Here is a 922,746-nt window from a genome sequence, read left to right as displayed (position 1 = left end):
CGCGCCCTCGGCCAGTTCGAGGTCGTGATGGGGTCACTAGCGTGATAGTGGATGCGGCCCCGCCGAGCCGCCAATGCTTCATCTATGCAGGTGCTCGGACCAACGCTCGCTCGTCTCGTAACCTGCGACCGGTGGGTATCCTCCTGGCTGGGGTCGGCGAAAGACGATAGTCCGAGGCAGTAACGGCCAGAGCAAAGTCGAAACCGGAGTCCTGTGGCATCCCCGCTGCGGATGCCAGCGCCTAGGGTGCGTGCGGCATCTCGGGAACCGTGACGGCGGTGAAGTTCTGCGGCATCAGCCACCTCGAAAGTAGCAGGTTCCGCGCGCCGCCTGCCGGCGTTTGGGACGCCCTCAAGGGTCAGCCCGATCCTGGTGCGAGTGGCCGCAGTCGTCTCCCCGATCTCGTAGAGGCAGTCGATGGTCGATCCCGCCAGTCGATGGAAATGAACGACAGCATCACGATGCTCGGCTCGATTCCACCAAGGACTTCTCCTTAACCCAGCCGCCTGACACCCATGAGTAAGTCAAGGCTTCTGGAGGCCTTCGTCATCACGTCCATCTACGTCGTGTCGCCACGCGACGTCGACCAACGTCCCTGGACAGTACATCTAGGCGTTGCAGGCACAGGGTGGAGTGGGATGGGTTCACGGCAAGCGAGAACGCTGATCCGTGGAGCCGCGGGGTGAGCTGCCGAGTGCGCCCCTCGAAGAGGCGGTCGGGCAGCCTGCCGATCTTCAAGTCGGCGTGCAACCGCCGGCAAGACTGCGAGCAGCGCGTGGCCATCGGGCTCCGGCAGCCCGCGGGAAGCCATTCCCGCCCACTCACCGTGAAACGCCTTCGATGCCACTCACCGTGAAACGCCTTCGAGGCCACTCGCTGCATCGGTGCTACGCGGATCCGCACCGCGGCGAGGTGGTGATGCCGCCGACCGGTGGTATGGGATTGAGAATCGACCAGCTCTTGATGGCGCTGACTAGCCTGTATACCCGAAACGAGTCTGTTCTCGCTATCCCTGAGGAGGCCCAACGCATCAGCGCGCCCTTGTGGCTCCTGCTGGTGCGGCGCGCATCGGGTCGGGCTATTGTGCTCCTGGTAACCGCGAGAAGCATTACCTCCTTCGAAAGGAACGTGGGACGTGGCTAAGCAAATCGTTCATAAGCTGGTCGATGACCTGGAGGGCGGGGACGCTGACGAGGCCGTCAAGTTTGGACTCGATGGCGTGCAGTACGAGATCGATCTGACGGCAGCCAATGCCCAGAAGTTGCGTGACATATTCGCCCCGTATATCGCCCACGGCGCCAAGGTCGGTCGCGGTGGGGTGGTGGTCGGCGGCCAGGCCGCACGCGGCCGGAGCGGTGCTACCGCCGGTCGCGAACAGAACATGGCCATTCGGGCCTGGGCCAAGAAGGCTGGCCGGGACATCTCCGACCGCGGCCGCATCCCTCAGGAGATCGTCGACGAGTATCACGCGAAGGCGGGCCGCTGAGCCCACGCATGACAGCCCACGACGCCTTGCCCATCGGGTCGGTCAGCAGCTCTACCCGCACACTATGTCGGCTATGTGCAGAAGCTGCTGACGTGCCAGCTGGAGCATCTCGCGCCGACGCACCCCGATGCCAGCCACGTCAATGTCCATGACGCGACGAACTCATGACGGGCGTCATGGCGGCAGCGCCGCACGCCGTAATGATGCTCACCATGGGCGCTCCCCTGGTTGCAGCCCCCGCGCCTGCGCAGTTCGATTAGGGCCCGGGCAAAAGCGCCAGGTGCCCGCCTTGATGCGCCTGGTGTGGAGCCGTGAGTCCGTGACGCATGCGGTGCCGTGCGCCGGTCCGGGTCGGTACATTCCTAACGGGCGGGCCACTGCCTTCGCCACCTGTTGGGCGGCCTGTTTGCGGATGGCGGCTGCCCCGGCCAGGGGGTAGGCCGCATCGGTGAACAGATGCGTAGCGAGCTGCTCATACTGATCGTCGATGTGGGCATACCGCTGCCGGTCAGCTCGTCGGGGCGGCCGCAGGCGAGGCTCGTGGCCGTATGGTGACGCGCTCATCGATGTCGTCGGGCGATGTCGTAGCGCGAAGCTGTGTCGTCCGCCGGCGCGGTCGGTCGCCGTCGACGTCTGAGCCGTCGCCGTGGCCCCTGGGATCGCTGTCTGCGGAGCCGCCTCGGCCACCTGTTCGATCGTCGGGCTAGCAGCTGCCAAACCTTGCGCCCGTCGGAGGTGCGACTGAGGACCTCGGGTTCGGATGCGCAGGTGGTCGGTATCGGCGGCCGGGGAGGCAAGCCAGACGTCCCGCGTGGGCGGTGCGCCATGGCTTTTCTGTTGACCCGCCAACGCCGAAGCCGGGCAGAGAGGACCCGTCGCTTGCCCGCCCTTCGGGTAACCAGCGGGCGGGCTGCTGCCTCTGGCGATGATCGATACGGCGGGCCGCACTCGCGCGCCCACGACGGTGCCGATGCCGCCTTGATCCGCTCTCCCATCGCCAGCGCGGTTCACCCGAACGAGGCACCCGGATGCCATCCGGACGTGGCCATTCGGCGGGCCGGGGGGCGAAAGCGAGATCCCCCGTGGCGGTGAACACCATGGTCTCGACCGGCCCCGGCGGCATGGGCAAGTCACTATCTGGTCACCGGCCTCGTGGGCTCGTCAACCAGATCGGGAAGGGGCGGCAGTGAGCTGGCGATCCCGTCAGGGCCCGGTGGCTACGCCGATGGTGCGGCAGGTCCGCGCGACGTTCCTCGAGTTGTTCTTCGACCTCGTGTTCGTCTTCGCCTTGACCCGGATTGTGTCGAGGGTGTTCGAGCACCTGGTGATTGATCCCTACGGCAGCGCCTGGCCGGCGGCTATCGCCCAGGCCGCAAGGACACTACTGCTTCTGCTGGCTCTGCTCGGCCTGTGGTAGGGGACGTCGTGGACCACCAGCCGTTACCATCCTGACTCCCTTGCTGTGCAGGCAGTTGTCACGGTCGCGCTGGGAGCGGGACTGGTGATGGGTGTAACCATCCCTCGCGCCTACGACGGATACGGCCTCGCCTTCGCGCTGGCCTACCTGATCGGGCAGCTCGCTCGCCCGCTGATCCTTCTGCTCGCGCTGCCCGACAAGAACCGCCGGGCCTTGAAGACACGCATGCTGCTCACCTACGGCATCATCGGGCTCTTCTGGATCTGCGGCGCGGTCGCCGGCGGTGCGGCGCTGGGGCCGCTTTGGGCGTTGGCCCTCGCCCTCGAGTACGCCGCTTCACGCACCGGCTGGCCGCTACCAAGGCTGGGCCGCTCCGATGCGGAGCACTGGGACATAGGAGCCGAGCACCTCGCCGAGCGTTACCAGCAATTCTTCCTCATCGCCCTGGGCGAAACGATACTCGTCATCGGCTTCACCTACAGCACCGGGCCCTTCACCCGCAATCACACCCTGGCGTTCGTCACCGCCGCGATCACCTCAGCTCTGCTGTGGCGCCTGTACTACTACCGTGCCGGCCGAATCCTCGCCGACGCGATCACGCACGCACGTCGGCCCGCAGCGATCGGCCGGGCAGCAGCCGACACACATTTCATCATGATCATTGGAGTGGTGACCACCGCGCTGGGCTACGAGATCACCATCGAGCACCCCTTCACCCACGCTCCACCAAGCTGGATCGCGCCCATACTTCTCGGTCCCGCCATCTTCATCGCCGGACGTGCCCGCTTCGAACATCACGTGTTCGCCCGTGTATCGCCCGCCCGCTACCTCACTCTCACCGCGCTGCTGTTGTGCTACCCCGCCGCCACACGCACGCCGCCCATCACCGCCGCGGTGACCGCGACAGCGATCCTGCTCGCCGCCGCCGTCGCTGACGCCCGGCGCGCCCGTCGTCACCCAGATGAGCCCCCGACGCCGTCACGCTGACCAGCCACATCGACACTCGCCTCGCGGCCTCCGACCCGCAGCTACCGTAGTCACCAGGCGACGTGACGCTGGCCCACATCACCGCGGCCACCTCCTCGCGCAGTAGGCGAAAGCCCTCGATATCGCGTCCGAGGCTTCCACCAAGGCCGGCGGAAAGCTCTGGGCAATCTACAAGGGCGGACAGGACGGGCGGAGGAACACTCTGGCCGGTTGCGGTGAGTGATTCAGGGATGACGTGAATGAGATCTTCATGTTTGACTGACATTCATGCGATCAGGGCAGGCGAGGCTGGCGATCGACTACGGCAGCGCCGACACCACCGCCGTACTGGCATGGCCGGACGGCACCTGGACGCCGCTGCTCTTCGACGGCGAACCCGCCCTGCCCAGCGCCGTCCTCCTCAGCGAGGACGGCACCACCGTGACCGGCCACCACGCCTGGCGGGCCGCACCGGCCACACCGCACCGGTTCATCCCGCACCCCCGCCAACCCTCCGAGCAGCGCCTCACCGTCGCCGACACCGACGTCGACCCGCTCGACCTGGTCGCCGCGACCCTGCGCCACGTCGCCGGGCAAGCCCACCAGCTCGCATGGCTAGACATCAACCGGCCCTCGGCAGAGACTAGGATCACAAACTGGGGAGTGTGGATCCTCTCGTGGGTGCCGACGATGACGTTACGCAGGTGGCCGCAGTCGATGGCCGTCTGCCCGCGTCCCGCAATCGGTAGAGCGCACGCTGGCCGGGAGAGTGCCAGAGGCGGCTCGATCTGCAAAGACCCTCGGTGAGGGCCGCGCGCAGTTTGCCCTCCATATGCCCCTGCGGGCAAGGTGCCGGCTTGCTCGGCCGTTTACTCGAAGGCGGCGTGCACGGCCATGCTGCCCCGCCGCTCGTTGCCATCGCCACACCCGCGTGCAGCGAGGCACCGAGCGGCCATCCTGTCATCAGCGACGAGGGGGTCTGATTCCCTTGGCCGGCGGCGTTTGGATCGCTGTCCGAGTCGCCTGCGACGTGCGTCAGCGCAGAACGTGGCCTGACTCCCGCTCCTGCTGCCGCCCTCACTGATGCTCCCCATGGGGCAAGGGTTGAGGCGGCCAAGTCGGCGCGTAGGGCGATGCAGAGTCGTGAACCGCCCCGGATCTTGTAGAGACCACGCGAACGGTGTAGTGATTGAGGCCGCCTCTCAGGAGAGCACGCGGGCGCAAAACGACCATTGGCCATACCGCTTTGCCATAAGGAGTCGATCACTGTCTGTGCTCAGGGGGCACTGGCGTTACCGTGGCTGAGCCTCGTCCACAAGGCAGTGGCGGTCCGGGTTGATGAGAGCCGGCTCGGACCGCCACTAGAGCCTGTTTCATAAGAACTGGTCAGCCTGCGCGGAGTCCGGACGACGACCGGCGACGTTGCGGTTTCGTCCGAGTACGACACCGGTATCTAAACGAAACCGCGCCTTGCCGGACCGCCGTCCGGACTCCGCCTCGGCTCGACCGCCCTCATGAAACAGGCCCTAGCCGAAGCGGCCCACCTCTCCCCGAGGAGAACAGGGGTCACTCGACGTTGGTTGGGACGTCGCCGAGGCTGCGGTGCCCGCCACTGCAGTGGCGTTGCACCGCGTCCGCGAGTGTGGTCACCACCGATTGGAATTAGGCGCCGGGCAAGGCGACCCCGAAGGCCTGGACGAGCAGCAGCCACAGGACCACTGTGGCGCGCAGCAAGTCGGCGAAGCCGGTGGACCCGGTCAAGGCGGCGAGGCCAGCCAGGACCATGGTGATGTAGAGGACGGGACGGGGACGATGCATCAGGGGTTCTCCTCAGACTCGCAGCCCTCGGATCCTCCGGCCGGCTTGGCCGGGGTCGGCTGCACGGCGGATGGATCTAGGGGGGTTCCCCGGTACGGTCTCGGCATGGTGCAGGTGACGGCGTTGTCGCAGCGTGAGCGGCTGATCCTCGCCGAGCTGTCCGGCGTAGCCGGCCGCTACAGCACCGGCGTCGACCGGGACCGCTCCCAGGACGAGGCGATCGCCGCGATCCGCGCAGTCACCACCGACGCGCGGCTGCTCGGCATCCAGGCCGGGGTGGCGCTGGCCGACCCATGCCAGATGAGCGGAAAAACGGTGCGACTGTTGAAAGCGGCCGGCGCAGACATGGCAGTCGCAGCCGGACACGCGATGGACGTACGGGAGCGGATGCGACGGCAGGGCGCCCGCTACCCCCACGAGGATCTGTCACCCCGTTGGGCCAGCGGAATCAGATTCGGCGGGATCGGGTTCGGCGGGTCCGGCTCGTGACCGGCGCAGCGCAGCTGATAGGCGTACCGGCCGGCGACCTGGCGCCAGAAGCTCAGCACGCAGACCTTCCCGGCGGCCAACCGCTCGCCCTCCCCGGCGCAGCGACCTAGAGCAGCCAACGCCGCCCACTCGGCAGCCCGGCACCGCAACGCAAAGACCCGCAGACCAACACCCACACCCACACCAGAGCGCCGGCACCCACCAGCCCGGCGACCACAACAACGACCAGCCGACCGCTGGTCAACTCGACCCTCCATTACGGACATGCGCCTCCAGGCGGCCTCCCGCCGCCGGTTCGGACGAGTTCTCTGGGTCGGCCATGACCACCCGGCTCGCGCAGCCAAACTCGCCACGCTGCTGGCCCAGGCTCTCGTGGCCAGGTAGAACGACGCGGTGCGGCGACTCCGTCGGATCTAGCCGAGGCGCCTAGGGCGGCCCGAAGCTCGGACCGAGAAGACCCCTCTTTACGCCTGCCGATCATCAGCAAGCGAGCACAGCAGCGCTGCAGTGCGTGCCACGATCGACTGTGAGGTGATTGCTCCCAGCCGTTCACGAAACGCAAGTCAGTCGGCTACGTAGGCCACTGATCTAACAAGGTCCATCAGTTAAGCAGGCATGACGCAGCTGCGAGGAGCGGAACCGTTGCGGTAGAACATGTTTCGCCCGAGCCCGATAAGACCTCCTTCGTCGTTTAACATATCCCCCTCGATGGCGTTGGAGACGTCACGTAAGCAGGGTGGAGCCGCATCAGCGCTGCGGATACGCGGCGCCGCGCCCAGCACCTCGCCGCCGCCGTCGGCCCGGCGACCTATCGCCCCAAGTCCTTCCATGCTGCGCGCGCAGGCGATGGCTGTGGCTGCGCTGATCGAGCACACGGATGGGATAAGGCGGCATGAACCGTAAGGACGCAGTCCCGCCTCCGCCACTCGCGGCAGCCGCCTATGTGATCTTGAGTCGAAGGAGTTGGGAGGGCGTCGGTGCAGTGCCCTGACCGCGACGCTGGATCTGCCCCGCTCGGTCTGCGGACCTGGCAGTCCGGCATGTCACCGCTGTCGAGGCCGAAGCCACCGAGAGCAATACGGCGACGACTATGCCCTGCCTACGTCTTCCTTCGCCCCATCGACGCCCTCGAACTCCTTTGAGCCAGCCGATGACCTGCCGAGCTGTCCCCGCTGGCCGCCCTTCAGCCTAGCGCCGCCTCAGCCCCGCACGAATCGCGGCCAAGACCCCACCAGCGATCAGCACGAGGGCGGCAACTACACAGAACACCGTGTCGATAAGCCACATCTCTTCCACCATCTGACTGCATGTCGGCCTAGCGCCGCCTTCGACTAGCCCGGACCGCGCCGAACACCACACCGCCCACCAACGCGAGGACAGCAACCACGCAGAACACGGTGGCGACATGCCACGGCTTCACAGCACCCATGGCGCGGACCGTACCCAAGGCTTTTGGCAGCTGCTACCCACGGGATCGCGAATAGCACCCTGCGCTACCGTCCGACCACGGCAGGGACTGGTGCGCACGGGCAGCACACACCAGCCCCTGGGCCCCCGTGGGGCCGCCACCCGCATCCCCACGCCCAGCAACGCCAAACCCACCCGCACCCCTTCGAGGAGACCGCGACCTCCCCGCGCCACCTGCCTGCCCATCACCTGTCCGCCCCTCGCCGCGGCGGCGTAACCCTCCACTCATCCTCACCCGCCTCACCGGCGAAGAAGGGCCAAGATCACCCCTGAGGACTACGAGACGCTCGCCCTGCTCCGCTCCGGCGTCGGGTCGGCGCCACCCCCTCGTCCGAGACGCCACGCAGCGCAATCGCCGCCGACCGTCGGCAGCCCGCCTGAACCGCTGGGCTGGCGGCTCGCCTGCGTCCAGCAGCGCACCGCAGGTCCCGCCGGACTCCCGCTCGGTGCCGCGGCCTTCGTCGCCCGCGCCTCGACCCGCTCAACACGGGGTCAGAGTGAGCCGGGCTTCGATTACGGCATGCCGGATGCGGTAGGCGTCGCGCACCCCTGGCCCGCCGCGTCATCCTGAAGGGAACCGGTAGCCGTCCTGGGGCACGATGAGGCCATGAGTCAGCCGAAGATGTACCGAGCAGCCGACAAGGCTCGTCACCAGCCCCAGAATTGCCCGCAGTGCGGTAAACAGGAGGTGACACGGAGCTGGTCCAGAGATTGCCGATCAATCGGCACCTTCTATCTGCCGAACGACGGCTGCATCAACCCGGACTGTTCCCGAGGAACTCGCAATGGCAACCGGTGACAGCACGGCCTGGGGTGCGGGTGCGACACATCCCAGGCCGAGCCCGGACACCAACAGCCGGAGCCGCAGCCGCTCCCCAGAAATCGGGCGACAAGCGACCTTATGCTTGCGTTAGGCCAGGCGGCAGCCCAGGAAACGGCAGCGTTCCAGAAGGGCTGGGCGCTCATGATCCTCGACCTGCATACCGGTGGTGAGGCGGGCTCATCTGGCGGCACTCCTAGGCCGCGACGTCACATCCACCACAGCTGCTGGCGCAGACGCAGAGCCCTGACGGTCGTGTCCCCCTCGACGAAGCCGCGATCACCGAGCGGGACAACCGGATGCGGACAGGATAGGGGTCGACCGATCGAACTGACGTCGCGACGCCGCGCGAGAGAAGGGGGACGAACGGCTCGTAAGGCGGGCTCAGCTCCGCGGGTGATTCACCGCCCATGCGTAGTGGTGAAGCGACTGCCGCCACCCAGCGACTACACTTTTGTCATTTGCCGGAGGCGGCACCGGGCGACTTGGTGCAACGGGATCCGCTGAAGTGCAGCCGCTGCCATCGAGGCTTGGGGGCGACGCTCCGTACACGGGTGGTCCCGCCAGCTTAAGCTCGAGCCCGGCTAAGCTCTTCCGTCGCTTATCGCTTGGATGGTTAGGGTGCGCCCACGGCCCAGGTCGAGTCCCCACGGCTCCGCGGGCCGTCCTGCGTCCAGGGGCGCGCCAGGGATGCGGGAGCAGGGGCGGGGCGGCGAGGCGCAGCCGGATTGGCTTGGGGCGGATCCCTGCCCATCGCCCACCTCTCACGGTGAAGATGTCGCTGACACGCCGTCACTGACACCCTCGGGGATCGACCCTAGCGCACCCGTGAACATGCAGCCCAGGCAACACAACACGAGCAGCACCAATGGTCCCACCAGCCAGGCCACAATCACCCAAACGCCCACCATCGCACCCTTATTCGTCTGCTGATGCACCACAGCGGACGGCGGCGGAGGTGGGCAACGCGGCCCTACCGGCGGCGGAGGCGGGCAATACGGCCTCACCGGCGGTGGAGGGGGCAGGTACGGCTGCGGCGAATGCGGCTGCGGCTGCTGCTCGGGGTCCTGTGGATTCACGCTGGTCATAGTCCCGGCCATGCACCGCCGGCGGGGTATAGCAGCTAACCCTTCGATTTACTGATAACCGTCATTGCTTGATCGACTTCCTCGCAGGGCGCAGAAGCTCCCGACCCTGGTCGACCAAGAGCCGGGCCGTCGGCCATGCAGTCGGCGACCAAAGGGAGTAGAAGGGTGCCGGCATCCCGGGGACAGGAGCAGGGGCGCCGGACGGCGCACGGGGCCGAGTGTCAGGCCCGCCCGCGCACGTTGATGCTGGGGCGCACATCGCCAATCTTCAGACGCAGCGCGCCCACCAGTTAGCTGCCGACGAGCGCCGGGCGGCTAGTGCCTGGAGGAGTCAGTCGATGAGCCCGGCCTTCCTGATCGGGCTGGGGTCTGCTGCACCGATAGGTGACATCTGAGATGGCTTGCCCAGCGGGCGGGCTGGAAGGATGTCGCTGTGCCCAAGCCCTATCCCCGAGAGTTTCGTGATGACGTCGTGCGTGTCGCTCGTGACCGCGAGCCAGGCGTGACCGTCGAGCAGGTCGCGAAGGACTTCGGGGTGCATCCGATGACGTTGTTCAAGTGGCTGCGCCAGGCCGACATCGACTCGGGTACTACGCCCGGGACGGCCAGCACCGAGTCGGCCGAGCTGCGCGAGGCGCGTAAGCGGATCAGGTTGTTGGAGCAGGAGAACGAGGTCCTGCGCCGGGCCGCTGCCTACCTGTCACAGGCGCATCTGCCGGGAAAAGGCTCTACCCGCTCGTGAGCGAGCTGGCCGCCGACGGGATCCCCGTGGCGGTGACGTGCCGGGTATTGAAAATCGCTCGTCAGCCCTACTACCGGTGGCTGGCCCGACCCGTCACCAGCGCCGAGGAGGCGGCGGCGTATCGCGCCAACGCGTTGTTCGACGCCCACCGTGATGATCCGGAGTTCGGCTACCGGTTCCTCGTCGACGAGGCCCGCGACGCCGGGCAGCCGATGGCCGATCGGACCGCGTGGCGGATCTGCTCCGGCAACGGCTGGTGGAGCGCGTTCGGCAAGCGCAAACGTCGCGGCAAGGGCGGCAAGGTCGGCCCGCCGGTGCACGACGACCTGGTCCAGCGGGACTTCACCGCCGACGGCCCGAACCGGCTGTGGCTGGCCGACATCACCGAACACCACACCGCCGAAGGCAAGCTCTACCTGTGCGCGATCAAGGACGTCTGGTCCCACCGGATCGTCGGCTACTCCATCGACTCGCGGATGAAGTCCCGCCTGGCCGTCACCGCTCTGGACAACGCCGCCGCCAGACGCGCCGGCCTGGACGGCTGCATCCTGCACACCGACCGCGGATCCCAATTCCGATCCAGGAAGTTCGTCCGAGCCCTCCACCGCCACTTGATGGCCGGATCGATGGGCCGCGTCGGCGCCGCCGGCGACAACGCCGCCATGGAATCCTTCTTCGGACTCCTGCAGAACAACGTCCTGAACCGGCGATCATGGGCCACCCGCCAGCAACTACGGATCGCGATCGTGACCTGGATCGAACGGACCTACCACCGCCGCCGACGCCAGCGGTCGCTGTCCCGTTGACCCCCGTGGAATTCGAGACCATCATGCACCCACCGGCCAGTCAGGCCGCGTGACTACACCTGTCACCTGCCGGTGCAGCAGACCCCTGTGCGCGCCCAGGGCGGTGGCTTCAAGGAATATTGGCGTCGGAGGATGTAGCGCGTGAGTCGTCGTTATGAGTTAACTGACGTCGAGTGGGAAGCCTTTGTCCAGATACCTGACGTTGGCGGTGTGGTGGTCGGCCTCGCGCCGATGACCGTCGGGTGCTCAACTGGATCGTGTGGAAGATCCGGGCCGGGGCGGCGTGACGGGGCATACCCGCCCGCTACGGTCCGGGCAGTCGATCTACACACGTTTCCGCAGGTGGTGATTAGATGACACGTTCGAGCAGATGCTCACAGGCGTCCATGCCGACGCGGTCGCCGCCGGGGATGTCGACTGGCTGGTCTCGGTCGACTCGGCCCTCGTGCGAGCCCACCAGTACGCCGTCAGCGCTAAAGGGGGACTCCGCGAAACGGAAGAAGCACAAGATCACGGCGCGCAGTTCAGTGCAGCTGTCGTCACGCTGATGGACGTGCGATCATCCGGGGAGAGGTGTTGGCAACCCGGGGGGAGCGCAGGTTGAGCGGCGAGTGGATGAGCGTCGTCGAGGCGTGTGCGGCCCTGGAGGTGTCCGTCCGCACCGTGCAACGATCGCTGAAGAATCCGCAGCAGCGCGCAACCGAGTGGGGCGGCGAAGGGCAGGGCTGGCGGTACAAGCCGCTGTCAACTCGGGGCATCTATCAGCTACGTCGGTCGTGGGTTAAGCGGAAGGCCGGCCAGCCTGAGATGTAGCGGCATGCTTTGGCACGGTTCAGGCATCTGACGCGGAGCGCCCCCACCTGCTCGGGCGTGGGCGCTCCTTATACGGCTAGGGCATCTATCGGGTCTCGACACCCTGGGCGGCCTGTTGGCACCGCTGGACGCGCCGTAGGCACTCCGTCAGCTCGTCGAGCTGGTGCTGGCGGCGTTCCGCTTCGTTGGCTAGCCGCACGGCAGGGGCCGGGTTCTGCTCTGGCCAGCGGTTCGCGCGGACGCCGCCGAGGAGCATCAGTATGGCGCCGACGATTCATCGGCAACGGGGACGGCCTGCACGATCATGGTGCGCCGAGCGCGGCCAAACCCTGGTCACCCTTCCCGTTGGCGGGGCAGCCGGCCGAGGGCTCGTGCGCGTTCGGCGCGATAGGCAGCGAGTGCCCGAACAGCGTAGGCGCCGGTTTCGCACTGCCCCGCACCGCAGGCCTCGCAGCCGCGGTGCGCTGCGGCGAGGGCCGCCGCGACCGTGACGTCCCCGCTGCCTCCCGGCGCGTCGTACATAGAGGTCACACACGGCTCCTGACATCGCGGGAGAGCTGATACCGGGCGGGTGCGCGTTCCTGGAGGGCCGACCCCCGCCCGGCCGGGTCGCCTCATGCCCAACGCCAGCCAGGTAGAAGGTAACCCGCCATCCAAGCTAGGTCACTCTGTGACCATTGGTCAAACAGTGGTTGAGGCTTATGGGCATGCGTGATGAAATCTGGATCGCCAGCCAGGGAGATCATCATGCCCATACCCATGTCCTCGCGTCAGATCGCCGACGACCTGACCGCCCGTATCCGCGGCCACGAGTACCAGGCCGGCGAAAAACTGCCCACCTTGAAGGAACTCGCCGACCTGTACTCGGTGAGCGTGTCCACCATCCAACGGGCCCTTGAACTGACCCGCGACCGCGGCCTGACGATCGGCCGCCCCGGCGCCGGCGTCTACGTTGCCGAACAGCCACAAGACGCGAGCCCTTCCCTCAGCTGACGAATCAGGTTCAAGAATCTGAACCGGCGGCACTTGTCACTCACCCTAGGAAGCTGGCTCTCACTCCACCCGGCCGCTGCCTGCTCTAAAAGCCGAGATTCTGTCAGCTTCGCTACCGCTGTCTGCAAGTGTGGATTGACGACGGCGGGCGGGAAGCAGGTCAAGGTCTGACTGCGCTGAACTCGTGAGGTGAGGTGACCCCTATCGGCCGGACCAAGGTGTCCGGTTTCAGGGGGTCGCTTCATCTTGACGCCGTCGCGATACGCCGCTACCCGCAATTCCACCGCGCAATGAGCAGTCGCGATGCTTACAAGCAAGCTGCACCTGGGCGGCGAGCAGAGGCACAAGCCCTTGGCGATGGTGCCAGCCGGGCGGCGAGGTACCAGTCCGCAGCTCATCCCGGCCTCGCTTCGATCCGTATACCGCGTGTGACCACCGCCCGCCGGCAGTGGATGTTGGCTCTGACAAGGCGTACGCATCGATGGTGATCCGGGCCGCCTGTGTCGAAGGGACCTCGCCGCAATCACTGCGAGCAAGGGCGACCAGGGCGGCCGCCGGCAGGCTACGGGTTCAAGAACGGGCTGCCTTCTACCCACACGCCTACCAGCAGGGTCACGTCGTGGAGGGCGAATCATCTGTCGGCAGCGCATTCGAAGCGTAGTAACGCGGTTCGACATCCTCATGCGCTACAAAGCCGCCATCCCCTAGCGGTCATCAACGCGCGGCTGCGACCGACTTGGACACAGGCCGCAAGCCATGACTGGTGTCATGTGTGTCCGTGGATCACGCACCATCACGTCATGACTAAGCACACTGGGATAGCGCTTCCGCAGCGATAAAACTCGACACCAACGCCGGTGCCGTCACCGGTCGGGGGATGTGGGAAGGGAGCGGGACGTGGACGATCGTTACGACAGTTACTGCGCGGCCGACCCGTTGTTCTACGACTCCCTGGGCAGCTCGGTGGATACGTCGTCGTTCTCCGCTGCCGAGCGTCCGGTGCCCGTCGGCTGGCGATGCGAGCCGCTCGGTGATTGGCTGATCTACGCTCCGGAGAGCGGCTCTCTCCCGCAACAAGGCTGGAAGGTCCATGTTTCGGCCAGCCTGCCGAACGCCGAGCGGGTGCTCACGGCCGTGTGGGATTACTGCGTGCCGCGAGGTCTGTCGTTTAAATTCATCCGCAGCCCGCGCGCGCTGCTATTGCGCAACTCCAAGTACGCCAACCGCAGTGCCAGCGGCAAGTTCGTCACCATCTATCCCCAAGACAATACTGAGCTGGAGTTAACCTGCAAGGAACTCGACGAGCTGCTCGCGGGCGAGCCAGGGCCCTATATCCTCAGCGACCTGCGGTACGGCGCCGGACCCGTCTACGTACGCTACGGCGGCTTCGCCGCCCGGTACTGCCTCTCCTCGGACGGTCAGGTGGTTCCGGCCGTGGAGGACGGCTCTGGGACGCTGGTGCCCGATCGCCGTGACCCGGTCTTCCACGTGCCGGCGTGGGTGACCCTGCCCGACTTCCTCGCTCCGCACCTCGCCGCCCGCAGCGCGACCAGCACGGACGAGGTCCCCTACCGGATCGAGCGCGTGATTCACTTCTCTAACGGCGGCGGACTCTACATCGGCCGCGATGTACGCACCAATACGCCGGTCGTCCTTAAGGAGGCCCGGCCGCACGCGGGCCTGGACGCCGACGGCGTCGACGCGGTCGCCCGACTGCTCCGGGAGGCGAGCGTTCTCCGTCAGCTCGCGGACCTGCCGCAGGTTCCCAAGGTGCACGATGAGTTCGCTCTCGGCGAACACCGGTTCCTCGCCCTGGAGTACATCGAAGGGCTGCCGCTCAACAAGGCGCTCGTCGAGCGGTACCCGCTGATCGACGCGGACGCGACGGACGAGGATCGTGCTGACTATGTTCGCTGGGCCCGACACATCCACGCCCAGGTCGAGTCGGTAATCGGAGCGATCCACGACCGTGGTCTGGTGTACGGCGACCTGCACCTGTTCAATGTCATGATCCGGCCGGATGACCGGATCACGCTGGTGGACTTCGAGGTCGCAGCTCCCGCAGAGGGGCACCACCGCCCAGGGCTGCGCAACCAGGGCTTCGCCGCTCCACGTGACCGGATCGGACCGGCGGTCGACCGCTACGCTCTAGCCTGCCTACGCTTGGCGCTGTTCCTGCCGCTGACTCAACTGGTGCGCCTCGCGCCAGCGAAAGCCACCCACTTGGCCGACGTGATCGCCAGCGCCTTTCCGGTCCCACGGTCTTTCCTTGACCCGGCTATCGCGGAGATACTCCCTACCCCCCCACCTGGAACCAACTGCACGGCTTCCGCTGCTGGTGGGCGGACCGGGAACACTGACCCGGGGCGGCATCTGGCCGCCAACGACTGGCCTGGGCTGCGGGACCGGCTCGCCAGCGCAATCCTGGCCAGTGCGACACCCGAGCGAGACGACCGGCTCTTCCCCGGCGATATCGAGCAGTTTCACAGTGGAGGGCTGAACTTGGGCCACGGTGCCGCCGGTGTGCTGTACGCCCTCGCCATCAGCGGGGCCGGGCAGTGGCCGGAGCACGAGGACTGGTTGGTTCGGCGGGCGACCGCCCGCGTGGCCGGCACCCGGTGTGGCTTCTACGACGGGCTTCATGGCGTCGCGTACGCGCTAGAGCGGCTCGGCCGCCGCCAGGATGCCCTCGACGTGCTCGACATCTGCCTCGCCGAACCTTGGGAGCAACTCGACCATAGCCTGGAGAACGGACTGTCCGGAATCGCGCTGAATCTCGCCGAGTTGGCCGCACGCACCGGCGAAACCGCTCTGCACGACGCCGCCTTCCGGGTCGCTGAACGGATGATCGAGCAGGTGGCTGACGACCCCGGCGGCGACATTAGCGGCGGCCGTCACCCGTACGCCGGGTTGCTGCGCGGACGTACCGGGCCGGCGCTGCTGCTAGTCCGGCTCTACGAACTTACCGGCGACCTGAGCCTGCTGGATCACGCCGCCGCGGCGCTGCACCAGGATCTGCGCCGATGTCTCGTGCGCCCGGATGGCGCGCTGGAGGTCAATGAGGGCTGGCGGACCATGCCGTACCTGGGCCGGGGAAGCGTCGGCATCGGACTTGTCTTGCACCAGTACCTGGAACACCGCGTCGACGAACGGTTCGCCGAGGCGAGTGCGGGCGTCGCCCGGGCTGCCCGGTCGCCCTTTTACGCCCAGTCGGGCCTCTTCACCGGCAGGGCAGGCATCATCGCGTACCTGGCCGCCACCGCCCACGACGCCGACCTGCGACAGGAGCTAGACAGCCAGGTGCGGCGGCTGGCGTGGCACGCGCTGCCGTACCGGAATGGCATCGCCTTCCCCGGCGAGCAGTTGCTCCGGCTCTCGATGGACCTGGGAACGGGCACCGCAGGCGTGCTCCTTGCCGTGGCCGCTGCTCGGTACGGCCAGCCGCTGCCCCTGCCCTTCCTCACGCCCCTGTCGGGCGCCCAAAACTCCCCCGCACCCGCGGGGGCGACCGGAATGACTGGCAACAAGTGAAGGAGGTGACACGACATGGCGCTTCTCGACCTTCAGGGCCTGGAGATGGCTCCGGCCGACCGCACGGGCGGTGGTAGCCGGGCGAGCCTGCTGCTCTGCGGCGACAGCTCGCTGTCCATCACGACCTGCAACTGATCAGGTCACCAAGCGGAGCCCCGGGCGGGTAGACGTACTCGCCCGGGGTTCCACGCGCAGCAGGAGGAGCGGATGAACGACCGGACCGCTGGTGACCGACTGCTACGTCGGGCCGCGCTGGAGGGTGGTAGCTGGACAGCCACCCTCGCGGTGGTCGCAGTGCTCGGCGCGATCGCCGAACTGCTGTTGCCTGCGACGCTGGGGCTCGCCGTGGACGCCGCCCTGGGCGGCGGCGCGGGTTGGTGGCCGGTCGTCGCCTGCGGCCTGATCGCCACGATGATCGTCACAGATATTGTGGGCGGCCTGGCGGTCGGGTACAGCGCCGCGCGGGCCACCGCCCGGCTGCGCGGAACGCTGCTGCGACACGTGCTCGCGCTGGACGTGCGGACCGCCCGCAGGTACCCGGTCGGTGACCTGGTCGGGCGGCTGGTGAGCCAGGCGGCCGACGCCGGGCAAGCCGGCAACGCGCTGGTCTTCGGCTTGGTCGCGCTGCTACCGCCGCTGGGCAGCGTCGTCGCGCTCACTCTCTTGGAGCCGCTGCTCGGGGTCACTCTGCTCGGAGGGCTCGCCCTGATGGCCGTGCTGATGCGGGCCTTCGTCACCGATGCCTCCGCAGCCACCGCCGACTACCAACGGGCCCTCGGCACGATCGCCGGCCGGCTACTGGAGTCTCTTTCCGGGGCCCGGACAATCGCCGCCGCGGCGACCGTAGGACGCGAGGAGGAGCGGGTTCTGGCGCCACTGCCGGAACTGACCGACCATGGCTGGCGGAGCTGGCGGCTGCTGGCTCGAGCCAGCGCGCGTACCGCCGCCGTGGCACCGTTGCTGAACCTCGCCGTGATCGCTGTCGGCGGGTACGCGCTGACCAGAGGGTGGCTCACCACGGGACAGCTGGTCGCCGCTCTCCGGTATGCGGCCCTAGGTGCGGGTTTGGGCGCGGTGGTGGCCGCTCTCAATCGCGTGGTCCGATCCCGGGTGGGAGCGCGACGGCTCGCCGAATTGCTCGCCCGGCCGGTGCTGGCGGACGGTCACCGTGGCCTCCCACCCGGGCGTGGCGCTCTTCGACTGCAACGGGTCACCGTGCGTGGTGAAGACGGTCGGCCCGTCCTGCACGGCGTCGATTTGGCCGTGCCGGCTGGAGCCACGGTGGCGGTGGTCGGGATGTCCGGTGCCGGCAAGTCCACCCTGGCGGCCGTGGCCGGCCGGTTGTACGACCCGGATGAGGGCGAGGTGCTGTTGGACGATGTGCCATTGCCACAGCTACGGCAGGTGGAGCTGCGACGAGCGGTCGGACACGCCTTCGACCGGCCGGTCCTGGTGGGCCCGACGGTCCACGACGCAGTTGGCCTCGCCTTACCCGCCGACGCTGCGGCGCCGCCTGACGACGGATCGACGGCCACCGCGCCGGTGCTGCGAGCGACCCGGGACGCGACGGTCGAGGAGTGTGTCACTCGACTGCCGGAGGGCTTCCGCACCTGCCTCATCGATGCCCCGCTCTCCGGCGGGGAGGCGCAGCGGCTCGGGCTGGCCCGCGCTCTCACGGCGCGGCGGCTGCTCATCCTCGACGACGCTACCTCCAGCCTGGACACTGCCACGGAGCACCGGGTAACCCAAGCGGTCAGTGGGCGGGCCGGCGAGCGTACCCGATTGGTGGTGACCCACCGGATCGCGACGGCGGCCGCCGCAGACGCAGTGGCCTGGCTCGACGGTGGCCAGTTGCGCGCGTTTGCCCCGCACCTCCGACTCTGGGCAGATCCCGACTATAGGGCGATCTTCGGACCCTCCCTCCCTGGATCACCATGACCAAGGCGGACGTACGCCGGGTCACCTGGGCGGCGTTGCGGGCTAGTCGGCGTGACCTCTGCCGACTAGCCGCGTGGTCTGTGCCAGAGGTGCTGCCGGCCCTACTGTCTGGATACGTGGTGGCCCGCGCCGTGGACGAGGGTTTTCTTGCGGGCCGGTTTGGCACCGGTCTGGCCTGGCTGGGCGCACTCGCGCTAGCCGCGCTGCTTGGGGCGGCGGCGACTGGGCGGGTTTACCGTAGCCTAGGCGCCGTGGTGGAGCCTTTCCGTGACGATCTCGCCCGTCGAGTCGTCCGCGGGGCACTGTGCGAGGCTACTGCCACGGGTGGCGCACCCGACAGCGCCGCCGTAAGCCGGCTGACCCACCAAGTGGAGATCGTCCGGGACACCTACGGTGGCCTGCTGATGGTGGTCCGGGATTTCCTGTTCGCCTGCGGGGCGGTCCTGCTCGGTCTACTCGCACTGGCGCCTGTGGTGGCGGCCCTGGTCGCGGTCCCTCTTGTCGCCGGGCTGGCCGTTTTCGGCGCGGCGCTGCCAAGGATGATCTCTCACCAGCGCACCTATGTGCGGGCTGGCGAGGCACTCGGCCGTTCGGTGGCCGTTGTGTTGGCGGGGCACCGCGATGTCGTCGCCTGCGGTGCGCAGGAGCGGATGGCAGCAGCGGTGGGCCGGGAGGTGGCTGCGCAGGCCGCCGCAGAACGGACCCTGGCCAGGATGACTGCGCTGCGCAGCCTCAGCCTCGGGCTGGCCGGCTGGCTGCCGCTGGCGGTGCTGTTGCTCGCCGCTCCCTGGCTGGTGCAGCGGGGACTTACTGCAGGCGCCGTGCTCGGCGCGATGGTCTACGTCGGGACCGGGCTGCAACCCGCCCTGCACTCCCTCGTGCAGGGGTTGGCCGGCGGTGGGCTGCGCTATGCGGTGACGCTGGAGCGGATCCTGTCGACCAGCCCACGTCCGGGTCACCTGAGCGATATGGCGGGCCTGCACCGGCAACGTGGCCCCTTTGGCGGTGCCGGCTCCGCTTCAGCAGTCCAGCTGCGCGCAGTGACCTTTCGCCATGGACCGCGGGCGCTGCCGGTTCTGGCTGATTTCTCGCTTACCGTGCCGGCTGGCGGGCACCTGGCGGTAGTCGGACCAAGCGGGGTCGGCAAGTCCACGCTCGCCGCGATCATGGCCGGGATGCTGCGGCCACAGGCCGGCACAGTCGAACTGGGCGGCATTCCACTGGCGAGTCTTGCGCCCGCCGCGGTCGCTGGCCTGCGGGTGCTGGTGCCGCAGGAGGCGTACGTCTTCAGCGGCTCGCTCGCCGACAACCTGCGCTATCTACGGCCCGAGGCGAAGGGTGCCGCGCTGGAGGAGGCACTGGGCGCACTCGGAGCAAGTGCTCTCGCGGCCCGCCTCGGCGGCCCGTCCGCTCTCGTAGAGCCCAATGCACTGTCCGCAGGGGAACGCCAGTTGATCGCCGCGGCCCGGGCTTGGCTCGCGCCTGCTGCACTGGTGATCCTGGATGAGGCGACGTCGCATCTCGACCCCTCCGCAGAAGCGGTCGTCGAGGACGCCTTCATGCGCCGCGCTGGCACGCTGGTCGTCGTCGCGCACCGAATCAGCTCGGCCATCCGGGCCAGCCAAGTGCTGCTTCTCGATGCCGAGGGCCCGGTGCTCGGCTCGCATCCGGAACTGCTGGCCCGATCGGCGACCTACCGGCAGCTCGTCGGGTACTGGGACGAGGCACCAGCGCCAGTCCGGGAAGCGCGTGGCGACGGCGACGAGGCCAGCAGGTTAGATCCAGCCCGCGTCCCGAGCGACCTGTACCGCCTCGACTCGGGTACGCGCACCACACTTGCGGGTGATTCGGGTCAGGTGGTTACGGACCGTGCCGGGGCGGAGCCCGAGTGACGCTGCCACCTCGGCGACGGGCGACCCTGCCGCTGTCAGCATCAGGACATCGGTCTCTCGAACCGTTAGCGGACCGTCCACGGGCGGCAGGTCGACCTCTAGCGCGGCGACGACCAGATCCGCGTCGACCACTGGTTCGCCGCGGGAAAGCCGCCGGACCCCGTCGACCACGGCCTGTGGCGGTACGTTGTTGCCGAGAATACCGATGGTCCGGCCGGTGGAAAGCAGGTCGCCGAGGCCGTGCGCCCGCCGAGGATCGGTGAGGACCAACAGCGGACAGGGGTTGGTAGCTATGGCCACGGCGTCGTCTACGAGATCGAGGTCAACCACTGCAACATCGGGCAGTTGCGTCCAGAGCGCCCGCCCTACCGGCTCTCCCCCGTCTAGCTCCGCAACCACCATGATGTCGTCCTCGGCGTCGAGGACGAGCGACATCGCACCACGGACCAGGGTGCCGTCGAGGGCGAGCAGTGTGCGAATCACGTCGTACCACTCCCATCCGAACAACCCCTCAGGTAACCGACCGTCATCATTCCAGCACGGGTAAGGTTATCCTGCTCGGTACGGATCCGTGCCCGGCTACAGCCAGCCGTGCTGTTGGGCCTTCCGGACCGCCTGCAGCCGGTTTTCGGCACCGGTCTTACGCAGCACTGCCGAGAGATAATTACGCACCGTACCGTGCGCCAAAAAGAGACGCTGTGCGATCTCCTTGAGTGGTAGGCCCTCGGCTGCGACCCGGAGCACCTCCAGTTCCCGGCAGGTGAGGGGACAGGTCGCAGGCTTCAGTACCGCCACGGCAGCGGTCGGATCGATGGCCCGCTGCCCCCCGGCCAAGGAGCGGACCATCCGGATCAGCTCGTCCAACGGCCCGTCCTTACCCACGAAGCCCCGCGCCCCGGCCTTCGCCGCTGCCTTGAGTACTCGAGGGCTCCACCGGCTGCTCATCGCCAGGACGGCGGCACCGGGGACCACGGCGGTGACATCCGCTATCACCGCAGTCGGATCGGGCGCCTCGACGGCCAGGCTGAGCAGTACAACGTCCGGTGGGCACCGGCGCACCAGGGTCGGCAGGTCGGCGACGTCGGCGACGTCGGCGACGACCGTCATGTCGCCTTGGCTGGACAGCACAGCGCATAACGCTGCACGCAGCAGTCCCAGCTCCTCGATGACGGCTACGTGAATCGACGGATGCTGGAGCGGCCAGCCGACAGCTGGCCCCCAGACGAGTCTGGTCGATTGCAAGGCAGTGTCGCCCGGCTTCGTACTGTCGCAGTTCGCGTCGCTCTGCGCGGGTGCGGACGAAGCCACCGAGTCCGCGTCGTGGGACCCGGTCACCACGCCGCAAAGGCGGCGAGCTGGCGGGGGAATGACACGACCTGCACATCCTTCCCTTCGCACCGACGCCGAATCATATCGCCGTGACCAATTGACGGCGCTCAGTAATGTCATCGTTTTGGCCATCAGCCCGACGAATGGGCAGCCATCCCCGCAGCCGGGCGGGGCTGCCTTCGTGATCGTTTCCAGCCAGGAACTTCGCAGTTGCTTGCCCGTGAGAACGACGTGCCCCTGTCGCACGGATGATTCGGGGTTTCGTCGCCAGGTGAGTACGACGGCGGACCGCTGGTGCCACAGCTGCTCCCTGCGAAGCTGGTTTTCTTCGTCATCTGGCTGTCGGTAGGCAGACGCCCTCGACTACAGCCAAGGCGGCGACGAGGCGTGGAGGCGGAGGGTGCGCGGCGAGCACGGCGCCTTCGCCTTAGCTTCGACGTCGGGCGTAGCGACACCAGGCTCGCGGGTTGGCAGCGTACGGCACACGGTTGCACGATGCGCCGTCGCCGAGCCTGAGGCGGTGCCAGCAGATGGCGGCACTGGCGAGGCAGGAATGCTCCATGAATGTGGACGCTGATCTCCTTGGGGGCCTGAAGGGGCGCAGAACTAGAGCAGCAGGACGATGGCCAGCTCGACTACAAAACGTCGGGCAGCCAGTCCGCGCAGGGGTCAGTGCCGCGCTGGACGATGATGGAGTGGCCCTCTTCGCGCCTTACTGGCGACGATAGGAGTAGTAGCGTAGCTGCGGCCGGCGTGGACCCGTTCGGCTCGTTGCCAAGATGGCGCGGACACCATAAACCGGGGGACCTGTCGACATGGGCAGGATTTCACTGCCGCCGGTCAGGCTGACCGCAAGGGAGGTGCGGGGGCATCGGCAAGGCGTTGCGTTCCGACCTATTGCAGCATCAATGCCCACCGGTGTGGACTGGGTGGCAACTTCGGTCATGGGTCGCCGGGAGGTACGAGGCGTACGGGCATGATTCGGTGATCCCTGTCACTGCGGCAGGGACCGCTGCGAAGCCGGATGCGTTGAAAGGCTCGCACCTCATCGAGATGATCCTCACCAGATGCACTGGTGGGAGGGCAAAGCACCCACGGCCAAGACCTGACCTGAGGGACCAATGACTACAGAACCACCTGTCGACGTAACCGCAGAAATCACCGAGTTCACCAGCCTCATGCGAGCCCGCCTGCTCGGCGCGTTCGACGATGAGCACCCCGTCGGACAGTCACCTAACGAGATCCTCTGGAACCAGGTGCACGGCTGCGGCCGACTGGAGGCTGACACCGTCGAAGAGCTGCGGCGGAAGGTCCGGGACATGGTGGTCGTCAAACGCAACGTCGCCTGCCTCATCGCATTAGCGCTTGCGGCGGATCTGGCAAATCTCAGCGGCCGGTCCGCGATCGAGCACATCAACGAAGTCGAGCAGTGGCTGCTAGAGCAGCCTCCACCCGCATGAGCCCGCAGCGGCGGCGCTGGAGACCAGGACAGGAAGCCTCGGGATACCCAGGAGCACCTACCGTACGGCATGGCTCAATAGCCAGAAGCACCTCGGCACTTTGGCGAGACGGTGAAGTGCCACAAGAACTACCCGCGCTACAAGACGTCACTCGACTAGGTCTTGTCCCCCGCTGTTGGTCGATACCGCCGGCCTGGGTGCTCGTCGCGCTTGGGGGACAACGTTGTCTTTCCGAACGCGGAGGTGCGCGATCGACGGTGTGCGCGGGTCGCTGAAGGCCGTGACTCCAGGCACGAGGAGGGTGGGTGCGCTGGTGGCGGCGACGATCCTGCTGCGCCGAGCAGGCTGGGACGGGGCCACGGAGAGCAGGTGAGCGGCGGCGATGCCGCCAACGTCCGCCGTCGGCACCCGGACCGATCCCACGAGCACCGATGCGACGGTGGACTGGCGGCATCTAGGGGCGCCCGAATATCGGGGTTGGCCGTGGTAAATCTGTCGACGACATCGAGCCGCACTTGTACCACCCGAGGCATCGCCGTCCAGGACGGTTAAGAGTTGCCGCCCGGATGAACAGGTCCTCTCGGACAGCCGGGCGTTGTCCTGTCCGCATGCGGAGGTGCGCCCCCCGGGTTCCCGCAGGCCCGGGGGGCGCGGCTTACCGCCAGCCAACGGGGAGCCGCCGGCGGCAAGCGTTCGTGCCGCAACTGCGTGATCGACGGTACTGGACTTGGAGCCTTCTGGATCATTCGATCGTGGTATATGTCACCATGATCCGGCAGTGTCGGTGCCAGCCTGCGATAGCGGACATGCTGGCCATATCGCAGGGTGCAGAGCATGCCGGATCTCCGCGAGGCTGACCATGGGCCGCTATCGCGGAGACGGAGCGGTTCTCGGCCTCGACGACAGGCACCCCCTCGCGTGTCCTTATGAAGTCCGCCCGCCCGGCATTGCGTCGGCCGCGGGCCGGCCGACGAAGTCTGTCAAGCGTTCCTCACAGCGCAGCCGACACGGGAGGTAAGTGCTACACATACGTCATGTGCCACCACGGGCGTCCGACGTGTCCCGCAGCTCCCGCACACTGCCTACCTCACCCTGGCAGCGCCTCCCGCGAGAATTGTCCAGCCGCTAGCGGACGTGGCGCAGCACGGTGGAGGCCAGCGACTCTCAACCGGCGGCCGTTAGTCGGTGGCTTCGGCGTCATCGGGTAGAGAGATGCATTTGGCGTAGCCGGTGGCCAGGTCACGCAACTACTTGAGTCGGTCTAAGCAGCGTTCCACGGGGATAGGTCACCGTGTCGAAGGCTACTGGTCGCCCGCCGCTGCTGCCCCTTGGCAGCGCAGCGGCCGCCCTGGTTGGACGGGCGGGAACTGCATGCTCGGATACCGCGTTGCCGCAGCGCTCGGCGGGTCGAGTTGTGGGCGTCTCTCTTGTGCGCGATCAGCATGTCGGGGCGTTTGCGGAGCCGGCTGGGCCTGGGCTCGTTGACCCCGGATCGCATCGAGCAGCGCGTGGAGTTGAGGTTGTCGACAGCTGGCCAGGTCAGCAGGATCGACAGCGGCCAGCAGCGGCCGTGGATGGCGAGATGGATCTTCGTGCTCTACGGGCCCGGAGGTATGGTTGCGCCCCCCGCCCGGCGGCACCGCATGCAGCTTGAGCAAATCCAGAGCACTTCGGACGTTCTGGGCCTTGACGCAGTGCTGGGGTAGGCGGATCGTCGAGGGAGTGCCTCCTGCAAACTAGGGCACCTCCCTTTCCTCACTAGCATGAGCAGCTTGGTGGCGGCAATATTCACGGCGCCCACTGGATGGCCGGCCCGCTGTCACCCGCAACCGGGTCACCGACCGTTCTCGCTGACCCCGTCTAGGGCGTGTCCTGTCGATCATGGGAGCCAGATGACGGCAGCGATCAGGACGAGGCCGGCTCGGTAGAGGGATGCGCGTTTGGCGTATCGCGTTGTCAGGTCACGCCACTGCTTGAGCCGGTTGAAGCAGCGTTCCACGACGTTGCGCTTCTTGTAGATCGCCTTGTCGAAGGCCGGTGGTCGCCCGCCGTGGCTGCCCTTGGCGGCCCGGCGAGCGACCTGGTCGCTGCGTTCCGGGATGACGTGCCGGATCCCGCGTTGTCGCAGGGCTCGCCGGGTCGAGTCATGTGCATAGCCCTTGTCCGCGATCAGCACCTCCGGTCGCTTGCGGGGCCGACCCGGCCCGGGCTCGTTGACGCGGATCGCGTCCAGCAGCGCCAGCAGCTGCGGGTTGTCGCCGGCTTGGCCGGGGGTGAGCAGGATCGACAGCGGCCGTCCGCGTCCGTCGACCGCGAGGTGGATCTTCGTGCTCAACCCGCCGCGGGACCGGCCGATGGCCTCGCCATCTTGCGCACCAGGCGTCGCCGCACTTGTCGGGGAGCCCCCTTTTTGCGGGCGCCAGCGGCATGCTGGTGCGCCCGCACGATCGACGAGTCGATGCTGATCGTCCACTGCACCGGCGTGCCGTCGTCATGCACCTGCGCCGCCGCGAGGATCCGATCCCATGTCCCATCAGCGGTCCAGCGGCGCAGCCGTTCGTGGCACGTCTTCCACGGCCCGAAGCGTTCCGGCAGGTCACGCCACGGCGCACCCGTGCGTAGCTTCCACAGGATCCCGTTGATGACCTGACGGTGATCCCGCCACCGCCCCCGAGCCCCGCCAGGTTCCGGTAGCAGCGGCGCGATCACCGCCCACGCCTCATCGGTCAGTTCACCACGACGCACCACCGGCACATCGTCAACGATCAACCATTACATGATCGGCAGGACACGCCCTAGGTGATTCCAGCCATGCGGCGGCACGTGCTACTCGGTAAGGCCCCTCCCGCCGAGGGCGGTTCATACCGAGGATCGGGTCAACTCGAATGCGACCATCGCAAGGACCACAACAAGCGACAGCAGACCAAGGATGAGGGCGCGTCGAAGGCTGACTGCGCCCCGCTCCGCAGCATCGGATGAATGTCGATTGAGTCTGGTCATCCCAACCTCCGGTACGTCGGTGATTGCGCAAGCACGGCACTTCCGCTCGCCGCGTCGCCTTCATGGCGTGTAGCTATCGGCAATAAAATAAGGATCAACGACTATCCGAACGCCCCCGGCCAGCCGAGTAACAGCAGCCGGTCCTAAACCAGGATCACGCGCCATTGCCCTGGCTACCGCTGGCGCAAGTCCAGGCTCGGCACCACGTCTGATAGGCCCAGCGGAGCTGGCAGTGGCAGGAGGATCAGCCACCATGGTTAGCGGTAGCTGGCCGCGAGCGCTACTCACTCCGTCACCGGTGCCACGACTACATCCTTCTGCGCGAAAGCGCCCCCACCAGCTGGTGGGGGCGCTTTCGCCTCTCCGACGACCGATCAGAGAGGGCTCACGGCCCCGCCCACGTCTGTGACCGAGGCCGCTCTTGGCCTGGGGGCCTAGATTAATATAGCTCTCGCGGGCGACGGCTTGGAACTAGCTATTTCCATCCTCTATGGACGGTCGAACGTGCATTGTGACCCCGTCGAGGAACCAAGACATCCCCGGCCTGCAAGCAGGGCATGCATGACCTCCGGTGATCACCTGTGGGCGCGCACAGACCGTCCGCTCTTCTGCACCGTGCTGGGCTGGACCAAGCCGCACCGGGCTCGGGGGCGGTCGACCCCGGTTTGCCCGACCTGATCCTGACCTACGGGCTCAAACCACCTGCGGGAGCACGCGCCAGAAGATCTGCCTGTGCGTCCTGAGCGAGACCGCCCATCGCAAGGCCAAGGGATCCCGAAGGCATTCGGCCGTCCGCGTTCGGTCCGGCCGACTACCGATTGCGGTGAGGCGCGGTATCAAGCAGCTCTAGCTGCACCGGTCCATGGCTGCCCGCTAGTTGTACTGCCCAAGGAGGTGGTGATGTCGTGTGCGCTCCCGTCCGCGTGGACGGCCAGTACGTAGTCGATTTTCCGGTCGGTCAGGCCGGCCGCCCGGGTGGGCGTTGGCGCCGTAAGCGGCGTCGGCCACGACCACCGGCGGCGTCATGGCCCAGCCGGCCAGCTCATCGAGCATGTCCAACGCCAGCCGCCACTTCTCACGGTGTCCGATCCCGTGCGGGATGCGGGTAACGGTGCGGCGGTCGGTGTCCGCCGCCCACCGCTTGGGCAGAAGCAGGCGCCACCGCAGCGGGCAGGAGGCGATGGCACTGGCGGCATGGACGCTGACCGGAATCTGGCAATTGGCGCGCTTACCTGTGGCCCCGCAGTCCTGCGGGGCCACAGCGACCGACATTCCTCCCTCCTTGGGCACAGACGCGTCGTCGATCACCCAGGCCGTCGGGCTGATCAGCGACAGCATTCGCTCCGAGATCCGCCGCTGCACCGGCACCGGGTTTCAGGTGGACTGTTTCACGAACTGCAGGTTCTACTCGCTGCCGTCCGGCAGCCTCGAGGCCATGGCCTGGACCGACGTGCGGGGGCCGTCCAGCATCAATCCCCACAGATAGCAGTCGCCCTTGGCCCGCTGGTCCTTACGCGGCGCCGATGCGAACACGTCAGCCACGTACAACGTCAACTTCGCCCGGACACGGTTCACTTCATGTGCGTCCATCCATCCACCATGTCCAGGAACAGACCGCACCCGAAGACCTAACGGAGCCTTTCTAGAAAAACTCGTCGAGCAGCTGGTAAAAGGCCATCTTGTTCTCGTCGACGTGGTGCGCGCCGTAGCGTTCGAGGAACCGCTGGGCGTACTCGGGGCCAAACCAGGGATCCTCGTCGATCTCCAGCTCGCGGGCGGCGAGGGCCAGGTCGGCGTGGCGATCGGCGCGGCCGAGGCGGCCCACATCGATCATTCCGGTGACTCGGCATGTCTCGGGATCGAGCAGCACGTTGTTGGGGCACAGGTCCCCGTGGCAGACGACCAGATCCTCTTTCTCGGGCCGCGTTCGGTCGAGCTCGGCGAGAAGCTGGTCACCGGACCAGTTGGCGTGCTCCTCTTGGAGGTCGTCCAGGTCCACGAGGCCCTCGCGTAGGTTGTGGCGGGCTTCGGCAACCGTCACCGCCAGGCTGCGATCGAAGGGGCAGCCACCGACGGGCAGTTCGTGCAGGGTGCGGGCGAGGTCGGCCATCGCCTCGACGACGGCGAAGCGCTGGTGCTCCGGCCACTCCTCGGCGGCCGATACGCCGGTGACGGCCTCGGTGACGAGGAAAACCGAGGTGTCGTCGCCGCCGCACTCGACAATGCACGGAACCGGGATGCCGTGGCGGGTGAGCCAGGTGAGCCGGTCGGCCTCGCCCGCCAGGTCGAACGCGGAATTTTCCGGTTGGCGCGGAGCGAATTTCACATAGAGCTCGGGCTGCTGTCCGGCGAGGCGGTAAACGGAGGCGCCCGAATCTCCTTCGTTCACGGAGGTCCATTCGTAGTGCTGGTATTTCCGGCGCAACATGGCGTACATGGTCGGAATCATGGCAGAGGTCACGCGGCTTTCTCCGGGAATGTTGATACTGCTTGAACAATTTCGGACACGAGCGGTTCGGCTCACTGAGGATCGCCTGCGGGGGTGGGCGTGGGCGTCCGTCGAAGTCCCGTGCGCACGGGGAGAGATAAGCCTCGGTGAGCTGCAGCAGGAAGGCCGTCTCCGCTGCGAGGTCGCCCGTGTCCTGGTTGGTGCTGAGAACCACGGCGGCGGGGCCCGGCTGGGCGCCGGCCAGCTTGGCGGTGCGGGCCCGGCGGAGCACACAGGCGGTCACGTGGGCGTCCGTGTGCTCGGCGGGCACACCTTGGCGCGCCACATGGGCGCGCGCGCTACGGAAAACGGCCGGATCCGCGTAGTGGCTGAGGATGAGGATGGCGTCGCGGATCTCGATGACCGTCCGATAGGCCATCAGTTGACGCGGGACAAGAGGTTGGAGGAGCACTAGCACCCGGGAGCGGGTGGCCGACAGGGCGACGTGTGGTACGGCGTCGACCAGTTCCTGCCATAGCGGCCAGATCCGCCAGATGGTGCTGGCGTGTCGGACGGCGTGGCGCACTTCTACGACTGTGGGTACCAGGAGCGCGGCGGCGCGCAGAACGGCGTGCAGGCTCATCAGGGCGCGTAGCGCGGTGCCGGGGTTGGAGCCGATGGCGAGGAGCACAAGATGGGCGAGCCAAAACAGTCCAGCGAACGCGGTGCCCCATCCGAAGAGAGCCAGACCGAGGTTGACGGACGGGTGAGGGCCTCGCCGCCCGTAAGTCCAGCAGACCCAGACGCAGACCACGCAGGCCGTGATGTGAACAGCTGTGAGGAGCAACCAGTAGGCGGCGCAGGGGATGCTTGCGCGTGCGAAGAATGGCCCGTGGCTGTTTGGGGGGACAGCTCCGAGCCCTGCGAGTGCCAGGAGCATGGCCATCACGGTGGCCATGGCGGCGAGGAGTGCGCCGCTGCGGAGCCGTGCCCGGGTGGCGCGGACAGTGAAGAGCAGGACGGCGCCGGCGGACATCACGCCGATCTGGTTCCTGACGATGGCGACGGCCCGGGGTGAACCGGTCACGGCGGCGATCCACTCGCGGACCGGTTCGATGTTCAGGATCATGGCGAGAGCGGCGGAGGCGACCGCGAGCCACAGGGCCCGATGGTGGGGTTGGCGGATCGCTGGGAGGGCCCGCAGCAGGAGGGCCGCACACAGTAGGCCGATGCTGGAGAGGTCCAGTGCGAGGGCCCAGTCTCTCGGTAAGTCAGAGCTCATGGTCAGTGCTCACTCCGAGGGCCGCGTGCAGGTTGCCGTAGATGTTGGACGGCCGGCTCCGCTCGGCGCTGGCCTCTCCGAGGCGGATGAGCGTGGCCAGCATCTCGGCCTCCTGTTCCTGGCTGGTGGAGTAGTTGGTGCGGGCCAGCATGCGGCTGACCAGCCGAGGACTGAGGTCGCCGAAGAGGGCCTTCAGCGCGCCGGCATCGGTCAGGGCGTGGTGGCCGAAGAGCATGTGGCCGATCTCGTGGAGAACGATGTGTTCCTGGTGGGACCGTGCAGTGCGTTGCTCGTAGAAGATGTGGTCGTCGGTGTCGGTGGCAATCCACAGGCCGCATGCCCCGGCCGCGACGGCTTGAAGGGGAAGCGGGTGAAGGCGGAGCGGACGCCTGCGGTATGCCACGAGATACGCACACAACGTCTCCAAGGAGTAGGGGTGAGGCAGGTCGAGTCGGCGCAGCAGCGGCCGACAGCGTCGACGCAGCCTGGCGATCCTGTACGACATGCGGCAGTTACCGTTCGGCCTTCCTTTGGGCGGCATTGGAACACCGCGGACCGTCCACTGAGAGCTCGCCCGCGCGGCCGTGTGAGGCCGTGACGGCACGGCTGGAGGGCCGCGGGCCGTCTGGGCCGGATGGCGTTATGTCGGCGCAGCGGCCTGACGGCATCGGCGTCTCGCCCGCACGCACAGGGGGCGTAGCGGAAGGTCTGGGCAGGGCGAGCCACCAGACGGTCGCCGCATGTCGCGATGGCGAGGCGCGAGCGAAATAGTCGGTGGAGCGCTCCAGCATGCGGACAAGCGGTCGACGTCGACCGTGTCTAGGTCCGTGTGTGGGCCGTTGGTGCGCTACCACTCAGTCAGGAAGGAGGGGGAAGCGGTTATTCCCCGTCTCGGACCGCTCACGCAACTCTTGGCGGCGGGTGGCGTGGAGGGCATTACCCCACGCCTTCGTCGGTCGGTGTGAGAATAAATGACAGCCTCCCCATGTTGGGCGTCCTGGACGACGCCTATGGGCGTATTCCGGTCGCCCTGGATTTCGCTTACGTTGTATCCCCGGGTGTTTCGATCTGGCCGCCGTCCGGAGCGGCCTGGTGGTCCTGGTCGTCGAGAGACGCGAGGTGCTGCACCTTGCGTGCTGCGTTGACCATGATGAGAAGGGCGTCCAGGCTCTCTGCGGACAGTCCCTCGGCCCGCAGGGCGAGGTTGCGCACCCGGGCGTCGCGCAGCGCGGTGGCCAGCTTGAGCTGCGAGTTGACGCGTTCGGCCGTCTCCTCGTTGAGGAAGTACTCAGGCGGCACCCCGAAGAACTCGGCCAGTACGTCCAACTGCTCCAGTGTGACGTTGCGCTTCTTGCCCGTGGCCAGCTCCCACAGGTAGGTGCCCGAAATGGCGCCGCCCGTGGTCTCGCGGATCTCCTTGGCCAGCCGGCCGTAGCCCGGCCGTTTGCGCTCGTCCGGGTACAGGGCGGCGATCAACTCATTGAGGCGCTGGTCGAACTTCCGCAGCAGCGGACGCTCCGACGGCTTGGGGGTCGCCCCGCTGACCGGCATGCGCATCTCTCCTTCCTGCTCCGGCTAGTCCCCGGACGCGCCCGCTCAAGCGGACGCCATGCACCCGATCATCAAAACAGCCATCAGCCTATGTTGACAAGTTCGTGTCAACTCGGCGTACCATCATGCGCAGCTTCATCCACTTAGTGAACAGCCCGCCCGGCGGACCGCCGGGCCCTCCTGACCACGGAGGTTCGGCACGATGAAGGCTCTGGTATTCGAGGCCCCCGAGCGGGCTCTTCTCACCGACCGGGAGATACCCGATCCGGCTCCAGGCGAGGCCCTGATCCGCGTCGCCTACAACTCCGTCTGCGGCAGCGACCTCTCCTTCTACAAGGGTGTCTGGCACGGCTTCACCTACCCCGTCGTCCCGGGGCACGAGTGGAGTGGCACCGTCGTCGATGTGAACGGTCCGCAGGGTGCCGAACTGATCGGCACCAACGTGGTGGGCGACCTCACGTGCTCCTGTGGCACTTGTGCGCATTGCGAGGCCGGGAAGCCCACACTCTGCGAGGACCTCCAGGAGTTGGGGTTCACCCGGGACGGCGCCTGCGCGGAGTACATGACCATCCCGGTCGCCAACCTCAAGCGCCTGCCGGACAGCCTTCCGCTGCGTTCCGCCTGTCAAGCCGAGCCGCTGGCGGTTGCCCTCAATGCGGTGGACCGGCTGAATGTCACGGCCGGGGAGAAGGTGGCAGTCGTGGGTGCCGGCGGCATCGGACTACTGCTGGTCGAGGCCGTGCGGCTGCGCGGCGGCATCGTCACGGCGGTCGCCGAGCCGGTGCCGGAGCGCCGGGCCGCGGCGCTGGCCATGGGCGTTTCGGCAGTTGTGTCCGGTGAGCCGGGCGCCTTGATCGACCTGACCCGGAAGAATCCAGAGGCGGTGCCCGACATCGTCATGGAGGCGTCCGGCTACCCGGCCGCTGTACAAGAGGCCCTGGAGGCCGTCCGCCCAGGCGGACGGGTCGGTCTGGTCGGCTACCGCATCGAGGAAGCCGCTGTGATGGCCCCCCACCACATCGTGCTCAAGGTGCTCACCGTCCAGGCGTCCATGGGCCCCGGCACTCGGTTCGACGAGGCCATCGACGTCCTCGCGTCCGGCGCGGTCGATGTCGTCGCCCTGCTGAGTCACGAGTTCGCGCTCGACGACTACGCCAAGGCGCTCGACGTCGCGCTACGCCGCGCCGACGGCAACACCCGCTCCTACTTCAATCTTCAGGCCTGAACGCCAGCCCGCCGGAGCTGGGCGGGCGCCTCCGGCGCAATGACAGGGGAAACGCCCCGCACGGGCCATTCCTGGCGCACCGTCCGGCGGCTCCTCCCCTCCCGTTCACCAAGCGCAGATTCACGGCGTCACTTCAGGAAGGAAGGCCTATGGCTTCCCGGTTGGCAGTCAAAGGTGGCGAAGCGTTGCGCGAGCGCCCCTGGCCGGTCTGGCCGCAGCCCGCTCCCGGTGTCCCCGGCGCGGTGGCGGAGGTGTTCGGCTCCGGCCGATGGTCGATCAGCGGCCCCTACCGCGGTGCCGATTCCCGCGAGCAGCGCTTCGCCCGGGCATTCGCCGCCTACAACGGCGTACCCCACTGCGTTCCCGCAGCCAGCGGCACCGCGAGCCTGATACTCGCGCTGGAAGCGTGCGGTGTCGGTGCTGGGGACGAGGTCATCGTGCCCGGCCTGTCCTGGGTCGCGTCCGGTTCCACGATTCTGGGCGTCAACGCCGTACCCATCTTTTGCGACGTCGATCCCGACACGCTGTGCCTCGACCCCGAAGCGGTCGAGGCACACATCACCGAACGCACCCGGGCCATCGTCGTGGTCCACCTCTACTCCGCCGTCGCCGACATGGACGCGCTGAAACGGATAGCCCAGCGTTACGGATTGCCCCTCATCGAGGACTGCGCCCAGGCCCACGGCGCGACATACCGAGGCGTCAAAGTGGGTGCGCTGGCCACCGCCGGCACGTTCAGCATGCAGCACGCAAAGGTCCTCACCAGCGGCGAGGGCGGTGCGGTGATCACCCATGACAGGGAGTTCGCCCGCCGTGTCGAGCATCTGCGGGCCGATGGGCGCTGCCTTTCCGCCACCCCTCCCGCGCCCGGGGCGATGGAACTCGTCGAGACCGGCGAACTGATGGGCAACAACCGATGTCTCTCAGAATTCCAGGCTGCCATCCTCGTCGAGCAGCTCACCGTACTCGACGAACAGAACGAGCGGCGTCGCGTGAACGCTGCACTGCTCGACAGTCAACTCGGCGAACTGGGCCTGCGTCCACAGGCCTCGTCCAAGGGCACGACCTTGCGTACATACTACACGTACGCGGTCCGCCTCCCCGAAGGCGTGCTGGAGGACGTCCCCATCGCCGACGTGACCGGCGCGCTCACCGCCGAGCTGCGCTTGTCCGTCGTGCCGAGCTACACCCCGATCCCGGCCAACAAGCTGTACGCGCCGCACACGCGCAGGCGCTACACGCTCGGCCAGGCCCACGAGAAACGAATCGATCCAAAGCGATTCACACTGCCTGTGTGCGAGGAGGCCGCCCGGCGGACCGTGACCCTGCCCCATTCCGCCCTGCTCGGCGACGCCGACGACATGGCTGACATCGCCGCGGCCTTCGCGAAGGTTCTGCGGCACAGCGCCGAACTGGCGCAATGACCACGGCGCCAGGCCGCGCCCCAGCCACGACAACCGCCGGAGGATCGGGAAAGCGTATGCAGTTCAACGTTATAGCGATGGAAAATGCATCGTTCCCCTACCGACTCGGAACCGACTGCGCCGAGGACATCGTCGCAAGGCTGGCTGCACTCGCCGCCAGCAGTTACATCGTGGTGGCGGACACGACGGTGGCCGCGCTCTACGGCCTCGACCTGACCGCCCGCATCGACAAGGAGGCCGGACCGGCCCACCTGCTCACCCACCAGGTGGGCGAACCGCACAAAGGGCTGGCCACCGTCGATGCACTCGCCGAACAGGCGCTGGAGCACGGCGCCGATCGCCGCACCGTCGTCGTCGCGCTTGGTGGTGGCGTGACCGGCAACATCGCTGGCCTCATGGCATCGTTGCTCTTCCGCGGCGTCCACCTCGTTCATGTGCCCACCACCGTGGTCGCCATGCTCGACTCGGTCCTGTCGCTGAAGCAGGCGGTCAACACCACCTTCGGCAAGAACCTGGTGGGTACCTTCTACCAGCCCGTCGAGGTACTCGCGGACACGGCGATGCTGCGCACACTGCCGGCCCGGGAAATCCGTTCCGGGACGGGTGAGGTGATCAAAAACGCTCTCGCCATCCGGCCCACCATGCTCGACGAGCTCGGGCGCTTGCTGCGCGCCGACGCACGCTACGACGACGAGACCCTGTGCTGGTTCATCGCCGAGAGCTTGGTGGCCAAGGCCGACGTCACCTGGGATGACAAGCACGAGCGCCGCTCCGGGCTTGTACTGGAGTATGGCCACACCGCGGGGCACGCCATAGAACATGCTTCGCGCGGCGCGGTTGCGCACGGCGCGGGCGTTGCCGTCGGCATGACAATCGCCGCCGAGGTCTCCCGCCGCCTGGGCCACGCCGACGCCGAGCTCGTCGCTCTGCACCGCGAACTGGTCGCCGCATGTGGCGTAGAGCCTGTGGTGCCTGCCCACGTCGACACCGCGCTCGTGAAGAACTGGCTCGCGTACGACAACAAGCGCGGCTACCTCGACAGTCCGTCCGGGCACACCCCGATGGTGCTGTTGTCGGCGCCCGGCGAAGTGCTGCGCACAGGCTCGCTGCCGCTCGTTTCCGTCCCGCTGGCGCTGCTGGAGGAAGTCGTCGACAGAACGGCTGCGCGGGGCGCAGGTACCGCCCCACTGCCGTAGCCGGCTACCGCATCGCTCACCGCTCTTGCCGACGGCCGTCCAAACCGTGGAGTTCTCCGTGCGTGTGCTGCGACTCACCCCCTTCTTCCACCATGACTGCGTCACTGACTGGCCTGTGGAATTCGACGCCGTCGGCGGTATGCAGGTGCAGATCCTCCGTCTGTCGCGGGAGCTGGCCGACCGCGGTGTGGAACAGCACGTTATGACCGTGGGTTTCCCCGGGCTGCCGCGCCTACGTGTTGACCGGCCCGGGCTCACCGTCCGGGTGACCCGGGCTCCCCTCCCTCGGCTGCGCTCGGAGCTGACCGGCCTCGTCGGGCTGAACCAGGCGTGGCTGGCCGCGGTGTTGGCCGCGTGCCTGCCGCTGCGCCGCAGATGGCGACCGGACCTGGTACACGTCCACGCCGACGGGCAACTGTCGGCGCTGCTCGTCGGGCCCCTCGTGTCGCGCATCGTGGGCGCACCCTACTGCATCACGCTGCACTGTTCGCGCCTGGCCGTGTATGAGCCCATGTCCCGCTTCGACCGGATGCAGCACCGCCTGGTGCACGCCGCCGAGCGGTACGCCCTACGGCACGCCCGCCGGGTGTCGACGCTCACCGCGCGCACGGCCGACGAGGTGGCGCGGCTGCTGCCTCTCGACCGTGCTCAGGTGGACGTGCTGCCCGACTCGGTCGGGGACGTACGGCCTGTGCCGGTCGAGGAGGCCGAGGAGTACGTGCGCTCGCTCGGCGTACCGGCGAGCGTGCCCGTGGTGGGCTGGGTTGGCCGGGTCGCGCATGAGAAGGGGTGGCGGGACTTCGTGGCCATGGCGGGGCAGTGGGACGCGGTGTCGGGGGCGCCGGGAGCGGTGTTCCTCGTAGTGGGTGACGGGCCCCAGGGAAAGCGGATGCGCGACGCCGTTGCGGCTGCCGGGCTGGCGGACCGGTTCGTGTTCACCGGCTTCCTCCCGCACGACGCCGTGCCGTCTGTGATGACTGCTCTTGATGCGCTGGTCATGCCGTCGGCCCACGAGGAACTCGGCGGCAGCGCCCTGGAGGCCATGGTGTGCGGGACGCCGGTAGCGGGCTATGCCGTCGGCGGGCTGCGCGACACAGTCGGCGGGGTTACCCCATCGCTGCTGGTGCCGCGAGGCGACGTGGCGGCACTGGCCCGTGCGGCCGGTGCCGCGCTCGCCGACGCGCCCCGGCACCGAAAGGCGGTCGACGCGGCGCTTCCGGGGCTGCTGACTGTGTATGGCGCCCACACCGTCGACCGGGCGCTGGAGCATTACCGGAGGGCGCTCGGCGACGGCTCTAAGGGTGATGCCGGGTGGACGCCATGACGTCGTTGCGGCGTTGCGCCCCCTACCTTCGCGCGCACCCCTGGCTGATGGCCGGGGCGTGCGGTGCGGCGTTCGGGTCGATGCTCGCGGGCTTGGCCATGCCGCTGGTGCTCCAGCGGCTGGTGGACGGTCCCGTGGAGGAGGGCGACTTCGCCGCACTGCCGTGGTTCATCGGAGGGATCGCGCTACTCGGAGTGTTCGAGGCAGTCCTCCTGGGGGCACGCCGACTGCTCGTGGTCAGGCCCGCGACCCGCCTCGAGACGGCGATGCGGGCGGATGTGTCGGCGCACATCCAGCGGCTCCCGCTGTCGTTTCATGCCCGCTGGCAGTCGGGACAGTTGTTGTCGAGAACCGTGTCGGACGTGACGGAGATCGGGCGGTTCGTGGCCTTTTCCGCGATCTACCTGATCGTGAACGTCGCGGCCCTGGCCGTCGGCTTGATTGTGCTGGCCTGGCTTGCACCGGTCCTGGCACTGAGTGTGTTCGTGGCATACGTGCCGATGGTCGTGGCCACCACGGTGTTCGAGCAGAGGTTCCGGTTGGTGGCGCGCTCCGCGCAGGAAGTGAGCGGTGACCTGTCCACCATGGTGGAGGAGTCGGTACTCGGCGTGCGGGTGCTGAAGGTGTTCGGGCGCGGTCCGCAGACGGTGCGCCGATTCACCGAGCAGGTGCACCGGTTGCGCGGCTTGGAACTGCGCAAACTGTCGTACACGGCGGGGCTATGGTGGATCATCACAGCGCTGCCCGACCTGGCCATCGTGGCCATGATCGGCTATGGCGGCCACAGCGTCGCCACCGGCACACTGACGCTGGGCACGCTGATGGCGGCGGTGACGGTGGCCACGTACCTCCGCTGGCCCGCCGACACGCTGGGCTGGCTGACCGCAGATGCCTCCACGGCTGCCGCTGCGGCCGATCGATACTGGCAGGTCCGGGACGAGCCGGTAACGGTGACCGATCCCGAGCAGCCGCGGCTCCTGCCGTCGCCACTGCGTGGCGAGATCCGCTTAGAGGACGTGCACTACGCACACCCTGGCGGGCGCGTCGCGGCGCTGCGGGGGGTGGCCTTGACGATCAGGGCCGGCACCACTGTGGCTGTGGTCGGGGCGACGGGTTCCGGCAAGAGCACCATGCTGTCGCTGCTGTCCCGGTTGGGCGACCCGACGTCGGGCCGTATCACCCTGGACGGTGTCGACCTGCGGGAGTTGGCGCTGGCGGATCTGCGGTCGGTGGTGTGCAGCGCCTTCGACGACCCGGTGTTGTTCTCCGGGACGGTGCGGGACAACGTCACGCTGGGCGTGCGGGGCGTCGACCGCGACCGGGGCGTCGGCGGGGCGCGCGAGAAGGCCGGTGAGGGAGCGGACGGCGACGCGGCCGTCTGGGAGGCGCTGCGGACGGTGCGGGCCGACGGGTTTGTCTGTGCGCTGCCGGAGCGGCTGTCGACAGTGATCGGCGAGGAAGGTCTCGGCCTCTCCGGCGGTCAGCGGCAGCGCCTCGCTCTGGCCAGGGCGATCCTGCCCCGACCTTCGGTACTCGTGCTGGACGACGCACTGTCGGCGCTGGACGTGCGGACCGAGCGCGAGGTGGAGGCCGCCCTGCGTGGACGTCTCAGCCGGGTCACCACGGTGGTGGCCGCGCACCGTCCGGGCACCCTGCGGCTCGCCGACCAGGTGGTCTTCCTCTCAGGCGGGCGCGTGGCCGCGACGGGCAAGCACGATGAGCTGATGACCCGTGAGCCGGAGTACCGGTTGCTGGTTCAGCCGTCCCTGCCTGCCCGGGCCAGGGCGCGGGGAGCGGACTGTACGGCCGGATCCGCGGGCGAGATCGCAGGAAAGATGCACACGTTATGAGCGGCCGCGATGACGGGCGGTCACGGGCCCGAAGGAACGCCCTGCTACGCATCCTGTTGTGGCCCAAGCGGCGGAGGCTTGCCGCTGCCACAGCACTCGCCCTGGTGGAGAACCTGTGTGGGCTGGTCTCGCCCTTGCTGATCGCCGCCGCCATCGACCGCGGCGTGCCCTCGGCGACCGATGGGCGGTGGATCCCTCTACTCGGCTTCACGTCCGCCGCGCTGGCGGCCGGGCTGACTACGGCCACCGTCAAGTACTGCTTCCTGCGCTACTCGGGCAGCATCGCCCAGGACCTGCTGTTCGAATTGCGGCACCGGGCCTTCGCCCACGTCATGGGCCAGCCGTTGGCGTTCCACGAGTCGTACCCGTCGGGCCGGGTGGTCGCCCGGCTCTCCAGCGACGTGGAGTCGGTCGAAGAGATGCTGGAGATGGGCCTGGACGGGCTGTTCTCGGCACTCTTCTCCATGGTCGGCATCCTCACGGTGATGCTCTGGCTGGACCAGCCGATGGCCGCGGTCGTGGTCGCGCTGTTCGTCCCGCTGTACGCGCTGACGAGGTGGTTCCGCCACCGGTCCCGGCAGGCTTACCGCCGCACCAGGACGGCCGTCGAGGGCCTGGTCCAGCACACCATGGAGGCGTACAACGGCATCCGGGCGGTACAGGCGTTCCGCCGTGAGGAAACCAACGCGCAGCGGCTGCGCGAGATAGACACGTCCTACGCCGCGGCGCGCGCGGAGGCCGGCCGGGTCAGCGCAGCCTTCAGTGGCGGAGTGAAGCTCATCGGCAACCTGTCGCTGCTCGGGCTGCTGACGCTGGGCGTGTACCGCATCGACCAGGGCCGACTGGAACTCGGCACACTCACGGCGTTCCTGCTCTACGTGCATCGGCTGTACGACCCGATCGACGAACTCGCGAGCTTCGCCAACGCGTTCTCGGCAGCGTCGGCGGGTTTGGAGAAGATCGGGACGCTGTTCGTGCGTCACCCGGCGGTCGCCGAGCCGGAACACCCCGTGGCGCTTCCGCCCGCGGGCAGTGGAAGGGCGGAGATGGGTGCCGTGCGGTTCGAAGGCGTGCACTTCCGCTACGGCGAGCAGGGTCCGCCAGTACTGTCCGGTATCGACCTGGCACTCGAACCGGGCCAAACGGTGGCGCTCGTGGGTACCACCGGCGCCGGCAAGTCCACCATCGCCAAACTGCTGGCGAGGCTGTACGACCCCACGGCAGGCCGGGTCACGCTGGACGGTGTCGACCTACGCGACCTGTCCGACGCCGAACTGCGCGGCGCCATCTCGATGATCACCCAGGAGTCGTTCTTCTTCTCCGGTTCGGTGGCACAGAACATCGCCCTTGGCCGCGCGGATGCCTCGCGCGCCGAGATCCTGTCTGCGGCTGCGGCAGTGGGCGCACATGGGTTCATCAGCGCCCTGCCTGACGGCTACGACACGGACGTGCACAAACGTGGCACGGGTCTCTCAGCCGGTCAGCGGCAGCTCATAGCGGTGGCGCGGGTGATGCTGATCTCGCCGCGCGTGGTGATCCTCGACGAGGCGACATCCAGCATGGACACGCCCTCGGAGAGGGCAGTGCACGACGCGCTGACCCAGGTCCTCGCAGGCCGCACGGCCGTGATCATCGCGCATCGGCTCTCCACGGTCGCCATCGCCGACCGCGTCCTGGTCATCGAGGACGGGGCGGTGATGGAAGACGGTCCTCCGGAGGATCTGAAGGGAGCGGGTGGGCGGTTCGCCGGCATGCATCAGGGGTGGCTGGCCGCGACGTCCGCGTAATGCGCACCCTTCACCGTCTCCCTTCCACGCAACTCCCCTTCGACGAAAGGCACACGATGGAGCGCCTCAGGGGCACCCTGCCCACGGACACCAGGCACGCGTGGCACCCCGATCCGCTCGGGCCTGCGCACCGCGATGGGTGGGATTCCCAGGACGACGGCCGCGTCTGGGACGTCGTCGTCATCGGCAGCGGCGCCAGCGGGTCGGTGGCCGCCGACCGGCTCGTCCGGCAAGGGCTGGACGTTCTGATGATCGAGGAGGGCTTCCGGCTCTCCCCGGACCTCGGCAACCCCGAACTCGACGACATGTGCCGCACAGCGCTGGTCCGGGACGGCGACGGCGGCTGGTCCGACGAGGGCTGGCCGTGGACGACGTCCAACCTGGGCGGCGGAACGGTCTTCTACGGTGGCGCTTCCTGGCGCTATCGACCGTTCGACTTCGACCCGAGCGAACTGATCGACGCCGGTGACCTGGATGTGCGCTGGCCATACGGGCTCGCTGAAATCGCCCCATACTACGACGTACTGGAACGTCGGCTCGGCGTGTGCGGGGGCGAGGGGAAGCAGAGCAGCCGTGGTGCGGCGCATCCGCCGACGGCGGCCGCGGAGGTGCTGTACGAAGCGGGCACGGAGCTGGGCTACGAGCCGTTCCCCACACCGCTGGCTATCAATCGCCACGCATACGACCGGCGATCGGCCTGCGCCCGGACTTCGCTTTGCGTGAGCCACCAGTGCTCAACCGGTGCAAAGGGCGACGCCGTGGCTGTCTTCCTGGCACCGATGGCTGGACATCCCAACTTCACGCTGCGGACCGGGGTAAGGGCACTGCGGCTTGACCAGGACAGCCGCGATGCGGTCACTGCCGTCACCTGCCTGGACCGGCTATCCCGTACCGCGCACCGGATCCGCGCCTGGTCGTTCGTCGTCGCCTGCAATGCGATTCAGACAGCCGCTCTACTGCTGCGGTCCCGCGGCGTACACGCCCCGGATGGCGTAGGCAACCACTCGGGTCTGGTGGGACGTGGTCTGACAATGAAGCTCAGCGAGTACGTCGCAGGCTACGTCGAGGCTCCGGCGGGGACGACGCTCGCGGACTGGCGCACGCACTCAGGGCCGTTCTCCACGATCGCCTTCCTGGACCACTACCTGGACACCGACTGCCCCACCGGGGTGGGAGGCCTGATCTACGAGTCGAAAAACGACATGCCCGAGCGCTTCCGGGACGACGTACTGGAATTGCGGATCGAGACGATCCTTGCCGACCACCCGAACCTGGACAACCGGGTGCGGCTTTCCCGCCACGTCGATGAGGATGGCGTACCCGCCGTCGTCATCGACTACACGCCGGACCCGCGTGACCTGCGCCGCCTCTCCTACATGACGGACCGTTGCGAGCAACTGCTGCGACAGGCGGGCGCGACCGGCATCCAGCACGAGGAGAGCGACTTCGCGCACGGCAGCTGCCATCTGCACGGCACGTGCAGGGCCGGGAGCGACCCCGCCACGTCCGTGGTGGACGGCTGGGGCCGGGTCCACTCCGCGCCCAATGTGTATGTGGTCGACGGCAGCTTCATGCCGTACCCCGGTGGTCTGAACCCCACCCTGACCATTCAGGCCCACGCATTGCGCAGCGCCAGGGCGGTGGCGGGCGATCTTACGACCCGGCACGCCGTACATGCCTGAGCCACCCGCCGCACAAACCCTTCTCACCCGAGCACCCTTCACACTCAGCGAGGAGTCAGGACCATGGCATCCGACATCATCTGGCCGCCGCCCGTACGGCAGATCCGCGCCTACCGCAACATCGTCGTCGACGGCGCCTGTAACATCCGGTGCTCCTACTGCGAGGTCAAGAAGACCCGGGTCGACCAGCCGGCCACAATCCGCTCCTTGGACCGGATTTTCGCCGAGTACGAGCCCGACACTGTGCTGTTCCGGGTGGAGTCCGACGGTGAGATCACCCTCTATCCCAAGATCGTCGATCATCTGCAGAAGCGCGCCGCCGAGGGCTACCGCGTCGAAGTGCTGAGCAACGGCACCAAGCTACCGAGGGCCTTGGAGGGCCGACCGGACCTGCTGTGGGTCTTCTCGGTCGACGGGCACACCGAGGCGATGAATGCCAAGCGCGGCCTGAAGCAGGAGCAGGTCGACCGTATCCTCAACGCCGCCGTCGAATTGAACGCGGAGCTCCAGACTGTCTATTGGGGCCAGTCGGTAAAGGAGGTCAACGCCTACATTGACCTGCTCAAGTCCCGCGACTATCAGGGCCTGCTGCACTTCATGCCGCTGCTGGCCTTCAAGGGGCAGCCGCTGACGGTAAACCTACGCTACGAGGACCTACACCCGGCCGACTTCCTCGCACCGCCAGAGTACTTCCGCCGATGGAACCACATCTACGAGACCGGCAAGCGGGACGCGGTCTGCGACCAGATCACCAACGGCTACAACTACCAGGTGTCCGGGGACGAGATCCGGATGGTCAAGTGCGACTGCTACTCGGTGCCCAAGCACACGGTGCACGGGTTCGGGCCGATCCGTGAGTTCGACAACTGGCCGTGTGGTACGTGCATCGCCAACCAGGAGTTCAACAACTCACGCGAGCGGATGCGCGTACCACAGGGGCGCATCCCGCTGCCGCTCGTATGACCGCTGCCCAGCGGTTCGTGCTGGTCCGGCACGCGGAGGCCGACGTCAACGTACTGCGGGACGAGGACGTCCTGCCGGGCATCGACCCACACGCCGGGCTGACACCGCTCGGTGAGCGGCAAGCCCGGGCACTCGCCCGCCACCTGCCCGGGGACCCGGCGGTGCGGACAACAGACCCCGGCGTGCGGATATTCAGCAGCCCGCAGCGGAGAGCGGCGCGCACGGCGCAGGTTCTGGGCGCGGCGCTGGGCATACCCGTGACGGCGGACGCCCGACTGGCCGAGCTGCGGGCGCCGGAGATCTTCCCGCGGCCGATCACGCTCCGGGAGTGGGACGCGGTGCTGGAGGAACGGCTGTGCTTGCCGACGACCGAGGTATTCGGCGTGGAGAGCTGGACAGCGCAGCGTCGGCGTGTGCGGGAGTTCCTGGACGAGCGCTGCCCGGCGGGCCACGGCGGCGGACCGTGGGTGCTCGTGTCGCACTCCGAGACGATGCAGGCCCTCCTCTTCGAACTGATGGGACTCGACGACGACCTGCTCCACCACACTCGCTTCAAGATCAGCAATACCGGTGTGTTCATCGTGGACAGAATGGAGGACGGATGCGCTTTCTTGGTGGTGGCGAACAGCAAAACGCACCTTGCCAGGACCGCCTGACCCGCATGCTCGTCCTGAAGTGCCTCAGTGACGAGACCGGCGACGACGCCGGTGACATCGTCACCCAGGGGTTCGTGGACGTCGACGACCGCGAGTTCGTCAACATCGTCAACCGGCTGGAGGGCTATTTCGACTGCACGCTCTCCCTCCGGTCGGAGCCCGGCCGGCGGTTCGTGGTGCGGGACCTCGTGGCGCGGGTGACGGCGGCGATCACACGGTGCTCACCGGAGGCGGACCATGTCTGAGGTTCCGAGCCGACGAGCGGCGAGAGCCCTGTTCGAGATCTACGACGAGGGCTTCGACTCCCTGTCGTGGGGTGGGGTGGAGACAGCCCTGTGGCACCTTGGGCGTGCGCTGCGCGAGGCCGACGTCGACGCGGAGTTCTACCGCGAGTCGGGGGAAGCCGACCTGGACGCGCTCTCGGCGCGCGTAGAGCGGGACCGAGTCGACGCGGTGTTCCCCCTGGTGGAGAGCGCACTGTTCGGGGGCGACGCATGGCGGCGGCTGCCGGGGCTGCACTCCCGGACGGTACGGATCTGGCACGACGTCAGTCGGCTGTCGGTGGACCTGTCCACGCCGCGGCCGTGTCCGGTGCACGCCTCCGAACCGGCCGCGTCGGGCGCGACCACGGAGGACTCGTGCCCTGCGCGGGGCACGCACCCGGACGGTCCGATGCGCGAGGTGTTCCTTCGGGATCTGCCTTGGACCTGGTGCTTCCGGCGCCGGTCGGTCATCCCTTGGGCTGCCGACCACGTTCCGGCGAGGGAGCTGCACGACCCATCCGGGCCGGTGGTGCTCCAGCTCGGCAAGATCGACACGCCCGACGCAGAGCGTTGCCTGCGTCGACTGATCGGCGCCGGTGTGCCGCTGCGGGTCATCTTCGCCACCTGGTCGCGGCGGGGCCGCGAGGCCAGGGAACTGGTGCACGCGCAGCGAGAGGCGGGCCAGAAGATCGAGATGTTCGACACGTATGACATCCGCACAGACTGGGAGAAGGTCTTCGGCGGCGCCGCACTGTTCCTGCTGCCGTCGGTGTTCCACGAAACGTTCAACTTCGCGGCGGCCGAGGCCGTCCAACTCGGCGTGCCGGTGGCCACGCTGGGCGAGGGGGGCAACCTGCCCCAGTTCGCGTCGCTGCGCGCCCCCACCCTGGACACGCTGCTGGACCGGGTGCTGGCGGACAACCGGACGCTGGCGCCCCAGCCGCGGCTGACAACGGGCTGGCGGGACGTGGCTGCCCGGTACGCCGAGGTCATCCAGGAGGGACGGTCTGATGGGTGAGCCCGTATGGGAGGCGACCGAAGAGCCGGGCCGGGGCCTGGCAGCGCGGCTGCGGGAAGGGCGCACACTACTGGTCTCGCCGCACCCGGACGACGTGGCGTACTCGTGTGGCGGGCTGCTGGCCACGGTGGGCCGGCCGGCGCATGCCACGCTGATGACGGTGTTCACCCGGTCCGCGTGGGCGCTACCGAAGCGGCTGCGGCGTGCAGGGACGCGCATCATCAGCGCCCAGCGTCGAGAAGAGGAGCTGCGTTACTGCAGGCTGCGCGGCCTGGCGGACTATCAGCCGCTGGGGTTCGACGACGCGAGCCTGCGCGGCTACGACGATGAGGCGGAGATCTCGTCGCCGGCCGACACGGACAACCTGCGCGGGGCGGTGGAGGATGCTGTGGCGACCGCGGTCCGTGCGTCGGGTGCCGACACGGTATTGGCCCCGGCAGCCGTGGGCAACCACATCGACCACCTGCTGGTGCACGGTGCGGTGCGCGGTGCGGTCCGGGAGGGCACTCTGGTGCTGTTCTACGAGGACCTGCCCTACGCAGGTCAGCACGAGCTGGCGGACGTCGAGCGCACACTGCGGAACGACCGCGGGCTGTTGCCCTACACCGACATCGACATCTCCCAGGTGGTGGAGCAGAAGGTCCGCGGCATGCACGTGTACAGCAGCCAGACCGACGACGAGTGTGTGCGAGAGACGTTGCGGCACGCCCGTCGCACTGCAGCGGCTTCCCGGACCCATGTGGAGCCGGCTGGTCCTGTCGTCACGGCCGCCACGCCCCAGGCCGAGCGGGTGTGGACCGTGGCCAGTACGGCGGAGGGGCGGTGAACGGGCACGGCGGGTCACGTGTCCCGGGCCTTCGGCGTTTCGGTGGAGCCGAGCTCGGGCCTGGCAGTCCCCTGAGCCGGGGCTCAGCCCAGCCCGACTACGTAGTTTGCCTGCGCGGCGAGTTCGGCCTCGATGCGGTCGGCTGCGGCACCGCTGACGACGGGACAGCGCCGCAGCCACGTCTTGATGTTCCAGTACAGGGCCTCGCCGCACAGCCGCAGCCCCGCGTCGAACGCGCGGGTGTCGCCCATGACGGTGCCCACTGCCTCGCGCAGGAGGTCCCGAGCGGGGCCATCAAGCCGGTTCTCGACCGTGAAGGAGGCGATCTCGCTCTCCAGGCAGCCGCCGCCGCCCCAGATCCAGTCGAGTCCGAACCGCCGCAACGCGGGTGCAGCTCCGGCATCTTCGGTGCCGGTGAGCTGCCAGTGCCAAAATCCGTGCCCATAGGGAAGCGGAGTGCGGAACAGGACGCCGTCGGTCCCTCCGAGCAGTGCCCGGTTTGGCACGTGGCGGGTAAGCCAGGTGTCATCCACGGCCAGAGAGCGGCGCATCCGGTCGCGCAGCTGCCGCAGCGCGTGGCCGAGTCTTTCCCGCGGGTCGTAGACGGCGTCTGTACCAGGGCGGCCCATCTCGCCGAGGCTGCGCAGCGCATGCCAGGACCGGGCGACCGCGCCGAGCACGTGCCGCCGCTGGCGCTCCGTCAGACTGAGCAGGTTCTCCCGCAGCGGCTGCAGGCCGGTTTCATGAGGAGTGACCAGATAGCCGTCCACGAAGGTGAGGCCGGGCGGCAGCAGTTCAGACATGGCGCGCAGGGCGCGGTAGCAATGCAGGCCGTGCGGCCCGGTTCCGATGAACCGGAAGTGGTACGCCGCTGCCTGGTCCTGCCCGCGGATGTCACCATCGACGACCAGGCTGAATGGGCGCGTGCGGGGGTCGATGCGGCGGGCGCCGCCATCCTTGGCAGAGGCCGGAACAGTGCCGTACGTGGAAAGGAAGGGGCCCCGGAACGGTATGGAGCGGTGGACGCCGCCGGAGGCGAGGGGCACCCCTGCCGAACGGGCCCGGTCGGCCAGCCGGACGATGTCGCCCGCGTCGGCGTGCTGCCAGAGGCGGTCCGTGCCGTTGCGCACCACCGGGCGTTCGGCCAGCACCTTCACGACGGGTCCGTTCGGATCGTACAGCCGCCCCGGCGCCGCGAGGGTGATGTCCCGTACCGAGGGGAAACGTTCGGCAAGACAGTCGCGTACGGCTTTGGCGGTGACCCCGGTGTCCGGCTGATCGTCCACCAGGACGACGACCGTCCCGGACGGCAGCTCCGGCGGGAGCGCGGCCAACTCGGCCTCGGGGAGGATAATGCCGCCCTCGGCGCGCACAGGACGGACACTGTGCCACGGCCCCGCCGCACGACCGGCGTCCTCGGCAGCGGCCTGCCAAAAGGGCGCCAGGTACGAGCCTCCGGTGCGGACAGCCACGACGAGGACGGGCTCGTGCCCGGGTCGGGTCGTGAGCCAGTCGGCGGCCTGGGCCAGGGAGAGTTCGGGGTCGGCGAGGTCGTAGCCGTAGCATTCCGGGGTCTTCCAGTCGGCGGCGTGCCGCAGCAGGGCCGCGGTGCGCTCGCCCCGGCGTGCGGCGGCGGAGCGCCACACCACCTCGACGACGGCCGTGGCCCGGCCCAGCGCGCGCTTCACCACCGCGATCCGCTCGTCTGCCGCACGAGCCGGTGCGGCCGGGTCGGTAGCCATGTCGCGAGCGAGCACCGTGCACAGCTCGCGCAGCTCCTTTATCAAAGGGGCCAGACCGGCGGCGTCGACCGCTGGCGCGGCCGCGGTAGTGTCGGAGAGCAGCTGCTCGGCGAAGCACACGCAGGCGTGCAGGGCTGCCGTGCTCCCGTCCCGCCGGACCGTGTCCACGAAATCACGATGCAGAGCGGGCAGTGCCACGCCGGCTGTCATCACGTCCATTCCTCCCGAGTGCAGGTCACTGTTCGGGCGCTTTCACGCCTGGACTACCCCACACTCTGCGCCCGGTCGCCCTTATTTGCAACCATGTATTTGCGGTGAGGTGAAAGATGACGGAAAGCCCTTCCCTACTGGCCGAATTCCCCACATGTCCGCGCGACGCGAATGGTCGTCCGCGCAATTTCGTTTCAGCCTCCGGAGCCTATGTGGCTGATGAATCCGGTTTCCGGTGGATCGATTTCGACAACGCCCGCGGATCGACGCTTCTGGGGCACGGCGACCCCAGCATTGCCGACGCAGTGGCACGGGCGGCGACCGGTGTGGACGGTTCGGCCACCGGCTGGAGCCCTCTAGTCGATGTGGTGCTGGAGCAGCTACACGCACTGTGCGGCGGTGAGGTGGTAGGGCTGTTTCGGTCCGGTACGGCGGCGGTGCGGGCGGCGGTGCTGGCCGTGAGGGAGGCTACCGGCCGGCCGCTACTGCTGAGCTGCGGTTACCACGGCTATGACCCGATGTGGTACCCGTCCGGGACGCTGCTGGAGCCCAACGCGGACGGCGTGGTGGACTTCTTCTTCGACCTGGGGCTCCTCGAGGAACTTTTGGGCACCCCGGAGCGGGTCGCCGCGGTGGTCGTATCGCCCGACCACATGCACTTGTCGCCCGCCTGGTGCCGAGAAGTGCGGCGATTGTGCTCCCGGGCCGGGGTGATTGTGATCGCGGACGAGGTCAAGGTGGGCCTGCGCTACGCGCCCGGTCTGTCCACAGCGGAAATACTCGCCCCGGACGTCTGGGTGGTGGCCAAGGGCATGGCCAACGGCCACGCGTTGTCGGCGGCCGGTGGACCGCGCGCGCTGCTCAGTCCGCTGAAGGAAGTTTCGTTCACCTCCTTCTTCGAGCCGACGATCCTGGCCGCGGCGGCCGTCGCCCTCCGCCGGGTAGCCACCGGCGAGCCGCAGCAGGCCGTGCGTGAAGCCGGCGAGCGGTTCCTGCGCCATGCGCGCAAGGCGCTCACGGACGCGTCGCTGCCCGTCGAGATCGCCGGTGACGGCACCTTCTTCCAGTTCGTCCCCGCCTCCGAGGAGTTGGAGGACGACTTCTATCGGGCCGCCAACGCAGAAGGCCTGCTGTTCTACGAAAGAGACAACCAGGCCGTCTCCGCCGCCTTCGATGACGCCGTGGTGACGGACGCCGAGCAGCGGTTCACGCGGGTGTGCGACCGGCTCACACAGCACGCCGGATCAGGGCCGGTCAGTGACGCGGCCCGCTACCGAGCCGCGTGGAACGTGATGGACGGCCTGCGTGAGACCGAGCGTGACCGGGAAGCGACCGAGAGATGGCTGGCGCGGCTGCTGGACGACTGACGTCGCGGCCCGATTCCACCGCAGGACCGAAAAGGAAGCGAGGCATCCCCAATGTGGTCTGAGATTTCCGAGAAGAAACCTGATGACACCCTTGAGGAAAGATACGGTGCCAAATGCGCCCGGCTGATGATGCTGCACCGTGACCCTGAATTCAGCGCGGTAGCCCTTCCTGTGTATCCATGTGACCTTGCCGACGCGCACGAGTACGTGGCGCGGGCGGGCTCGGAGGGCAAGTCCGTGAAAGAACACGTCGCGGGTTATTCCGCCTTCCTGAAGGGTCGGCGCCCCGGCCTCGCCGAACAGCTGCGCGAGGTGTGCGGCGACGCCCCCTGGATCGTCCGCAGCTCGGGTGTGGAGGACCAGGAGGACAACGTCAACGCAGGTGGCTACGAGAGCCTGGTGTGCCGCCGGGCCGAGGACCTGTACGCCGCAGTCGCAGCGGTCGTCTTCAGTGGGTACAGCGAGCACTCCATTGCGCAGCAGCGGCTGGCGGACCAGTCATACCGTCCGTCGCCCATCACCGCATTCGTCCAGCCCCTCGTCGAGACGACCGGTCGGGCGGCGAACCCGCCTGTCGCCGTGTCGGAGACACCGCTGCTCGCGGAGGACGACATCACCGGCCTGGTCGGCCTGCTCACGCACCTTCACCATCGATTCGGCATGCCAAGGGTGGACTCGGAGTGGGTGCTGGAGACAGACGCCGGCACGGTGTCCATCACAGCCCTTACGGAACTCGCCACGGACGGGCGGCTCGTAGGCCAGCTGACTCTGGGATTCGGCTTCGCCTCGGCGCAGCGCCTGGGCGCCGGCGATAACAGCCTGGCCTGGCTGACCGGCCGGATCGGTGCGACGCTGTGGCATGGAGCCTTGCTGCGACAAGTGGCTACGATGCGGACCAGGCTGGTCCAAGTACGGTCGGCCGCCGCGTTCGACCCAGAGCCATTGCTGGACGTTCTTACAGACGCCTGCCGGGACAGATGGCGAGACGCTTGTGTGGCCGCGCCTGTTGACATCCTCGTGTCGCCGCGCCGCGTGGTCGCCTCCTCGTTCCTCACGTCGGTGCGGTTGGAGGACGCCTGGAGCCGCTATCTGCGCCTCGACCCCGAGCAGCGAGCACGGCTTGGCCACGTGCTGGTGGAGCGCGGCAGCCCCGCCGAGCACGCGGCGGTGATGTTCCGTCAGGAGGGCGTGGCCGTGTTGCGGGGCCGCCCGGAGGACATCCCGGAAACAGCGTCGTACGTCCTGGCCGATCCATGGACGCAGGAGTGCTACTTCGGCGTCGGCCGGCCGCCTGCGGTGGAGACCTGCAGGCGGCGCATGTCAGCCATGCCGCAAGGCTGCCAGCTGCTGTTCGTGCCCGCCCATGGCGCGGAGGCAGTCGCCGCAGCAGGCCGCGACGGGCATCCACTGGGACCCGCACTGATGCCCGGTGTCACGCACCTATACGAGTTGCCCCACCTGCCCCCGCCAGTGCGAGACACGATTCTGCTGAACAGCTTCCTCCCGGCGCCGGACACGTTCGTCAGGAGAGGCGCAGAGGTGTCGTCACCCGCATTCGTGGCGCGCGCGGCAGAGGCTCTGCTCGCCGGAGGCCTGTCGATGGCGCGGGCGGCGGACCTGTTGCCGGAGGCAGCGCTGGAGTATGTGCGCGGGCTGGCCGCGACACGGGCATCGGATGCCCAAGGCGTTGCTGCGGTGCTGCCGCGCTGCGCCTCGGCGGCGCCCGAGAGGCTCGCGGCGGCTGTTGCGGGGACCCCCGACGTACGGCTGGCGGTGGCCCTGGCTCACCTGGAGACGTCGTCCACGGTGTCGGACGCGGCGCTGGAGAGCGTGGTTTCCACGGCGCTCGTCCTCGCAGGCGGCGTCCAGGGCGCGGCGGGTACGGAGGCTGCACTGGGCCTGTTGGCGGCAGCAGAGGCTCTGGCAGCGGCCATGCGCGCTCTGGACGTGTACACCACTCAGGAGCGCGACGTTGTCATCGCGCGCGTGGTGGCCGCGCTGCCGGTGGAGGACGCGGCCCGCACCGAGGCGCTGTGCCGGTTCGCAACGCGCTCATCGGCGCCGCCCGCGGAGATCTACCGGCTGCTCGACCTGGCTGCGCAAGATGAGGAGTTCGCCGCGCTGTACCTGGCGGTGGAACGTGGCCGGGTCGACTTGTCGGGCGCCGATGCGGGGGACGCAGTCCGTCGCGGCCGGGCTCTGAACGACACGTATCGGGCATACGAGAGCGCCGCTGCTTGGCGTGGCGGCGGCGACGCAGTGCTGCTGGACCTCACCCGCAACGATCTCATCGAGGCGTACGACAGCACTCTCAAGCGGCTGCTGCTGGAGCTGGTGGACCGCCCGGAGCCCGGACCGTACCGTGCCTACCTCGATGTGCTGGCTCAGTGGCTTGACCTGGTGAGGGAGTTCGGGCTGTCGCCGCGGGAGGAGCGTGCGGTCGCGGGCTTCGGCGTATGGATCGCGGGCTGGCGTGAGGCGGCCCTTCCCAGCGACTTCGCGCTGAAGGAGGACCAGACGTGGGAACGGCTGCTGGATATGGCTGCCGAGGGCGTGATGGTCGACAGCGAGAAGGGGCCGGGCAATCCGCACCAATTGCACAACGCCCTGCACCAGTGGTTGCTGGACAGGACCGCCCGCTACCCCGCAGAGCGGGCCCCAGCCGGAGTCCGGGAGTTGCAGCGCCTTTCGGACCGGTTCGGGCCGGGAGGCAATAAATTGTTGCGGTTCACGCGTGACGCGATCGAACTGGACGTCCCACTCGGCATTCACAAGGCGAGCCTGATGTTCCGCCCCGACCGGGTGGAGGGCGAGTGGACGGAGCCGCCGGATGTCACCCAAGCGGAGATTGGGCGGCTGACTGGTCTTGCTGTACTGCTGGATCGCTGCGGTACGTGGTTCCCCGAGCTGGTGTTCCGCTGGGAGCGGGTGCTGCTGGCGGGGACGTGGACGCTCCGCGTCGAGGCCCGTCCGTCGGCCGGGGCCGAGCAGTTCACGTTCGCTCAGATGTCGCTGGCGCTCGGTATCTTCCGGACGCTATTCGACGGCTCGTACGACTTCTCCTACGTGCCGACGCAGGATGTCGCGGACCTGGAGGGGGCGTTCCGCGAGCCGGAGTGGGCGGAGGCGTTCCGGGCGCTTGTCGCTTACCGACTCGTCTACGACGACACGGAGCTGTTCGAGACGCTGGAGACGCTGCCGCTGGGCACCGCGATCGGCACGTTGTGCACCGATGCGCGGATCCGCGCAGAGGTAATGGCCGCCTCCGTCGAAGGGCCGGAGGGCGCGCTGGGGCGGCTGGACGGAGCCTGGCGGCGGCTGGTCGGCACGGCGGACCCCGACGAGTGGATCGCGGGATACAACGCCGTCCAGCAGTTGGCGCTGCTGGTGGCCGCCCGGTTCCCGGAGGCGGCGGTGGCGGCGGTGGCCGCTGCGGCCCCTTCGGGCTGGGTGGACGTGCTGGCCGCAGCGGTGCTGCCCCGTGCAGACGTACGGGAGGAGATGGTGCAGGCATTCGAGAGCAGGTCCGGCGGCGACGGGCTGCTACTGCGCCGGGCGCCCTGGCTGGTGGTGTCGGAGGCGAACGCGGTGGACGTAGCCCGCAGGGTTGCGATGGAGCCCCGGTCGTATCGCCGCTGCAAGCAGTTCCTGGTGCATCGGTACGCAGATGTGCTGGAGAACGCCGGGCTGCTCGCTGGTCTCGTGGCCGAACTGGAGGTCGTGCCGTACGGGCACGACCCGCGGCAGGAAGTGCCGCTGTCGGCGGCTGTAGTGGCGGTCGGCGGGCGGCTGCGGTGCGACATCCGCACCAAACCGGGAGTCCGCGCTTCAGCGGTCTGAACCGTGCGATCGGCGCTGCGGACGAGGTCATCGCGGTGTTCGGTGAGGCATCGCAGGGCGGCGATGGCCTCATCCACCACGGCGGTGTTGAGTCGAGCAGCGGTGTACTCGGCGATCCCGGACGATGGAGCGTCGGCCAGCCTGGTCAGGATTGCGGTCATGCACCAGATCGTCAACCGGCTGCATGCGCTGCTGGCACAGCTCATTCCGCCGACCTGTCCCGCGGACTGACCGCCGACAGCACGGGCCGCTGCGCTGCGCAGTATCAGTCCACGGGCCGTGCTGGCCCGCACTATGCGCCAGGTCGCCGTGGAACTGCTCGGAAAGCTGCGCCGCCTCGACCGGCGCATCGCCGAGGCAACAGCAACACTGTCCGCGGCGGTCGCGTCCTCCAGCGCCACACTGACCGATCTGCACGGCATCGGCGACGTCACCGCCGCGAAGATCCTGGCCCGCTCCGGCACCGTCAACAGGTTCCGGTCGGAGTCCGCGGTCGCCTCGTACAGCGGCGTAGCACCGATAGAAGTGTCATCCGGTGACGTCCAACGCCATGGACCCTCACGCGCCGGCGACCGTCAGCTGAACTACACCCTGCGCGCTGTGGCCATGGCCCAGATCAAACGAGCGACCCCGGGCCGGGACTACGACCAGCGCAAACGGACCGCAGGCAAACCCACAGGGAAGCCACGCGCCGCCTGTCAGACGTCGTCTACCGCACCATGATCAAAGACGCGGGACCTCTCTCCTGCCAACGCCTTGACACAGAGAGGTGCCGTCAGATCCACAGGCCCGCATCCGGGAATCGCATCTCGCGAAGGCCAGTAAGATCGGTTTCATGCCTCGGCTACGCATGGCGTGGGCTGACATTCGAGGGGACGGCGGAGGAGTCCCGACCTTGACTAGGAGGTCTCGGCGGCAGTGGCGTTTTCTCCGCAGGTAGGGCTCGCTCCGTGTTGTTGTGGCCGCCAGCCGCGGGCGTCGATGACGCACACAGCCCACCAACTGAGCCAGAATCTATAGGCAGATGGCATAGAGCTATCGGGTAGTGAATCCGAGCAGATGGCTGCACCATGAGTTGCCTCACTCTGGGGAGAGAGGACCGGAGCGTTTGGCGGTGGCGGAGAGACGCGTTCCGGGCGTGGCGGGGCGACCGGTCGAATGCGAGCGGGCGCCCCGCTATTCTTCGCCCTCAGCTTCCGGGCGGAGGTGCTCACCGCCGAGAGTGACGTCACCGCCATCTCGGGCGATCGCACCAACGGCGGAACCGCGCCTCACCAGCGCTTCCCTCGGCTCAATATCATACTCAGATGAGTGTCGAACACACCAACGTGTAGGACGCTATGCCCGCCCGGGATAGCCCTCCCAACGCGAGCTCCTCCTCACAAACGACAGCAGCAAAGGCGCCAGTCGCCGCTTGCGCATGATGGGAGGTGGCGAGTACCAGAGTCATCGTCAGGATGTGTGGACCGCCAAAGTTCACACATTGGTTCCGATGGTGCAGCCGAGATGGGTACGCCATCGGCGCTCGAAGGTCCCGCCTGCAGCACACGGCGCGGCAGCCGTCGGTCCATTACTGGCCTGATCGGAGATCGTGGTCACGGACGGGTCGCCGAACAGCGGAGCGATGGCCCTGCCGCCCCTTGTGCCGCGCTCGGCCCGTTAGTAAGCGGTGGCAAAGCATGGGGCGGACGCGCATCCTCCGGCGCTGAGCGGGCGCACAGCGGGCATCGAGCCATGCGCGTAGGCTTCGTCGCCACGATGGGCCCCGTGCGCTCGCCGGGATAGCGCCTCCCCATCGAGCGCCGACAAGTCGCTCACACCGCCCAACCACGCGGGTCAGCACGAGCGCAGCGCGTCTGCCGTGCGGAGCTCAGAGCGGCCATCATTGACATCGCCGCCCCGACGTCGCCCGTCACAAGCATCGAGGCGTCCCGCTGGAGGATGAAGAATCCGCGATGCCCCAGCCGCGATCGGCCACCCGCCGCCTGGGACAAGGCCATGAACACACGCTCATCCCGAATGTCGTCCCACGAACAGAACGTTGACGTTCTGCGCTCACGGTTGTCGCCCGAGACGGGATTAAACGGGCGTTGGATCCCAAGCCATGATCACGGAGCTTCCCAGGCGTCCATCTTGCCCAGCTTGGGCGCCAGCGCCGGCATCGCAGCCGGACTAGAGCGGCGTACCGCCAAGCAGGCAGCGCGATAGCTCAGTCCTATCACCACTTCGTAGTAGTCGAGGGCGACGTGACGGGACCAACCTGATTTGAGCCATCTACGCATGACGATGCGATTGGCCCTGCGGCAGGAGAAGGGAGATCCCGCAACGCGCGACGCCAGCCAGTCTCGACAGGCGCAGAACACCAAGCAGATCGAAGGTGAAGCATGAGCTATCACTCCTTGAGCCACAGAGCTGCGGCGGTAGCTGCTGCAGCGGTCCTTGCGGCGGCCTCTGCCGCAGTGGCCACAGGGGCCGCACAAGCAAGCCCCGTCATGCCCGCGGAATCAGCCCTGAGCAATGTGCTCTCCAGCGGCACTGATCGTTCGTCGCACGCTGTCAGCGCGGCAAGCCAGCTAGCTAGGGACTACCGAGTCTCGGAGGCAGAGGCGACTCGCAGGATCAGCCGCCAGGAATCTCAGTTGCGATTGGCAGGTGACCTGCGCGAGAAATTCAGCAAGCGCTTCGGTGGTGCATGGATCGACCAGAAAAATCAAGGCAAGCTGATCGTGGCCCTCACGGGGAGCTCTTCCGGAGAACGCACCGTCACCGCAAACAAAGTTGCCGCAGCCGCGACCGCAAGCGGTCTTGCCGACACGACTACAGTTACGGTCCCGCGTGCCGAATCTGAACTGGAAGACATACAGGAGGAAATCGCCCGCAGAATCAGCGCAGCCAACAAGGGCGCTCGAAACGGCCTTCAGTCCTTCGTGGATATCAAGGCTAACAGCGTGCAGATCGATCTCCCAGAGGGAAAGAAGCTGACGCCTGCCCAGCAGGCCGTCGTTCAATGGGCGACGAAGCGCTACACGAAAGCCGTACGGCTTGGGACATACAAGCACCCTTCCGTCCCGCTGTACTGTGGTGACCAGTATGCCTGCGACCCCCCACTGAGGTCTGGTGTGGCTGTCTACATGGGCGGCGGGCGATGCACCTCGGCCTTCATGACATATTCAGGAAGCTCCTACTACATGCTCACCGCCGGGCATTGCGCGGAGATGGGCTACTCGTTCTACGTCCCGACGTACAGCTACGGCAACCAGTACGTCGGGTCGGCGGCCGGGTATGACTTCGGCTACTACGGCGACTCGGCCGTTGTCCGGATCGAAGATTCGGGGTGGTGGCAGCCGCGGGGCTGGGTCTTCCCGCAGACGTCAATCAGGTCCTACGGCACCGACTATGTCGGGCAGTATGTTTGCAAGGAAGGATCAACGACCGGTTACACCTGCGGGGAGGTCACTCAGACAAACGCGACGGTCTACTACCCGGGGCGGACACTGACCGGCATGACGTGGAGCACCGCCTGCGTGGCAGCGGGAGATAGCGGAAGTGGCGTCTACTACGGGTCTCTGGCGTACGGCATCCTGAGTGGTGGACCCAATTCAGGCTGCGGCATGATCCATGAACCCGTCAAGCGGGCCTTGCGGCGGTGGGGTGTCAACATTCTGCCTGGCTGATTCCAGGCCGGCTGACATCTCTGAAAGGCCAGCCCGACAGGGATGGCTAGGCGACACCTAGCTTGCCTAGCCATCCCTGGCCAGTGCTTAGCACCCCTGCTCCCCCAGCCCTACACCTACGGGCCCCCTCCTGCCGTCGGGCGGAGGCTAAGCGTACGCTCAATTTGCGGCACCCCCGTTGCCTTTTGATTGTTCCCGGCCGGGGACCTTGGTCGGTCGGTCCGGTATGACTTCCTTCCCTGTCGTTGCGATGATCCGGGGGTGTTGGCGCCGGTCGGGGTGGCGTCGGTGGACCTTTGAGAGGGGGCACGGCCGCCCGTGGGGTTGATCTCTTCGTACCATGGCTGCCGGCAGTGCGATGCTCAGACCAGCGGCCGAGACCACGGACGATGCGTGGAGGCGCGTCTGGTACGCGACGGATATTGGCCTCTACCTCGGCTTGGGCGTCGGCACAGAGGGCCACCACACGGTCGAGCTGGCTCCGGAAGGTAGACGGCTACACGACGCGGCGTTGCCGAATACTGAGGCGCGACTGCGGCAGTTGTTCGACAAGCTGGCCTGCCAGGGACGGGTGCTGGTGGTGGTCGACCAGCCGACCTCGATCGGCGCCCCGCCGGTCGCGGTGGCGCGGGCGGCGGGGGCATCAGGCGGCCTACCTGCCCGGCCTGGCGATGCGGCGCATCACGGACCTGCACCCCAGCACAGCAAAGACCGACGCCCGTGACGCCTACATAATCGCCGATACCGCCGCATGGGCGAACGCCTGGTCGAGCAGATCATGAGCGCCCTCGACGAGCAGACCCGCCACCGCCCCCGGCACCACCACGCCGGAGACGATCCTGCCCCGCCCTCGCCGAACGCCTCCACGACGTCCTGCGCCACCCCCGGCCACCTCGCCGCCTGCGCCAGGCTGGCCCCGTCACCCGACGCTCCGGCAGCAGCATCCGCGGCGAACACCCACCCACCTGACGCCGCTGCGAGGTCCTATACGCCATGCTCCGCGACAAAATCCCTACCGGCCACGGCCCACCGACCCCGTCCCCGCTAGACCAAACCTATAGAGACACCGCCCCCGGATCACGGCAGCCAGCGCGCTAATTGGTCGGAGCTGGAGCGGAAAGGGTTTGAGGGCGCGAACCGAATGGCACTTTCACCATCAAGGTGAACACCTTGGACCTGCACCCTATCTATTCAACATGATTGTGGCCGAGGAGCCCGCATTCAAGACGCATGCGCTGAAGCTCATGTTCCATTGCTCGACGCGAGGACGATTTTAGTTGCGTCTGACGGTGAACAGAGATCGTATGATCAAGCAAGCGCTGGGCGGAATCGCATCGCCCGCTTCTGTACAGAACCAAGGCAAGCGTCGCCTGCGCTCGAAGCGTCGCAAATGATTTCGCGCCTTCGCTTTCTGCATGATGACATACGAGATCGCTGTACGAGCTTGCTGCCCGCTCGAAGTCATTGGTGGCAAGGTAGAGCGAGGCTACGACGCTCAGAGCCTCACGCGCCTCCTTTGACGCTCGTCCTAGTGCGTCGCGGAGGAAGGACTGAGACCACACCGCCCAAGGCAATGCCGATGAGGACTGGCCGCAACGCGACCTCAGCTTGGCGTAGAGTAACGCCGATGCTGCAATCTCCACACTCGGCGGTGGCGATCCGCCGAGCGGATCAAGCCCCGCTAGAAGATGCTGGAGTTCTTTAATGGCCGCGCGGGAACGACCGCTTTCAGCGAGTTGGCGAGCATGGGCGGCAACTGCGGCAGGAGGGACAGAACCCGCACGGCCCGGGCGGCCTTGCCGCCATGTGATGAGAAGGTCGTTGACCGTTCCGCCCACACTTACTCGCTGGACAGCCCGCGAGACGAGTGCGCTGTCTCTGCTCCACGTGCTTCGAAGCGAGGAATAGCTCACGCGAGTCACGACCGCCGATGTCACGGTGACGGCGAGGCTCGATGCAGGAATGGGCCTCCTCCTGCACGACGATCCGCATCGATAGACCACATCCTGATGCGGCAATTCCACCGGTATCATTAGGCGTTCACAGAATCGACAAAAGGCGACGTCGGGCGGGAGGAGCGGAGGCAAAGGGAATCGCGCCCTATCAACCCACTCCTTAACCGTTACCAGGGAAATACCGTGCCGCCGGGCCAGGGTAGCCGCCATTTCGTTCTGACTAAAGCGATTCACCTGTTCCAAAACTTCAGTCACCACGTCAGCAACGAAACCGACCGTCCACGTCGAGTTGCCAACGGGAGTCAAGGCATCTCCTTGCAGCCTGAGCGGATTCCGCTACTCATCTCGAATTTAAACGATTAGGACTTTTCTTTGGGCATCGATGGCATCCGGCATGATATCGGGAATCAATGGAGATCCCTTCAATCAGTGGAGCGTGCAACAGTACTACCGGCAAGTAGCCGCAATGTCAAGCACGCCCTACAGGATGAGGCAACGCTTCCCAGCTCGGAGGACTTTCCATTGCTTTAGACTATGCCTACAATGAATGCCCCACGACGGGAAGGGCAAGCCTGGGCGCGGTCACCATAAGGCTCCACGCACGGCGTCTTTCTTGCCATCGTGCTTAGCGAGCGACGAAGGCATACGTAACTAGGTCCAGCCGGGCAACCTTCCAAACAGATCATCGGCCTCGCACTCAACTATTGTGTGGAGAACTGATTCCCGCGCGCCATGTCGTGCCGCATACGCGTGCGCCGCCGTCACATGACAAGCAGTGCCGTGCGGCATCGATCTCACTCCTGTGACTCGAGGGGCGCCCGGATCACGTTCAGGCGAGGGGTGCACGAAGCAAGAGGTGTTCCGCCAGATGTTCCGCCTGGATGCCTCGGCCGCTGGATGAGGCTTGCTCGGGTGGGGATGACTCCGCCGATCATGGCATGCAAGAGCTGGCCGGCGGCATGGTGTCAGCGGGAGCTAGCCCTCCGCGCGGTCGGTCTTGTAGGTATGCTCGACAGGCCTCAATACCTTGCGCGGCGAGCGAAACCCACCGGGCCGAGCCGGGTCGCCTGCCGGGGTTAGGTAAGCTCCAGAGTCGGCGTGTACTAGAAGGGCATCACGCACGCCCTGAGGGCCGGATGGAACTACCGCCTAGATGGCGATGTTCCCAGGTGCTTGACTGACAGGCCCGGAGCGGAGCAGGCATGGAAGAGGATCAGTGGACCGGCAGTAGAGGTGACGCTGCGCCTGGCCTGCAGATCACAGCACTTCAGAACCGGCAGAGTCTTCGCGAGGGCGTAGCGCATGCCCTTCGCGCAGCCATCGTTGCTGGAAGCCTACGGCCCGACTCGACCTACTCGGTCCCAATGCTGGCCGAGCGCTTCGGCGTATCGCCTACGCCAGTTCGGGAAGCGATCCTCGACCTGGCAAAGGAGGGCTTGGTCACGATCGTCAAGAACAAGGGTTTTCGCGTCAAGGATCTGACCGAAAAAGAGCTAGACGACATCACTCAGATCCGGGAGCTCCTGGAAATTCCCATCGTAGCCGATCAGGCTGGCAGACTTACGGCAGATCAATTGAAGGATCTGCGAGCGCTGGCGGACGACATCGTTTCCGCTGCCAAGCGTGGCGACCTGGTGAGCTACATCGAGTCGGACAACGCCTTCCATCTCACGCTGTTAGGCGCGGCCGAGAATGTTCGGCTTGTTGAAACGGTTAGCGACCTGCGCAATCGCACACGGCTCTACGGCCTTGACGCGTTGGTGAAGAGCGGAGGGCTAGTTGCCTCCGCGAGCGAGCACCTAGAACTGGTGGAACTGATAGCTGCAGGCAATCGAGAGGCAGTGGTCCACCTCATGCGGCACCACTTGCACCATGTCCGGGGCATCTGGGCGGCGCGGCGCGAGGGCTGACCCGCAGCTTCTACGGCCAGATGAGACGCAATCGCTACTTCACACGGGATGCGAAGACCCAGACCCCGCGTTGCCGCTAGCGATGTGACACTGACGCAGGCAGCAGCCAGATGCGCGGCCGGCCAAGGATGCCAGGGCCGCTAACCCGCCGGCCGCCAAAGCACGGGGCGCCCCGCTCGAACACCGGCGTCGAAGTCTGCTCGGCCTTATCGGACTCATGATCATCAAGAGGTAGCGATGGATGAGCCCAGGCGGCTGCCTTGGTGACGACGCCGTCGTTGCTGGAAAACCTCCCAGGCTAGGCCCGTGCGGCGGACCAAGCTCGCGCGGCAGCTCGGCGACCTCACCGCGGCTGGGGTGCGCAGCATCTCGCTCGATCGCGGCATACGCGCCCGTCCATCCAGGTCGCCTGCGACACATGAACCGGCTACGCCTCTTGACGGGATCCTCAACAGCGCTAATGTAGTATGTAACATATTACTGATGGAGGCCGCATGGAAAAGATGCCGTGGCGCGGAGTGCTCGTGGCGACCGCTCTACCGTTCGCCCCCGACCAAAGCATCGACCTCGGCGCTTACGCCGCGCACGTCGGATGGCTCGCCGACAACGGTTGCCATGGCGTTGTCCCTAACGGCTCCCTCGGCGAGTACCAAGTGCTTAACGTCGAGGAACGAGCGGCTGTGGTACGCACAGCCGTGCAGTCCGTCCCCCGCGGATGCGCGGTAGTGCCAGGCGTGTCCGCCTACGGCGCCGACGAAGCCCGCCGATGGACGGAGCAGGCCGCGGAGGAGGGCTGCGCGGCCGTAATGCTGCTGCCGCCTACTGCGTACCGCGCCGACGAAACAGCCGTACTGGCCCATTACCGCGAGGTGGCGAAGGTTGGCCTGCCGATCGTCGCCTACAACAATCCTCTGGACACCAAGGTGGATTTGTCCCCTACTCTCCTGCAGCGTCTGCACGAGGAGGGTCTGATCGTCGCGGTCAAGGAGTTCAGCGGCGACGTCCGCCGCGCTTACCAGATCGCGGAGGCAGCGCCTGGTCTCGACATCCTGGCCGGCGCGGATGATGTCGCACTTGAGTTTCTTATTGCAGGGGCAGTGGGATGGATCGGCGGCTACCAAAACGCCATTCCGGCAAGCTGCGTCCGGCTCTACGAGGCCGCGGTTGCGGGTGACCTCAGGACCGCTGTACTGCTTTACAAGGCGCTTCACCCACTGTTGCGGTGGGACTCGCGCACCGAGTTCGTTCAGGCGATCAAGCTCTCAATGGACGTCGCCGGTCGCACTGGTGGCCTCGCACGTCAGCCACGGCAGCCACTGGCACCGACGGACGCTGCGACGATCCGCGCTACGACCGAACGGCTACTCGCAGCAGGACACCGCTGATGCGCAGCACCCGCGTCATCCATGTCGTTGACTCCCACACTGAGGGAATGCCCACCAGGGTGGTGACCGGAGGGGCGCCACTCCTCCCCGGAAACACCATGGCGCAGCGTCGCGAATACCTGATGAACCACCGCGACGACCTCCGAACATTCTTGATGTACGAGCCACGTGGACACTCCGCTATGTCCGGGGCGATCTTGCAGCCACCCACCCGCCCCGATGCCGACTTCGGGGTGGTCTATGTTGAGGTATCCGGGTGCCTGCCGATGTGTGGGCACGGCACAATCGGTGTGGCGACCGTGCTGGTGGAGACCGGCATGGTGCCGTCGACAGAGCCTTCCACGACTATCCGCCTCGACACTCCAGCAGGGCTAGTGGTTGCATCCGTCACGGTGGCACAGGGGCGCGCCACGGACGTTACGATCCAGAACGTCCCTTCATTCCTGATGGAACAGGACGCCGTGGTAGACATTCCCGGATACGGACGGGTGCGCTACGACCTCGCGTTCGGTGGAAACTTTTACGCGATTGTCGACCTGCCGGAGTTGGGACTGCGACTGGACCACACCGACAAGAACCGGTTACTGGACGTCGGCCTCGCAATCATGAAGGGCGTGAACGATACCGCCCGCCCCGTCCATCCTGAGCAGCCTCACATTTCCGGATGCCATCACGTCTACCTAGCTGCGGAGGGAGCAACCGCTCGGCTTTCCCGGCATGCCATGGCTATCCATCCTGGCTGGTTCGACCGATCCCCATGTGGCACCGGCACGTCAGCAAGGATGGCTCAGTTGCATGCCCGTGGACTGCTTCCCCTCGGCCAAGATTTCATTAACGAGTCAATTATCGGTACTCGATTCACCGGTCGGCTGGTAGAGACCACCACGGTCGGTGGTCGGCCCGCGGTGGTACCGACCGTAACAGGACGAGCATGGCTCACTGGCACCGCCCAGTTCTTCCTCGACCCAGACGACCCTTTCCCTGCGGGATTTATGCTATGACCCTCATTCAGAGCCGTTCCCCACAGAACCCAGACGACATCGTCGAAGAACGAGTCCCGGTTACCCCTGAACACGTGCAGGTTCTAGCTGGCAGGGTGCGAGCCGCGCAACTCACGTGGCGTCGCCAAGATCCCTCCAGTCGTGCCGCTGCCCTGCGTGGTGCGGCCGACCGATTGAGAACCCGGGCGGACGAAGCGACCGCCCTCATCGTCCGTGAGGTGGGTAAGCCGGCAATGGAGGCGCGCGCCGAGGTCAGCCGGGCCGCTGCCATCCTGGACTACTACGCCCAGTCATGCTTCGCGCCGACCGGCGAACTGCTGGCACCGACGCTGCCAGCAAATCAGCCCGGCCTCCTGTTCACCGAACGCCGACCGCGAGGTGTGGCTGGTCTCGTAACTCCGTGGAACTTCCCGCTGGCCATTCCGGTATGGAAGGCCGCACCAGCCCTCGCAGCCGGAAACGGCGTGCTGCTCAAACCATCGCCGAGCGCCCTAGCCTGCGGCAATCTGGTACAGCAGCTGTTCGACGGGCTGCTTCCCGCCAACCTGCTACATGTCGTTCCGGGTGGGGCGGACACCGGCCAGGCGGTGATCCAAGCGGCCGATGTCGCCTCTTTCACCGGCTCCGAGTCGGTCGGTAGGAAGGTCGTGGCCGCCGCTACTCAAGGCGGACTGCCGGTTCAGGCCGAGATGGGCGGGCAGAACGCCGCTGTCGTGCTGCCCGACGCCGACCCTGCCACCACCGCCATCATGCTTGCTGGTGCCGCGATGGGGTACGCGGGGCAGAAGTGCACCGCCACCCGGCGAATTATCGTGGTGGGGGACGCCGCTGTATTTACCGAAGCTCTGGTGGCGGCAGTGGCGGCGCTGCGCGTCGGCGACCCGACGAATGTCGACGTCGTCGTCGGTCCTGTCATCACCGAAGCCGCACGTCACCGAGTGCTCGACGCCGTCACCGCGGCACGCGCTGCAGGCGGCCGGGTTCTCACCAATGACATCGCCACCAGGGACGGCTTCTATGTAGCGCCAACGCTGCTCGACTCAGTCGACCCTGGCCACTCGGTCGCGTGCGAGGAGACATTCGGGCCAGTAGCCACGATCTTTGCAGTGCCAAATGTCCGCGCGGCCGCATCCTTGGCCAACAGTGTTCGATTCGGGTTGGTCACATCCGTGCACGGCCGCGACATCGGCCGGCTGTTCGAACTGACCAAGGCCATCGACACAGGCCTAATCCGGGTCAACGCACCTACCACAGGGGTGGACTTCCACGCGCCGTTCGGCGGCGAAAAGGCGTCCAGCCACGGCCCACGAGAACAGGGTACGGCGGCCTTGGACTTCTACACCTCGTTGCATACCGTCACCTTCGCCACTCCCCCGCTCACCTCTGCTGAGGAGGCCTCATGACTCGGGTCGATCTGAACACTGGTAGCCACGACCTACCAGTCAGCCCCGCGTTGGAGGAGTTCATGCTCTCGGGCTGGGCAGACAGCGAGCAATACCATACGGCTGCCGACGAGGGCGCCATCTGGGCCGTCGCCCGGCGGAGACAGCTACACGACCACTTCCCCGGAGAACGGCTCATTGTTCCGGCAGGAAGCTTCAAAAGACGCTCCAACGATCAACACTACCGATTCCGACCGCACTCGGCCTACGTATGGCTGACGGGTGATCAGTCGTCCGACGGGGTCCTGGTCATCGAGCCGGACGGCGAGGCAAGCCTCTTCCTCCGACCTCGCTCCGACCGGAGCACGCCCGAGTTCTTTCGTGACCGCGTGTACGGGGAGCTATGGGCCGGACGCCGGCCCTCCTTGGGAGAGAGCGAACGTCGGCTGGCCATCGCCACACACCATCTGGCCGAACTGCCGCCTGCCTTGGCCGGGAACGGCGTTGCCACCCGCGTTCTACGTGACGTCGACGTACACGTGGACCGGCTAACAGCAAATGCGGCCGCACCCGGCGACGCGGAGTTCGCTGCGGTACTGGATGAGCTGCGACTGGTGAAGGACGCGTGGGAGATCCGCCAGCTGGAAGAGGCGGTAGCTATCACCACCCGCGGCTTTGAAGACGTGGTAAGGGCGCTGCCGATGGCAAAGCGCACCTCTGAGCGCTACCTAGAGGGGGTGTTCTGGCAGCGCGCACGCCTGGAGGGCAACGACGTCGGATACCACTCCATCGTGGCCGCGGGCGCACACGCAGCAACCCTGCACTGGATCGACAACGACGGTCCGGTTCGTGACGGGGACCTGCTGCTGCTGGATGCAGGCGCCGAGACACGGTCCCTCTACACGGCGGACATCACACGCGTCCTACCGGTCTCCGGCCGGTTCAGTCCACTTCAGCGCGATCTTTACGAGCTGTGCCTCAAAGCAAACGATGCCGCTATGGATTGCCTCAAACCAGGCATGGAGTGGCGTGAGTTCCATCGGGCGGCGATGACTGTGCTGGCGCACGGCCTCGCGGACCTAGGCGTGCTGCCCGTGCCGGCAGAACGTGCCCTTACTGAGAAGTCCGGCCTCTACCGGCGATGGACGCTATGTGGATCAGGGCACATGCTCGGCCTGGACGTCCACGACTGCGCCGCTGCTCGCGCTGGCAGCTATCTGCAAGGACAACTAAAGGCAGGTCAGGTGTTGACTGTTGAACCTGGCCTGTACTTCCAACCCGACGACGAGTTGATCCCGGCTGAGCTACGCGGGATTGGGATGCGAATCGAAGAAGACGTTGTCATCACCGAGGACGGCTACCGAATCCTCTCCTCCGAGCTACCTCGGCAGCCCGACGATATCGAAACCTGGATGCATCGGGTGTCATCGTGACCGAGGCCGGCGCGGACATCGTGGTCGTCGGTGCCGGGATGACCGGTGCTGCCTGCGCCTACTATGCGGCTCGGGCCGGTCTGACAGTGACCGTGGTGGACCGCGCTGGCGTCGCATCGGGCACCACCGGCGCAGGAGAGGGAAACATCCTCCTTTCTGACAAAGCGCCTGGCCCGGAACTCTCCCTAGCGCTTCATTCGGCCGAGCTGTGGGATGAACTAGGCGAGGCCTTAGGCAAAGCACAGATCGAACTGGAAAACAAGGGCGGACTGGTGGTGGCGGCGTCCGCGACAGAGCTCAACGCCCTGAAAGCGTTCGCCGAGCGCCAGCGCGCTGCCGGGGTCGATGCGCGTTATGTCGCATCCCACGAACTGCCCAGCTACGAACCACACCTGGCCTCGCATCTCGCCGGCGCGATGCATTACCCGCAAGATATGCAGGTCCAGCCGATGCTCGCCGCAGCTCACCTGCTCCGTACAGCCGGGGTGACGGTGCTGACCGGCACCCGGGTAGTAGATTTCGTCCGCGACGCGGCCGGGGCAATTCGAGGTGTGCGGACTGATCGTGCGCTGCTCTCCACGAGAGCGGTAGTGAATGCTGCTGGCGTGTGGGCTGGCGAAGTCGCGGCGGCGGCCGGGGCTGAGCTGCCGGTCTTGCCTCGTCGTGGCTTCGTCCTCGTCACCCAGCCGCTGCCGGCGCTCGTACGGCACAAGGTCTACGCCGCCGATTACGTCGCAAATGTCGAGCGCAGCACCGCCGACCTGCAGATCTCGCCCGTAGTCGAAGGGACCCGGGCGGGCACGATCTTGATCGGCTCCAGCCGGGAGCATGTCGGCTTCGATCCGACCATGTCGTTGCGGGCGATCAGAAAGCTTGCCGCAGGAGCAATCGGCCTGTTCCCCATCCTCGGCGGCGTATCCGCGATCCGTGCCTATCGAGGTTTTCGGCCTTACAGTCCGGACCATCTACCCACCATCGGCGCGGATCCGACCGTTCCAGGGCTTTACCATGCAGCTGGCCACGAGGGGGCAGGTATCGGACTCGCCCCCGCGACCGGGTACGCCATCGCCGCCCTTCTGACCGGGAGTTGCCCGCACGTCGATCTCAGGCCGTTCGCACCGGAGCGTCACTATGTTCACCTTTGACGGCCGCCCGATTCCTGCGGAGGAGCAGCAGAGCGTCGCTGCGGCCCTGCTCGCCGCCGGCATCCGTTCTTGGCGAAGCACCCGTATAGGAAGCCGACCTCGGGGCGTTTTCTGCGGCATCGGCGTGTGCTTCGACTGTCTTGTCAGAGTCAACGGTGTGCCGTCGCAGCGAGCCTGTCTGGTCGTAGCTCAGCAGGGTGACGTGATCGAACCTCAGGACGAGCTGCGGGAGGGCCCATGAGCACGTATGACTTAGTGGTAGTTGGTGCGGGGCCGGCCGGTATGGCCGCGGCGGTTACGGCAACCGATGCCGGCTGCCGGGTCGCCATACTGGACGCTGGGTTACGACCAGGCGGACAGTACTGGCGGCATCGGACGGAGGCGGACGCTCGGAGCTACCAGGATGGATCGCTGTTTGCCGGGCTGCGCGTACAGCTTGAAGGCGTCGACCACTACTCAGATGCGGCAGTATGGTTCGTCGAGTCTCAACCAGATGACAACGGTCCGCTGTTCTTCCTCCATACCCGCTCAACGGTCGTGCTCGGCCGCAGACTCGTCATCGCCACCGGCGCCTACGACCGGGTTGTGCCCTTCCCTGGGTGGGATCTGCCGGGGGTAGTCACGGCTGGCGGAGCTCAAGCCTTGCTGAAGGGCCAGGGGGTGGTGTTCGCGCGACGCGTCGTCGTGGCAGGCACCGGACCATTCCTATTGCCGGTCGCCACCGGTCTAGCCGACGCGGGCGCCACCGTGGCCGGCGTATACGAAGCAAACGATCCTCTCCAATACGGGCGGCACGTCCGTGCAGTTCTCGGCGCAGCCAGCAAGTTAACCGAGGCCAGCCGGTACGGCTGGCGAATGCTACGGCGCCGGGTGCCGTACCACCGCCGGAGGGCAGTGGTGGCCGCGCACGGCAGCGAGCAGCTCACTGGCGTGACCGTCGCAGCAATCAGCCAGGGAACCGTCGTGCCCGGGAGCGAACTCCGCATCGACTGCGACGGCCTCGCTGTCGGCTTCGGATTCACACCTCAGCTTGAGATGGCCGTGGCCCTCGGATGCGTGACACACCTAGGCCACGACGGCAACCTCGTGGTGAAGGTCTCGCCGGATCAAGCAACGTCGGTGGTGGGCGTATACGCCGCGGGCGAGGTGACCGGAGTCGGCGGGGCTAAGCTGGCGCTGGTGGAAGGGCACCTGGCCGGTGACGCGGTTGCCCGTTCTCTCGGTCGTGTAGCCCCGCTTCCTACAGGCCGACGCAATAGATTGATGCGGAACCGGCACCGTTTACGGCGTTTCGCCGCGGCGCTTCACGCAGTCCATCCCATGCCCCCGTACTGGCCCGATCTTTGCGATGACGACACGCTCGTCTGCCGCTGCGAGGAGGTGTCAGTCGGCACTGTCCGGCAGGCGATGCGTGAAATGTCTGCTGCCGATGCCCGAGGCACGAAGCTGTTGACGCGAGCTGGAATGGGGTGGTGTCAAGGACGGATCTGTGGCTATGCCACAGCCTGCCTGACCGCCCGGGAGGCGTCCCGGCCGCCGGGCTTGCCAGATCTAGCCGGCCACGCTTCTCGCCCGCTGATGCAGCCGATCACACTCGCCGACCTCGCGGGCAACCAACGCGACGGTTTGGACTGACTTCGCGGCGGTGCGTCAGCAGCCAGTGGTTGCCACCCAAAACCGTTTGACGAGCTGGACCCGGGACGCTTGGCGGATGCTCCGGCTCTGCGCGATCCGTCTCAGCACTCGATCACGTTGACGGCGAGCCCGCCCCGCGCGGTCTCCTTGTACTTGACCTTCATGTCCGCGCCGGTCTCCCGCATGGTCTTGATGACCTTGTCCAGCGACACGTGGTGCACCCCGTCGCCGCGCAACGCCAGCCGGGCCGCGGTGATCGCCTTGATGCTCGCCACCGCGTTGCGCTCGATGCACGGGATCTGCACCAGGCCGCCCACCGGGTCGCAGGTCAGCCCCAGGTTGTGCTCCATGCCGATCTCGGCGGCGTTCTCCACCTGCTCCGGCGTGCCGCCGAGCGCCTCGGCCAGACCGGCCGCCGCCATCGAGCACGCCGAACCGACCTCGCCCTGACAGCCGACCTCGGCCCCGGAGATCGACGCGTTCTCCTTGAACAGCACGCCGATCGCGCCCGCCGCGAGCAGGAACCGGACCACGCCCTCCTCGGAGGCGCCGGGCACGAACCGGGTGTAGTAGTGCAGCACGGCCGGGATGATCCCGGCGGCGCCGTTCGTCGGCGCGGTGACCACCCGCCCGCCGGCCGCGTTCTCCTCGTTGACCGCCAGCGCGAACAGCGTCACCCAGTCCATCGCGCGCAGCGGATCCTGGCTGCCGGTCTCCGCCTCCAGGCTGCGCCGCATCTCGGCCGCGCGCCGCCGGACCTTCAACCCACCCGGGAGTACGCCGTCACGGGTGCAGCCGTTCTCCACGCACTCGCGCATCACCCGCCAAATCTCCAGCAGCCCCGCCCGTACGTCCGCCTCGCTGCGCCAGGACAGCTCGTTGGCGAGCATCACCTCGCTGATCGACAGCCCGGTGCCGGTGGTGACGGTGAGCAGTTCCGCGCCGGTGAGGAAGGGGTGCTTCACCCGGGTGGTGTCCGCCTTGATCCGGTCCGCCCCGGCCGCCGCCTCGTCCACCACGAACCCGCCGCCGACCGAGTAGTACGTGCGCGACCGCACCTCGTTCCCGGCCGCGTCGTACGCCGCGAACGTCATCCCGTTCGGGTGGTACGGCAGCGAGCGCCGGCGATGCAGCACCAGATCCGCGTCCGGGTCGAAGTCGATCCCCTGGCTGCCGAACAGGTCGAGCCGCCGCTGCGTGCGGATCCGCTCCACACGCGGCCCGACCGAGTCGGTGTCGACGGTCTCCGGAGCCTCGCCCTCCAGCCCCAGCAGCACCGCCCGGTCACTGCCGTGCCCGTGACCGGTCGCGCCGAGCGAGCCGAACAGCTCCGCCCGTACCCGCGCCACGTCCGCGAGCTGCCCGTCGGCCTTCAGGCCCGCCACGAACGTACGGGCGGCCCGCATCGGCCCGACGGTGTGCGAGCTGGACGGCCCGATACCGACGCTGAAAAGATCGAAAACACTGATCATCACGATCGTGCTCCTGTCGTCGCCGCTATCGTTTACACATCCTGGGCCGCTTCGCTTATGGCTCTCGACTCTGCACCGTGGCCGGCATCGAACTACTTCCTTCTTCAGTTGGCCGCGCCGGGCTTGAAGGAGCGAGCCAAGAGGAGAAGATTCGCAGGCTTTTCGGCCAGCCTGCGCGTGAAGTAAGCGTACCAATCACGTCCGTAGGGCAGGTAGACCCGCACCCGGTACCCCTCTTCCGCTAGCCGCCTCTGTTCATTGGTGCGAATGCCATACAGCATCTGGAATTCGAAATCCGTGATGCCCCGGCCCGCGCTCCGGGCATGATGAACGGCCCTTTCGATGAGGCGAGGGTCGTGGGTCGCCACCATGGGATAGCCCTCACCTTCCATCAGGACCTGCAGACAACGATCAAATGCCTTGTCGATTTGTGGACGATTCACGTAAGCCACCGAGGACGGCTCCGCATAGGCTCCCTTGACCAGGCGGACCCGACTTCCCGCGACCGCCAGGCGCCGGCAGTCCGCCAGTGTGCGATGCAGACATGCCTGCAGTGCCACCCCCACCCAGGGAAACTCGGCGCGCAAGTCGTTCAGCACGGACAGCGTCAGGTCAACGGTCGTGTGATCTTCCATGTCGATGGTCACTGTGGCATCCACGGCAGCAGCGGCGGCGCAGATATCCCGAGTCAACTGATAGGCATGCGTGCGTCCGTTATTTGGCAATGCGCTACCAAGCGCTGACAGCTTCACCGATACCTCAGCCATGCCGGGCATCCGCAGTCCGGGAAGCAGACTGAGGTATGCATCGCGTACTGCAGTGGCCTGCTCGGCTGTCGCCGCGCCTTCGCCGAGATGGTCGATCGTCACCTGCATTCCGGAGTTGATGATTCGCCGTGCCACCACGATCACCTCGTCGTCAACCTCGCCGGCGACAAAGCGGCGTGCCACCCCCCTTCCCAGAGAGGATCCGGCGATGATTCCTCGAAGGCGATCACTGGCAGCGGCCATAAGCAACAGCTTATTAGGCAACCCACTTTCCTTCCTGATCCCCTGCTACCGAATGGTGACAGCGAACGACGAGGCGACGACACCACCATGGGCGGCCGCGTAGGCGTGTGGTCAGAACGCTCGCCCGGAATAGAGCGGGTGACGATCCACGAGGCGAGCGACTCGCGTGCGCAGTGCTGCACCTGCCTCCGCACTGACCAAAGTGGCAGCGATGATGTCAGCTACTTCCGTAAAATCGGCGTCAGAAAACCCGCGAGCGGCCAGTCCTGACGTGCCGATCCGCAGCCCGGAGGTGACCATAGGTGGACGTGGGTCAAAGGGCACGGCGTTGCGGTTGACAGTGATGCCAACGTTCTGCAGCAGCCGCTCAGCCTGCACCCCGTCGAGGTTCGCCTGGCTTAGGTCGACCAGCACCAGATGCACGTCGGTGCCTCCGGTGACCACACGGATGCCGGCCTTCAACATGTCGGCAGCGTTGAGCCGATCAGCAACGATTTTCGCTCCCGTTAGGGCACGCCGCTGCTGGTCTTGAAACTGCGGGTCGCTGGCGATCCGGAATGCAACCGCTTTCGCCGCCACGACGTGCGCCAGCGGACCACCTTGCTGGCCTGGGAAAACAGCAGAGTCTAGCCGCCGCGCCATGTCGGGGTCCGCGCTAAGGATCGCGCCACCTCGGGGGCCGCCGAGGGTCTTGTGCGTGGTCAGAGTGACGACGTGTGCATGAGGCACCGGGTTGGGATGCAGCCTAGCCGCCACCAGGCCAGCGAAATGTGCCATGTCTACGAGAAGTAGAGCTCCCACCTCGTCGGCAATTCGCCGGAACCGAGCGAAGTCGAGCGTTCTAGGGTAAGCCGACCAGCCAGCGATGAGCATCTTCGGTCGGTGCTCCCGTGCCAACTCTTCGACCTCATCCATGTCGACCAAGCAATCGGTTACGTTCACGTGATAGCTCACGGCCCGGTACAGCCGGCCCGAGTAGTTGATGCGCATGCCATGTGTCAAATGGCCCCCGTGGGCAAGGTCCAGCCCGAGAATGGTATCGCCCGGTTTGAGCAGCGCAGCCATGACCGCGGCGTTTGCCTGAGATCCGGAGTGTGGTTGCACGTTGGCATATGTGGCAGCAAACAAACGCTTGACTCGCTCAGTTGCCAGGCGTTCAATGTCGTCGATGTACTCGCATCCACTGTAGTAACGCCGCCCGGGGTACCCCTCCGCGTACTTGTTGGTGAGGACCGATCCCTGCGCCTGGAGGACCGCTCGGGGCGCTAAGTTCTCCGATGCGATCATGCCCAGGCTCTCTTGCTGACGCCGCAGTTCGCCGGCCACCGCTTCAGCGATCGCCGGATCGAGGTCGGCTAGGTCGTCGTCGAAGGATGCCATTTTCTACCTACCGAGACTCGTTGCAGAAGGCGAGGTATTCATCCGAGGACATCAGTGGTGGCGCCTCCGCTAGCCGAACGCGCACGAGCCAGCCTTTGCCGTACGGGTCGGCACCGATAAGACTCGGATCTGCGAGAACCTCCTCGTTGACGGCAACGACCTCACCGCTGACGGGCAGATACAACTCGGCCACCGATTTCGTGGACTCTACTTCTCCGCATGCGTCGCCAGCAGTCAGGTGGTTTCCCGGCTCAGGCAACTCCACATAGATCACATCTCCGAGCGCGGTGGCTGCAAACGCGGTGATTCCCACCTCTGCCGGATCGACGGACTCGTTGACCCATTCGTGGTTGATGCTGTACCTGAGATGCTTCGGCACGTTCATATCGCTGTGTCCTCGTGAGTTCTGGCCGCGGGTCACCGCGGACGGCGGTAGAAGGGAAGGGGGGTAATCTGGACCGGCTCGGCGGTTCCCCGGATGATCACGGCAAGGCGTGCTTTCTCATCAGTGCTGGATTGGATGCTGGCCATCGCGACCGGTCGTTTCAGCACCGGCGAAGGGATACCGCTGGTGACGATGCCAACAGGCTCGCCCAGGCCGACGTCGGTCAGCGTTACGACCTGATGGCCTGCGCGTGGAACTCTTTGTCCAGCGGTGACGAGACCCACGAGTCGGCGCGCTGCCCCTGCCTTGCGCACCTCCATCAGCGCGGCCCGCCCGACGAAGTCGCCAGCTTTGTCGAAGGAAACCACCCGTCCCAGTCCGGCGTCAAAGGGGGTTGCTTCTCGATCGATTTCGGAGCCGTACAGCGGCATTCCGGCCTCGATGCGGAGCGAGTCGCGGCAGGCCAGCCCTGTCGGCGACAGGCCGTGGCGTCGTCCGGCTGCAAGTGCCAGTGTCCAGATGCCAGAAGCGTCCTTAGCATCGACGAGCAGCTCGAAGCCGTCCTCCCCGGTATATCCGGTGCGAGCGACCAACGTTGGGCGACCATGGATGGTCGACGTTGTTGCGGTGTAGTAGCGGAGATCGTTGACCGCGGTATCGGTCAGGCCTTCTACGACAGCGGCGGCACGTGGACCCTGCACGGCGATGATGGCCCGCTCATTGGTCCGGTCGGTGACTGCGGCCGCGTAGTGTGCGCAGCGGTCCTTCAGTGCCTGATACGCGGTTCGCGTGTTGACGGCGTTGACGACTAGCAGATACCGGTCGGATGCGAGGCGATAGGCGACGAGGTCGTCCAACACGCCGCCCGTCGCCTCGCAGAGCATGGTGTAACGGGCGCCGCCGACTTGCATCGCTGAGAGGTGGCCGACCAGGGCATAGTCTAGGGCCGAGGCGGCTTCGGGACCCGCAACCTCAAGCTGGCCCATATGACTGAGGTCGAAGAGGCCGGCCTGTTCACGTACAATCCGATGCTCCGCGATTTCGCTTCCGTAGCGGAGCGGCATCCACCAGCCGCTGAACTCGGTAAATCGCGCGCCGAGCGCTACATGCAGGGCGTGCAGCGGTGAGCGAAGCAGGTTCGCGGGACCGTCGTGCATGGAGGCTCTCCTCGTCCCGACGCACGGGCGTCGAACGGTTGGGGGCCTCCCGCTCTGTCATTGACCTGAGAGCTTCACCGCTGGGGCAGCGGCTTGCACCGTGGGTGAGACGAATGGTCGTCTGCTTTCCAGAGTTCACCTTGCCCGCGCGGTAATGGGGCCTGAGAGTTTCTTGGGAGTTTGCTCCTTCGGCGCTCCGCATGACGGAGGCTCTCCCGCGCAGGTTCGAATGGTGCCTATGTAGTTATGAACCTATCGCAGGTTAGGCGATGGCGTGCACCACGTCAACATCATCCAGCCCAGTGCTCGGTCGGCGGCCGAGTCCTCACGCCTACTGCACCATGTGGTGAGCATGGGGGTTATCCTGCCACCACTGAGCGAAGGCGGGGTTGTCGTGCACGTGATCTAGGTAGGCTCGACCGACGGCACGGAACAGCACGGAGCTCTGCTCGTTCGTCAGAGCATCACGCCGCCAGACCACCACCAGTCTTGCCAGCAGCTGCGGCTCGCCCTGCAGGGGCAGCACCCGAGTCCCCGCAGCCGGAGCCCAGGACGGGTCGACCAGCCGAACTCCGTCTCCGGCTGCCACCAACGGGTGCGCGGCACCGCTCGGCGCCTCGTACCGGATCTTCGGCTCAAAGCCCGCCGCCCGACAGGCTCGCCGCAATGAGGCGAGAGAGCCGTCGTCCGGTCCTGGCGGGCACACCCAGGATTCGTCTCGAAGGTCAGCCAATTTCACCTGCTCTCGGCGGGCCTGCGGGTGAGATGCGGACATGGCGACGAAGATCGGGTAGCGGGGCACCAGCGGCCGAGCAGTGAGTGTCGGGCCGATCGGCACCTCAAAACCCTCGAGGATGCCTAGCAACGCGGCATCTAGCTGGCCGCGGTTAAGCGCCTCTACCAACAGCCGCGAGGACGGCTCGATCTGCAGCGCAATCTCCGGATCCGGGAACACCTCCGCAATGCGGCGCACGAGACTCCCCGCGCATGCGATGTGAACGGTTCCGATCCGCAGCAGACCAGGGATGGGGTGCCGGTCGCCGAAATCCTCAACAAGCGCATCCACCTCTGCCAGCACGACGTGGGCACGCCGGAGCACCTGCTTGCCAAGCTCGGTCGGGTGCATGCCGCTGCGGCTACGGACGAACAGCGGGCCTCCGAGCATCTTTTCAATCCGATGCACCTGCGCCGTCAGCGCTGGCTGCGACATGCCCAGGAGGGCGGCGGCACCCGTCACGCTTCCGGCCTCTGCAATGGCACTGATCGCCCGCAGGTGGCGCACATCGATGCCCATGACCGAGATTATGCACGCGGCGGCGGGCAGGTTCGGCGGCAGGTCAAGCGGGCGCGCCGCCCGGTCTCCCGATCGGGCGGCGCGCCTGCATTCGTCACGGTTGGTTCAGTAGCGGGTACTTATCGTTGCGCCCGCGCAGGAGGTCTTCCCATACAGGCTGATGTAGTGGTAGCCGGCGGCCGGACTGGCGATGGCCAGAGACTCGTCATTGCCGGCACCGGTCGAGGAGCGGGTAGCGTTGCTGATGGTGGCCCAACTGGACGGGCTGTAGTAGAGATCGCAGTTGCCCGTGCCGCCGACCACGCCAACAGTGAGGGTGCTGACACCCGCAGGCAGGTAGATGTAGAGGTAGTCGTAGTTGCCGGCCGTTGCGGAGCGCCCGCTGCGCTGACAGTTACGGTCGAGGGTGCGTGTATCCGCACCGGTGCACTCCGGCAGAGTGCTTCCTCCACCCGCCGAGACCGAGATCGTCTGAGAGGATTTCGCAGTCGCTCCTTGGTTGTCGGTGACCGTCAGGGAGACCGTGTAGGTGCCAGCCGCCGCGTAGGTTTTGCTCGGGTTGGTGGCCGACGAAGTGCTTCCGTCACCGAAGCTCCACTGCCGGGAGGCAATGCTGCCGTCGGCATCTGTAGACCGGTCGGTGAAGCTGGCGGTCAGTCCGCTGGTCACGACGCTGAAGGCGGCGGTCGGCGGCTGGTTGGTGGGAGGCGGAGTCGTGCCTCCACCGCAGTCACCGACCGCGCAACGAGTCAGCCAGGCGTCGAAGTCGGCGTTGTAGCGCGTGCCGATGGTGCTGGTCAGGTACGTGCGTGCGGCGTTGAAGGCGCCCGACCGGTAGTAGCCGAGGACGGTCGTCATGTCCTGCCGGTGCGATTGCATCATGTACCGCACGGCGAGATAACCCCAGTTGTAGATGCGCGTCTGGTCGTTATTGTAGGTGGTGTCGAACAGGGTACGAAGCGTGTACGTGTGATTACCTGCCTGGGTCTGCGCGCTGGTGTAGGTGACGTTCCGGTAGGAGTAAGAGACGTACTCGGCGAAGCCTTCGATCCACCAGATAGTAGGCGTAGCGATGTTGGCGCTGAAGTCGCCGTACATGTTGAACCGACCATCGAGGTAATGGGTGTACTCGTGGTTGAGGTTCCAGATTTGGAAGGTTGGCCGAACCCACTCGGCTTCGTAGGCGATAAATCTGGCCTGGTTGTTGGGGTCCGAGGGGTTGCCCTCCAGGTACATGCCGCCGTTATTGGTGTCGATGCCGTAGATGGCGCCCGCGTAGGTCTGGTAGTCAGTGCTCGAGTCGAAAACAACCACCTCAATGTCGTCGTTGACATCACCCGCGACGGGCCCGCTATCGGCAACCATGTTGTGGAAGTAGGCGTCTTGGCCCTTCAGGCTGGCGCAGGATTCGCTCAGCTGAGCTGACGTCATGTCCTGTGCGACGATTTTGATCGATGAGCTGCAGGTGTAGTTGATCTTCAGGACGGCGTTCGTCAACTGGGCGGAGAGGTTGCAGGTGGCGTAGTAGGAGCAGTTGGCGGCGTCGTAAGCCTGCGTCATCTCCGCGACGCCCACCCAAAGCGGCGCCGTCCTACCGGTCATGCTGCTTCCCTGAAGCAGCGCCAACGCCATCGGACGCACCGTCGGCTTGAGCGACGCGTGCTGCAAGAATCGTCCGAGTTCTCGGCCAGCGTTCGAGGTCAGGTAACTCTTGTCCGTCCCAAGAAGATTCGCGTGCCTGTTGGCGAAGTTGTACAAATTGTCGAGCACTGTGCGATCCGCCTGGACAGCGGACACGAATGCGGGCACCTGGTGACCGCGGAAGAGCACCGTGTACACGTTGTTGACCGCGTTGGTCATGTACCACGAGGAGGTGTACGACGAGTTGAAACTCGTCAGAAGCCGGTTCACCACGTAGAGATAGCGCGCATTCTCCTGGGCGCTGTCGATGAGGATGACCGCCTCCGCCAAGGTTTCACCGTTGGCGTCGGTGACCTCCCACGCCCGGGAATTCGCAAAGAAGGCGTCAAGGGCCGATCGGATCGCAGTCTGCAGGGCGGGGCCATATGTTCCCACGTTCGTGTCGTACCACTGAACGTAGTAGCCGGCGCGCAGGTAGAGGACGAGTTGGGTCATGCTGGTGGAGTTGTTTCCAGGGTAGCTAGCGGCACCATCGCGCACCGCGTAGGCGACGCTCACCATCTGCGCCTCACGGAAGGCGTAGTAGGCATCGCTGCCGGAAAGGCTGAACAGGCCGTTGATACAGTCGACGGAGGAGGCTTTGATCTGGCTTACGAGCGCCGATCCGGTTCGACTCGTGAAATCTGCCGTGCTGCACGCGGCAGCCGCGCGGGCACTGCGGTCCGACGGGCGCGCGCGGCGCTTTTGAGTAGCTGGCCGGTCGTAGTCGACGCGGCTGGCGTCCTTCGCGGCTGGCTGCGGAGGACGCTTGTGCGCGGGAAGCGACCGCTCGCTGACATGATCAGCGTCGCCCTTCCCGTGGCCGCTGCCGTCGCCCGCCGCCGGAGGCACCGCGTCGGCCGTCTTGATCTGCGGTTTTACAGATACCGGCCAGGTCGAGTTCGCGGCCGCCGGCGCGGCCATGACGCCACAGGAAAGCGCCAGCGCGGTGAGCGCGCCGCACAGCTGGCCTAATCTTCGCCGCAGCAGGTGTCCAGACATGCTCTCTCCTCATGGGCGAGGTGTGCTCCAGCGAAGGCGATTACGTGCTTCGATGGACGCTTGGGGGGTGGACGCTAGCTACCCGGCTCGGACGGCCACAACAAGGCCACAGGGATCGATGAGAGCGAGCGGCTCCTGCCTTGCCAAAACCTAAAGTCGAGGACGCAGAGGTTGCACGAGCGATCAGTCGGTGTGATGGACACATGACATGAGAACGGGTGGTCTGTGCGTGCGATCGTCCAGGTGTTCACGAAGTAGACACCGGATGGCAACCATGGCGAACATCTTGCTCATCGACGAAGATCATCGCTATCGACGTCTGCTCAGCGACCAGTTGACCAGTCTCGGCCACGCGGTCACAGAAGTCGCCCTGCACGAAAGCGGCCGAACGCTATCTGATCTGACCTGCCATACCCACCAGCGACCGGATGCCGTGATCGTGGATCCGATCATGCCCGCAGTGGACGGCTTACTCCTAATGCGCCTGTTGTGCGTCGCGTCACGGCGGCCGGTGGTGGCGCATACGCTCAACCGCACCGACGACGACGTTGTGAGCCTGCTACGCGCGGGCGCAGACGGTTTCCTGCCCAAGCCATGCCCGCCAGCGGTAGTTGACGCGTGCATTAGCGCCCTGCTGCGTCGCGTGCCACCTGCGCCGCCTCCGGCACCGTCGGAGGTTGGCACGCTCCGCATCGACGTCGCAGGCCGCAGTGTCACAGTAGAGGGACAACCGGTGACGCTGACACGCACTGAGTTCGACCTTCTTTCCTGCCTGGCGGAGCATCCTGGCCGGGTAGTGTCGCGGTCGCTCCTGAGGACAAGAGCGGGAGGAGATGCGGTCTCGGCCGCCTCACTTGACGCTTTGCTGTGCCGCCTCCGGCGCAAGCTCGCTGAGCGCGCTGCCGGTACCAAGTTCCTGCATACCGCCCGAGGCCGCGGAGTCTCATTGCATCCCGTTCCAAGACAGCAGCATGTTGAGAAAGCGTCTGCGAGCGGGCCGACGTGCCGATAGGCATGCATCGCTGCCGAACCCAGGATGGCTGGACGGCGAGGTCCGAAAGCAAGTCGTGGTCGGCCGGGCGCCAAGTCTTCGCGATCTCGGCGCCTCGATGGCGGGAGGAGACTTCTTGCCAGCTCTCATTGACGCAGAGTCATCCCTGTGGAGGTTTGCGGCGGACTGTGTGACGTGAGGCGCCGAGCCACGTCTGTAAGACAGTTCCGTCACGCCCGGCCGGATCCTGCTGTTGATGCTCGCCGAGGGCGCCTGCGTCTCTTTCGCAGAGAAGCCGCCAGTTTGTTCTTCCAGCGGGTCTCCGACCACAAGTGACAGGCAGGCCTGGTCATCACGAGCAAGAAGCCTCCGGCCCTCTAAGGGCGCATGTGAGGTGCAACTTCGCCGCAGTCATGATCGGCAGCCGATGCGACCAGCCCTCAGCTAGTACGACTGCCGGCGTTTGGGATCATGACTAAAGTCCGAAGTTGAGCCGGGGTGTGTAGTGGGCTCGTCGGACTCGGGCCTGATCGGGTGAGTGAGGCAGGCGTTGATCAGGCGGCGGGCCTCGTTGGCCTGAGCTTGATCAGTCCGGCATCGGCGGGGTCGTGGTCGGCGGCGTCGCGGTATTCACCGGGAACCGCGGCGCAGATCGGTCACCTCGGGTTACGGCGTGCAATCGGCCGAGGCGTAGGTAGCTACGGCGCCGACATTGGAGCTCTCCACGCACACTCGCGCCGGACGAACCCATGTCCCGAAGGGCCTCAGCGGCGGCAAGCGTGATCGCGGTGCCGTTACCGTGGCCTCGGTGACTGCGGTGCACGCCCATCGGTTCCAGCAGTCCTGGCCGCCCCGGGCCGACTGATCAAACAGCCGCGACTGCCACAGCGTCGTCGTTTTGATCGAATGCCACGGGGCAGCGCGTGTCAGCGTAGAACGGGCCACCGGCTATCGCTCGCCAACGCCCGACCATGCGGCGACGGTCGGCATCACTGAAGGGTGAGCCGCGGAACGCGGACCAGTGGAGGCCGACCCACACCTCGGCGCGGTCGGTCTCGATCGTCTCGATGCGCACCCCGCGCTCCTGTACCGGGTCCGAGACCGCGGTGGAACGTTGTCCACGGCTCATTCCGCTCCAGCAGCAATTGGGTGAGACGCTCCGCACCTCGGGCTTCGACGGTCCCACCGTCAGGAGCCAGGACACACCTTGGGGTGTCGAGATCAGCGGTGAACCGGTGGGCCAGTGCCTCGTCATCATGCCAGTCGGGAGCGGCCGCCATGCGCACCAGGTCGGCGCCGTCCAGTGGCCCGATCGCGAGAGCCTCCCCGTTACGCGACCACGCCCGGATTGCAGCGGCCGTAGCCGCCGCACCATGTAACGAGTGCCACCCAAGATCGCGGGAACGCAGATGCAGTGGTCCTCCGTCGTACTGCCACCGCTTGAGCGCATGCACCGCTGGTGACAGCTCATCAACGCTGGGGGTCTGCAAGTTGATGCTCATGAGTGCGCTCAAACCCAACGAGCGGCCTGGCGCCATCGACTTTCGAAGGAGCCAGCATTAATCACGGCTCGTCGATGTCTGCAGCCAGGTCGTCATCAGGCCGTCGGACGCCATCTGCAACGACGATGAACAACGACTGGCGACGAGGTTGCGGCGCGCGCGTAAGTGGGATCGTCGGGCTCGGGCTTGATGCCGGCCCCGCCACTGCGACCAGTGTAAACGGTGAGCGAGGTCGCTGATCGGGCGGATGATGCAGGTATTGATCAGGCGGCAGCCCTCATCGACTAGCTTGATCGGTCCGGTGTCGGCAGGGTCATGGCGGCCCGCGTCGGGGGCGCAGATCGCCAGGGCGGCCAGGGCGAGGCTGGCGAAGCGGTGCCAGGAGCCCCAGCGGGGGACCTGGCGCTGGTTCAGGCGGACCTGGCTCTTGGCGGCCTGGAAGGCTTCTTCGACGGTACAGCGCATCCCGGCGGCGCGGACGAGGTGGGCGAGCGTGGTCGGCCCGGGGATCCAGCAGCGGTAGAAGGTCAGCTCACCGGCGCTGGTTTTGCGGCCGGATCAGCAAGACTGTGTCAGCCGCCGTCGTCGGTGCACACGTCGTCGAGCCAGGCCCACTCGTAGAAGCGCGGGCCCTTGGATCCGGCACCGGCCGATCGGCGTTGCCATGCCGAGGCGGGCAGGTCAGCCGCGATGCAGTCGGCGCGGACGCGGGTCTTACCGCCGCCGAGCGGCACCAGGTGACCGCAGGACACCGCCAAGACATAGCCGATCTCGTGTCCGCACAGGCAGCACGGAAGACACCGCTGTTGTCGTAAGCCTCGTCCGCGGCCGCCCCCCGGCGGCACTTCGCGTTCAGCGCGGCGGTGATCATCTAGGCGGTCAGCTCCGGCTTGGCGGCGAACCCGACCTCGCCAGAGCACCCCAGCAGCTGCGCAGAGATCCCATTCGGCGGTCCACGACGCCGGCAGATACACCAGCCGGTCGATCAAGCGGTGCACATTGGCGCCGGCGTAGCCAGGAGCACCCCGACCTGGTGTTCTCCATCCGCCCCGCCGTGCCGGTGTACTGCCGCTGCACTCGACCGCGTGACGCCTTTCTTCAGGTCACCGATGTCGTCGACGACCAGGATCGCGTCCGGATCACCGAACCGGGAGGTGATCATCTGCCTCAGGTCTTCACGGCCGGCGTCGGCATCCCACACCGCCCGGTACAACAGTTGCTGCATCGCATCCGGCCGGCATGCCCGGCCCGCTCGCCCAACTGCCAACACGTCTTGACCTCGCAATCGGGAGCGCAGCCCGTCACGATTGCCCCGCGCTCGAGGCGCTCGACCCGCCCGAACTGGCCGCGCAGCACCTCAGCCAGCACCCGCTCCCACCGGCCAAGGGCTACGTTGTGGTACTCGGCCGCCGCCAGATCTGATGTGGGGTCCACAACGCACAAACGATCCTGCGGTCTCCACCCCCGTCCACCCCGTCAGAGCAGCGACATCTCAAACGGCGGCTGCCGTACTAGCAGCCGGTGTCGACCAGCAGACCCGGGCGGGTGGCCGCCTGCGGCCCAAGGCCAACTTCTGGTGGCCTGGTCAGGTCCCACAGGGGGAAGGAAACCGCCCGCAAGGACAGGCCATGAAGTGCCGAAACTCTCCCGGCTAGGGCTGGACGAGACCCCCTACATCGCTATTACTGCGCCCTCAGGGCACAATGAGATAGCCCGCCTGGCTTCGCTGAAGTGTAGGAAGCACCAGTAAACCCTGTACACCCGGTTACCCGGGGCTCGCGCCACCGATAACCGCGCTATTCACCGTCGCCAGGCGCCTCGGGAGTCGCAGGTGGACACCTCGACCACCGGGGCTGGAAAACACGACTCTCCATTGCGAAGATGGAGTAGGTGTCGAGGACAGCCTGGAAGAACTCGTCGGCTTGCTCGACGCTGATACGACGCCGGTGCCACCACAAGGTGAGGTGCATACGTAGCGGCTCACCAGCAAGCGGGACGATCGTAATTCCCGGGCCGCCGCGAGAGGTAGGCTCCACAAGCCGAACAGCCCGCCCCGACGCTATAAGCGGCCCTCCCCCGCCGCTAGGGACGTCGAACTGGATCTTCGGGGTGAATCCCGCCTTGCGGGCCGCCTCCCAGAAAGCGGACAGGGAGCCGTCCTCTCCACCCGGTGGCCTAATCCACGACTCCTCGGCCAGCTCTATTAGTGGCACCTCCTGAAGTGCGGCCAGTCTGTGAGAGCTGGAGATGGCGACGTATACGGGGATCGCCGGCGCAAGCACCCTCTCGCCTAGCTCTCGCGGGAGCGGTATCTGCTGAGATTCCGCGATAGCCAGCACCGCGACGTCCAGGTCGCCGTGCACGAGACGCTGAGCCAAAGTCGAACTGGAAGGCTCAACACACATGGAGAAGGAGATGTGCGGGAAGCTGTCCTCAAGGCGCTGAAACAGTGACGATACGCACTCCATGTGAACGGACCCGAAACGGATCACACCAGCTGGCCCCACGATCTCTCCTCCCAACGCATCCATCTCAGCGACCAGCAGACGAGACCGTCGCACGAACTGCTCTCCGAAGGTAGTCGGGCGAGCACCGCTGCGGCTACGCAGGAATATTTGATGACCGGCCAGTCGCTCGACTCGCTGGAGCAGAGTCGTTACAGAGGGCTGCGAAATCCCGAGCTTGGACGCCGCCTTGGAGATGCTGCCGGTGTCCGCGATTGCGCAAATAGCCCTAAGGTGCCGAATCTCCAGATCCATATAACCAGCCTATCCGCCCACGTCCGGACAAGGAAGTCACCCCACCCCTTCCCCCAGCAAACCCGGAGTGTCCGCACCAACTGTAAGGAATACGTATAAATCTCGGAACCAGAGCGATCGAGCTCGATAGTCGTGCTCTATGGGCCTTCGCTATAACAAACGGTCGATTCGAGCGAGAACACCGCTGTGCAGCTAAGCGAGGTCTTCCAGCAGGTGCCCCGCGAGCGCTTGATGATCCCGGCACCGCGCAAGAGGGTCGTTCGTCATCCGACTCCTCCCCAGCCCTAAGGCAGATCACTCGCGACCTCTGGGCAACGAGTCACCGCGGTCCATGTCCATCGTTGTTAACTGGCTCACGCAGACATCTCATTGCACGGAGGTGTCCGTTTTGCCCTCTACCGCAGCCTCATTCGGCCGGCCAACTGGAGAACAAGAACTAGAAGACCGGTGCGGGCCACTCGGTGGCAGGTGACCGACGTGCGGCATGTCACGGCGATCGGACGGAGTCAGCTGGCTTTCACCGCCAGCACGGGGCAGGATACCCGAAGCAAGATCTCCTGGGCGGTCGATCCCAGGATTAGTTTGCCGATAGGGCTTCGATGCCGTATACCGATGACCACCAGTGACACATCAGCCGCCTCCGCGAGGTCGGCGATCTCCTCGGCTGCATCCCGTCCCTGCATGAGCTGCCGTATCGCGTAGCGAACCTCAGCCGCATCTAGCTCGCGGGTCACCAGATCTAGATCAGGCTGCTGGGCAAAGCACGGGTCTACGTATGCGTCCCCTCGAGAGGTATTAACTACGAGCACCGGCTCGTTGCGAAACCGTGCTTGAATGATAGCGGCGCGCAAGGCAGCCTGGCCCATGGGTGAGGGAACATATCCAACTAGGACCGTCATTCGGTCGCCAACCTTCCGTTCCACCGGCGGAGAACAAGCCGTCGGATGAGGGGCCAGAGAAGCACCACCAGGACAGTGGCGTAGATCAAGTAAGACACCCAGCCGCCTAACAGCCCATGCAATTCACCACCGGAGAGCTGCAATGCGCGTCGACCTTGGAGCTCAGCACGCGGGGCCAGAATCACGCCGACGATCAGCGGCAGGATCGGGAGCCCGAATCGGCGAAGGCCGAAGCCGAGCAGTCCGAGAAGGAGCAGTAGAAACAAGTCGAAGGGCTGCGCGTTGACGGCGTAGGCTCCCATTGAGGCGAAGAAGAGGATACCTGCGTACAGGTAGGGCCGAGGCACGCGCAGCAGCCGGGCCCAGGCTGGAGCGAGCGGCAGGTTCAAAACCAGCAGCAACAAGTTGCCGATGAAGAGGCTGGCGATCAGGGTCCAGACGAGCCCGGACTCCCGTTCGAAGAGCAGCGGACCAGGTTGGATGCCGTACTGTTCGAACGCCGCCAGCATCACTGCGGCCGTGGCGTTGGTGGGCAGGCCGATGGCCAGCATGGGAACTAGTGTGCCGGCGGCCGATGCATTATTAGCGGCTTCGGGGCCGGCGACACCCTCGATGGCGCCTCGGCCGAATTCCTCCTTGTGCTTGGACAACCGCTTCTCAGTGGCGTACGACAGGAACGTGGGAATCTCAGCTCCTCCGGCAGGCAGCGCTCCGAAGGGAAATCCATAAGCGGTGCCGCGCAGCCAGGGCTTCCATGACCGTCGCCAGTCTTCGCGGCCCATCCACGGCCGTCCCACGGGAATGACCTCGGCGGCTCTGCGGCGGAGGTGTGCCGCGATCCAGAGCGCTTCCCCCACGGCGAAAATGCCGACAGCAACGACAACCACATCTATCCCGTCAGCAAGCTGTGGAATGCCGAGAGTGAGTCGCTGCTGTCCGGTCACCTTGTCGATGCCAACCAAGCCGATCAGCAGACCGAGCAGCAACGAGGCGAAGCCCCGCACTCGCGAGGCGCCCAGCACCGCAGTTACTGCGACGAACGCGAGCAACATCAGGGCGAAGTAGTCCGGCGCCCCTAGGCTGATCGCAAAGCGGACCACCGGTGGGGTCACCACTACCAGCAGCAGGGTGGCGATGGTCCCAGCGACGAACGACCCAATCGCAGCTGTAGCCAACGCCTGCGCCGCTCGACCGGCCTTGGCCATCTTGTTGCCCTCGATCGCGGTCACCACGGACGAGGATTCACCCGGAGTGTTGAGCAGGATCGAGGTGGTCGACCCGCCGTACATGCCACCGTAGAAAATGCCGGCGAACATGATGAAGGCCTGAGTGGGCTCCATGCCGTAAGTGACCGGCAGTAGAAGCGCCACGGTCATCGCCGGGCCGATGCCCGGCAGCACGCCGACCGCGGTGCCGATGGTGACGCCGAGCAGCGCGATGAGCAGGTTCATCGGCGTCACAACATGAGCGAATCCATCAAGCAGTGAGTTGAGATTCTGCATTTACAGGATCCCTCTCAGAACGCCGGCCGGCAGGTTCACGCCAAGCCCGATAGCAAATGTGTAGAATGTAAGGAGCGAAAGCCCAAGGGCGAGCAGCAGGTTCCGGATGTGGTGGCGGTTTCCGAGCGCGAAGGCTGCGCCCCAGAAAAGGAGAGTCCCGCTGATCACCCAGCCGAGCGGTTCGATCAGCACCGCGTTAGTCAGGAACGCTCCGACGAGAAGCAGCACGGTCCGCCAGTCGATTGGCGTGTCAAGGTCGACGTCCTCGCCGGCCTCAGGCTCGCCAGCGCCGCCTCGGGCCACGTCGATGGCGTAGAATGCGGCGACAGCCAGCAGAAGCAGCCCGAGAAGGATCGGCACCGGTTTGGGGCCCAGAGAGTCGGCACTGCTCACCGCCTGCCCGATCCGTGCTGCGTCGAAAATGACACCGCCCCCGACCAGGGCGAGAAAGGCGCAGACGAGGTATTGCGCTCGGTCCGGCTTCGATACGGGCGTTACGGCACCTGCTACCGAGCCGGTCGCTCTCGTAGTATCAGGCGCAGGAGATGCAGGTGGTACTGTGCCATCTTCACTGGATCCCTCGGACGCTGGCTGAATCGGGGTGTCGGGCAGGACCGGTGACCGAGACGGCGAAGCGCCGTCTCGGTCCGGCCGGGAGGACGGGCGGGTCATGCCAGGCCGAGTTGCTTGAGTAGATCGGCCACCGACTTGTCCTGTTCGGTAAGGAAGGCGGCGAACTGATCACCAGTTAGGAAGGCGTCGGTCCATCCACGCTTAGTCAGTTCAGTCTTCCATTCGGTGGAGTCGTGCATTTTTGTCAGAACGTCGATCCATACCTTCTTGTCGGCGTCGCTGATCCCAGGAGGCGCTACAACGCCCCGCCAGTTGGTGAAGACAAGGCCGATGCCAGCGGACTTCAACGTCGGTACATCCTTGAGCGCGTCAACCGGTTCTTCGCTGGTTACGGCGAGAACGCGGAGCTGCCCGGCCTCAACCTGGTCGAGGAATTCCCCGAATCCGCTCGCACCGAAGGCCACCTTGCCGCCGAGGAGAGCCGGTAGCAGCTCGCCGCCACCGTCGTAGGAGATGTAGTTGACTTGACGGGGGTCGATGCCGACTGTTTTCGCGAGCTGCATAGGCAGCAGATGATCCGGACCACCGGGGGAGGAACCTCCGCCGACCGCGATGCTCTTCGGCTTGGCCTTCCAGGCCGCGACCAGGTCGTTTATCGTTCGGTACGGCGAGTTCTTCGGTACGACGATGGCACCGGCTTCCTCGATCATCTTGGCCAGCGGCGTCGTTTTTGTCAGCGTGGCGGACGACTTCGAGGTGTAGGAAGCTCCGACCACGCCGAGGCCCATCTGCATGGCGAGCTTGCCGTTACCCTTCTCGTTCACGATTCTCTGTAGTCCCACCGTGCCGCCCGCGCCGGGGAGGTTGAAGACCTGCACTCCGGTGGCGATCTTTGCGTCGTCCATCACCTTCGCGGCAGTTCGGGCCGTGGTGTCATACCCGCCCCCCGGGCTGTTCGGCACCATGATCCGCAGACCGGTGACCGGCTTCCCGTCGCCGCCGGCCCCCGCCTCCTCCTTCCCTGCGGTGGCGCCACAGCCCCCGAGGGCAAGGGCCGTAGCTGCCGCGACACCTACCACTAGTGCGTTCCATCTGGTTGTCATCATGTTTCTCTTCCGTTTCGAATCAGACCGGCGGCAAGATGATGACCCCTAGGCAGGCAACCCGTCTGCCTTCTGTCACCAGCGGAAGTTGAGGTCTTTGTGGTCGCGGTCATGTCTCGGCGTCGCACGCTCGCCGGGCAGCTCCTCGCCCTTCAACTAGCGATCATCGTCGTGGTCCTCACGGCGGTGGCGGCTGTGTCGCTGGCCCAGTCAGCGGCCACGTTCAATCGAGTCGAAGGCCGCCGAGTTGCCGCCCTTGGGGAGCAGCTCGCCGGCAACCCCCTGCTTCGCGATCGTCTCGCCCGACCAGCGCCGGGCGAGACGATCGCCTCTCTGATACAAAACCTGCCGGTTCAGGCCAACGTGACAACCGTCAGCGTCGCCGACGACAGCGGCCGGATCGTCACCTCTACCAACCCGACGCTTGTGGGCAGTCCCATGGCGCTCGGTGATCCGCGGGTCGCACGCGGTCGAAGCTGGTTCGGCGAGCTCACCGTAGGCGGGACGCGGGAACTCGTGGCACAGGTGCCGGTCCTGGGCGACAGGAAGGAGGAGAACCTCGGGCGACACCTCGGAGTGGTAATGGTCGGGGAGGCGCCACCGTCTTGGTCCCAACGGCTGGTCGGCGCTTCTTCGTACCTCTTCACCTACCTCGGTATTGCCAGCGCTCTGGGGGTGCTGGGATCTTGGCTACTGGCGCGGCGCATCAAGCGGCAAACCCTTGGCCTTGAGCCACGTGAGATCGCGGGGCTGGCCGAACATCGTGAGGCGCTGCTGCATGGCATCGCTGAAGGGGTTATCGCTCTGGATCCGCAGCACCGGATCACCCTGGTCAACGCCGTGGGTCGGCGTTTGCTCGACCTGCCCGACCACTGCATTGGCAGCACCTTGTCAGACCTACGGATCGGGGGCCGGTTGCGGGACGTCCTGGCCGGTGCTGACAGCGGGCTGGGGACGCGGGACCAGGTCGTGGTGCGGGGTGGCCGGGTGCTCGTGATGAACCGGATGACGGTAGCCAAGGACGGACGCCGCCTAGGCTCGGTCACCACTCTGCGGGACCGAACTGAGCTAACCAAGCTGGAACAGGAAATCGGCTCCTTCCGCAGCACGACCGAGTCGCTTCGCGCGCAGACTCACGAGTTCGCTAATCAGCTCCACACAATTTCTGGGCTGATCCAAATTGGCGAGCACGAGGAAGTCGTCCGGTACGTCGATGCCCTCAGCAGGCACCGCGCCTCGCTGGATCTCACAGTGACAAGCCGGATTCACGACACTGCGGTGGCAGCGCTACTCATGGCGAAGTCAGCAGTGGCCTCAGAGCGCCGAGTAGAATTGCGAATCTCCGAACGGAGCAGGCTAGACCGGCTCGAGATGGCAGTCTCTGCGGATGTCGGGACGGTGTTGGGAAACCTCATCGACAACGCCATCGAGGCCGTCGCGGGAGGCCGCGATTCTGCCGCTACAGATTCAGAGGTAGTGTTACGTGCCGATGACGAGCTCGAGGTCATTCCCGAATGGGTGGAAGTCGAGCTACGCCAAGACTCCTCTTCGATTGAGATAATCGTACGTGACTCCGGACCGGGAGTTGCACCCAAACTGGCTCAGGAAGTATTCGCCCATGGTTTTACGACAAAGGCGGCGGAGGGCGGAGAGCGCGGGATCGGGCTGGCGCTCACTCGGATGGTTTGTCACCGTCGCGGCGGTGAGGTCGCGGTGACGAATACGGAAGAGGGGGCCATGTTCACCGCTAGAATATCGGCAGCGATGATCGGGGCGAGCCGATGATAGATGTCCTGATCGTAGACGACGACTTTATGGTGGCACGGATCCATCGCGGGTTCGTTGAACGGATCGAAGGTTTCAGAGTTGTGGCGTCAGCGAGCACCGGCGAGCAAGCGGTCGCCGCCGTCGCCGAATTTCGTCCCCACTTGGTACTGCTTGATCTCTATCTGCCCGACATGTTCGGCCTCGACGTGGTTGCTCGACTGCATAGCACGGGGCACGACTGCGACGTTATCGTAATCACCGCCGCCCGGGAAGCTGAGGCCGTGCGCCGAGCGGTCCGGTACGGCGCGGTAAACTACCTGCTGAAACCATTTAGCTTCGAGGAGCTACGCGGCAGGCTCGAACAGTATGCCATTCGACGCAATTCACTGTTGACCAACGATGTGTGCGACCAAACGGACATCGATCGGGCACTTTCGTGTTCTGCTCCAACCACCACCGGCTCGACCTTGCCCCGTGGGCTTAGCTCAGAGACGAGCAGGCTGGTTGAAGAGATTCTGCGAAATCAACCAGCCACCTTGTCTGCTGCCGAGTGCGCGAGCCAGGCCGGAATCTCTCGTGTCAGCGCCCGCCGTTATCTTGAGCACTTCGCAGCTATCGGACGGGCTGCCGTAACTCTTAAATACGGAAACACTGGCCGCCCTGAACGTCGCTACCGCTGGATGGGACGCTAATACTGGTCGTTGACTTCGCCGTGGGAGTCGCGTCAGCTTTGCTTACCCCCAAGCCGTATTAATTCGGTCCACTAGGCCAGTCAAAGTCATACTCTTGGAGATGTCCCGTCCGTCGGCGGACCCCGAGTGCTCACCGTCGATTTCACCACGATTGGGTCGCCGCTCACATGCACCGGCATGCTGACGCCGGCGTCAACCCTGGCTTCGAGTCTCGGCGTGAATCCCCTTCCATCCTCGTCACCGGAGACCTCCTGCCCCAGGCCAACACAACCCGCTCTTGCCAGACTTTGCCGTTTTAGCACGTCACAATCTTCGATACAGTATCCCCGTTAGCCCTCGGCCTCAGGCGCAGGCCTGGGGCCGGCTGCCGGGTCCACTCGCTGTCTGCGAATCCACCGCTCATGCCATGCCACACGGCCCCTGAGCCGAGCGCCTGTCGGCGACCCTGACGCGACACTCCCCTCTTCGTCAGGAACACACCTACGACTACTACCCACGGCCTGACCGGCGCAGCAGAGGCAGGGTGCGTGGTAGGCTGCGGGTGGCCAGTGCAGCCCGCCGCTCGCATCCCATCGGGACAGGTGAATGCACAGGATATTCGGTCCACTTAGGCTTCCCTCGAGCGTGGGACATGCTGACAACGCGAGCCTCGGCGATCGGTGCCACGCGGAAGGCTGACCGTGACATATAGCAACGACTCAGCTAAGAAACTCGCGAAGTTGCTGCGCAATAATCTGTCTAGGGCGGGCGTAGAAATTCCCCACAGCTTGGCATTGGAAATGATCTCGCAGCTGGCTGGTTTCAGAGACTGGAACGCCTTGACAGCAGTACTACACAGTGGGCAAGAACGCACCTCGCCACCGGCCATGGACTCGGCTGTTCCGGTTCTACGAGTGATATCTGCAGAGGTTGCGCTTCGGTTCTATACCGAGTACCTAGGTTTCACCGTGGACTGGGAGCACCGCTTCGAGCCCGAGCTGCCAATCTATGTGCAAATATCGAGGTCCAAGGCGGTGCTGCATCTGTCTGAGCACCACGGAGACGGAAGTCTACATGGAGTGGCGTGGTTTCCGGTCGCCGATGTCTACGCCTTGCGGGACGAGCTGCGCGGCCACTCCGAAATCCCACTGAGGCCGGACGTGGACGAGGAATCCCCCGGGGGCCCTACCCTCGAAGTCATCGACCCCTACGGTAACGTCTTACGCTTTACTCAGCTGATCGATAGCTAGTGCCTCGAACGTTCACGTTATTGAGCCTTTTCCAACCTGATCTTGCAGGTCAGCCCGGGTTGGCAGGGGGTGTCGAGCGATGAGGGCGAGGCTCCAGGTAGGACAGCAAATCGACCAAAACCCGATGCCCCGACCGGGAGCCTCGCCATGCTGTCCTACCCTGCCGCGATTCCGTTGTCCAGCCGGACCTTGAACCACCTCGCCGATCGCATCCGCAGCTACCGCCAGCAGCGCAGATCCCGATGGCGGCGACTGAACCCCGGCCATCAGGCTCTGCTGGTCCTGGCCCACCTGCGCAATGGCGACACCTACACCCGCCTCGCCGCCGGCTTCGACATCGGGATCTCCACCGCCTGGCGCTACGTCCAGGAAGCAATCGCCCTGCTCAGCTCGGCCGCGGACGACCTGGACACCGCGATGCGGCGCATCCGGTTGCTGGCGTACGCGATCTTGGACGGCACGCTGATCCCGATCGACCGGGTCGCTGACCAGAGGCCGTACTACTGCGGCAAGCACAAGCGTCACGGGGTGAACGTCCAGCTCATCGCGGATGTGGTCGGGCGGCTCGTCTGGGCCTCGGCCGCGCTGCCCGGCTCGACCCACGACCTGACCGCCGCCCGCACCCACGGCATCATCGACGCCTTGACCAGCGCCGACGTGATGACCTTCGCCGACAAGGGTTATCAAGGGGCTCGTGGCAGCGTGCGTACCCCGTTCAAACGGCGCCGATTCCGGCCGAAGCTGTCACGCCGGCAGAAGGCCGTCAACCGGGCCCACGCAAAGATCCGCGCCTGCGGCGAGCGCGCGATCGCCACCCTCAAATCCTGGAAGGTCCTGGCCAAACTGCACTGCTGCCCGCGCCGCGCGACCGCGATCGTGCAGGCCATCCTCGTCCTACACCACGTCGAAGCCAACCGCTACGCAGGATGAAAACGCTCATTGAATGGGACGCTGTCCGGCCTGTCGGCCGGGCGGCGTTCTAGGCGGTCAGGCTGTCGCGGTGGCAGATCCTGTATGTGTGCGGCGGCTGAGTGATCAGGAAGGTCAGCAGCTGATCAGGATCACCCGCCAGGGCACCCGTTTCACCACCCGACGGCGTCGGGCATGGTCGTGCTCGCAGCTGCCGGCGGCAACACCGTGCCAGCGACCACCCGTCTCGTGCAGGCCGAGGAGGACACGATCCGGCAGGTTGTCCGCTGGTTCAACAAGACGGGGATGTCCAGCCTGACCCCTCAGCGGGCCATCCTCGCCAGATCAGTCCTGACGAGAAACAGTGTCATTGTCGAGCCGCTCAACACTCCCCCAGCGACACTGGGACGGCCATCCACCAGCTGCAGCATCCGCAAGCGCGCCGAGCACCCGCGCTCATTCGACCCGCCGGGTCGGGATCAGGCGGGAACGGCTGCGGCAAGTCTTGCACCGTCACCGGACGCCTTCCAGCGGACAAGACGTGGAAGGAGACCGACGATCCGCAGTGCGACGCTACTCCGTCGGTGACGACCAACTCTGGGGCGTCGTGCGGCGCCGCAAGAACGCCACGAACACCCTCGCCGCGCTCAAGTCGATCCGCGCTGCCCGCCCGGACGGAGCACCGATCTACGTCTCTGGACAACCTGTCGCACAAGGACCTCAAGATCCGCAGATGGGCGGCCCGGAACAAGGTGGAGCTCTGCTTCGCCCCGACTTACGCCTCCTGGGCCAGCCCGATCGAGGCTCCGCTCGGGCGGCTGCGCATCTTCGTCATCGCCGGCTCGGACCAGCCCAACCACACCGTGCTGACCCAAAACCTGTGGGGCTACCTGCACTGGCGCAACGCCAACGTTCGCCACCCCGACGTCTTGGCCGCTCGACGTTGAGAACGCGCTCGCATCCGCAGCGAACGCCAACGACGCTGGGACCAACCGCCACCCGCGCAGCCTGACCCCAACGCCGTGAACGTTCGTGGTCAGAGCACTAGTGCTCTACACCGCGATCGCCTGGGAGTACCCGGCCCAAAAGCTGGGTTTCGGCTCGGGGATGACCTGCTGACGCCAACTGCGGGACTGGAATGACGCTGGCGTGTGGCAACGCCTGCACGAAGTGCCACTCGGCACACTCCGCGCCGCGGGCCGGTTGGACATGTCCCGCGCGGTGATCGACGGCTCCCACGTCCGGACGTTTAAGGGTGGCCCAACACCGGTCCGAGCTTCGTCGACCGCCGCAAGCCAGGTTCGAAACACCACGTCATCACCGACGCAGGCGGCATCCCCCTCACCACGGCGCTGACCGGCGACAACCGCCACGACGTCACCCAACTGCTGCCCCCGGTCGACGAAATCCTCGCATCAAGGGCACCCGCAGCTGTCCCTGACAGCGCCCCGATCACGCCCAGACGCGGCACCGGCCACGGCTCCGACTCGGCACCCGACGGTGGGTCGTCGAGCAGACCATCGCCCTACTGCACAGGTTCCGCCGCCCGCGCATCCGCTGAGAGATCCGCGACGACATCCACGAAGCGTTCCTCACTCTCACCTGCGCCAGCATCTGCTGGCGCCGACTCCGACGCTCAATCAGTTAGGAGCTCTAAAGACGATCATCGGAGCCTGCTGCAGCTGGCTTCCCGCTGCAGCCGTTCGGTTCCAGCGAGGCTGCCCTGGGGCGCGGGCGCGAGGGAAGACAGCTTCTGGCGTTCAACCGGACAGGCGATGCCTTGGCCTGCGGAATCGAGTACTGCCCCGACGCGAGCGCTCACCTAAAGCCGTCGCTGTCGACTCATTCCCAGGGCATGCAGCCGCAACAGAACGATCACTGCCGGACCTCCAGGTGCCCACGGTTCGAAGTCGAGCAGTGCGGTTCCGGCGAGGCGGGTGCAACGCCACCATCGGTACGGCCAACTGCGGCAACGCAGGTTCAACCTCGCGCCGGCACGATCACTACCATCCGCCCTCCCTCGGACGCCCGCAGGCTATCGCAAGGTTCGATGACTGATGCGCCACGCGCGGCAGTAGCCTGCTTGCCCGATCAGTTAAATCAACCAGTGAGGACCAGGATGGCTAAGCAGACACAATCCAGGCAGTGGCCTTACGCACCCGACAATTCCGGCTTCACCCCGAATCCGCACCACGACCTCAACCCACTCGTGCCGGGTCTCTACGCCTTGGCCGCGATCTTGCTGGCCATTGCTGCAGCCATGTACCTGACCGACAACAAACGCGATCACCCGCCGCCGAGTGTCCCGTCGACCGATCTGACGAGTGCCCCTACCTCCCTGGCAGCCTCGCCGGGCGTCGACGGCGCTCACGGATCGGGTCATCGCGTGATTGTTGACAAGAAAGCCAACCCCGCGCCGACTCCAGCTTTACGGCCGATGGCCGGAGGACAAGACGGCAAAGCCACTGCTCAGGGCGGTAACGACACAAGCCATTGCGCCCTCTTGTCAGCGGTATCATTTAAGGCCAGCGCGATGACGCCACACCAATCGTTTGCGTGATCGAACTGGCTAGACGGGATTTGGGCGAATCGCTAAACGCTGCTGGCGCACCGGCGAGCACACCGAGCGTTGGTAAGAACCTGACAAGCTCGTGCGCACTCCACTCGCGCCGCGCGTCGAGCGACAGTATCCAGCAGGCATCTGGCTGCACACGACCGCCAAGGCGCGGAGTCGCGCCAAGAACTGTACAACCGTCGAGTGACGGTAGGTGATGATGTCACCTGCATGCGAAAGCTATAGCTGGATGACATGCCGCTTGTGGCGGCGGAGCCGCGAGACAACGTTGCTCTGGCAACTAAGCCTCTGATCAGTCCCGCGTAGCAGTCGCTCCCCTGGCATCGACTGATGCCATCGAGGCGACATCAAGGAGTTACGAGCCGCCTCTGGAGGCCGCAGGCCCTGTCTTTCTCACGGGGCTATGTTGACGCGGGCCGGCAAAGCGCCAGGTTGACGTGGTAGCCAGACACACTGATGGACTATGTAGAGGTTGCCGCCCTTAGCCGCCCGCAACCGGCGCTGCGCCGCTAAGGTTTTGTTCGCCCACGTCGTCGGCGAACGCTGTGGAGTCAGCTGGGCCAGGGTGGCGGTGCCGCAGCGCCGGCGCCAACGCTGAGTCGGCCAGCGCCCCAGCAGTGGTCAGAAAGCCGATCCCCGGCTCTTGCTTATCCGATTCCGTCGGACATAATGGTGCTCGAGGAGGGGAGTATTCCCCAACAGCGGAGTCGTCAGCACGGAAGGGCGCCGACACCACAGGCGTTCCGACCCGGCTCCGCCGGTCGCCATCCCTAGTTGCGGAAGGCGGCGGAAGAGACCTCCGACAGTCACCCGAGTGAGCGTCTGCGCATCTGCCTTCAGGCTACCCGTGCACTGACGCTGCGTGTCTGCCGGAGGATGGATTTGAACGTGTCCGCATTGGTGTGGGCGGTAACGCTGATCGCGATGATCGCGGTCCTGCTCGCCGACCTGTTCATCATCGGCCGGCGGCCGCACGAGCCGAGCGTCCGCGAGTCCAGCCTGTGGGTGGGCTTCTACGTCGGCCTGGCGCTGCTCTTCGGCGTGGTCCTCTGGCTCACCGCGGGTGGCCGCGTGGCGGGGGAGTTCTACACCGGCTGGCTCACCGAGTACAGCCTCTCGGTGGACAACCTCTTCGTCTTCGTGATCATCATGGCCCGGTTCGGGGTGCCCCGGCAGTACCAGCAGAAGGTGCTGCTCGTCGGCATCATCCTGGCGCTGATCATGCGGGGTGGCTTCATCGCGGCCGGCGCGGCGCTGATCTCCCAGTTCTCCTGGGTGTTCTACATCTTCGGCGCGTTCCTCATCTACACCGCTGTGAACCTGGCCCGGCAGGGCGAGCCGGACGAGGACGAGTTCAGCGAGAACCTGCTGATCCGGTGGAGCCGCAAGGCGCTGCCGCTGTCCCGCGACTACGACGGGGCGCGGATGACCACCCACGAACACGGGCGGCGCCTGTTCACCCCGATGCTGATCGTGATGATCGCGATCGGCACCACCGACCTGATCTTCGCGCTGGACTCGATCCCGGCGATCTTCGGCATCACCCAGGAGCCGTACCTGGTCTTCACCGCCAACGTGTTCGCGCTGATGGGGCTGCGGCAGCTCTACTTCCTGCTCGGCGGCCTGCTGGACCGGCTCATCTACCTCAGCTACGGCCTCGCCGTGGTGCTCGGCTTCATCGGCGTCAAGCTGGTGCTGGAGGCGCTGGCCGAGAACAACCTGCCGTTCATCAACGGCGGAGAGCACGTGGCGTGGGCCCCGCACATCCCGATCTGGCTCTCGCTCACTGTCATCCTCGGCACCCTGGCCGTGGCCACGGCCGCCAGCCTGGCGAAGTCGTCGCGGGACCGGCGCCGGGAACTGGCCCAGGCCCGCCGCTGACCCACCCGTACCGCCGGGGCGCTCCCATCCCGGGGGGCGCCCCGCGGCGTGTCCGGGGTCAGACGCGGTGGGCACCGACGAGGGTGGCCGTCCGGTCGGCAGAAATCCGGGCACTCTCCCCTGCACGGTAGCCGACACGTGACCGCTGCGAAGCTCCTGACCCGCGTCGGCTCTGTGTGGCTTCGGGAGGCCGACCACAATGCTCCTGGTGGACGGTCTACCGTTCCGCGATGAGTTCCAGTCGCTGCAGTGCCCTACGACCGACCCACCCATCCCTGACAGGGAACGCCTTGGAGTTCACGACGGCGTCTCGCAGGGGTATAGCCCAGCGATGTTCGAGAAGAAGTGCGACCACGCCCGTTCCTGCTCGCATCGAGTCACGTAGCTGGGGAATGTCGTCTCCCTCGAAAAGGTAGCCTTTCCCACCGGAGGTGCTCTCTCCCATCACTGCCGATGCGCTAGATTCACGTAATAGCCTGTCCAGCAGTTCTCCGGAGTGAGCGGCTGGCAGAAGGTCCGCGCCGGACTGCCGTTCGATGGTACGGTTCCGTCGCATCAGGACGGTAAGCACGTCGAGCACCCGTATCTGATCATTGGCCCGCAGTTCCTTTAATTTCTTTCCAATTCCAAGGGGAACCTCGTCGCCCTCGAAACCAATCAGCAAAACCTGCACGGGCCCAATCATAACTACCCCCTAATTCTCCTGGACGAGCTCTCGCTGCCCCAGCACACGACCAAACAGTCGCTTCGGCCGCAAAGTATCACGGCCTCATCCGGCGGTAATCCGAACTTACTATCATCACGTACCTGGGCGCGGGCAGCAGCAAAAAGTTAGCCTTTCGTCGGACCACGGAAGATGCTAGATGCTCGCCGGGTGGCTCCGAACAACCTGCTGTCGGCCACCGAGACAGCTAGCGCTACGCGCACCATGATCAGCTGCCGCGCGACGGATCACCCACTCAGCCGGTAGGGGCCGCCAGTGGTTGGCGGGCGTACCCGAGGCCTACGGTCTACGGTAGTCATTCGTCTCGCGCAGGAGGCCCGCAACGCCGTCCCTCCAACAGAACGTCGCCGGTGGCGGCCTGTTACGAGCGCGACGCCGTGTCGCGCGGCGAGGGCTTACGGACAGGACCAATCCCCTGTCGTAGCGGCGAGCAGCACGCGTTCGGCGCCAAATCACCGATGGCGCACGGCTTCAGCCAGGGCGCGCTACCGCGTCTATCACTCGTGCTGGCGCCGGCGGCCGTGGCGCCTCGACCGGATCCACGACATGCCGCCCGGTCGTGATCACAATCGCTGGCGGCGGCAGGACGCCCATCAAGTCCGCCAGCAAGCGCGACGACGCCGCAGTGCGGCAACGCCCCCCTCGATCCCCCCAGGGTCAAGCGGGCGGGAGATGGGCAGCGGCATTCACCACCGCGTCGAGCCACCGCAGCTCCTGAGTCGCTGACGTCGGACAACGAGTGGCTACACGCGCTTCTAGTCACTGCCGGGGCCAGTACATCCGTTCCTTGACTCAGCAGTCAGGATATCGAGCACTCCGGTGACCTGGAGTACCCGGCGCGTCATGCCATAGGCATTTGTCGCCCGGAAAGTGACCCCTCTGTAGTTTGCGGCGCGGCACGCATCCAGGAGCGCACGGATGCCGCTGGAGTCGCAGAAAAACAACCCGGCGAGATCAATGATCAACAGGTGAGGACGGTACTCGGTGAGGCCATCATCGACGGCAGCCTCCAGCATTTCGACGGTGGCCATGTCAAGCTCCCCCACGAGTGTGAGCCGCACGATGTTGCCCTCGACCCGTCGCGCGATCTTCAACACGCCTCCTAGGATCCCTCCCGGCCGATAGACCGAGCCTAAAGAATAGGCCAGCGCCAACCGCCATCTTCCTACCAGCATGAGCAGCGCCATGGGCAGCACTGATCGCGCGGAGTGATCATCTCAGCTACAGAGGGCAGCTCATACCACCTGGGGATAGCGCCTTTCCGCGGCCCGTTTGTCCCGGCTAACCTCAACGAGGCCCCAGCCAGGGGCCGCTGCAGCGGCCTGGTCGTCGCACCGGCACAGGCCGCTATCCCCCCAACGGGCTTAGGCCCAATCATCGATAGTCTCTATCGGTAGATGCAGGAACGCCCCCTCCTGACCGAGGGGGCGTTCCTGTTGAATATGGCCCTCCCGACGGCGTCCACGGCTACGGTTGGCTCTTACAGCGGCAGCGCTTAGCGCCCAGAAGCGTTCTACTCGAGCACCACCCTCAACCGCACTCACGGGGGCCCGTTGACCACTCCTGATCCGCCGGACGAACGCGACGCGCCGTCTTCGCACGAGCAGCACGCAGTAGTTCCGAAGCCGCCTGACGCCCTCGCCGTCGGGCGTCCACGAAGCCGTCGAAGGTGGAAGTGGAATGTGATGGCGACTGCCGTAGTCCTGACGGGCGCAGGCGGAACGGCCTTCACGTTGATGTCTCATGACCGGGACATGGCAGTGGAACGCTGCCAAGCGGCGATTGAAGACAAGCTGCGCTCACCCTCAACAGCCAGGTATGGCGACGCCACTGTCAAAAGCACAGGCGGCGAATTCGGCACCCGCTACAACATCGCCGGCAAGCTGGATGCCCAGAATGGTTTCGGTATCGTGACACGGGGAGAATACCGGTGCGACCTGACCAAGGAACGGAATGGGAGCTGGGTAGTCACGGAAGCAGCGGTGGACCTCGACTAGACCCTGCAGCGGTTATCCCACCGCCCGCAGGGGATCCATGAGGTACATAGGCGATGCAAAAATTTCACCGGGGCGGAAGCCCACAGTCATAGGCCACTAATTGATACCGCCGGCTTCCAGGTACGAGAATGCGGTGAGATCTGAACCAACTCTGCTACTCCCGCCCAAATCCCTACGCGGCCTTGGTTACGACGGCACCGAGAGCGGCTCGAGGACCGAGCGCAGCGCATGGGTGAGAGATCACGCCCCCGGCCGGATCAGGTAGCTGAAGGCGGAACGCGCGGCTGAGGCCCACGTGGACACGGCAGCCGACGACGGGCTGAGGGAGATCTGGCGCAGCGAAATGAGGAGGTCCACCCAAAGCGCATTGCGAGCGGCGGCGCAAGGCCTATTCATCCACGTTTCTAACACCTCCATTCGCGCGATGAGATAATTATTCCAGACCGAGCCCCGTCCAGTTGACGAAAGCTCAGCGGCAGTCACCGCTGCACTTGTGCGGACGTGCCGGCTACATGGACTTGTCGAACAGCCAGCTACACATTTTGATAGCTACCCTACGTATCTGTATATCGGATCGCCATAGGAGCATGCGGTCAGGCAGAGGAAACGTTATCCTGATACGGCCCCCAGGCCCGTAGGGTGGCCTGGGTCAGCTCAGACCCAGGCCACCCATCCGGAAGAACTTCATCCGACGGCGTCGGGAGTGGGCGACGTTCTTATCGGCGCGCCCACCATCACGGTTAACGGCCGGTCAATGAATACGCCGAAACAACTCTTTGCATCGACGAGAACCGGCGAAATGCCCTACCGCCGGCGCCAGAGCTACCACCAAATCCGCATTATTACTCAGATAGTGCTTGCCAGCGCACCGAAGCTGCCGGCTACGGAAGGCAGAAATCGAGTGTTTCTTAGCGTGGCTCTGCAGCACAGATCCGACGCGCTTTCCCAACGTTGTTCGCATGTTCTGGGCGCACGGCTCTAGCAGCCCCGCGCAGATTGCTCGGCATCTACGATCACATAGATGGCAGACACGCGGACCAAAACCGAGCCTATAGTCGAATGGTATGGAGCTCCTGTTGGTGAAGCCGCGATGGGGGTGCAAGATGGGTAGGCCTCGTCCGTCAATGGAGGAGGGCCCCGGGGGCGGGGTAGCTGTCGCCGGTGAGATGCGCCCCCGAGGTCGGCGGATGCCCGGCCTACAGGCCGGGCATCCGCCGCTCTTCGCACAGTGGCCTCGTCGCATCAACCTAACTGAGGACCGATGCGGCGAGGCCCGTGATTTACAAGAGGGAGACTTCAGACAAAGTCTGCCGTCTTTCACCTGAGCCCACGGTCCGCGTGACTGCCAGCCACTCGGCATCATCTTGCCGAAGCCGTAGACCTTGGCACAAGCTGGAGATGGAGACGTTTTTACATCGCAGGCTTCTGCGCTTCTGCCTCTCCCACCCCTTAGCCGTATCGCCCCGACACGCCGATAGACCACGGGGCTAACACCGACATATTCGTCCGATCGTGGTCGTGTGAAGAGCAGTGTCAGGGCTGACACTAACTCCGCTGCCCTAGTGCCTTTTGATTGTTCCCGGCCGGGGACCTCGGTCGGTCGGTCCGGTATGACTTCCTTCCCTGTCGTTGCGATGATCCGGGGGTGTTGTCGCCGGTCGGGGTGGCGTCGGTGGACCTTTGAGAGGGGGCACGGCCGCCCGTGGGGTTGATCTCTTCGTACCATGGCTGCCGGCAGTGCGATGCTCAGACCAGCGGCCGAGACCACGGACGATGCGTGGAGGCGAGTCTGGTACGCGACGGATATTGGCCTCTACCTCGGCTTGGGCGTCGGCACAGAGGGCCACCACACGGTCGAGCTGGCTCCGGAAGGTAGACGGCTACACGACGCGGCGTTGCCGAATACTGAGGCGCGACTGCGGCAGTTGTTCGACAAGCTGGCCTGCCAGGGACGGGTGCTGGTGGTGGTCGACCAGCCGACCTCGATCGGCGCCCCGCCGGTCGCGGTGGCGCGGGCGGCGGGGGCATCAGGCGGCTTACCTGCCCGGCCTGGCGATGCGGCGCATCACGGACCTGCACCCCAGCATCATCGCCGACACCGCCGCACCCTGCCCCACACGCTGCGCCGGGCCGACCCTGCCCGAACTGGAGTCCTCGTCGGGTTCGACGACGACCTCGCCGACGAAGCGACCCGCGTGTCCAACCGCATCCGTGGCCTGCTCACCCAGATCCATCCCGCCCCGGAACGAGTCCTCGGCCCGGAAGTGCACCAGAAAGCCGTGCTGGAGCTGCAGTCCCGCTGCGGCGGACCGGCCGGCCTCTGAAGGCCGGCCACCGCAGACTGCTGTCCGCCGCCGTCCACGCACGGCGCATGGGTGGACGGCTCGCCGCCCAGATCATGACCGCCCCGACGAGCAGACCGCCACCGCCGAACGCCTCCACGACGTCCTGCGACAACGCGACCAGGTCGCCGGCGAGGTCGAGCAGATCCTTGATGCCCACACCCTCTCGCCCGGCCCTGACCTCGATGCCCGGCTCGGCGCCGTGACCGCCGCCCGGTTCCTGCTCGAATCCGCGACGGCACCGCATTCCCCACCCGGCCACCCCGCCGCCTACGCCAGACTGGCCCCGTCACCCGCACTCCGGCAGCAGCATCCGCGGCGAACACCCACGCACCCGACGCTGCTGCGAGGCCCTACACGCCATGCTCCGCGACAAAATCCCCTGCCAACAACGCCCCCAAGCCCCATCCCCGCCAGACCAAACCCATAGGGACACCCCGACCGGGTGAGCGCGGAAGGTTAGGCCTCCTAGATGCAGTGACCGACGGCCCGGACATGCCAGACAGATTGGCCGTCCTGCAGCGGATACGGCTCGGGTGAGGGGTACGCCTTAGGCACACGCCGCCGTCGTCTGGCGTCTGTGGGGCGCAACCTTGGAGCTCAGCCCCAGACGCACAACAGCCCGGGAGCAGGGATCGCTCGCCGGGCTGATGGCACACCCCACCTGTTGGTGGATAGCCAAATGATGAGGCCGTCTCCGGGCCTCGGTCAAGTCGACTCGTACCCCAACGTCGCTTGGCTTCGGCGTTAATCGTGGCGTGGTGTAGCGACGGCCAGCGCGGTCGATCACCGGTGGTTTGCGAAGACATCCGAGGACTCTTCGGCGGCGCGCGCCACACCCTAGGCCTCGCCCATAACGGGCCGTCCTGGGCGGCGTGTCTGTGGCCAATCCGTGCGGGCCGAGCCACGCGGAGGCTGGGCATCTGGTAACGGGGCTGTTGTCCGACGCGGAATGGAAAACCCGCCAGGCGCTGCGGAGCGGGCAGGTCTCGGTAATCCGCGGCGATGCAGCGGGTGCTGCGCACGGCGGTGTGGGACGCTACGCCGTCCGCGATGACCTGTGTGAGCGAATAATCGAGCAGTTCGGATCCAGACTCGATGCGGGCCCGTGACGAGGACCGGGGTTTGAAGAACGTGTGCTCGCGACCACAAGAGGAGCGCCAGCCAGCCAGCGCCGTTCTCCACCCGCGCGATGGCCGTCTCTCGCCCACCAGCGCAGACGCTATCGTGTTGGTCCGGCTCGACGGGGATGAGTCGCGCTTTCGCCAGTAGTTCCAGGCCCATGTAGCGGCGTCCTTCGGTCCATTCGTCGGTTTGTTCGGCCAGGACGGCGCCGACGAGGCGGATGATGGCGCGGCCGGTTGGGAAAATCACGAGGTCCTCGCGTGGCGCTCCCCGAGCACGCCCGGCATTGGTTCGATCGGGTGACGACGCCAAGCCCGAGTCCGGTCGTGCTACTAGCGCAGACAAGGCAAGGTGAGGATGGAGTAGCAGGCGCTGTACTTGATGCCGGGTCAAGCCATGGAGCTTGGCTCCGGCACCTCCTCGGGCTTTACCGAGCGCACCCGCTGTGCAGTAGCGCTGCAAACGTGATCAGTTTGCCCTGGCCAAGAACTTCCGTCACCGACGCCGCCACATGGCTTCGCCTTTCTTGGGTGAGGAGGTGACCGGCGTCCGCGAAGGCCCGAAGTTCGAGTCTCAGACTGCGCTTCACCGCCGGGCCGAGTACACGGAACGGAAGAGAAACGTCGTGACGTCCACGATTACGCGTGCTGGAACCGCGATGTGACCCGTTGACGCGCGGTCCGGGGTCCCGATTGAGCGGACATGCCGTGCTACTGACGTCATGGCACCGACAAGGACGCCACCCGGCTCGTGGCCAGGGGAGAGCATGAGGCGACGCAGACTTGCGCTGGCGAAAGGACCGGTGTCGCCGTCCACCTTGGTGCTGCAAAAGCAGGGCGGAGGTTAGCCGAGCAGTCCGCCCGGGGCGCTTGCTCCTGAGGCCCGGTCTTCGCGGCAGGTCGGGAAACCGATCCGATGCCTCTCAGCTAGCCAGCAGCGAACGGCAACGACATCCCCGCATTGAAGTTCGTTCCCGGGAAAAGAAGCACCGATGGACCGCCGGAGCCGACAACAAACACATGCTTTAACGCTTAGCACAGGTAGCATAGATCCGTTATGCCTGATGAGCCAAACGTCTAGCTGCCCAGCGCACCGCCGCCGGATAGTCCTTGCGCCGGAATCGCTTAGATAGATTGATCTTATAACCGCTTACACCTTTACGTGCAGAAAAGAAAGCAACTGACCAGGGCCCGTCGTTGCGCCGATCCACCGCCAACGTTCGCCCACCAAACGCGCCTCGCCAGAACTGACCAGGGGAACAGTTTCGGCAGCGTTCATCGTTCCTTCGTGACAGCAGCGATGCGCTCACCTAGTTCCACCAGGGAGATCGAAGCAACGATGACTAGACCGTCTACCGACAGTGGGAGCAGGTACTGGGACCCATTCGTTTCTCCAAAGCGCGAGGCCACGGCGGCCATATGCCAATATGACACCCAGGCGGCGATCGCCGCGATAAGCGCCGTAGCCGCCCAGCGGGCAAGCCCCAGGCTGCGCCGATGCACAGGTACCCGGGAGATAAGCTCCAGCGTCAGCAGGAGGGCAAGTGGGGACCAGGCAGAAATAAGCTGTGAGATGAGATCGTCGCGAGCGTGCAGGACGTTACCGGCCACGCTGGCCGCGACGCCGAACGCGAGAACACTTCGGACACTCCAACGAATCTTCTTGAGTGACGCTAGGTCAACGTCGGCAAGAGCACGAGGTTCAGCAGCCTCTTGCAGAGGCCTTGCAGTAACGGGCGCGTGCGCGGCTTCCGAGGTCACCTCCGCAACCTGCTGGGCCGAGGTTCCTCCTGGCGAATCCTGATAGTTGGGCTTTGGTGGCCCATCCTCATCGACCGCCGACGCCCGCCTCCACTCCTCGGTCAACTGGTTGAGCAACTCGTCAGCCTTAGGTGCCCCGATACGAAACGTCCGCATTAACCGATGTCGGCTCGGGAGACCACCCAACTCCTGGGTGATCTCGCGAGCAGCTGGCAGCAACTCCCGTACATTGCGAGGATTGCGTGCGACGTTCACGGTCGAGGCGGTCATGTGGTAACTCCTAAACGATGAACCAAGACACTACTTCGGCAGAGAGGGTGGATACCTCGCGGGATCGACGGCCTCAAGCCATCGCCGAGTCTGGTCCGAACCTACGAGGCGCACAAGCGTTCTACCGAAAGCGGGCGCCTGACGCGACTCACTTTGGCCATATGCACGCGACTAGTCGCGGTGCGGTCACCGCAAGTCACTCGGAGCGCGTGCACTCAGCCGACGACAGACACCCTGACCTCTCATCGCTACGTACTTCGCCCACCTCGGCAGGTGATATCTCCATGGTCGCATGTCCCCGCTCGACCGCGCCCTCCCAGCACATCACTGCGGGAACCGAGAGGCTTCTCTCTGGTCAGTGATGAAAAACGGCGCCCATCGAGTAAGGCTATCGGAAGGTCCTATCGGAGGATCTCAGCTGGTCATGCGAGGGTGCTGCCATGTTCACCTCCCGGCTGCGAGTCACAGGGCGCGCCAGGCATCAACCCGGGCCCGTGAGGTTCTCCATCCAGACCTTGCCGCCTCCAGGCCGTCGAAGGCGTGTGCCTGCCGAGCCGCCAATCCGGTCAAGACGACGGATCGACGAGCAGCCAACCAAGCAGGCCCATGCCGCAGTGTCAGCTGAGGTTTGCGCCGCACCGACAGCGACGGCACTGCATCGATGAGGCTTGAACTGCGCCATCTACGCGTCCTTTGCGCCATCGCCGACTTGGGCAGCCTAGGTAAGGCCGCATCAGCTCTCAGGCTCTCTCAGCCGGCTTTGAGCGCACAGTTGCGCCGCATTGAGCGCTTCATGGGCGGCGAGCTGTTCCTGCGTACAAATTCGGGCGTCCGACCAACCTCGTTTGGCATCGAGATCGTGGAGGGGGCGCGCCAAATCCTCACCAGCGTCGACTCCCTGGGCCGCCGCACCGGCCGGCATTCTTGCAGCAAGGCGCTTCGCCTCGGGTCCACAACTACACCGGTTCTAGCCGGGCTGATCGCCAGGATTTCGAGGCAGCAGCCGGGCGTTAGCGTGACCATACGATCCGAGTACGGAATCGCGGCTCTTCTTGCGATGCTGGAATCAGACAAGTTGGATGTCGCCCTTGTACTGGACTATCCGGGCTTCGAACTGCGCGACTCTGAGATGTTGGATACTCGGCCGTTCGCCGTCGAGCCAGCTTTCGTGGCCTTGCCAGCTGGGCACCGGCTCGCCCACCGAACGGAGGTGCCGTTGCGGGAACTGGCGGGCGAAGCATGGTTCGTTAGTCCCGACGACGGCGCCGGTTGGCCCGGCGTCTTCTATCGCTCGTGCGAACAGGCGGGTTTCCGGCCCGCAGTTACACACGAGTTTCTCGGGGAGAAGAACCTTCAGGACATGATTGCAGCCGGGGTCGGCGTAACGATTTGTCAGCCAACGATGAGGCCCATGTATGGGATGGTCGTCCGCCCTTTGGAAGGGTCGCCAATCCGGGTCCGACAGTTAGTTGTATGGCGGCGCGAAGGTCCGGCGGCCCCGCTGGCCGCACAGTTGCACCGTTATGCACGCGAGGCCTATCAGGACCTGGTAGCGCAGACCCCGCACTACCAAGCGTGGACCGTCCGACAACGAATCTCTCCTGGCTTCACACTATGATCCCGCACCAGTGGATGGGTAGTGGCACGCTACGAGCCTACCGCCGGCCGGCTCGAGGCGGGGGCGATCAGTGAAGCACCGGCCTTGCGCTTTGAAACAGCGCGGGCTGAATGCACATCCGGGGGGCGGCGCGGCGGGGCTTGGCGGATCTCCTTGCAGCACGACCCGCTGTCGCGCCCTCTCGGTCGCTGGGTGCGGAAAAGGCGCTGCCGAAAGCAGGGCGCTGGTATAGGGATGCGCAGGGGCTTGGTACACCGATTCCCTTGCACCGATCTCGATGATCCGGCCGAGATACATCACCGCGATGCGCGTGCAGAGCTGACGGACGACGGCAAGGTCATGGGCAATGAAGACGTAGGATAAGCCGAATTCCCGCTGAAGCTCGCTCATCATATTGATAATCTGAGCTTGAACGGAGACATCCAAGGCAGAAACTGGCTCATCGGCAATTAGGAGACGCGGGCGTGTGACCAAAGCCCGAGCAATGCCGATGCGCTGCGCTTGCCCCCCTGAGAACTGGTGTGGGTAGCGGTCAACCTGCTCGGGCGCCAACCCAACACGCTCGATAATCTGGGCCACCGCACTGCGCTCATCGAGTTCGGGCCGCAAGATCCTTAACGGCGTTCTAATGATCTCGCCGACTGTGCGCCGCGGGTTGAGGGAAGAATAAGGGTCCTGGAAGATCATTTGAACGTCGCGCCGCAGCGGGCGCATGGCTCTCCTGCCGATCTTACTAATGTCGCGCCCCTCAAATTTTATGCTGCCTGAAGTGGCGCTCAACAGCCGTGCGAGCAATCTCGCCGTCGTCGACTTTCCGCATCCCGACTCACCGACAAGGCCTAGCGCCTCCCCGGCATAGACACTGAGGTCGAGATCAGCCACAGCATGTAGGTCGGCTCCCCTGCGCCCCTGGAAGACCTTCGACAGGCTGGCAACCTCCATTAGCGCGTCGCTCATCCCGTCACCTCGAGCAAGTGACATCCGGCCCTGTGCCCGTCTCCGACATTAGCCAGCCTCGGGGACCGTGTGTCACAGGGTAAGCCGGTCGTTCGCTCACCGCATCGGGGGTGGAATCGACAACCAGGTGGCGGACTCATCAGCGAGGGCGGGCTGCCCGCGACTGGCCTTAGCGCCTCGGCAAGGGGGCGGTCGAGGTGGGGGATGGAGTTGAGCAGAGCGCGGGTGTACGGATGCTTCGGGGTCTCGAATACAGTCGGCGCCGGCCCCTCTTCCACAGCGCGGCCAGCGTACATAATCATAACTTTATCGGCCATTCGGGCTACTACGCCCAAGTCGTGAGTGATCATTAGGACAGCCAAACCGAATTCTTGCTGAATTCCGACGATGAGGTCGAGGATCTGTGCCTGCACAGTGACATCCAGCGCCGTTGTCGGCTCATCTGCGATCAGCACCTCCGGCTCGCACGACAGAGCCATTGCGATCATGACTCGCTGCCGCATACCGCCGGAGAACTGATGCGGATAATCTGCCTGCCGCCGATGCGGATCGGGAATTCCTACGTGGTCGAGTAACTCCGCAGCCCGTTCTCGTGCGGCGCGTCGTCCGGCGCCGAAGTGTAGCCGATAGGCTTCTGCTATCTGCTCTCCGACCGTATATGCCGGATGCAACGATGAGAGCGGATCTTGAAATATCATCGCCACCTTTCGCCCGCGCAACTGCCTTATGGTCCTTTGAGATGCGCCGATGATCTCGGTACCGTCTAGGAGGACCGAACCGGCGACAGTCGCGTCGCGGTGCAAGCCCATTATCGCTAGACTCGCAACTGACTTCCCAGAGCCGGATTCACCGACAATTCCAAGCGTTTGGCCGCGGTCGAGCGAGAAAGACAGGCCGTCAACCGCGCAGACGACGCCGTGAATAGTCTGAAACGTCACTCGCAAATCGGTTACTTCCAGCACGCTCATGATTGCCGCACCTTCGGATCCGCGACGGCATAGAGAACGTCGACAACCACATTGAACCCGGTGATAAGAAACGCAGAAAGCAAGGCTACTCCCATGACCACCGGCTGATCCGCTGTATTGATTGCGTTGATCGTAAGCTGTCCTACGCCGGGCAAGCCGAAGACGCTTTCCGTAATGACCGCGCCTCCCAGAAGCGTCGCCAGGTCCATCCCGAAGATGGTGATCACGGGAGTCAGCGCCGAGCGCATGGCGTGTTTAACGACGACAGTTCGTTCAGGGAGGCCCTTGGCGCGGGCAGTTCGGATGTATGGCTCCGCAAGGGTTTCGAGCATTGATGAGCGCGATAGCCGTGCGTACATCGCGGCGTACAGTAGGGCGAGCACGGCCCATGGCAGTAGTAGATTCTGCGCCCACGCAATCGGGCTTTCCGTCAACTCCACGTAGCTTGGAAATGGTAGCCATCCAGCCAACTGTATTACTAGGTATAGGGCAACTAGGCCGGTAAAGTAAACTGGCAATGACGCCGCTGTCAGCGTGCCAGCCATGAGTGACCGGTCTAGAACGGTGCCTTTCCGCAGCGCGGAGATCACACCTGCAGTCAAGCCGAACAGGAGCCACAGTACTGCCGCCCCAGCGGCTATCGATGCAGTTGTGGGCAGCCGGTCCAGAAGGAGTTCCCAAACAGGGCGGTTCATCTGATATGAAAACCCAAGGCAGGGAAATTCGCATTTCACCGCGAGTTCACCCGTCCCTAATGTTCGTCCGCCTACGATCCCGCCGAGGTAATCCACAAACTGCTGCCAGAGAGGTTTGTCCAGGCCCATCTGATGATGCAGTTGCTCGATGCGTTCCGTGGTACAGCTCTTGCCGCAGGCTTGTAGGGCCGGATCACTGGGCAAGATATAGAAGATGCCAAAGGTGACAACGCAGATGGCCAGCAGCACGAAGAGCAGGCCAGCCAGGCGGCGAAGCGTATAGGAAAGCACTACACTCCTGATTTCGGATCCGTGGCGTCGCGGAGCGCATCACCGAAGAGGGTGAACCCAAGAACGGTTAGGAACAGGCATATCCCAGGGACGAGGAAGAACATAGGGTCTACCTGATACCAAGACATCGCTTTCTGCATCATTTGGCCCCAGGATGGCGTCGGCGGCTGCACCCCGATGCCTAAGAACGATAGAGCTGCCTCAGTGCCGATGTTGGCAGGAATTGAGAGCGTAGCGTATACAAGGATTGGCGATGTGAGGTTGGGGAGAATTTCACGCAACAAGATTGTTCCCCGCAATTGGCCGCCCGCCCACGCGGCTTCGACAAACTCTCGATGCCGCAACGACAGTGTTTGACCTCGGACGATACGGCCGATGTAGGGCCAGCCGAAGAAGCCGATCACGAGGATCAGTGACATCGTTCTGCCCTGGTCCGGAAGCACCGCTACGAGCGCGATCATGAAGATGAGCTGGGGGAAGGAGAGCACGAGGTCCATCAGCCGGCTGATGGCCGTGTCGATCCAGCCGCCGAAGAAGCCGGCAACCATTCCGAGCACGGTCCCGACTATCACGGAGACGGCCGTCGCGAGGACAGCGATCAAAAGGGATATCCGTGCCCCGTAGACGATGCGAGCTAACACATCTCGACCGTTAACCGGTTCGACGCCCAACCAATGATCCTCACTTACTCCGCCTAGCCGACCTTTGGGAAGGCCGCCTAGCGTCTTGTCAATTTGGCCCTCGTGGAAGTCATTGGGACCACTGCCGATAACGGCGGCGATTAGTGGGGCGAAGACGGCTAGGGCGATGAATAGAGCTATAATCACGATCCCTACCCTGGCGGCGGACTGAGCCCATACACGGACTACGAGTCTTCGCCACGGTCCGACGGGGGAGCCCGCCTCGGTCCGTCCCGGAAGTGGGTCTGTCATGCCACCGAGACCGCCGCGTAGTCGATCTCACCTTGCCAGATTGGATGGCCGAAGACGCCAGTGACCTTGGACCCGTGCAACAGGGGCATCTTGTCCCATACCAGGGGAACAGCAGGCATCAGCTGGATGATTTGCGTGTCGAGTTCACCCCACGCTTTTTGCGCGCTATTCGCGTCGGTCAGGGCCAAGATTTCATCGACACGCTTGTTTACCGACGGATCGTTCAGTTGGCTGATTACCCTATTTCCCTTCGGCTGAATGTTGCGGCCGTCGAACTTTTGCGGGATGAATGAAGCGCCGTTCGGCCAGTCCGCGCACCAGCCATCGAAGACCAATTCGTCTGCTGTGGCGGGGGTGCCGGTCGTGGAGTAGAACACCGATGCATCGACAGAATTGATCTTGACTCGAACGCCGATGCGAGCCAGGGAAGATTGGACGGCCTCGGCTTCGGCCCTGCCCGTGTCTGTCGAAGTGGTAGTTAATGTGATTTCGAACCCTTCGGGCTTCCCTGCATCAGCCAGGAGCCGGCGAGCCTTTGTCACATCACCTTCTGGTGGCGCCTGGAAGGCTTCATTCTTCTGACCGGCCGTGAGAGATGGCGGCATGAAGGAAGTTGCGAAGTCGCCGACTCCTTCTCCACCGTGCGCTGTCCTATACGCCTCACGGCTGATCCCATAGGCCACAGCCTGACGTGCCATCAAGTTGTCAAAGGGGGGTTTCGCAGTATTGAACGTGAGCATGCGGGTGCAGATGCTCGGCTCTGCAACGTAGCGATCCTTTACCTTCGGATCGCTGAGGACGCGAGGCATGCTGGCAGCGCTGATTCCGGCCCACGCCACGGCCCGCTGGTCCCGCCCCTGATCCGCTATGAGCCGTTGCTCGATGGTCGCACTCGAAAGCCCCTGCTTCACCTCAATTCGGTCAGGAAGGGCTTTTCGGATCGAGTCTGTGCTCGGGTCCCAATGGGAGTTCCGGACCAGGACGAGTTCCTTACCTCGGTCATACCTTTCGATCTTATATGGCCCAGTAGAGAAAATGGCCGAGTTATACTTCACCCCAGTGTCTTTCTCCTTGCGCACGGGAGCCGAAGTGGGCAACGCCAAGATGTAGTCTAGGTCAGCCGTGGGTTTCCTCAATTCAAAGACGATGGTTCGATCGTCGGGGGTGAGAATCGATGGCAGCCCTCTCGGATCCTTATATGGTCCGGCGTATTTTTCGCCTCCAACGAGCAGGTCGCGGAGATATCCTGGGCCCTCTTGGAGTTCCGCCGCGAAAATCCGCTCAATACCGTACTTTACGTCTTTGCTAGTGACTACGCTTCCGTCCTCAAATTTGACCCCGGATCGGAGCTTATATGTCCAGGTCCTGTTTCCGCCTGACGGCACCCCCAGCTCTTCGGCTAGGTCGGGCCTAACCTTTGTGCCCTCGGACCCAGGCGCGGCCGCATAGGCCGTTAGTGTGCGATATAGCGTTCGCCCGCCGAACAGAACATCCCGCATAGTCCAGTTCTGGGCCGGGTCGAGATTAGCGAAGTCCGCAGAGGCTAGAACGATGAGCGTCCCTCCTCGGCCACCGGTTCGCCCGTTTTCCTGGTCGGTGGGGCTGGCTCCGCATCCCCCTAAGATCATGGCCAATGCCGCGCCCGCAGCAGTTATAGATCTTTTCATGCACTATTCTCCGTTCACTTGCAGGAGATTCGAGTTTGTCGTTGATGGCACAGCTGCGCCGGCGGAGTGGCTGACGCATGAACCGCTGACCTCATCTTCACCTCTCCCGATATCGGATTGGTTGCGAAGCCTGGATGCTATGACTGCACATAACATCCACCGCTCCTACTTGTGCGCGACCGAGGAGTCCGTCATAATCGCTAGCCCGCGAATTACGTGGATTCCGTACAACGCGATCTGACAGGTTCCCGGGATTTAGAGAGGGTCGCGCTTGCTGTCCGTGCCAAGGGTGTTCGACGGTGGCGGATGCTCTACCAGGAACTGCCGGATGGCCGAGTGCTGGCGGTGGGGCAGCACATCACCGACGTGGATCGCCCATGAAGCAGCTGATCTGGATTGACCTGCTGGTGGGTGGGGCGGTCCTGCTCAGCCTGGCCTCGGTGGGTGCCGGGATGGTGCGTAGCAGTCTCAAGCCGCTGGTCGAGATCGAGCGGACCGCAGCGGCCATCGCCGGCGGGGACCTGACCGAGTGGTGCCCGACCCGGAGGAGGGACGGCCGGCGCCGACCTCAGAGGGGGCCGGCTATCCCGAGCGCTGAACGCGATGCTCGCCCAGATCGAGGCGAGGCGGCCTTCACCGCTGGGGCTGCGTCCAAGGCGCGAGTACGCTCCCCGAAGGAGTGGACGCGGCAGTTCATCGCGGACGCCTCGCACGAGCTGCGGACGCCGCTGACCACGTTCCGAGGCTTAGCCGAGCTGTACCGGCAGGGCGCCGGCCGAGAGCCGCAGCAGACCGCCGGCCTGCTGCGCCGTACGGAGGACGAGGCGTCCCCGATGGGATTGCTGGTGGAGGATCTGCTGCTGGCCCGCATGGACCGGGAAAGCCGGATCGCGCTGGTGCCGGTGGAGTTGCGGCCCTCGCTCCGACGCGGTCCATGCGGTCCAGGCGGCGGGGGCGATCGACGCCGAGCGCCGCATCGAGCTTCACATCGAGCCTGGCAGCGGGCCGCTGGTCGTACTCGGCGACGACGCCGCCTGCGACAGGTGGTCGGAAACCTGATGACCAACGCGCTCGCCCACACCCCACCGGACGCCGCGGTAGAGCTACGGCTGCGGGCCGAGCCAGAAAACCAGGCCGTGATTGACGCGGCTGAGAGACACCCGGGCCGTGAGGTCACCTTCCGGGTGAAGTTGGCGCTGCCGCGGAAGTCACCCCAGTCCAGCGAGTGACCTTCCGCTACGTGCCTTCTCGGCCGCCCACCCACCGATCATCAACTATCAGCCGACGACCGGGGAAAACTGATTGGGACTTGTGGATCGGTTGGGAAGCGGCGTACCTCCCCGATGAGCGTTCGAGGATCTCAAGTGAAGGCCGACGTTGGCGCGTCTTTCGGGAAGGCAGGCCGATGCTGACCGTAGTCGCCGAGGACGGGACGACGCGCAAGGGCGTCTCGCTGCTGGATGACATCGTGCAAGAGGGCGCCCGGCGAATCTCGCCGCCGCACTGGAGGCGAAGGTCGACGCGCAACTGGCCGAACTGGCGGTCGAACCTGACGAGCAGGGCTGGCGGCTGGCGGCTGGCGGCTGGCGGCTGGCGGCTGGCGGCTGGCGGCTGGCGGTGCGTAACGGCCGCGCCCAGCCGAGGGAAGTGATGACCTCGGCTGGGCGCGGTGCAGGTGCGGTCGCCGCGGGGTCTAGGACAGACGGGTCGACCCGGACCTGGCAGCGGAAGGGGGTCCGGTCGGTGGTCCTGCCGCCGTGGTGCCAGCAAGAGCCCCGAAGGTAGCGGAAGCTACCTCTGCTCTACCTGGATGATCTGGCGCCCGATGATTTCGTCCCGGCCCTGGACTTGTCCACCGTCGACTACATGTGTGGGTGGGCCGGCGGTATCGCCACCGACGTGCGCCTAGAGGAGGACAAGCTGCTCGTGGTCGTCGAGGTCCGCGCCGACGGCTGGAAGGAGATGGTCGCGCTGGCTGACGGCTACCGAGAGTCAACCTGCTCGTGGGCTGACCTGCTGCGCGACTGCGCTCGTCGAGGTGCGCAGGTCCCGGTTCTCGCGGTCAGTGACAGCGCGCCTGGCTCCTGTGCTGCGCGCTGCAAGAGGTCTTCCCGACACCCGCGGGCAGCGCGACTGGGTGCGCAAGACGGCTAACGTCGTCCTAGCCGCGCTACCCTAGTCCGCTCATCCGGGCGCCAAGGGCCGCCCTGGCTGGGGTCTACAACGCCGAGGGCAATCGGCACACCCACGCCGCGGCGAATTCGTTCGCTGACGCCTACTGCCTCAAGTTGCCCAAGGCTGTCGCTAAGCTCATCGAACACCTCGACGAGTTGCGGGTTCTATTCTCTCCCCACCGAGCAGTGGATCCACCTGTGCGCCTCGGACCCGCTCGAACCGACCTTCGTCACGGTGCGCCACCGCAACCGGGTCACTCAAGGGCATCGGCAGCCGAGCCGCCGGCCTGGCCGTGGCGTTCAGGCTCATCGAGTCCGTGCAGGATCGGCGGCGGGCGGTGAACGCACCACACCTGCTCGCCCTGGCCCCCGCCGGCGCCTACCGTCATCAACGGCGAACTCGTCGAGCGTCCGGACAGCGACGTCGCATAGCCCACCCGGGACAAGCCACAGGGAGCGTCAAGCATGACCATCATCGACAAGATCGCGTGGATGCGCCTCGACAACGGCGCGATCCTCAGCTCTGGTGCCCGCCGGCCCGCGGCCGACCCAGCAGCACTTCGCGCCGTCGCTTCGACGGGCGAGCGCCGTTCCTGTCCCGCAAGCCGGCCGCCCCCGACTTAAGCGCGACTCTTGAGGCAGTCGCCGCCACGAATCCTCGATATGGAGCAGCACAAATTCCCCAATGGACCGAGCAATCATCAAGTCGCTAGCGGCTTCGCAACCGATGTCCGCCTGACGGCGACCCCAGTACGATCGATAGATCACCCGCGGCCGCCCCTTCAGCACTCCCTAAGGGACGTCTCGTAACTGGGTGAAGGCGTTGCCTGGTACCGGGCCGGTGGTCAGCCGACGAGGATGATGTTGTGGAGGTTGGCGATGCCGGAAGTGGCGTCGGCCAATGTGTGGGTGGCGGGGCGGTAGTCGCGCGGGGTCTTGAAGCCCTTCATCCTGGCCAGAGCGTGTTCGACCCCTGCTCGGACGGGTGCGGTGTTCGACGTTGAGGGCTTCCTTCCAATCCGGCAGGTCGCTGCCGTCGGAGGGCTTGCGGTACGGCATGATCACCTCGGGGTTGCCGCGGTAGCCGCCGTCGACCATCACCGGCCGCCCGTGCAGCTTCTGGTCGATGCCGGAGGTGCGGTAGACGATGGTGTCGTTGCGGTTGCCGGGCTGCGGTTCGCCGACGGCGATGATCAGACGGGTGGAGGCGTCGATGGCGACCTGCAGGTTCGTCGAGTTCCGGTAGTTCTTGCTCCGGGCGGCCAGCCGGTGATCGCGGGTGGGGATCAGAGTCCCGTCGACGATCGCGATCTGCGCGACTGGCCGTTTGCGTACCGGCGCCAGGGCCAGCAGCGGCGCGAGGGTGTCGATGACCCGGTGGGCTGCGGAGTGCGACACCCCGAACAGCGGGCCGATCTGGCGCATCGTCAGGTTCGTGCGCCAGTAGGTGGCCACCAGCAGCACCCGGTCGGCGAGGTCGAGGGCCCACTGCCGGCCGTCGGCGATGCCGTCCCCGCCCCGCTCGGCGACCAGGCGGACCAGCTTACGGAACTGGGCGGGCTGCAACCCGGTGAACGGAAAGATCCACTCCGGCCGGGCTGCCGTGATCACCTGCACCCAGGCATCCTGCCTAATCGTCCTCAACAGACAGACGCCAGGGTTACGAGACGTCCCTTAGGGAGATGCGCTTCGACAAGGGAATCCTCTTCCTTCGAACGAAGCAACCCGCCAGCGGGGCGTTTGATACTGCGACCTCCGGAATTCAGCAATGGCGGAGTGTCGTGACGGACGGCTTGCTCCTGATGGCCTCAGTCAGCGTCAAACTGAGAGTGCGCAGGCCGCGAGCAGAGCACTCCCGGCAAACATCAAAATCTGGGTGCGCTGACTAGCTACCGGCCACCATGCCACGCCTTCAGGAACTGCGATGACCGCTAGACCCCTCCAGCCGCAGGTGAGTCGAGCCGATTGCGCGTCTCGATAGGTGATTCGCCACCCGGCGGACGTCAGCTCTATAAGCGCATCGTAAAGGTCAATCGGAAAGAACTGACCGGCGACGGCTTCACCCTGGTTGCGATCGTCACGGGTGTCGGCAGATTGTGGGGCGTTGCGCCTCGAAGCCAATCGGCCGCGAGGGTTAATCCTGAGCCAGGATGAGCGCGATGAGCCGGGACGGCGGAACACAGCACCCCTCACCTCTCTAACGTTGACTACTGTGGCGCACTCACACATGGTCGGTCTGGTTCTTGCTGGGCCGCCTCGCCGCGCGCATACTGGCCATGCAACGACTTATCTTCGCGACGAAGCGGCGTTGGAGCATCTCTCGAATCTTCTCGTCTGAGCGGTCGAACTACTGCGCCGATCGGCGGGAAGAGTCTCTAGAGTGGATAACCCGGTCGCCTTCAGGCCAGGGGACCTCCACCCTTCGCTCCGCGCAGGAGACAAGATGTCAGGGCGTCGAGAGATTATGTGAGCCTAGTTCACTTAGTCAATAGGTCCGGCGGCAAGTCGGCACATCCTCCCCCTCGCACGTCGGGCGATGGAAAACCGGAGGCTTTGAGGGGCCGAGGCGACAGGTTGGGATGCGCTCAGAGCCCACCCCTGGACCCCAGCCGGGCGCAAGAGGCTCCAAGTGCGATGCGGGCCTCCTGCTGCGCCTTGACGGCGTGTGGCATTTCCAGCTGGGCCACCCGCCCTGGTGGCGCTTCGATTCCTCCCACCCTCTCGGAACCCCGGTGAAGACGGCGTAGCCATGCCGCCCGACACGAGCACCGCGGCCAGCGGCCACTCCTCGCGCTCGGCAAGTGCGGCTGCTCCCGGGTGTCTGCCACGCCAGCGAGCCGAACGAACCGCCGCGCACGCCACGCCGACCCGTGGGCCTCGGGCGGGGGACGGCGCCTCCCGGTCCCTATCCGCAGCCATCTCGCAACCCGAGCGCTACCGGTCGGCGCTCGTTCCACCGCTACCGCACGACTCCAGGTAGGCGCCTAGCGGCCAAGCGATGATCCCGTCGAGAGGAGTGCAACGCGATCAGCGCCGGGCGGCGGCCATGACTTAGGCACGCCTTAAGTGGGAGGGGACGCCACTGACGCTTTGTGCAAATGGCGCAACATGGGCCAGTCCCGACGATGGCGGCTGACCTGGGCTTAGCCACTGCCTGAGATGTAGGACTGGTTGCGCGGGTGCGCTCCCACAACTGGACACATGTTGCGTGTCCGGCAATCTAGCGTAATGTCCGCTCTCTCAAAGTTAGGAGTCCTCGCCTCTGACGTACACCCCCCTTCCAGGCGCGCCATAGACGATTCCCTTGGCATGGAGCACCAAGATGGCTCGTTGCACGGTGGCAATCGAGACGCTGTAGAGCGCTGACAACTGACTGTAGGAGGGGATCTTCGTCTCTGGCGGGTACTCACCGGTGGCGACGCGGGCGGCGATGTCGTCTGCGATCTGGCGGTAGGTCATTCGTTGGGGCATGTCACTCCTGGGTTGGCGCCCCGATGAGATCACGCGCACTAGGTTCACTCAACTCTCCCGTTGACCGCGTGAACTAGGTGCACATACTGTAGCTGTGAGTGGTCGTCAGGTGTACCTGGGTTGGCGCCAAGGGCACAGGCTGCTCAGCCGGGAGTCGAGTCGGCGGCTCGACTCCCGGTCCATGGCTGACACTTGGGGGAATCGTTGGCGCGCGTTTCTAGCGGCTCGTCATCCCTGCGCTTCGCGCCTTCATGCCGGGCCCCGCATCCGGGTATTGGCCATGTGCTGGTTCGGGTGGAGGTTCAACTTCGGCGTTCGAGAGCAATCAGCCACGGTCACCCATCCCCTCAGGCAGGTTCCGCGATGTCAAGCGGCATGGCGCGTTGCGCGCGAACAGGCCGGACTAGCTTGCCTTCCGCAGTCAGACAGGCACGGGCGCTGTCCGTTCGTCAGTCAGTGTCCAGCTGGCGAACCAGGGATGCATGGCCCTGCCCAGTCGGACGGGAGCGCTCGTGAGCGCGTATCATGTTGCCTTGACCGTGGAAGCGGAGCAAACGGAAAGATCAGCACCTTTCCCTTGCTTTGTCGTACAATTTCGCGCGGAGCTGACGGCATGGTCCAATCGCAGCCACGCAATGAACGTCGTGGTACATCCAGCTGTGACGCAGAACCGGTGTTTGGTGGAGCTAGACGCGGAAACCGCAACCGTTGCCACCGCCCTGTATCTCGCAGAGCGGGCGGTCATTAGCACTGCCGAAGCGAATCTGGGCTGGACCTTAGTGATTGTGCGCGCTGTCGTCCATCCACTGCTTCAACGCGCATAAGCAACGCCGACACGGGAAAATTGTCCGGTCTCGGGACCTGCGTGACACATCGCTAGCACGACCTGGGTAACACTCCGCTGAGTGTTGGTGGAGATGGGCGTGATGGAACAGCGGTACCGAACCGTCCAGGACGTGCTTGCCGGATCCACGGTCACGGACGTCGCCGAACTATTCGGAGTCCCTCGCCAAGCGCGGTGCATCGCTGGCTGGCCTGGTATCAGGACGAGGGCCTGGAAGTGCTTGCCGACCCGGTCTAGCCGTCCGCGTTCCTTGCCTAGCCAGGCTGTTCCTGAGGTGGAGGCACTGATCTGTGAGCTGCGCCGGAACCATCCCTGTTGGAGTGCCCATCGCCTCGTCTATGAGCTCGGGCGCCGCGACTGTCCCAGATTGATCTCTTCGCGGCTTAAGGTGCATCGAGTGTTGATCCGGCACGGCGTGGTAGATCCGATGCCTCGCCGGCGTCGGCGGGAGGACTACCGGCGATGGGACCGTGGCCGGTCGATGGAACTGTGGCAGCTGGACATCGTTGGCGGTATCCGGCTGGCTGACGGTGGTGAGGCGAAGGGCGTCACCGGCGTTGACGATCACGCCGGGTTCTGCGTCATCGCCGCCGTGGTTCGGCGGGCCACCGGCCGGGCCGCCTGTCTCGCCTTCGTTGAGGCCCTGTAACGATTCAGGGTGCCCGAGGAGGTACTCACGGAGAACGGCAAGCAGTTCACTGCCCGGTTTGGCCGCGGCGGTGGTGAGGTGATGTTCGACCGGATCTGCCGGGAGAACGGCATCACCCACCGGCTGACCAAGCCCCGTTCACCCACCACCACTGGCAAGGCCGAACGGTTCCACCAAGCCCTGCAACGCGAGCTCCTCGACGACGTCGACGCTTGGGCCGCCCCCCGAGGAAGTCCAAGAAGCGATCGACGTGTTCCGCACGAATACAACACCGAACGGCCGCACCAGTCCCTCGGGATGCGTTCCCGTCCAACCGGTTCACCGCCTCTGCTGCAGACGAGCCGCTGCCGATGCAGCTTCCACCGGCGCTGACCAGCACGAACCCCGCCCCCGGGAAGCCGCTGCCTGCGCCACCGCCGGCCCGTGGGTCGGCCTCCGTCGCAGCCGCGCCAGTGCCAAGCGGCGACGATGTCGGCCTGGCCGTGGAGGTCACCCGGATCATTCCCGCCTCGGGCAACCTCACCGTCTGCGGGCAACAGTTCTGGCTCAGCCCCACCCGGGCCGGTCTGCCGGTCACACTCTGGGCGGACACGACCGTCATCCACCTGCTCATCGACGGCGTCCGACTCAAGACCGTCCCGTCCCGGCTCACCCCCGACCACCTGCGTCAGCTCCTCGACGACGACGGCCAACCCGCCGGGCTGCCACCGATCACCACCGGCAGCGTCCAAGCTGGCGCCGCGATTGAGGTGGAACGACTTGTCAACGCGACAGGCCTGATCGGCCTCGTCGGACGGCAACACCCCGTCGGCTACCGCTTCGCCGGCCGGCGCATCACGGTCCGCCTCGATCGCGGCCTCATGCAGATCACCGCAGACGGCGCCCTGCTGCGCAGCCTGCCCAACCCGCGGACATCCGCCGAAGCCACCCGCATCCACGACGCCCGCCCCGCCGGACCCCCACCGCCCCGGCACCATCACCGGTCCGGGTCGAACGCCGTGTCAGCTGCCGAGGATCTCTGGTCATCGCCGGCCAATGCATCCATGTCGGCATCGCCCGCGCCGGCCGCACCCTCACCGTCGAAGCCGCCCGACACCACCTTCCGCGTCCACGGCGGCAACCAGCTCCTCACCGAAGTCTCCCGAACCACACCAAGCCCATCGCACGATGCAAGGCCCGTAGACCGGAGCCGCCCCGGCTACGGCGCGCCGCCTCGACGTCCTACCTGTCAGAAAGCCCCTCCTCCGATCGGCTCTCGTAACGCACCCTTATCCCATGGCACCGGGCAAGCCGTGGGCCGGCGACGACGCGGGCCACAACAACCACTGCCACCAGCGTCTAGATCAAACAGCGCGACCGCGACACCGTCGACCCGGCCTACCCAGAGGCCCTGGTGCGACGAGCAATCCGGCGGATGCCGATTATGGATCCCCGTCAACGGCGAAGTCGGCCACGGCTACGGTGCCTGCACGAACCCCGCCTCGAACTTCGACGGACGGGTCCGCTTCGAACACGACGGATGCACCGCCTTCGCCAACCGCGACGACGGCTCCTTCGGATAACCCAACGCAAGTAAGTTGAAGATCGTCTAGCCGGACGTGTCGCCCCACGTCCCGGCTGACCTGTCACGCAACTCCTGAGACCCGACACCGGCACGGAAAGTGTCGGCCTGACACCCGGTGCTATCTCTTCAGCTTGGCCTCGATCCAGTTGATCGCAAAATTGAAGACAGGCTCCGCTTCAAACAGGTAGCTATCCGCGGCGCCGACCCTGCCCTGACGACCGATTCCTGCCGAGAGCATGTCCCGTGCAATGGCCTCGAACGGCTCCACCCCTCGGCGCACCACCGTCGAGTAGTCGAACGCTCCTTCCTCAGAGTCGATATCGCGGAATTGTCGCCAGACCCGCTGGCCGTTAACGAGGATCGGTTGTTCGTAGGTCACGAACCGTTTGCTGCGGACGTCGGCCAACGCCTCAGCGTGATGCAACAGCGTCATGGTGTCCAATGGAGCGCCAAGTAACAAGACTCGGCCGCTATGGGCGATCAGCCGTGCTAGCGGCGTGTCGGATCCGTGAGGATGGTCCCACGGATGCTCTGCCATCAGTTCGGCTGCGGCCGGACCCAGGGCTGCGAAACTGGCGTCGGGGTGCCGACTTCGGATCGCACCAGGCCAGCGGCGCAGCGCTTCTGGGAGACGACCATTATTGTAGTCCGCCTCACTGAGGTCCGGGTCGTACGCGGGATGCTCTGCTCGCAGGGCGTCCTGCCAGTCCCGTGGCCAATCGAGGAAGTCATATGGAGGCGCGTTGTTCCAGCCACAGGGCACCATAAGGGTTCCACGGACTCCCACAACGTCGAGGAGTGCGCCGATGATTGTCTGCGGTCCGCCAGCCACGTACCCGATGGCAGACATGCGGGTGTGGAAAATCACCACGTCTCCGTCTTTGAGACCGAGATCAGCAAGGTCATGCTTGATCCGGCTTCGGGTAACGGGACCGCCGGAGTGATTGAGTAAGCTCATCTCTTCCATAGCTAGCAGCCTCTCCTGAGCCGGGGCGTCAGGCAACCGGGTAATCTTTCTGCCTCGGAGGGTGTGGGACTTGGCGCAGGACTGAGCGAGGCTCTCGGTCGAGGGGGCGGGAAAGAAAGACGCCGACGTGTCGCAACGCCCTCAGGAGATCCTGCCACGCGTCACCGGTGGTTTGTATTAGGACAGGCACGGGAGACGACCGCGGAACGGCTTCTACATCGAAATGCTTCACCAGAGCTCAACGCTCGGTCGGACCGGATCGACGCCGCAGCTAGGCTTGAAACCAACTGATTACCGGGCACACGCGCCTTCTTCGCAGGGTCCGACCGGCGCCCGACTCGGCGCAAACCGCGCCAAGCCCTTAATCGTCTTCTTGCTCATCCTCATCCTGACCTTCGCGATGACGCGGTCGCCACTCGGTGCGCTCGCCGTCGCCATCCACGCTGCCCCGGGTTTTGGTGGCCGGCTTGACCGGCGTCTTCACCGGCGGTGCGGTGGTCGGCGCCGAGCCGGCGATGCCGGAGACCTGCACGCCGCAGGTGCTGTCGCCGAGCGTGAACTCGACCGGCAGCGTGTTGCTCCCGGTGTAGCGACCGGCGAGCGTCAGCTTCGTCGACGCGCCGGGCGCCAGCGCCGGGTCCGTCGCCGGCGCGGCGATCGAGACGGTACGCCCCGCCTGACGCGCCGTGGGCTGGGACGTGGTGACGGTCTGCTTGCCGGGGAACGTGAAGTTCATGGTCCAGCCGCGCAGTTCCCGGTCGCTGGTGTTGGTGAGCGTCAGCTCGGCGGAGAACTCCTTGCCGGTGTCGCGGCGCAGCGAGTAGTCGACAGCGCAGGGGACCGCCTCGGGCAGGCTCATCCGCGCCTCGGTCGGCTCCACCCCGCCGCTGGCCGGGCTGCGCGACGTGAGACCCCACAGCGTGGCGGTCACCGCGACCAGTCCGACGGCGGCCACGCCGGCCTCCACCTTGCGCCGCCGCGCCACCGCCCGCCGCGTTCGGGTACGGACCGCCGAGAACGGCAGCGCGTCGGTCTCCGCCGACCACGGCAGGATCGTGGTTCCGGCGTTCTCGGCGAGCCCCGGGTCCATCCGGCCGAACGCCGGCGACACCGGCACGATCGCCGCGATACCGGCCGCCTCGGCGAGCGTACGGGCCACCTCGGCGGTGGCCGGGCGGTCCTCGGGGCGCTTCGCCAGGCACCGCTGCACCAGCGCGGCGACCGGCTCGGGCAGGCCCGGCACCGCGGGCATCGGGTCCGGGTCGCGGTACATGTGCGCGCGCAGCATCTGGGTGGTGGTGCTGGCCTGCCACGGCAGGCGGCCGGTCAGCATCCGGTAGAGCAGCAGCCCGACCGCGTACACGTCGGTGGCCGGCGAGACGTGGCCGTTGTCCAGCCGCTCCGGCGCCAGGTACGCGGGCGTGCCGAGCAGCGCGCCGTCCGGCCCCTTGTCGCTCTCCCCCACCAGCGCCGAGATGCCGAAGTCGACGACCTTCACCCCGGTCGGGGTCAGCATGACGTTGCCCGGGGTCACGTCCCGGTGCACCACGCCACGGGCGTGCGCGGCGGCCAGCGCCGAGGCGACCTCCGCGCCGATGGTCATGGCCTCCCGCCAGGGAAGCTGCCCGTCGCGGCCGAGCCGCCCGCTGAGCGGACCGCCGTCGACCAGCTCCATGACCACGTACGGCACGGTCAAGCCGACCTGCACGGACTCGCCGTAGTCGTACACGTTGGTGATGTTGGGGTGGCACAGCCGCGCGGCGGCCTGCGCCTCCACCCGGATCCGGTGCCGGAACGCCTTGTCGCTGGCCAGCCGCGACGCCAGCACCTTGACCGCCACCTGCCGGCCCAGCACCTCGTCGTAGCCGCGCCAGACGACCGACATGCCGCCCGCACCCAGCTGCTCGACCAACCGGTATCGCTCGCCGAGCAACTCCATGTTGTTCAGTCGCCTCATGGCCGGATTCATTGCCCCTGAAGCTGCGAAAGACACCTAGCGGCTTGTATAGCAAGTCGCGATAGCTTCAGCACCTAAGCTGGCCGTTCCGCCGCCGAGCTTTACCCTGCACAGCGTTCATATGCGCGAGTTTCAGATGAAATATCCCTTTTGCTATTTTCGAACAGGCCACGTCCTGGGCGCGAGCCCGCGATGCGAGCTAGGCCGAACGGAGGCACCTCATAGCGACTGAGCGGCTGGCCGGATGACCCTTAACGCCGGAAGCTTCCAGATTCGGACGACAAAGCGCGAGCACAGATGATAGTCGTGGTATCAGTAGCCGATCGCGTCCAAGAACCTCCTCGCCTTGAAGATCTAACGAGCATCTTTTGGGTACACCGCGTCGGCGGCCTGCCGCCGCCCACAAGAGTCGTGTCAGCGTTACACCTGCGGGAACTTCACGTGCAGCAGGGTTCGGGCAGCACGTGTCCGCTTCGCCGATAGGGCCTACGAAGTCCAGGCCGGATCTGACAAGGAGGCCCGATGACGGACGCCACCGGGGATTTCTTCCAGGAACTGGCACACCGGCACCATGACCGCCGACTCCAGGCGATCGACCACGGCAGCGTGCGTTTCGATATCAGCGACAGAGGGCGCGCTCGGCATTGGCTGGTCCGCATCGCAAGAGGACGGATATGGGTGGCCCAGGTAGATTCACCAAGAGGCGGAGACGCAGTTGTCGAAGCAGATAGCAGCGTATTCGACCGGATCGCACGAGGTGAAGCATATTTTCTAACGACAGTTCTGCGCGGCGAAGCAACAGTCATCGGAAGCCCTCATCTCTTCGCCACGGTCCGCAAGCTCTTTCCACCCCCACCCTATCGCCATGCCGACGAGATGGAACGCTCAGGAGGCAGCCATGAATGAGGAACAAGTGGGCATCCTGGACGGTAGAGTTTTTATGGTCTGTGACCGCTCGGGTGACATCCTTGAATCAGCCGACGGTTCTCTCGGGCTGTTTGCTCACGACACACGTCTGCTATCTAAGTGGGTGCTGACCGTGGATGGCGAACGCTTAAGCACCCTCGCCATCGACGATGTCCACTACTTCGAGAATCGGTTCTATCTTGTCCCTGGGCGGCAAGACGTCTACGTCAACAGCACGCTTTCGGTGCGGCGCGTACACACTTTGAGCTCCGGCCTCCACGAGGATCTTGAGATCATCAATCACGACGGAGAGCCGGTCGACATAGTCGTAAGAATCGAAGTTGACGCCGACTTCGCTGACCTTTTTGAAGCCAAGGACGGCCTTGTTTCAAAAAGAGGCAGGCACTATCGCCGGATCGAGGACAGCCAGCTGATTCTCGGCTACGAGCGAGATCGTTTCAGGAGGGAGACCGTCATTTCTTCCTCGACACCTGCGGAAATAGGCAATGCAGGATTGACTCTCCGAGTGCACCTGGAGCCCTACGGCGACTGGAAGACAAGGCTCAGCGCGACGCCTTCGCTTCCTGTACCACAAGGACTAGAGCGGCTTGCGCTCCCGAGAGGCACGGATTCCGCCGAAGAAAAGGCGCGACAGCTAACAGAGTGGCTCGACATGGCCCCCCGGCTAGAGTCGAGCTGGGAGCCGCTGCGCGCCACATACCGACGCAGCCTGATCGACTTGGCAGCCCTGCGTTTCAGTCCATTCCTCGCAGAAGACCGCAGCATGCCGGCTGCTGGGCTGCCTTGGTTCATGGCTCTGTTTGGCCGCGACAGCATTTTCGCTAGCTTGCAGGCGCTGCCATTTGTGTCGGAACTGGCGGCCACCACTCTGCGGGTGCTCGCGTTTCGGCAAGGCAGCCGGGTAGACGACTTCCGGGAGGAAGAGCCCGGTCGCATTCTTCATGAAATGCGATATGGCGAGAAGAGCGTATTCGAAGAGAGCCCACATACGCCATACTTCGGCAGCGCCGACGCGACGCCTCTATTTCTCGTGCTACTCGACGAGTACGAGAGATGGACTGGCGACGAGGACCTGGTCCGCTCACTAGAACAGGAAGCGCGGGAAGCAGTAGATTGGATAAACAAGTACGCCGACCGCAGCGGAATCGGGTATGTCTCATTTCAGAGACGCAACACCCTAAACGGTCTAGAGAATCAATGCTGGAAGGACTCCTGGGATGGAGTATCCTTCCGCGACGGACGGCTTCCCGGCTTTCCTCGGGCCACCTGCGAACTCCAGGGCTACGCCTACGATGCCAAGATTCGAACAGCTAGGCTAGCCCGGAACATCTGGGGCGACGCCGCGTTCGCCGCACGCCTGGAGCAAGAAGCTGCCGAGTTGAAAGAACGCTTCAACCGTGACTTCTGGGTCAACGAAGGCGAATATATGGCCCTCGCCCTGGATCGCGACGGCCGTCAAGTCGATGCTCTATCGTCGAATATCGGACACCTGCTTTGGAGTGGCATCGTTGACGAATCTAAAGCGGAATGCCTTGTGCGCCACCTTATGTCTCCACGGCTTTTTAGCGGCTGGGGAGTACGCACGCTCGCGGAGGGTGAGGCGCGCTACAATCCCATCGGCTATCACGTAGGGACAATCTGGCCTTTCGACAACTCCATTATCGCCTGGGGCCTTCGACGATACGGTTACCCTGAAGCCGCAGCGAGGATTGCCGCCGGCATCCTCGACGCAGCAGTATTTTACGATGGCCGACTCCCCGAGGCTTTCGCGGGATATGCCCGATCTGAAACCATGTTTCCGGTCAACTACCCTACAGCCTGCAGCCCTCAAGCTTGGTCTGCCGGAGCTCCCCTCTTGCTGCTGAGGACTATGCTAGGACTTGAGCCACGAGGGGAGGATTTGATCATCCGGCCGGCCCTCCCTTCCAACCTGGGCCACGTGGCTTTGCTTGACATCCCCGGACGTTGGGGCCACCTCGACGCCTACGGACGAAGCCCCGATGCCACCAAGAGCCACGACCAGCAGACGTCACCGCAGCAACTTTCCTCACCTTGACTGGAGGCATCGATGCGCGACACGGAATTCGGACGAGCCGCCGTTCTTTCCATTCACTGGCAGTATGAGGTGGTGGACCCCGACGGTATTTTCGGGCCCTTCTATGCCGAGCAGGTGGCACGGCATCACGTTCTGCCCAATGCGCGCCTCGTAAACGAAGCTGTCCGTGTCGCCGGAGGGCTAGTCATTTATACGCGTGTCGCGTACCGGCACGATTACCTGGATCTCATTCCAAATACCCCTGCTTTTCAGATGATCAGAGATCAGGAAGCCTTCCTGGAAGGTGCTCCGAATAGTCGGATTGTTGACGAGATCGCTCCACAAGTCAGCGACCTTGTCATCACCCACACGCGACTTACAGGCTTCTTTGGTACCGACCTGGACACGATCTTGCGTGGGGCACATATTGATACCGTGCTGCTTACGGGAGTCGCAACGAACCTGTCCGTCTTGGGAACTGCGTTCGAAGCGATTAACTACGGCTATCGTACCATCACTATTTCTGACGGCTGCGCGGCAGAATCCGATCAAACACATCTCGTGTCGCTGGAGACCTTGGGCCGGCTGGGACGACTTGCTACCACGCGCGAGATCGTCGATCGCCTTCGACCTAGCAACGCGGACGCCTAGCCCGGCATCTATCACCTTAGCCTGGAGCCGGCGCCGCTTCGCGCGTCGAGGTGGCATGTTGCTGCGAAACTCGCCCATCAACTCGGGCGCGTCCTCCCCGCACGGCGCTGATGCGCTGGGAACTGACGATGTCGAGGCGTGCGGCTCAATGGCTACCAGACGCGGCGAGCTGATGCGAAGGTGCTTCGTCAGTCGGGTTGGCGGCGCCACGGCCGCAGGGCGACGGTGTCGCACCGCTCACAGGCCGCCGTCGATGCGGCGAACCGCCATCAAGGCGGTCCGGTGGCGGATCCTTTTGCACCGCATCAGCTGGTCGGCCTACGGTCGGCGCACCGGCCCGTCGAACGCGACAAAGCCGCGGTTCTCGACGTGGCAGCAGCGGGTGTGGCCGGCCGGAAAACAAGTGGCCGCAGCGCGACGCGGCGCCGCCCACCTCCCAGCGATCACCCGCTACCAAGATAAGCGTGCTCAGTACCGGCCTTACCTTTAACGACTCAGCTGACCGTTCAAGATTTGCAGCAGCGGCTCCGGCATCGCCCTGCTCCCCCGGCCAGGGCCCACCGGACATTGCCGAGGTCCTTCGTCTGCCAGCAGTCGCACTCAGATTCAGCGAGAAGGAACCACGAACAGGCGTCCCGCAGGGGAACGCGGCACCTTCACAGGCGAGCCCTGGCGAAGCCCGTCCGTGAGGCGCTCGCCCGTGAGGCACGAGCTGCGCCGCGAGAACGGATCGATGTTCGCCCTAAGGGACGTCTCGTAACCCTGGCGTCTGTCGGTTGAGGACGATTAGGCAGGATGCCTGGGTGCAGGTGATCACGGCAGCCCGGCCGGAGTGGATCTTTCCGTTCACCGGGTTGCAGCCCGCCCAGTTCCGTAAGCTGGTCCGCCTGGTCGCCGAGCGGGGCGGGGACGGCATCGCCGACGGCCGGCAGTGGGCCCTCGACCTCGCCGACCGGGTGCTGCTGGTGGCCACCTACTGGCGCACGAACCTGACGATGCGCCAGATCGGCCCGCTGTTCGGGGTGTCGCACTCCGCAGCCCACCGGGTCATCGACACCCTCGCGCCGCTGCTGGCCCTGGCGCCGGTACGCAAACGGCCAGTCGCGCAGATCGCGATCGTCGACGGGACTCTGATCCCCACCCGCGATCACCGGCTGGCCGCCCGGAGCAAGAACTACCGGAACTCGACGAACCTGCAGGTCGCCATCGACGCCTCCACCCGTCTGATCATCGCCGTCGGCGAACCGCAGCCCGGCAACCGCAACGACACCATCGTCTACCGCACCTCCGGCATCGACCAGAAGCTGCACGGGCGGCCGGTGATGGTCGACGGCGGCTACCGCGGCAACCCCGAGGTGATCATGCCGTACCGCAAGCCCTCCGACGGCAGCGACCTGCCGGATTGGAAGGAAGCCCTCAACGTCGAACACCGCACCCGTCCGAGCAGGGGTCGAACACGCTCTGGCCAGGATGAAGGGCTTCAAGACCCCGCGCGACTACCGCCCCGCCACCCACACATTGGCCGACGCCACTTCCGGCATCGCCAACCTCCACAACATCATCCTCGTCGGCTGACCACCGGCCCGGTACCGGGCAACGCTTGCATCCAGTTACGAGACGTCCCTTAGCCGCGGATACCACTACCTCGTCGGGTCTCGGTCAGGTACACATCGCCGCCCGCCATGCCTGATACTTTTCCACCACCGTGGCGACACGTTGCTCAATCTTGGTCGCCTGGCTTCTGCTCACCCTCAGGCTCCGGGCCATCTGTGAAGCCGCCAGAGCCAGCTCTGCATTATAATCAGTGATCGCGGTCGCGAGCTCGTTTGCTTGCTGGTCATTATGCCCCTTTACGGCATTTAGATATTTCTCGCCGTTTCGCGCAGCAATTTTGATCGAACGGTCGTCGAACTTGCCGATGGATGGTGAAGCGGCAGGCAGCTCTGACCCAGCCCAAGCATTATGGGCCATGCCGATGGTCTGACATTCGATCTCGATAGCCGCCGGTCGCGCAATAGGAGACGGGGGCGTTGGACCGGCGACCGCATCGCTTTTGGGGATGTTTTCCCCAGGCGCGATGAAGTGAAGGACTGTCGCAACAAGCATGAGAACGGCGGCAAGGGTGCAGAGGAATGGAAGTGATGCGCTGCGGATAGGAGTCGGTCCAGGATCCGGGACAAGCTCAAGGGGTTGATCCCGATCGAGTTTCCCGAGATCGGCCATGGGCCACTCCTAATTCTGCTGTACTGCTATTCGATCAAGCACTGTACCGGATCGCTTCTCGTTTGCGCCATTGAACATCGCCATAGGCTGCTACGGACCCGCCACTGGCCGGCCAGAAGCCGGATATTGTCAGTACCCGTGAGCCATTTCGACGAGGACAGCGCCCACCTTTGACGCGCATTTTCGTGAGCACCGGGACAGGGCGTCGGGAGACAAACGCCAGCTACGGACTCGCGGAGACGCCCGCCTCGGCAGGTTCCTCGCCAATGGAAACCACACGCAAGCCTGCTGTCGGCGGCCCGAGCCAGCGTGCTGACTCGGGCCGCTTCGGCCTGTGTCTGGGCCGATATGATGGTATCGCGTTAACCGGGTCGCCAGGCGAATGTTATGAAGAAGTACTATGGAAGCTTTCCGCCGCACCCTCGGCGCCACAACGATCGACGCTGCTTGCCCCTCGGCTCGCACCTCGACTTCCTTTGCAAACCTTGGTTGCGCCGAAGGCGAGCAGTGACGGCCCCATACGCCGAGTGAGTACCACCGAGGCCATGAGCGCGGATGCAATCGCAGGATGGCCCAGCTTAGCGTGGGGCCGAAACCAGGTTCACAGCTGGCGGGCGCGACCAGGACCGCCATTGATGGGTGGAGTGCTGACTTAACCATCCGCCATTACGCAAACTCCGGCAGCGATACCGGCAGCACGAGCGCAACCTGACAAGCCCCCTGCCATGGCTCAGTCCCTTCCTGCTCAAACCGCCCGGCTCGCCTGGATTATGCCCAGGAGCGCCTGGTGAAGTTGGCAGCGTTCCCGCTCACCCAGCCAGCCGAACAAGTGTTCGATTATCTCGCCAGCCGCTGCATTCGCGGCCGCGAGCCGCTGCCGCCCTGTTTCGGTGATAGTTACGTGAAACGAGCGCCGGTCATGAGGGTTTCGCGTTCGCTGCGCCAGCTGATCGTGTTCGAGCCGGTCGATGATGCGGACAAGCGTCGACTTGTCCACGCCCGCGAGATCGGTGAGTTGACGTTGCGTTAGCCCGCCGTGCACCAAGAACTGCAGGATGCCGAAGTGGCGTACGTCCATCTCGACGGACTGCAAGGCGGATGCGAGGTGGCAGCGGGCCGCACGATGGGCCATCTGAAGCAGCAGTCCTGTAGCAACGTGTCCGGCTGGCAACGGAACAGTAGGCCATGACGGCCGGGCGCTGTCGAGCATCTCGCTAGCCTAGCCGATAAGGTAGTTTCATCTGAGATAGTCTGACTTCGTAGCGGCGGCCCACTCAGCTGGAAGGGACTCCTATGCTTGAGATGCTCGCCCCCACCGTCGACGTGCCAGCGCCTGTACTTTGGGCCGCAGTATGCATCGCCTTGCTCGTCATCGAACATGTCTTCTCGCTGGCCACGCCGCCATATGGGCTGCATGTGCCCTTCTTCTTCCACCTTGTCTCCTCAGGCTTGTACTCATGGCTCGGTGTACAGGTATGGAACGGAGCCGGCTGGGCATCGATCGTCTTGACGGTTCTGCTGGGAGTGCAAGGAGTGGGGCGGGTTTTCGTGTGGCGCGCGGAGGACCGTGCGTATGCGGCGCTCGTCAAGACGATTCTGGCCGCCGGCCAGGCAGTCACCGCGGTGACCCTAGCCTTGCTGTGGATTCCAGAGTCGGCGCGTCAGTATTTGCTTGGGTAGATACGAGCACGCCACTGCAGAATGACCGATTAGGCCATCCATCGCACGCCGCGATCACCGACGGCCGTGCTGGTATGCGCATCGGCTCGGCGATCATTTGGAGGGTCGTCGGACGTCCGTCCTCTCCGGCGGCACCCTGCGATGGCCCAAGCGAAGCCTTTCGGCTTCACGGCGGGCTCGATGCCCGTGTGCAACCGCCGACGCGGTCAGGATCAACCAGGCCCTAGCTGGGACGTGTACCAGAAGTGCGGCTACGGCCGGGGTATGGACCAAAGTGGCCTTCTCGTTTGACGGCCGACGGCGAAGGGGCACCGTCGGCCGTCCCGTGCTGCGACAGGCCCGTCGCTGACATCAGCGCTTGGGTACGAGTGAGAGGACTGCCTATCGCCGATCCTTGTGGAGGGTCAGCAGACCCTGAGTTTGCACGACCGATACCGACAGCATCTTGTAACCGACGTCGTCGAAGAGGACGGTAACGCGGTCTTTCTCGTAACCCAGAACCATACCGAACCCCCATTTTGGGTGCCGAACGGTGCTATGCAGTGGGTACGGCCCATCCTCCGGAAGGACCTCGGAGGTGCCTGCTTGACAGTTGTCGCAGTGTCCGCAGGGGTGATTCGCTTGCTCTCCGAAGTAGCCCAGCAGCGCCTGCATCCGGCATCCCTGGCCCTCGGCAAAGCGGCGCATCATGTCGGTGCGGGAGCGCTGGCCGGCCTGGCGACGGCTGTGCTCCGCCAGCGCCTCCCGCGCCACCTGCTCCGGCAGCTGAGCACGGGGGGCAACGTGGAGCTGAGCTTTCGAGCCTGTCGCTACGGCGCCCACCTGCTCGAGCAGGCCGACGTAGCTCGCCACCTTGCGCTGGCTCAGGCCGACGGCCTTGGCGAGAGCCGTACGAGTGAGCGGGCCACGATGCAAGGCGACGGCAACTGCTCGCAGCTCTGCCAAATCAGGCGAGCCAGCATTGAAGAAGCGGTGCAGCGCCACATCTTCAGGCCGGTAGAGCAGCAACGCTCGGGCTGCCTCTCCATCGCGGCCGGCCCGTCCAATCTCCTGTAGGTAGCTGTCCGGCGAGTCGGGCAAGGCCATGTGGGCCACCCAGCGGATGTTCTGCTTATCAATGCCCATGCCGAACGCCGAGGTGGCCACCATGATTGGCACACGGTCAGCAAGGAAATCCTCGTGACGACGGTGGCGCACTCCAGCAGCCATCCCGCCGTGATATGCCTGAGCGGAATGACCCGCGCTGGATAGCCTTCGCGTGAGTTCCTCTGCGGCGCGGCGAGTTGGGGTGTAGATGATCCCGGGGGGATCCGCCTCTTTGAGCAGGGTAAGCAACCTCCGCCATCGGTATTCCTCACTGGGGCATTGGACAGCGGCGACGAAAAGGTTTGGACGGTCGAGTCCGGACAGCACGAGCCGCGGTCTACGCATACCGAGCAGCGTGGTGATGTTTTCGCGCACCGGGGGTGAGGCCGTTGCGGTCAGAGCCACCACAGGCGGGCTCCCGAGCCCGCGTATGAGATGTCCGAGAGCCAAGTAGTCCGGCCGAAAGTCGTGCCCCCAGGACGAGATGCAATGCGCCTCGTCAACCGCGACCAAGGCGGGTCTCAAGGCTCGAACCTGAGCAAGCCGGTCCGGTGAGGCGAGCTGTTCCGGCGTAATGAACAGGAACTTCGCCCTCCCCGCGCGCAGCTCCTCCAATGCCGCCACCTGCCTACTTGCGCTCTCCGCTGAGCTGATGCGAACTGCGCGCAACGCGGGGTCGCCCCTGTTGTTGAGATTGCTGATCTGATCTTGCTGCAGAGCCAGCAGCGGCGAAATCACCACCGTAGGACCCCGCAGGAGCGCGGCGGGCACCTGATAGATAGCGGACTTCCCGCCGCCGGTAGGGAGAACGACCAGCACGTCACCACCGGCCAGTAGCGTGCGCATTGCCTGCATCTGAGCGGGACGCAGCTCCTCCCAGCCGAAGTGCCTACGGGCGGCGCGCCGTAGCCGGAAGGAGCGAAAGAGAAGAATCATTGCCGGGCATACTAGCCAACCACCCATACGGGTCCTAATCGCCCCGCATGAGCAGTGGGAGATGGCCCTCAGCGAGCCGGGGCATTGACTTGGCCGCCCTGGCTGAGGCCGGCTCCGCGGCCTCCCTCTCGACCCGGCGGAAGCCGTGGGCTTACGCCTCGCCTGCTGCGGGCGCCACTCGCCCGCAATTTGCCGTCAGGCAGAGTCCTCGCCTGTCCTCAGCAGGCGCCATCTTAAGGCGATACGAATACGCGATAACGCGAGGCTATCACCGAGATCGGTTCGCGAAAATCAACCGCCTGAGCTGCTGCTATAGCGCTAGCGAAGACGACCTACCGCTGAGTGGTCGCTCGGCGCCTGCCCGTGCTGATCCGAGCAGACTTTCGCGGGAGCCATGCGGACCGCTAGCATCTGCTTGAATTTGGCTAGCCATATGAAAGGCTTCCACTCCAAAGCAGAGGCTCAGGCACAGCGAAAGATGGCACCACCCGGCTACGCCAGCGCGTCAACTGCGTTGGATTCCCATTCACAGTTAACGACTCGAGGCGAGGTAGCTCCGACGGTGACGCCACCCAATCAGAAGCTCACGCTGCGAGATCAGCTATTCCTGCTGGGGCACAACGACGACTCAGGGCGCTGCAGACTGCGGACACCCGCCCTAGCCGTTGGGCTGGCCGGAGCATCGGCAATTCAGCTCTTTCTAGCGGGAAGACTGACAGTTGTTCAGCCGTCGACCGCGGAGGACGCGTCCCTGCTTCTCTACACCCGCGCCGGGGCTTCGATTGCCGACCCGATCTCCTGCCAGGCATTTGCCTCCATAGCAGGGGCCCAAACGCCGCCGCAGCTGAGCTCCTGGCTATGCGATTTTTCCCTCGGCCTCTATGCAAGAGTGCGGGGTCATTTAGTATCAATCGGGGTCCTGCGAGAATCTGTGAAGTCGCACTGTGGCGGTGTCTTTCAAACTCGCCGATGGCTGGCTACACACCCTAGGTGGACCGTTGTGACAAGAGCCAGGTTGTGCTACCTAGCACAGGGAAGGGAAGTTCCCGATAATTACACGGCCGCACTCGCGGGCTTGGTTGCGGCGCTCGGCCTTGTTACCCACCTCTACCTCGATGACGACGCAGCGTCTCTACCCAAACGATTGACGTCGGTTGCCGACGGGCATCATCCTGAGGTTCGCGCTATCACGTCTGCGGTGCAGCGAAACGCCTTCAACCTGGGTCAGTCGGCGCGACGGTTGGCAACATCCGTGAAAGCCCGCAATCAACCCCGACTGCCTACCCCTTCCAGATAGGCCTATTCCAGCCAGCGCGGGAGGCACTCTGCGTGTGGGGTGGGGGATTGCGCCTGCTCGGGGTCGAGGTAGAGGGCGTAGGCGGGCCAGTGCAGCCGCTCTCGTACGGCGATCGGCTGCCGCATGGTGGCGTTTGATGTCGGTGTTGAGGTTGTCCCAGGCGAGCACCATCGCTCGTGTAGTCACTGGTTTTTCGGAGTCGAGCAGGCCGATGTCGCCCCGTTCGCCGACGGTGCTTCCTTCGGTCTTCGAGCTCGGTGGGTGATCGTGCGCTACGTCAGCCGGGGATGCTAGGCAGGTTAGCGATCGAGACTCGTCTGGACTCCTTGCCCGATACCGGGCCATGTCGGACTAGCTGCTGGCCTTTCTTGGCGCAGCGTCCCAACGGCCTCGTCTCAAAGCGATGCACGTGTTCGCAGCCCCGCTACCGTCTTCCCGGCCAGGCATCTGGCCGCCATGCCGCGATCGTGCGTTCGACGGGCCGATGTGCGGGCACCCGCACCGCCCAACCGCCGCAGTCGCGCCTCGTCCATCCGACGACGGGCACGCCTTGTCTTTTAAGACCAAGACATTTTCATCACCTGCTGCCACCGCTTACGCAACCCGTACACCACGATCCGCGACACCCGCAGTCTGGCTGGACGTCCGGCACCGAGACCCGCGCAGTAACAGCCCCGCTCTGCAGCCTCAAATCCTTCCCCATGCTGCAGTAGTCAAATGTCGAAGCAACCCAACATCTGCACCTTCGCATCTGAGGCGGCGTGAGCCACAACTGCCGTGGCCGGTATGCCAAGGAGTGCGCCGTGTGTGCGATTCCAAGGGCATGATTCCCTGCGGAGGCAGCAACAATACCCAGCCGTCGCTGTTCCTAGCTGAGATCTGACAACGCCGCAAGTGCTCCCCGGATTTTGAAGCATCCGGTCGGCTGCCAGCCCTCCAGGTTGAGGAAGGAACAGTAGGCCGCAGTAGTCATAATCAACGGAGTTGGCTGCAACCAGTGGCGAACCCTGCACGAGCACGCTTGAGGTCGCCCAGATCAGGGACGCGCACTGCACGCGGCTCTTTTCCCATCAGGTGGCAATCCCTCCACTCCCGCTCCTCGATGAATAATCCAGAGAGGCCTCTTCGAATGCTCCAGTCCCCCGCTCAGCGGGGTATTAGCCACCACAATCATTGCAGGTCGGGTTCCTTAAGCGCGGTAGCGGAACCGCACCTGCCGGTTATAGCTTAGGGCTATCCATGATAGCGATGTTTTCCTATCTTTCGGCGGGGATACTTACCTGGCCGAGTGGCGTGGGGGGCTACGTGCCACTCGGCGGCTGGCCGGCGGCGCATGCTCCGTCGGCCAGCCGCAGATCATCGAGGCTGCCGTGGGGTTTGAGTCCCTGGCACTGCCTTTCATGACGGCACCGCTCATTGATGACGAGACGACAGCACCCCGACAGCCGATCCGGCGCTTGTCGTCCAGAGCAGCTCGACGCATCGTGATGTCGCCCGGCAGGCCCGCGGCTGCTCTTCACCGCTATAGAGCCTGTTTGTGAACCTCGGGGCGACGGGTGCTATGGGTCGGCGTGCTGGCTGACCGCGTGGCGGCTGTCGATGGGGTACGGGCTCTTGATAGGCAAACGGTTCCTACACCAACTGCCCTCAAGAGCCCGTGATGTCATTGAGCTCTTTTCATCGTGATCAAGGGCGGTTGAGCAGGTAGACGGGGGCGGCGTGTCGATTGTCCGGATAGGACGAAGCTCCCGGTAGGACAGCAGTCGACCAAGACGCACTGCCCAGCACGGGAGCTTCGTTGCTGACCTATCCTGCCAGTATCCCGCTGTCCACGCGCAGCCTGACCCGCCTGACCGAGCTGATCCGCGACCGCCGATGTGCGCTCGGCGGCCGCTGGCGGAGGCTGACTGCGCAGCAGCAGGCGCTGATGGCCTTGGCCCATCTGCGCAACGGTGATACCCTCACCCGCCTCGCGGCCGGCTTCGAGGTGTCGGTGGCCACCGTGTGGCGGTACCTACGCGAGGCCGTCGACCTGCTCGCCGCCTGCGCCGACGACGTCACCGCCGCCATGCGTCGGGCTGCCCGGTTGGCGTACGCGATCCTCGACGGCACGCTGATTTCCATCGACCGGGTCGCTGACCAGCGGCCCTACTACTCCACAAGCGCCACGGGGTGAACGTGCAGGTCCTGGCTGACCCGGCCGGGCGGTTGGTCTGGGCGTCGCCGGCGCTGCCCGGCGCGGTCCACGACCTCACCGCCGCCCGCACCCACGGACTTATCGACGCGCTGACCAGCGCAAACGTGCTGACCTTCGCAGACAAGGGCTATCAGGGCGCCGGCGGAAGCGTGCGCACGCCGTTCAAGCGCCACCGATACCGACCGAAGCTGTCCCGCCGCCAGCGGGCCGTCAACCGTGGTCATGCCCGGCTCCGCGCCCGCGGCGAACGAGCCATCGCCGCGCTGAAGACCTGGAAGATCCTGACCAAGCTGCGTTGCTGTCCCCGCCGCGCTACGGCGATCGTGCAGGCCATCCTCGTCCTGCACCGCGTCGAGACCAGCCGCTACTCAGGATGAAAACGGCTCATTGAACCCTTCTCCGACTGTCGCGTCCACGCGGACCTCGGGCGCGTCTTGTCTGCGGTTGCCTGACCCGGCCGCGGCGCTACCCGTCAGATCTCACCGATGCGCAGTGGGCGGTCCTTGAGCCGTTGTTGCCGGCGCCGTCGTGGCAACGCTCCACGGGCCGACGGCCGGAGCAGCACAGCCGTCGCCAGATCATCAACGCGTTGTTCTACTTGGTCGACAACGGCATCAAGTGGCGCGCCATGCCAGCGGACTTCCCGCCCTGGCGCACCGTCTACGGCTACTTCATCCGCTGGTCGGACAACCTCACCACCGTCGGGCTCACCCACCGACTACGCGCTTCGCTACGCGCCGCGCTGGGCCGTCGCGCTCAGCCCAGCGCCGGTTGTATCCGACGCCCAGTCAGTCCACGAGTCAGCCGAAGGCGTCGTACCGCGCGCCACCAGCGGCTACGACAGCCACAAGCGCGTCAACGGTCGTAAACGCCACATACTCGTCGACACCATTGGCCTACTCATCGACGTCGTGGCCACCACCGCCGGCACCGCTGACCAACGTATCGCTCCCGCTCTACTACACACGCCCCCGACCGTGGCATCCGCTACGTCTGGGCCGACCAGGGCTACTACTAGACAAGCTCATCGCCGCCGCACAACACGTCTGTGACATCACCCCGCAGATCGTGCTGCGCCCCACAAGCGGCACCGGCCGAAGCAAAGGATTCCACGTCCTACCCCGCCGCTGAGTCGTCGAACGCACCTTCGCCTGGATCAGCCGACGCCGCCGCTGCGCCCGCGACTACGAACGCCGACTCGACCACCACGAACCCATGGTCCACTGGGCCGCCATCATCCAGATGACCCGCCACCGAGCCCGACTCCCATAACACGACACCCACACAAGGTTCACAAACAGGCTCTATACGCTTGAACGTCTCGCCCTGTCCGAAGCACCACCCCACACAGCCGGCACGGGTAGACTATCCCGCGCGCTTTCCTTGCTTGCCGGAGAAAGACCATGCAGCCCGGGACCCGCAAGTCAGCCCTCGAAGCAGAGTGCCGATCCCACTGGTCCACACACGACCTGGAGCAGATGTCTTGGATGCATACCGCGTCCATGGTCGCGGGGGCCAAGGCCAGCCACGGAATCGGGGTGCTGACCAACGCCAATGTGGTCCTCGAAGGCCTATGGCATACAGAGTGCAGGATGACGCGCCCCTATCCGAGTACGAACCATGCCTGCTCAACCGTCCATGCCAGCTCGACAACCACTCCACCGGCTGTCGGAGTGATCATCGCTGCGGTCAGCCAATCTCGCTGCACGTGTAGGCGGTCGGTTGCGCTCCTCGCGGTGAGGTGGAAGCCCGCGTCGAGTGCTGCACCGAGTGCCTCGTCCACAGTGATTGGCCACGCGCCTACGTTGATCCTGTCTTTGGTGAATGGGCCTCGCGGCGGAGGCAAGGCGGGCGACATGACGACCCTCCTGACGACGATGGGCTGAGCGACGCATGATGCCGGTTCGCAAATCGTGTCGCGCCAGCGCAGCGGAGACGGGCAGCCCCTACGTTCCGGCGAACTGCACGGCCAATGATGCCTCCGGCCATTCTAGCCTTCGCCGGTTCGTCAGCCTGGCGCTGCTGGGAAGCGGCTACAGAGATCAATCGTAGGAAGGGGGTGTGACCATCAGCAGCTGGAGACACCGTGCGATCTGACGCAGTCGGCGACGTCTCGGCGCCGGGCTAACCGGCTACGGTCCGTCCGCGGGCGCGCCCCTACGCCTGCCGCGTAGCCGCCACCTGGAGTTGGCTTCAACTGATCGAGGCGCGCCTGGCGTCCACGGCCTGTCCAAACCCTTCCTTGCCTGCACAACGGCTGTTTGTCGGCCAGACACGCCACTGCCGCATGCACGATCCGACAGTTCGACGCTCGGGTGGGCGGCGATCTGTTCACTGCGGACGCCGCTATGCAGGTAGGCCTCGGCTCGTCACACCCTCAGCCGCCCTTATGAGCTAGCCCTCTAGACAGCAGTGATCGCGACACATGTGCTGGCGCACGCGAAGTAAGAGGGCATGGCATACCGCATGCTCCGAAAGTAGCAGCGTGAGGGGGAGCACCGACTTCCCAGCTGTCCGGCCGTCCCCGCTGACTCAGGGAGCACCCGCTGGGTGCGATCAGCACGACAGGAGGTGACGGAGACCCGCGCCGGAGTACAGATGTGAGCGTCATCCATCATGATCGACCAAACATGCGAGCGGACGGTGTCCGCTGCGCAAGGAGTCTCCGGCGGAGGCACCGCCGCCCTCACACGAGCGCCCCGCAAAGGGAGCAGGCCACCAGGAAGAGCAGCGGGGCGATCAGCACATGCGACCGACCACCCCGCCAAACCCGGGCGCGTTTCTCCACCACCACAGACCACGCCCGGAGCCCCTCACCAGAGCGAGGCATCCTACTTTCCCAGGTCCCAGCCCTGTTTCGCCAATCCTTCCGACATGCCATCCGGCCATAGCCTGAGGTCGCAGGAGTCAACCGTCAAGCCGCATCGGCGCGGCTAGCATGGCGCTTGCTCCGGAGGAACGGTCGAAGCTATTGAGATACGGTCCGTCCGGGTCATAGCCAGATCCTATGGCGTGGCCAGATGGGAGGTTACAGTGGCGCGTCCTACCGTCCGAGAATGAACTTCCTTTTCCGCTTCCGGCGCCCCGGCCCGCTCCGCATCAGAGTCGGCAGTAAGGGCCGGGTGAACGCAGACGACTACGACGGCTCTTTTCCGGCCCCCGACGGGATTGCTGGTGGCCGCCACGTTCACAAGGGCATCTTCTTTCCGATCACGCTGGAGCAGTTCATCAGGCAGGCTCATGCAGAGGGGTTCACTGTCAAGGTGTGCCGCGGCAGGTCTGCGACAGTCGAGCGGCGATGGATGGCCGGACACATCACGGTCGTGCCGGGTCGCGGGGTGGTGATGCGGCGGACTCTGTCGACCTGGCAGATCCTTTCGTTGGCCGGTGTGGTGCTGCTGCCGATTGTCTGCTGCCTTCCGGGCTACCTGTTCATCGTGAGCCACTGACCCCTGACACACCGAAGCGGTCCAAGCCGTGCAAGGCTGCCCTCACCTACGATCGACGCCCATAGACGGATTCGCGACGCCTACCCGCCGAACTGGCTGCTCGCGGATCGTACGAACACCGAGGAGCGCGACCGGATGAGCGTCGCTTGGTCCAGGATCGGTCACCAGGTGCGTACGGTGCGCCACCAGGCACGATGGCTGTTTGCCTTACCCTGCCGTCGGCTGATTACGGTGGTGACCGCGCTCGGGGTGGCGGTGGTCCTCGATGGCTTCGGTGCCGCAGCTGGCACGTGGACGGCTTCGCGTACTGCGGCCGGCCTACCGCACGACGCGGCACTCGCGGATCTGTCGCAGCAGGCCTCTGGCGGGTCCCCCTCCCTCAGATCAGACGGCAGACTTCGCCCTGGACCGAGCCGAGAATCTACGTGACAACCGCCACGGATGCCGGCTGGGACGCCGAGAAGGGCCGGATGCGATTCACCTGCCCCGCGCACCGTCTCACTGTGGCGGCGCTGACCGGCACGACCCTGCTCGTCTTCACGACCCCGGCCGCCGCCCTATACCTCAACCTCCTCCGTCTGCTTCGCCCACACACCGAGACCACCGGGCCGATACCTACCGTGCACACCGCCCTTCTGCACGGGCCGTACTGGGCCAACGCGCCAGCCTGGCTCATCCCGACCCTGACTTTCGGGGGCGCGCTGCTTGCCGTCGTCACAGTGAGCCTCACCATCTGGCGACGGCCCTCCGCTCTGCCTCAGCTAGGAGTTCCTTAACTTCCTCCCTCCCATCGACCAGTTGCGCGAGGCGAACGTGATGATCCCCGGGTGTTCCTCCCACTCCTCGCGAGAACCGTGATCCACCTCGGAACGGACCATAGCGTTCTGCGAGTTCCGCCGTATGCGACGCTGCCCTGGCCCCGCTCCGAGGCTTTCATCGAATCTGGCCCCGGAGGTCCCACCGGTCCTCCCTGACTCGGTCGGCCAGATCGAGCTTTGTCCGGGTTGGGCGGCCTACCTCGGTGTACTTGCGCTTGACCCGCTCCAGGTACTCTCGTGCGGTCCCGTACGCGACGCCCGCCCGCCGCGCCGCGGCGGCCAGCGTGGCCCCCGACGCATACGCGGTAAGCACGGCCCGCTCCTGCGGCGACAACTTCGGCCGGTCGGTCCGGGCGTCCCGGCTGAGCACGAACGCGAGTTCCGGGCTGATCGCCGATCCACCGGCCGCCACCTCGCGGACCGCGTCGACCAGCACGTCGAGGGCGTGGTTCTTGGTCAGGTAGCCGGCGGCGCCGGCGCCGATTGTGGCAAGCACGTTGTCAGCATCGGGGACGGTCGAGACCACCAGCACCCGCGCGCCGCCCGCCCGAACGCGGGCCACGTTGTCGGCCGGGACTGTGTGATCGCGCAGGTTGAGGTCGAGCAGCACGACGTCCGGCGGGGTGCCTTCGTCGAGGGCGTCGAGGTACTCCTCGACTGTGGCAGCGGTGGACACCAGGAGGATGTCCTCCATTGGCGCGAGCCAGGTGCGCAGTCCGTCAAGCAACATGCGGTCGTCGTCGATCGCGGCCACGGTGATCAATCCAGCCTCCTTAGCTGCCGGTCGGCGTCGACGCGCCGGCCGGCCAGGTCATTTCCACGGTGGTGCCCAGTCCGGCGCCGCTGTCGACCCGCACCTCGCCGCCGACCTCACCGATCCGCTCACGCACTGATCGGGACAGTCCCAGCCTCGGGCGGACCCGGTCCGGGTCGAAGCCCCTTCCCCGGTCGGCAACCGTGACCCGCAACGATGCCGGGTCGCGCTCATCGTCATCGGCCGTGAGCCCCACCACCGTCACCCAGGCGGTGGAAGTTCCGCTGTGCCGGATCACGTTGTTGAGCGCCTCCCGGACTGCGCCAGCGATCGCGCGCACCACGTCCGGCGGAACGTCCTCGGGAACATCCGTGATGTGACGATGCACCGTCAGCCCGGTCGGTGCCAGTTCTCGGGCGAGCCCAGCGAGCTCCCCGACCAACCGCAGCCCGATGGTCGACCCGGCGGACGTGATGAGACCGCGCAGGTGCTCCGCGTCGGCAGCGAGCCGCTGCCGCACCGCCGGGTCTCCGGCGTCAACCGCTCCCCGGACTAGACCATCTATTATGGGTAGGACCGTGTCGTGCAACGTGCGGTGCTGTTGGGCTAACTCGGCGACGTGTGCGGTGTGCGCCGCAAGCCGCCGCCGGGCCTCGGCAAGCGCCGCCTCCGCGTCCGCCGCCCGTATCTCGGCGGCATCCGCCCGTACGGCCGCGGACCGCGCTCGCTGCTCCGCGTGGCGCAACGCCCGGACCACTAGGCCCGCAGCCACCGGCATGCCGACGAGGATCAGCAGGTTCGCTGCGGCGCCGGACAGCGCCACCAGGCCGAGCGAGACAGTGCCGTGCACCCCAAGCAGGTACGCAATCGCCAGCGCGGTGCACCAGGCGGCGGCGCGTCGGGCCGAAAGCGCAAAGGCGACGGTCAATCCGGCGCCGATCGCGGCCGGCAGCGCCGGATGGCTGAACCCGGTACCCGCCCCGGGACGGGTAAGCAGGCCACCGGCCAGGAGTGCCATCACCGCCACCGCCGCGTCCAGTACCGCGACCGTAGGGGGCACCGCCCGCTGACGCCACACCGCGGCAAGCACCCCGACTACAGCCAGCGTCTGTACCGCATACACGGTTGACGCGCCGAGCATTGAGTGCAACCCTGCCGTACCGCCGGTCAGGACCGCGACAGGCCAAGCGGCGACCTGGCAGAGCCGCACCGCGACGAGCAGCCCGACCAGGCCGACGGCAAGCGGCGGCTGCTCGGCCGCTGGCGGCGGCGCTCCGGACATGGATCGGACGGCGGATGCGGCGGCGGTGGCCGTGACGGTCATGGCACCAGCATGCCGAACCCGGTTCGGAACATGTCGGCAGGAGTGCTGACAACAGTTCGTCGGTCATGCGTTGACCTACGCGTGAGCGGCATGATTGGGGCGGCTTCACCGACTCTCGTAATACCGGAAGGGACACCGATGGAACAGGTTCAGACCAGACGGACGCCGCAGCAGCGGCTGGTGCCCGCGCTGGCCGGAATCGCGCTGCTGATCCCGGTGGCGGGCTGCGGAAACTCGACCGTGCCGGTGCGCGAACCGTCGAGCCCCGGCGTGACGGTCGCTACTAGCCCCGCGAACCCGCCAGCCGGGTCTGCGGCGGATCCGAGCCACGGCGAACGGGTGGAGGTAGATGGCCGGACCGTGCTCGGCGTTGCACCGGGGCTGGGCTTTCCCCCCGGCAGCAAGGTCGATACCGCTTTCGGCGCCCCGGGTGCCGCGACGGTCATCCTAACCGCGCCGCCGCCGGAGCAGGCGCTCTCTCACTACCGGAAGGCGGGCCCGACGTCGGGTTACCCCGTGCGCACCGACACGGGCGAGACGCTGCACCTCGTCGGGCGTGGATGGGTCGTGACGGTCATCGCCACCTCCCGAGACACCACCATCACGTTCGCCCACGACCAGCCAGCCGAGACCTCGGCCGCGCCACCACCAGAGGAGGGCACGGCGCTGACGGGCCGGGACCTGGGCGTGACGAATCTGCCGTTTAACTTCCGCTTCCCACCAGGCAGCCGGCTACGCGACCTGTCCGACAGCAAAGCCGGTGCACGTTTCACCCTGGTCGCGCCGGCGCCTGAGCGGGTGCTCGCTTTCTACCGGGCCTACTTGCCCACGGGGTTCTTCGAGGTCACGGCAGACCGGACCGTCGGCGGCATCACCACGATCACCTTCGACAAGGACGACGGCGAGTGGACCGGCACCATCGAGGCGACCAGTGAACGAGTCACCGTCACCACCGTCCGTCATCGATGAACGTTCTTCCGGCGCTCGGATGTGCAGGTTGTCAGCCTCCCCAGCGTGACGACAAACAGGGGCAATCACCAACCTGGTGGACGCAGCCTGTTAGCTGGCGCTCGATACGCCGGTGGACGGACAGCTTGGTGCTGAACCCGATCGCCAATCTCGCCGTCATCACATCGGGATGGCGGCGGCAAATGATCGGATCACGTCGGCCACGGTGGCCGCCAGGTCGGCCTCCGAAGACACACCCGCAATTGTCTCGGGGGCCGACCTGTCACCGGCCCCATACTGGCCGCCTGAACCACCGTTGAGGCAAAAGCCTTCACTGGCCAGCACCGGGTGGCCCAGCGAGATTCCAGGCCAGGTCAACTCCAGATCGAGCGCGTCCGCCCTCGCCAGGCAGGCGTAGCACCTAATGGCCGGCTAGCGAAGCAGGAACCCGAACCCGGCGGTCCGCTTGCCACGGGAGCCCGGTCCGCCAGTTGAGGCGGCGCCAGCCGACACCGTTAAATCGCACGCGCTGACTGCAGCACTTGATCACCTCTGTGCCTTCCACCGATCGACCAGAGCCGGCAGCTCCCGCCGCGGGCAGTCGTAGAAGTTTCGCATTTCGCCGAGGTGGCGGCCAGCCGGACTATCCTCCCCAGATCGCCGCGCCCCCGGCTCAGCCGCCTTTCGCATCACCTTGACCAGGTCGTTCTGCTCCGACATCAGGGACGCCAGGCGCCTTCGCGAAAGCGGAAGTGTTCTCGGCGACTGCCGGGGGCGGGCACCTTTTCGATCAATCCGACGGAGGTTAGCGATTCAATGCGGCGAGGCGCTGCCAAGATCCTTGGGGCTAATACGATGCTGGCGGATCCGCCAGCATCCGCTGTCCTGCTCGGCATGGCCCCGATGGACCGTGGGGCGCGCCGGGATGATGGGCGATGCCGGCAGGCAGAGGAAGGGAACCGTACACGCAGTCACACCGCAGCACCGATGGTCACCGCTGCGTCGTTTGGCGCGGTATCGCCGCTCTTTGGATAGCGGGAAGTAACCGGGCAGCTATGCCTCCAGGCGCAGGGAAGCTTCGGGCGCTCACTGACCTCCCGCCGAACCGATCGGGCTGGACGACCATCAGTCTTGCCAAGTCGGCGCGAATCTAAGATCACACTCGCCTATGCCGCCATCGAATTATCCGGTTATGCGAAGGTCCAGTACCGTCGACGAAGCGCGCTGCGGGCGGCTCCCCGAAGGGCCGCCCGCGATCAGGCGCGCAGCGCGAAGCCGGCTGGACAGACTTGGTCGCCGACGTACCGAGGTGTGACGAGACGGCGCCCGGGTCCGTCTCCAGCTCTGCATCGGATGAGCCAGACCGGTAACCGGTGAGGGCAACTGGTGCGCGGGTGACCTGCCGGAGACCCTGAGCAGGCCGCCGTGAAGATCGACCGATGGGCCGCCACCGCCGTGCCGAACGGCCACTGATCCGCTGCTGATGCCCTTGAAGCGTGGGACTTGACCAGCCGGTTCGTGCAGCAGACCTAGCAGACGAGCAATAAGGAGACGCTGTGACAACTGCACCTCCCAACCTCCTTGCGGTCCGCAAGCTGTTGCTGGCCCACCTCGACGTCGACAAGACCCGGGCTCGCGCCGACGACCTGGAATCGGCAGAGGTCGGCATCGTAGGCGACCCCGCCCACCGAGGCGGCTACCACTGCGGCTCAGATCGGGTCATCACTAACGACTACTCCGTCGTGGAGTCGTCTCGGGACCGCACAGGGCTGACCCGCTACGCGTCTGCGCTCGACGTTGGACAGTTCAAGGTCCGCTCTGGCGGCGCGACCCACAACCTGCGCACCTTCTCTACCTGGATTGTCACGCAATGCGCCGCGAACACGGCCGACACCCGCGATATCCGGGAGGTCATCTACTCCCCCGACGGACGCACAGTCCGCCGCTGGGACCGGCTAGGCAAGCGCAGCAGCGGCGACAACAGCCACGTGTTCCACACCCACTTCAGCTTCTTTCGCGACGCGATCAAGGCCGGCCGCGACCAGACTCGACTATTCCGCCGCTACCTCACCGAGATCAGGCTCATCGAAGGGAGCATTCAGATGTTCTGCAAACACGGCGACCGAGGCGAGAACGTCCGCGCTCTTCAGTACGCCCTCCACAACATCGGCTTCCCGCCGGGCACGATCGACGGCGCCTACGGCGATGCTACCGCCGCGGCTCTGAAGCAGGCCGAGGCATCCATCGGCGTGACCTCAGACGGCATGACCTACGACGCCGATTCCTACACCCGCGTCCAAGCCCTCTTCGTCAAACGGTTCTCCGGACAAAACGCACAGCAGGACGCCAATCCCGCCCTTATCACCACCCCGCCAACCCAACCTCGCCGATAGCCATCCGCACCCTGGAGGACGTCCAGAGAGCGCGGCCGGGCCAGGTCACTAGCTTGCGCGGCGCGCGCTTGCTGTAATTACTCATCGGACCGCGTGACCCGCGTCAACTTCGAAAGCGGGTGTGAACTGCGCCCTATCCGCGACCGCGCGCGACACCCGGGTTCCGCTGGCGGTCGCGGGCGAACGGAAACGCCCTCGCCAACAGGCGGGGGCGTTTCCCTTCCAGGGCTGGTGACGGCGAGTGGCGGTAGTGTTAGCCCGGGCCGAGAACATTGTCGGTGGCCGGGCCCATGCCGTCCGCCGTCGTCCTCATGCGCCGGTACGAACGGCGCGCGGCCGATTGCCGCCGCGCCCGAGCGTGGTCGGCCGCCAGTCTGGGGTATCGCCCAGATCGGGCACGGTATCCGTGCCGGGCGTCGCAAGGGGGTCTCGTCAAGTCGGAGCGTCAATCGCTCGAGCCGATGTGGCTGGCGCGCTTGTCAGCCCATGTGCGGGTATCGATAGTCTTTTGCAGGCACAAACGTCTCCTTGATCGAGCGCACGCTGGTCCAGCGCAGAAGATTCTGAGGGGACCCCGCCTTATCGTTTGTTCCGCTAGCTCGCCCGCCTCCGAACGGCTGCTGGCCGACCACGGCTCCGGTGGGCTTGTCGTTGATGTAGAAATTCCCAGCAGCGAACTCGAGTGCCTGTGTGGTCCGCGCGATGGCAGTTCGATCCTGCGCGATGATCGCGCCGGTAAGCGCATACCGACTTGCAGAATTGATGTGGTCGAGTAGGCCGTCATACGTGTCGTCCTCGTACACGTGTACCGCCAGGATCGGTCCGAAATACTCTGTGGTGAAGATGTCGTCGGTCGGGTCGGCGCATTCGATGACGGTGGGCCGGACGAACCAGCCATGGCTGTCATCGCAGGAGCCACCCGCGATGATCTCAGTCGATTCGGTGACTCGTGCCCGCTCGATCGCCTTCTGCTGCCGGGCGAAGGCGGGCCCATCGATGACTGCGCCCATGAAGTTGGATAGGTCGGTGACGTCGCCCATTGTGAGCGAGTCCACCTCGGAGGCAAAGTCGGTTCGCATCCGCGTCCACAGCGAGCGCGGGACGTACGCCCGCGAGGCGGCCGAGCACTTCTGCCCCTGGTACTCGAAAGCTCCGCGGATTAGCGCGGTCCGGAGCACGTCCGGGTCCGCAGAGGGGTGGGCCACGACGAAGTCTTTGCCGCCGGTCTCACCGACAAGGCGCGGATAGCTGCGATAGGTGTCGATCCGCTCCCCCACTCGCCGCCACAGCCGCTGAAAAGTACCGGTGGAGCCGGTGAAGTGGATGCCGGCGAGATCCGGGTCGGTGAGCGCCACATCGGTGACGGCAAGACCGTTCCCGGTCACCATGTTGATGACGCCGGGCGGCAGACCTGCCGCCTCCAGCAGGCGCATCGTCCACCATGCGCTGAGCTGCTGCGTGGGAGACGGCTTCCACACCACAGCGTTGCCCATTAACGCGGGCGCAGTCGGCAGGTTGGCGGCGATCGCGGTGAAGTTGAACGGAGTGATGGCATAGACAAAGCCCTCGAGGGAGCGGTATCCGGCGCGGTTCCATACGCCGGGCGCTGAGGCGGGCTGCTCAGCGAGGACCTGTCGGGCGAAGTGCACGTTGAAGCGCCAGAAGTCGATCAGTTCACATGCTGAGTCGATCTCCGCTTGAAACGCCGTCTTCGACTGTCCCAGCATCGTGGCGGCATTCAGGGTTTCCCGCCACGGCCCGGCGAGCATATCCGCGGCCTTGAGGAATACCGCGGCGCGGTCCTCGAACGATAGGCGGCGCCACTGTGGAGCCGCTGCCTTCGCGGCGGCTACGGCCGCCCTCGCGTCATCGTGACTGGCGTTGCCGAGAGTGCCAAGAATATGGCGTCGATGGTGCGGCTGCACTACGTCGAACCGATCACCGGAGCCCATCCGGCGACGTCCGCCGATGGTCATGTCGAGTTCCCAGCGGTCGCCGGCAAATTGGGTCAGCCTCTCGGCGAGGCGGGCCCACTCGGGACTGTGCGGAGCGTAGGACAGATTATGTTCGTTTACCGGTGCCGGGGTGCTGGCGATGGCGTCCATGGGGCGCTCTCCTGGTGGTCAGTTGCGGCTGGTGAGGGCGCGGAGGAAGAACAGTAGGTTCGCCGGACGCTCGGCGAGACGCCGCATCAGATATCCGTACCACTCTTCGCCGTAGGGCACGTACACACGAACCTGGTGGCCCTGGTCGGCGAGCCGCTGCTGCTCCCTCGGTCTGACGCCGAAGAGCATCTGGATCTCGTATCCCCTAGTCCCGCTGGCCCTGCTTGCACCGAGTTGGATACCGGCGGTGATGAGGTCGGGGTCGTGCGTCGCAAGCATCGGGTGCCCGGGTCCGGCCATGAGGATTTCCGCGCAGCGCAGGTACGCCTGGGTCACCTCGGCTCGGGATTGGTAGGCGACGCTTGCCGGCTCCCGGTAGGCACCTTTGCACAGCCGAACCCGTGAACCCGGGGTTGCGAGGTCACGGCAGTCCCCCTCGGTGCGGCGTAGGTACGCTTGGACAACGGCTCCGGTCTGCGGGAAGTCGCGCCTAAGCTGCGCGATGATCCCGAGCGTGGAGTCGGTGGTGGTGTGGTCTTCCATGTCGACGGTGACCGTTGTCCCGGCCATTTGCGCGGCGTCGCAGATCCGTGCCGCGTTGTCTAGGGCTACGGCCTCGCCGTCGACGGGCAACGCCTGTCCCAGTGCGGAAAGTTTGATAGAAACCTCCGTCTGGTCGGTGAGCCCGGCTGCGGCGAGGGAATCGAGGAGTCGCACATACTGGCCGGCAACGCGGACGGCGTGGGTCCGGTCGGTGGTGTCCTCGCCCAGGTAGTCGAGGGTGGCCATGCAGCCAGCAGCTCGGATTCTTCTGGATATGCGCACCGCCGCCGGGATGTCCTCTCCGGCGACAAAGCGCTCGACCAGCGACCTGGCCATCGGTGTGGCTTCGATCGCGCGTCGTGCCCGACGGTTGGCCGCGGTCTTCAGGATGGCCTGGCGGAGCAACAGGCGTGCCCTTCCGTGAGGAGTGTCAGTTGACTGAGCCGGGCGGGACAGCCGCCGGGCGGTCTGTGGGGGCGTAGAGGTCGGTCGAGACGATCGGGCCGTAGAGGTCTGGGCGCCGGTCCTGAAGAAGATTCAGGCCGAAGAAGCCCTCGGTGCGGCTGCTGAGCGTCGCGGCGTCGAGGTCGGCGGTGTGCGTGACGACGCCCTCTTCGTCGGTCAGCATCGCCACGACCTTGCCGAACGGGTCAACGATCTGGCTGTGGCCCCAGTAGTCGAGGCCTGCGCTATACGCGCCCTTCTCGCAGTGGTTGGACACGACAAGCCACATCTGGTTGAAGAACGCGTTCGCCTGCGCGCAGAGGTCCATCGCAAATCCGTGATAATCGTCGGCCGGATCGTGTCCCTTCATCGGCCAAGCAGTGGACATGAGCGCCAGTGTCGCGCCCTGGAGCGCGAAGACCCGCAGCAGTTCCGGGAAGGCCAAGTCGTAGCAGATCAGGCTAGCGGCGCGGCCGAACGGCAGGTCGAACACCGGGGTGGATTGGCCGGCGTTGAAGTAGGGAAACTCGAACGTGTTGTGGGTCTTGCGGTAGACGCCGACGACGCCGTCGGGGCCGATGAGCGCGGTGGAGTTGAGGATCACGTTGCCGTGTGCGGCACGCTCAGCGAGACCGAGCTGGATGAACATGCCGTGCTCGGCGGCCTTGACTCGAAGGGCTTCGGTGGCGGGTCCGGGCACTGGTTCCGACTCGCGGAAGTAGTATTGCTTTTGCGCGGCGACGCCCTTATCGCCGAGGCCGAACGCGAAGTCTGCGTAGCCCTGCAACCCGATTTCTGGCAGCACCAGCACGTCGACGCCCTTCGCGGCCGCCTCGTCGATCATCTCCAGGAACTTCGCCAGGTTGCGCGCCTTATCGTGCTCGATTTGCACGTTCGCCGCGGCCAGGGTCACGGGGGCCATGTGTTCCTCCTCTGTTGTGGTGGACTGATGATCTGTTGTCACGTGAGCTCGTACTTGACAAGGTCGCCGGCCTTGATGACCACGGGTACGGCGGTGGGCGCGGCGAACACGGCGATGTTCTCCCAGGGGTGGCCGTCGACGATGATCAGGTCGGCGAGCTTGCCGGTCTCGATGGTGCCGAGTCGGTCAGCCAGGCCGAAGAGCTCCGCATTGACGCGGGTCGTCGCAATCAGGACTTCCGCCGCCGGCATAATCTCCGCCTTCAGCGACAACTCCCGGTGCTTGTGCTCGAACATCGGGCCGAGCAGGTCCGATCCGCTGGCGATGCGAACTCCGCTGCGGTAGGCGTACTCCAGGGAACGGAGACCTTGCTCGTGTGCCATCCGGATCTTTTCCAGCGGCTCGGGTGCGACGCCGTGCTCGGCGCCTTGGCGATGCAGCAGCTCGTAGGTGGATAACGTGGGCACGAGGTAGGTTCCCTCTGCGGCCAGCAGCTCGGCGGTCTTCTCATCCATGAGGTTGCCGTGCTCAATCGATCGGACGCCGGCCTTCACACAGTTGCGGATCGCCGCGGAGGAATAGGCGTGCGCGAGGACGTACTTGCCGGCCGCAGTGGCGGTCTCCACCGCCATTCGTAGTTCCTCCGGGCTGTACTGGATCGTGTCGAGTTCGTCAGCTGGCGACATCGCGCCACCGCTGGCCATGACCTTGATCTGGTCGGCGCCAGTGCGGATGTTCTCTCGAACAGCCTTGCGGATCTCCTCGGGCCCGTCCGCTACGACGGCGCTCATGCCCACCTGCGAGCAGCATTCGACGGCTTTGCCGCGTTCAGTAGGGCGCCGCCAGTCGGCGTGGCCGCCGGTCATCGACAGCGCCGCGTTCGACACCAGCAGGCGGGGACCGAGGATGTCGCCTTGGTTAACGGCCTGACGGAAGCCCGCGTCGCAACCACCCGCGTCACGCACGGTGGTGTACCCCTGCAGAAGGGTGCGGGTCAGGACGCGGCCCATCTTCAGTGCCGCATGGCTGGTCTGGTAGTTGCGGTGCTGCTCGAGGATGTTCACGTCGATAGCGCCGATGTGCACGTGCGCGTCCATCAAGCCAGGCATTAGCGTCCGGCCTCCGCAGTCGATCACCTGGTCAGCTTTTCGCGGTACCTTCCCGCCGACGCCTACCTCCACGATGACTTCGCCGTCGACCACGACGGTTGCGCCCTCGACCGGTTCGGCGCCGGTGGCGTCGAACACCGTGGCATTGGTCAGTGCGATGGTGCTCAAGGAAAACCTCCGTCTTTCAGTGATGAACGCCAAACGCGTCGGCGACGAGCTGGTCGACATGCGCTTTGCTGTCGGTGTCGACGATCCGGTCGACGGCACCGACGCGCAGCAGCACGAGTTCGTCGGCAACGCCCGCAGCGCGGGTGACGCTCTGCTCCACAAGGAGCACTCCCATGCCGCGCGAACACAGCTCGGCGATATAGCCGTAAATCTCTTCGATCACGACCGGCGCCAGGCCGAGGCCGGGCTCATCGAGCAGCAGGTACTTCGGATCACGCAGCAGTGCCCGGCCGAGGGCGACCATCTGCTGCTGACCACCTGAGAGCAGGGACACCCTCTGGTATAGACGGTCACGTAACATCGGAAAAAGATCCAGCACATCGTCGATCCGGGACCGCTGTACGCGGCTCGCGCCGACGGTTAGGTTCTCCAGCACGGTCAGCTGGGACAGCAGGCCACGTCCCTCGTGCACGATCGCGATCCGGTGATCGGCAACTCGCCGGTGCGTAGGCGTGTCGGATATGTCGACACCGTCGACCTGTACTGCTCCCTCAGTACGGACCGCTCCTAGGATCGCCCGCAGCGTGGTGGTCTTGCCCGCACCGTTGGTTCCCACCAGCGCCACGGTCTCGCCCGGTGCGACGGTTAGGTCGACCCCGAACAGCGCCTGGGTACGCCCGTACCAGGCCTTCATGGAATCAAGCGTCAACACCGGCAGCCCTCCCGAAGTACGCGAGTTGCACCCGTCGGTCACTGAACACTTCTTCCGCAGCGCCGCCGCATAGGAAGGCGCCCGAGGCGAGGGCGATGACATAGGAGCAGAGGTTCCTGACCAGGTCCACGTCGTGCTCGACGACCACCATGGTCGACGGGTGGTTGTCATGGACCCGGGTGAGCACTGCGGCCAGCTCTTGTCGTCCTTCCTGGTCGAGGCCGGCGGCCGGCTCGTCCAGCAGGATCACCGACGGCGAGGAAACGAGGACTCTGGCGACCTCGACCAAGCGGCGGCTGGCGAACGGCAGCTCGTCTACCCGGCGGTGTGCGTGCCGACGGAGACCCAGCAGGTCCAGCACCTCGGCCGCCGCGGTGACGGCCCGGCGGTGGGCGCGCCACTGCGCGGGCAGCGCGAAAAACTGGGTAAGCGCACTGGGTTGTGCGAGCCGCTCGGTGCCGATCAGCACGTTGTCCCACACGGACTCGCGTTCCAGCAGTCGCACGGTCTGGAACCCGCGGACGACACCGGCGAGCGCCCGGCGGCGAACCCCGAACGCAGTGATGTCGCGGTCGCCGACGTGCACGCGTCCTTCGGCGATGGGGGTGTACCCGCTGATGGCGTTGAGCAGGGTGGTCTTGCCCGCCCCGTTCGGGCCGATCAGGCCGCTGATCGCGCCGGCCGGCAGGGTCACCGTGATGTCGCGTAGCGCGTGGAAGGCGCCGTAGCGGACCGTCAGGCCTTCGGTTCGGACGGCCGGTGGGGTGAGGGTGTTGGCGGACGCGCTCATCTGACTCCCTCCTGTGGGTCGCGGACGCCTTTGAAACGCCGCCAGGCGCCGCGCCCCAACCCGACGATCCCGTCGGGCACAGCAAGTGCCACGATCGCCAGCAGGGCGCCACCGACGATCGGGTAGAGGTTGGGCTGGCCGGCAAGCGTGAACAGCTCGGGCACCAACACGATGTATGCCGCGCCGAGCCATGCTCCGATGACCGTCCCTGCTCCCCCGATCACCACGGCGACGAAGAGGTACACCGATGCGAACAGGTCGAAGTCGGGCGGCGAAATAAACCCGGTGATCGCGGCGTACAGCCAGCCTGCGACGCCGGCGTACACCGCGCTGATCAGGAATGCGGTGATCTTGGTGCGGGCCACTGCCACGCCGACCGACTCCGCGGCCAGCTCGGTGTCGCGGACGGCGAGCATCCGGCGACCCAGCTGCGTGCGGCCGAGGTGCGCGGCTAGAGCGGTCGCGACCACTGCCGGAACCAGAGCGATCAGGTAGGCGTGCAACGGCTGGCTGGAGTCCAGCCGCCCGATGACCAGCGGGTCGACTGACACGCCCTGGGTGCCACCGGTGAGGTCGGCGGTGTTGCGGATCCACCAGGCGAGTAGTTCGCCGAACGCGAGCGTCACAAGCGCCAGCCGCAGGCCGGACAGTCGCAGCGTGGGCACAGCGACTACCAGCGCGGTAATCAGCGACACCGCGGCCACGGCGGAGAGCTGGACTATCGGGCCATGGCCGAACGACCCGACCAGGTAGGTGGTATAGGCGCCCACGCCCATGAAAGAGGCGTGCGCCAGCGACATCTGTCCGGTACGCCCGTACAGGACGTCTAGACCCATCGTGGCGATCGCGAACGCCAGGACCTGCGCCGCCATGAAGACCCAGTAGTCGTCGAACAGCAGTGGCGGCACTGCGGCGATCGCAATGAAGGCGACCACGCGGGTCATCAGGCGACGCGATTGCCACCCTTCGCGCCCGTGAGGGCTTTTTGCCTCGCCCCGGGGCCGTTTCAAGATGGCGCTTGTCATGCCCGCACCTCATTCCGCTCGTTGACGAACCGCTTCGGTACCAGCGCCAGGACAAGGATGATCAGCAGGAAGACAGCTGGTGTGCCCGCGCTCGCACCGAGCCAGAAGACGGTGAGCGACTCGTACACGCCGATCGTCACGGCGACCGCCAGCGGTAGCCAAAACCGGTCGAGGCCGCCGATCATCCCGGCGATGAACGCCTTGATCAGGAACGGCGTCATATAGAACGCGTCGACCGACAGCCGGCTGGCGACCAGTACTGCGACAATCGCTCCCAGCGCGCCCGCCACCGCCCAGGTGGCGGTCCGTAGAGCCCGGACGTTCACACCGGCGGATTGCGCGATGTCGGCGTCCTCTGCGCTGGCGCGCAGCGAGGTACCGAGGCTGGTCCGGTTGAGCAATAGGTTTGCCACCGCGATGATTGCGATGGTTAGGCCCACCACGATGCCGTCGTTGACACTGAATACGACGCCTGCGATCTGGGTGCGGGTGTCCGCGCCGAGCGACACGAAGGTGTGCGCGTTGGCGTCGATCAGCTGTTGCATGACGGCCGTGATGAGAAGGAAGACGCCGAGCGTGACAACGAGGTCCAGTCCTGGTCGCCCTGGCGGGATCCGGCGGATGGCGATGTAGTCGATGGCGCTGTTGACAGCTACCGCGAGAACGACGCCCACCGACAGCGCCACCGGCACCGGCAGCCCTTGCTCCGCGTAGAGGAACCACGCGCTGAAGGAGGCGATCATGCCGACCTGCCCGTAGGCAAAGTTGATGCTCTTGCTGACCTGGAAGACGATCAGCACGCCCAGCAGGAACAACGCGTAGAGGCTGCCGGTCGTGATTCCGCCGACGAGGATCTGACCGAGGTCACCCATCTGGACTCCTGGTCTCGTACGGGCTGAGGGCGGGGCGGGGCGGCCCCGCCCTCAACCGATCAGTTCTGCAAGGACTGCGTCTCTTCGAGGACGACCAGCTCGTTGCCCTTGATCTGGCCGATCCCGACCGCGTCGACGCCCGCGCGGTCGCCCTCGCCCCAGCTAACCGGCGGCAGGATGCCGGTCTCGAACTTGTCGAACGACTCCAGCGCCTTGATCACACAGCCACGGGACAGGCTCTCGGCACGCTTCAGCGCCTCGGCGGTGAGCTGCGCTTGCACCCAGCCCAACTCGTTGAACTTGCTCGGCGCCTTGCCGGCCTGCATGGTGAAGTCGGCGACGAACTTTTTCACCTGGGCGTTGTCGCTCGTCAGAGATGCGGTCTCCAGCGCCACCAGCATGTTCTGTGACAGCGCCCCGAACTCCTTGATGTAGGAGTCGTCGCTCATGCCGGCCCAGGCTGCCGTCTTCGGGGAGTACCCGATGCGGGACATGGCCTGGAGCAGACCGCCGGTGTCGGCGTTCGTGAGGATGAGGAACACGTACTCGGCGTTGGACTGCTTGAGCTGGGTGGCGATGGGGGTGAAATCGGTGGTGCCCGGCGTCTCGGGTACGTAGAGCAGTTCGACACCCTTGCCCTTGAGCGCCTTGTCCATGCCAGCCTTGGCGTTGTCCCCGACGTTGCCGGAGACACCAACCAGGGCCATCTTCTTCGGCGTGCCCTGCTGCAGTACGTAGTTGGTCAGGATTTCGAATTCCTGGATGTAGTCCACCGTCGCCATGAAGATGTGCGGGTTCTTATCGCCGCCCAACTCGTCACTCGGGGCGTACGGCGCAATGGCCGGAACCTTCTTACGTTCGAGATACGGAACGGCGCCGAGGAAGTTCGGCGTGCCCTCGCCCCCGGAGACGACGAGGATCTCCTCTTTTTCGACCAGCTGGCGCATCTGCTTTTGGGCGGTCGAGGGGTCGTATGCGTCGTCCAGGATGATCGGTTTGATCTTCCGGCCCTGGACCCCGCCCTCGGCGTTGAGCTTGGCGTAATATGCCTCCTGCCCCTCCTTGGTGCCGATGCCTCCGGCAGCACCGGAACCGGAGAGCGGCATGGTGGCACCCACCCGGATCTCCTTGTCCGTGACACCTGGACCGACTCCCTTCGGGTCGCATTCGCTCGCCGACGAGCTCGACCCACCGGTCGCATTGCCGCAGCCGGCGAACAGCATGCTGGCGCTCGCCAGCGTGGCGGCCACCATCGCCCTTTTCAACCGCATGTCTACTCCCTTGTGCTCAGCTTGCTCATGGGCACACGTCAGCTGTTCCCGGCTGATCGGTGATCTCTAAGGAAAGGACCCGCCAGGAGATGGACAGAGCCACGTCTACAGCGGACTGGGTGCTGTGAATGGCGACGCCAGCGGAGTCGGAGGACAGCAGCTGGTACTCCCCGGCGCCTGCGGCGAACTGCAGGGTGCCCCCTGGCACAGCGATCTGCGCCCAGGGCCGGACTTCGTGGTCTACGGCTGGAGTCCAGTGAAGGCCAACGGAGTAGCCCGCCAGGAGGGGCAGAATCCCCACATGCACGTCCCAGAAGGATCTTCCCGCGAAGCCCACCGCAGCCCAGTACCAGCTCGCCCCTGCGGCTCGTAGCGCAACAGCCGCGAAGGATGGGTCGCCAATGAGATTCGGGCCCCACACCGCCCGCGCGCCAGCGCTGTCCGCGAGGATCGCCCGCACGCCGTCGTAGACGGCGCGCAGGCCACCTCCTGCTTCGCTATCGGACACGAGTCTCCCACCCCCTGCCGACCGACCAGTCGGTCCGTGTGGCAGGGGACGCTACCGGACCGACCAGTCGGTCCGGTAGAGTGAGATCGAAACGTAACCCGCCTTTTTCGGCCGGGCTAAGGCACGAAAGGGACGACGCATGCGAACGAGGAACGAAGACACGCGGGCGCGCATCCTCACCGCCAGCGCCGACCTATTCGCCCGCCAGGGCTACCACGGCACCGGCTTGTCCGAGTTACTCGATGCGGTCGGTTTGCAAAAAGGGGGCTTCTACCACCACATTGCCAGCAAGGAGCAACTGCTGCTGGAGATCATGCTCGATCCGATCGACCGCGTTCTCGCCAGCAGCGGGCACGTCCTCGGTGCGGCCACCGACGCCACCCGCAAGCTGCAACAGCTCGGCACCGACCTTGGCCAGGCGATGGCAGCCGACCTGGCCGCCTGGACCGTCTTCCTGCGTGAGTACAGCGCGCTCGGCGAAGACGGCAAGACTCAGGTCCTTCAACGCCGGCAGCAATACCTCAACCGCTGGCGGCGCGTTCTGGAGGAGGGGATGGCCAACGGTGAATTCCGCAAGCTCAACCTCGCCTTCGTCGAGTCGATCTTGGGCCTGTTCATCTACACGTTTGTCTGGGCCCGAGCCTCCGCGCCGCCCGAGGAACTCACCGCCTCGATTATGGAGGTGCTGATGCGCGGCGTATGCGAGTCCGCACCCCTGGAGCACATGTAAATCGAAACCCGCAAGGCCGTGCCAGCCTCCCTAGTCGCCACCGCCGCCCCGACCGATGGCTGCTCGAGGCCGAGCCAAGGCGACCAGCGAGAAGGGCGCAGGCGACGCGGGGCACTGGTGGTTAGGACACTGATGACACGAAGTCTTGACAAGCTGGACACTCCCGAACTACGGGGTGGGAGCATTCCAGGACGTGATCGAGGAAGTTCACGATCCGTTCGAGATGCACACGTTGCCGGTTGATCGCATCGCGCTGCTGAGCCACAAGGTGCTTACGCTCGCGCCGTTGGCCGTTCAGCAGTCGCGCGATCGCGCTGAGCGGCATGCCGGCGTGCTGGCACTTGAGCGCAATGGAGAGCGCATCCAGCAGACCCTGGTCGTACCGTCGGGCTCCGCTGGCGGTGCGGTACGGAGTGATCACCCCGATGGCCTCCCAGTGTCTGAGCAGGTGTGCGGAGACGCCGAGACGTTCCGCCGCCTCGCCGATTCTCAGTAGCTTGATGCACATGTGCCTATAGTCGTTGACTTCGTGTCGGCACGAACTTCTACTGTCCACCGAGTGCGAATTCACGAGCTCAACTGCGGCACCCTGAACGTTCCGGGCGGGCATGCCATCTTCGGGGTACCCCACTTCGTCTGCAGATGCCTCCTGATCGAGCTAGACGGCCAGCTCATCGCCGTCGACACCGGCATTGGATGCGCGGACATCGACTTCCCTCAACGTCGCCTAGGCGAAGACTGGATCGCGCAGGTCGAGCCAGCTCTCGATCGCGACGAGACGCTCAAGGCCCGGGTCATCTCGCTGGGCCGGGATCCACGGGATGTCTCGGACGTGATCTTGACTCATCATCACCGCGATCACGTTGGCGGCCTGGCTGACTTTCCGTTGGCCCGTGTTCATGCCACGACCGAATGTCGTTTGGCTGTGGAGAAGGGCGACGGACGTGTCATGTCTGTGTCTGCGCAGTGGGCGCACGATGTAACGTGGGCCTCCCCACCCGCTCCGGCGCCTCATTGGCGGGGGCAGTTCTCCTGGACATTGGAGGGCCTCCCGGCATCGATCCGTCTGGTCGCGCTGGCGGGCCACTCTCCGGGACACGCCGGCGTACTAGTCGACGAGGCAACCCAGGGGCAGAGTCTCCTGCACGTCGGCGATGCGGTCTATCACCACGCGCAGCTCACCTGCACCGCGCCGCCTGCAGTGGAGGCATTCGCCGCCTCGATACAACACGACCAAGCCGCCAGACTTCACACGCAGCGACTGCTGGCCAAGCTTGCAGTAGATGAGTCGGTACGCCTGGTCAGCTCGCATGACCCCAACCCTGTCAGCCAGCCCAGCCGCTCATGAACCTCCCGGAACCGGCGGAGGCCAGCGCTGACGGCAACGGCCGCGGCCCAAAGGCGGGGCAGCAGAGGCGGGTGTCGGGAAGGTCCGTGGGCCTACCCGGCACCCGATAGGCCGACTACTCAGCAGGCCGACCCGCTGGATCCCCGACCCGGGCCGAGATACCGAGCATATGCGCCGGCGGTGAAGAAGGCTGCAGATCCTCCCCTAGCGCGGTGTCCTCGACGATTCGCGCGGCCTGCCCCGGCGCGCTCGCGGCCGTCGGAGTCGCGGTCGACCTTCCGGCGGGCCAGTTCCTCAGCGAGGATGGACCGGACCAGTTCGTCAGTCACGGTGCCGTCGTTGGCCAGGGGCGTGGCGTGGTCAAGCCACTGCCAGATCTGGCAGCGGGCGATCTCCGCGGTGGCGCCGTCCTCCACGAGATTCCCCAGCGCCACCGCGCCGGCGCCCAAGCCAGGCGTCGACGTAGCCCCGCGCGACGGCGATGTTGGACCGCAGTCCAGCGGTGGCGACGATGACGTCGTCGCGGAGCCGGTCGAGCTCGTCCGGCGGTCGCCCAGCAGTACGTGGAACTCCTCCCGGCAGGTGGCGACCAGGCCCGGATGGGCGACCCCCGAACCGTCGAATCCGTCGCCGGCCTTTCGCCGCTTGTCCGCCCGCACCTCGGTCGACGGCTGTCTCATTGACCTTGGGATTCCAGCTGGGGATGAACACACGGCCATCCCGCCGATCGCATGCGCGCCACGCCGGTGAGGGGTGCTGACCAGCATTCGGTGCATGCGCGCATGAACGGTGCGGTCATGGTGACCTCGGAGCGATCTAGCAGGACGAAGTCCGGCCATCGCTCGAATTTCTTCTGACGGCGGCCGGCGACGCCGGTAGAACTCGACCTGCTCGGCTACCACTTCGCCATGGGAGGGGGGACGGGATGCCACCGGCTCAGCGCCCTACAGCGCCCGCGCGCGAGGGATACAGTTCTTCTTCATCCGGGTCGACCGCGTCGACAACATGTGCAAGCGCCAGTTCGCCACCGGCTTTACCTTCTCCCACACCGGCGGAACCTGCCCACTGTAGAACGTCTGCAAGGCGTTCAGCTCGCTCGGCCCAGTCATCGCCCAGGTCGCCGCGATGCCCGACAGCCGCGCCACTTGTGGATCGCCCGCACATCACCCGCCACCACGGCGGCTATAACCAGCCCGGCAAGGTCTACGCGGTCGGCCCGGGTGGCGAGGCCCGGCCCGCCAACCGTTTGGTCTACTCCGCCGGGATGGATCTGCACGCGGCGGAAGGCGCCACGCCAAATCGGCCTGGGCTGTGTGACTTGCTAACGGAAGACCTGCCCGCAACGGGCCGCCGCAGCGATCAGCCGCAGGCTCGACGTGGACGAGAATCGCAGCACCTTCATCCCGTACCCCTCAAGGGCTGGACCGGGCTCCGCCGGGCGGAACGGCGCGGCGTTCCGCCCGGCGGCTTAACGTCCGCGCAGCTCAGCCGCAGCGGCGGCCAGTTGCTGGAGGGACGCCTCGACCTCCGGATAGCCGCGCATCTTAAGGCCGACCCGGCCCTCCCGAGCGGCTGTCGGCGGCGCACGCCGGATGGTGTGCGCGGTGCGGGCAGGTCTTCGGACTGGCGGGTACGACCGGATTCGCCCGGTCTCCTCCTGGCCGTCGCTTCCCAGACCTCACGGTCCAGTGCTTCGTTGACGGCGGTCGCTCCCACTCACTGCTGCCGCGGCAGTCCCGGACTCGCACCGGGTTCCCTCTCACGTCGCCACGCCCTTGACAGGCACGGCGAACCAGCGCCGCTGTCCATCCTCTGGGGTGCTGAGCCGACGTGCCGGTGTGTCCGTCCTGCGGGCGGCGAGCCGTCGCCGCAGCGAGGCGTACCGTGCGGCGAGAGGGTGACGCAGGGGCCCGAGCGGTGGCTTGAGCGACGAGTTTGCGGCAGGCACCAGTCCGCCTCGCGCGGATCGAGGCGATCCACGCCGAGCAGAACTACATCGGCTACGCGTGTGAGCGTCTCACCGCTGCCCTAGATGATGACGGCCAGTGCCCAGACGTTGAAAGACCTTCATCGAGCGTGACACTGCCGCTGACACCGAACTTGGCACGCGATGGCCGCGGTCGAAGACGTTCGAGAACTTGAGGCAGCCCCGGGCCTTGCCAGCGATTGGGCGGGTTTGAATGGCCTTCTCGCTGATACCACGAAGAAGGCGATATCGCCGCTTCCTCGATGGCCGCGGACGCTGGGGCCGCTGGCGTTGCCTCGTCGGGTCCAAGTCGTCGGTGACGACTTGGAGGATGCGCCGCGAGGGTGGACGGGCGCGGCCACCGGGTCGCCAGACCCGTCGTCAGTCAGGCGGGGGCGGCGATGTGGTGGCCACGAGGAGGGTGAGTTCTCGCATCAATTCGTCTGGGGACTGGCCCGTCTGCGCGCGGACCAACCCCAGGGCGAGATCGGCGAGCAGGTAGAAGCCGAGGGTCCGGGCCTGTTCGGTCTCGAACGAAGCCAGGAGGGTCTCCGCGCCGGCGAAGTCACCGCGACGGCGGGCGGCGATGACACCACCGGCGCGTTGAACGAGGTCGGCCGCTACCGAGACGGGACCTGTCACGTCGATGAGGGCTTCGTCGTTTGCGCGCGGGCGGCGTCGAAACGGGCGGTGACGTCGGTCCAGTCGACCAGGTTCCACAGCCGGTCGACATAGTCCGGGCGCACGTTGCGGTACTGCAGGTAGTATGCGTGCTCCCAGGCGTCGAAGACCAGCAGTGGCGTAGAACCCTGACCGACGTTGCCGTGGTGATCGTAGACCTGCTCCACAATCAGCCGCCGCCCCAGCGGCTCCCAGGCCAGCACACCCCACCCGGAGCCCTGCACGCTCTTCGTGGCCGCCGACAGCTGCCCGGCGAAGCCGTCGAACGAACCGAAGTGCTCCTCGATCGCCGCGGCCAGCTCGCTCTCAGGGCGGTCGCCCCCGTTCGGGGACAGGTTGTTCCAGAAAATCGAGTGCAGCACGTGTCCGGACAGGTTGAACGCGAACGTCTTCTCCAACCCCACCAACGCCCCGAAGTCGCCCTTGTCGCGGGCCTCGGCGAGCTGCTCAAGGACATCGTTGGCGCCCTTGACGTAAGCGGCGTGGTGCTTGCTGTGATGCAGCTCCAAGATCTCGCCGGACATCGCCGGTTCGAGAGCGCCATAGTCGTACGGCATGTCGGGCAGCGAGTAGACGCTCACCAGCAACTCCTCACAGGATCGACGTCGGCGGCTTGTGGGGCAGTCACCCGGGCGAAAGGTGCGGATCATCGCATGCCCGGGCGCCCGCCTCCTGATGCCAGTATTCGGTAGTTACCAGAACTTTGCAACAAGGTCGTCGTGCGGCCAGGTTCCCGGGAAGGACGCGCTCCACCGTGCGTCGAGGTGGCCGAGCCGCGGCTAGCCACGTACTGCCCGGCTGGCTCCCGGTCACTGCTGTCGCCCGCCAGCCGGCATCGGCGCGCACGTGGCAGCTCGGCATCGCCCGGCGCATGGCCTTCGTCGCCGCTGATTGCTCGGGCCTGCGCCGATGTATACGGCTGCCCGCTCGTAACGACCCGCTCCCAGCAGCCCAGGCCACAAGATCTGGCGTCCGCTGCCAGGTCGGTCGACGGCGTCTCAAGAGGTGAGGCCGCCAGTTGGCTGGCGCTGACCTGCGCGCTGGCTACAGGCGGTGGGAACCGGCCGGGCCCCTCCCCGCTACCGCACCGCCCAACGCGGCGGCACCAGCTCGCTTTTGGCTGCGTACTCCACCGCCACCGGCCGCTCTGTCGCCGGAACCGGGTAGGTAATCCACCCGCGGACACACCGGCCCGGTGTCAACACTCTGGCCCTCCACGGATACTCCGGCTTCAGGAACGACTCATAACCAGTCTTCGACGGTTCGATCTGACCGGTGTCGGCGTACACCAGCACCCACGATGCATTGCTGACGCTGACCTGCCCCCCGGCGTAGTCGTCGTTGACGCACACCTTGATGTCGGCAGCCGCCCACTCGAATCCCAGCCGCCCGCCAGGGCGCGGCGCGGACCGCGCGACAGGCTGCTTGTATGCGTAAACAGTGGCGGTGACAACCTCGTCGGGGGACACATGGCTCTTCCCAAGCGGGAGCAGCCCTTCGGGACTGCTACTGGCACTGGATGTCGAGGCCGGCGTCACTGAGGGGCTGACTCCTGAGCTGGTCGGCGGCGCCTCCGGCTGGCCGCGAGATGCGATGAAGAAAGAGACGGCAGCGGCCACAAAGGCAGCAATGATCACGGCTAGGCCGAGGGTGGGCGACCGCCAGAAGGGGGCAGGCTTGCCCTCTGCCGCTGGTTGGCGCTGATCCGGTGTGGTCATGAATGCCCCCGCGCGGCGAGTTGCAGATAGTGGTCGGGCAGACACGCTACTGCCGGGTCCGCTGCCGTGCGCCCTCCTCGCGGCATTCGATATAGCGATAGGACGAGGGTCAGATCCTTGCCTGGGCCCGCCGGCCGCCCCCGGATCGCCCTCTCCACCGACCGCTGGCGCAACGCCGCTGGCAGCTGCACCTACCAGCTGCGACTCATGGGTGTGGACCAGTTCCCGCCCGTCCCCCGGCCGACGATCCGGCAAGCCGAGCAGACCACGCCGAGCGAGCGCGTGAGGTTTCAGCGGATCAACATGTGTCGTTGTGTGCCATGCTTCCCTCATGGAGCGCTATGTCCACCCTGACGACACCGACGACCCGACACCTCCGACGCCTGCCCGACGGGAGCCACTGCACCAACGGCTGGCGCGCTGGCTGTCGTCACTCATGGCTGATCGCGGACCCGCAAGACAATCACCGAACCTCATCCGCCATTCGGACGGAACCAGCGGCGCCGTTGTCTGTGGCAGTGGTGACGGCGGTGGTGATGGCGGTGGTGACGCCGGCGGGGGCGGGCAGTAGAAAGATCATTCAGGAGAGGCGCAACGCTCGTGGCGCGTCGAACGGCCCGGTTGGCAGGGTGTCGGACGCCCGGGTGACATCCCGGGCAGCACCGACCAACGCGAGGCGGCCGTGACGCTCGCACCGGCCAGTACGTCAGCTGCTGCTGACCCACCTCCGGTCCCGTGCTGGCAACTTGGAGCCGGTGTAGTAGGTCGACATCGCGGGAGCCCCGCCTACCGGGGCGGCTACCACTGCAGCTGCGACCGGGTCATCATGAACGACTACTCCGTGGTTCGAATCGTCCCGGGACCGGGCTGGCCTGAGCGGCTACGCCTCCGCCCTCGACGTCGGGCAGTTCGAGGTACGCTCTGGTCACGGACGCTGCCCGCGCTGCGGGCGGGCCGGCCGCGCGCGTTCGCCCGGCTGGCGGCAGGTGAAGTGGTCCTGTTCGCGGCGACCGTCGGGCTGGCCGTGGCGTAGTCGCGCAGCCCCACGCCGGTCGCCACGGGTCCGATCGACGCCGATCCGGGGACCGAGATGCTCGGCTTCCCGATGCCCGCCGCGCCCAGCGCTGGGAACCTGCTGAGCCAGCCGCTGCCGGACATGTTTGTGTTGGCTGTCGTTGCCTTCAGCGGTGCCGGATACCTGGCCGGTTTGCGCCGGGTGCGCAGGAGCGGCAGACCTGGCTGCTCGTCCGCGCCGCTAGTTGGCTCGCTGGCCTGGTCGTGCTCGCCGGGACCACCGGTCTTGGGGGTGGCCTGCTACGCGCACGTGCTGTTCAGCATGCACATGGCGCTGGCCACGCTGGTACCGACTCTCCTCGTCCGTGGGGCTCCGATCACGCTCGCCCTGCGCGCGCTACGCCGCCCTATCGACCCGCAGGTGCAGGGTGCGCGGGATTGGCTGCTGCCCGCCCTGCACAGCCGACCGGCGAAGCTGTTCACTTACCCGATCGTGGCGCTAAGCATCTACTCCGGCAACGTGTTCAGCCTCTACTTCGGCGACCTGCTCGGTGCGCTGACGTGCTCGCACCTGGGCCATCTGGCCATGCTCGGCGACGCGTCGTCTCCGGTCATCTGCTGTTCTGGGTGCTCATCGGCGTCGGCCCCGGCCCCCGGGTTCCGCATCCCATCATGGTGATCATCCATCTGGTCGCGATGATGGCGCACGGCGTCTTCGGCCTTGTGCTCATGCAGACCACAAACGTCATCGCCACCCGACTGGCATCTCGCCGTCCCTCCTGCATGGGCGCCTCCTTGTTGGATGGCCAGAAACGAGGGGCAGGCATCGCCCGGGCGTTCGGCGAGATCCCCGCCACCGCCGTCATGATCATCCTTGTTCGGCAGTGGATCCGCGCCGGCCAGCGCGAGGCGGCTCGGCGCGACCGTGCGCCGACCGCGCCGCGCCGAGGCCGATGGTGAGGAGGACGACCTCACCCGCTACGACGTCTTCCTCACCGCTGCCAGCCCGCACCGGGGCGTAAACCGTCCGGGCACCGCTAGACAGCGACCTCGAAGAGGTATGGGGGCAGCCGGGAACTTCCTGACGGTCCTGACCGACTACTCGACCGGGAGACGGCAACCGGGCAGCCCAGGGCTCGACGGGCACGAGCCACCCCGAACCAGAAACCTCCATTTCCGATCGGAGTAGTCGATGTCCGTCACCGACCTGTCCGGCGATCCCGCGCCGGATGCCCCCGCCGCTACGCAGACCGCTCGTCCCAGCCGCGAGCCCACGCCCTTCGCCGCGCTGCTGACCCGGCTGCACTTCTACGCCGGCATCCTGGTCGCCCCGTTTCTGCTGGTCGCCGCCCTGACCGGCCTGGCCTACACGATCACCCCGCAGCTGGATCAGGTCCTCTACGGCGACCAGTTGGCCGTGGCCGCCGTCGGCGGCCAGCCGAAGACCCTCGCCCACCAGGTCACCGCCGCCCGCGCCGCGCACCCCGACGGCACCATCGCCTCCGTGGCGCCCGGCGCCGGCGACCGGACCACCCGGGTGGTGTTCTCGATGCAGGAACTCGGCGAGAAGCAGCACACCGTCTACGTCGACCCGTACACCGGCGAGGTCACCGGGCAGCTCACCACCTGGTTCGGCTCCACCCCGGCCACCACCTGGCTCAACGACCTGCACCGCAACCTGCACCTCGGTGAGGTCGGCCGGCACTACTCCGAAATCGCCGCGAGTTGGCTGTGGCTGCTCGTTCTCGGCGGCGTGATCCTGTGGTGGCGCCGCCGCAACGCCACCCGCGCCCGGACGGCACACCTGCTCGTGCCGGACCTGAGCGCCCGCAAGGGAGTCCGCCGCACGCGGGGCTGGCACGCCACCACCGGCGTCTGGCTCGCGGTCGGCCTGCTGTTCCTCTCCGTCACCGGCCTGACCTGGTCCCGGTACGCCGGCGCGAATTTCGGCGCCGGCCTGGACCTCCTGCGCGCCGGCACTCCGCAACTCTCCACCACCCTCGACGGCGTGCCCCCGCCCGCGAGCGACGGCGGGCACCAGCACGGTGACGCGGCACCCGGCACGGCGGACAATCCGGCGTCCTACGACACCGTGCTGACCTCCGCGCGCAGCGCCGGACTCACGGGGCCGACGGAGATCAGCCCCGCCGCGGAGTCCGGCCTGGCATGGACCGTCGCCCAGGTCGACAACACCTGGCCGGTCGCGAGGGACCGGATCGCCGTCGACCCCACCACCGGCGCGGTCACCGCCCGCAGCGACTTCGCCGACTGGCCACTGCTCGCACAGCTCAGCAGCCTCGGCATTCAAGCCCACATGGGAATCCTGTTCGGGCCGATCAACCAGATCCTGCTCGCCGCACTCGCTCTCGGCCTGCTCTGCGTCGTCGTCTGGGGCTACCGCATGTGGTGGCAACGCCGCCCCACCCGCGCCGACCGCCGCGCACCGCTCGGCGCACCGCCCGCCCGAGGTGGGGTCCGAGGGCTTCCGTGGTGGGCGCTGCTGCTCGGCGTACCGGTCACCGTGGCACTCGGCTGGGCACTGCCCTGGTTCGGCGTCACCCTGCTCGGCTTCCTCCTCGTCGACATCGCCCTCGGCTTGCTCGCCCGCCGGCGCCGCCGGCCCGTACACGTCTCACCCGCCCCGGCCGGTAGCTGACCCGGCAACTGTCCGGCGCCGTCATGACGGAGTGGCAGGAAGCTGCTCACCTACAGTCCACCGCTACGCCGACTCTAAGGCGTGTTTCATAGCCGGTCAGAGCCATTCGGTGATGATGGTGATGGTCAGGACGGCGTGGAACCGGACGGCCAACTTGTCATAGCGGGTAGCGACGCCGCGGTGGCGTTTGAGCCTGTTGATGCCGTTCTCGACAGCGTGGCGTAGCCGGTAGAGCTGCGGGTCGAACGCCGGTGGGCGCCCGCCGTGGGAGCCTTTGGCTTCGCGGTGGGCGTCCTGGTCTTTCTTGCTCGGGATGCACGCCCGGATCCCGCGAGAGCGCAGGTATCTGCGGGTGGCGCGGCTGGTGTAGGCCTTGTCGGCCAGCACCAGCATCGGTCTGGTCCTGGCCCGGCCGACACCGAGGCGGTTCACGCGGATGCGGCGCAGGACCGGGATGAACTGCGGGCTGTCCCCGCGATGCCCGGCGGTGACGATCAGGGACAAGACTTTCTGGCCCTGCTCACAGGCCAGATGCGTCTTGGTCGTCAGCCCGCCACGGGAGCGACCCAGCCCGTGATCGGCCGGCTCGTCATGAACCCCGCCGGGTGGTTCCTTCTGCAGATGACCGTCGGTGCGGGCACCTGCGGCGTGCTGGTGAGCGCGACTGGTCATCGAGTCCACGCTGACCGTCCAGTCGATGCGTCCCCGGGCGTCGCCCTGCGCCTGCAACGCTGACAAGATTCGGTCCCACGTGCCATCGCGCTGCCACCGACGGAACAGTCCGTAGACCGTCGGCCAGGGCGCGTACTCCACTGGCACGTCTCGCCACGGCGCACCGATCCGGATCCGCCACCGAATCCCGTCGATGAGCTGCCGTTTCTCCCACTTCGGCGGCCGACCGGTAGACGACGCAGCAGGCAGCAACGGGGCCAGGACAGCCCACTGCGCGTCAGTCAGGTCATGCCGCCTCGTCACCGCTAAGGTGGCCACGAGGTCTCCGGTGCATGGTGCTTCTTGGTCGTTGTACCAAGTACCGGAGACCTCTTCAGTTATCGATCACCGCCACGCCGTGACTTCAACCGGCCAACCCCGAGTTACGAAACACGCCTTAGCGCCCCCACCCACAGGTGAATGTCCGGCATCAACCAGGGCGAGGCCCGCACAACGCCAACAGCTACGGGGCCTCGGTGCGCGCTAGCGGCCCGCCTGAACGACAGGCAACCCGCGAAGCGCAACCTATAGCGACATCAAATAACCGCCGAGTAACAACCGGCAGTAGGGTCCTTTCCCGACCATCCCGATGCAATCATCCTGGACCGGGGGCAAAATCGTGACCACGCCCGACCAGCCGACCGGCCCTTACCTAAAATCCCCTCACGCCGGTTCGAACTCCCACCGGCCGCGGGCATCGGACCAGCCCGCGGGGCTGACTGACCGGCCCCCTGGCGCACCGGCCCGGACGTCGCGCTGCTGGCAACGGATTCTCGTCACGGCCGTCGTCGGCCTGATCGGCGCCGGCGCGGTGGCCTGCGCGCTGGTGCACCGCGACAAGAATGAGGCCATCCGGCACTGCCAGGCCGCGATCAGCAAGAAGCTGCGGGCCCCATCCACCGCCGAGTTCACTGACACCATCGTCAGTCGCGGGGACAGCGGCTTCGGCACTCACTACTACGACGTCGCTGGCACGGTCGACGCGCAGAACGGCTTCGGGGCGATGGTTCGGGGCGAGTACACGTGCGAGCTGACCCAGAGGCCCGATGGGCAGTGGCTGGTCACCTCCACGAGGGTCCTATAGCCGCAGACAGCAGGAGTACAGGATGACCAGCCCGCAGAAACGCCAGGACAGCTCACCTCCCAGCCGCCCGGCCACCCAATATGCGCTCATCCTGGGCCTGCTCGGGCTCGCCGCTGCCCTTACGATCCTCGCCGTGATCTTCTACGTGAGTCAACGTCCCGCAGGCCAGCCGGGGGCGATCCCACCCCTAGCCAGGTCGTCTTAATGTCCGACGAGACGGCCGGCCATGGTTACGATCGACTGCGCGGACATCGACCGAGGGCACAAAGGCACAAGCCTGGCACACCATGAGAGCTTTCATGCTACCAAAAAGCACCGTTTGACTAGGGCGCCGGCTGCGCCCGGACAGTTGCCGGTCTCTGGTTGATCGTACGAGTGCCCACCGACGCACCACATGCAGGCCGACCCGACCGGCCTCCACCAGCGCCCTGAGCGGGTCACCGGCCGCTATCTCTGTCGGCGCTGCACAATACCCAGATTGAGGAGACCGTGCCCGAGACAAGCCTTGCCCCCGAGACCAGTCCCGCGCCCGCACCCACAAACTGGAAACGCAACGTCGCGCTTTTCCTGTCCGGCCAAACGGTGTCGCTGCTCGGTTCAATGGTCGTCCAATACGTGGTTATGTGGTATGTCACGCTTGAGACCAGGTCCGGCTTAGCGATCGCGCTCTACGCCGTATGCGCGTTCGGCCCCCAGGGTTTAGTGTCGATCTTCGGCGGAGTGCTGGCCGACCGGATGAACCGCAAGACGCTGACGATCATTGCCGATGCGGGTATCGCAGCAGTGACCTTGGTCTTGGCCCTGTTGATGGCGAACGGCATCACGGCCCTATGGGTGATCTTGCTCGCCGTCACCGTCCGCTCATTGGGAGCCGGGGTGCAGACACCGACGGTGCAAGCGATGATTCCGCAAATCGTGCCGCCACAACAGCTGATGCGGGTCAACGGCATGTTCCAGACCATCAGCTCCGCGATGGCCCTGCTGGCCCCGGCGATGGCTGCCGGCATCTACGCCGGTTTCGGTGTCGTGCCGGCCTTCTTCCTGGACGTGAGCACAGTCGTGATCGGCATCGGGCTGTTGGCCCTGGTTAGGGTGCCCACCCTCGATCGAGCGGCCGAGCCTACGACCACCTATCGACACGACCTGGTCGAGGGCATACGGTACATCTGGACCCACTCGATCGTCCGCTGGCTCCTGTTGGTCTTCGCGATCATCTTCATGCTCACCGTCGCACCGTCGTTCGTCACGCCACTGATGCTGACCCGAACCTTCGGTGGCGCGAAGTGGATGTTGGCCATACTGGAGATCGCATTCAGCGTAGGAATGCTGCTCGGCGGGGCATTGATCTCCACCTGGCTGGTCAAGCGCAGCCGGATCGGACTGGTCCTGACCTCCACCTTCGGCTTCGCGATTTTCACCGTGGCGCTGGGCCTCAGCGCCAACCTGTGGGTCTTCTACGGCTTCATGTTCATGTTCGGGCTCCTGGTTCCCCTATTCTCCACCCCGTTCATGACCTTGATCCAAGAGACGGTGGAGCCAGAAATGCACGGCCGGGTGTTCAGCTACGTCGGCATCGTCATGGCTCTGGCCACTCCGGCAGGCATGGTGGTGTTCGGCCCCCTGGCAGACGTGATCAGTGTTCAGACCCTGCTAGTCGTGGCTGGCCTAGTCACCATCGTTGTGGCCATCGTGGCGATCATGGTGCCATCCGGGCGGGCGGCGATAGCCGCCGCCCGAGCAACGTCGAGGCCGGTAGCCCAGGGATCAGCTCTTGAGAAGCCGCCGACCGCCCAGATCCAGTAGGCGCTGTCCGCTGCCTAACGTCCCCCTAAGGTCGGCGGAGTGGATTGGTTGATTCGCCGCTCGCCGCTCTTGGAGCCGAGTCGCACCGAGAAGATCTTTCCCCGAGTTTCGTCGCAAGGTCGTGACCTTCTCACGCCCAATGGCGATCGGCGAGGGCCCGCCCGGGACTTGAAGATCAGCGACCAGAGGATCTACGACTGGGTGCGGCGCGCAGGGCGGTTTGTTCCGCCAGCTTCCAGGCTCAGAGTCGAGAGCGGCAGCCTATCTCATTCCGGTGGAGGTGGTCTTCGCACGACCGTCTCCCAACCAGCAGGAAGAAGATCAGGGCGCCTCGGACCTCTGGCGCGTAGGATCGCTGCCGCCGCGGCGCGGCGGATTCAGGGGGCGCCACTGCTGGGGCGAACGAATTCCCGCGGCGCGGCGCCGCGGTCCACCACCATGGGGACCCCAGGAAGGCAGGATCGACGGAAGGTCGTTCAGCAGTGCCGACGAGCCGCGCGGCACTGCAGCGCTAGCCCTGTCGTCGGGGTGGTGACGCCCGTACTGATCGGGGAGATTACCCCAGCCGCGGTCGGGCCGAGGCGGCTGCGACGGCAGTGGCATCGCGACGGAGGCATCAGGGGGCCCGACGGTACAAAGGTGCGCCCAGTCCTCGCCGAGGTCGAACACGTACGCGAAGACCGTGCCCACGATCAGCTCGTCCAGCCGGCTACAGCGGCCGTCCCGGGTACCGGGAAACGCTGGTCCGTCCCGCCAGGGTGACCAACTCATCTCTACCCCGTCAGCCAGGACAAACATGCGCAGGTGCGCCAGGTCCCAGCGCCCGAGGGCGATGTCGATCGCCTCGGCCAATTGGGCAAAGGTGTGCTTACGGTGGGTCGTGAAAATGCGGCCAGGGCGCGGCCAGTAATCCCGGCCACGACCGGTGACCAGTTCCACACGGATGGAGAAAACGCTGTCTAGGGTAGCGGCGCGACGCGACGCCTGGCTGCACGGGCTGCCGCGATCCATGGCGTCCGGGATAGTGGCCGGGCGGTCACGCCTCACGAGAGTGACCGCCCGGCGTGCCCTGCGGCGAGCTCACCGAATCACGGTTGAAGGTGACCGGACAGTATCCCGCCGCCGGGCTGGGCTGTTGACCCTCTGAACCGGGCAGAGACCGCATGAGTCGGTAGCCGCTCCCGAGCGCGCCGGCGAAGCCGATGGCCACGGCGTACGACCATGCACCGCCGAATTGGTTGGTCAGGAATCCAACGAACGTTGACATCCCAACCCCGGCGACAGCGGCCACCACCCGTAAGTCTGCCACTACAGACGCAAAGACCCCAGCCGCGCCAGCCATGACAAGCATCCGACCCGGCGGCTCGGTCGGCGGGAACACCGCCGCTGCCAGCAAGGCCGCGGCAACCATGACAGCCAAGCCCGCCGCGAAACTGAGACCGGTCGAGGTCGGCTGACCACTAGCTGGGGGTGAGGGGTTCGGTTCGCTAACCACCAGGCGCCTCCTGCGACGATGAGGGCCCGCATCTCGGTCCCTCACCTCATGCCACCTCGGCAGCCGGATGCCGTCGACGATTTTCACGTATCCGCTACGGCCGCGCTCTGATTCTTGACGCGTGCGTAACGACAACCGCCCTGTCGTATCGATCGATGCGTGCGCGCGGCCGTTACTCAGACAGCCTTCGGATCGTTTCGCCCGGTATGGACCCGGAAGACGCGCTGATCGTGGCTGCGGGAGACCGACTGGTCATGATTGCAACTGAAATCATTTTTGGCGTCATGACGGGTCAGCGAACTGACATGTGGTCGATGCTCTACGGCCATTTCCATGCAACGGAATTCCAGCACACCGCCCATGCGAGTGAATCCATAGATGAACGAGATATCTGTCAGAAAGTCTCCGCATTGATGGAGCATCACAACACGCTCGCCCTCGGCGCGACGACCCTGGTAATGGCACTGGCGCAGCTTTATGCAGGTTCCGCTTCCATTACAGAAGTGGAAGCTCTTCAGCGGGCACAGGAACTCATGCACGCCGGCTTTGAAGTCTAGGCATTGCAAGGAAGAGCACAGTAACGAGCTGGGTCGATTGCGCACCGTTGGACAGCCGGGTCCGCTCATGAATTGTCCAGGCTCACAACCAGGCGCCTGCCAGTGCAATTGTCGACATGCAGGTCTTCGAATAGCGGCCATTACTGCCGACCTCTGATGAGCGACGGCCGTGAGCTGGGTCAGAGGACCGCCGACAATCGCGAGTTCGGCTGTGACAATCGACTGAGCGGATGTCGACCAGCCGGTGGCGGCGCCGTAGGCACTCTGATTGTGGCACCAGCCTGTCTGGTGCCACGCATGATCCTGATTCCAACCGTGGACGCGGCGGAGTTGACGTAGTTAACAGGCGCGGTTGCGCCGGTACGGGCTGTACTAGGTGGCAGACCATGGCCTTCAAGTCCGCGACCGATGACCGGCAGCGGGCCGGCTCTCCTCGCGGTGGCGCGAGGAGAGCCGGCCCGGCTGGCTTTAGTAACGCGTGCTGATTGCCACTCCGGTGCAGGCGGTCTTTCCATGGAGGCTGATGTAGTTGTATCCGGCGGCCGGGTTGGTGATGGTCAGGGATTCGGTATTGGTGGTACCGGTTGAGGATCTGGTCGCGTTGGTCGCAGTGGCCCAGGTAGTGGGGTTGTAGTAGAGATCGCAGTTGCCGGATCCGCCTTCGGCAGTAATCAAAAGCGAGGCGGTTCCGCTGGGAATGTAGATGTAGAGGTAATCGTAGTTGCCCGTTGCGGCAGAGCGGCCGCTACGTTGGCAGTTGCGATCGAGAGTGCGGGTGTCGGTTGAGGTGCATTCCGGTAGGGTGGCGCCGCCGCCGGTTCCAACCGTGACCGTTTGACTCGCGGTGTCTACACCTCCCTGGTTGTCGGTCACGGCAAGTGACACCGTGTAGGTGCCCGCCGTGCTGTAGGTCTTGGTCGGGTTGGTGGCGGTAGAGGTGGTTCCGTCGCCGAAGTTCCACCGTCGGGAGGCGATTGATCCGTCGCTGTCGCTGGAGCGGTCGGTAAAGGTTGCGGTCAGCGCGTTGGTTACGACGGTGAACGAGGCGGTCGGGGGCCGGTTGGTTGGTGGGGTAGTCGTGCTACCGCAGTCACCGGCGGCGCAGCGAGTAAGCCAGGCGTCGAAGTCGGTGTTGTAGCGGCTGCCCACGGTGCTCGTGAGGTACGTGCGGGCGCTGTTCCAGGCACCTGATCGGTAGTAGTTGAGGACGTTCATGACGTCGGAGCGGTGAGACTGCAGCATGTAGCGAACGGCGAGGTAGCCCCAGTTGTAGACTCGGGTCTGGTCGTTGCTGTATGTGGTGTCGAATAGGGTGCGCAGCGCGTAGGTGTGGTAGCCGGCCTGCGTTTCCGCATCGGTGTAGACGACGTTGCGGTACGAGTAGGAGATGTACTCGGCGAATCCCTCAATCCACCAGATGGTGGGAGTGGTGGTGTTGGCGGCGAAGTCGCCATACATGTCGAAACGACCGTCGAGGTAGTGCGTGTACTCGTGGTTGAGGTTCCAGATCTGGAAGTCAGGCCGGAGCCATTCGGCTTCGTAGGCGATGAACCGTGCCTGGTTATTCGGGTCGGACGGGTTGCCCTCCAGGTACATGCCACCGTTGTTGGTGTCGATCCCGTAGAGAGCTCCGGCGTAGGTGCGGTAGTCGGTGCTGGAGTCGAAGACGACGACTTCGATGTCGGAGTTGACGTCACCGGCGACGGGCCCGTTGTCGGCGACCACACTGTGGAAGTAGGCGTCCTGGCTTTTGAGGCTGCTACACGATTGGCTCAGTTGAGCGGCCGTCATGTCCTGCGCCAGAATGCGGATCGAGGAGCTGCAGGTGTAGTTGATGGTCAGTACCGATGAGGCGACCTGCGAGGACAGTCTGCAGGTTGAGTAAGACGAGCACTTCGCGGCGTCATACGACTGGGTCATCTCCGCGACACCCACCCACAGCGGCGCCGTTGCTCCTGTCACCTTGCTGCGTGACAGCAGCGCAGAGACCATCGGTCGCGCGGTGTCCCGCAGCGCCGGGTCTTGGAGGAAACGCGCCAATTCCCTACCGGCATTGGAGGTCAGGTAGCTCATGTCCGTACCCAGCAGGCCCAGGTGAGCGTTGGCGAACTGGTACAGCGTCTTGAGCACAGTGCGGTCGGCCTGGACCGCAGCCACGAACGCCGGCACCTGGTGCCCTCGATAGAGGATGGTGTAGACGTTGTTAACCGCATTCAGCATGTACCAATGCGCGTCGAACGATGAGTTGTAGGCGTTCAACAGTCGATTGACCACGTGGATGTAGCGCGCGTTTTCCTGAGCACTGTCGATGAGAGTTACCGCCTCGGCCAGCGTCTCCCCGTTGGCGTCGGTCACGTCCCAGGCCCGAGGACTGGTGAAGAACGCGTCGAGCGCCGACTGGATGGCCGTGCGCATGTCAGGACCGTAGGGCCGCACGCTTGCGTTGTGCCACTGTGCGTAGTACCCCGCCCGCAGGTACTGCACCAGCTGCGTCATTCCCTGAGAGGGGTTACCCGGATAAGCGGTCGCGTCGTCGCGGACAGCGCGCGCGACCGTGATCATCTGCGCCTCACGGAAAGCCTTGTGGGCCTCATCGCCGGAGAGGTCGAACAGCCCATTGATGCAGTTTACCGAGGACGCCTTGATGTGATGGACGAGGGCAGCGCCGGCACGACTCGTGAAGTCCGCAGTCCTGCACGCTTGAGCCGCCCTTGACGTGCGCTCTGATGGGCGCGCCCGGTGCGTAACCACGGTGGGATTGTCGTAGTCGACGCGAGCCGCGTCCTTTGCCGCTGGCTCCGGAGGGCGTCTGCTGACTGGCAGCCGGGCCTGACCGACATGCTCGTTGATCTCGCCCTCTCGCCCACCGGCGTCCGCCGCTGCGGGAGGCGCCGAGCTGGCCGATGCCACTGGAGAGCCAGATGACGGCGGCGCCTTGGCCCCCGCCGTGGCAGGCGTGGCCCCAACGCCCAGCGTCAGCGCGAATGCCGCGCCACACACTGCCATCCTTCGACTGACCGATCTTCTTGACATGCGACCTCCTTAGGGCGGAAACCGAAGCCGTGACGCTCCGGCGATCACGAACTTCGATGCGTGCCTGGCGCAGGACGCTAGCCAGACCACACGCAGCGCCACAACCGGAACACAGGCCTGGGAAAGGCTTCCGGGATCCAAACTTTCGGTTCGATAAGCCATCAGTAACGACGACGCTCAATCCCAAAGATCCACACACAGCGGTGGCTGCCCGGCCCAATCGATACGCGCAGCATCTGGGTGGTGGTGCTGGCCTGCCACGGCAGGCGGCCGGTCAGCATCCGGTAGAGCAGCAGCCCGACCGCGTACACGTCGGTGGCCGGCGAGACGTGGCCGTTGTCCAGCCGCTCCGGCGCCAGGTACGCGGGCGTGCCGAGCAGCGCGCCGTCGGGCCCCTTGTCGCTCTCCCCCACGAGCGCCGAGATGCCGAAGTCGACGACCTTCACCCCGGTCGGGGTCAGCATGACGTTGCCCGGCGTCACGTCCCGGTCCACCACGCCACGGGCGTGCGCGGCGGCCAGCGCCGAGGCGACCTCCGCGCCGATCGTCATGGCCTCCCGCCAGGGAAGCTGCCCGTCGCGGCCGAGCCGCCCGCTCAGCGGACCGCCGTCGACCAGCTCCATGACCACGTACGGCACGGTCAAGCCGACCTGCACCGACTCGCCGTAGACCTATACGGCGTCGTGCTGGTGCAGGCGAACCCTTTTCCAGCTCCGGTTGCAGGCGGCGCCACCTGCCGTTTCAGCACGAACTGCATCGCCACAGCCGTCAGTCGCAAACGGTGATAGGAAACGCCCCCCATCGAAGCAGTGGGGGGCGTTTCCACATCACCCGACATACGACCATCGGATGGAGGGGGCAGCGGCCTTGACCGATGCCTGACCTAAGCCGCTAGGCCCGTGCGATCCTCAGTCAGGATATCCAGGTAGATGGCATCCGTGCGGCAGCTATGGACAGGTACTATGAGTGATCTTTTTCGACCACCGGCAGCGTTCGGATCGATCATCAGTGTCGATCGGCGGTCGTGACGGCGCTAGGTCGTGTCTTCAAAGGTTCACAGCCATTGGAGTAGCGCGGCGATGGTGACGGTCGCCTGGTACGACGTGGCTGTCTTGTCGTAGCGGGTGGCGACGCTGCGGCAGTGCTTGAGCCGGTTGAAGCAGCGCTCGACGACGTTGCGCCGCTTGTAGAGCTGTTTGTCGAAGGCCGGTGGTCGGCCGCCTCGGCTGCCGCGCCTGCGGCGGTTGGCCTGCTGGTCGACGCGTTCGGGAATGGCCGGCCACGCACCCCACCGCTGTCGCGGCGGCCAACCTGTCCGCAACCTGGCGATGGACCTCGGCAACACCGGCTGTTGGGGTCAGTATCTCTCACAGAGAGGGACAGCAGGCCCTCGACCAGATTCAACATGAGGCCTAAGCGCCCTTAATTGGATAATGTTGGACATATCCTCGGCGCAGAGGATCGTTCTGCCTGAAATGATGAGAGTGGGCAGCCACGCAGATCGTTTCGAACGAAATCTGGGCCGAGGTCGCACCGCTGCTGCCACCCGTCCGCCCAGGCTGCACGGTTCCCGGGCGGTAAGCCCTGCAAGACCGCAACGTATCAGCCCGCGGTCCCCAGCGTCCGACCGCGTCCGCGGCCCCCGCTGCGTCCCGGCCAGCCCCCGGACCCGCCGAGCAAGTCCTGACGGATCGGGCCTACGCATCTATGGCCAACCGCGCCTACCTGAGCCGATGAGGAATCAAGGCTGCATCCCGAGCAAGAGCGATCAAGTCCCCCACCGCCGAATGAAGTGCTCCCGCGGCGGCCGGCCACCCGCCTGGCCGCCGCACCGATACTGGCCGAGCTGGCTTCGACGCCCGCTCGGCCATCGGCGGTACACGGCGGCGTGCCCGCAGCGGTCGTCCCTTCGTCAGCGGGAAGGCACGAGTCCGGCCGGACGTCGGAGCAGCTCTGACGCCTCACCGCGCCGACCGGCACGGCGACGGCGACCCCACCGGCAGCAGCAGACGGCGCAGCACGTCGCGCGGATTCATCGCCGAGCGTCTCGGTCTGCTACCTCAGTATCTCGACGACAGCCGCAGCGAGCACCAGCAGCACCGCGACCAGACCGTGCGCCGAGCTGTGGGGAGCAGACCCAGCAGCAGACGCTGCCAGTGAGGATGCGGCTGGGGTCGCCGAGACGGAGTGCGCAAAGCCAATCGTCGTCGGGCTGAGCCGACGCCGCGCAGCGGTGCGGCGCCTGCCACGTCGGCTCATCGTCGGCGCGCCGGGCCGCAGGGGTGCGGGACCTCGGGATATGCCCGAAGAAGTACAGCCACGCGGGTGACGTCGTTCCGTATCGGCGGCACAGCCGTCGGCATCGCGTTCATGGCTTGTCGGGTCCCGGCGCTGCTCGTTCCTACCGGGTAGCGATGTTGCGGGATACGCCTCCGTTGGGGCCTGGTGTGCGGAAATCTTCATGCAGAGAGCAACAGCGAGGAGGCGGCGTGCTGCTCGCGGAGCGCAGACTGGTGGGCCTGCTGCTGCTGACCGCGGTGTCTCCGACGGTCGAGGCCGTCGTCTTGGTCTCGCTGGGTTTCGTCGCGGCGCGGGGCCTCGCGCCGCAGGCGGCGGCGGTGTGGCCGTACGACACCTACCACGACCTGCGGTGGCTGTATGTCTACCACGACTCGTGGCCGTCATTCGTGTTCTGGCTCAGTTTGCTGGTGGTGGCCCGAGGGCTCTTTCACACGCTGCTGGTGATGTTGGCATGGCCGGCTGAGGTGCCTCGGCCATCGGCGCGGTGGCTGTTGAAACGGAATGTCGGGCTCGCCGCGTTGGTGGCGGTCTTCGTCGCCCCGTGGGCCTTGATCTCGGTGGCCGCGTCGGTGGTGCCGCTGTCCTGGGTGCTGCTGGCCTCCCTGATGCCGTTGTTCCTGCTGGCGCCATTCCTGCAACGGGCAGCTGTGGTAGGCCCGTGGTGGCGAGGCCTGCCATCGGTCTCGCTGGTGGGATGGTCGATGCTGAACTTCGTAGTGCTGACCGTGGCCGGCGCGTTGTGCTGGAGTCTGCCGGGCTGGTGGTCGGTGCCGGTGGCCGCCGCGGCCGGGGTGGTCAACGGGCTGCTGTGGAACCGGACGGTCCGTACCGCGCTGATCAATCCATCGACACGGTGGGTGAGGTTGCCGGCGACTCCCGTCGCGGCGGTTCTTGCCCTCGCGGTGCCGTTGCTCATCCCCCCGATGGTGGACGCCGTGCCGGACAAGAGCCTGCGGGCCGAGGCGGTGGCCCTTGACCATCCGCTGCCGCCCGACGTGCCGCAGGCAGTCATCGTCCTCGCAGGTTACGGGTCGTCGTACGAAGGCGAGCAACCACTCGACAATCGTGTCGAGAGGTTCTCCTACCGAGGGTTGAGCCGGGACGGCGCACCCCTGCCCTACCAGCCGCACGACACCACGATCTCGGTGACGGACAGCGTGGGCCTCCTCGACGAACAGGTGCGACGACTACACCAGCGCACCGGCCGGCCGATCGCCCTCATCGGGGAAAGCGAAGGGGCCATCGTCGCCCGAACCTACCTTCAGCAGCGAGCGCACCCCGCCGTCGACACACTGGCTATGTTCAGTCCCCTGATCAACGCGGGCCGCGCCTACTACCCACCTCCGCGCGAGAACCACGGCTGGGGCGTGGCGACTGGATCGCAGCTACGGATCGTGTTCGGCGTGATTCGCCTGTTCGGTGGCCTGCATGCCGGTCCCGACGAACCGTTCATCCGCTCCCTGGTCGACGACGCGCCGTTCTACCGCAACCAACTCATGTGTCCGGTGCCCGGGGTCCGGATGGTGGCTTTCATTCCCACCACCACGGCCGCAGAGGCACCGCCCGGCGAGTACAGCCGGATCCCCGTCTTCCAGATGCCCGGCGTGCACGGAGGTCTTCTCAACCGCAACCTGGTCGAAAACCGGCTCCTGGCCTTCCTCTCCGGCGAACCGATCCAGCAGGAACGCGAAGAGTACCCCTTCCTGCAACGTCTCGGCGCCGCCTGGCAGGCCCCGCCCCTGCCCATCGCTGCCAATCCGGCATGGTCCGCATTCCGACAGCCCGATCCCGCCTTCACGGGAAAAGTGTGCCAGCCAACCGACTGATCCGCCCTCGTATGTCGACAGCCCACCGCGGAGCCGGCGGAACCCCAGTCACTCGCCCGGACAGACGGTGCTGGTGCTGGGTCGAGCGCGAACCTTACGTGTGCATGCGGGTACCGTCGCCCGGATGCTCTCAAGCGACAGCGCGAGGTCGATTGATGATCAGCAAGCGGGCGGCAGTCAGTGCCAGTCCAAGCACCAGCACCGCACGGACCGGGTGATAGGTGAGGAAGAACAGGTGGAGCCCGACGAAGATCACCACCGCGGCCAGAGCCAGGAAGGTCGACCAGCGGCGGCGGAGCGGTCCGAGGGCTCCGGCCAGCGCCGTGAAGACCCCGACGGCCAGATGCAGCCAAGCCCAGCCGGTGAGGTCGTGCTCATGCACAGCACCGTCCGCGAGGGAGACGTAGCGGGCGCCACTCAGGTCGGCCGCACCAGCTACCGCGTCGAAGATCCCGGCCAGGCCCAGCAAGACAGCCGCCAGCCGCCGGCCTGTGTCACCTGCGTTCCCGTCGGCCACCACCCCTCCCCTCGGAACTCGCCCCTGGCGGAGCGTCGATGTGGCGTGTAGACCCGCATTCGGGCCCATTGCTGCGCCTGCCCCGCCCTCCAATCTTTGCCGAGCCGAACCCATCTCAGGCACCGAAGTGAGAGCGTCACCGCTGCGGGTGCCCTCCGGCGGGCCTAGGACGGTCAGTGCATGACCACATCACCGACCGGGTTTGCGCGCCGGACACTCCGTATGGCAGTGGCTTCGGACAGCCGGCTCGTCAGCGAGCTTCCGATCAGGAATCCGGAGTTCCGTACCTGCCGCAACGGAGAACTACGTGTGCGAGCGCGGGCATTACCCAAACGGATGAGCCACCCGGCGGTCGGGCCGAGCATGCGTCGTGACGAGGCGCTCGCCACGCCGGGTACGTCCGGCAAGACGCTGTTCCTCTGCATCACCGATCCCTGGCGTCCTGTCCGGCAACCTACGCCTGCTGCTTCGCTGACCGCCCAGACCATCGGACGCCTGGTAAATCCCTTCACGTCGACTCCTCAAACGAACGGCTCAACCGTCTGGCCGCGCGCGGCTACAATCGTGTTCAGCCGCGCCCGGACTGCTGCGAGCCGCAGAGACGCGGATTCGAAGACAGGTGCGAGTGACACGAAGAAGCCGCCCATCCGCCGACCGGGATGGGCGGCTTCGTCCATGGTCCGGCTACTTCTGGTTCAAGTTGACGATCACGCCCTGGTCGGCGCACGCCGTCTGCAGGCCTGCCATGTGGGTGCCCATCGCGCTCACGAACGCCAGCGCACCCATCTCCTGACCTTCTGGCAGGTTGGACACCTGCCATGTGATGTCGATAAGCGCGGTGCCATGCTCGCGTAGCTTGTCATGCCGGGAGTCCTCGAACAGTTTCCGCGCATTCCGGTACTCGGTTTCGGTAAGCTTGTCGTCATCGTCGCTACTTTTTTCGCTGCCGTCGGCTTTCTTGCCGTCGCGGAGGGCTTTGCAGGCGGCGACTCCGGAGTCTTCTTTGATGAAGCCCTCGTAGACGCCGATGGCGACGGCGGCGAGTAGCAGCATCACGAGGGAGGCGCCGATGGCGATGAGTAGTGGCTTGCGCCGGCTTGGTTCGGAGCGGCTATGTCTGGCCTGTTTGGCCGGGGCGACCGGAGCTGTCAGCTCTGTCGGGTCGACGCCGTTGACGTGTGTTTGCTCGGGTGCTGTGGATTGGTGTTGCGGGGTTGTGGTGTAGCCGGAGTTGCCCTGCTGGTAGGGCTGCTGCGGCTGGTGGGCCGCGTACGGGTCGCTCATGCGGTGCTCTCTCCCCACGTGGTGTTGGCGTGTCGATGCTGGTCGTGTCCGGTGGGGCGAGCTAGGGACTGTCGGGCAGGCGACAGGGAATATGACCGGCTGGCGGTATTGGCTGATTCAATGCCTTTTTCCTATGGGCGCTGTCGGGGGCGTAGTTGTCCAGCCGTTCCCGACAGCGAAAGCCATCTGGTCAGGCAGCTCTGCCGTTGTCGCGGCGTAGCGCACCCGCTTTCGGCGCCTCTCGCGCTTGAACAGCGGGGGGCAGTCGACTTCGGGGGCGTCGAGATGTCGGGCTTCCCGGCCGACGACGTCGATGCTCGGCATGGCGTACTCGGTGGCCTCGTGCTTTTCGCGTGTAATCAACTGCTCCTTCCATCGTTTGGCTGGCCTTCTGTGACCCCGCGTGGGCTAGGCTTGCTCACTTGAGCCGCCAGAACCGGAAACTGCGCGGTATGCGGCCAACCCGCAGCGCCGGACGCTGTCGCGCTCCGTCTAGCCAAAGCAGCGCGCATGCCCTGGCGATTCGGCTTCAGCTCATGGTGAAGCAGCCCTTCCGGCACGTTATTGGAAGCGGCCATAGTCTTGACGTGCGATCGGCCGGTGTCATGAGTGTGACCTAGTCCAATCGACGGGAGTCGCGACACTGCCGTCACTCCGCGTTCATCATCTGTTAGAACAGGCCGCAAAATTTGCGATGAGAAGTACCCGCCGGAGCACACTGCGTTACATAGAAGTGTCGCCGAGCCGCGTGGCACCCAAAGCCCACTACCCGGCCGAACCGCGAGTTTTGAGACATACCCAGTCGTCCCATAGAACCATGCAATGCCCCCCAAAAAAGGGGTCACCGAAAGGCCATAGATTCAGACGCCCACCGTGACAAAGAGCCACCTTTTTTCCGGCCCCGCCAGCTGCCGGCAAAGGGACGGCAGCCGAGCAGCCTGTCTCTACGGAAGGACACCGACGCTATGAAGAACTCCACTCGCACCACCAACAAGCCCTTCCGGGACCGATACCTGGAAGAAGAGGAAGCAGTCGGCGCGGTCCTGAAGAGGAGGCACCGCAACACCGCCCACGCGGCGCTCGGGGCCATCGCCGCACTCCTCGGCGGCATCACGTTCCTGGTGTGGGGGCGTATTTACTCCGACGCCCGACACGACCCCAGCGGGGTGCTCACAAAAGGCTTCGCGACGTTCGCGGCGCTTGGAATCGCTCTCGTGATCGTTGCGGGGGGCCTTGCGTTCACGTGGCTGCTCGCCCGGGAAGGACGGGTACGAACCGCCGAGGGAGACTTCCTCCGGGAGTACTGGCAGCGTCAGCAGATGGCCGCGATCCGCGACGCGATCCGTGTGTTCCTGCAGGAGGGTGACGAGTCGACGGCACGGGCGATAGCGCAGACTCGCGGTCTACTGGACACCGGAACGGACCCGGCGAGCGGGTCGGCGCGGGGGCCGTTAGGGCGCAGCTAGATCACAGTGTCGATGTTGCGGTTCCTCATCGCTGTGGACCTGCTGATTCACAGTTAGGTGATCCTCCACGGGTCAGGACGGACCCTCGCTAAATGTCAGCCACAGCGAAGAAGGCTGGTACCGATCCCTCAGGCTGAACGATCACGGCGTTCTCGCCATCCTCAGGCTCCCAGGTGCCATCGACGTACTCGTCGCCGCCAGTCAAGAACAGGTAGGCCATGCGGAGCTCCGCCATCGACATCGAGGCGGAACTGGCCGATGCACGTCATTAGCTCGCCGAGCAATCGCGACACCGGCCACTGCGGAGCTTGCAGCCACACCGGTTGTCCGCTCATCTTGGTGACCGGCATGCCGGTCACCTCGCTGCTTCACTCGAATCGAACCGTACGACGCATGCTCGGAACTCCGCGTACAGCGGCGGTAGGTGTGCGCGAGCTTGTGGGACCTCTACGACAGACAGGAACCGGTGCAAGCCCGCGGACGTTGCTAGCGCGCGATCGGCGGCATGAGAGCGCCTGCGTGGCATCTCACGTCGTCGGGTGAGTACGGGTGCGGCAGACCGCTGAGAAATTCGCTCGAAATCCGCCGTGATGGGCTTCCTGGTGAAGCGATGCGGTCGGTGACCACCACCGCCAACCGGTCGTAATGGGGTTTACAGGGGAGGCGCTGATGACGGAGTGGCCGGAGAGCCTGGCGCCGGGCCGCCGCCCGGGGTTCTCACTCCCGCGATGGTGCGCACCGTCCTCGGTGTTGCCCCGCGTCATGCCACGCCCCGTCACGGGGCAACCCCGGCTGCTGCTATCCGCGCCGGGCGTATATAGAGCCCGCCGGTGCAGCGCCGATGGGCAGTTGGAAGGTCGGCCCAGCTGAGACAACCACTGGTTGCCTCAGCTCGGTCGACCGGTTTCACGCTTCTCCTCGGCGCAGCAGATAGGTGTCCATTACCCAGCCGCAGGCGCGCTTGGCGATGGCGCGTCGTGCCCAGATGTCATCGACGACCCGGTCGAGGTGGCCTGCGCCAAGCTGCTCGTGCGCCGAACCGAGATTCGCCCCCCACCAAATCCGCCACCCGGCCGGGTCGGGTAGACGGCGACAGGTCAGCGCCCCGTCGAGCATGACGACCAGGTTGTCGCCGCTGGCCGCGTCCTCGAGCAGGCGTCGGCCAGTCGTGATCGTAATCGGCCCGCCGATCGTGTTGAGGACCACGCCGTGCCGCGCCGCCAGCAGCTGGACGCTGCTGAGTCCCGGCACGATCTCCACCTCGACATCTACGACTCCCCGTTCGACGATCCGGTGGGCCAGCCTGATCGACGAGTCGTACAGCGCGGGGTCGCCCCACACCAGGACGGCGGTGTCACCGGGGTTGTCCAGCAGCGTCTGCTCCCAGCAGACGGCCCGGGCCTCGTGCCAGGTCCGGACGGCGCCGGTGTAGTCGGCCGGGTCGGTGCGGTCGCGTTCCGGATCGGGCACGGTAACGAGTCGCCACTTCTTCCTGACATGCCGCGCGCAGATCGCCTCTCGCATGGCGATCAGGTCCGCCGTGCCGGGATGCTGCTCACTCTTGTCGGCGACGAGGAAGTAGTCGACCTCGTTGAGCACGCGGACGGCCTGGGCGGTCACCAGGTCGGGATCTCCCGGTCCGAGCCCCACCAGGGCGAGGCGACGGGTCACGCGTTGTCCTCCAGGTCGCCCTCGATCTCGAGATATACACGTGCCATCTCGGCCATCACCGCGGCGTCCGGCTCGGCCCACAGGCCGCGGTTGGCCGCCTCGGTCAGCCGCTCCACGATGCCGCGCAGCGCCCACGGATTTGCCCGGCGCATGAACTGCTGGTTCGTCTCGTCTAGGACGTACTCCTTCGCCAGCGACTCGTACATCCAGTCGTGTACGACGCCGGCCGTGGCGTCGAAGCCGAAGAGATAGTCGACGGTCGCCGCGAGTTCGAAGGCGCCCTTGTAGCCGTGGCGCTGCATCGCGGCGATCCACCGCGGGTTGACCACCCGGGAACGGAACACGCGGTTCGTCTCCTCCTGCAGGCTGCGGGTGCGTACGGCGTCGGGAGTCGTCGAGTCGCCGACGTACGCTCGCGGTTCGGTCCCGGTCAGCGCGCGGACGGTCGCAATCATGCCTCCGTGATATTGGAAGTAGTCGTCGGAGTCGGCGATGTCGTGCTCGCGAGAGTCGATGTTCTTGGCCGCTACCGCGATGCGCCGGTAGCTGCTGCGCAGCTCGTCGCTGGCGGCGACCCCGTTCAGCCCTCGGCCGTAGGCGAAGCCGCCCCACGCGGTGTAGACCTCGGCGAGGTCGGCGTCGTCGCGCCAGGTGCCGGACTCCACCACCTGCAGGATCCCCGCGCCGTACGAGCCGGGCTTCGAGCCGAAGATCCGCGTCGTGGCGCGGCGCAGGTCGCCGTGCTCGGCCAGGTCCTGGCGGGTGTGGGCGCGGACGAAGTTGAGCTCGTCGGGTTCGTCGAGCTGTGCCACGAGCTGCACCGCGTCGTCGAGGAGCTCGATGACATGTGGGAAGGCGTCCCGGAAGAAGCCCGAGATGCGGACGGTCACGTCGATGCGAGGGCGACCCAGTTCGTTCAGGTCGATGACCTCTAGGCCGTTGACCCGTCGAGAGGCAGGATCCCACGTGGGCCGAACACCGAGCAGCGCGAGAACCTCGGCGATGTCGTCGCCGGAGGTACGCATGGCGGAGGTCCCCCAGACCGACAGGCCGACCGAGCGTGGGTGCTCACCGGTGTCCGCCAGGTGCCGGGCGACGAGCGACTCCGCCATCGCCTGGCCGGTCTCCCAGGCCAGCCGGGAGGGCACCGCTCGCGGGTCGACGGTGTAGAAGTTTCGCCCGGTGGGCAGGACGTTCACCAGGCCGCGCAACGGGGACCCGGACGGGCCAGCCGGGACGAACCCGCCGTCCAGGGCGTGCAGCACGTTGCTCAGCTCGTCGGTTGTTGCCTCCAGTCGGGGCACTACCTGCTCGGCGGCGAACCGCAGGATGTTTCGCACCACCGGGTCCTGATGCACGGACTCGACGGTCGCGACGTCCCAGCCCGCCTTCTCCAGTGCGCTTACGAGGGCTCGCGCCTGGGTCTCGACCGCGTCGACCTCGGCGAGTGGGGCGTCCTCGGTCAGGCCGAGCGCAGCGCGCAGCCCGGGAAGCGCCTTTTCCTGCCCGCCCCAGACCTGGGTCGCCCGCAGCACGGCCAGCACGAGATTGATGCGGGCCTCGCCGAGCGGCGCCTGTCCCAGGACGTGCAGCCCGTCGCGGATCTGCACGTCCTTGATCTCGCAGAGCCAGCCGTCGACGTGCAGCAGGAAGTCATCGAACTCCTCGTCGTCGGGGCGCTCCTCCAGACCCAGGTCACGATGCATCTGGGCGGACTGCATGAGGGTCCAGATCTGCTGGCGGATCGCGGGGAGCTTGGCCGGGTCCATCGCGGCGACGTTGGCGTGCTCGTCGAGCAGTTGCTCCAGCTTGGCGACGTCGCCGTATCCTTCGGCGCGTGCCATCGGCGGAATCAGGTGGTCGACGATCGTGGCGTGGGCGCGGCGCTTGGCCTGCGCTCCCTCGCCGGGGTCGTTGACCAGGAACGGGTAGATGAGCGGCATACTGCCGATGGCCGCGTCGGTGGCGCAGGCGGCCGACAGCGCCGCGTTCTTGCCCGGCAGCCACTCCATCGAGCCGTGCTTGCCGAGGTGAACGACCGCATCGGCGCCGAAGCCCTTCTCGAGCCAGCGGTAGGCGGCCAGGTAATGGTGTGAGGGCGGCATGTCCGGGTCGTGGTAGATCGCGATCGGATTCTCCCCGAAGCCACGCGGCGGCTGGATGAGGATTACCACGTTGCCCGCGCGCAGGGTCGCCAGCACAATGTCGCCGGCGTTGTCGACGAACAGCGAACCGGGCGCCGCACCCCAGGTCTCGGTCATCGCGTCGCGTAGCGCGGCGGGCAGGTCCGCGGTCCAGCGCAGGTACTCCTCGCGGCTGATGCGGACGTGGGACTCGTTCAGTTGGGCCTGGGTGAGCCACTCCTCGTCTTGGCCGCCCGCAGCGATGAGTGTGTGGATCAGCGCGATGCCCGATGTGGTGTCGGGGTCCTCGCCCTCGACCGCCGGCAGCGGATCCAAGCCCGGGATCTCGCCGGGCGCGCCGAGGTCGTAGCCGGCCGCACGCATGCGACGCAGCAGCCGGATCGCGGATACGGGCGTATCTAGGCCGACCGCGTTGCCGATCCGGCTGTGCTTGGTCGGATAGGCCGACAGCACGAGCGCGACCTTGCGCTGGGCGGGCGCCACGTGCCGCAGCCGCGCGTGGTTCACCGCGATGTTGGCGACCCGGGCGCACCGCTCAGCGTCGGTCTCGTAGCGGGGCAGGCCGTCGTCATCGACCTCCTTGAACGAGAACGGGACGGTGATCAGCCGGCCGTCGAACTCGGGAATGGCGATCTGGGTGGCCGAGTCCAGCGGGGTGACGCCGTCGTCGGAGGCCTCCCACCAGGCCTTCGTCGAGGTCAGCGCGAGTGCCTGCAGTACGGGGACGTCCAGTGTCCGGAGCCGTTCGACGTCCCACGACTCGTCGTCCCCGCCGGCGCCGACCGCGGCAGGTTTGGAGCCTCCGGCCGCGAGCACGGTGACGATGATCGCGTCGAGGGTGGCGAGTTCGTCGAACAGGTCGTCGGGGGCCGCGCGCAGCGACGATACGAAGATGGGGACGCCGGTGGCCTTACCGGTGGCGTCGACCGCGTCGGCCAGGTCGCGGGCGAAGCTGTGGTTGCCGCTCACCTCATGGGCCCGGTAGTACACGATGCCGACGCGCGGCCGGTCGCCGGCCGCCTTACGGGATACCCCCCACTCGGGCAGCACTGCCGGGGGATCGAAGCCCTCGCCGGTCAGCAGCACGGTGTCGGATAGGAAGGCGTGCAGCTGCCGCAGGTTCTCCGGGCCGCCTTCGGCGAGGTAACGGTGAGCTTCGGCGCACACCCCGATCGGAGCTGTCGACAGTTCCATCAGGGCGGCGTTGGGCGTACGTTCACCGCCGAGCACCACGCAGGGACGGCCGGACGCGTGGACTAGCGCGGTGAGGTCGCGAACGTCCTCGGGTGATCCGAGCACACGCAGCACGACGAGATCCGCGTCGGCGACGAGCGCGTCGCGGCGCTCGTCGCTGGCCCGGGCGGGGTTCAGCCAGGAGTAGCCCGCGCCGCTGGCACGTGCCGAGAGCAGGTCGGTGTCCGAGGTCGACATCAGAGCGATACGGGTCATGCTTCTCCTTCCATGGGCGTAGGCATGCGCAGGTCGTGGACGGGCAGGCCAGCACCTAGGTGCTGGCGAACCAGCCGCTCGGCGCTGTCGGGGCCCACCGGGCCGTACCAGGTGCCGTCGGGATGCACCACGACCACCGGCCCGTGGTTGCACGGGAACAGGCAACCGGTCTGCGCCATGAGGACGTCGGCATCGGTGAGGCCCGCCGCCACGAGACAGCGGAGGATCTCTGAGTACGTCTTGTCCGCCCCATGGGCGCTGCACCGCGGGCCACGACAGACCAACAAGTGATGTCGGTACCGCGGCCGCCTCTCCCAGGCCGGTGACGAGAGCGGCGCCTCCCCGCCAGTGATGGTGCGCCCGCCGAGTTCGATCAGCGGCGGGTCAACCTGCTGTCGACGCCAGTGGCCAGCGACCCGCCCGATCCAGGATCGCGCATACGCACGCTCATCTGTGCTCACCGCCTCCAGCTGGATGGCGCGGACGCCGTCAGCGTGCAGTCGATTGAGCAGGTGGGTCAGCGTCGGTTCACCGCCTTGCAGAAAGGCCAGCTGAGCACCGGCGGCTTGCGCCCGCCGGTGCAACTGGTCGGTGCGGGCGGCGTCCTGCAGCAGCGTCGCAACATGGACGAGCACGCTCACGGCTGCCGCTGCCCCGTCGCACGGTCGGTGAGGTTGTACCGCTCGACGGCGGCTGAAGGTGCGCGCACGTGTTCCCCTTACGAGGTCGGGGGCTGTTTCGCGAAGCCCGGTCAGACCAGACGGCGGGTGCCGTGAGGGCCAGCAGGTCTTCGGACTCGGGATCGTCCGGACGGAGCGCCTTCCCAGACCGGTTGGTCCAGTGGCATCGTGTTCCGCCCGTCACCCACACCGCTGCGCGTCAGTCCCGGATTCGCACCGGGTTCCCTGGCTCATCGCTGAGTTCGACTGGCGAGAGGACCGTAGCAGCCCAGCCGTCGGGCAGGGAACCGCCGGATCCTGGCACCATGGCACCATGACCCCACGCACCCGACGTGACCGGTGCCCCGGCCTGCTGCGTCCGTGGATTGCCGAGGACGGCGCACTGATCCGCGTACGGTTGCCGGGGGGTACCCTTCCCACCGGCGCGCTCGTCGCTCTATCAAACGTGGCCGAGCAGCACGGCGACGGTACGATACGTCTGACCAGCCGCGCCAACCTCCAGCTGCGGGGCTTTGACCACGACGGCGAGTTTCTGCCCGACCCGGTCGTTGACGCGGTGATGGCCACGGGTCTGCTCCCAATGCCGTCCCACGAGCGGGTGCGCAACATCATGGTCTCGCCGCTGACCGGACGGGCCGGTGGACGGGCCGACCTGCGGCCGGTCGTGCGCCGACTGGATGAACTGGTGTGCGCCGAGGCCGGTCTCGCCGGGCTGCCCGGCCGATTCCTGTTCGTCCTCGACGACGGGCGCGGCGACGTCGCTGGACGCGACCTCGACCTCGGCCTGGTCGCCGTCGACGCCGACCGTGCCCAGATCCGCGCCAGCCGCTCGGCCTGGGGCGATGTGGTGACCCTCGACCGGGCCGCGCCGGCCCTGACGAGGCTCGCCGCTCGTTTCGTCGAGGCCGCCGGAACGCAGCGGGGGTCCCCGTGGCACGTTGACGAGCTGCCAGGAGGCGGCGAAACCCTGCTGGGCAACCGCATCGAGGCCCTCCCCGGCACCCGGGTGGCCACCGGCCCGCCGGCCCTTGGCAGGATCACTCAGGACGACGGGCGCCACGCGCTGCACCTCGCCGTGCCCGGCAGCGGCCTGGACCGGCGCCTGGTGGACGAGATTGCCGCCTGGGGCGCCCCGCACGTCGTCGTCACACCGTGGCGCACCCTGATCGTGCCCGACCTGGAGAAAGCATGACCCTCGCCCCACCGACACGCCGCTACGATTACGTGACCGACGGCGCGCAGATCTACGTCGACTCGTTCGCGACCATCCGCGCCGAGGCCGACCTGTCGGGCATCCCGGTCAACGCGGAGAAGGTCGCGGTCCGGATGATCCACGCGTGCGGGCAGGCCGACCTGGCTCGCGACCTGGTCATCCACCCGGCGCTGGTCGCCACGGCCCGCTCGGCGCTGCGGTCGGGCGCTCCGATCCTCACCGATGCCCACATGGTCGCCGCGGGCGTGACCCGGGCCCGACTGCCGCGCGACAACGAGGTCCGCTGCCTGCTGCGCGACCCGCGCGTCCCCGGCCTCGCCCAGGGCTGGTCGACCACGCGCTCGGCCGCCGCCGTCTCGCTGTGGGCCGAACACCTCCAAGGCGCCGTCGTCGCGTTCGGCAACGCGCCAACCGCGCTGTTCCACCTGCTGGAGATGCTGCGCGACGGCGCACCGCGGCCGGCGGCGGTCATCGGCACCCCGGTCGGCTTCATCGGGGCCGCTGAGGCCAAGCAGGCGCTGATCGACCTTGCCGGCGACGACCCGAACCTCGACGTGCCATACCTCGTCGTCACCGGCCGCCGCGGCGGCTCGGCGATGGCCGCCTCGGCCCTCAACGCCCTCGCACAGGAGCAGGAATGAGTGGCGTCCTCTACGGCGTCGGCGTCGGCCCCGGCGATCCCGAACTGATCACGCTCAAGGCCGCCCGGATCATCGGCGCGGCGGACGTGGTGGCCTACCACCAAGGCGTCGGCAAGAGCTCCAACGCCCGGCGGATCGCGGCTGGCCTGCTGCCCGACGGCGTGGTCGAGGAGGCCCTCGTCTACCCGGTCACGACGCAGGCGACCGATCACCCGGGCGGGTATGCCGGCGCGATGGCCGACTTCTACCTCGAGTGCGCCGAGCGCCTGCGTCACCACCTGATCGCAGACCGCGACGTCGTCGTGCTGTCCGAGGGGGACCCGATGCTCTACGGGTCGTTCATGTACCTGCACGACCGTCTAGCCGAGGAATTCCAGACTCACGTCATCGCCGGTGTCCCGGCGTTCGCGGCCGCCACCGCCACCACCGCGCTCCCCCTGGTGCGCCAGACCGACGTGCTCACGGTGCTGCCGGGCACACTGCCCGAGCCCGAGCTGGCACGGCGCCTGGCCGACACCGACGGCGCGGTGATCATGAAGCTCGGCCGCACCTTCGCCAAGGTCCGCTCAGCGCTGCAGCAGGCTGGCCGCATCAAGGGTTCCTGGTACGTCGAACGCGCCTCGATGGACGCCGAACGGGTGCTCCCCGTCGCCGACGTCGACCCTGCGACAGTCCCGTACTTCTCGATCGTCCTGGTCCCGGGCGACACGCGTCCCGGCGTCGCCCGTTACGACCGGCCCGAACGCGAGCCGTTCCGGGCGGCGCCCGGCGCGGAGGTCGTCGTGGTAGGACTGGGACCCGGACCGGAGGAGTGGCTTTCCCCCGAGGCCTCATACGTGTTGGCCGAGGTCGACCACGTCGTCGGTTACGGACCGTACGTCCAGCGTGTGCCGCAACGGCCCGGGCTGGTACGGCACGCGTCCGGCAACAGCGTCGAGGTGGACCGCGCCCGGGCGGCGCTCGATCTCGCGTTGGCCGGTGAGCGGGTCGCTGTTGTCTCCGGAGGCGACGCCGGCATCTTCGGCATGGCGTCGGCCGTATTCGAAGCTGCCGAGGACCCTCGTTACGCCGACGTCACGGTCCGCGTGGTGCCGGGCATCTCGGCGGTCCAGGCCGTCGCGGCGCGTGCGGGCGCGCCCATCGGCGCCGATTTCGCGGTGCTGAGCCTCTCCGACCGGCTCAAGCCGTGGGAGGTGGTGGAGAAGCGACTGCGTGCCGTCGCCGAGGCCGACCTGGTGCTCGCGCTGTTCAACCCGCGCTCGCGCTCACGCACCGAGCAGTTGGCACGGGCCAAGGCGGTGCTGCTGGAACAGAAGCCGTCGGCCACGGTCGTGGTTGTCGGGCGCGACGTCGGACGACCCGGCGAGAGCCTCTGCGTGACGAGTCTCGGCGAGATGGAGCCGGAGACGATCGACATGAGGTGCCTGGTGCTCATCGGTGCCTCGGCCACCCGCGTCACCGAAAACGGCCAGGTCTGGAGTCCTCGATTCGTGCGGTGATCAGGCGTGGGTGCGCCGCTCGCGGCCGGCCGCGTACAGAAACGACTCGCCGCCGCGAACATCTGGCGCCAGCGCCGGCCCGACGAGGATGACGGCGGCCTGGCGCAGCCCTGCGGCCTCCACCTGCTCACCGATGTCAGCCAGCGTCGCGCGCAGCACGAGTTCACCGGGCTGGGTTGCCCGGGACACCACTACGGCGGGGCAGGTCGCGCCGTAGTGCTCGGCCAGCTCAGCGGCCAGCTCCCGGGTCCGGGTGACCGCCAGGTGCAGTGCCAGCGTCGCGCCGGTCGTCGCGAAGGCAGCGAGCCTCTCCCCTTCGGGCATCGCCGTCGAGCGGGCCTGGGCGCGGGTGAGCACAACAGACTGAGCCAGCTCGGGAACAGTCAGCTCGGCACCCACGATGGCGGCGGCCGCGGCGTAGGCGGGGACGCCCGGAGTGATGTCCCACGGCACCTGGGCCGCGTCGAGCCGACGAGCCTGCTCGTGGACGGCCGAGTACAGCGACGGGTCCCCGGAGCACAGTCGGACCACATCGAGGCCTTCGGCGTGCGCCCGGATCAGCTGCGCGGTGATCTCGTCGAGGTCGAGGTGCTGGGTGTCCACCAGGCGGGCACGCGGGCGGCAATGGCCGAGCACTCCCGCGTCCAGGTAGGTGCCCGCGTACAAGCAGACGTCGGCAGCGTTCAGTAGCCGAACGGCCCGTAGCGTGAGCAGGTCGGCGGCGCCGGGTCCGGCCCCGACGAAGTGGACGGTCATGACGCTCCCTTGGTGACGGACCACTGGCTGACCGCACGCCCCGGCGACCAGCCGGTGAAACGACCGAGCGGTTCGGCTCGCTCGACGTGCAGCCGTACCAGCTCGCCGCCGTGGCGGCGGTAACGCTCCAGCAGGACAGCCTCGGTCTCGGCCGTGACGCCGTGCACGACGAGCCGTCCGCCGGTATGCAACGCCGCCCAGCAGCCGTCCAGCACCCCCGGCGTCGTCGCGCCTCCACCGACGAACACCGCGTCGGGACGTCGCAGGTGGCGCAATGCGTCAGGTGCCCTTGCCTGGACGACTTCGAGCGAGGGCACCCCGTGGCGCTGCGCGTTGGCACGAACCAGGGCGGCCCGATCGGCACGTGGCTCGATCGCGACCGCATGGGCTGTCGGCCACGCGCGCATCCACTCCACCCCGATCGATCCGCTGCCGGCGCCGACATCCCAGAGCAGCTGCCCGGGGGCGGACGACAGCCGCGCCAGTGCGCTGGCGCGCAGGTCGCGCTTGGTGATCTGCCCGGTGTGCTCGAACGCCTCGTCCGGCAGCACCGCTCCGGCCGCCCACCCCGGCCCGGTCCCCCGGACCTGCACGGCCACGACGTTCAGCCTCGGCACATCGGTGACATTCCAGCTGCGCGCTACCGCCTCCACCCGTGACTCCGTCGGCGACCCCAGGTCACCGAGCACGACCAGCCGCGAGTCACCCCAGCGGTGTTCCGCGAGCAACCCCGCGACGGCCGCGGGCGTCGACTCGTCACTGGACAGCACCAGCAGCCGGCGGCCCGCGGCGAGGGCTGGCACAAGCAGCCGGGTATCTCGGCCCACGAGGCTGATCACCGTCGTGGTCTCGGCTGGCCAGCCCATCCGCGCCCGCGCAAGAGCGACTGATGACACCGCCGGCACGACCGTCACCCGTTCGGCGCCGAGGATATCCAGCAACGTCGTGCCGATGCCAGACAGAAGCGGATCTCCCGAGGCGAGAGCGACGACCGGCGCACGGCGGCCTTCCAACGTGCTGGCGAGGCTCTCGCGGAGCGGGACGGGCCAGATGACCCGGTCCTGCCCCTTGACCGCAGGCACCGACTCGAGGTGCCGGCGGCCGCCCAGCAGGGTCGCCGCGCTGCGTACCAGTGCTCGGGCCGGTTCGGCCAGACTCACCCAACCATCGGCTCCGAGCCCGACGACGGTGACGTGCGCGCTCATAAAGGTGAACCTTAGCCCCGCGTATTCGGGACCGAGACCCCTGCCCGGACCGTCAGGACAGCGTCTAGGGTGGCTGGCGAAGGTTCGAGGTGCCCCACGCCGACGGCTACGGGGAGAATCTGGGAAGCCGGTGAAAGTCCGGCACAGGGCCCGCTGCGGTGACCCCGGCACAGACCGGGGAAGTCCGAAGACCGGCCTCGATCCGACCCGCGACGCGACCGCGACGCGGACCGCCATGGCAGATCGAGCGGGAGCCCTACATGCCAGCGCAGTACCCTTTCTGTGCCGTCGTCGGCTCTGACGACATGACCCTCGCCCTCACCCTGGTCGCCATCGACCCGCTCATCGGCGGTGTCCTGGTCCGTGGGGAGAAGGGCACCGCCAAGACCACCACCGTCCGGGCACTGACCCAAGTGCTGCCCCCCGTCCGGGTCTTCGAGGGCGACCGTTTCTCCGTCGACCCGGACGACCCCGCCGCGATGTCTCCCGACGGACCGTTCGAGCCGCGTGCGCGAGTCGTCGAGCGGCGGGTTCGGCTCGTGGAGCTCCCGATCGGTGCCAGCGACGACCGGGTGACCGGCTCCCTTCACCTCGACGCCGCGCTGCGCGACAGTGTCGTCGCCTTCGAGCCGGGTCTGCTGGCTCGTGCCCACCGCGGTCTGCTTTACGTCGACGAGGTGAACCTGCTGCACGACCACCTGGTCGACCTGTTGCTCGACGCTGCAGCCACCGGACGGGTAAGCGTCGAGCGCGACGGCATCTCCGTCGAACACGCCTCCCGGTTCGTGCTGATCGGCACGATGAACCCCGAGGAGGGCGAGCTACGCCCGCAACTGCTGGACCGCTTCGGCCTGACCGTCGAGGTGGCCGCTCCGCGCGACCCGGCGTCGCGCGTGGAGGCCGTTCGCCGCCGACTTGCCTTCGACGCCGACCCCGAGACGTTCACCGCGGCCTGGGCGCCCGCGCAGGCGCAGCTGCGCGCCCGTCTGGCCGAGGCGCAACGCTCGGTGGCAGCGGTGGCGCTCGACACGGAAACGCTGACGGCGATCGCCGAGATCTGCGCCGCGTTCGACGTAGAGGGGCTCCGCGCCGACCTGGTGACCGCCCGGACGGCCGCCGCACACGCCGCCTGGCAGGGACGTGACCAGGTGACCCGCGCGGACATCCGCGTGGCAGCCCGGCTTGCCCTGCCGCACCGGCGTCGGCGCAACCCGTTCGACGAGCCGGGCTTGGACGAGGAGCGCCTCGACCAGCTACTCGGCCGCGACGATCCCGGCCCCGAGGATGACGGCCCGGGTGACGGCCCCGGCGGGACGCCGCACGACGATCGGGCCGAGCAGGCACCCGCGGGCGGCGCATCGGAGTCCCTTCCGCGCTCCGGCGCCGAGCCCGGCCGGCAGGCACCGCCGGCGAATGCGGCGAGCGAGACGGTCACCCCGGCTGGTCAGCCGGTTCGCGCCCGGCTGCTCGTCGTGCACGGCACCGGGAAGGGCCAGTCCGGACGCCGCTCGCAAGCGCGTACCCCTCAGGGCCGCGTCGCCGGGGTGAAACGCGACCGGTCCACCACCGGTCGGCTTCACCTGCCCGCCACCATCTCCGCCGCCGCACCGCACCAGGTTTCCCGTGGCGGCCGCACCACCGGACGCGGCCTCGTGCTGTCCGCCATCGACCTGCGTCGGGCCGAGACCGTCGGTCGGGAATCCAACCTCGTCCTGCTCTGCGTCGACGCGTCCGGGTCGATGGCGGCGCGCCGTCGGATGGAGCAGGTCAAGGCAGCGGTCCTCGCGCTGCTGCTGGACGCCTACCGTCGTCGTGACAAGGTGGCCCTGGTGACGTTCCGCCAGCAAACCGCGGACGTCACGTTGCCGCCGACCGGCTCGGTCGACGTCGCCGCACGCCGTCTGGCGCAGCTGCCCGCCGGCGGACGAACCCCGCTCGCCGAAGGCCTCGAGCAGTCGGCGGGGGTGCTGCGCCGGGAGGCGCTGCGCGACCCGTCGCGCCGTGCCTTGCTCGTGGTCGTCACCGACGGGCGGGCCACTGCCGGGCCTGATGCGCTCGGCCGTGCCCATCGCCACGCCCGGCACCTCGCCGTGTCCGGCGCGCAGAGCGTTGTCGTCGACTGCGAGACAGGCCGCTTCCGGCTCGGGTTGGCGGCTGAGCTCGCCGCCCACCTACGGGCCGAGTACGTGCCACTCGGCGAGGTGACGGCCGACGGTCTCACCGGTGTGGTGCGCGCCGCGACCGCCCGTGAGGCGGTGGCCTGATGCCGCAGGGAAAGCCGCTCGTCGTGCCGGAAGACGGGCTCAGCACGCGGCAGCGTCGCAACCGCCCGCTGCTGATGGTCCACACCGGTAACGGCAAGGGAAAGTCGACCGCCGCTTTCGGCCTGGCGATGCGGGCCTGGAACCAGGGCTGGAATATCGGCGTCTTCCAGTTTGTCAAGTCCGCCAAGTGGCGCATCGGCGAGCAGACCGTGCTCGAACGCCTCGCCCGGCTACACGAGGAAACCGGCGAAGGCGGTCCGGTCGAGTGGCACAAGATGGGCTCGGGCTGGTCATGGAGCCGCAAGAGTGGCACCGACGACGACCACTCCGCCGCGGCAGCGGAGGGATGGGCCGAAGTCAAGCGACGCATCCAGGCCGAGCGGCACCGCCTGTACGTGCTCGACGAGTTCACCTACCCGATGCAGTGGGGCTGGGTGGACGTCGACGATGTCGTCGAGACGCTGGCGAACCGCCCGGGCACCCAGCACGTAATCGTCACAGGCCGCCGCGCGGACCCACGCCTGCTGGAGGTCGCCGATCTGGTCACCGAGATGCAGCATGTGAAGCACCCGATGGACGTGGGCCAGAAGGGCCAGCGGGGCATCGAATGGTGACCCTGCCACGGGTCCTCGTGGCGGCGCCGGCCTCCGGGCACGGCAAGACGACGGTCGCGACCGGGCTGATGGCCGCGCTCGCTGCCCGCGGGCACGTCGTCTCCGGCCACAAGGTGGGGCCGGACTACATCGACCCCGGTTACCACGCCCTCGCCACCGGCCGCCCCGGCCGCAATCTCGACCCCCACCTGGTCGGCCCTTCGCTCATCGTGCCCCTGCTGCTGCACGGTGCCCGCAACGCCGGCATTGCGGTCATCGAAGGCGTGATGGGCTTGTTCGACGGTCAGATAGGCGGCGACGGGTTCGCCTCGACCGCGCACGTCGCGACGCTGACCCGAACACCGGTCGTCCTCGTCGTGGACGTCTCGCACGCCGCACGCAGCGTCGGCGCGGTCGTGCACGGCATGGCTACCTTCGAGCCCGGCGTCACGATCGCCGGCGTCGTACTCAACAAGGCCGGCTCCCCCCGCCATGCCGCCGAGGTCGCCGGGGCCGTGGAGTCCATTGGCGTCCCCATCCTGGGCATCCTCCGGCGTGACCAGGGAATCACCGCCCCCTCGCGGCACCTCGGGCTCGTTCCGGCCACCGAACGCGACACGGCGGCCGATTCGCTCGGCCGGCTCGCTGAACAGGTCGCCGCGCACGTGGACCTGGACGCCGTCTTGGAGATCTCGCGAACCGCACCGGACCTCAAGGCGGCACCCTGGGAACCCAGCCAGCAGGTGTGCCGCTCTTCCTTGGCGGCTCCGGTGGTGGCGGTCGCGGCGGGCCGCGCATTCACCTTCCGCTACACCGAGACGACCGAACTGCTCGAAGCGGCGGGATGCAGCGTCATCCCCTTCGATCCCGCGACAGACCGACATCTGCCCAGCGGCGCTCGAGGGCTATACCTGGGCGGTGGCTTCCCGGAGGTGCACGCCGCGGCGCTGAGCGCGAACACGAGCCTGCGTGCCGAGCTGCGCCAGGCTGTGCTGGACGGCGTCCCGACCGTCGCCGAATGCGCCGGCCTGCTGTACCTGTGCCACACCGTCGACGGCCACCCCATGGTCGGGGCCCTCGACGCGGACGCCGCGATGACGCCGCGCCTCACCCTGGCCTACCGGCGGCCCACCCTGGTGGACGACCAGCTCCTCGGGCCGGCCGGCGCCGCCGCGACCGCGCACGAGTTCCACCGCACGACGGTCACCCCGGTGCACGGCGACCGGCCGGCCTGGAGGGTCGACGCCGAGCCCGTCGGTTATGCCGGCCCCACCCTGAGCGCGTCCTACTTGCACGTGCACTGGGCCGGTCACCCTCACCTCGCCCAATCCTTCGCCGACGCCGTCGCGTCGCAAGCCCGCCCCGCCCCTCGCGCCTTGGTGCCGCCCGGGCCGGCATCGGTGGTGTGCCCGCCGCCGGCCGACACGGAGGCCGAGATCGGCAACGATCTGCTCGACCTCGCGGACGACAGGAGCCGGCGGCCTCGCCCGGACTGGCTTGACCAGTCACTTTGCGACGGTATCGCCGCCTGCACCAGCTACCCCGACACCACGGCGGCGCAGCAGACAGTGGCACGGCGCCACGACCGCCGCCCCGATGACGTCCTCGTCACCGCCGGGGCCACCGAGGCGTTCTTCCTGCTCGCCCGCGCCCGACCGTGGCAACGCCCGGTCGTCGTACATCCGCAGCTCACCATGCCGGACGTTGCCTTGCGCACCGCTGCCCACGTCCTCTGCCGGCCCGAGAACGGCTTCGCCCTGGAACCGGATTCCATCCCCACGAACGCGGACCTCGTGGTCATCAGCAACCCCACCGACCCGACGGGTCGGCTGCACCCGGCTGCGACGATCCGTGCGCTGTGCCGACCTGGGCGGGTGGTGGTAGTCGACGAATCCTTGATGGATTTCGTGCCCGGCCAGCCAGACAGTCTGGCCGAGCACCGAGTCACGGGTCTGCTGGTCATCCGTACTCTCACCAAGCTATGGTCCATGCCCGGCATCCGCGCCGGCTACGTCATCGGCGACCCGGCCTTACTCGCCGACCTGCGCGCGCAGCAGCCGCCGTGGTCGGTCAGCACCCCGGCCCTGCACGCCATCGCGGCGACCGCCAGTCCCGAGGCAACACGCGAGGCCAGACGGCAAGCACATCGAGTCGAGCAGCACCGGCGGGTCCTCGTCGATGGGCTCAACGCACTCGGCATCGAGGTCGCCGCCTCCAATGCCCCGTTCGTACTCGCGCGGCTGGGGTCCGCCGCCCGTATCCGGCTGCACGGCGACGGCATCGCCGTGCGTCGCGTCGACGGCGTTCCCGGTCTGGACGACACCTGGGTCCGCATCACCGTGCCCGAGCCCGCGGCCACCCGCCACCTGATCACCGCACTGGGAGTCCACACCGCATGGAGATGAACGTCACCGGACGCTGCGTCCTCCTCCTGGACGGCGCCGACCACGCCGTCCCGATCGTCGCGGGACTGCTGCGCGACGGTGCCGACGTGACCGTCCATGCCGCCACAGTCTGCGCCGCCCTAGAGGACCTCGCCCAACGCGGCCGCCTCAGGTTGACCGCCGAGCCCGTCGACGAGACAACCTTCGACCTGGTCATCCGCTCCGTTACGCGACCGCAACGCCAGCCTGCCACCGCACCCACGGACACCGGCCGCGTGACGCTTGTCGGCGCCGGACCGGGCGACGCCGGCCTGGTGACGGTCGCCGGACGAGCCGCGATCGAAACCGCCGACGTCGTCGTCGCCGACCGGCTCGCCCCCTGGGAGTCGCTGGCCTGGGCGCCTCCGGGCGTGCAGGTCATCGACGTGTCGAAGATCCCGTTCGGACGCTCGACCAGCCAGGAGGAGATCAACCGGCTCCTCGTCGAGCACGCGAAGTCCGGCAAGCACGTCGTGCGGCTCAAGGGCGGTGACTCGTACGTGTTCGGCCGCGGTTTTGAAGAGGTCCAGGCCTGCACCGCCGCTGACGTCCCGGTCACAGTGCTGCCCGGAGTCACCTCCAGCGTCGCGGCACCCGAGCTGGCCGGTATCCCGGTCACCCACCGCGGCCTCGCCCAGGGATTCACCGTGATATCCGGCCACGTTCCGCCCGGCCACTCGGCTTCCACGCTGGACTACGCCGCACTGGCACAATCCGGTACCACCCTGGTCGTGCTGATGGGTGTGCGGACCCTGCCAGCCATCGCCGAGGCCCTGCTGGACGGCGGGCTGGTCCCCGACACCCCGTGCGCCCTCGTGACCGACGCCAGTCTGGCCAGCCAACGGGTTGTCCGTAGCACGCTGGCCCGCGTCGCCACCGATGCCGCAGCAACCGGCGTCGGTGCCCCGGCCGTCGCCGTCATCGGTGCGGTAGCCGCCCTCGTACCGTGACCACCTGAGTACACAAGCACCGGCGCTACGCCTTCAGGTGAGCTCGCCGCTCTGTTAGCCTCGTGTCACCTTGCTGGTGGAAGCCGGTGTGAATCCGGCGCAGTCGCGCTACTGTGACGCCGCTCGCGGCGAAGCCAGACCCTCCAGCCAAGGCGAACATCCGTCGATGGGACGCTGAATCCCCAAGGAGTGTCACATGCCTCAGGCCACCACGGCAGTACCGGCCCTTCCCCGCATCCCGGTCTCCGCTCTCGCTCCGTGGGCGGGCTTCTTCTCCCTACTCGCCCTCGTGGTGCTGTTCTTCGTCGGTGCCGAGCAGGGTGCTTTCTCGGTCATTGAGGGCACGATGGTTCACGAGTTTGTCCACGACGCTCGCCACGTCATGGGCTATCCCTGCCACTGACCTCCGCGCGTCATTCGGCCCGGATTCCTGTCCGGACCCGGCACCGAATTCTCCTCTCTTCAAAGACATCGCTGACAGATTGTGTTGCCCGCGGTGCTGTCTTCACGATCGGGACCCGAGATGACCCCCCGTACCTTTCTGCTCCGAGGTTTGGTCGCCGGTGCCCTCGCCGGCTTCGCGGCCTTCCTCATCGCCTCCGCCATCGCCGAACCCGAGATCAACGCTGCCATCGCTATTGAAGAGGCCGCCTCAGTCGCAGCCGAGCACAGTCACGACGCCACGGCGGCGGGCGACCACAGCCATGGCGAGGCCGCCGACGTCTCCCGCGCCACTCAGTCCACGTGGGGCCTGGCCACCGGCACGATCCTGCTCGGCACGGCCCTGGGTGGCGCCAGTGCGCTCGCCGCGGCATTCGCGCTCGGCCGGCTGGGCTCCCTTTCGCCACGCTCCTCGACTGCCCTGGTCACAGCCACCGGGTTCGTCACGACGGCCCTCGTGCCCTTCCTCAAATACCCGTCCACCCCACCGGCGGTCGGTAGCGGCGACACCATCGGGGAGCGCACCGCCCTGTACTTCGGGTTCTGGACGATCAGCCTCACCGCCGCGATCGCGGCGGTCATGTTGGCGCGCCGTCTGCTGGCCCGGCTCGGCGCGTTCGCCAGCGTCGTGGTCGCTTGCGGCGGGTACCTCGTCGTCGTGGTCACCGCCGCCCTGATCCTGCCGACGGTCAACGAGGTCGGCAACTTCCCGGCCGACACGCTCTGGTATTTCCGCCGCGAGTCGATCCTCACCATCGCCACCCTATGGGCGGTGCTCGGCGTGGTCCTGACCGGCCTGGTCGGGCGCGACGCGGACCGGGCCGCCGAGGCTCAGCGTCGCCGCGAACTCGCCGCCTCCCTGTAGGACGTCGACCGGCCGGATCGCAGGGGCCGCGGTACCGCTGTGCCATCGCTGCGGCCCGCTTAGCGTGCCGGCTGCGCTCGAACCCAGGCGTAAGCCGTTTCCACCTCGGCAACGACACTGACGCTCGTCGGCGTGCCGGCCCGCCGCACGACAACGACAGGAAGCCCTCGCTCGGCCGCAACGTCCAGTTTGGCTACCGTATGATCCCCGCCTGAGTCCTTCGTCACCAGGACATCCACGTCGGCCATCACTCCACGCTCATGCTCGAGCGGGTAGGGCCCGCGGCTCTGCAGGACCGTCCAACGGACAGGCAGCAGGATCTCGGGTGGGTCGACCACGCGCACCAGGCACCGGTGTTCACGCAGCGGGTCGGCGAAGCGGTGCAGCGACTGGCGGCCAATGGTCAGGAACGGCCGCTCGCCCAGTTGCGCGGCCACCCCCGCGGCCTCATCGTGGTCGTCGACCCAGTGCCACGTCCCGGCGTCGGGTCGCGTCGACCACCCGGGGCGCTCTAGGCGCAGCAACGGCACCCCCGCGCGGCGGCACGCCTCCGCAGCGTTTGCGCTGATCCGCTCGGCGAACGGATGGGTGGCATCGACCACCACATCCACCGCCTCGGCGTCGAGATAGCCGACGAGTCCGTCCACCCCCCCGAACCCGCCTACCCGCACCTCACCGACGGGACGCCGCGGACGAGCCACCCGGCCGGCGAGCGACGTCACCACCTCGTCGCCGGCGAACACCAATCTATCGGCCAGCGAACGCGCCTCCCGCGTCCCACCCAGCACCAGCACCCTCACCCGTCCGCTCCGATCGTCGACACCGCCCGCACATCATCTCTCGGCGGCTGCCAACAGCGCCTCGACGTCCAGATGCTTCCCGACCAGAATCACCGAGCAGGTCGAAACCGATGTGACGACAGCAACTGCGGACGCAGTGACCGGGTCGGCACAACGGTGGTTAAGGTGTGTGCGCCGTGGTGTTCGGGAAGCCGGTGCGATGCCGGCGCGGCCCTCGCCACTGTGATCGGGAATGCCGTCGGCCCTCGTCGTTCGCGAGGTCACTGGGCTCATCGCCTGGGAAGGCCGGCCGCCGGCAGGTACACCCGTCAGCCAGGAGACCGGCCACGGCAACAGAACGACCTGTCCACGAGGTGTTGGAAGGCGGTCCCGCTGTGCGGTTCCCCATGTCCTGGCGCGTCGCCGCGCCGCTGTCTCTGCTCCCGATCCTGATCGCCGGCTGTTCCGCCGCCGAGACGAGCTCGCCGACGTCGGCTCCAAGCCCCGCTGTGGTGGCGGTCACCAACTGCGGGACCCCGGTCACGGTCACCCATCCGCCGGCCCGCGTGGTGACGATGAACCAGCCGGCCACCGAGATCATGTTGGCGCTGGGCCTGCAAGACCGGATGATCGGCACCGCCTACCTCGACGACGAGATCCTGCCGGACTATGCGGCCGCCTACGCGAAGATCCCCGTTCTGGCGAAGGAGTACCCGGGCAAGGAGAAGCTCCTCGAGGCGGAGCCGGACTTCGTCTACGCCGCATTCAACAGCGCGTTCAGTGACGAGGGCGTCGGTGACCGCGCGGAATGGCAGAAGCTCGGTGTCGGCACCTACATCTCCCCCGCCGGCTGCCCGAAGGAGACCCGGCCGCCGAAGCTTGCGATCTCGGATGTCTTCACCGAGATCCGGGAGATCGCCGCGATCTTCGGGGTGACCGATCAGGCCGAGGCGTTGATCGCCGATCAGCAGGCCCGCATCGACAAGGCAGCCGGTAACGCCAACGGCAACGGCACCCGGAGCATGTGGTGGGACGGCGGCAGCGACGCGCCGAGCGTCGGCGCCTGCTGCGGCGGACCGAACATGGTCATGGCCGCGACCGGCGTGACGAATGTGTTCGCCGACGTGGGCGGCAGCTGGGCCGACACCAGCTGGGAAACAGTCGTCGAACGCGACCCCGATGTCATCGTATTAGTCGACGCGTCCTGGGATACCGCAGAAAAGAAAAAGGCGTTCTTGGCCGGGCACAGCACGCTCAAGGACCTGCCTGCGGTCAAACGCCAGCGGTACGTGGTGATCCCGTTCTCCTGCACCGTCGCCGGGGTCCGCAGCGTCCTCGGCATCGAAGCCCTGGCACAGGGCATCGGTGCCCTCCCGGCCAAGGCCGGAAACTGATCACCACAACGGACCGGGCGGCGGCGCGCACCACCCGGGTGCGCACCGCCGGCACGGCCGCCATCACGCTGACGCTCACGGCCGGTTTGCTGGCCTCGGTGATTTCGGCGATCACCATCGGCGCGGCGGACCTGTCCATCGGCACGGTATGGGCGATCATCGGCGAGCACCTCGGCCTCGCCAAGGCTGATGTATCGGTACTGCGCGGCCACATCGTCTGGAACCTGCGGCTGCCCCGAGTGCTCGCCGCCGCGACTGTCGGCGCGGGGCTAGCGGCGGTCGGTGCCGTCATGCAGACCGTCACGCGCAACCCCCTGGCCGACCCTTACCTACTGGGGGTTTCCTCCGGGGCGGCGCTCGGCGCGGTGCTGGTGATCGTCGCGGGAATCGGCAGCGGCATGGTCGCGGTCAGCGGTGGCGCATTCGCCGGCGCCCTGGCCACGTTCGCGGTCGTGGTGCTGCTGACCGCGCGGCGAGGTGCGCTCGCTCCGACCCGGGTGGTGCTGGCCGGGATCGCCATCGCCCAGCTGTGCGCCGCCTGCACCTCTTTTGTGATCATTTGGGTGGGTGACCCACGCGCCACCCAAAGCATCACCTTCTGGCTGTCGGGCTCGCTCGCCGGCTCCGGCTGGGCGAAGGTCTGCTGCGCTCTTCCGGTGCTGGCAATCGTGTTGCTGCTGGTCCTGTCGCACGCCCGGACGCTCAACGCGTTCGCCTTCGGCGAGGAGGCGGCGGCCGCGCTGGGCGTCGACGTAGGCCGCAGCCGATGGCTACTGCTGATCGGGACCGCGCTGCTGACCGCCGTATTGGTGTCCATCAGCGGGGCAATCGGTTTCGTCGGGCTGATCCTGCCGCACGCCGCACGGTTTCTGACCGGCCCAGATCATCGCCGCCTGTTGCCGGTCGTCGTCCCGGCCGGCGCGATCTTCCTGATTTGGGTGGACACCGCCGCGCGCACCGTGTTCGAACCGCGCGAGCTGCCCGTCGGTGTGCTCACCGCCGTGCTCGGCGTGCCAGCCTTCCTGTTGCTGCTGCATCGCCGGGAGGTGCGCGGCTGATGCTCGAGATCACCGGCGTGTCCTGGACGGTCCCGGCCGCCCGCATCCTCGACCACGTCACCTGCACCGTGCCGGCCGGTAGCCTAGTCGGGCTGCTCGGCCCGAACGGCTCCGGCAAGACCACCCTGCTACGGGCCGTCGCCGGCCTCGTTCGCCCCGATACCGGAGGTGTCTCGATCACCGGGGATCCGATCGCCGGGATGCGGCGGTTCACGCTCGCCCGGCGGGTCGCGCTGCTGGCTCAGCACGCCGAGACCGATCTGGACCTGACCGTGCGTGACGTGGTGCTACTCGGTCGCATCCCGCACTGTCGGTCCCGCTGGTCCGACACCGACGCCGACCATGCGGCCGTGGACCAGGCCTTGGACCGGGTGGACATGGCCGGGTTCGCCAGCCGGAAATGGCTCACCCTCTCCGGCGGGGAACGCCAGCGCGCCCAACTCGCCCGGGCCCTCGCGCAGGAACCGGAACTGCTGCTACTCGACGAGCCGATCAACCATCTGGACATCGGGCATCAACTTCAACTGCTTTCGCTGGTACGCCGCGCGAAAGTCACCACTCTCGCAGCGTTGCACGACCTGAACCTGGCCGTCATGTTCTGCAGCACGGTGGTGGTGCTGCACCACGGCCGTGTCGCCGCCTCCGGCCCACCCGGCCGGGTTCTCACCGCCGGCCTGCTCGCCGACGTGTACGGCGTCGATGCCGACGTACGGGAACACGATGGGCGCACCGTCATCTCCTTCCGCCCGCCGTCATGACCGCCACCTGCTGCTCGTGGTACTGCCGATAGCCCATCATCACGGTGGTCGGGGCCCCATCTGCCGGCTCGCCGCCACGATCGGGGACGCCGTCCTCATCGGAGGCAACGTCTAGGCCAAACACTGCGACCGCACCGTCACAGGATGTTCCGGTCGGCTGCGGACCACGGCCCGGTCGGCAGACGGTCGGTGCCGGCGGCACCGGCTGAGGGACAAACGGGTCAAGGCTCCGGTGGTTAATTGCTTGTTCAAGCGGACGGCGCGGCGCTGGTATCGCTCCATCACCCCGGAATCTGCTCGCGGAAGGTGTGGCAGCAGTCGGGCGCGGGGGCACACCAGACGCCGCACACCACCTGCCGCCCGCCCATCGGAACACCCGCGACCTTCCGCCATTGATAGCCGTGAACCGTCCCGACCAGGCCCCGCGCCCCGGGCGGACCGCGGCGTCTGGGCCCGCACCACGATCCGCTCACCCCCGTCGGCCACGTCCTCGATGACCAGCGGGGGCAACCCCGAGAACACCGCCTGTAAAAGCCTGTTGCTGCCCTCCAGATAGGAGGAGGGCCGCCACACTCTTACGGTTCCTGCCTCTGCCAGCGATGTCGGACATCGGCAGCGCTCGCGGGCGGCACCTGCGCGTGCACCAGCGTCGGCCGGACCTCTGTCAGCCGTACAGACGCGGCGCGGAGGAGCGCTGCGAATGAGCAGGCGAGGTGCAGGCCCGGGATGAGCATCGTCTGCCGAGTGCTCGCTCGCTGCCAAGGAGTCCGAAATGACGAGAACGAGGCCTGCCGGAAGCGCGCTGAGGTGCCAGTCCGGTCAGCGGTTGTTGTAGGCCTCTGCCACGGAGGTCGGGATGCGGCCACGTTCGGAGACCTGGTAGCCATTTTCGGCGGCCCATTCGCGGATCGCGCGAGTGTGAGCACGACTGCTGCTGAAGATCGCGGGACGCTTTGCGCGCCGTGCCGACCCCGCGTCGATGGCGCCGCGCCCCATCCGCCGGCCCGCGACGATGTACATGTCGAGAGCCTTACGCAGTGCACCGGCGTTCTGGTCGGACAGGTCGATGGTGTAAGCGACGCCGTCCAGGCTGAACTCGACGGTCCGGTCCGCCGCCGTGCCGTCGAGGTCGTCGGTCAAAACGGTGATCATTTTCCGCGCCATGGTGGTCACTCCTGGCGAACTCGTGGGTTTACTTGAGCCGGGGAAATCTTACGCCTATCGCCTTCGTCAGCGGCACCCGGGCCATCTCGCTATTCACCAAGTCGACGATCGACGGCCAATCGTCGGCGACGATGCTCAAGTGAACGCAACTCTCCGGCCGCTGGAGGCGACCAGCGGCCCGCGCCGAACATCAAGTTTCTACAAGATTCGGGGCGGTTCACCAGGCCACCGACGTCTACCCCCACGGAGCGTACCGGTACCGGGTGAGGCCACAGCGGCACCTACATCAACTACCCGGACGTCGACATCGCCGAGCCCGCGTGGAACCGGTCAGGAGTTCCGTGGCATGCGTTCTACTACCGCGGCAACTATCCACGGCTGCAGCCGGCTAAGCGGAGTTACGACCCGCTCGGCGTGTTCCACCATGGGCTATCCGTTCGGGTCTGGGAGTAGACGATGAAGATTCTGATCACCGGTGCGACCGGCAACGTGGGCCGGCACCTCATCGCGCATCTCCTCGCCCTACGCGTCGCGGTACGCACGCTGACCCGCTAGAAACCAGCCGTCGCCACCACCTCGACGCCCAGGTCGGCGATGCCGTCCAGCAACCGGGCGACAGGTACGCTGTCCGCGCCCCATATCTGCCGGCGTGAAATTGCCATCGTGACGCATACGGGGGCACCTCCGGATCGAGTTCGGCCAGCCACGCTGGAACGCCGAGGGCCCCTTGTACTGCACGTACCGCATGCCGGTGCGGGGCGATGCGGTGCCCAGGCTCAACGAGGACATCACCGGATCCATGGTCCAGTGCCCGACCATCACCTCCGCGCTGAACGTGCGGCTGTGCCTGCGCAGCACGCCGCCGAGCCACTCGCGCAGCGGATCGTCGCACGCGGACGCGGGGGCGCCCTGCGGCCGCGCGCAGGAACGTGCCGCGGGCGTGGCCAAGGATGTCCAGTCCGAGCAGCACCCGCGCATGGGCGGCGCCGCACGCCGCCGCTCGCCACCGGGCCGCCCGAAGACGGCCCCCAGCGTGTCATTGAGTGCAGGGCAACCCGGCGGTGAGGACGTCGACGGGCGGGACCTGGCTCCTGTCGATGGCGCGGATGTCGCCGAGGTTGGCCACCCCGGGCCGGTGGTGGGCGCAGACGGTGGTGGCGTGCCGATCGGTTTCGGCGTACCAGGTGAGCTGGCCGCCGACACCAGCTCGACGGCCATGTCGAGGCCGCCGTATCCGGTGCACAGTGATCCGATCCGGGAGCGGGTCGGTGGTCCATCACGCATCTCCGCCACGTCGAACTGCGAGGGCTCACCGCGCGCGGCCAGCTACAGGGAGGCAGGGGCCCTTTTCATCCTCCGTCTTCCACAACTCAGTAGCCTTCATGCGAGGTGTGAACCACCAGTTGCGCGACGCGGGGCCGGGTGGTCAACGCACTGTGTCGGAGTAGACCGCTACGTCGTAGAGCAGCTTTACACTACGACGACCGGTGGCCGGGGCCTCTGGCATCAGGAGGCGTGGGGTCTAGGCAGCAGGACCCGGGACAGGGTTGAGCGGAGGTCGGGGCCGACTCGTGGCCACTGGTTCTGCTGTCGCTGGCGAATCGGGTTGGTGGGAGGTGGCGAGTGCTGTGGGGGTTCGGTGATGTCGAGCAGCCGTGGTGGTGCTCGGGTTCTTTACCCTCGCTGGCGCAGAGGGTGGGCGGCGCGAGTATCTGCTCCCCGGCCGCCGGTGGCGAGCAGGATCAGCTGGTCCCGTCGGTGCGGGCGTCGGATGCGCAGGCATGGCCGGCTCGTTTCGTACCCGAGCGTGGCTAGGTCGGCGTGAACGACGTCGAGTCCGCGTGCGCGGAGGCGGCGACGTTTTCCACGAACACGAGGGGCGGTCGAAGTTCGTGAACAGCGTGGGTGGCGCTTGTCCACAGATTGCTATAGACACCGCTGATGGCGGCGCGTTTGCCGGCCTTGGAGATGTCTTGTCGCTCCAATGCCAAGCTTGGGCTTGTGGCCCCGGCGGCCTCGGAGGGAGGTGCTGCCGGTAGCGTTCTTTGCGCAGCTGGTGACGGAGGCGGTGCGGTGGCGCGGACGTGGTTGTCGATCCGGGTTGAGTTGGTGTCCGGCCGTGGCGAGGACTTCTGGCCTCGCCCAGGGCGGATCTTCGCCGCGGCGCGGACGCATACGTTTGAGCAGTTCGGCGCGGCGATCGATGACGCTTTCGGCCGATGGGACCTGGCACACCTGCGCCTGTTTACCCTTACCGACGAGACACCGGTCTGCTCGTTCCAGGTTTGGGAAGAGGCCCCGGACGGTGCTGTCGACAGCGACAAGACCAAGCTGAGCCGGCTCACCCCAGGTGAACAGCTCGCTTACGTCTTCGACATGGGTGACGACTGGGCGCACCTGTGCACGGTCGATGAACAGCGGATCGATCCGCTGGAACAGCTCGGCTTCGTCCCGACGGAGCCGACGCCGTACTGGGGCTGGGGGGACCTGCCCGATCAGTACGGTCGACGGTGGGACGGCGACGATGACGAATCGCCGATGCCCAAGCTTCCCGAGAACCCGCTGCGTGATCTTCCTCCGATCCTGCCCTGGTGGGGACCGCGGCGCCGCGGCTAAACCCGGCGGACGTGCCTCAACCGGGGGATAGGGACCAAGCTTCAACCACGTCACGCCGGCAGGTCGACACGGCGAAGACGACATGGCAAGACCTCGTCAGCCCTCAGGGCGACGCACGGAAACGAGTCAGCCCACCCACCGTGACGTCTCTACCACGGGCGGCGGACCGACCCGCCCAGCGTCCCACGGGACGGCAGCACGGGAATGAGGCAGCCGGCTACCCCGCCTTGGGTTCCCCGTGAGAACACTTGGGTTCGCGGGAATTTCCGGAGCTCTTGATGAACACGAGGACGTCCTCGTGCGCGATCAGGTGCATGGGGGTGCCGGCGGCCCGTGCCTTACGGACGGCCTGGAGTTGGAAGAACGACGGGCGGGCCACGAGCCCGCCATCGCGGACGGCGGCGAGCAGCGCCACGCATCGGTCGACGGGGGTGAGGCCAGCGCGGATGGCGGCGCCGATGACGGCCGACGGGAGGTCGACCAGTTCGCCCTGCTTGCGCCAAGGCCGAGCGGTCACAACGACGACCCCACCGGGGCGTAGGAGGGTGTGGCAGCCGGCGAGGATCTGCGCGAATCCGTCGGCGAGGCCGGTGAGGTCGCGATAGGCGAGGTTCCCGCGGTCGGTGCCGTCGTTGTAGGCGTTGTCGAACTTCGCCACGCCGCCGGCGCCGGGCCGCACCAGGCCGTGCACGGTCGGCCCATACGGCGGTGAGGTCACGACGAGGGCGACCTGCCCGGTCAGGGCCGCGGGTACGAGCGACAGGATGCTGGTGGCGTCGCCGCGGATGACGCCGGCACGGCCGGTCGCGCCCTGGGTGTGGGCGTGTTTGATGTTGGCGTCGGCGATGTCGGACCAGCGTGACTCGTACTCCACGCCGATCGCGTCGCGGCCGGCGTGGATGGCCTCGACCAGGGTGGTGCCGATCCCACACATCGGGTCGAGCACCAGGTCCCCCGGTCGGGTGTAGGCGGCGACGGCGTGCGCGGCGATCGCGGGGAGCATCCGCGCCGGGTGCTGCACGGACTCGCGGACGTACCGACCTCGGCGCTGGACCGGGCCGGTGGCCTGAGCGGTCGCCCACACCGACAGGCCCTCCGGGCCGGCAGCAGCCTGATGGCCTTCGACCGGGTCGATGATGGAGGAAGCAGTCGGTGTGCTCTGCTCGTCGGGGTCGCCGACGGCTTCTGCGCGGTGCTTAGCCACGGCGACCACCGCCCTCGCGCCCGCCCCGTCGACGCGGGGCGCGGTGCTGGGCCTGGCTGAAGACCATCAGGTCCGCGTGGACTCGCAGGTGCGCCATCTGCCACCGCTGGTTGGTGGTGGTGAGGGTGAGCAGTTCCTCGTCGGTGACGTGGTAGACGAAGGCGTCGCCGTCGGTGTCGGCGGTGACGGCGACGAGGTGCTGCAGGTAGCCCAGTCCGACGCCGGCGGCGGCCTGGACCACGCCAGAGAAGTCTTGCGGGCCGGCGGTGGTGCCGGCCGGGACGGTGACGAGGAGGATCAGGCAGCCGCCCGGTTGCAGCAGTGCGGCGCAGGCGGTCAGCAGCCACGCCAGCCGGGCCCGGTTGGCGGCGGCGTGCTCGTGCAGGGGCCAGCAGGCGACCACGAGACTGGTCGCCTGCCGCAGGGAGTTGTCGGGTGGCGGGTCGGCCGCCGTGTCGGTCGGTGGGTGCAGTTGCGGGTCGGTGAGATCGTCACCGAACCAGGCGCCCATCTCGGGTAGGTCGTCCTGTTCCCCCAGTTCCGCGTCGCCGGTAGTGCCGACGGACGGGGCTACGGTGGCCGGGCCGATGATCAGGCTGGACGTGTCGGTGAACCACGCGGGGTGGTGACGGCGTGCCCCGGCCGCGCAGGCCTGGGTGAGGGCGTGATCGGTGGTGAGGTCGACGACCGCTTCGCCGGGGCGGCTGTAGGCGGCGATGAGGCGGCCGGCCAGTCGGGTGCCGATGCTGCGTCCGGCTTCGCCCGGGGTGTGGGCGGTGCGCCAGACGGTGAGCGGTACCGGCGGGTCGCCGGCGACCAGGTCGGTCGGTGTCGGGTCGACTTCGGCCCGAGGGCCGGTGTCGGCGGTGGGGTCGGGATGCGGGTTGTGGTGCTGCGGCGTGTGCTCGCTCATGTGGTGTCGGCTCCGCGCCGCGCCGTGGTGCGCTGACACCCTCAAACCGGTGTTTGTCAGCTGTGGCGAACACCTGCCGCTCTCACGGTGATCTCGCAGATGTCTGACAGCCGGTTCCCGTCCGCCTAGCTGCCCTCGCCGCGGGGATAATCACGCGGGTGCCGGCTCCATGGGGTCGGATCAGTATCGGGAGGCTGCCAGAGCCGTCGATCGTCCCAGTTCTGTCCGCCGCCCAGTGTCACGGCCACCTCGGCCACACCAGCGGCGTACGCCAATGACACGGGGTGCTGGCCGGCATTGTCAGACCGCTGTCCGACTTCCCCAGACGGCAGCGGCGCCGCCGGGGGGCACCGGCTCCGGATCTGTCATTGGATGGCGGCTCGTCAGACCGTCATGGCCCGGCGGAAGGACGCTGTCAGCCGGCACGCCGGCGCACGCCACGCCCCGTGGGCGCCGACAGGCGGCGGGGCGTCCAGCCGATCGCGGTCTGTCACTGTTCGCTGTCAGGCGCTGTGAGACGGGCTGGGATGTGTCGTCGGGCCAGCGCCGCGGTGGCGCGTCCTCTCATCCGGCCGCGGCTGCGGAGCGTGTCCGTCCGTCTCTGGTCGTGTCAGCGTGCAGGTCAGCGTGGCGTATCAGAATGGTGCACGTCGACGCCCATCGTCAGTGAGCGGTGGTGTCGCGAGAGGCGACTGATGGCGTCGACCCGGTTTCCATGTCGGCCAGCCTGCGTTGTCAGGGGTCCGTGAGGCCGGGGTGGCGCAATGGCGGTCAGGCGTGCCGACTGCGCGGCTTCGGCCCGTCCCCGACATTCGTCTCTGACATGGGAGTTCCTGACATGACCTCCTCCGCCACCGGCTGGCCCGACTCGCCTCTGGACGCCGTGGACACCGCCTTCGCCGACCTGACCTGCGATCCCGACCCGTTGTCCCTGGACCTCGATTCGCTTGTCGGGCAGCTCGGTGATGACAGCGGTCTGCCCGGCGGTGTCATCGCGCTGCCGGCGTTGCGGCAGTGGCTGCTGGAGCATCCCCGCGCCTACAGGGTGCGGGATGTGGTGTGGCGGGAGCTGATTCTCCGCGCCCGCCTCGACGGGCCGGCCTGGGTCATCGCCGCGGTCGCCCTGGCGATGCCGGCGCTGCGCCGCTATGCCGGCCGGCTGCATACCGGCTGGGCCGGCGACGCCCACGACCTGGATGCCGAGATCCTCACCGGTTTCCTGACCGCGCTGCGCGACCGGGTTGACCTGGCCCGCCCGGCGCCGTACGCGTCGTTGTGCATGGCCGCGTGGCGAGCCGGGCATGAACTGCGGCAGCGTGCTGGCGCCGAGGCCGTGCCGGTGGACGACGTCGACCACGTCACCGGCCCGCGTACTCCGAAGCGGCCCTACGGGCATCCGGACCTCCTGGTACGTCGCGCCGTCGAGTTGGGCATCGTCGATGAGTGCGATGAGCAGCCCTACATCGACCTGCGGCTGGGCCGGCGGGCCATCGAACCCATCGCCGCGCGGCTCGGTGTAGAGGTCGACACGCTGCGGCGGCGCGTCGAGCGCATCGACGTGCGCATCGCCGAAGCGCTCGCCGCCGGGTTCCTTACCGAGGTGCTCTCATCGCGGGTGCAGGAGGGCCTCGCCGCGGCGGCCGAGCGACGGCAGCGCATTCGGGCCGCCCGCGGTGCTGGTCCGCGACCGGCGGCGCGGGTGAGGCTGGCAGCCGCCTGAGGTGCCGTCCCCGCTGAGCGCCTCGACGCGAGCCCGGCCGTCTGGTCGGGTCCGCGACCGTGTGCGGCGAGCCTGCCGTGCCGCAGCGGCCGCCGGTTCCCACCCCCGGGTACGGCGGCGAACCGCCGTGAACCGCTGCGGGGCGGGCTGTCGGGACTCTCACAGCGGCGTCCAGGGGATGTCGAGGAGGCTGCTGTGCGGTCCCGGCACCGACGCCGACAGGCGGTTCCGTCACCGGCGGCATGCTCGTCCGGAAAGGCGTTCCGGCCAGGGTCGCCAGAGATTTGTGAGGTCGTGTCGGAGCGCTGTGGGACAGGCAGGTGTTCGCCAGGGCTCACAAACGCCGGTTTGAGGGTGCGGAACTCCTCCGGCGCCACCACGGCGTCATGCGGAGGTTTGGTTTCGCCCGCCGTCGGGCCGGGACATAGGGCTGACACGGGACCGGGTGCCTCGGGTGCCGCGCCACGTTGATGCGCTGACACCTCATCGATGACCGCTGACCCGAACGGGAGGACGAGCTCCTCCCGAGGTTCACCGCGCTCCCCTGTCCGGCATGTGTCTCCCGCGCCCGGCGGCGGCTCCCCGACCGCCGTTTCGACGATTCGCGCCGGCCGTGAGCCGGTGCGGGAGGTGCAGCCACCCATGTTCCCCACGTTGTGGGCACGTTCTCGTGCTCTGACCATCGCGCTGTCCACGCTTCGCCGCGTCGCCCGGGTCGCCGCGCCCGCCGCGGCTGCCCTCGGGGTGCTGGCCGTGCCCGCCGTCGCCTACGGCGACGCCGGTGAGCCGGTCATCCTGGCCGTTAACGACCTGCCCACCGTCATCGCCAACCTGCAGGCCTGGGTGATGGGCATCCTGGCCGCCGTCGCCACCCTGTTCCTGGTCCTGGCTGGGGTGTACTGGGCCACCGCCGGCGGCGACCCTGTCCAGGTCGACAAGGCCAAGGGCGCGTTGAAGAACGCTCTGATCGGCTACGGCCTGGCCGTGCTCGCGCCCGTCCTGCTGAGGGTCGTTCAGGGAATCGTCGGAGGCTGACGATGGCCTGGGCGCTCAACCAGATCCTGGACTGGTTTGCCGGTCTGCTGCTGGACTGCCTGAACGGGCTCATCACCGCGATCACCCGCGCGCTGCTGATCACCCCGGACGTCACCAGCCTGCCGCAGGTGCAGGCGCTGACCGGACGGTCGGTCTGGGTCGTCGACACCGTCTTCGTCCTGGCGTTCGTCACCGCTGGTGTTCTCACCATGGTCGCCGGCGGTGACGAACGCGCCCGCTACACCGTCAAGGATCTCCTGCCGCGGTGCGTGGTCGGGTTCGTCACCGCCCACTTCTCGCAGCTGATCGCCGGCACGCTGATCGAGGTCGCGAACGCGTTCACCACCGCCCTGACCGCGCAGGACTTCAACGGTGACGGGGCCCTCGACGCCGTCAAGACCCACCTGATGGCCGCGCGGGACCAGAGCGCCGGTCTGCTGTTCGTCGTCTGCCTGGCGATCATCGTTGTCCTGCTCGCCGCCACGGCTTGCAGTGTGATCGTCCGCTTCGCGGTCGCGCTGGTGCTCACCGCGGTCGCGCCGATCGCCCTCGCGTGCCACGCCCTGCCGCAAACCGAGGGTGTGGCCCGCCTGTGGTGGCGGTCGTACGTCGCCATGCTGGCGATCCCGGTGGTGCAGGCGTTCGTGCTGTTCGCCGGCCAGTGGATGCTGCTGGACACCAGCGCCATGCTGCCGCTGCTGGGCCTGCCGGTCGAACCGGGCGGGACGCTCAACCTGTTCGTCGTGATGGTCCTGCTGTGGACCACGGTCAAGGTGCCTGCTCTGATGCGCCGCTACGCCACCAGCGGTGCAGGCGGGCGTGGCGGCAATCCGCTCGGCGCGGTCGTGCGGGTCGTCGTGGTGCAGCAGCTCACCCGCGGGCTGCGTATCCCCGGCGTTGGGGCGGTGCGGCGATGAGCCGCGACCGCCGTGGCGAGCAGCCCGTGGCCGCTCGGATGCCCGCCGACGTGGACGCACCGGACAGGGTGCTCTACGGGCTGACATTCCGGCAACTCGCGATCGTGGCGGTGGCCGCTGTCGTCTTCTACGGCGGCGGGAAGGCCCTGCACACCGTCGTGCCCGCGCCGGTGCTGCTCGGCGCGGGCGTCGTGCTCGGCGGCCTGGTGTTCGGCCTCGCTGTCGGCCGCCGCGACGGACTGCCCATGGACGTGTGGCTGGCCTGCGCGGTACGGCACTGGCGGGCGCCGCGCGCGTTGTCCACCACCGACACCACCGCGACAACACCCGACTGGGTACAGGCCCCGACGTCGACGGTGCCACTGCCGGCCCCGCTGAAGCTGCCTGCCGACGCCATCGACGACCGCGGGGAGATCAGCCTCGGCGCGGTGAAGGCGGCGATGGTCGCGGCGACCAGCGTCAACCTGGCGCTGCGTACCGCCGACGAGCAGGCCGCCCTGGTCGACACGTTCGGCCGCTGGCTCAACAGCCTGTCCACGCCGACGCAGATCGTGGTGTCGGCGCAGCCGGTCGACCTGCACTCCGCCGCCCACACCCTCGCCCGGGCGGCGGACGCCATGCCGCACCCGGCTCTCGCAGACGCGGCGGCCGACCACGCCCGGTTCCTCGACGACCTGGCGCAGCGGCGGGATCCGTTGCGCCGGCAGGTCCTCATCGTCACCCGCACTACCCGCGGCGAACGGGGCGAGCACGCTGCCCGGCGCCGCGCCGACCAGACGGTCCGGGCGCTGTCCGGGCTGGGCGTGACCACCCGCGCGTTGGACGGCCACGCCGCGACCGCTGCCCTGGCCGCTGCGGCCGACCCGTACCGGCCGCCCCGCCCCGGCGGCCTCGCCGCCCCCCACACCACCATCACCGGACCTCCGGTCAGGAGGCCACGCACCAGGAGGACATCGTGATCTTCGTCAGGCGCCGACGCGCCCCGCACGACGACAACCCCAGCGCCAGCCCGCCGTCTGCAGGACTGGCGGCGGCGGTGGCACCTGCTTCGGTGGAGGTGACACCCCGGTTCCTGCGAGTCGGGGACGGCTACGCCGCCACGCTGGTGGTGACCGGGTATCCGGCCGAGGTCGGGCCGGCGTGGCTGGAGCCGCTGCTGTCCTGGCCGGGCCGCCTCGACCTCGCGTTGCACATCGACCCGATCCCCGCGCCGGTGGCGGCGTCCCGGCTGCGCAACCAGCGCGCCCGGTTCGAGTCGTCCCGGCGGGCCGATGCCGAGAAAGGGAAGTTGGCCGACCCGTACGTGGAGGCCGCCGCCGACGACGCCGCCGACCTCGCCGAACGCCTCGCCCGCGGGGCGGCGAAGCTGTTCCGCGTCGGCCTGTACCTGACCGTGCACGCCCGCACCGAAGCCGAACTCCTCGACGCGTGCGCCCAGGTGAAGGCCGCCGCCGCGTCCACCCTGATCGAGGTGCAGCCCGCGACGTGGCGGCACCTGCCCGGCTGGACCACCACCCTTCCGCTTGCGACCGACAGCCTGCAGATGCGCCGCACCATGGACACCCAAGCCCTGGCCGCCGCGTTCCCGCTCGCGTCGGCGGACCTGCCCGCGCCGCTGCCCGGCGACCCGGCCACCACCGGCGGGGTGTTGTACGGGGTCAACCCGGACTCCCAGGGCATCGTCTGGTGGGACCGCTGGAGCTGCGAGAACCACAACGGCGTGATCCTGGCCCGCTCCGGCGCCGGCAAGTCCTACTTCGTCAAACTCGACATCCTCCGCCAGCTCTACCAGGGGGTGCAGGTCGCCGTCGTCGACCCCGAGGACGAATACCTCCGCCTCGCCGGCGCGGTCGGCGGCACCATCGTGCGGCTCGGCGCACCCGGCGTGAAGATCAACCCCCTGGATCTGCCGGCCGGCGACGGCCGCCCGGACGTGCTCACCCGCCGCGGCCTGTTCCTCCACACCCTCATCGCGGTGCTGTTGGGGCAGGTGCCGCCGCCCGCCGAGCGCGCCGCCCTGGACCGGGCGATCCTGCAGGTGTATCGGCAGGCGGGCATCACCGCCGATCCGGCCACCCACCACCGGCCCGCTCCCCTGCTGAAGGATCTGGCCGCGACACTGCGGGCCGACGACAACCCGGCCGCCCACGAGTTAGCCGCCCGGCTGGCGCCGTGGGTGGCCGGGTCGTTTTCCGACCTGTTCGACTCACCGACCACGACCCGCCCGGACGGGCACCTCGTGGTCTGGAGCCTGCGGCACCTGCCGGACGAACTGCGCACCGTCGGCACCCTGCTCGCGCTGGACGAGATCTGGCGGCAGGTCGACCTCCCACCCCAATATCGGCGGCGGCCCCGCGAAGGATCCCGCCCGCAAGGCCGGCGGCTGGTGGTGGTGGATGAGGCGTGGCTGCTGATGCGCGACGGGGAAGGCGCCCGGTTCCTGTTCAAGATGAGCAAGGCCGGCCGCAAGCGCAACGCCGGCCTGTCGGTTATCACCCAGGACGTCGCCGACGTGCTCGGCACCGACCTCGGCCACGCCGTCGTGTCGAACGCGGCCACGCAGGTGCTGCTCAAGCAGGCCCCGCAGGCCATCGACCAGGTCGCCGACGCGTTCGGCCTGACCGCGGGCGAGCGGCGGATGCTGCTGTCGGCCCGGGTCGGGCACGGCCTGCTGATATCCGGCACGAACCGGACCGCGTTCGAGTCGATCTCCTCGCAAGCCGAACACCTTCTCGCGACCACCACACCGTCCGACCTCGCCGACCTCGACCCCGACGACACGGAGGAGGACCTGTGACACCGTCCCTTGTCGCATCGCCAGCGCCGGCGCCCAGTCCTTCCGGGCCGGGCGCCGGAGTCATTGCCCCGCCGAGCGCGCCCACGCGCTGGGTTCTGCACGCCGCCGATTGGGCGGTGGACCGGCCGTGGCTGCTCGGTGTCGCCGCCGCCCTGCTCGTCGTCTACGTCGCCGGGCGCACCCTGCTCGACGGGTGGCGGCACCGCCGCCACGCCGACCGGGCCCGCCTCGTCACGGTCGCCCCACCACCGGAGGTCGACCCGCACAGCGCCGCCGCGCTGTGGGCGAACCTGCACGGCACGCTCACCCCGTCGCGCCGACGGCGGCTGCTGTACGGCAGCCCGCACGTGGTGTGGCAGTACACCTGGACCGGCCGCCGGCTACTCATCTCGATCTGGGTGCCCGGGAGCGTGCCGGCCCGGGCGGTGGAGGCTGCGGTGCGGGCCGCGTGGCCCGGCGCCGCCTGCACCACCGACGACCAGGCACCGCCGCCGATCCCACTGGACGTGCCGGCCGCCGTCGGCGGGCAGCTACTGCCGGCGGCCGCCGAGTGGCTGCCGTTGCGAACGGATCACGCCAACGACCCGCTGCGGGCGCTGATGTCCGCGGGGTCGCAGCTCAAGCCGGACGAGTACGCCTGCGTGCAGGTCCTCGCCCGTCCCGCCACCCTGCGCCGGGCCGCGCGGGCACGCCGCGCGGCGGGCCGGCTGCGTGACGGTAAGACCGCCGTGCCGGTCGTGAATCCCGCCGCGCCGCTGCTGTGGCTCATCGAGGCCTTCCAGGCGGGATCCTCCGCGCGCAGCCGGGCCGGGTCGGCGGGTGCGGCGACCCGGAGGGACCCGGGAGTGGAGCGGGATGTGCGGGCGATCCTCGACAAGACCGCTCACCCGCTGTGGACGATCGGTATCCGCTACGCCGTCGCGAAGAACAACCGCCGCGGTGGCTCCCGGCCGCAGGCCAGGTTGCAGGGCATCGCGGACGCGGTCGCCTCGTCGTTCGCCGTGTACGCCGGCCGCAACCGGCTCACGCACCGGGCGCGCATGGGGCGGCCGGTGGCCGTGCTGGCCGCTCGGCGGCTCGGGGCAGGGTTCCTGGCCTGCACCCCCGAGCTGGCCGTCCTGGCCGCCCTGCCGCGGGATCTGGCCGTGCCGGGGCTGGATCGGGCGCGGGCGAAGTCCATGCCCGCCCCGGTGGCGGTCCCGACCGGCGGTCGCGGCGCGAAGGTTCTCGGTGACGCCGAGGTCGGCGGCCACGCGGTGGCCCTGTCCGTCGCCGATGCGAGGTATCACCTGCATGTGGTCGGCTCGACGGGCTCCGGGAAGACCACGCTGCTGGTCAACATGGCCGTCGACGACATCAAAACCGGCCGGGGCACCGTGGTCATCGACCCGCACGGAGACATGGTCCTCGACATCCTCGACCGGCTCCCCGCCAGCGTCGCCGGCCGGGTGGTGCTGTTCGACCCCGACCAGCCCAACCCGCCCACCCTCAACCCGCTGTCCGGGACCGACCCCGACCTGGTCGTCGACAACCTCGTGTCGATCTTCGGGAACATCTTCGCCAAGGCGTGGGGGCCGCGGATGGACGACGTCATGCGGGTGGCCTGCCTGACCCTGCTGCGGCACGCCAACGTCACCCTCCAGCACATCCCACCGCTGCTCAACTCCGCCCAGTTCAGAAGCGCGATGACCGTCGGCCTGGACGACCCGGCCGGCCTGTCCGGGTTCTGGCAGTGGTACGACCAGCTCAACCCGGCCCTACGCTCCCAGGTCATCGGCCCCGTCCTCGCGCGGCTGCGGGCGTTCCTGCTGCGCGACTTCGTCAAGCGCACCATGCGCTACCCCCGCTCCAGCTTCGACATGGGAAAGGTCCTCGACGGTGGGGCTCTGCTGGTGCGCATCCCGAAGGGCCAGCTGGGTGAGGACACCAGCAAGCTCCTCGGCTCCCTCGTGCTGGCGCAGGTGTGGCAGGCCGCGACCGCCCGCGCCAGTGTGCCCGCGGACAGACGCCGGGACGCCACGTTGATCATCGACGAGTGTCAGAACTTTCTGACCCTCGCCAACAGTCTGGACTCGATGTTGGCGGAGGCGCGGAAGTACCGGCTGTCGATGGTCTTGGCGCACCAGGACCTGGCCCAGTTCCCGCGCGACCTCCTGGCCGCGGCGTCCGCGAACGCCCGTAACAAGCTGTACTTCTCCGTTGCCCCGGAGGACGCCCGCGTCCTCGCCCGGCACACTTTGCCCGAGCTCGACGAGCACGACCTGACCCACCTGGACGCCTACACCGCCGTCGCCCGCCTCGTCGTCGGCGGGCGGCAGGCGCCGGCGTTCACCTTCAAGACCCGGCCGCCGAAGCCGGTCGTGGGCGAGGCGACGGCGATCCGTCAGGCCGCCGCGCAGGCGGTGCCGGCGCAGGACACCAGCGCGATCGACGAGCTCGTCGACCGGTTCTCGGCCCGGCCCGACGACACCCGCCGGTCCCGGAGCAAGGCCGGCCCTGCAGTCGACGCGTGAACACCGGCCTGGAGTGAGATCGACAGATCGGTCGACGTCGGTCGCCGAGCCAGGTCAGCCCTTTCCGTAGGGGCTTCACCAGTCCTTCACCACCGATCACCAGGCGGCGCTGACAGGTCGGGCCGTGCCCGTCTGTCAGTGCCGCTCGTCGGCGGTCACCCGCCGTGGTGAGCGTCCCGCCGAACCCCGACACCCTCCCTCAGAGGGACTCCCTCTCCCGCTTGGAGCGTCCACGATGCCCGCCGACACCTCCCCTTCCCGCTCGTCTGCGACCTCATCGTCGCCTGCCCGCGCGTTGTCTCGCCGGGCTCGTCTCGACCGGCTGCGTCGCCTCACCGCCCGTGACCATCACCTGCTGCGCTGGCTCGCCGAGCACTATGTGCTGTCCACCGACCAGATCGCGGCGGCCCTGTTCCCCTCACGTCGCTCCGCCCGGCTTCGCCTGGCACGGCTGCAGCAGATGGAGGCGGTCAGCCGGTTCGTCGACGTCACCACCGGCAGCGGCCAGTACCTTTACACCCTCGGCCCGCTCGGCGTTGTGGTCTATCCGAGCGCGTTCAACGACCCCAACCGGGCCCACGTTCGTGCCCCCCGTTCCAGCGTCGAGCGCACCGAACGCATCATCGGCAGCCGTAAGCTGCGCCACCTCCTGGGCACCAATCAGCTATTCATCGACCTGGCCGCCTTCTCCCGCGGCGACGACAACGCGACGTTGGCCCGCTGGTGGTCCGAGCAGCACGCCGCCGCGGTGTTCGCCCGCTCGGGTATCCAGCCTGACGGGCACGGCGTGTGGGTGGCCGGCGGTCGGGAGGTTGGGTTTTTCCTCGAACACGACAACGGCACCGAACCTCTCCGCACGGTGCTGCGCAAGCTGCGCGGCTACGAGCAGCTCGCCGGCTACGGGCCGCGGTATCCGGTGCTGCTGCGCGTCCCCGGCCGCCGCCGCGAGCAGCACCTCCTCGAGGCCCTCGCCGGGGTGCCGACCGCCATGCCCGTCGCCACCGGGATCCACAGCGAACACCCCGCCGGATCCGCCTGGACCCTCACCACCGATCCCGGCCTGCGCCGCTGGCTGCACGAACTGCCGTCCGACCATGGCCCGGACAACCCGGCCACCAACCCGCACCGCTTCCCCGACACCGACCCCGGCGGCGTCGACCCGGATCGGTGAGACCTGCCCTCGCCCCGAGGGGGTGCTTCCTGTCCGCGGGTCGAGGCGGTTGTGAGACCGGCCAGATCTCACAGTCTCCGGCTGCCAGTTGGGGCAGAACCGACGATGCGTCTGACAGTGCAGGTCAAACCCGCCGCTGACGATCATGACAGCGGCCGGCACTGACAGACGCGGCCGCTACCTTCATCGGCACCACCTTCACCCACATATCGCTCCACCCGGTCCGGTCCCACCTCGGGAACCACCGCCGCGCCCCCACGGTGCGTTCCGCCCACCCGCCCCTTTGCGGCCGGTCGGCGCCCGCGCCGCGCGGCAACCCCCAGGTCCCACCGCACCGCCGGCACCACCTCGCTGCACCTGTCCCCTGTTCGTCTCGTGAGCGGCCCCATGTGCCCGGTGGGCCGGCCGCTTCCGCGCGCCCAACCGCGCGCCCCAACCGGAGGAGGAACGCCTTTATGGCCGCAACCAACGGTGCCGCGACTCCGCTGAGCCGCTACGGCACCCGCGTGCCGACGGTGACGCCCCGCCTGGGCCGCAAGCCCGCCCCTGGGGCGACCGTCGCCAGCACCACGGTGCCCGCCAGGCCGGTGGTCACGCCGACCGCGACGATCCACACCATGATCGTCTGCCTGCCCGACGGGCTGCCGTCGCAGGCCCTGACCGCCACCCAGCTCGACCGGCACTTCGGCGTGTCGGGCACCCTGCAGCCACGGTTCTGGGCCATCCCGGACATGTGGCTGTGGCAGCGGCGCGACCTGGTCGCACCTCGCAAGGGACGTCCGGTGTCCTGCGCCGGCGGACCGGTCAAGCTGCTCGACCTCGCCGCCATGCGCCACGCCGCCGGCGTCGGCGCCGGCATCCGCCATCAACTGTGGCAGCAGGTCGTGCACGGTACCCGGCCGGCCACCCCGTGGCCGACCCTGCTGGCCCGTCACCTGGCGGATCCCGCCCGTTACCCGCGCGAGCGGGCCGAGGCGGACTTCCACCAGCAACCCCGCGTCAACGCGATGCGGATGCACAACGCGGCCAGCTACGGCGCCGCCCGCCTCAGCCCAGGTGAGCTGGAGATGTTCCAGGCAGGCCCGGTGGCCTACCAGCACTACAGCGCCACGACCGCCGTGTGCGGCGACGCCCTGCTCACGGCGGACGGGCACCAGCTGGCACCGGCGAGCGACGCCCTGACCCACCGGGTGACCTACCTCGAGCAGGCGATGCGGTACCTCGACACTATCGAGCCCGACCAGCGGCTGCTCGCCGTGGCTCTGTAGCACCGCCGGGCCGGTCGGGCGCCACCACTCATCTCCTCTTTCCCTAGGGATTGGGGGGCGGCCCTGACCGGCTCCATCCCATTCCACCCGGGCCGAGGGCCGGCGCGCGGCAGCAGACGCACGCTCTGCAGCCGCCTCTCTCAGCTTGCCCAGGCCCTGCGACGCACACCGGGCCGCCACCAGTGCGGCCACTACCGCCACCCACGTTCACCGCCGGCCAAAACACGCCTGGGACTACATCCGATCCGCATCTGCGCGTCACGCGCCGTACCGCGGGTCCCAGAGCAGCGGCGGACCCGGTTGCGGGTCCGTGGGGCACCGCCCGGCGCCCCAGGCCGGGGCAACCCGCCAGCCCGGCCGGCGAAGCGGCCGACCTTTCCCTCTTCCACCATCAGGAGGTTTCCCCGCCATGTCCGGGCGACTGTGGTTCCGCGTCGACGACGTCCTGCCGCTCGCCGAACACGCCGCCTCCACCGGCGCGCACCGTAGGACCCGGCAGCAGTACCGGGCCGGCGTCCGGGACCAGGCCGCGCTCATCTGGTCCCACGACATCGACGGTGACTGGTTGTCCTCCAACGGCGTCCCCCGCTGGTACGACGCCGACGGCGCCGGCCACCGCGTCCGCGCCGAAACCTGGACCCACACCGCCACCGGCGTCACCGGCAACCCGGTCCCCGCCGACGACGGACACGGATTCCTGCCCCTGCACACCGAACACCTTGACGGCCGGCGGGACCTGCTCGACCTGCTCCGCTGCGCCCGCCGCCACGGGATGCACTGGCTCGGGCTGCACCCGGACCCGGCGAGCGAGACCGCAGGCGGCCGCTACCGCATGTCCCGCAGCCGCGGGGACATCAGCCCGCCGCTTGCCACCTGGGCCCCGGCGACGGTGACCTGCGACGTGGTCGGCGGCGGCGCCTACCGCGCCATGGTCGCCACCGGCTACACCACCCTCTCCCGCGCCGGGGTGCTGTGCCGCTTCCCTCGGTTCGCGGTGCAGCGCATGGCCGCCCACCTCGACGCCCTCCACCCCGGTGACATGTCCGGCGAGCATCCCCGGCTGCGGTTCGACGGCGACGAGGTCACCGTCGAGTGGGAGGACGACGACGGCCTGGGCAGCCGCTGGGTCGAGCACGACCGCATCGTCCCGGATGCCAACCGCTGCTACGCCATCGGCGCCTACCAGTGGCCCTGGATCCGTGTCGCGTCCGAGGCGACGACCCGCGCCACGGACCCGGAGGGCCGGTCGCGGTGATCGTTGACGAGGTGTTCCATCAGCGCGGCCACGGCATCTACGAGCTGACTCGGGTGCACCACATCGACGGGTACGTCCTGCGGGTTCGGGTCTGCCGCGATAGCTACGCCACGCAGAGCACGGCGGTCGCCGAAGTCCTCACCCCGCTGTTCACCTGGACGATCATCGCGAGCAGCCCCGGTAGTGGCTGGCACCGGACGACCCCAGCCACGCCCCCGGACGCGACACCGCTGATCACGGTCGCCGACGAGGTACTGCAGCGGGCCCGGCGGATCCTTCCCGTGTCGCCTCCGTTCACAACGCCCGGCCGCTAACCGGCCGAGACCACACCTTCCCGGCGCTGCCCTGCCGGCGCGGTCGCACCTCGCGGGCCAGCGGACGCCGTCCGGCGCCGCGCCGTCCGAGCCTCCATCCGCCCGCCGCATCAAGGCGGCCGACCTGGGTCCGCAGTCCACCGTCGCTGACCCGCCTTCTCACTGGCACCACCTGGCCGATGCCCGGCCACCCCGCGCACTCGCGCACACCCGGGCACGGTCGTGCCCGGGTTTCCCGCCCTCCAGAAGGGAACCCCTCTCATGACATCCGCCACCAGGCCGTCCTCCGGCCGGCAGCCCACCATCGCCGTCATCGGTGGCAGCATCACCGGCCCGGTCACCGCGCTGCTGTTGCTGCGCGTCGGATTCGACGACGTCACCGTCTTCGAGGCGGCGCCGGCGTCCGCGCCTCTGGGCGGCGGCCTCATCGGCCTGGAACACCCGGCCCTCGACGTGCTCGACCGCCTCGACATCGGCCAGAGCGAGTTCGTGGCCCACGACTCCGAGGCCATCGTCGAGATGACCGTCCGCGACCGCCGGCCGGCCGAGACGATCCGGCGTACCTACCCGGGGCGGAACACCACCTGGACGCTGCTGCACCAGGCGCTGATCCGCCGCCTGCCCGCCGGTGTCCTGCATACCGGTATGAAGGTCACGGCCCTGGCCGAGCAGGACGGTCGGCCGGTGCTGCGGTTCCGCGACGGCCACACCGCGGCCGCCGACCTGGTCGTGTTCGCCGACGGCCGGTCCTCCACCGGCCGCCGGCTGCTGGATCCCGAGCGGGCCCTGCGCTACGCCGGCTACGTCGCCCATCGCGGCATCGCCGGCATCACCCCGCAGCCCGGGCTGCGGGACTTCCTGCGGTTGCAGCCCTGCCCGGGCGTGCAGTTCAACCTCGCCCCGGTACCCGGCGGCTGCGACTGGACCTTCTACCTCAACTGCACCCGCGCCGAGTACGCGCAGCGGTTCGGCGCCGACCCCACCCGCCGGGTCTTCGCCCTGCCCCGGCACGTCAGCCCCGCCGCCCGCGCCCACGTCGACACCCACGCCGACCTGCTCCTCCCGGCCGACCACGCCGCCGTCGTGCACGCCACCACCACCCGGATGGCGGTACCGGTCCTCGACATCACCCCACCGCAGCGCATGGTCTGGCCCGTCGGCGCCGGTCACGCCGTTCTGCTCGGCGACGCCCTCGCCCCCGTGCGCCCGCACACCGCGCGCGGCGCCAACAACGGCATCGAGCAGGCCGCCGGCCTCGCCGCCGCCCTCACCCAGCACCGCAAGTACCGAGCTGACCTCACCGCCGCCCTGCACGGCTGGCAACGCCGACACCTGCCCGCCGCCGTCGCCGCCGTGCGCCGCGGGCCCGTCATCGGCCACCAGCTCGGCCTCGGCGCCCACCCGCCCGCCTAGTAACCCACCCCGAGAGGAAAGGAGGTGGCCCCATTGGCCACCAAGACCACCACGATCCTCGTCGACGACCTTGACGGCTCCACCGACGACGTCGCCACCCACCAGTTCGCCTTCAACGGCATCACCTACGAGATCGACCTATCCGCCGGCAACTTCGACCGGATGGCCGCAGCGTTCGGCCCGTTCCTCATGGCCGGGCGGCGCCTGCCGAAACAGCCCCGGGCAGCGCGGCGGCAGCGCAGCACCGCGACCGGCCGCGTCCCGAGCCAGGAGATCCGCACCTGGTGGTGGACGGTCAACTGGCAGGAGCTGAACCTGCCCCGGCCACGAACCGGGGGCGTCATCCCCGCCGCGGTGCGCGACGCCTATCACGCCGCCCACTGACCCCGGCCGCCGTGCCGCCGGGCGTGCGATCACCGGGCGGCGTACCTGCGGCGGAGTCCCACATCTCGGGCAGACGACTTGATCGATAGCCGATCCGGAGCGTGCATCAGTGCGCGCGCCTCACTCACCGACCCCTGCCGACGGCAGGAGAAAGGGGGCCACGCGCCCATGACCAGCACCCCCACGAGTACGACCACCGCTCCGCTCGTGCCAGCGCCACTGGCACCCAGCGTCACGAAGGTCCTCGCGGCGCTGCACCGGCTCGGCGAAGCGGCCGCCGCCACCATCGCCACCGAAGCCGGCCTCGGCTACTCGACCACCACCCCGAAACTGCGCACCCTGCACGCTGCGGGACTGGCTGAGCCCACGCGAAGCGACACCGGACCTACCCTGTGGCGGATCACCGACACCGGCCGCGCGCACATCGGACAGGGGCGGCACGGCCAGCCCGCCCCGGGGCCCGCCACCCGCGACACCGATACCTCCGGCATCTCTGCGGAGCGCGGGCCGCGCGGCGGCGACCGGCAGGAGGCCGGGGAGGCTGCCGGGCAGGACGACGACCAGCCGCCGGTCGCCGAGGTTCCCGCTGTCGGGCAGCCGGAGGTCGGCCGGGAGTCGGCATCGCCGGCTCCGGGTGACGTCGAGGCGGCGCCCGGTGAGGACTGCGGGGCCGAGAACACCGAGGCTGATCACGGTGAGGCAAGCGTCCGCCGGCCTGCTGAACCCGACGTGCCGGTCGTTGGCGGCACCGGCCCGGCCGCCGGAGCGACGCCCGCAGCGGACGGTGTGGACGCCGAACCGGCCACACCGGAGGTTCCCGGAGCTGGCACGGCCGTCGACAGCACCAGCGGTGGCCTCGCTGCGGACGTACCCGCCGCACCGCCGGCCACAGAGGCGCCGGGCGATGAGGTCCAGGCCCGTCTCCGGCGGGCGTCGGGAATCCTCCGCGGCGCGATCCTCGGCATCCTCGAGGCCAACCCCGGCCGGCAGTACAAGGTCAGTGAGCTGTGCAGGCTGGTCGACCGGGCCAACGAGGGGACCGGCGCGAAGAAGGCCAGCGCGGGCGCGGTCCACAACGCCGCCGTGAGGCTCGTCGGAACCGGGCGGGTGGTCCTGGTCGCCGAGAAACCCGCCACGTTCGCCCTCGCCGACCCCACCGCCTGAACGACCCCGCCCTGCCGGTAGCCCGGAGGCGGGCGTCGAACTTCCCGGAACCACGCCCGCCCCCGGTGCTCCTTAGTACAGAAGGAGCTTCCGAAGTGTCTCCCATCCTGACCTCGATCGTCACCGCCGCAGGTGGAGTCCTCGCCGGTCTCGCCCTCGCCGCAGCGCTGCTGTGGCGCCAACATCAGGCGCTGACCCGCGCCCGCTACGCCGCCGACCACGACGACACCACCGGCCTGCCCAACCGGCGGGCCCTGCTCGCCGCCCTCACCCGCGCCACACGCGCCGATGCCCCGTTCGGGCTCGTCCTGCTCGACCTCGACGGCTTCAAAGCCGTCAACGACACCTTCGGCCACGAGGCCGGCAACGACGTCCTCACCGAGGTCGGCCGACGGCTGACCGCCCTGCGAGGACCGGTGCGCCTCGCCGCACGGTTGTCCGGCGACGAGTTCGCCCTACTGGTCGACGGCGGCTCCGACGACGTCGCCGCCGTCGCCCGCGCCGCGTGGCGGGCGGTGGGCCGCCACCCCATCGATCTCGGCGACCACGCGCTGGTCGTGCGCGCCAGCGTCGGGCACATCAGCGCCGTCCTCGGTGTCGGCCCGCGTACCCTGCTGCACCAGGCCGACATCGCCATGTACCAAGCCAAACAAACCGGAAGCGGGGTCCGCGGAGCCACCGCCGCCGCCGGCCATACCGGACCGCTGCTCGGCCCCCGCCTACGGGACCTGCGCCGCCGCTGACCGCTCACGGACGAACCAAGAGAGCGTCGCGCACGTCGCCGTGCGCGAGGTTCCCACCGTGCCCGCTGCATCCCGTCCGCCCTGCCGTTGCCTTCCCGGTCCTCGGCGACGGTCGCTGAGGGTCTTGTAAGGGAGTACGTCCTGGTCGGCCCTCACCCACACACCATCGGTGTCCAGCGACCCTGACTCGACAGCGGCACGCCCCAGCACGCGGGCGGCCCAGAGCGTCACCCTGCTGCTGACTGTCAGCGTCGTCGTCGAACCTGTTGACGGCGGTCGGCAGGAGGAGGGCAGCCTGTCGACCTGGCTCGCCTCCGCGGCGGACGCTACCACCGGAAGCGAGTCGGCCATTATCCACGAGGCACCTATGGCCCCGGCCACTTCCATCGCGGTCGCCAGGGCGGATAAGTGGAGCTCCCGGTGGGGTTGCCGACATCTGGGTGCAGTGCAGGTCGTCGCGCACCGTTAGTCACATGACCTTCGACATCCGTGTGTTGGCCTCGCGGTCTCAGGCGTCCTCCCGCGTCGGTGCCTGCCGTGGTTGCCGGGTGCCGCCGTTCGTCCGGGTCTGGGCTGCATCATGATGCGGACGGGCGGGCTACCCACCTCGGGACCCAGACATCACCGGGGCGGTGGCGGTGGCAATGTGGCACTGAGCGGATGTAGCTCCGCAGCATAGCCAGGCCCGGGTGTGGGTTGTCGCGGTGCCAGATGAGGAAGTGCGGATACACGGGGGTCGGGTGGAGGATAGGGATGCGGCGTAGGTCGTAGTTCGTCGGCCACAGCATGCGGGTGAGCTCGCCGACCAGGGAGGCCAGCGTCGGCGATTCGGCCAGCACGTCCAGCAGGTGATCAGTGCCGAAGTTGGGTCCGACCCGCTCGATCGTGAGTCCGAATTGCGCGCCCAGGTCGTCGTAGTAGGCGGCCCATTCGGTGCCGGGGGCGATGCCGGGGATCCAGATTCGTTGGCCAGTCAGGTCGGCCATGGTGATGTGGCTGGCGGCGGCGAGCGGGTGCCCCGGCCCGGTCAGCAGTTGGTGTGGATCGTCCAGCACCCGGGCCGCCCGGATACCCGTTGGCAGTTCCCGTACCGGCACGGTGACGGCCCGGAACGTGGCATCGATCGTCCCAGCTTCGACGGCGGCGATCGCGGCGGCCACGTCCGACTCGACCAGGGTCAGCACGTCGAGCTCGGTCTGCGGGTGCGCCTGGTGGAAGTCGCGTAGCAGCCCAGCCGGGCCGATCCTTCGGTTCAGTACGTCCACTCGCAACGCGCGGCGGTCCGGTCGGACGGAGCTCACCGCGCGCTCGGCCAGCTGAATCATTGCGCGCGCATGTGGGAGGAATGCCTGCCCATCGATGGTGAGTGCAGTGCCCCGGGCTGTACGCGTGAACAAGCGCACTCCGAGAATGTGTTCCAGCGTCGCGACGCGTTTGGACACGGCCTGTTGGCTGATGCCGAGCCGGGCCGCCGCCTCGCCGAAATAGCGGTCGTCGGTGACCGCCAGGAAGGCCTGCACCGATCCCAGGTGGAGATCTTCAACAACCTCTGGTTGTGGATCGTCCGCGTGTCGGTTGTTGGACACCTCAGCTCCTGAACTGTTCGAATGCCTGCTCTGGCGAAGGCTACAACCGGAGGGTGTGGTGGACTCCTTCGTGCATCTTCACGTGCACACCGACTACAGCATGCTGGACGGCGCCGCCAAAGTCGCCCCGCTGACTGCCGAAGTGGCGCGTCTGGGGATGCCTGCGGTGGCGATGAGCGACCACGGCAACGTGCACGGGGCGTACGAGTTCTTCCACGCCGCCCGCAAGGCCGGCGTCAAGCCGATCATTGGCATCGAGGCGTACCTGGCACCCGGCAGCCGTCATGACCGCCGGCCCGTGTTCTTCAGTGACAACGTGGCGCTGCGGAGGTCTGACGACGAGACCGGCGCGGGCGGTGACGTCTCCGGCCGCGGCCTTTACACACATCTGACCATGTGGGCAGCCGACGCCCGCGGCCTTGGCAACCTGTTCCGGTTGCAGTCACGCGCCTGGCTAGAAGGCCATGTCCAGAAGTACCCGCGGATGGACGACGAGTTGCTCGCCGAGCATGGGTCCGGGCTGATCGCCACCACAGGGTGCCCGTCTGGTGAGGTGCAGACACGGCTCCGGCTCGGCCAGTACGACCAGGCGGTTGAGGCGGCCGCGCGCTACCGAGACCTCTTCGGCACGGACAACTACTTCCTTGAGCTGATGGATCATGGGCTACCGATCGAGCGCCGGGTCCGCGACGACCTGCTCCGCCTTGGCCGTCATCTGGGTCTGTCGCCGCTGGCCACTAACGATTCGCATTATGTCACCGAGGACCAGGCGGCCGCCCATGATGCGTTGCTGTGCGTCGGCACCGGCAGGCGGCTGGCTGACACCGACAGGTTCCGGTTCGGCGGCAGCGGCTACTACTTGAAATCCGCCGCGCAGATGCGCGCCCTCTGGGACAACGAGGTGCCCGGGGCATGCGACAACACGCTGCTGGTGGCCGAGCGGATCGGAGCCTACGACGAGGTCTTCACCCACCGCGACCTAACGCCCCGGTTCCCCGTGCCCGAAGGCGAGACCGAGTCCAGCTGGCTACGCGCCGAAACTCTACGCGGGGCCCGGCAACGATACGGCGAGACGCTCTCGCCCGAAGTACTCGCCCGGATCGACCACGAGCTGTCAGTGATCGACACCATGGGCTTTCCTGGCTACTTCCTGGTGGTAGCCGACATCTGCGCATACGCCCGGAAGCAGGGCATCGGGCTGGGCCCTGGTCGGGGCTCGGCGACCGGCTCGATCGTCGCCTACTGCACGGGGATCACCCAGCTCGACCCGATCGAGCACAAGCTGATCTTCGAGCGGTTCCTCAACCCCGAACGGATCTCTATGCCGGACGTCGACCTGGACTTCGACGACCGTCGGCGCAACGAGATGATTGAGTACGTCACCCGGCGCTACGGCGACGACCGGGTCTGCCAAATCGTTACGTTCGGCACGATCAAGGCGAAGGCGGCGGTGAAGGACGCCTGTCGGGTGCTGGGCCTGCCGTATGCGCTGGGCGACCGCATCTCCAAGGCGTTCCCGCCAGCGGACGGCGGCAAGGAGATCCCGCTCGCGGCGATCCACGACGATGGCCATCCACGCCACGGCGAGGCCACCGAACTGCGGCGCATGTACGAGCAGGAGCCGGACGTACGCCTGGTGCTGGACAAGCGGCAGGCCTGGAAGGGCTTACCCGCGGGACCGGCATCCACGCGGCGGGGGTGATCCTCTCGGCGGAGCCGCTGCTGGACGTCATCCCGCTGGTGCGGCCCAAAGCCGCAGGTCCGGTGATCACAGCGTTCCCGTTTACGCAGGCCGAGGAGATGGGCCTGCTCAAAATGGACTTCCTGGGGCTTCGGAACCTCACCGTCATCGGCGACACCATCGCCAACGTGTGCGCCAACAAGGGCATCGACATCGACATTCTTGAGGTGCCGCTGGACGACGCGAAGACGTACGAGCTGCTGGCCCGCGGCGATACGCTCGGCGTCTTCCAGCTCGACAGCGGCGGTATGCGTGCCCTCCTGCGACTGATGCAGCCCACCACGTTCACCGACATCGCTGCTGTCAACGCGCTCTACCGGCCCGGCCCGATGGAAATGAACGCGCACACCAACTACGCGCTGCGCAAGACCGGCAAGCAACCGGTCGAGCCGATCCACCCTGAGCTCGCCGACGCACTGGAGCCGATCCTCGGCGACACGTATCACCTGGTCGTCTTTCAAGAGCAGGTGATGGCGATCGCGCAGCAGCTAGCCGGCTACTCGCTGGGCGCTGCCGACAACCTGCGCCGGGCGATGGGCAAGAAGAAGAAAGAAGTGCTGGACGCCGAGTGGGATCGGTTCGCCGCAGGCATGTGCGAGCGTGGCTTCTCGCCGGCGGCGACCCGAGCGATCTGGGACGTGCTGGTCCCGTTCAGCGGGTACGGATTTAACAAGTCACACACCGCGGGGTATGGCCTGGTGTCGTACTGGACTGCGTATCTCAAGGCCAACCACCCCAGCGAGTACCTCGCGGCACTGCTCACCTCGGTCGGCGACGACAAGGACAAGCTCGCTATCTACCTTGCCGACTGCCGCCGTCTGGGCATCGCGGTGACGCCACCGGACGTCAACGAGAGCCGCCTCGACTTCGCCGCGGTCGGCAACGGCATCCGCTTCGGTATGGGCGCGGTCCGCAATGTCGGTGCCAGCGTGGTGGAGGCGATCGTCGACGCCCGCAAGTCGCGCGGCAGGTTCACCGACTTCGCGGACTTCCTCGCCAAGGTACCGCCCGTGGTATGCCAGAAACGGGTGATTGAATCGCTCGCTAAGGCCGGCGCTTTCGATGGACTCGGCCATCACCGCAAGGGCCTGGTCACCGTTCACGAGCAGGCTGTCGATGCGGTCATCGGTGTCAAGCGCAATCAGGCCCTCGGCCAGGAGTCCCTCTTCGGCGACCTGGGCGGCGCCAGCGTCGCAGTGACCATTCCAGAGGGAGAGTGGGACCGGTCCACGCTGCTTGCGTACGAGCGAGAGATGCTCGGTCTCTTCGTCTCCGGTCACCCCCTCGACGGGACCGAGCACGTGCTCCGGCAGCACCGCGACATGGGCCTGGCCGACCTGTTGGCCTCTGGACGTACCGATGGCGCGATCCGGGTCAACGGCATCATCGCGAGCCTGCACCGCAAGATCACCAAGCAGGGACACGCGTGGGCGGTGCTCACGCTGGAGGACCACGACGCGGCCGTGGAATGCCTGGCTTTTCCCAAGACCTACGAACGGTACGAAGCGACACTTGCCCAAGACCGAGTGGTGGCCGTGCGGGGAAGGATCACCGTCCGCGAAGAGACGATGAGCATCCACGTGGAAGAGGTGACGCCGCTCGACATGACGGGCGAGGACGCGCCGATCGTGCTGGCGCTGCGGGACACCCAGGTAACGCCGCAGCTCGTCGGCGAGCTGAAGCAGATCCTGACCCGCCACCACGGCAGTGCGCCGGTGCACGTACGGCTGGCGTGCACCAGTGGGCGTACGATCTTGCTAGATCTGAAGGCCTGCCGGGTAGCGCCAGGTCCGGCGCTCTACGGCGATCTCAAGGCGTTGCTGAGCACCGCAGCGATCGGTTCCTAAGCGCGGGTGCAGCAGGCTGGAGTCGGTGTCGCGGACCAGCCACTGCAGCGTCCCGGAGGATCGCGTCCCGACCACTGGGCATCCGGCTGATCAGATCTTGTGCTGGAACCCGATCTCGGACCCGAGCCGTAGGCGCGTTGCTGCGGAATCGACACCAATCGCGTCTGCGTCCCCGTGGCCGCTACTGGCAGCGCCCGCAACCTGCTCACACCGTCGCACTAGCCGGGTACGCCTCGACCCCGAGCAGACCCGGAGCCCCTACGCCACGCTGCCGTTCAGAGCGGGCAACGTGCGTTCGCAGTCGACGTCGCCCACCAACTGGGTTCCGACGGTGTTTGCTGGAACCTGCGATGCCCCGGGCAGCACCGCCCGGCCCCTGCTGGGCGGTGCGCACGGCCCGCCGCGCCGAACTCCACTCCCGCCGCGCCGCCACCCTCACCTCGCTGCCTTCGCCGCACCCGGCCGAGAACGCACGCGGATGCGCCCCGTTCCCGCCACGCCGCCTCGCTTCGCCGGTTGGTTCACGCCGGCCCGCCCGCCGGAACCGGTGATGCGGCCCGCGTCCGTACCCGACGCGGCGCGACCGAACTCCAGGCTCCACCGGCGTCGACCCGTAACGGCGTTGACCACCCGAGCACGCTCCTGGAGGCAGCAGGTGAGCTTCCTCCCCGAACGACACCCGCGCGCCGGCTAGCCCGCACCGCTGTCGACCTGTGCGCCCTGCATGGTCGACTGCCACCGCAGCCCGATCGCGGCGCAGTACCTGCAGGCGTTCTTCCGCAGTCGCCTCGCCGATCACCCCGCCTCCGGCACCGACGGGATGGTGAAGGTCCTGAACGCGGCCTTCGCTATCACCGCCTAATCCGTGGCGATTCGGCAAGCCATACGTCATTGCCCCCGCGATGGCCGCCGCCGCCGTGAGCCCTCCAAGGTGCTCCTTGCCGACATCGCCCCCCCGGCTACGGCGGGGTGCTATTCCTGCCCGAACCGATCGAGCACCGCGGCCTCAGCGGTGAGATGTCCTCGATCGGGCGATCATTTGGGCCCGCACCACCAGTACCCACAGCAGCCGGTTCTTCCGGGCCAGCGCCGGCTGGGCCGACCAACGCGACCTGCATGACCCGCCGACGGTGCGCCATCGTGCGCAACTCGCTGACCGGCCCGATCTCGTCCGCCATTTCGGTCCCCCGTGCTGACCGAATTCACCGAGACTCCATCGGCCACCCGTCGACCCTTGCCCTGACCTGCCCGTCCAGGTCCAACCTCTCGCCACCATCACCGCCTCCCCCTTTGGACCGCACCGCACGCCGCCGCGTCGTACGGGCCAGCATCCGTCACGACCTGCGTGGTGATGCTGCGTCGCGCCAGCCCTCTCTCCGAACCGCCTGACGGCGAGCCCCAAGTGGCACTACCCGGCGCGGTTCGTCGCCCGAAGCCACTGACAGCGCCTCATTGACCGCGACGGCAACCCGTACCGCATCTGAATCATCGCTTACCGCAAAGGCCCGGACGACGCTCCCTTGCTGCACGGCGAAAAGTTGGCAGCCCTCGCCTGCCGACCACCCGCACCCGTCCGAGGGCCTTGCGACGCCGCTCCAGAGGCCCGCGCGGCTTCACCTTCCCAACGATCCGCCGCACCGGCCTCGAAGGAGTCCAATCATGACCGCCCGCGTGCTGTCCGGGATCGCCATCGCGTTCGCCGCTGTCCTGCTGCTGTGCTCCGGACTGGCCGCCACCCTGGTCTCCGGCGGCGGCGGCGCGTGCGGATCGATCACTAGCATTCCCGCTACCGCCTCGTCGGCCGCGCGCGGCCCCGCCTCGGGTGGCATCGATGCGATCGGTGACTGGAGCGCCGAGCAGACCGGCAACGCCGCCACCGTCACGACCGTCGGCATCCGCCTCGGCGTCCCGCCCCGCGGCTGGGTCATCGCCGTCGCCACCGCGATGCAGGAATCCTTCCTGATCAACACCCCGGGCGGGGACCGCGACTCGGTCGGCCTTTTCCAACAACGCCCCTCCCAAGGCTGGGGCACCACCGAACAGTTGCACGATCCCCAGTACTCGGCGACGAAGTTCTACCAGAGTCTGCAGGCCGTCGACGGTTGGCAGGCGATGCCGCTCACCGAGGCCGCCCAGGCCGTGCAGATCAGCGCTTTCCCCGACGCCTACGCGAAATGGGAAGGACCGGCAACCCAGCTGGTCACCGCGATCGCCGACACCGCCGGCCTGTCCACCGACGGCCTTGCCGGGTGCCGGGCCACCGGCCTGTGGACGCAGCCGGTCCTCGCCTCTATCGGGTCGGGGTTCCGTACCGGTGACCGGCCGGGCCACGACGGTGTCGATCTCAGCGCCCCGCGAGGCACCCTCATCCGCGCCGCCTCCGCCGGGAGGGTCCGCACCGTCCGCTGTAACGCCGTTTACGCCGACACCGGCGCTGAATGGGGCTGCGACCGCGACGGCGACCCCGTTCTCACGCGGGGTTGCGGCTGGTATGTCGACATCGACCATGCCGGTGGGCTGCTCACCCGCTACTGCCACATGCACCAGCCGCCGATGGTGACGGTTGGGCAGCCGGTCGCCGCCGGGCAGCCGATCGGTGTTGTCGGTTCCACCGGCCACAGCTCTGGCCCGCACCTGCACTACGAGGTGCACCGCCACGGCGATGCCAGTTCGAACGGTGCGATCGACCCGGTGTCCTTCATGACCGTTCAGAACGCCCCGCTCGGGCCCTATGAGCGGTGATGCATCTGCGCACCAGCGGCTCTGTCAATTCAGTAGGCGCTGGGCTCAATACATCTGGCCCGTGAGGACCGACGTTGTTCAGAGGGGTCCCCTGTTCACCACTCTGACGATGATCGCTGAGGTCGTGGCGGACCTGACCTGGATGCGGACCTGCGAGGGCATGTGGGTCGTCACGGCGAAGGGCCGGCTCCGTGGCAAGGCGCCCAAGCTCACCGTCAAGCAGGAAGCCCAGTTGGTCGGCCCTGCACAAAGCCGGGGAGCACACCAGAGCCGAGCTGCCTGAGCTGTTCGGTGTGGCGCGCTCGACGTCCTATGGCGAACTCGAGCTGCTACGGCGGTACCTGGCCCGGCCTAAACCCAGACAGGACCCGGCCGCCGCGGCCGAGCGTCAGTGCCCGTCGCGGCCCTTGCGGTATGAAGTGACGAGCCATCCGAGCAAGCCGAGCAGGAGCAAAATCAGGACAAGGATGGTGATGTGCCAGGGCTTCATGACATCTCCCGGACTGGTGAGTCGTTTGTAGGTCTGCGGCATGACCCTACGGGGTGTGTCTTGTGGCGACCGGGCTGTTGGTCGCTTCCCTGCGAGGAGTCATGTCAGCCGGTTCGGATGCCGGCGAGGGCGGTGGCCACAAGTTGCTGCAGTTCGGTGAGACGCACCAGTCGGGCCACCGCGACGTATGTTGCGGTGCCTACGACGCCCGCGACGCTGAGCATGAGGAGCGCCGCGTTGACACCGGAACCGACCTGGGGCGTCAGGGCGGACGTGGTGGCGGCGGCGCAGCTTCCGGCGACCCCGGCGGCGACCGCCACGCGGACGTGGGTGCGGAGCAGTCGGTTGCCGTCTATGCGTCCGAGTCGGCGGCGCAGGATGGCTGCGGCGGCGATGAGGCCTGTGGTGTAGGCGGCCGCGTAGGCCAGCGGAATCCCGACGACGATGTCCGCGCGGGGTAGTAGCCAGGTCGCGGCAAGGCAGCCCGCCACGCCGACGACGGTCACCGCGGCGGTGATCAGCGCGGGGGTCTTGGTGTCCTGCAGGGCGTAGAAGCCGCGTTGGAGGATCATGTAGCCGGTGAACGGCACCAAGGCCACGCCGAAGGTGGCCACCACCGCGCCCAGTAACGTGATCGCCGACGGTGAGCTGCGGCCGTAGGCGAACAGCACAGTGGCGATCTGCGGGCCGAGGACCAGCATGGCTGCTGCTATGGGGGCGAGCGCCACGACGGCCAACCGGATGGCCCGGGACAGATCTTCGGTGATCTGCCGATGATCGAGGTGGGCGGCGTAGCGGCTGAGTCGGGGCAGCATGGCGGTCATCACCGACAAGGCGATCACCGCGAACGGCATTTGAAACACCGCGAACGCGTTCTGATACGCGCTGATCCCGCCCGGGCCGCTGACCGACGCGGCCCGCGTAGCAGCCGCGAGCAGCACCTGCGCGGCGACGACCGACACGAGTACCCAGCCGCCGAGCCGGCCGATACGGCGGATCCCGATGCCGCGGGGGTCGAGTCGGGGCCGCAGCGCGAAACCACTGCGGGCGAGCGCCCACACCACCAACGCCATCTGGGCAAACACGCCCGCGGTGGTGCCGACCGCAAGCAGCAGCAGGTGTGCAGGTGTTATCGACTCGATGCTGTTAGCGCCGCCGATTAGCAGGTAGACCACGGCGACCGCGATCACGATCAGGCTGTTGACCAGCGGCGCCCACATCGGGGCGGCGAAACGGCCTCGGATGTTGAGCACGGCACCGGCGGTGGCGCTGACTCCGTAGAACAGGATCTGCGGCAGGAAGAACAGGCTGAACACGACCGCTAGCTCACGCTGCTCGCCGGTGAAGCCGGGCGTGTACACCTCGACCAGCCACGGCACCGAGACCATCGCCACCACCGTGACCGCCCCGAGGCCGTAGACCATCAACGACAGCAGCCGCTGGGCGTAAACCACCCCATCATCAGGCTCGCTCAGCGCCGCCCGGGCCAGCAGAGGCACCACCACGCTGGCCATCGCGCCCCCGACTACGAGCTCGTAGACGGCGTTGGGCAGCGTGTTCGCCACGTTGTAGCTGTCCAGTAGCCGGCTACCCAGGCCCAGGGCGGAGGCCAGCACCACTAGCCGTACGAAGCCGGCGATACGTGACCCCAACGTTGCCACTGCCATGCCGCGGCCTGCACGCCCTACCGACGATCCTTCTGCCATGTCAACCTTCATAGCGCATCGGCGCCTCCCGGCTCAGGTACCCGGCCCCTTCTGCGGCAGCTCCGGTCCCGCCTGCACGATCAGGGCGGCTGCACAGAGGCGCTGGCTCTCCGGCTAAGCCATGATGATTGCTCGGACTGGCGGCTCGTACCCGCCAACGCCCCACGCGCAGGCATACCGGCAAGTCTCGAACAGCGCCTGTAGCCAGCAAACACTAGGGGTTAGGGGCGGTCGTGCAGGAACCATGCGTCACCCCGGGTGAGGGCCATGGCGAGCTGCCACTGTTCGCACTGCAAGCTGCCGCCGACGGCTAACTGCCGCCCGGCGAGCTCCCAAGCCGGCGGCCCGGGCTGCGGCCGGCGTTGCGCGGTGAACTGCAGCATGCTTCCCCAGGCGGCGATCAGGGCAGCGCCCCACCGCTGTTCCCACTGCCGGATCGCCGCTGCCAACGCCGGGATGCCGTTGTCACGGTCGGCTTCGAAGTATGGCACCCAGGCGGGGGCCAGCCACTGCGACGTCGTGGGCAGCAGCACCAGCTGCACTCGCGGCGGGGTGTGCCACCGGGCGGTACCGACGAGGTGCTCGGAACCGCTGAAGGCTCGGGAGGCGAGCTGCCCATCGGCGATGAGGGTGTCATAGGTCCACCGCTGCAGAGCTGCCGACGTGGTCGGCGGGGTCAGCTCTTCGATGGCCTTGGTGACCATGTTGTCACCCAAAAATGCCTGGACATAGCGTTTTACGTCTTCCTTGTCTTGGACGTCATCCCTGCCGTATCGCCGATAGAACGACCACGGATCCAGCGTCCGAGCCACCTGGTCCAGATCGGCGAGCTCATCGCCATCCGGTTCGCGGGCGACGCCGTCCGGCAGCGTAAACACCGGCCAGCGGCCTGTAATAGGCATGGCCGCATGAGCCGCCTGCCAGGCGTCGAGTAGCCGGCCAGGATCGACGTCGTCCACCACGAAGGTGTGACCGGGCCCTTCCTCCACGGGATGGCCCTGCAGTGCGGTCCCGCGCAGCGCGGTCGCGATGCCATCAATTTTATTGATTCGTGCAGCCATCCACGCACGGTAATACCGACCACCGACATGGCCGCCTGATCCGCCGACTCCTGCCCACCGGTGCAGTCCGGTCGGAGAAATACCGCCGGATATGAGTATCGCCGTCTCCCGCACGAGGGCCGTGAGTAATACCGGCCGATCCATGCCACCCAAGTTCAACGGTCGTCCCACCGGGACGACCGCCGCCTGCCCCAATCCACACATCTCTGAGGAGGAATAGCCCGTGAGCACACCCACGCTCATCGGTGTCGCCGCGTTCCGCGGCAGCTACACCGCCCGTTTGATCCAGTTCGGTGAGAGTCCGGAGGTTCTGGTGCCGCTGCTGCGCCGGATCTGGACCGACACGTTCGGTCGGGACACCGGCGCTATGGCCGCCGCGCTGCTGGCCCACGACTGGTGGTCCCTCGCCGTCCACCCCAAGCCCCGGCGCTGGGACCGGCAGCCGCCCGTGCCCGGCCTGGGCTACCCGGTCGTCGCTCAGGACGCCACCGTCCGGCGGGGTGCGCTGCGCGAGGACGTCGGCGGGGCCCTGGAGTGGCTGTATCTGCTGCACCTCGACCAGCGGCGGCTGGTGGTGTACGAGGCGACGGTCCACGGCCGTTGGCTGCGGCACAGCGGGCACCACCTCGACCCGGTCGAGGACCTGTTCGTCACCGCGCCCGCCGACGACGGGGGCGGTCCGGAGATGACGGTGTGCACCGTCTGCGGCGCGGTCGACGAGATCGACCACGTCGAGGTGCCGTCCATGGCCGGCTACGGCTACGACACCGTCACCAGTTGCGCCCACTGCGGCTCCTCGGTCGCCAGCGACCCGATGTTCGGCGATCGCGTCACCCGCAAGCCCTGGCCACCGCAGACCCCCACGCCGGACGACGCGGCGGGGGAAACCCGTTGAGCACCGACCGCACGCCGTCAGCGGCCACCGGGGACGGCGGCCCTTGCACCGGCGCTGACGACCGATCCGAGACCGCCATGACCAGCTACAAGGTCGGACAGCGTGTCAGCTTGGTTCACACCGACGACCCGTACACCCTGCTGCGGCCCGGGGACACCGGGACTGTCCGCCGCCACGACCAGCGGCAGAACATCGTGGAGGTCACCTGGGACAGCGGCTCGACGCTGGCGATGTGCCTCGACGCCGGCGATCGCATCGCACCGGCCACCACCACCCCGCCGCCGACCGGTGATCCGGTTGCCGAGGCCACCGGATGGGCCGCCGCGCTGCAACGGATGCGCGCCGCCGGCGCCGAGGCCGGACGCACCGCCGCCGAGTGGTGGGCGCAGGACACCATCGGCGCCCGGGCCGGCGGGAACACCCGCCTGGCCGCGCGCCGGATCCTGGCCGGCACCCACGACGGCGATCCTGCCGTCCTCGACGCCCTGCCCCACTTCTCCTCGGTCGGAGAGCCGGTCGACGTCGCCGGGTGGGAGCTGTTCGCCGCCGCCACCGGCGACACCGCGGGCTGGTTCGGGCTGCGCATCCCGCAGCGCGACGAGGCGATGGCCGTCTACCGCGACGCCTACGACACCGCCGCCACCGACCGCGTCGCGGAACTGTGTCACCTCGCGGCCAGCCCCACCGGCACGGATGTGTCCCACCTGCACCCCGACCGGGTCCGGATCGGCGGCGTCGGTGTGTTCGCAGGCGACTGGGCGCGCACCACCGGCCCCGACGGCGACGACCGGGTCGAGGTCGGGTTCGTCGGCACCCTGATCGACTACTGGAACGGGTGGGCGGTGTTCTCCTGCACCCGCGACGTGGCCGAGGCGATCGTCGCCGACCAGCAGCGCCACCGCGACCGGTACCGCGACAGCCTGCGCGAGCAGGGCGTACCGGCCGACGACCTGGACCGGCAGGTCGACGAAGCGCTGGCCGGTCTGTCCTTCGACGGCGACGTCCTCGTCGCCGACCAGCGTGCCCTGTCCGACGACCCGGACGCCATCGACCGCATCACCGCAGACGGGGACGGCCGGTACGTGGTGATGGGCCGCAGCCGGTGCTGGGAGGCCGTCGATCCGTACGCCTGCGACCGGATCGTCGGCGACCTGCCCGACACCGACAACGCATAGGCCGGCATACCCACCGATGCCCTACCTCGACGAGTGGGCCGACAGGAAGGAACGGGGCGGCCAAGGTCAAGGCGTTCGCCGACGGGTTCAGCTGGCCGTTCCACGACGACCTCGACGGCGGCGACGGGCTGGCTCTGGCCCGGATGGCCGAGGGACAGCAGTGCGACCCGCAGGGCTGCGAACGGGGCTGCGCCGACTGACCACGACCCCGCCGGCAGCATCGCTCGACGCTGCGTCGCCCACGTAGTCAGCCGGCACTTCCGAAATCCCGCACCCGCGCACCCATTCGACTTGATCAATTGGGCTGGCGGGGGTTCCATCGTCGGCGCCGACACCGCCCGCGCGGCCTCGACACCGACCAGCACGCATCAGCGGCGACCTGACGTGTCGCCGTCACCCTTCAGCACCACCGGGGTGTGGTCGCCGACCTGCCAGGCCCGATTCGGGCCGGCAGGGGTTGGCCCCGCCCGTCTCCGCTGTGCGGTACCCACCGCCCGCGCACCCGGAGACGGGTGCGCGGGCCCGAACCCGAATCGAGGCAATCCCATGACCACACCACACCCACCTGCCGGTTCACCGCAGAACGACCCGGCCCCGACCAGCGGCGCCGCCACTCCCACCACCGGCGAGGGCTCCGGCCGGTCCGGCTACCTCTACCGCACAGTCGCCCTGCACCTGGCCGACCACCCCGACCAGATCCTCAAGGTCGGCGAGATCACCCGGGCGATCGGCGCACCGTCGTCCGGGGCGGTGTTCGAGGCGCTGAAGAAGATGGCCGCCGCCGGGCACGCCACCCACCACCGCGACCCGCACCACCGGTTCCAGATCACCCAGGACGGCATCGACGCCGCCGGCGCCCTCCCGCCCGCCGCGCCCCGCACCCGCTCCAGCGGCAGCTCTGGTGGCCGGCAGTCCCGGCCCGCTCCGGTGCCGCGGCCGAACGGGACGCTCTATCACCCGCGGCGGCTCGGCAAAGGCTGGGACGTCGAGGAACTGCGGCGGCTGCGCGCCCAGCAGGTGCCCGTGCTGCTGTACGGGCCGCCCGGTACCGGGAAGACCGCGATGGTTGAGGCGGCGTTTCCCGATCTGCTGACCGTCGCCGGTACTGGCGACACCGTCGTCGACGACTTCCTGGGCTCCTACAACCCGGTCCCCGGCGGCGGCTACGAGTTCGTCCACGGCCCTTTGGTCATTGCGATGCGCCAGGGGCGGGTGCTGCTGGTCGACGACGCCACCCTCATCCCGCCCCGCGTCCTGGCCGTGCTGTACCCGGCCATGGACGGCCGCGGCACCGTCACCATCCCCGCGCACGGCAACGAAACCGTGGAAGCCGTCGACGGGTTCTACATCGTCGCCGGCCACAACCCAGGCGTGCACGGCGCCGTGCTCACCGAGGCCCTGGCCTCCCGGTTCACCGTCCACCTGCACGTCACCACCGACTGGGACCTCGCCCGCCAGCTCGGCGTCCCCAAGCAGGTCGTGGCCGCCGCGATCGACCTCAACGCCGACCTCGCCGCCGGCAAGACCGTGTGGGCGCCGCAGCTGCGCGAACTGCTCGGCTTCGTCACAGTCCGCGACCAGCTGGGTATGAGCGCCGCCCTGGCGAACCTGGCCGGCATCGCCCCGCAGGACGCCCGCGACGACGTCACCGCCGCCCTGTCCCGGCACACCGGCACGCCCATCACCGCGCTCGCCCTCGGCAAGCGCTGACCGCCCCCTTTTTGGAAGGAGCCCCTTTCGTGTCCCACCCGCACACCCACCTGCGCCCCGGCACACCGCCGCCGCCGGCCGGCGCCGCCGACTGGCGGGCCTGGTCGCAGGCGTGGACCCAGCACGTTCCGCTGCTGACCGGCCGTACCGACCTCACCGTCCTCGTCGCGCCCGGCGCCGCCGGGGACGCACCCGAATGCTTTTACCCCGCCCTCAACCGGATCGAGGTCGACGCCACCTACATCGCCGACAGCCCCGACGTCACCGACCCGGCCAAGGCCCGGCACAAGCGGCTCGTGCCCACCGGCTACGGGCTGCTTGTGCACGGCGCCGCGCACGCCGCGCACAGCCGCTGGACCACCCCGCCCGGCACCCCGCCGATCCTCGCCACCGTGGCTGACCTGCTGGAGGAATCCCGGGCCGAAGGACGCCAACGCGCCCGCCGCCGCGGCGACCGCCGGTGGCTGCGCCACGTCGTGACAACCCTCCTGCACCCCGACGACGCGGCCGTCGACGACGCGTGGCACGCCGGGCAACTCGCCGCGCTGCTCCTGGCCCGCGTCGACGCCCGCATCGTCACCAGCAAAGACGTCCGCCCCATCCGCGCCGCGGTCACCGGCGTCCTCGGACGCAAGCGCCTGCGGCAACTGCGCGACATCTGGCGGGAGGCCCACACCTGCGACGACACCGACGCCGACACCATGATCTGCCTGGCCCGCCGGTGGTGTCAGGTCCTCGACATCGACCCCGACCAGCAGTACGACACCCCCGTACCGGACGCCGGCCTGTTCCCCGGCCGCCTCGCCGCGGCCCTCGTCGACTACCTCGCCGTCGCCGCCGGCGTCACCCCGGCCGAGTACGCGACGGCGCTGCTCGCCCACCGGCACAGCCCACCCACCGAGTGGGACCGCACCGACCCGACCGAGCAGGAACACCGCGCCGCCCGCGACCTCGCCAACCGGCTGCGGCAGACCCGCACCCGCCACCCCGAACCCGGACGGCGCCCCTCGCCGATCCCACCCGGCCGGCTGCGGACCCGCCACGCCATCACCGCCGACGCGCAAACCGCCGCCGGGCAGATGCCGACGGCCGCACCGTGGCAGCAGCGCACCCAGCTGCCTCCGGAGAAGCCCCGCCTGCATCTGGCTGTCCTGGTCGACCTGTCCGGGTCGATGGCCCGCTACACGCAGGCGATGTCGTCGGCCGCGTGGATCTTCGCCAACGCGGCACGCCGCGCGCAGGCGACAACCACCACCATCGGGTTCGGTGACCGCACCACCGTCCTGGTGCCTCCACGCACCTACCCCCGGCAGGTGCTGCACATGCGCACCGAGCTGGCGACCGCCACCTTCCCGGAAGCGGTCAAGGTCGCCGACCAGCTCCTCGACCTGCGCCACGGCCGCGCCCTGCGGATGCTCGCCGTCGTCTCCGACGGCTACCTCGACGACATCCCCACCGGCCAGCAACTCGTCACCACCCTGCACCGCGCCGGCTGCGCCGTGCTGTGGCTCCACCCCGCCGACCCGGACCAGATCTGGGGGCACACCTTCACCCACGCCACCACCCTGACCGTCACCGACCCGACCGAGGCCATCGCGGCGATCGCCGACGCCGCCGTCACCGCCCTCACCCAGGCCTGAACCCCGGCCGGCAGCCGACCAGTCCCACCCCGCCGCGGCGCTGCCTGGCCGCTGCCGGGCAGCGCCGCGCACCGCGACCCCGCGACATACCGGGCCTGGAACGCGGGGCCGCCACAGCCGGCCCCACTCGCATCTCGCGCAGGGCCGATGCCGAACGGCGCTGCCGCCCCCGCGACTTGACCATCCCGCGCCATCGAAGCGTGCATGCATCGCGCCCCGACCCATCCAGATCCCGGCTACGACGCTGCCCGACAAGGAGTTCCTCATGCGCTACGGCACCGACGACGAACACCCCTTCGACACCGACAACCGCGCCTGGCGGCGCCTACGCGACGTCACCAGCGAACACTTCGACGCCATCACCTGGAACCGGGACCCGGACGGACGGCCGGTCCTGCTCACCCTGCGCGACATGCGCACCGGCGACACCGTCACCCTCGCCGTCCTCGACTCCCTGGAGATCCGCGACCCGCACGCGCTGATCGCCGTCCACACCAGCGGCGACCTCGACGCCCACGGCCCCACCAGCGACGCCGACGCAGCCCACTCCCACGCCGCCACGCTCGCGCTCGACAGCACCACCCTCGCCGTGACCAGGCCCGTACCGCTGCACGACCCCGCCGTCACGGATCTCCCCGCCACCGGCTGGGTCGACCTACCGCCCGACCTCGCCCACATTCTGCGGCCGGCCCTCGACGACGCCCGCACCGCCGTTCTCGTGCTGCTCGACCGCACCGACGGCAGGCTCGCCGCCGTCGGCCCGTTCCCCACCCACGCCGCCGCCGACACGTGGCAACCCGCCGACCGGCCCGGCCGCACCGCCGACCGGCTCACCGTGCCCCTGCACCCGATCCTCAGCGAGCAGGCCCAGCCGTGACCACCACCCGACCACCGACCCAGCCCGCCTCATCCCCCGTCGTGGCCATCGACGTCGACGGCGTCCTCAACCCCGCCGACCCCGCCCACGCCGAAACACTCGGCTACCGGCCGCACCGCTACAACGGGCCCGCCCCCGACGGCCGGCACGTCACCGGCACCGTCTGGCTGAACCCCGACCACGGGCCCTGGCTGCGAGAACTCGCCGAACACGCCCAACCGGTCTGGTGCACCAGCTGGAACCACCTCGCCGCCGCATGGATCGCGCCACGGCTCGGCCTGCCGACCACCTGGCCGCACGTCCCCGTCCACGCCGGCGGGGTCCGCTTCGGCCACCAGAACAAACTCAACCCCCTGTACGCCTGGGCCGCGCGGCGCCCACTCGCCGTCCTCGACGACGAGTTCGGCGGCAAGGACCCCACCACCGCCGACCAGCGCACCGCCGACGGCGCACCCACCCTGCTCCATCCGGTCGACCCGTACGACGGGCTTCGCCGCGCCGACATCGCCACGGTGCTGACCTGGCTGCGCCGGCTCTGACCACACCGGCACTGCCAAATTCCGTGCGTCCGCATTCAGCGGGCCCGCATCCCACGCCTACGCATGCAGGTTCCGTGCCGCAACGACAAGGAGCTGACGATGAACAACATGTTCGACGCCGCCGACGAACCGGACGTCGACCGGCCACCCCGACTCAGCGTCGGCGACCCGGAACTGCGCAAGACCCGCCGGCTCGCCCGCGAGTGCAACACCTGCATCTTCAAGCCCGGCAACCCGATGCACCTCACCCCCGGCCGGCTCCAGCAGATGGTGTCCGAAGCCCGCGGCGACGCGGGATACATCATCTGCCACTCGACGCTGCCCTACGCCGGCAGCCCGATCCCGCCCGCGCTCTGCCGCGGCTTCGCCGACCGCTACCGCACCTGGCAACTCCAGGTCATGGAACACCTCTGGGGCTTCGTCGACGTCGAGCCACCCCACCCAGACCCCACCGCCAAATGCCCAGGAGGCACCGACCATGCGTGACATCGACGACGTCCTGCGGCGCCAAGAACGGATCATCGACACCATCGGCTGGGCCGTCACCTACGTCCTGCCCACCGACGACGGCACCGTCCCCACCGCCCCGTTCGCCTACACCGTCGGGCTCACCGCCCACGGCTACCCCGAACTGATCACCGCCGGGCTGCCACCCGAGGTCGCCCACAGTCTGCTCAACGACCTGGCTCGCCGGGTCAACGACCAGGCCGAACGGTTCACCCACGGACAACGCCTCAGCGACGTCATCGCCGGCTACGACGCGATCATCATCGACGGACAGCCGACGGACGAACTGTTACCCGGGTTGGCGATCAGCCGCTACGGCCGCGACCAGGTCCGCCTCCAGCAGATGGTGTGGCCGGACCAGCAGGGCCGATTCCCCTGGGACGACGGGTACCGCTTCGACCCGCGGACACAGCCGCTGATCGGCCGGCTGTAGCCGGACACCCGACCGCCGCTGCAAGCCGAATCCAGCAAATGAGCTCCAACGTGCGGGGGTGGACCGCGAGCGCGCGGGAATCATGTGCCTGGTTGAGTGTCCGGTCGCCCCCGTCACGGCGCGTCAAGACCGTGCTTTCCTCACAATCCTGGTTCCACCGGCGTATCGATGGTGTTGGTGCCACGATGGAAGACGTGCCAACTGCGAAAACAGCTATGCCTGCCGCCTCGCCGCTGGCAGGCGAGCCGATGAAGCCCGCCGATGCCCAGCGGCTCGCGGGAGTGCTGAAGGCGTTCGCCGACCCGGCCCGGCTACGGCTGCTGAGCCTGATCCAGTCGGCCGCGCAGGGGGAAGCGTCCGTCAGTGACCTCACCGCGCCGCTGGGTCTGTCCCAGCCGACCGTGAGCCATCACCTTCGGATCCTCACCGAGGCCGGCCTGCTCGAACGGGAGCAGCGCGGCGTCTGGGCGTACTACCGGCTCGTGCCGTCCGCGATCGCGGCGATCGCCGACCTGCTGACTCCGCCCCGAAAGCGAGCGACCAGGAAGGCCCGCTGAGCGGGCACCTGGGCGTGCTGACGGTGTTGATCGCCGAGGTGTAGCCGCTCCCGGCTGGTGCGCCCGTTCCTCGGCGTCGGTCTGCCTGGCCGCGCCCCGGCCGCCGCGCTGCTCGCCGTGTACGCCGGCATCGTCTGCGCCCGCCTGGTCTGACGCGCCTAACGCCGGCGTCGGCGTGTTGTGCGGGATCGACAGCTTCGGACCGCCGTACGGGTGCACGCCACTTGCATCCAGTCGCTGCCGGAAGACCTCCGGCGAAGGCTCACCCGCGCATCATCCGTTGGTGGCGTCATCGATCCTTCACGTGGTCGCAGCCGCTGGCATTGGGTTTACGGCGCCCGAGGATGGTCGGCATGCGGGCCGTGATGGTGGGCGTTGGACCGCTGCAGCTTTGTCGGCGGCCAGTACCGGCGCACGGTGCGCTCGGATCTGCCGATCCGCTCGGCGATCTGGGCCGGGTGCATTGACGGATCACGCTGGTACCAGTACGCCACGGCCGCCGGAGTAGCCGCGGCGATCTGAGCGGCGCTCTCGTGGTCGGAGGGGATCATTGCTGCGGTTTTCGCATCGTCGGCCCGCGCCCCGCCTACAGCACGGGGCTCCTCGGAATCGCCGGGGGCGTCATCGCGGTCAGGCTCCTGTGGACGGCCCGGTGAGCCGGCGCCTTGTGTGCTCGCGGCCTGTCCTCGCGACGAAGCCCGGGTAGACACGGCGGTAGGGGACGCGGAGGGGGCAGTTGGCTCGACCTCGATGATCGCCTTGGTGAGGCGGGGTGTTCGTCGCCTGGTCGTCCGGTCGACGCCGGGCCTTGAGGTGTGGTGTCCTGGCCGGTCTTGAGGGGCCGTTGATTGCTGCGTGGGCGTGGGCAGGCTGGTGCCGGCGCGGATCCTTCCGGTGATCTCGACGAGGCTGATGCTGGCGACGACGACGAGGCCGTCCACGGAGATCGGCAGCAGGTAGGAGGCGCCGGCGTCGATCTCGCCGTAGCGGGCGGCGACACCGACCATGTGCCAGTAGCTGACCCAGCCGGCGATGCCGGCGATCGCGGCGGTGGCCAGCAGCCGCAGGGCGGCCAGGGACCTGCGGTGGCTGGGCACCCTGGAGATCAGTTCCACGGTGAGCAGCAGCGCCAGCGGCGGCCAGGCGGCGATCAGCTGGCTGATGAGGTTCGGGTGGGCGTGCAGCACGTTCGCCGCGATCGACGCGGCGACGCCGAGGGTGAGCACGGCACGCACCGCCCAGCGCAGCGGCCGTAGACCGGCCAGCTGGTCACGGCTGGCCGCGTTCGGATGGTCCAGGTGCGAGGACGGCGAGGTGGAGGTGTCGGTCATGCAGTCGCTCCGTCCTCGTCGTGGGTGTGGCGCTGCGCCTGCGGTCGGGGCCGGGGGCGCTGCTGGGCGGCGATGAGCTCGTTGGCCAGGGTGAGGGTGTCTTCGTGGGGTTCGGCGTCGATCTCTGCGAGAGCCCGTGTCAGTGCTCGGCGTAGGGATCGGATCGCGTCTGTCTGGCCGAGGGCGGCGCGGGCGCGCATGGCGTGCTGGTAGAGCTCCTCGGTGTAGGGGCTGTGGCGGATCGCCTCGTCGAGCACTGTCAGCTGGTGGGCGGGATGGTCGGCGAGGGCGTCGGCGAGCGCGAGGTAGGTGTCGAGGGCTTGCTGCCGGACGGCCTCGCGGTAGGGCTCGATCCATTCGTAGTCGACGCCGTCGGCGAGGTGCCCGCGGTAGGTGTTGACGGCGCGCTGTAACGCGGCGATCCTCGCCTGCGGGTCGGTGGCGCGTTCGGCGTCGCGGATCGCCGCGCGCATCCGCCACAGATCGACGTCGACAACGGCGGGGTTGAGCGTGTAGCGGTTCTGAGGATGGGTGAGGTAGTCGCCTGGGCCTCCCGCGTGCCGCAGCACGGCGCGGAGGTTCGACACGTAGGTGTACAGCCGGCCCGGTGCCTTACTGGTCGGGGCGTCGGGCAACAGGTCATCCAGAATGGCGTCCACGGTCGCTTCCCCGTCGTGGACCGCCAGGTACACGAGCACCTCGAGGGCCTTTGCGCGCAGCGGCGGATGGGACGCGGCGTCGGTGATGCTGGGCGGGCCGAGCACCGATACCTGCACGCGACGGGGCTGCTGCTCGCGATTCACGGCGGGCGGCACGGTTTCCGGCCCGGCGGAGAGTGCGGTGTCGTGACCACCGGCGCTGGCAACGGCGATCGGACGGGGCCGGGTGTCGACGATGCCGGTCAACTCGTCCGATGCGCGGGGATGTGCGGTGGCCGGGTTGCGGCCGGTGGCCTCGACAGGGGTGGGTGACGTGCTGGCAGTCGTCAGGGTGGGCGTCGCGGCCGGTCCCGGTGTCTCGGCCGGGGCGCTGCGGTCGGGTTCGGTCGAGTTCGCGGTGGCCAGTCGCCGGTCGTCTGACTGCGGCGCGGCGTCGATGGGGGCCGGTGGTTGGCCGGTTTGTGACTCGGCGAGGACGCCGAGCAGGGCGAGGGTGTCGGCCGAGGTGAGCACGGCCAGACGCTCCACTGGGACGGGATGATCGCTCTGGTCGGCAGGGCCGTCGGTGAGGGCTGTGGTGCCGTCAGCGGCGACGGCGACGGTGTCTCCGTCGGGCCATGCGCCGAGCAGCACCCCGTGGATGTCCAGGCGTGTGCCTTGGGTGAGTAGCGCGGCGATGCGGGTGTCCTGCCGGGCTGCGGTGGCGTGGGTCAGCAGCAGCACAGGCGGCAGCGGCTCCCCCGCGGGATCGATTGTCCGTAGGTCGGCCACCGTGTCAGCGTCGCGGGTGTCGACGAGGCGGCTGCGGTGCAGGATCTGCGCTTCGAGGAGGTCGAGGGCCTCCTCGGCGGTGGTGGTGACCGTCAGGCGTGGGCTGTGGGGCAGGGTCGTGGTGTCCGTGTCGAGGAGGGTCGTCGCGGTTGTCGCTGGCATCACCACCTGGGTGCGTTCGTGTGGGGCGTCGAGGCCGCCGGCGGCGAGCGCGGCGGTCAGGAAGCCGCGGGCAGCGGCGTCAGCGCCGGGGCCGGTGAGCCCGAGGCCTGCGGACGGCCAAGTCTCGGCCAGCGGGTGCGCCAAGGACGGCACCGCCGGACGCGGCACAGGTGTCGAGTCACCGTCGGTGTGGTCTTCACCGTCGCGGGCGGCCGAGTCTGGTCCGGTGTTTCCGCCTTCGAGGCCTGGGGACGAGTGGAGGTCGTGCCGTTGGTGGCCAGTGGCGGGGGGTGTGGCGGTGCGTGGTGCGGCGGCGCGCAGACGGCGGCGGATCTGCATGACCACGGTCGGCATCGGGGTCGTGTCGGGACCCTCGACGTGGGTAGCGGTCGAGGGCGGGCGCGGGGTGTAGCGGCGACGCCGGTGCGCCCACACCAGCGCGGCGGTTGCGGCGATCGCCGCAGCCAGGCCGATGTCCACCCAGCTGCCGCCCGGCACGTCGATGCCTGGAGAGCCGTGACGTGTAGGCAGCGGATTCCGTGTCGGCGGCTGCGAGGCGCTGCCGGGCCGTGGAGTCACACGGGCGGTGCCCGGCGCGCTCGCGGTGACCTCGGGGCCTGCCGGGGGTGGTTCGATCGTGGGTGCTGTCGGGCCTGCCGTGGTGGTGGTCGTGGGTTTCGGTGCTCCGGCCGAGGAGTCAGGTTTCGTGGGCGGCGCCGGGGCGTCCGGGCGTCCGGGTTCGGTGCGGGGCTGCTGATCGTGGCCGCGCGGCGGAGTCTGGTCGCTCCTGTGTGTGGCGTCGGCCGGTAGGCGGAGAACCCAGCCCGGGTAGATGAGGTCGGGGTTGCGCAGGGTGCCGCCGACGTGGGGGAAGCGGGCGCCCCGGTTGAGGGTGAAGATTTCCGGCCATCGGTCGGCGTCGCCGAGGGTACGGGCAGCGATCCCGCACAGGCTGTCGCCGCGGCGCACGGTGTAGGTGGGCGGCGGCACAGCCGGCTGATGGCTCGCAGCGGGATGGTGGGAGGCGGGCGAGGCCGTCGCCTGTCCAGCCGCGGCTGGTTCATCGGACGTGGTGGTCGCGGGAGTGGCGTGTGCGCCCGCGCCGGTAGCAGCGGTGACGGCGGTCGCGCCGAGCAGCGCCGCGGCGAGGCCCCGGACCGGACCGGGAAGGCGTAGGGCGGGTGCGCGGCGCAGCTGGCGGGCCAGCGACGCGTACGCATGGGCAAGGACGACAGTGGCCAGCAGCAGCCAGAGCGTCACTGCCGCGGATGCGGCGAGGACGGCGACAACGCCGCTGCTCATCGGATCGGCTATCCACTGCCGCATGGTGGCCGGCGCCGGCAGGCGCGGTGTCCAACCGTTCTGCATCGCCATGACGACCGTGATGGCGGAGGTGGACAGGACGCTGGTGGTGACTGCGGCGGTGCGGGCTCCTGGGGATGTCACCTTCGCTCCTCCTGCTCGCCGTCGACACTCAACAGGGCTGCTGGTGGGGGCGATGTCGTGACGCTATGACCCGAGCACGGCGCGGAGGGCAGGCCCGCAGCTCACGGCACCTCACTGCACCTGACACGGCCTCACAACAGCAAGTCAGCGAGCGTTGACGGATCCTGGGCCCATCGATCATGGGGCGCTCGTCGGTTTACGAGAGCTTTGGTAACAACGGGCGCCGAGTCGTGCGAGGGTTAGCCTCAACGCGAGTGCTGGGCACAAGCGGCATCGGGTCCAGGATGCAGCATCTGACTAACGTCGCAACGGAACACGCCCCCGGCTTCCTGCGCAACGTGAATACGCCGACCCGCCACCCGAAGGCATGTGCACACTCCTTCGCCGCCGCCTTCGGCAGGCTGGATCGTGTGCTTCTTCGCTTGGCGCGGGAGCAGGGCTTTGGCGGCCAAGGGGCCGACGAGCTTGTAGTTGATGCCGTGGGTTGTGCCGCGCAGGTGGCCAAGGTGGGTTTACCAGTCGATGCGCTCACCGAGTTCCTCGGCGCCGAAGGTGTCGCCGCGACACGCCTCAGCGCCGTGCACGCCGCTGGGCCAAGATGAGGCGGTATGCCGGATAGGCAAGCTTAGTTGATTATTGACGGTCGGGCACCGACCGCAGTCAGACCCTCCGATAGAATCGCATCCCTCGATATCGAAGGAGGATCAATGCGAGTTGGCCTGCGGGCGGGTGTGGCCGCATCCCTGGGCGCTGCCCTGACATTGACCATCGCCCCCACGGCGGGTTACGCGAACGTGCCGTCAGGGAATTCCACCCAGAACGTTTACACGAGCCACCGCCAGTCGCAGCAGTACTGGAGTTCCTCTACCAAGAAAATGTATGTGAACGCGATCCTCAGCGCGAACCTCCCATCCGGCTACTGCCTAGACTCCTGGTTCGACTGGACCACGCCCGAGGGTTCGAGTCATTACGACTCCAGAGGTGCGCGGACATGCGTAAGCAACTACTCGATGTACGGGGACGTTGTGACGGAAAGCAACTCGGTCGCAGGAATGCAGAAGGCCGGCGGCGCATACGGCCCCAACAACAACACCACCTCAACGTCATACCTTGTTAACGCAGCGGGATCAACGATATCGATCGCGAGTATCAACGTGGTGATGAATCAGTACAACTGCTCGATCCGATACTGGAAGCGGACATCGAGCGGCGTAGAATATTGGACTGGCGGCCCGCCCACGAATCCGAATTGCTAAGGTGATGACCTTGCGGAGAATGACAACCCGGAGTCGATCAACTCTGGCATCCCCCATGATCGGCCTTCTGCTGATCACCTCCGTCGCGAGCTGCGCGCGGCCGGCCGAACAGGTCGCCGCCGACCCTGCCGTCACATCCGAACGGCTGGACCTCCTGTCCCAACGAATCGGCGGGACACCCAGACAACGCACGGCCGGCGAAGTTCTGCAATACCACGCGTACCAAGACGGCATTCGCGACTGCATGAAAGACGCAGGCTTCACCTACGAACCCCCGCCCTTCCTGGACCCATATCGCGGACGCACAGTCATTCACATGGGAATCGGCACAGGACAGTGGTTGGCCCCCATCAACGAAGATCGTCTGGGAATCACCGACACCGCCGAATTGAAAGGCCCGAACAAGGGCGATACAGGGCCGAGCGCCAGCTATCGCAACCTAGATCCGGAAGACCAGGAGAAGTTTCAACAAAGCCTCACCACCTGCATCCCACGCAACACCCCTGAGGTCAACTTTCCGTCGAGCTACCACTCCTTAGCCGAGAAGTACAACCAGATGCTGACGGACGCGTCCAAGGCAGCCGTGGTAAAAGCTGCTGGCAAACAGTACCCAACCTGCATGGCCCAGGGTGGCTTCAAGGTCAACAGCCACGACGAGCTAGTCAAGCTGGTCCTGACACGCATGGGAGACGCTCAGCCGCCGACGCCTGGCCAAGCGCCGAGTTCGAACTGGTCTGCCGTTGTACAGACGGAACGGGCAGCCGCACGTCTGGATGCCGACTGCCGACAGCCAGCATACGAGGCAGCGCTCAACGCCGTAGCCCCATCGGTTGCGGAATTCGAACGATCTCATGAAGCCGAGCTTGCGCTCGTCAGTCGGCAGTGGCACGACATCGAAGCCCAAGCAGCCGCGTACCCCGAGTTCAAGTAGAACATCGTTCATGGTGGCCGGGGACTGGCGTTGCTCTCGGTCGGCGGTGCGGGCGCTCAGCGGCGTCGAGGACTGTGGACCGGGTTTGGAAACTCCGCGTCGATACCAGTTCTGGCGCACGCCTTACGCTGCCGCGCCGCCCAACGCCTCGGCCAACGTTACGCGGCTACCAGCTGCCGAGAACAAACTGACCGAGGCCCTCTGCCCAGATGGGGAGAGGGTCTCGGCCAGTTGGGATTCGCGCTAGACGCGCTGGGTGATGGTCGTGCCCGGGTGACGGGCGGCAGTGGCCGCGGTGACGAACCGGCCGGTGCTGGCGCTGCGGTTGACGGTCTGGCTGTTGCTGGTGCCACGACCGGCACGCTCGGTTGTGGTGGCCCGCGGCGAGCGGGCCGCGGTGCGGCTGCTGACGAACCGGCCGGTGCCGGCGCTGCGGGACACGCTGCGGGAGCCGCCTCGAGCCATGTGGATCATCTCCTTCGGTTCGGCGGTCTAGGTTGGACCGCTCTTGCCGTAGGCGTATGTGCTGGTGGGCTGTTTACCCGCCACTCTTTCTACCGGTTTTTCGGCTGAGGCTGGTGCTGGTGGTCCGGGCCGTGGTGCCGGCTGCCCGGGCGACGATGGCGCGGGCGGTCGCGGTGGAGGTGCGGGCGCGCATTGCGCGGGCGTCGGCGGTGCCGAGCGAGGATCGCTCGATCTTGGCTTGGATGGTCGACTTCGGTGACCTGGCGGTTGCTGAGGATGATTGCGGGTTGTTCGGGGCGGGCTGTGGCATGGGCGGTCATGCCCCCCTTCGGGTCTGAGCGGGTTGGCGGTCGGGCAGGCGGGTCAGTCGGGTGCGGTAGTAGGACAGCGCCTTCTGGACGGCATTCTCGGTGAGGTTCAGCAGGTCGGCGACCTCGACCTGGGTGTAGCCGGCCCAGATGAGCGCCATCATGGTGCGGGTGCGCGGCGGAGCGTCGGCGAGCAGGACGTCGACCTCTTGGCGCAGCGCGACGAGCTGGGCCGGGTCAACGGGCCCTCCGCCGGTGGCGGGCTGATCGAAGACGGCGAGTTCATCGACGAGCAGCTCCTGGTGGTGCACCTCGGTACGTAGCCATGCGCGGTAGATGTTCGGGAAGCGGAATAGGCATTGGCCGATGAAGAACGTCTTCAGTGAAGCGCCGCGGGCGGGGTTCCAGCGGTCGGGGATCAGCACCGTGTTGCGGAAGGACCTCAGCGCGGTAGCCACGGTCTCGTTGGCGAGTTCCTCGGCGACGTCGGGACGGTTGAGCGCTCCGGGCGGCGGCTCGGGCAGCCCGGCGCCGCGTTCGCGGCACTTGCCGAAGATGGCGCCCTTGCGGATCCAGGCCACCGTGACGGCGTAGCCGTAGCGGGCCAGCTCGGTGGCGAACAGGTCGTAGTCGCTGCCGGAGAAGTCGGACCGGCGCAGCCAGTCGACCAGGTCGGCGTCCTCGGAGAGGCGTTCGCGCCGGCGCAGCGCGCGGACAGTCTCGTCCAAGTCGTGATCTTCGCGGGTGTCGGCGAAGTCGGCGAGCCAGGATGCGGGGACAGCGACGTCGCGGCGGGGCGGTTCCCGTTGTAGTTCCGATCCCGCCACTTCGTCCGTCGGCTCCTCGGCTTCCGGATGCATGAGGCTCTTTCTCGGTTCGGTGTGTCCGCTGAAGGAACCCACCGGACGTCCTCTCCTATGTGCGGCCACCCCAATTACCCGCCACTCCTTTTTCAAGATTTTTTGGGCGGGTGTTTGTGCAGTTCAGCGGCGGTTCAATAGCGGAGCGACCTTGTCGATCAGGCTGCTGATGACCAGCTGGGCAGCCGGGGAGATGTCGTAAGCGCTCAGCGCGCTGAGCACGACGTCGCGATCGAGCAGGCCCGCGCCGGCCATGTCGGCAAGCACCCGGTGGGCGCCGTCGCGGCCGTACCCGCGGGCGTAGCCGTTGTTGCCGTAGCGCACCAACTCGTCCAGGTGCTCGTGCAGCTGCGGGTCCAGTGTGGTGGGCTCGCCGGTGTCGAGGTCGAGCGCGCCGACGACGCCGGCCCAGCCGGCTAGCCGCCAGGGGCTGGGGTGCTCGACGACGACCAAGGCGTTGCCACGAGCCAGCCGGGTGGCCACCTCGATCGCCCCGGGAGTGGGTACGTGGGCGATCACCGCGCCCGGACGCACGTTGACGCGTGGGGAGCGCGGCGAGGCGTGCCGGCCGTTGAGGTACGGCTCGAACAGCGCCTCGCCGTGGTACTCGCCCTTGCGGTCGGTGACCAGCACTGCGGGCAGGCCGGGCCGCGCGGCCTGATCCTCGGCCCAGCGCATCGCCGCTACCGCAGCGGCGGCGAACTCCCGGCCCAGCTGGTACGGCACCCACGCTGCGGTGAAGTCAGAAACCACGACTGCCAGGGTAGGCGCCCGGTATGACAACATTCCCGATCGAGGCACGCGATCAAGGAACGCGCTCGAGCGCGGTTCGCCGCGAAGCAACGGCATCGAAGCACCCCTGTTCGGTACCCGATCTGGGTGCCCACTCTTCCGCCGCAACCGGTAGACCTCCTTGGGGTCTAGCGAGCAGTGCTTATGGGTTGCTCGAGGATGCCGGCGAGGCGCAGGCGTAGCCGGTGGGTGTGGAGAAGGTCGGCGGCTGCGGCGGAGTCGCCGAGGGCGTTCAGTTGGTCGGCGGTGAGCTGGTGGAGCTGGTGGTTGTAGGGGTCAATGCGGATCGCCGCTTGCAGCAGCCGCAGGCGCTCGTGCGGGTCGGTTTGTGCTTCCGCGGCGTTGGTGTGGGCGCCGAGCACTAGGCGGCGTGTGGCCTCACGGGGTGGGTCGATCCACGGCCAGATGTGGCCAGCGGCGAGGTCTCCTGTGTAGGCGTCGATCACGGCCTTCCAGCTGCCAGGTGCGTCTGTGGTGGCGCTGTGGTGGGCGGCGGCTTGCAGTCGCCACAGGTCCACGTCGATGCGTGGGTCGAGGTGGTAGCGGTCCTCGGTGTGGACAACCACCTGGTCGGCGGTGGTGGCGCGGATGGTCGAGCGGAGGTCGCTGAGGGTGGTGTAGAGGCGGCCGGTGACGGTGTGGGCGGGTAGGCCGGGCCAGAGGGCGTGTACGAGTTGGGTGGTGGTGGCGCCGTCGGGGTGCACGGCGAGGAAGACGAGGATTTGCCGGGCGGCGCTGCGGCGGATGGTGACCTCGTTGCTGTCGATGTGCAGCGCCGGACGGCCGAGCACCCGCAGCCGGACAGCGGTCGCTGTGGTCTCGGTGGGCTGCCGCGGTGTGGGCGGTGTGACTCGGGTGGCTTGGCGGGGGATCTTTGCCTGTGCCCGGTTGATCGGCCGGGCCGATACGGATGCGGCGGTGTCGGGTGCTGCGGCGGTGGGTTGGGCCAGGACGGCGAGCAGGTCCGCCGCGGCGGTGCCGTCGAGGACACACATCCGTGGCCGTGGTTGCCCGGTCTGGTGGTCCACGGTGTGGCCGTGGCGGTCGACGCGCCAGGTGGGTAGTGGTGCTCCGGCGTCGAGGGTGACGACACGGGCGCCCGGGAGGTTCGGCGGTGCCGCCCTCGCGGGTTCAGCGGTCAATACGAGGCTGGGTATGCCGCGGTCGGCTGTGGACGACGTGCTGGACGCAGGTAGCAGGGCGGCGGCCTGTTCGAGGGTGTCGATGACGTGCAGTCCCGGGATGGTGGCGGCGGTCTCGGCGACGCTGGGCAGGAGCCTGGTAAGGGCGTGGCTGGTAACGATCACCGGGGTCGTGTCGGTGGGGTCGCGTAGCGCGGTGAGGAGCCTGGTGATGAGTAGACCTCGGGCGGCGTGGTCGGCCCCGTCGCCGGCGAGACGTATGCCGGCCGGGGGCAGCGGCGCCGGCATTGCGCCGGTTGTGGTGGCTGCTGGTGGCGGTGGTGGTTGGTCGGCGATGGCTGCTTGGACGGCGGTGACGGTGGCGGGTAGGGGTGTCAGCTGGGTGGCGTCGGTGTCGGGTTGGCCGGGTTGGTGGGCGCGACGGCGGCGTAGCCACACCAGGGCCGCTGCGGCGGCGATGTGGTGGGCGGTGTCCTCGGGTAGCCAGCCGCCGGGCACGACCACCCCGCTCCGCTCGGTCTGGGGCGTATCGGAAGGGCGCTGCAGTTCATCGGCGGTGACTGGTGTCGGCGGGTTCGGCGGATGGGTGGAGGGGGTGTGGGTGGTGGTGAGGGCGGCCGCGCCGGCGATGCTGGTGGCGGCGGCCTGCCATGGGGTAGGTAGCGGCAGGTGGCGCACCCATCGGACATTGGCGCGTAGTCGGCGGGCGGCCGTCACGGTGACGGTGTAGGCCATGCCCAGCCACAGCAGCCAGGCTACGGCGATGAGCCCTGTGGTGAGGGTTGCCGGGGTCAGCGGGTCGGTGAGCCAGTCGCGTAGTCGCGTGCTGGTCGGCCAGCCGGGCAGGTGTGCTCGGGTGAGGGTGGTCAGCAGCCACGGCGGTATCGCCAGGACGGCCAGGACGACGGTAGCGGCTGCGAGTCGCCGGGCCCCGTTCACCGCAGCTCCTCCCCCACGCGCGTTGGGTGGTATCCGGTTGGTGGGGTCATTGCGGCGGCCGGTGGGGGTGGTGGGGGCGTAGGAGGTGGGTCCACATCTGGCGTAGCCACCAGGTGGTCACGGCGATGGCGTAGATGGCGCCGAGGATGCCGGAGGCGGGCCAGGAGACCAGGGCGGCGGTGATGACGGCGAGGGGTGCGCTGAGGATCAGGCGCAGGATCGGCTGGGACACGACGGCCATGACGGTGCCGATGCCCAGGAGCAGGCCTCCGGCTCGGCCGGCGAGGTCGATCCAGAGGAGCAGGTGGGGCCACCGGTCGGCGGTCAGGCTGTATTGGATGAGCAGCATTCCGGTAGCGGCGGTGATCACGGATCCGGTGGGGAAGGCGAGCAGTTTCGACCATCCGCCTGCGGGGGTGCGCCATTGCCGGGTGGCGATGAGGGCCATGACGGCGGCGGCGGTGATGGTCGGGGTGATGGGTAGCAGTGTCCAGCGCAGGAAGCTGTTGACGGGGTAGCCGACGTAGAGGCTTCCGACGACGGCGTACATGCCGCTGACGGCGACGCCGAGGGAGGCTGCGGCGAGGATGCCGGTGCCGGTGTGTGTGCCGGGGCTGGTCGGGGTGGTGGTGCGGTTGGCGATGGTGGAGGCGAGGACGGTGCCGGCGCTGAGGCAGGCGATGACGGCGAAGACGGCGGCCATCGTCAGCTCGCCCCAGTTGAGGATCGCTTCGCGGTACATGAGGGAGCCGCGCCACTCAGGCGTGAGCAGGAACTGGGAGACCAGGGCGAGGGACGCGAAGCCGGGGAGGGCGATCGCGGCGGCGCGCCGCACCGGCGGTACCGGCTCCTCGGTCGTGGTGGGGTCGGTGGTGTTGGTGGCGCCTGTGTCGGCGGCGCCTCGGGCTGCGGCCAGGGTGGGCTGGTCGACGAGGGTGGGGGTGATGCCGGCGTCGGTGAGGGTCTGTGCCAGCAGGGGTAGGCGGGCGGTGCCGCCGACGCAGTAGACGCCGGTGAGGTCGCGGGGTGTGAGTTCCGCGGCGGTGATCGCTTCGGTGGTGAGGTGGGCGATGCGGTGCAGGACGGGCTGGGCGGCTTGGTCGAGCAGGCCGGTGTGGAGTACCACGGCCGGCCCGTCGGGTAGTGGCACGGTGACGGCCGGATGGTCGGTCAGGGCGTGTTTGCCGGCGCGGAGGCTGGCTGCCATGGCCCATCGTTGCCCGCCGGTGGCGGGTGGGTTGGTGGTGAGTGTGGTGGTGAGGGCGTCGTCGATGGCGGTGCCGCCGGCGGTCGGGTCGGCGAGGGTGGCGAGGACTTCGAAGCCTGCGGGGCCGCGGCGCAGGACGCTGACTTCGGCGGTGGCGCCGACGTCGCAGACGGCGATGTAGGCGCCGACGGGCAGCTGCAGGCCGGTGGCGAGCAGGTGCCCGGCGACGGCGGTCGGCGCGTCGATCAACTGTGGTGGTGGGAGGCCGGCGCGGTGCGCGGCGTGGCGCATCCAGGTGCGTCGTCGCGGGCCCCAGCCTGCCGGGACGACGAGCCGCACGTCGTCGATGCCGGTGCCGGCAATCTGGTGGGCTTGCTCGGCGACGTGGCGCAGGGTCGCGGCGACCAGATCGAGTGGGTCGACGTCGGTGTCGGCGACGGTGAGGCGCTGCTCGGAGGGTTGGCGGGGGTGCGGGATGAACCGGTGCGGTGTGGCCGGTGCGGCCCGCCAGGCGTGGTGGCCGGTCACGGTGGTGCCGTCCTCGCTGAGGAGGACGGCGCTGGGCAGGGCGGGTTCGCCGTCGAAGAGCAGCGGCGTCCAGGTGCCGTCCGGCCATGCCAGTACGGCGGTGGTGTCGGCGCTGCCGTAGTCGATCGCCAGCCGCGCCTGCCCCGATCGCATGGATGTCAGTCAAACATGAAGATCTCATTCACGTCATCCCTGAATCACTCACCGCAACCAAGCTTGGCACCCGGCCCGGCAACAACAGTGAACGCCGGGACTGACGATCGCCCGTGCCACCTGCTGGTGGCGTCTGGCCACTTGACCTGCAGCGGCATCGTCAACGGCATGCCGCGCCATCGATCATTCGTCAGGAGGACACCATGCATGACTCCACCAATCCGATCTCAGCGCACGGACAAGCCGTGGCGAACCGATGGACGCAGGCGGCGTTGTCCTGCGAGCCCGCGGACCAGGCGCGCGCGGAGGCAGCCGTCCGCCTCGCCTACCGCAGCGCCGGGCATCCCGAGCCGTCTCGGTTCCTGTGGTGCCCCTCTCCCCCGACCGCCCTGCAGCAGGTGCGGCAACTGCTCGAGGACGGGCACACGTCGCTGGTCGCCTCGGTTCGCCGCGACGCCCTCAACAACGCGCTGGCAGCAGCACGAGCCCCGATCTGGGAGCAGACCAGCGACCACGACCGGTTCACCGCCTTCGGCGATTTCCACGACTTCATGGAATGGCACGGCTACTACGGCGAGCAGCGCTACGACGGCTTCGAGGCCCGCTACAACCTGATGGAGCACCGGTACCTCTGCAACCCGGTCACCAAGGGCGAGCGGTCCGCGCTCACACCGGTGCTGCAGGCGGTACGGCAGGTGTATAACCAGGTGCTGGGCCCGATCTGGACGGCGATCGACCGCACCCTCACCGGCAGCTACATCATGCAATTCGCCTGGTATTGGAGCGACGAGCAGACGATCGTGAAGCGCAACGACGAGGGACGCGCCGTGATCCGTTACTGCCTGAATCCTCGTGACTGGTTCTTCGATCCGGCCTGGAACCTCTACCCCGACTGGCTTGTGCTCGCCGCGATCGACACCTACCAGCAGGTGCTCGGCACGGCACCCACCCCAGGGTGGGAGGGATGCCGTGACGTGGCGCTGGCGGCCGGGCCGTGGTGGCCCCTATCGGGGGTGGCCGTGATGATGCAGCGCCCCACCGTTCTGCGAGTCACCGGCGACGGCCTGCTGCACGGCGTCGACGAGCCGGCCGTTGTCTGGCCCGACGGCAGCACCCTGCGGGCCCGTGACGGTGCCGTCGCCCCACCCGGGTGACCGCCCCGCCGGCGGCACCTACGCCCCTTCCGATTGCGTCTCGGCGCTGGAGGGCGGGTCCGTGTGGCGACCCGCCCTCCAGCGCGTCGGCGCCGCCGTCCGCGGGCGCGCGGGCGGGGCCGATGACGGATGGTTCAGACGTTGCCGTGCGTCGGTGCTTGTGCGGTCAGGCCTGAGGCGGTGCGAGGAGTTAGGAGCTGCAGGTGTTCAGCATGCTCTGCAGCGCGGACTTCTCCGACGACTGCAGGCTCAACCCCCAGTTGTACTTCACAGTGATCCACATCTTGCTGTAGGTGCACCGGTACGACGACAGCGGCGGCTGCCACGTCGACGGGTCCTGGTCACCCTTGGCCTGGTTCACGTTGTCGGTCACGGCGATCAGCTGCGGGCGGGTCAGGTCGTTGGCGAAGCTCTGCCGCCGACTGGTGGTCCAGCCGCTGGCGCCCGAGCGCCATGCCTCGGCCAGGGGCACGACGTGGTCGATGTCGACGTCGGAGGCGGCGGTCCAGGTCGCGCCGTCGTACGGGCTGTACCAGCGGCCCGAGGTCGCCGCGCAGCTGCTGTCGGTGACCACGGACGTGCCGTCGCGCTTGAGGACCGTCTCGCGGGTGTTGCAGGCCCCGCTGATGGCGATCCAGTGCGGGAACAGATCCCGCGAGTACCCACTCGTCGACCCCTCACTCTTCACCGTCAGAGCGTTGAGCTGCGACTGGGCGCTCGCCTTGGACGGAATACCGGGAGGTGTCGCCGAAGCCACCGCGGCGTCGACGGCTGCCAGGCCTGCGCTGGCGACCATCACCGCCGCTGCGCCGGTCAGGACACGCCGTGCCAACGCAGATGGGGTGAGTCGTAGGGTAAGTCGCATGAGGGCCTCCTCGGGCATCCGTCGTGGACAGCGACCATCTCGCCCCATCATGTCCATCGACGGTCACCACTGTGAAGAGTGGGGAAGGCTCGCGCGAACACTGACCTCAGCAGTTCCCTTCCCGCGCCACCGGCCCCGGGCGAACTCGCCTGTCCGCCGCCCCGCCGCCGATCCGCCTGTCGAGATGGCGACGCACCGGCGATCAGCAACAATAGGACGTCCTTTAGGGCGTCCTAACTTAATGATGTTGGGCGTAACCGGCCGGACGTGAGGGTCGTTTCGTCTGAACGTGAGCAGGGGTGAGCAGCCGCCGTGGATGGTCTCGGACGAGTTGTGGGCCGAGATCGCACCGCTGCTGCCACCCCGCCCACCACGCCGCCGCCGGTATCCAGGGCGTAAGCCCCTGGATGACCGGAAGGTGTTGTGCGGGATCTTGTTCGTGCTCTACACCGCGATCCCGTGGGAGTACCTGCCGCAGGAGTTGGGGTTCGGCTCCGGGATGACCTGCTGGCGCAGGCTGCGGGACTGGAACCAGGCGGGGGTGTGGCAACGGCTGCACGAGGTGCTGCTGGCCCGGCTGCGCAGCGCGGGCCAGTTGGACATGTCCAGGGCGGTGATCGACGGCTCTCACATCCGGGCGCTCAAGGGCGGCCCAAAACCGGTCCGAGCCCGGTCGACCGCCGCAAGCCTGGCTCGAAACACCACGTCATCACCGACGCCGGCGGCATCCCCCTCGCGGTCACACTGACCGGCGGCAACAGACACGACTCCACCCAGACCACCGCCCTGCTCGACGCCATCCCCCCGATCGGCGGACGCCCCGGCCCACCACGACGGCGCCCCGACCGGCTCTACGCCGATCGGGGCTACGACTACGACAGCCACCGCCAACACGTCCGGGCCCGCGGCGTCACCCCCGTCATCGCCCGACGCGGCACACCCCACGGCTCCGGCCTCGGCACCCGACGCTGGGTCGTCGAACGCACCATCGCCTGGCTGCACTGGTTCCGACGCCTACGCATCCGCTGGGAAATCCGCGACGACATCCACGAAGCCTTCCTCAGCCTCGCCTGCGCCCTCATCTGCTGGCGCCAACTCCAACACACCCAAAGTTAGGAGTTCTTAGGAAGCCCTTCACAAGAAAGGGGTGCACTCTCTAGCACGGCCCGATAGACATCCCGCAGCCCCGGAGCCGTCGCCTCAGCACCGAGACGGCTCACTAGGGCCCGGGCGTGACCGAACCGGAGCCGCGCGGCCTGGAGGAATGCCGCATCGGTGGTCGTAGTGACCTTCTGCGGCAGGTAGCCGAGCAGGAAGACCGCGCGGGCAAAGGCAAACACCTGGTAGTCCCGCCACAGTTCGGCGTCGGTGAATCGGACCGCACTCCCACAGGCGGCGAGCTCCGAGAGGTATACGCGGCACAGCCGTAAACGCGCCTTGTCCCCAGCCTCAGTCAACGGCAGCACGGCGTGATCCTCAATGAGCTGCACGATCTCGTGCAGCAGAGGCTGGCGTGGGTGTTCCTCGAAGTCGAGCGCCACGGCGCTCTCCCTGGAGACCAGCCAGTTCTCCGCGTGGGCGTCCCGGCCGGGCATCGTGCCGGGCCGAATCACCAGCTGACGCGCCCAAGCATCGATCACCGCCGGGGCGTCCGCAAGGCCAGCGCGCTCGGCGAACCTGATCATCATCTCAACCATCCGCGCGAACGCGGCGCCGTCGTCCTCGACCACGCCGCCGAGCCAGTCGTGGATGCGCGCTAGGAACCGAGCCGCCCGCTCGGTGTCGGTGAAACCGGTCCGCGCCTGGCGGCGGTCCTGGATCACCTCGGCAAGGCTGCGCCCGTACGCCCGACGGGTGACGTAGGCGTAGTCGACCGGCCCGCTGGTAAGCGGCAACGGAACCACACCCAGCACAGCCGGCACCTGCATCCACTCCGGCGCCCCGGTGGCCCGGAGGTATAGCTGCAACGATCGGGTCCGGTCCGCCTCGGCTAGCGCGTCCGTCTCATCGGCTGGCTTGATGACCAGCGAGACGGAGAGCAGTTGATGCGGATCGTTCAGGATGAACGTCTGTGATCGGCCGCCCAGCGTTTGGGTCTGGAACTTACGGTTGCCCGCTGCGCGTTCCGCCACCAGTAGCCGCAGCCGGTCGAGTCCGTGTTCGGCGACTAAGTCCGCCACGGTCGTTGCGGCCAGCCACTCGTCGGAAGCGACTGCGGCCAACTCCTCGGGCCCCGCGTCCTCGGCCAGGTTGAGCAGCTGAAGCAGAGGCCAAGGCCAGCTGGCGTCACTCTCGGCTGCCGCCCACGAGCAACGGACGGCATCGGTGAAGTCGATCAACCGGCTTTCCAGCTTCCACAGCTCGCGATGGCAGGCGGCGCTGACGCTCCAGTTCTCCCGGTCCGTCCCCTGGACCGCCTTCGCCTCACGGGCCCGTCGCTTCCACTCGATGGCAGCACGGAACGATGCCGGCCTCCCGCCCGCCCGGCCCGCCCGGTAGTAGGCGTCGCCGAGCAGTCCGAACACCGCCGCCGACTCGTTGCCGTTCGAGACTGACCGGTCGAGCCAGGAGATGGCGGAGGCAAGGTCTTCCGACGCCCGGTTGACCACGTGCAGCCGGAGATACGCCTCGCCAAGATAGCTAGTCAGCTCACGGAGCGGGAGGGCGTACGGGCGTCTCGTGGCCTCCTCGGCACCGTTGACTACGACCGGAGAGGCGGCGCTCGGTAGATCCTCCATCGAGGCCACCCGTGGCAGTTCCGGCCGGTTCCACAGCGTCAGCAGCCGGTCTACCGCTTCTTCGAACAACTCGGCCGCCAGCGCCTCGTCGTGTCGGACGGCCTTGCCGTACTGCAGGGCAGCCAGTCCCAGGCCCCACAGTAGGCGCGGTTCGGGCTGCCCTTCCGCCGAGGGCAGGGCCTCCCGGAACGCAGCGTGGGCTGCCACCAGCAGTTTCCTGCGTCGCACGAGCGCGAGCTCGTCTTCATCGGTGGCGGCCGTCATGCTAGCCAGCTGGCCGCTCAGCCGTCCCACCCACTCGGCAGCCCATCGACGGCCGTCGTCCTCGGTCTGCACGCTGCCGCGCAGGCGGTCTACGACCTGCTCAATTAGCCAGCGGGCACGATTCGTGTCCGTGGCGCCATGCGCCAGCCGCATGACCGCCGAGGCGAGGGGCCCGAGTGGGAGCCAAGCGTCCTCCGGCAGGGAGAGAAGCTCGGCAACGTGATCTTCGAGCAAGGGTAGCCCTGTGCTCCGGGGCTCGCGCAGCAGGAGGAGCAACGAGGCGGTGTGGTAGCGCTGCGCCAGGCCGACGCGGTGCTGGTCGTCGACCTCATCGGGATAGCAGAGGCAGTAGGTGTAGCCCTCCTCGGCCAGCTGGAGTGACTCCTCAGTGTGGCCCGCACGCTGCATCTGGGTCGACCGCTGAAGCAGCGCTGCGGGGAATGCCCGACCCCGAAGCCGCGCACCCGCCACCGAGCAGTAGCGCAGGTCTTCGATCGCCGCGTCCAGAAGCTCGCCGGAGTCACGGCCTTCTGCCCGCTCGATCCACGCAAGCCGTTGGCGGGCAATGCCGCGCTTGGCGCGGACGAGCCCGTCCGGCACGTCGCTGTCCGGGGTCCGGGCCAGAGCCAGGGTGTACGAGTCGACGGCCTCGAGATACCGCGCCGACGCCTCCCGCATCCACGGCTGGGCTGCATCGGTCATCGATGACGCCGTCGTCTCGTATGCGGCCGCTGGATCGGACCAGGCCGCATCACGACCGGAGTACTGGCCGAAGGACACCTGCATGTCACCGAGGCTGGACAACCACGCCCGACCGTCGATGCCGTGCAACACCGCCTCGTCGATCACTAGTTGCGCGTCCGCGCGGACATCGTGTCCCAGGTCGAGCAGCCGCTTGAACGCCTCCAGCCGGTAGCTGAAGTGCTGTGGCGATCGGTCGCCGCGCTCGGCGGCGAAAGCGAAGTCCCGGACGGCGCCGAAGAGGAGGGCCAACGGATCCGGGTCCCGCCGGGCCAAGACGAGCCCGGCGACGGCACGCTGGCCACGCCAGATCCGACCCCGGGCCCCTTGCAGCCGCCCGTCGTTCTCCTCCAGCACCTCCCAGGCGCCGAAGGCCTCGTTCAGGCTGGCCCGGACCAATTCGTTGGCGCCCTGACGGCCGAGCAGCGCCCGGTGCTGGTCGTAGCACGCACCGGCCAGCCGGACGTTGATCTCAAGCCAGGTTCCCGCCCAGCTCAGCGACGGTGGCAGGCAGGCGGCGGTGGCCGAAGCGTCTGCGCGCGCCGCGTGGTGAACCGCGAGCACGATCGCCAGGTCTCGCTCACCGGGCTGAATCCCTGCGTCCAGCAGCGCCTTCCACACTACGCCGGCCACAGCCGGGGCAGTGGTCTCGTCGAACAGCCCTGCGAAGGTCGAACCGCCCAGCCGTCGTGTGATGTCGTCGATGAGAGGAAGGCTGAGCTGGACACCCATCGCGTCCAGCCGCGCACTGATCTCGCTGAGCCGGTCACCCACGGTCGGGCGTCCTTACTGCAGGGCCGGCAGGTCGGCCCGCTTACGACGGTCGCCTATGAGGAAGGCCGTCTGCGGAGCCACCAGATACTGCTCGTGGCGCCCAGCGTCGATGTCGGTACCGCTAACGGCAATGATCTGGTTGTCGCTCGGGTCGTGGCCGATCGCAACGAGCCTATCGATGAGCTCGGCGGCCTGCGGCGTGTCTTGGACGATGTCGTAGACCTCGAACTGCCGCGCGGTCATCGAGGTTCGCTCGGCGGGTGGCTCGAACACCGTCCGAACCAGCGCGAAATTGAGGTCTGCGACCATCGACTCCAGCTCGGCGTGGTTCGCCTCGTGTAGCTCCTCGACCAGTTCCCGCCGCAGGCAGTCGACGCCGGATTCACGCCCCTTGCCCGAGCTGAACCAGCGCATGAACCCGATCGCCCGCTGGCCGGGGACGAAGCCCCGTAGATCATTTTTCATCTCCTGCTGGCGACCAGTCGCTCGCTGCTCGACGAAGCTCAGCCGGTCGAGATCCTGCCGTGCCGCAGAGGTGAACTTGAAGACGCCGCCTGGCGGGCCATACACGCTGGGACGGTAGGGATGATGGAAGAGTACGTAGCAGTCATCCACCTTAACCCGGATCAGGGCAGACATCGAGACCCGGACCCGGTCCGACTGCAGCAGCGTAACTCTCAGCAACGGCAGGTAGCCGCGGTGTCCATAGAGGAAGGAGGCGGCGGCGATCACTATCGCCGTGATCAGCCCCGCGACGATGTTCGCGATCATCAGACGTGTCCATTCCGGGACCAATGGCAACTGTGCGAAGAGACAGGCAGGCTTCGCCACCTGTTCCCACCACAGTGGTGGGAACAGCAGAAATTAACAGTCCTGCCCACTAGATCGCCATGCGGCGACTACTGTCTCCCGGCGGCACTCCCCTGCTGACCACCCTCGTCAAGGCCGGGCCCAACCGCCCTGCGGTACTACCAATGCTGGGCCTGGCCGGAGGGGCATCGGCGTTGAGCTCGGGGCTGTTTCATTCTGCGGGACAACCTGCCGTTCCGGCGGATCGTTGTCGCGATCCCGCACCCAGCGCCGGCGGATGTCGTGAGGGAACCGCCGACGGGGCCGGGCTGCTACCAACGTCCGTGGACAGAACAGCTAGGGCCCGTCACCTGAATCTTCTTTGCCGGAAGCAGGTGGCGGGCCCCCCGAGGCACGGAGACCGCACCCAGGCTGTCGCGGGAGGAGTGCACCCGCTACCTGCATCTGTCGGACAGCTGTTCGCGGACAGCGCGGAACATCCGCCGGAGGTCAGGTAAACCCGGGAAGGTTTAGTCCGTACTGTCGGACCGGAGCCGGGGAGAAGAACTCCTGGCGACGGTGATTGATATCACAGAAGCGGCTTGACGCCGACACGCTCTGCGAAAATGAGGCGCACAACTTCATGGCTGGGGCCTTTGTCTGAATCTTGCCGGAAGCGGACGAAGGCCCTCCGAGGAACGGAGACCCAGGTGACTTCTGCGTCCGTCGACGCGGCGGGCCCTGCCGGTAGCGAGCGTGTCTCGCACGGCTGGGGCGCGTTCAACGTGTTGCTGTCCCTTGCAGTGCTGATCCTCATCTACGACCAGATGTCCTTACCTTTCGGGTTCGAGTGGCTTGAGGACGCAAAGCCGTGGCTACGGCAGGCCCTCGTTCCAATCGGGGCAATGCTTCTGGCGAGCCTCGGGCGGCGCGGCATTAAGCACGCACGCGCCCTCGGTCGCCGCTTCCGGGACAGCTTCTTCGCCCGCATCAAGGTAGAGCTCGACATCAAGGCGAAGACCAAGAGCGGCGACTGTTGACCCGTGCAGACCAAGGCCAGGCCACCGGCGGTGGAGATGCTTCGCGGGCTCGCCCTTAACGGCGAGCTCGCGAAGACTGCTGCCCGAGCCGATCCGCAGCTGCGGTCCGTCCTGACCGGTGCGGCCTTCGAGATCGCCACGCAGGTCGTGTTCGACCGGGTGACGAAACCACTCGAACGCGCCCGCGGCCACTTCCTCTGCGCTACCTCGATGAGCCACCTCACCGAGCCTTGCCACGATCAATTCATGGACGACGTGGCCGCGGTTGTCAACGACATCCTCACGCAGGCCGACAGGCCTGTTCGCGATCTGGAGGCGTGGGTCGCCGTTCGGGCGAAGTCGGTCGTCGTCGACGGTTACCGTCGCCGTCGGGGCGAGCGAGGCGCCCTCCAACGGCCCCGCATGTCGAGTTGGCTGGCCAGCAGGCTGGGCGACGACCGGTGGCTCCGCGAACTCGCCATCGAGATCCTCAACTGGGTCGGCGTGCCGAACACAGCCGGCGTTGACCTCTGGCCGCTAGACGCCTGGGCCGAGCGTCGCGCCCTATCCATCGGCGATCCGGCAGCCAACGAGCCGGCCGCCGTCGCCCGCGACATCGAGAAGGTGCTCGCGGTGATGCGCACCCGGCCACAATTCTTCGAGAGGTACGTGGAACGGCCGCTGGGTCGCAAGCAGATGCCAGTCGTGAGTCTCCATGATGCCGCCGACGCGTCCCTCCTCCTTCGTGATGACCGCAAAGAGGCCGACGACGTCGCCTTGACAGAGCTCGCGGCGACGGCCATCGCCGCGATCGGCCGCCGGATCCTCGCGGGCGAGGATCCGGCGACGGTGACGGCAGAGATCCTGCGCACGGTTTTCGGAACGACCTCGACTGACAGTATGGAACGTCCGCCGCTGGCCGATCCGAATTATGACGAACTAGTCGATCAGCTACTGCTGGACGAGAAAGCTGTGAACAGGATCGCGCGGACGGTCATAGAGATCGTCCAGGACACCGGCGGGACACCGATGCAGGGTGAACATCATGGTCTTCGAATTCCCGCGGCCACTGGCCGAAACCTCGCCGTTTCCCACCGACAACCGCCGCAGAGATAAGCCTCCTGATGCCACAACCCGGGCCCATCACGCTAATCCACCAGTGACGACCCGCAAGAACCTCGCCACGCGATCTCCGAATGAATCGAAGCCCGGAACAACCCACACCGCTGGCACTCCGCGCTTGGCAACCTCTCTCCGGATCGACTACGAACAGTCCACACCCTGGGCGAAGAGATGATCCCGTCGGCTTTCGCGCTTGACTACTGCACAACGATGACAAGAGTCGACAACCTACGCATTACGAGATCAAGATGGGCGACCGTCGACCTCGAAACCTGGCCGTCTACCAGCGGAAACACCTCTCGGCATCTCTCACCACTCCCCACCATCCGGCGACTTTTGCGGCCTTGATGCGGACTGCAGGCGCTGTCGGGGCCCTTTCGGCTGCTAGCGTGTTGAGCGCGGACTACCCTGACCGCGGTGACGACGATCGAGCAGCTTGAACGGAGCGCGTGGGCCGGATCCCGCTCCCGACGCTACGTCTCTCGTGAGACGTAGCACTGGGCTGTGAACCGCCCCGGATCTTGTAAAAACCCTTCGGCAAACCGGGGGACCCTGAGTCCCCATGGGACCACAGCCGGTGGGCCAGACCGGCGGCGAGTTGGCTCTTGCCAACCCCGCCGGGTCCGGCTGCCACCGGACGCCACGGCCCCATCCTTTGCTGCCGCGACGTCGAGTGCCTGGTCAGCGGGGCATTCCTGCCGACAATGCGCCACCGGCCAGCCGCGCACCCCGGAATGCTCGACAGGGGCAGCTGCCGGAGCCTGTGCGACGATGCTTCGATGAACCACAGCAGCGTCGGCTTGGTCATCTGGGACGTTGACGGGACGCTCATACCCGCTGATTTGCGCTGGCTGACGCGCGCGATCGCTCGTGCGTACGGCATCGCGGAGTCGGAGGTTGTCTTCCCTGACAAGAAGGTGCATGGGTATACGGACGAGTCGATCGCCGTGGACACGGCGATCGCTTCGGGCGTGGACCCGTCAGCTGCGGAGGGTGGCGTGCCCGCCTTCCGTGAGGCCATTGCTGCAGTGATACAGGAAGGCCAACAGGAGTTGGCGGAGGTCCAGCCGCCCTATCCAGGTGCCGTGGCGAGCATCGCGGAGTTACACGACCATGGTTTCATCCAGACCGTGCTGACCGGGAATCTGCGTTCGGCCGCCGACGTGAAGCTGCATGTTGCGGGCTTGGATGAGTTTCTTGATCTTCGCATCGGCGGGTTCGGATCGGACGCTCGCGATCGCTTTCAGCTTCCGGCGGTCGTAACGCAGCGCTATTCCGCGATCTACGGTGCTCCGCTCGATCCTGCTCAAGTGATCGTCATCGGGGATGCGCCTAACGACATCGCTTGCGCACGTCACGCCGGCTTTCGTGTCGCTGTCGTCTCTCACCGGCTTGGGCGTCAAGAGTTGGTGTCCTACGAACCTGACGTGATACTAGAGAGTCTTGACCCGATGACGGTGGTGGCCGCCGTCAGTTCGCTGTTGGGTGCGGGCGGGTCGTCAGCTGCCCCTTAGGCGGCCATCTGCTCCTCGAGTTCGAGGACAACCGGCTCGTCACGCCATCGTGCCAACCGCTGCCGGGCTCGTTGGGCTCGAGCGATGCCTCGATGGTTTCCGCCCGCTTTTAGCTGGTCGTAGGTGTGGCCAAGCAGGGCGCAAGATTGTTCAAGTTCGCCGACCTCGGCGTAGGCGCCGGCGAGGTCTACGGCTGCTGCCAAGGCGACGTTGACGTTGGCGTGGTCGTGTTCCAGCATCTGTACTGCACTTTCGAGCACGGTCACGGCCTGGTGGGGCTGGCCAAGGAGGAGATGGCATGTGCCCGCATAGACGTGGAGGCGGGCGCCGCTCCAGTCGCTGTAGAGACCGACACAGTCAACGGGAGACAGATCGTTGACCGCTTCTTCTGCCCGCTTCAGAGCCGCCGTGGCCTCGCGTGGAAGTCGCAGGGCGGCGAAGGCTTGGGCCTGTTCGGCAGCTAATCGAGCTCGTGCGGCGGGACTGAGGGCGGTGGACGCGCGGGCGGCCTCGTCGAGTAGTCGCAGGCCAATCATGATGTCACCGTCTGCTTCGATCAGTGTGGCGGCTTCCGAGTGAAGGTTGCTCTCGAAGATGCGTGCGGTCGCGCTGACCCTGTGGTTGCCCAGCCTGTCGCCGAGCTGGCGAGCGTAGGCACAGTGAGCAAGCGCGAGGGTTCGGTTGCCCTGTGCGCTCCACAATCGGCTGGCGACGATCGAGGCTTCGGCGAGCATCGCTCCGATATCAGTACGAATGGGTGCGCGGCCGGCCTTGCGGTATAGCGTGGACAGGCAATCACGGTGGGCCTCGATCAGACCGAGTAGCGCGTCGGGTGACACGGCCTGGCGCTGCTGGGCCAGCATGCTGGTGAGCGTGGAGAAGCTGTTCCACTCGCCCATCAGGTAGTCGCTTCCGGACGTGCGCGCGAGCATTTCCCCGGCTTTGGAGGAGTACGACGGCGCCCCAGCCGCCTGGAATTCCTGAATGGCAGCCACGCCGTTCCGCACGTGCTGGTTGCTGGCGAGTCGGATGCGATCGTATTCCCGGGACAGCCTGCCGTCGGTTCCCAGCAGTTCGTCGCTCCGGGTCCAGAAGTCACGCCCTACGCGCTGCCGGCCGGTCTCCACGTTGGCGATCGTGCTCCGTCCATACCTCACCAGTGGCGCAAACGTCTCTTGCGTGTAACCAGCGGCCTTGCGGCTGCGGGCAAGCATCTGACCAAGGGCGCTCCAGACATTGGCCACGTCTTGCGGTGGCACGCTCGGCATCAGCAGCTCCCGATTAGTACGGACGCTCGCGCAGGCGCGAGACGCGGTGGCCTGGGAGCACTGTAGTGCAGGATTACGATGCGTAGGCCAACCAGCGGCTTCTTCCAACATTCTCCGACAAAGTTCCGACATCGCACTCGCAGGTGACCCGAGCTCGCGTGACCTGCGATTCCACGCCCGTGACCTAGAGCTGGCCGAGGCTGATTATGAGCTTGAAGCCGATCGACAACGAGATGGTGTGCCCCAGCACGACTGCGTGATCCTCAACCCCGACCTCCAAAGAAGGGGCGTCTTGTCAAGGGATTGTCAGACGTTGACGATGAGCCTTGCCGACCTCGAGCATGTTCGCCTTTAGTCACTCTCGTCGCCGATGGCGCATTCCGCGTTTCGGTCCTGAACGCATTACCACCAAACCCATCACGGACGGCGTTCCCGGCGGCACAGGTACCGATGATTGATTGACGAAATCTGAGGGGGATCCCGGATGCCGGATCATGATGAGCTGAAGCGTTACGGCTACACGCAGGAGTTGGCGCGTCGCCTCCGATTCCGGGACCTGGTCGCGTATGGCTTGGTGTATATGGTGCCGATCGCGCCGATGGCGATTTTCGGCAGCGTGTACGCCGGCTCCGGCGGGATGGTGGCCCTGGCGTACGCGGTCGGTGTGGTGGCCCTCGTTTTCACCGCGTTCTCGTACGCGCAGATGGTGAAGGCGTTCCCGATGTCGGGCAGCGTCTACAACTACGCCGGCCGTGGCATCAGCGCGCCGGTCGGTTTTCTGGCCGGTTGGGTGATCCTGCTCGACTACGTTCTCGTGCCGGGCTTGCTGTATCTGGTGGCGTCGGTGGCGATGCATGCGACGGTGCCGGCGGTGCCGGTGTGGTTGTGGCTGCTGGGGTTCGTCGCGGTGAACACGGTCGTCAACTCGGTCGGCATACGGATGACCGCGATGGTGACTCGGGTGATGCTCGTCGGCGAGTTGATCGTCCTGGCGGTCTTTCTGGCCGTCGCCGGCTGGGCTCTCGCCTCGGGCAGGGGCCGGTTCAGCTGGGATGCGTTCTACAACTCCGACACGTTCACCTGGTCGGTGGTGGCGGGGGCGGTGTCGATTGCCGTGCTCAGCTTTCTGGGTTTCGACGGCATCAGCATGCTGGCCGAGGAGACCAGGGGCGGCTCTCGGCAGATCGGCCGGGCGATGGCCGCCGTCCTGATCCTGGCGGGGGTGTTGTTCATCGCCCAGACGTGGCTGGCCGCGATGCTCGTCCCCGACCCCGGCGTGCTCCTGGCGCAGGGCGATCCGAACGGCACCGCCTTCTACGACGCCGCCGCGGTGGCCGGCGGCGGTTGGCTGGCGACGCTGTGCGCGGTGGCGACGGCGATCGCGTGGGGGTTACCGAACTCGATGGTCGCGCAGGTCGCGACGTCCCGGCTGTTGTACGCGATGGCCCGCGACCGGCAGCTCCCGAGCTTCTTGGCGAAGGTTTCGGTACGCCGGAACGTGCCGATCAACGCGACTCTGCTCACCGGCGTCGTGTCCCTCACGCTGGGTCTGTACATGGCCACCCGCGCTGACGGGATCACGCTGCTGTCGTCGCTGATCAACTTCGGGGCGATGGTCGCGTTCCTGGTCCTGCACGTCTCCGTCGTCGTGCACCACCTCATCCGGCGGCGCAGCGGCAACTGGTGGGCGCACCTGGTCATGCCGGGAATCGGGTTCGCGATCCTGGCCTATGTGGTGGTGAACGCGAACATCGCCGCGCAGCGTCTCGGCCTTGCCTGGCTCGCTCTCGGCATGGTCGTGCTCGCCGGCCTCTACCTGTGCGGCCGCCGCCCGTCGCTGTCCGGCCTGGCGCCAGTGCAGCGGTCCGCTCGTGACCTGGAGCGGGTGTGACCACGATGTCTTCCGGAAGTCACTTCACGTATCGGCCGGCGCGTGACGAGTTGGCCTACACCTTCGGCGGGCGGATCCCGGTAGCGCATGTGCGCTCCGGTGACGTGTTCACCGTGCACACCGAGGACTGCTTCGGCGGACGGGTGCGAGGGCTGGCGGATCTGCCGTCGCAGGTGTGTGCGATGCCGTATCTGAATCCGGTGTCGGGGCCGTTCTTCGTCGAGGACGCCGAACCCGGCGACACCCTCGCCGTCCACATCGCCTCGATCGTCCCGGCCCACGACTGGGGAGTATCCGCGACGTTCCCGTACTTCGGGGCGCTGACCTCCACCCCGCACACCGCTACCCTCCAACCACCCCTCGACGAACGCGTCTGGGTCTACGACATCGACCCCACCGCCGGAACCGTGCGGTACCGCGCGACCACCAGCGACCACAGCGTTGAGCTGCCGCTGGATCCAATGATCGGCACGATCGGCGTCGCCCCCGCCGCGATGGAAACCCGCGCCACGATCGTCCCGGACTACTACGGCGGGAACCTCGACACCCCGCAACTGCGCCCCGGCACCACCCTCTACCTCGGCGTCAACGTCCACGGCGCGCTCCTCGCCCTCGGTGACGGACACGCCCGCCAAGGCGACGGTGAAGCGTGCGGGGTCGCGGTGGAGATCGCCACCGTCACCACCCTCGCCGTCGAGGTCATCAAGGGCGGCCTTCCCACCGCATGGCCGCGGCTGGAAACCGACGCCGCGATCATGTCCGTCGGCTGCGCCCGACCACTCGAGGACGCCTACCGCATCGCCCACCAGGACCTCACCACCTGGACCGCCGACCTGTGCGGGCTGGACACCCTCGACGCCTACCAGCTCATCTCCCAAGCCGGCCGGGCGCCGATCGGCAACGTCTGCGACCCCAACTACACGATCCTGGCCGCCATCGACAAGGCCCACCTCCCCCAGCCGCAGCCCGCCTACGCAGACGCCCACGCCCGGCTCCGCAGCCTCATCCAGGGGCGGCCATGACCGCTTCGGTGCCCGGTCTGCCGCTGCGCGATGAGCTGTACCTGCTCGCCCACAACGACGACACCGGCCAACCCCACATCCACCGCCAAGCCCTGGCCCTCGGTCTCGCCGGCGCCGTCCTCATCGACCTCGTCCTCACCGGCCGCACCACCCTCGACGGCAGCGGCCATCCGGTCGGGGAGCAGCGGGTTCGGCTGCACACCGACCGGCCCGTCGGCGACCTCATCACCGACGCCGCCCTCACCAGCCTGCGCCACACCCGGCCCGCCCCACCGCTGCGCCACTGGCTACGCGGCTTCGCCGACGACCTCTACGAACGCACCCGCGCCGGCCTGCACGCCGCAGGAATCCTCCGCCACACCAGCCACCGCCGACTCGGCGGACTAATCCGCGCCGACACCTACCTACCCACCCACAACCGGTGGCCCGTCATCGCCCGCGCCCGCCTGCGCTACCTCGCCGACGGCCGCGAACAACCCGACAACCACACCGCCGCCCTCGCCGGACTCGTCGTCGCCCTCAACCTCACCGGCCACCTCTATCTCCACGACGACACCACCACCGTCGCCAACCAGCTGCGCGCCATCGCCGACCAACACCACCGGCCCGTCCGCGACATCACTACCGCCGTCGACGCCGCCGTCGGCGACCTCGCCACCGCCACCTACCGCTAACCACGAGGAAGGAACCCCCGACACCGTGATGCTCCGCTCGACGGTCCCCACCCGCCTGGCGGTGAACCTGGTCGGCAGCGTCCTGCTCGCCGACTGCTCCCCCAGCTCCCCCGGCCATCCGACGCCCGCGTCGACCACGTCAGCGGCCACCGCCAGCCGATCCGCCACCACGCACCCCAGCGCCACCGGGCCAGGAATGACCCCGTGGCAGCGGCTCACCGCCCTCGCCGACCCCATCGACACCACACCCGGCGAGGCGCCGAAGAAAACGAACGAGCACCTGCCCGGCGGCCTGCACCCATACCTGCCCGAAGCACTCCTGAGAAACGCGGACGTGCTGGCCGGCGCGGTAGCGCCCCGAGAACTGGCCACCGACCTCGCCTATCCCCGGCTGCTCATCAGCGGTGTCGTCGCGCTCGTGAGCAGCCAATACCTCAACCAGGCCCCATGGGCGACGAGCCTGCGCGTCCTCGCCGACATCCCCGGCATCACCTACCGCGGCCAGAGCACCGGCCTGACGTTCGCCGTCACCGCCGACGGATCCACCTCGCAGCTCCTGGACGACCCGCAAAGCGGCGAGGTCCTCGCCGCGCACGAACGGCTGACCGGCCGCCGGGCCGGCCTGTTCTCGTACGTCCCCATCCCCGAACGCGGCCACACCACCCACGCCGGCGCCCCGTCGGACCCTGACCGGCCGGCCACCAACCTCCAACATCGCAGGCGCGGTCAGCAGCAGGGGTCACCCGAGCTGCGACGCGTAGCCACTGCAGCACCAGGCAACCGAATCATCGCCACCGCCAACCGACTGCGGCGAAGGAAAGAGGTACTTCCTCATGGATCTACGAACGTGGGCCGGCTCTGGCCGTCGAACGGGCCCGAGCGAGCAACCCTGCCAGGAGTGGCAGGTGCGAGCACCCAGGAGCTGTCGGTGATGTCGTCGCAGTTGCAGACGCCGGGCGCCGGCCCGACGCCAGATCGGCCGCGCTACCGCACGGAGACAACGCCTCCTCACACCCCGCTGCGGCCGACGTGGGCATGCCGGGCATGCGGTCAAGCGTGGCCGTGCCCGCAGGCCCGGCTGCTGTTGAAAGTGGAGTACGAATCGGCTCTCTCTGCGCTCTCGATCTACCTCAGCGGGTTGATGTTCGAGGCGATGCGTGACCTGTTCCACCTCAACCCCCACGACGGACCGAGCCCGCAGGAGATGTTCGACCGCTTCGTGGCCTGGGGCCCATTCCGCAGATCAATCCTGAAGCAGCAGTGAGCAAACACCGCAGCCTGCCGCTGGTGAGAGGACCTCCGCGACGGCCTGGCCGCGACGTCCCCTCTACATCACCGCACGACAAACGCTCGCATCACCGCCCCGACGGCGACGTGATACGCGCTCATCCCCGTTCGCGATCAAGGAGGAACCTTGAGCATCACCGCAGACAAACTCGTCACGACCGTCGCACAGGACCCGCGCACGCTCGTGTCGGCTGAGGTGTTCGACAAGCTGACCCGCTACTTCGCCGCCCGGCAGGAGGTGAGCCACACCTACGCCGAGCGTGCGGTCGGGCAATTCCTGGTCTTCCTGAAGGCCCACGCCGACCAGGCCGGCAAGCCCGACTTCGGGATGCTCCTGCCGACCGGCGAGTCCTACCGGGTCGTGCCCACCCGACCGGTCGACGCCGTCTGGCACGCCCTACTGCAGATCAGCGAGCCCTACACCGCCGCCTGCCACCAGATCGCCGGCCACTACGTGCACCACCGGCCGATCCTGACCGAAGCCATGCGAGACGGCACCGCGATCACCTACACCCTTGCGGCGTTGCACGACACCGGCTACCAGATCGACATGGAATTCTGGGGCGGTGAGGCCGAGTCCTGCTGTCCGCCGAACCCGCCGCAGCCCGGCCGGTAGCAGGAGAACCTGATGCGCAGCGACTGGACGGCCCTGCCCCGCAGCGTGATCACCAGGATCACCGAACAGGTCGGTGGAGCGTTCGAGGCATCCCCGGCAGCCGACGGCAACCACGCCGAGATCGCCTCGACCGTCACCGGCCCGTCCGGACCGGTCTTCGTCAAAGCGGCCTGCGGCGAATGGGGCGTCCGGTCGCTGCGCTACGAGCTGGCCGTCACCCAGACCGTCGACCGGTACCCGCCGGCGCTGCGGTGGCACTTCGAGGCCGATGGCTGGCTGGTGGTGGGGACCGAGCATCTCGCCGGTCTCCACCCCGACCTGTCCCCCGGCAGCCCGGATCTCGACCTGCTCACCGCCGCCCTGAAAGACCTTCAGCAGACGCCGGCACCGGGCGATCGGTGGTTCACCCCGGCCGACCGGCTCGGGTTCGCGCACCCGGCGATGGACGGCGGGACACTCGTGCACTCCGACCTTAACCCGACCAACCTGATCGTCACCTCGCACGGCCTGCGCATCGTCGACTGGGCCTGGGCCACCAAGGCATCTGCCTGGGTCGAACTGGCATTACTCGTCCAATGGCTGATCGGCAGCGGCCACACCGCCGACCAAGCCGAAGACTGGCTCGGGCAATTCCCGGCCTGGACCGCCACAAGCGCTGACGTGCTCAACCATTTCGCCTCGGCCAACGCCGCGAAGTGGGCGACCAAGGCCCGACACAACACCGAGCGCTGGGTACACGACCTCGCCCAATGGACCGGCGACTGGGCGATCCACCGGGCCCACGGGCGCATAGCTCAAGGCCGTGAGCCGCAGCCGAGGGCCCGGCAGTCTTGACAACCCGCAGGCTGGACAAGGTCACCCCAAGCCCCAGGATCTCGGCCCGACCAGGTCAGGAATGAACTCGCGCGCTGAGCGCCCGAACCGCAGGGAGCCAACGATGGCCGATCCGCTCGACACCGAGCTCACGGAGACGGCTCGCGCTCGACTGGTCGACAAGCTGCTCGCCGACGGTGCGATCACCTCACCGGCCGTGGAAGCGGCCTTCAGACGGGTCCCCCGCCACCTGTTCACGCCCTCGGGAGTCAGTGTCGAGGCCGCGTACGCAGACGACGTGGTGGTCACCCGCCGCGGCCCGGACGGCAAGGCGACCAGTTCGATCTCCGCGCCGTGGCTACAAGCCGCCATGCTGCACGCCGCCCACCTTCAACCCGGCCCACGCGTGCTAGAGGTCGGATCCGGCGGCTACAACGCCGCGCTCATCGCCGAGGTCGTCGGCCCACACGGCACGGTCACCAGCATCGACATCGACCCCGCCGTCATCGCCCACGCCCGCACCGCCCTCGACACCGCCGGCTACCCGCACGTTGCGGCGGTGCACGCCGACGCCGACAAAGGATGGGCAGCGGCCGCCCCGTACGACGCCATCATCGTCACCGTCGAAACCAGCGACATCCCACCCGCCTGGACCGACCAGCTCGCCCCCGACGGCGTCCTCGTCGCACCGCTCCGGATGCGAGGCCACACCCGCTGCCTCACCCCGTCACACCACACCACCTACGCGGCGACGACGTCACCGTATTCATCGACGACCCTGTCACCGAGGCCCTGGATCTCCGCGCGCTACCCGCCGCCCTCGACGGACCGCGGCACGACGCCTGGTCACCAGTCACCACCCCACCGGCGACCCCGTTCGACACCCTGCAACTATGGCTGGCCAGCCAACCCCACCCTCACGGCCTGCTCGCCGTCGACCGGCAGCGCGCCGCCGACCTGGCACCGCAGAACTGGGTGGCCTGCCCGGCCCTGCTCACCGCCGACAGCATCGCCTACCTCGCCACCCGCCAACTCGACAACACCACCTGGCAGTTCGGCGCCCACGGCTACGGACCCCACGCCACCACACTCACCGGCCACATGCTCGACCTCATCGCCGCCTGGGACCGCCACCACCGACACCAACCCGGCCCGCACATCGCCGTCTACCCCACCGGCACCGCACCCAGCCCCACCAACCACCTGCAGCTCCTGATCCCCCGCCCACACACCACCATCGCGATCACCTGGACCAGCAACGGCCAGCCCGCATAACCAGCAACAGCCCCTCCACGCCCGCGCGAAGAACCGTCACGAACAGAAGCGGCAGAACGGCACCCGCACCCAAGTTCTATCCCGTCTCACGCCGCAGCCCACCCTTGTGTAATCGGTCAAAGGGATCTGCGGACCGCGGCGACTCCGCACGCCAGCACGAACGCGAGCACGATCAACGCGATCCGCAGCCAGGGCACATCCCGTACCGGCCGGACACCGATCGATGCCGCCAGCCCCAACTGAGCCAGCAACAGCACACACACGGCGACGCTCAGCCCCCGAGACGTGTTCCCGAACTCGAACCAGAACACCCAGGCTCCGGCGATGGCAGGGACAACCATCAGCAGGCTCAGACCGATCAGCGGGACGGCCAGCCTCCACCGCAAACGGGCATCCACCGCCACTACCTCCGTCTACCGCCGTCGCCGCCAGCACACACAGCCACCCTGCGGTCAGCAGGAGCTCCACGCGCGGCGGATCCTCGGCCTCCGCGGCAGACTGCCGCAGGGAGCCGAGCACCCTCCCCCATGGGCTCTCGCGTTTCCCGTACGGTGTCCCTGCGCCGTAACGGGCAAATCACTGTATGCGTTGGCCATCTCGCGGGGCTGGGACTGATGTTCGGAGACAGAGCCAACCTTCGGCTATCCATGGCAAACCTCGACTTCCTCGGCGACGACGACACGCTGCGCACGAACGCCGCACACGCTGTCGACGAGTTCGCTACCCGGTCCGCGCCGAGGCTTCACCCCGGCCAGGACCGCACAGCGTCCGTGAGCGTGCTCCTCACGATGTAACCGATCAGCCGCGACTGGCGACGCCAGGCCGGCCTGACCAGCATCGGAGATGCCGTCTACGAGGCGTACACCCGCGCGCTAGGGAGCCTCCTCGAAGCCATCGCAGTCGAGGAGTTGCAGCGAGACCAGCCCGCCCCGGCACGACCAGCACAGCCGCCGGCCACCAGCACGGAGCCCGAACTCGACAAGGACCTCTGGCTGCTGCGCACGTGGGGCGCCTTGCACCACCTTGACGCCGAACTCGCGACCGGTAACTGGGACCGACGAACGGGCGGCGGCGCCGGGTAAGCATTCGCCAAGGGCTGCACGACACCCTGGTCCCCCTCGCCCCCAGCAAAAGGACGCGCTAGGTGTCCGGGGAAGCCGGCAAGCTACTGCGAGTTGAGAGCGTAAGGGCAGAACGGTGGTCGTGTAACCCGGGCGCGGCGGCCACCACCTCACGCAGATGCTGTCGGGCGTCGTTGGGTCCCCCAAGCCGCCTCCAGCGCCGGGCGCCATGCACGAGAAGCCACTCTGCAAGGTGGTGCGCGAGGTCGCAGAGTGCGGGAGCAGTTCACCTACACTTCGTGGGTGGCCGACAACGAACAGGTATTGCTCGATCAAATCCTGGTCCAGCGGCAGGCCGAGCGGCCCGTCCCGATCCGCGAAGACGAGGCCTTCGAGCTCTTCGCCGCCGAACAGGCGCTTACGGAGCGGCAACTGTCCTCGGAGGAGGTGGCCGATGGTGTCATTGGAGGCAGCAACGACGGAGCCATCGACGCGATCTACGTGTTCGTCGATGGTGTGCTCCTCTCCGAGGACAGCGATGTGCTGCAGGACGGATTTTCTGCGGTAAAGGTGCAGCGCGGCGTCAAACTCGAGCTCTGGTTGGTGCAGGCCAAGCGGGAGACGTCGTTCACCGAGACGGCCATCGACAAGGCGGCGAGCGCGCTGGCGCGACTGCTGAGCCTCTCGGAAGACGAGGACGACCTTCTGAAGCTCTACTCGCTGGGCACCGTCTCGCGGACGGGATTCTTCCGAAAGGCTCTACGCGTGCTGGCCACGCGGCACCCCCAGGTCGAGATCCACTTCGTGTATGCGACCCGCGGCCGCGCCACCGGCCCGAATTCGATCAACACCAAGGTCGCGATCAAGGCGCGGGACCTAGAAGCTCAGCTCGCTGGCGTGATCTCGGGCGCCAATGGCCACGTCGAGTTCCTCGGGGCTGCCGAGCTGTGGCGACGCGCGAACGCTGTCCCCTCATATACGACCGAGCTGACCTATCAGGAGAACGCGACCAGCGGCAACAGCCACGTCGCCCTGGTCAAGCTGCGCGACTACATGACCTTCCTGACCGACGAGGACAACCGGCTCCGACGGCACATCTTCGACTGGAACGTCCGCGACTACCAGGGGGACGTCGAGGTGAACCGGGAGATCCGGGGATCCTTGGAAGACCCCGAGGGCCCCGAGTTCTGGTGGCTCAACAACGGCGTCACCATCGTCTGCTCCAAGGCCACCGCGGTCAGCAAGACCTATTCCCTCGACGACGTGCAGGTGGTCAACGGCCTGCAATCCTCGCACACCATCTTCAACTTCCTGCGAACGGCCCCGACGGACCATCCAGCGTTCGACCGCTCGGTGCTCGTCCGCATCCTGGTGACGGGAGACGACCTAGCCACCCGGGATCTCGTCATCCGCGCGACCAACCGGCAGACGTCGGTGCCCGCCGCGTCGTTGCGCGCCACCGACGATATTCAACGCGACATCGAGGCGTACTTCCTCGGGCACGACTGGTACTACGACCGGCGGAAGAACTTCTACCGCAACAGCGGGCGCAGCGCGGAACGGATCGTGAGCATCTCGCTGCTCGCGCAGGCTGTCATGGCGATGGGGCTCAGCCGCCCCGACAACTCCCGAGCCCGGCCTTCCAGTCTTCTCAAGCGCGACGAAGAGTACCGGCGAATCTTCTCCAAAGAGATTCCCGTGGAGATCTATCTCTGGGTCGCCCGGGCTCAGAAAGAGATCGACGCGTTCCTGGCATCGGAGGCCGCCGGAGTCAGCCTGCCGGAGCGGAACAACTACCGCTTCCACCTGGCCATGGTGGCAACGGCAAAGCTCGTGGGGCAGCCGGTGCGGTCGCCGAAGCAGCTCAGCCGCCTCGCGACGGCCGACACCCCATTGGCAGACGCGGATCTGCCTGCGGCCTTGGCGCTCGTGCGCGAGGAGTTCGCCGCCCACGAGCGCCGTACCGGGAACTCGCCCGACAAGATCGCCAAGGGTCCCGATTTCGTCGACGGCCTGCTCGGCCGCCTTTCCTAGCCGAGCTGGAGGCGCAGCACCAGCAGGTCGAGGTGCTCCCGAACACTACGCCTCGCGCTTACGCGACGCTGACCTTGCTGCCGCGGGTGGCTTTGGTGGGCGCCATGACGTGAGCGCCTCGCCGGCGAGGTGCAGGCGGCTGGTGGTCTCGGCGAGGAAACCGGCGTAGATGTTCGCAGGCGGCGTCGCGCGTCCTGATTACGGCCTCGCCGTCGGACCGCACGCCGACCCGGACGACGCGGAGGGCGAGTCGCTTGGCGTCGCCCAGAAGCCTTCGGCGTTGACCGCCCGCTCCAACCCCGACGTGGACTGACGGATCGGGGCGGCCCTTGATTGACAGTCCATCTCATACCAGCGCCGCCGGGTCTTGACCAAGTCATCGTCCTCGCGGAGGGTTGTCGGGCTGGCTTGCACTACGAGGGCGTCCGCGGCGCGGCTCGGCGATTAGCGCAGCGTGCTGGCGAGTGTCCGCGGCGATGTCGGCCTGATCTGTCTGCCGGTACCGCGCCACGCGGGCGGCAAGTAGCGGCCCGTCGAGGCCTTGTTCACAGATGAACATCGCTAACAGCTCAGATGCGCTGGTCACACCGATCCCTGGAACCTCTTCCGCTAAGGCCACCAGAAGGCGCAACCGCTCGTCGACGGCGACGGGCCACTCCATGCTGGTCTTGCGTCTGCCCCTCTTCACCGCTGTTCCCTCACGTCGGGCATCTCACCGGTCGGTGCTGGAAGGTATTATATAAATCGCGGTAGCATGCTGCCTACGTTGATCGTTAGGCGAAGGGCAGTCGATGTCGAAAAGTGCCGCCTCCTCGCAGGCTCGGCTCGCGGGGAGGCGCGGAAACTGGGCAGTCGCCGAGGTCTTCGCGGGTGTGGGTTCGGTGGCTCAGGGATTCGCACGCGCGGGCAGCTTCGATGTGGCCTACCTCAACGACATCGATGAGTACGCGCGGCGGACGTACAGGTTCAATTACGGCAACAATGTACGCTATGACTTGTGCGATGTACGTGACATCAGCGGAGACTTGATTCGGGACGCGGCGGACGGTCGACGTATCGCCGGCCTCTTGGGCTGTCCCCCGTGTCAAGGTTGGTCGGCAGCGGGCCCCCGAGCGACTGGCGATCCTCGTAACCTCTTGCTCGGTGAGTTCTTCCGGCTGGTTTCGGACATCAGGCCGCTGTTCTTCGTCATGGAGAACGTGCCGAGCGTGGCCGACCGCGTGGAGTTGGCCGCGGCGCTGGAGGCACTCGCGCCGGATTACCGCACCTGGCATGGCGTGCTCAACGCGGCGTCGTACGGTTTGCCGCAGTCGCGCCAGCGCACGATCGTTATCGGCTATCACATCGATACCGGGGTGCAGCCCTCTCCGCCGCCGCCGACTCACGGCGGGGACCGCCGCCTGTGGGACTACCGGGCGGAGCGGTTCGTCAAGCCGGAGGCAGCGTCCTTGGACGCCCTGCTCGGGTCGGCACCGCGCATCGGCGCGCGCGACCATAAGCAGTACAGCATGCGCGCTCACTACCCGACTGACCTTGCCGGTTTGAAGAACTTCGTCACTGTGGGCGAGGCGATCGGCGACCTCGAGCCCGAGTTCCGTGGCCGCTGCTCCCCCTATGCCAAGGCGCTGGCCAAGGGCGTCGCCGCACCGACGAATCACCACCCGTGGAGACATGGATCGGACTTCGTCGCGCGGATGGCTTTGGTACGTGAGGGACGCCGACCGCCTGCAGAGGCAACCAATAACCGCAGGTACTACTCCCAAGCATACGCTCGACTGCACCGTCGGGGCCTGGCTCGGACCATCACCACCAATTTTCACAACCCCGGCTGCGGCCGTTTTCTGCACTACCGTCTGCACCGTAGTCTCACCGTGCGAGAGGCGGCCCGGCTGCAGGGGTTCGGTGACGACGTCGTATTCATCGACCATCCTAGCTGGCAGGAGCGGGTGGTGGGCAACGCCTTCCCTCCCCTATGGGCGGAGGTCATCGCCAGGCACGTCAGCAACCAACTCGACGCGGTGCTCGCGGACTGACCGCATGGCCACCGCTCCGATGTTTCAATGCGGGCTCTCCCCGCTGCCCGCCTCAATCTCCCTAGCGCTCTCGTCGCGCATCCGGGCCTGGCGCTCAAGGTAACGTCGCGCGTTTAGCGGGCGAAGGCTGACGGCGTCATCGCTGGCTCGTCGGGCCAGGCCGAGGCGGTGAAGTTCGGCGACGATATGGGACTTCAGTTCCGATTCCAGCCGCCTGCCGAGCGCCTTGCACAGCTCATGAGCCCGGTAGACGACGGACGGCACCATCTTGACGAGGCGCTTACCGGTCAGGAAGTTGTGGTCTCGATCGATGCTCAGTTTGGTGTGCTTCAACGCCGCGACGAGCAACTCGATATTGCGATGTACCTGCTCTGAGGCCATTGCTACGGATGTTGCTGGCTGGTGCGCTCGGAAGCGAAGCGACTCCAGGAACTCGTAGCGAGGCGCGAGCGGCAGCGGTTCGCCCCCGCTATGTCCGATGTAGAACAGGACGTAGTCGGCCTCCTCGCACATTCGGACCCACGGGTCGTCCTCGATGACGTCGACGGTCTTCCAGTAGCTGTCCATCCCCGGCTTGGCCATGTGATCTCGCTGGCGCTCGCGCATCTTATTGACCCAGAAGTCGGGGGCCTCGTGCTCATAGAGGCGCGCCACGTCAGTGAGCGCGTGAAACGGCCGCGCGACCGCGAACGTGCAGTAGTAGCCGTCGCCCCGGTTGTCTGGGATCAAGGTCGCGAGCAGCGTGGTCACGGCCTCGTTATCACTGAGCAATGCCCCACGAGACACGTCCCATCCGGGGTCGACCGGCGGCGTGCCCGAGGCAGGGTGGCCGTTCTTGATGAACCAGTTGAGGATCGTGCCGAACAGCCGCAGCTGGCTGCCCTTCACCGCGCCAGCGAAGACCGGGGGCTGACGACGGGAACGGATGTGCGTCAGGATGCGGTGTGAGATTTGCACCCCTGCACGCACCATGTTCCCGTAGGCGTCGTTGCGTTGGTAGTGGTTCACCTCACGCTCTTGGAGGGTCACGGTGCCGTCGCGCAGGTGCACCCTGGGAGCGGGTAGCAACCGACCGCTGCCGCCCACGGCAGGGGCATCTCCGACGAAGACACGCTCGTCGGCCCGCCACTGGACCACGTCCGTGGCGCACTTCGCCATGTGCTCGTACTCGCCCTCGGTTAGGTCCCGGAACATGAAGGGCGCGAGCACCATCCCGGCGTTAGTGGGGCTATCGATCGCACTGCGGGTAATCGGTACGCTGTACACCCGGCTCGGGTGCCGCTGCAGGTTAAGGCCCTCCATGTGGAGGTAGGCGATGGAGTTGTTGAAGGTGACGACCTCACTGCCGCCGTCATCGACGTACGCCCTGGCGGTGTCGATGCTCATCACGCTGGAGTAGGTACTGCCGTCGCTGCCGGCCACAACAACATTGGACCAGTCGTCCGGCGCAGAGGGATTCAACGCGTCCACGTAGTAAATCACCGACTCACCGAACACCCGCACCGCGAGCTCGGCGTCGAGGTGTGCGACGTTGACGGTGGCGGTCACCGCCCCCGCGCCGCTGGTGGACACCGCACTGGCAGGTGGTACGTAAACGGCATCCCAGCTGAGCCCGAACCAGCGATAGCAGAGGGTCTCCAGCTCGGCCCGGGCGGCCTTGAGTCGGCGACGGTGCGGCTCATCATCCCCGCCGTGCGCCTGCCATGCAACCACGTCGGCGTTGTACAGCTCGATCTTGGCAAGGATAACGTCACGCACAAGATCACGGGGTGGGACCTTTTGCAAGGCCACGGCGGCCTTGCGCAGGACGCCCTTGCGGTCGCCGTGTACGTACTCTCGCGCGTCTATGAGTCGAGCGATCGCCTCGGTCGGCTTTAGATCTTCCAGAAGCTGATCGATCTCGTCTAGGCTGATTGCCGTGTCGGCGTGCAGCGCGGGCGCCAGCGCGTACCGCTGGGCATCCCCGGCCACGGTCGGTACCTCAATCAGCCGCCCGTCAAGCACGAGCCGGGCCACAAGCTTGTGATAAGCCTGAACCGTCACGGTGTCACGTACCACGCCTACGGACGTGGCCAGCTCGACGCCTGTAACCGTCAAGTGCTCGTGCAACTCACGTACGGTCGAGCCTACTGCGGCGTCGACCTGCCGCAGCCGCTTGAAGATCGCCTGTTCGCGCTCATGGACATCGAGCTTGCGCTCCTCAGCAACCATCGTTGACGCCTCCGTCATCCATACCGTCGGCGCGGACGATATCGGAGAGCCGCCTCTTGCCGAGCCAGCCGCGCTCGCGCAGGTCGCTGAATACGTCGGGGGTGGCCCCTCCGTGGGTCGTCACCCTGCCGCGCACGTCGAGCACGGTGGCGTGGCGAACGGTCTCCGCTACGCCGGTGAGCACACAGGTGCCCTGGGGCAGCTTCGGCAGCGACCGGATCATTTCGGCCGGCGCGTCGGCGAAGATGCCACGCAGCGAGTCGAGCTGGTCCGGCTCGATCGTGTGCACAAACCGGGTCAGCAGTCGCTTGAGTACCGAACGGTCCACGTCGGCCGGACTCTGGGTCGTCAAGACCAGCCCCAGACGATAGTGCCGACCGATGCGCGCGATCTCACGCAGCACCTGGGTAGAGACCAGCCGATCGTCGCCCGGCGCCACCAGATGGAACTCGTCGATCGACAGCACGGTGAACGGAATTCTGCGGGACCGGGCCAGGTTCTGAAGGTCGCGGGCCACGGCCGCCGTGATGACTCGCAGGTCGGCCAGGAGCTGCCCGCGGCAGTCGATGTTGACGAAGGCGCCTGGCTGCAGGGTCCCGACCCAGTCAAACCGAGGGCCGATGTACTCCTTCCGCTCCAGCGCCTGCACTCGCACCTTCGCCGGATTCAGCGTGCCAGGCTGCTCCATCTTCAGCACTGGCGCCTGGTCGGCGATCGCAGCCACGAGGTCGGCGACGCTGAACTCCGTTCGACGTCCCTGCGCGATCTCGCGCTGAAGCACGTCGAAGGTGTACCCGACCAGGATCTCGATGTTCGTGCCGCGGTTTACCCCAGCCAGCGCCTCCAGCACGTCCTCCCGGGTCAACGAACCCAGCGGGAGCGTAAAGCCCTTGCCGGGCTCGACGTTGACACCACCAAGTTCGATCGCGGCCTGGATCATTTCGCCGTTGACGTCGATGTTCACCTGGGGAACACCCAGGCGGTGCAACTCCTCGCCGAGCACCCCACGCGTGTAGCTCTTGCCGCTGCCGATGCCGCCCACGATGAGCACGTGCCGCTGAACCGCACCCGGCCTCACCGTCACCGGGATCGAACCGTCGCTATGCAGGGCGCCCATGTGCAGCCCATCGTCCGGATCACTCGGGAAGCCCATCGCCGTCGTAACCATGTCCTTACGGGGCCGGCGCACGGCGCCCCCTGCCCGGGGAAGAGTCCGGATCTCGGTCGGTTCACCGATGGCCCGGTCGATGACTGGCAACTCCTCTACCGGTTCGCACCGCACCAGCCGGTAGATGACCGTCGACTCGCCCTCGCCAGCGTAGGTGCTCTCGAACGGCAGCACGTCACGCACAGTCGCGCTCTGCGGGTCCTCGTGTGGGTTGATCTCGTGGACGTCGAGTACGCGGCCGAGCACCCACGAGGCAAGATCACCGTCGCGGTCGCGGGCCTCGATCGCAACGAACTCGCCCGGACTTACTGCGACGTGAGCACTGAGCCGGAAGCGAACCTCCTCGAACGTCGGGGATCTCTCGTCGCTGATCACAGTGCCGAGCAGCTCGTCCGGTACGACACCAGCAGGCAGAACTTCACCGTGTACAACTGCCTCTCGCTGCGTCGGCACGTCCTCCGCCACGCCGCGACCCTCGTACGGCATGGCGTCCTCGTGCTCGCCATCCAAACTAGCGTCGGATGCCCTCATCCGCCCTCCAACCATTAACCATTGTCAGATTACCGGTTAACAGTGAAGCACTCGACGGGATTCGTTGCAACCACCGCGCACAGATGTAGGGATGTCGTCACCACCGTTCCGGCTGAAACCGGTCCGCTTCCTGATGCCCCAGGGAGGCGTCGAGCTGCGGGAGGATGCATGATTAGCGGCCTGCGCCGGTAAGTTCGTCGCGCCGGTAGTAGGTCGGTGAGTTCCGGCAGAGCTGACAGGCCAGAGTGATCGGTTTGCCTTCATTTGGGGGCAGATGCTTGCCGCAGCAGGCAGGGGTTTCCTCTACGTCGGCTGCACTACCCTGGTCCATCGTTGCTTCGAATCGACGCTCGCAGGCTCTTTCGGCCGTCCGATCACGACGGTCGGCAAGACTCCCGGCCTCGGCGAACTCGACGTTCCCGCCCCGTTCGGCAACCAGCTGGTCGTGCGCGTCCGCGGGAACCCAAGTTACGCGGTCGCGGTGCCGATATGGCAGCCACGACCCATGCAGGATTCCCTCAAGAAGGTGGTCCAGGTGAGGGCGCGGGCCGCAGGGAAACAGGGCCGTCGTGGCGGCCTTCTTACGGCTGTAGCTGTGGGGGTTAAAGGTCGGATAGAGGTGCAACCGGCCACACGGCACGGACTTGCGGGTAACCGGGCAGCGGCTCGTGCCCGTCCAGAGGTCCGCCCACCCGCACTTCTGCTCCTCGAACGTGATGGCACCTGCACCGATCTCAAGCCGATTCTGACTCAAGTACAGGCGGTGGTCGTCAAGGGCGGGCACCGACAGGTGCGGGACCGTATGCAGGAACCCGATGTCCTCGGCGTTGCGGTCGGTGGTCCACACCACCCGGTCACCGGCCTTGCGGAGCGCCCGCTGCCGGGCCTGGATCTTCCGCTCGCGTTCCACGGAGTGCTGGACTTCGCCAGCCACGGTGAGCACCGGACCAACAGCCAGGACATCGGGCCGGCGCCGAGCTCGCGGCCGCCACACCTCGACCTCCACCCTGCCCCCGGCGGACTGCCAGGTGCGGGCTTTGCGCTCCTTGAGCGCCTTGTGCGTGTCGGTCTCGGGCTGGTGCTCAGGGTGCGGCGAGCGGCCATCCTCGTGGCGGAACATCGGCCCGTACCGACCTTCCACGAAGGTCATCCAGACCGGTGCCGGGGGGAGACCCTTCCTGGCCCGGTGGCGCATACAAAGCAGGCAGAGCAACTTTTCGCCAGCGACGCCTTGGGGACGATCATTGGCCAACCGCTCGCGCAGATCAGGCTCGCCAGGGTGCCCCCACAGGGGCAGCCTGGGCTGCAACTCGACCGTGGCGGGCACGTAGAAGACCCCGTCGTTAAAGTCGAGTGGGTCGAGCTGTTCCCAGAGAGGTTGGGTCACTGATCCCCCTGGCGGTCGGCTCTGGTCAGCGATCGGATCGGCCGAGTTCCATGCGTCGTTTATCGAGGGTATCGAGCAGGTGCGACCATCTCGGCGGTGCGAGCTGGACTAGCGTCAGACCCTGCCGACGCGGCTCGACGCCTGCCACGCGACGTGGTCGACGCGATCTCGATCCACAACATCGACCTCGATCTGGACACGCTGGTCTCGAACCGTGCTGACCGGATGAGGGCGACACCCATGTCGGGACGGCGGAGGTTCGAGCCCTTGTCACGCCCGACGGGTTCATGTCCAAGCACGACACCTTCGGCGACCACGACGTAAAGGCCTGGACGTTCGACTGGAACGACCAGATGTCCTACGTCGGTTTCGTCCGCGAGGTGGTCTTGGAGTTCGAGGTGACCGTGCGCCCCGGCATGGCGGTCGACAATATCGAGTTCGTGTGGAGGGACCGTCTTGAGCACGTACGTCCGCGTGGTGCGCCGGGGAGGCTCCGCCCTCCGCCTGGCCCGTGCTCTTCTCGCATGGAAATCGGGTGACCGGCGGCTGGAGCGCCTCGCTGACCGGCTCGTAGAGCATCACCCTGACCGCCTTACCGAGCTCCGGCACGGGCAGAGCGACGGTGGAACAAGCTTCACCCGCAGCCGGAGGGACCGATCGCCGTCGGGCGTGCGCCACCCGCCCACGGGGGCCTGAGCGTCGCCCGCCTTGAGCAGGGCTAGCTAGCCGTTGGGGGAGATGGTGGGTGACCGGTTGGATAGTGGCCCCCGTGGTCGACCGGGCACGCCGCCGTGACGTCGTTGACGGGTTCGACGAGCATGTTGCTGAGCTGTGGAGGAGTGCCGCGTTTCCCGAGGCCAGGATCCCGAGTCGGTTGGCGCTGCTCCCAATCTGCTCCCAATTAAAGGGGCTACAACGCGAAAGCCCGTTACCGGTGACTCCAGCAACGGGCTTTCTACCTGCACATATTCATGGTGGGCGATACTGGGATCGAACCAGTGACCTCTTCGGTGTGAAGAGAGTGCTCTTCGCAGCAGGTTGGCCCGCCTGGGCGCACAGCAAGCCGCGCCATCATGCGCTTGCCACCGACCTCGACGGCCGCCACCAACCAACCTGACGACCGCAGAGACGTCACACCCCCGCTGCCCAACGAGCGGCCGGTGCCTCAAGGCACCGGCCGCTTCTTCATGCCCGCCGGAGCAACCGGCACCGACCAACCCGAAGGACATCTCCCATGACAACCCACCCATCTGCCACGGCCCGATTCACCAGCGCTACGAGCTACAGCGCCACGATCCCGCCCATCCTTGCGGCCGATGCCGGCCTCGACCTCCAGTCCGCCCCCTCTCACCGCGAGCTGACGGAGGCCAAGGAGCGGACGGCGCACGCCCACCGCAGCGTGTGCCGGCCGGGGCGACCGCCGGACGGAGGCGCATGACGCTGCCGCCCGACCACCAGTCTGAACATCACCAAGAGCCGGATTCGGCCGCGCCGGCCGACGAGGGACTTGACCAGCCGTGCGAAGACGATCGTTCATGGACGGTCGAGACCGTCGACAGCAGCGCACCGCCCAGCGTCGCCAGCGTGGTAGTACCCGAGCAGCCACCCGAGTTGAACCCCGGCGCCGCTGCCGCCCTGCTGGAGCTACTCAGACACGTGAACGACCGCCGCACCGACAACTCGAACCAGGAGAGCCGATGAACGCCCCTCCACCGAAACCCTTCGCCTTTTACGGCCGCGTGTCGACCGAGGACAACCAAGACCCCGAATCGTCCCGAAGCTGGCAACTCACCCGAGCAACCACACTCATCCAGCCTCACGGTGGACGCATCGTCACGGAGTACTTCGACGTCGGCCAGAGCCGCTCCCTCCCCTGGCAGCGGCGAGTCCAGGCGAGCCTTCTTCTCGCGGCGCTGCGCGATCCTCGGCGGGGGTTCTCCGCCGTCGTGGTCGGTGAACCTCACCGCGCCTTCTACGGCAACCAGTTCGGTCTCACGGTGCCGCTGTTCGCGCATTACGGCGTCGAACTGTGGGTGCCCGAGATCGGCGGCCCGATCGACCCCGACAATGAGGCCCATGAGCTGGTCATGTCCGTCTTCGGCGGCATGAGCAAAGGCGAACGCAACCGCATCAAGCTGCGTGTCCGCACTGCCATGGCCGCCCAGACCCTGCTCGAGGGCCGTTACCTCGGCGGTCGCCCGCCCTATGGCTACACACTGCGCGACCTCGGACCCCACCCCAACCCCGCCAAGGCCGCCGACGGCAAACACCTCAAGGGCCTCATCCCCGACGAGCAGACCGCCCCGATCGTCCGGCGGATCTTCGCCGAGTTCCTCTCCGGTATCGGCCTGTTCGCCATCGCCGAGGGACTCACCGCCAATCACGTCCCCTGCCCGTCAGCGCACGACCGCGCCCGCAACCGCCACCGCAGCGGAATCGCCTGGTCCAAGAGCGCGGTCCGTGTCATCCTCACCAACCCCCGCTACACCGGCCGGCAGGTCTGGAACAAGCAACGCACCGACGAGGTGCTGCTTGACGTCGACGACGTGGCCATGGGCCACACCGGCGTCATGCGCTGGAACCCCCGCGACAAGTGGGTGGTCTCCAAGGAGCTCACCCACGAACCACTCATCGACGACGCGACCTTCGAAGAGGCCCAAGCGATCCTGCACCGGCGGGGCCGGGGAACCGGTGGACAACACGTCCGGCAGCGCACCCGCAACCCGTACGTCTTCCGGGGCCTCATCTACTGCACGGCCTGCGACCGGCGCATGCAGGGCCAGTACAACCACGGCGACGCCTACTACCGCTGCCGCTTCCCGCAGGAGTACGCCCTCGCCAACCAGGTTCCCCATCCCCGCAACGTGTACCTGCGCGAGGACGCGCTCACCGACCCGCTCGACTCCTGGCTGGCCTCCGCCTTCGCGCCCCACCGCATCGCGCAGACGATCACCGCGATGGCCGACGCCCAACCCCTGGACCATCCGCCTACAACGGGCACCGCAGCCCAAGCGATCATCACCGAGTGCGACGCCAAGCTTGAGCGCTACCGCGCCGCCCTCGACGCCGGCGCCGACCCAGCAGTGGTCACCGGCTGGATCGCCCAAACCCAGGCCGAACGCACCCGCGCGGAAGCCGAACTACGCGCCATCGCGGGAGCCACCCCGCGGCGGATGAGCCGAGCAGAGATCACGGCCCTGGTGACCGCGCTCGGCGACATCACCACCGTGCTCCGCGACGCCGACCCCGCCGACAAAGCCGAGGTCTACCGGCAACTCGGACTCCGGCTGAACTACCAGCCGGAAACGCAAACGGTGCGCGCTGAAGTAGATCTCAACGCGCACCGTGGGGTAATGGTTCGTGTCCGAGGGGGGACTTGAACCCCCACGCCCTATACGGGCACTAGCACCTCAAGCTAGCGCGTCTGCCATTCCGCCACCCGGACCTGCACGTACCAGCCTACCCGGTCGACCAATGTGAGCTACTCACCGCATCGGTCGGCCTGGCGGGCCGCACGGGGCATTACTGTACACGGCCCAGAACGATCATGCACATCAGCTCCAACACGGCACGTTTGCGCAGGTCAGCGGCCACATAGATCGGGTGGGTAGCGCGCAACAGGCGATTCCGGGCAGCATTGCTCCCGTGTCCCACCCCTCCCCGTTGATCGCCACTCAACACCAGGCCCTCGCGCTGCGCGCCGCAGGTGACCTGACAAGCGCCCGCCGCCTGCTCGCCGACGCGATCATCGCGGCCCGCCCGGCGTACGGCGAGGACCACCAGGACGTCCTGGCCACCGGCCACCTGCTGGCCCGGCTGCACCGCGAGGCCGACGACCCGGCCGCCGCCCGGCGCGTACTCGAGGAGGCCTACGCGGCCGGCGAGCGCCGCCGCGGCGAGGCCGACCCGCTGATGCTCGCGCTCAGCTTCGACCTCGCCGGGGTGTCCGAGGAACTCGGCAACCGGCACGAGGCCCGCCGCAACTACAGCCGCGTGGCGACCGCCGGGGCCGCCGTGCTCGGTCCGGACCACCCCGCGGTACGCGCAGCCCGCCAGTACCTCGGCGGCTCCGCCGCCGCTCCCGCAAGCTATGGCCCCTCCCCCGGCGGCTCCGCCGCCGCTGCCGGAACGCACCCCGCTCCGCCCCCGCCCGGCTACCCGACTCCGGGACGCCCCGGGCACCCTTATCCGGCGGTGCCCGGACATGCCGATCCGGCACCGCCGGGGGGCCCTGGCCCGGTCCGGCCCGGCCAACCCGGTCCCGCCTCCTCCGGCTACCCCGGGCACGGAGGGTCCGAGCCGACCGTCTCGCTGCGGCCTGTCCCACCGCCGCACCCGCACGCTCCGGCACCGCCCCGGCCCGTCGCCCCGGGTGCGCCCGTCGCGCATTCGCCGGCGCCCGGTTCACAGTGGGCTCCCCGCCCGGGCCCGGCACCGCAGACGCCCCGCGCCGGGCAGCCACCTCAGGCCGCGCCGATCGTCCCTCCGCCCTCGGTGCCGCCTGCCCCGCCCCAGCACCCTGCCGGCACCGGGCCGAGCGGACCCGCAAATGAGTGGGCGCCGCCCTCGCCGGCTGCGTCAGAGGCGACGACCCGGTTCGCGCCCATCACGGAAGAGGCCACCTCCCGGTTCCCGGTAGTGCCCGTCGAACCCACCGCACCAGCGACACCGCCGGCTGCCGGGGTCGCCCCGCATGCTCCCGGCGTCCGCCCGGCGCCCCCGGCCCACGGTGTCACCCCGGTTCCGTCGGCTCAGGGCGTGACCGCGGTTCCACCGGCTTCGGGCGCCACCTCGCTTCCGCCGGGAACCTACGGTCGACCGGCCGTCGCTCCCGGCGTGACGCCGGTGCCGCCCCGCGCCCCGGTTGCCGCACCCCCGCACCCGGCGACCTCCGGCACGTCCGTGCCCCCGCCGCCCCCCGGAGCCCCGGCGGCAACGCCGGGAACACCGGGAACGCCGGGAACGCCGGGAACGCCGACGACGGCAACCACGGCGGGCGCGCCGGCGCCCGCGAGGCCGACGGTGCCTCCGATGCCGGGCCCGGCGTCCTCGGCCGCCGCAGGGCATGGCGCGCCCGTCTCCGCGCCGCCCGTCTCCGCGCCGCCCGCCCCCGCACGTCCGGTCCCGCCACCACCGAGCGTGGCCGGCGCGCCTCCAGTCCCGTCACCACCGGCGCCGAGCGTGGCCGGCATGCCTCCGGTCCTGCCTCGGCCGGTGCCGGGCACCGCTGGGAGACCGCTACCGTCCCCGCAGGCACCCGGCACTGCCGGCGCCCCACCGCAGACGTCCGGCACTGTCGGCGTCTCGCCGCAGAGGCCTGGCAAGGCGACTACGCCGCTGCCGCCCTCACGGATGCCGGGGGCAGCCGGCGCGTCCCCGCTACCGCCTCCGCCGGTCATCCCGCCGCCGCCCGCGATGCCGGTCGTCGAGACGCCACCCTCCACCGGAGGCACTCCGGCTTCCCGGACCCCAGCGGCGCGAGTCCTGCCACCGCCTCCTCCGACCGTCCTCCCGCCGGCGTCACGCGTCCCGTCGCCGGAGCGCGGTGTCCTGCCACCACCGCCGGCCGCTCCGGTCGCCCCGCCGGTCCCCGCGCCGGGGTCGACCCCGTCCGCCCCGCCGCCGGTCACCACCGCGGGCTCGACGGCGCCTCCGGTCCCGGTTGTCCAGCCGGTCCCGGAATCCGCGGCGGCCACTGCCACCTCAGCGGCGCCCACCTCGGCCCCCGTGGCGCCCCGACCGGCGCCGGCCCAACGGGCGACCCCGACGACCGAGGCCGCCCCAGCTCCCCCGCGTCCCGACACGAACCGGGCGGCCGACGCCGAAACGGGCGGTCCCGGCGCCGGTGCCACGCCGCCCGTCCCCGGTGGACCGGGCTGGGACAAGCCGACGATCCAGGTGCAGCAGATCGGCCCGCTGCTGGAAGAGGAGGCGGAGCGCAACGCCGCAAAGGCAGCCCGCGACGCTTCGACGAGGCCCGCAGCGACCACCTCCGCCGCCGACCCCCCGGTCAGCGCACCACCGGCCAGCAAATCCCCTGCTGACACGCCGTCGGCCGGCTCGTCCGGGATGATCGCTTCCGCAGCGAGCGCACCGCCGGTGAGCACGTCCCCGGTCAGCGGACCGCCGGTGAGCCCGCCCGGTGCGAGTGAAGGCGGCTCGGATGGTGCACCGGTCACCGACGCCGGTGCGCCTCCGCCGGGCGGAGCACCGCTGCCCACCGAACCCCACATCAGCGCGCCGCCCGCCGGCGCCGCGCCCACCAGCGCCGCGCCCGTCAGCGCGCCACCGGTCAGCGGCCCGCCCGCCGCCCCGGCCAGCGCCGCACCGGCCGTGGGCTACCCGCCACCGGCCGGCGGACCCGCACCCGCCTATCCGCCGCCGATCAGCGCACCACCCGCGCCCGGCCACCCGACGCCGACCGGTGGGCCCACCGTGCCACCCGTCAGCGGCCCTCCTGGGCCGCCGATCAGCGGACCACCCGCCCCCGGCTACCCGTCACTGACCGGCACACCACCCGCGCCACCCGTGAGCGGGCCTCCGGGCCCGCCGATCAGCGGACCACCCGGCCCCGGCTACCCACCGCCGATCAGCGCGCCGCCCGGCCCCGGCTACCCACCACCGGTCAGCGCGCCGCCCGCCGGACACCCACCGGTGAGCGCTCCCCCCGGCACCTATCCGCCGCCCGTGAGCGGACCACCTGCGGCACCGGTCAGCGCCGCGCCGGTGAGCGGTTCCTCCGTACCGCCGTGGGGCATGGTCGCGCCGCCGTGGAGCAGTGTCGCCCCGTCCCAGCCGGTCGACCGGCCCACCGACCCGGAGCCGGAGGAGGACGACCCGGCGCCCGCCGACACGGCCGGCGAACCGGAGCGGGACGCGCCGGAGCCGAACCGGCCGATGACGATCTACGAGGATCTGCTGGACTTCCCCGAGTCCACGCGACCGGAGCCGCCGGCCCAGCCGGAGCAGAGCGCGTGGCCGGCGACCCCGCCGATGTTCCACCAGCAGCCGGTCGAGCAGCAGGGCGCGTACCCGATGGAGCCGGAGCGGTCGGGCCGCAATCGGACGGTGCTGGCCCTGGTGGTCGGCGGTGCGGTGCTCGCGGTGGTGGCGGTGGTCGGTGTCGGCGCGGTGTTGCTGAACCGGGAGGCGGCGCCGCCTCCGGCACCCGCGCCCGCGTCCGGCTCCGCGTCGCCGAAGGTGGCCGGGCCGCCGCCGGGTGACCTGAAGCTGCGCGACGACACCACGACCGTGACGGTGACCTGGACCGATCCGACGAACGGTGGGGTGCCGTTCGTGGTGGCGGGTGGCCGGGCCGGGCAGAAGCTCGGGGTGATGGCCACTGTGGACGCCGGGCAGACCCGGTACACGGTGAACGGACTGAGCGCGAAGCTGGACTACTGCTTCACGGTGCTGGCTGTCTATTCGACCGACTCGTACGCCACCTCGGGCCAGGTCTGCACGGACCGGGAGGGCGGCGGCACGCCGAACTGAGACGACACGCTCGGTGTCCACAGGAGGACGGTGCGGGTTTCACCGGCTCCGCACGGCACCTATGATGGCTCCCGGCTCTGGGGAGGGTCCGCCGTGCTCGGCGGTTCTCCCGCACCGACACGGGGAGGCAGCCGGCAGTGACCACCATCGAGGACGTCACGGGCACCGGGCCGGAGCCGGCCCGCCCACGGTCGCGGATGCGCGGCGGGCTGGTGACCATCGGCACGGTGGCCGCGCTGCTGGCCGCGATGGGCCTGACGGTGCTCGGGCTGGGTGCGGCCGACAACGCGGTGGCGAGCTTCGACGCGTCCTCCTGGTTGTGGAGCACCACCCGCAGCGAGCTGGCCCGGGTCAACGGCGTCACCGCGCGGGTCGACACCCGGATGGAGGTGCCGGGTGGGCGCCGGCACCAGATGCAGGTGGCCCAGACCGACCGGCTGCTGATCCTGCGCGACCTCAACACCGGCCGGGTCAGCTCGCTGGACCTGGCGACGTTGCAGATCACGGCCACCACGCCGACCGCGCCGGGGCTCGGCGTGAGTGTGGCGCTGCACGAGGACGCGGCGTTCGTGGTGGACGCGGTGCAGGGCATCGTCCGGCAGCTCGACCCGCGGGCGCTGACGCCGGTGGGCGAGCCGGTCCGCTATCCGCCGGGCATCACCGGTGGCACGTTCGACGGCGCGGGCAAGCTGTGGATCGCGGTGCCCAGCGAGGGCACCGTCTCGGCTGTGACCGCCGCCGAGCTGCCGGAGACGCCCGGTGACGCGCCGCCCGCCGGGCTCAGCCCGAAGCGGGTCGAGACGTACGACGTGGCCGAGCCGGCGCACGAGCTGGTGGTGTCCACCCTGGACGAGGGTGTCGCGGTGCTGGACCGCACCTCGGCGTCGCTGGTGACTGTGGTCGGCGGGCAGACGCAGCGGGCGGAGTTGAGCATGACCGCGCCGGGGAACCTGCCGACGCGTACCAGCGGGCCGCAGGTGCCGGTCACGGTCTCCGGTGACCGGTCGGTGCACGTGGTGCGGGACAGCCGCGAGGTGAAGCGGTTCACGGTGCCCGGCACCGGCGCCCGGCTGAGCCCGGCGGTGTCGTGGGCGGGCCGGTTCTACTGCGCCGACGAGAACACCGGCACGGTGTACGCCTTCGACACCGAGGGTCAGCTCGTGCAGACCGTGAAGGGCTCCGGCCGCCCCGGCCCGGTCGAGCTGGAGGTGCGCGAGAACCACCTGTTCATCAACCCGCCGGACTCCTCCACCGCGCAGGTGGTCGACGACCGCAACCAGGTCCGTGAGGTCGACAAGTACGCCAACGACGTGCTCGGCGGCGACCCGCCGCCGGTCGCTCCGCCGCCGCCCCCGCCGAAGAAGCCCAAGGTGTCCAAGCCGGGTGCGCCGAAGTCGGTGACGGCCGCCGCTGGTGACGCGTCGGCGCGGGTGAGCTGGCAGGCCGCCGCGTCCAACGGCGCCGAGATCACCCGGTACGTGGTGGAGGGCGCCGGTCAGACCCACCAGGTCGGCGCGAACCAGCGTGCGCTGGAGATCACGGGTCTGACCAACGGTGAGACGTACACGTTCTCGGTGCACGCGGTGAACGCCAAGGGTGAGGGTCCGGCGCGGCGCAGCAACCCGGTGGTGCCGACCGCCGAGGTGCCGGACCCGCCGGCGTCGGTGACCGCCGAGGCACGGCCGGACGGCACGGTGCGGGTGAGCTGGCCCGAGGCCGACGGCCAGGGCAACAAGATCGCGAAGTACGCGGTGACGGCGACCTCGGCCGGCGCGAGCGCCCCGGCCGGCGAGTCGGCGAAGACGGAGCTGGTGGTGCCGGCCGGGCAACTGGAGTACGGCACCCAGTACGCGTTCACCGTGACCGCGGTGAGCGAGAAGGGCGCGGGGTCGAAGGCGTCGCCGGTGAGCAACACGGTGGTGCCGTTCACCACGCCGAAGGCGCCGACGGAGCTGCGGGCGTCCACTGTCGCCGACCAGCCGGGCACGATCGCGGTGCAGTGGTCCCCGGCGGTGGACAACGGCCGCCCGGTGACGAAGTACGTCGTGGAGGCCGCCGGGAAGTCCGTCGAGGTGACCGACGTGCAGGCCACTGTCGGCGGCCTGGGCAACGGCCAGAACGTGACGGTGAAGGTCAAGGCGGTGAACGAAGCCGGGGCGGGACCGGAGGCGAGCACCACCGCGCGGACGGTGGCCGAGCCCCGGATCACGGTGACCGGCTCGTCGGCGGACGCCACGTCGGTGACCGTGACGTTCACTGTGGACGCGGGCGGCGGGCGCGCCACCTGCACGGCGGCGACCGGCGGGAAGACGGCGAGCGGCAGCTGTTCCAGCCTGCGGGTGACCGGGCTGACGCCGGGCACCGCGTACACGGTGACGCTGACCGCGAGCAACGCCGCCGGTAAGGGCACCGCTTCGCGCGCGCAGACCACCGACCCGGTGTACGGCGTCGCCACCTGCAAGAACGGTCCGGACGGCGACCAGCGGACGTACTGCGACAAGGACGTGCCGGGCCGCAACGGCAACGAGATCTTCGAGGTGCCGAGGCAGGACAACGACCGGCAGGCCGGCTGGGTGCCGGACGGCCACCGGCTGCGCACGTACTGCAAGGTGAAGGGCGAGGACGTGGACGCCTGGATCTACAACAACAACAAGCGGAGCACCTGGTGGATCCAGGTGGAGTACAAAGGCAAGACGTACATCCCGTGGGCCTGGCTCAACCTGGAGGGCGGCGACGACCTCAACGTCCTGCCGGCCTGCTGACCGCACCGTCCGAGAGGCACACCCGTGAACACGCACGAACCGCTGAGCCAGCCGGAGGTGCAGGGCTTCGCCGCCCTGGCCGCCCGGCTGGCCGACAACGTCAACGCGGTCGTGCTCGGTAAGCCGCAGGTGGTGCGGCTCGCGCTGACCGCGCTGTTCGCGCAGGGGCACGTGTTGCTGGAGGACGTACCGGGCGTCGGCAAGACCACGTTGGCGCGGGCCGTCGCGGCGACGGTGAAGGGGCAGTGGCGGCGGATCCAGTTCACGCCGGACCTGCTCCCCTCCGACGTGTCGGGGGTGACCATCTTCAACCAGGCCAGCCGGGGCTTCGAGTTCCACCCAGGGCCGGTGTTCGCCAACATCGTCATCGCCGACGAGATCAACCGGGCGTCCCCGAAGACGCAGTCGGCGCTGCTGGAGGTGATGGAGGAGCGGACCGTCACCGTGGACGGCGTACGGCACCCGGTGCCGCAGCCGTTCCTGGTGGTGGCCACGCAGAACCCGGTGGAGATGGACGGCACCTACCGGCTGCCCGAGGCCCAGCTCGACCGGTTCCTGGTGAAGCTGTCGGTCGGCTATCCGGACGAGGCGGTCGAGGTGGAGGTGCTGCGCGGCGCCACGGTCCGCTCCCCCGACTCGCTGACCGCCGTCACCGACACCGCGACTGTCGGCGAGATGGTGAAGATGGCCCGGCGGGTGCACATCGCCGAGCCGCTCTACGCGTACGCGGTGCGGCTGGCCGCGGCGACGCGTACCCATCCGCAGGTGCGGGTCGGGGTGAGCCCGCGCGGGGTGATCGCGCTGACCCGGGCGGCGTGCGCGTACGCGCTGATCGACGGCCGCGGCTGGATCATGCCGGAGGACCTGAAGGCGCTCGTCGAGCCGGTGTTCGCGCACCGGCTGCTGCTCACCCCCGACGCGCAGGTGCGTGGTGTGACGCCCGCCGGGGTGCTGCGCCAGGCGGTCGCGTCGGTGCCGGTGCCGCTGCCGTCGGGCCAGGCCACAGCGGTGCACGGCTGAGCGTGGGGATCACCGCCCGTGGCATCGGGCTGCTCGTCGCCGCCCTGGTGCTGCTCGGCGTGGGGTTCCGGTACGCGTACCCGGAACTGACGGTGCTCGGCGCGGCGGCCGGCGTGGCGGTCGGCTACGCCGTGGTGAACGCGGCCTGGCGGCCCCGGCTGAGCGTCGAGCGGCGGGCCGACCCGGACCGGGTGGCCCGGGGTGAGCCGGCGGCGATGGAGCTGACGGTGCGCAACACCGGCCGGTTGCGGGCGGCGAACCTGGTGGCCGAGGACCGCTGCGCCGGCGCGCTCGTGCCGGTGCCGCTGCTGCGGTTGCGCCCGGGCCGGGACACGGTGGCGCGGTACGAGGTGCCGACACATCGGCGTGGGGTGGTGCCGGTGGGGCCGCTGCGGGTGGTGCGCCGGGATCCGCTGGGCCTGGTGGCGCTGGCGCGCGGCTACGGCGGCACGGTGCCGGTGTGGGTGCACCCGCGCATCCACCCGCTCTCCGCGGTGCCCACCGGCGCCGGGCGCAGCCTGGACGGGCGTACCGACAGCGTGCCGCACGGGTCGATCACGTTCGACTCGCTGCGGGAGTACGTGGTGGGCGACGAGCTGCGCCGCGTGCACTGGCGCACCAGCGCCCGGGTGGGCGAGCTGATGGTGCGGGAGAACGTGGACACCAGCCTGCCGCGACTGGTTGTGGTGCTGGACAACCGCGCATCCGCGCACCCGGACCGGGCCGGTGGTGTCGCGGAGTCGTTCGAGTCGGCGTGCGAGGCGGCGGCGTCGGTGGTGGCCGCCGCGGTGCGGGAGGACCTGCCGGTGCACCTGCTGCTCGTCGTACCGGCCGAGGTGGAGCCCGCGGGCGCGGCCGGGCCGCTGGACCGGCTCGCAGCTGTGGAGCTGGCGGACGCCGGGCCGGACGTGCTGCCCGCCGCGACGGGCAGGCTGCGCCGCGACCGGCTCGGCGACACGCTCGTCTTCCTGACCGGGCCGGGTGGCCGCGACGACCTGGGGCACGTGGGCGCGCTGCGCGGCGCGTACCCGTCGGTGGTGGTCGGGATGTTCGGCGCGGACGGGCCGACACCGGCGGGCGCGGCGGGCCTCACGGTGCTGGACGCGGCCGACGGCGCGGCGTTCGCCGCCGAGTGGGACGGGGTCCGCCGGTGGTGACGCCGCCGCAGGTCGAACCGCCAGCGGACGGGCGCGTGGCCCGGGCGCTGCGGGCCGTGCCGGTCCCGGCCGCGCTGATCGTGCTGGTTGCGCTCTCCGGCGTGGTGCTGGGCCGGGTGTACGCGGACCCGCTGCTGACCCGGCTCATGGCCGGCGCGGCGGTCGGCTCGGTGCTGGTCAGCGTGGCCGCCCGGCGGCTGCCGTCCTGGCTGGTCGCGCCGCTGTCGGTGGCCGCGCTGGCCGGGTGGACACTGCTGTCGCTGCGGCTGGCCGCCGCGCACGCGGCGCTGCCCGGCGGGCTCGGCGAGGTGACCGCCGACGCGGCCCGCAACGCGATCCCCCGGCTGCTCACCGCGATGATCCCGGTCGAACCGGCCCCGGACACGGTGCTGGTCCCGGTGGTCGCGGCGTGGCTGGCCGGGCTGACCGCCGCCGAGGTGGCGCTGCGGGCCGGGCGGGTGCTGCTGGGCTACCTGCCGCCGGCGCTGCTCTACGCGGGCGCGCTCTACGTGGTGGGGCCGAACGCGGATCCGGCGATCGGCCCGACGGTGCTGTTCGCGGCCGTCGCGGCGGCCGGCCTGGCGACGCCCGGGCGCCGCGACGGCCCGGCGCCCGATCCGGTCGCCGGCCTCAGTCCTGCGGTACGCGCGGCGGTACGGCTGCGTCTGGTGGCGGCGAGCGCGGCCGGGCTCGCAGTGGTGGTGGCGCTGGCGGCGCTGCTCGCCCCGGTGGTGGCCGCCCGGGTCGACGAGCGGCCGGTCGACCCGCGCCGCTACGTGGAGCCGCCCCGGGTGGAGTCGCTGGACGAGAATCCGCTGATCCGGATCTCCGGGTGGGCGCTCAACCCGGACCAGCGGCTGCTCGACGTGCGTACGAGCGGGGGCGCGGCCGGGGACGGGTCGCCGCGGATCCGGCTGGCGGTGCTCAGCGACTACGACGGGGTGACCTGGCGGGTCGGCGCCACGTACCGCAACGCGGGGCGGATCCTGCCCGCCGCCGAGCCGGCCCCGAACGCGGCCACCGACGAGGTGCGCCAGGAGATCACGGTCGGCGACCTGAGCGGGCGGCTGCTGCCGGCGGTGCCCACGCCGCGCGAGGTGACCGGCGCGCGGGTGGCGTACGACCCGGCGACCGGGACGCTGATCCGGCCGGAAGGGCTCGCGCCGGGCCTGCGGTACGAGGTGTCGTCGGTGCGGGAGCGCCCGGACGCGAACCTGCTGCCCACGGCGAACGTGCCCGCCGGTGACGAGGTGGCCCGGGTGCTGCGGGTGGCCGACGGCGCGCCGGAGCCGGTGCGACGGCTCGCCACCCAGCTCGCCGAGTCGAACGGCGCCCCGTACGCGCGCGCCGACGCGATCGCCGCGTTCCTGGCCGAGCACTACCGGGTGACAGCCGACGCGCCCAGCGGGCACGCGTACCCGAACCTGGCGTTCTTCCTGTTCGGACCGCGTAACGGCGGCGGGCAGCGGGGCACGTCGGAGCAGTTCGCCGCCGCGTTCGCGGTGCTCGGCCGCCTCGCCGGCCTGCCGACCCGGGTGGTGGTCGGGTTCGAGCCCAAGGGCGACGGTCCGGTGCGGGCCGCCGACGCGTACGCCTGGCCGGAGGTGCTGTTCGACGGCGTCGGCTGGGTGCCGTTCGACCCGATGCCGCGTCCGGACTCCGAGCCCCGCCCGGTGGAGGAGGACTTCCGGCCGCAGCCGGAGGATCCGCCGCCGTCGGAGGTGCCGGCGCCCACCGAGGAGCCGAGCGCCACTCCCTCGGCCGCCGCGCCCGCGCCCGGCCGGAGCGAGGGTGGGCTCGGCACGCCGGTGCTGGTCGGCGGCGGTGCCGGTGGCCTGCTGCTGGTGGTCGGGGCGGTGCTGGCGGTACTCGTGGCGATGCGCCGCCGGCTGACCCGCTCCCGGTTGGACGCCGGTGACCCGGGCGAGCGGGTCGCCGGTGCGTGGCGGGAGCTGACCGACGCGCTGCGGCTGGCCGGGCACCCGGTCGGGCCGGACCTGGCGGCGGCCGAGGTCGCCGAGCGGGCCCGCCGGACGCTCGCCGAGGCGCGCGCGGCGCGGCCCGGAGAGGGCGCGGCGAGCGGCGACCCGGATGGCGCGGTGGTGGACGAGCTGGCCGGTCTGCTCAACCAGGCGGGCTTCGCGCCGGGCAGCGTCACGCCGGAACAGGCGGAGCGGGCCGCACGGCTGAGCGCCGGCTTCGCCGACGCGCTGCGTTCGGCCCGGTCGCGGTGGCGACAGGTGCTGTGGGCGGTCCATCCGGGGCCGCTCCGGTGGCGACGCTGATCAACAGCCGTAACCGGATCGCCGGGCCGGTACCTCTACGAGCCGTCCTGAGTGGGGCACCGGCGGCCGGCTTACGGAAGTAGGGTGAGCGGTGATCTGGATCAGGAACCGGCGTTTTCGTCTGCTCTGGACCAGTACGCTCTTGTCCAACCTGGGCAATTGGCTGATGATCGTCGCGGTACCGGTTCACGTCTACACGATGACCGGGTCGACGCTCAGCAGCGGTTTCGCCTTCGTCGCGCAGACCCTGCCCGCGATCGTCTTCGCGCCCCTGGCCGGGGTGCTGGCCGACCAGTGGGACCGGCGCGCGGTGATGGTCGGCGCGGACCTGTTGCGCATGGCCGTCGTGCTCGCGCTGGTCGTGGTCGACGATCCGGGCATGCTGTGGCTGCTCTACACGGTGATGTTCTTCGAGAGCGCGATCGGGCACGTCTTCCAGCCCGCGGCCCGGGCGGTGGTGCCCGCCATCGTCGGCCGGGGCGGTGACCTGGAGGCGGCGAACTCCTGGAACACGGTGGCGAGCGGCATCGTCCGCCTCGCCGGCGCGCCCCTGGGCGGCGCGCTCTACGCCCTGGTGGGTTTCGACGCTCTGGTGCTGATCGACTCCGCGACGTACCTGGTCTCGGCCGTACTGATCTTCGGAATGGGCCGGCTGCGGGTGGCCGACGACGGACACCGGCCGGGCACGTCGTCCTGGCTGGCCGCTTTCCGGGGGCAGATCCGGGAGGGTCTTGCCTTCCTCTTCGGGCATCCCGTTCTCCGCACGACGCTCGGCGTCTCCAGCATCTTCCTGATGGCGAACGCCGCTCTGAACGTGCTTCTCGTGCCGTACGTCATCAGCGTCCTCGGCGGCGACGCCGGCGATGTCGGCGTGCTCATGGCCGCACTGGGCGGCGGCTTCCTGGCCAGCGCGTACGTCGGCAACGTGCTGTCCCGAAGCGGTCTCCTCCGGCTGTCGTTCACCGGCTGCCTGGCGGCGATCACCCTCTGCTTCGCGGGGCTCTTCCTCATCCACCACTTCGCCGCCGCGCTGGTCTTCATCGCCCTGGCCGGCCTGCCCGGAGGCGCGTTGCTGATGCTGGTCCAGGTTCAGGTCCAGCGCCACACCCCGGACCGCCAGCTCGGCCGGGTCGGATCCGCCTTCTCCGCCGCCGAGATGGCCGCGACCGTCGTGGGTGCCTCGGCGGGCAGCATCGCCGGGCAGCAGTTGCCCCTCATCACCACGGTCTGGCTCGTGATCGGCGTACTGGCGGCCGGCACAGCAGTCGCCGCCCTCCTGCTGCCCACCCGGTCCGGACCGCCGGCGGCGGAGCCGGTGGCGACGGCTGAATCGCCGTCGATCCGTCACGACTGAGGGGAGCCGGCGCGCAGCTTCCGGACGAGCTTGCGCAGCCCGGCCTGCCAGCCGTCCGGGTCCTCGGCGCGACGGCGGGCGTAGTCGGCGACCTCGGGGTGCGGCAGGATCAGGAACCGCTCCTCGGCCAGCCCGGCGACGACCGCGTCGGCGACCTGGTCCGGGGTGAGGATCGTCCCGGACGCGGCGATCACCCGGGCGCCCAGGTGCCCCTCGGCGAGGCCGTCGGCGAGCATCGGGGTGTCCACGCCCTGCGGGCACAGCGCGCTGACCCGGATGCCGGCGTCCCGGTAGGTGATCGCCAGCCACTCGGCGAGACCCACGGCGGCGTGCTTGGTGGCGGTGTACGGGGCGTCGCCGACGGCGGTCAGCAGTCCGGCCGCCGAGCAGGTGAGCAGCAGGTGTCCCTGGCCCCGGCCGAGCATCCCGGGCAGCACGGCGCGGGCGCTGTGCAGGTGCCCGAGCACGTTCACCTTCCAGGCCCGGTCCCAGTCGGCGTCGGGCGCGTCGATGCCACCGCCGGTGGCCACGCCGGCGTTGGCGCAGAACAGGTCGATCCGGCCGTGACGGCGCTCGGTCTCGTCGACGAGCGCGTGCACCGCCGCCTCGTCGGTGACGTCCAGCCCGACGCCGCTCGCGACCGGGCCGATCGCTTCGGCCGCCGCGCGGGCCGCGTCGGCGGCCAGGTCGGCCAGGACGATCGCGGCGGCGCCCTCGGCGGCGAACCGGCGGCCCAGCGCCGCGCCGATCCCACCGGCCCCTCCGGTGATCACCACCACCCGGTCGGTCAGGTTCATCTCAGGCCACCTTTCCGGGGCCGAGCCGGGGCAGCAGGTCCATCCAGGCCGCCGCGCCGCCCTCGGTGATCTCCGGCGTGGGCAGCACCGCGATGACCGGCACGTCGACGCCGTTGTCGGCGTACCGGCGGACGGATGCCACGCACTGCTCGGGCGAGCCGTGCAGCACCAGCGCGTCGACCACCTCGTCCGGTACGGCGGCGGAGGCGCCCCGCCGGTCCCCGGCGGCCCAGGCCTCCCACATCGGGCCGAGCGAGTCCTCGCGGCCCAGCCACCTGTGGAAGGCGGCGTACGCGGGCACGGTCAGGTAGCCGGTGATCATGCGGCGGCCCAGTGCGCGGGCGTAGGCGGCGTCCTCGGTGGGGCAGACGAAGATGCGGGCGGCGACGTCGAAGCCGGGCCGGCGCTCCCCCACCTCGGCGAGCGCGGTCGGCACGTCGTCGGCGGCCAGCCAGTTGAGGATCACCCCGTCGGCCTCGGCGGCGGCCAGGCGCAGCATGCCGGGGCGCAGCGCGGCCAGCACGACCGGCGGCGGCACGCTGGGCGGGCGCTCCAGCGTGAACCGCCGGACGGCGAACGTGTCGAACGCCCCGTCGACGGTCTCGCCGCGCAACGCGGCCCGCAGGAACCGCAGCACGTCCCGGGTGCGCTTGAACGGCTCGTCGAACGCGATCGCGTTCCAGTCGCGTACCAGCACCGGCGAGGAGGAGCCGACGCCGAGCGCGAAGCGGCCCGGCGCGGCCTCGGCCAGCGCGGCGGCGCTCATCGCGAGCAGTCCGGGCCCTCTGGTGAACACCGGCGTGATCGCGGTGCCGAGGCGCAGCCGTGGCGACCACGCGGCGGCCAGGGCCAGCGGGGTGAACGCGTCGGCGCCGGCCACCTCCGACGACCAGACGTCGGTGAACCCGGCGTCGTCCAGGGCCGCGTAGACAGCGGCGTGGTCGGCGAGCGGAATTCCGCCCAACGGCACGGTCATTCCCCATCGGTTCGTCACCCGTCGATGGTGCCCGTCCGGCAGCGCCCGGAGCAAGATCCAGGCAGATATGGGTGATCCGCTCCGAGTTGCCGGGAAAGAGTGTTACGACTGCCGCATGAGTCGGACCGGGGACGGGGCCCGGCGGTGAGGACCGCCGAGCCGGCCGCGCTGCGCAGCTCCGGCGGCGGACCCGACCGGGCCACGTTCCTGGAACTCTTCTTCGACCTCGTGTACGTGTTCGCGCTGACCCGGATCTCGGCGCGCGCCTTCGAGGACCTGGTGCTGGAGGGCGGGCAGACCGGCTGGACGGCGGTGACCGGCGGCGGCAAGACACTGCTGTTGCTGCTCGCGCTCTGGGCCGTCTGGCAGGGCACGGCGTGGACCACCAGCCGCTACGACCCGCACCACCTGTGGTTGCAGGTCATCGTGATCACCGCGTTGATCTCGGCGATGGTGATGGGGGTGGCGATCCCGCGCGCGTTCAGCCACAGCGGCCTGATGTTCGCCGCCGCATACGTGGTGGCCCAGGTGAGCCGGCCGGCGATCCTCGTGCTGGTGCTGCACAGGCAGCAGTACCGCCGGCTCAAGCTGCGCATGCTGATCACGTTCTGCGCCACGGGTGTGCTCTGGCTGGCCGGCGCGCTGCTGCCGGGCAGCGCCCGGGTGGTGCTCTGGACCACGGCACTGCTGCTGGAGTACCTCGCCGCCCGGTTCGGCTGGCCGATGCCCGGTCTGGGCCGCTCGACCGTCTCCCGGTGGGACATCCACGGCGAGCACCTGGCCGAGCGCTACCAGCAGATCTTCCTGGTCGCGCTTGGTGAGACGATCCTGCTCGCCGGCCTGGCCTTCACCCGCTCCCCCACCAGCCCGGGCATGGTCGCCGCGTTCGCCGTCGCGCTCGCGACCTCGGTGCTGCTGTGGCGGATCTACGTGCAGCGGGCCGGGCAGATCCTGGGCGAGGCGGTGACCCGGGCCGCCCATCCGGCCACCGTCGGCCGGTCCGCCGCCGACACCCACCTGGTCATGGTGATCGGGGTGGTCGCCACCGCGATCGGCTACGAGCTGGTCATCGAGCATCCGGCCGGGCACAACGAACTGCCCTGGCTGGCCATGATCCTCGGCGGGCCGGCCGTGTTCCTGGCCGGCCGGGCCCGCTTCGAGTACGAGGTGTTCGGCCGTGTCTCCCCGTCCCGGCTGGTGGGGATCGCCGCGCTGCTGCTGCCCGCACCGCTGCTGGTGCGCCTCGCGCCGCTCGTCGCGGCGATCCTCGCCGCGCTGGTCCTCACGGCGGTGGCGGTGGCCGACGCTCGCCGCGCCTGGGGCCGCCCGCCGGAGGAGGCGGCGACGCCGTTCTGAGCGGCGACGCCGGTGCGGCACACCGCTACCGGGCTACGATCCGCGCGTGACCTTCTCGCTCGTCGCCCGCTCCGCCGACGGGCACCTGTACGGCGTGGCGGTGGCCAGCCGCTTCCTCGCCGCCGGGGCGCTCGTGCCGGCCGCCGAGGCACTGGTGGGCGCGGTCGCCACCCAGGCGCACGCCAACCTCGCCTACCGGGCGCAGGCGCTCGCGCTGCTGCGTACCGGCGTCAGCGCCACCGACGCGGTGGCCGGGCTGGTCGCCGCCGACCCCGGCCGCGACGACCGGCAGCTCGCCGTGGTGGGGGCGACCGGCGACGGGGCCACCTGGACCGGACCGCGCTGCCACCCCTGGGCGGGCGGGCAGGCCGGCGACGGCTGGGCCGCGCAGGGCAACATCCTGACCGGCCCGCAGGTGATCGACGCGCTGCGCGACGCCTGGCTGGCCCGCGACGACCTGCCGTTCCCGCAGCGCATGCTGGCGGCGCTCACCGCCGGTGACGCGGCCGGCGGTGACCGGCGCGGCCGGCAGAGCGCCGCGATACTCGTGGTGCAGCGCCACGCCGGCTACGCCGGCACCGGCGACGAACTGGTGGACCTGCGCGTGGACGACCACGACGACCCGGTCGCCGAGCTGCGCCGCCTGCTCGGCATCCACCACATGCTGTTCGGCCGCCCCGACCCGGCCACGCTGCGGGATCTCACCGGTCCGCTCGCGGCAGAGGTGGCGGAGCTGCTCGCCGCCACCGGTCACCCGGTCGGCCCGGCCGGCCTGGACGACGCGCTGGCGGCCTGGACCGGCCTGGAGAACCTGGAGGAACGCTTCGTGCCCGGCCGGATCGACCCGATCGTGCTGGATCACCTGCGGCGGTGTGCCGGGCGCTGAGCGGAGATCAGCCGCCGAACGCGAGCCGGCCGATGCCGGCACGGGCCAGCTCGGCCTGCTCGTCGCCGGTCAGCGGCAGCCGCCCGGTGGCCTTGCGCAGCACGGTGAGCGTGTCCCAGCGCAGGCCCGGCGGCACCGGCGCGCCGCCGGTGAGCACGCCGGCCGCCACGGCCGCCGCGGGCGGGGTCAGCCACGGCGGCCGGTCCAGCGCGTCGGCCAGGTCCAGGCCGTGCACCGCGACCTCCACCACGCGGGTACGCAGGAACTCCGGCAGCGCCATCGCGTCACCGTGCCGGGTGCGCACCACCCGGCCGGGCGGCGCGGCGGCGACCGCCTCGTCGGTGGCGCGCCAGGCCCGGCCGAACTCCCCCGCCACCTCGGCCGCGCCCGGGTGCTCCCGGGCGGCCCGGCGTGCCGAGTCGACGCGGTCCCGGTCGACCGGCGGGCTGAACTTGGCCGCGCCGAAGTAGGCGGCGGCGTCGACCTCGGCCCGGGGCGGCGCGGGTTCGGCGAGCATCAGGGCCAGGCGCCCGGCTCCGGTGCTCACGTGCGCGATCAGGTCGCGTACCAGCCAGGGCGGGCACGGGGTGGGCCGGTCCAGCGCCGCGTCGTCCAGGTCGCGCAGCACCCGTTCCAGGCGTTCGCACTCGGCCCGGAACGCCGCCCGTACGGTCTGCACCTGCGGTCAGCCCTTCCAGCGGGGCACCAGCCGGTGCACCACGACCAGCACCAGCGCGGCCACCACGGCGATCGTGCCGGCGATGCCGGCCGCGCTGCCCGCGTACCCGATGAACAGCGGACGGCGGCCGAGCGCCTGGACGGGGACTGTGGAACGGTCGACGAGCCAGGACAGCGCCACCGCGGAGGCCAGCAGGGCCACCACGCCGGCGCCGCCGAGCACGGCGCCGGCAACCCGGTGCGCGTCGCCCGGCTCCACCACCGCCTGCTCGCGCTGGAAGAACAGCAGCACCAGCCCGGCGACCGCGGCCCACGCGCCGACCACCAGGTACGCGGCGACCGCGTCGCTGGGCCGGTGCCAGCCGGCGGAGAGCGTGGCGACGCCCGCGGCGGCGGCGTACCCGGCGCCGAGGAACGCCCCGGCGACCCGCAGCTTGCGCGGCAGCACCAGGATCAGCGCGACCGCGACCGAGGCGGCCACCGTGGTGTGCCCGCTGGGCAGGCTGTTGCCGGCGGCGGCCCGTTCCGGGTCGATGCCGAAGTCGGGCCGGGCCAGGTAGTGCTTGAGCAGCTGCGTGGTCACGTTGGCGCCGGCGATCAGCAGCGTCGCGGTGACGGCGAGCGCCTTGCGTCCCCGGATCAGCGCGATGAAGCCGATCACGGCGGTCGCGGCCAGCAGCGACACCACCGACATGGCGTTGAGGAGTGTGTCCACCGGATCGTCGATGCGGTCCTGGCCGATCCGGTTGCCGGTGAGCGCCACCGTGTCCAGCCACTGGCCCAGTTCGGTGTGTACGGCGAAGCGCCACACCAGCCCGAACGCGGCTGTCTGGATCAGGGCCAGTACGACCAACCAGACCGCCGTCCAACCCCTCGCCGTCTCCCGCACCCGGACAACTTAACGGTAGGTCCGCTCCGGCGCGCGGCGGAGCGCCATCGGCGGCGGCGTACGGTGAGGCGGGCGATTTCGAGGAGGTGGCGCGTGACCGGCACGCCGCAGCGGCAACCGGCGGACGGGCCGCGGCCGGAGTCGCTGGCCGACCTGCTCGGCGGCCGGCGCGGGGCGGTGGACGCGACGCTTCCCCCGCTGGCGTTCGGGCTCGGCTGGGTGCTCGGCGGCCTGGGCGGCGGCGTGCTCGCGGCGGTGCTGACCGGCACGGCGGTGGCCGGCTGGCGGTGGCGGCGCGGCGACCGTCCCCGCTCGGTGCTGGTCGGGCTGCTCGCGGTCTGCGTGGCCGCGCTCGTCGCGTTGCGCACCGGCCGGGCCGCCGACTTCTTCCTGCTCCAGATCGCCGCCAACACCGCGAGCGCGCTGGCCTGGGCGGTGAGCATCGTGGTGCGGTGGCCGCTGCTGGGTGTGGTGGTCGGCACGGCGCTGGGCCAGCGCACCCGGTGGCGGCGCGACCCGGCGCTGCTGCGGGCGTACGGCCGGGCCAGCTGGGTGTGGGCGGCCACCTACGTGCTGCGGGTCGCGGTGTTCGTCCCACTGTGGCTGTACGGGCAGGTGGTCGCGCTCACAGTGGCGCGGGCGGCGCTGACCTGGCCGCTGATCGCGGCGGCGCTGACGGGGAGCTGGGTGGTGATCCGGCGCTCGCTGCCGGCCGGACATCCGGGGCTGCGGCACCCGGTGGACCCGGCGGACGCGGACGGTGTGGCGGCGCGCACAGAATAATGGAGAGGCCGCCACGGGGGGAGCGGCCTCTCCGTCAAATACGTTACTCCGTCCAGGGCCCGGATGTGATCCCGTGGACCGCTGAATTTTCCGTGCCTTTTCGCGCCATGGGTCGTCGCCGGGCGGAGTGGTGGGCCGGCCGGTCCGCTGCGTCGGCCGGACGGCCGGCCCACCCGGCCTGACCGCGGGCGTCAGGCCGTTCGCCGACCCGGCCGCTCCGTTCCCCCATCGGCCGGGTCGGCCTCCTCCGTGGGCGGGCTCTCACCCGCCCACGAAGGAGGGGTCACCTCACCCTTGCGGGAAGTAGGTGCCGTAGTCGGCGTACGCCATGGCGATGTCCGCCTGCGCCCAGAACCGGTGGTAGTTGAAGACCGGCTCGGGACCGCCGTCCAGGTACGCCTGCACCTTCGGCCAGTCCGGGTCGTTCTTGTAGAACGAGCGGATGTCCAGGAAGCTCTTGCCCGGGGCGATCGCGTCGCCGTTGGGCATCTTCCCGGTCCAGCCGTTGGGGACGTAGAGACCCTGGCCGTCGGCGGCGTTGTAGACGTCGTCGAAGCGCTTGTAGTCGCCGCGCTTCTCCGGCGTCGAGACGCCCTTGCTGTCGGCGGACGCCGAGAGCGCGTCCAGCAGACCCTTGGCGGTGTCCTTCGCCGCGGTGTTGCCGGACTTGGCCGCGTACGCGATGAGCGTGCGGGCGTAGGCGCCGGCGACGCCGACGTCCTGGCCCTTGACCGTCACCTCGACGTGCAGGTTGGTGTTCGGCTGCGGGCTGCTCGGGTTCCAGTTGGCCGGCTGGCCCGTCCACTTCATGTCCGACGGGATCGACCAGTTGGTGCCGACAGTGGTGTTGGCGATCGCCCACGGCACCCACTTGTCCAGCAGCGCCTTGGCCTTCGCGTTGCCGGTCTCCAGGTACAGCTCGGCGATGCGCTGCATCGACCAGGCCTGCATGCCGAACCACTGGTTCGACGGCGGGTCGTTGTAGACCGGGTCGACGTCGTAGAACATGCCGTAGAAGGTGGCGGTGCCGGCCGGCGGCTGGGCGTAGCTGCCGTCCCAGCTGTTGGTGGCGCCACCGGCGATGCCGCCCTCGGCGGACTGGAGCCAGGTGTAGAACTCCAGCTGCCGGTCGAGGCTCTTCTGCCAGTCGGAGACCGCGGTCGGCGACTTCGGCTTCAGCTCCGCGACGTTGGTCATGGCCCAGGCCGCGAACGGGTTCTGGTAGCCGAAGTGGCTGTGGCTGGAGCCGATCCGCCACGACCAGTTCTGCGAGGTGTCGTACGCGCCACCCCAGGCGTAGTACCAGGAGAGCAGGTAGTGCGCCGAGTCACGGCCGCTGGCGGCCGGGCAGGTGGACGCCCCGACGCAGTTGCCGATCTTCTTGAAGTACTTGTCGAACAGCGCGTAGCGCAGGTAGTCGCCCATCTTGGCGGCCTTGGCCACGGTGGCCGCCACGTCGGCCTGCTTGCCCTGCGCCTTGGCCCAGGTCAGCGCCCAGTAGGCGGCCTGGACGGCACGCGCGTCGGCGTCCGGGGCGTTGGTGTACTTCCACTGCTTGGCCGGGGCGCTGGACTCCTTGACGAACAGGTCCAGGTAGCCGTTCGGGCCGCCGTGCTTGAACGTGTCGCAGGACGGCTGCGGCACGGTCTCCCACACCGACTCCTGGGTGCCCCGCTGGAAGGTGTTGATGTACGCGGGCCGGGTGGTGCCGTCGCCGCAGCGGCCGTAGCCGTAGGTGTTGTCCACGTCGAGCAGCCAGTGCATGCCGTAGATGTCACCGGTGCCGTAGGTGGACTGCAGCTCCGAGCGCAGCGGGTCCTGGCCGACCGGGACGCTGGCCTCCAGCGCCGACGGGTACTGGCTGGGCAGGTTGTGCTCGGCGGCGTACTGCGGGGTGCCGGGCGAGCCGGCGGTGGCCTGGTCGGCGTGCGACGGGATGATGTACTTCTCCATCACCGTCCAGGCGTTGTTGAACGGGGCCCAGTTCTGGGTGACCCGGCCGTACTGCGCCTCCAGCCAGAGCCAGAAGCTGAACGCCTCCGAGGTGGTCTCGTGGCCGTGGTCGGGTGCCTCGACGATCAGCGTCTCGATCGAGTGGTACGGCACGCCCTCGGGGCTGAAGTAGCCCGAGTTCTTGATCTTGCCGTACTGGTCGAGGAACTTCTTGATGTAGGCGTTGTCGCCGCCGGGGGTGTCGTTGTCCGCCTCGGTGGCGACGACGGAGATCGGGGCGTAGCCGGTGGCCGACGCGGTGATCGTGGCGGTGCCGCCGACCGTGTCGGAGTCCTCCGCGGCCGACACCGTGGCGGTGACGCCGGTGCTCCAGTTGCTCGAGGTGAGCGTCAGCGTGGACGGCGAGACGGTGATGTCGCTGTCACCGGTGACGGCGAGGGTCACCGGCACGTTGGCCGTCGGCGCCGCGCTGAGCGTGTACCGGACCGTGGCGCTGCCGCCCTCGGCGACGGTGACCGCGGACGGGCTGGCGACCAGCCTCGGCCCGCTCGCCGCCGTCACGGTGAACGACTTCTCCGAGACGGCCGTGCCGCCCGCGTTGTCGTACGCCTTGGCCTGCACGGTGTAGCTGCCGGCCGGCAGGTCGAGCAGGTCGTAGCCGTACGGCGCGGTGGTGTCGGTGTTGACCAGCAGGCCGTTGCGGTAGAACTCGACCTTGCTGATGGTGCCGTCGGTGTCGCTCGCGGTCGCGGTCAGCGGCACGTCCGCCGGCGCCTCGAACGGGCCGGACGGCACGCTCAGGGAGACCGTCGGCGGCTGGTTGGTCTGCGCGCCGTTGCAGGCGACCCCGTTGAGCGTGAACGCGGTGGGCTTCGGGTTGCTGCCGCTGAAGCTGCCGTTGAAGCCGATGCTGGTGGACGCGCCGGTGGGCAGGCTGCCGTTCCACGACTCGTTCGTGGCGGTCACCTCGCTGCCGGACTGGCTCCACCGGGCCGACCAGCCCTGAACCACGCGCTGGCTGCTGTTCGGGAAGGCGAACTTCAGCGACCAGTTGTTCAGCGCGTCGCCCAGGTTCTTGATGGTGACGTTGGCGGTGAACCCGTTGTTCCAGTCGGTCGTCGCATAGGTCACGTCGCAGGCGGGTGCGGCCTGGGCGGCGCCCGCGGGCAGGGCCACCCCGCCTATGACGAGGGCGGCGGCGGCGACCATCGCCGTGCGGCGACGTCTGGCCAGAAGTCTCATGTGGGCGGTGTCTCCTCGGACTGGGCCGGGACCTGGGGCCCCGGCGGGGCGCCTCCACGCGCCGACGGGGCGTACGCGGGGGGACGGAGGCGTCCGGAAAGGTGGTCGTCCCGGCCGTGCCGGGGATCGGGGCGCCGCACCGGTTCGTCACCGGGTGCCCTCGGCGGCCCGCGCTCGCGTTCACTGGCTCCGCGTGGCGTGACGAGAGTGTGACATGGAAGCGCTCCCACCACAACGGCCAGCGTAGATACGCGCTTCCATGTTTCGATCTCGTTTAGGGGCTTTTCCAAACCCGTGACGGGCGTTACAGTCGCAGCATCGCCGATGGGAGCGCTTCCATCGACGGAGATACAAGTACTGGATCGCCGGGTACACCCGTGCCCGGCGCGTCGGCCAGAGGCCGACGGCGGACCAGCCCGGACGCCGCCGCCGGCCGTCACCCGCCAGACGGAGGGAGGTGGAACCAGAGCCACTCGCGTGGCCCGGCTCCCGCGCGACGCGCACGACGGACGCCAATTCCACTTCGTGCGTGTGTGCACCATCGGTGGGGACGGGGGTTGCCCTCCCCCGTCCCCACACTAAACCCCCGTTGTCGACGGCAAAAGAGGCCGACGGGACAGGCGTGACACGCCACCCGGACGGCCTTTCTCGCTATCCGCCCCACCCCTCGCCGCTCACGCCGCCGCGAGCGACTTCCCGAGCGACGCCCCCGCCCACCCACTTTCCGGCCGCCCGCCGGCCGCGCCGCACGTCGCCGCGACCGCCGGATCGGGCCGGCCGCTCCCTGGCTATGATGGGAGCGCTCCCGGCCCAGGGCGGCCCGTCACTCCGAGGAGAAACCTCATGTCGTTACTCACCCGACGGCGCCTGCTCCGCCGCGCCGCCCTGTCCGCGACCGCGGCCGGCGCGGCCCGGACCGGGCTCGCCGGCGCCACCGCGGCCGGGATCGCCGCGTCGACCGTCACGCTCGGCGGCTGCGACAGCCCGCCCGAGCGCACCACCGACCCGGAGCCGGACCGCGGGCTGCGTTTCCCGGACGGCTTCGCCTGGGGGGCGGCGACCTCGGCGTACCAGATCGAGGGGGCCGCGAAGGAGGACGGGCGGGGTGAGTCCGTCTGGGACACCTTCAGCCACACGCCGGGCCGGACCCGCAACGGCGACACCGGCGACGTCGCGGCCGACCACTACCACCGGTACGCGCAGGATCTGGACCTGATGCGCGACCTGGGGCTGCGCAGCTACCGGTTCTCCATCTCCTGGCCGCGCATCCAGGCCGACGGCTCCGGCCGCCCCAACCAGCGCGGCCTCGACTTCTACCGCCGCCTGGTGGACGGGCTGCACGAGCGCGGCATCGCGCCGATGGCCACGCTGTTCCACTGGGATCTCCCCCAGGCCCTCCAGGACGCCGGCGGCTGGGAGAACCGGGACACCGCGGAGCGCTTCGCCGAGTACGCCGACATGGTGTTCCGCGCCCTCGGCGACCAGGTGCCGGTCTGGCTGACCATCAACGAGCCGAAGACCGTGGTGCAGAACGGCTACATCTGGGGCCACCACGCGCCGGGCATCCGCGATGAGGACGCGGCGTACCTGGTCGCCCACCACCTCCAGCTCGGCCACGGCCTCGCCGTGCAGGCGCTGCGCGCCTCCGGTGGCACCGGCCGGATCGGCCCGGCGCTCAACCTGCACCCCTGCTACCCCGCCGACGACTCCGCCGAGTCGGCCGCCGCGACCCGCCTCTACGACGGCTACGAGAACCGCCTCTACCTCGACTCGATCTTCAAGGGCGCGTATCCGCAGGACGTGCTGGACGACCTCGGCCCGGCCAGCCGGATGGCCCGCGGCGTCCGCGACGGCGACCTGAAGATCATCTCCAGCCCGGTCGACCTGCTCGCCGTGCAGTACTACACGCCGATCTACGTCACCGCCGACGGCGGCACGGTCCGCAAGTGGCCCACCTCCGAGGCGGAGTGGCAGCAGATCTACCCGGAGGGCATGTACGACATCCTGACCCGGGTCACCCGCGACTACGGCCGGGTGCCGATCACCATCACCGAGAACGGCCTGCCCTGCCCGGACGTGCCCGGCGCGGACGGCAACGTCGACGACGCCGGGCGGGTCACCTTCCTGCGCGACCACTTCGCCGCCGCCCACCGGGCCATCGGCGACGGGGTGCCGCTGGAGAGCTACCACGTCTGGTCGCTGCTGGACAACTTCGAGTGGGCCGAGGGGTACGAGCAGCGCTGGGGTCTGGTGTACGTCGACTACGCCAGCCAGCGGCGGGTGCTCAAGCGCAGCGCCCACTGGTACCGCGACGTGATCCGCCGCAACGGCCTGTAGGTGACGGTGCCCGGCCGGCGCGATGCCGGCCGGGCACCGGGCCGCCTCAGCGCGGCAGCGCCTGCTGGAGTTCGGCGCGCAACGCCGGGGTGAGCATCTCGCCCGCCTGCTTGGCCAGCCGCGCCATCTCGTAGCCGACCACGCCGATGTCGGCATCCGCCCCGGCCAGCGTGGCCAGGATCGAGCCGTCCCGGATCTGCATCACCAGGAAGTAGCCGCGCCCCATCTCGACCACCGTCTGCTTGACGACGTCACCGTCGAACATCTGGGCCGCACCGGCGGTGATGCTCATCAGGCCGGAGGTCACCGCGGCGAGCTTGTCCGCGTTGTCGCGCGGCAGGTGCGCCGAGATCGCCACCAGGAGCCCGTCGGAGGACACCACCACCGCGTGCGCCACCCCGGGAACGCGCTCCGCGAACGCGTTCACCAGCCAGCTCAGGTCGCGTGCCTCCTGGCTCAACGTCGTCACTGTCGTCGTCCTCCTTCATCGCGCGGCAGGTACATCTCGGTGGTCTCCTCGGCCTCGGCCCGCCGTACCCCGCTGTAGAGGCGCGACAGCATGCCGCCGACCGCCTCCGGGTCCGGCTCGTGCCGCACCACCGGGCGGTCGGCCGGGGCGGCCGAGGCGAGCTGGGCCATCGGCACGCGTACCGGCAGGCCCCGCTCGTTCGTCCCTCCGGTCACCGGCGTCGCCGCCGGCGCCGGCGTCACACCCAGCGCCGACGCGGCCGGACCCTGCCGGCTGAACCACCCGCCGCCCGCCGCGCCGGCGTCCGGCGTGAGCACGTCCTCGGCCCGTCCCGGGCGGGGACGCGGCGCGGTCACCGGCGCGGCGGGCGGCGCCGGCGCAGCCGCCCCGGCGTCCGTCCCGTCGCCCAGCGGCCGCCCGGTCAGCGGGGACACCGGCAGCGCCGCGGGCTGGCCCGGTGCCGGACGCCATCCGGCCACCGGCAGTTCGGCGGTCGCCGCGGCGAGCGCAGCGGACGCGGTGACCGGGCCGGTGAGCATCGCCTGCGCCGTCCCGCGCACGAGCCGATTCGGCTCCGGCCGGCCCGCCTCCGGCGCGGGCGCCTCGGCCAGCAGCGCGACCGGGATCCGCACCCGGGCCACCAGGCCCTCCCGGCCCGAGCTCAGCCGCACCCGTACGCCGTGCCGGGCGCTGAGGTGGCTCACCACGAACAGGCCCATCCGTTCCGAGGCCGACACGTCGGCGGCCGGCGGCTCGGCGAGCACCGCGTTCGCCTCGGCCAGCGCCGGCGGGCTCATGCCCAGCCCCTCGTCGACGATCTGCACGAGCGCGCCCCGGCCGTCCGGCTCGACGACCACCCGCACCGCGGTGTCCGGACGGGAGAAGGCGGTGGCGTTCTCCAGCAGCTCCGCGAACAGGTGCACCAGGTCGCCCACCGCGTGCCCGACGACGTGCAGGTCGGTCCGGTTCTCGTGGCGCACCCGCTGGTACTGCTCGATCTCCGCGCTCGCGGCCAGCAGCACCGCGCCCAGGCCCACCGGGCGGTTCCACCGCCGGGTCGACTCGCTGCCGGCCAGCACCAGCAGGCTCTCGTCGTTGCGGCGCATGCGGGCGGCGAGGTGGTCGAGCTTGAACAGGTTCTCCAGCTGGTCCGGGTCGCTCTCCTCGCGTTCGAGCTCGTCGAGCAGCTCCAGCTGCCGCTCGACGAGCACCTGGCTGCGCCGGGCCAGGTTGACGAACATGGCGTTGACGTTGCGTCGCATCATCGCCTGCTCGACCGCCACGTCGACGGCGCTGCGGTGCACCGCCACGAACGCCTCCGCCAGCTCGCCGATCTCGTCCTGCGAGTCGATCACCGAGGGCGGCACGTCGATCGCGCCGACCGGGCGGTCGACTGTGCGCAGCCGTTGCAGCGTCAGCGGCAGATCCACCTGGGCGATCCGCAGCGCCTGGCCGCGCAGCTGCCGCATGGAGCGGGCCACCGACCCGCCGACCAGCAGCGAGATCAGCACCGCGGCCAGGAGCACCGTGGCGATCGCGCCGCCCACCAGCAGCGTGTCGCGCAGCTGGCGGGCGCTGGCGTCGTCGGCCTGGCGTACCGCGTCGGCGACGATCTCGCTCTCCATCTGGCGGAACAGCTCCTGCCGCTGCTCGCTGGCCGCCCACCACTGGGTCGCGTCGAGCAGGGCCGGCTTCGTCTCGCCGCCGCCGGGCAGCGTCCGTTCCTCCATCCGGGTGGCGGCGACGAAGGCCGGATCGACCGAGGTGCGGTCGTAGCGACGGATCTGGTCGGCGGTCGCCGCGACCCGGAACGCGCCGAGGGCGGTGAGTTGCTGGGCTCGCAGGTCGCTGAGCGTCACCTGGTCGTCGGGCTCGTACCGGCCGGACCGGGCGGCGGCGTAGAGCTCCGCGCGGATGCGCGAGGACAGCTCCTTCACCCGGGACAACTGCGCGTACCGCAGCACCGCCTCGGTCAGCTCCTGCCGGCCGCCGCCGGGCGACGGCTCGGCCAGCAGGTTCAGCAGCGCCGCGATCGACCGGTGGTAGTTGCTCAGCACGGTGTCGCTGGAGAGCACCGCGGGCGCCACCGCCGCCCGGATGTTCACCACCTGGTCGTACGCCTCGACCGCCTCGGAGTAGGAGACCCGCCAGGCCGCGTCGGCGTCGGCCAGCGGAGCGGCGGCGGCACGCAGGTCGGTCATCGCGCGGTCGGTGGCCTCCTGGAGCGGCTTCAGCGCGGCCACCGCGGCGTCCCGGTCGGTGCCGGCGCGGCGCAGCGCGGCCAGCTCGCCCGCCGTGCGGTCCCGCTCGTGCTGCAGCCGGTCGACGGCGGTGGAGATCTGCCGCCCGATGCCGACCTGCTCGGCGAAGGCGCTCAGCGTGGTGGTCTGCCCGACCAGCCCGCGGGTCTGGATGCCGGCCAGGACGAGGAACGCCAGTGAGGGGATCACCAGCACCGTGGCGAGCTTGGTGCCCATCCGCCAGTCCCGCAGCCGGAACCCGGAGCGCCGCCGGTGCGGCTGAGGGGCCGCGCCGCGCACCGGGTCGGGACCTGCGCCCACGGTTGCCTCCTCCTCCCGCCCCACCACGTCGGGGAGCGGAGTCCATCCAATCAGGCCGTCGGTCGGTGTCAACGGCCGCCCGGACGGCATGACCAGGACGGTCAGCGCCGCGGGTGGACGGTCACGCGTGCGAGGCGGCCTCGCCCGTCCGGCCGATCCCGGCGATCTCGTCGGCCTCCGCGATCCGGCCGAGCGCGACTAGCGCGGCGCCGGTCGCACCGATCTCCGGGTTGCGTTGCCAGCACACCCGGCGGGGCGCGAGCACGTCGAGGAACGCCCCGCGCCACCACGGCGAGGCGGTCAGCGCCCCACCGCCGAGGACCACCTCCATCGGCTCGCCGATACCGGCCTCCAGCAGCGTCAGGTCGTCGGCGACGAGCCGGCACAGTCCGCTCATCAGCCCGGCCAGGATGTCCACGGCGGTGGTGCCGAAGCTGAGCCCGCGCAGCTCCCCCGAGCCCGCCGGGGCGACACCCGGCGGCCGGTCGCCGCCGAAGCGGGGATTCGCGCGCACCGAGCCGGCGGCGCGGTCGAGCGCCGCCTCCAGCTCCGAGCCCTCCGGCAGCCGCAGCTCACGCGCCGCCCAGGCGAACAGGTTGCCGCCGCTGGAGTACGCCGCGCCGGTCACCACGTGGTCGTGGTCGACCCGGTACCGCCACAGCTGCCCGGGCAGCGGCGGCGGCTCCGCGCCGGCCGGCACGGCCTGGATCATGCGGACCGCGGCGGAGGTGCCGACTGTCACCGCCGCGCGGGTCGGGTCGACGCATCCCGAGCCGACGTTGGCGGCCGCGCCGTCGCCCACCGGTGGCGCCCACCGCGCGCCGGCCAGCTGCGGCCAGCGCCGCGCGTACGCCGCGTTCAGCCGGCCGTGCCAGCCCCGGGGGGCCAGTGGCGGCAACCGATCCGGGCGTACGCCGGCCAGCTCGCACGCCTCCGGATCCCAGTCCATGCGGCGCAGGTCGAGCAGCCCGGTGCCGGAGGCCAGCGAGATCGACATCGGGGCGTCGTCGAGCAGCGTGCCGAGCGCGTACTCGGCGAGCCCGGTGAAGCGTGTGCACCGGTCGACGCGCTCGCGCAGCCAGGGCAGCCGCACCGGCCAGTAGCAGCGGTGCCACCAGGTGCCGGTCCGCCGGTGGAAGTCCGCCGGGTCGGCCGGGCCGGTCGCGCCGGCCGGCGGCTCCGGCCGGGTGTCCAGCCAGGTCAGCACCGGCCCCGACGGTGTGCCGTCGGGCGTCAGCGGCAGCACCGAGTGCCACTGCGCGGAGGTGGCCACGAGGTCCACGTCCCGCAGGTGCCCACCGGCGGCCAGCTCGTCCAGGCACTCCACCAGGCACGCCAGGTAGGCCGGGCCGTCGAGCGTCCCGGTGCCGTCGTCCCCGGTGACCAGGTGCACCCGGCGGCGGGCCAGCGCGCCCGGGCGCGGCACGGCGTCCGCGTCGAGCACGAGGCCGCGCACCGAGGAGGTGCCCAGATCCAGAGCGAGAATGTCCATCGCCGGTCAACCTACCCGGCGGGACCGGCGGCCACTCCAAGATCCGTACCCGGTGACGCGCGATCGGGTTCCACGGCGCCTGTCGATCGCGTACAGTGACCGTCATGCCCGCGCACCTGTCCTGCTGGTGGCCCGCCGACCCGGCGGCCCACCCCCGCGCGTAGCTTCCCCACGCGGCCGCCCGACGAGGCGGCCGCCGGTCTCCCCCGGCATCCCGGGTCGCCTTCACCGGCGGCCACCGGCCCACCGAGGAGACCCGATGACCCGCCTGTCCGACCCGCTCGCCGCCGTCGCGGCCGGCCGCGACCCCGGCCCGTTCGCGCTCGTCCGCCGCGAGGGCGCCGACCACGTCGACCTGTTCACCGGCCCGGTACGCACCGCCGGCGCGCTCGCCGACCTGCCGCTGCCCGAGGACGGCGCCGGCCCGCACACGCTGGCCCTGGTGCCGTTCCGGCAGGTCACCGAACGCGGTTTCGAGTGTGTCGACGACGGGCTGCCGCTGGAGTTCCTGGCGGTCGAGGCGCACCGGCGGATACCCCTGGCCGAGCTGCTCGACGACCTGCCCGACGCCGAGGTGCGCACCCGCGACGCCGGCTTCGACATCGCCGACGACGAGTACGCGGCGATCGTGGAACGGGTGCTGGCCGACGAGATCGGCCGGGGCGAGGGAGCCAACTTCGTCATCCACCGCACCATGCGCGCCACGGTGCAGGGCGACCCGCTGGCCGCGGCCCTGGCCGCGCTGCGCCGGCTGCTGCTGCGCGAGCGGGGCGCGTACTGGACGTTCCTGGTGCACACCGGCACCCGGATCCTGGTCGGCGCCAGCCCCGAGCGGCACGTCAGCGTCGCCGACGGGCTGGTCGAGATGAACCCGATCAGCGGCACGTTCCGGCACCGGGGCGAGACCGTCGACCGCTCCGCGCTGCTGCGCTTCCTGCACGACCCGAAGGAGGTGGAGGAGCTGTACATGGTGCTGGACGAGGAGCTGAAGATGATGGCCGTGGTCGCCGAGCACGGCGGCCAGGTGGTCGGGCCGTACCTGAAGGAGATGGCGCACCTGGCGCACACCGAGTACCTGCTGGCCGGGCGCTGCTCCCGGGACGTACGCGACGTGCTGCGGGAGACCATGTTCGCGCCCACCGTCACCGGCAGCCCGATGGAGAACGCCTGCCGGGTGATCGCCCGGCACGAGCGCACCGGCCGGCGCTACTACGCCGGGGTGCTCGCCCTGCTGGGCCGCGACGAGCAGGGCCGGCAGACGCTGGACGCGCCGATCCTGATCCGTACCGCCGAGATCTCGCCCGAGGGCGCGCTGCGGGTGCCGGTCGGCGCGACGCTGGTCCGGCACTCGACCACCGCCGGGGAGGTGGCCGAGACGCACGCGAAGGCCGCCGGTGTGCTGGCCGCGCTGGGTCTCGGCCCGGACGCGCCGCGCTCCGCGACCGAGCCGGCCGTCCGGTACGCCGACGACCCCGAGGTACGCGCCGCGCTGGCCGCCCGCAACGCCCCGCTGGCCCGGTTCTGGCTGGAGCAGCGGGAGCCGGGCGCGATCGCGCTGCGCGGGCTGGCCGGGCGGCGGGCGCTGATCGTCGACGGCGAGGACACGTTCACCGGCATGCTCGCCCACCAGCTCGGCGCGCTGGGCCTGGCGGTGACCCGGCGGGACTGGCCGGACCCGGGCCCGCTGGACGGATACGACCTGGTGGTGGTCGGCCCCGGCCCGGGTGACCCGCGGGACGCGGCCGCGCCGAAGATGGTGGCACTGCGGGCGCTGCTGACCGAGTTGCTCGCGTCCGGCCGGCCGACGCTCGCCGTGTGCCTGGGCCACCAGTTGCTCGCCGGGCTGCTGGGCCTGCCGCTGCACCGCCGCGACGCGCCGTACCAGGGGCTGCCGCGGGACGTCCCGGTGTTCGGGACGACCCGCCGGGTCGGGTTCTACGCCAGCTTCACCGCGCTCGCCGACGCGGACCGGGTGGCCGGCCCGTACGGCCCGGTCGAGGTGTCCCGCGACCCGGCCGACGGCGCGGTGCACGCGCTGCGCGGCGCGGGCTTCGCCGGGGTGCAGTTCCACCCGGAGTCGGTGCTGAGCCAGGACGGCACGAGGGTCCTGGCGGACCTGCTCGGGCATCTGCTCGACCGGCCGGCGCTGAGCGCGCATGGAGCGGCCGATCGCGGGTAGGGCACTGGCGACCGGTGGTCCGGACGGGTTCGAGAGCCCCCGTCCGGCCACCGGTCGCCAGTCGGGTCAGCCGGCCATGCCCCGCTTCAGCGCGGCGCCCATCAGCACGGCGCGCTTGGCGGTGAGCGCGGTGGCGGCCAGGGCCACGTGGTCCGGGGCGACCTCGCCGTTGTTGCTGGTGTGCGAGGCGCCGTACGGGTTGCCGGCGACGAACTGGCTCGGGTCGGTGTAACCGGGGGTCACCACGATGCCGCCCCAGTGGTAGAAGACCGTGTACAGCGACAGCAGTGTGGCCTCCTGGCCGCCGTGCGACGTGGCGGTCGAGGTGAACCCGCTGTAGACCTTGTCGGCGAGCGCGCCGGCGGCCCAGAGCGGGCCGGTGGTGTCGATGAACTGCTTGAGCTGGGCGGCGATCATGCCGTACCGGGTCGGCGACCCCATGATGATCACGTCGGCCCAGGACAGGTCGTCCGGCTGCGCCTCCATCACGTCCTGGGTCTCCAGCCGGTGCGCCTGCCAGCCGGAGTTGGAGCGGATCGCCTCGTCGGGCGCCAGCTCACGTACCTTGCGCAGACGCACCTCGGCGCCGGCCTCCCCCGCCGCCTCGACCGCCGCCTGCGCCATCTGGTAGGTGATGCCGGTCGCGCTGTAATAGATCACCGCGACCTTGACCTGGCCATCCATCAGACGTTCCCTCCTCGTCTCGGGTCAGCTCCGGCGACTACCCGTTACTTGTTCCGTCAAACTCAGGGCGTGGCATGCTCTCCGGGTGGAGATCCGCACCGCCACGCCGGCCGACTGGCCGCTGATCTGGCCGTTCCTGCGCGACATCGTGGCGGCCGGCGAGACGTACACCTGGCCCCGCGACGTCACGGAGGAGCAGGCCCGCAAGCTCTGGATGCCGCCGGCGCCGGCACGGACGGTGATTGCGATGGCGCCGGACGGCGCGGTGCTCGGCTCGGCCAAGCTGGCGCCCAACCAGGGCGGCCCCGGCGACCACGTGGCGAACGCGTCGTTCATGGTCGCCCCGGCCGCCGCCGGGCGCGGCGTCGGCCGGGCGCTCGCCGCGCACGTGCTCGACGCGGCCCGGGCCGACGGCTACCGGGCCATGCAGTTCAACGCCGTGGTGGCCACCAACACCCGGGCCGTCGAGCTGTGGCGGTCGCTGGGCTTCGAGGTGATCGGCCGGGTGCCGGAGGGCTTCCGGCACCCCACCCGGGGGTACGTCGACCTGCTGGTCATGCACCGGCGCCTGGACTGAGCGTGGCTCAAGATTTGCGCAAGTTCCGTCCGCAACCGCTCTGCCCACCCAGCTCACACGGGATGCTGGTCGAACCGGCGCCGGCCGCAGCGGCCGCCCCCGCGCCGGGATCCTGAACGGGGGATCGCGCTGGTGTCGGCAGCGCCGCCGGCGCAGCGCGATCAGGGGCCGGGTTGTCGTACCCCGGGCCTACGCTGACGCCCGTGACCGTACGCCTCAACCGCGCCGAGGCGCTCGCGCTGCGAATGACCGGCCTGCTGCTGCGCCCGCACCCCACCGCCCGCCCCGAGCGCGTCGCCGACGTCGTCGAGTGGTTCGGCGCCATGCAGGCGCAGGACGCGGCGAGCGGGCTGTGGTCGCTCGGCCTGCGCCTGCCCGGCTCCACCCAGGCCGACGTCCGCGCGGCGCTGGAGCGGCGCGAGGCGCTGCGCACCTGGCCCATGCGCGGCACCGTGCATCTGGTCCCGGCGCGTGACGCGCGGTGGATGCTGGAGCTGACCGGGGTGCGGACGCTGGCCGGCATCGCCGGGCGGTGGCGGCAACTCGGGCTGACCGTCGCCGACGGCGAACGGGCCGGTGACGTGCTGCGCGCGGCGCTGACCGGCGGCGGCCGGCTGGCCCGCGCCGAGTGCGTGGCGGCGCTGCGCGCGGCCGGGCTGGCCACCGACGGTCAGCGCGGCTACCACCTGCTCTGGTACGCCAGCCAGCGCGGCGTCACCTGCATCGCGCCGCACGTGGGCACCGAGCAGACGTTCGCGCTGCTCGACGAGTGGGCGCCCGACCCGCACCGCCCGGAGCGCGACGAGGCACTGGCGTTGCTGGCGCACCGCTACGTGCGCGGCCACGGCCCGGTGACCCGGCACGAGCTGGCCCGGTGGACCGGCCTGACGGTCACCGACGCGACCCGGGCGATCACCCTGGCCGGTGACCTGCTCGCCCCGGTCGAGGTCGACGGCGAGCCCGCGGTGGTCGACGCCGCGCTGCTCGACGCGCCCCGCGCGCCGGTCGACGACCTGCACACGCTGCCCGGCTTCGACGAATACCTGCTCGGCTTCAAGGACCGGTCGCTGATGCTCGACCCGGTGCACGCCGCGGCGGTGGTCCCCGGCAACAACGGCGTGTTCCGGTCGACCGTGGTGCGCGGCGGGCGCGTGGTCGGCACCTGGACGCGGACGCTGGGCGCGAAGGCGGTGACGGTGAAGCTGCAGCAGCTCGTGCCGTTCGACGCCGCGTTGCGTGAGCGGGTGGACGCCGCGCTGACGGGTTACGCCCGCTTCCTCGGGCTCGAGTTGCGCCACTCCTGGTGACACCGTGGGCACCCGGGACGCGAGCAGGCCGAAGGGCCGGCGGCGCGCACTGCCACCGGCCCTTCGCCCGCATCCAGGGGTCAGTCGGCGAGCGCTCCGGCCGACCGGCCCTCGTGCAGCGTCAGGTTGCGGCCGCTGCCCGGGTCGAACAGGTGGATCTTCTCCAGGTTGAACCACACCCGGCGCGACTCACCCTCGCGTACCGGCGACTCCGCCGACAGCCGGGTGACCAGGTTCGACCCGGCGCCGGCGAAGTCCGCGGCGCCCGCGTCGGCGGCCAGCTCCTCCAGTTCCGCGGCGGTGGCCCGCTCCCCCTCGACGGTGAAGTAGACGTACTTGTCCGAGCCCATCGACTCGACGATGTCGACAGGCGCCTCGAACTCCATGCCCCGGCGGCGGGTCTCGTCGTCGATCAGCGCCGCGTCCTCGAAGTGCTCCGGGCGGATGCCCAGGATCAGCTCCCGGGGCGCGTCGCCGCCCTCCAGCTCGCGGCGGACCCGGTCGCCGACCGGCACGTCGCCGAGCGCGGTCCGCAGCCGGCCGTCCTCCACGACCGCGTGCACGAAGTTCATCGAGGGCGAGCCGATGAACCCGGCGACGAAGAGGTTGCGCGGGTGGTCGTACAGCTCCTGCGGCGGCCCGACCTGCTGCACCGCGCCGCCCCGCATGATGACCACCCGGTCGCCGAGCGTCATCGCCTCGGTCTGGTCGTGGGTCACGTAGACGGTGGTGGTGCCGAGCTGCTTCTGGAGGCGGGACACCACGGTGCGCATCTGCACGCGCAGCTTGGCGTCCAGGTTCGACAGCGGCTCGTCCATCAGGAACGCCTTGGGCTGGCGGACGATCGCCCGTCCCATCGCCACCCGCTGCCGCTGGCCGCCGGACAGGTTGGCCGGCTTGCGGTCCAGCAGCGCGGTCAGCTCCAGCACCTTCGCCGCCTCGTCGACCTTCTGGTTGATGGTCTCCTTGTCCATCTTCGCCAGCCGCAGCGGGAACGCCATGTTCTCCCGCACGGTCATGTTCGGGTAGAGCGCGTACGACTGGAAGACCATCGCGATGTCGCGGTCCCGGGGTGCCTTGTCGTTGACCCGCTCGCCGCCGATACGCAGCTCACCGGAGCTGATGTCCTCCAGCCCGGCGATCATGTTGAGCGTGGTGGACTTCCCGCAGCCGGACGGGCCGACCAGGATCACGAACTCGCCGTCGGCGATCTCCAGGTCGACGTCCTGCACCGCGGTGGTCCCGTCCGGGAACCGCTTGCTCACCTTGTCCAGCACGATGTCGGCCATTGCTACCACCTATCCCTTGACTGCGCCGGAGGTCAGACCGGAGACGATGCGGCGCTGGAAGAAGAGCACGAACAGGATGATCGGCACGGTGATCACCACGGCGGCGGCGCAGATCGCCCCGGTCGGGTCCTCGAACTGCGACTCGCCGGTGAAGAACTGCAGCGCCACCGGGACCGTGCGGGACCGCTCGGTCGAGGTGAGCGTGATCGCGAACAGGAAGTCGTTCCAGCAGAAGATGAAGACCAGGATGGCCGTGGTGAACACGCCGGGCGCGGCCAGCGGCGCGATCACCCGCCGGAACGCCTGTGCCTGGGTGGCGCCGTCCATCTTGGCCGCCTTCTCCAGGTCCCACGGGATCTGCTTGAAGAACGCCGACAGCGTGTAGATCGCCAGCGGCAGCGCGAACGTGATGTACGGCAGGATCAGTCCGGGCCAGGTGTCGAACAGCCCGAGCTGCCGCTCGATCTCGAACAGCGGCGACACCAGCGACACCTGCGGGAACATCGCGATCAGCAGCGAGACGCCGACCAGCAGCTTCTTGCCCGGGAAGTCGAGCCGGGAGATCGCGTACGCGGCCATCGCCCCGAGCACCACCGCGATGGTGGTGGCGATCAGCGCGATGCCGATCGAGTTGACCAGGGCCCGGACGAACTGGTCGGTGTCGAAGATCGTCCGGTAGTTGTCCAGCGTCCACTCCCGCGGCCAGAACTTGCCGTCGGTGAGCGTGGCCGGGGTCTTGAACGACAGCGAGGCGATCCAGAGGACGGGGACCAGCGCGAAGACGACGACCACGACGTCCAGCAGGCCCCAGCGCACCTTCGCCCGCGTGGTGGTTTCCACTGCCATGTCAGCGCCTCTCCCCATCGTCGCTGCCCGGGGCAGCGGTGCCGAACAGCTTCACGAACACGAAGGCGATGATCGCCACGGTGATGAAGATCAGCACCGACATCGTGGAGCCGATGCCGAGGTTCAGGCCCCGGATCAGGTTGTTGTAGGCGAGCATCGACACCGACGACGTCTCGTTGCCGCCGTTGGTGAGCACGAAGATGTTGTCGAAGACCCGGAACGCGTCGAGCGTGCGGAACAGCAGCGCGACCAGGATGGCCGGCTTCATCACCGGCAGCATCACCTTGGTGAACCGCTGCCACGCCGTCGCGCCGTCGGTGGAGGCCGCCTTGAGCAGGTCCTCCGGCACCAGCGCCAGCCCGGCCATCAGCAGCAGCGCCATGAACGGGGTGGTCTTCCAGATCTCCGCGAGCATGATGATCGCCAGCGAGCTGGCCCGCTCGGTCAGCGGGGCGCTGCCGTCGAACAGGTTCGCCAGGTAGCCGGTGCCCGGCGTCCAGGCGTACCGCCAGGAGAACGCCGCGACCACCGTGACGATGCCGTACGGGATCAGCGCCGCGGTGCGCACGATGCCCCGGCCGACGAGCGTCCGGTGCATGATCATCGCCAGGCCCATGCCGAGCACCAGCTCGATCGCGACCGTGACCACGGTGATCAGCGCGGTGACCCCGAACGCGGTCCACCAGAAGTCGTTCGTCAGCACGGTGACGTAGTTCTCCAGGCCGACGAACTGCCGCTCGTCGGGGAAGCGCAGGTCGAAGCGTTGCAGCGACAGCCAGACCGAGTACAGGATCGGGTACGCGGTGACCAGCACCATGACCAGCGCGGCCGGCGCGCACAGCAGCCAGCCGAGGCGCCGCTCGGCGCGCTTGTTCTCGCTCAGCGGGGCACGGGAGCCGCGCCGGGACCGCTGTTCCGGCACGGCGGCGTGCCGGCCGCCCGGCTGCTCGGCCTCGGCCTCGGCGGCGGCCTGCGCGCCGGCCGGCGTGGCGTTCACGCTCATGGCAGAACTCCCTTGGACTCCAGCGCGTCGGAGATCGCCTTGCGCAGTTCGTCAGCGGTCTGCTCGGGCCGGATCGCCGACGGCGGCGACAGGATCGCCGACATCACCGTGGAGATGCTCTGGTACGCCGGGGTCAGCGGGCGGACCGCCGGCTCCTTCAGCTCCTCCAGGATGGTCTCCTTCATCGGGTACGCCTCGGTCATCTCCGGGTCGTCGTAGACGGCCTCGATGGTGGGCGGCACGCCGTCGTTGACGGCGGAGAACTTCTGGTTCTCGGCGTTGCGCAGGCAGCGGGCCGCCTCGAACGACTCCTCCGGGTGCTTCGAGTAGGTGCTGACCGCCAGGTTGACCCCGCCGATGGTGACCTTGCTGGGGGTGCCCGGGTCGATGCCCGGCACCCGGGCCCACTTCACGTTCTTCGCCAGTTCGGGGTTGGCCTCCTGGAGCGCCGGATACACGAACGGCCAGTTCACCTGGAACGCGCCCTTGCCGGACTGGAACTCCAGCCGCACCGGATCCTCCAGCGCGTTGCTGAACGACGGCGAGGTCACGCCCGACGTGGCGAACTTCTTGAGCTGGTCGAGCGCGCGCACCGCGCCGGCGTCCATCTCCGCCTTCTTGCCGTCGTCACTGAGGATCTTGCCGCCGGCGCTCTCCGCGAGCGTGTTGTAGAGGACCACGAGGCCCTCGTACTGGGCGCCCATGGTGAGCACCTGGTACGGCTTGCCCTGCTCCTTGAGCTGCTGGGCGGCGGAGATCATCTCGTCCCAGGTCTTCGGCGCCTGCGACACCAGGTCGGACCGGTACCACAGCAGCTGCACATTGGTGTTCTTGGGCGCGGCGTAGAGCTTGTCCTCGTACCGGGCGGTGTCCAGCGGGCCGGCCAGCGTGCCCTGCTCGACCTCGGCCTTGTCCTGGCCGGTCCACTCCCGGATCCACTTCGCGCTGGCGAACTCCTGCGTCCACGTGACGTCCAGGCCGAGCACGTCCATCCCGCTGTCCTGCGCGGCGAGGCGGCGCACCATCTGCACCCGCTGCTCGTCGGCCTCGCGCGGCAGCACCCGGTAGTCGATCCGGTACCGTCCCTGCGCCTGCGTGTTGCAGGTGTCGACCACCTTCTGCAGGTTCTGCTCGGGCGGGTAGTACAGGTTGATCGTGGGGACGCCGCCGTCGCCGCCGGATCCGCAGGCGGCCAGCGGGGCCACCAGCGCGAGCGCGGCGGCCGCCGCCGCCGCGCGTCCGGCCGGCCGCCGTGCGGCCGTGTCGGGGACTCTCGTCATCACCCTCCCCCTCTCTTCGGCGAAGAACCGGGGAGTGAGCCGCGCCCCGGTGCACGGCGAGACGACCGGGGCATCGGCCCGATCGCCCGACGCCCCGGGCGTGTCGTGCGGCTGAACGTGCCCGACCTGCGACGGAGCGAAACATCACGGACATGTGACGGCCACGGCACGAACCGGGCCGGGCGATCGCACGTCGTCCCACGTAGTGAAACGGCGAGGCTACCCAGCGTCAGCGGTCTGCACTAGCGTGGGGCTGGCTCCGTAGCCGGCGCGTCGCCGTCGACGCCGATGCGCCTCCGGCCGTCCCCCATCGCCCGCCCGATCGGTTGGTTCTGACGGGAAGTGCCGTGCGCCCGTTCCCCGGTTGGGCAGGATTCCCCCGAGGAGGTGCCGTCGTGCAGGACACCCGCGCTCTCGCCCTGACGTTCGAGGTGAGCGGCCTGCCCCCGGTCAAGACCGAGGCCCTGTCCATCTTCGCCGCCGGGCACCGGCAGGCGACGAGGGTCCGCACCCTGCTCCAGGCCGCCTGCACGGCGGCCCAGCGCACCGGGTGGACCCCGCTGACCGGGCCGGTCGAGGTGGACCTGACCCTGCGCTGTCCGCCCGGGCACCGCACCTCCGACGCCAGCACGCTGCTGGGCGGCGTGTGCGCGGTGCTCCAGGACAAGAAGCGGGTCTCCACCATCGGTCTCGCCCACCTCGGAGTGCTTGTCGACGTCGCGCTCTGGTCCGACGACCGGCAGATCCGCCGGCTGTCGTACGCCGAGGAGCCGGCGGAGGAGTTCTCGTATCTGGTCCGGGTGTCGGCCGTACCGACGATGGTTTGACCGACGTCCGCGGTGGGGTACCGCGGACGCCGAGGAAGGGAGTGCCGATGTCGGAGCCACATGTCACGCTCGATCCGAGCGGGCTCGACCCTGTGCAGCAGAAGCTGCGCGGCCCGCTGGAGGATCAGCTGACCTCGGCCCTGCAGGCGGCCGCCGACCGGGTCCGCGCCGGCTACGCGGGCGAGCCGGTGGAGGACGTCTGCCGTCGGTTGCTCGACGAGACCCGTTCCGGCCTGCACCCGGACATCGCGGCCGGCTTCCAGCCGGACATGGACGAGTTCTGCCGGGTGGCGGTGGCGATCGTGCGGGGCGAGCTGACCTGAGCCGGCGACGGCACACGATCTGAGTACGCGTACCGATGGCGGGTCCGCCCGCGGCGACGAGAATTCTCCCGTGCGAACTCGAATCATGATCGTTCTTGCCGTGCTCGGGCTGGCCGGGCTGATGGCGACCACCGGTTGTTCCCTGCGGCAGAGCATCTGCGGCAGCGACGAGTACCCGGTGATCGCGGTCGGCCCGCAGGGCGGCAGTTCCTGCGTGCCGGACGGTGAGGAACCGACGCCGCCGTACGTGCGCTACCCGGAGGGCAAGGAGCCGAAGCACGTCGACGACGAGTGGGACGTCTACTGGCGTACCCACGGCATCGACGAGAACAACACCATCATCGACCGCTGAGGCGGGGCCGCGTCAGCTCCGCCGCACGTCGACCGAGACGACGTGGGTGCCGTCGGGGCGGTCGCCCTCCCCCAGCCGCACCGGCAGGCGGCCGCCTTCGGGCGGCCGCAGGCCGAGCCCGAAGCTGAGGTGTCCCTCGAAGTCGCCGGCCACGGCCCATCCACGCAGCGTCGGGAAGCGGATCGTCGCCGGCGGCAGGTCGGCCGTCGGGCCGCCGCGGGCGTCGTGCGCCTGGGCCGGATCGAACCGCACCGACAGGTACGCAGTGCCGGGCAGCGTGACCGGCGCGCCCCGCCCCTCGGTCACGACCTGCGGCACGTAGGCGACCTCGTAGGACGGGGTGGGTCCACGGAAGGCGAACGTGATCCGGCTGAACCCCTCCGCCGGGTGGTCGCCGACGTCGACCGCCACCAGGACGGGCAGCGGTTCCCCGGGCGGCGGGGTGACCGGCACCCGTACCCGGTGGGCCACCCGGACCGGCCCGCCGGGCACCGCCCAGCCCCAGGTGACGCGCCAGGATCCGACGGTCGACGCGGCCTCGGTCGGCACGGGCGGGGTGGGCGTGGCCTCCGGCGCCTGGGTCGCGGCCGGCGCGGACGCCGCCGCGGCCGTCGGGGTGGGCGCCGTGGACGCGCCGTCGTGGCCGGTCGCCGTGCAGGCCGCCGCGAGCAGCACGACCAGGCCGGCGAGCAGCGGTACGCGCTGAGGAGTCATGACTCAGTGTCGCTCCGTGACCGGCCCGCGCACCAGAGGCGTCCCGTCCCCGATTCCGGCCCGGTCTCGGCCGTCAGGCGGCGCGCGGGTCGAACCGCTGCTCGGTCGTCTCGCGGACGGACACCTGGCCCACCGCGGCCAGTTCGGCCGCGTAGTCGCTCACCAGCGTCGGCAGCCGGTAGCCGCCGTGCCCGTCCCGCTGCGCCAGGTGCGCGTCCACCAGGTCGTCCAGGGCGCGGTGCACCCGCTGCGGGGAGACGCCGAGCTGGTCCGCGGCCGTGTGCACCGGTGTGCCCGGCCGCGCGGCGAGCAGTTCGAGCATCCGGCCGGCCAGTTCGTCGTCGGAGCGGACCACCGCCACGCCGGTGGCCAGGCTCGCCCGTACCGACAGGTCCTCGTAGGCCAGCAGGTCCAGCCGGCCCCGCCCGTCACCCAGTTCCGCGACGAGAGTGGACACCGGCGCCCCGGACCGCCGGCCCAGCCGGGCGCCGGCGATGCGCAGGGCGAGCACCGAACCGCCGCAGATCCGCACCAGATCGGCGGTGGCCGCCGGCTCGGCGGCCAGCCGGTCCGGCCCGGCGAACGTGGCCAGCAGGTCGCGGGCCTGCGCGACCCCGACCGGGCGCAGCGCCACCCGGCGTACGCCGTCCAGGCTGCCGAGGTGCCGCTGAGCGACGGTGATCAGCGCCGGGCCGGGGCCGGCGGGCAGCAGCGGACGCACCTGCGATGCCCGGGTGACCCCGTCCACGACGAGCAGCAGCCGGCGGCCGGCCGCCAGGGAGCGGAACCAGCCGGCGCGCTCGTCGGTCTTCTCGGGGACGTCGGCGGCCGGCACGCCGAACGCGCGCAGCACCCGGGCCAGCACCTCCCCCGCCGTCACCGAGGTCCGGTAACCGAGGTCCACGAAGACCTGCCCGTCGGGGAACAGGGCGGAGACGGCGTGCCCGGCGCGTACCGCGAGGGCGGTCTTGCCGCTGCCCGGGGCGCCGGTGACGACCACCGCGGCCGGGGTCGCCGCGGTCACCGCCGCCACCACGTCGGCGGTCTCCCCGGTACGCGCGACGTAGGTGAGCGGGTCCGCGGGCAGCTCCCGCGGTACGGTCCAGCCGACGGCGGGGCGAAGGTCCGCGACCGGTGCCGAGGCGGTCGCGACGGCGCCTCCCGGCTCGGCGTACGACAGCTCCGGCGCGCGGTCCAGCATCGCCCGGTGCAGCCGGGCAAGTTCCGCGCCGGGTTCGAGGCCGAGCTGCTCGTCGAGGACGGCCCGGGCGTCCCGGTAGACGGTGAGCGCGGCCGGCACGTCCCCGCACCGGTAGAGGGCGAGCATCAGGTGCCCCCAGGCCCGTTCCCGCAGCGGGTGCGCGGCCAGGTGCGCGCGCAGGTCGGACAGGAGGTGGGCGTGCTCACCGGCGGCCAGCCGCGCCTCGGTCAGTTCCTCGAAGACCTGTAGCCGCTGCTCGTCGAGGGCGGCCCACCGGTTGTCCAGCGCGGTGCTCCGGGGCAGGCCGTCACCCGACGGGCCCCGCCACCAGGCCAGGGCGGACGTGAGCGTGTCGATCGCGCCGGCCGGATCGGCCGACGCGAGCAGTGACCGCCCCTGCGCCGCCAGCCGCTGGAACTCGGTCACGTCCAGCTCGTGCGGCGCCAGCCGCAGCTCGTACGCCTGCGGACGGGCGAGCAGCCGGTCGCCGACCGTGCGCCGCAGGCCGGCGGCATGGGTACGGAGGTTGGCGGTGGCGGAAGTCGGCGGGTGGTCGGACCAGACCATCCGGGCCAGCCGGGGCAGGGAGACGGAGTGATTCGCCTCGATCGCCAGCCCGGCCAGGACGGCCCGTCGTTTCGCCGCGCCGGGCGTGACGGTCTCGCCGTCGACGCACAGCTCCACCGTGCCCAGAAGCCGAATCTGAAGTTCCATCGCGCCGCTCCCCGTAGACCCTAGACGCGCCGCCCACGCTAAGCGCCCACTTCGCGGCCAACAAGGGTCGAACCGGACAATAAAGCGTGATGAATGTCAATACGGTTTGCGGTGTGTCGAGGTAACAGAAATACCACTGGGGACGCTTCGGGTTGATCACACCGGGTGACGGGAGGCAGAGGCCGGCCCTTCCGGTCCACGGAGGTCCCGGCGTCGTCGCGGTACCCGGCATCCGCAGCGTACATACCGCCCGCCTGGTGCGCCTCGGGTCACCGGTACGAGTGTGCGTACAGCAGTTCCATACGCTCTCGGCCCTCACGTCGAGCCCTGTCCCGAATGGCGTCTGCGCCCTCTTCCGCGAGCAGGTCGGCGATGTCCTGCAGCATCCGGCCGCCGTACTGCTGGGGTTGGTAATGGCCGGACCAGTTGTCACAGGACGTGATCTTGCCGTTATTGGCGGTGAACCGACCCGCCATGAGCACCGGGTTGGGTCGCCCGGCGGCGTCGAATTCCGCCAGGCTCATGTGACCGGGCGAAACGTCCTGGTCCCACAGGTCGGCGAAGTCATCGTCGTGCACGGCCCGTACCCCGTACGGACGCCACCGCACCTGAGTCCGTTCTTACGGCGTTGAATGCAGCCTACTCGCGGACCCCCACAGATAATACGCAGGAATCCCTCGCTGCAGACCTGAACGGTAGAGCCCGATACCGCGCACAGGCAGCTTGTCTCCCACGAACGGCGCCTGCGCGTCAGCCGCCCGCCACAGCAGTTCGTCGAGGGTGAAAGCGGTGAGATCCTCAGCCTCGATGCGGACGGCCCTTTTCTGCCCGCCCCGGCTCGAAAAAGGGTACAGGTACAGCTCGGAGGCACTCACGGAAGTGTCGCCATCCTTGTTCAGGCAATCAGCGAAGCCTGCGGTTTCCGCAAGTAGTCGCACGGTTCCGGGCGCTTGCTTCGGCCAGTCCACATCGGCGCAACACCCCGCCGAAAGGGGTAGGTCAGGCCGGTGAATCCCGGACTCCCCAGCCGTGAGCGGCTCCGTTCGGACATAGGTCGCCCTTTTCGAGAGAGCTGAGAGCGTGGCGGCGTAATAGTCGACGCGCCCTCTCCTGAGATCCTTCAGGTCCGTCATACCCCATGCTTCCAGATGAGGCCACCAGGCGTCGTACATGACGACCTCGTCATCGTGCATCAAGATCCGCATCGGCCGGTCATCGTGGGCCCATCTGAATACTGCGCCGAGGTCGAACTGGGAGGGCTCCATGAGCTGAGCATAATGCAGTAGCCGCGCCCGGGACAGATCTCACGCTCTGCGGTAGGACAGACAATCGATAGAACGAAAAGTTGTCGGCCCGGCACGAACTCGCCCGCCCCTGCAGCAGGAAGTCCGCGCCAGCGGTACCGGCGCAGACTTCCTGATTGTCATCTGCTCAACGAGGTCCTACAAGCTGCACAACCGGTTGCCACGGCCTAGGCAACCCGAATATCCTCCTTGCCACGTGCATGCACTGGGGTCCTGCAGCCGCAACGCGTCCTGTCTCTTCCCCGACAAATCGTGGAAATCCCGGAGGAGGGGCGGGATCGAGAATCCGAGCGCACGCTCGGCAGCCTCCAACTCGGCAGCCGAGAAGCCATCGCCGGCCTCGACCCCACCCAGCGTCCGCTGCGGACCCGGCACCCCGGGACACCTGAGAAGCGAAGCGACCGCAGAGCCCGCGATTCGGGCGCCGTGATGCTCTCAGCGCGGCATCGCCTCACGAACGAGCCTCTTCTGAAAAGCGATCGTCTCCACGCACCTGGCATTAGCCCGCTCAGCCTCCTCAGTCCACTCCGGCACTTCTTCTCGATCGAGAAGACCTTCGTAACAAAAGGAAAGAACACCGTACAGGACTTCGCCGGTGAGGCCGTCGGGCGCATCGGCACAGGCCAGCAGAGCCGACATCAGGTGCGAGGTACCGGGCTCCTCCGCCAGATCCAGCACATCCTCGTACTCGTCGAGCACATCGTCGGAGAGCTCGATCCTGTCCAGGCCGGCAGCCACCGCTTCGCGCCCGGCCACCATACCTCGATCCAGGTAGTCGCGAACTTCCTCTACCTCGATCCGACCCATTGCATTGCGGGTCCACTCCATAGCCGCCATTGCAAGAGCGAGCCTTTGCGGAGGCTGAATATTCTGCAATTCACCTCGCAGCGGCTGCATCTCCCGATCCCAGAGTAGCACCTGGTCCTCCAGTTTCTATAGCCACGTTACGCAAATCCGAACCAACACGGCGGGCAATTTCGACCCGACTGGAGGCGGCAGCGGCTGATGACATGACCGCTCCATTTACCAGGCTGCACGGCCACTGCGGGCATGGCACCGATCATACCTAAGCCGACAACGACCTGCTCACCTGCACACCGGCACCCGCGAACCTTCCTTGCGCAGCACCCGACTGGTCGTCGGCACCCGGCAGCGAAAAAACGTGAGACCCGCGTGCCGGCCGTCGCCTCCCTGAATGTGGGAGGCGACGGCCGGCACGGATCTAGCCAGAGTTGTCAACCAGTGATGTGGAGCTAACCTACGCCGGCCCCCCATCTACCAACGACCCGGATATTCGGGTACTTACCACTCCCGATTCTGCCGCCACAATCCTGGCCCGGCTTGCCGGTTGGCCGCACCGGGCCACAGGGAATTCTTGAGGTAGCAATACGTCCGTTGGACCCAACCCTGCCCTTGTCGACGGCATTCAGCAGAATCTGCTCGGCATCCGTCTGGTTAGGGCCCCGCAGATCCGATCCGGCCACTCGCCGGTATCCGAGCTGCTCTGCCAGAGCCCGAGCATCCGGATTGGTGTTGTTTCGATTAACAGTGTAGACAAGTTCTCCATTCAGGTGGCCCGTACTCACCGTCGTCCCGTTGTACGCACGGTCCCCGTACCTGGTACGCCAGGTCTCAGCAATCGCGTCGGCGTCATCCTGGAGCTGTGCATCCGTCTTGGTCGGACAGGCATCGTTGTGGGCGAGTACGGGGGTTTCGCCGACCAGGACGTAGTAGGTGTGCTGTCCATCGACGGTGAAGTTGTGTACTCGCTGGATCTGGGTCTTGTGCCGGATGGCAGAGATCTGGACCCAGGTGCCCGACGACGTCTGGAGCCAGGCGCCGGCCTTGAGCTGGCCGGCGGTGACCCAGACCCCGGAATCCGGCAGGTAGAACCGGTGACCATCAGTGGCCACGATGGTGCCGGTCTTGTCGCCGGACTTGCCGTCGGTGTCCACGACGATGGTCACGAGCTTCTTGACCCCGCCACCCGGGATCAAATGGGTGACCGGACGGACCTGCCGGTCGCCCGACTCGACGTCGGGGGCGAGGACCCGGTCCCCGACCTTCACGTCCTCGATCGCCTTGGTCGAGCCGTCGGCCAGCAGCACCCTGGTGCCCGGCACGAAGCTGTTGCACTTCGTCGGTTTGGCCGGGGTCTCGGTCTTCGGCTTCGGGGTGTTGGTCGGCAACGCCTTCGAGGCGTCGGTGGTCGCCTCGACGCCCTTCTTGACGTCGTTGGCGGTGTCGATGCCGTCGGCGATCTTCTTGCCGGTCTTTGCGAGCTTCGCCGCCGTCACCGCGTTGCCCGCCAGCGGAATCGCCGAGGCCATCGACAACGCCGCGTCGACGTAGTTGCCCTCGGCCGCGTACCAGATGCCGTTGGCGACGTCGGCGACCTCGCCGACCACCGGCACCATGCCGACCACGTCCAGGGTGGCGTGGCCGATGTCCGACCACGACATCCCGAACAGGTGCCCGTCCAGCTCGATGAAGCTGATCGGGTTCCCGCCGGCGAACGCGTACCGGTTGCCGGTGAACGGATCCATGGCCAGACCCATGTCCGCCATCGCGCCGCCGTAGGTGTCCCGCGTCAGGAACCGGTTCAGACCCGGGTCGTAGTTGCGGAAACCCATGTCGTACGTGCCCGAACCCGCGTCCCAGCGGGAGGCGTTGAACCGGAAAGCGTTGTACGGCTCCTCGCCCTCCGGCTGCGCACCCGGCTTGTCCACGCCGGTGAACTGCGACGAGTCGTCCTTGCCGTAGGCGGTGTACCCGTACGTCGCCCGGGTCTTGCCGTCCTCCTTCGTGATACCGATGACGTCGCCGCGCGGCCGGTAGATGAACTGCGAGTACTCCCGCCCGCCGTCGTCCTTGTGCTTGATCTGGGTCAGCTGCTGACCCCACGGCGCGTACTGGTACGACTTCGTCGCCTTGCCCGCGACCTCCTCGCGCAGCACCTGGTTGTCCATCCCCAGGTACGTGAACAGGGTGGTCTTGCCGGCCGTCGTCTGCGACACCGTCCGGTCGAACGGGTCGTACACGTAGGTGGTCGACTTGGCGTTGGCGCCGACGCCCGCTGTGGTCTTCGCGGTCCGGTCGAAGCCGTCGTAGTAGTACTTCTGCGCCCGCTGGCCGCCGACCGACACCGTGTCGAGGCGCCCCAGCGGGTCGTAGTTGTACGTCGAGGTCACACCCGCCGTGGTGGTCGAGTGCAGCCGGTTGCGGTCGTACTTGCTGGTGCTGGTCGTCCCCCCGACGGTCTGCGACACCGTGTTGCCGTTGGCGTCGTAGGTGTAGGTCTCCGTCGAGGTGCTGTCACCGGTCTTGTCCAGCTTGGCGATCCGGTCCTGCGGGTCGTAGCTGAAGACGTAAGTGTTGTCGATGTAGTCCGACGAGTTGTCGGCGTTCATCAGCTTCAGCACGTCCCGCGACGGGTGCCCGTTCGCCTGGTACTGGAGGTTGTGCTCGGCGACAGTGGCGCCGCCGGACGTCTTCTCCAGCTGACGCTTGGTGGCGCCGTCGAGGTAGTACTCGAAGTCCACCGTGTTGCCGTTGGGCTTGGTCTGCTTGAGCACCTGCCCGCGGTTGGTGTAGGTGAACGACGAGACCTGCTGGTTGCCGGCCGTCGGCGAGTCGGCGTTGGTGACCTTGGCGACCATGTCCCGCGGGTCGTACTCGATCTTCGACCAGGTGAGGTCGTGGGTCGAGGTGAGCGGGTTGCCGTTGTCGTCGTAGGTCAGCGCCGTGGTGTTCTTCGCGCTCGTGTCGTCGAGCCCGGCGAACTCCTTCACCGTGGAGATCTGGTTGAGCTGGTCGTACGCGATGTCGTACCGGCCGATCTTCGCGCCCGGGCTGAGGTCCTTGACCTCGACCATCATCCCGTTCGGGTTGTACCGGTAGGTGAACTCCTTGCGCTCGTTGTCGACGTCGGCGGAGTTGTCCCGCACCAGCTTCACCGCGTCGGCCAGCACCTTGCCGGTCGCCTGGTCGGTGACGGTGATCTTCTGGACGCCCTCCTCCTTGAAGGAGTAGCTGCCCAGGCTGATCCAGGCGCCGGTGTTCTGCGTCTGGTTCACCGTCTTGGTGACGCTGCCGCCGTCGTGCGTGACGGTGAACTTCGCGTCCGTCGCGGCGCCGGTGACCTGCGGGTGCCGGACGAACACCTCGTACGTGCCGTCACGCGGGATGGTCAGCTGCCAGTTGAACTGCGCCGACCCGCTGCCGGCCGGGGCGGTGGAGACGTCGTAGCCCCACTGCCCGGTGGCGGCCCCGTTGGTCCAGGTGCCCTGCGAGGCGGTGTTGTTGGTGTCGGTGTTGTCGACCAGGACCACGTCCCTGCCGACCGGCAGGCCGTCCTCCGACCGTCCCTTCTCGTTGCCGGACTGGTGGTACTGCCAGGTCATCGTCCGCGTGGTCGACCCGCCGGCCGAGCTCAGCGTGTTCTTGGTCTGCTGGCCCAGGTCGTTGTAGTCGTAGGAGTTGACGATGTCCCACGGGTCCTTGGACGTCCTGGTCCACCCGTTGTCGTAGTAGCTGTACTCGGTGTCGTTGCGGACCGTCTGCCCGTCCGACGGTGGCGCGCTGACCTTCGTCAGATTGCCGATCTCGTCGTAGCTGTAGAAGGTCTTGTCGGGCTTGTCGTAGCGGCTGTCGTCCTTGTCGTAGGACGACCACTCCTCCTTCTTGCGGTTGAGCGCGTCGTAGACGGTCACCACGGAGAAGTCGTCGGCGTCGTCGGTGGTGTCCACCCCGCGCGGGGTGATCAGCTTCGTCTGGTTGCCGACCTGGTCGTACTCGTACTTGGTGGTGCGGTACGTGACGGTGCCGGAGCCGTCCTTGCTGTGCGGCACCTTCGACTCCACCAGCGCGCCGCGGGCGTCGTACATCGCCAGCGACTCGTTGCCGTCGGCGTCGGTGGTGCCGAGCGTCAGGCCGTCCTTGTCGTAGCGGGCGGTCGTGAACTTGCCCGCCGCGTCAGTGGTCTTCACGACCCGGTGGTTCAGGTCGTACTCGTACTTCGTGGTGAAGTCGTCCGCCTCGCTGGCGGTCTTCTTCGCGTCGTACAGCACCGTGACGTTGCCGACGTTGTCGTACTCCGACTTCACCTTCTGGCCGAAGCCGTTGGTGACCTCGGTCGGCTGGTAGATCGCGTCGTACTTCGTGGTCGTCGTGTAGTCGCCGGCCGTCGAGGTCAGGTTGCCCTGCGGCTCGGTGACGGTCAGGACGTTGCCGACCTTGTCGTACGTCGTGGTCGTCCTGCGCTCCGGCTCCGCCGTGTTGGCCGGCTCGTCCTTCGGGGCGAGCGACTCGACGACCTGGTCCGCCTTGTCGTAGACGGACGTCGACACCGCGCCGTTCGCGGCGTACGCCGTGGTGATGTTGTCGTTCAGGTCGTACACCGGGGCCTTGGTGGTGATGAAGCGGTTGTTCGCCGCGTCCATCGGCTCCACCTTGGTGGTGGGCCGGCCGAACGTGTCGTACGCCTGCGTGACCTTCGCGTTCTTGCCGTTCTTGACCTCGGTGACGTTGCCCCGGTCGTCGTAGGTGAAGTACGACTTGCCGGTGCCCGCGTCCGTGATGGTCGTCGGGTAGCCGCTCGGGTGGAACGGGCCGTACCCGGTGGTGTTGCCGTTGGCGTCCCGGGCGCTGAGCAGCTGGCCCCACTCGTCGTAGGTGTTGACGCTCGTGTAGTCGCCGTCGGCCGGCGTGGTGTTGCCGACCGGGTCGGTGACGGTCGCGACGTCGCCCTCACCGGTGTACGTGAAGGTCCACTTGCGGCCCTCGGAGCTGGTCTTGCTGAGCACCTCGGCCACGTAGCCGTTGAGCTGACGCTGGTAGGTCAGCACCGTGCCCGGCCAGCCGTTCTTGACCGCCTCCGCGTCCCGGATCTGGGTCGGGTAGCCGGTCTTGGGGTCGAACGCCCAGGTGGAGACGGCGGTGTTCGCCTCCTCCAGCCGGATGACGTTGTGGTCGTCGTCCCAGCCGGTCTTGGTGACCTCGTTCTTGGCGTTCGTGGTCTGGTACGCCCGGCCGTAGCCGTCCAGCAGGTACTGGGTGGCGTGGTTCTCCGCGTCGGTGACCGTGGCGTTGATGTTGTTGCCCTGCGGGCCGTCGGGGTCCACGTAGCCGAACTGCGTCAGGTGGGTGAGCCGGTCGGTGTAGGACTTCGTGGTCCAGTGGAACTTCGGGTCGTCCCCGGTCTGCGGGTAGTTGTAGACCAGACTGGTCGGGTTGCCCCGCGGGTCGGTGACCTTGACCAGCTTGACGTTCTTGTTGCCCTGGGTCATGTCGTAGGCGAACTTGAACGTCTTCGGCGTGACGTTCGTCGACCCGGCGCCGTCGATCAGCTCACCGAGCAGGCCCTTGTCGGTGTAGGTGAAGGTGAGCTTGCGTCCCGAGACGTCGGTGATCTGCGAGATGTGGTCGATGATCTTCGGGTTGGTCAGGTTCGTCGCGCCGGAGACCCGCGTCCAGGTGGTGTCGTTGATGTAGTCGTACGTCTGGCCCTTGGCGTAGTAGTCGATGGTCAGCGTGATCCGGCCGGTCGGGTCGGTCATGTACCGCAGGAACTTCGTCGGCTTGTTGTTGGACTTGCGCTCCTCGTAGGTGAAGAGCATCTCGTTGCCGTTGTTGTCGACGACGCTCGACAGGAAGCCCTCGCAGTCGTAGAAGAACTGCGTCCGGTCCGGCCGGGTGAGCACCCACGCCTTCGGCTCGTCGGTGTTGGGCTTGCAGTCCACGCTGCCGTACTTCTGCAGGTAGAGGTGCACACCCTTCGGGCTCTTCCACTCGTTCGCGGTCGCGTCCCAGGTGAACCGGTGGCTGGTGCCGTCACCGTCGGTCAGGGTGACCTTGGTGGGGTTCGGGTTGGGGTGGAAGTCCAGCGGGGCGCCGAGGCGCATCATCGACGACGCCTGCAGCGACCAGCCGTACCCGGCCACCGTGTCGGTGGTGTCCAGCGAGTTGTAGGACATCCGCACGAACGTCGACAGGCCCCGGGACGGGTTGTTGAACGCGTTGTACGACCAGACCGTGTTGCCGGAGTACAGGTTGTTCATCAGGGTGCCGCCGGCGCCGGTGTTCTTCCCCGCGTACGAGTAGAACTTCTCCAGGCCGAGCTGGTCGGAGGTCGGCTCCTCCACCGAGATGTTCTGCGGCAGCGCCGGGATCGACGCGGTCTCCGACAGTTTCTTGCCGGTGAGCTTGTTGCGCAGGTCCCACTGCAACACGTAGTCGGTGCGCTCGTTGCCCTCGGTGGACGACGGTGGGGTCTTCACCTGCGCGGACACGTCGACTGTGCCGCCGGCCGGAACGCTCTTCGGCAGCGCGGTCCGCAGCTCGTAGGCGGCGTCCGCGCCGTCGGTGACCCCGTCGGCCCGCTTCCAGTCGTAGGCGAGTTCCCAGTCGGTCGGGTTCCACGCCGTGAGCGTCGGGTTCGACAGCGTCACCGGCACCGTGTACGTCGAGTCGGCGGTGGCCAGCGCCGGGGTCGAGGCCGCGTAGTACGTCGACTCCGCGGTCTGCTCCAGGTAGGTGACCTCCAGCGTGGGCCGCAGCAGCGGCTCCTGCGCCTCGGACGACAGCAGCACCGCCCGCGCGGTCTGGTTCGCCTCGTCGCGCTGGCGCAGCAGCAGGCCGAAGTTCTTCGTCGGGTCCTTGACCCAGCCGTCGGCCGCGGGGGTCACGTCCCAGGAGGCCCACTTGGGGTCGTTCGTGAACTGGTTGTAGCTCGCCTTCCAGGTGGTGTCGTAGTCACCGCCGGCGGTGGTCCACGCGTTGGTGCCGTCGTAGGTGTTCCACGTCGCCCCGGTCTCGGTGAAGTTCCTGGTCAGCTTGTGGACGTCGACGTACTCGTCGGTGTCGGTGCCCGGGTAGAGCCCACTGTTGTACAGCCGCAGGTCGGCATCGACGACCTTGGCGTTGGCCGGGATGCCGGTCAGCGCCGGGAACTTCACCAGGCCGCGGGTGTCCCCGTAGTAGGACGAGTTGTTGCCCGGGCTGACGTACGGGTCACCGTCGTAGACGTCCACGTTCTCCGTCGGGCGGGCCTGGGAGAGCGTGGTGTCGGTGGTGCCGGTGCGGTAGATCCGGGTGATCTGGCCCGCCTTCGGCAGGATCGCCGACTGGGTGGGTCCGGCCACGACCTGCCCGTCGCGGGTCTTCACCGCGACCATGTAGTAGTAGAACTTCCGCGCCAGCGGGTCGGTGTTGTCCGCCGCCGTCGGGATCGCCGTGGTGTCCTGATACGTGCGGGTGCTGGTGGACACCGGGGCGATCAGGGTCGCCGCCGACGGGGTGAAGTTCTGGTAGATGCTGCGGTGCACCTGGTACTCCACCGCGTCGTCAGCCGTCGACGACGACGGGTCGACGTACGCCGGCCAGTCCAGCACCGCGCCGGTGGAGGTGAGCGTCGTCGGCGGGCTGACCGCCACACCCGGCCGGCCGTACGTGATGACCAGCTTCGGCAGGTTGTAGTCCCGGCGGGCGTTGTTGTACGCGTACTCGGAGGCCTCGTAGATCGGGCCGCCGCGGCCCTTCGCCGCCTCGTCGACCGCCTTCACCATGAAGCCGTGGTTGGCGGACGTGCCGTTCACCCAGTCCTGCACCACGTTGCGGACCGGGAAGGAGCTCCACACGTTGGAGACCGAAGCCTTCTTGGTGGCCGCCCCCCACTTGGTGAATCGCACCGCGTCGGCGATCACCGACTTGCCCGACACGTCGCCGAGCACGACCTTGCCGGTGGTGCCGGCCGCGAACGGGTGCACGCCGAGCGTCTTCCACTCGCCGCGCGCGCTGCCGGTCTGGTCGACGGTGTACGTCTTCGACCCGCCGTTGTAGTGCACTGTGTACGGCGCGTTCGTCGGCCGGTCCGACTCCGACACGTAGTGGACCTCGACCTGGTAGTTGCCGGCCTCGGTGATGGTCGGCACCCAGGTGTGGGTGTTGCCGGTGGTGGCGTCGCTGTTGAAGCGGTAGTCGCCGTTGACGGCCAGCGGCGTCAGCTCGGCGTTGCCTGAGTACGACCAGGTGCCGGACACGGACGTGCCGGCGTCGCCGTCGTCCTGGGTGACCATGTTGCCGGCCGGCTGGGCGGCCATGTTGGCGTTCATGTTCGCCCAGGTAGCGGTGCTCTCGCTCCACGGCTGGGTGACCTTGCGGGCCTCCATGGCGACGTCGAAGCCCCAGGCGTGGTGGGTCTGCGAGTAGTACATCTGCAGCTGCGCGTCGTCGATGGGGGTGTTCCGCGGGATCGAGCCGACGTCGAACTTGACCAGCGTGCGGTACGCGTTCGCCGCGTCCGTGCCGACCTTCAACTGGTAGGTGTCGTTGTAGTTGGTGGTCGTGGCGCCGGAGTAGATGTGCACGTCCTGCGCGTCGGTGGGCACCGGCTGCAACTTGATCGTCGGGTCGATCACCACCGGGTAGACCCGGGCCCGGTCGGCCAGCCAGCCCGCGTCGGCGGTGATGGTGACGGCCGACGTGTCACCCGACCGGGTCACCTTCTGGGTGACCTCGTCCGACCACACCTTGCCGTGCGGGGAGGACCTGTCGTCCTTGCTGTCGTACATGAAGGGCGCCGGCATGACGAACACCGGGGCGCCGCCGTCGCGGCCGACGAACGCGATCGACCCGTCCTCGCGCTGCTGCGCGGTCAGGCCCGCCGTCTCCAGCGTGAAGGTGTAGGAGACCGGCCCGGTCGGCGCCTGCCGCAGGACGATCTTCTCCTTCAGCGCGGTGCTGGTCACGTCGTAGACCACGTCCGCGCCGCCGGCCAGCCCCGGGTACGTCACGGTGGAGCCGGACACCTTCGGGCTGACGCTCCGGGCGGCGCCCGGCAGGCCCAGCTCGATGGTGCGGCCGTCGCGCTCGAAGCGCACCAGGTCGTCCGAGCTGTCACCGAAGAGGCTGGTGAAGGCGTTGGTCCGGTTGCCCTGGACGTATCCGGGCTCGTCCACCGGCCGGACACTGGTGTCGATCGGCCGCCAGGTGCCCCTGCCGTCCTTGTAGTGCAACGGCACGGCGGAGATCTCCGCCTGCAACCGTCCGTCGGAGAGCTGGTAGACCCGGGCGTTCTCGGTCCGCTTGCCGGCCACCTCCCGGACCCGCTTCTGCGCCGGCCACTTCCGGCCGGCGGCGGGCTTCTCGTTGCGGTACAGCCCGGCGCTGACCACCTCGGGCTTCGCCCGGTCGCCACCACCGGCGACCAGGCCACGGGCGGCGTTGCCGAGGCGGTCCAGCAGTCCGCTGTCGTCGTTCTTCCCGCTCGGCGCGGCCTGCTCTGTCGTGGCGGGGTCGCGGTCCGGCAGGACCGCCGCCCCGCCCAGCGTGGCCACCATGGCCAGCGCCAGGCCCCCGATCAGGGCGCCTCGTGATGGTCTTCTCACCCGTTACCCTCCGGTCAACTCCGGTGACAGGACGGGTGAAGGCTAGGAACACCGCATACACGCCGGACTATTTGTCAGCTACTTCCCAGCCGGCGTCGGGAGTGCGGACGGCCGGCCCGCGAGCAGGCAGAACCGGCCCGCCGGCGACGGGCGGGCGCATCGATCGCGAAGGGTGCGGTGACGGGAAAGCGTGGCCCGCGGCGGCAGGGCCGGACGGGTCAGGACCGGGTCCGCAACTCCCCGGTCCTGACCCCGGCCGTCCGGTTGGGTAGCGGTCTGCGCCGCAGGAGCGCGGCAGGCGTGGCACGACGCCTTCCGCCGGGCTCCGCACGGCGAGCCGGTCTGCCCGCACTCAGCTCCACGGTGCTCTTACCACCGGACTCCGGTGCGCCCCCGTCTCACCCCGACGAGGCGTGGGCGCCGGCTCAGGTTAGGCGCGTCCGCGCAGGCCGGACAAGCGATGACCGGCGGCTGCGCTTGTGATTGATGTCTATGCGGAATTGCGGCATGTCGGCGTAACGGGGTCAGCCGGTTTCGCGCTGTTCGACTTCGAGACGCGGACTGCGCCCGGCCGGCCGCGGCGGGACGGTCCGGGCCGCGACGGCCCCGGCGACGAGCGCCAGCGCGGCCACGTGCAGCGCCCGTACGCCCGCCGGCGCGGGCACGCCCGCCGCCGGCAGCGCGGGCATCAGCAGCGCACCGAGCCCGGTGACCGCCAGCGCCACGCGCCAGAACACGTTCGGGTTCGCCTCCGGCGCCGGTCCGCGTACGCCGTCGGCCCGCATGCCGCGGCGGGCCTCGTGCACGGCCAGGACGACCACCAGCAGCCCGCCGGCGAGACCGGCCACCACGTCCACGAAGCGGTACCAGTACACGCCGGTCACGGCGTGGAAGTCGGCGATCCCCAGCAGCCGGGGCAGCCGGTCGCTGTCGCTGACCCGGTCCCACCCCACGTGGCTGAACGCGCCGATGAGCGCCGAGCAGACGGTCACCTGCCAGGGGTGGCGCACCCGGGCCAGCGTCACGTACCAGGGCCAGCCGCACAACCGCTGCCCGGGCAGGTGCACCGCGATGCCGGCGACCATGCGGCGCACCACCCAGGCGTACACGAGGGCGACCGGCAGGCACCACCAGAGCAGGCCGCCGAGCGTGTGCGTCCGCAGGTCCCGGGCCAGCGACGTGCCGGTGAACAGGTACGAGACGTCCGGCGCCACCGCGCCGGTGCACAGCGCCACCCCGTCGAACCAGCCCGGGCGCCACCGTTTCAGCGGCAGCACCGGCGCCAGGTGCGACGGGAAGGTCAGCGGCACGTCCCGGACGTTACCGGCCCGCCTAGAAGTGCTGGACCAGGTCGGGGAACGCGGCCAGCCGGATCACCCGCTGGTCGGACGGGTCCAGCTCGTCGTGCTCCAGGACCCAGGTGTTCTCGTTCGGGATGAAGACCGCGTTCATCCCGGCGGCCCGCGCGGGCAGGATGTCCGAGCGCGGCGAGTTGCCGATCATCCAGGCGGCGGCCGGGTCGAAGGCGTGTTCGCGGGCCAGCCAGCGGTACGTGTCCGCGTCCTTCTCCGGCACGATGTGCGCGGCGCGGAAGTGGTGCAGCAGCCCGCACGCGTCCAGCTTGCGCTGCTGCTCCTCGCGCTCGCCCTTGGTCAGCAGCAGCAGTTCGTGCCGCCCGGCCAGGTCGTCGAGCGTCTCGGCCACGCCCGGCATCAGCTCGACCTGGTGGCCGACCAGCGCGGCGGCGAGCTGCTCGATGTCGGCGCGCTCCCGCGCGGTGGCCGGACGCTCGCGCAGCTTCTCCAGGCACTCGCCGAGGCTGCGCAGGAAGACCTTGCTGCCGTAGCCGTGCGCGACGGCGTTCGCGCGCTCGATGTCGTCGAGCACCGCGCGGATCCGGGCCCGGTCCAGCGTGGGGTGGTCGAGCCAGGTGAGGAAGTCGTCGATGACGCGCTCGAACAGGACGTTGTTCTCCCAGAGCGTGTCGTCGGCGTCGAAGACCAGCACGGCGGCGTCCCGGCGCGACGGCATCGCGTCCCCCTCCCCCTCGCGGACCTCGCACACCGTACTGCCCGGTCGCCGGACGGGCCACGCGGATTATCCGGTCGGCGGCCCGTTACCGGCGGCTACCCGACTGCGGAATCCCTGGTCCGACGGCATGCTTCGGCCATGACGATCTCACCCGATCATCCACCTGGACGACGGCGCCGGCGGCGCGCCGCCGTCGCGGTGGCCGCGACGCTCGCCGTCGCGGGCGCGGCGCTGCCGGGATCCCCGGCACTGGCCGTCAACGCCTCACACACCACAGTGGTCGGCACCAACCCGGTCGACTGGACGCCGCACGCGCTGGACGGCACCGTCCACCGCATCCTCCAGATCGGCGACCGCGTGTACGTCGCAGGCACGTTCACCAAGGTGCGCAACGCCGGCCAGTCGGCCCAGCTGGCGATGCCCCGCCTGGTGGCCCTCGACGCGACCACCGGCCGGATCGACACCACGTTCCGGCCGCAGGTCAACGGCGCGGTCAAGGCGCTGGCCGCCGCGCCGGACGGCCGTTCGCTCTACATCGGCGGCGCGTTCACCACCGTCAACGGCACGGCGGCGTCCCGGCTGGCCCGGATCGACGCGGCCACCGGCGCCCGGGTCGCCGGTTTCACCACGCCGGCGCTGAACAACCAGGTCAACGACATGCGCCTGGTCGGCAACCGGCTGATCGTCGGCGGCGCGTTCCAGACCGTCGGCGGGGTGACCCGGCGTGCCCTGGCGGCGGTGAGCGCCACCACCGGCGCGGCCGACGCGTCGGTCAACCTGAACCTGGCCGGCCCGCGCAAGACCACGTCCGGTGCCACCGCGCCGGTGAAGGTCGAGGCGCTGGACGTCTCCGCCGACGGCACCCGGCTGGTGTTCGCGGGCAACTTCAGCACGGTGGCGGGCGTGGCCCGGCACCAGCTCGCGGTGGCGAACCTGTCCGGCGCGGGCGCCACGCTCTCCGGCTGGGCCACCGACCGCTACCAGCCGCAGTGCGCGCGGTCGATGCCGTCGTACCTGCGCGGGGTGGACATCTCCCCGGACGGCACCTGGTTCGCGGTGGTCACCACCGGCGCGGCCTTCCCGGGCACGCTCTGCGACACCGCGGCGCGGTTCGAGTTCGGTACGGCCACCGGCGGCAAGCAGCCGACCTGGGCCAACTACACCGGCGGCGACACGCTGCTGTCGGTGGCGGTGACCGGCGCCGCGGTCTACGTCGGGGGTCACCAGCGCTGGCTGGACAACCCGCAGGGCCGCAACTCGGCCGGTCCGGGCGCGGTGTCCCGGCCGGGCATCGGGGCGATCCACCCGACCACGGGCAAGGCGCTGCCCTGGAACCCGACCAAGGACCGGGGCGTCGGCACCCAGGAGCTGTACGCGACCGACCGGGGCCTGTGGGTCGGCAGCGACACCGTGACGGTGGCCGGCGAGTACCACGCCCGGCTGGCGTTCCTGCCGCTGCCGTGAGCGCGTGGGGCGCGGCGGGGCTTCCCCGTCGCGCCCCACGCGTCAGCAGCGCAGCGTGAGGATCGGGCGCGTCAGCGGCGCAAGGTGAGGATCAGGTCGGCGACCAGCGCGGTCCAGCCGGTCTGGTGCCAGGCCCCCAGGCCGGCGCCGTTGTCGCCGTGGAAGTACTCCGGGAAACAGATCAGGTCGCGCCAGTCCGGGTGGGTCTGGAACAGCTGCGCGGCCCCGTAGATCGGCCGCCGCCCCCAGTCGTCGCGGGTGAACAGGGAGATCAGCCGCGCGGACAGGTCGTCGGCGATCTCGTCGAGCGTGCGCTTCACCCCGGACCGGGTCGGGTACTCGACCTGGAGGTCGTCGCCGAAGAACGCGGCGTAGTCGCGCAGCGCGCTGATCAGCAGGAAGTTCGTCGGCATCCAGATCGGGCCGCGCCAGTTGGAGTTGCCGCCGAACAGGCCGCTGGTCGACTCGGCCGGTTCGTAGCCGACGCTGAACTCCTGCCCGCCGAGCGTCACCGTGAACGGCTTGTCCAGGTGGGCCCGGGACAGCGTGCGCAGCCCGTACTCGGAGAGGAACTCGTCGGTGTCGAGCATCCGGGCCAGCAGCCGCACCACCTGGTCCGGCGCGACCATCGACAGCAGCCGCTGCTGGCGGCCGTCCGGCCCGAGCCGGCGGGCGCCGATCACCTCGGCGTACTCGGGGCGGTTGGTGAGGAACCAGCGCAGCCGCGCGCCCAGCTCGGGCAGGCGGCGCATGGTCCGGGCGGTCAGCCGGGTGACCGCTGCCAGCGGCAGCAGGCCGACCACCGAGCGGACCTTCAGCGGCACCTTCGTGCCGTCGGCCAGCCGCAGCACGTCGTAGAAGAACGCGTCCTCGGCGTCCCAGAGCCCCTGGTGGTACGCCGCCGCGGCGATGTACGCGAAGTGCTCGAAGAACTTGGTGGCGGTGTCCACGTACGCGCGGTCGTGCTCGGCCAGCACGATCGCCATGTCGAGCAGGTTGAGCGCGTACATGGCCATCCAGCCGGTGCCGTCGGACTGCTCCAGCGTCCCGGCGACCGGCAGCGCGGCCGAGCGGTCGAACGGGCCGACGTTGTCCAGCCCGAGGAAGCCGCCCTCGAAGACGTTGTTGCCGCCGGTGTCCTTGCGGTTGACCCACCAGGTGAAGTTGAGCAGCAGCTTGTGCATGACCCGGGCGAGGAACTCGTGGTCGCGGGAGCCGTCGATCTCGAAGACCTTCAGCGCCGCCCAGGCGTGCACCGGCGGGTTCACGTCCCCGAACGCCCACTCGTACGCCGGGATCTGCCCGTTGGGGTGCAGGTACCACTCGCGCAGCAGCAGGAGGATCTGCTCCTTGGCGAAGCCCGGGTCGACCCGGGCGATGGTGACGCAGTGGAAGGCCAGGTCCCATGCGGCGTACCAGGGGTACTCCCACGGGTCCGGCATGGAGATCACGTCGAAGCTGTTCATGTGCCACCAGGCGCTGTTGCGCCCGTGCCGGCGGCCGGCCGGCGGCGGCGCCGAGCCGGGGTCGCCGGCCAGCCAGCGCTCCACGTCGAAGTGGTAGAACTGCTTTCCCCACATCAGCCCGGCGATGGCCTGGCGCGCCACCAGGGCCTCGTCCGGCGTGGCGGCGGCCGGGATGACGCTGTCGAAGAACCGGTTCGCCTCGGCCCGGCGCGCCCACAGCACGGTGTCGAACCCGTCGCCCAGGTCGGCCGGGGCCGGTGGCGCGGCGGCCGGCGGCGGCGCGGTACGGGTCAGCCGCAGCCGGATCTGCCGCTGCTCACCGGCCGGCACGTCCAGCACGTAGTGCAGCGCGCCCTTGGTGCCGGTGCGGTCCGGGTTGACGGTGGCGGCGTCGGCCACGACGTGGTCGTTGATGCCGTCCTTGGGGTACGCGGACCGCCCCGGCAGCCCCCACAGCCGCTCGGCGTTGGTCTCGTTGTCGCACAGCAGCGGCACCGGGTCGCCGTCGCCGGACAGCAGGAGCTGGCCGAGCACCCAGTGCTCACCGACGAGCCGGGCGCCGGCCCCCTCCCCGGCCGCCTCGCCGACCAGCTTCGGCATCCGGTCGGTGCCGGGCAGCCCCCACGCCCAGGTGTTGCGGAACCACAGCGTGGGCAGCACGTGCAGCGTCGCGTCCTCGTCGCCCCGGTTCGCCACGGTGATCACCACGCACATGTCGGTCGGTGACGCCTTGGCGTAGTCGACGGTGACCGCCCAGTACCTGTCGTCGTCGAAGATGCCGGTGTCGACCAGCTCGTACTCGGTGTCGTCCCGGCCGCGCAGCGCGTTCACCGCGACCAGCTCGTCGTACGGGAACGCGGCCTGCGGGTAGTGGTAGCGCCAGCGCATGAAGGAGTGCGTCGGGGTGCTGTCGAGGTACCACCAGTACTCCTTGACGTCCTCCCCGTGGTTGCCGCCGTCGCCGCCGAGGCCGAACATCCGCTCCTTGAGGATCGGGTCGCGCCCGTTCCACAGCGCGAGCGCGAAGCAGAACGTCTGCCGGTCGTCGCAGACGCCCGCCATGCCGTCCTCGTTCCACCGGTACGCTCGGGACCGCGCGTGGTCGTGGGGGAAGTAGTCCCACGCCGTGCCGTGTTCGCTGTAGTCCTCCCGTACCGTCCCCCACGCCCGCTCGGACAGATAGGGGCCCCATGCGCGCCAGTCCTGCTCCCCGGCGTCGGCCTGGGCGAGCCGGTGCCGCTCGGGGTCGGGGGACGCGGAGGTCGACCGGTCGGTGATCACTGGCACATCTTCGACGCCGCCGGGGTACTTCTCCACAGCGGCCATTGTCGTCGTGGCATGTCACACCTCGCTGCCGGTGGAGGAAAGTTGATCGACATCCGTTTCGGGCCGCGGGTCTGCGGCGAGCTGTCCGCCGCCGCCGCGCGGGAATGGCTGGTCACGGACGGGCGCGGCGGGTACGCCATGGGCACCGTCGCCGGGCTGCGCACCCGCCGGTACCACGGGCTGCTCGTGGTGGCCGCTGACACGCCGGCGTCCCGCAAGGTGGGACTGGTGAGCCTCGACCCGGCGGTGACGCTGCCGTCGGGGCGGCAGGTCCGCCTGGGCGCGCACGAGTGGTCCTCCGGCGTGGTCGACCCGCGCGGCTTCGAGCTGCTGGAGCACTTCGACCTGGCCGACGGGGTGCCGCGCTGGCGGTGGCGCATCGGCGACGTGGTGATCGAACGCGAGATCGCCATGACGTACGGCCGCTCCTGCGTGGCGGTGGTGCACCGGCTGATCTCCGGCGGCCCGGTGCGGCTGGACCTGGCCGCGGCGTGCACCTGGCGCGACGCGCACGGCGAGCGGCGCGCCGACGGTCCGGCGCCCCGGCTGGAACCGGCGGCCGGCGGCGCGGTGGTCGACGGCGCGTACCGCCTGGCCGGGCCGGACTGGACCCCGGAGGGGCAGTGGTGGCTCGGGGTCCGCCACCGCACGGAGGCCGAGCGCGGCCTGCACCCGGACGAGGACCTCTGGTACGCGGGCCGGTTCACCGGCGCGCTCGACGAGCCGGGCGCGACCGTGTCGGTGCTGGCCTGGGCGGACGACCTGGCCGAGGAGCCGCCGCCGGCGACCGCCGTGGTCGAGGCGGCCCGGCGGCGCAGCCGGGCCGTGGTGGCGGCGGCGAAACCCGGCGACGCGGTCGAGGCGACGCTCGCGCTGGCCGCCGACGCGTTCGTGGTACGCACCGCCACCGGCCCGGACGTGGTCGCCGGCTACCCCTGGTTCGGGGCCTGGTCGCGGGACACGATGATCTCCTACGAGGGCCTGTTCCTGTGCACGAACCGGGCCGACGAGGGCCGGGACCTGCTGCGGGCGTACGCGGCCACGCTGAACGGGGGCATGCTGGCGAACACGGCCGACACCGGCCGGGTCGAGTACAACACCGTCGACGCCACGCTGTGGTTCCTGCACGCGGTCCACCGGCACGTCACAGTCACCGGCGACACCGACCTGGGCGACGAGCTGCTGCCCGCGCTGCACGGCGTGGTCGAGGCGCACGTGGCGGGCACCCGGTACGGCATCGGCGTCGACCCGGCCGACGGGCTGCTGGCCCAGGGCGGCCCGCCGGACGTGGCGCTCACCTGGATGGACGCCCGGGTGTACGGGGTGCCGGTGACCCCGCGTACCGGCAAGCCGGTCGAGGTCAACGCGCTGTGGATCAACGGGCTGGCCGGGCTCGCGGAGCTGACCGAGCTGGCCGGACGCGACGCCACCGCGCTGCACGACCTGCACCGCCGGGCCGGCACCGCGTTCCGGGAGCGGTTCCCCGCCCCGGCCGGCTGGCTCCACGACGTGGTCGACGCGCCGGCGCCCGCGTACCCGCTGGGCGGGGCCGCGCACCACGACGACGACCTGCTGCGCCCCAACCAGCTGCTCGCCTGGTCCCTGCCGCACGCGCCGCTGGAGCCGGACGAGGCCACGCTGCGCCGGATCACCGAGGCGCTGTTCACCCCGCTCGGCCCGCGCAGCCTCGCCCCGGACTCCCCCGGCTTCACCGGGCGGCACCGGGGCGGGCCCGCCGAGCGGGACTCCGCGTACCACCAGGGCACCGTCTGGCCGTGGCTGACCGGGCCGCTGCTCGACGCGTACCGCCGGGCCGGGCTGCCGACCGACGACCTGCTGGTGGGGCTCGTGGGCCACCTCGCCGAGGACGGCCTGGGATCGGTGAGCGAGACCGCCGACGGCGCGGCTCCGCACGCGGCCACCGGATGCCCGTTCCAGGCGTGGTCGGTGGCCGAGCTGCTGCGCGCGCGGCGGTTGCGCCGGTAACGCGTTACAGACCGGCAACCGGCGCGTCGCCGCCGGTTATCGACCCCTGGGCAGGATGGGCGGCGACCCCACCGGACACCGCGGCGACGCCGCCGCCGGGGTGGGGACGCCACAACTCAAAGGGGGCCGCGTGTCAGCTGACGCCGAAGTGATCGACATCCAGCCCGCCCGGCGCCTGCGGGTGCTGCTGCTCTCCTGGGAGTACCCGCCGGTGCTCGTCGGTGGCCTCGGCCGCCACGTCCACGCGCTGTCCGTGGCGCTGGCCGCCGCCGGGCACGAGGTCACAGTCGTCACCCGCCACGCCGAGGGCGCTCCCCTGGAGGAGTACGCCGACGGCGTGCGCGTCGTCCGCGCCGCCGAGGACCCGGTCCGGTTCCCGCTGGCCACCGGATCGCTGCTGGCCTGGACCATGGCGTTCAACCACACCCTGACCCGGGCCGCGCTGCGCGCCGCCTCCACCGGCTCCTACGACGTCATCCACGCCCACGACTGGCTCGTCGCGCACACCGCCGTCACGCTGGCCGAGCATCTCGACGTGCCGCTGGTGACCACCATCCACGCCACCGAGGCGGGCCGGCACCAGGGCTGGCTGCCCGAGGAGATGAACCGCACCATCCACGGCGTCGAACACTGGCTCGCCGGCGAGTCCGGCCGGGTGATCGTCTGCTCCGGGTACATGCGCGACCAGGTGGCCCGGCTGTTCGGCGTGCCGGCCGGGCGCATCGACGTGGTCGCCAACGGCGTCGACGACCGGGCCTGGCGGGCGCGGCCGCACGCGGTCGCCTCCGCCCGGGCGCGCTTCGCCGCGGGCGGGCCGCTCGTCGGGTACGCCGGCCGGCTGGTCTACGAGAAGGGCGTGCAGCACCTGGTGCACGCCGTGCCGCACCTGGCGAAGCGGCACCCCCGCCTGCGGGTGGTGATCGCCGGGGACGGGCCGTACAAGGACGAGCTGGTCGACCAGGCGCGACGGCTGCACCTGGGGGACACGGTCCGGTTCGCCGGTTTCATGGACGCCACCCAGCTGCCCGCGGTGCTCGCCGCCACCGACGCCACTGTGATCCCCAGCCTCTACGAGCCGTTCGGCATGATCGCGCTGGAGGCGGCGGCCGCCGGAGCACCGCTCGCGGTGGCGCGCACCGGCGGGCTGGCCGAGATCGTCGAGCCCGGCGTGACCGGGGTGACGTTCCCGCACGGCGACCCGGACGCGCTGGCCGGCGCCGTCGACCGGCTGCTCGGCGACGAGGTCTTCGCCCGGCGGGTGGCGCGCAAGGCCCGGACCATGGTCAGCCGGCGGTACACCTGGTCCGCGATCGCCGCCCGGACCGCCGGAAGCTACGCCGCCGCCCGCCGCGACCACGACGCGTTCCAGGCCCGCCGGGCCACCGCCATGCTGGCCGGCGACCGGTCCCCGATCGCCGTCCCGGAGGGCAACCTGCTCGCCGGCGCGGCAGGTTAGGGGCATGACGCACTGACAGGCGATAGGTACCGTCCGATCCGTTGGCTATTGTGGACCACTGACCAGCGGTGAGGAGTGCGGTGCGGGAGGTATTGATCGCGGGGCGGTACCGCCTGCTCGAACTGGTCGGCCGCGGCGGGATGGGCCAGGTCTGGCGGGCGCGCGACGAGGAGCTGCAACGCGAGGTCGCGGTGAAGCAGGTCGTGCCGCCGAACTGGCTCGCCGAGAACGAGCGGGACGAACTGCGCGCCCGTACGCTGCGCGAGGCGCGCACGTCCGCGCGCCTCAACCACCCCAACGTGGTGCGGGTCTACGACGTGGTCCGGGTCCAGGGCGAGCCCTGGCTGATCATGGAGTACGTCCCGTCCCGCTCGCTCCAGGAGATCATCGAGAGCGACGGGCCGCTGCCGCCCGGACGGGCCGCCGAGATCGGCCTGTCGGTGCTCGCCGCGCTGCGCGCCGCGCACGACGCCGGGGTGCTGCACCGCGACGTGAAGCCCGCGAACGTGCTGCTGGCCCGGGACGGGCGGGTGCTGCTCACCGACTTCGGGCTGGCCGTGTTCGAGGGCGGCGACGGCGCGATGACCCGGCCCGGCCTGGTCCTCGGCTCCCCCCAGTACGTGGCACCGGAGCGGGCCGCCGAGGGCGTGTCGAGCGTCGAGGCGGACATGTGGTCGCTCGGCGCCACGCTGCACGCCGCGGTGGAGGGCCGCTCGCCGTACGCCCGCAGCACCGCGATGGCCACGCTCGCCGCGCTCGCCACCCGGCCGCCCGACCCGGCCCCGCACGCCGGCCCGCTGATGCCGGTGCTGGCCGGGCTGCTGCGGCGCGATCCGCGTACCCGCCTCGGGCACCGCGAGACGGCGCGCCTGCTCGGCGTCGCCGCGGTGTCGGAGGCCGACGCGGAGGCCGCCGGCTCCGCGGTACGCGCCCCCGCCGGATCGTCCGACCGGCCGGCCGCCGGACGAGATGCCGACGGTCCGGCGGGTGACGAGCCGGGGTCACCGGGGAACCCGGCGGCTCCGGGCGGCATCTACCCGGACCTGATGCCGCCGGCCGCCGCCGCCCGCGCGTGGAGCCGGGCGGCGAAGCGCAGCGAATGGGCCCCGCCCGCCGAGGGCGACCGCGCGCCACCGTCCGGGGACACGGCCGGCGCCGCTGACCCCGCCGGCCGCGCTGTCCCGGCGGCCCGCGCGGGCGCGGGGAGCCCGTCGTCCCCGGCCGGCCGTTCGGGGGCGGCCGGGCGCGTGGACGCAGGCGGTCCCTCGTCCCCGGGCGGCCCGCCGGATGCGAACCGTCGCGCCGAGGCCGACGGCGGCTCGGGTGCGGTCGCAGGCTCGGGTGCGGTCGGCGGTCCCACTGGGGGCGACGGCCGGGCCGCGGCCGGTGGTTCGGCCGGGATCGGCGGCTCGGGTGTGGTCGGCCGGTCGGCGGCGGTGGGCCGGGCGGCGCCACCGGATCGCGCCCGGGCCGGTGACCCGGAACGGAGCCGGGCCGGCGACCCGGAACGGGGACGCCCCGGTGACCCGGAGCAGGCCGCCCCGGACGCGACCCCGGAGCCGCCCCGGAGGGGGCCGGCCCGCCCGGGTCCGATCAGCCTCGGCCCGACGGTCCTCACCAGCTTCGTCGACCCCGGCAGCCCGGCCGGCCCGGAGTCGGCGCCCCGCGCCGACGCCCTCAGCCCGGTGCACATCGTCGGCCCCGGCGCCGCGCCGGTCGCCAAGCCTCCCCCGGTCGCCCACAGCGGGCCGGTCGACAGCGGCGCGGTGCATCCCGCCCCACCCCGGCCCGCCGGGGTCCCCCGCCCCGCCGATCCCCCGCTGACCTCGGGTGACGGGAACCCGCTGCACCGCTGGGGACTCGTGCTGGGAGCCGTGCTGCTGGCCGTGGCGACCGGTGTGGGCACCGCGCTGGCGATCACCGGCGGCCGGGACGAGACGCCGCAGGCTGGCAGTTCGACCGAGGCCGTCGCCCGCCCCTGGGACCGCCCGCCCGGGCCGGGCGCGCCACCTCCGCCGTTCCCCTGCGTCCGGCCCGACGTGGCCGGCACGCCGGTCCGCAAGGGCCCGCCCCCGGACGACCCGCGGGTGACCGTACCGGCCGGTTGGGTCTGGCCCGCCGACACCGGCGGCTTCCGCATCGCCCTGCCCGCCGGCTGGCTGCAACTGCGTTCCGGCGACACCACCTGCTTCCAGGACCCGGCGACGCGTCGCATCCTGGGCGTCGAGCCGTACCCGGGTGGTGATCCGGTGGGCCGGCTGAAGTCGTCCGAGCGGGATCTGACCTCGGCCGGCCGGTTGCCGGACTACCTGCGCGTCCGGCTGGAGTCCGACGGCCCGGGCGCGGCGTGGGAGTGCCTCTGGACCGCGCCCTACGGGGAGCGGATGCACGCGATGCGCGTCCTGCCCGGCGAACGGGCCGGCTGGACGCTCGGCTGGACCACGTCCGACGCCGACTGGCCCGCCGCCTCGAAGCAGTTCGCCGTCATCCGCGCGAGCCTCGGCACCGTCAAGCCCACCCGTACGGCAGGCTGAGGCGGCGCCCGCGGCACCCCTTCCCCAGTGGACCGTCCGGCTGATGCCCCGCTGTCGCACGGGCTGACTACAGTGGCGTAGTTTTTGTGGATCAAGATCTTCGGGAAGGGCGAGCCGAGATGATGGGACCGTCCCACGCGCTCTCGGGCGCGGCGGTGTGGCTGACCGGCTCCTGGGCGATGGCCCAGTTCGCGGACTACCACCAGACACCGCTGGCCCTGGCGGTGGGCACCGCGGTCTGCGCCGGTGGGGCCCTCTTCCCCGACCTCGACCTGTCCGGGAAGGTCACCCGTAACCAGGGCGGCGCGACCGTGGCCCGCACGTTCGGTGTGGTCAGCCTCTTCGTCGCCGAGGTGATGGAGAAGATCTCGCTCGGCGTCTACTACGCCACCAAGCTCAGCAAGGATCCGCGCCGCAACAACGGGCACCGCACGCTGACCCACACCATTCCGTTCACTGTGCTCGTCGGCTGGGGCACCACCGCGCTGTGCGCCCACTACGGCAAGTGGGCGGTGGTCGGCATCCTCTTCTTCATGATCGGCCTGGCGCTGCGCGGGCTCTTCGACAAGTGGGCCGAGCGCGCCGGCTGGGTGGTGGTGACGCTGGTGTCCGCCGCCGCGGCCTGGTTCACGTTCGCCAACCTGCCCGGCGACCGGGGCTATCCGATGATCGGGCTCGCGGTCGGCGTGGGCTGTTTCGTGCACATCCTCGGCGACATGATCACCCGGGCCGGCGTGCCGATCCTCTGGCCCATCCCGATCAGACGCCGCATGTGGACGATGGTCGGCCTGCCCAACAAGATCGCCCTGCGTACCGGCAGCAAGGCCGAGACGGTGGTGCTGCGCACCGCGATGACGATCCTGTCCGTGCTGGCCGCGGTGGGGCTGGTCGCCCCCTCGGTGCTGCAGCGCTTCGACATCCAGGTGTAGGTCAGCCCGCCTCGGCGCGCACCGCACGAGCCGTGGCCGCCCGGTGCCGGATCATCCGGGCCGTCCATCCCACACGGCCGGCGGTGAGCACGTACGCCGCCGTCGGCGGGAGGACCAGCAGCGCGGCGATCCCGGCCACCAGCGGCACCCGGGCGCCGGGCACGTCCGTGGCGACCGCCGCCGCGGCGGCGTACCCGGCGGCCAGCACGACCGCGACGAGCCCGGCGAATGCGAGCGCCGGACCGGTCCGCCGCCGGCCCGCGGCCTCACCGAGCGCGACCGCCGGCGCGAACAGCAGCGGCAGCGCGGCCACGCCGAGCAACGCCGCGATCAGCACCAGCAGCGGTCCGGCCAGCGGGCCGCCCGGGTCGGCGCCGGTGACGAGCGCGTACGCCAGCAGCCCGAGGTAGCCGACGACCGCCTCCGCGACGACGACGAGCCACGCCGCCGCGGCTCCCGCGAGATGACGAGCGACAGTGGTGCCCACGTTGTCCCCTCCCCCGTACGGACGGCGCCACGACCGTCCGATGAGAACGGTAGTGCCCGGGGTGGCGGTGGGCTGAGGCCCCACCTGATATCACTCTGGGTAGGGAAGCAGTAGTCGTCGATCGCCCGCGCGGGCGATCGACGACACGCTAATGCGCATTAGCGCCGAGGTCCGCCTACTGTCGCGCGCTCGGTCCATCCTTGTCAAGATCCCCCGCCCGAACAGCCGTCGGGCGGCGGCGGTCGCGCTGCTAATCCGCATTAGATCAGGGAGTTCATCGAACGGAAATCTCCCGCCCACCCCTTGACAGGACGCCGGGAGAGCAGCGAGGCTCCATCCCGACCCGATCGCTAATACGCATTAGCGGCAGTGGAAGGACCGACGTGACTCCTCCCCCCAGGCGTGTCACCCAGCGTGACATCGCGCGAATGGCCGGCGTCAGCCAGGCGACCGTGTCGCTGGTGCTCAACAACCGCACCGACGCCGACGTCCGGATCGCGCCGGAGACACGGGACCGGGTGTTGCAGGTCATCGCCGAGACGGGGTACGCCGCCGACCCGGCCGCGCGCCGCCTCGCCTCCGGGTTCAACCGGATCATCGGCGTCTTCACCTACGAGCCGGCCTTCCCCAGCGGCAGCCGGGACTTCTTCCACCCGTTCCTGCTCGGCATCGAGGAGTACGCCGAACGGGTCGGCTGCGACCTGCTGCTGTTCACCAGCGCGCCGGTGGTGGACGGCCGGCGGCGCATCTTCCACCAGGACAACCGGCTGCGCCTGGCCGACGGATGCATCCTGCTCGGCCGGGAGATCGACGGCGCGGAGCTGCTCCGGCTCAACCGCGACGGGTTCCCCTACGTCGCCGTCGGGCGCCGCGACGACGCCGGCGGACCGGTGCCCTACGTCGGCGCCGACTACGCCAGCGCGGTCCACCGGCTGGCGGATCGGGCGCTGGACCTGGGGCACCGGCGCCTGACGTACGTGGGCATGGGCACCGCGGCCGAGTCCTCGCACGACCGGCGCAGTGGTTTCCACGCCGGCGCGGCCGGCGCGGAGAGCGCCCGCCAGATCACCGCGACGGCGGAGACCGCCGACGCAACAGTGGACGACCTGCGGGCCGACGGCAGCACCGTCGCCTTCGTGGAGGACTTCGCCACCGCCGTGGCGCTGGAGGCGGCCGCCCGCCGCAAGGGGCTGACGGTGCCCGGTGGCCTGTCCGTCGTGACCCTCGGCGACCCGACCGTCCCGGTGCCCACCGACATCACGTTCACCGGGTTCCGCATCCCGCGTGAGGAGATGGGCCGCCAGGCCGTCGAGGTGCTCACCGGCGTCATCGACGGCAGCGCCGGCGGCCTCCAGCAACGGCTCCTGCCCTGCGAACTCGTCGAGGGCGACACCCTCGGCGTCCCTGGAACGGCGGCCGACCGGCGCTGACACGCCCGGCCGCGCAACTGGAAGGAAGCAAGTGGTACTAATGCGTGCGGACGTCCTCGTCGTCGGGGGCGGACTGGGCGGTGTCGCCGCGGCGCTGGCCGCGGCCCGTGCCGGGCGGTCCGTCATCCTGACCGAGGAGTTCGACTGGCTCGGCGGGCAGCTCACCAGCCAGGCGGTCCCGCCGGACGAGCACTCCTGGATCGAGCAGTTCGGCGCCACCGCGAGCTACCGGGAGTTGCGCGACGGCATCCGCGACTACTACCGCCGCCACTACCCGCTGACCGAGCGGTCCCGGGCGTGGACCGACCTGAACCCGGGCGCCGGCTGGGTGAGCCGGCTCTGTCACGAGCCCCGGGTGGCGGTCGCCGTCCTGGAGCAGATGCTCGCGCCGTACCGGGGGTCCGGGCGGCTGACGGTGCTCCAGCCGTACCGGCCGGTCGCGGCCGAGACCGACGGCGACCGGGTCACCGGCGTCACGCTCGCCCACCGGGACCGCGACGAGCGGATCGAGGTGGAGGCGCCGTACGTCCTGGACGCCACCGAGACCGGTGAGCTGCTGCCGCTGACCGGCACCGAGTACGTGACCGGGTTCGAGTCGCAGTCGCAGACCGGTGAGCCGAGCGCGCCCGCCGAGGCGCAGCCGCTGAACATGCAGGCGGTGTCCGTCTGCTTCGCGCTGGACCACGTCGACGGCGACCACACCATCGACCGTCCCGCCGGCTACGACTTCTGGCGCGACTACAAGCCCGACTTCTGGGGCGACCGGCTGCTGTCCTGGCGGTCGCCGCACCCGCGCACGCTGGAGATCGTCGAGCGCAGCTTCACCCCGAACCCGGACGACGACCCGCTGGGCGTCAACGCCGACCAGCGGCTCAACCCGGGCGACGGCAACCTGTGGACGTTCCGGCGCATCGCGGCGCGGCGCAACTTCGTCGACGGCGCGTACGGCAGCGACATCACACTCGTCAACTGGCCGATGATCGACTACTTCGAGGGACCGGTCATCGACGTGCCGAACGCGTCCTGGCACCTGTCCCAGGCGCGCGAGCTGTCGTACTCCGTCCTGTACTGGCTGCAGACCGAGGCGCCCCGCCCCGACGGCGGCACCGGCTTCCCCGGGCTGCGGCTGCGCGGCGACGTGACCGGCAGCGCCGACGGGCTGGCGCAGGCCCCCTACATCCGGGAGTCGCGCCGCATCCGCGCCGAGTACACGGTGGCCGAGCAGGACCTCTCCCTCGCGGTACGCGGCGAGCACGGCGCGGTGAGCTACCCCGACTCCGTCGGCGTCGGCATGTACCGCATCGACCTGCACCCGTCGACCGGCGGCGACAACTACATCGACGTCGGCTCCTGCCCGTTCGAGATCCCGCTCGGCGCGCTCATCCCGCAGCGGATGGAGAACCTGCTGCCGGCCGGCAAGAACATCGGCACCACGCACATCACCAACGGCAGCTACCGGCTGCACCCGGTCGAGTGGAACGTCGGTGAGGTCGCCGGCCTGCTCGCCGACTTCTGCCTTGCGCGGGGCGAGTCCCCGCGCGCGGTCCGCGGCACCCCCCGCCTGCTGGCCGAATTCACGGACCGCATCTCGGCCGCCGGCGTGGAATGCCGCTGGCCGCAGGTCGCGGGTTACTGAACCCCCGGTGAGGAGACGAAAGTGAGATACGGAAGATTGTCCGGTCTGGTCGCGGCGACCATGGCCGGTGTGCTCGCGCTTACTGCCTGTGGCGGTGGCGACGGGGCCGAGGACGACGGTCCGGTCAGCCTGCGAATGGCCGTCTGGTCCGCCAACGAGGCGCACATGAAGCTGTTCAACGAGATCGCCGACGAGTACCGGAAGAACAACCCGGACGTCGCGGAGATCAAGTTCGACCCGCTGCCGTTCGAGAACTACACCACGACGCTGACCACGCAGATCGCCGGTGGCAACGCGCCGGACCTGGCGTGGATCTTCGAGAACTCGGCTCCGGACTTCGTCGCCTCCGGCGCGCTGCGCCCGCTCGACGACACCCTGAAGAAGGCCGAGGGCTACCAGTACGACGACCTGTCCCCCGCCACGCTGAAGCTCTGGCAGGACGACGGGAAGCTCTTCGCGTACCCGTTCTCGACCTCGCCGTTCGGCGTGTTCGTCAACAACGACATGCTCAAGAAGGCCGGGCAGAAGACGCCGGCCGAGCTGATCGCGGCCGGTCAGTGGAACTGGGACACCGCGCTGGCCGCGGCCGGCGCCACAGCGGCGAAGTCCGGCAAGGCCGGGCTCGTGTTCCGCGACTTCGACTACAAGGGCTGGGACAACCTGGCCACGTTCTGGACCGGCTGGGGCGCCCAGGCGTGGAGCGAGGACGGCCGGAGCTGCGGCTTCAACAGCCCGGAGATGGTTGAGGCGATGACCACGCTGCACAAGGCGATCTTCACCGGCAAGGCGCTGCCCGGACCGGGCACGACTGCCGACTTCTTCGCCGGTGACGCGGCCATGACCGTCACCCAGATCTCCCGCGCCTCGCTGCTGAAGGACGACGGCTTCGAGTGGGACCTGGTCCCGCTGCCGGCCGGCCCGAAGGGTCCGTACGCGGTGTCCGGCCAGGCCGGCATCGGCGTGCTGAAGAAGAGCCCGCACGCCGAGCAGGCCGCCGACTTCCTGGCCTTCTTCACCAACCCCGCGAACTCGGCGAAGCTGGCCCAGTTCTTCCCGCCGCCGCGGCAGTCCCAGCTCACCGCCGAGACGCTGGCCAAGACGAACCCGAAGCTCAAGCCGGAGCAGCTGCAGAAGGTCGTCATCGACGGCATCACCAACGGCGTGGTCAAGCCCAGCCACGCCGGGCAGGCCGAGCTGAGCCAGCAGGTGCGTGCCGCGCTCGACCCGCTGTGGCAGGCGGACGCGGACGTCAAGGGCGTACTCGACGGCGTCTGCACCAAGATCCAGCCGCTGCTGGCGAAGTAGGGCCGAGGATCATGACCCAGACGGACACCAGGGTGGGCCCGGCTGCTGCCGGGCCCACCCCGGGCCGGGCCCGGCCGTTCTGGACCACCCGCCGCCGGGACCAGCTCACCGGATACCTGTTCATCGCCCCGCAGTTGCTCGGCAGCGTGGTCTTCGTGATCCTGCCGCTGGTCCTCGTGTTCTGGTACAGCCTGCACGAGTGGAACGTGCTGGCCGGCAGCTTCGACTACATCGGCACCGACAACTACGCCGCGCTGGCCGACGACCCCAACCTGGGCCCGGTGCTGCGGTCGACCGGCCTGTTCTCGGTCGGTCTGGTCGTGTTCAACCTCGGCCTGGCGCTGCTGCTGGCCGTCCTGCTCAACCAGAAGCTGCGCGGCACGATCGTGTTCCGCACGCTGTTCTTCTCCCCCGTGGTGGTCTCGCTGGTCGCGTGGACCATCGTCTGGGGCTTCCTGCTGCAGGACAACGGCGGCGTCAACGGCCTGCTCGACACCATCGGCGTCGACGGGCCCAACTGGCTGCGCGGCGAGGGCACGGCGATGCTGTCCGTGATCGTCGTGCAGGTGTTCAAGAACGTCGGCCTGAACATGGTGCTGTTCCTGGCCGCGCTCCAGGGCGTGCCGGCCGAGCTGTACGAGGCCGCCGAGGTCGACGGCGCGAGCCGGATGCGCCAGTTCTGGCGGATCACCGTGCCGCTGATCAGCCCGACGATCATGCTGACGTCGATCATCACGGTGGTCGGCTCGTTGCAGGTGTTCGCGCAGATCGCGGTGCTCACCCAGGGTGGGCCCGGCACCTCGACCACGGTGCTCGTCTACTACCTCTACCAGCAGGCCTTCCAGTTCCATCACTTCGGCTACGGCGCGACGCTGTCGATCCTGCTGTTCGTCATCGTGCTCGCGCTGACGGTGCTGCAGTGGCAGATGCGCAAGAGGTGGGTCTTCCATGAATCGTGAGCTGTCCCGGCGGACCAAGCTGGTGCTCTACGGCGTACTGATGGTCCTGGCCGTTCCGTTCGTGTTCCCCACGTGGTGGATGGTCACCTCGTCGCTGAAGCCGGTGGCGGACATCTTCTCCTTCCCGCCGCAACTGCTGCCGACCGATCCGCGGGTGGACGCGTACCGGCGGGTGTTCGAGCTGCAGCCGTTCGGGCAGCAGTACCTGAACAGCCTCTACATCGCGCTGCTGGTCACCGTGGGCACGCTGGCGGTGGCGTCGCTGGCCGGGTACGCGTTCGCGCGGATCCGGTTCCGGGGGCAGAACGTGCTGTTCCTGGTCGTCCTCGCGGGCCTGCTCATCCCGAGCGAGGTGACGATCGTGCCGCTGTTCCAGATGTTCTTCAAGCTCGACCTGATCGACACGCACTGGCCGCTGATCCTGGTGCCGATCTTCGGGGCGCCGAGCGTGCTGGCGACGTTCATCATGCGGCAGTTCTTCATCAGCCTCCCCGGTGAGCTGGAGGAGGCGGCCCGGGTCGACGGGCTGGGACGCTTCGCCACGTTCTGGAAGATCGCGCTGCCGCTGTCCCGGCCCGCGCTCGGCGCGGTGGCCATCTTCACGTTCCTGCACAGCTGGAACCTGTACCTGGAACCGATCGTGTTCCTGTCCTCGCCGGACAAGTTCACCCTGCCGCAGGCGCTCACCCAGTTCGTCGACGCGTACGGCGGCCCGATGTGGGACGTCCAGCTCGCCGCGGCGTCGATGACCGCCCTGCCGGTGCTGGCGGTGTTCGTCATCGCGCAGAAGCAGTTCGTCGAGGGCCTCGCGCACACCGGCCTGAAGGGATGACCGCGCCGGTCGTCGGGATCGACATCGGCGGCACCAAGACCGCCGCCGCCCTCGTCGGTCCCGGTGCGCGGGTGCTCGACCGCCGGGAGGCGCCGACCCCCGCCCGCAGCGGGCCGGCCGCGGTGCTGGACACCGCCGCCGGCCTGGCCGCGAACCTGCTCGCCGCCGCCGGCCACGGGCCGGTCGGGGTGGGCACCGCGGGCACCGTCGACCCGGCGACCGGCGTCATCAGGTACGCGACCGGCAGCCTGCCCGGATGGGCCGGCACCCCGGTGGCCGACGAGCTGGCCGCACGGCTTGGCCGGCCGGTGCGCGTCACCAACGACGTGAGCGCGGCGGCGCTCGGCGAGTGCTGGGCCGGCGCCGGACGGGGCCGGGGGCACGTGCTGCTGGCCGCCGTCGGCACCGGGCTGGGCGGCGCGATCGTCCGCGACGGGCGGGTCGAGGGCGGCGCCCGGGGCGCGGCCGGCCAGCTCGGGCACCTGCCGGTCCCGGACGCGCACCGGCTGCGCTGCGGCTGCGGCCGGTACGGGCACCTGGAGGCGATCGCCTCCGGCACCGGCCTGTCCGCCGCGTACGCGCTGGCCGGCGGTGACCCGGTCGCCGGGCGGGAGGTGGCGCGGCGCGCGGCGGCCGGTGACGCGACCGCCCGGCAGGTCGTCGAGCGGGCCGGCGCCGCGCTCGGCGCGGCACTGGCCGGGCTGGTCGCGCTGCTCGACCCCGAGGCCGTCCTGGTCGCCGGTGGCGCCGCCGGCACCCTGCTGCCCTCCGCGACTGCCGCCTACCGGGCGGAGCTACCAGGCGGCTGGGCGCACGTGCCACTGCTTCCCGCGGCGCTGCGCGCCGACGCGGTGGTGGTCGGCGCCGCCCGGCTCGCCACCGCACCGAACCACCACGACGGAGGAACCAGCACGTGAGTGTCCTGGACGAACTGGCCGGCGGGCTGGTCGTGTCCTGCCAGCCCCTGCCCGACGACCCGGACGACCCGATGCGCGACCCGTACGTCCAGGCCCGCGTGGCCGCCGCCGTGGTCCGCGGCGGCGCGGTGGCGGTCCGGGTCAACGGCCCCGACGACGTGCGGGCGGTACGCGCCGCCGTCGACGTGCCGGTGATCGGGCTGTACAAGCACGGCACGCAGGGCGTTTTCATCACCCCGACCGCCGGGCACGCCCTCGAAGCGGCGCGGGCCGGGTCGCACGTCGTCGCGGTGGACGCCACCGACCGTCCCCGGCCCGACGGCCGGACCTTCGCCGACACCGTCCGCGCGGTGCACGAGCAGACCGAAGCGCTGGTCCTGGCCGACGTCTCCACAGTGGCCGAGGGCGTCGCCGCCGTCGAGGCCGGCGCGGACGCGGTCGCCACCACGCTGTCCGGCTACACGCCGGCCGGCCCAACGATCGACGGGCCCGACCTCGGGCTCGTGGCGCGACTCGCCGCGCTGCTGCCCGTGCCGGTGATCGCCGAGGGGCGCTACCGCACCACGGAGCAGATCAGCCGGGCCTTCGAGGCGGGGGCCCACGCGGTGGTGACGGGCAACGCCGTCACCTCACCGCTGTGGATCACCCGCCGGCTGGTTCCGGCCACCCCCCGGGCGGCGAGCGCACCGGAGAAGAGGGAGCATCGATGAAGAGAAGAACGCTTCTTGCGGCCACCGGCGCGGCCGGCCTGGCCACCGTGGCCCTCGGCGGCCCCGCCGTCGCCCGGCCCGCCGGCCGGGGACCGAGCGTGGCGCTGGTGCCGCTGGACGACCGGCCGGTCAACACGTACTGCGCCGAGATGACCGCCGCGAGCGCCGGCGCCGAGGTGCTGCTGCCGCCGCGGGACCTGCTGGGCCGTTTCTTCACCCCCGGCGACGGCGCCGGCATCGCCCGCTGGCTCGACGGCACCGACGGCGTCGACGGGTACGTGATCTCGGTGAGCATGCTGGCGTACGGGGGCCTCATCGCCTCGCGTACCGCCGCACCGGCGCTGGCCGACGCGTTGCGCAACCTGGAGGCGATCCGGCGGCTGCGCACACGCGGGTCGGACACGGTGATCGAGGTACACGACACGATCCAGCGGCTCGCCATCACCAGCACCGGCACCGACCTGGACAACTACCGTGACCTGCTGGTCCAGTGGGCCAAGCTGTACGACCAGGTGGTCAACCTGGGCCAGGAGGCGCTGCGGGCCCAGCTCGACGCCGTACGGGCGCGCATCCCGGACGCGGTGGTCGAGGACTACCTGGCCGCGCGGGCACGCAACCACCAGGTCAACCGGCTGATGGTGGAGTGGGTGGCGGACGGGACGATCAGCCACCTGGTGCTCTCCGAGGACGACACCGCGCCGGTCGGCCTGGCCCGTGCCGAGCGGGTCGAGCTGGAGGCGCTGGTGGCGCGGCTCGGCGTCGGCGACCGGGTGGAGATCTTCCCCGGCGCCGACGAGGTGAACGCGCTGCTCGTCGCGCGCGTCGTCGCCGCCGGCGCCGCGCCCACCTACCGGGTGGAGTACGCCGGGGTGTCCGGCGAGGGCTGGACCGCCGCGCTGGAGGGCATCCCGTTCGCGGAGAACATCCGCCGGCACGTCACCTCGGTGGGCGGCCGGGTGGTGACCGGCGACGCGGACATCGTCCTCGCGGTGAACACCCCGTCGGCCACGACCGGGCAGCGGGGCGCCGACCTGGACGCGTTCGTCGGCCGCATCGGCGAGCTGCTGGCCGCCGGCACCCCGGTGGTCGTGGTGGACCCGCTGATCGTCAACAAGGGCGACCACGACCTGGTGTCCCGGATGGAGACCCGGCTGGACCTGCCCGCGCTGCTGTCGTACTCGGGGTGGAACACCGGCGGCAACGCGCTCGGGCTGGCGCTCGCGCACGGCACCGCGCGGTGGGCGTACCTGCGCTCCTCCGGCAGCGGCTTCGGCGTGCCGGAGCTGCGCGGGCCGGCCCAGGCGCACGCCGAGTACCTGCTCTACCGGTTCGTCAAGGACGACCCGTGGAAGAACGTGGTGCAGGCCGACGCGTACGCGCACGCCCGGGCGCAGGGCTGGGATCCGCTGGCGCTGACCGCCGAGCAGAAGCGCTACTTCGACGGCTGGGTACGCGACCGGCTGGTGCCGCTGACCGAGCGGTACTTCGCCGACCACTTCGCCGGGCACGAGCTGGTGCTCGGCCGACGCGGACGCAAGACGTTCACCGCGACGCTGGACCGGGTCACGGCGGTACGGGTCGAGCTGCCGTGGGACCGGCTGTTCGAGGTCACGCTGGAGCCGAGCCTGCGGCTGCGCTGACCGGTGCGGGTGCGGTCCCCCGGGGCCGCACCCGCCTCAGCGGGGTGTCAGCAGGCAGAACTCGGTGCCGTCCGGGTCGGCCAGCACCACGTCGCCGGCGGTGTGTCTTCCCGTACCGGCCCGGGTCGCGCCGAGCGCCAGCAGCCGGTCGATCTCCGCGTCCCGATCACCGTCCGCGACCAGATCCAGGTGTACGCGGTCCCCGTCGCCGCGGTCCATCAGCGGCGGACCGCTCCAGGTGACCTTCGCGCCTCCGCGCGGCGACTGGATCGCTGTCTCCTCGTCCTGGTCCCAGACCAGCGGCCAGCCCAGCGCCTCGCTCCAGAAGAGGCCGGCGGCCCGCGTACCGTCGCAGTTGACCGCACCGACCGGGCCGCAGCCGGCGAGGAAGGTGTTGCCCGCCCCGATGACGCAGAACTCGTTGCCCTCCGGGTCGGCGAGCACCACCTGGTCGTCGTCCGGGCCCTGGCCGATGTCGATGTGCCGCCCGCCCAGCGCCAGCGCGCGGTCGACCGTCTCCTGCTGGGCCTGCGGCGACGCGCTGGTCACGTCGAAGTGCACGCGGTTCTGCACGGTCTTCGGCGCGTCGCTGGGCAGGAAGCGGATGCGGAAGTCGCTGTGGGCGTCCGGGCCCAGCGCCACGCCCTCGCGCGGGTCGTCGATGATCTCCCGGCCCAGCACCCCGGACCAGAACCGCGCGAGTCGTCGTGGGTCGCCCGCGTCGAGGCTGACCGCGTAGAGGTGTACCGCCATCTGCCCGTCTCCGATCCGCCGTCGTCGTCGGCGGCAGGTCAGGAGCGTAGGCCGGGCGGTCCGGGCGCGCAGCCGGATTTCGGGCCGTCAGGCGCCGACGCGCTGTTCGGGGATGGACAGGCCGTAGAGCGCCATCAGCTCCGGGCTGTCGATCCGGCTGCCGTCGGCCACCGAGTCGCAGGCGATGTCGACGATCTGGTCCTTGTGCGCCAGCAGGTACGGCCGCGCCCCCACGTCGGCGCTGGCGAGCGTGGCGATGCCGGACCAGTGCCGGCGGCCGAACAGCATCGGGTAGCCGCGCAGCCCGTCGTAGGTGGCGCAGACCAGCACGTCCGGGTACGGCAGCGCGGTGACCCGGCGGACCGCCGCCGCGGTGAGCCCGGGCATGTCCACCGGCACCACGACCACCGCCTCGATCTCGTCGTCGGTGAGCGCGGCGAGCCCGGCCCGGATCGAGGAGCCCACGCCGGTGCCCCAGGCGCGGTTGACCACGACGGTGGCGCCGCTCAGGTCGGTGGTCTGCCGCACCTGCTCGGCCGCCGCGCCCAGGACGACCACGACCTGTGCGCAGCCCGCCTCAGCCATCGTGTCGATCATCTGGCTGACCAGCGGCTTCTCGCCCTGGTGCAGCAGCGCTTCGGGTCCGCCGATGCGGCGGCCGCCACCGGCGGCGATGATCATTGCAGCGATCCGGTTCAGCGGTGCCCCCTCGATCTGGGGACGGACCGGGCACAGCCGCCCGGTCCGTCCCGTCGTACGCACACCGGACCCAACGAGCGCGGCCGGGGGCAAGTAGCGGGGCAAAACGGAAAATTGCGTGACTATGCCGCGTCCGCGTAGCAGTCGACAGTGGACAGGTCGAGCGGAAACCGGACCGGGGTGTCGCCGAACAGCAGCCGGGTGGCCCGCGCGCCGGCGGCGGTGACCGCCTCGGCGACCACCGCCGCCTGCCCGGCCGGGCAGTGCACCACCACCTCGTCGTGCTGGAAGAAGACCAGCTCCGCCTCCGTACCGGCCAGCTCGGTGCGCAACGTGGCCAGCAGCGTGGAGGCCCACTCGGCGGCGGTGGCCTGGATGACGAAGTTGCGGGTGAAGCGCCCCCGCGAACGGGCCGCCCGGGCCGACGGGCTGTGCGGATCGGCCCCGCCCTCCGGCAACGGCTCCTCCCCCTCGGCGAACCCCGCCGACCCGGGCGGGCAGGTGCGCCCCAGCCAGGACCGGACCAGCCCGCCCGCCTCACCGGTGCGCGCCGCCGCCTCGACGTAGCCGAACGCGGTCGGATAGTTCTTCCGCAGCACCGCCAGGGCCGGCACCGCCGCCCCGCCGGTCTGCCCGTACATCGCCCCGAGCAGGGCCACCTTGGCCTTCGCCCGGTCACCGGCGAACGCGTCCCGGGCCAGCGCGGCGTAGAGGTCACCGGCGCCGCCCGCCGCGGCGAGCCGCTCGTCGCCGGAGACCGCCGCGAGCACGCGCGGTTCGAGCTGACCCGCGTCGGCCACCACGAACGTCCAGCCCGGGTCCGCCACCACCGCCTGCCGGATCACCTTCGGGATCTGCAACGCCCCGCCGCCCCGGGTCGCCCACCGGCCGGAGACCACGCCGCCGGGCACGTACTCCGGGTGGAACCGGCCGCCGGAGACCCAGGCGTCGCGCCAGGCCCAGCCGTGCGCCGTCCAGATCCGGTACAGCTCCTTGTATTCCAGGACCAGCGGCGCCGCCGGGTGCTCCACCCCGCGCAGCACCCAGGCGCGCGTGTTCGGCAGGTCCACGCCCGCTCGGGCGAACGCCCGCAACAGCTCCGCGGGCGAGTCGGCGTGCACCTGGCGTACGCCGAACGCGTCAGCGATCCGCGCCTGCAACTCGGCCAGCCGGCGCGGCGGCCCGCCGACCGGGGACGCCTCGCCGAGCAGGTCGGCCAGGATCGCGTCGTGCACGTCGGCGCGCCAGGGCAGGCCGGCCGCGCCCATCTCGGCGGCCACCAGCGCGCCCGCCGACTCGGCGGCCACCAGGAGACGGAACCGGCCGGGATGGGTGGTCGCGGCGATCCGGGCGAGCTGGTCGGCGTACACCCGGGTCAACGCCGTGATGCCCGGACCGGGCGGGCCGGACGGCGGCTCGAACAGCGCGGCCTGGGCGTGGCCGGGCGGCTCGGGCGGGCGGGGCGCCGGGTCCGGCGGGACCGGCGCGCCGCTGACCCGGGCCCAGGCGGCGGGCAGCGCGCGGGGCTCGCCCCACCGGCCCGCGTGCCCGAGCAGCAGCGCCTCGGTCAGCTCGACGTCGTGGCAGCGGTCGAGCCGCACCCCGGCGCGCAGCAGCGCCGGGTAGACGCCCGCCCAGGCGGCCCAGAGCCAGCGGGGACGCCCGGCGGCCTCCCGGGCGGCCACGGCGGCGGCCAGGTCGGCCACCTCCTCGGCCGGACCGGCCGGGGTGCCGTCGGCGTGCAGCGGTTGCAGCATGCCGCCGCCCCGCTCGTCCGCCACCACCGCCACCAGCACGGACGCGATTCTGCCCGGTGCCACCGACAGTGCGGGGCCCCGGCTCGTCGAGCCGGGGCCCCGCGCGTTACTTGCCGACGCCTGCGGTGAGGCCGGACTGCACCTGGCGCTGGAAGACGATGTACACGATCAGCACCGGAAGCATCGCCATGGTGACGCCGGCGAACAGTCCGGACCAGTCCGACTTGTAGCCCTGGTTGACCGACAGCTCGATCAGCCCCTGGGCGATCACCTGGTTCTTCGGCTCGCCGGAGACCGACTGCATGAGCAGCGTCGGCAGATACCACTGGTTCCACTGGCCGAGCACGTTGAAGATGCCGATGCTGATCAGGCCCGGCTTGGCCATCGGCAGCATCACGCTGAAGAACGTACGGGTGTGCGAGGCCCCGTCGACCTGGGCCGCCTCGGCGATCGAGTCGGGCAGCGTCCGGAAGAACGAGTGCATGAAGAAGATCGTGAACGACAGCGACCAGGCCACGTAGACCAGGATCAGCATGAGGTGCTTGTTCGGGCCGAGCAGCGGGAGGCTGACCCCGGTGTTGTAGACGCCCTTGAACAGCGGCACCGCGGCCAGGTAGATCGGCAGCGTCAGCCCGGACAGGAACATCCAGTAGATCAGCCGGTTGCCGCGGAACTCGTAGCGCGCCAGCGCGTACGCGGCCATCGAGCCCAGCAGCATCGTCAGCGTCACGCTGAACACCAGCACGAGCAGCGTGTTGAGGAAGAAGCTGTCGATCCCGGCGGTCCAGGCGCGGGCGAAGTTGTCCCACTGCAGCGCGTCGGGGATCAGCGACAGCGGTTCGCGGATCACCTCCGAGTCGGTCTTGAGCGCCGACATCACCACCCACAGCAGCGGGTAGACCACCATGATCGCCCAGACCGCGAGGAACAGGTGGGAGAAGCCGTTGAAGATCCGGCCGCCGAAGCCGTTGCCGACGTTCCGCCGGTCCGCCGGCGGCCGGTCCGGCGGTGCCGTGTCGGACCGGGCCGGGCCGGAGGTGTGGGTCACAGTGCTCATCGTCCAGACCTCCTCAGTACTCGATCCGCTCACGGCGGGTGATCCTCAGCTGGAGCGCGGCCAGCAGGATGGTGAAGATGGCCAGCGCGACGGCGATCGCGCAGGCGTAACCGAACTGGCCCTTCTGGAACGCGTTGAACTGGATCACCGAGGCGAAGATCTCGCTGGCGTGGTTCGGCCCGCCCTGGCTCGGCGTCATGACGAAGACCAGCGCGTACATGTCCAGCGCGATGAAGCCCAGATAGACCCAGGCGACCGAGATGCTGTCCCGCAGCAGCGGCAGGGTCACCTTGAAGAACGTGTGGAACCGGCCCGCGCCGTCGAGGATCGCGGCCTCGTAGATGTCCTTCGGGATCGACTGCATCGCGGCGGAGAACAGCACCATGTAGAAGCCGGCGCCGCTCCACACCGCGATGAACAGCAGCCACCAGAGCACCGCCGGCACGCCGAGGAACGGCTCCGGGTCGGCGGTGAAGGCGATCGGGTTGTCCGCGTCGACCAGCCCGATCTTGATGAGCAGGCCGTTGATCAGGCCCTGCCCGTCGGTGCGGTAGATCTGCTGCCACATGACGGCGATGACCACCAGCGACAGCACCTGCGGGAAGAAGAAGATGACCTTGTAGATCCCGGAGCCGAACACCCCGCGGATGCCGGCCCTGTCCTCGCGTCCGCCCACGTTGAGCAGGAACGCGAGGAACAGGGCCAGCGCGATCGTGAACAGCGGCACGGTGACCAGGAAGAACACGTTGTGCCAGAACGCCTTCCGGATCAGCTCGTCGGAGAACAGCCGGACGTAGTTGTCCAGCCCGACGAAGCGCTGAGAATCGGAGTACCCACCCCAGTCGGTGAGCGAGTACCCCGCCGCCTGGGCGAACGGCCACACCACGTAGAACAGGTACAGCGCGACGGGCAGGGCCAGGAAACCCGTGACGAAACGCGCGACTCCGTGCCGCATTGGACTCACTTCCTCGCGGTGATCAGGCGGTGCGGGTCTGCTTCTTGATCGACGAGTCCTTGGCGACCTTGTCGGCGGCCGCCTGCATCTTGTCGACGAACTGCTGCGCGGTCAGGCGGCCGGCCATCAGCTCCTCGGAGAGGTTCTGGCTCTCCTTGTCCAGGTCGGCGTAGAAGTCCGGGAACTTCACCGAGATCAGGTCCGAGCTGCCGTTCTTCATCAGCGAGTTCGCCGACGCCAGCGCGGTGTCCTGGACGTTGTCGCCGGAGCCCTTGGTGGAGGCCAGCGACTTGGTCAGCTCGGCGAACTTCGCCGAGCCGGCCTTGGAGAGGATGGCCCGCAGGAACTCCTTCGCGGCCTCCTTGTTCGGCGCCTTGCTCGGCACCACGAAGCCCTCGCCGGAGGAGGCGAAGACGTCCTTGGCGGCCTTGTCGCCGCTCTTGCTCCAGTAGTCGGAGATGGTCATCTCGAAGCCCGGCGGGATGGTCGCGGCCATCTCGTTCTTCAGCCAGGTGCCGACCTGGATGAAGGCCGCCTTGCCGTCCAGGAACGCCTGCTGCGACTGGGTGTGGTCGAGCTTGCCCGGCAGCAGCAGCCTGTCCTTGACCAGCTTCTCCCACGGCTCCAGCGCCGCGACGATGCCGTCGGCCTTCCAGGCGCCGTCCTTCAGGTTGTCGATGTCGACGACGGCCTGCTTGCCGACCGCCTTCCAGATGCTGGCGAACAGCGCCCAGCGCGGGTAGTAGCCGTGCACCGCGTCGTGCACGTACGGCGCCATGCCCTTGGCCTTGATCTTCGGCGCGAGCGCGAAGAACTCGTCCCAGGTGGTCGGCGCCGTCCACCCCTCCTTCTTGAACAGGGCGGCGTTGTACCAGTTGCCCCAGACCGTGTACGCGACGTTGACCACGTAGAACTTGCCGTTCTGCGTGCCGTCGGCGACGGTGCCCGGCAGCAGGCTGTCGGCCACAGTCCCCTCGCTGTCCCAGGCCGGCGCGGTGAGCAGGTCGTCCAGCGGCTCGATCGCGCCCTCGTTGATCAGCGTGCTGCGGTCCATCATGTCGGCGCCCGAGTTCATCACCAGGTCGCTCGGCTGGGTCGCCATCTTGGGCTGCTCTTCGGTCTTGATCTTCTGGGTCGAAGACATGTTGACCGTGACGTTCGCGTGCTTGGCGTTGAAGATGACCTTGTCTTCCTTGGCCCACTGGTCGCCCAGGCCACCGTTGAAGACGACCACCTTGACCGCACTGCCGTCCTTGACGCCGAACGGGTTGTCCTTGCTCTTGGCCGCGCCGCCGCCGTCGGACTTGCTCGGCTCGCTGCCGGCGCACGCGCTCAGCAGACCCGCCGCCGGTACGGCCAGCAGACCGGCCGCCGCGGCGCGCCGCAGCAGGGTCCGACGGCTGACGTCGCCGAACTTCTCGGGGGAAACCGACATCTTGTCTCTCCTTGTGGGTCGGGTCAGGCGGTCCGCCGGAGACGCCCGGCGTACCGCGACTCGAGGGCGAGGTTGTGCTCGTCCCCACCGGGGACGTTGGCGGAGAGGTAGACAGGGGGTACCTCTCCGGCCTGGTGGAACCGTCGTACGACCTCGGCGGTCAGCAGCTGCGCCAGCAGCGCCGCGGTGACCGACGAGACCGCACAGACCGCGCCGCCGCCCTCGAGCGGCAGCAGTGCGTCGCCGTACGGCGCGCCGTTGTCCAGCACGACGTCGGCGAGGTCGGCGAGCCGGTGCCCGGAGGGGTGCCGAGGAGCTACCCGGGCGGTGTGCTCGACCGAGGTGACAGCGATCAACGGATGGCCGCCGCGCTTGACCAGCGTCGCCAGCTCGACCACCGAGCCGTTGATGCCGGACTGCGAGGCGACCACGAACACGTCCCCCGGCTGCGGCGCCGCCAGGGCGTAGAGCTGGTGCGCCACGGCCGGGTCGCGTTCCAGCTTCGGGTCGGCGAGCACGTCGCGGGGCGCGTCGCCGTGCAGCACGAGGTCGTGCAGGGACAGCCGGTTGGCGGGGACCAGGCCGCCGGCGCGGGCGACCAGCTCGGCGGCGAAGGCCTCCGAGTGGCCGGCGCCGAACGCCTGGAGGACGCCGCCCGCACGCAGCCCGGAGGCGATCAGGTCGGCTGCCCGGTCCACCGCCACGGCCTGGCTGTCCACCAGCCGGTCGAGCACCGGGCGGACCGCGTCGGCGTACCGCTGGGCACTGATCATGAGAGGGCCCCCTTCGCGGCCTTGTGCCCGTCGACGGCCTGGGCGGTACGCCGGAAGGCCGCGTGGGCGCGGTCGTGGGTGCGCTGCGCCACCGCGATGTAGAGCAGGTCGAGCACGACGAGCTGGGGGTGCCGGGCGGAGAGCGCGTCCGGCCGGAACGTGGTGGCCTGGCTGGCGGTGACCAGCACGATGTCGGCCAGCTCGGCCAGCGGCGAGCGGGGGAAGCCGGTGAGCGCGACGGTGGTGGCGCCGCGGCTGCCGGCCTCGGCGAGCAGCTCGATCGTCTCCCGGGTCTGCCCGGTGTGCGAGATGCCGAGCGCGACGTCCCCGGCGCCCAGCAGCGCGGCGCTGGCGAGCCCTTCGTGCACGTCGCTCCAGGCCCACGCGGCGACGCCGATGCGGTGCAGGCTGAACTGCATCTCCTCGCCGACGAGCGCGCTGCCGCTGGCGCCGAAGATGTTCACCCGGCTGGCCCCGGCGATGGCGACCGCCGCGCGTTCCACCTCGGCCAGGTCGAGCAGCGCGGCGGTGTCGTGCATGGCCCGCGTGTCGGCGGCCATGATCTGGTCGAGCACCCGGGACAGCGGGTCGCCGGGCTGGATCTCCCGTCCGATGTCGACGGTCCAGCCCGCCGAGCGTGCCCGGCCGGTCTCGGCGGCGATGCCGAGCCGCAGGTCGGCGTAGCCCTCGAAGCCCATCGCCCGGCAGAACCGGGTGATGGTCGCCGGTGACGTGCCGCTGCGCTCGGCCAGCTCGACGATTGTCGCCCGGGCCGCCGCCTCCGGGTCGCTGAGCACGTGCTCGGCGACCCGGCGCAGCGCACCGGTCAGCTCCCCCGTACCGGCCCGGACCCTGGCCAGCACCCCGTCGGCGCCCAGCCGGTCGGCCGGACCGGCATCGACCACCGCGGTCGCCGCGGAAGTCTCCACCTCGTGCTCGGCCATCGGCGGAAGCCTTTCGGAAAAGAGTGTTAACTGTTAGTGGTAAAAGTTCTTACTGAAGGGCCCTCCGTGTCAAGGGCGTGGGCGAAGTTTTCAAACTGTTACCTGGCGCACCGCCGCGATCTTGCGCCCGGCGACGCGGCCGACCAGCATGAGGACCATGTCGGACACCGTCGTGGTCGGCCTCGACGTCGGGGGCACATCCACCCGCGCGACAGCGCTGAGCCTCGACGGCACCCGCCTGGGCGCCGGCCGCGCCGGCGGCGGCAACCCCACCAGCCACGGGGCCGAGCGGGCCGCCGCCGAGCTGCTCGCCGCCCTGCGCGCGGCGCTCGCCGACATCGACCCGATCCGGGTACGCGCCGGCGTCATCGGCCTCGCGGGCGCCGGCCGCCTCCTGGCCGACCCGCACGGCCGCGACGCGTTCGACCACGCGTGGGCCGAGGCGGGGCTGCGGTGCCCGTACGCCGTGCACGGCGACGCGCTGGTCGCCTACGCCTCCGGCACCGCCGCCCCGGACGGCACCGTGCTCGTCGCCGGCACCGGCGCCATCGCCGCCCAGGTACGCGACCTGCGGCTGGACCGCACCGCCGACGGCCACGGCTGGCTGCTCGGCGACGCCGGCTCGGGGTTCTGGCTCGGCCACGAGGCGGTCCGCCGGCTGCTGACCGACCTGGACCGCGCCGACGCCCCCGGCGACCTGGCCCGGCAGGTGCTGGCCGAGCTGACCGGCACGACCGAGGTGGACGACCAGCCGCGCGTCACCGCCGGCGCCGTGGTGCAGGCGGTGACCCGGCGGCCACCCGTGGAACTGGCCCGGCTCGCGCCGCTCGTGGTCTCGTCGGCCCGCGACGGGGAACCGACGGCAGTCGCGCTGGTCGCCGAGGCCGCGGCTCTGCTGGCGGAGAGCGTCTCCCGCATCCGCCCCTCCGGCGCGACCGATCCGGTGGTGCTCGGGGGCGGGCTGCTCACCGGCGACACCCCGCTGGCCGGTGCGGTCCGCGCCGAACTGGCCGGACGGTGGCCGGGCGCACCGCTGCACAGCGCCGGGGACGGGGCGGCCGCCGCGGCCTGGCTCGCCGCCCGCGACCTGCCCGAGGTGACCGACCCGGCGGCACTGCACACCCGGCTGGTCCCCTCACCCACCTGACCCGCCCGCCGCGTCGCCCTGCGCCGTGCTCGGCCGTTCGGGTGGAACGCCACGGGTGTCACAACGCCGGTTTGACACCCGTGACGTTCCACCGCCGTTTCCGGCAGACGTTCGCGTGCGCGGGGTTTCCGGGCTGATCAGTATCGGTCTTGCGGGTCCGGCTGATTCGGGTGCCAGCCCTGCGGAGCGGGCTGGCCCGGATGGCCCTGCGGCGCGGGGCCGTACTGCGCGGGCTGACCCGGGTGGCCCTGGGGCGCGCTGCCCTGAGCCGGCTGATTCGGGTGCCAGCCCTGCTGAGCGGGCTGAGCCGGGTACCCCTGCGGCGCGGCGCCGTACGGTGCGGGCTGGAACTGGGCAGGCTGGCCCTGGACGGGCGGGTACGCCGGACCGGGCTGACCGTGCCCCGCACCCGGGTACATGCCCTGCTGCTGTCCGCCCGGGTACTGCTGCGCGCCCGCGAACTGCGGCGCGGCGGCCTGCTCGCGGGCCTCCTTGCGTGCCTTCACGGCGCGCACGATCAGCAGGATCGGCAGCACGAAGACGTAGAAGAAGATCCGGTAGCTGTCGCCGTCGAAGAGGAACAGCAGGTAGAAGCCGTACCCGAAGAAGGCCAGGCCGATGACCACGTTGAGGATCCGGGAGCCCTTGCCCTGTTCCTTGACGGCTATGCCCACCGCGATCATCGCGATGCCGCCGAGCAGCAGCAACAGCGTGTAGAGGAGGAAGAACATGAGATTCCTGTCGATAGATGAGCGTGCCGGCTCACCCTAGGTCAGCTCGTTCCTCCCCACTGCCCCGTTGCCTGTGGCAACGACCTCACTTGAGCTGCCCGGCGGTCAGTCCGGACTGGACCTGGCGCTGGAACGCCACGTACACCACGAGCACCGGCAGCACCGCGATGGTCAGGCCGGCGAACAACTGGGCGTAGTCACCGGCGTAGCCCTGGCTCACCGCGAGCGAACTCAGCCCCTGGGCGAGCATCCGGTCCTGCCCGTCGCCGGGCAGCAGCACCTGCGGCAGCAGGAACTGGTTCCAGTGGCTCAGGAAGTTGAAGATGCCGACACTGATCAGTCCCGGTCTCGCCATCGGCAGCATCACCCGGAAGAACAGCCGGAAGTGCCCGCAGCCGTCGATCAGCGCGGCCTCCGCCACCGACGTGGGCAGCGTCCGGAAGAACGCGCTCAGGAAGAACACGGTGAACGGCAGCGAGTAGGCCGTGTAGACCAGGATCAGGCCCGGCCAGGTGCCGAGCAGGCCGACGCTGCGGACCACGAAGAACAGCGGCACCAGCGCCAGGAAGACCGGGAACATCATGCCGCCGACGAACAGGTAGTAGACCACCTGCCGACCGCGGAACTCGTAGCGCGCGAAGACGTACGCGGCGGTGGCGCCGAACAGCATGGTCAGGCTCAGCGAGCCGGCCACCACGACCAGGCTGTTGAAGAAGAACCGGCCGATGTGGGCACCGGTCCAGGCGCGTGACCAGTTGTCGAACCGCAGCGCCTCGGGCAGTCCCCACGGCTCGGCGATGATCTCGCCGTTGGTCTTGAGGGAGCTGAGCACCATCCAGGCCAGCGGCAGGACCGTCATGGCCGCCCAGAGCAGCAGGAAGCCGTGCGAGAAGACGTTCGCCACGCCCAGCTCGCGGCGCGGCGGCCGGTCGGCGGGGGCGGTCGCGCGGGTCGTCTCGGCGGCCGGGGCGCCGGTGTCCACGGTGGTCACGAGTACTCGATCCGATCACGCCGGGCGGTGCGCAGCGCCAGCACCGCCACCGAGAGGGTCAGGAAGAACATCGCCACACCGATCGCCGAGGCGTACCCGAACTTGTTCTCGCTGCCGAACGACGTGTCGTACATCCGCAGTCCGATCACGTCGGAGGAGAAGTTCGGCCCGCCGTTGGTCATGAGCTGGACCAGGATGAAGCCGTCCAGCGCCGCGATGGCGAGGTAGATCCACGCGACCTGGATGGTGTCCCAGAGCAGCGGAATGGTGATCTTCCGCAGCATCGTGGTGCGGGACGCGCCGTCGAGCAGCACCGCCTCGTAGATGTCGCGCGGGATCGCTTGCATTGCGGCGCCGAAGAGCACCACGTAGAAGCCGACGTTGCTCCACACCATCACCGCCAGCACGCACCAGAACGCGAAGCGCGGGTCGCCGAGCCAGGCCGGGGTGGCCAGCCCGACGGCGCGCAGGGCGCCGTTGAGCAGGCCACTGGTCGGGCTGTAGATCTCCTTCCAGAGCAGCGCGATGATCACCACCGAGAGCACCTGCGGGAAGAAGTAGACGAGCCGGTAGACCGAGGTGCCGCGCACCCCGGTCACACCGGCCCGGCCCTTGCGACCGCCCATGGTGAGCATGCTGGCGAAGAACAGCCCCAGCCCGATCGTCACCACCGGCAACACCACGAGCAGGATCGCGTTGTTCTTCAACGCGTTCCACACGTACCCGTCGTGCAGCAGCGTGCGGAAGTTCGCCATCCCGACCGGGTCGGCCTGCGCGGAGTAGCCCATCCAGTCGGTGGTGGAGATCTGAAAGGCCTGGAGGTACGGCGAGAGCACGAAGATGCCGTACAGCGCCAGTGGGGGTAGCAGGAACGTGAGGATCAGGGGGAGGCGGCCCTGTCGCATCACGCCGACCGCTTGTACTTCTTGACCGAGCTGTCCTGGGCGATCGAGTCGGCGCCCTTCTGGCACTGGTCGAGGAACTCGGCCGGGGAGGTCCGGCCGCTGAAGAACTCGCCGCAGGCCGCGTCGACCAGGTTGCGCTCCAGCTTGCGGTAGTAGTTGTTGTAGACCCAGTTGAAGCCGTTGGACCCGGACGCGTCGAGCGCCTTGACCACGGTGCTGAGCCCGTACGGCAGCTCGATGCCCTCGGTGGCGCCGGCGACCACGGGCAGGCTGGCGACCTTCCGGGTGAAGTCCTGGGCGCCCTTGCGGGACAGCATGGTCCGGAAGTACTCCAGGCCACCGGCGACGTTGCGCGCCTTCGCCGGCACCATGAACGGCTCGCCCGCGGTGCCGCGGATCGCCTCGTACGGCAGCTTGTCGCCGCTGCCCAGGCTCGGCGTCGGCGCGACTGTCATGTTGAAGCCGGGCGGGGTGACGTCCTTCTGCTCGCTCTCCAGCCAGGAGCCGCAGGAGATGAACGCGGCCTTGCCCTGGCACCACGCGGTCTGCGACTGCTTGTGGTCCAGGCCCGGGGAGCCGTCGAGGATGAACTTGTCCTTGACGATCTGGTGCCAGGCGTCGGCGGCGGTCTTCATGGCGTCCGACTTCCAGGCGTTGGGCTCCAGGTTGTCGATCGCCAGCGCCACCGACGGGCCGCCGAGCTTGATCGCGGTGGAGATCAGCGGCCAGCTCATGTAGCGGGGGTGCACACCGGCGTACGTCCAGGGGGCGATGCCCGCGGCCTTGATCCGGCGGCAGAGCGCGATGTGGTCGTCCCAGGTCTTGGCGTCCTCCCAGCCGCGGTCGGCGAACAGCTTGGTGGAGTGCCAGATGCCGTACACCGTGTAGGTGTAGTTGAGCACCAGGAACCGGCCGTCGTAGGAGCCGACCTCGACGGTGCCGGGCAGCAGCGTGTCCTTGACCGTCTTGCCGGGCGTGTCGAGGCTCGGCGCGGCGAGCAGCTCACCCAGGTCGGCGAGCGCGTTCTGGGAGACCAGGCCGTTGAAGTCGATCTGGCCGGCGCCGGAGTTGTTCACCACGTCCGGCGGGCTGCCGTCGACGAAGCGGGGCTGGAGCGTCTTGCTGATCTCCGCGGTGGCCGAGTGCTTGATCTCCGCCTTCGGGTACCGCTCCTTGTACATGGCCTCGTGGGCCTTGGCGTAGTCCTCCCCGAAGCCGCCGTTGAAGATCACCACCTCCAGCGGGGCGTCCTCGGCGACGCCGAGCGGGTTCTGCTCGCTCTTGGTGCCCTTGTACGCGCCCTTGTCGCCCTCGTCGCCGCCACCGGAGGTGGCGCAGCCGGCGAGCAGCCCCGCGACGGGGGTGGCCAGCAGACCGGCGGCGGCACTGCGCCGTAGGATCTCACGCCTGTTCATCGCATCTCCTCGGTCCGGGTACACGCGGTGAGCACCCTGTCGCTTGTCTTCACAAGACGCACTTGTAATGAAGAATTTCTACGACAGTGCGACGGGGACCACAAGACCTCTCGACCGATCCGTTATCCGTACCGGTCGGAGCCGGCTGGCCTAGCCTGACCTCATGCGCCGCCTGCGGCAGCTCGCGCAACGCACGCCGCCGGGGCGGGAGCGCTACGTCGACCTGCTCCGGGCCCTGGCCATCACCATGGTCGTGCTCGGCCACTGGGGCGTCACCGCCGTCGGGTACGACGACGGCCGCCCCGCCGGCCACTCCGCGCTGGCGGATCTGCGCTGGGCCTGGCCGCTGACCTGGGTGGCCCAGGTGATGCCGGTGTTCTTCCTGGTCGGCGGCTACGCCAACGCCGCCTCGCTGGCCGCCCGCCGGCGCCGGGGCGGGTCGGCGGCCGGATGGCTGGTGGACCGCAGCGCCCGGCTGGTCCGGCCCACCACCGTGTTGCTGCTGGTCCTGGCCGCGGGCGCGGGGATCGCCACGCTGCGCGGCGCCGACCCGGCGCAGGTGCGCACGGTGGTCTGGTTCGCCACCATCCCGCTGTGGTTCCTGGTCGCCTACGTCGCCGTGGTGGCGCTGACCCCGCCGATGTACGCGCTGCACCGCCGGTTCGGGCTCGCCGTGCCGGTGGCGCTCGTGGTCCTGGTGGCGCTCGGCGACCTCGGCCGGCTCCTCGGCCCGGCCGCACTCGCCGACGGCAACTACCTGTTCGGCTGGCTGGCCGTACACCAGCTCGGTTTCGCCTGGTACGACGCCGCCCACGCGGGAACCCGGGGCCTGTTCCGCCGCGGGCTGCCGCTGTCCGGCCGGGCCGGCGCGCTCCTGCTCGGCGGCGGGTTGGTCGCGCTGGTGCTGCTCACGGCGGTCGGGCCGTACCCGGTGGCGATGCTCCACATACCGGGCGAGCGGCTGGACAACGCGGCGCCGCCGAGCCTGGCGCTGATGGCCGCGGCCGCCACCCAGCTCGGACTGATCCTGCTGCTGCGGCACCCGGCCGGGCGCCGGCTGCGCCGGTCCGGCCCCTGGCAGGCGGTGATCGCGGTCAACGCGGTGGTGCTCACGCTCTTCCTCTGGCACCTGACCGCCGCGGTGCTGCTCGTCGGCCTGCTGGACGCGCTCGGCGTGCTGCCCACTCCCCCGGCCGGCTCGGCGGCCTGGTGGGCGTGGCGCGTACCGTGGCTGCTCGCGCTGGCCGCGGTGCTGGCCGTGCTGGTCGCCGTCTTCGGGCCGGTCGAGGCCCGCACCCGCCGCCCGCCCGCGACCGGGCCGGCCGGGACGGGCCGACGGCGGCTACGCGCCGGTCTGGCCGTGGCCGGGTACGCGGGCGTGCTCGTCGGCCTGCTGCTGAACAGCCTGGCGCCCAAGACCGCGCCGGAGCCGCTGGGCCTGCCCGCCCCGGCGCTGGTGGCGTACCTGGCCGGGGCGGGTCTGCTGCGGCTGCTCAGGTCCGGACGGGTGGGACGGCGCCGGCCGGGTTGACGGTCACGCCTCGATCGAGGCGCGGATCGCGTCGACCATGATCGCCAGACCCTCCCGGGCCTCGTCCTCGGTGAGCGTCAGCGGCGGGCCCATCCGGATCACGTTGCCGTACAGGCCGCCCTTGCCGACCAGCAGGCCGCCGGCCCGGCACGCCTCGAACACGCGGGTGGTCAGCGCCGCGTCCGGCTCGACGGTTCCCGGGTGGACGAACTCGACGGCGAGCATCAAGCCCTTGCCGCGCACCTCGGCGACCTGCTCCAGCCCGGCGGTGGCGGCGCGCAGGCCGTCGCCGAGGATCGCGCCGACCCGGGCGGCGTTGGCCTGGAGGTCGTGGTCGAGCAGGTAGTCGAGCACCGCGTTGCCGGCGGCGGTGGAGACCGGGTTGCCGCCGAACGTGGAGAAGCTGATCGCCGGAACCGACTCCAGCACCTCGGCCCGGCCGATCACCCCGGCGAGCGCGAAGCCGTTGCCGATGCCCTTGGCGAACGTGAGCAGATCCGGTGTCACGCCGTGCGCCTGGTAGCCCCAGAAGTGCTCGCCGGTACGGCCCCACCCGGTCTGCACCTCGTCGCTGATCAGCAGGATGCCGTGCTCGTCGAGCACCTTCTTCCAGGCGGCGAAGAGCCCGTCCGGGCCGTGCACGAAGCCGCCCACGCCCTGGACCGGCTCGGCGATCAGGCAGGCCACGTCGCCCGCGGTCTGGGTGGCGAGCACCTCGCGCAGATCCTCGACCGCCGCGTCGACCCGGTCGGCCGCGTCGAGCCGGGCCAGCAGCCCGCGCAGCCGTTCACCGGAGTGCAGCCAGGCCACCTGCAACGGGTTCAGCGCGCTGGCCGACCAGCCGCGGTTGCCGGTGACGCCCATCGTCGCGTACGACCGGCCGTGGTAGCTGTTGCGCACCGCGAGGATCTGGTGCGAGCGCCGGTGATTCGTGGCGACCAGCAGCGCGGCCTCGTTCGCCTCGGTGCCGGAGTTGGTGAAGAAGACGCGGGCGTCGGGGATGCCGGAGAGCCGGGCGATCTTCTCGGCCAGCTCGACCTGCTGACGGATCAGGTAGAGCGTCGAGGTGTGCACGAGGCCGGTACGCAGCTGCCGTTCGACCGCCTCGCGGATCTCCGGGATGTCGTGACCGACCATCGTGGTCAGCACCCCGCCGAAGAAGTCCAGATAGGTCCGGCCGGCCGCGTCGGTGACCCGGCGGCCGGAGCCGGTCACCAGTTCCAGCGGTTCGGCGTAGTAGAGCGGCATCCAGGACGGGAGCACGGCCCGGTGCCGGGCCAGCAGGTCGTCGGAGGTCATCGGCGCACCCTTCAGCGGAGGTGGATCCCCGCACGTTCCCACCACGACCGGGGCCGGGACAACCGGCACTGTGCGAGTCGGCCCGGCGGTAGCATCCGCCGGGTGCGGACGGATCGGGTGACGCTGCCGGGCGGCGCGGCGGGGACGACGCGGGAGCGGCTCCTCGCCGGGGTCGGGTCCTGGGTGGAGTCGGCGCCGGTGCGGCGTCTCGTGGCGCACTTCGGCGGTGACTGGCCGGGCGGCGACCTGACGGCGGTGCTGGCCGGGCTGGACGCGTTCTCCGCCCGCCGCTGGGACTTCCGGCAGGGACGGGAACGCCCGGACGCCCGCGAGCCGGCGTTCGATCCGGCCACCGCCGGGCTGGTGCTGAGCGCCGCCGCCGAGCTGGGCCTGGTCCGCGCCGTCGCGCCGGCCCGATCCGGGTACGCGCACCTGCTGGTGCTCGGCGGGCTGGCGCACGCCTGCCTGCGGCGCACCGCGTACGCGGCGGTGCTGGCCCGGAGCGCGGCCGAGGTGACCGGCGAGGTGGCGGTGCTGGGCAGCTTCCGGCCGCTCTCCGCGGCCGAGTCCGGGGTGCTCGACGCGGCCGGACTGTCCGGCTGCGCCACCGAGGTGGACGTCCTCGACGCCGGTGTGCGGCTGGCGTTCGGGGTGGACGAGCCGGACGACGAGCGCGGCGAGCCGGCCGGTCATCCGCACCGGTCCTGGTCCTCGCGCACCTACCGGCCGGCCGGGCTGCCACCGGTACGGGTGCTCGCCGCGCCGTCGAGCGAACCGGACCGCCGTCGCGCGCACACCGCCGACACGCAGCGGTTCTGGGCCGAGCACGTGCGGCTGCGCGCGGACGACCCGGTGCTGATGGTGACCGCCCCGATCTACGTGCCGTTCCAGCACTGCGACGCGCTGCGGACACTCGCCGTGCCGTACGGGTGCGGCATCGAGACGGTCGGGGTGGACCCGGTCGCGCGCGCCGCGGTCGACGTACCGGAGCCGACGCTGACGCCGGGCCGCTACCTCCAGGAGATCCGGTCGGCGCTGCGGTCGATGCGCGCGCTGCACATGACGCTGACGGCCGGCTGAACCGGCGCGCGGGCCGGTGCCCGGCGAATCGCCGCGCACCGGCCCGGGAGCCGGGTGTCAGTTGACGTAGACCGCCGGGCTGCCGGTCTTGCTGGTGTCCCTCACCGGCGAGTACGTCGCGGTGAAGTACGCGGTGCCGAAGCAGAGCGACGGGCCGGAGAACTTGGTGAGCGGCTGGTTGGTGAAGCTGATCGAGTTGGTGGCGTTGGACGCCGTTCCGGTGAGCGAGTTCGTGCTCGTCCGGTAGACGCAGGTGATCGCGCCGAGCAGCGAGTTGAGCACGACGGTGCTCTGGATCGGCGCCGCCGCGGTCCCGGAGATCTTGACCACGCCGGCGCTGGTCACCGAGGTGGTGTAGGGCAGGTTGTTGACGGTCACGCTCTGCACGCCGGTGGTGCCGAAGACGTTCGTCGTGCAGCTGGAGAACGACTGCGCGGTCAGGCTCTCGGTCGCGGTGCCGGGAGCGGTCGGGTTGGTCAGCACCTTGGCGCTGAAGCTGGACGCGGCGCACTTGATGCCGGTGGTGCCGCTGGTCGAGTTGTAGAACGTGGCGTTGGTGCCGCTGCGCAGGCTGGCCTGGATGACGTCGCCCACCGACACGGCGGTGCCGGCGACGGTCGGGTAGGTCAGCACGGCGCTGGCGAGCGAGGTGGTGGGTGCGGCGGTGGCGGGGGCGGCGCCGACCAGACCGGTCAGCAGCGTCAGGGCGGCGAGGCCCGCGCCGATACGTCCGTACCTGGGCATGGTTGTTCCTTCCGGCGGTGGGACAGGAAACGGTGCCGGCGGCGTCCGGAGCGGACGGAGCCGGTGGGTGCGGCGGCCGGGATGGGGCCGCCGGTGGTGGTGCGCCGGTGCGGCCTCAGCGGGCCGGGCGGCGTGGCGCAGTGCGGCGTCGCCGCGTCACCTGGCTCTCTCCGGTCTTGGGGGGACGGGTCCGCGCGGCGATAATGGCAGCCATCCGGCCCTCCTTCGACGCGTTTCGGGTGACCGATCAGGAGAGATCACCAGCGGTGACGAGGCGTGAACTGAGCGTGTCGAAAGTTATAAACCCCGGAGGGTCGTGAAGTCAACGCATCAAGAAAGGTCGATGAGTGACAATCCCGAGCCCGCCGTCGCCGGCACCCGTGCCCCTGCCGGGCGCCCGCCACGGCCGCGACCCGGACCGCGCCATCAAGCGCGGCCCGCGGCGCGTGCCGGCCGAGGAGGTGGCGGCGACCCAGCGCGACCGCCTCTTCGACGGGCTGGTCCGGGAGGTCGCCACCCGGGGGTACGACAACGCCCGGGTCAGCGACATCTGCCACGCCGCCGGGGTCACCCGCCCCGCGTTCTACGCGCTGTTCAGCGGCAAGCAGGACGCGTTCCTGGCCGCGTACCGGCACGGCATCGCCGTGGTGTCGCAGCTGATGGAGCACGCGTACCGCGACGCCGGCCCGGCGTGGCCGGAGGCCGCCCGGGCGGCGCTGCGCACGCTGCTCGACGTGCTGGCGAGCGTGCCCGCCTTCGCCCGGATGGCACTGGTCGAGGTGGACGCGGCGGGCCCGGACGCCCGCCGGGAGCGCGACGCGCTGCTGCGCAGCTTCCGCCGGTTCTTCGCCGGCGCCGGGCCGGATCCGGCCGACGTGGACCGGGACGCACTGTTGTCCACTGTGGTCGGGGGCATCCACGCCACCATCCGTGAGCGGGTGGCGCAGGGGCGGGCCGAGGAGCTGCCGCTGCTGTTGCCGGCACTCACGTACGCGGCCACCGCGCCGTTCCTCGGCCCGCGGGAGGCGGGCCGCGTCGCCCGGGCGGACCGGGCGGACGACGGCCCGGCCACCACCGCGCCCTGCGCGCCCGGCCAGCCCTGAGCGATGGAAAACCGCAGCGGTTTTTCACTTTGGCCGCTTTTGGCAAATGCCGCTCAACGATCTGCTACAGGCAGTTGACCGCCCCTTTACTCAGCGGTAACTTCGGCCTGCGCCCCTCGGCGCATACATCCTGCGAAGCCAATTCACATCGTCGCAGGTGAATTGATCTCGAAAGGGGCCCGGCATGCCGGAGCAGATCGAGCAGATCGAGACCGATCAACCGAGAAGCGGCGTGCGCTGGCGCCGGTTCGCCGTCACGTTCGGCGCCGTGGCGGCCGGCGCGGCCGGCATGGTGGTGCTGACCGCGCAGGGTGTGCTCGGCGCGCAGTTCGCCATCTCGGGCATGCCGTTCACGGTCACCGCCGACAAGCTGGAGGGCACCGGGTTCGAGCAGTTCGCCACGCTCGACCAGATGATCCCGGACAGCCCCAACCAGGGCGACACCGGCGGGCAGGTGCTCGTGATCGTCTCGGCCATCGACAAGGCCGAGCTGACCAATCTCTGCCAGAGCATCAACCTGGGCGGGACCAACCTGCGGATCACCGCCGGCAATTCCGGCAAGCCGGTGACCGCCCGCACGCTCGTGGTCGACGGCGACGAGATCGCCGGTAACGCGTCCTTCAAGAACATCGACGTCGGGCAGGACGCCAGCACCGTCGACAAGGTCCCCGGGGTCAAGGGCAACCCGGGCGTGTTCGCCCAGCAGGCCGACACCGTGACCATCACCAACCTGCGGCAGAACAACTACGCCACCACCGCCGCCGTCTTCACGCTGCCCAACCTGCGCATGGGCTTCAGCTCCGAAGGGTGCTGACGTGACCGCAGGACAGCACGCGGCGCCCGCCGCCGGCGTTCGCACACGCTGGCGACGCTGGCGCCGGGCGCGGCCGTTCACCGCCGGGCTGCTCATCGCGCTCGGCGGCGCGGAGATGCTCGTGACGCTGCGCGCACCGCTCGGGGTGCTGCTGCACGTCGGGCCGCAAGGGCTGGCCGCGTACCTGGTCCCGGCCATCCTGGTCATCTGTGGCGTGCTGCTGATCACCACGCCGCAGCAACGCGTCTTCTACGCGGTGCTCTCCCTCGTGCTCGGGCTGGTCTCCTGGCTCACCTCGAACCTGGGCGGGTTCCTGATCGGCATGCTGCTGGCGCTCGTCGGCGGCGCGCTCGCGTTCGCCTGGACGCCGGTCAAGACGCGGGCGGCCCGCACCGCACCGGAGGCGGGGCCTGCCGAGACCGGGCCCACGGAGGTCGCGCCCGCGCAACGGGAGCCGGTCGACCGGTCCGCGCCCACGGAGTCCCTCGACGCGATCCTGTCCGCCGAGCCGTCGCCGCACCGGGACGCCCGGGCGGAACGCGGCTGACCGAGCGGGCAGCGCCGCGCGGGCGGCCGGCGCCGCTCAGCGGGCGGTGTCGGCCACCGCCTGCGCGAACACCTCGGAGCGGTGCTCGAAGTTGCGGAACCGGCCGTAGCTCGGCGCCGCCGGGGACAGCAGCACCACACCCCCGGCCGGGGTCAGCTTGCGGGACAGCCCGACGGCGGCGACCAGGTCGTCGGCCAGCTCGGTACGCACCGACGGCAGCCCGGACAGCGCGTCCACGATGCGGGGGCCGCTGTCCGGCACACCGATCACGGTGATCTCCCGGTCGGCCAGGTGCGCGCGCAGCGGGCTGTAGTCCAGCCCTCGGTCGGCGCCGCCGACGATCACGGTCAGCGGCCGTCCCTCGTACGCGTCGATCGCGTGCATGGCCGCGTACGGGCTGGTGGCGAGCGTGTCGTCGACGAACGTGAGCCCGGACGGGTCGGCGATCTCGGTGAGCCGGTGCGCCAGGCCCTGGAACTCGGCGACCGCCACGGCGAGGCTGTCCCTGCGCGCCACCACGTCGACGCCGAGCGCGTCCAGCACGGCCAGCGCGACGCAGAGGTTGCCCTCGTTGTGCCGCCCGACCAGCGGCAGCACCGCGCGCGGGAACAGCGGCGTGTCCCGCAGGTGGAACCACTGTGCGCCGTCCGGTCCGGTGGCCACGTGCGTGGTGTCCGGCGAGCCGGCGCGTACCGCCGCCCGGTCACCCAGCTCGGCCGCCAGGCGAGGGTCGGCGCCGTTGACCACGACGGCGTGCGGACCGTGCGCGATCAGGTTCAGCTTGTCCCGGTAGTACTCGCGCTCGCCGCCGTGCGCGTCCAGGTGCTCGGGGAACAGCGCGGTCACCACCGCCACCCGCGGCGAGTCGGTCAGGTCGGAGCACTGGTAGCTGGACAGCTCCAGCACGTACAGCTCCGCCTCGGGCAGGTCCAGCAGCGGCACCCCGATGTTGCCGCCGAACACGTTCGGCCGGTCCATCGCGGTGAGCAGGTGGCTGATCAGGCTGGACGTGGTGCTCTTGCCCTTGCTGCCGGTCACCCCGACGGTCCGGTCCGCGTGGTCGGCCATCCACAGCGCGCTGCCCTGCGTGACGGGCACGGACCGGCGGCGCAGCTCCACCATCCACGGATGGGTGTTCGGCACGCCCGGCGAGCGGACCACCACGTCGGCGGCGGCCAGGCGCTCGAAGCCCTCCTCGCCGGTGACGAGCGGCGCCGCGGCGGCCAGCGGACCGTCCCAGGGCAGCGTGAGGAAGTTGGCGCTGTCGTCGACGACGACCAGGCCGGCCGGCCCGTGCGCGGCGATCGCGGTCACCGCGGCCCGGCCCTCGCGGCCGGCGCCCCAGACGGCGACATGACGTCCGCGCAGATCAGACAGGCGCACGGGCTCTCCTCGGACTCGGTCGACGCACGGCGGGCAGGGTCCGGCCCAGCCGGACACGGACGGACGAACCAGGGCCTAGTATGGCGTGTGCCCAACGAGCAGCTGCGGCGGATGGACGCCTTCACCTTCCCGTCCTACTCGATCGACTTCGCCACCGGCGAGGTCCTGTTCGACTACGCCCTGACCGGTCCCGACGGCGAGCAGCGGTTCACCGAGGTGATCACGCTTCCGCTGCCGGCCGAGCCCGTCTCCGACGCCACGGCGGCCACCCTGGCCCGGGTGCTGGAGCTGCTGCACGTGGTCGCCGGCGTCAGCTACTACAAGGCCGCCGCGCCGCCGCGGCTGGTGCTGCCGGCGCCGCTGGGCGCCGCCGCCGTCGAGCTGGTCACCGCCGTCTACACCAAGGGCCTCGCCGAGTACGCGTACCGCAACGAGCTGCCGCACGTGCTGGAGCTGCGTCCCGAGGTGCCGTCCGGCACGGTGGACCCGGCCGTGCCGGTGGACAACTCCGACCGCCGCCCGCTGTCGGCGGTGGGCGGCGGCAAGGACTCCATCGTCACGCTGGAGGCGCTGCGCCGCGCCGGCCTCGACCCGGTGCCGTTCTCGGTCAACCCGAACCACGTGATCGTGTCGGTGAACGAGGCGTCGGACCTGGTGCCGCTGGCCGCCCGGCGGCGGCTGGACCCGGTGCTGTTCGAGCTGAACGCCGCCGGCGCGCGCAACGGGCACATCCCGGTCACCGCGATCAACTCGCTGATCGCCGTGGCGACCGCCGTCCTGCACGGGCTCGGCCCGGTGGTGATGTCGAACGAGCGTTCCGCGTCCGACCCGAACCTGATCTGGAACGGCCACGAGATCAACCACCAGTGGTCCAAGGGCGTCGAGGCGGAAGGGCTGCTGCGGGCGGCGCTGGCCGAGCACGCCGGGCTCACCGAGCCGTACTTCTCCTTGCTGCGGTCCCTGTCCGAGCTGCACATCGCCCGGCTGTTCGCCGAGATCGACCGGTACGACGCGGTGGTGACCAGCTGCAACGCGGCGTTCAAGCTGCGGGACGCGAGCGAGCGCTGGTGCCGCGACTGCCCGAAGTGCCGGTTCGTGTTCCTGGCCATGGCGCCGTTCATGCCCCGGGAGCGGCTGACCGGCATCTTCGGCGGTGACCTGCTGGCCGACGAGACGCAGATCCCCGGCTACCGGGAGCTGCTCGGCATCGACGGGCACAAGCCGTTCGAGTGCGTGGGTGAGGTGGAGGAGTCGGTGGTCGCGCTGAGCCTGCTCGCCCAGCAGGACCAGTGGCGCGACGCCCCGGTGGTCCGCGCTCTGGTGGCGGCACTGCCCGACACCGCCTGGCAGGCGGCGGCGACCTCCGACGTGTTCACCCCCGGCGGCGACAACTTCGTCCCCGCCCCCTACGCCAAAACCCTGACCGCCCTGACCTGACCCTCCCCGCCCGCCGCACCCCACCCCGCCCCGCCCCGCCCCGTCGATCATGAAGTTGACGGGGCGGATTCGGGCGAAACACCGGCTCAACCTCATGATCGACGGGGCGGGACCGGCGTGACGGGGCCGGGTCAGGGGGTGCGGACGGCGTCCAGGGCCAGCAGGGCCACGTGCAGGGACAGGCACCTGTCGACCGAGTCGAGGTCGGCGTCGAGGATGCGGCCGATACGGGCCAGCCGCTCGTAGAACGCCGGCCGGGACAGGTGCGCGGCGGCCGCACCGGCCGACTTGTTCCGCCCCTGCTCCAGGTACGCCCGCAGCGTGCCCAGCAACTGCTCCCGTGGATGCTGGGCGTCGTAGGCGAGCAGTGGCCCGAGTTCACGCTCGACGAACGTCTGCAACCGGGGCTCGTCGCGTAACAGGTGCAGCAGCCCGGCCAGCCCGACGTGCGGCAGGCGGTAGCAGGGCAGATCGCGGGGATCCCGCCGGGCCGCCTCGGCGACCTGCCGCGCCTCGATCAGTGACCGGCGTGCCTCGCGCAGGCTGCCCACGCCGGAGCCGGCCGCCACCACGATCGCGGCTCGGGGCGGCGCGTCGACCGGCCGCGCACTCGCCGACGCCACGGCCCGTCCGGCGGGACGGTCCGGAGCCTCCAGCGGGCGGGCCGGGCGGGCGGCTGGGGCGGCCGGCGCGGCGGGGGCGGCGTCGAGGCGTACCCGGCGCAACGCGGCGGCGAACGCGGACAGTGCCTTCTCCTCGGCGGCCGGGTCGGGGAGCGCCAGCAGCGCGCCCACGGCCTGGTCGTCGAGCGGGCTGGTCAGCGCGGTGAGCTTGGCGTCCCGGACGGCCTGACTGACCGCCTCGGCGAGGTCGCGCAGCCGGGCCGGGCCGGCTTCCGGGCCTTCGGCGTCGGTGTCGCGGCGCCCGCCGCGCCGGGCGGGGGCGGGCTCGTCGTCGGGGGTGCCCGCGTCGCCGGCCGGCTCGTCGGCGCGGTGCCGGACCACGACGCCGACCAGGTGCCGGCGGTCCAGGACGACGCCGAGCGCCTTGGCGCGCAGCGCCACCTCGTCCACCGGGCGGGAGTGGTCGATCAGGGCGGTCAGCAGCGTGCGGTGGATCTGCCGTTCCAGGCCCTCGGCGTCGCGGCGGATCAGCCGGCCCAGGGCCAGCGTGGAGGCGGCCCGTTCGATCAGGATGGTGAGCCGGGTCGGCGGGGTGGACTCGGTCGCCGGCCAGCGCAGCAGCAGCCGTCCCCAGTCCTGTCCGCGCGCGCCGACGGTGGTGACGAGCCAGCCGCTGTCCGGGTCGTACGCGGTGCGCCCGGGCGGGCGGATCTGCCGCGAGTGCCGTTCCCAGCCGTCCAGCAGCAGTTCGGCGTTCTCCCCCGCCGGGTCGTACGCGAGCACCTGCCGGGACAGGTTCTCCAGCACCATCGGGCAGCCCGCCAGCTCGGCGGCCTGCCGCAGCACCTCGGCCGGTTCGGCGCCCTCGACCGACAGTTCGGTGAACCGCTGGTGGATCTCCTCGGTGGCACGCAGCTCGGTGAGCTGGGCGTCCACGATCAGCGCGTGCACCGCCTCGGTGATCCGGACGAACGGGGTGCCCCGGCGCAGCTCGATCAGGGGCAGGCCGCGTCGTTCGGCGGCGGCGGCCATCACCCGGGGCACTCCGCTGACGTAGCGGCGGCCCAGCTCGACGGCCAGCCCGGAGACGCCGACGTCGGCCAGGGCGCCGATGAACTCGCGGAGCCCGGCGTCGTCGCCCGGCAGGCCGATCCCGGTGGTCAGGACCAGTTCCCCGCCGCCGAGCAGGGTGGCGATGTCCGGCACCTCGGCGATGTGCACCCAGCGCACCGGCCGGTCCAGCCCGGCGGTCCCGGCGACCAGGCGCGGCGCGCCGTTGCGCACGGGCACCAGGTCCAGCACCTCACGCACGGTAGGGAACACGGGCGACACGCTACCCTGCGTCACCACCGTTGCCGAAAGCCACACCGCCCGCCGGCCCGCCGAGAAGGCGGGGACCGGCGGGCGGGCAGACGGGACGAGCCGTGGCGATCAGTCGACGCCGAACTCCATCGCGGCCCGGTCGAGCGCCTCGTCCTCGGCGGTGGGCACGCCCCGGGACGCGATGGCCTCCGCGCCGCCCTGCGGCATGGCGCCGATCAGCCCGGTCGACGCCGCCTGGGCGGCGCCGACGATCCGCTGCGGGGTGCCGCCGCCGACCATCCCGACGGAGGCGTACTGCTCCAGCTTGGCGCGGGAGTCGGCGATGTCGAGGTTGCGCATGGTGAGCTGGCCGATCCGGTCGGCCGGGCCGAACGCCGAGTCCTGGGTGCGCTCCATCGACAGCTTGTCCGGGTGGTAGCTGAACGCCGGACCGGTGGTGTCCAGGATCGAGTAGTCCTCGCCCCGGCGCAGCCGCAGCGTCACCTCGCCGGTGACCGCCGTGCCGACCCAGCGCTGCAGCGACTCGCGCAGCATCAGCGCCTGCGGGTCCAGCCAGCGGCCCTCGTACATGAGGCGGCCGAGGCGGCGGCCCTCGTTGTGGTAGTTGGCGAGCGTGTCCTCGTTGTGGATGGCGTTGACGAGCCGCTCGTAGGCGGCGTGCAGCAGCGCCATGCCGGGAGCCTCGTAGATGCCCCGGCTCTTGGCCTCGATGATCCGGTTCTCGATCTGGTCGGACATGCCCAGGCCGTGCCGGCCGCCGATGGCGTTGGCCTCCAGCACCAGGTCGACGGCGCTGCCGAACTCCTTGCCGTTGATCGTCACCGGGCGGCCCTGGTCGAAGCCGATGGTGACGTCCTCGGTGGGGATCTCCACGGACGGGTCCCAGAACTTGACCCCCATGATCGGCTCGACCGTCTCGATGCCGGTGTCCAGGTGTTCGAGCGTCTTGGCCTCGTGGGTGGCGCCCCAGATGTTGGCGTCGGTGGAGTACGCCTTCTCGGTGCTGTCCCGGTAGGGCAGGCCGCGCTCCAGCAGCCACTCCGACATCTCGGTGCGGCCGCCCAGCTCGGTGACGAAGTCGGTGTCCAGCCACGGCTTGTAGATCCGCAGCTGCGGGTTGGCCAGCAGGCCGTACCGGTAGAACCGCTCGATGTCGTTGCCCTTGAACGTCGAGCCGTCGCCCCAGATCTGCACGTCGTCGGCGATCATCGCCCGGACCAGCAGCGTGCCGGTCACGGCCCGGCCCAGCGGCGTGGTGTTGAAGTAGGCCCGCCCGCCGGAGCGGATGTGGAAGGCGCCGCAGGTCAGCGCCGCCAGCCCTTCCTCGACCAGCGCGGCGCGGCAGTCGACGAGCCGGGCGACCTCGGCGCCGTAGGTGTGGGCGCGGCCGGGCACCGAGGCGATGTCGGGCTCGTCGTACTGGCCGATGTCAGCGGTGTAGGCGCAGGGGACGGCGCCCTTGTCGCGCATCCACGCGACGGCTACCGAGGTGTCGAGGCCGCCGGAGAAGGCGATGCCGACACGTTCGCCGATGGGCAGGGAGGTGAGAACCTTGGACACAAGGAAGATTATGCACGGTGTCGCATGGTCATGCAAGCCGGTCGGCGGGGCCGGTCCTCAGAGCGCGTCCTCCCGCCCCAGCTCCCAGAACGCCACCGCCGCGGCGGCGGCCACGTTCAGCGAGTCCACGCCGCGCCGCATCGGGATCACCACCCGCACGTCGCTGGCGGCCTGCGCCGACGCGGTCAGGCCCGGCCCCTCGGCCCCGAGCAGCAACGCCGCCCGCTCCCGCTGCGCCGGGGTCAGCCGCTGCATCGGTACGGCATCCGGCGCTGGTGTCATCGCGAGCACCGTGAAACCGGCGGCGCGGACCTGGTCCAGCCCGTCGGGCCAGCGGTCGAGCTTGGCGTACGGCACCGCGAACACCTCGCCCATGCTGACCCGTACGCTGCGCCGGTAGAGCGGGTCGGCGCAGGTCGGGGACAGCAGCACCGCGTCGACGCCGAGCGCGGCGGCGCCCCGGAAGATCGCACCCAGGTTCGTGTGGTTGTTGACGTCCTCCAGGATCACCACCCGCCGGGCGGCGGCCAGCACCTCGTCGGCCGGGCGCAGCGGCTTGCGGTGGAACGACGCGAGCACGCCGCGGTGCACGTGGAAGCCGGTGGCGCGCTGGAGCACGTCCGGCGTGGCGGCGTACACCGGCGCGTCACCGGTGTCCAGGTCGGCGAGCTGGTCGACCCGCTTGGCGTCGACCAGGTACGACCGGGCCGGGTAGCCGGCCCGCAGCGCCCGCCGCAGCACCAGCTCCCCCTCGGCGATGAACAGCCCGTGCGGGGGTTCCCAGCGGGTACGCAGCTCCACGTCGGTGAGCGCGCGGTAGTCGGCGATCCGGTCGTCGTCGGGGTCGGTGATCTCGTGGACGGGCACCAGGCGATTCTGCCCGGCCCGCCCGGCCGCTCCGGCGCGGGCCGGGTTTCCGTCGTCCCGGGCGGGGAACGGAGCCGGAAGGCCGACGGTGACGGAGGGACCAGGATGGGCGCGGATCACGACGGCAACCTCCCCCGCGACGCCACAGTCGCCGACTACCTGGTGGCCCGGCTCGCCGAGTGGGGCGTGCACCGCTACTACGGCTACCCCGGCGACGGGATCAACGGCATGACCTCGGCGCTGCAACGCGCCGAGGGACGGGCCCGGTTCATCCAGGTCCGGCACGAGGAGACGGCCGGGTTCGCAGCAGGCGCGCACGTCAAGTACGGCGGCGGACCGCTCGGCTGCGTGGTGGTGACCAGCGGTCCGGGCGCGATCCACGCCCTCAACGGCCTCTACGACGCCAAGCTCGACCACCAGCCGGTGGTGGCGCTGCTCGGGCACACCGCGCTGCCCGCCGAGGGCGGCGGCTACTACCAGGAGGTGGACCTGCTCTCGCTCTACAAGGACGTGGCGTCGGCCTTCCTGGCCCAGCTCGACGACCCGTCGCAGGCCCGGCACCTGGTGGACCGCGCCTGCCGCACGGCACTGGCCCGGCGTACCGTGACCGCCCTGGTCCTGCCCTCCGACGTGCAGGACCTGCCGGCGGTGCCGCACCCGCCGCACGCCCACGGCTACTACCACACCAGCGCCGTGCCGAGCAGCACGCCGACCGTGCCGCCGGAGGCCGACGTGCGCCGCGCCGCCGAGGTGCTGCGCGGCGGTGAGCGGGTGGCGATGCTGGTCGGGCAGGGCGCGCTGGGCGCCGAGGACGAGGTACGCCGGATCGCCGACCGGCTCGGCGCCGGTGTCGCCACCGCGCTGCTCGGCTTCACCGCCGTCGACCACCGGCAGCCCTGGGTGACGGGCGCGATCGGCCTGCTCGGCAGCCGCCCGAGCTGGCAGCTCATGCGCGAGTGCGACCGGCTGCTGATCGTCGGCAGCCAGATGCCGTACTCGGAGTTCTACCCGCCGGAGGGCCAGGCCCGGGCGGTGCAGATCGACATCGACGGCACCCGGATGGGGTTGCGCTACCCGACCGAGGTGAACCTGACCGGCGACGCCGGGCCGACGCTGCGCGCCCTGCTCAAGGAGCTGGGCCCGGGGCCGGGCCCGACCGCGTGGCGGGCCACCCTCGCCGACGCCACCGGCAAGTGGCGGGCCTCGCAACGCGAGGTCGCCGCGCAGCCCGCCGACCCGGTCAACCCGCAGTCGCTGTTCACTACGCTCGACGACGCGCTACCGGACGACGCCATGCTCGCCGTGGACTGCGGCACCGCCACCGCCTGGTACGCCCGGCACGTGCGGGTCCGCCCCGGCATGCTGGCCAGCCTCTCCGGCACGCTGCTCTCCATGGGCGGCGGGATGCCGTACGCGCTGGCGGCGAAGTTCGCCCACCCGGACCGGCCGGTGATCGCGCTGCTCGGCGACGGGGCGATGCAGATGAACGGCGTCAACGAGCTGATCACGGTGGCGAAGTACTGGCGGGAGTGGGCCGACCCCCGGTTCGTGGTGCTGGTGCTCAACAACCGGGACCTCGCGTTCGTCAGCTGGGAACAGCGGTCCGGTGAGGGCACGCCGATGTTCCCGGACAGCCAGGACCTGCCGGACGTGGCGTACCACAGGTGGGCGGAGGTGCTGGGCCTCGGCGGCGAGCTGGTCGACTCCCCCGCCCGGGTGGACGGCCTGTGGCAGCGGGTGCTCGACGCGGACCGGCCGGTGGTGGTCAACGCGGTGGTGGACCCGGCCGAGCTGATGCTGCCGCCGCACTTCACCGCCGAGCAGGCCCGCAAGACCGCCGCAGCGGTGCTGCGCGGGGACAGCGACCGGGCCGGCATCGTGCGGCGCGGCGTGCCGGCCGCGCTCGCCACGTACCGGCCCCGCCGCCGGGGCCGCTGAGGCGTCAGGCCCGCGCGTAGCGCAACAGCACCGACCGCCCGTCGAACGTGCGCGTCTCGACCAGCCGCAGGTTCTGGCGGGCCAGGCCGGGCAGCACCTGCCGCCCGCCGCCGAGCACCACCGGATGCACGATCACCTCGTAGGTGTCGACGAGCCCGAGCGCGGCCAGCGCCGTCGCCGCGCCGGTGCCGCCGGTGACCAGCAGGTCGCCGGGGAACCGCTCGCGGACCTCGGCGAACTCCTTCGCCAGGTCGCCGCCGCCGACCACCACGGCGCCGTGGGAGGCCTCGGCGAGCGTCCGCGAGACCACGATCTTCGGGGTACGCCGCCAGATCGGCGCGAACGCCAGGTCGTGCGGGTGGTCGGAGATCGACTCGACCTGCGGCCAGTAGGAGGACATCATCTCCCACACCCGCCGCCCGTAGACGAAGGCGGCGGCCCGCTCGGCCAACCCGATCGAGTACGCGGACAACTCCTCCCCCATCTCCGGCCAGTCGAACTCGCCGTTCGGCCCCTCGATGAAACCGTCGACCGACGTGTGCACCCCGTAGACGACACTGCCCATGATGTGTTCCTCCGCGTCGCACGGCGCCCCCGGAACGGGCGCGCTCGCCGGTGGGTCGGAGCCGGCCGGGCGGATCCGACAACCCGGCGTCGTCGATTTCCGGCTAGCCTCCCGGCGTGGCCCGCCCCGTGATGATCGCGCTGATCGGTGTCGACGGTTCCGGCAAGACGACCCAGGCCAGGGCGCTCGCGGCGCGGCTGCGCGAGCGAGGCGTCCGGGCGCGGTACTTCGAGAACGCCGGTGGCCGGCCGCTGTGGAACCGGCTGGCCCGGGCGTTCGGCCGCGCCGACGGGGTGGCGCTGTTCGGCCGTACCCTCTATCCGGCGCTGGAGGCGACGGTGCGCGCGGCGGCGATGGCCCGGACCGTGGCGGTGGCCCGCCTGACCGGACGGGTGGCGGTGCTGGACCGGTGGACCTGGTGCCAGGACGTGATCATGGCGGCCCGGGGCGACCGGGGACGGCGCGTGGTGCGCGCCGCGTACGCGGTCTTCCCGCGGCCGGCGGTGGTGTGCTTCCTCGCCACCTCCCCCGAGGTGGCGCGGCTGCGGGTGGCCGCGCGGGGCATCGACACCGAGGAACCGGCGCACCTGCGGGCGTTGGACGCCGCCTACCGGGCGCTGCCCGACTTCGGCACGTTCACTGTGCTCGACGGCGACCGCGCCCCGGCGGAGGTGGCCGCCGCCCTGGACGCCGCGCTCGACGCCGCGCTGACGACCCGGGCGACCACCCCGCCTCCACCGGACGCGTGAGGCGGGCCCGGCTCAGCCCCGCTCGCGCAGCCAGCGGAGCACGTCGGAGGGCAGCTCGCGGTCCTCGCGCTGCTCGCGTCGGTCCGGCTCGGTCCGGCGGGGCGGCTGCGGGCGCTGCGGGTCGCCGACCAGCGCCCGGCTCGGCGCGGTGAAGCCGGCCACCGGCTTGCCGGTGAGGGCGGTCCTAATGGTCCGGGCCACCGCGTCGATTACCTTCGCCTGCACTGCGGAGCCGACCAGGTCGGTGACGTCGTCCGGGTTGGCGGCAATGCCGGCCACCGCGACCTGCGGGGTGTACCCGACGAACGTCTCGGTGGCGTTGCGCTCCGAGCTGCCGGTCTTGCCGGCCACCGGGCGGCCGACGATCGAGTCGACGGCGGTGGCGGTGCCGCCGTTGCACTGCCCGAACGCGGACTGCTGGCCGACCGGGCACCGGGCCGCGTCGGTGGCGGCGCGGGCCACGTCCGGTTCGAGCACCCGCTTGCAGGACGGCTGCGCCACGTCGACGGCGTCGCCGTCGGGCGCGGTGACCGAGACCACCGGCAGCGGCGTGCAGTACGTGCCCTCGGCGGCCACCGTGGCGTACGCGTTCGCCAGGTCCAGCGGGGTCGTGGCGGCCACACCGAGCGTGAACGCGCCCCAGTTCGCGGCGTTGTCGCGGGCGAACGCGGCGTCGGAGTCGGCCCGGAAGGTGATGCCGAGACGCTGGGCCATCTCCACCACCTTGTCCTCGCCGACCTGCTCGGCCAGCCAGACGAAGTACGTGTTGACGGACCGGCCGAAGCCGTCCCACATCATCCGGTAGCCGTCCATCCACTGCGGGTTGGCGTTCGCCGGGCACCACGTGCCGTCGCAGTTGCCCTCGTCGTCCGAGGCGTACCGGGTGGGCAGCCGGCTCGGGGCGTCGAAGCCGGTGGCCAGCGGCTTGCCGGCCTCCAGCGCGGCCAGCATGGTGAACATCTTGAACGTCGAGCCGGCCTGGTAGCCGTCGACGCTGGCGCCGCCGGAGATCAGCGGGTTGACCGTGTTCGGGTGGTTGGCCTGCCCGTCCGGGTTGGCGTCGAGGCTGTAGTGCCGGTTCACCGCCATCGCGAGGACCCGGCCGGTGCCGGGCTCGACGGCCGCGATCGGCAGCGCCCGCTTGTTGCCGTACCCGTAGACCTTGGTGGCCTGCTCCTGCGCGGTCTCCTGGATCTTCGGGTCCAGCGTGGTGACGACGCGGTAGCCGCCCCGGCGCAGCGCCTGCTCGCGCTCCTCGGGGGTGCTGCCGAAGGCCGGCTGGGTGACCCACCAGCGGCGCAGGTAGTCGCAGAAGAAGCCCCAGTCGTCGTGGCCCTGGGCGGTGGCGGTGCAGCCGTTGGGCTGGGCGGTCGGGCGCAGCTTCAGCGGCTCGGCCTTCGCGGCGGCGGCCTGCTGCGCGGTGATCGCGCCGGTCTCGGCCATGGCGTCGAGCACGTACCCCCGGCGGGTCAGCGCCTGGTCCTTGTCGCCGTCGATCGGGCTGTACGCGTCGGGCGACTGGACCAGGCCGGCGAGCAGCGACGCCTCGCCCAGCGTCAGGTCGGCCGGCGCCTTGCCGAAGTAGCGCTGGCTCGCGGCGGCGACGCCGTACGCTCCGGAGCCGAAGTACGCGATGTTGAGGTAGCGGTTGAGGATCTCGTCCTTGGACAGCGACTGCTCCAGCGCGTTGGCGTACCGGATCTCCTGGAGCTTGCGCCCGACTGTCTGCTCGGTGGCGGCCTGCCGCTCCTCCGGGGTGCGGTTCGGGTCGGTCTTGAGCACGTTGCGGACGTACTGCATGGTCAGCGTGGAGCCGCCCTGCTCGGTGCCGCCGCCCTTGACGTTCGCCACCAGCGCCCGGGCGATGCCGCGCAGGTCCGCGCCGCCGTGCGAGTAGAACCGCCGGTCCTCGGCCGCGATGATCGCCTGCCGCATCACCGGGGCGATCTCGTCCAGCGACACGTCGGTGCGGTTCACGTCGTAGAACGTGGTGATCAGCGTCTTGCCGTCGTTGGCGTAGAGGTAGGAACGCTGCGGCTGCACCGGGGTGCGCAGCGCGTCGGGCAGGTCCGCGTACGCGCCGAGCGCCGCCCGGGCGGCGAACCCGCCGAGCAGTCCGCCGGGAAGCGCGGCGACCGCGAGGACGAGCCCGGCGAGCAGGCCGGCCAGCAGCACGGTGAACAGCCGCGACAGCGGCGACCTGGGAGACGGCATGGACGCAAGGATTGCCACGAAAGCCGCCTACCGGCCACCTCGCCAGGCAACTGTCAGTTACTTCACGGCGACCGCCCAGCCGAGAAACGGTCAGCCCGCCCCGAGTGGTCCCTTCGGTGACGCGGGCGGCACCGGCGCGGCGGCGACGCTGGCCGCCGCGGCGTCCCGGGCGATCGTCTCGGGCACCAGGCGGCCGCTGCGGTAGCCGATGCCGATGCCGGCGACCAGCACGAAGATCGCACCGAACGTCTGGAGCGAGCCGATCAGCGCGCCGCCCAGCCCGAGCAGCGGGGCGGCGATCATCAGCATGGTCCCGTCGCCGTAGGAGAACATCCCGGACCGGGCGACCGACCAGCCGGTCAGGAACCAGCCCGCGCTGTAGAGGGTGGCGCCGAACAGCACGATGCCGCGCGCGGTCACGCCGAACACCGGTGTCTGCTCGGCCAGCCCGGCGAACGGCAGCATCAGCACCATCCCGCCGATGCTCGCGAGCAGCCCGGCCAGCGCGACGCGGCGGCAGCGGGTGGCGGCGAGCAGCCCGGTGAGCGCGAGCAGGGCGAGCAGGCCGAGCCACACCGCTGCGACCCAGCCGACCAGGTAGAGCGCCCGGCCGTCGGCCGGGTACGGGTCGTTGCCCACCCCGCCGTCGCTGGCCATCGCCACCAGGCCGTAGAGGACCGCGTACGCCGGCAGCAGCCAGACCGCCGCGCGGGCGAACCGGCGGATCGACCAGGCCCAGGTCGCGTCGGTGGCCGGCGCCCCGGGGCCGGGTTCGGAGACGAACGGCAGGACCCCGAAGCCCCCTCCGGTACGCCGGGAGCCGATCGGTCCGGCGGGGTCGTGCGCGCCGGGGACCGGGGTACGGGAGAACAGCCGGTTCGCCGGGTCCTTCATGCCTCACCTCGTTCGCGCCGTGGCCCGGGACGCGCAACGGCGCTCCGGCCCTGCTCACCACCCGTCCTCAAGACCGATGGTGGCAGCCGCCGGAGCGCCGTATGAGGGATTCTCGGATTTGCCGGTCAGCCCCGCTCGCGCTGGTCCGCCGGGTCGTTCACCAGGCTCGCCGGCGACACCGGCTCCGGCGCGGGCAGACCCTTCGGGTTGTTGCCGCCGGTGGCCTGCGCCTCGGCCACGCGTACCTCGTCGTGGATCTCCTGGGCGGCGATGGCCGCGGCCTCGGCGGCCTCGGCGGCCTCCCGCTCGACCTCGCCGGCGCTCTTGGCGGCCTCCGGCGACGGCTGGTCGCCGACCATGTTGGCCAGACCGCCCAGCGCGCCACCCATGCCCTCCAGGGCCTTGGTCAGCTCGGTCGGGACGATCCAGACCTTGTTCGCAGTGCCGTTGGCGATCTGCGGCAGCGCCTGGAGGTACTGGTAGGCCAGCACCTTCTGGCTCGGGTTGGCGGTGTGGATCGCGTCGAAGACGGTACGGATCGCCTTGGCCTGACCCTCCGCCTGGAGGATCCGGGCCTGCCGGTCACCGTCGGCGCGCAGCACCGCGGCCTGCTTCTCACCCTCGGCGGTGAGGATCTGCGACTGCTTGTGCCCCTCGGCGTTGAGGATCGCGGCGCGGCGGTCCCGCTCGGCGCGCATCTGCTTCTCCATCGAGTCGCGGATGCTCGGCGGCGGCTCGATCGCCTTGATCTCGACCCGGGTCACCTTGATGCCCCAGCGGCCGGTGGTCTCGTCCAGCACGCCGGACAGGTGCCGGTTGATCTCCTCGCGGCTGGTCAGCGCGCGCTCCAGGTCCAGCGAGCCGATCACGTTACGCAGCGTGGTGACGGTGAGCTGCTCGATGGCCTGGAGGAAGTTGGAGATCTCGTAGGTGGCGCGAACCGAGTCGACCACCTTGAAGTAGAGAACCGTGTCGATCGAGACGACCAGGTTGTCGGAGGTGATCACCGGCTGGGGCGGGAAGCTGACCACCTGCTCGCGCATGTCGACCTTGGTACGCACCGCGTCGACGAACGGCACCAGCAGGTTGAGGCCCGGGTTCAGCGTGCGCTTGTACCGGCCGAGCCGCTCCACCACGTCCTGACGCTGCTGCGGCACGATCCGTACCGCCTTGAACAGCGTCACCACACCGATCAACGCCACCGCGATCATCAGGATCGCAAGAAACTCCATACCGTTCACCTTTTCGCTTCGGGCAGCTCGCCCGGGGTGGAAATGTCGTCCTGCCATACCAGGGCGGTAGCGCCCCGGACCTTGATCACCTGCACCCGCTCACCCTCGGCGTACGTGCGCGTCGCGTCGTACGAGCGGGCCGTCCACAGCTCACCATCGATCTTGACCATGCCCCGGTCGGCGTCGACCGGCTCCAGGACCACAGCGGTGGCCCCCTCCAGCGCCTCGACCCCGAACGGCTGCTCCCCGGTCTCCAGCGCCGGCCGGGCGTGCCGCCGGACCACCGGACGGACCACCGCCACCGACAGCGCCGACACCACCGCGAAGATCACCGCCTGGAGCGCCACCGGCGCACCGAGCGCCGCGGCGCCGGCAGCGGCGAACGCCCCGACCCCGAACATGATCAGGAAGAGCGTCGTCGTGAAGATCTCGGCGACCGCTAATACCACACCCAGAACGATCCAGAAGACGGCGTCCACGAGAACAATCCTGACACGTCAACGCACGTGTCATCGAACTGTCATGATCGCTAGGCTCGGCACGGCGTACCGCACCCCCGGCCGACGAGGAGGACGACATGTCCCTGCTGCCCGAGACCGCGCGTCAGGTGGACCTGCTGGTCACCCGGGCCCAGGCCGAAGGACGAGGCCCCTCGCTCGCGCTCGGCGTGGTCCGCGACGGCTGGCTGGCGCACCTGGCGGTCGCCGGTGAGACGCCCCGCCCGGACGGCGACCTGCAGTACCGGGTCGGCTCGATCACCAAGACCATGACCGCGGTGCTGGTGATGCAGCAGCGCGACGCCGGCCGGCTCGCGCTGGACGACCCGCTCGACGCGCACCTGCCCGGCACCCCGGTCGGCTCGGTCACCGTGCGCCGGCTGCTCGGCCACGTCAGCGGCCTGCAACGCGAGCCGGACGGCGAGTGGTGGGAGCGCGCCGGGGGCACGGACCTGGACACGCTGCTGGCCGGACTGACGCCGGACAAGATCGCCCACCCGCCGCACTTCGTCTACCACTACTCGAACCTGGCGTACGGGCTGCTCGGCGGCGTGCTGGAACGGATCACCGGCACGCCGTGGGCGCAGTTGCTGACCGAGCGGCTGCTGGCGCCGCTCGGCATGCGCCGCACCACGTACCACCCCACCGAGCCGTACGCCACCGGCTACGTCGTCCACCCCTGGCACGAGACGCTGCGGGAGGAGCCGCGTACCGACACCGGCGCGATGGCCCCGGCCGGGCAGCTCTGGTCGACGGTCGAGGACCTGGGCCGCTGGGCGGCGTTCCTGGCCGACCCGGACCCGGCACTGCTCTCCCCCGCGACACTCACCGAGATGTGCGCCCCCATGGTGATCAACGACCTGGACTCGTGGAGCGGCGGGCACGGCCTCGGCGTGGAGCTCTACCGGGTCGGCGACCGGGTGTACGTCGGGCACGGCGGCTCCATGCCCGGGTACGTCGCCGGCCTGGCCGTGCACCGGCCCACCCGCACCGCGGTGGTCAACTTCGCCAACTCGTACGGGCTGCGCGGCCACCACATCGGCGCGCTCGGCCGGGAGGCACTCACGCTGGTGCTGGACGCCGAACCGGCCGCGCCCGCCCCGTGGCGCCCGGCCGACCCGCCCGCCGCCGACGTGGCCGCGCTGACCGGCCGCTGGTGGTGGATGGGCGGCGAGTACGAGTTCCGCGTCGACGCCGCCGGGGACCTGGTCGGCGGTCAGGTGGGCAGGCCGCTGCTCCGGTTCACCCCCGAGGGACCGGACCGGTGGCGGGGCCGCTCCGGCTCCCAGGACGGCGAGATCCTCACCGTCATCCGAGACACTTCCGGCACCCCCGTAGCCCTGGACATAGCCACCTTCGTCCTGACCCGCACCCCCGACGAACTCCCCTGACGCCCTCCCCGGCGCCCCCGCCCCCGCCCCCGCCCCCGCCCCCGCCGATCTTGCACTTGTGGCCCCCATTTCGCCCCAATACGCCCGATCCGCCGGGACCACAACTCCATGATCGACGCACCCCCGCACCGCTCGGCCCGGTGATCAAGGAGTTTGTGTCGGCGTTGATCTCCAGCACGCCCGCGAACTCCTTGATCAACCAGGCGAGGGGCGCGGGGACGGGAGACGGAAGGGAGACCCAGGCGGGTACGGGACCGGGGGCGGGCGGAGTCGGCGCACGGCGGGGCCGAGGGCGACCGTGACCGGCGCAGGGATCAAGCCTGACCGCCCGGAGCCGGGCACGGTCGCCCCCGGACCCCAACCGCAACCGCAGCCCTGACAGCAACCACGACCGGGCGGCGACCACTCACCCGGGCTCGGTGACGAAGTCGATCAGGCGCTCCATCGCGTTGATCAGCGGCGTCTCCACGTCGGCGAAGCTGTCCACCCGGGACAGGATGTGCCGCCACATGTCCGCCGGCTCGGCCACCCCGAGCTCCGCGCAGACGCCCTCCTTCCAGGGCTGCCCCGGAGGCACCACGGGCCACGCCGGGATGCCGAGCGCCGCCGGGCGCACCGCCTGCCACACGTCGACGTACGGGTGTCCGGTGACCAGCACGTACGGCGAGTTGACCCGGGCCACGATGCGGCTCTCCTTCGAGCCGGGCACGAGGTGGTCGACGAGCACGCCGAGGCGGCGGGACGGGCCGGGCGCGAACGCGCGCACCTCGTCGGCGAGCGCGTCGATGCCGTCGAGCGGTTCCACCACCACGCCCTCGATGCGCAGGTCGTCGCCCCAGATCCGCTCGACCAGCGCGGCGTCGTGCACCCCCTCGACCCAGATCCGGCTGGCCTTGGCGACCTGCGCCCGTACGCCGTCCACAGCGATCGAGCCGGACGCGGTACGCCGTCGTGCGGCGGGCACCGGGGCGCGGGCGGGCCGCCGCAGCGTGACCGGCTTGCCGTCGAGCAGGAACGCGGCGGGCAGCAGCGGGAAGTTGCGCCGCCGCCCGTGCCGGTCCTCCAGCACCACAGCGCCGGAGTCGAAGCCGACCACGGCGCCGCAGAATCCGGAGTCGGCGTCCTCGACCACCAGGTCGGGTTCGGCGTCGACCTCGGGGGTCACCTTCCGTCGTCGCCAGTCGCCGGCCAGCACGTCCCCGTCGTATCGCCCCGCCATGCCGCAGACGCTAGCCAGCGTCCCGGCGTGTCGCTCGGCGACGCGCCGACCGGGCCACCATCCGTCGGCACGAAACGGTGCGAAGGGGGTAGTTGGGGCCAGGTCGCGCCGCCGGAGCGGCAGCCGAGACAGCAGCGGCGCGGAGCACGTACCCTTTCCGCATGTCCTCCCCCGCAACGGGCGCGGCCACACTGGCTCCGCGCCGGTCGAGCCGGTTCGTCGCCTGGGTGCGTGCCTGGCGAGCCGGCCTGGTGCCGTTCGACGAGGTGGCCGACGCCGTCGCCGGCGACGAGGAGCACCTCGTCGCCGACGCCCCCGGCACCTGGACCGACGTGTCGCTGCGGGAGGCGCTGCCCAGCCTCGCCAAGCACTCACCCGACGACATCCGTCTGGTGCTGCCCGCTCCCGGCGACCCGCGGGGCCTGCCCGGTCCGGGCGCGTTCGCCGGGGCGGCGCTGGTGGCGGGCGAAGCGGTGGTGGCGAGCGGGATGGGGCTGGTGCCCGAGGTCCGTACGCACACCTCCGGCTCGGGGATGACCTGGGAGACGGTGCTCTGGCGGGTCCACCCGCTGCCGGCGGACGCGCCGAAGGCGTCGCTCGCCACGCCGGGTGCGGCGGAGGCGGAGGCCGAACTGGCCGCCGTGCTGGCCGAGACCACCGCGACGCTGACCCGGCTGGACGTGGCGCAGTGGCGGCCCGAACTCGCCGGGGCGCTCGCCGCGCTGCGCCGCCCGGACGGCGCGACCGACCTTCCGCCCGGTTTCGACCCGCGGGCCCGCCGCCTGTTCGCCCGCGCGGCGGTGCTGGACCGGGTGCTCGCGCTGGCCGGCGAGAGCGCGCCGGGCGGCGCCGTCAACACCTACGAGGCGCAGCAGCGGGACGCGGCGCTGCGGCCGCTGACCACCGCGTGCCGGCAGGCCCTGGTGGCCGCCTGCAACGCGCCGCTGCGTCTCTAGCGCGTAGCGGCGGAGCCCTACGAGACCCCCGCTCAGACCTCGTCGATCAGGTCGGCCACCGAGTCGACGATCCGCGACGGCCGGTACGGGTACCGCTCCGCCTCGGTCCGGTTGCTGATGCCGGTGAGCACCAGGATCGTCTCCAGCCCGGCCTCCAGGCCGCACAGGATGTCGGTGTCCATCCGGTCGCCGATCATCGCGGTCGACTCGGAGTGCGCGTCGATGGTGTTCAGCGCCGAGCGCATCATCATCGGGTTGGGCTTGCCGACGAAGTACGGGTCGACGCCGGTCGCCTTCGAGATCATCGCCGCCACCGAGCCGGCCGCCGGCAGCGCGCCCTCCATCGACGGGCCGGTGGCGTCCGGGTTGGTGCAGATGAATCGCGCGCCGTCGTTGATCAGCCGGATCGCCTTGGTTATCGCCTCGAAGCTGTAGGTGCGCGTCTCCCCCAGCACCACGTAGTCCGGGGCGAAGTCGCTGAGCACGTACCCCACCGCGTGCAGCGCCGTGGTCAGGCCGGCCTCACCGATCACGTACGCGGTGCCGCCCGGCCGCTGGTCGGCCAGGAACTGGGCGGTGGCCAGCGCGGACGACCAGATCGCCTCCTCCGGCACGTCCAGCCCCATCCGGGCCAGCCGGGCCTGGAGGTCGCGCGGCGTGTAGATGGAGTTGTTCGTCAGTACCAGGAACGGCTTGCCGGAGGCACGCAGCTTCTTGACGAACTCCGGGGCGCCGGGCACCGGCTGCCCCTCGTGCACCAGCACGCCGTCCATGTCGGTGAGCCAGCTCTGCACCGGCTTGCGGTCAAGCATCGTGTCGTCCCCAGGGTGTCGTCGGGTCGGGCTCAGGGCCGGCGGGCCGGGGGCACGCAGCACAACGCCGGGCAGGTGTCCCAGGCGGGCAGCTCGCCGAGGCGGCGGCGCAGCCGCTCGCCGTCCGGGGCGGTGCGCTCCAGAACCAGCTCGCGGACCATCGCCACGAACCGCGGATCGGTGCCCGGCGTGCCGGCGCGGACGAAGTCCAGGCCGAGCTGCTTGGCCGTCTCCAGCGCCTCGGTGTCCAGGTCCCACACCACCTCCAGGTGGTCGGAGACGAAGCCGATCGGGCTGACCACCACGCTCGTCACGCCCTGCTCGGGCAGCGTGGCCAGGTGGTCGTTGACGTCCGGCTCCAGCCACGGCACCTGCGGCGGCCCGGACCGGCTCTGCCAGACCAGGTCGTACGCCAGATCGGGCGCGGCCGCGGCGTGCACCAGCCGGGCGACCTCCTCGAGCTGGGCGGTGTAGCGGCCGCCGTGCGGGCCGGCGGTGGCCGCCGCGGACATCGGGACCGAGTGCGCGGTGAAGACCAGCCGGGTGCTGTCCCGCTTCGCCGGGTCGAGCTGGGCCAGCGCGGCCCGGACCGCGTCGACGTGCGGCTCGATGAAGCCGGGGTGGTCCCAGAACTGGCGGAGCTTCTCGATCAGCGGGGCGTCCGGGCCGACCGCGGCGCGGGCCGAGGCGATGTCCTCCTGGTACTGCCGGCAGGAGGAGTAGCCGCCGTACGCGCTGGTGACGAACGCCAGCGCCCGGGTGATCCCGTCGTCGCGCATCCGCGCGACGGTGTCGGCGAGCATCGGATCCCAGTTGCGGTTGCCCCAGTAGACCGGCAGGTCGACGCCGTTGGCGGCGAAGTCCTCGCGGATCGCCGCGAGCAGGTCACGGCACTGCTGGTTGATCGGCGACACCCCGCCGAAGTGCATGTAGTGCTCGGCGACCTCGGCCAGCCGGTCCGGCGGCACTCCCCGCCCCCGGGTCACGTTCTGCAGGAACGGGAGAACGTCCTCGGGCCGCTCCGGGCCGCCGAAGGAGACCAGCACCAACGCGTCGTACGCCATGGGGACCATTGTCCCTCGCGGCCCGGGGCGGCGCGGCGGCCACCCCGGGTCCGGGTGTCAGGCGCCGATGGCGTGGTAGCCGCCGTCGACGTGGACGATCTCGCCGGTGGTGGCCGGGAACCAGTCCGACAGCAGCGCAAGGCAGGCCCGGGCGGCCGGCTCCTGGTCGGTCAGGCTCCAGCCCAGCGGCGCCCGCTCGGTCCAGGCGTCCTCGAACTGGTCGAAGCCGGGGATGGACTTGGCGGCGATGGTGCGCAGCGGGCCGGCCGCGACGAGGTTGCTGCGGATGCCCTGTTTGCCCAGGTGCAGCGCCAGGTAGCGGGAGGCGGACTCCAGCCCGGCCTTGGCCACGCCCATCCAGTCGTAGACCGGCCACGCCTTGGTGGCGTCGAACGTGAGACCCACCACCGCGCCGCCGGCGGACATCAGCGGCAGCGCGGCCATGGCGAGGGACTTGTACGAGTAGGTGGAGACCTGGAGCGCGGTCGCCACGTCCGCCCAGGGGGCGTCGAGGAATCCGCCGCCGAGGCAGCTCTGCGGGGCGAACCCGATCGAGTGCACGACGCCGTCCAGGCCGTCGACGTGCTCGCGTACCTTGTCGGCCAGCCCGGCCAGGTGTTCCTCGTTGCTGACGTCCAGCTCGATCACGGGCGCCGGCTCGGGCAGGCGCTTGGCGATCCGCTCCACCAGGGAGAGCCGGCCGTAGCCGGTGAGCACGACCTGGGCGCCGTTCTCCTGGGCGAGCTTCGCCACCGAGAAGGCGATCGACGCGTCGGTGATGACGCCGGTGACCAGCAGCCGCTTACCGGCGAGAAGTCCGGACATTGCGTGTCTCCTCCGTGCTCTGCTCAGTGACCCATGCCGAGGCCGCCGTCGACCGGGATGACGGCGCCGGTGACGTATCCCGCCGCGTCCGAGGCGAGCCAGGTGACGACGCCCGCGACCTCGTCCGGGGTGGCCATCCGGCCGGCCGGGATCGACTTGCGGATCTCCGCCTTGCGCTCCTCGGGCAGGCCCGCGGTCATGTCGGTGTCGATGAAGCCGGGTGCCACCACGTTCGCGGTGATGTTGCGGGTGCCCAGCTCGCGGGTGATCGAGCGGGCCACGCCGACCAGGCCGGCCTTGCTGGCCGCGTAGTTGACCTGACCCGCGCCGCCGGAGAGACCGACCACTGAGGAAATGAAGATCATCCGCCCCCAGCGGCCGCGGAGCATCTTCGTCGAGGCCCGCTTGGCGACCCGGAACGAGCCGGTCAGGTTGGTGTCGAGGACGCGGGCGAACTGCTCCTCGGACATCCGCATGATCAGCGTGTCGTCGGTGATGCCGGCGTTGGCGACCAGCACCTCCACCGGGCCGAGTTCGGCCTCGATCGCGGTGAACGCGGCGTCGACCGACTCGGCGTCGGTCACGTCACACCGCACACCGAACAGGCCCTCGGGGGCTTCGCCGCTCCGGTACGTCACCGCCACCCGGTCGCCCTGCTTGGCGAACGCCTGCGCGATGGCCAGGCCGATCCCCCGGTTCCCGCCGGTCACCAGCACGGTTCGGGCCACGGATCCCCCTCTGCTCCAGTGATCTCTCGGTCGGTCGGAGCCTAGGGGTTACCGACAGGTAAGCGCTAACCCGCGCAGGTCACAGGGCCGCTCCCGCCGGGGTCCGCGAGACCGGTCGGCCGCGTGCGCGACACCCGCACCCCCGGTGTACGATCACCGGGTCTGCGGGCCGCTCTGCGCCCGCGTTCCGGGCCCCGCCGACCGACAGGAGGTGATCGCTGTGCGAGATAGCGATCCTCCCAGTCGTGGCCGGGCCCACCGTCAGCCCCGCTGAGCCACGGCTCCGTCGACGCGGCTGACCCGCTTCCCGCCCTCCGCACCGCATCCGCTCTCCGGCGACACCTGCCGGGGGTGGCCCTGCCGCGCGGCGGAGCACCCGGTCACGACTTCGTGCGCGTACGCCCCGACCCCCATCGGCCCGCACCGGGCCGACCGTCGCCACGGAGCACACTCATGAGCCGTTACGTCGCCCCGCTGGGCTTCACCCTCGCCGCCGTCTGGGTGGCCGTCCTGTTCGTGCTGGCCGGCGGCGGTCACTGACCACCGCCGGCCGGTTCCGGCTCAGACCAGCCGGGACGTCCAGAGCAGACTCAGCCCGCCCGCGCACAGGGCCAGCAGCAGCGCGATCCCCGCGTACCACTGGGTGATCTCGCGCGGCTCGGTCCGGTAGCCGATCGAGCTGCCCATGTCCTGGTAGACCTGCTTCAGCTCGCTGGCCGACGCGGCCTCGTAGAAGAAGCCCTGCGTGGTCTCCGCGAGCTGGGACAGCGCGGTGCGGTCCACCGGCACCCGCTGGAGCTGTCCGCCGATGTCGACCTGACCGGAGTCGGTGCCGAACGCGATGGTGGACACCGGCACGTTCGCGGCCTGCGCCGCGGCGGCGGCCTCCTCGACCGAGCGGCCCGACGTGCGGTAGCCGTCGGACAGCAGCACGATCCGGGCCGGCGGGATGCCGGCGGCGCCGTCGGCCGGCACCGAGCGGATCGCCTCCAGGCAGGTGAACACCGCCTCGCCGGTGGCGGTCGCCTCGGCCAGCACCAGCCCGTCGATGGCGGTGGTGACGGCGGCCCGGTCCTTGGTCGGCGGCACCAGCACGTTCGCCGACTTGGCGAACGAGACGAGTCCCAGGTTGTAGCTCTCCGGCAGTTCGCCGACGAACTGCTTGGCCGCCTCCTGCGCCGCCTCCAGGCGGTTCGGCGACACGTCGTCGGCCTGCATGGACAACGACACGTCGATGGCGAGCATCACGGTGGCCCGTTCCAGCGGCTCGCGGGTGTCGATCGCCGGCCGGGCCAGCCCGGTCGCCAGCACCAGCAGGCAGAGCAGGAACGCGGTGGCCGCCACGTGCCGCCGCCAGCCCAGTCCCTTGGGCGCGACGGTGCGCAGCAGGTCGACGTTGGTGAACCGCAGCGCGTACTGCCGGCGGTGCAGTTGCCGCCAGACGTACGCGGCGGCGAGGGCGAGCACCGGCAGCACGGCGAGCAGCCACCACGGTTGCAGAAAACGGATCATCGAGTCGTCCCTCGGGTGCGGGCGTGCCGCTGCGCGGCGACGAAACGCACCATGTCCAGCAGCCAGTCTCGGTCGGTACGCAGGCGCAGGTGGGCCGCGCCCGCGGCGCGCAGCTCGGCGGCGATCGCCAGGCGCTGGGCGGCCGCCGCCTCGGCGTACCGGCGGCGCAGGCCCGGGTCGGCGGTCTGCACCTCGTGCAGCTCCCCGCTCTCCGGGTCGACCACCGGCAGCACCCCCACGTCGGGCAGTTCCAGTTCCCGCGGATCGACCACCTCGACGGCCAGCACGTCGTGGCGGACCCGCAGCTTACGCAGCGGCCGGCCCCACTGCGGCGGCGGCGCGAGGAAGTCGGAGATCACCACCGCCACGCCGCGCCGCCGGGGCGGCCGGTTGAGCATGTCGACAAGCGCGCCGAGGTCGCTGCGGCCGGGCCGGATCTCGGCACCGGCGACCGCCCGCAGCAGCCCCTGCGCCTCCTTGCGGCCTCCGCGGGCGGGCAGCCGCAGCACCGTCCCGGGACCGCCGGTGCCGACCACCGCGCCGATCCGGTTGCCGCCCCGCACGGTGAGGTGGGCCAGCGCGGCGACAGCGGCCACCGCCACGTCCCGCTTGAGCCACCGTCCGGTGCCGAAGTCCAGGCTGGCCGACATGTCGACGGCCAGCCAGGTCTCCAGTTCGCGGTCGGCCACCGTACGCCGCACGTGCGGCATCGTGGTGCGGGCGGTGACCGGCCAGTCCATCCGGCGCACGTCGTCGCCGGGCCGGTACTCCCGGGACTCCCCCGCCTCACTGCCCGGACCGGGCAGCAGCCCGGCGTAGTCGCCCTGGAGCAGCCCGTCCAGCTTGCGGGTGACCATGAGCTGGAGCCGGGCCAGCGCGGCCCCCGAGCGGTCGCCGGTGGCGCTCAGCCTGGTGGGCGAGGTCACGGCCGCTGCCCGGGCCACCCGTTGTGCGGCACGGCCGGCGGCGGTGGTGCGGCCTGCTGGCGGGGCGCGACGGCGGGCAGCGGGATGGTCGACATCACCCGGTGCACGATGTGGTCGGCCGGTACGTCGTCGGCGAGCGCGTCGTAGCTGAGCACCAGCCGGTGGCGCAGGATGTCCGGCGCGATGTCCTGCACGTCCTGCGGCAGCGCGTAGTCCCGGCCGCGCAGCAGCGCCAGCGCGCGGGTGGCCCGGACCAGACCGAGCGAGGCGCGCGGGCTGGCGCCGTACTGGATGAGCTGGGCGACGTCGGGCATGCCGTGCTCGGCCGGCGCCCGCGTGGCGAGCACCAGCCGGACCGCGTAGTCGACGAGCGCGTTGTGCACGAACACCTGGTCGGCCTTGTGCTGGAGGGCGACCAGGTCCGGGGTGTCGAACACGCGGGCCGGCTCGGGCGGGGCCACGCCCATCCGGTAGACGATCTCGCGCTCCTCGGCGTCGGTCGGGTAGCCCACGACGATCTTCATGAGGAACCGGTCCCGTTGCGCCTCCGGCAGCGGGTAGACGCCCTCCTGCTCGATCGGGTTCTGGGTGGCCATGACCAGGAACGGGTCGGGCACCCGGTGGCTCTCGCCGCCGATGGAGACCTGCCGCTCGCTCATCACCTCCAGCAGCGCCGACTGCACCTTGGCCGGCGCGCGGTTGATCTCGTCGGCGAGCAGGAAGTTGACGAAGACCGGGCCCAGCTCGACGTCGAACTTCTCGCTGGACTGCCGGTAGATCCGGGTGCCCATGATGTCGGCGGGCACCAGGTCGGGGGTGAACTGGACCCGGGCGAACGAACCGCCGACGACCCGGGCCAGGGTCTCCACGGCGAGCGTCTTGGCCACACCCGGGACGCCCTCCAGCAGGCAGTGGCCCCGGGCCAGCAGCGCGACGAACATCCGCTCGACCATCCGGTCCTGGCCGACGATCACCCGCTTGGTCTCGAACAGCGCCCGCTCCAGCAGCGTGGCGTCCTGTGCCGGGGTGGTGCCCGCCGGGGGCGGCGCGTCCGGCGCCACCTCGGTCGGGTTCGGCACGTCGGGTGTGGTCGGCTGGGCCACCGGTCCTCCACAGCAGGGTCGTCGTCGCGGCATGGTGCGTATCAAGACTGTCATGCCTCGCTGAGAGCCGAGGGTGGGAGAGGCACGATTTTCGCCGCGCCGTCCGGCCACGCCGTCCCGCCGCGCGGGAAACGCTGAACACGGGTGGACAACAAGGGGTCCGCCGTGTGTACGATTCACCCCGTCGCCGGGCGGCTCCCCCCGTGGCCGCCCGGCGCTAAAACTCCCGGCGTGCGGCCTCTAGACTCGCCCCGGTGACGACTCCCACCACCCCGGACGAGACGCTGATCTGCTCGGCGCGGGGGTGTCGCGCACCCGCCGCCTTTCAGCTCCGCTGGCACAATCCCCGCCTGCACGCGCCGGACCGGCGCAAGACCTGGCTGGCCTGCCCGGAGCACCGGGGCTCCCTCGGTGACTTCCTCGAGGCACGCGGCTTCCTCCGCGAGGTGGTCCCGCTTCCCTGATCGCCTACGCTCGAAGCGTGAGCGAGCAGATGATCCGAGTCCGTACCGGCGGCGAGCACGGCAGGTCCTCCCGGTGAGCGGTGACGGCCCCGCCGGCGTTCCGCCCGCCTCGCGCAGCGCGTTGGAGCCCTGGCCGGACACGGTCCGCTGGCAGCCGATCTCGCGCGACCTGATCTGGGTGGAGCTGATCCGGCTCGGCATCGGGCTGGCCGTGGCGCTCGTGGTGCTCGGCGTGGCCTGGGCGCTGTCCGGGCACTGGCTGCTAGGTGCCGCCGTCGGCGTCGCGCTGCTCATCGGCGTCTGGCGGTCGGTCACCATCGTGCGCGCGGTCCGCGCCTGGGGGTACGCCGAGCGCGACGACGATCTGCTCGTGCGGCACGGCCTGCTGGTGCGGCGGCTGTCCATCGTCCCGTACTCGCGGATGCAGTTCGTCGATGTGAGCGCGGGTCCGCTGGAGCGCGCGTTCGACCTCGCCACAGTGCAATTGCATACGGCGGCCGCCGCGAGCGACGCCCGCGTGCCCGGTCTGCGTCCGGCCGAGGCGTCCCGGCTGCGCGACCGGCTCACCGCGCTGGGCGAGGACCGGGCGGAGGGCCTGTGAGCGAACGGAGCGACTCCGGCGCCCCGCCGCCCCACGACGACCGGCCCGATCCGACCCCCGGCCCGCCCGCGCCGGGTCACGGACCACCGCCCGTCCCCGGACCGCCGTCCGTATCCGGACCGCCGCCCGTATCCGGACCGCCGCCCGGACACGGACCACCGCCCGGACACGGACCACCGCCCGGGTACGCACCCCCTCCCGGGTACGCACCCCCTCCCGGGTACGCACCGCCACCCGGCCATGGGCCGCCCGGCTCGGCCGCGCCCGGATACGGGCCACCGCCCGGTACCGACGCGGCGCCCGGGCCGTGGCCGGCGCCGCTGCCGCCGTACCCGGGACCGTGGGGTCCGGCCGCCGGGCCGCCCACGGGCGGCGAGGAGCCACGGCAGCGGCTGCACCCGCTCAGCCCGGCGCTGCACGGCGCGAAGTCCCTGGTCGTGGTGATCGCCGGGCTCTCCTGGTCGACGCTGTCCCGCGTCGGGTTCGGCTGGTTCGCGGTGCTGGTCACCGTCTTCGTGCTCGGCGCCACGGTGCTGTCGGTGGTGAGCTGGTGGAACACCGGCTACCACCTGGTGGGCCGCGAGCTGCGGGTGTACGAGGGCCTGCTGTGGCGGCGCACCCGGGCCATCCCGCTGGAGCGGTTGCAGGCGGTGGAGGTGGTCCGGCCCCTGCTGGCCCAGCTCACCGGCCTGGCCGAGCTGCGGCTGGAGGTGGTCGGCGGGGGCAAGACCGAGGCGCCGCTGGCGTACCTCAGCGTCGCCGAGGCCACCGCGTTGCGGCAGCGGCTGCTCGCGGTGGCCGGTCGATCCGCCCCGGCGCCGGCTCCGGTGGCCGAGCCCGGCGCGCCGGTCGCGCCGCCCGTGCCGGAAGGGCGCCGGCTGCACGCCGTCCGCAACCAGGACCTGCTGATCAGCCAGTTGCTCACGCCGCAGGCGTTCCTGCTGCCGCTGGGCCTGGTGTTCGTCGGCGCCCAGTTCCTCTCCGAGGGCTCGTGGTCGTTCATCGCGGTGGCCAGCACGCTCACCGCGATGGCCGGCGTGGTGCTGCAACCGATCCGCCGGGTGCTCGACGACTGGAGCTTCCGGCTCGACCGGGACGACGGCACGCTGCGCGTGCACAACGGGCTGCTGGAGACGCGGGTGCAGACAGTGCCGCTGCACCGGGTGCAGACGGTACGGGCGACCTGGCCGCTGCTGTGGCGGATGAAGGGGTGGCTGCGGCTGCGGCTGGAGGTGGCCGGCTACTCGGCCGGTGAACCGGACGACCGCAACCGCCCGGACCGGCTGCTGCCGGTCGGCGACGCGGGCACCGGCGCGATGGTCGTGGCGGAGGTGCTGCCCGGCGTGCGGCTGGACGCGCTGCCCGCCACGCCGCCCCCGTCGCGGGCCCGGTGGCTGCGCCCGCTGAGCCGCAAGGTGGTCGGCGCCGGTCTCGACGAGCAGGTCTTCGTGGCCCGCGCCGGGCTGCTGACCCGGCAGTTGACGCTGGTGCCGTACGCGCGGATCCAGAGCGTGCGCGTCACCCGCGGTCCGGTGCAGCGGCTGCTGCGGCTGGCCACCGTGCACGCGGACACCGCCGGTGGGGCCGGGGCGGCAGCCGTCGACCGGGATCTGGCCGACGCGTGGGAGCTGGCCGCGGAGCTGACCGAGCGGTCGCGGGCCGCCCGCCGTACCGACAGCGGGCGCTGACAGGGCCCGCGGCGGCGCACCGGCGGGTGCGGGCCTACCGGCGCTCGGCGGGCACCGCGTCCCGGTCGCCGGCCACCCGGTCCGGGGTGTCGGCGGCGGTGTCGTCGTCGGCGGTCGGCGCCCCGGCCGCGACGGCTGGCTCGCCGGCCCGCCGGGCCCGCCGGGCCGCCCACCAGCGCTCGGCCAGGCCGACCACCAGGAACGTCATGCCCACGTACGCCCAGCCGACGAGCACGTCGATCAGGTAGTGCTCGCCGCTGTACATCAGCGTGAACGTCATCGCCAGCGGGTACGCGAGCATCAGCGGCCACCAGCGCTTGCGCACCGACCGCATGAAGAACAGCACCACGAACAGCGCGAACGCGGTGTGCAGCGACGGCATCGCGGCCACCGGGTTGGAGGCGATCTGCCCGGCGTTGAGCAGGTTGCCCGCGCCGTGCATGCCGATCTCCTTCCAGCCCCGGGTGGAGATCCGCGCGACCTCGGTCAGCAGGCCGTTCTGCGCCGCCCACCACGGCGGCGCGGCCGGGTAGGCGAAGTAGGTGACCAGGCCGGCCGCGCACAGGAAGCCCCAGCGGGACATGTACGCGATCCAGCGCTGCCGGTTCCGCATCCACAGCACCGCGGCGGCGGCGAACGTCGCCACGAAGTGCGAGAAGTAGATCCAGCTCACCAGCACGTCCCACCAGCGCACCTCGGACGCGTCGTACAGGCGCTCCTGGAGCCAGATCGTCGGCACCTCGCCGCCGGTGAGCCACCCGGTGAGGAAGCGGTCGGCGACGATCAGCTCCATCGCGTGCGGGGTGGCGCCGTTGTCGGCGAATCCCCGGGACAGGTTGTACGCCGCGAGCAGCAGCACCACCGGGATCCAGTCCCGGGCGAACCGCAGGTGGGTGCGCCACGGGCGGGCCGAGTTCCACGCGACAGTGCCGGCCCAGATCCACAGGAACGCGTACGCCGGGTCGGTGGGCAGGCCGATGGCGAGCCAGGCGACGACGAACGCGACGCCCCAGATGGTCATCGCGATCACACGGCGGCGCCCACCGTCGGGCGACTCGGTGGTCGCGTCGGGGGCGGGGGTCGGAGATTGTGTCAGCTCGGCCATCGCGGACAAGGTTAACGGCGGGCGGCCGGTGGGCCTGCGGGCGGGCGGCGACGACCGGACCGGCGGCGGCTCGGACGCCGGACGGCCACGGGTCGGCTGCACTAGGCTCGGCCGCATGCAGGAGCAGCCGGAGTCGCCCTTCTCGCCGGGCCTGACCGCCCGGGTCGAGCTGACAGTGACCGACGCCGACACCGCGCAGGCGGTCGGCTCGGGGGACGTGCCGGTGCTCGGCACACCCCGGGTGCTGGCGCTGGCCGAGGCGGCGACGGTGGCCGCCACCGCGACCCGGATGCCCTCCGGGTCGACCACGGTCGGCGTACGGGTGGAGCTGGAGCACCGCGCGGCCACCCCGGTGGGGCGTACCGTGGCGGCCCACGCCGAGCTGGTGAAGGTCGACGGCAAGCGGCTCGTCTTCGACGTGACGGTCACCGACGGGCCCACCGTGGCGGCGCAGGGGCGCGTCGAGCGGGTGCTCGTCGACCGGCAGCGTTTCGTCGAGCGGGCCCTCGGCCCGTCATGACCGCCGGGTTCTCCGAGGTCGCCGCCGGGGTGCACGTTCTGCGCGAGCCGACGCTCGCGGTGAACGTCGTGCTGGTGGTCGGTGACGGCGCGGCGCTGCTGGTGGACACGCTCTCCACCGCCGGGCAGGCCCGGGAGCTGGCGGAGGCGGCCCGGGCGGTGACGCCGTACCCGTGGACGATCGTGAACACGCACCACCACTTCGACCACTGCTTCGGCAACGCCACGCTGGCCGGGCCGGAGACCGCGATCTACGCACAGGCCCAGGCCGCGGCGGCGCTGCGGGACCGGTCCGACGCGGTGCGCCGCGCCGCGTACGAGGAGATGCACGCCGGGCATCCGGCGCTGGCCGAGGAGCTGGCGCACACCGAGCTGCGGGCGCCGACGCACGAGGTGCACGAGGAGACCGTGCTCGACGTGGGCGGCCGGCGGGTGGTGGTGCGCCATCCCGGGCACGGGCACACCGACGCCGACCTGGTGGTGCACGTGCCGGACGCGGACGTGCTGGTCGCGGGCGACCTGGTGGAGCAGAGCGGGCCACCGGCGTTCGAGGAGTCGTACCCCCTGAAGTGGCCGGACGCGCTGGCCGACCTGCTGCGGATGACCACGCCCGGGACGGTGGTGGTGCCCGGGCACGGCGAGCCGGTCGGCGTGGACTTCGTCCGCGAGCAGCACGCGCAGCTCGCGCGGCAGGCGTGGCTGATCCGGGCCGGGCACACCGGCAGCGCCCCGCCGGAGCGGGTGGCGGCCGAGTCGCCGTTCGGCGCCCGGCCGGGTCTGATCGCCGCCCGCCGCGGCTACGCGGAGCTGGACGGCACGGCCTGACCGGCGGCCGGTCTCATCCGGCGTCGGCCAGGATCTCGCGGAGGCGGTTGCGGCACTCGGCGACGAACGCCGGGAACGTGTCCCAGTAGTAGGAGACGCCGCTGGCCGCCACCCCGAGCGCCCAGGCGCGGGCCCGCGCCCAGGTCACGTCGTCCACGCCGAGCGCCTCCCGGTAGGCGTGCCGGGCCGGCGGCGGAAGGTCCCAGATCGGCGCGTGCTCGGCGTCGGGGTGCCCGACGGTCAGGCCGCCGAAGTCGATGACCGCCCGCAACCGGCCGTCGTGCACGAGCAGGTTGGTGGGCTTGAGGTCGCCGTGCAGCCAGACGTGCGGGCCGGCCGGTTCGGGCAGGTCGAGGGCGCCGCGCCAGAGCCGGACCAGGGTGTCGACGTCCGTCTCGTCGCCGATGCGGCTGCGGCAGTCGTCGAGCGCCGCCGAGATCCACGTGTCGCAGGGACGCAGCGCGCCGCCGCGGTATCCGCTCAGGTCGCCCGCGCGGGTCGCGCCGAGCAGGTCGGCCGCGTGCAGGTGCCGGACGAACACGGCCAGGTCGGCGCCGAGCGCGGCCCAGTCGCCGACGGTGCCGGGCCGGACCTCGTCGCCCGGTATCCACCGCTGCACCGACCAGGGCAGCGGGAAGGCGTCGGCCGGGACGCCGGCGTACACCGGTTCCGGCACCCGGTACGGCAGCAGCGGCGCGAGCCGGGGCAGCCACCGCTGTTCCTTGCGCAGGGCACCGGCCTTCTCCGCGGTCCGGGGCAGCCGGACGAGCAGGTCGGCGCCGAGCCGGTACATCGTGTTGTCGGTCCCGGCGCCGGCCGGCGTCAGCGGCAGCGCGGCCCACTCGGGGCGCTGGTCGGCCAGCAGTGCCCGGACGACCTGTTCGTCCACGGGTATCTCGTCCTGGTGCAGCGCCATCCGGCGATCATGCGGGGCGGGCCGGTGCGATGGCCACCGGGTTTCCGGAGGCCCGCCCGGGCGGTTCCGGCCGGGCATGGCCCCGCAGGGCGCCGAGCAGCGCGTCGAGGTGCGGGGCGGCGGCCAGGATCGCCGCCCGCGCCGCCGGATCCAGCTCGGCCAGGGCCTCGTCGAGCAGCGCGGCCCGGTTGGTCTCGTAGTCGGCCATCCGCGCCCGGGCGGCCTCGGTCACGTGCAGCCGCAGCACGCGGCGGTCGACGGGGTCGCGGTCACGGGCCAGCAGCCCGGCGTCGGTGAGGTCGCGGACCAGTGTGCTCACCGTGTTGGGCGCGGTGCAGAGGCGACGGGCCACCTCCTTGCCGCTGATCCCCGGCGTCTCCCGGACCAGCAGCAGCAGCTCCACCTGCGCCTCGGGCAGCGGGTCTCGTCCCACGCGCGCCCCGGTCCGCCGGCGCAGGAGCCGGTGCAGCTCCCCCACGACCGCGCCGACGCGCGCGACCTGCTCGTTCGTCGCCACGGGGTCACCCGCCTCACATCGCAATAGTTCTGACTACAGATGTAAGGTACCTCGGACGCACCGATCCAGGGGGTACCCACTCGTGAGCAACGCCGCGCCGGCCGCCGCGCGCCCGACCGCCGACCGCACCACGGCCACCACCGGCGGCGTGACGCTGCTGGTGCTGCTCGGCACGCTCACCGCGATCGGCCCGCTGTCGCTGGACATGTACCTGCCGGCGTTCCCGGCCATGACCCGCGACCTCGGCGCCGACCAGGCCGGCATCCAGCTCTCGCTGACCACCTGCCTGATCGGTCTCGCCCTGGGCCAGCTCGTCACCGGTCCGCTCAGCGACCGCTGGGGGCGCCGCCGTCCGGTGCTGGTCGGCGTGGTCGCGTACACGGTGCTGGCGCTGGCCTGCGCCGCGGCGCCGAACGCCCCGCTCCTGGCCGCCGCGCGGTTCGCCCAGGGCGTCGCCGGTGGCATGGGCGTGGTGGTCGCCCGCGCGGTGGTCCGCGACCTCTACTCCGGCCGGGACGCCGCGAAGTACTTCTCCCGGCTCACCCTGGTCTTCGGCGTGGCGCCGGTGGCGGCGCCCGGCGTGGGGAGTCTGGTGCTGCGGTTCGGCTCGTGGCGGGCCGTCTTCGTGACGCTCGCCGTCATCGGGGCGGTGCTCGCCGTCGCGGTCGCGCTGCGCCTGCCGGAGACGCTGCCGGCCGAGCGCCGCAGCACCGGCGGCCTGGGAGGCACCGTCCGGACCATGCGGTCGCTGCTCGCCGACCGGGTCTACCTCGGGTACGCGCTGACGCAGGGCTTCGCGTTCGCCGGGCTGTTCGCGTACATCTCCGGGTCGTCGTTCGTGTTCCAGGACGTCTTCGGCGTCTCCGCGGCCGTGTTCAGCGTGATCTTCGGCGTCAACGCGCTCGCCCTGGTGGCGGTCGGGCAGGCCAACGCCCGGCTGCTCGACCGGTTCACGCCGCGCCGGCTGTTGGTCACCACGCTCGTGGTCGGCGTGGTCACGGCGGTCGGCGTGCTGAGCGGCGCGCTGGCCGGCAGCCTGGCCGTGACGGCGGTGGCGCTGTTCGCCTTCGTCGGCTCGCTCGGCATGGTGATGCCGAACAGCACCGCGCTGGCGCTGGACGCGCACGCCCGGCACGCGGGCACCGCTGCGGCGCTGATGGGCGGCATCCAGTCGGTGGTCGGCGCGCTGGCCGCGCCGCTGGTCGGGCTCGGCGGCGAGGGCAGCGCGCTGCCGATGGCGGTGGTCCTGGCCGGCGCCGCGTTCCTGTCCCTGACCGCCGTCCTGACGATGGCCCGCTCCCGCCCCTGAGCGCGGGCGGGTCACGGGAAGCGGGCGGCCACCCGGGTACGGGTGGGCATGGCGGTGGCGCCGCCCGGGGACTCGCAGACCACCGCCGCCACCCGCAGCGCGAACGCGACCCGCTCCCGCCAGCCGATCGGGTCGACCGGCTCACCGGCGGCGAGCAGCTCGGCCACCAGCGCACCCATCACCGAGTCACCGGCGCCGGTGGCGTCCACCGCCGTCACCCTCGGCGCGGGTACGCGTACCACGTCGTCGGCGGCGGCGACCAGGGCGCCGTCCGCGCCGAGCGTGACCACGACGGCGCTCGCGCCCAGTTCCCGCAGGTACGCGGCCACGCCCGCGACCGGCTCGTGCGGGTAGAGCACCCGCGCGTCGGCGGCGCTGAGCTTGACCAGGTGCGCGGCGGCGGCGAACTCGGCGACCACCGCGCGCAGACGGTCGAGCGCGTCCGGCGCGGTGAGCAGGCTGGGCCGGACGTTCGGGTCGAACACGCGCAGCCCGCCGGCGATCGACCAGGCGCGGCGGGCGGCGGCCAGCACCGGCGGGTCGAGCAGCACGATCGAGCCGCAGTAGAGCACGTCCGCGCCCTCGATCAGCGCCACGTCCAGGTCGTCCGGGCCGAGCAGCGCGTACGAGCGGGGCTCGCCGTAGAAGCGGAAGTCGGGCTCGGGGCCGGCGAACGTGGCCACCGCGAGCGCGGTCGGCGCCGGCGCCGTCACCGTCCCGCTCACGTCCACGCCGGCGTCGGTGAGGAAGGCGCGGATCCGCCCGGCCAGCGCGTCGTCGCCGAGTGACCCGACGAACCGCGCGTCCCCGCCGAGCCGGGCGATCGCCACCGCCACGTTGAGCGGGCCGCCGCCGATCGCCTGCCGGTAGACGGGCTCCCCGTCGTGTGCGGCTTCCAGCAGATCCACGAGCGCCTCGCCGAGCACCACCGCGTAACCCATCCTGGCTCCCCTCGTCGTCCTCCCCCCGATCCTGGCGCATGCCGGGGTCGCGGCGCGTCCGGACCCGGGCATCGAGCGGCACCTATTGCGGGCCGCGTCCCGACGTGGTGGGATGGCGGTGCCGGGTGACGACGCGGGGGGCTGCCGCGTCGCCGGCTGCCGGGTCGAGCCGACGCGAGGGCATCCACGGTCCGTGGCAACGGACCGCAGGCGGTGCGCGCCCGCCGACGGCCCCGGCCGCACACCGACCGGGCGCGGGCACCGCGATCGTCGCATCCGCTCGTCCCAGCGGAGCGGGCCGAACCGGGCCACGCTCCGCGAGTCAGGAGATCCCCGTGCACCGATCCCGTACGGCCGCGTTGCTCACCGCGGCCGCCACCCTGGCCCTGGGCGCGTTCGCCCTGGCCACCAACTCCGGACCGGCGGCCGCACACGGCGCGGCCATGACGCCGGGCGCCCGCACCTACCTGTGCTGGAAGGACGGCCTCACCGGAACCGGTGAGATCCGGCCGAACAACCCCGCCTGCTCGTCGGCGGTGGCCACGAGCGGGGCGAACTCGCTGTACAACTGGTTCAGCGTGCTGCGCTCCGACGCCGGCGGGCGGACCGTCGGGTTCATCCCCGACGGCAAGCTGTGCAGCGGCGGCAACCCCGGCTTCAGCGGGTACGACGCGGCGCGCACCGACTGGCCGGTCACCCACCTGACGGCGGGCCGGTCGATCGAGTTCCGGTACAGCAACTGGGCCCACCACCCGGGCACGTTCTACTTCTACGTGACCAAGGACAGCTGGAGCCCGAACCGGCCGCTGGCCTGGAGCGACCTGGAGGAGCAGCCGTTCCTCCAGGTGACCAACCCGCCGCAGCGCGGCGCTGTGGGCACCAACGACGGCCACTACTACTTCAGCGGCAACCTGCCGTCGAACAAGAGCGGCCGGCACATCATCTACTCGCGCTGGGTGCGCTCGGACAGCCAGGAGAACTTCTTCGGCTGCTCGGACGTGACGTTCGACGGCGGCAACGGCGAGGTGACCGGGATCGGCTCGGGCGGCAGCAACCCCCCGACGACCGCGCCGCCGACCACCGCGCCCCCGACGACCGCGCCGCCGACCTCACCTCCGCCGGTGACGAGCAGCCCGACCATGCCGTCCGGCTCCTGCATGGCGGTGTACAAGGTGGTCACCGCCTGGGGCGGCGGCTTCCAGGGCGAAGTGACGATCATGAACCACAGCACCCGGACGTACTCCGGGTGGACCGCGAACTGGACCTGGCCCAGCGGCCAGACCATCAACCAGGTGTGGAACGGCACGTTGAGCGGCAGCGGGGCGTCGGTGAGCGTCTCCAACGCCGCCTACAACGGCAGCGTCCCGCCGGAGGGCACCACCACGTTCGGCTTCACCGCGAACTTCTCCGGCACCAACACCCTGCCGACAGTCACCTGCACCGGTCGGTGACCAGGCACTGAGAAGGGCCCCCGGGAAATCCCGGGGGCCCTTCCTCGTCACACTCGGGTCAGCGGACCATGCTGCCGACGACCGGCTTGGTGAGCAGCGCGGACTGGTTGCGCTGGATGCCCGGGTCGAGCGTCTTGGCCACGAAGATGGCGTGCCAGATGCAGAAGATCAGCACGGTCCACACCTTGCGGGAGTGGTCGGCCTCCTCCCGCTTGTGCTCGTCCAGCAGGCGCAGCGCGTACGACAGGTCGATCAGGTCACCCGCGCCCGAGGTGGACAGCACGTGCCGCGCCCACTCGTACATCTCGCCGCGCAGCCAGACCCGGGTCGGGGTCGGGAAGCCCAGCTTCTTGCGGTTGACGATGGCCGGCGGCACGACGCCCTGCAGCGCCTGGCGCATCGCGTACTTGGTGGCCTCGGAGCGAGGCGGCAGCTTCAGGTCGACCGGGATGCCGGCGGCGACGTTGAACACCTCCCGGTCCAGGAACGGCACCCGCACCTCCAGCGAGTGCGCCATCGAGATCCGGTCGGCCTTGACCAGGATGTCGCCGCGCAGCCAGGTGTAGAGGTCGACGTACTGCATCTTGGTGACGTCGTCCAGCTCGGTGCACTCGGCGTAGATCGGCGCGGTCACGTCGGTGTAACGCACCGAGGGGTCGTAGCGGCGCAGCAGGTGCTGCTTCTCCTCCTCGGTGAACATCCGGGCGTTGCCGTAGTAGCGCTCCTCGATCGGGGTGGTGCCGCGCTCCAGGAAGCTCTTGCCCTTGACGCCCTGCGGGATCGCCTTGGACACCGCGCGCAGGCCCTTCTGCACGCCGTCGGGCAGGCTGTTGACCGCGTTGAGCGACAACGGCTCCCGGTAGATCGTGTAACCGCCGAAGAACTCGTCCGCGCCCTCACCGGACAGCACCACAGTGACGTGCTCGGCGGCCTTCTTCGCCACGAAGTACAGCGGCACCAGCGCCGGGTCGGCGACCGGGTCGTCCAGGTGCCAGACGATCTTCGGCAGCGCCTCGATCATGTCCTGCGGCCCGATCTTGGTCGGGATCGTGGTCACGTCGAGGTGCCGGGCCGAGTCCTGGGCCACGTCGATCTCGGAGTAGCCCGGCACGTCGTAGCCGACGGTGAAGGTGAGGATGTTCGGGTTGAACTCGCGGGCCAGCGCCACCACTGCGGTGGAGTCGATGCCGCTGGACAGGAACGAGCCGACCGGCACGTCCGAGCGCATGTGCATCCGGACGCTCTCGCGCAGCGTCTCCCGGATGTCGTGGTAGAGCCGCTGCTCGTCGGAGACCGGGGCCGGCCGGAACACCGGGCGGTACCAGCGGCGCACCTCGATCCGGCCACCCGGGGTCCAGGTCAGGTACTCCCCCGAGCCGATCCGGCTGATCCCCTTGTGCAGCGTGCCCGGCTCCGGCACGTACTGCAGCGTCAGGTAGTGGCTCAGGTTGGCGGTGTCGATGCCCGCGTCGCCCTGGTACGCCGAGTGCGCGAACGGCAGCAGCGCCTTCTTCTCCGAGGCGAGGTAGAGGCCGTCCTGGGTCTCCAGGTAGTGCAGCGGCTTGATGCCGAAGTAGTCCCGCGCGCCGAAGGCCCGCCGCTCCTGCCGGTCCCAGATCACGAACGCGAACATGCCGCGCAGCTTGGTGAGCACCTGCTCACCCCAGTAGTGGTAGCCGGCGACGATCACCTCGCCGTCGCCGTTGGTGGCGAACTGGGCGCCGTAGTCGCGGATCAGCTCGTCGCGCAGCTCGATGTAGTTGTAGATCTCGCCGTTGAAGGTGAGCAGGTAACGCCCGCCCGCGTAGGGCAGGGGCTCGTGGCTCAGCGCCACGTCGATGATCGCCAGGCGCTTGTGCGCGAACACGCCGTCCGCGTACCGCCCGGAGGCGTCGCCGACCACCTCGACCCCTGTCTCGTCCGGGCCGCGGTGGTGCAGGCACTCCAGTGCGCCGGCGATGTTGTCGCGGTGGGCGGCGGCGTCGCCGCGCGCGCTGAAGAAGGCCAGGAGTCCGCACATGGTCGCCATCTTTCCACGCGCCGGAAGCCGTCGTCGCGGCACCGCAGGCACCTCCCGCTGTCGTGCGCGCGGTACCGTCGGGACCAGCGACGAGGCTCAGGGAGGGGCGGATCATGGCCGAGGAGCGGACCCGGCAGGGCAAGGCGGCGGACGGCACGGAGTCGCACGACCCGGATTTCCCGGAGGCGTTCCTGTCGTTCATGCGGCAGGGCTGGCGGGACACCGAACTGCCGGTCACCCCGCGCCCGGAGGTGCCCAACCACGCCAAGCGGCGGGCCGCGCTGGCCGAGGCCTTCCCGGGCGAGACGCTGGTCATCCCCACCGGCAACGAGAAGGTACGCGCCAACGACACCGACCACCGGTTCCGGCCGGGCAGCGACTTCGCGTACCTGACCGGCGACCTGGAGCCGGACAGCGTCCTCGTGCTGCGGCCGGGCGGCGAGTCCACGCTGTTCATGCGGCCCCGCTCGTCCCGGGCGACCGACGAGTTCTTCCGCAGCCGCCACGGCGAGCTGTGGGTGGGCCGCCGGCCGACGCTGCGGGAGAAGTCCACCGAGCTGGGCCTGCCGACGGCCGACCTGAGCGAGCTGGACGCGGCGCTGGCCGAGCTGGCGCCGGGGCGTACCCGGGTGCTCCGCGGTTTCGACGCCCGGGTGGACGCGGCCGTGCGTCCCTACGACGGCGCGCGCGCCGAGGGGCAGCCCGGCCGCGACCGGGAGCTGGCGATCGCGATCTCCGAGCTGAAGCTGGTCAAGGACGAGTGGGAGATCGCGCAGCTCCAGGAGGCGTGCGACGCCACGGTGCGCGGCTTCGAGGACGTGGCACGGGCGCTGCCGGCCGACCGCGGGGTCTCCGAGCGGCTGCTGGAGGGCGTCTTCGCGCTGCGCGCCCGGCACGACGGCAACGACGTGGGCTACGGCTCGATCGTCGGGGCGGGCGAGCACGCCACGATCCTGCACTGGGTGCACAACCACGGCGCGACCCGTCCGGGTGAGCTGCTGCTGATGGACATGGGCGTGGAGAACCGCAACCTCTACACCGCCGACGTGACCCGGGTGCTTCCCATCGACGGCCGGTTCACGCCGTTGCAGCGTCAGGTCTACGACGCGGTGTACGCCTCGCAGCAGGCCGGCATCGAGATGTGCCGGCCCGGCGTGGCGTTCCGGGACGTGCACCTGGCCTCGATGCGGGTGCTGGCCGAGGCGCTGAAGGATCTCGGGCTGCTGCCGGTGAGTGTGGACGAGGCGATGGACCCGGCCTCCACGGTCTACCGGCGGTGGACGCTGCACGGCACCAGCCACATGCTCGGCATCGACGTGCACGACTGCGCCAACGCGCGCAAGGAGACCTACCGCGAGGGGCCGCTCGGCGAGGGGTACGTGCTCACCGTCGAGCCGGGGCTCTACTTCCAGCCGGAGGACGAGCTGGTTCCGGAGGAGCTGCGGGGCATCGGCGTGCGGATCGAGGACGACATCCTGGTCACCGCGGACGGTCCGGTGAACCTGTCGGCCGGGCTGCCGCGTGCCTCCGCCGAGGTGGAGACCTGGCTGGCCGAGCAGCGTGAGGCGGGCCCGCGCCTGCCCGGCTGATCCTCACGGGCCGCGATCTCCGGCGGGCCCCACCACCGCGCCTTCTCCGGCAGGTGGTGGGGCCCGCCGTCGTCTGGGCCGTTGCGGTCCCCCTGACGTGGTTGGTCACCGACCGCCGTTCGTGGGAGGAATGCGGGCTTTTTTCGGATACGCCTTCCTCGCGAGGAACCTTCTCATACGGTGCTGATCAGAGGCTACAACCGGTTTGTAGCTGGTCGCCCGGCCTGGGGCGGTGCGACCCGTTTGGGAAGAACCGAAAGGGCTCTCATGTCGAACGACGTAACGACACCCGACGGCGGCGCTCCGATGGCGCCCCCGCCGCGGACGAGCAAACGGCGGGCGCTCTGGGTCGCCACCGGCGTGGCCGGGCTGACCGGCGTCGTCGGGCTGGCGGCGCTCGGCGGTCTCGCCGCCCGCGACGACAAGTCCGGCACCGAACCGGTGGCGGAGAACCACGCCGCCGCGCCGCAGAACGCCGGTGACGAATCCCGCGCCGAGGGCGGGAAGGGCGGCGAGAAGGGCGAGGACGGGTACGGCAAGGACGGCAAGGACCGTGGCGAGTGGGGCGCGGACAAGGGCGAGTGGGGCAAGGACGGCAAGGACGACCACGGCAAGACCCGCGAGGTCGCCTGCGACGACGACGCCCTGGTCGACGCCCTCGAACTGGCCAACCGCGACCACGGCGGCACCATCAAGCTCGCCGAGAACTGCACCTACGAACTCGGCGTCAAGGACCGCAAGTTCGGCTCCGCCCTGCCCGAGATCAAGCAGGACGTCACCATCAAGGGCAACGGCTCCACCATCAAGCGCGACGCCGAAGACACCTTCCGCATCTTCCGCGTCGTCGACGGCGGCGACCTCACCCTCAAGGACCTCACGGTCTCCGGCGGAAACGCCAACGAGTTCAAGTACCCCGGACCGTCGGTGCCGAAGGCGGCCGGACCGGACGGCAAGGACGACGACAAGCGGTTCGAGGGTGACGGCGGCGCGCTCCTGGTCGAGCGCGGCGGCAGCGCGCACCTGCACAGCGTGAAGCTGGTCGACAACAACGCCGAGGGCGACGGCGGCGCCATCGCCAACTACGGCCGCACCTGGCTCAAGGAGAGCAAGGTCGTCGACAACCACGCCCAGGGCGACGGCGGCGGCGTCTACAACGAGGGCATCCTCAAGGTCGAGGAGACCCACGTCGACGACAACACCGCCGGCGGCAACGGCGGCGGCATCGCCAACGGCGGCGGTGCGCACCACGACGGGCCGGTCGACCTGGCCTCGGCCGCGAAGGCCGACAAGGGCGAGCACGGCAAGCACCGCGCGGGCACCGTCGAGATCACCGGGGCGTACGAGGGCAAGGACGCCTCACTGAGCACGCTGAGCCACAACCGGGCGGGTCGCAACGGTGGTGGCCTGTTCAGCAGCGGCGGCTGGGTCACGGTTTCGTTCACCGCCATCGGCGGCAACGTCGCCTGCGAGAACGGTGGTGGCGTCTACGCCGAGAACACCGACCTGCTGCTGGAGAAGGTCCACGTGGCGGGCAACCACGCCGACGGCGACGGTGGCGGCGTGGTGACGACCGGCGGGCGGGACTGGGCCGGCAACGGCGCGGAGAAGGACGGTCTCGCGGGGAGCGCCACGATCGCCGACAGCGCCGTCGTGGACAACACGGCCGGCCGGTTCGGCGGCGGCATCTACAACGGCGAGTGGCTCATCAAGATCGAGGACGGCTTCCTCGCCCGCGACCACGACAAGGACGACAACGCCACCCTCACCATCCGCGACACCGACATCAAGGGCAACACCGCCCTCAACGGCGGAGGCATCTTCAACAACAAGGCGAAGATCACCCTCACCAAGACCCACGTCACCAAGAACACCGCCACCGACTCCAGCAAGCTCCACCGGGTCGCCGGCGGCGTCCTCAACAACGAAGGACGCGTCAAGCTCGACGACAAGTCCCTCATCAGCAACAACGACCCCACCAACTGCGCCAACACCGTCGAGGACTGCTTCAACTGACGGAACCACCACATAACCGGGGAGCCCTCCCCGCGCCACGGCGCGAGGAGGGCTCCCACCCCGGAGCAGCCCTACTGCCCGCGGTGTCCCCCGCCGGGGCATCCGGACCGCACTGCGCCCGCCCATCCCACCCGCACCCTTATGCGGGTTTTTTTCGTGTATGACCACGAGGCGAAGAAGGTTCTCATACGGTCATCTTCAGCAGCTACAACCGATTTGTAGCGAAGGCCGCCTCGCCAGGGCGAAGCGACCTTGTCAGGTACAAGGAGAGGGCAGAGAGCTCCGATGTCCAACTACCTTCGCAATAACGATGACGCCACCAGCAAGACCATCTCCCCGCTCCGGCGTCGCCGGATGTGGCTCGCCACCGGCGTTGTGGGCCTGACCGGAGCGGTCAGCCTCGCCGGCGTGGCCTACGCGACCACCGGTGCCACCGGCCCGCACCGGCTCGCCGACGTCAAGTGGTCGACCACGCAGCAGCTCAGCGACGGCGACCACGGCGACAAGGGTGAGTACGGCAAGGACGGTTACGACAAGGACGGGCACGAGAAGGACGGGTACGGCAAGGACGGCAAGGACCGTGGCCAGGAAGGCCGCGACCGTGGCGAGTGGGGCCCGGACAAGGGCGAGTGGGGCAAGGACGGCAAGGACGACCACGGCAAGACCCGCGAGGTCGCCTGCGACGACGACGCCCTGGTCGACGCCCTCGAACTGGCCAACCGCGACCACGGCGGCACCATCAAGCTCGCCGAGAACTGCACCTACGAACTCGGCGTCAAGGACCGCAAGTTCGGCTCCGCCCTGCCCGAGATCAAGCAGGACGTCACCATCAAGGGCAACGGCTCCACCATCAAGCGCGACGCCGAAGACACCTTCCGCATCTTCCGCGTCGTCGACGGCGGCGACCTCACCCTCAAGGACCTCACGGTCAAGGGCGGAAACGCCAACGAGTTCAAGTACCCGGGTGGCGGGGCTCCCGGCGGCGGCCAGCCGCCGGCCGCCGCCCCGGCGGTGGCGGCCCCGGCCGCGGCCCCGGCTGTCGCGGCTCCGGCCGCGGCGACCACTGCCGTCACTGCCGCGCCGGTCGCCGACGGCGGCATGAACGGCGGCAAGGACGACGACAAGCGCGTCGAGGGTGACGGCGGCGCACTGCTCGTCGAGCGCGGCGGCAGCGCCTACCTGGACAACGTCAAGCTGGTCGACAACAACGCCGAGGGCGACGGCGGCGCCATCGCCAACTACGGCCGCACCTGGCTCAAGGAGAGCAAGGTCGTCGACAACCACGCCCAGGGCGACGGCGGCGGCGTCTACAACGAGGGCATCCTCAAGGTCGAGGAGACCCACGTCGACGACAACACCGCCGGCGGCAACGGCGGCGGTGTGGCCAACGGCAGCGGCCTGTCCGGTGGGCACGGCCCGGCGGCCTCCGCCGCGCCGAAGGGCTACGACAAGAAGGAGAAGCACCACGAGGCCGGCACGGTCGAGATCTACGGTTCCGACCACGGCAAGGACGGTGTGAAGTCGAGCCTGTCGGACAACCGCGCCGGCAAGAACGGTGGCGGCCTGTTCAGCAGCGGCGGCACCGTCACGGTGTCCTTCACCGCGATCACGGGCAACACCGCCTGCGAGAACGGTGGCGGCGTCTACGCCGAGAACACCGACCTCGACCTGGACAAGGTGCACGTCGCCAAGAACCACGCCGACGGCGACGGCGGCGGTGTCGTGGTCACCGGCGGCAAGCACTGGGGCTACCCGGAGAACAAGGAGCACGCCAGCGCCACGATCGCCGACAGCAAGATCGTCGACAACACCGCCAACCGGTTCGGCGGCGGCATCTACAACGGCGAGTGGCTCATCAAGATCGAGGACGGCTTCCTCGCCCGCGACCACGACAAGGACGACAACGCCACCCTCACCATCCGCGACACCGACATCAAGGGCAACACCGCCCTCAACGGCGGCGGCATCTTCAACAACAAGGCGAAGATCACCCTCACCAAGACCCACGTCACCAAGAACACCGCCACCGACTCCAGCAAGCTCCACCGGGTCGCCGGCGGCGTCCTCAACAACGAAGGACGCGTCAAGCTCGACGACAAGTCCCTCATCAGCAACAACGACCCCACCAACTGCGCCAACACCGTCGAGGACTGCTTCAACTGACCTGACGGTCCGCCGGTACGCGACCGGCCCCCTGCCACGTGACGTGGCAGGGGGCCGGTCGGCCTTGCCGGTCAGCTCTGGACGAACACCGCCACGCTGCGCGCGGGCACGGTGAACGTACCGGCGGCCCGGTCGAACGACGTGGTACGCAGCGCCGGGTCGGCCGAGTTCCGCAGCACCGGATGCAGCGCCACGTTCGCCCCGCGCAGCCCGGTGACGGTCTGCTCCGCCCTCTCCGGCGTGGCGTTGAAGACGACTGTCACCGACTTCCACTTCCCGTCCAGCCCTCGCGCGTCGAGGGTCATGGTGAGCACGCCCGGGGTCTCCTTCGTCCCGGACAGCGGGAACGCCACCCGCTTCTGCACCTGCTCGGCGGTGTCGAGCCCGAACACCGGCGAGGACCGGCGGACGCGCAGCAGCTCCGCGTACCGGGCGTCGGCCAGCTCGATCGCCGCGCAGTCCGGCACCAGCGACGGATCGGCCAGCAGCGGCTTCGCGTACGACCACTTGTCCTTGTTGTCCGCCTCCGGCGGCAGGCCGGCGCCGAACCCGTTGCCCTGGGCGCAGTCCCACCGGATCTGGTTGAACCAGTCACCGGAGTTGTACGAGTTGCGGTCCAGCGACTTCGAACGCAGCCGCTCGGAGCCGGTGGTCACGAACCCGGCGCCCTGCCCGAGCGCTGTGGTCGCCAGCGCGAGCACCTGCATCCGGGCCCGGTCCTGTGCCGAGGTCCCCTGCGGCAGCTTGTACGCCAGCGCGTCGTACAGGATCTCGTTGTCGTGCGCGTCGACGTAGGTGACCGCCTCGCCCGGCGCGGCCGTGTATCCGGCCGGGGCGCCGTTGTAGTCGACCTGGGCGCCGGTGACCCGCTTGCCGGTGGAGTCGGTGAACCGGTAGCCGCGCAGGTTCCCGGTCAGCCCCACCTTGATCAGGTCGTGCTGGTGCAGCAGCCGGGCCCGCTGCTCGGCCGCCGAGCCGTTCACCTCGTCACCGTTGGGATCGGTGTAGAGGCCGGAGGCGAAGCCCTGCACCCGCGGGTTGGCGTCGAACGGGCCGCCGCCGCGCACCGCGTCGCGGAGCCGGTCGTTGAACGTGCCGACGCCGGTGCCGGCCATGTTGGCCTGGGTGGCCTGCGTGAACCGGGCGTCGTCGGCGACCTCGCCGAAGTTCCAGCCCTCGCCGTACAACAGGATCTTGCGACCGTCCACGCCGTCGCGGGCGAGCGTGAGCTTGTCCAGCGCGGCCCGTACGGCCAGGATGTTCGCCTTCGGGTGGTGGCCCATCAGGTCGAACCGGAACCCGTCCACCTTGTACGCCTTGGCCCAGGTGACCAGCGAGTCCACCACGAGCTTGCCCATCATGGCGTGCTCCGGGGCGGTGTTGGCGCAGCAGGTGGAGTTCGCGACGGTCCCGTCGTCCAGCAGCCGGTGGTAGTAGCCGGGCACCACCTGGTCGAGCACCGACTTCGGGTCGGCGCCGGCGGCCGAGGTGTGGTTGTAGACCACGTCCATGACCACCCGCAGGCCGGCCTGGTTCACCCCGGCGACCATCCGGCGGAACTCGGTGGTGCGCTTCGCGCCGTTCGGGTCTACGGCGTACCCGCCCTCGGGCACCGTGTAGTGCAGCGGGTCGTACCCCCAGTTGTAGCCGTCGGTGCCGGCGACAGCCGCGACGCATTTCTGCTGCTCGTCGGAGTCCGGCGGCAGCGCGGCCAGGTCGCAGGCCGGCCGGGCCTGGTCGGCCCGCTTCTCCGGGATGGTGGCGAAGTCGAAGGCCGGCAGCAGGTGCAGGTGGTTGACCCCGGCGTCGCCGAGCGCCCGCAGGTGCTTCATGCCTGCCGTGTTCGGATCGGTGAACGCCAGGTAGGTGCCCCGGCGCTCAGCCGGGACCGTGGTGTCGGCGATGGAGAAGTCCCGCACCGACAGCTCGGAGATCTGGACCTTCGACGCCGGCGGGGCGGCCGGCTTGCGCAGGTTCGCCCAGCCGGCCGGTGCGAGCGCCGGGTCGGTCAGGTCGACGATCTGGCTGTGCGTGGAGTTCGGGGCGAGCGCCACCGAGTAGGGGTCGGTCACCGATGCGGTGACCATCTTCTGCGTGGCCGGCTGCCACGCCTGCACCCGATAGCGGTAGTAGCGGCCGTTCCACGCCTTCGTGCCGCGTACCGACCAGACGCCGGTGCGGTCGTCGCGGCGCATCGCCACGCTGGTCGGCTGGGACGTGGGCGAGTCGTACAGTTCCAGCGAGACGGTCCGCGCGGTCGGCGCCCACACCGCCAGGGTGGGCACCCGACCGGCGAACGTCGGGCCGAGCTTCGCGCCGGTCGCCGCCGCGTAGACGTCGTCGAGCACGCCGGGGATCTGCACGCCGGTGGCGGCGAGCAGCGCACCGTCGGCGTCCCGCTCGGTCACCACGATCTGGCCGCGCAGCGCCGCCGGCACCCGGGCCAGGTCGGCGCGGTCGAGCGTGAAGGCTTGCGAGGCCCAGAGATGGGGGTACGCCTGCCGTTGCGCCTCGGTCAGCCCGTTGCGCTGCGCCCGCAGCCCGATGGTGGTGTACGTGCCGGTCAGCTCGCCGTCGGCGAGGCCGATCCCGCCGGCCGGGGCGACGGCGAGCGCGTACCGCCTGCCGTCGGTCGGCCCGGTCGCCCAGGCGACTGTGGACCTGTCGATCCAGTGCGCCTTCTGCTTGGTCAGGTCGAGGTCCTTGGCGGCGCCGGACGTGGTGGTGGGCAACAACCGTCCCTTGACGCCGGCGAGCAGCCACACCTCGCGTCCGGCGGAGGCGAAGTCGAGCCGCTGGTCCTCGGGCTGGTCCTTCTCGTCACCGGAATGAATGATGTAGCTCAGCCCGGTCGCCCCGGCGGCGAGGGGCACCCGGAACACCGCCCCGTACGCGTCGATCTTCTCGGGCTTGAGCGGGGCGGCCCAGTCGGTCGGGGTGGCCGCGCCGTCCCACAGGTGCAGGCCCCAGCCGTCGTAGTTCCCGTCGGCCTTGCGCCAGTGGATCAGCGCCGTGTCCTGGGCGACGGGCGGGTCGGGCTCGCCGGTGGCGGCCTGCCGCGTCGGGTAGACCGCCGGGTCGCCCTGCTTGACCCAGACCTCGCCGGTCGCAGTCACGTCGATGGTGCGGTCGTTCGCGACGTCCTTGTTGCCGTCGCCGTCGATCACGAGGAATCCGACCGACTTCGCGCCGGGCTTGAGCTTGACCCAGGCGAACCGGCCGTACGAGTCCTCACCGGCGAACGGCTGCCCGGCGGGCCACTGCGTCACGTACGCCGGGTCGATGTCGCCCCAGGCGTACAGCCGCCAGTCGTCGTACCCGCCGGCCGGGCGCTGGTAGTGCACGATCGCCCAGTCGCGTGACGCGCCCTGTGCGGGGGTGCCGACGGTGCCGGTGGCGCGGGCGGTGGCGGTGCGGCCCTTGCCGTCGCGGACCACCGCCTTGTACTCCACGCGGGTGCCGCCGGGCAGGCCGGTCAGGTCGTGGTGCACGGTGTACGGCGCGCGCTGCGCGCTGCCCAGCAGCGTCCACTTGCCGCCCGCGACCCGGGCGGCGAACGTGACGGTGGCGAGCGGGTCGCCGGTCACCTGGGCGGTGACGGCAGTCTTGCCGGGGACCGGGGTGTCGCCCGGCTCGGTGATCGTGATCGTCGGTGCCCCGGCCTGCGGGATCGCCCGGTCGGCCTTCAGCACCAGCGCCGACATCGCCGGCACGGTGACGCTCAGCTTGCCGTCCGCGCCGGCAGTCGCGCCCGCGGCGCCGCCGTACACGCCGGTGAAGCGGGCGCCGGCCGACCAGGTGTCCACCGTGACAGTCTGCGGCGTCGCGGCGTTGTTCACCGCCGCCACGTACTCGATCCGGTCGGCGGGCAGGACGCGGGAGAACGCGAACACGCCCGGCCCGTCGGCCGCGTGCCGGGTCACCTGCACGCCGTCGCGCAGCGCCGGGTGCGCCGACCGCAGCTCGCCCAGCTCGGCGATGGTCCGGTAGAGCGGGTGGCGGGTGTCGTACTGGTCGGCGGCGTGGGTGCGGGTGGTGCCGATCAGGTCGTCGTCGAGGTAGTCGGCGGTCCGTGAGGCGAACATGTCCTGCCGGGCGTCCTTGTCGCCGCCCGGGCCGGTGAAGCCCTGCTCGTCGCCGGAGTAGACGACCGGCTGGCCCCGGGTGAGGAACATGAGCTGGTGCGCGAGCCGGCTGCGGTTCAGCTGGGTGGCGTCGTCACCGCCGGCGGCGGCGGCGAACGAGCCGATCCGGCCCATGTCGTGGTTGCCCAGGAACGTGGTGAGCCGGTTGGCGTTCGTGTCCCGCGCGGAGTACAGGTCGTCCTTGGCGTAGACGTCGGCGAGCGCCTTGGCCGAGCCGTCGGCGGCGGCGTACCCGCGTGCCGCCTCCTGGAACGAGAAGTCGAGCGTGGCGGGCAGCCCGCCCTGCCGCACGTAGGTGGACTGGATCTCCTGCTCGGCGCTGTAGACCTCGCCGAACATGAAGAAGTCCTTCTTGCCGGCCTTGGCCGCGGCGGCGTCGATGCCGCGGGCGAACTGCGGCCAGAAGTCGAGGTTGGTGTGCTTGACCGTGTCGAGGCGGAACCCGTCCACGCCGGCCTTGCCGATCCACTGGGCGTAGATGTCGGTCATGCCGCGGACCACCTCGGGACGTTCGGTCCACAGGTCGTCGAGGCCGAAGAAGTCGCCGTACTCGCTGTTCTCCCCGGCGAACGTGGAGTCACCGCGGTTGTGGTACATGGTCGGGTCGTTCAGCCACGCCGGCACCTTGACCTTCGCGTCGGCCGGGGTGGCGAACACCGGGGTGTACGGGAACGACTTCTCGTTCACCGCCGGGAACTTCCGGGTGCCGTCGGCGTAGTTGCGGTCCTCGAAAGGGCGTCCCTGCGCGTCGCGGTAGGGGGCGGTCTTCTTGTCCACGTAGCCGTACTTGTCCTCGGCGTACCGGATGACGTCGGCGGTGTGGTTGACGATGATGTCGAGGTAGACCTTGATGCCCCGCCGGTGGGCCAGGTCGACCAGCTTCTTCAGCTCGGCGTTGGTGCCGAAGTGCGGATCGACCTGGGTGAAGTCGGTGATCCAGTAGCCGTGGTAGCCGGCCGAGACGTCCGCGCCGGTGCCCTGCACCGGCCGGTTCTTGAAGATCGGCGCGAGCCAGATGGCCGTGGTGCCGAGGCCCTGGATGTAGTCCATCCGGTCGATCAGGCCCTTGAGGTCGCCCCCGTGGTAGAAGCCCTTGTCGGTCGGGTCGAGGCCGGTGGTGAGCCGGCCGCCGGTCAGGCCGCCGGTGTCGTTGCGCTTGTCGCCGTTGGCGAACCGGTCCGGCAGGACGAAGTAGAACTGCTCCGCCTTCTTGGTGCCGGCGGCGGCCTTGAGCAGCGCGTCGGGGGACGGCTCGCGGTTCCACTGCGGAGCGTTGCCGGCGGCCAGGACGTCGGGGGTGGCGGCCTGGCCGGTGGCGTCGGCGCCGAGCTGGTGGAGGGCCACCGGCACGCCGACGAGAGTGAGTACGAGGGAGGTGACCAGGGCGAGCAGCGCCTTGGGGGATATCGGCGGCGGTTTCATCGACGGCCTTTCTCTGGTCGCTGATTCGCCCGCACGCTAGCCCTTGCCGAAACATTCTGCAATACCTTGCAAACACTGCCGCAACAAAGCAGTCACCTTGCAAGAGGAGGCATCCGACGCCGGCCCCTACCAGGCCGCGCGACCTACCGTTCGGCGCAGGGCGTGCCGTCGACGGTGCAGCTCACCGGCCGGGTGCCGGCCCGCTCGATGTGGAACCGCACCGGCAGCGACTGCCCGGGGGCCAGGTCGAACCCGCTGCGGTAGGTGAACACGCCGTCGTCGAAGCGGAACACGCCCTGCTCGGCGCCCTCGACCCAGGCGGTGACCAGCCGGCCACCCGGGAACACCGCGCGCACCGTCCAGCCCCGCGCCGTACGCGCGGTGTTGACCAGCAGCACCTCACCGATGAATCCGCCGTCGAAGGCGCTCGGCACGCTGTACCGGCCGGTCACCGCCGACGGCGGCGTCGGAGAAGGCGTCGGAGGCAGCACCGGCCGGGCCACACCCCGGGGGCTGGGAGTCGGCGCGGCCGGAGTCGGCCGGGCGGGCAACAAGGTGGACCGGGGCGACAGGCCCGGCACCACCGCGGCGGTGGCGGAGACCGGCGACGGGCCGGTGGGAGTGACCGCCGTGGGCGTCGGCGCGACGTGCGGCAGCGACATCACCGGATCCGCCGGACCGGCCGCCGGGAACGTCCGCCGGCCCCGCACCGAACCGAGCGCCACCACCAGCAGGACCACCATCACGACCACGCCCGCGGCGACGAGGATCCAGGGAGACGAGGTCATGGCGGCCCCGGGCTGCGGGCCGGGACGACGCGTGCGGGACATGGTCCTCCTGTCGGGGTCCGGGCCAGAGTAGCCAGCCGGGCCGGGTCGCGGCGAGCATCGCGCCCGAGCTCTGCCGTCCGGTGCCTCGCACCTGATACCTTGCACGCCGATCAATGACCACAATGGCTCGTCGAGCCGGTAGGACGGTTGGCCAGTGACTGAGTGGCAGGACAGTATCCGGCGGGCGTCCGCGACGGACGCCGCCGTCGTGACGGCGATTTTCGCCGAGGCTTTCATGCGGGATCCGGTGAGCGGCTGGGTCTTCCCCGACGACGACCATCGTGCGCGTGTCCACCGCGCCTTCTTCGCACCGTTCGTCGCGTTCGCGCTGCGCACCGGTGAGGTGCACATCGCCGGCGACGGCCTGGGCGCCACGCTCTGGCTGCCCACCGGCGAGGGTCACGACGCCGAGGAAGGCGACGAGTTCGAAGGGATGGAGGCCGCTATCGGCGCGGAGGCCATGAAGCGGTTCGCCGTGCTGGACGAGATGATGAGCGCGCGGCACCCGGGCGAGCCGCACCTGTACCTGCCCTTCATCGGGGTGCACCCGGACCATCACGGCAAGGGCGTCGGCTCGGCGCTGCTGCGTAACAAGCTGGCCGAGCTGGATCAGGCCGGCACCGCGGCGTACCTGGAGGCCAGTTCGCCGCGCAACGCCGCGCTCTACGAGCGGCTCGGATTCCGGCGCCGTCCGGTCACGCTGGACCTGCCGGAGGGCCCCAGCCTCTACCCGATGTGGCGCGACCCGGCCTGACCGGTGCCGTCCCGCCCCGGCTCGGCCCGGGGCGGGACGTCATCGCCGTACCGTCGTGGTGGTGACGTCGAGCGCGCCCACGACGGCGGCGAGCAGCCCTTCGAGCTGAGCCGGCAGGAACCGGCGGCAGTCACGCATCCGCGCTGCCACCTGCGGATCGAAGATGTGCGCGGCCAGCCCGACCGCCTCGGCGAGGGTCGCCAGCAGCAGCGTCCCCGGGTCCAGCTCGGCCGGGGACGAGTGCATCAGCATCGCGGTCAGCCGCACCCGCGGTGAGGCCGCCTGGTTCGGGTCGATGGCCGGCCAGCGCACCGTCCGGCCGATCAGCTTGCCCTGCTCACGGCGGAGCACGCCGGCGGTGACCAGCCGGGTGCCCACCCGCTCGTTGATGTTGAGCTGGGTCCGCAGGTAGCGGATCCACAGCCGGGCCGGATGCGCCCCCTCACGGCGCAGGATCTCGGTGATCAGCAGATCGGTGAGCGGCTCCTGCCACAGCCGCGGATCGACAGCGGCGATCCCCCCTCCGTCGAGGGCGATCCGGCCCTCGAACATCAGCTCGGCGAGCGCGGCGCCGGCCAGCCCGCACTCCAGCCGGTCGACAGCGACGTGCGGCTTGCCGGTGAACTCGTCGTGTCCGATAAGGAACAGCGCATCCGCAAGCCGGTAAGTGGCCTGCGCCCCGGGGTAGGTCATGGTCCATCCTCGAACGGTGGCCGTGATCGTCGACACGGGACGGTACGGCATGACCACGCACAGCTCAATTCCGGCCGATCACGCGCACCCCAATCGATATCGAAGCGGGGTTGTCACGATACGTGATCACCAATACCCTGCTTCAGGTTGTTCCGAAGTAGACACCTCAATCCCCTCACCTCCCTCCCCTGGAGAAGCCTTGTCCTCCGATCCGTTCTTCTCCGACGGTGGGCTGCGCCGCGGTCGTCTCGGCACCGCTCACCTCGTCTTCTTCACCGTCGCCGCATCCGCCCCGCTGACCGTTCTCGGCGGTGGTGTCACCACCATGTACGCGGTCAGCGGCAACATCGGCGCCGCGCTCGGATACGTGCTCCTCGCCGCCGTGCTCGCCGTCTTCGCCACCGGCTACGCCGCGATGAGCCGGTACGTCGCCAACGCGGGCGCGTTCTACGCGTACATCGCCAACGGCCTCGGCCGGGCCGGCGGGGTGGCCGGCTCGGCTGTCGCGCTCGCGGCGTACAACGCGATCCAGATCGGTCTGTACGGCCTGCTCGGCGCGATCCTGGGCGACTTCATGTCCGCCAAGACCGGCATCGAGCTCGACTGGTGGGTCTGGGCGCTGCTGGCCTGGGTCTTCATCGGCGCGCTCGGCGTCCTGCGCATCGACCTCAACGCCACGGTGCTCGCGGTGCTGCTCATCCTCGAGTGCGTGGCCGTGCTGATCTTCGACCTGGTCGCCTTCGCCAACCCCGACGGCGGCACCGTCACCACCGCCGGCATCAGCCCCGGCCATCTGTTCGGCGCCGGCTTCGGCGCGGTGCTCGCGTTCACCATCGCCTCCTTCACCGGCTTCGAGAGCGGCGCCATCTACAGCGAGGAGGTCAAGGACCCGCGGCGCACCGTGGCCCGGGCCACCTACATCGCGGTGGCGTTCACCGGCCTGTTCTACGCCTTCTCGGCCTGGGCGCTGACCGTGCTCACCGGTCCGGAGAACGCCCCGGCGGCCAGCGCCGAGGCGGGACCGGGCATCATCTTCGGCGCGCTCGACCAGTACACCGGCGCGGTCGTCGCCGACATCGCCAACGTCCTGTTCATCACCAGCGTGCTGGCCGCCCTGCTGTCGTTCCACAACGGCGTGGCGCGCTACCTGTTCGCGCTGGGCCGGGAGCGGGTGCTGCCGGGCTTCCTCGGCGCCACCTCCAGCCGCAGCGGCGCACCGGTCGCGGGCTCGCTGGTGCAGAGCATCCTCGCCGTCGTGGTGTTCCTGGCGTTCGCGATGACCGGCCGTGACCCGGTCATCGACCTGTTCACCTGGCTGTCCGGCGCGGCGGCGGTCGGCGTCGTGCTGCTGATGACGCTCACCTCCGCCTCCGTGGTCGGCTTCTTCCGGGGCCGTCCCGGCCCGGAGAGCGCGTGGCAGCGGGCGATCGCCCCGGCGCTCGGCACGGTCCTGCTCACCGCCGTGCTGCTGGTGCTGCTGTTCAACTTCGACGCGCTGCTCGCCCCCGACACGGCGAGCTACCTGAAGTGGCTGCTGCCGGCGATCCCGGTGGCGGCGGGCGTGGTCGGCCTGATCTGGGGCGCGATCCTGCGCACCAGCCGGCCGGAGACGTACCGCCGGATCGGCCAGGTCACCGAGGAGGGCCTGCACGAGCCCGGCCTGCACCCGGCCCCCGAGGCCGACCGCTGGGCCGGCGCCCACCACCGCTGACGCCCGTCGGTGCGGCGGCCGGCCACGCGGGCCGGCCGCCGCACCACCACGATCAGGCGGTACGGATGACGGTGCAGATAACCGGGCCGTCCTCGGTGGTGCGCAGCAGGTAGCGGTAGCGCTCGCCGGGGACCGCGCCGCCCTGGCTGTCCAGGAACTCCCAGCGCACCGCCACCTCGGTGAGCAGCGCGGAGATCTGCTGCACGTCCTCGATCTGCGCGTTCGCGGCGACGAGTTCCCGCTCCTGGTAGTCCGGCGCGGCGCCGACGAAACTGAGTGCCACCGCAGCGGGCGAGGTGAACGAGAAGCTGTAGGTGTCGGCGACCACCAGCCCGGGCAGGGCGTAGCAGCCGGCGATGGCCGGCACGTCGGCAGTGGTCAGCGCCACGCCGTACCGGTCGAAGAAGTCGGTGAGCGTGTCGAGGTCGGTGGAAGCCGTCACGACGCTCCTCATTACCGGCCCGCCCCGGCGGCAAACCTTCCTCAGCGCGGCGGGATCCGTACCTCGATCTCGGCGCCGAGGTGCGCGCCGCCGCGCAGCGCCAGGTCGTCGCCGCTCCAGAACCGGCCCGGGTCGTACCAGTTGGGCCGTCGCCCGGCGGGCAGCAGGCCCATCGCCTCGTAGGTCACCGCGACCACCTCGGCGCAGTACGCGGTCTCCAGCGCGGCGGCGTTCTCCCTGCCGGCGTCGCCGATCCTGCTCGTGTCGCCGGTCTCGCCCCGGTCGCCGGTATCGCCCCGGTCGCCGGTATCGCCCCGGTGGCCGGTATCGCCTCGGTGGCCGGTATCGCCTCGGTGGCCGGTCTCGCCGGCCCTGCCCCGGCTGCCGGCCTCGCCCCTGTCGATGATCCTGTTCAGGATGCCGATCTGGTTCCGGTCGCCGGTCCTGCCCCGGAGGGCGCCGAGGCTCAGGCGGCGCGGGTGCGGCAGCCGGCCCCGCGCCCACCGCCAGGCGAGCTGCGCGGTGGACGGGAACGGCGTGCCGTCCAGGCGAGCCACGGTACGCAGCACCGCCTCCTCCATCGCCGTGTCGGCCGGTGGTTCGAGCTGGCGCAGCCAGCCCCGCTGGCCGTACCGGTTGGCCCAGACGCAGACCGCGTCCCGCAGGTCGTGCAGCTGCACGCCGCGCTGGTGGGTGCCGGTCCACATGTCCGGCAGCGAACGCCCCAGCTCGGCGTGCCACATCAGCGGCGGCATGTCGTCGAGCACCACCGCCATACCGACGTGGTTCACCGGGCTGTTCGTGGTGAGCTGGATGGCCCGGTCGGGCACGCTGCGTCCGCGGAACACCCACAGGTCGCCGGTGCGGGTCAGCTCCACTGCCTCGTCCAGGCTGATGCTCATGGAGGACTACCCTATGCGGATGCGGCAACGGATGCGGTGGTGGAAGGTACTCGGACTCGCGGGTCTCGCCGGCGTCGCGGCGACCGGAGTGGTGGTGGCGCGGGCCGAACGGCGGCGCCGGGCGTACACCCCGGAGGAGATCCGGGAGCGGCTGCGCGAGCGGCACGCCAAGGCCTCCTCGTCCTGACCGGACAGTCGGGGGCGGCGGATTCTCCTACCATCGCAATGATGGGAACCGTTTTCTGGGAGAGCCCATTCGTCCTCGATCCTCCGCCCGCCGCCGTCGAGCGGCACGGCGACGTCGACCTGCACGTGCCCACCGGCGACGGCCGGCATCCCGCGGTCGTCGTCGTGCACGGCGTACCGGGACCGTCCGAGGCGCCCGACGCGCGGGACTGGCCGCTCTACCGGGGCTACGGCGCGCTGCTCGCCGAGGCGGGCGTGCTGGCCGCGACCCCCCGGCTCACCGTGGCCAGCCCGGACGACCTGTACACGGTCGCCGCCCGGGTCGCCGCCACCGCCGAACTGCTTCGCGCCGACCCGCGCGTCGACCCCGACCGGCTCGGCCTCTGGTTCTTCTCCGGCGCCGGCCTGCTGCTCGGCGACTGGCTCCGCGACCCGCCGGTCTGGCTGCGCGGCGTGGCCGCGACCTATCCGCTGCTGGCCCCGCTGCCCGGATGGCCCCCGGTGGACCCGCGCTTCCGCCCGATAGACGCCCTCGACCTGCCCTCGGACCGGACCGACGCCGCGCAGGCGGAGGGCGCGGCGGGGCCGACGCTCGTGCTGACCCGGGCGGGGCGGGAACGGCCCGAGGTCGCCCCCACCATCGAGGCGTTCACGGTGGTCGCGCGGCGGCGCGGCATCCCGCTGTGCGTGGTGGACGTGCCGAACGGACAGCACGGATTCGACGCGCTGGACCACACCGAGGAGTCTCGGGCCGCAGTCCGCACCGCCCGCGACACCTTGATCACCCTGCTCACCACCCCCTGATCCCGGCCGCACCGCCCACTTTCCAGGACCACTGTCCCGCAAGGCGGAACGCGCCCACCGCGTTGATCATGAAGTTGGCGGCGACAAATCAGACACCAGCCACCGCCAACTTCATGATCGACGGGGCAGGGCAGCGCGCCCGGCGTCGCGCGCATCCCGTGCACCCCACTCACCCGGTCCGGCGGTCCACCGCGCCCCGCCCCTGCCCCGCCGCCGGTCGCCGCCCATCGCCCATCCGGCCGAGCTGTCCCGCCTGTCCCACCTGTCCCTCCTGTCCCGGCCCGCTCCGGTCCGCTCCGGTCCGCCCCGGTCCGCCCCACCCCGCCGACCCGGCCCCTCCCGTCCGCCCTGCTCCACCCCACCCGCCTCGATCCGCGTCGGTGATCAAGGAGTTTGTGTCCCTGCGGGAGCCCTCCCAGGACACAAACTCCTTGATCACCGCGCGGGGTGCGCCGGGACGAAAGGCGAGCCAGCACGAAGGCGAGCCGGCCTGAAGGCGAGCCGGCGTCAGGGCGGAACGGGGCGAGGAGAGCGCGGTGCGGCCCTGGCCGGTGATGTCCTGGAAGCGCTGGACTGGGTCGTCCGCCTTCTGGCCGTGGGGCGAAGGGGGTCAGCGGTCGGCGGCGGGGACCGGGGCGGGCTGGTCGGAGGGCTCGGACACGTGCAGGCGCTTGGCCCGGCGGCGCAGCCACGCGGTGCTGACCACGCCGGCCAGCACGGCCAGCACCAGCCCGGCCCAGGAGATGTCCTTGAGCCAGTGCTCGGCAGCCTGCCCGAGATAGAACAGCAGGTAGGTGGTGCCGAACGCCCACACCAGCCCGCCTGCGGCGTTGGCGACCAGGAACCGGCGGTACGGCACGCGCAGCGCCCCGGCTAGCGGCCCGGCGAGGATGCGCAGCAGCGCGACGAACCGTCCGAAGAACACCGCCCAGACGCCGTGCCGGGCGAAGCTCAGCTCGGCGCGGGCCAGGTGTGCCGGGCCGAGGTGTTTCGGGAAGCGCCGGCCGAGTCGTTCCAGCAGGGGGCGGCCACCTCGGCGGCCCACCGCGTACCCGATGGAGTCGCCGATGATGGCGCCGGTGGCCGCGGCGGTCGCCACCCACTCGGGCCCGACGGCGCCGGTGGCGGCGAGCAGCGCGGCGCTGACCAGCACGATCTCGCCGGGCAGCGGGATGCCCATGCTCTCCACCCCGATCACGCCGCCCACGAGCAGGCAGATCAGGGCCGGCGGGAGCGCGGCGAGCCAGTGCTGTACGTCGACCACCCGCCGACCCTACCCGCGCCGGGTCAGCCCGCGGGGGCCAGGAACTCCAGCCGGTTGCCGTGCGGGTCGTACGTGTGGAACCGCCGCATGCCGGGAATCTCGTCGTCGCCCCAGGTCACGGCGTGTCCGGCGGCGTCGAGGCGGGCGGCCAGCTCGTCCAGGTCGGGGCGCAGCAGCGCGGGGTGCGCCTTGCGGGCGGGCCGGAAGTCGTCCTCGACGCCCAGGTGCAGCTCGGTGTCGTACCCGGTGAACCAGCAGCCGCCGCGGGCGGCGAGGGCCGGGGGTTTGGGCTTCTCGGTGAGGCCGAGCAGCCCGGTGTAGAAGGAGCGGGACGCGTCCTCGGAGCCGCGGGGGCAGGCGAGCAGGACGTGATGGATCATGGTGGCACCTCCTCGTCCCGCAGCGTGGCACGAGGTTGCACGAATAGCAAGACGGACGTACGGTTTTGTAGAGACCGACGCAGGTAAGTGTTGCCTAAGCACGGCAGCGCCCCGGTCGGTGCGACAAACTGCTCAGGACTACTCACGGTCGCTGGTGTGAAGGAGTACGACGTGGCGAGCCTCGACACCTTCGGTGCGAAGACCCAGCTACGCGTCGGAGACGCGAGCTACGAGATTTTCAGGATCGACAAGGTGGAGGGCCACGAGCGGCTGCCCTACAGCTTGAAGATCCTGCTGGAGAACCTGCTGCGGACCGAGGACGGCGCGAACATCACCGCCGACCACATCCAGCAGCTCGGCGCGTGGGACGCCACCGCCGACCCGAGCGTGGAGATCCAGTTCACCCCGGCCCGGGTGCTGATGCAGGACTTCACCGGCGTGCCCTGCGTGGTCGACCTGGCCACCATGCGCGAGGCGGTCCGTGACCTGGGCGGCGACGCCACCAAGGTCAACCCCCTCGCTCCGGCCGAGCTGGTCATCGACCACTCGGTCATCGCCGACCTGTTCGGCCGCGAGGACGCCTTCGAGCGCAACGTCGAGCTGGAGTACGAGCGCAACAAGGAGCGCTACCAGTTCCTGCGCTGGGGCCAGACCGCGTTCAACGAGTTCAAGGTCGTCCCGCCGGGCACCGGCATCGTGCACCAGGTCAACATCGAGTACCTGGCTCGTACGATCATGGAGCGCAACGGCCAGGCGTACCCGGACACGGTCGTCGGCACCGACTCGCACACCACCATGGTCAACGGCCTGGGCGTGCTGGGCTGGGGCGTCGGCGGCATCGAGGCCGAGGCCGCGATGCTCGGCCAGCCGGTCAGCATGCTGATCCCCCGCGTGGTCGGCTTCAAGCTCTCCGGTGAGATGCCGGCCGGCACCACCGCCACCGACCTGGTGCTGACCATCACCGAGATGCTGCGCAAGCACGGCGTGGTCGGCAAGTTCGTCGAGTTCTACGGCCCCGGCGTGAGCGCCGTGCCGCTGGCCAACCGCGCCACCATCGGCAACATGTCGCCGGAGTACGGCTCGACCGTGGCGATCTTCCCGATCGACGCCGAGACCGTCCGCTACCTGGAGCTGACCGGCCGCGACGCGTCCCAGGTGGCGCTGGTCGAGGCGTACGCCAAGGAGCAGGGCCTCTGGCACGACCCGGAGCGCGAGCCGGAGTACTCCGAGCGCCTGGAGCTGGACCTCGGCACCATCGAGCCGTCGCTGGCCGGCCCGAAGCGCCCGCAGGACCGGGTGCCGCTGGGCAGCGCCAAGACGCTGTTCCGCGCCGCGCTCAGCGACTACGTGGCCGCCGACGAGACCGGCGGCGACCCGGGCCGCAAGCCGGGCGTGCCGCAGCAGGAGAAGCCGTTCGGCGCCGACGGCCCGGCCGACGAGGCGTCGGCCGAGTCGTTCCCGGCCAGCGACTCCCCCGCCAACGGCGTCAACGACCCGGCGGACGCGCCGCGCGACCTGGAGACCGCCGCTGTGGGCGCGGGCGGCCGGGCGAGCAATCCGGTACGCGTGACCAGCGCCGACGGCGTCGAGTACGAGCTGGACCACGGCGCCGTGGTGATCGCCGCGATCACCTCCTGCACCAACACCTCGAACCCGCAGGTGATGATCGGCGCCGCGCTGCTGGCCCGCAACGCGGTGGAGAAGGGCCTGGCCCGCAAGCCGTGGGTGAAGACCACCCTGGCGCCGGGCTCGAAGGTCGTCATGGACTACTACGACCGCGCCGGCCTCACGCCGTACCTGGAGAAGCTCGGCTTCAACCTGGTCGGCTACGGCTGCACCACCTGCATCGGCAACTCCGGCCCGCTGCCGGAGGAGGTCTCCGCCGCCGTCAACGACGGTGACCTGGCGGTCGTGTCGGTGCTGTCCGGCAACCGCAACTTCGAGGGCCGGATCAACCCGGACGTCAAGATGAACTACCTGGCGTCCCCGCCGCTGGTGGTCGCGTACGCGCTCGCCGGCACCATGGACATCGACCTGGCCAACGAGCCGATCGGCGAGGACGCCCAGGGCAACCCGGTGTTCCTGCGGGAGATCTGGCCGAACAGCGCCGAGATCCAGGACGTCATCGCCTCCGCGATCGGCGCGACCGGCTTCAGCGCCGCGTACGCCGACGTGTTCGCCGGTGACGAGCGCTGGCAGTCGCTGCCGACCCCGACCGGTGACACGTTCTCCTGGGACGGCGAGTCGACCTACGTGCGCAAGCCCCCGTACTTCGAGGGCATGCAGCAGGAGCCGACCCCGGTGCAGGACATCGCGGACGCGCGGGTGCTGGCGAAGCTGGGCGACTCGGTGACCACCGACCACATCTCCCCGGCCGGTTCGATCAAGGCGGACTCCCCCGCCGGCAAGTACCTGGCCGAGCACGGCGTGGCCCGGCACGAGTTCAACTCGTACGGCTCCCGCCGGGGCAACCACGAGGTGATGATCCGGGGCACGTTCGCCAACATCCGGCTGCGCAACCAGCTCGTCCCGGGCGTGGAGGGCGGCTTCACTGTGAACCACCTGACCGGCGAGCAGACCTCGATCTACGACGCCTCGATGGCCTACCAGGAGGCGGGCGTCCCGCTGGTCATCCTGGCCGGCAAGGAGTACGGCTCCGGCTCGTCGCGTGACTGGGCGGCCAAGGGCACCATGCTGCTGGGCGTGAAGGCGGTCATCGCCGAGTCGTACGAGCGGATCCACCGCTCGAACCTGATCGGCATGGGCGTGCTGCCGCTGCAGTTCCCGGGCGGCGAGACCGCCGAGTCGCTGGGCCTGACCGGCACCGAGACGTTCTCGATCAGCGGCGTCACCGCGCTCAACGACGGCGACACCCCGCGTACGGTGAAGGTCACCACCGACACCGGCGTGGAGTTCGACGCCGTGGTCCGCATCGACACCCCGGGTGAGGCGGACTACTACCGGCACGGCGGCATCCTGCAGTACGTGCTGCGCCGCATGATCGCGAGCTGATTCGCGTACGGCTGACACAGGGCCGCTTCCCGCTCCGGCGGGGAGCGGCCCTCGCCGTACCCCGGCCGCATCAACCCGGTTCCTGACGTCGACCCGCCGCTGAGCCCGGTCAGGCCAGGCGCGCGGCGTACACGTGCACCGGATCCCCCGATCCGGACGTGGTCGCACGCTCGAAGCTCAGCCCGATCCGCTCCGCGACCCGCTGTGAGGGCGTGTTGTCGGGGTGGATGATCGCGATGAGGCGGTCGACGGCCAGCCGGTCGCGCGCGTGGTCGCGACACGCGGCCGCCGCCTCCGTGGCGAATCCGCGACCCTGCATCCCGGTCCGCAGGTGGTAACCGACCTCGACCTCCGTCACCCCGTCCACCGACTGCGGAGTGAGACCGCAGTCGCCGACGAACTCGCCTGTCGCCCGTGACCTGAGCACCCACAGTCCGAAGCCGTGCCCGCGATAGAGGCCCTCGTTCCAGCGGATCCAGTCCAGCGCCTCCGACCGGGTCTTCGGTCGCGGGTAGTAACGCATCACGAGCGGGTCGCCGAGCATGGCGGCCATGTCGTCGAGGTCGTCGACGGTCATCTCGGCGAAGGTCAGTCGCTCGGTGGCAGGCGGCGGATCAGCAGTCATCGTGGTTCCGGTCGCTTCGTCACGGCTTCGAGGCTACCGAGATCGATCGCCGCTCACGGACCGGCGGCAACGAACGGCCCGCCGAAGCCGGCACCCCACTCATTGCTAAATTGCAATTCGATGATGTCCCCGCCCTCCCCGATCGCACATCCGACACTGCAAACAATCGACGTCCATGATTCGTTGACATGCTCCGAATCCCGTCGATACGTTGCCGACATCGCGATGAACAACGGGGGCGCTCCAGTTTCGATCCGGGAATCGAACACTGGGAAGGATTTCATGAAGACGACGATCAGACTTCTGGCCCTGCCGGCCCTGATCCTGCCGGCGATCCTCGCCGGCACTCCGGCGCTGGCCGGCACCGGCACCACCGCGGGCACGGCCGCTCCGGCCGCTGTCACGTCGATCGAGCGCAAGGCGGGGTCGTCCGCGCAGGCCAGGGCCTACTGGACGGCCGAGCGCATGGCAGCGGCCACTCCGGCCGACGAGGTGGAGAAGTCCGCCGGCCCGGTCACCCAGAGTCCTGTGGCGGAGCGGGTGCGGCGCTTCGCGGAGGCGGTGGCGCCGAAGGACGGCAGCGGGTTCGGCGCCCAGCTGAACGAGTCGATCACGGTGGGGAAGATCTTCTACACCAGTTCGACCGACGGTCTCGGCCACTACTGCTCCGCGAGCGTGGTGAACAGCCCGGCGCGCAACATGGTCTTCACGGCCGCGCACTGTGTGCACGACGGGCCGGGCCGGGACTGGCACACCGCGAACTGGATGTTCGTGCCGTCGTACCGCAACGGCGCGCAGCCGTACGGCACCTGGGACTGGTCCACGCTCGCGGTGCCGAGCGGCTGGATCAGCACCCGCGAGCGGCAGTACGACGTGGCGGTCGCGCTCGTCTACGGCAGCCGGTCGATCGTGGACGCGGTCGGCGCGAACGGGCTGCTCACCGGCGGTGGCCGGGCGTACCACTACGACATCTTCGGCTACCCGAGCAACAAGGACAGCGGTGAGGTCCAGTGGGTCTGCTCGGGCACGTCGCGGGACGCGGGCAGCAACCGGATCGAGATGAACTGCGGCTTCGGAGGCGGTTCGAGCGGCGGTCCGTGGTACTACAGCTACGACAACACCACCAGGCGCGGTGACGTGCACGGGGTGATGAGCTACTCGAGCGGCTCGAACACGAACGGCTCGCCGTACTTCTCCGCCGCGGTGGTGGGGACGCTCTACAACACGTACGCGAACGACACCTGGTGAACGACGACGGTCCGCCTGGTGTGCCGCCCGGCGCACCAGGCGGACCGGTGCCGGTCGGACCGGCACCCGGCCCCGGAGGAGGCGACATGTCCCATCGTGCGCTGCTCGGCGCGGCCGCCGTCGCGGCGCTCGCCGTGGCCGCGGCCGTCGTGGTCGTCGCGGCTCGCGACGGGGGCGCGCGGCGACCGGCGCCGCCCGGCCCGGTGGTCGCGACGCACAATCCGAGCCCCGGCGCCACCGATCCGTCCGAATACTGGACGAGGGAACGAATGCGGGACGCGATCGGCGACTGATTCACCGAATTGCGTCCGCCGGATCTGCGGCCGCCGGAATCGAATGCGCAATTCCCATTCCCAGCGGGTCATGAGTGCCGGCGAGTCCTCACGGAACAGTGTCGGAGTAGACCTCGACGTCGTAGAGCAGTTGCACGTTGCGGCGGCCGTTGGTGACGCCGACGAAGACCGGGTCACCAGCCGGGGTGCGACCCTGGCGCCACACCTGTTCCCGGGCCGCTTCCCGCGACTCGTGATGGACGCCGCCCTCGCGATGCGTCTGGAGGACGCGGCGGGCGGTGGTGGGGTCGCTGTCGAGGTGGATCCGTAGCAGGGGCACGGCGCGCCCTCCTGCCTACTGTCGACGCCGGACTTTCGCCTGTTCGATCAGCTTACCGTTGTTAAGCTACCTGTCCAGTGAACTAGAGTGGCTCCATGACAGCGACAGAGCCCGGTGCGCCGACGACACCGGTGTGGCTGCGGGCAGTGCCGCCGCGGGCGCGGCGCAAGCCGCCGCTGACCCTCGAACGCATCGTGGAACTCGCGGTGACGGTGCTGGACGAGCAGGGCGTCGAGGGCCTGACGATGCGCTGCCTCGCCCAGCGGCTCGACGTGACCGCCACCGCGCTCTACTGGCACGTGAAGACGAAGGACGACGTCCTGGACCTGGCCGTCGACCACATCTTCGGCGACGTGCCGGTGCCGGACGACGGCGACGACTGGATGGACGACGTCCGTGTCCTCGTCCGGGCGTGGCGCGGCGCGATGCTGCGCCATCCCTGGGCACCCCGGCTGGTCGGACGCCCGATGCTCGGGCCCAACGTCCTGGCCCGTACCGAGTTCCTCCAGTCGGCGCTCGTGCGCGGCGGCTGCGGCGGTCTTCACCTCGCGGTCGCCACGAGAATGCTGGCCAACTACGTCATCGGCGCCTCGCTCACGGAGGCCACGTGGCACCAGACCGCGGACCCGGGCGCGAGAGCCGCAGCCCGCGACCACATCGCCGCGAGCGCCGGCGCCTATCCGACCCTCAGCGCCTCCGGCCATCTCGACGACACCCGATGGGACGACGACCTGCTGTTCGAGAAGGGCCTCGACGCCGTCATCCGCGCGGCGGCACGGGCAGGAACGCCGGACTGACCACGCTCGCCTCTCAGCCGGCGGCGCTCTCCAGCACGGCCTTGAGCCGGGCCAGGTCCGCCTGAACGAGCGCGGTGTCCCGGTCGAAGTCCACGTCGCTCATGCCGGGCATCCGCCGCAGGCTGAACACCACCTCGGTGGCGTCCCCGTCGGCGATGGCGCGCAGCGGCACGTAGACCGTCTCGCCCGATGGCGTCAGCACCTCGTGGTCGAGCACGCCGTACTCGTTGGCCGGGGCGAACGTCAGCCGCGCCCGCCCTTCGGGCGTGTCCACGTACCAGTGGCCGTCGACGAGCACGACCGAGCCGCCGAGGCCCGGGGCCCAGCGGGGCAGGTTCGCCGGGTCGGCGGCGAAGGCGTAGACCTCCGCAACCGGACGGTCGATGTGGACGCTGAGGTGCCGGGACTCCGAGGCCATGCGCCGATGATGGCACGCTGTCGGACGCCCGCGTTACGCTGCCGCCGATTCCGACCGACCCCCGGGAGACGACCACATGGGCATGGTGTTCACCGCACGCCGGCTGTCCGGCGAGGACCTGGCGACGGTGCTGGCCGACCCGGACGCGGTCGGCACGCTGTTCGACGGCGGTCCGGACGAACTCGACCTCGACAAGGCGTGGCACGGGCTGCACTACCTGCTGAACGGCACCACGTACGAGGTCCGGGGCGACGCCGGCCCGGCGATCATCGGGGGCGACCCGATCGGGCCGGACCTCGGCATGGGCCCGGCCCGGCTGCTCATGCCCGACGCCGTGCGCGCCGTGGCCGCCGGGCTCGACGCGGTCGACGACGCGACGCTGCGGGCCCGCTTCGATCCGGCGGCCATGTCGGAGGCCGAGATCTATCCGCACATCTGGGACGACGGCGAAGACGAGTTCGACAACTACCTGCTGCCGAACTTCACCGCCCTGCGCGACTTCTACCGCGACGCGGCGGCGAGCGGAGACGCCGTGCTGCTCGCCGTCACCTGACCCGCCGGAAACGAGCCGCTGGAGACGAGCCGCCGGCAACGGGTGCGCGCCGACAGCCCGGGCGCCGGTAGCGTGCCGGCGTGGGACTCGACGCGTTCGTGTACTGCCGGTGCTGGCAGGACGGCCTCGCCACCCCGTGCCCGGTCGGGCCGGTCGGCTACGACGAGGACGGCTGTCTCGCGTTGTTGCGGCCGTGGGAGGGCAACAAGGCCGCGCACCGCACGTTCGACGCCTGGCAGGCGGAGGCGTGCCCGCACAAGGCAATGGAGCAGGCGAACGAGCACGTATCCAACTGGGCCGGTGTGCGGCTGTTCCAGCAGGCGCTACGCGCCGCCGGCGAGCACCGTTTCCCGACGCTCGCCGCCGCGCTGCCGGACGCCAACGGCGGCTCACTCACTGCCGACCAGGCAGCGGTCGCGCTCGCCGAGCTGGACGCGTTCGCCCGCACCGCCCGGATCACCGACGAGGTGGAGCTGGTCGACGAGGCGACCGGCGCGGTCGTGATGCAGTACGTCGAGGCATACCGCGGGTTGTTCATGTTCGGCCCGGGCTTTCAGGCCGGGGTCGATCCGGACGGCTTCTTCGTCCTCGACCGCGCCGACCCGCCGGTCACGCTGTTCCGGGCCGTCCGGTTCGGCCAGCGGCCGCTGCCCGGCGACCGGGTGGAGTTCACCGCCGGGGGGACGCGGACGGTGGTGGCGATGCGGCCGGTGGGCGAGCACGGCGAGCCGCCGCCCGAACGGCTCGCGGTACGGACCCGGAGCCGGTCGGGCGGCGACTTCGCCTACATCGTGGAACCGCTGCGCCGGCTGTGCGCGGCGTCGGTGGCGACCGGCAACCCGGTCATGTGGTACTGACGAGCGCCGCTCACCACGGGATCGTGCCCGCGTCCTCGAAGTAGCCGCCGGTCGGCCCGTCGTCCGGCAGCGTCGCCAGCCGGATTCCGATCGCCGCGCCCTGCTGTGGGGTCCGCACGCCCCGGAAGCTGTTGAGGTCGGTCGCGGTGAAACCCGGGCAGGCGGCGTTGATCAGGATGCCCGTGCCGGCGAGCGCCCGCGCGTACTGGATGGTCACCGCGTTGAGCATGCTCTTCGACGGCGAGTACGCCACCGACAGCGGGCCGGTCTGATGTTCGCCCTCCGAGGCGCTCTGCCGGGTCAGCGAGCCGACGCCACTGGACATGTTGACGATCCGCGGCGAGGCCGAGCGGCGCAGCAACGGCAGCATCGCCTCGGTCACCCGGACCACCCCGATCACGTTCACCTCGACCGCGGTCCGGATGGTCGCGAGGTCGACGTCACCCGGGTGCTGCGGCATGCCACCTGTCACGCCCGCGTTGTTGACCAGCACGTCCAGCCCGCCGGCCTCCGTCTCCAGCAGCCGGGCGGCGGCGGCCACGCTCGCGTCGTCGGTCACGTCCAGCGGTACGCCGAACGCGTCCACGCCGCCCGCGCGCAGCTTCGCGACCGCCTCCGCGAGCCGTTGCTCGTCCCGGGCGCCGACGCCCACCCGCCAGCCCAGCGCGCCCAGGCCCGCCGCGATCTCGTACCCGATGCCCTTGTTCGCGCCCGTCACCAGCGCGATCGTCCGTTCGCTCATGCTCTCGATCCTGTCCGCGCGGCGGGCGGGCCTCCAACACCACCTCGGTAGCGGCCGATACCCGGCGGGTATCGATCCGGCGGTACGGTGGCGGGATGGAGACGCGGGAGCTTCGCTACTTCGTCGCGGTCGCCGAGGAACTGCATTTCGGCCGCGCCGCGCGCCGCCTGGGCATCGCCCAGCCGCCGCTGTCGCGCGCGATCCGGCAACTCGAACGGCGCCTCGGCGTGACGCTGCTGGAACGGGACAGCCGCAGCGTCGCGCTCACCGCCGCCGGTGCGGTGCTGCTCCGGGAGGGCCGGGCCGCCCTGGACGCCGTGGACGCCGCCGACCGCCGTACCCGCCGCGCCGGTCAGGCCGTGAACGGCGGCCCCGGGCTGGTGCTGGCGACCAAGGCGGGCGCGTCGAGCGAGCTGCTGCCGAAACTGCTCGACGCGTACGCGGCCGAGCCGGACGCGGTCCCCGTCGAGGTGCTGCTGTGCGGCATCGGCGAACAGGAACGGCTGCTGCGCGACGGGCGGGCCGACGTGGCGCTGCTGCACCTGCCGTTCGACTCGACCACCGGGCTGGACACCGAGGAACTCGTCACCGAGCAGCAGGTGGCGGTCCTGCCGGCCGCCCATCCGCTGGCCCGGCGGCCGCACCTCCTCATGGCCGAGGTGGAGACGCTGCCCGGCCTGCCGATGCCGCGCTGGCCCCGGGCCGACGGGTCGTATCCGGACGGTCCGGGCCCCGAGGTCCGGGACCACGCCCAGTTGTTCCAGCTCATCGCGCTCGGCCGTACCGCTGTCGTGCTGCCGGAGTCAGTCCGGACGCTGCTGCTCGCCGACCTGACCGCCGTGCCGGTGCCGGACGCTCCGGCGGTGACCACTGTGATCGCGTGGCCGCCGCACAGCCGGTCCCGGTCCCTCGCCGCCCTGATCCGGACCGCCACCCGCCTGTAGCGACCGCCCTTACGACAGGTCCTTGCGCATCTGCTGGGTGACCACCCGGTAGCCGGACGTCTCGTACAGCTTGCGTGCCGTCTCGTTGGCGCCGAAGACGTTGAGCTCCAGCGCCTGCGCGCCCCGCTCCCGGGCCGCCCGCTCCCCGGCCGCGAGCAGCGCCCGCCCGAGGCCCCGGCCCCGGTGCCCGGCGGCGACCTCGATGTCGTAGAGGAACGCGCAGCCGGCGAGCCCGCGCGGGTGGGTGAGGCCGATCCACAGGCGTCCCACCGGCGAGCCGTCGGCCAGCACGCCGAGCAGGAACAGCATGCCGGGCGTCGCCATGCCCTGCGGCAGGAAGGCCGCGCTTTCCTGCCGGGCCCGGTCGAGCGCCTCCTCCGGAGTCCAGTTGCCGGCGGCCACGTGCTCCCGCGCGTAGCCGGCGGCGAGTTCGTCCTGCCAGCTGTCGAACTCGTCCGGGGTCATCGCCCGGACGCTCACCTCGGTCATCGCCACTCCCCCGTCGATGTGTGACCGTTCAGTCCTCGGCGGCGCGGCGGCGCGCCTCCCGCAGCTTCATGGCGTGCTCCAGCAGCGTGATCAGCACCTCCTTGGCCGACTCCCGCTTGCGCGCGTCGCACAGCACCACCGGTACGCCCGGGTCCAGGTCGAGCGCGGCCTGCACCTCGTCGAGACGGAACGTCTTGGCGCCCTCGAAGCAGTTCACCGCCACCACGAAGGGCGTACCGCGTCCCTCGAAGTAGTCGATCGACGGGAAGCAGTCGGCCAGCCGGCGGGTGTCGGCGAGCACCACCGCACCGAGCGCGCCGAGTGCCAGCTCGTCCCAGACGAACCAGAACCGGTCCTGCCCGGGCGTGCCGAACAGGTAGAGCACCAGGTCGTCGCTGATGGTGATGCGGCCGAAGTCCATCGCCACGGTGGTGGTCGACTTCTCCTCGATGCCGGACAGGTCGTCGATGCCGATCCCGGTCTCGGTCAGCACCTCCTCGGTCCGCAGGGGCCGGATCTCGCTGACCGCGCCGACCATCGTGGTCTTGCCGACGCCGAACCCGCCCGCGATCAGGATCTTGATCGCGGTGGGCAGCGGCGCGGCGCCCGCCGGCCGCTCAGAGCGCCCGTAGTCCATTGATTACCGCCTCGAAAACGTGCTCGTCGGGAAGGCCGGCGGTGGTCGCGCGCGGCTCGCGTACCTGTACCAGGCTGCGGGCGGCCAGGTCTCCGAGGAGGACCCGGACCGTGCCCACCGGCAGGTCGAGATGGGCGGCGATCTCGGCCACGGAGAGGATCCGCTGGCAGAGGCCGACGATCGCCACGTGCTCCGGGCCCAGCCCGGACTCCGACCCGACATCCGTGCGGGTCGAGGTGACCAGCGAGATCAGGTCGAACGTGCCGGTCACCGGGCGGGCCCGGCCTCCGGTCACCGCGTACGGGCGCACCACCGGGCCGGCGTGGTCGTCCACCCACTCCTGCTCCGCGGAGTCCCCCCGGCCGGTCATCGTGCCGCGTTCTCGCCGAGGGGCTGTTCCCGGGTCGGTGACGCGACGAACCGGCCGACCCGGGTGACGAGCATGGCCATCTCGTACGCGATCAGGCCGACGTCCGCGTCCTCCGAGGCCAGCACCGCCAGGCAGGCGTTGCGCCCGGCCGCGGTGACGAACAGGAAGGAGGACTGCATCTCGATGATGGTCTGCTGTACGTGCCCGCCACCGAACCGCTTGCCCGCGCCGCGGGCCAGGCTCTGGATGCCGGCCGCCATGGCCGCCAGGTGCTCGCCGTCGTCCCGGCTCAATCCGCGGGACGAGGCCATCAACAGTCCGTCGGTGGAGAGCGCCACGGCGTGCTCCGCCTGCTTGACCCGGCCGACCAGGTCATCCAGCAGCCACGTCAGATCCGCGCTCGAAGCCGTCTTCTGCGCCACTCGTCGTCCTCATCTTCCCGGCTTGTGTGCCGTCAACTTCCGGTTTCCGTCGCGTCGACGTCCCGGTCAGGTAACCTGCTCGTCCGCGTCGGCCGGCCCGCCGCCGGCCCCCTGGGCTCCACCGAGCAAGCGCGCGGCATCGGTACGGCCGCGTCGGGTACCGCTCTGGTAGGAGCTCATCATCCGGCGCACCTGCTCCGGTGCACGCGCCGTGTCGTCGTCGGCGGCGTCGTCCTCCGCCTCGGTCTGGTCGTGCCGCAGCTCCGGCGCGAGGCTGGCCTGGCGTACCCGGACCGGCAGTCCCGCGTCGGTGACAGGCGCGGTCTCCGGCTCCGTCGCCGGCGACGCGTCAGGCTCGTCGGTCGTGGCGGCGGGCCGCCGCTCCACCACCGCCAGCTCCGTGGTGGGCCCCGCCACCCCGGGCTGCCGCTTGCGGGTACGCGCGGGCAGCCCGGAGGGGGTCAGCCGGGGTGCCCGCGCCACCGGCTCCGGCGCCTGCGGGGCGGGCTCGGCCGGCTGGTCCGGTTCGGTGTCACCGTCCGGGCCGGACGGGGTCGCCGGCCCGTCGCCGTCGCGCGTGCTCCGCGCCGGATCCGGTGCGGGCGCCGCCGGCAGGGCCGTCCCGGGGGCGGGCAGGGCGTCGGCCGCGTCGGCGCCGTCGGCGGTGATCAGTTCACGCGGGATCAGCACCACCGCCGTCGTCCCGCCGTACGCGGACTCCTTGAGCTGTACCTTGACGCCGTGCCGCTCGGTGAGCCGGCTGACCACGAACAGGCCGAGCCGGGCGGCGTCGGCCAGGTTCAGCTCGGACCGGTCGACGATGCGCGCGTTGGCGGCGGCCAGCTCGTCGGCGCTCATGCCGAGGCCGCGGTCCTCGATCTCGACGGCGAAGCCGTTGGCCACGAGCTGGCCGCGGACCTCCACTGTGGTCTGCGGCGGCGAGAAGGAGAGTCCGTTCTCGATCAGCTCGGCCAGCAGGTGGATGACGTCACCGACGGCGCGGCCGGTGAGCGCCACCTCGCCCAGCGGGCGCACGGTGACCCGCGTGTAGTCCTCGACCTCGGCGACGGCGCCGCGGACCACGTCGACCATGGGGACGTTGCGCCGCCAGGCCCGGCCCGGAGTCGAGCCGGAGAGCACGATCAGGTTCTCCGCGTTGCGCCGCATCCGGGTGGCCAGGTGGTCGACCCGGAACAGGTCCTCCAGTTCCTCGGCGTCGTGTTCCCGCCGTTCCATCGCGTCCAGCAGCGTGAGCTGCCGGTGCACGAGCGCCTGGGTACGCCGGGCCAGGCTGAGGAACACGTCGCGTACGCTGCGGCGCAGCTCGGCCTGCTCGACGGCGGTGCGGACGGCGGTCTCCTGGACGACGTTGAACGCCTTGCCCACCTGGCCGATCTCGTCGTCGCCGAACTGCAACGGCGGCGCCTCGCGGGCGACGTCCACCTCCTCGCCGCGGCCCAGTCGTTCCACCACGCTCGGCAGGCGTTCGTGCGCCAGCTTGAAGGCGGCCTCGCGCAGCCGTTCGAGCTGGCGGACGAGCGCCCGTGCCGTGGTGATCGAGACGACCACGGACGCGATGACGGCGATCAGGCCGAGACCGGCGGCGAGCACCAGCCGCACGATGACGCCGATCGCGACCGGCATGGCCCGGGACACGATGTCCTCACCGCCGGCGAGGATCACCTCCCGCAGGTCGGCCATCGCCTTCTCGGCGGCGGCCTGCCACGCCGCGGCGCTCACCGGCGGGCGCACCTCGGCGCCCTTGGCCGCGAGCACCTGGTCCTGGAGCGTGCGGAGCTGCTGGAACGCGTCGCCCTCGACCATCCGTTCGAAGCGGGCGCGGTCGCTCGGGGCGAGTTCCCGGGAGGTGCGGTCGGCGAGGAACCACTGCGCGCCGACCAGGCGGGCGAACGCGGTCTGCTCGCCGACGGTGATCCGGTTGGCCGCGATCGCGCCGGTGATCAGCGCGTCCTGTTGGGACAGCAGCTCCCGGGACCGGTTGAGGTCGATGAGCGCGGCGGTGTCCTCGGCGATCTCGTCGTCGTCGAGGCCGCCGAGGGCGTCGAACACCGCGAAGATCCCGTCGACCGCCTCGTCGTACGCGATGAGCGTGGTGGTCCGGTCGATGGTCTTGCGGCTGACGTCGGCGCGTACCTGGCCGAGCTGGTCCAGCTCGGTCTTCAGCTCGTCGAGCCGGCTCATCAGTTCTTCGCTGGCCGGGATCTCGGTGCGCCAGTCCCGCACCGAGCGCCACAGCGCGCCGGCGGTCTCGTCGGTACGGGCGCGCTGGGCCTCCAGCTCCTGCAACCGGCCCGGGTCGGACTCGCCGAGGTAGCGCAGCGACAGCCGGCGCTCGGCCTGCAGCTCCTGCAGCAGCGGGTCGCTCGGCTCGAAGACGCGCGCGTTGAGCGTCTGCACGCCGAGCAGGTTGAATCCGTCCCGTACGGTCACCCACGCGGCGAACGCCCAGAGCGCGGTCAGCGACGCCAGCAGCGCGATGATCTTCGTACGGAGATTCGTACTGCGGGAACCCATCACACCGTCCTGGCCCGGTCTTCGGTCGGTTCGGAATCCGATCGACTCCGGCGCACGCTAGCAGCCGTCGTGAACCTCATTCAAGCGATCCTGATCATGGAAGGTGCGGCCCTGGTCCGGGTCGCCCCGGCGCCGCCGGAGGCCGCCAGCACCGCGGCGCGCACGATCCGCGTCGGGCGGTAGAGGTCCTTGTCGTGCCATAGTGCCGGTTCGCCGTCGCATCCGTCCAGCTCGGACAGTCGGCGGCGGCCCCGCGCCAGCGCCGACGTGATCCGGGGGTCGCCGGACCGGCCCGCGTCGGCCAGCGCGAGCACCGCGTACGCGGTCTCCTCGGCGGTGCCGTCCCACCGTCCCCAGGAACCGTCCGGACGCTGCGTCTCCAGCAGCCAGGCCACTCCCCGCTCGACCGCGGCGCGCGCCGCGCCGTCCGGCGCGTGGTCGGCCAGCGCCAGCAGCACCGCGTAGGTGGCGTAGTACGGCGAGGCGTGCCAGCGGTCCTCCCACCGGCCGTCCGGCTCCTGCCGCTCCAGCAGCCACTCGGTGACCCGGCGCCGGGCGCCGGTGACGCCGGGTGCGCTCGGTTGCTCGCCGAGCGCGTCGAGCACGTGCGCGTTCGTGGTCAGCGAGGCGCCGTCCTCCCCCGGCCAGGTGCAGAAGTGCGCTCCGGTGTCGAACCCGGCCAGCGGCGCGACGCCCGGCGCCCGGCCCAGCCGGGCCAGCGCGTAGAGCGTGACCGCCGTGGTGTCGGCGTCGGCGGGCAGGCCGGGCGCGGTGGCCGCGCCGGACGGTCCGACCGCGGCGCGCAGCTCGGTCAGCACCGGCTCGGGCGCGCCGACCGGCACGCCGGCCCGGACCAGGATGCCGAGCACCCAGGCCCGCTCGAACACGGTGATCGGGCTCGCGCAGGGCACCGGGCCGGGCCGGGCGACACCGTTCAGGTAGTCCAGCGCGGGCCCGGGCTCCGGCCCGCCCAGCCAGGCGGCGGTGGCGGCGGGTGAGGCGCCGACCGCGCCGCTGGCCGAGGGACGCACCCCGGACGCGCGGTACGCCAGCTCGCCCGCCACCTCCAGCGCGTGCGCCAGCTTCTCCGGCACCGGCCGTCCGGTGGCGAGCAGTCCGCGTACCCGGGTCAGCCGGGCCGGGTCGAGACCGGCCGGCAGCGGCAGGCGGGGCCGGCCGGCCCACTCGGCCAGCCCGGGTGGCGGACCGGACGGCCCGTCGAGGTGCCGGCCCACAGCGGTCAGCAGCGCCGGCACGATCAGGTCGGTGGCCGGCAGGTCCGGCGGGGCGCCGGCACGCAGCGCGCCGGTCAGGTACGCCAGCCCCCGGTGCGCGGCGGCTGCGGGCGCGGCGGCCGGCCCGTCGCGGTGCAGCACGGCCAGCAGCGCCTCGACCGCGCTCAGCGTCGGCACCAGCGCGTACCCGCCGGGGCCACCCCAGCCGCCGTCCGGACGCTGCCGGGCCAGCAGCCAGGCCATGCGCCGGTCGTGGCCGTCGAGCCACGGCGCGAGCGCGACCAGCCGCCCGGTCTCGTAGACCGACGGCGACGTCTGCCCCTCCGGTTCGCCGCCGAGCGCGGTGATCAGGTCGTGCGTGGTCCCGGACCGGGTGGCGGGCACCGGTCCGGCGGTGAGGGTCACCGCACGCCCCAGAAGTCGGTGTTCCGGTAGAAGCCGGTGGTGAAGCCGAGCTGCCGGGACAGGAAGTCGGCCTCCCGCGGCACCTCGCCGGCCAGCTTCGCCAGCAGGACGCGGCAGTGGTCGACCTGCTCGGCGAAGCGCCGCTCGACCTCGGCCGGGTCGTCCACCAGCAGCAGCGCGTTGAGATCGCCGGACTCGGCGTCGCGGCGGTGGGTGCCGAGGTCGTTGACCAGGCGCAGGGCCCGCTGGACCTCGTCGCCGACCTCGATCAGCCGCGCCAGCGTGGCGGCGTCGGACACCGATCCGGTGTGGATCCAGTGCGCCACGTTCACCACTGTGGCGGCGAGGTTGTCGGCGTTGGCGAGGTAGTCGGCGAGCGTGGGGCGGCCGGTACGCCGCCAGTCCCACTCGCGGGCCATCGCGTCGAGCGTGCGTGCCATCGTGTCGCGCCAGTGGCCGCGCAGCGCCGGGTAGGCGGGCGCGGCGGCGACGTCGTCGCGCAGCTCGGCGAGGAACCGGCCCAGCGGGTCGGCGGACTCGCCGCCGTCGAGCACGTCCAGGCAGACGCCGGTGATCCGGTCGACCTCGGCCCGGCTGGTGGCCTGGTGGTCGACCAGCCAGTCGACGGCGAAGCCCCAGAGCACCGCGCGGTTGGTCACGGCGAGTTCGGCGGCGCTGTGCCAGGGCGCGCTGAACGCCATCGCCTGCGCGATGCTGCTGAACAGCGTCGCGTCGAACGGGTCGCCGGGGAACAGCTCGGGGTGCGCGGCGGCGGCCCTGCGCAGGCCGCGCTGGCCCTGCGCGGCCAGCGCGCAGACCCGGCCCTGCTCCGCGGCGACGGCGAGCGGATCGGGTGCCGGCCCGTCGGTCATGCCCGCTCCGTCCGCCCGGCGGCGACGAGCGTCAGCTCGACCCGCTCGCGCGGCCGCAGCGCCGCGGCCAGCCGCAGTCCGGGTACGCCGGGGCGGTGCAGCCGGAACCGGTAGCGGCTGAGCATGGTGGCGAGGATGAGCTGGGCCTCCAGGTAGAACAGGTACATGCCGAGGCACTGGTGCGGCCCGCCGCCGAACGGGAAGTGGGCGTACCGGTGCCGGGCGCGGACGCGCTCGGGGCGGAACCGTTCCGGGTCGAACTCGTCCGGGCGGTCCCAGAACTGCCGCATCCGCTGGGTGATCAGCGGGCTGACCGCCATCGTGGCGCCGGGTTCGATCGGCACGCCGTCGATGACGTCCCCGGCGACCGCGCGGCGCGGGATGATCCACCCGATCGGGTAGAGCCGCAGCAGCTCGTCCAGCACCATCCGGGTGTAGGTGAGCCGGCTCAGGTGCTCGCGGCGTACCGGCTCGCCGCCGACCACCTCGTCGATCTCGGCGTAGAGCCGCTCGGCCACCTCGGGGTGCTGGTCCAGGTGTGGCCAGGCCCAGGTCAGCACGTTGATGGTGGTCTCCGTGGTGGCGGCGAACATCGCCACCGTGTCGTTGCGGACCTGCCGCTCGTCGAGTTGCCGCCCGTCCTCGGTGCGGGCCTGCCAGAGCGTCGAGATGACGTCGTCGCCCTGGTCGGCGGACTCCCGCGTCTCGCGGACGATCGGCACCAGCACGTCGTCGACGATGCGTACGGCGCGGGCGAACGTGCGGTCCCCCGGCATCGGCAGGGACAGCGGCGCGAACGGCACGACGATCCGGGGGATGACGGCGGTGGCGATCCGGTCCTGCGCCTCGATCACGCGCATCGCGTCCGGCACCGAGATCCGGTCGGCGAACAGCACCTTCATGATCGCCCGGCTGACGATGCGCGCCTGCTCTACGCCGATGTCGACCGGCTGCCCGGCGCGGGCCGGCTCGTCCAGTTCCCCGACCGCGTCGCGGATCGCGTCGGCCATGCCGTCGACCAGCGCCTCGACCCGCTTGGCGGTGAACATCGGCTGGAGCATCCGGCGGCTGGCCGACCAGATCTGCCCCTCGCCGAGGATCCCCTCGCCGAACAGGCGCTTGACCGGGCGCCAGAACAGCCCGTCACCGGCCCGCTCGTAGTTGTCCGCGCGGTCGCGCAGGACGTGCTGCACGTGCCTGGGGTGGGTGACCAGGTACGGCCGGAACGAGCCGAGGTTGAGCCGGACCAGTTCGCCGTCGGTACGGTTACCGATGTCGATGAGAGCCTGGGCTGGGTCGCGGAGCACCGCCGGCAGGATCTGCCGCAGCGGCACGATTCGGGGTCGGCCGGTGGGCCTCGGTGTGTCCGTTGGTTCGGGCACCTGAACGCTCCCTCGGTTGACTCAGGGTCGCGACTCCGTATCGACCCGTGACGTTGCCCGCGAGCATGCCATCCTGAGCCGCAGATCAAAAGGCAGGTCGGAGGATATTTCACGTAACAACAATCTCTTTGTCGAGAATGGAGCCCGTGGGATATGCGTCACTCGCGTACACAGTGGCCGTTGCGGAGAGCGAGCAACGCTCACCTCTGCGCGGACGGCGGCAGAACGCGGGCGCGGACCCGTCCGCTGTGCCAAGCTTCGGGCATGGACGACAAGACCATCCTCAGCCGGATCTCGGAACTCGTCGACGAGGAGCACCGGCTGCGCGCCGACGCGCAGCAGCACGAGGCCGGCACCGACGACGAGGCGCGGGAGCGGCTGCGCGCGCTGGAGGAGTCCCTGGACCAGTGCTGGGATCTGCTGCGCCGCCGCCGGGCCGCCCGCCAGGCGCACGGCGACCCGGACGCCCAGGGCGAGCGCCCGGTGCCGGAGGTCGAGCGCTACCTGCAGTGACCCGGGCGGCGTCCCGGGCGGTCTCCCGCCCGGGACGCCGGCCGGTCAGCGGATGCCCGCCTCCCGCAGCAGCGCCTCGGTCAGCGCCGCCGGATCGGTCACCGTCGCCGGCATCCCGCGGGCGGTGAACCAGGCGGCCACCACCCGCACGTCGCGGGCCAGGAAGTCGGCCCCCTGCGGGTTGGCCACCACGTCGACCACCTGCGGCAGGTCGATCATCACCAGCCGGCCCGCGTGCACCAGCAGGTTGTACGGGGACAGGTCGCCGTGTGCGTACCCGGCCCGGGCCAGCACCGTGAGCGCCTCCACGAGCTGCTCCCACAGGTCGCGCAGCTCGTCGTCGTCGGGCCGGACCTGGGCCAGCCGCGGCGCGGCCTCCCCCGCCTCGGCGTCGCCGACGAACTCCAGCATCAGCTCGGTGCCGAGCAGCTGCACCGGATAGGGCACCGCGATCCGCCCGGAGGCGGCCCCGATCTCCCAGAGCTGGGACAACGCGGCGAACTCGGCCGCCGCCCACTGCCCGGCGATCATCTGCCGGCCGAACGCGGTACGGCCGGTCATCGCCCGCATCTCCCGCGACCGCCGCACCCGGCGGCCCTCCAGGTAACCGGCGTCGCGGTGGAAGAGCCGGTGCTGGGCGTCGCGGTAGCGCTTGACCGCCAGCAGGCAACTGCGGTCGGTGTCCGGCACGGCCCGGCGGACCAGGTGGACGTCCGCCTCCTTGCCGGTCTTGAGCACCCCGAGCTCGGTGTCCCGGGCGGCCAGCTCGGTGACCAGCCAGTCCGGGTGCGGCTCGGGGCCGTGGACGGCCTGGTCCCAGGAGGACCAGGCGTCCTCCGCCTCGGGCTCGGCGTCCGGGTCGGTGAGGGTCGGCGGGGTGTGCCGCCCCCGCTTCAGGAAGTCGGGTTCGTCGTCGTCGAAGCGGCTCTTGCCGCGGCCGCGGCGCTGCGGCGCCGGGAAGTCGTGATCGCGCACGGGTGGATCTGTCCTTCGATCGAGGCTGGTGGAGGCAGGTGGAACGACCCTGCGAAGACGGCCATGACCGACCTCCTCTCCTCGACCGGGCACACCCCGGCTGCGCACTCGCGCGGCACCATGGTCGTACCCCGCCCGGGGCAGGTCAACGGATTTTCCGCGCCGCCACCCGGGCCGCGGTGTCGCCGCGCCTCGTCGCCGCGCCGTCGTCGCGCGCGGTCAGCCGGCCAGGACGGCCGCGACGGCCGCGATCAGCCCGTCCTCGATCCGGGTGGGCGCGAACCTCGGGTCGGACCAGCGGCGTCCCCGGTGCAGCCAGACGCTGGGCAGGCCCACCGCCGTCGCGCCGCCGATGTCCGCCTCCGGGCTGTCGCCGACCACCCACGCGCCGCGCAGCGGCATCCGGGCCCGCTGGGCGGCGAGCGCGAAGATCCTCGGGTTGGGCTTGCTGACGCCCGCCTCCTCGGAGATCACCCAGTCGGCGACGTACCGGTCCAGGCCGGTCTTGCGGATCTTGGCGTCCTGTTGACGGGACGCGCCGTTGGTGACCACCACCGGCACCCAGCCGGCGTCGGCCGCGATCCGCAGCGCGCAGGCCACCAGCGGGTCGAGCCGCATGTGGGCCACCACCCCGTCGTGCAGCTCGTCGACCAGGTCGATCGAGGGGATGCGCAGCGCGTACCGGTCGCGGATCGCATCCGCCACGTCCCACCTGTTGGTCAGCCCGTCCGCGTCCACGGACACCAACCAGTCGAGGTCGGCCGGCGGCGCGCCGATGCCGTCCAGGAAGCGTTCTCCCCAGGCGCGGAACGGCCCGTCGCGGTCCAGCAGGGTGTTGTCCAGATCGAGCAGGAGCAACGGCACCTGGGCACCCTACGGGAACGGCCGGAGCACCGACAGGGCCGAGGGCCCCGCCACGGCGATCAGGCGACGAGGACGGCGCGATCCGCCCCGGCGTCGAGCGGACGGTCCAACAGCATCGTGTGCGCCGCGCGGGTGGCGGCCAGCGCGTCCGGGTCCAGCGTGGCCACCAGCACGTCCTCGCCGGTGTCGGCGCCCCGGGCCAGCGGCCGGCCCTCCGGGTCGTACACCGCCGCGCCGCCGTTGAAGCGCCAGGGATCGGTGCCGCCGACCGAGTTGGCGAACACCACGTACATCGTGTTGTCCAGCGCCCGCGCGGCGTAGTAGAGGTCGCGGCGGTGCGCCGAGCCGGCCAGGTAGCCGCTCGGGCAGAGGTAGCCGTGCGCGCCGTCGCCGGCAGCGGCGCGCGCGTGCTCCGGGAAGCAGCCGTCGTAGCAGACACCCAGGCCCAGCCGCCACGCGTCGACCACGAGCGTGGCGCCCCGGCGTCCGGCGTCGAACAGCTCCCGCTCGCCGCTCCAGAGCTGCTGCTTGTCGTACGCGGCGGTGACCGTGCCGGCCGGGTCCACGACGAGCGAGGAGATGGTGCGCCGCCGGTCGGGGTGGCGGACGGCGGCGCCGATCACCACAGCGGCACCCGCGTCGGCGGCGGCGGAGCGCAGCGGGTCCAGCCGGACGTCGGCGACCCGGCCGTCGGCGTCGGCGGCCACGTCCGTGGCGTCCGGGTCGGCCCCGAGCGTCGGCGGGTGGTACGCCGGCAGGAACAGCTCGGGCAGCACCACGACGCGGGCGCCCTCGGCCCGGGCGACGAGGCGGGCGGCGGCACCGGCGTTGCCGGCGACGTCGCCGGGGACGGGCTGGGCCTGGACGGCGGCGACGGTGAGCGGGTGCGCGGGAGGGGCGGTCACGCGCCGATCCTAACCACCCGGCGACGGACAGATGATCATCCGGAATCGCATCTCAAGCCGTACGTACGGTTTGCATCGGCCGGTTCCACCTGCGACGATCCACCCGTGCCCAGAGTAAGTCAGGACCAGCTCGACGCGCGCCGCCAGGAGATCCTCGCGGCGGCGCGGGCGTGTTTCGCCCGGCACGGCTACGAGGGGGCCACCGTACGGCGGCTGGAGGAGGCCACCGGCCTGTCCCGTGGCGCGATCTTCCACCACTTCCGGGACAAGGACTCCCTGTTCCTCGCTGTGGCCGAGGACGACGCCGCCGCCATGGTGGAGACGGTGGCCCGCAACGGTCTCGTGCAGGTGATGCGCGACCTGCTGGCCCGGGCCGTCTCGCCGGACACCACCGGCTGGCTCGGCAGCCAGCTTGAGGTCTCCCGCCGGCTGCGCACCGACCCCGCCTTCGCCAAGCGCTGGGCGGAGCGTTCCGAGGCCATCGCCGGGGCCACCCGCGAACGCCTGCTGCGCCAGCGGGAAGCCGGGGTGCTCCGCGACGACGTGCCGATCGACGTGCTGGCCCAGTTCCTGGAGCTGGCCTACGACGGGCTGGTGCTGCACCTGGCCATGGGCCGGCCGGCCGGTGACCTGGCCCGCGTGCTCGACCTGGTCGAGGAGGCCGTCCGCCGGCACTGAACCGGCACCGGTCTCGGTCCGGTAACTACGCCGCTCCAGGAGATCGACTCTGGCGCGCCTGCTCCACAATGAGCCGCGACCCCTCCTCGCGACAGGAGCAGACGATGACCCCCTCCGACACCTGGGGCATCCCCGGCCCCGTATTCCTGCGCTGGTACCTCCTGCTCGCCGTCGTCCTGGTCGTCGGCGCGATCGTGTACCGGCGGCGCATGCTGGCGGGCACGCCGGTGACCGCGTACGGCGACCTCGGTCCGCAGCAGGTCGCGTACCTCAACGGCGGCGACCAGCTCGCCGTCTGGGCGGCGCTCGGCGGGTTGCGCCACGCGGGCGCGGTCGGGGTACGGCCGGACCGGCGGCTCACCACCGGCGGCCCGCTGCCGGTCGGGGCCACCCCGCTGGACCAGGCGGTGCACCACGCGGCCAGCCGCGGTCTGCGCACCCGGGACCTGGCCGCCGACGAGTGGGTCCGGCGGGCGCTCGACGAGCTGCGCGACGGCCTGGTACGCCGGGGCCTGGCCCTGGACCAGGAGCGGCGCCGGACGCTGCGGCGCGGCGCGCTGCTGGTCGGAGCCCTGCTGGTCATCGGCATCGTGCGCGCGGTCTCCGGGCTGCTCAACGACCGGCCCACCGGCTGGCTGCTGCTCAGCCTGTTCCCGCTCGGCCTCGCGTTCGTGCTGCTCAACCGCGTGCCCTGGCGTACCCGGGCGGCCACCGCCGCGCTGAACGACATGCGCCGCCGGCACACCTGGCTGCGGCCGGCGGCCGGGCCCGCGTACACGACGTACGGCCCGGCGGAGGTGGCGCTGGGCGTGGCGCTGTTCGGCACCGCCACGCTCTGGACCATGGATCCCGGCTTCGCGGAGCAGGCCGAGATCCAGCGGCAGGCGATGGGCAACGCGGGCGGCGCCAGCTCCGGCACCTCCTGCGGCGGCGGGGCTACCGCCGGCGGCGGCAGTTCGTGCGGGGGCGGCAGCTCGTGCGGCGGAGGCGGTGGCTGCGGCGGAGGCGGGTGCGGCGGATGAGCGGCCCGTCCGGCGTCGGCATCGGCTGGCGCCCCGAGATCGCCGGGTTCGTCACCGGGCTGCCGGGGCTGCGCTTCGTCGAGGTGGTCGCGGAGGCGCTCGCCCCGGCCGGGCCGCTCCCGGACGGGCTCGCCGAGCTGCGCGAACGCGGCGTCGACGTCGTACCCCACGGGGTGCGGCTGTCGCTCGGCGGCGCGGAGCCGGTCGACCCGGCCCGGGTCGCGCACCTGGCCGGGGTGGCCGCGGCCCTGGACGCGCCGCTGGTGAGCGAGCACATCGCGTTCGTGCGGGCCGGCGGCCTGGAGGCCGGTCACCTGCTGCCGCTGCCGCGCAGCCGGGAGGCGGTCGCCGCGGTGGTGGCGAACGTGCGGCGGACGCAGGCGGAGCTGCCGGTGCCGCTGGCCCTGGAACCGATCGCGGCGCTGTTCGACTGGCCCGACGACGAGCTGGACGAGGCGGACTTCCTCACCGAGATCCTCGACGCCACCGACGCGCTGCTGCTGCTCGACGTGGCGAACGTGCACGCCAACGCCCGCAACCGCGGCGGTGACCCGGCCTCGCTGCTGGACCGGCTGCCGCTGGAGCGCATCGCCTACGTGCACGTGGCGGGCGGCGCCGAACACGGCGGCTTCTACCACGACACGCACACCGACCCGGTGCCCGCCGCCGTCCTCGACCTGGTCCGCGAGCTGTGCGCCCGGCGCCGCCCGCCTGCGCTGCTGCTGGAGCGCGACGGGCACTACCCGCCCGCCGCCGAGCTGCGCGCCGAACTGGACGCGCTGGCCGCCGCGTCCGGCCACCCGGTGGTCACGTGAGCGGCGACCTGGCGGCCCGGCAGGCCGAGCTGGTCGCCGCGCTCGTCGCCGGTGGACCGCTACCGCCCGGCTTCGCCCCGGCCCCGGTCGAGGCGGCCCGCCGGGCGCTGCTGCGCAAACGCGCCGGCGACGTGGCCCGGCACTGGCCGCTGCTCGCCGCCGGCCTCGGCGCGGACTGGCCGGCGACGTTCACCGCGTGGGCCGACAGCCGTCCCACGAACGGTTCGCTGCGCGACGGCTGGGACCTGGCCCGCGACCTGCGCGACCGGGACGCGCTGCCGCCGCTGGGCGCGGAGGAGCTGACCGCGCGCGAGGCCGCGAGCCGCTACGACGGCCGCCGCCCGCCCCGGCCACGCCGGCTGCCGGCCCTCGCCCGGACCGGCGGCGCCGTCGCGGTTCAGGTCGCCGGCCGGGTACGCCTGCTGCGGCCCGCCCCGCGCTGACAGGCACCCGCCGGTACGGCAGGATCGGTGCATGGATCTCGGACTCGCCGACCGGGTGTACGTGCTCACCGGCGCCTCCGGCGGCCTCGGCTTCGCCACCGCCGGACAACTCGTCGCCGACGGCGCCCGGGTGGTCATCTCCGCGCGTACCCCGGAACGGGTGGCCGCCGCCGTCGAGGCGCTCGGTGACCCGCGGCGGGCGATCGGGCTGACCGCCGACCTCACCGACCCCGCCACGCCGCAACGGCTCGTCGCCGCCGCCCGCGAACACTTCGGACGCCTCGACGGCGCGCTGATCTCGGTCGGCGGCCCGCCGCCCGGCACCGCCGCCACCGTCACCGACGAGCAGTGGCGCGAGTCGTTCGAGACGGTCTTCCTGGGCAGCGTCCGGCTCGCCCGCACGATGGCCGGGGCGCTCACCGAGGGCGGCGCGATCGGGCTGGTGCTGTCCACCTCGGTACGCGGACCGCTGCCCGGCCTCGGCATCTCCAACGGCCTGCGGCCGGGCCTCGCCGGCGTCGCCAAGGACATGGCCGACGAGTTCGGCCCGCGCGGCGTACGCGTCGTCAGCCTGCTGCCGGGACGGATCATGACCGACCGCAACCGGGAGCTGCTTGCCGGTTCCGGCGATCCGGAGCGGGCCCGCGCGCAGGCCGAGGCGGCGATCCCGCTCGGGCGCATCGGCGACCCGGCGGAGTTCGGCAGGGTGGCCGCGTTCCTGCTCTCCCCCGCCGCCGGGTACGTCACCGGGATCACCGTCCCGGTCGACGGCGGCGCGCTGCGCGGACTGTGACGGTGGGCCGGTGAGCGATCGACGACGGCCGGGCGGTGGACGGCCCGAGGCCGCGCCCGGACCCGGCACGCCCGCCCGCCGCCACCCCCGGCCCAGCCGCGAGCAGCTCGCCGCGGCGGCCGACCGGCTGCTGCCCGACGTGATCGCGCCCGGCCTGGACGTGCTGTTCGTCGGCATCAACCCGGGCCTGTGGTCGGCGGCCACCGGCTGGCACTTCGCCCGCCCGGGCAACCGGTTCTGGCCCGCGCTGCACCGGGGCGGCTTCACGCCACGGCTGCTGCACCCCAGCGAACAGGACACGCTTCCGGCGCTGGGCCTCGGCATCACCAACATGGTGGCCCGGGCCAGCGCCCGCGCCGACGAACTCACCGCCGCCGAACTGGTCGACGGCGCGGCCACGCTCACCGCGAAGGTCGAGCGTTTCCGGCCGCGCTGGGTGGCGGTGGTCGGGGTGACCGCGTACCGGATCGGGTTCGCCCGGCCGAAGGCCGGTTTCGGGCCGCAGCCGGAGACGCTCGCGGCGGCCCGGCTCTGGGTGCTGCCCAACCCGAGCGGCCTGAACGCCCACTTCACCCCGGAGACGCTCGGCGCCGCGTTCGCCGAGCTGCGCGCCGAGGTCGTCGCGGGTTAGGGCTTCGGTCGTCGCCGCGTTCGTGCCGTCAGTCGTCACCGGGCCCCACCGTGACAAAAACTGTCGCGGGCCGGTCGTCCGGCGCCGCCCGGCTGTCGACGGCCCGGCGCCGCGATGTGGTCTCGCCGGGCCGCTAGTTGGCGGCCGCCGGGGGCATGGCCTCGTGGGCGACGTAGGTGCCCATCGGCACCGTGGTCACCACCGGCTCGGGCTGCTCCGCCTCGGCGTGGGGCGTCGGCGAGTCGGTGACCGCGAACTGGGTGCGGTACAGCTCGGCGTACAGGCCACCGACCGCCACCAGCTCGTCGTGCCGGCCGCGCTCCACGATCCGGCCCTCGTCGAGCACGAGGATCTGGTCGGCGTCGCGCACCGTGGAGAGCCGGTGCGCGATGACCAGCGCGGTACGCCCGGTCAGCGCCACCGACAGCGCCCGCTGCACCGCCGCCTCGCTCTCCGAGTCCAGGTGGGCGGTGGCCTCGTCGAGGATCACGATCGACGGGGCCTTGAGCAGCAGCCGGGCGATGGCGATGCGCTGCTTCTCGCCGCCGGAGAAGCGGTAACCCCGCTCGCCGACCGTCGTGTCGAGCCCGTCCGGCAGCGCCCGGACCAGGTCGGCGACCTGCGCGCCGGCCAGCGCCGCCCAGATCTCGTCGTCGGTGGCGTCCGGCTTGGCGTAGCGCAGGTTCTCCCGGATCGTCTCGTGGAACAGGTGCGAGTCCTGGGTGACCACGCCGATCTCGTCGCGGAGCGAGGCGAGCGTCGCGTCCCGTACGTCGACGCCGCCGACCAGCACCTGGCCGTCGCTGACGTCGTAGATCCGGGAGATGAGCATGGACAGCGTCGACTTTCCCGCGCCGGAGGGACCGACCAGGGCCACCATCTGCCCCGGCTCGACGGCGAACGAGACGCCCCTGAGCACCGGCTCGTTGACCGTGCGGTCGAGGGTCGAGACCTCCTCCAGGGAGGCGAGCGACACCTCGGCGGCGCTCGGGTAGCGGAAGCGCACGTCGCGGAACTCGACCCGGCCGTTGCCGCGCGGCACCGGCACCGCGCCGGGCTTCTCGGCGATGGACGGGCGCAGGTCGAGCACCTCGAAGACCCGGTCGAAGGAGACGAGCGCGCTCATCACGTCGACCCGGACGTTGGACAGCGCGGTCAGCGGGCCGTAGAGACGGGTCAGCAGCAGCGCCAGCTTGACCACGGTGCCGGCGCTGACCGCCCCGGTGACCGCGAGCCAGCCGCCGACGCCGTACGTCAGCGCCTGGGCCAGCGACGCGACGAGCAGCATCGCGACGAAGAACGTCCGCGAGTACATCGCGGACTGGATGCCGATGTCGCGCACCCGCTCGGCCCGGCGGGCGAACCGGTCGGCCTCCACCTCCGGCGCGCCGAACAGCTTGACCAGGAGCGCGCCCGCCACGCCGAACCGCTCGGTCATCGTCGCGTTCATCTTGGCGTCGAGGTTGTACGACTCGCGGGTGATCTCGGCCAGCCGCCGGCCGACCCGGCGGGCCGGGATGATGAAGATCGGCAGCAGCACCAGCGCCAGCACGGTGATCTGCCACGACAGCACGAGCATCGCCCCGGCGGTGAGCACGAGCTGGATGACGTTGCTGACCACGCCGGAAAGCGTCGAGGTGAACGCCCGCTGGGCGCCGAGCACGTCGTTGTTGAGCCGGCTGACCAGGGCGCCGGTCTGGGTGCGGGTGAAGAACTGCAACGGCATCCGCTGGACGTGGTCGTACACCCGGGTGCGCAGGTCGAGGATGATGCCCTCGCCGATGCGGGCCGAATACCACCGCTGTACCAGGGAGAACAACGCGTCGGCCACGGCCAGCGCGGCGATGATCAGGGCGAGCCGGACCACTGTCGAGCGGGCGTCCGCGCCGCCCACGGCGATCGCGTCGATGACGTCGCCGGCGAGCAGCGGCGTGGCCACGCCGATCACCGCGGCGACGATCACGGTGATCAGGAAGACGACGATGTCGCGCCGGTAGGGCCGGGCGAACGCGACGATCCGCCGGGCGGTGCCGCGCTTGAGCTCGTGGGCGGAGACCTCGTCGCGGTTACGCAGCGACCGGAGCATGCTCCAGCCGCCCATGCCGCCGCCGGCCATCGGGTGGGACACTCGTCACCTCCGGGTCGTCGGGGCAGCATGAACCGTCGGAGTCCATTCTCCCGACGCCTGTGACAACCTCGCGAGTAACCCAGATCTTCCCGGACGGTCCTTACGAAATCGCCGTCCCGGCTATTCGCCCCGCCCGGCCAGGTCCCGGATCCGCCGGGTCTGCGCCTCCCGCTCGGCGCGCTGCTGCTCGGCGTGCGAGCGACCGGTCGCGCCCGCGAGCAGCGCCTTGATCTCGACGATCGCGTCCCGGTTGTTGGCGAGCAGCCCGGCGGACAGATCACGCACGGCGCCGTCCAGCTCGTCGTTCGGCACCACGAGCGTGGCCAGGCCGATCCGGTCCGCCTCGGCGGCGTCCATCCGCCGGCCGGTGGCGCAGATCTCCAGCGCCCGGGAGTAGCCGACCAGCTCGACCAGGCGGCGCGTGCCGGCCAGGTCGGGAACGAGGCCGAGGGTCACCTCGGCCATCGAGAACTTCGCGTCGGTGGCGAGGACCCGCATGTCGCAGGCCAGCGCGAGCTGGAAGCCGGCGCCGATGGCGTGGCCCTGCACGGCGGCGATCGACACCACGTCGGGCCGGTGCAGCCAGGTGAAACCGCCCTGGAACGCGGCGATCCGGTCGGCGCACTCCGCCTCCGGCATCGCGGCCAGCTCGGCGAAGGAGCCCGGCCCGGTCGCACCGGCGACCGCCAGGTCCAGGCCCGCGGAGAAGGCTCGCCCCTCTCCGCGTACGACGACGACGCGCACGTCGCCGGGCAGGTCGCGAGAGAAGTCGCTCATCGCGCGCCACATCGCCGGGGTCTGCGCGTTGAGCACGTCGGGCCGGCACAACGTCACCGTCGCGACCGGCCCGTCGCAGTCGAAGCGCACTCCGGTCGTCTCGGCGGTCACCGGACGCCCCGGAACGCGCTGATGGACGACGCTGGGGGGCGGGTCACGCCTTCTTCCGGCGCCGGGCGCCGCCGCGCTGCCGCAGCTGCACCCCGGACTCGGTGAGCACACGGTGGATGAACCCGTAGGAACGGCCCGTCGAGGCCGCCAGAGCACGGATGCTCTCACCCCCGGTGTACCGCTTTACCAGGTCTTTGGCGAGCGTCTGACGCTCGGCCCCGACGATCCGGCGACCCTTCTCAGTGCTGGTGGCTGTGCCGGTGGCTGCCATGCTGATTCCTCACGTCCCAGACTGTGCGGTTCGGATACGGTCCCACCTATTAGACCGCCTCGGACGATCATGCGCCAGATATCAACTATTCGCCAACCGACACGCTACGCAATGTCAGCTTCCCGATAGAGTGATCCTTCCGGCCCGCTGATCCGTACCGCCCCCGCCGGACAGGCCTGTCGGCGCCACCGCGGCGAGGTGCCGGCGTCCTCCCGCATGATCGACACCACCTCCCCGAGGTGGCCGGCACGCCGCGCTCCGGATACCGCCACCACGGCGACCTGGTGTGGATCATCCGACGGCCGGTGCGGCGGGCCGTATCGTGCCCGGGGTGATTGACACGATCACGGCCGCTGCGGGCGCCGCCGGCGTCTTCGCCGCCACCAACCTCGACGACGTCGTCGTGCTCACCGTGCTCTTCGTGGCCGCCCGGCGGACCGGGCGTCCCCGCCCGTGGCAGATCGTCGCCGGGCAGTACGCGGGCATCGGCGCGCTCGTCGCGGTCGCCGTGGTGGCCGCCGCCGGGCTGCTCGTGGTGCCGGACCCGTGGCCCGGCCTGCTCGGACTGCTGCCGATCGCGCTCGGCGTCCGCGCGCTGCTGACCCGGCGCGACGACGACGAACCCCCGGCGGTGGTCGGCAGCCTGCTCGGCGTCGCCGGGGTGACGGTGGCGAACGGCGCGGACAACATCGCCGTCTACGTGCCGGTGTTCCGCGCCCTCGACCCGGTGACCGGCCTGATCTGGCTGCTGGTGTTCGCCGTGCTGGTGGCCGTGTGGTGCGCGGTCGCCGCCGCGCTCGGCGGGCACCCGCGGGTGGTGGCGCTGGTCGGCCGCGCCGGCCACTGGCTGGTCCCGGCGATCTTCATCGCCATCGGCGCGACCATCCTGCTCACCTCCGGCGTCCTCCCCCACCTGGCCGCCCTCCCCACCTGACCGCCCACCCCGCCCCACCCCGACCCACCCCGACCCACCCCGCCCTCACCTCGTCGATCATGAAGTTGACGGCGATCTGGATCTCCAAAACTGCCGTCAACTTCATGATCGACCGGGAAAGAGGGGGGCGCGAGGGGGGCGGGGGCGGGGTCAGGCCAGCTCTACCAGCTCCAGGAGATCGTCGGACCAGGCGTCCTCGTCGCCGTCGGGGAGCAGGATCGCGCGGTCCGGCTTGAGCGCGGTGACCGCGCCCGGGTCGTGCGTGACCAGCACGATCGCGCCCGGGTAGCGGGCGATCGCGTCGAGCACCTGCTCGCGGCTGACCGGGTCCAGGTTGTTCGTCGGCTCGTCCAGCAGCAGCACGTTGGCGCCGGAGCAGACCAGCGTGGCCAGTGCCAACCGGGTCTTCTCGCCGCCGGACAGCACGCCGGCCGGCTTGTCCACGTCCTCGCCGGAGAACAGGAACGCGCCGAGGATCTTGCGCAGATCGGTGTCGGTCTGGTCGGACGCGGCACTGCGCATGTGCTCCAGGATCGTCCGGTCCACGTCGAGCGTCTCGTGCTCCTGGGCGTAGTAGCCCAGCCGCAGCCCGTGCCCGGGGCGCACCTCGCCGGTGTCCGGCTCCAGCAGCCCGCCGAGCATCCGCAGCAGCGTGGTCTTGCCGGCGCCGTTGAGGCCGAGGATGGCCACCCGGGAGCCGCGGTCCACCGCCACGTCGACGTCGGTGAAGATCTCCAGCGACCCGTACGACTTCGACAGGCCGGTCGCGGTCAGCGGCGTCTTGCCGCACGGCGCGGGGCTCGGGAACCGTACCTTCGCGACCTTGTCCGCGACGCGGACCTCGTCCAGGCCGGAGAGCAGGCGCTCGGCGCGCCGGGCCATGTTCTGCGCGGCGACGGTCTTGGTGGCCTTGGCCCGCATCTTGTCCGCCTGCGCCATGAGCGCGCCGGCCTTCTTCTCGGCGTTGGCCCGCTCCCGGCGGCGGCGCCGCTCGTCGGTCTCCCGCGCCTCCAGGTACGCCTTCCAGCCCAGGTTGTACGTGTCGACCACGGACCGGGTGGCGTCCAGGAACCAGACCTTGTTGACCACGGCCTCCAGCAGCGAGGCGTCGTGGGAGATCACGATCAGGCCGCCCTTGTGGTTGGCGAGGAAGCCGCGCAGCCAGGTGATCGAGTCGGCGTCGAGGTGGTTGGTGGGCTCGTCGAGCAGCAGGATGCCGCCGCCGTTCTCGCCGGCGTCGCGGAACAGGATCCGGGCCAGCTCGATTCGGCGGCGCTGACCACCGGAGAGCGTGCCGATGGTCTGCGCCAGGGCCCGGTCGGGCAGGCCCAGGTTGGCGCAGATACGGGCCGCCTCGGCCTCGGCCGCGTAGCCGCCGAGCGAGGCGAACTGGTCCTCCAGCGCGCCGTAGCGGCGGACCAGCCGCTCGTCGTCGGCGCCCTCGGCGAGCTTGTCCTCCAGCTCCTTCATCTGCGCCATGAGCACGTCCAGGCCGCGGGCGGAGAGCACCCGGTCCCGGCCGGTGACGTCCAGGTCACCGGTACGCGGGTCCTGCGGCAGGTAGCCGATGGCGCTGCGCCGGTCGATCTGGCCGCCGTACGGCTGGCCCTCCCCGGCGAGCACCTTGAGTGTGGTGGTCTTGCCGGCGCCGTTACGGCCGACCAGGCCGATCCGGTCCCCCGGCTGCACCCGCAGGGTGGTGTCGGACAGCAGGATCCGGGAACCGGCGCGCAGTTCCAGGCCGGTGGCAGTGATCATCTCGGAGTACTCGCTCTCGGGTCCGGAAAGGCTGATTCAGGGCACGCGAAAGCGCCGGCGGGTGGTGATTTCCCGTCGGCGCGGGGCCGTTCAGCCTTCGCAGCGCAGCACGGGAGCAAGTGTACCGGGCTCCGCTGACCCCTTCCGCCGGATTACCGTGCAAGATCATCGGGTACGGAAACCGCCGTCCGGACCCGGTCCGGTACCGCAACCACCACAAACGGACACATCGGTGATCGGGGTCAACATGGAGCTGAACGAGAACGCGCGGGTCGACACCAGCCAGGTGGACGACCGGCGAGGGTCCGGCGGAGGCGGCGGGATGGGCATTCCGATCCCGATCGGCGGCGGCCGCGGCGGGATCGTGGGCATCATCATCGCCGTGCTCGTCGCCCTGGTGGGCGGCGGGTTCGGCCTCAACGCCGCCACCAACGGCGGCGGCTCCGAGCAGGGTGACAACACCTCGCTGGAGCAGAAGTGCTCGGCGCAGGACGCGCTGGAGCAGCTCGACTGCCGCAACACCCTCTACGTCAACTCGATCCAGGCGTACTGGCGTACCGCCATGCCGGAGGCGTTCGGCGAGCAGTACAAGCCGTCGAAGACGGTGTTCTTCAGCCAGAACGTCAGCACCGCCTGCGGCGCCGCCGACTCCGGGGTGGGCCCGTTCTACTGCCCGGCCGACGACCAGGTCTACATCGACCTCACGTTCTACCGGCTGCTCGCCGACCAGCTCGGCGCCAAGGGCGAGTTCGCCCAGCCGTACGTGCTGGCCCACGAGTACGGCCACCACGTGCAGGACCTGCTCGGCACCGAGGCGCAGATGCGCCGCCAGCAGCAGCGCGACCCGCAGAGCGCGAACGCGCTGTCGGTGAAGCTGGAGCTGCAGGCCGACTGCTACGCCGGCGCGTGGGCGAAGAACGCCACCGGCACCGCCGACGAGCGCGGGCAGAAGATCTTCAAGAGCATCACCGAGGAGGACATCTCGCAGGCCATCGACGCCGCCGAGAAGATCGGCGACGACGCGATCCAGGAGCGCTCCGGCCGGCCGGTGAACCCGGACGAGTTCACCCACGGCACCTCGGAGCAGCGCAAGCAGTGGTTCACCAAGGGCTTCACCACCGGTGACCCGAAGTCCTGCGACACCTTCGGCTCGGGGGCCTGAGCCGCTCCGTGCACCGGCCCGCACCGCTGACGAAGACGGCGGTGCGGGCCGATGTCGTTTCCGGAGCAGGTCAGGCCGGCAGGGTCACCTGACCCGGGGTGGACCGGTTGACGGTCGTCCCGTCACCGAGCTGGCCCCCGCTGTTGTCACCCCAGCACCACAGGCCGGCGTCGGTACGGATCGCGCAGCCGTGATCGGTGACCGCGAGTCCGCCGGTCCAGCTGGTGGCCGTACCGACCTGGGCGGGCGCGGACCGGTGGGTGGTGCTGCCGTCGCCCACCTGCCCGGCCGAGTTCTTGCCCCAGCACCACAGGCTGCCGTCGGTGCGGGACGCGCAGGTCGTGTCGCTGCTGGCGGCGATCCGGTTCCACGTGGTGGCGGTGCCGATCTGCACCGGCGCGGTCCGGTACGTGCCGCTCACGCCGAGCTGCCCGTACCCGTTCTCACCCCAGCACCACAGCGCGCCGGAGCGGACCCCGCAGGTGTGCGCGTACCCGGCCGCCACGCCGGTCCACCCGGTCGCGGTGCCGACCTGCGCGGGCGCCGTCTGGGGCGCGAGGTTGCCGAGCCCGAGCTGGCCGTCCGAGCTGGACCCCCAGCACCAGAGCGTGCCGCCGGCCCGGATACCGCAGGTGTGCCCGTAGCCGGTCGAGACGCTCACCCAGTCGGTGGCCGTGCCGACCTGCAACGGAGTGTTCGCGACGTACGGCGAGGCGCCGACGCCCAGCTGGGTGGTCCGGTTGAAGCCCCAGCACCAGAGCGTGCCGTCGGTGCGTACCGCGCAGGTGTGCTGAGGGCCGGCGTCGACCCGGGCCCAGGTGGTCGCGGTGCCGACCTGCACCGGGGCGCTGCGGCTGGTGGTGGTCCCGTCGCCGAGCTGGCCCCGGAAGTTCGAGCCCCAGCACCACAGCGTCCCGTCCGTGCGTACCGCGCAGGTGTGCCCGGAGCCGGCGTCGACGCCGGTCCAGGTGGCGGTGCCGACCCGCGCCGGGGCGCTGCGGTTCGTGGTGGTCCCGTCGCCGAGCTGGCCGCCGTAGTTCGAGCCCCAGCACCACAGTCCCCCGTCGGTGCTGATCGCGCACGTGTGCGCGCCGCCCGCGGTGACGCTGGTGACCGTGGGCGCGGCGAGCGCGGCGCGCTCGACCGGGCCGGCGGCCGCATTCGCAGTACCGGCCGTCAGTGTCGCGGTGAGCACGAGGCTTCCGGCGCTCATCGCCGCCGCGGCGACGAGGAGCCTCGTCGCACGGCGCCACCGGGCCCGCAGCCGGCCGTCCTGATATCCGCTCATGAAGTTGTTCTCTCCCAACGATGTCGGATGGCGGAGGCGAAGCGGGCCCTGCGGGTCGCCCGGAGACCCGCCGCTTCGTGACACCGACCTTATGCATCGAGTCGATTCGATGCATCATCGACGAGCGGGATTGAGCCGTCTTGAGGTGATCTTTCCTGTTCAGCGGACCAGGATGTGGACCGCCCGGGCGGCGGCGACGGCGGCCACCAGCACCGCGTGCCGGGGCTCCGGCACGTCGAGCAGGCGCGGCGCGCGCAGCGCCGCGAGCGGGGCCAGCCGCCGGTCGGCCAGCACCGTGTCCACCGCGCGCCGGTCGCCGCCGCACACCAGCGCCGCCAGCGTGCCCGCCTCCGGCAACAGCAGGCGTACGGCCAGCTCGGCCGCGTCGCCCAGCGCGGCCTTCGCCTGGTTGTCGCGCCGCCGGGCGAACCGCTGCTGGGACCAGCCGCCCGCCGCGGTGCGCCCCTGCACATACCGGGTGTCCACCTTGGAGACCACCAGATCGGTGCCGTCGGCGACACCGACCGCCACCGCGCCCTTGCGGGCCAGGAGCAGACCGAGCCGGCGGGCCGCCGTGGCGGAAGCGACGAATCCGGGTACGTCAGCCGACGCGCTCGCGCCGGGCGGGGTGTGCAGCTCGGCGGTGGCGTCGTCCGGGGCGGTGAGCAGCAGCCCGTACTCCTGGACCGTCGTGGTCGGCGGGCCGTGCCGGTCGGTGAAGCCCTCGACCCAGCGGCCGACGCGGCCGGGGTCGACCTCGACCCACCGGCCGCCCCCGGCGGCGGGTCGGCTGCTCATGGCCCGACGGTACGCCATCGACGGAACCCGAGACGCAACGCGGGAGGACACCGGTGCCGGTGCCCTCCCGCGCGTGTGCCGCGTGATCAGTGGACGGTCAGGTTGCCGCCCTTCAGCTTGACCTCGGCGGTCGCGCCGCCCGTCCAGTCGGACGAGAAGAGCAGCGAGCCGCCCCGCCACAGGGTCACCCCGACGGTGTCGTTCCTGCCGGGTGCGCCCCGGTCGGTCACCGTCACGGCCAGGGTCAGACCGGAGGCCACCAGCTTGCCCCTGCTGTCGTACAGGGCGGCCTGGTAGCGCACCTGGGCGACCTTGCCCACCGAGGTGACGCCGAGCGCGTCGACGGTGCCGGCCTCGATCGTGTACGACTTCCCGCCGGAGCGGAACTCGACCTCGGCCTTGCCCGTGGCGGGCTTGTTCGCCTTGCCCGGCTTCGCGTTCAGCTCCACCTCGACCGTGGAGTTCACGTCGGCCGGGTAGGTCCCCGCCGAACGGGTGGCGGTGAACTCGCCGCCGCCGGTGAGGAAGCCGCCGTCGGAGACGGCGACTGTCACCTGGGCGGTGGTGCTGCCCGTGTAGGTGCCGCCCACTGTCGCGGTGACCGTGTGCGTGCCCTTCGGCAGGGTGGCCGCGCACGCCGCGGACGCGGTGGTGGTGGCCGTGCCGAGCAGGTCGAGCACGCCGGTGCACAGCGTCACGCCGCCCTTGGTGAAGGTGACTGTGGCGGTACGGATGTCACCGGCCGTGGTGTCCGTCGCCCCCGGCAGCACCGAGCTGTCCCGGACCACGGCCCGCAGCAGCGCCTGGCCGGACGCGCCACTGGCCCCGGTGTTCACGAGCGCGTCGCCGGCCCAGCTGACGGCCGTGTCCTCGGCGGCGACGGTGACGGTGAACGAGGTGCTGCCGGTCAGCCCGGAGCCGTCGGAGACGGTCACGGTGACCGGGTAGTCGCCCGGGACCGCCGTGGTGGTGCCGGCGACCGTCCAGGTACGCGTACCCGGGCGGGCGTCTGCCGCCGAGGTGCTCGTGACGGCCAGGGAGAGGCCGGCGGGCAGCCCGGTGGCCGCAGCGCTCAGGTCCGCGCCGACGGTGTCGCCGTCGGTCGCGGTGACCGTGACGGCCGGCGAGAGCGCGTCGCTGTACTGGACGTGTACGCCGCCGTCCGGGGCGGTGCTGGTGACGACCGGGGCGGACCGGATGGTGAAGTCGGCGTCGTTGACGTCGAAGAAGACGTTGCCGACCGCCTCGATCTTGATCCGGGCCTTCCCGGTGGCCACGTTCGGCAGCGTCACCGTCGCCGAGCCGGTGTTGGCGGTCTGCTCCGCCAGCACGTACGGGAAGGTCTGCCCGCCGTCGGCGGACAGCGAGATCTTCACCTGGGTGGCGTTCACCGGCGCCACGTCGGTGCCGGCCACGTCCCACGTCACGGTCTGGGTCGAGCCGCCGTCCAGGACGGCCGCGGTGTCCTGCGAGGTCACCAGGAACGGACCCGCGTCCGGCGCCAGGACCACGGCGACGTCGGCGCTGCCGATGCCGCCGCCACCCAGTCGCCCGTCCCGGGCGGTGAGCTTGAAGTGCAGGGTCCGGTCACCGGCCATGCCGACCCAGTCGCGGGTGGGCAGGAACTCCGAGTAGCAGTCGACCAGTTCGGCGGGCACGTTCGAGGCGCCACCGGTGGCCGGCGGCGCAGGCGGGGCCGGGCAGGTGCCGTTGGCGGCGTTGGTGTTGCCGGCCAGGATCTGCGCCATGTCCGGGAAGACCCGGGTCGAGTCGGTGGTGACCGAGTTCAGACCCGGCGAGTGGTACTTCAGCGTGTCGGTCGGCGACACGATCGCCGCCTCGCCGAACACCCGGAACAGCGGACCGTTGACCTTCGTGTTGTTCGTCAGCGCGGTGCCGGTCGTGGCGCCCCTGTCGTTCTGCTCCCACAGGTACGTGACCGTGTCGCCGTCGGCGTCGGTGGCGCTGCCGGTCAGCGCGAACGGCGTACGCACCGGAATGGTGACGGTCTCCGGGACGGTGACCACCGGGGCGTGGTTGGTGGTCTCCTCGACCAGCCAGCCGCCGTTGTCGATGGCGCCGCCCTTGGCCGTCTCGCCGACGAAACCGGAGGCGCCGGAGACGTTCGTCAGCTCCAGCGACGCCACGTTCGTGGTCGCCAGCGTGCCGCCGAAGGTCACCTGGAAGCCGTTGTCGTTGAGCGTGCCGCTGCCACCGAACGCGGCCACGGTGACCGTCGCACCGGCCGGCCAGCCGGCGATGCCCTCGATGGCGGCCTTGATGCCGGCGGTGGTGTAGTTGACGCCCCGCACGATCGGCGCCGAGTCGCTGCCCGCGTAGCTGACGGTGAACGAGTCGCCGTCGGCGTCGAACCCGTACAGCGAGACGTTCTGCACCTCGTTGATCGCCGGACGGTTCGAGGTGACGTAGTTGGTGATCTCGGTGTAGCTGCGGTGCGACCAGTACGGGTCGCTGTGCGGCTGGAGGTTGTCCTGCTGGCAGATGCCCGCGTACGCCATGATCGACGAACCGCTGCCCGGCTCGTACGAGTTGGCCGCGCTGCGGTTGCCGCCCGAGCAGTTGTACTGCGTGCCGTTGAACGTGTGGTTGCCGGCGAACTGGTGACCCATCTCGTGCGAGACGTAGTCGACCGCGTAGAAGTCGCCGACCGGCGTCGGCAGGCCGGTGCAGCCCTGCGCCTTGCCGTTGCCGCCGATCACGCCGAGGCTCGCCACGCCGCCACCGTTGACGCCCAGGCCGACGTGGCCCACGTCGTAGTTGCTCGCACCGACGAGCTGGCCGAGCACGATCCGGTTACGGCTGAGCGTGCCGCTGCCGCAGGACGTGAGCTGCGCCGGCGTGAAGCAGGCCGCCGCACCGCACGGGCCGTTCGGCTCGGTGGCCAGGGCCGGCGTGTTCAGGTTCGTCTTGTCGGTGTCGTTGATCAGCACGAGCCGGATCGCGGTCTCGTCCTCGTAGATCTGAGTCACCCGGTTCATCAGCGTCACCTTCGCGGCGGTGACGTTCTCCGCGCCGAAGTAGGTGGCGTACGACGGGTCGGTCACCAGCGCCACCCGGTAGGTGCGCAGCTTCACCAGCGGCCCGGCCGGAACCTCCGCCTCGGCGATCTCCTCGGCCAGCGCGTGCGCCTCCTGCGTGACGTCCTCACGCTCGACGAACTCCCCCTCGGGGTGCTCGAGGTCGCGGGCGAAGTAGCTCGCGTAGAGGCTCTGGTCGCGCTGGTAGTACGGGTCGATGTACCAGTTGCCCTCGGCCGAACGGACCGAGGCGTGGAACCCGAGCGGGGTGAGGTCCGCGCGGATGGTCGCCGTCGGGTCGTCCAGGCCCTTGCCGGCGTACGTGGTGATCTCCGGGTGCTTCGCGGCCAGGCCGGCCTCCATGACCGGCGAGTCGACCAGCTCGAAGCGCTGGAACGTGCCGTCCGGAGCGGGCAGCGACACCACCTGCTTCGCCACCCGGGCCACCGCCACGCGGTCCTCGGCCGGTGCCTTGTCCAGCAGGCCCTTCATGGTGCCGCGGTCCAGCTTGTACGCGGCCAGCCGCTTGGCCTTGACGGCGGCGTTGCGGCCCGCCTTGGTGGCCGCCGGTTTGCCGTCCACCTTCTGCCACGGTCCGTGGACGGCGGGTGCCGCGGAGACGGGCGCGGGCGCCGCGAGAACGGGAAGCGTCGCCGCGGCCAGCGCGGCGACGAGGAGGGCAGCGGTCCGTCCGCGCCGGGCGGGTTGCCGGTCGCGCGGCGGGCGCCCGAGGATGATCCTCAAGTCTTCTCCCTGTTCGGTCGGGTGTGGACCGGCACACGACCGGCGGGGATGACCGGACGTACGTGAACGGTCCACGGATTGTTCCGTGACCCTAGGACCACTCGTGAGCCCGAACATCACCCGCAAAGACGATGTGGTTCTACCTGGACGGTGATCCGGGCCGTCCCGGCCTACGGGATCCGCGCTTCGCTCAGCGGCGACGGCCGACCTGACGGCCGAGCACACCTGTGGTCGGACGCGGGACCGGAACGGTGCCTTCCGTCAGCCGCAACCGCCGGTTCGGCCGATCCCCGGGTAACGGATCATGAACCGGTCCGCAATCGGCCCGACACATTGGCCGGGTCCACGTCGGTCACACGCCGAGCACCGTGGCGACTGCGAGAGCGGCGATGATGACGCTGGACAGCAGCGCGGTGACCCGCCGCCCCCGGGCGCCGGTGAGGGCCCGGCCGATCAGCGAGCCGCCCCCGGCGATCAGCACCTGCCAGCTCGCCGAGGCGAGGAACACGCCGAGGGTGAAGGCGGCAGCGGCCGGCGGGCCGGAGTCGAGCACGTCACCACGGCCGAGGACGAGCGCCACGAAGTAGACCACAGTGGCCGGGTTGAGCAGGGTCAGCGCGAGAACCGCGCCGAACGCCCGCACCGGCGTGTCCAGGCCACCCCGTGCGCCCGGCTCCTGCGTCGTGCCCGGCGGGTGCGTGGTGGCCGACGGGCTCGGCGGGTGCGTTGTGGCCGGTGGGCTCGACGGGTGCGTTGTGGCCGGTGGGCGCAGCGCGCGCCAGGCGGTGAGGCAGGCGAGAGCCAGCAGCACCCCCGCGGCGACCAGCCGCAGCGGACCCGCGAACGGCGCGAGCCCGCTCGCCACCGCGGCCCCGCCGAGCGCCGCCACGGCGGCGTAGAGCCCGTCGGCGGTAGCCACGCCGAGCGCCGCGGCCGCACCGACCCGGAACGAGGTACGCGCGCTGAGTCCGAGAATGAGGATCGCGATCGCGCCGACCGGAATGGCGACGCCGTAGCCGGCGACCAGGCCAGCCAGGAACGCCCCGGTCACGACGACGGATGATGGGTCGAGGCGGCCGAGGGCAGGGTGCGCTGTCGACGCGCGGCGGTGGCCGCACGGACAGGAGCCTGCTTCGGGTACGCCTCGATCACCCGCTCATCCTGCGCCCCACTCCCTCACCCCGCGACCGCTTTTCCCGCGCGCCCGCACGCGCACCCCGCGGCTGGGCTGGGCTGGGCTGGGCTGGGCTGGAGATCTTGGTACGAATCTGCCTTCTAGGGGGCGATCTCATACCAAGATCTCGCCGCCCACGGCCCTGCCGCCGGTGGCAGTGCCGTCAGCCCACCTTGATCGACACCACTACGCCGAGGTGGCGGCATCAGACCCACTCCGACCACACCACGTCGGCGTAACGGTGTCGATCAAGCCCGCGAACACCACAGGCGCGGCACCCTCTTGTCAGGGGTGCCGCGCCCGTGGCGGTGACCGGGAGAACGGTCAGACGTTGAAGCCGAGCGAGCGGAGCTGGTCGCGCCCCTCGTCGGTGATCTTGTCGGGGCCCCACGGCGGCAGCCAGACCCAGTTGATCCGGATGTCGTTGACCAGGCCGCCGCCGGGACCGGTGGTCAGCGCCTGCCGGGCCTGGTCCTCGATCACGTCGGTCAGCGGGCAGGCCGCCGAGGTCAGCGTCATGTCCAGGGTGGCGACGTTCTCGTCGTCGACGTGGACGCCGTACACCAGGCCCAGGTCGACCACGTTGATGCCCAGCTCGGGGTCGACGACGTCCTTCATCGCCTCCTCGATGTCGCCGATCGCGGCCTTGCCGCCGGCCGGGGCCGCCGCACCCGCGGCCGCACCGTCGGCAACAGTCCCGTTGACGGCGGTGCCGTCCGTCGCCACCGCGCCGGCCTCGGGGGTCATGTTCTCGTCGCTCATGCCTTCACCTCCGGGCTCACGCCCACCCCGGCGCGTGCCGCGGCGTCCTTGAACGCCATCCACGACAACAGCGCGCACTTGACCCGGGCCGGGTAGCGCGCGACACCCGCGAACGCCACCCCGTCTCCGAGCACGTCCTCGTCCGGCGTGACCTGGCCCCGCCCGGACATCAACTGCACGAACGCCTCGTGCACCACCGCGGCGTCGCTCGCGGCCTTGCCGCGCAGCAGCTCGTGCAGGATGCTCGCCGACGCCTGGCTGATCGAGCAGCCCATCCCGTCGTACGAGATGTCGGTGAACACGCTGCCGTCGGTCGCCACCCGTACGGTGATCTCGTCGCCGCAGGTCGGGTTGACGTGGTGCGCCTCGCCGACCCGGGCGGCCGGGTCCGCCGCTTCCCGCAGGCCGCGGCCGTGCGGGTGCTTGTAGTGGTCCAGGATGATCTCCTGGTAGAGGGATTCAAGTTGCATCAGTCGAACACCTTCCGCACCCGCTCCAGACCCGCCACCAGGGCGTCGATCTCCGCGGTGGTGGTGTAGAGGTAGAACGACGCCCGCGTCATGGCCGGCACCCCGAACCGGGTGCACACCGGCTTGGCGCAGTGGTGCCCCACCCGCACCTGCACGCCGAGCGAGTCGAGCACCTGCCCGACGTCGTGCGGGTGCACGTCACCGAGCGCGAACGAGATCGTCCCGCCCCGGCCCACCGGCACCGTCGGGCCGAAGATCCGCAGGTCCGGCACGGTGGCGAGGGCGTCGAGCGCGTACGCCGTCAGCTCCTTCTCGTGCCACTGAACAGCCGGCATGCCGATCGCGGTGAGGTAGTCCACGGCCGCGCCGAGCGCCACCGCCTCGGCGATCGGCGGGGTGCCCGCCTCGAACCGGGCCGGCGGCGCGGCGAACGTCGAGCCCGCCATCGTCACCGTCTCGATCATCGAGCCGCCGCCCATCACCGGGGGCATCGCGGCGAGCAGCTCGCCCCGGCCCCACAGCACGCCGATCCCGGTCGGGCCGCACATCTTGTGCCCGGTGAAGACGATGAAGTCGACGTCGTAGTCGACCACGTCCATCGGCAGGTGCGGCACCGACTGCGAGCAGTCGAGCAGCAGCAGCGCGCCGACCTCACGGACCCGCGCGGTGATCCGCGAGGTGGCGTTGACGGTGCCGAGGATGTTCGACATGTGCACCAGCGAGACGATCTTCGTCCGCTCGGTGACCAGGTCTTCCAGGCCGGACTCGTCGAGCCGGCCCTGGTCGGTGACCGGGAACCAGCGCAGCGTCGCGCCGGTGCGCTCCGCGAGAAGCTGCCACGGGACGATGTTCGAGTGGTGCTCCATCTCGGAGATCACGATCTCGTCGCCGGGGCCGAGCCGGAACCGGGGGTCGCCGTCCGCGCGCAGCGAGGCGTTCGAGAACGCGTACGCCACGATGTTGATCGCCTCGGTGGAGTTCTTGGTGAACACCACCTCGTCCACGCTCGGCGCGTTGATGAACGCGGCGATCTTCGCCCGCGCGCCCTCGTACGCCTCGGTGGCCTCGGTGCCAAGCGTGTGCACCGAGCGCGACACGTTGGCGTTGTGCAGCGCGTAGTGCTCGGCGAGCACGTCGAGCACCTGCCGCGGCTTGTGCGAGGTGTTCGCGCTGTCCAGGTAGACGAGCGGGTGACCGTTGACCTCCCGGTCGAGGATCGGGAAGTCGGCCCGCACCTTCGCCACGTCGAAGCGCGGCACGTCGTCGTACTGCGGCATGCCCGCCGGGATGGCCATCGAGGTCATGTCGAGTCTCAGGCCCGCGCCGCGCCGGCTCCGGCGACGTACCGCTCGTAGCCCTCTTCCTCGAGCTTGTCGGCCAGCTCGCGGCCGCCCTGCTCGACGATCCGGCCGGCCACGAAGACGTGCACGTAGTCGGGCTTGATGTAGCGCAGGATGCGGGTGTAGTGGGTGATCAGCAGCAGGCCGGTGTCACCGGTGTCGCGCACCCGGTTCACGCCCTCGCTGACCACGCGCAGCGCGTCGACGTCCAGGCCGGAGTCGGTCTCGTCGAGGATGGCCATCTTCGGCTTGAGCAGCTCCAGCTGCACGATCTCGTGCCGCTTCTTCTCACCGCCGGAGAAGCCCTCGTTGACGTTGCGCTGGGCGAACGCCGGGTCCATCTGGAGCTTCTCCATGGCGCCGCGCAGCTCGCCGGCCCAGGTGCGCAGCTTCGGCGCCTCGCCGTCGATGGCGGTCTTGGCGGTACGCAGGAAGTTGGCCACCGACACGCCGGGGACCTCGACCGGGTACTGCATGGCCAGGAAGAGGCCGGCGCGGGCGCGCTCGTCGACGGACATGGACAGCACGTCCTCGCCGTCGAGGGTCACCTCGCCGCCGGTGATCTCGTACTTCGGGTGACCGGCGATCGAGTACGCCAGCGTGGACTTGCCGGAGCCGTTCGGGCCCATGATGGCGTGCGTCTCGCCGGAGCGCACGGTCAGGTCGACCCCGTGCAGGATCGGCTTGAGCTCACCCTCGGGCAGCTTGACCGACACCTTCAGGTCGCGGATCTCCAGGGTGCTCATCAGCGGGTCACTCCATTGCTCGGCAGCGGACGGCCGTCGCCGTCCACGGAAAGGTAGATGTCACCGTCGCGGACTTCGACGGCATAGACGGGTACGGGTTCGGTAGCGGGCAGCCCGGTGGGCTCACCGGTACGCAGGTCGAAACGGGATCCGTGCAGCCAGCATTCCAGCGTGCAGCCCTCGACCTCGCCCTCGGACAGCGCCACGGCGGCGTGCGAGCACTCGTCGTGCACGGCGTAGAACACGTCGTCCTCGCCGTGCACGATCGCGACCTGCACGCCGTCCACGTCGGCGCTGATCGCGGTGCCCTTCGGCACGTCCTCGGTGGAGCAGATCTTGAGCATCAGGCGCCGGCCTTCGCCAGCCGGGCCTCGATGGCGTCACCGAGGCGCTCGCGCAGGTCCTCGACCGGGATCTTGTTGATCAGCTCGGCGAAGAAGCCGCGCACCACCAGGCGCCGCGCCTCGGCCTCCGGGATGCCCCGGGCCATCAGGTAGAACAGCTGCTCGTCGTCGAACCGGCCGGTCGCGCTGGCGTGCCCGGCGCCGGCGATCTCGCCGGTCTCGATCTCCAGGTTGGGTACGGAGTCGGCCCGCGCGCCGTCGGTGAGCAGCAGGTTCCGGTTGATCTCGTACGTGTCGGTGCCGGTGGCCTCGGCGCGGATCAGCACGTCGCCGACCCAGACCGTGTGCGCGTCGTCGCCCTGCAGCGCACCCCGGTAGCCGACGTTGCTGCGGCAGTCCGGCACGGTGTGGTCGACCAGCTGCCGGTGCTCCAGGTGCTGGCCGGAGTCGGCGAAGTAGACGCCGTACAGCTCGGCCTCGCCGCCGCGCTGGGTGTACTCCACCGACGTGTACTGCCGGACCAGGTCGCCGCCGAGGCTGACCTGCACGTGCAGGATCCGGGCGTCGCGGCCCAGCCGCACCTTGAGGTGCTGCGCCTGCACCGCGTCGTCGGCCCAGTCGGCGACGGTGACCAGGGTCAGCTTCGCCCCGTCGCCCACGGTCACCTCGACGTTGTCGGCAAGCGTGGCCGAGCCGACGTGCTCGATCACCACGGTGGCCTCGGCGAACCGGTCCACCTCGACGAACGTGTGGCCGAAGGCGAGCGCCTCGGCGTTCTCGCCGACCACCCGCAGGCGCACCGGCTGCTGCACCACCGCGTCGCGGTCGACGCGCACCAGCAGCGCGCCGTCGGCCCCGCCGTACGCGAGCGCGCTGACCCGGTCGAACGGGGTGAGCACGCTGCCCATCCGGGGGTCGTCCCGGCCGATCCGGTCGACGGTGACGCCCTCGGGCAGGTCACCGTGCTCGTGCCGGACCGCGCCGGTCGTGCCCTGCGCCGACCCGGTCAGGCCGCGCAGGCGCTTGAGCGGGGTGAAGCGCCACTCCTCCTCCAGGCCGGTCAGGGCCGGGAAGTCGGCGACGTCGTACGAGCGGAGCGCCTGCGACTTGGTCGTGGGCGGCGCGGAAGCCTGGGTAGTCATCTCTTCCTTGGTCTGTTCTGCGACGAGGTGTCAGTGAGTCGGAGGGCGGGCGGCCGGCGTCAGCCGACCGCGCCCTCCATCTGCAGCTCGATCAGGCGGTTGAGCTCCAGCGCGTACTCCATCGGAAGCTCCTTGGCGATCGGCTCGATGAAGCCGCGCACGATCATCGCCATCGCCTCGTCCTCGCTCAGGCCCCGGCTCATCAGGTAGAAGAGCTGGTCCTCGCTGACCTTGGAGACGGTCGCCTCGTGCCCCATCGACACGTCGTCCTCGCGGATGTCGACGTACGGGTAGGTGTCGGAGCGGGAGATCGTGTCGACCAGGAGCGCGTCGCACTTGACCGTGCTCTTGCTGCTGGTCGAGCCCTCCAGCACCTGCACCAGACCGCGGTACGAGGTGCGGCCGCCGCCCCGGGCGATCGACTTCGACACGATGGTCGAGGAGGTGTGCGGCGCGGCGTGCACCATCTTGGCGCCGGCGTCCTGGTGCTGGCCCTCGCCGGCCATGGCCACCGAGAGCACCTCGCCCTTGGCGTGCTCGCCGGTCATGTAGACCGCCGGGTACTTCATGGTGACCTTGGAGCCGATGTTGCCGTCGACCCACTCCATGGTCGCGCCCTCGTGGCACACGGCGCGCTTGGTGACCAGGTTGTAGACGTTGTTCGACCAGTTCTGGATGGTCGTGTACCGGCACCGGGCGTTCTTCTTGACGATGATCTCCACGACGGCGCTGTGCAGCGAGTCGGAGGAGTAGATGGGCGCGGTGCAACCCTCGACGTAGTGCACGTACGCGCCCTCGTCGACGATGATCAGCGTCCGCTCGAACTGGCCCATGTTCTCCGTGTTGATCCGGAAGTAGGCCTGCAGCGGGATGTCCACGTGCACGCCCTTCGGCACGTAGATGAACGAGCCACCGGACCAGACGGAGGTGTTCAGCGCGGCGAACTTGTTGTCGCCGACCGGGATCACCGTGCCGAAGTACTCCTTGAACAGGTCCTCGTGCTCCTTGAGCGCGGTGTCCGTGTCCAGGAAGACGACACCCTGCTCCTCCAGGTCCTCACGGATCTGGTGGTAGACCACCTCGGACTCGTACTGCGCCGCGACACCGGCGACCAGGCGCTGCTTCTCCGCCTCCGGGATGCCGAGCTTGTCGTAGGTGTTCTTGATGTCCTCGGGCAGGTCCTCCCAGGAGGTGGCCTGCTTCTCGGTGGACCGCACGAAGTACTTGATGTTGTCGAAGTCGATCCCGGTGAGGTCGGCGCCCCAGTTCGGCATCGGCTTGCGGCCGAACAGCCGCAGGCCCTTGAGCCGCAGGTCGAGCATCCAGGCCGGCTCGTTCTTCTTGGCCGAGATGTCCCGCACCACCGCCTCGCTGAGGCCGCGCTGGGCGGACGCCCCGGCGACGTCGGGGTCGGCCCAGCCGTACTCGTAACGGCCGAGGGCCGCGAGCTGCTCCTCCTGGGTCAGGGGCTGGACGATCTGCTCGGTCATCTATCTGTCCTCACAGTGGTGACGGTGGAACCGGACTGGGCGGGAATGTGCGTGGTGCACACGCCGTCGCCGTGCGCGATGGTGGCCAGGCGCTGTACGTGAGTGCCGACCAGACGGGAGATCACTTCGGTCTCGGCCTCGCACAGCTGAGGGAACTCGGCGGCCACGTGCGCCACCGGGCAGTGGTGCTGGCAGAGCTGGCCGCCGGAGGCGATCGTGGACGCGTTGGCAGCGTAACCCTCGGCGGTCAGCGCGCCGGCGAGTGCCTCCGCCCGCGCGAGCGGGGCGTCTCCGGCGTCCTCCATGGCCGCCCGGCAGCGGGTCTCCAGCGCGGAGACCTGCTCGGCCGCGAACGCCGCGACCGCCTCGGTGCCGCCGGTGCGGGCGATCCACCGCAGCGCGGCGGTGGCCATGTTGTCGTAGTGGTGGGTGCCACAGCGACCGCGGCCCGCCTCGGTGAGCGCGAAGACCTTGGCCGGGCGGCCGCGCCCGCGACTGCCGCGGACGGTCTGGTCGCGGGCGACCACGTCACCGTCGGCGAGCATCGCGTCGAGGTGGCGGCGGATCGCGGCCGGGCTCAGGCCGAGCGCCGTGCCGAGCTGCGCGGCGGTGGTGGGACCACGCTCCAGCAGCAGCTGGGTGACCCGGTCCCGGGTCGACAGGTCAGCCGGGGCGGTCTCCCGCTCGCCGGGCCGTACGCCGCGACGTGCGCGCGAACCACCGGCGACCGGACCGGTCACCGGCGTTCGGGAGAGCGCCGCCGCGTTTTTCACAACAGCAACGTTACGTAATTCGCGGAGGGCCCGCAAACCCGGGGTCCGGTGATTCCGACCACCGGGGTGCCGGAGTCACCCGATCGGGATCAACTACGGTGCGTAGGATTCGCTCCGTGAAGCGATCCGTCCGGTTTCCGGTCTCCGCCACGCTGCTGCGCCGCCTCGCGCTCGCCTCGATCATCGCGAACGTCGCGATCGTGGTCACCGGCGGGGCCGTCCGGCTCACCGCCTCCGGCCTCGGCTGCCCCACCTGGCCCCGGTGCACCGAGGACTCCTACACCACCACACCCGAGATGGGCGTGTACGGGGTGATCGAGTTCGGCAACCGGCTGCTCACCTTCGCGGTCGGGATCATCGCGCTCGCCGTGGTGCTGGCCGTGCTGGCGCACCGTCCGCGCCGCCGCGGGACGCTGCCGCTGGCCGTGGGCGTGCTGTTCGGCATCCCGGCCCAGGCGATCATCGGTGGCATCACCGTGCTCACCAACCTCAACCCGTGGGTGGTCGGGCTGCACTTCCTCGCCTCGATGGCGGTGATCGCGGTCGCGTACGCGCTCTGGCGGCGCATCAAGGACCCGGACGGGCCGGTGTCCCCGACCGTGCCGGCGCCGCTGCGTACGCTCGCCTGGATCACCATGGCGGTGAGCGCGTCGGTGCTGGTGGTCGGCACGTGGGTGACCGGCAGCGGACCGCACGCCGGCGACCACGGCGCGGCCCGCAACGGCCTGGACCCGGCGGCGATCTCCCAGGTGCACGCCGACGGCGTCTTCCTGCTGATCGGCCTGTCGGTGGCGCTGTACTTCGCGTTCCGGGCGGTCGGCGCGGCGCGGGCGGCGCGGGCCGCCGCGGTGCTGATCGCGGTCGAGCTGGGCCAGGGCGTGATCGGCTTCGTCCAGTACTTCACCCACCTGCCCGCCGTGCTGGTCGGCGCGCACATGCTCGGCTCCTGCCTGGTGCTGCTGGCCACGCTCGGCGTGCTCTGGGCGACCCGGGAGCGGCTGCCGGCCACCCCGGCGGCACCGGCCGTGCCCGCCGCGCAACGGGTGGGCGCCGCCGCCTGAGTGCGGGCGTTACCGCGCGGCGGGAGCGGGAAAGCGGTCCGGGTCACCGACCGTCCGCCCGAGGGGAGCTCCCCGTGTCGCGCAAGAGCCTCTCCACCACCACCCCGCAACGGCTGACCCCGGTCGCCGGCGCGCCGCTGTGGTGCGACGCCCGCGAGTACGGCCTCACGGGCGACGGGGTCACCAACGACCAGCCCGCCCTGGCGGCGCTGGTGGACCGCCTCGGCGCCGGGTACGACGCCGACGGCCGGGCGCGGGTGATCTACTGCCCGCCCGGCCTGTACTCGATCCGCGACGCCGGCACCGTGTGGCGCAGCGGCGTCTCACTGCTCGGCGCCGGGCCGGCGGCGACCCGCTTCCTGCTCAGCAACGAGGGCAACCGCAGCGCGCCGGTCCCGCTCGCCTTCTGGACCACCGTGCAGCACGGCGCGGACCGGGACCGGCACATCACCGACTGCACGTTCGCCGACTTCGAGATCGACGGCTCCGGCGTCGCCCAGACCGCCTACGACTACCTGGCCAAGGGGCTGGGCCTGCAGTACGTGGTGCGCGGCGTGTTCCGCAACCTCTACATCCACCACACCGGCGCGACCGGCCTGGGCTGCGACTTCCTCCAGGACAGCCTGATCGACGGGGTGGTCGCGGTGGGGTGCGGCCGGCTGGACAACGGCGACCAGATGGGCGGCGCGGGGATCGGCGTCGGCATCGGCGGCTGGGGCGACGTGGAGCGCCTCACCATCGCCAACTGCACCACCATCGGCAACGGCACCAACGGCATCTTCCTGGAGCTGCAGAAGGACTACTGGACCCCGCCCCGTGGCATCCGGATCATCGGCTGCCACAGCCAGGCCAACCGGTTCGGCATCTCCGACTGGGGCGCGGACGGGCTGATCGTCTCCGGCTGCACCATGACCAACAACCTGGAGGCCGGCTTCGACGTGTCGGGCAACGGCACCGCCGGGGTGGCCGGGCGCGGCGGCCTGGTCACCGGCTGCGTGATCGACTACAACGTCGGCGACGGCATCAGCATGGGCAACACCCCCGGCCCGTACGCGGTCCAGGCCAACCGGATCAGCCGCAACGGCGGCTTCGGCTACCACGAGCACGACCTGGGCCACGGCTACCGGGGCGCGGCGGCCGACGTGGTGATCCAGGACAACGACATCCGGGAGAACGCGCTGGACGGCATCCGGATCGACCGGCCGATGCTCGACACGTCGATCGTCGGGAACCGAATCCGGGACAACGGCCGCCGCTCCGCCCCGGCCGGCACCGGCTCCGGCGAGGCGGTGCGGTACGGCCCCCGCGAGGTCACCGACGGCAACGCCGACTGGCCGGCCGGCGGGCACCGGGGCAAGGTGGTGCGGGTCGGCTCCCGGGACGCCGTGGTGTCCGACAACAGCGCCGACCGGCTCTCCCTGGCCGAGGTGCGCCCGGACGGCTCCACCGGCTGGACCGCCGCCACGCCGGGGCCCGGCACGGCGTACGAGCTGCCCGACTCGCCGCCCGCGTGCGGCGGCATCACGATCGCCGCGCCGTTCGACTCGGCCACCGTGCGCGGCAACCGGATCTGGCACCGGGACGCCGACACCCAGGCGTACGGCATCTGGGTCACCGAGGCGGGCAGTTGCGTCTCCTGCGCGTTCGAGGACAACGACCTGGCCGGCACCGAGGCCGCGCTGCGGCTGGACACGCCGCCGATCGGTGGCCGCTGGGCGCGCAACCACAGCGACCGCGACTGAGCGCCGCGCCGGGTGCGGGCCGGTCCCCCGGCCGGTGGCCTCAGCGGCGGGCCAGGTGGGTGAGCACCGCGTCGGCGAGCCGGTCCGGGGCGCCGTCGGCGTACCCGACGAACAGGCTCGGCTCGGTCAGCTCCAGCTCGACCAGTACGGGCGCGCCGTCCGGGCCGGGGATCAGGTCGACGCGGGCGTAGAGCAGGCGGTCCGGGCCGCCGGGCACCACCGCCAGCACCTTCTCGGCCACCGCGCGCTGCTCCGCCGTGGCGGCGCGGGCGTCGATCCGCTCCTCCTTGTAGAGCGCGGCCTCGCCCAGGTCCGGCCCGGTCAGCATCGGACCCTTGCGGATCGCGTGGCTGAACGCCAGGCCGCCGGGGCCGGCCAGGAACAGCAGCGCGGTCTCCCCGGCGGTGTCCACCGCGCCGAGGTACGGCTGGACCATGGTGACCCGCCCGGCGGCGGAGAGCCGCCGTACGTGGGCCACCGCGAGCTCACGGTGCTCCCTGTCGGTCAGGTCGTAGCGACCGGTGTCCTGGCTGCCGGCGCTGACGGCCGGCTTGATCACGTGCTCGCCGCGGGCCGGGGGCGTCCACGCCTGCCCGGGCTCGACCCACTCCGTCGGGACGGTGGGCACTCCGGCGGCGGCCAACTCGGACAGGTAGCGCTTGTCGGTGTTCCAGGCGACCACGTCGGCCGGGTTGACCAGGGCCGGCACCGTACGTGCCCAGGCCACGAACTCGTCCCGCCGCCGGGCGTAGTCCCACGGGGAGCGGAGCACGACCAGGTCGTACCCGGGCCAGTCCACCGAGGGGTCGTCCCAGACCGCGATCTCGGTGGTGACGCCGCGTTCGGCGAGCGGGCCGAGCGCGAGCCGGTCGTCCGGGTCGAGGCCGGGCAGTTCGGCGCAGGTGACGAAAGCGACCCGGGGTCTCCCCCGGGTCGACTGGTGGTGGTTGGTCATTCGGTATATGTCAACGGGCCATCGTGCGCCGGGCCATCGACCGCCACAGGTCGTTGCTCGGACGCATCTGGTCCATCAGTTCACGCTCCCAGGCGTTCTCGACGTCGACCCCGGCCTTCGCGCAGGCCTGCCGCGCGACGTCCGTGCCGTCGGCGAACTGGTCTGCCCATACCCCGTCGGAACCCACGAGGACGATCCGTGCGCCGCGCTTGCCGACGTACTCGATGACCGCCTTCGCGCCGCCGTGCCCGGCGGCGAACGACTTGATGCCCGCGACCAGGCCGTTGGGGGCCTGCTCGGCGGTCTTGTCAGCCGTCAGCGTCGTATCGGAACCATCTGCCATGACGCGAAGCCTAAGCAGAGTTCCACCCGGATGTGCGAGAACCATGAACTGAATGTGATGCCAATTACCCATCGGTTTAAGAAGAACCACAGGTAATTCGCCCGTACATGTCGCTTATATCTGGGTGAAACGGGCGGGCGGGATCGTCACAATCTGTCCGGGTTGGACCCGTCCGGGAAAGCCCGAAAAAAATTTCTGATGAACCGCCGGACGGGCGGGTCAGAGCAGCGCGTCGAGCGCGACGGCCGCGAACAGGATCGTGAGGTACGTCGTGGACCAGTGGAACAGCCGCATCGGCTTGACCGCCTCGCCGCGCGTCGCGCGCCGGCACAGCTTGTGCGCCTCGACGAGGAAGATCCCGCCGACCACGAGCGCCGTGACCCCGTAGATCGGGCTCATCCCGAGCGGCCAGACCGCCAGCGAGGAGAGCACCGTCAGCCAGGAGAAGCCGATGATCTCGGCGTTGACCCGCCGGACCGAGGCCACCACCGGCAGCATCGGCACCCCGGCGCGGGCGTAGTCGGCCTTGTACTTGATGGCCAGCGCGTAGAAGTGCGGCATCTGCCAGAAGAACACCACAGCGAACAGGCCCCACGCGGCCGGCGCCAGCGAACCGGTGACAGCGGCCCAGCCGATCAGCACCGGCGCGGCCCCGCAGATGCCGCCCCAGAACGTGTTGGCGGCCGTGGTCCGCTTCAGCCACAGCGTGTAGACCAGGTCGTAGTAGGCGATCGCGGCCAGCGTCAGCACCGTCGCCAGCCAGTTCGTCGCCGCCGCCATCAGCGCCACCGAGACGGCCGCCAGCACCAGGCCGAAGACCAGGGCGCTGCGCGGCGACACGGTGTGCGCGGGCAGCGGACGGCGCTTGGTGCGCCGCATGAGCTGGTCGATGTCGCGGTCGATGTAGCAGTTGATGACGCTCGCCGCGCCGGCCGCGAGCGACCCGCCGACCAGCACCACGGCGACCAGCCACAGCGACGGCATCCCGCCGTGGGCGAGCATCATCGCCGGCACGGTGGTGACCAGCAGCAGCTCGACGATCCGCGGCTTGGTCAGCGTCACGTACGCCGCCACCACGGCGCGTACGTCCCGCCGGCCGCTCGCCGGCACCTCCGCCACCGCGCCCACCGGCGACTGCCCGGCAGGGTTGCTGACGGGGCGCTCGGTGATCATGCTCACGGATTGCCACCTTCCGGCATCGGCGGGGGAGGTCGTTCGGCCCGGACCGCTGCGGGTCCACACACCGCCCCACACACTACGCGGCGTCGTTTTCGCTGCCCCGTGGACCCGGCAACGGTGCGAGCCGTCACACCTGGGGTTGAACGACCGGACGTCCGCGATCCGTACAGAACAGCATGCTGAGATCCCCGGGCGGACGTTTAGCACCGCTCGATAGGGTCATCAGTGAGGGTTCCGCCCATCTGCCGAGGAGCACAACCATCGTGGCTGCCAACCGACCCGAGCTTCCCGCTCTCAACTGGTCCGACCTCGACCGCAGGGCCGTCGACACGGTCCGCGTGCTGGCCATGGACGCCGTGGAGAAATCCGGCAACGGCCATCCGGGGACGGCGATGAGCCTCGCCCCGGCGGCGTACCTGCTCTTCAACCGGGTCATGCGGCACAACCCGGCCGACCCGAACTGGGCCGGGCGCGACCGGTTCGTGCTCTCCGCCGGCCACTCCAGCCTTACGCTCTACATCCAGCTCTTCCTCTCCGGCTACCCGCTGGCGCTGGACGACCTGAAGGCGCTGCGCCAGTGGGGCTCGCTCACCCCGGGCCACCCGGAGCACGGCCACACCCCGGGCGTGGAGACCACCACCGGCCCGCTCGGCCAGGGCCTCGGCAACGCGGTCGGGATGGCCATGGCCGCCCGCCGCGAGCGCGGCCTGTTCGACCCGGAGCCGGACCGCGCCGACTCCCCGTTCCGGCACGACATCTGGTGCATCGCCTCCGACGGTGACATCGAGGAGGGCATCACCCACGAGGCCAGCGCGCTCGCCGGTCACCAGCAGCTCGGCAACCTCTGCGTGATCTACGACGACAACGAGATCTCGATCGAGGACGACACCCGCATCGCCAAGAGCGAGGACGTGGCGGCCCGCTACGAGGCGTACGGCTGGCACGTGCAGACCGTCGACTGGCGCAGCGGCGACGCCGACCAGGGCGACTACCACGAGGACGTGGAGGCGCTGTACCAGGCGCTGCTGGCGGCCAAGGCGGAGACCGGCCGGCCGTCGTTCATCGCGCTGCGCACGATCATCGGCTGGCCCGCGCCGAACAAGCAGAACACCGGCAAGATCCACGGCTCGGCGCTCGGCGCGGACGAGGTCAAGGCCACCAAGGAGATCCTCGGCTTCGACCCGCAGCGCACCTTCGAGGTCGACGAGGAGGTGCTCAAGCACGCCCGCCAGGTGCTGGAGCGCGGCGCGCAGGAGCAGGCCGAGTGGACCACCGGATTCGACGCGTGGGCGCAGGCCAACCCGGAGCGCAAGGCGCTGTGGGACCGGATGGCCACCCGTACGCTGCCGACCGGCTGGACCGACGCGCTGCCGACCTTCCCGGCGGACGCCAAGGGTGTCGCCACCCGGGCCGCCTCCGGCAAGATCCTGGAGGCCCTGGCGCCGGTGCTGCCCGAGCTGTGGGGCGGCTCGGCCGACCTGGCCGAGAGCAACAACACCACGATGAAGGGCGAGCCGTCGTTCGTCCCGGCCGCGCACGCCACCAAGGACTTCCCCGGTGACGAGTACGGCCGCACGTTGCACTTCGGCATCCGTGAGCACGCCATGGGCTCGATCCTCAACGGCATCGCCCTGCACGGCGGCACCCGCCCCTACGGCGGCACGTTCCTGGTGTTCAGCGACTACATGCGCCCGGCGGTGCGGCTGGCCGCGCTGATGAAGCTGCCGGTGACGTACGTCTGGACGCACGACTCGATCGGCCTCGGCGAGGACGGCCCGACGCATCAGCCGATCGAGCACCTGACCGCGCTGCGGGCCATCCCCGGCCTGGACGTGGTGCGTCCGGCCGACGCCAACGAGACGGTCTGGGCGTGGCGGCAGGCGCTGGAGCACACCGACCGGCCGACCGCGCTGGCGCTCAGCCGCCAGGCGCTGCCGACGTTCGACCGCACCGACCTGGGCGGCGCCGAGGGCGTCGCCAAGGGCGGGTACGTGCTGGCCGAGGCGTCGAACGGCAAGCCGCAGGTGATCATCGTCGGCACCGGCTCGGAGGTGCAGCTCTGCCTCACCGCGCGGGAGCGGCTGGAGGCCGACGGCACCCCCACCCGGGTCGTGTCCATGCCCTGCCAGGAGTGGTTCTTCGCCCAGGACGAGGCGTACCGGGAGTCGGTGCTGCCTCGCGGGGTAAAGGCACGGGTGAGCGTGGAGGCGGGTATCGCGATGTCCTGGCGGGCGATCGTCGGCGACAGCGGCGAGTGCGTGAGCATCGAGCACTACGGCGCCAGCGCACCGCACACCGTGCTCTTCGAGCAGTTCGGGTTCACCCCCGACCGGATCGTGGCCGCCGCGCACGCGGCGCTGACCCGGGTGGGCGACATCACCGGTTTCACGACCGGCAACTGAGGGGAGCGTGGACGGCATGACGGACAGGCTGAAGGAGCTCCAGGGCGCCGGTGTGGCGATCTGGCTCGACGATCTTTCCCGGGTACGGCTGAGCTCCGGCGGGCTGGACAAGCTGCGCCGGGAGAGCCACGTCGCCGGGGTGACCACCAACCCGACGATCTTCGCGAAGGCGCTGAGCGACGCCGACGAGTACGACTGGCAGCTTCGTGACCTCGCCGTACGCGGCGTGGACGTCGAGGAGGCGGTCCGCATGCTCACCACGTACGACGTGCGGTGGGCCTGCGACGTGATGCGCCCCTCGTACGACGTCAGCGACGGCGTGGACGGCCGGGTGTCGATCGAGGTGGACCCGCGCTCGGCGCACGACGCGGCGAAGACCGTCGCCGAGGCCAAGGCGCTGTGGTGGCTGGTCGACCGGCCGAACCTGTTCATCAAGATCCCGGCCACCGAGGAGGGCCTGCCCGCGATCACCGCGACGCTGGCCGAGGGGATCAGCGTCAACGTCACGCTGATCTTCGGCCTGGACCGCTACTCGCAGGTGATGGACGCGTTCCTGGCCGGCCTGGAGCAGGCGCAGGCCAACGGGCACGACCTGTCGAAGATCGGCTCGGTCGCCTCGTTCTTCGTCTCCCGGGTCGACACCGAGGTGGACAAGCGGCTGGAGAAGATCGGTTCGGACCAGGCCAAGGCGCTGCGCGGCAAGGCGGCGGTCGCCAACGCCCGGCTGGCGTACGAGCGCTACGGCGAGGTCTTCTCCTCGGCGCGCTGGCAGAAGCTGGCCGACGCGGGCGCCCACCCGCAGCGCCCGCTGTGGGCCTCCACGTCGACGAAGAACCCGGACTACCGGGACGTCATCTACGTCGAGGAGCTGATCGCGCCCGGCACCGTCAACACCATGCCGGAGCCGGTCGTCCACGCCTACGCCGAGCACGGCGAGACGAAGCCGGACACCGTCACCGTCGCGTACGACGACGCGCGTCAGGTCTTCGCCGACCTCCAGTCGGTGGGCGTGGACCTGTCCGACGTGATCGCCACGCTGGAGCGCGAGGGCGTGGAGAAGTTCGAGGCGAGCTGGGTGGAGCTGCTGGAGGGGGTCAAGAAGTCCCTCGCCGAGGCGGCCAAGGGCTCGGGCAGCCCGCACCGGGCCGCCGGGGAGAACGCGCAGGCGGCGCAGCAGGCCGGCGGCAACGCGTGACCGACGGCGTCCGACGCGTCCCGGGGCCGGGCCCCGGGACGCGTCGCGCCGTACCGTGGAACGGGTGAGGTGGTCTGCCTTGAACGAGCCGAGGTGGCGCGGTGAGTGACCTGCTGGCCGGGCGGGCGGACATGGCCGCCGGTCTGGCCGTGCGCGGGGCCGACGCCCTCGGTGCGGCCACCCGCGCCACGCTCGTCTCCCACGACGTCCCGGCCCGGCTCGCCGCCGCGGACCCGGCCCTCTGGGGGCCGGCCGCCGAGCCGGCGGCCCTCGCCCGGCTGGGCTGGCTGCACGCCCACCGGCACAGCCGGGACCTGCTCCCCCAGCTCGCCGAACTTGCCGCCGAGCTGGACGACCTGGACCACGTGGTGCTGGCCGGCGCCGGCGGCGACACGCTCGCCGCCGAGGTGCTGGCCGAGTGCCTGGGCCGGCCGGTGACGGTGCTCGACACCGCCGATCCGGGGCCGGCGCGGGCCGCGCTCGCCGACCGCCCGGCGCGTACCCTCCTCGTGCTCGCCGCCCGGCACGGCCTCGACCGGACCACCGACGCCCACCTGCGGGTCTACCGGCAGGCGTGGGCGGACGAAGGCCCGGATGCCGCCCGGCACGTCGTGGTGGTCACCGAGCCCGGCTCGGAACTCGCGGCGCGCGCCGACGAGTTGGGCGCGGTGGTGCTCCCGGCCGAGCCCGGCACGTCCGGGCCGTGGGCCGCGCTCACCGCGTTCGGCCTGGTCCCGGCCGCGCTGGCGGGCGCGCCGGTGGCCGAGGTGCTGGACGAGGCCGAGGCGCTCACCGGCGCGCTCGACCGGGATCGGGACAACCCGGCCCTGGCGCTCGGCGCGGCCCTGGGCGCGGCGCCCGGCGCCGGCCGGGACACGATCGCGCTGGTACCCGACGGCACCGGCCTCGACGGCCTGGGCCGCTGGGCGGGCGCGCTGCTCGCCGACGCCACCGGTGGACGTCTGCTGCCGGTGGTGGCGGAGTCCCCCGACTCCCCCGGCGCCACCGGTCCGGGCGTGCTCACGGTCGGTCTCGGCGGCGCCCTCGGCGCCGGTGTCGGACCGGGCGTGGCCGCCGACGTCGCGGTCAACGGTCCGCTCGGCGCACACCTGCTCACCTGGGCCTACGCCGCCGCGACCGCCGCGGTGACGCTGCGGACCGACCCGTTCGCCGCGCCGCCGGACCCGGCGGACGACGACGCGGCGCCGGAGAGCGGGCCGCCGTCGTCGGTCGAGGGCGCGATCGAGGTGTACGCCCCGAGCGGCGCACCGGCCGACCTGACCGGCGCGCTGCGCTGGCTGCTCGACGGGCTGGGCGAACGGGAGCACCTCGTGGTGACCGCGTACCTCGACCGGCACGCCGACGCGGCGATCGCCGGGCTGCGCCCGCTGCTGGCGCGGGCCGCCGGACGCCCGGTCACCTTCGGCTGGGGACCGCGCCGGCCGCACCACACCGACCCGCGCGGCCGGCACCTCCAGATCACCGGTGCGGTCACCGATGATCTGGAGGTGCCCGGCCGTCCGTACACCTTCGCGCAGCTCCAGGCGGCCCAGGCCGCCGGCGACCGGCGGGCCCTGGCCGGCCGGGAGCGACCGGTGCTGCGACTGCACCTGACCGAGCGGGCGGCGGGTGCCGCCCAGCTCCTGGACACGGCCGGACGGACACGCACGTGACGATCAATGACCTGGAATCAGCGGACCGAGACGCAGGAGGAGGTGGCCCGGTGAACCCGCTGCGCGATCCGCAGGACCGGCGGCTGCCCCGGATCCCCGAGCCGTGTGCCCTGGTGATCTTCGGGGTGACGGGTGACCTGGCCCGCAAGAAGCTGCTGCCGGCGGTCTACGACCTGGCCAACCGGGGGCTCCTGCCGCCCGGCTTCGTGGTGCTGGGCTTCGCCCGACGGGACTGGGGCGACGGCGACTTCGAGTCGGTGGCGCACGACGCGGCCAAGAAGCACGCGCGTACCCCGTGGCGGGAGGAGGTGTGGGCCCGGCTCGCCGGCAACATCAAGTTCGTCGGCGGCTCGTTCGACGACGACGCCGCGTTCGACCACCTCGCCGCCACGCTCGACGAGCTGCGCGACACGCACGGCATCCCCGGCAACGCCGCCTTCTACTTCTCCATCCCCCCGGCGGCCTTCCCCGTGGTGCTCAAGCAGCTCGCCCGCACCGGCATGGCGGACAACGCCAAGTCCGGCGGCTGGCGGCGCGTGGTGGTGGAGAAGCCGTTCGGCAACGACCTGCCCTCGGCCAAGGCGCTCAACGACCTCGTCGACGACGTCTTCACCCGCCAGGACGTGTTCCGGATCGACCACTACCTGGGCAAGGAGACCGTCCAGAACATCCTGGCGCTGCGCTTCGCGAACAACCTGTTCGAGCCGCTGTGGAACTCCAAGTACGTCGACTCGGTGCAGATCACCATGGCCGAGGACGTCGGCATCGGCACCCGCGCGGCGTTCTACGACTCCGTCGGCACCGCCCGCGACGTGCTCCAGAACCACCTGCTCCAGTTGCTCGCCCTGGTCGCCATGGAGGAACCGACGAGCTTCGACGCCGACGAGATCCGCGCCGAGAAGCTCAAGGTGCTCAAGGCGATCACCGTGCCGCACGACGTCTCCGAGGACACCGTGCGCGGCCAGTACCTGCCCGGCTGGGTGGGCGGCGAGCGGGCCAAGGGCTACCTGGAGGAGGAGGGCGTCCCGGAGGGCTCCACCACCGAGACGTACGTGGCGGTGAAGCTGGGCATCCAGAACCGCCGCTGGGCCGGTGTGCCGTTCTACATCCGGGCCGGCAAGCGGCTGCCCCGGCGGGTCACCGAGGTCGCCATCATGTTCAAGAAGGCGCCGCACCTGCCGTTCAACGCCGCCGACATGGAGTCCCTCGGCCCCAACCAGCTCGTCATCCGGGTACAGCCGGACGAGGGCGTGGTGCTGAAGTTCGGCTCCAAGGTGCCGGGCACCACGATGGAGGTCCGCGACATCGCGATGGACTTCCAGTACGGCGAGGCGTTCACCGAGTCCAGCCCCGAGGCGTACGAGCGGCTGGTGCTGGACGTGCTGATCGGCGACCGGACGCTGTTCCCGGACGCCGCCGAGGTGGAGCAGAGCTGGCAGGTCGTCGACCCGCTGGAGCACGCCTGGGAGGGCACGACCCCGGAGCCGTACCGGGCCGGTGAGTGGGGGCCCCGGGCCGCCGACGAGATGCTGGCCCGCGAGGGCCGGGCTTGGCGAAGAGCGTGAGCGAGCACTGCGAGCGAACCAGGAGGCTCCATTGATCGGGCTGTGGGACACCACCGGCAACGAGGTGGTCAAGGCGCTGGCCGCGGAACGGCGCAGCGCCGGCGGAGTGGCCAGTGGCATGGCGCTCACGCTGATCGTGGTGGTGGACGAGAAGCGGGTACGCGAGGCGGAGGCGGCGGCCACCATCGCCGCGGCGGCGCACCCGTGCCGGCTGCTCGTGGTGGTCCGCTCCGACGTGGAGCGCGACCGCAACCGGCTGGACGCGGAGATCGTCGTGGGTGGCCGGCTCGGGCCGTGCGAGGCGGTGGTGACCCGGATGTACGGGCGCCTCGCGCTGCACGCCGAGTCGGTGGTGATGCCGCTGCTGGTGCCGGACGTGCCGGTGGTGACGTGGTGGCACGGTGAGCCCCCGGCGGAGATCTCCACCGATTTCCTCGGCGTGGTCGCGGACCGGCGGATCACCGACTCGGCGCAGGCCGCCGACCCGATCGCCGCGCTGCGGCAGCGGGCCCACGACTACGCCCCGGGCGACACCGACCTGGCGTGGACCCGGATCACCCCGTGGCGCACGCTCGTGGCGGGCGCGTTCGACACCACCCAGGCCCGGGTCACCGAGGCCAGCGTGGTGGCTCCCCCGTCGGACCCGACGGCGGCGCTGATGCGCGGCTGGCTGAAGGCCCGGCTCGGCATCGACCCGGTCCTGACCGCCACCGACGAGTTCCCCCGGATGCGCCAGGTGCAGTTGCGCTGCGCCAACGGCGACGAGCTGACGCTCACCCGGGACGACAGCATCGCGGTGTTCCGGCGTACCGGGCAGGAGGACCGCACGCTGCCGCTGGTCCGCCGGCCGCTCGGTGACGAGCTGGCCGAGGAGCTGCGCCGCCTCGACGCCGACCAGGTGTACGCGGAGGCGCTCGGCGCTGCGGCCGGGATCACCGGGCTCGACCAGCGCCCGGCCCAGCGGGTGCACGTGTGGAAGGATCCGGCGACCGCCCAGCGGGCCGAGGCCGGCGTGACCGCGCACGCGGGCGCGACCGCGAACGAGTGACCGCCCGGACCGGGCGGTCGGAGGCACAGGTGACCGCCGGTGGGCGGTCGGAACACGAGGGCACGACGGATGACTGAGGCGAGTGTCGCCGTACACGCCGACCCCGACCTGCTGGCGCAGGCGGTGGCGGCCCGGCTGGTGGTGAAGCTGCTCGACGCGCAGGCCGAGCGCGGCCAGGCGTCGGTGGTGCTGACCGGCGGGCGGATCGCCGCGGCGGTGTACCGGGCGGTCGGGCAGCTGCCCGCCCGGGACGCGGTCGACTGGTCCCGGGTCGACGTGTGGTGGGGCGACGAGCGGTTCCTGCCCGCCGGCGACCCGGACCGCAACGAGACGCAGGCGCGGGCGGCGCTGCTGGACACGGTGCCGCTCGACCCGGCCCGGGTGCACCCGATGCCGGCGTCGGACGGCCCCGCTGGTGACGACCCGGAGGCGGCTGCCGCCGGATACGCGCGGGAGCTGGCCGCCGCCGCGCGGCCCGGGAACGCGATGGTGCCGCACTTCGACGTGCTGATGCTCGGCGTCGGCGAGGACGGGCACGTGGCGTCGGTGTTCCCGGAGCACCCGGTGCACCACGACAACCGGCCGGTCAGCGCGGTGCGGGGCAGCCCGAAGCCGCCGCCGGTGCGGACCACGCTGACCCTGCCGACGATCAACACGGCCGAGGAGGTCTGGCTGATCGCCGCCGGGGCGGACAAGGCCCGGGCGGTGGGCATGGCGCTGGCCGGGGCCGGGCCGGTGCAGCTGCCGGCCGCCGGGGTGCGGGGCGTCTCGCGTACCCTCTGGCTGCTGGACCGGGCCGCCGCGGCGAACGTGCCGCCGCGGCTGCGCAGCCTCCGCTGATCCCGGTCGTGGTCGGGCCCCTGCCGGGGCCCGTCCACGATCTGGCGATCGACGACACCAGCTCGCCGAAGTGGCGGCATCCGGGGCACCCCGACACGACCATCACCCCGATCTGGCGATCGGCGACGCCAACTCGCCGGATCAGGCGCGTCCGCGACGCCGGCGCAGCGCGTCGAGGGCCTCGGCGAGCAGCGCCTCACCCTCCTCCGGCGTGCGCCGCTCCTGCACGTACGCCAGGTGGGTCTTGTACGGCTCGGCGCGCTGGCGGCCCGGCGGGTCGCCCGGGTCGGGGCCGGCCGGCTCGCCGCAGCGGGGGCACTCCCAGGAGGCGGGCGTCTCCGCCTCGGCCGCGATCAGGAACTCGACCCGGTGCCCGTGGCGGCACCAGTAGACGACCGGTCGGCGCGGCGCGGGCTCGACCCGCTGGTCGAACCGCTCGGGGGCGGACCCGACCCGGGTGCCGCGGATGACGTTGTTGCTGGGCACGGTTGCTCGCTCCCTGTCGTCGGAGGGGACCGCCGCCGGAGGGGGTGGGCGACGGGCGACGCGCGGAGAAACAAAACTGCGCGCGGTCCGTGACGGACCGCGCGCAGATTGTACGCTTCTCAGCGCCGACTCAGGTGCCGCTGGCCATCTGCAGCCGCAGCCAGAGCCCGAGCCCGACGATGCACGCGAACCAGACGATTCCCACCAGAACGGTGTAGCGGTCGAGGTTCTTCTCGGCCACCGACGAACCGGCCAGGCTGGAGCTGACGCCGCCGCCGAACATGCTCGACAACCCGCCGCCCTTACCGCGGTGCAGGAGGATCAGCAGGGTGAGCAGGACGCTCGTGATGACCAGCAACACGATCATCGTGTAGGCGAACCAGATCGGCATGGCGGGGGTCAGTCCTCTCGTTGCGATCACTGCCCGGACCTGTCGGGCACTGCGGCACCGACCGGTGGACGGGCAGCGTCAAGGATAGCGAGCGATCAGCGGGCGATGTGCTCCGGGAACCGGCAGATCTGCGCGAACTCCTCCGCGTCCAGGCTGGCGCCCCCGACCAGAGCCCCGTCCACGTCCGGCTGCGCCATGATCGCGGCGACGTTCGACGCCTTGACCGACCCGCCGTACAGGATCCTGACCTGCTCGGCGGTGCCCTCGTCGTAGGTCTCGGCGATGCGCTTGCGCACCGCGCCGCAGACCTCCTGGGCGTCGTCCGGGGTCGCCGTCTTGCCGGTGCCGATCGCCCAGACCGGCTCGTACGCCACGACGACCTTGGTGACCTGCTCGGCGGTGAGCCCCTTCAGCGCGCCGTCGAGCTGGTCGCAGCAGTGCCGCACCTGGCCCGACTGCTCCCGGACCTCCAGGCCCTCGCCGATGCAGAGGATCGGGGTGAGCCCGTTCGCCAGCGCCGCCGACACCTTCGCGTTGACCAGCGCGTCGTCCTCGTGGTGGTACTGCCGCCGCTCGGAGTGGCCGACCACCACGTAACCGCAGCCCAGCTTGGCGAGCATCGGACCGGCGATGTCACCGGTGTACGCGCCCGACGGGTGCGGCGACAGGTCCTGCGCGCCGTAGCCGATCAGCAGCTTGTCGCCGTCCACCGCCGTCTGCACGGTACGCAGGTCGGTGAAGGGCGGCAGCACCACACACTCGACGTCGGTGAGCTGCTTCTCGTTCAGGCTCGCGGCCAGCTTCTGCACCAGCAGGTTGGCCTCGAGGTGGTTCAGGTTCATCTTCCAGTTGCCGGCCATCAGCGGCCGGCGGGTCGTGCTCGCCATTCAGTTCTCCAGGGCCGCGATGCCGGGGAGGGTCTTGCCCTCCAGGTATTCCAGGGAGGCGCCACCACCGGTGGAGATGTGCCCGAACGAGGACTCGTCCAGGCCCAGCGCGCGCACCGCCGCGGCCGAGTCGCCGCCGCCGACCACGCTGAACGCGTCGGCCTTGGTGATCGCCTCGGCCACGCCCCGGGTGCCGTTGGCGAACGCCGCCATCTCGAACACGCCCATCGGGCCGTTCCAGAAGACGGTCTTCGCCTGCGACAGCGCGGCGGCGAAACCGGCCACCGTCTCCGGGCCGATGTCCAGGCCCAGCCGGTGGCTCGGGATGCCGTCGGCCGGCACTGTGTCGTGCGCGGCGTCCGGCGCGAACGCGTCGGCGGCCACCACGTCGACCGGGAGCATGATCTTGCCCGGCGCGCGCTCCATCAGGTTGCGGCAGGTCTCGACCATGTCCTTCTCCAGCAGCGACGTGCCCACCTCGTGGCCCTGGGCCTTGAGGAAGGTGAAGCACATCCCGCCGCCGATGAGCAGCCGGTCGACGGTCGGCAGCAGCGCCTCGATCACGGCGAGCTTGTCGGAGACCTTCGAGCCGCCCAGCACCACCACGTACGGCCGCTCCGGCTCGCCGGTGAGACGGCTGAGCACCTCGACCTCGCGCAGCACCAGCCGGCCCGCGAAGTGCGGCAGCCGGGCCGGTACGTCGTGCACGCTGGCGTGCTTGCGGTGCACCGCGCCGAACGCGTCGTCGACGTAGGCGTCGCCGAGCGCGGCGAGCTGGTCGGCGAACGCGCCCCGCTCCGCGTCGTCCTTGCTGGTCTCGCCGGCGTTGAAGCGCAGGTTCTCCAGCAGCGCGACCTGGCCGTCGGCCAGGTCGGCCACCGTGGACTGCGCCGAGTCGCCGACGGTGTCCTCGGCGAAGTGCACCGGGGCACTGAGCAGCTCACCGAGCCGCCCGGCGACCGGGCGGAGGCTGAACTGCGGGTCCGGCGCGCCCTTCGGGCGGCCCAGGTGCGAGCAGACGACCACCTTCGCGCCGGCCTGCACCAGCGCGCTCAGCGTCGGCAGGACGGCCCGGATCCGGCCGTCGTCAGTGATCTCCCCGGTCTGCTTGTCGAGCGGGACGTTCAGGTCGGCGCGCACCAGCACGCGCCGACCCGACACCCCCTCGGCGAGCAGGTCGTCGAGGTTGCGGATCGTCACAGAGCCAGCCCTCCGTTCGTGACTGCGGGGCTCGCAAGCTCGCTCCTCGCACTCACAGGGACTGACCCACCAGCTTGACCAGGTCGACGAGGCGGTTCGAGTAGCCCCACTCGTTGTCGTACCAGCCGACGACCTTGACCTGGTTGCCGATCACCTTGGTCAGCGGCGCGTCGAAGATGCACGACGCCGGGTCGGTCACGATGTCGGCGGAGACGATCGGGTCCTCGTTGTAGGTGAGGATGCCCCGCAGCGGGCCCTCGGCGGCGGCCTTGAGCGCGGCGTTGACCTCGTCCACGGTGGTCTCCCGGCCGACCTCGACGGTCAGGTCGGTGGCCGAGCCGGTCGGGATCGGCACGCGCAGCGCGTAGCCGTCCAGCTTGCCCTTCAGCTCCGGCAGGACCAGGCCGATGGCCTTCGCGGCACCGGTCGAGGTCGGCACGATGTTGAGCGCGGCGGCCCGGGCCCGGCGCAGGTCCTTGTGCGGCGCGTCCTGCAGGTTCTGGTCCTGCGTGTACGCGTGGATGGTGGTCATCAGACCCTGCTTGATGCCGAACGTGTCCTGCAGGACCTTCGCCATCGGCGCGAGGCAGTTGGTGGTGCAGGAGGCGTTCGAGATGATGTTGTGCTTGGCCGGGTCGTACTGGTCCTGGTTGACGCCCATGACCACTGTGACGTCCTCGTTCTTCGCCGGAGCGGAGATGATGACCTTCTTGGCCCCGCCGTCGAGGTGCGCCTTCGCCTTGGTGGCGTCGGTGAAGAAGCCGGTGGACTCGATGACCACGTCGGCGCCGACCTCGCCCCACGGCAGCTTCGCCGGGTCCTTCTCGGCGTACGCCTTGATGGTCTTGCCGCCCACGGTGATCTCGTCGGCGGTGGCCTTCACCTCGTGCGGGAGGCGGCCCAGGATGCTGTCGTACTTGACAAGGTGGGCGAGCGTCGCGTTGTCGGTCAGGTCGTTGACCGCCACGACCTCGACGTCAGCGCCGGACGCCAGCACTGCCCGGAAGAAGTTGCGGCCGATCCGGCCGAAGCCGTTGATGCCAACCCGGATGGTCACAGGTCCCATCTCCTCGCGTTCTGGTCCGCCGGCGTCAGACCGCGGCCGGCGGAGGTGTGTGCGCCGACCGTTGGAGCCGGCCGTCGACATGTCATCTCGGCCACCCCGCCGCGGTCACGGAGACCTGACCGCCCGAGGCGGTGAGCACGGCGAGGAGCGCCTGTTCCGGCCCCCTTGCCGTACGCAGCGACCATATCCGAGCGCGCGGCGTCGCGCTGCGGCGGGTGGTGATCCCGCTCGCGGTGCGCTGCCGCCCGAGTCCTATCAGACCACGAGCATGTCCGGCGTGACTGCCGCTTCCGTATCCGGGATGCCCAGGTCACGGGCACGCTTGTCGGCCAGCGCGAGCAGCCGGCGGATCCGGCCGGCGATGGCGTCCTTGGTCAGCGGCGGCTCGGCGAGCGCGCCCAGCTCCTCCAGGGAGGCCTGCCGGTGCTCCAGGCGCAGCCGCCCGGCCGAGGTCAGGTGGTTCGGGGCGTCGTCGGCGAGGATCTCCAGCGCGCGGGTCACCCGGGCGGCGGCGGCCACCGCGGCGCGGGCGGAGCGGCGCAGGTTCGCGTCGTCGAAGTTCGCCAGCCGGTTCGCGGTCGCGCGCACCTCCCGGCGTACCCTCCGCTCCTCCCAGGCCAGCACGCTGGAGTGCGCCCCTATGCGGGTGAGCAGCGCGGCGATCGCGTCACCGTCCTTGACCACCACCCGGTCCACGCCGCGCACCTCGCGGTTCTTGGCGGTGATGCCGATGCGGCGGGCGGCGCCGACCAGCGCCAGCGCCGACTCCGGACCCGGGCAGGTGATCTCCAGCGCGCTGGAGCGGCCCGGCTCGGTGAGCGAGCCGTGCGCCATGAACGCGCCCCGCCAGGCCGACACGGCACAGCAGACGTTCGCGGCCACCACGTGCGGCGGCAGGCCGCGCACCGGGCGGCCCCGCACGTCGAGCAGGCCGGTCTGCCGGGCGAGCGCCTCGCCGTCCTTGACCACCCGCACGATGAAGTGGCTGCCCTTGCGCAGCCCGCCGGAGGCGAGAACGTGGATCTCGCTCGGGTAGCCGTACACCTCGGCGATCTCCCGCCGCAGCCGCCGCGCCACCGCGCCGGTGTCCAGCTCCGCCTCGACCACGACGCGGCCCGACACGATGTGCAGGCCGCCGGCGAAACGCAGCAGAGCGGCCATCTCCGCCCGCCGACAGCAGGGCTTGGGCACGTCGACCCGACTCAGCTCGTCCTTGACCGCAGCCGTCATCGCCATAGTGCGCCCCCTCACGGACCGGTTCCGGCGTGTCGCCGGTGATTACGTACGTGTCTAACGATCGGCGCGCAGGACAGGCACCAGCGCGGCGCCCAGGGCGGCTGGATCATGACGGGGCGTGCCGTCCAGGACGGCGACGGGAGCGAGGACCAGCCGGGCACCCAGCGATTCTGCCGCACGTTCGACCGCCGCGGGATCACCCACCGCCGTGGAGTCGGCGAGCACCCGGTCCACCTTCAACTCGGGCAGATAGCGCCGCAGTGTGTCCAGATGGTCGGGCAGGGAGAGCCCCGAGGTCTCCTTCTCGGCCACCAGGTTGAGCGTCACCAGCCGCCGCGCCGGGCTGGACACGATCGCGTCGGCCAGGCCCGGCACCAGCAGGTGCGGCAGCACGCTCGTGTACCAGCTGCCCGGCCCGAAGATCAGCCAGTCCGCGGCGCGTACCGCGGTCACCGCCTCGGCGCACGCGGCCGGCGCGGACGGGTTGAGCCGCAGCGACTCGACGGTGCCCGGGGTGACCGCGACCTGGTGCTGGCCGCGCACCGTGGACACCTCGTCCGGATGCTCCGGGTCGGCGCCGCGGACCCGGGCCTCGATGCCCACCGGCTGGCGGGACATCGGCAGCACCCGCCCCACCGCGCCGAGCATCGCCCCGGCGTGGTCGAGCGCGGCCACCGGGTCGCCGAGCAGCTCGGTCAGCCCGTGCAGCAGCAGGTTGCCGACCGCGTGGCCGGCCAGCGAGTCGCCGACCGCGACCGGCACCGGCGCGGCGATCGTCGGCGCCGGCGGCACCGCGGCGGCGAAGCGGTGCTGGAACAACGCCGCGCTGCGCCGGGTGGCCGGATGGTCGCCGGCCAGCGCGACGAGCGCCTGCCGCAGGTCGCCCGGCGGCAGGCCGCCGCGCTCGGCGCGCAACCGGCCGCTGGAGCCGCCGTCGTCACCGACGGTGACCACCGCGGTGATGTCCAGGTCCAGTTCGGGTACGCAGTGACGCAGCGCCCGCAGCGACGCCGAGAGCCCGTGCCCGCCGCCGAAGGCGACCACCCTGGTCGGGGTCACTCCCGCCCCAGGTCCCGGTGCTGGGCGTTGGCGGCGATGCCGGAGTGGCGCAGCCGGGAGGCCAGCTCCTCGGCGATGGCCACGCTGCGGTGCTTGCCGCCGGTGCAGCCGACCGCCACGGTCAGGTAGCGCTTGCCCTCCCGCTCGAACCCGGCGGTGGTGGCGTTGACCAGGTCGGCGTAGCCGGCCACGAACGCGTCGGCACCCTCCTGGCCCAGCACGTACGCGCTGACCGCCTCCTCGCGGCCGGTGTGCTCGCGCAGCTCCGGCACCCAGTACGGGTTCGGCAGGAAGCGGGCGTCCATCACGAAGTCGGCGTCCGGCGGCAGGCCGTACTTGAAGCCGAACGAGATCACGGTGATCCGCAGCCGGCGGGCGTCCTCGCCGCCGAACAGCTCCTCGACCCGGCGGCGCAGCTGGTTCACGTTCAGGTGGCTGGTGTCGATGATCACGTCGGCCTGCTCGCGGGCCTCCTCCAGCAGCGCCCGCTCGACCGCGATGCCGTCGGCCAGCCGCCCGTCGCCCTGAAGCGGGTGCGAGCGGCGCACGCTCTCGAACCGCCGGATCAGCACCTCGTCGTCGGCGTCGACGAAGACCACCCGGGGCTGGAAGCCGCGCTCACGCAGCTCCCGGATCGCCCCGGCCAGGTCGGTGGAGAACGCGCGCGAGCGCACGTCCAGCACCATCGCCGTACGCCGGGCCGCGCCGCCGGCCTTGAACGCCAGCTCGGCCATGTCCAGCAGCAGCGCCTGCGGCAGGTTGTCGACCACGTAGTAGCCGACGTTCTCCAGCGCCCGCGCCACGGTGCTGCGCCCGCCGCCGGACAGGCCGGTCACCACCACCAGGGAGGTCTCCGACTCGGCCGGCGCCGGTCGCACCGGCGTCGTCTCCGCCTCGGTCGGCCCCAGGTCACCCGCTGTACGCGCCTCGCTCACCCGCTACCCCCAGCCGTGGCGCCGCGGCCGGTCGGCCGCGCATGGTCAATCAGCGACTCTAACGGCTGCGACCCCGCCCGGGATTCCACGGGGTGACGACCGGAACATGTCGGCGGCCCCGGACGGCTCGCCGGGACAGGCGGTGTCGGGGGACGCTCGTAGACTGCGCGGATGGTCTCCCCCACCGACGAGCGGACCGACGCCCCCCGGACCGCCGACGCGCTCGAGGTGCTGCGCCGGGTCTTCGGGTACGACGCCTTCCGCGGCTTCCAGCAGGAGGTCGTCGAGCACGTGGTGGCCGGCGGCGACGCGCTGGTGCTCATGCCCACCGGTGGCGGCAAGTCGCTGTGCTACCAGATCCCGGCGCTGGTCCGCGACGGCGTGGCGGTGGTGGTCTCGCCGCTGATCGCGCTCATGCAGGACCAGGTCGACGCGCTCACCGCGGTCGGCGTCCGGGCCGGGTTCCTCAACTCGACCCAGGACCCCGCGCAGCGGCGCCGGGTCGAGGCGGCCTACCTCGCCGGTGAGCTGGACCTGCTCTACCTCGCCCCGGAAGGGCTCGCCGTGCGCTCCACGCTCGGCCTGCTGGAACGCGGCCGGATCGCGCTGTTCGCGATCGACGAGGCGCACTGCGTCTCGCAGTGGGGGCACGACTTCCGCCCCGACTACCTCAACCTGTCGATGCTGCACGAGCGCTGGCCGGACGTACCGCGGATCGCGCTGACCGCCACCGCGACCCGGGCGACGCGCACCGAGATCGCCACCCGGCTGCGGCTCACCGAGGCCCGGCACTTCGTGGCCAGCTTCGACCGGCCCAACATCCAGTACCGCATCGTGCCCAAACGGGAACCGCGCAAGCAGTTGCTCAGCCTGCTGCGCGACGAGCACCCCGGCGACGCCGGCATCGTCTACTGCCTGTCCCGGGCCTCGGTGGAGAAGACCGCCGAGTTCCTGGTCGCCAATGGCATCCCCGCCCTGCCGTACCACGCCGGGCTGGACGCCTCGACCCGCGCCGCCAACCAGCAGCGCTTCCTGCGCGAGGACGGCCTGGTCATGGTCGCCACCATCGCGTTCGGCATGGGCATCGACAAGCCCGACGTACGCTTCGTCGCCCACCTCGACCTGCCGAAGTCGGTGGAGGGCTACTACCAGGAGACCGGCCGCGCCGGGCGCGACGGGCTGCCGTCGACGGCCTGGCTGGCGTACGGGCTCCAGGACGTGGTGCAGCAACGCAAGATGATCGAGACGTCGGAGGGCGACCTGGCGCACCGGCGCAACCTCGCCGCCCACCTGGACGCGATGCTGGCGCTCTGCGAGACGGTCCGCTGCCGCCGCGCCCAGCTGCTCGAATACTTCGGCGAGACCGAGGTGGCCGACTGCGGCAACTGCGACACCTGCCTCGACCCGCCGGAGTCCTGGGACGGCACCGTCGCCGCGCAGAAGCTGCTGTCCACCGTCTACCGGCTCGACCGCGAACGCAACCAGCGGTTCGGCGCCGGGCACAGCATCGACATCCTGCTCGGCAAGCACACCGACAAGATCGACCAGCACGGCCACGACGCGCTGAGCACCTTCGGCATCGGCACCGAACTGCGCGAGGCCGAGTGGCGTGGCGTGGTGCGCCAACTGCTCGCCGAGGGTCTGCTGGCCGTCGAGGGCGACTACGGCACGCTGGCGCTGACCGAGGCCAGCGCGGACGTGCTCGGCCGCCGCCGTACGGTCACCCTGCGCAAGGAGCCGGAGCGCCCGGCCGGCCGGTCCGCCAAGCCGCGGGGCGCGGCCACCGTCGTCGCCGACCTCTCCCCCGCCGCCGCGCCCGTCTTCGAACGGCTCCGCACGTGGCGCGCGGCCACCGCCAAGGAACAGGGCGTCCCGGCGTACGTCATCTTCCACGACGCGACGCTGCGGCAGATCGCCGCCGAGCCGCCCGCCTCACTGGCCGAGCTGTCCCGGGTAAACGGGGTCGGCGAGAACAAGCTCGCCAAGTACGGCGAGGCGATCCTGGCCGTCCTCGCCGAGTCCTGACACACGCACGAAAGGGCCCGACCCCCGTGGTGGGGTCGGGCCCTTTCGCGTGTTGCTTCACGCCGTCTTGCTCCGGTCCGCCATGTGTTGCTCTGGCCGCTGGCCTTGTTCTTGCTGTGCAGCCGTATGCGCGGCGGGGTGGTGTTCTCAGCTGGTGCTGTAGCCGCGGGTGGCGATCCAGTCGGCGAGGTTGTCGATGCTCATGCGGTAGGTGGCGGTGTTGGGGTTGGCGCTGTCGGCGATGGTGACGGTGTGGCCGTCGTCGCGGTAGCCGATGACGCTGATGTAGTGGCCGCCTTCGAAGGAGTGGGTGGTGCCGTCGGTGTCGGTGGCGGTGCCGGCGATGTTGGCGACCACGGCCCGGCCGGCGTCGACGGTCTTGACCACGTCGGTGCGCAGGGTGTCGGTCTGCTTGTCGTCGGCCTTGGGGGTGCTGATCTCGACGGACTTGTAGGCGTTGCTGGCGCCGGTCTCCTTGTTCAGCACGGGGGTGATGTCGTTGATGCTGTTGGTGCCGGCCTCGGTGGTGCCCATCTCCTTGGCCATGGCGTGCACGTCGATGTTCTTGCCCTGCACGGACAGGGCGTTGCGGGCGGCGGCGGGGCCGCAGAAGTAGAAGTTGGGCTGGGCCTCGTAGCGCACGTCCAGTTCCCGCTCACCGTGGCCCTTGCGGTCGGCCACCACGCTCGTGGTGGTGGGGGCGGCGTGGGCGGCGATCGCGGGTCCGGCGATGCCACCGGCGGTGGCGGCGATACCGGCAGTGGTCAGAACGGTCTTACGCAGCAGAGTGGTAGCCATGATGGTTGCCTCCCTGAAGTGGGGGATGACCGCGGCGGGGGTGCCACGGAGGGGAAAAGTCTTGGAGGGGTGCCCGCCAATAGGGGCTGGCGCGCGGGCGGCTGGGGGGCCTGCTCCGCGGCTCGGGGGTGTAACGACGGGCGGCCCGGGGCCATTCCCGGGGACGGCGGGGTGCCCGTCGCTCGGGGATGTAACGACGACCGGGCCCGGCCGATTCCCCGACCTGCCCGGGCGCCGGGCGGGCCGGTGTCCGGCGCTCGACCCTGGTGCCTGGGCGGTCAGCCATGTACAACGCCCCGCGCCCGCCACCGATTCCACCCTCACGATGGCACCGACCACACCCACACCCCGCAACCGAACCGGACACACCCCACCAAACCACCGCCTCGGGTGCGATGGCCCCGGCCGGGTGCGGGATGGGGTCCGCGAATGCCGGCATCGAACGCCAGCCGTCCCGTCCACGGATCCACCCGGCCGCACGCGCGATCTTGCAGTTTGGTGCATGGCAAACCTCGCAAAGCTGGCACCTCAGGGGCGGTAAGTGCAAGATCGCGTGGGCGGGGACGTGGGCGTTGGGCAAAGCCCGGCGGGGTGAGCGAGATCTTGGTACCGAATGGCCCCTATGGGGGCACTTCCGTACCAAGATCGGCCACGGCTTTCAGGATGTGGGACAGAGTTCGCACCAGGCGGGAAGCTCGCCCCTGGGTGGCACGTGATGGGTGTCAACGGGTGCGGAGACACCCATGGGGCGTGACGGGTGACGTGCCGGGCAAGCCGGACAGCGAGCAACGCCGGACGGCGGACGGAGCAGCGGAGGTCAGGGACGGGCGGCGGCGTCGGTGATGCTGGAGCCGTCCAGCGCGGCCAGGATCGCCTCGGCCGTACGCCTGCCCACCCCGGGCACCTCGGTGATCTCCTCCACCGTGGCGGACGACAGCCGCTTCAGCGAGCCGAAGTGCCGCAGCAGCGCCTTGCGGCGTACCTCGCCGAGGCCGGGGACGTTGTCCAGCGCGGATTCGGTCATCCGCTTGGAGCGCCGCTGGCGGTGGAACGTGATGGCGAAGCGGTGCGCCTCGTCGCGTACGCGTTGCAGCAGGTAGAGCGCCTCGGAGGTGCGCGGCAGGATCACCGGGAACTCGTCGTCGGGCAGCCAGACCTCCTCCAGCCGCTTGGCCAGCCCGCAGAGCGCCACGTCGTCGATGCCCAGCTCGGCGAGCGCCTTCGCGGCGGCGGCGACCTGGGGCGGGCCGCCGTCGACCACGACGAGCTGCGGCGGGTACGCGAACTTGCGCGGCCGCCCGGTGGTCGGGTCGATGCCGGGCCGGTCGGGGTCGGAGGCGGTCTCCTCGCCCAGCTCACCGGTTTCGGCGCGGGCGTCGAGGTAGCGGGCGAAGCGCCGCCGCAGCACCTCGGACATGGCCGACAGGTCGTCGGTGGCGCCGCGCACGATGAACCGGCGGTACTCGCTCTTGCGCGGCAGCCCGTCCTCGAACACGACCATGCTGGCTACCACGTCGGTGCCCTGGATCTGGGACACGTCGAAGCACTCGATGCGCAGCGGCGACGTGTTCATGCCGAGCGCGTCGGCGATCTCGTCGAGCGCCTGGCTGCGGGTGGTCAGGTCACCGGCCCGCTTGAGCTTGTGCCGGGCCAGCGCGTCCTTGGCGTTGCGTTCGACGGTCTCCAGCAGCGACCGCTTGTCGCCGCGCTGGGGCACCCGCAGCGACACCCGGCTGCCCCGGCGGGCGGTGAGCCACTCGGCGAGCGCGTCGGCGTCGCCTGGCAGCTCGGGCACGAGCAGTTCGCGGGGCACGTCGGCCTCGCCCTGCTCACCGCCGTACACCTGGGTGCAGAAGTGGTGCACGAGGTCGCCGGTGGTCAGGTCCTCGGTCTTCTCCACCACCCAGCCGCGCTGGCCGCGCACCCGGCCGCCGCGGACGTGGAAGACCTGCACGGCGGCTTCGAGCGGGTCGTCGGCGAAGGCGACCACGTCGGCGTCGGTGCCGTCGCCGAGCACCACCGTCTGCTTCTCCATCGCCCGGCGCAGCGCCGCGACGTCGTCACGCAGCCGGGCGGCCCGCTCGAACTCCAGCTGCTCACTGGCGTCGAGCATCTCCTTCTCCAGCCGCCGGACCATGGTGTCGGTGCGGCCGGCCATGAAGTCGCAGAAGCCGTCGACGATCTCCCGGTGCCGTTCGGCGGTGACGCTGCCGACGCACGGCGCGGAGCACTTGCCGATGTAGCCGAGCAGGCAGGGCCGGCCGACCTGCCCGGCCCGCTTGAACACCCCGGACGAGCAGGTCCGCGCCGGGAAGACCCGCAGCAGCAGGTCGAGCGTCTCGCGGATCGCCCAGGCGTGCGAGTACGGCCCGAAGTAGCGCACGCCTTTGCGCTTCACCCCGCGCATCACCTGCAACCGGGGGTATTCCTCGTCGAGCGTGACCGCGAGATAGGGGTACGACTTGTCGTCGCGGTAGCGGACGTTGAACCGGGGGTCGTACTGCTTGATCCAGGTGTATTCCTGCTGGAGCGCCTCGACCTCGGTGGCGACGGTGATCCAGTCGACCGACTCGGCGGTGAACACCATCTGCCGGGTGCGCTGGTGCAGGCCGACCGGGTCGGCGAAGTAGGAGTTGAGCCGGCTGCGCAGGTTGCGCGCCTTGCCGACGTAGATCACCCGGCCGGTGCCGTCGCGGAAGCGGTAGACCCCTGGCGACTCCGGGATGGTGCCGGGCGCGGGACGGTAGGTCGAGGGGTCAGCCACGGTGTCAAGCCTAGTCCGCACCCCTGACACCCGACCGGAGCCGCGCCCCCGCCGACCACCGGCCGACGGGGGCGCGGAACAGGTCAGGCCAGCTTGATCTGGTCGCCGTCGACCTTGATCTCCTTCGCCGCGAGCGGCTTGGTGGCCGGGCCGCCCTTCACCGAGCCGTCGACGATCGAGAACCGGCTGTTGTGGCAGGTGCAGTTGATCGTGCCGCCGTCGACGTTCGACACCGGGCAGCGCTGGTGCGTGCAGATCGGGTCGAACGCCTTGAACTGGCCGGCCTCGGGCTGGGTGATCACCACGCCCTGGCTGGCGAAGACGGCACCGCCGCCGACCGGGATGTCCGAGGTGCGCGCCAGCGCGCTGCCGCCGTCCCGGTCGCCGCCGCCGGCGTCGCCGGTCGCGGTGGCGCCGGGCGGGCCGCCGCTGGTCGGGGCGAGCCCGGGGGACGCGTCGTCGTCGCTGCCGCAGCCCGCGAGCACCACGGCCGCGCCGAGCGCTCCGGCTCCGGCGAGCAGGGTACGGCGACTCTGGGTGACCGGTCGGGTCAGCGCCTGATCATCACTCATGTCCGGCCTTTCTCTCGGCTTACTGCGGAAACACGCACCAGCGTGGGGCACGGTTCATACTGGCGCGTCACAGGCCGGGCATTCGCTGCCCGGCCTGCGAAAACGCGTACCGGATGGGTCAGCGCGCCCCGGCGGGGACCTTGCGGGCGCGCGACTTGGCGCTGCCGTTGGCCTTGGCCGCCCGGGTGGTGGCCGCCTTGGCGCCCTTGGCCTCGCCGTCGAGCTTGAGGATCGGCCGCAGGAACTGCCCGGTGTGGCTCGCCGGCACCTCGGCGACCTCCTCCGGCGTGCCGGTGGCGATGACGGTGCCGCCCCGGTGACCGCCCTCCGGCCCCATGTCGATGAGCCAGTCGGCCGTCTTGATCACGTCGAGGTTGTGCTCGATGGTGATGACCGTGTTGCCCTTGTCGACCAGGCCCTCCAGCACCATCAGCAGCTTGCGGATGTCCTCGAAGTGCAGGCCGGTGGTGGGCTCGTCGAGCACGTAGACGGTACGGCCGGTGGAGCGCTTCTGGAGTTCGGAGGCGAGCTTGACGCGCTGCGCCTCGCCGCCGGACAGCGTCGGCGCGGGCTGGCCGAGCCGGACGTAGCCGAGGCCGACGTCGACGAGCGTCCGGAGGTGCCGGTGGATGGCCGGGATGGCGGAGAAGAACTCGGCCGCCTCCTCGATCGGCATGTCCAGCACCTCGGCGACCGTCTTGCCCTTGTAGTGCACCTCGAGCGTCTCGCGGTTGTAGCGCGCGCCCTTGCACACCTCGCAGGGGACGTAGACGTCCGGCAGGAAGTTCATCTCGATCTTGATGGTGCCGTCGCCGGAGCACGCCTCGCAGCGCCCGCCCTTGACGTTGAACGAGAACCGGCCCGGGCCGTACCCGCGGACCTTGGCCTCGGTGGTCTCGGCGAAGAGCTTGCGGATGTGGTCCCAGACGCCGGTGTAGGTGGCGGGGTTGGAGCGCGGCGTCCGCCCGATCGGCGACTGGTCCACGCCGACTACCTTGTCCACGTTCTCCAGGCCGGTGATCCGGGTGTGCCGGCCGGGCACCAGCCGGGCGCCGTTGATCTGGTTGGCCAGCACGGTGTAGAGGATGTCGTTCACCAGCGTCGACTTGCCCGAGCCGCTGACGCCGGTGACCGCGATGAGCTGGCCGAGCGGGAAGCTCACGGTGAGGTTGCGCAGGTTGTGCTCGCGCGCGCCGTGCACCACCAGCTCGCGGCCCGGGGTCTGCGGCCGGCGGGTGGCCGGGGTCGGGATGGACTTGCGCCCGGACAGGTACGCCCCGGTGACCGACTCGGTGTTGTCGAGCAGCGCCGGCACCGACCCGCTGTGCACGATCTCGCCGCCGTGCTCGCCCGCGCCGGGGCCGATGTCGACGATCCAGTCCGCCACCCGGATGGTGTCCTCGTCGTGCTCGACCACGATCAGCGTGTTGCCCAGCCCGCGCAGCCGCAGCAGCGTCTCGATGAGCCGGTGGTTGTCCCGCTGGTGCAGGCCGATCGACGGCTCGTCGAGCACGTAGAGCACGCCGACCAGACCGGAGCCGATCTGGGTGGCCAGCCGGATGCGCTGGGCCTCACCGCCGGAGAGCGTGCCGGCCGGGCGGTCCAGCGAGAGGTAGTCCAGGCCGACGTCGAGCAGGAACTTCAGCCGGGCGTTGATCTCCTTGAGGACCCGCTCGGCGATCATCTTCTGCCGGTCGGTCAGCTCGATGCCGGCCAGCAGGTCGGCCGCCTCGCCGACGGAGAGGTTGCAAACCTCGGCGATGCTCTTGCCGGCCAGCGTGACCGCGAGCACCTCCGGCTTGAGCCGGGTGCCGCCGCAGGCCGCGCAGGGCACGTCCCGCATGTAGCCCTCGTACTTCTCCCGGGACCACTCCGACTCGGTGTCGGTGTGCCGGCGCTCGATCCACTGCACCACGCCCTCGAAGCCGGTGTAGTAGGAGCGCTCGCGGCCGTACTTGTTGCGGTAGCGCACGTGCACCTGGTCGTCGGAGCCGTGCAGGATCGTCTTCTGTGCCCGCGACGGCAGCGCCCGCCACGGCGTGTCGATGTCGAAGTGCTCGGCCTCGCCGAGCGCCTCCAGCAGCCGCAGGAAGTATTCGAGGTTGTGCCCGGTGGCCCAGGGCTGGATCGCGCCGTCGCGCAGCGTGCGCTCCGGGTCGGGGATGACCAGTTCGGGGTCCACCTCCTTCTTGGTGCCGAGGCCGGTGCACTCCGGGCAGGCGCCGTAGGGGGCGTTGAAGGAGAAGACGCGGGGTTCCAGGTCCTCGATGGCGAGCGGGTGGTCGTTCGGGCAGGCCAGGTGCTCGGAGTAGCGCCGCTCCCGGGCCGGGTCGTCCTCCGGCAGGTCGACGAAGTCGAGCAGCACCAGGCCGCCGGAGAGGCCGAGCGCGGCCTCGACCGAGTCGGTCAGCCGCTGCTTGGCGCTGGGCTTGACGCTGAGCCGGTCGATCACCACCTCGATGGTGTGCTTCTCCTGCTTCTTGAGCTTCGGCGGCTCGGTCAGCGGGTGCACCACGCCGTCGACCCGGGCCCGGGCGTAGCCCTTGGACTGGAGCTCGGCGAACAGGTCGACGTACTCGCCCTTGCGGCCGCGCACCACCGGCGCCAGCACCATGAACCGGGTGCCCTCGGCCATGGCCAGGACCCGGTCGACGATCTGCTGCGGGCTCTGCTTGGAGATCCGCTCGCCGCAGATCGGGCAGTGCGGCTCGCCGATGCGGGCGAACAGCAGGCGGAGGTAGTCGTAGACCTCGGTGATCGTGCCGACGGTGGAGCGCGGGTTGCGCGAGGTGGACTTCTGGTCGATGGAGACGGCGGGACTGAGGCCCTCGATGAAGTCGACGTCGGGCTTGTCCATCTGGCCGAGGAACTGCCGGGCGTACGACGACAGCGACTCGACGTAGCGGCGCTGCCCCTCGGCGAAGATGGTGTCGAACGCCAGGCTCGACTTGCCCGAACCGGAGAGCCCGGTGAAGACGATCAGGGCGTCCCGGGGCAGGTCGAGACTGACGTCACGCAGGTTGTGCTCGCGCGCGCCACGGATGATCAGTCGGTCGGCCACGGTGCGTGTGCTCCCGGAAGAAGAATATGAGGCGGATCTGTGCACCAGACGCCGGGTCTGGGTGGTTTTCACAGGTTGTCGGGGCGCAGAAAAGACGCCTCGGCAACTCTAGCCCCGACGTATGACAACTTCCGTCGCGCGAACATTCCCCCAGCTCAGGCCGGTCGGGCGCGAACCACGCAGGTCGGCCCGACCGGCCCGGGCCGGTTCAGAATGCCCCGGGAGCGGGCGGGGTCGCCGGACGCCCGGTGCGTCGCCGCCCGCCCCGCCAGCCACCCCGCCGTTCGGCCGCCAGCCGGGCCGCGCGCCGGCCGCTCTCGTGCTCGATCTCCCGCTGCAGCCGGCGCCAGCTCTCCCAGCGGCGCACCGGCAGTTCCCCGTCCTCCAGCGCCTCCCGCACCGCGCAGCCCGGCTCGGCGTCGTGGGCGCAGTCGTCGTACCGGCAGCCGGCGGCCAGCTCGGTGATGTCGGCGAACGCCCGGTCCAGGCCGGACGCGCCGTCGAGCAGGCCGACCGCCCGTACGCCGGGGGTGTCCAGCACCGCTCCCCCACCCGGCAGCGGCACCAGCGACCGCCAGGTGGTGGTGTGCCGGCCCTTGCCGTCGACGCGGCGGATCGCCTGGGTGCGCATCACGTCGGCGCCGGCCAGCGCGTTGACCAGGCTCGACTTGCCGGCGCCGGAGGGGCCGAGCAGGCCGAGCGTGCGTCCCGGGGCGACGTGCCGGCGCAGCGGCGCCAGGCCGGTGCCCCGCTCGGCGCTGACCGGCAGGACCGGCACCCCGGGCGCGAGGTCGGCCAGCTGCCGGGCCACCGCCGCCGGGTCGGCGGCCAGGTCGGCCTTGGTGAGCACGACGAGCGGCTCCGCCCCGGATTCGTGCACCAGGGAGAGCAGCCGTTCGATCCGCGCGGCGTCCGGTTCCGGGTGCACCGGCTCGACCACCGCGGCGGCGTCGAGGTTGGCGGCCAGCACCTGCCCGCTGGCGTCCTTGCCCGCGGTACGCCGCACCAGGGCGGTACGCCGCGGCAGCACCGCCTCCACCGTGACCGGGCCGTCGGGCCAGGTGGACAGCAGTACCCAGTCACCCGCGCAGGGCAGCGCGGTCAGGTCGCGGGCGGCGGCGGACAGCACGCCGCCGCCGAGGCTGGCCCGCACCGGCCCCTGCGGGCACAGCACGGTGCAGACGCCCCGGTCCACCCGGGCGACCCGCCCGTGACGGTGGCCGGCACGCCGGTCGAGATGGGCCGCCCAGCCGGCGTCCCAGCCGAGGGCGGTCAGATCGAGAGTCATGGTGTCCTCATCGGTGTCGAGGGGAGGTGCGGCGGAACACACGCGTTGCGACCGGCATGCGCACCACCTCCCCTCCGACTCCCGGTGCCGCGTTCGCGACGACGTGGACCCCGGCGCGTCCCGCGCCGGTGGCGATGTCGTCGGCCCCGACGGTAGGTGGCACGACGACGCGCCGAAAGCGATTTCCCCCCGGGCACGGCCCGGTCCGGCCCGCTAGGGTCGGACGCGTGAGAACGAGATGACGAGCGACCCCCTGCTGCTGACCGGCGCGCTGGCCGAGGCGAACGACCGGCTGCTGCGTACCGTGTCCGGCCTGACCGCCGCGGACATCGCAGCACCCTCGCTGCTGCCGGGCTGGACCCGCGCGCACGTGCTCACCCACCTGGCCCGCAACGCCGACGGGTTCGTCAACCTGCTCACCTCGGCGCGCACCGGCGAGGAGATCCCGATGTACGCCTCGGCGCAGGCCCGTGCCGACGACATCGACGCCGGCGCCGGCCGCGGCCCGGCCGACCTGCTGGACGACGTACGCCGCAGCGGCCAGCGCTTCGACGCGGCGGTCGCCGCGATGCCCGTGGAGGCCTGGGGCGCCACGGTGCAGACCCGGCGCGGCCCGTGGCCCGCGGCGATGCTGGTCTGGGGCCGGCTGCGCGAGGTCGAGGTGCACCACGTCGACCTGGCGGCCGGTTACCGGCCCGCGGACTGGCCGGAGGCGTTCGCCCAGCGGCTGCTGCACGAGGTGGTGACCGGGCTGGCCGGCAACCCGGCCGCACCCGCCATGGTGCTGCGCTTCGACGGCGCGGCGTCCGAACTCGTCGTGGGTGACCCCGAGGGGGCGCCCACGGTCACCGGCCCCGCGCCGGAACTCGCCGCCTGGCTGACCGGCCGGGGCGCGGGCGAGCTGCTCACCGTCGAACCCGACGGCCCTCTGCCGAACCCACCGGAATGGATCTGAACATCGTCATGACCTACACCGGAGACGTCACGCCCGGCGGTCCGCCGGCCGTGCGCGAGCTCGACCGGCTCACCGTCACCAAGCTGTCGGTGGGCCCGATGGACAACAACGCCTATCTGCTGCGCTGCAACGCCACCGGCGAGCAGGTGCTGATCGACGCCGCGAACGAGGCGCCGCGCCTGCTGGAGCTGGTCGGCGACGGCGGTCTGGCCGCCGTGGTGACCACACACCAGCACATGGACCACTGGGTCGCGCTGGAGGAGGTGGTGGCCAAGACCGGGGCGCGCGCGCTGGTGCACGCCGACGACGCCGAGGGTCTGCCCATCGAGGCCGAGCGGCTCGGCGACGGCGACACGGTGCCGGTCGGCGACTGCGCGCTGGAGGTCATCCACCTGCGCGGGCACACGCCGGGCTCGATCGCGCTGCTCTACCGCGACCCGGCCGGCACCCCGCATCTTTTCACTGGAGATTCACTTTTTCCGGGCGGAATCGGTAACACGGACCAGGACCCGGAGCGTTTCGGCCGGCTCATCGACGACGTCGAGGCCAAGCTCTTCGACCGGCTGCCGGACGACACCTGGTTCTACCCCGGCCACGGCAAGGACAGCACCATCGGCGCCGAGCGGCCCGCGTTGCCGCAGTGGCGCGCCCGCGGCTGGTGAGCACGCCCGGTCCGGCCTCCCCCGTGACGGCCGGGCCGGGCGCGGTCAGCCGGTGACCGCCCGCAGCCGGCGCCGGGTGGCGAGCAGCACCGGACCGGCCAGCAGCAGCCCGACCGCCATGGTCAGCACCGTCGGGTTGAGCGCGCCGGGCAGCAGGCCGGTCAGCGTCCGCGCGGCGAGCCCCAGCGCCACGTAGAGCCCGGCCCACGCGGTGGCCCCCAGCGCCGCGCAGGCCAGGAACCGCCGGTACGACATCCGCAGCCCGCCGGCGGCCAGCGGCAGCAGCGCGTTGAACACCGGCAGGAACGGCGCCACCAGCACGATCCGTCCGCCGCCGCGGTGCAGCAGCGTCTCGGCGGCGGCCCAGCGGGACTCGCCGATCCAGCCGCCCACCCGGCTGTCCCGCAGCCGCCCGCCCCAGCGCCGGCCGGCGAAGAAGCTCAGCGACCAGCCGGCCAGGCAGCCCGCGACCACCGCCGCGACGGTGAGCGCACCACCGGCCGGACGACCCGCGCCGACCGCGGCCAGGACCGCGGCGTCGCCGGGCACCAGCACCCCGATCAGGGGTACGGCGTCGGCGAGCATGACCACGCCGAGCAGCCCCATCAGCAGGATGGTGGGCAGCTCACCGGCGGCGGCCACGATCTCGTTCATGAGCTGCACGCTATGCCCCGGCGGCACGCCGGCACATCGGGCATGATCCCCCAGTGGTCCCCGACACCCGCCCGGGCGGACCCTTAGGGTCAGCGGGGTCGCAGCACCTGCACCCGGCGTACCGGGGAGTCGACCGAGGGTTCGGTGGTCGGCACCGGATAGCTGGCCACCAGCTCCAACCCGTCCGGCGGCAGGTGGCCCCGGTCCGGGTCGCCGACCAGCACCTGCACGCCGTGCGCGGCGCACCGTCGCAGGTAGGGCAGGACCCGGGCGGCCAGGCCCGCGTCGTAGAGCGCGTCCCCGGCCACCAGCAGGTCGGCGGCGGCCACCCCGTCGAGCAGGTCGGCGCCGTCGGCGGCGACCCGGACCCGGTTGGCCCGGGCGTTGACGGTGACCGCCGCCACCGCGTACGGGTCGATGTCGTTGGCGACCACCTGGTCGGCCCCGGCGAGCGCGGCGGCGATGGCGACCAGCCCCGATCCGGCGCCCAGGTCGAGCACCCTCCGCCCGGTGACCAGCTCGGGGTGGTCCAGCAGGTGCCGGGCCAGCGCCTGGCCACCGGCCCAGACCGACGCCCAGTACGGCGGCGGTAGCGACCGCCCGGCGGCGGCCTCCATCCGGGCCCACCACAGGATGGCGTCCTCGGCCAGGTGCAGGCGCACCTCCGGCACGAACGGCGTACCGACCAGGCGCAGGCGGTCCGGACCCCCGCCGGGTGCCGCGATCTCCTGCTCCAGGTCGGCCAGAGCCGTCTGCCTGTTCATCGGGGCAAGCATGCCGTGCCCGGCCCGGCGGCGGGCTCTTTTTCCGGTCGCGCACGTATTCACGGGCGCGCCGCGCGCTTCCGGCAGCGAATTCCGGTCCGGACGGTTACTGTCGGGGTGGTACAGGGCGATCACCGGCCGCGGAGCCGGTGCTCGCTCGCATTGAACAGGGAGAGACGCATGGCAACCGGCACGGTCAAGTGGTTCAACTCGGAAAAGGGCTTCGGCTTCATCGAGCAGGACGGCGGAGGCCCGGACGTGTTCGTCCACTACTCGGCCATCCAGAGCAGTGGCTACCGCGAGCTGAACGAGGGCCAGAAGGTCGAGTTCGAGGTGACCCAGGGGCAGAAGGGCCCGCAGGCGGACAACGTTCGTCCGATGTAACGCGTGCCGGTGGCGGCGGTCGGGCTCCGACCGCCGCCGCAGTGCATCATCAGGACGGCGCGGTCGGCAGGTCGCGCCGTCTCCGTAGTGGCCCGGCCAGCAGGATCAGCGGGGTCAGCGCCAGCCAGGCGGTCATCACCCGGATCGCGCCGCCCGGCCCCCACGCCGCGCCCAGCGCTCCGGCGAGCAGGGCGGCCAGCGGAATCGTCCCGTAGTTGAGCAGATGCATGCTCACCGTGACGCGGCCGAGCAGCCGGTGCGGCGTGTACGTCTGCCGGAAGCTGCCCTTGACCACGTTGCCGACTGCGACGCCGAGGCTCACCAGCACCCCGCCGAGCACCAGCCAGCCGGTGCGCGCGCCCGGGCCGGCGAGCGGGATCAGCAGCGCGGGCGGGCCGGTCAGGGCGCCGGCGACGAGAAGCGTGCGGGCGCTGCCGAGCCGGCGGGACAGGCGCGCGGCCAGCGCGGCGCCGATCACGCCACCGAGGCTGGCGAGTCCGATCAGGAGGCCGACCAGCCCGGCGGGCAGCTCGGCCGAGCGGACCAGGAACACCACGAGCACCGCCTGGTAGCCGGTGAGCCCGATGTTGCTCGCCGCCCCGAAGACCGTCAGCACCCGCAGGTACGGGTCGCGCACGACGAACCGCAGCCCGGCGGCGACCTCTCGGCGCAGCGACGCCGTACCGGCGGGACGGTGCGGCCGGGCCTCGACGGCGCGGATGCGGCGCAGGCACAGCGCGGAGAACAGGAAGCTCAGCGTGTCCAGCGCCACCGCTGCCACCGCGCCGACGATCTGAGCGACCAGACCGGCCAGACCGGGCCCGACGAGGTAGCTCGCCGTCTGGGTGGCGTGCAGCCGGGCGTTGGCCTCGGGCACCTGCTCGGGACGCAGCAGCGTGGGCAGGTAGACCTGGTCGGCGGTCTCGAAGAACACCCGGGCCAGCCCGGCGCCGAGCGCCACGACCAGCAGGTGGCCGACGGTGAGCAGTCCGAGCAGGGCCGCCACCGGCACGCTCGCGAACAGCGCGGCGCCGGCCAGGTCGGCGGCGATCATCACGGGCCGGCGGCGGACGCGGTCGACCCACGCTCCGACCGGCAGGCCGGCGAGCAGCCACGGCAGCCACGCGGCTGCGGTGAGCATCGCCACCTGGAACGTGGTCGCGTCGAGCACCGCGACCGCCACCAGCGGCAGCGCCACGACTGTCATGTTGCTGCCCACGGCGCTGACCGTGTGGGCGGTCCAGAGCAGCCGGAAGTCGCGGTGCCGGAACAGACCGCCGCGCGGCGGGGCGGGGCGCTCGGACGGGCGCGCGGGGGCGGTCACCACGGGCACCCCGGTACGGCGTTCGCGGCCGGCGCCGGAACGCTGTGGGCGGTCACGGACGGCCCGGGACGCCGTGGGCGAACACGAAGACCGGTTCGCGGCGCTGCCCGTCGTCGGGCACCGGCCGGTCGGCCCATCGGGTGAGCAGGGCGATCACCTCGCGGCCGAGCGCCTCCAACTCGTCCGGGGTCAGGTGCAGCCAGTGGTCGGTGCTGAACGGTGCGTCGTTCCACGCGGCGTGCGTCTCGTCGGACGCGGTGTGCCAGGCCCGCACCAGCTCGGTGTGCCGCGCCAGGTTGAGCGAGCCGGCGGCCTCGACGACCACCCGGGTGGACGGGTCGTCGCCGAAGTCGGACTCGGACCAGCGCACGCCCCGGCTGCGGGGCTTCCACCAGCGTTCCCGGCGGTCGCGGGCCAGCTCGGGCGCCTCGACCAGCAGGTCGGCGGCGGCGAGCACCTTGAGGTGGTGGCTCACGTTCGCCGGCGCCTGGTCGGTGTGCTCGGCGAGCATGCCGACGGTGCACGGGCCGTACACCTTGAGCACGTCCATGAGCCGGCGACGCAGTGGGTGGGCGAGCGCGGCGAGCACCCGCGAGTCGGTGACCTGGCGGACGGTGTGCTGTTCCATGCGGGGAGTCTGGCATCTGCAAGAGCTGTTGCGCAACACCTCTTGCCGAATTGGCCGGACCGCGGCGCCGCGACGCGAGGGTCGCGGCGCCGGACGGTCAGGCGGTCAGCCGGCGGGACAGTTCGTCGGCCACGTCCCGGGCGATCTGCGGCGGGATGGCCTCGGCGATCTTCTCCGGCGGCAGCCCGGCCAGCACCCCGGAGACGATCTGTTCCTCGTCGGTGAAGTCCTTGCCGGACAACTCGTTCACCTGCGCCACCAGCGCCGGCCACGCGCGCAGCATCGCCAGCATCTGCTGCAACGGCGAGTTCGCCATCGGCGGGTTGACCAGGCCGGTGGTGTTCACCGGCGAGATGAGCCAGTTGCGCAGGTTCTGCAGGTCGGCCAGGACGTCGCCGACCGTACGGCCCTTCGAGCCGGTGTTGCCGATGAGCTTGTCGGTCTGTTCCATGTCGTCCTCCGGTTTCACGACGGCGATCATCCCGATCGCGGTGAGGTAGCGGCGGAACAGCGGGGTCTGGTCCCGCCCCGCCTTTGTGGAGTCGCGGAAGAAGCTGAAGTGGGTGTGGAACAGGTGACTGCTGTCACCGCTGGTCCGCCGGCCCAGCCGGTCCCAGCGGCGCACCGTCCGCCCGTCCGGGGAGTAGATGATCTCCCGGATGTCCCGGGTGTCGGCCGCGTTCGCCGCGCACTGCGCCACCATCCAGGCGGAGAAGGTCCGCAGGTTGTGCGTCCCGCCGCCGGAGCGGACGGAGAACGTGCCGACGTCCAGCGCCGACGCGTACAGCGTGAGCCCGGACCGGTCCCGGCTGGACTCCACCACCGAGTAGTCGTTCGTGACGACCCGGTCGGAGCCGCAGTGGTAGCCGCCGCGATGGTTGACGTCGCCGACGATGCCGACCTCCGCCGGCTCCAGGTCGTCGGCGCGTACGGCCTTCTTGTCGACGTTGAGGTAGGTGAGTAACAGGTTCCGGACGGCCAGCAGGTTCGCCGGGGCCGACGTCATGGCAGCTCCCCTTCCGATCGATGACCGGCGAGGGCACAGCAATCACACCGCGTGATGACATGCGATCCGCGGACGCGCCCCGCCGGATAACTGCACGGCACCGGGCACTTGCTCCGAGCTTAACCACGGTTAGGCGAAAGTGCCCAGCTCAGAGGCGGTTTTTTGAACTATCAGCCCGCTGTGGACGGTGCCGGCACGAGCGGCAGCACCAACGCCGAGGGATGCTCACGATCGTGGAGGATCTCCCGCCAGCCAGCACGGAGGGTCACAGCGGTGCCGAGTGGCTCGCCGGTGCCGGGGTTGCGCGCGTAGCGGGGGTGGGCGCCGCCGGAGACCTGCACCCGCAGCCGGTGCCCGGACGCGAAGCGGTACGCCGTCGGCCAGAGCGTCACCGGCACGGTGACCACTCCGGACGGATCGCGCGGGAACCGCCCGGGCTCGACGCGGACCAGGCCGTCGCAGACGTTCCAGGAGCGTCCGCGCCGGTCCACGTCGCACAGACGCACGAACACGTCCAGGTACGACAGTTCGCTGCGCAGGTGGATCTCGGCGCGTACCGGCCCGGCCACCTCGACCGGGTCACGCAACGGCTCGCTGGTGTAGGTGAGCACGTCGGGGCGGGCCTCGACCGGCCGGTTGTCCACCGCGCCGGCCCGCTGGGCGACAAGCAGCGGGCCACCGAGCGACGGGGTGGGGTCGGCCGGGTCGTACCAGATCCGGTCCGGCGCGCCGCGCTCCTGCGGCTCCGGTGCCAGCCCGCCGGCGGAGCGCAGGTGCCACCGGGCGGGCGTGGCCGGCGGCGGCCAGTCCGGCAGGTCACGCCAGCCGCCGCCGGCGCCGCCGACGTGCACCCGCACCGGCGCGCGTTCCGGCCCGGGCCGCCCGGCCAGGTGGGTGTCGAGCCAGTCCAGGCCCTCCCGCAGCGAGGCCAGGAGCAGCCCCGGGCTGCCGTGCGTCCACGGCCCGACGACCAGGCGGGTCCGCGCCCCGGCGGCCCGCAGGCGGGCGTAGTCGTCGAGCTGGGCCGGCAGGAAGATGTCCTGCCAGCCGCTGACCATGGCGACCGGCGCGCGGACCTCGGTGATCCGGTCGCCGAAGACCCGGGTACGCCAGTAGTCGGCGTCGGGGGTGTGGTGGCGCAGCCACTCCTGGAAGAACGGCACCGTCACGCCGGTGGCGACCCGGTCGGCCTCGGCCAGCGGCAGGTGCGCCAGGGCGCGGGCGAGCCGGGGCTGGCCGCGCTTGAGTTCCCACTGCCGGGCCAGCCAGGGCACCGTCTGCGCCTGGAGCAGCTCGGCCCAGGTGAGCACCGTGTCCAGCGCGAACGACTCCCCCGCGTACGTCGAGTCGCGGGTGGCCGACGCGGTCACCACGGCGACCATCGCGCGCAGCTCGTCGCCCGCCTCGGCGGCGAGCGCCCACTGTACGAAGCCCTGGTAGCTGGCGCCGAACATGCCGAACGCGCCGGTCCACCACCGCTGGCGGCGCAGCCAGTCCAGCGTGTCCAGGCCGTCCTCGCGCTCGTGCACGAGCGGGGCGAACTCGCCGCCGGAGCCGAACGTGCCGCGGCACGACTGGATCACCACGTGGAAGCCCCGCTCGGCGATCAGGCGGCCCAGCAGCCGGACCGGCCCGCCCCGCCCGTACGGGGTGCGGATCAGCACGCACGGCGCGGCGGGCAGGCCGGGCGCGTAGTGGTCGGTGCGCAGCGTCACGCCGTCGCGTACCCGGACCGGGATGTCCCGGGTGACGGCGACCCGCGCGGTGCGGGCGGCGGGCAGTCGCAGCGCCGCGGTGGCGGCCCGGGTGACCAGCCGCATGATCAGTCGGCCGGGCCGGAGGCGGCCCCGCGACGGGGGGCCGCGCGGATCTCGTCCCGGTGGGTCCGCATGGAGTGCACCATCTCGGCCATGAACCGGTGCACCACCGCCAGCTCGTCGTCGCTGAAGCGCTCCATCACCTCGTCGGTACGGCGACCCAGCGGCCCGAAGAAGCTCTGCGCGAGCGTGGCGCCGCGGTCGGCGTAGTGCAGGAGGATCTTGCGCCGGTCGGCGGTGTCCCGGTCGCGCCTGATGTGGCCGCCGCGTTCGAGCCGGTCGACGAGCGCGGTCACCGAGCCGGAGGAGAGGTTGAGCGCCTCACCGAGCCGGCCGGGGGTGATCGGGTCGCCCACCAGCTCGGCCTCCATGACCGCGATCAGGGCGTACAGGTCGGTGGCGTTGAGCCCGTGCAGGCCGGCGAACGCGTGCCCGATGTGCTGCGCGTCGACCGAGTAACGACGCAGGTCGTTGGTGATGTCGGCCACCATGCGACCGCGTGGGTCGTCGCGTCGCCGGTACATCCTGTGCGCCGCCACCGCTTGCCGCCACCCCCTGTCGAACAGTTCCGGTTGCAGCATAGAACCACCCCGGATAATCTCGCTCATCAAGATACTCGTTAAGAGAGAATCCCCCGCGACCAATATGTGAGGGCATCAGATGTCTCTGTTCACCCGCGTCGTCCGGGGCCGGCTGGCCGCCTGGCTCACGCTGGCCGCCGCGCTCGTCGTCGGCGTGGTCGCCTTCGGGCTGCCGAAGCCGGACAATCCTGCGCCCGTCTCCGACACCGGCCTGTCCGTGGAGTGGCAGTCGACACAGGTCGAGCGGCTCCAGGAGCAGTTGCCCTCCAAGGACGCCCAGACCGCCCTGGTGGTGGTCAGCCGCGCCGACGGGGGCCCGCTCAGCGGCGCGGACCGCAGCACGCTCGACGGCATCTCCGGCGACCTCGGCTCGCTCGCCGCGGGCGGGCGGGTCTCCCCCGCCCAGGTCTCCCCGGACGGCACCGTGGCGCTGGTCGCGGTGCCGCTGTCCACCGAGGGCGGGCCGTCGGCGGTGGTCGACGAGGTGGAGAAGCTCCGCGAGGCGGTCGGTGACCTGCCCGGCGAGCTGACCGTCGAGGTCACCGGCGGGCCCGCGTTCACCGCCGACCTGGGCAAGGTGTTCCAGGGCGCCGACACCACGCTGCTGCTGGTCACCGCCGCCGTGGTGGCGGTGCTGCTGCTCGTCACCTACCGCAGCCCGTTCCTGTGGCTGGTGCCGCTGCTGGTGGTGGGCGCGACCGAGCAGATCACGCTGCGCGTGGTGGAGTCGCTCGTACCGGCCTTCGGCATCTACCTGCCCAGCGGGCAGGTGACGGGCATCGCCAGCGTGCTGGTGTTCGGCGCCGCCACCAACTACGCGTTGCTGCTCATCGCCCGCTACCGCGAGGAGCTGCGCCGCGAGGAGGACCGGTTCGCCGCCATGCGCTCCGCGCTGCGCCGCACCGCCGAGCCGATCCTGGCCAGCGGCAGCACGGTCGTCCTCGGCGTGCTCACGCTGCTGCTGTCCGAGCAGGAGACCAACCGGGCGCTCGCCCTGGCCTGCGCCACCGGCGTTATCTTCGCCATGCTCTCCGCGCTGTTCGTGCTCCCCGCCGCCCTGCTGCTGTTCGGCCGGGGCCTGTTCTGGCCGTTCGTCCCCCGCGTCGGCAGCGCCGCCCGCGAGGGCCGGATCTGGGGCCGCCTCGGCGAGCTGGTCGTCCGCCGGCCGCTGCCGGTCGCCGCGCTCGCCGTCCTGCTGCTCGCCGGCCTCGCCCTCGGCGGCCTGGGCATCCGCACCGGGCTGTCCGAGACCGAGCAGTTCAGCGAGAAGCCGGAGGCGGTCGCCGGAGCGGAGACGCTCGCCCGGGCGTTCCCGGCCGGCAGCACCCAGCCGGTCGCGGTGCTCACCACCCCGCAGGCCGCCCAGGCCGTCCTCGCCGCGGCCGGCGGCGTCGACGGGGTCGCCTCGGCCCGGCCCGGCGCCGCCGGGGACCGGGTCGCCCAGATCGACGTGGTGCTCACCGCCGAGCCGGGCAGCGCCGCGTCCGACCGGGCCGTGGTGGCGCTGCGCGACGCCGTGTCCGCCGTACCGGACTCGGCACCGCCCGCCGTGGAGGGCGCGGACGCCCCCGACGGCGCCCTGGTCGGTGGTTCGGTCGCCGCGACGTACGACTCGAACGAGGCCAACACCAAGGATCTCAAGCTGATCCTGCCGCTCATCCTGCTGCTGGTCGGCGCGGTGCTGGTGCTGCTGCTGCGCGGGCTCCTCGCGCCGCTGCTGCTGGTGCTGACCGTGATCGCCTCGTTCTTCGCCAGCCTCGGCGCGGCCTGGCTGCTCTTCGACCACGTGCTGGACTTCCCGGCGCTGGACAGCGGGGTGCTGCTGCTCGCGTTCGTGTTCCTGGTGGCGCTCGGCGTCGACTACAACATCTTCCTGGTCACCCGGGCCCGGGAGGACGCCCGGCGCAGCGGCACCCGCGACGGCATGCTGTCGGCGCTGCGGGTCACCGGCGGCGTCATCACCAGCGCCGGCATCCTGCTCGCGGCGGTGTTCGCGGTGCTCGGCGTGCTGCCGCTGATCACGCTCACCCAGATCGGCATCATCGTCTGCATCGGCGTGCTGCTGGACACGCTGCTGGTCCGGACCGTCCTGGTGCCGGCGCTGGCGTTCCTGCTCGGCGACCGGTTCTGGTGGCCCGGACGGATCACCCGGGACGCCGACGCGTCCACCGGGGCGCCGGCCGAGCCGGTTCCCGCGCGGGACTGAACCGGCGGGCGGGGGCCGGCGTACGCGCCGGCCCCGCCCGATCGTCCGGTCGCTCAGAAGCTCAGGCACTCGCACTCGGTCATCAGCGCCCGCACGTTGCGCACGTACTGCGGGTTGGGGATGGCCAGCGGCTGGTCCTCCCGCGCCACCGCGCCGTGCCCGTAGTTGTAGGCGGCGATCACGGCGTTGAGCAGGCAGGAGTTCAGCTCGCTGGTGCACAGCGACGCGTCGAGCCGGTAGTCGGACTCGAAGTACATGTCGCCGATGTACTTGGTCAGCCAGGCCAGGTAGGTGCCGCCCAGGTAGGCGTTGTCCCGGTAGGCGTCGATGTCGTACGACTGGCCGAACCGCTGGTTCATCCACTCCGCGGTGGCCGGCATGACCTGCATCAGCCCGACCCCGCCGTCACAGGCGATGATGTTGGACTGCCACCCGCTCTCCTGCCAGGCGGTGGCCTTCAGCAGCGCCGACGGGATGCGGATGTCCGGCGCCGAGGTCGGCCAGTAGGTGCGCGCCGCAGCGTCGGCGAGCGCCGCCTTGACCTGGCTCTGGCCGGCCTTGGTGCCCCGGTAGCTCGGCTTGCAGCCGTCGTCCACCGGCTTCGGCGGCGCCGGTGGCACCTGGGTCTCGGTCGGCGGCTTCGGCCGGGCCAGCGGCGCCGTGGTCGTACGGGTCGGCTTCGCCCGCGGCTTCGGTTTCGCCGACGCGCTCGGGCTGGGCCGACCGCCCATCGCCGCGACCGCCGCCGGCTCCTCGCTCGGCGCGTCGGCCGGCGCCTCCTGGGGTTGCTCCGCCGGCGCCGCCGTGGGCAGTTCCACGGCGACCTCCCGGACCGGCTGTTCCTGCTCGCCGCACGCCGTCAGCGTGGCCGCCGCGAACAGCGCCACCACCGTCACGGCCCACCGGCCGAGTCCTCGCCGCATCGGACCTCCCCGTAGTCCCCCGTCGGCGCACCCTAGCAAGGATCGACAGGTCCGGGGGGTACCCGCGACGCGGGCCGACGCCGCCGGGGCCGGGGCGGCGACTCCGCCGGGACCGCGCCGGCCGGCCGATCACCGGGCTCGGCGTCGGCGGGCCGCTCGTCGCGGTCCGCCAGCCGGTTCCGGGTCGCCCACGCCACCACGAACACGGTCGTCCAGGCGAGGCCGAGCAGGACCGCCGTGACGGTGCCGCTGGCCGTACTGAAGCCGAGGTAGAGCCGCGCGCCGGTGACAGTGACCACCCCCGCCGACGCGGCCGTCCACACCGCCGCGCCCACCGGCCAGCGGGCACCCCGCGACAGCAGCCAGGCGAGCGTGCCGAAACTCGCGGTCACCACCGCGTTCTGCGTCGGGAACAGGTCACCGGGACGGTCCGGGCCGCCCGGACCGGTCAGGTCCGCGACGACGACGAGCAACACCAGCGGTACGGCGGCGCCGACAGTGCCCAGCACGCCGAGCGGGTCGGCCCGCCACGCCCGGCCCCGCCGCGCCACCACCGCGGCCGCCACCGCCACCGCGGCGATCAGCACCCAGCCGCGCAGCACCGACACCGCGAGCAGCGCCGTGTCGACCACCCCGGGGGTACGCCGGGCGGCGAACCAGTCGGCGACCAGCCCGTCGAGGACACCCAGCCCGCTGTGCGCGACGACCGCCTCCAGCAGGACCGCCACGGCCAGCCCGGCGACGAACAGCAGCGCCAGCCCCAGCGCCAGGTTGATCAGCAGGGTCCAGGCCGGGCCGACCCGCATGGCGACCAGGAAGAACAGCACCCCGTACCGGGCCCGCAGCCAGCGCAGCGGCGGCAACGCGGCGGCCCGCGCCGCCAGCGCGCGTACCGGGTCCGGGTTGCGCCCCAGCCAGCGGCCGGCGAGCACCACGGCGAGCAGGCACAGCAGCAGGGCCAGCACCGCTCCGGTGGCCCGGCCGAGCAGCTTCGACACCCGCTCGTACGACTCACCGGCCAGGTAGCCGGCCAGCACCGAGGCGCCGACCCAGCTCGCCACCCCGGCCAGGTTCCACGGCGCGAACCGCCGGTACGGCATCCCCGCCGACCCGGCCAGCCGGGGCGCCAGCGTGCGGGCGAACGCGATCCAGCGGGCGGCGAGCACGCCCCGGCCGCCGAGGCGCTCCAGCAGCGAGTCGGCCCGCCGCCACCGGTGCGCGCCGATCCGGGCACCCACGCCCGAGGCGCGCAGCCGGGGGCCGTACCGGCGGCCCGCCCGCCACGCGAGTGTGTCTCCGATCACGGCGGCGGCGGTCATGGCCACCAGCACGGGCGCGAGGCGCAGCGTCCCCGCGTACGCTAGGAAGCCGACCAGAAGCAGGGTCGCCTCGCCGGGCATCAGCAGCCCGACGATCACCGCGGTCTCCGCCGCGACGATCGCCGCGGCGGCCAGGTAGATCAGCAGGGGCGGCAGCTCCTGCAGCCAGCTCAGCAGGTCAGGCATCGGACACCCCGCACGGGTGTCAGCATGCCAGTCGCTGGAACGGTCGGCACAGCACTTTCGACGCAGATCCGGGCGATCTCGGGGTGACCCCGAGGCGTGCCCCGGCAACCGCAGACAGGAGTATGGAGGGTATGCAGCTACGCACCGACCTCCGCAACGTCGCCATCATCGCCCACGTCGACCACGGCAAGACGACCCTGGTCGACGCCATGTTGCGGCAGGCCGGCGCCTACGGCGCCCGTGGTGAGACCACCGAGCGGGTCATGGACTCGATGGACCTCGAGCGCGAGAAGGGCATCACCATCCTCGCCAAGAACACCGGCGTGCGGTACATGCCGGCGGACGGCTCGGAACCGGTCACCATCAACATCATCGACACCCCCGGTCACGCCGACTTCGGCGGCGAGGTCGAGCGCGGCCTGACCATGGTCGACGGTGTGGTGCTGCTGGTCGACGCCAGCGAGGGCCCCCTGCCGCAGACCCGGTTCGTGCTCCGCAAGGCGCTGCGCGCCCGGCTGCCGATCATCCTGGTGATCAACAAGGTGGACCGTCCGGACGCCCGGATCAAGGAGGTCGTGGACGACACCTACGAGCTGTTCCTCGACCTGGACGCCGACGAGGAGCAGATCGACTTCCCGATCGTCTACGCCTGCGCCCGCGACGGCATCGCCTCGCTGACCCAGCCCGCCGACGGCGCCGTCCCGGACGACAGCAGCAACCTGGAGCCGCTGTTCCGCACGCTGCTGGACACCATCCCCGCGCCCGCGTACGACGAGGGCGCGCCGCTCCAGGCCCACGTCACCAACCTCGACGCCTCGCCGTTCCTGGGCCGGCTCGCGCTGTGCCGGGTCCGCCAGGGCACGATCAGCAAGGGCCAGACCGTGGCCTGGTGCCGCACCGACGGCAGCACCCAGCGGGTACGCATCTCCGAGCTGCTGATGACCGAGGGCCTGGAGCGCAAGCCGGCCGAGTCCGCCGGGCCGGGCGACATCATCGCCGTCGCCGGCATCCCGGAGATCATGATCGGTGAGACGCTGGCCGACGCCGAGAACCCGGTGCCGCTGCCGCTGATCACCGTGGACGAGCCGGCCATCTCGATGACCATCGGCACCAACAACTCGCCGCTGGTCGGCCGGGTCAAGGGCGCCAAGGTCACCGCCCGGATGGTCAAGGACCGGCTCGACAAGGAGCTGATCGGCAACGTGTCGCTGCGGGTGCTGCCCACCGAGCGGCCGGACGCCTGGGAGGTGCAGGGCCGCGGCGAGCTGGCCCTGGCGATCCTGGTCGAGCAGATGCGCCGCGAGTCCTTCGAGCTGACCGTCGGCAAGCCGCAGGTCGTCACCAAGGAGATCGACGGCAAGACCTGCGAGCCGGTCGAGCGGCTGACCATCGACTCCCCGGAGGAGTACCTGGGCGCCATCACCCAGCTCCTGGCCACCCGCAAGGGCCGGATGGAGCAGCTGGTCAACCACGGCACCGGCTGGATCCGGATGGAGTGGCTGGTCCCGGCGCGCGGCCTGATCGGCTTCCGGACCGAGTTCCTCACCGAGACCCGCGGCACCGGCATCCTGCACCACGTCTTCGAGTCGTACGAGCCGTGGTTCGGCGAGCTGCGCACCCGCAACAACGGGTCGCTGGTCGCCGACCGGTCCGGCGCGGTCACCGCGTTCGCGATGACCAACCTCCAGGAGCGCGGCCAGCTCTTCGTCGAGCCGGGCACCGAGGTGTACGAGGGCATGATCGTCGGCGAGAACTCCCGCTCCGACGACATGGACGTCAACATCACCAAGGAGAAGAAGCTCACCAACATGCGCTCGTCCACCGCGGACGAGACCGAGAAGCTGATCCCGCCGCGCAAGCTGTCCCTGGAGCAGGCGCTGGAGTTCTGCCGCGAGGACGAGTGCGTCGAGGTCACCCCGGCCGCGGTGCGCATCCGCAAGGTGGTGCTGGACCAGACCCAGCGCGGCCGGATGGCCGCCCGCCGCAAGCACGCCGGCTGACGCACCGTCCGCTCACGAGCCCACAACCGGGAGCCCGGCCCGCCCCTTCGGCGGACCGGGCTCCCCCCTTCCCACCGGTCGCCGGTCGCCGGTCGCCGGTCGCCGGTCGCCGGTCGATCATGAAGTTGGCGGCAGTTCCGGAGATCAAGTCCGCCGCCAACTTCATGATCGACGGGGCGGGCGGGAGATCTTGGTACGAAATGGCCCTCATGGGGGCGCTTTCCTTCCAAGATCTCCGCGCGTCTCGTTGTGTGGACGCGGGATCCCGGTACCCGGGATCAGGCGGCGAGGGCGGCCGGTGCGGGCAGGGCGGGGGTGAGGTGAAGGGCGAGAGTGGATCGCCGGGCTGGAGCGAGGGCGGGGCGGCAGCGGAACCTGCCCGCCGACGGACGAGCGCGGCGACGGGCGCGAGACGACGCTACGGGCGCGAGGCTGGCGACAGATGCGAGACGGCGAGACGCGCCACGAGCCCACACCGCGCAACCGGACGCGGGACAGCGCCACGAGCCCTCACCGCGCAACCGGACGCGAGACGCACCACGGGGCCATTACCGCGCCTCGGACGCGAGGTGAAGTCACGGCAACGCTGGTGTCAGTGGAGTTTGGTGGCCGCCAGGGCCAGGACGTCGGGGACGGGGCCGGAACCGGACTCCACCACCCGGGTCAGCCGCAGTCCGGCGGCCGCCACGGCGTCCAGCAGTCCGGCCAGGGGCAGGTGCCAGGCGCCGACCCGGGCCCGGACCCCGACCGAGTTCCACGAGCGGACCGTGTGCTCACGCGAGGCGTACCCGCCGTCGATCACGATCCGCTCCGGTTCGGACCGGTCGGCGAACGCGCCGACGAAACACGGGTGCACGCCGACGTGCACCAGCCGGCCGCCGGGTGCCAGCACCCGCGCCGCCTCGGCGACCGCCGCCGGGTAGTCCGGCATGTCGGTGTGCGCGAGCACGCAGACCACAGCCGGCACGGCGCCGCTGGCCAGCGGCAGCGCGGTCGCGTCGGCCCGGGCCACCGGCAGCCGGGCGCGGGCGTGGCGCAGCTGTCCGCCGGACAGGTCCACCCCCACCGGTGTCCACCCGAGACGGCGCACCTCGGCCGCGTGCGCCCCGGTGCCGCAGCACAGGTCCACGCACCGGCCCGGCCCGTCGCCCAGCAGGTCGGCCAGCACCGACCGGACCCGGTCCATGTAGACCGACGAGGTCTCGCTGGCGTACTCCTCGTACCAGTCGGCGATGTCGTCGTACAACGGGGTCGTCATCTCCGCACGCTAGCCCCGTACCGGGCCCGCCGCTGCCCCGCAGATCGGCTACGGTGCGGTCATGATCTGGGAGGAGCTCGACGCGCACCTGGACAAGGTGCCCGGCACCGTCTCCGCGTACGTGGGCCGGCCCGGCGCGCGACCCACGTGGATGCGGCGGGCCGACGCCACCCACTACGCGGCGAGCACCATGAAGCTCGCAGTGCTGGTGGCGCTGTTCCGCGCCGCCGAGGCCGGCCGGCTCGACCTGGACGCGCCGGTGCCGGTGCGCAACTCGTTCGACTCCGCGCTGTCCGGCGCGCCCCGGTTCGCCAACGACCGCGACTACGACAACGACGAGGCGGTCTGGGACCGCGTCGGCGGCGAGGCGTCGCTGCGCTGGCTCGCCGAGCGGATGATCGTCCGGTCCAGCAACCTGGCCACGAACATCTGCATCGGCCAGGTGGGGCTGCCCGCCGTGGCGCAGGCGTGGGCGCTCGCCGGGGCGCGGCACAGCGTCACCGGCCGCGGCATCGAGGACTTCGCCGCCCGCGACTCCGGCATCGACAACCTGGTCACCGCCGCCGACCTGGCCGCCCTGCTCGGTGAGCTGGCGCTCGGCGCGACCCGGCCCGGCCCGCTCGCCTCACCGGCCGGCTGCGCCGCCATGCTCGACGTGCTCGTCGCGCAGGAACACCGCGAGGACCTGGCCGCCGGGCTGCCCGACGGCACCCGGATCGCGCACAAGAACGGCTGGGTACGCGGCGTGCGCCACGGCGCGGGCGTGGTGTTCCCGGACGACGCGCCGCCGTACACGATCGTCGTCTGCACCACCACCGACCTGGCCGACGGCGGCGCGGACGGTGAGGTCGAGGACGACGCCTGCCGCCTGATCGCGCACGTCTCGGAGCGGGTCTGGGCCGCCCGGCACGACCTGGCCGGCTGACCCGGCTACTCCAGCAGCCGCTCGCGCAACGCGGCGCGGTCGGCGTCGGTCACCCCCAGACCGTCCCGCAGGTACGCCTCGAACGAGCCGTGCGCGCGGCGCACCTCGTCGTAGGCGGCGTCCAGGTATTCCGGGCGCACCTCCAGCAGCGGCCGGGCCACCGCCGGGTCCAGGTCCGGCCGGCGCTGGATCATCGCCGACAGCAGCACCTCGCGCAGGCTCTCGGTCAGCTCGTTGTGCACCAGGTAGTCGGCGCGGATCGCCTCCTCCTCCACCCCCAGCGCGGTCAGCAGCACCACCGACAGCCAGCCGGTCCGGTCCTTGCCGGCCGAGCAGTGGAACAGCAGCGGCAGGTTCGCGCCGTCGGCGGCCAGCCGCACCGCTTCGCCGAACCCGGCCCGCGCCGACTCACCGGTGACGAACCAGCGGTAGATCGCCGTCATCGCCCCCGGCATGCCCTCGCGGGCCAGCGCCGCGTACGCGTCCAGGTCGTGGCCCTGCAACACCGCCGAGACGTACGTGAACACCGGGTGCGCCGCGTCGTAGACCGGCAGGTGCACAGTGCGGGGCTCCCCCACCAGCCGGTCCGGCGGGGCCACCGCCTGCTCGTGGACGTCGCGCAGGTCCACCACGCACGCCGGGCCGAGCTTGCCCAGCACCGGCAGGTCCTCGTCGGTCAGCCGGCCCAGCGCGGGCGTGCGGATGAGCCGTCCCGCCCGTACCCGCCGCCCGTCGGTCGTCGGCAGTCCACCCAGGTCACGCGCGTTCGGCGCGCCCACCAGCTCCCATTCCCGCCCGGCCATCGGCCCTCCCCTGCTCGGTGCCAGTTGGCTATAGGGTGCCCCACATGACGATCGCCGCGGTACGCACCCACCGGCTCTCGGCCCCCTTACACACCCCGTTCGTCACCGCGCTGCGCCGCACCACCACCGTGGACACGCTGGTCGTGGAGGTGATCGACGGCGACGGGCGCTCGGGTTTCGGGGAGGCGCCGCAGGTCTGGCAGGTCACCGGCGCGTCGGTCGCGGGCGCCGAGGCGTGCGTCCGCCAGATGCTCGCGCCGCTGCTGATCGGCCGCGACGCCGACGACCTCCAGGCGGCCTGCGCGCTGGTGCGCCGCGCCGTGGTGGGCAACGAGTCGGCGAAGGCGGCGCTCGACGTGGCGCTGCACGACCTGGCCGCGCGGCGGCTCGGCGTACCCCTGGTGCGTCTGCTCGGCGGCACGGCGCTGCGCGTGCCGACCGACGTCACGCTGGCCGCCGGTGACGCGGTGGACCTGGCCGCGACGGCGGCGCGGCGCGGCGCCGAGGGGTTCACGGTGCTCAAGCTCAAGGTCGGCACGGACGCCCGCGGCGACCTGGACCGGGTCCGTGCGGTGCGGGCCGCGGTCGGGCCGGACGTGCGGATCCGGCTGGACGCCAACCAGGGCTGGACGCCCCGGGAGGCGGTCCGGGTGATCCGGGCGATCGAGGACGCGGGGCTCGACGTGGAGCTGGTCGAGCAGCCGGTGCACCGCCGCGACCTGGACGGGCTGGCCTGGGTCAGCGACCGGGTGGACCTGCCGATCCTGGCCGACGAGTCCGTCTTCGACGTGCGCGACCTGGTCGAGGTGATCCGGCGGCGGGCCGCCGACATGGTCAACGTGAAGCTGGCCAAGTGCGGCGGCCTGCAACCGGCCCGCACGCTGCTCGACCTGGCCGCCGCGCAGGGCATGGGCACCATCGTCGGTTCGATGATGGAGGGGCCGGTCGGGGTCGGCGCCGCGGCCAGCCTGGTCGCCGCCTACGGCACCACGGCCGTGTCGGACCTCGACGCCGCCTGGTGGCTGGCCTGGTCGCCGGTCGCCGGGGGCATCCGGTACGAGGGCGCGAGCGTGCTCCTGCCCGACGCGCCAGGGCTGGGCGTCACCGGACTACGTGAAGCTAAGATTCAGACACATGCTTGAGCATCGTCAGAATTTTTCATATGGTCGCCCCGACGACCACCGCAGAGAGGGGTACGCGTGGCGCCTCAGCCCGGCCGCCGGGCCGTCGTACGGGTACCGGTGGCGACCCTCTGGACCGCGCCCGAGGCGGTACGCCCGATCGACTGTCCCGCCCTCGCCGGCTCCCCCGACGTCGCCGCCTGGATCGCCGGCATGGACCGCGACCAGCTCGTCGGTGACTGCGTCCTGACCCAGCTGCTGCTCGGCGAGCCGGTGCGCGTCACCGAGACCCGGCCGGACGGCTGGGTACGGGTGGTGGCGCTGGGCCAGCCCGCGGCGAAGCTCGGCGCGGACGGCTACCCGGGCTGGCTGCGGGCCGCCCACCTGGCCGATCCCGCCGACGCCGGCCCGTCCTCCACTCATCCGGCCGACGCCGGCCCCGCGCTGTCCGGCACCGCTCCGGCCGGGCCGGCCGCTACCGGCACATCCGGTCCTGGCCCGTCCGGTCCCGGTCCGTCCGGCTCCGGTCCGTCCGGCTCCGGTCTGTCCGGTCCTGTCCCCGCCGGTACCGGTTCGGCCGGTTCCGGTTCCGGTCCGGCCGGCACCGGTTCGGCCGCCCACCGCCCGCTGACCGTCGACGTCGCCCACACCGCGTTGCGCGCCGGGCCGGACGGCGACGCGGCGCTCACCGGCGTGGTCCTCGGCACCCGGCTCACCCCGGCCGGGCCGGCGGTGGACGGCAGGCGCCCGGTCCGCGTACCCGGGCGGGCCGACCCGCTCTGGGCCACGGAGGACGACCTGGTGCCGCTGCCCGCCGAGCGTCCGGAGGCCGAGAAGGTGCTCGCGGTCGCCGAGCGGCTGCGCGACCTGGTCTACGTCTGGGGCGGCATGTCCACCGACGGCATCGACTGCTCCGGTCTGGTGCACCTGGCCTGGCGGCGGTACGGGATCACGCTCCCCCGCGACGCCGACGACCAGGCGGCGGCGACCTCGCGGGTGCCGCTGGACGCCGAGCGCCCCGGCGACCTCTACTTCTTCGCCCGGCCCGGCCGGCGCATCCACCACGTCGGGATCGTGTCGGCCGAGCCGCGCGGCGGCCGGCGCCGGATGCTGCACGCCTGCTATCTGACCCGCCGGGTGGTCGAGGAGGAGCTGCCCGCCGACCGGACCGCCACCCTCGTCGGCGCCCACCGCGTCTGACCCCGGACACGCCGCGGGGCGCCCCCCGGGATGGGAGCGCCCCGGCGGTACGGGTGGGTCAGCGGCGGGCCTGGGCCAGTTCCCGGCGCCGGTCCCGCGACGACTTCGCCAGGCTGGCGGCCGTGGCCACGGCCAGGGTGCCGAGGATGACAGTGAGCGAGAGCCAGATCGGGATGTGCGGGGCCCACGCCACGTGCTCTCCGCCGTTGATGAACGGCAGGTTGTTCTCGGCCAGCGCCTCCAGCACCAGCTTGACGCCGATGAAGCCGAGCACCACGGCGAGGCCGTAGCTGAGGTAGATGAGCCGGTCCAGCAGGCCGCCGAGCAGGAAGTAGAGCTGCCGCAGCCCCATCAGCGCGAACACGTTGGCGGTGAAGACCAGGTACGGCTCCTGGGTGATGCCGAAGATCGCCGGGATCGAGTCCAGCGCGAAGATCAGGTCGGTGGTGCCGATCGCGATCATCACGATCAGCATCGGGGTGAACAGGCGCCGCCCGTGTTCGTGGGTGGTCATCCGCGCCCCGTCGTAGTCGCGGGACAGCGGCAGCGCCTTGCGGCTCCACCGGATCAGCAGGTTCTCGCTGAACTCGTCCTCGTCCGGCTCGCCCTGCCGGGCCAGGTTCACAGCGGTGTAGATGAGGAACGCGCCGAAGATGTAGAACACCCAGGAGAACTGGGAGATCAGCGCCGCGCCGGCCGCGATGAAGCCACCCCGCATGATCAGCGCCAGGATGATGCCGACGAGCAGCACCTTCTGCTGGTACTGCCGGGGCACCCCGAACCGGGCCATGATGATCACGAAGACGAAGAGGTTGTCCACCGAGAGGCTGTACTCGGTGAGCCAGCCGGTGTAGAACTCCCCCGCCACGCGGCCACCCGCGGTGAGCCAGAGGACCACGCCGAAGAGCAGCGCCAGGCCGACGTAGAAGCCCACCCACAGGCTGGACTCGCGGACGCTCGGCTCGTGCGGCCGCCGGCCGATGATGAACAGGTCGGCGAGCAGGACCGCGATCATCGCGATCAGCGTTACCGCCCACACCAATGCGGACACGTTCAAATCCATCCTCCGGCAGACACGCTGCGTCGGGCACACCGTACGCCCGGGTGCGGTGCCGGGGTGCGTCGACGCTGACAGGGGTGACTGTCGGAGGTCTCTTCCGCCGGAGCCCGCGTGCCGGGTTCCGACCGACGGAGCCGGGTCGGGCCACCGGGGGTGCCGGCGCTCTTCCGTGCTGACGACTCCGTCGCGGGGGAATACTCCCCTCCTCGGCCGCCATTGTTCACCATCGCACCCGGGTGGCGCATCTCCGGGCCACCCGTCGATGTCTCGACGTGCCGCGGCTCACGTCCCGCGGCGCGTCCTAGGAGGCTAGCCATGTGGCTGTGCGGGTGCCGGGATGTCACCCGGGACGCACCGGCGGCGGGCCGGCATGGCAGGCTGCCAGCATGGTTCTTGAGGTCGCGCTGATCGATGTCACGCCCGGACACGAGGACGAGTTCGCCGCCGCCTACGCGCAGGCGCGGCCGATCCTCGCCGGCGCCGAGGGCTGCCGCTCCGTGCGGATGACGCGGGGCGTGGAGTCGCCCACCCGGTTCGTGCTGCTCGTCGAGTGGGACTCGGTCGAGGCGCACGACGTGAACTTCCGCCAGACCGAGCGGTTCGCGCAGTGGCGCGGCCTGATCGGCCCGCACTTCGCCGGCCCGCCGCTGGTCGAGCACTTCGTCGACGTTCCGGCCTGAACTGTCGTACCGCTGTCGTAGCCTGCGCGCTGCGCGGCCACCGGTCCCGACGGTCATCGGGGGCGCCGGGCCCGGTGGTCGCGCCGCACCGACGGCGGGCCGTGCGCCTCACTCCAGCTCGTGCGGATCGCGCGGCCTGGGCACGGGCGCCGCACCGAGCCGCCGGGCCACCAGCTCGGCGGAGGCGTCCGCCGGCAGCGCCGCCGCCAGCAGCCGCTCGATGACGCGCTCGTAGTGGGTCACGTCCGCCTCGGCGACCAGCCGCAGGTCGGTCGTGAGCGTCTCCACCAGCACGGTGCGCGGGTCCTCCGGGTCCGGGTAGGAGTAGTACGAGAACGGCGCCAGCGGGTGCGGCCCGTCGCCGCTCGACGCCGCGGACCGCAGCACCCGGACGGTGACGCGGGGCCGTTCGGCGAGCGCGAGCAGATGCCGCATCTGGTCGCGCCACACGTCGGCGGGCAGGCCGTCCGGGTCGCAGACGCGCTCGTCCACCAGCGCGGTGTAGTGCGGCGGGTCCGGCCGGATCAGCAGTTCCTGGCGCGCCACCCGGGCGCGCACGTCGGCCTCCACGTCCACCTCCCCGGCCAGCGCCGCGCCGGCCGACACGCGCAGCCGGGCGTACGCCGGGGTCTGGAGCAGCCCGGGCACGAGCACGCACTGGTACTCCACGATGCGCTCCGCGCCCGCCTCCAGCTCGGCGTACGCCCGCTGGCGCTCCCCCATCTCGCCGAGCGCCTTCGACCAGCCCCGGCCGGTGGCGGCGTCACGGGCGATGACGATCAGCTCGTCGCGCTGCGGCGACGGCACCTCGTAGACGTCGAGCAGGTCGAGCACGTCGGCCAGGTCGGGCCGGCTCTGCCCCAGCTCGATGCGGGACAGCTTCGAGGTGGACGCCCAGCCCAGCCGGGCGCAGACCTGTTCGAGCGTGAGCGACTCGCGACGACGCAGTCGGCGCAGCTCCACACCGAGCCGCGCCCTCCGGACCACAGGACTTGCTGACAACGGCATGCACGCCTCCCGGGAGGGAGCGTACGCATCACCGTCACGCTCGGCAATACCTCGCCCACACAGCGCAACCGTGCGGGCGACGCGGTCAGGGGCGGTAGGTGCCGAACGACCAGACCAGACCGGCCAGGTCGCGGGCGGCGTAGTCGCGGGAGCCGTAGTCGGTGTCGAACGGCGCCCGGACGATCTCCGCCCCGGCCGACCGGGCGCGCTCGTGGTGCGCGTCGACATCGTCGATCGCCACGTAGACGCGGTAGTCGTCGTCGGCGGGCCGGGACCGCGGCGCCGGCCCCGGGCCGAGCATCACCAGATCGTCGCCGTACGCCACCTCGGCGTGGCCGATCGTGCCGTCGGGCAGTTCGTGGGCCTCGCGCACGGTGAAGCCGAACGCGGCACAGAGGAAGTCGACGGCGGCTCGCACGTCGGGATACCGCAGGACCGGATAGACGCTTCGCATGGCCGTCAGTCTGCCGCCAGCGCGGTCAGGCCGGATTGGACGAATGCGATCCGGGCGCGGTCAGCGCGGCCGGGGTGGCGCCGGCGAACTCGCGGAACTCGCGGATCAGGTGCGACTGGTCGTAGTAGCCCCACCGGGCGGCCCGCTCCGCCCACCCGGCGTCGTCCGGCACGGCGGCGTCCACGGTGAGCAGCGTCCGGCCCAGGCTCGCGTACGCCCGCTCGAAGCGCAGCAGGCGGGCGACGGTCTTCGGCGGCAGGCCGAACTCCCGCCGGAACCGGACCGACAGGTGACGGCGGGACCAGCCCACCTCCCCGGCGAGCGCGGCCACGCCGACCGCTCCCCCGCTGCCGTCCAGGCGCCGCCAGGCCGCCAGCAGGTGCGGGTCCACCGGCGCGGTCGACGCCAGCCGCGCGACCAGGGCCGCGTCGAGCCGGGCGAAGCGCTCCGGCCAGCCCGGCTCGCCGGCCAACTCGTCGCGCAGCCGGGCCAGCCAGCCCGCAACCGCGTCGACCGGCACCGCCCGGTTGGTCAGCTCGGCCAGCGGCAGCCCGAGCAGGCGGCGGGCCGCCGGGGCGGTCAGCAGCACCTGCACGCCGGTGCCGGTCCCGGCCGTCCGGGTGGCGCACCAGCCGTCGAACGGACCGGCCAGGAAGGCGTTTCCGGCGCACGCGCCGCGGCCGGGAGCACGCGGGTCGGTCACGTCCAGCGGGTCGCCCCAGCCGAGGATCAGCACGACGAACGCGCCCGCCGCCTCCCGGCGCACGAGCGGGACGGGCGCGTCCTCGCGGTAGCCGAGGTAGCGGTCCACCCACTGGCGCAGCGGCGGGTCGGGGCGCCCGATGACGGCCTCGGTCAGCATCGCGCCGCTCCGGCCGTCGCGCCGGTCACCGGACCCCTGTGGCGTCCATCCCGCGCAGTTCCTTCTTGAGGTCGGCGACCTCGTCGCGGATCCGCGCGGCCAGCTCGAACTGCAGCTCGCGCGCGGCGGCGAGCATCTGGTCGTTGAGCTCCTGGATGAGGTTGGCCAGGTCGGCCCGGGCCATCCCCTCGCGCGACGGGGTCGCGGCGGCGCCCCGGCGGCTGCGCGTCTCCTTGACCGGCGCCTTGCCCCGGGACAACTGCCGCACGGCCCCGCCGACGTTGCTGTTCTCGGTGTCCTCCGCCTCGCGGTAGATGTCGTCGAGGATGTCGTGGATCTTCTTGCGCAGCGGCTCCGGGCTGATGCCGTTCGCCTCGTTGTGGGCGATCTGCTTGGCCCGGCGCCGGTTGGTCTCGTCGATCGCGCTCGCCATCGACGGGGTGATCTTGTCGGCGTACATGTGGACCTGGCCGGAGACGTTACGGGCCGCGCGGCCGATGGTCTGGATCAGCGACCGGCCGCTGCGCAGGAAGCCCTCCTTGTCGGCGTCGAGGATCGCCACGAGCGAGACCTCGGGCAGGTCGAGGCCCTCCCGGAGCAGGTTGATGCCGACCAGCACGTCGTAGTCGCCCTTGCGCAGCTCGCGCAGCAGCTCGACGCGGCGCAGCGTGTCGACCTCGGAGTGCAGGTAACGCACCCGGATGCCGTTCTCCAGCAGGTAGTCGGAGAGGTCCTCGGCCATCTTCTTGGTGAGCGTGGTGACGAGCACCCGCTCGTCGCGCTCGGTACGCAGCTTGATCTCGTGCATGAGGTCGTCGATCTGCCCCTTGGTCGGCTTGACCACCACCTCGGGGTCGATCAGGCCGGTGGGCCGGATCACCTGCTCGACGAACTCGCCCTGCGCCTGCTCCAGCTCCCACGGGCCGGGGGTCGCGGAGAGGAAGACCATCTGGCCCACCCGCTCCAGGAACTCGTCGAAGCGCAGCGGCCGGTTGTCAGCCGCGCTGGGGAGCCGGAAACCGTGGTCGATGAGCATCCGCTTACGGGAGGCGTCACCCTCGTACATGCCGCCGATCTGCGGGATCGTCACGTGCGACTCGTCGACCACGGTGAGGAAGTCGTCGGGGAAGTAGTCGAGCAGACAGTGCGGCGGGCTGCCCGGCAGCCGGCCGTCGATGTGCATGGAGTAGTTCTCGATGCCGGAGCAGAAGCCCACCTGGCGCATCATCTCGATGTCGTAGGTGGTGCGCATGCGCAGCCGCTGGGCCTCCAGCAGCTTGCCCTGCCGTTCCAGCTCGGCCAGCCGCTCACCCAGCTCGGCCTCGATGTCGCGGATCGCCCGCTCCATCCGCTCGGGACCGGCGGCGTAGTGCGTGGCCGGGAAGATCATCAGACTGTCGACCTCGCGGACCACGTCACCGGTCAGCGGGTTGAGGTAGTAGAGCTTCTCGATCTCGTCACCGAACAGCTCGATCCGGACCGCCAGTTCCTCGTACGCCGGGATGATCTCCAGCGTGTCGCCGCGGACCCGGAACGTGCCGCGCTGGAAGGCCATGTCGTTGCGCGTGTATTGAATGTCGACCAGCCGGCGCAGCAACTGGTCGCGGTCCAGTTCCTGCCCGACCTTGACCCGCACGGCCCGGTCGAGGTACTCCTCCGGCGTGCCCAGGCCGTAGATCGCCGACACGGTGGCGACCACGATGACGTCCCGCCGGGTGAGCAGCGACATCGTGGCCGAGTGCCGCAGCCGCTCGACCTCCTCGTTGATCGAGGAGTCCTTCTCGATGTAGGTGTCGGTCTGCGGGATGTACGCCTCGGGCTGGTAGTAGTCGTAGTAGGAGACGAAGTATTCGACCGCGTTCTGCGGCAGCAGCTCGCCGAACTCCTTCGCGAGCTGGGCGGCGAGGGTCTTGTTGGGGGCGAGCACCAGGGTCGGCCGCTGGAGCCGCTCGACCAGCCACGCCGTGGTGGCGCTCTTGCCCGTGCCGGTCGCGCCGAGCAGCACCGTGTTGCGGTCGCCGCGCCGCACGCGACGCTCAAGCTCGCCGATGGCAGCCGGCTGGTCACCGGCCGGCTGGAACTCACTGACGACCTGGAAGCGGCCGTCGAGCCGGGGAATGTCGAGCGCCATGACACCAACGGTACGCCCGCGGTCCGACACTTCCGGCCACGACCACGGACCGTCCCTGATCGGCTTCGATATTCCCATTGTGTGGCTCATCTCACCGGTCTACCCTCGTACCGTAGGCCGCTCGCGGCGGCCGACCGGGCAGGTGATCGCCCCTCGCGGGCCGGTCGCCCCCGGCGCCAGGGCCGCAGCACCCGGGACGACCGGCGTGCGCGCCGACGGTGGTCGCGCGCAGCGCTGACCGGCCGCCGCGAGCGCCCCTGCTCGTCACCGAAACCCCGCTCTCGCGTTCTCCACTCGTGGGGACCTCTCCCGAGCGCCGGCCGCGACGCGAGCCCGACACCGGCACGCCCCCGCCCGCCGACGAGCCGGGCCGCCAGCGCGGCGCGAGCCGCCCGCACCGGCTCTCCGCCCGTGGCGACGGCGACCAGGCCGTCCCCCGGGAACCGGGCCGGGGTCACCGTCGCGGCCGCACCAGCACACCGACCCGGCCCGCCACGGTGGCCGGCCGGCGCCGCCGCGCCGACCCGCTCGCCGGCCGTCGTCCCACGCTCACCAACCGGCCGGGCGGCGACCCGGAACTGGACGGCGCCGACGACCCGCCGGACGGGCCGGACCGGCGCCGGATCGCGCTCGCCGCGCTCGTGGCAGCCGCCGCGATCTCCGCCGCGACGCTCGTCGCCGGCCTGCTGACCTGGGCACCCCACCGGGCCGACGAGACCGGTACGGCACGCCCGCTCACCGCCGCCGAAGCCGACCGGGTGGCCGCGCTGCGGGTCACCAACCTGCGCGACGTACGCGCCGGCGTCCGGGTCACAGTCGGGGCCGACGCCGCCCGTACCGAACTGGTCGGCTGGGTCGACTGGGCCCGCCCCCTGGTCTACCTGGACGTCGGCGGCCCGGGCGCGGGCGCCGACCGGGGCCTGGTCCAGGCCACCGCGTCCGCGCTGCTGGTGCGGCCCGACCCCGGCGCGCTCCCCACCCCGGCCCGGCCCCCGCTGGTGCCGCCGGCGGACCGGTGGCGGATGCGGGAGGCGGCCGGCGGGCACGGCCTGGGCGCGGTACGCGACCTGCTGATCGGGCTCGGCGCCGACCGGGTCGACCGGCCCGCCACCGACGGCCGGTGGCTGCGCGACGACCGGGTCGGCGGCGTCCCGGTGGACGTGCTCCAGGCGCCCCTCGCACCGGCTGGTGACCCGCCGCCGACGCTGTGGGTGGACGCGGACGCCCGCCTGCACCGGCTCACCGGCCGGCTGGCCGACGGCACACCCGTCACCGTCGACCTGACCCGCGCCGACCGGCCCACCCTGCATCCGGTGGACGCCCTCGGCGGCTGGCCCGGGCAGCCCCGGGCGCTCACCGACGACGAGGCCGTCCGGCTGGCCGCGCTGCCCGCCCGGCTACGGGCACTGGGCGGCGCGGCGGTGACGGTGGCCGCTCCGCTCGCCCCGTCGGCCGACCTGCTGGCCGCCGGCACGGTGGACTGGACGAGCCCGTCGGCGTACCTCGCGGTGATCGAGGAGGGCAGCGGCCGGCGTACCCTCCGCTGGGCCCGGCCGGGACGGGTGGCGCAGGTGCAGCGGTCTCCGGACGGGCCCGCCACACCCCCGACGCCGGTGCCGGCCGCGCTGCTCGCGGCCCCCGCGCGCCCGCCCGGCGACGACCTGGACCGGCTGCTCGACGCGGCGCTGCGGGCGGCCCGGCGCCCGCCGGCCGGCGACATCGTCCGGGTCCGGGAGGACCGCTTGGGCGACCGGACGGTCGACGTGTTCGAGCTGCCGGGCGGCCGCCGCCTGTGGCTGGACCGCGGTGGTCTGCCGCGCCGGATGGAACTACGGACCGGGCCGGGCGTGTGGATCCGGCTCGACCTCACGCCGGGGCGCGCGGCGGGCAGCGGCGGGTCGTCGGCCTAGCGTCGCGCTGAACGGCCGGCGTTCGCGGGACCGGCCTGTCAGGGCCGCCAGCCGGTCTGCGCGGCCCATTCCTCGGCGCGCAGGTGCTCCTCGTCGAACCAGGGATCGGTCACAGTGCCCCACGCGGCGTGCTCCGGCGCGGCCGCCGCCAGATCCCGCTTCACCTGCAGGTAGTCGGCCCGCCGCGCCGGGTCGGCGCGCAGGTGGTCGCGCACCAGCAGCGCGTGGCGCCAGCCGGGCGAGCCGGCCTCCCGCAGGTGCAGGCGCACCGGACGCCCCGGGTCCGCGCCGCCGTGCAGCCGCTTGGGCCAGCGCACCGGCTCCGGCTGCCGCGGGGCGTCCCACCAGTCGCCCGGCAGGCGCGGGAAACCCGCCTCGGCCAGCCGCTGCGCGAGCGGCCCGTCCGCCTCGTCGAGCGAGGACACCGTCACCTGGATGTCGATCACGTCCGGGGCGGCCAGCCCCGGCACCGCCGTGGAGCCGACGTGGTCGACCCGGATGTCACCGCCTGCCGCGTGGCGGATCCGGGCGGCCAGCCGGGCGTACTGCTCGGGCCAGGTCGGATCCGGTCCGGCGAGCGCCGCCGGGTCCGGTGGGACGGCGCGGCGCTCGCGGACGTTGCGCTCGTAGGGCAGCAGGCGGTCGCGCCAGAGGGCGTCCACCGCGGCGTGCAGCTCGGTGAGCGTGCCGTCGTTCGGGAGCAGCACGTCCGCGACCGCACGGCGGGTCTCGTCGTCGGCCTGCGCGGCGATGCGCCGCTGCGCCTCCGCCGGGGCCATGCCCCGGTCGCGGGTCAGCCGGGCCATCCGGGTCGGCACGGCCGTCTGCACCACGACCACCAGGTGGTACGTCGGCGCGAGTCCCACCTCGACCAGCAGCGGTACGTCGTTCACGACGATCGCGTCGGCGGGAGCGGCGGCGACCAGTTCGGCGCTGCGCGCGCGTACCCGCGGATGGGTGATCCCTTCGAGCGTGCGGCGGGCGGCCTCGTCGCCGAAGACCAGCGCGCCGAGGGCGGCCCGGTCCAGCGCCCCGTCGGCGTCCAGGACCTTGTCGGAGAAGGCGGCGACCACCTCGGCCAGCCCGTCGGTGCCGGGCGCGACGATCTCCCGGGCGATGCGGTCCGAGTCGACGATCACCGCGCCCAGCGCGGCGAGGCGGCTCGCCACCGCGCTCTTGCCCGATCCGATTCCGCCGGTCAGCCCCACCTTCAGCACCCGGACAGTCAACCGGATCGCTCGTCGGCATGCCAAACCGCCCCGGCGTACACGCGGGCCCCGCCCCCGGCGCTCCGCTGGTGCGGAACGCGGGGACGGGGCCCGTCGGTCAGAGGCAGCCGCCGGTTCGTCCGGTGGGACGAACCCGCGTCAGCGTCCGGTCACTTGCCGCCGGCGAGCTTCTCCCGCAGCGCGGCGAGCGCCTCGTCGGTCGCGAGCGTGCCGGCCGGCTCCTCGGCCTGACGGCTCGGGGCCGAGGTCGAGGTGGTGGTGCCGCTGGTGACGGGCGGAGCCGGGTTGGCAGCGGCCTCGGCGTCGGCGGCGCGGGAGGTCTGCACCTGCTTGGTGTGGGCCTCCCAGCGCTGACGCGCCTCGGCGTACTGCTGCTCCCAGGTCTCGCGCTGCTTGTCGTAGCCCTCGAGCCACTCGCCCGTCTCCGGGTCGAAGCCCTCCGGGTAGATGTAGTTGCCCTGCTCGTCGTACGTCGCGGCCATGCCGTAGAGGGTCGGGTCGAAGTGCTCCTCGCCCTCGACGAAGCCCTCGTTGGCCTGCTTGAGCGACAGCGAGATCCGGCGGCGCTCCAGGTCGATGTCGATGACCTTGACCATGACCTCGGAGCCGACCTGCACGACCTGCTCCGGGATCTCCACGTGGCGCTCGGCCAGCTCGGAGATGTGGACCAGGCCCTCGATGCCGTCGTCCACCCGGACGAACGCGCCGAACGGCACCAGCTTGGTGACCTTACCCGGCACGATCTGCTGGATCGCGTGGGTGCGGGCGAACTGACGCCACGGGTCCTCCTGCGTCGCCTTCAGCGACAGCGAGACCCGCTCGCGGTCCAGGTCGACGTCCAGGACCTCGACCTCGACCTCCTGGCCCACCTCGACGACCTCGGACGGGTGGTCGATGTGCTTCCAGGACAGCTCGGAGACGTGCACGAGGCCGTCCACGCCGCCCAGGTCGACGAACGCCCCGAAGTTGACGATCGAGGAGACGACGCCCTTGCGGACCTGCCCCTTCTGGAGCTTGTTGAGGAACTCGGTGCGCACCTCGGACTGCGTCTGCTCCAGCCAGGCACGGCGGGACAGGACCACGTTGTTGCGGTTCTTGTCCAGCTCGATGATCTTGGCTTCGAGCTCGCGGCCGACGTACGGCTGCAGGTCACGCACACGCCGCATCTCGACGAGCGACGCGGGCAGGAAGCCACGCAGGCCGATGTCGAGGATGAGACCACCCTTGACGACCTCGATGACCGAGCCGCGGACGACGCCGTCCTCGTCCTTGATCTTCTCGATCGTGCCCCAGGCCCGCTCGTACTGCGCCCGCTTCTTGGAGAGGATCAGCCGACCCTCCTTGTCCTCCTTCTGGAGGACGAGGGCCTCGATGTGGTCGCCCACCGAAACGACCTCGGCCGGGTCCACGTCGTGCTTGATCGACAGCTCCCGAGAGGGGATGACACCCTCGGTCTTGTAGCCGATGTCGAGCAGGACCTCGTCCCGATCGACCTTGACGACGGTGCCTTCGACAATGTCGCCGTCGTTGAAGTACTTGATGGTCTCGTCGATCGCGGCGAGGAAAGCTTCCTCAGAGCCGAGGTCGTCGTGGGTGACCTTGTTGGCGCTCGAGGTGGCCTCGATGCTGCTCGTCATGTGGGCGGTTGCTCCGGTCGGATGGGTTGTCACAGCGGGCATGGGTGTCGCAGTGACTCTTCCGCGCCAGCGGATCCGTCGCCGGGCACACCGAACGATCGACGCGAGAAGATCATTAGTGGCTCCGGTGACCGCGCACCTGCTCCCTGCCGAGGCACACGATCCGCGAGCGCATCGTCTAGCCTACCCGCTGCATTACCACAGCGTGCAAGCCCTCCCGGGTCCGTGCGAACTCATCCGCTGCGAAAGCGGAGATTTTGCTCGGTAAGGTGCCACAGCTGTCTCGTCCGTCACACCCGCCCCAACCGCCACCCCACCCGACCGGCCCGGCACCGCCGGACCTAGCGTGGACGGGTGGACGACGACAGGGTGACCCGCCGACGGGTCGACGCCGGCGAGATCCGCCGCGCCAACCGCGGATGGTGGGACACCGACGCCGACGCGTACCAGGCCGAGCACGGCGCGTTCCTCGGCGACGCCGACTTCGTCTGGTGCCCGGAAGGGCTGCGCGAGGCCGACGCCCGGCTGCTCGGCGACGTGGCCGGCCGGCGGATCCTCGAACTCGGCGCCGGGGCGGCCGCCGCCGCCCGCTGGCTCGCCGCCCAGGGCGCCCGGCCGGTCGCGCTGGACCTGTCCGCCGGCATGCTGCGGCACGCCGCCGAGGCCGCCGACCGCACCGGGGTACGCGTGCCGCTGGTGCAGGCCGACGCGCTCGCCCTGCCGTTCGCCGACGCCGCGTTCGACGCGGTCTGCACCGCGTTCGGCGCGATCCCGTTCGTGGACGACTCGGCGGCGGCGATGCGCGAGGTGGCGAGGGTGCTGCGCCCCGGCGGCCGGTGGGTCTTCTCGGTCACCCACCCGATGCGCTGGATCTTCCTGGACGACCCGGGCGAGGGCGGGCTGACCGCGGTGCACTCGTACTTCGACCGCTCCCCCTACGTCGAGCAGGACGAGCACGGCGTGGCCACGTACGTCGAGCAGCACCGCACCCTGGGCGACCGGATCCGGGAGCTGGTCGGCGCCGGTTTCCGCCTGCTGGACCTGGTGGAACCGGAGTGGCCGGCCGGGCACGAGGGGATCTGGGGCCAGTGGAGCCCGCTGCGCGGCCGGCTGTTCCCCGGCACCGCCATCTTCGTCGCCGAGAAGCCGACGGACTGAGCGCGTCGCACGTCCGGTGCGGCAGGGGCTCCGGCACCCGGCGGTACGCTCGCCGCATGAGCGCCGAGCCCGTCCCGACATCACCTGGCCCCTGGTGTCCGGACCCGATGCGGCAGCAGCGTGCGGACTACACGCTGGAGGATCTGCTCACCCTGCCGGACGACGCCCCCCGCGTCGAACTCGTCGACGGAGTCTTCCAGGTGACGCCCTCCCCCACCCTGGGCCACCAGACAATCTCCAGCCTGCTGTGGCTCTGGCTTCGATCGCACGCACCGGCTCACCTACGGGCGTCCCAAGCCATCGGGGTCGGACTCAGCCCGAACACCAGCCGGCAACCGGACGTCCTGCTCCACCACGCCGGGCTGCCGAGCGACCGGTCCCTCCTGCGACCGGCGGACGTCGTCCTGGCCGTCGAGATCGTCTCCCCCGGCACCCGGCGGGTCGACCGGTTCGCCAAGCCGGGCGAGTACGCCGCCGCAGGGATTCCCTTCTACTGGCGGATCGAGCAGGATCCGGTGCACCTCTACGCGTACCGCCTCGGTGACCGGATCGGCCCGGGCGGCGAGCGGCAGTACGAACTGGTGGACGACGGCAGCGAGGTGATCGAGCTGCCCGAGCCCTTCGCGATCAAGCTGCCGATCGCGGAGATCCGGCCCTGACGACGCCGTTACTCGGTATCCGCCGCGGGTAACCGGGCGGCATGGCCGAGAAGGAGTTCCGCGCCGGGGACCACGTCTCCTGGGCCAGCCACAGCGGCCGGGCGTACGGCGTCGTCAAGGAGAAGCTGACCGAGCGCACCCACGTCCGCGGGCACACCGTGAACGCCTCGCCGGAGCAGCCGCAGTACCGGATCACCAACGACGACTCGGGCCGCGACGTCGCCCACCGTCCGGAGGTGCTTCGCCATGAGTCGCGCTGAGGACCCGCAGCAGACGTACCGGGAGTTCACCGACGCGGTGAACATGAAGCCGGGCGAGCTGTCCCGCTGGCTGGAGAGCGAGGAGTCCAAACACGTCGGCTGGCACAAAAAGGGCACCCAGGGCGGCGAGTCGGTCGGCCACGACTCCGGCCGGCGCATCGTCGACCTGCTGCGCCGCAAGCGCGCCGACCTCACCGCCGCCGACTACAAGCACATGCGCAAGGTGATCGGATACGTGCACCGGCACCTGGCGCAACGTCCCGCGGGTGACGTCCGGGACACCAGGTGGCGCTGGTCGCTGATGAACTGGGGCCACGACCCGCTCAAGGGCTGAGCCGGCCGGTCCGTTCGCCGGGCGTTGGTACCGTGCCCGCGATGACGACAGACGTCTCAATCGCCGGCCGTCATCCCCGCGCCGGGCGGGTGGTCCTCGTGGCCGGCCTCGGCCTGATCGCCGTCGCGGCAGTCTTCCTGGTGGTGACCGGCAACACCGGCGTCAGGTACAGCGCCGACCACGACGGCACCGTGCCGATGTGGAGCCGCTGGATCCCGGCGCTGGCCGCGATCGCGCTGATCCGCCTGATCCCGCCCGCGCCCGACCCGAGGTGGCCGGACCCGGTAGCGCCGTACCGTGAGGCGGTGCCGCTGCTGCTGGCCGGGATCGCGTTCGCCGCCGTCATGCCACTGCTGGGGGGCGAACCCGCGTACACCGTGTGGAAGCTCGCGCTGCTGCTCGGCGTACCCCTTGTGGTGTTCCTGGCCGCGCGCCGCCTGCCGCCACGGTGGCGGGCGGGGCCGGCCCCGGCGGACGCCGCCCACCGGTGGGGTCCGGCGCTGCCGGTGGCGGTGTGGCTGGTGCTCAGCTACGCGACGCCGCTGTCCGTGCCGGCGAGCGACTGGGGGCGGACCGTCACGCCGGTCGAGCTGGTCGTCACGCTGCTTGTGGCCTTCGCGGTGAACGCGCTGCTGGAGGAGGCCTTCTACCGGCGGTGGCTGCAGACCCGGTGGGAGTCGCTGCTGGGCCGCTGGCCGGCGATCGTGCTCGCGTCGCTGGTGTGGGCGGCCTGGCACGTGGCCATCCAGGGCAGCGGCCGGCCCGCCGTCGACCTGGCGTCGGTGGTCGTCAACCACGGCGCGCTCGGGCTGTTCCTCGGCTACCTGTGGTCCCGGTACCGCCGGATGTGGCCGCTGCTCGTGGTCCACGGCGCGGTCAACGCGATGCCGGTCCTGCTCGGTCTCTGACCGGCCCGCTTGACCCTGCCGCAGGCGGCAGGGTCGGACGATGCCGGCATGGAACGCCGCACGCCACGCGTCGCCGTGGTCACCGGTGCGGGGACCGGCATCGGCCGGGCCACCGCACGCTCCCTCGCCACCTCCGGGTACGCAGTGGTCGCAGTCGGCCGGCGCGCCGCGCCGCTGGCGGAGACCGCCGCCGGCCGGCCGGGTATCGCCCCGCTGACGGCCGACGTCACCGCTCCCGACGGGCCGGACCGGGTCGTCCGCGCCGCGCTCGACCGGTACGGCCGCCTCGACGTCCTGGTCAACAACGCGGGCGTGGCCGGCGGCGGGCCGCTGGCGGAGCTGGACGAGGACGCCGCCCGGCGGCAACTGGAGACGAACCTCCTCGCGCCGATCCGGCTGGCGCACGCCGCCGTCGAGGCGCTCGCCGCGACCCGTGGCGTGATCGTCAACGTCACCACGTCGGTCGGCCTGCGCGCCTGGCCGGGCAGTTCGGTGTACGCGGCGGGCAAGGCCGCGCTGGACTCGCTGACCCGCAGCTGGGCGGTGGAACTCGCGCCGCTCGGCGTCCGGGTGGTGGCGGTGGCGCCCGGCGCGGTCGACACTCCCATCGGCGAGCACAGTGGCCTCTCCCCCGAGCGGCGCGCGGCGGTACGGGACTGGCAGCTCGCACACACCCCGGCGGGCCGGATCGGCCGCCCGGAGGACGTAGCCTGGGCGATCCGGCGGCTGTGCGAGCCGGAGGCGGACTTCGTCACCGGTGTGGTGCTGCCGGTGGACGGGGGCGCGGTGGTCGCGTGAGAGGACGGTGGCGGCGGTGCGGATCGGCGCGGTGGCGAAGGCGACGGGCTGCACGCCGCGTGCCCTGCGGCACTACGAGGAACACGGGCTCATCGCCTCGGCCCGGGCCGCGAACGGTTATCGCGAGTACGACGCCGCGGTCGTCACCCGGGTCCGCAACATCCGTCACCTGCTCGACGCCGGGCTGACGCTGGACGACGTGCGGGTCTTCCTGCCCTGCCTGGACGGGGACGTGGCGTCGGCGCCGCCGTCCCCGGCGGGGCTGCGGGTCGGCCGGGAGCGGCTGGCCGTGCTGGACGCCCGGATCGCGGCCCAGGTGGCCGTCCGGGACCGCCTGGCCGCCGCCCTCCAGGCCGCCGCCGCTGCGCCCTCGCCCCTGCTCCCGCCTCCTCCGCCGCCTCCTCTTGTGCGGTGATCAAGGAGTTTGTGTCCCCGAACGGGCTCGGGCGTGACACAAACTCCTTGATCATTGCCGGGGCGGGTGGGTGGGCGGTGGCCGACGCGGGTGGGGCGGCGGTGGGGTCAGTGGTCGGCGCTGTTCCAGTCGCGGCCCTCGCCCACCGACACCTCCAGCGGCACCGACAGCGGGTACGCCTCGCCCATCTCCTTGCGCACCAGCGCCTCCAGCGCCTCCCGCTCGCCCGGCGCGACCTCGAAGACCAGCTCGTCGTGCACCTGCAACAGCATCCGGGAGCGCAGCCCGGCGTCGCGCAGCGCGTTGTCGACGTGCAGCATCGCGACCTTGATGATGTCGGCCGCCGAACCCTGGATCGGGGCGTTGAGCGCCATCCGCTCGGCCATCTCGCGGCGCTGCCGGTTGTCGCTGACCAGGTCGGGCAGGTAGCGGCGGCGACCCAGGATGGTGGAGGTGTAGCCGTCCTGGCGAGCCCGGGCCACCACCTCCTGGAGGTAGTCGCGGACCCCGCCGAACCCGGCGAAGTAGTTCTCCATCAGCCCGCGCGCCTCCTCGGCGCTGATGCCGAGCTGCTGGGACAGGCCGAACGCGCTGAGCCCGTACGCCAGGCCGTAGTTCATCGCCTTGATCTTGCGGCGCTGGTCGGCGGTCACGTCGCCGACCTCGACCGTGAAGACCGAGGACGCGGTGGCGGCGTGGAAGTCGTGCCCGGAGTTGAACGCCTCGATCAGCGCGTCGTCCGAGGACAGGTGCGCCATGATCCGCATCTCGATCTGGCTGTAGTCGGCGGTGAGCAGGCACTCGTAGCCCTCGCCGACGACGAACGCGCGCCGGATCCGCCGCCCCTCCTCGGTGCGGATCGGGATGTTCTGCAGGTTCGGCTCGGTGGAGGACAGCCGCCCGGTCGCCGCCACCGTCTGGTTGAACGTGGTGTGGATCCGGCCGTCGTCGGAGACCGACTTGAGCAGACCGTCGACAGTCGACTTGAGCTTCGCCACGTCGCGGTGGCGCAGCAGGTGGTGCAGCAGCGGGTGCTCGGTCTGCGCGTAGAGCCACTGGAGCGCGTCGGCGTCGGTGGTGTAGCCGGTCTTGATCCGCTTGGTCTTGGGCAGGCCCAGCTCGGTGAAAAGGATCTCCTGGAGCTGCTTCGGCGAACCGAGGTTGAACTCCCGGCCGACCACCTCGTACGCGCTCTGGGCGGCGGCCTTCACCTCGGCGGCGAAGTGCGCCTCCAGCTCGGAGAGGTAGTCGGTGTCGGCGGCGATGCCGGTGCGCTCCATGGTCGCGAGCACCCGCATCAGCGGCAGCTCCACGCCGGCCATCAGCCGGGCCGACTGCTCGCCGTCGCGGGACAGCTCGGCGTCGATCGCGTCGGCCAGGTCGAGCGTGGCGCGGGCCTGGAGCATGAGGTTCTGCTCGGCCACGCCCTCGTCGCCGAGCCCGTCGAGGGTGAGCTGACCGGTCTCCGGCGCGTCGACGCGCAGCTCCCGGTGCAGGTAACGCAGCGCCAGGTCGGTCAGGTCGTAGGAGCGCTGGTCGGGGCGGGCCAGGTAGGCGGCGATCTGCGTGTCGCGGGCGATGCCCTGAAGCTCCCAGCCGTGCGCGGCGAACGCCAGCACCGCCGGCTTGCTGTCGTGCAGCACCTTCGGGCGCTCCGCGTCGGCGAGCCACCCGGCCAGCGCGGTCTCGTCGTCGGCGCCCAGGGCGCTCGGGTCGAACCAGGCGCCCGCGCCGGCGGCGGTGGCCAGCGCCATCGCGGTCACCGTGGCGGTGTGCCGGCGGTTGGGGCCGGTGTCGAGCGTGACCGCCAGGCCCACCGGGGCGCCCGCCGGGGCGTGCGTGTCGAGCCAGCCCGCGAGCGCGCCCGGCTCGGTGAGCACCTCGCCGGCCAGGTCGAAGCCCGCCTCGGCCTCCGGCTCGACGGCTTCCAGGTATTGGTAGAGCCGGTCGCGCAGGATGCGGAACTGGAGCGTGTCGAAGACCTGGTGCACGGCTTCGCGGTCCCAGCCCTGCCAGCGGGCGTCCTCGGGGCGGACCGGCAGCTCCAGGTCGGAGACCAGGCAGTTGATCTCGTAGTTGCGGATCACGTCGGCCAGCCGCTCACGCAGGCTGTCGCCGGCCTTGCCCTTGATCTCGTCGGCGCGGGCCACCACGCCCTCGACGCCGCCGTACAGGTTGATCCACTTGGCCGCGGTCTTCGGGCCGACACCCGGTACGCCCGGCAGGTTGTCGCTGGTCTCGCCGACCAGCGCGGCCAGGTCGCGGTAGCGGTCCGGGGTGACGCCGTACTTCGCCTCGACCGCGGCCGGGTCCATCCGGGCCAGGTCGGAGACGCCCTTGCGCGGGTAGAGCACTGTCACCTGCTCGCCGACGAGCTGGAACGCGTCCCGGTCACCGGTGGTGATCAGCACGTCCATGCCCTGGTCGCGGGCCTGGCAGGCGAGCGTGGCGATGACGTCGTCGGCCTCGTAGCCCTCCTTCTCGACCACCGGCACGCGCAGCGCGGCGAGGACCTCCTTGACCAGGCTGACCTGGCCCTTGAAGTCGGTGGGGGTCTCGCTGCGGCCGGCCTTGTACTCGGAGTACCTCTCGGTGCGGAAGGAGCGGCGGGAGACGTCGAACGCCACGACGATGTGCGTCGGCTGCTCGTCGCGCAGCACGTTGATCAGCATCGAGGTGAAGCCGTAGACGGCGTTGGTCGGCTGCCCCGTGGTGGTGGAGAAGTTCTCCACAGGCAGGGCGAAGAAAGCCCGGTATGCCAGGGAATGTCCGTCGACGAGGAGCAGGCGCGGCGTCGTAGCTGTCACGGCTGCGACTCTAGTCCGTACGCCCGACAACTCCGGCCTCCGGTGCGGCGCGCGCCGCACCGGAGGCCGAGGTCAGAGAACCTTGGCCAGGAACGCCTTGGTCCGCTCGTGCTTCGGCGCCGAGATCACCTCGCGCGGGTCACCCTGCTCGACCACCACGCCGCCGTCCATGAACACGAGGTGGTCGCCCACCTCACGGGCGAAGCCGATCTCGTGGGTCACCACGATCATCGTCATGCCGTCGCGGGCCAGGTCCTTCATCGTGTCCAGCACCTCGCCCACCAGCTCCGGGTCGAGCGCGCTGGTCGGCTCGTCGAACAGCATCAGCTTCGGCCGCATGGCCAGCGCCCGGGCGATCGCCACCCGCTGCTGCTGGCCGCCGGAGAGCTGACCGGGGTACGCGCCGAGCTTGTCGCCCAGCCCCACCCGGTCCAGCAGCTGCGCGGCGTGCTCCCGGGCCTGCGCCTTCTTCGCCTGGCGCAGCAGCACCGGCGCCTCCATGACGTTCTGCAGCACCGTCATGTGCGGGAACAGGTTGAACCGCTGGAACACCATGCCGATGGCACGGCGCTGGGCGGCCACGTCCCGGTCCCGCATCTCGTACAGCTTGCCGCCGCGCTCCCGGTAGCCGATCAGGTCGCCGTCGACCCAGATCCGGCCGGCGTCGATCTTCTCCAGGTGGTTGATGCAGCGCAGGAACGTCGACTTGCCGGAGCCCGAGGGCCCCAGCAGGCAGCACACCTCGCCGGAGCGGACCTCCAGGTCGATGCCCTTGAGCACCTCCAGCGGCCCGAACGACTTGTGCACCTGCTCGGCCCGCACCATCAGGCCGGACCCGGCCGTGGGCGCGGTGGCCTGCGCGGGCACGATCAGCTCGGTCACTTCACCACCCCCGCGCCGCCACCGGCCTCGGCCGTCATCCCTCGCAGCCTCAGCCGGGCCCGCCCGGTGACGCCGTATCCCTTGCCGAAGTGGCGCTCCAGGTAGTACTGGCCGACGAGCAGGATGCTGGTCAGGAACAGGTACCACAGGCACGCCGCGACGTACATCGGGAAGATCTGGAACGTCCGTTTGCCGACGGCGTCGAGCTGGAAGAACAGCTCCACGCTCACCGGCACGTAGAGCAACAGGGACGTGTCCTTGAGCATGGCGATGGTCTCGTTGCCGGTCGGCGGGATGATCACCCGCATCGCCTGCGGCAGCACCACCCGGCGCAGTAGCTGGGCACGGCTCAGGCCGAGTGCCTGAGCGGCCTCGGTCTGACCGGGATCGACCGACTGGATGCCGGCCCGGACGATCTCCGCCATGTACGCGGCCTCGGAGAGCGCGAGGCCGAGCAGACCGGCCATGAAGCCGGTGAGGATGTCACGGGAGGAGAACCCGAACAGCCGCAGTTGCAGGTTGTCGATGCCGAACAGCTGGCCGATCTGGGTGTCGAACGGCACCCCGAACTCGACCCGGCTCCACAGGATGCCGATGTTGCCGAAGACGGCCAGCAGGACCAGCCGGGGCACGGCCCGGAAGAACCAGGTGTAGAGCCAGGCCACGCCGCGCAGGATCGGGTTGTCCGACAGCCGCATCACCGCGATCACCACGCCGAGCGTGACGCCGATGAGCATCGCGCTGACAGTCATCAGCACGGTGCCGCGCAGCAGGCCCTCGATGATCGGCGGCCGGAACATCTTGTCGACCATGAAGGACCAGTTGAAGGCCTCGTTGGTCACCAGCAGGTGGACGAACATCGCGGCCAGGACGGAGAGCACCGCCACGGCGACCCATCGTCCGGGGTGCCGCACGGGCACGGCCTTGATCGGTTCCGGCCGTGCCCGCGCGGTTGTCGCTTCCTCGGTGGTCATGTCGTCACGGGTTGATCGCGGGGTCCGTGATCGCGCCGTCTCCCACCTTCCACTTGTCGAGCACCTGCTTGTACGAGCCGTCGGCGATCACGGCCTTGGTGGCGTCCCGCACCGCCTCGGCCAGCTGCGTCTGCTCCTTGGCCAGCACGTAGCCGTACGGCGCCGCCTCGTACTGCTTGTCCAGCAGCTCCAGGGCGTCGTTGGACTGCGTCACCGCGTACACGCCGACCGGGTAGTCGGCCAGCATCGCGTCGTCCTTGCCGGACACGACGGCGGCGGTGGCGGCGTCCTGGCCCGGGAACTGGTCGACGGTGATCGCCGGCTTGCCGGCGTCGGTGCACGCCTTGGAGCGCTTCTGGATGTCCTCGACCTGGACCGTGTCCTTCTGCACCGCGATCTTCTTGCCGCAGGCGTTGTCCAGCGCGATCCCGGCCGGGTTGCCCTTCTTGGTCACCCACTGGGTGCCGACCTGGAAGTAGCTGACCATGTTGGCCTGGCCCTTGCGCTCGTCGTTGATGGTGAACGACGAGACGCCTGCCTCGTACTTGCCCGAGTTGACGCCGTTGATGATGTCGCCGAACGGCGCCGAGACGAACTCCGCCTTGAGGCCCAGCTTGGCCGCCACCGCGGTGAACAGCTCGACGTCGAAGCCGATCACGGTCTTGCCGTCGTTGTCCAGGAACTCCGCCGGGGCGTAGGTGGAGTCGGTGCCCACCACGATCTTGCCGTCCGACTTGATCGCGTCCGGGACCTTCGCGGCCAGCGCGGCGTCGACCGACGACGCGACGCTGGGACCGCCGCCGGGCTGGTCGGTGCTCTCCTCCTCGCCGCACGCGGCGAGGGAGAGCAGCAGGACGGCCGCACCGGCGACGCCGAGCGCCGCCCGCCGTCCGGGGTTGGGGTGGAACATGGCTGTACTCCTTATTGCGAGGGGTCGGCCGGTCAGGCCACGCCGAGGTAGGCCTCTTTGACCGAGGGGTCGTGCAGCAGGTCCGCGCCGGTGCCGCTCTTGACGATCCGGCCGGTCTCCAGCACGTACGCCCGGTGGGCGCGCGCCAGCGCCTGCTGGGCGTTCTGCTCCACCAGCAGGATCGTGGTGCCCTGCTGGTTGATCTCCGTGATGATCGTGAAGATCTGCTGGATCAGCATCGGCGCGAGACCCATCGACGGCTCGTCGAGCAGCAGCAGCTTCGGCCGGCTCATCAGCGCCCGGCCGACCGCGAGCATCTGCTGCTCGCCGCCGGAGAGCGTGCCGCCGGCCTGCTTGCGCCGCTCGGCCAGCCGCGGGAACAGGTCCAGCACCCGGGCCAGGTCCTGCGCGATGCCGGCCTTGTCGCGCCGGGTGTACGCGCCCATGTCGAGGTTCTCCAGCACCGTCATGCCGGGGAAGATGCCCCGGCCCTCGGGTGCCTGGCACAGTCCGCGCCGGACCCGCAGGTCGGCGCGGAGCTTGGTGATGTCCTCGCCGGCGAACTTGATCCGGCCGGAGGCGACCGGCCGGATGCCGGAGATCGCCCGCATGGTGGTGGACTTGCCGGCGCCGTTCGCGCCGATCAGCGCGACGATCTCCCCCTCGTCCACGGTCAGGCTGATGCCGTGCAGCGCCTGGATCCGCCCGTAGAGCAGGCTCACGTCCTCGATCTCAAGCAGCATCGTCCGGCACCCCCAGGTACGCCGCGACCACCTTCGGGTTGTCCCGCACCTCGGCGGGCAGCCCTTCGGCGATCTTCTTTCCGAACTCCAGGACCACGATCCGGTCGGTCACGCCCATCACCAGGCGCATGTCGTGCTCGATCAGCAGCACCGTCACGCCCTGGTCCCGGATCTGCCGGATGAGCTGGAGCAGCTCCTCCTTCTCCGCCGGGTTGAAGCCGGCGGCCGGCTCGTCCAGGCAGAGCAGTTTCGGATCGGTGGCCAGCGCGCGGGCGATCTCCAACCGCCGCTGCTCGCCGTAGGACAGGTTGCGGGCGAACTCGTGCATCCGGTTGCGGATGCCGACGAACTCCAGCAGGCGCTCGGCCTTCTCCCGGCCCTCGCGCTCCTCCTTCCAGTGCCGCGGCAGGCGCAGCAGGGCGGAGATCACGCTGGTCTTGTGGTGCGCGTCCGCGCCGACCTGGACGTTCTCCAGCGCGGTCATCTCCGGGAAGAGACGGATGTTCTGGAACGTACGGGCCATGCCCATGCGGGTGATCTGGTGGCGCTTCTTGCCACTGATCTTCTGGCCCAGGAACCGGATCTGCCCCTCGGTGGGCTGGTAGATGCCGGTCATCGCGTTGAAGCAGGTGGTCTTGCCGGCGCCGTTCGGGCCGATCAGACCGAGGATCTCACCCTTGTAGAGGGTGAAGTCCACGTCGTTGAGGGCCACCACGCCGCCGAAGCGCAGCGTGACGTGGTCGACCTCCAGCAACGGCTCCCGCTTGTCGACCGCCTCGACGGCGGGGGCCGCCGCCTGGACCGGAACCTTCGGGTTCTGCTCGGTGTCACTCACCGACGATCACCTCCTTGCGGCGGTCCTTGAACTCCGCCGCTCGTCGCCGGTTCGGGATCAGGCCCTGCGGCCGGAAGATCATCATCACCACGAGCACCAGACCGAAGAACAGGAACCGGTACTCGTACAGCTCCACGCCGAACAGCTCGATGCCACGGAACCGCTCGATCATGTACGCCACCAGGCCACCGCCGACGATCGCGCCGACGATGTTGCCCGAGCCGCCGAAGATGACAGCGGCCAGGATGATGATCGAGTTGAGCAGCTCGAAGTTCTGCGAGTTGACGAAGTTCTGCTTACCGGCGAACAGCGCGCCGGCCAGGCCGGCGATGGCCGCGCCGGAGGCGAACGCCCACAGCTTGAACTTGAACGTCGGCACGCCCATGAGCTGGGCGGCGTCCTCGTCCTCGCGGATCGAGATCCAGGCCCGGCCGACCCGGCTGTGGGTCAGGTTCCGCACCCCGATCACCACCAGGATGATCAGCGTGAGCACCAGCCAGTAGTACGGGCGGGCGTCGAGCACGCCGAACCACGGCCGGCCGTCGGCGTACTGGCCGGGCGGGTGCGGGATCTGGTTGAAGCCGCGCTGTCCCTTGAGGAACTCGGAGCTGACCGCCGCGATCCGGATCATCTCGGCGAAGCCGAGCGTCACCAGCGCCAGGTAGTCGCCGCGCAGACGCAGCGTCGGCGTACCGAGCATGACGCCGGAGACCATGGTCAGGGCGATCGCGATCGGCACCACCAGCAGCCACGGCCACAGCGTCTTGATGTCGCTGCTCGGCGAGGTCAGCACCGCGACCGTGTACGCGCCGACGGCGAAGAAGCCGAAGTAGCCGAGGTCGAGCAGACCGGCGAAGCCCACCACGATGTTGAGCCCGACCGCCAGCAGCACGTAGATCGAGACCGTGAACATCACCTGGGTGAAGTTCGCGCCGGGCGTCGGGATCGGCCCGAGGTACTGGTAGAACTCCTTGTTCGGCAGCGCGTAGAAGAACGCGATGACCGCGACCAGCAGCACCCAGCGCACCCAGCGCGGCGCGTGGTGCCAGCGCTCCGAGATCGCGTGCCGGCCCTGCCGCAGCTTGTCCGCCGCCGTCTCCCGCCGCTCCGGCGGGTCGATGGTGGTCGTCATGCGCGTGCCCTCCCCAGTGATTCGCCGAGCAGACCGGTCGGCCGGAACATCAGCAGCACGACCAGCACCGCGAACGCGGCGAAGTCCTTCCACTGACTGCCGAACAGGCCCGCGGCGTAGTTCTCCACGACGCCGAGCAGCAACCCGCCGACGAGCGCGCCGCGCAGGTTGCCGATACCGCCGAGCACCGCCGCGGTGAACGCCTTGAGGCCCAGCAGGAAGCCGACGCTGTAGGTGAGCGTCTGGATCCGCACGTCGTACAGCAGGCCCGCGACGCCGGCCATGGTGCCACCGGCGATGAAGACCATCAGGATGATGCGGTCCTTGTTGACGCCCATCAGGGCCGCCGTGTTGGCGTCCTGGGCCACCGCCCGGATGCCGCGGCCGGTACGGCTGCGGTTGATGAACTGGTCCAGCGCGAACATCATCACCAGCGCGGAACCGATCGTGAGCAGCTGCACCGCGTCGATCGGCACCCCGGCGATGTGGAACAGCGGCTCGGAGCTGACCAGGATGGGCGCGCCCTCCGGCCGGCGCCGGGTGTAGACGCCGAACGCCTCGGAGATGGCGATCGAGGCGCCGATGGCGGTGATGAGGAACGCCAGCGGCGGCGCGTTGCGCTTGCGCAGCGGCCGGTACGCGACCCGTTCGATCACCGTGGCGGTGCCCGCCGAGGCGATGGCCGCCACGATCATCGCCACCAGCAGGTAGAACAGGATCGAGCCGATGCCGCTGACCTGGGAGTTCTGGTCGAGTCCGAAGCCGTTCCAGGTCCAGATCGCGGCGAACGCGCCGGCGATGAAGACCTCGGAGTGGGCGAAGTTGATGAGCCTTAGCACGCCGTACACGAGCGTGTAGCCGAGCGCGACCAGGGCGTAGATGGCGCCCTGCGTCAAGCCGGTCGTGGTGAGTTCCCCGAAGTTGGAGAACAATCCGTCGAAGTCCAAGGGAGGGACGCTCCGTCGCTCAAGAGAAAAAGAGGGTGCGGCCGGGAGCCAGCTCCCGGCCGCACCCGCGATCACTACTCAATCGCCAGTCCAGCGATCGAACGATCAGGACTTGGGGATCTCCTGGTCCGGGACGACCTTGCCGCCCTGCACCTTGAACGCCCAGACCTTGACCTGCGCCGGGTCGAGCTCGCCGCCCTCGACGAACTTGTAGCTGGCGGCAACGCCCTCGCCGCTGTAGCCCTTCACGAACTCCAGCAGGTCGGCACGGGTGCTCTTGCCGGCCTTGATGCCCGCCAGCAGGATGTTCGCCGCGTCGTAGGCGGTGTCGCTGTAGGTGCCCGGCTCGGTGCCGTTGAGCGCCTTGAAGTCGGCGGCGAAGGTGCCGCGGGCCTCGGTGGACGGAGCGCAGGGGCAGGTGAGGATGGTGCCCTCGGCAGCGGCGGCACCGGCGGAGGTGATGTACGCACCGTCGTTCACGCCGTCACCGGCGACCAGCGGGGCGGTGACGCCGGCAGCGGTGAGCTGCTTACGGATCAGGCCGGCCTCCTGGTAGTAGCCGCCGTAGAAGACCGCCTTGACGTTGGCGGCCTTGACCTTGGTGACCACACCGGAGAACTCGACCTGCTTGCCCTCGCCCTGGACCTTGTCGCTGCCCACGACCGAGGCGCCGAGGACCTTCTTGACCTCGTCGGCCAGGCCGGCGCCGTACGCGGACTGGTCGTCGATGACGTAGACCCGGTCGGCCTTCATCACGTTCTTGATGTAGTTACCGGCGGCGGGGCCCTGGCTCAGGTCGTTGCCGACCGCGCGGAAGAAGGTCTTCCAGCCCTGCTCGGCGAGGCTGGGACGGGTCGCGGAGGGGGTGATGGTGACCAGACCGGCCTCGTTGAACAGCGGGCCGGCGGCCTCGGACTCGCCCGAGTAGGCCGGACCCACGACACCCAGGATCTTGGTGTCGTCGATCGCCTTCTGGGCCAGACCCGGCGCCTGGTCCGGGCTGCCCTGCGAGTCGAGCTCGGCGAGCTCGACCTTGCAGTCCGCGTTCTCCTTGTTGTACTTGTCGACGGCCAGCTTGACGCCGTTCTTCTCGTTGATGCCCAGCGCGGCCGAGCTTCCGGTCAGCGCGCCGAAGAAAGCGATCTTGCTCCCGCAGGCGCTGCCCCCGGAACCCTCATCGTCGCTGCCGCTGGAACAAGCGGTGCCACCGGCGACGAGCGCCAGCATGGCGACCCCGCCGATCACGCGTGCGAGCTTCTGCCTCAAGGCCCGAACCCTCCTCCGTCCATGATCCGAACCACCCGCCGCTGATTGGCCCTTGCGGGGTGGACGAACCAAGACCGTCGTCGCCGGTCTGGGGCGGGACGTTATCCCACCGCGAGCGGTGGCGTAAGACCTGGAAAGCGGGGTTGACCGAACCGTTACACGCCGTGGCGGATTCAAGCCCATCGGCGTAAGAACCGAAGGCGCGCAAAGGCTTTCGCCGACCATTCCTCGGTAACGGGCCAGGCGTCCACCACCCGCTACTGATCGATGCCCGGCACCACCCCCCACCAGGCCTGAGACCTCATTCCGCCGTCGGTGACCGCGAGCAGCACGTCACCGTGGACGGCAACCACCATCGCGGTGTCACCCCCGTCCGGCATGGGCACCGGCGTGATCACCGGACGCCACGAGACACCGCTGTCGCGAGACGTCCAGAGCCGCCGTTGCGCCCCGTCCCCGGTCACCGCGACCAGCCGCCGACCCGACGCCGCGAGCGAGTCCACCGACAGCACCCCGGGTCCGGCCGCGCCGAACCCGCCGACCCGCTGCCACACGTCCGCCGGCCCGGAGGGCTGCCGGCCGCAGCCGTCGCACGCGCGCCACACCGCGAAACCGTCGCCCACCGGACCGACAGCCACCGGCCCGCCGTCGAGCTGCGCCACCCGCTCCGCCGCCCCGTACGCGCCCGCCGGCACCGGCAGCACCGCCCGCCGCCACGCCCGGCCGTCGGCGGACGACCAGGCCAGCGGCGTCCGGGCCGTACCTCCGGGCGGCAGCAGCGACCCGACGGCCACCCACCCGGACCCCACCGCGGCGACGTCGTACGCCGCCGTCCGGCCCCGGCCGTCGCCGGCCAGCCCCGGGACCGCCTCACGCAGGACGAACCCCTCGGCGTCCGGCGACGTCCACACCGCCGCACCCTCGGCCCGCGCTCCCGCGATCAGCCAGCCGCCCGGCCCGGCCGCCAGCCGCGACGCGCTCACCGCGCGCGGACCGCCGAACAGCTCGAACGGCGCCGGCACCTCGCGCAACGGCCCGCCCGGCCGCCAGACCCAGGTCCCGGTACGCGGATTGCCGTGCACGCCACCGGCCTTCGCGCCCAGCGCCGCCATGCCGTCGTCGCGGCAGGCGACCGCGTAGAGCACATGCTGACGGCCGTAGAACGTCCGTGCCCGCACCGGAAGCGGGGACCAGGTTGCGCCGTCCGAACTGGACCAGGCCACCGGCCGGGTCTCCCCCACCGGATCGACGAGCCCGCCCACCGCGTACCACCGGCCGGCGCAGCGCGCGACGTCGCGCAGCACCGGACGCCCTGCGGCACCGACCGGAGCGAACAGCTCGGCGACCCGCCAGTCCGGACGCACCGGCTCCGGCGCCGGCTCGGCGGGCGGGCTCGGTGCGTCACGGCAGGCCGCGAGCAGCAGCACGGCGGCTGCCACAGCGGCGAGCACCGGCCGGACGCGCGCGGGAGACATGGATCCGATCCTATCGATCGGATGCCTCCCCGGGAGGTCAGGACGCGGGCTGCTCCACCTCGCCGCCGGCGGTCTCGGCGAGGATCCGCTCGGCGACCTCCTTCATGGTCATCCGGTGGTCCATCGCGGTGCGCTGGATCCACTTGAACGCCTGCGGCTCGGTCATCCCGTACGTGGTCATCAGCGCGCCCTTGGCGCGCTCGACGGTCTTGCGGATCTCCAGCCGGTCGGTGAGGCCGGCGACCTCCGACTCCAGCGCGGCGATCTCGGAGTAGCGGGACAGCGCGATCTCCACCGCCGGCACCAGGTCGCTCTTCTGGAACGGCTTGACCAGGTACGCCATCGCGCCCGCCGCCCGCGCCCGCTCCACCAGGTCACGCTGGCTGAACGCGGTCAGGATGATCACCGGGGCGATGCGCGCGCCGGCGATCCGCTCGGCGGCGGCCAGCCCGTCCATGATCGGCATCTTGATGTCGAGGATGACCAGATCCGGCTTGAGTTCCTCGGCGAGCTTGACGGCGGTCTCGCCGTCACCGGCCTCGCCGACCACCTCGTAGCCCTCTTCGACGAGCATCTCGGCCAGGTCCAGCCGGATGAGCGCCTCGTCCTCGGCGATCAGAACGCGCTTGCGCTCGGCGTCCGCCTGCATCTCGCCCACGAGCCACTCCCACCGGTTCGAGCCCGACACCCGCCCTGCCGGGTGTCGCCGCCCCTAGCCTAGTAGGTAACCTGTTGGAGCCGAACTACAGAAGCCCCTGTAGCCCAACCGGCAGAGGCGCGATTCTCAAAAGATCGACAGTGTGGGTTCGAATCCCACCGGGGGCACAAAGTGTCATACAGGCGTTCGAAGATGGCCTGGTGCATCCACCCGAGATACGCGCCCGCGCACGAAGCCTGTACCTCGCCGGAGCGACGGTCGCCGAGGCTGCCCGCGCCGTCGGGTTGGCCTATCCGACCGTCCGGCACTGGTGCAAGGAACGCCCCGAGCCGAGGCAGCGGAGCACGGCGGAGCGGTGTTTCCGCTGCCGGGCAGGTGTCGACAATCCGCCATATCCGGCGCAGTACGCTTACCTTCTCGGCCTCTATCTCGGCGACGGTCACCTGGTCGTCGGCCGGGTGCCGGTGCTGCGCGTCTTCTGCGCCGACGCCTGGCCGAACCTGATCGCCGCCTGCGAGGACGCAATGCGGGCGGTCCTGGCCACGTCGGTGCAGCGGGTGCAGAAGCGCGGGTGCGTCGCCGTGCAGAGTTACGGGATGCACTGGCCGTGCCTGTTCCCCCAGCACGGGCCGGGCAAGAAGCACGAGCGCCCGATCGTCCTGGCCGACTGGCAGCGGCCCATCGTCGAGGCACACCCCGGCGACTTCCTGCGCGGCCTGTTCCATTCCGACGGCTGCCGGGTCAGCAACCGGGTGACCGTGCGCGGCAAGAAGTACGTCTATCCGCGCTACATGTTCGTCAACGAGTCGGCCGACATCATCGGCCTCTGCCAGCAGGCCCTCGACCGGCTCGGCATCGCCTGGCGGATGAACCGCCGCAATTCCCTGTCGGTGGCTCGCCGGGATGCAGTGGCGGCCCTCGACCGGCACGTCGGGCCGAAGTCGTGACCGGGCGACGCCGCGGACGCGGGCGACCGGTCGCCGTCAGATCCGCGCCAGCGCCCGGGCGAGATCCGCCCGCAGGTCCTCCGGGTCCTCCAGGCCGACCGAGACGCGCAGCAGCCCGCCGCAGGGCTTGGCGTCGCCCTCGACCGGCCGGTGGGTGAGCGACGCCGGGTGCTGGATCAGCGTGTCGACGCCGCCGAGCGACACGGCGTGGGTGATCAGCTCGCAGGCGCCGGCGACCTCGGCCGCGGCGGGCGTGCCGCCGCGCACCTCGAAGGCGAGCAGGCTGCCGGTGCCGGACATCTGGCGGCCGACCAGCCCGGCCGGGTCGTGCAGCGACGGGTGGTGGACGCGCTCGACGGCGGGGTGCCCGGCGAGCCAGGCGGCGAGCTTCTCCGCGCCGGCCTGCTGGGCGCGGACGCGCAGCGGGAGGGTCTGGATGCCGCGGTGCAGCAGGTACGCGCCGAGCGGGTGCAGGACGGCGCCGGTGACGGCGCGGACCTGGCGCAGCCGGGCGGCCCACTCGGGTCCACAGGCGACGACGCCGGCGAGGACGTCGCCGTGGCCGCCGATGCTCTTGGTGGCGCTGTGCAGCACGAGCGCGGCGCCGTGGCGGGCGGGCTGCTGGAGCACCGGGGTGGCGACTGTGTTGTCGACGAGCAGCGGGACGTCACCGGCGGCGTCGGCGAGCGCGGCGATGTCGACCAGGTCGAGGCTGGGGTTGGCCGGCGTCTCCACCACGACCAGGGCGGTGTCGGGGCGGATCGCGGCGGCCACGTCGGCGGGGGTGGCCCAGGTGACCTCGGTGCCGAGCAGGCCGGTGGCGAGGACGTGGTCGGTGCCGCCGTAGAGGGGGCGGACGGCGACGACGTGGCGCTTGCCGTCGCGGGTGGCGGCGAGCAGGGTGGCGGTGAGCGCGGCCATGCCGCTGGCGAACGCGACGGCCTCGGCGGTGCCTTCGAGCTGGGCGAGCGCGGTCTCGAACCGGGCCACTGTGGGGTTCCAGAGGCGCTGGTAGACGGCGCTGCCGCCGGCCGGGAGGGTGCCGCCGGTGGCCAGCGTCTCGTAGTCGTCACCGCCGCCGGCGACCGAGGGCAGCGGGTTGGTGGTGGACAGGTCGATGGGCGGGACGTGGACGCCGAGCCCGGCGAGGTCGGCGCGCCCGGCGTGTACGGCTGCGGTGTCCACGGAAGTCATGCCGGAAGCGTCGAACATGACGACAGTGGGAGGCAATAGCAGCGAACAAGATTCTGGCAATTACGCTTTAGTACGGCGGTGATTCGGTGAAGGATGGTCGCATGCCTGCCGCACCGAATGATGTACGGCCGTTCGCCGGCCTGGACGACACCGATCGCGCGATCCTCACCGAGCTGGCGGCCGACGGCCGGCTGCCGAACAACGCGCTGGCCGAGCGCGTGGGGGTGGCACCGTCGACGTGCCTGACGCGTACGCGGGCGCTGCGCGAGTGCGGGGCGATCCGCGGGTTCCACGCCGAGGTGGACCCGGCGGCGGTGGGTCTGCCGTTGCAGGCGCTGGTCTCGGTGCGGTTGACCGCGCACGAGCGGGCCGCTGTGGACGCGTTCCGGGCCCGGTCGGTGCGGCTGCCCGGGGTGGTGTCGGTGTTCCACGTGGCGGGCGCGGAGGACTACGTGCTGCACGTGCGGGCCGCGTCGGGCGACGCGCTGCGGGACTTCGTGCTCGATCATCTGGCTGTCGATCCGGCGGTGCAGCACACGCAGACCAGCCTGATCTTCGAGCAGGCCCGGGGTATGGGGTAGCGCACCCGGCGGAACAATTCCGGCACGTCGCGGGTTGCACCTCCCTGTGATCGACGTACCCATGTCTGTTCTTGATCTTGCCCCGGTGGCGGCGACCGGCAGTGCCGGTGAGGCGCTGCGGTACACCACAGAGCTGGCCCGCCGCACCGAGGAGCTGGGCTACCGCCGGTTCTGGGTGGCCGAGCACCACAACATGCCCGCCATCGCGAGTTCCGCTCCGGCGGTGCTGCTCGCGCACCTGGCGGCGAACACCAGCACGATCCGGCTCGGCTCGGGCGGCGTGATGCTGCCCAACCACGCGCCGTTGGTGGTGGCCGAGCAGTTCGGCACGCTGGAGGCGCTGCACCCGGGCCGGATCGATCTGGGCATCGGCCGGGCGCCGGGCACCGACCAGGTGACCGCGCTGGCGCTGCGCCGCACCATGGAGGGCCTGTCGGCCGAGCACTTCCCGCGTGAGCTGGCCGACCTGATGAACTACTTCTCCGGCGCCGAGCCGGGCCCGATCACCGCGACGCCGGGCCGCGGCCAGTCGCCGCAGGTGTGGCTGCTCGGGTCCAGCGGGTTCAGCGCGCAGCTGGCGGGCCTGCTCGGGCTGCCGTTCTCGTTCGCGCACCACTTCAGTTCGCAGAACACGATTCCGGCGTTGCAGCTCTACCGGCAGAACTTCCGGCCGTCGCAGTGGCTGGACCGGCCGTACGCGATGGTGGCGGTGAACGCGGTCTGCGCGGATACCGACGAGCGGGCCGAGTGGCTGGCCGGGCCGGCCGGGCTGTCGTTCCTGAAGCTGCGGTCGGGGCGGCCGGAGCCGCTGGTCACGCCGGAGGAGGCGGCGGCGTACCCGTACTCGGAGTTCGAGCGGGAGTTCGTCGCCCAGCGCCGCGACGGCCAGGCGACCGGCTCGCCGGAGACGGTGGCCCGGCAGCTCGGGGAACTGCTGGAGCGCACCGGCGCGGACGAGCTGATGCTCACCACGATGGTCTACGACGTGTCGGACCGGGTCCGCTCGTTCGAGCTGATCGCCGAGAAGGTGGCGGGCGGGCTGCGCCGGGAGGGCTGAAACACGCTCTTCATAGCCACGTCACCGCACCGTCGCGTGGGACGCCTAACTTTGTCCTCGGTGGTGGTACGGCATTCCCGGTCGGGACGGGTCGGGAATGCTGCGGTGTGGTGCACCGGGTCGCCGGCGGAGCGGATTCCGCGGCCGACGACCCGGTGCCTGCCGTTTCAGCGCAGGTAGATGTTCGGCGCCGGCGGCGTGCTCATGCCGTCGCCCAGATGAAAGCCCGGGTGCGGCGGCTGGTTGTAGGCCGTGTTCTGCCAGGCCACTGCCACCCGGTACTGCGGGTCGTGCATCAGCGTCGGCAGGCGCAGGCCGGTGGTCACAGGCGTGCTGTAGATGCGCAGCGCGGTGCTGTCGGAGGTGCGCCAGACGACCTCCTCGCGCCAGTCGCCGAGCAGGTCGGCCGAGAGCGCCGGGGTGGACTTGGTGCCGTTGTTGGAGGCGACGCCGCTGCCGGTGAGCAGCCGGGTCTCGCCGCCGGTGCCGTACTTGTCGATCTTCGTGGCGTCGAGCAGTTCCCGGACCGGGTCGCCGTCCCACCAGATCAGGAAGTTCGCCGACGACGGTTTGCGCCCGACGTTCTGCCCCCGGGTGTTGAGCAGCCCGTCGACCGCCGACGACCAGGACTCCGCGCCCGGGCTGCCGGCCCAGACGTCGCCGGAGACGCCACGGCCGTTGTCGCCGCTGGGCGCGGTCTGCCAGATGATCTGCCCGGTACGCGCGTCGGCCATCCAGGAGCTGGGCTTGCTGCCGTCCTCGTCGACCTTGAACACCTCCAGGCCGGAGCGGGCGGGGTCGAGGTCACCGACGTGCAGGGCGTCGCCGTGGCCGTTGCCGGTGGAGTACAGCAGCCGGCCGTTGTCGTCGATCGTGGCGGCCCCGTACACGATCTCCTGGCGGCCGTCGTTGTCGACGTCCGCCACGGAGAGCTGGTGGTTGCCCTGGCCGGCGGCGGCGCCGTTGCCGGAGGCGTTCGAGTCGAACGTCCAGCGCTTGCGCAGCGTGCCGTCGCGGAAGTCCCAGGCCGCGACGACGGCGCGGGTGTAGTAGCCGCGCGCCATGATCAACGAGGGTCGCTGCCCGTCCAGGTACGCGGTGCCGGCGAGGAACCGGTCGACCCGGTTGCCGTACGAGTCACCCCAGGACGAGACGGTGCCGCGCGGCGGGTCGTAGTCGACTGTGGACACGGCTGCGCCGGTGCGGCCGTCGAACATGGTCAGGTACTCCGGGCCGGCGAGCACGTAGCCGCTGGAGTTGCGGTGGTCGGCCGAGCCGTTGCCGATCACCTGGCCGGTGCCGGAGCGGGTGCCGTCGGCGGTCTTCACGGCCACCTCGGCGTCCCCGTCGCCGTCGTAGTCGTACACCTGGAATTGGGTGTAGTGGGCGCCGGCGCGGATGTTGCGGCCGAGGTCGACGCGCCACAGCCGGGTGCCGGTGAGCGTGTACGCGTCGACGTAGACGTTGCCGGTGTAGCCGGACTGCGAGTTGTCCTTGGCGTTCGACGGATCCCACTTGAGCACGAACTCGTAGCGGCCGTCGCCGTCGAGGTCACCGACGCTCGCGTCGTTCGCCGAGTAGCTGTACCCCTCCCCCGACGGGGTGGTGCCGCCGGGCGGCGGCTGGATCGGCACGTCCAGGTAACCGTTGGCGAACTGGAGCGCCGGGGCGGACGCCGCCTGCTCGGCGCCGTTCACCACGGCCCGCACGGTGTACGCCGAGCCGGCCGCCGCGCCGCTGTCCAGGTACGTGGTGGCGCCGGTGATGGGACTGCCGTTGACCTTGGTGCCGCCCCGGTAGAGGTTGAACGAAACCCCCGTGGTCTCGGTGCCGAGCAGTCGCCAGGAGACGAGGTTCCCGCTGCCGGAGCGGACGCTGACCAGGCCCCGGTCGAGGTCCTCCATCTGCTTCGCGCCGGCCGGCGGGGTGGTCGGCGGGGGTGTGGTCGGTGGCGGGGTGGTGGGCGGAGGTGTGGTGGGCGGCGGCGTGCTCGGTGGTGGCGTCGACGGCGGCGCGCCGGTGGACGGCGCGCCGGTGCAGGCGGTGCCGTTGAGCGTGAACGCGGCCGGGACCGGGTTCGACGCGTTGTTCCACGAGCCGTTGAAGCCGAAGTTCGCGGTGCCGCCGGTGCCGATGGCCGCGTTGTAGCCGGCGTCGCGGGCGCTGACCTGCGCGCCGGACTGGCTGACCGTCGCGTTCCACGCCTGGACGACCTGCTGGCCGGCGGCGAAGCTCCAGCCGAGGGTCCAGCCGTTGACCGGGTCGCCGAGGTTGGTCACTGTCACGTCGGCGCCGAAGCCGCCGCTCCACTGGTTGGTGATCCGGTAGTCGACCCGGCAGGCGACGGCCGCCGCGGCGGCCGTCATCGTGGTGAGCGCGCCGGCCGACAGCGTGACCGCCGAGGCCGCGGCGAGCAGCGCGATCCGGCGGCGTGGGGTGGTGGGGTGCACGGGGAATGCCTTTCGCGGAGGTCAGGCACGCGACGGGACCGGTCTGCCCGGACCGGCGGTTACGTGCCCTGACGCGACGGGCGACGTCAACACATCGACGTCGGTGATTCGGCTCCGCGCTCCGTCAGCCTAGGTCACCGCCGGACACCCCCACAAGCGCCGGGCCCACCGCGCACCTCGCACGCACCCTCCACCCCGTCCCGGCACAGTGGCGGCCCGGCGCCACGGCGGCGCTGGCGGGTCGGCGGCACATCGACGGCGGGCACGGCGGCACGGCCGCACGGCGGGCACGGACGGATCGGCGGGCCGACGGATCGACGGCACAGTCGCGGGCGGCGGCGCGGCAGAGTCGCGGCGGGCGGCGAGAAGGGACAGCCGACAACCGGTATGCCTCTCGGTCATATTTATGACCGAGAGGCATACCGGTTGGAGGGCTTGTGTCGTCCAAGGGGCGACACGCCGAGGAACACCCCTGGCGGGTGCGGGGGCGCGCCCCTGGGGAGCGCTGAGGGCTCAGCCTTCGACGGCGGCGGCGAGCTTCCGCGACTCCGCCGCCTCGGCGGACTCACCCGACGGCGCGGGCTCCGCCGGCTCGGCGGACTCACCCGGCTTGGCGAACTCCCCCGACTTTGCCGACTCCGCCGCGGCGGCCTCTCCCGCCGAAGCAGGGCCGTCGGCGAGGGCCGCGTCGACGGTGGCGCGGGCCCGGCGGGCACGGCGCAGCGCCCGCACCGCCAGCCCGACGGCGACCAGCCAGGCGGCGCCGAGCAGCGCGTACACCACCACCGGCACCGAGCCGCCTACGCCGCCGGCGCTGAGCAGCGTACGGGCGTTGGTCAGCACGATCACGCCGCCGATCACGGCACCGAGCAGCTGGGCGGGGACGATGCGGACCAGCCAGGCCGCGATGGGCGCGGCGATCAGGCCGCCGACCAGGAGCGCGGCCACAGTGGGCAGCAGGAAGCCCTCGGAGCCGAGGCCGATCAGGAAGCCGATGCTGGCCGCGCCGGCCACCACGAACTCGGAGGTGTCCACCGAGCCGATGACCTTGCGGGGTTCCATCCGGCCGGAGACCAGCAGCGCCGGGGTGGCGACCGGTCCCCAGCCACCGCCGCCGGTGGCGTCGACGAAGCCGGCGACCAGGCCGAGCGGGGCGAGGAAGCGGCTGCGCAGCCGGCCGGCGGCGCGGTTGGCGCGCAGCGGCCGGGAGAACCGCACCAGCAGGTACGCGCCGAGCGTGAACAGGATGGCGGCCATCCACGGCGCCGCCGCCTCGGTGGAGATGGAGCTGAGGAACGTCGCCCCGGCGAACGCGCCGATCGCGCCGGGCAGCGCGATCCGGCCGACCACCTTCCAGTCGACGTTGCCGAAACGCCAGTGCGAGACGCCCGCGGCGAGCGTGGTGCCGATCTCGGCCAGGTGCACCGAGGCGGACGCGGCGGCCGGCGCCACGCCGGCGAACAGGAGAAGCGTCGAGGAGGTCAGCCCGTACGCCATGCCGAGCGCGCCGTCGACGAGTTGCGCGGCGAGCCCGACGAGGGCGAGGACCAGCAGCTTGCGCACGAGCGCCCCCTGACTTTTCGGTATCTCCTATCAACTTGGTCGACAATGCGGCACGGAGGCGCCCCGGGTCAAGTCCCCCATCCGGTTGGTAGGAGACGCCGGACGGTGTGCCGGGGTGTGCGGAAGCTGTCGTCAGCTCCAGGCGCGCGGGTCGGCGGCCAGCTCGTTGACCCGGCCGGGCAGCGCGCCGGCGGCCACGTCGGCGATGGTGACCAGCTCGAGGATCTCCCGCTCGCTGGCCCGCAGCGCGATCCAGACGTCCTGCAACGCGCGGGCCGCACCCTGGTAGCCGAGCTGTTCCGGCCGCTGCCCGCGCACGTGCGCGAGCGGACCGTCGATGACGCGGATCACCTCGGCCAGGGAGATCTCCCCGGCGGGCCGGGCCAGCCAGTAGCCGCCCTCGGGGCCACGCTGGGCGTGCACGATGCCGCCCCGGCGCAGTTGCAGCAGGATGCTCTCCAGGAACTTCGGCGGGATGTCCTGTGCGCGGGCGATCTGCTCGGCGGTCACCGGCCGGCTCCGCCCGGTGGTCCCCCCGTCCGCGACAGAGGCCAGCTCGGCGGCCGCGCGGAGGGCATAGTCGACCCGGGCGGAGAGACGCATACGGCCAGGTTAGTCCGCTGCCGAGCGGATCGGCCCCCCGACCCGCGCCCGGACGATCACCGGCCGGGCGTTCAGCCGCCGACGCGCCGCAGCAGCCCCTCCTGCACGGCGCTGGCGATGTGCCGGCCGTCGGTGGTGAACATCCGGCCCGTGGCCAGGCCGCGGGCACCGGACGCGGACGGGCTCCAGCAGTCGTACAGGAACCACTCGTCGGCGCGGAACGACCTGTGGAACCACAGCGCGTGGTCGAGGCTCGCGCCGACCACGCCGCCCGGCCCCCACACCTCGCCGTGCACCGACAGCACCGAGTCCAGCAGCGTCAGGTCGGAGGCGTACGTGAGGGCGCACGCGTGCAGCAGCGGATCGTCCGGCAGCTTGCCGTCCAGGCGCATCCACACCCGCTGGTGCGGTTCGGCCGGGCGGTCACCGGGCCGGACCCAGCCCGGCTCGCCGACGTAGCGCACGTCGATCGGGCGCGGGATCATCCCCCAGATGCCGAGCCGCTCCGGGTAGCGGGAGAGCCGGTCGGTCATGGTCGGCACGTCGTCCGGGCCGGGTACGTCCGGCGGGAGCGGGGCGTGGTGGTCCAGCCCCTCCTCCTGGCGCTGGAACGACGCCGACATGAAGAAGATCGGCTTGTCGTGCTGCAACGCGACCGAGCGGCGCACCGAGAAGGACCGGCCGTCGCGGACGTTCTCCACCTGGTACTCGATCGGCTCGGCCGGGTCGCCGGGGCGCACGAAGTAGCCGTGCAGGGAGTGCACGGCCCGCTCCGCGTCGACGGTGCGGCCGGCCGCGACCAGGGCCTGACCGGCGACCTGCCCGCCGTAGACCCGCTGCGGGCCCACCTGCGGGCTCATCCCCCGGAAGGTCATCTCCCCGGTACGGGCGAGGTCGAGCACCTCCAGCAGCTGGTCGACCGCCGCCTGTCCGGTGGCCACAGCGCCACCGCTCATTGGAGGGCTCGCGCCGAGGCGGCGTCGACCAGCGAGCCGAGCTGGTGCACGCGCAGCGTGTTCGTGGAGCCCGGGGTGCCGGGCGGGCTGCCCGCCACGATCACCACGTAGTCGCCCGGGTTGGCCCGGTTGAGGCCGAGCAGCGCCTGGTCGACCTGGCGGAACATGTCGTCGGTGTGCTGGACGAACGGCATCAGGAACGTCTCCACGCCCCAGGAGAGCGCGAGCTGGTTGCGCACCTCCGGCACCGGCGTGAACGCCAGCAGCGGCAGGTCGCAGTGCAGCCGGGCCAGCCGCTTGACGGTGTCACCGGTCTGCGAGAACGCGACCATGGCCTTGGCGCCGATGGCGCGGGCGATCGACGAGGCGGCGACGGTGAGCGCGCCGCCGTGCGTACGCGGGTCGTGCTGCAGCCGGGGGACGGCGATCGAGCCGGCCTCGGTGGTGGTGACGATCTTCGCCATGGTGCTGACGGTGAGCACCGGGTACTTGCCGACGCTGGTCTCGCCGGAGAGCATCACCGCGTCCGCGCCGTCGAGCACCGCGTTCGCCACGTCGGAGGCCTCGGCGCGGGTCGGGCGCGAGTTCTCGATCATCGAGTCGAGCATCTGGGTGGCCACGATGACCGGCTTGGCGTTCTCCCGGCACAGCTGCACGGCACGCTTCTGCACCAGCGGCACCTGGTCCAGCGGCAGCTCGACGCCGAGGTCGCCGCGGGCGACCATGACGCCGTCGAAGGAGAGCACGATCGCCTCCAGGTGGTCGACCGCCTCCGGCTTCTCGACCTTGGCCAGGACGGGGCGGCGCACACCCTCCTCGTCCATGATCGAGTGGACGAGCTTGATGTCCTCCGGCGAGCGGACGAAGGAGAGCGCGACCAGGTCGACGCCGAGGCCGAGGGCGAAGCGCAGGTCCTCGGCGTCCTTGTCGGACAGGGCCGGGACGCTCACCGCGACGTTCGGCAGCGAGACGCCCTTGTTGTTGGAGACCGGGCCGCCCTCGGTGACCAGGCACCGGATGTCGTTGCCGGTGACGTCGCTGACCTCGACGGCGACCCGGCCGTCGTCGATCAGCAGGCGGTCGCCCGGCTTCACCTCCTGCGGCAGCTTGCGGTAGGTGCAGGAGACCCGCTCCTTGGTGCCCACCACCTCGTCGCCGGTGATCACGACGGAGTCGCCGGTGCGCCACTCGTGCGGGCCGTCGGCGAACCTGCCCAGGCGGATCTTGGGGCCCTGGAGGTCGGCGAGCACCGCGACCGGCTTGCCGGACGCCTCGGCCGCCTCGCGGACCAGCCGGTAGACCGACTCGTGATCCTCGTGACTGCCGTGGCTGAAGTTGAGCCTCGCCACGTTCATGCCTGCCTCGACGAGTCCCCTAATACGCTCCGGGGACGAGGTGGCGGGGCCGAGAGTGCAGACGATCTTCGCGCGGCGTGTCACGCCCATCAGGCTAGTCTCTCCTCCGGATCGGCCTCCCGGCCGACCCCTTGCGGACTGCGGAACATTTGTCCAACGACGCGCGTCAACCGCGTGGGCGGGCGGTAGGCGTACCGCACCGGAACGTCGTGTGGCGGGCATCGGCGACCGCGCGGTGAGAAATCGTACCGCTCCCCGTCACGGCCCGGCCCGGGGCACTGTGCGACCGCCGGGCCCGGCCGTCCGGCCGTCGGCGAGCGCTGGGTACGCGGCAGCGAGCGGTGTCGTCGCAGGGGCGCGCGAGGAGCCTCAGCTCTCCGTCTTGACCAGCGGGAACTCCAGCGAGCCGGCCGGGCAGAGGAAGGTGAGCACCTCGACCCGGTAGAGCCCGGCCTGCACCGCCGGGTCGGCCTCCATGACGCTGCGGACGTCGTCCACCGAGCCGGTGCGGGCCAGGCCGAAACCGATCGGCGGGTCGGGTTCCCGGGCCGGGCCGTCCACGGACCCGTCCACGAGCACGATGCCGCGCCGTTGCAGCGCCCGCATGTGCTGGAGGTGCTCGGCCTGCAGCCGCTGCACGGTCTCGTCCGGCAGGGCCCGCCCGGAGGGCCCCGGGTAGAGCACGATGCACTCGTACGTGTCCAGCGCGAAGTCGAGCCGTGGCGTCGCGGCCATGCGCACCTCCTGACCACCGTCCCGCCCAGCCTGCCACGGCGGCCCGGTGCGCCGGGGCCGCTCGCCGCAACTGCCAGTGCTTCGCCGCCGCGATCCGGGGAATGTCCAGGGGTCGGGGCGCAGTACCGCCCCGCCAAGCACGAACGAGCACAGGAGGACCGCGAATGGCCACCAGCACCCAGCCCGCCAAGGCGTCGGGCAGCTACCGGATCGGTGGCGACCTGCCGGTCGACCGCCTCGGCTACGGGGCGATGCAGCTCACCGGCCCCGGCGTGTGGGGTGACCCGAAGGATCCGGCCGAGGCGGTTCGGGTGCTGCGCCGCGCGTACGAGCTGGGCGTCACGTTCATCGACACCGCCGACTCGTACGGGCCGTTCGTCAGTGAGCTGCTGATCCGTGAGGCGCTGCACCCGTACGCCGACGACCTGGTCATCGCGACGAAGGCCGGGCTGACCCGCTCCGGTCCGGACGACTGGCGGCCGGTGGGCCGCCCGGAGTACCTGCGCCAGCAGTGCGAGCTGAGCCTGCGCCACCTGGGCCTGGACTGCATCCCGCTCTACCAGCTGCACCGGATCGACGCGAAGGTGCCGCTGGCCGACCAGCTCGGCGAGCTGGCGCTGCTGCGGCAGGAGGGAAAGATCCGGCACATCGGGCTGTCCCAGGTCAGCGTCGAGCAGATCGAGGCGGCCCGGGCGATCACGCCGATCGTGTCCGTGCAGAACCTCTACAACCTGGCCGACCGCAGCGCGGAGGACGTGCTGGCGCACTGCGAGCGCCACGACCTGGCGTTCATCCCGTGGTTCCCGATCGCCACCGGCAACCTGGCCCGGGCCGGCGGCCCGCTCGACGCGATCTCGACCGCGCACGGCGCCAGCCCCGCGCAGCTCGCGCTGGCCTGGCTGCTGCGCCGGTCGCCGGTGATGCTGCCGATCCCGGGTACGTCGTCGGTGGCGCACCTGGAGGAGAACGTGGCGGCGGCCGAGGTGGAGCTGACCGACGACGAGTTCGAGGCGCTGGCCAAGGCCGCCTGACCCGGACGCCGCCCGGCCCTTTCGCGGAATGTGATCGAGCAACTACTGTCAGAGGGATTCTCGCGAGTGGGGGTCCGCTGTGGAGGAGTTCGACTACGTCATCGTGGGGGCCGGCGCGGCGGGGTGCGTGCTGGCGAACCGCCTCACCGAGGATCCGGGGACACGGGTGCTGCTGCTGGAGGCGGGCGGCTGGGACCGCAGCCCGTACGTGCGGGTGCCGAAGGCGTTCTCCCGGCTGATGGACGACCGGCGCACCGCCTGGCACTACCCCGCCACCATCGGGCCGGGCCGCCAGGAGATCTGGCAGCGCGGGCGGATGATCGGCGGCTCGACGTCGGTCAACGGCATGATCTGGAGCCGCGGCGCGGCCCGGGACTGGGACGCCCTCGCACCGCTGGGCTGGGGCTGGTCCGCCATGTCGCAGGTGTTCCCGCGGCTGGAGGACCACCCGCTCGGGCCCGCGCCGCACCGGGGCACGGGCGGCCCGGTGCGGCTGTCCGTCGCCACCGGCACCGACCCGCTCGCCGAGGAGATGGTGGCCACCGGCGCCGAGCTGGGCTGGCGCCGCGCCGACGACCTGGACGCCCACGACGACGAACGGATCGGCTACCCCACCGCCACCATCCACGCCGGACGCCGGGTCAGCGCCGCCGACGCGTTCCTGCACCCGGTGCGGCGCCGGCCCAACCTGACAGTCGAGGTCGGCGCCGTCGTCCTGCGGGTGCTCGTCGAGGGCGGCCGCGCCGTCGGCGTACGGGCGGCCCACGGCGGCCGGGACATCGAGTACCGGGCGGCGGGCGAGGTGATCCTCGCCGCGGGCGCGCTCGCCACACCGCATCTGTTGCAGGTCTCCGGCATCGGACCGGCGGACACGCTGCGCGCCGCCGGGGTGCCGGTGCTGCTGGACCGGCCCCGGGTCGGCGCGGGGCTGCGCGAGCACCGGTCGATCGTGCTCCAGTACCGCCTCGCCGAACCCGGCGGCCACAACATGACCATCGGCAGCCCGCTCGGGCAGGCCCGGGCGACGCTGCGCTGGCTGCTCACCCGGGGCGGCCCGCTCGCCCTGCCGGTGCTGGACGTGGCGGCCCACCTCAAGTCCCGCCCGGAGCTGGAACGCCCGGACGCGCACCTGCTGATGGCGCCGTTCTCGGCCGCCCCGCCGCGCCCCGGCAAGGCGCTGGAACTGGAACGGGAGCCGGGCGTGATGTGCCTGGGCACCGTCACGCGTCCGGACAGCGAGGGCAGCCTGACGATCACCGACGCGGACCCGCGTACGCCGCCGGCCATCGTGGCGAACTACCTCACCACCGGGCACGACCGGCGGGTGGCGGTGGACCTGTTCCGCCGGATGCGGGAGTTCTTCGGCACCGGCCCGATCGCGAAGCGCATCCGCTCCGAGACGGTGCCCGGGACGGCGACCACTACCGACGCGGAGATCGTCGAGGCGGCCGTGGCGCGCGGCTACTGCGGCTACCACGCGATCGGCACCTGCGCGATGGGCGCCGGCGACGAGCACGTGGTCGACCCCGAACTGCGGGTACGCGGCGTGGACGGGCTGCGGGTGGTCGACGCGTCGGTGCTGCCGGTGATGGTGGCCGGCTGGACCAGCGCCCCGGTGACCGCGCTGGCCTGGCGGGCCGCCGACGTCATCACGGGACGGGACGCGGGCTGAGCGACGGCCCGGCCGGACGTGCCCGGGCCTGCGCGACGGCGGGCCCGGGCACGTGTGTCAGACCGCGAAGCAGTTCGGCTGGACCGGGGCACCGGCGAGCACCTGCCGCACCGCCGTGTACGTGGTGCCGTCCAGCACCAGCCCCAGGTGACCGACGACCCGCAGCGGGCACCACGCCTGCACCAGGATGTTCGTCGCGCCGTCGGCGAGCACGGCGTTGTCGACCGGCCGGACCAGCTCGTCCTGCCAGGTGCGCACAGTGGCCCAGCGCACCGGGCCGGGCGTGTCGTCCCCGGCGTTGAGGTCGGCCAGGAAGCTCGACCCGATGGTCATCTGCTGGCAGGCGATCACCCCGGCACAACTGCCCAGCCCGAGGACGGCGACCAGGTTCGCGACGTACGTGCCGTACTGCGGGCTGCCCAGGCTGACGTACTGGTCGACGGTGGCCGCGCCGCCGAGGTACTTGACGTACCAGCGGCTGACCAGGCCGCCCTCGGAGTGGCCGACCAGGTCGACGCGGGCCGCGCCGGTGGTGGCGCGCACCCGGTCCACGTAGGACGACAACGCCCGGGCGGACTCGCGGATGTCGCCGAGGCCGAGGTTCGGCAACTGGAAGATCGAGACCCGGTAGCCGTCGGCGCGCAGCCGGGCGGCGATCGGCTCGTACGCGATGGAGATTCCACTCAGGCCGCCGACCACGATCACCGGGTCGGCGGCCGCGGCGGCGGCCCGTTCCGCGGCGGTGGCGACGGTGGCCGTGGTCGGCGGGGCCGCGGGTTCCGCGGCGGCGGCCTGGGCGGCGGCCGGGACGAGCAGGACGGTGGCGGCGGTGGTGGCGGCCAGGATCGTTCGGAGCAGCATGGGCTGCACCTCCGGGGGGAGGTACCCGGGCGGAGCCGGGGGGACGGGTGGGATCCGATCGATCGTGGACACGATGATGCGTGTCCGATTTCACACACGTCAATGAAAAGTTACGCCCCGGTAACCCTTGTCGCGCCCTCAGCGCAAACCGGCATGCCGGACCGGGCTCAGTTGCCCAGCGCCTGGACCTTGGCGATGGTCTCCTGCACGTGCTGCCGGGCCGGCTCCCCGCCCTGCGCGGCCTGCGCCAGCGCCTGCCGGTAGGAGTCGATGACCCCGATCAGCGGGCCCGCCGTGGCCCCCTCCAGCGCGCCCGCCACCAGCGCCCGCGCCTCGGCCGCGTCCTGCGCCGCAGCGGCGGTGCGCGCCTTGGCCTCGTCCAGCTTCTGTGCCGCTGCCGCCAGCCTGGCGATGATCTCCGCCGCGCTCACACGCCCTCCCCCAGCTCACCGACCCCGCGAGCCTACCGCCCCGTCCCGCCCCACCGCCTTCGCGATCTTGCACTTTCCGCCCGCCCACAAGCCACATATGCCGCACCCTCGGGGCCGTGACTCCATGATCGACGGAGCGGGGGGTGAGGCAGGGGTCAGCGGAGGAGGCGGAACAGGAGGAGGTAGAGGCAGAAGAAGGACGGGGAGACCAGCGCGCAGATCACGAAGCCGAGCGGCACGTACCGCCCGGCCGGCGGCGCCTCGCCCTCCACCACCGGGCGGCCCCAGCGGGCGAGCACGACCTGACCGGCCACGAAGGACATCAACGGCACGCCCGCGCAGGACAGCGCCGCCACCAGGTCCAGCCCGGTCACCGGCAGCGACGAACCCACTATCGCGATCAGCATCAGCAGCGAACCGGCCAGCGCGCAGCCCGCGTACACCACCACCGCCCGCGCCGGCGCGGACCAGGTGGGCAGCAACACCGGCGTGCGGGCCAGCGCGTCGGCCTGCTGCCCGTACCCGTCGGCCTCCTCGGCCAGCCGGCCCGCCGCCGCCAGCTCCGCCGCCGGGTCGCCGGCCCGCGGCGCCGGAACACCCCCCGAGGGGTACGCCCCGACGTCCGGCCGCCCCGGCGCGTCGGCTGCGCCGCCGGGCACCCCGTCCCCCGGCCCGGGCGCGGAACCGGGCGCTCCCCCACCGGCCACCATCGCCGGTGCCGGCGCCTCGGCCGGGACCGACGTCATCGGCACGCCGATCGCCTGCCCGAGCCGGTCGAGGTGCTGGCCCTGGGCGGTGAGCCGCTGCCCGAGCGTGTCGACGGCGGACTGGAGGCCGCGGCGGCGCTCCGCCTCGGCGGCGATCTCCCGCTCCCCACCCCGCTGCCGGGTGGACAGCTCCCGCAGCAGCGCCGCGTACTCGTCGAACCCACTCATGTGCTGTCCCCCCCGGCCGCGAACGGCACGATCAGCGCGGTGCGGTGCTCGTGCCGGTCGACGAGCAGGGCACGGCCCTCACGCGGGACGTACGCGAGGTCGTGCACGCCGAGGTGCAGGCCCAGGTCGGCGGCGGGCACGTTGAGCGCGACCAGGCCGGTCACGTCGTCGCGGTGCCCGCTGCCGCCGAGGTCGTCGGCGAGCCGGCGCAGCCCGCGCCACCAGCCGAGCACGTGCACCCCGCGCGCGGGGCCCTGGCGCAGCACGGCGCGCAGGTCGTCGTACCCGGAGCGGAACGTCGCCGGGTCGGAGGCGGCCAGCGTCGTGGCGGCGGCGTCCACCCCGAACACCACCAGGTAGGTGCGCCCGGAATCCGGGGCGTCGCCGGTCGCGGCCTCGGCGAGCTGGGCGCGCAGCGCGGCGGCGTCCAGGCGCCGGACCGGGTGCCCGGCGGCGGCGAGCGTCATGGCCAGGTCGTCGGCGGCGTCGGTGGTGCCGGGCGCCAGCGGCGCGAACAGGAACCGGGCGGCGCCGGGTGCGTGCTGGCGGGCCAGCGACAGGGTGGCCGACCGGAGCACGTCCGCGCCGGCCGCCGAGGTGCCGACCACTGCCAGGTGCCGGCCGGGGCTGGCGTCGAGCGCGAAGCCGGCCGGGCTGCCGGGGACGTCGACCACGCGGCCGACGAGCGCGTACGGCGGGCCGGCGCCCGGCGTCAGCGCCGTCCAGGCGGGGTCGTCGGTGAGCCGGGGCGTCTCGTGTCCCCGGAAGACGGCCGGCGGGCGCGCGCCGGCCGGGCGGGCCGCGTGCAGCTCGTGGCGCAGCGCGGCGAGGTCGGCCGAGGCGGCGTGCGCGTCAGGGAACCGCACCTCCACGTCCGCGCCGGGCGCGCCCGCGCCGGTGTTCACCACTGCCGTGCCGACTGTGAGCCCGCGTGCGGCGTCGTTGCGCGGGTCCAGCACGGCATCGCCGCCGGGCAGCGCGATCCGCAGCGGGAACTGCCCGAAGATCGCCTCGGCCCGGCCGTAGAGCGCCTCGATCCCGGTGGTGCTCTGGCTCGCCAGCACCAGGTGCAGGCCGTACGAGCGGCCCTTGCGGGCCAGTTCCTCGATCAGGTCGACCGCCTGCCGGGCCAGCGCGTCGTTGCCGGCGAACAGCACGTGGAACTCGTCGACGACTGTGACGATCCGGGGTGGCCGGGCGTTCGGCGGCAGATCCGCGAGGCGGCTGACCCCGTGCCGTTTGAGCAGGTCGGCGCGGCGGCCCAGTTCGGCGCGCAGCTCGCGCAGCACCGCCACGCCGTACTCGCGGTCGGACTCGATGCCCACCGCGTCGGCGTGCGGCAGCCAGGACGGGTCACGGTCGGTGGGCACGAACTCGGTGAAGCTGACGCCCTCCTTGAAGTCGAGCAGCATCAACCGCAGCTCGGCCGGGGAGTAACGGGCGGCCAGCCCGTAGAGCACGTCGAGCAGCAGGACGGTCTTGCCGGCGCCGGTCCGCCCACCGATCAGCCAGTGCGGGGTGGCGTCGTCGAACGCCACGCTCAGCGGCCGTCGGCCGGCCCGGCCGAGCACGGTACGCAGCCCGGAGGCGGCGGACCCGGCCCAGCGCTGCGCGGGCAGCAGGTCGGCGAACGTGACGCCGTCCTGGCCGGCGGCCTCGGCGTACCGGCGGGCCAGCGCGGTCACAGTGGCGTGCGACGGGTCGCCGTCGAGCACCACGGGCGCGGCCAGCCCGCTGCCGTCGGTGCTGAACGGGCGCCCGGGCGGGTCGCCGACGAGCGTGTACCGCTCGGTGACGCGCAGCTGGGTGGTGGCGCCCAACGGAGGCGCGGCGGTCGGCCCGGCCGGTGGGTGGCCGGCCAGCAGCACGCAGACCGCAGCGGCCGGGCCGGCGTGGGTGAGCGCCGCCAGGCGGGCCAGTTCCCGGGGCGGCGGCGCGGACGCGGCGACCACCACCAGCAGCTCGCGGTCCTCCGGCGCGGACCGCTGGGCGGTACGCGCGTGCCGCTCGGCCAGGTCGAGCAGGGCCGTCGTCTCCGCCTCGGTGGTCGCCGTCGCGGCGAGCACCCCGGCGTCGTGCAGCGGGCGCAGCGGCAGGAACGCCGCGCCGAAGGCGGCCTGGTCGATGCCGGCCACCCGGATCGCGCCGGCCGGCGCGGCGGTCAGCAGCCGTACCACCACCGCCCGCAGCAGCTCGCCGACGCGCGGGTCGCGCGCGTCCGCGTCGACCGCCAGGTGCGCGCCCGCGCCCACCGGCACGAGCACCGGGAACGCGCCGTCGACTGTGGTAGCGGCGCCGAGGCGTACCGGAACGGGGTGGGTCGCGACGCGGGCCGTGCCGGGCACCGCGGCGGCCAGCTCACCGCCGAGGCGGGCCAGCCGCGCGACCAGCTCGGGGCTGCCCACCGGCGCCGGGCCGGCGGCGCCCAGCAGCCGCCGGGCCGCCTCCCAGTGCCGCACCGCCCGTCGATGCCGATCGACCGCCTGCCGGTACGCCGCCGCGAGTCTGCCCACCGTCCGCCCTCCGACGTTTGCGATCGAGGGGAACCCTAACGGACGCGCGCCGCACCGGCACGGGGCGCTCCGCACCGGGGATTCGTCCACTGTTCACCCGGCGTCGGACGGGCGCGCCGCCCGCCGTTCCCCCGGCCCGGCTTGCCTTCGGTCAGCAAATCGTGCGCACAGGAAGGCGACGACGTGACCTCACCTCTTTCCCGGCGGTCCCTGCTGCGCGGCGGCGCGGCCGGCGGACTCGGCATCGTGGTGGCCGGCAGCCTGGAGGCCATCGCCGGACCCGCCGCGGCCCGGCCCGCGTGCCGCCCGGCAGCCGGCTACGGCGACCTGGTGCCGGACCCGGCGGGCCTGCTGGCGCTGCCGCCCGGCTTCTCGTACACGGTCGTCGCGCAGGCCGGCGCGACGCTGCTGGAGTCCGGGCAGCCCACCCCGAGCGACGCGGACGGCACCGGCTGCTTCCGCGGCCCGCACGGCTCCGTGCTGGTGAACAACCACGAGATCGGCGGCGACGAGCCGTACCCGGTGCCGGCGCTGCCCGGCCTGACCTACGACCCGGGCGCCCGCGGCGGCACCACCACCATCGAGGTGGACCGGCACGGGCGGCGGCTGCGCGAGTACGTCAGCGTGGCCGGCACGCACAACAACTGCGCCGGCGGCATCACCCCGTGGGGCACGTGGCTGACCTGCGAGGAGACCGAGCAGCGGGCCGGTGGGCGGTATCTGAAGGACCACGGGTACGTCTTCGAGGTCGACCCGCACGACCGGTCCGCGAACACCGACCCGGTGCCGCTGGCGTTCCTCGGGCGGTACTCCCACGAGGCGGTGGCGGTCGACCCGTACACCCACTCGATCTACCTGACCGAGGACGCGAGCGGGCCCAACGGCCTGTACTTCCGGTGGACGCCGCCGCCCGGCTTCCGGGGCGGCAAGGGCGCCCTGCGGGCGCTGGCCCAGCGCCCCGACGGCGGGACCGCCGGCAGCCTCGCGGCGATGCGCTGCCTGCGCGGCGACACGCACGTGGCCGACCTGTCCGAGGCCACCACCCCGGGCACCCGCTACCGGGTGGAGTGGGTCGAGGTGCCCGACCGCGACGCCCGCACCGTGTCGGTACGCAAGCAGTTCACCGACGCCGAGGTGACCCGCAGCCGCAAGCTGGAGGGCGCCTGGTGGGGTGACGGCGGCGCGTACTTCGTGGCCAGCTACGCCCGCCACGACGACGGCAGCGCCAACGAGCACGACGGACAGGTGTGGTTCTACGACCCGCGCCGGCAGACCGTGACGCTGAAGACCATCTTCGGGGTGAACACCGACCCGGAGGCCGACCACGGCAACTACGACGGACCGGACAACATCACCGTCTCGCCGTACGGCGGGGTGATCCTGGCCGAGGACGGCGAGGGCGTGTCGCACCTGGTCGGCGTCACCGAGCAGGGCAAGGCGTACCCGCTGGCCCGCAACGAACTCAACGACAGCGAGTTCACGGGGCCGACGTTCAGCGCGGACGGGAGGACGCTGTTCGCCAACATCCAGTCGCCGGGGTACGTGTTCGCGATCACCGGTCCGTGGGGGCGGCCGAGCAACGCGCATCGCTGAGAAGACGCCGGCCGGCGGTTCCCCCAGGGGCGGGAACCGCCGACCGATCCGCCTCACCTCAGCGATCTTGCACTTGCGGCCCCGAAGGATGGGTGCATAAGCCGCAGTTCGCCGGCCGAAAGTGCAAGATCGGCGCGCTGGACCGCGCCGCCGGTTGTCCGCGCGACGCTCTCGGCGATCGCGGAGCGTGGCGGGGTCAGCCGCGCCTCGTCATCCCTTCCCACGCAGATCTTGGAAGCTGAGGGCCCCCGGGAGGGCCTTCAGCTTCCAAGATCTCGCAGCGTCCGCGACTACAGCGACTCGGGACGCTCAGCGACGAACACCCCGAGGCCGTGCACGCCCTCTACCCATCCCTGCGTCTGAAGCACGAGGATGGCGATCTACCTGTGGGGGCAGCTCTATGACGCAGCCCACGAGCTATATCGCCTCAACCCGTACGAGGCTCCGAGCCCGCAAGCGCTGTTCGCTCGATTCGTCGGCTGGGCACGGCCGCACCCGCGACTTCCTCCCGCACAGAGCAGCCCTTGATGCGTCACGTCGACAGACGGCCGGGCGACGAGACGTATCAGCTCACGCCGGCCGGCGGGCGCAGGCCGTCCAGCGCGATGGCCAGGACGCGGTCGCGCTGGGCCGGGTCCGGGAACTGGTACGCGGCGAGGCCGCTGATCAGCCGGATCACGTCGTCGAAGCCGGCGTCCGGCCGGGCTTCCCCGGCGGCCTGGGCGCGGCGCAGCAGCGGCTCGCCGGTCGCGTAGATCTCGATGCGGCAGCTGCGGAACACCTCGGAGTCGTGCACCAGTTCCTCGGCCAGCGCCCGTTTGGTGGCCACGTAGGCGACGAACCGGTGCAGCCAGCCGACCAGGGCGTCCCAGGGCGGCTCGTCGGCCAGGTCGTCGGCGGAGGCGCTGAGCGCGCGCACCTCCTCGACGTAGACCGCCTCGAACAGGTCCCGCCGCTGCGGGAAGTTGCGGTAGAGCGTGCCGATGCCCACGCCCGCCCGGCGGGCGACCTCCTCCAGCGACGCGCCCGCGCCGTGCTCGCCGAAGACCTCGCGGGCGGCGGCGATCAGCGCGTCGTAGTTGCGGCGGGCGTCGGCCCGTTTCGGGCGGCGCGCGAAGACCTCACCGGACACGTCGGCGTCGGCCATGACGCGGGTCACCCCTTCCGCCTTGCAACCGGAGGCACCCCTCCGCTAGGTTAATGGAGGCAAGCCTCCGGTTACTGACCGGAGCCACCCCTCCGGATAGCGTACTCCGGACGTCCGGCCGCCACCGCCGCAGGACCGCGCGAGCGGCCACCACTCTCGTACCGAGAACGGGGAGTCGTCCCACATGATCCACTCATCCCGGCGCGGCTCGCGCCGGATCACCTTCCTCGTGCTGGCCGCCGGCACCGGATTCTTCGCGATGCTCCAGTCGCTGATCACGCCGGTGCTGCCCACCATCCAGCACGACCTGCACACCTCGCCCAACACGGTGACCTGGGTGCTCACCGCGTACCTGCTCTCCGCGTCCGTCTTCACGCCGATCGTCGGCCGCATCGGCGACATGGTCGGCAAGGAGAAGACGCTCGTCTTCTCGCTCGCCGCGCTGGCGCTGGGCTGCCTGCTGGCGGCCTTGGCCCCCAGCATCGGCGTGCTGATCGCCGCCCGTGTGGTGCAGGGCATCGGCGGCGCCGTCTTCCCGCTGTCGTTCGGCATCATCCGCGACGAGTTCCCGGCCGCCCGGGTCAGCTCGGCGGTGGCCTCGATCTCCGCGGTCGTGGCCGTCGGCGGCGGGCTGGGTGTGGTGCTGGCCGGGCCGATCGTGGCCACCCTGGGCTACCGGTGGCTGTTCTGGATCCCGCTGGTGGTGGTCGGGCTGACCGCGCTCGCCGCGCACCGGTTCGTGCCGCGTTCGCCGGTACGCACCCCGGGCCGGATCAACTGGCTCAGCGCCGTACTCCTGTCCGGCTGGCTGGTGGCGCTGCTGCTGCCGGTCAGCAAGGGCGCCGCGTGGGGCTGGGGCTCCGGCCGCGTGGTCGGGCTGCTGGCGCTGGCAGCGGTGCTCGCGGTCGCCTGGCTGGCGACCGAGGCCCGTGCCGCCAACCCGCTGATCGACCTGCGGATGATGCGCCTGCCGGCGGTCTGGACCACGAACCTCGTCGGGTTGCTCTACGGCGCCTCGATGTTCGCCGTCTACGCGTTCCTGCCGCAGTTCGCGCAGATCCCGACCAGCGCCGGCTACGGCTTCGGCGCCAGCATCACCCAGGCCGGACTGCTGATGCTGCCGATGCTCGTCGGCATGTTCGTGGCCGGTCTGCTGGCCGGGCGGCTGGAGTCCCGGTTCAGCGCCAAGGCGCAGCTGAGCACCGGCGCGGTGTTCAACGTGGCGGCCGCCGCCATGCTGACCGTCGCGCACGACACCCGCTGGCAGGTCGGAGTCGCCGGCGGCCTGGTGGGCCTCGGCATCGGGCTGGCGTTCGCCTCGACGGCCAACCTGATCGTGGCGAACGTGCCGGCCGGGCAGACCGGCGCGGCGACCGGCATGAACGCCAACATCCGTACCATCGGCGGCGCGATCGGCGCGGCGCTCGCCAGTGCCGTGATCACCGCGAACCCGCAGCCGAGCGGGCTGCCCCGGGAGGCCGGCTTCACGGCGGGATTCCTGCTGCTCACCGGCATCTCGGTGGCCGCGGCGCTGGCCGCGCTCGCCGTACCCTCCGGCCGCCGCCGGTGGCCCCGGCGGCGCATCGGCCCGGCGGTGCCGGACCTGACGCCGGCCGCGGAGCTGGCCCCGGCCCGCTGACCTCAAGGGGTACGAGCAGACCGTGGATCTTGGTACGCGGGCGTCCCGCGCGGGGCGTGCACGTACCAAGATCCAACCTTGTGATCACGCATGACGCTGAGTCCTAGCGCGGGGCGACGCGGCAGCCGGGGTCGGGGCCGGTGTCGGCCACGCCGCAGTGGAACACCTCGACCGGGGCGGCGTCCACGTCGGGCACCTTCGCCACGGTGAGCAGCGCCAGCCGCTTCGCGACCGGTTCGCCGGAGTCCGGGGCGTACCGGATGAGGCCGCTGACCCCCGGGTAGCCGCCGGCGGCGTTCTGCCGCAGCACCTCGGCGTGCACCCCGACCGGGTTGACCGAGCGGGGCTCCCAGCGGCGGCCGGTGTCGGCGTGGCGCAGGCGGGCGGCGAGGCTCTCCAGCGCGCGTACCGTCATCATGGTGGCGTCGTAGGCCAGGCTGACCCGCTCGCCGACCGGCGGGCCGGTCCCGGCGCTGCATCGGGGCGGGTCGAGCAGGCCGTCCGCGCCGATCCAGGTGAGGAAGCTGCCCCGGGCGTCGTCGCGCCCGGCCTGCGCGGTCCGCAGCGCCGCGCAGGTGGCCAGGGCGGCCTTGGACACGTACGTGACCGGCAGGTTGCCCGGCGCGCTGGCGCGCAGCCCCGGGTTGGCCATGTAGCGGTTCACCGAGTCGTCGGCGACGAGGTGCCGGGGCGGGTTCGCGCCGCACTCCTTGAGCGCGCGCATGAACCCGTCGAACTCCGACCAGCGGCCGGCGAAGAAGAGCATCCCCGGGTAGCCGCACTCCTGGGTGAGCCGCCGCCCGCTGCGCCACTCGTCGAGCCGGGTGAGCCGGTCGCCGAAGCGTTCCCGCAGGCCGTCGACGAGGGTGGCGACGTACAGGTCGTCGGCGAGCGAGCTGCCCTCGCCGGTGGTCCAGTAGACGTGCGCCTCTCCCACCCGCAGCACCTGCCGGGCGTACGCCTCGACCATCCGGGCCTGGTCCCGGTTCGGCGCGGACATGGCCAGGTAGAGGCTGGAGTTGGCGTCCATCCGGTCGGCGGACAGCGTCGGGGCGAGCACCGGCAGGCCGACCCGGTTGAGTTCGCGCAGCGCCGCCGCCGTACTGGTGCGGCTGTCCACCAGCCCGACCACGCCGAGCACTGTGGGGTCGTCGCGGGCCAGCCCTTCCAGCATCCGTACCGCGTCGTCGGCGTGCCGCATCTGCCGCCCGGCGTTCGCCACCACGATGTGCAGCAGCGCCGCGTCGTCCGCCGCCGCCGACTCCTGGAGCAGGGCGTACTGGGCGGTGGCCATGCCCTCCAGCTCCTCCCGCTCGGAGACGTAGGACTCCTCGTCCGCGCGGGTCCGGTTGCCGGTGAGGCTGCCCAGGTAGACCAGCGTCAGGTAGGGACGGCGGTGCTCGCTGCGCCGCCACACCTCCTCGGCGGCCCGGTTCTGGGCGAAGATGCGCCGCTGCACGGCGCGCAGCCGGTCCTGCCCGGGTTCGCTGTTGAAGACCTGCCCGGCGGTGTCGCTGTAGCCGACGCACTCCCCGGCCACGAGCCGGACGGTGACCCGGTCGGCGGGCCAGGGGCGGCAGTCCGGCGCCCACCGCCCGTGCGCCCACACACCCAGCCCGGCGACGAGCGCCACGGCCACCGCTGCGGGCAGGAACCGCCGTGCCCACCAGGGCGGGTCGGGCGCGACAAGGGCGGGCGGGACGCCTCCCACCGGGGCGTCGACGTCCCTGTCGTCCGCCTCCAGCAGCATCAGCCAGGCGCCGGGGCGGCGCAGCCGGCGGTTCTCCGGCAGCGCCTCGGCCCACTCCTCGTACGCCTCCTCGGCCTGGTCCAGCGGCCGGGCCGCGGCCGGTTCCGGCGGCGGGTCGGCGGCGACCGCGACGACGAGCAGCGGGTCGTTGCGGCCGGTCTCGTTGCGCACCTCGTCGACGAGCCGGACCAGCGTGTGCCCGACGTTGTCCGGCCGCGCGCCGTCGAGCACCAGCACCGGATAGGCGGTGCGGCGCCAGTCCCCGGGCCGCCAGAACCGCCGCCGGTACGCCAGGCGCAGGTCCTCCAGGAACGCGTGCAGCAGTAGCTTCTCCACCTGGGCCGGGTGTTCGCCGTCGCGCCAGCCGGCGGTGAGCCGCTCGGCGAAGCCGAGGAACGTCACCGACTGCCGGGGCGCCAGGTACTGCTGGCGCATGAACCAGCGGTACTGCCGTCCGACGAGCGGCACCCGGCCGGAGACGGCGATCCGGAACACGACGCCGGGCACGGCCCGCCACAGCAGCCAGAGCAGCAGGTGCAGCGCGGCGCCGAGGCCGGAGTCGCCGCCGACCTGGGGATCGTCACCGGTCCGCCGTCCCCGCCAGTCCCGCAGCCGGCGGACCAGCGCGGCCCGGCCGCCGTCGGCGGCGTCCAGGTCCACGGCGAGCGTCTGGTGCATCAGCCAGTCGGCCAGCGGGTAGTGCCGGAACCGCAGCCGGGGCGCGCCGAACGCCTCCACGGAGAGTTGCCGGTGCAGTTCGCGCAGCACGGCCGCGACGTCGTCGCCGGCCGGCCGGCCGGTCAGGTCCAGCACGGCGTGCGGTACCCGCCGCCCGGCCCGGCGCGCCGCGAAACGCCGTAGCAGGGCCGCGATCGCGCCGTCCCCGGTGGGCCGGACCAGCCAGAGCAGCGGGAGCCGGCGGTCACCGCGGCGTGGACGCCGCAGCAGCCGGGCCAGCAGGGTGAGCAGTTCCGGGCCACCCGCCGGGAGTTGCTCGCGGACCGGCCGCGGCCGGGTCGCCGGTTCACGCATGGTCACCTCCGGGCCACATGCGGTGTCGCACCATTGTCGACGTTCGATGCAACCCGGCGCGGCGGGGCCCCGCTCGACGGACGGGTGTCGAGCGGGGCCCCTCCTCGCGTACGGATCAGCCGATCGCGGCGGTCAGCGCGGCCAGGTAGCCGTAGCGGTAGCCGCTGGCGTTCGGGTGGTACGCCTCGATGACGCCGCTGACGTCGCGGATCCACGGGTCGGCGGCGCACACGCCGTGCCCGGCGAAGAACGGCCGCGCGTCGACGAAGGTGCCCCCGGCGGCGGTGGCCCGGCCGGCGATGACGCCGTTGAGCGTGTCGGCGGCCTGGTTGAGGATGGTGCGCTTGTAGCTGCTCATGGCGAGCAGTCCGCAGGAGCCGGTCTCGAACAGCCGCGGGTAGCCGAGCACCACCAGCCGGGCGTTCGGGGCCCGGTTGCGGATCGCGGTGTACGTGGCGTCGAGCCGGCCCGGCAGCGTCGCGGTGGCGAACGCCTTGGACTCGTTGACCGCGCTCTCGCAGCTCGACGTGCTGCCGAAGCGGCAACTGGTCATCACGTCGGCGAAACCGGCGTCGTTGCCGCCGATGGTGATGGTGACCAGCGTGGTGCTGCTGCTGAGCTGGCCGACCTGGTTGTTCAGCACGTCGGCGGTGACCGCGCCGCCGCAGGCCGGGAACTTGAAGCTGGTGACCGAATGGGCCGCGGCCCAGAGCGGGGCGTACGACTTCTGGCTGCGCAGGCAGGTGGACAGGTCGTACGGCGCGGCGCCGACCCCGGAGGAGTAGGAGTCGCCGAGGGCGACGTAGTTGACTGTGGCCGCCCGGGCGGCGCCGGGCAGGAGCACGGCGCCGAGGACGGCCGCCAGGACGGCGGCGAACGCGGTACGGACGCGACGGGACATGACAGAGCCTCCACGGGGCAGGGGTGGTGGAGCCCGTTGACCGCGCGCGTGGCCGAGGGATCGGTGCTGTTACTGGTCGGTAATGCTATCGAAACATTCGCAAGAATTGAATAGCCGAGATCGGCCGGACGGGACAGATATGTTCACATGTGTCGATTAGCTTGACGGTGACGACACCCGACGGAGGGAGTCCCACCGTGCGACGCGCACTCACGGCGGCCATCGCCGCCCTGACCCTCACCGCGGCCGGCACCACAGTGACCGGCGCGCCCGCCCAGGCCGTCCCCGGCGGATGGGGCCGGCCGCAACCCGCCGCGGCCACCCCGACGCCGGGCAGTCCAGGGCTGGGCGACAGCTACTTCCCCGACTACGGCAACGGCGGCTACGACGTCGGCCACTACGACATCCGGCTGCGCTACGAGCCGGCCACCGACCGGCTCAGCGGCACCACTACGATCCTCGCCACCGCCACCAAGGACCTGTCCCGGTTCAACCTGGACTTCGCACTCGACGTCGAGTCGGTGCGGGTCAACGGGTGGGTCGCCGGCTTCACCCGGGCCGGCGACCACGAGCTGGTGATCACCCCGGCCCGGCCGCCGACCAAGGGGCAGCAGCTCACCGTCGTGGTGAAGTACGCCGGCGTGCCGTCGCAGACCACCGTCTACGGCTACACCGCGTGGGCGCGTACCGCGGACGGGGCGCTCGCCGTCAACGAGCCCGAGTCGGCCTGGTGGTGGTACCCGAGCAACGACCACCCGAAGGACAAGGCCACCTGGGACGTCTCGGTGTCCGTGCCCACCGGTGTCGAGGTGATCAGCAACGGCGTGCAGCCGCGCGACCCGCTGCCCGAGGCCGGCAACCGCACCCGGTGGAGCTGGCGCAGCGTCAAGCCCGGCGCCACCTACCAGGCGTTCCTGGCCATCGGTCAGTACGACATCGTCACCGACACCGCGCCGAACGGGCAGCCGGTGGTGAACGCGTACAGCACCACGCTGGGCGAGCGCCTGCCGGCCGCGCGGGCCAGCATCGAACGCACCGCCGAGATCGTCGACTGGGAGAGCGGCCTGTTCGGCCCGTACCCGTTCGAGGCGCAGGGCGGCGTGGCCGGGCCGGTCGACGGCATCGGCTTCGCGCTGGAGACGCAGACCCGCCCGGTGTACGGCCCCGGCTTCTGGCGGCGCGGCGCCAACACGTACGTGGTGGTGCACGAGAACGCCCACCAGTGGTTCGGCGACTCGGTGTCGGTGGCCGACTGGCGGCACATCTGGCTCAACGAGGGCTTCGCCTCGTACGCCGAGTGGCTCTGGTCGGAGGAGCAGGGCGAGGGCACCGCGCAGGAGCTGTTCGACTTCACCTACGACAGCTATCCGGCCGGCTCCGAGTTCTGGCAGGTGCGCCCCGGCGATCCGGGCCCGAGCGGGATCTTCGACGACGCCGTCTACGACCGGGGCGCGATGGCGCTGCACCAGATCCGGCTCGCCGTCGGCGACGCGGCGTTCTTCCGCATCCTGCGCACCTGGACGGCCAAGCGGCAGTACGGCACGGGCACCGTCGGGCAGTTCCAGGCGCTCGCCGAGCGAATCTCCGGGCGGGATCTCGACGCGGTGTTCACCACCTGGCTGTTCACCCCCGGCCGGCCCGACGTGGCCACCGCCGCGCGGACGACCGCCGCACCGGCGCAGCCCGCCTCGTGGGCGAAGATCCGGGCGGCGCACGACCTGCTCGGCCGCTGACCGGCGCCGGCCGGGCCACTCCCCCAACCACGGGGGCGGCCCGGCCGGTGCGGGGTCAGCGCGCGGCGAGCGGCTGGCGGGCCGGGTCGACCGGGGCGGGCAGCTCGCCCACCCCGCCCAGGTACGCGTGGATCGCCGCCGCGGCGGCGCGTCCCTCGGCGATCGCCCAGACGATCAGCGAGGCGCCCCGGTGCATGTCGCCGGCGACGAAGACGCCATCGGCGGCCTGCCAGTCCGGGCGTGAGTCGACCGCGCCGCGGGCGTTGCGGGTCACCCCGAACTGGGCCAGCAGGGGCTGTTCCTCGGTGCCCTCGAAGCCGATGGCGAGCAGCACCAGGTCGGCCGGGATCTCCCGCTCGGAGCCGGGCAGCGGGGTGACGATGCGGCGGCCGTCCACCTTCTCCACAGTCACCTCGGCGATCCGGACCGCGCGGACCTGGCCGGTGCCGTCGTCCACGAACTCCTGCACGGCGACGGCGAACACGCGCTCGCCGCCCTCCTCGTGCGCCGGGTAGTTGCGCAGCAGCCACGGCCAGGTCGGCCACGGGTCGCGGGCCGCGTCGCGCTCGGTGGGCGGCTGCGGGTAGAGGTCGAGCTGGTGTACGCCGGCCGCGCCCTGCCGGTGCGCCACACCGAGGCAGTCCGCCGCGGTGTCGCCACCACCGATGATCACCACGTGCTTGCCGGCGGCGTCGATCGGCGTACCGTCGGGCAGCGTCGCCAGCGCGGGCCGCCCGTTTCCGGCGGCGGCCACCACCCGGTTCGCGGCCACCAGGTGCGCCATCGCCTGGTGCACGCCGCGCAGCGCCCGGCCGGGCGTCTCCGGGGTGTCCCGGCCCTGCAACGCGCCGCAGGCCAGCAGCACCGCGTCGTGCTCGGCGCGCAGCCGCTCGGCGGTCACGTCGACGCCGACCTCGACGCCGGTCCGGAAGCGCACGCCCTCGGCGGTGAGCTGGGCCAGCCGCTTGTCGATGTGCTGCTTCTCCAGCTTGAAGTCGGGGATGCCGTAGCGGAGCAGGCCGCCGATCGCGTCGTCGCGCTCGTACACGGTGACCATGTGACCGGCGCGCGCGAGCTGCTGCGCGGCGGCCAGCCCGGCCGGGCCGGAGCCGACCACCGCGACCGACCGGCCGGTCGGGGCGGAGGCGGGCCGGGGCCGCAGGCCGTCGCGGGCCACCGCCGCGTCGGCGATCTCCACCTCGACCTGCTTGATGGTGACCGGCTGCTGGCCGCCGAGGCCGAGCACGCAGGCCGCCTCGCACGGCGCCGGACAGAGCCGCCCGGTGAACTCGGGGAAGTTGTTCGTGGCGTGCAGCGACTCCACAGCGGCGTCCCAGTTGCCGGTGCGGACCAGGTCGTTCCAGTCCGGGATGCGGTTGCCCAGCGGGCAGCCGTCGTGGCAGAACGGGATGCCGCAGTCCATGCACCGGGTGGCCTGCTCGCGGATCAGCTCCTCGCCGGCCGGCGGGTACACCTCGCGCCAGTCGGAGATGCGCACCGGCACCGGACGGCGGGCCGGCAGCCGCCGGTCGTAGCGCAGGAAACCGTTCGGGTCAGGCACGAGCCACCTCCTGGGCGACCGCCCGGGGCGCGGGCGGTACCGGCGCGGCCGACGGCACGCTGAGCGCGCTCATCACCGCGTCGTCGACGTCTCGGCCGGCGGCTTCGGCGGCCCGCATGATCTCCATGACCCGGCGGTAGTCCCGGGGCACCACCGCGGTGAACTCCTCCACCGCCTGCGGCCACCGCTTGAGCAGATCCTCGGCGACCGCCGAGTCCGTCTCGGCGAAGTGCCGCTGGACCAGCTCGTGCAGCCGGTCGCGCTCCTCGTCGCGCAGCGGCGACAGGTCGACCAGCTCGGCGTTGACCAGCCGCCGGTCGAGCCGGTGCACGAACGCGGTGCCACCGGACATGCCGGCGGCGAAGTTGCGCCCGGTCGGCCCGAGCACCACGACGGTGCCGCCGGTCATGTACTCGCAACCGTGGTCGCCGAGGCCCTCGACCACCGCCACCGCGCCGGAGTTGCGGACCGCGAACCGCTCCCCCACCCGGCCGCGCAGGAACACCTCGCCGCCGGTGGCGCCGTACAGGATGGTGTTGCCGGCGATGATCTGGTCCTCGGCGCGACCGCCCGGCGCGACGTCCACGCCGACGAACGGCGCGTCGGCGTCCGGCCGGACCACGATCCGGCCGCCGGACAGTCCCTTGCCGACGTAGTCGTTGGCGTCGCCGTACAGGCGCAGCGTGACCCCGCGCGGCAGGAACGCGCCGAACGACTGACCGGCGGTGCCGCGCAGCCGGAACTCGATCGTGTCGTCGGGCAGGCCGGCGCCGCCGAAGCGGCGGGTCACCTCGCCGCCGAGCATCGCGCCGACGCTGCGGTGCTCGTTGCGGACCTCGACCTCTACCCGGACCGGGGTACGGTCGCGCAACGCCGGCTCGGCCAGCTCGATGAGCCGGTTGTCCAGCGCCGCGTCGAGGCCGTGGTCCTGGGCGCGTACGCCCCGGCGGGCCGCGCCCGCGGGCAGCTCGGGCAGGTGCAGCACGCGGCTCAGGTCGAGCCCGTGGCCCTTCCAGTGGTCGATCGCGCCGGCCACGTCGAGCAGCTCGGTGTGGCCGATCGCCTCGTCGATGCTGCGGAAGCCCAGCTCGGCCAGGTAGCCGCGGACCTCCTCGGCGAGGAAGAGGAAGAAGTTCTCCACGAACTCCGGCTTGCCGGTGAAGCGCTCGCGCAGCACCGGGTTCTGGGTGGCGATGCCGACCGGACAGGTGTCCAGGTGGCACACCCGCATCATCACGCAGCCCTCGACGATCAGCGGCGCGGTGGCGAAGCCGAACTCCTCGGCGCCGAGCAGCGCCGCGATCAGCACGTCCCGGCCGGTCTTGAGCTGGCCGTCGACCTGCACGGTGACCCGGTCGCGCAGCTTGTTGAGCAGCAGCGTCTGCTGCGCCTCGGCCAGGCCCAGCTCCCACGGGGTGCCGGCGTGCTTGAGCGAGTTGAGCGGGGACGCGCCGGTGCCGCCGTCGTGCCCGGAGATCAGGATGACGTCGGCCTTGAGCTTGGCCACGCCCGCCGCGACGGTGCCCACGCCCACCTCGCTGACCAGCTTGACGTGCACCCGGGCGGCCGGGTTGACGCACTTGAGGTCGTGGACGAGCTGGGCCAGGTCCTCGATGGAGTAGATGTCGTGGTGCGGCGGCGGGGAGATCAGGCCGACGCCGGGGGTGGCGTGCCGGGTCCGGGCGATCCACGGCCAGACCTTGTTGCCTGGTAGCTGCCCGCCCTCGCCGGGCTTCGCGCCCTGCGCCATCTTGATCTGGAGGTCGTCGGCGTTGACGAGGTATTCGCTGGTCACACCGAACCGGCCGCTGGCGATCTGCTTGACCGCGGAGCGCCGGGCCGGGTCGTGCAGCCGCTCGACGTCCTCGCCGCCCTCGCCGGTGTTGGACTTGCCGCCGAGCCGGTTCATCGCGATGGCCAGCGTCTCGTGCGCCTCCGCCGAGATCGACCCGTACGACATGGCGCCGGTGGCGAAGCGCTTGACGATCTCACCAGCCGGCTCGACCTCGTCCAGCGGCACCGCCGGGCGTACGCCGGTGCGCAGCGTGAACAGCCCGCGCAGCGAGCCCGCCTGGGCGGCCAGCTCGTCGACCTTCGCGGTGTACTGCCGGAACACGTCGTACTGGCGGCTGCGGGTGGCGTGCTGGAGCAGGAAGACGGTCTCCGGGTTGAACAGGTGCAGCTCACCCTCGCGGCGCCACTGGTACTCGCCGCCGACCTCCAGCCGGTCGCTGGCCTGCGCGCCCGGTGCCGGCCAGGCCAGCGAGTGCCGGGCCGCCACCTCGGCGTGGATCTCGTTCAGGCCGATGCCGCCGATGGTGCTCGGGGTGCCGCGGAAGTACCTGTGGACCAGGCGGGTGTCCAGGCCGACCGCCTCGAACACCTGCGCGCCGCAGTACGAGGACACGGTCGAGATGCCCATCTTGGACATGATCTTCAGGACGCCCTTGCCGAGCGCCTTGACGTAGTTGCGGACGGCCTTCACCCGGTCGACGCCGGTCAGCACGCCGGTGGAGATCATGTCCTCCACCGACTCGAAGGCCAGGTACGGGTTGACCGCCGCCGCGCCGTACCCGATCAGCACCGCCGCGTGGTGCACCTCGCGGCAGTCGCCGGACTCGACGACCAGCGCCACCTGGGTACGGGTCTGCTCGCGGACCAGGTGCTGGTGCACCGCGGCGGTGAGCAGCAGCGACGGGATCGGGGCCAGGTCGGCGTTGGAGTCCCGGTCGGAGAGCACCAGGATGCGCACGCCGTCCTCGATCGCCTCGGAGACGTGCCGGCAGATCTCGGTCAGCCGGGCCTTGATGCCGGCGCCGCCGTCGCGGATCCGGTACAGGCCGGAGACCCGGACCGCCTTGAAACCGGGCAGGTCGCCGTCCTCGTCGATGGACAGGATCTTGGCCAGCTCGTCGTTGTCGATCACCGGGTACGGCAGCACGATCTGCCGGCAGCTCGCCGGGCCGGGGTCGAGCAGGTTGCCCTCCGGCCCGATCGTGGACGCCAGGCTGGTCACCAGCTCCTCCCGGATGGCGTCCAGCGGCGGGTTGGTGACCTGCGCGAAGAGCTGATGGAAGTAGTCGTAGAGCAGCCGCGGCCGGGTGGACAGCGGCGCGATCGGGGTGTCGGTGCCCATCGAGCCGATCGGCTCCGCGCCGCTGCGGGCCATCGGGCCGAGCAGGATCTTCAGCTCCTCCTCGGTGTAGCCGAACGTCTGCTGGCGGCGGCGTACCGAGTCGTGGGTGTAGACGGTGTGCTCGCGCGGCGGCAGGTCGTCCAGCTCGATCAGGCCGGCGTGCAGCCACTCCTGGTACGGCTGCTCGGCGGCCAGCTCGGTCTTGATCTCGTCGTCGGAGACGATCCGGCCGTTGACGGTGTCGACGAGGAACATCTTGCCCGGCTGGAGCCGGCCCTTGGCGACGACGGTGGCCGGGTCCAGGTCGAGCACGCCCGCCTCGCTGCCCAGCACCACCGTGCCGTCGGCGGTGTGCCACCAGCGGCCCGGGCGCAGGCCGTTGCGGTCCAGCACCGCGCCGACGATCTCGCCGTCGGTGAACGCGACCGACGCCGGGCCGTCCCACGGCTCCATCAGGCTGGCGTGGAAGCGGTAGAACGCGCGCTTGTCGGCGCGCATGTCCGGGTCGTTCTCCCACGCCTCGGGGATCATCATGAGCACCGCGTGCGGCAGGCTCCGCCCGGCCAGGTGCAGCAGTTCGAGCACCTCGTCGAAGTTGGCCGAGTCGGACGCCGCGGGGGTGCACACCGGGAAGACGCGGCGGATGTTGCCGGGGATGCTCGGGCTGCGCAGCAGCGCCTCCCGGGCCTGCATCCAGTTCCGGTTGCCGCGGATCGTGTTGATCTCGCCGTTGTGCGCGATGAACCGGTACGGGTGCGCCAGCGGCCAGGACGGGAACGTGTTCGTGGAGAAGCGCGAGTGCACCAGCGCGACGGCGCTCACCACCCGCTCGTCGGTCAGCTCCGGGTAGAACGCGGGGAGCTGGTCCGGGGTGAGCATGCCCTTCCACACCATCGTGCGGCCGGACAGCGACGGGAAGTACGCCGGCACGCCCCGCTCGGCGGTCTCCCGCTCGACCTGCTTGCGCAGGCAGAACGACACCCGGTCCAGGTCGAGCCCGGTCAGCGGGGAGCCGGCCGGGCCGTCCGGCGAGCCGGTCAGCCGGTGCGCGGCCACGAACAGCTGCCGGACCCGGGGCATCGCCGCGAGCGCGGTCTCACCCAGGCCGGACGGGTCGGTCGGCACCTCCCGCCAGCCGAGCACGTCGGCGCCCTCGACCAACGCGTACTTGTCGACCACCTGGCGGGCACGGGCCTCGGCCGCGTCGTCGTCGGGCAGGAACACCAGGCCGGTGGCGTACTGGCCGGCCGGGGGCAGCGGGAAGTCGACGGTGGCGCGCAGGAACGCGTCCGGCACCTGGATCATGATGCCGGCGCCGTCCCCGGTGTTGTGCTCCGCGCCCCGGGCGCCCCGGTGGTCCAGCCGGCACAGCGCCCCGAGGCCGTTCGCGACGACCTGGTGCGAGCGCCGCCCGTGCAGGTCGGCCACGAAGGCCACACCGCAGGCGTCGTGCTCGTACGCGGGGTCGTAGAGCCCGGTCGCGGGTGGGGCCGACTGCGGGCTGTGAGGGTACGGAAAGGCCACCGGGCCTCCTGTCGTCACTCAGGATGGATCATGATGGGGACGACGTCGGCCCTCTGCGGTTTATTGAGTCTACGTTAGGGCTTCCGGCGCAAGGCCAGTTCAGATTGATCACACTTCCAGATGCTGGGACGTGTAGTCTCGCGCGGTGGATCTCACATGCGCTGACGTACTCGACCGGTTGGAGCGGTTCTACGACGCGGTGCCCCGCGACGGGGCCCGGACCGAGGAGTACGGCGCCCTGGTGCTGTTCGTCCGGGACGGCGCCGGATGGCCGTTCTACGCCCGGCCCCGGCTCGGCGCCGACGAGGCGCCCACGCTCGCCGACGTCACAGCCGTCCGCGCCCGGCAGCGGGAACTGGGCCTGCCCGAGGCGTTCGAGTGGGTGCACGAGCACCAGCCGGACCTGCTCGCGGTGGCCCGCTCGGCCGGGCTCAGCGTGCTGGAGGCGCCGCTGATGCTGCTGGAACCCCAGCGGCTGCCCGATCCGGGGACGTTCAGCGACGTACCGGTGCGGGTGCTGGACCCCGCCGAACCCGGCTTCGCGGCGGACATCGCGCTGCGGCGGGCCGTCGCGGCGGTCGGCTTCGCCAACGGCGGCACCGCGCGCGGCGACGCCGGACCGGCCGAGCGGGACGCCGCCCTCGCCCAGCTGGACGTGGCCGCGCTGGAGGAGGAGGCGACCCGGGTCGCCGAGGGGCGGCGCATCTCGGTGCTCGCCGGGACGCCCGGCGAGGGCGCGCTCGCCAGCGGGATGGCGATGCGGGTCGACGACGTGGCGGAGATCGCCGGCGTGGCCACGCTGCCGTCCGCCCGGCAGCGCGGGCTGGGCGCGGCGGTGACCGCCACGCTCGCGCGGGAGCTGCGCGCCGCCGGCACCGACCTGATCTTCCTGAGCGCCGGCAGCGAGGACATCGCCCGTGTCTACCTGCGGGTCGGGTTCCGCCGGGTGGGCACCGCCTGCATCGCCGAGCCCGCCGCCGTCATCTGACCACCGACCCGGCTGTCGGGCCGGGCCGGGCCGGTCGCCCGGGGACCGCGCCGGCTGAGGGCCGGGCCGCCGGGAAGCCGTGCCGCCCGAGGGACGGCCGCACGCGGACGGGCCCGCGCGCGGACGGTCAGGACGGCGGCTGCCAGGCGGCGGCGGCCGCGGCGGCGGTGTTGCGCAGCCGCGGGCTGATCGTGCCCAGGGCGGCGTCCCGGGCGCGCAGCGCCAGCCGGCCCCGGGCCTGCAGGACCGCCGACATCCGCCGGGTCTGCCGGACCATCGTGGCCGCGCGGGGGCGGCGCAACCTGTCGTACGCGGTCACCGCGTCCGGCAGTCGCGACTCCCGCAGCAGCCCGGCCAGCGTCGCCGCGTCCTCGAACGCCAGGCAGGCGCCCTGCCCGAGGTGCGGCGGCATGGCGTGCGCGGCGTCGCCGAGCAGCACCACGCCGCCCGGGCCGGCCGGGAAGCCGTACGCCTTGGGCAGCGGGCGCAGCTCGCGGATCTCCTGCTGGACCACGTCCTCCGGGTCGGTCGCCTCCAGCAGCGTGCCGATCGGGGCGGGCCAGCCCGCGAACCAGCGCTTGAGCAGCGCGAGCTGGATCTCCGGCGGCTCCGGCCGGGGCGCGCCCGCGGCGGTGGCGACCCAGTAGACGCCGCCCCGGCGGGACGCACCCGCGGTGCCCCGCTCGCCGAGCGAGGCGGCCAGGAAGCGGTACCCGGCGCCGAGCGTCTCGCCGTGCACCGGCTGGTCGTCCGGCAGTTGCGGGGCCCGGTACCAGGGGATGACCGCACGCCAGGCCGCGCACCCGGAGCTGACCACCGCGGTCTCCGGTGCGAGGTGCCGGCGGATCTCGCTGTCCGTGCCGTCGGCGGCCACCACCAGGTCCGCCTCGTAGGTGTGCCGGCCGTCGCCCACCGCCGGGCGCTCGCCCGACGCCGCGCGCACCGTCCGCACGGTGACGCCGGTACGCAGCTCGACCCGGTCGCCCAGGCCGGCGATCAGCGCGTCGTGCAGGTCCTCCCGGTGCACCACCACCGGCATCCGCTCGGCCGGCGTGGACCGGGCCTGCACCAGCCAGTGCCCGTCCGGCCGGCGCACGCCCCCGTCGGGCAGCGGGGTGGCGATCGCGTCCAGCCCGTCGCCCAGCCCGAGGGCGCGCAACGCGCGTACCCCGTTGGGCCAGAGCACCACGGCGGTCGCCTCCGGGCGGACCCGGTCGGCGCGTTCCAGCAGCGTGACCTGCCAGCCCGAACGGGCCAGCACACCGGCCGCCGCCATTCCGCCGAGGCCGGCGCCGACCACCACCGCGCTGCGCATGACTCCCCCGCTCAGCTGTCCCGGTCCGCCGGGCGCCCGCCGCCGTCGGCCCGGCCGGCGTTCGTGCGCTCGGCGTCCGTCCGCTCCGGATCCGTGTCGTCGCCGTCCGCCCGGTCGGCGTTCGCGCTGTCGTCGCCGTCCGTGCCGCCCGTCGCGGCGTCGTCGGCGGCGGACTCGGCCCGTGCCGGTTCGTCGTCCGGCTCCGGGGGCAGCACACCGGTCTCCCGGTACGCGTCGAACTGTTCCTCGCTCACCACCCGGTAGCCCTCGGGCGCGACCGGCCGGGCGGCGGCCTCCCGGGCGGACAGGTCGACCTGCGACACGTCGCCGGCCGGGCCGGCCACGGGAGCGGGCTCGCCCACCGGCACCAGGTATTCGCGGGGACCGCGGACCCGGATGAAGTAGGCCAGCGCGCCGAGGAAGACCAGCGCGGCGGTCCAGACGTTGAGGCGTACGCCGAGGATCAGGTTCGCCTCGTCGGTGCGCATCAGCTCGATCCAGAACCGGCCCGCCGTGTAGCCCATCACGTAGAGCGCGAACGCCCGGCCGCGACCGAGCCGCAGCTTGCGGTCGAGGAACAGCACCAGCGCGGCGACGCCGATGTTCCAGAGCGCCTCGTAGAGGAACGTCGGGTGGTAGAGCCCCGGCTGGAGCACCGGGTTGCCGGCGTCGTCGCGCAGCGCGTGACCCGGGTTGTCCGGGTCCATCACGTGCACTTCGAGGCCCCAGGGCAGCGTGGTCCGCCCGCCGTACAGCTCGTTGTTGAACCAGTTGCCCAGGCGGCCGACGGCCTGCGCCAGGGGCAGCCCCGGAGCCAGCGCGTCGGCGACGACGGCGAACGGGATGCCGAGCTGCCGGGCGGCGAGCCACGCGCCGACCGCGCCACCGGCCACCGCGCCCCAGATGCCGAGACCGCCCTCCCAGATGTAGAGCGCCTTGATCGGCTCACCACCGGCGCCGAAGTATTTCTCCGGCGAGGTGATCACGTGGTAGATCCGCGCGCCGATGATGCCCGCGGGCACGGCCCAGACGGCGATGTCGAGCACCGCGCCCGGCGCCACGCCGCGGCGGCGCAGCCGGTACTCGGTGACCACGCAGGCCACCACGATGCCGAGGATGATGCAGAGCGCGTACGCCCGGATCGGAACCGGACCGAGCTGCCAGACGGCGGTGCTGGGGCTGGGCATGGCCGCCAGTGGGGTCATCGGGGCGAGGGTCACGGGTGCACACGGTACCGGTGCGGACCGTGTGTGCGGCACCCCGGGCCGCCCTGCCGCGCGGGTCGGATGACTTCTGGTTTGCACGGTCGTACGCTCTTTGTCCATGAGCCCGCTCACCTGGGCGGTCGCCGCTGTCGTCACCGACGGGTCCGGCCGGCTGCTGCTCTGCCGCCGGACCGAGGGGGCCCGCCGCTGGGGGTTGCCGGGCGGGCGGCTGCGTCACGACGAGAGCCCGGCGGACGCCGCCGTCCGGGCGGTCCGCGCGGAAACCGGCTGGGCGGTGGAGCTGACCGACCTGGTCGGTCTCTACCGGGTCACCGGTCCACCGGCGCCCGCCCCACCGGCCGGGCGGTGCGGCGCGCGCCCCGACGTGCTGGTGCACGTGTTCCGCGCCGGGCCGGCCGACGTCGAACCGGCGGGCGAGCCGGTGGCCGGGTGCCTGCCGCGGTGGTGGCCGCCGCAGGAGCTACCCGACGTGCTGACCCCCACCACGCGCGCGGCGATCGCGGACGCGCTCGCCGGCCGCGCCGGCGTGCTGCGGCACACGACCGCCGCCGACGCGCTCATGCCACCCGGCGACGGGAAGCCCGTTGACGCGAAGCCCACCCCGCCCGGCCAGCGCGCGTCCGAGCAGGCCGACAGCAAACGCTGACCGCCCTGCCGCTCGCGTGATCGACACCAGCTCGGCGAGGTGGCGGTATCCCGGCAGCCCCGACCACGCCACCTCGGCGAAGTGGAGTCGATCAAGCGGGCGCCGGAGCGGACCCGGGCGTCAGCGGGCCGGGTTGCGGACGCCTTCGGCCAGTTCGGAGCTGAGCTTGCGCAGCGCGGTCAGGCCGGCGGCCTGGTCCGGGGCGTCCAGCACGCAGCGGACCAGCGCGCTGCCCACGATCACCGCGTCGGCGTACCCGGCCACTGTGGCGGCCTGCGCGCCGGTGCCGACGCCCAGCCCGACGCCGACCGGGATGTCGGTGACCTCGCGCAACCGGGACACCAGGACCGGGGCCGCCTCGGAGGTCTGCGCGCGAGCGCCGGTGACGCCCATGATCGCGGTGGCGTAGACGAACCCGCGGCAGTGCTCGACGGTCATCCGCAGCCGCGCGTCGGTCGAGGACGGGGACACCAGGAACGTACGGTCCAGGCCGTGCGCGTCGGAGGCGGCCAGCCACTCGGCGGCCTCGTCCGGGATCAGGTCCGGCGTGATCAGGCCGGTGCCACCGGCGGCGGCCATGTCGCGGGCGAACGTGTCCACGCCGTACTGCTCGATGGGGTTCCAGTAGGTCATGGTGACCACGCTGGCCCCGGTCGCGGCGACCGCCTCGACGACGCGCAGCGCGTCCGCGACGCGGACACCGCCGGCGAGCGCGATGTCGCTCGCCTTCTGGATGACCGGGCCGTCCATCACCGGGTCGGAGTACGGGATCTCCACCTCGATGACGTCCACGCCCGCCTCGACCATGGCCTTCATGGCGGCGATGCTGCCCTCGACGGTCGGGAAGCCCGCCGGCATGCAGCCGACCAGCACCGCCCGCCCGTCCGCCCGCGCCTTGTCGAAGGCGACCCCGATGCGGCTCACGCTGTCACTCCTTGTCGAGGATGCCGAAGTACGCGCCGGCGGTGTGCACGTCCTTGTCGCCCCGGCCGGACAGGTTGACCACGATCACCGGCTCCCGGCCCAGTTCCTCGGCGAGCCGGGGGGCGATCGCGCGGGCACCGGCGAGCGCGTGCGCGCTCTCGATCGCCGGGATGATCCCCTCGGTGCGGCAGAGCAGCTCGAACGCGGCCATCGCCTCGTCGTCGGTGACGGGGAGGTAGGTGGCCCGGCCGCTGTCGTGCAGCCAGGCGTGCTCCGGCCCGACGCCCGGGTAGTCCAGGCCGGCCGAGATCGAGTGCGACTCGATGGTCTGCCCGTCGGCGTCCTGCAGGACGTACGTGCGGGTGCCGTGCAGCACGCCGGACGAGCCGCCGGTGATGCTGGCGGCGTGCCGGCCGGTGTCGACGCCCTCGCCGCCGGCCTCGAAGCCGTAGAGCCGGACCCCGGTGTCCGGCACGAACGCGTGGAAGATGCCGAGCGCGTTGGAGCCGCCGCCGACGCAGGCCGCGACCGCGTCCGGCAGCGCGCCGGTCAGGTCCAGGCACTGCCGGCGGGCCTCCTCGCCGATGCCGCGCACGAAGTCCCGGACCATCTCCGGGAACGGGTGCGGGCCGGCGGCGGTGCCGATCAGGTAGTGGGTGTCCTCGACGTTGGCGACCCAGTCCCGCATCGCCTCGTTCATCGCGTCCTTGAGCGTGCGCGAGCCGGTGGTCACCGGGACGACTGTGGCACCGAGCATCCGCATCCGCGCCACGTTCAGCGCCTGCCGCTCGGTGTCCACCTGCCCCATGTAGACGACGCATTCCAGGTCGAACAGCGCGGCGGCGGTGGCCGTGGCGACGCCGTGCTGGCCGGCGCCGGTCTCCGCGATGACCCGCCGCTTGCCCATCCGCTTGGTGAGCAGCGCCTGGCCCAGCACGTTGCGGACCTTGTGGGCGCCGGTGTGGTTGAGGTCCTCGCGCTTGAGCAGGACCCGCGCGCCGATCTGCGCGGAGAACCGCCGGGCCTCGTAGAGCAGCGAGGGCGTGCCGGCGTAGTCGCGCAGCAACGCGTCGAACTCGGCGAGGAAGTCCTCGTCGCCCATCGCCTTGCGGTACGCCGCGTCCAGCTCGTCCAGCGCGGCGACCAGCGCCTCGGGGACGAACCGGCCGCCGAACCGGCCGAAGTGACCGGCGGCGTCGGGAACCTGGCCGGCTGCGGGTGCGGCGCTCATCGCGGGCGTCCTCTCGGATCGGGTGCCCGGCGGCTCAGCGCACCGGGCGGGGCGTGGCCGGGTGGTTACCGGCGTTGACCAGCTCGGCGACCGCTTCGCGCGGACTCTTCTGGGTGACCAGGCCCTCGCCCACCAGCACGGCGTCGGCGCCGGCGGAGGCGTACCGGATCAGGTCGTGCGGACCGCGCACCCCGGACTCGGCGATCTTGACGACGCTGCTCGGCAGGCCGGGAGCGATCCGCTCGAACACCGAGCGGTCGACCTCCAGGGTACGCAGGTCGCGGGCGTTCACGCCGATCACCTGCGCACCGGCCTCCAGGGCGCGGTCCGCCTCCTCCTCGGTGTGCACCTCGACCAGCGCGGTCATGCCGAGCGACTCGATCCGCTCCAGCAGCCCGACCAGCGCGTTCTGCTCCAGCGCGGCGACGATCAGCAGCACCAGGTCGGCGCCGTGCGCGCGGGCCTCGTGCACCTGGTAGCTGGAGACCACGAAGTCCTTGCGCAGCACCGGCACGTTCACCGCGGCCCGCACCGCCGCCAGGTCGTCGAGCGACCCGCCGAACCAGCGGCCCTCGGTCAGCACGCTGATCGCCCGCGCGCCACCGGCGGCGTAGTCCCCGGCCAGGTCGGCCGGGTCGGCGATCTCGGCCAGCCGCCCCTTGGACGGCGACGAACGCTTCACCTCGGCGATCACGGCCACGCCGGGGCGGCGCAGCGCCGCGTACGCGTCCAGCGGTGGCGGCGCGGCGGCGGCCAGTTCCCGGATCCGCTCCAGCGGAACCTGCTCCTGGCGCCGGGCCACGTCCTCGCGCACGCCGGCCAGGATCTCGTCGAGCACCCCTGCGGACGGCGCCGCTCCGGCGTCGTCCCCCTCCGCGTGCGCATGCTCAGCAGTCACCAACGGACTCCCCTCTCCGGGCGTCATGGGCCGATGCTAGGGGGCGCCACCTGGCGACGAGTGCCGGGGGGTATGGCGCACCTCACGACATGGGCTGTGGCATGATGGCCGACTTCCGGTGAACGCCATGTCACGCAGCGCCACCGCTGGCATCGACCGTCACCCATCCCCTATCTCACCACGATCGTTCCGGGCCCGCAGGACGGGTTCCGGCGGTGGGCTGTGACCAAGCTCAAGGACCTCCGGCCCTGCCCAGGTCGACCCCGGTGCGACAGCGTTGACCTGTGCTTCACGGCGGCGAAACGTCCACCCGGAAGCATCGTCGTCGGGCACACTCGACGCCGGCGGCTGCCGACCGTCGCCAACGATCTCGTATGGGGTGACCATGAGCGCCAACGGGCCGACCCAGACCATCGGCTTGACCACCATCTCCCGTACCGTCGCCTCGCTCGCCGTCGGCGTGGTGCACACGCTCGAACGCGCGGTGGCCGGTGAGGGCCGGATGCGTACCGCCCGGGGCAACGCCTGGGAGGCGGTCTGCGCCGACCGGGCCCGCGCCGCCCAGCGCCGCGAGTTGGAGCGGCTGGTGGCCGAGCTGGCCGCCGCGCGGGCCGCGGCCCGGCAGCGGCGCGACGCCCGCGAGGCGCAGCCGGTCAGCTGACCGTCGGGTCCTCGCCCCGGTCCAGCGCGTCCCACGCGTCCCGGGTGCCGCGTTCGACCGCCGGCCGGCCGGGCTCGTCCGCCGGGGCGGACCGCCGCTCGTACCGGGCGCCCATCGCCGGCCAGCCGTCGCCGCGCAGCGCGGTGAACGCGCCGCCGGCCGCCAGGGCCAGGCCGCCGGCCAGCACCAGCGCCGGCCACTGCCGGCTCACGCCGGTCTCGGTCAGGCCGATCCCGCCGCCGACCGCCACCGCCAGGCCGACGCCGGCCAGCAGCACACCCAGCAGCCGGCGCAGCCGGCCCCGGGTGGCGAGCACCGCGCCGCCGCCGGCGAGTCCCACGTACGTCAGCGCCAGCACCCAGGGCAGCAGCTCCGTACCGGTGCGCCCGGCCCGGCCGGACGGCAGCGACCCCCGGGCGGTCACCTCGACCGCCCAGGTCCGGGTCACCGCCCAGCAGGCCAGGCCGGCGCCGGCCAGGCAGAGCAGCACCGCGTACGCGAGTTCGCGCCGGCCGCGGGAGGTCGGCGCGGTGGTGCCGGGCGCGCTCACCGGGCGGCCCGCAGCGTCTCGGCGGCCGCGATGGCGGCGAGGACGGCGGCGGCCTTGCTGCGCGTCTCCTGGTCCTCGGCGGCGGGGTCGGAATCGGCCACGATCCCGGCGCCGGCCTGCACGTAGGCGCGGCCGTCGCGGATCAGCGCGGTACGGATGGCGATGGCCATGTCCAGGTCGCCGCCGAAGGCGAAGTAGCCGACGGTGCCGCCGTAGACGCCGCGCCGCACCGGCTCCAGTTCCTCGATGATCTCCATGGCGCGCACCTTGGGCGCGCCGCTGAGCGTCCCGGCCGGGAACGTCGCGGCCAGCGCGTCGAACGCCGTGCGGTCGTCGCGCAGCTCGCCGACGACTGTGGAGACGATGTGCATGACGTGGCTGTAGCGCTCGATGGTGGCGAACTCGGGCACCTCGACGGTGCCCGGGCGGCACACCCGGCCCAGGTCGTTGCGGCCCAGGTCGACGAGCATCACGTGCTCGGCGCGTTCCTTGGGGTCGGCGAGCAGTTCGGCGGCGAGCTTGGCGTCGCCGTCCGGGGAGCCGCCGCGCGGCCGGGTGCCGGCGATCGGGTGCAGCAGCGCCCGGCGCCGCCCGTCCGGGCCGGCGCTGACCTTGAGGTGCGCCTCCGGTGACGAGCCGACGATGTCGAAGCCGTCGAAGCGCAGCAGGTACATGTACGGGCTGGGGTTCGTGGTGCGCAGCACCCGGTAGACGTCGAGCGGGTCGGCGTCGGTGGGGCGCTCGAAGCGCTGGCTGAGCACGATCTGGAAGCACTCGCCGGCCCGGATCGCCTCCTTGGCCGCCTCCACCGCCTGCGGGTAGCCGCCCTCGGGGGTGCGGCTGACGACCTCGCCGACGCCGGGCCGGCCCACAGTCGAGACCATGGGCGGGATCGGCCGGGACAACGCGCTGGTCATCGCGTCGAGGCGGCCGACGGCGTGGTGGTACGCGGCCTCGACCCGCCCGGCCCGGTCGGGGTCGTCCAGCGGCGGCAGCACCGCGTTGGCGACCAGGATCGCGGAGCCCTCGTAGTGGTCGAGGACCACCAGGTCGGTCGCGAGCATCATGCCCAGCTCGGGCACGTCCAGCTCGTCCTCGGTCAGCTCGGGCAGGCGCTCGAAGCGGCGGACCAGGTCGTACCCGAGGTAGCCGACCAGGCCGCCGGTCAGCGGCGGCATGTCACCGGCCGGGTCCCAGCCCGGCCCGGCGAGCGCGGCGACCGTCTCGCGCAGCACGGTGACCGGGTCGCCACCGGTGGGCACGCCCGCCGGTGGCGTGCCGGTCCAGCTCGCCGCGCCGTCGCGCTCGGTGAGCGTGGCGCTGCTGCGGACGCCGATGAACGAGTAGCGCGACCAGGCCGTGCCGGCCGAGCCGACGCCCTGTTCGGCGGACTCCAGCAGGAACGTGCCGGGACCGCCGGCCAGCTTGCGGTAGACCCCGACCGGCGTCTCCGCGTCGGCGAGCAGCCGCCGGGTCACCGGCACGACCCGCCAGCGGGCGGCCAGGTCGGCGAAGGTGGACCGGTCCGGGCTGACCGTGCCGTCGGTCACGGGGTCGCCTCCGGGGAGCTGACCGGCAGTTCGGTGAAGAAGCAGGTGCGCTGCCCGGTGTGGCAGGCCGCGCCGACCTGCTCGACGCTGACCAGCAGCGCGTCGCCGTCGCAGTCGAGCGCCACCGAGCGCACGTACTGGTGGTTGCCCGAGGTGGCGCCCTTGACCCAGTACTCGCCGCGGCTGCGCGACCAGTAGGTGGCCCGGCCGGTGGTGAGCGTGCGGTGCAGCGCCTCGTCGTCCATCCAGGCGACCATCAGCACCTCGCCCGAGTCGTGGGCGCGGACCACGGCGGCGACCAGGCCGTCCGGGGTGCGGCGGAGCTTCGCCGCGATGGCCGGGTCGAGCCGGGACGGGCGGGCCGGTCCGGGAACGGGGGCGCCGGTCAGCGGCGCGTCAGGGGCGGGCACGGTTGACCATTCTCCCGCACGCGGTCCGGGCACCGCCGACGTGTCCCGGGAGGCGGTCGTCACCGTGCCCAGCGCCCGGCCCAGCCGGGCGAGGTAGCGGTCCACCCGGCCGTCGACCAGCGCCTCGGCCAGGTCCGCGCCGTGGGTGGCGGCGATCTCGCCGGCGTACGGGCGGATCAGCGGGAGGATGCCGGTGACCAGCCGTCCGGCGGCGGCGCCGACCTTGGCCGGGTCACCGGCGCGCAGGCCGAGGCAGAGCAGCATGTCGTGGCGGTAGCCGGGCGGGGCGACCGGCAGGTCCAGCGCGGCGGTCAGGGCGGCCCGGCGGGACACCACGCGCACGGTCGGGTTGGCCGGCCGCAGCACCGAGGGGCAGAGCCGGGCCAGGTCGGCCGCGGCGAGCCGGACCCCGACCGGGTCGTCGGCCACGCGGGCCGCGGCGACCTTGCCCAGCGTCGCGATCAGCTCCTCCAGTCGCGGCTCGTCGGCGGGCTGGCAGAGCACCGGCAGGTCGATCAGGCGGCGCCATTCCGGTACGGCCCACAGCAGCCGGGCGGGCGCGGTGACCGGGAGCCCGAACGCCCAGTCGGCGGGCTGGCCGAGGCGGCGTACCCAGGAGCGGACGTCGCGGGCGGCCACCGACACGTGCACGAGGCGACCGGCGAACTCGGTCAGGTACGCCCGCCGGGCCGCGTACGGCGTGCCGCGGCGGGACGTGGCCTGCCGGGCGCCCGCGCCGGCGGGCCGTCCGTCGTCGGCGGCCACGAGCACGTCCACGTCCACGTCGCTGTGCTCGGTGGCGGCCCGCCGGGCATGGCTGCCGCGCAGCATGATCCCGACGACCGGCCGGTCGGCGGCCTGCCGCAGGCGGGCGGCCCAGTCGTCGAGGAACGCGGTGTCGGGCAACTGCGCTGGACCCACGGCGCCATGGTGCCGAAATCCGATCTTCACCGCAATGACCGTTGCCGGACCCCGTGTCCGCCACTGGGGCGTTCAGCCGGATTCCTCCTCCGCCCGGCGGTACGCGTCGATCTTGTGTTCGAGGACCTTCAGGTCCTCCTCCAGCTCGGCCATCCGGGCCAGGACGCGGGCCCGGTGCGCCTCGAACAGCGCCCGTCGCGCGCCGAGCGTGCCGTCCCCGTGCCGGGCCAGTTCGGCGTAGCGGCGCATGTCTCGCACCGGCATCCCGGTGCGCCGCAGCCGGGTGAGCAGGAACAGCCAGTTGACGTCGGACTCGGTGTAGCGCCGGCGGCCGGACGAGTCCCGCCCGACGCGGCCCACCAGGCCCTCCTGCTCGTACCAGCGCAGCGTGTAGGTGGTCAGGCCGACCCGTTCCGCCGCCTCACCCACGGTGAGGCTCATCTCCCGCGTGCTGATGTCCACGCCCTCCAGGCTTCCAGTTCGAGCGCACTCGAAGTCAAGTCCCCCGTTGCCCTCGGGGAGGAATTCACCTACCGTTGAGTTCAACGGGTGATGAATTGACGGAGGCGAGCATGGACGACGCGGTGTCGGTCCGCGAGCTGGTGGTCGACCGGGGCGGTCGGCGGGTGCTGCACGGCATCACCTGCGGGGTGCCCCGGGGCACCGTGACCGGGCTGCTCGGGCCCAGCGGCAGCGGCAAGACCACACTGATGCGCGCGGTGGTCGGCGTGCAGACGGTCGGCTCCGGCGCGGTGGACGTGCTCGGCCGCCCCGCCGGCTCGGCCGACCTGCGCCGCCGGGTGGGTTACCTGACCCAGGCGCCGAGCGTGTACGCCGACCTGACGGTGCGGGAGAACGCCCGCTACTTCGCGGTGCTCCAGGGCCGGGGCCGCGCCGAGGCCGACCGCGCGGTGGCCGACGTCGGCCTGGGGAACGCGGCCGACCAGCTCGTCGGCACGCTCTCCGGCGGCCAGCGCAGCCGCGCCTCACTCGCCTGCGCGCTGGTCGGCGAACCGGAGCTGGTGGTCCTCGACGAGCCGACTGTCGGCCAGGACCCGGTGCTGCGGGCCGACCTGTGGGCCCGGTTCCACGCCATGGCCGCGAACGGCACCACGCTGCTGGTCTCCAGCCACGTGATGGACGAGGCGGCCCGCTGCGACCGGCTGCTGCTCATCCGCGAGGGCCGGCTGGTCGCCGACGACACCCCGGCCGCGGTCCGCGCCGCAACCGGGACCGACGACCTGGAGGAGGCGTTCCTGCGCCTGATCCGCGACGCCGAGGGAGAGGCGCGATGAACGGACGGATCCTGGCCGCCACCACCGGGCGCATCCTGCGCCAGCTCCGGCACGACCGGCGGACCGTGGCGCTGCTCGTGGTGGTGCCGTCGGTGCTGCTCACGCTCGTCTACTTCATGTACGTCGACCAGCCCGCCCCGCCCGGCGCGCCGAGCACGTTCGACCGGGTGGCCCTGATCATGCTGGGCTTCTTCCCGTTCATCATCATGTTCCTCGTGACCAGCATCGCCATGCTCCGCGAGCGCACCACCGGCACACTGGAGCGCCTGCTCACCACGCCGCTGGGCAAGCTCGACCTGCTGTTCGGGTACGGCATCGCGTTCGGCCTGGCCGGGGTGCTCCAGTCCACTGTCGCCTCGGTCGTCGCGTACCGGGTGTTCGGGCTGGAGACCGCGGGCAGCGCGTGGCTGGTCGTGCTGATCGCCGGGGTGAACGCGGTGCTCGCGGTGGCGCTCGGGCTGTTCTGCTCGGCGTTCGCCCGCACCGAGTTCCAGGCGGTCCAGTTCATGCCGGTGGTGGTGGCCCCGCAACTGCTGCTGTGCGGCCTGTTCGTGCCGCGCGACCAGATGGCCGGCTGGCTCCAGGCGGTCAGCGACGCGCTGCCGCTGTCGTACGCGGTCGAGGCGCTCCAGGAAGTCGGCGCGCACGCCGAGCCGACCGGGACGATGTGGCGGGACGTGGCGATCGTGGCCGGGGCGGCGGTGGCGGCGCTGGTGCTGGCCGCCGCGACGCTGCGCCGGCGCAGCGGGTGAACGCGCGGCGCACCGGGCGGCGGCCCGGCAGCCCGGACACCCGTGAGGCCATCCTCGCCGCGGCGCGGGAGGCGTTCGCCGAGCGCGGCTTCGACGCCGCGTCGATCCGGGCCATCGCCGCGGCGGCCGGCGTGGACCCGGCGCTCGTGCACCACTACTTCGGCGGCAAGGAGGAGCTGTTCCGGGCCGCCACGGCGTTCCCGGCCGACCCGGGGCGGCTGCTGCCGGCGGTGCTCGCCGGCGGCCCGGACGCGGCCGGCGAGCGGATGGTCCGGGTGTTCCTGGAGGTCTGGGACTCCCCCACCGGAACGGCGGCGGTGGCGCTGCTGCGCTCGGCCGTCAGCAACGACTGGACCGCGCGCCTCCTGCGCGAGTTCCTGGTCACGCAGGTGCTGCGCCGGGTGCTCGACCACCTCGGCGTCGACCCGGCGCAGCGCGCGCTGCGCGGCGGGCTGGTCGCCACCCAGCTCGCCGGGCTGGCCATGATGCGGTACGTGCTCCGTCTCGACGCGGTCGCCACCGCCGAGCCGGCGACACTGGTGGCCGCCATCGGCCCGACGGTCCAGCGGTATCTGACCGGCGACATCACCTGAGCCTCCCGGCCGCCGGCTCCGGCAGCCGGGACGGCGCCGCTCAGGCCGCGGCCCGGGGGCAGAGCATCGGGTGCAGCAGGCGGGACAGCTCCGCCACGTCGGCGACGGGCCGGGGGAAGGCGAGCCGGGCCCGCCGGGTCGCGCCGGGCCGCCCGTGCGCGACCAGCAGCCCGTACCTGTCGATCCGGACCACCCGGGGAACCTGGTCGCCGGGCAGGGCGAGCCGCCGCCGCAGGTAGTCGCCGACCTGCTCGGCGTGGTGGTCGGCCAGGTCGGCCAGCAGGTCGGCCTCGACCGGGTGCAGCGGGTCCGGCTCGGCCTCCGCGAACGCCTCCGGGTCGACCCGGCGCACGCGCCCGGCGCGCTCCCAGCGGGCCTCGGCCACCTCGAAGCGGTGCAGGTGGAACCGGCGGCCCACGTCGAGCAGGTCGCCGGCCGGGTCGGTGGCGGCGAAGTCGACCGCCGCGTCGCGCGCCTGGTCCCCGTCGAGCCGGGCGGCCCAGCCGGACACCCAGGCCCGGCCGAGCGAGGGCGCCCCGGCCGCGGGCGGCAGGTCGAGCACGTCGAGCACGGTGGCCACGTCGGTGTCGCCCGCCGGCGGCACGAGCGCCGCGGCGAGATCACTGACCACGGGTACGAGCAGCAGCAGCCGCCCGTCGGGGTCGACGGCGTGCCGGACCTGGTGCGGGCCGGGATGCCGGGCCAGGTGGACGAGGGCGGGCAACCGGCCCGCGACCAGGGTTCGCACGATCTCCGCCGGGCTGGGCCGCATGATCCCGACCTCCTCAAGATAGGTTAGGCTTACCTAAGAAGCAGGCTAGACGATCGGAGACGTCGACGTGAACCACCCCCGGCCCAAGGCCCGGCTCTCCCGCGCCCTCGGTATCCCGCTGACCCGCAAGTGCGTGCGGTACTTCGAGCGGCGCCCCTACCCCCCGGGCGTGCACGGCCGGGCCCGCCGCACCACCTCCGACTACCAGGTGCGGCTGCTGGAGAAGCAGCGGCTGCGCCACCAGTACAACGTCAGCGAGGCCCAGCTGCGCCGGCTGTTCGACGAGGCCGCCCGGGGCGCCGGCAAGACCGGCGAGACGCTCGTCGCGCTGCTGGAGCGGCGCCTCGACGCGGTGGTGCTGCGGGCCGGGCTGGCGCGCAGCATCTACCAGGCCCGTCAGCTCGTCGCGCACGGCCACATCACAGTCGACGGGCGCAAGGTCGACCGGCCGTCGTACCGGCTGCGGCCCGGCCAGGCGGTCGGCGTACGCGAGCGCAGCCGCGCGCTGCCGCCGTTCCAGCTCGCCGCCGCCGGCGCGCACGCCGAAGCCCAGCCCCGGCCGTACCTGTCGGCGCAGCCGGCCGAGCTGCGCGCCACGCTGGTGCGCGAACCGGCCCGGCACGAGGTGCCGGTGGTGTGCGACGAGCAGCTCGTGGTGGAGTTCTACTCCCGCTGACCGGTTACCGGGTCTGCTCCAGCCCTGGCGGACCCGCCAAGATCAGCGGGTCTGCTCCAGCCCTGGCGGACCCGCCAAGATCAGCGGGTCTGTTCCAGCCAGGAGGCGTACAGCAGGGCGTAGACCGAGTCGGTGTCGCGGACCAGCTCCTCGTGCGGGCCGCGCTGCACGATCCGGCCCCGGTCCACCACGATCACCTCGTCCGCCGCCTGCGCGGTGGACAGCCGGTGCGCGATGGCGAGCGTGGTCCGGCCCCGGGTCACCGCGTCGAGCGTCCGTTGCAGGCGGACCTCGGTGGCCGGGTCGACAGCACTCGTCGCCTCGTCGAGCACCAGCAGGTCCGGGTCCGCGACGTACGCCCGGGCCAGCGCCACGAGCTGCCGCTCGCCGACGCTCAGCGCCTCCCCGCGCTCGCCGACCGGCGTGTCCAGCCCGGACGGCAGCCCGTCCAGCCAGTCGGACAGGCCCAGCTCGCCGAAGGCGGCGGTGAGCCGCTCGTCGGTCAGGTCGGGGCGGGCGAAGCGGACGTTCTCCCCGACCGTGGCGTCGAACAGGAAGCCGTCCTGCGGCACCATCACCACCCGGGAGCGCAGCGAGTCGAAGCGCACCTGCCGCAGGTCGACCCCGGAGAGCAGCACCGCGCCCTCGGTCGGATCCATCAGTCGGGTGAGCAGCTTGGCGAACGTGGTCTTGCCGCTTCCGGTCTCGCCCACCACCGCCACCCGGCTCTTGGCCGGAATGTCCAGCGTCACGTCGTGCAGCACCGGCGGCCCGCCGGGGTAGGCGAACGTCACGCCGGCGAACCGGGCGTCCAGCGGCCCCGGCGGCAGCTCCCGCCCCTGCTCGCCCGGGTCGGCCACGTCCGGGGAGACGTCCAGCACGTCCAGCACCCGGCGCCAGCCGGCGATCGCGTTCTGCGCCTCGTTGAGCACCTCGGTGGCGATCTGCACCGGCTGGATGAACAGCGTGACCAGGAACAGGAACGCGGTGAGCTGACCGATCGACAGCGTGCCGTCGACGCCCAGGCTGACCCCGACCACCACCACGCCGGCCAGCGCCAGCCCGGCGGCCAGCTCCCCCACCGAGCTGCCCATGATGCTGATCCGGATCGCCCGCTGCTGGGCCACCCGCTGCCCGTCGATGGCCGTGTCGAGCCGCCGCGCGGTGCGCCCGGCGATGCCGTACGCCCGGATCACCGGCGCGCCCACCACGCTCTCGCCGATCGCGCCGAGCAGCGTGCCGGTGCGCTGCCGCACCAGCCCGTACGCCCCGGCGAGGCGGCGCTGCAACTGCCGGATCACCAGCACCGCCGGCGCGAACGCGACGAGCACCACGAGCGTCAACTGCCAGGAGTACGCGAGCATCACGGCGGTGGTGACCAGCAGCTGGCCCAGGTTGACGATGAGGATCACGCCGCCCCACTGGAGGAACTGGGTGATCTGGTCGACGTCGCTGGTGACCCGGGAGACGAGCGAGCCGCGCCGCTCGGACTGCTGGTGCAGCATGGACAGGTCGTGCACGTGCCGGAACGCCCGGGTGCGCACCCCGGCCAGCGCGGTCTCGCTGACCGTGAACAGCCGGCGCATCATCAGGTAGCCGCAGATGGTGGTGACCACCAGCACCCCGGCGGTGATCGCCACGGTGAGCGAGATGACGTTCAGGTCGAGCCCGCCGACGATGCCGTGGTCGATGCCGCGCTGCACCGCCACCGGCACGGCGACCCGGCCGACCATGTAGACCAGCGCCAGCGCCAGCGTGCCGGCGAGGCCGGTGCGCAGCTCCGGGGAGAGCGCCAGCCCGCGCCGCAGCGTCCGCCAGGTCGACTCGGCGGTCTCGGTGTTCCGGTCCGCCTCCGCCGTGGTCGCGCTCACCGGGCCCGCCGTTCGTTCGCGACTGCGGGGCTCCGCTCCGCTGCACTCCTCGCGCTCACCGGTCCACCTCCAGGCCCGAAGTCAACGGCGTGACCTCGTCGTACGTCCGATTCTGCTCGCGTTCCTGCTCGGCCTGCTCGTACGCGGTGACCAGGTCGGCGTAGCCGGGCACGGTGGCCAGCAGCTCGGTGTGGGTGCCGCGGGCGACCACCCGGCCCTGCTCCACGTAGATCACCTCGTCGGCGAGCGCGATGGTGGCCCGGCGGTACGCCACCACCAGGATCGACGCCGGGGCGCCGCCGTCGGTCGGCGCGCGCAGCCCGGCCAGGATGGCCGCCTCGACGCGCGGGTCGACGGCGCTCGTGGCGTCGTCGAGCACCAGCAGCCGGGGGCGGCCGGCGAGCGCCCGGGCGAGCGTGAGCCGCTGGCGCTGCCCACCGGACAGCGACGTGCCCCGCTCGCCGACCATGGTGTCCAGCCCGTCCGGCAGCGCGGCCACGAAGCCGTCCGCCTCGGCCAGCCGCAGCGCCGCCCACACCTCGTCGTCGCCGATGCCGGCGCGGTCGAGCGCGATGTTGGCCCGGACCGTGTCGTCGAAGACGAACGGCACCTGCGCCACGAGCGCCACCGTGCCGGCGAGCGAGGCGGCGGTCAGCTCCCGCACGTCCACGCCGTCCAGCGTGACCCGTCCGGCGCCCGGGTCGACCAGCCGCACGGCCAGCGACGCGATCGTCGACTTGCCCGCACCGGTGGGGCCGACCAGGGCGACGGTCTTCCCGGCCGGCACGGTGAACGTCACCTCGCCGAGCACCTGGGCGCCGGGCAGGTGCGCCTCGGCCGGCTCGTACGCGAAGTGCACGTCGTCGAAGGCGAGCGTGGCCGGCTCGCGGGTGGCCGGGTCGAGCGTCCTCGTGCCGTACGGCATCTCGCCGGTGGCGTCCAGCACCCGGCGGACCCGGTCCCAGCCGGCGACGCTGCGCGGCAGTTCGGCCAGCACCCAGCCGATCGCGCGGACCGGGAAGGCCAGCACGGTGAACAGGAACGCGACGCTGACCAGTTCGGTCACGCTGATCGCGCCCTGCCGCAGCCGGATCGCGCCGACGACCAGCACGGCGAGCGTGCCGAGGCTGGGCAGCGTCTCCAGCATCGGGTCGAACACGCCGCGCAGCCGGCCGACCGAGATCAGCGCGTCGCGCAGCTCACCGGCGCGGGAGGCGAAGCGGGCCGTCTCCTGCGCCTCGCGGCCCATCGTCTTGACCACCAGCGCGCCGTCGAAGCTCTCGTGCGCGATGCCGCTGACCTCGGCCCGCAGCCGCTGTGCCCGGGCCTGCCGGGGCGCCATCCGGCGGGAGTAGACCACGTTGAGCGCGAACAGCGCGGGGAACACGGCGAGGCCGACCAGGGCCAGCGCCCAGTCGGTGAAGAACAGCGAGGCCACCGCGCCGACGAGCATCACCAGCGTGCCGACCGCGAACGGCAGCGGCGCGATCGGGTACCAGGCCGCCTCCACGTCGGAGTTGGCGTTGGACAGCAGCGTGCCGGTGGAGTTGCGGTGGTGCCAGGCCAGCGGTAGTTCCAGATAGCGGCGGGTGACCCGGCGACGGTAGGCGGCCTGGAGCCGGTACTGCATGTAACCGGCGCCGAGCCGGCGGCCGAAGATGCCGACGACGCGCAGCACGCTGATGCCGAACAGCGCCGTCGCGGCCAGCGCCAGGGCCCCTTCCCCCACCTCGCCGCGCTCCACGGCCGGCACGACCACGTCGCCGACCACCGCCCCGACCACGTACGCGCTGGCGATCACCAGGAGGCCGAACAGCACGCTGCCGCTGACCGCGACCGCGAAGATCCGCGGCTGTTCCCGGATGGCCCGGCCGAGCACCCGTAGCCCTCTGCCGAGCACGTCCCGACTTGTCCCGCTCGCCACGCTCTCCCCCGCCGTAAGCCGCAGTTTTCTCCCCCATCCTTACCGCTCGCCGCCGGTCCCGCCGACCCGGCCGGGATATGTCCGCCGTCACGTTCCCGCCGGACCTGGGTGGAGGGCGGCCGGAACCGGCCCGGCGGCGCGGTTCCGCCGGGCGTGGCGCGCCGATCGGCCGGAACGGGCCTACGATCGGGCCATGCCGCGGTACGCCCGAGCGGAGCGCGAGGCGCTCGCCGACCTGATGCTGGAACTGGGACCGGACGCACCGACTGTCAACGAGGGGTGGACCACCCGTGACCTGGCGGCGCACCTGCTGGTGCGGGAGCGCCGGCCGGACGCGGCGGGCGGGATCCTGCTGCCGCCGTTGCGCGGCTACGGCGAGTCGGTCCGCCGGCGCATCGCCGCCGGGCCGTACGCCGACCTGATCGCCCGGGTCCGCCGTCCCCCGGTGTGGAGCCCGGTCAGCAACCCGCTCACCGACGAGCTGGCCAACGGGATGGAGTTCTTCATCCACCACGAGGACGTGCGGCGCGCCCGGCCGGGCTGGCACCCGCGCGATCTGCCCGCCGGGCAGCAGGCGGTGCTGTGGAAGCGGGCGTCCCTGCTGGCCCGGATGGCGCTGCGGCGGTTCCCGGCCGAGGTGCTGGTGCAGGCCCCGGGGCACGGCGAGCTGCGGGCCGGCGCCGGCGGCGAACGGCTGCGGGTGGTGGGCGCGCCGGGCGAGCTGGTGCTGTTCCTCACCGGACGGCAGCGGGTGGCCCGGGTCCAGGTGGACGGTCCGGCCGAGCGCGCCGAACGTCTGCGTACCGCCGAACTGGGCTTGTGACCGAGGGTGTGCAGCCGATCGCCGGCTGACAGTGGACAGTGGACACCCGAACGTCGATAACGGTTACGTCCTCCCGTACGCTCCTGCGCACCGTCCCGACCCCGCGGGGCGGCGGACAGGGGGACGACGATGCGTGACTTCGCCCTCTCGGCACTGCACGAACCGCCCTTTCCCTCCCGGCGTCACCCCGCCGTCGACCAGGCGGCCGCGGAGAGCGCCGCCTGGGTACGTGACTTCGGCCTGGTGGAGGACCAGGCCGGCCGCCGGAGGCTGGCCGGGGCGCACGCGGCGGAGCTGGCCGCTCGCGCCTGCCCCGAGGCGTCGCCGCACGGGCTGCGCCTGCTCACCGACCTGATCAACTGGCTGTTCGTGGTGGACGACGCCTGCGACGACGACGGGCTCGGAGCGACGCCCACGCTGCTGGCGCCGACGCTCGCCGCGCTGCTGGCGGTGCTCGACCGGCACGGCGACCCGGACGCGCCGGCGCCCGCCGACGGACCGATCGCCCTGGCGCTGCACGACCTGTGCCGGCGGGCCCGCGACCGGGGCCGGCCGGCCCACCTGCTGCGCCTGGTCAGCCAGTTGCGGGAGTACCTGTTGGCGCTGCTCTGGGAGGCCGCCAACCGGGAGCGCCGGCGGGTGCCGGGGGTGGCCGAGTACACGCAGATGCGCCGCCACACCGGCGGGGTGCGTCCCAGCTTCACGGTGACCGACCTGGCCCGCCCGTCCGCGCCCCGCGCCGACCAGCGGGTCGCGCCGGCGCTCACCGTCCTGGACACCCTCGCCACCGACCTGGTCTGCTGGTGCAACGACCTGTTCTCCTACGGCAAGGAGCGCGGCACCGCCCCGGAGGCGCACAACCTGGTCACCACGATCGCGGGTGAGACCGGGCAGGACGAGTCGGCGGCGCTGTACGCGGCGGCGGACCGGTTCAACAAGGCCCTCGCCACGTACGCGGAGCGGGACGCGGCGCTGAGCGTCGTGGCCGACGAGGGGATGCGGGTCTTCCTGGACACCCGCCGGGACTGGATCAGGGCCACCTACGACTGGTCCCGCGCGGCCAGCCGGTACGCCTGAGCGGTTCCAGCAGGCGGGACCGGTGGCGACTCGACCGATCGGGGCTAGCCGCTGGCCGGGTGCAGGCAATACCCTTCGGTAACCGCAGACCGGCGTGACCCCCGTCACGTCCCTCCACCCCTGAAGGCGGCTACAGCGATGGCTCTCGATGTACCGTACCGTTCCGTACCGGACATGTTCCTCAAGCGCGTGGCGGATTCCCCCGACCGGCACGCCTTCGCCCACCCCGCACCCGACGACTCGGGCCCGGTCTGGCTGACGTGGGAGCAGGTCGGGCAGCGCGCCAAGGCGATCGCCGCCGGGTTGCACGGGCTCGGTGTCGGCCTGGAGAACCCGGTCGCGATCCTGGCCAACACGCGCCTGGACTGGGTGCTCGCCGACTTCGGCATCATGTGCGCCGGTGGGGCGACCACCACCGTCTACCCCACCACCGAACCCGACGACGCGGTCTACATCATCGCCGACTCCGGCTCGAAGGTGCTGTTCGCGGAGAACCCGGCCCAGGCGGCGAAGATCGCCGGGGCGGACCTGCCCGCGCTGACCCACGTCGTGCTCTTCGACGGCACGCCCGACCCGGCGGCGGCCGTCCCGCAGCTCACCCTGGCCGAGCTGGAGGAGCGCGGCGCCGCCGCGCTGAGCGCCGAACCGGACCTGATCGACATGCTCGTCGCCGGCATCGGCCCGGACCACCTGGCCACGCTGATCTACACCTCGGGCACCACCGGCCGCCCGAAGGGCGTGGAGCTGCTGCACGGCGGCTGGTGCTGGGAGGGCGTGGCGCAGGCCGAGCTGGGCCTGCTGCGCGTTGACGACCTGCAGTACCTGTGGCTGCCGCTGTCGCACTCGTTCGGCAAGACGCTGCTCTGCGGCGCCACGCACGTCGGCCTGCCCACGTACGTCGACGGCCGGGTGGACAAGCTCGTCGACCTGCTGGGCGTGGTGCAGCCGACGCTCATGTGCGGCGCGCCCCGGGTCTTCGAGAAGGTCTACAACAAGGCGGTCACCACCGCGCAGGGCGCGGGCGGCGCCAAGGCCAAGATCTTCGCCTGGGGCGTCGCGGTCGGCAAGGAGAAGGTCGCGCTGGAGCAGGCCGGCAAGCCGGTCCCGGCCGGCCTGCGGATGAAGTACGCGGTGGCCGAGAAGCTCGTGTTCAGCAAGCTCCAGGCCCGGCTCGGCGGCCGGATGCGGGTGCTGGTCTCCGGCGCGGCACCGCTGAGCAAGGAGATCGCCACCTTCTTCGCCGCCGCCAACCTGCCCATCTCGGAGGGCTACGGCCTGACCGAGACCAGCGCGGGCGCGTTCGTGAACCCGCCGGACGGGCTGAAGATCGGCAGCGTGGGCCGGGCCATGGGCGACCTGGAGTGCCGGATCGACACCGACGGCGAGGTCCTGCTGCGGGGCAAGCCGGTCATGCGCGGCTACCACAACCTGCCCGAGGAGACCGCCGCCGCGTTCACCGAGGACGGCTTCTTCCGCACCGGCGACATCGGCACGCTCGACGCCGACGGCTACCTGCGCATCACCGACCGGAAGAAGGATCTGGTCAAGACGTCCGGCGGCAAGTACGTCGCGCCGTCGCACATCGAGGGCATGTTCAAGGCGGTGTGCCCGTACACCTCGCAGGCGGTGGTGATCGGGCAGGCGCGCAACTACTGCACCATGCTCGTCACGCTGGACCCGGACGCGATCAAGGGCTGGGCCGCCGGCACCGCGCTGGAGGGCAGCGACTACACCACGATCGTCACCTCGCCGCAGGCGCGGGAGATGGTCGAGGGGTACGTGGCCGAGCTGAACGCCAAGCTCAACCGCTGGGAGACGATCAAGAAGGTGTCGATCCTCCCCCGTGACCTCACCATCGAGGACGGCGAGGTCACGCCGTCGCTGAAGATCAAGCGCCGCAGCGTGGAGACGAACTTCGCCTCCGAGATCGACAAGATGTACGAGGGCACGCTCGCCGAGCTGTAGCCGCACCGCCGTACTGTCGCGCCGGCCGTGCCCCACCGTCCCGGGGCACGGCCGCGCGCCGTTCACAGGTGCTGCTGCCGCCAGTGGCTCTGCTCGGCCTCGGCGGCGATCTGCTCCTCCAGCGCGAGCTCGCGTACCCGGCGCCGGTGGCCGTCCTCGGAGCGGGTCTCCCAGGCGACGCCCGCGCCGGTGATCACCCCGAGCACACCGAGCGCGATCAGCTCCGGGATGCGGAACACGAACGGGCCGACCACGGCCAGCGCCACCACAGTGAGCAGCAGCGGCCGGTGCACCTCACGCAGCGCGAGCCACCAGCACCCGGCGAGGCTGAGCAGGTGCAACGCCACCCCGCCGAACAGGATCGCGCCCCAGAAGTCGCCCAGCGGCAGTCCCCAGGAAGGCGTGTTCGGGTCGGCGGCCTCGGCCAGCAGGTCCTTGAGGCCGAGCGCGTAGAGGATGATTCCGGCCACCATCGGCAGGTGCATGAACGTGTACACGTCGCGCGTCATCCGGACCCGGGTGGCCTCGTCCCGGGCGTGGTGCAGCGCCTGCTCCATCGCGAAGGCGAGCGTGTCGAAGTACGCCCACCACAGCGCCGCGACGACCACGATGCCGAGCAACGCCGACACCGCCACCGGCCCGGTCAGCGGCAGCCCGTGCTTCGGGCCGAAGCCGAGCGCGATGATCGACTCGCCGAGTGCGACCAGCACGATCAGCGCGTGCCGTTCCGCCCAGTGCCCGGCGGAGACCACCACCCACCACTGGCGGGCGAGCGTCACCCCGCCGACGTACTCGACGAGCAGCGCCAGCGTCCAGAGCGCCAGTTGCAGCGGGATCGAGAACCGTTCCTGCGGCAGCCGCGTCGGCACGGTTCCGGCGATGACCAGCAGCACCGTGGCGACGGTCGGGAACACGGCGCGCAGGAGCAGCCGGCGGCGCCGGACCGGGTCGGCGCGGTCCACCCAGCCGAAGACCGTGAGCTGGGCCATCCGGATCACGAAGTAGCAGCCGGCGAAGACCAGCGGGCCGGGCAGCCCGCCGGGGAGGTCCTCGAACGCGCTGGGCTCGCTGAGCACCAGCATGAACGTCGCCGCCACGGTGACGAAGCCGACCAGCGGCAGCACGCCCTGGTCGGCACGGAAGAAGTTGCCCATCCGGGCGAAGCCGGTCCACGACCACCAGAGCAGCGCCAGCACCAGCAGGAAGCGGTACAGGTTGGCCGGCGTGAGCTCCGAGGCGGTGAGCGTGGTGACGTTCAGGAACGCGAAGACGAAGACCAGGTCGTAGAAGAGCTCGAGCCGGGTGGTGCGGGAACCCGGGGCTGCGGACCGCACGGTCCACGACCGCCGGACACCGCTCCCGTTCCCCACCCGGGCAGTCTGCGGGCACCACCCTTCCCGCAGCCGCCGTTCGGCGCATTCACCACCGGAACGGGCACCGCCCGCTCAGGCGATGACGCTCGGCTCGCGCCACTGCGGCCGGCTGGTGCGGTCCAGGTCGTAGCGGACCGCCGCGAGGCGCCCGACCGCCTCCACCAGCTCGTCGGCGGGCAGCGTGAAGGGCAGCCGCAGGAAGCGCTCCAGCGTCCCGTCCAGGCCGAACCGTGGTCCGGGCGCCAGCCGTACGCCGACCTCCTCGGCCGCGCGGGCCAGCGCGCTGGAGATCGGGCCGTCCAGCTCGGCCCAGAGCGTGACGCCGCCGCTCGGTACGCGTACCCGCCAGTCGGGCAGCCGGTCGGCGAGCGCGGCGACCAGGGCGTCCCGCTGGGCGACGAGCTGCGCCCGGCGGGCGGCCACGATGGCCGGCGCCTCGGTGAGCAGGTGCACGGCGACGAGCTGGTCGAGCACCGGGCTGGCCATGTCCACCCCGACCCGGGCCGCTGCGAGCCGCTGCACCTGGGGCGCGGAGGCGCGTACCCAGCCGATCCGCAGCCCGCCCCAGTAGGGCTTGCTCATGCCGCCGATGCTGATCACCCGGGAGTGCCGGTCGAAGACGGCCACCGGCGGCGGCAGCGTGGTGTCGTCCAGCGGCAGGTCGACGAAGGACTCGTCGACCACCAGGTCGGTGCCGGCCGCGTGGGCCGTCCCGACGAGCCGCTCGCGCAGGTCGGCGGCCATCAGGTGGCCGGTCGGGTTCTGGAACTCGGGGATCACGTACGCGAGCTTCGGCCGGGTCTGCCGGAGGCTGCCGAGCAGCAGTTCGGCGTCCCAGCCCTCGTCGGACAGGCCGTGCGTGGCGATCCGGGCCCGCCGGGCGGACAGCGCGGCCAGCGCGTTGGGGTAGGTGGGCGACTCGACGAGCACCGCGCCGCCGGGCGACAGGGCCAGCCGCAGCACCAGGTCCAGCGCGTGCTGGGTGCCGCTGGTGACCATGATCTGTTCCGGGCTGGTGGGCAGACCGCGCTCGGTGTAGGCGCGGGCCACCGCCTCGCGCAGCTCGATGATGCCGGTCGGGTGGTAGCCGGCACCGCCGAGGTAGCGGGGCAGGTCCTCGGCCGCGGCCCGGGCGGCCGGGACGAGCTGCGGGGGCGCGGACAGCGCGGCCACGCCCAGGTCGATCATGTCGCGGTCGTCCAGCGGCGTCCACAGCCCGGTGCTGGCCACCCGGTGCCCGCCGGGCAGCATGGTCCAGCTCCCCGCGCCCCGGCGGCTGGCCAGGTGGCCGCTCTCCCGCAGTTCCCGGTACGCGGCGGTGACTGTGGTCCGGCTGATCCGCAGCGCCTCGGCCAGTTCCCGCTCGGCCGGCAGGCGTACCCCGAGTGGCAGCCGCCCGTCGGCGAGCAACCCGCGGACGGCGCCGGCGAGCGCGGCGTAGTCGGGGCTGCGCCGGCGGCCCGGCAGGGCGTGCCACTGGCCGAGGAGTCGCGCCAATTGGACGCCGCGCACCTGGCTGGTCATGGCCACACCTCCGAAATTGGCACCCTTGATGACCGCGATTGGCCCCTAGGGTGGCATGCATGGCACCGCTTGGCAATCTCCGGCACCGGCCCGCGCGACGACTCACCCAGCTCTATGCCGGGCTGGTCCTGTACGGCGTGAGCATGGCGCTGATGATCCGGTCGGAGCTGGGCCTGGACCCGTGGGACGTGTTCCACCAGGGGCTCGCCCGGCAGACCGGCCTGTCCTTCGGCACCGTCACCATCGCCGTCGGCGCCCTCGTGCTGCTGCTCTGGATCCCGCTGCGGCAGCGGCCCGGCCTCGGCACGGTCAGCAACGTCGTGGTGATCGGACTGGTCGTCGACGCCACCCTGGCCGTGCTGCCGCCCGGGGAGGGCATGCCGGCGCGCGTCGCGCTGCTCGTCGCCGGGATCGTCGCCAACGGCGCCGCCACCGGCCTCTACCTCGGCGCCGGGCTCGGCCCCGGCCCGCGCGACGGCCTGATGACCGGCTTCGTCGCCCGCCACCCCCGGTTCTCGGTCCGGCTGGTCCGCACCGTCATCGAGATCACCGTGCTGGCGCTCGGCTGGCTGCTCGGCGGCACCGTCGGCCTCGGCACGGTGGCCTACGCGCTGACCATCGGCCCGCTGGCCCAGTTCTTCATCCCGGTCTTCGCGCTGCCCGCACGACCGGCGGCCGGCGCCTACGCTACGTGACCACGGCCGGGCCGACCGCCACGGCCCGGCCCGAGCCGCAACGCGCTGAGCTGCGACGACGCAGAACCGGGAAACCAGGTGTTTCCTCCGCCGTCGCCGCCGGGCATCATTCCTGCATGGGGGAGAACGGATGGCGTTGGAGCGACGCCTGGATCTTCGTCGCGTTGGTCATCGCCAGTGGCGCCGGCCGGCACCGGCGGGCCGCCGCGACACGCCGCCCCGAAGGCGTACGGCTGGCCGACGTCCTCTCCACCGCCGACCACCTCAACCAGGCCATCCCGGAGCGGCACGAGGTGGAGGGCGCGGTCCGGCGGCTCGTCGGCGCGGGCCTGGTCAGCGTCGCCGACGGCTGGTTCCGGGTTACCCCGGACGGTGAGCGGCTCTGGCGCACCCGGCCCAGCGCCGGGCTCGGCACCACTGTCGACACGGTGCAGGGCGTGCTGACCCGGCGGCACCCGCCCGCCGAGTCCGAGTGGCAGCTCGCCGAGGACGACCACGCCGCCGCCGTGCAGGAGTACGTGGTCCGGTCGATCCCGATGCCGCGCCGCTCCCCCGAGGGGCACTCCGGCCGGCAGTGACCGCCGCCTCAGCGCACCGGGTGCCCGGCGCCGCGCAGCGCGTCCTTGACCTCGCCGACGGTGAGTTCGCCGAAGTGGAAGACGCTCGCCGCGAGCACCGCGTCCGCCCCGGCGCCGATCGCCGGCGGGAAGTGGGCCACAGCGCCCGCGCCGCCGCTGGCGATCACCGGCACGTCGACCACCTCGCGGACCGCCTGGATCAGCGGCAGGTCGAACCCGGCCTTGGTGCCGTCGGCGTCCATCGAGTTGAGCAGGATCTCGCCCGCGCCCAGCTCGGCGCCGCGCGCCGCCCACTCGACCGCGTCCAGCCCGGTGCCCCGCCGGCCGCCGTGCGTGGTCACCTCGAAGCCGCTCGGCGTCGTGCCGTCCGGTGCGCGGCGCACGTCGAGCGAGAGCACCAGGACCTGGCGGCCGAACCGGTCGGCGATCTCGGCGATCAGCTCCGGCCGGGCGATGGCGGCGGTGTTCACGCCCACCTTGTCCGCACCGGCGCGCAGCAGCGTGTCGACGTCGGCGACCCGGCGGACGCCGCCGCCCACGGTGAGCGGGATGAAGACCGACTCGGCGGTGCGCCGCACCACGTCGAGCATGGTGCCCCGGTCGCTGGACGAGGCGGTGACGTCGAGGAAGGTCAGCTCGTCCGCGCCGGCCCGGTCGTACGCCGCCGCCAGCTCCACCGGGTCGCCGGCGTCGCGCAGGTCGAGGAAGTTGACCCCCTTGACCACGCGCCCGGCGTCCACGTCCAGACACGGGATGACCCGTACCGCCACCGTCATGCCCCGAGCCTAACGAACGCGCGGGCGGTGGTGACCCGCCGGTGAGGCCGGTCACCACCGCCCGCGGTGGAGTGCGTTCCCGCCGGTCAGAGACGGACCAGCATCTTGCCGAGGTTCTCGCCGCGCAGCAGGCCGAGGAACGCCTCGGAGGCCTGCTCGATGCCGTCCACGATCGTCTCGTCGTACGACAGCCGGCCCTCGCGCAGCCAGCCCGCCACCTCCTGCACGAACTGCTCCCGCAGGTGACCGTGGTCACCGACGAGGAAGCCGCGCAGCGTCAGCCGCTTGCCGATCACCAGCGCCAGGTTGCGCGGCGCGGCCGGCGGCTCGGTGGCGTTGTACTGCGCGATCATGCCGCAGATCGCGGCCCGGCCGTGCAGGTTCATCGCCCCGATCGCGGCCTCCAGGTGGTCGCCGCCGACGTTGTCGAAGTACACGTCGACGCCGTCCGGGGCGGCGGCCCGCAGCTGCTTGTACACCGGGCCGTCGTGGTAGTCGAAGGCCGCGTCGAAGCCGAGCGCGGTGAGGCGTTCCACCTTCGCCGCGGAACCGGCACTTCCGATCACCCGCCCGGCGCCGCGCAGCTTCGCGATCTGGCCGACCATGCTGCCCACCGCGCCGGCCGCGCCGGAGACGAACACCGTCTCCCCCGGCCTCATCGCGGCCACGTCCAGCAGCCCGGCGTACGCGGTCAGCCCGGTCATGCCGAGCACGCCCAGGTACGCGGTGACCGGCGCCAGGCCGGGATCGACCTTGCGCACGCCCTTGGCGTCCACCAGCGCGTACTCGCGCCAGCCGAGCCCGTGCAGCACCGTGTCGCCGGGCTTGACGCCGCCGGCCTCGCCGGCCACCACCTCACCGATCGCGCCGCCGTCCAGCGGTGCGTCGAGCGCGAACGGCGGCACGTACGACTTGACGTCGTTCATCCGTCCGCGCATGTACGGGTCGACGGACATGAACCGGTTGCGGACCACTACCTGTCCCGGGCCCGGCGTCGGCACCTCGGTGGTGACCAGCCGGAAGTTCTCCGGGGTCGGCCAGCCCTCCGGCCGGGACGCCAGGTGGATCTCCCGGTTGACGCTCGCCTCGCTCACCGTGCTCACAGGGCCTCGCGGACCGTGCGGGTCACCTCGACGTTGCCCCGGGTCGCGTTGGAGTAGGGGCAGACCTGGTGGGCCGCGTCCACGAGCTGCTCGGCGGCGGCGCGCTCGACGGCGGGCAGGTCCACCACGAGCGTCACGGCCAGGCCGTAGCCGCCGCTGCCGTTCGGGCCGATGCCGACCTCGGCCTCGACGACCGAGCCGGAGACGTCCGCCTTGGCCTGCCGGGCCACCACGCGCAGCGCGGAGTGGAAGCAGGCCGCGTAGCCGGCCGCGAAGAGCTGCTCCGGGTTGGCCGCGCCGCCGGCGCCACCCATCTCCTTCGGCACGGCGAGATCCAGCTCGACCGTGCCGTCGGAGGTCCGGACGTGACCGTCGCGGCCGTCGCCGGTGGCGCGGGCGGAGGCGGTGTAGAGCACCTGCATGTCACTGCTCCTTCTGTCGGTGGATCGTCTCGGTGACCCGGGTGAGGATGCCGTGGAGGAAGACCAGTTCGGTCTCGGTGAGCCCGGTTGCGGTGGCCACCCGGCGCGGCACGTCACCCATCCGCTCCCGCAGCGCCCGGCCCCGGTCGGTGAGGCCCACCTCGACCCGGCGCTCGTCGGCGGCCGAGCGGGTACGCACCACCAGACCGGCCGCCTCCAGCCGCTTGAGCAGCGGGGAGAGCGTGCCGGAGTCGAGCCGGAGCTGACCGCCGAGCTCGGAGACCGTGGGGGCGTCGTCGTCGTGCTCCCAGAGCACCAGCAGCACCAGGTACTGCGGGTAGGTCAGTCCGTGCTCGTCGAGGATGGGCCGGTAGACGTCGGTCAGGGCGCGCGACGCCGCGTAGAGCGCGAAGCACACCTGCCGGCGCAGCACCAGATCATCGGTCACACCCTGAACCGTAGCGTGCAATCAAGTTGTGCACAACTTATCGGGCCGCGAGACGGCCGGCGCCGACCGCGCCGGGGACCGGTCAGCGGTCCGGCAGGTACGCCTCCAGCTCGACCTCGACCAGGAGATCCGGATCGATCAGCCCGGCCACGACCACCATCGTGGCGACCGGACGCACCGGGCCGAACACCGCGTTGTGCGCCCGGCCCACCTCGTCGGCGTAGATCCGGTCCGTCACGTACATCCGCGTCCGCACCACGTCACCCGGCCCGGCGCCGACCTCGGCCAGCGCGTCCAGGCCGATCCGGATCGCCTGCGCGGTCTGCGCCGCCGCGTCACCGGCGTGCGCCACCCGGCCGTCCACAGTGGAGGTGCAGCCGGCGGTGATCGCCAGCGAGCCGGCCCGGACCACCCGGGAGTAGCCGTACAGCGCCTCCCACGGGCCGCCCGAGCCGAGCCGGGTCACCACCCCGGCGTCCACGGGCGTCCGGACCGGCTCGGCCGTCACGCGCCGGCCCGCAGCGTCGCCAGCGCCTCGGCGACTGTGAACGCGCCCGCGTAGAGCGCCTTGCCGGCGATCACACCCTCCACACCCACCGGCTCCAGCGTGGCCAGCGCCCGCAGGTCGTCCAGCGTGGACACGCCGCCGGAGGCGATCACCGGGGCGTCGGTGCGGGCGCACACCTCGCGCAGCAGGTCCAGGTTGGGCCCGCGCATGGTGCCGTCCTTGGTGATGTCGGTGACCACGTACCGCGCCGCCCCGGCGGCGTCGAGCCGGGCCAGCACCTCGTAGAGGTCACCGCCGTCGCGGGTCCAGCCGCGCGCCGACAGGGTACGGCCGCGCACGTCCAGCCCGATCGCCACCCGGTCGCCGTACTCGCCGCAGATCCGGTCGCACCACTGCGGGTCCTCCAGCGCGGCGGTGCCGATGTTGACCCGGGCCGCCCCGGTGCCGAGCGCCGCCCGCAGCGACTCGTCGTCGCGGATGCCGCCGGACAGCTCCACCTTCACGTCCAGCTTGCCGACCACCTCGGCGAGCAGCGCGGCGTTGGAGCCCCGCCCGAACGCGGCGTCCAGATCGACCAGGTGGATCCACTCCGCGCCGTCGGACTGCCAGGCCAGAGCCGCGTCCAGCGGGTCGCCGTACGCGGTCTCGCTACCGGCGGCGCCCTGCACGAGCCGGACGGCCTGGCCGTCGGCGACGTCCACGGCGGGCAACAGGGTGAGGCTCAACGCTTCTCTCCTCGGATCCTCAACGACGGTCCAGCGCGATCACCACGACCGCGGGCAGGACCAGCAACAACAACACGACCAGCACCAGCCGCAGCGCGAGGTCGTCCACCAGATTCCAGATGGCGACCACCGCCACCACGGTGAGCACCAGGATCGTCGCCCGCTCGCGGCGGGTGTGCCGGCGCAGCCGGCCGGTACGCCCGCGCCGCAGCGACGGCGTCAGCCGGCGTACCAGGGAACGACGCCGCTCCCGGCGCGCCACCCGGTGGGCGCGGACAGCGCGCGCCCGCTCCTGCTCGGCCTCGCGCGCCGCGCGGCGGCGGGCCCGCTCCTTGCTCACGCGAACACTCGCGGACGCCCCGCCCGCGTGCCCCGGACCGGTCCGGTCACAGCGTGCCGAGCCAGTTGCGCAGCAGCGCGGCACCGGCGTCGGCCGACTTCTCCGGGTGGAACTGCGCGGCCGACAGCGGCCCCCGCTCCACCGCCGCGACGAAGTCCGCGCCGTGGTGCGAGGTGGTCACCGCGGCACCCGCCTCGGCCAGCGCCGCCGGGTCGGTCACGCCGTAGGAGTGGACGAAGTAGAACCGGGTGTCGTCCGGCAGCCCGGCGAACAGCGTCGAGCCGGCCGGTGGCCGCACGGTGTTCCAGCCCATGTGCGGCAGCCGCCGCGCGGGCAGCCGGGTCACGCCGCCCGGCAGCAGCCCGAGCCCCTTGGTGACCACGCCGTGCTCCTCGCCGTGCCCGAACAGGATCTGCATGCCGACGCAGATGCCCAGCACCGGCCGCCCGGCGGCGACCCGGTCGGCGATGACCGGCCCGGCGCCCAGCGCCTCGATCCCGGCCATGCACGCCGCGAACGCGCCCACGCCCGGCACCACCAGACCGTCGGCCGACGCGGCGGCGTCCAGGTCGTCGGTGACAGCCACCTCGGCACCGGCCCGCGCCACCGCGCGCTCGGCCGAGCGCAGGTTGCCCGAGCCGTAGTCGAGCACCACCACCCGTGCCATCAGCTCTCCCCCGGCAGCAGCCAGAGCACCCCGGCGACGGTGGCCAGCACGGCCAGCAGGCCGGTGATCACCACGGCGGCGCGGGGCGCGCCCTGCTTGAGCAGCGACCACGTCCCGCCGACCAGCAGGCCGGCCAGGATCAACAGAAGTGTGGGCAGCACCTTCATTAGAGCCAGCTTCCATTCACGACTGCGGGACTCCGCTTCGCTGCGTTCCTCGCGCTCATCAGAGCACGCCCTTCATTCGCGACTGCGGGACTCCGCTTCGCTGCGTTCCTCGCGCTCATCAGAGAGCGCCCTTCGTGGACGGCACCACGCCCGCGTTACGCGGATCGATCGCGGTGGCCTCGCGCAGCGCGCGGGAGACGGCCTTGAACTGCGCCTCGACCACGTGGTGGGCGTCCGGGTGGCCGCCGGGACGGGCCGCGCGCAGCACGTCCACGTGCAGCGTGATCCGGGCCGACTGACCGAACGACTCCCAGATGTGCCGGGTCATGCTCGTCGGGTAGACCGGCCCGATGTACGGGGCCAGCGCCGGCTCGTCGTGCACCACGTACGGGCGGCCGGACAGGTCGACGGCGGCCCGGACCAGCACCTCGTCCATCGGGACGGTGGCCGAGCCGTACCGCCGGATGCCGGCCTTGTCGCCCAGCGCCCGGTCGAACGCGGCGCCCAGCGCGAGCGCGGTGTCCTCCATCGTGTGGTGCGCGTCGATCTCCAGGTCGCCGACGGTGTGCACGGTCAGGTCGAAGCCGCCGTGCCGGGCGATCTGGTTGAGCATGTGGTCGTAGAAGCCGACGCCGGTCTCGATGTCGGCCTTGCCGGTGCCGTCGAGGTCGATCTCGACGAGCACCTTCGTCTCGTTGGTGACCCGCTCGATCCGGGCGATCCGGCTCATGAAACTGTCTCCATCGCGGTGAGGAAGGCGTCGGTCTCGGTCGGGGTGCCCGCGGTGACGCGCAGCCAGCCGGGCAGGCCGACGTCGCGCACCAGCACGCCGGCATCGAGCAGGGTACGCCAGGCCACCGCCTGGTCCCCCTCGACGGCGAACAGCACGAAGTTGGCGTCGCTGTCGGCCACCCGGTGACCCCGGGCGCGCAGCTCGGCGACGATCCGGTCCCGCTGCTCCTTGATCGCGGCCACGGTGCCGAGCAGGGCGTCCCGGTGCGCCAGCGCCGCACGGGCCGCGGCCTGGGTGAGCGCGGACAGGTGGTACGGCAGCCGGACCAGCTGCACCGCGTCCACCACCGCCGGGTCGGCGGCCAGGTAGCCGAGCCGCCCGCCGGCGAACCCGAACGCCTTGCTCATGGTGCGGGTCACCACCAGTCGCGGGTGGCCGGGGAGCACGGCGAGCGCGCTCACCGTGCCGGGCCGGGCGAACTCGGCGTACGCCTCGTCCACGACCACCATCCCGGGCGCCGCGTCCAGCACGGCGGCGACCACGGCCGGGTCGAGCGCGGTGCCGGTCGGATTGTTCGGCGAGCAGAGGAAGACCACGTCCGGCCGGTGCTCGCGGACCTGGGCCACCGCCTCGCCGGCGGTGAGCCCGAAGTCCTCGCCGCGCCGGGCGGGCACCCACCGGGTGCCGGTGCCGAGCGCCAGCAGCGGGTGCATCGAGTACGCCGGGGTGAAGCCGAGCGCCGTGCGCCCGGGACCGCCGAACGCCTGGAGCAGCTGCTGCTGGATCTCGTTGGAGCCGTTCGCCGCCCACACGTGGTCGGCGGTGAGACCGTGACCGAGGTAGGCGGCCAGGTCGGCGCGCAGCGCCACCGCGTCCCGGTCCGGGTAGCGGTTGAGGTCGCGCAGCTCGGCGGCGACCGCCTTGCCGATCGCCTCCACCACCGGCTCCGGCACCGGGTAGGAGTTCTCGTTGGTGTTCAGCCGCACCGGCACGTCGAGCTGCGGCGCACCGTACGGCGTGCGCCCGCGCAGGTCGTCGCGGATCGGCAGATCGTCGAGCGTGGTCACGACGCGCCGCCCTCGGGGAAGCGGACGCTGACCGCCTGGCCGTGCGCGGGCAGGTCCTCCACCGTCGCCAGCGTGACCACGTGCGGGGCCACCTCGCGCAGCGCGTCCTGCGTGTATTCGACCAGGTGGACGCCGCGCAGGAAGGACTGCACGGACAGCCCGGAGGAGTGCCGGGCGCAGCCGCCGGTGGGCAGCACGTGGTTGGAGCCCGCGCAGTAGTCGCCGAGCGACACCGGCGACCAGGCGCCCACGAACACCGCACCGGCGTTGCGCACCCGCAGCGCCCACTCGCGGGCGTTCTCGGTCTGGATCTCCAGGTGCTCGGCCGCGTACGCGTCGACGACCCGCAGCCCCGCCTCCAGGTCGTCGACCAGGACCACGCCGCTCTGCTCGCCGCGCAGCGCGGTGCCGATCCGCTCGGCGTGCTTGGCCGCCGGCGCCTGCCGGGCCAGCTCGGCGTCGACCGCGTCGGCCAGCGCGGTGGACGGGGTGACCAGCACGCTCGCGGCGAGGGGGTCGTGCTCGGCCTGGCTGATCAGGTCGGCGGCCACGTGCGCCGGGTCGGCGGTGTCGTCGGCCAGGATCGCGATCTCGGTCGGACCGGCCTCGGCGTCGATGCCGACCACGCCGCGCAGCAGCCGCTTCGCGGCGGTGACCCAGATGTTGCCCGGACCGGTGATCATGTCGACCGGCTCGCAGCGCTCGTCGCCGGCCGGGTCGACGGCCGCGCCGTACGCGAGCATGGCGACCGCCTGGGCGCCGCCGACGGCGTACACCTCGTCCACGCCGAGCAGCGCGCAGGCGGCGAGGACCCGCCGGTCGGGCAGCCCGTCGTTGTCCTTCTGCGGCGGGCTCACCACCACCAGCGAGCGCACCCCGGCCGCCTGGGCCGGGACCACGTTCATCACCACCGTCGACGGGTACATGGCCAGGCCGCCGGGGACGTAGAGACCGACCCGGTCGACCGGCACCCACCGCTCGGTCACCGTGCCGCCCGGCACCACGGTCGTGGTGTGGTCGGTGCGGCGCTGGTCGGCGTGGACCTTGCGGGCCCGGGTGATCGACTCCAGCAGCGCGGCGCGGACCTGCGGGTCCAGCTCGTCCTCGGCGGCGCGGATCGTCTCGACCGGCACCCGCAGCCGCTCCGGGGCGACGCCGTCGAACCGTTCGCTCGCCTCCCGGATCGCCGGGTACCCATGGTCCCGGACCGCCTCCACGAGCGGGCGGATCCGCTCGACCGCCACGGAGACGTCGAGCTGGGCACGGGGCAGCAGGCGGCGCGGGTCACGGGCCCCGCCGCGCAGGTCGATCCGATTCAGCACGACTGCGAGTCTAGGCCGCCGCCGGTGTCACCGGCCGGGCCCGCCCGCACGCCGGGACGGTGAGCCGGGACACGCGCGGGCGGGCGGGTTGGCGATACGCTCGATCACGTGAGCGCACGGCTGCCGGTGTTCCCGCTCGGGACCGTCCTCTTCCCCGGGCTGGTCCTTCCGCTGCACATCTTCGAGGAGCGCTACAAGGCGCTGGTGCGCCACCTCGTGGGGCTGCCCGAGGGCGCGCCGCGCGAGTTCGGCGTGGTGGCGATCCAGGCCGGCTGGGAGGTCGCGCCGGCCGGGCCGCCGGGGCGTTCCGGGCCGGCCGGCGGCGAGGTGACGCTGCACGAGGTCGGCTGCACCGCCGAGCTGCGGCAGGTCACCGAGCTGGCCGACGGCGGCTTCGACATCGTCACCGTCGGGCGGCGGCGGTTCCGGGTCGCCGAGGTCGACGACTCCGCCGAGCCGTACCTCACCGCCGAGGTGGAGTGGCTGCCGGAGCCGGACGGCCCGGACGAGGTCTCCGACCTGCTGGCGGCCCGGGTGATCTCGGTGTTCCGGCAGTACCTGGGCCTGATCCGGCCGGACCAGCAGGAGATCACCGAGCAGTTGCCGGAGGACCCGACGGTCCTGTCGCACCTGGTCGCCGCGACCGCCGCGCTGACCGTCGCCGACCGGCAGCGGCTGCTCGCCGTCGACGACACCGCCGGCCGGCTGCGCGCCGAGCTGCGCCTGCTCAACCGGGAGACGGCGTTGCTGCGGCAGGTGCGCGCGGTGCCGGTGCCGCTCAGCGAGCTGGCTGGTCCCCCGGCGCCGAATTGAACCCGGGCGGAGGCGACGGCCAGGCCGCGTCGGGCTCCGGCTCCGGCCGCAGCGACGGCCACCGCGACCAGCCCGCCAGCAGCGTGTACGTGACTGCCGCGCCGAACGCGGCGAGCAGCAGGTTCCCGTGCGGCAACGGCAGCGGGCCGTACCAGTCGACGCCGCCGGCGCGCAGGTCGACCGGCTTGGTGAACGCGGTGCCCGGCGGCGCGGTCTCCACCAGCCGCTGGAACGTCGACAGCCCGATCCGACGGCCGACCTGCCAGGCCACCACCGCCGCGCCGAGACCGCCGAGCGTCACCGCGACCAGGCCGGCCGGGCCGCGCCGGCGGCGCAGCAGCACCCACAGGGCGATCGCGGCGAGCACACCGAAGCCGAGCGTCAGGAGGCTGAACCAGCCGTCCGCGGCGATCGGCTGCTCCGGCTGCGTGGTCGCGTAGACCGCGCCGGCCGGGGTCTGCCGTACCGGCGTCTCGGGCGCCGCCCACGCCCACAGCAGCCCGAGCGGCACGCCGAGCGCGGTGAGCAGCGCGACCACGCCGAGGGTGGTGAGCAGCGGGCGGCCGGACCGGGTGGCGCCGGGCAGCTCCGCCACCACGCCGGGATGCCCGGCGAGCGGGTCGGCGCCGGGCGCGGTGACCGGCGTGCCGGCGGGCACCGGCAGGCCACCGGGCCAGCCGGGCGGCTGCTCGCGCGCGGGCCACGCGCCGCCGGGACGCGGGGCATCGCCGGGCCGTGGGGCGTCGCCGGTACGCGCGTCGGTGCCGTCGGTGCGCTCGCGCGCCCGCTCGGGCTCAGGGGTGTCCGGACTCACCCGTTGATCCTCTCAGGCCCGGGCACGGCGCGGGGCGGTGGTCGGCGCCTCAGCGCGCGAACGGTTCCAGCATCACCGCTGCCGCCTTGAGCCAGGCGTTGCGGGTCTCGGCCTGGAGCTGGTGGTACTCGATCGAGGAGCCGGTCTCCAGCGCCGGGTCGTACGGCACCACGGCGACCGCGCGGGTCCGGGTGGCGAAGTGCCGTTCCAGGTCGTCCTGCAACGAGGTACGCCCCGGCGTGGGGCAGGAGATCAGCGTGACCGCGTTGTCGGCCAGCTCGCCCATGCCCACCTCGTGCAGCAGGTCGAGCATCCAGTCCGCGCTGAACGCCGCGTCCTCGCGCGGCACCGTGGTCACCACGAGCTGGTCGGCGGCCTGCATGACGGTGCGCCAGTTCGGGCTCTCCACGTTGTTGCCGGTGTCCACGCAGACCACCTCGTGGGTGCGGCGCAGCAGCTCCAGCACCCGCTTGACGGTGAACTGGTCGAGCCGCTGGGCGAAGCGCGGGCTCTCCTCGCCGGCCAGCACGTCGTACGAGCCGTCGGAGGCGTGCCGCAGGTAGTCGTCGAGGTGCGACAGCAGCGTGTTGCCCTCGAGGATCTCGATCTGCGCCAGGTCGTGGACCAGGTGGCGGATGGTGCGGGCGTGCCGGGCGCTGCCGGCCCGCAGACCGAGCGTGCCGCGCAGCTCGTTGTCGTCCCAGGCGAGCACGCCGCGCCCGCGTACGCTGCCCACCGTCGCGGCGGCGAGCACCGTCGCGGTGGTCTTGTGCACTCCCCCCTTGGGGTTTGCGAACGCGAGCACCCGGGGGGTGCCCAGCTCGCGGCGCAGCACGCCGGTCGCCCGTTCGAGTTCCGGGTCCGGCTCCGGGGCGCGCCACTGCACCTGGGCCGCGTCGACCCGGCCGGAGCGGCCCTCCAGCGGGCGGCGGGGCGCGGGCACCACCGGCTCCGGTGCGGGCGGCGTGTCCGGCCGGTAGCGGCCCCGGTCGAGCAGCGCGTAGCGGGACTCCGGCGGGGGCGGCGCGGGCCGGTAGCCGCCGTCGAGAAGGGAGTACCGGGACTCGGCCGGCGCCTCGGCCCGGCCGCGCGGCTCTGGACGGGCCGGCTCGGGCCGCCAGGACGGTTCCGGGCGTGGCTCGGCGGTGAAGGGCTGCTCGGGCGCGAACGACGGGTCGGGCGCGAACGACGGGTCGGCGCGCCAGGACGGGTCGGGCGGGTAGGGCTGCCCGGCGCGCCAGGACGGCTCGGGGTCGCTGCGGTACGCCGGTTCGGCCCGGTAGGCCGGCTCGCCGTCGTGCCGGGGATCGGCGCGGAAGGCCGGGTCGACCCGGAACGTGGCCTCGGCCCGGTAACCGGGCTCGGCGCCGTACGACCCGTCGGGGGCGCGGCCGACGGCGGTGGCGCGGCCGGTCCACCCGGTGCCCGCGCCACGGCGGGGCAGCGGGTCGGGCGGCGGCGCCGGTTGCTCCTCGACGTGCCGGTCGGCGTCGGCGTGCTCCGCGCCGCGACCGCCGAGCCGGGCCCGGTCGAGCAGCGCCCGCCACCGCGGTGCCGGCTCGCCCTGCCGACCCCAGCCGGTCTCGCTGCCGTCCAAGGATTCGCCCTCCCCCAGCCCATCGATCTCCGCCTGACAGGCTACGAACGAAACCCTATTCGGACCACTCCCCGCGCCGCACATCGCCCGGTGGCCCGCCGCACCATGGGATCGGCCCGGTCGCCGCGTGCCCCGGTGTCTCAGGAGGTGGGAGCGGGATTGGGTGTCCCGGAGCCGGCGACGGACGCGGGGGCGGTGGGTGAAGGTTCGCTCACCGTCCGTGCGGCTTCCGACGAATCGCCCATTCCGCCTGCCCCGGCCGGCCCGGTGTCGGCCGGCGGCCGGACCACGTCACGCTGCTCGGGCAGCGGCGGGGTGAACACGGTCCGGTCCAGACGGGTCACCTCCGGCGCCGGGTCCACCACCCGCACGCCCGGACGACCGGCGAGCGCGCGCAGGGCGTCCGGCGCGGCACTGACCACCGCGGCGTAGACGCAGGCGCAGCCCGCCCGGTACGCCTGCGCCTCACGGGCGGCGACCTCGGCGCCGCTGTCGTACACCCGGCGCAGCTCCGGATCGGCTGTGGTCGCGGCGGCGCGGGACCGGTAGTCCGCGGCCTCCCGGTCCTTGCGGGTCGCGACGCCGGCCATCCCGGCCACCACGTCCTGCGGCAGGCGCAGTGCCGCGATCCGGACGATCTCGGTCTGCCGGCCGGGCAGCGGCACCCGCGCCACCACAGCCGAGACCCGCGTGCCGTCCAGCGCGGCGGCCGCCCGCGCCGGGGTCAGGTAGTCGGCGAACGACACGAGCGCGTAGCCGTCGGGCGCGTCGAGGCGGGCCAGTTCGTCCCCGGCGGCGCGCAGGTACGCCGCGATGCTCGCGCCGTCGGTCACGCCGACCCGGGTCACCTCGCCGACCGTGCGGTCGCTCACCGGGCGGTCCCGCCGCTGCGCCACGGCCACCACCAGCACGACGAGCGCGCAGGCCAGCGCGACCCAGGTCAGCGCGGCGGACCGGGACCGGCGCGGTGGCGCGGGATCGTCGCTCACGTCAGTCGCGCAGGATCTCCAGCGCCCGGGCCAGGTCGTCCGGGTACTCGCTGACGAACGTCACCTCGTCGCCGGTGCCCGGGTGCGCGAAGCTCAGCGAGCGGGCGTGCAACCACTGCCGGGCCAGCCCCAGCCGGGCCGACAGCGTCGGGTCCGCGCCGTAGGTCAGGTCGCCCACGCAGGGGTGCCGCATGCTGGAGAAGTGCACCCGGATCTGGTGCGTCCGCCCGGTCTCCAGCCGCACGTCGAGCAGGCTGGCGGCGGGAAACGCCTCGATCGTGTCGTAGTGCGTGATGCTCGGCTTGCCGCCGGAGACCACCGCCCAGCGGTAGTCGTGGTGCGGGTGCCTGTCGATCGGCGCGTCGATGGTGCCGCTCAGCGGGTCCGGGTGGCCCTGCACCACGGCGTGGTAGCGCTTCTCCACCTCGCGGAACTTGAACGCCCGCTTCAACGCGGTGTACGCGCGCTCACTCTTGGCCACCGCCATGATCCCGGTGGTGCCCACGTCGAGCCGGTGCACCACGCCCTGCCGTTCGGCGGCGCCGCTCGTGGAGATCCGGTGGCCGATGCCGGCCAGCCCGCCGATCACGGTGGGGCCGGTCCAGCCCGGGCTCGGGTGCGCCGCCACCCCGACCGGCTTGTCGACCACCACGATGTCGTCGTCGGCGTACACCACGGTCAGGCCGGGCACCGCCTGCGGCACCACGGTCGGCGGCGCCGGCGGCGCGGGCAGCGTGACCTCCAGCCACGAGCCCGCCTTGACCTTGTGCGAGTTGGGCCGGGCCACCCCGTCGACGAGCGCGTCGCCGGCGTCGATCAGGCCGGCGGCGGCGGTACGGGAGAGCCCGAACAGCCGGGCCACGGCCTGGTCCAGGCGCATCCCGTCGAGGCCGTCGGGCACGGGCAGGGAGCGGGTGTCGCCGGCGGCGGCGAACGCGGAGGTCACGCGCTCTCCCGCTGCTCGGCCGGGGCGGCGGCGTCGCGCTTCTCGTCGCGCAGCCGGGAGCCGTCGCGCTGGCGGCCGGTCAGCTCCAGGAAGACCGCGAGCACCACGCCGCACACCAGCGAGCTGTCGGCCAGGTTGAACACCGGCCAGACCTGGCCGTACGGGTCGAAGAGGCTGATCATGTCGACCACGTGGCCGACGAAGTGGCCGGGCGCGCGGAAGATCCGGTCGATCAGGTTGCCCAGCGCACCGCCCAGCACCAGGCCCAGCGACACCGCCCAGGGCAGCGAGCGCAGCCGCAACGCCATCCAGGTGATCCATCCGATCACCACGAACGTGATGATCGGGAAGACCCAGGTGTGGTCGGAGCCGATGCTCCAGGCCGCGCCGCTGTTGCGGGTGAGGCTGAAATAGACCGCGCCGCCGAGCAGCGACACCGGTTCCCGGCCGGTCAGCTCGGCGAGCGCGAGCTGCTTCGTGCCGAGATCCGCCAGCAGCGAGAACAGGGACACGCCGAGCAGCAGGCCGACGGCCTTACGGCGGGGCGCGCCGGCGCCCGACTCGGTGGTGCCGGCCCCGGCGGGCGGTGCTGCGGTCATCTGCTCCCCATCGACGCTCGCGACGGTGTGGTCACCGTCTGCCGTACGGCCGCCGGGGAGCGGTGATCAGCGCCGCTCCTCCAGCTGCTTGCACGTCACGCAGAGGGTGGCCGACGGGAACGCGGCGAGCCGCTCCACCGGGATCGGGTTGCCGCACCGCTCGCACCAGCCGTAGCCACCCTCGTCGAGGCGCTCAAGCGCGCGCTCGACCTGCGTGATCCGTTCCTTGATGCTGTTGGCGAGAGAGATCTCCTGCTCCCGCTCGAACGTCTTGGTGCCGGTGTCGGCCTGGTCGTCCCCGGCCGAGTCGGTCAGCCGATCGCGCTGCAGCTCGGTGATCTCGCTCAGCGTCTGATCGTACTCGGCGTTCAGCTCGTCCCGCCGTGCCGCCAGGGCGGCCCGGATCTTCTCGGTCTCCGCCGCGCTGCGGGTGGCCTTCGCCACCGGCTTGCGACCGGCCGTCCTGGTGTCGGCTGGCTTCGCCATCGTCAGCTCCCTCAGCCGCACGGAGCGGCGGTCAGCGGTGCGTGGGCGGGGACGCCGTCGTCGGCGCCGTCCGCGTACGGAAGGGTGCACGGCGAGCGGGTCCGCCGTGCACTCCGGAGGTTGGCAAGAATACGGAACGTACAGGCGTCCGACAACGTGCCGCACCGTCGTCCCACGTATCCGCCCCGGACTGCCATCAATCGGGGCAAAACGAACGGTAGCAGATCAGCGCGCCGGCTCCTCGCCGTACTCCCCGAACCACCTCGCCAGCCGGCCCCGGCGGCTCACCGCCCGCAGCCGCCGCTCGGTCTCGTCCCGTACGCCCGCGGTGGCGACGATGAGCAGGCTGTCCCCGACCTTGAGCCGGGTGTCGGCGCCCGGCACGAAACCGACGCCGTCACGCAGCACGAGCGTCACAGCGGCGCCGACCGGCAGCCGCAGCTCGTCCACGTGCACCCCGGCCAGCCGCGACCCGGCCGGCACCTCCAGCTGGAGCAGGTCCGCGCGCATCCGTTCCAGCGGGGCGGTCTCCAGCAGGATCTCGCTCGCCTCGGCCGGCGCGGTCACGCCCAGCCGGCGCGCCGCCGGCGCCAGCGTCCCGGCCTGGAGCAACGTGAAGATCACCACCAGGACGAAGACGGCGTCGAACAGGCGGTCCGCCCCCGGCACGTGCAGCGACAGCGGGATGGTCGCCAGCACGACCGGCACCGCGCCGCGCAGCCCGGCCCAGGACAGGAAGAGCTGCTCGCGCAGGTTCACCCGGAAGGGCAGCGCGGACACCGCCACCGACAGCGGCCGGGCGAGCAGCAGCAGCGCCAGCCCGGTGATCACGGCCGGCAGCACCGCCGCGTCCAGCCGGCTCGGCGAGACCAGCAGGCCGAGCAGCACGAACAGGCCGATCTGGGCCAGCCAGGCCAGCCCGTCGGCGAAGCCGAGGATGGCCTGTCGGTGCGGCAGCCGCGAGTTGCCGAGCAGGACACCCGCGACGTACACGGCGAGGAAGCCCGAGGCGTGCAGCACCGAGCCGGCCGCGTACGCCAGCACGGTGAAGCCGACCACCGCGATCGGGTACAGGCCGGCCGACGGCAGCGCGGCCCGGCGCAGCGCGTACCGGCCGGCCAGCCCGGCGCCGACCCCGACCGCCGCGCCGGTGCTCAGCTCGTAGCCGAGCAGCAGCACCTCGTACCACCAGGGGTGGTGGGCCTCGACCCCGGCGCGGGACAGCAGCAGCACCAGCAGCACGACCGGGGCGTCGTTCACCCCGGACTCGGCCTCCAGCGCGGCCACCAGCCGGGGCGGCAGGCGCAACCGGCGCAGCGTGGCGAACACGGCCGCGGCGTCGGTCGAGGAGAGCACCGCGCCGTAGAGCAGCGACAGCCGCCAGTCCAGGCCGAGCAGCAGGTGCACCACCACGCCGACGACCACGATGCTGACCACGACGCCGACCGTGGACAGCGCCGCAGCCAGGCCCAGCACCGGCCGCAACGTGCTCCACCGCGCGGTCAGGCCGCCCTCCGCGATGATCACGATGAGCGCGCAGAAGCCGAGCACCCGGGTCAGCTCGACGTCGTCGAACCGGATGCCCAGGCCGGCCTCGCCGAGCAGCACGCCGAGCGCCAGGTAGACCAGCAGACTGGGTACGCCGAGCCGGGTGGAGAACCGCACCGCGCCCACCGCGACCAGCAGCACGGCGGCGCCCACGAGCAGCGCGACGTCGAGCCCCGGGGTCATCGCCGGCCGGCCCGACCGGACCTCACGCCGTGCTGCCGTCGCGCAGCCGGCGCAGCACCTCGGGCAGCCCGTCGTGCGGGCGCTCGACCAGGAACAGCTTGTCGCGGCTGGCCGCGCCGGACCGCAGGGACACGGTCGCCGGCCGGACGCCGAGCGCGTCGGCGAGTGCGCGCCGGGCCGCCTCGGTGGCGCGGCCGTCCACAGCGGGCGCGTGCACCGCGACGACGAGCGCCGGACCGTACGGCCCGTCGAACCGCCCGCCCACCCGGGCGCGGGCCGCTCCGGGCTTCACCCGCACCGCGACGGTGAGTGTGTCGTCCGCGATCGTCATGGTCAGCGCGGCCGGGCCTCGGCGAGCAGGGTGGTGGCGGCGGCGCAGTGCGCGCACGGGGTGAAGCCCAGCGCGACCGCCTCGGCGACCGGCAGCGGTTCGTCCTCCCGGCCCACCAGGTGCGGGCAGTCGGGCAGGTGGAAGCGGGGGTGGCCGTCGACCACCAGGACCTCGCCGGGCAGCCGGACCAGCCGGGAGACCTCACCGGTGGAGAGGAACTCGGCCGGCGGGTCGCCGTCGAACGCCTCGCCCGGTGCGGGCGAGGTGGGCCGCGCGGTCTCCGGCGTCCGCGGGCCGGGCGGCGAGTAGGGCGCCGAGTCCGCGACCACCGGATCCGGCGCCGTGTACGGCCCGGCGGCGGGTTCGGCGTCGAACGCCGTCGTGTACGGGCCCGCGGCGGCCTCGGTGTCGAGCGGCCCGGTGGCCGGCTCGTACGGCCCGGCGTCGAACGGCTCGGCCGGCGGCGAGTACGCGGCCGGCGGCGGGGCGTCGTCCGGCTCGGTCACCGGCGACCCGGGCGGTTGCCGCCACCCGGATCCACCGGCGCCGACCGTGGACGTGTGGTGCGGGACCGGGCTCACCGGTTCGTCCGGGGACGGGACGGTGTGCGCGGTCCGCGGTCGCGGCCCGGCCTCCCGGCCGGCCGTGGCCCGTGCCGCGGCTGCCTGGCGGGCGAACGCGACGAAGGCGACGGCGGACAGCAGGCTGGCCGCGATCGAGACGATGAGCAGGAGGCTGGATCCGCCGGCGAGGCCGGCGATCAGCAGCACGACCGCGACGAGGATGAGCAGGATGCTGGCGGCTACCACGGCTCACCCCCGGCCGCGTCGTGTCGGTCTGGGCGGTCGGTGGCCGTCACGGGGACGGCCACCGACGCGGGATCAGCGGCCGGACTCGAGCGAGCCCGCGCGGCCACCGCCGTAGGAGCCGGCGAGGCCGGCCGCGGCGAGACCGTTGCTGCCGGTGGCGCGGTTGCCCTCGGAGCGGTTCATCTCCACCTCGAGACCCTGGCCGCGACCGTCGAGGTCACGCAGCTGGCTCTCCAGGTACGCCTTGAGGCGGGTGCGGTACTCGCGCTCGAACTGCTTGAGCTCCTCGATGTGCTTCTGCAGCGCGGTGCGCTTGGCGTCCAGGCCGCCCATGGCCTCCTGGTGCCGCTGGCGGGCGTCCCGCTCCAGGGCGTCGGCCTTGGCGCGCGCCTCCCGGGTGACCTCCTCGGCCTTGGAACGGGCCTCGGAGAGCAGCTGGTCGGCCTCGCGACGGGCGTCGGAGACGTGGTCGTCGGCGGTGCGCTGGGCCATCATGAGCACCCGCAGCGCCTGCTGCTCGCCGTCACCGGTCACGCCGGCCGGGCCGCCCTGCGTGCGGACCTGCTCCAGCTCGGCCTGCATCGCGCGGGCCGCCTGCTCGGCGGCCGCCTTGTCGCGCTGCACCCGGTCGAGCTGGGCCTTGACGTCGTTGAGCTCCGCCGCGAGGCGGGCGTCGCCGCCGGGGCCGGCGGGAGCGCCACCCCGACCGCCGCGCTCCACCTGGGCGCGCAGCTCGTTGTTCTCCTCGATCAGACGGGCCAGCTCACGCTCGACCTCGTCCAGGAAGGCGTCGACCTCCTCCTCGTCATACCCCCGCTTGCCGATCGGCGGCTTTTTGAAGGCGACGTTGTGGACGTCGGCCGGGGTCAGCGGCATCGAAACTCCTCGGGTCAGTTGCGGCCGCGAAAGCGCTCTGGTCAGGCAAACGCGAAGATCAGGCGCCTAAACACGAACTCCATCAGCACGAACAGGATAACCAGGAGCACAAGGGAGGCCAGGTCGATGCTCACGGTACCAATTCGCAGTGGTGGGATCACACGCCTCAACGCTCGCAGGGGCGGATCAGTGACGCTCCACACGACTTCCAGTCCCGCCGACGCTCCCCGTCCCGGTTGCCAGCGGCGACCATAGGCCAGCACCGCCCCAAGAACAAATCGCGCCAAAAGGACAATTAGGAAGATGTACAGCAGCAGGTAGAGCACCTGGAACAGGATCGACAACACGGCAGGCGACGTCCCTCGGTCGTGCGGCTCAGCTCAGGCTGAAGAAGCCGCCCTCAGCGATCTTGGCCTTGTCCTCCGCGGTGACCTGGACGTTGGCCGGTGAGAGCAGGAACACCCGGTTGGTCACGCGCTCGATCGTACCGCGCAGACCGAACGCGAGCCCGGCGGCGAAGTCGACGAGCCGGCGGGCGTCCGCCTCGTCCATCTCGGTGAGATTGATGATCACCGGTACGCCGTCGCGGAAGTGCTCGCCGATGGTCCGCGCCTCGCGGTACGTGGTCGGGTGCAGCGTGGTGATCTGGTAGCGCTGCTCGTCCTCCGGCGCCACGCGCTCCCGCTCCCGCGGCTGGGTCTGCGGCGCGAGCGCGAGGTTGTCGCGGGTGTGGTAGGTCAGGGCGCCCGAGGCGTCACCGGCGGAGGACCGGGTGATCGACCGCACGCTGGACCGCTCGGCCCGCTCCGGGCGCTCGGACTCGGCCCGGTCGGCGTCGACCGCGCGGCTGGAGGCGCGCTCGGACAGCCGGCCCCGGTCGCCGAGCCGGCTCCGCGTCGTCGGCGGCTCCTCGGCCTCGTCGTCGTCCTCGTCGGCGAACTCCTCGGCGTACCGGCTCGACCGGTAGCGCGACGAGTCCCGGTAGCCACCCTTGTCGTAGCCACCGTCCTCGTACGCCCGCTCGTCGTCCTCCTCGACGAGACCGAGCCAGACCCCCGCCTTGCGCAGTGCACCCATCCCCGCGCCCTTCCGTCCGCCGTGCGGCACGCGCCCCCGTGCCGTGTCGCTTGATCACGAGTGGACGATCATGCCCACCGGACCGGATCGGCAATCCCCTGACGCGCGGTTCGCGGTCCGCCCGTCACGGCCCCCGGCTACGGGAACGCCGTCCTGAACAACACTGATGTAATTTGCTTCCGTCGTGGTGAGGCTACCGCAGCGCAGGGCGCATTCCGAGCAACGCGCTGCCGACACGGACATGTGTCGCGCCGTGACCGATCGCGCTCTCCAGGTCTCCGCTCATGCCCGCCGACAGCACCGTCGCACCCGGATGGTCGGCCCGCAGCGCCGCCGCCACCTCGGCCAGCCGGGCGAACGCCCGGTCCGGCTCCCAGCCCAGCGGCGCCACCGCCATCAGGCCCGCCAGCCGCAGACCGTCGGCGCCGGCCACCGCCGCGGCCACCGGGTCGAGCCCCCGCTGCGGATCGGCCGCGCCGGGCAGCGCCCCGCCCCGGGCCGCGTCGCCGTCGATGCTCACCTGCACCAGCACGTCCAGCGGCCGGTCCCGGACCGCGCCGGCGGCGGCGTCCAGCGCGGCGGCCAGCCGGACGCTGTCCACCGACTGGACCACGTCGGCGTACCGGACCACCGAGCGGGCCTTGTTGCGCTGCAACTGGCCGATGAAGTGCCAGCGCGGCGCCGCCCCGGCGGCGGCCACCGCCTCCGCCTTCGGCGCCGCCTCCTGGTCGCGGTTCTCCCCGACGTCGGTCACGCCGAGCCCGGCCAGCGCGACCACGTCCGCCGCCGGATACGTCTTGGTCACCGCGACCAGTGTGACCTCGTCGCGCTGCCGCCCGGCCGCGGCGCAGGCGTCGGCGATGCGGGCCCGCACCCGGGCCAGGCCGGCCGCGAGTTCGGCGCGCCGCTCGGGCCGCACCGCCGTCTGTGACTCCGTCATCGGCGCGGCTCAGGACCCGTTCTTGAGGAAGTCGGGCACGTCGACGTCGTCGAAGAGCACCCGGCGCGACGGCTGCTGCGGCGCCGGCATGGTGGCCGGCGGGCTCACCGGCGCGTTCGGCTGGGCCGGGGGGTTCTGGTTGCTCTTGCGCGGCGGCTCCACCGCCTTGTACGCCGGCGCGCCCCCGTCGAAGCCCGCCGCGATCACGGTGACCCGCACCTCGTCGCCGAGCGCGTCGTCGATGACCGCGCCGAAGATGATGTTCGCGTCCGGGTGGGCCGCGTCGGTGACCAGCTGAGCCGCATCGTTGATCTCGAACAGGCCGAGGTCCGATCCGCCGGCGATGGACAGCAGCACGCCGCGCGCGCCGTCCATGCTCTGCTCCAGCAGCGGGCTGGAGATGGCCGCCTCGGCCGCCTCGACGGCGCGGTTCTCGCCCCGGGCGCTGCCGATGCCCATGAGGGCGCTGCCGGCGCCGCTCATCACGCTCTTCACGTCGGCGAAGTCCAGGTTGATCAGACCCGGCGTGGTGATCAGGTCGGTGATGCCCTGGACACCGGAGAGGAGCACCTGGTCCGCGGTGCGGAACGCGTCCATCATGGAGATGTTGCGGTCGCCGAGCGCGAGCAGCCGGTCGTTCGGGATCACGATGAGCGTGTCGCACTGGTTGCGCAGCTCCTCGATGCCCGCCTCGGCCTGGACCTGCCGGCGCTTGCCCTCGAACGAGAACGGCCGGGTGACCACGCCGATGGTGAGCGCGCCGAGCTTGCGGGCGATGTTCGCCACGACCGGCGCGCCGCCGGTGCCGGTGCCGCCACCCTCGCCGCAGGTCACGAACACCATGTCGGCGCCCTTGAGGACCTCTTCGATCTCGTCGCGGTGGTCCTCGGCGGCGTTCTTGCCGACGTCCGGGTTGGCGCCCGCGCCCAGCCCCCGGGTCAGCTCCCGGCCCACGTCGAGCTTGACGTCGGCGTCGCTCATCAGCAGCGCCTGCGCGTCGGTGTTGATCGCGATGAACTCGACGCCCTTGAGCCCAACCTCGATCATCCGGTTGACGGCGTTGACGCCGCCGCCCCCGATGCCGACGACCTTGATGACCGCCAGGTAGTTGTGCGGAGGTGTCATCTCCGGTCCTTTCCCTTCGAGATTGGCATGGGCCGACCCCACACGGCTTGGCCGGATCAGCGGCCTCCGACGGCTGAACCCTCACCCTCTACTAGAGGCTTAGAGTTATGTCAACCACTGATCTCTTCGGGGCAACGTATGCGCCGCCGCGCCAGGAGCCAAGGACCTGTTCCGGCGTGTCGCCGACCGAGCGACAGGGGACACATCACCCGCTCGCTGAGCCACGGGTCACTCGAACGTGACCACGTCCGGCGCGCTGACGTCGATCCGGTCCGCCTTGCGGCTCAGCAACGCGGTGGCCACTGTCGACTTGTCGGTGCCGCGGGAGGCGTCGCCCCAGAAGACCTCACGCTCCCCGCGCAGCACCAGCGTGATCCGGGCCAGCCCGGCCACGTCCACCGCGACCAGCTCCGCGCGCAGCTTCTCCCCCAGCGCGGCGAGCACCGCCAGCCCGGCCCGCGTACCCGGGTCGTCGGGGCCCGGCCGGGCCACCCTGACCAGCGGCAACCCGTCCGGCACCCGGCCCAGGCGCTGGAACACCACGCCCGAGCCGTCGACGACCACGAAGCCCTCGCCCTGCGGCACCGCTGCCACCGGCGTGCGCTCCTGCACCCGGATCACGAGCGTGTCCGGCCACTGGCGCTCCACCGTGGCGCGGGCCACCGGCGGCAGCGTGCCGACCTTGCGCGCGGTCGCGTCCAGGTCCACCCGGGCCAGCGGCGCGTTGTCCGGCACCGCGGCGGCGTCGCGGATCTGCACCGGGGTGACCAGCCGCGCGCCGACCACCCGTACCTCGCGCACGCCGAACAGGCCGGTGCCCAGCACCGTCCACGCGACCAGGCCCGCGACGGCGAGCACCGCGGCGGCGACCGCCCAGGGCAGCGCCGCCCGCATCCGCCGCTGCCGGACCCGGGCCATGAACCGGCGGGTCGACGGCGGCACGGCGTCCGCGTTCGCCCGCACGAGCTGCCAGCGCCGGGCCGGGCTGCGCCGCCCGCCGCCGCCGTCCGGTCCGGGGGTACGGCCGCGGGCCGGACCGGGACTCATCCGGCCGGGGTCGCCGCGCCGTCCGGGTCGACGCCGGCGCCGAGCCCCGTGCCCCCGGCGGAGCGGGCGAGCAGGGCGTCGAGCAACTGGTCACCCATCAGCGAGATCGGCGGGGCGCCCATGGTCACCACCACGTCGCCGGTCCGCGCCCGCCGGGCCACCTCGGCCGGCACGTCGTCCCACGACTCGACGAACACCTTCCGCTCGGCCGGCAGCGACACCTCCTGGATCAGCGCGGCCGAGCCCTCGCCGGGGCGGCGCGTCTCGCCGGGGCCGAACACCTCCAGCAGCACCACCTCGTCGGCGATGCCGAGCGCGGCGGCGATCTCCGCCTGGTTGTCGCGGGTGCGGTAGAGCCGGTACGGCTGGAACACCACGATCAGCCGGCCGTCGCCGGCCACCTCGCGCAGCGTCTGCAACGCCAGCGTCATCGAGGTCGGGTGGTAGGCGTACTCGTCGTAGACCAGCACGCCGTCCGCGGCACCCTTGCGCTCGAAACGGCGCCGCACGCCCGGGAACGCGCCGAGCGCGGCCTCCGCCGCGGCCACCGGCAGTTCCAGCAGGTACGCGGCGAGCACCGCGGCGGCGCTGTTGAGCGCCATGTGCCGGCCCGGTACGGGCAGCCGGATCTCACCCAGCGCCCGGCCCTCGACCTCGGCCTGGTAGCGCACCCCGTGCGCGGACGACACGACCTCGCTCATCCGCAGGTCCGCGTCGGCGGATTCGCCGTACGTCCAGACCCGGCGGCCCTCGGCGCGCAGCGTCTCGGCCAGCCAGCGCCCGCCCGCGTCGTCGGCGCAGGTGATCACGAAGCCGGCCGGGTCGGTGAGCCGGGCGAACTCGGCGAACGCCGCCTCCAGGGTGGCCAGGTCGCCGTAGGTGTTGAGATGGTCCGCCTCGACGTTCGTGATGATCGACACGAACGGCCGGTAGATGAGGAACGAGCGGTCGCTCTCGTCCGCCTCGACCACGAAGTGCTCGCCGGTGCCGTGGTGCGCCCCGGAACCCACCTCGGAGATCTCGCCGCCGATCACGAACGACGGGTCGGTGCCGGCCTGCTGGAGCACCATGGTGACCATCGAGGTGGTGGACGTCTTGCCGTGGGTGCCGGCCACCGCCACCGTGCGGCGGCCGGTCATCGCGGCGGCCAGCGCCTCGGAGCGGTGCAGCACCCGCAGACCCCGGCGGCGCGCCTCGACCATCTCCAGGTGGTCCTGCGGGATGGCCGAGGAGTAGACGACCGTGTCCACCCCGTCGAGGTTCGACGCCTCGTGGCTGGAGTGGATGGTGCCGCCGAGCGCCCGCAGGCCGGCCAGCGACGGCCACTCCCGCAGCTCGCTGCCGGAGACCGGCAGGCCCCGGGTCAGGAAGAGCCGGGCCAGGCCGGCCATCCCGACGCCGCCCACCCCGATCAGGTGGATCCGGCCCAGGTCCTCCGCCGTCATGGTGCCGGCGGGCGTGAACTGCGCGGTGTTCATCAGACGTACCTTCCCGTCGCGGTTGCCCTCATCAGCGGGAAACCGCCTCGTAGACGAAGTTCAGCAACGCCACGTCGCCGTCGCGGCGGCCGTAGCCGGCTGCGGCGTGGCTCATCGCGTACAGGCGCTGCGGGTCCCGGATCAGCGGGATCACCGTCCGCTCCACCCAGGCCGGGGTCATCTCGGCGTCGTCGACGAGCAGGCCGCCGCCCGCCTCCACCACCGGCAGCGCGTTGCGCTTCTGCTCCTGGTTGCTGTGCGGGTAGGGCACGTAGACGGTGGGCAGGCCGATCGCGGCCACCTCGGCGCAGGTCATCGCGCCGCCGCGGGCCAGCATCAGGTCGGCCGCGGCGTAACCCAGCTCCATCTCGGACAGGTACGGCAGCGTGACGTACGGCACCGGCAGGTCGGTGGGCACGGAGATCGGCTCGTTGCGGGCGCCGATGACGTGCAGCACCTGCACACCGTTGCGGGCCAGCTCCTTCGCCGCGCCGGATACGGCCAGGTTGATCGAGCGGGCGCCCTGCGAGCCGCCGGCGACGAACAGCACCGGCAGGTCGGGGCGGAGTCCGAAGTGGGCGCGGGCGGCGTCGCGCAGCGCGGCCCGGTCCAGCCCGGCGATGCCCCGGCGCAGCGGCACGCCCACCACGCGGGCGTCGCGCAGCGCCTCGGCCTGGGCCGGCTGGTGCGGGAAGCCGACAGCGACGTTCTTGGTGAACTTCATCCCGAGCCGGTTCGCCACACCCGGCGGCACGTTCACCTCGTGGATGACGATGGGCAGCTCCCGCCGCCACGCGGCCAGGTAACCGGGCACCGAGACGTACCCGCCGAAGCCGACCACGGCGTCGGCCTGGACCTCGTCGATCACCTTGCCCGCCGCGCGCGCCGCCTTCCACATCCGGTCCGGGGTACGCACCAGGCTCATGTTGACCGACCGGGGAAGCTGGTAGGCCGGGATCTGCCGCAGGTCGTAGCCGGCCGGCGGGATCAGCTCGTTCTCCAGCCCCTTCGGTGTGCCCAGACAGGTGATCCGGACGCTCGGGTCGTGTCGGCGCAGGCAGTCGGCGAAGGCGAGCAGCGGGTAGATGTGCCCGCCCGTACCCCCTCCGCAGAGCACCACCGAACGCAGCGGACCCATCAGCGTCTCCTCTCGCTCGCCGCGCCGGAGCGCGCCCGGTCGGGCCGGGCGCCGCGGGGCGCGGCCTGATCGTCCTGCCGCCGCTGCCGGAACCGGGGCACGGACCCTCGGTCGGCCGGGGGCGACGCCGGCTTACGGCGCCGGCCGGGAAGCGGCGGCAACGGGGCCCACACTAGTCGGACCCATCGGGCGGGCGGACGGGCATGCAGCGCTCGCGCCGCGTCCGGCTCCGCGCGGGCGAACGACGCGAGCATGCCGATCGCGGCGAGCGTCACCACCAGGGCGCTGCCGCCGTCGGAGATGAACGGCAGCGGTACGCCGGTCAGCGGCAGCAGGCCGGTCACGCCACCGATGTTGATGACGGCCTGACCGACCAGCCAGGCGGTCACGCCGGCGGCGGCGAGCCGGCGGAACGGGTCCTCGACCCGGCGGGCGATCCGCATCCCGGTGTACGCGAGCACGGCGAACAGCGTCAGGACCACCGTGCAGCCGACCACGCCCAGTTCCTCGGCGACGATGGCGAAGATGAAGTCGTTGTGCGCCTCGGGCAGGTAGTTCCACTTCAGCGAGCTCTGGCCCAGGCCGACGCCGAACCAGCCGCCGTTGCCGATCGCGTAGCGGGCCTGCACGAGCTGGTAGCAGTAGTCCAGCTTCTGCTCGAAGCAGGTCTTCGGGTCCGGCGGGTCGAGCCACATGGTGAGGCGGCCGAGCCGGTAGTTGTCCGCGTCCCGGGAGCCGGAGCCGGCGCCGAGCGAGGCGGCGGCCACCAGCAGGCCGATGCCGGCCAGGCCGATCGCGGAGAGCGCGGCGAAGACCCGGCCCCGCACGCCGGCCGCCCAGAGCAGCCCGACCACGAGCGCCAGCAGGCAGAGCATGCTGCCCAGGTCGTTGAAGCCGACCAGCACGAACAGCAGGCCCACCACCGGGAACAGCGGGGTGGCCAGTTCCTTCCACCAGCCCAGCGCGGCGCCCTTGCGGGCCAGCACGTGCGCCGCCCACAGCACCAGCGCGAACTTCGCCACCTCGACCGGTTGCAGCGAGATCGGGCCGAGGGAGAGCGAGAGGAGTTCGGCCCGCAGCGGCCCGATCGCCGTCACCCCGAACAGCGAGTTCAGCGCGACGAACAGGTTGAGCGTGAGCAGCAGCGCCACCGCCACGCCGAGCGCCGGGCGGCTCACCGCCCGGAACGTGCGCGCGGGCAGCCGCTGGCAGGCCCAGAACGCGCCGATGCCGATCACCGCGAACACCGCCTGCTTGGTCAGCGACGCGGACGCGTCGCCCCCCTCGGCGAAGTCCTTCACGCTCGTGGCGGAGAAGACCATGGTGAGGCCGATCAGCAGCAGCAGGCCGGCGCTGGACAGCAGCAGGTAGTACGAGGCCAGCGGCCGGGCCAGCAGGCCGCGCAGCGCGGCCAGGCCACCGGCCGGATCCCAGCGCGCCGCGGGCGGGTCGGCCGGAGGCGTGGCAGCCGGGGCACGGCGGGCCGGCGGGTCGCTGGTCACCTGGATGTCTCGTCCCTCCCCCACAGGCCCATCATGGCCGTTCGACCCGCCCGCCCGTGGCGCAACCGCCCGGTCGGCGTGTCGGAACGTGAGACGGCGGGGCCCCGGTGACAATCGGGAGCCCCGCCGTGACGCGGTGGTGCGGTCAGCTCACCGCGGCGAGGAACTCGCTGTAGAACAGGCCCAGCGCGATGGCCACGCCGATACCGGCGATGATCCAGAACCGGACCACGATGTTGACCTCGCTCCAGCCGGCCAGCTCGAAGTGGTGCTGCAACGGCGACATCCGGAACACGCGCTTGCCGGTGGTGCGGAAGGAGATGACCTGGATGACCACGGACATCGTGATGATCACGAACAGGCCGCCCAGGATCGGCAGCAGCAGGATGGTCCGGGTGGACATGGCCATGCCGGCGATCAGGCCGCCCAACCCGAGCGCGCCGGTGTCACCCATGAAGATCCGCGCCGGGGACGTGTTCCACCACAGGAAGCCCACGCAGGCCCCGGCCGCCGCGCCGGCGATCAGCGCGATCTCCAGCGGGTCGCGCACCGTGTAGCAGTACGACTCGGTGTAGTTCGGGTCGGCGCACCAGTGCCGGTACTGCCAGAACGCGATCAGCGCGTACGCCGCGAGCACCATCACCGAGGCGCCGGTGGCCAGGCCGTCCAGGCCGTCGGTGAGGTTGACGCCGTTGGTGGCCGCCATGACCACCATGATGATGACGATCACCGCGCCGATCTTGCCGATCTCCAGCGCCGGGATGTCCCGGATGAAGCTCAGCGTGGTGCTGCCCACCGTCTCGGTGTTCGTCGCGTTGCCGCCGGCGTCGGTCATGCTCGACGGGAAGTAGACGGCCACCGCGCCGAACACGGCACCGACCAGGATCTGCCCGGCCAGCTTGCCCCGCTTGTTGAGGCCGCCGCTGTGCCGCTTGCGCACCTTCAGGAAGTCGTCGATGAAGCCGACCGCGCCGGAGAACACCATCAGCCCCAGCAGCACCAGCGCCGTGATGGTCGGCTCGACCTGGGCGATCTGCGCGTCCGGCAGCGTGGTCAGGGCAAGGTGCCCGGCGACGTACGCGATGACCGTGGCCAGGATGAAGACCACGCCGCCCATCGTCGGCGTGCCCTTCTTGCCCTCGTTGCTGGCGAGCCCGAGATTCGATCGGATCGGCTGGCCGGCCTTCAGCCGGGCGAACACCTTGATCGCGATCGGGGTGCAGAACAGCGAGATCAGGAACGCGACCCCGATGGCGACGATGACCGCCCTCATGCGGCGCCGCCCTCCGTCGCACCCGCACGGGCGTCCGCGCGCAACGCGTCGGCCACCTCCCAGGTCCGGTACCGGGAGCCCTTCACCAGCACCACGTCCCCTGGACGCAGCTCGCTCCGCAGCACCTCGACGGCCGCCGCCTGATCGGTGAGCAGCACCGACTCTCCTCCCCAATTACCTACCGCTGTCGCGCCCTCGTGGATCGGCGCCGCCGGCTCGCCCACCACGAGCAGCCGGTCCACTCCCAGCTCGGCCGCGAGCCGGCCGACCTGCTGATGCCCCTGGAGTTCGAAGTCACCCAGCTCGGCCATGTAGCCGAGCACCGCGACGGTACGCCCGTCGCCGCGCATGCTGGCCAGCGCCCGCAGCGCCACGCCGGTGGACGCCGGGTTGGCGTTGTACGAGTCGTCGATCACGGTCACCCCGTCGGGACGCTCGAAGACGTCCATCCGGCGGGTCGAGACCAGGCCCAGCTCGTTCAGCGCCGCCGCCAGGTCGGGCAGCGGCAGGCCCAGCTCCCGGCCGACAGCCGCGGCGGCGAGCGAGTTGGAGACCTGGTGCCGGCCGGTCAGCCCGAGCCGCACCGGCGCGCTGCCCTCCGGCGTGACCAGGGTGTACGAGGGCCGTCCCCGGCCGTCGAGCGTCACGTCCACGGCGCGCACGTCGGCGCGCTCCGACTCGCCGTAGCGCACCACCCGGGCACCGGTACGCGACGCCATCGCGTCCACCCGCGGGTCGTCTGCGTTGAGCACCGCCAGCCCGTCGTCGGGCAGCGCCTCGACCAGTTCGCCCTTGGCGAGCGCGATGGTCTCCACCGAGCCGAACTCGCCCAGGTGCGCCACGCCCACGTTGAGCACCACGGAGATCCGCGGCGGCACCACGTCGCACAGGTAGCGGACGTGCCCGACCCCGCGGGCGCCCTTCTCCATCACCAGGTAGCGGGTCTCCGGCGTGGCCTGCAACGCGGTGTACGGGTGCCCCAGCTCGTTGTTGAACGAGCCGGGCGGCGCCACCGTCGGGCCGAGCCGCACCGCGAGCTGGGCGATCAGGTCCTTGGTGGTGGTCTTGCCGGACGAGCCGGTCAGCCCGATCACGGTCAGCCCGGGCAGCCGGTCCACCACCGCGCGGGCCAGCCGGCCCATCGCGTCGAGCGCGTCGCCGACGAGCACCATCGGCACGCCCGGCACCTCCCGGGTGCCGAGCACCGCCACCGCGCCGGCCGAGATCGCACCGGCCGCGTAGTCGTGGCCGTCGACCCGCTCGCCCGGGAAGGCGACGAACAGCCCACCCGGGCTCACCTTGCGGGAGTCGAACTCGACGGTGCCGGTGACCCGGGCGTCCGGGTCGGCGCCGACGAGCCGGCCGTCGACGGCGGCGGCCACCTCGGCCAGCGTCAGCGGGATCACCGCTGACCCACCAGGTCGCCGAAGCGGGCGCGCAGCGCCGCCGCCAGCTCCACCCGGTCGTCGAACGGCAGCACCTCGTCGCCGATCTCCTGACCGCGTTCCTGGCCCTTGCCCAGCACCGCCACCACGTCACCCGGTTCGGCCACCCGGACCGCCTCCTCGATCGCCGCCCGCCGCCCGGGCACCTCGATGACGCGGGCCGGGGTCGCGGCGGCGTACGCGCCGGCCAGCACCTCGGCCCGGATCGCGGCCGGGTCCTCGGTCCGCGGGTTGTCGTCGGTCACCAGCACCACGTCGGCGCCGCGCGCGGCCACGCCGCCCATCACCGGCCGCTTGCCCCGGTCCCGGTCGCCGCCGGCGCCCAGCACGCAGATCAGCCGGCCTTCGGTCAGGTCGCGCAGCGCGATGAGCACCGCCTCGATCGCGTTGGCCTTGTGCGCGTAGTCGACCACCCCGCGTACCGGCGCGTCGCCGCTGACCAGTTCCAGCCGGCCGGGCACGCCGCCGCAGGCGGCCACGCCGCGCGCCGCGGTCTCCGCGTCCACTCCGACGGCGACCAGCAGCGCCACCGCCAGCAGCGCGTTCGCGACGTTGTGCCGGCCGGGCAGCGCCACGCCGGTGGGCAGCGCCAGACCGTCCGGCCCGTGCAGCGTGAAGCGCTGCGCGTAGCCCTCGCCGTCGATCCCGTCGGCCCACCAGGTCGCGTCCGGGTCGCCGGCCGCCGAGTAGGTCACGGTGCCCGGCTTGTGCAGCGGACGCAGCGCCGGGTCGTCGTGGTTGAGCACCTCGACCCGGCAGCGGCCGTCGAACAGCTTGGCCTTGGCCGCGAAGTAGTCCGCCTCGTCGGCGTGGAAGTCCAGGTGGTCGGAGCCGAAGTTGGTGTAGCCGCCGACGTCGAACCGGACGCCGCCGACCCGGCCCATGGCGAGGGCGTGGCTGGACACCTCCATGACCACGGTGTCCACCCCGTGCTCGCGGGCCACCGCGAGCATGGCGTGCAGGTCGGTGGCCTCCGGGGTGGTCCGGACGCTGTCGATCACCAGGTCGCCGAGGCGGGTCTCCACGGTGCCGATCAGCCCGGTGACGTGCCCGGCGGCGCGCAGCCCCGACTCGACCAGGTAGCTGGTGGAGGTCTTGCCGGCGGTGCCGGTCACCCCGATCACGGTCAGGCCGGCGGTCGGGTCGCCGTACACGGTCGCGGCCACCTCGCCGAGCGCGTCGCGCGGGTCGTCGACGACGAGCACGGGCAGGCCGGTCCCGGCGGCGAGCGCCGCGCCGGCCGGGTCGGTCAGCAGGGCCACCGCGCCCGCCTCGGCGGCGGCCGCGGCGAACTCCGCGCCGTGGCGCCGGGCGCCGGGCAGGGCGGCGTACAGGTCGCCGGGGCGTACCTCCTGGGAGGCGTGGGTCACGCCGGTGACGGCCAGTTCGGCGGCCTCCTCCGGCGGGGTCGCCGCCACGCGGGCGGCGAGGTCGCCGAGCCGTACGGGGCGCACGGTTGTGGGACGTGGATTGCCGGGCACGGCGTCAGACCCTACCCGGTCGTCCGGTTCCGACCGCACAGCCGCCCCGGTGGTTCGTCGCCACTCACCGATGATGTCCCGCCGTCCCCGCTCAGCGCGGAAAGACCTCGAACTTCGGGGACTTGTTGGTGAGCGACGGCGGCACCCGGTAGTGGCGGAGAGTGAAGCCCATCATCTCCCGGAACGCGGGCGCGGCGACCGCGCCGCCCCCGCCGCCGGGGCTCCACACGAACACGGCGACGACGTACCGGGGGTTCTCCGCCGGGGCCATGCCGATGAACGATCCGACCTCGCCGGGCTGCTGTTTGCCGCCGTCGTAGCGCAGGCCGGTGCCGGTCTTGCCGGCCACCCGGTAGCCGGGCACGGCCGCGGCCAGCCCGGTCGCCCGGCCGTCCGGGCCGTCGACCGTGGTGACCGCCTCCATCATCTGGCGCAGCGCCGCCGCGTTGGCCGGGCTGAGCACCGAGCGGGTGGTGGGCGCCGCGGCGGGGCTGCGCTCGCCGTCCGCGCCGATGGTCTCCTTGACCAGGTGCGGCTGCACGTACGTGCCGTTGTTGGCGATGGTGGCGTACGCGGCGGCCATCTGCAGCGGCGTGGCGTCCACGCTGTGCCCGATCGGCACCGACCCGTACGCCGAGCCGCTCCACTGGTCGGGCGGGAGCAGCCGCCCGGCCGCCTCGCCCGGCATGCCCTCGCCGGTCACCTGGCCCAGCCCGAACCGCTTCTGGTAGTCGAAGAGCCGTTCCTTGCCGAGCTTCTCGCCGATCTCGATGGTGCCGACGTTCGAGGAGAAGGCGAGCATGCCGGGGATGCTCATGGTGCGGCCGTCGACCGGGTGGGTGTCGCGGAAGGTGACCCCGCCCCTGTCGATCGTGTTGGGGACCGGGAACGCGGTGTCCGGGGTGATCACGCCCTCCTGGAGCGCGGCGCCGAAGGTGATCGCCTTGTGGATCGAGCCCGGGTCGACGACGAACGTGGTGGCCGCGTCGTCGCGGTCCGACGGCGAGGTGACCTTCGTGGGGTTGGCCGCGTCGTACGTCGGCTGGCTGGCCTGGGCCAGCACCTCGCCGCTGGGGATCTCGATGATCACCGCGGCGCCGACGCTGCCCTTCACCTTGGCGGTCTGCTTCGCCAGGATCCGCTGCGTCATGAACTGGAGGTCCCGGTCGACGGTGAGCTTCAGCGAGCTGCCCGGCTGCGGCTGGGTGGTGCGGCTGTAGCCGCCCGGGATGGGCGCGGCCAGGTCACCGAGGCCCACCTCGTAGGTCCGTTTGCCGGCCTGCCCGCGCAGCACGTCGTCGTACTTGGCCTCCAGCCCTTCCAGGCCGTTCATGTCCTGGCTGACGAAGCCGATCAGGTTGGCGGCCAGGTCACCGCCGGGCACCTCGCGCCGCTCGTCGCGGTGCACGTTGATGCCGGCCAGGTCGAGCTCCATGATCCGCTTGGCGGTCGCGATCTCCACACCGCGGGCCAGGTAGACGAACTGCAACGGGGTGTCGGTGCCGGGCAGGGTGCGCTTGCGCATCTTCTCGGCCAGGTCGGACACGGGCACGCCGAGCAGCGGGGAGAGCAGACGCGCGGTGGCGAACCGGTCCTTGACCCGGGTCGGGTCGGCGAACACGTACCGGGCCTCGACGCTGTGCGCCAGCGGCTCGCCGCTGCGGTCGAGGATCGCCCCGCGCGGGGCGGGCAGCTCGACCACGGCGAGCCGGTTGGGCAGGCCCCCGTCGGCGTACGCCGGGGTGTCCACGGTCTGGAGGTAGACCAGCCGCACGCCGATGCTGGCGAACAACGCCAGCGCCAGCACGGTGCCGAGCCGCAGCCGCCGGCGCGGGTCGCCGAGTCGCGGCGGCCGGCGCGGCTTGCGTACGGGGCGGCGGGGCTGGGCGCCGGGGCGGCGCGGCTGGGACCGGCGGCGCGGCGGCGGCGCGTCCTCGTCGTCGTCGAACGGTTCCCGCACCGGCCGGGACGAGACGGTCCGCACCACGCCGGCCCGGCCGCCCGCGGCGGTGGACCGGCGGCCGGACCGGGCGCCGTCGGTCGCGGGCTCGCGCGTACCGGCCCGCCCGGCCCGGCCGCCGTCGAGCACCTGCAACGCGGGCCGGAACGGGTCGCCGGACCGGTTGCTGCGGGGGGTACGCCGTTGCTCGGCGCCGCCGCCCTCGCGCACGGTCCGCCCGCGGGGGGTGTACGCGCGGGCGTCGGAGATCCCGCCGAGGCCCGCCTCGCGCGGCTCCGACCCCCGCGACGATCCGCGCCGGGAGCCCGTGGCGTCCCGGCGCGGATCATCCGATCTCGGCGGCATGGCTCAGCCTCCGTTGCCCTGCTGGCTGGTGACCGACGGGGCGCCCTGCGCGGGGTGCGGCACCCCGATGGTCTGCCCGTCCGGCAGCCGGATGTAGGCCGGGTCCTCGGACTCGACCAGGCCGAGCCGCCGGGCGTTGGCGGTCAGGTTGCCGGGCGCCTCCTGCTTGGCGATCTCCTTGCGCAGCTCCTGCTCGTCCACGTCCAGCTTGGCCTGCTGCTGCTGAAGCTTCTCCAGCTTGAACGCGTTCTCGTTGATCTTGGTGTTGACCGCCAGGATGCCCAGCACCCCACCGACCACCAGCACCAGGATCAGCGCGACGAACGGAGCCCGGGGCACCCGGATCGGCGCCGGCGGGGCGACCCGCAGGCGCGGCGTGGGCGCACCGGTGACCCGGGTGCGCTCGGCCGGCCGCAGGGCGGCGCTGCCCTGCGTCGGGAACTCGCGCGTCCCCCGGGCGCGAGTCGCCTCCCGGCGGTCGGTCGCCGTCGTGTCCCGCGCGGTGCGCTGCGCCGCGGTCCGGCCCCCCGACCGCGGTGCGCGCTGCCCGACGGCTCCCCGGCCGTCGCGCTTCTCGACGTTCATGTCCCCTCCCCCTCCTCGTCCGTCCCGTTCGCGTCCCCCGGGGCCGACGCGGGGTCCTTACCGGACCCCGGTGACCCCGTCCCCGGTTGGTGCATCGCCTTCACCCGGCGGCGGTACCGTTCGCGGTCGGTACGCCCCTGCCGGGCCGCCTCCGGGTCGAGCCGTTCCGCGGCCCGCAGCCGCACCGAGGCGGCACGCGGGTTCGCGGCCACCTCCGCCTCCCCGGGCAGCTCGGCGCCCCGGCTCAACAGCCGGAACGTCGGGCCGGACCCGGGCAGCTCGACCGGGAGGTCGACCGGGCCCTTACTGCGGACCCGGTCGGCGAGCGCCTGCTTGGTGAGCCGGTCCTCCAGCGAGTGGTAGGACAGGACCACCATGCGGCCGCCCACTGTGAGCTTGTCCAGAGCAGCCGGCAGCGCCGTCTCCAGCGCTGCCAGTTCTCTGTTTACCTCGATCCGTAAAGCCTGAAACGTTCTCTTTGCCGGGTGTCCACCGGTTCGTCGGGCCGGTGCCGGAATGGCGTCCCGCACCAGCTCGGCCAGCCGGGCCGACGACGTGATCCGGGCGCGCTCCCGTTCCCGGATGATCGCCGAGGCGATCTTCCCGGCGAACTTCTCCTCGCCGTACACCCGCAGCAGGCGGGCCAGGTCCGGGTGGGAGTAGGTGTTGACCACCTCCTCGGCGGTCACCCCCCGGGTCTGGTCCATCCGCATGTCCAGCGGCGCGTCCTGCGCGTACGCGAACCCGCGGTCGGGCGCGTCCAGTTGCAGGGACGAGACGCCGAGGTCGAACAGCACCCCGTCGATCGCCGGGTAACCGAGCCGGTCGAGCACCTCGGGCAGCTCGTCGTAGACGGCGTGCTCCAGGTGGATCCGGTCGGCGAACCGGGCCAGGCGGACCCGCGCGTGGGCGAGCGCCTCGGTGTCCCGGTCCAGGCCGATCAGCACCGTGTCCGGATGCGCCGAGAGCACCGCCTCGGCGTGCCCGGCCAGACCGAGCGTGGCGTCGACGTGCACGGTGCGACCGGGCCGGCCCAGTGCGGGGGCCAGCAGCTCGAGACACCGCTCGAGCAGCACCGGCACGTGCGTGCCGCGTAGCTCCCCCATCTCGACCCCCACCCCGTTCGCCAACCGTTCCGTCATGTGTCCGTCGTCGCCACGACGCCTCGCCATACCGCCAGATCCCCATCCGCTCCCGCCCGCCGGAGGCCGCGGCCCTCCGTGTCGGATCGTGCGCCTGGCACCGGGGAAGGGGTGCCAGGAACTCGAAAGCGGCTGGAGATCTCGCAGTACGTCGGGCGCCGTCACGCCCTACAGACCGCCGGGCAGCACCCCCTCCTCGATGTCGGCGAAGTCGTCTTCGCTCTCCGCGAGGTAGGCCTCCCAGGCCGCCTTGTCCCAGATCTCCACCCGGGTGCTCGCTCCGATCACGACCAGATCCCGGTCCAGTGCCGCGTACGACCGCAGGTGGCCGGGAATGGTGACCCGCCCCTGCTTGTCCGGCACCTCGTCGTGCGCGCTGGCGAAGAAGACCCGGCTGTAGGCCCGGGCCGCCTTGCTCGTCATCGGCTGCGCGCGCAACTGGTCCGCGATCCGCTGGAACTCGGGCATCGGGAAGACGTAGAGGCAGCGCTCCTGCCCTTTGGTGATCACGACACCCCCCGCCAGTTCGTCCCGGAACTTCGCCGGCAGGATCAACCGGCCTTTGTCGTCCAGGCGCGGAGTGTGGGTGCCGAGGAACATCGGCCCAACCCCCTCGCCCTGAGCGGCGTTCGCGGCGCCGCTGACCCCCCGGGCCGGTGTGGCCCTCCCGGCCTCACCATCGCGCCCCACTCTACTCCACTTCCCTCCACCTGCAACCAGAATCGCCCGCGCGGCGTGGCGTTTCCGCGCGCAAAACCGCACGTCAACGCGGGTGGGGCGGAGTGGAGGGGGTGGGGCGCGCCCCACACCGTCCGCTACCCGACATCGACCGCCGCCGTCCGGCCCCGCGCGCTCCGGCCGTCCGCCGGGTCCTCCCCGGCCGAACGGTTCGCCGTCGGCGGCGATCTGGCGGAGGTGGTGGTCCGGTAACCTCGCTCGGGTGACGGACGCGAAGATGCCCTTGCGGGCAAAGGTGGCCAGCTCCGTGTCGCGCACCGCCGCGGCGCTGTCGCGGGCCGCGGGTCGTGGCGACGGCTCGGTGATCGGCGGCTGGATCGGCCTCAAGATCGACCCGGACCTGCTCGCCCATCTCTCGGCCGGGCGCGCCATCGCCCTGGTGTCCGGCACCAACGGCAAGACCACCACCACCCGGCTCACCACCGCCGCGGTCGGCGTGCTGGGCCGGGTCGCCACCAACTCCTTCGGCGCGAACATGCCCACCGGCCACACCTCGGCGCTCGCCAAGGCCGGCAGCACGCCGTACGCGGTGCTGGAGGTGGACGAGCACTACCTCGCCCAGGTGCTGGAGGCGACCGAGCCGCACGTGGTGGCGCTGCTCAACCTCTCCCGCGACCAGCTCGACCGCGCCAAGGAGGTCGCCATGATGGCGCAGCTCTGGCGCGCCGCCCTGGTCCGGCACCCGCGGATCCGGGTGGTCGCCAACGCCGACGACCCGATGGTGGTGTGGGCCGCCTGCCCGCCGGCCGACCCGGCGCAGGGTCACGTGCCGCCGCACGTCACCTGGTTCAGCGCCGGGCAGCGCTGGCACGACGACTCCTGGGTCTGCCCCGAGTGCGGCTCCACCATCCAGCGCTCCGGCGAGCAGTGGTGGTGCACCGGCTGCCCGCTGCGCCGCCCCGAGCCGAACTGGACGGTCGAGGACGACGGCGTGCTCGACCCCACCGGCGCCTGGCACAAGATCCGGCTCCAGCTCCCCGGCAAGGTCAACCTCGGCAACGCGGCCACCGCCCTGGCCGTCGCCGCCGAGTTCGGCGTACGCCCGGTGGACGCGGTGTCCCGGCTCGGCACCGTCACCTCGGTGGCCGGCCGCTACGCCCAGGTGGACCGCGACGGGCGCAACATCCGGCTGCTGCTGGCCAAGAACCCGGCGAGCTGGCTGGAGGCGTTCGACATGGCCGACGTCGCGCCGACACTGCTGTCCATCAACGCCCGCGACCCCGACGGGCTGGACACCTCCTGGCTGTTCGACGTGGACTTCTCCCCGCTGACCGGCCGGCAGGTGCTGATCACCGGCGACCGGGCGTACGACCTGGCGGTGCGGCTGGAGGTCAACGGCGTGCCGTTCCAGCACGTACGCAGCTTCGACGAGGCCGTCCGCGCCGTGCCGCCGGGCCGGCTGGAGGTCATCGCCAACTACACCGCCTTCCAGGACATCCGAGCGGAGCTGGACCGTGTCAACTGAGAGCCTGCGCATCGTCTGGATCTATCCCGACCTGCTGTCCACGTACGGCGACCGGGGCAACGCGCTGATCCTGGCCCGCCGGGCCCAGCTGCGCGGCATGCCGGTCGAGGTGCTGGAGGTCCGCTCCGACCAGCGGCTGCCCGCCACCGCCGACATCTACCTGATCGGCGGCGGCGAGGACGGCCCGCAGGCGCTCGGCGCCCAGCGCCTGATCGCCGACGGCGGCCTGCACCGGGCGGTGGCCCAGGGTTCGGTGGTGTTCGGCGTCTGCGCCGGCTACCAGCTTCTCGGCACCTCCTTCTTCGCCAAGGGCACCCGCTGCGCCGGCCTGGAGCTGCTCGACCTCTCCTCCGACCGCGGCCCCACCCGGGCGGTGGGCGAGCTGGCCGGTGAGGTCGACCCGCGGCTGGGCATCCCGCACCTGTCCGGGTTCGAGAACCACGGCGGCCGCACCCACCTCGGCCCGGGCGTGTCCCCGCTGGCCCGGGTCACCACCGGCGTCGGCAACGACGGGGCCACCGAGGGCGCGTGGCGGGGCAAGCTGCTCGGCACCTACTCGCACGGGCCGGCGCTGGCCCGCAACCCGGACCTGGCCGACCTGCTGCTGCGCTGGGCGACCGGCATCCACCAGCTCCCCCCGCTCGACGACACCTGGGCCGACCGCCTCCGCTCCGAGCGCCGCGCCGCGGTGGCCGCCGCACCGAGGCCGTGACCGACGCCGCCCGGCCGGGGCGGCGACCGGTGGCCCGCCGGCTCGCCGGGTTGCTGCGGCAGCCCTCGGCGCGCCGGTTCGGGCTGCTCCTGCTGCTGCTCGCCGGGTTCGGCGTGACGCTGCTGCTGGTGCCCCGGCCGGACCCGGCCGACCTGCCCCGGCTCGCCGACTCGCTCGGCGGCTACGGTCCGCCCGCGGCGGTGGTCGGCGGCGCGCTGCTGCTGGTGGCGCTGGTGCCGCGGACGTTCGTCACGCTGGCCGCGGGCGCGATCTTCGGCCCGGTGCAGGGCGCCGCGTACGCGCTCGGCGCGGCACTGCTCGCGGCGGCCATCGGCTTCACGGTGGGCCGGATGCTCGGCCGCGACTTCGTCGCCGAGCGGGTACGCGGACGGCTGGCCCGCCTCGACGGCTGGTTCGCCCGGCAGAGCGTCTTCGGCGTGGTGACCGTACGGCTGCTGCCGATCGCCGGGTTCGGGCTGGTCAGCTACGGCTACGGCACCACCGCCGCCCGGGTGCTGCCGTTCCTGGCCGGCAGCGTGATCGCCTCCGCCCCGACCGCCATCGGCTACGCGGCGCTCGGCGCGGCCGTGACCACGCCCGGTTCGATCAACTGGTACGCGGCCGCGCCGGCCAGCCTCGGCCTGATCGCCAGCGTGCTGATCATCCACCGCTGGTGGCGGGCGGAACGGCGGCGCCGGTCCGAGCCGGCATGACCGGCGGTGGGCGCGTCCCCGATGTGGACACGCCCACCGGCCGGGTCAGGCGACGACCGAGACCATCCGGCCCTTCACCACGATGACCTTGCGCGGCTCCTTGCCGCCCAGCGTGCCCGCGACCGCCTCCAGCGCCGCCGCGCGGACGGTCTCCTCGGACGCGTCGGCCGGCACCTCGACCCGGCCCCGGACCTTGCCGTTGACCTGCACCGGGTACGTGACCGACTCGGCCACCAGCAGGGCCGGGTCGGCGACCGGGAAGTCGGCGTACGCCAGCGAGTCCTCGTGGCCCAGCTTGCGCCACAGCTCCTCGGCCACGTGCGGGGCGAACGGGGCCACCATCAGCACCAGCGGCTCGGCCACCTCGCGCGGCGTACGCGCCAGCCGGGTCAGGCCGTTGGTCAGCTCGATCAGCTTGGCGATGGCGGTGTTGAAGCGGATCCCGTCCATGTCGGCGCGGACCCCGTCGATCGTCTTGTGCAGCAGCCGCCGGGTCGCCTCGTCGGCCGGTTCGTCGGTGATCCGCAGCTCGCCGGTCTGCTCGTCGACGACGCTGCGCCAGACCCGCTGCAGGAACCGGTACGAGCCGACCACGGCCCGGGTGTCCCACGGGCGGGACACCTCCAGCGGGCCCATCGACATCTCGTACACCCGGAACGTGTCCGCGCCGTACGCCGCGCACATGTCGTCCGGGGTGACGACGTTCTTCAGCGACTTGCCCATCTTGCCGTACTCGCGCCGGACCTCGGTCTCGCCGTGGAACCAGCGGCCGTCGACCTCGACGACCTCCTCGGCGGGCACGTACGCGCCGCGGGCGTCGACGAACGCGTACGCCTGGATCATGCCCTGGTTGAACAGGCGGCGGAACGGCTCGAACGACGAGACGTGGCCCAGGTCGTACAGCACCTTGTGCCAGAAGCGGGCGTACAGCAGGTGCAGCACGGCGTGCTCGGCGCCGCCGACGTACAGGTCGGTGCCACCGCAGTCCCCCGGACGCTGCGGCCCCATCCAGTACGCCTCGTTCTCCGGGTCGGCGAAGCGCTGCGAGTCGGTCGGGTCCAGGTAGCGCAGCTCGTACCAGCAGGAGCCGGCCCACTGCGGCATCACGTTCGTCTCACGGGTGTAGCGCTTGGGCCCGTCGCCCAGGTCCAGCTCCACCTCCACCCAGTCGCGCCGCCGCGACAGCGGGGTCTCCGGATCGCTGTCGGCGTCCTCCGGGTCGAACGTCTTCGGCGAGAAGTCCTCCACCTCGGGCAGCTCGACCGGCAGCATCGACTCGGGCAGCGCGATCGGCGCCCCGGTCTCGTCGTACACGATCGGGAACGGCTCGCCCCAGTAGCGCTGCCGCGAGAACAGCCAGTCGCGCAGCCGCCAGGTGACCGCGCCGGCGCCGTGCCCGTTGGCCTCCAGCCACTCGATGATGCGCGCCTTCGCGTCGGCCACGCCCAGGCCGTCCAGGTCGATGCCGCGTTCCGGGGCGGCGCTGTTGATCGCCGGACCGTCCCCGGTGTACGCCTTGCCGTCGAAGCCCTCCGGCGGCTGCACGGTCCGTACGATCGGCAGCTCGAACACCTCGGCGAAGGCCCAGTCCCGCTCGTCCTGCGCCGGCACCGCCATGATCGCGCCGGTGCCGTACCCGGCCAGCACGTAGTCGGCGATGAAGATCGGGATCTGCCCGCCGGTCACCGGGTTGGTGGCGTAGGCGCCGACGAAGACGCCGGTCTTCTCCTTGCTGTCCGCCTGCCGCTCCACGTCCGTCTTGGCCGCGGCGGCCTTCCGGTACGCCTCGACGGCCTCGCGCGGGCCGGCGTGCCCGCCGGTCCAGGCGTCCTTCGTCCCCTCCGGCCAGGCGGCCGGCGTCAGCACGTCGACCAGCTCGTGCTCGGGCGCCAGCACCATGTAGGTGGCGCCGAAGACGGTGTCCGGCCGGGTGGTGAACACCCGCACCGGGGCCGCCTCGGTCGGGAAGTCGATGTGCGCGCCGGTCGACCGGCCGATCCAGTTGCGCTGCTGCAGCTTGATCGGCTCCGGCCAGTCCAGCGTGTCCAGATCCTCCAGCAGCCGGTCCCCGTACGCGGTGATCCGCATCATCCACTGCTTCAGGTTGCGCTTGAAGACCGGGAAGTTGCCTCGCTCGGAGCGGCCGTCGGCGGTGACCTCCTCGTTGGCCACCACGGTGCCCAGGCCCGGGCACCAGTTCACCGGCGCCTCCGAGACGTACGCCAGCCGGTGGTCGTCGACGACGCGCCGCCGCTCCCCCACTGACAGCTCGGCCCACGGGCGCCCGTCGGGGGTGGCACGGGTGCCGCCCTCGAACTCGGCGATCAGCTCGGCGATCGGCCGGGCCTTGCGCGCGTCCGCGTCGTACCAGGAGTTGAAGATCTGCAGGAAGATCCACTGCGTCCAGCGGTAGAAGTCGGTGTCGATGGTCGCCACCGAACGCCGCTCGTCGTGGCCCAGCCCCAGCCGGCGCAGCTGCGCCTTGAACCGCTCGATGTTGGCCTCGGTGGTGGTCCGGGGGTGGGTGCCGGTCTGCACCGCGTACTGCTCGGCGGGCAGGCCGAACGCGTCGAAGCCCATCGCGTGCAGCACGTTGCGCCCGGCCATCCGCTGGTAGCGGGCGTAGCAGTCGGTACCGATGTAGCCCAGCGGGTGGCCGACGTGCAGGCCGGCGCCGGACGGGTACGGGAACATGTCCAGCACGTACAGCTTCTCGGCGCCCGCCCGCGGGTGGCCGGGGTCGGCCAGCGGACCGGCCGGGTTCGGCGCCTGGAAGGTGCCCTCCCGCGCCCAGGTGTCCTGCCAGCGGTGCTCGATCTCGTCGGCCAGGGCGGCGGTGTACCGGAACGGGGGGATGTCGGTCGCCGGTGCGGCTGCCTCACTCATGGCGTCTCCTCGGCGCGGATCGATTCGAAAAAATTGTGGGCGGTCTGCTGCGGGCACAAAAAAGCCCCTCGCGCAGGAGGGGCGGCCGTGCTGTCGCGCGTTCAGCGCATCAACACGGCTCGGTAAGAAGCAGGAAGAACCCGGCCATGCAGGCAGTGTACCTCGCACCCCTCGGCGGCGGCGCGCCCGTTCCACGCGCGGCGGCCGGTCCCCCGGTCCGGCGAATATTCCGGGCGTAACCGACCGACCACCTGCGGGAGTCGGCAGTAACGACAAACATGGTTAGCCTGAGAGACCAATGAGATTTCTGCGGCAGACGAGGCTCGGCGTCGCGAACCCAACGGCGGGTCCAGGTGCTCTATAAAGAGCTGCCGTCCAGGCGACGAGGAGGAGGCCCGTGACACAACAGACCTGGGACGAGGTGGGCGGTCTGCTGCCGCACGACGAGTTCCGCGCCGCCAGCGAGGCCATCGTGGCCAACATCGAGCAGGTCATCGAGGGCAAGACCGCCACCGTCCGGCTCGCCCTGGCGGTGCTGCTGGCCGAGGGGCACCTGCTCATCGAGGACGTGCCCGGCGTCGGCAAGACCAAGCTCGCCAAGGCGATGGCCCGGTCCATCGACTGCTCGGTCCGGCGGATCCAGTTCACCCCCGACCTGCTTCCCAGCGACGTCACCGGCGTCAGCGTCTACAACCAGGAGACGCACGACTTCGAGTTCCGCCCCGGCGCGGTCTTCGCCAACCTGGTGGTCGGCGACGAGATCAACCGGGCCTCGCCGAAGACCCAGTCGGCGCTGCTGGAGTGCATGGAGGAGCGGCAGGTCACCGTCGACGGGGTCACCTACCAGTTGCAGACGCCGTTCATGGTGATCGCGACGCAGAACCCGATCGAGATGGAGGGCACCTACCCGCTGCCCGAGGCGCAGCGCGACCGGTTCACCGCCCGCATCGCGATGGGCTACCCGGACCCGCGCGCCGAGCTGGCCATGCTCGACGGGCACGGCGCCACCGACCCGCTGCCGGGCCTGCGGCCGGTCTCCGACGCGGCCACCGTCCGCCGGCTGATCGGCCACGTCCGGCAGGTGCACGTCGCCGACGCCGTCAAGCAGTACGCGATCGACCTGGTCACCGCCACCCGGGAGGCGCCCGACCTGCGGCTCGGCGCGTCCCCGCGGGCCACGCTCCAGCTGCTGCGCACCGCCCGCGCGGTGGCCGCCCTGGAGGGCCGCGACTACGTCCTGCCGGACGACCTCCAGGTCCTCGCGGTGCCGGTGCTGGCGCACCGGATCATCCCCACCGCGGACGCGCAGCTGGCCCGGCGCACCACCGACGCGATCGTCTCCGAGCTGGTGCACCGCCTGCCGCTCCCGCACGACCGGCAGCGCTCGCCGTACGACACCCGGCCCGGCGGCGGCAACAACGGCCGCGGGCCGTACGAGCCGCGGAGGCCGTGACGTGCGTGACGGCCTGCGTGGGCTGACCACCCGCGGCCGCTCCTTCCTGGCGGCCGCGGTGGCCGCGGCGATCTCCGCCGGCATCCTGGGCGAGAAGGACCTGCTCCGGGTGGCGGTCCTGCTCGCCGTGCTGCCGCTGCTGGCCGCCGCGTACGTCGGGCGCAGCCGGTACAAGCTGGCCTGCAACCGGTCGCTGGAGCCGCACCGGGTGCCGGTCGGCGCCAGCTCCCGGGTGGTGCTGCGGCTGCAGAACCTGTCCCGGCTGCCCACCGGCACGCTGCTGCTGGAGGACCGCCTGCCGTACGCGCTGGGCAGCCGGCCCCGGGTGGTGCTGGAGCGGCTCGGCGCGCACCAGGCCAGCTCCGTGGCGTACACGGTCCGCGCGGACGTGCGCGGCCGCTACGAGGTGGGGCCGCTGGTGATCCGGCTGACCGACCCGTTCGGGCTGTGCGAGCTGACCCGGTCGTTCCCCAGCACCGACCACCTCACGGTGATCCCGCAGGTCACCCCGCTGCCCGCGGTGCGGCTGCCGGGTGAGTACGCCGGCAGCGGCGACAGCCGGGCCCGCTCGGTGGCGGTGCACGGCGAGGACGACGCCGCCACCCGGGAGTACCGGATGGGCGACGACCTGCGCCGGGTGCACTGGAAGTCCACCGCCCGCACCGGTGAGCTGATGGTGCGCCGCGAGGAGCAGCCGTGGGAGAGCCGGGCGACGGTGGTGCTCGACACCCGCGCCGCCGGGCACCGGGGCGAGGGCCCCACGGCCAGCTTCGAGTGGGCGGTCTCGGCCGCCGCCAGCATCGCCGTGCACCTGCGCGAGGCCGGCTACAAGCTGCGGCTGGTCACCGGCAACGGCGCCGACGTCGGGGCCACCGAGGCCGGCGGCGAGGGACTGCTGCTCGACCACCTCGCCGACGTGCACCTGGACCGGCGCGGCGAGATCACCACACTGGTGCAGCAGGTCCGGCAGCGCGCCGACGGCGGTCTGATCATCGCGCTGCTCGGCACGCTCGGCACCGCCGAGGCGGAGCTGCTGGCCGGGCTGCGCGGCAACGGCGCCACCTGTGTGGCGTTCCTGCTCGACAGCAACACCTGGCTCAACCTCCCGGCGAACGCCCGGACCGAGGCGGAGCGGGCGCACGGCGCCGCCGCGCTCGCGCTGCTGCAGAGCGGCTGGCGGGTCATCGGGGTGGAGCACGGCACCCGACTGCCGATGCTGTGGCCGCAGGCCGGGCGGGGCTCGCAGGGCTTCGCGCTGCGGGCGGCCATGGCCGAGACGGTGGCCGGCGGACGACGATGACCGGAAGGATGGTCCTGTGACCCCGCACCGCAACATCGGTTTCGTCGCCGCGGCGGCGACGCTGCTGGCGGCGGCCCCGCTGTCGGCGATCTTCGAACGCTGGACCTGGCTGATCCAGGCCGCCGTCGTGGTCGCCGTGGTGGCCGGCTCGGCCGCGTTGAGCCGGCTGGGCCGGATGCCGCTGTGGGGGCAGGTGCTGGCCATGCTGGCCGGGCTGACCCTGGGCCTGACGTGGGTCTTCCCCGGTGGCACCGAACTGCTCGCGTTCGTGCCGACCCCGGCCACGTTCGGGCACTTCGGCGACCTGCTCCAGACGTCGTTGCAGGACATGCGCTCGTACGGCGTGAAGGTGCCGGACGTCGACTCGCTGCTGTTCCTCGCGGTCCTCGGCATCGGCGCGGTCGCCGTGGTCGTGGACGTGCTCGCGGTCGGGCTGCGCCGGCCCGCGCTGGCCGGCCTGCCGATGCTCGCCATCTACTCGGTGCCGGTCGCGGTGTACGTGGACAGCGTCCCGGCCACCCCGTTCGTGGTGGGCGCCGCCGGTTACCTCTGGCTGCTGGTCACCGACAACGTCGACCGGGTACGCCGGTTCGGCCGCCGGTTCACCGGCGAGGGACGCGACGTGGACGTCTGGGAGGCGTCCCCGCTGGCCGCGGCCGGCCGGCGGCTCGCCGTGGTCGGCGTGATCGCGGCGGTGGCGCTGCCCCTGGCCGTGCCCGGGATGACCGGCGGGCTGCTGAACAACGTCGGCGCCGGGCCCGGCGAGGGCAACGGACGGCCGGGCCAGGGCGGCAGCTCGGGCCGGGTCGACCTGTTCGCGGCGCTCAGCGGCCAGCTCAACCAGAGCGAAGTGATCGATCTGGTCAAGGTCAGCACCAACGAGGCGACCCCGTTCTACCTGCGCCTGGGCGTGGTCGACGACCTGCGGCCCAGCGGCTTCCAGGCACGTGTGCCCACCGGGAGGTCGGTCGCCCGTGCGCTGGCCGACCCGGGCGACGACGCCCCGCGCGGCGTCGACCGGCAGCGCTACCGCGCCACCGTCGAGGTGACGAAGAACCTGAACATGCCGTTGCTGCCGGTCTACGCCGAGCCGACCAAGACCGACGACCTCAACGGCAACTGGCTGTACGACCCGAACCAGCAGGTCGTCTTCTCCAACCGGGACAACGCCCGCGGCAAGAGCTACTCGTTCGACTACGTCCGGTCCACCTTCAGCCCGGCGGCGCTGCGCGCGGCCCCGTCCCTGCCCTCGGACAGCCCGGTGATGCGGCAGCAAACCGAGCGGCCGTCCGTCCCGGCAGTCGAGGAGCTGGTCGCGGAGCTGGTCAAGGGCAAGTCGAACAACTACGACAAGGTCCGGGCGATCTACGACTACTTCTCGGTGGAGAACGGCTTCACCTACTCGCTGTCCACCCGCAACGGCAGCAGCGGGGAGGACATCACCGACTTCCTCGCCACCAAGGTCGGCTACTGCCAGCAGTACGCCGCGGCCATGGCCTGGCTGGTCCGGGCCGCCGGCATCCCGGCCCGGGTCGCGGTCGGGTTCAGCAACGGCAGCAAGGCCGACGGCGACGCGTACGTGCTGACCAACCGCAACCTGCACGCCTGGACCGAGGTCAACTTCGGTCCCGCGATCGGCTGGGTGCCGTTCGACGCCACCCCGGCGGCGGCCGTGCCGGGCTCGGTCCGCTCGGCGTGGGCGCCGGACATCGACGCCCCCGAGGAGACCACCCCCTCGACCGGCAGCACCAGCGCTCCCGACGCGGCCGGCCCGTCGGCCGGGCCGAACGAGGCGGACCGGCTCGACAAGGACACCGACCAGGGCCTGGCGCTGAACCAGGGCGGCCCCGCCGAGGAGAGCCCGGTCTGGCCGTGGTGGCTGGCCGGTGTGCTGGTGCTGCTGGCGCTGCTCGCCGTACCGGCCCTGCGCCGCTCCGCCCTGCGCCGCCGCCGGCGCGTCCGCGCGGTCGCGCCCGCGGCCACCGCGCTGCCGGTGCCGGGCCAGCGCGGCGAGACACGGCCGGTCGTGGTCGGCGTGGACGCCGAGGCGGCCCGCGCCGACGCGCACGCCGCCTGGGACGAACTGCTCGACACGCTCGTCGACTTCCACGTCCGCGTCGACCCCACGGAGACCCCACGGGCCACCGCCGAGCGGCTGGCCCGGGAGGCGCTCGCCGAGAGGGGGGACGCCGCGACCGGGGTACGCTTGCTCGGCCGCGCCGAGGAACGCGCCCGGTACGCCCGTGACCCGCTGACCGACGCCGGGTTGCCGGCGGCGCTGCGCACGGTCCGGGGCGCGCTGGCGGCGGGCGCGGATCGCCGTACCCGGCTGCTGGCCGCGCTGCTGCCCCCGTCGGTGCTGCAACGCTGGCGTACCGGTCTGGCCGAGCGGTCGGCCCGGGTGGTCACCACGAGCGGTCAGGTCCGGCAGCAGATGACGCGCTGGAGCCCTCGCCGCCTCCTGGCCGGCCGCCCCGCCCGCTGACCCCCTCCCCGCCCGCCCGCCCTCCTGCCCTCCTGCCCTTCCGCCCCCGCCCCTCCCGCCCCGCCCCTCCCGCCCTCTCATCGTTGATCAAGGAGTTTGTGTCCAGTTCCAGCCCCGCTGACGACACAAACTCCTTGATCACCGCTTCTGGGCCGCTGCCCCGCCCGGACGCACGCGAGATCTTGGTACGAAAGGGCCCCCATAGGGGCGCTTTCGTACCAAGATCTACGGCGGCGCCCGGGATACGGGCGGCGAATCCCGCCTGCCGGGCGGCGCGTGATTGAGGGGACGGACGGGCCGGGCAGCCCGCCGCCGCAGCGGTGGGTGAGCGCGTTGTTCGCCCAGCGTCCGGGTTATCCGCGATCTTGCAGTCTGCGCCCGGGTGAACGGGACATTCGGGGCACAGCTTGGACCGAAAGTGCAAGATCGCGCGGGAGACATCGGGGCGCGACGCGGGCCGGGAGTGCAAGATCGCGTGGGAGCGGACCGATTGAGCTACGGCAGGTGGCCGGGCAACTCGGGCAGGTGTGTCACGTTGAGGCGGGGAAGCTCTACGGTGACAGCCCGGGTGGGGTGCGAACCGGGCGCGCATCAACGTGCTGACGGAGGCGCGGCGGTGTCCACGGGAGGCGTACCGGGGGGTTGTGCCGCCGCGGCGGGACGGTGAACTCGATTTCGGGCACGACTGAGCGAGCGCCCTCGCCGCGTGTGCCGCGGCGACCGGCAGCAGGTCGCCCCGGCGGCGCTTGCCGACCTGCTACGGAGGCGCCGCCGGTTTCCCGCCCCGGTTCAGGGGCGGGACGCGGTCAGCGGTGGCCCTCCGGGCGCTGCCGCCAGCGGTCCTCCATCCGGTCGAGGAAGGAGCCCCGACGGCCACCACCACCGCCACCGCCACTGCGGCCACGGGGACGACGCCGGCTCGTTGTGCCGCCGACCACGTGCAGGTCGGGCGACTGGGATCGGCGGTGCGACTGCACCGCGTAGCCCAACGAGGCCAGCATGACGACGAAACCCGCCACGGCCACCGCAGGAATCTTGATCACGGCACCGTAGATCAACAGGGCCAGACCAGCGACGACCACGCCGGCAGCGACGAGCACGCGACGCCGCGCGTGGAAACGCGGGTCGCTGGCGCGCACGGCCGAGGCGAACTTGGGGTCCTCGGCAAGCGACCGCTCGATCTGCTCGAACAGCCGCTGCTCGTGCTCCGAGAGCGGCACGGCACTCCTCCCCGGTCACGTTGGTCGGCCCGGTCGGGCCGACAGACCGTGGCAGCCAACCGGCTGCTTACCCGCAAGTCTACGAGGGCCCCCGCGCGTCGGAAAGCGGGACGACCTACGGCCGGGCCGGTTTTTCGACTTGTCGTGTATCACGACGGCCGAGAAGACTGGCCGGACCTATGACGGACCGCCCGAATCGGGCAGCCGCGGCGTCGGCCGCCGCCTCCGCCTCGCGCCAGCCGCGCTCGGGCGCACCCAGGGTGAGCTGCTGCGGGGTCTCCCCGGCGGGGGCGAGACCTTCCATCCGGACACCGACCAGCCGAACCGGCTCGCCCGGGGCCAGCGCGCCCCACAGCGCCCAGGCCGTGTCGAACATCTCCCGCGCGGTGTCGGTGGGCACGGCGAGCGTGCGGGAGCGGCTGACCGTCCGGAAGTCGGCGAAGCGGACCTTGAGCGACACGGTGCGGCCCACCTGTCCGGCCGCCCGCAACCGAGCGCCGGCCTTGTCGGCGAGGGCGAGCAGGGACCGCCGGATCTCGTCCGGGTCGCTCACGTCGGTGTCGAACGTGACCTCCGCGCCGATCGACTTCTCCACCTGCTCGGGTGTGACCGCGCGCGGGTCACGCCCCCACGCCAGCTCGTGCAGGTGGGTGGCGGACGCCTCGCCCACCGCCCGGCGCAGCAGGCCCGCCGGTGCCTCGGCGAGGTCGCGCACGGTACGCAGGCCGAGGCGGCGCAGCGCGTCCGCGGAACGCTCCCCCACGCCCCACAGCGCGGACACCGGCAGCGGGTGCAGGAAGTCCAGCACCCGGGCGGCCGGGACCACGAGCAGGCCGTCGGGTTTGGCCCGGGTGGAGCCGAGCTTGGCCACGAACTTGCTCGGCCCCACGCCGACCGAGCAGGTCAGTCGCTGTTCCTCGGCGACCCGGCGGCGGATCAGGGCGGCGATGTCGGCGGGCCGGCCGAACAGCCGGCGGGCGCCCGCCACGTCGAGGAACGCCTCGTCCAGTGAGAGCGGCTCGACCAGGGGCGTGACGTCCCGGAAGATCCGCATGACCGCCCGCGACGCCTCGGTGTAGGCGGTGAAGTCGGGCGGGAGGTAGACCGCCCCGGGGCAGAGCGCGCGGGCGCGGGCGGTGGGCATGGCGCTGCGGACGCCGTACCGCCGGGCCTCGTAGCTGGCGGAGCTGACCACGCCGCGCGGCCCGACGCCGCCCACCACCACCGGCCGCCCGCGCAGCTCGGGCCGGCGGCGCACCTCCACCGAGGCGTAGAACGCGTCCATGTCGACGTGCAGGACGGTGCAGCCGGTGTCGTCGGCGTCCGGCCCGAAGCGCGGGTCACCGCCTCGGGGCAACGACTGGCTACGGCCCATGTCAGCAGGCTAGCCCGCCGGTCCGACAACCCCACGGCGACCGCCCGCCGGCCCCGGACGAGGCGGGCCGACCCGGGGGACAGCGCAGAGGCATGGACGAACCGGGGTCAGCCGCGGACCACCAGCAGCGGGATCGTCATCTCGGCGGCGGTGTCCGCGCCGTGGTACGCCACCAGCCGCGACGCCATCGGCGGTTCGGAGCGGGTGGCGACCACCGCGTACGTGTCGCGGCAGACCACCACCACGTCGCCGATCCGGGTCAGGTGTGCCTCGGGCACCGGCCCGAACCAGCCGGTCGCCACCGCCTCGGCCCGGGTCAGCACGTGCGCGGCCGGGCCCAGCACCTCGGTCCAGGCGGCCGTCAGGTCGGCCTCGGCACCCGGCTCGACGTGCAGGTAGCGGACGCGGGGCTCGCCGGCGACCACTCGTACCCCGGCCCGCAGGCGGGGGTCGGTGTCCAGGTCGATCCGGTGCGCGGCGGGCACGTCGAGCTGGCCGTGGTCGGCGGTGACCAGCAGCGCGGCGTCCGGCGGCAGCCCATCGACGAGCCGGGCCAGCAGCGTGTCCACGTCGGCGGCGGCGGCCCGCCAGGGCGCGGAGTCCACGCCGCTGAGGTGCCCGTGCCGGTCCAGGTCGGGGTGGTAGCCGGAGACGAGGGCGGGCCCGTCCCCGGCGGCGAGCGCCGCCAGCATCCGGGCGGCGAGCGCGTCGACGCCGGCCGCGCCCCGGTAGTTGCCGCCCCGGTTGGCGGCGAGCGTCAGGCCGCTGCCGGCGAACTCGGGACGGCTGACCACTGTCACGGCGACCCCGGCGGCACGGGCCCGCTGGTACCAGGTGGGCACCGGCTGCCAGCTCGCCGGGTCCGGGTCGCCGGCCCAGTCGACGTGGTTGAGCACCCGGTCGGTGCCGGGCACCCGGACCGTGAAGCCGAGTACGCCGTGCGCGCCGGACCCGGTGCCGGTGCCGAGGCTGACCAGGCTGGTCGGCGTGGTGGACGGGAAGCCGGTGGTGAGCGGCCGGCCGACGGTGGCGGCCAGGCCGGCGAGCGTCGGGGCGTACGGGGCGGCGGTGGGGATCTGGTACCAGCCGAGGCCGTCGACGAGCAGCACCGCGATCCGGCGTACCCCGGTCAGGCGCGGGGCCAGGCCGAGCCGGTCGGCCGCGCCCGGCACGCCGAGCAGCGCCAGCGCGCTGGGCAGCACGTCGGTCAGGGCGGCGCCGTCGTAGCGGGGCGCCACCCGGTCCAGCGGGCCGGGAGCCGGATCGGGGGCCGGGCCGGTCATGCCGGGCGGCGGGCGAACAGGTGCAGCTGGGCGGCGAGATCGCGGTACGGGGACCGGGCCGCCAGGGCGCGCTCCAGTTCCACCAGGGCGGCCTGCTGCCCGTCGGCGACCGCGGCCGGGAGCAGGTCGGCGAGCACCCGTACCCCGTGGATCTCCTCCACGACGAGGCCGGCGGCGGTGAGCAGCGCGCTCGCGTCGGTGGTGTCGTAGCGGCGGCGCAGCGTGTCCCGGCCGCCGGTGGTGCCGCGCGGGTCGGCGGCGAGCGCGGCGGCGGCGTCCAGTTGCCCGTTCATCGCCCGGCCGAACACGGCGGCGGCCCGGCCGGCGACGAGCACGCTCGCCGCGCCACCCGGGCGCAACGCGGTGACCAGCGCGGACATCACCGGTTCCGGGTCGTCGACCACTTCGAGGACGGAGTGGCAGAGCACCAGGTCCACGGTGGCCGGTTCGACGAGTCCGGTGAGCGCGTCGGCGTCGCCCTGCGTCGCGCGTACCCGATCGGCGACCCCGGCCTCGGCGGCCCGGCGGGTCAGCGCGGCGAGCGCGTCGGGGCTGGCGTCGACCACGGTGACCCGGTGACCGGCCTCGGCGAGCGGGACGGCGAAGCCGCCGGTCCCGCCGCCGACGTCGAGCACGGAGAGTCGTTCGCCGGCCCGCCGGTCCAGCTCGGCCCGGAGCACCGACCAGATGACGGCGGTGCGGGGGGTGAGGGTTCGGATCTGCTCCACGCGCCGAGCCTAGTCACCCCCCGGCCCGGGTTCAGGACTCGCCGCCGCCGGCGGGGTCGTCCTCGGCGCGAGAGCGCTGGTCGTTGGCCACCGGGCCGTCGGTCACCTGGTATTCCCGCGGCTCGGCCTCGTGGGTGGGCGCCCAGTCGGCGCCGAGGCGGGTCCGTCGGGCGTTGGCTACGCCACCGGCGTACGTGCGGTGAAAGGTCATCGGTTCATCCCCCATACCCCGGGTGGGCCGCTCTGCCCACCCGCGTCGGGAGTCTCCCGCCTCCGGCCCGGAGAAACCGTAATGTGGATCACTCCATCAACGGAAATCCCTGGATGCCGGTGTGACGGGGGGCTCGATCGCGTCCAGCCGGTCCGCGGTGAGGTTCGTGACGCCCTCATGCCGCTGCAGCCGGCCCCGCACCACCAGTGCTCCGCTGGTGCGGGCGATTCGACGGTATCTCTGCCACAACCCCGGGGAGCAAGTGACATTCAGCATCCCGGTCTCGTCCTCCAGGTTGAGGAACGTGACGCCGCCGGCGGTCGCCGGACGCTGCCGGTGGGTGACGATCCCGCCGACCCGGATCCGCTGCCCGGGCGGCACCTGGCCGAGCCGGGCAATCGGCACCGCGCCCAGTTCGTCGAGCCGGTCCCGGATGAACCGGGCCGGGTGGCTCTCCGGGGACAGGCCGGTGGCCCAGACGTCGGCGACCAGGCGGTCCACCGCGGCCATGCCGGGCAGGGTGGGCGGGTCCGCGCCGGTCACCGTGCCGGGCAGCCGGCCGGGCCGGTCCTGGGCCGCCGCGCCGGCGGCCCAGAGGGCCTGCCGCCGGGTCAGCCCGAAACAGGCGAAGGCGTCAGCGGTGGCCAGCGCCTCCAGCTGCGCGGCGGTGAGACCGACGCGGCGGGCCAGGTCCGGCATGTCCCGGTACGGCCCGTGCGCGGTCCGCTCCGCCTCGATCCGCTCGGCCACGTCCTCGCCGAGGGTACGGACGCTGCCCAGCCCGAGCCGTACCGCCGGGCCGCCCAGCCCCCAGGCGTGCGGCGGCTCGCCCGGCACGCTGCCCCACCGGGTCTGCGGCGTGGACTCCAGCACCGCCTTGGCGCCGCTGGCGTTGATGTCCGGCCGGCGCACCTCCACGCCGTGCCGGCGGGCGTCGTCGGCGAGCGTCTGCGGCGAGTAGAAGCCCATCGGCTGGGCGTTGAGCAGCGCGGCCAGGAACGGGCCCGGGTGGTAGCGCTTGAGCCACGAGCTGGCGTACACCAGGTAGGCGAAGCTCATCGCGTGGCTCTCCGGGAAGCCGTAGCTGGCGAACGCGGTGAGCTTGCGGTACACGTCGTCGGCCAGCTCGCCGGTGATGCCCCGCTCGGCCATCCCGGCGTAGAGCCGGTCGGCGATCTGCGCCATCCGCTCCACCGAGCGTTTCGCCCCCATGGCGCGGCGCAGCTGGTCGGCGCCGGCCGCGTCGAACCCGGCCAGGTCGATGGCGAGCTGCATGAGCTGCTCCTGGAACAGCGGTACGCCGAGCGTCTTCTCCAGCGCGTTGCGCATCAGCGGGTGCGCGTACGTGACCGGCTCCTGGCCGTTCTTGCGCCGGATGTACGGGTGCACCGAGCCGCCCTGGATCGGGCCGGGCCGGATCAGCGCCACCTCCACCACCAGGTCGTAGAACTCGCGCGGCTTGAGCCGGGGCAGCGTGGCCATCTGGGCGCGGCTCTCCACCTGGAACACGCCCACCGAGTCGGCCCGGCAGAGCATGTCGTAGACCTCGGGGTCGTCCAGGTCCATGTCGCCCAGGTCGAGGCTGGACCCGATCAGGTCGTAGCCGTAGTGCAGCGCCGACAGCATGCCGAGGCCGAGCAGGTCGAACTTGACCAGGCCGACGGCGGCGCAGTCGTCCTTGTCCCACTGGAGCACGCTGCGGCCGGGCATCCGGCCCCACTCCACCGGGCACACCTCGATCACCGGCCGGTCGCAGATCACCATGCCGCCGGAGTGGATGCCCAGGTGCCGGGGGAACGTCTGCAGCTCGTTGGCGTACGCGACCACCTGCTCCGGGATGTCCGCCACGTCGACCGCGGCGACCGAACCCCACCTGTCGATCTGCTTGCTCCAGGCGTCCTGCTGGCCGGGCGAGAAGCCGAACGCCTTCGCGACGTCGCGCACCGCCGACCGGGGCCGGTACGAGATGACGTTGGCGACCTGGGCGGTGTGCTCCCGGCCGTAGCGGGCGTAGACGTGCTGGATGACCTCCTCCCGGCGGTCGGACTCGATGTCCACGTCGATGTCGGGCGGGCCGTCGCGCTCCGGGGCGAGGAACCGTTCGAACAGCAGCCGGTGCCGGACCGCGTCCACGTTTGTGATGCGCAGCGCGTAGCAGACCGCCGAGTTGGCCGCCGAGCCCCGGCCCTGGCAGTAGATGTCCTGCGCGCGGCAGAACGCGACGATGTCGTAGACCACCAGGAAGTAGCCGGGGAACCCGAGGTCTTCGATCATCCGCAGCTCGTGTTCCAGCTGCGCGTACGCCTCCGGGTGCGCCTCGGGCGGGCCGTAGCGCTCGCGGGCGCCGTCCATGGTCAGCCGGCGCAGCCAGCTCATCTCGGTGTGCCCGGGCGGCACCGGGTACGCCGGCAGCTTCGGCGCCACGAGCTGGAGGTCGAAGGCGAGTTCCGCACCGTATTCCGCGGCCCGCGCCACCGCGCCCGGGTACGCGGCGAACCGCGCCGCCATCTCCGCGCCGCTGCGCAGGTGGGCGGTGGCCGCGGCGGGCAGCCAGCCGTCGATCTCGTCGAGGCTGCGCCGGGCCCGTACCGCGGCGACGGTGGTGGCCAGCCGCCGCCGTCCCGGGGTGGCGTAGTGCACGTTGTTGGTGGCGACGGTGGGCAGCCCGGCCGCGGCGGCCAGGTCGGCGAGCGCGTCGTTGCGGTCGGCGTCGACCGGGTGGCCGTGGTCGGTCAGCTCCACCGCCACCGTCTCCGCGCCGAACAGCGCGGTGAGCCGGTCCAGTTCCCGGGCCGCCGCGTCGACGCCCTCGGTGAGCAGCGCGGCGGGCACGTGCCCCTTGCGGCAGCCGGTGAGCACCAGCACGTGGTCGCGCAGCTCGTCGGCGATCTCCTCCAGCTCGCCGTAGACCGGGCGGCCCTTCTCCCCGCCGCGCAGCTGGGCGCGGGAGATGGTGGCGGCCAGGCGCGCGTACCCCTCGTGGCCGTGCGCGAGCACCAGCAGGTGCCGGCCGAGCGGGTCGGGTTCGCCGTTCTGCGGGCCGGGCAGCCCGAGGGACAGTTCCGCGCCGAAGATCGTCGGCAGCCGCAGCGCGCGGGCCGCCTCGGCGAAGCGCACCACGCCGTAGAAGCCGTCGTGGTCGGTGACGGCGAGCGCGGTCAGCCCGAGCCGGGCCGCCTCCTCGGCCAGTTCCTCCGGGTGGCTGGCCCCGTCGAGGAAGCTGAAGTTGGAGTGCGCGTGCAGCTCCGCGTACGGCACCACGCCGTCCGGGCGGTCCAGCTCCGGCGGCCGGTATTCCTGGCGTTTGCGGCTCCACGCCGGTGAGTCGCCCCCGTCGGCGTCGACCGCGAGCGGGTCGACCACGTGCAGGTGCCGCTCGCCCTTGGCCCGCCCGGAGAGCACCTGCTCCAGCTTGGACCACGGCATCTTCGGGTTGTGGAAGCTCACCGGCGCCCGCCTCGCCCTGCACCCGAAAGCCCGAGATCTTGGTACGAAACGGCCCCCAGAGGGGCGCTTTCCTTCCAAGATCTTCCCCGGCGCTCAGTCATAGATCGCCTCCACCAGCCACTGCCCGCCCTCGACCGCGAGCAGCAGGGCGGCACCGTCGGCCAGGCTCACCTGGAACCGGGCCCGGCGGCGCGCCTCGGCCGGCGCCCACCAGCGCTCGTCCACCGGCCACGGACCGGCCCACCCGGTGATCTCGGCCGGGCGGCCGGCGCCGACGGTGAGCCGGGCCGGCGCCGCGCTGACCGCCAGCCGGGCGCTCACCACGACCGGCTCCCCGGCGGCGTCGCGCACGTCGGCCGGCAACGGGGTGGGCAGCACCACGGCCGGTGACGGTGGCGGAATCCGTCCCGGCCACGGCGGCTCGGCCACCGCCCGGCCCCGGCCGGCCCGTCGCCCCGCACGGCCCTCAGGGGGTACGACGACAGGGGCGGACGCGGCACCCGGAGCGGCCCCGGCGGCCGGGCGCGACGGCGTCACGCCGCTCGCCGGAGCTGCAGCCGAACCGGCCGGGACCGGGCGCGACGCCGCGACCCCGCTCACCGAACCGGCCGGGACCGGTGGCACGGCGGCGGGAGGGGCGGGGGGCAGGGGTTGCGGGCCGGGGCGCGCGGGCACCCGCTCGTCGCCCCACGGCACCAGGCGCACCTGGTCGGCCGGGGACCGCCCGCCGCCGAGTACCGCGGTGACCACCGCCTCGGGGCCGAGGATGCCCTGTACCCGGCTCAGCGCGCGGTGCGCCCGCTCCCGCTCCTCACCGGTCTCCCCCCACAGCCCGGGTTGCAGGCCCGCCTGGGCGAGCACCCCGTCGGGCACCAGTCGCAGCCGGACGATCCCGGCGGTGGGGCGGGCCGGACGCGTCCCGCCCCGGCCGTTGCTGCCGGAGAGCCAGCCGTCGAGCTGCCAGCGGACCCGGTCGGCGATGGCCGCCGCGGTGAGCAGGCCGTCGTGCCGCCAGACCCGGTGCAGCTCCTGGCCGTGCGCGGTGACCGCCTCGATGCCGAGGCGGGTGCAGGCCAGCCCGTACCCGGCCAGCCGCTCGTGCAGCCGTTCGGCGAGCGTGCGGGCGGCGAACGCGGCGGCGTCGACCCGGTCGATCGGCTCGTCGTAGTCGGCGGTGACGGTGAGGTCGGCGGGTGGCTGCCGGACCGCGAGCGGGCGGTCGTCCCGGCCGCCGGCGAGCCGGTGCGCCAGCGCCCCGTCGAAGCCGAACCGGGCCAGCACGTCCCCGGCCGGCAGCGCCGCGAAGTCGCCGAGGGTGCGAACGCCGAGCCGGCGCAGCAGGTCGGCCAGGGCGGGCCGGCCGAGCGCCTCGACCGGCCGGGCGGCCAGGAACTCGCGGGTGCCGCCGGGGGCCACGATCCGCCCCTCCCGGGCGGCCAGCCCGGCCGCGAACACCCCGTCGGCGATGCCGACCTGGCTCTCCACCGCGCAGCTCTGCGCGACGTGCTCCACGATCCGCTCGGCCGCCGCCTCCTCGCCGCCGAGGTAGCGGCTCGGCCCCCGGGCCGCCGTGGCACAGGCGCCGGGCCGGATCACCTCGACGCCGGCGACCACCTCCTCCACGGCGGCCACCACCGGTTCGAACGCGCGCACGTCCCGGCCGGGGTCGTGGTCGACCACCGTGAGGTGCGGGCAGCGCCCCTGCGCCTCGCGGCGGCGCAGCCCGCGCCGGATCCCCTCGGCGCGGGCCCGTTCGGAGCAGGCGATCACCCGGTTGGCGTGCAGCACCACGACCGGGTCGGTGGCGGGCACCCCGTCGACGATCTCGGCGGCGAGGACCGGCCAGTCCGGACACCAGAGCAGCAGCGTCCGCTGCGGTACGCCGCTCACGCCGGACCGGCCGCGGCGAGCGTACGGGCGGGTGGGGCGACCACGCGCAGCCGGCGCGACGGCGTGGCGGACGGGGCGCCGAGCCCGGCCGAGCGGGGGATCACCCGGGTCAGTTCGTCGCCGGGCAGCCACACCTTGATCTCCTTGGGACGGGCGGCGGCGCCCCGGCCCCGGGCCGAGACGGTCACCTCGCGGCGGCGCAGCCGGCCGCGACCGGGGCCGAGCCCCTGCCAGACGCCCCGGACCACCTGGAGCGTGACGTCCGCGCCGTCCCACCGGCCGTACGGGACGAGCACGCTTCCGCGCTGCCGGGCACGGGCGGCCAGCCGGGTGGCGACCGAGGCGGAGACGGTGGCCGGCACGGCGGTGACCACCACGTCGACCCCGTCGATGAGCGCGGCGACCACAGTGGGCCACTCCGGCCCGGGGTCGGGCACCAGGGCCAGCCGGTCCAGGGCGATGCCCGCCTCGGCCGCCGCGCCGGCCCCGAAGGTGGGTACGCCGACCACGGCGCACCACGAGCCGGCCCGGGACGCCTCGGCGAGCAGCGCGAGGATCAGCGAGGTGGCGCCGCTGCGCCGGGGCTGCCCGGCGCCGACCGCGACGGTGCTGCCGCGCCGCAGGCCGCGGTTGGGCAGCAGCCCGGTCAGCTCGGCCCGGACGGGAAGCACCCGGTGGCCGCCGGCCGGGTCGGGTGCGCTCGCCGGCCGGACCAGATCGGCCAGGGCGGCGGAACCGACCACCATGCGGCCCGCCATCGGACCAACCCCCCGTCGTGTTTCGCCACGGGCCTCACCCGTGGATGGTGCTGTGGATCGTGTCGTGCGCGGCACGCGTGTGCCGTGGGTGCGGCGCCCGGCCACCCGGGGTCCCGCCGGTGGTGGCCGGGCGCCACGAATCAGGCGGCGGCTGCTCCGGGCCGGGGCGGGGCGTCGGAGGCGCCGAGCCGCAGCGGGCGGGGCAGGCCGTCGAGCGCCGGCTGGTGTGCCAGGCCGAGCGCGGTCTCCACCACCGTCACGAACTCCTCGGCGGCGCGCAGCAGGTCGTCGGCCTCCCGGGCGGTGACCACGCGGGGGATGCCGGCCTCGGCGGCGGCCCGCTTGCTCGCGCCGGCGGCGAAGTAGGCAGCCCACTCGTCCAGCTCGGGGGCGACGGTGGCGAGCAGCACCCAGACGCTGGTGATCCGGTGCCGGCGGGTGGGTGCGGGGCGGGCCCGGGCGGCGAGCACGGCGGCGGCGGCGCGCAGCGCCGCGAGGTGGGCGGCGGCGTACCGCAGGCCGTCGGGGCGGGTGCGTGCGGCCTCGGCCAGCCCGTCGCGGGCCACCGCGAGCAACTGGGCGGGGGTGCGGTGCGGCAGCACGTGCGCGGGCACCGTGGGTGCCTGGGCCGGACTGGTCGGCATGGGTCTCTCCTCCGCGTGTGGCCGGGCGGGCGGTCGCGCGACGGGGAACGTCGCCCGGTCGCCCGGAACGGTCGGTGCGGAGGAAGACGCACCCTTTTCAGGTGGCGGCCGGCCGGATGTGGACGCTTCCCCACACCCACACCCGGCCGGCGTGCCGGCGGGTCCGTCGCCCGCCGCCCGGGGGTCGTGGGCGGCGGGCGACGACCTGCCTGACGGGCCCGGACTCGCGACTGTCCGAGACCCGGTGCGGCCCGCGGTGCCGCACCTCCCGGAAGCCGGTGCCGCGAAACACCGCTTCCGGAGCGTTCGACGGGTGCGCGACCGGCTCGGATCAGGCCGGGCCAGCCGGGGAGCTGAGCCGCTGCCGTTCGGACTGAGCCGAACTTCGGGCCGATCGAACTTCGAGCCGGAATCGAACACTCGTTCTAACTACCCTGACAGTACACCTCCCCACCGACGAAAACGCAACGTGTGACGCGCCGGGGACGCACGGGAGGGCGACGGCCCCCGGCGGGGGCGTACCGGGGTGGGGGAAGAATGGGTGCATGCAGCCACACCCGAACGTGCAGGCGGTGCAGCGCGCGCTCGACGACGCGGGCGCGCGGAACGGATCGGGCGAGGCCAGCCTCGTCCGGCTACTGCCCGAGGCGGTGCACACCGCAGCCGCGGCGGCCGAGGCGCTCGGCGTCGCCGTCGGCGCCATCGCCAACTCGCTGATCTTCGACGCGGACGACGCGCCGCTGCTGGTGCTCACCTCCGGCGCGCACCGGGTGGACACCGCCGGGCTGGCCGCCACGCTGGGCGTGACCCACCTGCGCCGGGCCACCCCGGAGTTCGTCAAGCGGCACACCGGGCAGGTGATCGGCGGCGTCGCCCCGGTCGGCCACCCCGCGCCGCTGCGGACCGTCGTCGACACCGCACTGGCCGGGTACGACGAGGTGTGGGCGGCCGGCGGCGTGCCCCGGGCGGTGTTCCCCACCACGTACGCGGAACTGCTGCGGATCACCGCCGGCACCCCGGCCGAGGTGGCGTGAACCCCGGACTCGTCACGCTGCACGTGTGGCGTGTGCCCCGCCGGGCCGTACCCGGTGTGCCGACCCGGATGGCCACCCACCCGGCACGGCTGCGCCGGCTGCCGGGCGTGCGCTTCGCCAAGCTGCTCGGCACCGGGACCGGCACCGGCTTCGGCCCCGGCGACGCCGACCTGACCCGGTGGGCCGCGCTCGTGGTCTGGGACTCCCCCGCCGACGCGGACGGCTTCGACGCCTCCCCGGTCGCCCGCTCCTGGGCCCGGATCGCCCACGCCGCGGTACGGGTGGACCTGCGCCCGCTGACCAGCCGCGGCCGGTGGTCCGGCCGGGAGCCGTTCGGCGCGCCGTCGGGCGGGCGGGTCACCGGGCCGGTGCTGGCGCTGACCCGGGCCCGGCTGCGGGCCCGCCGGGCGGCCACGTTCTGGCGCGCGATCCCGCCGGTCGCCGCCGAGCTGCACACCGCGCCCGGCCTGCTCGCCCGGTTCGGCGTCGGCGAGGCGCCGCTGGGCTGGCAGGGCACGGTGAGCGTGTGGCGCGACCCGGCGGACCTGGTCGCGTTCGCGTACCGTTCCCCGGAGCACCGCGCCGCGATCACCCGCACCCCCACCGAGGGCTGGTACGCGGAGGAACTGTTCGCGCGGTTCGCGGTGGGCGACGTGGTCGGCGACCGTACGGTGCTCGGCTGGGCCGCCGCCGACGGCGACCCGGAAACATCGAGAGGGTACGCATGAGGCTGGTGCGGTGGACACCGGACGACCTGGTCCGGCGGCTGGACGACGTGGTGGCCGTCTACGGCGAGGCGATGGGCTACCGGCCCGACCTGCTGGAGGCCCGCCGCGGCTACATCGCCACCCACGTCCGCCGGCCCGGCTTCCGCGCCGTCGCCAGCCTGACCAGCGAGGGGCACCTGGCCGGTTTCGGGTACGGCTACCGGGGCGCCACCGGGCAGTGGTGGCACGACCAGGTGCACCGGGCGCTGAACGCGCAGGACCGGCAGCGCTGGCTGGCCCACCCGTTCGAGGTGGTCGAGTTGCACGTCCGCCCGCCCGCGCAGGGGCACGGCCTGGGCGCCCGCCAGTTGCGCGCGCTGCTCGCCGTGGCCGAGGGCGACACCACGCTGCTGTCCACGCCGGAGGCCGACGAGGAGAAGTCCCGGGCCTGGCGGCTGTACCGCCGGTTCGGCTTCGTCGACGTCCTGCGCCACTTCCACTTCCCCGGCGACGAGCGGCCGTTCGGCGTGCTCGGCCGGGACCTGCCGCTGCCCCCACCGGACGCCCCGTGAGCGCGGTGATCCGCGCCCGGCTGCCCTGGGCGCTGCTGGCCGTGCTGGTGCTCGCCCAGATCTGCTACCCGCTCACCGGCGGCGCGACCCGGGCCGGGCTCACGGTGGCCACGGTGGTGCTCGGCTGGCTGCTCTCGGTCGGCCACGCGCTGCTCACCCGGGGCGTCCGTGCCGCCGTCGCACTGGTCGCGGTCGTCACCGGCGGCGGGTTCGCGGTCGAGGCGATCGGCGTGGCCACCGGGTTCCCGTTCGGCAGCTACGACTACTCCGGCGAGCTGGGCCCGAAGCTGGCCGGGGTGCCGCTGATCATCCCGCTCGCCTGGACCTGGATGGCCTGGCCGGCCTGGCTCACCGCGGTCCGGCTGGTCCGCTCCCGCCTCGCGCGGATCGCGCTCTCCGCGGTGGGGCTGGCCGCCTGGGACCTGTTCCTCGACCCGCAGATGGTGGCCGAGGGCTACTGGACCTGGCTCGACGCCACCCCGGCGCTGCCCGGGCTGCCCGGCATCCCGATCAGCAACTACCTGGGGTGGCTGGGCTTCGCGGTGCTGCTCGCCGTCGCGCTGCGCCCGCTCGCCGGGCCGTCGGCGGACCGGGTCGACGGCCGGGACGCCCCGATGTTCGCGCTCTACCTCTGGACGTACGCCTCCAGCGTGCTGGCGCACGCGGTGTTCCTGCGGCTGCCGGCCTCGGCGCTGTGGGGCGCGGCCGGGATGGCGGTGGCGGCGGTGCCGCTGGCGGTGACGCTGTGGCGGGCCCGCCGGGACCCGGCCGCCGAGCCGCAGCCGGCGCCGCGCGTCGACGCCCCGGCATGATCGCCGCCCTCGCGCTGGCCGTGGCGGTCGGCGCGCTCACCGGGCACACGCTCGTCAACGCGTACGCCTGGCTGCGCCGCCCCACCGCCGGCCCGGCCGAGGTGACCGAGCCGGTGGCGGTGCTGCTGCCGTTGCGCGACGAGGCCGAGCGGGTCACCCCGTGCCTGCGCGCGCTGCTGGCCCAGCGCGGCGTGCCGGACCTGCGCATCGTGGTGCTCGACGACGGCTCGACCGACGGCACCGCCGACGTGGTCCGCGCGGTGGCCGGTGACGATCCCCGGGTCACCCTGCTCACCGGCGTCGCCCCGCCGCCCGGCTGGCTGGGCAAGCCGCACGCCTGCTGGCAGCTCGCCACCCGCACCGGCCCGGAACCGGCCGTGCTGGCCTTCGTCGACGCCGACGTGGTGCTCACCCCGTACGCGGTGGCGGCGGCCGTGACCGAGTTGCGCGCGGCGGACGCGGCGCTGCTGTCGCCGTACCCCCGGATCGTGGTGCGGACGGCGGCCGACCGGCTGGTGCAGCCGTTGTTGCAGTGGTTGTGGCTGACGTTCCTGCCGCTGCGCGCGATGGAACGCTCGCGGCGGCCCTCGCTCGCAGCGGCGGGCGGGCAGTTCCTGGTCGTGGACCGGGCCGGCTACCTGCGGGCCGGCGGGCACGCGGCGGTGGCCGACAAGGTGCTGGAGGACATCGAGCTGGCCCGGGCGGTGAAGCGGGCCGGCGGGCGGATCGCGCTCGCCGACGGGTCCCGGCTGGCGTCCTGCCGGATGTACGACACCTGGCCGCAGCTGCGCGACGGCTACACGAAGTCGCTGTGGGCCACGTTCGGGCACCCGGCCGCGGCGGCCGCCGTGCTGGCGCTGCTGGTCGCGCTCTACGTCGCGCCGCCGCTGCTGGCCGCCGGGGCGCTGCTCGCCGGCGCGCCGGCGGTGGCCGCCGTGGCGTTCCTGGCCTACCTGGCCGGCGTCGCCGGGCGGGTGGTCAGCGCCCGCGCCACCGGCGGGCGGGCGTGGCCCGACGCGCTGGGCCACCCCGTGTCGGTCGTGGTCCTCGGTTGGCTGACCGTCCGGTCGTACCATCTGCGGAAGCGACACCGGCTCACCTGGCGGGGTCGCCCGGTCACCTAGGAGGGGCACGCCATGGCGCGCATCGTGGTCATCGGCGCCGGGGTGGGCGGGCTCGCCGCCGCCGCCCGGCTCGCGGTCACCGGGCACGAGGTCACCGTCCTCGAACGGGCCGGCACGGTCGGGGGCAAGCTCGGACGGTACGCCCACCACACCCCGGAGGGGGTGTGGCACTTCGACACCGGGCCGAGCCTGTTCACGCTGCCGCAGGTCTTCCACGACCTGTTCGAGGCGACCGGGGCGAAGCTCGACGAATACCTCGACCTGGTCCCGCTGGACCCGATCGTGCGGCACGTCTTCCCCGGCGGCGGGCAGGCGCTCGACTCCTGCGCCGACCCGGACGAGTTCGCCGCCCGGATCGGCGCCGCGTTCGGCGACCGGTCCGCCGCCGACTGGCGAGGGCTGTGGCGGCGCGCCGACCGGGTGTGGGCGGCCTCGCACCGGGACATCCTGCGCCGTACCGTCGACTCGCCCCGCGACCTGGCCGCGCTGGCCTGGCGGCTGGGCGACCTGGCCGCCATCGGCCCCGGCCGCAGTCTGCGCGGGCTGGGCCGCCGCCACCTGTCCGACCCGCGGCTGCGGATGCTGCTGGACCGGTACGCCACGTACACCGGCGCCGACCCGCGCCGCGCCCCGGCCGCGCTCGTCGCCGTCCCCTACGCGGAGCTGGCGTACGGCGGCTGGTACCTGCGCGGCGGGCTGGGCACACTCGCCGACGCGCTGCTGTCGCGCTGCCTGGACCTGGGCGTGGTGGTGCGCACCGGTGCCACCGTCACCCGGATCGACGCGGCGGGCGGGCGGGTGCACGGCGTGCGCGTGGCCGGGTCGGCCGCACCGGTGCCCGCCGACGTGGTGGTGGCGAACGTGGACGCGCTCACCGTCTACCGGGACCTGCTGCCCGACCCGCGCCGGCTGGCCGCGCTCACCGACCGCAGCCTGGCCGGGTTCGTGCTGCTGCTGGGCGTACGCGGCGACTCCGGGCTGGCCCACCACAACGTCTTCTTCCCCCGCGACTACGACGCCGAGTTCGACGCCGTGTTCGGTGACCCGGGTCGCGGGGTGCGGGCCCGCCCGGCGCCGGACCCGACGGTGTTCGTCACCGCCGCCGACGACCCGGCGGTCCGGCCGGACGGCCACGAGGCGTGGTTCGTGCTGGTCAACGCGCCCCGGCACGGCACCGCCGCGAGCGCCGTGGACTGGCGGCGGCCCGGGCTGGCCGAGGCGTACGCGGACCGGATCCTCGACGTGCTGGCCGAGCGCGGGGCCGACGTGCGGGACCGGCTGGTGTTCCGGGAGATCCGCACCCCGGCCGACCTGGACGCGGCCACCGGCGCGCCGGGCGGGGCGATCTACGGCACCGCGGGCGGGCTGCTGCGCCCGGCCAACCGGGGCCCGGCGGCCGGGCTCTGGCTGGTCGGCGGCTCCAGCCACCCGGGCGGCGGCCTGCCCATGGTGACGCTGTCCGCGGAGATCGTCGCGGAGGCGGTCGGCCCGGCCTGGTGAGGTGCCGCTGACCGCCGCCCGGGCGCGGCGGTCAGCCGGCGTCGACCAGGGCGCGGCGGACGGCGGAGAGCAACTGGCCGAGGCCGAACCCGGCGAGCAGCACCCAGACCGTGGTGGCCATGGTGATGGTGCCGGCGGTCAGGTCGGCGTCGATCAGGCCGGTGAGCCCGGCGACCAGCAGCCCGACCAGCGCCACGCAGACCCGGGTGGGCCGTTCCCCGACCGTCACCGCGCCGATCTCCCGCATCCCGGCCGACACCGCGCGCGCCCGCACGTACTCGTGCAGCCAGGACAGGCCACCGGCCGCCGCCACCAGCGCGCCCGGCGCGCCGAGCAGCCAGAACGCGACCAGCCAGGCCACCTCGCCGAGCCGGTCGGCGACCGAGTCGTACACGTACCCCAGCCGGGTGGTGCGGCCGGTGGCCACCGCCACCGCGCCGTCGACGCTGTCGGCCACGGCCGCCAGCAGCACGAACAACGCGCCCAGGAACGGCCCGTTGCCGGGCCGCTCCACGAACAGGGGTACGCAGAAGCAGAGCAGCACCCCGAACACGGTCACCGGGGTCGGGCCGACGCGCAGCCGGCCCAGCACGTAGCCCACGTGGTAGGCGAAGCGCAGCCAGGCGCGCACCACCGGCGCGGCGGTACGCGGATCGAAGCCGCCGTGCAAGCGCGCCCACGCGGTCGCGTACTGGTCCCAGTTCAGCTGTGTGCCCACCACGGATCAACCGTAGAAGCACGGCGCGGGTGTCGTGTGGCGGGTGGTCACACCCGTGCGGCGGCGCGCAGCCGCTGCCACACCTCCCGGGTCGCCGTGGACCGGTTGAGCGTGATGAAGTGAATCCCCGGCACGCCCTCGTCGAGCAGCTTCTCGCACATCTCGCTCGCCTGCTCGACGCCGAGGCGGCGGACCGCCTCCGGGTCGTCGGCCACCCGCTCGAACCGCTCCGCCAGCGCCGGCGGGAACGGCGCGCCGGACAGCTGCACCGACCGTTCGATGGTGCCGATCTGGGTCACCGGCATCACCCCGGCCAGGATCGGCGTGTCGCAGCCCGCGGCGGCCACCCGGTCGCGCAGCCGCAGGTACTCGTCGGCGTCGAAGAACATCTGGGTGATCGCGAACTCGGCGCCGGCCCGGCACTTGCGGACGAAGTGCGCGGTGTCGCTGTCCACGTCCGGCGAGCGCGGGTGCTTGTACGGGAAGGCGGCCACGCCGACGCTGAAGTCGCCGCTGTCGCGGACCAGCCGGACCAGGTCCTCGGCGTACCGGACGCCCTCGGGGTGGGCGATCCACTCGCCGCCCGGGTCGCCCGGCGGGTCGCCCCGCACGGCCAGCACGTTGCGCACCCCGACCGAGGCCAGCCGGCCGATCACGTGCCGCAGCTCGGCGACCGAGTGGTTCACCGCGGTCAGGTGCGCCATCGGCAGCAGCGTCGTCTCGGTGGCGATCCGCTCGGTCACCGCCACCGTGGTGTCGCGCGTCGAGCCGCCCGCGCCGTAGGTGATCGACACGAACGAGGGACGCAGCGACTCCAGCTCGCGGATGGCCTGCCAGAGCAGCTTCTCCCCGGCCTGGGTCTTCGGCGGGAAGAACTCGAAGGAGAACGTGGGACGGCCGTCACGGATCAGCTCCCCGATGGCCGGCTGGGGATTGGGAAGGACCGAGGGAAGACCGAGCGCCACGGACCGACTGTAACCGGGACGGCACGCCGCACCGGGAATCTTCCCAGCCCGCGAACACCTGCCCCGGCGCGACGTCGTACCCCGGGGGTAGAACTACGGCAGCGCGGTGGGGCGGCCGACGGCCGTTCCGGGGGCCCGCGCGGGGGTCGCCACGACGGCGACGCGCCGGCGCCACCACCTGGCCGGGCGTCCGCGTCGCCATCCGCGCCGTCGCCCCGGAGGTTCCGATGATCCCGTCCCCGCCGCCCGGCCCGCGCCTGCTCGGGCCGCTGCTGGCCGAGTTGCGGGCCGCCCGTGGCTGGAGCCAGCAGCGGATGGCCGCCGAGCTGTGCGCCGCCTCCGGGGTGCCCACGCTGACCCGCAACGAGGTGTCCCGCTGGGAACGCCAGCTGCGGCTTCCCGGCGACTTCTGGTCTGCCTGGCTGGCAACGGTCCTGGGGGTGCCGGGCGAGCTGCTGGCCGATGCCGCCGCCCGCAGCCGCCGCCTGGGCGTGGCGCCCGCCGCGGTCGACCCGGCCGGATCCCGCGCCCGGCTGGCCCTGCTCACGCTCGCGTACCGCTGGGCGGCCGACCCGGGCGGCCGCACGCCGGCCGGCCCGTTCGCCGCCGCACCGCCGCCGCGGCCCGGCCGTCCCGGGCGGGACGGCGAGCACCGGACCGCTCGCCGCGGCCCACGCAGGCCCGTCGCGGACGAACCCTGGCCGCTCGGCGCCGACGTCCCGAGCGGCCCGGACGACGAGCCCGCCGGAGGCGGTTCCGGTCGTGGTCACCCGGCGGACGGGGTGACGCTCGCCACGCTGCGGCGCTGGGACGACCTGCTCGGCGGCGGCGACCTCGCCGGGCACGGCGCCCGCCGGCTGCGGCGGGCGGTCCGCGGCTACCGGCGCGCCGGGCCCGCCGGCCGGCGGGCGATGCTGCCCGCGCTCGCCGAGTCGGCGCAGCTCGCCGGCTGGCTGGCCGCCGACGCGGGCGACCCCGGTGGGGGCCTGGTCGCGTACCGGCTGGCGCTGCGGGCGGCGGTGGCCGCCGGGCAGCCGCCGCTGGCCGGGTACGTGCTCGCGTCGGCCAGTCACCTGCTGGCCGACGCCGGCGACGCGGCCGGCGCGCTGGTCCTGGCCCGGATCGGGTACGCCGCCGGCCGCGCCGGCGCCTCACCCGGCCTGCGGGCGCTGCTGCTGCACCGGGTGGCGCTCGCCGCCGCGCTCGCCGGGCGTCCCCGCGCCGCCGGGCAGGCGCTGGCCGGGGCGGATCGGGCCGGCACGCCGGAGCCCGGCCGGGAGCCGCCCTGGCTCTACTGGCTCGACGCGGCCGAGCTGGCGGCGATGACCGGGCGCACGCTCGTCGCGCTGGGCCGTCCGGCCGCCGCCGTGCCGCTGCTGACGCCCGCGGTGGGCGCGCGGGGCCGCCCGCGCCGGTCCGCCGTGTACGGCGGCTGGCTGGCCTGCGCTCACCTGGGCCTGGGCGCGGTGCCCGAGGCGTGCGCGGTGGCCGGCGATGCGCTGCTCGACGCGGTCCGGTCCGGTTCCCACCGGGCCGTCGGCCAGCTCACCGCGTTCCGCCGCGGTCTGGCGCACGCGCCGCCCGGTCCGGCCACCCGGGGGTACGCGCGAGCGCTCACCACGGCCCGCCCGTACCTGCCGTCCGGCGTGCCGCGCCACCTGCGCGACCGTCCGTCCCGGTGACGCACGAGGCACGCCGGGACGCCGGGCACGACGAGAGCGGGTGCGAACCGCTAGCGTCGTGGCGTGACCCACGCTGCTCCCGTATCCCCCGTCGATCGCGCCGGCCTGCGCCAGCGGATCGACAAGGCGCTGACCGAGTTCCTCGCCGGCCAGCGCGGCTGGCTGACCGCCGTCGACGACGGCCTGCTGCCCGTCGCCGAGGCGATCGAGGCGTTCGTGCTGGGCGGCGGCAAGCGGCTGCGCCCGGCGTTCGGCTACTGGGGTTACCGGGGCGCCGGCGGGGTCGACTCCGACCAGGTCGTCGCCACCCTGGCCGCGCTGGAGTTCGTGCAGGCCAGCGCGCTGATCCACGACGACCTGATGGACCGGTCGGACACCCGGCGCGGCGAGCCGGCGATGCACAGGCGGTTCGCCGCCCGGCACCGCGCGGCGAGCTGGGGCGGCGACGCGGACTCCTTCGGCGACGCCGCGGCGATCCTGCTGGGCGACCTGTGCCTGGTCTGGTCCGACGAGCTGCTGCACTCATCCGGCCTGCCGCCGGCCACAGTGGCCCGCGCCCGGCCGGTCTTCGACGAGATGCGCACCGAGGTGACAGTCGGGCAGTACCTGGACGTGCTGACCCAGGCCACCGGGGACACCTCGCTGGACCGGGCGGCCAAGGTGGCCCGGTACAAGTCGGCGAAGTACACGGTCGAGCGCCCGCTGCTGCTCGGCGCCGCGCTGGCCGGCGCGCCGGCCGAGGTGCACGCCGCGTACTCGGCGTACGGGCTGCCGCTGGGTGAGGCGTTCCAGCTCCGCGACGACGTGCTGGGGGTGTTCGGCGACCCGGAGCGCACCGGCAAGCCGGCCGGCGACGACCTGCGCGAGGGCAAGCGGACGTACCTGGTGGCGGCCGCCCTGGAGACGCTCGACCCGGCCGGCCGGGAGGCGCTGCTGGCCGGGCTCGGCGTACCGGACCTGGACGCGGCCGGGGTGGACCGGCTGCGTGAGCTGATCACCAGCAGCGGCGCGCTGGATCGGGCCGAGCGGCACATCGCCGCGCTCACCGAGAGCGCCCTGGCCGCGCTCACCGCTGTCGACCTGGACACCGAGGCCCGCCAGGCCCTGGTCGACCTGGCCATAGCCGCCACCCGCCGCCCCGCCTGACCGCCCCTCGCCCCTTGCGGGCGTCGATCATGAAGTTGGCGGCGAAGTCGATCTCTGATCGTGCCGCCAACTTCATGATCGACGGGGTGGGTTAGAAGGCGACGGCCTGGGCTCGGCGTTTGACCTCTCGGGCCAGGTCGCCGCCGAGGGCCACGGCGGGGGTGCCGGGAAGACTGGGGTCCTCCCGGTAGAGCCAGCGCAGTGCCTCCTCGTCGTCGTAACCGGCGTCGGCGAGCAGGTTGAGCACGCCGGGCAGGTGCTTGAGCACGGTGCTGTTGGCCACCAGGTCGGCCGGGATCCGGCGGACGCCGTCGCGGCGCACCGCGATCAGCTCACGGTCGCGGATCATCTGGTGCACCTTGCTGATCGACAGGTCCAGGCGCTCGGCCACGTCGGGCAGCGTCAGCCAGCCGGCCGGGTCGGCCGGTCCGGCCAGGTCGGGGCCGGTCTCGGCGGGTACGGAATCGGTCACCCGACCACCCTGCCACGTGCCCGCCAGGCCCGGTGCACGGCACCCCGCACCACCGCCGGGAGCGCGGCGGTCCCCCCGTGTCGCAACCCGGCGGTAGCATCCTGTTCTACCTTCATCCTTCCGACACATAGACTGCCTGCCGATGGACACACAGGTCGCCGACACGTTGCTGGGCTCGCTGATCGAGGGGCGCTACCGCATTCGCGGGCGCGTCGCCCGAGGCGGCATGGCGACCGTGTACACCGCCACCGACGAGCGCCTGGAGCGCACCGTGGCGGTCAAGATCATTCACCCGACCCAGGCGCCGCAGGCCAAGGCCCGGATGGCCGGCTTCGTCGAACGCTTCACCGACGAGGCCAAGACCATCGCCCGGCTCACCCACCCGAACGTGGTGGCGGTCTACGACCAGGGCATCCACGCGGGCCTGCCGTACCTGGTGATGGAGTACGTCCGCGGCCGCACGCTGCGCGACGTGCTCGCCGAGCGCCGCCGGCTCAACCCGGACGAGGCGCTCGCGATCACCGAGCAGATGCTCGCCGCGCTCGCCGCCGCGCACCGGGCCGGCCTGGTGCACCGCGACGTCAAGCCGGAGAACGTGCTGGTCGCCGAGGTGCCCACCGGCGGCAGCCGCAACCTGGTCGACAGCGTGGTCAAGGTGGCCGACTTCGGGCTGGCCCGGGCCGTCGAGGCCAGCGCCGAGGACGAGAACGGCAACCAGCTCATGGCGACGGTGGCGTACGTGGCGCCGGAGCTGGTCACCCAGGGCCACGCGGACCCGCGCACCGACGTCTACTCGGCCGGCATCGTGCTGTTCGAGATGCTCACCGGTCGGGTGCCCTACGACGGCGACCGTCCGGTGGAGGTCGCGTGGCAGCACGTCGACCGGGACGTACCGGCGCCGTCGACCCTGGTGCCGACGCTGCCGCCGGCTCTCGACGCGCTCGTCGCGCGGGCCACCCGGCGCGATCCGGCCGGCCGTCCGGCCGACGCCGCGGCGCTGCTGAGCGAGGTGCAGGCGGTCCGCGACCAGCTCGGCGACCCGCAGGCGCACACCACCGTGCTGCCGCAGCTCAGCGACGACACCGCGGTGCTGAGCCAGCCGACCCAGATGGTGGCCGCGCTCCAGCCGGTCGAGCGCCCGGCGTGGGCGCGGCTGCCCGAGGGCGGCGCCGCACAGCGCCCGCACCGGCGGCGCGCGGTCGAGGACGAGGGTACGGGGACCGGGTTCGCCGCCCTGCGTACCCGGATCATGGGTTCGCCGCGCGGCCGGCTGGCCGTCGCCGCGGCGGTCGTGGTGCTCGGCCTGGTCGCCGCGGTGGGTGGCTGGTGGTTCGGCGTGGGCCGCTACACGGTCGCGCCGCAGATGGTGAGCCTGACCAAGGCCGACGCGGAGGCGCAGGCCCAGCGCGGCGGCTTCACGCTGAAGTACGCCACCCCGCGCCACGACGAGCAGGTCCCCAAGGACACGGTGCTCGGGCAGTCGCCCGGCTCGGCCGCGCGGATCGTCAAGGGCGGCACGATCACGCTGACCCTGTCGCTCGGTCCGGAGCGGCTGCCGGTGCCGGACGTGGTGGGCAAGGACTACGCGCTGGCCCAGGCCGAGCTGGAGGGCGTCAACCTGGTCGTGGCCAAGGGCTCCTCCCGGTACGACGACACGCTGCCCGCGGGTGTGGTGCTGGCCACCGACCCGAAGGTGGGCACCGTGGTGAAGCCCGGGGCGAAGGTGACGGTGATCCTCAGCAAGGGTCGCGCGCCGGTGACGGTGCCCAACCTGGTCGGCAAGAGCCTCACCGAGGCGCGCACCATCCTCGCGCAGCTCGGGCTGAAGCCGGTGGAGAACGTCAAGGACTCCGACAAGCCGAAGGACGAGATCCTCGGCCAGAGCCCGGCCGACGGCACCGGCGTGGAGAAGGGCGCCCAGGTCAAGCTGGAGATCAGCAAGGGCCCGCCGCAGGTGGCCGTCCCCCGGGTGATCGACATGCCCTGCCAGCAGGCCAAGCAGACGCTGGAGAGCCAGGGCTTCCCGGTCAACGTCCAGCTCAACCCGAACGGCATCGTCCGGATCCAGAACCCGGCCGAGAACACGCCGGTGCCGCCGGGCACGACGGTCACGGTGACGTGCCTGTGAGCGGGTGTGACGGGCGCCGGCGGGTGGGGTCGCACACCCCCACCTCCGGCGGCCTGGCCCGGGCGGCCCTGCCGTACGCGGACGCGGCCGAGTCCGAGGTGGTGCAGGTCTACGTCTCGAACTCGCGCGGCTGGGCGCTGCCGGCCGGTGACCCGGCGCAGGACACGTTGTTCCGCGACGGCTGCGGCGAGCGCGGGCTGCCCGTGTTCATCCACGCGTCGCTGCTGGTCAACCTCGGCTCCCCCACCCCGGCGACGGTGACCCGGTCGGCGGAGACGCTGGCCCACGCGCTGCGGCGGGGCCGGGCGATCGGCGCCGAGGGCGTGGTGTTCCACGCCGGCAGCTCGGTCGACGCCGGTCACGACGAGGCGGCCCTGCGGCAGGTCCGGGAGGCGCTGCTCCCGCTGCTCGACGAGGTCGCGGCCACCGGCGGGCCGATGCTGCTGGTCGAGCCGAGCGCCGGCGGCGGGCGGTCACTGGCGTCCCGGGTCGAGCACCTCGGCCCCTACCTGGACGCGGTCGACCGGCACCCGATGCTCGGGGTCTGCTTCGACACCTGTCACGCCTGGGCGGCCGGTCACGACCTGGCCGCCGAGGGCGGCATGACCGCCACCCTCGACACGCTGGTCGCCACTGTGGGCGCGGACCGGCTGCGGCTGGTGCACGCGAACGACTCGAAGGACCTGTGCGGCTCCACCCGCGACCGGCACGAGAACATCGGCAAGGGCACCATCGGCGACCCGGCGTTCGCCGAGCTGATGCGGCATCCGGCGACCGCCGGCGTGCCCGTGCTGGTGGAGACCCCCACGGAGAAGCACATCGGCCACGCCGCCGACATCGCCACCCTCAAGCGCCTCCACCCTTGACGGGGTTCGCTCCTCTCCCCGCATCACTCCGGTGATCAAGGAGTTCGTGTCCCGCTCCGGCGCGGATTCGGACACGAACTCCTTGATCACCGCCGACCCGGGGTGGGTCAGGCGCGCAGGGCGGTGTTCAGGATGGTGGCGGCGCGGTCGATTTGCGCGTCGGTGACGTCCAGGTGGGTGACCAGCCGGGCGGTACGCGGGCCGAGCACCGAGATCAGCAGCCCCTCCGCCCGCGCGGCCGCCGCCAGCGCGTGCGCGTCCAGCGGGTGCTTGGTCAGGTCCAGCGGCACGATGTTGGTCCGCACCACCGACGCGAGCACCCCGTGCGGGGCGACCGCCTCGGCCAGCCGGGCCGCCTTGACGTGGTCGTCGGCCAGCCGCTCGACGTGGTGCGCCAGCGCGTACCGGCCCGCGGCGGCGAGGATGCCGACCTGCCGCATGCCGCCGCCCATCCGCTTGCGCAGGAACCGCGCCCGGGCGATCTTCTCCGCGCTGCCCACGATCAGCGAGCCGACCGGCGCGCCGAGGCCCTTGGAGAGGCAGACCGAGAGCGTGTCGAACAGCACGCCGTACCCGGCCAGCGGCACCCCGTCGGCCACGTGCGCGTGCCAGATCCGCGCGCCGTCGCAGTGCAGGGCCACCCCGTGCTCGTCGGCGACCGCACGCATCCGGCGCAGCGTCGGCAGCGGGATCACCCCACCGCCGCCCCGGTTGTGGGTCTGCTCCACGGCGATCGCCCGCGTGGGCACCGCGAAGTAGCCGTCCGGCCGGATCATCCCGGCGACCACGTCGGGGTCCAGCTCCGCGCCCACCGCGGGCCAGGTCCGCGAGGAGATCCCCCCGTACGCGGCGGCGGCGCCGACCTCGTACGTGACCACGTGCGCGTCGGCGTCGCAGAGCAACTCGTCGCCGGGCGGTACGTGCAACTGGAGCGCGATCTGGTTGGCCATCGAGCCGCTCGGGGCGAACAGCGCCGCCTCGTGGCCGAACAGCGCGGCCACCTCGGTCTCCAGCGCGGTGACCGTCGGATCCTCGCCGTAGACGTCGTCGCCCACCTCGGCGGCGGCCATCGCCTCCCGCATCCCCGGCGTCGGCCGGGTCACGGTGTCCGTCCGCAGATCGATGACCTCACCCACGGAGCATCTCCGCCACCAGGAACGCCAACTCCAGCGACTGCTGGGTGTTCAGCCGGGGGTCGCAGGCCGTCTCGTACCGGTCGGGCAGGTCGAGGTCCTCGATGCCCTGGGCGCCGCCGAGGCACTCGGTGACGTCCTCGCCGGTCAGCTCGACGTGCAGGCCACCCGGGTGGGTGTCCAGACCCCGGTGCACCTCGAAGTAGCCGAGCACCTCGTCGACGATCCGGTCGAAGTGCCGGGTCTTGTAGCCGTTGGAGGACTCGTGCGTGTTGCCGTGCATCGGGTCGCACTGCCAGACGACCTTCGCGCCGGCGGCGGTGACCTTGGCGACGATCGGCGGCAGCGCGTCCCGGACCCGGTGGTTGCCCATCCGGCTGATCAGCGTGAGCCGGCCGGGGATGTTGTCCGGGTTGAGCTTCTCGCAGAGCTCGATCGCCTCGTCCGGGGTGGTCGTCGGGCCGAGCTTGACGCCGATCGGATTGGCGATGCGGGAGATGAAGTCGATGTGCGCGCCGTCGATCTGCCGGGTCCGCTCGCCGATCCAGAGGAAGTGCCCGGACAGGCCGTACGCCTTGCCGTTGGAGATCCGGGTCAGCGCCCGGTCGTACTCCAGCGCGAGCGCCTCGTGCGAGCAGTGCAGCGTGACGGTGCGCAGCGCCTCGTCGTCGGTCATCCCGCAGGCCCGGATGAAGGCCAGCGCCCGGTCGATCTCGCGGGCGATCGCGTCGTAGCGCTCGCCGGCCGGGGACCGCCGGACGAAGTCCTTGTTCCAGTCGTGCACGGCGTGCAGGTCGGCCAGCCCGCCGGCCAGGTACGCCCGGAGCATGTTCATCGCAGCGGCCGAGTTGGCGTACGCCCGGATCATGCGCTGCGGGTCGGCGACCCGCGCCTCCGGCGTGGCCTCCAGGGAGTTGATCATGTCGCCCCGGTAGGCGGGCAGCCCTCGGGCGTCGGTCGGCAGGGACCGGGGCTTGGTGTACTGGCCGGCGACCCGGGCGACCTTGACCACCGGCAGCGACGCGCCGTAGGTGAGCACGATGGCCATCTGGAGCAGCGTGCGGGCGTTGGCGAGCAGGTGGCTCTCGGTGTTGTCGGCGAAGGTCTCCGCGCAGTCACCGCCCTGGAGCAGGAACGCCTTGCCCTCGCAGACCAGCGCGAGCCGCTGCCGCAACTGGTCGACCTCGTAGGGCGCGACCACGGAGGGCACCGTGTCCAGCACCCGGCAGACCTCGGCGACCTGGGCCGGGTCGTCCCAGGGCGGGGTCTGCGCGCGCGGCAGCTCCCGCCAGCGGTCGAGGCCGAGGGCCGCGTCCTCGGCGGAGTCGGCGGTCGGTCGGCTGGTCTGCAGACCAGGGCTACCCACGGCGGGGTGACTCAGCTGATGCCACTCATGGCGCATGAAGGAAAGCGTACGGCGACCGTCTCGATCACTCGCCGCCGAGGGGGATGGTTCCGGTCACTGGGAGGGCACCGGCGAAGGCGCCCGCGCGGGCGGCGGCGGCTCCGCCGGGTCGGCGGTCGCCTCGACCGCGGGCTCGCCGGGCACCTCGCCGGAGATGCACCAGTCCGCCCCGGTACGGGTGACCGTGAACAGCAGCGACCGGGCGGCCTTGCGCGAGCCGACGGCGACCGTGATCGAGGCGCTGACCTCCTGGCCGTTCGGGCCGGAGCGGACCTCGGTGATCGTCGCCTCGGGCACGGTGAAGTGGTCGGCGAAGTCGCCGTTCGGGCCGGTGGCGGCGGAGTCGAAGGCGGCGTGCATGGGCGCGCAGAGCTGGCTGCGGCCGGCGGCGGCGTCGCGGGCGGTGAGCGCGTCCAGGTACGCCTGCACACGTTCCCGGCTCTTGACCGCCGCTTCCTCGGCCGGCGCCTTCCCGCTGGGCGGGGTGTCGCCGCCCTGGCCGCCCGAGCCGCAGGCGGCCAGGGCCACCGGCAGGAGCGCGAGGAGGGCGAGCCCGGTGAACCGGCCCCGGTGGCTGCGACCCATCTGTCCTCCCGTCGCGTGGACTCGTCGAGCGGCGAGTGTGCCACATCCGGCCCGGGCGGCCGGGTGACTCCCCATCCTGACCTGGATCGGCGCGCTCGGCCAGGACGGCACGCGGGCGGGGAGGGGCCGGTGCGGCCCCTCCCCGCCGGGTGGGTGGTGCGTCGGCCCTCGGCTCAGCCGAGACCGCCCTTGATGGCGCCGATCAGCTCACCGTTGCTGGTGTCACCGGAGAGCTCCCAGAAGAACGCGCCACCGAGGCCCTGGCTGTTGGCGTAGCTCATCTTCCCGCCGATGGTCGACGGGGTGTCGTAGCTCCACCAGTTGCTGCCGCACTTGGCGTACGCCGTGCCGGCGACGGTGCCGGTGGCCGGGCAGCTGTTCTTGAGCACCTTGTAGTCCTCGATGCCCGCCTCGTAGGTGCCCGGGGCCGCGCCGGTGGCGCTGCCGCCGGGTGCGGCCTGGGTCACGCCGGTCCAGCCGCGTCCGTAGAACCCGACGCCGAGCAGCAGCTTGCTGGACGGTACGCCCTTGGACTTGAGTTTCTGGATCGCCGCGTCCGACCAGAAGCCCTGCTGCGGGATGCCCGCGTAGGAGTAGAGCGGCGAGTGCGGCGCGGTCGGTCCCTGCGCGTTGAAGGCGCCGAAGTAGTCGTACGTCATCGGCATCAGCCAGTTGAGGTTGTTCGCGGCGCCGGCGTAGTCGGTGGCGTCGATCTTGCCGCCGTTGCTGCCGTCGGCGGTGATCGCCGCGGTGACCAGGAAGCTGGAGCCGAACTTGCTCCGCAGCGCCGAGATCACGTTCTTGAACGCGTTCGGGCCGCTGCTGTCGCACTGGAGGCCGCAGGCGTTCGGGTACTCCCAGTCGATGTCGATGCCGTCGAAGACGTCGGCCCAGCGCGGGTCCTTGACCAGGGAGTAGCAGGAGTCGGCGAACGCGGCCGGGTTCTGCGCGGCCTGGGTGAAGCCGCCGGACCAGGTCCAGCCGCCGAAGGACCAGAGCACCTTCAGGTTCGGGTACATCTTCTTCAGCTTGCGCAGCTGGTTGAAGCTGCCGCGCAGCGGCTGGTCCCAGGTGTCGGCGACGCCGTCGACGCTGTCCGCCGCGGTGTACGCCTTCTCGTAGTCGGCGTAGCTGTCCCCGATGCTGCACCGGCCGCCCGTGGTGTTGCCGAAGGCGTACAGGATGTGGGTCAGCTTCGCGGCCGAGCCGCTCGTGTGGATGTTCTTGACGTGGTAGTTGCGGGCGTAGACGCCCCACTCGGCGAAGTAGCCGACGATCTTCTTCCCACCGGGCGGCGGCGTGGTGGGCGGCTGCGTGGTCGGCGGGGCGGTCGTCGGCGGCGCGGTCGTGGGCGGCGCCGTGGTGGGCGGCGCCGTGGTCGGCGCGGTGGTCGTCGGCGTGCCGCCGCCGGTGCAGGAGCCACCGTTGATCGTGCAGCTCACCGGCGCCTTGTACGCGCCGGTGCCGTTGTAGCCCCAGCTGAAGCTGGCGCCGGGGGCGAGCGTGGCGGCCCAGCTCTTGTTGACGGCCACGTAGCGGTCACCGCTGCGGGTGATGTCGGCGTCCCAGGAGCTGCTGATCGAGGTGCCGGAGGGCAGCGTGAACTCGATGCGCCAGCCGTTGACGGTGGAGCTGGTGCCGTTGGTGACTGTCACCCGCCCCTCGTGGCCGGTGCCCCAGTCCTGCACCTTGGCGAACGTGGCGGTGACGCTGCCGGCGGCCGACGCGGTGGTCATGGGCACCGCGGCGACCGCGAGCGCGACCACGGCGCCGGTGGCCCACAGGGCCCGGCGGAGCGATCTCTTCATACGGCGTCCCTCCAATAGTTAGGAAACTTTCCAAATTGATTGCTGAGACGCTACTCACGGCGTCACCACTTCGTCAAGATGTAGATGCATCGATTTCACGGGTGACGCGGGACGGTGGGCACGAGGGCCCGTAGCCTCGTCCCATGACCGTTTTCGACGTCCAGATCGACGCCCTCACCGGCGGCCCGGCCGACCTCGGCCGCTACCGCGGCCGCGCCCTGCTCGTGGTCAATGTGGCCTCCCGCTGCGGCCTCACCCCGCAGTACGCGGGCCTCCAGGAACTCGCCGACACGTACGCCGGACGCGGGCTGACGGTGCTCGGGGTGCCGTGCAACCAGTTCGCCGGCCAGGAGCCGGGCAGCGCCGCCGAGATCGAGGAGTTCTGCCAGGTCAACTACGGCGTGACGTTCCCGCTGACGGAGAAGGCCGACGTCAACGGGCCGGACCGGCACCCGCTCTACGCGGAGCTGGTGTCCACGCCGGACGCCGAGGGACACACCGGCGACGTGCGCTGGAACTTCGAGAAGTTCCTCGTCGCGCCGGACGGCACTCCGGCCGCGCGGTTCGGCCCGCAGGTCACGCCCGAGGACCCCGAGCTGCGCGCGGCGATCGAGAAGGTCCTGCCGGCCTGACCGGCGCACCCGCCGCCGGGCACGGCGCAGCGGCACGCCCCCGAGGGAGGCGTGCCGCTGCCGTGGACCGCGTCAGCCGGCGGCGGCCCGGAAGACCGGGTAGTAGCCGCCGGACTGCCCGGCCGCCGTCGGGTGGTACGACTTGCTCAGGCTCAGCACGTTGAGCGCGTGCAGCCACTTCGTCCCGTAGCTGCACAGCTGGTGGCCGACGAAGATGGAGCGCACGTCGGCGAAGGTGAAGCCGGCCGAGACGGCGGCCGTGCGGGTGATGTCGTCGAGCAGGTTGATGCCCTCGTTGATCTTCGCCCGGGACGTCGCGCTGAGGCCGACGCATGTGGTGCCGAGCTGGTAGAAGACCGGGTAGCCGACCACCACGACGCGGGCCGAGGGCGCCCGGCTCTTGATGCCGTTGTAGACGTTGGCGAGCCGGCCCGGCATCGAGGTGCGGGCCACGTTCATGGCGGACTGCACGGCCGCCACGCACTGGGTCTCCCCCTGGAGCACGCAGGTGCTCATGATGTTGGCGAAGCCGACGTCGTTGCCGCCCACCGTGACGCTGACCAGCGTGGTGGTGGAGGAGAGCGCGGAGAGCTGGCTGTTGATGACGTCCGTGGTGGTGGCGCCGGAACAGGCGACCGACCGGTACGACGCGGGCTTGATGTTGGTGTTGTAGAGCGCCGGGTAGGCGTTGGTGCTGCGTAGACAGTTACCGCTCTCGGAGGTGTAGCTGTCGGCGCCGACGCCGGAGGCGTACGAGTCGCCGAGCGCGACGTAGCGGTCGGACGGGGCCGCCTGGGCGGGGGCAGCCAGAGACAGGGTGACCCCGACCGAGGCGGCCAGGGTCAGGGCGAGGGTGGCAAGACGGGATCTCCGCACGTCGCACTCCTGGGGGCGTGAAGTGGTGGTGAGAGATAGATATCAATAAGATCACAGCGCATGGAAGATCACCGATTTGCGGTCGGGCGCGCATAGCGACTTACGCCTACAAATCGTTGCCGGTTTCGCGGACCAGGATGAAGGATTGTTCCGCCGGGAACGTCAGGCGCATCGCCGGGTCGGCGGTCTCCCGGAAGCCTAGGGCACGGTAGAGCGGGCGACCGGCCGCCGAGGCCCGCAGATCGACCCGGCGCACACCCCGGTCCCGGAACCAGGCCAGCAGCGCGGTCAGGCAGGCTCGGCTGTGGCCGCGCCGCCGGTACGCCGGGTCGGTGCTGACGTTGAAGACGTACCCGACCAGGCCGCTCGGGTCGTCCGGCCCGCCGAGCCGCCGTTCCACAGTGCCCACCGCGCAGGCCGCCAGCGACGCGCCGTCCGGCGCGTCGACCACGAAGGCGGCGAGCCAGGGATCCGGTTCGGCCAGCCAGGTGCGCAGATTGTCCCGGGCGACGTCCTGCCAGCGGCCCGGCGGCGTCGGCACCCCGCTCATGCCGGCGAGCATCAGCCCGCGCAGCCGCACCAGCTCGTCGGCGTCGGACGGCATCGCCCGGCGCGCGTCACCCACGGGCCGGCTCAGACCGGACGGCGGCCGGCGAACCCGCACTCGACCCGGTGGTACCACCGGATGTCGGTGTCCCCCTCCAGCCAGCACCAGAGCACCGCCCGGCCGTCGCGCTCACCGGGGAAGTCGAGCAGCACCGGGGCGATCCCCTTGACCGCGATGTCGTGCTGGTGGAACTCGTCCACCACGAGATGCAGGCGCGCCTCCAGCGCCTTCACCTCGGCCAGCCCGCCGAGCGCGCTGACGCCGTGATCGGCCAGATCGACCCGCAGCTCGGCCAGGTCGGCCCGCAGCCGGATCAGCTCGTCGACGCGCGGCCGCAGCGTGGCCACCAGGTGTCGCGCCTGGGCGAGAGTGAACACCGGGCCAGTATGCGGCACGACCCGTGTCGTCCGGGTCACCGCTCACCCGCACGTCGACCGTCAGGGGCGGGACGAGACGGTGAGTCTGGAGTGGCCGCGGGAGACCAGACGACGCCGGCAGCCTCCCGCACCTCGGCCTGCCAGGCGCGCAGGGCCCGCTTGATGCGGTCGTTCTCGCCCCGGGCGTCGTCGAGCAGCCGGGTCCGCTCCCCCAGTTCGTGGACGAGCCGGTGCAACAGCGCGTCGACGTCGTCGGTCCGGTAACCGCGCCGGCCCAGTGACGTGCGGGGCAGCTCGACGGCGCTGAGCCGGTCCGCGGTGAGCGGGCCGGCCAGCGCGTTGCGGCTGCGGTAGACGCCCATCAGACGCCGAACCTGTCCGGCAGGTGGATCCGCTCGGCCGGCACCCCGCCGGCGAGCAGCCGCAGCCGCGACCCGGCCACCATCAACGGTGGCCCGCACAGGTAGACCTCCTGACCGGGCCGCCAGTGGTCCAGCGCGACGGTGAGCGCGTCGCCCTGCTCTCCCGCCTCCGCCACCGGATCGTGCGAGAACGCGGGTACGACGGTCAGCCAGTCGTAGCCGCTCTGGAGCTTGTCCAGGCTGATCGGGTCGTAGAGGTCGGCGAAGGTGCGGGCGCCGACGACCACTGTGACCCGGCGACCGGCCGGCGCGGCGGCGACCTGCTCGACCAGGGCGCGCAGCGGCGCCAGCCCGGTGCCCCCGGCGACGAGCAGCAGGTCCGCATTCGACGCCGGATCGAGGGTCAGGCCGGTCGACCGGGGCGGACCGAGCCAGATCCGATCATCGGGCCGTACCCGGTGCACGAGCGTGCGGGAGACGGCGGCGACGGCACGGACGTGAAATTCGACTGTGCCGTCGGCGCGCGGAGCGTTGGCCGGCGAGTACCAACGCCACCGGCCGGGCCAGCGTTCGGTGCAGACGGGCAGCGCCTGACCGGGCCGGAACGCCAGACGGCGCCAGGGGCGCACGGCCACCACGGCGACGCCGTCGGCCGCCCGGTCGTGGTCGATGACCTGCGCCGGCCACCAGGGCGGGCCGTCGTCGGCCTGGTCGACCGCACGGCTCACCGCCGCCGTGGCCCGCCGGGCGGCCCCAGCCCAAGCCGCCGCCAGCTCCGGTGTCCAGCTCACCTGCCGGGTCACCGTCGCGACGAGCGCGGCCTCGACGGTGAGTAGGTGCGGCACCAGCCGGTAGCGGCGACAGGCGCGCCCGAGCACGGTCAACAGCGCCGCCCGCCCGGCCGGGTCGTCGCCACCGCTGACCAGCCGTCCGAACGCGGCGAGGAAAACCGCCGCCTCCCGCTCCGGCAGCGTCCCGGGGCAGCGGTCCTCGACCGCGCACCAGAAGTGGTCGGCTGCCTCGCGGACGTACCGCATGGTGACGCACCACGACGCGGCCAGGGCGGCGGTCACGAGCCGGCCTCGTCCGCGAAGGCCCGCCGGGCCACTGTCACCGAGCCCGCCGGCACGTCGAGCGCCCAGAGCACCCCGGCCAGGTAGTCGACCACGCGGCGGTGCTGCGCCTCGGTCAGGCCCAGGCCGCGCCACGCCCCGGCCGCCGGCCGGGCGATGTCGCCCGCCGGTCCGCCGAGCGCCACCGTCAGAGTGAGCGCCAGGTGTCCGGCGAACCGGGCCCGATCAACCCCGACGAGGTACGGCGCCAGCTCGGCGTCCGCCGCCACCAGCCGCAGCCACCGGGCCACCGTCTCGCGCACCGCCGCCGACCCGGGCCAGCTCTCCGCCGGGTACGCCCCGAGCCCGGTCACGCCCACGGCCAGGCGCCCGGATCACCGGCGGCGACCAGCTCGTCCACGCGCTCCTCGGTGAGCCCGGCCGCCCGTAGCGTGCTGCGGCCCCAGCGGGCCAGCCGGCACGGATGCGGGACCCGCTCACTGCGGCACAGTGGACCCGCCGGCCACCGCTCCGGCACATGCACCGCCACCGCGCGTACGGCCAGCGCCAGATCGTCGTCGCTGACCGGCGTGAGCACCGGGAAGTCGTCCAACACCGCCGCCATGAAGAGCCCTTCCGTCGAGAGTCGGTGCGGCACCGGGGCGGGCGGGGACGGCGGACGCGCTCGGGTTGCGTCCCACCGGAGCCCAGCACCCGCCCCGGGCCATGCGTCCACCCTCGCCAGCTTGCGGCTCACGGGGTACGACTACGCTCTGCACTTGCGCTGTATCAGCTCTGAAGTCGAGCCGCTAGGCTGCTGGCGGCCGGTCTCGACGCACTCGGAGGCGAGCCGATGACGACCGTGCAGAAGTGGACCGGGCGGGAAACCCGGATGCTGCGGCACGCGCTGCGAATGAGCATCCGTGACTTCGCGGAGCACCTCGGCGTCAGCGAGCGCACCGTCTCGAAGTGGGAGGCCGGGCGGGAGGCGGTGCAACCTCGACCGGAGATGCAGGCCGCTCTCGACACCGCTCTGGTCAGAGCCAGCGATGAAGCGGTATCCAGGTTCTGCCAAGCGGCGGGCAACGAGCCTCCCGTCCCTGCTGCTTCGGTAACTTCCGGATACCGCATCCAGTCCCACAAGTTCATCCCGGCCCACGTCGGGGCGGCTGCGGTACGGGAATTGGCGACTTCGCCGCGGGTGAAGCCCCGCCCGCACGAGTGGCTGCACGTATCGACGACCAATGTGCCGCATCCAGACGGACAGTGCACAGCGCACGTCTTCGCCTGCGGCGTGGTGGTGCTGCACCTTCAGCAGGAACTCATCTTCAGAAGGCTGGCGGAACTCGCCGCCTGGCGGTACGCCAGCTACGAGGACGACCTCCCATGGGCGGCCCGCCAGCTCGAATGCCTGCTGTCGGATCAGCCCGACCAGCGAGCAGCAGCGCCGGAGTATGTGATGTCGATGTACCTTCCCGGAGAAATGGGATGCCGTCGCGAAGAGCTGAGCAACGCCGTCCGTTTGTTGAGTCTCCCGTCAGTGCTGGTGAACCGTCATGCAGCACCCCGGCCACTACCTGTTCCCGAGAACGTCGAGCGGACGTTGTTGACCAAGGGGTTCGACCAGCCCACTGCTGTTCCGTTCGGAATCGCCGGGGTATCCGTCGGCTTCGCGACCTGGTCCGGACTCGCCTATCACGCAATCTCGCCGGAACGAGCCCTTACCGCCGACGAACTGGTCTCGCTTGAGATCGACGTGCAAATGCTCTGGGCCTACTGTCGGCAGGTCCAACGCGTGGTGGAGAACGGGCGAGACCCGGTGATATCCCCGGGTTTCGGCTGGCGGTTCCTGAGAGCTGCCCACTCCCGACTCACCACCGCACGTGTGCAGGAGACCGCGCAACACTGCATGATGCGTCAGGCAGCCGTAACGACCAGCGGCCTACCCGAGCGCCTGACGCAGGCCCAGGCGGCGCTTCGCGAAGCAGAAACGACGGCTGGAAGAGTCGGGGTATGAACGGCAAGCAGGCGGCCCTGATCGTCATCGACATGCAGAACGGCTTCATCAACGACCGCAGCCGGCATGTCATCCCGAAGGTCGCGGAGCTGGTCGAACGGTGGGAGGCCACGGGCAGGCCGATCGTCTTTACGCGCTACCACAACTATCCGGACAGCCCCTTCGAGAGGCTGATCCACTGGTCGAAGATGCAGCACGCGCCGGAGACAGAGATTGTGCCCGAACTGCGTCGACACGCCGCTCGCGCACGAGCCATTCTCGACAAGCCCATCTACTCGTACTTCACCAGCGAGGGCACGGACCTGACTGCTCGGGAGGGCTGGACCGATCTGGTGTTCTGCGGCGTGGCCACCGAGAGTTGCGTGCTGAAATCAGCGGTGGACGCATTCGAGCGCGATCTGACGCCATGGATGGTCACCGATGCATCGGCCAGCCACGGCGGTCCGGCCGCACACGAGGCCGGCCTCCTGGTGGCGCAGCGTTTCGTCGGTGCCGACCAGCTCATCGACACGAAGACGGTCAGTGAGCTGTTCGATGGTCGGTGATGGCGATGGACCGGTTACACGGACGGGTCCCAGGCCGCGAGTTGGTCGAAGATGCGACGGTCGCCTTCGAACTGCAGGGAATCCAGCGGTATGCGGCCGTAGAAGAACAGGACCAGGTCGCTGGCGGTGCCCCGGGCGGAGACGTCGGCCGTGTCCGGGGCCTGGCCGGCAGCGGGCGTGAGGTGGGCGACCTGCGCCCCGTCGGCGGACAGCCGGAGGCGCCAGGAGCGGCCCTCGACGGCGTGGTAGTCGACGACGGCGGGCTGGTGTGGCCAGGCGACAGTCGTCGCGCAGAGGGTGAACTGGCAGTCGTCGAAACCGTCGAGGGCGACCTCCTCCGGCAGCGGCTGGGGGGTGCCCACCGTGAGCTGGGCGTCGTAGGTGTGCACCGCGATCTCGGGAACCTGGCGCCGCGCCCAGGCACCAGCGGTCTGCGGTGACGGCGAGTCGTCCCACCACGTCCAGCAACCGCGATCCGGGCCGGCCTCACGCAGCGTGCTCGTCAACTGCTCGACGGATTCGGTCCACCAGGCGAGCAGTGCCTCGCGTTCCCGGGGCGCACCCTTGCCGTCCTCCCAGGCCGACTCGTCCGGGGGCCCGTCCGCAGGCCCCGCGGCGACGATCGCGGCTGTCTTGCGGCGGCCCGTGCCCACGTGCTGGACGAGATCGAACAGCGTCCGCTCCGGATGGGTCGGAACCTTCATGTCGAGGCTGGGCGCCGCGGCGACAGCGATACGGAAGGCGGTCGACCGTTCGTCGATGAGCCGCAGATGATCGGAGAACGTCGACGTCTTGTGCACGTCGGCTTTCTACCAGTGCACCCGGCGACCGGACAGCGGTTTTCGCCGTGGACGCGGCGGCAGTGGCCGACCGCCCGTCAGGACTGGACGCGTTCCGCCTCCTGCACGAACGTGTCGGCCCTCCGCGCGCCCATCCGGTCCAGCTCGTCCAGCACCGCGCCCACCCCGTCCGCGCCCACCAGCACGGTGACGCGCAACCGGGCGGCGAGGGGCTGGTCCTGCCAGTAGCCACGCGGCAGCAGGCTCGCCTGCGGTGTCGTCGTCGCCACGGCGGCGTCGCTGACGATGACCGAGATCGCGCCGGCGGCCAGCAGGGCGTCGCGCAGGTCGGCGCTGTTGGCCGCCGGGTCCGGCTCCAGCAGCGCGGTGACCACCCGTACCCGCTGGCCGGGCGGCACGGACGGTTCGCCGGCCGGCGCCGCTGCGGTACGACGCCGGGGCGCGCCCGGCGCGGTCAGGCTGGTCACCCCGCCGAGGTGGTACGCGTCGGCGCCCTGTTGCGCCTGGTCCAGGCGCTCCTGGTCGGCCGGCGGCACGCGCAGGCCGATGAGCGCCTGCACCCCGGCGGCGATCAGCCAGGTGAGGACGAAGGAGAACGCGACCACGCTCACCACGCCGACGAGCTGGCGCCACAGCAGGCCGCCTCCGCCGCCGAGGAACAGCCCGTCGGCGCCGAGCGGGTTGACCCCGCGGTTGCCGAACAGGCCGAGCAGGAGCGTGCCGAGCATGCCGCCGACGAAATGCACGGCGAGCACGTCGAGCGCGTCGTCGAGGCGCAGCAGGTACTTCAGTTTCAGCGCGAAGTGGCAGACCAGGCCGGCCAGCGCGCCGATCGCGACGGCCGACGCCGCGTTGACGTACCCGGCGGTCGGGGTGACAGTGGCAAGGCCCGCGACCGCGCCGGAGACCGCGCCCACGACGGTGCTGTGTCCGTCGGTGACGCGTTCCAGCGCCAGCCAGACGAGCATCGCCGCGGCGGCGGCGAGGTGCGTGTTGAGGACGGCCTGCGCGGCCAGGCCGTTGGCCTGGAGGCCGTCGCCGCCGTTGAAGCCGAACCAGCCGAACCAGAGGATGCCGGCGCCGACGATGGTCAGCGGGATCGAGTTCGGTGGCGCGGCGGTGTGCGGCCAGTCCCGGCGGCGGCCGACGACGAGCAGCACGGCGAGGACGGCGGCGCCGGCGCTGGCGTGCACGACCAGTCCGCCGGCCCAGTCCTGGGTGCCGAACTTCGCCAGCCATCCGCCGGGGTGCCAGAGCCAGTGCGCGATCGGCGCGTAGACCACTATCGACCAGACCGCGAGGAACAGCACCCAGCCGCCGAAGCGCAGCCGGCCCGCTGTGGCGCCGGTGACGAGCGCGGGTGTGATCACCGCGAACATCATCTGGAACAGCACGAACGCCAGCGTCGGGATGGTGATCCGGCCGTCGACCACGTGCAGGTTGGGTGCGGGCGGCACCTTCAGGTCGGTGAGCCCGAACAGTTCCAGGTTGCCGAACAGCCCGCTGCCGGCGTCGTCGCCGAAGGCGATGGTGTAGCCGACGAGTACCCAGGTCAGGCTGACCACGCCGAGCGCGATCATGTTCTGTTGCAGCATCGCCAGGACGTTGCGGGTGCGGACCATGCCGCCGTAGAACGCGGCGAGTCCCGGCGTCATGAACAGGACGAGGCCGGCGCAGACCAGCACCCAGGCGGTGTCACCCGCGTTCGGAGCGGACACGGTTTCCCTCCTTCTCTCGCAGGTGGACGGAGTCGCGGACGGTGTGCAGGACGCTGTCCTTGACCCGTTCGTGGTTGGGCACCGGCGCGAAGTGCCGGTCGGGCAGCAGCAACAGCCAGGTGGCGATGTTGAACGGGCCGGTCAGCACCGGGATGCCCAGCGGCGTGAGCATGGTGGTCAGCGCCATCTGCACGACCAGCGTCAGCGCGATCCCGAACAGCGTGTAGACGGTGACCAGCGCGCCGGGGCGGTGCGCGACAGCGCCCACCACGATCGCGGTCAGCACCGCGTTGAAGGCGAACAGCCCCTTGTCCAGCGATGCGCCGTCGGCGCCGAACCAGAGCGCCAGCAGTGTCGCGCCGACGGCGCCGATCACCGCGAACAGCGCCGACCACCGGGAGTTGATCAGCAGGGCGACGAGGATGAGCAGGCCGGTGACCCAGCTCTCGATCAGGTAGACCTGGGACACGCCCTTGAAGAACGTCGGAACGAGGCCCCAGTCGAACGTGCCGCCGGCCGAAGATCCCTCACCGGGGAACTTCGGCGTCAGATTGGTGAGCACCGTGAACCTGTCGAACTGGTACGCCGCCATCAGCAGGAACCACGTCGTGAGCACGAACGGGAACGTGTAGGCGGTCAGGTTCCAGCGCTTGAAGACGGCGTTGAGGGCGAGCGTGACCACCACCGTGCCGATCGCGCCGAGCACGAGGTAGAGCCACATCAGCGGGCGCTGGTCGAGGAACGTGGGCACCGCGAGCCCGGTCAGCAGCGGGCTGAACCCGAACAGGCCCTTGCGCCAGCTCGACATGTCGACCCGCAGCGCCAGCGCGGTCGCGGTGCCCACGACCAGGCCGAGCACGCCGCCGCCGAACACCCGGGGCGTCCCGTTCTCGAACGCGCCCCAGGCGAGCGCGATCAGGATGAGCAGGCCGCTGAGCGGATTGTTCTGGAGCACCACCTGGGCGGCGCCGCGCAGGCAGGCGTCGACGAACCCGGCCGCCGGGTTCCGGTCGGCCAGGTGGCGCCAGCCACGTCCGATGTCGGCCATCTCGCTGTCCTCCTGGTCAACGCCAGCTGAAGACCGGCGGGAAGGTGCAGCCGGTCACCTCTTCGCGGGCGGCCGTGCAGAACGCGCGTACCGCGGCGCGGACCGGTTCGGTCTCCTGCCCGAGCACCTTGAACACCAGGCCGGCGTCGTTCGGCAGCCGGCTCACCGCGGTGGCCAGCGGTGTCCGCTCGTCCCACACCGGCGTCGCGGTGCGCTCGAAGACCCGGGCCGCCCGGTCCGGGTCGGTGAGCAGCACGACGTTGCCGAAGACGTGGAAGCGGTCCATCATCCCGATCCGCGACACCGGGAAGTGGCCGGGAGTGATCACGAACTTCTCCACGAACAGCGGGCGTCCGTCGGGCCGTTGCGCCCGCAGCGTGGTGGAGAACAGGTCGTACGCGAAGATCTCGCCGTCGCGGTAGTACTTGCGGCCGGGCTGGAGCACCTCGGCGTACAGCATTGTCGCGGTCTCCGGCAGCCGGACCACGGTGTCGGAGACGAACCGGCTGCGCCGGAACGGGATCACCGGCTCGGGCAGGAACTCCAGGTAGGCGTCGTCGGCCAGGGTGAAGCTCTGGGTCTGGGTGCCGTAGTTGGCGTCCATCTCCTGGATCTTGGTGGCGGCCTGGGTGACCAGGTGCGCCTGTGCGCCGGGCCCGAGGTCGACGTCCATCCGCAGCCGGTCGCCCTGGAGCACGCCGCCGGAGGTGGTGAGGATCATGACGCAGGGCAGGCCCGGCATCTCCTCGTCCCAGTACAGCGCGCGCTGCACCAGCAACGGCGACTGCCGGTAGACGTCGCGCAGGATGGTCCGGTCCGCGCGCCGCTCGAACCCCAGCCGGAGGATGCCCACCTTGCCGTTCGCGGCGGCCGGCAGCTGCGCCGGCTGGTCCTGGTACGGCGCGAGTTCCCGGACGGAGTCCAGAGTGGTCATGCGAGCACTTCGGCGTCGAAGAGCGCGTTGCGGCGGACCAGGTCCACCAGGTCGTCGATGCCCTCGCCGGTCTTGCAGTTGGTGAACACGAACGGCTTGCCGCCGCGCATCAGCTCGGCGTCGCGGGCCATCACGTCCAGGTCGGCGTCGACGTACGGGGCCAGGTCGGTCTTGTTGATCACGAGGATGTCGGACTTGGAGATACCAGGGCCGTTCTTGCGCGGGATCTTGTCGCCGGCCGCCACGTCGATCACGTAGATGAAGTAGTCGACGAGCGCGGGGCTGAAGGTGAGCGTGAGGTTGTCGCCGCCGCTCTCGATGAGCACGACGTCGCTGTCCGGGAACCGCGCCTCCATGTCCTCCACCGCGGCGAGGTTCATGCTGGGGTCCTCGCGCACGGCGGTGTGCGGGCAGGCGCCGGTCTCCACGCCGACGATGCGTTCCTCCACCAGCACGCCGGTCAGGGCGCGGCGGACGTGCTTGGCGTCCTCCGTGGTGACCACGTCGTTGGTGATGACCAGGATGCGCAGGCCCTGCTCGACCAGGCGGGGCACGACGGCCTCGATGATGGCCGTCTTGCCGCTGCCCACTGGGCCGCCGACGCCGATCCGACTCGCTGATTTCATTTTCGAAGAGCCCTTCAGGTGATGAGCGCTCAGCTCATGAACATCCGTACGTGTGCGTGCTGGTGCGCGCCGGCCAGCACGTCGAGGTGCGGCGCGAAGCTCTGCATGTCGTCGAGCCCGGCGGTCCGCACCTCCTCGTAGTCCTCGCCGACCCGCTCGTTGACCGCGAAGAGGATCGACTGGGTGTCGAGGTGGTCCACCCGCATCAGCCGGACCGCCGCGCCGAGCACCATCGAGGCCGCGCCGTACTGGTGGGCGGCGAACGCGTCCGCCTCGCCCACGCCGAGTTCGGCGAAGAGCACGCCGAGCGCGACCGGGTAGGTGACCGGGACGCCGGCGCCGCTCTCCGCGACGCGCTTGCGCAGCAGGGACTCCCCCACCACCCGTTCGGCGGCCTCGGCCAGCTTGCGCCCCATGCGGACCGTCATGGTCCGCGTCTCCTCATTGATCTTGCGCAGGTGTACGGCCTCGTCGGCCGCCCGGATCCGGTCGAGGTCACCGGCGCGGGCGGCGCGGTGCGCCACGAGCAGCGCCACCCCGTCACCGGTGGCGGCGGCGCGCGTGACGGTACGCACGAACTCCTGCAACGTAACCCGGTCGTGCACCGCCCCCTGTTCGACCGCCGTCTCCAGCCCGTTGGAGAAGGAGAACGCGCCGACCGGGAAGACCGAGTCGCCGAACTGGAGCAGCTTCAGGGCCTCGGTCACCGTGGACACCCCGGCCCCTCAGTTCAGGTCGGCTGGCAGGTGCGTGTGCGGGGTCGAGTCGGCCCCGCCGAACAGGCGCCGCGACTCGTGCGGGGCCAGGTACGCGATGATCTCGGTGCCGGGGATGAACTCGTGGGTGAGACCGGTGAACGCGTGCGTGCGCATCACCGAGTCCATCACCTTGCGGTCCACTGTGAGCGGGACGTACATCTTGGTGCCCTTCACGACCGCCGGCCAGTGCTGGTTGCCGATCGCGTGGCCCAGTTCGACGGCGGAGCGGATCACCATGTCCAGCGACTCGCCGTGCAGCGTGTCGAGGTGCACCACCATCACCTCGCCGAGCGCGATCCGGGCCACCACGGCGGTCGCTGTCGCGTCGTCCCACGCGAGCACGTCGCCGTCGCGCAGCCGTACGCCGCGGGCCAGGGACAGCGCCAGTTCGGTGCCGAGGCTGGTGGTCCGGCGCAGCCGGCTCTTCTGGGCGTCCCACTGGTCGAGGACCAGGTCGTCGACCTTGGCCTCCCGGAGCCGCTCGGTCCAGGCTGGCTCGTTCACGTTGCCGAGTACCGTTTCGACGAGCATGTGTTCTCCTTTCACGCGACCCCGCCGCCGGCCCGGCCGGGGCGGGCGCCGCGCCGGGTCAGCTGAAGAAGTAGAGCTGGCTGAGGGGGAGGTTCTTGGCCGCCGGCACCGTCGCGTGCACGCCGTCCATCTTCACGGCGAAGGTCTCCGGGTCGACCTCGAACTTCGGCAGGCGGTCGTTGCGCACCATGTCCCGCTTGGTCAGGTTGCGGCACCGGTAGACCGGCATGACCCGCCGTTGCAGGCCCAACTGCTCGCCGATGCCGCACTCGTGCGCGGCCTTCGACACGAAGGTCACGCAGTTCCTGGCGAGCTGTGATCCGGACGCGCCGAACGCCTCCCGGTAGTAGACCGGCTGCGGCGTGGGCAGCGAGGCGTTCGGGTCGCCCATGATCGACCAGGCGATCATCCCGCCCTTGAGCACCATCTTGGGCTTGACGCCGAAGAAGGCGGGCTCCCAGAGCACGAGGTCGGCGAGCTTGCCCGGGGCGATCGAGCCGATGATGTGCGAGACGCCCTGGGTGATCGCCGGGTTGATGGTCATCTTCGCGACGTAGCGCAGCACCCGGAAGTTGTCGTTGGCGTCGGAGTCCTCGGCCAGCTTGCCCCGGACGTTCTTCATCTGGCCGGCGAGCTGGATCGTGCGCAACCAGGTCTCGCCGATGCGGCCCATGGCCTGTGAGTCGCTCTGCATCATCGAGATGACGCCCTCGTCGAGCAGGACGTCCTCGGCGGAGATGGTCTCGGTACGGATCCGGCTCTCCACGAAGGCGACGTCCGAGGGCACCTTCGGGTTGAAGTTGTGGCAGACCATGATCATGTCGTACAGCTCGGACTGGCTGTTGATGCCGTACGGCACGGTGGGCGTGGTCGACGCGGGCAGCACGTTCATCAGGCCGGCGAGCTTGATGATGTCCGGTGCGTGTCCGCCGCCGGCGCCCTCGGTGTGGAAGCTGTGGACGGTCCGTCCCTCGAAGGCGGCCACCGAGTCCTCGATGTAGCCGCTCTCGTTGAGCGTGTCCGTGTGCACGCTGACCTGGACGTCGTACTCGTCGGCGACGGCCAGGCAGGTGCGCAGCACCGCGGGCGGCGCACCCCAGTCCTCGTGGATCTTGAAGCTGGGCACCCCGGCCATGATCTGCTCGATCAGCGGGAACCGCCCGCTGCTGTTGCCCTTCCCCAGGATGCCGACGTTGATCGGCACGCTCTCGAAGGCCCGCATCATGTTGTGGATGTTCCACGGGCCGGGCGTGATGGTGACGCCGTTGCTGCTGTCGGTGGGACCGGTGCCGCCGCCCCAGAGGGTGGTGACGCCGTTGCTGAGCGCGGCGTACGCCTGTGACGGCGTGAGCAGGTGGACGTGCGCGTCGATGCCGCCGGCGGTCAGGATCAGGTGCTCACCGGAGATCGCGTCGGTGCCCGGCCCGGTCACCAGGCCCGGGGTCACCCCGTCCATCACGTTGGGGTTACCGGCCTTGCCGATCCCGACGATCATGCCGTCCTTGATCCCGACGTCCGCCTTGACCACGCCGAGCAGCGCGTCCAGCACGGTGACGTTGGTGATCACCAGGTCCACCACGCCTTCCGCGCTGGTGGCCTCGCTGGCGCTGCCCATGCCGTCGCGCAGGGTCTTGCCGCCGCCGTACATGACCTCGTCACCGAGGACCCGCAGGTCCTTCTCGATCTCGATGTAGAGGTCGGTGTCACCCAGCCGGATCTGGTCGCCCGTGGTCGGGCCGTACATTCCGGCGTATTCCTGCCGTGAGATCTGACTCATGCGTTATCGCTCCAGCTCTGGCGCGTGGTGAGAGTGGCCGGGCTACTTGCCCTTGCCCTTGCCTTGGTCCTGGCCCTTGCCCTGGTCCTTGCCCTGGTCCTGCTGCTGCGACGTGGTCTTGAAGCCGCGCGTCTGGGCCTGGTGGAGCGCCTCGGCCCGGTCCGGCCGGTAGCCGGGGATCGGCCCGTCCCCGGTCCAGCCCTGGACCAGGCCGTTGAAGCCGTACACCCGCTGGGAACCGCCGTACGGGACGAGCTGGACGGTCTTGCGGTCGCCGGGCTCGAACCGGATCGAGGTGGTGGCCGGGATGTTCAGCCGCTTGCCGAACGCCGCCGGGCGGTCGAACTCCAGGAAGCGGTTGGCCTCGAAGAAGTGGAAGTGGGAACCGACCTGGATGGGCCGGTCGCCGGTGTTCTGCACGACCACCTCGGTCACCGGCCGCCCGGCGTTGAGTTCCAGGGGTTGGTCGCTGAGCTTGTAGCCGCCGATGGGCCGAAGGTGCTTGGAGTTCGGTCCCGGGTGTTGCTTCGCCATGTCGCCCCCGCTCTGCCGGAGACCGTGGCCTCCGGTCGCTGCTCTACTGGATGGGTGAGTGGACGGTGATCAGCCGTGACCCGTCGGTGAAGACCGCTTCGACCTGGAGCATCGGGATCATGTCCGCCACGCCGGGGATCACGTCGTCCGCCGTGAGCACGTGGCTCGCGTCGTTCATGACCTCCTCGACGGTCTTGCCCTCGCGCGCGCCTTCGAGCGCCGCGGCGCAGATCACCGCCACCGCCTCGGGGTGGTTGAGCTTGACCCCGCGTGCCTTGCGGGCGTTGGCCACCATCGCCAGCGAGTGAATCGTCAGCTTGTCGAATTCCTTCGGCGTGAGATGCACGTCGCGATCCCTTCACGTACTTTCGGCTATATCGCCACATTAGGAGGTGTTTGCGAAGAAAGTAGGCTTTCAGCAAGATCTCAGGACTCGGCGTGCGCCCGCCTGCGCCGGTCGTAGTCGGCAACCCAGATCTGCTGGATCTGCTCCAGCGTCCGGCCCCTGGTCTCGGGCAGGTAGCGCCGGACGAACAGGAAGCCGAGCACGCACAGCGCGGCGAACAGCGCGAACACCCCCGACCGGCCGAGCACGTCGAGCAGGCTCAGGAAGAACTGCGTGATCAGGTACTCGGTGCCCCAGTGGGTCGCCGACGCGATCGCCACGCACCGGCCGCGGATCGGACCGGGATAGATCTCGTTGATCACGGTCCACGCGCCCGGGCCGATGGACACGGCGTAGAAGGCGACGAAGAAGATCACGCCGACCAGCAGGAACAGGCCCGAGGTGGTGATCCGGCCGTCGCCACGCCCGGCGCCCGCGCCCAGGAAGCTGACGCTGACCACGGCGAGCGAGACGGCCATCCCCGCCAGGCCGACCAGCAGCAGCGGGCGGCGGCCGACGCGGTCGAGCAGGCCTACCGCGACGAGCGCGAACGCCGCGTCCACCGCGCCGATCGCCCAGGTGGTCGCGGAGAGCTGAGCCTCGGGGGTACGGAATCCGGCTGCCGAGAAGATCGAGTCGGCGTAGTAGATGATGCCGTTGATCCCGGTCGTCTGCTGGAACAGCGCCAGCCCCACACCCAGCGCGAGCGGACGCCGCCACTGCGGGGACAGCAGCTCCCGCCAGCTCGCCCTGCGACCGTGCAGACTCTCCTCGATCTCGTGCAGGCGCTGCCCCACCCGGTGCTCGGGAACGGTCCGGCACAGCGACTCCCGGGCGCGGCGCCGGTCGCCCCGCTTGAGGTACCAGACCGCCGAGTCGGGCACCACCACCGTCACCAGGATCAGCGCCACGCCCAGCACGACCGCGGCACCGAGCAGGTACCGCCACGACTCGCCGCCGGTGAACAGCTCGTCCGCCAGGTAACCGATGAAGATCGCGAAGGTGGTCGAGAACTGGTAGACCGCGAGCAGGCCGCCCCGGATCCGTTCCGGCGCCGCCTCGGCCGCGAACATCGGCCCGGCGACCGAGGCCACGCCGATGCCCACCCCGAGGAGCAGCCGCGCGCCGAGCAGGGCGCCGATGGCCGGGGCCGCCGCCTGCACGATCGTGCCGACGACGTACGCGCCGGCGGCGACCCACAGCGCGCCCCGCCGGCCGATCCGGTCGGCGAGGTGACCGCCGGCGAGCGCGCCGGCGAGCGCGCCGAGCGTCACCCAGCTCGCCGCCACCTCCACCTCGAAGGTGTCCACGTCGAACGTGTGCCGGATGTCGTGCAGCGCGCCGCTGATGACGCCCTGGTTGTAGCCGAAGAACGCGCCGGAGAGGACGACGATCGCCAGGATCGCCACGAGGTTGTGGCGGGGCGGCCGGCCGGCCGCGCGTCCGCTCGCCGCCATGTCACCCCGTCCGCCGGCGACCGCCTACCGAAACGGCCGTAACCCTACATATGCGACATATAGTAGGTTCGCCGCAGCGGTCCGACAGCGAAACGATGACGCTGCCGTGGTCGCTCCTGCACACGGACGGGGGAAGGGTGAACCGGTCGGCGCCGTACGGCTCCGCGGACTCCTACCGCGAGTTCCGCCACCCGCTCGCGGCGCTCGTGCTCGCCGTCGTCACCGCCGGCGCGCTGGACGCCTTCGCGTTCCTGCGGTACGGCGCGTTCGTCGCCAACCAGTCCGGCAACGCCATCTTCCTCGGCATGGGACCGGCCGGCGGGCATCCCACGTGGCCGGTCTCGGCGGCCTCGATCGTCGCGTTCGCCACCGCCGCCGGACTGGTGAACCTGCTCCGCCGCCGGACCCGGCCGACGGCGGCGCCACTGGTGGACATCGCCGTCACCGAGGCCGCCATGGTCGTCTGGACGGTGCTCAACCTGGTGCTCGCGTACGGCCGGCACGGCACGGCCGCGCGTGTGCTGCTCGCCGCGGCCGGCGCGGTCGCCATGGGCAGCCTGACCACCGTGGCGACCCGTACCGCGGGGATCGCGACGCCGATCACCTACCAGTCGGACACCACGACGAAGACCGGTGAGCGGGCCGCCCGCTGGCTGTTCGGCCCCGCCGCCGGCCGGGGCCGGGCCCGGCGGGGCACCCTGCTCGGGCTGCTCGCCCTGGTCAGCTACAGCGTCGGCGGCGCGATCGGCACGCTCGCCCAGCACCGGCCCCGCTGGGTGCCGCTGTGGGGGACGATCGCGCTGGCCGTGCTGATCCTGCTGCTGCGGCGGCACCCCCGGCCGCCGTCGCGGCCCGGCTGAGCGTCAGTCGGCCTGGGCGGCGAGTTCCCGGGCCCGGTCCCGGGCCGCCTCCAGCGCCGCCAGCATGGCCGCGCGTACGCCGTGGTTCTCCAGCTCGCGGATCGCGGAGATGGTGGTGCCCGCGGGCGAGGTGACCGCCTCGCGCAGCTTCACCGGGTGCTCGCCGGAGTCGCGCAGCATCACCGCCGAGCCGATCGCGGTCTGCACGATCAGCTCGTGCGCCACCTGACGCGGCAGCCCGAGCAGGATGCCCGCGTCGATCATCGCCTCGACCAGCAGGTAGAAGTAGGCCGGGCCGGAGCCGGAGAGCGCGGTGACCGCGTCCTGCTGCGACTCGGGCACCCGGACGGTCGAGCCGAGCGGGGAGAACATCTCCTCCGCCAGGGCCAGGTGCTCGCCGGTGGCGTGGGCGCCCGCCGAGATCGCGCTCATCGCCTGGTCGACGAGCGCCGGGGTGTTCGTCATGACCCGGACCACCGGGGTGCCCTCGGGCAGCCGGCGGTTGAAGAACGCGGTCGGCAGACCGGCGCAGAGCGAGATGACCAGCTTGTCGGCCGGCACCTTCGGGCCGATCTCGTCCAGCAGCGCGGCGGCGTCCTGCGGCTTGACCGACACGGCCAGCACCTCGGCCTCGGTCACCGCGGTGAGGTTGTCCACCACCCGTACGCCGTAGCGGTCGGTCAGCTCCCGCGCCCGCGCCGGCCGCCGCGCGGTGGCGAGCAGCCGCTCCACCGGCCAGCCGGAACGCAGCAGCCCGGAGAGCATCAGCTCACCGATCTTGCCGGCGCCGATCACCGCGACCGTGTGCACCTGGCGTGCCATCAGCCGTACCCCTTCCCGGGTCACGTGGGCAGGGCGTGGCGGGCCGGGTCGCCGGCCCGCCACGCCCGTGCGCCGTCGATCAGCTGCCGAAGAAGACCTCGGCCTCGGCGTACCGCTCCAGCGGCACGGTCTTCAGCTCCCGGGTGGCGTCGGCGAGCGGGACGCGGACGATGTCCGTGCTCTGCATCGCGACCATCTTGCCCCAGTCGCCCTCGTGCGCGGCGTCGATCGCGTGGAGGCCGAGCCGGGTGGCCAGCACCCGGTCGAACGCGGTCGGGGTGCCGCCGCGCTGGATGTGGCCGAGCACCACGGTGCGGGCCTCCTTGCCGGTCTTCGCCTCCAACTGCTCGGCCAGCCACTGGCCGATGCCGCCGAGACGGACGTGACCGAACGCGTCCAGCTCCTGGTTGTGCAGGACCATCTGGCCGTCCAGCGGCTGGGCGCCCTCGGCGACCACGACGATCGGGGCGTACTGGTGCTGGAAGCGCTTCTCGACGTAGCCGGCGACCTGCTCGACGTCGAACTGCCGCTCCGGCAGCAGGATCACGTTGGCGCCACCGGCGAGGCCGGCGTGCAGGGCGATCCAGCCGGCGTGCCGGCCCATGACCTCGACCACGAGCGTGCGGTGGTGGCTCTCCGCGGTGGTGTGCAGCCGGTCGATCGCCTCCATGGCGATGTTGACGGCGGTGTCGAAGCCGAACGTGTAGTCGGTCGCACCGAGGTCGTTGTCGATCGTCTTCGGCACACCGATGACGTTCACGCCCAGCTCGTGCAGCTTGGTGGCGACGCCGAGGGTGTCCTCGCCGCCGATCGCGATCAGCGCGTCCACGCCCTGGGCCGCGAGGTTGTCCTTGATCCGCTCCACGCCGTTCTCGATCTTGAACGGGTTGGTGCGGGACGAGCCGAGGATGGTGCCGCCGCGGGGCAGGATGCCGCGCACCTCGGCGATGCCGAGCGGCTTGGTCAGGCCCTCGAGCGGGCCCTTCCAGCCGTCGCGGAAGCCCACGAACTCGTGACCGTAGGTGGCGACGCCCTTGCGGACCACCGCCCGAATCACCGCGTTGAGACCTGGGCAGTCGCCGCCGCCGGTGAGCACGCCGATACGCATGATCTGCTCATCCTCCTGGAGCATCAGGTGAAGCCCGGATAAGCCCCAGGATATGTGTCAGATCAGACCATCGGCGCCGTTGCCGGCCCGGGGCGGGCCGTCACTGCGCACTGTAGTCGGCGCAGGTGTACGCCGACACCGCACCCCGGGCCGTTCCGGACGGCGGACGGGCTACCCGTCAGTAGCTGACCTCGTGGTTCTCCCCCGCCTTCGGCGGCTTGCCGGTCACCGCCGCCTTGGCGAAGCCGAGCAGGTTGACCACGGTGCTGCCGGGCGAGTCCCAGTACTCAGCCGACCCGGCGTGCACCTTGATCAACGTGATCCCCGGCGTGTCCAGCCCGTCGGGGAACCACACCTTCAGCACCGGGCTCCACAGCTCCTTCGCCCGCTCGGGGTCCCACTCCTCGGTGGCGGTGCCGGCGACCGACACCCAGGCGTGGTGCCGCTGGTCGGAGAAACCGACGTTCACCTGCGGGTTCACCCGGATCTGCCGCACCTTCGCCGAGTCGGCGTAGGCGAAGAACCACAGGTCGCCGTCGAACTCCGCCTCCTGCAACCCCATCGGGCGGCTCACCAGACGCCCGTCCACGCCGGTGGTGGTGAGCAGGCAGATCCGGGCGTCCCGGATCAGCTCGGTGACCCGGCGGCGGGCGTCCGCGGCGTTGGTCGGCTCATGGCTCATGGGGCACTCCTGTCTCGGGTCGGCGTAGATGCCGCTCCCGTGCCCTGGGCGGAACCGGTCAAACCTCCCGCGCCGTCATCGCCCGCCACCGCGCCAGGTTGTGCCGGGCGTCGACGAGCGCGTCGTGCCGGTCGGCCTCGGCGTCCGGCAGCCGGGGACGGCCCCGGTCGTCCCAGAGCTGGCGCAGCTCCTTGGTGAAGCGGGGGATCTCCCGGGGCAGCGCCGGCATCGCGCCCCACAGCTGGGCCAGCACGACGTGGTCGTACGCGGCGTACCAGGCCCACAGCTCCAACTGCTCGCCCGGCCGGTCCCGCACCGGCTCCATCAGGAACTCGTGCAGGTCGTCGCGGATGCGCTCCCGGGAGCGCCAGGCCCGGTCGGCCGGCGAGGGGAGCTTGTCCAGCACGTTGCGCCGCACCCAGGGCACCGCCCGGGAGTCGTCGAACTCGGTGGAGACCGCGTAGAACTCGCGGCCGTACTCGTCGACGACGCCGATCGACACCAGGTCGACGATGCGGCCGTCCTCGATGAATTCGCAGTCGTAGAAATAGCGGTAAACCATCGCCCTCATCCTCGCCCATCACCGGCACGGGCCGGTCGCCGGGGCGTCCGCCGAGGTCGGCGGCCGTGCCGGCGACGGCCGGGCATGGTCACGGAAGTGTTTCCGGGGGTGTACAGCACGCGACGAGAGCGTCATGATCTGATGTGTACCGCCGTCGGGCGCCGAACCGGTTGAGCTGCCTCGTACCGGGACTGACAGCTTCACCCGGTGTGCGAGTCGTGACTTCTGACCGGGGAGGGGTTGAGCCGTGGAGTCTCGCCTGCCGGAGCCGGGTGACGCGCTCACGGGTGTGGAGATGTTCGCCGGGCTCGAGCCGGAGGTGCGGCAGCGTGTCATCGCCGCAGCCGTACCGCGCACGTACCGCAAGGGCCAGCTGCTCTTCGTCGAGAACGACCCCGGCGAGTCGCTGATCGTGCTGCGCCGCGGCGCGGTGGCGGTGTTCCGCACCGCACCGACCGGCGAACGCGCGGTGCTGTCGGTGATCCGACCCCCGGACGTGCTCGGCGAGGTGTCCCTGTTGGACGCCTCCACCCGCTCGGCGTCGGCCGAGGCGATCGAGGACTGCGCCGCGCTCGCGCTGTCCCGGCCCGCGTTCATGGAGCTGGTGCACTCCAACCCGCGCATCCTGGACGCGGTGATGCGCTCGCTGGGCCAGCTGATCCGCCGGCTCACCGAACAGAACGCCGACCACGTCTTCCTCGACCTGCCCGGCCGGGTGGCCAAGACGCTGGTCCGGCTGGCCGGCGAGAGCCAGGCCCCGATGATCACCATCGAGTTGAACCAGAGCCAGCTCGCCGAGATGGCCGGCGGTTCCCGGCAGAGCGTCAACCAGGCCATCGGCTCGTTCGCCAGCCGGGGCTGGCTGCGGACCGAGGGGCGCCGCATCGTGGTCACCGACGTGGCCGCGCTGCGCCGCCGGGCCGGCATGAACGACCGCTGACACGACGACGGCGGGGGCCGGCGGTCGTCCCGCCGGCCCCCGCCGCGTTCGTCGTACGCCCGTTCGTCGTGCGCCCGGTCAGTCGTTCGTGGTGTCGGCGGGGGGCGCGCTCGGCCCCGGGCCGATCTTCGACGGGTCGGTCTTCTTCGGCGGGGTCGTCGTGGTGGTCGTGGTCTCGGTCGATCCGCTACCCGCGGGCTGCTCCACCATGCCTTTTTCCTCCAGTTCGGCGAGGGTGACAGCGTCCACGTCGACCGTGTCACCGACGGCCCACACCGTCCCCCGTGGATCGGTCCATGAGGCGGACAGCCGGACGTGCACGGCAAACTCCCTGTCGACGGGACTTCCTGCTAGGGGAGACTAGACCCGGCCGAACAGCCGTGACGTCCCGCCGACCCGTCGGGTACCCGACTGCGCGGCCGCGCGGGACACTGGGGACCTCACGCGTACGGAGCCGGACATCGACCTCACCTGTGGACACTGCGCCCGGACCGCCGGGCCGGACGACCGTTTCTGCGGTGGGTGCGGCCGTCCGCTGGCCGCGGCCTGCCCGTCCTGCGGTCACGCCAACGACACCGGCGCCAACTTCTGCACCAACTGCGGTCAGCCGCTGCGCGACCACGCGGTCACGGTGCAGGAGGACCGCCGCCAGGTGAGCGTGCTCTTCATCGACATCGTCGACTTCACGACATACGCCGAGCGGGCCGACCCGGAGCAGGCCCGGGGTCTGCAACAGGCCTACTTCGCCACGGTGCGCCGGCTGGTGCACCAGTACGGCGGCGTGGTGGAGAAGTACATCGGCGACGCCGTCATGGCGCTGTTCGGCGCGCCGGTGGCCACCGACAACGACGCGCTGCGGTGCGTACGCGCCGGGCTGGAGCTGCAACGCAGCCTGGCCCGGCAGCCGGCCGGACCGCATCCACCGCTCGGGTTCCGGGTCGGCATCGCCACCGGCGAGGCCCTGGTCGACCTGTCCGCGGCGCGCGACGGCGGCCAGGCGTTCGTCACCGGCGACGTGGTGAACACCGCCAGCCGCTTGCAGGGGCTCGCCCCGGTCGGCGGCGTGGTGGTCGACGAGAGCACCTGGGCGGCCACCCGGCGCGAGATGGAGTACGACGACCAGCCACCGGTGACGTTGCGCGGCCGGTCGTCGGTGAGCCGGATCTGGCTGGCCGTACGGGCGCGGCCCCGGCGCGACGGGCAGACCGCCGAGCTGACCCCCATGGTCGACCGGGACCACGAGCGGGGCCTGCTGGTCAGCGCGTTGCACCGCACGCTGACCGAGCGCACCTCGCAGCTGCTCACCGTCTTCGGCCCGGCCGGGGTGGGCAAGAGCCGGCTGCTGCGCGAGCTGGCCCGGCACGCCGCCAGCCTGCCCGGCACCCGGGTCACCTGGCTGACCGGCCAGTGCCCGCCGTTCGGCGAGAACGTCACCTACGCCGCGCTGGCCGACATCGTCCGGAGCTGGGCCGGGCTGACCGGCGCCGACGACCCGGCCACCATCCGGGACCGGCTGCGCGAGCGGCTGGGCCACCTCGCCGACCCGCACGCGGTACGGCTGGCCGAGGCGCTGGGCCCGCTCGTCGGCGTCTCCGGCGAACGGCTCACCTCGGCCGAGACCGAGGCGGCGTGGCGGCGCTTCCTGCTCACCCTGGCCGCGACCGGTCCCACCGTGCTCGTCTTCGAGGACATGCACTGGGCCGACGAGGCGATGCTGTCCTTCGTCGAGCAGCTCGGCGCGGCGGCCCGCAACGTGCCGCTGCTCGTCGTCGCGACCGCCCGGCCGGAGCTGCGCGAGCGGCACCCGGCCTGGACCGGCACGATCAGCGGGGCGATGTCCATCTCGGTGCCGCCGATGCACGACGGGGACATCGACACGCTGTACTCGCTGCTGCTCGGCCAGGCCACGCTGCCGCAGGACGCACGGGCGCCGCTGATCGAGTTCGCCGACGGCAACCCGCTCTACGCCCAGGAGTACGCGCGGATGCTGCTCGACGGCGGTCTGGCCGAGCGGACCGCCGCGCTCGCGCTCGCCGACCCGGTCGGGAGCGCCGGGATGCCGCGTACCGTGCAGGCGGTCATCGCCAACCGGCTGGACCTGCTCGACCCGGCCGACCGCGCGGTGCTCCAGGCCGCCTCGGTGGTCGGCGTGCAGTTCTGGGCGGCGCCGGTGGCGCTGGCGCTCGGCCGCCCGACGGAGTGGGTCGAACGGGCGCTGCACCACCTCCAGCGCCGTGACCTCGTCTACGAGCTGCCCGTCTCGACCATGCCCGGTCAGGCGGAGTACCGGTTCCGACACGTGCTGGTCCGGGACGTCTGCTACCAGCGGCTGCCCCGGGCCGAGCGGGTCGCCCGGCACCAGCGCACCGCCGACTGGCTGGAGCAACTCGCCGACGGGCGGCTGCACGACCTGGCCGAGGTGCTGGCCAACCATCGCTGGGCGGCGCACGAGATCGCCCGTACGGTCGGGCTGGACCAGGCCCCGCACGCCGCCGCGACCCGGTCCGCGCTGCACCGGGCCGCGCGCCGGGCGTACGACCTGCACGCGCTGGAGACGGCGGCCACGCTGGTGGAGCGCGCGTTGAGCGTGGAGTGCGGCCCGGATCCGGCGCTCGAACTGTTCCAGGCCGAGCTGGCGTTCTACCGGGACCGGGACGGCTTCCTCGACGGCGGCGGGACGGCGCTGCTCACCACGCTGGCCGGCCGGCTGGCCGACACCGGTGACCGCCCCGGCGCGGCCAAGGCGTGGCGGCTGCTGGCCACGGCGGCCTTCGCGCGGGCCGACCGCTCGGAGCTGATGCGCTGCCTGGACCGGGCGATCGGGCTGCACGCCACGCTGCCGGACAGCGAGGACAAGGTGGGCGTGCTGCTGGAGCTGGCCCGGGCGCACATGCTGGACGCGGAGACCGAGCCGGCGTGCGCGGCCGCGCGTACCGCCGCCGAGCTGGCCGAGCGGCTGGGGCTGCGGGAGGCGCGGGCGAACGCGCGCATCACGCTCGCGGTGGTCCGGTACCAGGCCGGCGCCGAGGAGGCGTACGCCGAGCTGGCCGAGGTGACCGAGGAGTGCCGGGTGGAGCGGCTGACCAGCCGCCGCCGCGCGGTGCACAACCTGGCCTGGGTGCTCCAGGAGGAGGGCGACCTGACCGGCTCGGCCCGCCTGGTCGACGAGCAGCGCTCGCTGGACCTGGCCGGCGAGCACGCCCTGACGGTGAGCTTCAGCGACCAGTGGGCCCGGTCGTACTACAGCGGGGACTGGACGGCGGCGCTGCGGATGGCCGAGGGGTCGACCCGGCGCCCGACCGACGAGTGGGACCTGCACATCGTCGCGGTGTCCGGCTGGATCCGGGCGCTCGGCGACGGGCCGGCCGGTCCGGGCGCCGGTGAGGACCTGGTGGACCAGGCGCTCGTCGCGGCCCGGCGCAGCGGGTTCCAGCGCGTGCTGCGCTCCACGCTGGCGCACGCCGCGCTCTGCCGTGCGGTGCAGGGCCGCCGGGACGAGGCGGTGGCGCTGCTGACCGAGCTGGACGAGGACTGGCGGCAGACCACGATGATCCCGTTCGCCGAGTGGGTGCCGGCTGTCGGTCACGTCGCGGCGCTGCTCGGCGGCGACGCCGCGGTCCTGGTGCGCGACCTGCTGGCCCACGCGCCGCGGGTGACCCGCTGGGCGCGGGAGGCCGGGCGGTCGGCCGAGGCGGCGCTGGCCCGGGGCGACGGGGACGCCGCGCGGGCGGGCCGGCTGCTCACCGCCGCGGCCGAGGGGTACGCGGAGATGACCGACGTCACCGACCAGATGATCGCGTCCGCGCTGGCGGTCGGGCCGCTGACCGAGGCGGACCCGCCGGCCGCCGCGGCGACGCTGGCCCGGGTACGCGCGTTCGCCGGGCGGCACGCCGCCGGTGGGCTGCTGCGGATCGCCGGGGCGGGCTGAGGGTCAGGCGGGGACCGGCTGCCGTGCCGCGGCGCTCTTGGCCTTCTGGGCGTACGTGTCGACGTACTCGCGGCCGGACAGCTCCATCAGCTCGTACATGATCTCGTCGGTGACGGCCCGCTCGACGAACCGGTCGCCGGCCATCCCGGCGTAGCGGGAGAAGTCGAGCGGTGGCCCGAAGCGGATCCGCACCCGGCCCAGGTTCGGGACGATCTGGCCGGTGGGCTGGATCGCGTCGGAGTTGAGCATGGCCATCGGGACGACCGGGGCGCCGCTCTCCAGCGCGAGCCGCGCCACGCCGGTCTTGCCCCGGTAGAGCCGGCCGTCCGGCGACCGGGTGCCCTCGGGGTAGATCCCGGCGATGCCACCGGCGCGCAGCACCGAGAGCTGGGTGTCGAGGGCGGCCCGGGCGGCCCGCCCGCCGGAGCGGTCGACCGGGATCGTGCCGGAGCCGACGAAGAACATCTTGGTGAGCCGGCCCTTGAGTCCCTTACCGGTGAAGTATTCGGCTTTCGCGATGAAGGTGACTTTTCGCTTGACGATCAGCGGTGTGAAGATCGAATCCGAGAAGGAGAGGTGGTTGCTGGCCAGGATCACCGGGCCGGTCTCCGGAACGTGCTCCAGTCCCTCGACCTGCGGGCGGAAGATCAACCTCAGCAGTGGGCCCAGAACGACGTACTTCAGCAGCCAGTACAGCACCGGCGTCCTTCCCGTGTCGGTGGCGGCGGACGGGTCGCCGCGTGGCCCCGCAGACGCCGGCGGCGCCCTCGGGAGTCCGGGAAGAGGGTACGAACGACGAGCGGCACGCCACAACGCACTCCCGGAACCGGGTGCCGACGTGTCACGATTCAGGGCACGGGCAGGGATCGGCGAAGGGGGTGTCCGCGTGTCAGGGGGCGGGCCCCGTCGGGGACGACGGGACAACGGGCTCGACGCGGCCGAGTACGCGGTCGCGGGCGACGTCGATCCACGCGTCGGCGAGCACCTGCTCGACGTGCTCGCCGCCGGTGGCATCGCGGCCTACCTCCAGCCCTCGGCCGACCTGAACCCGGTGACCCGCACCACCACCGTCCCGGCCCGCCCGGTCGACCGGCTCTACGTCGACAGGTCGCACCTGACCACCGCCCGCGACTACCTGACCCAGCTCGCCGACGAGGGCGCGGGCGACCCGCCGCGCGCCGACGAGCCGGACATCGAGGCCGAGTGGGCGAAGATCGTGGCCGGCTTCCACACCACGCCGAGCGCCGGCAGCCACCCCTGGCCCGCCGCGGAGGACGTGGACGACCCGCCCGCGCCGGGCACCGGCGCCGGCGGCCGGGCCGAGGAGCCCGCCGGTCCGACCGCCACCGACGTGCGCCGGCTGCCGTACGCCGCCGACATCTCCGGCGTCTCGCTGAGCCGGGACCGGCACGACGAGCCCTCGCTGCTCGACGGCCTGGACACGTTCGGCGCGAACCTGCCCGACGAGGCGTCGGACGAGGAGCACTACACCCCGCCCCCGCCGCCCCCGCTGCCCCGCTTCTCCAAGTACGCGGTGCTCGGCGTGACCTGCATCGTGCTCGGCTTCCTGCTGTTCCTGTCCCCCACCGTGGTGTCGCTGGTCGACCCGTCGGTGGTCACGCTGCTCGGCTTCACCGGCATCCTGGCCGGCTTCGTCATGCTGATCTGGCGGCTGCGCCCGGGCGACCGGGACGACCACGACCCGGACGACGGCGCGGTCGTCTGACGCCGCGCCGGGCGCTGCCCGGATGGCGGGACGCCGCCCGCCCTGGGCGGGGGCGTAACAAGCGTGTAACTTACAGTCAGTAGGAATAGGCCGAACGTCACGTCCCGCACCGGCTGTCCGGCTTGCGACTCCTCCGGGTTGCCGGTCCCCTGCTGAGCGGAATGCCCGAGATGCGACAGAGCCCCCTCGTGGTGGTGGCCAACCGCCTCCCCATCGACGACAGCGTGGCGCCCGACGGCGCCTTCGAGTGGCGCCGCAGCCCCGGCGGCCTGGTGAGCGCCCTGCACCCGCTGCTGCGGCACACACCCGCCACCTGGGTGGGCTGGGCCGGCGGTACCGGCCCCGCGCCCGACCTGCCGGACGTGGACGGCGTCCGGATGCACACCGTGCCGCTGAGCGCCGAGGACTTCCGCGACCACTACGAGGGCTTCGCCAACGCCACCCTCTGGCCGCTCTACCACGACGCCGTCGAGCAGCCGGAGTACCACCGGCGCTGGTGGGAGGCGTACCAGCGGGTCAACCAGCGGTTCGCCGAGGCCGCGGCCCGGGTGGCCGAGCCGGGCGGTCTGGTCTGGGTGCAGGACTACCACCTCCAGCTGGTGCCGGGTCTGCTCCGCGAGCTGCGCCCCGACCTGCGGATCGGGTTCTTCCTGCACGTGCCGTTCCCGCCGCCGGAACTGTTCATGCAGCTGCCCCGCCGGGCCGAACTGCTGCACGGCATGCTCGGCGCCGACCTGGTCGGCTTCCAGCGGGCCCAGGCCGCGCACAACTTCGCCCAGCTCGCCGCCAAGGTGCTCGGCCTGCCCGCCACCGACCGGCGGATCGGTGTGGACGGCCGGGTGGTGCGCATCGGTGCCTTCCCGGTCGCCATCGACACCGCCGAGATGTCCGCGCTCGCCGCCCGCCCCGAGGTCGCCGAGCGGGCCCGCCGGCTGCGGCAGGACCTCGGCCGCCCCGAGCAGGTGATCCTCAGCGTCGACCGGATGGACTACACGAAGGGCATCGAGCAACGCCTCAAGGCGTACCGGGAGCTGCTCGCCAACGGCGACATCAAGGTCCGCGACACGGTGCTGGTCCAGGTGGCGGTGCCCAGCCGCGACCGGGTGGCGCAGTACCAGATCCTCCGCGACCGGGTGGAGCACCAGGTCGGCCGGATCAACGGTGAGTTCGGACGGGTCGGCGAGCCGGCGATCCACTACCTCACCCAGCCGTTCGACCGCGCCGAGCTGGTGGCGCTCTACCGGGTCGCGGACGTGATGGCGGTGACGCCGCTGCGCGACGGCATGAACCTGGTCGCCAAGGAGTACGTGGCGGCCCGGGTCGACGGCACCGGCGCGCTGCTGCTGAGCGAGTTCGCCGGCGCCGCCTCCGAACTGGAGCAGGCGTACCTGGTCAACCCGCACGACCTCGACGGCCTGAAGCAGGGGCTGCTGGCCGCGCTGCGCGCCGGCCCGGAGGACGTCGCGGCCCGGATGCGCTCGATGCGCGAACACCTGGCCCACAACGACATCCACGCCTGGGCGGCGTCCTACCTCAGCGCGCTGGAGGAGAGCGGAACGCTCGTCGGCCGCCGCCCCGCCACCCGGTGACCCGAGCCCCGGCGCTCACCCCTGGGCGGGCGCCGGGTCCTTGTCCAGCCAGTCCAGGATCGCGTCGATCGGCTCGCGCCAGCGGGCGTCGAGCATCAGGTCGTGCCCCATGCCGGGGAACAGCAGCGGCGCCGAGGCGTACCGCCGGGCGGCCCTGGTCAGCGCCGTGGCCGGCAGCACCCGGTCGTCCGGGCTGCCGAGCACCAGCACCGGTGGGCGGCCCACCGCCGGCTCCGGCGACCGGCCGGTCAGCAGCTGCCACTGCGCCCGCCGCCCGGCCCGGCCCAGCCGGGCCAGGTGCCGCCGCGCGTCGGCGTCCGGCAGCTCCCGGCTGAACAGCTGCCGCCGGTTGAGCCGCAGACCGGCGCCGAAGACCGCCGGCACCGTGCCGACCGGGTTGCGCCGCAACGCCGTCCCGAACGTCCCCCAGCCGCCGAGCACCGGCGCCACCAGCACCGCGGCCCGCGCCGGGTAGCGGGCCATCGCGTGCGCCACGACCCGGGCGCCGGCACCGTGCCCCACCAGCACCGCCTGCCGCGGCAGGCTCGCCGCCACCTGCGTCACGTCATGGGTGTACGACCGCAGCGTCGCCTCCGGCGCCGGCTCGCTGCCGCCGTGCCCGCGCAGGCTCAGCGCGTACGCCGGGAAGCCGCGACCGGCGGCGTGCCCCAGCCAGTGCTCGGCGAACGCCCACGCGCCGTGCCCGAACCCGGGCACGAACAGCAGCGGCGGCTTCGCCTCCTCCCGCTCCGGTACGGCGGCGAGCACCTCCCGGCGGGCGGCCCGCTCGGGCCGGGCCCACTCCCAGGACCGGACCACCCGCACCCGCTCGGCCGTCACCGTGCCTGCCCTTCGTTCGCGACTGCGGGACTCCGCTGCGCTGCGTTCCTCGCGCTCACCTGCTGCCCTCCAGCTCGTGCAGCGCCCGCTGGAGCGCCCGCAGGTAGTCGGCGTGCCCGACCTCGAACCAGTGCCGGGTGCTGTCCTTGACCTTCGCCGAGTACCGCTCGCCGAGGCCGGCCCGCACCCTGCGGTCGAACTCGGCGGCCCGCTCCGGGCGGGTGGCGCGCAGCGTGAGCAGCCGGGCGAACAGCACGCTCTGCCAGTGCGAGATCGGGAAGATGCCGGAGTCCGGCTGCACCAGGCCGACCACGGCGAGCGTGGGATGACCGGCGGTGAACGCGTTGAGCCACAGCCGGGGCCGCCCGGAGCCGTCCTCGTCGCCGAGCACCCGGCCCTTGAGGAACTCGAAGCGCGGCAGGTAGCCGGTGGCGAAGACGACCAGCTCCGGGTCGATGCGCCGGCCGTCGGTCAGCTCCACGGCGCGGTCGTCGAACCGGGCCACGTCCGGCACCGGGGTGATCTCGCCGTGGCCGACGTAGTAGACGAGCTGGCTGTTGGCGATCGGGTGCGTCTCGTAGACGCGGTGGTCCGGCTTCGGCATGCCGAACCGGGTCAGGTCGCCGACGGTCAGGCGCAGCGTCCAGTGGTAGAGCCACTGCCGTACGCGCAACGGCACCCGCAGCGCCAGCAGCGTGTCGTTCACCTGGTCGGCGGGGCGGCCGAGGACGTGCTTCGGGGCGTACCAGTAGCCGCGGCGGGTCGAGTGCCAGCAGTGCGACGCCTGCTGGGCCGCCTCGACAGCGATGTCGCAGCCGGTGTTGCCGGCGCCGACCACGAGCACCCGCTTGCCGCGCAACTGTGCCGGGTCCTTGTAGGACGAGGCGTGCATGACCTCGCCGCGGAACTCCTCCAGCCCCTCGTAGCGGGGCAGCTTCGGCGACCAGTTGTGGCCGTTGGCGAGCACCACCGCGGCGTACCGGGAGGTGCGCTCGGGGCCGTAGCCGCCGGTGCTGCGCGTGGTCACGTCCCAGCGGTCCCCCTCGACCGGTTCGACGCGGACCACCTCGGTGCCGAACCAGACGTGCTGGCGCAGGTCGAAGTGGTCGGCGTACCGCTCGAAGTAGGACAGCAGCTGGCTGTGGTGCGGGTAGTCCGGCCAGTCGTCCGGCATCGGGAAGTCGGGGAACTGGGTGAACGGCCGGGACGAGATCAGGTGGGTGCTGCCGTACACCGGGCTGCGGTCGTGCCGCCAGTTCCAGGCGCCGCCGACGCCGGTCTCCCGCTCGTAGCAGTCGACGCCGAAGCCGGCCTCGCGCAGGTTCTTCACGGCGGTCAGGCCGCTGGCGCCGGCGCCGATGACGCAGACCGTGTCGCCCCGGTCGGAGACCGGGCGGTCGTCGCGGACCGGGACGTCCGTCCGGTCCGGATCGGGGCGGCCGGGGTCGGTGGAGGAGGACACCGCGAATTCTCCTTTGTGCGGCACGCGTGCCGGGTCGGAGCGAAATCCTGCCGAGAATGCCCGCCGTTGTCCAGCCACCGGATCCGGCACCGCCCACCCGCCCGCTCCCCCTGACGCAGCGTCACCGACGGGCCGGTCACCGAGCGTGAGTGGACCGGCCGCGCCGGAGGCGTACCCTCTTTCGCCCTTTGCTCTGCAGCCACGGACGCAGCATCGCCGGGAGCTGGGCCGATGTCTCGCGGCCGTCCGGCCGGGACGCGGGCCGCCGGTCACGGTGGGTAGCTGGTGCGTAAATGGCGGCAGAGCAAAGGCGGCGAAGCGGTTGGCCCGCCGGCCGCTGGGACCTGACCGTGCGTCACCGGCCCGGCGGTCCGCGCCGGTCAGGCGGTGGGCAGCAGCAGGTCGACCAGGACCGGGAAGTGGTCGCTGGCCCGGCGGGCCGCAGGGGTGTCCACCACGTCGTAGTCGACCACCGTGATCCGGGGGTCGACGAACAGCGCGTCGATACGGCGGCGCGGGTCGGCGCAGGAGAACGTGAGCCGGTCGGCCCGGTCGGCGGCGAGCGCCGTGTCGGTGAGCCCTTCGGCGAGCGTCTGCCAGGCCGGCCCGTCCGGGCCCTCGTTGATGTCCGCGCCGGCCACCACGGGCAGCGTGGACGCGGCCAGCTCCCGCTTGAACGCCGCCGCCTGGGCCGGACGCTCGGCCGGGTCGGTGGACAGGTGCGAACCGGCCAGCAGCACGTCGACGCCGCCGACGCGGCACTGCGCGTACGCGGCACCGCGCATGTGCCGTCCCGGCGTCAGCGGGTACCGCTGGCACCTGGTGTCGACGACGCGCAGCCGCAGGCTGGTCAGCAGCACGTTGCCCAGCGACGGCAGGCCACCGGCCGCCACGACCATGCCGAACGACTCGGCCAGCGCGGCGGTCTTCTGCCGCCACCGGAACCGGCGCGGTCCCTCCTGGACGATCACCACGTCCGGGGCCGCCGTCCGGACCACCTCCGCCAGCGCGGCGGTGTCGTCGCGCTGGCTGTGGATGTTGTACGACAGGACCCGCAGCGGCACACCCGCATCCGTCATGTCAGATCCGCCGGGCCAGGTCGGCGGCGCCGATCACGCCCGCGGTGTTGCCCAGCTCGGCCGGGCGTACCTCCGCGACGGGCAGGCGGCTGCGCTGGGCCAGCGCGTCGGCGAACGACCGCCGGGTCGGGCCGAGCAGCAGGTCACCGGCGTCGATCACGCCGCCGCCGACCACCAGCACCTGCGGGTCGAGGATCTGCGCCATGTCGGCGAGGCTGGTGCCGAGCCAGCGGCCGACCTGGGCGAACGCCTCGGTGGAGACCGGGTCGCCGCCCTTGGCCGCGGCGGTCACCATCGGGCCGGTGATGGTCTCGGCCTCGCCCCCGGCCAGCTCCAGCAACGCGGTGGCCCGGTGCGGCTCCTGCCGGGCGGCGGCGCGGGCGAAGCGGACCAGGGCGCTGCCGCTGGCGTACTGCTCGATGCAGCCCAGCCGGCCGCAGCCGCACTGGTGGCCGTCCGGCACGGTGAGCATGTGGCCCAGCTCGGCGGCGATGCCGTTGGCGCCGCGGACCAGGCCACCGCCGAGCACGATGCCGCCGCCGACACCGGTGCCGATGGTGAACATGACCATCGAGTCGTCGGCGTCGCGGGCCGCCCCGTAACGGAACTCCGCCCAGGCGGCCACGTTCCCGTCGTTCTCCACGATCACCGGCAGGCCGGTGGCGTCGCCGACGTACGTGCGCAGCGGCTCGTCCCGCCAGGCCAGGTTCGGGGCGAACAGCACTGTGGAGCGGGAGGCGTCGATCCAGCCGGCCGCGCCGATGCCGACCGCCTCGACGGCGTGACCGGCGGCCAGTTCGGTGACCACCTCGATGATGACGTCGCGGGTCTTGGCCACGTCGTCGGCGGGAGTGTCCCGTCGCGTCTGCACGAGTACCGTGCCGGCGTCGTCCACGACACCGCCGGCCACCTTCGTGCCACCGACGTCGACTCCGATGGTCAGCGTCACCGCTGCCACTCCCCTCTGCTGTGCTGCCCGGGGACCGGCCGAACCGGCCGTACGGTCCCGGGATGTCCGGTGGTCAGGCTCCGTCGCCTGGTGCGTCCGCGCCCACCTCTCCGGACGCCCGCGAGGCGGGCACCACGGGACGGCCGGCCGGTGGCCGGCTCGTTCCCGGCTCCGGCGGCCCGGCGGCGTCGGCGGCGGCACCCGAATCGGCCGCGCCCTCCCCCCGGGTGGCGACGGACCACACGTCCTGCTCGGGTGCCGGCTGAGAATCATGCCCGGTACGGGTCGCCTCGCGCCACACGTGGTCCCCGGATCCGTCCGGCGCGGCGGCGGTGCCGTCGGCGGGGCGCTCCGGTTCGGCCGGGGTGAAGGCGCGCAGCAGGCTGGCCACCCCGGCCGCCAGGTCCCCGGCACCGGTGGCGAGCCGCTCGGCGAATTCCGGACTCGGATCTCGCAACGCGGCGATACCGCGACAGACGGGGCAGACACAGCATTCCGGCGAGCCGGTGGCGAAACCGGCGGGCGTGGGCGTCGCCGGGGCAGGGCCGGCACCCGGCGGGGTGTGACCGAGGACACCGGAGAGGATCCCACCGAGCGGACCCAGGGCACCGGAGCCCGGTGCGGCGGCGGCCATCTTCGCGCCGGCGAGCAGTGTGGCGACGAGGCGCTCGGCCTCTTCCCGGGCCGAACCCGGATCAGTGGTGCCCATGGTTCGGCTCCTCCAGCTTGACTACCGGGACGGTCGGGTGTCCTGCGCCGCACCGGGTGCTTCTACCCGGCGCTTGAGCTGCTTCAACGCCGCATCCATGATCATTTTCTCGGCCTTGCGGCGGAACATGCCGAGCATCGCCACGGACAGCTCCACCTCGAGGGTGTAGGTCACCGTGGTCGTCCCGTCCGGGTTGCCCGCCAGGTCGTACGACCCGCGCTGGGAGCGCTGCATCTTCGACGGGGCGACCAGGTGCCACTCGATCCGGGAGATGTCCTCGGCGTACTCGTAGGCCAGCACGTACTCGTCGGCCATCACGCCCGCGTCGAGCGTGAACCGGACCTGGCTGGCGTAGCCGTCCTCGTACTCCTCGATCACCTCGGCCCGGCGTACCGCCTCGGCCCACTCGGGATAACTCGGGAAGTCGCAGATGACGGCCGCCACCCGGTCCGGTGACGCGCCGATGATGATCGACTGGGTGGAGGAGTCCGCCATGGGGGGAGGCTACCCGGCCGCCTACCGGCCGGTCCCGCTCCACCCGCCGGACGGCGTCCCACCAGCCGGGCGGGCAACCTCCCTGGTCGACCCCCGGGGGTGTGCGGGTAGGTTTCGACAGAGCCGACCAGGCCGGCCCCCCGCCGGTAGAGCACGAGGGAGTGCAGGTGCGCGAGTTCTCCGTCCCGCCGATCGTCACCGTCGGCGACGCGGCCAACCTGACCGACCCGGTCTGGGAAAACGCCGAGGTCGCCCCGGACACCGTGCAGTTCGTCCGCCCCGGCGCGGGGACGGGCGCGCGCGAGGAGGTCACCTGCCGCCAGTTCCGCGACGAGGTGGTGGCGGTGGCGCAGGGCCTGATCGCCGCGGGCGTCTCCCCCGGTGACCGGGTCGGCCTGATGAGCCGCACCCGCTACGAGTGGACGCTGCTCGACTACGCGATCTGGGCGGCCGGCGCGGTGACCGTGCCGATCTACGAGACCTCCAGCGCCGAGCAGGCCGCCTGGATCCTCGGCGACTCCGGCGCCGTCGCCGTCGTGGTGGAGAGCACCGCGCACGCCACCCTGGTCGCCGGCGTCCGCGACCGGCTGCCCGAGCTGCGCGAGGTCTGGCAGATCGAGCTGGGCGCGGTCGACGACCTGGTCGCCGCCGGCGCGTCGGTGGACCGGGCCGAGGTGGAGACCCGCCGTTCGCTGTCGAAGGCCGACGACGTCGCCACGATCATCTACACCAGCGGCACCACCGGCCGGCCCAAGGGCTGCGTGCTGACCCACCGCAACATCTACTCCGACATCGCCAACGCGGTGCCGGTGCTGCCGAACCTGTTCCGCCAGGGCGCCTCCACCCTGCTGTTCCTGCCGCTCGCGCACGCCTTCGCCCGGCTCATCCAGGTCGGCGTGGTGCACGCCCGGGCCACCATGGCCCACTGCGCGGACACCAAGGACCTGGTCGCCGAGCTCCAGGACTTCAAGCCGACGTTCGTGCTCTCCGTACCCCGGGTCTTCGAGAAGGTCTACAACGGCGCGCGGCAGAAGGCCGAGGCCGAGGGGAAGGGCAAGATCTTCGACCGCGCGGAGAAGGTCGCCATCGCGTGGAGCGAGGCCCAGGAGCTGCCCGGCGGCCCGGGCCTGGGGCTGCGCGCGCAGCACGCCCTCTTCGACAAGCTGGTCTACCGCAAGCTGCGGGCGGCGATGGGCGGCCGGTGCCGCGACGCCATCTCCGGCGGCGCGCCGCTGGGCGCGCGGCTCGGGCACTTCTTCCGCGGCGTCGGGGTGACCATCTGCGAGGGGTACGGCCTCACCGAGACCTCGCCGGCCGCCGCCGCCAACCTGCCCACCGGCACCCGGATCGGCACCGTCGGCCGCCCGCTGCCCGGCGTCACCATCCGGATCGACGACGACGGCGAGGTCCTGATCGCCGGCGACATCGTCTTCCAGGGGTACTGGCACAACGACGCGGCCACCGCCGAGGCGATCACCACCGACGGCTGGTTCCGCACCGGCGACCTCGGGCAGCTCGACGAGGACGGCTACCTGAGCATCACCGGCCGGAAGAAGGAGATCATCGTGACCGCCGGCGGCAAGAACGTCGCCCCGGCGGTGCTGGAGGACCAGGTACGCGCGCACCCGCTGATCAGCCAGTGCGTGGTGGTCGGCGACCGGCAGCCGTTCATCGCCGCGCTGGTCACCATCGACGAGGAGGCGCTGCCGAAGTGGCTGGCCGGGCAGGGGCGCCCGGAGACCACGAGCATCGCCGAGCTGCGCGAGGACGCGGCGCTGCGCGCCGAGGTGCAGTCCGCGATCGACCAGGCCAACCAGGCGGTCTCCAAGGCCGAGGCGATCAAGGTGTTCCGGATCCTGCCGCAGGACTTCACCGAGACCACCGGCGAGCTGACCCCGTCGCTGAAGGTGAAGCGTCAGGTCGTGCACAAGACGTACGCCTCGGAGATCGCCGAGATCTACCGGGGCTGACTACCATCCGTCACGTGCCCGCCTCCACATCCCGCCAGCCGTCGACGCAGCCGCTCGCGGCGGCGGCCCGCGCGGTCCTCCTCGCGCTGGTCGCCGCCCTGACCCTGTTCGCCACCCGCGACGCCACCCAGCTCTGGTGGATCGCGCTGCTGGGCGCCGCCGGCCTGCCCGCCGTGCTCGCCCCCCAGCACCGGCTGCTCGCCCCGATCAGCCGCTTCGCCGAGGTGCTGGTGCTCGGGCTGGCCGCCAGCCAGGTCGCCGCCGACACCCATCTGTCCGGCGTGACCGGCGGGCTGGGCGCCTCGGCGGTGCTGCCGTACCTCGCCGTGCCGGTCACCGTGACCGCGCTGAGCCGCCGGTTCCGTGAGGGCGCCGCGCTGCTCGCCGTGGCGGCGGCGACGCTGCTGGCCAGCGCCGCGTTCACGCAGGTCGACGGCGGGCCGCAGCTCGGCCAGGTCGGCTACCTCGCGGTCTGCGCCCAGTGGCTGATCCTGGCCGGTCTCGGCCTCTACACCGCGGGCACGCTCCAGCGCGTCATGCGGGTGCGCGGCGAGGGCAAACCCCAGCCGTACGCCGAGGCGACCCGCCTGCTCACCCAGCTCCGTACGGTCGCCCGGCAGCTGCCCGGCGCCACCCTGGACCCGGGCGGCATCTCCGAGCACCTGCTGGAGGAGCTGCGGGTGGTCGCCAAGACCGACCGGGGCGCGGTGCTGTCCGCCAGCGGCGGCGGCCGGCTCGTGGTGCTCGCGCAGATCGGCGCGGACCGGGTCGACTGGGAGACCACGCTCGACGCCGACTCGGCCATCGCCGACGCCTGGGCCACCCAGCAGCCGACCGTCTCGGCCCGCTCGCAGGCCCGGTCCCGGCACTCCGGCGAGGTCTCCGCGCTGATCGTCCCGCTGGTGGCGGGCGTGCGCACGGTCGGCCTGGTGGTGATCGAGGCGGACACCGCCGCCGCGTACCCGCCGCCGGTGGTGTCCCGGGTGACGGCGCTGACCGGCCCGGCGGCGCTGCGGCTGGAGGCCGCGCTCCTCTTCGACGAGGTGCGCTCGCTGGCGACGAACGAGGAGCGGCAGCGGCTGGCCCGGGAGATCCACGACGGGGTCGCCCAGGAACTGGTCATGGTCGGGTACGGCATCGACAACGCGCTGGCCACCGTGCACGAGGACGCGGACGAGACCGCCGACTCGCTGCGCACGCTGCGCCAGGAGGTCACCCGGGTGATCACCGAGCTGCGGCTGAGCCTGTTCGAGCTGCGCAGCGAGGTGGACCGGCACGGTGGCCTGGCCGCCGCCATCGCCGAGTACGCCCGCACCGTGGGCGCCTCCGGCGGCCTGCGGGTGCACCTGTCGCTGGACGAGTCCACCGCCCGGCTGCCGGCCGCCACCGAGGCCGAGTTGCTGCGCATCGCGCAGGAGGCGGTGACCAACGCGCGCAAGCACGCCGGTGCGTCGAACCTGTGGGTCACGTGCGAGGTGGATCCCCCGTACACCCGAATCGAAGTGTCGGATGACGGTCACGGCATCGGTGACCAGCGCCCGGACGGGCACTATGGCCTTGCGATCATGGCCGAGAGGGCGGAACGTATCCGAGGCCGGTTGGAGATCAGGCCGCGACAGCCTAGTGGGACGACTGTGGCGGTGGTGCTCGGTTCGTCGCCCCGGCGCGATAAGGTGCGCGGCAGCGCCGCAGCAGCAGAAGGGGAGTAACCCGAGGATGACCAGCAGTCCGACACCGGCCACCCGTACCAAGGTTCTCCTGGTCGACGATCACGACCTCATCCGCAAGGGGCTGCGTCACGCGTTCGAGCGCGACCGTCAGTTCGAGGTCGTGGGCGAGGCGGCCACCGCGGCGGAGGGCGTGCGTCAGGCCGGCGCGCTCCAGCCCGACGTGGTGATCATGGACCTCCGCCTGCCCGACGGCAGCGGCCTCGAGGCCACCCGCGCCCTGCGCAAGTCCAGCGCGTCCATGGGCATCGTCGTGCTGACCATGTACGCCGGCGACGACCAGCTCTTCGGCGCCCTGGAGGCGGGCGCGAGCGCGTTCGTGCCGAAGACCGCCCCGGCCGACGAGGTGGTGGCCGCCGCCCGGCACGCCGCCTCCTCCCCCAGCGCGTTCACCGCGGCCGACCTGGCCGAGGCGATGAAGCGCCGGCTGGCGCCGTCCGGCCCGCAGCTGTCCCCCCGTGAGGGCCAGGTGCTGCGGCTGCTCGCCGACGGCATGAGCGTGGCGGGCATCGCCAAGCAGCTGTTCGTCAGCGAGTCGACCGCCAAGACCCACATCTCGAAGCTCTACGAGAAGCTCGGCGCGGCCAACCGGGCCCAGGCCCTGATGACCGCACTGCGGCTGGGGCTGCTGGAGGCCCCGGACGCCCCGAAGTTCTGACAGGCGCACCGCCGGAAGAGGCCCCGTCCGTCACGGACGCGGGCCTCTCGGCGTTCCCGGCCACGGGGTGGTCGCGTACGGTGACCGGCCGGACGCACAGCGACGACGGTCTTTGCACCGCGACGGCGGAGGGGCAGAATACCCGGGTGATCCGCGCGGCGGTGACGACCGCGTGTCGCCGACATCCGAGGGGCAGGACATGCAGCGGCCGGACTGGGCACCCGAGACGATCGACATCGAGCGCCCCAGCGTCGCCCGCATGTACGACTACTACCTCGGCGGCTCGCACAACTTCGCGGCCGACCGTGCCGCCGCCCGCGCGATGGTCGAGGCGGTGCCGGAGGCGCCGCTGATGGCGCAGGCCAACCGCGCGTTCCTGCGCCGGGCGGTGCAGTACCTCGCCCAGGCCGGCGTCCGCCAGTTCCTGGACATCGGCTCCGGCATCCCGACCGTCGGCAACGTGCACGAGATCGCCCAGCGGATCGATCCGGAGTCGCGGGTGGTCTACGTCGACGTGGACCCGGTGGCGGTGGCGCACAGCCAGGAGATCCTGGCCGGCAACGCGCACGCCACTGTGCTCCAGGAGGACCTGCGCAACCCGGAGGCGATCCTGGCCCACCCGGAGGTCACCCGGCTGCTGGACTTCTCCCGGCCGGTCGCCGTGATGATCGTGGCGGTGCTGCACTTCGTCCCGGACGCCGACCGCCCCGAGGAGATCCTCCGGACGCTGCGCGGGGCGCTGGCGCCCGGCAGCCACCTGGTGCTCTCCCAGGCCAGCGAGGAGGGCCGCGACGGCACCGGCGAGCGGGCCGAGGCGGAGCGGGTCTACCGGCGTACCGACAGCCAGCTCTGGATCCGCAGCCGGGCCGAGCTGACCGCGCTGTTCGACGGCTTCGAGCTGGTCGACCCGGGTGTGGTGTGGGTGCCGCAGTGGCGGCCGGACTCCCCCGACCAGGCGGAGAACGCCGAACGGGCCGTCTTCATGGGCGGGGTCGGGCGGCTCGGTGGGTGACGACGCTGCCCGCTGCCGGCCCGGCGTGTTCGCCCGGGCCTGGGCCAAGGCGGTGTCCGGCACCAGCTACCTGCCGATGACGCAGTCGCAGCTGGAGGAGATGCTGCAACGGCTCACCGAGCGGCTGGCCCAGGCGCTGCGCGCCGAGCCGTTCGACCTGCGGATCGGCCAGCAGGTCGGCGCGGAGCTGGTGCACGCGCACATCGCGTCCGCGGAAGGGCTGGGCCGCACCGTCGAGGTGATCCAGCTGCGCCTGGTCCGCGACCTCGACCTGGTCGTCGACGACGTCGAGGACCGGATGGCGCGGCTGCTCGCCACCGTCGCCACCGGGTACGCCCGCGCCCTGCGCGACCGCACGCTCGACGAGCAGGAGTCCATCCGCCGGGCCGCCATGATGGCCCGTGCGCAGGCCGAACGGGCGCTGCGCGACAGCGAGGCCCGGTTCCGGCACCAGGCCACCCACGACCCGCTCACCGGCCTGCCGAACCGCACGCTGTTCACCGAACGGCTGACCGCCGCGATCACCGCGCCGGGCCGGGGCGCCGACCGCGTCGGCGTGTGCTTCCTCGACCTGGACCGGTTCAAGGTGGTCAACGACTCCCTGGGCCACCAGGTCGGCGACTCGCTGCTGGTGACGGTGGCCCAGCGCCTGCACCGGGCGCTGGGCGAGCACCTGGTGGCGCGGCTCGGCGGCGACGAGTTCGTGATCCTGGTCGAGCGCACCGCCGGCACCGACGACGCGGTGAAGGTCGCCGAGGCGGCGCTCGCCGCGGTACGCGAGCCGGCGCTCGTTGACGGCCACGAGCTGACCGTGTCCGCGAGCATCGGCATCGTGGAGCGCCCGGTCGCGGGCACCTCGCCGATGGACCTGATGCGCGCGGCCGACAGCACGCTGCACTGGGCCAAGGCCGCCGGCGGGGCCCGCTGGTCGCTGTTCGACGCCGACCGCAACCGCCGCGAGCTGGCCCGGTACGCGCTGTCCGCGGCGATCCCCGCCGCGCTGGACCGGGGCGAGTTCTACCTCGACTACCAGCCGCTGACGTCGTTGCGCGACGGACGGGTGCTCGGCATGGAGGCGCTGGTGCGCTGGCGGCACCCGGAGCTGGGTGTGCTGCGGCCGGACAGCTTCATCCCGCTGGCCGAGGAGACCGGGCTGATCGTCCGGCTGGGCAGCTGGGTGCTGGCCGAGGCGTGCCGCGAGGCGGGCACCTGGCCCGGCGCGGACGGCGAGGCGCCGTTCGTCAGCGTCAACCTCGCCGTCCGGCAGTTGCACCGCACCGACCTGGTGACCGAGGTACGCGGCGTGCTCGGGCGCACCGGCCTGCCGCCGCACCGGCTGCAACTGGAGATCACCGAGAGCACCATGATGAGCACCGTCGTCGAGCCGGTGCGCGCCCTGCGGGTGCTCGGCGACCTCGGTGTCCGGGTCGCCATCGACGACTTCGGCACCGGCTACTGCAACCTCGCGTACCTGCGGGACCTGCCGGTCGACGAGCTGAAGGTGGCGGGCGAGTTCGTGACCGGCCTGCGCGCGCCGGGCAGCGGCACCGACGAGCGGATCCTCGCCTCGCTGGTGTCGCTGGCGCACGCGCTGGGCCTCACCGTCACCGCCGAGGGCGTGGAGACGGCCGACCAGGCGGACCGGCTGCGCGCGATCGGCTGCGACGCCGGGCAGGGCTGGCACTTCGGCCGTCCCGGCCCGGCCGCACCGCACCTGGGCCGGGTGCCCGCCCACGTCGACGCGGCCTCCTGACCCGGCCTTCCGAGCCCGGCCGGTCCGTCGCCTCCTGGCCCGGCCGGCGCGCGGTCAGCCGGCCAGCAGGGCGGCCATGCGCTGCGCCTGCGTCTCCCAGCGCCACTCCCGCTCCACCCAGGCGCGGCCGGCGGCACCGAACTGCCGGGCCAGATCCCGGTCGGCGAGCAGCGTGGCCACCCGGTCGGCGAGCTGGGCCACGTCCCGGCCCCCGACCACGTACCCGGTCTCCCCCTCGCGGACCGCGTCCGGCGCGCCGCCGGAGTCACCGGCCACCACCGGCAGCCCGGTCGCGCTCGCCTCCAGGTAGACGATCCCGAGGCCCTCCACGTCCAGCCCGCGGTTGCGGGTGCGGCACGGCATCGCGTAGACGTCGCCGGCCGCGTAGTGGGCGGGCAGTTCGGCCGACGGCACCGAGCCGGTGAAGACCACGTCGCGTTCCAGGCCGGCCTGCCGGGCCAGCTTCTCCAGCGTCGAGCGGTACGGGCCGCCGCCGACCACGAGCAGCGCGGCGTCGGGCACCCGGCGGCGGATCTCCGGCAGCGCGCGGATCAGCATGTCCTGGCCCTTGCGGGGCACCAGCCGCGACACGCACACCACCACCGGCCGGTCGGCCAGCCCGAGCCGCGACCGGACCCGCCCGCCGTCGACCTCCGGGTGGTAGGTGTCCACGTCCACGCCGGGTGCGAGCCGCCGCAGCTCGGTCAGCCCGTCCAGCACGCGGGCCAGCCGCGCCCGGGTGTACTCGCCGAGGTAGGTGGTCACGTCCACGCCCCGGCCGATCCGGCGCAGCGCCGACCGGGCGCCGGGGAGCGCCGCCCAGCCGACCTCGTGCCCGTGGGTCAGCGCCACCGCCCGGCGGATCCCGGCCCGTCGCCGCAGGCCCGCGGCGAGCAGCCCCAGCGGGGCCGCCGCGCCGAACCAGACGGTGTCGCAGTCGTACGCGCGGGCCAGCCGCGCCGCCCGCCGGGCGATCAGCGGGGTGGGCAGCAGCACCCGGGTCCGCTCCCGGACCACCTCGAACGGCTGGTCGGCGTCGAACTTCTCCGCCCCGCGCCAGCTCGACGCGTACACCACCACCGAGCCGGGCTGCTGCCGCACCGCGAGGTTGTGCACGAACGACTGGATGCCGCCGGGGCGCGGCGGGAAGTCGTTGGTGATCAGCAAGGTACGGCTCATCGACCGGACTCCCTGGCGTAGGCGCGGGCGGCGGCCATCCGCTCGACTGTGGACGGGTGGGTCGCCGACCAGAGGCGCTCCCAGCGCGGCGGGTCGGGGTCGGCCAGGTTGACCCCGGCGAGCCGGCGCTGCATCGCCTCGAACGTCGCCGGATTGCCGGTGAGCGCCAGCGCGTGGGCGTCGGCGCGGGCCTCGATCCGGCGCGAGACCAGCGCCTGCACCGGGGTGGCCAGCAGCCCGGCGACCGTGACCAGCGCGATCAGCAGCGGGAACGCCCGGGGCTGGGCGATCGAGTCGACGCCCGCGAGCCGCAGCAGCGGCGTCCACGAGCCGATCAGGTAGAGCGCCACCACAGCGGCGGCGGCGCCGAGCGCGCCGAGCACCGTGCCGGTCCACACGTCCCGGTCCTTGGCGTGCCCCAGCTCGTGGGCGACCACGCTCGTCACCTCGGCCGGTTCCGCCTCGCGCAGCAGCGTGTCGTAGACGACCACCCGCCGCGTCGGGCCGAGCCCGGAGACGTACGCGTTCACCGCGCTGGTGCGCCGGGACGCGTCGGCGACGAGCACGTCGCGCACCGGTACGCCGTCCCGGGCGGCCATCGCGGTCAGCTCACTGCGCAGCGGGCCCGGCTCCATCGGGGTGAACCGGTTGAACACCGGCTCGACCAGCACCGGCAGCACGAACGACAGCACCACCACCAGGGCCGCCGCACCGGCCGCGCCGAACGCCCACCACCAGCGCGGGGCGAGCCGGACCACCGTGTAGAAGCCGAGCAGGACCAGCGCGCCGATCACCGCGCTGACCGCGTACGACTTGAGCAGGTCGACCGCCCAGCCGCCCCAGCTCTGGGTGCTCAGCCCGTAGCGGACCAGCACGGTGCGGCGCCAGGCCGCGAACGGCAGCGTGAGCAGGTCGGCGAGGAACATGACGGCCAGCCCGCCGAGCACGGCCTGCGCGATCCAGTGCCCGCCGAAGGGCCGGCCGACCAGTTCGACCAGGCGCCCGCCCAGCGGGGTCAGCCCGAGCAGCACCGCCACCACCAGCCCGACCGCCAGCGCCGACCAGGCCGCCGGGCGCAGCGCGCCGTGGAAGGCCCGGCCCCGGGTCACCTGCTCGGCCGGGAGATCCCGTAGAGCCGCGAGCTGGTCGGCGCGGGGCGCCGGCGGCCGGCTCCACGGCACCAGCAGCGCCACCGCCACGAGCAGCGCGACCACCAGGCCGGCCAGGGTCAGCAGCGCCCAGGCGCGCGGGGTCACCGGCCCACCCCGCCGTCGTGCCCCGTCCGCGTCATGCCGCTCCCTCCCGCCGTGACCGCCCATCCTATTGCCCGGCCGTCGATCGGAGCGCCGTGCCCGGCGCGCGACCCGACAGCGTGACCCGCACGGGCGCCGGTCCGGTCACCGGGGTAACGAGGAGCCGTGCGGAGCGGCGCGAGAGCCCGGTGAGCGGGCGATGGGCGGCTCACCCGGGTCGGCGGTTGCCCTCAGCACCCTGGGCGGCGCCTGGCGGGCGGCGGGCGCGTCAGGCGATCCGGCGACGGGCGGGACGGCGGGGCGCCGGTGCCCGTGCCGGCGCGGGCACCGCGACGGGCGCTGGTGGCAGCACCTCCACCTCGAATCCGGCCCGCGCGAACACCTCGATCGCCCGGTGCTCGGCCGGGCCGAGGTCGGCCGGGTCGGAGTCGAGCAGTGCGGTCACCAGGCAGCCGGAGCAGCCGGCGCCGCGGTTGCCGCAGGTGTCGCAGTCGATCAGCATCAACGCCTCCTGACGGGTCGCCGGTGGCGCTCGGGGAAGGAACCACCACCGTCGGTCACCAGAACGCTAACGCTCGGGTACGACAGAACCGGACAACGAGGCAGCAGCCGCCGCGAACCCGAACCAGTACGCCGAAGTGGCGCGATCAGCACGCCCTCGACCCCGCCACGTCCCCGACCTGGAGTCGATCAAGCAAGGGCGAAGGTCAGGAACGCGCCAGGCGCCGCAGCAGCGAGTCGGCGCCCAGCGGGTACGCGCCGTGCCGGCGTACCCCGTCGGCCACCTCCCGGTCGGAGGAGACGACGACCACCGGCCGCCCGGCCGGCTCGGCGCGGACCAGCCGGCGGATCAGCTCGTCGGCGGTCTCGCCCTTGCGGGAGAACAGCACCCGCACGCCGCGCGGCGCCGGAGGCAGGCCGTGGATCCGCTCGGCGCCGTCGAAGACGACTGTGATCTCGTCCCCGGTCTGCGCGGCGATCCCGCCGAGGCCGGTGATCAGCCGCTTGCGCTGCTGCTCCAGCGACATCTCGCCGAAGCCGCGCTTGGTGACGTTGTAGCCGTCCACCACCAGGTGTGCCCGCGGCAGCGCGAGCAACTGGTCGAGGCGGGCCGGGTCGTCGGTGTCGCGGGCCCGCGTCGACGGGCCGGCCGGCGCGGCACCCGGCTGCTCGGCGAACGCGTCGGCGACGAAGTCGGCCGGGAGCCTGTCCACCGGGTCGAGCGCCAGCTCACGGCGCAGCCCCACGGCGGCTTGGCCGATCGTCTCCAGCAGCAGCCACAGTCGCGCGTCGTCGACCGAGCGGGCCTCCTTGGCGCTGGCCCGGGCCACCCCGGCGGCGGCCTCCGCCTCGGCCAGCCGGGCCCGGGCGCGGCGCAGCTCGGCGTCCGCGTCGGCCGCGGCGCGGGCCGCCCGCCCCCGCTCGGTGGCGAGCATCTCGGTGGCCTTGCGCTCCCGGGCCTGGGTCTCCCGCAGGGTACGGGTCAGCTGGCGGGCCTCCTCGCGGAGCTGACCCAGCTCCTCCCGGACCCGGGCCAGCTCGTCGCGCAGCTTCTCCGCCTCGACGCGGGCCACCGCCCGGTCGTGCTCGGCGCGGGCGGCCCGCTGCTCGGCCTCGCGTACCAGTTCCGCCACGACCGCGCTGTCGGCCTCGGCGCGTACCGCCTCGCCGCTGGCCTCGATCAGGTCCCGCCACCCGCGGGGCCGGGCCAGGTAGGCCAGGGCGGCCACCTCGACCGGGTCGGCGGCGGCCGGCGCGGTGCCCTCGACCACCGCCGCGCCGAGGTCGCCGGCGTCGGCGAGCACCCGGGCCGTGATCCGCTGCCGGAACAGCGGGTCGGCGGTGAGCTGGGCGGCGATCGCGGGCGCGCCGAGGCGGGCCCGGCGGTTCGGGGCGAACTTGGCGACCCGCCGCAGCGGCACCGGCACCTCGTCGGCGGGCAGGCCGGGCAGCACGGCGGCGGTCAGCGTGACGATCCGCTGCCGGACCGGCTCGGGCAGCACGGGCTCGGGCTCGACCGGTGGTGGCGCGTCCTCACCTGCGGGCACGCCGACCACCGGCTCCTCCACGGAGGAGCGGTCGTCGTACGGCTCGGTGAGGGGCATGAGGCAAGTCTCCCACCCCGAATGGGCCCACCGCCCGGTGAGTGAGCCGATCTCTCATCGTACCCCCGTGGTATCTCCTGGGGCGGCAGTGACAGGAGTGTCGGACCGTGCCGCTAGCGTCCCGCGGGTGACACGAGCGGAGTACGTCCAGGAGTCGCTGGCCGGCCTGGACCCGGCGGGCAGCGGCGTCGACCCGGCGCTGCCGCTCTACGCGACCACCTTCGTGGTGGTCGACCTGGAGACCACCGGCGGCGCTCCCGACGGCGGCGGGATCACCGAGATCGGCGCGGTGAAGGTCCGCGGTGGCGAGGAGCTGGGCGTGCTCGCCACGCTCGTCAACCCGGGCGTGCCGATCCCGCCGTTCATCACCGTGCTCACCGGCATCACCCAGGCCATGCTGCTGCCCGCCCCGCCGATCGAGCAGGTGCTGCCCAGCTTCCTGGAGTTCATCACCGACGCCGTGCTCGTCGCCCACAACGCGCCGTACGACGTGGGTTTCCTCAAGGCCGCCTGCGCGAAGCACGGCTACCACTGGCCCAACCCCCGGGTGCTGGACACGGCCGCGCTGGCCCGGCGGGTGCTCACCCGCGACGAGGTGCCCAACCGCAAGCTGGGCACGCTCGCCGCCTACTTCCGCACCGCGACCCAGCCCACCCACCGGGCGCTGGACGACGCCAAGGCCACAGTCGACGTGCTGCACGGGCTGATCGGCCGCCTCGGCGGGCACCGGGTCGACACGGTCGGCGAGGCGATCGAGTTCGCCCGCGCGGTCACGCCCACCCAGCGCCGCAAGCGGCACCTCGCCGACGGGCTGCCCAAGGTGCCCGGCGTCTACATCTTCCGGGCCGCCGACGACCGGCCGCTCTACGTCGGCACGTCCGGCGACATCGCCACCCGGGTCCGCAGCTACTTCACCGCCGCGGAGAAGCGGGCCCGGATCTCCGAGATGCTCGCCGCCGCCGAGCGCGTCGAGGCGGTCGAGTGCGCCCACTCGCTGGAGGCGGAGGTCCGCGAGCTGCGGCTGATCGCGGCGCACGCGCCGCCGTACAACCGCCGGTCGAAGTATCCGGAGCGCCAGGTGTGGCTGAAGCTCACCGACGAGGCGTACCCCCGGTTGTCGATCGTGCGTGCCCTCGCGCCCACCGACACGGCCTACCTGGGGCCGTTCCGGTCCCGGCAGGCGGCGGAGCTGGCCGCCGCCGGTTTCCACGACGCCGTGCCGCTGCGTCAGTGCACACACCGGCTCTCCCGGCGCACCACCATGCCGGCCTGCGCGCTGGCCGAGCTGGGCCGCTGCCCGGCGCCCTGCGAGCACAAGATCACCCCCGAGGAGTACGACGACCGCGCGGCGACGCCGTTCCGCACCGCCACCAGCGACGACCCCGCGGTGGTGGTGGACGCGCTGCTCGCCCGCATCGAGGTGCTGTCGGCCGCCGAGCGGTACGAGGAGGCGGCCGTGGTCCGCGGCCGGCTCGTCGCGGTGCTGCGCGCGGCGGTCCGGATGCAGCGGCTGGCCGCGCTGACCGGCATCGCCGAGCTGGCCGCCGCCCGTCCGGCCGCCCGGGGCGGCTGGGAGCTGGCGCTGATCCGGCACGGCCGGCTCGCCGGGGCCGGGGTGTCCCCGCCGGGTGTCCACCCGCGACCCACGATCGCCGCGATCCGGGCCACCGCCGAGACGGTGCTGCCCGGGCACGGTCCGGTGCCGGCCGCGACCGCCGAGGAGACCGAGCGGATCCTGTCCTGGTTGGAACGACCGGAGACCCGGCTGGTCGAGTCGACCGACGGCTGGGCCTCGCCGGTGGCCGGCGCGGGGCGTTTCCGCGACCTGCTGACGAAGGCGGAGAACGGCGGATCCGCCAAACTCTCGACCGAACGCTCATGACCAACTGACCGATCGGACTACCTCGACTCCCTTAGTCTGTTAAAGGAGTGCAGACCTGCCCGATTCGCGGGCTCTGCTCCCGGTCGCCGGTTCCCGGTGGCCGAGGGCCGGGGTGAGGGAGGTGTCCCAGGTGGACGTCGACGCCGGACACGGCGCCGCCCTGGGTGGCGCGCTTCCCGCCCAGGGCGAGTTACCGCTCACCCGCCGCCTGCGTTCCCTGCTCACCTGGCCGACGGCCGACGGCGACCCGGTCACCACACTGGTCCGGGCCCACCGCGGCATCCACGCGAGCGCCGACGCCTCGGTGCTGCGCCGGGCCTACACGATCGCCGAGAACATGCACCGCGGCCAGTTCCGCAAGAGCGGCGAGCCGTACATCACCCACCCGCTGGCGGTGGCGCAGATCTGCGCCGACCTCGGCATGGACACCATCACGCTGGTCGCCGCGCTGCTGCACGACACGGTGGAGGACACCCGCTACACACTCCAGGCACTCCAGGAGGACTTCGGCCGTGAGGTCGCCCACCTGGTCGACGGCGTGACCAAGTTCGACAAGGCGTTCTACGGCAAGGCCGCCGAGGCGGAGACCGTCCGCAAGATGATCGTGGCGGCCGGCAAGGACGTCCGGGTGCTGGTGATCAAGCTGGCCGACCGGCTGCACAACATGCGTACGCTCGGCGTCCGCTCGGCCGCCTCCCGGGAGCGGATCGCCCGCAAGACCCAGGAGGTGCTGGTCCCGCTCTGCGACCGGCTGGGCATCCAGACGCTCAAACGCGAACTGGACGACGTGGTGCTGCTACACCTGCGGCCGGAGGAGCACGCGCGGATCGCCCGGTTCGTGCACGACCGGCCCGGCTGGGACGCCTACCTCGCCGACGTGGTCGCCCGCACCCGGGTGGCGCTGCGCCGCAACCGGGTCGACGCCGACGTCTCCCCCCGCCCCCGGCACCTCTACTCGATCTGGAAGGACACCGTCGCCGGCGACCACGCCGCCCCGTACGACCTGCCCCGCATCGCGATCGTGGTGGACGGTCCGGCGACCGACTGCTACGCCGCGCTGGGCGCCGTGCACGGGCTCTGGCGGCCGGTGCCGGGCCGGTTCAAGGACTTCATCGCCTCCCCGAAGAACAACCTCTACCGGTCCCTGCACACGAGCGTCTGCGGCCCGCAGGACCGCACCGTCGAGGTGCTGATCCGCACCACCGAGATGCACCGCTCCGCGGAGTACGGCGTGGCCGCCCACTACCGCTTCCCCCGGGCCGCGGGCCGGGCCGTCGACCGGGCGGACGAGCTGGCCTGGCTGCGCCGGGTGCTCGACTGGGAGCAGGAGACGGTCGACCCGACCCAGTTCATGGAGTCGCTGCGCTGCGACCTGTCCGAGGCGCAGATCCAGGTGGTGGCCGACGGGCGGCAGGTGGTGCTGCCGGCCGGGGCGACCCCGGTCGACCTCGCGTACGAGCTGGGCACCGAGCGCGGCGACCACTGCCTGGCCGCCCGGATCAACGGCCGGCTCGCGCCGCTCTCCTCCGAACTGGAGGAGGGCGACGTGGTGGAGATCTTCACCGAGAACGACGCGGAGAGCGGCTTCGAGGCGGACGTGGCCCCGCGCGGCCCGCGCCGGGAGTGGCTGGGCTTCGTGAAGTCCCCGCACGCCCAGATGCAGATCAACCGCTGGTTCGCCGAGCACACCGAGCCGGGCATCTCGATCGCCGACAAGGTCCGGCTCGGCCGGGCCTCGATCGGCCTGGCGTTGCGCAAGCACAACCGGGGCCTGGCCAGCGACCTGCCGCTGCTGCGGCTGTCCGAGGAACTGGGCTACCCCGACCTGGAGACGCTGCTGGTGGCGGTCTTCGACCGCACGGTCGAGCCGGACACCGTGGTCCAGCAGCTGATCGATCTGGTCGACCACAGGCAGTAGACGGAGCCGGTCCGCGCCGGGACCACTAGCCTGGACGGCATGATCCCCCGCGCGCGTGCCACCGGACGGGCCCTCGGCTACAAGTTCTTCTACCGGCTGCCGGTCCCGCTGCGGCGGCGACTGGTCCGGCTGGCCGTACCGAAGTACATCGTCGGCGCGGTCACGCTGGTCCGGGACGCGGAGGCCACCGGCGCGGGCCGGATCCTGCTGCTGCGCCAGCCGCCGGGCTACAGCTGGACGCTGCCGGCCGGGCTGCTGCAACGCGGCGAGGCCCCGGTGGTGGGCGCGGCCCGTGAGCTGTACGAGGAGTCCGGCGTCCGCCTGTCCCCCGACGTGCTGCGCCCGGCGGTGCCGAACGCGGTGGTGCACGCCAAGGGCTGGGTCGACGTGGTCTTCGAGGCGGAGGTGCCGGCGTCGACCACCGAGCTGAAGGTGGACGGCGCCGAGGTCATCGAGGCCGCCTTCCATCCGCTCGACGACCTGCCCCGGCTCAGCCGCGCCACCGCCAACCTGCTCGGGTACTACGGCATCGGCCCGCGCGCCGGCGAGCACCGACCGGCCGCGTGAGCGCCCCGTACCCGGGCACCCCGGCCGCGGGGGCCGAGGTGTGCGCGGTCGTGCTGGCCGCGGGCGAGGGCACCCGGCTGCGCCCGCTCACCGAGCGGGTGCCGAAGGCGCTCTGCCCGGTCGGGAACGTCCCGCTGCTGGACCGGGCGCTGGCCCGGCTGGCCGGCCTCGGCCTGACCGGCCCGGAGCGGGTCGCGGTGAACGCCTGCTACCTGGGCGACCAGGTGGTCGCGCGGGTGGGCGGACGGGCCCACCTGTCGGTCGAGCCGGACGCTCCGCTGGGCACCGCCGGGGGCGTGGGCCGGCTGCGGGACTGGATCGACGGCCGGGGCGTGCTCGTGGGCAACGCCGACGCGTACCTGGCCGACCCGCAGGCCCCGCCCGGCCCGGACATCGCCGCGCTGCTGGACGGGTGGGACGGGCACGGCGTACGCCTGCTCGGCCGGCCCGCCGACGACCCGGACGCCCCCGGCACGTTCGACGGCCACGAGTTCGTGGGTTTCTCGCTGCTGCCCTGGCGGCTGGTCCGCGACCTGCCCGCCACGTTCGGCGACCTGGTCCGGGCGGTGTGGCGGCCCGCGGAGGCCGCCGGGGCGCTCACCGTCGTGCCCTACCGGGGCACGTTCTACGACACCGGCACGCCGGCCGACTACCTGGCCGCCAACCTGCACGCGGCCGGACCGGACGGGCTGGTGGACCCGGCCGCGACGGTGGACGGCCGGGTCACCGGCTCGGTGGTCGGCGCCGGCGCGCGGGTGCACGGCGACGTCGACCGGTCCGTGGTGTGGCCGGGCGCGACAGTCGCGGCCGGGGAACGCCTGCGTGAGGTGATCCGGGCCGGGGACGACCTGACCGTCCCGGCGGCGCGGTGAGGGGCGCGGGCTCTAGCATGGGCCTCGTCGCCGACGAACGGAGAACCGTCCCGTGATCACCGCGATCGTGCTGATCGACTGCGCCACCGACTCCATCCCCGAGGTGGCCGAGACCCTGGCCAACCTGCCCGGCGTCAGCGAGGTCTACTCGGTGGCCGGGCACGTCGACCTGATCGCCATGGTCCGGGTCCGGGAGTTCGAGCAGATCGCCCAGGTCATCGCCGGCAGCATCTCGAAGGTGCCGGGCGTGCTCAACACCGAGTCGCACATCGCGTTCCGCGCCTACTCGCAGCACGACCTGGAGGAGGCGTTCGCGATCGGCCTGGCGAACGCCGACTGACACGAGCCGGTGACCGGCCCACCCTGGCGGGCGGACCGGCCACCGTCGACCGTGCGGTACGTCAGCTCTGGCTGGGCACCGGGGTCTCCGTGGTGCCCGGAGCGGGCTCCTCGGTCTCGGTGCCGCCCGGAGCCGGCGACTCGGTGCCACCCGGGGACGTGGTGCCGCCCGGGCTGGGCGTGCCGCTGGCGCTGGTCTGCGGAACCGGGACACCCAGCGTCTGGGCCAGGGCCACCAGCGCGTCGTAGTGCGCCTGGAGGACCGGCAGCGCGTCCTGCGCGATCTGCACCACCGACTGCTCCGAGCCCTGCGAGATCTCGGTCTGGGTGGCCTGGATCGCCTGGACGTGACCGGCGAGCTGCGCGGTCACCCACGCCTTGTCGAACTCGGCGCCGCTGAGGTTGTTCAGCTTGTCCAGGACCTTCTGCTGGTCGGCGGTCGGGTCGGCCGGCAACTGCACGTTGAGCTGCTGCGCGGTCGACTGCACCGTCTGGTCCAGCTGGGTGTGGTCCGTCACGAACATCTTGCCCAGGTCCTTGACCTGCTGGTTCTGCCCCTTCTGCTGGGCCAGGTTACCGGCGGTGATCTCGAACAGGTTGACCTGGTGCACCGCCTGCAGGTACTGCGTGTCCTGCGTCGACGGCTGCGCCGCAGCCTGCGACGCGGCGGCGGGCGCCAGCCCCACGACCACCAGCGCGGCCAGCAGGCCCAGGCGTTTGATTCCCAACATTCGTTCCTCCCCCATGAGACGTCGGACCGCACGGATACCCGGCTGACCGGGGTTATTCCTGCGATTCCACCCGTCCGTGTCGGGGGCGACGGCCGTCCGCGCACCGGCCGCCCGGCGCAGGTGGGAGACAACCGGACGGCAGGGGCGGAAACGGCAGTGGCGCCCGCCGGAAGATCCGGCGGGCGCCACTGTCAGTCGTACCGGGGAGGGTCAGCGACGGCTCTCGCCGCTGCCGATCTCCTCCCGCTCCGGCCGGGCCTCGACCGGCGGGTGCCCCGGCGAGACCGGCGCCTCGGCCGGCTTCTCGATCGGGTAGAAGAAGCCCCGGATCGCCGGGCCGAGGGCACCGAGCCGGTTCATCTTCTTCGGCACCACCCAGCCGACGTAGTCCAGCGCCGGCGGGTGACCGTCGTGGCCCTCGGCCGAGGTGAGCGGCTGGTGGACCTCGACGAACCGGCCGTCGGGCAGCCGCTTGATGATGCCGGTCTCCACGCCGTGGGCCAGCACCTCCCGGTCGTGCTGCTGCAGACCCAGGCAGATCCGGTACGTGATGTAGTACGCGATCGGCGGGAGGATCAGCAGGCCGATCCGGCCGCCCCAGGTCATCGCGTTCAGGCTGATGTGGAACTTGTCCGCGATGACGTCGTTGGCGCCGGAGAGGGTCAGCACGACGTAGAAGGCGAGCGCCATGGCGCCCACGGCGGTCCGGGCCGGAACGTCCCGGGGCCGCTGGAGCAGGTTGTGGTGCTTGTAGTCCTTGAGGCGGCGCGCCTCCAGGAACGGGTACATCGTCGACAGGCCGACCAGGATTCCGGGCAGCACCACCGTGGGCCAGAACAACGGTGGAATGACGTACCCGTTGCCGATCGGGATGTGGATCTCCCAGCCCGGCATGAGGCGGGTCGAGCCGTCGAGGAACATGACGTACCAGTCGGGCTGGCTGGCCGCCGAGACCACCCACGCCTCGTACGGGCCGAACAGCCAGATCGGGTTGATCTGGAACAGGCCACCCATCAGCGCGATCACGCCGAAGACGACCATGAAGAAGCCGCCCTGCTTGAGCGCGTAGCGCGGGAACATCCGCTCGCCGACCACGTTGGAGTTGGTCCGGCCGGGGCCGGGCCACTGGGTGTGCTTCTGCTTGAACACCAGGCCGAGGTGCACGCTGATCAGCGCCACCAGCAGGCCCGGGACGAGCAGCACGTGGGCGATGAAGAAGCGGCTGATGATGATGGTGCCGGGGAACTCCCCGCCGAAGATCGACGAGCTGACCCAGGAACCGATCACCGGGATCGACAGGATGATCGCGGAGGCGATCCGCAGACCGGTGCCGGACAGGCCGTCGTCCGGCAGCGAGTAGCCGGTGAAGCCGGCCAGGAAGCCGACCCAGAACAGCAGCGAGCCGATGATCCAGTTGGTCTCACGCGGCTTGCGGAACGCGCCGGTGAAGAAGACCCGCAGCATGTGGACCACGATCGCGGCCATGAACAGCAGGGCCGACCAGTGGTGCATCTGCCGCATGATCAGACCACCACGGACATCGAACGAGATGTCCAGGCTGGAGGCGTAGGCGGCCGACATCGGGGTGCCCCGCAGCGGCGCGTAGCTGCCGTTGTAGATGACCTCGGTCATCGCCGGCTCGAAGAAGAACGTCAGGAAGACGCCGGTGAGCAGCAGCACGATGAACGAGAACAGCGCGATCTCGCCGAGCAGGAACGACCAGTGGTCGGGGAAGACCTTGTTCAGCAGCTTGCGCAGGGGCGTGGCCACCTGGAAGCGGTCGTCCACCGCCCGCGCGCTCTTGGCCGGCAGCGCGGCCGCATCAAACTTTCGGCGCTTCATGGCCGCTCCCAGAAGTCGGGACCGATGGTCTCGGTGTAGTCGGACTTCGCCACGAAGAAGCCCTCCTCGTCCACCTCGATCGGCAGCTGCGGCAGCGGCCGGTTCGCCGGGCCGAAGATCGGCTTGGCGTTGTCGGTGATGAGGAACTGCGACTGGTGGCAGGGGCAGAGCAGGCGGTTGGTCTGCTGCTCGTAGAGGCTGGCCGGGCAGCCGGCGTGCGTGCAGATCTTGGAGAACGCGACGTAGTTGCCCCACATGTAGTCGCCGTGGCCCTTGCGCTCGTTCGCGGCGCGCGACTTCTGCGCGTCGTCCTCCCGCAGGTGGATGAGCAGGGTGGGCGAGTCGGCGTGCAGGTTGCTGACGCCGCCGTCGATGCCCGGGAACACGGTGAGCTGGCCGCCGACGCTGACGTCGGCCGGGCGGATCGGGCGGCCGTCCTCACGGATGAGCCGGATCTTCTTGCCGCCCTCGGCCGGCTGGAAGCCGGTGGTGAACATCTGGTTGTTCTTGTGCGGCTGCTCGATCAGGCCACCGATCAGCGGGGCCGCGGCCACCGCGCCCACCGGCGCGAGGCCGGCGAGCAGCGAGATGCCGAGCAGCGGCCGGCGGCGTACGCCCATCTCGTCGGCCAGGTAGAGCATGGTCTCACCGGTGATCTTGCGACCTTCCGGGTCCTCGGCCTGGTCGTGCCGGTCCTGGATCGAGACCTCCTTGGGCAGCAGCTTCTTGCCCCAGGTCAGGATGCCGAAGCCGATGCCCAGCAGTGCCAGGCCCAGCGTCACGCCGAGCAGCGGCGTGTAGAGCTTGTCGCCACCGGTACCCGGCTCCCACTGCCACGGCCACCAGATGTAGACCACCAGGAAGGCGGTCGCGAAGACGCCGGTCAGCAGGAACATCAGGGCGACCGTACGGGTCAGCCGGCGCTCGGCCTTGCTGCCCGGGACCGCCTGCGGCTCGTAGTGGACGATCTCGATGTCGTCCCGACGCGCGCCCTCCTGGACGATGTCGAACCGGGAGAGCCGGGGGTCGTTCACGTCGAGCGGCTCCGGGCCCTGCTGGGCCTGGTGCTCGGTGTGGGTGCTCATGCCGTCACCTCGCTACGGGTGACGCCGGGGGTCGGCGCCACAGCACTGGAAGCATTGATCCGTCCGGTCACGACTTGCCCGCGATCCACAGGCTCGCGAAGACCAGCGCGACGATGCCGACCAGGAAGATCGCGAGACCCTCGGTCGACGGGCCGTAGCGGCCCAGGTTGAAGCCGCCCGGGTCGCCGTCGTGCTTCAGCGTCTCCTGGATGTAGGCGATGATGTCCGCCTTCTCCTCGGGCGTGATCTGGTTGTCGCCGAACACCGGCATGTTCTGCGGGCCGCTCAGCATCGCGGCGTAGATCTGCCGGTCGCTGGCCGGTGCCAGGCTCGGCGCGTACTTGCCGGAGGACAGCGCGCCGCCGCCGCCGCTGAAGGCGTGGCACTGCGAGCAGTTGATCCGGAACAGCTCACCACCGGTGGACAGGTTGGCGCCCTCACGCAGGTCCCCGTTGGGCACCTCCGGGCCGCCGCCGAGCTCCTGGATGTACTGCCCGAGCTGGCGCACCTGCTCGTCGGTGAACTGCGGCGGCTTGCGCATGGCCTGGGCCTCCTGCCGGGCCATCGGCATGCGACCGCTGCTGACCTGGAACTCGACCGAGGCCGCTCCGACGCCGATCAGGCTCGGACCACGGCCCTCGACGCCCTGGGCGTTGCGACCGTGACAGGTCACACAGCTCACGTCGAACAGCGCCTTGCCCTCGTTGCCTGCGGCGGTCAACGGAGGGTTGTCCTGCGCCTGCACGCCGGGGGCGAAGACGGTGTAGGCACCGCCGGCCAGCATCAGCGCGGCGAACAGCCGGACCGCGGCGCCCAGCCGGCGGCGGCCCCTGCTGCGCACTACGGGCCGCCCGCGCAGCCGCGCGAGCAGACCGCGTCGGCGGTCGTTGTCAGAAGTCATGACCTGTGTCCTTAACCGGTTGGACCTTGTCTCAGGGGACGGAGCAGCGGCGCGGTTCGTGACGCGCCAAGATCACTGGAGCCAGTAGATCATGGCGTAGAGCGCGATCCACACGACGTCCACGAAGTGCCAGTAGTAGGACACGACGATCGCCGAGGTCGCCTGGGCGGGGGTGAACCGGCCCATCGTGGTACGGATCATGAAGATCACGAAGGCGATGAGACCGCCGGTCACGTGCAGACCGTGGAAGCCGGTGGTGAGGTAGAACATCGACCCGTAACCGTCTTCGTTGATCTTCACGCCCTCGTGCACCAGGGTCCGGTACTCGTTCAGCTGACCGAGCACGAAGATCAGACCCATCACGAAGGTGATCGTGAACCACCGGCGCAGAGCGTGGACGTCGCCGCGCTCGGCCGCGAACACGCCGATCTGGCAGGTGATCGAGGAGAGCACCAGGATCACCGTGAACGTGGTCGCGTACGGGATGTTCAGCACCTCGGTGTGCTTCTCCCACTGCTCCGGCGCAGCCGCGCGGATGGAGAAGTACATCGCGAACAGCGCCGCGAAGAACATGAGTTCGCTGGAGAGCCACACGATCGTCCCGACGCTGACCATGTTGGGTCGGGTCAGGGAGTGGATCCGGCTCTTGTCAATGGCTGGGGCCGCAGTCACGCGGTCATTATTGCCCCTGACCGGGACCGACGATCAGCGGGGTGCCAAACCGAGCCCTTCCGTGGCCCGATAGTGGAGGTCCGCTTCGCCTGACCTACCCTGAAAAGCGTGCTGCACGTCGATCAGATCCGCGCCGTCACCTCGGCTGTTCCGGCGACGCTGGCGGCGGGAGGCGAAGGCGCCCCGCCGCCGTTCACCGTGGCCCGGGTCCTCACCGAGACCCGGCTGGACAGCTGGCTCACGCTGGGCATCGTCCTGGCCGCCGGCCTCTACCTCTACGGGGTGCACCGGCTGCGGCTGCGCGGCGACCGCTGGCCGGTCATCCGTACCGTGTCGTTCCTCGGCCCCGGCCTCGGCGGAATCGCCCTGGTCACGCTCACCGGGCTCGGCGCGTACGACACCGCCCTGCTCTCGGTGCACATGGTGCAGCACATGGTGCTGTCGATGATCGCGCCGATCTTCCTGGCGCTCGGCGCGCCGGTGACGCTGGCGCTGCGCACGCTGCCGGTACGCCCGCGCAAGCGGCTGCTCGCGATCGTGCACAGCAAGGTGATCCGGATCTACAGCTTCCCGCTTGTGGCGTTCGCCATCTTCGTGGTGAACCCGTTCGCGCTGTACTTCACCGACCTCTACGAGTTCACGCTGCGCCACGAGTGGGCGCACGAGCTGGTCCACGCGCACTTCATCGCCACCGGCTGCGTCTTCTTCTGGCCACTGCTCGGCCTGGACCCGCTGCCCGGCCGCTGGCCGTACCCGGGACGCGCGCTGCTCATGCTGCTCTCGGTGCCGTTCCACACCGTCCTCGGCCTGACCATCATGCAGAGCACCACGCTGTTCGGCGGCGACTGGTACCCGTCGCTGAACCTGTCCTGGTCCGACCCCTGGAACGACCAGGTGGTGGCCGGCGGCATCCTGTGGGCCGGCGGCGAGTTCGTCAGCGTCACCATGCTCGCCGTCCTGGTCGTCCAGTGGGTCAAACAGTCCGAGCGCGAGGCCCGCCGGCTCGACCGCGAGCTGGACCGCCAGGAGGCCCGCGAGCGCGCCGCGGAGGCGAGCGCCTGAGGCCCGTTCCGGGGTACGCCCCGAGCGCGCCCGGGCGGGGCGACAGGCCGGATGTGACGCCCGCTACGATCAGCGGGCAGCTACGAGGTGGGAGCCACGTCACGATGAGCGATCGTCTTTGCACCGTCCTGCTCTACAGCGACGACCCGAAGGTCCGCGACCGCATGCGGCTCGCCGTGGGCACCCGGCCGGCGCCCGGCATCGAGATCGAGTTCGTCGAGGCCGACGAGTACAACGCCTGCATCCGGCTGGTCGACGACTACGAGATCGACCTGATGCTGCTCGACGGCGAGGCGAGCCCCGGCGGCGGCATCGGCATCGCCCGCCAGATCAAGGACGACCGGGACGACGCGCCCCCGACCTGCGTGGTGCTCGCCCGCGCCGCCGACCGCTGGCTGGCCGCGTACGCCGAGGTCGACGCCACGCTGACCCACCCGCTGGACCCGGTGGTCGCCGGCAGCACCGTAGCGGAGCTCCTGCGCCGCACCCACGCCGCGGCCTGATCCCCCGGCCTTCGCGCGTCACGGCGACGCGGCCGTGGCGCGCCCCAACCGCTTTCCTCACGCCGCTCGGGAGGCCCGCCATGGGCGAACGGACCTGGCCGCTTCTGCTCAACGCGCTGCTGCGCGGCGAGGAGCTCTCCACCGCCGACACCGCGTGGGCGATGGGCGAGATCATGGCCGGCTCGGCCACCCCGGCGCAGATCGCCGGGTTCGCCGTGGCGCTGCGCACCAAGGGTGAGACCCCCGCCGAGCTGGGCGGCCTCGTCGAGGCCATGCTGACCCGCGCGGTGCCGGTGCACCTGCCCGAGGACGTACGCACGACCGCGCTGGACGTGGTCGGCACCGGCGGCGACCTCGCCCACACGGTGAACATCTCCACCATGGCGGCGCTGGTGGTCGCCGGGGCCGGGGTCCGCGTGGTCAAGCACGGCAACCGGGCCGCCTCCTCCTCCTGCGGCACCGCCGACGTGCTGGAGCAGCTCGGCGTACCCCTCGATCTGGCGCCCGAGCAGGTCGCCCGCTGCGTCACCGAGGCCGGTATCGGCTTCTGCTTCGCCGCCCGCTTCCACCCCGGCATGCGCCACACCGGCCCGGTCCGGCGCGAGATCGGCGTACCCACCGCGTTCAACTTCCTCGGCCCGCTGACCAACCCGGCGCGGCCCCGCGCGGGCGCGGTGGGCTGCTTCGACAAGCGGATGGCCCCGGTGATGGCCGCCGTGTTCGCGGCCCGGGGCGACTCCGCGATCGTGGTACGCGGCGAGGACGGCCTGGACGAGTTCAGCACCGGCGCGCCCACCCGGGTCTGGGTGGCGCAGCAGGGCACCGTCACGGAGTCCGTGCTGGACGCGACGGAGCTCGGCGTACCCCGGGCCACCCTGGCCGACCTGCGCGGCGGGGACGCGGTCTACAACGCCGACGTGGTCCGCCGGCTACTCGCCGGTGAGACCGGCCCGGTGCGGGACGCGGTACTGGTCAACGCCGCTGTGGCGCTGGCCACCCAGGGCCCGCTCGACGGCGACCTGTACGAGGTGCTGCGGGCCAACCTGGACCGGGCCGCCGAGGCGGTCGACTCGGGTGCCGCCGCGGCCGCGCTGGAGCGCTGGCTCGAGGTGGCGCGCGCCGCCTGACCGCGGCCTGGGACGGGTGTTGTCGTACCCGCGTGCCAAACTACACGGGAGTTATTCTCCGTTTTCGGTCTATCAGTTTTCGGTCTATCAGTTTTCGGTCTTCGGTCCGCCGGCCGGCGCCTCCCGCCTCGGCCGGTGCCCGGAGCGAGAGGAGCCACCCGTGTCTGACCGCGAGCTGCACTGTGACACCTGCGAGGGCGTCGTGCTGTTCGAGGCGCCGCCGTGCGGCGACGGGCACGGCGCCGACTGCCCGGAGCTGATCTGCACCGGTTGCGGCGCTGCCGTGGTGATCGCCACGTTCGCCTTCCGCGAGACCCGCCTGTCCGGCCGCCGCGCCCGCCCTTCTCACCCCCAGGCCGCCTGACCGCCGCTCCCTTCCGGCACCCGCCTTCGCCCTTCCGCGCCGCACCCTTCCCGCGCCGCGCCGCACCGCGCTCTTTCCGAGCCGCGTCGTTCACGCGCCGGGCCATTCCTGCGTGCTACGCCTCCCGTGTGCCGCACACCTTCCGCGCCGCAGCCCTTTGTGCACCTTCCGCGCACCGCGCCGGACCGCCGACACCGCCAACTTCATGATCGACGGGGCAAGCCCCGGGGCGAGGCGGAAGCCGGAGCGAGCGCGGAAGGGCGGGACGGCGGGAGGGCGGGAAGGCGCGGGCGGGGGAACGCCGCAGGCCCGCCACCCCCGGGGAGGGGGTGGCGGGCCTGCGGGGTGCTTCGGGTCAGTGCTCGGCGGTACGGCGGGTGCCCGAGTAGTACTCGAACAGCAGCCCGCAGGTGGCGAACACGACCGCCACCAGGCCCAGCCCCAGCAGCCAGAACTGCCAGAACACCAGGCCGAGACCGGCGATCGCGGCGGCCAGCGCCAGACCGAACGGCCAGTAGCTGCCCGGGCTGAAGAAGCCGACCTCACCGGCGCCGTCGGCGATCTCGCCGTCCGGCCGGTCCTCGGGACGCAGGTCGATACGGCGGGAGACGAACCAGAAGAAGCCGCCGCACATCGCGCAGAGCAGGAAGGACAGCAGCAGCGCCACAGTGCCGATCCACTCGATGCGACCGTCGCTGTCGGCGTACGTCCAGGCGCCGTAGAGGATCGTCGCGCCGAGGAGGAACGTGGCGATGGTCAGGAAGATCTTCCACTCGGTCTTCATGCCGGACCCCTCAGCTTCCCGCGCCGGCCGTCGCGTCGGACGGGTTGAAGTTGTTCACGTCGCGCCGGGTGTCGAACGGCTTGGTCTCGGTGGCGTACTCCGGCTCGCCGATCTCGCCGAGCGCCTCCTGGGTCGACTTGCCGGCCTTCTTGGCCGCCAGGAACTGGTCGTACTTCTCCGGCGAGACGACCCGCAGCTCGAAGTTCATGAAGGCGTGGTAGCTGCCGCACAGCTCGGCGCAGCGGCCGACGAACGCGCCCTCCTGGTCGATGCTGGAGACCTCGAACGTGTTGCGCACGTTGCCCGGCATGACGTCCCGCTTGAACAGCAGCTCCGGCACCCAGAACGAGTGGATGACGTCGCGGCTGGTCTCCTCGAACCGGATCGAGCGGCCGCTGGGCAGCACCAGCACCGGGATGACCTCGCTGGTGCCGAGCACCGAGGCGACGGTGTTGGCGTCGCGGCCCTGGCCGTCGCGGTAGTTGAACTGCCAGTTCCACTTGAACGCCACGACCTCGACGGTGACGTCCGGGTTCTTCGACTCCTTCACCACGTCGGTCTGCACGACCGCCGTGTAGTAGAAGAGCACGGAGACCACGAGGATCGGCGCGATGGTGTAGAGGAACTCCATCGGCAGGTTGTAGCGGGTCTGCACCGGCAGCTCGTTGCCGCGCTTGCGGTAGCGGACCACGCACCAGAAGATCAGGCCCCACACGAACACACCGACGGCGAGCGCCGCGATGCAGGACGCGATCCACAGGTCGTACATGCGGTGCGACTCGGGCGTGATGCCGCCCTGCGGCCAGCCGAACCCGCCGAACGCTTTGCCGACGTCACAGCCGGTGAGCGAGACCAGCAGCGCCGCCGCGCCGAGACCGAGCCCGGCGATTCGACCAGCACCACGCCGCCGGCGTCCACCGGCCCCCGGGGAAGCGCTGTGCCGTACGGCCGAGCGCCGTACCTCCGAACTCCTTGCGACCACCTGGTCCTGCCTCCCTAGCGCGCCGCGGCGGTTGTTCTCCTTGACACCGACGGCAAAGGCGTCACCGACGGTCGCAGATTACTCGACCATGACCGGCCAGGCCGTCTTGGGGTCGCTGTCCACCCCCATCGGGGGGATCTTGGGCGTAACCGGGCGATAGCGTGGAGCGTCATGAGCGTCTCCCCGGTCTACCTCGACGCCGCCAGCGCGGCGCCGCTGCATCCGGTCGCGCGGCAGGCGATGCTGGCCGCCCTGGACGACGGCTGGGCCGACCCGGCCCGGCTGTACGCGCCGGCCCGCCGGGCCCGCCAGCTTCTCGACGCCGCGCGGGAGGCGGCCGCGCAGACGCTCGGCGTCCGCGCCGACGAGCTGTCCTTCACCCCAAGCGGTACGACGGCAGCGCACGCCGCCGTGCTCGGTGGCCTGGCCGGGCGGCGGCGGGCCGGGGCGACGCTGGTGCACTCGGCGATCGAGCACTCGGCGGTGCTGCACGCCGCGCAGCGGCACACCGCAGGTGGCGGCGCGGCGGTGTCCGTACCCGTGGACCGGCTTGGCCGGCTGGACCTGGACGCCTGGGCGGCGGCGGTGGCCGCGCCCGGCGTGGCCCTCGCGGCGCTGATCGGGGCCAGTCACGAGGTGGGCACGGTGCAGCCGGTGCCCGCGGCGGCGGAGCTGTGCGCCGAGGCGGGCGTGCCGCTGTACGTGGACGCGGCGCAGCTGGCCGGCCGGGCGCCGCTGCCGTCGGGCTGGTCGGTGCTGACCGCCAGCGCGCACAAGTGGGGCGGGCCGCCCGGCGTCGGGCTGCTCGTGGTGCGCAAGGGCACCCGCTGGGAGTCGCCGTACCCGGCCGACGAGCGGGAGTCGGGGCGTACCCCCGGGGTGGTGAACCTGCCGGCGGTGGTCGCGGCGGCGGCGAGCCTGCGCGCGGCGGCGGCCGACGCGGCGGCGGAGGCGGCCCGGCTGGGTCCGCTGGTGGACCGGATCCGGGCGCGGGTGGCGGCCGAGGTGCCGGACGTGGAGGTGGTCGGCGACCCGGTGGACCGGTTGCCGCACCTGGTGACGTTCTCCTGCCTGTACGTCGACGGCGAGGCGCTGCTGCACGCGCTGGACCGGCGCGGGTTCGCGGTGTCCTCCGGCTCGTCGTGCACGTCGTCGACGTTGCGTCCGTCACACGTGCTGGAGGCGATGGGGGTGCTGTCGCACGGCAACGTGCGGGTGTCGCTGCACCGGGAGACCACCGAGGCGGACGTGGAGCGGTTCCTGGCCGAGCTGCCCGGGATCGTGGCGGACCTGCGGGCCGAGGCGGGGGTGACGGACCTGTGAGCGAGCCGGACGAGGTGCTGGACTGCCGGGGGCAGCGCTGCCCGCTACCAGTGATCAATCTCGCCCGGCTGGTGCCCGGCCTGCCGGCCGGTGCGGTGGTGCGGGTGCTGGCCGACGACCCGGCCGCGGCGGTGGACATCCCGGCCTGGTGCCGGATGCGTGGCCACGAGTTCCTGGCCGAGCGCCCGGGGCCCGCCTACGACGTCCGGGTGAGCGGCTAGCGCAGGTAGGCGAGGATGCCGGGCAGCGGGTCGGCCGCCACGGCGGTGTCGACCACCAGGCGCGGGCCGATCAGCGGCTCGTACTCGGCCCGGCGGCGCAGCGTCTGCTCCCAGGTGCCGTGCTCCTCGGGCGGGCGGGCCTCGACCCGGCGGCGGTGCTCCGCCTCGTCGCCGCAGTGCACCTCGATCACCCGCAGCGGCACGCCGGCCCGTTCGGCCACGTCGTGCCAGAGGCCCCGGGCGCTGGCGACCGGGTTCACCGCGTCGACGACCACGCTGAGCCCGAGGCCGAGCTGCACCTCGGCCAGCCCGGCGACCGCGCCGTAGGCGGCCATGCCGGGTACGTCGCCGGTGAGGCCGTAGCGGTGCAGGGCCCGCTCGACCGGGTCGACCGGCAGGACCGGGGCGCGCAGAGCGGCACCGACGCGGGCGGCGAGCGTGGTCTTGCCCACGCCCGGCAGCCCGGCGAACGCGACGAGCACCGGACCGCCGGAGCCGGGGCGGACCTCCGGGTCCACCCCACCGGCCGGGGCGGTCACAGCAGGTGCGGCCGGACGTCCTCGGCGGCCGCGTCACCGTACGACTCGGCGAGTCGCTTCACGAACAGGTCGCGGCGGACCTCGTACTCCTGGCCGCCGAAGTTCTCCAGCACGAGCGTGGCCAGCAGGCAGCCGACCTGGGCCGCCCGCTCCAGGCCGACGCCCCAGTCGAGCGCGGCGAAGAAACCGGCCCGGAAGCCGTCGCCGACACCGGTCGGGTCGACCGCCTGGATCTCCCGCGCGATCGGCACCCGGATCGTGCCGATCTCCCGGCCGACGATCTCGACGCCCTGCTTGCCCAGCGTGGTGACCCGCACCTTGACGCGGTCGAGCAGCTGCTCGTCGGTGAGGCCGGCCTTGCTCTGCAGCAGCGACTTCTCGTACTCGTTGGTCATCAGGTAGTCGGCGCCGTCGACCAGGCCGAGCACGTCCTCGCCGTCCATCCGGGCGAGCTGCTGCGACGGGTCGGCGACGAAGGAGTAGCCGCGGTCCCGGCACTCCCCGGAGTGCCTGATCATCGCGGCCGGGTCGTTGGCGCTGACCAGCACCAGGTCCAGCCCGCCGAGGCGCTGCGCCACCGGGGCCAGCTCGATGTTGCGGGCCTCGCTCATCGCCCCGGCGTAGAACGAGGCGATCTGGCACATGTCGGTGTCGGTGGTGCAGACGAAGCGTGCCGTGTGGGCGACCTCGCTGACGTGCACCGAGTCGCAGTCGACGCCGTGGCGCTCCAGCCAGGAGCGGTAGTCGGCGAAGTCGGCGCCGACCGCGCCGAGCAGCACCGGGCGCAGCCCGAGCTGGGCCATGCCGAAGGCGATGTTCGCCGCGGTGCCGCCGCGCCGGAGCACCAGTTCGTCGACGAGGAAGGACAGCGAGACCTTGTCGAGCTGGTCGGCGATGAGCTGGTCCGCGAAGCGGCCGGGGAAACTCATCAGGTGGTCGGTCGCGATCGAGCCGGTCACGGCGATCTTCATGTCAACCCTCGGGGTCGGGAGCACGGCGCGGTCAGCCTACCGGCCCCCGGACCGGCCGGACGGCGGTCGGTCGCCAACCGGTCGATCGGCGCACATCCGGGCGTCACACCCCGGGGTACGACGAAGCGGCGGGCCGCCCCACTCGGGGCGACCCGCCGCTTCCGGTCGGTCCGTCGACTCAGCTGAAGGAGTCGCCGCAGGCGCAGGAGCTGCCCGCGTTGGGGTTGTCGATGGTGAAGCCCTGGGCGTCGATGCGGTCGGCGAAGTCGATGGTGGCGCCGGCCAGGTAGGGGGCGCTCATCCGGTCGACGACGACCTCGACACCGTCGTAGTCGGTGACGACGTCACCGTCGAGCGAGCGCTCGTCGAAGAACAGCTGGTACCGCAGGCCGGAGCAGCCACCCGGCTGCACGGCGACCCGGAGCCGCAGGTCGTCGCGGCCCTCCTGCTCGATCAGGGCCTTGACCTTCTGCGCCGCGACGTCGGTGAGGACGACGGTGCTGGGGGCCTTGGCCTCGGTCGACTCGGTCTGCGCTGGCGTGGTCACGTGGAAGTCTCCCTGCGCGGTATGAGGTCCGGACGTCCTGGCCAACGCCGCACGTCCGCCAGTGATTCCCGGTGTGGTCCGTCTTTCGATCGTACGCCGCCTCCGGCGTCACCACCCGGCGGCGTGACCAGCGGAACCGGTCAGCGGCTCCACTGCCGCGCCAGGCGGGCGCCGAGCGCGCGCAGCCCTTCGGCCGGACGGGTCATCGCCGCGTCCACTCCCCCGTGCTCCTCGCCGCCGAAGTGCTCGACCAGGCTGTGCGCCTCGGTGACACCGGCCGCTGCCGCCTCCCGCCGCCCGGTGCTCACCCGTCCCGCCAGCACCACGCAGGGCACGCCCCGGTCCCGGGCCGCCCCGGCCACGCCGGCGACCACCTTGCCGCGCAGCGACTGGTGGTCGAACGAGCCCTCACCGGTGATCACCAGGTCGGCCGCGTCGAGCGCGGCGTCCAGCCTCACCGCGCGGGTGACCAGCCCGATGCCGGACTCGCACCGGCCGCCGAGCGCCAGCACCGCCGCGCCGAGCCCACCTGCGGCGCCGCCGCCGGGCAGCGCGCCCAGCCCGGGCGGGCAGCCGGGCAGCAGCTCCGTCAGCACCTCCGCCCAGCGGGTCAGCGCGGCGTCCAGCAGCAGCACGTCGGCCCGGTCGGCGCCCTTCTGCGGGCCGAAGACGCTGCTCGCGCCGTGTAGCCCGAGCAGCGGGTTGTCCACGTCGGTGGCGGCGACGAGCGTCGCGCCGCGCAGCCGGGGCTCCCCGTCGAGCGCGGCCACCCCGGCGAGCGCCGCGCCGCCGTACGGCAGGGCCCGGCCGGCGCCGTCCAGCGGCGTGACACCCAGCGGGACGAGCATCCCGGCGCCGCCGTCGTTGGTGGCCGAGCCGCCCAGCCCCACCACCACGGTCCGCGCGCCCGCCTCGACCGCGGCGGCCACGAGCAGCCCCAGCCCGTACGAGGTGGTCGCCTTCGGGTCGCGTTCGGCGGCGGTGAGCAGGTGCAGCCCGCACGCCTGCGCGCTCTCCAGGTACGCGGTGCCGTCGTCGGTGAGCAGGATCTCACCGGCGGCCGGGCGGCCCAGCGGATCGACCGTGGGCACCGGCACCCGGCGCCCGCCCAGCGCCCCGGCGAGCACGTCGACGAACCCCGGCCCGCCGTCGGCGAGGGGCCGGACCAGCAGCTCGTCGCCGGGGGCGACGTCACGCCAGCCGTCGGCCACCGCGGCGGCCACCTCGGGGGCCGGCAGCGTGCCGGCGAACTTGTCCGGACAGAGCAGCACGCGCATGCGCAGCAGTGTGGCAGGCCACATCGGGGACGGCTGCGCCGTGGTCGCGCTGTGGGACCATGGGGGCGTGACTTCGACCTGGGTTGAGCCGTCCAACACCGCCACGGCGCTGCTGCTCCTCGGCCGCGGCAGCGACCCCGCCACCGAGCGTGGCGTGGAGTGTCCGGGTGATCTCCCCGCGCCGAGCGACCCCGACCTGGTGGCCCGCGCCGCCGCCGCGAAGGCCGCGCTCGGCACGAAGGTGTTCGTCCTGGGCCACCACTACCAGCGCGACGAGGTGATCCAGTTCGCCGACGTGACGGGCGACTCGTTCAAGCTGGCCCGGGAGGCGGCGGCCCGCCCGGACGCGGAGTACATCGTCTTCTGCGGCGTGCACTTCATGGCCGAGAGCGCGGACATCCTCACCTCGGACGCGCAGAAGGTGATCCTGCCCGACCTCGCCGCCGGCTGCTCGATGGCCGACATGGCGGTGCTGTCGCAGGTCGAGGCCGCGTGGGACACGCTCACCGACCTGGGCATCGCGGCCGAGACCGTGCCGGTGACGTACATGAACTCCTCGGCCGACATCAAGGGCTTCGTCGGCCGCAACGGCGGTGTGGTCTGCACCTCGTCGAACGCCAAGCGGGCCCTGGACTGGGCCTTCGAGCAGGGCCGCAAGGTGCTGTTCCTGCCCGACCAGCACCTCGGCCGCAACACCGCGGTGCTGGAGATGGGCTTCTCGCTCGACGACTGCGTGCTCTTCGACCCGCACAAGCCGAGCGGCGGGCTGACCCCGGAGCAGCTGCGCGACGCGAAGATGATCCTGTGGCGGGGGCACTGCTCGGTGCACGGCCGCTTCACGCTCGACAGCGTCGACGACGTACGCGAGCGGGTGCCGGGCGTGAACGTGCTGGTGCACCCGGAGTGCCGCCACGAGGTGGTGAACGCCGCCGACCTGGTCGGCTCGACCGAGTTCATCATCAAGACGATCGAGGCGGCCCCGGCCGGCTCGGCGTGGGCGGTGGGCACCGAGCTGAACCTGGTACGCCGGCTCGCGCTGGCCCACCCGGACAAGCAGATCATGTTCCTCGACCGGGCGGTCTGCTACTGCTCGACGATGAACCGGATCGACCTGCCGCACCTGGTCTGGGCGCTGGAGGAGCTGGTCGCCGGGCGTGTGGTCAACCAGATCACCGTCGACCCGGACACCGCCCGACACGCCCGGTCCGCGCTGGACCAGATGCTCGCCCTCCCGGGAGCCTGATCACCGTCGGTGACCCCGCTGGCACGGAAACGCACCGGACACCCCGGTTCGTGCCCTCGCTGGCGATGTGACCGATTCCATTCCCGTCACGGAGGGCTATGCTGCCGGGGCGACGACACACGCGGCCCGTTTTCCCATGACCGCGTTCCGGGTAGCGATGAACTTCGTGCACCCATCACTAGACACGGCAGCACCCAACGCGCTGGAGGTTGCGTTGACCGACGACGTCCTGGTCGTACACGGAGGCACTCCGCTTGAAGGGCGGATCCGCGTGCGCGGCGCGAAGAACCTGGTGTCCAAGGCGATGGTGGCCGCCCTGCTGGGCGACACACCCAGCCGGCTGTTCGACGTGCCGCGTATCCGTGACGTCGAGGTGGTCCGCGGTCTGCTCGGCCTGCACGGCGTCAAGGTCAGCGACGGCGACGAGGAGGGCGAGCTCGTCTTCGACCCCACCAACGTCGAGAGCGCCAGCACCGACCAGATCAACGTGCACGCCGGGTCCAGCCGGATCCCGATCCTGTTCTGCGGCCCGCTGCTGCACCGGCTCGGCCACGCCTTCATCCCCGACCTGGGCGGCTGCCACATCGGCCCGCGCCCGATCGACTTCCACCTCCAGGCGCTGCGCGAGTTCGGCGCAACGGTCGAGAAGACCCCGGAGGGGCTGCACCTGTCCGCGCCCAACGGGCTGCACGGCACGAAGTTCGCGCTGCCGTACCCGAGCGTGGGCGCCACCGAGCAGGTGCTGCTCACCGCGGTGATGGCCGAGGGCGTCACCGAGCTGCGCAACGCCGCGGTCGAGCCGGAGATCATCGACCTCATCTGCGTGCTGCAGAAGATGGGCGCGATCATCAAGGTGCACACCGACCGGGTGATCGAGATCCAGGGCGTCAAGAAGCTGCACGGCTACACGCACCGGCCGATCCCGGACCGGATCGAGGCGGCCAGCTGGGCGGCGGCGGCGCTGGCGACCCGTGGTCACGTCGAGGTGCTGGGCGCCCAGCAGGCCGACATGATGACCTTCCTGAACATCTTCCGGTCGGTCGGCGGCGAGTACGAGGTCACCGACCTGCGCCCGCCGCGCGGCGGCAGCCCGGGCCAGGAGGGCGGCATCCGGTTCTGGCACCCGGGCGGCGAGCTGAACGCGGTGGCGCTGGAGACCGACGTGCACCCCGGTTTCATGACCGACTGGCAGCAGCCGCTGGTGGTCGCGCTCACCCAGGCCCGGGGCCTGTCGATCGTCCACGAGACGGTCTACGAGCAGCGGCTCGGCTACACCGAGGCGCTGAACACGATGGGCGCCAACATCCAGGTCTACCGGGACTGCCTCGGCGGCACCCCGTGCCGCTTCGGCCGGCGCAACTTCAAGCACTCGGCGGTGATCGCCGGGCCGAGCAAGCTGCACGCGGCCGACCTGGTCATCCCGGACCTGCGGGCCGGGTTCAGCCACCTGATCGCGGCGCTCGCCGCCGAGGGCACCTCCCGGGTGTACGGCGTGGACCTGATCAACCGTGGCTACGAGGACTTCGAGGCCAAGCTGGCCGACCTCGGCGCGCACGTCGAGCGTCCCTGACCGTCCCGCTCACTCGTCCGGCCGCGCCCGGTGCACCCGTGATGTGCACCGGGCGCGGCCGGTTGGCTACCCTTGCCGCGTGCCGTCGCTGTTTCGCCGCAAGTCCGCCGACCTCGTCGAGGAGTCCGTCACCACTGTGACGACCGACGAGGAGTCCGCCGCCGCCCGCCCCCGGGGCTACACGCCCAGCAAGAAGGAACTCGGGCAGCTCACGCCGAAGCGCCCGGTCGCCGGTCGCCGGCCGACCGCGCCGGCCAAGCCGCTGACCAAGGAGGAGGCCCGCGCGCAGCGCCGCGCCGCCCGCGCCGAGGCCGCCGCCGAGTTCCGCCGCGAGGGCGGCCCGCGTGACCGGGGCCCGGAGCGGCTGCTGGCCCGCAACGTGGTCGACTCCCGGCGGACGATCGGCACCTGGTTCTTCGGCGGCGCGCTGATCGTGCTGTTCGGCTCCAACCAGGCCATGCCGCCGATCGTGCGGCTGCTGTCGAACGTGCTGTGGGGCGCGCTGGCGCTCGGCGTGCTGATCGACTCGGTGCTGATCTCCCGGAAGATCAAGCGGCTGGTCCGCGAGCGCTTCCCGAAGAGCACCGAGAAGCTCGGCTCGCTCTACTTCTACGCGATCATGCGGTCGATCACGTTCCGCCGGATGCGCGCGCCCGCGCCCCGGGTGAACATCGGCGACAAGGTCTGACCGGGGCGACCCGGACCGATCGGCCCCTCCCGCCCCTGCGGTGAGGGGCCGATGTCCTGCCGGGAGCGGCCCGGGCCGCCCGCGCGACGCCCCTGCGGGCCGCGCCGACGCCGCGCTCAGGCCACGCCGAGCAGGCGCAGCACCGCGGTGGTGGCCGCGGCCGCGACCACGACCAGCACGAACGGCGCCCGGCGCCAGGCCAGCAGCAGGCCGACGAGCACACCGGCGGGCCGGGCGTATCCGGCGAAACCGCCGGCCTCGGTGAGCGCCGCGGTGGCGGCGAGCGCGGCCAGCAACGTCGCGGCGCCGACGGGCAGCAGGTGGCGGGCCCACTCGGGCAGGTCGAGCCGGTCCCGCAACAGCACCCCGGCGACGCGGAAGCCGTAGGTGCCGGCGGCCAGCGCGAGGATCACGGCGATCAGCACGAGACCTCCCCGGCCCGCACACTCCGACCATCAGCCGCCACGTCCGGCACGGCGACCGGACCGCCGCCCGGTGCGGCGTCCGGGCCGGACGGCACGCCGGACCGGCCGGCGGACGCGGCGGGTGGGCCGGGCGGCGCGGCGGGTGGACCGGGCGACACGGCGGGCGGGCCGGGCGACACGGCGGGCGGGCCGGGCGACACGGCGGGCGGGCCGGGCGACACGGCGGGCGGGCCGGGCGACACGGCGGGCGGGCCGGGCGACACGGCGGGCGGGCCGGGCGACACGGCGGGCGGACGGCGGCGGGCCAGCAGGGGCAGGGCCAGCGCGGCGAGCGCGAGCAGCACCGGCAGCCCGGCCGGCAGCAGCGGGGTCGCCAGCACTGCCAGGCCGGCGCCGAGGAGCGCCACCCGGCGGGTCTCCCGGTCGCGCAGGCTGGGCAGCAGCAGGGCGGCCAGCCCGGCGGGGAACGCTGCGTCGAGTCCCAGGGCGGCCGGGTCGCCGGCCGCGCCGCCGGCGAGCACGCCGAGCGCGGTGCCGGCGTTCCAGGCCAGGAACAGCAGCACCCCGGCGAGCCAGAACGCCCGGCGCCGTTGCGGCCCGGCCGGGCGGGCCAGCGCGAACGCGGTCGCCTCGTCGGTCATCAGGTGGCTGCCGAGCAGCCGCTGCGCGCGCCGGGTGCCGAGCGCACCGCCGAGGGCCAGACCGAACGGCAGGTGCCGGGCGTTGAGCAGCAGGCCGGCGAGCACCGCCGCCAGCGGGTTGCCGGCCACGACGAGCCCGACGGCCATGAACTGGGCGCCGCCGGCGTAGACGAACGCGGACATGGCGAGCGTGGCCCACACGGGCAGACCGGCGGCCACCGCCACGGCGCCGAACGACGCGCCCACGGCGAGCATCGCCGCGCCGATGGCGGCGACGTCGCGGAGCGCCCGGGCGTCGCCCGTTCGGTATGCCGTACGCATGTCCATTATCCTGAACGGAGCACGCTGGTTCGTCAAACCGAACAAACCGACCGATGGAGCGAACAAATGGCGATCGACCCCGCTCCCCCACTCGCCACCATCGCCGCCGCGCTGCGCCGCGAACGCGAGCGGGCGGGCCTGTCGCTCACCGAGCTGGCCCGCCGCGCCGGGATCGCCAAGTCCACCCTGTCCCAGCTGGAGTCCGGGTCCGGCAACCCCAGCGTGGAGACGCTCTGGGCACTCGGCGTGGCGCTGGACGTACCGTTCAGCCGCCTGGTCGAACCACCCACCGCCGCCGTCCGGGTGGTGCGGGCCGGGCAGGGGCCCCGGATCCGGTCCGAACACGCCGACTTCTCGGCCACCCTGCTCGCCGCCGGAGCGCCGCACGCCCGCCGCGACGTCTACGTGATGGAGCTGGAACCCGGCGCGGTACGGCTCGCCGAGGCGCACACCCCGCGCAGCGTCGAGCACGTCGTGGTCGCCGCCGGCCGGATGCGCGTCGGTCCCGAGACCGACCTGGTCGAGCTGGAGCCCGGCGACTACGCCACCTTCCCGGGCGACACCCCGCACCGGTACGAGGCACTGGCCCCCGGCACCTTCGCCGTACTCGTCATGGAGCACCCGTGACCGGGGACGGCCCGGCCGGCGCGCGGTAGAGCCGGGTCACCACCTCCTCGATGTCCGGCTCCACGATCGAGATGTCCCGCAACGTGGTCAGGCCGGCCAGCCCGGCCACCACCTCGGCGACGCTCGCCCGTTCCAGCGCGAAGACCAGCCGCCGCCCGTCCGCCTCCACCCGCTGCACCGGCGCGCCGGGCAGCACCGGCGGCTCGGGCAGCGCCGCGTCCAGCTCGGCGACCACCATCCGGCGCGAGCCGTACCGGCGGTGCAGCTCGGCGATCGACCCGTCGTGCACCACCCGCCCGTGGTCGATCACCACGAGCCGCCGGCACAGCCGTTCGATGTCGGCCAGGTCGTGCGTGGTGAGCACGAGCGTGGTGTCCCCGGCCCGGCCCAGCTCGGCCAGGAAGCCGCGCACCGCCTGCTTGCTCACCACGTCCAGGCCGATCGTCGGCTCGTCCAGGAACAGCACCTCCGGGCCGTGCAGCAGCGCCGCGGTCAGCTCGCCGCGCATCCGCTGACCCAGCGAGAGCTGCCGGACCGGAGTGTCCAGGAACGCGTCCAGGTCGAGCAGGCCCCGGCAGCGGGCCAGCCGGGCCGCGTGCGCGCCGGCCGGCACCCGGTAGACGTGCCGCAGCAGGTCGAACGAGTCCCGCAGCGGCAGGTCCCACCACAGCTGCGAGCGCTGCCCGAACACCACCCCGATCCGCAGCGCCAGCCGGGTCCGGTCGGCCACCGGCCGCAGCCCGCACACCCGGGCCCGCCCCGTCGACGGCGTCAGTACGCCGGTGAGCATCTTCAGCGTGGTCGACTTCCCGGCGCCGTTCGGCCCGATGTAGCCGAGCATCTCGCCGCGCTCCACCCGCAGGTCGACCCCGTCCACGGCGGTCACCGTCCGCTTCTCGCGCCGCAGCGGCCCGGCCTTCACCCGTACCGTGAACTCCTTGCGCAGCCCGTCCATCTCGATGACGCTCATGACCCCGTACTCCGGTAGTGGCGGACCCCGACGCGCCAGGCCAGGGCGGCCAGCGCCGCGGCGACCACCGCGACGCCCGGCGCGGCCCAGCCCGCCCACTGCGGCAGGCCGAGCGGGTCGGCGCGGCCCAGCAGCGCCAGCGCCGGGTGGTAGCTGACGAAGGCGAACCCCATCCCGTACGCGAACAGCGCGCGGAACCACCCGCCGTACACGGTGACCGGGTACGAGGTGAAGTCGCGCCCGCCGTAGGTGACCGCGTTGGCCAGCTCGCCGGAGTCGACCCAGTAGAACGACACCGTGGCGGTCAGCACGAAGACCGAGCCGAAGAAGACCACCGCGGCCGGCGGGGCGACCACCGCCAGCGCGACCCGGCCCGGCGTCCAGTCGATGTCGGCCGAGACGAGCGCGAACAGCAGCACTGCCAGCCCGAACACGGCCCGGGACAGCTTGCGCAACGGCAGGTCCATCAGCAGCAGTTGCGGCAACGCCCCCAGCGGGCGCACCAGCACGGCGTCGAAGAGGCCGGTGCGCACGTACCGGGGAAGCCGTTCGATGTTGCCGACCAGCAGGTCGGCGGTGGCGAAGCCGCACGACGACAGGCCGACCACGACGAGCGTCTCGCGCAGCGTGAAACCGCCCAGCTCCCGCGTCACGCCGAAGATCACCAGGACGGTGACCACGTCGAACACGGTGGCGCCCACGTTGCCGACCAGGTCCACCACGAACGAGGTGCGGTACGCCGCCTGCGATCGCGCCTGCGCACCGAGCAGCGCCCGGTACGCCCGCAGCTCAGCCACCCTGGGCGCGCTGCCGCGCTCAGCCACCCTGGGCGCGCCGCCGCGCTCAACCACCCTGGGCGCGCCGCCGCGCTCAACCACCCTGGACCACCAGACGACGCTCGGCGCGGCGCTGCACCAGCCGGCACAGCGCCAGCAGCAGCACCGCCCAGCCGGCCTGCACCCCGACCAGGGTGAGACCGACGGACATCGGCTCCCGCTCGACGAGCACGTCCAGCGGCACCTGGAGGATGCTGGGGAACGGGGTGGCGTACCGCAGGACCGCCTCCAGCGGGCCGGGCAGGAAGCCGAGCGGGAAGTAGAGCCCGGCCAGCACGCCGGAGCCGAGCGTCCACAGGATCATCGGGCCCCGGACGTCCTGCAGCCAGTACGCGGTGGCGTTGACCAGGTAGCGGCAGCCGAAGCAGACCACCACCGCGAGCACCGCGGAGAGCAGGAACAGCGGCACCGTGGCCCAGTGCCGGGGCACGTACACGGCGAAGAAGAACGGGCCGACCACCAGCGGCGGCACCAGCCGGACCAGCGACGCGAACCCGGCCCGGCCCAGGTCGGTGGCGAGGTAGCTGGTCACCGGATGCACCGGCCGCAGCAGGTCGGCGGCCACCTCGCCGGTTCGGATCCGGTCGGCCAGATCGGTCCAGCCCCAGATCGCGATCACCGCCAGCAGACCCTGGCCGGCCCAGACGAACGTGGCGAGCTGTGCCCGGTCGTAGCCGGCCACGGTGCCCGCCGCACCCGTCGCCGCGAGGAAGATGTAGCAGCGCAGAAAGCCGAACACGGTGTTGGTGCACAACCCCGCCACGGCGGCCTGACGGTAGGTCGCGTGTCGACGGAACCCGGCCGCCGCGATCGCGCCGAATGTCCGAAACCATGGGGTAACGTGTGCGCCGGTGGGTGGTGCCACAGTGGCGGTGACCGAGCCCACGCCGTTACCCTCCTTCCGCAGCCACGACGTGCTGGACCGGGCGACTGTACCGGCACGTCCGGCGCCCCAGCGCGAGAATTTCCAATGAGGTGACACCGCCGTGAGCGAGCGACGCGAGCCGGCCCCGGGGCCGTCCCGCGCGAGCGGCGGGAGGGGTTGCCGATGAGTGGCTGGGGCAGCTGGCGCGAGCCGGCCGAACCGGCCTGGGCCGCCGAGCCCACCCACGAGTGGCAGCCGCAGTTCCCCGGGCAGCGCTACCCCGGTGACATCGGCATCGAGAACCTGACGCCGCGTCCTCGCGCCGTGGTCGGCCGGGCCGAGGTACGCCCGGTCAGCCCCGCGCCCGACGCGGACACGTACCCCGTGAGCCCCGCCGGTCCCCGGCCCGCGGCGCACGAGGGCGGGCGCCCGGTGAGTCCCGCGGGCCCTCGCGACGCCCACCCGGTCAGCCCGGCCGCCGGTCATCCGGTCGGTCCGGCCGGCCCGCGCGGCGGTGAGCCCGTCAGCCCCGCCGGTCCGCACGGCGCCTACCCCGTCGGTGCCGGCCCACGCGAGGCGCATCCGACCAGTCCCGCCGGTCCACGCTGGGCGGATCCGGTCAGCCCCGCGGGCCCGCGTGACGCGCACCGCGCCGGCCCTGCCGGTGCGCCGGACGCGTACCCGGTGAGCCCGGCCGGTCCACACGGCGCATACCCGACCAGCCCGGCCGCCCCCCGCGAGGCGTACCCGATCAGCCCCGCGTTCCCGCCCGGCGTACACCCGACCAGCCCGGCCGGGCCACGCGGCGCGCACCCGGACGGAACGGCGGGCCCACGCGACGGTCATCCGGACGGACCGACAGGGCCGCGTGGCGCGTATCCGGACGGACCGACAGGGCCACGCGGCGGGCACTCAGCCGGGTCGGCCGGGCCACGCGGCGCGTACCTGGACGGGCCGGCGGCCTCGCGCGGGGCGTACCCGACGGGTGCCGCCGGTCCCGGCGGACGGCGCCCCGCGGGGCCGGACGAGCGGCGCGGGCATCCCGACAGCCCCGGCGCGGACGGCCGCCGGGATCTCCTGCCCGGTCGGGACGGCGGCGAGCGCCGGCCGGCCGGCCGCCCCGGTCCGCCGCCCGAGCGGCTCGACCAACGCTGGGTACACCCCGAGGGCGCACCGCGCCGGGCCGCCCAACCGGGCTGGATACCGGAGCCGAACGAGACCCCGCACCCCGCCCCGCACCGGCCCGACCGCCCGGCGGACGGCAGGCGCACCCCGGCCGACGGTCGCCCGGCGGCTTCCGGCGAGCGATGGGGCACGCCACCCGATGCTCGCCGGGACCACTCCCCCGGCGGGCGCCGCGAACCCCTGCCCGACGGACGCCGTGGCCCCTTCCCGGAGCCGTCACCGAGCGATCCCGGCCGTGGCCGGCGCGGTCCCGGCGTCGACCGGCGCGACGATGCCGTGCCGCCGCCGGAGCGGAACGCGGCCGGCTGGAGCGACCCGGCTCGGCGTGAGCCGGGCTGGGGCGAGCCGAGCCGGCGTGATCCCGGCTGGAGCCGGCCGGGCCACGACGGACGGCGTGAACCCGGCCCTGACGGCTGGCGCGAGCCCGGCCCACGTCCCCCGGCCGACCGGCGCGAACCGGCGGGTGGCCGGTGGGACGACCGTGCGCCGGGTCGCGAGGCCGCCGCGTACCCGGACACCCAGCGCCGGGCACCCGAGAACGGGCGACCCGCGCAGCAGGGCGAGCCCGACCGGTACGGCGCACAGCGACACCGTCCGGCCGACCCGCAAGCCACCGCCCCAGCACGGCCGGGCACCGACCAACGTTGGCAACGTCCGCCCGCCGACCGGCCCCGCCCGCACCAGGGCGAGTGGCCCATCGTCGAGCCGCGCCCCCGGCCGGAACCCGACGCGCACCGGCCCGACGAGCGGCACCGCCCGTCCACGGATCGGCCGGTACCGTCCCGGCACCCGATGCCGCCCGCCGACGACCCGCGGGACGGTTTCGTTCGCCCGGACCCGCGCGACGCCCGGCCTGCGAATGCGGGCGGACAGCCCGACGGCACCGGTCCGCGTACGCAGCCCCACCCCACCCGGCCGCCCACCGCCCCGTCCCGCCCGGACACCGCCCCGTCCCGTCCCGAGGCCGGCCGAGCGCAGCCGGAGCAGGACCGTCGCCGGCCGGACGATGCCGCCGCGCGTCCCGATTCCCGGCCGCAGCAGTGGCCGGTACGACCCGACGACCGTCCCCGTCCCGCCCCGTCAGGGCCGGATTCACTGTCGGCACCGCGCACGCCCGTACGCCCCGGCGACGGGGCGCCGTCGACCGGCAACGCCCCGCTGCGGCCCGTACCACCTGCTGATGCGGACGAGCAGCGGCGGATGCCGGCACCGGACCCGCGCGACGCGCCTTCCGGTCAGCCGCCCCGGGTACCCGCGGCCGGCACGCCTTCGGGTTCCACGTCCGGCGTGCCCGCTTCCGCGAGCCCGGTGACCAGCGCACCCGTCCCGGGTATGCCGGACTCCCGCAGGCCCGTCTCCGGCCCGCCCGTCTCCGGCCCGCCTGTCTCCGGCCCGCCTGTCTCGGGCACACCGCTTGCCGGCGCACCGGCCTCCGATTCGGCCACGCCGGTCGTCGGCACGCCCAGCCACGGTGCGCAGGCTCCGATCGGCACCGGACGGGCGGAGCGAAGCGAGGAGTCCACCCGCACCACGCCGTCGCGGGGGCGGACGGAAGAACGTCAGGGCCCGCCTCCGGTCGATCCGGCCCAGCCGACCCAGGCCGCGTCGGCCCGTCCCGCGCCGCCGGCGTATCCCGGCCCCGTCCCTGCCCAGCCGACTGCGCCGACTGCGCCGATCGAACCGGCGGAACAGCCTGCCGGTCCGGAAGCGCAAGCCGTGCAGCGGTCCGCCGTCGAGCCGCAGGCCGGTACGCCCAGCCGCCCCGGTACGGACACGGGCGCCGTACCCGTGCCAGCCACCGGCACCCGACCCGTCCCAGGCGCGGAGGCCGACCGTCGCGACGCCGACGGTGGCGCGACATCCCAGACGAGCAGCCGGCCCACGCCGGACACGGACGCCGGACGTCCCGAAGCCGACGCAGCCGCCCGCCGTACCCAGACAACGGACCGTCCCGAAACGGACCGTCCCGAAGCCGACGCCGTCGCCCGGCCCGCCCAGGGCACGGACCGCCCCGGAACGGACGCGGCCGCTCGGCCCGCCCAGGGCTCGGACCGTGCCGGAGCCGACGCCACCACCAACCGGAGCGACGAGCAGTCGGAGAACCGCCGCTCGGCGGAGAGGACGCCTCCGCCCTCCCCCGGTGCCGAGGCATGGTTCCGGCCAGCCCAGCCCCAGCCCACAGAAACCCCGGAGCCGCCAGAGATCTTGGACGATTTCGGCCCCTCTGGGGGCCGTTTCGTACCAAGATCTCCGGCCGGCGACGACTCGATCGAGCGGGCGGATGGCGACCGTAGTGGGGTGCCGTCGGTCGGGGCCTCGGCGGCTTCCCGAGGTGCACCGCTGCCGACCATGCGCACCGTCGACGACGAACCGTCAGCCGTGGTGCAGGCTCCGGAAGCCGTGGCGGAGACGCCGGGATCGAACGCCGGTCCGGCACGAGCGTCCACCGGGGACTCGGCCGCGCCCCTCGCCGACACCGCGCCATCCCCGGCAGCCGCGCCATCCCCCGCCACCCCGCCGGGCGGTGCCGCCCTGCTGCTCCCGGCCACCCCGCCGCTCCCGGCCGCCCCGTCGACCGGCGACGCCGACCTGCAAGCCGACTCCACTCCGCCACTCGACGGCGGCATCACAAGCAGCACGTCGGCAATGTCGAGAGTGGACGTCACAAGCGGCACGGCCGTGTCGAACACCGGCATCGCGAGCGGTACGTCGGCCATGTCGAACACCGGCACCGCCCCCGCCGCCGACTCGAACACACCCGCACCCACCAGCTCCAGCGAACCCGCAAGCACCTCCGACACACCGCCGACCCCGACCCCGACCCCGGCACCGGCACCGGCACCCGCAACAGCAACAGCAACAGCACCCCCGCCCGCAGCGGCATCGGCATCGGCATCGGCATCGGCATCGATCGTCACCGCATCCGCCGCGGGCGCATCGGCCGAGGCCGCAACGACCACCGGCTCACCGCCCGTATCCGTGGACACGCCGATCATCCCGGCGGCCGAGCAGCCGACCGCAGAGGCCGGCACCCCCACAACCGAAACCGACAGGTCGGCCGCCGATCCCGAGCCGCACATCGCGGTGGCGGCGGCATCCGGCCTGCCCGGCCCCGGTCCGCAGCGCACTCCGAACGCTGTCGCCTCCTCCGGCACCGCCGATGTCCGCCAGGACGGCACGGCACCGCAGACCACCGCCGACGAGACGGCGCGGGCGACCACCGCCGCGGACACGGCCGAGGAACCGACGGCGACCGACGGCACCACCGATGCCGACCGCACCGATGCCACACCGCCCGCTCCCCAGCAGCCGGGCACGACGACCGGTCCCGCGCGAGCCGAGACGACGGCCGATGCCGCGCGAGCCGAGACGACCGCCGGTGCCGCGCGAGCCGAGACGACGGCCGATGCCGGGCAGGCCGACACCATGCCCGCGCAGCCTTCGCCCACCACGGACGGGATCGCCGTCCCCGGCAGCACACCCGACGCGCACGTCGGCACCCCGACCGGCACCGGGGGCAGCAGCACCGAACCGGCCGGACATCAGCACGCCGGCACCGACCACGACGACACCGCCGGCGACGGACCAGTGCACCTCGGCACCGGCCACAGCGCCACCGTCGACGACGGGCCAGGGCACTCGGACCACAACCGACACGCGCACCAGGGACAGGCGCAGGCCGACACCGACGACGGCGTACCGAACCCGGCCGGCGCCGACGACGCGCAGGAACCGCGTACCCCGGAGGAAGCCGGAACCGACGACGACGTGGAACCCGCGGCGGACGCCGCGCCGCCGCCTCCGGTGGACCCGGAGCGGGCGCTCGCCGCGCTCGGCTGGGAGCTGGATCCGCGTACGCTGCGCGAGCAGGCCCCGGACCCGGCACAGTTGCGGGTGATCCGGGACGGGCTGACCGGCAAGCTGGACACCACACTCGACAACCGCAGCCGGGCCCGGCTGCTCAGCCTGCGCGCGGTGGCGTCCCGGATCCTCGGTGACCTGGACGACGCGCTCGGGGACGCGCGGCTGGCCGTCACCTACGCGGAGGCCACTGGCGAGTTCCGGCGGACCGCGCTGGCCCGCGCGCGCCTCGCGGAGGCGCTGCGGTGGCGGGGTGACCACGCGGAGGCGGACCGGCTCTTCGCGGAGGCGAACTCGCCGGAGCTGCCGGACCGGCTGCGTGCGCTGCTGCACGAGCACGCCGGGCGGTGCTGCTACGACCAGGGCCGGCTGACCGAGGCGTGCCTGCACTTCGAGCGGGCGCTGGACCTGCGTCACGGCGAGGACGCGCAGCTGAACGCGCGGGTCGAGGTCGCGCTGGACGCGGTCGCGGAGCGGGCCGCCGCGGACGGCTTCGGCCCGCCGCCGCGCCGGCCCGAGGAGGTGCTCGGCACCCCGCGTCCGCCGGTGGCGACGTTCGACGAGGAGCAGCAGCTCTGGGGGTACGCGGACGCCGCCGGCGAGATGGTCATCGCGCACCGGTACGCCGAGGCGCAGCCGTTCCACGAGGGACTGGCCTGGGTACGCCGGCCGGAGGCGTCCCGGTGGGCGCTCATCGACACGTCCGGCGCGGCGCTGATCGAGGCGAACAACGGCTACCGGTCGGTGGTGCCCTTCTCGGAGGGGCTGTCCTGGGTGTCGATGGACGGCAAGGGCCGGTGGATGGCCGTCGACCGGATGAACATCGTGAAGATCCCGCCCGGGTACGAGGAGGCCCGGCCGTTCCGCAACGGCCTGGCGGCGGTACGGCAGAACGGCGGCTGGGGCGCGGTGGACCTCACCGGCGAGGTGGTCGTGCCGACCCGCTACCACCGTGTCGGCACGCCGCTCGCCGACGGGCGGGAGGTCGACGGGTTCACCGCCGACGGCCTGGCGGTGGTGGAGCTGGCCGGCCGCCGGGGCGTGGTGGACCGGGCCGGGCGGGTGGTGGTGACACCGGCGTACCCGACGGTGGTGGTGCATCCGGTGGCGTTCCTGGTCGCCACCGAGTCGGGCCGGTGGGGCGCGCTGGACCGGCGCGGCGAGCCGCTGATCGACCCGGTGCACCCGGGCCGCGCGGCGGTGGTCGCGGAGATCGACCGGCTGCTCACCGACGCCAGCCCGGTGCTCTGACCCGCGCCCGGCACGTCGGCCGGACCGCCCGCGACCCGCCGGGCCGTCCACGCCACCGGGCGGGGAGCGCCGGACGGCGTCGGGGACCGGGCGGGTCTAGGGTCGGGAGCATGGAATTCCGTCACCTGGGCCGCTCCGGCCTGATGGTCAGCGAGATCTCGTACGGCAACTGGATCACCCACGGCTCGCAGGTCGAGGAGGACGCGGCGGTCGCGTGCGTCCGCGCCGCCCTCGACAGCGGCATCACCACGTTCGACACCGCCGACGTGTACGCGGGCACCCGCGCCGAGTCGGTGCTCGGCCGCGCGCTCAAGGGCGAGCGTCGCGAAGGGCTGGAGATCTTCACCAAGGTCTACTGGCCGACCGGTCCGGGCCGCAACGACCGGGGTCTGTCCCGCAAGCACATCATGGAGTCGATCGACGGCTCGCTGCGCCGCCTCCAGACCGACCACGTGGACCTCTACCAGGCCCACCGCTACGACTACAGCACGCCGCTGGAGGAGACGATGGAGGCCTTCGCCGACGTCGTACGCTCCGGCAAGGCGCACTACATCGGCGTCTCCGAGTGGAAGGCGTCCCAGCTGCGCGAGGCGCACGCGCTCGCCCGCGAGCTGCGCATCCCGCTGATCTCGAACCAGCCGCAGTACTCGATGCTGTGGCGGGTCATCGAGACCGAGGTGATCCCCACCAGCGAGGAGCTGGGCATCGGCCAGATCGTCTGGTCGCCGATGGCCCAGGGTGTGCTGTCCGGCAAGTACCTGCCGGGCCAGCCGCCGCCCGCCGGCTCCCGCGCCACGGACGAGAAGTCCGGCGCCGGGTTCATCGCGCGGTTCATGACCGACGACGTGCTCACCCGCGTGCAGCGGCTCAAGCCGCTGGCCGAGCAGGCCGGGCTGACCATGGCGCAGCTCGCCGTCGCCTGGGTGCTGCAGAACCCGAACGTCTCCTCGGCGATCGTCGGCGCGTCCCGGCCGGAGCAGGTGCACGACAACGTGAAGGCGGCGGGCGTGAAGCTCGACGCCGACCTGCTCAAGGCGATCGACGAGATCGTCGAGCCGGTCACCGAGCGGGACCCGGCGAAGACCGAGAGCCCGGCTCAGCGCCCGTGACGTCGCCTCGTTCCCGGGCCGGCTCGCACCGGCCCGGGAACGACCGGCCGGCTACTCCCAGAAGCGGATCAGGGCGTAGCCGATCTGGTACAGCTCGCGCGGCAGGCCGAGCGCGTCGCCGACGGCGAAGACCGCGCCGAAGAACGCCCGGTTGATCTGCGGGCTCCACAGCAGCGCGAAGAGCAGGATGAAGCCGTACGGTGCGAACAGGTCGTACATCCGCCGGTAGGCGGGGCTGAGCCAGGGCTGGAGCATGTTGCCGCCGTCCAGGCCCGGCACCGGCAGCAGGTTGAGCACGCTGGCGGTGAGCTGGAGGAACGCGAGCAGCCCGACGCCGGCCCAGAACTCCAGCGGCCCGCCCAGCTCCGGCCCCCATGCCACGGCTGCCACCAGCACCAGCGTGAACAGCACGTTCGTGGCCGGCCCGGCGAGGCTGACGAGCGTGTGCCGCAGCCGGCCGGGGATGGCGTGCCGGTCCACCCAGACCGCGCCGCCGGGCAGGCCGATGCCGCCGAGCAGCACCACGACCACCGGCAGCACGATCGACAGCAGCGGGCTGGTGTACTTCAGCGGGTTGAGCGTGAGGTAGCCCCGGTGCGCGATGTCCCGGTCACCGGACCGGTACGCGACCACGGCGTGCGCGTACTCGTGCAGGCACAGCGAGACCAGCCAGCCGGAGACGACGAAGAGGAACACGTCGAAGCCGACGTTGCCGTACCGGTTCCAGGTCATCACCCCGGAGGCGACGAAGAGCGCGACCAGGGCCAGGAAGATCGGGCTCGGCCGGAACGCCGCCCGGGGCACGCCGAGGATCAGCGGTTCGCCCGGGCGGTCGTAGCCGGTCATTCGGCCGGGGGTTGCAGGCTCATCCGGTAGTCCACCCGGTCGTCCTCGACCAGCACGACTGTGGTGACGCCGGATGCCGCGAGCTCCCGCCAGGCCTGGCCGATCCACGACTCGGCGTCCGCCTGGCTCGTGAACGATTCAGCGGGTCCGTCGACCGCGTCGCCGTTCGTGCCCTCGTACCGCCAGCTCCACGCCATGCCGCGTCTCCCCTCGCCGCCGTCGTCCCGTGGGACGCCAAACCTCCGCAAGCCTAGTCGGCCCCGCCGACGACGGCCCGTCACCACATGGATCATGCCGACCACCGCCGCGTCGGCGCACCCGCGATCTTGCGGTTGGTGCCCCGACAGAGTGGTCATTCCCGGCATCCCGAGGGCTGCAAGTGCAAGATCGGCGGCGGGGCGGGGGCGAGGAGGGGCGAGCTGCCCGGAACGCGGGCGGGCGAACTAAGGTACGGGCATGTCCGTTGACGGGTGGCACACCCTCCTGGTGCTCGGCGGTATCCGCTCCGGCAAGTCCGAGTTCGCCGAGTCACTGGTCGCCGACGCGCCCACGGTCCGGTACGTGGCCACCGCCCCGGCCGGCGACCCGGAGGACACCGAGTGGGCGACCCGCCTCGCGGCACACCGCGCCCGGCGGCCGGGGAGCTGGACCACCGAGGAGACCGCGGCGAACCCGGGCCGGCTGGTCGAGGTCATCGCCGCCGCCGGCCCGAACGAGACGCTGCTCGTGGACGACCTGGGCGGCTGGGTGACGGTGCTGCTCGACCCGGCCCACCAGCCGGCCGACGACACCGCGACGATCGCCGAGCTGGCCGCGGCGGTGCGCTCCAGCACGGCCCGGCTGGTGCTGGTCAGCCCCGAGGTGGGCCTGTCCCTGGTGCCCACCACGCCGCTGGGCCGGGCGTTCACCGACGCGCTCGGCGCGACCAACCGCGCGGTCGCCGACGCCTGCGACGCGGTCGCGCTCGTGGTGGCCGGTCAGACCGCGTGGCTCAAGCCGACCACTCCGGCCCCCGCGCACGCCGTGCCGCCGGCCGCCACGTCGCCCGAGGCCGCACCGAGCCGCGCCGCGACGCCCCGGACCGCCGCGCACCAGGCCGCACCGGCCCAGGCCGTGCCGGCCGACCTCGGCGCCGGGGACGTGACGCTGCCCGAGGTGCTCACGCCGGCCGCCGCCCCGGTGCCCGCCCGGGCCGCGTCCGACGAGCCCGGTACGGGCGACTGGGCCGCACCCACGATGGCGCTGCCGATGATCGCCACCGGTCTGGTGATCCAGCCGGGCATGGAACTGCCGATGCCCGACGACTACACCGGGCCGCAGGCCGTCGACCGGCTCGCCACCCTCGACATCCCCGGCGCCGGTCTCGGCGTGCTGGAGCAGGTGGTCGGCTTCGCCGCCGCCACCCAGGGCACCTCGACGCCGCGTCCGTGGGACGCGGTGCGCGTACTGCTGATCCAGGGCGACCACGAGGGCGGCGCGTCGGCCGGCGCCACGCCCGGCGAGTCGTCCCGCCGCGCCCGGCAGGCCCGCGCCGGCCGGGGTGCGCTGGCCCGGCTGGCCGCCGAGAACCGGGCCGGCCTCCAGATCGTCGAGGCGCCCGCCTCGGCACCGATGGAGGAGCGCCCGGCCCTGTCCGCCGACGAGGTCGAGGCGGCGCTGCGCTACGGCTGGCGGCTCGCCGAGCAGGCCGCCGACGCGGGGGTGCAGCTGCTGGTGCTCGCCGCGTGCGGTGCGGGTGCCGAGGCGGCCGCCGCCGCGGTGCTCGCGGCCACAGCGGGCGCGGAACCGCCGACGGTGCTCGGCCGGGTGGTCACCGAGCAGGGCGAGATCGACGACGCCGCCTGGATGGTCCGCTGCGCGGCGGTGCGGGACGCGCTGCACCGCACCCGGCGCTCCGCCCGGGAGGCCAAGGACGTCCTGGCCGAGCTGGGCGGCGGCGACATCGCGCTGGCCACCGGCGTCCTGCTGGGCGCCACCGCCCGCAAGGTGCCGGTGCTGCTGGACGGGCCGGTCGGCACCGCCGCCGCCATGGTCAGCCGCGACCTGGCCGGCCAGGCCCGGCACTGGTGCCTGCTGCCCGACCACGGCGGCCGTCCGGGCGTACGGCTCGCCGCCGACGTGCTCGGCCTGACCCCGCTGGTGGACCTGCGGCTCGACCTGGGCGAGGGGGCGACCGCGCTGGCCGCGCTGCCGCTGCTGCGCTCCGCGCTGACGCTCGCCGCCACGCTGCCGGTGCACCCGTCGCTGGGCGGCCCCGACGACGAGGGCGACACCGGCGAGCGCACCGGCACCGGCGACCGCATCGGCGGCGACGACGGCCGGGCCGAGGACGAACCGGACTTCGCCGAGCCGGAGCCGGCCGGTCCGGGACCGACCACCGTCGGGGCCGACGAGCCGGTCTTCCCCGGCCGACGTGCCGACTGAGACGCGGCTCGCCGACGGCATCCGGCTGGCGCTCACCACGTTCACCACCCTCCCGGTACGCGCCGGCCGGGTCGACCGGGCCGCCGCCGGCACCGCGATGGCGCTCGCCCCGCTGGTCGGGGCGCTGCTCGGCGCCGTACTCGGCGGGGTGCTGCTGCTCACCGGCGCGCTCGCGCCACCGTTGGTCGCCGCGGTGGTCACCGTGGGGTTGGGCGCGCTGCTCACCCGGGGCCTGCACCTGGACGGGCTGGCCGACACCGTGGACGCGCTCGGCTCCTACCGGCGCGGACCGGCCGCGCTGGAGATCATGAAGCAGCCGGACGTCGGCCCGTTCGGGGTGGTCGCGCTCGTGGTCGTACTCCTGCTCCAGAGCGCGGTGCTCGCGGAGCTGGCCGGCCGGGACGCCCTCGCCGCGTTCGCCGCGGTGGTCGCGGCCACCGCGGCCGGGCGGCTCGCCGTCGGCCTGGCCTGCCGGCGCGGCGTGCCGGCGGCCCGGCCGGAGGGCCTGGGCGCGCTCGTCGCCGGCACGGTCGGGTGGGGCGCGCTGACGCTCGGCGCGGTCGCCGTCGCGCTGGCGGCCGTGCCCGCGGTGCCGGACCGTCCGTGGCAGGGGCCGCTCGCCGTGCTGGGCGCGCTCGCCGTCGCGGCCGGGCTGCTCCGGCACCTGGTACGCCGCTTCGGCGGCATCACCGGCGACGTGCTCGGAGCGCTCGTGGAGATCGTCACCACGCTGTCCTACCTGGGACTGGTGCTGACCGGCTGAGCGTCACCGGTCCGGGCGGGTAGCGTTCGGGGCGAGTGCACCGGCGTGGTCGAGGGGGACGACATGCTCATCACGGACGACTTCCTGCCGGTACCGGTGCCCGAGTCGCTCGACGCGACGTACCTGGTGCCGATCACCGGCCTGCCCAAGGTGAGCCCGAAGACCGCCGTGGAAGGGCTGGCCGGGCGGCTCGCCGAGCCGGTGCACGGGCTGGCCCGGCAGATGCTCGACAGCCCGCTGATGACGGTGGACACCCGTACCGTCGACGAGTTCCCCGAGCTGCCGCCGGACCTGCTCACCGCGTTCGGCGCCACCGAGGAGCAACTGGCCCGGTTGGCCGCCGCCACCCACCTGGTGGTGGTGCAGGCCGAATACCGGCCGGGCTGGCCGCCCGCGCACGAGTGGGCCGCCCGCGCGGTGGCCGCGGCGGTCGCCGAGACGGTCGGCGGGGACGTGGTGGACGTCTTCGGGCTCCAGTTCCTCGACCCGGCGGCGGCGCTGCGCTCGCTGCCGGACGAGCAGGGCCGGATCCGGCTCGTCGACTGGGTGCTGGTGCCCTACTCCTCGGACTCCGACGGGCTCTGGTTCACCACGAAGGGGCTGCGCCGGTTCGGGCTGCTGGAGTTGCAGGCGCAGGGCGTGCCGGACCACCTGACCCGGGCGTGGGGCGCGGTGATGACCGGCGCGGCCCGGCGGCTGCTGCGGGACTGGACCGACGGGCTGGCCGGCGAGGAGGTTCCGGCGTTCGTGCAGCTTCCGGTGCTGGCCACGGTGACCGGGCACGACATCGCCGTGGCGTACGGCAATCCGGAGCAGCACGGCGCTACCGCGCCGGTGCTGCTGCGGCTGGAGCTGGACCCGGCCACCGACCCGGACGCCGACTCGTTCCTGAGCCTGAATCCGCCGCCCGGGCACCCGGGTCCGCCCGGCCGCTACTTCGCCGCCGCCTGCGCGACGCTGTTCAACGGCATCCAGCCGGACGTCCGCTACACCCGCACCGGTGACGCGATGAGCCGCGCGGTGGAGACCGCCCGCGCCGCGCTGGGCGACATCCGGGCCCGGTTCCTGGCCGGGCGGCTGCCCGAGGAGAGCCAGCTCGTGGTCAAGTACGGCCTGCCCGGCGACGACGGCCCCGAGTACGTCTGGGCCGGGGTGACCTCGTGGGACACCCCGGAGCGGATCGTCGGCGCCAGCGCCAGCGACGCCAACACCGACCCGAGCGTGCGGATCGGCTCGCCGGTGGTGGTGGAGGCGTCGGACGTCGTCGACTGGGCGGTGCTGGACGGCACCGGCGTGCTGGAGGGCGGCTGGACGCAGGCGGTGCTCGACGCCGGGGAGCGCGGCGAGCACTGACCCGCGCGGCTCAGCGCACCGAGGGCTTGACGAACGGCGGCCTGGTCAGGCGCATCCGGGCGCGGCGGCCACGGATGTCCACCTCCAGCTCCTCGCCGTCGGGCAGCTTCGGGTCGGTGTCGACAAGCGCCAGCGCGACGCCCTGCTTGAGCGTCGGGCTGAACGTGCCGCTGGTGACGGTGCCGACCTGCCGGTCGCCCGCGTACACGGCCATGCCGGGGCGCGGGATGGCCCGGTCGACGGCGGTGAGGCCGCGCAGCGTACGGGCCGGGCCGGCGGCCTTCTCGGCGCGCAGCGCGTTGCGACCCCAGAACGCCGCCTTGTCCCAGCCCACCGCCCAGCCGGAGCGGCCCTGCACCGGGGTGATCTCCGGGGACAGGTCCTGCCCGTGCAGCGGGTAGCCCATCTCGGTGCGCAGCGTGTCCCGGGCGGCCAGGCCGCAGGCGCGTACGTCGTCGGCCGCGGCGAAGATCGCGTCCCAGACGGCGACCGCGTGCTCGGACGCCACGACCAGCTCGTAGCCCAGCTCGCCGGTGTAGCCGGTGCGGCACACCGTCAGCTCCACCCCGTCGAGCGTGGCGGTGGAGAAGCTCATGTAGTCGTGGCCGGTGGGCAGGCCGAGCGCGCCCAGCAGCTCCGCCGAGCGCGGACCCTGGACCGCGAGCACCGCGTACGCCTCGTGCTCGTCGGTGACGGTGACGCCCTCGGGCGCGGCGGCGCGCAGGCGGCGGGCGACCTCGGCGGTGTTGGCCGCGTTGGGCACCAGGAAGACGTGGTCGTCGGCGTGCAGGTAGGCGATGATGTCGTCCACCACGCCGCCGGTGGCGTCGTCGCAGCAGAGCGTGTACTGCGCCTGGCCGGGCGCGATCCGGCCGAGGTCGTTGGTGAGGCAGGCGTTGACGAAGTCCGCCGCGCCCGGCCCGATGACCCGGATCTTGCCCAGGTGCGAGACGTCGAACACGCCGACGCCCTCGCGGACGGCCGTGTGCTCCTTGAGCACGCCGCCACCGGCGTACTCCAGCGGCATCTGCCAGCCCCCGAAGGGGGCGAACTTCGCGCCGAGCGCGGTGTGCCGCTCGTGCAGCGGGGATCGGCGCAGCCGGGTCTCGGCAGCGTCGGAGGTCACCTCGGTCATGGGTGGCAACTTACCGGCCCGGCCCGCTGTGGTTAGCATCGGCGGGATCCCGTCGGCACGCATCGGCGGGACAGCCACGCCTCCCGGCGGGTAGGTTGCCGCCGGAGACACCTTCATCGCCGGTACGCGACGACGCGGCCGGCCCGGCCCGCCCGGAGTAGCTTTCGTGACATCGCCCCGCACCACCCTCAGCCTGGTCGACACCGACCCCGCCGAACTCGCCGTCGACGCGATCGTGATCGGCGTGCACAGCCAGACCACCGAGCCGGGCAGCGGCGCACCCGCCCACGCCCTGCTGCTGGCGACCGGCGGGGAGAGCATCGCCGCCGCGTTCGACGGAAAGCTGACCGAGACGCTGGCCCTGCTCGGCGCGACCGGTGGCCCGGGCGAGGTGATCAAGCTGGCCACGCTGGGCACGGTGACCGCGCCGCTGGTCGTGGCCGTCGGCCTCGGCCCGGAGCCCTCGGGCGCCGCTCCGGCCCCGGAGTCGCTGCGCCGGGCCGCCGGTGCCGCGGTGCGGGCGCTGGCCGGCGCCCCGCGCGTCGCCCTGGCCCTGCCGCTGCCCGACGACGCCGACGCCCCGGCCGCGCTGCGCGCGGTCGCCGAGGGCGCGCTGCTGGGCGGCTACCGGTTCGCCGGCTACAAGACCAAGCCGCAGCCGGCCCGGCGCGAGCCGGTGGCCGAGGTGCTGGTGGCGGTGCCGGACGCGGCCGACGCGACCGCCCGGGCCGAGATCGCGCGGGCGCAGGCGGTGGCCGGTGCCGTGCGGACCAGCCGGGACTGGGTCAACACGGCGCCGAACGAGCTGCGTCCCCCGGCGTTCGCCGACGTCGTCTCCGCCGCCGCCCGTGAGGCGGGCCTGGAGGTCGAGGTGCTGGACGAGGCGGCGCTGGCGGCCGGTGGTTACGGCGGCATCCTCGCCGTCGGCCAGGGCTCCGAGGCCCCGCCGCGACTGGTGAAGCTCACCTGGACGCCGGAGGGCGGCGGCAACGGCAAGCGGGTCGCGCTCGTCGGCAAGGGCATCACGTTCGACACCGGCGGCATCTCGATCAAGCCGGCGCAGGGCATGTGGGAGATGAAGTCGGACATGGCCGGCGCGGCGGCGGTCGGCGCGGCCATGCTGGCGATCGCGGCGCTCAAGCCGTCGGTCACCGTCACCGGCTACCTGCCGATGGCGGAGAACATGCCGTCGGGCACCAGCTACCGGCCGGGCGACGTGATCAGCATGTTCAACGGCAAGAAGGTGGAGGTGCTCAACACCGACGCCGAGGGCCGGATGGTGCTGGCCGACGCGATGGCGCGGGCCTGCGCGGACGGCGCCGACTACCTGTTCGAGACCTCCACGCTGACCGGCGGGCAGGTGATCGCGCTGGGCAAGCGGATCGCCGGTGTGATGGGCACCCCGGAGCTGTGCGAGCGGGTGCGGGTGGCCGGTGACGCGACCGGTGAGCCGGCGTGGCCGATGCCGCTGCCGGATGACGTCCGCAAGGGCATGGAGTCGGAGGTCGCGGACATCTCGCAGGTCAACGCCGGGATGGACCGGGCCGGGCACATGCTCCAGGGCGGCGTGTTCCTGCGCGAGTTCGTCACCGACGACGTGGCGTGGGCGCACATCGACATCGCCGGCCCGGGCTACCACTCGGGCGAGGCGACCGGCTACTGGACCAAGGGCGGCACCGGCGTGCCGGTGCGTACGCTCGTGCACCTGGTCGAGGACGTCGCCGCCAACGGCTGACCGACGCGTACGGCAAGGGGCTCCCGGCGTTGCCGGGGGCCCCTTTCGCGTGACCTCAGTACAGCTCCGGGCGGCGCTTGCGGCGCTCGTTGTAGTCGCGCATCCGCTGCGGATAGCCCATCAGCCGCACGTCGTAGATCGGGATGGCGATCCGGTGCGCCCAGCGGCGGGCCTCGTCCGGCCCGCCGACGCGCCGCCGGGTCCACTCGCCGTCGTCGGCGATCAGCATGATCGTGGTCTCGGTGACAGTCGTACGCGGCTCGATGTACGCCTCGACGCCCTTCCGGGTCCGGACGAAATTCTCCAGATGGTCCAGATCGGCACGGTCGGCGGCGCGGTCGCGGCTCGCCGGGGCCGCCCGCTTGCGTCGTCGGAACAGCCCCACCGAATCCACTCCTCCCCCACCGCCGTCATCGAGAACGGTGCCAAGGGTACGTGTCACCGACGTGTCGTTGGGCACCTCGGTACGCGCCCGGTCCGTGGTGGTGACAAGATGACCGAGGTGGGGTGTGCCTGTTACTCCGCCGTAACCCCCGATGCAGTGACGCGACCTGGGAGTTGGATGTGAGCGAGCCGAACGACACGACCTTCGACATCGTCATCCTCGGAGGTGGTAGCGGCGGCTACGCGGCGGCGCTGCGTGCCGCCCAGCTGGACCTCTCCGTCGCGCTCATCGAGAAGGGCAAGCTGGGCGGGACCTGCCTGCACAACGGGTGCATCCCGACCAAGGCGCTGCTGCACGCCGCCGAGATCGCCGACCAGACCCGCGAGTCCGAGCAGTTCGGCGTGAAGGCCGAGCTGGTCGGCATCGACATCACGGCGGTCAACTCGTACAAGGACGGCGTGGTCTCCCGCCTGTACAAGGGCCTCCAGGGCCTGGTGGGCAGCAGCAAGAAGATCACCTTCGTGGCGGGCGCCGGCAAGCTGGTCGGCAAGAACGTCGTCGAGGTGGACGGCAAGCGCTACACCGGCCGCAACGTCGTGCTGGCCTCCGGGTCGTACGCCAAGAGCCTGCCCGGCCTGGACATCGACGGCGAGCGGATCATCACCAGCGACCACGCGCTGACGCTGGACCGGATCCCGTCGTCGGCGATCGTGCTCGGCGGCGGCGTGATCGGCGTCGAGTTCGCCAGCGTCTGGAAGTCCTTCGGCGTGGACGTGACCATCGTCGAGGCGCTGCCCCGCCTGGTCGCCGCCGAGGACGAGGAGTCGTCGAAGGCGCTGGAGCGGGCGTTCCGCAAGCGGAAGATCAACTTCAAGGTCGGCAAGCCGTTCGAGAAGGTCGAGAAGACCGACAAGGGCGTGAAGCTGACCATTCAGGGCGGCGACACGGTCGAGGCCGAACTGCTGCTGGTCGCCGTGGGCCGCGGCCCGAACACCGCCGGCCTCGGCTACGAGGAGCAGGGCGTCAAGATGGACCGCGGCTACGTGCTGACCGACGAGCGGCTGCGCACCAGCGTGCCGAACGTCTACGCCGTCGGCGACATCGTGCCCGGCCTCCAGCTCGCGCACCGCGGCTTCCAGCAGGGCATCTTCGTCGCCGAGGAGATCGCCGGGAAGACCCCGGCCGTGATCGACGAGGCCGGCATCCCGCGTGTCACCTACTGCGACCCGGAGCTGGCGTCGGTCGGCCTGACCGAGGCGAAGGCCAAGGAGCAGTACGGCGCCGACAAGATCAAGACCTACAACTACAACCTGGGCGGCAACGGCAAGAGCCAGATCCTCAAGACCGCCGGCCACGTGAAGCTGGTCCGGGTGGACGACGGCCCGGTGGTCGGCGTGCACATGGTCGGCGCCCGGGTCGGTGAGCTGATCGGCGAGGCGCAGCTCATCTACAACTGGGAGGCGTACCCGGCCGAGGTGGCGCAGCTCGTGCACGCCCACCCGACGCAGAACGAGGCTCTGGGCGAGGCGCACCTGGCCCTGGCCGGCAAGCCGCTGCACGCGCACGCCTGACACGACAACCGCGGCGTCCGGCGACGGGCGATGATCCCACCAGGGGAATGAAGGAGTCTGGAGAACATGCCGGTATCGGTCACCATGCCCCGGCTCGGCGAGAGCGTCACCGAGGGCACCGTCACGCGCTGGCTCAAGCAGGAGGGTGACACCGTCGAGGTCGACGAGCCCCTGCTCGAGGTGTCGACCGACAAGGTCGACACCGAGATCCCGTCCCCCGCGGCGGGCGTGCTGAGCCGGATCGTGGTCGGCGAGGACGAGACCGCCGAGGTCGGCAGCGAGCTGGCGGTCATCGCCGGCGAGGGCGAGGACGCGGGCGCGGCTCCCACCGAGGAGGCCGAGCCGGCCACCGAGCCGACGGCCGCCGCCGAGGGCACCGGCCCCGAGCCGGAGCAGCAGGCCGAGCAGGCCGCCGCCGAGCCGGGCGCCGAGGCCGAGCAGCCGGCCGTCGAGGAGCCGGCCCAGCCCGCCGCGTCGTCGGGCGAGGGCACGCCGGTGACCATGCCGGCCCTGGGCGAGAGCGTCACCGAGGGCACCGTCACCCGCTGGCTCAAGCAGGTCGGCGAGACCGTAGAGGTGGACGAGCCGCTGCTGGAGGTCTCCACCGACAAGGTCGACACCGAGATCCCGTCGCCGGTCGCCGGCACGCTGCAGGAGATCAAGGTCGCCGAGGACGAGACCGCCGACGTCGGCGCCGTGCTGGCGATCGTCGGGGTGGCCGGCGCCGCGCCCGCGAAGGCGGAGCCGAAGCCCGAGCCCAAGCCGGAGCCCAAGGCCGAGGCGAAGCCCGAGCCCAAGCCCGAGCCCAAGCCGGAGCCGAAGGTCGAGGAGCCCACGCCGGGCGCGTCCTACAACGAGCCGGCCGCCGAGGCGGAGCAGGCCGCGCAGCCTGCCAAGGCCGAGGCGGCGGCTCAGCCGTCCGCGCCGGCCGCCGCGCAGCGCCCGAGCGTCCCGGCCGAGTACGGCGAGGACGCCGCCGGGTACGTGACGCCGCTGGTGCGCAAGCTCGCCGCCGAGCACGGCGTGGACCTGGGCTCGATCAAGGGCACCGGCGTGGGTGGCCGCATCCGCAAGCAGGACGTGCTGGAGGCGGCCGAGAAGGCGAAGGCCGCCAAGCCGGAGCCGGCCGCCCCCGCGCCGGCCGCCAAGGCCGAGGCCCCGGCCAAGCCGGCCGCCAAGCCGGAGCCGAGCGCCAAGCGGGGCACCACGGAGAAGCTGCCGCGGATCCGGGCCACCATCGCCAAGCGGATGCAGCAGTCGCTGCACGAGACGGCGCAGCTGACCACCGTCGTCGAGGTCGACGTCACCAAGGTCGCCAGGCTGCGGGCGCGGGCCAAGGACTCGTTCCAGGCCAAGCACGGCGTGAAGCTGTCCTTCCTGCCGTTCTTCGCGCTGGCCGCGATCGAGGCGCTCCAGACGTACCCGATCATCCAGGCCAGCATGGACCTGGACGGCGGGACGATCACGTACCCGGCCGCGGAGCACCTGGGCATCGCGGTGGACACCGAGCGCGGGCTGCTCGTGCCGGTCATCCACAACGCCGGTGACCTCAACATGGGCGGCATCGCGAAGCGGATCGCCGACCTGGCCGAGCGCACCCGGGCCAACAAGATCACCCCGGACGAGATGGCCGGGGCGACGTTCACGCTCACCAACACCGGCAGCCGGGGCGCGCTGTTCGACACCCCGATCGTGCCGTCGCCGCAGTCGGCGATGCTCGGCACGGGTGCCGTGGTGAAGCGCCCGGTCGTGGTCAACGACCCGGAGCTGGGCGAGGTCGTCGCGATCCGGTCGATGGTCTACCTGGCCATGTCGTACGACCACCGGCTGATCGACGGCGCCGACGCGGCCCGCTTCCTCACCGCGGTGAAGGAGCGGCTGGAGGGCGGCAACTTCGAGGCCGAACTGGGTCTGTAGATCCGAGACGGTAAGGGGGCGCGCGGCGACATGCCGCGCGCCCCCTTCGTCGTTTTCGCGGGTCAGCCGCGCAGGTGCTCCTCGGAGACGGTCCAGAGCTGCTCGGCGGCCTCCGGATCCCGGGCGTACGCGGCCCACCCGGTACGCGTGCCCGGCTGGTTCGGCCCGGCCTCCTGGCAGTCCTCGAAGTACCGGCCGCCGACGCCGTCGAGCAGCGGCGAGGTGGCGACCAGCACCGAGGTCGCCGCGCCCTGCTCCGGGGTCTTGAACGCGGCCGCGTTGCCGCTGCGCATCCGCGCCAGTTCCTCCTCGCTGATGTAGCGCTGGAGGTTGGTCCGGATCGCGCCCGGCATCAGCGCGTTGGTGTGGATGCCGTCGTCCGCCCAGCGGCGGGTCGCCTCCACCGCGAACAGCACGTTCGCGGTCTTGGACTGCCCGTACGCCAGCCACGGGTCGTACGGCCGCTGCCGGAAGTGGATGTCGGAGAACACCACCGGTGAGCGCAGGTGGGCCGCGGAACTGACCGAGACGATCCGCGCTCCGTCGGCCGCGGCGAGCGCCGGGCGCAGTCCGGTGGCGAGCGCGAAGTGGCCGAGGTGGTTGGTCGCGAACTGCATCTCCCAGCCCTGCTCGGTGCGCATCTCGGGCGAGGCCATGATCCCGGCGTTGTCGACGAGCATGTGCAACGGTCCGTCCCAGGTGCGGACGAACGCGGCCACCGAGGCGAGGTCGGCGAGGTCGAGCGGGGCGACCAGGATCCGGTCGTTGCCGGTGGTGCCGGTGATGTCGTCGGCGGCGCGCTGCCCGGCCTCGGTGTTGCGGACGGCGAGTGTGACGTCCGCTCCGGCGGCGGCGAGCGCGCGGGCGGTCTCCACGCCGATGCCGGAGGCGCCGCCGGTGACGACGGCCCGGCGGCCGGTCAGGTCCAGGTCGCGGACGACCTCCAGGGCTGTGGTCTCGGCGGAGAACGGGGTGGTGACTGGTGTCGGGGTTGTCATGGTCCATCCTTGTCGACGGCGACGCGGACCGATGTCCGCCCGCTACGATGAGAAGCGGAGGATCCTCCGTTACTCCGCCAGCATAACCGGAGGGGGCTCCGGTTACCGCGGTGCCGGGCCGGCGACCCGGCCGAGGGAGGAGGGCCCGTGCCCGACCGACCGCTGCGCGCGGACGCGCTGCGCAACCGGCAGCGGCTGCTGGACGCCGCGGTCCACGCGTTTTCCCAGGACGGCCCGGAGGTAACGCTGGACCGGGTCGCCAAGGAGGCCGGCGTCGGCATCGGCACGCTCTACCGCCACTTCCCCAGCCGGGAGGCGCTGATCGAGGCGGCGTACCGCAACGAGCTGGAGAAGCTCTGCGACGCCGCACCGGCGCTGCTCGCCGCCCAGCCCGCCGACGCGGCGCTGCGCGCCTGGATGGACCGGTTCGTCGACTACCTCGCCACCAAGCGGGGCATGGCCGACGCCCTGCGGCTGGTCATCGCCTCCGGCGCCAACCCGTACGCGCAGAGCCGCGACCGGCTGCTCGCCGCGCTCGGCGAACTGCTCGCGGCCGGTGCGGCGGCCGGTGTCGTACGCGCCGACGTGGCCGCCGCCGACGTGCTCGCCAGCCTCAGCGGGGTCTCTTTGGTGGCGGGCGAGCCGGACCAGCGCGCCCAGGCCGGACGCCTGCTCGACCTGCTGATGGACGGCCTGCGCCACCGGCCGGGCTGACCGAATCGGCCACCCGGCCCGACCTGCGCTGACAGACTCGGCCGGTGGGCTCGTACGGGTGGCGGGGACGCCTGGGACCGGCGGTGCCGGTGGCCCCCGGCGCCCGGGTCGACCGGTTCGAGATCTTCTTCGACCTGGTCTTCGTCTTCTCGTTCTTCATCATCACCCGGGCCACCGCGCTCCAGGTGACCGGCGGGGCGCTGCTGCACGCGCTGCTGGTCCTCGCCGTGCTCTGGTGGTCGTGGGTGGTGCACAGCGTGGTGGCCACCCGGGTACGCCTCGGCGAGGGCTTCGTCCCGGTGCTCATGACAGTCGGCATGGCCGCGCTGTTCACGTTCGCGCTGTCCCTGCCGCACGCGTTCCGCGACCCGCGCGGCAACGAGGCCGGGCCGATGGTCGCGGCGCTCAGCTACACCGTCCTGCGGCTGGTGCACCTGCTGCTCTACCGGCACGCCGTCCGGGACAGCCCGAACGAGCGCCGGCAACTGATCCGGTTCGCCCCCGAGGTGATCGGCAGTACCGCGCTGCTGCTGGTCGCCGCGCTGCTGCCGCCGAAGATCGACGACCTGTTCTCGGCCTCGGTGCTGCGGGACGTGCTGTGGGCCGGCGTCATCCTGCTCCAGTACGGCACCGGCATCCTCGCCGGCACCTGGGGCTGGGGTGTCTCGTCCGCCGAACACTGGACCGAGCGGTACGACCTCATCCTGATCATCGCGCTGGGCGAGTCGGTCATCTCCGTCGGCGTCGGCAGCAACCTGCTCGGCCAGCCGCCCACCTGGCCGGCCGTGGCGGCGGCGGTGCTCGGCATCTTCTTCACCGCCGCGCTCTGGTGGGCGCACTACGACATGGTCGGGCCGGCCGCCCGGATCGCGTTGCACGCCGCGCAGGACGGCCCCCGGGTGGCGATGGCCCGGGACGCGTACGCGTACCTCTTCCTGCCGATGATCGCGGGCATCATCCTGTTCGCGCTCGGCGCCGAGACGATCGTGCACGGGATCGCCGACCCGAACGTGCCGCCGAGCGAACCGGCGCACGGCCCGGGCGTGCCGCTGCTGTTCGGCGGCGTGATCTGCTACCTCTGCGGCAACATGTTGTTCCAGCTCCGCACCCTGCGCACGGTGAGCTGGACCCGGGTCGGCACGGTGCTGCTGCTGGGCGTGACCATCCCGGTCGCCGAGCGGGTGCCGGGGCTGGCCGCGCTGGGCATGCTGACCGCGATCACCGTGGGTATGGTGGCCGTCGAGGTGATCGTCTTCGCCGAGGGCCGGCAGGCGCTGCGCAAGCTGGTCTTCGAGGAACGCACCAGCCACGAGGCGCACGAGGCGGCCTGGCGGGCCCGTTGGCACGAGCAACCCGAGGACCGCGACGAGAACGGGTGAACCACCTGCCCGCCGCCCTCGTGATACCTGTCGGTCCCGCACCGGGGCCGCAGACGAGGGATACGGGGATCGCATGACCATCGACACCGTCCACGCCGGCGCAGCCGGCACCTGGCAGCTCGGCGACCTGACCGTCAACCGGATGGGCCTGGGCGCCATGCGGCTGACCGCGAACGCCGACGGCAGCCCGAGCGACCGGGACCGGGCCGTCGCCGTGCTGCGCCGCGCCGTCGAGCTGGGCGTCAACCACATCGACACGGCCGCGTTCTACTTCTCGCCGCTGCGCTCGGCCAACGAGCTGATCAACCGGGCACTCTCGCCGTACTCCGACGATCTGGTCATCGTGACCAAGGTCGGGCCCGGCAAGGACCCGTCCGGGCAGTGGCTGCCGGCGGCCCGCCCGGACCAGTTGCGCGGGCAGGTGGAGGAGAACCTGCGCCAGCTCGGCCGCGACCACCTGGACGTGGTGAACCTGCGGGTGCACGGCCCGGAGCCGCTCTCCGAGCACTTCGGCGCGCTGACCGAGCTGCGCGACGCCGGGCTGATCCGGCACCTCGGCGTCTCCGCGGTACGCCCGCACCAGGTCGCCGAGGCCCGCGCCATCGCCCCGGTGGTGTGCGTGCAGAACTCGTACGGCCTGGGCTACCGCCGTACCCACGACGAGCTGATCCGGGACTGCGCGGCGCACGGCACCGCGTTCGTGCCGTTCTTCTCCATCGTCACCAGCGGCCGGGAGGCCGGCGCCACCGGCGAGGAGCACCCGGAGGTGCACGCGGTGGCCCGGGAACACGGTGTGACGGCGGCCCAGGTCCGGCTGGCCTGGACGCTGGCCCGGGGCCCGAACGTGCTGGCCATCCCCGGCACCGGCAACCCGGCGCACCTGGAGCAGAACATCGCCGCCGCCGCGCTGCGCCTCTCCCCCGCCGACCTGGCCCGCCTCGACGCGGTGTGAGGTTCGGCCGTCGGCAGAATCGGCGCGTACGGGGTGGCCCGCCGCCGCGTGCGCGCCGATGCTGAGGCGATGGCGACCTTCTCCGTGCAGGCCCAACCCACCGACGCGGCGAGCTGGACCGAGCTGGCCCGTACCGTCGAGGCGGCCGGCTTCGACGCGCTGTTCGCGGCCGACCACCCCGGCGACTGCGCGTCGCCGTTCGTCGCGCTCGCCGCCGCGGCGGCGGTGACCAGCACGCTGGGCCTCGGCTCGTACGTCTCGAACGCCGGCGTCCGGGAACCGATCCTGCTCACCGCCGACGTGGCCACGCTGGACGTGGTCTCCGGCGGGCGGGCCCGGTTCGGCGTCGGCGCGGGCCACACGCCGGCCGAGTGGCGGGCGGTCGGGCGCGAGCGCCCGGACGTCGCCGGCCGGGTCCGCCGCTGCGTCGCGGTGACCGAGGCGGTACGGGCGCTGCTGGCCGGCGACGAGGTCACTGTGGACGCTGAGGAGCTGACCGCGCACGCCGCCCGCCTCACGGCACCCCGGCCGGTCCAGGACCGCATCCCGCTGACCGTGGGCACGTCCAACTCGACGTTGCTGCGCTGGGCCGGGAGGCACGCCGACGTGGTCGGCCTGGCCGGCCTGGGCCGTACCCTGCCCGACGGCCACCAGCACACCGTCCGGTGGCGGGCCGACCAGATCGAGGCGCAGCTCGCGTGCGTGGCGGCCGGAGCGGCCGGCCGGGACACGCCGCCGGCCCTGGAGGCGCTGGTTCAGCACGTCGCGGTCACCGACGACGCGGAGGCGGCCGCCGCCGGGACGGCCGCCGAGACCGGGCTCACCCCGGCGGAGGTGCTGGCCACCCCGTTCGTGCTGGCCGGGACGCCCGACGAGATCGTCGCGGCGGTGGCCGGGCACGAGCGCCGCTGGGGCGTCACCCGCTTCGTGGTACGCGCCGGAGCCGTTGACGCGCTCGCCCCGCTCCTGCCCCGGCTGGCGGGAAAAGAGCTGGACTTCGAGCACACTCGAAAGTGAACACTGTGCGCATGACGACGACACGACAGCTGGGCCGCAGCGGCATCGAGGTCAGCGCGATCGGCATGGGCTGCTGGGCGATCGGCGGCCCGCTCTGGGACGGCACCCAACCGCTCGGCTGGGGCGAGGTGGACGACGACGAGTCGGTGCGTACCGTCCACCGGGCCCTCGACCTGGGCGCGACGCTGTTCGACACGTCCAGCAACTACGGCGCCGGGCACAGCGAGCGGGTGCTCGGGCGCGCGCTGGCCGGCCGCCGGGACCGCGCGGTCATCGCCACCAAGTTCGGCTACCCCACCGACGAGGCGACCCGGCAGGCCCTGGGCGAGGACGCCACGGCGGACTACGCCCGGCGCAGCCTGGAGGGTTCGCTGCGCCGGCTCGGCACCGACCACGTCGACCTCTACCAGCTGCACCTGGGCGGCCTGCCGGTACCGCAGGCACTGGACCTCGTCGGCACCCTGGAGGACCTGGTCACCCAGGGGAAGATCCGGGCGTACGGCTGGAGCACCGACGACCCCGCCTCGGCACGCGCCTTCGCCGAGGCCGGACCGCACTGCGCGGCGGTCCAGCACGACCAGTCGGTGCTGCGGGACAACGCGGCCGTGCTCGCGGTGTGCGCGGAGTTCGACCTGGCCGCCCTGAACCGGGGGCCGCTGGCGATGGGCCTGCTCACCGCGAAGTACCAGGACGCGCCGGCCGCCCGGGGCGACGACGACGTGCGCGGCGTGGCCCCGGAGTGGCTGGACTGGTTCACCGGCGGCGTACCGCGCGCCGAGTGGGCGCAGCGGGTGGCCCGGGTCCGTGAGGCGCTGACCGCCGACGGCCGCACCCTCGCCCAGGGCGCGCTGGGCTGGCTGCTCGCCCGCAGCCCGCACACCCTGCCCATCCCCGGGTGCCGGACCGTCGCGCAGGCCGAGGAGAACCTCGGCGCGCTGGCGTACGGGCCGTTGCCGCAGGACGCGTTCGCCGAGGTGGAACGCCTGCTCGCCGACCTGCGTACCGCCCCTGCCGACGCCTGACCGCCCGGCCGCACCGGCAGCCACACCGCAGACGTGTAGCACCTCGTAGCACACAGGCGGTAGGCTGCCGGTGTGGCCGAGCACGCTCATCGCGAGATCACCCAACGCGAGCTGCGCAACGACTCCGGTGCCATCATGCGCGGGGTGGAGCGCGGAGAGTCCTTCACCATCACTCGCAACGGCACGCCGATCGGGCGGTTGATCCCGATCCGGCGCCGCACCTTCGTGCCGCGAGCCGAGGTTCTCGCGGCCTTCGCCGGCGCACCCCGGTTGGACGAGGCCCGCTTCCGGTCCGACCTCGACGCCGCCATCGACCAGGATCTGCCCAGCCGTGACTGGTGACCTCCCCGTGCGGGGTCTGATCGACACCAACATCGTCATCCATCTGGGTGGCCTCGACGGGACGGAACTGCCCGACGAGATGGTCATCAGCGCGGTCACGTTGGCCGAGCTTTCGGCCGGTCCCCATCACACCGACGATCCGCGCGAGCGCGCCCGCCGGATGAGCGTCCTGCAACACGTCGAGGCCACGTTCGAGCCGCTTCCGTTCGACGCCGAGGCGGCGCGGGCCTTCGGCCTGGTCTCAGCGGCGGTGCTCGCCGCCGGACGAGGAACGCGCCGCCGGGTGGCGGACCTGATGATCGCCTCCGTCGCACACGCCAACGCGCTCCCTCTCTACACCACGAACCCGGGCGACTTCCTCGGGCTCGACGGTCTGGTCACCGTGCATCCGGTCAGCAGGCCGACCGGCTGAAGGCCCGTCGTCGACGCGCAACCGGCGGGCGTGACGAGTGAGTGATTTCGCTCAACGCATCCGAATCGCTCTCCGTACTCGAAGATGTGAGCATGCGGATCCTCATGGCCGGCGCGTCCGGTTTCCTCGGCACCCGACTGGTCGACTGCCTCACCGCGGACGGCCACCAGGTCACCCGCCTGGTCCGCCGCCCGCCGCGCACCCCCGTCGAACGGCAGTGGAACCCGTCCGCCGCGCAACTGGACCCGCAGTGCGTCGCCGACGCCGACGCGGTGGTGAACCTGGCCGGCGCCGGGGTGGGTGACAAGCGCTGGAACGACGAGTACCGGAAGACGATCCGGACCAGCCGGGTGGACAGCACCACCACGCTCGCCATCACGATCGCCGGCCTGCCCGCCGCCGACCGGCCCGCGGTGCTGCTGAACTCCTCCGCCGTCGGCTGGTACGGCAACACCGGCGACCGTGCGGTCACCGAGGAGGCGCCGGCCGGTGAGGGGTTCCTCGCCGACGTCTGCCGGGTCTGGGAGGCCGCGACCCGCCCGGCCGAGGACGCCGGCGTACGGGTGGTGCGCCTGCGTACCGGACTGCCACTGCACCGCGACGGCGGCCTGCTCAAGCCGCAGCTCCTGCCGTTCCGGCTCGGCGTCGGCGGCAAGCTGGGCAACGGCCGCCAGTGGCTGCCGTGGATCTCGATGCGGGACTGGCTCGACGCCGCGAAGTTCCTGCTGGCCCGCGACGACGTGGCCGGCCCGGTGAACGTGGTCGGCCCGGCGCCGGTCACCAACGCCGAGTTCACCCGGGAACTCGCCCGGCAGCTGCACCGCCCGGCGATCATGCCGATCCCGGCGCTGGCGCTGAAGGTCGCGCTCGGCGGTTTCGCGCAGGAGGCGCTCACCAGCACGCGGGTGCTTCCCGGCGTGCTGGACAAGGCCGGTTTCGCCTGGGCGCACCCGGACCTGCCGGGTGCGCTGCGCGCCGCCCTCACCGGCTGAGCGAGGGCGGCGCGACGCGGCGGATCAGCAGCCGATCACCCAGTACGCGGGCCCGGTCTGCTTCAGCGTGCTCGTGTAGAAGGTGTTGTAGAGGCCCATCCGCTGCCCGCTGCCGAGCGCGTAGGCGTACCCGCCGGACTGGTAGGCCCGCCCGGCGACCACGTGCGCGTAGTTGCTGGCGGTGACGCAGACCGGCGCACTGGTCGGGGTGGGCGAGGGAGGGGCGGTCGGCGACGCGGTCGGGGTGGGTGACGCGGTCGCCGTCGGGGTCGGGCTCGGCGAGGCGCCGCCACCGCCGAGGCCGAAGAAGAGCGCGTCCCGGTACGTCGAACAGATGGTGTCCAGGAAGTACGCCCCGGCGGTGCCGCACTGGTCCGCGCCCGTACCCGGGTCGACGGGGGTGCCGTGGCCCATCCCGGAGACCCGGTAGAGGCGGACCTGGTCGCTGCCGTAGACCTCCAGGCCGGTGCCGGCCGGCAGCGTGGACGTGCTGGTCGGGGTGGTCGACACGCCCAGCACGTTCGTCCACTGGTCCCGCGACTCGGCGGCGTTGGCGGTCGCCACCGTGGTGTCGCTGGTGCCGTGCCAGATCGCCACGCGGGGGCGCTTGCCGGAGTAGCCGGGGTACGCGCCGCGGACCAGGTCGCCCCACTGCGCCGGGGTCTTGTCCACGCCGGGGTTCATGCAGCTGAACGCGGTGACGGTGCTGGTGGCGCAGCGGTACGGGATGCCGGCGACGATCGAGCCGCCGGCGAAGACGTCCGGGTACGCGGCGAGCATGGCCGCGCTCATCGCCCCGCCTGCGGAGAGGCCGCTGACGTAGACGCGGGCGCCGTCGGTGCCGTAGGTGCTCTTGGCGTAGTCGACCATCTGCTTGATCGACAGCGCTTCGCCCTGGCCGCGTGCGGTGTCACCGGTCTCGAACCAGTTGAAGCAGGAGTTGGCGTTGTTGCCGCTGGGCTGCTGCGGCGCGATGAGCGTGAACTTCCACTGGTCGGCGTACTTCTGCCAGCCGGAGTTGGCGACGTACGTGGAGGCGTTCTGCACGCAGCCGTGCAGCAGCACCACGGCGGGCGCGCCGGCGGGCAGGCCGTCCGGGCGGTACGCGTACATGGCCAGGTTGCCGGGGTTGGAGCCGAACCCGGTGACCTGGGTCAGCGAGGCGGCCTGGGCGGGGAGGGCGGCGACCAGCGCGGTGGCCGCGGCCAGCACGACCCCGGCCGCCGCCCCGGCGACGCGGGCGATGAGGGATGAGGAGCGGGGCACGGGGACCTCCCGATCGTGGAATGTGAACTGAGTCACCTCCGGATTGCCGCGACGTTACGGCCGCGTTTCGTCACACCGGAATGGCCGCCACTCACACATTCACGACCACCGAAGTGTGCGGCGAGTTCCGTGTCCGGGCGGTCTGCCCAGGTCCGGTTGGTAACGTCCGCTGCGTGCCCTCCTCCCCGTCCCCGGCCGCCGGCCCGGCGCCGACACGCGTCCGCGACCGGCGCGCCGACCTGCTGGTCACGCTCGCCGCGCTGGCCCTGGCCCTCTGGGTGACGAGTGGCCTGTGGCGGGATCCCAACAGCCGAGCGATCACCGTCAACTCCAGCGACCAGGCGCTGTTCGAGTGGCTGCTGGCGTTCGGCGGGCACGCGCTGACACACGGGCAGAACCCGCTGTTCACCACGTTGATCAACGTCCCGGACGGGGTGAACCTCGCGGTCAACACCTCGATCACCGTGTACGCGGCGGTCTTCGCGCCGCTGACGTACCTGATCGGGCCGCCCGCGACGTTCCTGGTGATCCTCACGCTCAACCTGGCCGCGACGGCTGTCGCCTGGTACTGGCTGCTCAGCCGGCACCTGGTCGGCAGCCGGCTGGCCGCCGGTGTGGGCGCGCTGTTCATCGCCTTCTGCCCGGCGATGGTGTCGCACGCGAACGCGCACCTGAACTGGACCGCCGGCTGGCTGGTGCCGCTGCTCATCTGGGGCGTGTTCCGGCTGCGGCGTCCCGGGCGGGCGGTCACCGGCGGGATCGTGCTCGGCCTGCTGGTCGCCGTCGCGTTCTCGATCGCCGCCGAAGGGCTCTTCTTCACCGCGCTGGCGCTCGGCGTGTTCCTCGCGGTGTGGGCGCTGCACCCGGCCCGCCGGTCCGAGGTGCGTGCCGCGCTGCCCCGGATGGCGGCTGGGCTGGGCGTGACCGCGCTGGTCGCCGGGGCGCTGCTGGCGTACCCGCTCTGGCTGCACTTCCTCGGGCCGCAACGGTTCCACGGCACCGGGTTCGACCCGCTGATCCACTCCGAGGACATCGCGGCGTACGGGTCGTACCCGCGCCGGTCGCTGGCCGGCTGGGCCGGGTGGGGCACCTCGCTGGCACCCAACCCGACGGAGGAGAACTCGTTCTTCGGCGTACCGCTGCTCCTGCTCGCGGTCGCCTGCTTCGCGCTGCTGTGGTGGCGCGCGGACCGGGCGTTCCGGGCCACGCTCGCGGCGCTCGGGGTGACCGCCGTGGTCTTCGCGGTGCTGTCCTGGGGGCCGACGGTGAAGTGGAACGGCCGCCGCTTCGACCAGACGCTGCCGTTCGGGGTGCTGGACAACCTGCCGGTGATCAACGCGGCGTTGCCGTCCCGGCTGGCCCTCGTCGTCGCGCCGGTCATCGGCCTGCTGCTGGCGTACGCGATCGACACGCTGCGGGCCCGGCCGCCACGGCACCGGGTGAGCGGGCTCGCCTGGACGCTCGGCTTCGTCGCCGCGCTGCTGCCGCTCGTGCCGACGCCGCTGCTCACCAGCGTCCGCGAGCCGATTCCGCAGTTCATCACCAGTGGCGCCTGGCAGCGCTACGTCCCGCCCGACGGGGTGCTGACCCCGCTGCCGCTGACCGTTGACGTCTACCCGGACGGGCAGCGCTGGCAGGCGTACGCGCTGGCGAACCGGCAGGGCGAGTTCCGGATCCCCTCCGGGTTCTTCCTCGGGCCGGGCGGCCCGGAGGGCCGGGGCCGGATCGGCCCGGTGCCGCGCACCTTCGACTCGCTGATGGACCAGGCCGGCCGGACCGGGCTGGTGCCGATCATCACCGACGGCAGCATCCGCGAGTCCCGGGCGGACCTGCGCTACTGGGGGGTGCAGGCGGTGGTGCTGCCGGACCGGGTGCACGGTGCCAAGTTCGACGTCGACGAAGAGGCGCTGCGGCGCACCGCCACCGCGCTGCTCGGCCCGCCCGAGCGGGTGGAGGACGTCTGGCTGTGGCGGGTGCCGGAGTGACCGTCGCCGCGACGCGATGGCGACGAGGCTCACGGGTCCGGTTCCCGGAGGGCGGGACTAGGCTGGACGGGTGAGCGTGACGACTTCCGGGCTGACCGCCGTCCGCGCCGGCCTGCTCGACTACCAGGCCGCCTGGGACGAGCAGCGCCGGCTGCACGAGGCGGTGGTGGCCGGCGAGCAGGGCGACACCGTGCTGCTGCTGGAGCACCCCAGCGTCTACACCGCCGGCAAGCGCACCGAACCGTGGGACCGGCCGATGGACGGCACCCCGGTGGTGGACGTGGACCGCGGCGGCAAGATCACCTGGCACGGTCCGGGGCAGCTCGTCGGCTACCCGATCGTCCGGCTGCCCGACCCGGTCGACGTGGTCGCGTACGTCCGGCGCACCGAGCAGCTGCTGATCGACGTCTGCGCCGAGTTCGGGCTGGCCGCCGGCCGGGTCGAGGGGCGCAGCGGCGTGTGGGTGCCGGAGGACGACCGGGGCCCGGCCCGCAAGGTGGCCGCCATCGGCATCCGGGTGGCCCGCGGCGTCACGCTGCACGGCTTCTCCGTCAACTGCGACTGCGACCTGGGCTTCTTCGACCGGATCGTGCCCTGCGGCATCCGTGACGCCGGGGTCACCTCGCTGACCGCCGAGCTGGGCCGGCCGATCACCGTCGCCGACGTGCTGCCCGTGGTCGAGCGGCACCTGCCGACGCTGACGCAGGTCTGAGCCCCGTGCGGCTCGACCTGGTCACGCTCGTCGTGGCCGAGTACGACCCGGCCATCGCGTTCTTCACCGAGGTACTCGGGTTCGAGCTGGCGGAGGACAGCCCGTCGCTGACCAACGACGGCCGGCCCAAGCGCTGGGTGGTGGTACGCCCACCGGGCGGCGGCACCGGCCTGCTGCTGGCCCGCGCCGACGGCGAACACCAATCCGGTGCCGTGGGCGACCAGACCCACGGGCGGGTGGGCTTCTTCCTCCAGGTCGACGACTTCGAGGCGGTGTATCGGCGGATGGTCGACGCGGGAGTCGAGTTCGTCCGCCCGCCCCGCACCGAGCCGTACGGCCGGGTCGCGGTCTTCCGCGACATCGCCGGCAACCCCTGGGACCTGCTCGGCCCGGCCTGACCGCTCGCGCTTTCCCCTCCCCCTTGCCTTTCGGCTCGCCGCGCTCGCGCCGCCCCGCCTGACCTCCCGGCCTGGCCCGTCCGCGTGGTCCCGCCCCCGGCCGCCGCGCATCGCTCGGTGCGGTGGCCGACCAGTCCCGGGTTGCCGCCCGCCCAGAGCCACCTCACCATCGGTCACGGTAAGTGACATATCCCGCGCCTGCGGCATGTGACCTCTCGCCGACTTTGCTCTGCAGCCGGATCCGCAACGGTCACTCCCGGTCGATCGGTGCGCCCGTGGCTGCAGAGCAAAGTGCGCAGAGACCATTCCCTCCCGCTCGCGGGTCGTTCGCCATAACCCCTGCTCAGCGCGATTCGCCGTCGCAGAGGGCATCTCGACGACTTCGGAGGCCCCATCACCGAGCGTGACCGCAAGCCTGTGCGACCTTTCATCACCCTGTGTGACCGATCCGAGCCGGTTGCGGAGGCCGACGGCTCGACCGACCGCTCCGGCGAGCCCGCGCCCCACCACCGGGACCGGGACCCGGACCCGGACCGGCCGAGAGGAACCCGCCGCTGCGGGGCCGGCACGGCGCAAGCCGCGCCGGCCCGCGGCCGTCAGGGCGTGAGGCGGTGCAGGTCGCGCGGGAAGGCGGTCACCTCGCGGACGTTCGCCGCGCCGGTGAGCCGCGCGACGAACCGCTCCAGCCCGATCGCGAAACCGCCGTGCGGCGGCATGCCGTGCCGGAACGCGTCCACGTACCCGGCGTACGGCTCGACCGGCTCGCCGCGCGCCGCCAGGGCGGCCAGGTAGTCGGCGTGCCGGTGCAGCCGCTGCCCGCCGGTCACCAGCTCCACGCCCCGGAACAGCAGGTCGAAGCCGTTCGAGTACGCGGGCCGGGCCGGGTCCGGATGGGTGTAGAACGGGCGCTTCGCCATCGGATAGCCGGTGACGAAGAGGAAGTCGCTGCCGTGCTCGCGGAGCGCCCACTCCCCCAGCGCCCGCTCGTGCGCCGGGGCCAGGTCGGGTTCGTCGGCCGGCGCTCCGGCGATCTTCAGCGCGTCGGTGAAGTGCACCGCCGGGATCTCCGCCGGCACCTCCGGCGCCGTCACGCCGAGCGTGGCCAGCGCGCCGCCGGCCCGCTCGGCGACTGTCGCCATCATCCCGGCCAGGGTGCCGCGCAGCACCGCTATCACGTCCCGGTGGTCGGTCACGAAACCCAGCTCGACGTCGAGCGACGTGTACTGGGCCAGGTGGCGCACCGTGTCGTGCGGCTCGGCGCGGAACACCGGCCCCACCTCGTAGACCCGCTCGAAGACACCGACCATGAGCTGCTTGTAGAACTGCGGCGACTGGGCCAGGTAGGCGGGCCGCCCGAACCAGTCCAGCGCGAACACGTTCGCCCCGCTCTCGGTGGACGAGGCGACCACCTTCGGCGTGTGCACCTCGACGAAGCCCTGCCCGTCGAGCGTGGCCCGGAAGCCGGACACGGCCGCCGCCGAGATCCGCAGCGCGGCGGACCGGCTCGGGTGCCGCAGTGCGGTCGGCGCGTTGTCGAGCTGGGTGGGCAGGGTGGCGGTGAGCACCGGCCGGTACAGGTCGAACGGGGGCGGGACGGCGGGCGGCCCGAGCGGACGTACCGTCGGCTCGACGACCTCGACCCCGGCGGGCGCGGTGGGGTTCGCGACCACGGTGCCGACGACCTCGACGACCGTCTCCTCGGTGAGCGCCTCGACCTGCTCGCGCACGGCGGGCCCGGCGACCACCACCTGGGCGAGCCCGGCGGCGTCGCGGAGGATCAGGAAGGCCACCGACTTGAGCAGCCGGCGGCGGTGGACCCAGCCGGCGAGTCGCACGGTGGCGCCCACATGGGCGGGGAGTTCTGCGGACAGGATGCGTTGCACGACGACTACCTCCTTGACCAATCGCAACGCGATCCCCAGGGAGGTGTGGGCGAGCGGGAACCTCGCGGTGCCACCACACCTTCGCCCCCGCCGTGGCGGGAGCCTCGTTCGTCGCCTTTTCACCGGGGCCGGCCGGGCGGGCTCTACTGGGCGCACGGCGCCGTTCTTCCCGCAGCTCGGGAGGGTCTTCACGGGCCGGCGCCAGACCGCCTCGCAGCAACCGACGGCTCTCTCGACTGGCGGATCGGTCCGTTACTCGGCTCCGTCACAGCTCTGCCCGGCACGCTAGCACCACGCGCGCCACGCTGTGACCGGGTTTTTTCGCCCCTGGTGTCCGGTGTCACAGCGATTCCGGCGTGACGGCCGTCGCCCGCCGTTCATCGACCGGCGCCGACCGGCGTACGCTCGGTTTTGTGACGATCGAGCAATCCGCGCCGACGACTGAGCAGCCAGCGCGCACCGCGACTGTCGCCCCGGAGGGGCGGCGGATGCTGCGGATCGAGGCGCGCAACGCCGAGACGCCGATCGAGCGCAAGCCGCCGTGGATCAAGGTCAAGGCCAAGATGGGCCCGGAGTACACCCAGTTGCGCGGGCTCGTCTCGCGCGAAGGGCTGCACACCGTGTGCCAGGAGGCCGGCTGCCCCAACATCTACGAGTGCTGGGAGGACCGGGAGGCCACGTTCCTCATCGGTGGTGACCAGTGCACCCGGCGCTGCGACTTCTGCCAGATCGACACCGGCAAGCCGGCCGAGTTCGACGCCGACGAGCCGCGGCGTGTCGCCGAGTCCGTCGCCGCGATGGGGCTGCGCTACGCGACCATCACCGGCGTCGCCCGCGACGACCTGCCCGACGGCGGGGCCTGGCTCTACGCCGAGACGGTCCGGCAGATCCACGCGCTTCAGTCCGGCTGCGGTGTCGAGCTGCTCATCCCCGACTTCAACGCCGTGCCCGAGCAGCTCGCCGAGGTCTTCGGCTCGCGGCCCGAGGTGCTGGCCCACAACGTGGAGACCGTGCCCCGCATCTTCAAGCGGATCCGCCCGGCGTTCCGCTACGAGCGTTCGCTGGACGTGATCCGCCAGGCGCGGGCCGACGGCCTGGTCACCAAGAGCAACCTGATCCTCGGCATGGGCGAGGAGCGCGCCGAGGTGTCCCAGGCGCTGCGCGACCTGCACGAGGCGGGCTGCGAGCTGATCACCATCACGCAGTACCTGCGTCCCTCCCCCCGGCACCACCCGGTGACCCGCTGGGTCAAGCCGGAGGAGTTCGTCGAGCTGCGCGAGGAGGCCGAGGAGATCGGCTTCGCGGGCGTGATGAGCGGCCCGCTGGTCCGCTCGTCGTACCGCGCGGGCCGTCTCTACCAGCAGGCGCTCGACGCCCGCCGGGAGGTCACCGTCGCCGGCTGAGGCCGGCCGACCACCGCGTCACCCGCCGCCGGCCGCCCGCCGGATGCCATGATCACAGGCATGACCGCCGGGGTACGCGAGGAGCCACGCGAAGCCGTGCGCCCTCGTACGCCCCGGCGGCTGCCGTTGCCGACGCTGCTCGCCCTGCTCGTCGGGTTCGCCGGGGTGGGCTACCGGCTGGCGCTGCTGTTCGCCGACGTGCCGCCCACCAACAGCGACGAGGCGACGATGGGGCTGGCCGCCCTGCACATCGCCCGCGGTGAGGGCTTCCCGGTCTGGTTCTACGGCCAGGCATACATGGGCACGCTGGAGGCGTACCTGGCCGCGCCGCTGGTCGCGCTCGCCGGGCCGTCGGTGCTCGTGCTGCGGCTACCCACGCTCGCGTTGTACGCGTTGTTCCTGCTGCTGTCCTGGCGGCTGACCCGGCGGCTCGGCGGTGACCGCTGGTACGCCCTGCTCGTCGTCGCCGTGCTGGCGCTCGGCGCGGACCGGGTGGTGAAGAACCAGCTCATCGCCGGTGGTGGCTATCCGGAGCTGAACCCGGCCGGTGCGGCGCTGGCGCTGCTCACGGTCGGGCTCTGCGTGCGCGGGCCGGGCGCGCGGCTGCCCCGCTGGGCGGCGTGGGGACTGATCTCCGGGGTGCTGCTCTGGGTCGACCCGCTGATCCTGCCGTACGTGCTGACGCTCGGCGTGCTGCTCGTGGCGCGGCGCCGGCGGGAACTGGCCGGCCGGGCCGGGCTGGTGCTGGCCGGCGCGCTGCTGCTGGGCGCGGCCCCGATGCTGGTGGACAGCATCCGGCACGGCCGCAACCCGGTGACCGCGGTGCTGGCCGCGGGTGGCTCCGGCACCGCTGCGGACTGGGCGGACCGGCTGCACGGCGCGCTGGTCCTCGGGCCACCGCTGGCGATGGGCTTCTGCTCACCCGGCCGGTGTGCCACCTGGCAGCTCTGGTGGGCCGTCGCGTTCCCGGTGCTGCTGGTGCTCGCCGCGCTCACCGCGTGGCACACCCTGCGCCGCGCTTCCGGCCGTCCGGGTTCGGCGGTGCGGGTGTCGGCCGGGGTGCGGCTGGCGCTGCTCGGCGGCGCGGCGGGCGTGCTGGCCGCGTACGCGGTGAGCAACGCGGCCGGGCAGACGCCGATCGAGAGCAGTCGTTACCTGTCGTGCCTGGCGGTCGCCGTGCCCGCCCTGCTCTGGCCACTGTGGCAGGCCGCCCGCCGGCTCATCGGGCGGCGCCAGCTCACCGAGGTGGCGGCATCCGACCCGCTCACCCAACGCCAGCTCGCCGAGGTGGCTGCATCGGAGGGGGGGCGGATACGGCCATCTCCCCGAGGTGGAGTCGATCAAGGCGACCGGCGGGCGGACGGACGGGCCGAAGGCCCGGGCGGCGGGCGTCGGGGCGGTGGCAGTGCTCGCGGGCGTGCTCGGCACCGGCGCGTCGGCCACTGTGGAGGTGATCCGGGCGGCGCCCGACGTGCACGCCGAGGCGGACCGGCACCGGTCGCTCGTGGACACGCTCGGCGCGCTCGACGTCCGGAACGTCCGCGGCGGCTACTGGACGTGCAACCGGCTCACGTACGCCACCGGCGAGAACGTGGTCTGCGCCGTGGTCGAGGACGACCTGCGCCCCGGATTCGACCGGCTGCCCGCGTACCGGCGGGAGGTGGCCGCCGACCCGGACGCCGCCTGGGTGGCGCCGGCCGGCTCGCCGCTGGCCGCGCGGCTGGACGAACGCCTCGACACCGAATCCGACGCGCTCGACGTCGTCACGGTGGCCGGCTGGCGGATCTACCTGCCGCGCCGCTGACGCGGACGCGGCGCGCTACCGGACGCGGCGCTGTGCCGGAGCGGGTGGCGAAGCGTCGAGCAGGCCGAGGCGGTGGGCCAGCGCGGCGGCCTCGACCCGGTTGGTCACGTCGAGCTTGGCGATGATCCGGGACACGTGCACACTCGCCGTCTTCGGCGAGATGAACAGCCGCTCGGCGATCCGGCTGTTGCTGTGCCCCTCGGCGACCAGCCGCAGCACCTCCTGCTCCCGGCTGGTCAGCAGGTCCGGCCCGGGTCGCCCGGTGCCCCGCAGACCCACCCGGCGGGCCAGCGTCGCCGCCTGCTCGCCCAGCGGGGTGGCGCCCAGCCGGGCGGCCAGCTCGGCCGTCTCCCGTACCGCGGCGGCGACCTCGTCCCGCTCGCCCGCCGCCGCGGCCGCCTCGGCCAGCCCGAGCAGCGCCCGGCCCAGCGGGTACGGCTGCCCGGCCGCCCGCCACGCCGCCACGGCCTCCCGCCACGCGGCGAGCGCCTCGGCGGGAGCGGCGGGGCCGAACCCGGTCAGGACGGCGGTGACGTGGGCCGCGTGGGCGTGCTCGGCCGGGTGCCGGGCGGGCAGCGCGGCGGCCACCGCCGACACCTCGGCGGCGAGCGTCGCGTCCCCGATCACGGCGGCGGTACGCGCCAGCGCGTTCAGCAGCGGCCAGCCCTCCCGCGGCAGGTCGGCCAGGTGCGCGTCGGCCAGGGCGGCGCGCGCCGCGCGTACCGCCTCCAGCTTGTCGTCGGCGGCGAGCGCGGCCTCCACGCGCAGCTCGTGCAGCGGCAGCCGGTGGTTCGGCCAGAGGTAGGGCCGGCTGAGGAACGCCAGCGCCCGCCCGACGACCTCGTCGGCGCCGGGATGGGCGCGGGCCAGGTGGAGCCCGGCGCGCAGTTGCAGCCAGTGCAGCCCGGACACGCCGGGCGGGTCGATCCGGGCCGCCTCGGCGCAGGTGGCGTCCGCCTCGTCCCAGCGGCCCAGCGCGATCAGCGCCTCGGCCCGGTTGGACAGCAGGTATGCCCCGATCGAGCGGCTGATGCCGACCCGGCGCGCCTCGCTCACCCCGGCCGCGGCCGCCTGTTCGGACTCGTCGTAGCGGCCCAGTTCGTAGAGCACGTCGGAGAGGAAGACCAGCGCACTGACCAGGGCCCACGAGTCACCGGAGGCGCGGGCCCGCGCCTCGACCCCGCGCAGCTCGGCCAGCCCGCGCTCCGGGGTGCCGTCGAGGCGGTGCAGCAGGGCGATCCGGGTGGGCAGCAGCACCAGGTCGGTGCCGACCTCCGACGCGCCGGCCGCGGCTTCGGCGGCGACCGAGGCGGCCTCGCGCGGGTCGACCTTCATCAGGTGCGACGCGATGTCGGCCAGCACGGCGAACCGTTCCGGGCCGTCGGGGGCGCCGGCCGCCAGCCGGTACGCCTCGCGCAGCTCGGCCGCGCCGTCGCTCTTGCCGAGCAGCGCGAACAGCCGGCCGCGATGGTCGAGCAGGCGGGCGGCGCGCAGCGGCTCGGCGCCGGGGTCGACCTCGGCGAGCGCGGCCCGGGTGAGCGTGAGCGCGCGGCTGAGGTCACCGGCGGTGACCGCGGCGGTGAGCGTGTCCTCCAGCACCCGCAGGTGGTCCATGCCGAGCCGGTCGGCGGCGTCGGGCACCTGCTCCCACAGTTCGAGGACGCGCTCCAGCAGGCGGCTCTGCTCCGCGTACGCGTACCGTTCGGCCGCCGCCTCGGCGGCGACCAGGGCGGCGGTGAGCGCGCGCGGGTGGTCGTGCGCGGCGTACCAGTGGTGGGCGATCTCGGCCGGCGCGCGACCGGCGGCGACCAGGTGGGGTTGGGCCTCGATCGCGGCGGCGTACCGGGCGTGCAGCCGCGCGTGCTCGCCGGGCAGCAGGTCGTCGTGCACGGCCTCGCGGACCAGCGCGTGCCGGAACTCGTAGTCGCCGTCCGGGTCGGCCACCACGAGCTGCCCGGCGACGGCGGCGCGCAGCGCGTCCTCCAGTTCGGCCTCGGGCAGGCCGGCCACCTCGGCGAGCAGTTGGTGGGCGAAGCGGGTGCCTCCGGCGGCCGCGATCCGCAGCACCCGCTGGGCCGGTTCGGGCAGCCGGTCGACGCGGGCCAGCAGCAGGTCGCGCAGCGTCTCCGGGATGGCCGCGCAGCCGACCGGGCCGCCGGCGGCGGCGAGCTCCTCGATGAAGAACGGATTGCCCTGGGTGCGTTCGTGCACGTCGTCGACGGTCCGGGCGTACTGCTCGGTGCCGAGCAGGTCGGCCAGCACGGCGGCGGTGCCGTCGCGGTCGAGGCGGCCCAGCTCGATCCGGTCCACGCCGCGGACCCGGTCCAGCTCGGCGAGGAACGGCCGCAGCGGGTGCCCGCGGTGCAGCTCGTCGGTGCGGTACGTGCAGACCACCAGCAGGCGGGTGGCGCGGGCGGCCCGCACCAGGAAGCCGATGAGATCCCGGGTGGACCGGTCGGCCCAGTGCAGGTCCTCGATCACCAGCACCAGCGGGCGTTCCTCGGCGATCCGCCGGAACAGGTCGGCGACCAGGTCGAACAGGTAGCCACGTGGGGTGTCGGCGAGGGCCGGGCCGGCGGGCGCGGCGGCGCCTGCGGGCATCCGGGCGAGTTCCGGCAGCAGCCGGGCGAACTCCGCCTCGTAGCCGGCGAAGGCGGCCGGCCCGTCGTGGCGCAGCACGTCGCGCAGTGCGGCGGCGAACGGGGCGAACGGCAGGCCGGCCTCGCCCAGCTCCAGGCACTGGCCGACGAGCAGCCGCGCGCCGGCCGCGTCCACCTGCGTGCCGAACTCCTCCAGCAGCCGGGTCTTGCCGACACCCGCCTCGCCGCCGACGAGCACCGTCGCCGGCTCGCCGGACCGGCACCGGGCCAGCGCGTCGCCGAGCGCGGTCAGCTCGGTCCGGCGGCCGACGAGGACGGTGCTGGCGGCGCGTACGGTCACGCCGTCGAGCATGCCACGCGCCCCCGACGGCCCGACCGGGCCGATCGGGCCGCGCGTCGCCGCCGGTCCGGCCGCCCCCGTGACGGCCGGACCGGCGAACTGCCCTGCGGCACCGGCCACGCCCAAGATCCCGGGGACGGCCGGACCGGCGACGGCCGCCGGTGCGGTCACCGGCGGGCGTCGGTGGTGCGGGCGCTGTGCTGCCGACGGCTGAGCCAGCCGCGCGGGTGCCGCCGTGGCAGCGACCGGGCGAGCCGGTCCTGTGCGGCGTCGGCCTGCAACTCGGAGGCGTGGCTGCGGTGGATGCTGAGGATGAAGTCCGCGTCGTTGCCGAACATCTCGATCTCCCTTGTCGTGCGGTGTCGTTCCCTGTCGAGATCGACTCTCCGCGCGAAGGTGCCCCCGGGGCATGGGTACGCCGCCTGATCTTCGCCCGCCCGGCCTCCTTACCGGCGGGCCGGTTCGGGCCGGCGCGGCGGTAAGGTACTCAGCCCTCGGCGGAAGAGGCGGCCACGGATCAACGTGATGTGCGCCGACCACTAGACTCTGCGATATGGCAAAGCCCCAGGAGAAGGTCTCGTTCGGCCAGCGGCTGAAGCAGATCGGGATGGTGTTCCGGTTCACCGCCAAGCAGGACAAGTGGTTCGCGCCGCTGACCGCGGCGGCGGTGCTGATCCCGCTCGCGCTCACCGTGGTCGCGGTGATCGCCTGGGGCTGGCTCTGGCTGCCGATCGGCATCCTGCTCGCCCTGCTGGCCGTGCTGATCGTGCTCAACCTGCGCTCCAACAAGGCGATGATGAACGCCGCCGAGGGGCAGCCGGGCGCGGCGGCGCAGATCATGGAGAGCATGCGCGGCGACTGGCGGGTCACCCCGGCGGTCAGCTCCACCACCCAGATGGACATGGTGCACCTGGTGGTGGGCCGGCAGGGCGTGATCCTGCTGGCCGAGGGCAACCCGCAGCGCGTACGCGGCCTGCTCGGCCAGGAGAAGCGCCGCCTGGCGAAGGTGATCGGCACCGCCCCGCTGCACGACTACGTGATCGGGCAGGGCGAGGGTGAGCTGCCGGTCCGCAAGCTGCGGATGACGCTGATGCGGCTGCCCCGCGCCCTGTCCCCGAAGGACGTCAACGCGCTCGACAAGCGGCTCAAGGCGCTCACCGCGCGGCCGCAGATGCCCAAGGGCGCGATCCCGAAGAACATGCGGCCGGCGCGCGGCGCGTTCCGGCAGACCCGGGGTCGCTGACCTCCGGCGTACGCGAAAAGGAGCCGGTCCCCGTGCGGGGCCGGCTCCTTCGTCGTGCAGGTCAGCGGCGCGGGGCGTCGGTGACGACCGACCCGGAGAGCCGGTCGTGCAGGCCGCGCCGGTGCTCGTCCATCAGCAGGGCCGGCACCACGAGGGCCAGCAGGAGGCCGCGCAGCAGTCCCCGGAGCAGCCCGATCCGGCCGCCGTCGGCCCAGGACACGCAGCGCAGCCGGGTCAGGTACATGCCGGGGGTCTGGGCGAACAGGCCGATGAAGAAGCCGTACTCCAGGATCAGCACCAGGACCGGCGGCCAGCCGTCGCGGACCGGGTCGGAGAAGGCCCGGGCGACCATCAGGCACAGCACCCAGTCGATGATCAGGGCGCCGAAGCGGCGGCCGAGGCTGGGCGGGGTGAAGGCGGGGTCGGTGGCGGGCGGCACCGGTGTGGCGGCGGTATCGGTCACAGCGGCCAGGGTAGCGCCGCCGCGACCCCTGACGAAAAATACGACATTCAGCATCAGAGCGTGCCGGGATGACGCTCCGCAAGCGACGTAACACGGCGGAAACAGACGAGACACGGCCGGGCAACCCCCCGGCCATAGCGTCGCCAGTAGCCAGCTACCGGAGTGGACCTGCCAGGAGGACGTGTGTTCGCCAATTCCGAGGAACTCCTGCGATACCTCGCCAACGAGGACGTGAAGTTCGTCGACGTACGTTTCTGTGACCTGCCCGGCGTGATGCAGCACTTCAACCTGCCGGTCGAGTCGTTCGACGACAGCGTCTTCACCGACGGCCTCGCCTTCGACGGATCCTCGATCCGCGGCTTCCAGGCCATCCACGAGTCCGACATGCTCCTGCTGCCGGACGTCGCCACCGCCTTCATCGACCCGTTCCGGGCCCAGAAGACGCTCGCGCTGAACTTCTTCATCCACGACCCGTTCACCCGCGAGGCGTACTCCCGCGACCCGCGCAACGTGGCGAAGAAGGCCGAGGCGTACCTCGCCGCCAGCGGCATCGCCGACACCGCCTACTTCGGGGCGGAGGCGGAGTTCTACATCTTCGACTCCATCCGCCACGAGACCTCCGCGCACCAGTCGTTCTACTACATCGACTCGATCGAGGGCGCCTGGAACAGCGGCCGGATCGAGGAGGGCGGCAACCGGGGTTACAAGACCGCGTACAAGGGCGGCTACTTCCCGGTGCCGCCGGTGGACCACTACGCCGACCTGCGCGACCGGATCGTGCGGCGCCTCGTCGACGGCGGCTTCACCGTCGAGCGTTCGCACCACGAGGTCGGCACCGCGGGCCAGTCGGAGATCAACTACAAGTTCTCCACGCTGCTGCACGCCGCCGACCAGCTCCAGCTGTTCAAGTACATCGTCAAGAACGAGACCTGGGCCGCCGGCAAGACCGCGACGTTCATGCCCAAGCCGCTGTTCGGTGACAACGGCTCCGGCATGCACACCCACCAGAGCCTCTGGCGCGGCGGCGAACCGCTGTTCTACGACGAGACCGGCTACGCCGGCCTGTCCGACACCGCCCGCTGGTACATCGGCGGCCTCCTGCACCACGCCCCGTCGCTGCTGGCCTTCACCAACCCGACGGTGAACTCCTACCGTCGTCTGGTGCCGGGCTTCGAGGCGCCGGTCAACCTGGTCTACTCCCAGCGCAACCGCTCGGCCTGCACCCGCATCCCGGTGACCGGCAGCAACCCGAAGGCCAAGCGCGTCGAGTTCCGGGTGCCGGACCCGTCGAGCAACCCGTACCTGGCGTTCTCGGCCATGATGATGGCCGGCCTGGACGGCATCAAGAACAAGATCGAGCCGCCGGCGCCGATCGACAAGGACCTCTACGACCTCCCGCCGGAGGAGTGGGGCGACGTCAAGCAGGTGCCCGGTTCGCTGCCGGAGGTGCTCAACGCGCTCGAGGCCGACCACGACTACCTGCTCGACGGCGGAGTGTTCACGCCGGACCTGATCTCCACCTGGGTCGACTGGAAGCGGGCCAACGAGGTCGACCCGGTGCGTCTGCGCCCGACCCCGCACGAGTTCGCGATGTACTTCGACTGCTGAGCACGTACGTCAGCACCGGCCGGGCCGGCTTCGCGATGGCGGAGCCGGCCCGGCCGTTTACGCGGTACGGCGGCGCAGCGCGGCCCGGACGCCGCCCACCGCGACGACCACCACCAGCACCGTCATCAGCACCGCGCCCGGCGCCTTGCTGAACCGGGCCAGGTTGGATCCGTCCGGCAGGGTGAGCGCCGAGGCCACCGCGCAGGGCGCCACGAACCAGACCTGCCGGGCCAGCGGCACCGCCGCGACCGCGAGCAGCGTCAGCGGCCAGATCGCGTACCAGGGGTGGAAGACCGGGGCGAGCAGCACCGTGGCGGCGAGCGCCAGCCCCGCGCCGAGCAGCGCCACCCGCGGGCGGGCCAGCGTCAGCCGGGCCACCCGCTGCCGGGCGTCGTTGAGCCGCCGCAGCCGCGTCCACGCCTGCCACCAGAGCGCCACCAGCGTCGCGGCCAGCAGCACCAGCGCGGCCGCCCGGACCACCGGCACCGCCTGCGGCCGTAGCCCGGCCAGCTCACCGGCGTAGTCGATCACGAACCCGACGGCGGTGGGCGGGGAGGTCCACTGCTGCGAGTCGCCGCTGTGGCCGAGCCCTCCCACCCAGCCCAGCCCGAGGCCGGTGGCGAGCGACACGACGAGCAGCGTGCCGAGCACCGACGCGGCCAGCTGCCCGCCGTCGCGCAGCAGCGCCCGCCAGGTGTAGCGGCCGAGCACCGCGGCGAGCGCCGCGAACGGCAGCGCCACCACCGCGACCGCCTTCACCGCCACGGCAAGGCCCAGCAGCACACCGGCCACCAGCAGCGCGCGCGGCTTGCCCGGCAGGCGGACCAGCACCAGCAGGCCGAGCAGGAGCAGCCCGAGCGCGAGCGCGTCGTTGTGCGCGCCCGCCACCAGGTGGATCCCGACCAGCGGGCACGCGAGCACCAGCCAGGCGGCCCGCCGGGTGGGCACCCCGGCGGCACGGGCCAGGCCGGGCAGGCAGAGCGCGGTCAGCAGCACACCGGCCACCGCGACCAGCCGCAGCGCCACGACCGTCCCGATCAGGCCGCCACCGGCGAGGACGGCGAGCCCGGCCAGCAGGACGAAGAACGGCCCGTACGGCGCCGGGGTGTCCCGCCAGATCGGCGACACCGAGTCGGTCCACGGACAGCCGGCCGCCGCGACCCCCACCCGGTACGGGCTGAGCCCCTGCGTCCACGTCCAGCCCTGGCAGGCGTACGAGTAGACGTCGCGGCTGCCGATCGGCGGCGCGGCGAGCATCGGCAGCGACCAGAGCCCGGCGGTCAGGTACGCCCACCGGCCGGACGGGGCGCCCCACCGCAGCGACCACCAGGCGCCCACCAGCAGCAGCGTCCCGGCCAGCCAGCAGGCGAGCGCCGCCGGCCCGTTCGGTGCGTGCCAGATCGCGGCGAGCGAGCCGCGCGGGGGCGTGCCTGGTAGCGCGCCGCCGAGCCACCCGCCGACGGTGAGCAGCACGGCCCCGGCGAGGCCGGCGTAGCGGGCGAGACCGGCGGCGATCGGCCGGACGGGTCCGTCGGGCTCGCTCACCGGCACACTCCTCAGTCCACGGGAACCGGCTGCCGGCCCTGGCGAGCCGACCGTACCAACCACACGACCAGCCCGATCACGAACAGGGTCATCAGCGGCGCACCGGGCATCTTGGAGTACCGGGCCAGCCCGGTGCCGTCGGCCAGCACGAGGAACGACGACACCACTGTGACGATCGAGAACCACAGCGTGCGGTGCGCGGTGGCGGCGAGCACCGCCAGCGGCCACAGCCAGTACCAGGGGTGGAACAGCGGGGAGAGCGCGACGGTGGCGGTCAGCGCCAGCCCGGCGTGCCAGAACGGCTCACCGCGACGGAACGACCGGAACCAGAGCCAGATCAGCACCGCGATCAGCACGACCATGCCGATCGCCCGGGTCACCGGCAGCGCGTCGATGTGCACGCCGAACGGCGCCAGCAGGTAGCCGACGGTCTGCCCGACCGCCGTCGGCGGCGAGGTCCAGGCCACCACCAGCCCGCCCTGTTCCAGCCCGCTGACGAACCCCAGCCCCAGGCCGGAGGCGACCGTCACCGCGGCGAGCGCCGCGAGCGAGCCGCCGACCACCCACCCGCCGTCGCGCACGAGCGTCCTGATCCGGTACGCCCCGACGATCGCGGCCAGCGCGGCGAACGGCATCACGACCAGCGCGGTGACCTTGACGGCGGCGGCGAGTCCGAGCAGCACCCCACCGGCGAGCAGCGGTCCGGGCCGGCCCGGACGGGCCGCCACCACCGCCAGCCCGGCGACCAGTAAGCCGATCATCAGCGCGTCGTTGTGCGCGCCGGAGACCAGGTGCACGGGCACCAGCGGGCTCGCCAGCGCCAGCCAGAGCGCCCGCCGCGGCGGCACCCCGCACCGGCGGGCCAGCACCGGCAGCGCCCACGCGGTGAGCGCCACCCCGGCCACGGCGAGCACCCGGAACAGCGCGACGGCGGCGAGCAGCGAACCGGTGGCCTCCACCACCGCACCGGCGAGCAGCACGAACAGCGGCCCGTACGGCGCCGGTGTGTCCCGCCAGATGTAGGAGATGGTGTCCAGCCAGGGGCAGGGCAGCGCCGACACGCCCTGCTCGTAGGGGTTGATCCCGGCCGAGAAGCTGGCGCCCTGGCAGGCGTACGCGTACACGTCGCGGCTGCCCAGCGGCGGCGCGACCAGCATCGGTGCCAGCCAGAGCGCGACGGTGACCAGCACCCAGCGGGACGACGGCACCCGGTCCCGCAGCGACCACCACGCCCACGCCAGCAGCGCGGCGCCGACCAGCCACAACCCGATGATCAGCGGCCCGTTCGGGCCCTGCCAGATGCTGACCGGGGTGGGACGCAACTCGCCGTCGGGCAGGGCGCCACCGAGGAACGCGGCCACGGCGAGCAGCACCGAACCCGCCAGGCCGATCCAGCGCGAGAGGTGGTGAGGCACGCCGGACATGCTGCCAGTACGGTGGTTCGCGATCAGGAGGTGGGCATGCGGGGCGGTCGGGTGGTGGCGGTCTCCGCCGTGTCTGCGCTCGTCCTCGCCGCGCTCCACCTCACCCTGCCGGCCACCGGCTCGGACCTGTCCGCGCAGGTCGCCCGCGCCGGCTTCTTCGCCGAGCACGGGGCCGCCCTGGTCGACCTGCGCTGGTACGGCGGTGTGCACCCGTGGGGCTACAGCCTCGTCTCGCCGCCGCTGATGGCGCTGCTCGGGGTACGCGTCACCGGCGCGCTCGCCCTGCTCGCCTCCGCCACCGCGTTCGCCGCCCTGCTGGTGCGGATCCGGGTGCCTCGCCCGCTGCTCGGCAGCCTGGTGGGCGTGGTCACGATCGCCGGCAACCTGGTCTCCGGCCGGGTCACCTACGCCCTCGGCGTCGCGTTCGGCCTGGCCGCGCTGCTCGCGCTCACCGTCCCCGCCCGCCGCACCCGCCTCGCCGCCGCTGATGCCGCTGGCGAGCCGGCCGATCCCGGCCTTGCCGGTGCCGGGCCGGCCGGTCCCGGCGCTGCCGGTGGTGGCCGGAGCGTCTGGGCTGCCGTCGCCGCCGGTGCCGCCGCGCTGCTCGCCTCGGCGGCCAGCCCGGTGGCCGGGCTGTTCGTCGGGCTCGCCGGCGTCGCGCTGCTGCTGACCCGCCGGTACGCCGACGGCCTGCTGCTCGCCGTACCGGCCGCCGCGCCGCTCGCCGTGACCGGGCTGCTGTTCGGCGAGGGCGGCTGGATGAACATCAGCACGGCCGACACCGTGCACGCCGTGGTGACGAGCCTGGTGGTGGCGGCGCTCGTGGCGTACCGGCCGGTGCGGGTGGGCGCGCTGCTGTCCGCGGCCGGGGTGCTCGCGTCGGCGCTGCTGCACACGCCGGTCGGGCTGAACGCCACCCGCTTGGTGGTGATGTTCGCGCTGCCGGTGCTGGCCGCCGCCGCGACGCTTCCCGCCCCGCTCGCCGATCGGCTCCGCGCCGCCGGCCGGCGCTCCCGGATCGTCGGCGCGGTCGGGCTGGCCGCTCTTCTCGCGGTGGTCTGCTGGTGGCAGCCGCCGGTGGTCACCGCCGACCTGCGCAGCGCCGACGACCCGACGGCCGACCCGGCGTACTTCGCGCCGCTGCGTGCGGAGCTGGCCCGGCGCGGGCTCACCGGGCGGGTGGAGGTGCCGCCGACCCGCAACTACTGGGAGGCGGCCCACATGGGGGACGTACCGCTGGCCCGGGGCTGGCTGCGGCAGGCCGACATCGACCGCAACGCACTGTTCTTCACCACTGTGCCCGGCGCGGACGGCACCGGCATTCCGCTGACCCCGATCACCTACCGGGACTGGCTGGCCGACAACGCGGTGCAGTACGTGGCCGTGCCGGATGCCGAGTTCTCCTGGGTGGGGTCGTCGGAGGCGAAGCTGGTGGAGACGGGCCAGCCGTACCTCACCGAGGTCTGGTCGGACCGGCACTGGAAGCTGTACGCGGTCGCCGAGCCCACCCCGCTCGTCGGCGCGCCGGGTGAGCTGGTCCGCCAGGACGGCGCCTCGATCACGTTCCGCGCCCCCGCCGCCGGTCCGATCCCGATCCGGGTACGCCACGACCGCTGGTTGACCGTCGACGGCGGCGCCGGGGTCACCCGAGACGGCAAGTGGACCACCGTGACGGTCCCCCGAGCCGGCACCTACACCCTCAAAAGCTGACCCACCGCCCCGCCCCGCCCTCGCCCCTGCCCTCCTGTCCCCGTCGATCTTGCGGTTGCGGCCCTCCAGGAGCCGGAAATGCCCCTTTCGCCGGGGCCGCAAGTGCAAGATCAACGCCGAGGGAGGGCGGGGCGGGAGGGGGTGGGAGCGGCTTGGGGTTAGAGGGGGGACTCCAGGATTCGCTGGACGACCGTGCGGGAGTGGCGACCGGTGCGCAGGTACTCGTCGAGGAACTCGCCCTGGTCCTCGCGCCCCAGCAGCCGCACCACCCCGGCCAGCTCCACCCCGTGCCGGGGCAACTGGTCCCCGGCCCGGCCGCGTACCAGCATCAGCGCGTCACGCACCTCGGCGGCGAGCGTCCAGCCGGCGGCCAGCTCGGCGGCGTCGGAGGGGTCGAGCAGGCCGGCGTCGCGGGCGGCGGCGAGCGCGTCGAGCGTACGGGTGCCGCGCAGGGCGGGCACCTGACCGGCGTACCGGAGCTGAAGCAACTGCACCGCCCACTCGACGTCGGCCAGACCGCCCCGGCCCAGCTTGGTGTGGGTGGCCGGGTCGGCGCCGCGGGGCAGCCGCTCGGTCTCCACCCGCGCCTTGATCCGGCGGATCTCCACCACCTGCTCGCGGCTCAACCCCTCGGCCGGGTAGCGCACCGGCTCGATCATGGCTTCGAACTCGGCGCCCAGGTCGGCGTCGCCGCAGACGAACCGGGCCCGCAGCAGCGCCTGCGCCTCCCACACCCGGGACCAGCGCGCGTAGTACTGGGCGTACGCGGCGAGGCTGCGCACCAGCGGGCCCTGCCGGCCCTCGGGGCGCAGGTCGGCGTCCACGCCGAGCGGCGGATCGGGGGCGGGCGCGGACAGCAGCCGGCGCAGCTCCTCGGCGATCGCGTGTGCGGCGGCGCTCGCCGCGCTCTCCTCCACCCCGGGCGGCGGATCGTAGACGAACAGCACGTCGGCGTCGGAGAGGTAGTTCGACTCGTACCCGCCGAGCCGGCCCATGCCGATCACCGCGAAGCGCAGGCCGGGCGGTCCGGGGTGGACGGAACGGGCGGCGCGCAGCGCGGCGGCCAGCGTGGCGTCGGCGACGTGCGACAGCGCGGTGCCCACAGCCGTCACGTCCACCACAGTGGGCCGGCGTTCACCGCCGCCGACCGGGCGGGGGGCGAGCGGGGCGAGCGAACCGGCGCGGCTGAGCACGTCGGCGGCGGCGATCCGGACCAGTTCCCGGCGGCGCAGCGCGCGGACCGCCCGGATCGCCTCGACCGGGTCGTCGTGGCGGGCGGCAGCGGCGGCGAAGCCCTCGACGAGCGTCTCCCGTGGACGCGGGGTCAGCTCGCTGTCCTCGGCGAGCAGCCGCAGCGCCTCCGGTTCGCGGGCCAGCATGTCGGCCGCGTACCGGGACGAGGACAGCACCCGGGCCAGCCGGCGCGCCACCGGGCCGGAGTCACGCAGCAGGCGCAGGTACCAGGGGGTGCTGCCGAGCTTGTCGGAGACCTGCCGGTAGTTGAGCAGACCGCGGTCCGGCTCGGGGGCGTCGGCGAACTCGTCGAGCAGCACCGGCAGCAGCGTGCGCTGGATGGCGGCGGTGCGGCTGACCCCGCCGGTGAGCGCCTGGAGGTGCCGCAGCGCGCCGGCCGGGTCGGCGAAGCCGAGCACCTCCAGCCGGTGCCGGGCCGCTTCGGGCGTGAGGCGCAGCCCCTCGGCCGGTACGCGGGCCACGGATTCCAGCAGCGGCCGGTAGAGCAGCTTGGCGTGCAGCCGGCGTACCTCGGTGGCGTGGGTGACCCACTCGGCGCGGAACTCCTCGACGGCGCTGCGCCCCGGCGTGGCCGCGTAGCCGAGCGCGGCGGCGAGCCAGCGCAGCGCGGCCGGTTCGGTCGGCACGGTGTGGGTGCGGCGCAGGGCCTGGAGCTGGAGCCGGTGCTCGACGGCGCGCAGGAAGCGGTAGCCGCGCAGCAGCGCCTCCCCGTCGGCGCGGCCCACGTAGCCGCCCGCGACGAGCGCGCGCAGCGCCGGTACGGTGCCGGGCACCCGCAGCGCCTCGTCACCCCGGCCGTGCACGAGCTGGAGCAGCTGGACGGCGAACTCGATGTCGCGCAGCCCGCCCGGACCGCGCTTGATCTCGCGTTCCAGCTCCTTCGGCGGCACGTTGTCGAGGATCTTGCGGCGCATGGACCGGACGTCGTCGACCGCCTCGGGGCGTTCGGCGGCGGTCCACACGAGCGGGGCCAGCGCGTCGATCCACTCCTTGGCCAGCTCCAGGTCGCCGGCCGCCGGGCGGGCCTTGAGCAGCGCCTGGAACTCCCAGGTGCGGGCCCAGCGCTTGTAGTAGGCGAGGTGGCTGGCGAGCGTGCGGACCAGCGGCCCCCGGTTGCCCTCGGGACGCAACGCCGCGTCGACCGGCCAGGCCACCAGCCCGCAGATCTGGATCAGCCGGGTGGCGACCTGGGTCGCGGCGGGCAGGTCGTCGTCGGTCGCGGAGACGAAGATGACGTCGACGTCGGAGACGTAGTTCAGCTCGTCGCCACCGCACTTGCCCATCGCCACCACCGCGAGCCGGGGACGCGGCGTGCCGTCGGGCAGCTCGTCGGCGGCGATGTCGTAGGCGGCGGCCAGCGTGGCGTCGGCCAGCCCGGACAGCGCCGCCATGGTCTGCTCAAGGCCGCGCCCCCCGGTCAGGTCGGCCGCCGCGATCCGCAGCAGCGCGAGCCGGTACGCCTGCCGCAGCAGCGGGACCGCGCCGGTCATCGTCGTGAGCCGGGCGGCGACGCTCAGGTCGAGCCGCCCGTCCGCGGTGGGGGCGAGCCCGTCCGGCTCGGTCGCCAGCACCGCCCACTGCCCGGGGTTGGCGACCAGGTGGTCGCCGAGCGCGGAGGACGCGCCGAGCACCGCGATCAGCCGGCGGCGCAGCCCGGGGTCGGCGGCCAGGGCGTCGCGTACGGCCACCTCGTCGCCGGAACGCCGCTCGGACTCGACCAGCCGGTGCAGCTGACGCAGGGCCAGGTCCGGGTCGGCGGCCCGGGACAGCGCGCCGAGCAGCTCGGCGGCGCGTTCGTCGGCGGGCTCCTGGGTGTCGGGCCGCCACAGGGCGAGTCCGTCCGGGCCGAGCAGGTCGGCGGCGCGGGTGGCGCCGTCGCCCTCGGCGAATCCGTAGCGGGCCAGGCGCCCGCGGGCCGGCCGGGTCACCGTCAGGCCCCGAGCAGCGGCAGGCTGCGGCGCGGGTTGTCGTCGCCGAGTTCGCCGAGCGCGAGCGCGGCGAACCGGATCGCGAACGGCTGCCACGCCTCCTCGACGTCGGCCATCACCCGGTCGCAGGCGGCCACCACCAGCTCCGGGTCGTAGTCCAGCTCGGCCAGCACGGCCGAGTCGCGGGACCACTCGGCGATCATCGCGGTGTCGCACTCGATGTGGAACTGCAGGCCCCAGGCCCGGTCGCCGAGGCGGAACGCCTGGTGCGGGTAGCGGGTGGACGCGGCCAGCAGCGTCGCGCCGTGCGGCAGCTCGGTGATCTCGTCGGCGTGCCACTGGAGCACGTCGGGCATCAACGGCACGTACCGGAACAGCGGGTCGTCCTCGGCGGCGTCGCGCCGGCCCACGAGCGCCGGGCCGATCTCCGGCCCGGACGGGCTGCGCTCGACCCGGCCGGCGTGCGCGGTGGCGAGCAGTTGCGCGCCGAGGCAGATCGCCAGCGTGGGCACCCGCCGCCGGACCGCCTTGCGCAACAGCCCCTCCAGCGCCGGGAACCAGGGCGCGCCGGGGCCGCCGTCGGCCCGCGGGTAAGCCTGCTGGTCGCCGCCGAGCACCACGAGCGCGGCGTACCCCTCCAGGTCGGCGGGGAGTGGATCGCCGGCGTGCGGACGCAGCACGCGCAGCTCAAGGCCCCCTTCGGTGAGCCACTCCCCCAGGCGGCGGAGGTCGTCGGTCGGGTCGTTCTCGATCACCAGCGCGGTCGCCACGACGTCGAGGCTAACCGGTGCGGCCGACAGGGCACGGTCCGGCAGGCCCTAGGCTCCGATCGTGCCTGACGACTGCCTGCGCCCACCGGCCCTGCGTCCCGGCGACGCGGTGATGCTGGTGTCCCCGTCCGGGCCGACCCGTCCCGAACGGGTGGCCCGCGGCATCGAACTGCTCACCGGCTGGGGCCTGCGCCCGGTGCCCGCGCCGAACGCGTACGCCAGGCGGGGTTATCTGGCCGGCGACGACGCGCTGCGGGCCGCGGACCTGAACGCGGCGTTCGCCGACCCGGAGATCCGCGGGGTGATCTGCACCCGGGGCGGCTACGGCGCGCAGCGGGTGGTCGACCTGATCGACATGGCCGCGGTACGCCGGGATCCGAAGGTGGTGGCCGGCTTCTCCGACATCACCGCGCTGCAGTTCGCGCTGTGGCGGGGCGCCCGGCTGGCCGGGGTGCACGGGCCGGGCGCCGCCTGGCGGGACGAGCGCACGCCGATCCGCTCGGCGGAGTCGCTGCACGCCGCGCTGACCAGCACGGAGCCGGTGACGGTGGCGGCGGTCGAGGCGGAGGAGACGTACCCGGTGCGGGTGCCCGGACGGGCCGAGGGCCGGCTGCTCGGCGGCAACCTGTGCCTGATCACCGCGTCCATCGGCACGCCGGACATGCCCGACCTGACCGGGGCGATCCTGCTGGTCGAGGAGGTGCAGGAGCCGCCGTACAAGATCGACCGGATGCTCACCCACCTGCGCCGCTGCGGCGCGCTGGACGGGATCGCCGGGGTGGCGGTCGGCCAGTTCACCGAGTGCGCGGACGGCTGGGACACCACTGTCGTGGACGTGCTCACCGACCGCCTGGGCGACCTCGGCGTGCCGGTCCTCGGCGGCCTGCCCGTCGGGCACGGCCCGGGCCAGCTCACCGTCCCGGTAGGCACCCCCGCCACCCTGGACGCCACCACCGGCACCCTGACCGTCGCCCCCGCCGTCCGCTGACGGCCAGCCCCGACCCAGGCCCCAGCCCCAGCCCCGGCCCGGCCCCAGCCCCGGCCCCGGCCCCGGCCCCGGCCCCGGCGATCATGAAGTTAGCGGCGGTTTAAAGATCCACAACTGCCGCCAACTTCATGATCGACGCGGCGAGGGCGGCGGGGGCGGGGTGGGCGGCGGGGGCGGAGGATCAGTGCGGCGCGGGCGGGGTCAGGTGGGCTACCGCGCCGATCTCCAGGGCCGCCCAGACCGCGCCGTCGGGGGTGACCGTGAGGCCGTGGGGTTCGGACGCCGGGGTCGGCAGGTCGTGGGCGGTGACGTGGCCGTCGGGGTCGACGTGGCCGATGCGGTTGGCGCCCCATTCGGTGAACCAGCAGCCGCCGGCCGGATCAGCGACGATCGCGTGCGGGCGGGCCTCCCGGTCCGGCAACGGGATCTCGTCGATCCGCCCGTCCGGCGTGATCCGGCCGATCTGCCCGGCGACGATCTCGACGAACCAGAGCGCGCCGTCGCCGCCCCGGGTGATGCCGACCGGTCCGGCCGCCTCGGTGGGCAGCGGATGCACCGTCACCGACCCGTCCAGGCCGACCCGGGCGATCGCGTTCGCCTGGTTGAGCGTGAGCCAGAGCGCATCGTCCGGCCCGGCGGCGAGCATCGACGGGAAGCCCTTCTCGACCGGCAGCGGGAAGGACGTGACCTCCCCGTCGACGCCCACCCGGCCGACCGTGTCGTTGTTCATGCCGGCGTACCAGAGCGCGCCGTCCGCACCCACCGCCAGCCCGCACGGGCCGCAGCCGGGCGGCAACGCCACGGAGCTGGTCTCGCCGTCGACGGTGATCCGGCCGAGGCGGTCGTCGCCCGAGCGGGTGTACCAGAGCGCGCCGTCGGGGCCGCCGGCGATGATCAGCGGACGACTGCCGGGCGGGTCGTCGCGGTAGGTCCGCACCTCGCCGTCGAGGCCGAGCCGGGCGACGCCGCCGGAGCCGGCCAGCGTCAGCCAGAGCGCGCCGTCGCGCCCGACCGTGATCGAGTACGGCCCGGAGCCCGGCCCGGTGAGCGGGATCTCGCGGATGGCGGGCTGTGTCATCGAGTGGCCTTTCGTCGGGTTTCACCCAGCCTTGCGGACGCTCCGGCGTGCCGGCAACGCGAATAAAACGGGCCTTCCGGGCGGGATTGCCAGCTCGCTGACAGGTTCGCCACGGGTTGCCCTCAGTTCCGGCGACCACTGTCGGTGACGTCATCGCACCACCACCGAACAGGAGAATCGCATGATCCGCACGATGTCGAAGAAGCACCTGCTGGTCGGCCTGGCCGCCGCCGGTGTGCTCGGCGTCGGGATCGCCGCCCCGACGGTGGCGCTCGCCGACGACAAGAGCCCGAACCCGTCTTCGAGCGCCAGCAGCAGCACCGACCAGGGGGACGACCGCCGCCAGAAGCACGCCGACCGGCAGGCCGAGTTCGCCGAGGCGCTCGCGAAGAAGCTGGGCGTCCCGACCGACAAGGTGACCGCGGCGCTGGAGAAGCTGCACGAGCAGCGGCAGGGCGACCGCCCGGAGCGGCCGGAGCGGCCGTCGGCCGAGGACCGGCAGGCCGCGCTGAAGGAGCGGCTGGACCAGGCCGTCACCGACGGCAAGCTCACCCAGGAGCAGGCCGACGCGGTGCTCAAGGCCGCCGAGGCCGGCGTGTTCCCGGGCCCGGGCAAGGGCGGCCACGACGGCCGGCCCGGCCACCACGGCAAGGGCGGCGACAAGGCCGACAAGGGCGCCGAGGCCGAGCAGGAGGGCCAGGGCGGCAAGTGACGCGGTGGCCCCGCCGCCCCTCACCGGCCGTTCCCTCCTCCTGGCCGGCGCCCGGCGGGGCCACCCACGCCTGATCCCCTCGGACCGCGGCGGGGTGGTGGTGCACTCGCACCGCCACCCCGCCGCGCCCGTGTCAGCGCAGGTACGGCCCGTCCGCGCCGATCTTGCCCGGCGCCGGGTTGCCGGGCAGGTCGAGCACGTAGACCCGGAGGTTGCCCTTGCCGCCGGCCGCTGCGGTGAGCGTGCCGTCGGCGACCGTCTTCACGTCACCGGTGACCGCGTCCACGTACCGGCCGTTCGGCACCCCGCGGAACGTGGCGCCGCCGGACACGGTGACCAGCGCGAAGCTGTCCACCCCGCCCTGGGTGAAGCGCCGCTTGTACGCCATCGCGCCGCTCACGCCCTCGGTCGAGTACTGCCCCTTCTGCAACGCCGGCACCGCCCGCCGGATCAGGTTGAGCCGTTGCACGTGCTTGACCAGCGGCTGGGCGAGCGTGGTGGCGACCGTCCCGCCGGCCGAGCCGACCACCCCGAAGTCGCTCGCGGTGACGGTGCCGGCCAGGTGGTCGCCGTAGTAGGCCCGGCCCGTGGTGTCGAGCGGGCAGCTCGGCCCGCAGTCGATCCGGGCGCCCTTGCGGAACTCGATCTCCGAACCGTAGTAGAGCGTCGGGATGCCGCGGAACGTCCACATCAGGCTCATGTTCTCCGCCCAGGCGTCGGTGCCGCCGGTGTACCGGGTGGAGGACTTGTTCGGCCCGTAGTCGTGGCTGTCGACGTAGACCACGTTGTACGTGGCGTCGTTGTAACTGTCGTCGGAGTCCTTCCCGTTGTCGAACGCGTTGCCGGCGTCGGAGAAGTTCATGTGCATCCGCATGTCGATGACGTTCATGCCGGAGAACTGCGAACGGTCCGGCGCGTGGTACGTGTTGCCGCGCAGGAACGCGTTGTCGGTGGTCGGCTGCCCGTTCGGGCCGAGCAGCTGCTCGTGGTCGTACTGCTCGATCGCGGCGCGGACGTCGTCCGGGCTGTACTCCTTGCGCTCCTTCCAGGTGAAGAACTGCGCGGAGTGGTTGACCGAGCCGCGGTTCCACTTGTCGTTGACGAACGCGGCCACCTCGCCGAAGACGTAGAAGTCCTTGCCCTTCTCGCCGAACCGGGCGACCGCGTGCTGCTGGATGGCGGGCAGGAAACGCCGGTTCCAGGTGACCCGGGGGATGTGCACGGCGGTGTCGATCCGGAAGCCGTCCACGCCCATGTCGATGAACCGGTTGTACGCGTCGATCAGGTACTGCTGCACGGCGGCGTTCTCGGTGTTGAAGTCGGCCAGGTCCTCGTGCAGCCAGCAACTGCGTGAGTCCTCGCCCTCCCAGTTGCCGATCCAGCACTGGTGGTACTTGTCGGCGGGGAAGAGCTTGCTGGTCGGGACCGGCCACTGGCACTGGTAGAGCGTGTAGCCCTCGGGGCTGCGCCCGCCGGTCGGCGTACCCCAGTTCAGGCACTGGTTGCCGGCGGGCGCGGCGGACGACCACACGTCGCCGTTGTAGGGCCGGCCCTTGGCCTTGGCGTTCTGCGCCGGGGTGAGCGCCGGGTCGTTCCCGGTCGCCTCGACCATCGGGTCGTACTCCCGGCCGGCCTGCGGCTGGTCGTAGTACCACTTCCACTGGTCGTCGCGGGTGCCGTAGACGGTGGGCGTGAACAGGCCCTTGGCGCCCCACCGGGAGCTGTGGTTGTAGACCACGTCCTGGAAGATCTTTATGCCCTTGGCGTGCGCGGCGTTGATCAGGTCCTGGTAGGAGGCGCCCGCGCTCTCCAGCCGCGGGTCCACCCGGTAGAAGTCCCAGCCGTGGTAGCCGTGGAAGTCGTAGTCGGACCGGTTGAGCACGACCGGGGTGATCCAGAGCGCTGAGAAGCCGAGCGCCTTGATGTAGTCGAGCTTGTCGACCAGCCCCTTGAAGTCGCCCCGGAACATCGGGTCGTCGTTGGCCGCGTTGCCGGAGGCGACGTGCTGGCTGCCGCCGCGGTTGTTCGTGGGATCGCCGTCGGCGAACCGGGCGGTCATCACGAAGTAGATGGTGTCCTCGCGCGGGTCGCCGCCGAGCGGGGCGCCGCCGGTCTGCGGGGTGCCGGTGGTCGCGGAGGCGGGCGCACTCGCCGCCGACCGGTTGCCGGCCGCGTCCAGGGCCCGCACGGTCCAGGTGTACGCGGTGCCGGGCCGCAGGTCGTACGCGACGTGCCGGGTGGTGGCGCTGGTGACCGTGGTGCCGCCGGCTCCCCCGGTGCGGGTCAGCTCGTACCCGGTGACGCCCCGGTCGTCGGTGGCGGCGGTCCAGGTCAGGGTGACCGCCAGCCCGTCGGCGACGGCGGTGAGGCCGCCCGGCGTGGACGGCGGGGTGGTGTCCGGGGTGACCGGCGCGCACGGGTCCGCGGCGGCGGCGGTGACCCGGCCGTTGTCGACGACGCTGCGCCCCGCGCCCAGGGTGTAGTCCGCGCCGCCGTTGTTGTCCCAGGCGCCGGCGGTGTTGTTGAACGCGGCGGTCAGGCCGGTGGCCGTGCCGAGGTCGACGATCCGGCGGGCCCAGCCGGCGCAGCGCGTCTCCATGGCGACGCCCGGGGCGGTGGTCCAGGCGCCGCCGGCGGGCCGGTAGTGCAGGTTCGCGGCGGTCCAGCCGCGCGGCGTGAGGTGGTACCAGACCTCGGCGGTGTTCCCCGGCGTCGGGCTCGGCGCGACAGTGGTGGACGGGCTCGGAGTCGGGGTGCCGGACGGCGACGGGGTGGCGCACGGGTCGCCCGTGCCGATCCGGCCGCCGGCGACGGTCACGGTGCCGGCGCCGAGGCGGTAGTTGGCGCCGTTGTTGTTGTCCCAGACGCCGCTGCCGTTGGTGAAGACGACCTGGGCGCCGGTGGCAGCGCCCAGGTCGACGGTCTTGCGACGCCAGCCGGCGCAGGCGGTGTCCATCGGCACGCCGGGCACCGGCGTCCATGCCTGCCCGTCCACGCCGTAGTGGATGTTGACGGACGTGCCCCAGGCGGCCGGTGGCTGGTAGTAGACGGTGACGGTGTTCGCCGCCGCGGCGGCGGTGAACGGCAGCAGCGCGGCGAGCACGCCGGCGGCGAGCGCGAACGCTCCCCACCGGCGGCGGTTGGTGGTGGTGCCCCTCATGGCGCTCTCCTGACACCCACGCCCGCACGACGGGCGCAAGGGGATGAAGGCGTTGCAAGAACTTGCGACGCGTGGTGCCAGGAAGTTACCAGCTTCGATTCCACGAAACCAGTGGTTCACAGTAGACACGGGCGTAACGGATTGCACGGCCCGCAACGACTTGCTCCCGGCCGGCGACCGGCCGGGCCGGGAGCAGGGGCGCGGCGCTCAGCCCTCGGCGGGCGGGGTGAACACGCCGAGCAGGTTGCCCGACGGGTCGCGCAACAGGGCACGCACCAGACCGGTCGGCGTGGTCACCGGCGCCGTCAGAACGGTGCCGCCGGTCGCCTCCGCCCGGCGGCAGGTCTCCGGCACGTCCGCCACCTCGGCGTAGAAGATCGCGTAGTTGCCGGTGTCCGTGTCCCGGATCGCGCCGCCGATCCCCCGCTCACCGCCGGCCGCCGTCTGCCGGTACGACCCACCCGGGCCGCCCTGCTCGAAGCTCCAGCCGAACATCTCGGAGTAGAACCGCTGCACCTCGTCGGGGCGGTCGGAGCCGATCTCGAACCAGGCCACTGGCGTACTGGACATGCTTCCTCCTGGGATTCGCGCCGGCGGTCGGCCGGCGTCGTCAGGATTCAGCCTCGTACCGGGCCACGACAGCGTCCTGTCGGTGTTTCCACCCGGATCAGACCAGGCTGAGCGGGCGCACCCGGTCGACCGGCACGTCGAGGTCACCGGGACGCAGCTCCCGGGTCACCGGCTCGGCCAGCGGGTGCACCGACACGATCCGGTCGGTGCGGAAACAGCGCAGACCGTCGCGCAGGCGGCACCAGGCGACCAGGTACCAGTGCACCGAGTTGCCCAGGTAGGCAAGCGGCTCCACGTCGCGCGCCGAATCGGCGCCGCCGCGGTCGGCGTACCGCAGGCGCAGCACCCGCCCGGCGGCGACCGCGTCGGCGACGGCGGCCGGGACGGGCGTGCCCGGCCCGTCGCCGACCAGGTGCACCCGGCCGGCGAGCCGGTGCGCCTCGGCAACGGCTGCGGGCGGCATCACCGCGACCAGCTTGCGCAGCGCGGCGCCGGCCGCCGGGGCGAACGGGGAGCCGCCGAGCCGGTGCAGCGCGACGGCCATCGCCACCGCCTCGGCCGGGGTCAGGTTGACCGGCGGCAACGTGCGCGCCCGGTCGACCACGTAGCCGCCGGTGCGGCCCGGCTCGGCCCAGATCGGCACCCCGGCGCCCTGCAACGCGGAGATGTCGCGCTCGACGGTGCGGGTGCTCACCTCGAAGCGGCGGGCCAGCCAGCTCGCGCTGCGCGGGCGCGGCGACACCGCCCGCAGTTCCTCGACCAGGGCGTAGAGACGGTCGGTGCGGTTCACCCCCGGACGCTAACCCCGGGGTACGACACCACTCAGGCGATGCAGGCGCAGACGATCAGCGCGGCGCCGAAGTGGGTGGCGGCGCTGACCCGGGCCGCCGGGTGCGGCTCGTCGGCGGCGATGACGTCGCCCAGCTTGCCCGGGGTGAGCAGGTCCAGCACCAGGAACGCCAGCGCCATCACCAGCAGGCCGACCAGCCCGAACACCACAGTGGACGCCAGCCCCTTGGCGAACGAGCTGTAGCTGGTCAGTACGGCGGTGAAGACGATGCCGGCGATGCCGAGTTGATTGGCGGCGAGCAGCAGCGCGGCGTTGCCGTTGCGGCGTACCCAGATCAGCTCCCGCAGCCTGCCCGGGGTGAGCAGGTCGACGAGCAGGAAGCCGGCGGCCATCAGCGCCACCCCGACGATCCCGAACACGATGCTCTGCCACGCCCCGTCGAGCAGATCTCCCAGCACCAACGCCTCCCCGGCTCACGCCGCCCGGCGGAGGTGCCGGGGCGGTGCCGCAGACGATAGCGGCACCGCGCCAGCGTGATCTAGAGCGACAGGTAGCGCTGCCGCTCGTACGGGGTGACCTCGCGGCGGTACTGCTCCCACTCGGAGCGCTTGTTGCGCAGGAAGAAGTCGAAGACGTGCTCGCCGAGCACCTCGGCCACCAGCTCGGAACCGGCCATCACGTCGATCGCCTCGGCCAGGTTCTCCGGCAGCGCCTCGTACCCCATGGCGCGGCGCTCGGCGCTGCTCAGCGACCAGACGTCGTCCTCGGCGCCCGGGGGCAGCTCGTAGCCCTCCTCGATGCCCTTGAGGCCGGCGCCGAGCATCACCGCGAACGCCAGGTAGGGGTTGGTCGCGGAGTCCAGCGAGCGGACCTCGACCCGGGCCGAGTTCGGCTTGCCGTACGCGGGCACCCGGACCAGCGCGGACCGGTTCAGGTGACCCCAGCAGACGTACGCCGGGCTCTCGGTGATCCGGTCCGGCAGCGCCTGCGGGAACAGCCGCTTGTACGAGTTGACCCACTGGTTGGTCACCGCTGTGTACTCGCGGGCGTGGGTGAGCAGCCCGGCGATGAACGACTTGGCGACCTTGGACAGCTTCATCGGGTCGCCGGCGTCGTGGAACGCGTTGCGCTCCCCCTCGAACAGCGACAGGTGGGTGTGCATGCCGTTGCCGGGCTGGTCGGTGAACGGCTTCGGCATGAAGCTGGCCTGCACACCGGTGGAGAGCGCGACCTCCTTCACCACGTGCCGGAACGTCATGATGTTGTCGGCGGTCGTGAGCGCGTCGGCGTAGCGCAGGTCGATCTCCTGCTGGCCGGGGGCGACCTCGTGGTGGCTGTACTCCACCGAGATGCCGATCCGCTCCAGCGCCAGCACGGCCTGGCGGCGGAAGTCCCGCGCCACGGCGTGCGTGGTGTGCTCGAAGTAGCCGCCGGTGTCCACCGGGATGGGCACCGAGCCGTCCTGCGGGCCGTTCTCCAGCAGGAAGAACTCGATCTCCGGGTGGGTGTAGAAGGTGAAGCCCTTGTCGGCGGCCCGGGAGAGCATCCGGCGCAGCACGTGCCGCGGGTCGGCCCAGGACGGGCTGCCGTCGGGCAGCGAGATGTCGCAGAACATCCGGGCGCTCTCGCCGCTGACGCCGCCCTCGAACGGGAAGACCTGGAACGTGGTCGGGTCCGGCATGGCGACCATGTCCGACTCGAAGACCCGGGCGAAGCCCTCGATCGCGGAGCCGTCGAAACCGATGCCCTCGTCGAAGGCCGCCTCCAGTTCCGCGGGGGCCACCGAGACGCTCTTGAGCGTGCCGAGCACATCGGTGAACCACAGCCGGACGAAACGGATGTCCCGCTCTTCCAGCGTACGGAGGACGAACTCCTGCTGACGGTCCACTTCCACCCCTCGTGACACGTACGTCCGCACCGGTCGGGCCGGCCCGGCCTGACCGCCCAGTCTCCACCGGGCTCGTTACGCCGACGTTACGCCCTCCCCGGCCGGCCGTCCCGCCGTGTCCACCGGGCTGGGACACGCGGGGCCGCGGTACCCGTCTGCCGCAACCGGTCGGATTCGGCCGGGACGCCTGGGGGAAGATGGGGACATGCCCACCCTGCGTCTCGCCCTGTGCCAGGTCAACCCGACGGTAGGCGACCTCGCCGGCAACGCCGGCCTGGTCCGCGCGTGGAGCCGTCGGGCCGCCGACGCCGGCGCCCAGCTCGTCCTGTTCCCCGAGCTGATGCTCACCGGTTACCCGGTCGAGGACCTGGTGTTCCGCCGCTCGTTCGTGGCCGCGTCCCGCGCCGCGCTGCACCGGCTCGCCGCCGACCTGGCCGCCGACGGCCTCGGTGACCTGCCGGTGCTGGTCGGCTACCTGGACGCGGACGGCCCTCCGCAGGTCAGCTCCGACGCCCAGCCGGGCCGGGGCGCCCGCAACGCGGCGGCGGTGCTGCACCGGGGCGAGGTGGTGGCCACCTACTTCAAGCACCACCTGCCCAACTACGGCGTCTTCGACGAGGACCGCTACTTCGTCGCCGGCGACACGCTGACAGTGGTGCGCGTCGGCGGGGTGGACGTGGCGCTGACCATCTGCGAGGACCTGTGGCAGGCCGGCGGCCCGTTCGCGGTGGCCCGGGAGGCCGGCGTCGGGCTGGTGCTGAGCATCAACGGCTCGCCGTACGAGCTGAACAAGGACGACGTGCGGCTGCCGCTGGTGCGCCGGCGCGCCGCCGAGGCCGGGGCCGCCATCGCGTACGTGAACATGGTCGGCGGCCAGGACGAGCTGGTCTACGACGGCGACTCGATGATCGTCGCCGCGGACGGCACGCTGCTGACCCGGGCGCCGCAGTTCGTCGAGCACCTGGTGGTGCACGACCTGGAGCTGCCGGCGGCGACCGGGGCGCCGGGCGAGGCCGGCGCGCTGAGCGACGGGATGCGCGTGGTCCGCCACGAGATCCCGGCGATCCCGGCCGCACCGCCCGCCCCGGCGGCCGACGGCGGCATCATCGAGCCGGTCGCCGACGAGGCCGAGGTATGGCACGCGCTGGTGCTGGGCCTGCGCGACTACATCGACAAGAATCGCTTCCCCTCGGTGGTGCTCGGCCTGTCCGGCGGCATCGACTCGGCGGTGGCGGCGGCCATCGCGGTGGACGCGGTCGGCCCGGATCGGGTCGTCGGCGTCTCGATGCCCAGCCAGCACTCCTCCGAGCACTCCCGCACCGACGCCGAGGACCTGGCGAAGCGGACCGGCCTGGACTACCGGGTCGAGCCGATCCAGCCGATGGTGGACACGTTCCTGGCGAACATGTCGCTGTCCGGGGTGGCGGTGGAGAACCTCCAGGCCCGGGTACGCGGCGTGATCCTCATGGCGCTGTCGAACCAGGAGGGCCACCTGGTGCTCACCACCGGCAACAAGAGCGAGCTGGCGGTGGGTTACTCGACCCTCTACGGCGACTCGGTGGGCGGCTACAACCCGGTCAAGGACGTCTGGAAGACGCTCGTGTGGCGGCTGGCGAAGTGGCGCAACGCCGACGCGGTACGGCGCGGGCAGACCCCGCCGATCCCGGAGAACTCGATCGGCAAGCCGCCGTCGGCGGAGCTGAGCCCCGGCCAGCTCGACAGCGACACGCTGCCCGACTACGACGTGCTCGACCCGATCCTGATCGGCTACGTCGACGGTGACCTGGGCCGCGACGGTCTGGTCGAGTCCGGCCACGACCCGGCGGTGGTGGACAAGGTGCTGCGGATGGTGGATACCGCCGAGTACAAGCGACGGCAGTCGGCGCCGGGCACCAAGATCTCCATGAAGGCGTTCGGGCGGGACCGGCGGCTGCCGATCACCAACCGGTGGCGCGAGGACGGCTGACCGCTCCCCCGGCCGGGGAGTGACATCCTCCACTCCGACCTGCCCGCGGCCCGCCGCCCGGTGCGACGATCGCGGGGAACCCGGGGACCGCGTGCGCGGCCTCGAGGAAGGAGATTGTCATGGTGGAGTCCACCCCGGCCGAGGTGACCGCCCTCTACGGCGGGCCGGCCACCCGGCGGGTACGCACCCGCGACCTGATCGCCGCCAAGGAGCGCGGCGAGCGGTGGGCGATGCTGACGTCGTACGACCAGTACACGGCCTCGATCTTCGACCAGGCGGGGATCCCGGTGCTGCTGGTCGGCGACTCGGCGGCGAACAACGTCTTCGGCTACGAGACCACGCTGCCGGTGAGCGCCGAGGAGCTGCTGCCGCTGGTGCGTGCCGTGGTCCGCGCAACGAAGCACTCGCTGATCGTCGGTGACCTGCCGTTCGGCTCGTACGAGGAGGGGCCGGCGCAGGCGCTGCGCACTGCGGTGCGGTTCATGAAGGAGGGCGGCTGCCACGCGGTGAAGCTGGAGGGCGGGCGGCGCTGCGCCGCCCAGATCGAGGCGATCACCGGCGCCGGCATCCCGGTGATGGCGCACATCGGCTTCACCCCGCAGAGCGAGCACACGCTCGGCGGCTACCGGGTGCAGGGCCGGGGCGAGGCGGCCGAGGAGGTGCTCGCCGACGCGCGTGCGGTGGCCGAGGCGGGCGCGTTCGCGGTGGTGCTGGAGATGGTGCCGGGTGAGGTGGCCAAGCGGGTCACGGCCGAGCTGCCCATCCCCACCGTCGGGATCGGGGCCGGCCCGGACACCGACGGGCAGGTGCTGGTCTGGCAGGACATGGCCGGGCTGCGCACCGGCCGGGCGCCGCGCTTCGTGAAGCGCTACGCCGACCTGGCCGGCGCGCTCACCGACGCCACCCGCCGGTTCGCCGACGAGGTACGCGGCGGCGAGTTCCCCGCGGCCGAGCACACCTTCTGAGGTGTAAGGAAGGGCCCCTTCTTAACGCCTGGCGTAGAGAAGGGGCCCCTTTTTAACACGCGCCGCCGCGACGGCGGCGCGACGCGTCAGAGGTCGGTGACCCGGATGCCGGCGTGCGCCTTGTAGCGCTTGTTGATCGCGATCAGGTTCGCGGTGAACGCCTCGATCTGGTGGGCGTTGCGCAGCCGCCCGGCGTAGATGCCCCGCATGCCGGGGATCCGCGCGGCCAGCGCGCCGACCACGCCCACGAGTTCCCGGTCCTCGGTGCAGATCAGCACGTCCAGGTCGATCCGGTCGATCTCCGGGTCGGCCAGCAGCGGCGCGCTGACGTGGTTGAACGCGGCGCACACCCGGGACTCGGGCAGCAGCGCGGCGGCCTGCTGCACGGCGCTGCCCTCAGCGACGTCGAGCGCGTACGGGCCCTGCTTGTCGAAGCCGAGCGGGTTGACGCAGTCCACCACGATCTTGCCGGCCAGCGGTCCGGCGAGTGCGGCGACGGTGGCCGCGTGCCCGTCCCACGGCACCGCCACGATCACCACGTCGCTGCGCCGCGCGACGTCCTCGTTGTCCCCGCCGGAGACCAGAGCGCCGTCGGGGATCCCGGGCAGCGCGGCGATCTCGGCGGCGGCCTGGGTGGCCCGCTCCGCGGTGCGGGAGCCGATCAGCACGGTCTGCCCGGCCCGGGCGAACCGGTAGGCGAGACCCTGTCCCTGGTCGCCGGTGCCACCGATGATGCCGACGGTCAGCCCGGAGACGTCGGGCAGCGTGGTCGCGTCGTAAGCCATGGGCTCATCCTCGCAAAGCGGGGGCACGTGCGGTGCATCCCGATGCTGTGACAATGGCCGCGCTGGTCACGCCCGTTCGAAGGTGACCCGGCGCTGGGCCGGGTCGGCGGCGGTGAGGCGTACCCGGACGCGTTCGCCCAGCGGCAGCTCGCCGGTGCAGCGGGCGCGCACCGGCGGCTCGTCGAGCGCGATGGTGCCGCCGGGCGGGCGGCCGGGGCGGCCGTTGCCCGCCGGGCGCGGTTCGTCCACGTCGAGCACCGCCGCCTCGAACGTCTCCCCCACCCGGTGTGCGAGCAGCACCGCCTCGGCCAGTTCCACAGCGCCCCGGGTGGCGGCGCCCGCCGTGCGGTCGGTCGCGGCCATCACCTCGGGCAGCTTCGGCAGCGCGGCCCGGACCTGCTCGGGCACCTCGCGGCCCTCGTGCAGCGCCAGGCAGACCTCGGTGGCGTAGCGGTCGGCCAGCCGTCGCAGCGGCGCCGTGACGTGCGCGTACGCGGCCGCCACCCCACCGTGCCCGGGCTGCTCGGGCAGGTCCCCGTCGAAGGCGGTGTACGCGGCGCCGCGCATCAGCTCGGCGGCCTGGTCGACGAAGGCGGCCACCCGGGGCTGGGAGGTGTCAAGGCCGTCGAGCACCTGGCCCACCGGTGTGCCGTCCGGCCAGGGCACGCCGAGCGGGCCGGCGGCGAGCCGCAGCCGCTCGACCGCCTCCGGGCGGGGGCGGGGCATGGTGCGCAGCAGCCCGATCCGGCCGGCCAGCATGATGTCCGCCGCCGCCATGCCGGTCAGCAGCGAGATCTGCGCGTTGTGCTCCTCCATCGGGCCGGGGCCGCGCAGCACCAGCCGCCAGCCGTCGCCGTCGGGTTCGACGTCCTGCTCGGGCAGCGGCAGGTTGATCGCGCCCCGGCTCAGGCCGCGCGCGGTGAGCAGCGCGCCGATCTCGGGCAGCAGGGCGATCGGCTCGGGCAGCCGGCCGGCGTCGGCGTCGCGCTGCACGCCGCCGTAGTCGAGCTTGGCCCGGCTGCGCACCAGCGCCCGCTCCAGCGTGACTGTGACGGTGCCGCCGTCGGCGTCCAGGTCGACGGTCCAGAGCACGGCGGCCCGGTCGGCGTCGGGCAGCAGGCTGGCCGCTCCCTCGCTGAGCGTGTGCGGGTGCAGCGGCACGTTGCCGTCGGGCAGGTAGACCGTCTGCCCCCGGCGCCACGTCTCGGCCTCCAGGTCACCGCCGAGGCGTACGTGGGTCAGCACGTCCGCGATCGCGTACCGGACGCGGTAGCCGCCGCCGGGACGCCGGGTGAGGTGCATGGCCTGGTCGAGGTCGCGCGAGGTCGCCGGGTCGACGGTGACGAACGGGATGTCGGTCCGGTCGGCGACCGCCGGTGGCGGCGCGGCGGCGGCCGCGTCGGCCTCGCGCTGCGCCGCGGCCGGGAAGCTCTCGGGCAGTCCCAGCTCGCGGCGCAGCGCGCCGAAGTCGATACGGGGCGCCAGTACGCGTCGGATCACCACGCGGTCAATCCTGACAGCGCCCCGCACGTTCCGCTCCCCGGGAGGGAGCGGTGTCCGCGGCGTCAGGCGCGGCGGGCCGGCGCCTTGCGTGCGGTGGTGCTCTTCGCGGCGGTGCTCTTGCGGGCCGGCGCCTTCTTCGCGGCGGTGGTCTTCTTCGCCGTGGTGGTGGTCTTGCGCGCGGTCGTGGTCTTGCGCGCGGGCGCCTTCTTCGCCGCCGCCTTGCGCGCCGTGGGACGCGTCGAGGCGGTGGTCTTCTTCGCCGGCGCCTTCTTGGCCGCCGTCGTCTTCTTCGCCGCCGTCGTCTTGCGGGCCGGTGCCTTCTTCGCGGTGGCGGTGGTCCGGGCCGTCGTGGTCTTCCGGGCCGCTGTGGTCTTCTTCGCCGCCGCCGTCTTCTTGGCCGCCGTGGTCTTCTTCGCGGTCGTCTTCTTCGCCGTGGTCTTCTTGGCCGGCGCGCTCTTGGCGGCGGCCCGGCCGGCCGGTGCCGTACGGGCAGCGGTCTTCTTCGCCGTCGTCCTGCTGGTGGTGGCCTTGGTGGCCGGCGCCTTGCGGGCCGCCGACACGACCTTCCTGGCGGCTGCCTTCTTGGCCGCCGCCTTCTTCGCCGGTGTCCGTCCGGCGCCGGCGCCCGAGGCGTTCGGCGACGCCTTGGTGACCGTCGTCGTCCTGCCCGCGGCGGTCCTCTTCGCGGTCGTCCGTTTCGCGGCCGGGCGGGTGGCCTGCTGTGCTTCGGCCATCTCGGTTCCCTTTCCTGGGGACGTGCTCCCGCCCTCGCGGGAGCACGGATCACCTCGACGCGGGCCCTCCCGCGCCGTCTAGCGGCCCTCCCCGGCCCAACGGGCGTCCTCGGCGTCCCACGCGTCGTTCCGCTCCCGCACCGTCTGCAGGGCGTTGTCCGCGTCGGCGGCTGAGGCGTACGGTCCGAGAACGTGCTTGGCGGGGCACACGTCGGCATCGGTCTCGACCCGGTGGTGTCGCGTGCACCAGTAGTAGTGCCCACCACTTCCGTCGTCGCTCATGCGATCACTGTGCACCGGGAACCGCCCGGCCGCCACCGGAACGGCACAAATAGTCACGTCCTTCTCCACATTAGACCTGGTCGGGGCGGTTGCGGCGGGGAACGGCGGAAGACCCGGAGATGCCCGCACTCGTCCGAACGGCCGGTACCGGCGCGAGTGGGAACCGGACAGGATCGGCGCTCGTGATCACCACGACGACGGGCACGGGGGCCTGTCCGCGATGCGGCGCGACGCCGGTGTCGCTGGACGGGGCGTTGCCCTGGTGTGCCGGCTGCGACTGGAACCTCGACACCTACGACGCGCGCCGCCAGCCGCCGGAGTTCGGCTGGTCATGGGTCGACCGGCGGACCCACCGGCTCGCCGCGCGGCTCACCCGCCAGCAGTACGCCACCCTGCTCGGCCGGTCGCTGGAGTCGACCGGGCCGGGGCTCACCGGTGTGCTCGTCGCCGGCATCTCGGTACTGCTCCTGCTCGGCGTGGCGGGACTCGCCGTGGCCGGGGTGTGGCTGCTGTTCGCGTACCCATTCCCGAACCTCGCGGTGGTCGGCGGCGTGGCGCTCCTCGCGCTCGCGGTGGCGCTGCGGCCGCGTTTCGGCCGGCTCGACCGGGACCTGGACGTGCTGACCGAGCGGGAGGCGCCGCAGCTGCACGCCCTGGTCCGGGAGGTGGCCGCAGCGGTGGGCGCGCCGATGCCGCACGTGATCGGCGTCGACGGCGACATCAACGCGTACGCGACGTCGGTGGGACTGCGCCGGCGGCGCGTGCTCGGTCTCGGGCTGCCGCTGTGGGGTGCCCTGGACGGACCGGCGCGGGTCGCGTTGCTGGGCCACGAGCTGGGCCACTTCGTCAACGGCGACGTACGCCGGGGGCCGGTGACCCAGCCGGCGCTGACCATGCTCGGCAACGCCGCCGACCTGTTCCGGCCCCGGGGCGGGTCGGACGGCGGCGGGCTGCTGGTGATGGTCGGCGAGTGGCTCGGGCACCTGGCGTCCTGGACGCTGTCGCGGCTCCTGTTCGCCGGGCACGTGGTGCTCGTCGCCACCGCGCTGCGGGAGAGCCAGCGGGCCGAGTACCTGGCCGACGAGATGGCCGCCCGCGCCGGCGGCACGGCGGGCGCGACCCGGCTGCTGGACACGCTGCTGCGGACCGACTCGGTGGCCACGGCGGTGCGCAACGCGGTTCGCGGCGGCCACGGGCCGGACACCTGGCGGGTGGAGACGGGACGCGCGCTGGACGCGGCGGCCGGGCGGCTGTCGCTGGAACGCCAGCTCACCGTCCGGGAGGACACCTCACTGTTCGCCACCCACCCGCCGACCGGCCTGCGGCACCGGATGCTCGGCGCGCGGCCCTGGCAGGACCCGGCGGTGACGCTCACCGAGGAACGGGCCGCGCGGATCGACGCCGAGCTGGCCGGGCACTACGAGCGGGCCGGCCGGGCGCTGAGCTGGAACGCCTGACGGTCAGGCGGGGGCCGGTACGGGCGCCGGACCGGGTACGGCGGCAGGCGCCGGACGGGCCGCCGCGATCGCGTACGTCAGGGCGTAGGGCGTGCAGGCCAGGTGGAACATCGGCTCGACGAGCACCCGGTCGGTGATGAGGAACCGTTCCCACCCGGTCGGCCGGGGCAGCCCGAACGACGAGTCGGTCCAGCAGGTGAGCAGCCAGAGCGGCGCGGAGATCCGGTCCACCGAGTCCGGCGGCAGGCCGTCCGCCACGGGTGCGGTGGCCGGGATCGAGGTGACCACCGCGAGCACCACCGCCGCGTCGGCCGCCACCAGCGCGCCGAGCAGCCCGGCCGACCACGCGGCCCGGACCCGGCCCCGGCGCGCCAGCGCCCCGGCGGCCCAGAGCGCCGGGACCAGCAGCGCCAGCCAGAGCAGCAGCCCGGGCACGCTCTCCCGGACGCGGCTCTCGCCCCGGGCGGCGAGCAGCGCCAGCGTGGCGGTCACCGTCGCGGCGATCGGCAGCACCACGCCGAGCGCGGTGGGCAGCGCCCCCACGCGTACGGTCCGGCGCGCGGCCCGGCCGACGACGAGCGCGAGCGCCACGCCGAGCAGCGCGGTGAGCGCCGACCAGGTCGGCAACTGCGCGGCGGCGGCCCACGGCACGCGCATCTCCAGCCACCCGTGGGTCAGGCCCATCACCGCGCCCGCCAGCACGAGAACGGCGACGCAGGCCGGCGGCGCGAGCAGCAACACCCGCGCGGTACGCCCCAGCCGCCGCGTCCCGGCCCGGCCGGTCAGTGGCGGGGGCCCGGCTGGCGGCCAGGCTCGCGGCGAACCGGAGCATCCCCCACCGCCGGCCGGTCCGGGCCAGCTCGTGCAGCTCGGCGGCCCACTCCCGGGCCAGGCCGGCACGCAGCTCCGCCGGCCAGCGGCGCACCGCGACCCGCAGCAGCAAGGCGGCCACCCGCCGGGTCACCACGCGGGCGCCCCGGCCGGGTCCGCGCCGGCACGCTCAACGGGTACGAGGGCACGCAGCTCGGCCAGTGCCAGCCGGGCCGACCGGATGCCCTCGCCGGTCAGCCGGTAGTAGCGGCGGGCCGGGCGGCCGGCGGCGACCGGGTCGACGTCCTCCCAGTCGGCGACGACCCAGCCGGCCGCCTGGAGGCGGTGCAGCACCGGATAGAGCGTCCCGCTGGACAGGCCGGTGAACCGCATCAGGTCGAGGCCGTAGCGCGGCGCCCCGGGCTCGGCGAGCAGCGCCGAGAGCACCTTCGCCACCGGAACGGTCAGTCGCACGGGCCCACTCTATCGGAACTCTACATAGGGTGGCTGCCCCGCCGTAGCAGGACGAACGGTGATCGGCAATGGACGGCGCGGTCTTCCTGCCGGGACCGGTGGCCGGTCCGGCGGGGACCGCTCAGGTGGATCACCAGGGACCCGGATGCAGGCCGCTGCTCCATATGCGAGCCTCGACTGACGAATTCGCTGTCCGCCTTGCTTCCGGCGGACAGTGGCCCGAGCTGGGGAGAGAAAATCGTGGGCAACCTTGACATCGCGCTGAAGAACGCGATGAACATCGACGGCGCGATCGGGGCCGCGCTCGTCGACTACACCAGTGGCATGACCCTCGGCGTCGCCGGGGGCACCGGCGAGATCGACCTGACCGTCGCCGCCGCCGGCAACACCGACGTGGTACGCGCCAAGCTGCGCACCATCGAGATGCTCAAGCTCGACGACGAGATCGAGGACATCCTGATCACGCTCGGCAGCCAGTACCACCTGATCCGCCCGCTGAGCAACCGCACCGGCAAGGGCCTGTTCCTCTACCTGATGGTGAGCAAGAGCCGGGCCAACCTCGCGATGGCGCGGCACCAACTGCGCACGATCGAGGAGAGCCTGGAACTGTGAGCCGGGTGGACGACCTCCCCCGCCGTACGCGCGCCCAGGCCGGCACCCTGCCGCCACCACGGGCGCTCCCACAGTCGCTGGCCGGCAACCCGGCGCTGCCCTACCCGGCCATCGCCCAGGAACTCTCCGCCCTGCGGTTGCAGATCCCCGGCGTGCACGGCTGCGTCCTCGGCGGCGTCGACGGACTGCTCGTCACGCACAACCTGCAGAACGGCGCCGACCCGGACGACCTGGCCGCGCTCGCCGCCACCATGTACGGGCTCGGCCGCCAGGTCGGGTCGCGGCTCGGACAGGGCGACTTCCAGCAGTCCACGGTGCGCAACGCGGGCGGCTACCTCAGCGTCTACGCGATCAACGGGCAGGCGCTGCTCGCCGTGATCGGCACGGACAGCATCAACGTGGCGCGGCTGCACCTGCACGCCCCGACCACAGCGGCCCGGCTCGCCGAGCTGCTCGACGGGGCCACTCCGGCCACGTCCTGACGTACGCCGGTCGTCCCGGTCCCACCCGTCCGGACCGGAGGCGGCCGGCGTACCCCCGGGTTCTGTGGCGCGGCGGTCGCGCGTCTTGCGCGGTGGCCTCCCGGCGCGGTCGCGCGCTCTGGCGCGTCGGTCGCGCTTCTTGTGCGGTGGCCTCCCGGCGCGGTCGCGTGCTCGGCGCGGCGGTCGCGTGGTGCGGCGGGTCAGACGCCGAAGCGGCCGGCCCACGTGGTCACGTCGGCGACGGTGGCGTTGCCGCCGCAGACCACCAGGCCCAGCCGGGCGTCATCCCCCACCCGCTCGATCACCCGGCGGGCGGCGGGCAGCAGGCACCCGGCGGCCGGCTCGGCCCACACCTTGGCGTGCTCGGCCAACTCGACAGTGCCGCGCACCGCCTCGGCGTCGGAGACCACGAGAACGTCGCTGACCAGCGCCGTCACATGGTCGTAGGTGAGCTGCGAGACGCTCGGCGCGCTGAGCGTGGTGACGATCGACGACAACGGCACCTCGACCGGGCCGCCCTTCGCGATCGCCTGCGACATCGCCTGCGCGCCCTCGGTCTCCACGCCCCAGACGCGTACCCCCGGCCGGCGCGCCCGCAGCGCCGCCGCCACTCCCGAGATCAGCGCGCCCCCGCCGATGCTGACCAGCACGTCGGTCAGCTCACCGGCGTCGTCGGCGAACTCCAGCCCGACAGTGCCCTGCCCGGCGAGCACAATCGGGTCGTCGAACGGGTGCAGCAGCGTCACGCCCTCGTCCCGCAGCCGGTTCATCAGCGCGAACGCGCCGGCCATGTCCTCGGTCAGCCGCACGTCCGCCCCGGCGGCGCGGGCCACGTCGACCGCGCGCGCCGGCGCCGTGCGGGGCATGACCACAGTCGCCGCCACGCCGAGCGCGCCCGCCATCACCGCGACCGCGATGCCGTGGTTGCCGCCGCTGACCGCTACCACCCCGGCCGCCCGCTCCGCGTCGCCCAGCGCGAGCAGCTTCGCCGCCGCACCCCGGGCCTTGAACGATCCGGTACGTTGCAGCAGCTCCAGCTTGGCGGTGACCGGCACGCCGAGCAGCTCGGTCAGCCCCGGGCTGGGCACGGTCGGGGTGTGCACGACGACGTCGGCGATCCGTTCGGCGGCCGCCTGGATGTCCGCAAGCTCGATCACCACCGCAGCGTGCCACACCAGCCCGCAAACCCCGCGCCGTCCCCGCCGCGCGCGCCCTCGTCGCCCGCGCCCGTGCCGCGCTCGTGGGCCGCGCTCGTGGGCCGCGCTCGTGGGCCGCGCTCGTGGCCCGCGCTCGTCGATCTTGGAGTTGTGGTGCCTGTGATGCCCCATCCGCGAAGTTCGAGAGGTGCCACAACTCCAAGATCGGCGGCTGGAGCCCGGGGGGCGGCCGTTCGGTCGCTGTCACGATCGGGTGGCGGCCACCTCGGCGTCGCTGCGGAGGATGCAGAACTCGTTGCCCTCCGGGTCGGCGAGCACCACCCAGCCGGTGCCGTCAGAGTTGCGCCGATCGGCCACCACTGCCGCGCCCAGCCCGGTCAGCCGGGCCAGTTCCTCGTCACGCGTCCCCTCGACCGGGCGCAGGTCGAGGTGGATACGGTTCTTGACCTGCTTCGCGTCCGGCACCTCGATGAACAGCAGCCGGTGCCGCCCGTCCGGCGAGTAGATCATGCACTCCTCATGGCCCGGCTCGTTCGGGTCGTCCGGGTCCTCGCGGTAGTCGAGGACTGATGCCCACCAGCGGGACAGGGCGTAGGCGTCGGCACAGTCCACGGTGGTGTGGGACACGTAGGAGGTCATCGCTGGATCATCGCAAGGTCCGGCGGGAGATGTTCCACCGCGCCGAGGGCGGGTACTCCCGATCGTGCGTATCGACATCGACATCGACGAACCGAGGGCCGCAGAGCTGTTCTGGGAGGGCATGCGGGAGGTGGCAGCCGGCGCAGCCCGGCATCAGGACGACGAGCTGTACCGGGCGATCGTCAAGATCGGCCGGGGTGCGCTGGCTCAGGGCGGCGAGCTGGTACCGCAGTGCGGCCTGTTCCTCCAGTGCCCGGTCTGCGAGGCGGTGGCGGGCCAGCGGTGCATCAACGTGCCGCGTCACCCGCTCCGCGAGAACCTCCTGCATCCGGAGCGTGCCGAACTGGCCGGGATGGCACTGCGGGGAGAAGCGCCGCTTCCTCCCCCACTGCGGGATGAGTGAGCTGGTTCGAGATCGAACGGCGACGCGACCACTGTCGGCGTGAATCGACCCGATCCGCGCGCTCGGGGTCGACAGCCTCGACCGTTCACAACACGTCGCCGGCCGCCAGTCCGGCATCGAGCGCGCTCAGGAAGTCCAGCAACTCACGCCGTGCGGCCTCGTCATGTGTGCGGTGGTTCAGGAAGTCCGACGTGACGCGATGGGAGCGGTCCTCGACCACCTCGATCAGCTCGGCCAGTTGAAGGCGGGCCTCGATCACCGCGGCCGAACCCGCCTGACGGCACCAGTCCTCGATGAGGGCGGGGTCGGTGGAGACGGCGTCGATCCCGCAGCACCCGCGAACGCACTCGACCTCGCAGAAGACGACGCACTTGCGCAGGGGCGACGGCACTTCGACCGACACGTCTGCCATCGCCGCCCTCTCCCTGTGCCCGCCGACGGTGGCGGGTAGCCGATGCTAGCGCCGCCACCGCGTACCGCTCCTGCGAATTCGGCGGCCGACCCGGAGCCAGGCGACGGACGAGTCGGCCTGCACGCCGGCTCCGTACTGTGGCAGTCATGTCACGCGGCCTGCCTCTCCTCCTGCTGGACGTCGACGGGGTTCTCAACCCGTTCGGGGCAGACCGCTGCCCATCCGGCTACGAGGAGTTCGACTTCTTCCCCGACGAGGAGCCGGTACGACTGTGCCGCGCTCACGCGGCGTGGCTTCGGGATCTGGGCGACCGGTTCGACATGGTCTGGGCGACCGGGTGGGGCGCCGAGGCGAACCAGTTCCTCGCGCCGGTGCTACAACTTCCAGAGCTACCCGTGATCGGCTTTCCTCCGATCCCGTTCGAGCCACGGGAGAAGGTGCCTGCCATCGCCAGCTATGTCGGCTCACGGCCTGCGGTGTGGATCGACGACGCGTTGACGCCGGAGGCGCATGCCTGGGCCGAGGGGCGCAAGGCGGCGACGCTGCTGGTCGACGTCGACCCCGCAGAGGGGCTGACACAAGCCGTAGTCCGCCGGGCGCTTTCGTGGGCTGAGAACTTGCGTGGCGGCGAGCGGAGTTGGTGACAGCAGCATTCGAGCACGTCGATCGAGCGAGGCAGCGCCATGCTGCGGATGTTCGATCCTGCGGTAGCGGCGGTACTGCCCGATTTCACGACCGACCACGGCAGCGAGAGCGACGTGAGCAGCGACGTAACGACAGCGCTGTGGCGCCCCATGGGACAGCAGGAACTCCGCCTCGTCCGCGAGGCAGGCGGGCGCAGGTGGCCGGCGCTCCGGCCACACCAAACCCACTTCTTCCCGATGCTCGACGAGGACTTCGCGATCAGGGCTGCGCAGAACTGGAACCTGTTCGGACCCGTGCGCTACGTGGCCCGCTTCCACGTCGAGACAGCTTTCCTGGGCCGCTACTCGACACGGTCCTTTGGCGGATCCACCACTCCGATGCTGTGGGTTGCAGCCGAGGAACTCGACGAGTTCAACGCGCACATCGTCGGTTCGATCGAGGTCGTCCACGAGTTCCGATAGCGGGTGACCGGAAGGCGGCCGTCGGATGATCCCGACGACGTGCGGCCGGTTGGGCTGGACGACGCCGCGGGAGGCAGCACCGTCGAGACGACGGGTGACGTCGTCTGGGCCAGGGGCATACCGCTGTCACGGAAGCTCTTCTCCGGTAGCCGAGCCGAACAGGCGGTAGATGCTTGCGCGGTATCAGGTCACCGCTGAGTCGAGTCCTCGATCTTCCTCCGCACACCGCCGAGATCAGGGCGTCGCCAGGGCGTCCGGGCTGCGCGGAAGCGGGCCAGACCCGGCCGCTTTGACGGTCAGTCGTCGAACTCGAAGCCGCTCGCCTCGGCGTCCCTGATCAGCCGCCGCATGCGCTCGCCGTCGGTGGCAACCGCGGTCATCCGCGCTTCCAGCTCTTCCAGCGCCCCTCGGTCAGTGCCGTAGGCGCAGAACGTGCCCCCCTCGCAGGCGTAGACGAATCGGCCGTCGAGAGACTGAGCCTCCGTGCTGACGAGAACCTGCGCCACGCCCTCCCAGAAGTACCCGTTGGGCTCGTGATCGAGTTCTTCGATCACGTCGTCGACCGGCGTCGTCCCCGCGTTCAACAGGAGCGAATACTCACCGGGCGTCGTCTCGATCATGAGAAACAAGGTCATCGAGGGAGCCTGGCAGCCTCGGTAGCCGGCGACAAGATCCTGGCGGTCGCTCTCACGATGGCGGGCCCGCACCAGCCTCGAACAGGCGGTCGACGGCCTGCCGGGTGCGTTTCTCGCCGGCCTGGGCGGTGAGCCACCGACAGCCGCCGAGACACCGCCCCACAGCCAGAGCTCAGTTCAGCGCGAGTTCGTCCGGGAAGCGCTCGTCAAGCGCGGCGACCGCATACTTCAGGCAGTAGTCGAGGCTGTGGCCGTCGACCCTGATCGACGCACCACCGAGCCGCTGACCCGAGATCACCACGGTCCAGGGCTTGCGCTCCCGCTCCCCGTCAATCTTGACCAGCCCGACCAGGCCCATCTCCCCCAGGCGCGCCAGCATCTCCGGCACACACTCGTCCCACCTCATCCACGAATGGGATCACCAAGACCGCTACGGAAGCCAGCGGCTCGGCCAGGTCGTGCGTCAGGGCTTCTGTGAGCTGGTGGGCGACGGACGAGTCGACCTGTACGCCGGATTCTGTGACCGGCACGCCCGTAGGCGCACCGGCGGCGGCCATCCATCTCGGCCTGCCGTTGCCGGCAGGCTCCAGCGGCCTACCCGCAGACATCGGGCGGGCAGCCCTCAGGCGTCTGCGCGGGTCGTCATCTTGCGGTGACGGCCCTTTCTTGGCCTTGCTCCGGGTGGGGTTTACCGAGCCACCCCGGTCACCCGGGGTGCTGGTGGGCTCTTACCCCACCGTTTCACCCTTACCGTCCCGTTACGGGCCGGCGGTCTGTTTTCTGTGGCACTGTCCCGCGGGTCACCCCGGGTTGCCGTTAGCAACCACCCTGCCCTGTGGAGTCCGGACGTTCCTCGGCGACGGGCCGGAGCCCGTCGACGCGACCGCCCGGTCGACTCGTCCGTCGCGCCCTCATCCTAACGACGCACCCGCCGCGCCCATTTCCACCCCGGCCCGCCAGGGCGCGCCCGCCATTTCGGGGAGGTGGCGGCATCAACCGGCCCTCGATACAGCCACTTCCCCGAGCTGGCGACGGAACCGGCCGACCCACAAGCCCACCAGCCTGCCCGGCCACTACGCGGCCCGGGACCCGGACCGACTAGCCTCGGGGGACCATGGATCTCTCCGACGCCGCGCTCCTGGTCGCCGCCGGCCTCGCCGCGGGCACCGTCAACGCGGTGGCCGGCGGTGGCTCGCTGATCACGTTCCCGGCGATGATCGCCACCGGCCTGCCGCCGGTGGCGGCGAACGTCTCGAACTCCGTGTCGGTCTTTCCCGGGTACGTGGCGAGTGTGGCGGGCAGCCGGGTGGACCTGCCGCGCGGGCGGGAGCTGTGGTCGCTGCTGCCCACCGCCGTGCTCGGCACGATCGCCGGGTGCGCGCTGCTGCTGGCCACGCCCGCTCGGGCGTTCGAGCTGGTGGTGCCGTTCCTCGTGCTGGCCGCGACCGCCGTACTCGCGTTCCAGGGGCCGCTGCGCCGGCTGGTCGGCCATCCGGAGCGGCTGGGCGCGCGTCGCCGTACCGTCACGGTGCAGACCATGGTCGCGGTCGGCACCGTGTACGGCGGCTACTTCGGCGCGGCCCTCGGGGTGATGCTGGTGGCCGGGTTGGCGCTGGTGCTGGACGCGACGCTGGCCCGGGTGTCGGCGGTGAAGAACCTGCTCTCCGCAGTGGTGGGGCTGACCACGCTCGTGGTGTTCGCGCTGTTCGGCCCGGTGAACTGGGCGGCCGTCGCGGTGGTCGCGCCGGCCACCCTGTTCGGTGGGTACGCGGGCGCGCGGCTGGCCCGCCGGCTTCCGCAGGTGGTGTTGAAGACGGTGATCGTGGTGTTCGGCACCGCCATCGGGTTCTACCTGCTGTGGCGGGCGCTGACCTGACGCCGCCCGGCCGGAGCCGGGCCGGGGCCAGAGTCAGTCCCGGTCAGTACGCCTCCCCCACCGGCTCCTCCGGCGCGTGTTCGGCGCTGCGGGCGGCCCGGTTCCAGATGACCCGTTCGCCGTAGCCGGCCGCCATCAGGTGCCCGAACGCGAGGTACGCGAGCACGCCGGCGGCGAGCACCCCGAAGCCGACCCAGAACGGCAGCGCGAGGCTGTGTTCGGCCAGCTTGCCGGAGATGATCGGCGCGGGCGCGGCGGCGCCCCAGCGGACCAGGTTGAACGCGCCGGTGGCGACGCGCCGGTCGGCGGAGCCGAGCCCGAGCGCCAGGTCGGTCAGGTTGGCGTTGGCGAGGCCCATGAACAGGCCGGCGACGACGAGGACGACGAGCGACATGGCGGTGCCGGTGGAGGTGGCGAACAGGACCATGCAGACCAGCAGGCCGAGCAGTGCGACGCCGACTGTCTGCACCGCGCCGATGCGGTGGGCCAGCCGGTGCCCGATCAGCAGGATGCCGGCGGCCAGGCCGAGGCCCCAGCCGGTGAACGCCAGGCCCAGCGGGATGACGTCGAGGCGCAGGAACAGCGGCGTGTAGCCGAGCACGACGAAGAAGACGAAGTTGTACGCGGCGGTGACCACGCACAGCGCCACGAACGCGGGTCTGCGGTAGGTGGCGAAGATCTGGCCGAGGCGCACGGGGGCCTGCTTGTGGGCCGGTTCGCGCAGCTTGCGGGCGGCGACGCCGAGCGCAAGCACCATGAACACGCCGCAGACGAAGAACGGCAGCCGCCAGCTCACCTCGCCGAGCAGGCCGCCGATCAGCGGGCCGACCGCGAAGCCGAGCCCGAGGGCGGTCTCGAACAGGCCGACCACCCATTCCCTGTCGTTCGCGAGGTTGACCAGCACGACCATGGCGGTGGCGAAGAACATCGCGTTGCCCAGGCCCCAGACGCCGCGCAGCACGGAGAGCTGCACGATGTCGTTGCTGAACGAGGCTCCGATGGCGGCCAGGCCGACGACCGAGACGCCGGTGACGAGCACCGGCTTGAAACCGAACCGCCCGCTGGCGAGCGTCGCCGGGATCATGCCGACGGCCATGACCGCGATGTACGCGGTGAAGAGCAGCTCGACCTGCCAGGCGGTGACGCCGATCGCCTCGCCGATGGCGGGCAGGATCGGGTCGACCACGGCGATGCCGGCGATCGCGAGGAACGCCACGAGCGTGGTGGCGTAGATGGCACTGCGGTTGGGCTCGGATCGGTGATCCACTCCGCAACCTCCCAGATAGCTGTATCGTACAGGTATTTTTCTTGTATCATACAGCTATGAGTGACGACGTCCACGCTCCCGAGGTCACCCTCGGCCGGATCGAAACCGAGGTCGCGTTGCTGATGCGCCTGGGTGAGGCCACCCGCCGGGGCACCGGCACGATGGAGCACCGGCTGCTGGACCGCGCCGCGTACGTGATCCTGCGCCACCTGGACGCGGCCGGCCCGCAGAACGTCTCGGCGCTCGCCGCGCGGCTGAACCTGGACGGCTCCACCGTCACGCGGCAGGTCTCCGCGCTCCAGCGCGACGGGCTGATCTCGCGTACCCCCGACCCGGCCGACGGGCGCGGCACGGTGATCTCCGCGACGGCGGCCGGGCTCCAGCGGATGGCCGCCGTCCGGGCGGCCCGCACCCGGTTGTACGGCGACATCCTCGCCGCCTGGCCCGAGGCGGACCGGGAGACGCTGGCGGACATGTTGCACCGCCTCAACGAGGCGCTCGACGCGCGCAACCGCCGCCGCTGAGGCGTTAGGAAGGGCCCCTTATTATGCAGAATGCGTTAATAAGGGGCCCTTCCTTTCACGCCACCGGCTCCCGCGCGGAGTCTCCGCGATCGGCGGTCGCCGTCACGCGCGGGTCGCCCTCGTCGGCGAAGTAGTCGTCCGGCGTGGTGCCGTCCGGCCCGTCGGCCACCTTCGCGGCGCGCAGCACCAGCGTGAGCAGCGCGGCCACCACCAGGTTCACCAGCACCGCCACGATGCCCACGTAGATGGTCTTCGGCGTGTCGAAGCCGAACTTTTCCAGCGGGAACGCCGACCCGGCGAAGTGCTTCTTCCCGGTCGCCGGGTTGCCGATCTGGTACAGCATCCACATGCCGAGGCCCATGCCGGCCGCCCAGCCGGCGATCAGCGCACCCCTGTGGAACCAGCGGGTGTAGAGGCCCAGCGCCACCGCCGGCAGCGTCTGGAGGATGATCACGCCGCCGATGAGCTGGAGGTCGATGGAGAACTGCGGGTCCAGGAAGACGATGCAGGCCACCGCGCCGACCTTCACCACCAGCGAGGTGATCTTCGAGACGTTCGCCTCCTGCGCCGGGGTGGCGTCCCGCTTCAGGTACTCCTTGTAGATGTTGCGGGTGAACAGGTTCGCCGCCGCGATCGACATGATCGCCGCCGGCACCAGCGCGCCGATGCCGATGGCCGCGTACGCGACCCCGGCGAACCAGTCCGGGAACTGCTGGTCGAACAGCAGCGGCACCACAGTGTTGCCGTCGGTCGTGCCCTCCTTCGCACCGGGCAGCGGCTTCACGTTCGCCGCGATGGCCATGTACCCGAGCAGCGCGATCAGACCCAGCAGCAGGCTGTACGCGGGCAGCGCGGACATGTTCCGCTTGATCACGTCGCGGTTCCGGCTGGCCAGCACGCCGGTGATGCTGTGCGGGTAGAGGAACAGCGCCAGCGCCGAGCCGAACGCCAGCGTCACGTACTGGATCTGGTTGTTCTGGTTGAGCAGGATGCCGTCGCCGGGCGCGGGTGACGCCTGGAACTTCGCGTCGGCGGCGTCGAAGATGGCGCCCCAGCCGCCGAGCTTGTACGGCAGCCAGATCACCGCGACCAGGATCACGATGTAGATCAGTGAGTCCTTGACGAACGCGATCAGCGCCGGGGCGCGCAGCCCGGACTGGTACGTGTACGCGGCCAGGATCGCGAACGCGATGATGATCGGCAGGTGCCGGGCCAGCGCGCTGTCCCCTGTGACGCCCATGGTCTTGAGCACTGCCTCGATGCCGACCAGTTGCAGCGCGATGTACGGCATCGTGGCGACGATGCCGGTGATCGCGACCAGCAGCGCCAGGATCGGCGAACCGAACCGGTTGCGGACGAAGTCGGCGGGGGTGACGAATCCGTGCCGGTGCGAGACCGACCAGAGCCGGCACAGCACCAGGAACACCAGCGGGTAGATGACGATCGTGTACGGCACGGCGAAGAAGCCCGCCGCGCCGGCCCCGAAGATCAGCGCCGGGACCGCCACGAACGTGTACGCGGTGTAGAGGTCACCGCCGACCAGGAACCAGGTGATCCAGCCGCCGAAGCTGCGACCGCCCAGACCCCACTCGTCCAGGTGGGCCATGTCGGTCGGTCTGCGCCAGCGGGCCGCCACGAATCCCATGGCGCTGACCAGCAGGAACAGCAGTGTGAAGACGATGATCTCGGTGAGGTGGTCCCGCCACATCAGTGGTCACCCCGCTTCTTGGTCATCTGGTAGACCAGCGTGGTGGTGCCGACGCCCAGCAGGATCCAGGCCAGTTGCAGCCAGTAGAAACGCGGGAACCCGAACAGCCGGGGCGAGTCGGCGTTGAACAGTGCCGGGATCAGCGGCACCACGATCGGGATGAAGAGCAACCAGTTCCAGGGACTCTTGTCCTTCGCCCTGGATCGCGCCGTGTCGAGCGCCTCCGGTTCCGGTGCGGACATGTGACACCCCTCCGGGCATTCGTAGCGGGCCATGTGACGGCCGGAGGCTACGACCCTGTGACGGGGGTCACGTCCGATCGGGTGATGTCGATGCGCCGAACGGCCGCCGGCATGCGCCGAGCGGCCGTCAGACGTCCGTGAGGTGCGAGGTGTCGTTGACCGAGCGGACCGCGACGCCGCCGTCCGGGTACAGGTCCAGCACCGAGATGCCCGCCGTGTCCAGGTAGAGCCGGTGCAGGAACGCGTCGCCGGCGGCGAGCGCGTCGCGCAGCACCAGCTTGATCGGCGAGACGTGGGAGACCACCACGACCGTCTCCCCCGGGTACGCCGACCGCAGCCGGTCGACCGCCCGCCCGGTCCGCTCGGCGACTGTCACGAACGACTCGCCCTTCGGCGGCGCGACCCGGGTGGAGGCGAGCCAGGCGTCCAGCTCGGCCGCCCAGCCCTCGCGTACCTCGGCGAACGTGTGCCCCTCCCACACCCCGAAGTCGCACTCGATCAGGTCGTCGTCGGTGCGTACCGGCGGGTTGCCGACCTGCGCGGCGACCGCCTCGGCGGTGGCCGTACACCGGGACAACGGGGAACTGACGACGGCGGCGACGGACGGCGCCAGCGCGGCCACCCGCGCGGCGGTGGCCCGGGCCTGGGCCCGGCCGCGCTCGGTGAGCGGCACGTCGCCCCGGCCGGAGTAGCGCTTCTGCACCGTGCGTTCGGTCTCGCCGTGCCGCACCAGGATCAGCCGGGTGGCCTCCTCGGTCGGGCGCGGCTCCCAGGAGGCGGGCGTGGTGGCCGGATCGGTGCCGGTGGCCCGGACGACCGTCGCCTCCCGCGCCGCGGCCTTCCCGGCGCCGGCCGGTGCCGCACCGGACGCGGCGGCGTCCATGGCCGCGTTGGCCAGGGCGTCGGCGTGCCGGTTGCGCTCCCGCGGCACCCAGGTGAACCGTACGGCGGCGAAGCGGCTGACCAGCCCGGCCGCCTGGGCGGCGAGCGGACGCAGTCCGGGGTGCTTGATCTGCCAGCGGCCGCACATCTGCTCGACCACCAGCTTGGAGTCCATCCGCGCCTCGACCTCGGCCGCGCCCAGCTCGGCGGCGGCCTCCAGCCCGGCGATCAGGCCCCGGTACTCGGCCACGTTGTTCGTCGCCGTACCGATCGACTCCGACCGCTCGGCCAGCACCTCGCCGGTCTCCGGATCCCGGACCACGGCGCCGTAGCCGGCCGGACCGGGGTTGCCCCGGGAGCCGCCGTCGGCCTCGATCACGACCGCGCGCACCGCCACGGCGGCTACAGTCCCGACTCGTTGGTCCGGACCATGATCCGCCGGCACTCCTCGCAGCGGACCACGTCGTCCGGGTCCGCCTTGCGGATGCGCGCCAGGTCGGCGCCGGACATCTCCAGCCGGCAGCCGCCGCAGCGGCCCCCGGTGAGCAGCGCGGCGCCCATGCCGGTGTCCTCGCGGATCTTGTCGTAGAGGCCGATCAGGTCCGCCGGGAGGTCACCGGCGAGCGGCTGGCGGGCCGTGCGCTTGAACTCCTCCTCCTTGGCGATCTCCGCCAGGGTCTCGTCGCGGCGCTGCTCGGTCGCGGCGCGGCGCTCGCGGGCCTCGGCGATCCGGCTCTCGACGCCGTCGAGCACGCCCTGCGCGGTCTCCCGCTGCTCCATCAGCTCCAGCTCGGCGTCCTCCAGGTCGCTCTGCCGGCGGTTCAGCGACACCAGCTCGTGCTGGATCGCCTCCAGCTCCCGGGCCGGGCCGCTGCCCGAGGCCAGCCGGGCCTCGTCCTTGCTCTTGCGCGCCCGCACCTGGTCGACGTCCTTCTCGATCCGCGCGATGTCGCGGTCCAGGTCGTCGACCGCCACCTGGGCGCGGACCCGCTCGTCCTCCAGCGCGGACAGCTCACGCGCCAGCGCCTCCAGCTCGGCGCGCTCCGGCAGGGTGCGGCGGCGGTGCGCGAGCTGGGCCAGCGCGGTGTCGATCGCCTGGAGGTCGAGCAGGCGGCGCTGCACCTTCGGGTCAGCCTTCACGTCGGGGCTCCTTGTCGTCCGGCCGGGGCGCGGCGGCGTGCACGGTCCACGGGTCGGTGTCCAGGTCGGACACCACGGTCTCGACGTCCAGCTCGGCGGCCAGGAAGGCGGCCAGGTCGTCCAGCCAGGGTCGCTCCGTCGCCCAGTGGGCGGCGTCCAGCAGCGCCGGGCCACCGGCGGCGAGGTGTTCCCCGGCCGGGTGGTGGCGCAGGTCCGCGGTGAGGAACGCGTCCACCCCGGCCGCGGTCGCCTCGGCGAGGAAGCCGTCCCCCGAGCCGCCGCTGACGGCGAGGGTACGAACCATACGCCCGGGATCCCCGGCGGCGCGAACTCCCCAGGCGGTGACCGGGAGCACGGCGGCGGCCAGCCGGGTCAGCTCGGCGAGCGTCATCGGGGTGGGCAGCTCACCGATGCGGCCGATGCCCCGGCCGGGACCGGCGGCGGGCGAGCCGGGGCGGGGCGGGTGCAGCGGGCGCAGCCCGGTCAGCCCGAACCGGGCGGCGAGCGCGTCGGACACCCCCGGGTCGGCCACGTCGGCGTTGGTGTGGGCCACGTGCAGCGCGACATCCGCCTTGATCAACCGGTGCACGATCCGGCCCTTGAACGTGGTGGCGGCCACCGAGGAGACGCCGCGCAGCAGCAGCGGGTGGTGCGCGACGATCATGTCCGCGCCGGCGTCGAGCGCCTCGTCCACGGTCTCCGGGACCACGTCCACCACGCAGGCGACCCGGCGTACCGGATGGTCGGGCTCGCCCAGCACCAGGCCGACGCGATCCCACTCCTCGGCCCAGGCGGGCGGATAACGGCGGTCCAGGGCGGCCACGACGTCGGCGACGGTTGTGCTCACGGGCGGCCAGCTTACCGGCGTCCGGGCCGGTACACGCCGACCGCCGCCGGGCGAGGCCCCCGGCGTCCGCCGAGGGCCGTGCCCATCGCGGGTCAGCCGACCGGGGCGACCGGCCGGTCCGCGCCGCGCAGGGCGGCCAGGCCGGCGTCCCAGGGGAAGGCGTCCGCGCGCCGCTCCCCCGTGCCGGGCGGGTGCAGGCGTACGACGTGGTCGCCGAAGACCACCCGGACGCCCCACTGCCCGAGCCGGTCCAGGCTGGCCCGGAACGCCGGGTGCGCGGCCATCGCCTCGTTCGTGTACGGCACGGCGGCGATCGGCACCCCCATCCCCTGCCCCTCGATCAGCAGGCCGAGCGCCAGGGTGTCCGTGATGCCGACCGCCCACTTGTTGATCGTGTTGACGGTGGCCGGGCACACCAGCATGGCGTCGGCCGGGGGCAGCACGTCCGGGTCACCCGGGTTCTTGTAGTGCGTACGAACCGGGTGACCGGTCTGCCGGGCCAGCTCCGTCCGGTCGACGAACTTCGCGCCGTCCGGCGTGGTGACCACGCAGACCGTCCAGCCCTCACGCTGGGCGAGGTCGACCAGCCGGCCGACGTGACGGGCCAGCGGCGAACCGCAGGCGATGACGTAGAGCACCCGCCGGTGCCCGTTGGCGGTCTCCGGACCGCTCATACTCCGACTCCCATGTGCTCAGCCAACTCCGCGATCGGCGGAGGCGGCGCACCACGTGTGCGACGGAGAATCTCGGACATCAATTCGTGCGCTATCGGCCGGCACCGGATCTCGGAGGGCGCGAGCCGGTCGCCGCGCAGCAGCATGTCCCCGGCGTTGGCGACGTCACCGATCTGGGAGTAACCCCGGGCCAGGTCGAGCAGGTGGTGCGCGCGCCGCTCCGGCAGCAGCGCGTTGAACGCGGGCTCGGCCAGCCGCATGTGGGTCTCCACCGCCCGGCCGCCGTCGCCCAGCTCGACCGCCGCCGCCGCGCGGTGCAGCTCCAGGTTGGTCGGGCCGAAGGAGGTCCAGTAGTGGTTGTGGTCCCCGCCGAGCAGCTTGGCCGCCTCGTCGGCGCCCGCGAGCAGGTCGTCCACAGTCGCCGAGTCGCCGATCCGGGCGGCCGCCATCGCGCCCTGGAGCAGCAGCATGCCGTACACCGAGAGCCGTTCCGGCCGGACGTCGTTGTCGCCGCCGGGCGCGAGCCGGCCCGCGATGCGGACGTTCAGCTCCAGCGCGGGGCGGGGGCGGCCCATCGCGACGAGCGCGTTGCACACCCGCGTGGTGGCGATGCCGGCCAGCAGCGGGTCGTCGGCCCGCTGGGCCACCGCCATCGACCGGTCGGCGGCGAGCCAGGCGAGGTCGCACTCGCCCAGCTTGCGCAGCACCGACGAGGCGATCTGGTAGACCTGCCCGAGCAGGTGGGCGGCCTCGCGTACCTGGTCGTCGGCGGCGTAGCCGGCGTCCGCCGCCTGGGCGTCGCGCAGCAGCTTGGGCAGCGCGCGGGTGAGCATCCCGTAGCGGCCGTACTGGTAGGTGAGCCAGGCGTGGTTCACGGCCTTGCGCATGTCGGCCAGCGGCGGGGGGCAGGGCGCCGCGTCGAAGTAGGCGCTCATCGAGTCGTACCGCTCCAGGGCGGTGCGGATCTCCTCCACCTCGACCTGGTCGATGCAGTTGAGCGCGTCGGCACGCCGTTCCGGGTCCTTGCCGTGCAGCAGCTGCACGTCGATCTGGAGGATGTCGGCGATCTCGTAGAGCACGGAGAACTTGTCCAGCCGGCGGACGCCGCGCTCCACCTTGTCCACCCAGCTCTTGGACTTGCCGAGCCGGTCGGCGAAGACCTGCTGGGACATCTTGCGGCGGCTCCGCCAGTACGCCACCCGCCGGCCTATGGGCAGTTCGTCCATTCCCGCTCCCTCCCCCTCACGGCGCCGGCCGGTCCCCCCACGTCCCTCAGGCTCGCGCCGATCGCACAGGTTGTGCGTCCACCGTCCAGCCAGTTCTCGTAGTTTTCGTGCAAGTTGCACCGACCGTTAGTCACCTCAACGAGCGTGGGTTACGGCAGTGACGGCTTTCGACGTGTGGCTTGTGGACGGTCTCGGCCCGTGGACGGTCCGGCTGACGGACGGTCCCGGCGGGACCAGAGGGGGGACGGCAGACATGTGGAGGAACGTCCGACCGCGCGTCGCACACCTGTCACCGCTGGAACGTGTCCGGCTGCGCCGGATCGCGGTGCGGTACGCGCTGCACGGCTGGCCGGTCACCCCCGGCGCCTGCCTGGCGAACAGCCGCTTCGTCTGCGGCCGGGCCGGCTGTCCCACGGTGGGCTGCCACCCGGCGCTGGAGGACTGGGAGCACGCCGCCAGCGCCGACCCGGCCCGGGTGGCCACCTGGTGGCGCAGCCGCCCGCACGGCATCCTGCTGCCCACCGGCCGCGCCTTCGACGTCCTCGAGGTCGCCGCCCACCTGGGCCGGCAGGTCCTGGACGCGGTCGCCACGCATCCCGCCGGCTTCGGTGTACGCGGACCCGCGCTGGTCACCCCGACCGGCCGCTGGATGTTCCTGGTCCGTCCCGGCGACCCGCTGCGGCCCGAGCTGGAGCACTGCTTCCACGTGGTACGCCACGGACCCGGCTCGTGGATCCCCGCCCCACCGACCCGGCTGCCCGAGGGGACGGTGCGCTGGGCGGTCGCCCCGGAGCAGGCCCGCTGGCAGCTACCCGACTCCTACCTGGTGCAGAACGCGCTGATCGCCGCGTTACGGGCGGCCGGGGTGACGCTCGGCGCCGACCTGTTCCCCGGCCATCTCCCGCTGCCCCGCCGGGGCCGCTGACCTCCCGGCACCCGGCCGGAGTTGCTGCGGCAGTGCCCCCCGATGCCGAGCGTCCTCCTGGTCACGGCCGGTCCGGTGACCCGGACGGGTGGCCGACAGCGACCTCCCCGGCACCGGACTCGTTGTCCCTGGCGAAGGCGCGTGTGCGCCAGAGCGGGGGTTTGACCATGTCCAGGGACGACGCTGCCCGCCACACCGGCGGTACCGAGCCGGCGCGGCCCCGCCGCCGCGTGCACCCGTGGGCCTTCACCCGGCCGCTGGGCGTACGCCCCGGCCGCCCCCGCCCCACCGGCTCCCGCCCCGCCATCCTCCACCGCCCCCTCCGCTGACCCCGCCCCTCCCGTCCCCACCGCCGTTGATCAAGGAGTTTGTGTCCGCCCAGGACGCTCTGGAGGACACCAACTCCTTGATCACCGCGCCGAGGGCAGACCGGAGGCGGGCGGAGGGCGAGGGGGCCGGGGGCGGGTCAGGAAGGCTGCAGGGTGGGGAGGGTGCGGGAGTGGTGCAGGTGGGCTTCCTCCGTGACCACGGCGTGCCGCCAGGGGGACGGCAGGCGGTCCAGCCACGCCAGGCCGGGTTCGCCCATCGCCACCGCCGCCGTCGCGTACGCGTCCGCCACGCCCAGGTCCGGGCCCACCACCGTCACCGAACGCAGACCGGTCGCCGGTACGCCCCGGCGCGGGTCCAGCACGTGGTGGCCGCGCTCGTACACGCCCGAGGTGGCGACCGCGATGTCGGTGCCGGTCAGCACCAGGCAGGTCGCCGCCGCGTCCCAGGGATGACGCACCCCGATCCGCCACGGCTCCCCGGCCGCGTCGTGGCCGCGTACCCGCACGTCGCCGCCCGCGTTCACGCAGTGGTTCGGTGCGCCCGCGGCCACCAGCCGGTCCGAGGCGACCTGCGCCGCCCAGCCCTTCACGTAGCCGGACGGGTCGAGCCGGCCCGTCGCGTACGCGTCGAAGAACCCGTCGGTGGCGGTCCACAGGTCGGCGCAGGCGGCCAGCACGGCCCGCAGGTCGGCGGAGGCGTCGGCCGGTCGCAGCTCGCCCCGGTCGACCCGGCACACCTCGCTGTCGTCCCGGTACGTGCTGAACCGCGCGTCCACCTCGCGCAGCCAGCCGAACGTGTCCTCGGCCAGCTCGTGCAGGGTCTCCGAGGGCAGGTCGTCGGCCAGGTCGAGGCTGATCGCCGTACCCATGATCTGTTCGACCCGGCGCAGGCCGGGCCGGGCGGACGGACCGGGACCGACGACGGCGGCACCGGCACCGGCGTGAGCCGGGACGGTCACGCCTTGTCCAGCGCGGCCTGCAACGACTGCTTGTACGCGGTGCTGGTGTAGGTGGCCCCGGACACGGTGCTCAGGTTGGCGCTCTGCCGGGCCACCACCTCACCGGAGGTGCCGCTGTAGCGGGCCTGCACGTCGTCGCTGCGCTGCCCCGACTGCCCGCCCAGCGGCAGTCCGATCCCTGTGGCGTCGACGATCCGGCTGCCGCTGAGCGTGATCCGGACCTGGAGCGAGCCGTACTCGTAGGTGACCGACGGCCCGGTCACCGTGCGGGTGGTGACCTTCGGCGCGCTGGTGGTGGTCCGCGGCGCGGCCGGTGTGGTGCGGGTGCGGGTGCCGCCGCGGCTGGCCGCGCTGCGGTCGGCGGACGGCTTCGGGGTGGGCTTCGACGAGGCGCGCGGCGACGGGGTGACGCCGCCGGGCGCGGAGCCGGTGGGCGACGGCGGCTCCGGCGCGGCCGAACCGCCGGGCACGACCGGGGCCAGGGCGGCCGGTACGTCCGGCGTGGCCTGCCCGGCGCCGGGTGCGCCCTTGAGCACCACCAGTGCGGTGGTGCCGGCGGCCAGGCCGGTGATCGCGAGCAGCGCGCGACGCATGGATGATGCCTCTCCTACAGCTCGAACGCGGTCAGGTGGATCTGGCGACGGGGCACGCCGGCCGCCCGCAGCGCGGCGAGCGCCTCGTCGACGAAACCGCCGGGGCCGCACAGGTAGACGTCGCGGCGGGTCAGGTCGGGCACGAGGTGACGCAGGCCCTCGGGGTTCATCACCTGGCGGGGGCCGGGGTCGTCGCGGCGGCCGACGACGTACCAGACGGACGTCTGCCGGGCCTGCGCGAGCCAGTCCAGCTCCTGGTGCAGCAGGACGTCGGCCGGGGTACGCGCCCGGTAGATCAGCGCCGCGCCGGGCGGCAGTTCCTCCAGCATCGCCCGCAGCGGCGCGATGCCGCTGCCCCCGGCGATGAGCAGCGCCCGTTCCCGGGTGCGGTGCGCGGCGGTGAACGTGCCCGACGGGCCCTGCGCCCAGACCCGGGTGCCCGGCGTGAGGTCGCGCAGCTCGGCGGTGTACCCGCCGACGACCTTGACGGTGATCCGCAGCCAGCGGTCGTTGGCGGCGGCGGAGACGGAGAACGGGTGCGACTGCCACCAGCAGCCGGGGTTGAGGAAACGCCAGCGGAAGAACTGCCCGCCGAGCAGGTCGATCTGGTTGAGCCGCTGCCCGGTCAGGTAGACCGAGACGCTGTCCGGGCTCTCCGCCACCACGTCGGCGACGCGCAGCCGGTGCCGCAGGTTGAACACCAGCGGCGCGAGCACCCGGCCCCACACCAGCGCGGCCACGACCAGCAGGTACGCGACGATCCAGCCGGTACGCACCGGCCCGGGCTCGTAGAGCTGCGCGCCGTTGCTGAACTGGTGCGCGTACCCGAGCAGCAGCGTGAGGTAGCTGGCGGCGTGCATCAGGTGCCACAGCTCGTAGGGCAGGCGGCGGCGCACGGCCCGTACCGCGGTGAACGCGACAGCGACCAGGATGCCCGCGGCGACGAACGCGGAGACCATGTCCTCGTAGTCGGTCAGCAGCGCGCCGACCTCGCCGAGCACCGTCTTGCGTTCCTGGCGGGAGTAGCCGACCACCAGCAGCGACATGTGCGCGAGCACCGTCACGAGCAGCGTCGCGCCGAGGTCCCGGTGCAGCCGGGAGATCCGTTCGCCGCCGAGCGCGCGTTCCAGCACGCCGAGCCGGCTCATCATCAGCACCTGCACCAGCAGCAGGTAGCCGGCGATCAGCCCGGTGATCCGGCCGCCCGCGGTGAGCAGGTCGGCGGTGTCGGTGAGCGATCCGGCCGGGGTGTCCAGCCACCACGGCAGGACCGCCGCGACCAGGCCCAGCCAGAAGACGGCGGCGAGGGCACGCCGGACGCCGGGTCCGCGACGCGGACGACCCGGGGGTACGGGGGCAGCCGGACGGCCGCCGTACGGGGCGGGATGCCCGGTACGGCGGCCGGCGGCGCGGGTGTCCTGGTACGTCACGCGTAGATCTTGACCGGGGTGAACTTCTGCCGGGGGAAGACCTTGTCCACCTGTGCGGTGGTCAGGCCGAAGCGGCCCTGCGCGACGGATCCGTAGACGTTGAACATGTTGTTGTATTCCGGCACGTCGCCGCTGTCCAGCTTGTCCAGCCCGTTCCAGGTGCCGAGCAGCGAGTTCGCCAGCTTGCGGCCGGACAGCACGGTGACCACGCCGCCGTGCCCGTGGTCGGTGCCGCCGCCGTTCGAGCCGACCCGGCGGCCGAACTCGCTGGACACCATGATGGTCACGTCCGCCGACCGGTCGCCCAGGTCGGTGAAGAACGCGGCCATCGCGCTCGCGAGTTCGTTGAGCCGCCGCCAGAGCTGGCCGCCCTCGCGGGTGCCCTGGTTCTCGTGGGTGTCGTAGCCGCCCATGCCGACGGTGGCCACCCGAACGTTCGCGCCGCCCTTGATGAGCTGGGCGAGCTGCTTGAACGCGTTCCCGACGCCCTGGTACTGGACACCCTCGGCGGCGGCGTACGGCTTGGCGGCGAGCTTCTGGGCGGTGGCGAGCGCGCCCATGCCCTCGATGACCGCCTCCTCGACCGGGTGGTTGATGCCGGTGAACAGGCCGCGGATCGCCTTCTCGGTGGCCGCCCGGAACTTGTCGTCGCCGTTGAGCCGCAGGTCGCCGACGCTGTTGAGGGAGATCGCGCCGTTCACGCCGACGAGCGAGCGGGGCAGCGTGCTGCCGATGCCGACGCTGCGGAACGCGGTGCCCTTGCCGAGCGAGTCGACCAGGCTGTCCAGCCAGCCCCGGCCGCCGGTCTCACCCGGCAGGCCGCCCAGGTTGCAGGCGTCGGCGGCCTGGAAGTGGCTGCGGGACAGCCGCGGGTCGGACACGGCCGGCACGAAGCCGAGCTGACCGGCCTTCAGCCACTTCTCCAGCGGCGCGAACGCGCTGGTGAGCTTGAAGCCGCGGGCCAGCGCCAGCGAGTCCTCGCCCAGCAGCAGGTCGGGGCGGGCCTTGGCGAGCACCGGGTCGTTCGCCGGTGCGACCAGGCTCAGCCCGTCCAGCCCGCCGTAGAGGAAGACGTGGATCAGCGTGCCGGTCTTGGTCGCGGCGAACGACGCCGACGTGGTGACGAACTGCGCGGTCGCGAGCGCGGTCGCGGTCGCAGCGGCACCGGCCACGAAGGTACGCCGGGTGACGCCCCGGCCGTCCTGCTGCGCCTCCTCGACCTCCTCCAGCCGGCGGTACCGGTCGGCCTCGGCCGCGTTCTCGGCCGCGACGATGTCCGCCTCCGCGCGCAGCAGCGCCTCGGCCGGGTTGTCGGCCAGCCGCCGCAGGTCGGGGCATTCGGGGTGCAGGGGGTACGGGTTCACGGTCATCTCCATCGAATGCCTCACCGGAGGTGGTGCTGGGGGGACGCGAGGATCGTCCGCGCGACAGCGGCGATGGCCCCGTTGAAGGTGGCGTCGACCTTGGCGCTCTCGGACACACCGGCCACGGCGAGCACCAGCTTCTTCTCCTTGGCGCTGAGCTTCTGCTGCACCAGCCGCTGGGCCAGCGCGTCCACGTACGCCCCGGCGGTGGCCGGCGGCTTCGCCACCAGCTTCTCCGGCTTGGCGAAGGTGAACTGCTTGCGGTAGCCGGCGATCAGGTCACCCGCCTCGTTCCAGCCGTCGATCATCGTGCCGGCCGAGGTCCAGGCCAGGTAGACGTCGGCGTAGCCGTCCGGGGTGGGCTTGCCCATCGGGTACTGCCCGAGCTCGCGCATCTTGTCCTGGATCTGCCGCAGGCCCTGCGCGAACGGGGTACGCCGGTTGTCGCCGGAGTAGTCCGGGGCCGCCTCCGGCGAGACACCCAGCGCCCGGTACGTGGCGACCAGGTACTCCATCGGGCGGCGTACCTTCTGGCCGATCGCGGCCCAGAACTCCGAGGAGCTGAACAGCGTCGCCAGCACCGGGCGGATCTGCCCCTTGTTGGTGGTGTACGCCTTGGCGAGCCGGTCCACCACGGACTTCGGCGGGGTGTCGGAGACGAACCGGGTGGCGAGGTTCTGTGCCACGTACCGCGCGGTCGACGGGTGCATCGCGATGTAGCGGATGTACGAGTCGATGACCTTGTCGGCGGCCACCGGGTCGTCGGAGTTGTTGGCGTGGCTGAACCCGAGGATCTTCACCTTGCCGAGGTAGTGCCGCTCGGCGAAGAACTTGTACTTGCCGTCGGCGACACCGCGTCCGGTCTGGAGCAGCGCGGCCTGGCGGACGTCCTTCTCGGTGTAGCCGCCGTCGACGCCCACCGAGTACAGCTCCAGGTTCTCCCGGGCCAGGTTCTCGTTGACCGCGTCCTTACGCGAGTCGACCTGGTTCAGGTAGAGCAGCAGCGCCGGGTGCTTGTTCGCGGCGACGAGCATCTCCGGGTAGCTGCCCAGCGCGTGCTTGCGGATGACGTCCCGGTCGAACGCGTTGCGGTAGTTCTCCCCGCCGTCGAAGTCGGCGGCGACGTGCAGGAAGTCGTTCCAGAAGTCGACCATCACCTCGAACAGCTGCCGGTCGGACCAGATCTGCCGGGCGATGGTGGCGTCCACCGTCTCCCGGGCCGGGTCGACGCCCTTCTCGTTGAGCTGTTCGCGCTGGTCGCGGAGCTGCGTCGGGTTGAGCTTGAGCGACTGCAGCTCGGCCAGCTTCATCTCGGCCTTCGTCGGGGCGATCTTCTCCGGCTGGAGCTGCTCACGCAGCCAGTCGTCGATGCCGACGCGCTTGACCTCGGCCATCATCTTCGTCGTCGGACCGAAGGTGGTCCGGCTCAACAGGTGCCGGATCGGATCCTTGGCGAGGACCGTCTTCACCGTCACCTTGGTCGCCGCGGCGGCTTCGGCCGGGCTGCCGTAGAGCCGGCCACCGGACGGGGCGTTGCGCTTGAGCGCCTCGCCGGCACGGGAGCCCATGTAGCTCTCGTTCTGCTCGGTGTAGGTCCGTACCGTGCTGGGCTGCTGCCCGCTGGGCCGGGCCGCGTTGCCGTCGGTGGTGACCGTGCCGGTGGCGTCACCGGCCGGCGCGTCACTGAACAGGCCGCGCACCTGCGGGGACATGGCCAGGGCGGCGCCACCGGCGACCACCACGGCGCCACCGAGGGTGGCGAGCGCCCGGCGGCGGCCCCGCTTCGGGGCCTCGTCGCCGTCGTCGTCCAGGTCGGGCAGTCCGCCGCCGGGCGGCGGGCCGTACCCGCCTGCGGGCTGGGCGTAGCCGCCGGGCTGGGGGTAGCCGGCGGGGGTCTGTGCCGCGGGGGCGAAGCCGTTCGGCCCTACCCACTGCGGGCCCGACGCGGGGTTACCACCGGTGTACGGCGCGGCGTGCGGATCGCGGTACCCGTCCGGATGGGGGTGCTGGTATCCGTCCCAGCCGCGGTCGTCCCGGGGTCGACGCGGTGGCACGTTCAGGTCGGCCATGTACCTATCCCGTTTTCTTCGAGCGCCGGCACGCCTGCCACCCGATGGGGGTCGGGTGGCGCAGGGGCGGCGACGGTTGCCGGAGAAGTTGCCTACGGGAAAGTAGCCATGCCGCCCCGGCCGCTCAAGGCGCGCCGATCGCGCTCGTGAGCGCACTTAAGACGGTGCTCAGCCCCGCCGGGCAGGGCCCGTCGCGGCGGCGGGGGCGCGGCGGCCCCCGGAGCAGGGCCGACCCGGGCGCGCACCGCCCGGATGCGAGGTTTCGCACCCGCCCGACACCGCCGGGAGCGTTCACCGCCTCACCGAAACTTAAGGTACGGATAAGCCTGCGCTGAGAACCTCGTTCCGCCTGTCCGGTCCGGCGAAACAGCAGCAGCGGCGGCGCGTGACCGGCCTCCGATGCGGGTATGCCGCCGAACCGCTGAAGCCGTGAGGGGAAGGCACCGCCATGCTCAGCCAAGAGGATCAGCGCAGGTTCGAACAGATCACCCGCAAACTGCGGGAGAGTGATCCACGCTTCTTCGCCCGGCTGGACAGCCGGATCAAGGGCCGCCGGGGCCGGTACATGATGCTGTTGACGATCGTGCTGTGGGCTTCGCTGCCGGCGATGACAGTGCTCGTCGGGCGGCTGGCCGGGGCGATCTGCGCGGTGGTGCTCGTCGCCAACGCCGCGGTGATGTGGCGCTTCCGCCGCCGGTTGCTGTAGCGGCGGGGACGCTCACCGTTCCCCGCCGTCGGCCTCCCTGAGGGGCGCGGCTTCGCCGCGGCCGAACTCCCTGGGCGACGCGGCTTCGCCGCGGCCGAACTCCCTGGGGGGCGCGGCTTCGCCGCGGCTGAACTCCCGGTACGCCCGCCGCAGCCGTTCGGCCAGGCCCGGCCCGCCGACCGCGGCCCCGGGTGGTCCGAGCTGACGCAGCAGCAGCTCCGGGCCGGTGGCGAGCGTGGGCGGCCGGTCCGGCAGCGCCACCGGGGCCAGCCAGAACCGGTCCAGCTCGGCGTCCGGCTCGACCGCCGGCAACCCGGCCAGGGCGCGCGCCGCGCCGACCACCGGCACACCGTTCGTCGCGCCCGTGGCCGATTCCGGCCCGGCGTCCGCGTCGCCGCGTCCACTGTGGTCCGTCGCCGGTCCGCCGGTCCCGTCCACGTCGCCGGCGCCGCGCAGCGTACGCAGCCGGTCGAGCAGCTCGGCGCGGGACCGGCCGCGCCAGTGCAGCAGGTGGAACGGGTCGGCGTCGAACGCCTCGGCGAGCAGGTAGAACGTGGCCGCCAGATGTTTGCACGGCACCGCGAAGTCGGGGCAGCCGCAGTTCTGGTCCAGCTCGCCGATCGCGGCCGGGAACAGCGGCGCGCCCGCCTCGATGAACAGCTCCTCCAACTCGGCCGGCAGGTCACCGGCGAGCAGCCGGGCGCTGAAGAACGCCTGCCCGGCCAGTTCGGCCTCGATCCGCCGCCAGGTCTCCTGCGGGTACGCGGCCAGCCCGATCCGTACCGGGTAGGGACGCGGCCGGGAGCCCTGCACCTCGGCGGTGACCGTCCCCGGCGACACGTCCAGCCGGAGCACCTGCCCCCGGCGCGCGTACGCCCGGCCACGGGTCAGCCGGGAGCCCAGCGCGAACGACTCCAGCACCTAGACGAACCGCCGGGACCACCAGGACTGCCCGATCGCGCCCCGGGTGCTGCGTGCCCGCAGGCCGCCCTCGACCCGCAGCGGTGGCCCGTAGTCCTCGAACCGGTCAGCCGGGCTCACTCGACCACCGCCCCGGACTCCAGGGTGAACAGGTCGCGCAGCGTCTCGGTGGACAGCTCGGTGACCCACTGCTCGCCGCTGCCCACCACCGACCGGGCCAGGCTGCGCTTGTCGGCGATCATCGCGGCCACCTTCTCCTCGACGGTGCCGGCGCAGACGAACTTGCGTACCTGCACGCGGCGGCGCTGTCCGATGCGGAACGCCCGGTCGGTGGCCTGGTCCTCGACGGCCGGGTTCCACCACCGGTCCACGTGCACCACGTGGTTGGCGGCGGTCAGGGTCAGCCCGGTGCCGCCGGCCTTGAGCGACAGGACGAACAGCGGCGGCCCCTGCGGCGACTGGAACCGGGTCACCATGGCGTCCCGTTCGGCCTTGCCGACGCCGCCGTGCAACAGCAGCACCTCCCGGCCGGTACGCGCCGACAGGTGCCCGCGCAGCATGCCGCCGAACTCGGCGTACTGGGTGAACAGCAGCGCCTTCTCCCCCGCCGCCAGCACCTCGTCGACGATCTCGTCGAGGCGTTCCAGCTTGCCGGACCGGCCGTCCAGCGTGGAGCCGTCGTGCAGGAGCTGGGCGGGATGGTTGCAGACCTGCTTGAGCCGGGTCATGGTGGCCAGCACCAGGCCGCGCCGTTCGATCCCGTCGCTGGACTCGATCTTCGCCATCATGTCGTCGACCACGGCCCGGTAGAGCGCGGCCTGCTCGGCGGTGAGGTTGCAGACCACCTCCATCTCCAGCTTCTCCGGCAGGTCGGTGATGATCGTCGGGTCGGTCTTGAGGCGGCGCAGCACGAACGGGCCGGTGATCCGGCGCAGCCGCTCGGCCACCTCGGCGTCGCCGTGCCGCTCGATCGGTTCGGCGAAGCGCTTGCGGAACGTCGCGGCCGGTCCGAGCAGCCCCGGATTCGCGAACTGCATGATCGACCAGAGGTCGGCGAGCCGGTTCTCCACAGGCGTACCGGTGACCGCGACGCGGTGCCGCGCGGGCAGCGACCGGACCGCCTCGGCCTGCCGGGTCGCGGCGTTCTTGATCGCCTGCGCCTCGTCCACCACCACCCGGTGCCAGTCGATGCCGGCCAGCTCGAACGCGTCCCGGGCGGCCACCGAGTACGTGGTGAGCACCAGGTCCGCCTCCTGCACGGCGGCGGCGAAGCCCTCGCCCCGGGCACGTTCGGCGCCGTGGTGCACGTGCACGCGCAGCCCCGGCGCGAACTTCGCCGCCTCCCGCTGCCAGTTGCCGACGAGCGACATCGGGCAGACCAGCAGTGTCGGCCCGGCCTCCGGCGGGTCACCGGCGAGCAGCGCGAGCAGTTGCACGGTCTTGCCCAGGCCCATGTCGTCGGCGAGGATCCCGCCGAGCCCCAGCGACTGGAGGAACGCCAGCCAGGCCAGTCCGCGCCGCTGGTACGGCCGCAGCGTCCCGGCGAAGCCCGGCGGCGGGTCGGCCGGGGTGAGCCGCCGCTCCGCCTCGCCGGCCAGCAGCTCGCCCAGCGCGCCGTCGGCGACCACGTCGAGCACCGGCAGCTCACCGGCCCGGTCGTCACCGGACAGTCCCATCCGCAGCAGGTCCGCCACCGTCAGCTCGCCGGAGGACCGCAGCAGCTTCAGTCCGGCCTCCAGTCGCTGCGGGTCCAGCTCCACCCACCGGCCACGCAGCCGGACCAGCGGCGACTTCAGGTCGGCCAGCGACGCCAGTTCCTCGGCGGTCAGCGGCTGGTCGCCGAGCGCCAGCTCCCAGCGGTAGTCGACGAGCGCGTCCAGCCCCAGCTTCCCGGCGGTGGTGGCGACCGCGCCCGGCGCGGTACGGCTGCGCGCCCGCAACCGCGCGCCCAGCCGGGACGAGGAACGTCGCCACCACGACGGCAGCAGCACCCCGAACCCGGCCGCGTGCAGCACCGGGGCGCCCTCGCGCAGGAACCGGTGCGCGCCCTCGGCGTCCAGCTCCATGCCCTCGGGTGCGGCGGTCCGCAGCGCGGCGTCCACCTCGGGCCACAGCCGGCTGGCCCGGCCCAGCTCGGCCAGGAGCGTCTCCTGCGGCTCCACGCCACGGGCGGCGAGCGCCGGCGCGGGCCGCTGCCAGATGTGCCCGGCGTCCACCACGAGGCCCGGCTCGTCGGCCGGGTGCAGGCCGAACTCGACCCGCCAGACGGCGTCCTCGACCAGTTCGGCGACCGGGTCGACGGCCGGCTCGACGAGGCGGAACGTGGCCCGTACCGCACCACCCGCGGCGTCGCGCTGCCACGCGTCCAGTTCCTCGCGCAGGGTGGCCAGCGCGGCCGGCTCGGCCGGGAAGGCGCGTTCCGGGCCGGTGAGCGCGGCCAGCCAGCGCGGCACCGCGCCGACCGGGCGCATCCCCCGGTGCAGCCGGGTGCCGGCGAGCGCCACCCGGGCGGCCGCGTCGACGAGCCCGTCCAGCGCCTCCGCGACCAGCTCAGCCGCCCCGATGTCGCCGGCCCGCCCGGTCCACGCGTCGTCCGCCGGACCGCTCGCCCCGCCGCTGTCCCGCCACTCCCGGGCGGCGCGGGCCGCCGGTGGCAACGCCGCCGCCAGGTCACGCACCCAGGACGCGTCGGTGCCGGTGAGCAGCGGCCGCCAGAACGCCCACCCGGTCGCCACGTCGTCCGCACCCACGACTCGCAACCGCCGCCCGGACCCCGCGACGCCCGGGGCCGCACCCGCGCCGGCCGCGCCCGAGGCCGCCGGCACCCGCCGCGCCGAGGTCCGCCCGCCGGTCCCGGCCGACCCGGGCACACCACCGGGGTCCGCCTCCAGCGCGACCGGCAGCAGGCGTCCGCGTACGACCAGGTCGGCGGCGAAGTCGGCCAGCTCGCACAGGTGCCGCAGGCTCGCCCCGACCGGGCCCGGCACCGGCGCGCGCAGCAGCGCGTACGCGTCGTCCGGGGCGTACCCCAGGGCGGGCGCCCGCCATCCGGCGCGGGTGACCGGGCCGCGGACCGGTTCCCCGACGGTGGCCCGGACCAGCTCCGGCGAGTCCAGCGGCGAGCCGGCCCGGGTCGGCAGGTCCAGCAGTACGGAGATCGGCTCCCCCGGCATGCCGAGCGCGGCGGCGAGCGTGGCGTGACCGGCGGCGAACGGGTGCGGGCGCTCGCGCGGGACGCGGCCGGGCCGACGGGGCGCGCGAGCCGGGAGTGTGCTGTCCTCGGCCCACAGGGCGAGCCCGGCGCCGGGCAGCCACAACCCGTGGATGACCAGCACTGCTCCCCCTCGCCGACGCCGGGGCACCGAAGACGGCGCCCGGGGAGTCAGGATAGGCCGCCGGGCGTCGCTATCGTCGGCGCCATGGTCGACCTTCTCGTGATCGGCGGGCTCGGCGTGGACGTCCGCGTCCAGGTGCCCGCCCTGCCGCCGCCCGTCGCCGACTCGCTGCTGGTGCCGCCGATCGACATGCGGATCGGCAACACCGGCGCCGGGGTCGCGCTGGCCGCGCACGCACTCGGCCTACGGGTGGCGCTCGTCGACGTGCTGGGCGCCGACCCGGCCGGTGACGTGGTGCGCGCGGCGCTGGCGCGTACCTCGATCCGGACCACGCTCGCCGACGCGCCGGCCGGCACCCGCCGCTCGGTGAACCTGGTCGACCCGGCGGGGCGGCGGATGTCGCTGCACGATCCGCGTCCCTGGTCGGGGCCGGTGCCGTTCGGCGAGGCGGAGCTGGCCGCGCTCGTCGCCGAGGCGGCCCACGTCCACCTGTCGATCATGGATTGGGCCCGGGACTCGCTGGCGGTGCTGCGTGCCGCCACGTCGGTCTCCACCGACCTGCACGACTGGGACGGCGAGAACGACTACCACCGCCCGTTCGCCCGGATCGCGGACCTGGTCTTCGTCAGCGACACGCGGCTCGGCGAGCGCGCCGCGGCGGAGGCGGCCCGGCTGGCGCCGCGCACGGTGCTGGTCACCGGCGGGGCGGCCGGCGCGACGCTGCACACGCCGGACGCCCCACCGGCGCACGTGCCCGCCGCCACCCCGCCCGGGCCGGTGGTGGACACCAACGGCGCCGGGGACGCGTTCGCGGCCGGGGTGATCGCCGCCCGGCTGCGCGGTGCGGGCGTCCTCGACGCGGCCCGGTACGCCGCCCGGGTGGCCGCCGCCGCCTGCACGCACGACGGGATGGAGTACCCGCACGGGCTGCTGCCCCGCGAGTGACCCCTCAGATCGCGCCGGTCTCGCCGTCGGTCAGCTCGCGCAGGATGTCGGCGTGCCCGGCGTGCCGGGCGGTCTCCTCGATCAGGTGCACCAGCACCCAGCGCAGCGACACCTCACCGAGCTGCGGGTGCGGCACCACGTGGTCGAGGTCGAACCGCGCGGCGACCCGGCGGGACCGGTCGCAGGCCGCCTCGTACGCGGCCGCGAGCGCCTCGACCGTCTCGCCGGGGCCCAGCGTGAAGCTGGCGTCGGCGTCGGCCTGGGAGGTGAGGTAGACGTCGCCCGGCTCCGGGGCGAACAGGCAGCGGAACCAGTTCCGCTCGACCAGGGCCAGGTGCTTGAGCAGCCCGGCCAGGGTGGTCAGCGAGGGCACCAGACGCCGGGCCGCGTCGGCGTCGGTCAGGCCGCGCGCCTTGCGCAGCACGTTGGCTCGGTGGAAGTCGAGGAACGCGTCGAGGATCGCCCGTTCGTCGCCCGTGCGGGCGATGACCGGACCGAGTGCCGGATCGATCGTCGGGTGCGCCATCCCCGGACCCTAGTACGCGGCGTGTCCGGTTCGCCGCCCCGCGTGATCCCCTGCGCGGGCGGGCCGGTCGGTGCAGGATGGGCGCATGGCTTCCACGGTGCAGATCCCTCTGGTGGGCGGCGCGGCCGACGGCGAGACCGTGACCGTCGAGCTGGACGTCAACGGCCGCCCGCCGCTGACCCACCACCACCTCGGGTCGAAGGGGCTCGCGGAGGCGCAGATCTACGAGCTGGAGTCGGACCACCAGCCGGGCGGGGAGTGGGTCTACGCCTGGCGCGGCCCGGCGGTCTGACGGCCCGGCTCACACCGCCGTCGTCAGCGTGCGGGCCCGGATGCTGTCCAGCACGCTGCGGGTCACCTGGGAGGTGCCGCGCGCCTGCTCGCACACCTCCGCGACCCGGCGCGCGGTCGCGTCGGCCCGGGCCGCCCGCTCGTCCCACAACCGGTCCACCTCGGCCAGCAGCGGGCCCTCCACCTCCCGTTCGACGCCGCGCAGCGCCGGCACGCCGAGCCGCTGGGCCAGGTCGAAGACCTTTCCGGCGTACGGCAGCGGCAGGAACGGCGTGCCCATCATGGCCGCGAAGATCAGGAAGTGCAGCCGCATGCCGACCGCGAGGTCGAAGTGGCGCATCAGGCCGAGGATCTGCGCCGGACGGTAGTCGCCGTGCAGGATCCGGCCCCGGTCGGCGGCGGTCATGTGCGACAGCACGCCGTGGGAGTGCCGGATGTCGTCGCGCTCCATCGGCACGAACAGCACGTACGCGTCGATCCGGTGCACCAGGAAGTCACCGATCTGGGCGAGCAGCCGGTGGTAGCCGTCCACGTCGAGCCGTTCGGCGGCCCGGCCCGGCTCGCGCACGCTGAGCCCGACCAGCCGGGAGCCGGCCGGCACGCCCTCCTCACGCAGCCACTGCTGGGGGAACTCCTCCGGTTCGAGCAGGAACGCCGGGTCGGCGGTCACGGTGATCGGGTTCACCAGACCGGCCTCCTCCAGCACCATCCGCGACTCCTGGTCGCGGACCGTCACCTCGACGGCCTGCGCCAGCGTCTCGCGCACCATGCCGCTGTCCAGCGTGTCGGTGAGCGGGCCGACCCCCACCGCGTACGTGATCAGCGGCAGCCCCCGCTCCTGGGCGACCCGGACCACCCGCAGGTAGCGCCGGGCCTCCTTGTCGTAGAGGATCCCGCCGCCGCCGAGGATGAGCAGGTCGAGCTGGTTGAGCACCGGGGACGAGTCGACCCGGCTGACGCCCTCCCACGGCACCGCCTCGACCTCGGGGTGGGCCAGCGCGGTGTGCGCCGGGTTGCGGGAGAAGACGATGATCCGGGCGTTGGGCTCGTGGCGGCGCAGATCGTCCAGCAGACCCGTGAGGATCGCCTCGTCGCCGAGGTTGCGACCGCCGTAGGAGCCGAGCACGCCGATGGTCAGTCCGGTGCGTTCCCTCATCCGTTGCTCCTTCCCAGGGGCGTCCGCGCCAGCGTTCCCGCTGGCCGCCCCGGGTTAACGCACGGCGAGGAGGCTCAATCGGCGGCGGCGTCGACCAGACGGGAGACGAGGTCCGAGACCACCTGATCGGTGTCGAACCCGGCGTCGATCGAGGTGGTGAGCAGGTCCAGCAGGAGCCCGTCGACCGCGTAGTGCAGCAGCGCCACCTCGTACGCCCCGCCCGGCAGTCCGGCGGCGAGGTGGTGGGCGACGTCGTCGGCGTACCCCCGGCGCAGCACGCCGCCGAGCGCGGCCCGCAGCTCCGGGCGGCGCGCGGCCTCCAGCCGCAGCTCGAACAGCGCCCGGGTGAGGCCCGGCTCGCGGGTGGTGCGCGCGACGATGTCGCGCAGGTAGTCGGTCATCAGCGCGAGTGACGGCTCGCGGCGGCCGAGGTCGGCCAGCACGTCCGGGTCGGGCGCGATCCGGTCGAAGATCCGTTCGGCCAGGCCGGCGAGCAGCGCCGCGCGGGACGGGAAGTAGTTCGAGGTGGTGCCGGTGGGCACGCCCGCCTCGGCGTCGACCGCGCGGTGGGTCAGCCCCCGCGCGCCCGCGTCGGCGAGCACCCGCAGGCCGGCGTCGGCGAGCAGGGTACGGCGTTCCGGATTCCTGGCCACGCGAACACACTAGCAACAACCACGACAGGTGTTGTACATTCATCGCCGAACCACGACAGCCGTCGTGGATCACCTCGGACATCGGAGCCGGTTTGCGCAAGCTCGTGTACTTCGTCGCCAGCACCCTCGACGGCTTCATCGCCGCGCCCGACGGGACGTTCGACTTCCTCCCACTGACGCCCGACCTGGCACCCCACCTGGTGGCCGAGTGGCCCCAGACGCTGCCCACGTTCGCCCACGCCCAGCTCGGCATCGACTCCCCGCCGAGCGGCCGCTTCGACACGGTGCTGATGGGCCGCGGCAGCTACGAGCCGGGCCTGAAGCTCGGTGCCACCAGCCCGTACTCCCACCTGGAGCAGTACGTGTTCAGCCGCTCCCTGCCCCCGGCCGACTACCCGGACGTGCACGTCGTCGACGGTGACCCGGCGGCCCTCGTCCGCGACCTCAAGACCCGCCCGGGGCGCGACATCTGGCTGTGCGGCGGCGGCCGGCTCGCCGGTCAGCTCCTCGACGAGATCGACGAGCTGGTGGTCAAGCTCAACCCGGTGGTCGTCGGCAGCGGCATCAAGCTCGTCGACAGCGGCTTCGACCCGCGACGGCTCACGCTCACCTCGGCGCGCCCGTTCGACGCCGGCGTGGTCGTCCTGCAGTACACGCGCAACGGTTAACCCGCTTGCCCCGGCGGCGGACGGCACGCACCGTGGGACCGTGACGAAGACTCGGCTGCACTGGCACGAACTGCCCGGGCACGTACGCGACGGCGTCGAGGGCATCCTCGGCGACCGGGTGGTGGCGGCGCTGTCGCAGCCGGGCGGCTTCTCCCCCGGCACCGCCGACCGCGTCCGTACCGCCGGCGGGGGCCGGGCCTTCGTCAAGGCGGTCAGCCCGGCGCAGAACGACCGCAGCCCCGACCTGCACCGCGCCGAGGCCCGGATCGCCGCCGCCCTGCCGCCGGACACGCCCGCGCCCCGGCTGCTCGGCAGCTACGACGACGGGCACTGGATCGCGCTGGTCTTCGCCGACGTCGAGGGCCGGCACCCGGTCACCCCGTGGCGGGCCGGCGAGCTGGCCGCCGTGCTGTCCACACTGGAGACGATGGCCGCCGCGCTCACCCCGGCGCCCGCCGCCGCGACCACAACCACCGCCGCCGAACGGCTCGCCCACGACTTCGGCGGCTGGCGGCGCCTCGCCGCCCACCCGCCGGCCGGCCTCGACCCGTGGGCCCGGTCCCACCTGCCCGAGTTGTGCGCCGCCGCCGACCGGGGACTGGCCGCGCTCGACGGCGACACGCTCTGCCACGTCGACGTGCGCGCCGACAACCTGCTGCTCGGCCCGGACGGGTCGGTCACAGTCGTCGACTGGCCGTGGGCCTGCCGCGGGCCGGCCTGGCTGGACACGCTGCTCACCGTCGTCAACGTGCAGGTGTACGGCGGACACGACCCCGACGCGCTGCTGGCCGCCCGGCCGCTGACCGCCGACGTCGACCCGGCCGACCTGACCGGAGTGCTCGCGGGGTTCACCGGCTTCTTCCTCGACGGCGCCCGCCAGCCACCCCCACCCGGCATCCCGACCGTGCGCGCGTTCCAGCGCCTCCAGGGCACTTCCCTGCTCCCTTGGCTGACCCACCGCCTCACGCCCTGACCCGCCGCCCCGCCCCGCCCCGCCCCGCCCCGCCCCGCCCCGCCCCGCCCCGGCGATCTTGCAGTTTCGGCCCCCGGGATGCCGCTTTGGCGCACTTTGTCAGGGCCAGAAGTACAAGATCAACGCGATTGAGAGGGCTGGACGCGCGGCGGTGCACGGCGCGGCTCACCCGGGGGTGGGGACGCCCAGGGGGTCGGCGAAGAGGGGTGAGAAGCCCAGTTCGGCGGCGCCGATCAAGGTCGCGTCGTAGCCGAGCGCGGACACGCGCAGCCGGGCCTTGTCGCGGGAGATGGGCAGCACGTTGGCCGCGATCCGGCTGCGGACGTGGCTGGCGCAGACCGGGAAGACCTCGGTGAGCGTGCCTCCGAAGATCACCACGCCGGGGTTGAACAGGTTGATCACGTTCGCCACGCCGATGCCCAGCCAGTCACCGATGTGCCGCAGCGCGTCCTGCGCGGCCGGTTCTCCGCGCACGGCGGCGGCGACCACGGCGCGTACCGCCTCGCGCCCCTTCTCCTGCGCGGGTCGGCCCGCGACGTCGAGCAGCGCCCGCTCGCCGACCTCGGCCTCCAGGCACCCGCGCGAGCCGCAGCCGCAGGGCCTCCCCTGGTACGGGTTCACGAGCATGTGCCCGACCTCGGAGGCGTACCCGCCGTCGCCGTCGAGCAGTTCCCCGCCCACGATGATCCCGCCGCCCACACCGACGTCGCCGTGCAGGTAGACCAGGTTCTGCACGCCGACTCCGGCGCCGCGCTGATGCTCGGCCAGCGCCCCGAGGTGCGCCTCGTTGCCGACCAGGACGGGCAGGCCCAGGTCCAGCCGCCGGGCCAGCTCGGCGCCGAACGCCTGGTCCACCCACCCCATGTCCGGCCCGAACCGGACCATCCCGTCGCCGGGGCGGATCATCCCGCAGTAGGAGGCGCCCACGCCGACGCACACCGATCCGGGTGGCGCGGCGTGGTGCAGCGCCCGCCCGAAGTCGGCGAGCACCGAGACCACGGAGTCGAGGTCGGCCCCGGCCCGTGGCCGTTCCGCCTCCAGCCGCGCCGACACCACACCGCCGAGCCCGACGCGGGCGGCCACGAGCCGGTCCACGGCGATGTCGAAGGCGATGACGTAGACGGCGTCCGACGCGGGACGCACCACACGGGAGGGACGCCCGGCGCGTCCGCTGCCGCCCGCCGTGACCTCCCGGACCAGGCCGGCCGCCGCGAGTTCCGCAGTGAGTGCCATGACCGTGCTGCGGTTGACGCCCATCCACTCGGCCAGCTCGACGCGCGTGACCGGGCCGGTCAGGTGGACGCGCCGCAGCAGCGCGCCGAGGTTGGCTCTGCGGCTGTCCCCCTGCACGTGCCGGTCCACTGCCAGACCTTTCAGCATCGACCACTCCGTCGGATGGCGACTGGCTTGTGGCCCGAGGATAGTTCCCGCACATCGACGGGGGCCAGCGCCCGCCGCGGGGACGGCCGCCTCAACCATCGAGGGCCCGACCGGCGTTCATTGCGGTGAGGGGGTGGGCATGTCGGAGTCGTTCCGGGAGTTCGTGGTGCAGCGGTCACCCGCGTTGTCGCGGACCGCGTACCTGCTGACCGGCGATCACCAGCTCGCCGAGGATCTGTTGCAGAGCGCGCTGGCCCGCACCTACCGCCACTGGCGGCGGATCCGGGAGGGGGATCCGGAGGCGTACGTGCGCCGGGTCATGTACCACCAGCAGGTCTCCTGGTGGCGCCGTCGGCGGGTGGCCGAACGGCTGGACGCGACGCCGGCCGAGCGCGGCGGCGGCGACCACACCGACGACACGGCGCTGCGGCTGAGCGTGGTGGCGGCACTGCGGCGGCTCAGCGCGCGGCAGCGGGCCGTGGTGGTGCTGCGGTACTACGAGGACCTGACCGAGGCGCAGGTGGCCGAGGTGCTCGGCTGCTCGGTGGGCACCGTGAAGCGGCACGGGCACGACGCCGTACGCCGCCTGCGGGACCTTGTCCCCGACTTTGTGGAGCGGACTCCGGAGAGGAGCGAGCGGTGAGCGTACGTCTGCGGGAGGCGTTGCGGGAGGCGGCGGCCGAGGTGCCCGCGTACCCGGTGCACGACCGGGCGGTGCGGACCGCGCGGCGCACGCGGTGGCGGGCCGCCGCGGCGGTCACGGCGGTGCTGGCGCTGGTGGCGGCCGTGCCGCTGACGGTACGCGGGGACGGCCGGACCGCGCCGGCGGGCTCGGGCGGGGCGGCGCTGCCGGACCGGCTCGGGCTGCCGCCGTTCGGCGCGTTGCGGGCCACCGACCGGCCCGCGCTCGGCCCGGCGTCGGTGGTGTTCAGCGGGCAGGCGCGCGGGCTGACCGGCCTGTTCGACGAGAACGGCACAGTCGGCATCGTCGGGGCGGACGCGGACCGGTACCGGACGTGGACGGTGGGCTTCGAGGTGCCGGCCGGGGAGGGGGTGCTGCTCTCCCCGGACGGCCGGTTCCTCGCGGTGCCGAACGGGTCGCCCACCAGCCCCGGCGTGGACGTGATCGACCTGGTGGGCGGCACGGTCCGGCGGCTGCCCAGCCCTCGGCCGGGCAGCGCGGGGACGACGCCGGCCGGGTGGGCGCCGGACGGGTCCGCGCTGGTGGTCGTGGACACCACGCAGGCGAATCCGGAGGGCAGCTCGTACGTCAACACGCTCAGCCTGGTGCGGCTGGACACCGGCCGGGCGGTCCGGCTGCTGGAGACCACGCAGGTGCCGGGATTCGGCTCGCCGGTGGCGTTCGCCGCCGACGGGTCACGGCTGGCCTTCCAGGTCGGCACGAAGGTGCTCGTGAGCAGCCCGGACGGGCGGCAGCTCTCCTCGTTCCCGCTGCCGCCCGACACCGCGCTCGCCGGGAAGGGGGCCTGGCTGCCGGACGGCTCGCTGGCGCTGGTCGGGCACGAGGTGGCCGCCGACCGGTGGCGGCTGCGCCGGGTCGACACCGACGGCCGGGAGCTGCCCGCGCCCCCGCTGGCCGCCGTCTCGGGCGTGACGGCGATCCGGCTGCTCGGCTGGCTGCCGGACGGGACCGCGTGGGTGGTCGCGTACCGGCCCGAGCCGAGCGCGCCGAGCTGGTACGCCGACGGGCTGGAGATGGACCAGCGGACCGCGTACGGCAACGTGCGGTCGATCCGGGTGCTGGGCCTGACACCCGGTGCCGCCGCTCCGGTCACGCTGCTCACCGCGCCGGACCAGGTGCTCGCCGTCGACGTGGCGGACTCGGTGGTGCACGCCGGCCGGGTCCGCGAGGCCGATCCGCCGTCGGGCCCCGGTGGCCGGGCGTGGTGGGGGGCGGGCCTCGTGGCGCTGGCGCTCGGCGGCTTGGCGGCGTACCGGTGGCTGCGCCGCGGGCGGCGGTGACGCGGGTGTCTCCCCGGCCGGGGAGACACCCGTGCGGTCGGCGCGGAGCGCTACTCCGCTTCGCGGACCGGGCTCTGCGGGACCACCATCACCGGCCGGTGGGCGCGGTGCAGCGTGGCCATGGCGACGCTGCCGAGCAGGATCTTGCGGACCGCGGTCCGGCCGCGCGAGCCGACCACGACCAGGCTCGCCTTGCGCTCGGTGGCGACGGCGGAGAGCGCGTCGGCCACCGCGCGGCCGGGCGCTCCGCCGCCGGCGCGTACGCGCACCATGGTCACCCCGTCGACCGTCTCCGGCGCGTCCCCCTCGTCGCCGTCGACGGCGACCAGGACGATCTCCCGCTCGGGGAAGAGGCGGCGGGCGGCGGCGAGTGCGGCCTCGGACCCGGCGGAGGCGTCCCAGCCGACCACCACCGGGCCGGCGGCGAGCGCGTCGTACTCGTCGGTGAGCAGCGGGTGCGGCACGACGAGCACGGGACGCGGGCTGTAGTGCACGGCCATGTCGGAGACGCTGCCGAGCACCGCGCGGGCGCCGCCGAGGCCCCGGGAGCCGAGCAGCAGCACGTCGGCCTGCTTCTCGTCGGCCAGCTCGGCGAGCCGGAGCCCTTCGCCGCCGTAGCTGCGGCACACGAGCGGCTCGGCGTCCCAGCCGGCGGCGCGGCCCAGCATCACGCCGACGGACGTCATCCGGTCGGCCTCCCGGCCGCCCTCGCGCTCGATCGCCTCGACGAACACGTTGATGTCGCGGGTGCCGGTCCAGAGCCGCTTGCGGAGTTCCTCGCTGGCGAACGGAGGCGTCCACAGATGCCCGATCCACGCGTGCGCGCCGGGGAACAGCAACGCGCCCGCCTCGATGGCGGCGCTGGCGGCCGGAGACCCGTCGTAACCCACCACCACTTGCCTGCCGTGCTCGTCGCTCACCGCACCCAACCTCTCTCACCGACGACATCTCACAAGATCGTATCCGGGTCCGGACCGGGTCCGAGCCGGATCGTCCGCCACGGAATCATCGGTACGCTGGGCGAATGAGCACCCCGGACCTGTCGTACCTACTCGACCACACCAGCCACGTGTTGCGTACCCGGGTGGCGGCGGCGCTCGCCGAGATCGGGCTGACCGCCCGGATGCACTGCGTGCTCGCGCACGCGCTGCCCGAGGAGCGTACGCAGATCCAGCTCGCCGAGATGGGCGACATGGACAAGACGACGATGGTCGTCACGGTGGACGCGCTGGAGCGGGCCGGGCTGGCCGAACGGCGTCCGGCGCGTACGGACCGGCGGGCGCGGATCATCGCGGTGACCGAGGAGGGTGCCCGGGTCGCCGCGCGCAGCCAGGAGATCGTCGACCGGGTGCACGCCGAGGCGCTCGCGAGCCTGCCGGACGACGAGCGGGAGGTCTTCCTGCGCGCGCTGCGGCGCCTGGCCGGCGGCCACCTGGCCACGCCGGTGCAGAGTCCGAAGCCGGCACGCCGCGCCCGCCAATAGTCTCCAAATAGATTGTCTGTAACGGGACTATCCGTTACGGTCCTCCTGTCGCACCTCTCGACAGGAGGACTACATGTCCGCTCCCCGCTCCCGCGGGCTCGCCCTCGGCGTGCTCGCCACCGGCGCCCTGATGACCATCCTCGACGGCAGCATCGTCACCGTGGCGATGCCCGCCATCCAGCGCGACCTGCGCTTCTCCCCGGCCGGCCTGAGCTGGGTGGTCAACGCGTACCTGATCGCGTTCGGCAGCCTGCTCCTGCTCGCCGGCCGGCTCGGCGACCTGATCGGGCGCCGGGCGATGTTCCTCGGCGGCACCGCGCTGTTCACCGCCGCGTCGGTGCTGGCCGGGCTCGCGGAGAACAGCGCCACGCTCGTCGCGGCCCGCTTCCTCCAGGGCGTCGGCAGCGCGGCGGCCACAGCGGTGAGCCTCGGCATCCTGGTCACGCTCTTCCCCGACGCCGCCGAGCGGGCGCGGGCGTTCGCCGTGTTCGCGTTCACCGGCGCGGCCGGGGCGGCCATCGGCCAGGTCGCGGGCGGCCTGCTCACCGACGCGCTGGGCTGGCACTGGATCTTCCTGATCAACCTGCCGATCGGCCTGGCCACGATCACGCTCGCGGTCCGCACGCTGCCCGCCGACCGGGGCCTGGGCCTGGCCGCCGGGGCCGACGTGGCGGGCGCGCTACTGGTCACCGCCGGGCTCGTGCTGGGCATCTACACGGTGGTCACGATCGAGCGGTACGGGGCGACGTCGGCGCACACGCTCGGCCTGGGCGCGCTCGCCGCCGCTCTCGTCGCCGGTTTCGTGGTCCGGCAGGCCACCGCGCGCCGCCCGCTCATGCCGTTGCGGCTCCTGCGCTCGCGCGGCGTCGCCGTGGCGAACGTGGTCCAGATCCTCACCGTCGCCGCGACGTTCGCGTTCCAGGTGCTCGTGACGCTCTACCTCCAGCAGGTGCTCGGCTACGACGCCACGCGCACCGGGTTGGCGCTGCTCCCGGCCGCCGTCGTCATCGGCGCGGTGTCGCTCGGCGTCTCGGCCCGGCTCGACGCCCGCTTCGGCGAGCGGGTCGTACTGATCGCCGGGCTCGTGCTGCTCGCCGCCATGTTCGCGCTGCTGGCCCGGGTGCCGGTGGACGGCCGCTACCTGCGCGACGTACTCCCGGTGATGCTGCTCGCCGGCGGGTTCGGGCTGGTGCTGCCGGCGCTCACCGCGCTCGGCATGTCCGCCGCCCGCGCCGAGGACGCCGGTCTCGCCTCCGGGCTGTTCAACACCACTCAGCAGCTCGGCATGGCGTTCGGTGTCGCGGTGCTGTCCACGCTGGCCGCCGCCCGGACGGCGGACCGGGTCGCGCTCGGCGACGACCGGGCCGCGGCGCTGACCAGCGGCTTCCACCTGGCGTTCGCGGTCGGCGCGGGGCTCGTGGTGGTCGCTGTCGTGCTCGCGTACGCGCTGCTGCGCCCCCGCACGGCGGAGCGCGCCGACGCCCCGGCGCTCGTGGGGTGAGTCAGCCGGGGGTGCGGGCCGGACGGGTGAGGAACGGCAGCACCGCCGCCGGCAGCGCCGGTGAGGCCACCACGTCGTAGTGGGTCAGCCCGGGCAGCACCGCGAGCCGGGACGCGGGACGGTCGCCGTCGCCGCCCGCGTCCCGGTGGCCGCCGCCGAGCAGGCCGAAGAACTCCGCCGCGTGGCTCACCGGGATCTCGTCCGCGTCGGCGAAGACCAGCAGCACCGGCATCGGCAGCGCGGCCACCTCGGCGGACCAGTCGTAGTCCCGCCGCAGCAGTTCCCCGCTGCGGGCCCAGAGCAGCGGCCAGTCCTGCGGGCGGGGCGCGACCCGCGCGTACCGCTCGTACGGCGGGGTGCCGCGCATGCGCTCGGCGGCGCGCTCGTCGTGGGCGGACATCGCGGCCAGCGTCTCCGGGTACCAACCGCGCCGCCGGAACGGCGTGGAGACGAGCACCAGGCGGCGGACCAGGGCGGGGTACTGGATCGCGGTACGCAGGGCCACCCCGCCGCCGAGCGAGTAGCCGAGCACGTCGGCCCGTGGCAGGCCGAGCAGGCGCAGCAGCCCGGCCACGTCGTCGGCCATCGACTCGTACCGCAGCGGCCGGTCCAGACCGCCGGTGCGGCCGTGGCCCCGCAGGTCGACGGCGATCAACCGGCGGCGCGCGGCGAGCGCCTGCCGGACCGGCGCGAACGTCTCCGTCGACCCGTATCCGCCGTGCAGCAGGACCAGCGGCCTGCCGGTGCCGTGCTCCTCGTACCAGATCCGCAGCCCGCCGACGTCCGCATAGGTCACCCGCCGATCGTCGCGCCCCCGGCGCCGTGGCGGGCCCGTTCACGGACCCCCTCAGCGGGACGCGCGGGGGCGGGCGCGCAGGTGGGCGCGTTCGCCCTGGCTGCCGAAGAGGCTGAGGAACTCCACCCCCTCGCTGTCGGCGCGGCCGAACCAGTGCGGGACGCGGGTGTCGAACTCGGCCGCCTCACCGGGTTCGAGCACCAGGTCGTGCTCGCCGAGCACGAGCCGCAGCCGCCCGTTGAGCACGTAGACCCACTCGTACCCCTCGTGGGTCTTCGGCTCGGGCTCGGACCGCCCGCCGGCCGGGATGATCAGCTTGTACGCCTGGATGCCGCCGGCGCGGCGGGTGAGCGGCAGCATGGTCATCCCGAACGCGGCGACCGGCCGCAGGTGGACGCGCGGATCGCCGGTGGGCGGGGCGCCGACCAGCTCGTCGAGCGTGACGCCGTGCGCGCGGGCCAGCGGGAGCAGCAGTTCCAGCGTCGGCTTGCGGCCGCCGGACTCCAGCCGGGACAGCGTGCTCACCGAGATGCCGGTGGCGGCGGAGAGGTCGGTGAGGGTGGTCTCCCGCTCGCGGCGCAGCGCGCGCAGCCGGGGGCCGACCGCGTCGAGGGCCTGGTCGAGGTCGTCGTCCATGCCTGCCAGTTTGCCACATCAGCAACAGAGTTTGCAGTTCTGTCGGGCCTCGCCGCAATCTGGTCGCGGAGGTGGTCACGATGACCGAGAACTACGAGGTACTGGTGATCGGCGGCGGCGCGGCCGGGCTCAGCGGCGCGCTCATGCTGGCCCGGGCACGCCGGTCGGTGCTGGTGGTGGACGGCGGCGAGCCGCGCAACGCGCCCGCCGACGGGGTGCACGCCCTGCTGGGGCACGACGGCGTGCCGCCGGCCGAGCTGCTGGCGCGCGGCCGGGACGAGGTCCGCCGCTACGGCGGGCACCTGACCGAGGGCCGGGTCGAGACGGTGGACCGCGACGGCGCCGGGTTCGCGGTGGCGCTCGCCGACGGCCGCCGGGTACGCGCCGGCCACGTGCTGGTCGCCACCGGCCTGGTCGACGAGCTGCCGGAGGTGCCCGGCCTGCGCGAGCGCTGGGGGCGGGACGTGGTGCACTGCCCGTACTGCCACGGCTGGGAGGTGCGCGAGCGGCCGATCGGGGTGCTCGGCACCGGCCCGATGTCGGTGCACCAGACGCTGCTGTTCCGGCAGTGGAGCGACGACGTGGTCTACCTGCGGCACACCGCGCCGCCGCTCACCGACGAGCAGGCCGAGCAGCTCGCCGCGCGCGGCGTGCCGGTGGTCGAGGGTGAGGTCGCGGCCGTCGAGACGGACGGGGACCGGCTGACCGGGGTACGCCTGCGCGACGGCCGCGCTGTCGATCGCGAGGTGCTGACCGTCGCGCCCCGGATGGTGGCGCGGACCGGATTCCTGGCCGGCCTGGGCCTGCACCCGCAGCCGCACCCCAGCGGGATGGGCGAGTACCTGCCGGCCGGCGAGGCGGGGCGTACCGATGTGCCCGGGGTGTGGCTCGCCGGCAACGTGACCGATCTGTCGGCGCAGGTCGGGGCCGCCGCGGCGGCGGGTGCCCGGACCGCGGCGATGATCAACGCGGACCTGGTGCAGGAGGAGACCCGCCGGGCGGTCGAGGCTCGGCGTGGCGCGCGGGAGGGTGGGTGACCACGAATCGTCCCTAACCTGACAATTCTTCCCCTAGGTTGAGTCGGAGAGGGCAGTCGGAACCTGGGGGGCGACGTGGAGGGCTATCCGGCGATCGAGGATCACGGTCTCATCGGCGACCTCCAGACCGCGGCGCTGGTGACCTGTGACGGGACGATCGACTGGTTCTGCGCGCCGCGCTTCGACTCGCCGAGCATCTTCGCCGCGCTGCTGGACAAGGACAAGGGCGGCTTCTTCCAGATCGCCCCGCACGAGGTCCGGTACGTCACCAAGCAGCTCTACCTGCCCGGCACACCGATCCTGATCACCCGGTTCATCAGCGCGGACGGCGTCGCCGAGGTGATCGACTTCATGCCGGTCACCGGCGAACGGGTCACCGACTCGCACCGCATCGTGCGCATGGTCAACATGGTGCGCGGCAGCATGCGGTTCCGGGTGGAGTGCCGGCCCCGGTTCGACTACGCACGCCAGAGCCACGAGCTGGAGCGGCACCGCAACGGCTACCTGTTCCGCAGCCCGTCGGCGACGCTCACCTTCAACCCGATCGACCCCGTGCGGCAGCTCTGGGCCCAGACCGGCGAGATCCGCATGGAGGGCGGCGACCTCATCGCGTACGGCACCCTCAAGGAGGGCGACACCGGCGGGGTGATCCTGGAGACCGGCAGTGAGGAACCCCGGATCATCCCGCCGGAAGAGGTCCAGGGCATGTTCGAGTGGACCCGGGACTACTGGCGGCGCTGGGTCGAACGCTCCCGCTACACCGGCCGCTGGCGGGAGATGGTCGAGCGCTCCGCCATCACGCTCAAACTCATGACGTACGCGCCGACCGGCGCGATGATCGCCGCACCGACCGCCGCGCTGCCCGAGCTGGTCGGCGGCTCCCGCAACTGGGACTACCGCTACACCTGGGTACGCGACACCTCGTTCTCCGTGCACGCGCTGCTCGGCCTCGGGTTCACCGAGGAGGTCAGCCGGTACATGGACTGGCTCGACGAGCGCATCCGCGAGGCCGGCGACCACCAGGACCCGCTGAAGATCATGTACCGGGTCGACGGCTCGTCGGACCTGCACGAGGAGGTCCTCGACCACCTGGAGGGGTACCGGGGCTCCAGGCCGGTCCGGATCGGCAACGGCGCGGCGGACCAGCTCCAGCTCGACATCCACGGTGAGGCGCTCTACGCCATGCACCTCGCCGACGAGCAGGGCATCCGGGTGTCGCACCAGGTGTGGAAGAGCACCGTGCGCCTGGTCGACTGGCTCTGCCACAACTGGGACAAGCGCGACGCCGGGATCTGGGAGAGCCGCCACCACCCCCGCAACTACACGTTCGGCCGGGTGATGTCCTGGGTGGCGCTGGACCGGGCCATCCGCCTGGCCACCCGCACCGGCCGGCCCGGGGACATGAGCTGCTGGACCGAACAGCGCAACCGGATCTACAACCAGGTCATGGCCCGCGGTTTCCACCGGGAACGCGGCAGCTTCGTGCAGGCGTACGACGAGAACGTGCTCGACGCCGCCCTGCTCTACATGCCGGCGGTCGGCTTCGTCACGCCCAGCGACCCGCTCTGGCTGTCCACGCTCGAGTCGATCGAGCGCGACCTGGTCTCGGACAGCCTGGTTCACCGGTACGACCCGCTGCACTCCCCCGACGGGCTGCCCGGCCACGAGGGCACGTTCAACATGTGCACCTTCTGGTACGTCGAGGCACTGGCCCGCTCCGGCCGGCTGGACGACGCCCGGCTCACGCTGGAGAAGATGTTCACCTTCAGCAACCACCTCGGCCTCTACGCCGAGGAGATCGCCTCCACCGGTGAGCAGATCGGCAACTACCCGCAGGCGTTCAGCCACCTCGCCCTGATCAACTCGGCGCTGGCGGTCAACGACCTGCTCGACGCCGAGGCCCACGCCCGCCTGCGCCGGTAACTCCGGTGATCCCCGGCCCGGCTCCGGGTAGCCTTCACCGCATGAGGTTCCACGCCACCGTCATGAAGCCCTGGTCCCTCCGCTGACGGCGGCAGGGTGACCGGCTTCTTCTGACGTACCAGCTCTGCTCCGCCGTCCTGGCGTTCCCGCCGGGCGGTGTCCTCGCGCTGCCCGGCTCCACGACGAGCCGAAGAGCGGACTGTGAACAACCTCGACAACATCCCTTCATCCCCGTTCGCCTCGAACAACCTGCTGCCCGCCGGGCACCGGGCGCACGTGCGGGCCGACGGCGTCCGCGTCGTGCGCGGCAGCCGGGTCGTGCTGTCCGACGTCAGCGTGACCGTCTCCGCCGGATCGCGCCTGGCTGTCGTCGGCGAGAACGGCCGTGGCAAGACCACGCTGCTCCACGTGCTGGCCGGCATCCTCGCGCCCGACCAGGGCACCGTGGAACGGCTGGGCACGATCGGCGTCGCCCGGCAGAACCTGGAGGCGCGCCACGGCGAGACGGTGGGCACGCTGATCCACGAAGCGGTCCGGGAGTCCGAACGCGCGCTGCGGGCGCTGGACGACGCCGCCGACGCGCTGGCCGAGGGCCGGGCGGGCGCGGACGACGCGTACGCCACAGCGCTCGACGCGGCGACCCGGCTGGACGCCTGGGATGCGCAGCGGCGCGTCGACGTGGCGCTGGCCGGTCTCGACGCCTGCCCGGACCGGGACCGCCCGCTGGCGACGCTGTCGGTCGGCCAGCGCTACCGGGTGCGGCTGGCGTGCCTGCTCGGGGCCCGGGTCGACCTGCTGATGCTGGACGAGCCGACCAACCACCTCGACGCGGCCAGCCTGGCCTTCCTCACCGCGCGGCTGCGCGAGCACCCGGGCGGCGTGGTGCTGGTGACCCACGACCGCGCGCTGCTGCGGGACGTGGCCACGGAGTTCCTCGACCTCGACCCCAGCGCGGACGGCCGCCCGCGCCGCTACGCCGGGGACTACGCCGCCTGGCAGGACGGGCGCAGCCGCGACTTCGCGCACTGGGTCCGCGACCACGAGGCACAGCAGGCCGAACACCGGCGCCTGGCCGACGCGGTACGGGAGGCGCAGGACCGGCTCAGCACCGGCTGGCGTCCGGAGAAGGGCCACGGCAAGCACCAGCGCCAGTCCCGCGCGCCCGGGCTGGTCCAGGCGTTGCGACGCCGGCAGGAGGCGCTCGACGAGCACCGGATCACCGTCCCGGAGCCACCGCAGCCGCTGCGCTGGCCGCCGCTGGACACCCGGGCCGGACTGCCGATCCTGCGGTGCCACGACGTGACGGTGACCGGGCGCCTGCGTACCCGGGTCACGCTCACGCTCGACGGCGGTGACCGCCTGCTGGTGACCGGGCCCAACGGCGCGGGCAAGTCGACGCTGCTCTCCGTGCTGGCCGGCGACCTCGCGCCGTCGACCGGGGAGGTCCGCCACCCGTCCGGGGCACGCGTCGCGTACCTCGGTCAGGAGGTGCCCGACTGGCCGCCCGGGATGCTCGCCCACGACCTGTACGAGCAGCACGTGGGGCGGCTGCGCTCCACCGGGCGCCTCGGCTCCGGCACGCCTCTGCCGCTGGGCGCGACGAACCTGCTAGACGCCGAGGCCCGGCGTACCCCGGTCGGCCGGATGTCGCACGGACAGCAACGGCGGCTGAACCTGGCGCTGCGCCTGGCCGAACGTCCCGACCTGCTGATCCTCGACGAACCCACGAACCACCTGTCCGCGCCGCTGGTCGACGACCTCACCGCGGCCCTGCTGACGACCCGGGCCGCGGTGGTCGTCGCGACCCACGACCGGCAGATGCTCCACGACCTGGCGGCCTGGCCCACGCTGCCGCTCACCGCCGGCGACGCCGGGCCGTCCGGTGACACAGGGTCACGCCTGCCGGAAGGTTGATGGCTTCGAGCGTTATGACTGAGAGGCATATTCATGCCTCTCAGTCATAACGCTCATGCGGTCCTGCTTCCCGGGTCCATCCGACGAAGCGGCGGTGCAGTGCGCCGGCCGGCGCCCAGGGCATGTCCTCGGTGGCCTGCACGAGGTAGGCACCGAGGTACAGGGCCAGCGACACCGGCGCGTCCGCGAACTCCGCGCGCAGCTCCCGCCTCCGGGTGGGGCACGGCCAGGGCAGGTCACAGCCGCCGCGGCTCCAGACCGGCATGACCGGGCCGTGGGTGGGAACCTCGCGGTGACCGCCCGCGCCTGCCGGCTGGTCGCCCATTCCACCTGCCAGCAGGGGTACGGAGTGAGCCGCGCCCACCGATCACTCGTCACTCCCCTGCGGCCAGTGGCCACGGTTGATCGGAATCCGATGCCGCGAACGGCAGGGCAGGTCGGCGCCGCACCGGCAGACCCGTGTCCACCGCCGCCAGCACCAGACCGGCCGATGCCGCCGGGCCAACGTCAACGCGGCGGCGGACAGGTACGGGTCGTACGAGACGCGGCGCTCCCGCGTGGCGTCTCCGTCCGAGGGCCGTTGTCCGCCTCGCGCCTGGTCCAGCAAGCGTCGCCGGGCGATCTCCTGCTCCAGGGCCTGGAGGCGCTCACCGAAGCCGGACACCGCCGACGACGAAAGGCACCGACCGACGAGCCGCCGCAGGAGCAATGGAATCCCGTCCCGGGACAGTGCGGTCCTGAGCCCAATGACGCCCTCGCCGCGAGCCGCCTCAGCAGCGGCGACATGTCGCCTCTCTGTCACCTCTCGGTCCACCGCGTGGATCTGATCGCTCCGGCTCATCGACGGTTCGTCGCCAGTACTCGACATCTCCACCTCCGCCAGGGAAAACATGTGCCCTCTCAGCGCTGCCGGTCCGCAGTGACGTCTGGGCGTCACTGATCGCGACGGCACAAGAGCCGACAGTCCGACTCCATAGGTGACGACATTTAGGCGACATAGCATTATCATGGCGGGCATGACCGCCCCCAACACGGTTCTGCGCGGCGTCCGCACCGGAATGCGCATGAGCCAGGACGACTTCGCCCGCGCGCTCCAAGCCGCCGGCCACCGCGTCGGCGAACCCAACGACGCCAACAAGCGACTCGTCCAGCGATGGGAGTCCGGTGCGATCGCCGCACCGCGCCCCGTCTACGCTCGCGCGCTGGAGGTCGTGACCGGCCTGCCCATCTCACTGCTCGGCTTCGCCGCGGTGCCCGGTGGGCACGTGGCCGACGACCAACACGGTGGCCACGACCTGACCTCACCCGTATCGAGCCTGGCTACGCCCACGCCGACGTCGAAGTCCGCCACGGCCCACAGGTCGTACGAGGGCGTGTGGCTCAGCCGCTACCAGTACTACTCCAGCGGCCGGGAGGAGTCCTTCGCCGGACAGCACTTCGTCGTCCTGTTGCAGCACGGCGACAGGCTGACCGCGCGCAGTCTGCCCGGATCGGCGTCCTCGTCCCTGTCGCTGGACCTGACCGTGGACGGCGCCGTCATCACCGGCACCTGGGTGGAACAGACCGACCCGGCCGGTTACTACCGGGGCGCCCGCTATCACGGGGCGATCCAGCTCCTGGCCGAGCCGACGGGCCGACGGATGGCCGGGAAGTGGGTCGGATTCGGCAAGGACATGGACGTGAACACCGGCCCGTGGGAGCTCGTCTTCCGCGACGCGTCGACCTCCAAGGCGACGCTGGACCGGTACAACACACCGGCGACGTAGCAAGCGCCGCGCCTTCGCCTCGACGTCGGACAGGAGCGGTGCCGCGTCGACTACTCTGCATCGGAACACGGGCACGGCACGGTGCCCAGTTCCAGCGAAGCCGCACGTCGTGCCCGCGATACAACAGGAGAACGCTGTGACAGTCCGCGCCACGGGCCGGCCATTGACCCGACTGGAAGCCGCCCAGGCGCAGGCGGAGCACGTGCTCGGTGCCCGGAAGGCCAAGCGGATCGCGACGTTCGGCAACGGCACGCTGTACGTCAAGGCGGGCACGCTGGCGCAGGTCATGTCCTGGCTCATCGACTTCGTGGTGTGCCTGTTCGCTGTCGCGGTAGGTGTCGTCGCCCTGTCCGTGGTGGACCGCGCGGTGACCCTCTCCGGCGGTGCCCTCGCCGGGGCGGTGCTCGCGTTGTTCGTACTGGTGCCGGTGCTCTACGGCCTCTGCTACGGCAACGGCCGGGCGCTCGGTGCCGTCCTCACCGGCACGCAGCTCGTGCGGGTCAAGGACGGGAGCCGGATCGGCGTCAAGGCATGCTGGGCCATGCTGGTCCGGACGCTGTTCATGCCGGTCCTGTCCGTCGTGCTGGTGGTGACCGCGTTCAGTACCGGTTCCGCGGATGCGCCCGGTTCGCTCGTGCGGACCAGCATCGACCCGGACGCCACCCGGCGCCTCCACGCCGCGGGCATCCGCTGACCCGTCACCACACCGCACCGCGACGGCCGACGCTGCCGCCGTACATCGCCTAGCCTCTCGGGCGTGGAGCACCTGCGCGAACTCGCCGTCCGGTTGGCGATGGACGAACCGGTCGGCGACGACCTGCCGACGGCGGCTGCTCACGCTCTGACCCGAGGCGTCGACTCGCCGGGCCTGCGTGAGCTTGCCGGCCTGTCGAAGGGCCAGTCGCGGGAGGCAGTCGATCTGTTCCGGCAGGCGATGGACGAACTCGGCTCGCCGGTGCCGGACGAGCCCGGCGCCCGGCTGCACCTCATGCGTCAGGCAGCGGCGGACATCGTTGCGGGAGACGGTGACGCCGAGGATCTGTCGTACGAGATCTACTGGCACGCGGCCTATTCCCAGTTGCCGGAACTGCGACCCGTGGCCGATCGCTTCCTGGAGCTGTACGCCGGATGGGGCCCGGCCTTCGACCAGACGGAGGAGGCGATCGCGGCCGCTAAGGTGGCGGCCCTGTCGTTCCTACGCGACCATCCAGCCTGAGCGGCTCCCGCATGTCTCGTCTACCGCAGCGACCGCGCACGGGCAAACGCCAGACGTGATGAGCCATATGCTGCACCCCGAGCGGAAGCGGGGATGCGTGAGGATCGTTGATCGGGTTCGCGGCGGATCATTTGTCGCCGGCGTACTGGTGGTGCTGGGCCTTGCCGGCTGCGTCACACGAGCCGACCCGCCACCGCCTCCGGCGCCCTCAGTGGATCCCGCGCCGTCGGCATCGCCCACCGAGCAGGAGGCGCTGATGGCGACGATTCGCCAGCTGGTCGAGCGGGCCGACGTCGGCGACGACATCCGGGAGCGCACGATCGAGGTCGGCGAGCCCTATGAACCCTGCGACCTGCTCATTGCCGACCCCGACCGGTCGAACGGGGGCGGATTGGAGTTCGATCAGGTGTGGGGCGCGGGCCTGGAGGTCAACCCCGTAGGGATCTTCGTCGACGTCCAGCCCCCGAGAACCCTTCTGAACGTCACGGTGATCGGTCTGCGCGATGCCTCGGCGGCCGCTGCGGCCGCGCGTAGGGCGCGCACCGCACGTTGCCCCAGTAAGGATTTCCGACTCAACATCGGGATGGCCACCGCCCGGTGGGACGCACGCACGATGACCATCGGATCGACGAGCGCGCGGCTGACCACGGCGACGATGAGCCGGGTGAACCCGGAAAACGCGGAAGGAATGCCGTTCCTGCCCGGCGACGCGCGGCTGATCTTCGCGCACGGCTCGCTGCTCATCAGTGTCGAGGCGCTCGCCTTCTGGCCGCCCAAACTGAGCACCGCCACTGACGTCACCGCAACCGCTCAGGAGAAGGCCACGTCCCTGGCAACGATGATCGTCAAGACCGTCTCCGCGCCAGGTTAGAACCGAGCCGCCCCGCCGGCGTCGACACACGCCGGCCGGGTGACTGGCATCAGCGACTGTCATCCATGTTCGCTCAAAAGACCGCAACCCCGAACCACAAGGTGCATTCTCAGCCCACGGCAGAGGACGAGATGGACAACCGTACCGACCCGATCGAAATCATCGCCCGGTATCAGAGAACCAGGGCAAGCAACGGGCCTTAGAGGTCTGGCTCTACAAGACCCACAAGAAGGCTGGCGTGTGACAGTGGAGTCGTCCTCCGTCGACCAGCCGGGCAACGACTGCGGAGTGGTGGCCATCGAGGGCCTGAAGTATCGGATTCGTCCGTCGACTCGGCCACGGGCAGGTCCGAAGGCATCACCTGGACCTGGGAGTTCGACCACGCCGCGTGGGCCGAGCCGATGATCGACGATCACTAGCGCGGGCGACGCACGAATCGGATGGCCGCCGATGCCTTCCTGCCGGCTCTGCGCGCCTCGGCGGGAAACAGGCATGAGGGTGAGCCCGGAGCGATGGAGATTCCGCATGAAGATCCTTTTCTATCCAGCGTCCGGTGAAGTCGACATCTCCGGAACCGCCGGTGAATACCACGCCTTGGCCGCGCTGATCGTGGCCGGAAGCGGAGGCCATGCTGCGGAGCCTGACGCCACGGACGACTTCGGCGGCACCGCACTCTCCGGCCTCCAGGTCTCGACCGCAGCCCACCGCATGGTCCTCATCTCGATAGACGACGCACGCGGTGTTCTCCAGATTTCCGGCGCCTCCGCCCCGCTGGCCGTCCTCGCGTCGAACGTCGAGGCAATGGCGGCCGACCAGGGCGGCGGCCACCTGCACATCGACTACTTCCCGGATCACCCCTACCTAGCCCCGACATCGGTCAGCTTGATCGTCAACAGCCCTCACGGTGGCATGCCGACGCGGTAGCCCCACAGCCTGGGTCAAATAGGCGCATCGGGGATTCTGGTGAGGGTGTGCCCGCCGGCCGGGCCTGACCCGACTTTGAACTGGCTCCGTGCCCTCATGTGGACCCGTCGACACGGTCGGCGGGGGCACCTCTCTCGGCACCTGCACGGGCCGGCGTGGTGACCTGATTAGGAGCTCGGGTTCGTCCCTCATCCCCGTTCTGCCCAGCGTTCTCCTCGTGCTCGGTGGTCGAGCCTTGCCGTCAATCCAGCGGGTAGGAGGCAGCGTGAACGAGGACCAGGACCTGACCGTCGGGGTCGACACGCACAAGGACGTGCACGTCGCGGCGGTGTTGAACCAGACCGGTCGGGTGCTGGCACCAGAAGCTTCCCGACGACGACGCGCGGCTACGCCCAGCTCGCCACATGGGCTGAGTCCTATGGGCCGATTGCCAAGGCCGGTCTGGAAGGCAGCGGCAGTTACGGCGCCCGATTGCTGCGATTCCTGACCGACTACGGCCTGACCGTGGTCGAGGTCGACCGCCCGGACCGCTCCACCCGCCGCCGGATCGGCAAGACCGACACCATCGACGCCGAGTCCGCCGCCAGGGCGGTTATCTCCGGCCGAGCCAGCGGCACCCCGAAGACCCGACACGCCCAGGTCGAGATGATCCGGGCTCTGCGCGTCGCCCGCTGCGGAGCGATGAAGGCTCGAATTCAAGCCGGAGGTCAAGTCGAAGCACTCATCGTTTCGGCCCCCCGAACCCGTGAGACAACTGGTGCGCAAGCTGGCCGGCAAGAAACTCATCCGCGCCTGCGCCGCTCTGAGGCCTGGCACGTCTGACCCGACGACCGCCACCAAGCTCGCGCTGCGCAGCCTCGCCCGACGCTGGCTCGCACTCCAAGCCGAGGTCGACAACCTCGACAGCCACCTGGCCGCCCTCGTCACCGCCGCCGCCCCGGATCTGGTCGCGCTGCCTGGCGTCGGAGTCGACACCGCTGGGCAACTCCTCGTCACCGCCGGCGACAACCCTCACCGCTTGCACTCCGAAGCAGCTTTCGCCCGGCTCTGCGGCGTGGCCCCCATCCCGGCCAGCTCCGGACGCACCGACCGCCACCGCCTACACCGTGGCGACGACCGCGACGCCAACCGCGCCCTCTGGCGCATCACCCTCGTCCGCATGCGCTGCCACCAACCCACCAAGGGCTACGTCACCCGCCGCACCGCAGAAGGCAAGACCAAGACCGAGATCATGCGCTGCCTGAAGCGCTACATCACCCGACACACCTACCGGCTGCTCACGAACTCCGCATAGCCAACATCGGTCTCGACACCACTAGCCAGATCAGGCACGCTGCAACGGTGGCGATCGACACCACCGGCACATTCTGGCGCGGCGACGACATGACCGACCTCGCCGACTACCTCCGCGAGTACCAGCCCGGCGGCTACCCGGTAGCTCGGGTTACGGAGATTATCTGCCAACCGTGCGGCGGCAAGACCTTCGCGGTCCTCGCCGACGACGAGAACGGGTGCGCACAGACACGGTGTCTGACCTGCAACGACCACGCCTTGATCGCGGACAGTGCCGACTACTGGCTAGACGCCGACCCGGAGGAATGCGCCTGCCCATGCGGCGGCGAAGCCTTCCAGGTCGCCGTCGGGTTCGCCCTGCGCGCCGACGGTGAAGTCCAGTGGGTCAGCGTCGGACTCCGCTGCACCCAGGATGGCACCCTTGGCGTCTACACCGACTGGAAGATCGACTACTCCCCGACCGGCCACCTGCTGATCGGCGCGGCATGACCCACGCGGCCCACCCGCTCTCTTGAGAGAAATAGGAGCGCCAACCTCGCCCGCAGCCGGCGCACCGGCAGCCGGTCGACTCCGGTGGCCACTCACCCGTTGACCTTTGTCGATTGCTGCATGGGTCGTGCCTCCAGGGGCGACAGCAGGCCGTCGGTCGAGTCAGGTGAAGGGCTGAACGGGCGCAAGGACGGTCCACCGACGCGAGGTGTACGTCAGTGAGGGGGTACCTGGATAGTCCGAGATCAACCAAAGATGCGTGATCTCTGCTGGCAGGACAGGGTGGCGCGCCGGTGGTCCGTAGTCGGCTACCGCTAGCAGACAGCCGTGAATGTCAAGCGAGGAAGCTGGCATAAAGGGCACGACGATGGCTAGGTGACGCTCCGTGCGACCGGACTGAGCCAGCTTGCGGCGCTCACCATCGCAGCGGCGGGAAGCGATGAAGCGCTCAGCCCAATCCGTCAGCCTGTTGGGGTCCGATAGGCCCACCCATCCAACCCGCAGTCGGGCTGTTCCCGGCTTCAGGGGCGGTGAAGCTGGCGGGTCCGGGAACGCTGCAACGAAGCCGAGGTCGCTGAGCCCTGTGGGGATTGCGGTTTGGAACGGTGAGTCGGGATAGATGGTCACCCCTGACGCTCGTGCTGCCTCCAGCCCTAGGAGGAACGGGGTGAGCACGTCCTTGGCCCATGCCCTCGGCCGATTCGGATACCGATTGATGCTGAGCTCCCAACCCAAGCGGCATGGTCGGACATCGAGGCAGTCGATACGCTTTGCCTCCCAACCAGCCGCGACCTCGTCGCGGTCCTCAGTAACTTCGACCGCGGCCACCGGGCTGAGCCCACGCATAATATCGAAGTCATGGACGGCATGGCCGCTGTTGAGGTCGGCGTTCTTAAGCCAGCGTGGCCTGATCTCACGCGCGATCACCCTCCAAGCCAGCGCCTCGGAAGGCTTGCTGGGTGGACTGATGACTCGGGCCGAGTAGAACCTCAAGAAGGGGTTGATCTCATCTCCAAATCGACGAGGCTGGCGGTCGTTCCCGACCGTCAGGCGCGGCGAAGTCTCGTCCAGTCTGTCGTCGATCACGACGAAGGTCGACCCTCCCCGCTAACGTCGGAGGCTGCGTAGCTTCACGGCCGGTCTGCTCCCGCCACTGTCCGCCGCCGGCATGGACGAGACGAGTGACCATCCGCCGGGCCTCGTCCTCGGTGTCGAACTCCCACCGGAGCATCTGAGCAGTCTCGGAGTCGCTGGCACACCATCGTCTCGTTGCTGATGGAGTTGGGCGTCCCGCCGCACGTCGTCCAGGCCATCGCCCGGCACGCCGACGTGAAGATCACGCTAAAGATCTACTCGCATGCCAACGTCGACGCGATGCGTCAGGCGCTCGGCAAGCTCGACGGGCGTCTCTCATAGACCCTGTTGCTGTCAGCGTTGCTGCCACCGTCCCGAGGAACGATCTTCTCGGGGCGGTTTCTGCTGATGATGAAGGGTGGGCGCGGCAGGTTTCGAACCTGCGACCCCTCGCTTGTAAGGCGAGTGCTCTCCCACTGAGCTACGCGCCCGGAACGCCCGTACGGCGGGCCGGAGCGGCCAGCTTACCTGCCCGCCTCCGGCCCCGCGCAACGACGTGCCTGGGGTGTGGGACTCAGGCGGCGACGGCCTCGGCCAGCGCCTTGCGCCAGCCCTGCTGGTCGCGCGCCTCGCCGGGCATGTTCATCTCGGCGAACCGGACCACGCCGGCCTTGTCGATGACGAAGGTGCCCCGGTTGGCGATGCCCGCGACGTCGTTGAAGACGCCGTACGCCTGCGCCACCGCGCCGTGCGGCCAGAAGTCGGACAGCAGCGGGAACTGGTAGCCCTCCCGGTCGGCCCAGATCTTGTGGGCGTACACGGAGTCGACGCTGACGGTCAGCACCTGGACGTCGTCGTTGACGTACTCGTTGAGGTTGTCCCGCACCTCGCACAGCTCGCCCTGGCAGATGCCGGTGAAGGCGAGCGGGTAGAAGACCAGCAGCACGGTCTTGCGACCGCGGAGGTCGGAGAGCCGGACCTCCTGGTTGTTCTGGTCCTTGAGCAGGAAGTCGGGCGCCTCGGCGCCAACCTCGATGGGCATGCGTGCTCCCTCGGCGATCGGGTCTGGAGATGATCAGCCTGCCACACCCGGCGACCGCGGCCGCCGGGTGTCGGACGCCGCCCCTACTTCTTGCTCTTGGAACCGCGCCGCATGACGAGACGGGCTCCGCTCCAGTCACGGCCGGCGTTGATGGTGGAGGTCTGCTGGAGCCCGGCGGTCTGCGCGCTCTCCGCGACCTCACTCGGCTCGACGTGACCGTCGCGGCCGGCCTTCGGGGTCAGGAGCCAGACCACGCCGTTGTCCGCGAGCGGCCCGAGGGCGTCGACGAGGAGCTCGAACAGGTCACCGTCGCCGTCTCGGTGCCAGACCAGAACCGCGTCGACCACCTCGTCGGTGTCCTCGTCGACGAGTTCCCCACAGCGGTCGGTCAGGGCGTCCCGGAGATCGGTGTCGACGTCGTCGTCGTAGCCCATCTCCATGACGACCATGCCCGGCTCGATACCGAACCGGTCCGCCAGGCTGCGTACCCCGTCGGCCTGGCCAGCGGTCGCGCTCACTGTCGAGTGCCTCCTCATCTATCCCTGCTCGTGGCGTCGGGTGACACCGTCGGGCTCAGTCCACACAGTTGCGGCTCGCCGCGCAAGTGGCGCACCGGGTGGAACGGAATTTACCGTGCCAGCAGCGTACGGGCACCCTGGGTGATGGCTTCGGCGGAGACCAGTACCTGACGGGCAGCCGGACCTAATGGTACAAACGAGTCAAGTGCGGCTACGCGGCGCGCGGCGCCCACGTATCCGGTGTCGACGAGGGCGGACAGCACGCCCTCGCCCACCCCGCCGGTTCGCCGTGTCTCGTCCACCACCAGCACGCGGCCGGTCGCCGAGGCCTCCCGGATGATGTCGGCCACCGGCAGCGGGGCCAGCCAGCGCAGGTCCACCACCCGGCTGCCCACGCCCTCCCCGGCCAGCGTGGCCGCGGCGCGCAGCGACATCCGCACCCCGTTACCGAACGTGATGATGGTGAGGTCCTCGGCGGAGCCGATCCCGTAGACGCGGGCCCGCCCGATCGGCACGTGCCGGTCCGCCCAGGTGCCCGGTTCGGCGTACTCGGCGGTCCACTCGTCGTCACCGTCGGTGTACAGGTCACGGACGTGGTAGAGCGCGATCGGCTCCACGAAGACGCAGACGCTGCCGTCCACCCGGGCCGCTGCCAGGCAGGTACGCAGCATCGGCGCGGCGTCGTCCGGCCGGGCCGGCACGGCCACCACCAGCCCCGGTACGTCCCGCAGCGCCCCCAGCGAGTCGTCGTTGCGGTCGTGCCCGCCGAGCCCGTCCGGGCTCGCCAGGCCGGGCACCCGCACCACCATCGGGTTGCGGAACGCACCCCGGGACAGGAACCGCATGGTGGCCGCCTCGCCGCGGAGCTGGTCCTCGGCGCCGTGCAGCAGCGTCAGGTGGCGGATCTCGGGCACCGGCAGCAGGCCGGCCAGCCCGGCGCCCAGACCGAGCCCGAGGATCGACGTCTCGTCCGGCAGCGTGTCGAACACGCGCGCCGCCCCGAACCGGTCCCGCAGCCCTTCGGTCACCCCGTACACCCCGCCCCGGGCGGCCACCTCGTGCCCGAACACCGCCGTTCCGGGGTGGTCGAGCATGCCGTCGGCGAGCGCGGCGTTGATGCTCTGCGCCAGCGTCAGCGGGCCGGTCAGCTCCGGCGGCTTGCCGCCGAACGCCTCCGCCCGCGCTCCGGCGCCCGGCCCGGCCGCGTGCGCCGCCGCCTCGGCGACCGCGCGGGACACCCGGACCGGCCGGCGCGGCGCCAGTTCCCGCACGATCTCGACCGGGGACGCGAGCTTCGGCTCGTCCAGCACCTCCTCGGCGACGCGGCGCAGTTGCCAGCCCCGCTCGTCGTAGCGGGCGAGCAGTTCCTCGCCCCCGGCGTACCCGGAGGTCACCAGCAGCCGCGCGGTGGCCAGCAGCGGGTCGCGGGCCGCGTCGCCGTCACCTTGCTCCATCAGGCGGACCGTGCTCAGGTGCAGCACGGCGGGCCGGCGCTGCCGGCGTACCCAGTCGGCCGCCTCCGCCGCGACCCGGTAGGTCGCGGCCACGTCCGTGCCGTCGGCGGCGAAGTACCGGATGCCGGGCCGGGACCGCAGCGTGGCGGCCACCCAGCCCTCGGCGGAGGCGCCGCTGTCCGCGCAGAGGAACAGCACCGGGATGCGCAGGCCGGTGTGGTCGTACCAGCCGGTCGTGTTCAGCGCGGCGGTGGCCGTGGCGTGGTCGGCCGCGGCGTCGTCGAAGGAGCAGACCACCACGGCGTCGGCGGGCCAGGGCGCCGTGTCGGCCTCGCCGTCGGTGGGCCGCGCCCCGCGGCGCAGCCGCTCCAGCGCCAGCCCCAGGCCGACGGCGCGCGGCAGGTGCGAACCGGCGGTCGAGGTGGTCGGCACGACCGCCAGGTCGGCGCGGCCGAAGACCTTCGCCCGCCCGCCGGCCGCGGGTTCCTCGGCGGAGGCGACGATGCCGCGCAGCACGTCGCGCGCCGCCGCCGCGAACGCGTCGTCGGACGCGGGCTGCGGCAGATCGGGTACGACGACAGTCGCGTCCCCGTCCGCGTCCACGACGATCCCGGCGCCCACGGGGAGGCTGGCCGCCTCCGTCTCCCCCGGGTCAACGTCGAGATCTTGGTGGGAAACGGCCCCCGGAGGGGCGCTTTCGCTCCAAGAGTTTCCCGGTTTCGGTTCCGGTTCCGGTTGCGGGGAGGTGGCGGGGAAGGCGCCGGCGGCCTGGGCGGCGCGCAGGCAGTAGAACGCGCCGGAGCGGGCGTGCAGCAGCGCGGGGTCGGTCGGCCGCAGCGCGGCGGCCACCGCGGCGTCGCCCTCGTGACCGGCCGACTCGACAGTGAAGTACCCCTCGCCGAAGCCGGACAGCCACCGCCCGGCCAGGTCGAGCAGCCGGCTGGTCACCTGCGCGTCGAACAGGGCCAGCGCCTGCGCCCCGGTCAACGGGCCGCCGTCGGGCAGCGGTTCGCCCAGGTCGCGCCGCTGGTCGGGCGCCCCGAGCGCGGCCAGTTCGGCTCGGAGCCGGTCGTCGAGATCGTGCGGGGTGGTCACGCGGACAGCATTACCGACTCGGGCCCGCCTCGCCCACTCGGACACGTTCCGCCCGGCGTGGCTCAGACCTGCCCACACTCCTGCGGGCAGCCTCCGTCGGAGACCTTCAGCACCAGGTCCCGCAGTGTGGCCAGTTCGTCGGTGCTCAGCCCGTCGAGCAGTCGGGAGTCCGACATCACCTGGCGGAGCCGTTCGCGTACCTGCCGCCCCCGCCCGGTGACCACGAGCGCCTTCTGCCGCCGGTCGGCCGGGTCGGTACGCCGTTCCACCAGCCCGGCCTGCTCCAGCTTGTCGGCCAGGCCGGTGACGTTGGACCTGTCGCAGCCGAGCTGTTCGGCGAGCTCACGGGCCGGGAGCGGGCGGTCCGGGTCGAGCTGGTGCAGCGCCCTGGCGACCGCGGGGGTGAGGCCCAGCGCCGCGATCCCCTCGTCCTGGTGGTGCCGCATCGCGGCGGCGACGTGCATGATCCGGCGCACGGTCTCCCCGGCCAGCTCCGCCCGGTTGTGGACGGTGGGAACGGTGGTTTGCGCCATCCGATCATCGTATGGGCGAGTCGATCTTCGATCAGCCGAACGGTCAGGCACCTCCCGCAACCGATTGCCGATCATGAAGCGCTGTTCGGCGAAAATCCCCGGCCGGTCGTCCGCGCGTCACCTTCCGTCCATCGACGTCCGTGAGGCTTCCCGGAGTCGACGAACCGGACTCCGGGGAGGAAAACCGTGGCTCTGTCCCGACGTACCATCCTGCTCAGCGGCGCGGCGCTCGGCGCCGCCGGCGCGGCAGCCGGCCTGCCGGTCGCGGCCGCCGCGTCGCCCGGCCCGCTGCGCCGCGACCCGTTCACGCTCGGCGTGGCCTCCGGCGACCCCGACCACGAGGGCTTCGTGCTCTGGACCCGGCTGGCGCCGGAGCCGCTGGCCGAGGACGGCCTGGGCGGCATGCCGTCGCGGGTCGTGCCGGTCAACTGGGAGGTGGCCGCCGACGAGCGCTTCCGGCACGTGGTGCGCCGCGGCGTGGCCCTGGCCCGGCCGGAGTCGGCGCACAGCGTGCACGTCGAGCTGGGCGGCCTGCTGCCCGGACGCGAGTACTTCTACCGGTTCCGGGCGCAGCGCTGGCTGTCCCCGGCCGGGCGCACCCGGACCGCGCCGGCGCCGTGGCTGATGCCGTCCGCCCTCGCGATGGCCTTCGCCTCCTGCTCCCAGTACGAGCACGGCTACTTCACCGCGTACCGGCGGCTGGCCGAGACCGAGCCGGAGTTGATCCTGCATCTCGGCGACTACCAGTACGAGTACGCCAAGGACACCTACACCGTGCCCGGCGGCAACCCGCGTGACCACGAGGGCCCGGAGACCCGCACGCTGGCGAACTACCGGCAGCGGCACGCCCAGTACAAGACCGACACCGACCTCCAGGCGGCGCACGCGGTCGCGCCCTGGGTGGTGGTCTTCGACGACCACGAGGTGGAGAACAACTGGGCCGACGAGGTGCCCGAGGCGCCCGATCCGGACTTCCCCGCCCGGCGGGCGGCGGCGTTCCAGGCGTACTACGAGAACATGCCGCTGCGCCGCACCTCGATCCCGCGCGGCATCGACATGCAGCTCTACCGCCGGGTGCGCTGGGGCCGGCTGGCCACCTTCCACATGCTCGACACCCGGCAGTACCGGGACGACCAGGCGTGCGGCGACGGCTACAAGAGCTGCGCGGAGGCGTCCGACCCGGCCCGCTCGATCACCGGCGCCGCGCAGGAGGCGTGGCTGCTGGACGGCTTCCGCCGCTCCGAGGCCCGCTGGGACCTGCTCGGCCAGCAGGTGTTCTTCGCCCAGCGGGACAACAACTCCGGTCCGCTGACGGTGACGAGCATGGACGCCTGGGACGGGTACGTCGCCTCCCGGGACCGGATCACCCGGGGCTGGACGGCCGCCGGGGTGCGCAACCCGGTGGTGCTCACCGGCGACGTGCACGCGCACTGGGCCAGCGACCTGAAGCTGGACTACGCCGACCCGACCTCGCGCACCGTCGGCAGCGAGCTGGTCTGCTCGTCGATCACCTCGACCGGGGACGGCGCCGACTCGCCGACCGGCTCGCACCCGTGGCTGGCGTTCAACCCGCACCTGCGCTTCCAGAACAACCTTCGGGGGTACGTCCGCACCACGATCACCCCGGCCGAGCTGACCGCCGACTTCGACGTGCTGCCGTACGTGAGCCGGCCGGACGCGCCCGCGTACACCCGGGCCACGTTCGTGATCGAGGACCGCGTACCCGGGCTGAACCTGACCCACGACCGGCCGCCGGCCGCGGCGCGCACCGCCGCCCCCGGTGTCGACCAGGGCCGGCAGACGGTGGAGGCGGAGACGGCCCGCCCGTGACGGCGCGGCCGGGCCGGGCGCGGGGCGCCCGGTCCGGCCGGTCAGCCGGCCAGGAACGAGAAGCGCACCTGACGGTCGGGGTTGTCGCCGTTGGTGTCGACCAGGCAGATCGACTGCCAGGTGCCGAGCTGGAGCCGCCCGCCGAGCACCGGCAGCGTGGCGTACGGCGGCACGAACGCCGGCAGCACGTGGTCGCGGCCGTGCCCGGGTGAGCCGTGCCGGTGCCGCCACCTGTCGTCGGTGGGGAGCAGGTCGTCGAGCGCCCGCAGCAGGTCGTCGTCGGAGCCGGCGCCGGTCTCGATGATCGCCAGCCCGGCGGTGGCGTGCGGGACGAAGACGTGCAGCAGGCCGTCGCCGGCCCCGGACACGAACCGCTCGGCCTCGCTCGTGATGTCCCGGACGGTCGGCCGGGAGCCGGTCCGGACGGTGATCACCTCACTGCGCATACGGCGCATTCTGCCGCAGTGCCCGGTTCGCCGCCGCGTCCGCCGATAGCGCATCCGGTGATCGCGCAAAGTTACTGATGGGTACCTGTGTTCAGCGTCGCGTCTGGGGGTGGGAGAGGTGACGACACGCGCCACCAGGGGGCAGGATGGCGCTAGAGACCTATCCCACACGAAACCGAGGGAACGCCTGTGGCTACGGAACGCAAGCGCCCGGTGATCACCGCTGGTCTACCGAGCCAGCTTCCGGACATCGACCCTGAAGAGACCAGCGAATGGGTCGAGTCGCTCGACGGTGTCATCGACGAGCGCGGGACAAAGCGAGCCCGGTACGTCATGCTGCGCCTGCTGGAGCGGGCCCGCGAGCGGCAGGTCGGGGTGCCGTCCCTGACCACCACCGACTACATCAACACGATCCCGCCGGAGCGCGAACCGTGGTTCCCGGGTGACGAGCACGTCGAGCGGCGGCTGCGGGCGTACATCAGGTGGAACGCCGCGATGCTGGTGCACCGGGCGCAGCGCCCGGAGATCGGCGTCGGTGGGCACATCTCCACGTTCGCCAGCTCGGCGTCCCTCTACGAGGTGGGCTTCAACCACTTCTTCCGGGGCAAGAACCACCCGGGCGGCGGCGACCAGATCTTCTACCAGGGTCACGCCTCCCCCGGCATGTACGCGCGGGCGTTCCTGGAGGGCCGGCTCAGCGAGAGCCAGCTCGACGGCTTCCGGCAGGAGCTGTCGCACCCCGGCGGCGGGCTGCCGTCGTACCCGCACCCGCGGCTGATGCCGGACTTCTGGGAGTTCCCCACGGTCTCCATGGGTCTCGGGCCGCTGAACGCCATCTACCAGGCGCGGTTCAACCGCTACCTGCACCACCGGGGCATCAAGGACACCTCCCAGCAGCACGTCTGGGCGTTCCTGGGCGACGGTGAGATGGACGAGGTCGAGTCGCTCGGCGCGATCGGCGTGGCCGCCCGCGAGGAGCTGGACAACCTCACCTTCGTGATCAACTGCAACCTCCAGCGCCTGGACGGACCGGTCCGCGGCAACGGCAAGGTCATGCAGGAGCTGGAGGCGTTCTTCCGGGGCGCCGGCTGGAACGTCATCAAGGTGGTCTGGGGCCGCGAGTGGGACCCGCTGCTCGCCGCGGACACCGACGGCGC

General features: G+C 71.4%; 769 protein-coding genes, 3 tRNA genes, 1 other RNA gene, 32 pseudogenes and 7 riboswitches (1 of these 812 running past the window's edge). Of the genes and pseudogenes, 364 read left to right on the top strand and 441 right to left on the bottom strand.

Annotated features, from left to right (window positions below):
- The first annotated feature begins 1,135 nt into the window (after positions 1-1,135).
- From ACN27C_RS20495 to ACN27C_RS20485, 3 genes and pseudogenes are all read left to right on the top strand, one after another.
- On the top strand, positions 1,136-1,486 hold the full coding sequence (locus ACN27C_RS20495) for a histone-like nucleoid-structuring protein Lsr2 (protein ID WP_120569351.1): 351 nt from the start codon (positions 1,136-1,138) through the stop codon (positions 1,484-1,486).
- Between the two features lie 1,225 nt (positions 1,487-2,711).
- Positions 2,712-3,890 (top strand): annotated as a pseudogene (locus ACN27C_RS20490) (low temperature requirement protein A).
- A 267-nt stretch (positions 3,891-4,157) separates the two neighbouring features.
- Positions 4,158-4,676 carry a hypothetical protein gene (locus ACN27C_RS20485; protein WP_422747433.1) on the top strand — a complete coding sequence of 173 codons (519 nt, stop codon included), beginning with the start codon at positions 4,158-4,160 and terminating at the stop codon, positions 4,674-4,676.
- 855 nt (positions 4,677-5,531) lie between these two features.
- Here the strand turns inward: ACN27C_RS20485 and ACN27C_RS20480 are convergent.
- Positions 5,532-5,687 (bottom strand): hypothetical protein, encoded by a 156-nt coding sequence (locus ACN27C_RS20480; protein WP_162959083.1) that lies wholly within the window; start codon positions 5,685-5,687, stop codon positions 5,532-5,534.
- A gap of 105 nt (positions 5,688-5,792) precedes the next feature.
- Here ACN27C_RS20480 and ACN27C_RS20475 point away from each other — a divergent pair, with 105 nt between their 5' ends.
- From ACN27C_RS20475 to ACN27C_RS20445, 7 genes and pseudogenes are all read left to right on the top strand, one after another.
- Complete coding sequence (locus ACN27C_RS20475) at positions 5,793-6,176, top strand: hypothetical protein (RefSeq protein ID WP_244933126.1); 384 nt, start codon at positions 5,793-5,795, stop codon at positions 6,174-6,176.
- Positions 6,177-9,984: 3,808 nt separating this feature from the next.
- Positions 9,985-11,152: pseudogene (locus tag ACN27C_RS20470) on the top strand (IS3 family transposase).
- 1,507 nt (positions 11,153-12,659) lie between these two features.
- Positions 12,660-12,905 (top strand): winged helix-turn-helix domain-containing protein, encoded by a 246-nt coding sequence (locus ACN27C_RS20465; RefSeq protein WP_120569349.1) that lies wholly within the window; start codon positions 12,660-12,662, stop codon positions 12,903-12,905.
- Positions 12,906-13,802: 897 nt separating this feature from the next.
- Entirely contained in the window at positions 13,803-16,436 is a 2,634-nt protein-coding gene (gene lanKC / locus ACN27C_RS20460; RefSeq protein ID WP_422747430.1) for a class III lanthionine synthetase LanKC, read from the top strand.
- Between the two features lie 15 nt (positions 16,437-16,451).
- On the top strand, positions 16,452-16,571 hold the full coding sequence (locus tag ACN27C_RS20455) for a SapB/AmfS family lanthipeptide (RefSeq protein ID WP_120569348.1): 120 nt from the start codon (positions 16,452-16,454) through the stop codon (positions 16,569-16,571).
- A gap of 72 nt (positions 16,572-16,643) precedes the next feature.
- Positions 16,644-18,374 carry an ABC transporter ATP-binding protein gene (locus tag ACN27C_RS20450; protein ID WP_422747428.1) on the top strand — a complete coding sequence of 577 codons (1,731 nt, stop codon included), beginning with the start codon at positions 16,644-16,646 and terminating at the stop codon, positions 18,372-18,374.
- Between the two features lie 251 nt (positions 18,375-18,625).
- A complete protein-coding gene (locus tag ACN27C_RS20445; protein ID WP_244933299.1) occupies positions 18,626-20,266 on the top strand; it encodes an ATP-binding cassette domain-containing protein in 1,641 nt (546 codons plus the stop codon).
- Here ACN27C_RS20445 and ACN27C_RS20440 read toward each other — a convergent pair.
- Positions 20,150-20,749, bottom strand: coding sequence for a response regulator transcription factor (locus ACN27C_RS20440; RefSeq protein ID WP_120573721.1), 600 nt, complete (start codon positions 20,747-20,749; stop codon positions 20,150-20,152). The genes ACN27C_RS20445 and ACN27C_RS20440 overlap by 117 nt on opposite strands.
- Positions 20,750-20,845: 96 nt before the next feature.
- Positions 20,846-21,604 carry a response regulator transcription factor gene (locus ACN27C_RS20435; protein ID WP_244933298.1) on the bottom strand — a complete coding sequence of 253 codons (759 nt, stop codon included), beginning with the start codon at positions 21,602-21,604 and terminating at the stop codon, positions 20,846-20,848.
- Positions 21,605-22,716: 1,112 nt separating this feature from the next.
- Between ACN27C_RS20435 and ACN27C_RS20430 the strand changes: the two genes are divergently transcribed.
- Positions 22,717-23,055, top strand: a complete 339-nt coding sequence (locus ACN27C_RS20430) for a hypothetical protein (protein ID WP_120569345.1) — start codon at positions 22,717-22,719, stop codon at positions 23,053-23,055.
- Positions 23,056-24,305: 1,250 nt separating this feature from the next.
- Here the strand turns inward: ACN27C_RS20430 and ACN27C_RS20425 are convergent.
- The 7 genes and pseudogenes from ACN27C_RS20425 to ACN27C_RS20395 form a co-directional block, all read right to left on the bottom strand.
- Positions 24,306-24,652 (bottom strand): annotated as a pseudogene (locus ACN27C_RS20425) (IS5/IS1182 family transposase); the annotation flags it as partial.
- Between the two features lie 282 nt (positions 24,653-24,934).
- Positions 24,935-25,800, bottom strand: a protein-coding gene (locus tag ACN27C_RS20420) for an IS5 family transposase (RefSeq protein WP_422751659.1) whose coding sequence is annotated in 2 segments (ribosomal slippage) — positions 24,935-25,467 and positions 25,467-25,800 — 867 coding nt in all. Because the reading frame shifts where the segments join, the coding sequence is not laid out codon by codon here.
- A gap of 1,100 nt (positions 25,801-26,900) precedes the next feature.
- Positions 26,901-27,645 (bottom strand): annotated as a pseudogene (locus tag ACN27C_RS20415) (IS701 family transposase); the annotation flags it as partial.
- A 52-nt stretch (positions 27,646-27,697) separates the two neighbouring features.
- Positions 27,698-28,492 carry an APH(3')-V family aminoglycoside O-phosphotransferase gene (locus ACN27C_RS20410; protein WP_422747424.1) on the bottom strand — a complete coding sequence of 265 codons (795 nt, stop codon included), beginning with the start codon at positions 28,490-28,492 and terminating at the stop codon, positions 27,698-27,700.
- Positions 28,493-28,697: 205 nt separating this feature from the next.
- Positions 28,698-29,765: pseudogene (locus tag ACN27C_RS20405) on the bottom strand (MAB_1171c family putative transporter); the annotation flags it as partial.
- On the bottom strand, positions 29,755-30,270 hold the full coding sequence (locus ACN27C_RS20400; protein WP_120569341.1) for a hypothetical protein: 516 nt from the start codon (positions 30,268-30,270) through the stop codon (positions 29,755-29,757). The gene ACN27C_RS20400 and the pseudogene ACN27C_RS20405, both read right to left, overlap by 11 nt.
- Before the next feature lie 536 nt (positions 30,271-30,806).
- Positions 30,807-31,322: an XRE family transcriptional regulator gene (locus ACN27C_RS20395; protein ID WP_422747422.1), complete on the bottom strand. Its 516-nt coding sequence runs from the start codon at positions 31,320-31,322 to the stop codon at positions 30,807-30,809.
- Between the two features lie 196 nt (positions 31,323-31,518).
- Between ACN27C_RS20395 and ACN27C_RS20390 the strand changes: the two genes are divergently transcribed.
- The 12 genes from ACN27C_RS20390 (at position 31,519) to ACN27C_RS20335 (ending at position 45,530) form a co-directional block, all read left to right on the top strand.
- Complete coding sequence (locus ACN27C_RS20390; protein WP_120569340.1) at positions 31,519-32,541, top strand: zinc-dependent alcohol dehydrogenase; 1,023 nt, start codon at positions 31,519-31,521, stop codon at positions 32,539-32,541.
- Between the two features lie 149 nt (positions 32,542-32,690).
- Positions 32,691-33,965 carry a DegT/DnrJ/EryC1/StrS family aminotransferase gene (locus ACN27C_RS20385; protein ID WP_422747420.1) on the top strand — a complete coding sequence of 425 codons (1,275 nt, stop codon included), beginning with the start codon at positions 32,691-32,693 and terminating at the stop codon, positions 33,963-33,965.
- Positions 33,966-34,021: 56 nt separating this feature from the next.
- On the top strand, positions 34,022-35,161 hold the full coding sequence (locus ACN27C_RS20380) for a 2-deoxy-scyllo-inosose synthase (protein WP_162959081.1): 1,140 nt from the start codon (positions 34,022-34,024) through the stop codon (positions 35,159-35,161).
- A 58-nt stretch (positions 35,162-35,219) separates the two neighbouring features.
- Positions 35,220-36,485 (top strand): glycosyltransferase family 4 protein, encoded by a 1,266-nt coding sequence (locus tag ACN27C_RS20375; RefSeq protein ID WP_422747418.1) that lies wholly within the window; start codon positions 35,220-35,222, stop codon positions 36,483-36,485.
- Complete coding sequence (locus tag ACN27C_RS20370) at positions 36,482-38,335, top strand: ABC transporter ATP-binding protein (RefSeq protein WP_422751658.1); 1,854 nt, start codon at positions 36,482-36,484, stop codon at positions 38,333-38,335. Before ACN27C_RS20375 ends, ACN27C_RS20370 begins: the two co-directional genes overlap by 4 nt.
- Complete coding sequence (locus ACN27C_RS20365) at positions 38,332-40,122, top strand: ABC transporter ATP-binding protein (RefSeq protein ID WP_422747416.1); 1,791 nt, start codon at positions 38,332-38,334, stop codon at positions 40,120-40,122. Before ACN27C_RS20370 ends, ACN27C_RS20365 begins: the two co-directional genes overlap by 4 nt.
- Positions 40,123-40,178: 56 nt before the next feature.
- Entirely contained in the window at positions 40,179-41,804 is a 1,626-nt protein-coding gene (locus ACN27C_RS20360; protein ID WP_162959079.1) for a GMC oxidoreductase, read from the top strand.
- Positions 41,805-41,867: 63 nt separating this feature from the next.
- Positions 41,868-42,767, top strand: coding sequence for a radical SAM protein (locus ACN27C_RS20355; protein ID WP_421498271.1), 900 nt, complete (start codon positions 41,868-41,870; stop codon positions 42,765-42,767).
- Positions 42,764-43,423 carry a histidine phosphatase family protein gene (locus tag ACN27C_RS20350; protein ID WP_120569333.1) on the top strand — a complete coding sequence of 220 codons (660 nt, stop codon included), beginning with the start codon at positions 42,764-42,766 and terminating at the stop codon, positions 43,421-43,423. Before ACN27C_RS20355 ends, ACN27C_RS20350 begins: the two co-directional genes overlap by 4 nt.
- Before the next feature lie 5 nt (positions 43,424-43,428).
- Positions 43,429-43,668: a DUF6137 domain-containing protein gene (locus tag ACN27C_RS20345; RefSeq protein WP_120569332.1), complete on the top strand. Its 240-nt coding sequence runs from the start codon at positions 43,429-43,431 to the stop codon at positions 43,666-43,668.
- Between the two features lie 76 nt (positions 43,669-43,744).
- Positions 43,745-44,704, top strand: a complete 960-nt coding sequence (locus tag ACN27C_RS20340; protein WP_162959078.1) for an N-acetyl-alpha-D-glucosaminyl L-malate synthase BshA — start codon at positions 43,745-43,747, stop codon at positions 44,702-44,704.
- Positions 44,697-45,530: a PIG-L deacetylase family protein gene (locus ACN27C_RS20335; RefSeq protein ID WP_422747413.1), complete on the top strand. Its 834-nt coding sequence runs from the start codon at positions 44,697-44,699 to the stop codon at positions 45,528-45,530. The genes ACN27C_RS20340 and ACN27C_RS20335 overlap by 8 nt, the downstream gene beginning before the upstream one ends.
- An 83-nt stretch (positions 45,531-45,613) precedes the next feature.
- Here ACN27C_RS20335 and ACN27C_RS20330 read toward each other — a convergent pair whose 3' ends face one another.
- Positions 45,614-47,491: a hypothetical protein gene (locus tag ACN27C_RS20330; protein WP_422747411.1), complete on the bottom strand. Its 1,878-nt coding sequence runs from the start codon at positions 47,489-47,491 to the stop codon at positions 45,614-45,616.
- 107 nt (positions 47,492-47,598) lie between these two features.
- Here ACN27C_RS20330 and ACN27C_RS20325 point away from each other — a divergent pair, with 107 nt between their 5' ends.
- From ACN27C_RS20325 to ACN27C_RS20260, 14 genes and pseudogenes are all read left to right on the top strand, one after another.
- The gene (locus tag ACN27C_RS20325; RefSeq protein WP_358177673.1) at positions 47,599-48,849 is read left to right on the top strand and encodes an aminotransferase class III-fold pyridoxal phosphate-dependent enzyme; all 1,251 of its coding nucleotides are present in this window, start codon (positions 47,599-47,601) and stop codon (positions 48,847-48,849) included.
- 51 nt (positions 48,850-48,900) lie between these two features.
- Positions 48,901-52,689 carry a hypothetical protein gene (locus tag ACN27C_RS20320; protein WP_422747409.1) on the top strand — a complete coding sequence of 1,263 codons (3,789 nt, stop codon included), beginning with the start codon at positions 48,901-48,903 and terminating at the stop codon, positions 52,687-52,689.
- A 63-nt stretch (positions 52,690-52,752) separates the two neighbouring features.
- Positions 52,753-52,920 (top strand): hypothetical protein, encoded by a 168-nt coding sequence (locus ACN27C_RS20315; protein WP_358177667.1) that lies wholly within the window; start codon positions 52,753-52,755, stop codon positions 52,918-52,920.
- Positions 52,921-52,998: 78 nt separating this feature from the next.
- Entirely contained in the window at positions 52,999-53,412 is a 414-nt protein-coding gene (locus ACN27C_RS20310) for an IS110 family transposase (RefSeq protein WP_358177664.1), read from the top strand.
- Positions 53,413-55,181: 1,769 nt separating this feature from the next.
- The gene (locus ACN27C_RS20305) at positions 55,182-56,363 is read left to right on the top strand and encodes a S1 family peptidase (RefSeq protein ID WP_162959073.1); all 1,182 of its coding nucleotides are present in this window, start codon (positions 55,182-55,184) and stop codon (positions 56,361-56,363) included.
- Between the two features lie 358 nt (positions 56,364-56,721).
- Positions 56,722-57,112, top strand: a pseudogene (locus ACN27C_RS20300) (IS110 family transposase); the annotation flags it as partial.
- Positions 57,113-59,520: 2,408 nt separating this feature from the next.
- Entirely contained in the window at positions 59,521-60,228 is a 708-nt protein-coding gene (locus tag ACN27C_RS20295; RefSeq protein ID WP_120569322.1) for a GntR family transcriptional regulator, read from the top strand.
- Positions 60,229-60,722: 494 nt separating this feature from the next.
- Positions 60,723-61,613: a dihydrodipicolinate synthase family protein gene (locus tag ACN27C_RS20290; protein ID WP_120569321.1), complete on the top strand. Its 891-nt coding sequence runs from the start codon at positions 60,723-60,725 to the stop codon at positions 61,611-61,613.
- The gene (locus ACN27C_RS20285; RefSeq protein ID WP_120569320.1) at positions 61,613-62,614 is read left to right on the top strand and encodes a proline racemase family protein; all 1,002 of its coding nucleotides are present in this window, start codon (positions 61,613-61,615) and stop codon (positions 62,612-62,614) included. Before ACN27C_RS20290 ends, ACN27C_RS20285 begins: the two co-directional genes overlap by 1 nt.
- Positions 62,611-64,017, top strand: a complete 1,407-nt coding sequence (locus tag ACN27C_RS20280; protein ID WP_422747405.1) for an aldehyde dehydrogenase family protein — start codon at positions 62,611-62,613, stop codon at positions 64,015-64,017. The genes ACN27C_RS20285 and ACN27C_RS20280 overlap by 4 nt, the downstream gene beginning before the upstream one ends.
- Positions 64,014-65,429 carry an aminopeptidase P family protein gene (locus ACN27C_RS20275; RefSeq protein ID WP_422747403.1) on the top strand — a complete coding sequence of 472 codons (1,416 nt, stop codon included), beginning with the start codon at positions 64,014-64,016 and terminating at the stop codon, positions 65,427-65,429. Before ACN27C_RS20280 ends, ACN27C_RS20275 begins: the two co-directional genes overlap by 4 nt.
- Positions 65,426-66,574: an NAD(P)/FAD-dependent oxidoreductase gene (locus ACN27C_RS20270; protein WP_422747401.1), complete on the top strand. Its 1,149-nt coding sequence runs from the start codon at positions 65,426-65,428 to the stop codon at positions 66,572-66,574. Before ACN27C_RS20275 ends, ACN27C_RS20270 begins: the two co-directional genes overlap by 4 nt.
- The gene (locus ACN27C_RS20265; RefSeq protein WP_358177650.1) at positions 66,561-66,815 is read left to right on the top strand and encodes a (2Fe-2S)-binding protein; all 255 of its coding nucleotides are present in this window, start codon (positions 66,561-66,563) and stop codon (positions 66,813-66,815) included. The genes ACN27C_RS20270 and ACN27C_RS20265 overlap by 14 nt, the downstream gene beginning before the upstream one ends.
- The gene (locus ACN27C_RS20260) at positions 66,812-68,209 is read left to right on the top strand and encodes an FAD-dependent oxidoreductase (protein WP_422747399.1); all 1,398 of its coding nucleotides are present in this window, start codon (positions 66,812-66,814) and stop codon (positions 68,207-68,209) included. Before ACN27C_RS20265 ends, ACN27C_RS20260 begins: the two co-directional genes overlap by 4 nt.
- A gap of 101 nt (positions 68,210-68,310) precedes the next feature.
- On the opposite strand, the gene ACN27C_RS20255 is transcribed toward ACN27C_RS20260, so the two are convergent.
- The 7 genes from ACN27C_RS20255 to ACN27C_RS20225 all read right to left on the bottom strand — a co-directional run bounded on the left by ACN27C_RS20255 (position 68,311) and on the right by ACN27C_RS20225 (position 77,589).
- On the bottom strand, positions 68,311-69,681 hold the full coding sequence (locus tag ACN27C_RS20255) for an L-serine ammonia-lyase (protein ID WP_422750665.1): 1,371 nt from the start codon (positions 69,679-69,681) through the stop codon (positions 68,311-68,313).
- Positions 69,682-69,785: 104 nt separating this feature from the next.
- Positions 69,786-70,712: a proline dehydrogenase family protein gene (locus ACN27C_RS20250; RefSeq protein WP_120569313.1), complete on the bottom strand. Its 927-nt coding sequence runs from the start codon at positions 70,710-70,712 to the stop codon at positions 69,786-69,788.
- Positions 70,713-70,802: 90 nt separating this feature from the next.
- On the bottom strand, positions 70,803-72,071 hold the full coding sequence (gene glyA / locus ACN27C_RS20245) for a serine hydroxymethyltransferase (RefSeq protein ID WP_422747397.1): 1,269 nt from the start codon (positions 72,069-72,071) through the stop codon (positions 70,803-70,805).
- A 7-nt stretch (positions 72,072-72,078) separates the two neighbouring features.
- Positions 72,079-72,456: a glycine cleavage system protein GcvH gene (gcvH, locus tag ACN27C_RS20240; protein WP_120569311.1), complete on the bottom strand. Its 378-nt coding sequence runs from the start codon at positions 72,454-72,456 to the stop codon at positions 72,079-72,081.
- Positions 72,457-72,488: 32 nt separating this feature from the next.
- A complete protein-coding gene (gene gcvT / locus ACN27C_RS20235; RefSeq protein ID WP_120569310.1) occupies positions 72,489-73,613 on the bottom strand; it encodes a glycine cleavage system aminomethyltransferase GcvT in 1,125 nt (374 codons plus the stop codon).
- A 44-nt stretch (positions 73,614-73,657) separates the two neighbouring features.
- Positions 73,658-73,752: riboswitch (glycine riboswitch) on the bottom strand.
- A riboswitch (glycine riboswitch) is annotated at positions 73,753-73,841 on the bottom strand. It abuts the riboswitch before it with no gap.
- Positions 73,842-73,944: 103 nt separating this feature from the next.
- The gene (locus ACN27C_RS20230) at positions 73,945-74,907 is read right to left on the bottom strand and encodes a LysR family transcriptional regulator (RefSeq protein WP_120569309.1); all 963 of its coding nucleotides are present in this window, start codon (positions 74,905-74,907) and stop codon (positions 73,945-73,947) included.
- 105 nt (positions 74,908-75,012) lie between these two features.
- A complete protein-coding gene (locus tag ACN27C_RS20225) occupies positions 75,013-77,589 on the bottom strand; it encodes a collagenase (RefSeq protein ID WP_422747394.1) in 2,577 nt (858 codons plus the stop codon).
- Between the two features lie 208 nt (positions 77,590-77,797).
- Between ACN27C_RS20225 and ACN27C_RS20220 the strand changes: the two genes are divergently transcribed.
- The gene (locus ACN27C_RS20220) at positions 77,798-78,601 is read left to right on the top strand and encodes a response regulator transcription factor (RefSeq protein ID WP_120569307.1); all 804 of its coding nucleotides are present in this window, start codon (positions 77,798-77,800) and stop codon (positions 78,599-78,601) included.
- A 645-nt stretch (positions 78,602-79,246) separates the two neighbouring features.
- Here ACN27C_RS20220 and ACN27C_RS20215 read toward each other — a convergent pair.
- The 9 genes and pseudogenes from ACN27C_RS20215 to ACN27C_RS20175 form a co-directional block, all read right to left on the bottom strand.
- Positions 79,247-80,082, bottom strand: a pseudogene (locus ACN27C_RS20215) (GNAT family N-acetyltransferase).
- 57 nt (positions 80,083-80,139) lie between these two features.
- Positions 80,140-80,547, bottom strand: coding sequence for a hypothetical protein (locus tag ACN27C_RS20210; RefSeq protein ID WP_162959070.1), 408 nt, complete (start codon positions 80,545-80,547; stop codon positions 80,140-80,142).
- 107 nt (positions 80,548-80,654) lie between these two features.
- The gene (locus ACN27C_RS20205; RefSeq protein ID WP_120569305.1) at positions 80,655-80,834 is read right to left on the bottom strand and encodes a hypothetical protein; all 180 of its coding nucleotides are present in this window, start codon (positions 80,832-80,834) and stop codon (positions 80,655-80,657) included.
- 233 nt (positions 80,835-81,067) lie between these two features.
- A complete protein-coding gene (locus tag ACN27C_RS20200) occupies positions 81,068-81,307 on the bottom strand; it encodes a hypothetical protein (RefSeq protein WP_120569304.1) in 240 nt (79 codons plus the stop codon).
- Between the two features lie 571 nt (positions 81,308-81,878).
- A complete protein-coding gene (locus tag ACN27C_RS20195; protein ID WP_120569303.1) occupies positions 81,879-82,841 on the bottom strand; it encodes a LysR family transcriptional regulator in 963 nt (320 codons plus the stop codon).
- Between the two features lie 506 nt (positions 82,842-83,347).
- Complete coding sequence (locus ACN27C_RS20190; RefSeq protein WP_120569302.1) at positions 83,348-83,740, bottom strand: universal stress protein; 393 nt, start codon at positions 83,738-83,740, stop codon at positions 83,348-83,350.
- Positions 83,737-85,242: a tripartite tricarboxylate transporter permease gene (locus tag ACN27C_RS20185; RefSeq protein WP_422747389.1), complete on the bottom strand. Its 1,506-nt coding sequence runs from the start codon at positions 85,240-85,242 to the stop codon at positions 83,737-83,739. Before ACN27C_RS20185 ends, ACN27C_RS20190 begins: the two co-directional genes overlap by 4 nt.
- Entirely contained in the window at positions 85,243-85,914 is a 672-nt protein-coding gene (locus tag ACN27C_RS20180) for a tripartite tricarboxylate transporter TctB family protein (RefSeq protein ID WP_120569300.1), read from the bottom strand.
- The gene (locus ACN27C_RS20175) at positions 85,911-86,921 is read right to left on the bottom strand and encodes a Bug family tripartite tricarboxylate transporter substrate binding protein (RefSeq protein WP_120569299.1); all 1,011 of its coding nucleotides are present in this window, start codon (positions 86,919-86,921) and stop codon (positions 85,911-85,913) included. Before ACN27C_RS20175 ends, ACN27C_RS20180 begins: the two co-directional genes overlap by 4 nt.
- 96 nt (positions 86,922-87,017) lie before the next feature.
- Between ACN27C_RS20175 and ACN27C_RS20170 the strand changes: the two genes are divergently transcribed.
- From ACN27C_RS20170 to ACN27C_RS20130, 9 genes and pseudogenes are all read left to right on the top strand, one after another.
- The gene (locus ACN27C_RS20170; RefSeq protein WP_205776026.1) at positions 87,018-88,703 is read left to right on the top strand and encodes a sensor histidine kinase; all 1,686 of its coding nucleotides are present in this window, start codon (positions 87,018-87,020) and stop codon (positions 88,701-88,703) included.
- Positions 88,700-89,377, top strand: a complete 678-nt coding sequence (locus ACN27C_RS20165; protein WP_422747386.1) for a response regulator — start codon at positions 88,700-88,702, stop codon at positions 89,375-89,377. Before ACN27C_RS20170 ends, ACN27C_RS20165 begins: the two co-directional genes overlap by 4 nt.
- A 659-nt stretch (positions 89,378-90,036) precedes the next feature.
- The gene (locus tag ACN27C_RS20160) at positions 90,037-90,606 is read left to right on the top strand and encodes a glyoxalase superfamily protein (RefSeq protein ID WP_422747384.1); all 570 of its coding nucleotides are present in this window, start codon (positions 90,037-90,039) and stop codon (positions 90,604-90,606) included.
- 147 nt (positions 90,607-90,753) lie between these two features.
- Entirely contained in the window at positions 90,754-91,536 is a 783-nt protein-coding gene (locus ACN27C_RS20155) for a transposase family protein (protein ID WP_422747382.1), read from the top strand.
- 731 nt (positions 91,537-92,267) lie between these two features.
- Positions 92,268-92,462: a hypothetical protein gene (locus ACN27C_RS20150; RefSeq protein WP_422747380.1), complete on the top strand. Its 195-nt coding sequence runs from the start codon at positions 92,268-92,270 to the stop codon at positions 92,460-92,462.
- A gap of 145 nt (positions 92,463-92,607) precedes the next feature.
- Positions 92,608-92,906, top strand: a pseudogene (locus ACN27C_RS20145) (transposase); the annotation flags it as partial.
- Positions 92,907-92,978: 72 nt separating this feature from the next.
- A pseudogene (locus tag ACN27C_RS20140) lies at positions 92,979-93,163 on the top strand (transposase); the annotation flags it as partial.
- Between the two features lie 471 nt (positions 93,164-93,634).
- A complete protein-coding gene (locus tag ACN27C_RS20135; RefSeq protein ID WP_422747378.1) occupies positions 93,635-94,075 on the top strand; it encodes a hypothetical protein in 441 nt (146 codons plus the stop codon).
- Positions 94,076-94,972: 897 nt separating this feature from the next.
- Entirely contained in the window at positions 94,973-95,971 is a 999-nt protein-coding gene (locus ACN27C_RS20130) for a TerC family protein (protein WP_013287495.1), read from the top strand.
- Between the two features lie 217 nt (positions 95,972-96,188).
- On the opposite strand, the gene ACN27C_RS20125 is transcribed toward ACN27C_RS20130, so the two are convergent.
- Positions 96,189-96,644 carry a hypothetical protein gene (locus ACN27C_RS20125; RefSeq protein ID WP_162959068.1) on the bottom strand — a complete coding sequence of 152 codons (456 nt, stop codon included), beginning with the start codon at positions 96,642-96,644 and terminating at the stop codon, positions 96,189-96,191.
- Positions 96,645-97,450: 806 nt separating this feature from the next.
- Positions 97,451-97,792, bottom strand: coding sequence for an STAS domain-containing protein (locus ACN27C_RS20120; protein WP_422747376.1), 342 nt, complete (start codon positions 97,790-97,792; stop codon positions 97,451-97,453).
- 657 nt (positions 97,793-98,449) lie between these two features.
- Here ACN27C_RS20120 and ACN27C_RS20115 point away from each other — a divergent pair.
- Positions 98,450-98,692 (top strand): hypothetical protein, encoded by a 243-nt coding sequence (locus ACN27C_RS20115; RefSeq protein WP_162959067.1) that lies wholly within the window; start codon positions 98,450-98,452, stop codon positions 98,690-98,692.
- A gap of 1,742 nt (positions 98,693-100,434) precedes the next feature.
- Positions 100,435-101,483: pseudogene (locus tag ACN27C_RS20110) on the top strand (IS110 family transposase).
- A gap of 790 nt (positions 101,484-102,273) precedes the next feature.
- On the opposite strand, the pseudogene ACN27C_RS20105 reads toward ACN27C_RS20110, so the two are convergent.
- Positions 102,274-102,420 (bottom strand): annotated as a pseudogene (locus ACN27C_RS20105) (IS256 family transposase); the annotation flags it as partial.
- A gap of 1,013 nt (positions 102,421-103,433) precedes the next feature.
- The gene (locus tag ACN27C_RS20100) at positions 103,434-104,189 is read right to left on the bottom strand and encodes a DUF2637 domain-containing protein (protein WP_120569295.1); all 756 of its coding nucleotides are present in this window, start codon (positions 104,187-104,189) and stop codon (positions 103,434-103,436) included.
- 661 nt (positions 104,190-104,850) lie between these two features.
- Here ACN27C_RS20100 and ACN27C_RS20095 point away from each other — a divergent pair.
- Positions 104,851-105,807, top strand: coding sequence for a LysR family transcriptional regulator (locus ACN27C_RS20095; RefSeq protein WP_120569294.1), 957 nt, complete (start codon positions 104,851-104,853; stop codon positions 105,805-105,807).
- Here the strand turns inward: ACN27C_RS20095 and ACN27C_RS20090 are convergent.
- The 6 genes and pseudogenes from ACN27C_RS20090 to ACN27C_RS20065 form a co-directional block, all read right to left on the bottom strand.
- Positions 105,802-106,764: an ABC transporter ATP-binding protein gene (locus ACN27C_RS20090; RefSeq protein WP_422747373.1), complete on the bottom strand. Its 963-nt coding sequence runs from the start codon at positions 106,762-106,764 to the stop codon at positions 105,802-105,804. The genes ACN27C_RS20095 and ACN27C_RS20090 overlap by 6 nt on opposite strands.
- The gene (locus ACN27C_RS20085) at positions 106,761-107,732 is read right to left on the bottom strand and encodes an ABC transporter ATP-binding protein (protein WP_120569292.1); all 972 of its coding nucleotides are present in this window, start codon (positions 107,730-107,732) and stop codon (positions 106,761-106,763) included. Before ACN27C_RS20085 ends, ACN27C_RS20090 begins: the two co-directional genes overlap by 4 nt.
- The gene (locus ACN27C_RS20080; RefSeq protein WP_422747371.1) at positions 107,729-108,718 is read right to left on the bottom strand and encodes an ABC transporter permease; all 990 of its coding nucleotides are present in this window, start codon (positions 108,716-108,718) and stop codon (positions 107,729-107,731) included. The genes ACN27C_RS20085 and ACN27C_RS20080 overlap by 4 nt, the downstream gene beginning before the upstream one ends.
- The gene (locus ACN27C_RS20075) at positions 108,718-109,389 is read right to left on the bottom strand and encodes an ABC transporter permease (RefSeq protein WP_244933454.1); all 672 of its coding nucleotides are present in this window, start codon (positions 109,387-109,389) and stop codon (positions 108,718-108,720) included. The genes ACN27C_RS20080 and ACN27C_RS20075 overlap by 1 nt, the downstream gene beginning before the upstream one ends.
- A 117-nt stretch (positions 109,390-109,506) precedes the next feature.
- Positions 109,507-109,650: pseudogene (locus ACN27C_RS20070) on the bottom strand (ABC transporter permease); the annotation flags it as partial.
- The gene (locus tag ACN27C_RS20065; RefSeq protein ID WP_244933294.1) at positions 109,647-111,149 is read right to left on the bottom strand and encodes an ABC transporter substrate-binding protein; all 1,503 of its coding nucleotides are present in this window, start codon (positions 111,147-111,149) and stop codon (positions 109,647-109,649) included. The gene ACN27C_RS20065 and the pseudogene ACN27C_RS20070, both read right to left, overlap by 4 nt.
- 393 nt (positions 111,150-111,542) lie before the next feature.
- On the opposite strand from ACN27C_RS20065, the pseudogene ACN27C_RS20060 reads away from it, so the two are divergent.
- From ACN27C_RS20060 to ACN27C_RS20050, 3 genes and pseudogenes are all read left to right on the top strand, one after another.
- Positions 111,543-112,483 (top strand): annotated as a pseudogene (locus tag ACN27C_RS20060) (sensor histidine kinase); the annotation flags it as partial.
- A 239-nt stretch (positions 112,484-112,722) separates the two neighbouring features.
- Positions 112,723-113,923 (top strand): annotated as a pseudogene (locus ACN27C_RS20055) (transposase).
- A gap of 33 nt (positions 113,924-113,956) precedes the next feature.
- The gene (locus ACN27C_RS20050) at positions 113,957-114,115 is read left to right on the top strand and encodes a hypothetical protein (RefSeq protein ID WP_162959066.1); all 159 of its coding nucleotides are present in this window, start codon (positions 113,957-113,959) and stop codon (positions 114,113-114,115) included.
- A gap of 221 nt (positions 114,116-114,336) precedes the next feature.
- On the opposite strand, the pseudogene ACN27C_RS20045 reads toward ACN27C_RS20050, so the two are convergent.
- Positions 114,337-115,108, bottom strand: a pseudogene (locus tag ACN27C_RS20045) (transposase family protein).
- Positions 115,109-116,737: 1,629 nt separating this feature from the next.
- On the bottom strand, positions 116,738-116,950 hold the full coding sequence (locus tag ACN27C_RS20040; protein ID WP_244933293.1) for a winged helix-turn-helix domain-containing protein: 213 nt from the start codon (positions 116,948-116,950) through the stop codon (positions 116,738-116,740).
- Positions 116,951-117,879: 929 nt separating this feature from the next.
- Here ACN27C_RS20040 and ACN27C_RS20035 point away from each other — a divergent pair.
- A pseudogene (locus tag ACN27C_RS20035) lies at positions 117,880-119,606 on the top strand (DDE-type integrase/transposase/recombinase); the annotation flags it as partial.
- A gap of 531 nt (positions 119,607-120,137) precedes the next feature.
- Here the strand turns inward: ACN27C_RS20035 and aac(3) are convergent.
- Positions 120,138-120,986, bottom strand: coding sequence for an aminoglycoside 3-N-acetyltransferase (gene aac(3), locus ACN27C_RS20030; protein ID WP_422747368.1), 849 nt, complete (start codon positions 120,984-120,986; stop codon positions 120,138-120,140).
- 361 nt (positions 120,987-121,347) lie between these two features.
- Positions 121,348-122,943: a serine/threonine-protein kinase gene (locus ACN27C_RS20025; protein WP_422747366.1), complete on the bottom strand. Its 1,596-nt coding sequence runs from the start codon at positions 122,941-122,943 to the stop codon at positions 121,348-121,350.
- A gap of 522 nt (positions 122,944-123,465) precedes the next feature.
- Here ACN27C_RS20025 and ACN27C_RS20020 point away from each other — a divergent pair.
- The 4 genes and pseudogenes from ACN27C_RS20020 (at position 123,466) to ACN27C_RS20005 (ending at position 128,131) form a co-directional block, all read left to right on the top strand.
- Positions 123,466-123,849 (top strand): SCP2 sterol-binding domain-containing protein, encoded by a 384-nt coding sequence (locus ACN27C_RS20020; RefSeq protein ID WP_120569287.1) that lies wholly within the window; start codon positions 123,466-123,468, stop codon positions 123,847-123,849.
- On the top strand, positions 123,842-125,926 hold the full coding sequence (locus ACN27C_RS20015) for a glycogen debranching N-terminal domain-containing protein (RefSeq protein WP_120569286.1): 2,085 nt from the start codon (positions 123,842-123,844) through the stop codon (positions 125,924-125,926). Before ACN27C_RS20020 ends, ACN27C_RS20015 begins: the two co-directional genes overlap by 8 nt.
- A 12-nt stretch (positions 125,927-125,938) precedes the next feature.
- Entirely contained in the window at positions 125,939-126,556 is a 618-nt protein-coding gene (locus tag ACN27C_RS20010) for a cysteine hydrolase (protein ID WP_120569285.1), read from the top strand.
- An 803-nt stretch (positions 126,557-127,359) separates the two neighbouring features.
- Positions 127,360-128,131 (top strand): annotated as a pseudogene (locus ACN27C_RS20005) (transposase family protein).
- Positions 128,132-128,215: 84 nt separating this feature from the next.
- Here the strand turns inward: ACN27C_RS20005 and ACN27C_RS20000 are convergent.
- Together ACN27C_RS20000 and ACN27C_RS19995 are read right to left on the bottom strand one after the other, a co-directional pair.
- The gene (locus ACN27C_RS20000; RefSeq protein ID WP_422747363.1) at positions 128,216-128,779 is read right to left on the bottom strand and encodes a hypothetical protein; all 564 of its coding nucleotides are present in this window, start codon (positions 128,777-128,779) and stop codon (positions 128,216-128,218) included.
- A gap of 745 nt (positions 128,780-129,524) precedes the next feature.
- On the bottom strand, positions 129,525-129,989 hold the full coding sequence (locus ACN27C_RS19995) for a MarR family winged helix-turn-helix transcriptional regulator (RefSeq protein ID WP_120569284.1): 465 nt from the start codon (positions 129,987-129,989) through the stop codon (positions 129,525-129,527).
- 83 nt (positions 129,990-130,072) lie between these two features.
- Between ACN27C_RS19995 and ACN27C_RS19990 the strand changes: the two genes are divergently transcribed.
- Positions 130,073-130,459: a hypothetical protein gene (locus ACN27C_RS19990; protein WP_120569283.1), complete on the top strand. Its 387-nt coding sequence runs from the start codon at positions 130,073-130,075 to the stop codon at positions 130,457-130,459.
- A 381-nt stretch (positions 130,460-130,840) separates the two neighbouring features.
- Here the strand turns inward: ACN27C_RS19990 and ACN27C_RS19985 are convergent, their stop codons facing one another.
- On the bottom strand, positions 130,841-132,481 hold the full coding sequence (locus ACN27C_RS19985) for a RecQ family ATP-dependent DNA helicase (protein WP_120569282.1): 1,641 nt from the start codon (positions 132,479-132,481) through the stop codon (positions 130,841-130,843).
- A gap of 394 nt (positions 132,482-132,875) precedes the next feature.
- Between ACN27C_RS19985 and ACN27C_RS19980 the strand changes: the two genes are divergently transcribed.
- From ACN27C_RS19980 to ACN27C_RS19960, 5 genes and pseudogenes are all read left to right on the top strand, one after another.
- Entirely contained in the window at positions 132,876-133,778 is a 903-nt protein-coding gene (locus tag ACN27C_RS19980; protein WP_422747360.1) for a GOLPH3/VPS74 family protein, read from the top strand.
- A 1,798-nt stretch (positions 133,779-135,576) separates the two neighbouring features.
- A pseudogene (locus tag ACN27C_RS19975) lies at positions 135,577-136,352 on the top strand (transposase family protein).
- A 26-nt stretch (positions 136,353-136,378) separates the two neighbouring features.
- The gene (locus ACN27C_RS19970) at positions 136,379-136,843 is read left to right on the top strand and encodes a transposase (protein WP_422751657.1); all 465 of its coding nucleotides are present in this window, start codon (positions 136,379-136,381) and stop codon (positions 136,841-136,843) included.
- Positions 136,812-137,027, top strand: a pseudogene (locus tag ACN27C_RS19965) (transposase); the annotation flags it as partial. The gene ACN27C_RS19970 and the pseudogene ACN27C_RS19965, both read left to right, overlap by 32 nt.
- A 2,004-nt stretch (positions 137,028-139,031) precedes the next feature.
- Positions 139,032-139,424 carry a hypothetical protein gene (locus ACN27C_RS19960; protein WP_120569280.1) on the top strand — a complete coding sequence of 131 codons (393 nt, stop codon included), beginning with the start codon at positions 139,032-139,034 and terminating at the stop codon, positions 139,422-139,424.
- A 933-nt stretch (positions 139,425-140,357) separates the two neighbouring features.
- Here ACN27C_RS19960 and ACN27C_RS19955 read toward each other — a convergent pair.
- Positions 140,358-140,996 (bottom strand): response regulator, encoded by a 639-nt coding sequence (locus tag ACN27C_RS19955; RefSeq protein ID WP_244933451.1) that lies wholly within the window; start codon positions 140,994-140,996, stop codon positions 140,358-140,360.
- Between the two features lie 19 nt (positions 140,997-141,015).
- Positions 141,016-142,320, bottom strand: coding sequence for a sensor histidine kinase (locus tag ACN27C_RS19950; protein ID WP_422747358.1), 1,305 nt, complete (start codon positions 142,318-142,320; stop codon positions 141,016-141,018).
- Positions 142,321-142,458: 138 nt separating this feature from the next.
- Here ACN27C_RS19950 and ACN27C_RS19945 point away from each other — a divergent pair, with 138 nt between their 5' ends.
- Both ACN27C_RS19945 and ACN27C_RS19940 read left to right on the top strand, forming a co-directional pair.
- Positions 142,459-143,289 (top strand): hypothetical protein, encoded by an 831-nt coding sequence (locus ACN27C_RS19945; protein WP_422747356.1) that lies wholly within the window; start codon positions 142,459-142,461, stop codon positions 143,287-143,289.
- Between the two features lie 1,535 nt (positions 143,290-144,824).
- Positions 144,825-145,661 carry a peptidoglycan-binding domain-containing protein gene (locus ACN27C_RS19940; RefSeq protein WP_120569273.1) on the top strand — a complete coding sequence of 279 codons (837 nt, stop codon included), beginning with the start codon at positions 144,825-144,827 and terminating at the stop codon, positions 145,659-145,661.
- A gap of 479 nt (positions 145,662-146,140) precedes the next feature.
- On the opposite strand, the gene pruA is transcribed toward ACN27C_RS19940, so the two are convergent.
- The 10 genes from pruA to ACN27C_RS19890 all read right to left on the bottom strand — a co-directional run bounded on the left by pruA (position 146,141) and on the right by ACN27C_RS19890 (position 156,130).
- Positions 146,141-147,766, bottom strand: coding sequence for an L-glutamate gamma-semialdehyde dehydrogenase (gene pruA, locus ACN27C_RS19935; protein WP_422747353.1), 1,626 nt, complete (start codon positions 147,764-147,766; stop codon positions 146,141-146,143).
- A gap of 18 nt (positions 147,767-147,784) precedes the next feature.
- The gene (locus ACN27C_RS19930; protein WP_120569271.1) at positions 147,785-148,714 is read right to left on the bottom strand and encodes a proline dehydrogenase family protein; all 930 of its coding nucleotides are present in this window, start codon (positions 148,712-148,714) and stop codon (positions 147,785-147,787) included.
- Positions 148,715-148,739: 25 nt separating this feature from the next.
- The gene (locus ACN27C_RS19925; RefSeq protein WP_120569270.1) at positions 148,740-149,675 is read right to left on the bottom strand and encodes a carbon-nitrogen hydrolase family protein; all 936 of its coding nucleotides are present in this window, start codon (positions 149,673-149,675) and stop codon (positions 148,740-148,742) included.
- A gap of 38 nt (positions 149,676-149,713) precedes the next feature.
- Positions 149,714-150,952, bottom strand: coding sequence for a metal-dependent hydrolase family protein (locus ACN27C_RS19920; protein WP_162959063.1), 1,239 nt, complete (start codon positions 150,950-150,952; stop codon positions 149,714-149,716).
- A gap of 16 nt (positions 150,953-150,968) precedes the next feature.
- Positions 150,969-151,646: an ABC transporter ATP-binding protein gene (locus tag ACN27C_RS19915; protein WP_244933291.1), complete on the bottom strand. Its 678-nt coding sequence runs from the start codon at positions 151,644-151,646 to the stop codon at positions 150,969-150,971.
- A gap of 4 nt (positions 151,647-151,650) precedes the next feature.
- Positions 151,651-152,454, bottom strand: a complete 804-nt coding sequence (locus ACN27C_RS19910; RefSeq protein ID WP_162959062.1) for an ABC transporter ATP-binding protein — start codon at positions 152,452-152,454, stop codon at positions 151,651-151,653.
- Positions 152,451-153,398, bottom strand: a complete 948-nt coding sequence (locus tag ACN27C_RS19905; RefSeq protein WP_358177778.1) for a branched-chain amino acid ABC transporter permease — start codon at positions 153,396-153,398, stop codon at positions 152,451-152,453. The genes ACN27C_RS19910 and ACN27C_RS19905 overlap by 4 nt, the downstream gene beginning before the upstream one ends.
- A gap of 77 nt (positions 153,399-153,475) precedes the next feature.
- A complete protein-coding gene (locus ACN27C_RS19900) occupies positions 153,476-154,351 on the bottom strand; it encodes a branched-chain amino acid ABC transporter permease (RefSeq protein WP_120569265.1) in 876 nt (291 codons plus the stop codon).
- Positions 154,352-154,410: 59 nt separating this feature from the next.
- Positions 154,411-155,622 carry an ABC transporter substrate-binding protein gene (locus ACN27C_RS19895; protein ID WP_120569264.1) on the bottom strand — a complete coding sequence of 404 codons (1,212 nt, stop codon included), beginning with the start codon at positions 155,620-155,622 and terminating at the stop codon, positions 154,411-154,413.
- Between the two features lie 25 nt (positions 155,623-155,647).
- A complete protein-coding gene (locus ACN27C_RS19890) occupies positions 155,648-156,130 on the bottom strand; it encodes a hypothetical protein (RefSeq protein ID WP_421498320.1) in 483 nt (160 codons plus the stop codon).
- Between the two features lie 139 nt (positions 156,131-156,269).
- On the opposite strand from ACN27C_RS19890, the gene ACN27C_RS19885 reads away from it, so the two are divergent.
- On the top strand, positions 156,270-156,860 hold the full coding sequence (locus tag ACN27C_RS19885) for a TetR/AcrR family transcriptional regulator (protein WP_422747347.1): 591 nt from the start codon (positions 156,270-156,272) through the stop codon (positions 156,858-156,860).
- Positions 156,861-156,981: 121 nt separating this feature from the next.
- Here the strand turns inward: ACN27C_RS19885 and ACN27C_RS19880 are convergent, their stop codons facing one another.
- Entirely contained in the window at positions 156,982-157,368 is a 387-nt protein-coding gene (locus ACN27C_RS19880) for a MerR family transcriptional regulator (protein WP_422747345.1), read from the bottom strand.
- Positions 157,369-157,419: 51 nt separating this feature from the next.
- Here ACN27C_RS19880 and ACN27C_RS19875 point away from each other — a divergent pair, with 51 nt between their 5' ends.
- Entirely contained in the window at positions 157,420-158,208 is a 789-nt protein-coding gene (locus tag ACN27C_RS19875; protein WP_421498321.1) for an MBL fold metallo-hydrolase, read from the top strand.
- A 119-nt stretch (positions 158,209-158,327) separates the two neighbouring features.
- On the opposite strand, the gene ACN27C_RS19870 is transcribed toward ACN27C_RS19875, so the two are convergent.
- Positions 158,328-158,975, bottom strand: coding sequence for a hypothetical protein (locus ACN27C_RS19870; protein ID WP_422747343.1), 648 nt, complete (start codon positions 158,973-158,975; stop codon positions 158,328-158,330).
- Positions 158,976-159,213: 238 nt separating this feature from the next.
- Here ACN27C_RS19870 and ACN27C_RS19865 point away from each other — a divergent pair, with 238 nt between their 5' ends.
- Positions 159,214-159,279 (top strand): hypothetical protein, encoded by a 66-nt coding sequence (locus ACN27C_RS19865; protein ID WP_244933449.1) that lies wholly within the window; start codon positions 159,214-159,216, stop codon positions 159,277-159,279.
- Between the two features lie 521 nt (positions 159,280-159,800).
- Positions 159,801-160,020, bottom strand: a riboswitch (cobalamin riboswitch).
- Between the two features lie 535 nt (positions 160,021-160,555).
- Here the strand turns inward: ACN27C_RS19865 and ACN27C_RS19860 are convergent.
- The 3 genes from ACN27C_RS19860 to ACN27C_RS19850 form a co-directional block, all read right to left on the bottom strand.
- Positions 160,556-160,816, bottom strand: a complete 261-nt coding sequence (locus ACN27C_RS19860) for a superoxide dismutase (protein ID WP_120569260.1) — start codon at positions 160,814-160,816, stop codon at positions 160,556-160,558.
- Positions 160,813-161,436, bottom strand: a complete 624-nt coding sequence (locus ACN27C_RS19855) for a superoxide dismutase (RefSeq protein ID WP_120569259.1) — start codon at positions 161,434-161,436, stop codon at positions 160,813-160,815. The genes ACN27C_RS19860 and ACN27C_RS19855 overlap by 4 nt, the downstream gene beginning before the upstream one ends.
- Positions 161,437-161,934: 498 nt before the next feature.
- Positions 161,935-162,573 (bottom strand): hypothetical protein, encoded by a 639-nt coding sequence (locus tag ACN27C_RS19850; RefSeq protein ID WP_422747340.1) that lies wholly within the window; start codon positions 162,571-162,573, stop codon positions 161,935-161,937.
- A 1,090-nt stretch (positions 162,574-163,663) separates the two neighbouring features.
- On the opposite strand from ACN27C_RS19850, the gene ACN27C_RS19845 reads away from it, so the two are divergent.
- The 3 genes from ACN27C_RS19845 to ACN27C_RS19835 all read left to right on the top strand — a co-directional run bounded on the left by ACN27C_RS19845 (position 163,664) and on the right by ACN27C_RS19835 (position 166,243).
- Positions 163,664-164,266, top strand: coding sequence for a cytochrome c oxidase assembly protein (locus ACN27C_RS19845; protein ID WP_422747338.1), 603 nt, complete (start codon positions 163,664-163,666; stop codon positions 164,264-164,266).
- On the top strand, positions 164,149-164,547 hold the full coding sequence (locus tag ACN27C_RS19840; protein ID WP_422747336.1) for a cytochrome c oxidase assembly protein: 399 nt from the start codon (positions 164,149-164,151) through the stop codon (positions 164,545-164,547). Before ACN27C_RS19845 ends, ACN27C_RS19840 begins: the two co-directional genes overlap by 118 nt.
- A gap of 232 nt (positions 164,548-164,779) precedes the next feature.
- Entirely contained in the window at positions 164,780-166,243 is a 1,464-nt protein-coding gene (locus ACN27C_RS19835; protein ID WP_422747333.1) for a PepSY-associated TM helix domain-containing protein, read from the top strand.
- A gap of 96 nt (positions 166,244-166,339) precedes the next feature.
- Here ACN27C_RS19835 and ACN27C_RS19830 read toward each other — a convergent pair whose 3' ends face one another.
- The gene (locus ACN27C_RS19830; RefSeq protein WP_120569255.1) at positions 166,340-167,233 is read right to left on the bottom strand and encodes an IS5 family transposase; all 894 of its coding nucleotides are present in this window, start codon (positions 167,231-167,233) and stop codon (positions 166,340-166,342) included.
- Positions 167,234-167,573: 340 nt separating this feature from the next.
- On the opposite strand from ACN27C_RS19830, the gene ACN27C_RS19825 reads away from it, so the two are divergent.
- Positions 167,574-168,038, top strand: a complete 465-nt coding sequence (locus tag ACN27C_RS19825) for a hypothetical protein (protein ID WP_421498324.1) — start codon at positions 167,574-167,576, stop codon at positions 168,036-168,038.
- A gap of 489 nt (positions 168,039-168,527) precedes the next feature.
- A complete protein-coding gene (locus ACN27C_RS19820) occupies positions 168,528-169,841 on the top strand; it encodes an MFS transporter (RefSeq protein WP_422747330.1) in 1,314 nt (437 codons plus the stop codon).
- Positions 169,842-170,162: 321 nt separating this feature from the next.
- Here ACN27C_RS19820 and ACN27C_RS19815 read toward each other — a convergent pair whose 3' ends face one another.
- Positions 170,163-170,852: a hypothetical protein gene (locus tag ACN27C_RS19815; RefSeq protein WP_422747328.1), complete on the bottom strand. Its 690-nt coding sequence runs from the start codon at positions 170,850-170,852 to the stop codon at positions 170,163-170,165.
- A 639-nt stretch (positions 170,853-171,491) separates the two neighbouring features.
- Between ACN27C_RS19815 and ACN27C_RS19810 the strand changes: the two genes are divergently transcribed.
- On the top strand, positions 171,492-171,893 hold the full coding sequence (locus ACN27C_RS19810; protein ID WP_422747326.1) for a hypothetical protein: 402 nt from the start codon (positions 171,492-171,494) through the stop codon (positions 171,891-171,893).
- A 468-nt stretch (positions 171,894-172,361) separates the two neighbouring features.
- Here ACN27C_RS19810 and ACN27C_RS19805 read toward each other — a convergent pair whose 3' ends face one another.
- From ACN27C_RS19805 to ACN27C_RS19795, 3 genes and pseudogenes are all read right to left on the bottom strand, one after another.
- A complete protein-coding gene (locus ACN27C_RS19805) occupies positions 172,362-174,926 on the bottom strand; it encodes a collagenase (protein WP_422747324.1) in 2,565 nt (854 codons plus the stop codon).
- 227 nt (positions 174,927-175,153) lie between these two features.
- Positions 175,154-175,594 (bottom strand): annotated as a pseudogene (locus ACN27C_RS19800) (serine/threonine-protein kinase); the annotation flags it as partial.
- Between the two features lie 386 nt (positions 175,595-175,980).
- Positions 175,981-176,247, bottom strand: coding sequence for a transposase (locus ACN27C_RS19795; RefSeq protein ID WP_422747322.1), 267 nt, complete (start codon positions 176,245-176,247; stop codon positions 175,981-175,983).
- Between the two features lie 1,168 nt (positions 176,248-177,415).
- On the opposite strand from ACN27C_RS19795, the gene ACN27C_RS19790 reads away from it, so the two are divergent.
- Entirely contained in the window at positions 177,416-179,053 is a 1,638-nt protein-coding gene (locus ACN27C_RS19790; RefSeq protein ID WP_421498330.1) for a hypothetical protein, read from the top strand.
- A gap of 130 nt (positions 179,054-179,183) precedes the next feature.
- Here ACN27C_RS19790 and ACN27C_RS19785 read toward each other — a convergent pair whose 3' ends face one another.
- The gene (locus tag ACN27C_RS19785) at positions 179,184-179,570 is read right to left on the bottom strand and encodes a DUF7144 family membrane protein (RefSeq protein ID WP_421498331.1); all 387 of its coding nucleotides are present in this window, start codon (positions 179,568-179,570) and stop codon (positions 179,184-179,186) included.
- Positions 179,571-180,254: 684 nt separating this feature from the next.
- Positions 180,255-180,854 carry a hypothetical protein gene (locus ACN27C_RS19780; RefSeq protein ID WP_422747319.1) on the bottom strand — a complete coding sequence of 200 codons (600 nt, stop codon included), beginning with the start codon at positions 180,852-180,854 and terminating at the stop codon, positions 180,255-180,257.
- A 965-nt stretch (positions 180,855-181,819) separates the two neighbouring features.
- Between ACN27C_RS19780 and ACN27C_RS19775 the strand changes: the two genes are divergently transcribed.
- Positions 181,820-182,320 carry a hypothetical protein gene (locus tag ACN27C_RS19775; RefSeq protein WP_421498333.1) on the top strand — a complete coding sequence of 167 codons (501 nt, stop codon included), beginning with the start codon at positions 181,820-181,822 and terminating at the stop codon, positions 182,318-182,320.
- Positions 182,321-182,408: 88 nt separating this feature from the next.
- Here the strand turns inward: ACN27C_RS19775 and ACN27C_RS19770 are convergent, their stop codons facing one another.
- From ACN27C_RS19770 to ACN27C_RS19755, 4 genes are all read right to left on the bottom strand, one after another.
- A complete protein-coding gene (locus ACN27C_RS19770; protein ID WP_422747317.1) occupies positions 182,409-182,540 on the bottom strand; it encodes a hypothetical protein in 132 nt (43 codons plus the stop codon).
- Between the two features lie 686 nt (positions 182,541-183,226).
- Positions 183,227-183,991 (bottom strand): precorrin-6A synthase (deacetylating), encoded by a 765-nt coding sequence (cobF, locus tag ACN27C_RS19765; RefSeq protein WP_421498335.1) that lies wholly within the window; start codon positions 183,989-183,991, stop codon positions 183,227-183,229.
- Complete coding sequence (gene cobN, locus ACN27C_RS19760; RefSeq protein WP_422747315.1) at positions 183,988-187,584, bottom strand: cobaltochelatase subunit CobN; 3,597 nt, start codon at positions 187,582-187,584, stop codon at positions 183,988-183,990. Before cobN ends, cobF begins: the two co-directional genes overlap by 4 nt.
- A complete protein-coding gene (locus tag ACN27C_RS19755; protein ID WP_422747313.1) occupies positions 187,581-188,225 on the bottom strand; it encodes a (2Fe-2S) ferredoxin domain-containing protein in 645 nt (214 codons plus the stop codon). Before ACN27C_RS19755 ends, cobN begins: the two co-directional genes overlap by 4 nt.
- 123 nt (positions 188,226-188,348) lie before the next feature.
- A riboswitch (cobalamin riboswitch) is annotated at positions 188,349-188,530 on the bottom strand.
- A gap of 47 nt (positions 188,531-188,577) precedes the next feature.
- Here ACN27C_RS19755 and ACN27C_RS19750 point away from each other — a divergent pair.
- The 3 genes from ACN27C_RS19750 to ACN27C_RS19740 are packed head-to-tail and all read left to right on the top strand — an operon-like array spanning position 188,578 to position 191,617.
- Positions 188,578-189,456, top strand: a complete 879-nt coding sequence (locus ACN27C_RS19750; RefSeq protein ID WP_422747311.1) for a sulfite reductase subunit beta — start codon at positions 188,578-188,580, stop codon at positions 189,454-189,456.
- On the top strand, positions 189,453-190,118 hold the full coding sequence (locus tag ACN27C_RS19745; RefSeq protein WP_422747309.1) for a precorrin-8X methylmutase: 666 nt from the start codon (positions 189,453-189,455) through the stop codon (positions 190,116-190,118). The genes ACN27C_RS19750 and ACN27C_RS19745 overlap by 4 nt, the downstream gene beginning before the upstream one ends.
- Entirely contained in the window at positions 190,115-191,617 is a 1,503-nt protein-coding gene (locus tag ACN27C_RS19740; protein WP_422747307.1) for a precorrin-2 C(20)-methyltransferase, read from the top strand. The genes ACN27C_RS19745 and ACN27C_RS19740 overlap by 4 nt, the downstream gene beginning before the upstream one ends.
- Here the strand turns inward: ACN27C_RS19740 and cobM are convergent, their stop codons facing one another.
- Together cobM and cbiE are read right to left on the bottom strand one after the other, a co-directional pair.
- Complete coding sequence (cobM, locus tag ACN27C_RS19735; RefSeq protein ID WP_422747305.1) at positions 191,618-192,373, bottom strand: precorrin-4 C(11)-methyltransferase; 756 nt, start codon at positions 192,371-192,373, stop codon at positions 191,618-191,620.
- Positions 192,370-193,578 (bottom strand): precorrin-6y C5,15-methyltransferase (decarboxylating) subunit CbiE, encoded by a 1,209-nt coding sequence (gene cbiE, locus ACN27C_RS19730; RefSeq protein ID WP_422747303.1) that lies wholly within the window; start codon positions 193,576-193,578, stop codon positions 192,370-192,372. Before cbiE ends, cobM begins: the two co-directional genes overlap by 4 nt.
- Positions 193,579-193,648: 70 nt before the next feature.
- A riboswitch (cobalamin riboswitch) is annotated at positions 193,649-193,792 on the top strand.
- Positions 193,793-193,838: 46 nt separating this feature from the next.
- On the opposite strand from cbiE, the gene ACN27C_RS19725 reads away from it, so the two are divergent.
- From ACN27C_RS19725 to ACN27C_RS19695, 7 genes and pseudogenes are all read left to right on the top strand, one after another.
- Positions 193,839-195,842 carry a VWA domain-containing protein gene (locus ACN27C_RS19725; protein ID WP_422747301.1) on the top strand — a complete coding sequence of 668 codons (2,004 nt, stop codon included), beginning with the start codon at positions 193,839-193,841 and terminating at the stop codon, positions 195,840-195,842.
- Positions 195,842-196,456: a cob(I)yrinic acid a,c-diamide adenosyltransferase gene (gene cobO, locus ACN27C_RS19720; RefSeq protein WP_358177170.1), complete on the top strand. Its 615-nt coding sequence runs from the start codon at positions 195,842-195,844 to the stop codon at positions 196,454-196,456. The genes ACN27C_RS19725 and cobO overlap by 1 nt, the downstream gene beginning before the upstream one ends.
- A pseudogene (locus tag ACN27C_RS19715) lies at positions 196,450-197,778 on the top strand (cobyrinate a,c-diamide synthase); the annotation flags it as partial. The gene cobO and the pseudogene ACN27C_RS19715, both read left to right, overlap by 7 nt.
- Before the next feature lie 36 nt (positions 197,779-197,814).
- Positions 197,815-198,840, top strand: a complete 1,026-nt coding sequence (gene cobC, locus ACN27C_RS19710; RefSeq protein WP_422751656.1) for an Rv2231c family pyridoxal phosphate-dependent protein CobC — start codon at positions 197,815-197,817, stop codon at positions 198,838-198,840.
- Positions 198,831-199,808: a uroporphyrinogen-III C-methyltransferase gene (cobA, locus tag ACN27C_RS19705; RefSeq protein ID WP_422747299.1), complete on the top strand. Its 978-nt coding sequence runs from the start codon at positions 198,831-198,833 to the stop codon at positions 199,806-199,808. Before cobC ends, cobA begins: the two co-directional genes overlap by 10 nt.
- A 72-nt stretch (positions 199,809-199,880) precedes the next feature.
- A riboswitch (adenosylcobalamin (AdoCbl) riboswitch) is annotated at positions 199,881-199,956 on the top strand.
- Positions 199,957-200,004: 48 nt separating this feature from the next.
- Positions 200,005-200,211: a CbtB domain-containing protein gene (locus ACN27C_RS19700; RefSeq protein WP_120569210.1), complete on the top strand. Its 207-nt coding sequence runs from the start codon at positions 200,005-200,007 to the stop codon at positions 200,209-200,211.
- Between the two features lie 120 nt (positions 200,212-200,331).
- Entirely contained in the window at positions 200,332-201,114 is a 783-nt protein-coding gene (locus ACN27C_RS19695; RefSeq protein WP_358177304.1) for a CbtA family protein, read from the top strand.
- Positions 201,115-201,173: 59 nt separating this feature from the next.
- Here the strand turns inward: ACN27C_RS19695 and ACN27C_RS19690 are convergent, their stop codons facing one another.
- Complete coding sequence (locus ACN27C_RS19690) at positions 201,174-201,914, bottom strand: cobalt-precorrin-6A reductase (protein ID WP_421498345.1); 741 nt, start codon at positions 201,912-201,914, stop codon at positions 201,174-201,176.
- 160 nt (positions 201,915-202,074) lie between these two features.
- Positions 202,075-202,257, top strand: a riboswitch (cobalamin riboswitch).
- Positions 202,258-202,288: 31 nt separating this feature from the next.
- Between ACN27C_RS19690 and ACN27C_RS19685 the strand changes: the two genes are divergently transcribed.
- The 3 genes from ACN27C_RS19685 to ACN27C_RS19675 are packed head-to-tail and all read left to right on the top strand — an operon-like array spanning position 202,289 to position 205,103.
- A complete protein-coding gene (locus ACN27C_RS19685; protein ID WP_421498346.1) occupies positions 202,289-203,287 on the top strand; it encodes an ABC transporter substrate-binding protein in 999 nt (332 codons plus the stop codon).
- A 38-nt stretch (positions 203,288-203,325) separates the two neighbouring features.
- Complete coding sequence (locus tag ACN27C_RS19680; RefSeq protein WP_422747296.1) at positions 203,326-204,345, top strand: FecCD family ABC transporter permease; 1,020 nt, start codon at positions 203,326-203,328, stop codon at positions 204,343-204,345.
- On the top strand, positions 204,345-205,103 hold the full coding sequence (locus tag ACN27C_RS19675) for an ABC transporter ATP-binding protein (RefSeq protein WP_358177155.1): 759 nt from the start codon (positions 204,345-204,347) through the stop codon (positions 205,101-205,103). Before ACN27C_RS19680 ends, ACN27C_RS19675 begins: the two co-directional genes overlap by 1 nt.
- An 819-nt stretch (positions 205,104-205,922) precedes the next feature.
- On the opposite strand, the gene ACN27C_RS19670 is transcribed toward ACN27C_RS19675, so the two are convergent.
- Positions 205,923-206,267: a histone-like nucleoid-structuring protein Lsr2 gene (locus tag ACN27C_RS19670; RefSeq protein ID WP_358177301.1), complete on the bottom strand. Its 345-nt coding sequence runs from the start codon at positions 206,265-206,267 to the stop codon at positions 205,923-205,925.
- 285 nt (positions 206,268-206,552) lie between these two features.
- Here ACN27C_RS19670 and ACN27C_RS19665 point away from each other — a divergent pair, with 285 nt between their 5' ends.
- Positions 206,553-206,720 (top strand): BBE domain-containing protein, encoded by a 168-nt coding sequence (locus tag ACN27C_RS19665; RefSeq protein WP_422751655.1) that lies wholly within the window; start codon positions 206,553-206,555, stop codon positions 206,718-206,720.
- A 3-nt stretch (positions 206,721-206,723) separates the two neighbouring features.
- On the top strand, positions 206,724-206,822 hold the full coding sequence (locus ACN27C_RS19660; RefSeq protein ID WP_358177152.1) for an NAD-dependent epimerase/dehydratase family protein: 99 nt from the start codon (positions 206,724-206,726) through the stop codon (positions 206,820-206,822).
- A gap of 204 nt (positions 206,823-207,026) precedes the next feature.
- Here the strand turns inward: ACN27C_RS19660 and ACN27C_RS19655 are convergent.
- Positions 207,027-207,245: pseudogene (locus ACN27C_RS19655) on the bottom strand (hypothetical protein); the annotation flags it as partial.
- 58 nt (positions 207,246-207,303) lie between these two features.
- A complete protein-coding gene (locus ACN27C_RS19650) occupies positions 207,304-207,510 on the bottom strand; it encodes a DNA cytosine methyltransferase (protein ID WP_422747293.1) in 207 nt (68 codons plus the stop codon).
- 830 nt (positions 207,511-208,340) lie between these two features.
- Here ACN27C_RS19650 and ACN27C_RS19645 point away from each other — a divergent pair.
- Positions 208,341-208,883 carry an IS1096 element passenger TnpR family protein gene (locus tag ACN27C_RS19645; protein WP_422747291.1) on the top strand — a complete coding sequence of 181 codons (543 nt, stop codon included), beginning with the start codon at positions 208,341-208,343 and terminating at the stop codon, positions 208,881-208,883.
- Between the two features lie 217 nt (positions 208,884-209,100).
- On the opposite strand, the gene ACN27C_RS19640 is transcribed toward ACN27C_RS19645, so the two are convergent.
- Together ACN27C_RS19640 and ACN27C_RS19635 are read right to left on the bottom strand one after the other, a co-directional pair.
- Positions 209,101-210,096: a TRM11 family SAM-dependent methyltransferase gene (locus tag ACN27C_RS19640; protein ID WP_422747289.1), complete on the bottom strand. Its 996-nt coding sequence runs from the start codon at positions 210,094-210,096 to the stop codon at positions 209,101-209,103.
- Positions 210,080-211,000 carry a hypothetical protein gene (locus tag ACN27C_RS19635; RefSeq protein WP_358177142.1) on the bottom strand — a complete coding sequence of 307 codons (921 nt, stop codon included), beginning with the start codon at positions 210,998-211,000 and terminating at the stop codon, positions 210,080-210,082. Before ACN27C_RS19635 ends, ACN27C_RS19640 begins: the two co-directional genes overlap by 17 nt.
- Before the next feature lie 838 nt (positions 211,001-211,838).
- Here ACN27C_RS19635 and ACN27C_RS19630 point away from each other — a divergent pair.
- From ACN27C_RS19630 to ACN27C_RS19565, 14 genes are all read left to right on the top strand, one after another.
- Positions 211,839-212,720 (top strand): hypothetical protein, encoded by an 882-nt coding sequence (locus tag ACN27C_RS19630; protein WP_422747287.1) that lies wholly within the window; start codon positions 211,839-211,841, stop codon positions 212,718-212,720.
- A gap of 642 nt (positions 212,721-213,362) precedes the next feature.
- Positions 213,363-213,755: a pilin gene (locus ACN27C_RS19625; protein WP_422747285.1), complete on the top strand. Its 393-nt coding sequence runs from the start codon at positions 213,363-213,365 to the stop codon at positions 213,753-213,755.
- 2 nt (positions 213,756-213,757) lie between these two features.
- On the top strand, positions 213,758-214,672 hold the full coding sequence (locus tag ACN27C_RS19620; RefSeq protein WP_422747283.1) for a conjugal transfer protein TrbL family protein: 915 nt from the start codon (positions 213,758-213,760) through the stop codon (positions 214,670-214,672).
- Positions 214,669-215,631 carry a PrgI family protein gene (locus ACN27C_RS19615; protein WP_422747281.1) on the top strand — a complete coding sequence of 321 codons (963 nt, stop codon included), beginning with the start codon at positions 214,669-214,671 and terminating at the stop codon, positions 215,629-215,631. Before ACN27C_RS19620 ends, ACN27C_RS19615 begins: the two co-directional genes overlap by 4 nt.
- Positions 215,628-217,469, top strand: coding sequence for a VirB4 family type IV secretion system protein (locus tag ACN27C_RS19610; RefSeq protein ID WP_422747279.1), 1,842 nt, complete (start codon positions 215,628-215,630; stop codon positions 217,467-217,469). Before ACN27C_RS19615 ends, ACN27C_RS19610 begins: the two co-directional genes overlap by 4 nt.
- Before the next feature lie 62 nt (positions 217,470-217,531).
- Positions 217,532-219,982 (top strand): type IV secretory system conjugative DNA transfer family protein, encoded by a 2,451-nt coding sequence (locus ACN27C_RS19605; protein WP_422751654.1) that lies wholly within the window; start codon positions 217,532-217,534, stop codon positions 219,980-219,982.
- Between the two features lie 235 nt (positions 219,983-220,217).
- A complete protein-coding gene (locus ACN27C_RS19600) occupies positions 220,218-221,153 on the top strand; it encodes a replication-relaxation family protein (protein ID WP_421498353.1) in 936 nt (311 codons plus the stop codon).
- A 455-nt stretch (positions 221,154-221,608) separates the two neighbouring features.
- A complete protein-coding gene (locus ACN27C_RS19595) occupies positions 221,609-222,421 on the top strand; it encodes a hypothetical protein (protein ID WP_422747277.1) in 813 nt (270 codons plus the stop codon).
- A 409-nt stretch (positions 222,422-222,830) separates the two neighbouring features.
- The gene (locus ACN27C_RS19590; protein ID WP_422747275.1) at positions 222,831-223,676 is read left to right on the top strand and encodes a hypothetical protein; all 846 of its coding nucleotides are present in this window, start codon (positions 222,831-222,833) and stop codon (positions 223,674-223,676) included.
- Between the two features lie 11 nt (positions 223,677-223,687).
- Positions 223,688-223,990, top strand: coding sequence for a hypothetical protein (locus ACN27C_RS19585; RefSeq protein WP_422747273.1), 303 nt, complete (start codon positions 223,688-223,690; stop codon positions 223,988-223,990).
- Between the two features lie 261 nt (positions 223,991-224,251).
- Positions 224,252-225,403 (top strand): FAD-dependent monooxygenase, encoded by a 1,152-nt coding sequence (locus ACN27C_RS19580; protein WP_422747271.1) that lies wholly within the window; start codon positions 224,252-224,254, stop codon positions 225,401-225,403.
- Between the two features lie 33 nt (positions 225,404-225,436).
- Positions 225,437-225,787, top strand: a complete 351-nt coding sequence (locus tag ACN27C_RS19575) for a histone-like nucleoid-structuring protein Lsr2 (RefSeq protein ID WP_120573702.1) — start codon at positions 225,437-225,439, stop codon at positions 225,785-225,787.
- A gap of 168 nt (positions 225,788-225,955) precedes the next feature.
- Complete coding sequence (locus ACN27C_RS19570; protein ID WP_422747268.1) at positions 225,956-226,951, top strand: MarR family transcriptional regulator; 996 nt, start codon at positions 225,956-225,958, stop codon at positions 226,949-226,951.
- Between the two features lie 95 nt (positions 226,952-227,046).
- Complete coding sequence (locus tag ACN27C_RS19565) at positions 227,047-227,694, top strand: diguanylate cyclase domain-containing protein (protein WP_422747266.1); 648 nt, start codon at positions 227,047-227,049, stop codon at positions 227,692-227,694.
- A gap of 578 nt (positions 227,695-228,272) precedes the next feature.
- Here the strand turns inward: ACN27C_RS19565 and ACN27C_RS19560 are convergent.
- The gene (locus ACN27C_RS19560) at positions 228,273-229,280 is read right to left on the bottom strand and encodes a LysR family transcriptional regulator (protein ID WP_421498360.1); all 1,008 of its coding nucleotides are present in this window, start codon (positions 229,278-229,280) and stop codon (positions 228,273-228,275) included.
- 55 nt (positions 229,281-229,335) lie between these two features.
- Between ACN27C_RS19560 and dnaE the strand changes: the two are divergent.
- From dnaE to ACN27C_RS19545, 3 genes and pseudogenes are all read left to right on the top strand, one after another.
- Positions 229,336-232,868: pseudogene (gene dnaE, locus ACN27C_RS19555) on the top strand (DNA polymerase III subunit alpha).
- Between the two features lie 1,659 nt (positions 232,869-234,527).
- On the top strand, positions 234,528-235,610 hold the full coding sequence (locus tag ACN27C_RS19550) for a peptidoglycan DD-metalloendopeptidase family protein (RefSeq protein ID WP_421498362.1): 1,083 nt from the start codon (positions 234,528-234,530) through the stop codon (positions 235,608-235,610).
- A 109-nt stretch (positions 235,611-235,719) separates the two neighbouring features.
- Positions 235,720-235,893, top strand: coding sequence for a hypothetical protein (locus ACN27C_RS19545; protein WP_421498363.1), 174 nt, complete (start codon positions 235,720-235,722; stop codon positions 235,891-235,893).
- Positions 235,894-235,998: 105 nt separating this feature from the next.
- Here ACN27C_RS19545 and ACN27C_RS19540 read toward each other — a convergent pair whose 3' ends face one another.
- From ACN27C_RS19540 to ACN27C_RS19530, 3 genes are all read right to left on the bottom strand, one after another.
- Complete coding sequence (locus ACN27C_RS19540; protein ID WP_162958994.1) at positions 235,999-236,142, bottom strand: hypothetical protein; 144 nt, start codon at positions 236,140-236,142, stop codon at positions 235,999-236,001.
- A 62-nt stretch (positions 236,143-236,204) separates the two neighbouring features.
- Complete coding sequence (murJ, locus tag ACN27C_RS19535; RefSeq protein ID WP_422747263.1) at positions 236,205-237,767, bottom strand: murein biosynthesis integral membrane protein MurJ; 1,563 nt, start codon at positions 237,765-237,767, stop codon at positions 236,205-236,207.
- 260 nt (positions 237,768-238,027) lie between these two features.
- Positions 238,028-238,867 (bottom strand): DUF4253 domain-containing protein, encoded by an 840-nt coding sequence (locus ACN27C_RS19530; RefSeq protein ID WP_422747261.1) that lies wholly within the window; start codon positions 238,865-238,867, stop codon positions 238,028-238,030.
- Positions 238,868-239,090: 223 nt separating this feature from the next.
- Here ACN27C_RS19530 and ACN27C_RS19525 point away from each other — a divergent pair, with 223 nt between their 5' ends.
- From ACN27C_RS19525 to ACN27C_RS19485, 9 genes are all read left to right on the top strand, one after another.
- The gene (locus ACN27C_RS19525; protein WP_421498366.1) at positions 239,091-239,762 is read left to right on the top strand and encodes a hypothetical protein; all 672 of its coding nucleotides are present in this window, start codon (positions 239,091-239,093) and stop codon (positions 239,760-239,762) included.
- Between the two features lie 77 nt (positions 239,763-239,839).
- A complete protein-coding gene (locus ACN27C_RS19520) occupies positions 239,840-240,937 on the top strand; it encodes a DUF4314 domain-containing protein (RefSeq protein ID WP_421498367.1) in 1,098 nt (365 codons plus the stop codon).
- Between the two features lie 546 nt (positions 240,938-241,483).
- On the top strand, positions 241,484-242,647 hold the full coding sequence (locus tag ACN27C_RS19515) for an AAA family ATPase (RefSeq protein WP_422747258.1): 1,164 nt from the start codon (positions 241,484-241,486) through the stop codon (positions 242,645-242,647).
- Positions 242,648-242,676: 29 nt separating this feature from the next.
- Positions 242,677-244,287 carry a VWA domain-containing protein gene (locus ACN27C_RS19510; RefSeq protein WP_422747256.1) on the top strand — a complete coding sequence of 537 codons (1,611 nt, stop codon included), beginning with the start codon at positions 242,677-242,679 and terminating at the stop codon, positions 244,285-244,287.
- A 265-nt stretch (positions 244,288-244,552) separates the two neighbouring features.
- Positions 244,553-245,164, top strand: a complete 612-nt coding sequence (locus ACN27C_RS19505) for a hypothetical protein (protein ID WP_422747254.1) — start codon at positions 244,553-244,555, stop codon at positions 245,162-245,164.
- Positions 245,161-245,703: a hypothetical protein gene (locus ACN27C_RS19500; protein WP_422747251.1), complete on the top strand. Its 543-nt coding sequence runs from the start codon at positions 245,161-245,163 to the stop codon at positions 245,701-245,703. The genes ACN27C_RS19505 and ACN27C_RS19500 overlap by 4 nt, the downstream gene beginning before the upstream one ends.
- Positions 245,704-245,802: 99 nt before the next feature.
- Entirely contained in the window at positions 245,803-246,189 is a 387-nt protein-coding gene (locus tag ACN27C_RS19495; protein ID WP_422747248.1) for a hypothetical protein, read from the top strand.
- Complete coding sequence (locus tag ACN27C_RS19490) at positions 246,182-246,643, top strand: DUF4262 domain-containing protein (protein ID WP_422747246.1); 462 nt, start codon at positions 246,182-246,184, stop codon at positions 246,641-246,643. Before ACN27C_RS19495 ends, ACN27C_RS19490 begins: the two co-directional genes overlap by 8 nt.
- A gap of 215 nt (positions 246,644-246,858) precedes the next feature.
- Positions 246,859-247,200: an ArsR/SmtB family transcription factor gene (locus ACN27C_RS19485; RefSeq protein WP_422751653.1), complete on the top strand. Its 342-nt coding sequence runs from the start codon at positions 246,859-246,861 to the stop codon at positions 247,198-247,200.
- Positions 247,201-247,529: 329 nt separating this feature from the next.
- Here ACN27C_RS19485 and ACN27C_RS19480 read toward each other — a convergent pair whose 3' ends face one another.
- Both ACN27C_RS19480 and ACN27C_RS19475 read right to left on the bottom strand, forming a co-directional pair.
- On the bottom strand, positions 247,530-248,531 hold the full coding sequence (locus ACN27C_RS19480) for a DUF2637 domain-containing protein (RefSeq protein ID WP_422747244.1): 1,002 nt from the start codon (positions 248,529-248,531) through the stop codon (positions 247,530-247,532).
- Positions 248,528-251,569 (bottom strand): BTAD domain-containing putative transcriptional regulator, encoded by a 3,042-nt coding sequence (locus tag ACN27C_RS19475; protein WP_422747242.1) that lies wholly within the window; start codon positions 251,567-251,569, stop codon positions 248,528-248,530. Before ACN27C_RS19475 ends, ACN27C_RS19480 begins: the two co-directional genes overlap by 4 nt.
- Positions 251,570-251,823: 254 nt before the next feature.
- Between ACN27C_RS19475 and ACN27C_RS19470 the strand changes: the two genes are divergently transcribed.
- The 4 genes from ACN27C_RS19470 to ACN27C_RS19455 all read left to right on the top strand — a co-directional run bounded on the left by ACN27C_RS19470 (position 251,824) and on the right by ACN27C_RS19455 (position 254,559).
- Entirely contained in the window at positions 251,824-252,171 is a 348-nt protein-coding gene (locus ACN27C_RS19470) for a hypothetical protein (RefSeq protein ID WP_422747240.1), read from the top strand.
- Between the two features lie 709 nt (positions 252,172-252,880).
- A complete protein-coding gene (locus ACN27C_RS19465) occupies positions 252,881-253,756 on the top strand; it encodes a hypothetical protein (RefSeq protein ID WP_135241006.1) in 876 nt (291 codons plus the stop codon).
- A gap of 286 nt (positions 253,757-254,042) precedes the next feature.
- Complete coding sequence (locus ACN27C_RS19460) at positions 254,043-254,252, top strand: hypothetical protein (protein WP_422747237.1); 210 nt, start codon at positions 254,043-254,045, stop codon at positions 254,250-254,252.
- An 82-nt stretch (positions 254,253-254,334) separates the two neighbouring features.
- Positions 254,335-254,559: a hypothetical protein gene (locus tag ACN27C_RS19455; protein ID WP_355094850.1), complete on the top strand. Its 225-nt coding sequence runs from the start codon at positions 254,335-254,337 to the stop codon at positions 254,557-254,559.
- On the opposite strand, the gene ACN27C_RS19450 is transcribed toward ACN27C_RS19455, so the two are convergent.
- The 4 genes from ACN27C_RS19450 to ACN27C_RS19435 form a co-directional block, all read right to left on the bottom strand.
- Positions 254,538-255,431 (bottom strand): RNA polymerase sigma factor, encoded by an 894-nt coding sequence (locus tag ACN27C_RS19450; protein WP_422747235.1) that lies wholly within the window; start codon positions 255,429-255,431, stop codon positions 254,538-254,540. The two genes, ACN27C_RS19455 and ACN27C_RS19450, sit on opposite strands and share 22 nt — an antisense overlap.
- A gap of 81 nt (positions 255,432-255,512) precedes the next feature.
- Positions 255,513-256,142 carry a hypothetical protein gene (locus ACN27C_RS19445; protein ID WP_422747233.1) on the bottom strand — a complete coding sequence of 210 codons (630 nt, stop codon included), beginning with the start codon at positions 256,140-256,142 and terminating at the stop codon, positions 255,513-255,515.
- A gap of 167 nt (positions 256,143-256,309) precedes the next feature.
- Complete coding sequence (locus ACN27C_RS19440) at positions 256,310-258,262, bottom strand: hypothetical protein (RefSeq protein WP_422747231.1); 1,953 nt, start codon at positions 258,260-258,262, stop codon at positions 256,310-256,312.
- A 46-nt stretch (positions 258,263-258,308) separates the two neighbouring features.
- On the bottom strand, positions 258,309-260,150 hold the full coding sequence (locus tag ACN27C_RS19435; RefSeq protein WP_422747229.1) for an Hsp70 family protein: 1,842 nt from the start codon (positions 260,148-260,150) through the stop codon (positions 258,309-258,311).
- Positions 260,151-260,263: 113 nt separating this feature from the next.
- Here ACN27C_RS19435 and ACN27C_RS19430 point away from each other — a divergent pair, with 113 nt between their 5' ends.
- The gene (locus ACN27C_RS19430) at positions 260,264-261,304 is read left to right on the top strand and encodes a DUF6745 domain-containing protein (protein ID WP_422747227.1); all 1,041 of its coding nucleotides are present in this window, start codon (positions 260,264-260,266) and stop codon (positions 261,302-261,304) included.
- 190 nt (positions 261,305-261,494) lie between these two features.
- Here ACN27C_RS19430 and ACN27C_RS19425 read toward each other — a convergent pair whose 3' ends face one another.
- Entirely contained in the window at positions 261,495-262,169 is a 675-nt protein-coding gene (locus tag ACN27C_RS19425) for an HNH endonuclease family protein (protein WP_422751652.1), read from the bottom strand.
- A 316-nt stretch (positions 262,170-262,485) separates the two neighbouring features.
- Here ACN27C_RS19425 and ACN27C_RS19420 point away from each other — a divergent pair.
- Positions 262,486-263,285 (top strand): IS5 family transposase gene (locus ACN27C_RS19420; protein WP_422751651.1). Its coding sequence is split into 2 segments (ribosomal slippage): positions 262,486-262,822 and positions 262,822-263,285, totalling 801 coding nucleotides; the frame shifts between segments, so codons are not numbered across the junction.
- Here the strand turns inward: ACN27C_RS19420 and ACN27C_RS19415 are convergent.
- A complete protein-coding gene (locus ACN27C_RS19415; protein WP_422747225.1) occupies positions 263,282-266,686 on the bottom strand; it encodes a hypothetical protein in 3,405 nt (1,134 codons plus the stop codon). The two genes, ACN27C_RS19420 and ACN27C_RS19415, sit on opposite strands and share 4 nt — an antisense overlap.
- 12 nt (positions 266,687-266,698) lie before the next feature.
- A complete protein-coding gene (locus tag ACN27C_RS19410; RefSeq protein WP_422747223.1) occupies positions 266,699-267,457 on the bottom strand; it encodes a hypothetical protein in 759 nt (252 codons plus the stop codon).
- A gap of 728 nt (positions 267,458-268,185) precedes the next feature.
- On the opposite strand from ACN27C_RS19410, the gene ACN27C_RS19405 reads away from it, so the two are divergent.
- From ACN27C_RS19405 to ACN27C_RS19395, 3 genes are all read left to right on the top strand, one after another.
- Complete coding sequence (locus tag ACN27C_RS19405; protein WP_422747221.1) at positions 268,186-268,515, top strand: hypothetical protein; 330 nt, start codon at positions 268,186-268,188, stop codon at positions 268,513-268,515.
- Positions 268,516-268,518: 3 nt separating this feature from the next.
- Positions 268,519-269,610 (top strand): hypothetical protein, encoded by a 1,092-nt coding sequence (locus ACN27C_RS19400; RefSeq protein ID WP_422747219.1) that lies wholly within the window; start codon positions 268,519-268,521, stop codon positions 269,608-269,610.
- Positions 269,611-270,395: 785 nt separating this feature from the next.
- Positions 270,396-271,130, top strand: coding sequence for an HAD family hydrolase (locus ACN27C_RS19395; RefSeq protein ID WP_422747217.1), 735 nt, complete (start codon positions 270,396-270,398; stop codon positions 271,128-271,130).
- On the opposite strand, the gene ACN27C_RS19390 is transcribed toward ACN27C_RS19395, so the two are convergent.
- Entirely contained in the window at positions 271,127-272,398 is a 1,272-nt protein-coding gene (locus ACN27C_RS19390; protein ID WP_422747214.1) for a helix-turn-helix domain-containing protein, read from the bottom strand. The two genes, ACN27C_RS19395 and ACN27C_RS19390, sit on opposite strands and share 4 nt — an antisense overlap.
- A 484-nt stretch (positions 272,399-272,882) precedes the next feature.
- On the opposite strand from ACN27C_RS19390, the gene ACN27C_RS19385 reads away from it, so the two are divergent.
- From ACN27C_RS19385 to ACN27C_RS19350, 8 genes and pseudogenes are all read left to right on the top strand, one after another.
- The gene (locus ACN27C_RS19385; RefSeq protein ID WP_422747212.1) at positions 272,883-274,289 is read left to right on the top strand and encodes an APC family permease; all 1,407 of its coding nucleotides are present in this window, start codon (positions 272,883-272,885) and stop codon (positions 274,287-274,289) included.
- 5 nt (positions 274,290-274,294) lie between these two features.
- Positions 274,295-275,311, top strand: coding sequence for an acetamidase/formamidase family protein (locus ACN27C_RS19380; protein WP_422747211.1), 1,017 nt, complete (start codon positions 274,295-274,297; stop codon positions 275,309-275,311).
- Complete coding sequence (locus ACN27C_RS19375; protein ID WP_422747209.1) at positions 275,308-275,985, top strand: GOLPH3/VPS74 family protein; 678 nt, start codon at positions 275,308-275,310, stop codon at positions 275,983-275,985. The genes ACN27C_RS19380 and ACN27C_RS19375 overlap by 4 nt, the downstream gene beginning before the upstream one ends.
- A gap of 931 nt (positions 275,986-276,916) precedes the next feature.
- The gene (locus tag ACN27C_RS19370) at positions 276,917-277,249 is read left to right on the top strand and encodes a hypothetical protein (protein ID WP_030501719.1); all 333 of its coding nucleotides are present in this window, start codon (positions 276,917-276,919) and stop codon (positions 277,247-277,249) included.
- A 150-nt stretch (positions 277,250-277,399) separates the two neighbouring features.
- Entirely contained in the window at positions 277,400-277,888 is a 489-nt protein-coding gene (locus ACN27C_RS19365; protein WP_422747207.1) for a hypothetical protein, read from the top strand.
- 12 nt (positions 277,889-277,900) lie between these two features.
- Positions 277,901-278,722, top strand: a complete 822-nt coding sequence (locus ACN27C_RS19360; RefSeq protein WP_422747205.1) for a phosphotransferase family protein — start codon at positions 277,901-277,903, stop codon at positions 278,720-278,722.
- 61 nt (positions 278,723-278,783) lie between these two features.
- A pseudogene (locus ACN27C_RS19355) lies at positions 278,784-279,347 on the top strand (methyltransferase domain-containing protein); the annotation flags it as partial.
- 329 nt (positions 279,348-279,676) lie between these two features.
- On the top strand, positions 279,677-279,976 hold the full coding sequence (locus ACN27C_RS19350) for a hypothetical protein (protein WP_422751711.1): 300 nt from the start codon (positions 279,677-279,679) through the stop codon (positions 279,974-279,976).
- A 116-nt stretch (positions 279,977-280,092) separates the two neighbouring features.
- On the opposite strand, the gene ACN27C_RS19345 is transcribed toward ACN27C_RS19350, so the two are convergent.
- Complete coding sequence (locus ACN27C_RS19345; RefSeq protein WP_422747203.1) at positions 280,093-280,374, bottom strand: hypothetical protein; 282 nt, start codon at positions 280,372-280,374, stop codon at positions 280,093-280,095.
- Positions 280,375-281,340: 966 nt separating this feature from the next.
- Here ACN27C_RS19345 and ACN27C_RS19340 point away from each other — a divergent pair.
- The 3 genes from ACN27C_RS19340 to ACN27C_RS19330 all read left to right on the top strand — a co-directional run bounded on the left by ACN27C_RS19340 (position 281,341) and on the right by ACN27C_RS19330 (position 285,104).
- On the top strand, positions 281,341-283,071 hold the full coding sequence (locus ACN27C_RS19340; RefSeq protein ID WP_422747201.1) for an AIPR family protein: 1,731 nt from the start codon (positions 281,341-281,343) through the stop codon (positions 283,069-283,071).
- A gap of 169 nt (positions 283,072-283,240) precedes the next feature.
- Complete coding sequence (locus tag ACN27C_RS19335) at positions 283,241-283,384, top strand: hypothetical protein (RefSeq protein WP_422747199.1); 144 nt, start codon at positions 283,241-283,243, stop codon at positions 283,382-283,384.
- Positions 283,385-283,862: 478 nt separating this feature from the next.
- Entirely contained in the window at positions 283,863-285,104 is a 1,242-nt protein-coding gene (locus ACN27C_RS19330; protein WP_422747197.1) for a DNA cytosine methyltransferase, read from the top strand.
- 24 nt (positions 285,105-285,128) lie between these two features.
- Here ACN27C_RS19330 and ACN27C_RS19325 read toward each other — a convergent pair whose 3' ends face one another.
- From ACN27C_RS19325 to ACN27C_RS19315, 3 genes are all read right to left on the bottom strand, one after another.
- A complete protein-coding gene (locus tag ACN27C_RS19325) occupies positions 285,129-287,315 on the bottom strand; it encodes a hypothetical protein (protein WP_422747195.1) in 2,187 nt (728 codons plus the stop codon).
- Entirely contained in the window at positions 287,305-288,948 is a 1,644-nt protein-coding gene (locus ACN27C_RS19320) for an ATP-binding protein (protein WP_422747193.1), read from the bottom strand. Before ACN27C_RS19320 ends, ACN27C_RS19325 begins: the two co-directional genes overlap by 11 nt.
- A gap of 238 nt (positions 288,949-289,186) precedes the next feature.
- The gene (locus ACN27C_RS19315) at positions 289,187-290,401 is read right to left on the bottom strand and encodes a hypothetical protein (protein WP_422747191.1); all 1,215 of its coding nucleotides are present in this window, start codon (positions 290,399-290,401) and stop codon (positions 289,187-289,189) included.
- 287 nt (positions 290,402-290,688) lie between these two features.
- Between ACN27C_RS19315 and ACN27C_RS19310 the strand changes: the two genes are divergently transcribed.
- The 3 genes from ACN27C_RS19310 to ACN27C_RS19300 all read left to right on the top strand — a co-directional run bounded on the left by ACN27C_RS19310 (position 290,689) and on the right by ACN27C_RS19300 (position 293,781).
- A complete protein-coding gene (locus ACN27C_RS19310; protein ID WP_422747188.1) occupies positions 290,689-290,940 on the top strand; it encodes a hypothetical protein in 252 nt (83 codons plus the stop codon).
- An 895-nt stretch (positions 290,941-291,835) separates the two neighbouring features.
- Complete coding sequence (locus tag ACN27C_RS19305) at positions 291,836-292,102, top strand: hypothetical protein (protein ID WP_422747186.1); 267 nt, start codon at positions 291,836-291,838, stop codon at positions 292,100-292,102.
- On the top strand, positions 292,099-293,781 hold the full coding sequence (locus tag ACN27C_RS19300) for a recombinase family protein (protein ID WP_422747184.1): 1,683 nt from the start codon (positions 292,099-292,101) through the stop codon (positions 293,779-293,781). The genes ACN27C_RS19305 and ACN27C_RS19300 overlap by 4 nt, the downstream gene beginning before the upstream one ends.
- Here the strand turns inward: ACN27C_RS19300 and ACN27C_RS19295 are convergent.
- Positions 293,763-293,846, bottom strand: a tRNA-Leu gene (locus ACN27C_RS19295). The genes ACN27C_RS19300 and ACN27C_RS19295 overlap by 19 nt on opposite strands.
- 158 nt (positions 293,847-294,004) lie before the next feature.
- Between ACN27C_RS19295 and ACN27C_RS19290 the strand changes: the two are divergent.
- From ACN27C_RS19290 to ACN27C_RS19260, 7 genes and pseudogenes are all read left to right on the top strand, one after another.
- Positions 294,005-294,220: pseudogene (locus ACN27C_RS19290) on the top strand (hypothetical protein); the annotation flags it as partial.
- Between the two features lie 2,868 nt (positions 294,221-297,088).
- Positions 297,089-297,895 (top strand): fibronectin type III domain-containing protein, encoded by an 807-nt coding sequence (locus ACN27C_RS19285; protein WP_233586229.1) that lies wholly within the window; start codon positions 297,089-297,091, stop codon positions 297,893-297,895.
- Positions 297,896-298,092: 197 nt separating this feature from the next.
- A complete protein-coding gene (locus tag ACN27C_RS19280; RefSeq protein ID WP_422751650.1) occupies positions 298,093-300,657 on the top strand; it encodes a fibronectin type III domain-containing protein in 2,565 nt (854 codons plus the stop codon).
- Between the two features lie 24 nt (positions 300,658-300,681).
- Positions 300,682-301,677 (top strand): AAA family ATPase, encoded by a 996-nt coding sequence (locus ACN27C_RS19275; RefSeq protein ID WP_422747182.1) that lies wholly within the window; start codon positions 300,682-300,684, stop codon positions 301,675-301,677.
- Between the two features lie 2 nt (positions 301,678-301,679).
- Positions 301,680-302,834 carry a DUF58 domain-containing protein gene (locus ACN27C_RS19270; RefSeq protein WP_422747180.1) on the top strand — a complete coding sequence of 385 codons (1,155 nt, stop codon included), beginning with the start codon at positions 301,680-301,682 and terminating at the stop codon, positions 302,832-302,834.
- Entirely contained in the window at positions 302,810-305,119 is a 2,310-nt protein-coding gene (locus ACN27C_RS19265; protein ID WP_422747178.1) for a transglutaminaseTgpA domain-containing protein, read from the top strand. The genes ACN27C_RS19270 and ACN27C_RS19265 overlap by 25 nt, the downstream gene beginning before the upstream one ends.
- 91 nt (positions 305,120-305,210) lie before the next feature.
- Positions 305,211-306,473, top strand: coding sequence for an MFS transporter (locus tag ACN27C_RS19260; protein WP_422747175.1), 1,263 nt, complete (start codon positions 305,211-305,213; stop codon positions 306,471-306,473).
- Here ACN27C_RS19260 and ACN27C_RS19255 read toward each other — a convergent pair.
- The gene (locus ACN27C_RS19255; RefSeq protein WP_422747173.1) at positions 306,464-307,270 is read right to left on the bottom strand and encodes an SDR family oxidoreductase; all 807 of its coding nucleotides are present in this window, start codon (positions 307,268-307,270) and stop codon (positions 306,464-306,466) included. The genes ACN27C_RS19260 and ACN27C_RS19255 overlap by 10 nt on opposite strands.
- A 1-nt stretch (position 307,271) precedes the next feature.
- Entirely contained in the window at positions 307,272-308,246 is a 975-nt protein-coding gene (locus tag ACN27C_RS19250; protein WP_114920899.1) for an LLM class F420-dependent oxidoreductase, read from the bottom strand.
- A gap of 144 nt (positions 308,247-308,390) precedes the next feature.
- On the opposite strand from ACN27C_RS19250, the gene ACN27C_RS19245 reads away from it, so the two are divergent.
- Positions 308,391-309,602 (top strand): low temperature requirement protein A, encoded by a 1,212-nt coding sequence (locus ACN27C_RS19245; RefSeq protein WP_120569061.1) that lies wholly within the window; start codon positions 308,391-308,393, stop codon positions 309,600-309,602.
- A gap of 46 nt (positions 309,603-309,648) precedes the next feature.
- Positions 309,649-310,488, top strand: a complete 840-nt coding sequence (locus ACN27C_RS19240) for a DUF1028 domain-containing protein (protein WP_422747170.1) — start codon at positions 309,649-309,651, stop codon at positions 310,486-310,488.
- A gap of 7 nt (positions 310,489-310,495) precedes the next feature.
- On the opposite strand, the gene ACN27C_RS19235 is transcribed toward ACN27C_RS19240, so the two are convergent.
- Positions 310,496-311,167, bottom strand: a complete 672-nt coding sequence (locus ACN27C_RS19235; protein WP_422747168.1) for a maleylpyruvate isomerase N-terminal domain-containing protein — start codon at positions 311,165-311,167, stop codon at positions 310,496-310,498.
- A gap of 6 nt (positions 311,168-311,173) precedes the next feature.
- Positions 311,174-312,055 carry a phosphatase PAP2 family protein gene (locus tag ACN27C_RS19230; protein ID WP_422747166.1) on the bottom strand — a complete coding sequence of 294 codons (882 nt, stop codon included), beginning with the start codon at positions 312,053-312,055 and terminating at the stop codon, positions 311,174-311,176.
- 93 nt (positions 312,056-312,148) lie between these two features.
- Between ACN27C_RS19230 and ACN27C_RS19225 the strand changes: the two genes are divergently transcribed.
- Positions 312,149-312,838: a DUF3159 domain-containing protein gene (locus ACN27C_RS19225; protein WP_120569057.1), complete on the top strand. Its 690-nt coding sequence runs from the start codon at positions 312,149-312,151 to the stop codon at positions 312,836-312,838.
- 288 nt (positions 312,839-313,126) lie between these two features.
- Here the strand turns inward: ACN27C_RS19225 and ACN27C_RS19220 are convergent, their stop codons facing one another.
- The gene (locus ACN27C_RS19220) at positions 313,127-316,024 is read right to left on the bottom strand and encodes a glycoside hydrolase family 48 protein (RefSeq protein WP_422751649.1); all 2,898 of its coding nucleotides are present in this window, start codon (positions 316,022-316,024) and stop codon (positions 313,127-313,129) included.
- An 852-nt stretch (positions 316,025-316,876) separates the two neighbouring features.
- On the opposite strand from ACN27C_RS19220, the gene ACN27C_RS19215 reads away from it, so the two are divergent.
- Positions 316,877-318,370: a GH1 family beta-glucosidase gene (locus tag ACN27C_RS19215; RefSeq protein ID WP_364809127.1), complete on the top strand. Its 1,494-nt coding sequence runs from the start codon at positions 316,877-316,879 to the stop codon at positions 318,368-318,370.
- A gap of 46 nt (positions 318,371-318,416) precedes the next feature.
- On the opposite strand, the gene ACN27C_RS19210 is transcribed toward ACN27C_RS19215, so the two are convergent.
- The 3 genes from ACN27C_RS19210 to ACN27C_RS19200 are packed head-to-tail and all read right to left on the bottom strand — an operon-like array spanning position 318,417 to position 322,892.
- Positions 318,417-318,830 carry a roadblock/LC7 domain-containing protein gene (locus ACN27C_RS19210; protein WP_199733231.1) on the bottom strand — a complete coding sequence of 138 codons (414 nt, stop codon included), beginning with the start codon at positions 318,828-318,830 and terminating at the stop codon, positions 318,417-318,419.
- Positions 318,831-318,835: 5 nt separating this feature from the next.
- On the bottom strand, positions 318,836-321,490 hold the full coding sequence (locus ACN27C_RS19205) for a nitrate- and nitrite sensing domain-containing protein (RefSeq protein ID WP_422747163.1): 2,655 nt from the start codon (positions 321,488-321,490) through the stop codon (positions 318,836-318,838).
- Between the two features lie 31 nt (positions 321,491-321,521).
- Positions 321,522-322,892, bottom strand: coding sequence for an FGGY family carbohydrate kinase (locus tag ACN27C_RS19200; protein ID WP_422747161.1), 1,371 nt, complete (start codon positions 322,890-322,892; stop codon positions 321,522-321,524).
- A 259-nt stretch (positions 322,893-323,151) separates the two neighbouring features.
- On the opposite strand from ACN27C_RS19200, the gene ACN27C_RS19195 reads away from it, so the two are divergent.
- Complete coding sequence (locus ACN27C_RS19195; RefSeq protein ID WP_357797807.1) at positions 323,152-325,071, top strand: chorismate-binding protein; 1,920 nt, start codon at positions 323,152-323,154, stop codon at positions 325,069-325,071.
- Between the two features lie 66 nt (positions 325,072-325,137).
- Here ACN27C_RS19195 and wrbA read toward each other — a convergent pair whose 3' ends face one another.
- A complete protein-coding gene (gene wrbA / locus ACN27C_RS19190; RefSeq protein WP_120569050.1) occupies positions 325,138-325,755 on the bottom strand; it encodes an NAD(P)H:quinone oxidoreductase in 618 nt (205 codons plus the stop codon).
- Between the two features lie 85 nt (positions 325,756-325,840).
- On the opposite strand from wrbA, the gene ACN27C_RS19185 reads away from it, so the two are divergent.
- Positions 325,841-326,332, top strand: a complete 492-nt coding sequence (locus ACN27C_RS19185; protein WP_422747159.1) for a GNAT family N-acetyltransferase — start codon at positions 325,841-325,843, stop codon at positions 326,330-326,332.
- 203 nt (positions 326,333-326,535) lie between these two features.
- Positions 326,536-327,639, top strand: a complete 1,104-nt coding sequence (locus tag ACN27C_RS19180; RefSeq protein ID WP_422747157.1) for a winged helix DNA-binding domain-containing protein — start codon at positions 326,536-326,538, stop codon at positions 327,637-327,639.
- Positions 327,640-327,719: 80 nt separating this feature from the next.
- Here ACN27C_RS19180 and ACN27C_RS19175 read toward each other — a convergent pair whose 3' ends face one another.
- The 4 genes from ACN27C_RS19175 to ACN27C_RS19160 are packed head-to-tail and all read right to left on the bottom strand — an operon-like array spanning position 327,720 to position 332,057.
- Positions 327,720-328,928, bottom strand: coding sequence for an ABC transporter ATP-binding protein (locus tag ACN27C_RS19175; protein WP_120569047.1), 1,209 nt, complete (start codon positions 328,926-328,928; stop codon positions 327,720-327,722).
- Positions 328,929-328,937: 9 nt separating this feature from the next.
- Positions 328,938-329,774, bottom strand: a complete 837-nt coding sequence (locus ACN27C_RS19170; RefSeq protein WP_026268483.1) for a carbohydrate ABC transporter permease — start codon at positions 329,772-329,774, stop codon at positions 328,938-328,940.
- A gap of 1 nt (position 329,775) precedes the next feature.
- On the bottom strand, positions 329,776-330,777 hold the full coding sequence (locus tag ACN27C_RS19165) for a carbohydrate ABC transporter permease (protein ID WP_252447691.1): 1,002 nt from the start codon (positions 330,775-330,777) through the stop codon (positions 329,776-329,778).
- Positions 330,774-332,057, bottom strand: coding sequence for an ABC transporter substrate-binding protein (locus tag ACN27C_RS19160; protein ID WP_120569045.1), 1,284 nt, complete (start codon positions 332,055-332,057; stop codon positions 330,774-330,776). The genes ACN27C_RS19165 and ACN27C_RS19160 overlap by 4 nt, the downstream gene beginning before the upstream one ends.
- A gap of 395 nt (positions 332,058-332,452) precedes the next feature.
- Here ACN27C_RS19160 and ACN27C_RS19155 point away from each other — a divergent pair, with 395 nt between their 5' ends.
- The 3 genes from ACN27C_RS19155 to ACN27C_RS19145 all read left to right on the top strand — a co-directional run bounded on the left by ACN27C_RS19155 (position 332,453) and on the right by ACN27C_RS19145 (position 333,559).
- Entirely contained in the window at positions 332,453-332,884 is a 432-nt protein-coding gene (locus ACN27C_RS19155) for a hypothetical protein (RefSeq protein ID WP_422747153.1), read from the top strand.
- A gap of 47 nt (positions 332,885-332,931) precedes the next feature.
- Complete coding sequence (locus ACN27C_RS19150) at positions 332,932-333,207, top strand: hypothetical protein (protein ID WP_013287312.1); 276 nt, start codon at positions 332,932-332,934, stop codon at positions 333,205-333,207.
- Between the two features lie 70 nt (positions 333,208-333,277).
- Positions 333,278-333,559, top strand: coding sequence for an SCO0607 family lipoprotein (locus tag ACN27C_RS19145; RefSeq protein WP_421498453.1), 282 nt, complete (start codon positions 333,278-333,280; stop codon positions 333,557-333,559).
- 12 nt (positions 333,560-333,571) lie between these two features.
- Here ACN27C_RS19145 and ACN27C_RS19140 read toward each other — a convergent pair whose 3' ends face one another.
- The 8 genes from ACN27C_RS19140 to ACN27C_RS19105 all read right to left on the bottom strand — a co-directional run bounded on the left by ACN27C_RS19140 (position 333,572) and on the right by ACN27C_RS19105 (position 349,908).
- On the bottom strand, positions 333,572-334,273 hold the full coding sequence (locus ACN27C_RS19140) for an AMIN-like domain-containing (lipo)protein (protein ID WP_422747151.1): 702 nt from the start codon (positions 334,271-334,273) through the stop codon (positions 333,572-333,574).
- Positions 334,274-334,346: 73 nt separating this feature from the next.
- Positions 334,347-336,188: a BTAD domain-containing putative transcriptional regulator gene (locus ACN27C_RS19135; protein WP_422747149.1), complete on the bottom strand. Its 1,842-nt coding sequence runs from the start codon at positions 336,186-336,188 to the stop codon at positions 334,347-334,349.
- Positions 336,189-336,457: 269 nt separating this feature from the next.
- Positions 336,458-336,766, bottom strand: a complete 309-nt coding sequence (locus ACN27C_RS19130; protein ID WP_120569040.1) for a hypothetical protein — start codon at positions 336,764-336,766, stop codon at positions 336,458-336,460.
- A 42-nt stretch (positions 336,767-336,808) separates the two neighbouring features.
- Positions 336,809-337,453 (bottom strand): hypothetical protein, encoded by a 645-nt coding sequence (locus tag ACN27C_RS19125; RefSeq protein WP_422747146.1) that lies wholly within the window; start codon positions 337,451-337,453, stop codon positions 336,809-336,811.
- A gap of 474 nt (positions 337,454-337,927) precedes the next feature.
- A complete protein-coding gene (locus tag ACN27C_RS19120) occupies positions 337,928-338,389 on the bottom strand; it encodes a hypothetical protein (protein WP_252447678.1) in 462 nt (153 codons plus the stop codon).
- Between the two features lie 356 nt (positions 338,390-338,745).
- Positions 338,746-347,877, bottom strand: coding sequence for a DNRLRE domain-containing protein (locus tag ACN27C_RS19115; protein ID WP_422747144.1), 9,132 nt, complete (start codon positions 347,875-347,877; stop codon positions 338,746-338,748).
- 524 nt (positions 347,878-348,401) lie between these two features.
- On the bottom strand, positions 348,402-349,187 hold the full coding sequence (locus ACN27C_RS19110; protein ID WP_422747142.1) for a DUF4184 family protein: 786 nt from the start codon (positions 349,185-349,187) through the stop codon (positions 348,402-348,404).
- Positions 349,188-349,209: 22 nt separating this feature from the next.
- The gene (locus ACN27C_RS19105; RefSeq protein ID WP_120573686.1) at positions 349,210-349,908 is read right to left on the bottom strand and encodes an HAD family hydrolase; all 699 of its coding nucleotides are present in this window, start codon (positions 349,906-349,908) and stop codon (positions 349,210-349,212) included.
- Positions 349,909-350,046: 138 nt separating this feature from the next.
- Here ACN27C_RS19105 and ACN27C_RS19100 point away from each other — a divergent pair, with 138 nt between their 5' ends.
- Positions 350,047-351,372 (top strand): hypothetical protein, encoded by a 1,326-nt coding sequence (locus ACN27C_RS19100; RefSeq protein ID WP_422747139.1) that lies wholly within the window; start codon positions 350,047-350,049, stop codon positions 351,370-351,372.
- A gap of 71 nt (positions 351,373-351,443) precedes the next feature.
- Here the strand turns inward: ACN27C_RS19100 and ACN27C_RS19095 are convergent, their stop codons facing one another.
- Positions 351,444-354,164, bottom strand: a complete 2,721-nt coding sequence (locus tag ACN27C_RS19095; protein WP_422747137.1) for an MGH1-like glycoside hydrolase domain-containing protein — start codon at positions 354,162-354,164, stop codon at positions 351,444-351,446.
- A 42-nt stretch (positions 354,165-354,206) separates the two neighbouring features.
- On the opposite strand from ACN27C_RS19095, the gene ACN27C_RS19090 reads away from it, so the two are divergent.
- From ACN27C_RS19090 to ACN27C_RS19075, 4 genes are all read left to right on the top strand, one after another.
- Positions 354,207-356,150, top strand: coding sequence for an amylo-alpha-1,6-glucosidase (locus tag ACN27C_RS19090; protein WP_422747135.1), 1,944 nt, complete (start codon positions 354,207-354,209; stop codon positions 356,148-356,150).
- Between the two features lie 130 nt (positions 356,151-356,280).
- Complete coding sequence (locus tag ACN27C_RS19085) at positions 356,281-357,606, top strand: glycosyltransferase family 4 protein (RefSeq protein ID WP_422747133.1); 1,326 nt, start codon at positions 356,281-356,283, stop codon at positions 357,604-357,606.
- A gap of 80 nt (positions 357,607-357,686) precedes the next feature.
- Entirely contained in the window at positions 357,687-360,140 is a 2,454-nt protein-coding gene (locus tag ACN27C_RS19080) for a protein kinase domain-containing protein (RefSeq protein ID WP_422747131.1), read from the top strand.
- Positions 360,141-360,259: 119 nt separating this feature from the next.
- On the top strand, positions 360,260-361,069 hold the full coding sequence (locus ACN27C_RS19075) for a metal-dependent hydrolase (RefSeq protein ID WP_357897454.1): 810 nt from the start codon (positions 360,260-360,262) through the stop codon (positions 361,067-361,069).
- 1 nt (position 361,070) lies between these two features.
- Here ACN27C_RS19075 and ACN27C_RS19070 read toward each other — a convergent pair whose 3' ends face one another.
- Positions 361,071-361,556 (bottom strand): hypothetical protein, encoded by a 486-nt coding sequence (locus tag ACN27C_RS19070; protein WP_422747129.1) that lies wholly within the window; start codon positions 361,554-361,556, stop codon positions 361,071-361,073.
- 383 nt (positions 361,557-361,939) lie between these two features.
- Between ACN27C_RS19070 and ACN27C_RS19065 the strand changes: the two genes are divergently transcribed.
- From ACN27C_RS19065 to ACN27C_RS19030, 8 genes are read left to right on the top strand one after another with little or no spacing between them, the layout of a single operon-like run.
- The gene (locus tag ACN27C_RS19065; protein ID WP_308212706.1) at positions 361,940-362,986 is read left to right on the top strand and encodes a LacI family DNA-binding transcriptional regulator; all 1,047 of its coding nucleotides are present in this window, start codon (positions 361,940-361,942) and stop codon (positions 362,984-362,986) included.
- 40 nt (positions 362,987-363,026) lie between these two features.
- Positions 363,027-364,622 carry an FAD-dependent oxidoreductase gene (locus ACN27C_RS19060; protein WP_422747126.1) on the top strand — a complete coding sequence of 532 codons (1,596 nt, stop codon included), beginning with the start codon at positions 363,027-363,029 and terminating at the stop codon, positions 364,620-364,622.
- Between the two features lie 21 nt (positions 364,623-364,643).
- Positions 364,644-365,927 carry an ABC transporter substrate-binding protein gene (locus ACN27C_RS19055; RefSeq protein WP_120569026.1) on the top strand — a complete coding sequence of 428 codons (1,284 nt, stop codon included), beginning with the start codon at positions 364,644-364,646 and terminating at the stop codon, positions 365,925-365,927.
- A gap of 11 nt (positions 365,928-365,938) precedes the next feature.
- Positions 365,939-366,886, top strand: a complete 948-nt coding sequence (locus ACN27C_RS19050) for a carbohydrate ABC transporter permease (RefSeq protein WP_422747123.1) — start codon at positions 365,939-365,941, stop codon at positions 366,884-366,886.
- Positions 366,876-367,718 (top strand): carbohydrate ABC transporter permease, encoded by an 843-nt coding sequence (locus ACN27C_RS19045; RefSeq protein WP_120569024.1) that lies wholly within the window; start codon positions 366,876-366,878, stop codon positions 367,716-367,718. The genes ACN27C_RS19050 and ACN27C_RS19045 overlap by 11 nt, the downstream gene beginning before the upstream one ends.
- Positions 367,715-368,635, top strand: a complete 921-nt coding sequence (locus ACN27C_RS19040) for an ROK family protein (RefSeq protein ID WP_422747121.1) — start codon at positions 367,715-367,717, stop codon at positions 368,633-368,635. The genes ACN27C_RS19045 and ACN27C_RS19040 overlap by 4 nt, the downstream gene beginning before the upstream one ends.
- Positions 368,632-369,345, top strand: a complete 714-nt coding sequence (locus ACN27C_RS19035) for an N-acetylmannosamine-6-phosphate 2-epimerase (protein WP_252447662.1) — start codon at positions 368,632-368,634, stop codon at positions 369,343-369,345. The genes ACN27C_RS19040 and ACN27C_RS19035 overlap by 4 nt, the downstream gene beginning before the upstream one ends.
- Entirely contained in the window at positions 369,342-370,985 is a 1,644-nt protein-coding gene (locus tag ACN27C_RS19030; RefSeq protein ID WP_422747118.1) for a DUF4127 family protein, read from the top strand. The genes ACN27C_RS19035 and ACN27C_RS19030 overlap by 4 nt, the downstream gene beginning before the upstream one ends.
- Before the next feature lie 36 nt (positions 370,986-371,021).
- Here ACN27C_RS19030 and ACN27C_RS19025 read toward each other — a convergent pair whose 3' ends face one another.
- The 8 genes from ACN27C_RS19025 to ACN27C_RS18990 all read right to left on the bottom strand — a co-directional run bounded on the left by ACN27C_RS19025 (position 371,022) and on the right by ACN27C_RS18990 (position 379,358).
- Entirely contained in the window at positions 371,022-371,738 is a 717-nt protein-coding gene (locus ACN27C_RS19025) for a VOC family protein (protein ID WP_422747116.1), read from the bottom strand.
- Positions 371,739-371,825: 87 nt separating this feature from the next.
- The gene (locus ACN27C_RS19020; protein WP_422747114.1) at positions 371,826-372,419 is read right to left on the bottom strand and encodes a nucleotidyltransferase family protein; all 594 of its coding nucleotides are present in this window, start codon (positions 372,417-372,419) and stop codon (positions 371,826-371,828) included.
- Positions 372,420-372,559: 140 nt separating this feature from the next.
- Positions 372,560-374,194: a bifunctional 3'-5' exonuclease/DNA polymerase gene (locus ACN27C_RS19015; protein WP_422751648.1), complete on the bottom strand. Its 1,635-nt coding sequence runs from the start codon at positions 374,192-374,194 to the stop codon at positions 372,560-372,562.
- Positions 374,195-374,300: 106 nt separating this feature from the next.
- The gene (locus ACN27C_RS19010) at positions 374,301-375,251 is read right to left on the bottom strand and encodes a carbohydrate ABC transporter permease (RefSeq protein WP_120569018.1); all 951 of its coding nucleotides are present in this window, start codon (positions 375,249-375,251) and stop codon (positions 374,301-374,303) included.
- 13 nt (positions 375,252-375,264) lie between these two features.
- Entirely contained in the window at positions 375,265-376,206 is a 942-nt protein-coding gene (locus ACN27C_RS19005) for a carbohydrate ABC transporter permease (protein WP_120569017.1), read from the bottom strand.
- A 22-nt stretch (positions 376,207-376,228) separates the two neighbouring features.
- Positions 376,229-377,641: an N-acetylglucosamine/diacetylchitobiose ABC transporter substrate-binding protein gene (ngcE, locus tag ACN27C_RS19000; protein WP_120569016.1), complete on the bottom strand. Its 1,413-nt coding sequence runs from the start codon at positions 377,639-377,641 to the stop codon at positions 376,229-376,231.
- Between the two features lie 23 nt (positions 377,642-377,664).
- The gene (locus ACN27C_RS18995; protein WP_120569015.1) at positions 377,665-378,414 is read right to left on the bottom strand and encodes an SIS domain-containing protein; all 750 of its coding nucleotides are present in this window, start codon (positions 378,412-378,414) and stop codon (positions 377,665-377,667) included.
- Positions 378,411-379,358, bottom strand: coding sequence for a MurR/RpiR family transcriptional regulator (locus ACN27C_RS18990; RefSeq protein WP_120569014.1), 948 nt, complete (start codon positions 379,356-379,358; stop codon positions 378,411-378,413). The genes ACN27C_RS18995 and ACN27C_RS18990 overlap by 4 nt, the downstream gene beginning before the upstream one ends.
- 157 nt (positions 379,359-379,515) lie before the next feature.
- Here ACN27C_RS18990 and ACN27C_RS18985 point away from each other — a divergent pair, with 157 nt between their 5' ends.
- Positions 379,516-380,505, top strand: a complete 990-nt coding sequence (locus ACN27C_RS18985) for an N-acetylglucosamine kinase (RefSeq protein ID WP_422747106.1) — start codon at positions 379,516-379,518, stop codon at positions 380,503-380,505.
- 137 nt (positions 380,506-380,642) lie between these two features.
- On the opposite strand, the gene ACN27C_RS18980 is transcribed toward ACN27C_RS18985, so the two are convergent.
- The 4 genes from ACN27C_RS18980 to ngcE (ACN27C_RS18965) form a co-directional block, all read right to left on the bottom strand.
- Complete coding sequence (locus tag ACN27C_RS18980; protein WP_422747104.1) at positions 380,643-381,236, bottom strand: hypothetical protein; 594 nt, start codon at positions 381,234-381,236, stop codon at positions 380,643-380,645.
- Between the two features lie 85 nt (positions 381,237-381,321).
- Complete coding sequence (locus ACN27C_RS18975; RefSeq protein WP_252447657.1) at positions 381,322-382,227, bottom strand: carbohydrate ABC transporter permease; 906 nt, start codon at positions 382,225-382,227, stop codon at positions 381,322-381,324.
- Positions 382,224-383,132 (bottom strand): carbohydrate ABC transporter permease, encoded by a 909-nt coding sequence (locus ACN27C_RS18970; RefSeq protein ID WP_357897436.1) that lies wholly within the window; start codon positions 383,130-383,132, stop codon positions 382,224-382,226. Before ACN27C_RS18970 ends, ACN27C_RS18975 begins: the two co-directional genes overlap by 4 nt.
- Complete coding sequence (gene ngcE, locus ACN27C_RS18965) at positions 383,132-384,547, bottom strand: N-acetylglucosamine/diacetylchitobiose ABC transporter substrate-binding protein (protein ID WP_357897435.1); 1,416 nt, start codon at positions 384,545-384,547, stop codon at positions 383,132-383,134. The genes ACN27C_RS18970 and ngcE (ACN27C_RS18965) overlap by 1 nt, the downstream gene beginning before the upstream one ends.
- Before the next feature lie 163 nt (positions 384,548-384,710).
- On the opposite strand from ngcE (ACN27C_RS18965), the gene ACN27C_RS18960 reads away from it, so the two are divergent.
- Positions 384,711-386,078: an acyltransferase family protein gene (locus ACN27C_RS18960; RefSeq protein ID WP_422747101.1), complete on the top strand. Its 1,368-nt coding sequence runs from the start codon at positions 384,711-384,713 to the stop codon at positions 386,076-386,078.
- A 3-nt stretch (positions 386,079-386,081) separates the two neighbouring features.
- Here ACN27C_RS18960 and ACN27C_RS18955 read toward each other — a convergent pair whose 3' ends face one another.
- Positions 386,082-387,377, bottom strand: a complete 1,296-nt coding sequence (locus ACN27C_RS18955; protein WP_422747099.1) for an aspartate aminotransferase family protein — start codon at positions 387,375-387,377, stop codon at positions 386,082-386,084.
- Between the two features lie 117 nt (positions 387,378-387,494).
- On the opposite strand from ACN27C_RS18955, the gene ACN27C_RS18950 reads away from it, so the two are divergent.
- Complete coding sequence (locus tag ACN27C_RS18950) at positions 387,495-388,457, top strand: hypothetical protein (protein WP_421501100.1); 963 nt, start codon at positions 387,495-387,497, stop codon at positions 388,455-388,457.
- 57 nt (positions 388,458-388,514) lie between these two features.
- Here the strand turns inward: ACN27C_RS18950 and ACN27C_RS18945 are convergent, their stop codons facing one another.
- A complete protein-coding gene (locus ACN27C_RS18945; RefSeq protein WP_120569007.1) occupies positions 388,515-389,201 on the bottom strand; it encodes a Tat pathway signal sequence domain protein in 687 nt (228 codons plus the stop codon).
- A gap of 347 nt (positions 389,202-389,548) precedes the next feature.
- On the opposite strand from ACN27C_RS18945, the gene ACN27C_RS18940 reads away from it, so the two are divergent.
- From ACN27C_RS18940 to ACN27C_RS18930, 3 genes are all read left to right on the top strand, one after another.
- Positions 389,549-390,304 (top strand): TetR/AcrR family transcriptional regulator, encoded by a 756-nt coding sequence (locus tag ACN27C_RS18940; RefSeq protein ID WP_422747097.1) that lies wholly within the window; start codon positions 389,549-389,551, stop codon positions 390,302-390,304.
- Between the two features lie 184 nt (positions 390,305-390,488).
- Positions 390,489-391,118 (top strand): DUF6230 family protein, encoded by a 630-nt coding sequence (locus tag ACN27C_RS18935; RefSeq protein WP_120569005.1) that lies wholly within the window; start codon positions 390,489-390,491, stop codon positions 391,116-391,118.
- A gap of 1 nt (position 391,119) precedes the next feature.
- Positions 391,120-391,665, top strand: coding sequence for a DUF6114 domain-containing protein (locus ACN27C_RS18930; protein ID WP_121686066.1), 546 nt, complete (start codon positions 391,120-391,122; stop codon positions 391,663-391,665).
- Positions 391,666-391,701: 36 nt separating this feature from the next.
- On the opposite strand, the gene murD is transcribed toward ACN27C_RS18930, so the two are convergent.
- Entirely contained in the window at positions 391,702-393,048 is a 1,347-nt protein-coding gene (gene murD, locus ACN27C_RS18925; RefSeq protein WP_422747095.1) for a UDP-N-acetylmuramoyl-L-alanine--D-glutamate ligase, read from the bottom strand.
- A gap of 87 nt (positions 393,049-393,135) precedes the next feature.
- Here murD and ACN27C_RS18920 point away from each other — a divergent pair, with 87 nt between their 5' ends.
- The gene (locus ACN27C_RS18920; RefSeq protein ID WP_120569002.1) at positions 393,136-394,485 is read left to right on the top strand and encodes a hypothetical protein; all 1,350 of its coding nucleotides are present in this window, start codon (positions 393,136-393,138) and stop codon (positions 394,483-394,485) included.
- Between the two features lie 131 nt (positions 394,486-394,616).
- Here the strand turns inward: ACN27C_RS18920 and ACN27C_RS18915 are convergent, their stop codons facing one another.
- The 3 genes from ACN27C_RS18915 to ACN27C_RS18905 form a co-directional block, all read right to left on the bottom strand.
- The gene (locus tag ACN27C_RS18915) at positions 394,617-396,440 is read right to left on the bottom strand and encodes a PucR family transcriptional regulator (RefSeq protein ID WP_422747092.1); all 1,824 of its coding nucleotides are present in this window, start codon (positions 396,438-396,440) and stop codon (positions 394,617-394,619) included.
- Positions 396,441-396,539: 99 nt separating this feature from the next.
- A complete protein-coding gene (gene argG / locus ACN27C_RS18910) occupies positions 396,540-397,991 on the bottom strand; it encodes an argininosuccinate synthase (RefSeq protein ID WP_120569000.1) in 1,452 nt (483 codons plus the stop codon).
- 57 nt (positions 397,992-398,048) lie between these two features.
- A complete protein-coding gene (locus tag ACN27C_RS18905; protein WP_422751647.1) occupies positions 398,049-398,861 on the bottom strand; it encodes a TrmH family RNA methyltransferase in 813 nt (270 codons plus the stop codon).
- A 102-nt stretch (positions 398,862-398,963) separates the two neighbouring features.
- Here ACN27C_RS18905 and ACN27C_RS18900 point away from each other — a divergent pair, with 102 nt between their 5' ends.
- Entirely contained in the window at positions 398,964-400,796 is a 1,833-nt protein-coding gene (locus ACN27C_RS18900; protein WP_422747089.1) for a thiamine pyrophosphate-requiring protein, read from the top strand.
- Between the two features lie 4 nt (positions 400,797-400,800).
- Here ACN27C_RS18900 and ACN27C_RS18895 read toward each other — a convergent pair whose 3' ends face one another.
- On the bottom strand, positions 400,801-401,361 hold the full coding sequence (locus tag ACN27C_RS18895; RefSeq protein WP_422747087.1) for a dihydrofolate reductase family protein: 561 nt from the start codon (positions 401,359-401,361) through the stop codon (positions 400,801-400,803).
- 116 nt (positions 401,362-401,477) lie between these two features.
- Here ACN27C_RS18895 and ACN27C_RS18890 point away from each other — a divergent pair, with 116 nt between their 5' ends.
- Positions 401,478-402,110, top strand: a complete 633-nt coding sequence (locus tag ACN27C_RS18890) for a thymidylate kinase (RefSeq protein ID WP_120568997.1) — start codon at positions 401,478-401,480, stop codon at positions 402,108-402,110.
- Between the two features lie 12 nt (positions 402,111-402,122).
- On the opposite strand, the gene ACN27C_RS18885 is transcribed toward ACN27C_RS18890, so the two are convergent.
- From ACN27C_RS18885 to ACN27C_RS18870, 4 genes are all read right to left on the bottom strand, one after another.
- Entirely contained in the window at positions 402,123-404,324 is a 2,202-nt protein-coding gene (locus ACN27C_RS18885; protein WP_422747085.1) for a transglycosylase domain-containing protein, read from the bottom strand.
- 90 nt (positions 404,325-404,414) lie between these two features.
- The gene (locus tag ACN27C_RS18880) at positions 404,415-405,218 is read right to left on the bottom strand and encodes a hypothetical protein (protein ID WP_422747083.1); all 804 of its coding nucleotides are present in this window, start codon (positions 405,216-405,218) and stop codon (positions 404,415-404,417) included.
- Between the two features lie 125 nt (positions 405,219-405,343).
- Positions 405,344-406,450 (bottom strand): SPFH domain-containing protein, encoded by a 1,107-nt coding sequence (locus ACN27C_RS18875; RefSeq protein ID WP_121685175.1) that lies wholly within the window; start codon positions 406,448-406,450, stop codon positions 405,344-405,346.
- Between the two features lie 5 nt (positions 406,451-406,455).
- On the bottom strand, positions 406,456-406,929 hold the full coding sequence (locus ACN27C_RS18870; RefSeq protein ID WP_120568994.1) for an NfeD family protein: 474 nt from the start codon (positions 406,927-406,929) through the stop codon (positions 406,456-406,458).
- 98 nt (positions 406,930-407,027) lie between these two features.
- Here ACN27C_RS18870 and ACN27C_RS18865 point away from each other — a divergent pair, with 98 nt between their 5' ends.
- Positions 407,028-408,338 (top strand): serine hydrolase domain-containing protein, encoded by a 1,311-nt coding sequence (locus ACN27C_RS18865; protein WP_422747080.1) that lies wholly within the window; start codon positions 407,028-407,030, stop codon positions 408,336-408,338.
- 406 nt (positions 408,339-408,744) lie between these two features.
- Here ACN27C_RS18865 and ACN27C_RS18860 read toward each other — a convergent pair whose 3' ends face one another.
- Complete coding sequence (locus tag ACN27C_RS18860; protein ID WP_350816455.1) at positions 408,745-409,557, bottom strand: DUF3097 domain-containing protein; 813 nt, start codon at positions 409,555-409,557, stop codon at positions 408,745-408,747.
- A gap of 161 nt (positions 409,558-409,718) precedes the next feature.
- Between ACN27C_RS18860 and ACN27C_RS18855 the strand changes: the two genes are divergently transcribed.
- Positions 409,719-410,513, top strand: a complete 795-nt coding sequence (locus ACN27C_RS18855) for a hypothetical protein (protein ID WP_121685435.1) — start codon at positions 409,719-409,721, stop codon at positions 410,511-410,513.
- 32 nt (positions 410,514-410,545) lie between these two features.
- Here ACN27C_RS18855 and ACN27C_RS18850 read toward each other — a convergent pair whose 3' ends face one another.
- The 7 genes from ACN27C_RS18850 to ACN27C_RS18820 all read right to left on the bottom strand — a co-directional run bounded on the left by ACN27C_RS18850 (position 410,546) and on the right by ACN27C_RS18820 (position 417,483).
- Positions 410,546-411,409, bottom strand: coding sequence for an HAD-IIA family hydrolase (locus ACN27C_RS18850; protein ID WP_422751645.1), 864 nt, complete (start codon positions 411,407-411,409; stop codon positions 410,546-410,548).
- Positions 411,358-412,389, bottom strand: a complete 1,032-nt coding sequence (locus ACN27C_RS18845) for a ferrochelatase (protein ID WP_422747077.1) — start codon at positions 412,387-412,389, stop codon at positions 411,358-411,360. Before ACN27C_RS18845 ends, ACN27C_RS18850 begins: the two co-directional genes overlap by 52 nt.
- Before the next feature lie 57 nt (positions 412,390-412,446).
- Positions 412,447-413,214, bottom strand: a complete 768-nt coding sequence (fabI, locus tag ACN27C_RS18840; protein ID WP_120568990.1) for an enoyl-ACP reductase FabI — start codon at positions 413,212-413,214, stop codon at positions 412,447-412,449.
- Between the two features lie 23 nt (positions 413,215-413,237).
- Positions 413,238-413,942 carry a beta-ketoacyl-ACP reductase gene (fabG, locus tag ACN27C_RS18835; protein WP_120568989.1) on the bottom strand — a complete coding sequence of 235 codons (705 nt, stop codon included), beginning with the start codon at positions 413,940-413,942 and terminating at the stop codon, positions 413,238-413,240.
- Between the two features lie 561 nt (positions 413,943-414,503).
- Positions 414,504-415,454 carry a VWA domain-containing protein gene (locus ACN27C_RS18830; protein ID WP_013287373.1) on the bottom strand — a complete coding sequence of 317 codons (951 nt, stop codon included), beginning with the start codon at positions 415,452-415,454 and terminating at the stop codon, positions 414,504-414,506.
- Positions 415,451-416,398 (bottom strand): DUF58 domain-containing protein, encoded by a 948-nt coding sequence (locus ACN27C_RS18825; protein WP_120568987.1) that lies wholly within the window; start codon positions 416,396-416,398, stop codon positions 415,451-415,453. Before ACN27C_RS18825 ends, ACN27C_RS18830 begins: the two co-directional genes overlap by 4 nt.
- Entirely contained in the window at positions 416,377-417,483 is a 1,107-nt protein-coding gene (locus ACN27C_RS18820; protein ID WP_120568986.1) for an AAA family ATPase, read from the bottom strand. Before ACN27C_RS18820 ends, ACN27C_RS18825 begins: the two co-directional genes overlap by 22 nt.
- A gap of 254 nt (positions 417,484-417,737) precedes the next feature.
- Here ACN27C_RS18820 and ACN27C_RS18815 point away from each other — a divergent pair, with 254 nt between their 5' ends.
- The 3 genes from ACN27C_RS18815 (at position 417,738) to ACN27C_RS18805 (ending at position 420,236) form a co-directional block, all read left to right on the top strand.
- Positions 417,738-417,947, top strand: coding sequence for a hypothetical protein (locus ACN27C_RS18815; protein ID WP_120568985.1), 210 nt, complete (start codon positions 417,738-417,740; stop codon positions 417,945-417,947).
- 73 nt (positions 417,948-418,020) lie between these two features.
- Complete coding sequence (locus tag ACN27C_RS18810) at positions 418,021-418,548, top strand: PH domain-containing protein (RefSeq protein WP_120568984.1); 528 nt, start codon at positions 418,021-418,023, stop codon at positions 418,546-418,548.
- 320 nt (positions 418,549-418,868) lie between these two features.
- Positions 418,869-420,236, top strand: a complete 1,368-nt coding sequence (locus ACN27C_RS18805) for a PH domain-containing protein (protein WP_422751644.1) — start codon at positions 418,869-418,871, stop codon at positions 420,234-420,236.
- Between the two features lie 34 nt (positions 420,237-420,270).
- Here ACN27C_RS18805 and ACN27C_RS18800 read toward each other — a convergent pair whose 3' ends face one another.
- A complete protein-coding gene (locus ACN27C_RS18800) occupies positions 420,271-421,341 on the bottom strand; it encodes a phosphatase PAP2 family protein (RefSeq protein WP_120568983.1) in 1,071 nt (356 codons plus the stop codon).
- A gap of 115 nt (positions 421,342-421,456) precedes the next feature.
- On the opposite strand from ACN27C_RS18800, the gene ACN27C_RS18795 reads away from it, so the two are divergent.
- Together ACN27C_RS18795 and ACN27C_RS18790 are read left to right on the top strand one after the other, a co-directional pair.
- A complete protein-coding gene (locus tag ACN27C_RS18795; RefSeq protein WP_121686027.1) occupies positions 421,457-421,861 on the top strand; it encodes a thioesterase family protein in 405 nt (134 codons plus the stop codon).
- The gene (locus ACN27C_RS18790) at positions 421,858-422,685 is read left to right on the top strand and encodes an MBL fold metallo-hydrolase (RefSeq protein ID WP_422747073.1); all 828 of its coding nucleotides are present in this window, start codon (positions 421,858-421,860) and stop codon (positions 422,683-422,685) included. The genes ACN27C_RS18795 and ACN27C_RS18790 overlap by 4 nt, the downstream gene beginning before the upstream one ends.
- 13 nt (positions 422,686-422,698) lie before the next feature.
- Here the strand turns inward: ACN27C_RS18790 and ACN27C_RS18785 are convergent, their stop codons facing one another.
- Positions 422,699-423,601, bottom strand: coding sequence for an aminoglycoside phosphotransferase family protein (locus ACN27C_RS18785; protein WP_422747071.1), 903 nt, complete (start codon positions 423,599-423,601; stop codon positions 422,699-422,701).
- Positions 423,602-423,608: 7 nt separating this feature from the next.
- The gene (locus tag ACN27C_RS18780; protein WP_422747069.1) at positions 423,609-424,118 is read right to left on the bottom strand and encodes a MarR family winged helix-turn-helix transcriptional regulator; all 510 of its coding nucleotides are present in this window, start codon (positions 424,116-424,118) and stop codon (positions 423,609-423,611) included.
- A gap of 82 nt (positions 424,119-424,200) precedes the next feature.
- Here ACN27C_RS18780 and ACN27C_RS18775 point away from each other — a divergent pair, with 82 nt between their 5' ends.
- A complete protein-coding gene (locus ACN27C_RS18775; RefSeq protein ID WP_422747067.1) occupies positions 424,201-425,427 on the top strand; it encodes a multidrug effflux MFS transporter in 1,227 nt (408 codons plus the stop codon).
- Positions 425,428-425,438: 11 nt separating this feature from the next.
- On the opposite strand, the gene ACN27C_RS18770 is transcribed toward ACN27C_RS18775, so the two are convergent.
- Positions 425,439-426,368, bottom strand: a complete 930-nt coding sequence (locus tag ACN27C_RS18770) for a carbohydrate kinase family protein (protein ID WP_422747065.1) — start codon at positions 426,366-426,368, stop codon at positions 425,439-425,441.
- A gap of 329 nt (positions 426,369-426,697) precedes the next feature.
- Between ACN27C_RS18770 and ACN27C_RS18765 the strand changes: the two genes are divergently transcribed.
- On the top strand, positions 426,698-427,819 hold the full coding sequence (locus ACN27C_RS18765; protein WP_422751643.1) for a lytic polysaccharide monooxygenase auxiliary activity family 9 protein: 1,122 nt from the start codon (positions 426,698-426,700) through the stop codon (positions 427,817-427,819).
- Between the two features lie 58 nt (positions 427,820-427,877).
- Here the strand turns inward: ACN27C_RS18765 and asnB are convergent, their stop codons facing one another.
- Entirely contained in the window at positions 427,878-429,839 is a 1,962-nt protein-coding gene (asnB, locus tag ACN27C_RS18760; protein WP_120568977.1) for an asparagine synthase (glutamine-hydrolyzing), read from the bottom strand.
- Between the two features lie 113 nt (positions 429,840-429,952).
- Here asnB and ACN27C_RS18755 point away from each other — a divergent pair, with 113 nt between their 5' ends.
- The 3 genes from ACN27C_RS18755 (at position 429,953) to ACN27C_RS18745 (ending at position 435,604) form a co-directional block, all read left to right on the top strand.
- On the top strand, positions 429,953-431,428 hold the full coding sequence (locus ACN27C_RS18755) for an aminopeptidase P family protein (protein WP_421498479.1): 1,476 nt from the start codon (positions 429,953-429,955) through the stop codon (positions 431,426-431,428).
- Between the two features lie 267 nt (positions 431,429-431,695).
- Positions 431,696-433,441: a hypothetical protein gene (locus ACN27C_RS18750; RefSeq protein ID WP_422747062.1), complete on the top strand. Its 1,746-nt coding sequence runs from the start codon at positions 431,696-431,698 to the stop codon at positions 433,439-433,441.
- Positions 433,442-433,726: 285 nt separating this feature from the next.
- Complete coding sequence (locus ACN27C_RS18745; protein WP_422747060.1) at positions 433,727-435,604, top strand: hypothetical protein; 1,878 nt, start codon at positions 433,727-433,729, stop codon at positions 435,602-435,604.
- 71 nt (positions 435,605-435,675) lie between these two features.
- Here the strand turns inward: ACN27C_RS18745 and pulA are convergent, their stop codons facing one another.
- Complete coding sequence (gene pulA / locus ACN27C_RS18740; RefSeq protein WP_422747057.1) at positions 435,676-441,171, bottom strand: pullulanase-type alpha-1,6-glucosidase; 5,496 nt, start codon at positions 441,169-441,171, stop codon at positions 435,676-435,678.
- Positions 441,172-441,314: 143 nt separating this feature from the next.
- A complete protein-coding gene (locus ACN27C_RS18735; protein WP_422747055.1) occupies positions 441,315-442,001 on the bottom strand; it encodes a cellulose binding domain-containing protein in 687 nt (228 codons plus the stop codon).
- A gap of 235 nt (positions 442,002-442,236) precedes the next feature.
- On the opposite strand from ACN27C_RS18735, the gene ACN27C_RS18730 reads away from it, so the two are divergent.
- Positions 442,237-442,755, top strand: a complete 519-nt coding sequence (locus tag ACN27C_RS18730; RefSeq protein WP_233585606.1) for a GNAT family N-acetyltransferase — start codon at positions 442,237-442,239, stop codon at positions 442,753-442,755.
- A gap of 39 nt (positions 442,756-442,794) precedes the next feature.
- Here the strand turns inward: ACN27C_RS18730 and ACN27C_RS18725 are convergent, their stop codons facing one another.
- A complete protein-coding gene (locus tag ACN27C_RS18725) occupies positions 442,795-443,448 on the bottom strand; it encodes a GOLPH3/VPS74 family protein (protein WP_018788275.1) in 654 nt (217 codons plus the stop codon).
- 199 nt (positions 443,449-443,647) lie between these two features.
- On the opposite strand from ACN27C_RS18725, the gene ACN27C_RS18720 reads away from it, so the two are divergent.
- Positions 443,648-445,159 carry an APC family permease gene (locus ACN27C_RS18720; RefSeq protein WP_422747052.1) on the top strand — a complete coding sequence of 504 codons (1,512 nt, stop codon included), beginning with the start codon at positions 443,648-443,650 and terminating at the stop codon, positions 445,157-445,159.
- A 52-nt stretch (positions 445,160-445,211) separates the two neighbouring features.
- On the opposite strand, the gene ACN27C_RS18715 is transcribed toward ACN27C_RS18720, so the two are convergent.
- Both ACN27C_RS18715 and ACN27C_RS18710 read right to left on the bottom strand, forming a co-directional pair.
- Positions 445,212-445,601, bottom strand: a complete 390-nt coding sequence (locus tag ACN27C_RS18715) for a hypothetical protein (RefSeq protein WP_030274248.1) — start codon at positions 445,599-445,601, stop codon at positions 445,212-445,214.
- 41 nt (positions 445,602-445,642) lie between these two features.
- On the bottom strand, positions 445,643-446,503 hold the full coding sequence (locus tag ACN27C_RS18710; protein WP_422747049.1) for a hypothetical protein: 861 nt from the start codon (positions 446,501-446,503) through the stop codon (positions 445,643-445,645).
- Between ACN27C_RS18710 and ACN27C_RS18705 the strand changes: the two genes are divergently transcribed.
- The gene (locus ACN27C_RS18705; protein WP_145751969.1) at positions 446,502-446,690 is read left to right on the top strand and encodes a hypothetical protein; all 189 of its coding nucleotides are present in this window, start codon (positions 446,502-446,504) and stop codon (positions 446,688-446,690) included. The two genes, ACN27C_RS18710 and ACN27C_RS18705, sit on opposite strands and share 2 nt — an antisense overlap.
- Positions 446,691-446,731: 41 nt before the next feature.
- Complete coding sequence (locus tag ACN27C_RS18700; protein WP_422747046.1) at positions 446,732-447,493, top strand: hypothetical protein; 762 nt, start codon at positions 446,732-446,734, stop codon at positions 447,491-447,493.
- Between the two features lie 610 nt (positions 447,494-448,103).
- Here the strand turns inward: ACN27C_RS18700 and ACN27C_RS18695 are convergent.
- Both ACN27C_RS18695 and ACN27C_RS18690 read right to left on the bottom strand, forming a co-directional pair.
- A complete protein-coding gene (locus ACN27C_RS18695; RefSeq protein ID WP_358174435.1) occupies positions 448,104-448,757 on the bottom strand; it encodes a DedA family protein in 654 nt (217 codons plus the stop codon).
- A 23-nt stretch (positions 448,758-448,780) separates the two neighbouring features.
- Positions 448,781-449,137, bottom strand: a complete 357-nt coding sequence (locus tag ACN27C_RS18690) for a VOC family protein (protein ID WP_120568965.1) — start codon at positions 449,135-449,137, stop codon at positions 448,781-448,783.
- Between the two features lie 156 nt (positions 449,138-449,293).
- On the opposite strand from ACN27C_RS18690, the gene ACN27C_RS18685 reads away from it, so the two are divergent.
- The gene (locus ACN27C_RS18685) at positions 449,294-452,149 is read left to right on the top strand and encodes an aconitate hydratase (protein WP_121683053.1); all 2,856 of its coding nucleotides are present in this window, start codon (positions 449,294-449,296) and stop codon (positions 452,147-452,149) included.
- 109 nt (positions 452,150-452,258) lie between these two features.
- Here ACN27C_RS18685 and ACN27C_RS18680 read toward each other — a convergent pair whose 3' ends face one another.
- Positions 452,259-452,774 (bottom strand): GNAT family N-acetyltransferase, encoded by a 516-nt coding sequence (locus tag ACN27C_RS18680; RefSeq protein ID WP_422747042.1) that lies wholly within the window; start codon positions 452,772-452,774, stop codon positions 452,259-452,261.
- A gap of 53 nt (positions 452,775-452,827) precedes the next feature.
- On the bottom strand, positions 452,828-453,058 hold the full coding sequence (locus tag ACN27C_RS18675; protein ID WP_422747040.1) for a hypothetical protein: 231 nt from the start codon (positions 453,056-453,058) through the stop codon (positions 452,828-452,830).
- Here ACN27C_RS18675 and ACN27C_RS18670 point away from each other — a divergent pair.
- Entirely contained in the window at positions 453,057-454,022 is a 966-nt protein-coding gene (locus ACN27C_RS18670; RefSeq protein ID WP_120568962.1) for a trypsin-like serine peptidase, read from the top strand. The two genes, ACN27C_RS18675 and ACN27C_RS18670, sit on opposite strands and share 2 nt — an antisense overlap.
- 86 nt (positions 454,023-454,108) lie before the next feature.
- Complete coding sequence (locus tag ACN27C_RS18665) at positions 454,109-454,315, top strand: hypothetical protein (RefSeq protein WP_120568961.1); 207 nt, start codon at positions 454,109-454,111, stop codon at positions 454,313-454,315.
- Between the two features lie 88 nt (positions 454,316-454,403).
- Here the strand turns inward: ACN27C_RS18665 and ACN27C_RS18660 are convergent, their stop codons facing one another.
- On the bottom strand, positions 454,404-454,634 hold the full coding sequence (locus tag ACN27C_RS18660) for a hypothetical protein (RefSeq protein ID WP_120568960.1): 231 nt from the start codon (positions 454,632-454,634) through the stop codon (positions 454,404-454,406).
- A gap of 95 nt (positions 454,635-454,729) precedes the next feature.
- On the opposite strand from ACN27C_RS18660, the gene ACN27C_RS18655 reads away from it, so the two are divergent.
- Complete coding sequence (locus ACN27C_RS18655) at positions 454,730-455,431, top strand: TetR/AcrR family transcriptional regulator (protein ID WP_422747037.1); 702 nt, start codon at positions 454,730-454,732, stop codon at positions 455,429-455,431.
- 13 nt (positions 455,432-455,444) lie between these two features.
- Here ACN27C_RS18655 and ACN27C_RS18650 read toward each other — a convergent pair whose 3' ends face one another.
- Entirely contained in the window at positions 455,445-455,849 is a 405-nt protein-coding gene (locus ACN27C_RS18650) for an SRPBCC family protein (RefSeq protein ID WP_422747035.1), read from the bottom strand.
- A gap of 76 nt (positions 455,850-455,925) precedes the next feature.
- On the opposite strand from ACN27C_RS18650, the gene ACN27C_RS18645 reads away from it, so the two are divergent.
- Together ACN27C_RS18645 and ACN27C_RS18640 are read left to right on the top strand one after the other, a co-directional pair.
- Complete coding sequence (locus ACN27C_RS18645; RefSeq protein ID WP_128137375.1) at positions 455,926-456,402, top strand: YfbM family protein; 477 nt, start codon at positions 455,926-455,928, stop codon at positions 456,400-456,402.
- 80 nt (positions 456,403-456,482) lie between these two features.
- On the top strand, positions 456,483-457,259 hold the full coding sequence (locus ACN27C_RS18640; protein WP_364774407.1) for a hypothetical protein: 777 nt from the start codon (positions 456,483-456,485) through the stop codon (positions 457,257-457,259).
- Between the two features lie 10 nt (positions 457,260-457,269).
- On the opposite strand, the gene ACN27C_RS18635 is transcribed toward ACN27C_RS18640, so the two are convergent.
- Complete coding sequence (locus ACN27C_RS18635) at positions 457,270-458,001, bottom strand: SDR family oxidoreductase (RefSeq protein ID WP_121683060.1); 732 nt, start codon at positions 457,999-458,001, stop codon at positions 457,270-457,272.
- 95 nt (positions 458,002-458,096) lie between these two features.
- Here ACN27C_RS18635 and ACN27C_RS18630 point away from each other — a divergent pair, with 95 nt between their 5' ends.
- Positions 458,097-458,945 carry a LysR family transcriptional regulator gene (locus ACN27C_RS18630; protein WP_422747032.1) on the top strand — a complete coding sequence of 283 codons (849 nt, stop codon included), beginning with the start codon at positions 458,097-458,099 and terminating at the stop codon, positions 458,943-458,945.
- Between the two features lie 9 nt (positions 458,946-458,954).
- On the opposite strand, the gene ACN27C_RS18625 is transcribed toward ACN27C_RS18630, so the two are convergent.
- The 8 genes from ACN27C_RS18625 to ACN27C_RS18590 form a co-directional block, all read right to left on the bottom strand.
- Entirely contained in the window at positions 458,955-459,434 is a 480-nt protein-coding gene (locus ACN27C_RS18625) for a GNAT family N-acetyltransferase (protein WP_120568953.1), read from the bottom strand.
- A gap of 28 nt (positions 459,435-459,462) precedes the next feature.
- Positions 459,463-460,071 (bottom strand): GTP-binding protein, encoded by a 609-nt coding sequence (locus tag ACN27C_RS18620; RefSeq protein ID WP_422747029.1) that lies wholly within the window; start codon positions 460,069-460,071, stop codon positions 459,463-459,465.
- Positions 460,052-460,441, bottom strand: coding sequence for a DUF742 domain-containing protein (locus tag ACN27C_RS18615; protein ID WP_013287416.1), 390 nt, complete (start codon positions 460,439-460,441; stop codon positions 460,052-460,054). Before ACN27C_RS18615 ends, ACN27C_RS18620 begins: the two co-directional genes overlap by 20 nt.
- Positions 460,438-460,863 (bottom strand): roadblock/LC7 domain-containing protein, encoded by a 426-nt coding sequence (locus ACN27C_RS18610; protein WP_013287417.1) that lies wholly within the window; start codon positions 460,861-460,863, stop codon positions 460,438-460,440. The genes ACN27C_RS18615 and ACN27C_RS18610 overlap by 4 nt, the downstream gene beginning before the upstream one ends.
- 66 nt (positions 460,864-460,929) lie before the next feature.
- A complete protein-coding gene (locus ACN27C_RS18605) occupies positions 460,930-463,398 on the bottom strand; it encodes a nitrate- and nitrite sensing domain-containing protein (protein WP_422747026.1) in 2,469 nt (822 codons plus the stop codon).
- A gap of 80 nt (positions 463,399-463,478) precedes the next feature.
- The gene (locus ACN27C_RS18600; RefSeq protein WP_120568951.1) at positions 463,479-465,038 is read right to left on the bottom strand and encodes a prenyltransferase/squalene oxidase repeat-containing protein; all 1,560 of its coding nucleotides are present in this window, start codon (positions 465,036-465,038) and stop codon (positions 463,479-463,481) included.
- The gene (locus ACN27C_RS18595) at positions 465,035-465,910 is read right to left on the bottom strand and encodes a terpene synthase family protein (RefSeq protein ID WP_120568950.1); all 876 of its coding nucleotides are present in this window, start codon (positions 465,908-465,910) and stop codon (positions 465,035-465,037) included. The genes ACN27C_RS18600 and ACN27C_RS18595 overlap by 4 nt, the downstream gene beginning before the upstream one ends.
- The gene (locus ACN27C_RS18590; protein WP_422751642.1) at positions 465,907-467,244 is read right to left on the bottom strand and encodes a cytochrome P450; all 1,338 of its coding nucleotides are present in this window, start codon (positions 467,242-467,244) and stop codon (positions 465,907-465,909) included. Before ACN27C_RS18590 ends, ACN27C_RS18595 begins: the two co-directional genes overlap by 4 nt.
- A 312-nt stretch (positions 467,245-467,556) precedes the next feature.
- Here ACN27C_RS18590 and ACN27C_RS18585 point away from each other — a divergent pair, with 312 nt between their 5' ends.
- On the top strand, positions 467,557-467,805 hold the full coding sequence (locus ACN27C_RS18585) for a DUF2630 family protein (protein ID WP_013287422.1): 249 nt from the start codon (positions 467,557-467,559) through the stop codon (positions 467,803-467,805).
- A 45-nt stretch (positions 467,806-467,850) separates the two neighbouring features.
- Here the strand turns inward: ACN27C_RS18585 and ACN27C_RS18580 are convergent, their stop codons facing one another.
- The 3 genes from ACN27C_RS18580 to ACN27C_RS18570 form a co-directional block, all read right to left on the bottom strand.
- Complete coding sequence (locus ACN27C_RS18580; protein WP_120568948.1) at positions 467,851-468,780, bottom strand: serine protein kinase RIO; 930 nt, start codon at positions 468,778-468,780, stop codon at positions 467,851-467,853.
- A gap of 219 nt (positions 468,781-468,999) precedes the next feature.
- The gene (locus tag ACN27C_RS18575) at positions 469,000-469,644 is read right to left on the bottom strand and encodes an HAD family hydrolase (RefSeq protein WP_120568947.1); all 645 of its coding nucleotides are present in this window, start codon (positions 469,642-469,644) and stop codon (positions 469,000-469,002) included.
- Positions 469,645-469,703: 59 nt separating this feature from the next.
- Entirely contained in the window at positions 469,704-470,549 is an 846-nt protein-coding gene (locus ACN27C_RS18570; RefSeq protein ID WP_422747022.1) for a carbon-nitrogen hydrolase family protein, read from the bottom strand.
- A gap of 105 nt (positions 470,550-470,654) precedes the next feature.
- Between ACN27C_RS18570 and ACN27C_RS18565 the strand changes: the two genes are divergently transcribed.
- The 6 genes from ACN27C_RS18565 (at position 470,655) to mug (ending at position 474,931) form a co-directional block, all read left to right on the top strand.
- Positions 470,655-471,227: a TetR/AcrR family transcriptional regulator gene (locus tag ACN27C_RS18565; RefSeq protein WP_013287426.1), complete on the top strand. Its 573-nt coding sequence runs from the start codon at positions 470,655-470,657 to the stop codon at positions 471,225-471,227.
- 104 nt (positions 471,228-471,331) lie between these two features.
- On the top strand, positions 471,332-472,249 hold the full coding sequence (locus ACN27C_RS18560) for a TIGR04222 domain-containing membrane protein (RefSeq protein WP_422747020.1): 918 nt from the start codon (positions 471,332-471,334) through the stop codon (positions 472,247-472,249).
- A complete protein-coding gene (locus ACN27C_RS18555) occupies positions 472,246-473,064 on the top strand; it encodes a DUF692 domain-containing protein (protein WP_422747018.1) in 819 nt (272 codons plus the stop codon). Before ACN27C_RS18560 ends, ACN27C_RS18555 begins: the two co-directional genes overlap by 4 nt.
- Positions 473,061-473,507 carry a hypothetical protein gene (locus ACN27C_RS18550; protein ID WP_121683067.1) on the top strand — a complete coding sequence of 149 codons (447 nt, stop codon included), beginning with the start codon at positions 473,061-473,063 and terminating at the stop codon, positions 473,505-473,507. Before ACN27C_RS18555 ends, ACN27C_RS18550 begins: the two co-directional genes overlap by 4 nt.
- A gap of 31 nt (positions 473,508-473,538) precedes the next feature.
- The gene (locus ACN27C_RS18545) at positions 473,539-474,300 is read left to right on the top strand and encodes an SDR family oxidoreductase (protein WP_422747016.1); all 762 of its coding nucleotides are present in this window, start codon (positions 473,539-473,541) and stop codon (positions 474,298-474,300) included.
- Positions 474,301-474,310: 10 nt separating this feature from the next.
- On the top strand, positions 474,311-474,931 hold the full coding sequence (mug, locus tag ACN27C_RS18540) for a G/U mismatch-specific DNA glycosylase (protein WP_121683069.1): 621 nt from the start codon (positions 474,311-474,313) through the stop codon (positions 474,929-474,931).
- Between the two features lie 133 nt (positions 474,932-475,064).
- Here mug and ACN27C_RS18535 read toward each other — a convergent pair whose 3' ends face one another.
- The 3 genes from ACN27C_RS18535 to ACN27C_RS18525 form a co-directional block, all read right to left on the bottom strand.
- Positions 475,065-477,047: an ABC transporter ATP-binding protein gene (locus ACN27C_RS18535; protein WP_120568941.1), complete on the bottom strand. Its 1,983-nt coding sequence runs from the start codon at positions 477,045-477,047 to the stop codon at positions 475,065-475,067.
- 132 nt (positions 477,048-477,179) lie between these two features.
- Positions 477,180-477,947, bottom strand: a complete 768-nt coding sequence (locus ACN27C_RS18530) for an enoyl-CoA hydratase/isomerase family protein (RefSeq protein ID WP_422747013.1) — start codon at positions 477,945-477,947, stop codon at positions 477,180-477,182.
- A gap of 43 nt (positions 477,948-477,990) precedes the next feature.
- The gene (locus tag ACN27C_RS18525; protein ID WP_007072022.1) at positions 477,991-478,218 is read right to left on the bottom strand and encodes a helix-turn-helix domain-containing protein; all 228 of its coding nucleotides are present in this window, start codon (positions 478,216-478,218) and stop codon (positions 477,991-477,993) included.
- Between the two features lie 322 nt (positions 478,219-478,540).
- Here ACN27C_RS18525 and ACN27C_RS18520 point away from each other — a divergent pair, with 322 nt between their 5' ends.
- The gene (locus ACN27C_RS18520; protein ID WP_121683073.1) at positions 478,541-479,152 is read left to right on the top strand and encodes a cadmium resistance transporter; all 612 of its coding nucleotides are present in this window, start codon (positions 478,541-478,543) and stop codon (positions 479,150-479,152) included.
- Positions 479,153-479,302: 150 nt separating this feature from the next.
- On the opposite strand, the gene ACN27C_RS18515 is transcribed toward ACN27C_RS18520, so the two are convergent.
- Complete coding sequence (locus tag ACN27C_RS18515; RefSeq protein WP_121685548.1) at positions 479,303-480,910, bottom strand: ABC-F family ATP-binding cassette domain-containing protein; 1,608 nt, start codon at positions 480,908-480,910, stop codon at positions 479,303-479,305.
- Positions 480,911-481,157: 247 nt separating this feature from the next.
- On the opposite strand from ACN27C_RS18515, the gene ypfJ reads away from it, so the two are divergent.
- A complete protein-coding gene (ypfJ, locus tag ACN27C_RS18510) occupies positions 481,158-482,072 on the top strand; it encodes a KPN_02809 family neutral zinc metallopeptidase (RefSeq protein WP_120573680.1) in 915 nt (304 codons plus the stop codon).
- A gap of 70 nt (positions 482,073-482,142) precedes the next feature.
- Here the strand turns inward: ypfJ and ACN27C_RS18505 are convergent, their stop codons facing one another.
- From ACN27C_RS18505 to ACN27C_RS18450, 12 genes are all read right to left on the bottom strand, one after another.
- Positions 482,143-483,360, bottom strand: coding sequence for an RCC1 domain-containing protein (locus tag ACN27C_RS18505; RefSeq protein WP_422747009.1), 1,218 nt, complete (start codon positions 483,358-483,360; stop codon positions 482,143-482,145).
- A gap of 159 nt (positions 483,361-483,519) precedes the next feature.
- The gene (locus ACN27C_RS18500) at positions 483,520-484,158 is read right to left on the bottom strand and encodes an acVLRF1 family peptidyl-tRNA hydrolase (RefSeq protein ID WP_162959015.1); all 639 of its coding nucleotides are present in this window, start codon (positions 484,156-484,158) and stop codon (positions 483,520-483,522) included.
- A gap of 86 nt (positions 484,159-484,244) precedes the next feature.
- Positions 484,245-487,940: a M12 family metallo-peptidase gene (locus ACN27C_RS18495; RefSeq protein WP_422747006.1), complete on the bottom strand. Its 3,696-nt coding sequence runs from the start codon at positions 487,938-487,940 to the stop codon at positions 484,245-484,247.
- Between the two features lie 352 nt (positions 487,941-488,292).
- Entirely contained in the window at positions 488,293-488,991 is a 699-nt protein-coding gene (locus ACN27C_RS18490; RefSeq protein ID WP_422747004.1) for a LysE family transporter, read from the bottom strand.
- A 447-nt stretch (positions 488,992-489,438) separates the two neighbouring features.
- Positions 489,439-489,861, bottom strand: a complete 423-nt coding sequence (locus ACN27C_RS18485; RefSeq protein ID WP_370585031.1) for a metal-sulfur cluster assembly factor — start codon at positions 489,859-489,861, stop codon at positions 489,439-489,441.
- Between the two features lie 11 nt (positions 489,862-489,872).
- Positions 489,873-490,346, bottom strand: coding sequence for a Fe-S cluster assembly sulfur transfer protein SufU (gene sufU, locus ACN27C_RS18480; protein ID WP_120568933.1), 474 nt, complete (start codon positions 490,344-490,346; stop codon positions 489,873-489,875).
- A complete protein-coding gene (locus ACN27C_RS18475) occupies positions 490,346-491,650 on the bottom strand; it encodes a cysteine desulfurase (protein WP_422747001.1) in 1,305 nt (434 codons plus the stop codon). Before ACN27C_RS18475 ends, sufU begins: the two co-directional genes overlap by 1 nt.
- Positions 491,651-491,658: 8 nt before the next feature.
- Positions 491,659-492,432: a Fe-S cluster assembly ATPase SufC gene (gene sufC / locus ACN27C_RS18470; RefSeq protein WP_120568931.1), complete on the bottom strand. Its 774-nt coding sequence runs from the start codon at positions 492,430-492,432 to the stop codon at positions 491,659-491,661.
- Positions 492,432-492,776, bottom strand: coding sequence for a non-heme iron oxygenase ferredoxin subunit (locus tag ACN27C_RS18465; RefSeq protein WP_120568930.1), 345 nt, complete (start codon positions 492,774-492,776; stop codon positions 492,432-492,434). Before ACN27C_RS18465 ends, sufC begins: the two co-directional genes overlap by 1 nt.
- On the bottom strand, positions 492,776-493,918 hold the full coding sequence (sufD, locus tag ACN27C_RS18460; protein WP_422746999.1) for a Fe-S cluster assembly protein SufD: 1,143 nt from the start codon (positions 493,916-493,918) through the stop codon (positions 492,776-492,778). Before sufD ends, ACN27C_RS18465 begins: the two co-directional genes overlap by 1 nt.
- Positions 493,919-493,977: 59 nt before the next feature.
- Positions 493,978-495,408 (bottom strand): Fe-S cluster assembly protein SufB, encoded by a 1,431-nt coding sequence (sufB, locus tag ACN27C_RS18455; protein WP_013287447.1) that lies wholly within the window; start codon positions 495,406-495,408, stop codon positions 493,978-493,980.
- Complete coding sequence (locus ACN27C_RS18450; RefSeq protein ID WP_091420402.1) at positions 495,405-496,181, bottom strand: helix-turn-helix transcriptional regulator; 777 nt, start codon at positions 496,179-496,181, stop codon at positions 495,405-495,407. The genes sufB and ACN27C_RS18450 overlap by 4 nt, the downstream gene beginning before the upstream one ends.
- A gap of 98 nt (positions 496,182-496,279) precedes the next feature.
- Between ACN27C_RS18450 and ACN27C_RS18445 the strand changes: the two genes are divergently transcribed.
- Positions 496,280-497,242, top strand: a complete 963-nt coding sequence (locus tag ACN27C_RS18445) for a COX15/CtaA family protein (RefSeq protein WP_422746996.1) — start codon at positions 496,280-496,282, stop codon at positions 497,240-497,242.
- Between the two features lie 74 nt (positions 497,243-497,316).
- Positions 497,317-498,984, top strand: a complete 1,668-nt coding sequence (locus tag ACN27C_RS18440; RefSeq protein ID WP_422746994.1) for a right-handed parallel beta-helix repeat-containing protein — start codon at positions 497,317-497,319, stop codon at positions 498,982-498,984.
- A gap of 40 nt (positions 498,985-499,024) precedes the next feature.
- Here ACN27C_RS18440 and ACN27C_RS18435 read toward each other — a convergent pair whose 3' ends face one another.
- The 3 genes from ACN27C_RS18435 to ACN27C_RS18425 all read right to left on the bottom strand — a co-directional run bounded on the left by ACN27C_RS18435 (position 499,025) and on the right by ACN27C_RS18425 (position 501,461).
- A complete protein-coding gene (locus tag ACN27C_RS18435) occupies positions 499,025-499,939 on the bottom strand; it encodes an ATP-grasp domain-containing protein (protein WP_422746992.1) in 915 nt (304 codons plus the stop codon).
- A 10-nt stretch (positions 499,940-499,949) separates the two neighbouring features.
- Positions 499,950-500,282: a hypothetical protein gene (locus tag ACN27C_RS18430; protein ID WP_013287454.1), complete on the bottom strand. Its 333-nt coding sequence runs from the start codon at positions 500,280-500,282 to the stop codon at positions 499,950-499,952.
- Positions 500,283-500,501: 219 nt separating this feature from the next.
- Complete coding sequence (locus ACN27C_RS18425; RefSeq protein ID WP_422746990.1) at positions 500,502-501,461, bottom strand: heme o synthase; 960 nt, start codon at positions 501,459-501,461, stop codon at positions 500,502-500,504.
- Between the two features lie 263 nt (positions 501,462-501,724).
- On the opposite strand from ACN27C_RS18425, the gene tkt reads away from it, so the two are divergent.
- The 6 genes from tkt to pgl all read left to right on the top strand — a co-directional run bounded on the left by tkt (position 501,725) and on the right by pgl (position 510,184).
- Complete coding sequence (gene tkt / locus ACN27C_RS18420) at positions 501,725-503,863, top strand: transketolase (RefSeq protein ID WP_120568924.1); 2,139 nt, start codon at positions 501,725-501,727, stop codon at positions 503,861-503,863.
- Between the two features lie 16 nt (positions 503,864-503,879).
- Complete coding sequence (gene tal, locus ACN27C_RS18415; RefSeq protein WP_422746988.1) at positions 503,880-505,058, top strand: transaldolase; 1,179 nt, start codon at positions 503,880-503,882, stop codon at positions 505,056-505,058.
- Positions 505,059-505,159: 101 nt separating this feature from the next.
- A complete protein-coding gene (locus ACN27C_RS18410) occupies positions 505,160-506,731 on the top strand; it encodes a glucose-6-phosphate isomerase (RefSeq protein WP_422746986.1) in 1,572 nt (523 codons plus the stop codon).
- A gap of 50 nt (positions 506,732-506,781) precedes the next feature.
- Positions 506,782-508,296 (top strand): glucose-6-phosphate dehydrogenase, encoded by a 1,515-nt coding sequence (gene zwf / locus ACN27C_RS18405; protein WP_091331180.1) that lies wholly within the window; start codon positions 506,782-506,784, stop codon positions 508,294-508,296.
- 31 nt (positions 508,297-508,327) lie between these two features.
- Positions 508,328-509,344 (top strand): glucose-6-phosphate dehydrogenase assembly protein OpcA, encoded by a 1,017-nt coding sequence (locus ACN27C_RS18400; RefSeq protein ID WP_091331179.1) that lies wholly within the window; start codon positions 508,328-508,330, stop codon positions 509,342-509,344.
- Positions 509,345-509,413: 69 nt separating this feature from the next.
- A complete protein-coding gene (pgl, locus tag ACN27C_RS18395) occupies positions 509,414-510,184 on the top strand; it encodes a 6-phosphogluconolactonase (RefSeq protein ID WP_422746983.1) in 771 nt (256 codons plus the stop codon).
- Positions 510,185-510,325: 141 nt separating this feature from the next.
- On the opposite strand, the gene ACN27C_RS18390 is transcribed toward pgl, so the two are convergent.
- The 8 genes from ACN27C_RS18390 to rapZ form a co-directional block, all read right to left on the bottom strand.
- On the bottom strand, positions 510,326-510,670 hold the full coding sequence (locus ACN27C_RS18390) for an RNA polymerase-binding protein RbpA (protein WP_091420426.1): 345 nt from the start codon (positions 510,668-510,670) through the stop codon (positions 510,326-510,328).
- Between the two features lie 130 nt (positions 510,671-510,800).
- Positions 510,801-511,061, bottom strand: coding sequence for a preprotein translocase subunit SecG (gene secG / locus ACN27C_RS18385; RefSeq protein ID WP_013287463.1), 261 nt, complete (start codon positions 511,059-511,061; stop codon positions 510,801-510,803).
- Between the two features lie 95 nt (positions 511,062-511,156).
- Complete coding sequence (gene tpiA / locus ACN27C_RS18380) at positions 511,157-511,948, bottom strand: triose-phosphate isomerase (RefSeq protein WP_120568920.1); 792 nt, start codon at positions 511,946-511,948, stop codon at positions 511,157-511,159.
- On the bottom strand, positions 511,949-513,148 hold the full coding sequence (locus tag ACN27C_RS18375) for a phosphoglycerate kinase (protein ID WP_422746979.1): 1,200 nt from the start codon (positions 513,146-513,148) through the stop codon (positions 511,949-511,951).
- Positions 513,149-513,200: 52 nt separating this feature from the next.
- On the bottom strand, positions 513,201-514,205 hold the full coding sequence (gap, locus tag ACN27C_RS18370) for a type I glyceraldehyde-3-phosphate dehydrogenase (protein WP_120568918.1): 1,005 nt from the start codon (positions 514,203-514,205) through the stop codon (positions 513,201-513,203).
- A 264-nt stretch (positions 514,206-514,469) separates the two neighbouring features.
- Positions 514,470-515,450, bottom strand: coding sequence for a DNA-binding protein WhiA (gene whiA, locus ACN27C_RS18365; RefSeq protein ID WP_018788213.1), 981 nt, complete (start codon positions 515,448-515,450; stop codon positions 514,470-514,472).
- A gap of 54 nt (positions 515,451-515,504) precedes the next feature.
- Entirely contained in the window at positions 515,505-516,509 is a 1,005-nt protein-coding gene (locus tag ACN27C_RS18360) for a gluconeogenesis factor YvcK family protein (RefSeq protein WP_120568917.1), read from the bottom strand.
- Positions 516,506-517,387 (bottom strand): RNase adapter RapZ, encoded by an 882-nt coding sequence (gene rapZ, locus ACN27C_RS18355; protein ID WP_120573677.1) that lies wholly within the window; start codon positions 517,385-517,387, stop codon positions 516,506-516,508. Before rapZ ends, ACN27C_RS18360 begins: the two co-directional genes overlap by 4 nt.
- Before the next feature lie 228 nt (positions 517,388-517,615).
- On the opposite strand from rapZ, the gene recQ reads away from it, so the two are divergent.
- A complete protein-coding gene (gene recQ, locus ACN27C_RS18350; RefSeq protein ID WP_422746975.1) occupies positions 517,616-519,469 on the top strand; it encodes a DNA helicase RecQ in 1,854 nt (617 codons plus the stop codon).
- A 147-nt stretch (positions 519,470-519,616) separates the two neighbouring features.
- Here recQ and ACN27C_RS18345 read toward each other — a convergent pair whose 3' ends face one another.
- The 5 genes from ACN27C_RS18345 to rsgA form a co-directional block, all read right to left on the bottom strand.
- Positions 519,617-520,267: a C39 family peptidase gene (locus ACN27C_RS18345; RefSeq protein ID WP_422746973.1), complete on the bottom strand. Its 651-nt coding sequence runs from the start codon at positions 520,265-520,267 to the stop codon at positions 519,617-519,619.
- An 817-nt stretch (positions 520,268-521,084) separates the two neighbouring features.
- Entirely contained in the window at positions 521,085-523,031 is a 1,947-nt protein-coding gene (gene uvrC, locus ACN27C_RS18340; RefSeq protein WP_350815960.1) for an excinuclease ABC subunit UvrC, read from the bottom strand.
- Positions 523,032-523,114: 83 nt separating this feature from the next.
- On the bottom strand, positions 523,115-523,603 hold the full coding sequence (locus tag ACN27C_RS18335; RefSeq protein ID WP_121683574.1) for a Rieske (2Fe-2S) protein: 489 nt from the start codon (positions 523,601-523,603) through the stop codon (positions 523,115-523,117).
- Between the two features lie 118 nt (positions 523,604-523,721).
- A complete protein-coding gene (uvrA, locus tag ACN27C_RS18330) occupies positions 523,722-526,664 on the bottom strand; it encodes an excinuclease ABC subunit UvrA (protein ID WP_121683573.1) in 2,943 nt (980 codons plus the stop codon).
- Positions 526,665-526,872: 208 nt separating this feature from the next.
- Entirely contained in the window at positions 526,873-527,952 is a 1,080-nt protein-coding gene (gene rsgA / locus ACN27C_RS18325) for a ribosome small subunit-dependent GTPase A (protein WP_422746970.1), read from the bottom strand.
- 238 nt (positions 527,953-528,190) lie between these two features.
- Here rsgA and ACN27C_RS18320 point away from each other — a divergent pair, with 238 nt between their 5' ends.
- A complete protein-coding gene (locus tag ACN27C_RS18320) occupies positions 528,191-528,907 on the top strand; it encodes a maleylpyruvate isomerase family mycothiol-dependent enzyme (protein ID WP_422746968.1) in 717 nt (238 codons plus the stop codon).
- Positions 528,908-528,915: 8 nt separating this feature from the next.
- Positions 528,916-529,569, top strand: a complete 654-nt coding sequence (locus ACN27C_RS18315; protein WP_120573676.1) for an MBL fold metallo-hydrolase — start codon at positions 528,916-528,918, stop codon at positions 529,567-529,569.
- Positions 529,570-529,614: 45 nt separating this feature from the next.
- Here the strand turns inward: ACN27C_RS18315 and ACN27C_RS18310 are convergent, their stop codons facing one another.
- Entirely contained in the window at positions 529,615-530,223 is a 609-nt protein-coding gene (locus tag ACN27C_RS18310) for a DedA family protein (RefSeq protein WP_357897335.1), read from the bottom strand.
- Between the two features lie 89 nt (positions 530,224-530,312).
- Complete coding sequence (locus ACN27C_RS18305) at positions 530,313-530,987, bottom strand: class I SAM-dependent methyltransferase (RefSeq protein WP_358174345.1); 675 nt, start codon at positions 530,985-530,987, stop codon at positions 530,313-530,315.
- 180 nt (positions 530,988-531,167) lie between these two features.
- Here ACN27C_RS18305 and ACN27C_RS18300 point away from each other — a divergent pair, with 180 nt between their 5' ends.
- Positions 531,168-531,371, top strand: a complete 204-nt coding sequence (locus ACN27C_RS18300) for a cold-shock protein (protein WP_013287480.1) — start codon at positions 531,168-531,170, stop codon at positions 531,369-531,371.
- A 49-nt stretch (positions 531,372-531,420) separates the two neighbouring features.
- On the opposite strand, the gene ACN27C_RS18295 is transcribed toward ACN27C_RS18300, so the two are convergent.
- The 5 genes from ACN27C_RS18295 to ACN27C_RS18275 form a co-directional block, all read right to left on the bottom strand.
- Positions 531,421-532,695, bottom strand: a complete 1,275-nt coding sequence (locus ACN27C_RS18295; RefSeq protein ID WP_422746965.1) for an MFS transporter — start codon at positions 532,693-532,695, stop codon at positions 531,421-531,423.
- A 52-nt stretch (positions 532,696-532,747) separates the two neighbouring features.
- Positions 532,748-533,323 (bottom strand): ArsR/SmtB family transcription factor, encoded by a 576-nt coding sequence (locus ACN27C_RS18290; RefSeq protein ID WP_120568909.1) that lies wholly within the window; start codon positions 533,321-533,323, stop codon positions 532,748-532,750.
- Between the two features lie 97 nt (positions 533,324-533,420).
- The gene (locus ACN27C_RS18285; RefSeq protein WP_120568908.1) at positions 533,421-534,329 is read right to left on the bottom strand and encodes a hypothetical protein; all 909 of its coding nucleotides are present in this window, start codon (positions 534,327-534,329) and stop codon (positions 533,421-533,423) included.
- Positions 534,330-534,499: 170 nt separating this feature from the next.
- On the bottom strand, positions 534,500-536,149 hold the full coding sequence (locus ACN27C_RS18280) for a CocE/NonD family hydrolase (RefSeq protein ID WP_422746963.1): 1,650 nt from the start codon (positions 536,147-536,149) through the stop codon (positions 534,500-534,502).
- Between the two features lie 2 nt (positions 536,150-536,151).
- A complete protein-coding gene (locus ACN27C_RS18275; RefSeq protein ID WP_091420471.1) occupies positions 536,152-536,670 on the bottom strand; it encodes a MarR family winged helix-turn-helix transcriptional regulator in 519 nt (172 codons plus the stop codon).
- A 136-nt stretch (positions 536,671-536,806) separates the two neighbouring features.
- On the opposite strand from ACN27C_RS18275, the gene ACN27C_RS18270 reads away from it, so the two are divergent.
- The gene (locus ACN27C_RS18270; protein WP_120568906.1) at positions 536,807-538,933 is read left to right on the top strand and encodes an MMPL family transporter; all 2,127 of its coding nucleotides are present in this window, start codon (positions 536,807-536,809) and stop codon (positions 538,931-538,933) included.
- A gap of 53 nt (positions 538,934-538,986) precedes the next feature.
- On the opposite strand, the gene ACN27C_RS18265 is transcribed toward ACN27C_RS18270, so the two are convergent.
- The gene (locus ACN27C_RS18265; RefSeq protein WP_120568905.1) at positions 538,987-539,856 is read right to left on the bottom strand and encodes a lytic transglycosylase domain-containing protein; all 870 of its coding nucleotides are present in this window, start codon (positions 539,854-539,856) and stop codon (positions 538,987-538,989) included.
- Positions 539,857-539,888: 32 nt separating this feature from the next.
- Positions 539,889-541,361 (bottom strand): DedA family protein, encoded by a 1,473-nt coding sequence (locus ACN27C_RS18260; RefSeq protein ID WP_422746960.1) that lies wholly within the window; start codon positions 541,359-541,361, stop codon positions 539,889-539,891.
- A gap of 131 nt (positions 541,362-541,492) precedes the next feature.
- Here ACN27C_RS18260 and typA point away from each other — a divergent pair, with 131 nt between their 5' ends.
- A complete protein-coding gene (typA, locus tag ACN27C_RS18255; RefSeq protein ID WP_121682992.1) occupies positions 541,493-543,361 on the top strand; it encodes a translational GTPase TypA in 1,869 nt (622 codons plus the stop codon).
- Between the two features lie 592 nt (positions 543,362-543,953).
- On the opposite strand, the gene ACN27C_RS18250 is transcribed toward typA, so the two are convergent.
- Positions 543,954-544,619 (bottom strand): class I SAM-dependent methyltransferase, encoded by a 666-nt coding sequence (locus tag ACN27C_RS18250; protein WP_422746958.1) that lies wholly within the window; start codon positions 544,617-544,619, stop codon positions 543,954-543,956.
- A gap of 61 nt (positions 544,620-544,680) precedes the next feature.
- Between ACN27C_RS18250 and ACN27C_RS18245 the strand changes: the two genes are divergently transcribed.
- Entirely contained in the window at positions 544,681-545,544 is an 864-nt protein-coding gene (locus ACN27C_RS18245; protein WP_422746956.1) for a serine hydrolase, read from the top strand.
- A 5-nt stretch (positions 545,545-545,549) separates the two neighbouring features.
- Here the strand turns inward: ACN27C_RS18245 and ACN27C_RS18240 are convergent, their stop codons facing one another.
- Positions 545,550-546,347, bottom strand: a complete 798-nt coding sequence (locus ACN27C_RS18240) for a tyrosine-protein phosphatase (protein WP_121686262.1) — start codon at positions 546,345-546,347, stop codon at positions 545,550-545,552.
- Between the two features lie 44 nt (positions 546,348-546,391).
- Here ACN27C_RS18240 and ACN27C_RS18235 point away from each other — a divergent pair, with 44 nt between their 5' ends.
- Positions 546,392-547,489 (top strand): mandelate racemase/muconate lactonizing enzyme family protein, encoded by a 1,098-nt coding sequence (locus ACN27C_RS18235; RefSeq protein ID WP_422746953.1) that lies wholly within the window; start codon positions 546,392-546,394, stop codon positions 547,487-547,489.
- 57 nt (positions 547,490-547,546) lie between these two features.
- Complete coding sequence (locus ACN27C_RS18230) at positions 547,547-548,668, top strand: NlpC/P60 family protein (RefSeq protein ID WP_422746951.1); 1,122 nt, start codon at positions 547,547-547,549, stop codon at positions 548,666-548,668.
- 58 nt (positions 548,669-548,726) lie between these two features.
- Here ACN27C_RS18230 and ACN27C_RS18225 read toward each other — a convergent pair whose 3' ends face one another.
- Positions 548,727-549,725 (bottom strand): TerC family protein, encoded by a 999-nt coding sequence (locus ACN27C_RS18225; RefSeq protein WP_013287495.1) that lies wholly within the window; start codon positions 549,723-549,725, stop codon positions 548,727-548,729.
- 389 nt (positions 549,726-550,114) lie between these two features.
- Here ACN27C_RS18225 and ACN27C_RS18220 point away from each other — a divergent pair, with 389 nt between their 5' ends.
- Positions 550,115-550,408 (top strand): antibiotic biosynthesis monooxygenase family protein, encoded by a 294-nt coding sequence (locus ACN27C_RS18220; protein ID WP_128138380.1) that lies wholly within the window; start codon positions 550,115-550,117, stop codon positions 550,406-550,408.
- A gap of 108 nt (positions 550,409-550,516) precedes the next feature.
- On the opposite strand, the gene ACN27C_RS18215 is transcribed toward ACN27C_RS18220, so the two are convergent.
- From ACN27C_RS18215 to uvrB, 4 genes are all read right to left on the bottom strand, one after another.
- The gene (locus tag ACN27C_RS18215; protein ID WP_120568896.1) at positions 550,517-551,416 is read right to left on the bottom strand and encodes a DUF5753 domain-containing protein; all 900 of its coding nucleotides are present in this window, start codon (positions 551,414-551,416) and stop codon (positions 550,517-550,519) included.
- 85 nt (positions 551,417-551,501) lie between these two features.
- Positions 551,502-551,870, bottom strand: coding sequence for a VOC family protein (locus tag ACN27C_RS18210; RefSeq protein WP_422746948.1), 369 nt, complete (start codon positions 551,868-551,870; stop codon positions 551,502-551,504).
- A gap of 25 nt (positions 551,871-551,895) precedes the next feature.
- Positions 551,896-552,732, bottom strand: a complete 837-nt coding sequence (locus tag ACN27C_RS18205; protein ID WP_422746945.1) for a helix-turn-helix domain-containing protein — start codon at positions 552,730-552,732, stop codon at positions 551,896-551,898.
- Between the two features lie 25 nt (positions 552,733-552,757).
- Positions 552,758-554,863, bottom strand: a complete 2,106-nt coding sequence (gene uvrB, locus ACN27C_RS18200; RefSeq protein ID WP_422746943.1) for an excinuclease ABC subunit UvrB — start codon at positions 554,861-554,863, stop codon at positions 552,758-552,760.
- A 296-nt stretch (positions 554,864-555,159) separates the two neighbouring features.
- Here uvrB and ACN27C_RS18195 point away from each other — a divergent pair, with 296 nt between their 5' ends.
- Entirely contained in the window at positions 555,160-556,773 is a 1,614-nt protein-coding gene (locus ACN27C_RS18195) for a hypothetical protein (protein ID WP_422746941.1), read from the top strand.
- A 38-nt stretch (positions 556,774-556,811) separates the two neighbouring features.
- Here the strand turns inward: ACN27C_RS18195 and coaE are convergent, their stop codons facing one another.
- Both coaE and rpsA read right to left on the bottom strand, forming a co-directional pair.
- Entirely contained in the window at positions 556,812-557,990 is a 1,179-nt protein-coding gene (gene coaE, locus ACN27C_RS18190; RefSeq protein ID WP_422746939.1) for a dephospho-CoA kinase, read from the bottom strand.
- A 161-nt stretch (positions 557,991-558,151) separates the two neighbouring features.
- On the bottom strand, positions 558,152-559,681 hold the full coding sequence (gene rpsA / locus ACN27C_RS18185) for a 30S ribosomal protein S1 (RefSeq protein ID WP_121682996.1): 1,530 nt from the start codon (positions 559,679-559,681) through the stop codon (positions 558,152-558,154).
- 312 nt (positions 559,682-559,993) lie between these two features.
- On the opposite strand from rpsA, the gene ACN27C_RS18180 reads away from it, so the two are divergent.
- The 7 genes and pseudogenes from ACN27C_RS18180 to ACN27C_RS18150 all read left to right on the top strand — a co-directional run bounded on the left by ACN27C_RS18180 (position 559,994) and on the right by ACN27C_RS18150 (position 564,171).
- Positions 559,994-560,797, top strand: a complete 804-nt coding sequence (locus ACN27C_RS18180) for a class I SAM-dependent methyltransferase (protein ID WP_422746937.1) — start codon at positions 559,994-559,996, stop codon at positions 560,795-560,797.
- Between the two features lie 107 nt (positions 560,798-560,904).
- Positions 560,905-561,456, top strand: a complete 552-nt coding sequence (locus tag ACN27C_RS18175) for a Uma2 family endonuclease (RefSeq protein WP_358172765.1) — start codon at positions 560,905-560,907, stop codon at positions 561,454-561,456.
- A gap of 41 nt (positions 561,457-561,497) precedes the next feature.
- A complete protein-coding gene (locus ACN27C_RS18170; RefSeq protein ID WP_030503817.1) occupies positions 561,498-561,716 on the top strand; it encodes a DUF2945 domain-containing protein in 219 nt (72 codons plus the stop codon).
- Positions 561,703-562,047, top strand: a pseudogene (locus tag ACN27C_RS18165) (DUF3140 domain-containing protein); the annotation flags it as partial. The gene ACN27C_RS18170 and the pseudogene ACN27C_RS18165, both read left to right, overlap by 14 nt.
- Positions 562,048-562,091: 44 nt before the next feature.
- The gene (locus ACN27C_RS18160; RefSeq protein WP_422746934.1) at positions 562,092-562,958 is read left to right on the top strand and encodes a lysostaphin resistance A-like protein; all 867 of its coding nucleotides are present in this window, start codon (positions 562,092-562,094) and stop codon (positions 562,956-562,958) included.
- Positions 562,959-563,006: 48 nt separating this feature from the next.
- Positions 563,007-563,756 carry an SDR family NAD(P)-dependent oxidoreductase gene (locus ACN27C_RS18155; protein WP_422746932.1) on the top strand — a complete coding sequence of 250 codons (750 nt, stop codon included), beginning with the start codon at positions 563,007-563,009 and terminating at the stop codon, positions 563,754-563,756.
- A 7-nt stretch (positions 563,757-563,763) separates the two neighbouring features.
- Complete coding sequence (locus tag ACN27C_RS18150) at positions 563,764-564,171, top strand: MerR family transcriptional regulator (RefSeq protein ID WP_422746930.1); 408 nt, start codon at positions 563,764-563,766, stop codon at positions 564,169-564,171.
- A gap of 107 nt (positions 564,172-564,278) precedes the next feature.
- Here the strand turns inward: ACN27C_RS18150 and polA are convergent, their stop codons facing one another.
- From polA to ACN27C_RS18095, 11 genes are all read right to left on the bottom strand, one after another.
- Complete coding sequence (gene polA, locus ACN27C_RS18145) at positions 564,279-566,978, bottom strand: DNA polymerase I (RefSeq protein ID WP_422746928.1); 2,700 nt, start codon at positions 566,976-566,978, stop codon at positions 564,279-564,281.
- A 72-nt stretch (positions 566,979-567,050) separates the two neighbouring features.
- On the bottom strand, positions 567,051-567,803 hold the full coding sequence (locus tag ACN27C_RS18140) for an amino acid ABC transporter ATP-binding protein (RefSeq protein ID WP_174535931.1): 753 nt from the start codon (positions 567,801-567,803) through the stop codon (positions 567,051-567,053).
- A 53-nt stretch (positions 567,804-567,856) separates the two neighbouring features.
- Positions 567,857-568,834, bottom strand: coding sequence for an amino acid ABC transporter permease (locus tag ACN27C_RS18135; protein ID WP_121683024.1), 978 nt, complete (start codon positions 568,832-568,834; stop codon positions 567,857-567,859).
- Between the two features lie 4 nt (positions 568,835-568,838).
- Complete coding sequence (locus ACN27C_RS18130; protein ID WP_422746926.1) at positions 568,839-569,744, bottom strand: ABC transporter substrate-binding protein; 906 nt, start codon at positions 569,742-569,744, stop codon at positions 568,839-568,841.
- Positions 569,745-569,776: 32 nt separating this feature from the next.
- The gene (locus tag ACN27C_RS18125; protein ID WP_422746924.1) at positions 569,777-570,487 is read right to left on the bottom strand and encodes an ABC transporter ATP-binding protein; all 711 of its coding nucleotides are present in this window, start codon (positions 570,485-570,487) and stop codon (positions 569,777-569,779) included.
- Positions 570,477-571,322, bottom strand: a complete 846-nt coding sequence (locus tag ACN27C_RS18120; protein ID WP_121683027.1) for an ABC transporter ATP-binding protein — start codon at positions 571,320-571,322, stop codon at positions 570,477-570,479. Before ACN27C_RS18120 ends, ACN27C_RS18125 begins: the two co-directional genes overlap by 11 nt.
- Positions 571,315-572,454 (bottom strand): branched-chain amino acid ABC transporter permease, encoded by a 1,140-nt coding sequence (locus ACN27C_RS18115; protein WP_013475843.1) that lies wholly within the window; start codon positions 572,452-572,454, stop codon positions 571,315-571,317. Before ACN27C_RS18115 ends, ACN27C_RS18120 begins: the two co-directional genes overlap by 8 nt.
- Positions 572,451-573,401 (bottom strand): branched-chain amino acid ABC transporter permease, encoded by a 951-nt coding sequence (locus ACN27C_RS18110; protein ID WP_091420555.1) that lies wholly within the window; start codon positions 573,399-573,401, stop codon positions 572,451-572,453. The genes ACN27C_RS18115 and ACN27C_RS18110 overlap by 4 nt, the downstream gene beginning before the upstream one ends.
- Positions 573,402-573,506: 105 nt before the next feature.
- Positions 573,507-574,667, bottom strand: a complete 1,161-nt coding sequence (locus ACN27C_RS18105; RefSeq protein WP_356956796.1) for a branched-chain amino acid ABC transporter substrate-binding protein — start codon at positions 574,665-574,667, stop codon at positions 573,507-573,509.
- A 257-nt stretch (positions 574,668-574,924) separates the two neighbouring features.
- Positions 574,925-576,142, bottom strand: a complete 1,218-nt coding sequence (locus tag ACN27C_RS18100; protein ID WP_422746920.1) for a hypothetical protein — start codon at positions 576,140-576,142, stop codon at positions 574,925-574,927.
- A 37-nt stretch (positions 576,143-576,179) separates the two neighbouring features.
- Positions 576,180-576,800 (bottom strand): ANTAR domain-containing response regulator, encoded by a 621-nt coding sequence (locus ACN27C_RS18095; RefSeq protein ID WP_013287522.1) that lies wholly within the window; start codon positions 576,798-576,800, stop codon positions 576,180-576,182.
- Positions 576,801-576,893: 93 nt separating this feature from the next.
- Here ACN27C_RS18095 and ACN27C_RS18090 point away from each other — a divergent pair.
- Both ACN27C_RS18090 and ACN27C_RS18085 read left to right on the top strand, forming a co-directional pair.
- A tRNA-Leu gene (locus ACN27C_RS18090) sits at positions 576,894-576,967 on the top strand.
- Between the two features lie 33 nt (positions 576,968-577,000).
- The gene (locus ACN27C_RS18085; protein ID WP_422746918.1) at positions 577,001-577,747 is read left to right on the top strand and encodes an LAGLIDADG family homing endonuclease; all 747 of its coding nucleotides are present in this window, start codon (positions 577,001-577,003) and stop codon (positions 577,745-577,747) included.
- A gap of 36 nt (positions 577,748-577,783) precedes the next feature.
- On the opposite strand, the gene ACN27C_RS18080 is transcribed toward ACN27C_RS18085, so the two are convergent.
- Positions 577,784-578,959: a trans-sulfuration enzyme family protein gene (locus ACN27C_RS18080; protein ID WP_422746916.1), complete on the bottom strand. Its 1,176-nt coding sequence runs from the start codon at positions 578,957-578,959 to the stop codon at positions 577,784-577,786.
- Positions 578,960-579,042: 83 nt separating this feature from the next.
- Here ACN27C_RS18080 and ACN27C_RS18075 point away from each other — a divergent pair, with 83 nt between their 5' ends.
- Together ACN27C_RS18075 and ACN27C_RS18070 are read left to right on the top strand one after the other, a co-directional pair.
- On the top strand, positions 579,043-579,522 hold the full coding sequence (locus tag ACN27C_RS18075) for an Lrp/AsnC family transcriptional regulator (protein ID WP_047894721.1): 480 nt from the start codon (positions 579,043-579,045) through the stop codon (positions 579,520-579,522).
- Between the two features lie 61 nt (positions 579,523-579,583).
- A complete protein-coding gene (locus tag ACN27C_RS18070) occupies positions 579,584-580,579 on the top strand; it encodes an LLM class flavin-dependent oxidoreductase (protein ID WP_350815937.1) in 996 nt (331 codons plus the stop codon).
- A 167-nt stretch (positions 580,580-580,746) separates the two neighbouring features.
- Here the strand turns inward: ACN27C_RS18070 and ACN27C_RS18065 are convergent, their stop codons facing one another.
- The 6 genes from ACN27C_RS18065 to ACN27C_RS18040 form a co-directional block, all read right to left on the bottom strand.
- Positions 580,747-583,029: a cellulose binding domain-containing protein gene (locus tag ACN27C_RS18065; protein WP_422746913.1), complete on the bottom strand. Its 2,283-nt coding sequence runs from the start codon at positions 583,027-583,029 to the stop codon at positions 580,747-580,749.
- A 513-nt stretch (positions 583,030-583,542) separates the two neighbouring features.
- The gene (locus ACN27C_RS18060; RefSeq protein ID WP_120568876.1) at positions 583,543-584,592 is read right to left on the bottom strand and encodes a sulfite exporter TauE/SafE family protein; all 1,050 of its coding nucleotides are present in this window, start codon (positions 584,590-584,592) and stop codon (positions 583,543-583,545) included.
- A 132-nt stretch (positions 584,593-584,724) separates the two neighbouring features.
- Positions 584,725-585,195 carry an RrF2 family transcriptional regulator gene (locus tag ACN27C_RS18055; RefSeq protein ID WP_128137741.1) on the bottom strand — a complete coding sequence of 157 codons (471 nt, stop codon included), beginning with the start codon at positions 585,193-585,195 and terminating at the stop codon, positions 584,725-584,727.
- 71 nt (positions 585,196-585,266) lie between these two features.
- Positions 585,267-586,151, bottom strand: a complete 885-nt coding sequence (locus ACN27C_RS18050) for an acyl-CoA thioesterase (protein WP_120568874.1) — start codon at positions 586,149-586,151, stop codon at positions 585,267-585,269.
- On the bottom strand, positions 586,148-587,596 hold the full coding sequence (pyk, locus tag ACN27C_RS18045; RefSeq protein WP_120568873.1) for a pyruvate kinase: 1,449 nt from the start codon (positions 587,594-587,596) through the stop codon (positions 586,148-586,150). The genes ACN27C_RS18050 and pyk overlap by 4 nt, the downstream gene beginning before the upstream one ends.
- A 279-nt stretch (positions 587,597-587,875) precedes the next feature.
- Positions 587,876-588,241, bottom strand: a complete 366-nt coding sequence (locus tag ACN27C_RS18040; RefSeq protein ID WP_013287532.1) for a YciI family protein — start codon at positions 588,239-588,241, stop codon at positions 587,876-587,878.
- Positions 588,242-588,405: 164 nt separating this feature from the next.
- Between ACN27C_RS18040 and ACN27C_RS18035 the strand changes: the two genes are divergently transcribed.
- Positions 588,406-589,272, top strand: coding sequence for an aldo/keto reductase (locus tag ACN27C_RS18035; RefSeq protein WP_120568872.1), 867 nt, complete (start codon positions 588,406-588,408; stop codon positions 589,270-589,272).
- Between the two features lie 79 nt (positions 589,273-589,351).
- Complete coding sequence (locus ACN27C_RS18030; protein ID WP_422746909.1) at positions 589,352-590,944, top strand: GMC family oxidoreductase; 1,593 nt, start codon at positions 589,352-589,354, stop codon at positions 590,942-590,944.
- 57 nt (positions 590,945-591,001) lie between these two features.
- On the opposite strand, the gene ACN27C_RS18025 is transcribed toward ACN27C_RS18030, so the two are convergent.
- The 4 genes from ACN27C_RS18025 to ACN27C_RS18010 all read right to left on the bottom strand — a co-directional run bounded on the left by ACN27C_RS18025 (position 591,002) and on the right by ACN27C_RS18010 (position 595,684).
- A complete protein-coding gene (locus ACN27C_RS18025) occupies positions 591,002-591,805 on the bottom strand; it encodes a lipase family alpha/beta hydrolase (protein ID WP_421498535.1) in 804 nt (267 codons plus the stop codon).
- 167 nt (positions 591,806-591,972) lie between these two features.
- Positions 591,973-592,236, bottom strand: coding sequence for a DUF6244 family protein (locus ACN27C_RS18020; protein WP_013287536.1), 264 nt, complete (start codon positions 592,234-592,236; stop codon positions 591,973-591,975).
- 155 nt (positions 592,237-592,391) lie between these two features.
- Entirely contained in the window at positions 592,392-593,171 is a 780-nt protein-coding gene (locus ACN27C_RS18015) for a hypothetical protein (protein WP_422746906.1), read from the bottom strand.
- Positions 593,168-595,684: an FtsK/SpoIIIE domain-containing protein gene (locus tag ACN27C_RS18010; protein ID WP_422746904.1), complete on the bottom strand. Its 2,517-nt coding sequence runs from the start codon at positions 595,682-595,684 to the stop codon at positions 593,168-593,170. The genes ACN27C_RS18015 and ACN27C_RS18010 overlap by 4 nt, the downstream gene beginning before the upstream one ends.
- 183 nt (positions 595,685-595,867) lie before the next feature.
- Here ACN27C_RS18010 and ACN27C_RS18005 point away from each other — a divergent pair, with 183 nt between their 5' ends.
- Positions 595,868-597,277 (top strand): alkaline phosphatase PhoX, encoded by a 1,410-nt coding sequence (locus tag ACN27C_RS18005; RefSeq protein ID WP_422746902.1) that lies wholly within the window; start codon positions 595,868-595,870, stop codon positions 597,275-597,277.
- A 290-nt stretch (positions 597,278-597,567) separates the two neighbouring features.
- Here the strand turns inward: ACN27C_RS18005 and ACN27C_RS18000 are convergent.
- Both ACN27C_RS18000 and ACN27C_RS17995 read right to left on the bottom strand, forming a co-directional pair.
- Positions 597,568-597,654: pseudogene (locus ACN27C_RS18000) on the bottom strand (GntR family transcriptional regulator); the annotation flags it as partial.
- Positions 597,655-597,842: 188 nt separating this feature from the next.
- On the bottom strand, positions 597,843-598,436 hold the full coding sequence (locus tag ACN27C_RS17995) for a TetR/AcrR family transcriptional regulator (protein WP_422746900.1): 594 nt from the start codon (positions 598,434-598,436) through the stop codon (positions 597,843-597,845).
- A 172-nt stretch (positions 598,437-598,608) separates the two neighbouring features.
- Here ACN27C_RS17995 and ACN27C_RS17990 point away from each other — a divergent pair, with 172 nt between their 5' ends.
- Positions 598,609-600,063: an MFS transporter gene (locus tag ACN27C_RS17990; protein WP_422746898.1), complete on the top strand. Its 1,455-nt coding sequence runs from the start codon at positions 598,609-598,611 to the stop codon at positions 600,061-600,063.
- 103 nt (positions 600,064-600,166) lie between these two features.
- On the opposite strand, the gene ACN27C_RS17985 is transcribed toward ACN27C_RS17990, so the two are convergent.
- Together ACN27C_RS17985 and ACN27C_RS17980 are read right to left on the bottom strand one after the other, a co-directional pair.
- Entirely contained in the window at positions 600,167-602,845 is a 2,679-nt protein-coding gene (locus ACN27C_RS17985; protein ID WP_422746896.1) for a hypothetical protein, read from the bottom strand.
- A gap of 115 nt (positions 602,846-602,960) precedes the next feature.
- Positions 602,961-603,746, bottom strand: coding sequence for an SGNH/GDSL hydrolase family protein (locus tag ACN27C_RS17980; protein ID WP_121686176.1), 786 nt, complete (start codon positions 603,744-603,746; stop codon positions 602,961-602,963).
- 197 nt (positions 603,747-603,943) lie between these two features.
- Between ACN27C_RS17980 and ACN27C_RS17975 the strand changes: the two genes are divergently transcribed.
- Positions 603,944-605,479, top strand: coding sequence for a M1 family metallopeptidase (locus ACN27C_RS17975; protein WP_422746893.1), 1,536 nt, complete (start codon positions 603,944-603,946; stop codon positions 605,477-605,479).
- A gap of 55 nt (positions 605,480-605,534) precedes the next feature.
- Here the strand turns inward: ACN27C_RS17975 and ACN27C_RS17970 are convergent, their stop codons facing one another.
- Both ACN27C_RS17970 and gltB read right to left on the bottom strand, forming a co-directional pair.
- A complete protein-coding gene (locus tag ACN27C_RS17970; RefSeq protein ID WP_358172694.1) occupies positions 605,535-607,040 on the bottom strand; it encodes a glutamate synthase subunit beta in 1,506 nt (501 codons plus the stop codon).
- On the bottom strand, positions 607,033-611,700 hold the full coding sequence (gltB, locus tag ACN27C_RS17965) for a glutamate synthase large subunit (protein ID WP_422746891.1): 4,668 nt from the start codon (positions 611,698-611,700) through the stop codon (positions 607,033-607,035). The genes ACN27C_RS17970 and gltB overlap by 8 nt, the downstream gene beginning before the upstream one ends.
- A 145-nt stretch (positions 611,701-611,845) precedes the next feature.
- Between gltB and ACN27C_RS17960 the strand changes: the two genes are divergently transcribed.
- On the top strand, positions 611,846-612,688 hold the full coding sequence (locus ACN27C_RS17960) for a GNAT family N-acetyltransferase (protein ID WP_422746889.1): 843 nt from the start codon (positions 611,846-611,848) through the stop codon (positions 612,686-612,688).
- Positions 612,689-612,815: 127 nt separating this feature from the next.
- On the opposite strand, the gene ACN27C_RS17955 is transcribed toward ACN27C_RS17960, so the two are convergent.
- Together ACN27C_RS17955 and lgt are read right to left on the bottom strand one after the other, a co-directional pair.
- Positions 612,816-614,003 (bottom strand): FAD-dependent oxidoreductase, encoded by a 1,188-nt coding sequence (locus ACN27C_RS17955; RefSeq protein ID WP_013287548.1) that lies wholly within the window; start codon positions 614,001-614,003, stop codon positions 612,816-612,818.
- An 11-nt stretch (positions 614,004-614,014) separates the two neighbouring features.
- A complete protein-coding gene (gene lgt / locus ACN27C_RS17950; protein WP_422746887.1) occupies positions 614,015-615,223 on the bottom strand; it encodes a prolipoprotein diacylglyceryl transferase in 1,209 nt (402 codons plus the stop codon).
- Between the two features lie 103 nt (positions 615,224-615,326).
- Between lgt and ACN27C_RS17945 the strand changes: the two genes are divergently transcribed.
- Complete coding sequence (locus ACN27C_RS17945) at positions 615,327-615,875, top strand: NUDIX hydrolase (protein WP_422746885.1); 549 nt, start codon at positions 615,327-615,329, stop codon at positions 615,873-615,875.
- A 120-nt stretch (positions 615,876-615,995) separates the two neighbouring features.
- Here ACN27C_RS17945 and trpA read toward each other — a convergent pair whose 3' ends face one another.
- The 3 genes from trpA to trpC are packed head-to-tail and all read right to left on the bottom strand — an operon-like array spanning position 615,996 to position 618,868.
- Positions 615,996-616,799: a tryptophan synthase subunit alpha gene (gene trpA, locus ACN27C_RS17940; protein WP_422746883.1), complete on the bottom strand. Its 804-nt coding sequence runs from the start codon at positions 616,797-616,799 to the stop codon at positions 615,996-615,998.
- A 4-nt stretch (positions 616,800-616,803) separates the two neighbouring features.
- The gene (gene trpB, locus ACN27C_RS17935) at positions 616,804-618,030 is read right to left on the bottom strand and encodes a tryptophan synthase subunit beta (protein ID WP_120568857.1); all 1,227 of its coding nucleotides are present in this window, start codon (positions 618,028-618,030) and stop codon (positions 616,804-616,806) included.
- 34 nt (positions 618,031-618,064) lie between these two features.
- Positions 618,065-618,868, bottom strand: a complete 804-nt coding sequence (gene trpC / locus ACN27C_RS17930; protein ID WP_194801305.1) for an indole-3-glycerol phosphate synthase TrpC — start codon at positions 618,866-618,868, stop codon at positions 618,065-618,067.
- 445 nt (positions 618,869-619,313) lie between these two features.
- Between trpC and ACN27C_RS17925 the strand changes: the two genes are divergently transcribed.
- Positions 619,314-619,589 (top strand): hypothetical protein, encoded by a 276-nt coding sequence (locus ACN27C_RS17925; protein WP_120573671.1) that lies wholly within the window; start codon positions 619,314-619,316, stop codon positions 619,587-619,589.
- Here the strand turns inward: ACN27C_RS17925 and ACN27C_RS17920 are convergent.
- From ACN27C_RS17920 to ACN27C_RS17900, 5 genes and pseudogenes are all read right to left on the bottom strand, one after another.
- On the bottom strand, positions 619,582-620,139 hold the full coding sequence (locus ACN27C_RS17920) for a Trp biosynthesis-associated membrane protein (protein ID WP_422746880.1): 558 nt from the start codon (positions 620,137-620,139) through the stop codon (positions 619,582-619,584). The two genes, ACN27C_RS17925 and ACN27C_RS17920, sit on opposite strands and share 8 nt — an antisense overlap.
- Positions 620,136-621,689: an anthranilate synthase component I gene (locus ACN27C_RS17915; RefSeq protein WP_145751857.1), complete on the bottom strand. Its 1,554-nt coding sequence runs from the start codon at positions 621,687-621,689 to the stop codon at positions 620,136-620,138. Before ACN27C_RS17915 ends, ACN27C_RS17920 begins: the two co-directional genes overlap by 4 nt.
- The gene (gene hisI / locus ACN27C_RS17910; RefSeq protein WP_422751641.1) at positions 621,686-622,099 is read right to left on the bottom strand and encodes a phosphoribosyl-AMP cyclohydrolase; all 414 of its coding nucleotides are present in this window, start codon (positions 622,097-622,099) and stop codon (positions 621,686-621,688) included. The genes ACN27C_RS17915 and hisI overlap by 4 nt, the downstream gene beginning before the upstream one ends.
- 180 nt (positions 622,100-622,279) lie before the next feature.
- Positions 622,280-622,930, bottom strand: a pseudogene (locus ACN27C_RS17905) (phosphoribosyl-AMP cyclohydrolase); the annotation flags it as partial.
- Between the two features lie 162 nt (positions 622,931-623,092).
- On the bottom strand, positions 623,093-623,482 hold the full coding sequence (locus ACN27C_RS17900; RefSeq protein ID WP_121686165.1) for a MerR family transcriptional regulator: 390 nt from the start codon (positions 623,480-623,482) through the stop codon (positions 623,093-623,095).
- Positions 623,483-623,592: 110 nt separating this feature from the next.
- Between ACN27C_RS17900 and ACN27C_RS17895 the strand changes: the two genes are divergently transcribed.
- From ACN27C_RS17895 to ACN27C_RS17885, 3 genes are read left to right on the top strand one after another with little or no spacing between them, the layout of a single operon-like run.
- A complete protein-coding gene (locus tag ACN27C_RS17895; protein ID WP_358172682.1) occupies positions 623,593-624,315 on the top strand; it encodes an ABC transporter ATP-binding protein in 723 nt (240 codons plus the stop codon).
- A complete protein-coding gene (locus ACN27C_RS17890) occupies positions 624,312-625,067 on the top strand; it encodes an ABC transporter permease (protein WP_120568851.1) in 756 nt (251 codons plus the stop codon). The genes ACN27C_RS17895 and ACN27C_RS17890 overlap by 4 nt, the downstream gene beginning before the upstream one ends.
- Positions 625,064-625,660 (top strand): TetR family transcriptional regulator, encoded by a 597-nt coding sequence (locus ACN27C_RS17885; RefSeq protein WP_120568850.1) that lies wholly within the window; start codon positions 625,064-625,066, stop codon positions 625,658-625,660. The genes ACN27C_RS17890 and ACN27C_RS17885 overlap by 4 nt, the downstream gene beginning before the upstream one ends.
- Before the next feature lie 40 nt (positions 625,661-625,700).
- On the opposite strand, the gene ACN27C_RS17880 is transcribed toward ACN27C_RS17885, so the two are convergent.
- On the bottom strand, positions 625,701-626,432 hold the full coding sequence (locus ACN27C_RS17880) for a DUF2470 domain-containing protein (protein WP_422746876.1): 732 nt from the start codon (positions 626,430-626,432) through the stop codon (positions 625,701-625,703).
- 67 nt (positions 626,433-626,499) lie between these two features.
- Between ACN27C_RS17880 and rpsD the strand changes: the two genes are divergently transcribed.
- Positions 626,500-627,108, top strand: coding sequence for a 30S ribosomal protein S4 (gene rpsD, locus ACN27C_RS17875; RefSeq protein WP_422746874.1), 609 nt, complete (start codon positions 626,500-626,502; stop codon positions 627,106-627,108).
- 80 nt (positions 627,109-627,188) lie between these two features.
- On the opposite strand, the gene ACN27C_RS17870 is transcribed toward rpsD, so the two are convergent.
- Together ACN27C_RS17870 and ACN27C_RS17865 are read right to left on the bottom strand one after the other, a co-directional pair.
- Positions 627,189-628,979 carry an ABC transporter ATP-binding protein gene (locus ACN27C_RS17870; protein ID WP_422746872.1) on the bottom strand — a complete coding sequence of 597 codons (1,791 nt, stop codon included), beginning with the start codon at positions 628,977-628,979 and terminating at the stop codon, positions 627,189-627,191.
- 55 nt (positions 628,980-629,034) lie between these two features.
- Positions 629,035-630,903 (bottom strand): ABC transporter ATP-binding protein, encoded by a 1,869-nt coding sequence (locus ACN27C_RS17865; RefSeq protein WP_422746870.1) that lies wholly within the window; start codon positions 630,901-630,903, stop codon positions 629,035-629,037.
- A 193-nt stretch (positions 630,904-631,096) separates the two neighbouring features.
- On the opposite strand from ACN27C_RS17865, the gene ACN27C_RS17860 reads away from it, so the two are divergent.
- The 3 genes from ACN27C_RS17860 to ACN27C_RS17850 all read left to right on the top strand — a co-directional run bounded on the left by ACN27C_RS17860 (position 631,097) and on the right by ACN27C_RS17850 (position 634,768).
- A complete protein-coding gene (locus ACN27C_RS17860; protein ID WP_393377081.1) occupies positions 631,097-631,726 on the top strand; it encodes a TIGR03085 family metal-binding protein in 630 nt (209 codons plus the stop codon).
- A gap of 129 nt (positions 631,727-631,855) precedes the next feature.
- Complete coding sequence (locus ACN27C_RS17855) at positions 631,856-632,803, top strand: terpene synthase family protein (RefSeq protein WP_120568846.1); 948 nt, start codon at positions 631,856-631,858, stop codon at positions 632,801-632,803.
- 138 nt (positions 632,804-632,941) lie between these two features.
- Positions 632,942-634,768 (top strand): AMP-dependent synthetase/ligase, encoded by a 1,827-nt coding sequence (locus ACN27C_RS17850; RefSeq protein ID WP_421498550.1) that lies wholly within the window; start codon positions 632,942-632,944, stop codon positions 634,766-634,768.
- A gap of 62 nt (positions 634,769-634,830) precedes the next feature.
- On the opposite strand, the gene ACN27C_RS17845 is transcribed toward ACN27C_RS17850, so the two are convergent.
- Both ACN27C_RS17845 and ACN27C_RS17840 read right to left on the bottom strand, forming a co-directional pair.
- Positions 634,831-636,102 (bottom strand): low temperature requirement protein A, encoded by a 1,272-nt coding sequence (locus ACN27C_RS17845; protein WP_422746867.1) that lies wholly within the window; start codon positions 636,100-636,102, stop codon positions 634,831-634,833.
- Positions 636,103-636,213: 111 nt separating this feature from the next.
- Entirely contained in the window at positions 636,214-637,665 is a 1,452-nt protein-coding gene (locus tag ACN27C_RS17840; protein WP_030271948.1) for a PLP-dependent aminotransferase family protein, read from the bottom strand.
- Between the two features lie 59 nt (positions 637,666-637,724).
- Here ACN27C_RS17840 and ACN27C_RS17835 point away from each other — a divergent pair, with 59 nt between their 5' ends.
- Positions 637,725-638,360 carry a YczE/YyaS/YitT family protein gene (locus ACN27C_RS17835; RefSeq protein WP_121686157.1) on the top strand — a complete coding sequence of 212 codons (636 nt, stop codon included), beginning with the start codon at positions 637,725-637,727 and terminating at the stop codon, positions 638,358-638,360.
- A gap of 116 nt (positions 638,361-638,476) precedes the next feature.
- Positions 638,477-638,938: a hypothetical protein gene (locus ACN27C_RS17830; protein ID WP_128137455.1), complete on the top strand. Its 462-nt coding sequence runs from the start codon at positions 638,477-638,479 to the stop codon at positions 638,936-638,938.
- A gap of 8 nt (positions 638,939-638,946) precedes the next feature.
- On the opposite strand, the gene hisF is transcribed toward ACN27C_RS17830, so the two are convergent.
- The 12 genes from hisF to hisD all read right to left on the bottom strand — a co-directional run bounded on the left by hisF (position 638,947) and on the right by hisD (position 647,216).
- The gene (gene hisF / locus ACN27C_RS17825) at positions 638,947-639,714 is read right to left on the bottom strand and encodes an imidazole glycerol phosphate synthase subunit HisF (RefSeq protein ID WP_422746864.1); all 768 of its coding nucleotides are present in this window, start codon (positions 639,712-639,714) and stop codon (positions 638,947-638,949) included.
- An 86-nt stretch (positions 639,715-639,800) separates the two neighbouring features.
- Positions 639,801-640,808, bottom strand: coding sequence for an NADP-dependent oxidoreductase (locus tag ACN27C_RS17820; protein ID WP_422751640.1), 1,008 nt, complete (start codon positions 640,806-640,808; stop codon positions 639,801-639,803).
- Positions 640,809-640,813: 5 nt separating this feature from the next.
- Positions 640,814-641,239 (bottom strand): organic hydroperoxide resistance protein, encoded by a 426-nt coding sequence (locus ACN27C_RS17815; RefSeq protein ID WP_013287575.1) that lies wholly within the window; start codon positions 641,237-641,239, stop codon positions 640,814-640,816.
- Between the two features lies 1 nt (position 641,240).
- The gene (locus tag ACN27C_RS17810; protein ID WP_120568842.1) at positions 641,241-641,687 is read right to left on the bottom strand and encodes a MarR family winged helix-turn-helix transcriptional regulator; all 447 of its coding nucleotides are present in this window, start codon (positions 641,685-641,687) and stop codon (positions 641,241-641,243) included.
- 82 nt (positions 641,688-641,769) lie between these two features.
- The gene (locus ACN27C_RS17805; protein WP_120568841.1) at positions 641,770-642,195 is read right to left on the bottom strand and encodes a RidA family protein; all 426 of its coding nucleotides are present in this window, start codon (positions 642,193-642,195) and stop codon (positions 641,770-641,772) included.
- Positions 642,192-642,920: a bifunctional 1-(5-phosphoribosyl)-5-((5-phosphoribosylamino)methylideneamino)imidazole-4-carboxamide isomerase/phosphoribosylanthranilate isomerase PriA gene (gene priA, locus ACN27C_RS17800; protein ID WP_018785235.1), complete on the bottom strand. Its 729-nt coding sequence runs from the start codon at positions 642,918-642,920 to the stop codon at positions 642,192-642,194. Before priA ends, ACN27C_RS17805 begins: the two co-directional genes overlap by 4 nt.
- Positions 642,921-642,939: 19 nt before the next feature.
- Positions 642,940-643,260 carry a hypothetical protein gene (locus ACN27C_RS17795; protein WP_422746861.1) on the bottom strand — a complete coding sequence of 107 codons (321 nt, stop codon included), beginning with the start codon at positions 643,258-643,260 and terminating at the stop codon, positions 642,940-642,942.
- Positions 643,261-643,306: 46 nt separating this feature from the next.
- Positions 643,307-643,927, bottom strand: coding sequence for an imidazole glycerol phosphate synthase subunit HisH (gene hisH, locus ACN27C_RS17790; RefSeq protein ID WP_422746859.1), 621 nt, complete (start codon positions 643,925-643,927; stop codon positions 643,307-643,309).
- Positions 643,927-644,088 carry a hypothetical protein gene (locus ACN27C_RS17785; RefSeq protein ID WP_216936508.1) on the bottom strand — a complete coding sequence of 54 codons (162 nt, stop codon included), beginning with the start codon at positions 644,086-644,088 and terminating at the stop codon, positions 643,927-643,929. Before ACN27C_RS17785 ends, hisH begins: the two co-directional genes overlap by 1 nt.
- A gap of 124 nt (positions 644,089-644,212) precedes the next feature.
- On the bottom strand, positions 644,213-644,824 hold the full coding sequence (gene hisB, locus ACN27C_RS17780; protein WP_013287582.1) for an imidazoleglycerol-phosphate dehydratase HisB: 612 nt from the start codon (positions 644,822-644,824) through the stop codon (positions 644,213-644,215).
- Complete coding sequence (locus tag ACN27C_RS17775) at positions 644,821-645,894, bottom strand: histidinol-phosphate transaminase (protein WP_357897268.1); 1,074 nt, start codon at positions 645,892-645,894, stop codon at positions 644,821-644,823. Before ACN27C_RS17775 ends, hisB begins: the two co-directional genes overlap by 4 nt.
- The gene (gene hisD, locus ACN27C_RS17770; RefSeq protein WP_422746856.1) at positions 645,891-647,216 is read right to left on the bottom strand and encodes a histidinol dehydrogenase; all 1,326 of its coding nucleotides are present in this window, start codon (positions 647,214-647,216) and stop codon (positions 645,891-645,893) included. Before hisD ends, ACN27C_RS17775 begins: the two co-directional genes overlap by 4 nt.
- 108 nt (positions 647,217-647,324) lie before the next feature.
- On the opposite strand from hisD, the gene ACN27C_RS17765 reads away from it, so the two are divergent.
- Positions 647,325-648,029, top strand: a complete 705-nt coding sequence (locus ACN27C_RS17765; RefSeq protein ID WP_120568837.1) for an LON peptidase substrate-binding domain-containing protein — start codon at positions 647,325-647,327, stop codon at positions 648,027-648,029.
- On the opposite strand, the gene ACN27C_RS17760 is transcribed toward ACN27C_RS17765, so the two are convergent.
- The 25 genes from ACN27C_RS17760 to mraZ all read right to left on the bottom strand — a co-directional run bounded on the left by ACN27C_RS17760 (position 647,995) and on the right by mraZ (position 674,345).
- Positions 647,995-648,843 carry a DUF2567 domain-containing protein gene (locus tag ACN27C_RS17760; protein WP_120568836.1) on the bottom strand — a complete coding sequence of 283 codons (849 nt, stop codon included), beginning with the start codon at positions 648,841-648,843 and terminating at the stop codon, positions 647,995-647,997. The two genes, ACN27C_RS17765 and ACN27C_RS17760, sit on opposite strands and share 35 nt — an antisense overlap.
- Positions 648,844-648,892: 49 nt before the next feature.
- Complete coding sequence (locus tag ACN27C_RS17755) at positions 648,893-650,440, bottom strand: ATPase (protein ID WP_357897262.1); 1,548 nt, start codon at positions 650,438-650,440, stop codon at positions 648,893-648,895.
- A 140-nt stretch (positions 650,441-650,580) separates the two neighbouring features.
- Positions 650,581-651,429 (bottom strand): hypothetical protein, encoded by an 849-nt coding sequence (locus ACN27C_RS17750; protein ID WP_422746853.1) that lies wholly within the window; start codon positions 651,427-651,429, stop codon positions 650,581-650,583.
- Position 651,430: 1 nt separating this feature from the next.
- Complete coding sequence (locus ACN27C_RS17745; protein WP_357897258.1) at positions 651,431-652,375, bottom strand: RluA family pseudouridine synthase; 945 nt, start codon at positions 652,373-652,375, stop codon at positions 651,431-651,433.
- Complete coding sequence (lspA, locus tag ACN27C_RS17740) at positions 652,372-652,974, bottom strand: signal peptidase II (protein ID WP_121684259.1); 603 nt, start codon at positions 652,972-652,974, stop codon at positions 652,372-652,374. The genes ACN27C_RS17745 and lspA overlap by 4 nt, the downstream gene beginning before the upstream one ends.
- A gap of 66 nt (positions 652,975-653,040) precedes the next feature.
- Positions 653,041-653,460 carry a TraR/DksA family transcriptional regulator gene (locus ACN27C_RS17735; RefSeq protein WP_018785248.1) on the bottom strand — a complete coding sequence of 140 codons (420 nt, stop codon included), beginning with the start codon at positions 653,458-653,460 and terminating at the stop codon, positions 653,041-653,043.
- A gap of 225 nt (positions 653,461-653,685) precedes the next feature.
- A complete protein-coding gene (locus tag ACN27C_RS17730; protein WP_120568831.1) occupies positions 653,686-655,191 on the bottom strand; it encodes a potassium/proton antiporter in 1,506 nt (501 codons plus the stop codon).
- Between the two features lie 22 nt (positions 655,192-655,213).
- Entirely contained in the window at positions 655,214-655,522 is a 309-nt protein-coding gene (locus tag ACN27C_RS17725) for a DUF167 domain-containing protein (RefSeq protein WP_120568830.1), read from the bottom strand.
- Between the two features lie 2 nt (positions 655,523-655,524).
- Positions 655,525-656,331, bottom strand: a complete 807-nt coding sequence (locus ACN27C_RS17720) for a hypothetical protein (protein WP_422746849.1) — start codon at positions 656,329-656,331, stop codon at positions 655,525-655,527.
- 72 nt (positions 656,332-656,403) lie between these two features.
- On the bottom strand, positions 656,404-657,207 hold the full coding sequence (locus ACN27C_RS17715) for a DivIVA domain-containing protein (protein ID WP_091331126.1): 804 nt from the start codon (positions 657,205-657,207) through the stop codon (positions 656,404-656,406).
- Positions 657,208-657,248: 41 nt separating this feature from the next.
- The gene (locus tag ACN27C_RS17710) at positions 657,249-657,554 is read right to left on the bottom strand and encodes a YggT family protein (protein WP_013287596.1); all 306 of its coding nucleotides are present in this window, start codon (positions 657,552-657,554) and stop codon (positions 657,249-657,251) included.
- A 28-nt stretch (positions 657,555-657,582) separates the two neighbouring features.
- Positions 657,583-658,284, bottom strand: coding sequence for a cell division protein SepF (locus ACN27C_RS17705; protein ID WP_091331125.1), 702 nt, complete (start codon positions 658,282-658,284; stop codon positions 657,583-657,585).
- Positions 658,285-658,477: 193 nt separating this feature from the next.
- Entirely contained in the window at positions 658,478-659,224 is a 747-nt protein-coding gene (locus ACN27C_RS17700; RefSeq protein WP_120568828.1) for a YggS family pyridoxal phosphate-dependent enzyme, read from the bottom strand.
- 9 nt (positions 659,225-659,233) lie between these two features.
- Positions 659,234-660,349 (bottom strand): cell division protein FtsZ, encoded by a 1,116-nt coding sequence (gene ftsZ, locus ACN27C_RS17695; RefSeq protein ID WP_030500246.1) that lies wholly within the window; start codon positions 660,347-660,349, stop codon positions 659,234-659,236.
- A 228-nt stretch (positions 660,350-660,577) separates the two neighbouring features.
- Positions 660,578-661,396 (bottom strand): cell division protein FtsQ/DivIB, encoded by an 819-nt coding sequence (locus tag ACN27C_RS17690; protein WP_422746846.1) that lies wholly within the window; start codon positions 661,394-661,396, stop codon positions 660,578-660,580.
- Complete coding sequence (murC, locus tag ACN27C_RS17685; protein WP_422746844.1) at positions 661,393-662,874, bottom strand: UDP-N-acetylmuramate--L-alanine ligase; 1,482 nt, start codon at positions 662,872-662,874, stop codon at positions 661,393-661,395. Before murC ends, ACN27C_RS17690 begins: the two co-directional genes overlap by 4 nt.
- 31 nt (positions 662,875-662,905) lie before the next feature.
- A complete protein-coding gene (murG, locus tag ACN27C_RS17680; RefSeq protein ID WP_121684257.1) occupies positions 662,906-664,012 on the bottom strand; it encodes an undecaprenyldiphospho-muramoylpentapeptide beta-N-acetylglucosaminyltransferase in 1,107 nt (368 codons plus the stop codon).
- Positions 664,012-665,427 carry an FtsW/RodA/SpoVE family cell cycle protein gene (locus ACN27C_RS17675; RefSeq protein ID WP_422751639.1) on the bottom strand — a complete coding sequence of 472 codons (1,416 nt, stop codon included), beginning with the start codon at positions 665,425-665,427 and terminating at the stop codon, positions 664,012-664,014. Before ACN27C_RS17675 ends, murG begins: the two co-directional genes overlap by 1 nt.
- A gap of 232 nt (positions 665,428-665,659) precedes the next feature.
- Positions 665,660-666,787 (bottom strand): phospho-N-acetylmuramoyl-pentapeptide-transferase, encoded by a 1,128-nt coding sequence (gene mraY, locus ACN27C_RS17670; protein WP_120568823.1) that lies wholly within the window; start codon positions 666,785-666,787, stop codon positions 665,660-665,662.
- On the bottom strand, positions 666,784-668,193 hold the full coding sequence (locus ACN27C_RS17665) for a UDP-N-acetylmuramoyl-tripeptide--D-alanyl-D-alanine ligase (RefSeq protein WP_120568822.1): 1,410 nt from the start codon (positions 668,191-668,193) through the stop codon (positions 666,784-666,786). The genes mraY and ACN27C_RS17665 overlap by 4 nt, the downstream gene beginning before the upstream one ends.
- Entirely contained in the window at positions 668,190-669,752 is a 1,563-nt protein-coding gene (locus ACN27C_RS17660) for a UDP-N-acetylmuramoyl-L-alanyl-D-glutamate--2,6-diaminopimelate ligase (RefSeq protein WP_422746841.1), read from the bottom strand. The genes ACN27C_RS17665 and ACN27C_RS17660 overlap by 4 nt, the downstream gene beginning before the upstream one ends.
- A 52-nt stretch (positions 669,753-669,804) precedes the next feature.
- Complete coding sequence (locus ACN27C_RS17655) at positions 669,805-672,018, bottom strand: peptidoglycan D,D-transpeptidase FtsI family protein (protein WP_422746839.1); 2,214 nt, start codon at positions 672,016-672,018, stop codon at positions 669,805-669,807.
- A gap of 3 nt (positions 672,019-672,021) precedes the next feature.
- Positions 672,022-672,603 carry a hypothetical protein gene (locus tag ACN27C_RS17650; RefSeq protein ID WP_422746837.1) on the bottom strand — a complete coding sequence of 194 codons (582 nt, stop codon included), beginning with the start codon at positions 672,601-672,603 and terminating at the stop codon, positions 672,022-672,024.
- Positions 672,600-673,709 carry a 16S rRNA (cytosine(1402)-N(4))-methyltransferase RsmH gene (gene rsmH / locus ACN27C_RS17645; protein WP_114921323.1) on the bottom strand — a complete coding sequence of 370 codons (1,110 nt, stop codon included), beginning with the start codon at positions 673,707-673,709 and terminating at the stop codon, positions 672,600-672,602. Before rsmH ends, ACN27C_RS17650 begins: the two co-directional genes overlap by 4 nt.
- A 204-nt stretch (positions 673,710-673,913) precedes the next feature.
- On the bottom strand, positions 673,914-674,345 hold the full coding sequence (gene mraZ, locus ACN27C_RS17640; RefSeq protein ID WP_013287610.1) for a division/cell wall cluster transcriptional repressor MraZ: 432 nt from the start codon (positions 674,343-674,345) through the stop codon (positions 673,914-673,916).
- A 355-nt stretch (positions 674,346-674,700) separates the two neighbouring features.
- Between mraZ and ACN27C_RS17635 the strand changes: the two genes are divergently transcribed.
- From ACN27C_RS17635 to ACN27C_RS17625, 3 genes are read left to right on the top strand one after another with little or no spacing between them, the layout of a single operon-like run.
- The gene (locus tag ACN27C_RS17635; RefSeq protein WP_120573665.1) at positions 674,701-675,948 is read left to right on the top strand and encodes a MurT ligase domain-containing protein; all 1,248 of its coding nucleotides are present in this window, start codon (positions 674,701-674,703) and stop codon (positions 675,946-675,948) included.
- A complete protein-coding gene (locus ACN27C_RS17630; RefSeq protein WP_013475779.1) occupies positions 675,938-676,660 on the top strand; it encodes a type 1 glutamine amidotransferase in 723 nt (240 codons plus the stop codon). The genes ACN27C_RS17635 and ACN27C_RS17630 overlap by 11 nt, the downstream gene beginning before the upstream one ends.
- Before the next feature lie 29 nt (positions 676,661-676,689).
- Positions 676,690-677,373, top strand: a complete 684-nt coding sequence (locus ACN27C_RS17625) for a TVP38/TMEM64 family protein (protein ID WP_393377631.1) — start codon at positions 676,690-676,692, stop codon at positions 677,371-677,373.
- Between the two features lie 45 nt (positions 677,374-677,418).
- Here ACN27C_RS17625 and leuS read toward each other — a convergent pair whose 3' ends face one another.
- Positions 677,419-680,259: a leucine--tRNA ligase gene (gene leuS / locus ACN27C_RS17620; protein WP_422746834.1), complete on the bottom strand. Its 2,841-nt coding sequence runs from the start codon at positions 680,257-680,259 to the stop codon at positions 677,419-677,421.
- A gap of 397 nt (positions 680,260-680,656) precedes the next feature.
- Between leuS and ACN27C_RS17615 the strand changes: the two genes are divergently transcribed.
- The 3 genes from ACN27C_RS17615 to ACN27C_RS17605 are packed head-to-tail and all read left to right on the top strand — an operon-like array spanning position 680,657 to position 685,497.
- Entirely contained in the window at positions 680,657-681,712 is a 1,056-nt protein-coding gene (locus tag ACN27C_RS17615) for an AAA family ATPase (RefSeq protein ID WP_013287615.1), read from the top strand.
- Position 681,713: 1 nt separating this feature from the next.
- Complete coding sequence (locus ACN27C_RS17610) at positions 681,714-683,012, top strand: DUF58 domain-containing protein (RefSeq protein WP_120568817.1); 1,299 nt, start codon at positions 681,714-681,716, stop codon at positions 683,010-683,012.
- Positions 683,013-683,028: 16 nt separating this feature from the next.
- Entirely contained in the window at positions 683,029-685,497 is a 2,469-nt protein-coding gene (locus tag ACN27C_RS17605; protein ID WP_120568816.1) for a transglutaminase TgpA family protein, read from the top strand.
- An 806-nt stretch (positions 685,498-686,303) separates the two neighbouring features.
- On the opposite strand, the gene ACN27C_RS17600 is transcribed toward ACN27C_RS17605, so the two are convergent.
- The 9 genes from ACN27C_RS17600 to ACN27C_RS17560 form a co-directional block, all read right to left on the bottom strand.
- Entirely contained in the window at positions 686,304-686,717 is a 414-nt protein-coding gene (locus ACN27C_RS17600; protein WP_120568815.1) for a DUF3040 domain-containing protein, read from the bottom strand.
- A 115-nt stretch (positions 686,718-686,832) separates the two neighbouring features.
- On the bottom strand, positions 686,833-688,092 hold the full coding sequence (locus tag ACN27C_RS17595; protein WP_422746831.1) for a DNA polymerase IV: 1,260 nt from the start codon (positions 688,090-688,092) through the stop codon (positions 686,833-686,835).
- Between the two features lie 107 nt (positions 688,093-688,199).
- A complete protein-coding gene (locus ACN27C_RS17590; RefSeq protein ID WP_422746829.1) occupies positions 688,200-689,375 on the bottom strand; it encodes an alkaline phosphatase family protein in 1,176 nt (391 codons plus the stop codon).
- A complete protein-coding gene (locus ACN27C_RS17585; protein ID WP_252449252.1) occupies positions 689,372-690,103 on the bottom strand; it encodes a methyltransferase domain-containing protein in 732 nt (243 codons plus the stop codon). The genes ACN27C_RS17590 and ACN27C_RS17585 overlap by 4 nt, the downstream gene beginning before the upstream one ends.
- Before the next feature lie 31 nt (positions 690,104-690,134).
- Positions 690,135-690,314: a hypothetical protein gene (locus tag ACN27C_RS17580; RefSeq protein WP_030500224.1), complete on the bottom strand. Its 180-nt coding sequence runs from the start codon at positions 690,312-690,314 to the stop codon at positions 690,135-690,137.
- A 96-nt stretch (positions 690,315-690,410) separates the two neighbouring features.
- A complete protein-coding gene (locus ACN27C_RS17575; protein WP_422746826.1) occupies positions 690,411-693,761 on the bottom strand; it encodes an error-prone DNA polymerase in 3,351 nt (1,116 codons plus the stop codon).
- Positions 693,762-693,854: 93 nt separating this feature from the next.
- The gene (locus tag ACN27C_RS17570; RefSeq protein WP_422746824.1) at positions 693,855-695,651 is read right to left on the bottom strand and encodes a DNA polymerase Y family protein; all 1,797 of its coding nucleotides are present in this window, start codon (positions 695,649-695,651) and stop codon (positions 693,855-693,857) included.
- Positions 695,648-696,409 carry a hypothetical protein gene (locus ACN27C_RS17565; protein ID WP_120568809.1) on the bottom strand — a complete coding sequence of 254 codons (762 nt, stop codon included), beginning with the start codon at positions 696,407-696,409 and terminating at the stop codon, positions 695,648-695,650. The genes ACN27C_RS17570 and ACN27C_RS17565 overlap by 4 nt, the downstream gene beginning before the upstream one ends.
- Before the next feature lie 140 nt (positions 696,410-696,549).
- Positions 696,550-697,053, bottom strand: coding sequence for an SAV_6107 family HEPN domain-containing protein (locus ACN27C_RS17560; protein WP_422746821.1), 504 nt, complete (start codon positions 697,051-697,053; stop codon positions 696,550-696,552).
- Positions 697,054-697,598: 545 nt separating this feature from the next.
- Here ACN27C_RS17560 and ACN27C_RS17555 point away from each other — a divergent pair.
- From ACN27C_RS17555 to ACN27C_RS17530, 6 genes are read left to right on the top strand one after another with little or no spacing between them, the layout of a single operon-like run.
- The gene (locus tag ACN27C_RS17555; protein WP_120568807.1) at positions 697,599-698,087 is read left to right on the top strand and encodes a YbaK/EbsC family protein; all 489 of its coding nucleotides are present in this window, start codon (positions 697,599-697,601) and stop codon (positions 698,085-698,087) included.
- Positions 698,084-698,815: a monooxygenase gene (locus ACN27C_RS17550; protein ID WP_422746819.1), complete on the top strand. Its 732-nt coding sequence runs from the start codon at positions 698,084-698,086 to the stop codon at positions 698,813-698,815. The genes ACN27C_RS17555 and ACN27C_RS17550 overlap by 4 nt, the downstream gene beginning before the upstream one ends.
- Entirely contained in the window at positions 698,812-699,366 is a 555-nt protein-coding gene (locus tag ACN27C_RS17545; protein WP_120568805.1) for a GNAT family N-acetyltransferase, read from the top strand. The genes ACN27C_RS17550 and ACN27C_RS17545 overlap by 4 nt, the downstream gene beginning before the upstream one ends.
- A gap of 5 nt (positions 699,367-699,371) precedes the next feature.
- A complete protein-coding gene (locus tag ACN27C_RS17540) occupies positions 699,372-700,178 on the top strand; it encodes a carotenoid biosynthesis protein (RefSeq protein ID WP_422751638.1) in 807 nt (268 codons plus the stop codon).
- Entirely contained in the window at positions 700,175-701,302 is a 1,128-nt protein-coding gene (locus tag ACN27C_RS17535) for a glycosyltransferase (RefSeq protein WP_421498567.1), read from the top strand. Before ACN27C_RS17540 ends, ACN27C_RS17535 begins: the two co-directional genes overlap by 4 nt.
- Positions 701,303-701,314: 12 nt before the next feature.
- Positions 701,315-702,802, top strand: coding sequence for a phytoene desaturase family protein (locus ACN27C_RS17530; protein WP_422746816.1), 1,488 nt, complete (start codon positions 701,315-701,317; stop codon positions 702,800-702,802).
- Positions 702,803-702,833: 31 nt separating this feature from the next.
- Here ACN27C_RS17530 and ACN27C_RS17525 read toward each other — a convergent pair whose 3' ends face one another.
- Both ACN27C_RS17525 and metF read right to left on the bottom strand, forming a co-directional pair.
- Complete coding sequence (locus tag ACN27C_RS17525; protein ID WP_013287633.1) at positions 702,834-703,523, bottom strand: CDP-alcohol phosphatidyltransferase family protein; 690 nt, start codon at positions 703,521-703,523, stop codon at positions 702,834-702,836.
- A 44-nt stretch (positions 703,524-703,567) separates the two neighbouring features.
- On the bottom strand, positions 703,568-704,485 hold the full coding sequence (gene metF / locus ACN27C_RS17520; RefSeq protein WP_121686148.1) for a methylenetetrahydrofolate reductase [NAD(P)H]: 918 nt from the start codon (positions 704,483-704,485) through the stop codon (positions 703,568-703,570).
- A 227-nt stretch (positions 704,486-704,712) separates the two neighbouring features.
- On the opposite strand from metF, the gene ACN27C_RS17515 reads away from it, so the two are divergent.
- Together ACN27C_RS17515 and ACN27C_RS17510 are read left to right on the top strand one after the other, a co-directional pair.
- Entirely contained in the window at positions 704,713-706,167 is a 1,455-nt protein-coding gene (locus ACN27C_RS17515; protein WP_364813895.1) for a helix-turn-helix transcriptional regulator, read from the top strand.
- Positions 706,168-706,230: 63 nt separating this feature from the next.
- The gene (locus ACN27C_RS17510) at positions 706,231-707,313 is read left to right on the top strand and encodes a polyprenyl synthetase family protein (RefSeq protein ID WP_252449240.1); all 1,083 of its coding nucleotides are present in this window, start codon (positions 706,231-706,233) and stop codon (positions 707,311-707,313) included.
- A gap of 91 nt (positions 707,314-707,404) precedes the next feature.
- Here ACN27C_RS17510 and ACN27C_RS17505 read toward each other — a convergent pair whose 3' ends face one another.
- Complete coding sequence (locus tag ACN27C_RS17505) at positions 707,405-707,785, bottom strand: Rv2175c family DNA-binding protein (protein ID WP_120568800.1); 381 nt, start codon at positions 707,783-707,785, stop codon at positions 707,405-707,407.
- Positions 707,786-707,927: 142 nt separating this feature from the next.
- On the opposite strand from ACN27C_RS17505, the gene ACN27C_RS17500 reads away from it, so the two are divergent.
- Positions 707,928-709,913: a PASTA domain-containing protein gene (locus ACN27C_RS17500; RefSeq protein WP_422746812.1), complete on the top strand. Its 1,986-nt coding sequence runs from the start codon at positions 707,928-707,930 to the stop codon at positions 709,911-709,913.
- Positions 709,910-710,779: a deoxyribonuclease IV gene (locus ACN27C_RS17495; protein WP_422746810.1), complete on the top strand. Its 870-nt coding sequence runs from the start codon at positions 709,910-709,912 to the stop codon at positions 710,777-710,779. Before ACN27C_RS17500 ends, ACN27C_RS17495 begins: the two co-directional genes overlap by 4 nt.
- A gap of 107 nt (positions 710,780-710,886) precedes the next feature.
- Here ACN27C_RS17495 and ACN27C_RS17490 read toward each other — a convergent pair whose 3' ends face one another.
- The 4 genes from ACN27C_RS17490 to ACN27C_RS17475 form a co-directional block, all read right to left on the bottom strand.
- Positions 710,887-711,915 (bottom strand): threonine aldolase family protein, encoded by a 1,029-nt coding sequence (locus ACN27C_RS17490; RefSeq protein WP_422746808.1) that lies wholly within the window; start codon positions 711,913-711,915, stop codon positions 710,887-710,889.
- On the bottom strand, positions 711,908-713,314 hold the full coding sequence (locus ACN27C_RS17485; RefSeq protein ID WP_013475760.1) for a class II 3-deoxy-7-phosphoheptulonate synthase: 1,407 nt from the start codon (positions 713,312-713,314) through the stop codon (positions 711,908-711,910). The genes ACN27C_RS17490 and ACN27C_RS17485 overlap by 8 nt, the downstream gene beginning before the upstream one ends.
- Positions 713,315-713,371: 57 nt before the next feature.
- Positions 713,372-713,902, bottom strand: coding sequence for a hypothetical protein (locus tag ACN27C_RS17480; RefSeq protein WP_357897231.1), 531 nt, complete (start codon positions 713,900-713,902; stop codon positions 713,372-713,374).
- 173 nt (positions 713,903-714,075) lie between these two features.
- The gene (locus tag ACN27C_RS17475; RefSeq protein WP_120568795.1) at positions 714,076-715,710 is read right to left on the bottom strand and encodes a glycosyl hydrolase family 18 protein; all 1,635 of its coding nucleotides are present in this window, start codon (positions 715,708-715,710) and stop codon (positions 714,076-714,078) included.
- Between the two features lie 143 nt (positions 715,711-715,853).
- Between ACN27C_RS17475 and ACN27C_RS17470 the strand changes: the two genes are divergently transcribed.
- Positions 715,854-716,342, top strand: coding sequence for a glutathione peroxidase (locus ACN27C_RS17470; RefSeq protein WP_120568794.1), 489 nt, complete (start codon positions 715,854-715,856; stop codon positions 716,340-716,342).
- Between the two features lie 72 nt (positions 716,343-716,414).
- Here the strand turns inward: ACN27C_RS17470 and ACN27C_RS17465 are convergent, their stop codons facing one another.
- The 7 genes from ACN27C_RS17465 to ACN27C_RS17435 form a co-directional block, all read right to left on the bottom strand.
- Complete coding sequence (locus ACN27C_RS17465) at positions 716,415-717,218, bottom strand: SGNH/GDSL hydrolase family protein (protein WP_120568793.1); 804 nt, start codon at positions 717,216-717,218, stop codon at positions 716,415-716,417.
- 106 nt (positions 717,219-717,324) lie between these two features.
- The gene (locus tag ACN27C_RS17460) at positions 717,325-717,843 is read right to left on the bottom strand and encodes a GNAT family N-acetyltransferase (protein WP_422746804.1); all 519 of its coding nucleotides are present in this window, start codon (positions 717,841-717,843) and stop codon (positions 717,325-717,327) included.
- An 8-nt stretch (positions 717,844-717,851) separates the two neighbouring features.
- Positions 717,852-718,202: a DUF2203 domain-containing protein gene (locus tag ACN27C_RS17455; RefSeq protein ID WP_036342567.1), complete on the bottom strand. Its 351-nt coding sequence runs from the start codon at positions 718,200-718,202 to the stop codon at positions 717,852-717,854.
- Between the two features lie 35 nt (positions 718,203-718,237).
- Positions 718,238-718,564: a DivIVA domain-containing protein gene (locus ACN27C_RS17450; protein ID WP_422746802.1), complete on the bottom strand. Its 327-nt coding sequence runs from the start codon at positions 718,562-718,564 to the stop codon at positions 718,238-718,240.
- Positions 718,564-719,637 carry an oxidoreductase gene (locus ACN27C_RS17445; RefSeq protein ID WP_422746800.1) on the bottom strand — a complete coding sequence of 358 codons (1,074 nt, stop codon included), beginning with the start codon at positions 719,635-719,637 and terminating at the stop codon, positions 718,564-718,566. Before ACN27C_RS17445 ends, ACN27C_RS17450 begins: the two co-directional genes overlap by 1 nt.
- Positions 719,634-719,996: a hypothetical protein gene (locus ACN27C_RS17440; RefSeq protein WP_422746798.1), complete on the bottom strand. Its 363-nt coding sequence runs from the start codon at positions 719,994-719,996 to the stop codon at positions 719,634-719,636. Before ACN27C_RS17440 ends, ACN27C_RS17445 begins: the two co-directional genes overlap by 4 nt.
- The gene (locus ACN27C_RS17435; protein ID WP_422746796.1) at positions 719,987-720,241 is read right to left on the bottom strand and encodes a hypothetical protein; all 255 of its coding nucleotides are present in this window, start codon (positions 720,239-720,241) and stop codon (positions 719,987-719,989) included. Before ACN27C_RS17435 ends, ACN27C_RS17440 begins: the two co-directional genes overlap by 10 nt.
- Positions 720,242-720,469: 228 nt before the next feature.
- Between ACN27C_RS17435 and ACN27C_RS17430 the strand changes: the two genes are divergently transcribed.
- Entirely contained in the window at positions 720,470-721,633 is a 1,164-nt protein-coding gene (locus ACN27C_RS17430; protein WP_422746794.1) for a helix-turn-helix domain-containing protein, read from the top strand.
- A complete protein-coding gene (locus tag ACN27C_RS17425) occupies positions 721,630-722,178 on the top strand; it encodes an isochorismatase family cysteine hydrolase (protein WP_422746792.1) in 549 nt (182 codons plus the stop codon). The genes ACN27C_RS17430 and ACN27C_RS17425 overlap by 4 nt, the downstream gene beginning before the upstream one ends.
- 14 nt (positions 722,179-722,192) lie before the next feature.
- Here ACN27C_RS17425 and ACN27C_RS17420 read toward each other — a convergent pair whose 3' ends face one another.
- The 11 genes and pseudogenes from ACN27C_RS17420 to ACN27C_RS17370 form a co-directional block, all read right to left on the bottom strand.
- Positions 722,193-722,978, bottom strand: coding sequence for a maleylpyruvate isomerase family mycothiol-dependent enzyme (locus ACN27C_RS17420; protein WP_422746790.1), 786 nt, complete (start codon positions 722,976-722,978; stop codon positions 722,193-722,195).
- A 77-nt stretch (positions 722,979-723,055) separates the two neighbouring features.
- On the bottom strand, positions 723,056-724,696 hold the full coding sequence (locus ACN27C_RS17415; protein ID WP_422746788.1) for an ammonium transporter: 1,641 nt from the start codon (positions 724,694-724,696) through the stop codon (positions 723,056-723,058).
- Positions 724,674-725,744 carry an urea transporter gene (gene yut, locus ACN27C_RS17410; protein ID WP_422746786.1) on the bottom strand — a complete coding sequence of 357 codons (1,071 nt, stop codon included), beginning with the start codon at positions 725,742-725,744 and terminating at the stop codon, positions 724,674-724,676. Before yut ends, ACN27C_RS17415 begins: the two co-directional genes overlap by 23 nt.
- 16 nt (positions 725,745-725,760) lie before the next feature.
- Positions 725,761-726,678 carry an urease accessory protein UreD gene (locus tag ACN27C_RS17405; protein ID WP_377638408.1) on the bottom strand — a complete coding sequence of 306 codons (918 nt, stop codon included), beginning with the start codon at positions 726,676-726,678 and terminating at the stop codon, positions 725,761-725,763.
- A complete protein-coding gene (gene ureG, locus ACN27C_RS17400) occupies positions 726,675-727,304 on the bottom strand; it encodes an urease accessory protein UreG (protein ID WP_013287653.1) in 630 nt (209 codons plus the stop codon). The genes ACN27C_RS17405 and ureG overlap by 4 nt, the downstream gene beginning before the upstream one ends.
- A 29-nt stretch (positions 727,305-727,333) precedes the next feature.
- Positions 727,334-728,011 (bottom strand): urease accessory protein UreF, encoded by a 678-nt coding sequence (locus ACN27C_RS17395; protein ID WP_422746783.1) that lies wholly within the window; start codon positions 728,009-728,011, stop codon positions 727,334-727,336.
- A gap of 18 nt (positions 728,012-728,029) precedes the next feature.
- Positions 728,030-728,593 carry an urease accessory protein UreE gene (ureE, locus tag ACN27C_RS17390; protein ID WP_013475749.1) on the bottom strand — a complete coding sequence of 188 codons (564 nt, stop codon included), beginning with the start codon at positions 728,591-728,593 and terminating at the stop codon, positions 728,030-728,032.
- Positions 728,594-728,651: 58 nt separating this feature from the next.
- Positions 728,652-730,370, bottom strand: a complete 1,719-nt coding sequence (locus ACN27C_RS17385) for an urease subunit alpha (protein WP_422746781.1) — start codon at positions 730,368-730,370, stop codon at positions 728,652-728,654.
- Positions 730,371-730,568: 198 nt separating this feature from the next.
- Positions 730,569-730,904, bottom strand: a pseudogene (locus ACN27C_RS17380) (urease subunit beta); the annotation flags it as partial.
- Positions 730,905-730,947: 43 nt separating this feature from the next.
- Positions 730,948-731,250 carry an urease subunit gamma gene (locus ACN27C_RS17375; RefSeq protein ID WP_013287657.1) on the bottom strand — a complete coding sequence of 101 codons (303 nt, stop codon included), beginning with the start codon at positions 731,248-731,250 and terminating at the stop codon, positions 730,948-730,950.
- An 80-nt stretch (positions 731,251-731,330) separates the two neighbouring features.
- Positions 731,331-732,746 (bottom strand): sugar porter family MFS transporter, encoded by a 1,416-nt coding sequence (locus ACN27C_RS17370; RefSeq protein WP_422746778.1) that lies wholly within the window; start codon positions 732,744-732,746, stop codon positions 731,331-731,333.
- Positions 732,747-732,883: 137 nt separating this feature from the next.
- On the opposite strand from ACN27C_RS17370, the gene ACN27C_RS17365 reads away from it, so the two are divergent.
- Positions 732,884-733,606 (top strand): DUF1275 family protein, encoded by a 723-nt coding sequence (locus tag ACN27C_RS17365; protein ID WP_422746776.1) that lies wholly within the window; start codon positions 732,884-732,886, stop codon positions 733,604-733,606.
- 3 nt (positions 733,607-733,609) lie between these two features.
- Here ACN27C_RS17365 and proC read toward each other — a convergent pair whose 3' ends face one another.
- From proC to ACN27C_RS17345, 4 genes are all read right to left on the bottom strand, one after another.
- Positions 733,610-734,428, bottom strand: a complete 819-nt coding sequence (proC, locus tag ACN27C_RS17360; protein WP_252454744.1) for a pyrroline-5-carboxylate reductase — start codon at positions 734,426-734,428, stop codon at positions 733,610-733,612.
- A gap of 79 nt (positions 734,429-734,507) precedes the next feature.
- A complete protein-coding gene (locus ACN27C_RS17355) occupies positions 734,508-735,536 on the bottom strand; it encodes a 6-phosphofructokinase (RefSeq protein ID WP_030273929.1) in 1,029 nt (342 codons plus the stop codon).
- A 178-nt stretch (positions 735,537-735,714) separates the two neighbouring features.
- A complete protein-coding gene (locus ACN27C_RS17350) occupies positions 735,715-736,218 on the bottom strand; it encodes a pyridoxamine 5'-phosphate oxidase family protein (protein WP_358172613.1) in 504 nt (167 codons plus the stop codon).
- Between the two features lie 58 nt (positions 736,219-736,276).
- Complete coding sequence (locus ACN27C_RS17345; protein WP_120568783.1) at positions 736,277-736,780, bottom strand: polyadenylate-specific 3'-exoribonuclease AS; 504 nt, start codon at positions 736,778-736,780, stop codon at positions 736,277-736,279.
- 247 nt (positions 736,781-737,027) lie between these two features.
- On the opposite strand from ACN27C_RS17345, the gene ACN27C_RS17340 reads away from it, so the two are divergent.
- Complete coding sequence (locus ACN27C_RS17340) at positions 737,028-737,720, top strand: Crp/Fnr family transcriptional regulator (protein WP_013287664.1); 693 nt, start codon at positions 737,028-737,030, stop codon at positions 737,718-737,720.
- A 78-nt stretch (positions 737,721-737,798) separates the two neighbouring features.
- On the opposite strand, the gene ACN27C_RS17335 is transcribed toward ACN27C_RS17340, so the two are convergent.
- The gene (locus ACN27C_RS17335; RefSeq protein ID WP_120568782.1) at positions 737,799-738,041 is read right to left on the bottom strand and encodes a hypothetical protein; all 243 of its coding nucleotides are present in this window, start codon (positions 738,039-738,041) and stop codon (positions 737,799-737,801) included.
- Positions 738,042-738,180: 139 nt separating this feature from the next.
- On the opposite strand from ACN27C_RS17335, the gene ACN27C_RS17330 reads away from it, so the two are divergent.
- Complete coding sequence (locus tag ACN27C_RS17330) at positions 738,181-741,648, top strand: ATP-binding protein (protein ID WP_422751637.1); 3,468 nt, start codon at positions 738,181-738,183, stop codon at positions 741,646-741,648.
- Between the two features lie 3 nt (positions 741,649-741,651).
- On the opposite strand, the gene ACN27C_RS17325 is transcribed toward ACN27C_RS17330, so the two are convergent.
- Entirely contained in the window at positions 741,652-742,347 is a 696-nt protein-coding gene (locus tag ACN27C_RS17325; RefSeq protein ID WP_121683684.1) for a lysophospholipid acyltransferase family protein, read from the bottom strand.
- A 187-nt stretch (positions 742,348-742,534) separates the two neighbouring features.
- Between ACN27C_RS17325 and ACN27C_RS17320 the strand changes: the two genes are divergently transcribed.
- Together ACN27C_RS17320 and ACN27C_RS17315 are read left to right on the top strand one after the other, a co-directional pair.
- Positions 742,535-743,374: a DUF308 domain-containing protein gene (locus ACN27C_RS17320; RefSeq protein WP_422746772.1), complete on the top strand. Its 840-nt coding sequence runs from the start codon at positions 742,535-742,537 to the stop codon at positions 743,372-743,374.
- Positions 743,375-743,544: 170 nt separating this feature from the next.
- Positions 743,545-744,963: an alpha,alpha-trehalose-phosphate synthase (UDP-forming) gene (locus tag ACN27C_RS17315; RefSeq protein ID WP_422746770.1), complete on the top strand. Its 1,419-nt coding sequence runs from the start codon at positions 743,545-743,547 to the stop codon at positions 744,961-744,963.
- 15 nt (positions 744,964-744,978) lie between these two features.
- Here ACN27C_RS17315 and ACN27C_RS17310 read toward each other — a convergent pair whose 3' ends face one another.
- The 6 genes from ACN27C_RS17310 to ACN27C_RS17285 form a co-directional block, all read right to left on the bottom strand.
- The gene (locus tag ACN27C_RS17310; protein ID WP_422746768.1) at positions 744,979-745,803 is read right to left on the bottom strand and encodes an alpha/beta hydrolase; all 825 of its coding nucleotides are present in this window, start codon (positions 745,801-745,803) and stop codon (positions 744,979-744,981) included.
- Between the two features lie 55 nt (positions 745,804-745,858).
- Positions 745,859-747,265 (bottom strand): flavin-containing monooxygenase, encoded by a 1,407-nt coding sequence (locus ACN27C_RS17305; protein WP_422746766.1) that lies wholly within the window; start codon positions 747,263-747,265, stop codon positions 745,859-745,861.
- 380 nt (positions 747,266-747,645) lie between these two features.
- Positions 747,646-748,344 carry an endonuclease/exonuclease/phosphatase family protein gene (locus ACN27C_RS17300; RefSeq protein ID WP_357897211.1) on the bottom strand — a complete coding sequence of 233 codons (699 nt, stop codon included), beginning with the start codon at positions 748,342-748,344 and terminating at the stop codon, positions 747,646-747,648.
- Position 748,345: 1 nt separating this feature from the next.
- Positions 748,346-749,293 carry an ROK family glucokinase gene (locus tag ACN27C_RS17295; RefSeq protein ID WP_026267860.1) on the bottom strand — a complete coding sequence of 316 codons (948 nt, stop codon included), beginning with the start codon at positions 749,291-749,293 and terminating at the stop codon, positions 748,346-748,348.
- A 73-nt stretch (positions 749,294-749,366) separates the two neighbouring features.
- Positions 749,367-750,002, bottom strand: a complete 636-nt coding sequence (locus tag ACN27C_RS17290; protein WP_422746763.1) for a hypothetical protein — start codon at positions 750,000-750,002, stop codon at positions 749,367-749,369.
- Positions 750,003-750,023: 21 nt separating this feature from the next.
- Positions 750,024-750,497 (bottom strand): SRPBCC family protein, encoded by a 474-nt coding sequence (locus ACN27C_RS17285; RefSeq protein WP_357897207.1) that lies wholly within the window; start codon positions 750,495-750,497, stop codon positions 750,024-750,026.
- A 167-nt stretch (positions 750,498-750,664) separates the two neighbouring features.
- On the opposite strand from ACN27C_RS17285, the gene ACN27C_RS17280 reads away from it, so the two are divergent.
- The 5 genes from ACN27C_RS17280 (at position 750,665) to ACN27C_RS17260 (ending at position 757,617) form a co-directional block, all read left to right on the top strand.
- A complete protein-coding gene (locus tag ACN27C_RS17280; RefSeq protein WP_120573660.1) occupies positions 750,665-752,467 on the top strand; it encodes an AMP-dependent synthetase/ligase in 1,803 nt (600 codons plus the stop codon).
- Positions 752,468-752,481: 14 nt separating this feature from the next.
- Entirely contained in the window at positions 752,482-754,176 is a 1,695-nt protein-coding gene (locus tag ACN27C_RS17275; protein WP_121683507.1) for a GAF domain-containing sensor histidine kinase, read from the top strand.
- Between the two features lie 7 nt (positions 754,177-754,183).
- Positions 754,184-754,852: a response regulator transcription factor gene (locus ACN27C_RS17270; protein WP_013287678.1), complete on the top strand. Its 669-nt coding sequence runs from the start codon at positions 754,184-754,186 to the stop codon at positions 754,850-754,852.
- Between the two features lie 199 nt (positions 754,853-755,051).
- Positions 755,052-755,864 (top strand): SAM-dependent methyltransferase, encoded by an 813-nt coding sequence (locus ACN27C_RS17265; RefSeq protein WP_120568771.1) that lies wholly within the window; start codon positions 755,052-755,054, stop codon positions 755,862-755,864.
- Positions 755,865-755,940: 76 nt separating this feature from the next.
- Positions 755,941-757,617 carry a putative bifunctional diguanylate cyclase/phosphodiesterase gene (locus ACN27C_RS17260; RefSeq protein ID WP_422751636.1) on the top strand — a complete coding sequence of 559 codons (1,677 nt, stop codon included), beginning with the start codon at positions 755,941-755,943 and terminating at the stop codon, positions 757,615-757,617.
- A 54-nt stretch (positions 757,618-757,671) separates the two neighbouring features.
- On the opposite strand, the gene ACN27C_RS17255 is transcribed toward ACN27C_RS17260, so the two are convergent.
- The 4 genes from ACN27C_RS17255 to ACN27C_RS17240 all read right to left on the bottom strand — a co-directional run bounded on the left by ACN27C_RS17255 (position 757,672) and on the right by ACN27C_RS17240 (position 762,154).
- The gene (locus tag ACN27C_RS17255) at positions 757,672-758,796 is read right to left on the bottom strand and encodes a glycosyltransferase family 4 protein (RefSeq protein WP_357826233.1); all 1,125 of its coding nucleotides are present in this window, start codon (positions 758,794-758,796) and stop codon (positions 757,672-757,674) included.
- Positions 758,793-760,052, bottom strand: coding sequence for a M48 family metallopeptidase (locus ACN27C_RS17250; RefSeq protein WP_422746759.1), 1,260 nt, complete (start codon positions 760,050-760,052; stop codon positions 758,793-758,795). The genes ACN27C_RS17255 and ACN27C_RS17250 overlap by 4 nt, the downstream gene beginning before the upstream one ends.
- Positions 760,053-760,317: 265 nt before the next feature.
- Complete coding sequence (locus ACN27C_RS17245; protein ID WP_120568767.1) at positions 760,318-760,551, bottom strand: hypothetical protein; 234 nt, start codon at positions 760,549-760,551, stop codon at positions 760,318-760,320.
- 205 nt (positions 760,552-760,756) lie between these two features.
- Positions 760,757-762,154, bottom strand: a complete 1,398-nt coding sequence (locus tag ACN27C_RS17240; protein WP_422746756.1) for an NYN domain-containing protein — start codon at positions 762,152-762,154, stop codon at positions 760,757-760,759.
- A 127-nt stretch (positions 762,155-762,281) separates the two neighbouring features.
- On the opposite strand from ACN27C_RS17240, the gene ACN27C_RS17235 reads away from it, so the two are divergent.
- The 5 genes from ACN27C_RS17235 to ACN27C_RS17215 all read left to right on the top strand — a co-directional run bounded on the left by ACN27C_RS17235 (position 762,282) and on the right by ACN27C_RS17215 (position 767,733).
- Entirely contained in the window at positions 762,282-764,036 is a 1,755-nt protein-coding gene (locus ACN27C_RS17235; RefSeq protein ID WP_422746754.1) for a DEDD exonuclease domain-containing protein, read from the top strand.
- 130 nt (positions 764,037-764,166) lie between these two features.
- On the top strand, positions 764,167-765,954 hold the full coding sequence (locus ACN27C_RS17230) for a RelA/SpoT family protein (protein WP_120573659.1): 1,788 nt from the start codon (positions 764,167-764,169) through the stop codon (positions 765,952-765,954).
- 39 nt (positions 765,955-765,993) lie between these two features.
- A complete protein-coding gene (locus ACN27C_RS17225) occupies positions 765,994-766,521 on the top strand; it encodes an NUDIX hydrolase (protein ID WP_120568764.1) in 528 nt (175 codons plus the stop codon).
- Complete coding sequence (locus ACN27C_RS17220) at positions 766,518-767,393, top strand: nucleotidyltransferase family protein (protein WP_422746751.1); 876 nt, start codon at positions 766,518-766,520, stop codon at positions 767,391-767,393. Before ACN27C_RS17225 ends, ACN27C_RS17220 begins: the two co-directional genes overlap by 4 nt.
- A gap of 52 nt (positions 767,394-767,445) precedes the next feature.
- Positions 767,446-767,733, top strand: coding sequence for an Lrp/AsnC family transcriptional regulator (locus ACN27C_RS17215; RefSeq protein WP_013287689.1), 288 nt, complete (start codon positions 767,446-767,448; stop codon positions 767,731-767,733).
- Between the two features lie 61 nt (positions 767,734-767,794).
- Here the strand turns inward: ACN27C_RS17215 and ACN27C_RS17210 are convergent, their stop codons facing one another.
- From ACN27C_RS17210 to ACN27C_RS17190, 5 genes are all read right to left on the bottom strand, one after another.
- Complete coding sequence (locus ACN27C_RS17210) at positions 767,795-768,463, bottom strand: DUF4142 domain-containing protein (RefSeq protein ID WP_120568762.1); 669 nt, start codon at positions 768,461-768,463, stop codon at positions 767,795-767,797.
- A gap of 210 nt (positions 768,464-768,673) precedes the next feature.
- A complete protein-coding gene (locus tag ACN27C_RS17205; protein ID WP_187690983.1) occupies positions 768,674-770,305 on the bottom strand; it encodes a cytochrome b N-terminal domain-containing protein in 1,632 nt (543 codons plus the stop codon).
- Positions 770,302-771,390: a ubiquinol-cytochrome c reductase iron-sulfur subunit gene (locus ACN27C_RS17200; RefSeq protein WP_422746749.1), complete on the bottom strand. Its 1,089-nt coding sequence runs from the start codon at positions 771,388-771,390 to the stop codon at positions 770,302-770,304. The genes ACN27C_RS17205 and ACN27C_RS17200 overlap by 4 nt, the downstream gene beginning before the upstream one ends.
- A gap of 67 nt (positions 771,391-771,457) precedes the next feature.
- Positions 771,458-772,291, bottom strand: coding sequence for a cytochrome c (locus ACN27C_RS17195; RefSeq protein WP_091421029.1), 834 nt, complete (start codon positions 772,289-772,291; stop codon positions 771,458-771,460).
- A gap of 72 nt (positions 772,292-772,363) precedes the next feature.
- Positions 772,364-772,963 (bottom strand): cytochrome c oxidase subunit 3, encoded by a 600-nt coding sequence (locus ACN27C_RS17190; protein WP_120568759.1) that lies wholly within the window; start codon positions 772,961-772,963, stop codon positions 772,364-772,366.
- A gap of 108 nt (positions 772,964-773,071) precedes the next feature.
- Here ACN27C_RS17190 and ACN27C_RS17185 point away from each other — a divergent pair, with 108 nt between their 5' ends.
- The 4 genes from ACN27C_RS17185 (at position 773,072) to ACN27C_RS17170 (ending at position 776,019) form a co-directional block, all read left to right on the top strand.
- A complete protein-coding gene (locus ACN27C_RS17185; protein WP_091421037.1) occupies positions 773,072-774,025 on the top strand; it encodes a cytochrome c oxidase assembly protein in 954 nt (317 codons plus the stop codon).
- Between the two features lie 104 nt (positions 774,026-774,129).
- A complete protein-coding gene (locus ACN27C_RS17180; RefSeq protein WP_091421042.1) occupies positions 774,130-774,528 on the top strand; it encodes a hypothetical protein in 399 nt (132 codons plus the stop codon).
- Between the two features lie 80 nt (positions 774,529-774,608).
- Positions 774,609-775,655, top strand: coding sequence for an anthranilate phosphoribosyltransferase (gene trpD, locus ACN27C_RS17175; RefSeq protein WP_120568757.1), 1,047 nt, complete (start codon positions 774,609-774,611; stop codon positions 775,653-775,655).
- A 160-nt stretch (positions 775,656-775,815) separates the two neighbouring features.
- Positions 775,816-776,019 (top strand): hypothetical protein, encoded by a 204-nt coding sequence (locus tag ACN27C_RS17170; protein WP_121683515.1) that lies wholly within the window; start codon positions 775,816-775,818, stop codon positions 776,017-776,019.
- Positions 776,020-776,374: 355 nt separating this feature from the next.
- Here the strand turns inward: ACN27C_RS17170 and ACN27C_RS17165 are convergent, their stop codons facing one another.
- Together ACN27C_RS17165 and coxB are read right to left on the bottom strand one after the other, a co-directional pair.
- On the bottom strand, positions 776,375-776,803 hold the full coding sequence (locus tag ACN27C_RS17165) for a cytochrome c oxidase subunit 4 (protein WP_120568755.1): 429 nt from the start codon (positions 776,801-776,803) through the stop codon (positions 776,375-776,377).
- A 10-nt stretch (positions 776,804-776,813) separates the two neighbouring features.
- The gene (gene coxB, locus ACN27C_RS17160; RefSeq protein ID WP_252454251.1) at positions 776,814-777,785 is read right to left on the bottom strand and encodes a cytochrome c oxidase subunit II; all 972 of its coding nucleotides are present in this window, start codon (positions 777,783-777,785) and stop codon (positions 776,814-776,816) included.
- A gap of 171 nt (positions 777,786-777,956) precedes the next feature.
- Between coxB and ACN27C_RS17155 the strand changes: the two genes are divergently transcribed.
- Both ACN27C_RS17155 and ACN27C_RS17150 read left to right on the top strand, forming a co-directional pair.
- Positions 777,957-779,108: a cysteine desulfurase family protein gene (locus tag ACN27C_RS17155; RefSeq protein WP_357797313.1), complete on the top strand. Its 1,152-nt coding sequence runs from the start codon at positions 777,957-777,959 to the stop codon at positions 779,106-779,108.
- Entirely contained in the window at positions 779,105-779,329 is a 225-nt protein-coding gene (locus tag ACN27C_RS17150; protein ID WP_121686073.1) for a sulfurtransferase TusA family protein, read from the top strand. Before ACN27C_RS17155 ends, ACN27C_RS17150 begins: the two co-directional genes overlap by 4 nt.
- Here the strand turns inward: ACN27C_RS17150 and ACN27C_RS17145 are convergent.
- From ACN27C_RS17145 to ACN27C_RS17130, 4 genes are all read right to left on the bottom strand, one after another.
- On the bottom strand, positions 779,326-779,868 hold the full coding sequence (locus ACN27C_RS17145) for an AAA family ATPase (RefSeq protein ID WP_120568751.1): 543 nt from the start codon (positions 779,866-779,868) through the stop codon (positions 779,326-779,328). The genes ACN27C_RS17150 and ACN27C_RS17145 overlap by 4 nt on opposite strands.
- Positions 779,865-780,839, bottom strand: a complete 975-nt coding sequence (locus tag ACN27C_RS17140; RefSeq protein WP_121686075.1) for a carbohydrate kinase family protein — start codon at positions 780,837-780,839, stop codon at positions 779,865-779,867. The genes ACN27C_RS17145 and ACN27C_RS17140 overlap by 4 nt, the downstream gene beginning before the upstream one ends.
- A gap of 178 nt (positions 780,840-781,017) precedes the next feature.
- Positions 781,018-781,386, bottom strand: a complete 369-nt coding sequence (gene erpA, locus ACN27C_RS17135; protein WP_120568749.1) for an iron-sulfur cluster insertion protein ErpA — start codon at positions 781,384-781,386, stop codon at positions 781,018-781,020.
- A gap of 140 nt (positions 781,387-781,526) precedes the next feature.
- Positions 781,527-782,687: a glycerate kinase gene (locus ACN27C_RS17130; protein ID WP_364803555.1), complete on the bottom strand. Its 1,161-nt coding sequence runs from the start codon at positions 782,685-782,687 to the stop codon at positions 781,527-781,529.
- A 43-nt stretch (positions 782,688-782,730) separates the two neighbouring features.
- Here ACN27C_RS17130 and nadA point away from each other — a divergent pair, with 43 nt between their 5' ends.
- The 3 genes from nadA to ACN27C_RS17115 all read left to right on the top strand — a co-directional run bounded on the left by nadA (position 782,731) and on the right by ACN27C_RS17115 (position 786,164).
- The gene (gene nadA / locus ACN27C_RS17125) at positions 782,731-783,906 is read left to right on the top strand and encodes a quinolinate synthase NadA (protein ID WP_422746742.1); all 1,176 of its coding nucleotides are present in this window, start codon (positions 782,731-782,733) and stop codon (positions 783,904-783,906) included.
- 214 nt (positions 783,907-784,120) lie between these two features.
- Entirely contained in the window at positions 784,121-785,476 is a 1,356-nt protein-coding gene (gene murA / locus ACN27C_RS17120) for a UDP-N-acetylglucosamine 1-carboxyvinyltransferase (protein WP_120568748.1), read from the top strand.
- A 79-nt stretch (positions 785,477-785,555) separates the two neighbouring features.
- Positions 785,556-786,164 carry a DUF3043 domain-containing protein gene (locus ACN27C_RS17115; RefSeq protein WP_120568747.1) on the top strand — a complete coding sequence of 203 codons (609 nt, stop codon included), beginning with the start codon at positions 785,556-785,558 and terminating at the stop codon, positions 786,162-786,164.
- 116 nt (positions 786,165-786,280) lie between these two features.
- Here the strand turns inward: ACN27C_RS17115 and ACN27C_RS17110 are convergent, their stop codons facing one another.
- Entirely contained in the window at positions 786,281-786,589 is a 309-nt protein-coding gene (locus ACN27C_RS17110) for an AzlD domain-containing protein (RefSeq protein WP_091421090.1), read from the bottom strand.
- Positions 786,583-787,551 carry an AzlC family ABC transporter permease gene (locus tag ACN27C_RS17105; RefSeq protein ID WP_422746739.1) on the bottom strand — a complete coding sequence of 323 codons (969 nt, stop codon included), beginning with the start codon at positions 787,549-787,551 and terminating at the stop codon, positions 786,583-786,585. The genes ACN27C_RS17110 and ACN27C_RS17105 overlap by 7 nt, the downstream gene beginning before the upstream one ends.
- A gap of 66 nt (positions 787,552-787,617) precedes the next feature.
- Here ACN27C_RS17105 and ACN27C_RS17100 point away from each other — a divergent pair, with 66 nt between their 5' ends.
- Complete coding sequence (locus ACN27C_RS17100; RefSeq protein ID WP_013287712.1) at positions 787,618-788,178, top strand: helix-turn-helix domain-containing protein; 561 nt, start codon at positions 787,618-787,620, stop codon at positions 788,176-788,178.
- On the opposite strand, the gene ACN27C_RS17095 is transcribed toward ACN27C_RS17100, so the two are convergent.
- The 4 genes from ACN27C_RS17095 to ACN27C_RS17080 all read right to left on the bottom strand — a co-directional run bounded on the left by ACN27C_RS17095 (position 788,162) and on the right by ACN27C_RS17080 (position 793,494).
- Complete coding sequence (locus ACN27C_RS17095) at positions 788,162-789,148, bottom strand: ABC transporter ATP-binding protein (RefSeq protein WP_422746736.1); 987 nt, start codon at positions 789,146-789,148, stop codon at positions 788,162-788,164. The two genes, ACN27C_RS17100 and ACN27C_RS17095, sit on opposite strands and share 17 nt — an antisense overlap.
- The gene (locus ACN27C_RS17090) at positions 789,145-789,945 is read right to left on the bottom strand and encodes an ABC transporter permease (protein ID WP_422746734.1); all 801 of its coding nucleotides are present in this window, start codon (positions 789,943-789,945) and stop codon (positions 789,145-789,147) included. Before ACN27C_RS17090 ends, ACN27C_RS17095 begins: the two co-directional genes overlap by 4 nt.
- Positions 789,946-790,018: 73 nt before the next feature.
- Positions 790,019-790,870 carry an ABC-2 family transporter protein gene (locus ACN27C_RS17085; RefSeq protein WP_308212789.1) on the bottom strand — a complete coding sequence of 284 codons (852 nt, stop codon included), beginning with the start codon at positions 790,868-790,870 and terminating at the stop codon, positions 790,019-790,021.
- 2,399 nt (positions 790,871-793,269) lie between these two features.
- Positions 793,270-793,494: a hypothetical protein gene (locus tag ACN27C_RS17080; protein WP_422746731.1), complete on the bottom strand. Its 225-nt coding sequence runs from the start codon at positions 793,492-793,494 to the stop codon at positions 793,270-793,272.
- Between the two features lie 1,519 nt (positions 793,495-795,013).
- Here ACN27C_RS17080 and ACN27C_RS17075 point away from each other — a divergent pair.
- Positions 795,014-797,146, top strand: coding sequence for a WG repeat-containing protein (locus ACN27C_RS17075; RefSeq protein ID WP_422746729.1), 2,133 nt, complete (start codon positions 795,014-795,016; stop codon positions 797,144-797,146).
- A 110-nt stretch (positions 797,147-797,256) separates the two neighbouring features.
- Positions 797,257-798,255, top strand: a complete 999-nt coding sequence (locus tag ACN27C_RS17070; protein ID WP_355116775.1) for an aldo/keto reductase family protein — start codon at positions 797,257-797,259, stop codon at positions 798,253-798,255.
- 51 nt (positions 798,256-798,306) lie between these two features.
- Here the strand turns inward: ACN27C_RS17070 and ACN27C_RS17065 are convergent, their stop codons facing one another.
- Both ACN27C_RS17065 and ACN27C_RS17060 read right to left on the bottom strand, forming a co-directional pair.
- The gene (locus ACN27C_RS17065) at positions 798,307-799,101 is read right to left on the bottom strand and encodes a site-2 protease family protein (protein WP_071098270.1); all 795 of its coding nucleotides are present in this window, start codon (positions 799,099-799,101) and stop codon (positions 798,307-798,309) included.
- The gene (locus tag ACN27C_RS17060) at positions 799,098-799,298 is read right to left on the bottom strand and encodes a hypothetical protein (RefSeq protein ID WP_121682909.1); all 201 of its coding nucleotides are present in this window, start codon (positions 799,296-799,298) and stop codon (positions 799,098-799,100) included. Before ACN27C_RS17060 ends, ACN27C_RS17065 begins: the two co-directional genes overlap by 4 nt.
- A 259-nt stretch (positions 799,299-799,557) precedes the next feature.
- Between ACN27C_RS17060 and ACN27C_RS17055 the strand changes: the two genes are divergently transcribed.
- The 3 genes from ACN27C_RS17055 (at position 799,558) to ACN27C_RS17045 (ending at position 803,641) form a co-directional block, all read left to right on the top strand.
- Positions 799,558-801,525, top strand: coding sequence for a bifunctional adenosylcobinamide kinase/adenosylcobinamide-phosphate guanylyltransferase (locus ACN27C_RS17055; RefSeq protein WP_422746726.1), 1,968 nt, complete (start codon positions 799,558-799,560; stop codon positions 801,523-801,525).
- Entirely contained in the window at positions 801,515-802,288 is a 774-nt protein-coding gene (cobS, locus tag ACN27C_RS17050) for an adenosylcobinamide-GDP ribazoletransferase (protein WP_422746724.1), read from the top strand. Before ACN27C_RS17055 ends, cobS begins: the two co-directional genes overlap by 11 nt.
- Before the next feature lie 63 nt (positions 802,289-802,351).
- Positions 802,352-803,641 (top strand): DUF2314 domain-containing protein, encoded by a 1,290-nt coding sequence (locus tag ACN27C_RS17045; RefSeq protein ID WP_252454193.1) that lies wholly within the window; start codon positions 802,352-802,354, stop codon positions 803,639-803,641.
- A gap of 10 nt (positions 803,642-803,651) precedes the next feature.
- On the opposite strand, the gene gcvT (ACN27C_RS17040) is transcribed toward ACN27C_RS17045, so the two are convergent.
- The gene (gcvT, locus tag ACN27C_RS17040) at positions 803,652-804,776 is read right to left on the bottom strand and encodes a glycine cleavage system aminomethyltransferase GcvT (protein WP_422746722.1); all 1,125 of its coding nucleotides are present in this window, start codon (positions 804,774-804,776) and stop codon (positions 803,652-803,654) included.
- Between the two features lie 166 nt (positions 804,777-804,942).
- On the opposite strand from gcvT (ACN27C_RS17040), the gene ACN27C_RS17035 reads away from it, so the two are divergent.
- Complete coding sequence (locus ACN27C_RS17035; RefSeq protein WP_120568735.1) at positions 804,943-806,511, top strand: leucyl aminopeptidase; 1,569 nt, start codon at positions 804,943-804,945, stop codon at positions 806,509-806,511.
- Between the two features lie 55 nt (positions 806,512-806,566).
- Here ACN27C_RS17035 and ACN27C_RS17030 read toward each other — a convergent pair whose 3' ends face one another.
- Complete coding sequence (locus ACN27C_RS17030) at positions 806,567-806,896, bottom strand: hypothetical protein (RefSeq protein WP_064448299.1); 330 nt, start codon at positions 806,894-806,896, stop codon at positions 806,567-806,569.
- A 179-nt stretch (positions 806,897-807,075) separates the two neighbouring features.
- Here ACN27C_RS17030 and lpdA point away from each other — a divergent pair, with 179 nt between their 5' ends.
- Positions 807,076-808,467, top strand: a complete 1,392-nt coding sequence (gene lpdA, locus ACN27C_RS17025; RefSeq protein ID WP_121686037.1) for a dihydrolipoyl dehydrogenase — start codon at positions 807,076-807,078, stop codon at positions 808,465-808,467.
- Positions 808,468-808,533: 66 nt separating this feature from the next.
- Positions 808,534-810,384 carry a 2-oxoglutarate dehydrogenase, E2 component, dihydrolipoamide succinyltransferase gene (gene sucB / locus ACN27C_RS17020; protein ID WP_422746719.1) on the top strand — a complete coding sequence of 617 codons (1,851 nt, stop codon included), beginning with the start codon at positions 808,534-808,536 and terminating at the stop codon, positions 810,382-810,384.
- A gap of 62 nt (positions 810,385-810,446) precedes the next feature.
- Here sucB and ACN27C_RS17015 read toward each other — a convergent pair whose 3' ends face one another.
- Positions 810,447-811,382, bottom strand: a complete 936-nt coding sequence (locus ACN27C_RS17015; protein WP_120568732.1) for an SDR family NAD(P)-dependent oxidoreductase — start codon at positions 811,380-811,382, stop codon at positions 810,447-810,449.
- 147 nt (positions 811,383-811,529) lie between these two features.
- On the opposite strand from ACN27C_RS17015, the gene ACN27C_RS17010 reads away from it, so the two are divergent.
- The 8 genes from ACN27C_RS17010 to ACN27C_RS16975 all read left to right on the top strand — a co-directional run bounded on the left by ACN27C_RS17010 (position 811,530) and on the right by ACN27C_RS16975 (position 818,212).
- On the top strand, positions 811,530-812,096 hold the full coding sequence (locus ACN27C_RS17010) for a TetR/AcrR family transcriptional regulator (protein WP_120568731.1): 567 nt from the start codon (positions 811,530-811,532) through the stop codon (positions 812,094-812,096).
- Positions 812,097-812,140: 44 nt separating this feature from the next.
- The gene (locus ACN27C_RS17005) at positions 812,141-813,475 is read left to right on the top strand and encodes a low temperature requirement protein A (RefSeq protein ID WP_120568730.1); all 1,335 of its coding nucleotides are present in this window, start codon (positions 812,141-812,143) and stop codon (positions 813,473-813,475) included.
- A 73-nt stretch (positions 813,476-813,548) separates the two neighbouring features.
- A complete protein-coding gene (locus ACN27C_RS17000; protein WP_422746716.1) occupies positions 813,549-814,427 on the top strand; it encodes an oxidoreductase in 879 nt (292 codons plus the stop codon).
- Positions 814,428-814,496: 69 nt separating this feature from the next.
- Entirely contained in the window at positions 814,497-815,444 is a 948-nt protein-coding gene (locus ACN27C_RS16995; RefSeq protein WP_422746714.1) for an LLM class flavin-dependent oxidoreductase, read from the top strand.
- Between the two features lie 11 nt (positions 815,445-815,455).
- Positions 815,456-816,466 carry an aldo/keto reductase gene (locus ACN27C_RS16990; protein WP_422746712.1) on the top strand — a complete coding sequence of 337 codons (1,011 nt, stop codon included), beginning with the start codon at positions 815,456-815,458 and terminating at the stop codon, positions 816,464-816,466.
- A gap of 72 nt (positions 816,467-816,538) precedes the next feature.
- Positions 816,539-816,808 carry a type II toxin-antitoxin system Phd/YefM family antitoxin gene (locus tag ACN27C_RS16985; RefSeq protein ID WP_252454207.1) on the top strand — a complete coding sequence of 90 codons (270 nt, stop codon included), beginning with the start codon at positions 816,539-816,541 and terminating at the stop codon, positions 816,806-816,808.
- Positions 816,798-817,220, top strand: a complete 423-nt coding sequence (locus ACN27C_RS16980) for a type II toxin-antitoxin system VapC family toxin (protein ID WP_116507637.1) — start codon at positions 816,798-816,800, stop codon at positions 817,218-817,220. Before ACN27C_RS16985 ends, ACN27C_RS16980 begins: the two co-directional genes overlap by 11 nt.
- Positions 817,221-817,312: 92 nt before the next feature.
- A complete protein-coding gene (locus ACN27C_RS16975) occupies positions 817,313-818,212 on the top strand; it encodes a TIGR01777 family oxidoreductase (protein ID WP_421498595.1) in 900 nt (299 codons plus the stop codon).
- 24 nt (positions 818,213-818,236) lie between these two features.
- Here the strand turns inward: ACN27C_RS16975 and ACN27C_RS16970 are convergent, their stop codons facing one another.
- Positions 818,237-819,478: a PHB depolymerase family esterase gene (locus ACN27C_RS16970; protein ID WP_364803591.1), complete on the bottom strand. Its 1,242-nt coding sequence runs from the start codon at positions 819,476-819,478 to the stop codon at positions 818,237-818,239.
- Positions 819,479-819,651: 173 nt separating this feature from the next.
- On the opposite strand from ACN27C_RS16970, the gene ACN27C_RS16965 reads away from it, so the two are divergent.
- The 3 genes from ACN27C_RS16965 to ACN27C_RS16955 all read left to right on the top strand — a co-directional run bounded on the left by ACN27C_RS16965 (position 819,652) and on the right by ACN27C_RS16955 (position 822,573).
- Positions 819,652-821,463, top strand: a complete 1,812-nt coding sequence (locus ACN27C_RS16965; RefSeq protein WP_357897176.1) for a DUF2079 domain-containing protein — start codon at positions 819,652-819,654, stop codon at positions 821,461-821,463.
- Positions 821,464-821,533: 70 nt separating this feature from the next.
- Entirely contained in the window at positions 821,534-822,175 is a 642-nt protein-coding gene (lipB, locus tag ACN27C_RS16960; protein WP_043329324.1) for a lipoyl(octanoyl) transferase LipB, read from the top strand.
- A gap of 5 nt (positions 822,176-822,180) precedes the next feature.
- Positions 822,181-822,573, top strand: a complete 393-nt coding sequence (locus tag ACN27C_RS16955) for a VOC family protein (RefSeq protein ID WP_350816345.1) — start codon at positions 822,181-822,183, stop codon at positions 822,571-822,573.
- Between the two features lie 596 nt (positions 822,574-823,169).
- On the opposite strand, the gene aspS is transcribed toward ACN27C_RS16955, so the two are convergent.
- On the bottom strand, positions 823,170-824,456 hold the full coding sequence (gene aspS / locus ACN27C_RS16950) for an aspartate--tRNA(Asn) ligase (protein ID WP_120573650.1): 1,287 nt from the start codon (positions 824,454-824,456) through the stop codon (positions 823,170-823,172).
- A gap of 356 nt (positions 824,457-824,812) precedes the next feature.
- Between aspS and lipA the strand changes: the two genes are divergently transcribed.
- Together lipA and ACN27C_RS16940 are read left to right on the top strand one after the other, a co-directional pair.
- Positions 824,813-825,859, top strand: coding sequence for a lipoyl synthase (lipA, locus tag ACN27C_RS16945; protein WP_120568722.1), 1,047 nt, complete (start codon positions 824,813-824,815; stop codon positions 825,857-825,859).
- A 60-nt stretch (positions 825,860-825,919) separates the two neighbouring features.
- Positions 825,920-827,788 (top strand): DUF423 domain-containing protein, encoded by a 1,869-nt coding sequence (locus tag ACN27C_RS16940; protein WP_422746707.1) that lies wholly within the window; start codon positions 825,920-825,922, stop codon positions 827,786-827,788.
- Here ACN27C_RS16940 and ACN27C_RS16935 read toward each other — a convergent pair.
- Positions 827,679-830,723, bottom strand: a complete 3,045-nt coding sequence (locus ACN27C_RS16935; protein WP_422746705.1) for an ATP-binding protein — start codon at positions 830,721-830,723, stop codon at positions 827,679-827,681. The two genes, ACN27C_RS16940 and ACN27C_RS16935, sit on opposite strands and share 110 nt — an antisense overlap.
- Before the next feature lie 47 nt (positions 830,724-830,770).
- Positions 830,771-830,941: a hypothetical protein gene (locus ACN27C_RS16930; protein ID WP_252454222.1), complete on the bottom strand. Its 171-nt coding sequence runs from the start codon at positions 830,939-830,941 to the stop codon at positions 830,771-830,773.
- Positions 830,942-831,156: 215 nt separating this feature from the next.
- Between ACN27C_RS16930 and ACN27C_RS16925 the strand changes: the two genes are divergently transcribed.
- Complete coding sequence (locus ACN27C_RS16925) at positions 831,157-831,846, top strand: DUF4191 domain-containing protein (RefSeq protein WP_120568720.1); 690 nt, start codon at positions 831,157-831,159, stop codon at positions 831,844-831,846.
- 61 nt (positions 831,847-831,907) lie between these two features.
- Here the strand turns inward: ACN27C_RS16925 and ACN27C_RS16920 are convergent, their stop codons facing one another.
- A complete protein-coding gene (locus ACN27C_RS16920; RefSeq protein WP_091421189.1) occupies positions 831,908-832,363 on the bottom strand; it encodes an RDD family protein in 456 nt (151 codons plus the stop codon).
- Between the two features lie 129 nt (positions 832,364-832,492).
- Here ACN27C_RS16920 and glnA (ACN27C_RS16915) point away from each other — a divergent pair, with 129 nt between their 5' ends.
- Entirely contained in the window at positions 832,493-833,917 is a 1,425-nt protein-coding gene (gene glnA, locus ACN27C_RS16915) for a type I glutamate--ammonia ligase (RefSeq protein WP_013287749.1), read from the top strand.
- Positions 833,918-833,974: 57 nt separating this feature from the next.
- Here the strand turns inward: glnA (ACN27C_RS16915) and mptB (ACN27C_RS16910) are convergent, their stop codons facing one another.
- Both mptB (ACN27C_RS16910) and mptB (ACN27C_RS16905) read right to left on the bottom strand, forming a co-directional pair.
- Positions 833,975-835,462 carry a polyprenol phosphomannose-dependent alpha 1,6 mannosyltransferase MptB gene (mptB, locus tag ACN27C_RS16910; protein WP_121686028.1) on the bottom strand — a complete coding sequence of 496 codons (1,488 nt, stop codon included), beginning with the start codon at positions 835,460-835,462 and terminating at the stop codon, positions 833,975-833,977.
- Between the two features lie 11 nt (positions 835,463-835,473).
- Positions 835,474-836,886 carry a polyprenol phosphomannose-dependent alpha 1,6 mannosyltransferase MptB gene (mptB, locus tag ACN27C_RS16905; protein WP_422746701.1) on the bottom strand — a complete coding sequence of 471 codons (1,413 nt, stop codon included), beginning with the start codon at positions 836,884-836,886 and terminating at the stop codon, positions 835,474-835,476.
- A 36-nt stretch (positions 836,887-836,922) separates the two neighbouring features.
- On the opposite strand from mptB (ACN27C_RS16905), the pseudogene ACN27C_RS16900 reads away from it, so the two are divergent.
- Positions 836,923-837,855, top strand: a pseudogene (locus ACN27C_RS16900) (hypothetical protein); the annotation flags it as partial.
- A gap of 899 nt (positions 837,856-838,754) precedes the next feature.
- On the opposite strand, the gene ACN27C_RS16895 reads toward ACN27C_RS16900, so the two are convergent.
- Both ACN27C_RS16895 and ACN27C_RS16890 read right to left on the bottom strand, forming a co-directional pair.
- The gene (locus tag ACN27C_RS16895) at positions 838,755-841,778 is read right to left on the bottom strand and encodes a bifunctional [glutamine synthetase] adenylyltransferase/[glutamine synthetase]-adenylyl-L-tyrosine phosphorylase (protein ID WP_422746699.1); all 3,024 of its coding nucleotides are present in this window, start codon (positions 841,776-841,778) and stop codon (positions 838,755-838,757) included.
- Between the two features lie 2 nt (positions 841,779-841,780).
- Complete coding sequence (locus ACN27C_RS16890) at positions 841,781-842,548, bottom strand: type 1 glutamine amidotransferase (RefSeq protein WP_120568715.1); 768 nt, start codon at positions 842,546-842,548, stop codon at positions 841,781-841,783.
- A 112-nt stretch (positions 842,549-842,660) separates the two neighbouring features.
- On the opposite strand from ACN27C_RS16890, the gene ACN27C_RS16885 reads away from it, so the two are divergent.
- Positions 842,661-843,536 carry a S66 peptidase family protein gene (locus tag ACN27C_RS16885; RefSeq protein ID WP_422751635.1) on the top strand — a complete coding sequence of 292 codons (876 nt, stop codon included), beginning with the start codon at positions 842,661-842,663 and terminating at the stop codon, positions 843,534-843,536.
- Between the two features lie 181 nt (positions 843,537-843,717).
- On the opposite strand, the gene ACN27C_RS16880 is transcribed toward ACN27C_RS16885, so the two are convergent.
- Positions 843,718-844,614 (bottom strand): virginiamycin B lyase family protein, encoded by an 897-nt coding sequence (locus ACN27C_RS16880; protein WP_422746697.1) that lies wholly within the window; start codon positions 844,612-844,614, stop codon positions 843,718-843,720.
- A 181-nt stretch (positions 844,615-844,795) separates the two neighbouring features.
- Between ACN27C_RS16880 and ACN27C_RS16875 the strand changes: the two genes are divergently transcribed.
- Positions 844,796-845,326 (top strand): hypothetical protein, encoded by a 531-nt coding sequence (locus ACN27C_RS16875; RefSeq protein ID WP_422746695.1) that lies wholly within the window; start codon positions 844,796-844,798, stop codon positions 845,324-845,326.
- Positions 845,327-845,459: 133 nt separating this feature from the next.
- Here ACN27C_RS16875 and ACN27C_RS16870 read toward each other — a convergent pair whose 3' ends face one another.
- The 5 genes from ACN27C_RS16870 to glnA (ACN27C_RS16850) all read right to left on the bottom strand — a co-directional run bounded on the left by ACN27C_RS16870 (position 845,460) and on the right by glnA (ACN27C_RS16850) (position 851,734).
- Positions 845,460-848,486, bottom strand: coding sequence for a carbohydrate binding domain-containing protein (locus ACN27C_RS16870; RefSeq protein ID WP_422746693.1), 3,027 nt, complete (start codon positions 848,484-848,486; stop codon positions 845,460-845,462).
- A 207-nt stretch (positions 848,487-848,693) separates the two neighbouring features.
- Positions 848,694-849,056, bottom strand: a complete 363-nt coding sequence (locus ACN27C_RS16865) for a VOC family protein (protein ID WP_422746691.1) — start codon at positions 849,054-849,056, stop codon at positions 848,694-848,696.
- Positions 849,057-849,153: 97 nt separating this feature from the next.
- Complete coding sequence (locus tag ACN27C_RS16860; RefSeq protein WP_252454551.1) at positions 849,154-849,846, bottom strand: helix-turn-helix transcriptional regulator; 693 nt, start codon at positions 849,844-849,846, stop codon at positions 849,154-849,156.
- Between the two features lie 32 nt (positions 849,847-849,878).
- Positions 849,879-850,304, bottom strand: coding sequence for a DUF350 domain-containing protein (locus ACN27C_RS16855; protein WP_350815686.1), 426 nt, complete (start codon positions 850,302-850,304; stop codon positions 849,879-849,881).
- An 80-nt stretch (positions 850,305-850,384) separates the two neighbouring features.
- Positions 850,385-851,734, bottom strand: coding sequence for a type I glutamate--ammonia ligase (gene glnA, locus ACN27C_RS16850; protein ID WP_121683520.1), 1,350 nt, complete (start codon positions 851,732-851,734; stop codon positions 850,385-850,387).
- 205 nt (positions 851,735-851,939) lie between these two features.
- Between glnA (ACN27C_RS16850) and ACN27C_RS16845 the strand changes: the two genes are divergently transcribed.
- Positions 851,940-853,700 (top strand): NAD+ synthase, encoded by a 1,761-nt coding sequence (locus tag ACN27C_RS16845; RefSeq protein ID WP_422746687.1) that lies wholly within the window; start codon positions 851,940-851,942, stop codon positions 853,698-853,700.
- A gap of 119 nt (positions 853,701-853,819) precedes the next feature.
- Entirely contained in the window at positions 853,820-854,665 is an 846-nt protein-coding gene (gene panB, locus ACN27C_RS16840) for a 3-methyl-2-oxobutanoate hydroxymethyltransferase (protein ID WP_422746685.1), read from the top strand.
- Between the two features lie 86 nt (positions 854,666-854,751).
- Here panB and npdG read toward each other — a convergent pair whose 3' ends face one another.
- From npdG to ACN27C_RS16820, 4 genes are all read right to left on the bottom strand, one after another.
- Positions 854,752-855,450: an NADPH-dependent F420 reductase gene (gene npdG, locus ACN27C_RS16835; RefSeq protein WP_422746683.1), complete on the bottom strand. Its 699-nt coding sequence runs from the start codon at positions 855,448-855,450 to the stop codon at positions 854,752-854,754.
- A 66-nt stretch (positions 855,451-855,516) separates the two neighbouring features.
- Entirely contained in the window at positions 855,517-856,953 is a 1,437-nt protein-coding gene (locus ACN27C_RS16830) for an RNB domain-containing ribonuclease (RefSeq protein ID WP_422746681.1), read from the bottom strand.
- A gap of 62 nt (positions 856,954-857,015) precedes the next feature.
- Entirely contained in the window at positions 857,016-857,687 is a 672-nt protein-coding gene (locus ACN27C_RS16825) for a histone (RefSeq protein ID WP_120568702.1), read from the bottom strand.
- A 78-nt stretch (positions 857,688-857,765) separates the two neighbouring features.
- Entirely contained in the window at positions 857,766-857,969 is a 204-nt protein-coding gene (locus tag ACN27C_RS16820; RefSeq protein ID WP_030273123.1) for a hypothetical protein, read from the bottom strand.
- A gap of 182 nt (positions 857,970-858,151) precedes the next feature.
- On the opposite strand from ACN27C_RS16820, the gene ACN27C_RS16815 reads away from it, so the two are divergent.
- On the top strand, positions 858,152-859,426 hold the full coding sequence (locus tag ACN27C_RS16815; RefSeq protein ID WP_422746678.1) for a M48 family metalloprotease: 1,275 nt from the start codon (positions 858,152-858,154) through the stop codon (positions 859,424-859,426).
- A 3-nt stretch (positions 859,427-859,429) separates the two neighbouring features.
- Here ACN27C_RS16815 and ACN27C_RS16810 read toward each other — a convergent pair whose 3' ends face one another.
- Together ACN27C_RS16810 and ACN27C_RS16805 are read right to left on the bottom strand one after the other, a co-directional pair.
- Positions 859,430-860,164, bottom strand: a complete 735-nt coding sequence (locus ACN27C_RS16810; protein WP_422746676.1) for a hypothetical protein — start codon at positions 860,162-860,164, stop codon at positions 859,430-859,432.
- Between the two features lie 222 nt (positions 860,165-860,386).
- Entirely contained in the window at positions 860,387-860,710 is a 324-nt protein-coding gene (locus ACN27C_RS16805; protein ID WP_422746674.1) for a PadR family transcriptional regulator, read from the bottom strand.
- A gap of 240 nt (positions 860,711-860,950) precedes the next feature.
- On the opposite strand from ACN27C_RS16805, the gene ACN27C_RS16800 reads away from it, so the two are divergent.
- Positions 860,951-861,322 carry a hypothetical protein gene (locus ACN27C_RS16800; RefSeq protein WP_013287772.1) on the top strand — a complete coding sequence of 124 codons (372 nt, stop codon included), beginning with the start codon at positions 860,951-860,953 and terminating at the stop codon, positions 861,320-861,322.
- The gene (locus tag ACN27C_RS16795; protein ID WP_393378896.1) at positions 861,319-861,804 is read left to right on the top strand and encodes a roadblock/LC7 domain-containing protein; all 486 of its coding nucleotides are present in this window, start codon (positions 861,319-861,321) and stop codon (positions 861,802-861,804) included. Before ACN27C_RS16800 ends, ACN27C_RS16795 begins: the two co-directional genes overlap by 4 nt.
- A gap of 200 nt (positions 861,805-862,004) precedes the next feature.
- Here the strand turns inward: ACN27C_RS16795 and ACN27C_RS16790 are convergent, their stop codons facing one another.
- Both ACN27C_RS16790 and ACN27C_RS16785 read right to left on the bottom strand, forming a co-directional pair.
- Positions 862,005-862,961, bottom strand: coding sequence for a threonine/serine dehydratase (locus ACN27C_RS16790; protein WP_422746671.1), 957 nt, complete (start codon positions 862,959-862,961; stop codon positions 862,005-862,007).
- 243 nt (positions 862,962-863,204) lie between these two features.
- On the bottom strand, positions 863,205-863,600 hold the full coding sequence (locus ACN27C_RS16785; RefSeq protein ID WP_357825687.1) for a VOC family protein: 396 nt from the start codon (positions 863,598-863,600) through the stop codon (positions 863,205-863,207).
- A 64-nt stretch (positions 863,601-863,664) separates the two neighbouring features.
- Here ACN27C_RS16785 and ACN27C_RS16780 point away from each other — a divergent pair, with 64 nt between their 5' ends.
- The gene (locus ACN27C_RS16780; RefSeq protein ID WP_151501377.1) at positions 863,665-864,003 is read left to right on the top strand and encodes a zinc finger domain-containing protein; all 339 of its coding nucleotides are present in this window, start codon (positions 863,665-863,667) and stop codon (positions 864,001-864,003) included.
- A gap of 85 nt (positions 864,004-864,088) precedes the next feature.
- On the opposite strand, the gene ACN27C_RS16775 is transcribed toward ACN27C_RS16780, so the two are convergent.
- Entirely contained in the window at positions 864,089-864,415 is a 327-nt protein-coding gene (locus ACN27C_RS16775) for a DUF6331 family protein (protein ID WP_358172514.1), read from the bottom strand.
- A gap of 146 nt (positions 864,416-864,561) precedes the next feature.
- On the opposite strand from ACN27C_RS16775, the gene ACN27C_RS16770 reads away from it, so the two are divergent.
- A complete protein-coding gene (locus ACN27C_RS16770) occupies positions 864,562-865,059 on the top strand; it encodes an HAD domain-containing protein (protein ID WP_422746668.1) in 498 nt (165 codons plus the stop codon).
- 39 nt (positions 865,060-865,098) lie between these two features.
- A complete protein-coding gene (locus tag ACN27C_RS16765; protein WP_422746666.1) occupies positions 865,099-865,521 on the top strand; it encodes an ADP-ribosylation/crystallin J1 in 423 nt (140 codons plus the stop codon).
- Between the two features lie 296 nt (positions 865,522-865,817).
- On the opposite strand, the gene ACN27C_RS16760 is transcribed toward ACN27C_RS16765, so the two are convergent.
- The 3 genes from ACN27C_RS16760 to rnpB form a co-directional block, all read right to left on the bottom strand.
- Positions 865,818-866,156 (bottom strand): Imm51 family immunity protein, encoded by a 339-nt coding sequence (locus tag ACN27C_RS16760; RefSeq protein WP_422746664.1) that lies wholly within the window; start codon positions 866,154-866,156, stop codon positions 865,818-865,820.
- Positions 866,157-866,328: 172 nt separating this feature from the next.
- Complete coding sequence (locus ACN27C_RS16755) at positions 866,329-866,535, bottom strand: hypothetical protein (protein ID WP_422751634.1); 207 nt, start codon at positions 866,533-866,535, stop codon at positions 866,329-866,331.
- A gap of 111 nt (positions 866,536-866,646) precedes the next feature.
- An RNA gene (rnpB, locus tag ACN27C_RS16750) (RNase P RNA component class A) lies at positions 866,647-867,055 on the bottom strand.
- Between the two features lie 215 nt (positions 867,056-867,270).
- Between rnpB and ACN27C_RS16745 the strand changes: the two genes are divergently transcribed.
- Entirely contained in the window at positions 867,271-868,032 is a 762-nt protein-coding gene (locus tag ACN27C_RS16745; protein WP_358172497.1) for a sulfite exporter TauE/SafE family protein, read from the top strand.
- A 43-nt stretch (positions 868,033-868,075) separates the two neighbouring features.
- Here the strand turns inward: ACN27C_RS16745 and ACN27C_RS16740 are convergent, their stop codons facing one another.
- Positions 868,076-869,299 (bottom strand): MFS transporter, encoded by a 1,224-nt coding sequence (locus ACN27C_RS16740; protein WP_422746661.1) that lies wholly within the window; start codon positions 869,297-869,299, stop codon positions 868,076-868,078.
- A gap of 56 nt (positions 869,300-869,355) precedes the next feature.
- Here ACN27C_RS16740 and ACN27C_RS16735 point away from each other — a divergent pair, with 56 nt between their 5' ends.
- Complete coding sequence (locus ACN27C_RS16735) at positions 869,356-869,823, top strand: MarR family winged helix-turn-helix transcriptional regulator (protein WP_013287783.1); 468 nt, start codon at positions 869,356-869,358, stop codon at positions 869,821-869,823.
- 55 nt (positions 869,824-869,878) lie between these two features.
- Here the strand turns inward: ACN27C_RS16735 and mctP are convergent, their stop codons facing one another.
- The 7 genes from mctP to ACN27C_RS16700 form a co-directional block, all read right to left on the bottom strand.
- Positions 869,879-871,531 (bottom strand): monocarboxylate uptake permease MctP, encoded by a 1,653-nt coding sequence (gene mctP / locus ACN27C_RS16730; RefSeq protein WP_091331060.1) that lies wholly within the window; start codon positions 871,529-871,531, stop codon positions 869,879-869,881.
- Positions 871,531-871,773 (bottom strand): DUF3311 domain-containing protein, encoded by a 243-nt coding sequence (locus ACN27C_RS16725; protein ID WP_013475661.1) that lies wholly within the window; start codon positions 871,771-871,773, stop codon positions 871,531-871,533. The genes mctP and ACN27C_RS16725 overlap by 1 nt, the downstream gene beginning before the upstream one ends.
- A 127-nt stretch (positions 871,774-871,900) precedes the next feature.
- Positions 871,901-873,052, bottom strand: a complete 1,152-nt coding sequence (locus ACN27C_RS16720) for a bifunctional RNase H/acid phosphatase (RefSeq protein ID WP_422751564.1) — start codon at positions 873,050-873,052, stop codon at positions 871,901-871,903.
- A 5-nt stretch (positions 873,053-873,057) separates the two neighbouring features.
- Positions 873,058-873,795, bottom strand: a complete 738-nt coding sequence (locus ACN27C_RS16715) for a zinc ribbon domain-containing protein (protein WP_120568675.1) — start codon at positions 873,793-873,795, stop codon at positions 873,058-873,060.
- Positions 873,785-874,642 carry a Nif3-like dinuclear metal center hexameric protein gene (locus ACN27C_RS16710; RefSeq protein WP_422751563.1) on the bottom strand — a complete coding sequence of 286 codons (858 nt, stop codon included), beginning with the start codon at positions 874,640-874,642 and terminating at the stop codon, positions 873,785-873,787. The genes ACN27C_RS16715 and ACN27C_RS16710 overlap by 11 nt, the downstream gene beginning before the upstream one ends.
- 92 nt (positions 874,643-874,734) lie before the next feature.
- On the bottom strand, positions 874,735-875,316 hold the full coding sequence (locus ACN27C_RS16705; RefSeq protein ID WP_252454773.1) for a flavoprotein: 582 nt from the start codon (positions 875,314-875,316) through the stop codon (positions 874,735-874,737).
- Positions 875,313-876,542: a helix-turn-helix domain-containing protein gene (locus tag ACN27C_RS16700; RefSeq protein WP_120568672.1), complete on the bottom strand. Its 1,230-nt coding sequence runs from the start codon at positions 876,540-876,542 to the stop codon at positions 875,313-875,315. Before ACN27C_RS16700 ends, ACN27C_RS16705 begins: the two co-directional genes overlap by 4 nt.
- Positions 876,543-876,795: 253 nt before the next feature.
- Between ACN27C_RS16700 and ACN27C_RS16695 the strand changes: the two genes are divergently transcribed.
- The gene (locus ACN27C_RS16695; RefSeq protein ID WP_120568671.1) at positions 876,796-877,467 is read left to right on the top strand and encodes a bifunctional DNA primase/polymerase; all 672 of its coding nucleotides are present in this window, start codon (positions 876,796-876,798) and stop codon (positions 877,465-877,467) included.
- Positions 877,468-877,933: 466 nt separating this feature from the next.
- Here the strand turns inward: ACN27C_RS16695 and ACN27C_RS16690 are convergent, their stop codons facing one another.
- The 5 genes from ACN27C_RS16690 to ACN27C_RS16670 form a co-directional block, all read right to left on the bottom strand.
- Positions 877,934-878,665, bottom strand: a complete 732-nt coding sequence (locus tag ACN27C_RS16690) for an FAD:protein FMN transferase (protein WP_422751633.1) — start codon at positions 878,663-878,665, stop codon at positions 877,934-877,936.
- Between the two features lie 86 nt (positions 878,666-878,751).
- Positions 878,752-879,348, bottom strand: coding sequence for an FMN-binding protein (locus tag ACN27C_RS16685; protein ID WP_120568670.1), 597 nt, complete (start codon positions 879,346-879,348; stop codon positions 878,752-878,754).
- Between the two features lie 14 nt (positions 879,349-879,362).
- Positions 879,363-880,778, bottom strand: coding sequence for a ferredoxin reductase family protein (locus ACN27C_RS16680; protein WP_422751562.1), 1,416 nt, complete (start codon positions 880,776-880,778; stop codon positions 879,363-879,365).
- Positions 880,775-882,148 (bottom strand): DUF1501 domain-containing protein, encoded by a 1,374-nt coding sequence (locus ACN27C_RS16675; protein WP_244933431.1) that lies wholly within the window; start codon positions 882,146-882,148, stop codon positions 880,775-880,777. The genes ACN27C_RS16680 and ACN27C_RS16675 overlap by 4 nt, the downstream gene beginning before the upstream one ends.
- Before the next feature lie 14 nt (positions 882,149-882,162).
- Positions 882,163-884,211 carry a DUF1800 domain-containing protein gene (locus ACN27C_RS16670; RefSeq protein WP_120568667.1) on the bottom strand — a complete coding sequence of 683 codons (2,049 nt, stop codon included), beginning with the start codon at positions 884,209-884,211 and terminating at the stop codon, positions 882,163-882,165.
- 448 nt (positions 884,212-884,659) lie between these two features.
- Between ACN27C_RS16670 and ACN27C_RS16665 the strand changes: the two genes are divergently transcribed.
- On the top strand, positions 884,660-884,917 hold the full coding sequence (locus ACN27C_RS16665; protein ID WP_120568666.1) for a DUF3040 domain-containing protein: 258 nt from the start codon (positions 884,660-884,662) through the stop codon (positions 884,915-884,917).
- Between the two features lie 12 nt (positions 884,918-884,929).
- Here ACN27C_RS16665 and ACN27C_RS16660 read toward each other — a convergent pair.
- Both ACN27C_RS16660 and ACN27C_RS16655 read right to left on the bottom strand, forming a co-directional pair.
- A pseudogene (locus ACN27C_RS16660) lies at positions 884,930-885,958 on the bottom strand (SWIM zinc finger family protein).
- A complete protein-coding gene (locus tag ACN27C_RS16655; protein WP_422751561.1) occupies positions 885,955-889,173 on the bottom strand; it encodes an SNF2-related protein in 3,219 nt (1,072 codons plus the stop codon). Before ACN27C_RS16655 ends, ACN27C_RS16660 begins: the two are co-directional and overlap by 4 nt.
- Positions 889,174-889,257: 84 nt before the next feature.
- Between ACN27C_RS16655 and ACN27C_RS16650 the strand changes: the two genes are divergently transcribed.
- Entirely contained in the window at positions 889,258-890,118 is an 861-nt protein-coding gene (locus ACN27C_RS16650; RefSeq protein ID WP_422751560.1) for a carbohydrate kinase family protein, read from the top strand.
- A 4-nt stretch (positions 890,119-890,122) separates the two neighbouring features.
- On the opposite strand, the gene ACN27C_RS16645 is transcribed toward ACN27C_RS16650, so the two are convergent.
- Positions 890,123-890,644: a DinB family protein gene (locus ACN27C_RS16645; RefSeq protein WP_252454683.1), complete on the bottom strand. Its 522-nt coding sequence runs from the start codon at positions 890,642-890,644 to the stop codon at positions 890,123-890,125.
- An 85-nt stretch (positions 890,645-890,729) separates the two neighbouring features.
- Here ACN27C_RS16645 and ACN27C_RS16640 point away from each other — a divergent pair, with 85 nt between their 5' ends.
- Positions 890,730-890,936, top strand: a complete 207-nt coding sequence (locus ACN27C_RS16640; RefSeq protein ID WP_030274881.1) for a hypothetical protein — start codon at positions 890,730-890,732, stop codon at positions 890,934-890,936.
- A gap of 9 nt (positions 890,937-890,945) precedes the next feature.
- On the opposite strand, the gene ACN27C_RS16635 is transcribed toward ACN27C_RS16640, so the two are convergent.
- Positions 890,946-892,091: a polysaccharide pyruvyl transferase family protein gene (locus ACN27C_RS16635; protein ID WP_120568660.1), complete on the bottom strand. Its 1,146-nt coding sequence runs from the start codon at positions 892,089-892,091 to the stop codon at positions 890,946-890,948.
- Positions 892,092-892,165: 74 nt separating this feature from the next.
- Entirely contained in the window at positions 892,166-892,744 is a 579-nt protein-coding gene (locus ACN27C_RS16630; RefSeq protein ID WP_350815717.1) for a TetR/AcrR family transcriptional regulator, read from the bottom strand.
- 92 nt (positions 892,745-892,836) lie between these two features.
- Between ACN27C_RS16630 and ACN27C_RS16625 the strand changes: the two genes are divergently transcribed.
- Positions 892,837-893,412 (top strand): dihydrofolate reductase family protein, encoded by a 576-nt coding sequence (locus tag ACN27C_RS16625; protein ID WP_422751559.1) that lies wholly within the window; start codon positions 892,837-892,839, stop codon positions 893,410-893,412.
- Positions 893,413-893,452: 40 nt separating this feature from the next.
- Complete coding sequence (locus ACN27C_RS16620) at positions 893,453-894,385, top strand: phosphotransferase (protein ID WP_422751558.1); 933 nt, start codon at positions 893,453-893,455, stop codon at positions 894,383-894,385.
- Positions 894,386-894,550: 165 nt separating this feature from the next.
- Here ACN27C_RS16620 and ACN27C_RS16615 read toward each other — a convergent pair whose 3' ends face one another.
- A complete protein-coding gene (locus ACN27C_RS16615) occupies positions 894,551-895,765 on the bottom strand; it encodes an ROK family transcriptional regulator (protein WP_422751557.1) in 1,215 nt (404 codons plus the stop codon).
- Positions 895,766-895,904: 139 nt separating this feature from the next.
- On the opposite strand from ACN27C_RS16615, the gene ACN27C_RS16610 reads away from it, so the two are divergent.
- Positions 895,905-896,408 (top strand): SigE family RNA polymerase sigma factor, encoded by a 504-nt coding sequence (locus ACN27C_RS16610; RefSeq protein WP_422751556.1) that lies wholly within the window; start codon positions 895,905-895,907, stop codon positions 896,406-896,408.
- Entirely contained in the window at positions 896,405-897,748 is a 1,344-nt protein-coding gene (locus tag ACN27C_RS16605) for a hypothetical protein (RefSeq protein WP_422751555.1), read from the top strand. The genes ACN27C_RS16610 and ACN27C_RS16605 overlap by 4 nt, the downstream gene beginning before the upstream one ends.
- Before the next feature lie 50 nt (positions 897,749-897,798).
- Here the strand turns inward: ACN27C_RS16605 and ACN27C_RS16600 are convergent, their stop codons facing one another.
- Positions 897,799-898,668 (bottom strand): universal stress protein, encoded by an 870-nt coding sequence (locus ACN27C_RS16600; RefSeq protein ID WP_422751554.1) that lies wholly within the window; start codon positions 898,666-898,668, stop codon positions 897,799-897,801.
- A gap of 104 nt (positions 898,669-898,772) precedes the next feature.
- On the opposite strand from ACN27C_RS16600, the gene ACN27C_RS16595 reads away from it, so the two are divergent.
- Both ACN27C_RS16595 and ACN27C_RS16590 read left to right on the top strand, forming a co-directional pair.
- Positions 898,773-899,231: a MarR family winged helix-turn-helix transcriptional regulator gene (locus ACN27C_RS16595; protein WP_120568655.1), complete on the top strand. Its 459-nt coding sequence runs from the start codon at positions 898,773-898,775 to the stop codon at positions 899,229-899,231.
- Positions 899,232-899,304: 73 nt separating this feature from the next.
- Positions 899,305-900,732: an MFS transporter gene (locus ACN27C_RS16590; protein ID WP_422751553.1), complete on the top strand. Its 1,428-nt coding sequence runs from the start codon at positions 899,305-899,307 to the stop codon at positions 900,730-900,732.
- Position 900,733: 1 nt separating this feature from the next.
- On the opposite strand, the gene ACN27C_RS16585 is transcribed toward ACN27C_RS16590, so the two are convergent.
- Both ACN27C_RS16585 and ACN27C_RS16580 read right to left on the bottom strand, forming a co-directional pair.
- The gene (locus ACN27C_RS16585; RefSeq protein ID WP_422751552.1) at positions 900,734-901,528 is read right to left on the bottom strand and encodes an alpha/beta fold hydrolase; all 795 of its coding nucleotides are present in this window, start codon (positions 901,526-901,528) and stop codon (positions 900,734-900,736) included.
- Between the two features lie 51 nt (positions 901,529-901,579).
- A complete protein-coding gene (locus tag ACN27C_RS16580) occupies positions 901,580-902,164 on the bottom strand; it encodes a helix-turn-helix domain-containing protein (protein WP_091421325.1) in 585 nt (194 codons plus the stop codon).
- 80 nt (positions 902,165-902,244) lie between these two features.
- Here ACN27C_RS16580 and ACN27C_RS16575 point away from each other — a divergent pair, with 80 nt between their 5' ends.
- The 3 genes from ACN27C_RS16575 (at position 902,245) to ACN27C_RS16565 (ending at position 907,038) form a co-directional block, all read left to right on the top strand.
- Positions 902,245-903,201 (top strand): NAD(P)/FAD-dependent oxidoreductase, encoded by a 957-nt coding sequence (locus tag ACN27C_RS16575; protein ID WP_422751551.1) that lies wholly within the window; start codon positions 902,245-902,247, stop codon positions 903,199-903,201.
- A 75-nt stretch (positions 903,202-903,276) separates the two neighbouring features.
- A complete protein-coding gene (locus ACN27C_RS16570) occupies positions 903,277-905,124 on the top strand; it encodes a glycoside hydrolase family 15 protein (RefSeq protein ID WP_121686635.1) in 1,848 nt (615 codons plus the stop codon).
- A gap of 201 nt (positions 905,125-905,325) precedes the next feature.
- Positions 905,326-907,038 carry an ABC-F family ATP-binding cassette domain-containing protein gene (locus tag ACN27C_RS16565; protein ID WP_422751550.1) on the top strand — a complete coding sequence of 571 codons (1,713 nt, stop codon included), beginning with the start codon at positions 905,326-905,328 and terminating at the stop codon, positions 907,036-907,038.
- 40 nt (positions 907,039-907,078) lie between these two features.
- On the opposite strand, the gene ACN27C_RS16560 is transcribed toward ACN27C_RS16565, so the two are convergent.
- On the bottom strand, positions 907,079-907,303 hold the full coding sequence (locus ACN27C_RS16560; protein WP_422751632.1) for a hypothetical protein: 225 nt from the start codon (positions 907,301-907,303) through the stop codon (positions 907,079-907,081).
- A gap of 742 nt (positions 907,304-908,045) precedes the next feature.
- Between ACN27C_RS16560 and ACN27C_RS16555 the strand changes: the two genes are divergently transcribed.
- The 7 genes and pseudogenes from ACN27C_RS16555 (at position 908,046) to ACN27C_RS16525 (ending at position 913,597) form a co-directional block, all read left to right on the top strand.
- Complete coding sequence (locus tag ACN27C_RS16555; RefSeq protein WP_350815724.1) at positions 908,046-908,804, top strand: helix-turn-helix domain-containing protein; 759 nt, start codon at positions 908,046-908,048, stop codon at positions 908,802-908,804.
- A 163-nt stretch (positions 908,805-908,967) separates the two neighbouring features.
- A complete protein-coding gene (locus ACN27C_RS16550) occupies positions 908,968-909,498 on the top strand; it encodes a hypothetical protein (RefSeq protein ID WP_233586237.1) in 531 nt (176 codons plus the stop codon).
- 63 nt (positions 909,499-909,561) lie between these two features.
- Positions 909,562-910,020: a hypothetical protein gene (locus tag ACN27C_RS16545; protein WP_422751549.1), complete on the top strand. Its 459-nt coding sequence runs from the start codon at positions 909,562-909,564 to the stop codon at positions 910,018-910,020.
- Positions 910,021-910,078: 58 nt separating this feature from the next.
- Positions 910,079-910,891 (top strand): hypothetical protein, encoded by an 813-nt coding sequence (locus ACN27C_RS16540; protein WP_422751548.1) that lies wholly within the window; start codon positions 910,079-910,081, stop codon positions 910,889-910,891.
- 525 nt (positions 910,892-911,416) lie between these two features.
- Positions 911,417-911,815: an Imm32 family immunity protein gene (locus ACN27C_RS16535; RefSeq protein ID WP_030274849.1), complete on the top strand. Its 399-nt coding sequence runs from the start codon at positions 911,417-911,419 to the stop codon at positions 911,813-911,815.
- Positions 911,816-912,059: 244 nt separating this feature from the next.
- A pseudogene (locus tag ACN27C_RS16530) lies at positions 912,060-913,109 on the top strand (IS110 family transposase).
- Between the two features lie 47 nt (positions 913,110-913,156).
- A complete protein-coding gene (locus ACN27C_RS16525) occupies positions 913,157-913,597 on the top strand; it encodes a hypothetical protein (RefSeq protein ID WP_422751547.1) in 441 nt (146 codons plus the stop codon).
- Between the two features lie 162 nt (positions 913,598-913,759).
- On the opposite strand, the gene ACN27C_RS16520 is transcribed toward ACN27C_RS16525, so the two are convergent.
- Positions 913,760-914,683 carry a hypothetical protein gene (locus ACN27C_RS16520; protein WP_350815730.1) on the bottom strand — a complete coding sequence of 308 codons (924 nt, stop codon included), beginning with the start codon at positions 914,681-914,683 and terminating at the stop codon, positions 913,760-913,762.
- Positions 914,684-914,866: 183 nt separating this feature from the next.
- Here ACN27C_RS16520 and ACN27C_RS16515 point away from each other — a divergent pair, with 183 nt between their 5' ends.
- On the top strand, positions 914,867-915,013 hold the full coding sequence (locus ACN27C_RS16515; protein ID WP_350815731.1) for a hypothetical protein: 147 nt from the start codon (positions 914,867-914,869) through the stop codon (positions 915,011-915,013).
- Between the two features lie 77 nt (positions 915,014-915,090).
- Here ACN27C_RS16515 and ACN27C_RS16510 read toward each other — a convergent pair.
- The 5 genes from ACN27C_RS16510 to ACN27C_RS16490 all read right to left on the bottom strand — a co-directional run bounded on the left by ACN27C_RS16510 (position 915,091) and on the right by ACN27C_RS16490 (position 919,313).
- Positions 915,091-915,162: transfer RNA gene (locus ACN27C_RS16510), tRNA-Val, on the bottom strand.
- Positions 915,163-915,245: 83 nt separating this feature from the next.
- On the bottom strand, positions 915,246-915,713 hold the full coding sequence (locus ACN27C_RS16505) for a peroxiredoxin (protein ID WP_120568631.1): 468 nt from the start codon (positions 915,711-915,713) through the stop codon (positions 915,246-915,248).
- An 83-nt stretch (positions 915,714-915,796) separates the two neighbouring features.
- Positions 915,797-916,231, bottom strand: coding sequence for a DUF3052 domain-containing protein (locus ACN27C_RS16500; RefSeq protein WP_013287823.1), 435 nt, complete (start codon positions 916,229-916,231; stop codon positions 915,797-915,799).
- A gap of 110 nt (positions 916,232-916,341) precedes the next feature.
- The gene (locus ACN27C_RS16495) at positions 916,342-918,780 is read right to left on the bottom strand and encodes a transketolase C-terminal domain-containing protein (protein ID WP_422751546.1); all 2,439 of its coding nucleotides are present in this window, start codon (positions 918,778-918,780) and stop codon (positions 916,342-916,344) included.
- A 62-nt stretch (positions 918,781-918,842) separates the two neighbouring features.
- Complete coding sequence (locus ACN27C_RS16490; protein WP_422751545.1) at positions 918,843-919,313, bottom strand: MarR family winged helix-turn-helix transcriptional regulator; 471 nt, start codon at positions 919,311-919,313, stop codon at positions 918,843-918,845.
- Positions 919,314-919,499: 186 nt separating this feature from the next.
- On the opposite strand from ACN27C_RS16490, the gene ACN27C_RS16485 reads away from it, so the two are divergent.
- On the top strand, positions 919,500-921,143 hold the full coding sequence (locus ACN27C_RS16485) for an alkaline phosphatase D family protein (protein WP_422751544.1): 1,644 nt from the start codon (positions 919,500-919,502) through the stop codon (positions 921,141-921,143).
- Between the two features lie 41 nt (positions 921,144-921,184).
- On the opposite strand, the gene ACN27C_RS16480 is transcribed toward ACN27C_RS16485, so the two are convergent.
- On the bottom strand, positions 921,185-921,589 hold the full coding sequence (locus ACN27C_RS16480; RefSeq protein WP_030271630.1) for a secondary thiamine-phosphate synthase enzyme YjbQ: 405 nt from the start codon (positions 921,587-921,589) through the stop codon (positions 921,185-921,187).
- A gap of 189 nt (positions 921,590-921,778) precedes the next feature.
- Here ACN27C_RS16480 and aceE point away from each other — a divergent pair, with 189 nt between their 5' ends.
- Positions 921,779-922,746, top strand: partial view of a pyruvate dehydrogenase (acetyl-transferring), homodimeric type gene (gene aceE / locus ACN27C_RS16475; RefSeq protein WP_358172438.1) — the start only. The gene runs 1,777 nt beyond the window's last position; the window shows 968 of its 2,745 coding nt (coding positions 1-968); the start codon lies at positions 921,779-921,781; its stop codon lies beyond the right edge, outside the window.

The organism is Micromonospora sp. WMMD1219 (genome assembly GCF_049315215.1).
Lineage (GTDB): Bacteria > Actinomycetota > Actinomycetes > Mycobacteriales > Micromonosporaceae > Micromonospora > Micromonospora tulbaghiae.
This window is presented reverse-complemented; position numbering and strand designations above follow the sequence as displayed.

Coding starts and splice junctions, on each gene's coding strand:
- ACN27C_RS16580 (WP_091421325.1), bottom strand. CDS start 902,164: ATGGACGACGACCTCGACCAGGCCCTCGACGCGGTCGGCCCCCGGCTG.
- pyk (WP_120568873.1), bottom strand. CDS start 587,596: ATGGGCGTGACACGCCGCGCGAAGATCGTCTGCACTCTCGGCCCCGCC.
- ACN27C_RS19675 (WP_358177155.1), top strand. CDS start 204,345: ATGCTCGAGATCACCGGCGTGTCCTGGACGGTCCCGGCCGCCCGCATC.
- ACN27C_RS16480 (WP_030271630.1), bottom strand. CDS start 921,589: ATGCGCAGTGAGGTGATCACCGTCCGGACCGGCTCCCGGCCGACCGTC.
- ACN27C_RS18465 (WP_120568930.1), bottom strand. CDS start 492,776: ATGCTCAAGATCTGCTCCACCGAGGACGTGCCGAAGGGCACCGCGATC.
- ACN27C_RS18755 (WP_421498479.1), top strand. CDS start 429,953: ATGGCCGAGGAGCGGACCCGGCAGGGCAAGGCGGCGGACGGCACGGAG.
- ACN27C_RS16770 (WP_422746668.1), top strand. CDS start 864,562: ATGTCACGCGGCCTGCCTCTCCTCCTGCTGGACGTCGACGGGGTTCTC.
- ACN27C_RS20385 (WP_422747420.1), top strand. CDS start 32,691: ATGGCTTCCCGGTTGGCAGTCAAAGGTGGCGAAGCGTTGCGCGAGCGC.
- ACN27C_RS20220 (WP_120569307.1), top strand. CDS start 77,798: ATGAGAACGGGTGGTCTGTGCGTGCGATCGTCCAGGTGTTCACGAAGT.
- ACN27C_RS17535 (WP_421498567.1), top strand. CDS start 700,175: ATGATCGCCGCCCTCGCGCTGGCCGTGGCGGTCGGCGCGCTCACCGGG.
- ACN27C_RS18025 (WP_421498535.1), bottom strand. CDS start 591,805: ATGCTGCTCCGAACGATCCTGGCCGCCACCACCGCCGCCACCGTCCTG.
- ACN27C_RS20485 (WP_422747433.1), top strand. CDS start 4,158: ATGCGATCAGGGCAGGCGAGGCTGGCGATCGACTACGGCAGCGCCGAC.
- ACN27C_RS19835 (WP_422747333.1), top strand. CDS start 164,780: ATGTCCGTCACCGACCTGTCCGGCGATCCCGCGCCGGATGCCCCCGCC.
- ACN27C_RS20115 (WP_162959067.1), top strand. CDS start 98,450: ATGGCAGTGGAACGCTGCCAAGCGGCGATTGAAGACAAGCTGCGCTCA.
- ACN27C_RS17980 (WP_121686176.1), bottom strand. CDS start 603,746: ATGTCCCGTCGCGTCCGTACCGCGTTCGCCGCCGTCCTGGCGGCCGTC.
- ACN27C_RS20165 (WP_422747386.1), top strand. CDS start 88,700: ATGATAGATGTCCTGATCGTAGACGACGACTTTATGGTGGCACGGATC.
- ACN27C_RS19505 (WP_422747254.1), top strand. CDS start 244,553: ATGCGCTACGGCACCGACGACGAACACCCCTTCGACACCGACAACCGC.
- ACN27C_RS20015 (WP_120569286.1), top strand. CDS start 123,842: ATGAATGAGGAACAAGTGGGCATCCTGGACGGTAGAGTTTTTATGGTC.
- ACN27C_RS17560 (WP_422746821.1), bottom strand. CDS start 697,053: ATGCCGACCAGTCCGGCCCAGGCACCCACGGTGCCCGCGCACGTGCTG.
- ACN27C_RS17700 (WP_120568828.1), bottom strand. CDS start 659,224: ATGACGGAGTCACAGACGGCGGTGCGGCCCGAGCGGCGCGCCGAACTC.
- ACN27C_RS18935 (WP_120569005.1), top strand. CDS start 390,489: ATGCCGGAGCAGATCGAGCAGATCGAGACCGATCAACCGAGAAGCGGC.
- ACN27C_RS17705 (WP_091331125.1), bottom strand. CDS start 658,284: ATGGGTGCACTGCGCAAGGCGGGGGTCTGGCTCGGTCTCGTCGAGGAG.
- ACN27C_RS16615 (WP_422751557.1), bottom strand. CDS start 895,765: ATGCTGAAAGGTCTGGCAGTGGACCGGCACGTGCAGGGGGACAGCCGC.
- ACN27C_RS18700 (WP_422747046.1), top strand. CDS start 446,732: ATGGGAACCGTTTTCTGGGAGAGCCCATTCGTCCTCGATCCTCCGCCC.
- ACN27C_RS20190 (WP_120569302.1), bottom strand. CDS start 83,740: ATGACGGTCCTAGTTGGATATGTTCCCTCACCCATGGGCCAGGCTGCC.
- ACN27C_RS18430 (WP_013287454.1), bottom strand. CDS start 500,282: ATGGCAGATGGTTCCGATACGACGCTGACGGCTGACAAGACCGCCGAG.
- ACN27C_RS17650 (WP_422746837.1), bottom strand. CDS start 672,603: ATGAACGTCGAGAAGCGCGACGGCCGGGGAGCCGTCGGGCAGCGCGCA.
- ACN27C_RS18515 (WP_121685548.1), bottom strand. CDS start 480,910: ATGATCACTGCCACCGGCCTGGAACTGCGCGCCGGTTCCCGGATCCTG.
- ACN27C_RS19880 (WP_422747345.1), bottom strand. CDS start 157,368: ATGTGCATCAAGCTACTGAGAATCGGCGAGGCGGCGGAACGTCTCGGC.
- ACN27C_RS19990 (WP_120569283.1), top strand. CDS start 130,073: ATGCTTGAGATGCTCGCCCCCACCGTCGACGTGCCAGCGCCTGTACTT.
- gcvT (WP_422746722.1), bottom strand. CDS start 804,776: ATGACCGAGGTGACCTCCGACGCTGCCGAGACCCGGCTGCGCCGATCC.
- ACN27C_RS17840 (WP_030271948.1), bottom strand. CDS start 637,665: ATGACCAGCCAGGTGCGCGGCGTCCAATTGGCGCGACTCCTCGGCCAG.
- ACN27C_RS17590 (WP_422746829.1), bottom strand. CDS start 689,375: ATGACCGGCCCGGCCCCCGATCCGGCTCCCGGCCCGCTGGACCGGGTG.
- cobA (WP_422747299.1), top strand. CDS start 198,831: ATGGAGATGAACGTCACCGGACGCTGCGTCCTCCTCCTGGACGGCGCC.
- ACN27C_RS18735 (WP_422747055.1), bottom strand. CDS start 442,001: ATGTCCCGCACGCGTCGTCCCGGCCCGCAGCCCGGGGCCGCCATGACC.
- ACN27C_RS19335 (WP_422747199.1), top strand. CDS start 283,241: ATGTTCGCAGGCGGCGTCGCGCGTCCTGATTACGGCCTCGCCGTCGGA.
- ACN27C_RS19375 (WP_422747209.1), top strand. CDS start 275,308: ATGACCGCTTCGGTGCCCGGTCTGCCGCTGCGCGATGAGCTGTACCTG.
- ACN27C_RS18485 (WP_370585031.1), bottom strand. CDS start 489,861: ATGACCCCCGAGGCCGGCGCGGTGGCGACGGACGGCACCGCCGTCAAC.
- ACN27C_RS19140 (WP_422747151.1), bottom strand. CDS start 334,273: ATGACTCCTCAGCGCGTACCGCTGCTCGCCGGCCTGGTCGTGCTGCTC.
- ACN27C_RS16695 (WP_120568671.1), top strand. CDS start 876,796: ATGTGGAGGAACGTCCGACCGCGCGTCGCACACCTGTCACCGCTGGAA.
- ACN27C_RS18690 (WP_120568965.1), bottom strand. CDS start 449,137: ATGATCCATCACGTCCTGCTCGCCTGCCCCCGCGGCTCCGAGGACGCG.
- ACN27C_RS19330 (WP_422747197.1), top strand. CDS start 283,863: ATGTCGAAAAGTGCCGCCTCCTCGCAGGCTCGGCTCGCGGGGAGGCGC.
- ACN27C_RS19495 (WP_422747248.1), top strand. CDS start 245,803: ATGAACAACATGTTCGACGCCGCCGACGAACCGGACGTCGACCGGCCA.
- ACN27C_RS19515 (WP_422747258.1), top strand. CDS start 241,484: ATGACCACACCACACCCACCTGCCGGTTCACCGCAGAACGACCCGGCC.
- ACN27C_RS19775 (WP_421498333.1), top strand. CDS start 181,820: ATGAAGAACTCCACTCGCACCACCAACAAGCCCTTCCGGGACCGATAC.
- ACN27C_RS19435 (WP_422747229.1), bottom strand. CDS start 260,150: ATGCGATCGGGGCAGGCGCGGCTGGCGATCGACTACGGCAGCGCCGAC.
- ACN27C_RS17070 (WP_355116775.1), top strand. CDS start 797,257: ATGGAATTCCGTCACCTGGGCCGCTCCGGCCTGATGGTCAGCGAGATC.
- ACN27C_RS19095 (WP_422747137.1), bottom strand. CDS start 354,164: ATGGCCGCTGTGGAGAAGTACCCCGGCGGCGTCGAAGATGTGCCAGTG.
- ACN27C_RS17515 (WP_364813895.1), top strand. CDS start 704,713: ATGATCCCGTCCCCGCCGCCCGGCCCGCGCCTGCTCGGGCCGCTGCTG.
- ACN27C_RS19810 (WP_422747326.1), top strand. CDS start 171,492: ATGCGTGCGCGCGGCCGTTACTCAGACAGCCTTCGGATCGTTTCGCCC.
- ACN27C_RS16760 (WP_422746664.1), bottom strand. CDS start 866,156: ATGACCTTGTTTCTCATGATCGAGACGACGCCCGGTGAGTATTCGCTC.
- ACN27C_RS17045 (WP_252454193.1), top strand. CDS start 802,352: ATGCTCATCACGGACGACTTCCTGCCGGTACCGGTGCCCGAGTCGCTC.
- proC (WP_252454744.1), bottom strand. CDS start 734,428: ATGGCACGCCAGGTGCACACGGTCGCGGTGATCGGCGCCGGCAAGATC.
- ACN27C_RS16885 (WP_422751635.1), top strand. CDS start 842,661: ATGCTGGTGTCCCCGTCCGGGCCGACCCGTCCCGAACGGGTGGCCCGC.
- ACN27C_RS19020 (WP_422747114.1), bottom strand. CDS start 372,419: ATGATCATCGCCGCCGGTGGCGGCCGCCGCATCGGCGGACCCGAAGCG.
- typA (WP_121682992.1), top strand. CDS start 541,493: ATGCAGCTACGCACCGACCTCCGCAACGTCGCCATCATCGCCCACGTC.
- ACN27C_RS19200 (WP_422747161.1), bottom strand. CDS start 322,892: ATGGACATTCTCGCTCTGGATCTGGGCACCTCCTCGGTGCGCGGCCTC.
- ACN27C_RS17210 (WP_120568762.1), bottom strand. CDS start 768,463: ATGTTGGGAATCAAACGCCTGGGCCTGCTGGCCGCGCTGGTGGTCGTG.
- ACN27C_RS18555 (WP_422747018.1), top strand. CDS start 472,246: ATGAGCGGCCCGTCCGGCGTCGGCATCGGCTGGCGCCCCGAGATCGCC.
- ACN27C_RS16755 (WP_422751634.1), bottom strand. CDS start 866,535: ATGCTGGCGCGCCTGGGGGAGATGGGCCTGGTCGGGCTGGTCAAGATT.
- ACN27C_RS19945 (WP_422747356.1), top strand. CDS start 142,459: ATGGAACAGGTTCAGACCAGACGGACGCCGCAGCAGCGGCTGGTGCCC.
- ACN27C_RS18155 (WP_422746932.1), top strand. CDS start 563,007: ATGGAACGCCGCACGCCACGCGTCGCCGTGGTCACCGGTGCGGGGACC.
- ACN27C_RS20465 (WP_120569349.1), top strand. CDS start 12,660: ATGCCCATACCCATGTCCTCGCGTCAGATCGCCGACGACCTGACCGCC.
- ACN27C_RS19895 (WP_120569264.1), bottom strand. CDS start 155,622: ATGCGGTTGAAAAGGGCGATGGTGGCCGCCACGCTGGCGAGCGCCAGC.
- ACN27C_RS16865 (WP_422746691.1), bottom strand. CDS start 849,056: ATGTCCAGTACGCCAGTGGCCTGGTTCGAGATCGGCTCCGACCGCCCC.
- ACN27C_RS20135 (WP_422747378.1), top strand. CDS start 93,635: ATGGCTAAGCAGACACAATCCAGGCAGTGGCCTTACGCACCCGACAAT.
- cobO (WP_358177170.1), top strand. CDS start 195,842: ATGCCGCAGGGAAAGCCGCTCGTCGTGCCGGAAGACGGGCTCAGCACG.
- ACN27C_RS19900 (WP_120569265.1), bottom strand. CDS start 154,351: ATGGGTGACCTCGGTCAGATCCTCGTCGGCGGAATCACGACCGGCAGC.
- ACN27C_RS17850 (WP_421498550.1), top strand. CDS start 632,942: ATGGCTCTCGATGTACCGTACCGTTCCGTACCGGACATGTTCCTCAAG.
- ACN27C_RS17430 (WP_422746794.1), top strand. CDS start 720,470: ATGACGACCGTGCAGAAGTGGACCGGGCGGGAAACCCGGATGCTGCGG.
- ACN27C_RS19595 (WP_422747277.1), top strand. CDS start 221,609: ATGGCCGCAACCAACGGTGCCGCGACTCCGCTGAGCCGCTACGGCACC.
- trpD (WP_120568757.1), top strand. CDS start 774,609: ATGGGCGAACGGACCTGGCCGCTTCTGCTCAACGCGCTGCTGCGCGGC.
- ACN27C_RS18990 (WP_120569014.1), bottom strand. CDS start 379,358: ATGGCCGAGCACGAGGTGGAGACTTCCGCGGCGACCGCGGTGGTCGAT.
- ACN27C_RS19580 (WP_422747271.1), top strand. CDS start 224,252: ATGACATCCGCCACCAGGCCGTCCTCCGGCCGGCAGCCCACCATCGCC.
- ACN27C_RS20320 (WP_422747409.1), top strand. CDS start 48,901: ATGTGGTCTGAGATTTCCGAGAAGAAACCTGATGACACCCTTGAGGAA.
- sufB (WP_013287447.1), bottom strand. CDS start 495,408: ATGACCGAGCAGATCGTCCAGCCCCTGACCCAGGAGGAGCAGCTCGCG.
- ACN27C_RS18625 (WP_120568953.1), bottom strand. CDS start 459,434: ATGACCGAGGTGAGCGTCCGGGCGATGACCCCGGACGAGTTCGACAGC.
- ACN27C_RS19980 (WP_422747360.1), top strand. CDS start 132,876: ATGCGGACCGCTAGCATCTGCTTGAATTTGGCTAGCCATATGAAAGGC.
- ACN27C_RS18070 (WP_350815937.1), top strand. CDS start 579,584: ATGTCTGTTCTTGATCTTGCCCCGGTGGCGGCGACCGGCAGTGCCGGT.
- ACN27C_RS18605 (WP_422747026.1), bottom strand. CDS start 463,398: ATGGGTTCCCGCAGTACGAATCTCCGTACGAAGATCATCGCGCTGCTG.
- ACN27C_RS17315 (WP_422746770.1), top strand. CDS start 743,545: ATGCGACAGAGCCCCCTCGTGGTGGTGGCCAACCGCCTCCCCATCGAC.
- ACN27C_RS18175 (WP_358172765.1), top strand. CDS start 560,905: ATGCGGCAGCAGCGTGCGGACTACACGCTGGAGGATCTGCTCACCCTG.
- gcvH (WP_120569311.1), bottom strand. CDS start 72,456: ATGAACGTGCCGAAGCATCTCAGGTACAGCATCAACCACGAATGGGTC.
- ACN27C_RS20295 (WP_120569322.1), top strand. CDS start 59,521: ATGGAAGAGGATCAGTGGACCGGCAGTAGAGGTGACGCTGCGCCTGGC.
- ACN27C_RS16825 (WP_120568702.1), bottom strand. CDS start 857,687: ATGGCCGAAGCACAGCAGGCCACCCGCCCGGCCGCGAAACGGACGACC.
- ACN27C_RS20475 (WP_244933126.1), top strand. CDS start 5,793: ATGGTGCAGGTGACGGCGTTGTCGCAGCGTGAGCGGCTGATCCTCGCC.
- ACN27C_RS19310 (WP_422747188.1), top strand. CDS start 290,689: ATGTCCAAGCACGACACCTTCGGCGACCACGACGTAAAGGCCTGGACG.
- ACN27C_RS20020 (WP_120569287.1), top strand. CDS start 123,466: ATGACGGACGCCACCGGGGATTTCTTCCAGGAACTGGCACACCGGCAC.
- ACN27C_RS17355 (WP_030273929.1), bottom strand. CDS start 735,536: ATGCGTATCGGCGTGCTCACCGGCGGCGGCGACTGCCCAGGTCTCAAC.
- ACN27C_RS19630 (WP_422747287.1), top strand. CDS start 211,839: ATGACCTCCTCCGCCACCGGCTGGCCCGACTCGCCTCTGGACGCCGTG.
- ACN27C_RS18885 (WP_422747085.1), bottom strand. CDS start 404,324: ATGCCGTCTCCCAGGTCGCCGCTGTCGCGGCTGTTCACCGTGCTGCTG.
- ACN27C_RS17830 (WP_128137455.1), top strand. CDS start 638,477: ATGGGGGAGAACGGATGGCGTTGGAGCGACGCCTGGATCTTCGTCGCG.
- hisH (WP_422746859.1), bottom strand. CDS start 643,927: ATGGCACGGGTGGTGGTGCTCGACTACGGCTCGGGCAACCTGCGCTCG.
- ACN27C_RS19150 (WP_013287312.1), top strand. CDS start 332,932: ATGTCGGAGCCACATGTCACGCTCGATCCGAGCGGGCTCGACCCTGTG.
- ACN27C_RS20180 (WP_120569300.1), bottom strand. CDS start 85,914: ATGACCCGCCCGTCCTCCCGGCCGGACCGAGACGGCGCTTCGCCGTCT.
- ACN27C_RS16920 (WP_091421189.1), bottom strand. CDS start 832,363: ATGCTGAATGTCGTATTTTTCGTCAGGGGTCGCGGCGGCGCTACCCTG.
- ACN27C_RS17725 (WP_120568830.1), bottom strand. CDS start 655,522: ATGACGATCGCGGACGACACACTCACCGTCGCGGTGCGGGTGAAGCCC.
- ACN27C_RS17265 (WP_120568771.1), top strand. CDS start 755,052: ATGCAGCGGCCGGACTGGGCACCCGAGACGATCGACATCGAGCGCCCC.
- ACN27C_RS20315 (WP_358177667.1), top strand. CDS start 52,753: ATGGCCTCATCCACCACGGCGGTGTTGAGTCGAGCAGCGGTGTACTCG.
- ACN27C_RS16640 (WP_030274881.1), top strand. CDS start 890,730: ATGGCTTCCACGGTGCAGATCCCTCTGGTGGGCGGCGCGGCCGACGGC.
- ACN27C_RS18670 (WP_120568962.1), top strand. CDS start 453,057: ATGAAGACGACGATCAGACTTCTGGCCCTGCCGGCCCTGATCCTGCCG.
- ACN27C_RS19280 (WP_422751650.1), top strand. CDS start 298,093: ATGCGCGGCGGGCTGGTGACCATCGGCACGGTGGCCGCGCTGCTGGCC.
- ACN27C_RS20450 (WP_422747428.1), top strand. CDS start 16,644: ATGAACGACCGGACCGCTGGTGACCGACTGCTACGTCGGGCCGCGCTG.
- ACN27C_RS18335 (WP_121683574.1), bottom strand. CDS start 523,603: ATGAGTGATGATCAGGCGCTGACCCGACCGGTCACCCAGAGTCGCCGT.
- cbiE (WP_422747303.1), bottom strand. CDS start 193,578: ATGAGCGCGCACGTCACCGTCGTCGGGCTCGGAGCCGATGGTTGGGTG.
- ureG (WP_013287653.1), bottom strand. CDS start 727,304: ATGAAATCAGCGAGTCGGATCGGCGTCGGCGGCCCAGTGGGCAGCGGC.
- ACN27C_RS20455 (WP_120569348.1), top strand. CDS start 16,452: ATGGCGCTTCTCGACCTTCAGGGCCTGGAGATGGCTCCGGCCGACCGC.
- ACN27C_RS19485 (WP_422751653.1), top strand. CDS start 246,859: ATGCCTGCCGCCTCGCCGCTGGCAGGCGAGCCGATGAAGCCCGCCGAT.
- ACN27C_RS17195 (WP_091421029.1), bottom strand. CDS start 772,291: ATGACTTCTGACAACGACCGCCGACGCGGTCTGCTCGCGCGGCTGCGC.
- ACN27C_RS16700 (WP_120568672.1), bottom strand. CDS start 876,542: ATGGACGAACTGCCCATAGGCCGGCGGGTGGCGTACTGGCGGAGCCGC.
- ACN27C_RS18300 (WP_013287480.1), top strand. CDS start 531,168: ATGGCAACCGGCACGGTCAAGTGGTTCAACTCGGAAAAGGGCTTCGGC.
- ACN27C_RS19910 (WP_162959062.1), bottom strand. CDS start 152,454: ATGAGCGCGTCCGCCAACACCCTCACCCCACCGGCCGTCCGAACCGAA.
- ACN27C_RS20000 (WP_422747363.1), bottom strand. CDS start 128,779: ATGGCCGATCTCGGGAAACTCGATCGGGATCAACCCCTTGAGCTTGTC.
- ACN27C_RS19780 (WP_422747319.1), bottom strand. CDS start 180,854: ATGAGCGACCCGTACGCGGCCCACCAGCCGCAGCAGCCCTACCAGCAG.
- ACN27C_RS19040 (WP_422747121.1), top strand. CDS start 367,715: ATGACCGCGCCGGTCGTCGGGATCGACATCGGCGGCACCAAGACCGCC.
- ACN27C_RS18785 (WP_422747071.1), bottom strand. CDS start 423,601: ATGGCGCTGCACCAGGACGAGATACCCGTGGACGAACAGGTCGTCCGG.
- recQ (WP_422746975.1), top strand. CDS start 517,616: ATGGTCTCCCCCACCGACGAGCGGACCGACGCCCCCCGGACCGCCGAC.
- ACN27C_RS19385 (WP_422747212.1), top strand. CDS start 272,883: ATGCCGGATCATGATGAGCTGAAGCGTTACGGCTACACGCAGGAGTTG.
- ACN27C_RS19175 (WP_120569047.1), bottom strand. CDS start 328,928: ATGGCCGACATCGTGCTGGACAAGGTGAGCAAGCGGTTCCCGGACGGG.
- ACN27C_RS18615 (WP_013287416.1), bottom strand. CDS start 460,441: ATGACCGGCCGGGGGGACTCCGCGGAGCAGGAGTGGGTGGACGACCAC.
- ACN27C_RS17260 (WP_422751636.1), top strand. CDS start 755,941: ATGACGCAGTCGCAGCTGGAGGAGATGCTGCAACGGCTCACCGAGCGG.
- ACN27C_RS18585 (WP_013287422.1), top strand. CDS start 467,557: ATGGACGACAAGACCATCCTCAGCCGGATCTCGGAACTCGTCGACGAG.
- ACN27C_RS20210 (WP_162959070.1), bottom strand. CDS start 80,547: ATGCGCTGTACCGTCGAAGAAGCCTTCCAGGCCGCCAAGAGCCAGGTC.
- ACN27C_RS16670 (WP_120568667.1), bottom strand. CDS start 884,211: ATGGCCGACCTGAACGTGCCACCGCGTCGACCCCGGGACGACCGCGGC.
- ACN27C_RS19170 (WP_026268483.1), bottom strand. CDS start 329,774: ATGGCAGTGGAAACCACCACGCGGGCGAAGGTGCGCTGGGGCCTGCTG.
- ACN27C_RS17480 (WP_357897231.1), bottom strand. CDS start 713,902: ATGGGTCGCAGCCACCGGGGCCGGTTCACCGGGCTCGCCCTCCTCGCG.
- ACN27C_RS19410 (WP_422747223.1), bottom strand. CDS start 267,457: ATGATCGCGAACATCGTCGCGGGGCTGATCACGGCGATAGTGATCGCC.
- ACN27C_RS19075 (WP_357897454.1), top strand. CDS start 360,260: ATGATGGGACCGTCCCACGCGCTCTCGGGCGCGGCGGTGTGGCTGACC.
- ACN27C_RS18900 (WP_422747089.1), top strand. CDS start 398,964: ATGGGCGCGGATCACGACGGCAACCTCCCCCGCGACGCCACAGTCGCC.
- sufC (WP_120568931.1), bottom strand. CDS start 492,432: ATGAGCACCCTGGAGATCCGCGACCTGAAGGTGTCGGTCAAGCTGCCC.
- cobN (WP_422747315.1), bottom strand. CDS start 187,584: ATGACCCGTATCGCTCTGATGTCGACCTCGGACACCGACCTGCTCTCG.
- ACN27C_RS19815 (WP_422747328.1), bottom strand. CDS start 170,852: ATGGATCGCGGCAGCCCGTGCAGCCAGGCGTCGCGTCGCGCCGCTACC.
- ACN27C_RS19105 (WP_120573686.1), bottom strand. CDS start 349,908: ATGCCGTCGCGCCGGGACGCCGCCGTGCTGGTCTTCGACGCCGACGAC.
- ACN27C_RS18875 (WP_121685175.1), bottom strand. CDS start 406,450: ATGGAGTTTCTTGCGATCCTGATGATCGCGGTGGCGTTGATCGGTGTG.
- ACN27C_RS19995 (WP_120569284.1), bottom strand. CDS start 129,989: ATGCTCGACAGCGCCCGGCCGTCATGGCCTACTGTTCCGTTGCCAGCC.
- ACN27C_RS18985 (WP_422747106.1), top strand. CDS start 379,516: ATGTCGGACACCGTCGTGGTCGGCCTCGACGTCGGGGGCACATCCACC.
- ACN27C_RS18595 (WP_120568950.1), bottom strand. CDS start 465,910: ATGACCGACGGGCCGGCACCCGATCCGCTCGCCGTCGCCGCGGAGCAG.
- ACN27C_RS18475 (WP_422747001.1), bottom strand. CDS start 491,650: ATGACCTCGATGGCCATCCCGGCGGGCATGCCGCAGTACGACGACGTG.
- ACN27C_RS16745 (WP_358172497.1), top strand. CDS start 867,271: ATGGATCTCTCCGACGCCGCGCTCCTGGTCGCCGCCGGCCTCGCCGCG.
- murC (WP_422746844.1), bottom strand. CDS start 662,874: ATGAACACCGCGCAGTTCACGCCCGCCGGCACCATGACGGCGGAGGAC.
- ACN27C_RS16595 (WP_120568655.1), top strand. CDS start 898,773: ATGAGCACCCCGGACCTGTCGTACCTACTCGACCACACCAGCCACGTG.
- ACN27C_RS16705 (WP_252454773.1), bottom strand. CDS start 875,316: ATGAGCGGTCCGGAGACCGCCAACGGGCACCGGCGGGTGCTCTACGTC.
- pgl (WP_422746983.1), top strand. CDS start 509,414: ATGACTGAGGCGAGTGTCGCCGTACACGCCGACCCCGACCTGCTGGCG.
- ACN27C_RS18015 (WP_422746906.1), bottom strand. CDS start 593,171: ATGAGTGGGTTCGACGAGTACGCGGCGCTGCTGCGGGAGCTGTCCACC.
- ACN27C_RS19750 (WP_422747311.1), top strand. CDS start 188,578: ATGACCCCACGCACCCGACGTGACCGGTGCCCCGGCCTGCTGCGTCCG.
- ACN27C_RS17155 (WP_357797313.1), top strand. CDS start 777,957: ATGAGCGTCTCCCCGGTCTACCTCGACGCCGCCAGCGCGGCGCCGCTG.
- ACN27C_RS16675 (WP_244933431.1), bottom strand. CDS start 882,148: ATGACCGTGAACCCGTACCCCCTGCACCCCGAATGCCCCGACCTGCGG.
- ACN27C_RS18270 (WP_120568906.1), top strand. CDS start 536,807: ATGTCTCTGTTCACCCGCGTCGTCCGGGGCCGGCTGGCCGCCTGGCTC.
- rpsA (WP_121682996.1), bottom strand. CDS start 559,681: ATGCCCGCTGTGACAACCCATCCGACCGGAGCAACCGCCCACATGACG.
- ACN27C_RS19740 (WP_422747307.1), top strand. CDS start 190,115: ATGAGTGGCGTCCTCTACGGCGTCGGCGTCGGCCCCGGCGATCCCGAA.
- ACN27C_RS18710 (WP_422747049.1), bottom strand. CDS start 446,503: ATGAGCATCAGCCTGGACGAGGCAGTGGAGCTGACCCGCACCGGCGAC.
- ACN27C_RS20330 (WP_422747411.1), bottom strand. CDS start 47,491: ATGGACGTGATGACAGCCGGCGTGGCACTGCCCGCTCTGCATCGTGAT.
- ACN27C_RS18320 (WP_422746968.1), top strand. CDS start 528,191: ATGACGAGCGACCCCCTGCTGCTGACCGGCGCGCTGGCCGAGGCGAAC.
- ACN27C_RS19060 (WP_422747126.1), top strand. CDS start 363,027: ATGCGTGCGGACGTCCTCGTCGTCGGGGGCGGACTGGGCGGTGTCGCC.
- ACN27C_RS19545 (WP_421498363.1), top strand. CDS start 235,720: ATGATCGCTGAGGTCGTGGCGGACCTGACCTGGATGCGGACCTGCGAG.
- ACN27C_RS19370 (WP_030501719.1), top strand. CDS start 276,917: ATGTCGTCGCAGTTGCAGACGCCGGGCGCCGGCCCGACGCCAGATCGG.
- fabI (WP_120568990.1), bottom strand. CDS start 413,214: ATGTCCGGACTTCTCGCCGGTAAGCGGCTGCTGGTCACCGGCGTCATC.
- ACN27C_RS18100 (WP_422746920.1), bottom strand. CDS start 576,142: ATGTCTCCCGCGCGCGTCCGGCCGGTGCTCGCCGCTGTGGCAGCCGCC.
- ACN27C_RS19255 (WP_422747173.1), bottom strand. CDS start 307,270: ATGAACCTGACCGACCGGGTGGTGGTGATCACCGGAGGGGCCGGTGGG.
- ACN27C_RS16845 (WP_422746687.1), top strand. CDS start 851,940: ATGCCCACCCTGCGTCTCGCCCTGTGCCAGGTCAACCCGACGGTAGGC.
- ACN27C_RS18860 (WP_350816455.1), bottom strand. CDS start 409,557: ATGGCGGGGCGATACGACGGGGACGTGCTGGCCGGCGACTGGCGACGA.
- ACN27C_RS17100 (WP_013287712.1), top strand. CDS start 787,618: ATGGCGATCGACCCCGCTCCCCCACTCGCCACCATCGCCGCCGCGCTG.
- ACN27C_RS18790 (WP_422747073.1), top strand. CDS start 421,858: ATGACCGCCGGGTTCTCCGAGGTCGCCGCCGGGGTGCACGTTCTGCGC.
- ACN27C_RS19305 (WP_422747186.1), top strand. CDS start 291,836: ATGACGCTGCCGCCCGACCACCAGTCTGAACATCACCAAGAGCCGGAT.
- ACN27C_RS20200 (WP_120569304.1), bottom strand. CDS start 81,307: ATGCAGCAACTGTTGTACCGGGCGGTGTGGGATGCCGACGCCGGCCGT.
- ACN27C_RS18160 (WP_422746934.1), top strand. CDS start 562,092: ATGACGACAGACGTCTCAATCGCCGGCCGTCATCCCCGCGCCGGGCGG.
- ACN27C_RS17730 (WP_120568831.1), bottom strand. CDS start 655,191: ATGACCCCGGGGCTCGACGTCGCGCTGCTCGTGGGCGCCGCCGTGCTG.
- ACN27C_RS19390 (WP_422747214.1), bottom strand. CDS start 272,398: ATGCCGAGCGTGCCACCGCAAGACGTGGCCAATGTCTGGAGCGCCCTT.
- ACN27C_RS18995 (WP_120569015.1), bottom strand. CDS start 378,414: ATGATCAGTGCCCAGCGGTACGCCGACGCGGTCCGCCCGGTGCTCGAC.
- ACN27C_RS17450 (WP_422746802.1), bottom strand. CDS start 718,564: ATGGGCGTCTACCGCAGCCGCAACGCGCTGGCCGGCCCGCTCACCGCG.
- ACN27C_RS17565 (WP_120568809.1), bottom strand. CDS start 696,409: ATGGCGGGCCGCATGGTGGTCGGTTCCGCCGCCCTGGCCGATCTGGTC.
- ACN27C_RS17925 (WP_120573671.1), top strand. CDS start 619,314: ATGAGCGCCAACGGGCCGACCCAGACCATCGGCTTGACCACCATCTCC.
- ACN27C_RS17530 (WP_422746816.1), top strand. CDS start 701,315: ATGGCGCGCATCGTGGTCATCGGCGCCGGGGTGGGCGGGCTCGCCGCC.
- ACN27C_RS18675 (WP_422747040.1), bottom strand. CDS start 453,058: ATGAAATCCTTCCCAGTGTTCGATTCCCGGATCGAAACTGGAGCGCCC.
- ACN27C_RS16975 (WP_421498595.1), top strand. CDS start 817,313: ATGCGGATCCTCATGGCCGGCGCGTCCGGTTTCCTCGGCACCCGACTG.
- ACN27C_RS19160 (WP_120569045.1), bottom strand. CDS start 332,057: ATGACGAGAGTCCCCGACACGGCCGCACGGCGGCCGGCCGGACGCGCG.
- hisF (WP_422746864.1), bottom strand. CDS start 639,714: ATGACGGTGGCGGTACGGGTCATCCCGTGTCTGGACGTGGACGCCGGG.
- ACN27C_RS19530 (WP_422747261.1), bottom strand. CDS start 238,867: ATGGCTGCACGAATCAATAAAATTGATGGCATCGCGACCGCGCTGCGC.
- ACN27C_RS20430 (WP_120569345.1), top strand. CDS start 22,717: ATGACTACAGAACCACCTGTCGACGTAACCGCAGAAATCACCGAGTTC.
- ACN27C_RS17955 (WP_013287548.1), bottom strand. CDS start 614,003: ATGCGCAGCGCGGTGGTGGTCGGCGCCGGCCTCGGCGGAATGGCGGCG.
- ACN27C_RS16775 (WP_358172514.1), bottom strand. CDS start 864,415: ATGGCAGACGTGTCGGTCGAAGTGCCGTCGCCCCTGCGCAAGTGCGTC.
- ACN27C_RS18855 (WP_121685435.1), top strand. CDS start 409,719: ATGTCCTCCCCCGCAACGGGCGCGGCCACACTGGCTCCGCGCCGGTCG.
- ACN27C_RS20100 (WP_120569295.1), bottom strand. CDS start 104,189: ATGACCGCCTCGACCGTGAACGTCGCACGCAATCCTCGCAATGTACGG.
- ACN27C_RS16785 (WP_357825687.1), bottom strand. CDS start 863,600: ATGACCTCCTACGTGTCCCACACCACCGTGGACTGTGCCGACGCCTAC.
- wrbA (WP_120569050.1), bottom strand. CDS start 325,755: ATGGATGGCCAGGTCAAGGTCGCGGTGATCTATTACAGCGCGACCGGC.
- ACN27C_RS17435 (WP_422746796.1), bottom strand. CDS start 720,241: ATGGCGGCGGTGTTGGACGACTTCCCGGTGCTCACGCCGGTCAGCGAC.
- ACN27C_RS17425 (WP_422746792.1), top strand. CDS start 721,630: ATGAACGGCAAGCAGGCGGCCCTGATCGTCATCGACATGCAGAACGGC.
- sucB (WP_422746719.1), top strand. CDS start 808,534: ATGCCGGTATCGGTCACCATGCCCCGGCTCGGCGAGAGCGTCACCGAG.
- ACN27C_RS19425 (WP_422751652.1), bottom strand. CDS start 262,169: ATGCGACTTACCCTACGACTCACCCCATCTGCGTTGGCACGGCGTGTC.
- mptB (WP_422746701.1), bottom strand. CDS start 836,886: ATGTCCGGCGTGCCTCACCACCTCTCGCGCTGGATCGGCCTGGCGGGT.
- ACN27C_RS19125 (WP_422747146.1), bottom strand. CDS start 337,453: ATGGAGCCCTCCCAGTTCGACCTCGGCGCAGTATTCAGATGGGCCCAC.
- ACN27C_RS19905 (WP_358177778.1), bottom strand. CDS start 153,398: ATGACCCGCGTGGTCGCCTTCATTGCGATCGCCGCAGTGCCGCCACTG.
- ACN27C_RS18680 (WP_422747042.1), bottom strand. CDS start 452,774: ATGACTGCTGATCCGCCGCCTGCCACCGAGCGACTGACCTTCGCCGAG.
- ACN27C_RS18725 (WP_018788275.1), bottom strand. CDS start 443,448: ATGACCTACCCCGGGGCGCAGGCCACTTACCGGCTTGCGGATGCGCTG.
- ACN27C_RS18125 (WP_422746924.1), bottom strand. CDS start 570,487: ATGCTGCTTGAGATCGAGGACGTGAGCCTGCTCTACGGGCGGATCCAG.
- ACN27C_RS19045 (WP_120569024.1), top strand. CDS start 366,876: ATGAATCGTGAGCTGTCCCGGCGGACCAAGCTGGTGCTCTACGGCGTA.
- ACN27C_RS17555 (WP_120568807.1), top strand. CDS start 697,599: ATGCAGCCACACCCGAACGTGCAGGCGGTGCAGCGCGCGCTCGACGAC.
- ACN27C_RS19250 (WP_114920899.1), bottom strand. CDS start 308,246: ATGACCGTGCCGTTGGGCGGAATTCCGCTCGCCGACCACGCCGCTGTC.
- ngcE (WP_357897435.1), bottom strand. CDS start 384,547: ATGAACAGGCGTGAGATCCTACGGCGCAGTGCCGCCGCCGGTCTGCTG.
- ACN27C_RS18115 (WP_013475843.1), bottom strand. CDS start 572,454: ATGACGACCACCATCGACCCGCCGGAGCGGCGGGAGACGGCGGCGGAC.
- ACN27C_RS19520 (WP_421498367.1), top strand. CDS start 239,840: ATGACCAGCTACAAGGTCGGACAGCGTGTCAGCTTGGTTCACACCGAC.
- ACN27C_RS18535 (WP_120568941.1), bottom strand. CDS start 477,047: ATGGCCGGCGGCGGCATGGGCGGCTGGAGCATGCTCCGGTCGCTGCGT.
- ACN27C_RS18525 (WP_007072022.1), bottom strand. CDS start 478,218: ATGGCAGCCACCGGCACAGCCACCAGCACTGAGAAGGGTCGCCGGATC.
- ACN27C_RS19010 (WP_120569018.1), bottom strand. CDS start 375,251: ATGAGCACTGTGACCCACACCTCCGGCCCGGCCCGGTCCGACACGGCA.
- ACN27C_RS17345 (WP_120568783.1), bottom strand. CDS start 736,780: ATGGTTTACCGCTATTTCTACGACTGCGAATTCATCGAGGACGGCCGC.
- ACN27C_RS20010 (WP_120569285.1), top strand. CDS start 125,939: ATGCGCGACACGGAATTCGGACGAGCCGCCGTTCTTTCCATTCACTGG.
- ACN27C_RS20230 (WP_120569309.1), bottom strand. CDS start 74,907: ATGGGCATCGATGTGCGCCACCTGCGGGCGATCAGTGCCATTGCAGAG.
- ngcE (WP_120569016.1), bottom strand. CDS start 377,641: ATGTCGGTTTCCCCCGAGAAGTTCGGCGACGTCAGCCGTCGGACCCTG.
- ACN27C_RS20365 (WP_422747416.1), top strand. CDS start 38,332: ATGAGCGGCCGCGATGACGGGCGGTCACGGGCCCGAAGGAACGCCCTG.
- ACN27C_RS17245 (WP_120568767.1), bottom strand. CDS start 760,551: ATGCTGATCGACTGCGACACCTGCGGCAACCGCGGCGCCGGCTGCTCC.
- ACN27C_RS16875 (WP_422746695.1), top strand. CDS start 844,796: ATGATCCGCACGATGTCGAAGAAGCACCTGCTGGTCGGCCTGGCCGCC.
- ACN27C_RS20260 (WP_422747399.1), top strand. CDS start 66,812: ATGAGCACGTATGACTTAGTGGTAGTTGGTGCGGGGCCGGCCGGTATG.
- ACN27C_RS17945 (WP_422746885.1), top strand. CDS start 615,327: ATGAGCCCGCTCACCTGGGCGGTCGCCGCTGTCGTCACCGACGGGTCC.
- ACN27C_RS20155 (WP_422747382.1), top strand. CDS start 90,754: ATGCTGTCCTACCCTGCCGCGATTCCGTTGTCCAGCCGGACCTTGAAC.
- ACN27C_RS19480 (WP_422747244.1), bottom strand. CDS start 248,531: ATGACCGACACCTCCACCTCGCCGTCCTCGCACCTGGACCATCCGAAC.
- ACN27C_RS17735 (WP_018785248.1), bottom strand. CDS start 653,460: ATGGCGAAGCCAGCCGACACCAGGACGGCCGGTCGCAAGCCGGTGGCG.
- ACN27C_RS20370 (WP_422751658.1), top strand. CDS start 36,482: ATGACGTCGTTGCGGCGTTGCGCCCCCTACCTTCGCGCGCACCCCTGG.
- ACN27C_RS18250 (WP_422746958.1), bottom strand. CDS start 544,619: ATGACGACCCCGTTGTACGACGACATCGCCGACTGGTACGAGGAGTAC.
- ACN27C_RS20350 (WP_120569333.1), top strand. CDS start 42,764: ATGACCGCTGCCCAGCGGTTCGTGCTGGTCCGGCACGCGGAGGCCGAC.
- ACN27C_RS17060 (WP_121682909.1), bottom strand. CDS start 799,298: ATGGCGTGGAGCTGGCGGTACGAGGGCACGAACGGCGACGCGGTCGAC.
- mraZ (WP_013287610.1), bottom strand. CDS start 674,345: ATGTTCCTCGGCACCCACACTCCGCGCCTGGACGACAAAGGCCGGTTG.
- ACN27C_RS18795 (WP_121686027.1), top strand. CDS start 421,457: ATGCAGGAGCAGCCGGAGTCGCCCTTCTCGCCGGGCCTGACCGCCCGG.
- ACN27C_RS17815 (WP_013287575.1), bottom strand. CDS start 641,239: ATGCAGGTGCTCTACACCGCCTCCGCCCGCGCCACCGGCGACGGCCGC.
- ACN27C_RS16560 (WP_422751632.1), bottom strand. CDS start 907,303: ATGCCGGTCTGGAGCCGCGGCGGCTGTGACCTGCCCTGGCCGTGCCCC.
- ACN27C_RS18275 (WP_091420471.1), bottom strand. CDS start 536,670: ATGTACCGGCGACGCGACGACCCACGCGGTCGCATGGTGGCCGACATC.
- ACN27C_RS18955 (WP_422747099.1), bottom strand. CDS start 387,377: ATGACCTCCGACGACCTGCTGGCCCGGCACCGGGCCGTGCTCCCGTCC.
- ACN27C_RS16535 (WP_030274849.1), top strand. CDS start 911,417: ATGAAGATCCTTTTCTATCCAGCGTCCGGTGAAGTCGACATCTCCGGA.
- ACN27C_RS20325 (WP_358177673.1), top strand. CDS start 47,599: ATGACGGAAAGCCCTTCCCTACTGGCCGAATTCCCCACATGTCCGCGC.
- ACN27C_RS18285 (WP_120568908.1), bottom strand. CDS start 534,329: ATGACGTCGGCCCCGGCGAACCTGCTGGCCGTCCGGAACCTGTTACTC.
- ACN27C_RS17890 (WP_120568851.1), top strand. CDS start 624,312: ATGAACGGACGGATCCTGGCCGCCACCACCGGGCGCATCCTGCGCCAG.
- ACN27C_RS20380 (WP_162959081.1), top strand. CDS start 34,022: ATGCAGTTCAACGTTATAGCGATGGAAAATGCATCGTTCCCCTACCGA.
- ACN27C_RS19600 (WP_421498353.1), top strand. CDS start 220,218: ATGCCCGCCGACACCTCCCCTTCCCGCTCGTCTGCGACCTCATCGTCG.
- ACN27C_RS20265 (WP_358177650.1), top strand. CDS start 66,561: ATGTTCACCTTTGACGGCCGCCCGATTCCTGCGGAGGAGCAGCAGAGC.
- ACN27C_RS17200 (WP_422746749.1), bottom strand. CDS start 771,390: ATGAGCACCCACACCGAGCACCAGGCCCAGCAGGGCCCGGAGCCGCTC.
- npdG (WP_422746683.1), bottom strand. CDS start 855,450: ATGGCTTACGACGCGACCACGCTGCCCGACGTCTCCGGGCTGACCGTC.
- ACN27C_RS18305 (WP_358174345.1), bottom strand. CDS start 530,987: ATGAACAGGCAGACGGCTCTGGCCGACCTGGAGCAGGAGATCGCGGCA.
- ACN27C_RS17130 (WP_364803555.1), bottom strand. CDS start 782,687: ATGTGGCCTGCCACACTGCTGCGCATGCGCGTGCTGCTCTGTCCGGAC.
- ACN27C_RS18345 (WP_422746973.1), bottom strand. CDS start 520,267: ATGGCTACCACTCTGCTGCGTAAGACCGTTCTGACCACTGCCGGTATC.
- ACN27C_RS17545 (WP_120568805.1), top strand. CDS start 698,812: ATGAGGCTGGTGCGGTGGACACCGGACGACCTGGTCCGGCGGCTGGAC.
- ACN27C_RS17580 (WP_030500224.1), bottom strand. CDS start 690,314: ATGACCTTTCACCGCACGTACGCCGGTGGCGTAGCCAACGCCCGACGG.
- ACN27C_RS17475 (WP_120568795.1), bottom strand. CDS start 715,710: ATGAAGAGATCGCTCCGCCGGGCCCTGTGGGCCACCGGCGCCGTGGTC.
- ACN27C_RS19015 (WP_422751648.1), bottom strand. CDS start 374,194: ATGCTGCAACCGCTGCACGCCGACGGCACCCCGGCCGGTCCGGCCGAG.
- ACN27C_RS16590 (WP_422751553.1), top strand. CDS start 899,305: ATGTCCGCTCCCCGCTCCCGCGGGCTCGCCCTCGGCGTGCTCGCCACC.
- ACN27C_RS16685 (WP_120568670.1), bottom strand. CDS start 879,348: ATGCGTCGCGCGCTGCTCGCGATCACCGGCCTGGCCGCCGGCACCACC.
- ACN27C_RS16765 (WP_422746666.1), top strand. CDS start 865,099: ATGCTGCGGATGTTCGATCCTGCGGTAGCGGCGGTACTGCCCGATTTC.
- ACN27C_RS16650 (WP_422751560.1), top strand. CDS start 889,258: ATGGTCGACCTTCTCGTGATCGGCGGGCTCGGCGTGGACGTCCGCGTC.
- ACN27C_RS20400 (WP_120569341.1), bottom strand. CDS start 30,270: ATGTCGTACAGGATCGCCAGGCTGCGTCGACGCTGTCGGCCGCTGCTG.
- ACN27C_RS16930 (WP_252454222.1), bottom strand. CDS start 830,941: ATGTTCGGCAACGACGCGGACTTCATCCTCAGCATCCACCGCAGCCAC.
- ACN27C_RS20360 (WP_162959079.1), top strand. CDS start 40,179: ATGGAGCGCCTCAGGGGCACCCTGCCCACGGACACCAGGCACGCGTGG.
- ACN27C_RS18665 (WP_120568961.1), top strand. CDS start 454,109: ATGTCCCATCGTGCGCTGCTCGGCGCGGCCGCCGTCGCGGCGCTCGCC.
- ACN27C_RS18140 (WP_174535931.1), bottom strand. CDS start 567,803: ATGGTGCGGGCCGAGCAGGTGCACAAGTCGTTCGGGCCGCTGGAGGTG.
- hisB (WP_013287582.1), bottom strand. CDS start 644,824: ATGAGCCGGATCGCCCGGATCGAGCGGGTCACCAACGAGACGAAGGTG.
- ACN27C_RS19615 (WP_422747281.1), top strand. CDS start 214,669: ATGAGCCGCGACCGCCGTGGCGAGCAGCCCGTGGCCGCTCGGATGCCC.
- ACN27C_RS20095 (WP_120569294.1), top strand. CDS start 104,851: ATGAGGCTTGAACTGCGCCATCTACGCGTCCTTTGCGCCATCGCCGAC.
- ACN27C_RS18750 (WP_422747062.1), top strand. CDS start 431,696: ATGTCGAACGACGTAACGACACCCGACGGCGGCGCTCCGATGGCGCCC.
- ACN27C_RS16725 (WP_013475661.1), bottom strand. CDS start 871,773: ATGTCCGCACCGGAACCGGAGGCGCTCGACACGGCGCGATCCAGGGCG.
- ACN27C_RS17855 (WP_120568846.1), top strand. CDS start 631,856: ATGCGTGACTTCGCCCTCTCGGCACTGCACGAACCGCCCTTTCCCTCC.
- ACN27C_RS17205 (WP_187690983.1), bottom strand. CDS start 770,305: ATGAAGCGCCGAAAGTTTGATGCGGCCGCGCTGCCGGCCAAGAGCGCG.
- ACN27C_RS19465 (WP_135241006.1), top strand. CDS start 252,881: ATGATCGGCCTTCTGCTGATCACCTCCGTCGCGAGCTGCGCGCGGCCG.
- ACN27C_RS18050 (WP_120568874.1), bottom strand. CDS start 586,151: ATGAGCGGTGGCGCTGTGGCCACCGGACAGGCGGCGGTCGACCAGCTG.
- ACN27C_RS18970 (WP_357897436.1), bottom strand. CDS start 383,132: ATGCGACAGGGCCGCCTCCCCCTGATCCTCACGTTCCTGCTACCCCCA.
- ACN27C_RS19165 (WP_252447691.1), bottom strand. CDS start 330,777: ATGAGCGTGAACGCCACGCCGGCCGGCGCGCAGGCCGCCGCCGAGGCC.
- ACN27C_RS20225 (WP_422747394.1), bottom strand. CDS start 77,589: ATGTCTGGACACCTGCTGCGGCGAAGATTAGGCCAGCTGTGCGGCGCG.
- ACN27C_RS20280 (WP_422747405.1), top strand. CDS start 62,611: ATGACCCTCATTCAGAGCCGTTCCCCACAGAACCCAGACGACATCGTC.
- ACN27C_RS20305 (WP_162959073.1), top strand. CDS start 55,182: ATGCCCGCGGAATCAGCCCTGAGCAATGTGCTCTCCAGCGGCACTGAT.
- ACN27C_RS19745 (WP_422747309.1), top strand. CDS start 189,453: ATGACCCTCGCCCCACCGACACGCCGCTACGATTACGTGACCGACGGC.
- ACN27C_RS19845 (WP_422747338.1), top strand. CDS start 163,664: ATGCTCGGCTTCCCGATGCCCGCCGCGCCCAGCGCTGGGAACCTGCTG.
- ACN27C_RS19395 (WP_422747217.1), top strand. CDS start 270,396: ATGAACCACAGCAGCGTCGGCTTGGTCATCTGGGACGTTGACGGGACG.
- ACN27C_RS18845 (WP_422747077.1), bottom strand. CDS start 412,389: ATGGCGTACGACGCGTTGGTGCTGGTCTCCTTCGGCGGCCCGGAGCGG.
- ACN27C_RS20085 (WP_120569292.1), bottom strand. CDS start 107,732: ATGAGCGTGCTGGAAGTAACCGATTTGCGAGTGACGTTTCAGACTATT.
- ACN27C_RS19620 (WP_422747283.1), top strand. CDS start 213,758: ATGGCCTGGGCGCTCAACCAGATCCTGGACTGGTTTGCCGGTCTGCTG.
- ACN27C_RS20040 (WP_244933293.1), bottom strand. CDS start 116,950: ATGACCTACCGCCAGATCGCAGACGACATCGCCGCCCGCGTCGCCACC.
- pulA (WP_422747057.1), bottom strand. CDS start 441,171: ATGAAACCGCCGCCGATATCCCCCAAGGCGCTGCTCGCCCTGGTCACC.
- leuS (WP_422746834.1), bottom strand. CDS start 680,259: ATGAGTGAGGCAGCCGCACCGGCGACCGACATCCCCCCGTTCCGGTAC.
- ACN27C_RS18075 (WP_047894721.1), top strand. CDS start 579,043: ATGCCTGCCGCACCGAATGATGTACGGCCGTTCGCCGGCCTGGACGAC.
- ypfJ (WP_120573680.1), top strand. CDS start 481,158: ATGGAGCTGAACGAGAACGCGCGGGTCGACACCAGCCAGGTGGACGAC.
- ACN27C_RS18500 (WP_162959015.1), bottom strand. CDS start 484,158: ATGAGCAGCCGACCCGCCGCCGGGGGCGGCCGGTGGGTCGAGGTCGAC.
- ACN27C_RS19850 (WP_422747340.1), bottom strand. CDS start 162,573: ATGACCACACCGGATCAGCGCCAACCAGCGGCAGAGGGCAAGCCTGCC.
- ACN27C_RS19925 (WP_120569270.1), bottom strand. CDS start 149,675: ATGGCCCCCGTGACCCTGGCCGCGGCGAACGTGCAAATCGAGCACGAT.
- ACN27C_RS16690 (WP_422751633.1), bottom strand. CDS start 878,665: ATGGGTACGGCGATCAGCCTCGACCTGGCCGACGACCTGCCCTCGGAG.
- ACN27C_RS19725 (WP_422747301.1), top strand. CDS start 193,839: ATGCCAGCGCAGTACCCTTTCTGTGCCGTCGTCGGCTCTGACGACATG.
- ACN27C_RS18960 (WP_422747101.1), top strand. CDS start 384,711: ATGCGCCGCCTGCGGCAGCTCGCGCAACGCACGCCGCCGGGGCGGGAG.
- glyA (WP_422747397.1), bottom strand. CDS start 72,071: ATGGCATCCTTCGACGACGACCTAGCCGACCTCGATCCGGCGATCGCT.
- ACN27C_RS19570 (WP_422747268.1), top strand. CDS start 225,956: ATGACCAGCACCCCCACGAGTACGACCACCGCTCCGCTCGTGCCAGCG.
- murG (WP_121684257.1), bottom strand. CDS start 664,012: ATGGGTCCGCTGCGTTCGGTGGTGCTCTGCGGAGGGGGTACGGGCGGG.
- ACN27C_RS18240 (WP_121686262.1), bottom strand. CDS start 546,347: ATGGCCGGGCGGGAATGGGAGCTGGTGGGCGCGCCGAACGCGCGTGAC.
- ACN27C_RS18745 (WP_422747060.1), top strand. CDS start 433,727: ATGTCCAACTACCTTCGCAATAACGATGACGCCACCAGCAAGACCATC.
- ACN27C_RS16505 (WP_120568631.1), bottom strand. CDS start 915,713: ATGCCCATCGAGGTTGGCGCCGAGGCGCCCGACTTCCTGCTCAAGGAC.
- ACN27C_RS20185 (WP_422747389.1), bottom strand. CDS start 85,242: ATGCAGAATCTCAACTCACTGCTTGATGGATTCGCTCATGTTGTGACG.
- ACN27C_RS19380 (WP_422747211.1), top strand. CDS start 274,295: ATGTCTTCCGGAAGTCACTTCACGTATCGGCCGGCGCGTGACGAGTTG.
- ACN27C_RS20395 (WP_422747422.1), bottom strand. CDS start 31,322: ATGCGCATGCCGGTCAGCGGGGCGACCCCCAAGCCGTCGGAGCGTCCG.
- ACN27C_RS18210 (WP_422746948.1), bottom strand. CDS start 551,870: ATGCGAAGCGTCTATCCGGTCCTGCGGTATCCCGACGTGCGAGCCGCC.
- ACN27C_RS18435 (WP_422746992.1), bottom strand. CDS start 499,939: ATGACCAACCACCACCAGTCGACCCGGGGGAGACCCCGGGTCGCTTTC.
- sufU (WP_120568933.1), bottom strand. CDS start 490,346: ATGCAACTTGAATCCCTCTACCAGGAGATCATCCTGGACCACTACAAG.
- ACN27C_RS18265 (WP_120568905.1), bottom strand. CDS start 539,856: ATGCGGCGAGGACTCGGCCGGTGGGCCGTGACGGTGGTGGCGCTGTTC.
- ACN27C_RS16540 (WP_422751548.1), top strand. CDS start 910,079: ATGAGCCATATGCTGCACCCCGAGCGGAAGCGGGGATGCGTGAGGATC.
- ACN27C_RS19025 (WP_422747116.1), bottom strand. CDS start 371,738: ATGGCGGTACACCTCTACGCGGTCAGCCTCGACGCGGGCGACCCACGA.
- ACN27C_RS17690 (WP_422746846.1), bottom strand. CDS start 661,396: ATGAGTCCCGGTCCGGCCCGCGGCCGTACCCCCGGACCGGACGGCGGC.
- ACN27C_RS18215 (WP_120568896.1), bottom strand. CDS start 551,416: ATGCCGTTGTCAGCAAGTCCTGTGGTCCGGAGGGCGCGGCTCGGTGTG.
- ACN27C_RS16880 (WP_422746697.1), bottom strand. CDS start 844,614: ATGACACAGCCCGCCATCCGCGAGATCCCGCTCACCGGGCCGGGCTCC.
- ACN27C_RS17225 (WP_120568764.1), top strand. CDS start 765,994: ATGATCCCCCGCGCGCGTGCCACCGGACGGGCCCTCGGCTACAAGTTC.
- ACN27C_RS19005 (WP_120569017.1), bottom strand. CDS start 376,206: ATGCGGCACGGAGTCGCGCGTTTCGTCACGGGTTTCCTGGCCCTGCCC.
- ACN27C_RS19135 (WP_422747149.1), bottom strand. CDS start 336,188: ATGGAACTTCAGATTCGGCTTCTGGGCACGGTGGAGCTGTGCGTCGAC.
- ACN27C_RS18220 (WP_128138380.1), top strand. CDS start 550,115: ATGGTTCTTGAGGTCGCGCTGATCGATGTCACGCCCGGACACGAGGAC.
- ACN27C_RS17000 (WP_422746716.1), top strand. CDS start 813,549: ATGACCATCGACACCGTCCACGCCGGCGCAGCCGGCACCTGGCAGCTC.
- ACN27C_RS17595 (WP_422746831.1), bottom strand. CDS start 688,092: ATGGGCCGTAGCCAGTCGTTGCCCCGAGGCGGTGACCCGCGCTTCGGG.
- ACN27C_RS19670 (WP_358177301.1), bottom strand. CDS start 206,267: ATGGCGCGGAAAATGATCACCGTTTTGACCGACGACCTCGACGGCACG.
- ACN27C_RS19870 (WP_422747343.1), bottom strand. CDS start 158,975: ATGCTGGTCAGCACCCCTCACCGGCGTGGCGCGCATGCGATCGGCGGG.
- mraY (WP_120568823.1), bottom strand. CDS start 666,787: ATGAGGGCGGTCATCGTCGCCATCGGGGTCGCGTTCCTGATCTCGCTG.
- secG (WP_013287463.1), bottom strand. CDS start 511,061: ATGCCGATCTGGTTCGCCTACACGATGATCGTGTTGCTGGTCATCACG.
- ACN27C_RS18895 (WP_422747087.1), bottom strand. CDS start 401,361: ATGGGCAGTGTCGTCTACGGGGTGCACACGTCGGTCGACGGTTTCATC.
- ACN27C_RS20025 (WP_422747366.1), bottom strand. CDS start 122,943: ATGAGGCGACTGAACAACATGGAGTTGCTCGGCGAGCGATACCGGTTG.
- ACN27C_RS18945 (WP_120569007.1), bottom strand. CDS start 389,201: ATGCCCAGGTACGGACGTATCGGCGCGGGCCTCGCCGCCCTGACGCTG.
- ACN27C_RS17285 (WP_357897207.1), bottom strand. CDS start 750,497: ATGGCGGACTCCTCCACCCAGTCGATCATCATCGGCGCGTCACCGGAC.
- ACN27C_RS19590 (WP_422747275.1), top strand. CDS start 222,831: ATGTCCGGGCGACTGTGGTTCCGCGTCGACGACGTCCTGCCGCTCGCC.
- ACN27C_RS20175 (WP_120569299.1), bottom strand. CDS start 86,921: ATGATGACAACCAGATGGAACGCACTAGTGGTAGGTGTCGCGGCAGCT.
- ACN27C_RS19120 (WP_252447678.1), bottom strand. CDS start 338,389: ATGCAGCCGCTGCGAGGTGAATTGCAGAATATTCAGCCTCCGCAAAGG.
- tpiA (WP_120568920.1), bottom strand. CDS start 511,948: ATGGCGAGCACGACCCGCCGGCCGCTGATGGCCGGCAACTGGAAGATG.
- ACN27C_RS17240 (WP_422746756.1), bottom strand. CDS start 762,154: ATGCCCCTCACCGAGCCGTACGACGACCGCTCCTCCGTGGAGGAGCCG.
- ACN27C_RS17655 (WP_422746839.1), bottom strand. CDS start 672,018: ATGCCGCCGAGATCGGATGATCCGCGCCGGGACGCCACGGGCTCCCGG.
- panB (WP_422746685.1), top strand. CDS start 853,820: ATGGTGGAGTCCACCCCGGCCGAGGTGACCGCCCTCTACGGCGGGCCG.
- ACN27C_RS19195 (WP_357797807.1), top strand. CDS start 323,152: ATGACCCGCCTGTCCGACCCGCTCGCCGCCGTCGCGGCCGGCCGCGAC.
- ACN27C_RS18635 (WP_121683060.1), bottom strand. CDS start 458,001: ATGAGCGAACGGACGATCGCGCTGGTGACGGGCGCGAACAAGGGCATC.
- ACN27C_RS18620 (WP_422747029.1), bottom strand. CDS start 460,071: ATGGACTACGGGCGCTCTGAGCGGCCGGCGGGCGCCGCGCCGCTGCCC.
- ACN27C_RS18040 (WP_013287532.1), bottom strand. CDS start 588,241: ATGGCCGCGACGCCACGGCTCGACTTCGCGCTGGACACGTACGAGTGC.
- ACN27C_RS16665 (WP_120568666.1), top strand. CDS start 884,660: ATGCTCAGCCAAGAGGATCAGCGCAGGTTCGAACAGATCACCCGCAAA.
- ACN27C_RS19960 (WP_120569280.1), top strand. CDS start 139,032: ATGAACTTCCTTTTCCGCTTCCGGCGCCCCGGCCCGCTCCGCATCAGA.
- ACN27C_RS20335 (WP_422747413.1), top strand. CDS start 44,697: ATGGGTGAGCCCGTATGGGAGGCGACCGAAGAGCCGGGCCGGGGCCTG.
- ACN27C_RS18080 (WP_422746916.1), bottom strand. CDS start 578,959: ATGTTCGACGCTTCCGGCATGACTTCCGTGGACACCGCAGCCGTACAC.
- ACN27C_RS18135 (WP_121683024.1), bottom strand. CDS start 568,834: ATGACCACCGAGGAAGCGACAACCGCGCGGGCACGGCCGGAACCGATC.
- ACN27C_RS20345 (WP_120569332.1), top strand. CDS start 43,429: ATGCTCGTCCTGAAGTGCCTCAGTGACGAGACCGGCGACGACGCCGGT.
- ACN27C_RS18035 (WP_120568872.1), top strand. CDS start 588,406: ATGGCCACCAGCACCCAGCCCGCCAAGGCGTCGGGCAGCTACCGGATC.
- ACN27C_RS18245 (WP_422746956.1), top strand. CDS start 544,681: ATGATCTGGGAGGAGCTCGACGCGCACCTGGACAAGGTGCCCGGCACC.
- ACN27C_RS17095 (WP_422746736.1), bottom strand. CDS start 789,148: ATGAGCGTCATCGAGATGGACGGGCTGCGCAAGGAGTTCACGGTACGG.
- ACN27C_RS18545 (WP_422747016.1), top strand. CDS start 473,539: ATGGATCTCGGACTCGCCGACCGGGTGTACGTGCTCACCGGCGCCTCC.
- ACN27C_RS17370 (WP_422746778.1), bottom strand. CDS start 732,746: ATGGCGGCGAGCGGACGCGCGGCCGGCCGGCCGCCCCGCCACAACCTC.
- ACN27C_RS19030 (WP_422747118.1), top strand. CDS start 369,342: ATGAAGAGAAGAACGCTTCTTGCGGCCACCGGCGCGGCCGGCCTGGCC.
- ACN27C_RS18730 (WP_233585606.1), top strand. CDS start 442,237: ATGCGGGATCCGGTGAGCGGCTGGGTCTTCCCCGACGACGACCATCGT.
- pruA (WP_422747353.1), bottom strand. CDS start 147,766: ATGGACGCCATCGCCAGCACCCCGGCACCGGTAAACGAACATAATCTG.
- asnB (WP_120568977.1), bottom strand. CDS start 429,839: ATGTGCGGACTCCTGGCCTTCTTCAGCGCGCGCGGCGACGCCGCCGCC.
- ACN27C_RS16645 (WP_252454683.1), bottom strand. CDS start 890,644: ATGGCGCACCCGACGATCGATCCGGCACTCGGTCCGGTCATCGCCCGC.
- ACN27C_RS17255 (WP_357826233.1), bottom strand. CDS start 758,796: ATGAGCCGTACCTTGCTGATCACCAACGACTTCCCGCCGCGCCCCGGC.
- whiA (WP_018788213.1), bottom strand. CDS start 515,450: ATGGCGATGACGGCTGCGGTCAAGGACGAGCTGAGTCGGGTCGACGTG.
- ACN27C_RS17880 (WP_422746876.1), bottom strand. CDS start 626,432: ATGCGGCCCAGCCCGGCGGAGATCGTGCGAACCCTGGTCGCGGGCCGG.
- cobM (WP_422747305.1), bottom strand. CDS start 192,373: ATGACCGTCCACTTCGTCGGGGCCGGACCCGGCGCCGCCGACCTGCTC.
- ACN27C_RS19360 (WP_422747205.1), top strand. CDS start 277,901: ATGCGCAGCGACTGGACGGCCCTGCCCCGCAGCGTGATCACCAGGATC.
- ACN27C_RS17065 (WP_071098270.1), bottom strand. CDS start 799,101: ATGACCGGCTACGACCGCCCGGGCGAACCGCTGATCCTCGGCGTGCCC.
- ACN27C_RS16925 (WP_120568720.1), top strand. CDS start 831,157: ATGGCAAAGCCCCAGGAGAAGGTCTCGTTCGGCCAGCGGCTGAAGCAG.
- ACN27C_RS19325 (WP_422747195.1), bottom strand. CDS start 287,315: ATGGTTGCTGAGGAGCGCAAGCTCGATGTCCATGAGCGCGAACAGGCG.
- ACN27C_RS17165 (WP_120568755.1), bottom strand. CDS start 776,803: ATGAAGACCGAGTGGAAGATCTTCCTGACCATCGCCACGTTCCTCCTC.
- ACN27C_RS19700 (WP_120569210.1), top strand. CDS start 200,005: ATGCCTCAGGCCACCACGGCAGTACCGGCCCTTCCCCGCATCCCGGTC.
- ACN27C_RS17015 (WP_120568732.1), bottom strand. CDS start 811,382: ATGACAACCCCGACACCAGTCACCACCCCGTTCTCCGCCGAGACCACA.
- ACN27C_RS16995 (WP_422746714.1), top strand. CDS start 814,497: ATGGCGACCTTCTCCGTGCAGGCCCAACCCACCGACGCGGCGAGCTGG.
- ACN27C_RS17405 (WP_377638408.1), bottom strand. CDS start 726,678: ATGACCACTCTGGACTCCGTCCGGGAACTCGCGCCGTACCAGGACCAG.
- ACN27C_RS17715 (WP_091331126.1), bottom strand. CDS start 657,207: ATGCCGCTGACCCCGGCCGACGTCCACAACGTCGCCTTCAAAAAGCCG.
- ureE (WP_013475749.1), bottom strand. CDS start 728,593: ATGCTCGTCGAAACGGTACTCGGCAACGTGAACGAGCCAGCCTGGACC.
- ACN27C_RS17860 (WP_393377081.1), top strand. CDS start 631,097: ATGCCGCGGTACGCCCGAGCGGAGCGCGAGGCGCTCGCCGACCTGATG.
- ACN27C_RS19695 (WP_358177304.1), top strand. CDS start 200,332: ATGACCCCCCGTACCTTTCTGCTCCGAGGTTTGGTCGCCGGTGCCCTC.
- rsmH (WP_114921323.1), bottom strand. CDS start 673,709: ATGGGGGAGCTACGCGGCACGCACGTGCCGGTGCTGCTCGAGCGGTGT.
- sufD (WP_422746999.1), bottom strand. CDS start 493,918: ATGACTACCCAGGCTTCCGCGCCGCCCACGACCAAGTCGCAGGCGCTC.
- ACN27C_RS20195 (WP_120569303.1), bottom strand. CDS start 82,841: ATGGATCTGGAGATTCGGCACCTTAGGGCTATTTGCGCAATCGCGGAC.
- ACN27C_RS18770 (WP_422747065.1), bottom strand. CDS start 426,368: ATGGGTTACGCGGTGGTGCTCGGCGAGGCGCTCGTGGATCTGCTGGAA.
- ACN27C_RS18505 (WP_422747009.1), bottom strand. CDS start 483,360: ATGAGCGGATATCAGGACGGCCGGCTGCGGGCCCGGTGGCGCCGTGCG.
- ACN27C_RS19770 (WP_422747317.1), bottom strand. CDS start 182,540: ATGGCCTACCTGTTCTTGACTGGCGGCGACGAGTACGTCGATGGCACC.
- ACN27C_RS19950 (WP_422747358.1), bottom strand. CDS start 142,320: ATGACCGTCACGGCCACCGCCGCCGCATCCGCCGTCCGATCCATGTCC.
- ACN27C_RS18170 (WP_030503817.1), top strand. CDS start 561,498: ATGGCCGAGAAGGAGTTCCGCGCCGGGGACCACGTCTCCTGGGCCAGC.
- ACN27C_RS20090 (WP_422747373.1), bottom strand. CDS start 106,764: ATGAGCGACGCGCTAATGGAGGTTGCCAGCCTGTCGAAGGTCTTCCAG.
- ACN27C_RS17270 (WP_013287678.1), top strand. CDS start 754,184: ATGACCAGCAGTCCGACACCGGCCACCCGTACCAAGGTTCTCCTGGTC.
- ACN27C_RS19805 (WP_422747324.1), bottom strand. CDS start 174,926: ATGTCAAGAAGATCGGTCAGTCGAAGGATGGCAGTGTGTGGCGCGGCA.
- ACN27C_RS18655 (WP_422747037.1), top strand. CDS start 454,730: ATGACAGCGACAGAGCCCGGTGCGCCGACGACACCGGTGTGGCTGCGG.
- ACN27C_RS19100 (WP_422747139.1), top strand. CDS start 350,047: ATGACGATCTCACCCGATCATCCACCTGGACGACGGCGCCGGCGGCGC.
- ACN27C_RS17385 (WP_422746781.1), bottom strand. CDS start 730,370: ATGAGTCAGATCTCACGGCAGGAATACGCCGGAATGTACGGCCCGACC.
- ACN27C_RS17290 (WP_422746763.1), bottom strand. CDS start 750,002: ATGGGCACCACTGATCCGGGTTCGGCCCGGGAAGAGGCCGAGCGCCTC.
- ACN27C_RS19885 (WP_422747347.1), top strand. CDS start 156,270: ATGCGAACGAGGAACGAAGACACGCGGGCGCGCATCCTCACCGCCAGC.
- ACN27C_RS18650 (WP_422747035.1), bottom strand. CDS start 455,849: ATGGCCTCGGAGTCCCGGCACCTCAGCGTCCACATCGACCGTCCGGTT.
- tal (WP_422746988.1), top strand. CDS start 503,880: ATGACGGACAGGCTGAAGGAGCTCCAGGGCGCCGGTGTGGCGATCTGG.
- ACN27C_RS17635 (WP_120573665.1), top strand. CDS start 674,701: ATGCCCTTGCGGGCAAAGGTGGCCAGCTCCGTGTCGCGCACCGCCGCG.
- ACN27C_RS18280 (WP_422746963.1), bottom strand. CDS start 536,149: ATGCGGCTGGTCACCCGGGCCGCCACCGCGGCGCTGCGACTGCCCGCC.
- ACN27C_RS18235 (WP_422746953.1), top strand. CDS start 546,392: ATGACGATCGCCGCGGTACGCACCCACCGGCTCTCGGCCCCCTTACAC.
- ACN27C_RS18290 (WP_120568909.1), bottom strand. CDS start 533,323: ATGGAACAGCACACCGTCCGCCAGGTCACCGACTCGCGGGTGCTCGCC.
- ACN27C_RS18130 (WP_422746926.1), bottom strand. CDS start 569,744: ATGTTCCACCCCAACCCCGGACGGCGGGCGGCGCTCGGCGTCGCCGGT.
- ACN27C_RS20255 (WP_422750665.1), bottom strand. CDS start 69,681: ATGATCAGTGTTTTCGATCTTTTCAGCGTCGGTATCGGGCCGTCCAGC.
- ACN27C_RS19300 (WP_422747184.1), top strand. CDS start 292,099: ATGAACGCCCCTCCACCGAAACCCTTCGCCTTTTACGGCCGCGTGTCG.
- ACN27C_RS19985 (WP_120569282.1), bottom strand. CDS start 132,481: ATGATTCTTCTCTTTCGCTCCTTCCGGCTACGGCGCGCCGCCCGTAGG.
- ACN27C_RS19915 (WP_244933291.1), bottom strand. CDS start 151,646: ATGAAGGCCTGGTACGGGCGTACCCAGGCGCTGTTCGGGGTCGACCTA.
- ACN27C_RS18865 (WP_422747080.1), top strand. CDS start 407,028: ATGTCCCTGCTGCCCGAGACCGCGCGTCAGGTGGACCTGCTGGTCACC.
- ACN27C_RS19215 (WP_364809127.1), top strand. CDS start 316,877: ATGTCGTTACTCACCCGACGGCGCCTGCTCCGCCGCGCCGCCCTGTCC.
- ACN27C_RS18055 (WP_128137741.1), bottom strand. CDS start 585,195: ATGCGTCTCTCCGCCCGGGTCGACTATGCCCTCCGCGCGGCCGCCGAG.
- ACN27C_RS16870 (WP_422746693.1), bottom strand. CDS start 848,486: ATGAGGGGCACCACCACCAACCGCCGCCGGTGGGGAGCGTTCGCGCTC.
- ACN27C_RS17990 (WP_422746898.1), top strand. CDS start 598,609: ATGATCCACTCATCCCGGCGCGGCTCGCGCCGGATCACCTTCCTCGTG.
- ACN27C_RS16990 (WP_422746712.1), top strand. CDS start 815,456: ATGACGACGACACGACAGCTGGGCCGCAGCGGCATCGAGGTCAGCGCG.
- yut (WP_422746786.1), bottom strand. CDS start 725,744: ATGGCCGACATCGGACGTGGCTGGCGCCACCTGGCCGACCGGAACCCG.
- ACN27C_RS18260 (WP_422746960.1), bottom strand. CDS start 541,361: ATGCCTGACCTGCTGAGCTGGCTGCAGGAGCTGCCGCCCCTGCTGATC.
- ACN27C_RS17300 (WP_357897211.1), bottom strand. CDS start 748,344: ATGACGGATGCGGGTGTGCCGCTGCGGGTCCTGTCGTACAACATCCAC.
- ACN27C_RS18880 (WP_422747083.1), bottom strand. CDS start 405,218: ATGAAGGACCCGGCGAACCGGCTGTTCTCCCGTACCCCGGTCCCCGGC.
- ACN27C_RS17895 (WP_358172682.1), top strand. CDS start 623,593: ATGGACGACGCGGTGTCGGTCCGCGAGCTGGTGGTCGACCGGGGCGGT.
- ACN27C_RS16635 (WP_120568660.1), bottom strand. CDS start 892,091: ATGAGGGAACGCACCGGACTGACCATCGGCGTGCTCGGCTCCTACGGC.
- ACN27C_RS20050 (WP_162959066.1), top strand. CDS start 113,957: ATGACCATCATCGACAAGATCGCGTGGATGCGCCTCGACAACGGCGCG.
- ACN27C_RS17180 (WP_091421042.1), top strand. CDS start 774,130: ATGAGCGATCGTCTTTGCACCGTCCTGCTCTACAGCGACGACCCGAAG.
- ACN27C_RS20290 (WP_120569321.1), top strand. CDS start 60,723: ATGGAAAAGATGCCGTGGCGCGGAGTGCTCGTGGCGACCGCTCTACCG.
- ACN27C_RS18645 (WP_128137375.1), top strand. CDS start 455,926: ATGGGCATGGTGTTCACCGCACGCCGGCTGTCCGGCGAGGACCTGGCG.
- ACN27C_RS19625 (WP_422747285.1), top strand. CDS start 213,363: ATGTTCCCCACGTTGTGGGCACGTTCTCGTGCTCTGACCATCGCGCTG.
- ACN27C_RS20355 (WP_421498271.1), top strand. CDS start 41,868: ATGGCATCCGACATCATCTGGCCGCCGCCCGTACGGCAGATCCGCGCC.
- ACN27C_RS18560 (WP_422747020.1), top strand. CDS start 471,332: ATGACCCCCTCCGACACCTGGGGCATCCCCGGCCCCGTATTCCTGCGC.
- ACN27C_RS17350 (WP_358172613.1), bottom strand. CDS start 736,218: ATGAGCCATGAGCCGACCAACGCCGCGGACGCCCGCCGCCGGGTCACC.
- ftsZ (WP_030500246.1), bottom strand. CDS start 660,349: ATGACACCTCCGCACAACTACCTGGCGGTCATCAAGGTCGTCGGCATC.
- ACN27C_RS19540 (WP_162958994.1), bottom strand. CDS start 236,142: ATGCCGCAGACCTACAAACGACTCACCAGTCCGGGAGATGTCATGAAG.
- ACN27C_RS17500 (WP_422746812.1), top strand. CDS start 707,928: ATGGACACACAGGTCGCCGACACGTTGCTGGGCTCGCTGATCGAGGGG.
- ACN27C_RS18830 (WP_013287373.1), bottom strand. CDS start 415,454: ATGATCCGTTTTCTGCAACCGTGGTGGCTGCTCGCCGTGCTGCCGGTG.
- ACN27C_RS17835 (WP_121686157.1), top strand. CDS start 637,725: ATGGCACCGCTTGGCAATCTCCGGCACCGGCCCGCGCGACGACTCACC.
- ACN27C_RS16575 (WP_422751551.1), top strand. CDS start 902,245: ATGACCGAGAACTACGAGGTACTGGTGATCGGCGGCGGCGCGGCCGGG.
- ACN27C_RS17985 (WP_422746896.1), bottom strand. CDS start 602,845: ATGCGTGAACCGGCGACCCGGCCGCGGCCGGTCCGCGAGCAACTCCCG.
- ACN27C_RS17055 (WP_422746726.1), top strand. CDS start 799,558: ATGTCCGTTGACGGGTGGCACACCCTCCTGGTGCTCGGCGGTATCCGC.
- ACN27C_RS19550 (WP_421498362.1), top strand. CDS start 234,528: ATGACCGCCCGCGTGCTGTCCGGGATCGCCATCGCGTTCGCCGCTGTC.
- ACN27C_RS19050 (WP_422747123.1), top strand. CDS start 365,939: ATGACCCAGACGGACACCAGGGTGGGCCCGGCTGCTGCCGGGCCCACC.
- ACN27C_RS18310 (WP_357897335.1), bottom strand. CDS start 530,223: ATGAACGAGATCGTGGCCGCCGCCGGTGAGCTGCCCACCATCCTGCTG.
- ACN27C_RS18630 (WP_422747032.1), top strand. CDS start 458,097: ATGGAGACGCGGGAGCTTCGCTACTTCGTCGCGGTCGCCGAGGAACTG.
- murJ (WP_422747263.1), bottom strand. CDS start 237,767: ATGGCAGTGGCAACGTTGGGGTCACGTATCGCCGGCTTCGTACGGCTA.
- ACN27C_RS18800 (WP_120568983.1), bottom strand. CDS start 421,341: ATGGCCGAGCTGACACAATCTCCGACCCCCGCCCCCGACGCGACCACC.
- ACN27C_RS20275 (WP_422747403.1), top strand. CDS start 64,014: ATGACTCGGGTCGATCTGAACACTGGTAGCCACGACCTACCAGTCAGC.
- gcvT (WP_120569310.1), bottom strand. CDS start 73,613: ATGCACGACGGTCCCGCGAACCTGCTTCGCTCACCGCTGCACGCCCTG.
- ACN27C_RS18315 (WP_120573676.1), top strand. CDS start 528,916: ATGACCTACACCGGAGACGTCACGCCCGGCGGTCCGCCGGCCGTGCGC.
- rsgA (WP_422746970.1), bottom strand. CDS start 527,952: ATGACTCTCGATCTGACCGCCCTCGGCTGGGACGCCGGCTGGGCGGCC.
- ACN27C_RS17485 (WP_013475760.1), bottom strand. CDS start 713,314: ATGCGCCATGAGTGGCATCAGCTGAGTCACCCCGCCGTGGGTAGCCCT.
- ACN27C_RS20410 (WP_422747424.1), bottom strand. CDS start 28,492: ATGTACGCCATGTTGCGCCGGAAATACCAGCACTACGAATGGACCTCC.
- ACN27C_RS17105 (WP_422746739.1), bottom strand. CDS start 787,551: ATGCGTACGGCATACCGAACGGGCGACGCCCGGGCGCTCCGCGACGTC.
- ACN27C_RS16735 (WP_013287783.1), top strand. CDS start 869,356: ATGAGTGACGACGTCCACGCTCCCGAGGTCACCCTCGGCCGGATCGAA.
- lspA (WP_121684259.1), bottom strand. CDS start 652,974: ATGACCGCAGCACCGCCCGCCGGGGCCGGCACCACCGAGTCGGGCGCC.
- ACN27C_RS20285 (WP_120569320.1), top strand. CDS start 61,613: ATGCGCAGCACCCGCGTCATCCATGTCGTTGACTCCCACACTGAGGGA.
- mctP (WP_091331060.1), bottom strand. CDS start 871,531: ATGTGGCGGGACCACCTCACCGAGATCATCGTCTTCACACTGCTGTTC.
- ACN27C_RS17140 (WP_121686075.1), bottom strand. CDS start 780,839: ATGAAGATCGCCGTGACCGGCTCGATCGCGACCGACCACCTGATGAGT.
- ACN27C_RS18205 (WP_422746945.1), bottom strand. CDS start 552,732: ATGCTGACCGAGGCCGTCATCGGGCGCCCCGACCCGCCGCTGCGCCAG.
- ACN27C_RS19660 (WP_358177152.1), top strand. CDS start 206,724: ATGAAGATTCTGATCACCGGTGCGACCGGCAACGTGGGCCGGCACCTC.
- ACN27C_RS19490 (WP_422747246.1), top strand. CDS start 246,182: ATGCGTGACATCGACGACGTCCTGCGGCGCCAAGAACGGATCATCGAC.
- ACN27C_RS18980 (WP_422747104.1), bottom strand. CDS start 381,236: ATGTTCTTCCTCCTCTACACGCTGTTGCTGCTGCTCGGCGGCATCGCG.
- ACN27C_RS16490 (WP_422751545.1), bottom strand. CDS start 919,313: ATGGCGCAAACCACCGTTCCCACCGTCCACAACCGGGCGGAGCTGGCC.
- ACN27C_RS19205 (WP_422747163.1), bottom strand. CDS start 321,490: ATGCCGTCCGGGCGGCCGTTGACACCGACCGACGGCCTGATTGGATGG.
- trpB (WP_120568857.1), bottom strand. CDS start 618,030: ATGAGCGCCGCACCCGCAGCCGGCCAGGTTCCCGACGCCGCCGGTCAC.
- ACN27C_RS16610 (WP_422751556.1), top strand. CDS start 895,905: ATGTCGGAGTCGTTCCGGGAGTTCGTGGTGCAGCGGTCACCCGCGTTG.
- ACN27C_RS16820 (WP_030273123.1), bottom strand. CDS start 857,969: ATGAGCGACGACGGAAGTGGTGGGCACTACTACTGGTGCACGCGACAC.
- ACN27C_RS20065 (WP_244933294.1), bottom strand. CDS start 111,149: ATGCGGGATGTTCTGTTCGGCGGGCGAACGCTATATCGCACACTAACG.
- ACN27C_RS18705 (WP_145751969.1), top strand. CDS start 446,502: ATGGAGGACTACCCTATGCGGATGCGGCAACGGATGCGGTGGTGGAAG.
- ACN27C_RS16940 (WP_422746707.1), top strand. CDS start 825,920: ATGACCGCCGGGGTACGCGAGGAGCCACGCGAAGCCGTGCGCCCTCGT.
- ACN27C_RS20480 (WP_162959083.1), bottom strand. CDS start 5,687: ATGCATCGTCCCCGTCCCGTCCTCTACATCACCATGGTCCTGGCTGGC.
- ACN27C_RS19635 (WP_358177142.1), bottom strand. CDS start 211,000: ATGAGCGAGCACACGCCGCAGCACCACAACCCGCATCCCGACCCCACC.
- uvrB (WP_422746943.1), bottom strand. CDS start 554,863: ATGGCGCTCGACATTCCCCGGCTCGACGGCCGCTTCCAGGTCGTCAGT.
- ACN27C_RS16555 (WP_350815724.1), top strand. CDS start 908,046: ATGGCGGGCATGACCGCCCCCAACACGGTTCTGCGCGGCGTCCGCACC.
- ACN27C_RS17470 (WP_120568794.1), top strand. CDS start 715,854: ATGACCGTTTTCGACGTCCAGATCGACGCCCTCACCGGCGGCCCGGCC.
- ACN27C_RS20390 (WP_120569340.1), top strand. CDS start 31,519: ATGAAGGCTCTGGTATTCGAGGCCCCCGAGCGGGCTCTTCTCACCGAC.